At 51.9% G+C, this 922,746-nt stretch carries 768 protein-coding genes, 43 tRNA genes, 18 rRNA genes, 1 other RNA gene, 3 pseudogenes, 2 riboswitches and 1 other annotated feature (1 of these 836 only partly in view); of the genes and pseudogenes, 294 read left to right on the forward strand and 539 right to left on the reverse strand.

Features of this window, described 5'->3' with window-relative positions:
• Positions 1 to 175 carry the beginning of a VOC family protein gene (locus L4174_RS11765; RefSeq protein ID WP_248141064.1) on the reverse strand. The gene continues 206 nt to the left of window position 1, outside the view, so only the first 175 of its 381 coding nucleotides appear in the window; its start codon is at positions 173 to 175; the stop codon falls past the left edge of the window.
• Positions 176 to 701: 526 nt separating this feature from the next.
• Here L4174_RS11765 and L4174_RS11770 point away from each other — a divergent pair.
• The 3 genes from L4174_RS11770 (at position 702) to L4174_RS11780 (ending at position 5,560) form a co-directional block, all read left to right on the forward strand.
• Positions 702 to 2,636 carry a PrkA family serine protein kinase gene (locus L4174_RS11770; protein WP_248141066.1) on the forward strand — a complete coding sequence of 645 codons (1,935 nt, stop codon included), beginning with the start codon at positions 702 to 704 and terminating at the stop codon, positions 2,634 to 2,636.
• 30 nt (positions 2,637 to 2,666) lie between these two features.
• Positions 2,667 to 3,938 (forward strand): YeaH/YhbH family protein, encoded by a 1,272-nt coding sequence (locus L4174_RS11775; protein WP_248141068.1) that lies wholly within the window; start codon positions 2,667 to 2,669, stop codon positions 3,936 to 3,938.
• An 89-nt stretch (positions 3,939 to 4,027) separates the two neighbouring features.
• Positions 4,028 to 5,560 carry a SpoVR family protein gene (locus L4174_RS11780; protein WP_248141070.1) on the forward strand — a complete coding sequence of 511 codons (1,533 nt, stop codon included), beginning with the start codon at positions 4,028 to 4,030 and terminating at the stop codon, positions 5,558 to 5,560.
• A gap of 114 nt (positions 5,561 to 5,674) precedes the next feature.
• Here the strand turns inward: L4174_RS11780 and fadR are convergent, their stop codons facing one another.
• A complete protein-coding gene (gene fadR, locus L4174_RS11785) occupies positions 5,675 to 6,526 on the reverse strand; it encodes a fatty acid metabolism transcriptional regulator FadR (RefSeq protein ID WP_248141072.1) in 852 nt (283 codons plus the stop codon).
• A 439-nt stretch (positions 6,527 to 6,965) separates the two neighbouring features.
• On the opposite strand from fadR, the gene nhaB reads away from it, so the two are divergent.
• Positions 6,966 to 8,555 (forward strand): Na(+)/H(+) antiporter NhaB, encoded by a 1,590-nt coding sequence (gene nhaB, locus L4174_RS11790; RefSeq protein WP_248141074.1) that lies wholly within the window; start codon positions 6,966 to 6,968, stop codon positions 8,553 to 8,555.
• 130 nt (positions 8,556 to 8,685) lie between these two features.
• On the forward strand, positions 8,686 to 9,189 hold the full coding sequence (gene dsbB, locus L4174_RS11795; protein ID WP_248141700.1) for a disulfide bond formation protein DsbB: 504 nt from the start codon (positions 8,686 to 8,688) through the stop codon (positions 9,187 to 9,189).
• Positions 9,190 to 9,257: 68 nt separating this feature from the next.
• On the opposite strand, the gene L4174_RS11800 is transcribed toward dsbB, so the two are convergent.
• Positions 9,258 to 9,914, reverse strand: a complete 657-nt coding sequence (locus L4174_RS11800; protein ID WP_248141075.1) for a YecA family protein — start codon at positions 9,912 to 9,914, stop codon at positions 9,258 to 9,260.
• Between the two features lie 134 nt (positions 9,915 to 10,048).
• Between L4174_RS11800 and L4174_RS11805 the strand changes: the two genes are divergently transcribed.
• The 3 genes from L4174_RS11805 to L4174_RS11815 all read left to right on the forward strand — a co-directional run bounded on the left by L4174_RS11805 (position 10,049) and on the right by L4174_RS11815 (position 12,332).
• Complete coding sequence (locus tag L4174_RS11805; protein ID WP_248141076.1) at positions 10,049 to 10,750, forward strand: NAD(P)H-binding protein; 702 nt, start codon at positions 10,049 to 10,051, stop codon at positions 10,748 to 10,750.
• Between the two features lie 85 nt (positions 10,751 to 10,835).
• Positions 10,836 to 11,786, forward strand: a complete 951-nt coding sequence (dusC, locus tag L4174_RS11810; protein WP_248141077.1) for a tRNA dihydrouridine(16) synthase DusC — start codon at positions 10,836 to 10,838, stop codon at positions 11,784 to 11,786.
• Between the two features lie 75 nt (positions 11,787 to 11,861).
• Positions 11,862 to 12,332 carry an arsenate reductase ArsC gene (locus L4174_RS11815; RefSeq protein WP_248141078.1) on the forward strand — a complete coding sequence of 157 codons (471 nt, stop codon included), beginning with the start codon at positions 11,862 to 11,864 and terminating at the stop codon, positions 12,330 to 12,332.
• A 36-nt stretch (positions 12,333 to 12,368) separates the two neighbouring features.
• Here L4174_RS11815 and L4174_RS11820 read toward each other — a convergent pair whose 3' ends face one another.
• Both L4174_RS11820 and L4174_RS11825 read right to left on the reverse strand, forming a co-directional pair.
• Positions 12,369 to 12,803 (reverse strand): YcgN family cysteine cluster protein, encoded by a 435-nt coding sequence (locus L4174_RS11820; RefSeq protein ID WP_248141079.1) that lies wholly within the window; start codon positions 12,801 to 12,803, stop codon positions 12,369 to 12,371.
• Positions 12,804 to 13,013: 210 nt separating this feature from the next.
• Positions 13,014 to 13,151 carry a hypothetical protein gene (locus L4174_RS11825; RefSeq protein ID WP_248141728.1) on the reverse strand — a complete coding sequence of 46 codons (138 nt, stop codon included), beginning with the start codon at positions 13,149 to 13,151 and terminating at the stop codon, positions 13,014 to 13,016.
• On the opposite strand from L4174_RS11825, the gene L4174_RS11830 reads away from it, so the two are divergent.
• On the forward strand, positions 13,108 to 13,317 hold the full coding sequence (locus L4174_RS11830) for a YkgJ family cysteine cluster protein (RefSeq protein ID WP_248141701.1): 210 nt from the start codon (positions 13,108 to 13,110) through the stop codon (positions 13,315 to 13,317). The two genes, L4174_RS11825 and L4174_RS11830, sit on opposite strands and share 44 nt — an antisense overlap.
• Here the strand turns inward: L4174_RS11830 and L4174_RS11835 are convergent.
• Positions 13,294 to 13,539, reverse strand: a complete 246-nt coding sequence (locus L4174_RS11835) for a TIGR02647 family protein (protein WP_248141080.1) — start codon at positions 13,537 to 13,539, stop codon at positions 13,294 to 13,296. The two genes, L4174_RS11830 and L4174_RS11835, sit on opposite strands and share 24 nt — an antisense overlap.
• 174 nt (positions 13,540 to 13,713) lie before the next feature.
• On the reverse strand, positions 13,714 to 14,574 hold the full coding sequence (locus tag L4174_RS11840) for a Tim44 domain-containing protein (protein WP_248141082.1): 861 nt from the start codon (positions 14,572 to 14,574) through the stop codon (positions 13,714 to 13,716).
• 278 nt (positions 14,575 to 14,852) lie between these two features.
• On the opposite strand from L4174_RS11840, the gene L4174_RS11845 reads away from it, so the two are divergent.
• From L4174_RS11845 to L4174_RS11870, 6 genes are all read left to right on the forward strand, one after another.
• Positions 14,853 to 15,260 (forward strand): TM2 domain-containing protein, encoded by a 408-nt coding sequence (locus tag L4174_RS11845; RefSeq protein WP_248141083.1) that lies wholly within the window; start codon positions 14,853 to 14,855, stop codon positions 15,258 to 15,260.
• Between the two features lie 165 nt (positions 15,261 to 15,425).
• Positions 15,426 to 16,022 carry a TetR/AcrR family transcriptional regulator gene (locus tag L4174_RS11850; RefSeq protein WP_248141084.1) on the forward strand — a complete coding sequence of 199 codons (597 nt, stop codon included), beginning with the start codon at positions 15,426 to 15,428 and terminating at the stop codon, positions 16,020 to 16,022.
• A 17-nt stretch (positions 16,023 to 16,039) separates the two neighbouring features.
• Entirely contained in the window at positions 16,040 to 17,914 is a 1,875-nt protein-coding gene (locus L4174_RS11855) for an MFS transporter (RefSeq protein ID WP_248141085.1), read from the forward strand.
• A gap of 304 nt (positions 17,915 to 18,218) precedes the next feature.
• Positions 18,219 to 19,433, forward strand: coding sequence for a pyridoxal phosphate-dependent aminotransferase (locus tag L4174_RS11860; RefSeq protein ID WP_248141086.1), 1,215 nt, complete (start codon positions 18,219 to 18,221; stop codon positions 19,431 to 19,433).
• A gap of 102 nt (positions 19,434 to 19,535) precedes the next feature.
• On the forward strand, positions 19,536 to 20,120 hold the full coding sequence (gene yfbR, locus L4174_RS11865; protein WP_248141087.1) for a 5'-deoxynucleotidase: 585 nt from the start codon (positions 19,536 to 19,538) through the stop codon (positions 20,118 to 20,120).
• On the forward strand, positions 20,120 to 21,487 hold the full coding sequence (locus L4174_RS11870) for an anti-phage deoxyguanosine triphosphatase (RefSeq protein ID WP_248141088.1): 1,368 nt from the start codon (positions 20,120 to 20,122) through the stop codon (positions 21,485 to 21,487). The genes yfbR and L4174_RS11870 overlap by 1 nt, the downstream gene beginning before the upstream one ends.
• Here the strand turns inward: L4174_RS11870 and L4174_RS11875 are convergent.
• On the reverse strand, positions 21,484 to 22,098 hold the full coding sequence (locus L4174_RS11875; RefSeq protein WP_248141089.1) for a tRNA-uridine aminocarboxypropyltransferase: 615 nt from the start codon (positions 22,096 to 22,098) through the stop codon (positions 21,484 to 21,486). The genes L4174_RS11870 and L4174_RS11875 overlap by 4 nt on opposite strands.
• Before the next feature lie 13 nt (positions 22,099 to 22,111).
• Between L4174_RS11875 and rrtA the strand changes: the two genes are divergently transcribed.
• Positions 22,112 to 22,684 carry a rhombosortase gene (gene rrtA, locus L4174_RS11880; protein WP_248141090.1) on the forward strand — a complete coding sequence of 191 codons (573 nt, stop codon included), beginning with the start codon at positions 22,112 to 22,114 and terminating at the stop codon, positions 22,682 to 22,684.
• 59 nt (positions 22,685 to 22,743) lie between these two features.
• Here the strand turns inward: rrtA and L4174_RS11885 are convergent, their stop codons facing one another.
• The 8 genes from L4174_RS11885 to L4174_RS11920 all read right to left on the reverse strand — a co-directional run bounded on the left by L4174_RS11885 (position 22,744) and on the right by L4174_RS11920 (position 32,210).
• On the reverse strand, positions 22,744 to 23,028 hold the full coding sequence (locus L4174_RS11885; RefSeq protein ID WP_371929344.1) for a ComEA family DNA-binding protein: 285 nt from the start codon (positions 23,026 to 23,028) through the stop codon (positions 22,744 to 22,746).
• A 132-nt stretch (positions 23,029 to 23,160) separates the two neighbouring features.
• Positions 23,161 to 25,053, reverse strand: coding sequence for a peptidylprolyl isomerase (gene ppiD, locus L4174_RS11890; protein ID WP_248141092.1), 1,893 nt, complete (start codon positions 25,051 to 25,053; stop codon positions 23,161 to 23,163).
• 196 nt (positions 25,054 to 25,249) lie between these two features.
• Positions 25,250 to 25,522 carry a nucleoid-associated protein HU-beta gene (hupB, locus tag L4174_RS11895; protein WP_248141093.1) on the reverse strand — a complete coding sequence of 91 codons (273 nt, stop codon included), beginning with the start codon at positions 25,520 to 25,522 and terminating at the stop codon, positions 25,250 to 25,252.
• A 236-nt stretch (positions 25,523 to 25,758) separates the two neighbouring features.
• Positions 25,759 to 28,131 (reverse strand): endopeptidase La, encoded by a 2,373-nt coding sequence (lon, locus tag L4174_RS11900; RefSeq protein WP_248141095.1) that lies wholly within the window; start codon positions 28,129 to 28,131, stop codon positions 25,759 to 25,761.
• 138 nt (positions 28,132 to 28,269) lie between these two features.
• Positions 28,270 to 29,550 carry an ATP-dependent protease ATP-binding subunit ClpX gene (gene clpX / locus L4174_RS11905; protein WP_248141096.1) on the reverse strand — a complete coding sequence of 427 codons (1,281 nt, stop codon included), beginning with the start codon at positions 29,548 to 29,550 and terminating at the stop codon, positions 28,270 to 28,272.
• Positions 29,551 to 29,664: 114 nt separating this feature from the next.
• Positions 29,665 to 30,288: an ATP-dependent Clp endopeptidase proteolytic subunit ClpP gene (gene clpP / locus L4174_RS11910; protein WP_248141098.1), complete on the reverse strand. Its 624-nt coding sequence runs from the start codon at positions 30,286 to 30,288 to the stop codon at positions 29,665 to 29,667.
• Positions 30,289 to 30,395: 107 nt separating this feature from the next.
• Positions 30,396 to 31,703 (reverse strand): trigger factor, encoded by a 1,308-nt coding sequence (tig, locus tag L4174_RS11915; protein WP_248141099.1) that lies wholly within the window; start codon positions 31,701 to 31,703, stop codon positions 30,396 to 30,398.
• A 430-nt stretch (positions 31,704 to 32,133) separates the two neighbouring features.
• Positions 32,134 to 32,210: transfer RNA gene (locus tag L4174_RS11920), tRNA-Arg, on the reverse strand.
• Positions 32,211 to 32,548: 338 nt separating this feature from the next.
• Between L4174_RS11920 and folD the strand changes: the two genes are divergently transcribed.
• Positions 32,549 to 33,406: a bifunctional methylenetetrahydrofolate dehydrogenase/methenyltetrahydrofolate cyclohydrolase FolD gene (folD, locus tag L4174_RS11925; protein WP_248141100.1), complete on the forward strand. Its 858-nt coding sequence runs from the start codon at positions 32,549 to 32,551 to the stop codon at positions 33,404 to 33,406.
• Positions 33,407 to 33,481: 75 nt separating this feature from the next.
• Here folD and galU (L4174_RS11930) read toward each other — a convergent pair whose 3' ends face one another.
• The 3 genes from galU (L4174_RS11930) to L4174_RS11940 all read right to left on the reverse strand — a co-directional run bounded on the left by galU (L4174_RS11930) (position 33,482) and on the right by L4174_RS11940 (position 36,319).
• On the reverse strand, positions 33,482 to 34,384 hold the full coding sequence (gene galU / locus L4174_RS11930) for a UTP--glucose-1-phosphate uridylyltransferase GalU (protein WP_248141101.1): 903 nt from the start codon (positions 34,382 to 34,384) through the stop codon (positions 33,482 to 33,484).
• 169 nt (positions 34,385 to 34,553) lie between these two features.
• Positions 34,554 to 35,051, reverse strand: a complete 498-nt coding sequence (rfaH, locus tag L4174_RS11935) for a transcription/translation regulatory transformer protein RfaH (RefSeq protein WP_248141102.1) — start codon at positions 35,049 to 35,051, stop codon at positions 34,554 to 34,556.
• 176 nt (positions 35,052 to 35,227) lie between these two features.
• The gene (locus L4174_RS11940) at positions 35,228 to 36,319 is read right to left on the reverse strand and encodes a response regulator (RefSeq protein ID WP_248141103.1); all 1,092 of its coding nucleotides are present in this window, start codon (positions 36,317 to 36,319) and stop codon (positions 35,228 to 35,230) included.
• Between the two features lie 316 nt (positions 36,320 to 36,635).
• On the opposite strand from L4174_RS11940, the gene L4174_RS11945 reads away from it, so the two are divergent.
• Both L4174_RS11945 and L4174_RS11950 read left to right on the forward strand, forming a co-directional pair.
• Positions 36,636 to 37,514, forward strand: coding sequence for a LysR family transcriptional regulator (locus L4174_RS11945; protein ID WP_248141104.1), 879 nt, complete (start codon positions 36,636 to 36,638; stop codon positions 37,512 to 37,514).
• A gap of 163 nt (positions 37,515 to 37,677) precedes the next feature.
• Complete coding sequence (locus L4174_RS11950; protein ID WP_248141105.1) at positions 37,678 to 38,277, forward strand: Yip1 family protein; 600 nt, start codon at positions 37,678 to 37,680, stop codon at positions 38,275 to 38,277.
• A gap of 115 nt (positions 38,278 to 38,392) precedes the next feature.
• Here the strand turns inward: L4174_RS11950 and purF are convergent, their stop codons facing one another.
• The 10 genes from purF to fabB all read right to left on the reverse strand — a co-directional run bounded on the left by purF (position 38,393) and on the right by fabB (position 53,704).
• Positions 38,393 to 39,910 carry an amidophosphoribosyltransferase gene (purF, locus tag L4174_RS11955; RefSeq protein WP_248141106.1) on the reverse strand — a complete coding sequence of 506 codons (1,518 nt, stop codon included), beginning with the start codon at positions 39,908 to 39,910 and terminating at the stop codon, positions 38,393 to 38,395.
• A gap of 94 nt (positions 39,911 to 40,004) precedes the next feature.
• Complete coding sequence (gene cvpA, locus L4174_RS11960) at positions 40,005 to 40,496, reverse strand: colicin V production protein (RefSeq protein WP_248141107.1); 492 nt, start codon at positions 40,494 to 40,496, stop codon at positions 40,005 to 40,007.
• A gap of 64 nt (positions 40,497 to 40,560) precedes the next feature.
• The gene (locus L4174_RS11965; protein WP_248141108.1) at positions 40,561 to 41,118 is read right to left on the reverse strand and encodes an SPOR domain-containing protein; all 558 of its coding nucleotides are present in this window, start codon (positions 41,116 to 41,118) and stop codon (positions 40,561 to 40,563) included.
• Between the two features lie 2 nt (positions 41,119 to 41,120).
• On the reverse strand, positions 41,121 to 42,407 hold the full coding sequence (gene folC / locus L4174_RS11970; RefSeq protein WP_248141109.1) for a bifunctional tetrahydrofolate synthase/dihydrofolate synthase: 1,287 nt from the start codon (positions 42,405 to 42,407) through the stop codon (positions 41,121 to 41,123).
• Between the two features lie 220 nt (positions 42,408 to 42,627).
• Positions 42,628 to 43,557, reverse strand: coding sequence for an acetyl-CoA carboxylase, carboxyltransferase subunit beta (gene accD, locus L4174_RS11975; protein ID WP_248141111.1), 930 nt, complete (start codon positions 43,555 to 43,557; stop codon positions 42,628 to 42,630).
• 310 nt (positions 43,558 to 43,867) lie between these two features.
• Entirely contained in the window at positions 43,868 to 44,647 is a 780-nt protein-coding gene (truA, locus tag L4174_RS11980; protein WP_248141113.1) for a tRNA pseudouridine(38-40) synthase TruA, read from the reverse strand.
• A 138-nt stretch (positions 44,648 to 44,785) separates the two neighbouring features.
• Positions 44,786 to 49,669, reverse strand: coding sequence for a FimV/HubP family polar landmark protein (locus tag L4174_RS11985; protein ID WP_248141115.1), 4,884 nt, complete (start codon positions 49,667 to 49,669; stop codon positions 44,786 to 44,788).
• A 346-nt stretch (positions 49,670 to 50,015) separates the two neighbouring features.
• Entirely contained in the window at positions 50,016 to 51,029 is a 1,014-nt protein-coding gene (locus L4174_RS11990; protein WP_248141117.1) for an aspartate-semialdehyde dehydrogenase, read from the reverse strand.
• Entirely contained in the window at positions 51,026 to 52,192 is a 1,167-nt protein-coding gene (locus L4174_RS11995; protein WP_248141118.1) for a 4-phosphoerythronate dehydrogenase, read from the reverse strand. Before L4174_RS11995 ends, L4174_RS11990 begins: the two co-directional genes overlap by 4 nt.
• Positions 52,193 to 52,489: 297 nt before the next feature.
• Entirely contained in the window at positions 52,490 to 53,704 is a 1,215-nt protein-coding gene (gene fabB / locus L4174_RS12000) for a beta-ketoacyl-ACP synthase I (protein ID WP_248141119.1), read from the reverse strand.
• Positions 53,705 to 53,908: 204 nt separating this feature from the next.
• Between fabB and mnmC the strand changes: the two genes are divergently transcribed.
• Entirely contained in the window at positions 53,909 to 55,933 is a 2,025-nt protein-coding gene (mnmC, locus tag L4174_RS12005; RefSeq protein ID WP_248141703.1) for a bifunctional tRNA (5-methylaminomethyl-2-thiouridine)(34)-methyltransferase MnmD/FAD-dependent 5-carboxymethylaminomethyl-2-thiouridine(34) oxidoreductase MnmC, read from the forward strand.
• 109 nt (positions 55,934 to 56,042) lie between these two features.
• On the opposite strand, the gene L4174_RS12010 is transcribed toward mnmC, so the two are convergent.
• The 5 genes from L4174_RS12010 to L4174_RS12030 form a co-directional block, all read right to left on the reverse strand.
• Positions 56,043 to 56,354 (reverse strand): hypothetical protein, encoded by a 312-nt coding sequence (locus L4174_RS12010; RefSeq protein ID WP_248141120.1) that lies wholly within the window; start codon positions 56,352 to 56,354, stop codon positions 56,043 to 56,045.
• 129 nt (positions 56,355 to 56,483) lie between these two features.
• Positions 56,484 to 57,650: a nucleotide sugar dehydrogenase gene (locus L4174_RS12015; RefSeq protein WP_248141121.1), complete on the reverse strand. Its 1,167-nt coding sequence runs from the start codon at positions 57,648 to 57,650 to the stop codon at positions 56,484 to 56,486.
• Positions 57,651 to 57,818: 168 nt separating this feature from the next.
• Positions 57,819 to 59,189, reverse strand: a complete 1,371-nt coding sequence (locus tag L4174_RS12020) for an MBL fold metallo-hydrolase RNA specificity domain-containing protein (RefSeq protein WP_248141122.1) — start codon at positions 59,187 to 59,189, stop codon at positions 57,819 to 57,821.
• A 505-nt stretch (positions 59,190 to 59,694) separates the two neighbouring features.
• Positions 59,695 to 61,065 carry a phosphomannomutase CpsG gene (locus L4174_RS12025; protein WP_248141123.1) on the reverse strand — a complete coding sequence of 457 codons (1,371 nt, stop codon included), beginning with the start codon at positions 61,063 to 61,065 and terminating at the stop codon, positions 59,695 to 59,697.
• A 34-nt stretch (positions 61,066 to 61,099) separates the two neighbouring features.
• Entirely contained in the window at positions 61,100 to 62,566 is a 1,467-nt protein-coding gene (locus tag L4174_RS12030) for a mannose-1-phosphate guanylyltransferase/mannose-6-phosphate isomerase (protein ID WP_248141124.1), read from the reverse strand.
• 270 nt (positions 62,567 to 62,836) lie between these two features.
• Here L4174_RS12030 and wecA (L4174_RS12035) point away from each other — a divergent pair, with 270 nt between their 5' ends.
• On the forward strand, positions 62,837 to 63,874 hold the full coding sequence (gene wecA, locus L4174_RS12035; protein ID WP_248141125.1) for a UDP-N-acetylglucosamine--undecaprenyl-phosphate N-acetylglucosaminephosphotransferase: 1,038 nt from the start codon (positions 62,837 to 62,839) through the stop codon (positions 63,872 to 63,874).
• A 188-nt stretch (positions 63,875 to 64,062) separates the two neighbouring features.
• Positions 64,063 to 64,242, forward strand: a complete 180-nt coding sequence (locus tag L4174_RS12040) for a hypothetical protein (RefSeq protein WP_248141126.1) — start codon at positions 64,063 to 64,065, stop codon at positions 64,240 to 64,242.
• An 86-nt stretch (positions 64,243 to 64,328) separates the two neighbouring features.
• Here the strand turns inward: L4174_RS12040 and wecA (L4174_RS12045) are convergent, their stop codons facing one another.
• The 18 genes and pseudogenes from wecA (L4174_RS12045) to L4174_RS12130 form a co-directional block, all read right to left on the reverse strand.
• Positions 64,329 to 65,423, reverse strand: a complete 1,095-nt coding sequence (wecA, locus tag L4174_RS12045; protein ID WP_248141127.1) for a UDP-N-acetylglucosamine--undecaprenyl-phosphate N-acetylglucosaminephosphotransferase — start codon at positions 65,421 to 65,423, stop codon at positions 64,329 to 64,331.
• A 56-nt stretch (positions 65,424 to 65,479) separates the two neighbouring features.
• The gene (gene galU, locus L4174_RS12050; RefSeq protein ID WP_248141128.1) at positions 65,480 to 66,391 is read right to left on the reverse strand and encodes a UTP--glucose-1-phosphate uridylyltransferase GalU; all 912 of its coding nucleotides are present in this window, start codon (positions 66,389 to 66,391) and stop codon (positions 65,480 to 65,482) included.
• 8 nt (positions 66,392 to 66,399) lie between these two features.
• Positions 66,400 to 67,567, reverse strand: a pseudogene (locus tag L4174_RS12055) (nucleotide sugar dehydrogenase).
• Between the two features lie 13 nt (positions 67,568 to 67,580).
• Positions 67,581 to 68,693 carry a glycosyltransferase family 4 protein gene (locus L4174_RS12060; RefSeq protein ID WP_248141129.1) on the reverse strand — a complete coding sequence of 371 codons (1,113 nt, stop codon included), beginning with the start codon at positions 68,691 to 68,693 and terminating at the stop codon, positions 67,581 to 67,583.
• Positions 68,694 to 68,700: 7 nt separating this feature from the next.
• Positions 68,701 to 69,708 carry an NAD-dependent epimerase gene (locus L4174_RS12065; protein WP_248141130.1) on the reverse strand — a complete coding sequence of 336 codons (1,008 nt, stop codon included), beginning with the start codon at positions 69,706 to 69,708 and terminating at the stop codon, positions 68,701 to 68,703.
• Positions 69,709 to 69,718: 10 nt separating this feature from the next.
• Entirely contained in the window at positions 69,719 to 70,867 is a 1,149-nt protein-coding gene (locus L4174_RS12070; RefSeq protein WP_248141131.1) for a glycosyltransferase family 4 protein, read from the reverse strand.
• A complete protein-coding gene (locus L4174_RS12075; RefSeq protein ID WP_248141132.1) occupies positions 70,867 to 71,433 on the reverse strand; it encodes an acyltransferase in 567 nt (188 codons plus the stop codon). Before L4174_RS12075 ends, L4174_RS12070 begins: the two co-directional genes overlap by 1 nt.
• An 8-nt stretch (positions 71,434 to 71,441) precedes the next feature.
• Positions 71,442 to 72,617: an oligosaccharide repeat unit polymerase gene (gene wzy / locus L4174_RS12080; RefSeq protein WP_248141133.1), complete on the reverse strand. Its 1,176-nt coding sequence runs from the start codon at positions 72,615 to 72,617 to the stop codon at positions 71,442 to 71,444.
• Between the two features lie 2 nt (positions 72,618 to 72,619).
• Positions 72,620 to 73,651, reverse strand: coding sequence for a glycosyltransferase family 2 protein (locus L4174_RS12085; RefSeq protein WP_248141134.1), 1,032 nt, complete (start codon positions 73,649 to 73,651; stop codon positions 72,620 to 72,622).
• A 6-nt stretch (positions 73,652 to 73,657) separates the two neighbouring features.
• Entirely contained in the window at positions 73,658 to 74,662 is a 1,005-nt protein-coding gene (locus L4174_RS12090; RefSeq protein ID WP_248141135.1) for an ATP-grasp domain-containing protein, read from the reverse strand.
• Positions 74,659 to 75,339, reverse strand: a complete 681-nt coding sequence (locus tag L4174_RS12095) for a CatB-related O-acetyltransferase (RefSeq protein WP_248141136.1) — start codon at positions 75,337 to 75,339, stop codon at positions 74,659 to 74,661. Before L4174_RS12095 ends, L4174_RS12090 begins: the two co-directional genes overlap by 4 nt.
• Positions 75,327 to 76,430, reverse strand: a complete 1,104-nt coding sequence (locus L4174_RS12100; protein ID WP_248141137.1) for a DegT/DnrJ/EryC1/StrS aminotransferase family protein — start codon at positions 76,428 to 76,430, stop codon at positions 75,327 to 75,329. Before L4174_RS12100 ends, L4174_RS12095 begins: the two co-directional genes overlap by 13 nt.
• Positions 76,427 to 77,878, reverse strand: a complete 1,452-nt coding sequence (locus L4174_RS12105) for a lipopolysaccharide biosynthesis protein (RefSeq protein WP_248141138.1) — start codon at positions 77,876 to 77,878, stop codon at positions 76,427 to 76,429. Before L4174_RS12105 ends, L4174_RS12100 begins: the two co-directional genes overlap by 4 nt.
• A 5-nt stretch (positions 77,879 to 77,883) precedes the next feature.
• Positions 77,884 to 78,759 (reverse strand): glucose-1-phosphate thymidylyltransferase RfbA, encoded by an 876-nt coding sequence (gene rfbA, locus L4174_RS12110; RefSeq protein WP_248141139.1) that lies wholly within the window; start codon positions 78,757 to 78,759, stop codon positions 77,884 to 77,886.
• Complete coding sequence (rfbB, locus tag L4174_RS12115) at positions 78,759 to 79,826, reverse strand: dTDP-glucose 4,6-dehydratase (protein WP_248141140.1); 1,068 nt, start codon at positions 79,824 to 79,826, stop codon at positions 78,759 to 78,761. Before rfbB ends, rfbA begins: the two co-directional genes overlap by 1 nt.
• A 47-nt stretch (positions 79,827 to 79,873) precedes the next feature.
• Entirely contained in the window at positions 79,874 to 82,033 is a 2,160-nt protein-coding gene (locus tag L4174_RS12120; RefSeq protein ID WP_248141141.1) for a polysaccharide biosynthesis tyrosine autokinase, read from the reverse strand.
• A gap of 98 nt (positions 82,034 to 82,131) precedes the next feature.
• A complete protein-coding gene (locus L4174_RS12125) occupies positions 82,132 to 82,572 on the reverse strand; it encodes a low molecular weight phosphotyrosine protein phosphatase (RefSeq protein ID WP_248141142.1) in 441 nt (146 codons plus the stop codon).
• Between the two features lie 3 nt (positions 82,573 to 82,575).
• The gene (locus L4174_RS12130; RefSeq protein WP_248141143.1) at positions 82,576 to 83,715 is read right to left on the reverse strand and encodes a polysaccharide export protein; all 1,140 of its coding nucleotides are present in this window, start codon (positions 83,713 to 83,715) and stop codon (positions 82,576 to 82,578) included.
• Between the two features lie 820 nt (positions 83,716 to 84,535).
• Between L4174_RS12130 and L4174_RS12135 the strand changes: the two genes are divergently transcribed.
• The 6 genes from L4174_RS12135 to L4174_RS12160 all read left to right on the forward strand — a co-directional run bounded on the left by L4174_RS12135 (position 84,536) and on the right by L4174_RS12160 (position 90,637).
• Positions 84,536 to 84,823, forward strand: a complete 288-nt coding sequence (locus tag L4174_RS12135; protein ID WP_248141144.1) for a hypothetical protein — start codon at positions 84,536 to 84,538, stop codon at positions 84,821 to 84,823.
• Between the two features lie 95 nt (positions 84,824 to 84,918).
• Positions 84,919 to 85,635 carry a YjbF family lipoprotein gene (locus L4174_RS12140; RefSeq protein WP_248141145.1) on the forward strand — a complete coding sequence of 239 codons (717 nt, stop codon included), beginning with the start codon at positions 84,919 to 84,921 and terminating at the stop codon, positions 85,633 to 85,635.
• 12 nt (positions 85,636 to 85,647) lie between these two features.
• Positions 85,648 to 86,511 (forward strand): capsule biosynthesis GfcC family protein, encoded by an 864-nt coding sequence (locus L4174_RS12145; protein WP_248141146.1) that lies wholly within the window; start codon positions 85,648 to 85,650, stop codon positions 86,509 to 86,511.
• Positions 86,511 to 88,736: a YjbH domain-containing protein gene (locus tag L4174_RS12150; RefSeq protein ID WP_248141147.1), complete on the forward strand. Its 2,226-nt coding sequence runs from the start codon at positions 86,511 to 86,513 to the stop codon at positions 88,734 to 88,736. The genes L4174_RS12145 and L4174_RS12150 overlap by 1 nt, the downstream gene beginning before the upstream one ends.
• Before the next feature lie 248 nt (positions 88,737 to 88,984).
• On the forward strand, positions 88,985 to 89,209 hold the full coding sequence (locus L4174_RS12155) for a hypothetical protein (protein ID WP_248141148.1): 225 nt from the start codon (positions 88,985 to 88,987) through the stop codon (positions 89,207 to 89,209).
• Positions 89,210 to 89,494: 285 nt separating this feature from the next.
• Positions 89,495 to 90,637 (forward strand): LPS O-antigen chain length determinant protein WzzB, encoded by a 1,143-nt coding sequence (locus L4174_RS12160; protein ID WP_248141149.1) that lies wholly within the window; start codon positions 89,495 to 89,497, stop codon positions 90,635 to 90,637.
• An 80-nt stretch (positions 90,638 to 90,717) separates the two neighbouring features.
• Here L4174_RS12160 and L4174_RS12165 read toward each other — a convergent pair whose 3' ends face one another.
• The 4 genes from L4174_RS12165 to rluF all read right to left on the reverse strand — a co-directional run bounded on the left by L4174_RS12165 (position 90,718) and on the right by rluF (position 94,094).
• Positions 90,718 to 90,984 carry a YfcL family protein gene (locus L4174_RS12165; RefSeq protein ID WP_248141150.1) on the reverse strand — a complete coding sequence of 89 codons (267 nt, stop codon included), beginning with the start codon at positions 90,982 to 90,984 and terminating at the stop codon, positions 90,718 to 90,720.
• 57 nt (positions 90,985 to 91,041) lie between these two features.
• Positions 91,042 to 91,584: an elongation factor P hydroxylase gene (locus tag L4174_RS12170; RefSeq protein ID WP_248141151.1), complete on the reverse strand. Its 543-nt coding sequence runs from the start codon at positions 91,582 to 91,584 to the stop codon at positions 91,042 to 91,044.
• 188 nt (positions 91,585 to 91,772) lie between these two features.
• Positions 91,773 to 92,870 (reverse strand): chorismate synthase, encoded by a 1,098-nt coding sequence (aroC, locus tag L4174_RS12175; RefSeq protein ID WP_248141152.1) that lies wholly within the window; start codon positions 92,868 to 92,870, stop codon positions 91,773 to 91,775.
• 138 nt (positions 92,871 to 93,008) lie between these two features.
• The gene (gene rluF / locus L4174_RS12180; protein ID WP_248141153.1) at positions 93,009 to 94,094 is read right to left on the reverse strand and encodes a 23S rRNA pseudouridine(2604) synthase RluF; all 1,086 of its coding nucleotides are present in this window, start codon (positions 94,092 to 94,094) and stop codon (positions 93,009 to 93,011) included.
• 336 nt (positions 94,095 to 94,430) lie between these two features.
• Here rluF and L4174_RS12185 point away from each other — a divergent pair, with 336 nt between their 5' ends.
• Both L4174_RS12185 and L4174_RS12190 read left to right on the forward strand, forming a co-directional pair.
• Entirely contained in the window at positions 94,431 to 95,006 is a 576-nt protein-coding gene (locus L4174_RS12185; protein ID WP_248141154.1) for an outer membrane beta-barrel protein, read from the forward strand.
• 293 nt (positions 95,007 to 95,299) lie between these two features.
• Positions 95,300 to 95,887, forward strand: coding sequence for an outer membrane beta-barrel protein (locus L4174_RS12190; protein ID WP_248141155.1), 588 nt, complete (start codon positions 95,300 to 95,302; stop codon positions 95,885 to 95,887).
• Positions 95,888 to 95,934: 47 nt separating this feature from the next.
• Here L4174_RS12190 and L4174_RS12195 read toward each other — a convergent pair whose 3' ends face one another.
• Together L4174_RS12195 and L4174_RS12200 are read right to left on the reverse strand one after the other, a co-directional pair.
• Positions 95,935 to 99,075 (reverse strand): multidrug efflux RND transporter permease subunit, encoded by a 3,141-nt coding sequence (locus L4174_RS12195; RefSeq protein WP_248141156.1) that lies wholly within the window; start codon positions 99,073 to 99,075, stop codon positions 95,935 to 95,937.
• A complete protein-coding gene (locus tag L4174_RS12200; RefSeq protein ID WP_248141157.1) occupies positions 99,075 to 100,181 on the reverse strand; it encodes an efflux RND transporter periplasmic adaptor subunit in 1,107 nt (368 codons plus the stop codon). Before L4174_RS12200 ends, L4174_RS12195 begins: the two co-directional genes overlap by 1 nt.
• Positions 100,182 to 100,396: 215 nt before the next feature.
• Between L4174_RS12200 and L4174_RS12205 the strand changes: the two genes are divergently transcribed.
• The 6 genes from L4174_RS12205 (at position 100,397) to L4174_RS12230 (ending at position 103,024) form a co-directional block, all read left to right on the forward strand.
• Positions 100,397 to 100,481, forward strand: a tRNA-Tyr gene (locus L4174_RS12205).
• 70 nt (positions 100,482 to 100,551) lie between these two features.
• Positions 100,552 to 100,636, forward strand: a tRNA-Tyr gene (locus tag L4174_RS12210).
• 70 nt (positions 100,637 to 100,706) lie between these two features.
• Positions 100,707 to 100,791: transfer RNA gene (locus L4174_RS12215), tRNA-Tyr, on the forward strand.
• Between the two features lie 70 nt (positions 100,792 to 100,861).
• Positions 100,862 to 100,946, forward strand: a tRNA-Tyr gene (locus tag L4174_RS12220).
• Positions 100,947 to 101,013: 67 nt separating this feature from the next.
• Positions 101,014 to 101,098: transfer RNA gene (locus L4174_RS12225), tRNA-Tyr, on the forward strand.
• Positions 101,099 to 101,302: 204 nt separating this feature from the next.
• A complete protein-coding gene (locus tag L4174_RS12230; protein ID WP_248141158.1) occupies positions 101,303 to 103,024 on the forward strand; it encodes a response regulator in 1,722 nt (573 codons plus the stop codon).
• 2 nt (positions 103,025 to 103,026) lie between these two features.
• On the opposite strand, the gene L4174_RS12235 is transcribed toward L4174_RS12230, so the two are convergent.
• Positions 103,027 to 103,986: a glutathione S-transferase family protein gene (locus L4174_RS12235; protein WP_248141704.1), complete on the reverse strand. Its 960-nt coding sequence runs from the start codon at positions 103,984 to 103,986 to the stop codon at positions 103,027 to 103,029.
• A gap of 177 nt (positions 103,987 to 104,163) precedes the next feature.
• Here L4174_RS12235 and xthA point away from each other — a divergent pair, with 177 nt between their 5' ends.
• On the forward strand, positions 104,164 to 104,970 hold the full coding sequence (xthA, locus tag L4174_RS12240; RefSeq protein ID WP_248141159.1) for an exodeoxyribonuclease III: 807 nt from the start codon (positions 104,164 to 104,166) through the stop codon (positions 104,968 to 104,970).
• Between the two features lie 82 nt (positions 104,971 to 105,052).
• On the opposite strand, the gene L4174_RS12245 is transcribed toward xthA, so the two are convergent.
• The 4 genes from L4174_RS12245 to L4174_RS12260 form a co-directional block, all read right to left on the reverse strand.
• Positions 105,053 to 105,730 (reverse strand): ABC transporter permease, encoded by a 678-nt coding sequence (locus L4174_RS12245; RefSeq protein WP_248141160.1) that lies wholly within the window; start codon positions 105,728 to 105,730, stop codon positions 105,053 to 105,055.
• Between the two features lie 3 nt (positions 105,731 to 105,733).
• Positions 105,734 to 106,474: an ABC transporter permease gene (locus tag L4174_RS12250; RefSeq protein ID WP_248141161.1), complete on the reverse strand. Its 741-nt coding sequence runs from the start codon at positions 106,472 to 106,474 to the stop codon at positions 105,734 to 105,736.
• Positions 106,475 to 106,601: 127 nt separating this feature from the next.
• Positions 106,602 to 107,378 (reverse strand): ABC transporter substrate-binding protein, encoded by a 777-nt coding sequence (locus tag L4174_RS12255; RefSeq protein WP_248141162.1) that lies wholly within the window; start codon positions 107,376 to 107,378, stop codon positions 106,602 to 106,604.
• 112 nt (positions 107,379 to 107,490) lie between these two features.
• Positions 107,491 to 108,261: an ABC transporter ATP-binding protein gene (locus L4174_RS12260; protein ID WP_248141163.1), complete on the reverse strand. Its 771-nt coding sequence runs from the start codon at positions 108,259 to 108,261 to the stop codon at positions 107,491 to 107,493.
• Between the two features lie 1,107 nt (positions 108,262 to 109,368).
• Here L4174_RS12260 and L4174_RS12265 point away from each other — a divergent pair.
• From L4174_RS12265 to pflA, 3 genes are all read left to right on the forward strand, one after another.
• Complete coding sequence (locus L4174_RS12265; RefSeq protein ID WP_248141164.1) at positions 109,369 to 110,859, forward strand: DUF3360 family protein; 1,491 nt, start codon at positions 109,369 to 109,371, stop codon at positions 110,857 to 110,859.
• A gap of 149 nt (positions 110,860 to 111,008) precedes the next feature.
• Entirely contained in the window at positions 111,009 to 113,285 is a 2,277-nt protein-coding gene (gene pflB / locus L4174_RS12270; RefSeq protein WP_248141165.1) for a formate C-acetyltransferase, read from the forward strand.
• Between the two features lie 168 nt (positions 113,286 to 113,453).
• Positions 113,454 to 114,194 carry a pyruvate formate lyase 1-activating protein gene (gene pflA / locus L4174_RS12275; protein WP_248141166.1) on the forward strand — a complete coding sequence of 247 codons (741 nt, stop codon included), beginning with the start codon at positions 113,454 to 113,456 and terminating at the stop codon, positions 114,192 to 114,194.
• 116 nt (positions 114,195 to 114,310) lie between these two features.
• Here the strand turns inward: pflA and L4174_RS12280 are convergent, their stop codons facing one another.
• Positions 114,311 to 114,961 (reverse strand): energy-coupling factor ABC transporter permease, encoded by a 651-nt coding sequence (locus tag L4174_RS12280; RefSeq protein ID WP_248141167.1) that lies wholly within the window; start codon positions 114,959 to 114,961, stop codon positions 114,311 to 114,313.
• 177 nt (positions 114,962 to 115,138) lie between these two features.
• Here L4174_RS12280 and L4174_RS12285 point away from each other — a divergent pair, with 177 nt between their 5' ends.
• From L4174_RS12285 to L4174_RS12300, 4 genes are all read left to right on the forward strand, one after another.
• Positions 115,139 to 115,639, forward strand: a complete 501-nt coding sequence (locus tag L4174_RS12285) for a YfbU family protein (RefSeq protein WP_248141168.1) — start codon at positions 115,139 to 115,141, stop codon at positions 115,637 to 115,639.
• 416 nt (positions 115,640 to 116,055) lie between these two features.
• Positions 116,056 to 117,291 (forward strand): ABC transporter substrate-binding protein, encoded by a 1,236-nt coding sequence (locus tag L4174_RS12290; RefSeq protein ID WP_248141169.1) that lies wholly within the window; start codon positions 116,056 to 116,058, stop codon positions 117,289 to 117,291.
• The gene (locus L4174_RS12295; protein WP_248141170.1) at positions 117,291 to 119,654 is read left to right on the forward strand and encodes an ATP-binding protein; all 2,364 of its coding nucleotides are present in this window, start codon (positions 117,291 to 117,293) and stop codon (positions 119,652 to 119,654) included. The genes L4174_RS12290 and L4174_RS12295 overlap by 1 nt, the downstream gene beginning before the upstream one ends.
• Positions 119,644 to 120,912: a sigma-54 dependent transcriptional regulator gene (locus L4174_RS12300; protein ID WP_248141171.1), complete on the forward strand. Its 1,269-nt coding sequence runs from the start codon at positions 119,644 to 119,646 to the stop codon at positions 120,910 to 120,912. The genes L4174_RS12295 and L4174_RS12300 overlap by 11 nt, the downstream gene beginning before the upstream one ends.
• A 68-nt stretch (positions 120,913 to 120,980) precedes the next feature.
• Here L4174_RS12300 and L4174_RS12305 read toward each other — a convergent pair whose 3' ends face one another.
• The gene (locus tag L4174_RS12305; RefSeq protein WP_248141172.1) at positions 120,981 to 122,024 is read right to left on the reverse strand and encodes a porin; all 1,044 of its coding nucleotides are present in this window, start codon (positions 122,022 to 122,024) and stop codon (positions 120,981 to 120,983) included.
• A 387-nt stretch (positions 122,025 to 122,411) separates the two neighbouring features.
• On the opposite strand from L4174_RS12305, the gene rlmA reads away from it, so the two are divergent.
• From rlmA to L4174_RS12330, 5 genes are all read left to right on the forward strand, one after another.
• Complete coding sequence (rlmA, locus tag L4174_RS12310) at positions 122,412 to 123,248, forward strand: 23S rRNA (guanine(745)-N(1))-methyltransferase (RefSeq protein WP_248141173.1); 837 nt, start codon at positions 122,412 to 122,414, stop codon at positions 123,246 to 123,248.
• Positions 123,249 to 123,384: 136 nt separating this feature from the next.
• Positions 123,385 to 124,335, forward strand: coding sequence for a ChaN family lipoprotein (locus tag L4174_RS12315; protein WP_248141174.1), 951 nt, complete (start codon positions 123,385 to 123,387; stop codon positions 124,333 to 124,335).
• Between the two features lie 409 nt (positions 124,336 to 124,744).
• The gene (locus L4174_RS12320) at positions 124,745 to 125,713 is read left to right on the forward strand and encodes an ABC transporter substrate-binding protein (RefSeq protein WP_248141175.1); all 969 of its coding nucleotides are present in this window, start codon (positions 124,745 to 124,747) and stop codon (positions 125,711 to 125,713) included.
• A 60-nt stretch (positions 125,714 to 125,773) separates the two neighbouring features.
• Complete coding sequence (locus tag L4174_RS12325; RefSeq protein WP_248141176.1) at positions 125,774 to 126,703, forward strand: ABC transporter permease; 930 nt, start codon at positions 125,774 to 125,776, stop codon at positions 126,701 to 126,703.
• 24 nt (positions 126,704 to 126,727) lie between these two features.
• Entirely contained in the window at positions 126,728 to 127,522 is a 795-nt protein-coding gene (locus L4174_RS12330; protein ID WP_248141177.1) for an ABC transporter ATP-binding protein, read from the forward strand.
• A 65-nt stretch (positions 127,523 to 127,587) separates the two neighbouring features.
• Here the strand turns inward: L4174_RS12330 and L4174_RS12335 are convergent, their stop codons facing one another.
• The 10 genes from L4174_RS12335 to glyA all read right to left on the reverse strand — a co-directional run bounded on the left by L4174_RS12335 (position 127,588) and on the right by glyA (position 137,215).
• Complete coding sequence (locus L4174_RS12335; RefSeq protein ID WP_248141178.1) at positions 127,588 to 129,594, reverse strand: hypothetical protein; 2,007 nt, start codon at positions 129,592 to 129,594, stop codon at positions 127,588 to 127,590.
• Between the two features lie 125 nt (positions 129,595 to 129,719).
• On the reverse strand, positions 129,720 to 130,205 hold the full coding sequence (pgpA, locus tag L4174_RS12340) for a phosphatidylglycerophosphatase A (RefSeq protein ID WP_248141179.1): 486 nt from the start codon (positions 130,203 to 130,205) through the stop codon (positions 129,720 to 129,722).
• Positions 130,206 to 130,208: 3 nt separating this feature from the next.
• Positions 130,209 to 131,186, reverse strand: a complete 978-nt coding sequence (gene thiL, locus L4174_RS12345; RefSeq protein WP_248141180.1) for a thiamine-phosphate kinase — start codon at positions 131,184 to 131,186, stop codon at positions 130,209 to 130,211.
• A gap of 82 nt (positions 131,187 to 131,268) precedes the next feature.
• On the reverse strand, positions 131,269 to 131,739 hold the full coding sequence (gene nusB, locus L4174_RS12350; RefSeq protein WP_248141181.1) for a transcription antitermination factor NusB: 471 nt from the start codon (positions 131,737 to 131,739) through the stop codon (positions 131,269 to 131,271).
• Complete coding sequence (gene ribE, locus L4174_RS12355; RefSeq protein WP_036749961.1) at positions 131,739 to 132,209, reverse strand: 6,7-dimethyl-8-ribityllumazine synthase; 471 nt, start codon at positions 132,207 to 132,209, stop codon at positions 131,739 to 131,741. Before ribE ends, nusB begins: the two co-directional genes overlap by 1 nt.
• A 197-nt stretch (positions 132,210 to 132,406) precedes the next feature.
• Positions 132,407 to 133,510, reverse strand: coding sequence for a bifunctional 3,4-dihydroxy-2-butanone-4-phosphate synthase/GTP cyclohydrolase II (gene ribBA / locus L4174_RS12360; protein ID WP_248141182.1), 1,104 nt, complete (start codon positions 133,508 to 133,510; stop codon positions 132,407 to 132,409).
• A 40-nt stretch (positions 133,511 to 133,550) separates the two neighbouring features.
• Entirely contained in the window at positions 133,551 to 134,213 is a 663-nt protein-coding gene (locus tag L4174_RS12365) for a riboflavin synthase (RefSeq protein WP_248141183.1), read from the reverse strand.
• 17 nt (positions 134,214 to 134,230) lie between these two features.
• Positions 134,231 to 135,358 carry a bifunctional diaminohydroxyphosphoribosylaminopyrimidine deaminase/5-amino-6-(5-phosphoribosylamino)uracil reductase RibD gene (ribD, locus tag L4174_RS12370; protein WP_248141184.1) on the reverse strand — a complete coding sequence of 376 codons (1,128 nt, stop codon included), beginning with the start codon at positions 135,356 to 135,358 and terminating at the stop codon, positions 134,231 to 134,233.
• A gap of 6 nt (positions 135,359 to 135,364) precedes the next feature.
• Entirely contained in the window at positions 135,365 to 135,814 is a 450-nt protein-coding gene (gene nrdR / locus L4174_RS12375; protein WP_036751583.1) for a transcriptional regulator NrdR, read from the reverse strand.
• A 150-nt stretch (positions 135,815 to 135,964) separates the two neighbouring features.
• Positions 135,965 to 137,215, reverse strand: a complete 1,251-nt coding sequence (gene glyA / locus L4174_RS12380; RefSeq protein ID WP_248141185.1) for a serine hydroxymethyltransferase — start codon at positions 137,213 to 137,215, stop codon at positions 135,965 to 135,967.
• Positions 137,216 to 137,715: 500 nt separating this feature from the next.
• On the opposite strand from glyA, the gene L4174_RS12385 reads away from it, so the two are divergent.
• Complete coding sequence (locus tag L4174_RS12385) at positions 137,716 to 138,342, forward strand: YitT family protein (protein WP_248141186.1); 627 nt, start codon at positions 137,716 to 137,718, stop codon at positions 138,340 to 138,342.
• On the opposite strand, the gene L4174_RS12390 is transcribed toward L4174_RS12385, so the two are convergent.
• The 3 genes from L4174_RS12390 to purL all read right to left on the reverse strand — a co-directional run bounded on the left by L4174_RS12390 (position 138,343) and on the right by purL (position 143,860).
• On the reverse strand, positions 138,343 to 139,134 hold the full coding sequence (locus tag L4174_RS12390; RefSeq protein WP_248141187.1) for a hypothetical protein: 792 nt from the start codon (positions 139,132 to 139,134) through the stop codon (positions 138,343 to 138,345).
• A gap of 236 nt (positions 139,135 to 139,370) precedes the next feature.
• The gene (gene glnB, locus L4174_RS12395) at positions 139,371 to 139,709 is read right to left on the reverse strand and encodes a nitrogen regulatory protein P-II (RefSeq protein WP_248141188.1); all 339 of its coding nucleotides are present in this window, start codon (positions 139,707 to 139,709) and stop codon (positions 139,371 to 139,373) included.
• Positions 139,710 to 139,954: 245 nt separating this feature from the next.
• The gene (gene purL / locus L4174_RS12400) at positions 139,955 to 143,860 is read right to left on the reverse strand and encodes a phosphoribosylformylglycinamidine synthase (protein WP_248141189.1); all 3,906 of its coding nucleotides are present in this window, start codon (positions 143,858 to 143,860) and stop codon (positions 139,955 to 139,957) included.
• A 398-nt stretch (positions 143,861 to 144,258) separates the two neighbouring features.
• Between purL and mltF the strand changes: the two genes are divergently transcribed.
• On the forward strand, positions 144,259 to 145,749 hold the full coding sequence (gene mltF, locus L4174_RS12405; RefSeq protein WP_248141190.1) for a membrane-bound lytic murein transglycosylase MltF: 1,491 nt from the start codon (positions 144,259 to 144,261) through the stop codon (positions 145,747 to 145,749).
• A 37-nt stretch (positions 145,750 to 145,786) separates the two neighbouring features.
• Here the strand turns inward: mltF and tadA are convergent, their stop codons facing one another.
• Positions 145,787 to 146,314 carry a tRNA adenosine(34) deaminase TadA gene (gene tadA, locus L4174_RS12410; RefSeq protein WP_256549298.1) on the reverse strand — a complete coding sequence of 176 codons (528 nt, stop codon included), beginning with the start codon at positions 146,312 to 146,314 and terminating at the stop codon, positions 145,787 to 145,789.
• Between the two features lie 157 nt (positions 146,315 to 146,471).
• On the opposite strand from tadA, the gene L4174_RS12415 reads away from it, so the two are divergent.
• Positions 146,472 to 147,590 carry an S-(hydroxymethyl)glutathione dehydrogenase/class III alcohol dehydrogenase gene (locus L4174_RS12415; RefSeq protein WP_305885149.1) on the forward strand — a complete coding sequence of 373 codons (1,119 nt, stop codon included), beginning with the start codon at positions 146,472 to 146,474 and terminating at the stop codon, positions 147,588 to 147,590.
• Between the two features lie 14 nt (positions 147,591 to 147,604).
• Complete coding sequence (gene fghA / locus L4174_RS12420) at positions 147,605 to 148,453, forward strand: S-formylglutathione hydrolase (protein ID WP_248141191.1); 849 nt, start codon at positions 147,605 to 147,607, stop codon at positions 148,451 to 148,453.
• A 62-nt stretch (positions 148,454 to 148,515) separates the two neighbouring features.
• On the opposite strand, the gene L4174_RS12425 is transcribed toward fghA, so the two are convergent.
• Together L4174_RS12425 and L4174_RS12430 are read right to left on the reverse strand one after the other, a co-directional pair.
• The gene (locus L4174_RS12425; RefSeq protein WP_248141192.1) at positions 148,516 to 150,072 is read right to left on the reverse strand and encodes an AbgT family transporter; all 1,557 of its coding nucleotides are present in this window, start codon (positions 150,070 to 150,072) and stop codon (positions 148,516 to 148,518) included.
• 302 nt (positions 150,073 to 150,374) lie between these two features.
• Entirely contained in the window at positions 150,375 to 151,898 is a 1,524-nt protein-coding gene (locus tag L4174_RS12430) for a DHA2 family efflux MFS transporter permease subunit (RefSeq protein WP_248141193.1), read from the reverse strand.
• Between the two features lie 270 nt (positions 151,899 to 152,168).
• Between L4174_RS12430 and L4174_RS12435 the strand changes: the two genes are divergently transcribed.
• Entirely contained in the window at positions 152,169 to 152,741 is a 573-nt protein-coding gene (locus L4174_RS12435; RefSeq protein ID WP_248141194.1) for a TetR/AcrR family transcriptional regulator, read from the forward strand.
• Positions 152,742 to 152,905: 164 nt separating this feature from the next.
• Here the strand turns inward: L4174_RS12435 and guaA are convergent, their stop codons facing one another.
• The gene (gene guaA, locus L4174_RS12440; RefSeq protein WP_248141195.1) at positions 152,906 to 154,483 is read right to left on the reverse strand and encodes a glutamine-hydrolyzing GMP synthase; all 1,578 of its coding nucleotides are present in this window, start codon (positions 154,481 to 154,483) and stop codon (positions 152,906 to 152,908) included.
• 126 nt (positions 154,484 to 154,609) lie between these two features.
• A complete protein-coding gene (gene guaB / locus L4174_RS12445; RefSeq protein WP_248141196.1) occupies positions 154,610 to 156,073 on the reverse strand; it encodes an IMP dehydrogenase in 1,464 nt (487 codons plus the stop codon).
• Between the two features lie 291 nt (positions 156,074 to 156,364).
• On the opposite strand from guaB, the gene xseA reads away from it, so the two are divergent.
• The gene (gene xseA / locus L4174_RS12450; RefSeq protein WP_248141197.1) at positions 156,365 to 157,714 is read left to right on the forward strand and encodes an exodeoxyribonuclease VII large subunit; all 1,350 of its coding nucleotides are present in this window, start codon (positions 156,365 to 156,367) and stop codon (positions 157,712 to 157,714) included.
• Here the strand turns inward: xseA and L4174_RS12455 are convergent.
• From L4174_RS12455 to trmJ, 22 genes are all read right to left on the reverse strand, one after another.
• Positions 157,711 to 159,318 (reverse strand): ABC transporter ATP-binding protein, encoded by a 1,608-nt coding sequence (locus tag L4174_RS12455; RefSeq protein ID WP_248141707.1) that lies wholly within the window; start codon positions 159,316 to 159,318, stop codon positions 157,711 to 157,713. The genes xseA and L4174_RS12455 overlap by 4 nt on opposite strands.
• Positions 159,319 to 159,482: 164 nt before the next feature.
• The gene (locus L4174_RS12460) at positions 159,483 to 159,734 is read right to left on the reverse strand and encodes a zinc ribbon domain-containing protein (RefSeq protein WP_248141198.1); all 252 of its coding nucleotides are present in this window, start codon (positions 159,732 to 159,734) and stop codon (positions 159,483 to 159,485) included.
• Between the two features lie 411 nt (positions 159,735 to 160,145).
• Positions 160,146 to 161,651 (reverse strand): ribosome biogenesis GTPase Der, encoded by a 1,506-nt coding sequence (gene der / locus L4174_RS12465; protein WP_248141199.1) that lies wholly within the window; start codon positions 161,649 to 161,651, stop codon positions 160,146 to 160,148.
• A 151-nt stretch (positions 161,652 to 161,802) separates the two neighbouring features.
• Complete coding sequence (bamB, locus tag L4174_RS12470) at positions 161,803 to 162,960, reverse strand: outer membrane protein assembly factor BamB (protein WP_248141200.1); 1,158 nt, start codon at positions 162,958 to 162,960, stop codon at positions 161,803 to 161,805.
• Positions 162,961 to 162,972: 12 nt separating this feature from the next.
• The gene (locus L4174_RS12475) at positions 162,973 to 163,584 is read right to left on the reverse strand and encodes a tetratricopeptide repeat protein (RefSeq protein ID WP_248141201.1); all 612 of its coding nucleotides are present in this window, start codon (positions 163,582 to 163,584) and stop codon (positions 162,973 to 162,975) included.
• A 13-nt stretch (positions 163,585 to 163,597) separates the two neighbouring features.
• A complete protein-coding gene (gene hisS, locus L4174_RS12480; RefSeq protein WP_248141202.1) occupies positions 163,598 to 164,866 on the reverse strand; it encodes a histidine--tRNA ligase in 1,269 nt (422 codons plus the stop codon).
• A gap of 120 nt (positions 164,867 to 164,986) precedes the next feature.
• Positions 164,987 to 166,102, reverse strand: a complete 1,116-nt coding sequence (gene ispG / locus L4174_RS12485) for a flavodoxin-dependent (E)-4-hydroxy-3-methylbut-2-enyl-diphosphate synthase (protein WP_248141203.1) — start codon at positions 166,100 to 166,102, stop codon at positions 164,987 to 164,989.
• A 14-nt stretch (positions 166,103 to 166,116) separates the two neighbouring features.
• On the reverse strand, positions 166,117 to 167,118 hold the full coding sequence (rodZ, locus tag L4174_RS12490; protein WP_248141204.1) for a cytoskeleton protein RodZ: 1,002 nt from the start codon (positions 167,116 to 167,118) through the stop codon (positions 166,117 to 166,119).
• Positions 167,108 to 167,911 carry a type IV pilus biogenesis/stability protein PilW gene (gene pilW, locus L4174_RS12495; protein WP_371929345.1) on the reverse strand — a complete coding sequence of 268 codons (804 nt, stop codon included), beginning with the start codon at positions 167,909 to 167,911 and terminating at the stop codon, positions 167,108 to 167,110. The genes rodZ and pilW overlap by 11 nt, the downstream gene beginning before the upstream one ends.
• 51 nt (positions 167,912 to 167,962) lie before the next feature.
• A complete protein-coding gene (locus tag L4174_RS12500; protein ID WP_248141205.1) occupies positions 167,963 to 169,084 on the reverse strand; it encodes a bifunctional tRNA (adenosine(37)-C2)-methyltransferase TrmG/ribosomal RNA large subunit methyltransferase RlmN in 1,122 nt (373 codons plus the stop codon).
• Between the two features lie 240 nt (positions 169,085 to 169,324).
• A complete protein-coding gene (ndk, locus tag L4174_RS12505) occupies positions 169,325 to 169,753 on the reverse strand; it encodes a nucleoside-diphosphate kinase (RefSeq protein WP_248141206.1) in 429 nt (142 codons plus the stop codon).
• Positions 169,754 to 169,812: 59 nt separating this feature from the next.
• Entirely contained in the window at positions 169,813 to 171,090 is a 1,278-nt protein-coding gene (gene pepB / locus L4174_RS12510; RefSeq protein WP_248141207.1) for an aminopeptidase PepB, read from the reverse strand.
• Positions 171,091 to 171,162: 72 nt separating this feature from the next.
• Positions 171,163 to 172,452 carry an aminopeptidase PepB gene (pepB, locus tag L4174_RS12515; RefSeq protein WP_248141208.1) on the reverse strand — a complete coding sequence of 430 codons (1,290 nt, stop codon included), beginning with the start codon at positions 172,450 to 172,452 and terminating at the stop codon, positions 171,163 to 171,165.
• A gap of 401 nt (positions 172,453 to 172,853) precedes the next feature.
• Positions 172,854 to 173,054: a Fe-S cluster assembly protein IscX gene (gene iscX / locus L4174_RS12520; RefSeq protein WP_248141209.1), complete on the reverse strand. Its 201-nt coding sequence runs from the start codon at positions 173,052 to 173,054 to the stop codon at positions 172,854 to 172,856.
• A gap of 86 nt (positions 173,055 to 173,140) precedes the next feature.
• Positions 173,141 to 173,479, reverse strand: a complete 339-nt coding sequence (gene fdx / locus L4174_RS12525) for an ISC system 2Fe-2S type ferredoxin (RefSeq protein ID WP_036751536.1) — start codon at positions 173,477 to 173,479, stop codon at positions 173,141 to 173,143.
• Positions 173,480 to 173,481: 2 nt separating this feature from the next.
• Positions 173,482 to 175,335 carry a Fe-S protein assembly chaperone HscA gene (hscA, locus tag L4174_RS12530; RefSeq protein ID WP_248141210.1) on the reverse strand — a complete coding sequence of 618 codons (1,854 nt, stop codon included), beginning with the start codon at positions 175,333 to 175,335 and terminating at the stop codon, positions 173,482 to 173,484.
• Positions 175,336 to 175,377: 42 nt separating this feature from the next.
• Positions 175,378 to 175,893, reverse strand: a complete 516-nt coding sequence (gene hscB, locus L4174_RS12535; protein ID WP_248141211.1) for a co-chaperone HscB — start codon at positions 175,891 to 175,893, stop codon at positions 175,378 to 175,380.
• An 81-nt stretch (positions 175,894 to 175,974) separates the two neighbouring features.
• Positions 175,975 to 176,298, reverse strand: a complete 324-nt coding sequence (iscA, locus tag L4174_RS12540; protein ID WP_248141212.1) for an iron-sulfur cluster assembly protein IscA — start codon at positions 176,296 to 176,298, stop codon at positions 175,975 to 175,977.
• A gap of 20 nt (positions 176,299 to 176,318) precedes the next feature.
• The gene (iscU, locus tag L4174_RS12545) at positions 176,319 to 176,705 is read right to left on the reverse strand and encodes a Fe-S cluster assembly scaffold IscU (protein WP_036751529.1); all 387 of its coding nucleotides are present in this window, start codon (positions 176,703 to 176,705) and stop codon (positions 176,319 to 176,321) included.
• Between the two features lie 32 nt (positions 176,706 to 176,737).
• A complete protein-coding gene (locus tag L4174_RS12550) occupies positions 176,738 to 177,952 on the reverse strand; it encodes an IscS subfamily cysteine desulfurase (RefSeq protein WP_248141213.1) in 1,215 nt (404 codons plus the stop codon).
• 31 nt (positions 177,953 to 177,983) lie between these two features.
• The gene (gene iscR / locus L4174_RS12555; protein WP_248141214.1) at positions 177,984 to 178,490 is read right to left on the reverse strand and encodes a Fe-S cluster assembly transcriptional regulator IscR; all 507 of its coding nucleotides are present in this window, start codon (positions 178,488 to 178,490) and stop codon (positions 177,984 to 177,986) included.
• 110 nt (positions 178,491 to 178,600) lie between these two features.
• Positions 178,601 to 179,332: a tRNA (cytosine(32)/uridine(32)-2'-O)-methyltransferase TrmJ gene (gene trmJ, locus L4174_RS12560; protein WP_248141215.1), complete on the reverse strand. Its 732-nt coding sequence runs from the start codon at positions 179,330 to 179,332 to the stop codon at positions 178,601 to 178,603.
• 190 nt (positions 179,333 to 179,522) lie between these two features.
• Here trmJ and suhB point away from each other — a divergent pair, with 190 nt between their 5' ends.
• Positions 179,523 to 180,323 carry an inositol-1-monophosphatase gene (gene suhB, locus L4174_RS12565; protein ID WP_248141216.1) on the forward strand — a complete coding sequence of 267 codons (801 nt, stop codon included), beginning with the start codon at positions 179,523 to 179,525 and terminating at the stop codon, positions 180,321 to 180,323.
• 105 nt (positions 180,324 to 180,428) lie between these two features.
• Here the strand turns inward: suhB and secF are convergent, their stop codons facing one another.
• The 7 genes from secF to L4174_RS12600 all read right to left on the reverse strand — a co-directional run bounded on the left by secF (position 180,429) and on the right by L4174_RS12600 (position 188,539).
• Positions 180,429 to 181,376 (reverse strand): protein translocase subunit SecF, encoded by a 948-nt coding sequence (secF, locus tag L4174_RS12570; RefSeq protein WP_248141217.1) that lies wholly within the window; start codon positions 181,374 to 181,376, stop codon positions 180,429 to 180,431.
• Between the two features lie 12 nt (positions 181,377 to 181,388).
• A complete protein-coding gene (secD, locus tag L4174_RS12575) occupies positions 181,389 to 183,233 on the reverse strand; it encodes a protein translocase subunit SecD (protein WP_248141218.1) in 1,845 nt (614 codons plus the stop codon).
• A 25-nt stretch (positions 183,234 to 183,258) separates the two neighbouring features.
• Positions 183,259 to 183,594, reverse strand: a complete 336-nt coding sequence (gene yajC, locus L4174_RS12580) for a preprotein translocase subunit YajC (RefSeq protein WP_036751515.1) — start codon at positions 183,592 to 183,594, stop codon at positions 183,259 to 183,261.
• A gap of 21 nt (positions 183,595 to 183,615) precedes the next feature.
• Entirely contained in the window at positions 183,616 to 184,743 is a 1,128-nt protein-coding gene (gene tgt / locus L4174_RS12585) for a tRNA guanosine(34) transglycosylase Tgt (RefSeq protein WP_248141219.1), read from the reverse strand.
• A 203-nt stretch (positions 184,744 to 184,946) separates the two neighbouring features.
• A complete protein-coding gene (gene queA, locus L4174_RS12590; RefSeq protein ID WP_248141220.1) occupies positions 184,947 to 185,999 on the reverse strand; it encodes a tRNA preQ1(34) S-adenosylmethionine ribosyltransferase-isomerase QueA in 1,053 nt (350 codons plus the stop codon).
• A gap of 94 nt (positions 186,000 to 186,093) precedes the next feature.
• Positions 186,094 to 187,200, reverse strand: coding sequence for a serine protease (locus L4174_RS12595; protein ID WP_248141709.1), 1,107 nt, complete (start codon positions 187,198 to 187,200; stop codon positions 186,094 to 186,096).
• A 214-nt stretch (positions 187,201 to 187,414) separates the two neighbouring features.
• Complete coding sequence (locus L4174_RS12600) at positions 187,415 to 188,539, reverse strand: serine protease (protein WP_248141221.1); 1,125 nt, start codon at positions 188,537 to 188,539, stop codon at positions 187,415 to 187,417.
• A 454-nt stretch (positions 188,540 to 188,993) separates the two neighbouring features.
• Here L4174_RS12600 and L4174_RS12605 point away from each other — a divergent pair, with 454 nt between their 5' ends.
• Positions 188,994 to 189,614, forward strand: a complete 621-nt coding sequence (locus L4174_RS12605) for an ACP phosphodiesterase (RefSeq protein ID WP_248141222.1) — start codon at positions 188,994 to 188,996, stop codon at positions 189,612 to 189,614.
• A gap of 232 nt (positions 189,615 to 189,846) precedes the next feature.
• Here L4174_RS12605 and aceA read toward each other — a convergent pair whose 3' ends face one another.
• The 3 genes from aceA to L4174_RS12620 all read right to left on the reverse strand — a co-directional run bounded on the left by aceA (position 189,847) and on the right by L4174_RS12620 (position 194,442).
• Positions 189,847 to 191,154, reverse strand: coding sequence for an isocitrate lyase (gene aceA, locus L4174_RS12610; RefSeq protein WP_248141223.1), 1,308 nt, complete (start codon positions 191,152 to 191,154; stop codon positions 189,847 to 189,849).
• Between the two features lie 173 nt (positions 191,155 to 191,327).
• Entirely contained in the window at positions 191,328 to 192,926 is a 1,599-nt protein-coding gene (gene aceB / locus L4174_RS12615; RefSeq protein WP_371929408.1) for a malate synthase A, read from the reverse strand.
• A gap of 619 nt (positions 192,927 to 193,545) precedes the next feature.
• Positions 193,546 to 194,442 carry a hydrogen peroxide-inducible genes activator gene (locus L4174_RS12620; RefSeq protein ID WP_248141225.1) on the reverse strand — a complete coding sequence of 299 codons (897 nt, stop codon included), beginning with the start codon at positions 194,440 to 194,442 and terminating at the stop codon, positions 193,546 to 193,548.
• A gap of 129 nt (positions 194,443 to 194,571) precedes the next feature.
• Between L4174_RS12620 and L4174_RS12625 the strand changes: the two genes are divergently transcribed.
• Positions 194,572 to 195,174 (forward strand): peroxiredoxin C, encoded by a 603-nt coding sequence (locus L4174_RS12625; protein ID WP_248141226.1) that lies wholly within the window; start codon positions 194,572 to 194,574, stop codon positions 195,172 to 195,174.
• A 145-nt stretch (positions 195,175 to 195,319) separates the two neighbouring features.
• The gene (locus L4174_RS12630; protein WP_248141227.1) at positions 195,320 to 196,069 is read left to right on the forward strand and encodes a copper homeostasis protein CutC; all 750 of its coding nucleotides are present in this window, start codon (positions 195,320 to 195,322) and stop codon (positions 196,067 to 196,069) included.
• Between the two features lie 49 nt (positions 196,070 to 196,118).
• Here the strand turns inward: L4174_RS12630 and L4174_RS12635 are convergent, their stop codons facing one another.
• On the reverse strand, positions 196,119 to 197,642 hold the full coding sequence (locus L4174_RS12635; protein WP_248141228.1) for an alpha/beta hydrolase: 1,524 nt from the start codon (positions 197,640 to 197,642) through the stop codon (positions 196,119 to 196,121).
• A gap of 191 nt (positions 197,643 to 197,833) precedes the next feature.
• Here L4174_RS12635 and ppk2 point away from each other — a divergent pair, with 191 nt between their 5' ends.
• The gene (ppk2, locus tag L4174_RS12640; protein ID WP_248141229.1) at positions 197,834 to 198,643 is read left to right on the forward strand and encodes a polyphosphate kinase 2; all 810 of its coding nucleotides are present in this window, start codon (positions 197,834 to 197,836) and stop codon (positions 198,641 to 198,643) included.
• Positions 198,644 to 198,693: 50 nt separating this feature from the next.
• On the opposite strand, the gene phoU is transcribed toward ppk2, so the two are convergent.
• Genes phoU through L4174_RS12660 form a run of 4 tightly spaced genes read right to left on the reverse strand, consistent with a single transcriptional unit; the run spans position 198,694 to position 204,098 of the window.
• Complete coding sequence (gene phoU / locus L4174_RS12645; protein WP_248141230.1) at positions 198,694 to 199,410, reverse strand: phosphate signaling complex protein PhoU; 717 nt, start codon at positions 199,408 to 199,410, stop codon at positions 198,694 to 198,696.
• Between the two features lie 11 nt (positions 199,411 to 199,421).
• The gene (pstB, locus tag L4174_RS12650; RefSeq protein ID WP_248141231.1) at positions 199,422 to 200,240 is read right to left on the reverse strand and encodes a phosphate ABC transporter ATP-binding protein PstB; all 819 of its coding nucleotides are present in this window, start codon (positions 200,238 to 200,240) and stop codon (positions 199,422 to 199,424) included.
• Between the two features lie 14 nt (positions 200,241 to 200,254).
• Positions 200,255 to 201,865 carry a phosphate ABC transporter permease PstA gene (gene pstA, locus L4174_RS12655; RefSeq protein WP_248141232.1) on the reverse strand — a complete coding sequence of 537 codons (1,611 nt, stop codon included), beginning with the start codon at positions 201,863 to 201,865 and terminating at the stop codon, positions 200,255 to 200,257.
• A 31-nt stretch (positions 201,866 to 201,896) separates the two neighbouring features.
• Positions 201,897 to 204,098 (reverse strand): ABC transporter permease subunit, encoded by a 2,202-nt coding sequence (locus tag L4174_RS12660; RefSeq protein ID WP_248141233.1) that lies wholly within the window; start codon positions 204,096 to 204,098, stop codon positions 201,897 to 201,899.
• A 259-nt stretch (positions 204,099 to 204,357) separates the two neighbouring features.
• Here L4174_RS12660 and L4174_RS12665 point away from each other — a divergent pair, with 259 nt between their 5' ends.
• The 3 genes from L4174_RS12665 to ppx are packed head-to-tail and all read left to right on the forward strand — an operon-like array spanning position 204,358 to position 208,525.
• Positions 204,358 to 204,879, forward strand: a complete 522-nt coding sequence (locus tag L4174_RS12665; RefSeq protein WP_248141234.1) for a glycine cleavage system protein R — start codon at positions 204,358 to 204,360, stop codon at positions 204,877 to 204,879.
• Positions 204,880 to 204,899: 20 nt separating this feature from the next.
• Positions 204,900 to 207,020: a polyphosphate kinase 1 gene (gene ppk1, locus L4174_RS12670; protein WP_248141235.1), complete on the forward strand. Its 2,121-nt coding sequence runs from the start codon at positions 204,900 to 204,902 to the stop codon at positions 207,018 to 207,020.
• Positions 207,017 to 208,525, forward strand: a complete 1,509-nt coding sequence (gene ppx / locus L4174_RS12675; RefSeq protein ID WP_248141236.1) for an exopolyphosphatase — start codon at positions 207,017 to 207,019, stop codon at positions 208,523 to 208,525. The genes ppk1 and ppx overlap by 4 nt, the downstream gene beginning before the upstream one ends.
• Positions 208,526 to 208,573: 48 nt before the next feature.
• On the opposite strand, the gene L4174_RS12680 is transcribed toward ppx, so the two are convergent.
• The 5 genes from L4174_RS12680 to L4174_RS12700 form a co-directional block, all read right to left on the reverse strand.
• Positions 208,574 to 209,578: a PstS family phosphate ABC transporter substrate-binding protein gene (locus L4174_RS12680; RefSeq protein ID WP_256549300.1), complete on the reverse strand. Its 1,005-nt coding sequence runs from the start codon at positions 209,576 to 209,578 to the stop codon at positions 208,574 to 208,576.
• An 87-nt stretch (positions 209,579 to 209,665) separates the two neighbouring features.
• The gene (gene phoR, locus L4174_RS12685) at positions 209,666 to 210,970 is read right to left on the reverse strand and encodes a phosphate regulon sensor histidine kinase PhoR (RefSeq protein ID WP_248141237.1); all 1,305 of its coding nucleotides are present in this window, start codon (positions 210,968 to 210,970) and stop codon (positions 209,666 to 209,668) included.
• A 75-nt stretch (positions 210,971 to 211,045) separates the two neighbouring features.
• Entirely contained in the window at positions 211,046 to 211,735 is a 690-nt protein-coding gene (gene phoB / locus L4174_RS12690; RefSeq protein ID WP_036751482.1) for a phosphate regulon transcriptional regulator PhoB, read from the reverse strand.
• 184 nt (positions 211,736 to 211,919) lie between these two features.
• Positions 211,920 to 215,684 carry an AAA family ATPase gene (locus L4174_RS12695; RefSeq protein WP_248141238.1) on the reverse strand — a complete coding sequence of 1,255 codons (3,765 nt, stop codon included), beginning with the start codon at positions 215,682 to 215,684 and terminating at the stop codon, positions 211,920 to 211,922.
• 15 nt (positions 215,685 to 215,699) lie between these two features.
• Positions 215,700 to 216,935, reverse strand: a complete 1,236-nt coding sequence (locus L4174_RS12700) for an exonuclease SbcCD subunit D C-terminal domain-containing protein (protein ID WP_248141239.1) — start codon at positions 216,933 to 216,935, stop codon at positions 215,700 to 215,702.
• 224 nt (positions 216,936 to 217,159) lie between these two features.
• On the opposite strand from L4174_RS12700, the gene rdgC reads away from it, so the two are divergent.
• The gene (rdgC, locus tag L4174_RS12705; RefSeq protein WP_248141711.1) at positions 217,160 to 218,071 is read left to right on the forward strand and encodes a recombination-associated protein RdgC; all 912 of its coding nucleotides are present in this window, start codon (positions 217,160 to 217,162) and stop codon (positions 218,069 to 218,071) included.
• Positions 218,072 to 218,166: 95 nt separating this feature from the next.
• Here the strand turns inward: rdgC and L4174_RS12710 are convergent, their stop codons facing one another.
• The gene (locus L4174_RS12710) at positions 218,167 to 218,658 is read right to left on the reverse strand and encodes an NfeD family protein (protein WP_248141240.1); all 492 of its coding nucleotides are present in this window, start codon (positions 218,656 to 218,658) and stop codon (positions 218,167 to 218,169) included.
• Positions 218,659 to 218,660: 2 nt separating this feature from the next.
• Positions 218,661 to 219,644, reverse strand: a complete 984-nt coding sequence (locus L4174_RS12715; protein ID WP_371929409.1) for an SPFH domain-containing protein — start codon at positions 219,642 to 219,644, stop codon at positions 218,661 to 218,663.
• A gap of 331 nt (positions 219,645 to 219,975) precedes the next feature.
• Between L4174_RS12715 and yegQ the strand changes: the two genes are divergently transcribed.
• Together yegQ and L4174_RS12725 are read left to right on the forward strand one after the other, a co-directional pair.
• Positions 219,976 to 221,349: a tRNA 5-hydroxyuridine modification protein YegQ gene (yegQ, locus tag L4174_RS12720; protein WP_248141242.1), complete on the forward strand. Its 1,374-nt coding sequence runs from the start codon at positions 219,976 to 219,978 to the stop codon at positions 221,347 to 221,349.
• 567 nt (positions 221,350 to 221,916) lie between these two features.
• Entirely contained in the window at positions 221,917 to 222,171 is a 255-nt protein-coding gene (locus L4174_RS12725; RefSeq protein ID WP_248141243.1) for a YfhL family 4Fe-4S dicluster ferredoxin, read from the forward strand.
• Between the two features lie 9 nt (positions 222,172 to 222,180).
• Here L4174_RS12725 and mepA read toward each other — a convergent pair whose 3' ends face one another.
• The 7 genes from mepA to L4174_RS12760 all read right to left on the reverse strand — a co-directional run bounded on the left by mepA (position 222,181) and on the right by L4174_RS12760 (position 226,879).
• Positions 222,181 to 223,059, reverse strand: coding sequence for a penicillin-insensitive murein endopeptidase (mepA, locus tag L4174_RS12730; protein WP_248141244.1), 879 nt, complete (start codon positions 223,057 to 223,059; stop codon positions 222,181 to 222,183).
• Positions 223,060 to 223,216: 157 nt separating this feature from the next.
• On the reverse strand, positions 223,217 to 224,197 hold the full coding sequence (locus tag L4174_RS12735; RefSeq protein ID WP_248141245.1) for a sugar-binding transcriptional regulator: 981 nt from the start codon (positions 224,195 to 224,197) through the stop codon (positions 223,217 to 223,219).
• 255 nt (positions 224,198 to 224,452) lie between these two features.
• Positions 224,453 to 224,743 carry a DUF2218 domain-containing protein gene (locus L4174_RS12740; RefSeq protein WP_248141246.1) on the reverse strand — a complete coding sequence of 97 codons (291 nt, stop codon included), beginning with the start codon at positions 224,741 to 224,743 and terminating at the stop codon, positions 224,453 to 224,455.
• Between the two features lie 74 nt (positions 224,744 to 224,817).
• Complete coding sequence (locus L4174_RS12745; RefSeq protein WP_248141247.1) at positions 224,818 to 225,216, reverse strand: prepilin-type N-terminal cleavage/methylation domain-containing protein; 399 nt, start codon at positions 225,214 to 225,216, stop codon at positions 224,818 to 224,820.
• A complete protein-coding gene (locus L4174_RS12750; RefSeq protein WP_248141248.1) occupies positions 225,206 to 225,739 on the reverse strand; it encodes a hypothetical protein in 534 nt (177 codons plus the stop codon). The genes L4174_RS12745 and L4174_RS12750 overlap by 11 nt, the downstream gene beginning before the upstream one ends.
• Complete coding sequence (locus L4174_RS12755) at positions 225,736 to 226,320, reverse strand: PilW family protein (protein ID WP_248141249.1); 585 nt, start codon at positions 226,318 to 226,320, stop codon at positions 225,736 to 225,738. Before L4174_RS12755 ends, L4174_RS12750 begins: the two co-directional genes overlap by 4 nt.
• A complete protein-coding gene (locus L4174_RS12760; protein WP_248141250.1) occupies positions 226,307 to 226,879 on the reverse strand; it encodes a Tfp pilus assembly protein FimT/FimU in 573 nt (190 codons plus the stop codon). The genes L4174_RS12755 and L4174_RS12760 overlap by 14 nt, the downstream gene beginning before the upstream one ends.
• A 108-nt stretch (positions 226,880 to 226,987) precedes the next feature.
• Between L4174_RS12760 and L4174_RS12765 the strand changes: the two genes are divergently transcribed.
• Positions 226,988 to 227,368 (forward strand): type IV pilin protein, encoded by a 381-nt coding sequence (locus L4174_RS12765; protein ID WP_248141251.1) that lies wholly within the window; start codon positions 226,988 to 226,990, stop codon positions 227,366 to 227,368.
• 72 nt (positions 227,369 to 227,440) lie between these two features.
• Here the strand turns inward: L4174_RS12765 and dnaJ are convergent, their stop codons facing one another.
• The 3 genes from dnaJ to grpE all read right to left on the reverse strand — a co-directional run bounded on the left by dnaJ (position 227,441) and on the right by grpE (position 231,413).
• Positions 227,441 to 228,583 carry a molecular chaperone DnaJ gene (gene dnaJ / locus L4174_RS12770; protein ID WP_248141252.1) on the reverse strand — a complete coding sequence of 381 codons (1,143 nt, stop codon included), beginning with the start codon at positions 228,581 to 228,583 and terminating at the stop codon, positions 227,441 to 227,443.
• Positions 228,584 to 228,671: 88 nt separating this feature from the next.
• On the reverse strand, positions 228,672 to 230,585 hold the full coding sequence (gene dnaK / locus L4174_RS12775; RefSeq protein WP_248141253.1) for a molecular chaperone DnaK: 1,914 nt from the start codon (positions 230,583 to 230,585) through the stop codon (positions 228,672 to 228,674).
• Between the two features lie 213 nt (positions 230,586 to 230,798).
• Positions 230,799 to 231,413, reverse strand: a complete 615-nt coding sequence (gene grpE, locus L4174_RS12780) for a nucleotide exchange factor GrpE (RefSeq protein WP_248141254.1) — start codon at positions 231,411 to 231,413, stop codon at positions 230,799 to 230,801.
• A 203-nt stretch (positions 231,414 to 231,616) separates the two neighbouring features.
• Between grpE and nadK the strand changes: the two genes are divergently transcribed.
• The 3 genes from nadK (at position 231,617) to bamE (ending at position 234,866) form a co-directional block, all read left to right on the forward strand.
• Positions 231,617 to 232,495 (forward strand): NAD(+) kinase, encoded by an 879-nt coding sequence (gene nadK / locus L4174_RS12785; protein WP_248141255.1) that lies wholly within the window; start codon positions 231,617 to 231,619, stop codon positions 232,493 to 232,495.
• Positions 232,496 to 232,669: 174 nt separating this feature from the next.
• A complete protein-coding gene (gene recN, locus L4174_RS12790) occupies positions 232,670 to 234,337 on the forward strand; it encodes a DNA repair protein RecN (RefSeq protein ID WP_248141256.1) in 1,668 nt (555 codons plus the stop codon).
• Positions 234,338 to 234,509: 172 nt separating this feature from the next.
• A complete protein-coding gene (gene bamE / locus L4174_RS12795) occupies positions 234,510 to 234,866 on the forward strand; it encodes an outer membrane protein assembly factor BamE (protein WP_248141257.1) in 357 nt (118 codons plus the stop codon).
• A gap of 102 nt (positions 234,867 to 234,968) precedes the next feature.
• Here bamE and L4174_RS12800 read toward each other — a convergent pair whose 3' ends face one another.
• Together L4174_RS12800 and L4174_RS12805 are read right to left on the reverse strand one after the other, a co-directional pair.
• Positions 234,969 to 235,352, reverse strand: coding sequence for an RnfH family protein (locus L4174_RS12800; protein ID WP_248141258.1), 384 nt, complete (start codon positions 235,350 to 235,352; stop codon positions 234,969 to 234,971).
• Positions 235,342 to 235,776 carry an SRPBCC family protein gene (locus L4174_RS12805; protein ID WP_248141259.1) on the reverse strand — a complete coding sequence of 145 codons (435 nt, stop codon included), beginning with the start codon at positions 235,774 to 235,776 and terminating at the stop codon, positions 235,342 to 235,344. The genes L4174_RS12800 and L4174_RS12805 overlap by 11 nt, the downstream gene beginning before the upstream one ends.
• A gap of 142 nt (positions 235,777 to 235,918) precedes the next feature.
• On the opposite strand from L4174_RS12805, the gene smpB reads away from it, so the two are divergent.
• The 3 genes from smpB to L4174_RS12820 all read left to right on the forward strand — a co-directional run bounded on the left by smpB (position 235,919) and on the right by L4174_RS12820 (position 238,218).
• Complete coding sequence (gene smpB, locus L4174_RS12810; protein ID WP_036751449.1) at positions 235,919 to 236,401, forward strand: SsrA-binding protein SmpB; 483 nt, start codon at positions 235,919 to 235,921, stop codon at positions 236,399 to 236,401.
• Positions 236,402 to 236,445: 44 nt separating this feature from the next.
• Positions 236,446 to 236,813, forward strand: a transfer-messenger RNA (tmRNA) gene (ssrA, locus tag L4174_RS12815).
• A gap of 166 nt (positions 236,814 to 236,979) precedes the next feature.
• Positions 236,980 to 238,218, forward strand: coding sequence for an integrase domain-containing protein (locus L4174_RS12820; RefSeq protein ID WP_248141260.1), 1,239 nt, complete (start codon positions 236,980 to 236,982; stop codon positions 238,216 to 238,218).
• Between the two features lie 43 nt (positions 238,219 to 238,261).
• Here the strand turns inward: L4174_RS12820 and L4174_RS12825 are convergent, their stop codons facing one another.
• The 14 genes from L4174_RS12825 to L4174_RS12890 all read right to left on the reverse strand — a co-directional run bounded on the left by L4174_RS12825 (position 238,262) and on the right by L4174_RS12890 (position 260,005).
• A complete protein-coding gene (locus tag L4174_RS12825; RefSeq protein ID WP_248141261.1) occupies positions 238,262 to 238,459 on the reverse strand; it encodes an AlpA family transcriptional regulator in 198 nt (65 codons plus the stop codon).
• 95 nt (positions 238,460 to 238,554) lie between these two features.
• Positions 238,555 to 239,853, reverse strand: a complete 1,299-nt coding sequence (locus L4174_RS12830; RefSeq protein WP_248141262.1) for an McrC family protein — start codon at positions 239,851 to 239,853, stop codon at positions 238,555 to 238,557.
• A complete protein-coding gene (locus L4174_RS12835) occupies positions 239,853 to 242,549 on the reverse strand; it encodes an AAA family ATPase (RefSeq protein ID WP_248141263.1) in 2,697 nt (898 codons plus the stop codon). Before L4174_RS12835 ends, L4174_RS12830 begins: the two co-directional genes overlap by 1 nt.
• A 314-nt stretch (positions 242,550 to 242,863) precedes the next feature.
• Positions 242,864 to 244,399, reverse strand: a complete 1,536-nt coding sequence (locus tag L4174_RS12840) for a serine/threonine-protein kinase (RefSeq protein ID WP_248141264.1) — start codon at positions 244,397 to 244,399, stop codon at positions 242,864 to 242,866.
• Positions 244,399 to 244,974 carry a hypothetical protein gene (locus tag L4174_RS12845; RefSeq protein ID WP_248141265.1) on the reverse strand — a complete coding sequence of 192 codons (576 nt, stop codon included), beginning with the start codon at positions 244,972 to 244,974 and terminating at the stop codon, positions 244,399 to 244,401. The genes L4174_RS12840 and L4174_RS12845 overlap by 1 nt, the downstream gene beginning before the upstream one ends.
• Positions 244,967 to 246,652: an ATP-binding protein gene (locus tag L4174_RS12850; protein WP_248141266.1), complete on the reverse strand. Its 1,686-nt coding sequence runs from the start codon at positions 246,650 to 246,652 to the stop codon at positions 244,967 to 244,969. Before L4174_RS12850 ends, L4174_RS12845 begins: the two co-directional genes overlap by 8 nt.
• A 2-nt stretch (positions 246,653 to 246,654) precedes the next feature.
• Positions 246,655 to 247,788: a hypothetical protein gene (locus tag L4174_RS12855; RefSeq protein ID WP_248141267.1), complete on the reverse strand. Its 1,134-nt coding sequence runs from the start codon at positions 247,786 to 247,788 to the stop codon at positions 246,655 to 246,657.
• On the reverse strand, positions 247,785 to 248,612 hold the full coding sequence (locus L4174_RS12860; RefSeq protein ID WP_248141268.1) for a hypothetical protein: 828 nt from the start codon (positions 248,610 to 248,612) through the stop codon (positions 247,785 to 247,787). Before L4174_RS12860 ends, L4174_RS12855 begins: the two co-directional genes overlap by 4 nt.
• Positions 248,612 to 252,931: a hypothetical protein gene (locus L4174_RS12865; protein ID WP_248141269.1), complete on the reverse strand. Its 4,320-nt coding sequence runs from the start codon at positions 252,929 to 252,931 to the stop codon at positions 248,612 to 248,614. Before L4174_RS12865 ends, L4174_RS12860 begins: the two co-directional genes overlap by 1 nt.
• Positions 252,931 to 254,268 carry a hypothetical protein gene (locus L4174_RS12870; protein WP_248141270.1) on the reverse strand — a complete coding sequence of 446 codons (1,338 nt, stop codon included), beginning with the start codon at positions 254,266 to 254,268 and terminating at the stop codon, positions 252,931 to 252,933. The genes L4174_RS12865 and L4174_RS12870 overlap by 1 nt, the downstream gene beginning before the upstream one ends.
• Complete coding sequence (locus L4174_RS12875; RefSeq protein WP_248141271.1) at positions 254,268 to 255,755, reverse strand: restriction endonuclease subunit S; 1,488 nt, start codon at positions 255,753 to 255,755, stop codon at positions 254,268 to 254,270. Before L4174_RS12875 ends, L4174_RS12870 begins: the two co-directional genes overlap by 1 nt.
• Positions 255,755 to 257,878: a class I SAM-dependent DNA methyltransferase gene (locus L4174_RS12880; protein WP_248141272.1), complete on the reverse strand. Its 2,124-nt coding sequence runs from the start codon at positions 257,876 to 257,878 to the stop codon at positions 255,755 to 255,757. The genes L4174_RS12875 and L4174_RS12880 overlap by 1 nt, the downstream gene beginning before the upstream one ends.
• 92 nt (positions 257,879 to 257,970) lie before the next feature.
• On the reverse strand, positions 257,971 to 258,384 hold the full coding sequence (locus L4174_RS12885; RefSeq protein WP_248141273.1) for a hypothetical protein: 414 nt from the start codon (positions 258,382 to 258,384) through the stop codon (positions 257,971 to 257,973).
• The gene (locus tag L4174_RS12890) at positions 258,374 to 260,005 is read right to left on the reverse strand and encodes a hypothetical protein (RefSeq protein ID WP_248141274.1); all 1,632 of its coding nucleotides are present in this window, start codon (positions 260,003 to 260,005) and stop codon (positions 258,374 to 258,376) included. Before L4174_RS12890 ends, L4174_RS12885 begins: the two co-directional genes overlap by 11 nt.
• 92 nt (positions 260,006 to 260,097) lie before the next feature.
• Between L4174_RS12890 and L4174_RS12895 the strand changes: the two genes are divergently transcribed.
• Positions 260,098 to 261,753 (forward strand): TIGR04141 family sporadically distributed protein, encoded by a 1,656-nt coding sequence (locus tag L4174_RS12895; protein ID WP_248141275.1) that lies wholly within the window; start codon positions 260,098 to 260,100, stop codon positions 261,751 to 261,753.
• Between the two features lie 161 nt (positions 261,754 to 261,914).
• On the opposite strand, the gene L4174_RS12900 is transcribed toward L4174_RS12895, so the two are convergent.
• Together L4174_RS12900 and L4174_RS12905 are read right to left on the reverse strand one after the other, a co-directional pair.
• Positions 261,915 to 264,173: an ankyrin repeat domain-containing protein gene (locus L4174_RS12900; protein WP_248141276.1), complete on the reverse strand. Its 2,259-nt coding sequence runs from the start codon at positions 264,171 to 264,173 to the stop codon at positions 261,915 to 261,917.
• A 229-nt stretch (positions 264,174 to 264,402) separates the two neighbouring features.
• Positions 264,403 to 264,546, reverse strand: a complete 144-nt coding sequence (locus L4174_RS12905) for a hypothetical protein (RefSeq protein ID WP_248141277.1) — start codon at positions 264,544 to 264,546, stop codon at positions 264,403 to 264,405.
• Between the two features lie 170 nt (positions 264,547 to 264,716).
• Here L4174_RS12905 and L4174_RS12910 point away from each other — a divergent pair, with 170 nt between their 5' ends.
• On the forward strand, positions 264,717 to 265,145 hold the full coding sequence (locus L4174_RS12910) for a DUF2787 family protein (protein ID WP_248141278.1): 429 nt from the start codon (positions 264,717 to 264,719) through the stop codon (positions 265,143 to 265,145).
• A gap of 46 nt (positions 265,146 to 265,191) precedes the next feature.
• Complete coding sequence (locus tag L4174_RS12915; RefSeq protein WP_248141279.1) at positions 265,192 to 265,635, forward strand: DUF2787 domain-containing protein; 444 nt, start codon at positions 265,192 to 265,194, stop codon at positions 265,633 to 265,635.
• 22 nt (positions 265,636 to 265,657) lie between these two features.
• Here the strand turns inward: L4174_RS12915 and L4174_RS12920 are convergent, their stop codons facing one another.
• Positions 265,658 to 265,858 carry an AlpA family transcriptional regulator gene (locus L4174_RS12920; RefSeq protein WP_248141280.1) on the reverse strand — a complete coding sequence of 67 codons (201 nt, stop codon included), beginning with the start codon at positions 265,856 to 265,858 and terminating at the stop codon, positions 265,658 to 265,660.
• Between the two features lie 151 nt (positions 265,859 to 266,009).
• Here L4174_RS12920 and radC point away from each other — a divergent pair, with 151 nt between their 5' ends.
• Both radC and L4174_RS12930 read left to right on the forward strand, forming a co-directional pair.
• Complete coding sequence (gene radC / locus L4174_RS12925) at positions 266,010 to 266,474, forward strand: DNA repair protein RadC (RefSeq protein WP_248141281.1); 465 nt, start codon at positions 266,010 to 266,012, stop codon at positions 266,472 to 266,474.
• Between the two features lie 10 nt (positions 266,475 to 266,484).
• Positions 266,485 to 266,976 carry a lecithin retinol acyltransferase family protein gene (locus L4174_RS12930; protein ID WP_248141282.1) on the forward strand — a complete coding sequence of 164 codons (492 nt, stop codon included), beginning with the start codon at positions 266,485 to 266,487 and terminating at the stop codon, positions 266,974 to 266,976.
• A gap of 47 nt (positions 266,977 to 267,023) precedes the next feature.
• Here the strand turns inward: L4174_RS12930 and L4174_RS12935 are convergent, their stop codons facing one another.
• Positions 267,024 to 267,680 carry an inovirus Gp2 family protein gene (locus L4174_RS12935; protein ID WP_248141283.1) on the reverse strand — a complete coding sequence of 219 codons (657 nt, stop codon included), beginning with the start codon at positions 267,678 to 267,680 and terminating at the stop codon, positions 267,024 to 267,026.
• Positions 267,681 to 268,086: 406 nt separating this feature from the next.
• Between L4174_RS12935 and L4174_RS12940 the strand changes: the two genes are divergently transcribed.
• Entirely contained in the window at positions 268,087 to 268,980 is an 894-nt protein-coding gene (locus L4174_RS12940) for a hypothetical protein (protein ID WP_248141284.1), read from the forward strand.
• Positions 268,981 to 269,106: 126 nt separating this feature from the next.
• Positions 269,107 to 269,577, forward strand: coding sequence for a hypothetical protein (locus L4174_RS12945; protein ID WP_248141285.1), 471 nt, complete (start codon positions 269,107 to 269,109; stop codon positions 269,575 to 269,577).
• A 549-nt stretch (positions 269,578 to 270,126) separates the two neighbouring features.
• Here the strand turns inward: L4174_RS12945 and L4174_RS12950 are convergent.
• Entirely contained in the window at positions 270,127 to 272,505 is a 2,379-nt protein-coding gene (locus L4174_RS12950; protein ID WP_248141286.1) for a DUF3772 domain-containing protein, read from the reverse strand.
• A 273-nt stretch (positions 272,506 to 272,778) separates the two neighbouring features.
• Positions 272,779 to 273,999 carry an ammonium transporter gene (locus L4174_RS12955; protein ID WP_248141287.1) on the reverse strand — a complete coding sequence of 407 codons (1,221 nt, stop codon included), beginning with the start codon at positions 273,997 to 273,999 and terminating at the stop codon, positions 272,779 to 272,781.
• Between the two features lie 840 nt (positions 274,000 to 274,839).
• Here L4174_RS12955 and L4174_RS12960 point away from each other — a divergent pair.
• Positions 274,840 to 275,481 carry a helix-turn-helix domain-containing protein gene (locus tag L4174_RS12960; RefSeq protein ID WP_248141288.1) on the forward strand — a complete coding sequence of 214 codons (642 nt, stop codon included), beginning with the start codon at positions 274,840 to 274,842 and terminating at the stop codon, positions 275,479 to 275,481.
• Positions 275,482 to 275,602: 121 nt separating this feature from the next.
• Positions 275,603 to 276,157, forward strand: coding sequence for an inosine/xanthosine triphosphatase (yjjX, locus tag L4174_RS12965; RefSeq protein ID WP_248141289.1), 555 nt, complete (start codon positions 275,603 to 275,605; stop codon positions 276,155 to 276,157).
• A 68-nt stretch (positions 276,158 to 276,225) separates the two neighbouring features.
• Here the strand turns inward: yjjX and trpR are convergent, their stop codons facing one another.
• Positions 276,226 to 276,543 (reverse strand): trp operon repressor, encoded by a 318-nt coding sequence (gene trpR, locus L4174_RS12970; protein ID WP_248141290.1) that lies wholly within the window; start codon positions 276,541 to 276,543, stop codon positions 276,226 to 276,228.
• A gap of 103 nt (positions 276,544 to 276,646) precedes the next feature.
• On the reverse strand, positions 276,647 to 278,584 hold the full coding sequence (gene sltY / locus L4174_RS12975; protein ID WP_248141291.1) for a murein transglycosylase: 1,938 nt from the start codon (positions 278,582 to 278,584) through the stop codon (positions 276,647 to 276,649).
• 284 nt (positions 278,585 to 278,868) lie between these two features.
• Here sltY and ettA point away from each other — a divergent pair, with 284 nt between their 5' ends.
• Together ettA and L4174_RS12985 are read left to right on the forward strand one after the other, a co-directional pair.
• A complete protein-coding gene (gene ettA / locus L4174_RS12980) occupies positions 278,869 to 280,536 on the forward strand; it encodes an energy-dependent translational throttle protein EttA (protein WP_248141292.1) in 1,668 nt (555 codons plus the stop codon).
• Positions 280,537 to 280,708: 172 nt separating this feature from the next.
• Positions 280,709 to 281,080: a PilZ domain-containing protein gene (locus L4174_RS12985; protein WP_248141712.1), complete on the forward strand. Its 372-nt coding sequence runs from the start codon at positions 280,709 to 280,711 to the stop codon at positions 281,078 to 281,080.
• A gap of 3 nt (positions 281,081 to 281,083) precedes the next feature.
• Here the strand turns inward: L4174_RS12985 and radA are convergent, their stop codons facing one another.
• Positions 281,084 to 282,472: a DNA repair protein RadA gene (gene radA, locus L4174_RS12990; RefSeq protein WP_248141293.1), complete on the reverse strand. Its 1,389-nt coding sequence runs from the start codon at positions 282,470 to 282,472 to the stop codon at positions 281,084 to 281,086.
• A 61-nt stretch (positions 282,473 to 282,533) separates the two neighbouring features.
• Here radA and L4174_RS12995 point away from each other — a divergent pair, with 61 nt between their 5' ends.
• Positions 282,534 to 285,041: a PilZ domain-containing protein gene (locus L4174_RS12995; protein ID WP_248141294.1), complete on the forward strand. Its 2,508-nt coding sequence runs from the start codon at positions 282,534 to 282,536 to the stop codon at positions 285,039 to 285,041.
• 129 nt (positions 285,042 to 285,170) lie between these two features.
• Here the strand turns inward: L4174_RS12995 and serB are convergent, their stop codons facing one another.
• Entirely contained in the window at positions 285,171 to 286,124 is a 954-nt protein-coding gene (gene serB, locus L4174_RS13000; RefSeq protein WP_248141295.1) for a phosphoserine phosphatase, read from the reverse strand.
• 113 nt (positions 286,125 to 286,237) lie between these two features.
• On the opposite strand from serB, the gene L4174_RS13005 reads away from it, so the two are divergent.
• Complete coding sequence (locus tag L4174_RS13005) at positions 286,238 to 286,855, forward strand: YtjB family periplasmic protein (protein ID WP_248141296.1); 618 nt, start codon at positions 286,238 to 286,240, stop codon at positions 286,853 to 286,855.
• 196 nt (positions 286,856 to 287,051) lie between these two features.
• Here L4174_RS13005 and deoD read toward each other — a convergent pair whose 3' ends face one another.
• From deoD to L4174_RS13045, 8 genes are all read right to left on the reverse strand, one after another.
• Positions 287,052 to 287,774 (reverse strand): purine-nucleoside phosphorylase, encoded by a 723-nt coding sequence (gene deoD / locus L4174_RS13010; RefSeq protein ID WP_248141297.1) that lies wholly within the window; start codon positions 287,772 to 287,774, stop codon positions 287,052 to 287,054.
• A gap of 94 nt (positions 287,775 to 287,868) precedes the next feature.
• Complete coding sequence (locus L4174_RS13015; RefSeq protein ID WP_248141713.1) at positions 287,869 to 289,089, reverse strand: phosphopentomutase; 1,221 nt, start codon at positions 289,087 to 289,089, stop codon at positions 287,869 to 287,871.
• Between the two features lie 12 nt (positions 289,090 to 289,101).
• Positions 289,102 to 290,433: a thymidine phosphorylase gene (gene deoA, locus L4174_RS13020; protein WP_248141298.1), complete on the reverse strand. Its 1,332-nt coding sequence runs from the start codon at positions 290,431 to 290,433 to the stop codon at positions 289,102 to 289,104.
• A 175-nt stretch (positions 290,434 to 290,608) separates the two neighbouring features.
• A complete protein-coding gene (gene deoC, locus L4174_RS13025) occupies positions 290,609 to 291,382 on the reverse strand; it encodes a deoxyribose-phosphate aldolase (protein ID WP_248141299.1) in 774 nt (257 codons plus the stop codon).
• A gap of 402 nt (positions 291,383 to 291,784) precedes the next feature.
• Entirely contained in the window at positions 291,785 to 291,955 is a 171-nt protein-coding gene (locus tag L4174_RS13030) for a XapX domain-containing protein (protein ID WP_036751405.1), read from the reverse strand.
• A 317-nt stretch (positions 291,956 to 292,272) separates the two neighbouring features.
• Positions 292,273 to 293,556: a NupC/NupG family nucleoside CNT transporter gene (locus L4174_RS13035; RefSeq protein WP_248141300.1), complete on the reverse strand. Its 1,284-nt coding sequence runs from the start codon at positions 293,554 to 293,556 to the stop codon at positions 292,273 to 292,275.
• A 211-nt stretch (positions 293,557 to 293,767) separates the two neighbouring features.
• Positions 293,768 to 294,562, reverse strand: coding sequence for a TatD family hydrolase (locus L4174_RS13040; protein WP_248141714.1), 795 nt, complete (start codon positions 294,560 to 294,562; stop codon positions 293,768 to 293,770).
• The gene (locus tag L4174_RS13045) at positions 294,555 to 294,755 is read right to left on the reverse strand and encodes a hypothetical protein (RefSeq protein ID WP_248141301.1); all 201 of its coding nucleotides are present in this window, start codon (positions 294,753 to 294,755) and stop codon (positions 294,555 to 294,557) included. Before L4174_RS13045 ends, L4174_RS13040 begins: the two co-directional genes overlap by 8 nt.
• 228 nt (positions 294,756 to 294,983) lie before the next feature.
• Between L4174_RS13045 and L4174_RS13050 the strand changes: the two genes are divergently transcribed.
• On the forward strand, positions 294,984 to 297,662 hold the full coding sequence (locus tag L4174_RS13050) for an ImpA family metalloprotease (protein ID WP_248141302.1): 2,679 nt from the start codon (positions 294,984 to 294,986) through the stop codon (positions 297,660 to 297,662).
• A gap of 98 nt (positions 297,663 to 297,760) precedes the next feature.
• Here the strand turns inward: L4174_RS13050 and prfC are convergent, their stop codons facing one another.
• Both prfC and L4174_RS13060 read right to left on the reverse strand, forming a co-directional pair.
• A complete protein-coding gene (gene prfC / locus L4174_RS13055) occupies positions 297,761 to 299,341 on the reverse strand; it encodes a peptide chain release factor 3 (RefSeq protein ID WP_248141303.1) in 1,581 nt (526 codons plus the stop codon).
• A 399-nt stretch (positions 299,342 to 299,740) separates the two neighbouring features.
• Positions 299,741 to 300,187: an SCP2 domain-containing protein gene (locus L4174_RS13060; protein WP_248141304.1), complete on the reverse strand. Its 447-nt coding sequence runs from the start codon at positions 300,185 to 300,187 to the stop codon at positions 299,741 to 299,743.
• Between the two features lie 247 nt (positions 300,188 to 300,434).
• On the opposite strand from L4174_RS13060, the gene L4174_RS13065 reads away from it, so the two are divergent.
• The gene (locus tag L4174_RS13065; protein WP_248141305.1) at positions 300,435 to 301,442 is read left to right on the forward strand and encodes a peptidase U32 family protein; all 1,008 of its coding nucleotides are present in this window, start codon (positions 300,435 to 300,437) and stop codon (positions 301,440 to 301,442) included.
• Between the two features lie 13 nt (positions 301,443 to 301,455).
• Positions 301,456 to 302,337: a U32 family peptidase gene (locus L4174_RS13070; protein ID WP_248141306.1), complete on the forward strand. Its 882-nt coding sequence runs from the start codon at positions 301,456 to 301,458 to the stop codon at positions 302,335 to 302,337.
• Between the two features lie 146 nt (positions 302,338 to 302,483).
• Here the strand turns inward: L4174_RS13070 and metE are convergent, their stop codons facing one another.
• Entirely contained in the window at positions 302,484 to 304,760 is a 2,277-nt protein-coding gene (gene metE / locus L4174_RS13075; protein ID WP_248141307.1) for a 5-methyltetrahydropteroyltriglutamate--homocysteine S-methyltransferase, read from the reverse strand.
• A 109-nt stretch (positions 304,761 to 304,869) separates the two neighbouring features.
• Here metE and L4174_RS13080 point away from each other — a divergent pair, with 109 nt between their 5' ends.
• Entirely contained in the window at positions 304,870 to 305,778 is a 909-nt protein-coding gene (locus tag L4174_RS13080; protein WP_248141308.1) for a LysR family transcriptional regulator, read from the forward strand.
• Here the strand turns inward: L4174_RS13080 and rimI are convergent, their stop codons facing one another.
• The 3 genes from rimI to L4174_RS13095 are packed head-to-tail and all read right to left on the reverse strand — an operon-like array spanning position 305,779 to position 307,145.
• The gene (rimI, locus tag L4174_RS13085) at positions 305,779 to 306,216 is read right to left on the reverse strand and encodes a ribosomal protein S18-alanine N-acetyltransferase (RefSeq protein ID WP_248141309.1); all 438 of its coding nucleotides are present in this window, start codon (positions 306,214 to 306,216) and stop codon (positions 305,779 to 305,781) included. It lies immediately after the preceding gene.
• A gap of 10 nt (positions 306,217 to 306,226) precedes the next feature.
• Complete coding sequence (locus L4174_RS13090; RefSeq protein WP_248141310.1) at positions 306,227 to 306,628, reverse strand: DNA polymerase III subunit psi; 402 nt, start codon at positions 306,626 to 306,628, stop codon at positions 306,227 to 306,229.
• Positions 306,629 to 306,638: 10 nt separating this feature from the next.
• Positions 306,639 to 307,145 (reverse strand): GNAT family N-acetyltransferase, encoded by a 507-nt coding sequence (locus L4174_RS13095; protein WP_248141311.1) that lies wholly within the window; start codon positions 307,143 to 307,145, stop codon positions 306,639 to 306,641.
• 522 nt (positions 307,146 to 307,667) lie between these two features.
• Here L4174_RS13095 and L4174_RS13100 point away from each other — a divergent pair.
• Positions 307,668 to 309,707, forward strand: a complete 2,040-nt coding sequence (locus L4174_RS13100) for a bifunctional diguanylate cyclase/phosphodiesterase (RefSeq protein ID WP_248141715.1) — start codon at positions 307,668 to 307,670, stop codon at positions 309,705 to 309,707.
• A gap of 16 nt (positions 309,708 to 309,723) precedes the next feature.
• Here L4174_RS13100 and L4174_RS13105 read toward each other — a convergent pair whose 3' ends face one another.
• Both L4174_RS13105 and L4174_RS13110 read right to left on the reverse strand, forming a co-directional pair.
• On the reverse strand, positions 309,724 to 310,686 hold the full coding sequence (locus L4174_RS13105) for a LysR family transcriptional regulator (RefSeq protein WP_248141312.1): 963 nt from the start codon (positions 310,684 to 310,686) through the stop codon (positions 309,724 to 309,726).
• Between the two features lie 124 nt (positions 310,687 to 310,810).
• Positions 310,811 to 312,418 carry an acyl CoA:acetate/3-ketoacid CoA transferase gene (locus L4174_RS13110; RefSeq protein WP_248141313.1) on the reverse strand — a complete coding sequence of 536 codons (1,608 nt, stop codon included), beginning with the start codon at positions 312,416 to 312,418 and terminating at the stop codon, positions 310,811 to 310,813.
• A gap of 314 nt (positions 312,419 to 312,732) precedes the next feature.
• Between L4174_RS13110 and L4174_RS13115 the strand changes: the two genes are divergently transcribed.
• Entirely contained in the window at positions 312,733 to 314,088 is a 1,356-nt protein-coding gene (locus L4174_RS13115; protein ID WP_248141314.1) for a GntP family permease, read from the forward strand.
• A 77-nt stretch (positions 314,089 to 314,165) separates the two neighbouring features.
• Here the strand turns inward: L4174_RS13115 and L4174_RS13120 are convergent, their stop codons facing one another.
• The 16 genes from L4174_RS13120 to rlmE all read right to left on the reverse strand — a co-directional run bounded on the left by L4174_RS13120 (position 314,166) and on the right by rlmE (position 330,746).
• Complete coding sequence (locus L4174_RS13120; protein ID WP_248141315.1) at positions 314,166 to 314,528, reverse strand: hypothetical protein; 363 nt, start codon at positions 314,526 to 314,528, stop codon at positions 314,166 to 314,168.
• Positions 314,529 to 314,602: 74 nt separating this feature from the next.
• The gene (nlpI, locus tag L4174_RS13125) at positions 314,603 to 315,517 is read right to left on the reverse strand and encodes a lipoprotein NlpI (protein ID WP_371929346.1); all 915 of its coding nucleotides are present in this window, start codon (positions 315,515 to 315,517) and stop codon (positions 314,603 to 314,605) included.
• Between the two features lie 166 nt (positions 315,518 to 315,683).
• The gene (gene pnp / locus L4174_RS13130) at positions 315,684 to 317,795 is read right to left on the reverse strand and encodes a polyribonucleotide nucleotidyltransferase (RefSeq protein ID WP_248141316.1); all 2,112 of its coding nucleotides are present in this window, start codon (positions 317,793 to 317,795) and stop codon (positions 315,684 to 315,686) included.
• A 333-nt stretch (positions 317,796 to 318,128) separates the two neighbouring features.
• A complete protein-coding gene (gene rpsO, locus L4174_RS13135; protein ID WP_036751368.1) occupies positions 318,129 to 318,398 on the reverse strand; it encodes a 30S ribosomal protein S15 in 270 nt (89 codons plus the stop codon).
• Positions 318,399 to 318,542: 144 nt separating this feature from the next.
• Entirely contained in the window at positions 318,543 to 319,490 is a 948-nt protein-coding gene (gene truB, locus L4174_RS13140) for a tRNA pseudouridine(55) synthase TruB (RefSeq protein ID WP_248141317.1), read from the reverse strand.
• Positions 319,490 to 319,891, reverse strand: coding sequence for a 30S ribosome-binding factor RbfA (gene rbfA, locus L4174_RS13145; RefSeq protein ID WP_036751364.1), 402 nt, complete (start codon positions 319,889 to 319,891; stop codon positions 319,490 to 319,492). Before rbfA ends, truB begins: the two co-directional genes overlap by 1 nt.
• Positions 319,892 to 319,981: 90 nt before the next feature.
• Positions 319,982 to 322,738, reverse strand: a complete 2,757-nt coding sequence (gene infB / locus L4174_RS13150; protein WP_248141318.1) for a translation initiation factor IF-2 — start codon at positions 322,736 to 322,738, stop codon at positions 319,982 to 319,984.
• Between the two features lie 24 nt (positions 322,739 to 322,762).
• Positions 322,763 to 324,250, reverse strand: a complete 1,488-nt coding sequence (gene nusA / locus L4174_RS13155; protein ID WP_248141319.1) for a transcription termination factor NusA — start codon at positions 324,248 to 324,250, stop codon at positions 322,763 to 322,765.
• 22 nt (positions 324,251 to 324,272) lie between these two features.
• Positions 324,273 to 324,728, reverse strand: a complete 456-nt coding sequence (gene rimP, locus L4174_RS13160; RefSeq protein WP_248141320.1) for a ribosome maturation factor RimP — start codon at positions 324,726 to 324,728, stop codon at positions 324,273 to 324,275.
• Positions 324,729 to 324,991: 263 nt separating this feature from the next.
• Positions 324,992 to 325,068: transfer RNA gene (locus L4174_RS13165), tRNA-Met, on the reverse strand.
• Positions 325,069 to 325,128: 60 nt separating this feature from the next.
• A tRNA-Leu gene (locus tag L4174_RS13170) sits at positions 325,129 to 325,213 on the reverse strand.
• Between the two features lie 11 nt (positions 325,214 to 325,224).
• Positions 325,225 to 325,560 (reverse strand): preprotein translocase subunit SecG, encoded by a 336-nt coding sequence (secG, locus tag L4174_RS13175; RefSeq protein ID WP_248141321.1) that lies wholly within the window; start codon positions 325,558 to 325,560, stop codon positions 325,225 to 325,227.
• Between the two features lie 224 nt (positions 325,561 to 325,784).
• Entirely contained in the window at positions 325,785 to 327,122 is a 1,338-nt protein-coding gene (gene glmM, locus L4174_RS13180; RefSeq protein WP_248141322.1) for a phosphoglucosamine mutase, read from the reverse strand.
• Between the two features lie 20 nt (positions 327,123 to 327,142).
• Positions 327,143 to 327,976 (reverse strand): dihydropteroate synthase, encoded by an 834-nt coding sequence (gene folP, locus L4174_RS13185; RefSeq protein WP_248141323.1) that lies wholly within the window; start codon positions 327,974 to 327,976, stop codon positions 327,143 to 327,145.
• Between the two features lie 125 nt (positions 327,977 to 328,101).
• On the reverse strand, positions 328,102 to 330,066 hold the full coding sequence (ftsH, locus tag L4174_RS13190) for an ATP-dependent zinc metalloprotease FtsH (protein ID WP_248141324.1): 1,965 nt from the start codon (positions 330,064 to 330,066) through the stop codon (positions 328,102 to 328,104).
• Positions 330,067 to 330,116: 50 nt separating this feature from the next.
• Complete coding sequence (gene rlmE / locus L4174_RS13195; protein ID WP_248141325.1) at positions 330,117 to 330,746, reverse strand: 23S rRNA (uridine(2552)-2'-O)-methyltransferase RlmE; 630 nt, start codon at positions 330,744 to 330,746, stop codon at positions 330,117 to 330,119.
• Between the two features lie 179 nt (positions 330,747 to 330,925).
• On the opposite strand from rlmE, the gene yhbY reads away from it, so the two are divergent.
• The gene (yhbY, locus tag L4174_RS13200) at positions 330,926 to 331,222 is read left to right on the forward strand and encodes a ribosome assembly RNA-binding protein YhbY (protein ID WP_248141326.1); all 297 of its coding nucleotides are present in this window, start codon (positions 330,926 to 330,928) and stop codon (positions 331,220 to 331,222) included.
• An 85-nt stretch (positions 331,223 to 331,307) separates the two neighbouring features.
• On the opposite strand, the gene greA is transcribed toward yhbY, so the two are convergent.
• Positions 331,308 to 331,781, reverse strand: a complete 474-nt coding sequence (gene greA, locus L4174_RS13205; protein WP_248141327.1) for a transcription elongation factor GreA — start codon at positions 331,779 to 331,781, stop codon at positions 331,308 to 331,310.
• Between the two features lie 353 nt (positions 331,782 to 332,134).
• Between greA and dacB the strand changes: the two genes are divergently transcribed.
• Entirely contained in the window at positions 332,135 to 333,547 is a 1,413-nt protein-coding gene (dacB, locus tag L4174_RS13210; RefSeq protein WP_248141328.1) for a serine-type D-Ala-D-Ala carboxypeptidase, read from the forward strand.
• Between the two features lie 106 nt (positions 333,548 to 333,653).
• Here dacB and L4174_RS13215 read toward each other — a convergent pair whose 3' ends face one another.
• From L4174_RS13215 to murJ, 14 genes are all read right to left on the reverse strand, one after another.
• Entirely contained in the window at positions 333,654 to 334,199 is a 546-nt protein-coding gene (locus L4174_RS13215; RefSeq protein WP_248141329.1) for a carboxymuconolactone decarboxylase family protein, read from the reverse strand.
• Positions 334,200 to 334,240: 41 nt separating this feature from the next.
• Complete coding sequence (locus L4174_RS13220; protein ID WP_248141330.1) at positions 334,241 to 336,031, reverse strand: thiamine pyrophosphate-binding protein; 1,791 nt, start codon at positions 336,029 to 336,031, stop codon at positions 334,241 to 334,243.
• A gap of 10 nt (positions 336,032 to 336,041) precedes the next feature.
• On the reverse strand, positions 336,042 to 337,493 hold the full coding sequence (locus L4174_RS13225; RefSeq protein ID WP_248141331.1) for a Dyp-type peroxidase: 1,452 nt from the start codon (positions 337,491 to 337,493) through the stop codon (positions 336,042 to 336,044).
• A gap of 100 nt (positions 337,494 to 337,593) precedes the next feature.
• Positions 337,594 to 338,178, reverse strand: coding sequence for a carboxymuconolactone decarboxylase family protein (locus tag L4174_RS13230; RefSeq protein ID WP_248141332.1), 585 nt, complete (start codon positions 338,176 to 338,178; stop codon positions 337,594 to 337,596).
• 9 nt (positions 338,179 to 338,187) lie between these two features.
• Positions 338,188 to 340,002, reverse strand: coding sequence for an FAD-dependent oxidoreductase (locus L4174_RS13235; protein ID WP_248141333.1), 1,815 nt, complete (start codon positions 340,000 to 340,002; stop codon positions 338,188 to 338,190).
• A 363-nt stretch (positions 340,003 to 340,365) separates the two neighbouring features.
• Entirely contained in the window at positions 340,366 to 343,596 is a 3,231-nt protein-coding gene (gene carB, locus L4174_RS13240; RefSeq protein ID WP_248141334.1) for a carbamoyl-phosphate synthase large subunit, read from the reverse strand.
• Between the two features lie 17 nt (positions 343,597 to 343,613).
• The gene (carA, locus tag L4174_RS13245; RefSeq protein WP_248141335.1) at positions 343,614 to 344,753 is read right to left on the reverse strand and encodes a glutamine-hydrolyzing carbamoyl-phosphate synthase small subunit; all 1,140 of its coding nucleotides are present in this window, start codon (positions 344,751 to 344,753) and stop codon (positions 343,614 to 343,616) included.
• 532 nt (positions 344,754 to 345,285) lie between these two features.
• Positions 345,286 to 346,095 (reverse strand): 4-hydroxy-tetrahydrodipicolinate reductase, encoded by an 810-nt coding sequence (gene dapB, locus L4174_RS13250; RefSeq protein ID WP_248141336.1) that lies wholly within the window; start codon positions 346,093 to 346,095, stop codon positions 345,286 to 345,288.
• Between the two features lie 323 nt (positions 346,096 to 346,418).
• Positions 346,419 to 347,369, reverse strand: a complete 951-nt coding sequence (gene ispH / locus L4174_RS13255) for a 4-hydroxy-3-methylbut-2-enyl diphosphate reductase (RefSeq protein WP_248141337.1) — start codon at positions 347,367 to 347,369, stop codon at positions 346,419 to 346,421.
• Between the two features lie 59 nt (positions 347,370 to 347,428).
• Positions 347,429 to 347,863: an FKBP-type peptidyl-prolyl cis-trans isomerase gene (fkpB, locus tag L4174_RS13260; protein ID WP_248141338.1), complete on the reverse strand. Its 435-nt coding sequence runs from the start codon at positions 347,861 to 347,863 to the stop codon at positions 347,429 to 347,431.
• Between the two features lie 132 nt (positions 347,864 to 347,995).
• Positions 347,996 to 348,514 carry a signal peptidase II gene (lspA, locus tag L4174_RS13265; RefSeq protein ID WP_371929347.1) on the reverse strand — a complete coding sequence of 173 codons (519 nt, stop codon included), beginning with the start codon at positions 348,512 to 348,514 and terminating at the stop codon, positions 347,996 to 347,998.
• Positions 348,514 to 351,345 (reverse strand): isoleucine--tRNA ligase, encoded by a 2,832-nt coding sequence (ileS, locus tag L4174_RS13270; protein WP_248141339.1) that lies wholly within the window; start codon positions 351,343 to 351,345, stop codon positions 348,514 to 348,516. Before ileS ends, lspA begins: the two co-directional genes overlap by 1 nt.
• A complete protein-coding gene (gene ribF / locus L4174_RS13275) occupies positions 351,342 to 352,316 on the reverse strand; it encodes a bifunctional riboflavin kinase/FAD synthetase (RefSeq protein ID WP_248141340.1) in 975 nt (324 codons plus the stop codon). Before ribF ends, ileS begins: the two co-directional genes overlap by 4 nt.
• Before the next feature lie 127 nt (positions 352,317 to 352,443).
• Positions 352,444 to 354,003 (reverse strand): murein biosynthesis integral membrane protein MurJ, encoded by a 1,560-nt coding sequence (gene murJ / locus L4174_RS13280; RefSeq protein ID WP_248141341.1) that lies wholly within the window; start codon positions 354,001 to 354,003, stop codon positions 352,444 to 352,446.
• A 209-nt stretch (positions 354,004 to 354,212) separates the two neighbouring features.
• Here murJ and rpsT point away from each other — a divergent pair, with 209 nt between their 5' ends.
• Positions 354,213 to 354,473, forward strand: coding sequence for a 30S ribosomal protein S20 (rpsT, locus tag L4174_RS13285; RefSeq protein ID WP_248141342.1), 261 nt, complete (start codon positions 354,213 to 354,215; stop codon positions 354,471 to 354,473).
• A 107-nt stretch (positions 354,474 to 354,580) separates the two neighbouring features.
• Here rpsT and L4174_RS13290 read toward each other — a convergent pair whose 3' ends face one another.
• From L4174_RS13290 to nhaA, 4 genes are all read right to left on the reverse strand, one after another.
• The gene (locus L4174_RS13290; protein ID WP_036755263.1) at positions 354,581 to 354,874 is read right to left on the reverse strand and encodes a helix-turn-helix transcriptional regulator; all 294 of its coding nucleotides are present in this window, start codon (positions 354,872 to 354,874) and stop codon (positions 354,581 to 354,583) included.
• 53 nt (positions 354,875 to 354,927) lie between these two features.
• A complete protein-coding gene (nhaR, locus tag L4174_RS13295; protein WP_248141343.1) occupies positions 354,928 to 355,815 on the reverse strand; it encodes a transcriptional activator NhaR in 888 nt (295 codons plus the stop codon).
• Positions 355,816 to 355,928: 113 nt separating this feature from the next.
• Positions 355,929 to 356,189 carry a hypothetical protein gene (locus L4174_RS13300; RefSeq protein WP_248141344.1) on the reverse strand — a complete coding sequence of 87 codons (261 nt, stop codon included), beginning with the start codon at positions 356,187 to 356,189 and terminating at the stop codon, positions 355,929 to 355,931.
• A 19-nt stretch (positions 356,190 to 356,208) separates the two neighbouring features.
• Positions 356,209 to 357,390: a Na+/H+ antiporter NhaA gene (nhaA, locus tag L4174_RS13305; RefSeq protein ID WP_248141345.1), complete on the reverse strand. Its 1,182-nt coding sequence runs from the start codon at positions 357,388 to 357,390 to the stop codon at positions 356,209 to 356,211.
• A 497-nt stretch (positions 357,391 to 357,887) separates the two neighbouring features.
• On the opposite strand from nhaA, the gene L4174_RS13310 reads away from it, so the two are divergent.
• Positions 357,888 to 359,030 carry a Na/Pi symporter gene (locus tag L4174_RS13310; protein ID WP_248141346.1) on the forward strand — a complete coding sequence of 381 codons (1,143 nt, stop codon included), beginning with the start codon at positions 357,888 to 357,890 and terminating at the stop codon, positions 359,028 to 359,030.
• A 78-nt stretch (positions 359,031 to 359,108) separates the two neighbouring features.
• Here L4174_RS13310 and L4174_RS13315 read toward each other — a convergent pair whose 3' ends face one another.
• The 5 genes from L4174_RS13315 to rppH all read right to left on the reverse strand — a co-directional run bounded on the left by L4174_RS13315 (position 359,109) and on the right by rppH (position 364,554).
• On the reverse strand, positions 359,109 to 359,960 hold the full coding sequence (locus L4174_RS13315) for a thymidylate synthase (protein ID WP_248141347.1): 852 nt from the start codon (positions 359,958 to 359,960) through the stop codon (positions 359,109 to 359,111).
• Between the two features lie 96 nt (positions 359,961 to 360,056).
• Positions 360,057 to 360,863, reverse strand: coding sequence for a prolipoprotein diacylglyceryl transferase (lgt, locus tag L4174_RS13320; protein ID WP_248141348.1), 807 nt, complete (start codon positions 360,861 to 360,863; stop codon positions 360,057 to 360,059).
• A gap of 92 nt (positions 360,864 to 360,955) precedes the next feature.
• Positions 360,956 to 361,753 (reverse strand): sulfite exporter TauE/SafE family protein, encoded by a 798-nt coding sequence (locus L4174_RS13325; RefSeq protein ID WP_248141349.1) that lies wholly within the window; start codon positions 361,751 to 361,753, stop codon positions 360,956 to 360,958.
• Between the two features lie 3 nt (positions 361,754 to 361,756).
• Positions 361,757 to 364,012, reverse strand: coding sequence for a phosphoenolpyruvate--protein phosphotransferase (gene ptsP, locus L4174_RS13330; RefSeq protein WP_248141718.1), 2,256 nt, complete (start codon positions 364,010 to 364,012; stop codon positions 361,757 to 361,759).
• 20 nt (positions 364,013 to 364,032) lie between these two features.
• Positions 364,033 to 364,554: an RNA pyrophosphohydrolase gene (gene rppH, locus L4174_RS13335; protein ID WP_036755242.1), complete on the reverse strand. Its 522-nt coding sequence runs from the start codon at positions 364,552 to 364,554 to the stop codon at positions 364,033 to 364,035.
• Between the two features lie 636 nt (positions 364,555 to 365,190).
• On the opposite strand from rppH, the gene mutH reads away from it, so the two are divergent.
• A complete protein-coding gene (gene mutH / locus L4174_RS13340) occupies positions 365,191 to 365,865 on the forward strand; it encodes a DNA mismatch repair endonuclease MutH (RefSeq protein ID WP_371929348.1) in 675 nt (224 codons plus the stop codon).
• A 10-nt stretch (positions 365,866 to 365,875) separates the two neighbouring features.
• Here the strand turns inward: mutH and L4174_RS13345 are convergent, their stop codons facing one another.
• Complete coding sequence (locus tag L4174_RS13345) at positions 365,876 to 366,178, reverse strand: DUF6482 family protein (protein WP_248141351.1); 303 nt, start codon at positions 366,176 to 366,178, stop codon at positions 365,876 to 365,878.
• A gap of 216 nt (positions 366,179 to 366,394) precedes the next feature.
• On the opposite strand from L4174_RS13345, the gene L4174_RS13350 reads away from it, so the two are divergent.
• The gene (locus L4174_RS13350) at positions 366,395 to 367,429 is read left to right on the forward strand and encodes an NADP(H)-dependent aldo-keto reductase (RefSeq protein WP_248141352.1); all 1,035 of its coding nucleotides are present in this window, start codon (positions 366,395 to 366,397) and stop codon (positions 367,427 to 367,429) included.
• 87 nt (positions 367,430 to 367,516) lie between these two features.
• On the opposite strand, the gene L4174_RS13355 is transcribed toward L4174_RS13350, so the two are convergent.
• Positions 367,517 to 367,762: a hypothetical protein gene (locus tag L4174_RS13355; protein WP_248141353.1), complete on the reverse strand. Its 246-nt coding sequence runs from the start codon at positions 367,760 to 367,762 to the stop codon at positions 367,517 to 367,519.
• Between the two features lie 448 nt (positions 367,763 to 368,210).
• Positions 368,211 to 369,092: a LysR family transcriptional regulator gene (locus L4174_RS13360; protein WP_248141354.1), complete on the reverse strand. Its 882-nt coding sequence runs from the start codon at positions 369,090 to 369,092 to the stop codon at positions 368,211 to 368,213.
• Positions 369,093 to 369,196: 104 nt separating this feature from the next.
• On the opposite strand from L4174_RS13360, the gene L4174_RS13365 reads away from it, so the two are divergent.
• The gene (locus L4174_RS13365; RefSeq protein ID WP_248141355.1) at positions 369,197 to 369,628 is read left to right on the forward strand and encodes a PACE efflux transporter; all 432 of its coding nucleotides are present in this window, start codon (positions 369,197 to 369,199) and stop codon (positions 369,626 to 369,628) included.
• Here the strand turns inward: L4174_RS13365 and L4174_RS13370 are convergent, their stop codons facing one another.
• The 7 genes from L4174_RS13370 to xerD all read right to left on the reverse strand — a co-directional run bounded on the left by L4174_RS13370 (position 369,629) and on the right by xerD (position 378,266).
• Positions 369,629 to 370,957, reverse strand: coding sequence for a sigma-54 dependent transcriptional regulator (locus L4174_RS13370; protein ID WP_248141356.1), 1,329 nt, complete (start codon positions 370,955 to 370,957; stop codon positions 369,629 to 369,631). It lies immediately after the preceding gene.
• Positions 370,958 to 371,140: 183 nt separating this feature from the next.
• The gene (locus tag L4174_RS13375; protein WP_248141357.1) at positions 371,141 to 371,548 is read right to left on the reverse strand and encodes a hypothetical protein; all 408 of its coding nucleotides are present in this window, start codon (positions 371,546 to 371,548) and stop codon (positions 371,141 to 371,143) included.
• Positions 371,549 to 371,740: 192 nt separating this feature from the next.
• Entirely contained in the window at positions 371,741 to 373,249 is a 1,509-nt protein-coding gene (lysS, locus tag L4174_RS13380) for a lysine--tRNA ligase (protein ID WP_248141358.1), read from the reverse strand.
• Between the two features lie 31 nt (positions 373,250 to 373,280).
• A protein-coding gene (gene prfB, locus L4174_RS13385; protein ID WP_248141359.1) for a peptide chain release factor 2 occupies positions 373,281 to 374,379 on the reverse strand; the annotation gives its coding sequence in 2 pieces (ribosomal slippage) (positions 373,281 to 374,303 and positions 374,305 to 374,379; 1,098 coding nt in all).
• A 176-nt stretch (positions 374,380 to 374,555) separates the two neighbouring features.
• Complete coding sequence (recJ, locus tag L4174_RS13390) at positions 374,556 to 376,283, reverse strand: single-stranded-DNA-specific exonuclease RecJ (protein ID WP_248141360.1); 1,728 nt, start codon at positions 376,281 to 376,283, stop codon at positions 374,556 to 374,558.
• Positions 376,284 to 376,466: 183 nt separating this feature from the next.
• Positions 376,467 to 377,189 (reverse strand): bifunctional protein-disulfide isomerase/oxidoreductase DsbC, encoded by a 723-nt coding sequence (gene dsbC, locus L4174_RS13395; RefSeq protein ID WP_248141362.1) that lies wholly within the window; start codon positions 377,187 to 377,189, stop codon positions 376,467 to 376,469.
• A 222-nt stretch (positions 377,190 to 377,411) separates the two neighbouring features.
• The gene (gene xerD, locus L4174_RS13400; RefSeq protein ID WP_248141719.1) at positions 377,412 to 378,266 is read right to left on the reverse strand and encodes a site-specific tyrosine recombinase XerD; all 855 of its coding nucleotides are present in this window, start codon (positions 378,264 to 378,266) and stop codon (positions 377,412 to 377,414) included.
• Positions 378,267 to 378,476: 210 nt separating this feature from the next.
• On the opposite strand from xerD, the gene fldB reads away from it, so the two are divergent.
• Positions 378,477 to 378,995 carry a flavodoxin FldB gene (gene fldB / locus L4174_RS13405; RefSeq protein WP_248141363.1) on the forward strand — a complete coding sequence of 173 codons (519 nt, stop codon included), beginning with the start codon at positions 378,477 to 378,479 and terminating at the stop codon, positions 378,993 to 378,995.
• 70 nt (positions 378,996 to 379,065) lie between these two features.
• Here fldB and brnQ read toward each other — a convergent pair whose 3' ends face one another.
• Positions 379,066 to 380,376, reverse strand: a complete 1,311-nt coding sequence (gene brnQ / locus L4174_RS13410; protein ID WP_248141365.1) for a branched-chain amino acid transport system II carrier protein — start codon at positions 380,374 to 380,376, stop codon at positions 379,066 to 379,068.
• Positions 380,377 to 380,731: 355 nt separating this feature from the next.
• Between brnQ and L4174_RS13415 the strand changes: the two genes are divergently transcribed.
• Both L4174_RS13415 and srmB read left to right on the forward strand, forming a co-directional pair.
• Entirely contained in the window at positions 380,732 to 381,466 is a 735-nt protein-coding gene (locus L4174_RS13415) for a tRNA1(Val) (adenine(37)-N6)-methyltransferase (RefSeq protein WP_248141366.1), read from the forward strand.
• Between the two features lie 161 nt (positions 381,467 to 381,627).
• Positions 381,628 to 382,863 (forward strand): ATP-dependent RNA helicase SrmB, encoded by a 1,236-nt coding sequence (gene srmB, locus L4174_RS13420; protein ID WP_248141367.1) that lies wholly within the window; start codon positions 381,628 to 381,630, stop codon positions 382,861 to 382,863.
• A 94-nt stretch (positions 382,864 to 382,957) separates the two neighbouring features.
• Here srmB and yaaA read toward each other — a convergent pair whose 3' ends face one another.
• Positions 382,958 to 383,731, reverse strand: a complete 774-nt coding sequence (yaaA, locus tag L4174_RS13425; protein ID WP_248141368.1) for a peroxide stress protein YaaA — start codon at positions 383,729 to 383,731, stop codon at positions 382,958 to 382,960.
• Between the two features lie 104 nt (positions 383,732 to 383,835).
• Positions 383,836 to 385,266 carry a sodium:alanine symporter family protein gene (locus L4174_RS13430; RefSeq protein ID WP_248141369.1) on the reverse strand — a complete coding sequence of 477 codons (1,431 nt, stop codon included), beginning with the start codon at positions 385,264 to 385,266 and terminating at the stop codon, positions 383,836 to 383,838.
• Between the two features lie 424 nt (positions 385,267 to 385,690).
• Here L4174_RS13430 and L4174_RS13435 point away from each other — a divergent pair, with 424 nt between their 5' ends.
• Positions 385,691 to 385,870, forward strand: a complete 180-nt coding sequence (locus tag L4174_RS13435; RefSeq protein ID WP_248141370.1) for a DUF3545 family protein — start codon at positions 385,691 to 385,693, stop codon at positions 385,868 to 385,870.
• Positions 385,871 to 385,945: 75 nt separating this feature from the next.
• Here L4174_RS13435 and L4174_RS13440 read toward each other — a convergent pair whose 3' ends face one another.
• The 3 genes from L4174_RS13440 to L4174_RS13450 form a co-directional block, all read right to left on the reverse strand.
• The gene (locus L4174_RS13440) at positions 385,946 to 386,485 is read right to left on the reverse strand and encodes a hemerythrin domain-containing protein (RefSeq protein WP_248141375.1); all 540 of its coding nucleotides are present in this window, start codon (positions 386,483 to 386,485) and stop codon (positions 385,946 to 385,948) included.
• 80 nt (positions 386,486 to 386,565) lie between these two features.
• A complete protein-coding gene (gene ung / locus L4174_RS13445) occupies positions 386,566 to 387,267 on the reverse strand; it encodes a uracil-DNA glycosylase (RefSeq protein WP_248141376.1) in 702 nt (233 codons plus the stop codon).
• A 63-nt stretch (positions 387,268 to 387,330) separates the two neighbouring features.
• The gene (locus L4174_RS13450) at positions 387,331 to 387,474 is read right to left on the reverse strand and encodes a hypothetical protein (RefSeq protein ID WP_248141378.1); all 144 of its coding nucleotides are present in this window, start codon (positions 387,472 to 387,474) and stop codon (positions 387,331 to 387,333) included.
• Between the two features lie 327 nt (positions 387,475 to 387,801).
• On the opposite strand from L4174_RS13450, the gene grcA reads away from it, so the two are divergent.
• Positions 387,802 to 388,179: an autonomous glycyl radical cofactor GrcA gene (gene grcA, locus L4174_RS13455; RefSeq protein WP_248141380.1), complete on the forward strand. Its 378-nt coding sequence runs from the start codon at positions 387,802 to 387,804 to the stop codon at positions 388,177 to 388,179.
• An 86-nt stretch (positions 388,180 to 388,265) separates the two neighbouring features.
• On the opposite strand, the gene L4174_RS13460 is transcribed toward grcA, so the two are convergent.
• The gene (locus L4174_RS13460; protein ID WP_248141382.1) at positions 388,266 to 388,607 is read right to left on the reverse strand and encodes a zinc ribbon domain-containing protein YjdM; all 342 of its coding nucleotides are present in this window, start codon (positions 388,605 to 388,607) and stop codon (positions 388,266 to 388,268) included.
• 140 nt (positions 388,608 to 388,747) lie between these two features.
• Here L4174_RS13460 and L4174_RS13465 point away from each other — a divergent pair, with 140 nt between their 5' ends.
• Positions 388,748 to 390,466, forward strand: a complete 1,719-nt coding sequence (locus tag L4174_RS13465) for a SulP family inorganic anion transporter (protein WP_248141383.1) — start codon at positions 388,748 to 388,750, stop codon at positions 390,464 to 390,466.
• Between the two features lie 24 nt (positions 390,467 to 390,490).
• On the opposite strand, the gene L4174_RS13470 is transcribed toward L4174_RS13465, so the two are convergent.
• From L4174_RS13470 to L4174_RS13495, 6 genes are all read right to left on the reverse strand, one after another.
• On the reverse strand, positions 390,491 to 390,679 hold the full coding sequence (locus L4174_RS13470; protein WP_248141384.1) for a ribbon-helix-helix domain-containing protein: 189 nt from the start codon (positions 390,677 to 390,679) through the stop codon (positions 390,491 to 390,493).
• Positions 390,680 to 390,878: 199 nt separating this feature from the next.
• On the reverse strand, positions 390,879 to 391,373 hold the full coding sequence (locus tag L4174_RS13475) for a helix-turn-helix domain-containing protein (protein ID WP_248141386.1): 495 nt from the start codon (positions 391,371 to 391,373) through the stop codon (positions 390,879 to 390,881).
• 241 nt (positions 391,374 to 391,614) lie between these two features.
• Complete coding sequence (gene thrC / locus L4174_RS13480) at positions 391,615 to 392,904, reverse strand: threonine synthase (RefSeq protein WP_248141387.1); 1,290 nt, start codon at positions 392,902 to 392,904, stop codon at positions 391,615 to 391,617.
• Positions 392,905 to 392,906: 2 nt separating this feature from the next.
• Positions 392,907 to 393,863: a homoserine kinase gene (thrB, locus tag L4174_RS13485; RefSeq protein ID WP_248141389.1), complete on the reverse strand. Its 957-nt coding sequence runs from the start codon at positions 393,861 to 393,863 to the stop codon at positions 392,907 to 392,909.
• A gap of 2 nt (positions 393,864 to 393,865) precedes the next feature.
• Positions 393,866 to 396,325, reverse strand: coding sequence for a bifunctional aspartate kinase/homoserine dehydrogenase I (gene thrA / locus L4174_RS13490; protein ID WP_248141392.1), 2,460 nt, complete (start codon positions 396,323 to 396,325; stop codon positions 393,866 to 393,868).
• Between the two features lie 91 nt (positions 396,326 to 396,416).
• Positions 396,417 to 396,532, reverse strand: a sequence feature (Thr leader region).
• Between the two features lie 99 nt (positions 396,533 to 396,631).
• A complete protein-coding gene (locus tag L4174_RS13495) occupies positions 396,632 to 396,850 on the reverse strand; it encodes a hypothetical protein (protein ID WP_248141394.1) in 219 nt (72 codons plus the stop codon).
• Between the two features lie 195 nt (positions 396,851 to 397,045).
• Here L4174_RS13495 and aceK point away from each other — a divergent pair, with 195 nt between their 5' ends.
• Positions 397,046 to 398,764 (forward strand): bifunctional isocitrate dehydrogenase kinase/phosphatase, encoded by a 1,719-nt coding sequence (aceK, locus tag L4174_RS13500; protein WP_248141395.1) that lies wholly within the window; start codon positions 397,046 to 397,048, stop codon positions 398,762 to 398,764.
• A 140-nt stretch (positions 398,765 to 398,904) separates the two neighbouring features.
• Positions 398,905 to 399,357, forward strand: coding sequence for a hypothetical protein (locus L4174_RS13505; protein WP_248141397.1), 453 nt, complete (start codon positions 398,905 to 398,907; stop codon positions 399,355 to 399,357).
• Positions 399,358 to 399,365: 8 nt separating this feature from the next.
• On the opposite strand, the gene L4174_RS13510 is transcribed toward L4174_RS13505, so the two are convergent.
• Entirely contained in the window at positions 399,366 to 399,857 is a 492-nt protein-coding gene (locus L4174_RS13510) for a putative 4-hydroxy-4-methyl-2-oxoglutarate aldolase (RefSeq protein WP_248141402.1), read from the reverse strand.
• Between the two features lie 12 nt (positions 399,858 to 399,869).
• Positions 399,870 to 400,346, reverse strand: coding sequence for a DUF3293 domain-containing protein (locus L4174_RS13515; RefSeq protein ID WP_248141403.1), 477 nt, complete (start codon positions 400,344 to 400,346; stop codon positions 399,870 to 399,872).
• A gap of 410 nt (positions 400,347 to 400,756) precedes the next feature.
• On the opposite strand from L4174_RS13515, the gene arcA reads away from it, so the two are divergent.
• Complete coding sequence (gene arcA / locus L4174_RS13520; RefSeq protein ID WP_036755170.1) at positions 400,757 to 401,476, forward strand: two-component system response regulator ArcA; 720 nt, start codon at positions 400,757 to 400,759, stop codon at positions 401,474 to 401,476.
• A gap of 85 nt (positions 401,477 to 401,561) precedes the next feature.
• On the opposite strand, the gene arcB is transcribed toward arcA, so the two are convergent.
• Positions 401,562 to 403,919, reverse strand: a complete 2,358-nt coding sequence (gene arcB / locus L4174_RS13525; RefSeq protein ID WP_248141405.1) for an aerobic respiration two-component sensor histidine kinase ArcB — start codon at positions 403,917 to 403,919, stop codon at positions 401,562 to 401,564.
• Positions 403,920 to 403,959: 40 nt separating this feature from the next.
• Entirely contained in the window at positions 403,960 to 405,771 is a 1,812-nt protein-coding gene (locus L4174_RS13530; protein ID WP_248141408.1) for a diguanylate cyclase domain-containing protein, read from the reverse strand.
• A 677-nt stretch (positions 405,772 to 406,448) separates the two neighbouring features.
• Here L4174_RS13530 and gltB (L4174_RS13535) point away from each other — a divergent pair.
• The 8 genes from gltB (L4174_RS13535) (at position 406,449) to L4174_RS13570 (ending at position 422,155) form a co-directional block, all read left to right on the forward strand.
• Positions 406,449 to 411,002 (forward strand): glutamate synthase large subunit, encoded by a 4,554-nt coding sequence (gene gltB / locus L4174_RS13535; protein WP_248141409.1) that lies wholly within the window; start codon positions 406,449 to 406,451, stop codon positions 411,000 to 411,002.
• Positions 410,995 to 412,467 (forward strand): glutamate synthase subunit beta, encoded by a 1,473-nt coding sequence (locus L4174_RS13540; protein WP_248141410.1) that lies wholly within the window; start codon positions 410,995 to 410,997, stop codon positions 412,465 to 412,467. The genes gltB (L4174_RS13535) and L4174_RS13540 overlap by 8 nt, the downstream gene beginning before the upstream one ends.
• A 383-nt stretch (positions 412,468 to 412,850) precedes the next feature.
• The gene (gltB, locus tag L4174_RS13545) at positions 412,851 to 417,314 is read left to right on the forward strand and encodes a glutamate synthase large subunit (protein WP_248141411.1); all 4,464 of its coding nucleotides are present in this window, start codon (positions 412,851 to 412,853) and stop codon (positions 417,312 to 417,314) included.
• A gap of 13 nt (positions 417,315 to 417,327) precedes the next feature.
• Positions 417,328 to 418,737 (forward strand): FAD-dependent oxidoreductase, encoded by a 1,410-nt coding sequence (locus L4174_RS13550; protein WP_248141412.1) that lies wholly within the window; start codon positions 417,328 to 417,330, stop codon positions 418,735 to 418,737.
• 167 nt (positions 418,738 to 418,904) lie between these two features.
• The gene (mtnN, locus tag L4174_RS13555) at positions 418,905 to 419,609 is read left to right on the forward strand and encodes a 5'-methylthioadenosine/S-adenosylhomocysteine nucleosidase (RefSeq protein WP_248141413.1); all 705 of its coding nucleotides are present in this window, start codon (positions 418,905 to 418,907) and stop codon (positions 419,607 to 419,609) included.
• A complete protein-coding gene (locus L4174_RS13560; protein ID WP_248141414.1) occupies positions 419,606 to 420,562 on the forward strand; it encodes a cobalamin biosynthesis family protein in 957 nt (318 codons plus the stop codon). Before mtnN ends, L4174_RS13560 begins: the two co-directional genes overlap by 4 nt.
• Positions 420,559 to 421,404 carry a vitamin B12 ABC transporter substrate-binding protein BtuF gene (btuF, locus tag L4174_RS13565; protein WP_248141415.1) on the forward strand — a complete coding sequence of 282 codons (846 nt, stop codon included), beginning with the start codon at positions 420,559 to 420,561 and terminating at the stop codon, positions 421,402 to 421,404. Before L4174_RS13560 ends, btuF begins: the two co-directional genes overlap by 4 nt.
• Positions 421,405 to 421,540: 136 nt before the next feature.
• A complete protein-coding gene (locus L4174_RS13570; RefSeq protein ID WP_248141416.1) occupies positions 421,541 to 422,155 on the forward strand; it encodes a TRIC cation channel family protein in 615 nt (204 codons plus the stop codon).
• A 10-nt stretch (positions 422,156 to 422,165) separates the two neighbouring features.
• Here the strand turns inward: L4174_RS13570 and L4174_RS13575 are convergent, their stop codons facing one another.
• Positions 422,166 to 422,762: a DedA family protein gene (locus L4174_RS13575; RefSeq protein WP_248141417.1), complete on the reverse strand. Its 597-nt coding sequence runs from the start codon at positions 422,760 to 422,762 to the stop codon at positions 422,166 to 422,168.
• 172 nt (positions 422,763 to 422,934) lie between these two features.
• On the opposite strand from L4174_RS13575, the gene L4174_RS13580 reads away from it, so the two are divergent.
• From L4174_RS13580 to L4174_RS13590, 3 genes are read left to right on the forward strand one after another with little or no spacing between them, the layout of a single operon-like run.
• Complete coding sequence (locus L4174_RS13580) at positions 422,935 to 423,351, forward strand: VOC family protein (protein ID WP_248141418.1); 417 nt, start codon at positions 422,935 to 422,937, stop codon at positions 423,349 to 423,351.
• 25 nt (positions 423,352 to 423,376) lie between these two features.
• Complete coding sequence (locus tag L4174_RS13585) at positions 423,377 to 424,366, forward strand: questin oxidase family protein (RefSeq protein ID WP_248141419.1); 990 nt, start codon at positions 423,377 to 423,379, stop codon at positions 424,364 to 424,366.
• A 15-nt stretch (positions 424,367 to 424,381) separates the two neighbouring features.
• Positions 424,382 to 424,975, forward strand: a complete 594-nt coding sequence (locus L4174_RS13590) for a flavodoxin family protein (RefSeq protein WP_248141420.1) — start codon at positions 424,382 to 424,384, stop codon at positions 424,973 to 424,975.
• A gap of 52 nt (positions 424,976 to 425,027) precedes the next feature.
• Here L4174_RS13590 and tyrS read toward each other — a convergent pair whose 3' ends face one another.
• On the reverse strand, positions 425,028 to 426,215 hold the full coding sequence (tyrS, locus tag L4174_RS13595; RefSeq protein WP_248141421.1) for a tyrosine--tRNA ligase: 1,188 nt from the start codon (positions 426,213 to 426,215) through the stop codon (positions 425,028 to 425,030).
• Positions 426,216 to 426,353: 138 nt separating this feature from the next.
• Here tyrS and L4174_RS13600 point away from each other — a divergent pair, with 138 nt between their 5' ends.
• Positions 426,354 to 427,682, forward strand: a complete 1,329-nt coding sequence (locus L4174_RS13600) for a peptidoglycan DD-metalloendopeptidase family protein (RefSeq protein WP_248141422.1) — start codon at positions 426,354 to 426,356, stop codon at positions 427,680 to 427,682.
• Between the two features lie 85 nt (positions 427,683 to 427,767).
• Here the strand turns inward: L4174_RS13600 and erpA are convergent, their stop codons facing one another.
• Positions 427,768 to 428,109: an iron-sulfur cluster insertion protein ErpA gene (gene erpA, locus L4174_RS13605; RefSeq protein WP_248141423.1), complete on the reverse strand. Its 342-nt coding sequence runs from the start codon at positions 428,107 to 428,109 to the stop codon at positions 427,768 to 427,770.
• Positions 428,110 to 428,300: 191 nt separating this feature from the next.
• Here erpA and hemL point away from each other — a divergent pair, with 191 nt between their 5' ends.
• The 12 genes from hemL (at position 428,301) to L4174_RS13665 (ending at position 446,871) form a co-directional block, all read left to right on the forward strand.
• Entirely contained in the window at positions 428,301 to 429,596 is a 1,296-nt protein-coding gene (gene hemL, locus L4174_RS13610; protein WP_248141424.1) for a glutamate-1-semialdehyde 2,1-aminomutase, read from the forward strand.
• 205 nt (positions 429,597 to 429,801) lie between these two features.
• Positions 429,802 to 430,884 (forward strand): AI-2E family transporter, encoded by a 1,083-nt coding sequence (locus tag L4174_RS13615; protein ID WP_248141425.1) that lies wholly within the window; start codon positions 429,802 to 429,804, stop codon positions 430,882 to 430,884.
• A gap of 75 nt (positions 430,885 to 430,959) precedes the next feature.
• The gene (gene rsmC / locus L4174_RS13620; RefSeq protein ID WP_248141426.1) at positions 430,960 to 431,997 is read left to right on the forward strand and encodes a 16S rRNA (guanine(1207)-N(2))-methyltransferase RsmC; all 1,038 of its coding nucleotides are present in this window, start codon (positions 430,960 to 430,962) and stop codon (positions 431,995 to 431,997) included.
• 269 nt (positions 431,998 to 432,266) lie between these two features.
• Positions 432,267 to 435,698, forward strand: a complete 3,432-nt coding sequence (locus L4174_RS13625; protein ID WP_248141427.1) for a response regulator — start codon at positions 432,267 to 432,269, stop codon at positions 435,696 to 435,698.
• A gap of 749 nt (positions 435,699 to 436,447) precedes the next feature.
• Positions 436,448 to 438,121: an ABC transporter substrate-binding protein gene (locus L4174_RS13630; protein WP_248141428.1), complete on the forward strand. Its 1,674-nt coding sequence runs from the start codon at positions 436,448 to 436,450 to the stop codon at positions 438,119 to 438,121.
• Positions 438,122 to 438,263: 142 nt separating this feature from the next.
• Positions 438,264 to 439,253 (forward strand): ABC transporter permease, encoded by a 990-nt coding sequence (locus tag L4174_RS13635; RefSeq protein WP_248141429.1) that lies wholly within the window; start codon positions 438,264 to 438,266, stop codon positions 439,251 to 439,253.
• 2 nt (positions 439,254 to 439,255) lie between these two features.
• A complete protein-coding gene (locus L4174_RS13640; RefSeq protein WP_248141430.1) occupies positions 439,256 to 440,284 on the forward strand; it encodes an ABC transporter permease in 1,029 nt (342 codons plus the stop codon).
• Positions 440,284 to 441,249 (forward strand): ABC transporter ATP-binding protein, encoded by a 966-nt coding sequence (locus L4174_RS13645; protein ID WP_248141431.1) that lies wholly within the window; start codon positions 440,284 to 440,286, stop codon positions 441,247 to 441,249. Before L4174_RS13640 ends, L4174_RS13645 begins: the two co-directional genes overlap by 1 nt.
• Positions 441,250 to 441,272: 23 nt before the next feature.
• The gene (locus L4174_RS13650) at positions 441,273 to 442,268 is read left to right on the forward strand and encodes an ABC transporter ATP-binding protein (protein WP_248141432.1); all 996 of its coding nucleotides are present in this window, start codon (positions 441,273 to 441,275) and stop codon (positions 442,266 to 442,268) included.
• Positions 442,269 to 442,322: 54 nt separating this feature from the next.
• The gene (locus L4174_RS13655; protein WP_248141433.1) at positions 442,323 to 444,059 is read left to right on the forward strand and encodes a glycoside hydrolase family 9 protein; all 1,737 of its coding nucleotides are present in this window, start codon (positions 442,323 to 442,325) and stop codon (positions 444,057 to 444,059) included.
• Positions 444,052 to 444,939, forward strand: coding sequence for a BadF/BadG/BcrA/BcrD ATPase family protein (locus L4174_RS13660; RefSeq protein ID WP_248141434.1), 888 nt, complete (start codon positions 444,052 to 444,054; stop codon positions 444,937 to 444,939). The genes L4174_RS13655 and L4174_RS13660 overlap by 8 nt, the downstream gene beginning before the upstream one ends.
• Positions 444,940 to 444,948: 9 nt before the next feature.
• Complete coding sequence (locus L4174_RS13665) at positions 444,949 to 446,871, forward strand: beta-N-acetylhexosaminidase (protein WP_248141435.1); 1,923 nt, start codon at positions 444,949 to 444,951, stop codon at positions 446,869 to 446,871.
• Between the two features lie 151 nt (positions 446,872 to 447,022).
• On the opposite strand, the gene gntR is transcribed toward L4174_RS13665, so the two are convergent.
• The 6 genes from gntR to L4174_RS13695 form a co-directional block, all read right to left on the reverse strand.
• A complete protein-coding gene (gene gntR / locus L4174_RS13670; protein ID WP_248141436.1) occupies positions 447,023 to 448,024 on the reverse strand; it encodes a gluconate operon transcriptional repressor GntR in 1,002 nt (333 codons plus the stop codon).
• 122 nt (positions 448,025 to 448,146) lie between these two features.
• Positions 448,147 to 449,634: an NADP-dependent phosphogluconate dehydrogenase gene (gene gndA, locus L4174_RS13675; RefSeq protein ID WP_248141437.1), complete on the reverse strand. Its 1,488-nt coding sequence runs from the start codon at positions 449,632 to 449,634 to the stop codon at positions 448,147 to 448,149.
• 26 nt (positions 449,635 to 449,660) lie between these two features.
• Positions 449,661 to 450,167, reverse strand: a complete 507-nt coding sequence (locus L4174_RS13680; protein ID WP_248141438.1) for a gluconokinase — start codon at positions 450,165 to 450,167, stop codon at positions 449,661 to 449,663.
• Between the two features lie 60 nt (positions 450,168 to 450,227).
• Positions 450,228 to 451,550 (reverse strand): TRAP transporter large permease subunit, encoded by a 1,323-nt coding sequence (locus L4174_RS13685; RefSeq protein WP_248141439.1) that lies wholly within the window; start codon positions 451,548 to 451,550, stop codon positions 450,228 to 450,230.
• The gene (locus L4174_RS13690) at positions 451,543 to 452,094 is read right to left on the reverse strand and encodes a TRAP transporter small permease subunit (RefSeq protein ID WP_248141440.1); all 552 of its coding nucleotides are present in this window, start codon (positions 452,092 to 452,094) and stop codon (positions 451,543 to 451,545) included. Before L4174_RS13690 ends, L4174_RS13685 begins: the two co-directional genes overlap by 8 nt.
• Positions 452,095 to 452,190: 96 nt before the next feature.
• The gene (locus L4174_RS13695; protein WP_248141441.1) at positions 452,191 to 453,207 is read right to left on the reverse strand and encodes a TRAP transporter substrate-binding protein; all 1,017 of its coding nucleotides are present in this window, start codon (positions 453,205 to 453,207) and stop codon (positions 452,191 to 452,193) included.
• A gap of 320 nt (positions 453,208 to 453,527) precedes the next feature.
• Between L4174_RS13695 and L4174_RS13700 the strand changes: the two genes are divergently transcribed.
• The gene (locus tag L4174_RS13700) at positions 453,528 to 454,439 is read left to right on the forward strand and encodes a D-alanine--D-alanine ligase (protein ID WP_248141442.1); all 912 of its coding nucleotides are present in this window, start codon (positions 453,528 to 453,530) and stop codon (positions 454,437 to 454,439) included.
• A gap of 43 nt (positions 454,440 to 454,482) precedes the next feature.
• Here L4174_RS13700 and L4174_RS13705 read toward each other — a convergent pair whose 3' ends face one another.
• Positions 454,483 to 454,662: a hypothetical protein gene (locus L4174_RS13705; protein WP_248141443.1), complete on the reverse strand. Its 180-nt coding sequence runs from the start codon at positions 454,660 to 454,662 to the stop codon at positions 454,483 to 454,485.
• Positions 454,663 to 454,989: 327 nt separating this feature from the next.
• Between L4174_RS13705 and L4174_RS13710 the strand changes: the two genes are divergently transcribed.
• A complete protein-coding gene (locus L4174_RS13710; protein WP_248141444.1) occupies positions 454,990 to 457,206 on the forward strand; it encodes a methyl-accepting chemotaxis protein in 2,217 nt (738 codons plus the stop codon).
• A 73-nt stretch (positions 457,207 to 457,279) separates the two neighbouring features.
• On the opposite strand, the gene L4174_RS13715 is transcribed toward L4174_RS13710, so the two are convergent.
• The 3 genes from L4174_RS13715 to L4174_RS13725 form a co-directional block, all read right to left on the reverse strand.
• Entirely contained in the window at positions 457,280 to 457,687 is a 408-nt protein-coding gene (locus L4174_RS13715) for a GFA family protein (protein WP_248141720.1), read from the reverse strand.
• Between the two features lie 5 nt (positions 457,688 to 457,692).
• The gene (locus L4174_RS13720; protein ID WP_248141445.1) at positions 457,693 to 458,268 is read right to left on the reverse strand and encodes a GNAT family N-acetyltransferase; all 576 of its coding nucleotides are present in this window, start codon (positions 458,266 to 458,268) and stop codon (positions 457,693 to 457,695) included.
• A 375-nt stretch (positions 458,269 to 458,643) separates the two neighbouring features.
• Entirely contained in the window at positions 458,644 to 459,528 is an 885-nt protein-coding gene (locus tag L4174_RS13725) for a mechanosensitive ion channel family protein (RefSeq protein WP_248141721.1), read from the reverse strand.
• 264 nt (positions 459,529 to 459,792) lie between these two features.
• On the opposite strand from L4174_RS13725, the gene L4174_RS13730 reads away from it, so the two are divergent.
• Positions 459,793 to 461,016: a hypothetical protein gene (locus L4174_RS13730; protein ID WP_248141446.1), complete on the forward strand. Its 1,224-nt coding sequence runs from the start codon at positions 459,793 to 459,795 to the stop codon at positions 461,014 to 461,016.
• Positions 461,017 to 461,037: 21 nt separating this feature from the next.
• On the opposite strand, the gene L4174_RS13735 is transcribed toward L4174_RS13730, so the two are convergent.
• The 5 genes from L4174_RS13735 to L4174_RS13755 form a co-directional block, all read right to left on the reverse strand.
• Entirely contained in the window at positions 461,038 to 461,487 is a 450-nt protein-coding gene (locus L4174_RS13735) for a cytochrome C (RefSeq protein ID WP_248141447.1), read from the reverse strand.
• A 96-nt stretch (positions 461,488 to 461,583) separates the two neighbouring features.
• Positions 461,584 to 462,030 (reverse strand): Hsp20/alpha crystallin family protein, encoded by a 447-nt coding sequence (locus tag L4174_RS13740; protein ID WP_248141448.1) that lies wholly within the window; start codon positions 462,028 to 462,030, stop codon positions 461,584 to 461,586.
• A 180-nt stretch (positions 462,031 to 462,210) separates the two neighbouring features.
• Positions 462,211 to 462,846, reverse strand: a complete 636-nt coding sequence (locus L4174_RS13745) for a MarC family protein (protein WP_248141449.1) — start codon at positions 462,844 to 462,846, stop codon at positions 462,211 to 462,213.
• A 136-nt stretch (positions 462,847 to 462,982) separates the two neighbouring features.
• Entirely contained in the window at positions 462,983 to 464,191 is a 1,209-nt protein-coding gene (locus L4174_RS13750) for a NupC/NupG family nucleoside CNT transporter (protein ID WP_248141450.1), read from the reverse strand.
• Positions 464,192 to 464,556: 365 nt separating this feature from the next.
• Entirely contained in the window at positions 464,557 to 465,588 is a 1,032-nt protein-coding gene (locus L4174_RS13755; protein WP_248141451.1) for an MBL fold metallo-hydrolase, read from the reverse strand.
• 176 nt (positions 465,589 to 465,764) lie between these two features.
• Here L4174_RS13755 and L4174_RS13760 point away from each other — a divergent pair, with 176 nt between their 5' ends.
• Entirely contained in the window at positions 465,765 to 466,358 is a 594-nt protein-coding gene (locus L4174_RS13760) for a TetR/AcrR family transcriptional regulator (protein WP_248141452.1), read from the forward strand.
• Between the two features lie 95 nt (positions 466,359 to 466,453).
• On the opposite strand, the gene L4174_RS13765 is transcribed toward L4174_RS13760, so the two are convergent.
• The gene (locus tag L4174_RS13765; protein WP_248141453.1) at positions 466,454 to 466,795 is read right to left on the reverse strand and encodes a hypothetical protein; all 342 of its coding nucleotides are present in this window, start codon (positions 466,793 to 466,795) and stop codon (positions 466,454 to 466,456) included.
• Positions 466,796 to 467,205: 410 nt separating this feature from the next.
• Positions 467,206 to 467,292 (reverse strand) — tRNA-Leu (locus L4174_RS13770).
• A gap of 263 nt (positions 467,293 to 467,555) precedes the next feature.
• Here L4174_RS13770 and L4174_RS13775 point away from each other — a divergent pair.
• The gene (locus tag L4174_RS13775; RefSeq protein WP_248141454.1) at positions 467,556 to 468,050 is read left to right on the forward strand and encodes an RDD family protein; all 495 of its coding nucleotides are present in this window, start codon (positions 467,556 to 467,558) and stop codon (positions 468,048 to 468,050) included.
• 89 nt (positions 468,051 to 468,139) lie between these two features.
• Here the strand turns inward: L4174_RS13775 and lptG are convergent, their stop codons facing one another.
• Both lptG and lptF read right to left on the reverse strand, forming a co-directional pair.
• Positions 468,140 to 469,210 carry an LPS export ABC transporter permease LptG gene (gene lptG / locus L4174_RS13780; protein ID WP_248141455.1) on the reverse strand — a complete coding sequence of 357 codons (1,071 nt, stop codon included), beginning with the start codon at positions 469,208 to 469,210 and terminating at the stop codon, positions 468,140 to 468,142.
• Positions 469,210 to 470,310 (reverse strand): LPS export ABC transporter permease LptF, encoded by a 1,101-nt coding sequence (lptF, locus tag L4174_RS13785; RefSeq protein ID WP_248141456.1) that lies wholly within the window; start codon positions 470,308 to 470,310, stop codon positions 469,210 to 469,212. The genes lptG and lptF overlap by 1 nt, the downstream gene beginning before the upstream one ends.
• A gap of 193 nt (positions 470,311 to 470,503) precedes the next feature.
• On the opposite strand from lptF, the gene pepA reads away from it, so the two are divergent.
• From pepA to L4174_RS13800, 3 genes are read left to right on the forward strand one after another with little or no spacing between them, the layout of a single operon-like run.
• Positions 470,504 to 472,012 carry a leucyl aminopeptidase gene (pepA, locus tag L4174_RS13790; protein ID WP_248141457.1) on the forward strand — a complete coding sequence of 503 codons (1,509 nt, stop codon included), beginning with the start codon at positions 470,504 to 470,506 and terminating at the stop codon, positions 472,010 to 472,012.
• A gap of 49 nt (positions 472,013 to 472,061) precedes the next feature.
• On the forward strand, positions 472,062 to 472,502 hold the full coding sequence (locus L4174_RS13795) for a DNA polymerase III subunit chi (RefSeq protein WP_248141458.1): 441 nt from the start codon (positions 472,062 to 472,064) through the stop codon (positions 472,500 to 472,502).
• A gap of 26 nt (positions 472,503 to 472,528) precedes the next feature.
• On the forward strand, positions 472,529 to 475,390 hold the full coding sequence (locus tag L4174_RS13800) for a valine--tRNA ligase (protein WP_248141459.1): 2,862 nt from the start codon (positions 472,529 to 472,531) through the stop codon (positions 475,388 to 475,390).
• A gap of 106 nt (positions 475,391 to 475,496) precedes the next feature.
• Here L4174_RS13800 and L4174_RS13805 read toward each other — a convergent pair whose 3' ends face one another.
• The 4 genes from L4174_RS13805 to L4174_RS13820 all read right to left on the reverse strand — a co-directional run bounded on the left by L4174_RS13805 (position 475,497) and on the right by L4174_RS13820 (position 484,414).
• Positions 475,497 to 478,442 (reverse strand): leucine-rich repeat domain-containing protein, encoded by a 2,946-nt coding sequence (locus L4174_RS13805; RefSeq protein ID WP_248141460.1) that lies wholly within the window; start codon positions 478,440 to 478,442, stop codon positions 475,497 to 475,499.
• Positions 478,443 to 478,944: 502 nt separating this feature from the next.
• Positions 478,945 to 481,929, reverse strand: a complete 2,985-nt coding sequence (locus L4174_RS13810) for a leucine-rich repeat domain-containing protein (protein WP_248141461.1) — start codon at positions 481,927 to 481,929, stop codon at positions 478,945 to 478,947.
• A gap of 311 nt (positions 481,930 to 482,240) precedes the next feature.
• Positions 482,241 to 483,269 (reverse strand): M48 family metallopeptidase, encoded by a 1,029-nt coding sequence (locus L4174_RS13815; protein WP_248141462.1) that lies wholly within the window; start codon positions 483,267 to 483,269, stop codon positions 482,241 to 482,243.
• Positions 483,266 to 484,414, reverse strand: coding sequence for a YjgN family protein (locus L4174_RS13820; protein ID WP_248141463.1), 1,149 nt, complete (start codon positions 484,412 to 484,414; stop codon positions 483,266 to 483,268). Before L4174_RS13820 ends, L4174_RS13815 begins: the two co-directional genes overlap by 4 nt.
• A 273-nt stretch (positions 484,415 to 484,687) precedes the next feature.
• Between L4174_RS13820 and L4174_RS13825 the strand changes: the two genes are divergently transcribed.
• Both L4174_RS13825 and L4174_RS13830 read left to right on the forward strand, forming a co-directional pair.
• Positions 484,688 to 485,098 (forward strand): DUF2061 domain-containing protein, encoded by a 411-nt coding sequence (locus tag L4174_RS13825; protein WP_248141464.1) that lies wholly within the window; start codon positions 484,688 to 484,690, stop codon positions 485,096 to 485,098.
• A 59-nt stretch (positions 485,099 to 485,157) separates the two neighbouring features.
• A complete protein-coding gene (locus tag L4174_RS13830; RefSeq protein ID WP_248141465.1) occupies positions 485,158 to 486,063 on the forward strand; it encodes a bifunctional helix-turn-helix transcriptional regulator/GNAT family N-acetyltransferase in 906 nt (301 codons plus the stop codon).
• Positions 486,064 to 486,153: 90 nt separating this feature from the next.
• Here L4174_RS13830 and L4174_RS13835 read toward each other — a convergent pair whose 3' ends face one another.
• The 3 genes from L4174_RS13835 to prs form a co-directional block, all read right to left on the reverse strand.
• A complete protein-coding gene (locus tag L4174_RS13835; protein ID WP_248141466.1) occupies positions 486,154 to 487,209 on the reverse strand; it encodes a DUF898 family protein in 1,056 nt (351 codons plus the stop codon).
• Between the two features lie 227 nt (positions 487,210 to 487,436).
• A complete protein-coding gene (locus L4174_RS13840; RefSeq protein WP_248141467.1) occupies positions 487,437 to 489,032 on the reverse strand; it encodes a nicotinate phosphoribosyltransferase in 1,596 nt (531 codons plus the stop codon).
• Between the two features lie 10 nt (positions 489,033 to 489,042).
• Complete coding sequence (gene prs / locus L4174_RS13845) at positions 489,043 to 489,897, reverse strand: ribose-phosphate diphosphokinase (RefSeq protein ID WP_248141468.1); 855 nt, start codon at positions 489,895 to 489,897, stop codon at positions 489,043 to 489,045.
• A gap of 176 nt (positions 489,898 to 490,073) precedes the next feature.
• On the opposite strand from prs, the gene L4174_RS13850 reads away from it, so the two are divergent.
• Positions 490,074 to 490,772: an NUDIX domain-containing protein gene (locus tag L4174_RS13850; protein WP_248141469.1), complete on the forward strand. Its 699-nt coding sequence runs from the start codon at positions 490,074 to 490,076 to the stop codon at positions 490,770 to 490,772.
• 119 nt (positions 490,773 to 490,891) lie between these two features.
• Here L4174_RS13850 and rraB read toward each other — a convergent pair whose 3' ends face one another.
• Positions 490,892 to 491,272 carry a ribonuclease E inhibitor RraB gene (gene rraB, locus L4174_RS13855; RefSeq protein ID WP_248141470.1) on the reverse strand — a complete coding sequence of 127 codons (381 nt, stop codon included), beginning with the start codon at positions 491,270 to 491,272 and terminating at the stop codon, positions 490,892 to 490,894.
• A 303-nt stretch (positions 491,273 to 491,575) separates the two neighbouring features.
• On the opposite strand from rraB, the gene argF reads away from it, so the two are divergent.
• The 5 genes from argF to L4174_RS13880 all read left to right on the forward strand — a co-directional run bounded on the left by argF (position 491,576) and on the right by L4174_RS13880 (position 495,953).
• On the forward strand, positions 491,576 to 492,580 hold the full coding sequence (gene argF / locus L4174_RS13860) for an ornithine carbamoyltransferase (RefSeq protein ID WP_248141471.1): 1,005 nt from the start codon (positions 491,576 to 491,578) through the stop codon (positions 492,578 to 492,580).
• A 261-nt stretch (positions 492,581 to 492,841) separates the two neighbouring features.
• Complete coding sequence (gene pyrB / locus L4174_RS13865) at positions 492,842 to 493,771, forward strand: aspartate carbamoyltransferase (RefSeq protein WP_248141472.1); 930 nt, start codon at positions 492,842 to 492,844, stop codon at positions 493,769 to 493,771.
• 15 nt (positions 493,772 to 493,786) lie between these two features.
• Positions 493,787 to 494,251, forward strand: coding sequence for an aspartate carbamoyltransferase regulatory subunit (pyrI, locus tag L4174_RS13870; RefSeq protein WP_248141473.1), 465 nt, complete (start codon positions 493,787 to 493,789; stop codon positions 494,249 to 494,251).
• 248 nt (positions 494,252 to 494,499) lie between these two features.
• Positions 494,500 to 495,480, forward strand: coding sequence for a trypsin-like peptidase domain-containing protein (locus L4174_RS13875; RefSeq protein WP_248141474.1), 981 nt, complete (start codon positions 494,500 to 494,502; stop codon positions 495,478 to 495,480).
• Positions 495,481 to 495,563: 83 nt separating this feature from the next.
• Positions 495,564 to 495,953, forward strand: a complete 390-nt coding sequence (locus L4174_RS13880; protein WP_211647082.1) for a RidA family protein — start codon at positions 495,564 to 495,566, stop codon at positions 495,951 to 495,953.
• Between the two features lie 97 nt (positions 495,954 to 496,050).
• Here L4174_RS13880 and idi read toward each other — a convergent pair whose 3' ends face one another.
• The 8 genes from idi to nudF form a co-directional block, all read right to left on the reverse strand.
• Positions 496,051 to 496,587, reverse strand: a complete 537-nt coding sequence (gene idi / locus L4174_RS13885; protein ID WP_248141475.1) for an isopentenyl-diphosphate Delta-isomerase — start codon at positions 496,585 to 496,587, stop codon at positions 496,051 to 496,053.
• Positions 496,588 to 496,663: 76 nt separating this feature from the next.
• A complete protein-coding gene (locus L4174_RS13890; protein ID WP_248141476.1) occupies positions 496,664 to 497,389 on the reverse strand; it encodes a 1-acylglycerol-3-phosphate O-acyltransferase in 726 nt (241 codons plus the stop codon).
• Between the two features lie 168 nt (positions 497,390 to 497,557).
• Positions 497,558 to 499,825, reverse strand: a complete 2,268-nt coding sequence (parC, locus tag L4174_RS13895) for a DNA topoisomerase IV subunit A (RefSeq protein WP_248141477.1) — start codon at positions 499,823 to 499,825, stop codon at positions 497,558 to 497,560.
• A gap of 73 nt (positions 499,826 to 499,898) precedes the next feature.
• The gene (gene parE / locus L4174_RS13900; protein ID WP_248141478.1) at positions 499,899 to 501,788 is read right to left on the reverse strand and encodes a DNA topoisomerase IV subunit B; all 1,890 of its coding nucleotides are present in this window, start codon (positions 501,786 to 501,788) and stop codon (positions 499,899 to 499,901) included.
• A gap of 120 nt (positions 501,789 to 501,908) precedes the next feature.
• Positions 501,909 to 502,487 (reverse strand): esterase YqiA, encoded by a 579-nt coding sequence (gene yqiA / locus L4174_RS13905; protein ID WP_248141479.1) that lies wholly within the window; start codon positions 502,485 to 502,487, stop codon positions 501,909 to 501,911.
• Positions 502,487 to 503,311 (reverse strand): 3',5'-cyclic-AMP phosphodiesterase, encoded by an 825-nt coding sequence (gene cpdA, locus L4174_RS13910; protein WP_248141480.1) that lies wholly within the window; start codon positions 503,309 to 503,311, stop codon positions 502,487 to 502,489. Before cpdA ends, yqiA begins: the two co-directional genes overlap by 1 nt.
• Positions 503,312 to 503,339: 28 nt before the next feature.
• Positions 503,340 to 503,789: a DUF1249 family protein gene (locus tag L4174_RS13915; protein ID WP_330960447.1), complete on the reverse strand. Its 450-nt coding sequence runs from the start codon at positions 503,787 to 503,789 to the stop codon at positions 503,340 to 503,342.
• Positions 503,768 to 504,412 carry an ADP-ribose diphosphatase gene (gene nudF / locus L4174_RS13920; protein ID WP_248141481.1) on the reverse strand — a complete coding sequence of 215 codons (645 nt, stop codon included), beginning with the start codon at positions 504,410 to 504,412 and terminating at the stop codon, positions 503,768 to 503,770. The genes L4174_RS13915 and nudF overlap by 22 nt, the downstream gene beginning before the upstream one ends.
• A gap of 414 nt (positions 504,413 to 504,826) precedes the next feature.
• Between nudF and tolC the strand changes: the two genes are divergently transcribed.
• On the forward strand, positions 504,827 to 506,122 hold the full coding sequence (tolC, locus tag L4174_RS13925) for an outer membrane channel protein TolC (RefSeq protein WP_248141482.1): 1,296 nt from the start codon (positions 504,827 to 504,829) through the stop codon (positions 506,120 to 506,122).
• Positions 506,123 to 506,200: 78 nt separating this feature from the next.
• Here the strand turns inward: tolC and hldE are convergent, their stop codons facing one another.
• The 3 genes from hldE to L4174_RS13940 all read right to left on the reverse strand — a co-directional run bounded on the left by hldE (position 506,201) and on the right by L4174_RS13940 (position 512,336).
• Positions 506,201 to 507,631, reverse strand: coding sequence for a bifunctional D-glycero-beta-D-manno-heptose-7-phosphate kinase/D-glycero-beta-D-manno-heptose 1-phosphate adenylyltransferase HldE (hldE, locus tag L4174_RS13930; protein ID WP_248141483.1), 1,431 nt, complete (start codon positions 507,629 to 507,631; stop codon positions 506,201 to 506,203).
• A gap of 96 nt (positions 507,632 to 507,727) precedes the next feature.
• Positions 507,728 to 510,586 (reverse strand): bifunctional [glutamate--ammonia ligase]-adenylyl-L-tyrosine phosphorylase/[glutamate--ammonia-ligase] adenylyltransferase, encoded by a 2,859-nt coding sequence (glnE, locus tag L4174_RS13935; protein WP_248141484.1) that lies wholly within the window; start codon positions 510,584 to 510,586, stop codon positions 507,728 to 507,730.
• Positions 510,587 to 510,740: 154 nt separating this feature from the next.
• On the reverse strand, positions 510,741 to 512,336 hold the full coding sequence (locus L4174_RS13940; protein WP_248141485.1) for a methyl-accepting chemotaxis protein: 1,596 nt from the start codon (positions 512,334 to 512,336) through the stop codon (positions 510,741 to 510,743).
• Between the two features lie 211 nt (positions 512,337 to 512,547).
• On the opposite strand from L4174_RS13940, the gene L4174_RS13945 reads away from it, so the two are divergent.
• Positions 512,548 to 513,405: a potassium channel family protein gene (locus L4174_RS13945; RefSeq protein WP_248141723.1), complete on the forward strand. Its 858-nt coding sequence runs from the start codon at positions 512,548 to 512,550 to the stop codon at positions 513,403 to 513,405.
• A 23-nt stretch (positions 513,406 to 513,428) separates the two neighbouring features.
• Here L4174_RS13945 and L4174_RS13950 read toward each other — a convergent pair whose 3' ends face one another.
• The gene (locus L4174_RS13950) at positions 513,429 to 514,946 is read right to left on the reverse strand and encodes an inorganic triphosphatase (RefSeq protein WP_248141486.1); all 1,518 of its coding nucleotides are present in this window, start codon (positions 514,944 to 514,946) and stop codon (positions 513,429 to 513,431) included.
• A gap of 440 nt (positions 514,947 to 515,386) precedes the next feature.
• Here L4174_RS13950 and L4174_RS13955 point away from each other — a divergent pair, with 440 nt between their 5' ends.
• The 3 genes from L4174_RS13955 to L4174_RS13965 all read left to right on the forward strand — a co-directional run bounded on the left by L4174_RS13955 (position 515,387) and on the right by L4174_RS13965 (position 518,135).
• Complete coding sequence (locus tag L4174_RS13955) at positions 515,387 to 516,067, forward strand: TIGR00153 family protein (RefSeq protein ID WP_248141487.1); 681 nt, start codon at positions 515,387 to 515,389, stop codon at positions 516,065 to 516,067.
• 31 nt (positions 516,068 to 516,098) lie between these two features.
• Positions 516,099 to 517,367 (forward strand): inorganic phosphate transporter, encoded by a 1,269-nt coding sequence (locus tag L4174_RS13960; protein WP_248141488.1) that lies wholly within the window; start codon positions 516,099 to 516,101, stop codon positions 517,365 to 517,367.
• A gap of 147 nt (positions 517,368 to 517,514) precedes the next feature.
• Positions 517,515 to 518,135 carry a TIGR04211 family SH3 domain-containing protein gene (locus L4174_RS13965; protein WP_371929351.1) on the forward strand — a complete coding sequence of 207 codons (621 nt, stop codon included), beginning with the start codon at positions 517,515 to 517,517 and terminating at the stop codon, positions 518,133 to 518,135.
• A 90-nt stretch (positions 518,136 to 518,225) separates the two neighbouring features.
• On the opposite strand, the gene L4174_RS13970 is transcribed toward L4174_RS13965, so the two are convergent.
• Complete coding sequence (locus L4174_RS13970) at positions 518,226 to 520,472, reverse strand: AAA family ATPase (RefSeq protein ID WP_248141489.1); 2,247 nt, start codon at positions 520,470 to 520,472, stop codon at positions 518,226 to 518,228.
• A 103-nt stretch (positions 520,473 to 520,575) separates the two neighbouring features.
• Between L4174_RS13970 and L4174_RS13975 the strand changes: the two genes are divergently transcribed.
• Positions 520,576 to 521,796 carry a multifunctional CCA addition/repair protein gene (locus tag L4174_RS13975; protein WP_248141490.1) on the forward strand — a complete coding sequence of 407 codons (1,221 nt, stop codon included), beginning with the start codon at positions 520,576 to 520,578 and terminating at the stop codon, positions 521,794 to 521,796.
• Positions 521,797 to 521,918: 122 nt separating this feature from the next.
• On the opposite strand, the gene L4174_RS13980 is transcribed toward L4174_RS13975, so the two are convergent.
• From L4174_RS13980 to folB, 3 genes are all read right to left on the reverse strand, one after another.
• A complete protein-coding gene (locus L4174_RS13980) occupies positions 521,919 to 522,725 on the reverse strand; it encodes an undecaprenyl-diphosphate phosphatase (RefSeq protein WP_248141491.1) in 807 nt (268 codons plus the stop codon).
• A 109-nt stretch (positions 522,726 to 522,834) separates the two neighbouring features.
• Positions 522,835 to 523,317, reverse strand: a complete 483-nt coding sequence (gene folK, locus L4174_RS13985; RefSeq protein ID WP_248141492.1) for a 2-amino-4-hydroxy-6-hydroxymethyldihydropteridine diphosphokinase — start codon at positions 523,315 to 523,317, stop codon at positions 522,835 to 522,837.
• Complete coding sequence (gene folB, locus L4174_RS13990) at positions 523,310 to 523,666, reverse strand: dihydroneopterin aldolase (RefSeq protein ID WP_248141493.1); 357 nt, start codon at positions 523,664 to 523,666, stop codon at positions 523,310 to 523,312. The genes folK and folB overlap by 8 nt, the downstream gene beginning before the upstream one ends.
• A gap of 255 nt (positions 523,667 to 523,921) precedes the next feature.
• Here folB and plsY point away from each other — a divergent pair, with 255 nt between their 5' ends.
• Positions 523,922 to 524,530 carry a glycerol-3-phosphate 1-O-acyltransferase PlsY gene (gene plsY / locus L4174_RS13995; RefSeq protein ID WP_248141494.1) on the forward strand — a complete coding sequence of 203 codons (609 nt, stop codon included), beginning with the start codon at positions 523,922 to 523,924 and terminating at the stop codon, positions 524,528 to 524,530.
• Positions 524,531 to 524,585: 55 nt separating this feature from the next.
• Here the strand turns inward: plsY and tsaD are convergent, their stop codons facing one another.
• On the reverse strand, positions 524,586 to 525,602 hold the full coding sequence (gene tsaD, locus L4174_RS14000) for a tRNA (adenosine(37)-N6)-threonylcarbamoyltransferase complex transferase subunit TsaD (protein ID WP_248141495.1): 1,017 nt from the start codon (positions 525,600 to 525,602) through the stop codon (positions 524,586 to 524,588).
• Positions 525,603 to 525,819: 217 nt separating this feature from the next.
• On the opposite strand from tsaD, the gene rpsU reads away from it, so the two are divergent.
• The 5 genes from rpsU (at position 525,820) to L4174_RS14025 (ending at position 530,586) form a co-directional block, all read left to right on the forward strand.
• Positions 525,820 to 526,035 (forward strand): 30S ribosomal protein S21, encoded by a 216-nt coding sequence (rpsU, locus tag L4174_RS14005; protein WP_002537656.1) that lies wholly within the window; start codon positions 525,820 to 525,822, stop codon positions 526,033 to 526,035.
• A gap of 24 nt (positions 526,036 to 526,059) precedes the next feature.
• Positions 526,060 to 526,503, forward strand: a complete 444-nt coding sequence (locus L4174_RS14010; protein ID WP_248141496.1) for a GatB/YqeY domain-containing protein — start codon at positions 526,060 to 526,062, stop codon at positions 526,501 to 526,503.
• A 95-nt stretch (positions 526,504 to 526,598) separates the two neighbouring features.
• On the forward strand, positions 526,599 to 528,353 hold the full coding sequence (gene dnaG, locus L4174_RS14015; RefSeq protein ID WP_248141497.1) for a DNA primase: 1,755 nt from the start codon (positions 526,599 to 526,601) through the stop codon (positions 528,351 to 528,353).
• Between the two features lie 92 nt (positions 528,354 to 528,445).
• Positions 528,446 to 530,290 (forward strand): RNA polymerase sigma factor RpoD, encoded by a 1,845-nt coding sequence (gene rpoD, locus L4174_RS14020; protein ID WP_248141498.1) that lies wholly within the window; start codon positions 528,446 to 528,448, stop codon positions 530,288 to 530,290.
• A 220-nt stretch (positions 530,291 to 530,510) separates the two neighbouring features.
• Positions 530,511 to 530,586 (forward strand) — tRNA-Ile (locus L4174_RS14025).
• Between the two features lie 483 nt (positions 530,587 to 531,069).
• Here the strand turns inward: L4174_RS14025 and L4174_RS14030 are convergent.
• The 5 genes from L4174_RS14030 to L4174_RS14050 all read right to left on the reverse strand — a co-directional run bounded on the left by L4174_RS14030 (position 531,070) and on the right by L4174_RS14050 (position 535,285).
• Positions 531,070 to 531,762: a hypothetical protein gene (locus L4174_RS14030; protein ID WP_248141499.1), complete on the reverse strand. Its 693-nt coding sequence runs from the start codon at positions 531,760 to 531,762 to the stop codon at positions 531,070 to 531,072.
• A 562-nt stretch (positions 531,763 to 532,324) separates the two neighbouring features.
• On the reverse strand, positions 532,325 to 533,335 hold the full coding sequence (locus L4174_RS14035; RefSeq protein WP_248141500.1) for a porin: 1,011 nt from the start codon (positions 533,333 to 533,335) through the stop codon (positions 532,325 to 532,327).
• Between the two features lie 375 nt (positions 533,336 to 533,710).
• Positions 533,711 to 534,451, reverse strand: a complete 741-nt coding sequence (locus L4174_RS14040) for a YafY family protein (RefSeq protein ID WP_248141501.1) — start codon at positions 534,449 to 534,451, stop codon at positions 533,711 to 533,713.
• 30 nt (positions 534,452 to 534,481) lie between these two features.
• Positions 534,482 to 534,802 (reverse strand): hypothetical protein, encoded by a 321-nt coding sequence (locus L4174_RS14045; protein WP_248141502.1) that lies wholly within the window; start codon positions 534,800 to 534,802, stop codon positions 534,482 to 534,484.
• A gap of 228 nt (positions 534,803 to 535,030) precedes the next feature.
• Positions 535,031 to 535,285, reverse strand: coding sequence for a hypothetical protein (locus L4174_RS14050; protein WP_248141503.1), 255 nt, complete (start codon positions 535,283 to 535,285; stop codon positions 535,031 to 535,033).
• 254 nt (positions 535,286 to 535,539) lie between these two features.
• Between L4174_RS14050 and L4174_RS14055 the strand changes: the two genes are divergently transcribed.
• Both L4174_RS14055 and L4174_RS14060 read left to right on the forward strand, forming a co-directional pair.
• A complete protein-coding gene (locus tag L4174_RS14055; RefSeq protein WP_248141504.1) occupies positions 535,540 to 536,154 on the forward strand; it encodes a Crp/Fnr family transcriptional regulator in 615 nt (204 codons plus the stop codon).
• A gap of 106 nt (positions 536,155 to 536,260) precedes the next feature.
• Positions 536,261 to 537,049 carry an SDR family oxidoreductase gene (locus L4174_RS14060; RefSeq protein ID WP_248141505.1) on the forward strand — a complete coding sequence of 263 codons (789 nt, stop codon included), beginning with the start codon at positions 536,261 to 536,263 and terminating at the stop codon, positions 537,047 to 537,049.
• 95 nt (positions 537,050 to 537,144) lie between these two features.
• Here L4174_RS14060 and L4174_RS14065 read toward each other — a convergent pair whose 3' ends face one another.
• Together L4174_RS14065 and L4174_RS14070 are read right to left on the reverse strand one after the other, a co-directional pair.
• Entirely contained in the window at positions 537,145 to 537,816 is a 672-nt protein-coding gene (locus tag L4174_RS14065) for a pyridoxamine 5'-phosphate oxidase family protein (RefSeq protein ID WP_248141506.1), read from the reverse strand.
• 97 nt (positions 537,817 to 537,913) lie between these two features.
• A complete protein-coding gene (locus L4174_RS14070) occupies positions 537,914 to 539,365 on the reverse strand; it encodes an MFS transporter (protein WP_248141507.1) in 1,452 nt (483 codons plus the stop codon).
• A gap of 197 nt (positions 539,366 to 539,562) precedes the next feature.
• Here L4174_RS14070 and L4174_RS14075 point away from each other — a divergent pair, with 197 nt between their 5' ends.
• Positions 539,563 to 539,874 (forward strand): helix-turn-helix transcriptional regulator, encoded by a 312-nt coding sequence (locus tag L4174_RS14075; protein WP_248141508.1) that lies wholly within the window; start codon positions 539,563 to 539,565, stop codon positions 539,872 to 539,874.
• A gap of 76 nt (positions 539,875 to 539,950) precedes the next feature.
• Entirely contained in the window at positions 539,951 to 541,438 is a 1,488-nt protein-coding gene (locus L4174_RS14080) for a PLP-dependent aminotransferase family protein (protein WP_248141509.1), read from the forward strand.
• Here the strand turns inward: L4174_RS14080 and L4174_RS14085 are convergent.
• Genes L4174_RS14085 through L4174_RS14095 form a run of 3 tightly spaced genes read right to left on the reverse strand, consistent with a single transcriptional unit; the run spans position 541,414 to position 543,615 of the window.
• Entirely contained in the window at positions 541,414 to 542,379 is a 966-nt protein-coding gene (locus L4174_RS14085; protein WP_248141510.1) for a peroxiredoxin, read from the reverse strand. The two genes, L4174_RS14080 and L4174_RS14085, sit on opposite strands and share 25 nt — an antisense overlap.
• Positions 542,380 to 542,398: 19 nt before the next feature.
• Positions 542,399 to 542,917 (reverse strand): TlpA disulfide reductase family protein, encoded by a 519-nt coding sequence (locus L4174_RS14090; RefSeq protein ID WP_248141511.1) that lies wholly within the window; start codon positions 542,915 to 542,917, stop codon positions 542,399 to 542,401.
• 11 nt (positions 542,918 to 542,928) lie between these two features.
• Positions 542,929 to 543,615, reverse strand: coding sequence for a cytochrome c biogenesis protein CcdA (locus L4174_RS14095; protein ID WP_248141512.1), 687 nt, complete (start codon positions 543,613 to 543,615; stop codon positions 542,929 to 542,931).
• A 218-nt stretch (positions 543,616 to 543,833) separates the two neighbouring features.
• Between L4174_RS14095 and L4174_RS14100 the strand changes: the two genes are divergently transcribed.
• Positions 543,834 to 546,224, forward strand: a complete 2,391-nt coding sequence (locus tag L4174_RS14100; RefSeq protein ID WP_248141513.1) for a winged helix-turn-helix domain-containing protein — start codon at positions 543,834 to 543,836, stop codon at positions 546,222 to 546,224.
• A 22-nt stretch (positions 546,225 to 546,246) separates the two neighbouring features.
• On the opposite strand, the gene L4174_RS14105 is transcribed toward L4174_RS14100, so the two are convergent.
• The 8 genes from L4174_RS14105 to L4174_RS14140 form a co-directional block, all read right to left on the reverse strand.
• On the reverse strand, positions 546,247 to 547,251 hold the full coding sequence (locus L4174_RS14105; protein WP_248141514.1) for an energy transducer TonB: 1,005 nt from the start codon (positions 547,249 to 547,251) through the stop codon (positions 546,247 to 546,249).
• Entirely contained in the window at positions 547,248 to 547,679 is a 432-nt protein-coding gene (gene exbD, locus L4174_RS14110; RefSeq protein WP_248141515.1) for a TonB system transport protein ExbD, read from the reverse strand. The genes L4174_RS14105 and exbD overlap by 4 nt, the downstream gene beginning before the upstream one ends.
• Positions 547,680 to 547,682: 3 nt before the next feature.
• The gene (gene exbB / locus L4174_RS14115) at positions 547,683 to 548,636 is read right to left on the reverse strand and encodes a tonB-system energizer ExbB (RefSeq protein WP_248141516.1); all 954 of its coding nucleotides are present in this window, start codon (positions 548,634 to 548,636) and stop codon (positions 547,683 to 547,685) included.
• Between the two features lie 161 nt (positions 548,637 to 548,797).
• Positions 548,798 to 550,288 carry a porin family protein gene (locus tag L4174_RS14120; protein WP_248141517.1) on the reverse strand — a complete coding sequence of 497 codons (1,491 nt, stop codon included), beginning with the start codon at positions 550,286 to 550,288 and terminating at the stop codon, positions 548,798 to 548,800.
• 114 nt (positions 550,289 to 550,402) lie between these two features.
• On the reverse strand, positions 550,403 to 551,113 hold the full coding sequence (locus tag L4174_RS14125; RefSeq protein ID WP_248141518.1) for a Slam-dependent surface lipoprotein: 711 nt from the start codon (positions 551,111 to 551,113) through the stop codon (positions 550,403 to 550,405).
• A gap of 115 nt (positions 551,114 to 551,228) precedes the next feature.
• Positions 551,229 to 554,117, reverse strand: a complete 2,889-nt coding sequence (locus L4174_RS14130; protein WP_248141519.1) for a TonB-dependent receptor domain-containing protein — start codon at positions 554,115 to 554,117, stop codon at positions 551,229 to 551,231.
• An 86-nt stretch (positions 554,118 to 554,203) separates the two neighbouring features.
• Entirely contained in the window at positions 554,204 to 554,485 is a 282-nt protein-coding gene (locus L4174_RS14135) for a DUF4880 domain-containing protein (protein WP_248141520.1), read from the reverse strand.
• Positions 554,482 to 555,000, reverse strand: a complete 519-nt coding sequence (locus L4174_RS14140) for a sigma-70 family RNA polymerase sigma factor (RefSeq protein WP_248141521.1) — start codon at positions 554,998 to 555,000, stop codon at positions 554,482 to 554,484. Before L4174_RS14140 ends, L4174_RS14135 begins: the two co-directional genes overlap by 4 nt.
• A gap of 53 nt (positions 555,001 to 555,053) precedes the next feature.
• On the opposite strand from L4174_RS14140, the gene L4174_RS14145 reads away from it, so the two are divergent.
• From L4174_RS14145 to pykF, 3 genes are read left to right on the forward strand one after another with little or no spacing between them, the layout of a single operon-like run.
• Positions 555,054 to 555,320, forward strand: a complete 267-nt coding sequence (locus L4174_RS14145; protein ID WP_248141522.1) for a hypothetical protein — start codon at positions 555,054 to 555,056, stop codon at positions 555,318 to 555,320.
• A 43-nt stretch (positions 555,321 to 555,363) separates the two neighbouring features.
• The gene (locus tag L4174_RS14150; protein WP_254589085.1) at positions 555,364 to 555,645 is read left to right on the forward strand and encodes a hypothetical protein; all 282 of its coding nucleotides are present in this window, start codon (positions 555,364 to 555,366) and stop codon (positions 555,643 to 555,645) included.
• Between the two features lie 42 nt (positions 555,646 to 555,687).
• Positions 555,688 to 557,100: a pyruvate kinase PykF gene (gene pykF / locus L4174_RS14155; protein ID WP_248141523.1), complete on the forward strand. Its 1,413-nt coding sequence runs from the start codon at positions 555,688 to 555,690 to the stop codon at positions 557,098 to 557,100.
• Between the two features lie 109 nt (positions 557,101 to 557,209).
• Here pykF and L4174_RS24040 read toward each other — a convergent pair whose 3' ends face one another.
• From L4174_RS24040 to L4174_RS14185, 7 genes are all read right to left on the reverse strand, one after another.
• Positions 557,210 to 557,344, reverse strand: coding sequence for a hypothetical protein (locus L4174_RS24040; RefSeq protein WP_256549383.1), 135 nt, complete (start codon positions 557,342 to 557,344; stop codon positions 557,210 to 557,212).
• A gap of 204 nt (positions 557,345 to 557,548) precedes the next feature.
• Positions 557,549 to 558,043 carry an acetolactate synthase small subunit gene (gene ilvN, locus L4174_RS14160; RefSeq protein ID WP_036750099.1) on the reverse strand — a complete coding sequence of 165 codons (495 nt, stop codon included), beginning with the start codon at positions 558,041 to 558,043 and terminating at the stop codon, positions 557,549 to 557,551.
• Positions 558,043 to 559,761, reverse strand: a complete 1,719-nt coding sequence (locus L4174_RS14165; protein WP_248141524.1) for an acetolactate synthase 3 large subunit — start codon at positions 559,759 to 559,761, stop codon at positions 558,043 to 558,045. Before L4174_RS14165 ends, ilvN begins: the two co-directional genes overlap by 1 nt.
• Positions 559,762 to 560,464: 703 nt before the next feature.
• On the reverse strand, positions 560,465 to 562,282 hold the full coding sequence (locus tag L4174_RS14170; protein ID WP_248141525.1) for a long-chain fatty acid--CoA ligase: 1,818 nt from the start codon (positions 562,280 to 562,282) through the stop codon (positions 560,465 to 560,467).
• 309 nt (positions 562,283 to 562,591) lie between these two features.
• Positions 562,592 to 563,548, reverse strand: a complete 957-nt coding sequence (gene leuO, locus L4174_RS14175; RefSeq protein WP_371929352.1) for a transcriptional regulator LeuO — start codon at positions 563,546 to 563,548, stop codon at positions 562,592 to 562,594.
• 320 nt (positions 563,549 to 563,868) lie between these two features.
• Positions 563,869 to 564,981 carry an MJ1255/VC2487 family glycosyltransferase gene (locus L4174_RS14180; protein ID WP_248141527.1) on the reverse strand — a complete coding sequence of 371 codons (1,113 nt, stop codon included), beginning with the start codon at positions 564,979 to 564,981 and terminating at the stop codon, positions 563,869 to 563,871.
• Complete coding sequence (locus L4174_RS14185; protein ID WP_248141528.1) at positions 564,978 to 565,493, reverse strand: phosphatase PAP2 family protein; 516 nt, start codon at positions 565,491 to 565,493, stop codon at positions 564,978 to 564,980. The genes L4174_RS14180 and L4174_RS14185 overlap by 4 nt, the downstream gene beginning before the upstream one ends.
• A gap of 430 nt (positions 565,494 to 565,923) precedes the next feature.
• Between L4174_RS14185 and leuA the strand changes: the two genes are divergently transcribed.
• The 8 genes from leuA to thiQ all read left to right on the forward strand — a co-directional run bounded on the left by leuA (position 565,924) and on the right by thiQ (position 575,259).
• The gene (leuA, locus tag L4174_RS14190; protein WP_248141529.1) at positions 565,924 to 567,477 is read left to right on the forward strand and encodes a 2-isopropylmalate synthase; all 1,554 of its coding nucleotides are present in this window, start codon (positions 565,924 to 565,926) and stop codon (positions 567,475 to 567,477) included.
• 2 nt (positions 567,478 to 567,479) lie between these two features.
• Positions 567,480 to 568,571, forward strand: coding sequence for a 3-isopropylmalate dehydrogenase (gene leuB / locus L4174_RS14195; RefSeq protein WP_248141530.1), 1,092 nt, complete (start codon positions 567,480 to 567,482; stop codon positions 568,569 to 568,571).
• Between the two features lie 26 nt (positions 568,572 to 568,597).
• Positions 568,598 to 570,034, forward strand: a complete 1,437-nt coding sequence (gene leuC, locus L4174_RS14200; RefSeq protein ID WP_248141531.1) for a 3-isopropylmalate dehydratase large subunit — start codon at positions 568,598 to 568,600, stop codon at positions 570,032 to 570,034.
• A gap of 34 nt (positions 570,035 to 570,068) precedes the next feature.
• Positions 570,069 to 570,671, forward strand: a complete 603-nt coding sequence (gene leuD, locus L4174_RS14205) for a 3-isopropylmalate dehydratase small subunit (protein ID WP_248141532.1) — start codon at positions 570,069 to 570,071, stop codon at positions 570,669 to 570,671.
• Between the two features lie 141 nt (positions 570,672 to 570,812).
• Positions 570,813 to 571,613 carry a DUF547 domain-containing protein gene (locus L4174_RS14210; RefSeq protein WP_248141533.1) on the forward strand — a complete coding sequence of 267 codons (801 nt, stop codon included), beginning with the start codon at positions 570,813 to 570,815 and terminating at the stop codon, positions 571,611 to 571,613.
• Between the two features lie 72 nt (positions 571,614 to 571,685).
• Positions 571,686 to 571,804, forward strand: a riboswitch (TPP riboswitch).
• 109 nt (positions 571,805 to 571,913) lie between these two features.
• Positions 571,914 to 572,900 (forward strand): thiamine ABC transporter substrate binding subunit, encoded by a 987-nt coding sequence (gene thiB, locus L4174_RS14215; RefSeq protein WP_248141534.1) that lies wholly within the window; start codon positions 571,914 to 571,916, stop codon positions 572,898 to 572,900.
• 16 nt (positions 572,901 to 572,916) lie between these two features.
• A complete protein-coding gene (gene thiP, locus L4174_RS14220; RefSeq protein ID WP_248141535.1) occupies positions 572,917 to 574,530 on the forward strand; it encodes a thiamine/thiamine pyrophosphate ABC transporter permease ThiP in 1,614 nt (537 codons plus the stop codon).
• Between the two features lie 15 nt (positions 574,531 to 574,545).
• Positions 574,546 to 575,259, forward strand: coding sequence for a thiamine ABC transporter ATP-binding protein (gene thiQ / locus L4174_RS14225; RefSeq protein ID WP_248141725.1), 714 nt, complete (start codon positions 574,546 to 574,548; stop codon positions 575,257 to 575,259).
• A 28-nt stretch (positions 575,260 to 575,287) separates the two neighbouring features.
• Here the strand turns inward: thiQ and L4174_RS14230 are convergent, their stop codons facing one another.
• A complete protein-coding gene (locus L4174_RS14230; protein WP_248141536.1) occupies positions 575,288 to 576,664 on the reverse strand; it encodes a PhoH family protein in 1,377 nt (458 codons plus the stop codon).
• Between the two features lie 286 nt (positions 576,665 to 576,950).
• Here L4174_RS14230 and rapA point away from each other — a divergent pair, with 286 nt between their 5' ends.
• The 7 genes from rapA (at position 576,951) to L4174_RS14265 (ending at position 585,434) form a co-directional block, all read left to right on the forward strand.
• Positions 576,951 to 579,866, forward strand: coding sequence for an RNA polymerase-associated protein RapA (rapA, locus tag L4174_RS14235; RefSeq protein ID WP_248141537.1), 2,916 nt, complete (start codon positions 576,951 to 576,953; stop codon positions 579,864 to 579,866).
• A 102-nt stretch (positions 579,867 to 579,968) separates the two neighbouring features.
• Positions 579,969 to 580,661 carry a bifunctional tRNA pseudouridine(32) synthase/23S rRNA pseudouridine(746) synthase RluA gene (gene rluA / locus L4174_RS14240; RefSeq protein WP_248141538.1) on the forward strand — a complete coding sequence of 231 codons (693 nt, stop codon included), beginning with the start codon at positions 579,969 to 579,971 and terminating at the stop codon, positions 580,659 to 580,661.
• Between the two features lie 309 nt (positions 580,662 to 580,970).
• The gene (gene frdA, locus L4174_RS14245) at positions 580,971 to 582,773 is read left to right on the forward strand and encodes a fumarate reductase (quinol) flavoprotein subunit (RefSeq protein ID WP_248141539.1); all 1,803 of its coding nucleotides are present in this window, start codon (positions 580,971 to 580,973) and stop codon (positions 582,771 to 582,773) included.
• A complete protein-coding gene (locus L4174_RS14250) occupies positions 582,770 to 583,534 on the forward strand; it encodes a succinate dehydrogenase/fumarate reductase iron-sulfur subunit (protein WP_248141540.1) in 765 nt (254 codons plus the stop codon). The genes frdA and L4174_RS14250 overlap by 4 nt, the downstream gene beginning before the upstream one ends.
• Complete coding sequence (gene frdC, locus L4174_RS14255; protein WP_248141541.1) at positions 583,531 to 583,923, forward strand: fumarate reductase subunit FrdC; 393 nt, start codon at positions 583,531 to 583,533, stop codon at positions 583,921 to 583,923. Before L4174_RS14250 ends, frdC begins: the two co-directional genes overlap by 4 nt.
• A gap of 4 nt (positions 583,924 to 583,927) precedes the next feature.
• Positions 583,928 to 584,311, forward strand: coding sequence for a fumarate reductase subunit FrdD (frdD, locus tag L4174_RS14260; RefSeq protein ID WP_248141542.1), 384 nt, complete (start codon positions 583,928 to 583,930; stop codon positions 584,309 to 584,311).
• A 169-nt stretch (positions 584,312 to 584,480) separates the two neighbouring features.
• A complete protein-coding gene (locus L4174_RS14265; protein ID WP_248141543.1) occupies positions 584,481 to 585,434 on the forward strand; it encodes a D-2-hydroxyacid dehydrogenase in 954 nt (317 codons plus the stop codon).
• 11 nt (positions 585,435 to 585,445) lie between these two features.
• Here L4174_RS14265 and djlA read toward each other — a convergent pair whose 3' ends face one another.
• Positions 585,446 to 586,300 (reverse strand): co-chaperone DjlA, encoded by an 855-nt coding sequence (gene djlA, locus L4174_RS14270; protein WP_248141544.1) that lies wholly within the window; start codon positions 586,298 to 586,300, stop codon positions 585,446 to 585,448.
• A 367-nt stretch (positions 586,301 to 586,667) separates the two neighbouring features.
• On the opposite strand from djlA, the gene lptD reads away from it, so the two are divergent.
• The 6 genes from lptD (at position 586,668) to L4174_RS14300 (ending at position 593,431) form a co-directional block, all read left to right on the forward strand.
• Positions 586,668 to 589,007 (forward strand): LPS assembly protein LptD, encoded by a 2,340-nt coding sequence (lptD, locus tag L4174_RS14275; protein WP_248141545.1) that lies wholly within the window; start codon positions 586,668 to 586,670, stop codon positions 589,005 to 589,007.
• Between the two features lie 58 nt (positions 589,008 to 589,065).
• Positions 589,066 to 590,370 (forward strand): peptidylprolyl isomerase SurA, encoded by a 1,305-nt coding sequence (surA, locus tag L4174_RS14280; RefSeq protein WP_248141546.1) that lies wholly within the window; start codon positions 589,066 to 589,068, stop codon positions 590,368 to 590,370.
• Positions 590,357 to 591,349 carry a 4-hydroxythreonine-4-phosphate dehydrogenase PdxA gene (gene pdxA / locus L4174_RS14285; protein ID WP_248141547.1) on the forward strand — a complete coding sequence of 331 codons (993 nt, stop codon included), beginning with the start codon at positions 590,357 to 590,359 and terminating at the stop codon, positions 591,347 to 591,349. Before surA ends, pdxA begins: the two co-directional genes overlap by 14 nt.
• The gene (rsmA, locus tag L4174_RS14290) at positions 591,346 to 592,158 is read left to right on the forward strand and encodes a 16S rRNA (adenine(1518)-N(6)/adenine(1519)-N(6))-dimethyltransferase RsmA (RefSeq protein ID WP_248141548.1); all 813 of its coding nucleotides are present in this window, start codon (positions 591,346 to 591,348) and stop codon (positions 592,156 to 592,158) included. The genes pdxA and rsmA overlap by 4 nt, the downstream gene beginning before the upstream one ends.
• A gap of 62 nt (positions 592,159 to 592,220) precedes the next feature.
• Positions 592,221 to 592,604, forward strand: coding sequence for a Co2+/Mg2+ efflux protein ApaG (gene apaG, locus L4174_RS14295; RefSeq protein ID WP_248141549.1), 384 nt, complete (start codon positions 592,221 to 592,223; stop codon positions 592,602 to 592,604).
• Between the two features lie 11 nt (positions 592,605 to 592,615).
• Positions 592,616 to 593,431, forward strand: a complete 816-nt coding sequence (locus tag L4174_RS14300) for a symmetrical bis(5'-nucleosyl)-tetraphosphatase (RefSeq protein ID WP_248141550.1) — start codon at positions 592,616 to 592,618, stop codon at positions 593,429 to 593,431.
• Here L4174_RS14300 and L4174_RS14305 read toward each other — a convergent pair.
• Positions 593,428 to 594,330: a LysR family transcriptional regulator gene (locus L4174_RS14305; RefSeq protein ID WP_248141551.1), complete on the reverse strand. Its 903-nt coding sequence runs from the start codon at positions 594,328 to 594,330 to the stop codon at positions 593,428 to 593,430. The two genes, L4174_RS14300 and L4174_RS14305, sit on opposite strands and share 4 nt — an antisense overlap.
• A 185-nt stretch (positions 594,331 to 594,515) precedes the next feature.
• Here L4174_RS14305 and L4174_RS14310 point away from each other — a divergent pair, with 185 nt between their 5' ends.
• From L4174_RS14310 to thrH, 3 genes are read left to right on the forward strand one after another with little or no spacing between them, the layout of a single operon-like run.
• The gene (locus L4174_RS14310) at positions 594,516 to 595,172 is read left to right on the forward strand and encodes a 2OG-Fe dioxygenase family protein (RefSeq protein WP_254589086.1); all 657 of its coding nucleotides are present in this window, start codon (positions 594,516 to 594,518) and stop codon (positions 595,170 to 595,172) included.
• 24 nt (positions 595,173 to 595,196) lie between these two features.
• The gene (locus L4174_RS14315; protein ID WP_248141553.1) at positions 595,197 to 595,814 is read left to right on the forward strand and encodes a LysE family translocator; all 618 of its coding nucleotides are present in this window, start codon (positions 595,197 to 595,199) and stop codon (positions 595,812 to 595,814) included.
• A gap of 4 nt (positions 595,815 to 595,818) precedes the next feature.
• Positions 595,819 to 596,415, forward strand: coding sequence for a bifunctional phosphoserine phosphatase/homoserine phosphotransferase ThrH (gene thrH / locus L4174_RS14320; protein ID WP_248141554.1), 597 nt, complete (start codon positions 595,819 to 595,821; stop codon positions 596,413 to 596,415).
• Positions 596,416 to 596,478: 63 nt separating this feature from the next.
• Here the strand turns inward: thrH and folA are convergent, their stop codons facing one another.
• From folA to rplU, 6 genes are all read right to left on the reverse strand, one after another.
• The gene (gene folA / locus L4174_RS14325; RefSeq protein ID WP_371929410.1) at positions 596,479 to 596,964 is read right to left on the reverse strand and encodes a type 3 dihydrofolate reductase; all 486 of its coding nucleotides are present in this window, start codon (positions 596,962 to 596,964) and stop codon (positions 596,479 to 596,481) included.
• A gap of 26 nt (positions 596,965 to 596,990) precedes the next feature.
• Positions 596,991 to 597,464: a threonine/serine exporter family protein gene (locus L4174_RS14330; RefSeq protein ID WP_248141558.1), complete on the reverse strand. Its 474-nt coding sequence runs from the start codon at positions 597,462 to 597,464 to the stop codon at positions 596,991 to 596,993.
• Positions 597,461 to 598,240 (reverse strand): threonine/serine exporter family protein, encoded by a 780-nt coding sequence (locus L4174_RS14335; protein WP_248141559.1) that lies wholly within the window; start codon positions 598,238 to 598,240, stop codon positions 597,461 to 597,463. Before L4174_RS14335 ends, L4174_RS14330 begins: the two co-directional genes overlap by 4 nt.
• A gap of 117 nt (positions 598,241 to 598,357) precedes the next feature.
• Positions 598,358 to 599,539 (reverse strand): Obg family GTPase CgtA, encoded by a 1,182-nt coding sequence (gene cgtA / locus L4174_RS14340; RefSeq protein ID WP_248141562.1) that lies wholly within the window; start codon positions 599,537 to 599,539, stop codon positions 598,358 to 598,360.
• A 190-nt stretch (positions 599,540 to 599,729) separates the two neighbouring features.
• A complete protein-coding gene (gene rpmA, locus L4174_RS14345; protein WP_036750185.1) occupies positions 599,730 to 599,987 on the reverse strand; it encodes a 50S ribosomal protein L27 in 258 nt (85 codons plus the stop codon).
• A 19-nt stretch (positions 599,988 to 600,006) separates the two neighbouring features.
• Positions 600,007 to 600,318 (reverse strand): 50S ribosomal protein L21, encoded by a 312-nt coding sequence (gene rplU / locus L4174_RS14350; RefSeq protein ID WP_036750187.1) that lies wholly within the window; start codon positions 600,316 to 600,318, stop codon positions 600,007 to 600,009.
• Positions 600,319 to 600,595: 277 nt separating this feature from the next.
• On the opposite strand from rplU, the gene ispB reads away from it, so the two are divergent.
• The gene (gene ispB, locus L4174_RS14355; RefSeq protein ID WP_248141563.1) at positions 600,596 to 601,567 is read left to right on the forward strand and encodes an octaprenyl diphosphate synthase; all 972 of its coding nucleotides are present in this window, start codon (positions 600,596 to 600,598) and stop codon (positions 601,565 to 601,567) included.
• A gap of 142 nt (positions 601,568 to 601,709) precedes the next feature.
• A complete protein-coding gene (locus tag L4174_RS14360; RefSeq protein WP_036750193.1) occupies positions 601,710 to 601,901 on the forward strand; it encodes a hypothetical protein in 192 nt (63 codons plus the stop codon).
• A gap of 101 nt (positions 601,902 to 602,002) precedes the next feature.
• Here the strand turns inward: L4174_RS14360 and mdh are convergent, their stop codons facing one another.
• Positions 602,003 to 602,941 carry a malate dehydrogenase gene (mdh, locus tag L4174_RS14365; protein ID WP_248141565.1) on the reverse strand — a complete coding sequence of 313 codons (939 nt, stop codon included), beginning with the start codon at positions 602,939 to 602,941 and terminating at the stop codon, positions 602,003 to 602,005.
• Between the two features lie 368 nt (positions 602,942 to 603,309).
• Here mdh and argR point away from each other — a divergent pair, with 368 nt between their 5' ends.
• From argR to L4174_RS14385, 4 genes are all read left to right on the forward strand, one after another.
• Positions 603,310 to 603,780 carry a transcriptional regulator ArgR gene (argR, locus tag L4174_RS14370; RefSeq protein WP_036750199.1) on the forward strand — a complete coding sequence of 157 codons (471 nt, stop codon included), beginning with the start codon at positions 603,310 to 603,312 and terminating at the stop codon, positions 603,778 to 603,780.
• 293 nt (positions 603,781 to 604,073) lie between these two features.
• The gene (locus L4174_RS14375; protein ID WP_248141566.1) at positions 604,074 to 605,042 is read left to right on the forward strand and encodes a TAXI family TRAP transporter solute-binding subunit; all 969 of its coding nucleotides are present in this window, start codon (positions 604,074 to 604,076) and stop codon (positions 605,040 to 605,042) included.
• A 157-nt stretch (positions 605,043 to 605,199) separates the two neighbouring features.
• Positions 605,200 to 607,794, forward strand: a complete 2,595-nt coding sequence (locus L4174_RS14380; protein ID WP_248141567.1) for a TRAP transporter permease — start codon at positions 605,200 to 605,202, stop codon at positions 607,792 to 607,794.
• An 80-nt stretch (positions 607,795 to 607,874) separates the two neighbouring features.
• Positions 607,875 to 608,309 (forward strand): universal stress protein, encoded by a 435-nt coding sequence (locus L4174_RS14385; protein ID WP_248141568.1) that lies wholly within the window; start codon positions 607,875 to 607,877, stop codon positions 608,307 to 608,309.
• Here L4174_RS14385 and L4174_RS14390 read toward each other — a convergent pair whose 3' ends face one another.
• Both L4174_RS14390 and mpl read right to left on the reverse strand, forming a co-directional pair.
• A complete protein-coding gene (locus L4174_RS14390) occupies positions 608,310 to 608,927 on the reverse strand; it encodes a flavin prenyltransferase UbiX (protein WP_248141571.1) in 618 nt (205 codons plus the stop codon).
• A complete protein-coding gene (gene mpl / locus L4174_RS14395; RefSeq protein ID WP_248141573.1) occupies positions 608,917 to 610,281 on the reverse strand; it encodes a UDP-N-acetylmuramate:L-alanyl-gamma-D-glutamyl-meso-diaminopimelate ligase in 1,365 nt (454 codons plus the stop codon). Before mpl ends, L4174_RS14390 begins: the two co-directional genes overlap by 11 nt.
• 194 nt (positions 610,282 to 610,475) lie before the next feature.
• On the opposite strand from mpl, the gene fbp reads away from it, so the two are divergent.
• Together fbp and ppa are read left to right on the forward strand one after the other, a co-directional pair.
• Positions 610,476 to 611,492, forward strand: coding sequence for a class 1 fructose-bisphosphatase (gene fbp, locus L4174_RS14400; protein WP_248141576.1), 1,017 nt, complete (start codon positions 610,476 to 610,478; stop codon positions 611,490 to 611,492).
• A gap of 149 nt (positions 611,493 to 611,641) precedes the next feature.
• Complete coding sequence (ppa, locus tag L4174_RS14405; RefSeq protein WP_248141577.1) at positions 611,642 to 612,172, forward strand: inorganic diphosphatase; 531 nt, start codon at positions 611,642 to 611,644, stop codon at positions 612,170 to 612,172.
• Between the two features lie 34 nt (positions 612,173 to 612,206).
• Here the strand turns inward: ppa and L4174_RS14410 are convergent, their stop codons facing one another.
• Genes L4174_RS14410 through L4174_RS14420 form a run of 3 tightly spaced genes read right to left on the reverse strand, consistent with a single transcriptional unit; the run spans position 612,207 to position 618,104 of the window.
• Positions 612,207 to 612,593, reverse strand: coding sequence for a gamma-glutamylcyclotransferase (locus L4174_RS14410; RefSeq protein WP_248141578.1), 387 nt, complete (start codon positions 612,591 to 612,593; stop codon positions 612,207 to 612,209).
• Between the two features lie 19 nt (positions 612,594 to 612,612).
• Positions 612,613 to 616,386: a translocation/assembly module TamB domain-containing protein gene (locus L4174_RS14415; protein ID WP_248141579.1), complete on the reverse strand. Its 3,774-nt coding sequence runs from the start codon at positions 616,384 to 616,386 to the stop codon at positions 612,613 to 612,615.
• A complete protein-coding gene (locus tag L4174_RS14420) occupies positions 616,383 to 618,104 on the reverse strand; it encodes an autotransporter assembly complex family protein (RefSeq protein ID WP_248141580.1) in 1,722 nt (573 codons plus the stop codon). The genes L4174_RS14415 and L4174_RS14420 overlap by 4 nt, the downstream gene beginning before the upstream one ends.
• A 210-nt stretch (positions 618,105 to 618,314) precedes the next feature.
• On the opposite strand from L4174_RS14420, the gene msrA reads away from it, so the two are divergent.
• Entirely contained in the window at positions 618,315 to 618,947 is a 633-nt protein-coding gene (gene msrA, locus L4174_RS14425; protein WP_248141726.1) for a peptide-methionine (S)-S-oxide reductase MsrA, read from the forward strand.
• Between the two features lie 32 nt (positions 618,948 to 618,979).
• Here the strand turns inward: msrA and L4174_RS14430 are convergent, their stop codons facing one another.
• Positions 618,980 to 619,192: a DUF1107 domain-containing protein gene (locus L4174_RS14430; protein ID WP_371929411.1), complete on the reverse strand. Its 213-nt coding sequence runs from the start codon at positions 619,190 to 619,192 to the stop codon at positions 618,980 to 618,982.
• A gap of 302 nt (positions 619,193 to 619,494) precedes the next feature.
• Here L4174_RS14430 and L4174_RS14435 point away from each other — a divergent pair, with 302 nt between their 5' ends.
• From L4174_RS14435 to L4174_RS14465, 7 genes are all read left to right on the forward strand, one after another.
• Positions 619,495 to 620,052: a YtfJ family protein gene (locus tag L4174_RS14435; RefSeq protein WP_248141581.1), complete on the forward strand. Its 558-nt coding sequence runs from the start codon at positions 619,495 to 619,497 to the stop codon at positions 620,050 to 620,052.
• A gap of 69 nt (positions 620,053 to 620,121) precedes the next feature.
• A complete protein-coding gene (locus L4174_RS14440) occupies positions 620,122 to 620,418 on the forward strand; it encodes a hypothetical protein (RefSeq protein WP_248141582.1) in 297 nt (98 codons plus the stop codon).
• 40 nt (positions 620,419 to 620,458) lie between these two features.
• Positions 620,459 to 621,091, forward strand: a complete 633-nt coding sequence (locus L4174_RS14445; RefSeq protein ID WP_248141583.1) for a DUF2796 domain-containing protein — start codon at positions 620,459 to 620,461, stop codon at positions 621,089 to 621,091.
• A 49-nt stretch (positions 621,092 to 621,140) separates the two neighbouring features.
• Positions 621,141 to 621,833, forward strand: coding sequence for an ABC transporter ATP-binding protein (locus L4174_RS14450; protein ID WP_248141584.1), 693 nt, complete (start codon positions 621,141 to 621,143; stop codon positions 621,831 to 621,833).
• Positions 621,830 to 623,089, forward strand: a complete 1,260-nt coding sequence (locus L4174_RS14455) for an FtsX-like permease family protein (RefSeq protein ID WP_248141585.1) — start codon at positions 621,830 to 621,832, stop codon at positions 623,087 to 623,089. Before L4174_RS14450 ends, L4174_RS14455 begins: the two co-directional genes overlap by 4 nt.
• A 12-nt stretch (positions 623,090 to 623,101) precedes the next feature.
• Positions 623,102 to 623,590: a DUF3299 domain-containing protein gene (locus tag L4174_RS14460; RefSeq protein WP_248141587.1), complete on the forward strand. Its 489-nt coding sequence runs from the start codon at positions 623,102 to 623,104 to the stop codon at positions 623,588 to 623,590.
• A 259-nt stretch (positions 623,591 to 623,849) separates the two neighbouring features.
• A complete protein-coding gene (locus L4174_RS14465) occupies positions 623,850 to 624,740 on the forward strand; it encodes a TIGR03899 family protein (RefSeq protein WP_248141591.1) in 891 nt (296 codons plus the stop codon).
• Between the two features lie 672 nt (positions 624,741 to 625,412).
• Here the strand turns inward: L4174_RS14465 and L4174_RS14470 are convergent.
• The 21 genes from L4174_RS14470 to cysG form a co-directional block, all read right to left on the reverse strand.
• Positions 625,413 to 625,489 (reverse strand) — tRNA-Asp (locus L4174_RS14470).
• A 41-nt stretch (positions 625,490 to 625,530) separates the two neighbouring features.
• Positions 625,531 to 625,646 (reverse strand): 5S ribosomal RNA (gene rrf / locus L4174_RS14475).
• 97 nt (positions 625,647 to 625,743) lie between these two features.
• Positions 625,744 to 628,628 (reverse strand): 23S ribosomal RNA (locus L4174_RS14480).
• A gap of 295 nt (positions 628,629 to 628,923) precedes the next feature.
• Positions 628,924 to 628,999 (reverse strand) — tRNA-Val (locus L4174_RS14485).
• 28 nt (positions 629,000 to 629,027) lie between these two features.
• Positions 629,028 to 629,103, reverse strand: a tRNA-Lys gene (locus L4174_RS14490).
• 1 nt (position 629,104) lies between these two features.
• A tRNA-Glu gene (locus tag L4174_RS14495) sits at positions 629,105 to 629,180 on the reverse strand.
• Positions 629,181 to 629,278: 98 nt separating this feature from the next.
• Positions 629,279 to 630,830: ribosomal RNA gene (locus L4174_RS14500) — 16S ribosomal RNA — on the reverse strand.
• A 386-nt stretch (positions 630,831 to 631,216) separates the two neighbouring features.
• A 5S ribosomal RNA gene (gene rrf / locus L4174_RS14505) occupies positions 631,217 to 631,332 on the reverse strand.
• A gap of 98 nt (positions 631,333 to 631,430) precedes the next feature.
• Positions 631,431 to 634,315: ribosomal RNA gene (locus L4174_RS14510) — 23S ribosomal RNA — on the reverse strand.
• Positions 634,316 to 634,552: 237 nt separating this feature from the next.
• Positions 634,553 to 634,628: transfer RNA gene (locus L4174_RS14515), tRNA-Ala, on the reverse strand.
• Between the two features lie 45 nt (positions 634,629 to 634,673).
• Positions 634,674 to 634,750, reverse strand: a tRNA-Ile gene (locus L4174_RS14520).
• Positions 634,751 to 634,819: 69 nt separating this feature from the next.
• Positions 634,820 to 636,371, reverse strand: a 16S ribosomal RNA gene (locus L4174_RS14525).
• 385 nt (positions 636,372 to 636,756) lie between these two features.
• Positions 636,757 to 636,872: ribosomal RNA gene (gene rrf / locus L4174_RS14530) — 5S ribosomal RNA — on the reverse strand.
• Between the two features lie 98 nt (positions 636,873 to 636,970).
• Positions 636,971 to 639,855, reverse strand: a 23S ribosomal RNA gene (locus L4174_RS14535).
• A gap of 324 nt (positions 639,856 to 640,179) precedes the next feature.
• Positions 640,180 to 641,731 (reverse strand): 16S ribosomal RNA (locus L4174_RS14540).
• Together the 16S, 23S and 5S rRNA genes with 6 tRNA genes alongside form the textbook arrangement of a ribosomal RNA operon.
• 707 nt (positions 641,732 to 642,438) lie before the next feature.
• Complete coding sequence (cysQ, locus tag L4174_RS14545; RefSeq protein WP_248144880.1) at positions 642,439 to 643,182, reverse strand: 3'(2'),5'-bisphosphate nucleotidase CysQ; 744 nt, start codon at positions 643,180 to 643,182, stop codon at positions 642,439 to 642,441.
• Between the two features lie 15 nt (positions 643,183 to 643,197).
• The gene (gene cysC, locus L4174_RS14550) at positions 643,198 to 643,815 is read right to left on the reverse strand and encodes an adenylyl-sulfate kinase (protein ID WP_248144879.1); all 618 of its coding nucleotides are present in this window, start codon (positions 643,813 to 643,815) and stop codon (positions 643,198 to 643,200) included.
• Positions 643,816 to 643,839: 24 nt separating this feature from the next.
• A complete protein-coding gene (locus L4174_RS14555) occupies positions 643,840 to 645,567 on the reverse strand; it encodes an SLC13 family permease (RefSeq protein WP_248144878.1) in 1,728 nt (575 codons plus the stop codon).
• Between the two features lie 6 nt (positions 645,568 to 645,573).
• On the reverse strand, positions 645,574 to 646,998 hold the full coding sequence (gene cysN / locus L4174_RS14560) for a sulfate adenylyltransferase subunit CysN (RefSeq protein WP_248144877.1): 1,425 nt from the start codon (positions 646,996 to 646,998) through the stop codon (positions 645,574 to 645,576).
• A gap of 11 nt (positions 646,999 to 647,009) precedes the next feature.
• Positions 647,010 to 647,918 (reverse strand): sulfate adenylyltransferase subunit CysD, encoded by a 909-nt coding sequence (gene cysD / locus L4174_RS14565; protein ID WP_248144876.1) that lies wholly within the window; start codon positions 647,916 to 647,918, stop codon positions 647,010 to 647,012.
• A 13-nt stretch (positions 647,919 to 647,931) separates the two neighbouring features.
• Positions 647,932 to 649,344 carry a siroheme synthase CysG gene (cysG, locus tag L4174_RS14570; protein WP_248144875.1) on the reverse strand — a complete coding sequence of 471 codons (1,413 nt, stop codon included), beginning with the start codon at positions 649,342 to 649,344 and terminating at the stop codon, positions 647,932 to 647,934.
• Between the two features lie 406 nt (positions 649,345 to 649,750).
• On the opposite strand from cysG, the gene L4174_RS14575 reads away from it, so the two are divergent.
• From L4174_RS14575 to L4174_RS14585, 3 genes are all read left to right on the forward strand, one after another.
• Positions 649,751 to 651,706, forward strand: a complete 1,956-nt coding sequence (locus tag L4174_RS14575) for a bifunctional 2',3'-cyclic-nucleotide 2'-phosphodiesterase/3'-nucleotidase (protein ID WP_248144874.1) — start codon at positions 649,751 to 649,753, stop codon at positions 651,704 to 651,706.
• A 90-nt stretch (positions 651,707 to 651,796) separates the two neighbouring features.
• Positions 651,797 to 652,372 (forward strand): Crp/Fnr family transcriptional regulator, encoded by a 576-nt coding sequence (locus tag L4174_RS14580; protein ID WP_248144873.1) that lies wholly within the window; start codon positions 651,797 to 651,799, stop codon positions 652,370 to 652,372.
• A gap of 73 nt (positions 652,373 to 652,445) precedes the next feature.
• Entirely contained in the window at positions 652,446 to 652,910 is a 465-nt protein-coding gene (locus tag L4174_RS14585) for a GNAT family N-acetyltransferase (RefSeq protein ID WP_248144872.1), read from the forward strand.
• 39 nt (positions 652,911 to 652,949) lie between these two features.
• On the opposite strand, the gene L4174_RS14590 is transcribed toward L4174_RS14585, so the two are convergent.
• Complete coding sequence (locus L4174_RS14590) at positions 652,950 to 653,627, reverse strand: LysM-like peptidoglycan-binding domain-containing protein (protein ID WP_248144871.1); 678 nt, start codon at positions 653,625 to 653,627, stop codon at positions 652,950 to 652,952.
• Between the two features lie 137 nt (positions 653,628 to 653,764).
• Between L4174_RS14590 and L4174_RS14595 the strand changes: the two genes are divergently transcribed.
• Together L4174_RS14595 and L4174_RS14600 are read left to right on the forward strand one after the other, a co-directional pair.
• On the forward strand, positions 653,765 to 654,385 hold the full coding sequence (locus L4174_RS14595) for an FKBP-type peptidyl-prolyl cis-trans isomerase (RefSeq protein WP_248144870.1): 621 nt from the start codon (positions 653,765 to 653,767) through the stop codon (positions 654,383 to 654,385).
• 176 nt (positions 654,386 to 654,561) lie between these two features.
• Positions 654,562 to 655,050, forward strand: coding sequence for a DUF2780 domain-containing protein (locus L4174_RS14600; protein WP_371929353.1), 489 nt, complete (start codon positions 654,562 to 654,564; stop codon positions 655,048 to 655,050).
• 159 nt (positions 655,051 to 655,209) lie between these two features.
• On the opposite strand, the gene L4174_RS14605 is transcribed toward L4174_RS14600, so the two are convergent.
• The 7 genes from L4174_RS14605 to dusA all read right to left on the reverse strand — a co-directional run bounded on the left by L4174_RS14605 (position 655,210) and on the right by dusA (position 662,247).
• Positions 655,210 to 655,971: a phosphoadenylyl-sulfate reductase gene (locus L4174_RS14605; protein ID WP_248144869.1), complete on the reverse strand. Its 762-nt coding sequence runs from the start codon at positions 655,969 to 655,971 to the stop codon at positions 655,210 to 655,212.
• Complete coding sequence (cysI, locus tag L4174_RS14610) at positions 655,964 to 657,655, reverse strand: assimilatory sulfite reductase (NADPH) hemoprotein subunit (RefSeq protein WP_248144868.1); 1,692 nt, start codon at positions 657,653 to 657,655, stop codon at positions 655,964 to 655,966. Before cysI ends, L4174_RS14605 begins: the two co-directional genes overlap by 8 nt.
• On the reverse strand, positions 657,655 to 659,475 hold the full coding sequence (locus L4174_RS14615; protein WP_248144867.1) for an assimilatory sulfite reductase (NADPH) flavoprotein subunit: 1,821 nt from the start codon (positions 659,473 to 659,475) through the stop codon (positions 657,655 to 657,657). The genes cysI and L4174_RS14615 overlap by 1 nt, the downstream gene beginning before the upstream one ends.
• Before the next feature lie 155 nt (positions 659,476 to 659,630).
• Positions 659,631 to 659,864 (reverse strand): hypothetical protein, encoded by a 234-nt coding sequence (locus tag L4174_RS14620; RefSeq protein ID WP_036755575.1) that lies wholly within the window; start codon positions 659,862 to 659,864, stop codon positions 659,631 to 659,633.
• 109 nt (positions 659,865 to 659,973) lie between these two features.
• Complete coding sequence (locus L4174_RS14625; protein ID WP_248144866.1) at positions 659,974 to 660,630, reverse strand: TIGR04219 family outer membrane beta-barrel protein; 657 nt, start codon at positions 660,628 to 660,630, stop codon at positions 659,974 to 659,976.
• A gap of 131 nt (positions 660,631 to 660,761) precedes the next feature.
• Entirely contained in the window at positions 660,762 to 661,010 is a 249-nt protein-coding gene (gene pspG, locus L4174_RS14630; protein ID WP_248144865.1) for an envelope stress response protein PspG, read from the reverse strand.
• Positions 661,011 to 661,245: 235 nt separating this feature from the next.
• The gene (dusA, locus tag L4174_RS14635) at positions 661,246 to 662,247 is read right to left on the reverse strand and encodes a tRNA dihydrouridine(20/20a) synthase DusA (RefSeq protein ID WP_248144881.1); all 1,002 of its coding nucleotides are present in this window, start codon (positions 662,245 to 662,247) and stop codon (positions 661,246 to 661,248) included.
• A 109-nt stretch (positions 662,248 to 662,356) separates the two neighbouring features.
• Between dusA and L4174_RS14640 the strand changes: the two genes are divergently transcribed.
• Together L4174_RS14640 and L4174_RS14645 are read left to right on the forward strand one after the other, a co-directional pair.
• Entirely contained in the window at positions 662,357 to 663,421 is a 1,065-nt protein-coding gene (locus L4174_RS14640; protein WP_248144864.1) for a site-specific integrase, read from the forward strand.
• A 145-nt stretch (positions 663,422 to 663,566) separates the two neighbouring features.
• On the forward strand, positions 663,567 to 664,286 hold the full coding sequence (locus tag L4174_RS14645) for a hypothetical protein (RefSeq protein ID WP_248144863.1): 720 nt from the start codon (positions 663,567 to 663,569) through the stop codon (positions 664,284 to 664,286).
• A gap of 149 nt (positions 664,287 to 664,435) precedes the next feature.
• Here L4174_RS14645 and L4174_RS14650 read toward each other — a convergent pair whose 3' ends face one another.
• The 20 genes from L4174_RS14650 to L4174_RS14740 all read right to left on the reverse strand — a co-directional run bounded on the left by L4174_RS14650 (position 664,436) and on the right by L4174_RS14740 (position 673,640).
• Positions 664,436 to 664,576, reverse strand: a complete 141-nt coding sequence (locus tag L4174_RS14650) for a hypothetical protein (protein ID WP_248144862.1) — start codon at positions 664,574 to 664,576, stop codon at positions 664,436 to 664,438.
• Positions 664,573 to 664,989: a hypothetical protein gene (locus L4174_RS14655; RefSeq protein ID WP_248144861.1), complete on the reverse strand. Its 417-nt coding sequence runs from the start codon at positions 664,987 to 664,989 to the stop codon at positions 664,573 to 664,575. The genes L4174_RS14650 and L4174_RS14655 overlap by 4 nt, the downstream gene beginning before the upstream one ends.
• Entirely contained in the window at positions 664,989 to 665,420 is a 432-nt protein-coding gene (locus L4174_RS14660; protein WP_254589087.1) for a structural protein, read from the reverse strand. Before L4174_RS14660 ends, L4174_RS14655 begins: the two co-directional genes overlap by 1 nt.
• A complete protein-coding gene (locus tag L4174_RS14665) occupies positions 665,371 to 665,718 on the reverse strand; it encodes a hypothetical protein (RefSeq protein ID WP_254589088.1) in 348 nt (115 codons plus the stop codon). The genes L4174_RS14660 and L4174_RS14665 overlap by 50 nt, the downstream gene beginning before the upstream one ends.
• Positions 665,715 to 666,212, reverse strand: a complete 498-nt coding sequence (locus L4174_RS14670) for a hypothetical protein (protein WP_254589089.1) — start codon at positions 666,210 to 666,212, stop codon at positions 665,715 to 665,717. The genes L4174_RS14665 and L4174_RS14670 overlap by 4 nt, the downstream gene beginning before the upstream one ends.
• Positions 666,205 to 667,026 (reverse strand): hypothetical protein, encoded by an 822-nt coding sequence (locus tag L4174_RS14675; protein WP_254589090.1) that lies wholly within the window; start codon positions 667,024 to 667,026, stop codon positions 666,205 to 666,207. Before L4174_RS14675 ends, L4174_RS14670 begins: the two co-directional genes overlap by 8 nt.
• Before the next feature lie 3 nt (positions 667,027 to 667,029).
• Positions 667,030 to 667,488: a hypothetical protein gene (locus L4174_RS14680; protein WP_254589091.1), complete on the reverse strand. Its 459-nt coding sequence runs from the start codon at positions 667,486 to 667,488 to the stop codon at positions 667,030 to 667,032.
• A gap of 1 nt (position 667,489) precedes the next feature.
• The gene (locus L4174_RS14685; RefSeq protein WP_254589092.1) at positions 667,490 to 667,762 is read right to left on the reverse strand and encodes a hypothetical protein; all 273 of its coding nucleotides are present in this window, start codon (positions 667,760 to 667,762) and stop codon (positions 667,490 to 667,492) included.
• A complete protein-coding gene (locus L4174_RS14690; RefSeq protein ID WP_254589093.1) occupies positions 667,759 to 667,941 on the reverse strand; it encodes a hypothetical protein in 183 nt (60 codons plus the stop codon). The genes L4174_RS14685 and L4174_RS14690 overlap by 4 nt, the downstream gene beginning before the upstream one ends.
• A 2-nt stretch (positions 667,942 to 667,943) precedes the next feature.
• Positions 667,944 to 668,210: a hypothetical protein gene (locus L4174_RS14695; protein WP_254589094.1), complete on the reverse strand. Its 267-nt coding sequence runs from the start codon at positions 668,208 to 668,210 to the stop codon at positions 667,944 to 667,946.
• 9 nt (positions 668,211 to 668,219) lie between these two features.
• Entirely contained in the window at positions 668,220 to 669,119 is a 900-nt protein-coding gene (locus tag L4174_RS14700) for a major capsid protein P2 (protein WP_254589095.1), read from the reverse strand.
• Between the two features lie 2 nt (positions 669,120 to 669,121).
• Positions 669,122 to 669,247 carry a hypothetical protein gene (locus tag L4174_RS24045; protein WP_256549311.1) on the reverse strand — a complete coding sequence of 42 codons (126 nt, stop codon included), beginning with the start codon at positions 669,245 to 669,247 and terminating at the stop codon, positions 669,122 to 669,124.
• A 130-nt stretch (positions 669,248 to 669,377) separates the two neighbouring features.
• Entirely contained in the window at positions 669,378 to 670,160 is a 783-nt protein-coding gene (locus L4174_RS14705) for a hypothetical protein (RefSeq protein ID WP_254589096.1), read from the reverse strand.
• Positions 670,123 to 670,635: a hypothetical protein gene (locus L4174_RS14710; RefSeq protein WP_254589097.1), complete on the reverse strand. Its 513-nt coding sequence runs from the start codon at positions 670,633 to 670,635 to the stop codon at positions 670,123 to 670,125. Before L4174_RS14710 ends, L4174_RS14705 begins: the two co-directional genes overlap by 38 nt.
• A complete protein-coding gene (locus tag L4174_RS14715; protein ID WP_254589098.1) occupies positions 670,601 to 671,107 on the reverse strand; it encodes a hypothetical protein in 507 nt (168 codons plus the stop codon). The genes L4174_RS14710 and L4174_RS14715 overlap by 35 nt, the downstream gene beginning before the upstream one ends.
• Positions 671,100 to 671,237, reverse strand: coding sequence for a hypothetical protein (locus L4174_RS14720; RefSeq protein WP_254589099.1), 138 nt, complete (start codon positions 671,235 to 671,237; stop codon positions 671,100 to 671,102). The genes L4174_RS14715 and L4174_RS14720 overlap by 8 nt, the downstream gene beginning before the upstream one ends.
• The gene (locus L4174_RS14725) at positions 671,212 to 671,406 is read right to left on the reverse strand and encodes a hypothetical protein (protein ID WP_254589100.1); all 195 of its coding nucleotides are present in this window, start codon (positions 671,404 to 671,406) and stop codon (positions 671,212 to 671,214) included. Before L4174_RS14725 ends, L4174_RS14720 begins: the two co-directional genes overlap by 26 nt.
• Positions 671,406 to 673,187 carry a replication endonuclease gene (locus L4174_RS14730; RefSeq protein WP_254589101.1) on the reverse strand — a complete coding sequence of 594 codons (1,782 nt, stop codon included), beginning with the start codon at positions 673,185 to 673,187 and terminating at the stop codon, positions 671,406 to 671,408. Before L4174_RS14730 ends, L4174_RS14725 begins: the two co-directional genes overlap by 1 nt.
• Positions 673,187 to 673,375 carry a hypothetical protein gene (locus tag L4174_RS14735; RefSeq protein ID WP_254589102.1) on the reverse strand — a complete coding sequence of 63 codons (189 nt, stop codon included), beginning with the start codon at positions 673,373 to 673,375 and terminating at the stop codon, positions 673,187 to 673,189. Before L4174_RS14735 ends, L4174_RS14730 begins: the two co-directional genes overlap by 1 nt.
• Positions 673,376 to 673,385: 10 nt before the next feature.
• Positions 673,386 to 673,640 carry a pyocin activator PrtN family protein gene (locus L4174_RS14740; RefSeq protein WP_248144227.1) on the reverse strand — a complete coding sequence of 85 codons (255 nt, stop codon included), beginning with the start codon at positions 673,638 to 673,640 and terminating at the stop codon, positions 673,386 to 673,388.
• A gap of 135 nt (positions 673,641 to 673,775) precedes the next feature.
• Here L4174_RS14740 and L4174_RS14745 point away from each other — a divergent pair, with 135 nt between their 5' ends.
• On the forward strand, positions 673,776 to 674,384 hold the full coding sequence (locus L4174_RS14745) for a S24 family peptidase (RefSeq protein WP_248144229.1): 609 nt from the start codon (positions 673,776 to 673,778) through the stop codon (positions 674,382 to 674,384).
• A 62-nt stretch (positions 674,385 to 674,446) separates the two neighbouring features.
• Here the strand turns inward: L4174_RS14745 and L4174_RS14750 are convergent, their stop codons facing one another.
• The gene (locus tag L4174_RS14750; protein ID WP_248144231.1) at positions 674,447 to 675,094 is read right to left on the reverse strand and encodes a hypothetical protein; all 648 of its coding nucleotides are present in this window, start codon (positions 675,092 to 675,094) and stop codon (positions 674,447 to 674,449) included.
• The gene (locus L4174_RS14755) at positions 675,095 to 675,271 is read right to left on the reverse strand and encodes a hypothetical protein (protein ID WP_248144233.1); all 177 of its coding nucleotides are present in this window, start codon (positions 675,269 to 675,271) and stop codon (positions 675,095 to 675,097) included.
• Between the two features lie 605 nt (positions 675,272 to 675,876).
• On the opposite strand from L4174_RS14755, the gene L4174_RS14760 reads away from it, so the two are divergent.
• Together L4174_RS14760 and L4174_RS14765 are read left to right on the forward strand one after the other, a co-directional pair.
• Complete coding sequence (locus L4174_RS14760) at positions 675,877 to 676,362, forward strand: hypothetical protein (protein WP_248144235.1); 486 nt, start codon at positions 675,877 to 675,879, stop codon at positions 676,360 to 676,362.
• Positions 676,363 to 677,016: 654 nt separating this feature from the next.
• On the forward strand, positions 677,017 to 677,982 hold the full coding sequence (locus L4174_RS14765; protein ID WP_248144236.1) for a GlxA family transcriptional regulator: 966 nt from the start codon (positions 677,017 to 677,019) through the stop codon (positions 677,980 to 677,982).
• A 51-nt stretch (positions 677,983 to 678,033) separates the two neighbouring features.
• Here the strand turns inward: L4174_RS14765 and L4174_RS14770 are convergent, their stop codons facing one another.
• The 20 genes from L4174_RS14770 to L4174_RS14865 all read right to left on the reverse strand — a co-directional run bounded on the left by L4174_RS14770 (position 678,034) and on the right by L4174_RS14865 (position 703,646).
• Positions 678,034 to 679,011 (reverse strand): hypothetical protein, encoded by a 978-nt coding sequence (locus L4174_RS14770; RefSeq protein WP_248144237.1) that lies wholly within the window; start codon positions 679,009 to 679,011, stop codon positions 678,034 to 678,036.
• Positions 679,008 to 679,625, reverse strand: a complete 618-nt coding sequence (locus tag L4174_RS14775) for a protein kinase (RefSeq protein ID WP_248144238.1) — start codon at positions 679,623 to 679,625, stop codon at positions 679,008 to 679,010. The genes L4174_RS14770 and L4174_RS14775 overlap by 4 nt, the downstream gene beginning before the upstream one ends.
• Positions 679,625 to 683,080 carry a type VI secretion system membrane subunit TssM gene (gene tssM / locus L4174_RS14780; protein WP_248144239.1) on the reverse strand — a complete coding sequence of 1,152 codons (3,456 nt, stop codon included), beginning with the start codon at positions 683,078 to 683,080 and terminating at the stop codon, positions 679,625 to 679,627. Before tssM ends, L4174_RS14775 begins: the two co-directional genes overlap by 1 nt.
• Position 683,081: 1 nt before the next feature.
• Entirely contained in the window at positions 683,082 to 684,224 is a 1,143-nt protein-coding gene (icmH, locus tag L4174_RS14785; RefSeq protein WP_248144240.1) for a type IVB secretion system protein IcmH/DotU, read from the reverse strand.
• Positions 684,225 to 684,230: 6 nt separating this feature from the next.
• A complete protein-coding gene (gene tssK, locus L4174_RS14790; RefSeq protein WP_248144241.1) occupies positions 684,231 to 685,547 on the reverse strand; it encodes a type VI secretion system baseplate subunit TssK in 1,317 nt (438 codons plus the stop codon).
• Positions 685,547 to 686,032: a type VI secretion system lipoprotein TssJ gene (gene tssJ / locus L4174_RS14795; protein ID WP_371929354.1), complete on the reverse strand. Its 486-nt coding sequence runs from the start codon at positions 686,030 to 686,032 to the stop codon at positions 685,547 to 685,549. The genes tssK and tssJ overlap by 1 nt, the downstream gene beginning before the upstream one ends.
• Positions 686,029 to 686,961, reverse strand: a complete 933-nt coding sequence (locus tag L4174_RS14800) for a type VI secretion system-associated FHA domain protein (protein WP_248144242.1) — start codon at positions 686,959 to 686,961, stop codon at positions 686,029 to 686,031. The genes tssJ and L4174_RS14800 overlap by 4 nt, the downstream gene beginning before the upstream one ends.
• 34 nt (positions 686,962 to 686,995) lie before the next feature.
• Positions 686,996 to 687,697, reverse strand: coding sequence for a transporter substrate-binding domain-containing protein (locus L4174_RS14805; protein ID WP_248144366.1), 702 nt, complete (start codon positions 687,695 to 687,697; stop codon positions 686,996 to 686,998).
• A gap of 23 nt (positions 687,698 to 687,720) precedes the next feature.
• Entirely contained in the window at positions 687,721 to 688,860 is a 1,140-nt protein-coding gene (locus L4174_RS14810; RefSeq protein ID WP_248144243.1) for an ABC transporter substrate binding protein, read from the reverse strand.
• A complete protein-coding gene (locus tag L4174_RS14815; RefSeq protein ID WP_248144244.1) occupies positions 688,857 to 691,115 on the reverse strand; it encodes an MFS transporter in 2,259 nt (752 codons plus the stop codon). The genes L4174_RS14810 and L4174_RS14815 overlap by 4 nt, the downstream gene beginning before the upstream one ends.
• Positions 691,116 to 691,118: 3 nt before the next feature.
• The gene (locus L4174_RS14820) at positions 691,119 to 692,279 is read right to left on the reverse strand and encodes an ATP-grasp domain-containing protein (protein ID WP_248144245.1); all 1,161 of its coding nucleotides are present in this window, start codon (positions 692,277 to 692,279) and stop codon (positions 691,119 to 691,121) included.
• A 160-nt stretch (positions 692,280 to 692,439) separates the two neighbouring features.
• Positions 692,440 to 695,049, reverse strand: a complete 2,610-nt coding sequence (tssH, locus tag L4174_RS14825; RefSeq protein WP_248144246.1) for a type VI secretion system ATPase TssH — start codon at positions 695,047 to 695,049, stop codon at positions 692,440 to 692,442.
• 8 nt (positions 695,050 to 695,057) lie between these two features.
• Positions 695,058 to 696,041: a type VI secretion system baseplate subunit TssG gene (locus L4174_RS14830; protein ID WP_248144247.1), complete on the reverse strand. Its 984-nt coding sequence runs from the start codon at positions 696,039 to 696,041 to the stop codon at positions 695,058 to 695,060.
• The gene (gene tssF, locus L4174_RS14835; protein WP_248144248.1) at positions 696,023 to 697,816 is read right to left on the reverse strand and encodes a type VI secretion system baseplate subunit TssF; all 1,794 of its coding nucleotides are present in this window, start codon (positions 697,814 to 697,816) and stop codon (positions 696,023 to 696,025) included. Before tssF ends, L4174_RS14830 begins: the two co-directional genes overlap by 19 nt.
• Positions 697,809 to 698,225, reverse strand: a complete 417-nt coding sequence (gene tssE, locus L4174_RS14840; RefSeq protein ID WP_248144249.1) for a type VI secretion system baseplate subunit TssE — start codon at positions 698,223 to 698,225, stop codon at positions 697,809 to 697,811. Before tssE ends, tssF begins: the two co-directional genes overlap by 8 nt.
• Positions 698,222 to 699,583 (reverse strand): type VI secretion system contractile sheath domain-containing protein, encoded by a 1,362-nt coding sequence (locus L4174_RS14845; protein ID WP_248144250.1) that lies wholly within the window; start codon positions 699,581 to 699,583, stop codon positions 698,222 to 698,224. The genes tssE and L4174_RS14845 overlap by 4 nt, the downstream gene beginning before the upstream one ends.
• A 48-nt stretch (positions 699,584 to 699,631) precedes the next feature.
• Positions 699,632 to 701,113 (reverse strand): type VI secretion system contractile sheath large subunit, encoded by a 1,482-nt coding sequence (gene tssC, locus L4174_RS14850; RefSeq protein WP_248144251.1) that lies wholly within the window; start codon positions 701,111 to 701,113, stop codon positions 699,632 to 699,634.
• Positions 701,113 to 701,622, reverse strand: a complete 510-nt coding sequence (tssB, locus tag L4174_RS14855; protein WP_036755496.1) for a type VI secretion system contractile sheath small subunit — start codon at positions 701,620 to 701,622, stop codon at positions 701,113 to 701,115. The genes tssC and tssB overlap by 1 nt, the downstream gene beginning before the upstream one ends.
• 70 nt (positions 701,623 to 701,692) lie before the next feature.
• Complete coding sequence (locus tag L4174_RS14860) at positions 701,693 to 702,211, reverse strand: type VI secretion system tube protein Hcp (protein ID WP_248144252.1); 519 nt, start codon at positions 702,209 to 702,211, stop codon at positions 701,693 to 701,695.
• 31 nt (positions 702,212 to 702,242) lie between these two features.
• Positions 702,243 to 703,646, reverse strand: a complete 1,404-nt coding sequence (locus L4174_RS14865; RefSeq protein WP_248144253.1) for an ImpA family type VI secretion system protein — start codon at positions 703,644 to 703,646, stop codon at positions 702,243 to 702,245.
• A gap of 971 nt (positions 703,647 to 704,617) precedes the next feature.
• Between L4174_RS14865 and L4174_RS14870 the strand changes: the two genes are divergently transcribed.
• Genes L4174_RS14870 through L4174_RS14880 form a run of 3 tightly spaced genes read left to right on the forward strand, consistent with a single transcriptional unit; the run spans position 704,618 to position 707,477 of the window.
• The gene (locus L4174_RS14870) at positions 704,618 to 706,609 is read left to right on the forward strand and encodes a type VI secretion system Vgr family protein (protein WP_248144254.1); all 1,992 of its coding nucleotides are present in this window, start codon (positions 704,618 to 704,620) and stop codon (positions 706,607 to 706,609) included.
• Positions 706,609 to 707,172, forward strand: coding sequence for a Twin-arginine translocation pathway signal (locus tag L4174_RS14875; protein WP_248144255.1), 564 nt, complete (start codon positions 706,609 to 706,611; stop codon positions 707,170 to 707,172). The genes L4174_RS14870 and L4174_RS14875 overlap by 1 nt, the downstream gene beginning before the upstream one ends.
• Positions 707,173 to 707,180: 8 nt before the next feature.
• Positions 707,181 to 707,477: a PAAR domain-containing protein gene (locus L4174_RS14880; protein WP_248144256.1), complete on the forward strand. Its 297-nt coding sequence runs from the start codon at positions 707,181 to 707,183 to the stop codon at positions 707,475 to 707,477.
• A 63-nt stretch (positions 707,478 to 707,540) separates the two neighbouring features.
• On the opposite strand, the gene L4174_RS14885 is transcribed toward L4174_RS14880, so the two are convergent.
• Both L4174_RS14885 and L4174_RS14890 read right to left on the reverse strand, forming a co-directional pair.
• Entirely contained in the window at positions 707,541 to 708,401 is an 861-nt protein-coding gene (locus tag L4174_RS14885; RefSeq protein ID WP_248144257.1) for an MBL fold metallo-hydrolase, read from the reverse strand.
• A gap of 19 nt (positions 708,402 to 708,420) precedes the next feature.
• On the reverse strand, positions 708,421 to 709,617 hold the full coding sequence (locus L4174_RS14890) for a hypothetical protein (protein WP_248144258.1): 1,197 nt from the start codon (positions 709,615 to 709,617) through the stop codon (positions 708,421 to 708,423).
• A gap of 260 nt (positions 709,618 to 709,877) precedes the next feature.
• Between L4174_RS14890 and L4174_RS14895 the strand changes: the two genes are divergently transcribed.
• The 4 genes from L4174_RS14895 to L4174_RS14910 all read left to right on the forward strand — a co-directional run bounded on the left by L4174_RS14895 (position 709,878) and on the right by L4174_RS14910 (position 712,360).
• A tRNA-Leu gene (locus L4174_RS14895) sits at positions 709,878 to 709,974 on the forward strand.
• 45 nt (positions 709,975 to 710,019) lie between these two features.
• Complete coding sequence (locus L4174_RS14900) at positions 710,020 to 710,937, forward strand: hypothetical protein (RefSeq protein ID WP_248144259.1); 918 nt, start codon at positions 710,020 to 710,022, stop codon at positions 710,935 to 710,937.
• 403 nt (positions 710,938 to 711,340) lie between these two features.
• Positions 711,341 to 711,437, forward strand: a tRNA-OTHER gene (locus L4174_RS14905).
• A gap of 197 nt (positions 711,438 to 711,634) precedes the next feature.
• Complete coding sequence (locus L4174_RS14910; RefSeq protein WP_248144260.1) at positions 711,635 to 712,360, forward strand: hypothetical protein; 726 nt, start codon at positions 711,635 to 711,637, stop codon at positions 712,358 to 712,360.
• Positions 712,361 to 712,446: 86 nt separating this feature from the next.
• Here L4174_RS14910 and yqfB read toward each other — a convergent pair whose 3' ends face one another.
• The 4 genes from yqfB to L4174_RS14930 form a co-directional block, all read right to left on the reverse strand.
• Positions 712,447 to 712,764 carry a N(4)-acetylcytidine aminohydrolase gene (gene yqfB / locus L4174_RS14915; protein ID WP_248144261.1) on the reverse strand — a complete coding sequence of 106 codons (318 nt, stop codon included), beginning with the start codon at positions 712,762 to 712,764 and terminating at the stop codon, positions 712,447 to 712,449.
• The gene (locus L4174_RS14920; protein WP_248144262.1) at positions 712,761 to 713,171 is read right to left on the reverse strand and encodes a hypothetical protein; all 411 of its coding nucleotides are present in this window, start codon (positions 713,169 to 713,171) and stop codon (positions 712,761 to 712,763) included. The genes yqfB and L4174_RS14920 overlap by 4 nt, the downstream gene beginning before the upstream one ends.
• 73 nt (positions 713,172 to 713,244) lie before the next feature.
• The gene (locus tag L4174_RS14925) at positions 713,245 to 713,628 is read right to left on the reverse strand and encodes a hypothetical protein (RefSeq protein ID WP_248144263.1); all 384 of its coding nucleotides are present in this window, start codon (positions 713,626 to 713,628) and stop codon (positions 713,245 to 713,247) included.
• A gap of 37 nt (positions 713,629 to 713,665) precedes the next feature.
• A complete protein-coding gene (locus tag L4174_RS14930) occupies positions 713,666 to 713,989 on the reverse strand; it encodes a hypothetical protein (RefSeq protein WP_248144264.1) in 324 nt (107 codons plus the stop codon).
• 376 nt (positions 713,990 to 714,365) lie between these two features.
• Between L4174_RS14930 and L4174_RS14935 the strand changes: the two genes are divergently transcribed.
• The 7 genes from L4174_RS14935 to L4174_RS14965 all read left to right on the forward strand — a co-directional run bounded on the left by L4174_RS14935 (position 714,366) and on the right by L4174_RS14965 (position 728,426).
• Positions 714,366 to 718,001: a DUF4132 domain-containing protein gene (locus L4174_RS14935; RefSeq protein ID WP_248144265.1), complete on the forward strand. Its 3,636-nt coding sequence runs from the start codon at positions 714,366 to 714,368 to the stop codon at positions 717,999 to 718,001.
• Between the two features lie 77 nt (positions 718,002 to 718,078).
• Positions 718,079 to 721,732, forward strand: a complete 3,654-nt coding sequence (locus L4174_RS14940; RefSeq protein WP_248144266.1) for a DUF4132 domain-containing protein — start codon at positions 718,079 to 718,081, stop codon at positions 721,730 to 721,732.
• 108 nt (positions 721,733 to 721,840) lie between these two features.
• Positions 721,841 to 722,938, forward strand: coding sequence for an AAA family ATPase (locus L4174_RS14945; protein ID WP_248144267.1), 1,098 nt, complete (start codon positions 721,841 to 721,843; stop codon positions 722,936 to 722,938).
• On the forward strand, positions 722,931 to 725,345 hold the full coding sequence (locus L4174_RS14950; RefSeq protein WP_248144268.1) for a DUF5682 family protein: 2,415 nt from the start codon (positions 722,931 to 722,933) through the stop codon (positions 725,343 to 725,345). The genes L4174_RS14945 and L4174_RS14950 overlap by 8 nt, the downstream gene beginning before the upstream one ends.
• A complete protein-coding gene (locus tag L4174_RS14955; protein ID WP_248144269.1) occupies positions 725,342 to 726,460 on the forward strand; it encodes a VWA domain-containing protein in 1,119 nt (372 codons plus the stop codon). Before L4174_RS14950 ends, L4174_RS14955 begins: the two co-directional genes overlap by 4 nt.
• Complete coding sequence (locus L4174_RS14960; RefSeq protein WP_248144270.1) at positions 726,436 to 728,121, forward strand: hypothetical protein; 1,686 nt, start codon at positions 726,436 to 726,438, stop codon at positions 728,119 to 728,121. Before L4174_RS14955 ends, L4174_RS14960 begins: the two co-directional genes overlap by 25 nt.
• A complete protein-coding gene (locus L4174_RS14965; protein WP_248144271.1) occupies positions 728,118 to 728,426 on the forward strand; it encodes a hypothetical protein in 309 nt (102 codons plus the stop codon). Before L4174_RS14960 ends, L4174_RS14965 begins: the two co-directional genes overlap by 4 nt.
• A gap of 76 nt (positions 728,427 to 728,502) precedes the next feature.
• Here L4174_RS14965 and L4174_RS14970 read toward each other — a convergent pair whose 3' ends face one another.
• Positions 728,503 to 730,074: a S8 family peptidase gene (locus L4174_RS14970; protein WP_248144272.1), complete on the reverse strand. Its 1,572-nt coding sequence runs from the start codon at positions 730,072 to 730,074 to the stop codon at positions 728,503 to 728,505.
• Positions 730,075 to 730,592: 518 nt separating this feature from the next.
• Here L4174_RS14970 and L4174_RS14975 point away from each other — a divergent pair.
• Positions 730,593 to 731,483 carry a neutral zinc metallopeptidase gene (locus tag L4174_RS14975; RefSeq protein WP_248144273.1) on the forward strand — a complete coding sequence of 297 codons (891 nt, stop codon included), beginning with the start codon at positions 730,593 to 730,595 and terminating at the stop codon, positions 731,481 to 731,483.
• 97 nt (positions 731,484 to 731,580) lie between these two features.
• On the opposite strand, the gene L4174_RS14980 is transcribed toward L4174_RS14975, so the two are convergent.
• On the reverse strand, positions 731,581 to 731,739 hold the full coding sequence (locus L4174_RS14980; protein ID WP_248144274.1) for a hypothetical protein: 159 nt from the start codon (positions 731,737 to 731,739) through the stop codon (positions 731,581 to 731,583).
• Positions 731,740 to 731,879: 140 nt separating this feature from the next.
• Between L4174_RS14980 and zur the strand changes: the two genes are divergently transcribed.
• From zur to L4174_RS14995, 3 genes are all read left to right on the forward strand, one after another.
• The gene (zur, locus tag L4174_RS14985) at positions 731,880 to 732,326 is read left to right on the forward strand and encodes a zinc uptake transcriptional repressor Zur (protein WP_248144275.1); all 447 of its coding nucleotides are present in this window, start codon (positions 731,880 to 731,882) and stop codon (positions 732,324 to 732,326) included.
• A gap of 36 nt (positions 732,327 to 732,362) precedes the next feature.
• The gene (locus tag L4174_RS14990) at positions 732,363 to 732,827 is read left to right on the forward strand and encodes a chemotaxis protein CheX (RefSeq protein WP_036755449.1); all 465 of its coding nucleotides are present in this window, start codon (positions 732,363 to 732,365) and stop codon (positions 732,825 to 732,827) included.
• A 248-nt stretch (positions 732,828 to 733,075) separates the two neighbouring features.
• Entirely contained in the window at positions 733,076 to 733,285 is a 210-nt protein-coding gene (locus tag L4174_RS14995) for a cold-shock protein (protein ID WP_036755448.1), read from the forward strand.
• Between the two features lie 76 nt (positions 733,286 to 733,361).
• Here the strand turns inward: L4174_RS14995 and pgi are convergent, their stop codons facing one another.
• From pgi to L4174_RS24130, 4 genes and pseudogenes are all read right to left on the reverse strand, one after another.
• On the reverse strand, positions 733,362 to 735,014 hold the full coding sequence (pgi, locus tag L4174_RS15000) for a glucose-6-phosphate isomerase (protein ID WP_248144276.1): 1,653 nt from the start codon (positions 735,012 to 735,014) through the stop codon (positions 733,362 to 733,364).
• Between the two features lie 397 nt (positions 735,015 to 735,411).
• Entirely contained in the window at positions 735,412 to 735,864 is a 453-nt protein-coding gene (locus tag L4174_RS15005) for an EVE domain-containing protein (RefSeq protein WP_248144277.1), read from the reverse strand.
• Positions 735,865 to 735,866: 2 nt separating this feature from the next.
• Complete coding sequence (locus L4174_RS15010) at positions 735,867 to 736,244, reverse strand: hypothetical protein (RefSeq protein ID WP_248144278.1); 378 nt, start codon at positions 736,242 to 736,244, stop codon at positions 735,867 to 735,869.
• Positions 736,245 to 736,308: 64 nt separating this feature from the next.
• Positions 736,309 to 737,010 (reverse strand): annotated as a pseudogene (locus L4174_RS24130) (helix-turn-helix transcriptional regulator).
• Positions 737,011 to 737,227: 217 nt separating this feature from the next.
• Here L4174_RS24130 and L4174_RS15025 point away from each other — a divergent pair.
• Positions 737,228 to 737,647 (forward strand): secondary thiamine-phosphate synthase enzyme YjbQ, encoded by a 420-nt coding sequence (locus tag L4174_RS15025; protein WP_248144281.1) that lies wholly within the window; start codon positions 737,228 to 737,230, stop codon positions 737,645 to 737,647.
• Here the strand turns inward: L4174_RS15025 and L4174_RS15030 are convergent.
• Positions 737,628 to 738,740, reverse strand: a complete 1,113-nt coding sequence (locus tag L4174_RS15030; RefSeq protein ID WP_248144282.1) for a GNAT family N-acetyltransferase/peptidase C39 family protein — start codon at positions 738,738 to 738,740, stop codon at positions 737,628 to 737,630. The genes L4174_RS15025 and L4174_RS15030 overlap by 20 nt on opposite strands.
• Positions 738,741 to 738,815: 75 nt before the next feature.
• Between L4174_RS15030 and L4174_RS15035 the strand changes: the two genes are divergently transcribed.
• On the forward strand, positions 738,816 to 740,282 hold the full coding sequence (locus tag L4174_RS15035) for a RimK family protein (protein ID WP_248144283.1): 1,467 nt from the start codon (positions 738,816 to 738,818) through the stop codon (positions 740,280 to 740,282).
• A 141-nt stretch (positions 740,283 to 740,423) separates the two neighbouring features.
• Here the strand turns inward: L4174_RS15035 and alr (L4174_RS15040) are convergent, their stop codons facing one another.
• Together alr (L4174_RS15040) and L4174_RS15045 are read right to left on the reverse strand one after the other, a co-directional pair.
• On the reverse strand, positions 740,424 to 741,503 hold the full coding sequence (alr, locus tag L4174_RS15040; protein WP_248144284.1) for an alanine racemase: 1,080 nt from the start codon (positions 741,501 to 741,503) through the stop codon (positions 740,424 to 740,426).
• Positions 741,504 to 741,526: 23 nt separating this feature from the next.
• Positions 741,527 to 742,927 carry a replicative DNA helicase gene (locus L4174_RS15045; RefSeq protein WP_248144285.1) on the reverse strand — a complete coding sequence of 467 codons (1,401 nt, stop codon included), beginning with the start codon at positions 742,925 to 742,927 and terminating at the stop codon, positions 741,527 to 741,529.
• 315 nt (positions 742,928 to 743,242) lie between these two features.
• Here L4174_RS15045 and L4174_RS15050 point away from each other — a divergent pair, with 315 nt between their 5' ends.
• Positions 743,243 to 743,980, forward strand: a complete 738-nt coding sequence (locus L4174_RS15050) for a YdiY family protein (RefSeq protein WP_248144286.1) — start codon at positions 743,243 to 743,245, stop codon at positions 743,978 to 743,980.
• A gap of 90 nt (positions 743,981 to 744,070) precedes the next feature.
• On the opposite strand, the gene rplI is transcribed toward L4174_RS15050, so the two are convergent.
• From rplI to L4174_RS15140, 18 genes are all read right to left on the reverse strand, one after another.
• Complete coding sequence (gene rplI / locus L4174_RS15055; protein WP_036755427.1) at positions 744,071 to 744,523, reverse strand: 50S ribosomal protein L9; 453 nt, start codon at positions 744,521 to 744,523, stop codon at positions 744,071 to 744,073.
• A 35-nt stretch (positions 744,524 to 744,558) separates the two neighbouring features.
• Positions 744,559 to 744,786 carry a 30S ribosomal protein S18 gene (gene rpsR / locus L4174_RS15060; RefSeq protein WP_002539422.1) on the reverse strand — a complete coding sequence of 76 codons (228 nt, stop codon included), beginning with the start codon at positions 744,784 to 744,786 and terminating at the stop codon, positions 744,559 to 744,561.
• A 16-nt stretch (positions 744,787 to 744,802) separates the two neighbouring features.
• The gene (gene priB / locus L4174_RS15065; protein ID WP_248144287.1) at positions 744,803 to 745,105 is read right to left on the reverse strand and encodes a primosomal replication protein N; all 303 of its coding nucleotides are present in this window, start codon (positions 745,103 to 745,105) and stop codon (positions 744,803 to 744,805) included.
• 7 nt (positions 745,106 to 745,112) lie between these two features.
• Entirely contained in the window at positions 745,113 to 745,499 is a 387-nt protein-coding gene (rpsF, locus tag L4174_RS15070) for a 30S ribosomal protein S6 (RefSeq protein WP_248144288.1), read from the reverse strand.
• A gap of 241 nt (positions 745,500 to 745,740) precedes the next feature.
• Positions 745,741 to 746,478 carry a 23S rRNA (guanosine(2251)-2'-O)-methyltransferase RlmB gene (rlmB, locus tag L4174_RS15075; protein WP_248144289.1) on the reverse strand — a complete coding sequence of 246 codons (738 nt, stop codon included), beginning with the start codon at positions 746,476 to 746,478 and terminating at the stop codon, positions 745,741 to 745,743.
• Entirely contained in the window at positions 746,478 to 749,021 is a 2,544-nt protein-coding gene (rnr, locus tag L4174_RS15080; RefSeq protein WP_248144290.1) for a ribonuclease R, read from the reverse strand. Before rnr ends, rlmB begins: the two co-directional genes overlap by 1 nt.
• 258 nt (positions 749,022 to 749,279) lie before the next feature.
• Positions 749,280 to 749,906 carry a tetratricopeptide repeat protein gene (locus L4174_RS15085; protein WP_248144291.1) on the reverse strand — a complete coding sequence of 209 codons (627 nt, stop codon included), beginning with the start codon at positions 749,904 to 749,906 and terminating at the stop codon, positions 749,280 to 749,282.
• A gap of 190 nt (positions 749,907 to 750,096) precedes the next feature.
• Complete coding sequence (locus L4174_RS15090; protein ID WP_248144292.1) at positions 750,097 to 751,395, reverse strand: adenylosuccinate synthase; 1,299 nt, start codon at positions 751,393 to 751,395, stop codon at positions 750,097 to 750,099.
• A 122-nt stretch (positions 751,396 to 751,517) separates the two neighbouring features.
• A complete protein-coding gene (locus L4174_RS15095; protein WP_248144293.1) occupies positions 751,518 to 751,712 on the reverse strand; it encodes a DUF2065 domain-containing protein in 195 nt (64 codons plus the stop codon).
• Between the two features lie 96 nt (positions 751,713 to 751,808).
• Positions 751,809 to 752,807 (reverse strand): protease modulator HflC, encoded by a 999-nt coding sequence (gene hflC / locus L4174_RS15100; RefSeq protein WP_248144367.1) that lies wholly within the window; start codon positions 752,805 to 752,807, stop codon positions 751,809 to 751,811.
• Positions 752,808 to 752,809: 2 nt separating this feature from the next.
• The gene (gene hflK / locus L4174_RS15105) at positions 752,810 to 753,964 is read right to left on the reverse strand and encodes an FtsH protease activity modulator HflK (protein ID WP_248144294.1); all 1,155 of its coding nucleotides are present in this window, start codon (positions 753,962 to 753,964) and stop codon (positions 752,810 to 752,812) included.
• 55 nt (positions 753,965 to 754,019) lie between these two features.
• Positions 754,020 to 755,309 (reverse strand): ribosome rescue GTPase HflX, encoded by a 1,290-nt coding sequence (gene hflX, locus L4174_RS15110; RefSeq protein WP_248144295.1) that lies wholly within the window; start codon positions 755,307 to 755,309, stop codon positions 754,020 to 754,022.
• A gap of 25 nt (positions 755,310 to 755,334) precedes the next feature.
• A complete protein-coding gene (gene hfq / locus L4174_RS15115) occupies positions 755,335 to 755,601 on the reverse strand; it encodes an RNA chaperone Hfq (RefSeq protein WP_036755395.1) in 267 nt (88 codons plus the stop codon).
• An 86-nt stretch (positions 755,602 to 755,687) separates the two neighbouring features.
• Entirely contained in the window at positions 755,688 to 756,623 is a 936-nt protein-coding gene (miaA, locus tag L4174_RS15120) for a tRNA (adenosine(37)-N6)-dimethylallyltransferase MiaA (RefSeq protein ID WP_248144296.1), read from the reverse strand.
• Entirely contained in the window at positions 756,616 to 758,736 is a 2,121-nt protein-coding gene (gene mutL / locus L4174_RS15125) for a DNA mismatch repair endonuclease MutL (protein ID WP_248144297.1), read from the reverse strand. The genes miaA and mutL overlap by 8 nt, the downstream gene beginning before the upstream one ends.
• 14 nt (positions 758,737 to 758,750) lie before the next feature.
• Positions 758,751 to 760,448, reverse strand: a complete 1,698-nt coding sequence (locus L4174_RS15130; RefSeq protein ID WP_248144298.1) for an N-acetylmuramoyl-L-alanine amidase — start codon at positions 760,446 to 760,448, stop codon at positions 758,751 to 758,753.
• Between the two features lie 4 nt (positions 760,449 to 760,452).
• Positions 760,453 to 760,917, reverse strand: a complete 465-nt coding sequence (tsaE, locus tag L4174_RS15135; protein ID WP_248144299.1) for a tRNA (adenosine(37)-N6)-threonylcarbamoyltransferase complex ATPase subunit type 1 TsaE — start codon at positions 760,915 to 760,917, stop codon at positions 760,453 to 760,455.
• 14 nt (positions 760,918 to 760,931) lie between these two features.
• On the reverse strand, positions 760,932 to 762,437 hold the full coding sequence (locus L4174_RS15140) for an NAD(P)H-hydrate dehydratase (RefSeq protein WP_248144300.1): 1,506 nt from the start codon (positions 762,435 to 762,437) through the stop codon (positions 760,932 to 760,934).
• Between the two features lie 186 nt (positions 762,438 to 762,623).
• Between L4174_RS15140 and queG the strand changes: the two genes are divergently transcribed.
• Entirely contained in the window at positions 762,624 to 763,757 is a 1,134-nt protein-coding gene (gene queG, locus L4174_RS15145; RefSeq protein WP_248144368.1) for a tRNA epoxyqueuosine(34) reductase QueG, read from the forward strand.
• 787 nt (positions 763,758 to 764,544) lie between these two features.
• On the opposite strand, the gene L4174_RS15150 is transcribed toward queG, so the two are convergent.
• The 12 genes from L4174_RS15150 to orn all read right to left on the reverse strand — a co-directional run bounded on the left by L4174_RS15150 (position 764,545) and on the right by orn (position 766,577).
• Positions 764,545 to 764,620 (reverse strand) — tRNA-Gly (locus L4174_RS15150).
• Between the two features lie 52 nt (positions 764,621 to 764,672).
• Positions 764,673 to 764,748, reverse strand: a tRNA-Gly gene (locus tag L4174_RS15155).
• A gap of 53 nt (positions 764,749 to 764,801) precedes the next feature.
• Positions 764,802 to 764,877 (reverse strand) — tRNA-Gly (locus tag L4174_RS15160).
• 53 nt (positions 764,878 to 764,930) lie between these two features.
• A tRNA-Gly gene (locus tag L4174_RS15165) sits at positions 764,931 to 765,006 on the reverse strand.
• Positions 765,007 to 765,028: 22 nt separating this feature from the next.
• A tRNA-Met gene (locus tag L4174_RS15170) sits at positions 765,029 to 765,105 on the reverse strand.
• Positions 765,106 to 765,162: 57 nt separating this feature from the next.
• Positions 765,163 to 765,238, reverse strand: a tRNA-Gly gene (locus L4174_RS15175).
• Between the two features lie 40 nt (positions 765,239 to 765,278).
• Positions 765,279 to 765,355, reverse strand: a tRNA-Met gene (locus L4174_RS15180).
• Positions 765,356 to 765,410: 55 nt separating this feature from the next.
• Positions 765,411 to 765,486, reverse strand: a tRNA-Gly gene (locus L4174_RS15185).
• A 40-nt stretch (positions 765,487 to 765,526) separates the two neighbouring features.
• A tRNA-Met gene (locus tag L4174_RS15190) sits at positions 765,527 to 765,603 on the reverse strand.
• A 55-nt stretch (positions 765,604 to 765,658) separates the two neighbouring features.
• Positions 765,659 to 765,784: transfer RNA gene (locus tag L4174_RS15195), tRNA-Gly, on the reverse strand.
• A gap of 40 nt (positions 765,785 to 765,824) precedes the next feature.
• A tRNA-Met gene (locus tag L4174_RS15200) sits at positions 765,825 to 765,901 on the reverse strand.
• Between the two features lie 130 nt (positions 765,902 to 766,031).
• Positions 766,032 to 766,577: an oligoribonuclease gene (orn, locus tag L4174_RS15205; protein WP_248144301.1), complete on the reverse strand. Its 546-nt coding sequence runs from the start codon at positions 766,575 to 766,577 to the stop codon at positions 766,032 to 766,034.
• Positions 766,578 to 766,657: 80 nt separating this feature from the next.
• Here orn and rsgA point away from each other — a divergent pair, with 80 nt between their 5' ends.
• The 6 genes and pseudogenes from rsgA to L4174_RS15235 all read left to right on the forward strand — a co-directional run.
• On the forward strand, positions 766,658 to 767,710 hold the full coding sequence (gene rsgA, locus L4174_RS15210; RefSeq protein ID WP_248144302.1) for a small ribosomal subunit biogenesis GTPase RsgA: 1,053 nt from the start codon (positions 766,658 to 766,660) through the stop codon (positions 767,708 to 767,710).
• A gap of 143 nt (positions 767,711 to 767,853) precedes the next feature.
• The gene (gene asd, locus L4174_RS15215; protein WP_248144303.1) at positions 767,854 to 768,756 is read left to right on the forward strand and encodes an archaetidylserine decarboxylase; all 903 of its coding nucleotides are present in this window, start codon (positions 767,854 to 767,856) and stop codon (positions 768,754 to 768,756) included.
• Positions 768,757 to 768,890: 134 nt separating this feature from the next.
• The gene (locus tag L4174_RS15220; protein ID WP_248144304.1) at positions 768,891 to 770,306 is read left to right on the forward strand and encodes a DASS family sodium-coupled anion symporter; all 1,416 of its coding nucleotides are present in this window, start codon (positions 768,891 to 768,893) and stop codon (positions 770,304 to 770,306) included.
• A 176-nt stretch (positions 770,307 to 770,482) separates the two neighbouring features.
• Entirely contained in the window at positions 770,483 to 772,366 is a 1,884-nt protein-coding gene (locus L4174_RS15225; RefSeq protein ID WP_248144305.1) for a methyl-accepting chemotaxis protein, read from the forward strand.
• A 159-nt stretch (positions 772,367 to 772,525) separates the two neighbouring features.
• Positions 772,526 to 773,413, forward strand: a complete 888-nt coding sequence (locus L4174_RS15230) for a DMT family transporter (RefSeq protein ID WP_248144306.1) — start codon at positions 772,526 to 772,528, stop codon at positions 773,411 to 773,413.
• 570 nt (positions 773,414 to 773,983) lie between these two features.
• Positions 773,984 to 774,133 (forward strand): annotated as a pseudogene (locus L4174_RS15235) (transposase); the annotation flags it as partial.
• Here L4174_RS15235 and L4174_RS15240 read toward each other — a convergent pair.
• The 7 genes from L4174_RS15240 to efp all read right to left on the reverse strand — a co-directional run bounded on the left by L4174_RS15240 (position 774,133) and on the right by efp (position 782,610).
• A complete protein-coding gene (locus L4174_RS15240; protein ID WP_248144307.1) occupies positions 774,133 to 776,115 on the reverse strand; it encodes a prolyl oligopeptidase family serine peptidase in 1,983 nt (660 codons plus the stop codon). The pseudogene L4174_RS15235 and the gene L4174_RS15240 overlap by 1 nt on opposite strands.
• A gap of 152 nt (positions 776,116 to 776,267) precedes the next feature.
• Positions 776,268 to 778,379 carry a peptidase domain-containing ABC transporter gene (locus tag L4174_RS15245; protein WP_248144308.1) on the reverse strand — a complete coding sequence of 704 codons (2,112 nt, stop codon included), beginning with the start codon at positions 778,377 to 778,379 and terminating at the stop codon, positions 776,268 to 776,270.
• Positions 778,372 to 779,643: an HlyD family secretion protein gene (locus L4174_RS15250; RefSeq protein WP_248144309.1), complete on the reverse strand. Its 1,272-nt coding sequence runs from the start codon at positions 779,641 to 779,643 to the stop codon at positions 778,372 to 778,374. The genes L4174_RS15245 and L4174_RS15250 overlap by 8 nt, the downstream gene beginning before the upstream one ends.
• Before the next feature lie 179 nt (positions 779,644 to 779,822).
• Entirely contained in the window at positions 779,823 to 780,092 is a 270-nt protein-coding gene (locus tag L4174_RS15255; protein ID WP_248144310.1) for a hypothetical protein, read from the reverse strand.
• 80 nt (positions 780,093 to 780,172) lie between these two features.
• On the reverse strand, positions 780,173 to 780,400 hold the full coding sequence (locus tag L4174_RS15260; RefSeq protein ID WP_254589103.1) for a hypothetical protein: 228 nt from the start codon (positions 780,398 to 780,400) through the stop codon (positions 780,173 to 780,175).
• 568 nt (positions 780,401 to 780,968) lie between these two features.
• On the reverse strand, positions 780,969 to 781,940 hold the full coding sequence (epmA, locus tag L4174_RS15265; RefSeq protein WP_248144312.1) for an elongation factor P--(R)-beta-lysine ligase: 972 nt from the start codon (positions 781,938 to 781,940) through the stop codon (positions 780,969 to 780,971).
• 103 nt (positions 781,941 to 782,043) lie between these two features.
• Complete coding sequence (gene efp, locus L4174_RS15270; protein WP_036750855.1) at positions 782,044 to 782,610, reverse strand: elongation factor P; 567 nt, start codon at positions 782,608 to 782,610, stop codon at positions 782,044 to 782,046.
• A gap of 32 nt (positions 782,611 to 782,642) precedes the next feature.
• On the opposite strand from efp, the gene epmB reads away from it, so the two are divergent.
• From epmB to rimK, 4 genes are all read left to right on the forward strand, one after another.
• Positions 782,643 to 783,665 (forward strand): EF-P beta-lysylation protein EpmB, encoded by a 1,023-nt coding sequence (gene epmB, locus L4174_RS15275; RefSeq protein ID WP_248144313.1) that lies wholly within the window; start codon positions 782,643 to 782,645, stop codon positions 783,663 to 783,665.
• Positions 783,666 to 784,112: 447 nt separating this feature from the next.
• A complete protein-coding gene (locus L4174_RS15280) occupies positions 784,113 to 785,741 on the forward strand; it encodes a methyl-accepting chemotaxis protein (RefSeq protein WP_248144314.1) in 1,629 nt (542 codons plus the stop codon).
• A 26-nt stretch (positions 785,742 to 785,767) separates the two neighbouring features.
• On the forward strand, positions 785,768 to 787,000 hold the full coding sequence (alr, locus tag L4174_RS15285) for an alanine racemase (protein WP_248144315.1): 1,233 nt from the start codon (positions 785,768 to 785,770) through the stop codon (positions 786,998 to 787,000).
• A gap of 242 nt (positions 787,001 to 787,242) precedes the next feature.
• A complete protein-coding gene (gene rimK / locus L4174_RS15290; RefSeq protein WP_248144316.1) occupies positions 787,243 to 788,142 on the forward strand; it encodes a 30S ribosomal protein S6--L-glutamate ligase in 900 nt (299 codons plus the stop codon).
• Between the two features lie 865 nt (positions 788,143 to 789,007).
• On the opposite strand, the gene L4174_RS15295 is transcribed toward rimK, so the two are convergent.
• From L4174_RS15295 to L4174_RS15325, 7 genes are all read right to left on the reverse strand, one after another.
• On the reverse strand, positions 789,008 to 790,465 hold the full coding sequence (locus tag L4174_RS15295; protein ID WP_248144317.1) for an ATP-binding cassette domain-containing protein: 1,458 nt from the start codon (positions 790,463 to 790,465) through the stop codon (positions 789,008 to 789,010).
• A 158-nt stretch (positions 790,466 to 790,623) separates the two neighbouring features.
• A complete protein-coding gene (locus L4174_RS15300; RefSeq protein ID WP_248144318.1) occupies positions 790,624 to 791,517 on the reverse strand; it encodes a LysR family transcriptional regulator in 894 nt (297 codons plus the stop codon).
• Positions 791,518 to 791,615: 98 nt separating this feature from the next.
• A complete protein-coding gene (gene wrbA / locus L4174_RS15305) occupies positions 791,616 to 792,218 on the reverse strand; it encodes an NAD(P)H:quinone oxidoreductase (protein WP_248144319.1) in 603 nt (200 codons plus the stop codon).
• Between the two features lie 42 nt (positions 792,219 to 792,260).
• A complete protein-coding gene (locus L4174_RS15310) occupies positions 792,261 to 792,905 on the reverse strand; it encodes a DsbA family protein (RefSeq protein ID WP_248144320.1) in 645 nt (214 codons plus the stop codon).
• Between the two features lie 204 nt (positions 792,906 to 793,109).
• Entirely contained in the window at positions 793,110 to 793,697 is a 588-nt protein-coding gene (locus L4174_RS15315; protein WP_248144321.1) for a hypothetical protein, read from the reverse strand.
• A gap of 303 nt (positions 793,698 to 794,000) precedes the next feature.
• On the reverse strand, positions 794,001 to 795,641 hold the full coding sequence (groL, locus tag L4174_RS15320; protein WP_248144322.1) for a chaperonin GroEL: 1,641 nt from the start codon (positions 795,639 to 795,641) through the stop codon (positions 794,001 to 794,003).
• Between the two features lie 41 nt (positions 795,642 to 795,682).
• The gene (locus L4174_RS15325; RefSeq protein ID WP_248144323.1) at positions 795,683 to 795,973 is read right to left on the reverse strand and encodes a co-chaperone GroES; all 291 of its coding nucleotides are present in this window, start codon (positions 795,971 to 795,973) and stop codon (positions 795,683 to 795,685) included.
• A 216-nt stretch (positions 795,974 to 796,189) separates the two neighbouring features.
• On the opposite strand from L4174_RS15325, the gene L4174_RS15330 reads away from it, so the two are divergent.
• Positions 796,190 to 797,563, forward strand: a complete 1,374-nt coding sequence (locus L4174_RS15330) for an MATE family efflux transporter (RefSeq protein ID WP_248144324.1) — start codon at positions 796,190 to 796,192, stop codon at positions 797,561 to 797,563.
• Positions 797,564 to 797,610: 47 nt separating this feature from the next.
• Here L4174_RS15330 and L4174_RS15335 read toward each other — a convergent pair whose 3' ends face one another.
• Positions 797,611 to 798,153 (reverse strand): FxsA family protein, encoded by a 543-nt coding sequence (locus L4174_RS15335; RefSeq protein ID WP_248144325.1) that lies wholly within the window; start codon positions 798,151 to 798,153, stop codon positions 797,611 to 797,613.
• Positions 798,154 to 798,432: 279 nt separating this feature from the next.
• On the opposite strand from L4174_RS15335, the gene L4174_RS15340 reads away from it, so the two are divergent.
• The 3 genes from L4174_RS15340 (at position 798,433) to L4174_RS15350 (ending at position 802,498) form a co-directional block, all read left to right on the forward strand.
• Positions 798,433 to 799,734, forward strand: coding sequence for an anaerobic C4-dicarboxylate transporter (locus L4174_RS15340; protein WP_248144326.1), 1,302 nt, complete (start codon positions 798,433 to 798,435; stop codon positions 799,732 to 799,734).
• A gap of 130 nt (positions 799,735 to 799,864) precedes the next feature.
• The gene (locus tag L4174_RS15345) at positions 799,865 to 801,721 is read left to right on the forward strand and encodes a protein-disulfide reductase DsbD (protein WP_248144327.1); all 1,857 of its coding nucleotides are present in this window, start codon (positions 799,865 to 799,867) and stop codon (positions 801,719 to 801,721) included.
• Positions 801,722 to 801,859: 138 nt separating this feature from the next.
• Entirely contained in the window at positions 801,860 to 802,498 is a 639-nt protein-coding gene (locus tag L4174_RS15350) for a response regulator transcription factor (RefSeq protein ID WP_248144328.1), read from the forward strand.
• Between the two features lie 22 nt (positions 802,499 to 802,520).
• Here the strand turns inward: L4174_RS15350 and L4174_RS15355 are convergent, their stop codons facing one another.
• Positions 802,521 to 804,260 carry a potassium/proton antiporter gene (locus tag L4174_RS15355; RefSeq protein WP_248144329.1) on the reverse strand — a complete coding sequence of 580 codons (1,740 nt, stop codon included), beginning with the start codon at positions 804,258 to 804,260 and terminating at the stop codon, positions 802,521 to 802,523.
• Between the two features lie 415 nt (positions 804,261 to 804,675).
• On the opposite strand from L4174_RS15355, the gene L4174_RS15360 reads away from it, so the two are divergent.
• Positions 804,676 to 804,942, forward strand: coding sequence for a DUF4212 domain-containing protein (locus L4174_RS15360; RefSeq protein ID WP_248144330.1), 267 nt, complete (start codon positions 804,676 to 804,678; stop codon positions 804,940 to 804,942).
• A gap of 14 nt (positions 804,943 to 804,956) precedes the next feature.
• The gene (locus L4174_RS15365; RefSeq protein ID WP_248144331.1) at positions 804,957 to 806,660 is read left to right on the forward strand and encodes a sodium:solute symporter family protein; all 1,704 of its coding nucleotides are present in this window, start codon (positions 804,957 to 804,959) and stop codon (positions 806,658 to 806,660) included.
• A gap of 183 nt (positions 806,661 to 806,843) precedes the next feature.
• Here L4174_RS15365 and L4174_RS15370 read toward each other — a convergent pair whose 3' ends face one another.
• Both L4174_RS15370 and L4174_RS15375 read right to left on the reverse strand, forming a co-directional pair.
• Entirely contained in the window at positions 806,844 to 810,305 is a 3,462-nt protein-coding gene (locus tag L4174_RS15370) for a hybrid sensor histidine kinase/response regulator (protein ID WP_248144369.1), read from the reverse strand.
• A 117-nt stretch (positions 810,306 to 810,422) separates the two neighbouring features.
• Positions 810,423 to 811,595, reverse strand: coding sequence for a 3-phenylpropionate MFS transporter (locus L4174_RS15375; protein WP_248144332.1), 1,173 nt, complete (start codon positions 811,593 to 811,595; stop codon positions 810,423 to 810,425).
• Positions 811,596 to 811,897: 302 nt separating this feature from the next.
• Here L4174_RS15375 and L4174_RS15380 point away from each other — a divergent pair, with 302 nt between their 5' ends.
• From L4174_RS15380 to L4174_RS15445, 14 genes are all read left to right on the forward strand, one after another.
• Positions 811,898 to 813,718: a DUF294 nucleotidyltransferase-like domain-containing protein gene (locus L4174_RS15380; RefSeq protein ID WP_248144333.1), complete on the forward strand. Its 1,821-nt coding sequence runs from the start codon at positions 811,898 to 811,900 to the stop codon at positions 813,716 to 813,718.
• Between the two features lie 24 nt (positions 813,719 to 813,742).
• Positions 813,743 to 814,456, forward strand: a complete 714-nt coding sequence (locus L4174_RS15385; protein ID WP_248144334.1) for a 3'-5' exonuclease — start codon at positions 813,743 to 813,745, stop codon at positions 814,454 to 814,456.
• Positions 814,457 to 814,544: 88 nt separating this feature from the next.
• Positions 814,545 to 816,494 (forward strand): acetate--CoA ligase, encoded by a 1,950-nt coding sequence (gene acs / locus L4174_RS15390; protein ID WP_248144335.1) that lies wholly within the window; start codon positions 814,545 to 814,547, stop codon positions 816,492 to 816,494.
• Positions 816,495 to 816,998: 504 nt separating this feature from the next.
• Positions 816,999 to 817,451, forward strand: a complete 453-nt coding sequence (gene aroQ / locus L4174_RS15395) for a type II 3-dehydroquinate dehydratase (RefSeq protein WP_248144336.1) — start codon at positions 816,999 to 817,001, stop codon at positions 817,449 to 817,451.
• Between the two features lie 23 nt (positions 817,452 to 817,474).
• A complete protein-coding gene (gene accB / locus L4174_RS15400; RefSeq protein WP_248144337.1) occupies positions 817,475 to 817,939 on the forward strand; it encodes an acetyl-CoA carboxylase biotin carboxyl carrier protein in 465 nt (154 codons plus the stop codon).
• An 11-nt stretch (positions 817,940 to 817,950) separates the two neighbouring features.
• On the forward strand, positions 817,951 to 819,294 hold the full coding sequence (gene accC, locus L4174_RS15405; RefSeq protein ID WP_248144338.1) for an acetyl-CoA carboxylase biotin carboxylase subunit: 1,344 nt from the start codon (positions 817,951 to 817,953) through the stop codon (positions 819,292 to 819,294).
• A gap of 210 nt (positions 819,295 to 819,504) precedes the next feature.
• On the forward strand, positions 819,505 to 819,786 hold the full coding sequence (locus L4174_RS15410) for a YhdT family protein (RefSeq protein ID WP_248144339.1): 282 nt from the start codon (positions 819,505 to 819,507) through the stop codon (positions 819,784 to 819,786).
• Positions 819,779 to 821,239 (forward strand): sodium/pantothenate symporter, encoded by a 1,461-nt coding sequence (gene panF, locus L4174_RS15415; protein ID WP_248144340.1) that lies wholly within the window; start codon positions 819,779 to 819,781, stop codon positions 821,237 to 821,239. Before L4174_RS15410 ends, panF begins: the two co-directional genes overlap by 8 nt.
• 158 nt (positions 821,240 to 821,397) lie before the next feature.
• A complete protein-coding gene (prmA, locus tag L4174_RS15420; protein ID WP_248144341.1) occupies positions 821,398 to 822,282 on the forward strand; it encodes a 50S ribosomal protein L11 methyltransferase in 885 nt (294 codons plus the stop codon).
• Between the two features lie 155 nt (positions 822,283 to 822,437).
• Positions 822,438 to 823,403 (forward strand): tRNA dihydrouridine synthase DusB, encoded by a 966-nt coding sequence (dusB, locus tag L4174_RS15425; RefSeq protein WP_248144342.1) that lies wholly within the window; start codon positions 822,438 to 822,440, stop codon positions 823,401 to 823,403.
• Positions 823,404 to 823,425: 22 nt separating this feature from the next.
• Positions 823,426 to 823,722, forward strand: coding sequence for a DNA-binding transcriptional regulator Fis (gene fis, locus L4174_RS15430; protein WP_027254108.1), 297 nt, complete (start codon positions 823,426 to 823,428; stop codon positions 823,720 to 823,722).
• Positions 823,723 to 824,276: 554 nt separating this feature from the next.
• Positions 824,277 to 826,232: a PTS mannitol transporter subunit IICBA gene (locus L4174_RS15435; RefSeq protein ID WP_248144343.1), complete on the forward strand. Its 1,956-nt coding sequence runs from the start codon at positions 824,277 to 824,279 to the stop codon at positions 826,230 to 826,232.
• 57 nt (positions 826,233 to 826,289) lie between these two features.
• Entirely contained in the window at positions 826,290 to 827,438 is a 1,149-nt protein-coding gene (locus tag L4174_RS15440) for a mannitol-1-phosphate 5-dehydrogenase (RefSeq protein ID WP_248144344.1), read from the forward strand.
• A 53-nt stretch (positions 827,439 to 827,491) separates the two neighbouring features.
• Positions 827,492 to 828,022 carry an MltR family transcriptional regulator gene (locus L4174_RS15445; RefSeq protein WP_248144345.1) on the forward strand — a complete coding sequence of 177 codons (531 nt, stop codon included), beginning with the start codon at positions 827,492 to 827,494 and terminating at the stop codon, positions 828,020 to 828,022.
• A 56-nt stretch (positions 828,023 to 828,078) separates the two neighbouring features.
• Here the strand turns inward: L4174_RS15445 and L4174_RS15450 are convergent, their stop codons facing one another.
• The 3 genes from L4174_RS15450 to zntR all read right to left on the reverse strand — a co-directional run bounded on the left by L4174_RS15450 (position 828,079) and on the right by zntR (position 830,055).
• Entirely contained in the window at positions 828,079 to 828,780 is a 702-nt protein-coding gene (locus L4174_RS15450; protein ID WP_248144346.1) for a hypothetical protein, read from the reverse strand.
• Positions 828,781 to 829,264: 484 nt separating this feature from the next.
• Positions 829,265 to 829,546 carry a pyrimidine/purine nucleoside phosphorylase gene (locus L4174_RS15455; RefSeq protein WP_248144347.1) on the reverse strand — a complete coding sequence of 94 codons (282 nt, stop codon included), beginning with the start codon at positions 829,544 to 829,546 and terminating at the stop codon, positions 829,265 to 829,267.
• Positions 829,547 to 829,638: 92 nt separating this feature from the next.
• The gene (zntR, locus tag L4174_RS15460; protein ID WP_248144348.1) at positions 829,639 to 830,055 is read right to left on the reverse strand and encodes a Zn(2+)-responsive transcriptional regulator; all 417 of its coding nucleotides are present in this window, start codon (positions 830,053 to 830,055) and stop codon (positions 829,639 to 829,641) included.
• 217 nt (positions 830,056 to 830,272) lie between these two features.
• Here zntR and purH point away from each other — a divergent pair, with 217 nt between their 5' ends.
• Both purH and purD read left to right on the forward strand, forming a co-directional pair.
• Positions 830,273 to 831,883: a bifunctional phosphoribosylaminoimidazolecarboxamide formyltransferase/IMP cyclohydrolase gene (purH, locus tag L4174_RS15465; RefSeq protein WP_248144349.1), complete on the forward strand. Its 1,611-nt coding sequence runs from the start codon at positions 830,273 to 830,275 to the stop codon at positions 831,881 to 831,883.
• A 96-nt stretch (positions 831,884 to 831,979) separates the two neighbouring features.
• Positions 831,980 to 833,278, forward strand: coding sequence for a phosphoribosylamine--glycine ligase (purD, locus tag L4174_RS15470; RefSeq protein WP_248144350.1), 1,299 nt, complete (start codon positions 831,980 to 831,982; stop codon positions 833,276 to 833,278).
• 66 nt (positions 833,279 to 833,344) lie between these two features.
• On the opposite strand, the gene L4174_RS15475 is transcribed toward purD, so the two are convergent.
• Together L4174_RS15475 and hupA are read right to left on the reverse strand one after the other, a co-directional pair.
• Complete coding sequence (locus tag L4174_RS15475; RefSeq protein WP_248144351.1) at positions 833,345 to 834,016, reverse strand: DUF1481 domain-containing protein; 672 nt, start codon at positions 834,014 to 834,016, stop codon at positions 833,345 to 833,347.
• 43 nt (positions 834,017 to 834,059) lie between these two features.
• A complete protein-coding gene (gene hupA / locus L4174_RS15480; protein WP_248144352.1) occupies positions 834,060 to 834,332 on the reverse strand; it encodes a nucleoid-associated protein HU-alpha in 273 nt (90 codons plus the stop codon).
• Positions 834,333 to 834,559: 227 nt separating this feature from the next.
• On the opposite strand from hupA, the gene L4174_RS15485 reads away from it, so the two are divergent.
• Positions 834,560 to 835,624: a CNNM domain-containing protein gene (locus tag L4174_RS15485; protein ID WP_248144370.1), complete on the forward strand. Its 1,065-nt coding sequence runs from the start codon at positions 834,560 to 834,562 to the stop codon at positions 835,622 to 835,624.
• 57 nt (positions 835,625 to 835,681) lie between these two features.
• Here the strand turns inward: L4174_RS15485 and L4174_RS15490 are convergent, their stop codons facing one another.
• On the reverse strand, positions 835,682 to 836,269 hold the full coding sequence (locus L4174_RS15490) for a YjaG family protein (protein ID WP_248144353.1): 588 nt from the start codon (positions 836,267 to 836,269) through the stop codon (positions 835,682 to 835,684).
• A 68-nt stretch (positions 836,270 to 836,337) separates the two neighbouring features.
• Between L4174_RS15490 and L4174_RS15495 the strand changes: the two genes are divergently transcribed.
• Positions 836,338 to 837,249 (forward strand): D-2-hydroxyacid dehydrogenase, encoded by a 912-nt coding sequence (locus L4174_RS15495; RefSeq protein ID WP_248144354.1) that lies wholly within the window; start codon positions 836,338 to 836,340, stop codon positions 837,247 to 837,249.
• A gap of 8 nt (positions 837,250 to 837,257) precedes the next feature.
• Entirely contained in the window at positions 837,258 to 837,857 is a 600-nt protein-coding gene (locus tag L4174_RS15500; RefSeq protein ID WP_248144355.1) for a uracil-DNA glycosylase family protein, read from the forward strand.
• A gap of 57 nt (positions 837,858 to 837,914) precedes the next feature.
• Here L4174_RS15500 and hemE read toward each other — a convergent pair whose 3' ends face one another.
• Positions 837,915 to 838,979 (reverse strand): uroporphyrinogen decarboxylase, encoded by a 1,065-nt coding sequence (gene hemE / locus L4174_RS15505; RefSeq protein ID WP_248144356.1) that lies wholly within the window; start codon positions 838,977 to 838,979, stop codon positions 837,915 to 837,917.
• A gap of 243 nt (positions 838,980 to 839,222) precedes the next feature.
• Between hemE and L4174_RS15510 the strand changes: the two genes are divergently transcribed.
• Positions 839,223 to 839,402: a hypothetical protein gene (locus tag L4174_RS15510; protein ID WP_248144371.1), complete on the forward strand. Its 180-nt coding sequence runs from the start codon at positions 839,223 to 839,225 to the stop codon at positions 839,400 to 839,402.
• A gap of 49 nt (positions 839,403 to 839,451) precedes the next feature.
• On the opposite strand, the gene nudC is transcribed toward L4174_RS15510, so the two are convergent.
• Positions 839,452 to 840,240, reverse strand: coding sequence for an NAD(+) diphosphatase (gene nudC, locus L4174_RS15515; RefSeq protein WP_248144357.1), 789 nt, complete (start codon positions 840,238 to 840,240; stop codon positions 839,452 to 839,454).
• A gap of 161 nt (positions 840,241 to 840,401) precedes the next feature.
• Here nudC and rsd point away from each other — a divergent pair, with 161 nt between their 5' ends.
• Complete coding sequence (gene rsd / locus L4174_RS15520) at positions 840,402 to 840,887, forward strand: sigma D regulator (RefSeq protein ID WP_248144358.1); 486 nt, start codon at positions 840,402 to 840,404, stop codon at positions 840,885 to 840,887.
• Positions 840,888 to 841,099: 212 nt separating this feature from the next.
• On the opposite strand, the gene rpoC is transcribed toward rsd, so the two are convergent.
• The 13 genes from rpoC to L4174_RS15585 form a co-directional block, all read right to left on the reverse strand.
• Complete coding sequence (rpoC, locus tag L4174_RS15525) at positions 841,100 to 845,317, reverse strand: DNA-directed RNA polymerase subunit beta' (RefSeq protein ID WP_248144359.1); 4,218 nt, start codon at positions 845,315 to 845,317, stop codon at positions 841,100 to 841,102.
• 94 nt (positions 845,318 to 845,411) lie between these two features.
• A complete protein-coding gene (gene rpoB, locus L4174_RS15530) occupies positions 845,412 to 849,437 on the reverse strand; it encodes a DNA-directed RNA polymerase subunit beta (RefSeq protein ID WP_248144360.1) in 4,026 nt (1,341 codons plus the stop codon).
• 222 nt (positions 849,438 to 849,659) lie between these two features.
• Positions 849,660 to 850,025, reverse strand: coding sequence for a 50S ribosomal protein L7/L12 (gene rplL / locus L4174_RS15535; RefSeq protein ID WP_036751330.1), 366 nt, complete (start codon positions 850,023 to 850,025; stop codon positions 849,660 to 849,662).
• Positions 850,026 to 850,086: 61 nt separating this feature from the next.
• Positions 850,087 to 850,575: a 50S ribosomal protein L10 gene (gene rplJ / locus L4174_RS15540; protein ID WP_248144361.1), complete on the reverse strand. Its 489-nt coding sequence runs from the start codon at positions 850,573 to 850,575 to the stop codon at positions 850,087 to 850,089.
• 240 nt (positions 850,576 to 850,815) lie between these two features.
• The gene (gene rplA / locus L4174_RS15545) at positions 850,816 to 851,517 is read right to left on the reverse strand and encodes a 50S ribosomal protein L1 (protein ID WP_248144362.1); all 702 of its coding nucleotides are present in this window, start codon (positions 851,515 to 851,517) and stop codon (positions 850,816 to 850,818) included.
• Positions 851,518 to 851,521: 4 nt separating this feature from the next.
• Positions 851,522 to 851,950, reverse strand: coding sequence for a 50S ribosomal protein L11 (rplK, locus tag L4174_RS15550; protein ID WP_248144363.1), 429 nt, complete (start codon positions 851,948 to 851,950; stop codon positions 851,522 to 851,524).
• A gap of 125 nt (positions 851,951 to 852,075) precedes the next feature.
• On the reverse strand, positions 852,076 to 852,621 hold the full coding sequence (gene nusG, locus L4174_RS15555) for a transcription termination/antitermination protein NusG (protein ID WP_036751338.1): 546 nt from the start codon (positions 852,619 to 852,621) through the stop codon (positions 852,076 to 852,078).
• 12 nt (positions 852,622 to 852,633) lie between these two features.
• Positions 852,634 to 853,014: a preprotein translocase subunit SecE gene (gene secE, locus L4174_RS15560; RefSeq protein WP_248144364.1), complete on the reverse strand. Its 381-nt coding sequence runs from the start codon at positions 853,012 to 853,014 to the stop codon at positions 852,634 to 852,636.
• A 208-nt stretch (positions 853,015 to 853,222) separates the two neighbouring features.
• Complete coding sequence (gene tuf, locus L4174_RS15565; RefSeq protein WP_254589104.1) at positions 853,223 to 854,407, reverse strand: elongation factor Tu; 1,185 nt, start codon at positions 854,405 to 854,407, stop codon at positions 853,223 to 853,225.
• A 106-nt stretch (positions 854,408 to 854,513) separates the two neighbouring features.
• A tRNA-Thr gene (locus L4174_RS15570) sits at positions 854,514 to 854,589 on the reverse strand.
• Between the two features lie 12 nt (positions 854,590 to 854,601).
• Positions 854,602 to 854,676: transfer RNA gene (locus tag L4174_RS15575), tRNA-Gly, on the reverse strand.
• Between the two features lie 38 nt (positions 854,677 to 854,714).
• Positions 854,715 to 854,799: transfer RNA gene (locus L4174_RS15580), tRNA-Tyr, on the reverse strand.
• A gap of 6 nt (positions 854,800 to 854,805) precedes the next feature.
• Positions 854,806 to 854,881, reverse strand: a tRNA-Thr gene (locus L4174_RS15585).
• Between the two features lie 208 nt (positions 854,882 to 855,089).
• On the opposite strand from L4174_RS15585, the gene coaA reads away from it, so the two are divergent.
• Positions 855,090 to 856,028 (forward strand): type I pantothenate kinase, encoded by a 939-nt coding sequence (gene coaA / locus L4174_RS15590; protein WP_248144888.1) that lies wholly within the window; start codon positions 855,090 to 855,092, stop codon positions 856,026 to 856,028.
• 47 nt (positions 856,029 to 856,075) lie between these two features.
• Here the strand turns inward: coaA and birA are convergent, their stop codons facing one another.
• Together birA and murB are read right to left on the reverse strand one after the other, a co-directional pair.
• Entirely contained in the window at positions 856,076 to 857,041 is a 966-nt protein-coding gene (birA, locus tag L4174_RS15595) for a bifunctional biotin--[acetyl-CoA-carboxylase] ligase/biotin operon repressor BirA (protein ID WP_248144887.1), read from the reverse strand.
• Positions 857,038 to 858,078, reverse strand: coding sequence for a UDP-N-acetylmuramate dehydrogenase (gene murB, locus L4174_RS15600; protein ID WP_248144886.1), 1,041 nt, complete (start codon positions 858,076 to 858,078; stop codon positions 857,038 to 857,040). The genes birA and murB overlap by 4 nt, the downstream gene beginning before the upstream one ends.
• A 73-nt stretch (positions 858,079 to 858,151) precedes the next feature.
• On the opposite strand from murB, the gene L4174_RS15605 reads away from it, so the two are divergent.
• The 3 genes from L4174_RS15605 (at position 858,152) to L4174_RS15615 (ending at position 860,729) form a co-directional block, all read left to right on the forward strand.
• Positions 858,152 to 858,595 carry a GNAT family N-acetyltransferase gene (locus L4174_RS15605; RefSeq protein ID WP_248144885.1) on the forward strand — a complete coding sequence of 148 codons (444 nt, stop codon included), beginning with the start codon at positions 858,152 to 858,154 and terminating at the stop codon, positions 858,593 to 858,595.
• A 120-nt stretch (positions 858,596 to 858,715) separates the two neighbouring features.
• Positions 858,716 to 860,065, forward strand: coding sequence for a CDP-diacylglycerol--serine O-phosphatidyltransferase (pssA, locus tag L4174_RS15610; RefSeq protein ID WP_248144884.1), 1,350 nt, complete (start codon positions 858,716 to 858,718; stop codon positions 860,063 to 860,065).
• Positions 860,066 to 860,075: 10 nt separating this feature from the next.
• A complete protein-coding gene (locus L4174_RS15615; protein ID WP_248144883.1) occupies positions 860,076 to 860,729 on the forward strand; it encodes a nicotinamidase in 654 nt (217 codons plus the stop codon).
• Positions 860,730 to 861,164: 435 nt separating this feature from the next.
• On the opposite strand, the gene rrf (L4174_RS15620) is transcribed toward L4174_RS15615, so the two are convergent.
• From rrf (L4174_RS15620) to L4174_RS15710, 19 genes are all read right to left on the reverse strand, one after another.
• Positions 861,165 to 861,280, reverse strand: a 5S ribosomal RNA gene (gene rrf / locus L4174_RS15620).
• A 98-nt stretch (positions 861,281 to 861,378) separates the two neighbouring features.
• Positions 861,379 to 864,263 (reverse strand): 23S ribosomal RNA (locus tag L4174_RS15625).
• A gap of 266 nt (positions 864,264 to 864,529) precedes the next feature.
• Positions 864,530 to 864,605 (reverse strand) — tRNA-Ala (locus tag L4174_RS15630).
• A 31-nt stretch (positions 864,606 to 864,636) separates the two neighbouring features.
• Positions 864,637 to 864,712: transfer RNA gene (locus tag L4174_RS15635), tRNA-Val, on the reverse strand.
• Between the two features lie 29 nt (positions 864,713 to 864,741).
• Positions 864,742 to 864,817, reverse strand: a tRNA-Lys gene (locus tag L4174_RS15640).
• Position 864,818: 1 nt separating this feature from the next.
• Positions 864,819 to 864,894, reverse strand: a tRNA-Glu gene (locus tag L4174_RS15645).
• 97 nt (positions 864,895 to 864,991) lie between these two features.
• Positions 864,992 to 866,543, reverse strand: a 16S ribosomal RNA gene (locus tag L4174_RS15650).
• 383 nt (positions 866,544 to 866,926) lie between these two features.
• Positions 866,927 to 867,042, reverse strand: a 5S ribosomal RNA gene (rrf, locus tag L4174_RS15655).
• A gap of 98 nt (positions 867,043 to 867,140) precedes the next feature.
• Positions 867,141 to 870,025, reverse strand: a 23S ribosomal RNA gene (locus L4174_RS15660).
• Between the two features lie 237 nt (positions 870,026 to 870,262).
• A tRNA-Ala gene (locus L4174_RS15665) sits at positions 870,263 to 870,338 on the reverse strand.
• Positions 870,339 to 870,383: 45 nt separating this feature from the next.
• A tRNA-Ile gene (locus L4174_RS15670) sits at positions 870,384 to 870,460 on the reverse strand.
• A gap of 69 nt (positions 870,461 to 870,529) precedes the next feature.
• Positions 870,530 to 872,081 (reverse strand): 16S ribosomal RNA (locus L4174_RS15675).
• 383 nt (positions 872,082 to 872,464) lie between these two features.
• Positions 872,465 to 872,580 (reverse strand): 5S ribosomal RNA (gene rrf, locus L4174_RS15680).
• Positions 872,581 to 872,678: 98 nt separating this feature from the next.
• Positions 872,679 to 875,563, reverse strand: a 23S ribosomal RNA gene (locus L4174_RS15685).
• Between the two features lie 266 nt (positions 875,564 to 875,829).
• A tRNA-Ala gene (locus L4174_RS15690) sits at positions 875,830 to 875,905 on the reverse strand.
• Positions 875,906 to 875,936: 31 nt separating this feature from the next.
• Positions 875,937 to 876,012, reverse strand: a tRNA-Val gene (locus L4174_RS15695).
• Between the two features lie 29 nt (positions 876,013 to 876,041).
• Positions 876,042 to 876,117: transfer RNA gene (locus L4174_RS15700), tRNA-Lys, on the reverse strand.
• 1 nt (position 876,118) lies between these two features.
• Positions 876,119 to 876,194 (reverse strand) — tRNA-Glu (locus tag L4174_RS15705).
• Between the two features lie 98 nt (positions 876,195 to 876,292).
• A 16S ribosomal RNA gene (locus L4174_RS15710) occupies positions 876,293 to 877,844 on the reverse strand.
• Positions 877,845 to 878,393: 549 nt separating this feature from the next.
• Here L4174_RS15710 and L4174_RS15715 point away from each other — a divergent pair.
• Positions 878,394 to 878,846 carry an RNA-binding protein gene (locus L4174_RS15715; RefSeq protein WP_248144697.1) on the forward strand — a complete coding sequence of 151 codons (453 nt, stop codon included), beginning with the start codon at positions 878,394 to 878,396 and terminating at the stop codon, positions 878,844 to 878,846.
• Here the strand turns inward: L4174_RS15715 and murI are convergent.
• The 3 genes from murI to L4174_RS15730 form a co-directional block, all read right to left on the reverse strand.
• Complete coding sequence (murI, locus tag L4174_RS15720; RefSeq protein WP_248144696.1) at positions 878,818 to 879,615, reverse strand: glutamate racemase; 798 nt, start codon at positions 879,613 to 879,615, stop codon at positions 878,818 to 878,820. The two genes, L4174_RS15715 and murI, sit on opposite strands and share 29 nt — an antisense overlap.
• Before the next feature lie 76 nt (positions 879,616 to 879,691).
• On the reverse strand, positions 879,692 to 880,369 hold the full coding sequence (locus L4174_RS15725) for an adenine nucleotide alpha hydrolase (RefSeq protein WP_248144695.1): 678 nt from the start codon (positions 880,367 to 880,369) through the stop codon (positions 879,692 to 879,694).
• Positions 880,370 to 880,408: 39 nt separating this feature from the next.
• Complete coding sequence (locus L4174_RS15730) at positions 880,409 to 882,349, reverse strand: TonB-dependent receptor (RefSeq protein ID WP_248144694.1); 1,941 nt, start codon at positions 882,347 to 882,349, stop codon at positions 880,409 to 880,411.
• 41 nt (positions 882,350 to 882,390) lie between these two features.
• A riboswitch (cobalamin riboswitch) is annotated at positions 882,391 to 882,618 on the reverse strand.
• Between the two features lie 147 nt (positions 882,619 to 882,765).
• Between L4174_RS15730 and trmA the strand changes: the two genes are divergently transcribed.
• Positions 882,766 to 883,872, forward strand: a complete 1,107-nt coding sequence (gene trmA / locus L4174_RS15735) for a tRNA (uridine(54)-C5)-methyltransferase TrmA (protein ID WP_248144693.1) — start codon at positions 882,766 to 882,768, stop codon at positions 883,870 to 883,872.
• Positions 883,873 to 883,947: 75 nt separating this feature from the next.
• Here trmA and L4174_RS15740 read toward each other — a convergent pair whose 3' ends face one another.
• Both L4174_RS15740 and fabR read right to left on the reverse strand, forming a co-directional pair.
• Positions 883,948 to 884,325 (reverse strand): YijD family membrane protein, encoded by a 378-nt coding sequence (locus L4174_RS15740; protein ID WP_248144692.1) that lies wholly within the window; start codon positions 884,323 to 884,325, stop codon positions 883,948 to 883,950.
• Between the two features lie 17 nt (positions 884,326 to 884,342).
• The gene (gene fabR / locus L4174_RS15745) at positions 884,343 to 884,978 is read right to left on the reverse strand and encodes an HTH-type transcriptional repressor FabR (RefSeq protein WP_248144702.1); all 636 of its coding nucleotides are present in this window, start codon (positions 884,976 to 884,978) and stop codon (positions 884,343 to 884,345) included.
• Between the two features lie 296 nt (positions 884,979 to 885,274).
• Between fabR and sthA the strand changes: the two genes are divergently transcribed.
• Positions 885,275 to 886,690, forward strand: coding sequence for a Si-specific NAD(P)(+) transhydrogenase (gene sthA, locus L4174_RS15750; protein ID WP_248144691.1), 1,416 nt, complete (start codon positions 885,275 to 885,277; stop codon positions 886,688 to 886,690).
• Positions 886,691 to 886,784: 94 nt separating this feature from the next.
• Here sthA and L4174_RS15755 read toward each other — a convergent pair whose 3' ends face one another.
• Positions 886,785 to 887,636, reverse strand: coding sequence for a bifunctional allantoicase/(S)-ureidoglycine aminohydrolase (locus tag L4174_RS15755; RefSeq protein WP_248144690.1), 852 nt, complete (start codon positions 887,634 to 887,636; stop codon positions 886,785 to 886,787).
• Positions 887,637 to 887,803: 167 nt separating this feature from the next.
• Between L4174_RS15755 and L4174_RS15760 the strand changes: the two genes are divergently transcribed.
• The gene (locus tag L4174_RS15760; RefSeq protein WP_248144689.1) at positions 887,804 to 888,679 is read left to right on the forward strand and encodes a LysR substrate-binding domain-containing protein; all 876 of its coding nucleotides are present in this window, start codon (positions 887,804 to 887,806) and stop codon (positions 888,677 to 888,679) included.
• A gap of 42 nt (positions 888,680 to 888,721) precedes the next feature.
• On the opposite strand, the gene cysQ (L4174_RS15765) is transcribed toward L4174_RS15760, so the two are convergent.
• The 14 genes from cysQ (L4174_RS15765) to gspC form a co-directional block, all read right to left on the reverse strand.
• Positions 888,722 to 889,555, reverse strand: coding sequence for a 3'(2'),5'-bisphosphate nucleotidase CysQ (cysQ, locus tag L4174_RS15765; RefSeq protein ID WP_248144688.1), 834 nt, complete (start codon positions 889,553 to 889,555; stop codon positions 888,722 to 888,724).
• 14 nt (positions 889,556 to 889,569) lie between these two features.
• Positions 889,570 to 890,118, reverse strand: coding sequence for an ADP compounds hydrolase NudE (nudE, locus tag L4174_RS15770; protein ID WP_248144687.1), 549 nt, complete (start codon positions 890,116 to 890,118; stop codon positions 889,570 to 889,572).
• Between the two features lie 127 nt (positions 890,119 to 890,245).
• Positions 890,246 to 891,004 (reverse strand): type II secretion system protein N, encoded by a 759-nt coding sequence (locus L4174_RS15775; protein ID WP_248144686.1) that lies wholly within the window; start codon positions 891,002 to 891,004, stop codon positions 890,246 to 890,248.
• A 2-nt stretch (positions 891,005 to 891,006) separates the two neighbouring features.
• Positions 891,007 to 891,489, reverse strand: coding sequence for a type II secretion system protein M (locus tag L4174_RS15780; RefSeq protein ID WP_248144685.1), 483 nt, complete (start codon positions 891,487 to 891,489; stop codon positions 891,007 to 891,009).
• Positions 891,486 to 892,775 carry a type II secretion system protein GspL gene (gene gspL / locus L4174_RS15785; protein ID WP_248144684.1) on the reverse strand — a complete coding sequence of 430 codons (1,290 nt, stop codon included), beginning with the start codon at positions 892,773 to 892,775 and terminating at the stop codon, positions 891,486 to 891,488. Before gspL ends, L4174_RS15780 begins: the two co-directional genes overlap by 4 nt.
• Positions 892,744 to 893,763 carry a type II secretion system minor pseudopilin GspK gene (gene gspK / locus L4174_RS15790; protein WP_248144683.1) on the reverse strand — a complete coding sequence of 340 codons (1,020 nt, stop codon included), beginning with the start codon at positions 893,761 to 893,763 and terminating at the stop codon, positions 892,744 to 892,746. Before gspK ends, gspL begins: the two co-directional genes overlap by 32 nt.
• Positions 893,760 to 894,428, reverse strand: coding sequence for a type II secretion system minor pseudopilin GspJ (gene gspJ / locus L4174_RS15795; protein ID WP_248144682.1), 669 nt, complete (start codon positions 894,426 to 894,428; stop codon positions 893,760 to 893,762). The genes gspK and gspJ overlap by 4 nt, the downstream gene beginning before the upstream one ends.
• A complete protein-coding gene (gene gspI / locus L4174_RS15800; protein ID WP_248144681.1) occupies positions 894,418 to 894,795 on the reverse strand; it encodes a type II secretion system minor pseudopilin GspI in 378 nt (125 codons plus the stop codon). The genes gspJ and gspI overlap by 11 nt, the downstream gene beginning before the upstream one ends.
• Complete coding sequence (gene gspH / locus L4174_RS15805; protein WP_248144680.1) at positions 894,792 to 895,367, reverse strand: type II secretion system minor pseudopilin GspH; 576 nt, start codon at positions 895,365 to 895,367, stop codon at positions 894,792 to 894,794. The genes gspI and gspH overlap by 4 nt, the downstream gene beginning before the upstream one ends.
• An 8-nt stretch (positions 895,368 to 895,375) precedes the next feature.
• Positions 895,376 to 895,813, reverse strand: coding sequence for a type II secretion system major pseudopilin GspG (gene gspG, locus L4174_RS15810; RefSeq protein WP_248144679.1), 438 nt, complete (start codon positions 895,811 to 895,813; stop codon positions 895,376 to 895,378).
• A gap of 24 nt (positions 895,814 to 895,837) precedes the next feature.
• Complete coding sequence (gene gspF / locus L4174_RS15815) at positions 895,838 to 897,058, reverse strand: type II secretion system inner membrane protein GspF (protein ID WP_248144678.1); 1,221 nt, start codon at positions 897,056 to 897,058, stop codon at positions 895,838 to 895,840.
• The gene (gene gspE / locus L4174_RS15820; RefSeq protein ID WP_248144677.1) at positions 897,058 to 898,554 is read right to left on the reverse strand and encodes a type II secretion system ATPase GspE; all 1,497 of its coding nucleotides are present in this window, start codon (positions 898,552 to 898,554) and stop codon (positions 897,058 to 897,060) included. Before gspE ends, gspF begins: the two co-directional genes overlap by 1 nt.
• Entirely contained in the window at positions 898,554 to 900,566 is a 2,013-nt protein-coding gene (gspD, locus tag L4174_RS15825) for a type II secretion system secretin GspD (protein WP_305885150.1), read from the reverse strand. The genes gspE and gspD overlap by 1 nt, the downstream gene beginning before the upstream one ends.
• Positions 900,567 to 900,604: 38 nt before the next feature.
• On the reverse strand, positions 900,605 to 901,519 hold the full coding sequence (gene gspC / locus L4174_RS15830) for a type II secretion system protein GspC (RefSeq protein ID WP_248144676.1): 915 nt from the start codon (positions 901,517 to 901,519) through the stop codon (positions 900,605 to 900,607).
• Positions 901,520 to 901,818: 299 nt separating this feature from the next.
• Between gspC and hslR the strand changes: the two genes are divergently transcribed.
• From hslR to L4174_RS15850, 4 genes are all read left to right on the forward strand, one after another.
• Positions 901,819 to 902,226, forward strand: coding sequence for a ribosome-associated heat shock protein Hsp15 (gene hslR / locus L4174_RS15835; protein ID WP_248144675.1), 408 nt, complete (start codon positions 901,819 to 901,821; stop codon positions 902,224 to 902,226).
• Positions 902,227 to 902,252: 26 nt separating this feature from the next.
• On the forward strand, positions 902,253 to 903,131 hold the full coding sequence (gene hslO / locus L4174_RS15840) for an Hsp33 family molecular chaperone HslO (protein ID WP_248144674.1): 879 nt from the start codon (positions 902,253 to 902,255) through the stop codon (positions 903,129 to 903,131).
• 310 nt (positions 903,132 to 903,441) lie between these two features.
• Complete coding sequence (pckA, locus tag L4174_RS15845; RefSeq protein ID WP_248144673.1) at positions 903,442 to 905,076, forward strand: phosphoenolpyruvate carboxykinase (ATP); 1,635 nt, start codon at positions 903,442 to 903,444, stop codon at positions 905,074 to 905,076.
• A 166-nt stretch (positions 905,077 to 905,242) separates the two neighbouring features.
• On the forward strand, positions 905,243 to 907,348 hold the full coding sequence (locus tag L4174_RS15850) for an AsmA family protein (RefSeq protein ID WP_248144672.1): 2,106 nt from the start codon (positions 905,243 to 905,245) through the stop codon (positions 907,346 to 907,348).
• Here L4174_RS15850 and L4174_RS15855 read toward each other — a convergent pair.
• The 3 genes from L4174_RS15855 to L4174_RS15865 all read right to left on the reverse strand — a co-directional run bounded on the left by L4174_RS15855 (position 907,300) and on the right by L4174_RS15865 (position 909,726).
• Complete coding sequence (locus L4174_RS15855) at positions 907,300 to 908,223, reverse strand: bifunctional GNAT family N-acetyltransferase/hotdog fold thioesterase (RefSeq protein ID WP_248144671.1); 924 nt, start codon at positions 908,221 to 908,223, stop codon at positions 907,300 to 907,302. The genes L4174_RS15850 and L4174_RS15855 overlap by 49 nt on opposite strands.
• Positions 908,224 to 908,321: 98 nt before the next feature.
• A complete protein-coding gene (gene dtd / locus L4174_RS15860) occupies positions 908,322 to 908,759 on the reverse strand; it encodes a D-aminoacyl-tRNA deacylase (RefSeq protein WP_248144670.1) in 438 nt (145 codons plus the stop codon).
• Positions 908,760 to 908,778: 19 nt separating this feature from the next.
• On the reverse strand, positions 908,779 to 909,726 hold the full coding sequence (locus L4174_RS15865; protein WP_248144700.1) for a virulence factor BrkB family protein: 948 nt from the start codon (positions 909,724 to 909,726) through the stop codon (positions 908,779 to 908,781).
• 200 nt (positions 909,727 to 909,926) lie between these two features.
• Between L4174_RS15865 and L4174_RS15870 the strand changes: the two genes are divergently transcribed.
• Positions 909,927 to 910,571 (forward strand): DUF2959 domain-containing protein, encoded by a 645-nt coding sequence (locus L4174_RS15870; protein ID WP_248144669.1) that lies wholly within the window; start codon positions 909,927 to 909,929, stop codon positions 910,569 to 910,571.
• Positions 910,572 to 910,667: 96 nt separating this feature from the next.
• On the opposite strand, the gene typA is transcribed toward L4174_RS15870, so the two are convergent.
• Positions 910,668 to 912,497: a translational GTPase TypA gene (typA, locus tag L4174_RS15875; RefSeq protein WP_248144668.1), complete on the reverse strand. Its 1,830-nt coding sequence runs from the start codon at positions 912,495 to 912,497 to the stop codon at positions 910,668 to 910,670.
• Positions 912,498 to 913,057: 560 nt separating this feature from the next.
• On the opposite strand from typA, the gene glnA reads away from it, so the two are divergent.
• The 4 genes from glnA to add all read left to right on the forward strand — a co-directional run bounded on the left by glnA (position 913,058) and on the right by add (position 918,605).
• Complete coding sequence (glnA, locus tag L4174_RS15880; protein WP_248144667.1) at positions 913,058 to 914,467, forward strand: glutamate--ammonia ligase; 1,410 nt, start codon at positions 913,058 to 913,060, stop codon at positions 914,465 to 914,467.
• A gap of 417 nt (positions 914,468 to 914,884) precedes the next feature.
• Positions 914,885 to 915,949, forward strand: coding sequence for a nitrogen regulation protein NR(II) (glnL, locus tag L4174_RS15885; RefSeq protein WP_248144666.1), 1,065 nt, complete (start codon positions 914,885 to 914,887; stop codon positions 915,947 to 915,949).
• A gap of 74 nt (positions 915,950 to 916,023) precedes the next feature.
• On the forward strand, positions 916,024 to 917,439 hold the full coding sequence (gene glnG / locus L4174_RS15890; protein ID WP_248144665.1) for a nitrogen regulation protein NR(I): 1,416 nt from the start codon (positions 916,024 to 916,026) through the stop codon (positions 917,437 to 917,439).
• A 164-nt stretch (positions 917,440 to 917,603) separates the two neighbouring features.
• A complete protein-coding gene (gene add, locus L4174_RS15895; RefSeq protein ID WP_248144664.1) occupies positions 917,604 to 918,605 on the forward strand; it encodes an adenosine deaminase in 1,002 nt (333 codons plus the stop codon).
• Between the two features lie 112 nt (positions 918,606 to 918,717).
• Here the strand turns inward: add and hemN are convergent, their stop codons facing one another.
• The 5 genes from hemN to L4174_RS15920 all read right to left on the reverse strand — a co-directional run bounded on the left by hemN (position 918,718) and on the right by L4174_RS15920 (position 922,745).
• Entirely contained in the window at positions 918,718 to 920,091 is a 1,374-nt protein-coding gene (gene hemN, locus L4174_RS15900; RefSeq protein WP_248144663.1) for an oxygen-independent coproporphyrinogen III oxidase, read from the reverse strand.
• Between the two features lie 170 nt (positions 920,092 to 920,261).
• Entirely contained in the window at positions 920,262 to 920,744 is a 483-nt protein-coding gene (locus tag L4174_RS15905) for a DUF2489 domain-containing protein (RefSeq protein ID WP_248144662.1), read from the reverse strand.
• A 3-nt stretch (positions 920,745 to 920,747) separates the two neighbouring features.
• Positions 920,748 to 921,281 (reverse strand): Der GTPase-activating protein YihI, encoded by a 534-nt coding sequence (gene yihI, locus L4174_RS15910; protein WP_248144661.1) that lies wholly within the window; start codon positions 921,279 to 921,281, stop codon positions 920,748 to 920,750.
• Positions 921,278 to 921,919, reverse strand: coding sequence for a class I SAM-dependent methyltransferase (locus L4174_RS15915; RefSeq protein ID WP_248144660.1), 642 nt, complete (start codon positions 921,917 to 921,919; stop codon positions 921,278 to 921,280). The genes yihI and L4174_RS15915 overlap by 4 nt, the downstream gene beginning before the upstream one ends.
• 208 nt (positions 921,920 to 922,127) lie before the next feature.
• A complete protein-coding gene (locus tag L4174_RS15920; protein ID WP_248144659.1) occupies positions 922,128 to 922,745 on the reverse strand; it encodes a cytochrome c in 618 nt (205 codons plus the stop codon).
• Position 922,746 lies beyond the last annotated feature (1 nt).

Here is a 922,746-nt window from a genome sequence, read left to right on the forward strand (position 1 = left end):
TTACCAGGCTAATCGTCGTCTCTGCGCCTTTAGGTGCCAGCTGAATCCAGCGCTTATGGCTGTCTCCCTGATGATCCCTGATCAATTCAAATCCCAGTGCATCACGATAAAACTGAAGCGCCTGGCTCTGATCCGAGACCGGAATTGACACCGTATCAACCCGTGAAATTGGCATGAACAACCCTCCCCTCAAGCTACACATTTCTAGCTTATGTCAGAGTTGTTGATTCAGCTCAAAAAATAAGCAATCGGTTCTCTCTTGTCATACACCCCACCCTGCAGGCACACATCCAAACAAACTTTAGAACTAAAAAACCATCTTCCACTGAGATCCCTTGAGTGCTCACCACTTTACGCCACAGCGACATAGCGAAACCAGATATAGTGCCGCCGAAGAACCGTTCCTCGCTGTAACACTCTTTTTGATAACTAAATCACCTCTGAACCGATTTCACACTTACTGAGCTGATGCATTTTTGAACAAGATAGCTTGCAGTTCCCGAGGGATAGGAGGATAGTAACTTTAATAGCTGGTTGTTTTTTCGCCTGTCTGTGAATTCCGAATCCGCGAAATTTATAGCAAAACCAATCACTCACTGAAGCAAATTAATTAGTTAGGTCTAGTCTTAGTTAAGAGGGATGTGAAAGATAGTTGATTTCGTCCTTTCTAAATGATTGAAGAACGATTCAGGGGGCATACCATGAGTATTTTTGACCACTATCGTCATCGCTATGAAGAAGCCAAGGATGAAGAGCTTTCATTGCAAGAATTCCTTGAGATTTGTCGTAACGATCGCAGTGCTTACGTGAACGCCGCAGAGCGTCTTCTGATGGCTATTGGTGAACCGGAAATGGTCGATACGGCCAAAGATCCACGGCTGAGCCGTATCTTTTCTAACCGGGTCATCTCGCGCTATAAAACATTCGAAGACTTCTACGGTATGGAAGACTCAATAGAACAAATCGTCTCTTACCTGAAACATGCTGCTCAGGGGCTGGAAGAGCGCAAACAGATTCTGTATCTGCTGGGCCCGGTCGGTGGTGGTAAATCTTCACTGGCTGAAAAATTGAAAAGTCTGATGCAGAAAGTACCTATTTATGTACTGACTGCCAACGGCGAACACAGCCCGGTCAATGATCATCCGTTCTGCCTGTTTGATCCGCAGGAAGACGGAGACATCCTGAACAAAGAATACGGTATCCCGCAACGGTACCTGAACACAATCATGTCACCCTGGGCAGCCAAACGGCTGAAAGAGTTCGGTGGTGATATCACTAAATTCAAGGTTGTCAAAGTTCGTCCGTCGATTCTGCATCAGGTGGGTATTGCCAAAACAGAACCAGGGGATGAAAACAACCAGGACATTTCATCTCTGGTCGGTAAAGTGGATATCCGTCAGCTGGAGCATTTCGCCCAGGATGACCCGGATGCCTACAGCTACTCAGGTGCGCTGTGTAAAGCGAATCAGGGCATGATGGAATTCGTTGAGATGTTCAAAGCACCGCTGAAAGTGCTGCACCCGCTGCTGACTGCAACTCAGGAAGGGAACTATAACGGTACCGAAGGCCTGTCTGCCCTGCCTTTTGACGGTATTATTCTGGCTCACTCCAACGAATCAGAATGGCAGACCTTCCGAAATAACAAAAACAACGAGGCGTTTCTGGACCGTGTGTTCATCGTGAAAGTGCCTTATTGTCTGCGTGTGTCGGAAGAAATTAAGATCTACGAAAAACTGCTCACAAACAGTGAACTGGCTAACTCACCCTGTTCACCAAGCACCCTGGATATTCTGGCCCGCTTCTCTGTGCTGTCGCGCCTGAAAGAGCCGGAAAACTCCAGTACGTACTCGAAAATGCGAGTGTATGACGGTGAGACCCTGAAAGACACCGACCCGAAAGCCAAATCTTACCAGGAGTATCGTGATTACGCTGGTGTGGATGAAGGCATGTCAGGTCTGTCGACCCGTTTTGCTTTCAAAATCCTGTCACGGGTATTCAACTTTGATCACTCCGAAGTGGCTGCGAACCCGGTTCACCTCTTCTATGTGCTTGAACAGCAGATTGAACGAGAGCAGTTCCCGCAAGAACTATCGGAAAAATACCTGGAACACCTGAAAGGCTATCTGATCCCTAAATACGTCGAGTTTATCGGCAAAGAGATTCAGACCGCTTATCTGGAGTCTTATTCTGAGTACGGCCAGAACATCTTTGACCGTTATGTCAGTTATGCCGACTTCTGGATTCAGGATCAGGAATACCGAGATCCGGAAACCGGTCAGCTGTTTGACCGTGCTGCACTGAATAACGAACTTGAGAAAATCGAGAAGCCTGCCGGTATCAGTAACCCGAAAGACTTCCGGAACGAGATCGTCAACTTTGTGTTGCGTGCCCGGGCGAGCAATGCTGGTAAAAACCCGAACTGGACCAGTTACGAGAAACTGCGCACCGTCATCGAGAAGAAAATGTTCTCGAATACGGAAGAACTGCTGCCTGTTATCTCGTTCAATGCCAAAACATCCACAGAAGAGCAGAAGAAACACGACGACTTCGTCGCTCGCATGATGGAAAAAGGCTATACCCGCAAACAAGTACGCTTGCTGTCCGAATGGTACCTGCGCGTACGTAAGTCATCGTAAAAGATGGATGATGATTAAGGGGGAGAGCTTATGGCGCATTTTATCGACCGCAGGCTCAACGGGAAAAACAAGAGCACAGTAAACCGGCAGCGTTTTTTACGTCGCCACAAACAGCAGATCAAAGACTCAATTGCTGACGCGGTAAATAAACGCTCCATCACTGACGTGGAAAGCGGAGAAAGTATCAGTATCCCTTCCCGCGACATCCGTGAACCCGCGTTCCATCAGGGACGCGGCGGGCAACGGGAAATTGTTCACCCTGGTAATGATCAGTTCAGCCCTGGTGACCGCATTGAGCGGCCCCAGGGAGGAGCGGGTTCAGGGGGTGCCGGTGATGGTCAGGCCAGCCCCGACGGTGAAGGCCAGGACGATTTTGTGTTTCAGATTTCGAAAGATGAATATCTGGATCTGTTGTTTGAAGATCTGGAACTGCCAAATCTGAAAAAGAATCAGTTCAACAAAATTGTTGAATGGAAAACCTTCCGCTCCGGCTTTAAATCGACCGGGGTGCCGGCAAATATTGCCATCGTGAAGTCTCTGCAAAACTCGCTGGCGCGACGCACCGCAATGACAGCGGCGAAACGTCGTCAGCTTCGTGAGCTGGAGCAGGAACTGGAACGACTGCAAAGTACAGAACCGGCACAACCTTTTGATGAACAACGGGTGAAGGAGGAGATTCAGACGCTGCGGGAACGCATCAGCCGTGTGCCTTTTATTGATACCTTTGACCTGAGATATAAAAACTATGAACGTCGTCCGATGCCCAGCAGTCAGGCAGTCATGTTCTGTCTGATGGATGTCTCGGGTTCAATGGATCAGGCCACAAAAGACATGGCAAAGCGGTTTTATATCCTGCTTTACCTGTTCCTGACCCGAACCTACAAAAATGTGGAAGTCGTTTTTATCCGGCACCATACGCAGGCAAAAGAAGTCGATGAACACGAGTTCTTTTATTCACAGGAAACCGGGGGCACCATTGTATCCAGTGCGCTGCGGCTGATGGATGAAATTGTGAAGAAACGTTACTCGCCTTCAGAGTGGAACATCTATGCCGCACAGGCATCTGACGGTGATAACTGGGCGGATGACTCTCCGGGATGTCGTGAGTTGCTCGACAAGCATATTCTGCCTGTCACACGCTATTACTCCTACATTGAGATCACCCGTCGCGCGCATCAGACTTTATGGCGTGAATATGAATCTCTGCTGGGCAACCACGAAAACTTTGCCATGCAGAACATTCGCAGCGTGGAAGATATCTTCCCGGTATTCAGAGAACTGTTTAAGAAACAAGTCCATTAAACTGACCGGGCGACATCAAACCTCGCCCGACAGTATGCAGCACGGAAAGGACTGCGCTCATTGGCCAAAGTGCATCAGGGGAGTGGGTTATGGTAACAGACACCAAGCGAAAGACACTCAGTGATGGTCCGGACTGGACATTTGATCTGCTTGAAGAGTACCACACAGAAATCAAGCGGGTGGCCAGCCATTATCGGTTAGATACCTACCCAAACCAGATTGAGATCATTACAGCCGAACAGATGATGGATGCATATTCCAGTATTGGGATGCCCATTAATTACCATCACTGGTCATTCGGTAAACGTTTCATTGAAACTGAACGCGGCTACAAACATGGTCAGATGGGTCTGGCGTACGAGATTGTGATCAACTCTGATCCCTGTATCGCCTATCTGATGGAAGAAAATACCATTACCATGCAGGCGTTGGTGATGGCCCATGCCAGCTATGGCCATAATTCCTTTTTTAAGGGCAACTACCTGTTCAAAACCTGGACTGACGCCAGTTCAATCATTGATTACCTGCTCTTTGCCCGTAAATACATTACGGATTGTGAAGAGAAGTATGGCGATGTAGAAGTAGAAAAACTGCTCGACTCTTGCCATGCGCTCATGAATTACGGTGTCGATCGGTATAAGCGTCCTCAGAAAATTTCACTGGTTGAAGAAAAGGCCCGGCAAAAAGCCCGGGAAGATTACCTGCAAACCCAGGTCAATGCTTTGTGGCGAACCATTCCAACGCATGAAGAAAAAGACACTGGATTTGAAGAGGCTCGTTTCCCGGCCGAACCACAGGAAAACATCCTGTATTTCATCGAGAAACATGCGCCGCTTCTGGAGCCGTGGCAACGTGAAATTGTTCGGATTGTGCGTAAAATCAGTCAGTATTTCTATCCGCAGAAACAAACCCAGGTGATGAATGAAGGCTGGGCGACTTTCTGGCATTACACAATTCTGAATCATCTTTACGATGAAGGCCTGGTCACAGACCGCTTTATCATTGAATTTTTGCACAGCCATACCAACGTGGTCGCGCAGCCAACTTATAACAGCCCCTACTACAGTGGCATCAATCCTTATGCGTTAGGATTTGCCATGTTCCAGGATATTCGTCGGATCTGTGAAAATCCAACGGAAGAAGACAAATACTGGTTCCCCGATTTTGCGGGTAAAAACTGGCTGGATACCGTGCATTTCGCGATGGAAAACTTCAAGGATGAAAGCTTCATCAGCCAGTTCCTGTCCCCAAAACTCATCCGGGACTTCAAGTTCTTTGCTGTAGAAGATGATGACAGAAATAACTATGTGGAAGTGAATGCAATCCATAACGAAGAAGGCTACCGGGCCATTCGTGAGAAATTGTCTTCACAGTACAATCTGAGTAACAACGAACCCAACATCCAGGTGTGGAATGTGGCACTGCGCGGAGACCGTTCACTGACGCTGCGTTATGTACCCCATAACCGTATTCCACTGGCTGACAGCTACAGTGAAGTACTGAAACACATGCACCGTTTGTGGGGTTTTGATGTCATCCTGGAAGAAGAACTGAGTGACGGTAGAAGTCATATTCTGGCAACCTGCCCAAGCCGGGGCAGCAGTTATTCGACTGAACTTTAACGGCGGATCATCTGGGTAAAAAAAGAGAGGCAAATTGCCTCTCTTTTCATATCTCTATTTTTCACATTTAACTAAGCTCTGTCAGTTTTCTGTGAAATCTTCACTGCACAGTCATTACTGCTCTTCTTCGTGCAGAAAACGAGCAATTTCGACGCGGTTGCTGTACCAAATGGCACCACTGTCGCGACCATATTTACGGATACGATCAGCCACCAGCTCAGGCTGATGGTTATCACAGATAGACTTCAGATCACGATAGTAACTCAGCGCCAGCTCGCAGGCTTCACGGCTCATAAAATAGTAACCACCCACGCGGGTATAAATTTTACGTAAGCCGTTAATGGTCAGCACATACAGAATGTTTCCTGAATGGGTCGCCATTCCCTGGAACATGCGGTAGTCAAAATAGTTGAACGCACGTGCACGACAAATCTGCTCGCACAGTTCCGGCTGTTCTTTACCGTACTTATCAACGATTTTTCTGACTTCGCTCAACAACTCAGGTTTTGCATCACAGTCTTCCACAAAAGCCTCGAAGCTGTCTGCTGCCATGAGTTTTTCACAGGAATGAATCACATAATCCAGAAGCTGACTGACTTTTTCGCTGTTCGATTTCACAGCATAACGCATATAAACGGTGCTGATATCGGTGCGAGCGGCCAAAAGATCTTCAAGAACACGCTGAACGTCCTGTCCATCAAGTGTAATCAGAGTGTCCAGAATACTCAGTCCGGACGTATCCATATAATTGTTCACACGGGTTGGTTTGCCATGCTGTATCGTTAACCACCCGTCTCGAGCCAAGCGCTGCAGCACTTCGCGTAAAGTTGTTCGCGTAACACCAATCAGTTCTGATAATTCACGCTCAGCAGGCAAAATTGACCCCTGCGGAAAATGATTGTTCCAGATGCTCTCAATGATGTATTTCTCAGCAAATGTTGCTGGGCTATCCGCCTTTATAACCATCAGTTAGTTTTCCAAACTTGCTTCTTGCTATCTTTTATGAACTCATCATACCACTAGTTTTGGCCGAGTAGAAACGTTGCCACCGGGAGTTTTGAAGTAGGTTAACAAAGGCGCAAAATCCTGCTTTCAGACACTCGCCCCAACTTATTGTTCTGACGAATATATTTCTAAATATTTCTGCTACAATCTGCCTTTGGTAGTTTATTGCCTATGAAACTGCCATAAATTTATGTTACGAAACATTAACGCTTTAACAATCGATTCATACAATCAGTTAAAATTACGGCCAATAACACAAGGGCAGCCTACCAAATAAGCATGCCCGACATGGAAGCGGCCTGCTATCAAACTCTGCCATGGTCAGCCAAGCAACACATGTTGCTCTGGCGGAACACTGTTTTTGTTTGGTTGCATCAATAAATAACACGAGATTAACAACATGGCTATCACGCTAGGGAACGCGCTTATTAAAAACTTTCTGGGTAAAGCGCCCAACTGGTATAAACTCACTATCATTGCCTTCCTGGTGATCAATCCTATCGTCTTTTTCCTGATTGACCCATTTGTCGCTGGCTGGTTACTGGTGGTTGAGTTCATCTTCACACTGGCAATGGCACTGAAATGCTATCCCTTGCAGCCCGGTGGTCTACTGGCCATTGAGGCAGTCGCAATTGGGATGACGACGCCAGAACTGGTCAAACACGAGTTGGTTGCCAACATTGAAGTATTACTGCTCCTGATTTTCATGGTGGCCGGTATTTACTTCATGAAGCAACTGCTGCTGTTCATCTTCACAAAGATATTGATCGGCATCCGCTCCAAAATTCTGCTCTCACTGGCTTTCTGCATCATGGCCGCCTTTCTGTCAGCCTTCCTGGATGCGCTGACGGTAATTGCAGTTGTTATTAGTGTCACCACTGGTTTCTACAGCATCTATCACAAAGTTGCTTCCGGTCAGGAGCCACACGCAGCGCATGACCACACTTCCGATCACAATATCCACGAATTAAGCCGTGATGATCTGGAAAACTACCGTGCGTTCCTGCGCAGCCTGCTGATGCATGCCGGTGTCGGTACTGCACTGGGTGGTGTGATGACTATGGTCGGTGAGCCGCAAAACCTGATTATTGCCAATCAGGCTGGCTGGCAATTCGGTGACTTCTTCCTGCGAATGGCACCTGTGACGATCCCTGTGTTCATCTGCGGTATGCTGACCTGTGTGCTGGTCGAGAAATTTGGCCTGTGTGGTTACGGCGCCAAACTGCCGGAAAACGTTCGTAAAATTCTGATCGATTTCGATAATGAAGAGCGAAAAAACCGAACCAATCTGGATGTAGCAAAACTCTGGGTACAGGTCATCATTGCTGTCTGGCTGATTGTAGCTCTTGCAATGCACCTGGCGGCTGTGGGACTGATTGGTCTGACCGTCATTATTCTGGCAACTGCATTCACCGGTATCATTGAAGAACATTCACTGGGGAAAGCATTTGAAGAAGCGCTTCCGTTCACAGCATTGCTGGCAGTGTTCTTCTCTGTTGTAGCCGTGATCATCGAACAGAAATTGTTCAGCCCGATCATTACCGCCGTACTGGAAATGGACGGAAACGCGCAGATGGGCATGTTCTACATTGCCAATGGCTTGCTGTCGATGGTATCGGATAACGTCTTCGTCGGAACGGTTTACATCAACGAAGTGAAGTCCGCCTTAATGTCCGGCATGATCGACCGCGATCGTTTCGATATGCTGGCGGTCGCGATTAATACCGGGACAAACCTGCCATCGGTTGCCACACCAAACGGTCAGGCGGCCTTCCTGTTCGCACTGACTTCGGCGCTGGCACCGCTCATCCGCCTGTCTTATGGCCGGATGGTTTATATGGCTTTGCCGTATACACTGGTCCTGTCGCTGATTGGTCTGGCGGGTATTGAACTGACACTGGTTCCGGCCACTGAATGGATGTATCAGCAAGGCTGGCTTACCGCAGCCAGTGGTGTGATTCAACAATTGGCACCTGTTGCTGGACACTAAAGGGAATTTCTGTTTCTCTACGTTGTCATAGCTGAAGCAACACGCTGAGATGTAAGGGGTTGTAGTGCTTTCGCAAATGCGAAGTATTGACAGCCCCTTTGTTTGATTTGACCGAGAGAATTTCATGCAGATGTTAAAAACCTTCAGCCAACACCGCCTGTCGTGGCTATTGTTGCTGCTTTTTGTCGTCTTCTTTGAAGGCTGCGCACTGTTCTTCCAGCACGTTATGAATCTGGCACCCTGCGTCATGTGTATCTACGAACGCATTGCCATGTTTGGCATCGGTATCGCGGCGCTCATCGGACTGATCGCGCCAGAAAAACCGGTATTTCGCTGGGCTGGACTTGCCATGTGGGGCTTCAGTGCCTGGCGCGGGTTATCGCTGGCACAGGAACATGTTGGCTATCAGTTCAATCCCTCACCTTTCGCCACCTGTGATCTCTTTGTCAAGCTTCCTGACTGGGCTCCCCTCAACCAGTGGGCTCCATGGCTGTTTGAGGCCTATGGCGATTGCAGCAAAGTAGTCTGGCAATTCTTGGGACAGTCGATGCCGCAGTGGCTGGTCATCATTTTTGCTGCCAATCTGGTTGCCTGGGCCGTGATTGTGATTTCACAATTCGTGAAAAGTAAATAAGCCCGTCAGACCTGTCTCCTCACTGACTTCAGAAAAACAAAGGAGGCATTCAGCCTCCTTGTTCAAGTTCACGAGTTTTTCCCGCAACATTGCTTAAATTTTTTCCCGCTGCCACAAGGACAGGGATCATTTCGACCGACCCCTTTGTATGGATTCACAGACTGAGCTGCGCTACCGCCCTGCTGTAATTCATCCGCAGCCATCACCACTTCAGTGATCATCAGCGGCAAGCTTGCATACAGCGTCTGGGGCTCCGGCATACTGTCCACTCCTGCATCTGCCATTTGTGCCAGCGTATCGGCCTCATCCATCATCAGCATGCAGGTCGTCAGTAAAGCTGACAGCATTCTTGCCGTACCGTCAGAGAGAGGTTTATCTGCCCAATTGTCTTCAACATATGGCCAGACAGACAAAAATCCTTCCGCAAAATGCCCCATGGCTTCCGACACACCGTCAGCTTCCTGCCACTGAAGAGCTTCAGGCAACACATACTCACCGGCTTTGATCATCAGATATTGATTTTCAAAATGCGCCAGAATTGCGGCTCTGTCCGGCTGACTGATCTCAGCAGATTCCTCTTCCGGTAAACCGCCGTGAATCAGAACCGGCAGCCAGGAATCCGGCTCCATTGCCGCAGGATTTGCATTCGCAGCTAACAGTGCGCCTTCAATAAAGGCTGGCGGCATACCGTCCCAGTCTCTGGAAAGGGTGATCAATGTGGTCATGGTCTTTTCCTGTCTGTATTTATCGCGGCGAGTATAACGCATCCCAAAAATGCCGCAAATATGTCGATTTATTGTTGAATTTTCAGCCAAAGCAACGTCAAAATGGACTCAATAACCAACCATGAGATAACCACATGCAACGACAGATCAGCGCAATCATCGCCGGGACAACCGGACTGGTCGGCAACGAACTGCTGCATATCCTGCTCGGCAGCGATACCTTCGAAAGCGTCTACGCCTTAACACGGTCCGCTTTGCCTTATCGCAGCAAGCATCTGGTACAGATTGTTCATCCGGAGCTCAGAATTACTGAGTGGGAAGAAACCGATCCTGTTCCGGAACTGGGTTTTATCTGCCTGGGCACAACAAAGAAAAATGCCGGAGGAAAAGCCGGGCTGAAAGCGGTCGATGTGGAACTGGTCAAGTCAGTCGCACGCAGCATGCATCAATTGGGCGTGAAGCACTTGGTTGTCATCTCCAGTCTTGGTGCCAGCCTGTACTCCCCTTCATTTTATCTACGCTGTAAAGCTGAGATGGAACAAGCACTCAGTGATATGGGTTTCGCACACTGTATCTTTGTCCGACCCGGACCACTTACTGGCGAACGAGAACACCCCCGTCAGGATGAAATTCTGACCCAGAAAATACTGGAACTGTTTCAGCCCGTGCTCATCGGCCCGCTTTCACATCTCCGCCCCATCCCCGCGGAAGACGTGGCACGTGCTATGTTCAATGCCGGCCTGCAGTCACTGGATACAACGACTGCTGCTACACAAATCATCAAAAGCAACGAGCTCAGACATCCGCCGTTTCACGGAGAACAGCCCCAAGCCTGAGACATCCAGGACATCGCAGGTGACAATCGCCCTGTTCCGCACTACAATCTCGCCTCCCTGAATTGACCTGCTGTGCCCTGAAGCGATGAGACTGATACTTGGCCCGATGGAAGGTGTCCTTGACCACCTGATGCGGGAAATGCTGACCGATATCAATGACTACGATCTGTGTGTCACCGAATTTATTCGGGTGATCGACCAGCGTTTACCCAAAAGCGTGTTCTATCGCCTCTGCCCGGAATTACTGCAGGGGGGGAGAACCAAATCGGGCACCCCCGTACGAGTTCAGTTACTCGGGCAGGATCCAGACTGGATGGCTGAAAACGCCCACCTTGCCGCCTCACTGGGCTCACCGGGCATTGATATTAATTTTGGCTGCCCGGCCAAATCCGTGAATAAAAGTCGCGGCGGCGCGGTTCTGCTGCAAGAGCCTGACCTCATGTACCGCATTGTAAAAGCTGTCCGGGATGCGGTGGATCCCCGGCTGCCTGTCACCGCGAAGGTGCGTCTCGGCTGGGATGATCCTGCTCATTGCTTTGACATTGTTGATGCCGTTGCGCAAGCCAAAGCGGATGAAGTGACGATCCACGCCCGCACGAAGGCTGACGGATACAAAGCTGAAGCGATTAAGTGGGACTATATCCGCCAGGTGAAAGCAAAGGCTGCCATCTCAGTGGTTGCCAATGGCGAAGTCTGGAACCACGAAGACAGCAACGCTTGCATGGCCACAACACAAGCCGATGCCCTGATGGTCTGCCGCGGAGCACTGAACCTGCCGAACCTTGGCAATGTGGTGAAATACAACCAGTCACACATGCCATGGCACGAAGTGGTATCTCTGCTGTTGAAGTATTCAGAATACGAAATCAAAGGCGACAAAGGCTTGTATTACCCGAACCGGGTCAAACAATGGTTCGCCTATCTGCGTCACGAATATCCGCAGGCCAAAGAATTGTTTGCCGACGTACGCCGCCATAACAAAGCAGCACCAATCGTTGAGGTCTTGCGCTCAGCACAGCTTGCGCTGTCGGCGTAATCAAACTGACACAAAAAGTTCACCGGGAAGACTTAGGCTGTTTAAACCAACCTTGTGAAAGAAACCGGTGAAACCATGAAAGTGCTGTTTCTCTGTCGCCATAATGCATGCCGAAGCATCCTTGCCGAAGCGGTCGCCAAACGCTTTTTGCCCTCAGGTTTTGAAGTAGCCAGCGCCGGCAGTGATCCCAGCGGGGAGTTATCCCCCCAAATCAAAACTTATCTGTCTGAGATGGGGCTGAACCCAGTCGACTTCCGAAGTAAATCCTGGGAAGAATTCAGCCGTTTCCATCCGGATCTGGTGATCTCTGTCTGTGACAGCCTGCATGATGAACCTTGCCCAAACTGGCTGGCAGATGGCATTCGGATCAACTGGGACTTACCGAATCCGCTGACTTCCAGTGAAGATCCTGTGGAACAGGAAAAAGCTTGTGAAGAAACCACCAGGCTTCTGAAGCATCATATTGATACCTTGCTGATGCTGCCTCTGGAAGCCATGAGTACAGAAGAAATCAAGCGCAGACTGAGCCAGCAGGCGCTCTGTTAGCCACTGGCTCAACAGATATAAAGAAGAAAGGCGTGATTAACGGTTGGGATGATTCAGGATGTGGTCTTCCCAGTCGATCACATCGATTTCGTACACCACTTTATCCCGCACCGACTGATCGGCTGCGTGCATGGCCTCTTTGGAGCCCGTAATCAGCGGGTGCCATTCCGGCAAAGATTTCCCTTCAGCCAGCAGGCGATAAGCACAAGTGTCCGGCAACCAGCTGAATTCATCAATACGCTCACGCGTCAGTTTGAGGCACTCTTCACCAGATTCAAACCGGTTGGCATAATCTTTACAGGAACAGGTTTGATCATCCAGCAAGCTACAGGCGACATTGGTATAGTAAATCTCATCGGTATCATCATCGATGAGCTTATGCAGACAGCATTTCCCGCAGCCATCACAGAGAGATTCCCACTCCGCGTCTGTCATTGCTGTCAGATCTTTCTCTTGCCAAAATGCTGCCATCGTTCTGTCCTGCTGCTGTTGAACATTCACCTTCTTCGCTGAGTAAGAAGAAAGAAAGGCGGTGTTATAGCCGTCTGCCAGACAAAGTGCAACCCTTGAGTCAGAATTTCAGCCCGGCAACAGGAGTGCAACCGGCAGGCAAAGGTTGATCCCTGCTGTGTTGAATGGTAGTTTGCGCCACCAGCAAAAGGCCGGTTTCACGGCCTACACTCAGCGCATGCTGACACAGAAAGTATAGAAGGTTGTGATGGACTGTCGTTTAGGTTGCGGTGCCTGCTGCATCGCCCCGAGCATTTCATCCCCGATACCGGGGATGCCAAATGGTAAGCCCGCTGGTGTCCGCTGCATTCAGCTCAATGAAAAAAACCTGTGCAAGCTTTTCGGTCAACCGGAGCGCCCGGCTGTCTGCCATCAGTTCAAGCCCTGCCCGGATGTATGCGGAAACACCAATACACAGGCGTTTTCGAACCTGACAGAGCTCGAGCGGCTCTCAGACGTTCACAGTACCTGCTAAAATCCGCAGCGCCGTTTTAGCATGCTCCAGTGCCTGATGGCCGGAGTGCGTCAGGTAACCGCCATCAGGCTGTGTCACCAATCCTTTGTCATACAGCCGCTGTGCTGCCGACACCATGTCAGCACCGGCCTCATGGTGAACTTTGACCCCCTCCATATCACTGTGCATCGGAAATTTCACCAACAGGTTCAATTCATTCACTAAATCTGGTGTTAAAGGCATATCGACCTCACTTCTTGATGACTTCCCCCAAGCATAGCGATAGAAACCGGATCACGCTGGGGTTTAGATCAAACCCGTGGCAATTCTCTGATTTTCAGCAATAAGAAAACCGCCTATCCCTAAAAAAGATAAGCGGTTCATGGTAAGTCACTTGTTAACGCTGACAGTGATTGTTTAAGCCTGAATGCCCACAATCAACCAAGGTGCGTTCGGAGCTGTCAGGTCTCGTTCCAGATGCCAGATATCCGTAATTTCTTCTTCTACACCTTCATGACGGTCCTGATAGCGTCCTGAGAACTTGATACTCAGGTGTGCAGAGGAAGCATCATAATCGGCACGGACCAGCTCAGCATCGACAAACATGACTTCAGTGTGCTGTTCACCTTCGAGTCTGGAACGCTCTGTCTTGAGATCGTCAAACAGCGCCGGGCTGACATACTCTCGAATTGTCTCCAGCTCATTATGGTTCCATGCTCCCTGCAGAATGCGGTAATGATCCCGAGCACCGTGCAGAAACCCATTCATGTCAAAGCCCGGAGGCAAGTTGAATGGCACATCACTGTCGGTTGACTGATACTGTGACTGCGCTGCGTTACCGCCAAAGCCGCCCGTTTGCTGGCGGAACTGCCCCTGATCCTGTGGTGAATCACCCGCATAGGCCTGCTGATGTCCCATTGCTGTTGGCTTGGCTTTACGCATCCCTTTCAGGAACTTAAAGATCAGAAATGCAATCAGGCCAAAAATCAGAATATCCATGAACTGGATACCTTCAAATGCACCACCGAAGAATGCAGCTAACAAGCCGCCCGCCAGCAAACCTCCCAACAGACCGCCCATCAGGCCTTTTTTACCTGAAGAAGCCGTCGGGTTCTGCTTGCTGATTGTATCCGTTTGCTGCGGTTGCTGCTTCTGAGCCGGCGCTGTTTGATAACTTTTGCCCAGCGACTTACTGCCGCCGAATTTTTTCGCTTCTGCGTGAGGTGCAGTAAATGATACCGCAACGATTAACGCAAACATGGTAATAAAGCTTTTCATCAATCCTTTACCTTTGCCTTGTGAATGCATGGTTTTACCAGACCTTATGCATCCTAGCCGGGGGGAATGTAAAGTCAATCTGCTTCAGTTGGCCAAATTGTTACCAAATTTGGCAGAAGTAGCCAATTTGCCCCTGTGAATTGTCAACTTATAGTCAATTCCAGAGCTGCATTGCGATCTTCTACGGCTAAGTTAATGAAATAACTTGTTCCGCAGTTCGTTTCACACCTAGTATTAGCAGGGAACTTTTTTGCCCACAGCACAGAAGAGATGAGGCCATGCAAGAAACCACACACCAGAATACGCACAGTAAACTGATAGGCTATCTGCTCTGGATTTTCGGATTTACCGGTGCTCACCGCTTTTACTATGGAAAACCAGTCACGGGAACCATCTGGTTTTTAACCCTGGGTCTGCTGGGGATTGGCTGGCTGATAGACCTGTTCCTGATTCCGGGAATGGACAAAGAAGCCGATCTGAGGTTTCAGGGTGGCGAGCTCGACTATAACATCGCTTGGTTACTGCTCACATTTTTGGGGATTTTTGGTGTACACCGAATGTACATGGGAAAATGGCTTACCGGCATCATTTATCTGCTGACGTGTGGCTTCTTCCTGATCGGTTTACTGATTGATTTCTGGACATTGAATGATCAGGTATCCGTCGAAAACTCCCGGAGAGGCTGACAGCACCGGTTCGCACCTGCCTTGACCGGTACTGAATCTTCCCCCTAGAATATTGAACATTGTTCTAATTCTATACTTATTTTGGAGCCGGTAAGCTCTTTTGAAAGAAGGCGGCATTATGCCCGGCCTGTTGTACGTGCTTTCAAGCACCATGTAGGGAATATCATGGCAAGACGAAACGACCACACGCGGGAAGAACTCATCAGCATGACGCTGGAGCAAGTGAAACAATTTCTCAGTGAACACCCGCATCACGAACTGAGCTTACGTAAAGTTGCAGCCATGATTGGCTATGTGCCCAGTACTCTGGTGAATGTATTCGGTAACTATAATCTACTGCTGCTTCATGCCATTGCACAGACGCTGGACGAGCTCTTTGCTGAAGCAGAAAAAGAAATGCAGCATGCCAGCTCAACCAAAGATGCCCTGCGAAAACTGGCGTACTGTTATCTGAATTTCGCAGCAGCCCATCCTTACCGCTGGCAGCTGATTTTTCAGCACACCATGAATGGCGAAGAACTGCCTGAATGGCAGCATGAACGTATTAATAATATGACCAGCATGCTGGAAGACCTGATCCGCCAGCTGATCCCGACTCAGTCAGAAAAAGCGGTGCTCGAAGCCAGCCGTGTTATATGGGCGGGAGTCCATGGCATTACGCTGTTGACGGTTGACGACAAACTCTTCACCTCGACGCCTGTCGATGGGAAAGCACTGATTGATAATCTGTTAGACACCTACCTCAGCGTCTGGCAAGTATAAGGAGGAAATCTGGAACAATGGCCAGTCAGTCACAAGCAGCACTGCTTAGAAAGCGCCGCTTTTTACCTTATTTTCTAACTCAGGCGCTGGGCGCGTTCAACGATAATATTTATAAAAATGTTCTGCTGATTCTGATCGCTTTTGCTGCCCCCGGAACACTGCCATTTGAAACCGATCTGATTATCAATCTCGCGGCTGGCATCTTTATTCTGCCTTTCTTTCTGTTCTCAGCAACAGCCGGGGTCCTGTCGGATACCTACGATAAAGCCTTCATCATGCGGAAGGTGAAACTGGCGGAGATCATTATCATGGCCATGGCAGCTGTTGCTTTCATGACCGAAAATTACATGGCTCTGTTACTTTTACTCTTTCTGATGGGGGCCCAATCAGCATTCTTTGGCCCGGCGAAGTATGCCCTGCTGCCTCAGCACCTGAAAAAAGAAGAGCTGGTCTCAGGTAATGCGCTGGTTGAAACCGGCACCTTTCTGGCCATTCTGATGGGCACGCTGCTGGCAGGCATTATCGCCAGTCAGGAGCAAGCCAGACTGATTGCTGCCGTTGCTGTCGTGTGTTTTGCCATCCTGGGTTATCTCAGTTCCCGTTACATACCGGATGCCAAACCCAGCGGTACACCCCCACCATTCCGGTGGCAACCGATCAGGCAAACCCGCCGTACGCTGTCAATTGCCGCTAAAGACAAGGTGGTCCTTCAGTGTGTGCTGGGCATCAGCTGGTTCTGGTTCCTGGGCGCTTCTTACCTGACCCAGTTCCCCAATTTTGCCAGGTTGCATCTCGGAGGCAATGCGGCCTCAGTCTCCGTCCTGCTGACACTGTTTTCAATTGGGATTGCGATTGGCTCGCTGCTCTGTGATCGTCTGTCCGGACACCGCATTGAACCGGGTATCGTGCCTCTGGGCTCGCTGGGCATCACCTTCTTTGGTGCTGACCTGATGTTTGCGACACCGGATATTGCCCCGATGACAGATTCTCTGTGGGCATTTCTGACCCAGCCTGAGTTGCTGCGCGTCTTCTTTTCTCTGACCATGCTGGGAGTCTCCGGCGGTATTTATATCGTCCCGCTGTATGCCATGATGCAGAACCGGGCCAAGCCAAACGAACGGGCACAGGTGATCGCTGCCAATAACATCTGGAATGCGATTTTCATGGTCGCCAGTGCAATTGTTGCCATCATCTTCCTGTCGGTCCTGTCGCTGACCATCCCGCAGTTTTTCCTGTTTTTGGCTGGCATGAATCTTCTGATTCTGGGGTATATCTATCTGCAGGCACCTGATTTTTTCTGGCGGTTTATCGTCTGGATTGTCAGCCATACCATTTACCGGGTCAGTCACCAGCAACTGGAGAATATTCCCAAACAAGGCGGTGCACTGATCGTGTGCAACCACGTCAGTTATATGGACGCACTTCTGCTGGCCGGTGCCTGTCCCCGTCCAATCCGTTTCATTATGGATGAGGACATCTTCAAAATGCCGCTGATCAAAACTTTCTGCAGTGCCTGTAAAGTGATTCCGATTGCCGCTAAAGACCGCCGCTCAATTCAGCGGGCATTTGAGGAAGTTGAGAACTGTCTGTCTCAGGGTGAGCTGGTCTGCATCTTCCCGGAAGGGAAACTGACCCATGACGGTGAAATCGGCCCATTCATGCGTGGCATTGATCTCATCCTCAAACGCTCTCCGGCGCCTGTACTGCCGATGGCACTAAAAGGGCTTTGGGGGAGCTATTTCAGCCGGGAAGGCGGACGGGCTTTACTGAAGTGGCCAAAGCGTTTCTGGTCCCGAGTCACAATTGTGGCAGGTGAACCTCTAGATGCGCATGAGGCAAACAGTACAACATTACGGGAAACCGTCATCGCCTTACGCGGCGAAGCACGCTGAACCTCTGTAAATACGGAAAGCGCGGAATATCGCGCTTTCCGCTCTCGCCTCCTGAGTCAAACCACAGCCAGTTCATTCAACCAAACCAAATCTCATTAACAGAAATAAAAACCAGAAAAATGCTAATTGTAGAATAATTAACTCTGCCATTTCTCTTATGGGCCAACTTTCACCCTGTCAGCGTTTTATTCTGTTAATTAATTAAATACCCCATCTTCACATAATTTTTTCCTGCAAAGCCTTTATCTGAAGGTGGTATTTAGTGTAATTTGTCGGAATTGCTCACTTTTTGCAGGATGACCACATGCACAACATCGGGATGTCTACCAAGCTCAACAATGTTTGTTATGACATTAGGGGTCCCGTTCTGAAACATGCCAAGCGCATGGAAGAAGAAGGCCACAAAATACTTAAGCTCAACATTGGCAACCCCGCACCATTCGGTTTCGATGCACCGGATGAGATCCTGGTGGACGTGATCCGTAACCTGCCAACCTCTCAGGGCTACTGCGATTCAAAAGGCATTTATTCTGCCCGTAAGGCCGTTGTGCAGCACTATCAGCGACGCGGATTACTCGATATTGACGTAGAAGATGTCTATATCGGTAACGGTGTTTCTGAACTCATTGTTATGGCGATGCAGGCCCTGCTCGACAACACCGATGAAATCCTGGTCCCGGCACCAGACTATCCGCTCTGGACCGCAGCAATCTCACTGTCTGGCGGTAACCCGGTGCATTATATTTGTGATGAAGAGTCTGACTGGTATCCGGATCTGGATGACATCCGCAGCAAAATCACACCGAAGACACGTGGTATTGTGCTGATTAACCCGAACAACCCGACCGGGGCTGTTTATAGCCGGGATTTTCTGCTGGAAGTAATTGAAATTGCCCGTCAGCACAAACTGATTATCTTTGCTGACGAAATCTACGACAAAATTCTGTATGACGGTGCACAGCACACCTCGATTGCACCTCTGGCAGAAGATGTATTCTGCGTCACATTTAATGGCTTGTCCAAATCCTACCGGGTCTGTGGTTTCCGGGCGGGCTGGATGCTGCTGTCCGGTCCCCGTCAGGTTGCCAAACGCTATATCGAAGGTCTGGATATGCTGGCATCCATGCGCCTGTGTGCCAATGTCCCGATGCAGCATGCCGTCCAGACGGCGCTGGGAGGCTACCAGAGTATCAATGAGCTGATCCTGCCGGGCGGCCGCTTGCTGGAGCAGCGGAACAAAGCCTATGACATGATTACGCAGATCCCAGGGGTTTCCTGCGTGAAGCCGAAAGGCGCGCTCTATCTGTTCCCGAAACTGGATCAGAAGAAATTCAACATCGTTGACGATCAGAAAATGGCACTGGATTTTCTTCAACAGGAAAAAGTCCTGATCGTGCATGGCACCGGGTTTAACTGGAAGAAACCGGATCACTTTCGTATTGTCACCCTGCCACGGGTGGATGATCTGGAAATGGCCATCGGCCGTCTCGAGCGCTTCCTGCATGGTTACCGCCAGTAATCTCACACTGACAAAACAAAGCCCTGGTCTCCGGGGCTTTGTCATTTCTAGGCAGGCCAAAATCTGATAGGTTTAATAGAAAGCTTATGAATTGGAAGCACTATGAAAACCAGCCATTTTTTTGCTCATCTGGCCCGAATGAAGCTCATCCAGCGCTGGCCACTGATGCGATCTGTCACCAGCGAGAACGTCTCCGAACACAGCCTCCAGGTTGCTTTTGTCGCTCATGCTCTCGCCCTGATTCAAAACCGGCACTTTGGCGGTGCCCTGAATCCGGAACGAATTGCTTTACTCGCCATGTTCCACGACGCCAGTGAAGTGTTAACCGGCGATATGCCGACCCCGGTCAAATACTTCAATCCGGCGATTGCCGAAGAATATAAAAAGATTGAACTTGCGGCCGAGCAACGGCTGCTCTCGATGCTGCCCGACGAATTTCAGACTGACTATGCCCCGTTGCTGGTCAGTGAGCAGATTAACCAGCAGGATTACCACATCGTTAAACAGGCAGACACTCTGTGCGCCTACCTGAAGTGTCTGGAAGAGCTCAGTGCCGGCAACCATGAATTCACGCAGGCAAAAAATCGCCTGGAAGAAACGCTGGAAGAACGCAAAACCCCGGAAATGGATTATTTTCTGACAACTTTTGCCACCAGCTTTAACCTGACACTGGACGAAATAAACTGATGAGCGAAAAGAGAGAACCTACCGCCAATTTATGGCAGGCAAGAAAAAGTCAGGAACAAAAAGAAAGACGTCAGGACCACCGGACCGCCTACCAGCGAGATCGAGCCAGAATTCTGCATTCCGCCGCTTTTCGCCGGCTACAGGCCAAAACCCAGGTTCATGGTGCAGGACATCATGATTTTTACCGCACCCGGCTGACCCATTCGCTGGAAGCTTCCCAGATCGGAACGGGAATCGTAGCTCAGCTCAAGATCAAACAACCTGATTTTCGGCCACTGCTGCCTTCAAACAGCCTGATGGAAAGCCTGTGTCTGGCACATGATATCGGCCATCCCCCTTTCGGCCATGGCGGAGAAGTGGCTCTGAACTATATGATGCGGGACCACGGCGGCTTTGAAGGCAATGCGCAAACCTTTCGGATCGTCACACTGCTGGAACCCTACACAGAAAAGTTCGGCATGAACCTGTCGCGCCGAACCCTGCTTGGGCTGTTAAAATATCCCGCATTCATCAGTGAGACCCGGGCAACCGAACTGCCCTCTGCCATCCGTCAGTTCCGTCATCTGAGAGCGAAAGACTGGCAACCGGCGAAAGGGATCTACCGGGATGATCACGACACGTTCAGCTGGATCCTTTCTGCCCTCTCCGATACAGACAGGACGTTACTCAGTACGACAATGCGAGGCGAACGGCAGGCACCTTCCCAGCACCTGAAGACCCGTTTTAAATCTCTGGACTGTTCCATCATGGAGCTGGCCGATGACATTGCCTATGGCGTGCATGATTTAGAAGATGCCATCGTCATGGGAATTGTGACTCAGAAACAATGGGAGGACGCGGCAGCAAGCCAGTTGGCCCTATGTGAAGACGACTGGCTGACAGAGCGGATTGACTGGCTCAGTCAGCAGTTGTTTGCCGATCATCATCAGCGCAAAGACGCCATCGGCGCACTGGTGAACGCCCTGATCACAGCGATTGAAATCGGACCGACCACATCTGAGAATGAAACCGGTTTTGACGAGCCGCTGCTGAAATGGAATGCCTATCTTTCCGTACCAATGGAAAAAGTTCTGACGGTGCTGAAAGAATTTGTCAGTGAGTATGTAGTTCGCAAGCCAGAGATTCAGCTACTTGAATACAAAGGTCAGCAAATTATCATGGAAACCTTCGAGGCTCTGGCGTCCGATCCGGAACGACTACTGCCCGCCGGGACCCGAGAGCGGTGGCGGGATGCCATCCATCACGGCCAGAATGAGCACCGGATTATCGCTGACTATATTGCCGGAATGACCGACGGCTTTGCTCAGCGCCTTTATGGCAACCTGTTCCATCCGGCCAGCGACTGGAAGCTTGGTCCCACCGTTTAACTTTTCCCGTAATGCCGTTCGTAGACACCGGGCGGCATCTGGCTGATTTGAAAATCAATCATCCGGTCAAACGTGTTGAGCAGCGGCTGAAATTTGTTACTTTCACCTTCAATCTGGCTCAGCGCTTCATAAGCTGCCTCTACCGTCGACAAGCCAGATGCTTTAGGTGATTTTCGGATCCGGTAATTGCCTGCCAAAGCGGCTTCAAGGCGAACACAGGGTAATGCTTGCAGATTTGCGGAGAGCTGCCAGATTTTGTAGGCCTTCTTCCAGGTTCCATCCAGCAGGATTAAAGTCGTCCGTTGCTGAGGGCTGCACTCAGCAGCCCATTGCGAAATGGAAGCTGCGCCCTCCCCCGGATACAGCACAGCCGCACGTCGCGCCGGATCCGACAACAATGTGTTGATTTCATCATGCTTGCTGAAATCCTCGCCCACCCAGAGCCGGGCATTGGGCAATGACAAAGTCAGGATTCGCGCCGTCCCAAGAGGCTGTTTTACTTCAGACGGATGTTGCAATATCCACAGTTCAGTTCTAGCATCAACATTTTCTATCCACTGGCAAATACAGGCTTTTGCAGCTTTGCCACAGCGCTCACAGTAGCGGCTCATTGAGGTGCCCTTGTTGTCACGATCTTTGTTTCTGTCATTGTTAGCTATCAGTCTGCTCACTATCTTTGCCCAGCTTGCACCGGTTCATCCGTTCCTTGAATGGGATCGGCAGGCAATTGCATCCGGACAATGGTGGCGGATCCTAACAGGAAATATTACACATACCAATTGGCCTCACCTCGCGATGAATCTGGCCGGCCTGGCCATTTTGACCCAGCTGTTCCGGTTTCACCTGACCACAGCCAGACTAGTCACAATTTTGTTTGCACTCGGTATCATTGTCGGACTGTCTTTGTTTTTCACTGAACTGGAGCGTTATGCCGGGCTCTCTGGGATACTCCATGGTCTGTTTATCTGGGGCGCCTGGCAGGATATTCGTCAGCACCGCTCGGGCGGAAAACTCTTACTGGCCGCAGGCTTTGTCAAGGTCGGCTGGGATATTGTCACAGGAGGCTCTGCTGAAACAGCTTCTCTCATTCAGGCTAGCATCGCAGTTGAAGCCCATCTGGCTGGTGCATTGGGCGGGCTGGCGCTGGCCTATACGTTCGATAAAATTCAATCCCACCGCTCTGTAAGCCAGCACTGAAACGTTGCAAGGGGAGCAAATGCCCCCCTTACAAGATAGCAGCGTATATATTCAGCTCATCAGAGCTGAATTCTGTCGCGATTTTTCTCTACAGTCGATGCCCCAATCCCTTTCACTTTGCTCAGGTCATCTGCTGTCGAAAACTCACCATGCTGATCACGATACTCAATAATACTCCGAGCCTTATCAGGTCCGACACCCAGTAATAATTTATCCAGTTCCTCTGCATTGGCAGTATTGATATTCACAACGATTTCAATCCCTTCATGCGTATCCGTGGCATCAGCCGTGCCAGATATCACCAGGCTTGAAGCCAACATCAGTAGCGCAATTGAATTCTTCATTGGTTCTCCTTATCGATTGTTCGGCAAGAAGAATAATGAAATTTACAAGCAGGAAAACGGCACCATTAATTTCTGGTCCAAAAAAACGACGGGCCGCACATGGCGGCCCGTTAATACAATAATCAATTACATTTACTGTGCAGTTGCATCCAGAACCGGATACGTCACTTTCGCGTCTGCACGCAGCACATCCAGTAACGCCATCACATCCTGCTGAGCATTCATCTGTGCCAGTTGTTCTGCCATCGGACCATTTGATTTCGCAGGCTCAACCTCTAGCTCTGTCACTTTATCCAGCGCAATAATCACAACATTGCCCTGCTGATCATGCGTCACGCCGTAGACAGTTTTTCCGTCTTCTGGTTTCGCCAAGGCAAAAGCCTTTTGCGTCAGGACAGGATCACTGCCGCGACGATTCAGCGTCTGAGGCTCAGAGAAACTCAGGTCTTGCTGCTCCAGAATATTAATGTCTCCCTGACGTAATGCCGCCAGAATCTCATCTGCCTGCTTCTCAGCCGCTGCTTCGCCACGTTGTTGCGCCAGTTGTTCATGCACCTGTCCGGACACTTCCTCAAACGCCAGCAGTTGCTCAGGACGCGCCTCATCGACACGAACAACGATCACATGCTCTGGCCCCAGTTCAATAACTTCAGAGTTCAGACCATCTTCACGGACTTCCGGTGTATTCAGAGCCTGCACGACTGCTGGAGTCGCCAGTACACCCTGAGCATTATTCAGCGCAAAGAAATCAGTTTTCTGTACCTTGGCATTCACGGCTTTCGCGGCGTCATCCAGAGAATCCGGCATTTCAAATGCAGTTTCAGCCAGTTTCGTCTGCTGCTGGTAGAATGCTTCGGCTGCTTTCTGATCACGCAGATCGGCCAGCAGATCTTCACGAACATCAGCAAAAGGCTTCGCCGTTGGCGCTTTCACACCCTCAAGCTGAATAATGTGATAGCCAAAAGAAGACTTCACGACATCAGAGACATCACCGTTGTTCTTCAGGCCAAATGCCGCCTCTTCAAACGCCGGATCCATCACACCACGCTCAAACCAATCCAGTTCACCGCCTTGTTTGGCACTGAAGGTATCATCAGATTTCGCTTGCGCCACTGCAGCAAAATCAGCACCACCTTTCAGCTCGGCCAGAATCGCATCAGCTTTGCTCTTTGCTTCAGCATCATCACCCTGAATCAGAATATGACGCACATGACGTTGCTCAGGCTTAGAGAATTTAACCAGATTGTCCTGATAATAAGTCTTCAGCTCATCTTCGCTTACCGCCATAGTATTTTTCAGCGAATTGCCGGATAACTCGATATAAGACACCTTCACCTGCTCCGGACGAGTAAACTCCAGTGCATGCTGTTGATAATAGGCTTGGCTGTCTTCTTCGCTGATCTCAACGTTCTTTTTAAACGTTTCCAGATTCAGTGTCAGGCTGCGCACTTCACGTTGCTGCTGCTCCAGTTGCTGTAACTGCGCCAGTTCATTCTTCAGTGCAAAATCACTTCCCTGAATGGCTGTCAGCAGTTGCTGACGCAACATATTGGTGCGCATGTACTCTGCAAATTGGTCAGGCGTAAAGCGAGAACGACGCAACACAGAGGTGTAAACATCGTTATCAAACTGGCCGTCACGCTGGAATTCAGGCATTGCACGAATCGCCTTTTTCACCTGATCGTCGCTGATACGCAGTCCCAGCGTATTAGCTCGCTGTTCAATCAGTGCATCGTTCACCAGACGATCCAACACACTGCGACGAAACTGCTGCACATAGCCAGGATCACCCATCAGGGTTGAGAAATAATCACCCAGCTGCGACTGCATACGGTTACGTTCGTTTTGATATGCCTCTTCAAACTGACGCTGACTGATTTCCTCGCCATCAATCTTTGCCGCTACAGGCTGATTAGAATTTGCCAGATAACTGCCTACACCGGCAAAGACAAAAGAAAATATGATTAGGGAAAGAATAATCTTTACCCAAATACTGCTTACGCCTTCGCGCATTCGCTCCATCATAACGTGCCGTATCTCCTAGTTGTTCGAGCTGGCAATAATGGTTGGCCGTGATTCATTCTGAACCACAATCCATTCACCCTGATACAAATTAAAAAAAGCGCATCACTACGATGCGCTCTCGTGTTACGCAATCATGCCATGATATGACACTATGCGTAAGGTTTTGTTCATTACAACTGCTGGCAATAATGCCAAATTAGTTGACAGAATCTTTCAGCGCTTTACCTGGTTTGAAACCTGGTACACGGGCTGCTGCGATTTGGATTTCTTCACCTGTCTGTGGGTTGCGGCCAGTACGGGCAGCACGCTCACGAACAGAGAAAGTACCAAAACCAACCAGAGCAACTTGCTCGCCTTCCTTCAGAGACTCAGATACAGCCTCAATGAAAGCGTCCAGCGCACGGCCAGCAGATGCTTTAGAAATGTCAGCACCTTCGGCGATTTTATCAACCAACTGAGTTTTGTTCACGATTTCTTCCCCTCTATGAACATTGTCTTCCTGACAACAGCATAATCTAAACTTTACACTGTGACGGCAAAGGACAATCAAAAAGTTGTATCAGGTCTAATTTATCAGGTCATGATGACGCTGAACAGGGCTGTAAGCCTTGTTATTATTGAGCTTGCAGCAAATCAGACTCCACTTATAGCCAGACAGAAAAAGGCTGACAAGCGATTTCAATCACAGTCAGCCCCTTACATGTGCTAATTTTGCTGCATATCACTGTTTTGAGCGTTTACAAGCTCAATCCCAGTGGGGTTATTTTCCAGAGCAATCCGCAGAACATCGTCAATCCAGCGGACCGGACGCACTTCCAGATCAGCAATCACGTTGTCAGGAATCTCTTCCAGATCACGCTCGTTCTCTTTCGGAATCAGCACCGTTTTAATGCCGCCACGATGAGCTGCCAGCAGCTTCTCTTTCAGGCCACCAATTGGCAGTACTTCACCGCGCAGGGTAATTTCCCCCGTCATCGCAACATCACTGCGAACCGGATTCCCCGTCAGACTCGAAACCAATGCTGTGCACATTGCAATACCAGCACTCGGGCCATCTTTTGGTGTTGCACCTTCAGGCACGTGGACATGAATGTCGCGTTTCTCATAGAAATCACTGTTGATTCCCAGCTTTTCAGCACGAGTACGAACCACTGTCATTGCAGCCTGAATGGACTCCTGCATGACATCGCCCAATGAACCCGTATAGGAAAGCTTCCCTTTACCCGGCATTGACTCAGTTTCAATCGTCAGCAGATCGCCGCCAACTTCGGTCCATGCCAGACCGGTCACCTGGCCAACACGGTTGCTTTCTTCCGCTTTACCGAAATCAAAACGCTGGACACCCAGATACTGCTTCAGATTACTCTGATTAATCGTGACTTTCTTCACTGCCGGATTCAACAGGATTTCTTTCACCGCCTTACGGCACAGCTTAGAAATTTCGCGTTCCAGACTCCGCACACCCGCTTCACGGGTATAGTAACGAATAATGCCAATGATGGCCGAGTCGTCGATTTCGACCTCACCTGACTTCAGACCATTCCGCTTAATTTGTTTTTCAAGCAGATGGCGCTTGGCAATATTCAGTTTCTCGTCTTCGGTATACCCAGAAAGACGGATCACTTCCATCCGATCCAGCAGCGGACCCGGGATGTTCATTGAGTTCGATGTCGCAACAAACATGACATCTGACAGGTCGTAATCAACTTCCAGATAATGGTCATTAAAGGCATTATTCTGCTCAGGGTCCAGAACTTCCAGCAGTGCTGATGCCGGATCACCACGCATGTCTGATGACATTTTATCGATTTCATCCAGCAGGAATAATGGGTTTTTCACGCCCACTTTTGCCATTTTCTGAATGAGCTTACCTGGCATTGAACCAATATAAGTACGACGATGACCGCGGATTTCCGCTTCATCACGAACTCCGCCCAGAGCCATACGCACATACTTACGACCTGTAGCAGCCGCAATAGATTGTCCCAGAGAGGTTTTACCCACACCCGGAGGACCAACCAGGCACAGAATCGGGCCTTTCAGTTTATTGATCCGGCTTTGAACCGCTAAGTACTCCAAAATACGGTCTTTGACGCGCTCCAGGCCATAGTGGTCCGCATTCAGGACTTCCTCTGCCTTCGTCAGATCTTTTTTCACTTTGGTGCGTTTGTGCCATGGCACACTGAGCATCCAATCGATATAGCCACGCACCACGGTCGCTTCCGCTGACATCGGAGACATCATCTTCAGCTTTTGCAGTTCCTGCTCCGTTTTTTCACGCGCCTCAGCCGGCATCTTCGACTCGTCAATTTTCTTTTTCAACGACTCGAACTCATCCGGAGCATCATCCAGCTCACCCAGCTCTTTCTGGATCGCTTTCATCTGCTCGTTGAGATAATACTCGCGCTGGCTTTTCTCCATCTGCTTTTTGACGCGGCCGCGGATACGTTTTTCTACCTGCAGCAGATCAATTTCAGATTCCATCATGGCCATCAGGAACTCGAGACGTTCCGTAATATCCACAATTTCCAGCACTTTTTGCTTATCTGCCAATTTCAGTGGCATATGCGCGGCAATGGTATCTGCCAAACGTGCAGCGTCATCAATACCGTTGAGAGAAGTCAGTACCTCTGGCGGGATCTTCTTATTGAGCTTAATAAAGCCTTCAAACTGACTGATCGCGGTTCGAACCAGGACTTCCTGCTCGCGCTCATCCATTTCAGGGGTGACCAGAAACTCTGCTTCCGCGCTGAAAAATTCATCATCAGTCAATTTATGAATGCTGGCACGCTGCTGACCTTCCACCAGCACCTTCACAGTGCCGTCAGGCAATTTCAGAAGCTGAAGAATCGTAGCAACAGTACCGACATCATAGAGATCGTCAACGGTAGGCTCATCAGTTGCTGCTTCTTTCTGAGCAACCAACAAAATTTGTTTGTCGTTATCCATTGCGGTTTCAAGGCAACGAATCGATTTATCCCGGCCTACAAACAATGGAATAACCATATGAGGGTAGACCACCACGTCACGCAGTGGCAGAACGGGAATAGCAAGGCGTTCCGAACGCTCCAGGTTCATATTGTTCTCTCTTCCGTTCAGTCTCTTTTAGTGAGTATATGGGGGCAGACAGACAAGATTCAACGGTCGATTTGCCAGAAAATTAAAAAGGAGGCCAATGCCTCCTTTATTGACTCAAATTGTACGTTTCGAAACCACTCACTCGCCGCCTGCGGCTTGATTTTCAGTGTTCTCGTAAATCAGTAAAGGCTCTGACTCACCTTTAATTACTGATTCGTCGATAACAACCTTACTCACGCCTTCTGCAGATGGCAGTTCATACATGGTATCCAGCAAAACAGCTTCCACAATTGAGCGCAGACCACGCGCACCCGTTTTACGTTCCATCGCCTTACGGGCAATCGCCTGCAACGCGTCTTCACGGAATTCGAGCTCAACATTTTCCAGTTCCAGCAAAGCTGCATACTGCTTGGTCAGTGCATTCTTCGGTTCACGCAGAATCTGAACCAACGCGGCTTCATCCAGTTCACTCAGAATCGCGGTCACAGGCAAACGACCGATAAACTCTGGAATCAAACCGTATTTCACCAGATCTTCAGGTTCGACTTTCTCAAATAATGCGCTGAGCGAGTTGCGTTTATCTTTTGAACGGACTTCTGCACCGAAACCAATGCCGGAGCTGGTCGCAACACGCTGCTCAACCACTTTATCCAGACCTGCAAACGCACCACCACAGATAAAGAGAATTTTCGAAGTATCAACCTGCAGGAATTCCTGCTGCGGATGTTTACGGCCGCCTTGTGGTGGCACTGAAGCAACCGTTCCTTCAATCAGCTTCAGCAGAGCCTGCTGAACACCTTCACCCGAGACATCTCGCGTGATCGAAGGGTTATCTGACTTGCGTGAAATCTTATCGATTTCATCAATGTAGACGATACCGCGCTCTGCTTTAGCAACGTCATAATCACATTTTTGCAGCAACTTCTGAATAATATTCTCTACGTCTTCACCCACATAACCAGCTTCGGTCAGGGTCGTTGCATCTGCCATTGTGAACGGCACATCCAACATACGTGCAAGCGTTTCCGCCAGAAGCGTTTTACCACTACCCGTCGGGCCAATCAGCAGGATGTTACTTTTACCCAGCTCAACACCATCACTGGTGGTGTCACCGTTTCGCAAACGCTTGTAGTGGTTGTAGACAGCTACAGCCAGTACTTTTTTTGCGTGATCCTGGCCGATGACATAATCATCTAAATGCGTGCGGATCTCTCGTGGCGTTGGCAGTTCATTGCCATCGCGCTTTGGCATTACTTCTTTGATTTCTTCGCGAATGATGTCGTTACACAGATCGACGCACTCATCGCAAATATACACAGAAGGGCCAGCAATCAGCTTGCGAACTTCATGCTGACTTTTCCCGCAGAAAGAGCAGTACAGCAGTTTTCCACTACCACTCTCTTTTCGCTTATCTGTCATTCGCTAACCTCATATTGGGTTTCACCCATCTTTGCCTTGTTTTGAGTGTATAACAACTCTCGTCATTTTGCTGTCACCTTGCCCATTCAGAACACTGTGCACCATAATGACAGGTTAGTCACGCTTATTCAAAACGGCATCGACCAATCCATACTCCGCTGCCTGATCAGCAGACATGAAGTTGTCCCGGTCTGTATCTCTTTCGATAATTTCCAGTGGCTGTCCGGTATGGTCAGCCAGCAGATGATTCAGTCGTTTTTTGATGGTCAGAATTTCCTGAGCATGGATTTGAATATCCGATGCCTGGCCCTGAAAACCACCCAGTGGCTGGTGAATCATTACACGGGAATTCGGCAGACAGAAACGTTTTCCTTTTGCACCGCCGGCCAGCAGGAATGCGCCCATAGAACAGGCCTGCCCCATACAAAAAGTACTGACATCCGGCTTGATGTGCTGCATGGTGTCATAGATTGACATCCCTGCGGTAACGGAGCCGCCAGGAGAATTGATATACAGGAAAATATCTTTGTCAGGGTTTTCCGACTCAAGGAACAACAGCTGCGCCACAACCAGATTCGCCATCTGATCTTCGACCTGTCCGGTCAGAAAAATCACACGCTCTTTCAATAGCCGGGAATAGATGTCGTAGGAACGTTCACCACGCGAGGTCTGCTCGACCACCATAGGAACCAGCGCATTCATAATTGGCGACATGGCATTATTATCTTGGTAGCTCATAACCTGATTTCCCTAAAAAAATAAATGGCCCGAATGATTGACTCATACGGACCATTGTTAGCAGAAGATTTGAAAAGAAGTCAAATCTTTACAGTCATTTCAGTCAATTAAGCAGCTGGTTGCTGCTGGTTCATCAGCTCGTTGAAGCCAACTTCTTTTTCTGAAACCTGTGCTTTAGCCAGCAGAGCATCAATCGCTTGTTCTTCCAGAGCAACATTGCGCATGTTGTTCATCAGCTGCTCATTCTTCTCGTAGTATGCAACAACTTCTGATGGATCTTCATAAGCAGATGCCATTTCAGTGATCAGCGCCTTAACACGCTCGTCGTCAGCTTTCAGTTCTTCGGCCTTGATCACTTCACCCAGCAGCAGGCCAACAACGACACGGCGCTTCGCTTGTTCTTCAAACAGCTCGCGTGGCAGTTCTGGCGCATTCGCAGCATCACCGCCGAAGCGCTGAACTGCTTGCTGACGCAGTACGTTCACTTCCTGATCAATCAAAGCAGCAGGAACGTCAATGTTGTTTTGCTCAATCAGACCATTCAGAACCTGATCTTTGATGCGAGCTTTAATCGCTTGCTTCAGTTCACGTTCCATGTTTTTACGAACTTCAGCTTTCAGACCGTCAACAGAACCGTCTTCAATACCAAACTTCTTCACAAACTCTTCAGTCAGCTCCGGCAGTTCCTGAGCTTCAACTTTGTGCAGTTTGATTGCGAAGACTGCAGCTTTACCTTTCAGGTTTTCTGCATGGTATTCTTCTGGGAAAGTCACATCAATGTTGAATTCTTCACCAGCTTTCTTACCAACGATGCCTTCTTCAAAACCAGGGATCATTCGGCCCTGACCCATCACCAGTGGGAAAGACTCAGCTTTGCCGCCTTCAAACTCTTCGCCGTCGATAGAGCCAGTGAAATCCAGCGTTACACGGCTGCTCGCTTCAGCTGCTGTGTCTACTTCTTTCCAGTTCGCCTGCTGCTTACGCAGAGTTTCCAGCATTTGAGCTACGTCTTCTTCTTTCACTTCAGCCGCTGGTTTTTCAACTGCAATCTTGTCCAGACCAGCCAGTTCGATTTCAGGGAAAACTTCAAAAGTTGCCTTGAATACCAGATCTTTACCTTCGGCCATGTCTACTGGCGTGAAAGTTGGTGCGCCAGCTGGATTGATTTTCTCTTTCACAATCGCTTCGATGTAGTGACGCTGCATCACTTCACCCAGTACATCCTGACGAACAGATGCGCCGAACATACGAGCAACCATCTTCAGTGGTGCTTTACCCGGGCGGAAACCGTCGAAACGACGAGTTTTAGCAATTTGCTTCAGCTGCGCAGTCACTGCATCTTCAATATTTGCAGCAGGTACAGTGATTGTAAGTTGGCGCTCTAGGCCTTCAGTGGTTTCAACGGTAACTTGCATTTTCATAAACCTCAAAACTGACTCAGGTTGCCTGAGTTATTTTGCCCGTCAGAGCTCTGCTGACGCTGGCATCCTTTCGTGTTACGGCTTCAACACCATAACGCCTGAATTCTGTTCATTCCATTTCAGTCTTAGCTGGTCATCGCATCTAAGACTGAAATTAAAGCGCGGTATTATAACGGCCCCACCCCCATTCGTCGAGGCGTCCGGGCCACACCAAGCGCAAGCCTTTCGACAAGATAGGGACTGATTTCGCATTTTCAAGAGAAAACGTGAAAAAATTACTGTCAAAGCGCGTTTTTTTATTCAAACATCGATTCAGTGCAGGAAAATTGAGCAAGTTCAGCAATCGATCATTTCAAAAACAAATCGGATGAATTCTGGAAGATGAATGACAATCGGAGTTCTGATGAAGAAAAGGAAGTGGAAGTGGCGCGCCCTGCAGGATTCGAACCTGCGACCACATGCTTAGAAGGCACGTGCTCTATCCAACTGAGCTAAGGGCGCTTAATCGCTGCTGAGCAGCAGCGTTAACGGAGGGGAATTATACGTTGCCTGAGATCAAGGTCAACGGGTAAAGGTGATTTTCCTTAACTAAATGAATCAAGCGGTTAAAGTTAAGGCAACGGCTTTCAGAAATGGCTGCTTTTTTATACGCAAAATTTTTCCTGAACATATCACTTCAAATTCACTGTATGAATCACCGGCTGTTACTGAATTGATCTTTAACAAAGATATCTCGCATTATCTCTGCCGCCACAAAAAGCAAACGTTTGCGCTATGGATTTTCCCCTTGGTCTCTGCGACAATACTCGCCGCTCATTAGTTCTGCACGAAGGAATACCATGGCCGCTCAAATCATTGATGGAAAACTTATCTCACAAACAGTCAGACAGGAAGTTGCTGCTCGTGTCAAAGCTCGCATTGAAGCAGGTTTACGCGCACCCGGATTGGCTGTCATTTTGGTTGGTCAGGATCCTGCCTCGCAAATTTATGTCGGCAGCAAACGCAAGGCCTGTGAAGAAGTCGGATTCGTCTCCCGCTCTTTTGATCTGCCAAGCAACACCACAGAAGATGCATTGCTGGCACTGATTGAAGAATTGAACGCCGACAGTTCAATTGATGGCATTCTGGTGCAGTTGCCACTCCCGGCCGGAATTGACTCCACTAAGGTTCTGGAGCACATCAATCCGGAGAAGGATGTCGATGGCTTTCACCCTTACAATGTAGGCCGTTTGTGCCAGCGCATTCCGAAGCTGCGTTCGTGCACCCCAAAAGGGATTATTACCCTGCTGGAGCGTTACAATATCCAGGCTCGCGGAAAGCATGCAGTAATCGTCGGCGCTTCCAATATTGTTGGCCGTCCGATGACACTGGAGCTTCTTCTGGCGGGTGCCACCACAACAACCTGCCACCGTTTTACTCAGGATCTGGAAAACCATGTCCGTCAGGCAGATATTCTTGTTGTTGCTGTCGGTAAGCCAAACTTTATTCCGGGGGACTGGATTAAAGAAGGCGCAACGGTCATTGATGTGGGCATTAACCGTCTGGATAACGGCACTCTGGCCGGTGATGTTGAATATGACGCTGCCCGCCAGCGTGCTAAACACATCACCCCGGTTCCAGGCGGTGTCGGACCGATGACTGTCGCGACGCTGATTGAAAATACCCTGCTTGCCTGCGAACAGTTCCACGAAGGTTGAAGAGATTTTCTTGTTAATCAAATCAAAAAAGCGAGGCCAGGCCTCGCTTTTACTTTTTCGGAGTCATCTCGTGAACTACTTTGCCAGAGTTTTCAGATACGCTGCAAAGTCCTCACCTAAGTCCGGGTGACGCAGTCCATATTCAACAAACGCCTGCATATAACCCAGCTTGCTGCCGCAATCATGACTTTTCCCAGTCATATGAAATGCATGGACAGGCTGCTTCTCCATCAGCATGGCAATTGCATCCGTCAGTTGGATCTCATCACCAGCACCAACCGGTGTTTTCGATAACAGTTCCCAAATCTCTGCCGGCAAAATATAACGGCCGACAATCGCAAAATTAGACGGGGCCTCATCACGGGCTGGCTTTTCAACCACCTTCGACATAGGAGCCGAATCTCCCGGTGCAATCTGCTCGCCATTGACATCGGCCACACCATAGCTAGACACGTCTGACATTGGCACAGGTTCAACCATAACCTGGCTGGTTCCTGTTTCATTAAACAGTCTCACCATCGCAGCCATATTTTCACTGTGAAGATCGCTAGCCGCATCATCCAGAATCACATCAGGCAGAACAACAGCAAAAGGCTCATTCCCCACCAAAGGGCGAGCACAGAGTACGGCGTGACCCAGTCCTTTCGCCTGTCCCTGGCGGACATGCATAATCGTCACATCACTCGGACAGATTTTCTGTACTTCATCCAGTAACTGACGCTTTACGCGTTTTTCCAATGTTGCTTCCAGCTCGAATGAAGTATCGAAGTGGTTTTCAATGGAATTTTTTGAAGAATGTGTGACCAGCACAATTTCTTTGATCCCTGCAGCGACACACTCGTTCACGACATACTGAATCAAAGGCTTATCAACAATTGGCAGCATTTCTTTCGGAATTGCCTTCGTAGCAGGCAACATCCTGGTTCCTAAACCGGCTACAGGAATGACCGCTTTACGAACTGGGGAAGATTTTTGCATTGCATTATCCATGTAAGTTGTCATTGTCAGCCGCAATATAACAAAGTTAACGGTGCACAGCGAGGCATCAAGCCAGTAAAAACGTGACCTGTGCCCCTATCAACGTGCATTCGTGATGATGGCTGACAGTCTCTCCGCCGGATACTGAAGTGTTCCGGCAGTACCCAGATCAATGCCGGACAATATCTGCATTGTCCACACTGACTTTAACCTGTTTACCCAGTAGATGAATCAACATGAAAGAACGTTTTTCACCATCGGGTTCCTGATAAATCGCTTCAAGCCCTTGGAACTGGCCATGATTTAATATCAGGCTTTCACCTGGCATCGGCAGATTAGACAATTTCTGCCTCTGCTCCTCAGAATCCTCATTTGACCTTAAATGTTCAATCAACTCAGACTGTACCTTTTGCGGATGCGCACCCTGACGAATAAAATCAGCGACCCCACGCGTGGAACGAACAGTGGTATAACTGATGGCTTCAGGATCAAACTTCACAAACATATAGTTTGGGAACAACGGTTCAGCTGCTGTCACCCGTTTACCACGAACGACTTTTTCAACAGTCACTTGAGGGTAGTAACACTCAACTCCCTGACGATCCAGATTGACCACCGCACGCTCTTGCTCGCTGCGCTTGCAATAAAGTAGAAACCAATCTTTCATATCGCCTCTGTCCGGATAAAATTTCACTCAAAATGATTATATGGTGAGAGCCTTAAACCTCAACCGATTCCCTCCCTTGATTCGGGGAGCAAACCTTTTATGCCTGTTTTTGCAGCAGAAAGTAGGAATATAAAGCAGTGATTGACAAAGAACATCGTCTCGCACAGAGAAAGATCTTATTGAAATGTAGTCTTTGCTTTGACCGCAGGGTGTATTTCAGCTTCTTTCATCGCTTCCAGGCGCTGAATGGTTACGCTGAAATTCGCTGCTCCAATTTTACTCAGTGAGAGGCGTGCTCCCGAAGGAGGAAGGATCTGGGCATACACCCTGTTTTTTCGGGCGCCCTCACCCAGAAATGACCCGGCAGAAACACTGAATTCCCCTTCGCTGGTTTTTAACACAGCTTCAGAGCCAGCTGAAATTAAAGACAGACTGCGATCACAGGCATCAAAAATACCAAACAGCCCTTTAATTGCAACGGCATAACCAGACTGTTTCATCCCATTTTCAATAGCATTCAACATGCTGTTCAGATCATTTTCTGTGGCCATATGCTTGCGCAGATAATCATTAAATAAAGCACGAATCAACAGAACGGTTGCAGCGCCATGCCGGCCGCCGGACTCAGCATCAAGCAGATAAAAAGCCAGTCGTCCGTCCATCAACCAGGTGTAATCAAGCAACACGGGCTGAACATCGGCCGATTGCAGAACGCAATAACTCAGCTGCCAGTCTCCCTGACGGGACTGAGTATCCGGCATCAGCCCGACCAGCAATTCTCTCGCGGCTTCCGGGTTAGATTCAAGCTCTTCGAGATGCCATTGCAGTTCTTCATCCACAGCAACATCGTGCTGTAACAGCTGACTGGAAAATTCAGAGTATTCTGCACTGTTCTCCTGCGCTTTGAGTACTGACATCATTGCCGATTTAAGCACCATGATATTATCCAGCGGCTTAACCAGAAAATCTTTCACACCATGCCGGAGCGCAGCCGCAACATCAGCCATTTCACCGGTTCCGGAAATCACAATGACCGGCACCATCGGATAGTGAAGGGAAACCTCCTCGACAAACTCCATCCCAGTCAGCACAGGCATTGCCAAATCGCACAGAAGGACATCCGGTATACTGTCGCGCAGTGCCCGTAACCCCTGCAGTCCATCCTCTGCTTCCCTGACTTCACAGCCCTGGGCGTGCAGAAATCCCGTGATCATCCGGCGAAAGACCGGATCATCTTCGACAATGAGAACTTCTTTACCCTCTAACAATGATTGTGCCCTCCATGTTGCAAGGGGCCAAGTGCCGCAGAATGAGATTCTGTAGAACAGGCACGTCCTTCCTGTGAATTGGTTTGAATCTGAAACATCACCGTAGGTGCTTTCATTTAGAATAGGCGCTAAACCGCACGACGTCAGGGCTTGGGGCTATCCTTAAACTTTTGTTTTAGTGTTCTGTTAGCCAGCTCAAAATCTGACGATGTCACGGATATCCTCTGGTTTTTTCGTTCCACAAAATCTTAACCTCTTCACACTGAGTGTTTTGTTATACAATTCCCACTTTCTCATATCCAGTCACGCATCGCCTATGAAGTTAGATGATTTAAATTTATTTCGCATTGTGGTTGAAGAAGGCAGTTATACCGCTGCTTCCCGCAAATATCAGGTACCCGTTGCGACCCTGACCCGGCGTATTCAGGCGCTTGAAGACAGCCTGAATCTCCGGCTGCTCAACCGTCATGCCCGTAAGCTCTCGCTGACCGAGGCAGGCCAGCAGTATTACCAGCTCTGCACACCATTACTGCAACAGTTGCTGGATACCGCCGAGCACATCCGCGATGAGTCCAGAGGGGCGAGCGGACGATTGAAAATTGCCGCGCCAACCAACCTGAGCAAAGTCATGCTGCAACCCATGCTGAATGCCTTCATGCTGGAACATCCGGCGATCAGCATTGAGCTGTTTCTGAGTAATGAGCCAGAGCAACTCGACCCGACAGACTGGGACGTAATTTTTCGTGTCGGACCACAACGTGACTCCGCACTGATCGCACGTAAAATCAACGCCGTTGAAGATATTCTGGTCGCCAGCCCGGACTATCTGCGCCGTCATCCGGCACCGACCCATGCGCAGGATTTATCCAACCATGCCCTGCTGAAAGGTTCCCCGCTGCTGCGCTGGCGCCTGACCAACAAAGCCGGTGAAACCATCACAATCAACGACAAAGGCAGATTTGAATCCAACCAGCTCAATGTAGTTCGTAAAGCTTGTGTAGCGGGTCTGGGAATCACCCTGATGCCGGATGCCATGCTGGAGAAATATATTCTGAGCGGTGACCTGATTCGGGTGCTGGGTGACTGGTCAGCCAACCCGAGAAATGTTTACCTGCTCTATAACCATAAAGATCACCAGCCTGAAAAGCTGCGACTCTTTATCGAATTTGCCAGTCACTTCTTCAGCACAAGCTGATCATCCTCCGGTGACTTAACCATCAGGCTTGCTAAGTGTCGGAAGCCCGTCTAAATGTTATAGAGACAAGGAACACACAGGTGTCCGGATATGCACTGACAGTGTTCTGAACAACAACCTGTAATGCGTTGTGCGGAAGCACCCTAGATAACGAGGATAGGTTATGATTCTGGGACATTTATTCGGGCTGTACACTCACCCCAAAAAAGAGTGGCATAACATTGATGAGCAACACGAAGGAGTGCAAAGTAGCCTGAGCCACATTCTGCTGGTCGCTTTGTTACCCCCCATCTTTGCGTACATTTCAAGTGTTTTTATTGGCTGGCGCGTGGGTGCCGTTGATCCGATTCACCTGACGCCAACAAGCGCACTGGGAATGTCTGTTGCCATGTATGTTGCGCTGATTGGTGGTGTTTTTGCACTGGCTTACCTCACCTACTGGATGAGTCACACCTTTGGGTCAACCCCAACTTATACTCAGGCTTTAGAACTTGCCGCTTACACTGCAACGCCTCTGTTTATGGTCAGCATCGCAGCGCTCTACCCGCAACTTTGGTTCCTGATGATTGCCGGTCTCGTAGGGATAACCTATTCCGTTTATCTGCTGTATACCGGTGTACCGATTCTGATGCATATTCCTGAAGAGCGGGGCTTTATCTATGCCAGTTCTATCGTAACCTGCGGACTCGTATTACTGGTTTCTATCATTGCAGGCTCGGTCATTCTGTGGAATGTCGGTTTAGGCCCTCAATTTATGCACTGATATTCATTCAGATAATTAGTTTCTACCTGTAGCTGAATAAACAAAAAGGCAAGCTCCGGTGAGCTTGCCTTTTTCTGTTTTAAGTTCGGTTGCTCCGAATGGCAGTCAAACCGTCTTACACACCTTCGTTGTGCAGCTCCAGATTTGCCAGCTCCTGCTGAATCTCACGCTGGGTTTTGGCATCTTCGCTGCGCAAGGATTCCAGGTACTCCAGGTACTGCTGATTCACATCCCCGGTCACATAGTGGCCGTTAAACACAGAGGTCTCAAACAGCTGGATATCCGGATTTCCTTCCCCAACAGCATCCACCAGATCCTGCAGATCCTGGAAAATCAATCCGTCTGCACCAATCATCTTGCAGATTTCATCCACTTCACGGCCGTGTGCAATCAATTCGTTGGCACTTGGCATATCAATTCCGTAAACGTTCGGGAAGCGAATTTCCGGGGCTGCAGAAGCCAGGTACACCTTCTTCGCACCCGCTTCACGGGCCATTTCGATGATTTGTTCTGAAGTCGTCCCACGAACAATCGAGTCATCAATCAGCAGAACACTTTTATCCTTAAACTCTGAGCTGATCGCATTCAGCTTACGGCGTACAGATTTACGACGTAATTGCTGACCCGGCATAATAAAGGTACGGCCAACATAACGGTTCTTCACAAAACCCTGACGGTAAGGTTTATCCAGGGTACGGGCGATTTCCAGTGCACTGTCGCAGGAAGTTTCCGGAATTGGAATCACGACATCAATGTCCAGGTCATCCCATTCACGCTTAATCTTCTCACCCAGTTTTTTACCCATGTTCAAACGGGCGCTGTAAACAGAGATTTTATCGATGAAAGAGTCAGGACGAGCAAAGTAAACAAACTCAAACACACAAGGATTCAGAGCCGGGTTTTCTGCGCACTGCTCAGTGTACAGCTGTCCATCGAAAGTGATATAGACCGCTTCACCCGGCGCAACATCCCGCATGAACTGAAAACCGACTGCATCCAGTGCCACAGATTCAGAGGCAACCATGTATTCCATCTTGCCGTCGATTTCACGTTTACCAAGACACAACGGACGAATACCATGCGGATCGCGGAAGGCAATCAGACCATGCCCGATAACCATCGCAACCACGGCATAAGCACCACGAACCGTTTTATGCACAGCCCGGATCGCTGCAAAAATATCCTCTGACGTCAGCGGATAGTTCGTCGCACCTTCCAGCTGGTTCGCCAGAACATTCAGCAGGACCTCGGAATCGGAAGACGTGTTGACATGGCGCCGAGCCTTTTCAAACAATGAATCCCGGATATCAGCGGCATTGGTCAGGTTACCGTTATGCGCCAGTGAAATACCGTATGGCGAGTTCACATAGAAAGGCTGGGCCTCTGAAGCACTGGAACTGCCCGCCGTAGGATAACGGACATGGCCGATCCCGACAGTGCCCTGAAGACGTTGCATGTGTTTTGCTTCGAAGACATCCCGCACCAAGCCATTGGCCTTACGCAGACGAAAACGATTGCTTTCCAGGGTAACAATACCGGCAGCATCCTGGCCGCGGTGCTGCAGCACGGTCAATGCATCATAAATAGACTGGTTAACCGGGGTATTTCCCACGATTCCGACAATACCACACATGTCCTAAATCCTCGTTATGGATCATCAATAATTGTATTGAGTAACAGTGTCTTATCCATCACTGTTACGCAATGCAACTGATATAAATCCGGCGCTATAACGCGCCGGGTAAGAAACTCGAACTCTCTTTCAGGTAAGAGAAAAACCACTCAATAACGACCCCAAATTGCGGAATCAACTGAGAGGCCTGCCACCATTCTGCTTCTGCAAAGCCGGTAAAGGCATCCAGGAAAAACAGGACAGCAGCGATGATCAGCACACCACGCAAACCACCGAAGACTATCCCCAGAACTCTGTCGGTGCCTGACAAACCCGTTTTCTGGACCAGTTGCCCAATGACATAGTTCACGACGGCACCCACAATCAGTGTGGCAATGAACAATACCGCAATCGCGCTGCCATTTCGGATCAGTTCATCCTGGATATTTGTGAAATATACCGCCAGCTCTTTGTAAAAATTGCTGGCAATGAAAAATGCCGCAAACCAAATTACCAGTGACAGCGCTTCCTTCACAAAACCACGGATTAAACTAACCAGTGCGGAAAAGCCGATCACCCCTAAAATGACATAATCAATCCAGATCATCTTCTACTTATTTCTTGTTGTTGGCGCGTATTCTAACAGAAAAAATCAGAACGCAAACGTTTACCTAAGGGTTGAGTGGGTTAAATCTGAGCAATTGCCCGTTTAGTCCGGTAAGTTTACGCAATTCGTCTACTTTCCCTGACAAAGCAGTTTTGTCGATTTCAGGACCCACCACGACCCGGGCCAGATCACCCGGTTTCAGGTCTTTGGGCCACACATGCGCCTGATAGCCTTTGCTTCTCAGTTTCTCGACCAGCTGATGGGCATTATCAAAGTTTCTGAAAACCCCGAGCTGAATCACCCAGCCGCTGTCCTTCAGCCCTGCCTGTGGTTCGCCGACAGGCTGTGGTTTGACTTTGACGGGCTCAGCAACCGTTGAGTGGACGTCACTGCCGGCAATCTGTTCGGTTACCGGCATCGGTGGCAACTCGGCTTCAGCGGCAACCGGCTCCGGGATCACCGTGAAGTTTTCTTCATCCCCGGTCTGCGGCTGAAGCGGAATGCTGGCAAACTGCTCCTGAAAGTGTTGCTTCTTACCATCAAAAAAATCAGGCAGGAAAATTACGCCGATAGCCACCAGCACAATTGTTCCGACCAGGCGGCTTTGAAATTTACTCGCCACACTTACTCCTGCATTGTTTTCATGTAGCTGGACACTTCGCCAACTGTATAAAAAGAACCGAATATAATCACGACATCCTCCGGCTGAGCTGCAGCCAGTGCAGCCTGACAAGCTTCAACCGGTGTATCGTACACCTCGCCACGGTAATCCAGATGAGCAGCAATATCCTGACCGGATGCTGCACGAGGGCCGGTCAGAGATGCCGGATACCAAATATCCGTGACCTTACGCATCTCATGAAGCGTTGCCGGAATATCTTTATCACGCAACATTGCAACCACACCGTGAATCTTGCCAACCTCACGGATGTTCTTCAGGGCTTTCATCTGGCGTGCCAGATAATTTGCCGAATGCGGGTTGTGCGCAACATCCAGCAGGATCAGCGGATGATCGGCAACGGTTTCCATCCGGCCGGCAAGGCGTACCTTCACCAGACCCGCAACAATATGCTGGTCACTGATATCCAGTTCTGCCACACCCAGGGCCATCAATGCGGTTGCGGCATTGGGTAACGGCAGAGCCGGCAGGGGCAGTTGCTCCATATCAAAAGCACCGCACTTCCAGTTCCAGGTTTCACCGGTTTGTTCATAGGTAAACTGATAGCCAACCTGATACAACTCTGCACCGATACTGTCGGCGTGCGCTGCGACAGAAGCCGGTGGATTTGGCTGACCGCAAATGGCCGGTTTCCCTGCCCGGAAAATCCCTGCTTTTTCATAGCCGATCACTTCGATGTCATCGCCCAGCCAGTCGACATGATCGATGGCCAGACTGGTGATCACAGACACATCATGATCAACAATATTCGTCGCGTCTAATCTGCCGCCCAATCCGACTTCCAGAACAACCACTTCCACCTGATGGGTCTTGAATAAATGAAGGGCTGCCAGTGTTCCGAACTCAAACATGCTCAGGCTGGTCGTTTCACGATAGCTTTCAATCGCCGCAAAAGCCTGGCTGTGTTCACTGTCTTCCAGTTCCTGACCATTGATGCGAACACGTTCGTTATATCGCACCAGATGCGGAGAACTGTAAACACCAACAGTGTAACCCGCCTGCAGCAAAATGCTTTCCAGAATGGCACAGGTTGACCCTTTACCATTGGTGCCGGCAACGGTAATGACTGTCGGTGCCGGTTTACGCAGCCCGGCACGCTCCCCCACGGTCTGTACACGCTCCAGCCCCAAATCAATGGCGCTGGTATGAAGATTCTCCAGATAGGTTAACCAATCATTCAACGGTGAGGTTGCCGAAGGTGCAGACAGCGGCGTTACAGAGGTATCAGACATGAAACTGTACTAACTAATGTAATTGAGAAGATGTCGCATAATGTAGCACGAAGTACACGGAAATTAATGTCTGCATCCTCATCAATACGAGGAATTGTGGAACAATGACAAAATTGCGCAGCCCGCAGCCAGTTTTGACCTCTGGCTAACATGGCGAGTTGGTGTGTGACATCAGGATCAAAAACGCCTGGTCTGAACCAGGCGTTTTCATCTGAATCGATCAGGCTTTGTCTTCGGCAGACTCAGCATCTGCGTCCGTTTCAGCCTCAGCCGGTTGTTCGACCGGGACCACCAGCGGTGAAGGAATGTTGGTCATCTTCGCCAGCAGCCCGCCGATACGCTGACGCATTTCACGGCGGTCAACAATCATATCAATCGCACCGTGCTCCAGCAGGAATTCACTGCGCTGGAAACCTTCCGGCAGTTTTTCACGGACCGTTTGCTCGATAACGCGCTGACCTGCAAAACCAATCAGTGCTTTCGGCTCACCGATATTGATGTCGCCCAGCATTGCCAGACTGGCTGAAACACCACCCATGGTCGGGTCAGTCAGTACAGAAATGAACGGCAGCCCTTTGGCAGACAAACGCTCCAGTGCAGCACTGGTCTTTGCCATCTGCATCAGAGACATCAATGCTTCCTGCATCCGTGCACCACCACTGGCTGAGAAACACACCAGACCACAGTTACTGGCGATGGCTTCATCAACCGCGCGAACAAATTTAGCACCCACGACAGAACCCATTGAGCCGCCCATAAAGCTGAACTCAAATGCGCAGGCAACCACAGGCTGCTGTAACAGCGTACCTTTCATCGCAACCAGTGCATCTTTTTCACCACTGGTTTTCTGCGCCGCTGCGATACGGTCTTTATACTTCTTCGAATCACGGAATTTCAGGTGATCTTTCGGTTCAAGCTCTGCAGCAATCTCCACCTGCCCTTCTTCATCCAGGAATGTTTCCAGACGGCGACGTGCTTTCATTCGCATGTGATGATCACACTTCGGGCAAACTTCCAGATTGCGCTCAAGGTCTGCGTAGTACAGCACCTGCTCACAGGAGGTACACTTCGTCCAGACCCCTTCAGGAATGGACGCTTTACGAGACGTTACGATGTTGCTTTTTGTGAGGATCTTTTCAAGCCAGCTCATGAATGACCTTTCTTTTACAACTCCCCCGCCCTGCAGGCAAAGGATAATCAATTCGATAATTACAAGTCAGGAATTAAAACACAAACTCGCCGAGGTGTAGATAAAAAACTGGTAGTACCTTGAGGAAATAAACAGTTAACGAGATCTTTGCTCAAGAAAAAAGACCGACCAGTTTGATGACTCATTCACTCGCTTTGTCTGAGTTTTGTTCAATTTTAGTGTTTTCTGGTTGCAGTGCGAACTCAGCAGCATAATTTTTTCGTTAAAAACAATGAATCAGCCGCTTAGGGAACCATGCCCGGCACTCAGATCAGAGAAAAAGCGGCCCCACCGGCACGTCAGGCAGCTCAAATGTATCCGGATAATCCACTTGAACCAGATACAACCCCTCGGCTTTTGCCGTGGCGCCAGCCAGCGTACGATCTTTCTGCGCCAGCAGCCATTGAATCCACTCCGGCTTCTCTTCACCACGGCCGACCTTAATCAGACTGCCGGTAATATTGCGCACCATGTGGTGAACAAAAGCGTTTGCTTTGATATCAATGATTACATAGTGCCCCTGACGCGTGACATTCAGATGCATCAGGTTACGCCAGGGACTGTGCGACTGACAAAATACCGCCCGGAAAGACGTGAAGTCATTCTCACCAAGCAGGTACTGTCCCGCCTCATGCATTTTTTCTGCATCTAGCTCACCGTGATAATGACTGATCCCTGAACCCAGAATTGCCGGACGCAGGGCATGGTTATAAATCACGTAACGATAGCGCCGGGCCGTAGCACTGAAGCGCGCATGAAAATCATCCGGCACTGCTTTCGCCCAGCGCACCGCAATATCTTTCGGCAGATGAGCATTAGCTCCCATGGTCCAGGCCACCAGCTTACGTGGCGTATCACAGTCAAAATGCACCACTTGCCCGGTACCGTGCACGCCAGCATCGGTTCGGCCGGCACACTGAACCTCAATATCCTGATTGGCTATTTTGCTCAGTGCCGCTTCCAGACGCCCCTGAACACTGTCAACATCACGCTGACGCTGCCAGCCATAATAGCGGCTTCCGTCGTACTCTATACCTAAGGCAATTCGCATCTCTGAACTCTTACTTCTGTGGTGTACATGCCAGCCGGATGGCCGACTGAATCAAAACAGGGATTATAAAAAAAGCCCCAAAAGAAAAGAAGTCCGCTCTTGCGGACTTCTTATTCACTTCACTGTCACCCGATGAAATCATCGATCAATCTTTAACAGCAGGTTTGCCGCCTCCCGGCTGACATCACCATCCCCGTTTTCAGCAACATCTTCCAGCAGGAAATATGCACCGTCGATATCATTCATCTCCAGATAAGCTTTGGCCAGGTCAAGTTTGCTGGCGTATTCACCGGCACCATCGACATCAATCTCACCGATACCAGCCAGCACATCCGGAAACTCATCCAGCCCAACATCCAGCTTCAGCGGCGCGGTATCCAAATCCGGATCCGCCTCCCCTTCCAGCTCCTTCATCAGCTCATCAATACTGATATAAGGTTCTTTTTCGTGCTGCGACTGAACCAGCTGGCTGTCTGCCTGCTTGTCTTCTTCCACCTCGGCGGTTTCTTCCGACAATGAAGGCTGTTCCCCCCAATCCTCACTCTCCAGTTCAGGCTCAGGAATATCCGTGCCCCAGATTTCACTTTCTTCCGGAGACAATTCCTGCTCTTCGAGTTCTGATGCCGGGACACTCTCGTGCAACAGCCACTGTTCGTGCTCAAACTCTTCCGTTTGCGCCTGCACCGATGGCTCAGGCTCCCCTGAATTCAGCGAACTTTCAGCAATGGGCTCAACTTCATTCAGACCCGATTCATCAACCAATTCAACAGCTTCAGTCAGATCCTGAGTCAATGGTAATTCAGGTTCCTGATCCGCCATTGGCGGAATGCTTTCCTCCGCTGCAAATGAAGGCCATTCGTCACCATCGTCTGTCTCAGCCATCATGCTCGGGACATCGGACTCAGGTTCAGCCAATAGCGCAGCCATATCCAGACCCGCAGAATCGATGACCTCATCGCTCAGCAAGTCAAACTGAGGAACAGACGGCTGTGGCTGAAGCTCGGGTGCTGGCTCCGGCTTTGGTTCTGGTGCCGGCCGGACAGCATCTGCCTCATCGGCTGCACCATAATTCATTTCCTGCTCGTATTGCTCCAGCTCCATTTGCTCTTCAAACGATGCATGCAGCGCATCATCTTCATCAAACTCAGGCAATGTCGCAGGATCAATGACCGCATACTCATACTGAGATTTTGCGTGGATTGGCACCGCCTGTTCAGAAACAGGTTCCGCCTGTTGTTCAACCGCTACCTCTGGAATATTCTCCTGAACCACCTCAGGCAAGACGTCGTCGCTGTCCTCAGAGGACACTTCAGAGAATTGCGCTTCATCAAGATCAGGGGCTTGAACCTCAGCCTGAGACACATCATGCGCCAGCTCATCTTTACGCTCAGCAGCCTGTGCAGCCAGCTGGAGTTGCTCAGAGACCCGGTTCAGTGCAGCCTGAGCTTCTTCATCAGACCACGCCTGTTCCTCTTCCTCCCAAGGCTCAGCTTCAGGATCCAACAGTGCATCTTCTTCATCGAACTCAGGGAACTCATCCAGACTGATCGTCGGCGTCTGACGGCCCTCGACCTCCTCATCCCAGGCCGGGTCCAGCGTCGCTTCAGGCTGTACCGTCTCGAGTTCATCTTCAGGCTGAGTTATCTCTTCATCCTGAAGCTCTCTGGCATATCGATGCTGCTCAATCTGTTGCGATGCTTCGTCACTGTCGCGATGCAAATGAGCTGAAGTGTCATTATCACCAGACTCTTCTTCCGGTATTTCCGGGGCTTCATCAGGCAAGATGTCAGCAGATTCGGCAACGTCAGCCTCATTCTGAATCGGCTCCTGAATAGCTTCATGAATCATATCCAGCGTCGTTGTCTCATCAACAACATCACTCACAGCATCATGATCAGCAGGCTCATCGTTCAGGGTTGACTGAATTTCAACATCCGGAGACTCATCCTCAGGCGATTCTGCTGCGATCATCAACTCAGAGACAGTCTCTGTATCCAGTTCGTCAGAAACTGTCTCAGGCTCGTCGGCTGACTCGTGCTGTGCTTCAGCTGACAGCTCAGGCATCGCATCTGAAGCCAGTTCAGAAACTTGATCAGCAACGGGTTCAGGTAGCTGTTCTGCATCCGGTTCAGCACTGACAGTTTCCTCAGCATCCGCGGCCATGTCCGTTTCTGCTGCCAAAACCTCACTCAAACCATCTTCATCATCAGCAACGGCTTCTTCCTGCAGGGATGCTTCCTCAGAGACAAGCGCTGGCTCAGATAAATCAGTTAACTCTGAAAAATCGTCAGATAAGATTTCTGTCTGGCTGTCTTCGGCTTCATCGTTTTCAGCGGCAACCAGAGCAGGCTCAGCACTGAACTCCGGAGCAATATCCTCCACAGGCCGTTCATCAGACCATTCACCAGAAACTGGCTCATCAGCTGCCGCTGCAGACATCACCTCAGGTTCCGCGATCACCTCTGCCGGTGCTTCAGAACCACTCACGTTCATCTCTGGCTCTGGCTCTGGCTCTGGCTCTGGCTCTGGCTCTGGCTCTGGCTCTGGCTCTGGCTCTGGCTCTGGCTCTGGCTCTGGCTCTGGCTCTGGCTCTGGCTCTGGCTCTGGCTCTGGCTCTGGCTCTGGCTCTGGCTCTGGCTCTGGCTCTGGCTCTGGCTCTGGCTCTGCAGTTTGAGCTTCAGCTTCAGCCAGATCCAACTCATTCAGGTGTTCATCGACGGTTTTTTTTTCAGTCAGGTCCAGGGTGTCAAATGACGTCGCTTCGTCAAAATCCGCTATCTCACTCGCCCATGGCTCTTTAACTTCTGAAGACTCTTTATCCAGGGACAGCAGCTCATCAAAAACATCCGGACTGTCTTCATCATTGTCCAGTTCCGGATCAACCGGCTGCTCCGGCTCGCCTTCATCCAGCAACTCATCCAGTAATACGGTACTGTTTTCTTCCAACTCAATGGCATTCAGCTCAGGTTCTTCTTCAATCAGCTCATCAAGTAAAACTGTGCTGTTTTCCTCCAGCTCAATCTTGGCTTCTGCTTCTGCGTCCGCATCATCTTCCTCGATCAGTTCATCAAGCAATTCGGTGCTGTTCGCATCAAGATTAAAGTCATCTGAAAGGTCATCCAGCGTCCAGTCTGTGTCTCCTTCAGCCGACTCAGAAACAGGGGCAGGTGATGCGGCGATTTCTGCCAGCAGAGGTTCTTCCTGAACGCTGCTCTCGCGTTCAAAATCTTCCATCAGCTCATTCAGGATGTCCTGATCCAGCATGCCAAGCTCAATGTTGTCGGTCTGTTGACTATTGACACCGTCAAGCAGCTCATCAAGAGAAGCCGTTGACTGGTACTGAGGTGCCGGGGGCTCAGGCTGGATTTTCTCATCTTCCATCAGGCCAACAGCGAGGTCAAAGTCGGTTTCCTCTTCCTCCTGGGTGCTCATTGGCTTATCCCAAAGAACACTCAGGCCGTCATCAGCTTCCCGCGCAGAAGGCTGGTCGATTTGATCGAGCGCCCGCTCCATGTCCTGCAGGCCAATGGCCTGATCATTGTTCTTGACCGAGATATCACTTTTCGGCAATTCAGTGTCAAAAGCGTCATCCAGACCATCGGTCAGATCCAGCTCGTCAAGATCTGCGTCGTTTTCATCGAACAGGTCATCGGAAAATACAGGCTCATCCGTGTGATCTTTGTCGTCAAACAGCGCATCCAGACTGCTGTCTTCAACATCCAGTCCCAGTTGAGGCTCATCGTCATCATCGTAAGAAACCGCGGATGGCAACGTCTCTTTCACTGGCGCTTCCGGTGCAGCAGCCGTTTCTTCTTCCTTCCGGCGACGGCCAAGGAAGAATGCAAGCAGGCCGGCAATCAGAGTTCCGGGAATCAGCGCAGCGCCAGCCAGTGCCAGTGGACTCGAAGCCAGCTTATCGAGCCAGTTTTCAGTCGGCACTGCAACCGCTGGTACCGGTTCCGTCTGGGCTGTTTTCTGCTGAGAGATGAAAGACTGAATTTCACTGCGCAGCTCATCATCCCCCGCCAGTTGCTCTTTCAGCGCACCAATTTCATGCTGCATCTCTGCAAGACGCAGCTTTAACAGATGGTTACTTTCACGCAGTTGGGCCAGCTCTTCATCAGAGACATTGAGTTGATCCTGCAGTGCAGCTGCCGCAACGGTGCTCCCCGCACCAGCTGAGGCAACAGACGCAGAAGATTCACCCACTGTTTTCGATGAACTGACAGGCGTACTCACTGGCGCAGTCTGTGCCGTTGATTTTGCAGCCAGCGTTTTTCCTGCGGCACTTTGCCCGGCCGAACTTTTCAGTTCAGCGGCAGCTGTTTTCGGTACAGGCGCAGGTTTTGCTGCCGGTGTAGATTTTGCAGCAGGCGCCGCAGTTGATGACGCTTGTTTTGCGGATGGACCCGCCCCTGAAGCAGTAGTTGCCGTCCGCGAAGAACGGGTGGCACGCGACAGCTCACGGCGTTTCAGATCATCCTCGACACGCTGACGGAGTTGATCGGTATTCTCTGCCCGGATTTGCGCCATGGTTGGCATGGTCAGACGACTGCCCGGGATCAGGCCGTGAATATTGTTGTCGGTAAAAGCGTTCGGGTTCGCCCGGAAAATTGCGCCCAGAACCTGATAAATCGAAACACTGTCGTTCGGTTTATACCGGGATGCAATTGACCACAGCGTTTCATTTTCCCCGGTTGGTCCGTAAATACCGACCGAACGGGTAGCCGCTGGTGCAGATGTCCGGACCGGCGTGCTTACCGGAGTCGCCGGCGCAGCGACACGCTGGCTGCTGGCCGGGGCAGCGTTCACCTGACGTGGCTGAGATGCCGGAAGCGTCTGGGACTGGCTCTGAGTCTTAGCCTTTGATTGAGTCTGTGTCTGAGCCGGTTCGGCTACTTCATCCACAGGCCCCATAATCCGGATCGTATTGGCTTGTACTGCTACCGGTATTTGCAATGCCGCTGAGGCGATAACAACCGGTAGGATCACACGTTTGATTTTATTAGATGAGTCAGACACTGCCTGCTGTCCTCTCTGGCAGAGATAAAAAACGATGGTCTGTTGACCGGGCTGCAAAAACTGAGCTAAAGGCAGGACCAGTCTGTCTGGAATGCTTCGGCCTGTTGCCAGAAAACTTGAACATAGGATGTATAACCACAGGCTTGATGAATAAATACTGTGATTGTTGCGTGCAACGACATGATGTCAATCATCACGCCCTGCTTTTACTGTGAAGATCAAGAAATTGGCGACAGGTATCAAGTGAACGCTTTCCCTTCCGCTTTTTCTTGGACTTCGGGGCGCTGCAGCAGCCAATTTCTGCCACAGCGCCCCGTGACCGGAAAACCCGGTCAGGACCTGTGAGTTACAGGTATTCCTGAATCAGTTTTTCAGCAATCTGGACACTGTTCGTAGCGGCACCTTTCCGGACGTTGTCTGCAACCACCCACATGTTCAGACCACAAGGATGACTGATGTCTTCACGGATTCGGCCGACCATCACATGGTCTTTGCCATTGGCATCCTCAACCTGAGTCGGGAACTCAGTGCCGTGGAATACTTCGACGCCTTCCGCGTTTTCCAACAGGCTAATCGCTTCTTCAATGATCACTGGCTGGCATGTTTCAACATGGACTGCTTCAGCATGTCCGTAGAACACAGGGACGCGCACACAGGTCGGATTCACGCGAATATTGGCATCACCGAGAATCTTCTGGGTTTCCCACACCATTTTCATTTCTTCTTTGGTGTAGCCGTTATCCATAAACACATCGATCTGCGGCAAACAGTTGAAAGCAATCTGCTTCGGATAAGCTTTGTTTTCAACCGGCAACCCATTCAGCAGCTTGGCCGTCTGCCCCGCCAGTTCATCAATACCGCTCTTACCGGAACCGGATACCGACTGATAAGTCGCGACATTAATCCGGTCAATACCGTATGCATCCTGAATCGGTTTCAGCGCCACCAGCATCTGGATGGTGGAACAGTTCGGATTAGCCACAATATTACGGTTACGGAAGTCAGCCAGTGCTTCCGGGTTCACTTCAGGCACCACCAGCGGGATTTCCGGGTCATACCGGAAGCATGACGTGTTGTCGATCACCACAACGCCTGCATCCGCTGCAATCGGTGCCCAATATTCAGATGCTTCTGAACCGGCCGAAAACAGCGCTAACTGAACCTGCGTCCAGTCGAAATCATCGACATTGGTGACCCGGACACTCTTGCCCTTAAATTGCAGTCTCTTGCCTGCACTCCGCTCTGAAGCCAGCAGATACAGATTACGGACAGGAAAGTTGCGTGCCTCAAGCACCTCGACCATGGCTTCTCCAACCGCGCCGGTCGCGCCGAGAATGGCAATATCAAATTCCTGACTCATGGTGTTTCCTCAACTGTAAAACCTAATTTAGCCAGCGACTCTAACTCAAAACGCCCCTGACCTGCTACCGTCACAGCACTGTATTCGCGGCGATCCCAGTAATTTTTACGCATCCGGTCGAATTCAGCCGCCATGCCCGCATCATCCACAGCATTCATCTTGCGGCGGAACACCCCGTCATCCTTTCTGACATCATAGATCAGCTGGATCAGACTGAATAAAGTGCTTTCATCCCATACCTGACTCAGGCGGACAAAAGAAACCGGCGCAACCGGCAGCAACTCCGCAGCTTCGACCCGATCATCCAGCCCCAGAAATTCGCAGAAGCTGTTGAAGATCATAGTCGTTCCGCGCGCTTTGCCTTCCAGGCCGTACCCGGCGACGTGCGGCGTTGCAAAGGCCAGTAATGGCAATAATTCGCGATCCACCAAAGGTTCCTGCTCAAAAACGTCCAGCACGGCAGTCAGTGCTTTCCCTTCCCCCGACTGCGCTCGCTGCAGCGCCAGCTTCAGGGCCTGATTATCAACCACAGGTCCCCGGGCTGCGTTAATCAGAATCGCGTCCGGTTTCATACGCTCCAGAAAAGATGCATTGACGAGGTGTCGGGTCGGGTAATCACCATCGCTCGTCAGTGGCGTGTGGAATGTCAGGACATCACATTCCTGAAGCAATGTGTCCAGCGTATCAAACTGACGGGGATCGCCTTCGGCTTCTTTCAACGGGTCATTCAGGAAATACCGGATACCCAACGCATCCAGACACCCGGCCAGATAGGTCCCGACATTACCCGCGCCGACGATACCCACCGTTTTATTGAATACAGAAAAGCCTTGCTGCTGCCCCAGGACCATCAGGCTGCTCAGTACATATTCGGCCACTCCCACTTTGTTACAACCGGGTGCAGCCGTATAAGCAATCCCTCTGGCTTCAACCGCCGCCTGATCAATATGGTCCTGACCGGCAGTCGCTGTACCAATAAAACGCAGCTTGTCTGCTTTTGCCAGTAAGTCGGCATTTACTTTGGTGACTGAACGGATCATCAGTCCGTCAATATCAACCAGATCATCCGCGGTCAGTGTACGGCCGGGCTTTGCGATCACTTCCCCCAGGCGGCCAAACAGCTCAACCGCATAGGGCATATTTTCATCTACAAGGATTTTCATTCGGGCTCCACATGTGCCAGGAATAGCATTGCGAACTAGCTTGGGAAAATTTCGGCTGATGTCAAGAAAGCACTGAAGTGATCTCCGGCAACCGGTATAAAAAAACCCGGTCAGATTGACCGGGTTAAAATCCAGGATGGTAAAAACACTTGCACGTGCCGACTTCCGCTCTGTAAACCAAAATCCGCACGGCAATATGTCGCGTCTGAATACTGGCATGAATCAGACCGTGCCTGTTTCATGCCGGCCTGGAAATCTGACCACTCAGGCTCCGCTCAGCGCAGCCTGATGAGGCTCTTAGCCTTCGTATTTTTTAATCACCAGCGTGGCATTGGTGCCGCCGAAGCCGAAAGAGTTCGACATCACGGTCTTCAGTTCTGCTTCACGGGTCTCGCGAACAATGTCCAGACCTTCCGCAGCCGGATCCAGATTCTCAATATTGATGCTTGGTGCGATAAAGCCGTTGTCCAGCATCAGCGTTGAGTAAATGGCTTCGTGTACACCCGCAGCACCCAGGGCGTGGCCTGTCATCGCTTTGGTTGCAGATATCGCCGGGCTGTTCTGACCGAACAGCTCCTGAATCGCACCCAGCTCTTTCACGTCACCCACAGGCGTAGAAGTCCCGTGCGTGTTGATGTAGTCGATGGGTGCATCCAGATCCTGCATTGCCATCTTCATACAGCGAACCGCACCTTCACCAGACGGAGCAACCATGTCATAACCATCTGAAGTCGCACCATAACCCACGATTTCACCGTAGATTTTGGCACCACGAGCCAGCGCGTGCTCCAGCTCTTCAACGACAACCATACCGCCGCCGCCAGAGATCACGAAACCGTCACGGTCTGCATCATAAGTCCGTGAAGCTTTAGTCGGATCATCATTGTATTTGGTCGACAGAGCGCCCATCGCGTCAAACATCATAGTCAGGGACCAGTCCAGTTCTTCACCGCCACCGGCGAAAACAACATCTTGTTTGCCAAGCTGAATCAGCTCCAGTGCATGGCCGATACAGTGTGCAGAAGTCGCACAGGCAGAACTCATGGTGTAGTTCACGCCACGAATTTTGAATGGAGTAGCCAGACAGGCTGACACTGTAGAAGACATAGTACGCGGGACCATATAAGGACCAACACGCTTTACACCTTTCTCACGCAGTGTATCCACGGCTGCAACCTGGTTATAAGAGGATGCACCGCCAGAACCGGCAACCAGACCGGTTCGTTCATTCGAAACCTGATCTTCAGTCAGCCCTGCATCTTCAATTGCCTGCTCCATAGACAAATACGCGAAGGCTGCGGCATCGCCCATGAAACGCATTTTTTTACGATCGATATGATCAGCCGGGTTCATTTTCAGATCACCCCAGACATTGCTGCGCAGTTTCGCGTCTGCAAACTGCTGAGAGAAGTTAATGCCTGATTTGCCTGCTTTCAGAGATTCCAGTACCTCTTTCACATTGTTACCGATACTGGAGACGATACCCATGCCTGTAATTACGGCTCGTTTCATGATGAATTCCTACTGTCATTTAACGCGGATGATAATAACGGGTTTGACAAGCTAAAGTGGTCAGCTTTCCCCGTGATCGGTTACAATCCGCTGCTTATCGTGGTCAATTGATGATCTTTTACCAAAGTTACACGCGGTTAACCAAGGTCAAAGACAAAAAATCATCAGAATATCTAAATTGGAGAGGTTTTCCTTTTGTCCCATTTGTCGCCAAAACAGATAGAAAATGCCGTGCTTGACTGGAATGATGCAGGTACACCGGTTTCGAACGATTTCGATGACGTGTACTTTTCCAATGCGAACGGGCTGGAAGAAACACGCTATGTGTTTTTGCAGCAAAACGGACTCCCGGCACGCTGGGAAACCTTTGACCGTCGCCGGTTTGTCGTTGCCGAAACCGGTTTTGGCACCGGCCTGAATTTTCTGGCCGTATGGCAATGGTTCAAAAACTTTCGTCAGAGCAACCCGGATGCTTGTGTCAAAGAACTGCATTTCATCAGTTTCGAAAAATTTCCGGTCACCCGGGACGATCTGATCAAGGCCCATGCATCCTGGCCGGAACTGGCTGAACTTGCCGGTCAGCTACATGCCCACTACCCGCCAGCGGTTGCCGACTGCCACCGTCTTGTACTGGAAGACGGCATGATTACCCTGGATCTCTGGTTCGGCGACATCAAAACCTCTCTCCCTCAAGTATGGACCCATCAGGAAGGCTTGGTCGACGCCTGGTTCCTGGATGGTTTTGCACCCAGCAAAAACCCGGAGATGTGGAATCAGAACTTATTCGACGGCATGGCATCTCTGGCACGCCAGGGATGCACCACGGCGACCTTTACTGCTGCCGGTTTTGTTCGTCGCGGGTTAATTGAGGCCGGGTTCGACATGAAGAAAGTCAAAGGCTTTGGCCACAAACGTGACATGCTGGCCGGCACCTACGCAGAACGTCGTCAGGGCGCCAACTTTGCCCCCTGGTACGCCCGTCATCAGGCGGCTGACTTATCGGATATCGCCATCATTGGTGGCGGGATTGGATCAGCCACCACCGCACTGGCCCTGACCCGCAGAGGTGTCAGCGTCAGCCTGTACTGTGCAGATTCGATGCCTGCAGAAGGAGCATCCGGCAACCGGCAAGGAGCGGTTTATCCGCTGCTCAACGGCTCAAATGATGCGCTCAGCCGTTTCTTTGCCCCGGCCTATCTCTATGCCCGCCAGTTTGTGGAACAAGCTGCCCGGTTCAGCGAATTCAGCCACGACTGGTGCGGTGTGACCCAACTGGCCTGGAGTGAAAAATCCGCTGAAAAACTCGACAAAATGCTGAACGGCGGCTTCCCGCCGGAAGTCGTCCATGCGCTGGATATCGCGCAAACTGAAGCCGTAACAGGGATACACAGCGGCCACCGCAGTGTGCATTACCCGTTGGGCGGCTGGCTGTGTCCGCAGGAACTCACCCGAGCTCTGATTCAACAGGCACAGGCTTCCGGCCTGCTGATGCTCCATCCGGAAACAGACATCTGCAGCCTTGAGAGAAATGGTAACGAACAATGGCTCCTTTCAAGCAAAGATGGTCGCCAGTTCGTCCATAAGACCGTCATCGTCGCCAACGGCCATCGGTTTGAAGATTTTGAACAGACAAAACCGATCCCGGCCTACGCTGTCCGCGGTCAGGTCAGCCATGTTCCAAGTGAAGGTGAGCTGGCTGCTCTGAAAACGGTACTGTGTTACGACGGTTACCTAACACCGGCCAATCCCTCGACCCGCACCCACTGCATCGGAGCCAGTTACCGCAGAAACAGTACCGACCTGACATTTTCTGAAGAAGAACATACAGATAATCGAACCCGTCTGATGGACTGCCTGCCCGATGCAGCTTGGCCAGAAGCCATTGATTTTTCTGCACAGGATGCCCGGGTTGGCGTCCGATGCGCCAGCCGGGACCATTTACCTTTTGTCGGTGACATCTGCCGGTTTGATGATGTACTCAGCCAGTATGCAACCTTGCGGGAACAGCAAGAGAGTGCGGAAGAGGTCCCTGTTTATCCTGGGCTTTATGTGATGATCGGATTGGGCTCACGAGGACTCAGTTCTGCACCGCTGCTCGGGGAAGTCCTCGCATCACAGCTTTGCGGCGATCCGCTGCCATTGCCAATCAGCGTACTGGATGCACTGCATCCCGGCAGGATGTGGGTACGAAAGCTGTTGAAAGGAAAAGCGGTCGACAGCGCTTCCTAATGACAGAACACCGATGAAAGAACAGCATGAGACATCCCCTCTGCGGATTGATGTCTCATGAAGTCATCACACAGAAAATACTTCCCGGCGCACGAGTCCTGTGTCGCAGCTATTCCTGAGTCGTCACCGGTGGTGAAGTGCTATCACCGCCGCCACCAGTATCAGAAAGCGCCACGCCAATCACGACAGCTGCCACACCGACAGCAACCACCGTTGCCGTTAAACCTCCGGCAGATGCTGCCGAGGCTGTTGTAATACCCGCTGCGGAGCCTTTGGATGCCGCCGTTGATGAAGCGACCGTCGAGGAAGAAGACGTTACCGATGATGAGGATGTTGCCGATGCTTCTGCTGCGGTTTGCGCTGCAAGTGCCCCCGCATTCATCAACCCGGCAACTGTAAGCGCAATCACAAGAGTTCTCATTGCTGCCCCTGACCAACAAAAAAGTAGGTATTTTCAGTATAGTCAGGGATGGGAGAAATCTGTGATCTTCATAGAGGTTTTAGGGCAAGAAAAGCACGCATCCTGCCCTAAGTTGCGGCATCTAATTGATTAATCAGAGCCAAATAAATCACGTGTGTAGACTTTGTCCGCTACTTCATGTAGTTCATCGGACATTCGGTTCGAAACAATCACATCCGACATTGCCTTAAACTCCTCCAAATCATGAATCACTCTGGAGTTAAAAAACTCGTCTTCTTTCAGCACCGGCTCATAAACGACCACCTCAACCCCTTTGGCTTTGATGCGTTTCATGATCCCCTGAATCGATGAAGCACGGAAATTATCTGAACCACTCTTCATGATCAGACGGTAAACACCAACCACCTTCGGCTTCTTACTCAAAATAGCTTCAGCAATAAAATCTTTGCGCGTCGAGTTTGCATCGACGATAGCGCGGATAATATTATTCGGCACGTTCTGGTAGTTTGCCAGCAACTGCTTGGTGTCTTTTGGCAAGCAATATCCGCCATAACCAAAAGACGGGTTGTTATAGTGATTACCAATACGCGGGTCCAAACCGACCCCCTCAATGATCTGGCGGCTGTCCAGTCCGTGCGCAGCGGCATAACTGTCCAGTTCATTGAAGTAAGCTACCCGCATCGCCAGGTAAGTATTCGAGAAAAGCTTCACCGCTTCCGCTTCTGTCGAATCGGTAAACAGAACCGGAATCTCTTCCTTTTCAGCCCCTTCAATCAGCAGATTAGCAAAGGCTTTTGCACGCTCTGATTGCTCGCCAACAATGATTCGGGAAGGATACAAGTTATCGTAAAGTGCCCGCCCTTCTCGCAAAAACTCAGGCGAGAACAAAATGTTCTCGGTCCCCATTTCCTCCTGAATACGCTGGGTATAACCCACAGGAATCGTGGACTTAATTACCATGACCGCATCAGGATTGATTGCCATCACATCTCGGATGACAGACTCCACCGATGAAGTATTGAAGTAATTCGTCACCGGATCGTAATCCGTTGGGGTAGCAATAATGACAAAATCAGCATTGCTGTATGCAAGCGTTTTATCTGTTGTTGCCATCAGATTCAATTCACGATGTTCGAGGTACTCGCTGATTTCTTTATCAACGATTGGAGACTTTCTTTGATTAAGAAGTACAACTTTCTCCTCGACAATATCCAGCGCAACAACCTGATGATGCTGGGCCAGCAATACAGCATTTGACAAGCCCACATAGCCTGTTCCCGCTACTGTTATTTTCATTATCCTTCCTTAAACTTGGTCGATATAACACCAATGATAACTTTATCTCAATCTTTGGTAATAAAGTCCACTCCGGGCATGTTCAGCCATGAAATCATACGTTCAAGCTATCACGGTATTTTTTCAGAGACTAGAATATCGAAAGACTCCCCTGATGCAAGCAATGACTTAATCCGGGGGCAGGTTTGCGCAAACAATCACCTTCGCATCCGGTTTAATCTTCCTGAGACGCTTAGCCAGCGCTTCTTGCGCAGGCCTGTCACCATGCACCAAACGAATTTCATTGGGCCCCTGTTCAATCCCTCTGACGAAACGAACCAGATCATTCTGATCCGCATGCGCAGAATACCCGGTCATCGTATGCACTCTGGCTTTCACTTCAATTCTGTTGTTGTGAATCATCACGGCCTTTGCCCCATTCTGAAGTTCACGACCCAGTGTTCCCCGGGCCTGATAGCCAATCAGCAGCAAGTTTGTTCTGGGATCAGGCAATAATGCTTCCAGATAACTCATGATCCGTCCTCCCGTACACATGCCACTGGCGGCCACAATGACAGCTGGTTCACCACTTGCTTTCAGGCGATTGACCAACCCAATGTGGTCGCTGTGTTCATCTATCTGTGTGCATTGGTCAAAATCAAGCGGGTGACGGCCACTGTCTAATCTGGCTTTCGCCTCTTTCGCCCACAACCGCTTAAACCCCTGATAAGAATGAGTAATTCTCATAGCCAATGGTGAATCCAGAACAATGGGTAACGACAACCAAGGACTATTCAATCGGGCTTTCTGGCTTTCCCCCGTCACTATATTTTCCAAATCAAACAACAGCTCCTGCGTCCGCCCAAGACTGAAGGCCGGAATGAGAATCGCACCACCATCCTGCAATGATTGCTCGACAATTTTTTTCAACGCCTGTTCACGGTTCTCCACTCCGGGATGCCGTTTATCGCCATACGTACTCTCCAGCACTAAGACATCGGCATGCGACGGCGGTACAGGATCCACTAAGAGCGGTGTATTGCTGGGTCCCAGGTCACCGGAAAACACGACTTTCTGATGTTCAGGCAGAGTTAACTCAACATATGCAGAACCTAAAATGTGCCCTGCCTGCCGAAAGAACAGGCTCACATCCTGCCCGTCCGGCAGCATAATTTGAGCCCGACAGTCAAAAGGAACAGGTTTGAGTTGTGAACGAACCAGACGAATAAAGGCTTCGCATTTTTCATCACTCAACCCTAGTTGCAGTTTCAGGCCATCTTCAAGCATGAGGGGCAACAGCGATGCGGTAGCCTCAGTCGCATAAATCGGCCCACGAAAACCTGCTGCAAGTAACCAGGGAATTCTGCCCACATGATCAATATGGCAATGTGTAAGAATAAGTGCCTTGATTGGCTCCACAGGAAAAGTAATATCGTTGCCGACTCTGGCCTCCTCCCCCTGAAATACGCCGCAATCAATTAACAGACTGAATTTTCCTAACTGTAGTTCGTGACAGGAACCGGTCACTCCGTCCCTGGCGCCATGGTGTAAAATCTTCACCTGATTCCCCTGGTGTTTTATTCGTTGTTAAATTACTCACTCCAGCATGACAAAGTTACTAATAGGTGGAACGTTAATAGCAAAATTGCGCGACTGAATTCACGAAAAACTTCATCAGCAAACACGAATTAATGCCAAAATTCCGACAATTTAGTCATTAGTACCATCACTAACAACACTCCCATCAATAGTGAATAGGCGAATAAGTAACCATGAGTTCAGTGTAATTGTTAATTGCATACATGAAGGCTTTTTATTTCAACACTCAGAAAACAGCAAGCCACTGATTCAAATCACATAAAAATGAAACGCCGAGTGAAATATTATGGGAAAATCCAACCTAAAATAAAACACCTCAAGCAAACAGACTCGCATAAATATGAAAGTAAATGTCATGGAAAAGTCACGTTTATCAACCAAAGCTCACTCAATATCGTATTCCCTGATTTCACACCCGTTCATTCATCTAATTTTCTTCAGTTATCGCATTCAATATCATCATTTCCTACGACTGAAGTATTGATAATATTTCAGCCGTTTTCTCTTCCATCAACGTGATATCTCCTCTGGATTCGACATTCAGGCGAAGTAAAGGCTCCGTATTAGAGGCTCGCAAATTCAAACGCCATTTCGCAAAACTCAGGCTAATACCATCCGTGGTATCCACATCTAAAGCATCAGGTGCAAAAACAGCACATACTTTTTGAATCGCAGTTTCTGTATCGGCTACTGTCAGGTTAATCTCTCCCGATACCGGATAAGCCTGAATTCTGGCAGCCACAATTTCGGACAGAGGCTGTTCTTTCACTGAGAGCAACTGAGTCACCAGCAACCAGGGAATCATTCCGCTGTCACAATAAGCAAAATCACGAAAATAATGGTGCGCACTCATCTCACCGCCGTAGACAGCATCCTCCTGCCTCATACGTTCTTTGATGAAAACATGACCCGTTTTTGACTGAATCGCCTGCCCACCAAAATGATCGACAATCTCCATCGTGTTCCAGATTAGCCTGGGATCATGAATAATTTTGATTGCCTCCCCTTCAGACTGCTGCAAAAAAACCTCCGCCAGTAAACCCACGATGTAATAGCCTTCAATAAACTCTCCGTATTCATCGAACAGAAAACAACGGTCAAAATCACCATCCCAGGCAATACCCATATCTGCCTGATGTGTGATCACAGCTTCTGATGTTGCCATACGACATTCAGGCAACATCGGATTCGGGATCCCATTCGGGAAGTTGCCATCTGGGTGGTGGTAGATTTTCACAAACTGAATCGGGAGCTGTAACTGGCAAAAGCGGGCTTCCAGTGCATCGATTACATGACCTGCAGCACCATTTCCGGCATTAACCACCAGCTTCAATGGCCTGATTTTATTGGGAGAGATATAGGATATGAGATGTTCAATGTAAGCATCCAAAATGGATGTCTGACTCAGCATTCCCTGCCGGTCAGAAAGAGCAAACTGATTGCTCTCGGCCAGTTGTCGGATTTCCGCCAACCCACTGTCATAACTGATTGGCACTGCCTCCTTACGAACCAGCTTCATCCCGTTATAATTGCCAGGATTATGGCTAGCCGTGACTTCTATCCCGCCACCCACGTCCAACGTCTGGGCTGCAAAATACACTTCTTCCGTTCCTGTCAGACCCAGATCAAGTACATCGGCGCCAGCATCCATCAGCCCCTTTCCCAAGGCTCTTTTCAGTGCAGCCGTAGTCAGTCGGGCATCACCACCAACGGCAACACGTTTGGGCCGGAAATACTGCCCATAAGCCCTGCCGATCCGGTAGGCGATATCTTCATTCATCTCAAAACCCACTTCACCGCGGATATCGTAGGCTTTGAAACATGTAAGAGATTCCATTGCGTCTCCTTGGCAATCACTAATCAGGATGCAGTCATTTCCTGCCATATCGGTCTTCAAACCGGACAATATCATCCTCACCGAGATAACTGCCTGATTGTACTTCAATCATTTCAAGCGGGATTTTTCCAGGATTTTCCAGAGCATGAATTACGCCAATCGGAATATAAGTCGATTCGTTTTCAGTCAGGAGCCAGGTCTTATCACCCTGAGTGACTTTCGCTGTTCCGGAAACAACCACCCAGTGTTCAGAGCGGTGATGATGCATCTGCAGAGACAGCTTTTCACCCGGATTGACCGTAATATGTTTCACCTGGTGGCGAAGGCCATGGTCGACCTGTTCATATTTACCCCAGGGACGATACACTTCCCGGTGAAACTCAAGTTCCGGACGATGCGTCTCCCTGAGCTGCGCAATGATGGCTTTTACTTCCTGCACTTTGTCCTTTGCTGCAACTAAAACTGCATCCTTGGTTTCAATGACCACCACATGCTCCAGTCCGATGGTGGCGACCAACCGGCTGTCAGCCCGAATATAACTATGCCGAGTCTCTGTCGTCAGGACATTACCTTGAACGACATTGTATAACTCATCTTTCTTGCCTAACTCCCATAAGGCAGACCAGGCGCCTACATCACTCCATCCGGCGTCCATCGGCACCATAACCGCTGAGTCCGTTTTTTCCATCACCGCATAATCAATGGAATCAGACGGGCAGGCTGCAAATGCCTGACGATCGACACGGATAAAATCTTTATCCACCTCAGGGGATTGGACCGCATGCTGGCAAGCAGACAAAATATCCGGACGATATTTCCCCAGCTCCTGAAGATAGGCTGACGCTCTGAATAAGAACATGCCACTGTTCCAGTAATAGTAGGCGCTGACTAAATACTCTTTCGCCGCATTGAGATCCGGTTTTTCAACAAACTGAGCGACTTCGTAACCAGCTCCAGAGGGCTCACCGCGCTTAATGTAGCCATAGCCGGTTTCAGGAGATTGTGGCGGAATACCAAAAGCAACTAGTTTCCCGGATTCAGCAAGTGGTATGGCTTGCTCAACAGCCGCCACAAAAGCTTCATGGTTTTGAATACAATGATCAGCTGCAAGAACCAAAAGGAGGGGATCTGTTTCTTCGAGTGAAACCGCAGACGGGCACTCACTCGTCATCAACGCAGCCAAAGCTATCGCCGGTGCGGTATTTCTGCCTTCAGGCTCAAGTAGAAAGCGATGCTTACCGATACCACAATGCCGTAATTGTTCAGCAGCAATAAAGCGGTGACTTTCCTGGCAAATAACTAATGGTGGCTGATGGTCCAGCCCATCAAGGCGCTGAATGGTCTGTTGCAAAAGCGTGAAAAGTTGATCAGGAGCGGTAGAGGACAATTGCTTTTCTGATGACGCAATAAGTGACAAGAATTGTTTCGGGTATTGCTCCCGGGATAACGGCCACAACCGACTGCCCGTGCCCCCCGCCATAACGACTGGCAAAATCTGCATATCACCTCCCTTTCTGCAACTAGTTCAGCCTCAACCGGACTTTATGAATTGAGTTTTTTGTTCCGGGAACGTCTTACGAAAACAAGTATAGACAAGCCAGCGCCTGTAGGAATGATGAAAAGCATGACTTCAAATACTGCGAGAGAGCCTGAAATTTCTAAAAGAATTGAACAGAAGTAATAATTTACTAACCGGACATCTTTTCTCCTCTTCCTAGACTTGCGAAATCTTGGTAGTCTTTCGACGTTTTGACAGCTTTCGGAATTGAGCATGTTTGCAGATTTTTTCTTTGTATTTTTTTCCTCGTTCGCTGCACTTTTTTTACTCCGGAAGGTCGCAAAACGTGTGGGTTTGGTTGATCAGCCCAACGCAAGAAAGCTTCATGACGGAGCCGTGCCCCTTGTCGGCGGCTTGGCTATCTGTATCACGCTGGCTCAGTTCCTGTATTATTCTCCCAGCATCCTCGATGATGCCGGACTGTATACCCTCTGTATTGTCATCCTGACTGTCGTTGGCGCTTTAGATGACAAATTTGATGTCAGCTTCAAGATCCGGTTATTAATCCAAGCAACCCTTTCGGTCTGTATGATGTACTTCGCCGGACTGGAACTACACACCCTGGGAAATATGGTAGGATTCGGTAAAATTGATTTGGGCATGTTCGGGTATTTGGTCACCGTACTGGCGGTCATAGGTGCAATCAATGCCTTCAATATGGTGGACGGTATCGATGGACTGCTAGGCGGATTATCTATCGTGACTTTCGGCGGACTCGGCATCATGCTGTTCCACGACGGGCAGCTTTCACTGGCCTATCTCTGTGCCATTATTATCATCACCATCATCCCTTATATCCTGCTGAATCTGGGCGCATTTGGACGAAGACGCAAAGTCTTTATGGGAGATGCCGGTAGTATGCTCATTGGCTTTACCGTAATCTGGTTTTTGTTGCTTGCCAGTCAGAATGGCAGCCGCCCGCCTCTGCGGCCTGTGACCGCGCTCTGGCTGATTGCCGTCCCCCTGATGGACATGGCAGCCATCATGATCCGTCGTATTAAGCGCGGAGACTCTCCTTTCAAACCTGACCGGGAGCATCTGCATCATATCTTCCAGCGCCTGGGATTGAATTCCACTCAAACACTGATTGCTATCTGTACTATTGCAACTTTACTGAGCGGCGTGGGTATCTATGGTGAAATCGCTAATGTACCAGAGTATGTGATGTTCTGGCTTTTTGTTGTCGGCTTTGTCATCTACTTCATTCTGTTATCGAAAGCAGAAAAAAGAAACACAGCTGTGAATGCTTAATCTACCGTGCAACCACATTCACTAATTCCTGTGAGAGCTAGTTGAAGGGCGTTAAAAACACCGTCTTTCACACAAACTGATCTTAAACCGCATAATAATAACTAAGTCTCAGTTTAATTCAATCTATCTGCAATTACTGACGCCATAGTATGGATTAGCATACAAACAATCTTTCAATGGCAGGAATCATGACGACTAACGATCACATCCTTCGCTTTAAAGACTACTGGAAACAAATTTTCGCGTTTGTTCTGGAAATTGGATTTTTATTGCTATGGGAAGTGATTTACCAGCTTGCTCAGCTGGATAAATTTGATAAAGAAGCGAAACAGCTTCGCAGAGAAGACAGATCAGATAGCCTGCAGTAAGAAAGAAAAAACCCAGACCGAGGCCTGGGTTAATGCTATGAGCATTTATAAGATCACATCCGACTGCTCTCTCGAATGTTCTGACTTTATTGCTCAGAAGGAACTTGTTCCGCAACTTTCGGCTGTGCTCGTCCTGTCAGGCGATGAATCCAAGTCGTAATACGCCAGATATGACTTATGACTGCAAAGTACACACCAAACATTAACAAGAAACCAATCAGCATGACCGTTTCGTTAATTTGCGCCAAATCAGACCATATCCCGATCATCGCCATCGTCGCTGCCAAACTGCAAATCACAATCAAAGTCATCAAAGGTGATAACCCAATCCGCTGGCAGATATGATGCAAGTGTTCCCGGTCTGGTTTGAAGGGTGACTGGCCTTTACGAATCCGGCGGATCATAATCGTCGCCATATCCATCAACGGCAGCGCAATTAACCAAAGTGCAGTCACAGGTCGCATCGCACTTTGTTCACCAGCTTGTGTCGCTTCCAGTAATAACCAAATTACCGTGAATCCAATAAAGATACTGCCAGCATCCCCCATGAACACCTTAAAACGACGCCCTAGCGGAAAACCCAGATTCAACATGATATAGGGAACCATTGCCGTCACAATCAGGGCACAAATGGTAAACAGTTCAGTATTTCCGGACACATAAAACACATAGCCAAGTGCCGCAAAGCTGACTGATGCCAGACCACCAAGCAAGCCATCGATACCATCCACCATGTTAAATGCGTTGATCGCACCAACAACTGCCAAGATAGTTAATATCGAACTTAGTACGACTGGCAAATCGAGAGGGAAATTGCCAAGCATATAACCTAAATCATGCAGACTTTTCTCACCTATGAAAATCATCACCAGAGATACACCAGCCTGTACCAATAGTCGAAGTTTAAAGCTGATGTCGTATCGATCATCAATAACACCTATCACGACCAACACAGAAGCACACACCAGATACAACCAAGGGTTTTGTGGAAATAAATCAAACAAGCAAAAAGCGATTGCAAGCGTTATAAATATAGACACACCACCGACCAACGGAACAACACCTTGATGGTGTTTTCGTTCATTGGGTGCATCTACAAGTCCGATGCGTTTTGCAATTTTCCTGCAGATAAACAGGCTGCAAAAGGAGATTAAGAAGGCAAATAGGAATGCTGAGGTCATGTTGGGACTCTTTATAATCAAATAGCCCCAGCATAGTAATGGGGGCATATATCTATTTAGGAAACGGCACGCATTGATAGCACTAATTCATTTAAGTAAGTTTTAAATTTTTCACCAAGAGATTCATGGCGAAGCCCGTACTCAATATAAGCTTTCATATAACCCAACTTATCGCCACAGTCATGCGATTTTCCAGTTATATGAAAAGCTTCAACAACTTCCTCAGCCATAAGCATTTCAATTGCATCAGTCAGTTGAATTTCATCACCAGAACCTGGTGGAGTTTTCGCAAGTTTGTCCCAAATTTTGGCTGAAAGGACATATCGGCCAACAACAGCTAAATTTGATGGAGCCTGCTCTACGCTTGGTTTCTCAACCATTGCATACATTTTATGTACCTGCCCAGCAGACAGTGCAGCACCATTACAATCCACAACACCATATTTTGACACATCTCGCAATGGAACCGGCTCAACCATAATCTGACTAGCAGCTGTTTCCTCAAAGCGTTTTAACATTGCGGCTAAATTTGCCCGGCTTTGATATGCAGTGTACTCATCCAAAATAACATCCGGCAGTACAACAGCAAATGGCTCGTTACCCACTAATGACTGAGCACACAGTACAGCGTGTCCAAGGCCAAATGCGTTACCTTGGCGAACATGCATGATGGTAACATCTTCCGGGCAAATCGACTGAACCTCTTCCAGAAGCTGACGCTTTACACGTTTTTGCAATGCTGCTTCCAATTCAAATGAAGTATCAAAGTGGTTTTCAATCGCATTTTTTGACGAGTGCGTTACCAATACAATTTCTTTAATCCCTGAAGCGACACACTCATTCACAATGTACTGAATTAAAGGCTTGTCCACTAAAGGTAACATTTCCTTAGGGATTGCTTTACTCGCAGGTAACATGCGTGTGCCTAACCCAGCCACGGGAATGACTGCTTTCTTGATTTTTGTCATTTTAATTCTTATAAGTCAGAACCGAATAAATCTCGTGTATAAACTTTATCTTTTATATCCATAAGTTCATTAACCATACGATTCGAAACAACGACATCAGATTCAGACTTGAATGCGTCGAAATCAGTATATATGGCCGAATTAAAGAACTCTTTCTCGGTGAACATAGGTTCATAAATAATAACTTCTATACCCTTTGCTTTCAATCGCTTCACAGTACCTTGAATACTGGAAGTACTGAAATTATTTGAACCAGATTTCATAATCAAACGATAAACACCTACAACTTTAGGCTTCCTCTTCAAAATATTCTCAGCAATGAAATTTTTTCGCATTGTATTTGCATCAACAATCGCCTTAATTAAATCATTCGGAACTTCCTGGTAATTGGCAAGTAATTGTTTAGTATCTTAGGGTAAACAGTAACCACCATAGCCAAAGGAAGGATTGTTATACTGAGACCCAATTCTCGGGTCAAGTCCTACACCTTTAATAATTTGCCGACTATCAAGATTATGGATTCAGCATAAGAGTCTAATTCATTAAAATACGAAACTCGCATTGCAAGATAAGTGTTTGAGAATAACTTAACAGCTTCTGCTTCAGTTGAATCTATAAGAAAAACAGGAACATCTTTCTTCGCAGCACCCTGCAAAAGCAAATCTGCAAAGTCTTTTGCTTGCTCGCTTTTCTCTCCAACAATGATTCGAGAAGGGTGAAAATTATCATAAAGGGCTTTCCCCTCTCGTAAAAAATCAGGGGAAAACATCAGGTTTTCACATCCTAACTCTTCCTTGAGCCGTTTTGTGTAACCCACAGGAATCGTTGATTTGATGACCATCACAGCATTTGGGTTGATTGTCATCATGTCCTTTATCACGGATTCAACATAAGCAGTATTAAAATAATTCGTTTTAGCATCATAGTCAGTAGGAGACGCGATAATTACGAAGTCAGCATCTTGATAAGCAAAATTTTTATCTATTGAGGTAGTAAAATTAATATCACGTTTTTGTAAAAAAACTGAAATTTCCATATCAACAACTGGTGATATTCGATTATTAAGGAGGTTGACTTTTTCTTCAACTATATCAATAGCTACAACTTGATTATATTGTGCCAAAAGCATAGCATTTACAGGCCAACATAGCCTGTGCCTGCAATTGTAATTTTCAATTTTTACCTGTAGTTAAATTAAAAGCTGATTAACAATATGTAAATACTTACTAATAACAATTTTTTCATCAAACTCATTTTCAACTTTTTTTCTACTCTCAGCCCCCATCTGAAGACGTTCTTGATAAGACATTTTTATTATTTTTTCTAATGCTGTAGCTAAAGATTCTGAAGATTTAGGGACACAGAGGAAACCATTAACATTATCATTAACGGTTTCTCTACAGCCTACATTATCTGTTGTTACAATTGGCTTTCCCATTGCAGCAGACTCAAGCAATGACTTAGGAACACCCTCACGATAATATGAAGGTAAAACCATACAGTCAACATCAGCGATTTCTTTTTCAACAGAATCAGAAACCCCAAGATAATCTACAACCCCTTCAGCGGACCATTCATTCATTTGATTTTGTGAGACAGCAGAAGGATTATCAACATCAAGAAATCCAAGTAAGCGAAAGTCTAAATTACTATACTTTTCTTTAAGAATTCTGGCTGCTTCAACATATTGACTTATTCCTTTCTCATATAACATTCTTGCAATAAGCAGGAACTTAACTCTCCCATCATTTGGAGCTTCCTTTATTTGAAATCGGTTTAAATCAACACCAGACCCAGGCAGACGGTCAGTTATTACTTTCTCTGCAACCTTCATCTCAGAAAATATTCTCCTATCATCCTCATTTTGAAAAAAGATCAAGTCAGCATATTTCTGACTAAACTTATACAAAAGCTTAGCTATTTTCGAAGAGATTGTATTCTTAGTAAATATAGTACCAAGCCCAGCAATATTATTGACAACCTTAGCATTGTTCACCTTTGCAGCAAGCGTACTATATATATTATTTTTCGGTGTAAAGTTAAGAACCAAATCGACTTTTAATCTATTATAAATGACAATAAAATATATTAACGTCATAAAATCCAATATTGGATTGGTTCCACCTTGGTCTATTCTTATATGATGATATTTACACCCTAAACTTTCCAGTTTTTGGGTGTAACTGTCTCGTGGAGCTACAGCAATAACTTCATAACCATCTCGAATCAATGATAAAATAGTATTTTTTCTAAAGTTATATAAATACCAACTTGTGTTAGCGCTAATTACAACAACCTTCATTTAAATCCTATTTCTTGTAAAATAACTTATACCAATCAACAAAAGATTTGACACCTTCTTTCAGACCAACTTTCGGTTTGTAACCAATGTCATCAAATAACTGTGTAGTATCAGCATAAGTTTGATATACATCACCTGGTTGCATTTCACGAAAATTTCTAATCGATTTCATCCCTAATTCATCTTCAATTGCACTTATAAAATCCATTAAATTAACAGGACTACCATATCCTAAATTGTAAATACGATAGGGAGCAGAGCTAGTCGAAGGGGTTCCATCTTCAACTGTCCAATTTGAATTCTTCGTGGGTATCACGCCTGAAACCCGAATAACACCTTCAACTATATCATCTACATGTGTAAAATCTCGCCACATATCGCCATTATTATTAATATCAATAACTTCACCAGATAATATTTTCTTTGTGAAAATGAATGGTGCCATATCCGGACGCCCCCAAGGGCCATACACAGTAAAGAATCTCAAACCCGTAGTAGGAATTCCATATAAGTGTGAATAAGAGTGCGACATCAACTCATTAGATTTTTTTGTTGCAGCATAAAGTGAAACAGGATGGTCAACAGAATCCGCAGTTGAGAAGGGTACTTTCGAATTTAATCCATAAACTGAGCTAGAAGAAGCATAGATTAAATGCTCTATATTATTAAATCGACATGCTTCCAAAATGTTAAGGTGACCAATTAAATTAGACTGAGCATAGGATTCCGGATTTTGGATAGAATAACGTACACCAGCTTGAGCTGCTAAATGGATAACACGGTCAAAATTTTCATTTTTGAACAAACTATCAATAAAACCTTTATCCGATATATCAGCTTTATAGAAAGAAAAGTTTTTAAACCCTTTAATTAATTCTAGCCTTGCTTTTTTTAAATCAACATCATAGTAATCATTAATATTATCGATACCAACAACTTGATATCCTTGTCTAGCAAGCTCTAAAGACACTCTAGAACCGATAAAACCTGCAGCACCTGTTACTAAATATTTCATAATCCCCACATTAAACTTTTAAAATCGAATCCCAAAATTCATTTCTAACTTTATCTAGATTATTTTTTACATATCTTTCGGAGATACGTAGACTATATTCAGACATGGCTTCATATTCATTTTCTTCGGTCAAAATATATAAAATCAAGTCAGAAAGTCTTATGTAGTCCTTTTTAGGGTGTATAAATTTTTGATTCACCAACTCAGGTATACCTCCAGCATTACTTCCTATTATAGGTAATCCACAATTCATTGCTTCAATAATAGCTCTAGGTAGTCCTTCCTGCAATGAAGGCTGAATGTAAATATCCTGCCGGGCAAGCCATTCTTGTACATCTTTACCAGGGTTTCTGATACCGCAAAAATTCACATAATCAGAAAAACTTTCACATTGTTTCTTCCAAATAGAAATATCGCCAGGACCAAGAAGGTTAAGGTTAATTTTGCACCCCTTCTCCAATAAAATCCCAACTGCCTTTATCGCATCGCCGATACCTTTATGTGGAGAATCTAAAGATCCTATTAACCCAATATTAATTACCTTATTTCTATCTAACACGCGTTTCACTCGATAGTTACTTTCGGTATCAATAACCACATCAGAAACACCAACTTTTATTCCATTAGATGGATATCTTCTTTGCAAAAAGCTTGAAGTTACATAGCTAACCGAATTTGCGTGTGTTGTCGCCATTCTATTTCTTACGTAATAAAATGGAGCATATAACTTGGACCTAATACCGCCATAATTCCATAAGGCATCCCATGGGCACGCTACAAACTCAATGGTATATTTTATTTTTAATTTCCTAGCAGCTTTAATAGCTAATAAACCTATTTCACTTGGCAGCCTAGCAATTAAAAAATCATGTCCTTTTATCTTTTCACACATGAGTTCCAAATTATTACAGTTCAATAATTCCTTTGGAGTAGACAGATTCTTAAATGGAATAAAATCAATGTAATCAATATCATTAATAGCTTCCATTGATTTCAATGTACTACTATCATTTTCAACATCATACCGAGAAATAACAGAAACAGAATCAAAATAACTCAAATACAAATCAAATGATTCTTTTTTTATTTTCCCTTTAGAGTAAGCAAACCCATTTCTATCTAGCAAGAATCGGTGATCATGTGCAAATATAGCTTTCATTATATATCTCTAATAATTTTACCAGGTACACCCGCAATCAAAACGTTCGGAGGATATTTCTTATTAACGATTGTGGCAGCAGCAACCACGCTTCTTTCGGAAACTTTTGAGCCAGCGAGAATACGACATCCACATCCTATCCAAACATCACTTTCTATTGTTATAGGTTTCAATGTCAGCCTGTTATATTTAATTGGCTGATTTAAATCATCCCAAGAATGTTCAAATGATATAAAAGATGAATTATGTGCAATAGAAACATTATCACCAATATTAATACCACTCAATGCATCAATATATGTGAAATCATGAATGCTCACGTTACTGCCAACATTTAAACTCTCTGCATTTTTAATAACAACAAACCGGCCAATATAAACGTTATCTCCAATTGATTTGCAAATAGACTTTAATATTGCATATCTGAGCCCTATACCAATAGTTGTAGGTACAGTCGAGAAAAAATCAAATAGAAAACACCTAAAAGTTAAAGGAAAAAAAGATAAAAACCTTGATAAGGCATTAATGAGAGATTTAAATAATTTAAACTTACCAGCCCCTCGCACAGAAGACCTCATATATTAAGAGAGCGTAACTTATATTTTTTAGAAAAAAACATAAAGAACACAATGGTTATAAGGAAAGATATATAAGCGGCAAACCATCCATTTATAAAATATGTAATGAAGTAATACCATATCAGATAGTCTACACCGCTACCTTTAAATCGACTTGAAATGAAAACACTTAAAAAAAGGCAAAAAAAAGCGTAAAAAATTGTTAATATTAAATTAGATGGACTCAATGCTAAATATGGTAGCATTGTAGATGTAAATGCAGTATTCCTTCCTGTTTCCCCCAGCCAAAGTAATGATAGTATATTTGCTATCGGAAGCCCTTCCGCATCAAAAGTTCTATATATTGAGCTTTGTATCACCCCTTGCATGTATGCAGGCTGAATTTCATAATAATTTAGATTATCAAAATTTGCCATCACATAGTAAAGAGATGACAATGATTGAAATCTGAAAATTATCTTATCTATAAAAACTCTTATAAAATCAATATAGTTATTCCAATCTAAAACTAATTCGTTGCCAGTTCGAATAGCCTCTCTGACAGCAAATAACCATGGAGATAAGGCCGCAAGAAGTACGGAGAAAATTATTATGACAAATATATACTTAAACTTTTTTCTGGAAATTAAATAGATTAAAAAAGTTAAACAAATAAAGGCTAAACCACCTAACCATCCCCTAGATAAGGTTGACACAACATAAATCAACAAGTTACTATAAAAAAACTTTTTTTTGTTCGAATATAGCAAAGTCACACTTAAATAGATTAAACACAAATAATCTGGATTTATGATAAGAAAAATGTATTTAACTGGATTGCTAGTCGTACCAATGACCCCTGCAACATTAACCCCATAATATTGGTTATATATATAATAGAACAACTGGAAAATAAGAACATATAGACCGGTATTTGCTCTGATATAATTAACCTTCAATACATTTTCTTTATAAAAAACTCTAAGTGCAAAATAAAAAACCAAATCAAATAAAACATATAGCCCAATCAATAAGCAGAAACAAAGAATATATATAGACCCATTCTCTATTCTATAGCCACTAAAATCCCCACCAAGACTTCCAAAACTTAGACCATCATATAAAGCATAGCTACTACAAAAAAACAGAAGAAATAAGTAAACCCCTCTGAATTTGTAAAAGACATCACTCATACCTATCTCAATCTTTTCAAGTTAATCTTCTTTATCATACCTAAGAGGTCAGGGAAATCACGAAGCATAAAATATGCCACCTGTTTTTTTGAAATACCTCTGTATATCAAATAACTTTCTTCTATATATTGCTTAAATAATTCTTTCTGTCCAGATGATAAAGCTAAACACGCCGAGTGATAAAATAATCGACTTAATGAGAAATTTAATGCGTTTATATCAACATCAATGAATTTTGCTAGTAGTTTCAAACAATGCAAATCCTGTGTCAAATTTTTTTGAATCCTTTCAATTGAATAATTTAACGATTCATTACTCCAGGATGTCACCGAAAAAAATCGATAAACTGTGGAAATTATGGGTAAATATACTGCACCTTCTGATTTAGAGCAGATTGTTTGTAGATAAAAATCACCTACCGAAGCTTCATGGAAAAACCCTGGTATATCATCAAAGATAATACGCCTTATCATTAATGATGGGGTAGGCATAAAGCCTCCACCACCACAGAAAACTTTTTCTTTAGAAAAAAATTTCATTTCATTAGAATGATTACATAATATTTTTGTTTTATTATTAGGATATAAACCTATTGCTGCAGTAAAACAAATATTTATATTTCCGTTATCTTCCAATACTTTAAATTGTTTATGTAATTTATACCTATCTATCCAAAAATCATCACCTTCACATAATGCAATATAATTTCCGCTTGAATAAGACACAGCTAACGGTGTTATTTTTTTTCCTAAAGAATACTGATTTTCTTTTTGAAAGACTAACTTAATAATTGATGGAAATCGGGCTTTGTATTTTTCTAAAATATCTCGAGTTTTATCAGTAGATACATCATCATGTACGACAATTTCAAATCGATGCTCTGATATTTGAGATAACATTCCTATTAATGCATCTTCTATATATTTTTCATGATTGAACGTTATACAGACACAACTAATATAAACTTTATCTTTAAATTTCCAATTAGATGATATTTCATGTTCACTAGCTGGAGCTTTCAGTTTTTTAAACATAATGTTTTATAATCTTTTTATAGATAGCTCTTTACATACATAAACATTTTCTTCAAAAGATAAATATTTTGAATCTAAATCACTCTCGTTAAGCCAAGATCTAAGCAACTCAGGATAATTAAACCCTACCGCATGACTAATTGGATAATGACCTGATATCCTGCAATTCATTTCTGTAACATACACAACATCGTTAACAACAAAAGCATCAACTGATAATATCCCTTTATGTTTGATTTTTTCTGACAAAACTTTTGATACGCTCAAAAACTCAGTATTAGCAACAGTCAAACCAAGATCCGTTTCTCCAGCTCTCATTCTAACTTTCTGTTTTGCTAAACAAGTAACAAATTTATTCGAAAGGTCATTTATCACATCCAAACCAAATTCATTTCCTTTCAAATACTGTTGGATTATGATTGGCTTATCTCTTGTCAATGTTGATTCAAACTTTAAATAGGAGTTAAATATATCCTTATATGACTTATTATATAGCACTCTTAATTCTTCTTCGTTGTCAGCTATATAAATCCCCATTGAGGCCATTCCCCAGCGAGGCTTTAGAATCACAGGATATTCTATTTCTCCAATTTCAATAGCATTTATGACACTATCTAATGAAATGTATGTTTTTGGTGTGTTAACTTTAACTTCCATTAAAAACTGATATGTCAACCATTTGTCATTACATATTTCAATGGATTTTTCAGGTGCTAAAATTAACTGAATACCGTTTTCAGAGAATCTTTCCTCGTTTTTTGCTAAAATATACAAATCGATGTCAAAAAGGGAAATAATGATTGAAATATCTTTTTCTTTGCAGAAATTGATAATAACATCTATATAATTATCTTCGTAAATCAAAGGAGTAATCAGATAGCCATCTGCTAACTTCATTGTATATGTGAGTTCACTATTTGCTGTATATACTTTTCTTTCTTCAACAAAGGTCTCTTTAAAGTAATCAACAATATACCCCCTACGACCTACTGATGTTAACAATATATTCACTTGTTTTTCTCCACTTGAAGTTTTTCAATTACTGATTCGATATCAGATTCTGAAATAAACTTAAAATTTTCTTTTATGATTTGATAAGGAAAATCCCACCACTTTAAATCTAACAACTTGTCAATAACATCTTTTGTGAATCTATATTTGATGATTTTCGCAGGACATCCAGCAACTATAGCATATGGTGGGACATCTTTAGTTACGACTGAGTTTGCTCCTATTACAGCTCCATCACCGATAGAAACACCTCTACAGACTGTAGAGTTAGCACCAATCCAAACGTCATTCCCAACTACAAGTTTTTTGGAGAATCTATCATATGATATAGTTTCGTCGTTCAAGTCATAGGAGGTATTGTATAAAAAATCATGCGTAGTAATTTTTGTATAATCATGTTCACCCGCGCCAATTGTGACTCCCCACGATATTGAGCAAAATTTACCTATTTCTGAATGCATTAATACAGTGAATTGTCCCGTATAAGAATAACAACCAATTCTAGAGTTTAAAATGAAATTGTTTCTATCAACTCGAACGTAGTCTGTAAGTGATGACTCGTAAATTCTGCTAAAATCTCCAATAATACAATTTAAACCTAATTGACTATTTTTGAGAATTGAGCCTGGGTAATTTTGGCAATTTTCCCCTTGTGTTGAGTTTATTACTTTCGGCATTCTTGAATAATCCTAACAATCTCTTTAACTTGATTATGTGTAATCTCATGATGTATTGGCAAACATATAACAGATTTAGATATTTTTTCAGAATGGACAAACTTACCTTTGTTATAATCTTTGTAAGCTGAAAAATCAGTAATTAAAGGGAAAAAATATCTTCGAGCTAGAACATTATTTTCTTTTAACTCTTCAAATAATCTATCTCGACTGACACCAAATGTTGACTCATCTATCAATATAGGGAAATATGAATAATTAAAATCTATATGAGATTCCACTTCAAAAGCAGTAATTCCAGAAATATTTTTCAACCTTTCATAATAGTGTTCTGCAACTTTTTCCCTTTTTTTTATCGCATCACTAATGTATTTTAAACTTGCTAGACCAAAGGCAGCTTGGACTTCATTTAGTTTGCTATTCATCCCACATGTTGAAATTTCAGCCTCTGACTCAAACCCAAAGTTTTTAAGGTGATCCAGTTTTTCTTTCATTTCTAAGCTATCACAAACAATAGCACCACCTTCAATCGTAGAGTAAGTTTTAGTAGCATGAAAACTAAGTATTGATAAGTCACCCATATTTAAAATTGATTGGCCATTTTTCCTGACGCCAAACGCATGCGCTGCATCATAAATTACTTTTAAGTTATGCTTATCTGCTATAGCTTGAATAGCGTCATGATCACACGGATTACCATAAACATGAACTGGTAAAATAGCACAGGTGTTAGCTGTAATAGCTTCTTCTATTTTATTTGTATCAATATTGAAAGTATTAGGATCAATGTCAATGAAGACAGGCTTCAAATTATTCCATTTTATGGCATGACTTGTTGCAACAAAACTATATGGTGTGGTTATAACTTCACCCTTTAGCTCCAAAGCTTGTAACGCAGTTATTAAAGCCAATGTTCCATTCGAAAACAAACTAATGTATGGAACATCAAGGTATTTACATAGTTCATATTCCAACTGCTGATGATAATACCCACTATTGGTTAACCATTTCCTCGACCAGATATCCTCCAGGTATGGTGTTAACTCTTCTAATGGAGGTAAAAGCGGGGAAGTCACTGTTATTTTTTTCATCGTGTTTGATATTCTTTTTTAGTTAATATTGCTGAGTAAATGTACCTATAAAGGTCTGGCTGGAAAAATCTAATGCTTGATATATAGATTAAAGTTGAAAATATAACTGTTGTTATAACAACACCCCATCCGTCTTCAAATATAAGACCTCCGAACAACTTAGCTATTATGCAACTTACTAAGCTTATCAACCATATAGGAACCAATATCTTCAGCTGATTTCTTATTCCTAAGCCACTAACTCTTCCATTATAATAAGTATTAATAAAAAGACCCAAATGAGACTGAAGCGCAATCCCGATACAAACAGCAGTTATGCCATACTGAATACTAATAATTAGAGTGACGGTTATAATTATTTTTTTAATAACCTCCAACTTTAAATAAATATCAGATCGGCCTTTTACTTGAAGATAATTTAAGTTGATAGCATGAATTGGATATAGAACAAAGCCAAAACATAAAATAGATACAAATGTTGCTGCTGGTATCCACTCCTGTCCTAATAATAGGGGCAACATTGGAGTAGACACAGAAGATAAACCAAACAATAAAGGAAAAATCACAGTTGCGGCTAAGCGAATAGTTAATAAATAAGCTGATTCAAGGCGTTGTTTATCATTTTGAATTCCGCTAAGCATGGGATATGTTACACGTTGAATTACCATAGTTATAGTTGACGCTGGCGTTTTAACCAATTGATTTGCCTGAGTAAACTGACCAACGCTGTAAGCTGAAAATTGTCTACCAATGACAATTTGATAAATGTTTTGATAAAAGCTATCAATTAATCCTGCAGCCAGTAACTTTGAACCAAAACCGAACAAATCTTTAAATGATGACTTAGAAAATTTACATCCAGGCCACCAAGGGTTAAACACATTAAGAAACAATACATTAGCAAATGCATATATTAAGTTCTGTGCAACTAAAGCCCAGACCCCCATATCCATGTATGCCATTGATAAAGATGTTAAACTACTAAGACTAACCGCAAGTAAAGATGCTTTCGCCTGTGTTTTAAAATCCATTTTGATCGAAAGCTTTGCACGTTGAACTATAGCAAATGAATTTATAACAACGACACTACCTAACATTATAGATAGCATTTCTAACTCAGGTTGACGATAAAAATTAGCTATAACAGGTGATACAGTAATCAAGACTGCATAAGATACAATTGAAATAGCAATATTAAAATAAAAGGCAGTTGCAAAATCTTTTTCACTTACATCTTGCTTGCGAATTAAAGCAGAACTCATTCCGCTATCAACGAACACTTGGCTGATCGATATGAAAACTGCCAACATCCCAACTAAACCAAACGCTTCAGGCCCAAGAGTACTAGCTAGTATTAACATTACAATTAGTTGTACTATTTGTGTTGCTAACCTTTCAATTGCACTCCATTTTAAGCTTGTGACAGTTTTTCTCTTAATTTTCGACATCTATTTTATACTTTTAATAGCTTTGATAAATATTGTCCATAGCCATTTTTTTGCATAATTTCAGCGATTTTTTCAACTTGTTTTCTACTTAACCAACCTTGATAAAATGCAATTTCTTCAAGACAAGCAATTTTAAACCCCTGGCGTTTTTCTATAGTTTCAACAAACTGAGCTGCTTCCAACAAACTTTCATGGGTCCCTGTATCAAGCCAAGCATATCCACGCCCAAGCATTTCAACATTTAATTTACCTTGCTTTAAGTACATCTCATTTAATGTTGTAATTTCAAGCTCACCTCGTTCGGATGGTTTTACCTTTTTCGCCAATTGAATTACATCATTATCATAAAAATAAAGCCCAGTAACTGCATAGTGACTTTTAGGTTTATTCGGTTTTTCTTCAATTGAAATTGCTTTCTTTTCTTCATTGAACTCAACAACTCCAAATCTTTCAGGGTCTTTTACTTGATACCCAAATACTGTAGCTCCACTACCTTTCTCAGCATTATGGACTGCATTCTTTAATTTCGGCGTAAAACTCTGTCCCCAAAAAATATTATCTCCGAGAACCAGGCAAACAGAGTCATCACCTATAAAATTTTCCCCGATAATAAATGCTTGAGCCAAGCCATCTGGAGATGGCTGGCTAGCATATTCCAAATGAATACCAAACTGATTGCCATCTCCTAAAAGCCGTTTAAAACTATCTTGATCTTCAGGTGTTGTAATAATCAATACATCTCGAATCCCAGCTAACATTAGTACTGACAGTGGGTAATAAATCATCGGCTTATCATAAACAGGTAGCAGTTGCTTCGATACGCCACGAGTGATTGGATACAGACGGGTACCTGAGCCGCCAGCCAGAACAATTCCTTTCATTATACGGTCACTCCCAGACGTTCCATGCAGTACGAACCATCCAATATACGATGCCACCAAATTTTATTATTCAAATACCACTCAACGGTTTTCCGTAAACCCGTCTCGAAAGTTTCTTTTGGCCTCCAGCCCAACTCACGTTCTATTTTGCTCGCATCAATAGCATAACGCACATCATGTCCAGGACGGTCAGCCACATAGGTGATTAGCGATTCATAAGACACAACACCGGCTGGTTTTTCAGGGACAAGTTCTTCTAATAAAGTACACAGTGTTTTCACTACTTCAATATTTGCTTTCTCATTGTGGCCGCCAATATTGTAGGTTTCTCCGACTTTCCCTTGAGTCACCACTGTGTACAATGCACGCGCATGATCTTCGACAAATAGCCAGTCGCGAACCTGCATTCCATCACCATAAATTGGTAAAGTCTTACCATCTAAAGCATTCAAAATCATTAGTGGAATTAGCTTTTCAGGGAAGTGATACGGTCCGTAATTATTTGAGCAATTGGTGATAATGCTCGGCAAACCATAAGTGCGCAACCAGGCACGAACCAAGTGATCACTAGAAGCTTTAGATGCGGAATAAGGGCTGCTTGGCTTATAAGATGTCGTTTCAGTGAATAGAGCCGTTGTATCTTCTAAATCACCGTAAACCTCATCTGTCGAGATATGATGGAAACGGAATGCCGTTTTACGACTATTATCTTCCAATTTATTCCAATAAGTACGAGCAACTTCAAGTAAGTTATAGGTGCCAATAATATTTGTTTCAATGAATGCTGCAGGACCGTCTATCGAGCGATCCACGTGACTTTCTGCCGCAAGGTGCATCACGGCATCCGGTTGATGTTCTTCAAACACACTTTCTAGAGCAGTTTTATCACAAATATCGACTTGCTCAAAACAATAACGCTCGCTATCTGAAACGTCCTTTAAAGATTCCAGATTACCAGCATAAGTCAATTTATCCAGATTGATAACACTGTCTGTAGTATTTTGAATAATATGACGAACAACGGCTGACCCAATAAAACCGGAACCACCTGTTACAAGTATTTTCACACTTTTACCTTAATTGCTTTCTGATAAGAAGAACTCAATAAAATTTATTACTTGGATTCATAGGTGTAATTATAATAACCACCACTATAATGCGAACTAGCTGTTCTCAGAACAGCATTCAGAATGAAACCTTTTACTTCAATCCCATTTTGCTCAAAGCGTTGTTTAGTCACTTCAATTTCTTTCACAGCGTTCTGACCAAACCTGCCAACTAATAAAGTTGTCCCTGCATGTGCACCAACAATGGCCGGATCTGTAACAGCCAAGATTGGCGGTGTATCCACCACTACCATGTCATACTTTTCAGATGCCCACTCAAGTAACTTTTTAAATCGAGGGTGCATAAGAAGTTCAGATGGATTCGGTGGTACTTCTCCGCGGCCAATAAAGGATAAATCCTCTACACCAGGCTGTTTAATAATATCTTCAAGACTTGCAGTACCTGCCAAATAATTCGAAAGACCAGGCGTATGGGACACAGACATATTTTTTTCCAACCGGCCTTTGCGCATATCCGCATCAATTAACAGTACGTGCTGGCCAGCCTTGGCAATCACAGCCGCCATATTCGAAGATACAAAAGATTTACCAATACCTGGACTAGGGCCAGAAATCATCAGCACATTATTTTTTGCTTCCATCATTGCGAAATGCAGGCTGGTGCGTAAACTACGCAATGCTTCAATGGACAGATCAGCAGGATTTGCGACTGCCAGTAAGCTTTCTTCAACACTCAAATTGTGCCTAGTTTTCTGCTTCTTCTCCATATCCGCTTGCCAATCCGACATTGGGATACTGGCATAAACTGGCAAACCAATAGCTTCAATCTCATCTGGATTTTCAACACCTCGATGGAAAGCTGCACGGACTAAAACCATAGCTACAGCTAACATACCGCCAAAGAGTATTGTCAGTATTAAGATCAATGCTTTCTTTGGTTTAATCGGTTTTGTGTATGATTGCGCTCCATCTAAAATGCGCACATTACCGACCGTGCTAGCTTTCAGGATATTCAATTCCTGTACTTTATTCAGTAATTGCACGTATATTTGTTGATTTACTTCAACATCTCGTGTAAGGCGTAGCACTTCTCGTTGTGTTTTTGGCAACTTTTGAACTTGCTGATTGAATCGCTCTCGCTCTTTAAGCAACGTTTTACGCTTATCCATCAGAGCAATATAAGCCGGGTGCTCTTTAGTAAAACGCTGTGAAATCTCGCTTTCTTTAAAGGTCAACTCGTTCAGTTGTGACTCCAGTTTCACCATCACATCCAAAGTCGATTTGGCTTCTAACCCTAAATCAATGGATTCATTGGCCTGACGGAACTGATTTAACTCGTCTTCAGCTTTATTCAACTGCAATTTGACATCGGGCAAGTGACCGCGAAGAAACTCCAAACTTTTTTCAGCTTCTGCAGAGTTCCTAGCAACATTCTGCAAAAAGTAATTTTGACTGATATCATTCAAAATCGCAGTATTTTGCCCTTTATCCGGACCAGTAAATGACAAGTGGAGAATGCCGGTTTGTTTACCGCGTTCAGTTACATTGAAATTTTTCTGGATCCATTGAATACTATCGAGACGGGAACGCTTTTGTATCAGAAACTCAGTGCCAGACTTTTCGGCATTCAATTCTGCCACATAAATTTTATAGTCCTTAGAAAGAGACAACTCACCGACTTTGCCTGAAAGTATCTTTTCCCCGTTATGGTCGAAAAGTATATATGTGTTATTTTCAGCATCATCGACTACTAATGAAAAGTTAGGTTTTGCTAAATCTTGTGGAATTTCAAACCTGCTAATTATAATATTGTTTTGATTATTCGACAGCCGATTAAGACCATTACCAATAATCGGAACTGTCACAGGTCCTGCAAGTGTTGTAAGATTTAATTTATCAACAGTTTTCCCCAGTATCATTCTCGATCGTAAAATTTCAATTTCGGTATTCGATGAAGACTCACTGGAAAATATTTCTCCCATATCACCTAAAGCAGATAAACCGTTATTTTTTTCTTCTACCTGTAGTAATGCATCCGCTTTATAAATAGGTGTTGCTAGCATCGCATAGGCCACACCAACAACAGCAAAGGTAAAGGTGATGGCGATAATGGTCCAGCGACTATCTAATAAAATACCAAACAGCTTTCCTAGATCAATCTCATCGGAGTCGGATTGTTTCACCGACACTTGTTGCGAAACAGTCATCGTATACTTCTACTCTAGCTACTATTCTTGTCTGATTCTGTCACTTAATTGAGTCCTACTCAGTGACAGGCTACAGGTCGAGTGCTCATTATCTGTATTTACAATTTCTTCACCCAGGCAAGAGCGGCCTTATAAATCAGCTGATATGCATGTTCATAAGCTTCCCGACTCATGCGAAATGGATCCGGAATATCCTGCTGGCCGATCCATTGTCCGAACAACATTGTTTTCCCCCGCGCCTCGGGCGCGATAGATACCAAAGCATCTACATGCCCTTTTTCCATCACTAGGATCAGATCGAACTCACGACATAAGTCTGCGGTCAATTGTTTTGCCTGATGACCATCAAGTGACACGCCGTTTTCGGCTGCAATTTCGATCGCCATTCGATCAGCAGGTTTTCCATTCAATCCACTCTTTTCAGTACTGAGTCCAGCTGAACAAATATTTTTGTTTGGGAACAACTGTTTTAGTAGCGCCTCTCCGGATGGAGAACGGCAAATATTACCAACACAGACAACAAGAATATTATTAAACATGCTTTACCAATTCCTTACTCGTAGTACACCTTCAGTCAACTGGTTAAATCCGGTGATGGTCGGCAGTAACTGACGAATAACACGGTTCCAGCGCGAAATCGGTGCTGCGGTAACATACACCACATCATAGGGTTCCAGTTCAAACTCGGTTCCTAGTACTAATGCCGCAGCATCCTGAATATTCAACTGATAGATATCCGCCATGACATTGTTCGTTTGCACTGAGTCTAGTGTAGTTTTTCGCACGTTCCGGATCACGAATACACCAGTCGCATCTGCTTCAAGCTCGTTAATTCCACCGACACTGCTTAACGCTTCCGTCAGCGTCATACCTGAACGGTCGATCTTCAGCAACTGGGGAGTATTGACTTCCCCCAAGACGAAGACTTTTTGCGCATCATTCCGTGGGACATGGATAATATCTCCAGGACGCAATAAACGGTTTTGTGACAGATCACCTCGTTGCATCAGTGCATACAGTGAAATGGGTTGTTCACCACCCTGCCGGGTGAGTGTTACATTACGCCAGTCAGCATCTTTTGCCAGGCCACCTGCTCTATTAATCGCATCCAACAAAGTTAATGGCACATTTGTAATGGGTTGTTGCCCCGGAGTATTTACTTCACCAGTGACATAGGCTTTCTGAGAACGGAAGGCCGCGACATTGACATCTACCTGCGGGCTTTCAATAAAAGCCGCCAGACGGTGGGAAATTTCGTCCCGTACCTGAGTCACTGTTTTGCCACCGACTTGAACTGTACCAATATATGGGTAAAAAATAGCGCCGTCAGCATGTACCCAGTTACCCGATTCACTCGAGCTACGGTATGACCCGGCAGGAATAGTTAGTTCAGGATGATCCCATATCGTAATATTCAGGATATCACCAGGACCAATATAATATTCATAGCCACTAAGTTCCGCATCAAGCACGGGGTTCATTCTGGCAAAAATTTCTGGCCGTTTTGACTGACGGATAACAGAAGGTGTTAATGGGTATACATTAACATGTTCAGCCACTCGAAACGCTTCATTGTCTTGTTTATTGTCAGATAATGACAGATGGGAACCAGGAACTACTGTACAGCCTGTAAGTAACAAAGAAAACACAGCAGAAAAAAGGAGCTTCTTAGAGAAATCCATATCCAATCAACATTGATGAGTAAGAAAAATTGAATTTTGATCTAAAAACAAAGTCTTAATTGTATATTTAGATTGCCAAAAATGCAGAGAGTTGCGCACTATGAATACTGTTGTATCAGCAATATAATCGCATGTTCTTTAATATAGCTTACCAACTTAAAAACAATACGCTTAGAGCTTGTGATGGCAAATCAGGAATCATGAGCAACAAAGCCTTTAAAGTTAGGCATTGGAGCTGAAAATTCGTATTTCAGGCATGCTACCGCCCTTAGGTTACAGCTCCTAATTGCCTCCATCACATCCATGTTTTATGTGCAGGTTACAGTTTCAAAGTGACAAGCGAATACAAACTATCATATTTTTCGGAAAAATTGTGATAAGTGCAACGCTTGACGAAAATTTAACAAAATTTTTCGAAACAGATAACCTCAACAACAGCCAATACAGCTCACTGTCACTTTGGCTGCCGCATTCTACACAATCACACCTCACTGAGAAACCATTAAATGCAACTAGTATCTATGTTAGAGCAATTGCCCTTTGTTAGTTCATTGTAAAAACACATATCAATACCTATCAATGAGTTAGCTTTAACTAATGCAACTCACTCGATAAGGTGAATCCACGCAAATATGATAATCGCCACTTGCAAGGCCACCTCAGTGATTGTTTTGCAAAAATTTCAGTAAAACCATAAATCTTCACATTCAATACATTGCTATCCGTGATGTATCCCAATATTATTGAAGAGCGCCTTGCCTTAACAATGAGCCGCATTTATACGATTCAATCACTCGATACAATAATATAAGGGAATAGGATGAAAAAGGTATTCGTTTCTCTGGCAGCCCTCTTGATGGCTAGTTCAGCATTGGCCGCAACCGGAACTGGGAGCGTTGCCGCGTCAACCTCAACAACTTCAGCAACAACTGCTTCTACAGCAGCTACTGGTACTGCTGCGGGTACCGCAGGTGCATCAGCTGCTGCTGTAGGTGGTATTACAGCCACAACCGTAGCTGTTGGTGCTGCAGTTGCAGTTACCGCTGTTGCAGTAGTTGATGCAAATGGCAACGACACAGCAACATCAACTTCGGTCAATCAAGGCTAATCACGAAAGTATGATTGCTTTCTTAGCGTTTGAATAACCGCACTGAGTGCGGTTATTTTTATGTTTTCAGATTTCTTTTTAAAGATGGACATAGGATGTTGCCCTTTCGCCCATTTGTTACGAATCTATTTATTCTCACAATCCTCCTATCCTCCCTCGCCATCTCTGGCTGCAGCCAGAAATTTCAGAGCGTATCAGATACCTTCAGATTGGCTGTCAGAGGGGAAACAGACACACATAAACCTCAATCATGGATTGAGCAGTTACCATATGCAACTATATACGCCCGCATTGGCAACGGCCCTCAGGCCTTCATGGTCCTTGCATTAGCTGAAAGCTCCCCTACATTCCAAACAACACCATCGACTTCAATGCAACAGTTAAAATGGCTGGCTGCTGACAAAGGAATGTTAGTCACCGAACAAGGTCGCCTAGTCAAAACATTGAACTTACCTCTGGGCAATTTACTTCATATCGAAGCAGACAAACCTGACCCGGTTGCTCTGGGTTTACAAAAACCTTCCACACCAAAATACTGGCAACGCCGAATCGATTGGCAACCTGGGTATCATTTTGGTTATCAACTCATTTCAATTTTCAAAGATCAGGGCCCAAAGACAATTTCCATCAATGGAATAATCCATTCCACCCGCTTTTTTGTGGAAATGGTTGAAGTACCAAGCCTGAAACTCTCTTTTGAAAATGAGTTTTGGATTCATCCGGATAATGGCCAAGTTTTAATGAGCCGCCAGCTCATTGCGCCGGGGTTACCCGTTCTGGAAACACAACTCCTGAAACCCTTTGGAAACTGACGGGTGATAAGAATGCACACGCTTCAAACTTACCGACAAAAACACCATAAAATCATTGCATTACTCATAAGCACTCTTGCTTGGTGCATGCTGACCACGCCTGCTTTTTCCCAACCGGATACAAGAGTCATAGCATCGACTGAAGTCGAGGTCAGAATCAACCAATCGAACCAAGCCCTGCAATTACGTTACTCAACTACAGTTCGGTTGGAGCAAGTTCTTCAAGATACTTTGGCAAATTTGCATCAATTGCCAGTTAAACATTCCGGGCAATCTCTTTACTGGTTTGGCTCGATGCTCTGGCGGTCAGATAGCATCACAAGGCAGGTGATGAAAGAACAGCAATCAGCTGTCATTCTGCAACTTCAGCAACTGGCACTACAGGTGCGTAACAAGAAACCTGAAACTAGCCATTCATTACAAATACTGGCCAATACTTTGTCTGCACCTTTACCCGGACAACGAATCATTCAGTCATTAGACCGAGATTGGGTCAGAATTTCTCCTGACAAAAATCCTGGATTGAATGGTCAATTCAGACTGCAAGTTATCACCCGGCCAGAAACGGTCAAAGTCTTTGGTGCGATTTCACCGCCCAACGTAGAAGATAGTGATATCAAACTTTCCTGGCAGGAACGAAAAAACGCAACTGACTATTTACAACAAGTCACGCCACTCACCATCAGCAACCCTGACTACCTCTGGGTCATTCAGCCTGATGGCAAAGCCGAGCAACATAAAATTGCTTACTGGAACCGTAACCACAAAGATATTGCTCCCGGTGCAACCATCTACCTGCCATTTACCTCACTGCCTGATGGCTACGAATCACTCAATGACAACATCGTCGACTTGCTCAAACAAAGGCCTTATTGATGGTTACCTCTGCTTTTTCTCCTTACGCTCTGCGCCTTAGCCTGCTATTCGGGTTCTCACTGAGTTGTGCCATCCCGTCAGCCATTGCAGATGAGTTCAGTTATCCAGCGTTTCAAACCTCTCAAAATGATTTCGGTGGGGTTGGGTTGATACAAATGCCTTCTGGACGTGTCGCCCCCGAAGGGGAGTTTACATTTGGTGCAACCTACAACAACGATTACTTGCATTACAATGTGTCGCTCCAGCTCTTCACGTGGTTGGAAACAACCATTCGCTACACCTTGGTGCAGGATGTACTTTATAGTGAAGACCCAAGTTTCAGCGGCGATACGAAATACACAGATAAAGGGATCGATTTTAAACTTCGCTTGTTGGAAGAGAGCTACTGGCTACCGGAAACTGCTATTGGCATTCGGGATTTTGGTGGCACAGGCTTATTCGATGGCGAATACCTAGCTGCCAGTAAGCACTGGGGACCATTTGATTTTACACTGGGACTAGGCTGGGGCTACCTTGGCAACAGTGCAAACGTATCTGGAGACAAAAATCAGAGCAGTGACTGTGGCCGGAATACTCAATACAAAGGCAAAGGCGGTAGCGTGGATTTCGAACGCTGGTTTACAGGATGTTCGGCCGTATTTGGTGGTATCGAATACCAAGCCCCCTGGCGGCCACTTCGACTGAAACTCGAATATGACGGGAACGACTACACCAGTGATTTCCCCGTTACTCGTGCCGGAGCCAGCATGAATCAGGACAGCCCTTGGAATCTGGGCATTCTTTATCGTTTAGATCACTGGGGGGATGTCCGTCTGAGTTATGAGCGAGGTAACACCTGGGCGTTTGGGTTTAACCTGAACACAAATTTCAACACGCTGGCGACTTCCTGGCGAGATACTCCAAAGCTGACTTATGCGCCAGACCTTCAGAAACACGATTTAAACCTTGAGGATTGGCAAAACATCGCTGAGGCTTTGCACGCTAATGCTGGATTCAAAAATCCGAAAATTTATGCTGACGAAAAATCGGTTACTGTCCTGGCATCACAAGAAAAATACCGCAACCGGAAAGAAGGCTATGAACGTGCGGCCATCATTCTAAGTAATCATTTGCCGACATCTCCAACAACTGGCGCTCCGGCTTTTGATGAATATCGGCTCATCGAAACAGGTCATGATCTGCCAGCCACTGAAACCATCATTCGTACTAAAGCGTTTGATGATGTCGCGCGCTACAACTATGTCGATGCAGCCATTGATGATGCGATCACGACTCAGGCACCAGATGCACCTCAAGGGCAACTCATCGCTCAAGACCAAAATCCATGGGATGTCAGCATTTCACCGAATCTGCAACAATCTTTTGGTGGCTCTGAAGGGTTTTACCTGTATAACATTGGGCTCAATACCGGCGTAAGTTATCAGATGAATGATCAGTGGGAGCTGGGAGGCAGTCTATATCTGAACCTGCTGGATAACTACGATAAGTTTAAGTATGACGTTCCGCCTGATGGCACCGATCTAAAACGTGTACGCACCTTGGTTCGCCAGTACATTGATGGTAATGCGATACGAGTCAATAACCTGCAGCTCACATGGATGGATCAGCTGGCGGAAAATTGGTATGCCCAGGCCTATGGCGGCTATTTGGAAATGATGTTTGCCGGCGCAGGCAGTGAAATTTTATATCGACCAATGGAAACTGACTGGGCTATAGGTTTGGATTTGAACTATGTGATTCAGCGTGACCCGGATACCCAGCTCGGTTTATTCCATAACGAAATGCATGTTGACCCTGTCACCGGCAGCGGTTACAGAGTGCAAACAGGGGCTTTGACCGGCCACGCAACGCTTTACTATCAACCACCATGGTCTTTCCTGCCAAACACACTAATGAAAGTCAGTGCTGGCCGCTATCTGACCGAAGATGTCGGGATGACTTTTGATTTTTCCAAGCAGTTTGACAGCGGTGTGATTGCAGGTGCCTTTGTTACCCTAACCAACTTATCTGCAGATGAATACGGTGAAGGCAGCTACAATAAGGGGTTTTATATTTCCATCCCTTACGATTTGATGACAGTCAAGCCCAGCCGCAGCCGTGCCACGATTTCCTGGTTACCCCTGACCCGGGACGGCGGCCAGATGCTGAACCGAAAATACCAGCTGTACAACATCACAGATGCCAGAAAACCATGGTACAGCCGCAAAATGATTCAGCAGAATTAATGCCATTTCATCAATCCGTACCCATCGCTCAGAGCGGTGGGTTCGCTTTTGGTGAGCAAAAGCAGAACGTCCTCTTTTCTGATCATTCAATCAGCTCAGCAAACAGTCCTCCGTAACTTGTAAATTGATCTGCTCCACAAATAAAACAAGTAACCTTCAACTGCAATGGTGAAATATTAATCTTCTTACAGCATTGTCGCCTTCACTGTTTAAATGAATGAATCACTTGGCTTATGTGAGGACGAAATATGTTCAAAAAGTATGCTGTTTTTTCTGTTAAACATCCATTGCTGCATAAAATGAACCTGTTAGTAGCGATCACTTTTTTTGCCACTTGCTGCTATCAACTGGTCGTTCAGGAAAACCTGGTGTTTAGCTTGGGATTACTGGCTGTTTCAATCCTGCTGACACTGTTTGCTGGGTCTTCAAACTATCGCCGCAAGTACATCAGTTTTCCTTATTCACTGGATTAAAGCATTTTTCATCAGGTGTAAGTCTCGGGTATGCATCAACACCCACACTATATCCCGAATTTCGCAGCAAAATGGCAGCTAAATCAAACTTGCGCCACAAAATTCGGACACAGGCGCTTGTCTGCTTGCCTCCACTTCAATGCCCCCCCTATAATTCCGAAGCGAGTAAACATTTACCTGAGATTTATACTCTACTCGACACTTTAAGATAAAATTACAAACAAAATACCGTTCATTTTTTACTTTATCGCATCACAAATTGCAGTTATCAATGGAAGTATCATAGTGACAGATACACAGACCACAGCCGTACCGTCAGGCCCTCAACTTGTTCATTCCTCAAAAAAGTCTATGCAAAATCATGACAGCACGGATGAAATCGATCTCATCCAATTATTCAGAATACTTTGGCAAGAAAAACTGCTGATTGCCCTGTTTACATTGCTATTTGCTGTTGCAGGTGTTACTTATGCGCTCACAGCACAGGAGTGGTGGACCGCCAAAGCGAAAGCCATTCAACCCCAAATTACCGATTTCGCGAAACTTCAACAGGAAATCAGCTCATTCCAGCCAGCCTTTGACTCAGGCCTCCAACAGACTGAAGATGGCACTCTTCAGGTAAAAAACCAACTCAACGACGTCATTGATGCTGAGGTTCTGTTTAAAAACTTTATCAACAGTTTTAACTCCCTTGCGAATAAAAAAGCTTTCCTGATAGGAAATAAGGATTTTCAACAATTTCTATCTGAGAATAAAATTTCCAGTGCTGACGACACCGATCGTGCACTCGAGAGCTGGTTCGAAAAAATCAGTGCCAAGCAAGCGAGCAAACAGGAAGAAGATATTTTCGTGATTAGTCTTCAAGCGACTTCCAGCAACAATAGCTTTAAGATGCTGAATCAATATATCAATTTTGTGTCGGCGAAAGTCTATAAAGACACCATGAATAACGTTCAGGCACTGATCTCAGCAAAAGAAAATGAATTAAATCAACAACTTAAAGTGCTTCAAAGCCAAGCTACCAGCTTCCTGAAAGTCGAAAAAGAACGGACAGAATATGCACTCAACATTGCCAGTGCTGCTGATGTCCAGCGCCCTGTTCAAAATCTTGGTAATAACGAAATCTTTGCTATCAACCTAGGCGCTAAAGCACTGGCTGCAAAAATCAATGCCCTGGATACAGTCAAGAACCTCAGTGTAGTCGAACCTCGCATTCAGGAAGTTGAAGCTCGTCTGGCGTTGATACAGGGGACGGAATTAAATAAAAACATCCACTTTAAAACCTATCGTTTTCTGGAAAACGTTGAAAAACCAGTGACTAAAGATAAGCCCAAACGCGCTTTAATTGTCATCATTGCAACACTGCTGGGTGGCATGTTAGGCATCGCAATTGCCTTGATTCGTACTGCTTTCAGAAACCATGACTGACGCTTGAAAACGACCTGAAGCAAAAAGGCCAGTACATTGAACTGGCCTTTTGGGCTCTGGTTTGAGCAAAAAACCAACTACTAAGCTACACTTTCCTGAAGCTGTTGCCACAATGATTTCACAAGCTGTTGGTCCGCTGGATTCAGTTCAGATTGTGCATCTTTCAGGCTCTCACCGACAGCCTGATTCATCGCTTCTGTGGTCGCCATACCATCTCGTTCACAAACCGCAGCAGATAACGAGATATGGCCACGCAGGTATCCTCCGGCGAATAATTCGTCATCAGATGCTGTTTCTACCATCTGATCAATCAGGGTAAGCAACTTTTCTTCGTATTGCTGGATCATCTCGTCACTCTTATTTGTCTATCAAATTCTGACCAATTTTTCTGGCCACCACGTTTTTCAGACGGCCACTTCCGGTTCAGGAAAATCTTCCGCCCGTAATGGTACTACCCCGTAATGCTGGCGCAGCACATCGGAAAGTAGCCCGACCCGCTCAGGCATTCTGTCACTCAGATACCTCAATACCTGCGCACGAACTTTGCGGGTAAATCCTACCCGATCGGGCTCATGATCACCACTCAGGTTGTCACAACTCACCTGAAAACGAAAACCACAACTGGCCGCCAGAAGCCATTCAACGGCCTGAGGCTTAATTTCCACCTGTTCAAACGCCGCCTGCTGGTCCTTATTCCGACCATCAGGTAAATACCAATAGCCATAGTCTTCTATTAAACGGCGTTCTTGACCAGCAATGCACCAATGGGCGATTTCATGAAGTGCCGAGGCAAAATAACCACGCGCAAAGATAATCCGATGATGCGGATGCTGCTCATCTGCCGGTAAATAAACCGGCTCATCACCACCGAGAACAAGTTCAGTGTTGTAAGGGCGCAAAAAAGTATGATTAAAAAGGTGTATCAGGTCGTGATAATTGTGAGACATGGACAAATGCGTTACTTCAGTTAGCTTATGAAAGGTGATTCTCAGTCAGGTTTTAACACCCTCCCGCAGCAGTAATGCTGGGGATTATAAGCTATTTTACATGAAGGGTGCGACGTTAAAACGAAAGAGCATATCAAAAGAGGGCTCCCCAAAGCCCTCCTACCATTTCATGTGCCCTGCAACAAATACTACCTGATCTCTTTCAGCTGAGGCGTTGTTGTGATGACATCAGCATTTTGCGCCCGGTGACGCATTAAGTGATCCATCAGCACAATAGCAACCATGGCTTCGGCAATTGGTACCGCCCGAATCCCCACGCATGGGTCGTGACGGCCTCGCGTGATAACTTCAGCGCTTTCACCCTGCTTATTGATAGTTTCTCCCGGGACCGTGATACTCGAGGTTGGTTTCAAAGCCAGATGGGCGACGATGTCCTGACCGGAAGAAATGCCCCCCAGGATACCGCCGGCATGATTCGAATGAAAACCTTCTGGCGACATTGCATCACGGTGTTCACTGCCACGTTGCTGAACAACGTCAAAACCATCACCAATTTCAACACCTTTGACAGCATTAATTCCCATCAGCGCATGGGCAATATCAGCATCCAGGCGATCGAAAACCGGCTCGCCCAAACCAACTGGCACATTCTCTGCAACTACGGTCAGTTTGGCGCCAATCGAATCACCATCTTTCTTCAACTGACGAATCAGTTCATCCAGCGCTTCTACTTTCGAAGCATCCGGGCAGAAGAAAGCATTTTGTTCCACCTGTGTCCAGTCGATGCTCTCAATCTTCACGTCCCCCATCTGAGACAAATAAGCACGAACTTCAATGCCATGGACTTGTTTCAGGTACTTTTTGGCAATCGCGCCTGCGGCAACACGCATTGCAGTTTCACGGGCTGAAGAGCGGCCTCCGCCACGGTAATCACGGATCCCGTATTTTTGCTCGTAGGTGTAGTCTGCATGACCAGGACGGAAGAGATCTTTGATATTCGAGTAATCTTTGGAGCGCTGATCGGTATTTTCGATCATCAGACCAATAGAGGTCCCTGTGGTTTTGCCTTCAAATACCCCGGCAAGGATCTTTACTTCATCCGGTTCACGGCGTTGAGTCGTGTACCTAGAGGTGCCGGGACGACGGCGATCGAGATCATGCTGCATGTCGGCTTCGGTCAATGCCAGCCCCGGAGGACATCCGTCAACGATGCAGCCCAACGCCACCCCATGACTTTCACCAAAGGTCGTAACGCGAAAAACTTGTCCTATTGTGTTGCCTGCCATGACTTCCCCTGTATCTTTGCTTTTCCGGCATGAAAGCCGTTTTGAATCATGTAATCACTGAATAGTGCAAAGTTGTACAGGGGAATGCAAGCAGAATCGGATTGAGACCACTACAGACTTCTTCTGACCGAGTCTGACTTAGTCCTGTTCCTTTTTCGACTTCCACTTTTTAATACCGGGAGAGGCAGGTTTTTGGCTGGCATCGTCCTGACGGCTTCTGCGCGGTCCTCTTGCGGACTGACCACCTGGTTTTGCACCATGCGAGCGCTGCTGCGAATCCGAACGAGTCCCATGGCTTTTACCCGGTTTACTGCCGGAACGGCGACGATCGACTTCACCTTTACCGTGATAAGTTTTGTATTTCACAGCCGGTTCGTCTTTTCTCTGCTGACGCGCATCATACAATTTTGCATCGGTTGCTTTCGCAATCGACTCCCCCTGGCCGCTGATCCGGGAAGCTTCTTCTGTCTTGCTCGACTGTGCCAGCAGACGGTAAATTTCTGCCATCTCATCATCTGTAAGATAGCGCCACTTACCATTTGGCAAGCCATCAATAGTGATGTTCATGATCCGCACCCGACGCAGTTTATATACTTCATAGTCAAGCGCTTCACACATCCGTCGAATCTGGCGGTTCAGCCCCTGGGTCAACACAATCCGGAATGAATAAGTGGTTTCTTTGCTGACCTGACAAGGCAAAGTCACCGTATCAAGAATCTCGACACCGGAGGCCATTTTATCCAGAAAAGCCTGTGTCACAGGCTTATTCACCCGCACGACATATTCTTTCTCATGCGAGTTACCGGCGCGCAGGATTTTATTCACGATGTCACCATCGTTCGTCATGAAAATCAATCCATCCGAGGCTTTATCCAGACGTCCGATTGGGAAAATACGTTTACGATGACCAATAAAATCAACAATATTGCCTTCAACATGGCGTTCTGTCGTACAGGTAATCCCTGCTGGTTTATTCAGCGCGATATAAATCGGCGGCTCTTTGCGGCGCAGCGGCTTATCGTCCACCTGCACCTCATCATCAGGCCCCACTTTCATCCCCATCTCAGGCAACTGCCCGTTAATCAGTACCCGGCCTTGCTCTATCAGCTTATCGGCTTCCCGGCGTGAACAGTAACCCGTATCACTGATGAACTTATTCAGTCGAACCTGACCTGAATCTGAAGATGACGCGCCTGAACGCGGCTGTGGTTTATTTTCTGACATGATGCTCTTCTTCACTGTGCGTTTCACAACGCGGATGGGAGCAGGAATTGTACTGGAAAATCACTCAGAAGCCATGGTTTCAAGAGACTTTATCTTTAGCATCATTCACCCAGACCTGCTTCGTTCTCTATTCAATTGAATCGGAATGGACATACCTATTGCACTTTTTGAACTCACCAAAATTGCTCAATTAACAAACAGAATGGCTTCACACCCGCCCAATAATACGAAATAAAACACACAAGCTATTGATTTTATATCCAATCATTGTTATTAAATTTCCGTTTTGCACAGCGTTCAATTAATTTTACCTTTGAGATTCAATCCATGAAATCAATGACAACATTTTCAGCAATCTGCCTGCTGGCCTGTGCGCCAGCGCTGGCGGCGCCATCTTATATTTATGGTGGGATCGGCCTCTTAGGTCCGAAACTGAAGGAGAAACCCGAGCATCTCACCGAAAACCTGACGCCCAATCTGACTTTGGGATTCGGTCACGAATTCAACGATTACATTGCCTTAGAAACTTTTATCAATTACAGCGCGACTGATTACACCAATGAGTGGAACCAACTGGATAACACTAAGTATGAAATGTCATTAAGCCAACTGGGTTTCAGCATTGTGCCTTCTACCGGCGAAATTGGTCATTCAGGTATCAAGCTGTATACGCGCCTGAATGCTTCCATGGTAATCGCCGAGACGAAAATCACTCAGGGCTATACGATAAAAGACAGTGATTCAGGATTCATGTTCGACGCTGGTGTAGGGATTCAGTGGAATATGAACAAACGCTTCATGATTCGCGGTGAATACATCACAAATTTTGCAGCCAGTTCTCTGGAAAATTTCGATTTCGACAACAGCATGACTTATGAAGGGATACAGCTGGCGCTGGGTTACCGGTTCTGAGGACCGATGGGTTTGAATCTGAGGGGTAATAATGCCCCTCGGTTTGCCTTTTTCAGAACAGCACACTGACTTGCGTCTATTCCCTCAAAATTCCATCAAGAAACAGAAATCTGAGCTCATAGTGCTTCGCGGACTTCATCATTTGATACAAAAAACCGCCTCCTGATGTCACTTATCAAGCTTTCGTTCCATTGTGATGACAGGCCGCTCAATTCATATTGATTCATATCACAGGTTTTTGCTATGAATGTCGGGCACCCATCGATATAAAAATCTTTTCACGAGATACAGAAATGAAAAAAACACTCGTATTTGCTGCCGCCACAGTTATATGCAGCACAAACGCTCAGGCTTCTATACCGACAGACGGGAATAACTATTTCTATGTCGGCGCTGGTGCCGTATCTCTGAAAAAGAAACAACCTCTCACTGGTGCAGTTGAAGAAACAAACCCGAGCTATACGGTTGGCCTGGGGCGGGAAATCCATCCGCATATCGCGGTGGAAGCAGTCTATAGCAGCGGTTCAACCACCTATAATAATCTGTTCACCAGCCAGGAAGCCGATGTGTCTCTGTCCCAGATTGCTGTCAGCCTGGTCCCAGCCACGGATTATTTGGGAGATACCAGTTTGAAGCTGATCGGTCGCATGAGTGTCTCCTTTGTGAAAAGAACAACGGATTATCAGAACATTCCGGACATGACCTATGAAAGCAGCACGGGCGTGATGGTTGATGCTGGTATCGGTCTTCACTGGGATATCAATCGCCGCCTGATTATGAGAGCCGAATACATCACGAATGTCACCGATCACTCACTGGGCGATCTGAGCAAAAACTACGATTACAATGGCGCGCAGTTCACCTTAGGTTACCGCTTTTAATTGCATCTGACAGTGATGAAAAAAGGGGCCTGAAGCCCCTTTCCTATTCATGATTTCGTCTGATCCAGCGGCAGTTCGCCATGAGAGCGACGTCCGACATAATCTCGTTCCAGCGCCTTTTGTAACTGTGCCGCCACATGCCCCGGAGACTGGGTTCGGGCACACACCAATCGATACATGGCCGGGATCACAAACAGGGTCACCAGCGTCGCAAACGCCATGCCGAAGAACACGACAGTGCCGACGGAAATCCGGCTTTCATAGCCTGCGCCGGTCGAAAGCAGCAGCGGCAGTGCTCCGAAAAGAGTGGTGAACGCTGTCATCAGAATCGGGCGCAATCGACGTGCAGATGCATCCACAATTGCCTGCTCAAAGGCGATCCCTTTATCCCGCAACTGATTCGCAAACTCAACAATCAGAATACCATTCTTGGTCACCATGCCGATGAGCATGATCATTCCAATCTGACTGTAGATATTCAGGCTCTGCTCCATCAGCAACAACCCCATCAGGCCACCGAAAATCCCCATCGGTACAGTCAGCATGACCACCATCGGGTTGATGAAACTTTCAAACTGCGCTGCCAGCACCAGATAAGCAACCAGCAAAGCCAGGCCGAAAATCATCGCCATACTGCTCTGGTTTTCCCGGAAGTCTTTTGACTCGCCGCCATAATCGATCACGATGTCACTGGGCAGCATCTCCAGCGCCTGTGCATCCAGATAGTCCAGTGCTTCGCCGAGCGTATGTCCCGGCAACAGGTTCGCAGTGATGCTGATCGATTTTTGCTTCTGGTTATGGCTCAGTTTTCGGGCCGCAGCGACCTCTTCCACTTTTGCCACACTGTTGAGCGATATCAGTTCCCCGTTCTTCGCCCGGACATAAATCCGGCTCAGATCCATGGCGTTATTAAAGCTGTTTTCGTCCCCACGCAGATAAACATCATATTCTTCACCGCGCTCGACAAAAGTCGTCTCACTGCGGCCACCCAGCATAACTTCCAGCGTTTCCGCAATATCCGATTGTGGAATTCCCAGCTCAGCCGCGCGTGGCCGATCGACTGTCACCACCAATTCCGGAGTGGTTTCCGCATAGTCGATATCGACGCCGTCCATCATCCCGCTGCCCTGTGCGACATCTTTCAGTTTGTTTGCCCAGGCAAACAATTCATCGTAGTCGGCACCATTCAGAATGAACTGCACGGGTTCAGATGATCCCCCCCGAAAACCCGGCATAAACGGCCAGACCCGGATATCAGGGATTCCGTGCAGCGCCTTGCGCACCACACCCAGCGCCTGCGTTGCACTGACATCCCGGCTTTCCCAGTCCTCCAGCTGCATGATGACAAAACCGGTCTGATCCCCCGCACGACCACCGAATGCCGGGGTCTGGATACTGACCGAGCGGATCAGCCCCTGCCCGACCAAAGGCAGCAACCGCTGCTCCACCTGCTCAATATTCCCCACCATCCGGTTGTAGCTGGTTGCTTCAGCCCCCCGGACAAAAGCAAAGATCACACCTCGGTCTTCCGAGGGAGCCAGCTGGTTCGGGATCAGCTGAAACAACCAGACACTGGCTCCCATCAGCGCCACGATGAACAATGGTGCTCCCCAGCGCCAATGAACTGCAAAAGTCACGGCTTTGCGGTAAACCGCTTCCAGTGACGCAAACTGACGGTCCACAAAACGATTGAACGGCCCCGGCTTCACATTGGCCTTAAGTAATTTACTCCCGAGCACCGGACTCAAGGTCAGTGCAATCAGCGAAGAGAAAATTACCGACATCGCCAGCAAGACTGAAAATTCAGTAAATAACGGCCCGACCATACCGTCCATAAAACCAATGGGCAGGAATACCATCACCAGCACCAGGGTTGTCGCGATCACCGCAAAGCCGACTTCCCGGGTTCCTTTAAAAGCTGCCAGTAAAGGCGGTTCACCCCGTTCAATATGATGGTAAATGTTTTCCACCACGACAATGGCATCATCCACCACCAGCCCGATGGCCAGAATCAGTGCCATCAAAGTCAGTAAGTTGATTGAGAACCCAAGATAATACGCAGCCATGAAAGCCGAGATCAGGGATACCGGGACAGTCACCGCCGGTATCAGCGTCGCCCGAGCCTGACCAATAAAGATATACAGCACCAGAACCACCAGTGCCCCGGTGATCAGCAAAGTGTTGTAAACCTCGTTGATAGAACGTTCGATAAAGACAGTGGAATCGTAATCCACTTCCAGTTGCGTGCCGTCCGGCAGAAAACGCTGCAAACGCTCCACTTCTTTATGAACGGCTTCAGCAACTTGCAGCGGATTGGCATCAGACATCGGGACAATGCCCAGACTCAGGCTGGACACACCATTGTTTTTAAATGTCGCGTCCTCGTTTTGCGCGCCGATCGCCACATCCGCCACATCTTTCAGGTAAATGGGAGAGCCATCAGACGTCTGACGAACAACCAGATACGCAAAGTCTTCCGCCGTTCGGTACAACCGAGCGGTACGGACCGACATCGTCGTTGCATCATTTCGAACCTCACCACCCGGCAGCTCAACGTTTTCATCGTTCAGCGCATCAATGATCTCCTTGGTGGTCACGCCACGTCCGGCCATCTGCTCCGGCAACAAACGCACATACATAACTTTGTAAAGCGCACCGGTCAGCTGCACTGAACTCACCCCGTTAATCAGGCTGAAGCGATCGGTCAGTACCCGATCGGCATAATCAGTCAGCTGAGCGCGATCCATTTCACTGGACGTCAGATTGATGTAAATCGCGGCTTCACCTGAACCATTGTCTTTCGACACAATCGGCTCATCGGCCCCGTTCGGGAGACGACGGCGGGCACGGGAAACGGCATCCCGGACATCACTTACCCCTTCGGTCAGGTTCCAGCCCATTTCAAACTCAACGCTGATCCGTGAACTGCCGTTCCGGGTCGTCGAAGTAATACTTTCAATCCCGCTGATTCCGGAGAGCTCATCTTCGAGCACCGTAGTGACCCGGCTTTCCATGATGGTGGCCGAGGCCCCCTCGTAAGTCGTCCCGATACTGATCACCGGATTTTCAACATCCGGCATTTCACGTACCGGCAGTTTGCTGAAAGACACCAGACCAAACACCACCAACAGTACGCTGAGTACAATCGCCACAACGGGACGCTTCACCGAAACATCAGATAACCACATCAGGCATTGTCTCCGGTCCGGGTGACACTCACAGCCTGGCTGTCTGCGTTCCTGTCCGGACTGACATCCATCACGGCCAGACCATCCCGCATATTCACCAGTCCCTGCACCACAATGCGATCCCCGATCTGAATCCCGGACTCAATGACCACTTCATTTTTCACCCGGGCACCCAGCACCACTTCGGTACGATGGGCAATTCCTTGTGCGTCCACACGGTAAACAAAACGTTTGGTACCTGAATATTCCAGTGCCTGAACCGGAATGATCGCTGCATGTTGTGGCGTGAAATCCAGTGCTGCGGCCATCAGCATACCCGGTTTGAGCTTGCCACTGTCATTATCAAACAGTACACGCACCCGGATATTCAGTGATTCGGCCTGAACACGGGAATCAATCGCCTGAATGGTGCCGGTAAAGATGTCGCCCGGCCAGGCCTGACTTTTCGCCTGAACAGCCATTCCCGGGGCCAGTTTGGAAAGATATTGTTCCGGCACCTGCACATCGAGCCGCATTTGCGACAGGTCGTCCAGGGTAAAGAGTTCACTGCCGACCGTCACAGTATGACCGGGACTGAAATCAATCAGACCAACTGTCCCCGAAAACGGAGCCCGGATCTGATGATTATCCAGCTCGGCTTTAGCTGCATCCAGACGGGCTTTAGCGATACTGACACTGGCTTGCTGTGCGTTCAGCTCGGTTTGCGTCAGCGCCCCGCGCTTCACCAGCCGCCCGTATTCCGTGAATTTACGCTTTTCGTCATCATAGTAGGCTTTGGCTTCATCGTAGACAGCCTGCGGTTTGGCACTGTCCAGCTGAACCAGCAGTTGCCCCTGTTTCACCTTGCGATCAGTATCGACAACGATCCGATCAACTTTGGCCGCCACCTCTGTCGCAATCACGACTGAGCGCTGGGCAGCCAGTTTGCCGACCAGAGAAACAGAACTCACCACTTCATGAGAAGCCACTTCGCCGGTTGCCACAGGCACGGGCCGGCTGGATTTTGGCTGATTCGCCTGCGCTGCATGTGAAGGCTGCTGAAAGTACACATATCCGCCCCCCGCCAGCGATGCCGCAACCAATACGGCCAAAACAACTTTTTTCATGCTTACGCACCCTGTCTTTTGGTATGGGCTAATCATATCTGACGCATATCAGGAACGGGGTAAAGAAATGTAAACTCAGGCAAATTTCCATCACAAAAAAGGCCGATTCCCCAACAAATTGTGGCAAATGACGAAAAATCCAGCAGCCAACTGTGAATATACAGAAAAAGGGTTTACAGTGACCGTTTGTTTGCTATTATCCGCTCCGCACTTGAGGAGGGGTTCCCGAGTGGCCAAAGGGATCAGACTGTAAATCTGACGGCTCCGCCTTCGAAGGTTCGAATCCTTCCCCCTCCACCATCTTTTCTGAAAGTGGTACACTGTACGGCTTTCAAAGGCTGAAAAGCCTGACAATACGCAAAAATCCCGTGGAGGGATTCCCGAGTGGCCAAAGGGATCAGACTGTAAATCTGACGGCTCCGCCTTCGAAGGTTCGAATCCTTCTCCCTCCACCATCTTTTCCGAAAACTGTACATCGTACGGATTTCGAAGGCTGGATAGCCTGACAATATGTAAAAATCCCGTGGAGGGATTCCCGAGTGGCCAAAGGGATCAGACTGTAAATCTGACGGCTCCGCCTTCGAAGGTTCGAATCCTTCTCCCTCCACCATCTTTTCCGAAAACTGTACGCCGTACGGCTTTCGAGGGCTGAAAAGCCTGACAATATGCAAAAATCCCGTGGAGGGATTCCCGAGTGGCCAAAGGGATCAGACTGTAAATCTGACGGCTCCGCCTTCGAAGGTTCGAATCCTTCTCCCTCCACCATCTTTTCCGAGAGCAGCGCTTTGTTGCTTTATTTGGCTGAAAAGCCTGACAATACGCAAAATCCCGTGGAGGGATTCCCGAGTGGCCAAAGGGATCAGACTGTAAATCTGACGGCTCCGCCTTCGAAGGTTCGAATCCTTCTCCCTCCACCATCTTTTAAGCCAGTGCATTGCACCGGCTTTTTTCTTATGGCTTTCTGTCAGATTTCTTCCACTGACCCATCTCACTTCTGCGACTTTGAGGATTCTGTGCCCGGCACAGCACACATGCTCAAAAAACCGCCACAAAAAAGGACTAAACTCAAACCAACAATAACTGTGATCCTTATCACTCCAAAGCCGTATGAGGACCGTGGTATGCCTGACAAAGTCCATAAACTGAACCTGACACCGCCTCCATGGCCGACCATGCGCGTTCTGGTGATTGATGATCAGCACAGTGCACAAAGTCTGATGAAAGGCATGCTCCTGCAAATTGGCATTCGTCATATTGATACCGCCTCAAACTATCGTGAAGCGATTCATCATTGCCAGCACACGGCCTACCAGCTGATTCTCGTCGATTATCATCTGGATCACATGCTGACCGGCAGTGAACTCATCAGCCTGCTGCGTAAAAAACAATTACTGAGCCCGGAATGCGGACTGGTCATTTTTTCTGCCGATACCAGCACCCGGGTTGTTCTCACGGCACTGGCTGTTGAACCTGATGCCTTTCTGACACTGCCGATGCCTGTGATCAGCCTGCAAAACAAGCTTTGTCAGGCATGGCAAAACAGTCAGGCACGTCACCCAGTCTATCAGCGGTTAACAGCACAGGGACTGACAGAAGGGATCCGGTACTGCAAGCAGCAACTCCTCAAACATGGTCCGGATTACCAGCTTGAGCACCTGCTGCTGGATATGCTGATGGAGAACAAAGACTGGTCTCAGGCAAACCGCTATGCCAGCCTGTTCAGGAAATATCACCCTTCCGTGAAAGTCTCACTGACTGAAGCTCGCCTGTATGCTCAGGCGGGAGACAAGAACAAAGCGATTCAGCACCTACAACAGTTGCTCGAAAAATCCCCGCTGTGCCTGGAAGCACTGGATTTACTGGCAAACTATCAGGCTGAAAATAAGGAAGTGCTTGCGGCACTGGCTACCGCCCAGCGCGCGCTGAAACTATCTCCTTCCGCCAGCCACCGGGCGCTGAAGGTAGCACAGCTGGCTGCGAAAACTGGCCAGAGTGAACCCTTGATACAGGCAGGTATGACACTGGCAACGCATCTGCCCATCATCGATATCGGGTGGATCATCTGTCTGGCTGAATTCAGTGATACCTTTGAGCAACTGTACTTCACGACGCCGTCTGCGCAGACCAAACGACAGCTCAAAGTGCAGTTAAACAAAATCACGCAGCGGGCCCGTCATCGTCTGCTGCCTGCCCAGCGTCACTTTCTGTACTGCTTTCAACAGCTCATACAGGCACGCCTGTTGCTGGCACAAGGTTCCGCACTCAAAGCAAAGCGCCGGTTGCTGCTTGGCCTGTCAGGCTATTTCAGCTGCATTCATAAATTACCGTCCGTCATTCTGGCTGAAGCGCTGCCACTGCTTTTGCAATTGGGCGAGACCGCCCTGATTGCCGATGCCTGTCAGGCTCTGAAACACAGAGACCGTTTCGACGGACACAGCCGGCACCGCTTGCAGGCACTGCGAGAAAACAGTCTGGCATTTGACGCCCTCAGATGGCTCGAAACCACGCTGAAAACAGCACAGGCCGCAAGATTAACCCGACCTGCACAAGCGTTGTTTCATTTTGAAACCATTCTCCGCGACTACCCATTATGCAGTGAAGCCCACCTGGGCCGTATTGACTGCCTGCTCAGAATGCCGGGCACGGTTCCTCCCGGGCTGTACCGCCAGAGCCTGAACGCTGTCTGCATGATGCCACTTCCCGCCGAACAGGCAGCCTGGCGGCATGCCTTAAGTACCGAACTGAAAACAGGAAAGCATCTGAGCCATCTGCCTCAAACGGGTCCGCTTTACCGGGAACTGCCGCCTATCCAGATCTCCACCTGGTCTCCGCTGCTGCACTAATCTCAGAAATCCCGGCCGTGCGGCGAGTCCAGATCAAGTGCCGGGCCTGCTGGCACAACGCCGGTCGGGTTGATCATCTGGTGACTGAAATAGTAGTGGCGTTTTATCTGCTCAAAATCGGTTGTTTCTGCCACTCCCGGGATCTGATAGAGCTCTTTCAAATAACCCTGTAAATTCGGATAGTCCGCAATACGCTGCTGATTACACTTAAAATGACCAACATAAACAGCATCAAAACGGATCAGGGTTGTGAATAATCGCCAGTCCGCTTCCGTGATTTGCTCTCCTGCCAGATAGCGGTTTGATGCCAGATGCACATCGACTTTATCCAATGCGCTGAACAGCTCAGAAAATGCCGACGCGTACGCAGCCTGCGTGCTCGCAAACCCGCAGCGGTACACACCATTATTGATATTCGGATATATGAAATCATTCCAGCGGTCAATTTCATGCCGGAGCGCCAGCGGATAGTAATCATCGTGATTACCGGTGATCGCATTAAATGCCGTATTGAGCATCCGGATGATTTCAGACGATTCATTACTGACGATGGTCTGGGTTTGCTTGTCCCACAGCACAGGGACTGTCACTCTGCCGGTGTAATCCGGTTTGGCTTTTGAATAGAGCTGATGCATAAATTCAAATCCATAGAGAGGCTCTGGCTCAGAAAACTCCCAGCCGTGTTCCAGCATGTCCGGGTCGACAACCGTTACCCCAATATGCGCGGCCAGCCCTTTCAGCTGACGGAAGATCAAAGTCCGGTGTGCCCAGGGGCAAGCCAGTGAGACATACAGATGATATCGTCCGGATTCCGCCGGAAAGCCTTGCTGCCCCTCTGGACCCGGCGCTCCGTCGGCTGTCAGCCAGTGGCGAAATCCCGCATCTTCACGCACAAATTTGCCGTCGTGCTGCTCAGTCTCATACCAAACATCGTGCCAAACACCCTTGATGAGCTTTCCCATGTTTACCTCGTCGTGAGTCGATTTATTCACCATTATAAGGAAGCTATTTTCATCCGTCGGCGCAGAAAATCCGGCAAAGATCATCAGGATATTCGAACGGACTTTTACAACGCTTACGCTCATTCAGGCACTATGCTAGGATGACCACATTTCCCATGCTGACAGAACAGAATTCAAATGAAAGTCATCTCATTTAATATCAATGGATTAAGAGCAAGACTCCACCAATTGCAAGCCGTCATCGATAAACATCAGCCGGATGTCATTGGTCTGCAGGAAATCAAAGTTCATGACGAAGCTTTCCCGTTAGAAGACGTTGAAGCTATGGGCTACAAGGTGTATCACCATGGCCAGAAAGGACACTATGGTGTGGCGCTGCTGTGCAAACAAGAGCCGGTTCATGTCCGCAAAGGCTTCCCGACTGATGACGAAGAAGCACAGCGCCGGATGATTATGGCTACTTTTGAGCAGGCCAACGGTAAGCAGGTCACCATCCTGAACGGTTATTTCCCTCAGGGTGAAAACATCAATCACGAAATCAAATTTCCGGCCAAAGAAAAATTCTACGCGGATCTGATGACCTATCTTGAGGCGCACCACAGCAGCGATGAAGAGCTGATCGTCATGGGTGACATCAACATCAGCCCGATCGATCTGGATATCGGTATCGGCCCGCAAAATGCCAAACGCTGGCTGCAGACCGGAAAATGTTCATTCCAGCCTATTGAACGCGAGTGGCTGAAAAAGCTGCTGGACTGGGGGTTTGTCGATACTTTCCGTCAGCTGCATCCGGATGCGGATGACAAGTTCTCATGGTTTGATTACCGCTCCAAAGGGTTCGACGACAACCGTGGTCTGCGCATTGACGTGGTTCTGGCGACCCCTTCACTGGCAGCGCGCTGCCATGAAGCTGGGATTGACTATGAACTGCGCGGGATTGAAAAACCGTCCGACCACGCACCGATCTGGTCTGTGTTCGAATAATTCGGGTATTTCCAATCATCGCACCAATACAAAAAAAGCCAGGGGTAACCCCTGGCTTTTTCATTGGCCGGAGAAAGCTGAATCAGCTCAGCGCTTTCATATGGCGCAGATACCGGCCTTCCAGTTTGCGGAAAGTCCAGATCACGGTAAATGTCAGCACCATGTAACACAAACCGGCAAACAGGAAGGATTCAAACGGCGCGTAATAGCGCGAGTTCACAATCCGGGCAGCGCCGGTCAGGTCGATAATCGTAACAATACCTGCCACGGCGGAGCCATGGATCATGAAAATCACTTCGTTACTGTAAGCAGGCAGAGCACGACGCAGCGAGCTCGGCAGAATGATACGGCGGAATGCCTGCATGTGACTCATTCCGTAAGCTTTCGCGGCCTCGACTTCTCCTTTCGGCATGCTGTTAATCGAGCCCCGTACAATTTCTGCGGTATAAGCAGCGGTATTAAGTACAAAAGCCACCAGCGCACAGAACCAGGCATCTTCCCAGAGGGTGCCCTGAACATTCATAAACTGGCTGACACCGTAATAAATCAGGTACAGCTGCACCAGCAGAGGCGTTCCGCGGAAAAAGTAAATATATGCCCAGGCCGGACCGTAGATCACAGGATTCTTGCTGTTCCGTGCCACCCCCATCGGAATGGCAATCAGAAGACCAATCACCAGCGCCAGCGCAACCATCCAGAGGGTCGTATAAAAGCCTTGCAGGTACAGCTGCCAGCTGTCTGTCAGAATACTAAAGTCCATCTCTTACCTCGTATGGATACTGAACCGACGCTCTGCCCACTTCAGTGCAGAAGTAGAAAGCGAGGTAAACACCAGAAACAGCACAGCGATTGCCATGTAGAACGTAAATGGCATTTGGGTGGTACCGGCAGCCAATGCCCCCTTCCGTACCATGTCATCCAGACCGATAATCGAAACCAGTGCCGTAGTTTTCAGCAGAACCAGCCAGTTATTCCCGAAACCCGGCAGCGCATGTCGGATCATCTGTGGCAACAGGACACGGCGGAAAGACATCGCACTGCTCATGCCATAAGCTTTCGCAGCTTCCAGTTCCCCTTTGTCCACCGCCATGATGGCGCCCCGGAAGGTTTCCGCCATATAAGCACCGAAGATGAAACCTATGGTCAGAATACCGGCAACAAAGGGACTGACCTCAATATAATCGGGCAGGTAAGATGTCCATTCATGAGCCGGATCCGACGAAGCGAAGTAGTTGTTCAGCCACTCATTGATGCCGTAAAGACTGTTGTTCAGCAGAACCTGACCGCCAAAAAAGATAAGCATCATCAGCACCAGGTCCGGGATACCACGAATCACCGTGGTGTAAGCCGTAGCCGTCACTCGGGCGGTACGGTATCGGGAGAGTTTTGCCAGTGCACCCAACATGCCCAGCGTCATCGCCAGCAGCAGTGACAGCAAGGCAACCTGCAAGGTTATCCATGCGCCTTCAACCAGCGACCATTCGTATCCTTTTAAATCCAGCAAGGGGTCACTCCTTTAAACTGCAAAGGGTTTGCCATGTAAAAAGTGCCGAGCCACCTGTGACCCGGCACTCTCTGATTCATATCGCGTATTTCACCGGGAGACGCATTATTGTCTCGTTACCGGGGGGTTACTCACCGTAAACATCGTATGAGAAGTATTTATCCTGAATCTGTTTATAAACACCTTTCTCACGCAGTGACAGAATGGCTTTATCCAGCTTCTCAGTCAGGTCTTTGTCCTGCTTACGAGTCGCAATTCCGAAACCGTCACCGAACCATTTCGGATCAGTCAGCGAAGGACCAATGAATTCATAACCATCGCCGCCATCTTTATTCAGCAGACCTTCTTCCAGCGCAGAAGCATCTCCCAGAACCGCTGCGATACGGCCCGCTTTCAGATCCAGATACGCATCATCGAATGAGCCGTAACGAACAATCTCAACGGAATCACCATAGTTGTCTGTCAGGTACTTATCGTGCGTAGTTGCACGCTGAACACCAATTTTCACGCCCTTCAGGCCGTCTTTCGAGAAGTCCAGCTGCGTGCCTTTTTTGGCCACGTATTTATTCGGAATCAGAGCATACTTGTGGGTAAAGTCGACTTTCTTTTTACGCTCATCCGTGATCGACATTGCGGCAATGATAGCATCGTACTTACGGGCCAGCAGAGACGGGATGATACCGTCCCAGTCCTGAGCGACGATCTTACATTTGGCTTCCAGTTCTTGACACAATGCATTGGCCATATCGACGTCAAAACCTTTCAGCTCACCACTGGGTTCAGTCCAGCTGAACGGAGGATAGGCGCCTTCGATACCAAAACGAATTTCTTTCCACTCTTTCGCCTGAGCAGAGGTCACACCCAGAGCAGAAACGACTGCGGCAGCCAAAATCCATTTTTTCATTGTCTTACTCCTGTTGTATTTGCAACAACCCGCCATGTCGCCCGGGTTGAAAGATTCGCTGAATCAGCGAAGTTGTGAGTTATGTCGGTTTGAGTAAAACTCAATCCATATTTTAGTAAATCGACGAAATAAATTGCTTTAATCTTTCTGAGTCTGGGTTTTGGAACAGTTTTTCGGGTGCACCCTGTTCTTCCACCAGCCCCTGATGCAAAAACATCACCTGATTGGACACATCTCGTGCGAATGCCATTTCATGCGTCACCACCAGCATGGTCCTGCCTTCCTGAGCCAGATCCTGCATTACACCCAGCACCTCCCCGACCAGTTCAGGGTCAAGCGCCGAAGTTGGTTCGTCAAACAGCATCACTTCAGGATCAACCGCCAGTGCCCGGGCAATCGCAGCACGCTGCTGCTGACCACCAGACAGATGTCCGGGATAATAATGACGTCTCTCGTACAGGCCGACTTTCTTCAGAAGGGCTTCTGCTTTTTCAATCGCTTCGGCCTTCGGTACGCCCAGTACATGAACCGGCGCCTCAATTACATTCCCCAGAACCGTCATATGAGACCAAAGATTAAAGCCCTGAAAGACCATCGCCAGCCGGGAGCGGATACGCTGAACCTGACGCTCGTCCACAGGTAAGAATTCACCGCGACGGTTGTTTTTCATTTTAATGAGTTCACCGTTGACCCAGATTTCACCCTGAGTCGGGGTTTCCAACAGGTTAATACAGCGAAGAAACGTACTTTTACCTGAACCTGATGAACCAATAATGGAGATCACATCTCCCCGGTGCGCTGTCAGTGAAATCCCTTTCAGCACTTCGTTCTGGCCAAAAGATTTATGTAAATCCTTTACTTCAAGCGCTACTGCATCTGTCATGCGCTTTGTCTCCTGTTGCTTTGTCAAACCCACAGACTGCACTGAAAACTAATCATGCAAATCTGGCTGAATGTACTTAATACTGCCCGCACAAACCTTTATGCACAGCGACAGTAACCTTCAAACCGACACCATTAACACAGTGCCAACATATAAAGAACGGAGAGAACTGATTCTGAAAACGATTCAATGTTTCACACGATTTCTTTATACAGGTAACTTTATTTTCTTATCAATCAATTAGAGAACATTCCGTTCTTTCTGCTACAACTGCCTTTACTGCAGAGAGATAGTCTGTTTTCGCATCCCTTTGTCGAAGGTATCACCACGAACTCAGATTGACAACATTTTGTTAACGTTCGGATTTTAGCATTATCAGATGAATAAATCGCATATTTAATCATTAAACACTGCCAATTGATTATTCTGCGAACACAATAGAATCTCATTAATTATAGATAGAAACCCAGTTTCATAGATGTTCCTTTTCTGCCTCTCCGGCCAAAAACAAAGGTACATGTGTCAAACACCGGGAAAATAAAGCAACACCGGACGTTCCAGGAAGTCAGGATCAGGGAAGGTATTTGTCGGGTTGCCTTGAAATGTAATCGTTCCCATCTGATGACAGCACCAACGTCTATGCCGATTTCCCCGGATGAGCTGATTTCTCAGACCATCTCAAAGTGGGAAAACATGCAGATTGAGTAACTGATAATGTGCTTCCTAAAGAGCCAGAAAATTAGCCAGAACTTGACGGCGCTTACAGATTTGCCAACATCCGGCATCCTCAAAACTATTCCCGGCATAAAAAAGGGTGATTGTCTCGTCCCTTCCGATGCCCCTACCCCCCGCCAAAAGAACACAACTTACGTAAATTAATTACACAAACTAGTAAGATCGCCCGTATTTCTCGGGACAAAAGATGCATTTCCGTAGTTTTCCTTCATTTGAGAGAAGTGAATGATCAGGATCAAATTTGCTGGGTAAGAGCGGGAGTAAACTAACACCATAATCAATATTCGATGCCAGATGTGCATCCGTACCGGACTCAGGCCCGATCCCCGGTACATATAAAAAGAATTTCTGACTTGTAGAACGAGGCCCGCTATGTCATCAAACATTCAATACGGTGACGTCCATACCGAGGTGGAAACCGATAGTTATTCGGCTCACCATCAACCTGCCAGTGCATTTCCAAACCGCTCACGCTATCTGGATCATGAACTGCAGATCATGAAACCCCGTCGATGGGGACTCAACCTGCCCGGCCGGGATTTCCGGTTTGAGTGGGAAGATTTAGTCCCGGCCATTGCCGGAACCATCGGCATCATCGCCATGTATTCCGCCGTGATGTCTTCCTATGCGGCCGCATTCGGCCTGGGCCCTGACTTTGTGGTTGAAAACGTGCGGGTCGAGATGCTGGTGTCCGCATCCCTCTTTTGTATCCTTGTTTCCGGCTTTTTAAACCCGCGCGCCAACCTGGCCGGTAACCATGGCCCGATGATCCCAATGATTGGCATGATTGCCGCCGCAGGTGGTCACCCGCTGGCACTGGGGATTTTACTGGGCGGTTTCGGCCTGGCGCTCAGCCTGTGCAAAGGGGGCTCAAGACTGGTCAAACTCACCAGTGACGGCGTTGCCGGTGGCCTGCTGATCTTCCTGGGCTTTGTCGGCTCGACCGGCCAGATCAAAAGCCTGCTGAGCTGGGGCGGCGATATCAACATGGGTTATGTCGCCGTGCTGATTCTTTTTGTCAGTATTGTGCTGTACGCGTTTCTGGCCCGTATCGGCAAACGCTGGCTGGCAATTCCGGTCTGTGCCGTCACCGGAGGCATCATTGCCGCAGTGATGGGGGCGCCTTTCGAATTTCATACCACTCCGGGACTGCCAAACCTGAATCCGGCTTACTGGTGGGGTTCAACTGAAACCGGCTGGAAACTGGGCTTACCGACCATGGAGCATTTCATCGCTTCCTTACCGTTTGCCCTGCTGGCCGTCGCCATGTGGTCTCCGGATTTTCTGGGCCACCGCATTTTCCAGGAAATGAACTACCCTGAGAAAACCGACAAGGTCTTAATGGATGTCGACGACACCATGACCGGCTGTTCTGTCCGTCAAATCGTTGGGGCAGCCTTTGGTGGCGGGAATGTCACCTCATCCTGGGGCACCTATATGATCCCGGCCGCAATTGCAAAACGTCCGATTCCGGCGGGTGCGATTTTACTGGGCAGCATCTGTATTGTTGTCGCCATTATCGGCTACCCGATGGACATTGCGATCTGGCCACCGGTCATGACGATTGCACTGCTGGCCGGGGTATTCCTGCCACTGCTGGAAGCCGGTATGCAAATGGTGAAAGACGCCAAATCCAGCCAGTCCGCCGGGATCTGTATCTTTGCCTCGATGGCCGTCAACCCGGTCTTCGGCTGGGCGGTCACCATGCTGCTGGATAACAACGGCCTGATTGGCGACAAAGACCGTCCGAACCACCTGACACTGGCTGACCGCCTGATTATTCCGGGTCTGACACTGATTGTCTGTCTGGGTGCCATGCTGGCAGTCGGCATGATTCCGGGTATCCCTGCGCTGCTGGGATAATCCTGAAGAATATGAAATATTTAGCATAGCCGTGCGGCACATCAAAGCCCGGCTCAGTGAAAACTGAAATACTGATACACATGCAGCCGCTGCACAATCGGTGCAGCGCCTGTAACACTTTCTACTGACGAATAACAGGTAGGTATACTATGGCAGACCAATTTGCTAACGCTTGGGAAAGCTTTGCTGCGGGTGACTGGCAAAACGAAGTCAATGTCCGTGACTTTATCCAGAAAAACTACACCCCTTACGAGGGTGATGAAGCATTCCTGGTCAGCGAAGGCACGGCTGCAACCCAGCAGCTGTGGGCAAAAGTGATGGAAGGCATCAAGCAGGAGAACGCAACCCATGCACCTGTTGACTTTGATACCTCGGTCATTTCTACCATTACCGCTCACGACGCCGGCTACATCGATCAATCGCTGGAAACCATCGTCGGTCTGCAAACCGAAGCACCGCTGAAACGTGCCATCATCCCAAATGGTGGGATCCGGATGGTGGAAAGCTCCTGTAAAGCCTACGATCGCGAACTGGATCCGCAAGTGAAGAAAATCTTCACTGAATACCGCAAAACCCATAACCAGGGCGTGTTCGACATTTATACCCCGGACATCATGAAATGCCGTAAATCCGGCGTTCTGACCGGTCTGCCGGATGCATATGGTCGTGGCCGTATTATCGGTGACTACCGTCGTATCGCGCTGTACGGTATTGACTATCTGATGCAGGACAAATTTGCACAGTTCACTTCTCTGCAAGCGAAGTTTGAACAAGGCGAAGATCTGCAAATGACCATGCAGCTGCGTGAAGAAATTGCAGAGCAGCACCGCGCCCTGGGCCAGATGAAAGAAATGGCAGCTAAATACGGCTTCGATATTTCACGCCCGGCGGAAACGGCTCAGGAAGCCATTCAGTGGACCTACTTCGGTTATCTGGCTGCCGTGAAGTCTCAAAATGGTGCCGCGATGTCTCTGGGTCGTACCTCGACCTTCCTCGACATCTATATTGATCGCGACCTGAAAGCCGGCAAGATCACCGAAGAACAAGCTCAGGAAATGATTGACCACTTCGTCATGAAGCTGCGGATGGTCCGCTTCCTGCGTACGCCTGAGTATGATGAGCTGTTCTCTGGTGACCCAATCTGGGCAACCGAATCCATCGGTGGTATGGGTGTTGATGGCCGCACGCTGGTATCGAAAACCAGCTTCCGCTTCCTGAATACCCTGTACACCATGGGCCCAAGCCCAGAGCCGAATATCACGGTGCTGTGGTCAGAAAGCCTGCCTGAAGGCTTCAAGAAGTTCTGTGCCAAAGTGTCCATCGACACCTCATCAATTCAGTATGAGAACGATGACCTGATGCGTCCGGACTTCGAATCTGACGATTACGCCATTGCCTGCTGCGTCTCGCCAATGGTGGTCGGTAAGCACATGCAGTTCTTCGGTGCCCGTGCCAACCTGGCCAAAACGCTGCTGTACGCAATCAACGGCGGTGTGGATGAGAAACTGAAAATCCAGATCGGTCCGAAGTCAGCGCCAATGGCTGATGACGTACTGGACTTTGACAAAGTGATGGCAAGCCTGGATTCTTTCATGGACTGGCTGGCGACCCAGTACGTCACCGCACTGAACTCGATTCACTTCATGCACGATAAATACAGCTATGAAGCGGCTCTGATGGCGCTGCATGACCGTGACGTCCGCCGCACCATGGCTTGTGGTATCGCGGGGCTGTCTGTTGCGGCCGACTCCCTGTCTGCGATTAAGTACGCCAAAGTGAAACCGGTCCGTGACGAAAACGGCATTGCCACCGACTTTGATATTGAAGGCGATTATCCGAAATTCGGGAACAACGATGCCCGGGTCGATGACATTGCCTGCGATCTGGTTGAACGCTTCATGAACAAGATTCGTCAGCTGAAGACCTATCGTAACGCTGTTCCGACTCAGTCTATCCTGACCATCACTTCAAACGTGGTGTACGGGAAGAAAACCGGGAACACGCCGGACGGTCGCCGTGCAGGTCAGCCGTTTGCACCGGGTGCCAACCCAATGCACGGCCGTGATGAAAAAGGTGCGGTCGCTTCACTGACCTCTGTCGGTAAACTGCCGTTCGCACATGCCAAAGACGGTATCTCTTATACCTTCTCCATTGTGCCGAACGCACTGGGTAAATCCGATGATTCTCGCCGCGCGAATCTGGCAGGTCTGATGGATGGTTACTTCCATCATGAAGCCGGCCTTGAAGGCGGACAGCACCTGAACGTGAACGTGCTGAACCGTGAAACGCTGGAAGATGCGGTGAAACATCCGGAAAAATACCCGCAGCTGACTATCCGGGTTTCCGGCTATGCGGTACGATTCAACTCACTGACCACAGAGCAACAGCAGGACGTGATTGCACGAACCTTCACTGATTCTCTGTAAGACTTTACCGGGCGGGAAACTGTCCGGTCATCTTGCTCCCCGCGGCTTCCCGGCCGTGGGGAATATACCCAAGTGACCACCGGAACCTGTCTCTTCTGAGCTGCCATCCTGAGGTGACTTGGGTATATTATTGAATAGCGACACCAAGCATTATCGGGGAGCGCGCATATGTCCGTAAAAGGCCGCATTCATTCATTCGAGTCTTGTGGAACAGTTGATGGGCCAGGGATCCGGTTCATCGTTTTCATGCAGGGCTGCCTGCTGCGATGCCAGTACTGCCACAATCGCGATACCTGGGATCTGGAAGACGGCCGTGAAGTGACCGTCGATGAGCTCATGAAAGAAGCACTCTCCTATCGCCACTTTATGAACGCCTCCGGTGGTGGTGTCACAGCCTCCGGCGGAGAAGCAATTCTGCAACCGGAATTTATCCGCGATTTCTTCCGGGCTGCGAAAGCCGAGAACATCCATACCTGTTTAGATACCAACGGTTATGTCCGCAAGCATACACCCGTCATTGATGAGCTGCTGGAAGCTACGGATCTCGTCCTTTTGGATCTCAAACAGATTGACGATGAAATTCATCACGATCTGGTGGGCGTTCCCAATAAACGGATTCTGGATTTTGCCCGCTACCTGCACAAAATCGGCCAGAAAACCTGGATCCGTCATGTCGTGGTTCCGGGGTTCACCGATACCGAAACGTCCGCCCGACTGCTGGGCGAATTTATCAAAGACATGGACAACGTTGAAAAAGTCGAACTGCTGCCGTATCACCAGCTGGGCGCCCACAAATGGGAAGCGATGGGTTATGACTATCCGCTGGAAGGCGTCAAACCACCATCGAAAGAAGTGATGGAAAAAATCAAGGGCATCCTGTCGGAGTACCACCCGAACGTGATGTACTGAGCTCGCTGAATCAACGGTGAACCGAACGGCTTCCGTATGGTTCCCGGATAAATGTCCTGCCGGTGCAATCGACTCTCGTCACTCCCGCACCGGCGGGCATCCAACCCCGGTTCAGCTCATTTATCCTGCCGGAAAATATAATCCCGATCCGCAAAAGTCCGGACCCATTCCGGCTTATAAACCACCAGCAAGGTGGTCGCCATGCCGTTCAGTAACGCCTCAGGAAACAGCAGCAATGGGATCAGAACCAGATAATTATCAACGATATACTGCCAGCGAAACTCCCCTTCCAGCCAGATCCAGCTCCCCGTCAGCAGCATATGAACCACCTGTGACAGTGCCCCGTTAAAAAAAGCAGCCACAAAAATATAAACAAACAAATGACGCGGCAGATAACGGTAACTCAGCAAAAAGACACCATAACTGGCCAAAGCCGGCGCGACCACGCCCGTCAGATTCACCAGCCCAAGATCCTGCCACGCCACAAGTCCGAAAACAGCCAGCAAGATACCCGGTAAAACACTGATCCAAATCGCAATCCGCCAACCGTGTGACAATGTCAGAACAGTCAGTGCCAGAAAATGGACCTGAAGCCCGTCGACCAGTCCGGCACGCAGACTCCATAACAAAAACAGGGCAACAGCCGAGCCCAGCACCAGATGCTGATAGTCTTTCTCCTGTCTGAATTTCGGATAAAACTCTCTGGGATACGAGGCAAGCAAAATCAAAAGCCAGACCGCCCAGCCTATCCAGGAAAGTGTTGTCATCAGTTACATCCTTGTCATCGAAATCAGGGTATAGATTGCCCAAATGCCCGGCGGCACAATTATACATCCGCAGCACCGATCATTTGACGAAAAAAATCAGGAATACCCTGTCAGATCAATAGCTGTGCGGTACATCCTGCTAAGCTGTAAACAGTGAAAAAATTGCAGGACATTGCTATGGAAATGACAAACGCCCAACGCCTCATTCTGTCTAATCAGTACCGTCTGATGGCTCAGCTTGATTCAGACAACGCCGCCAAATATGCCCGTCTGCAAACCATTGTCGAACGGGGTTATGGTCTGCAACTGCGAGAGCTGGACAAAGACTTTGGTGCCATTCCCGAAGCTGAATGTAAAGAAATCATCGAAGTGATGGAAATGCACCATGCCATGCAGGAATCCTGTAAGCAGTTGTCCGCAGAAAACCAGCAGCAGATTGACTGCCGTCGGCTCACGTTTCTCGGTTTTGACGCCATCAGCGAACCTCAGCAAATGCACTATGTTCGCTTCCTGGCTGAAGTTGAAAAACTGTATCCGCATTTTCTGCCCTCTGAGCACCACTTCAACAGTCATGTGCCGATGCAGAGCAAATACCGCCGTATGCTGACCGTCTGGCAGAAATGCCCTCGCCAGTATCATTTGTCAGCGACTGAAATTCAGCAAATTCTCAACGCCTGAACCAGGCAACAAAAGTTACGGAGATTACAAAATTCATCTCCGGGGTGGCAGCACACGCTGCCCCCATCACTCTTTCTCTCATTCACATTGGTATTCATGACGAAAATACGTCAGAGTATTGACACATCTTTTTGCAAATTAAACATTGGCGAATTCTGATGTTCCGGTAGATTTGTGTGATCTAAAACATGCTTTAAGTGAGTTTGGGTCAAAACAGGCCCAAGTAAGCGATCCGGCACAGGAAAATCGATAAGCAATGAATACTTCAGAAAACCGTTTCTGAATTTCCTGTCCCGATAGCAGCAAACTTATATATAAACGCATCAACACGATTCTGCTGATACCTGTAACCAGGCTACACCGGAAAGATGGTTACACACTGAATATCTGTTGTTACATTCGAAAGGACTCGGGTCATGTTATTCAGGCGATTCATCGTACTCATTCTGATCTCCGGCACCGCCTTTGCCGGAAGCAGGGAACAACTGGTGATCCTGACCACTGACAATCCGGCTCTGCTCTCCCCCGGCGTTGAGCTTTTTCAGCAGCATTACCCAAATCTGGATGTTCAAATCCTGCAGCGTCGTGAAGCCGATGCTCTGGCCATGCTCTCGGCCCCAAACCATGACGTTGATGTCGTGTTCTCATCATCAACCCGGCTCTTCCGGCCCCTGACCAACCACAATGCTTTGATCCTGGTTGCCCGCCTTACCCCTCACAAAAGCCCGATGGATACAGAATATATTGCGGTTCTGGGGTATTCCGGTTATGGCCTGATCTGGAACCAGCGTTATTTGGATAAGCATCAGTTACCTGCACCACAACGACTGGAAGCCCTGACCGATCCGCTCTACTACAACCATTTGGTCATGAGCAGCCCCTCGCGCTCCGCCACGACGCACCAAATGGTCGAGAATCTGTTGCAACGACATGGCTGGGAGCACGACTGGGGACTGCTGTTGCAGATTGGCGGGAATCTGGACAGCGTTTCAGCCAGCAGCGAAAAAGTCAGTCATATCGTCACCAGTGGTCAGGCTGGCGTTGGTCTGGTCATCAACAGTGATGCCAAGGCACATCAGGCCATGTTTCCATTCGTTCATTTCCGCTACCAGCCGGACAGCCTGATCCTGCCCGGTTATCTTGCGGCGCTTTCAACTGACACGTCTTCCCCGTACGGGAAAAACTTTGTGCAATTCATGCTTTCAGAAGCGTTGCAGAAACAGAGCGAACAGGCACCACTATATAAGCTGCGACGACACGCGCGGCCGCAGCTTGAAGTCGCCACGTTCCCGCTCAATCAGGAATTACTGCATCAGCGCGCCATCCTCGTCCAGCAATTGTTCGACATCAGTATCAGCAAACAGCTCCCCTTATTAAATCAAGCCTGGCATATGATTCATGAGGTCCGCCGACTGCCCGGTCTTGAACCGCAGCAGGCAGCCCAACTCGCACGAGCGGTAACACTGGCATCGACCCCGGTGATACGACACGAACAGGCACATCAGCCCGCTTTCACTGCCCTGCAGGATCCCAGTCGTCACCCGGATTCGGCACAGAAACTTGAAAGCTTGCAGGATGCAATGAGCCGTCATTTACAGGAATCAATTCAGCTGACTCAGGCCATCCTCTTCTCTCAGAAGCAGGTGCCGTAATGCTGAAACGAAAAACGATTGGCAACCGGTTAATCAGTGCTATCAGCCTGATGGCTTTCCTGAGCATTGGCGTCAGCTTGATTGCTCTGATTACCTGGGAAAGCCTGGATGATCAGATTGATGCAATCGTCAGCAAAAACCTGCCCACGCTGCGTGCCAGCTACCATCTGGAACGTGATACCGCAGCACTGAAAGATACGCTGCATAAAATCAGCTTCAACAAAGATCATGCACGCCACGCCGAGCTGAAACAAAAAATTACTGAGGAAGCTGCGCAAATTACCGAGTCCATTGCCAATACAGCCAGCCTGGCCTCATATCCGGCATTGAAGATCGAACTTGAAACCCTGCTCAGTGATATCGAGGCCTACACCAAGCTACTGAATAAAAGGACCAGCTTGCTGCTGACACTGGCTCAGTCGGAAACCCGGCTGAACTGGCTGCACCAGAACATTGTTGAAGAGCTGGTCCCGATCCGGCAGGAACTGGAATGGCAGCTGACACGCCTGGATCCCAAGCAGCTGGATGACGGGAAAATCCGGGCAAACATTGATGAATTTTCCCTGTTACAGTCCATCACCATTCAGGAAAATGAACTGCATCAGCTGGTCAAAGATATCTTCCTGCAAAATCAAAACCGGGATATTTCCAATAGCTTTCAGTATCTCGGCCACAAGACAGAGCAACTGAAAAGCATGGGCGATGTACTCAGCCACTATCCGTCGACCCTGCTTTTTCTTCAGCACCTCAATGAATTGGTGAGCCTGGTTGAACCCGGCGGTCCGGTGGAAAGACAGCTGCAGACTCTGTCCAGTCTGCAAAAATCTGTCCACATCTATGATAAGCGAATTCAGAACCGCCTGGTTTATCAGGAAGAACTCATTCAGGCCATGGTTGATCAGGCAGACAGCTCGCTGCTGGCACTCAATGATCATACCCGGCAGTCGGTGATCATCAGCAGTTACATCTTATTGGGCGTGGTCCTGCTGGCGATTACATTATCTGTCCTGCTTTCTGTCTATCTGGTCAGCCGGGGGATCGTCACTCGGCTGAACCAGCTCAGCCACGACCTCTATGCCGTGGCACACGGCGATCTGAACGCGACCATTCAGGTTGACGGTGATGATGAAATCGGTCTGCTGGGGGACAGTCTGCGTCAGTTCCGCCAGCAGATGCTGGAAATGCAGCAAACCAATGCCCTCAACCTGATCAATAATACCCAGGCCAGTATCATTACCTGTGACCTGTCCGGTGTTGTGGAGTCAGTCAACCCCAGTGCACAGGCCCTGTTTCAGACCGGCTCCATTCCCAAAGGGCACACCTTATGGTCCCTCTTCAACCACAACACGGAAACACGCCTCAAGCGCCTGTTTCAGAAAGGAAGCCTTTTACAAACGAACAGGGCCTGCAGCCTGACCATCAGGCATACACAGCATCAGGAGCCGCGTTACTTGCGGCTGGACTTCCGTCATTTCAATCAGGGACATGAAGACAAAGTCATCATCACGATGACAGATATTACCGAACAGGAAAGTGCAGCACGCTGGCTGGAAGGAATGGTACATGAAAAAACAGAGTCTCTGACCAAACGAAACCGCCAGTTAAAAGCAGAAATTGAAGACCGGAAACGGATTGAAGCCGATCTGCGGTCAACTCAGGACGAACTGATTCAGGCTGCAAAAATGGCCGTGGTCGGTCAGACCATGACCTCACTGGCTCATGAACTGAACCAGCCGCTATCGGCCATGTCAACGCACCTGTTTGCCACGAAAATGGCCGTCAGTCAGGACAATTATACCCAGCTGCCCGCCAGTCTGGATAAGATGGAAAGCCTCACGGAACGGATGGGCCGGATCATTTCCAGCCTGAGAAATTTCGCCAGAAAACAGTCTGCCAACCGTGCTGTTCAGGCGATCGATATCCAGCAGTCGCTCTGCCATGCCCGGCAACTGATCGAGAGTCGCCTGAAAATACAGCAGACTACGCTGCAGTACCTCGTCGACACCCCCTACCAGGTCCTGGCGGATCCGGTTCAGTTTGAACAGGTTCTGGTGAACCTCTTCGTCAACAGCTGCGATGCCGTAGCGGGCTGTCATACCCGGGAAATCCATGTCGATGTGCTCGACAATCATTCAGACAACCAGTCACTCAGACTGGCTGTCTGCGATACCGGCCCCGGATTTGCGGCCAGTATCATAGAGAAACTCTTTGTTCCCTTCACCACCACCAAAGATGTGGGACTCGGGCTGGGATTAAACATTTGCCGTTCCATCATGAACAGAATCGAAGGCAATATTTACCTTGCTTCAACATTGCAAGGAGGCGCTATGGTCGTTTTGGAGTTAAAGAAGTATGACGATTAACGATAACATTGAAGTGCTGATCATTGATGACGATCAGGATGTTGTAGATGCCTATCAGCACCTGCTTGAGGTGGCTGGTTATCAGGCAAAAACGGCCACAGACCCACTGCAGGCTCTGGCCCTGCTGCACAAAGACTGGCCCGGGGTTGTGATCACGGATATGTATATGCCGGGCACCAGTGGTAAAGATGTCTTACATCAGGTCAAAGCGCTGGATGACAGTTTACCCGTCATTATGATTACCGGGCACGGCGATATTCCCATGGCCGTTGATGCCCTGAAAAATGGTGCCGTCGATTTTCTGCAAAAACCGCTGCAACCCGCCGAACTGATAACCCTGCTTGAGAAACACCTGCCGCAGCGAAAGCAACTCGTCTCTCACCGCAAGAGAGTGCAGCAAACAACCCATGATGTCCTGCTGGGGGACAGTCCGCGTATCGAGAGCATCCGCGAACAAATCACCCTGGCGGCCAATAACAATAAAGACGTTCTGATCGAAGGTGAAACAGGCACAGGCCGCCACACCGTTGCCAGTCTGCTGCACCAGCACAGTGACATCAGCCAGGGACCATTGATTAAGCTGTGTGGCTCCAGAGTGGAGCGGACCCCGGATCTGCAACGGGCCATGATTAACGCGCGTGGCGGCAGCATCTGTATTAACAACCTGCCTGCCATGCCGCCGGAATCACAACGCTGGCTGTGTCGATTCTTACTCGAACAGGAGCGGTTGGGAAAACGGGAAGTCAGAGTGCTGGCGATTCTCGAAGGTACCGCAGAAGGTGCCGTGGAAAATGAGTCTCTGGTGCCGGAGCTGTTTTACTTCCTCAGCCAGGTTCGTTTTATCATGCCACCACTGCGCCAGCGGGTCAGTGATATCACGCCTTTATTCAAATACTTCCTGAATGCCAGTTGCCAGAAGCTGAATAAACAAGTCCCGGTGATTGATAAAGCCTATATCAATACCCTCAACCGCCATCAGTGGCAGGGAAATGTGCTTGAACTCCGCAACGTCGCTGAGCTCTATGCCATTGGTATCGTGAAGCTGACGGGGCAGGAACGTACTAAGCCCTTAGCACAGATGAGCAGTCCGTTGGACGATTTGATCGACAGTTATGAGAAACGGGTCATTGAGGATGCGCTTTACCTGTTCAGCGGCCGTATTAATGAAGTCTCGAACTACCTGCAAATTCCGCGTAAAAAGCTCTATCTGAGAATGAAAAAGCACAGTCTCGATAAAGCAGACTACAAAGCAAGATAAGCGGGACAAGCCCGAAACAAAAAAAGCCGGAGCACTGCCCCGGCTTTTTCGTCACTGAATTCGGGAAATCAGAACTCGTAACGGATTCCCAGCTGATAGAAATCTTCCTCCGCATCACCGAAGTCAGCACCGCCATTGGTGCCATTATCTCCATCACGGAAGACATAGCTGGCAAACAGTGAAGAACGGCTGGTCAGGTGATACTGAGCTTCAAGGGTCGTGTCTTTCAGTTCCAGTTCATCCCCATCCGTGTTCTCCAGGCTGCGGTAACCACCACGCAGGGTCCAGTAATCGTTCAGATCATAGATGGCAACCACTTCCCAGACTTCATCTTTACTCTTATTGGCAGCTCCGGTATCCAGCTCATCTTCGGAGTATTCTGCACCCAGAGAGATAGCACCTATCTTATAGGTGGCACCAATCCCCCAGAAGTTATATTCGTTGCCGTCTTTATCTTCACTGTACTGATAAGCCAGTACTGGTGCCAGGCTGCCGCCTTCACCCAAGTCCAGGGTATATCGGGCCGCCGCATTCATACCGTAGTCCAGTACTTCACCAAAACGGTTGACGTCATTATTGCCAAAAATATAGGCAACCGAGAAATCCAGTCCGTTCACACTGTTCTGGTACTGCAGCGTGGCGTCCTGACGGAAGACCTGTACGGCTGTACCGTCAACCCGGTTGGCCTGACGCGCTGTTGCAATATCAGACAGAGCGAACACGTCCACGATATCGGTGAACATAATGAGACCAGACGCCACACGGCCACCCGTCACTTTACCCAATTCCTTACCGTCGATACCCGCCCAGACATAACGCGGAGACAGGCTGTCGCCGCCTGAGTTTTCAGCTTCAGCTGCACCCACCTGATACTCAGCCCAGCCGATCACAGAAAACTGATCATTAATTGGCTGTGAACCGCCCAGTCCGATACGGGCATCGAATTCACCATTCGTATCATTTTCGTTGGTGTCTTTGTCTGTGATGTTATATCCCAGACGGCCGTACACATTCACTTCGCTGCCATCTTCTCCTTTGTAGATATTGGCTGCGTAGCTCGCACCACTGACACATAAGCTGGAAATAATTGCCGCTGCTAATGTTTTTTTCATCTTCGTTTCCTTGAGTCAATATCCGGGGCTTCCACCAAATCATCAGGGTCACCCGAAGCGCAAAAAAAAGGCTGGAAACAGCAGAAGCGGCCTCAGGGAAAGGCAGTTAAAGCCTGAAGCCGGCTCCATTAAATCTTCACAACCTCAAAAGACAGCATAGAGCAGAGATTCACTATATGCACAAACAGAGTAACTTCTTTCCCTGAATATGCCCTTAATAAAACTGTGCCTGTTTCACATTGATCTGCTTAATATTTTTCTGTGAAAAAGATCACTTTTTTCTTTAGCCCGATCGATTATAAAACCAGACCGCAGCGGCCGGTTTTCGGGTTCTCTGCCCGGATAAAACAAGGTACAATCCTGCGTTTTGACACTCGGTGCTCTCTCATGCCTTATCAATGTCCATTATGCCATCAGCCTCTCGAACACCGGGAAAATTACTGGCGGTGTCAGCAAAACCATCAGTTTGATCAGGCCAAAGAAGGCTACGTCAATCTCATGCCGGTTCATCATAAAAGTTCGAAAAATCCCGGCGACAACAAAGAGATGATGCAGGCCAGAAGAGCATTTCTTGAAGCAGGCCATTATGCGCCGATGAAAGACAAAGTGGTTGCGCTGCTCCACCGGTATGCGCCGGCGAACAGTCACCGTCTGTTGGATATCGGTTGCGGGGAAGGCTACTACACGTCCGCGTTCACGGCTTTAAGCGACCAGCATCCGGCACTGACAGTACACGGGCTGGATATCTCAAAAGTTGCGGTCCGGTACGCAGCAAAACGCTACAAAGATTGTCATTTCTGTGTTGCTTCCAGTCATCGCCTGCCCTTCGCCGATAACAGCCTGGATGCCATGGTGCGCATCTACGCGCCCTGCAAAGCAGATGAAATTACGCGCACTCTGAAACCAGGAGGGGTTTTGCTGACCGTGACCCCGGCAGCACGGCATCTGCATCAGTTAAAAGCCCAGATCTATGAAGAGGTCAGGCCGCATGATATTCCGGCAGAATCTCTGCCCGGTATGTCACTGATCCACGAAGAGCAGTTACATTACGAAATGACACTCGACGGCAAAGAAGCCACCGCCCTGATGCAGATGACCCCGTTTGCCTGGAAGACCCCGGATTCGGTCTGGCAATTCCTGGCCCAGCAGCAGGCGTTTCATTGCGAGGCTGATTTCACACTTCGCGTTTATCAGTTGTCGGAAACTGAAATCTCGGCAACCTAATTGAAATTAATTCTCATTACTATTGAGTGTTCTGCCAGTCTTCTCTATCATAGCGTCCATGAAAGAACACACTGAACCGTCCATACTGTGACTGATACGAAGTCAGTACGACGATTCAGGAGAAAGGATGATATGCATGAAGACTGGCTATGCCTTTATACTGACAGCCCTGCTCAGTGGCTGTACAACACCGTCAGCACCGGTTGAACAAGCTCCGCCTGACACATTTTATGATTACACCATTCGCTCACCTCAAGGCGCCTCTCTGACAGAGCAACAGCTTGCTGAGGCGTTGTCTGACGCCGATATTGTGCTGGTAGGAGAATGGCACAGCCATCCGGGAACCCACCTGTTGCAAACCCGTCTGCTGGCAGCCATGTATGCCAATCGCCCTGACCTGGCTCTGTCGATGGAGCAGTTTACCCGGGATAAACAAAGCGTCGTAAACCAGTACCTCAATGGTGAAATTGGTGAACAAACGCTGATTCAGCAAGGCAATGCCTGGCCAAACTATGAATCAGACTACCGTCCGCTGATCGAGTTTGCCCGTGAACATCATCTGGATGTCATTGCCAGCAATGCGCCGAAATCGATTGTGCGTTGCGTCGGCCGCTACGGTCCCGATTACCTCAACCGTCTTCCTGCCTCAGAGCGCCAGTGGGTTGCTCAGTCACTTACACTGGAAAATGACCGTTACAAAGAAAAATTCACTGCATCTATGCACCATGGTGATCAAGCCCAAACCGAGCGACAATTTGCCGCCCAAACCGCCTGGGACGACACCATGGCCGAAAGCATGGTCGACTACCTGCAAACCCATCCCGGCCACCAGATTCTGCACGTCGCCGGTCGGTTCCACACGGCAGAAGGACTGGGAACAGCGTCCCGCATTGCAGCCCGTCATCCCGGGCTCAAAGTTGTCATGGTGACTCCGGTCACCCAGGACAGCCCCGTTGCCGAAGGTTCACCTGATTTTCAGGTCGAAGTCCATCCCATGCCGCAACGCTATGTGCAGGAAGCCAATATGAAAGCGGCCTTCTCCAACCTGAAACAGCGCAGCAGTCAATTGACCTGTCTTAGTGAATAATCCCGCGCTCCCCCGGCAGCCGATATCCGGCTGCCTGTTACACCTCCCCTTCTTGTGCATCAACCGTTTCATTCCTGAAGAAATTGTTCACAAAACATGCAACGCGCCAATTTCCGTCACTGCGAGTGAGCGGCAGTTCACTGTAATCACAAAAATACCAATAAAAAATAAGTCACCAAATACAAAGTGAAACGTCTAACTTTTGACCAATAAACAGCCATGAAAGCAATATATAAAACCAACCAATAACCAAAACTCAGTTTATCACCCCCAAACCTTGTTACATTGTTGTTAATTTTTGGATGTTCTTTCTTTTCCCATTGAGCTAAAACATTATGCCAATGACGGGTGTTTTTGATGGCCCAGCCAGTGGCCCGTCTCGTTATCACACCAGAACAAGGATTGGATTATGAAGGGAACCAAACTGCTTTCTGCGGCCTGTATTGCTGCGGCATTGGCGCTCACAGCAACGCCAACGCTGGCTGAGATGGCAAAAGTTGCCGTTTCACAGATCGTTGAACACCCGGCGCTGGACGCAACCCGTCAGGGCTTACTGGATGGCCTGAAAGAAAAAGGGTACGTAGAAGGCAAAAACCTGGAATTCACCTATCAGACGGCTCAGGGTAACCCGGCTATCGCAGTACAAATTGCCAAGCAGTTTGTCGGTGAACAGCCCGATGTTCTGGTTGGCATTGCCACACCGACCGCCCAGGCCCTGGCTGCAGCCACCCGTTCAATTCCCGTTGTTTTCACTGCAGTCACCGATCCTGTCGGTGCCAAACTGGTTCGTAATACCGAGAAGCCGGAACGCAACGTGACCGGCCTGTCAGATCTCTCTCCGGTTGCACAGCATGTCGACCTGATTAAAGAGATCCTTCCAGATGCCAAGCGAATTGGTGTGATTTATAACCCGGGCGAAGCCAACGCCGTCGCTCTGGTTGACCTGCTGCGTAAAGCTGCAAAAGAGAAAGGTATGGAAGTCGTTGAAGGCACAGCACTGAAGAGTGCAGACGTGCAGTCAGCCGCTCAAATCGTTGCTGCGAAATCCGATGCTCTGTACGCCCCGACAGATAACACCGTCGCCAGTGCCGTTGAAGGACTGGTCAATGCTGGTAACCAGGCGGGTATTCCTGTGATTGGAGCATCCACAACTTATATTGAAAGTGGTGCACTGGCCGCACTGGGCTTTGACTATTATCAGGTTGGTGTTCAGACCGCCGACTATGTCGATGCCCTGCTCAAAGGCAAGAAAGTCTCTGAACTGCCAGTCAAAGTCGCGGTCGGTTCCGACCTGGCCCTGAATGAAAAAGTGGCAGCGAAACTGCACATCACTTTGCCGAAATCACTGGTTAGCCGCGCAACCTCAATCACCAAATAACTACACATCTCTCAGGCACCGGCCGACCCGCCGGTGCCAGCAAGGAATAAGGAGCAGTTGATGTCTTTCTTTGCTTTGATCGGTACGCTGGAAATCGGCTTGGTTTATGGCCTGGTTGCTCTTGGCGTTTATCTCACTTTCCGTGTTCTGGATTTTCCGGATCTGTCTGTTGATGGCAGCTTCCCGATGGGGGCTGCTGTCGCTGCGACCGCAATTATCGCCGGAGTCAACCCTTGGCTTGCGACAATGCTGGCGGTGCTGGCCGGAGGAATGTGTGGTCTGGTGACCGCTTTTCTTGCCGTACGTTGTGGGATCCTGCACCTGCTGGCCAGTATCCTGACGATGATCGCCGCTTTCTCGATCAACATCCGTATTATGGGGCGTCCGAACCTGGCGCTGCTGGGCGATGACACCATTCTGACCCCATTCGAAAACTTCGCTTTTGACACCGGAATGGATGCTGGCCTGATCCGCCTGGCGGTCATTCTGGCACTGGTGATCTTCAGCGGCTGGTTTGTGGTTCGCCTGCTGGCCAGTGATTTTGGCCTGGGACTGCGCGCTACCGGCGTGAACAGCCGGATGGTCAGTGCCCAGGGTGGTAATACAGCCCTTTACACCTACTTTGGTCTGGCGCTGTCAAACGCATTTGTCGGTTTCTCCGGTGCGCTGTTTGCACAAACCAACAACTTCGCCGACGTGACCTCCGGGGTCGGCACCATTGTGGTCGGTCTGGCTGCGGTGATCCTGGGTCAAACCCTGATCCCGGGCCGTAAAATCTGGGTAGCGGTTGTTGCCGTAATTCTGGGCTCCGTGCTTTATCGTCTGGCGGTCGCGTTTGCGCTGAGTACCGGCATGTTCGGTCTGAAAGCCTCCGACCTGAACCTGATCACCGCAGTTCTGGTTGCGCTGGCGCTGATTGCACCGAAGATGAAGCGCAATTTTCAGCGGAAGAAAAAACAGGCCGTTGCCACAAAAAAGAAGCTCGCGTAAGCCGGACCAGAAGGTAAGAACACTATGATTGAACTCAACAACATCCGCGTTACCTTCAATGAAGGCACCATTCTTGAAAATCAGGCATTGCGCGGGGTCAACCTGACGGTCCCGGAACGCCAGTTTGTGACTGTCATCGGCTCAAATGGCGCCGGTAAATCCACCCTGCTGGGTGCCATCAGCGGGGAAACCCCGATGTCCGACGGGAAAGTGGTTATCAATGGCGTTGATGTCACCAGCAAAGCGGTGCATGAACGGGCACAGTATGCAGCCCGGGTCTTTCAGGACCCGCTGGCAGGAACCTGCGCCTCACTGACCATTGAGGAAAATATGGCGCTGGCCATGCAGCGCGGCAGCCGCCGTACCTGGAAGCTGGCCTTGTCGTCACAGCGCAGAAAACTGTTTCAGGAACGGATCAGTATTCTGGGCCTGGGACTGGAAGACCGGCTGGGAGACAGCATAGGCCTGTTATCCGGCGGACAGCGTCAGGCTGTCAGTCTGGTCATGGCGACGCTGGCTGACAGTAAGCTGTTGCTGCTTGATGAACATACAGCAGCACTGGATCCAAGAATGGCCGCTTTCGTTCTGGAACTCACCAAGCGCGTGGTCGAGGAATTTGACCTGACTGTGATGATGGTGACTCACTCCATGAAAGATGCCCTCGCCTATGGCGACCGGACCGTCATGCTTCACCAGGGGAATATTGTACTGGATGTGGCAGGTCAGGAGCGGGCCAATATGGACGTGAAACATCTGCTGGAGATGTTCAGCAAAGTGCGGGGCGAAGAGCTGGCTGACGACAGCCTGCTGCTCAGCTGATTCATCAGCTTCGACTCATGAGGCGGAATTTTCCGCCTCATCCTTTTCTGCACTTCCTTGCCACTTCACTGTTCCTGCGCAGATTTACGCAGGACAGCCCCCTGATACCCCCCCAATTCAATATAATTGATCGGTTCTCCTGTACTGCCGTCATAAAATACCTGCTCATAAGTACCGGGCAGGGAAATGCGCATCGGCCTGGTTTCCAGAAAGCTTTTTTGCCCGGCCTTTTGGATTGCCCGGTAAACCACCAGACCATGTTCATACCGCCGGGCAATCACCCCTTCTGCTGGCTGTTTGCTGAACCAGCCGCTGCGATAGAGCCAGAACCAGTTCGCAGGCAGCATCTGATGCGCCCCCAACACCGGCTTTCGGCTGTCTCCGCTTAACGGGTCCGCCTGCCACCAGACGACTTTATACCCTTTCGGCGGAGCAACGGGTTTCCCCAGATCGCCCCTCAGCATCCCGGATGGCTGATAGACCCAGTTCTTGGGCAAGCCGGGGCGATACCAGTCCCGCACCGTCGTATTGGTGCTGTCATAAGTCTGGCTGTTGCCCCAATTGTGGTAATACGTCAGTCCCGGCTGATTGAACAGGTAATAGAGTGCCAGTCCGGTTTCCGTATCACGCGTCCAGGCATTACTGTCACTGGGGTGTAAATCGCTGTAACCGTCTCGCATCGAAACCATCAGCACACTCTGTACCCCGTCTGCACTCAAAGAAAATTGCTGCCAGCTTTGCTGCAGCTTCGCCAATCCCATCGCCGGGGAGATCAAACGGGGCCGCACCCAGATGTCCACCAATCCTTTCAAGGCAGCTTCCGGTGCATTTTGCTGCCACAGCGAGAGCCCTGAGAATTCGGCAGCAAGCACTGGCGGCGAAAACTGATGTTTCATCTTGTTCAGTAATGCCACCAGCATTTCAAAATAGCGGTCTTCGGCCTCTGCTGTCCCTGCCACCAAAGGCAGCTCCAGTAACTGCCCCCCACTGTCGACCGAGATATTGCTTCCAGCCAGTAATGGCTTCAGTCGTGGCAGGTAGCCACCAGCGACGCCCTCACGGCGCCAATGGTATCGATACCATCTCATCAGCAAAACCTGGATTGCCGGATCGCTCAGATTCGCCCGGTATACACAAGAAGATGCCGGGCGGCGGCCACTGACAAGCACCCGGGCCTGATAGGGAAAGCGGGCACTCGCGGAAGGATTGATCCGGCTCTGGAATTCATCGTCGCTGAGCAATCCGTTCTGATCTTTGTCATTCACCGGGTCCCAGCCGGGAACAAATAAACCATTGGTATCCTGAACCAGCCAGGGCTGTAACCGAACCGAAGCGACACGGGTTTCCTGCGGCCAGCGCAATGCGATCGTCCAGGCAGCCTCTGATGTGGTTCCCGTCAGCACCGCTGGCTGCCATCCGTCTGGCATGGTCAAATAGCCCGTAAACAGGGTTTCGCCCTGTTGCTGCCATCGCACATCAAGCAGCTGCCAGCCAATGGGGCTTTGCCACAGTACTTGCATTGGCGGCCTGCCGGCTTCCAGCTCAAGTACCGTGAACGGATCATCTGCCATCAGGATCAGGGACTGTGATTCCACCAGAGATACCGGCAGGTTTGCCGTGCTGAACTGGCCGTTCAGCTCAGTCCAGAACTGCCGGGGCTGCGGCTCAGGCAGTTCCGGAAAGGGAGATGACGCAGAATCCTGCCAGGACAGGCGGGTATCTTCGGCATAATGCAGAAACAGGCGTTCTGGCTCCACACCCGCCAATCCTGCCTGACGGTAAAGCCATTGACGCTGTTCATCCGGATGACAGGACAGATTCTGGAGCTGAAACGGAAGGAGTACGTGGCTTTGCTGATTGAGCGCCGGAGACTGCCAGCTTCCGAGCACCAGATCAGCATGGTGCAGTTCCCACTGTTTTACGGCTTCTGCCGAGTGAAAGCGTGACGTCGTCAGCGGTTCTTCCCATCCACCGGGAAAGAGCCACGCAGCTCCCGTTGACGGGTAAACCTGTGCCTTCACAGCACAGGTCAGCAAAATCATCAGTAAACAAATCAGTCTTCCGCAACGCATTCTGCTCCCTCAAGGCAGCGGGAATCAGCTTTAGCTTAGCGTGAAAGACGATACGATGAAGGGTTAAAAATTGGACAAAAAAGCCGTGCACAATGCACGGCTTCACAGAAGGCTTCACTTCGGGACTACCAGCCCATCCAGTGGCCCAGCCCCCACAGCGTAATCATGGCCATGAAACCGGCCAGGATGTCATCGACCATGATCCCCACGCCACCATGGACATTTTTATCCAGCCAGCTGATCGGCCAGGGTTTCACCATGTCGAAGAAACGGAACAGAATAAAACCGCTGATCACCCAGGGCAGGCTCATCGGCGGAGCAATGGCCATCGTGATCCAAAAGCCGACAAATTCATCCCAGACAATACTGCCATGGTCATGAACCCCCATGTCCTGCGCAGTTCTGTGACAGATGTAAATGCCCGCCAGCGCTGCGATCAGGGTGATCCCAAGATAAGCCGCGTAAGGCAACTGGATCAGCAGATAGTAAATTGGTACCGACGCCAGCGTTCCGACTGTACCGGGAATGACAGGTGACAGGCCACTGCCAAATCCGGTTGCCAGCAAATGCCAGGGGTTACTCAGTTTGATATACAGTTTGGGATCTCGCACAACTTACCCCGAGAAATGATCGTATCCATGCAGCTGCCAATCAAGCGGCAGCCCGTTCCTTTCAAGTGTCACACTGTCTCCGGCCCGGATGTTTCCGATACAAGTCGCCTTCACGCCTGCATGAGACAAAGCCACATCCAGTGCACCACGGTGATGGGCCGGAACCGTAAAACAGAGTTCGTATTCTTCGCCGCTGGTGAGTGCCAGTTTCCCGGCAGCATCCTGATCGCCGCCACAGAATGACATCAGTTCAGCAGACAGCGGCAGACGGTCAACATCAATCACCGCGCCGACATCCGACCGGTTGAGGATGTGGCCCAGATCGGCAATCAGGCCATCAGAAATATCCAGCGCAGCCGAGGCTATTCCACGCAGCGCTTGTCCGGCTAACACCCGGGGCTGCGGCTGATAATGCCGGTTCAGCAAATGCTCCGCCAGCTCAGGCTTAGTGCCCGTGACCTGCTTTAGTAAGACGGCCAATCCTGCCGCACTGTCGCCGAGATTACCGGTGACATAAATCAGATCACCGGCACTGGCACCGTGCCGGGTCAGCGCTTGCCCCTGAGGTACAAAGCCATGCACCGTCAGCGTCAGGCTCAGCGGTCCCTTGGTCGTATCACCGCCAATGAGCTGAACCTGATAGTAATCAGCCATCTCAAAAAAGCCGTCACAGAAGCGGGCCAGCCAGGATTCGTCCGCTTCAGGCAGAGTGATTGCCAGGGATACCCAGGCCGGTGTCGCCCCCATGGCCGCCAGATCACTCAGATTGGCTGCCAGTGCTTTCTTTGCCACCAGTGCCGGGTCCATACCCGCCAGAAAATGATTCCCGCATACCAGAGAATCGGTACTGACGGCCAGCTGGCAGCCAGCCGGGACTTCAAGCAAAGCACAGTCGTCGCCAATCGCCAGCGCAACATCACTCCGCTGAACCGGCTGACGGGCAAAATACCGGGCGATTAAATCGAATTCGTTACTAGCCATAGAAGGTCAGAAGTTCTTGATGGTCGTTTTACCCAGAAAAAAGGCCAGCAGAGCTGGCCTCAGTTTCGTTTTCAAAAAACGATTATGCTTTTTTACGCAGAACAGGTGCAAGTTTATCCAGCACGCCATTCACAAACTTGTGACTGTCTTCAGCACCGAAAACTTTCGCCAGTTCGATTGCTTCGTTAATCACAACTTTGAACGGTACGTCTTCACGTTTCATGATTTCGTACACGGCCAGACGCAGCAGCGCCAGTTCCATCTGATCCAGATCCTGCAGCGGACGCGACAGATAAGGACGCATCTTGCTGTCCAGTTCCTGATGGTTCAGCACCACACCGGTAAACAGATCGCGGAAGTACTCCACATCGGTCTGTGGTGCAGCCAGAACAGGCGCTTCAGCCTGATGTGCTTCTTCTTCAAACTGTTCGCCAGACAGAAAATGCATTTCGATATCGGCAGCATTTCCTTTGGTGATTTGCCAGGAATAAATGGCCTGGACGGCAAAGTGTCGTGCGTTACGACGTGCGGCTGGTTTCACACTAACCCCCATTAGGATTCAATTTGGGACAGGACGTTTACCATCTCAAGCGCGCTGAGTGCAGCCTCTGCCCCTTTATTACCAGCCTTGGTACCGGCACGCTCGATGGCTTGTTCAATTGTGTCTACAGTCAGGACACCAAATGAAACCGGAGTGTTGTACTCCAGAGCCACCTGAGCCAGACCTTTATTACATTCACCGGCAACATACTCGAAATGCGGAGTACCGCCACGGATCACAGAGCCCAGTGCCACGATGGCATCATAACGGTCGCTTTTCGCAACTTGCTGGGCGACCAGAGGCAGCTCATAAGCACCAGGACAACGTACAACGGTAATGTTGTCGTCGCTTACCTGTCCCTGACGTTTCAGTGCGTCCAGCGCACCTTCCAGCAAGCTTTCATTGATGAAACTGTTGAAGCGACTGATAACGATAGCAATTTTTGCGTTGGGTGCCGCGATGGCGCCTTCGATTACCTTCATGGGCCTTCCTGTGACTATGTCTTTTCTTTCCGGATTGAGAAACCGCGGGAGTCTATCACAATTTATACGTGATACCAATTGACTTCACTGTCAAGTCATAAACCGCGGTAAAGTGCGATCCCGATTCCGGCGCAGAGATGAATGAAAACAGTATGTTAAACGTATTTCAGGTTCAGGAGCACACCGCTCCTTTCCCCTTAGTTACAAATATATTCCACCACTTCCAGCCCAAAGCCGGACAGTGAATGGTAGCGCTGATTACTGGACGACAGCAGGCGCATCTTGCCAACCCCCAGATCAGCCAGAATCTGCGAACCCACACCGACCTGGCGTGACGGGTTCTTCGGATTCAGCTTCACTCCCGGCTGGCCGTCAGCCTGCGAAGCCATATGCTTCACTTTGGTGATCATACCATCCTGAGTTTCATGACGATTCAGAATCACCATCACCCCGCCCTGGTCAGCAATCCGCTGCATCGCTGAAGGCAAAGTCCACTGGGACGCGCCTGAATGCAGAATGTCTTTAAAAGTATCCTGTAGATGCACCCGTACCAGCGTCGGGTTATCTTGCGAGACATTGCCTTTCCGCAATGCATAGTGGATCTGGTTGTCGATCGTATCGCGGTAAGTGATCAGGTCGAACTCACCGAATTCTGTCGGCAACACGCACTCGGCCACACGTTCTATTGTTGTCTCGTTGTTATTGCGATACTCGATTAAATCCGCAATGGTGCCCAGCTTCAGGCCGTGCTGAGCCGCAAACACTTCAAGATCCGGACGACGGGCCATGGTGCCATCCGGATTCAGAATTTCGACAATCACACTGGATGCTTCTAATCCGGCCAGACGGGCCACATCGCAGCCCGCTTCTGTATGACCAGCACGAGCCAGTACACCGCCTTCCTGTGCCATCAGCGGGAAAATATGTCCCGGCATCACAATGTCTGCCGGTGAGGCATCTTTGGCAACCGCTGCCTGCACGGTCCGGGCACGATCAGCGGCAGAAATACCGGTTGTCACCCCACGGGCTGCTTCAATGGAAATCGTGAAATTGGTACTGAATTGCTCGGTGTTGTCCTGCACCATCAGCGGCAGTTTCAGCTGCTGGCAGCGCGCCTGGGTCAGCGTCAGACAGATCAAACCCCGGCCATGGGTCGCCATAAAGTTAATCGCATCAGGTGTGATTTTTTCTGATGCGATAATCAGATCACCCTCATTTTCACGGTCTTCGTCATCCATCAGAATGACCATTTTGCCCTGACGGATATCTTCGATAATTTCCTGTGCGCTGCTTAACGCCATGTTGCAATCCCTCACCTTAGTTATTCTTTATGATAGCGGTTTAGCCGAGAAAGCCGCTCCGGGCCAGAAGTTCCATGCTGAGCTCTGACGAACCGCCAGCCTGTGCTGCTTTCTCTCCCAGCATCAGACGCTCCAGATAACGTGAAATGACATCCACCTCCAGATTCACCCGGCGGCCGGGTTTAAACCCGTCCATCGTGGTTTCGCCAGCTGTATGCGGCACGATCGTCAGCTTGAATTCCGCACCCCGCACTGCGTTTACGGTCAGGCTGATCCCATCAATGCTGACAGAGCCCTTCTCAGCAATGTATTTTGCCAGATGATCCGGCGCTTTCACCCAGAATTCAATGGCCCGGCCGGTTTGCGTGCGGGAAATAATTTCCCCCACATCATCTACATGGCCCGACACCATATGGCCGCCAAATCGGGTCGTCGGCAACATTGCCTTTTCCAGATTCACCGCCTGTCCCGGTTTGTAATCTTTAAAAGCAGTCCGGTTCAGTGTCTCCAGTGAGACATCTGCAACATACCCTTGACCGGTGAGGGCCACCACGGTCAGACAGACGCCGTTGGTGGCAATACTGTCACCCAGCTTGACATCAGACAGATCCAGCCGGCCACTGTTCACCGTGACGGAAATATCCTGCCCTTTCACTGTCAGCGCCTGAATCGTGCCAACAGCTTCAATAATACCTGTAAACATCCTAATACTTCCTTACTCTACGGCGCAGGTGTTTTGATACTGCCGCGAATGCGAATATCCTGCCCGACCATCCGAACGTCCTTCAGAACCAGTGACGGCACTTCTGACATCGCAGACAGGCCGTGCAAATCCATCAGGCCGCGGCTGTCGCTGCCCATCAGTTTCGGGGCCTGATACAGGATCAACTCATCCACCAGCCCGGCACGAACTAAAGCACCGGCCAGACCGGCGCCTGCTTCTACCCAGAGATGATTGATATCCTGACGGGCCAATGCCTGCATCAGCGCCGTCAGATCCAGCTGACCATTCTCCTGCACCGGGACAACCAGCTGTGAGACATTTTCCGGCCATGAAAGCGTATCTGCCTGCCCGCGGGCCAGCAGCACTTTCCCCGGCAGAGAAAACAAACGTTGTGTGGGCTGAAGACGATTCTGACTGTCGATAATCACCCGGACCGGCTGTCGCAATTCAGGCTGAGGATATTCAGATTGCGTCCGTTCCCCCAGCTCCTGCCAGCGAACATTCAAAGACGGGTTATCCGCCAGAACTGTGGCACTGGTCGACAGAATCGCACCTGACTGCGCACGAAATCGCTGAACATCCGCTCTGGCTTCAGGACCGGTGATCCACTGGCTGGCGCCATTGGCCAATGCTGTTCTGCCGTCAAGACTGGCAGCCAGCTTGAGCTGAACATAGGGCAACCCCGTTTTCATGCGTTTGATAAAGCCCGGATTGAGTGCCAGTGCATCAGCTTCCAGCAATCCTGTTTCGACTTCAATTCCGGCGTCTCTGAGCATGGCGACACCCCGGCCTGCAACCTGCGGATTCGGATCAACCATAGCGCAGACCACCCGGGAAACCCCAGCCGCAATCAGCGCTTCTGCACAGGGCGGTGTTCTGCCGTAGTGGGAGCAAGGCTCCAGCGTGACATATGCCGTTGCGCCCCGGGCGTTTTCCCCGGCAGCACGCAGTGCAAAGACTTCCGCATGCGGCTCCCCGGCACGATAGTGAAAACCTTCACCAATCACAGTGTCATCTTTCACGATGACGCAGCCGACATTCGGATTAGGGGCAGTGGTGAAACGGCCACGCCGGGCCAGACTGATGGCGCGACGCATCATGGCGTGATCGGTCGGTGTAAACATCTTGAATTATTTTTCCAGTTTGGCGATCGCTTCACCAAATTCCCGGATGTCTTCGAACGAACGGTACACAGAGGCAAAACGAATATAGGCGACTTTATCCAGTTCGATCAGCGCATCCATCACCAGGTTGCCGATCATATCGGATTTTACTTCGCGCTCTCCGGTCGCACGCAAGCGGGATTTTATCGTATTGATCGCTCGTTCAATGTCATCTGCACTGACCGGACGTTTTTCCAGTGCACGTTCAATGCCACCACGCAGCTTGTCTTCGTTAAACGGCTCCCGGCTGCCATTGGTTTTAATGACATGCGGCATCACCAGTTCAGCGGTTTCAAAAGTTGTATAACGCTCGCTGCACGCCAGGCACTGACGACGGCGCCGGACCTGATGACCGTCAGCGACCAGACGGGAATCGATTACTTTGGTGTCATTGGCACCACAAAACGGACAATGCATCTTGCCTCCTCAATTTCGTCGACTCAGTGTAACCCAAATCAACTGACTTGAGAGGCGCAAAGCTAAATTTTTTATCAACAAAAACGGCATCCGATGGATGCCGTTTCACTATTCTGACCTAAATGTTGGTCTGTATTCAGCCTGACCTGCTTACGCGTAAACTGGCAGACGCTTACAGATATCCAGCACTTTCGCTTTAGTTGCATCGATCACGTCCTGGCTCTCGATGTTGTCCAGCACGTCACAGATCCAGTTCGCCAGTGCTTTCGCGTCTTCCGTCGTGAAACCGCGACGGGTGATCGCTGGTGTACCGATGCGGATACCTGAAGTCACGAAAGGACTGCGAGGATCGTTAGGTACACTGTTCTTGTTCACAGTGATGTTCGCTGCACCCAGCGCGGCATCAGCTTCTTTACCTGTAATGTTCTTATCAATCAGGTCAACCAGGAACAGATGGTTCTCGGTACCGCCGGAAACGATCTTGTAGCCACGCTCCAGGAACTGACCCACCATGGCTTTGGCGTTATCGACAACACGCTGCTGGTAAGCTTGGAACTCAGGCTCCATTGCTTCTTTGAACGCAACGGCTTTGGCTGCGATGACATGCATTAGCGGGCCGCCCTGACCGCCAGGGAAAACGGCTGAATTCAGTTTCTTGTACAGCTCTTCACCTGCATTTGACAGGATCAGACCGCCGCGAGGACCAGCCAGTGTTTTGTGCGTTGTTGTGGTCACTACATGTGCGTGCGGTACAGGGTTCGGGTAAACACCCGCAGCAACCAGACCTGCAACGTGCGCCATATCAACAAAGAAGTAAGCACCAACTTTGTCTGCGATTTCACGCATGCGCTTCCAGTCAACAATCTGAGAGTAAGCAGAGAAACCACCGATGATCATTTTCGGCTTGTGTTCCAGCGCCAGCGCTTCCACTTCTGCGTAGTCAATCTGACCTTGCTCATCGATACCATAAGGAATGATGTTGTACAGCTTACCGGAGAAGTTCACAGGAGAACCGTGAGTCAGGTGACCACCGTGTGCCAGGCTCATGCCCAGAACGGTATCGCCGGCATTCAGCAGGGCCATGTAAACCGCACTGTTTGCCTGAGAACCTGAGTGTGGCTGAACATTCGCGTATTCAGCACCAAACAGCTGGCATGCACGATCAATTGCCAGTTGCTCAGCTTTATCTACATACTCACAACCGCCGTAGTAACGCTTACCCGGGTAACCTTCTGCGTATTTGTTGGTCAGTTGTGAACCCTGGGCTTCCATTACACGCGGGCTGGTGTAGTTCTCAGAAGCAATCAGCTCAATGTGCTCTTCCTGACGGGCTGTTTCTTCCTGAATGGCCGCAAACAGTTCCGCGTCATAATCAGCAATATTCATGTCACGCTTTAGCATCAGTCTCTCCTGACTCAGATAGTTCTCAAATTCGCTCACCTAAGTATCTGACAAGGTCAGACTCTTAGGTCAACGGGAAATAATCTGCATTTTTCCCGATTGGTGCTGAAAACACAAGCCCAGACACCACGGCAACGCAAACGTTTTCGTCACGCCAGCAGATAAGTCGGCATTTTAGCGAAAATACTCCTTTTCAGATAGCCCCGAAATCGTTTTTTTATCCCCTTTTTTGTTCGTTTTTCTCATCTGGAAGATGAATTTCTTTCAAGTTTGCACAAACATCCATCAAAAAAATTACATCGTAAAATGTGAACGCAACCATAATGCGAAAATAATGATTTACAAAACCGTAAATTTTAAATTACAAACTGTATTTCTTTACCTTCAGCTCCGGGATTCATTTTTTCCAGCCACGCTATAACATATCGCGCGCATTTCCCCTCCTGTGCCGTCGCATTGACGTCACGCAGTATCAGAGGGGTATTTTTTGGAGGTATCGATTGAAACACCGCGGCCACTCTCGCAAAGAAAACCTGATTGCCATTCTGACTGGCACATTCATTGTCGCGCAAGGCGTTTTTTTCTTACAACAGGCAAACTTACTGACAGGCGGAACAACCGGCTTAGCGCTGCTGATGACCCACTTTACAGATTTCAGTTTCGGTCAGCTGTACTTTGTCGCGAATATTCCGTTTTACATCATGGCCTGGTTCCGCATGAACCGCAGCTTTGCACTGACCAGTGTGTGCTGTGGAGCGCTGGTTTCAGTCATTACAGACAACCTGCACCATGTGGTGGCTATCAGCCAGTTTGATCCGGTTTACTGTGCCGTGATTGGCGGCTTGCTGATGGGATTGGGAATGTTGATTCTGTTCAGGCATAACACCAGCCTGGGCGGGTTTAACGTATTGGTGCTTTATCTGCAGGAAAAATTCGGCATTTCAGCAGGCAAGCTTCAGATGGGCATCGATATCTGCATTCTGATTTGCTCTTATTTCCTGATGACACCGACTATTCTGCTGTTGTCACTGCTGGGCGCTGTGATGCTGAACCTGGTTCTGGCCATGAACCACAAACCAGGCCGGTATCACGATGGCAAAGCCACCGCGGCCGTGACGAACGACTGATTACACAACGACTGGCTCATGCAGCAAACCGGCATGAGCCAGCTTGTCCAGCAAGACATCTTTTGCCTGACGGCGTAAGTCGCGATCCAGCGCATTGATATTTACCGCGAGCTGCAAAGGCTTCCCTTCCGCACACTCAACCTGAAGTTTCAGCTGATTTTTCACCATGGATACCGCAGAAATCTGAGAAAAAGGAATGCGATAGCAACCAAGCCAGGGATTGGGGGTGATAAACAACGCTTCAGGCGTAACCATCAGTGCCGTTTTCTTTTTCCCGGCCAGATTCCGGGCAAAAATAACCAGACCTGCCAGCACAGCCAGGCCGCCTAAAGGCATCCCCACAATCATCATCAGAATCCCGACCCCAGCCAGTCCGAAGGCCAGCGGATCTTCATCGCAAAAACCAAATTGCGGGTTTTCCGGCTTCAGTTCAGATTTCACATCCTGTACCTGCCGCAGCCGCCAGCGCTGCGCATCAGCCCAATAGCAAATATGGAAAATCAGCCCCAGCGGAAAAAGTACCACTGTTGCGAACAGGACCAGACACTTCCCCAGGAAAGCGGACTTTGTCAGCAGCTTCAGACTCAGAATCTGAGCAAAAACCGCCGCTGCTGCCAGCCATGGCCAGTATGACCATATTTCTGAAGAAATCGGGAGGACAGAAAAGGGAAAAAACTTCGGATTTGAGTGAATCAGTTTCGACATCAAAGGTGCAACGACGATCACCACTGCCGCAGCTGTCAGTACGGAGATGGCAAGGCCGCCATAAGTCGACAGGGACACGCGTTTCATGATGACTCTCCTTGCAGACATTGAAATAAACTTTCGGCCGTTGCGTCATTCCGATATCCGCGAAGACAGCCTAAGGCAACAATGCGACAGAGAAAATTGGATATTAAATGATCAAATCAACAATCAGAGACCGCTTCACAATCAGAGTACATCAAAAAAAGCACAGCCCCGGACAAGGCCGGGGCTGCAGCAGTCGGAGACATTGTACGTCTCCGGAAATTCTTGCATAAATACAATCAGATGGCGTCTTCGTCTTCTTCACCGGTACGAATCCGGACTACGCGTTCAATATCAAACATGAAGATTTTACCGTCGCCGATCTTACCGGTTTGCGCCGTTTCAATAATCGTCTCGACACACTGCTCTGCCACATCATCACTGACCACGATTTCCAGTTTTACCTTCGGCAGAAAGTCGACCATATATTCCGCGCCACGGTATAACTCCGTGTGGCCTTTCTGGCGACCAAACCCTTTGACTTCGGACACAGTCATTCCCGTGATCCCCACCTCTGCCAGGGCCTCACGCACATCATCCAGTTTGAATGGCTTTATAATGGCTTCGATTTTTTTCATCTCACAATATCCTTTGCTGAGGGTCTGTTGACCCTGAGGTCTGCTGCCCCCGGGGCGGGGTCTCGGCGTGCAATCACCGATACCGGAAAGCCCCCATTATCACCGATTTTTCATTGAAAACTCAACGGCTCGCTGACAGACGGCTCATGATTTCCAAGCCGCCGGTAATTCCCGTCCCCATAAAAAAACCGCTGCACCTGGCAGCGGTTTGAGAATCAGCTGTCCGGCACGCAGCCAGCAGTGTTTTAGCCCAGATTGACACGGGCATTACGGAACATCCGCATCCACGGACTGTTCTCATTCCAGTCGTCCGGATGCCAGGAGTTCGCCACAGTACGGAAGACCCGCTCCGGGTGCGGCATCATGATGGTCACACGGCCGTCCTGAGTCGTCAGACCGGTGATCCCGTTCGGTGAACCGTTCGGGTTGGCCGGATAGTTCTGAGTCACCTTACCGTAGTTATCGAGATAACGCAGGGCAATGGTGCCAGACTGCTCAATCGCAGACAGATGTTCCGCATTGCGTACTTCAACCCGGCCCTCACCGTGAGATACGGCGATTGGCATCCGGGAACCCGCCATCCCGTTGAAGAACAACGAGTCACTCTGCTGAACTTCCACCAGACTGAAACGTGCTTCGAAGCGCTCAGATTCGTTGCGGACAAAGCGCGGCCACAAATCTGCACCCGGAATCAGGTCACGCAGGTTGGACATCATCTGGCAACCATTACACACACCCAGTGCGAACGTATTGTCACGATGGAAGAAACGCTCAAACTGATCACGCGCCATGCTGTTGAACAGGATGGACTTCGCCCAGCCCTCACCGGCACCCAGGACGTCACCGTATGAGAAGCCGCCACAAGCCACCAGACCGTTAAAGCCGTCCAGCTCAACACGACCGGACAGAATATCACTCATATGCACGTCACGGGCATCGAAACCGGCACGGTCAAAAGCTGCCGCCATTTCAACATGGGAGTTCACACCCTGCTCACGCAGAATTGCCATCTTCGGACGCGCACCCGTCGCAATAAACGGCGCGGCGACATCTTCATTGATATCAAAGCTCAGTTTGGTGTTCAGGCCCGGGTCCTGACTGTCTTTCTTGGCTTCGAATTCCTGCAGGGCACCGGCTGGATTGTCACGCATAGCCTGCATCTGATAAGTCGTTTCAGCCCAGATTGTACGCAGTTCAGTCCGGTTCTGTTCCAGTACCCGATCGTTGCCGTTCCAGATACGCACGACATCTTCATCGACGACCGTACCCATCACATGGCTGCAGGCTTCCAGACCGAATTTCGCCAGCACGTGCTCCACATGGGCCAGATCTTCCGTACGTACCTGCAGCACCGCGCCCAGCTCTTCGTTGAACAGGGCCGCCAGCACATCATCACAGGCATCAGCATCTGTGGTGTTCAGGTCGACTTCAACCCCGGTGTGACCGGCAAAGGCCATTTCAGCCAGCGTCACGTACAGACCACCGTCACCGCGGTCATGGTAAGCCAGCAGCTTCCCGTCGCGCAGCAGACTCTGAACGGCATGGAAGAAGCCTTTCAGCAGCTCAGGGCTGTCCACATCGGCTGGCTGGTCACCCAGTTGCTTGTAAACCTGTGCCAGCGCGGTCGCGCCCAAACGGTTCTTACCGCAACCCAGGTCAATCAGGATCAGGCTGGATTCGCCCTGGTCTGTCCGCAGCTGTGGTGTCACTGTTTTACGGACATCTTCCACACGGCCGAAAGCGGTGATAATCAGGGACAGCGGAGAGGTGACTTCTTTTTCTTCACCGTTCTCTTCCCACTTGGTCTTCATCGACATGGAGTCTTTACCGACCGGAATCGTCAGACCCAGCGCAGGACACAGCTCTTCGCCGACGGCTTTCACCGCTTCATACAGACCAGCATCTTCACCCGGGTGACCGGCCGGAGACATCCAGTTTGCAGACAGTTTAATCCGCTTCAGATCGCCGATGTCGGCACTGGCAATGTTAGTAATCGCTTCACCGACGGCCAGACGGGCCGAGGCCGCAAAGTCCAGCAGGGCAACCGGCGTGCGCTCACCCATTGACATGGCTTCACCATGGTAAGTGTCGTAGCTTGCTGCCGTCACCGCACAGTTCGCAACCGGTACCTGCCAAGGACCCACCATCTGGTCACGGGCAACCAGACCGGTCACCGTGCGGTCACCAATGGTGATCAGGAAAGTTTTCTCGGCAACGGCCGGCAGGCGCAGCACGCGGTGTGTCGCTTCTTCCAGCACAATACCGCTGCGGTCAATGGCCGTTCCCTGTGCTTTTTGTGAGGTCACATCACGATGCATTTTCGGCGGTTTACCCAGCAGAATATCCATCGGCATATCAATCGGCGTATTGTCGAAGTGGCTGTCATCCAGTGTCAGATGACGCTCTTCTGTCGCTTCACCGACAACCGCATACGGTGCACGCTCGCGCTGACAGATAGCATCGAATACGGCCATCTGTTCCGGTGCAACTGCCAGTACATAACGTTCCTGGGATTCGTTACACCAGATTTCCAGCGGACTCATGCCCGGTTCATCGTTGGGTACATTACGCAGCTGGAACTTACCGCCACGCTCACCGTCGTTCACCAGCTCAGGCAGAGCATTCGAGATACCCCCAGCGCCGACATCGTGGATAAAGGCAATCGGGTTGTCATCACCCAGCTGCCAGCAACGGTCGATCACTTCCTGACAGCGACGTTCCATTTCCGGGTTTTCACGCTGAACCGAGGCAAAATCCAGATCTTCGGCTGACTGGCCGGAAGCCATGGAAGAGGCCGCGCCGCCGCCCAGACCGATATTCATCGCCGGGCCGCCCAATACGATCAGCTTGGCACCGACTGGAATTTCTTTCTTTTGAACGTGCTCATCACGAATATTCCCCATACCACCGGCAATCATGATTGGCTTATGGTAACCCCGGATTTCTTCGCCGTTATGAGAAGAAACCATTTCTTCATAGGTACGGAAATAACCCAGCAGGTTCGGACGTCCAAACTCGTTGTTGAACGCCGCGCCGCCCAGCGGGCCTTCCAGCATGATATCCAGCGCCGTCACAATTCTGCCCGGCTTGCCAAAGTCGGTTTCCCAAGGCTGCTCAAAACCCGGAACGCGCAGGTTTGACACGGTAAAGCCAACCAGACCAGCTTTCGGCTTACCGCCGATCCCGGTTGCGCCTTCGTCACGGATTTCACCACCGGAACCGGTCGAAGCGCCCGGCCATGGGGAAATGGCTGTCGGGTGGTTGTGGGTTTCCACTTTCATCAGGATATGAGCCGCTTCCTGATGGTAGTTATACTGACGGTTTTCCGCATCCGGGAAGAAACGACCCACTTCAGAGCCCACCATGACTGCAGCATTATCTTTGTATGCTGACAGAACGTAATCGCTGTGTTGCTCGTAGGTATTTTTGATCATCTTGAACAGCGACTTTTCCTGATCGACACCGTCAATCGTCCAGTCTGCATTAAAGATCTTATGGCGGCAGTGCTCGGAGTTCGCCTGTGCGAACATCATCAGTTCGATGTCGTTCGGATTCCGGCCCAGTCTGGTGAAGTTTTCAACCAGATAATCAATCTCGTCTTCAGCCAGTGCCAGCCCGAGAGACAGGTTCGCTTCTTCCAGCGCCTGACGGCCACCGGACAGAATATCCACACTCTGCATCGGCGCAGGTTCAGCGTGTCGGAACAGGGCTTCTGCCTGACTGAAATCATCAAACACGACTTCCATCATGCGGTCATGCAGCAGACCTTGCAGCGTTGTTTGCTGGGCCTCGCTCAGCGCAGCGGAGGTCGCGACATAATAAGCCGTACCGCGCTCAAGACGTTTGATTTGTTGCAGACCACAGTTACGGGCAATATCCGTTGCTTTGGAAGACCAAGGGGAAATGGTGCCTGGACGTGGGGTAACCAGCAGCAGCGTGCCGCTTGGTTCGTGCTCGGCAATCGTAGGGCCATAGGTGAGCAGGCTGGTCAGGGTCTCCAGTGCCTGGCTGTCAAGCGGCGCAGCCAGCTCAGCAAAGTGCATGTACTCGGCATAAATACCTGTGACAGGCAGACCCGAGGCTTGGCAACGCGCCAGCAGTTTAGTGACACGAAACTCAGACAGTGCGGGTGAACCACGCAAAATTTCCATGTGCGTACGACTCTCGATTAGCAATTGAATGAAGGTGATATTGGCCTGATCCCCACCCCGGGAGCCACGTCAATGCCACCTTGTTCAGCGCTGATTTCCCCCTTCGGTTCAGAGGAACGGCGGTAGTATACGGGAAAAGCGGGTGTGACGTAACACCTGACGCAACCGTTTGCGCGATTTTTTTTCAATCCGTCGCCGATCGACAGCGATCTTTGACCACCTGCCCAAAAATGCGCAAATTTTCACCTATTATCCGGTCGCCGGATAAGATCAAATGGGGCTCAGCTTTGCCCAGAATGCGACCTTTGGTATAAAGGACCACTAAATAGACAGATGAGCATGAATTATTGAGACGGTTAGCTTTTTCCGCCAGACTGCGGAACCTGGTCGCTATCTTATTGACAAGCTTGATATTATCGGGATGTCAGTGGGAAAATGACACCCGCACAGAGTTGGAACGGATCCGCGACAGTGGCGTCCTCCGCGTCGGGACACTCAACAATCAGATTTCCTACTACATTGGTCCGGACGGCCCGACCGGACTGGACTATGACCTTGCCCAGCGTTTCGCCGACAAGTTAGGCGTCAAACTGGAAATGCAGCCGGTCTTCTCTCTCTCAGGTCTGTTCCCGGCCCTGACCCGCGGCGATGTCGATCTGCTCGCCGCCGGGCTGACCATGACACCGGAACGGGTCCGGTCTTTTCGTGCGGCACCCGCCTACTACTATGCCAGTCAGATTCTGGTCTATAAGAAAGGGGAGTGGCGCCCGCGTGATGTCGACGATCTGGCCCAGAATAAAGGCCAGCTGGTTGTCGTGCGGGATTCCAGCCATGAAAAGAACCTGCTGGAGCTCAAAAAAGATCACCCGGCCCTGACCTGGCATGCCGTTGATGAAGTCGACAGCGAAGAGCTGCTCAGACAAGTCGCTGTCGGCGAACTGGATTATACCGTCGCTGATTCTGTGGATGTTGCCCTGAGCCAGCGGATTCATCCGGATATCGCCGTTGCGCTGGAACTGACCGATGACCAGCCGATCGGCTGGTTCCTGAACCCGAGCAATGACGACAGCCTGTATGCGCTGCTGATTGAATTTTTCGGCGAGCTCAAACAGAGCGGCGAACTGGCGAAACTGGAAGAGAAATATTTCGGCCATGTCGATCAGTTCGACTATGTCGATACCCGGGCATTTCTGCGCGCTCTGGAAAGTAAACTGCCGCGCTGGGAAAGTATCTTCAAAAAGTACGCCGACGAGTTTGACTGGCGCCTGCTGGCGGCGCTTTCTTATCAGGAATCGCACTGGAACCCGAGGGCAGTTTCTCCGACAGGTGTCCGCGGCATGATGATGCTGACACTGCCAACCGCGAAATTAGTCGGTGTCCAGAACCGTCTGGATCCGGAACAAAGTATTCGCGGGGGAACGGAATATCTGAGAAAAATGATCGCCCGCATCCCGGACAGCATTGAACCGCACGAAAAAGTCTGGTTCGCGCTGGCGTCATATAATGTCGGATATGGCCATATGATGGATGCCCGTCGTCTGACCAAGAAGCAAGGGGGTAATCCGGACGCCTGGAGTGATGTCAAACAGCGGCTGCCGTTACTGCGCCAGCGGAAGTTCTACCGCCAGACCCGCTATGGTTACGCTCGCGGTGATGAAGCCCTGCTCTACGTGGAAAATATCCGCCGGTACTATCAAAGCATCATCGGCTATGAACAGGCACACAGCCAGCCCCTGAACAGTGAAGGGATCCGGCTGGTTGACGACTGGCAGACCATTGCCCCGGTTGAAACGAATGACAACGGGACGACCCTGCTTGAGCAGGCGGCAGACAATGCTATCGAAGCCGTGATCGAAAACACCCAGCCTCAAAAAAACGTGAGTCGCTGATCAACCCCGACCGGGTGGCTGCCAGGCCACCCGGCATTTAATCTTCCTGATGATTGTCCTGCTGTTCTGCAAGCCGGTTGGCTTGTTTCAGTGCTTTTTTCTCGGCACGGCGCCGTTTAAAAAAGGCCTGCAGCTGCTGACGGCATGCATCTTCCATCATCCCGCCCTGAAACGCCACATGATGATTCACCCCGGTATAACTGAGCATGTTCATCACACTGCCCGCTGCACCGGTTTTGGGATCCGGTGCGCCGTATACCACCCGGCCAATCCGGCTGTGCACCATGGCCGCTGCACACATCGGGCAAGGTTCCAGGGTAACATAGAGCACGACATCCAGCAGACGATAGTTAGCCAGCACTTGACCGGCCTGACGTAACGCCATGATCTCGGCATGCGCCGTGGCATCATGCTGACCAATCGAGCGGTTCCAGCCTTCACCAATCACTTCACCATTGAGGACAGCCACAGCCCCGACCGGCACTTCACCTTCGGCTTCTGCCCTGCCCGCCAGCTCAATGGCCCGCTGCATGAAAAATTCGTCCTGACTGCTTGTGTCGCTCACTTTGGTTCTCTGCTGTGACTTCCGGGGCGTCGGATTATAAGCGATGCGCCTCACGCCCACCAGCATCGTCCAGCAATCCGGCAGGCTCCACATTAGGCACAACGCGTAATTCTCACCTACTTTATATGAATCATGACAATGACAAAGTGAGCATGCCATGGAAACGATCAAATCCCGGGCTGCAGTCGCCTGGGGGCCCAACCAGCCTCTGACCATCGAAGAAGTCGATGTTGAGCTTCCCAAAGCCGGGGAAGTGCTGGTTCGTATTGTGGCATCCGGAGTTTGCCATACCGATGCCTTTACGCTGTCTGGTGAAGATCCGGAAGGAATATTCCCGGCCATCCTCGGTCACGAAGGCGGCGGTATTGTCGAAAAAGTCGGCCCGGGGGTCACCACGGTTCAGGTTGGGGACCATGTGATTCCCCTCTACACACCGGAATGCGGCGAATGTAAGTTCTGTTTATCCGGCAAAACCAACCTCTGCCAGAAAATACGCGACACCCAGGGCAAAGGCCTGATGCCGGACGGCACGACCCGCTTTTCTCTGAACGGTGAACCGATATTCCATTACATGGGATGCTCTACTTTCTCGGAATACACCGTGCTGCCCGAAATCTCCCTGGCCAAAGTCAATCCGGCGGCGCCACTGGAAGAGATCTGCCTGCTGGGCTGCGGAGTCACCACAGGCATGGGCGCCGTACTCAACACCGCCAAAGTGCATCCGGGCGATACCGTGGCAGTCTTCGGCCTGGGCGGTATCGGCCTGTCGGTCATACTCGGGGCAACCATGGCCGGCGCTTCGCGCATCATCGGGATTGATGTGAACGAACATAAATTTGCCCTGGCAAAAAAATTTGGCGCGACAGACTGCATCAACCCCAACGAAAACGACAAGCCCATTCAGGACGTGATCGTTGAACTGACGGACGGTGGCGTCGACTTCTCTTTTGAATGCATCGGCAACGTGAAGGTCATGCGTGCAGCACTGGAGTGCTGCCATAAGGGCTGGGGCGAGTCGGTGATCATCGGGGTCGCCGGTGCCGGACAGGAAATTTCGACCCGTCCTTTCCAATTAGTCACCGGCCGGGTCTGGCGCGGGACAGCCTTTGGCGGCGTGAAAGGCCGGACACAACTACCCGATATCGTCGAGCGATATCTGAACCATGAATTCCAGCTGCATGATTTCATCACGCACACCATGCCGCTGGAGGACATCAACCAGGCATTCGAATTGATGCATCAGGGAAAGAGTATCCGTTCCGTCATTCACTACTGAGTTGTGAGGATGGCATGAAGAGCGAACTTGTCAGCAACAACAAAAGCTTTGGCGGCTGGCACCAGCAATGGCGGCATGTGTCAGATGACCTGAAGTGCACGATGCGCTTTGCCATTTATCTTCCGCCGCAGACAGAAATCGGAGAAAAAGTGCCCGTGCTCTACTGGCTGTCGGGCCTGACCTGCACCGATGAAAATTTCATGCAGAAAGCGGGGGCGCACCGGGTCGCTTCCGAACTGGGCATCGCCATTGTTGCACCGGATACCAGTCCGCGAGGCGAGCAGGTTCCGGATGATCCTGAACGGGCATACGACCTCGGCCTCGGGGCCGGTTTCTATGTAAATGCCACCGAGCCCCCCTGGCAGCAGCACTATCAGATGTATGACTATGTGGCCGATGAACTGCCCGCGCTGATCGAAGCACAGTTTCCGGTCACGCAGCAGCGGGCGATTGCCGGGCACTCCATGGGCGGCCATGGCGCACTGGTGATCGCATTGCGCAATCCATTACGATACACCTCTGTATCTGCCTTCAGCCCCATCAGCCATCCGATAGAAACCCCCTGGGGTCGGAAAGCCTTTGCGAATTATCTGGGTCCGGATGATGGCGTCGTCTGGCAACAGTATGATGCCTGTGAGCTGCTCGCCCTGAGTACACCCCATCTGCCGGTACTGGTGGATCAGGGAACCGCGGATGAATTTCTCAGCCACCAGCTCAAACCCGGCGCCCTGCTGAAGGCCGCCGAACAGGCAGACTATCCAATTAACCTGCGCATGCAACCCGACTATGATCACAGCTATTACTTCATAGCCAGTTTCATCGAAGACCACCTGCGATTTCATGCCCAGTATTTCAGACCCTGAATCGAAAAACGCCCGGCATCAAGCCGGGCGTAACCGTTCAGAGTCTGATGATTTCTTCGCTGTTAGAAACCCAGTGGCAGACTAAAGGCAAAGAAGATCACCAGCAACGCCGACCACAACACCAGGAATGCAGCGGAGTAAGGCACCATCATGCTGATCACATCCCCAAACTTCAGTTCAGGTTTGTACTTCCGCATAAAGGCCAGAATCACCCCGGCATAGGTCATCATTGGTGTGATGATGTTGGTGGCAGAGTCCGCGACACGGAAGGCCGCCGTCACCATGTCTGGCGTCATGTTTGGATTCACCTGATACAGCATCGGCACGAAGATCGGTCCCAGCAGCATCCACTTGGAGGTCATCCCGCCCACAAAGAGGTTGATGAATGCAGTCGTCAGAATAAAGCCAATGATCAGCGCAATCGGGAACGACTGTAACCCCAGAGAACTCAGGAAAGTCGCCCCCAGGTAAGTGACGTAAGTACCCAGACCGGAATAGCTCAGCATCGCGAGGAAGTTGTAACAGAAGAAGGTCAGCACCAGGATGTATCCCATGGTGTTCATCTGTTTCACCATCGCTGTCACAACATCCTGCAAAGACTTGAACTTCCGCGTGGTAATGCCGTAGCACAGACCCACAACGACAAACACAAAAGAAATCAGCAGAATGACATTGTCAAGGTATGGTGTGACTTCGCGGCCGGCTGCATTGGTATAAGGCGCCAGCGGACCGGTTGCCAGCAGGTAAATCCCGAGCAGCGCCGCAAGCAGACCAAGACCCGCCATCCGCAGACCTTTCTGCTCACGATCTGTCAGCTGAAAATCATCCAGCTTCAGATCATCCGGTAGCTGATAGTCCATTGAAGACAAACGCGGGGCAATAAAGCGGTTGGTGATCCAGCCACCAATCACGGTCAGCACAACGGTCGAAACAAAAATGAAGTAATAGTGCATGGTAGCCGGGTTCAGTGGCTCACCGCTGGCCGTTGTGAACGGAACGCCCTGTGCTTCTGCAAAAATACGGGCGTTCACGCCCAGAATCACATCAGAAGGCGTTGCCGGGATCAGGTTGGCACTGAAACCAGCCGAAACACCGGCAAAGGCCGCCGCCATACCAATCAATGGGTTTTTACCCAATCCGGCATACAGCAGACCCGCCAGCGGGATCAGCACCAGATAACCGGCATCACTGGCAATCGAGGACATAATCCCCAGGAAAACCACCATATACGGCAACCAGCGATCACTGATGCGCAGGCCAACTTTCTTGATCAGTGCCGACAACAGACCCGAATGCTCTGCAATCCCTACAGCCAGCATCACAATCAGAATGACACCCAGAACACCACGGCCAAAAGCCAGCCAGTTTTGCAGCAATGCATTGTCAAACAACCAGCGAACATGCTCAGTATCCGTCATGCTCTTGATGGTATGAGTCACACTACCGCCATCGGCGCCCATCACTTCAAACTGCATGCCACCAATCAAGCTTGTCAGAACCAGAATGAAGGCGAAAAGAAACATGAAGATCACGACAGGATCCGGAATTTTTTGTCCCGCACGTTCTATGAACTTAATCACGCCCCGCGAGTTCTTCGCCGGGCTCAGGAGCTCACTCATAGTTGTACTTCCTTATTAAATCGAATGAGTAGAAAGCTGGAGAGTACTCGATTGTCATAATTCAGTAAAACTAATCCAGATGCATTTTTTAGTTATAAAGCCCACATTAACAAATTATTACAGAATAATTATCCACGCATTGATTTATTAAAAGATTGTTAAACCAACATCTGAGCCGTCTCTTTTCGGGCGTTGCCGTCAACCCAAAAGGCACCATCAAAGCACCTTGATTCAATAAATATGAACCGAAATGAATATAAAATACCTGCTCGATTCTGTCTCCGACAACAATCACCATTACTTTATTGCCGATTTGCAGAAATAACCTCGGGTGCCAAGGTCGTCCGATCGCCTGCAAAGCATAGCAGCAGGCCTGAAACCAGCAGACAGAGTATCCCCGCACAGAACATGACGAAACCAAAGCTGTCTGCCATCGCAGATTGATAGAGAGAACCATAATGTTCGGCCAGCCGGTCTGTGTGCACCGGAAAAATGTTATCTGTCACTGCCCGCTCTGCCATTTCGGCAGCGTCAGCTAATCCAGCCACTTTTCCGGCAACCGTCAACGTATGAACAGCATGAATGCTCATGATGCTGCCCAAGAGGGCAATCCCCATTGTCATGCCGGTTTGCCGCAATGCATTCATAGTAGCTGAAGCAATGCCAGCACTTTCCGGCGGGGCTCCGCCCATCACCATCATGCCAGTCGCAGGGACCGACAACCCAGTGCCCAGCCCCAGTAAGGCGAAAGTCACTGCGATAACACCAAATGAGGTGAACGGCGTGAAGCTCACCATGACACACAAGGCGACCCCGACACATGTGTAACCTGCGACCATCAGCAACTGAAGGGAAAAACGGGCTGCGAGGCGCCCAAACATCAAAGAGGCCACAGCCATAACCGAAAATTCCGACATCATCTGCCACCCGGTCTGCGCAGGTGAGTATCCTTGCGCCTGCTGGAGAAACAGAGACAGGAAAAAAAGGCTGCTGTAACTGGAGAATCCGAGTACAAACGACGCTGTATTGGCAAGTGCCAGAGATCGATTCCGGAACAACCGGACTGGCAATAACGAACGCCGGACGCGACGCTCTACCCAGATAAAAGCACAGAAACCTGCCAACGCAATACTCAGCGACACCAGTACATCATCAGATAAAGCTCCTTGCTCACCGATTTTGATCAAACCATAACTGAGCATGCCCAGCCACAACATACTGAGCACCTGCCCTGCCGGATCAAATGCGGCCAGTTCCGGATGCTTACGCTCAGGAATCCCCCATGCTCCGAGCATGAAGGCAACAATGCCAAAGGGGACATTCACAAGAAAAACACTTTCCCAGCCAAAATGTTCGACCAATAACCCGCCGGCCAAAGGGCCAGAAATGAGTGCCAGCGCACTAAATGCCGACCAGCCTCCGATCGCACGCGCTCGCTGATGCGGTTCAGTAAATGCATGCGTCAGGATCGGCATCGCCCCCGGGATCAGCAATGCGCCGGCAACGCCCTGAATCGCCCGCCCCCACAAAAGCGTTTCCAACCGGCCGGCTGCGGCACAGGCCAGAGAGCCAATCACAAACAAAAGTACACTGCCCAACCACACCCGTTTATGGCCATACCTGTCACCCAGGGGCCCTGCCGACAACATCACCGCTGACAGCGCAATCGCATAGATGTTTACCACCCACTGTAATCCCGCCAAGTCTGCATGTAGCGCTGACTGAAGGGTTGGCAGCGCGACATTGACGATACTGATATCCAGAGTCGCAAGAAATGTCCCCAGATAGGCTGCTGCAACTAAAGCATGAACACGATATTTCTGCATTGCGAACCACCGGTCAAAAATCGATATTGAGATTAATTCTCATCTTATGATCCGACCGACCGTCGGTCAATGGATTTATTCAGACCACAGTTCGCCTGGCAAATCGACTGACACACCACTGATCGTGTTGCGGCGATATAGTCGATCGCATACCATCGACCGACAGACGGCCGATGCCAACGCGCTAAATCGCCTGATGCATCCTCCGGATTTTCTCTGCCTGATGATTATTGATAACTGCCGCAAGTGAGCACAATGAAACAGCAAAAAATGCCTCGCACCAAACCCGCTGAAGTACGACTGAACGAACTGATGGCTGCCGCAGAAAAGCTGTTTTTGGAGAAGGGTGTTGAAGCAACAACGATCAACGAAATCGTCAAACTTGCCCAGGTCGCAAAGGGGACCTTTTACCACTACTTCACCTCCAAGAATGAACTGCTTGGCGCCATGGGGGAGCTCTATACCGTCCGATTTTTAAATCGTCTGGCAGAAGCGGTTGAAGCCTGTGCACCGGATGACTGGCAGAAGCGTTTATGTACCTGGATTTACACCAGTGTGCTGGTGTACGTCGAGACCTACCGTACTCACGACATCGTTTATACCCATCACCATGATCGGACCAATCCGGAGAGAAATGTTCTTCTGACGCAACTGGAAGGAATTCTACAGGGAGGCATGCAAGCCGGTCTCTGGACGTTGGAGCAACCACGCATCACGGCCTTAATGATCTATCATGGCGTGCATGGTGCCACCGATGAAGCCATTGCGCTCAACCCGGAAAATTATGAATCGTATGCGCGTGACGTGACCTCTGTGTGTCTTCGACTGGTGCAAACGCGCTGACCGCAACAACAAAAATCACATCTGTGTCTTCCGATGATGATATTCAAGTTTCATCACAATACTGAGACTTCGATATCGCCGGATAAAAACAAAAAAAAGTCCGCTATTCAGCGGACTTCGATATGCTTCATGCCTGTAAGTGTCAGACACTGTTCAGTGGCACATTATTCCCACTCAATGGTTGCCGGTGGCTTACCGGAAACGTCATACACAACACGGGAAATGCCATCGACTTCGTTGATGATCCGGTTCGATACCCGACCCAGGAAGTCATATGGCAGGTGTGCCCAATGTGCAGTCATGAAGTCGATCGTTTCGACAGCACGCAGAGAGACAACCCAGTCGTACTTACGACCGTCGCCCATCACACCCACAGAACGCACTGGCAGGAAGACGGTGAAGGCCTGAGAAACCTTGTTGTACAGGTCAGCTTTGTGCAGCTCTTCAATGAAGATTGCATCCGCACGACGCAGCAGGTCACAGTAATCTTTCTTCACTTCGCCCAGAACACGCACGCCCAGACCCGGACCCGGGAACGGGTGACGGTACAGCATGTTGTAAGGCAGGCCCAGTTCCAGACCAATCTTACGAACTTCGTCTTTGAACAGCTCTTTCAGCGGCTCAACCAGACCCATCGCCATATCTTCAGGCAGACCGCCCACATTGTGGTGCGACTTGATTACGTGCGCTTTACCGGTCTTTGATGCAGCCGATTCAATCACATCCGGATAAATCGTGCCCTGTGCCAGCCATTTTGCGTTTTTCAGTTTCTTCGATTCTTCATCGAAAACATCGACAAAGACGTGACCAATGATCTTACGCTTGGCTTCCGGATCCGCTTCACCAGCCAGTGCAGACAGGAAACGCTCTTCCGCATTCACATGGACAATGTTCAGACCAAAATGGTCACCGAACATTTCCATGACCTGCTCGCCTTCATTCAGACGCAGCAGACCATTGTCGACAAACACACAGGTCAGCTTGTCGCCGATCGCGCGGTGAATCAGCATCGCCACAACAGAAGAGTCAACACCACCGGACAGGCCCAGAATCACTTCGTCATCACCGACCTGCTCTTTAATACGGGCAATCGCATCGTCAATGATGGAAGAAGGCGTCCACAGTTTTTCACAGCCACAAATGTTCAGCACAAAGTTTTCCAGCAGACGCTGGCCCTGGCGCGTGTGGGTCACTTCCGGATGGAACTGCACACCGTAGAAACGTTTTGCTTCGTTTGCCATAGCAGCGTATGGGCAAGTTGAAGTGGCTGCGACTTTCACGAAGTCAGCCGGAATCTCAACCACTTTGTCACCGTGGCTCATCCAGACGTCCAGCAGCGCATTGCCGTCTTCTGCAACCGCATCTTCGATATTCTTCAGCAGTGCCGTTGGTTCAATGACTTCAACCTGCGCATAACCGAACTCACGCAGATCGGAACCGGCAACTTTACCGCCCAGTTGTTCCGCCATCGTTTGCATGCCGTAGCATACACCCAGAACCGGAACACCGGCTTCAAAAACATATTGTGGTGCACGCGGAGAGTTTTCTGCCGCCACACTCTCCGGACCGCCAGACAGGATAATACCGTTCGGATTGAAATCGCGGATATCCGCCTCATCTACATCCCAGCTCCACAGCTCACAGTACACACCGATTTCACGGATACGACGGGCAATCAGTTGGGTGTATTGGGAACCGAAGTCCAGAATGAGGATACGTTGATCATGAATATTTGTGGTCATTCAGGCAGTCTCAAATATCTATTGCAATCAAAAGGAGCGATCAGCCAGCGGCGTACCGCTCCGGAAAAATTCGTCGGTGTTGACGAAGACCGGCGACTGCAGTCACCAGTCTCAACGTTGTCTATATCAGCCCAGACGGTAGTTCGGAGCTTCTTTGGTAATGGTCACATCGTGAACGTGTGATTCCTGCATACCAGCGCCGGAAATACGTACGAATTCAGCCTTGGTGCGCAAGTCTTCAATGGTCGCAGAACCGGTCAGGCCCATGCTTGAACGCAGGCCGCCCATTTGCTGGTGCACGATTTCTTTCAGGTGGCCTTTATAAGCCACGCGGCCTTCAATCCCTTCAGGAACCAGCTTGTCTGCTGCATTGTCTGTCTGGAAGTAACGGTCAGAAGAACCTTTAGACATAGCACCCAGAGAGCCCATGCCACGGTAAGATTTATATGCACGACCCTGATACAGTTCCACTTCACCCGGTGCTTCTTCAGTACCGGCAAACATAGAACCCACCATCACGCAGGATGCACCGGCTGCAATCGCTTTACACATATCGCCCGAGAAACGGATACCACCGTCGGCAATCACAGGAATGTCATACTCATTAGCAACTGCGGCAGCATCAGCAATGGCTGTAATTTGCGGAACACCAACACCGGTAACAATACGTGTGGTACAGATTGAACCCGGGCCAATCCCGACTTTCACTGCACTGACACCCGCTTCAATCAGGGCACGGGCACCTTCAGCTGTCGCCACGTTACCGCCAACAATTGGCAGCTCAGGGAAAGCAGCACGGGTTTCACGGATACGCTGCAGTACACCTTCAGAATGACCGTGAGATGAGTCAATCAGCAGCACATCCACACCGGCTTCAACCAGCGCTTTCACACGCTCTTCGTTGCCTGCACCGGCACCCACCGCGGCACCAACTCGCAGACGGCCCTGCTCATCTTTACAGGCGTTTGGCTTACGCTCTGCTTTCTGGAAGTCTTTAGCCGTAATCATACCTTTCAGCTGGAACTTGCTGTTCACAACCAGTACTTTTTCGACGCGATGCGCTTGCATCACTGCTTCAACTTCTTCGCGGGAAGCCCCTTCCTTCACAGAAGCCAGACGCTCTTTCGGCGTCATCACGCTTTCGACTGTCTGAGTCAGATCGGTAACGAAGCGAACGTCACGGCCGGTGATAATCCCCACCAGCGCATGATTGTCATCAACCACAGGGTAACCGGCAAAGCCGTTTTCTTCGGTCAGACGCTTCACATCAGCAATGGTCTGGTAAGGTTTCACCGTTACCGGCTCCTGAACCACACCCGCTTCAAATTTCTTCACCATACGCACTTCACGTGCCTGTTGTTCGATTGACATATTCTTGTGAATAAAGCCAATCCCCCCTTCCTGGGCCAACGCAATCGCCAGACGGCCTTCAGTGACTGTATCCATAGAGGCAGACACCATCGGGATATTCAGCGAAATAGTTTTGGTCAGACGGGTGCGCAGATCCGCAGTGTTAGGAAGTACAGTCGAGTGTGCCGGAACCAGCAGGACATCATCAAAGGTCAAAGCTTCTTGTTTGATACGTAACATCGCAATATCTCACACCATGTAAGGTTTTAAAGAAGGGATAAAATATTGCGGACGAATTATACGTACCAAGCAAACGTTTGGCTAGAAAAAAATAAAAAAAATTAATTGACACTTTTAACTTGATACGTAATATATTCCGGTTTAAGTGACCAAGCTGCGGGCCGAAATTCCAGCCCCCATTGCGCCTGTCGGTTTTTCAGCCATCCTCCTGCGACATTCATTTGATACTACTATCAAATTCGGGCACCATCTGCTGCAACATCCATTTCCTGAATCACAGGTTACCTTGTCGTGAGTCTTTACAATACCGTTTCATCCCAGAATCAGCGTATCTTTACGGTTTCCAGCCTGAACGCCCAGGTCCGGCTGTTACTGGAAAATGAAATGGGTGTGGTCTGGCTGATCGGAGAATTATCCAACTTCTCTGCACCAGTTTCCGGACACTGGTATTTCACACTCAAAGACGCACGGGCCCAGGTGAAATGCGCCATGTTCCGGGGCAATAACCAGCGCGTAACTTTCCGCCCGGCCAACGGAAATCAGGTGCTGGTCAAGGCAAGGCTGTCATTGTACGAACCGCGTGGTGATTACCAGCTGATTATCGAAAGCATGCAGCCTGAAGGGGATGGCCGCCTGCAGCAGCAGTTCGAAAAACTGAAAATGCAGCTCGCTGGCGAAGGCCTGTTTGCTCAGACCTTAAAGAAAGCACTGCCGGAACAACCGAAACGCGTCGGCATCATCACCTCTAAAACCGGTGCTGCGTTGCATGACATTCTGAATGTCCTCAAACGCCGCGATCCCGGCTTGCCGGTCGTCATCTACCCGACGATGGTGCAGGGCGAAGGTGCCGCAATTTCCATTGCTCAGGCGATTGGCCGGGCGAATTCACGCCAGGAATGTGATGTCCTGATTGTTGGCCGGGGCGGCGGTTCACTGGAAGATCTCTGGGCCTTTAACGAAGAGATTGTTGCCCGAACCATCGCGGCCAGCCAGATCCCGATTATCAGTGCCGTAGGTCATGAGGTCGATGTCACCATCGCCGATTTTGTCGCGGACATGCGTGCTCCGACACCATCCGCTGCAGCCGAGCTGGTCAGCCGTGATCTCAGCGTACAAATGCAGAAAATCACGCAGCGGCAGCAGCATCTACGCCATGCAATGCGCCACTATCTGTCACAACGCCAAAGTCAGCTGGTACGCTGGCAGCACAGGCTCGACCGCCAGCATCCGCAAGTTCAGTTGAATCAGCAGAGCCAGCGTCTGGATGAACTGCGCAGCCGTCTTGAAAGAGCGATGCGCAAACAGATCTCTGACAGCCAGCAACACGTCCATCGCAATGAGTACAAACTGGCGCTTCACTCACCAGCTCAGCGACTGGAAAAACTGAGCTCTCAGCTTGCCACCCAGCAGCGCCGTTTGCAGGACGCGATGGATCGCCGGCTGGTCAATGCACGGCACCAGCTGGCAATGGCAACAGAAAAACTCGATGCCGTCAGTCCACTGGCAACCTTAGCACGCGGATACTCCATCACCCGGCATGAAAACGGCCAGGTCATCCGCAGCGCCGCTCAGGTCAAAACCGGAGACACCCTGCAAACGACACTGGCCGACGGAGAAATCCGCTCAACCGTGACGGATTAAGCCGCGTCTTCAACGAGCATACACGCGCTGATCAAACGCTGTGTATACGCCTGCTGCGGATGATCAAAGATCTGCTCAGGCGTCCCCTGCTCCACCACTTCTCCGCGCTGCATGACCATCACATGATCCGAGATGGCGCGAACCACGGCCAGATCATGGCTGATGAACAGATAACCGATGTTATGACGCCGCTGAATGTCTTTCAGCAAATCCAGCACTGTCAGCTGTACCGAACGGTCCAGCGCTGAGGTTGGCTCATCCAGCAAAATAAATTTCGGCTCGAAAATCAGCGCACGGGCAATCGCAATCCGCTGACGCTGGCCGCCGGAAAACTCATGTGGATAACGGTTGATACAGTGCGGATCGAGACGTACTTCCTGCAGGACCTGACGGGCTTTCTGCATCCGCTCCGACTTGGACATATTCGTGAAGACAGTCAGCGGCTCAGTGATAATCTCACCAATCGTCATGCGGGGCGACAACGAACCATAAGGGTCCTGGAAGACCATCTGCATGTGGCGTTTCAGCTCAAATCGCTCTGATGCGCTCATCTGACGCATGTTCTTGCCTTCAAAAGAGATATTGCCGGTTGAAGGCAGCAACTGCATCAGCGCGCGGCCTAAGGTGGATTTACCGGAACCGGATTCACCGACAATCCCCACCGTTTCGCCCTGCCGCAATGTCAGGCTGATCCCCTTCACCGCTTCGAGGTACTCGGTCGGCTGTCCCATCCAGTTCGATTTCAGCACATAACTGACTTTGACATCATCCGCCTGAAGAATCACGGGTTCGCTGGCTTTCTCTGCATGCTCTCTCGGCTTAGGTTCAGCGTCCAGCAGCATCCGGGTGTAAGGATGCTCCGGATGATGGAAGACTTTCTCAACCGTCCCGGTTTCCACAACTTCACCCTGGCACATGACCACCACATCATCGGCAAAGTGTCGGACGACACCCAGATCATGGGTAATAAACAGGATTGCCATACCCATTTCAGCCTGAATTTCCTTCAGCAGCGACAGCACCTCAGCCTGTACGGTGACATCCAGCGCAGTGGTCGGCTCATCGGCAATCAGCAGATCCGGCTTATTCGCCAACGCCATCGCAATCATGATCCGCTGCAACTGACCACCTGAGAATTCATGCGGATAATGACGAATCCGCTTGTGTGGCTCCGGCAGATGAACCCGCTTGAACAGGGCCAGCGTTTCTTCCATGGCCTCTTTCGACGAAACATCCCGGTGGCAACGAATTGCTTCAGCCACCTGCTCACCGACCGGCATATATGGATTGAGCGATGTCATTGGCTCCTGAAAAATCATGGCAATCTTACCGCCCCGAAAACCCCGAAGTACTTTTTCAGGTAAAGCCAGCAGCTCAGTGCCCTGAAACCAGATCTTGCTGGTCGGATCGACCCTGCCATTTTTCGGCAACAGCCCCATTACCGCACTGGAAGTCACCGATTTCCCCGATCCGGATTCACCAACCAGCGCCAGAGTCTGGCCTTTTTCAAGACTGAAACTGACCTGCTTCACCGCATCCACAATGCCGCTCTCCATCGTGAATGCCACGGACAGCGCTTCGACTGACAGCAATGACTTCTGCATCTTCATACCTGCATCCTTACTTCTCTCTTCCATAAATAATAATGAGAATTATTGTCAAATAAGAATATATCGAAAGAAGATTGTTGACTACCGCTGAGTATGGTCAAGATACAAAAATTTTACGAAAACCAAGTTCAGATCGGTTTTCGGCTGACTATAACGATTCAGGGCAACTTTTCTGCCGGGTGATTCTCTGAAAAACTAAAAGTAATCCGGGCACGGGATTTCGATTTCAGCGCATTGCACTGAGGACAAAAATAGCTGGCGGCTCCGCAGGCATTCAGTTGTTCCAATGACTGCTCACAGTCCGGACAACGGGCATGTTTGACCACTTCGCGCTTGCAATGCGGGCAATAATAATTTCCTTGCTGCCAGTCCAGATTCAGCTGACAAACGGGGCACAACGATGATGACATGGCGGGAACCTTACACAGGAATGACGTTCAGTCCACATTAGCAGGGATCGACATCTAAGACATGATCAACGACAAAGTCCGGACTGATCAGCGATCACCCCCTAAAAGAACATTTATCAATACACTTCCCGAAAGCATAAGTTACATGTTCTGCATTTGGATTTTAGACAGAATAAAACTCTATTCTTATCGGATTTCCCATGAAGATCCAGAATGATTGAAAACTAAAATGTGATCAGTAATCTGAATGATGTTCCCGTGTTTACAGGTGTTTAGCCCCACAGCCTGGTGATCAAAAATACGATTGCTCAACAGAATAATCTCCGGCCACGATCCGAAAATTCCGTTCATAAGATCATCTCTTGGCTGTCAGGATCAAAAAACCCGGCTCAAAGGCCGGGTTTTTCTGGTTTACTGATTGTTTTCCCTGTTCTTCAGGGCTGTCGTCAGTCGTTTACGCTGACGCTCCTGAGAAACCGTCAGTTTCTGACGCTTCACGTTACCATATGGGTTATCACTGTTCTGGAACTGAATGCGGATTGGTGTCCCCATCATTTCCAGTGTCTTACGGTAATAGTTCATCAGGTAACGTTTGTAAGAGCCCGGAAGATCATTAACCTGGTTACCATGAATGACAACGATTGGCGGGTTATAACCACCGGCGTGCGCATATTTCAGCTTCACACGACGGCCACGAATCATTGGCGGTTGGTGATCATCCTGCGCCATTTGCATAATCCGGGTCAGCAGCGAAGTACTGATACGCTTGGTCGCAGACTGGTAAGCTTCCTGAACGGATTCATACAGATGACCAACGCCAGTTCCGTGCAGCGCCGAAATAAAGTGGATCCGGGCAAAGTCAACAAAGCCCAGACGACGGTCCAGCTCAGACTTCACTCGCTCTTTCACTTCATTATCCAGACCATCCCATTTGTTCACTGCAATCACCAGCGAACGACCGGCATTCAGGGCAAAGCCCAACAGGCTCAGATCCTGATCAGAAATATTTTCACGGGCATCAATGACCAGCAGGACAACGTTGGCATCTTCAACGGCTTTCAACGTCTGAATCACCGAGAATTTTTCAACAGCCTCGTTCATATTCTTCCGGCGACGCACACCCGCAGTATCAATCAGCACATAGTCCTGGCCGTCACGCTCCATTGGGATATAGATGGAGTCACGTGTGGTTCCCGGCATGTCATACACGACCACCCGTTCTTCACCCAGGATCCGGTTCGTCAGGGTCGACTTACCCACATTCGGACGACCGATAATTGCCAGCTTGATTGGCTGTTCCTGCAGACGTTTGTAAGCTGCCTCAGCATCTTCTTCCGTCAGGTTCGCTTTTTCGATCGCCTCAACAGAGTCCAGTGACTCAATATCAACGAACTCTTCATCTTCGGCATGCTCTGCTTTCCATGCTTCCACGAACGGAGCCAGTGCACGTTCCATCAGCGCAGTCACACCACGGTTCTGCGCCGCGGCAATCTGGTGCATTTCATCAACACCCAGTTGCCAGAAGTCTGCACAGGCACTGTCGGCATCAATGCCGTCAATCTTGTTCACCACCAGAAACGTTGGTTTCTGCCGGCTGCGCAGGTGCTTGGCAATGGCTTCATCAGCCGCCGTCAGACCAGCACGGCCATCCACCAGAAACAGCACAACGTCTGCTTCTTCAATCGCCAGCAGCGACTGCTCGGCCATTTTGGTTTCAACGCCTTCTTCTGAACCGTCGATACCGCCGGTGTCGATGACAATAAATTCGTTCTCTTCGAGCTCAGCTCGACCGTACTTACGATCCCTGGTTAGGCCAGGAAAGTCAGCGACCAGCGCATCCCGGGTGCGAGTAAGACGGTTAAACAACGTCGATTTACCCACATTCGGGCGCCCGACAAGGGCAACTACAGGAATCATAATGAGTTTACCTCTATATTTTTCATCATCTTAATGCAGCCATGTTTGTCTCAAACGACAATCACGACGTCACGGGTAGAATAACAACGGCCCCTGATGCAAAAACAAACAGGAGCCGAAGCGTTAATCTTATCACAGAATGCAGCTGTGACTAAGGCAAATGCATTTTGCTCAGTTTGCCTTCTCTGGTTACCACCAGATAGCCATCGGCCAGTGCCAGCGGCGGAACGCTAATCCCGCTGCCATCCGTTTGTTGCTGAGCAACAAATTCACCACTGCGGGGATCCAGCCAGTGCAGGTATCCGAGGCTGTCGCCAACCACCAGTTTCCCGTTAATCACCGACGGTGCACTGAGAATGCGGTGAGCCAGATCTGTATTCTGCCACAGCTCAGTCCCGCTGCGGATATCAACGGCAACCAGATGGTCATCCGCAGTCACCAGAAACAGCACGCCTGAATCAATCACAAAATCAGTCGCTGAGGAATAATTACGTTTCCACACCTGCTGACCGCTGCGAAGATCAATGGCTACCAGATTTCCGTTATATCCTGCGGTATAGAGACGATTGCCCTCAACAACAGGCGCTGCATCCACATCAACCAGGCGATCAATTTCCGTCGCACCCTGAGGCTGACCAACCGGCTGTTGCCAGATCAGCTGACCATTACGGATGAAAGCACCCGCAAGACGACCATTGGCCTGTCCCCAGAAAACACCGCCGGAAATCGAGACCGGGGCACTGTCACCGCGCAGAGTTAATGTAGGAACATCACTGCTGATTTGCCATTTGGTCACACCCGTCTGGGCATCCATTGCCTGAAGAATGCCACGGCTGGTATTGACCATCACCATGCCTTCATCAGCCAAAGGTTTCGCCAGCACTTCGCCGTCGACATCAACCCGCCAGACTTCTTCACCGGTTTCCGCATCCAGAGCAATCACTTCTGCATTTTCGCTGCCGATGAAAACTTTATTGTAAGCCACCGACAGACCACCAGAGAGCTTCGCATTCTCTTCAGCGTGAACCTGATGTTCCCAGATCTGTTTCCCCGTACTCGGATCCAGTGCTTCAACCACCCCATCCCGGCTGGCAACATACAGTTTGCCGTAGCCGGTTACAGGTGCCAGACGAGAATAGAAATGCTGTACACCTTCGCCGATATTACGAGCCCAATCCTGAACGGGTTTGAACTGGTTTTCAACAGCAGGTAACGGAGCCATTTGCACCGCTTCTTCTTCGCTGGCACAGCCGCTCAAAACACTCAGAGTGACCGCCAGGGCTACGGCTTGCTTCAATAGCTTGCGCATGGTCTGCCGCCTTTACTGGGCCAAATCGTCAAGTTTGATTTGCAAAGCCGGAGAAGCACCCAGTTCATTCGCGCTGAGGTAAGCTTCACGGGCTGCAGACTTGTCACCTTTTTGCAGCAAAATATCACCGCGCAGTTCAGCAACTTTACCTTTCCAGCTTTCTGCTTTCACTTTATCCAGTTCAGCCAGCGCCTCATCATAAGACTTCTGAGCTGCCAGAATACGAGCCAGACGTGTATGTGCAACAGGTAACAAAGCGATATCATCCGTATGGCTGATCGCCCAGTTCAGCTGTTCAGCGGCCGCATCCAGATCACCTTGGTCAATCTGTACTTTCGCCAACTGCAAAGCTGCCAGGACAGCGTACTGAGTGCTCTCATAATCATGAATGAAAGTTTGCGCCTGACTCACCGCGCCGTCATTACCACTGTTCAGTGCCTGCACTGTCTGAGTATAGGCTTCAGAGGCCTGCTCTTTCGCAGCCTGCACTTCAGCCTGATAATAACGCCATCCGTAAAGGCCACCCAGACCTAATACGGCGCCAAGAACCACGGCTTTGCCGTTTTCCTTGATCCATGCCTTAATGATTTCAATCTGTTGCTCTTCAGTGGTATTGACGTCCACGTCCTGTCCTCTCTTAAATCAATTCTGCCAGCTTGGTCGCAACCTCTGCCTGAGGCAAAGTCAGCTGCTCGCCGCCACGAAGGTCTTTCACCACAACAGTACCTTCAGCAATTTCGTTCTCGCCCAGTACCAGTGCGACAGCCGCGCCGACATTATCTGCACGCTTGAACTGCTTCTTGAAGTTACCGCCGCCAAAGTGATTCATCACGCGAAGACCCGGTACGGCTTCACGCAGGGTTTCTGCCAGCTTCATACCCGCCATCAGCGTGCCTTCACCAGCCGTGACCACATACACATCTACATTACGGCGAACTTCTGTCAGTTCCAGTTCTTCGAGCATCAGCACCAGACGTTCCAGACCCATGGCGAAACCAACGCCCTGAGTTGCACGGCCACCCAGCTGCTCAACCATACCGTCATAGCGACCACCGCCACAGACGGTACCCTGGGCACCCAGGCTATTGGTGATCCACTCAAAAACGGTGCGGTTATAATAATCCAAACCACGCACAAGGCGTTCATTTACCTGGTATTCGATACCCGCAGCGTCTAATAGTTCACACAAACCTGCAAAATGCGCTTTAGATTCTTCATCCAGATACTCAGACAATTTCGGCGCATCCGCCAGAATCGCCTGAACGGCCTGGTTTTTTGAGTCCAATACACGCAGAGGGTTGGTATACATCCGGCGTTTGCAATCCTCATCCAGCACTTCGGTATGCTGTTCCAGGAAAGCAACCAGCGCTTCACGGTAAGCGGCACGGGCTTCAGAAGAACCAATAGAGTTCAGTTCCAGGCGTACATGTTTATCGATACCCAGCTCACGCCACAGACGTGCGGTCATCATAATCAGCTCAGCGTCGACATCCGGTCCCTGAATCCCGAAGACCTCGACCCCAAACTGATAAAACTGGCGATAACGGCCTTTTTGCGGGCGCTCATGGCGAAACATCGGTCCCATATACCACAGGCGTTGTTCCTGATTGTACAGCAGACCATTTTCAATCCCTGCACGGACACAGCCCGCAGTACCTTCCGGACGCAGTGTCAGGCTGTCGCCATTACGGTCTTCGAAGGTATACATTTCCTTCTCAACCACGTCGGTGACTTCACCGATCGCTCGTTTGAACAGATTTGTCATTTCAACAATCGGCATACGGATTTCGCTGTATCCGTAAGCGCTGACAACCTGTTTCGCGGTATTTTCCACTTTCTGCCAAAGCGGAGTCTGGGTCGGGAGGCAGTCGTTCATGCCTCGAATTGCTTGAATTTGTTTCGCCACGTTGATTCTCAATTAACCGATGGGAATTAAGCTCGAATATATATAAGACCGAATATATAAGTTATGCAGGACATTGTGAACCTGCCCCGAAGGATTCCGGGGCAAGAAAAACAGAAAAGATTACTTTTCGGTAACGTCAATCCGGTTACGCAGATCCATCATGGACGCTTTTGCCCGGATTTTGGTTTCCAGCTGGTCGATCACGTTGTCGTTATCAAAGCGCTCTTTCTGACGGACACCGTCTTCGTAGAAAGCACTTTTGCGGTTACCGCCGGCAATACCAAGATGGGAGACTTCCGCCTCGCCCGGACCATTCACCACACAGCCAATGACGGAAACATCCATCGGTACCGTGATATCTTCCAGGCGCTGCTCCAGTTCGTTTACCGTCCCGATCACATCAAATTCCTGACGCGAGCAGGTCGGACAGGCAATAAAGTTAATACCGCGGGAACGAATCCGAAGCGATTTCAGAATATCAAAGCCGACTTTGATTTCTTCGATCGGATCTGCCGCCAGAGAAATACGCAATGTGTCGCCGATACCTTCCGCCAGCAGCATGCCCAGACCAACGGCAGATTTCACTGCACCGGCCCGTGCACCACCCGCCTCCGTGATCCCCAGATGCAAAGGCTGCTTAATTTCTTTAGCCAGCCTGCGGTAAGACTCCACCGCCAGGAAAACATCAGAGGCTTTCACACTGACCTTAAACTGATCGAAATTCAGACGGTCCAGAATATCGACATGACGCATTGCGGACTCAACCAGTGCTTCCGGCGTCGGTTCACCGTACTTCTGCTGCAGGTCTTTTTCCAGTGAGCCACCGTTCACGCCGATACGAATCGGGATGTTTTTGTCCCGCGCACAGTCAACGACTGCACGGATACGGTCTTCTCGGCCGATGTTCCCCGGATTGATGCGCAGACAGTCAACGCCGTATTCCGCCACTTGCAGAGCGATTCGGTAGTCAAAATGAATATCCGCTACCAACGGTACATTCACCTGTTGCTTAATCAGCTTGAAGGCTTCAGCCGCATCCATCGTCGGTACAGAAACACGGACAATATCAGCGCCGACCTTTTCCAGTGCGCGAATTTGCGCAACTGTTGCTTCGACATCAGTGGTTCGGGTATTGGTCATGGACTGCACGGCAATCGGCGCACCATCACCAATTGGCACCTTGCCCACATAAATTCGGGTAGAAGGGCGGCGTTTAATCGGGGACTCGTTATGCATCTCTCATTCTCTGTTTACAACGGCAACTTCAACCGGGCCACTTTGCCGGCCGGAAAGCCGCTCAGATCAACTGGTTCACCTTTGAAGGTCATTGTAACAACACTCGGCGCGCCGAGCACTATCTTAAACGGCGCCTTACCATCCAGCGAAATCACATCGCCGGAGCTTTTGATTCCGGTTTCAAGCTGCTTACCGTTGGCATCACGAATATCAATCCAGCAGTCGCCGTTAAAAGTCAGTTTTAAATCCGGCACCTGCGCAACTTCCGCTGGAGCCGAATCAACTGACAATAACGGATTGACTTCATCCAGCAATCCGCTTTCAGCACCTTCAACAACGCGATTCACTGGGGCTTCGTTTCCGGCACCCTGCATCGCTTCATCAAAAGTGTTCAGTGGCAGCTCATCATCACCGGCTGCATTGCTGCTGTATTCTTCGCCAACTGAGTTAACCGCTTCAGACTGACTGGTTCCTTCCGCGATAGCGCTGACATCGTCACTGCTCAGTGAACCCGCCATTTCATCCGAAGTACCGGCCAGTGATTCATCCAGAGGCTGAGTGCCTGAAGTGTTTTGTTCAGAAATGACTGGCGGCTCTGTCTTCTGTTCCGTCTGCCACCACCAGGCAGCAGTCATTCCGACGATGATGGCACCAAAAATCCAGGTCAGCCCCATGACACGGCTGTCATGTTTTTCACGCTTTGTTTTGCGGGAAAAGCTATGCATGGTCTGAGCCTGAGGCTGCCCCTGACCGAAACTTTCCAGTTTAGTCAGGACATCATTGACATCCAGACCGACAAATTTTGCATAAGAGCGAACATAACCACGGGTGAAAGTGGCCATTTGTGCTTCATCAAATCGGTTTTGTTCAATGTCATCGATCACAGACACCCGCAGGCGCAGACGGCTGGCTACATCCTTCTGAGAATAACCAAGCTGCTCGCGAGCCTGGCGGAGCATGTCTCCGGGACGAATGACGTCTTCCGTTACTCGTTCTTCGTTCTGTTCAGTATTCATTGGCTAGATAATTCTGATATTGCTGAGAATCAGGAAATTGTTGTCGTAACAATTCGGCATATTTTTTCACCCGATCAAGGCGACCGCTCTGGCTTGACGACTGAATTTTAAGAATAAGACTATCAGCAGTTTCTCCATAACGCTGGCTGAAAGCTGCCAGTCTGTCATCCGCCTTTTGATGTTCCCCGTCCTTGAGCTCTAACTTTGCCAGTTGCAGCATGGAAAGCGGCCGGTAGGGGTCATGACCAAGTGTTTTGTTGAAATAGTCCGCAGCCTGTGTCGCATTCCCTTGTTTCAGATGGCATAACGCCGCATTTTCGAAACTGCTGGCGACCTGAAAATAATCCGGTTGTGAGACGGCACGGTCGAAAGCCGTGATGGCTTCATCATAACGGGCTTCACTACACAAGAATACACCATAGTTATTAAGCACATCGCCATTTTTTGGTGATTCTTGCAAAGCCCGGACATAGAGTGCTTCAGCTGAGTGATTTTCACCCACCTGCTGATAATAATGTGCCATTGCGAGCAGTGCTCTGGGATGATCAGGCGCAACATCGAGCGCTTTATGCAAATTTAAATGCGCTCTTTGCCACTGCCCGCGCTCCAGATAGCCCAGTCCGAGGGTAATTCTTGCATCTGCCGCCGCAACTGGATCAACCGCTCGGCGGGTCTCCGGTGAATCCACTGTCACACAGCCAATTAAAAAACAAGCGGCTATCATGCCGCTTGCGCTTGGGTACATCCAGCGTACCATGACAACTCCCTGCTCATTTCCTTTGAGCTTGACCAAAAGGTCTCTGAATCCGGTCAGTTGAGCTGACTGGGGTAAATGCTGTCTTTATCAGACTGCTTTCACCGGAATTGGTTCACCTTTCGCCTGCTTTGCCAGGGTGCGTTTTGTGCGGTCAATCACATCACCGACCAACTGGCCGCAAGCAGCATCAATATCATCACCCCGGGTTTTCCGGACTGTCACCGTGAAATCGTATTCCATCAGTGTTTTCATGAAGCGATCAATCCGAGAGTTACTCGGCTTACGGTAAGGTGACCCCGGATACGGGTTGAACGGGATTAAGTTAATCTTCGCCGGTGTGTTTTTCAGCGTCTGTGCCAGTTCTCGGGCCTGGTCCATACTGTCATTCACGTGATCCAGCAGAATGTATTCAACCGTCACTTTGCCCCGGTTGGCATTCGACGATGCAATATAACGACGCACGACTTCCAGGAACGTGTCGATGTTGTACTTGTCATTAATCGGCATGATTTCAGAACGCAGCTGGTCGTTCCCGGCATGCAGGGAAATGGCCAGTGCCACATCAACTTTGCCAATCATCTGTTCCAGACCAGAAACTACGCCAGAAGTAGACACCGTTACACGGCGTTTGGACAGGCCGAAACCCAGATCGTCCAGCATGATATTCAGTGACGGGATCAGGTTTTTCATGTTCAGCAACGGTTCGCCCATCCCCATCATCACAACGTTGGTGATCGGACGACGACCGGTTTCTTTCTCGACACCGATCTCTTTGGCTGCGCGCCAGACCTGACCAATGATTTCTGAAACCTTCAGGTTCCGGTTAAAGCCCTGCTGCGCTGTGGAACAGAATTTACAGTCCAGCGCACATCCCACCTGAGAAGACACGCACAAGGTCGCACGGTCATCTTCCGGGATATAGACGGTTTCCACGTCCTGGTCACCCACACGCATTGCCCACTTAATGGTGCCGTCCGATGAGTGCTGTGCTTCAGAGACGTAAGGCGCTCGGATCTCTGCGACCACTTTGAGTTTTTCGCGCAGCTTCTTGTTGATGTTGGTCATCTGATCGAAGTCGTCACAACCGAAATGATACATCCACTTCATGACCTGATCCGCACGGAAGGCTTTTTCGCCCAGCTCATCGGCAAAATACTGCCGCAGTCCTTCGCGATCGAAATCCAGCAGATTGATTTTGACATTCGTCATCGGTTGTCGCCTCACTAAAAAATGACAGATCCTGCGCCCTGCTCACCCGGACGCGGGGTCCAGACAGCGGGGTGATTCAAGGCGCGAAATTGTACAGACTTTATCGCTGCGTTTCCACTTTTGCGCACTTGGTTCCGATTCTCCTGTTTTGATCAGCTTAGCCGACTCAGACGCAGTTGCGACGCCATAAAAAAACGGGAAGCCAGGCTTCCCGTTTATTCTTCAGCATCGGAGCGTCAATTAACCACGCGGGCAGATTTCATCGTCAGAGAAGAAATAAGCGATTTCACGCGCAGCTGATTCCGGGCTGTCTGAACCATGAACGGCGTTCAGACGTGTGTTCTCTGCATAATCAGCGCGCAGGGTGCCACAGGCTGCCTCTTCCGGGTTGGTTTTACCCATCAGTTCACGGTAACGGGTGATCGCGTTGTCACCTTCCAGCACCTGCACCATGACAGGGCCAGAGGTCATGAACTCAATCAGTGGTTCATAAAACGGTTTGCCTTCGTGCTCAGCGTAAAAGCCCTGAGCCTGCTGTTCGGTCAGGCGCAGCATCTTTGCAGCAACAATCGTCAGACCCGCACTTTCCATTCGATGATAAATCGCACCGATCTGGTTACGACCGACTGCGTCAGGCTTCACAATTGAGAAGGTACGTTCAATTGTCATTATTATATTCCTTATCTTTGGTTCACTTCAGTCGGGCAGGCTTCCCTGCCCTCTGGCTCTTACTGTAACAGCAACGCCGCAATATTCGCTACCCCAAGACCTGTTGCACCGGCTGCCCAGCGAGCATCGGCACCGTCACGGAAGCAAGCGGCCAGATCAAAGTGCACCCAACGGCTATCATCACTGACAAAACGGGACAGGAATGCCGCCGCATTCGAAGCGCCGCCCATACCGCCACCTTTCACCGCACGGCTGTTAGCAGTATCCGCATAGTCAGACGGGCAGTTACTCTGGTGCCATTTCTCCAGCGGTAGCGGCCAGGCCGGTTCATTCACCAGCTCAGACAGCTGCTGTGCTTTACGCAACAGCTCAGGCTGCATTGAGAAAATCGCATTATAATCCGTGCCGACGGCCATCATTGCAGCGCCAGTCAGCGTCGCTGCGTCAATGATCAGCGGAGCTTTCATTTCGCTGGCCTTGATCAGACCATCCGCCAGCACCAAACGTCCTTCCGCATCGGTGTTGACCACTTCAACAGTCAGACCGTTTTTGTAAGTCAGAATATCACCCAGCTTATATGCATTGCCTGCGATCATGTTCTCGGCACAGCACAGGATCAGCTTGACCCGCTTCTTCAGTCCCTGCTCAATGGCATAAGCCAGCGCTGCCGTTACCGTTGCAGCACCACCCATGTCACATTTCATAGCAACCATGCCGGCACTTGGCTTGATGCTGTAACCACCGGAGTCGAAGGTGATTCCTTTTCCGACCAGACAAGCATGAATCGGCGCATCTGCATCACCGGTCGGGTTATAATCCAGAGTCAGCATGACCGGCGGACGGCTGCTGGCACGGCCAACACTATGAGTGCCGATCCAGCCTTCAGAGAGCAGCGCGTCCCCCACCACGACTTCATGCGTGATCTTGTCGCCGGCAACATTTTCCAGAAACGCCACGGCGTCCCGGGCCAGTTTTTCCGGGTATATATCTTCAGGGGTCGCATTCACTACCTGGCGAACCCATTCGACACTGCGGCGACGTGCATTCAGCAATTCCAGCTCGTCTTCATCCTCAGATGCCCACTGCACTTCGACCGATTTACGCGGTGCCACAAAACCACAGTAGAAAGCCCACTGGCGCTCATAACTCCAGCCTTCCCCGCTCAGACTCACCTGTGACGCGCCCTGAGCAGACAACTGACGGGCGGCCTGTTGAATACGACGCAGGACGAAATCGCCCTGGTAATGAATCACAGCACTTTCCTGCTGATAAGAAACCAGTGCCTTTTCTCCCCAGACGCCCTGAGAAGGTTCGGCAGACAGCAAAACCGTAAGCATATGCATGTTCCCTAAGTTGAAAACGCACAACTGGCGAACCGGTTGTGCGTTATAAATTTCCAAAGCGCGGAATTAAATATCCTGAGCCAGAAGGTTCGCCAGGGTCCGGACACCCACTCCGGTCGCTCCCACACCCCACTTATCACTGGCTGACTTGCGGTAAGTCGCGCTGCAGTCAATGTGGAGCCAGCCTTTTTTGTAGTCTTCCACGAAGTAAGACAGGAAGGCGGCTGCCGTGCTGGCACCCGGCATAAAGTCGCCGGTCGAGATGTTCGCCAGATCAGCAAAGCCAGATGGCATCATACGGCGATGGTGCTCTCCCAGCGGCAGTGGCCACATCCCTTCATGCTCTTCACTGGCAGCGATCAGCGCTTTCTGCGCCATGCTGTGATCGAAGCTGAACAGAGCGTGATAATCGTTACCCAGCGCATTTTTCGCCGCACCCGTCAGGGTTGCACAATCAACGATCAGGCTTGGCTTCTGTGCGCTGGCATAAATCAGACCATCGGCAAGTACCAGACGTCCTTCGGCATCGGTATTGAGAATTTCGACCGTTTTGCCGTTTTTATAAGTGATGATATCACCCAGCTTGAATGCACGGCCTGAAACCATGTTTTCCGCACAGCACAGGATCAGCTTAATGCGTTTTTGCACGCCACGGGCAATTGCCAGCGCCAGACCACCGGTAGCCATCGCAGAACCACCCATGTCAGCTTTCATCGCCGCCATGCCATCAGAAGGTTTAATGCTGTAACCGCCTGAGTCAAACGTAATCCCTTTCCCTACCAGACAGGCAAAAACAGGCGCTTCATCATCACCGGTTGGGTTGTAGTCCAGAATCAGCATGGCCGGAGAGCGCTCAGAACCACGGCCGACGGTATGGATACCAACCCAGCCTTCATCCAGCAGATCATTGCCTTTCATGACTTTGTAGGTCACGTGATCCGGTGCCAGCGATTTAATGAACTCACCCGCACGGTTTGCCAGATGCGACGGATTTACAACCTCAGCACTCTGGTTAATGATATCGCGAACCCAGTTAGTTGCGGTCAGGCGTGCCTGCAGTTCAGCTTCTTCCGCTTCTTCCAGCGCTGGCCAGGTAACGTTGTTGCCCGGCTTGGCATTCCGGTGGCCCTGAATAAAGGCCCAGACGGTTTCCAAATCCCAGTCATCGCCGCTCAGGCTGACTTGCTTGATGCCTTGTCCGTCCAGCGTGCGACCCGCGCGCTGAATTGTATTGAGAACATCATCATTGGTAATGTGAATTTGAACACCGTCAGCAGTGTATGACACCAGGGCATTCTCGCCCCACTGTTCTGCAGCAGCGTCTTCAGTCAGGAAGACTGACATAGTGGCAGACATGAAAAACTCCTTGAATATTTTCCCGCTGAGCGTTCACCACTCAGGGGCGCATGCTTATGACTTCAGAGCAACTGACTCTGAATGATCTGCGTTACGATTGAGCAGACTTTCTCCGCAGACCTCATCCGCCAGACCTGTTCCGTTTTGGTCACACGAATGATCCCGATCATGGGGGCAGTCTGACAAGATACAAGAGAAGCAATGCGAAAATACAACAAAGCGGACCTGAAAGGGTATCTGTTCAACCCTGGGTCCGCCATTATAGCTATGGTCATTGCAGACACTTTTCCGGCCTGCACTGACAAAAATAAGCGATTGCTTTACCTTGCCGTTAAAGTGACAAATAAACAAGACATTTGGGGCAAGATTAAGAGAATGATCGACTATTGTTGCAAATGCAATCAGTCCATCTCTTCCATCCAGCACATTTGTACCGCTTCCAGCACTTTTTCCCCGCAGTGCGCAGGATCGTCATCAAATTCATCTAACGCCAGAATCCAATCACGTAAATCAACAAAATGAATCTGTTGCGGATCAACATCCGGATGTGTATCGATCAGTGCGAGAGCGATTTCTCTTGAATCGATCCATTTCAGTCCCATGATTCACCTGCATTAACTGATGGATAAAAGAAAGGAAGTACATAGAGTGTAGCAAGCCCGCTGCCGGACGACAGCGGGCGAATGGATCAGTGGTTTTCGCTGGCCAGGTTGATGGTATAACGAGGAATTTCTACCACCAGGTCTTCATCAGCCACTTTCGCCTGACAACCCAGACGAGACTCAGGCTCAAGTCCCCAGGCTTTGTCCAGCATGTCATCTTCCTGCTCTTCACTCTCTTCCAGAGAATCAAAACCTTCCCGGATGATAACGTGACAGGTTGTACAAGCACAGGATTTCTCACAGGCATGCTCGATGCCAATGCCGTTTCGCAGCGCAACGTCCAGCACAGTTTCGCCGGTTTCAGCTTCCAGCACAGCACCTTCAGGGCAAAGTTCTACATGGGGTAGTACAACAATTTTAGGCATGCCTAAACCTCATCAATCGAATGACCGGCCAGTGCCTCGCGAATGGATTTATCCATCCGGCGCGCAGCAAATTCCTGGCTCGCTTTATCTGTTTTCTTAATACCGGCTTCAATCGCACGCGGGTCATCCCCCTGACGTAATTGAACCAGCTCCATCATGACAGCTTCCAGTGCATCACGCTCAGCTTTCGACAACAGTTGGTCACCGTCGGCAGCCAGCGCAGAGATCAATCCCTCAAGAACACGGTCCGCTTCAACCCGCTGCTCGGCCAGTGCCCGCGCATCTTTATCTTCCCGTGCGTGGGCCATGGAATCACGGATCATACTGGCGATTTCGTTATCCGTCAGGCCATATGAAGGTTTCACCTGAATCGACGACTGAACGCCAGAGCTTTTCTCCATCGCCGTGACTGACAGCAAGCCATCCGCATCCACCTGATAGGTAACACGAACATGAGCTGCACCGGCAGCCATCGCCGGGATACCACGCAGTGTAAAGCGGGCCAGAGAACGGCAATCTGCCACCATCTCACGTTCACCCTGAACGACATGAACAGACATCGCAGTCTGGCCGTCTTTGAACGTGGTGAATTCCTGAGCACGGGCAACCGGAATCGTGGTATTACGCGGAATAATTTTTTCAATCATACCGCCCATGGTTTCAATCCCCAGAGACAAAGGGATCACGTCCAGCAGCAGCATTTCAGAATCAGGTTTGTTCCCCGCCAGAATGTCGGCCTGAATGGCTGCACCAATCGCGACCACTTTATCCGGGTCAATTGAGGTCAGCGGCGTTTTGCCGAAGAAGTCTCCGACCAGATCACGGACCAGCGGTACACGGGTTGAACCGCCAACCATCACGGTTTCAATCACTTCATCCAGCTCAACACCAGCATCTTTCACGGCCCGGCGGCAAGACATCAGCGTCTTTTTCACCAGAGGCTGAATCAGTGCATCAAACTCGGCACGGGTGATTGTTCCCTGCCAGCCCAGCACCTCGATCTCAGTACTGTCATGATCGGTCAGCGCAATCTTGGCTACAGTTGACACATCGTGCAGTGCACGACGCTCAGAGGCGGTCAGTGCTGCACTATGGCCGCTCTGTGTCAGAATCCAGTCCGCCAGCAGGTGGTCAAAATCATCGCCGCCCAGTGCCGTATCACCGCCAGTCGCCAGAACCTCAAACACGCCTTTCGACAAGCGGAGAATTGAAATATCAAAGGTTCCGCCGCCCAGGTCGTAAACCGCAATCACCCCTTCCTGGCCCGAATCCAGACCATAGGCAATCGCCGCAGCCGTCGGCTCATTCAGCAGTCGTAAAACTTTCAGATCAGCCAGTGCTGCTGCATCTTTGGTCCCCGCTCGCTGCGCGTCATCAAAGTAAGCCGGAACCGTAATAACAACCCCTTCCAGATCGCCACCCAGCGTTGCTTTCGCACGTTCACTCAGGTGTTTCAGGATCTCAGCAGAGACCTGAACCGGGTTTACCTTCCCGCGACGGGTCACCAGTTGCGGCAAACCAGATTCTGAAGCCTCAAACTGATATGGCAAATTCGGATAACGTTGCCGGATATCTTCCAGTGAACGTCCCATCATCCGTTTCACGGAAATAATGGTGTTCGACGGGTCCTGTTGTGCCAGTTCTCTGGCAGTTTCACCGACGCGAATAACCTGCTCGTCATAGTGAACAACAGAGGGCAGAATCGACTTGCCTTGTTCATCCGGCAGCGTCTCAGCTACACCGCTGCGTACGGCGGCAACAAGGGAGTTGGTAGTACCCAGATCAATCCCCACCGCCAGTTTATGTTCATGCGGTGCAGCACTTTGACCGGGTTCAGCAATCTGTAACAGTGCCATTATCCATCCTGTGGGCTTTAAGTGGGTAATGTTTCATAGAAATCAGTCGAACAGCGTTTCTTCCAGACGCTCGACTTCATGGCGCAGCTTATCAATAAATTTCAGTTTTCTGACTGCATCAGCGGCAGGTTCCCATTCACCGGCTTCCAACAGCTGTTGCAATTCAGCAAGCTGAGCTTTTTGTAAACTCACAGCCTGCTGATCAAAATCAAACAGAGCGGCATGTGGATCATCTGATTCAGGAATCTCTTCCAGCGCCTCGCGCAGCTCCATCTGTTGCATCAGAAACTCTGGGTCCTGCAACGTTTGCTGCTCGGCGCGAATATCCACCCCATTTTCAGCCAACATATATTCAGCGCGACTGACCGGATTTTTCAGGGTCTGGAAAGCATCATTGATCTGTGCAGCTTTCTGAACCGACATCAGGCGGTCACGCTCAGAAGCGGTCGCAAAGTTATCCGGGTGGAAACGGCGCTGCAATTCACGGAAGCGAGTGGCAAGAAGGCTACCGTCCAATTCAAACTGGAAAGGTAGCCCGAAGAGTTCGAAATGATTCATATGGCGTCTGATATCGGTTTACAAGCAAAAGGCGCGGTGCAGATTGTCCGCGCCCAGGCAATGCCTTGATCTCAGCAAATGTTAGACGTTGAAGCTTTCACCACAACCACACTCACTGGAGACATTCGGGTTGTTGAATTTGAAGCCTTCATTCAAACCTTCTTTGGCGAAATCCAGCTCTGTGCCTTCGAGGTACACCAGACTTTTGGCATCGACGATAATTTTAACGCCGTTTTGCTCAAACACCTGATCACCTTCGTCAAGCTCATCAACAAACTCAAGGACATAGGCCATACCAGAGCATCCTGAGGTACGAACACCCAGACGCAGGCCAATGCCTTTGCCTCGATTTTCCAGAAAAGCCGACACACGGTCCGCTGCCGCTTCAGTGATGGTAATGGCCATAAACAACAACCCTTATTTCATTAATTGCTTGGATGTTTCTTTTTGTAATCGCTGACTGCTGCCTTGATAGCGTCCTCAGCCAGAATCGAGCAGTGTACCTTCACAGGCGGCAGTTCCAGCTCTTCTGCAATAGCAGAGTTTTTAATCGCTGCAGCTTCGTCCAGGGTCTTCCCTTTTACCCACTCGGTAATCAGTGAGCTGGACGCGATTGCAGAGCCGCAACCGTAAGTTTTAAAGCGTGCATCCTCAATGATACCTTCATCAGAGACCTTGATTTGCAGCTTCATCACGTCGCCACAGGCTGGTGCACCGACCATACCGCTACCGACGTTTTTGTCATTCTTGTCAAATGAGCCCACGTTACGCGGGTTCTCATAATGATCAATTACTTTGTCACTATATGCCATGGTAGTTTCCTCGAATTCGTGCAGACGGCAACTTAGTGGTGCGCCCACTCAACTGTGTTCAGATCGATTCCCTCTTTGTACATATCCCAAAGCGGTGACATCTCACGCAGTTTTTCGACTGCGGTACGGATTTGCGAAATTGCGTAGTCTACTTCTTCCGCCGTTGTGAATCGACCGAAAGAGAAACGGATTGAGCTGTGGGCCAGTTCATCATCCAGACCCAGTGCACGCAGCACATAAGAAGGCTCCAGACTTGCCGAAGTACAGGCAGAACCGGAAGAAACAGCCAGATCTTTCAGCGCCATCAGCAGTGACTCACCTTCAACAAAAGCAAAGCTGATGTTCAGGTTGTTTGGCAGACGCTGCTCAAGGTCACCGTTCACCGTCATGGCTTCGATATCTTTCACGCCTTCCAGCAGGCGGTTACGCAGTGCCAGCGCATGCTGACGGTCTTGTTCCATTTCTTCTTTCGCGATACGGAACGCTTCGCCCATACCCACGATTTGGTGCGTTGCCAGAGTACCAGAACGCATACCACGCTCATGACCACCACCGTGCATTTGAGCTTCCAGGCGGATACGCGGCTTACGGCGAACATACAGTGCGCCAATGCCTTTCGGGCCGTAAATCTTGTGTGCAGACAGTGAAATCAGGTCAACTTTCATTTCCTGAACGTCGATTGGCAGCTTACCCGCAGACTGGGCAGCATCCACGTGGAAAATCACGCCATTTTCACGACACATTTCACCAATCGCAGTGATATCCTGAATCACACCAATTTCGTTGTTCACATGCATGATCGAAACAAGAATCGTGTCTTCACGCATTGCATCACGCAGCTTAGCCAGGTCAATCAGGCCGTTCGATTCAGGTTCCAGATAGGTAACTTCGAAGCCTTCACGCTCCAGTTGGCGGCAGGGATCCAGTACCGCTTTGTGCTCGGTTTTGCAGGTAATGATGTGCTTCCCTTTCTTCGCATAGAAGTGGGCCACACCTTTAATCGCCAAGTTATCAGATTCCGTCGCGCCTGAAGTAAATACAATCTCACGTGGATCGGCATTCAGCAGGTCAGCCACTTGCTCACGGGCTGTATCGACTGCTTCTTCGGCCTGCCAGCCAAAACGGTGTGAACGGGAGGCCGGGTTACCGAAGTTTCCGTCCATGGTCAGGCATTGCATCATTTTTTCAGCAACACGTGGGTCTGCAGGGCAAGTAGCGGAATAATCAAAATATATTGGCAGTTTCATCTTCATCTCCAAAAACACGGGCCGCTGGGCGCTAGGAGCGAACATCGACACCTATAGTGGCGCTGTCGTGTGTATTCTTATGTCCAAAAGACGACTTCTGAAGGCGTTGTTCCTGACGGTCTGAAATCTCGAGTACGTCATTGTCCTGCATCAGTTCACCCAGGGTGATATTGTTCAGGAAGTCACTGATACGGGTGCTGAGATCATGCCAGAGCGTATGAGTCAGGCAACGGACGCCTCCCTGACAGTCTCCTTTACCATGGCATTTCATGGCATCGACAGACTCGTCAACGGCAGCAATCACAGTCCCGACTGCAATCTGGTTCGCATCATCACCCAAACGATAACCACCGCCGGGACCGCGGACACTCGCAACCAGACCGGCTTTACGCAAGCGAGCAAATAACTGCTCCAAATAAGACAGTGAAATCCCCTGACGTTCTGAAATATCAGCCAGAGGGACTGGACCTTCCTGAGAATGCAGAGCGACGTCTAACATGGCCGTCACTGCATACCGTCCTTTTGATGTCAATCTCATAACACACCGCTACCAACTCGAATCTATGGCAGCAGTGTCGCATACCTGACTAAAATGGTCAAGTATATACCTGAGTAAATTAGTCAGGTTTTATCCTGTTCATTCACAAACTATTTCTTCAATCCGGCAAGGGATTTTTGTACCGAAGACAAGATGCCGCGCAGGATATTCAGCTCCTGCTCTTCTGGTCTGGCGCGCACGAAAAGGCGACGAAGTTTGGCCATGACCATGCCGGATCGATTACTGATGAACTGCGTCTGTTCCATGACATCATTCAGATGATCAAAGAAGCGCTCAAGTTCCTCTGTTCTCGGGTATTCTGGCTGAGCTTCGGCCGGAAAAGCCTGAGCCTCTTTATCCAGATAAGCCATGCGTACTTCATAACTGATTGTCTGAACCGCCATCGCCAGATTCAGTGAACTGTATTCTGGGTTAGCAGGAATATACACATGACAATGACATTTTTGCAGCTCTTCATTGGTCAGACCAATACGTTCACGGCCAAACAGCAAAGCAACCGGCCGAGACGCGGCTTCCTGAACAGCCTTAACACCACACTCTCGCGGGTTCAGTTGGGGCCATTCTAAAGTACGGGAACGCGCACTGGAACCAACCACCAAACCACAGTCAGCAATTGCTTCATCCAGGCTGTTCACAATACGGGCGTTCTCAACGATATCCGCAGCACCGGCAGCCAGCGCAATGGCCTGGCCATCAATTTCGCAGGCCGGTTCCACGAGAACCAGTTCACTCAGGCCCATCACTTTCATGGCGCGAGCCGCCGAACCAATATTGCCTGAATGGGATGTGCCCACCAGCACCACGCGAATTTGATCTAACATGAGAGCGTGTTTTCCAACTCCGATTCCAAAACCGGGGGATTCTAGCACAGCCTGTCATAAAGTGGGGAAAACATTGTAAAAGAGGCTGAGCTTTCAATGCCCGGACAAAAAATAACCACTTCCTTTTTGTACAGGCTCTGATATACTCGCCGCCGCTTTTTAGTTCTTTAACATCCGTTGGGAAGATCCTATGCATCCGATGCTAAATATCGCGATCCGTGCTGTGCGTAAAGCCGGTGACCATGTCGCTAAGTCTTTAGAAAAACCACAAGGCATTGAAGTCAGTAAAAAAGGCAACGACGTTGTCACCAATATCGACAAAGAAGCAGAAGCTATCATTATCGATACGATTCTGAAGTCTTATCCTGATCACTGCATCGTCGGTGCAGAGTCCGGCACAAAGGAAGGCCGTGACAAAGAATGTCAATGGATCATCGACCCGGTGGATGGCACTCAAAACTTCGTTCGCGGCTTACCGCACTTTGCGATTTCTGTTGCGCTGCGTATGCGCGGCCGTACTGAAATTGCCGCTGTATACGATCCTTCCCGTAACGAACTGTTCACTGCAACCCGTGGTTCTGGCGCACAGCTGAACAACCAGCGTATCCGTGCTTCTCAGCCACGTAACCTGACTGGTACGATTCTGGCGACCAGTCTACCTTTCGCTGCAAAACAGCACGCGGAAAGCTTCGCAAAAATCCAGCAAGCTATGTTTGTTGATTGTGACGACATGCGTCAGTCTGGTTCAACTTCACTGGATCTGTGCTACCTGGCAGCCGGCCGTGTTGACGGCGTATTCAAGCTGGGTCAGAAGCCTTGGGAAATGGCGGCTGGTGAACTGATTGCCCGCGAAGCCGGCGCAATTTGCACCGACTTCACCGGTAACACCAATTACCTGACTTCGGGCAACATTGTTGCGGGTAACGTTCGTGTCGTGAAACCAATCCTGACCAAAATCCGTGAACACGGCAGTGAAGCGCTGAATAAATAAGTCTGACACTGACATACAAAAAGCCCCGGCAAGAATGCCGGGGCTTTTTTTATGCTTCAACTTCAGCCATCACGACAGCCCGAACATGCCAGGCCATCGGATTCATTAAGGCATCGCGTCGAATTCTTCGCCTTCTTTTTCCACTTTTGGTGGCATCAGGTGCTCACGGGTAATTCCCAGTTTCAGCGCCAGTGCAGAAGCCACGTAGATGGAAGAATAAGTACCGACCGTAATACCAATCAGCAATGCTGTTGCAAAGCCATGGATCATGGTGCCGCCTTTCAGGAACAAGGCAATCACCACGAACAATGTCGTGCCGGAAGTGATCAGGGTACGGCTTAAAGTCTGAGTGATCGAATTGTTCATCACTTCTGACGGACCGCCCTTGCGCATCTTCCGGAAGTTCTCACGAATCCGGTCAAAGACAACGATGGTATCGTTGAGTGAGTAACCGACAACCGTCAGCAAGGCCGCCACAATTGTCAGGTCCACTTCAATCTGCATCAGTGAGAAAATACCAATTGTGATGATCACATCGTGAGCCAGTGCCAGAACCGCACCAGCTGCAAGACGCCATTCAAAACGAATCGATACGTACAAAAGAATACAGATCAGCGACACCAGAATTGCCAGGCCACCCGCTTCGGCCAGCTCATCGCCCACATTCGGGCCAACAAATTCAATCCGGCGCATTTCAACATTCTGGTGCGTCCCGTTACGCAACGCATCCAGCACCTGGTTGCCCAGTGTTTCACCGGCCACACCATCACGCGGCTGAAGACGGACCATGACATCACGGGCCGTACCGAAGTTCTGCACAATCGCATCATCGAAGCCAGCGGATTCCAGCGACGTCCGGATCTTGCCCAGATCGGCCGGCTGTTCAAAGCCCACTTCAATCAGGGTTCCGCCGGTAAAGTCCAGCCCCCAGTTCATCCCTTTGGTGACCACCACGCCAATTGACGCAATGATCATGACCGCAGACAGAACGAAGGCCAGTTTCGACCAACGCATAAAGTCGATCACTTTATCCGCTTTCAAGATTTGAAACATGTCAGCGTCTCCTTAGATCGACAGCTTATCGATACGTTTACCGCCATACAGCAGGTTCACCAGCATCCGGGTGCCTACAATGGCTGTAAACATAGAGGTCAGAATACCGATCGACAGGGTCACGGCGAAGCCTTTAATGGCGCCAGTCCCCACAGCGAACAGAATAATCGCGGTGATCAGTGTGGTGATATTGGCATCTGCAATTGTGCTGAATGCATTCGCATAACCCTGCTGAATTGCCTGCTGCGGGCTGCGGCCTTCGCGAATTTCTTCCCGGATCCGCTCAAAAATCAGCACGTTCGCATCTACCGCCATACCGACCGTCAGGACAATACCGGCAATTCCCGGCAACGTCATGGTCGCCCCCGGAATCATCGACATCACGCCAATAATCAGCACCAGGTTCATGGCCAGTGCCAGGTTGGCGATCAGGCCGAACTTACGGTAATAAAGCAGAGTAAACAACATAACGGCAACCATACCCCAGATACAGGCCTGGATACCCATGTCGATATTTTGCTGACCCATAGACGGGCCGATCGTGCGCTCTTCCACAATGGAAATAGGTGCAATCAGGGCACCGGCACGCAGTAACAGCGCCAGGTTATGCGCTTCTGCCTGAGTATCAATTCCGGTAATCCGGAAATTCCGGCCCAGTGCAGTCTGAATCGTCGCCTGGTTAATGACTTCTTCATGTTTCTCCAGAATCACTTTCCCTTCCGGAGAACGCTTGCCGCTGTCTTTATATTCAATAAACAGCGTCGCCATCAGCTTGCCCACGTTATTGCGTGAGAAAGCCGTCATCTTGTTCCCACCTTCACTATCCAGCGAGATGTTGACCTGCGGACGACCATACTCATCATTGCTGGAGCTGGCATCCGTAATGTGTGAACCTTCCAGAATCACTCGTTTTTTCAGCACAACAGGATTACCGTCACGGGAACGCTTCACTTCACTGCCCGGCGGAACACGGCCGGAAGCAGCCGCGGCCAGATCGGCACTGCCGTCCACTTCGCGGAATTCCAGTGTTGCCGTGGCACCCAGAATTTCTTTCGCGCGCGCTGTATCCTGAACACCCGGCAGCTCAACCACAATGCGGTTTGCACCCTGACGCTGAACTAATGGTTCAGCCACACCCAGCTCATTCACACGGTTACGCAGAATGGTAATGTTCTGAGCCACGGCATAATTACGGATTTCCTGCATGCGGGCTTCACTGAAGCTGGCTTTCAATGCGAAGCCGCTGCCTTCAATGAACAGCATGTCCGGATGTAATTTCGAGAGTTCTCGTTTGGCCTGCTGAACTTGCTCGTCGTTACGCAGACGAATTTCGACACCATTGTCTTTGATGCTGATTGCGCGGTAACGAATGCGGGCTTCACGAAGCTCAGAACGGAAAGTGTCTTCCTGCTGACTCAGCAGTTTTTCCATGGCAGCATCCATATCCACTTCCATCAGGAAGTGCACACCGCCACGCAGGTCCAGGCCAAGTTTCATTGGCGTGGCACCCAGGCTTTCCAGCCACTGCGGTGTTGATGGTGCCAGGTTCAGCGCAACAACATAGTTGTCGCCGAGAAATTGATTCAGTAAATCGCGGGCACTGATTTGAGTCTCAGTGTCTTTGAAGCGGACCAGAATAGCCCCGTTTTCGAATGCGACAGATTTATAGGAGAGATTATCTTGATTAAGTTGCTCGGTCACCGTATCCAGCGTGGACATCTCTACCGAGGCGCCACGCGCCCCGGAGATTTGGATCGCTGGATCTTCACCGAACACATTGGGAAGCGCATAAAGCAAACCGATCAGCAGTGCGAACACCACCATCAGGTTCTTCCACAAGGGATACCGGTTTAACACTGAGAAGATCCTTCAAAGCCATAAATTACAAAGATTTCATGGTGCCTTTTGGTAGCACGGCAGAAACAAAATCCTTTTTGATCGTAACTTCAGTTGTGTCGTTCAGCGCGATCACAATGTAGTCATTTTCTTCTGAAACTTTCGTGATCTTGCCGACCAGACCGCCGTTTGTCAGAACTTCATCACCTTTACCCATCGAGGCCATCAGGTTCTTATGCTCTTTCACCCGTTTCGCCTGCGGACGGTAAATCATAAAGTAGAAAATAACCGCAAACAGGGCCAGCATGATGAACAGCTGCATGCCGCCACCTTGTGGTGCACCTTCGGCAGCTGCGTGTGCCTGAGAAATAAAAAGACTCATTTATTCACGTCCTCGTTATAGTTAAACGTCTTTCAATGGTGGAACTTCGCGGTTCCGGCGCGTGTAGAACTCTTCTACAAATGCGTCGAAACGATCTTCTTCAATCGCCTGACGAATGCTTTCCATCAAACGCTGATAGTAACGTAAGTTATGGATTGTATTAAGGCGTGCACCCAAAATTTCATTACATTTATCCAGGTGATACAGGTACGCCTTCGAGTAGTTGCGACAAGTGTAACAGTCACAGTGCGGATCCAGTGGGCTTGTATCCGTTTTATGTTTCGCATTACGGATCTTGATCACACCGCCCGTAACAAACAGATGGCCGTTTCGTGCGTTACGGGTTGGCATCACACAGTCAAACATGTCGATACCGCGGCGAACACCTTCAACCAGATCTTCCGGTTTACCCACACCCATCAGGTAACGAGGCTTATCTTCCGGCAGTTGCGGACAGGTGTGTTCCAGCACACGGTGCATGTCTTCTTTCGGTTCACCCACAGCCAGACCACCGACTGCATAGCCGTCAAAGCCGATTTCGGTCAGACCTTTCACTGAAACATCACGCAGGTCTTCGTAAACGCTTCCCTGCACAATGCCGAACAGGGCATTTTTGTTTTCCAGTTTATCGAAATGGTTGCGGCTGCGTTTCGCCCAGCGCAGAGACATTTCCATCGATTGCTTGGCTTCATCATGCGTTGCCGGGTAAGGCGTACATTCGTCAAAGATCATGACGATATCGGAGCCCAGGTCATACTGGATTTCCATGGATTTCTCTGCATCCATGAAAATCTTGTCGCCGTTCACCGGATTACGGAAATGTACACCTTCTTCGGTGATCTTACGGATATCACCCAGGCTGAAGACCTGAAAACCGCCTGAATCGGTCAGAATCGGGCCCTGCCACTGCATAAAGTCATGCAGGTCGCCGTGCAGTTTCATCACTTCCTGACCCGGGCGCAGCCACAGGTGGAACGTGTTACCCAGCAGAATTTGTGCGCCGGTCTCTTTCACTTCTTCCGGCGTCATGCCCTTCACGGTGCCGTAAGTACCCACAGGCATAAAGGCCGGCGTTTCAACCGTGCCACGTTCAAAGACCAGACGGCCGCGACGCGCACGCCCCTGGGTTTTATCTAATTCAAATTTCACAAAGCCTCCAAAAGCCAGAGAAACAGTCTGACATTCAGGTCAGTTGACCCAAGATAAATGCAAAAGGCCATCGCCTGATGCACTGTGATCTCAGCGAGATCGCAAACTGTCCGGCCCAAAGCCAGACAGTGAATTCATTAAAAAGTTCGGATTTTCCAGTTATCAGGCACCAAACTGTGTCCTACAGCCGGAAATTTGCCCGCTTATGCCTGACGACGATGGATAAACATCGAATCGCCATAGCTGAAGAAACGATATTTTTGCGCCACAGCCTGCTGATAAGCGTTCATGGTGTGCTCATAACCGGCAAAAGCGCTCACCAACATGATCAGCGTCGATTCCGGTAAGTGGAAGTTGGTAATCAGCACATCCACCAGCTGGAACTCATAACCAGGAAAAATAAAGATATCGGTGTCGCCAAAGAAAGGAACCAGCTCAGTCCCTTTTTTCAGCGCATCCTGCGCAGCACTTTCCAGTGAACGAACCGACGTCGTCCCGACAGCAATGACACGTCCGCCACGCGCTCGAGTGGCTTTAATCGCATCGACCACGTCCTGCGGTACTTCAACGTACTCAGCATGCATGTGGTGATCGTGAATATTATCGACGCGAACCGGCTGGAAAGTTCCGGCACCAACATGCAGGGTCACGAAAGCAAACTCAACGCCTTTCGCCTTGATATCTGCCAGCAGCTGATCATCAAAGTGCAGTCCGGCTGTTGGCGCTGCAACTGCACCCGGTTTTGCGTTATAAACCGTCTGATAACGTTCTTTATCCGCGTCCTCATCCGGACGGTCAATATAAGGCGGCAGCGGCATGTGTCCGACCGTCTCCAGAATCTCCAGAACTGTCAGCTCACTGCTGAAACGAATTTCAAACAAAGCATCGTGGCGCGCGACCATTTCGGCTTCGAACTCATCGTTCTCACCCAGCAGCAGGTGAGTGCCCGGCTTCGGAGCTTTAGATGCACGGACATGCGCCAGAATGCGCTTGTCATCTAACAATCGCTCGACCAGCACTTCCAGCTTACCGCCGCTGGCTTTCCGGCCAAACATACGGGCAGGGATAACCCGGGTATTGTTAAAGACCAGCAAGTCACCTGGCTGCACCAGATCCAACACATTTTTAAACGACTGATGCTGTACATCACCGCTGTTTCCGTCCAGATGCAGCAGACGGCTCGCAGAGCGTACAGGTTGCGGGTAACGCGCAATCAATTCGTCGGGAAGGTCAAAGTGAAAATCTGAAACTTGCATTTTTTAGGCCCTAAATTACAGCAGGCAGCTAGTATAGGCTGCCACACTGCAATATCAAGCCCGCTGAAATGGGATGAAATGATTTCCGTCCGGCTCAGACACGAAAACGCCGGATAGCCAGCCACAACAGAGCAAATAATGTGAGCCATGAAAGACTGCCCCCGCTGTCGCTGCTGCTATTTGTCCGGGTACCAAAATCTTCCAGCCCGGCTTTACTGTAATCCTGCAAAAAAGGATTTACCGCAAACACTGAAGCCGGAGCGGGGTTGAAACGACTGCCCAAGACAGAGCCGATCCAATCGAGATAGGTCGACACCTGGGTGTACACTCCCGGCAGATTCCCCGCGCATCCTTCCCCAAAACTGACCAGCCCCACCAAGCGAAGACCAAAATCCGAATCACTGCTCGCCTGGGGATCCTGCCAAACCAGAGGCCCGCCAGAGTCACCAAAGCAACTGTCCCGGTAAAGCTCCGGCGATGGCGGTCCGGCACAGACAAACAGACTGTAAACCTGCGGATAAACCGTGCTGCCCCATAACGCATCACAGCTCCTGTCCGGCACGCCGGACAGCAAAGTCTGATTCAGAGACATGACGCCTTTTTCGCTCTTGGGAAAATCACTGCCCCAGCCGCTGACCAGCAAATTGGCGGGACGTACTCCGTTGACAACCCAGGTACTGACAAACTCAGCATCGGCCCGACGCTGTGTTGCAACCGTTGCAATTCGGATGGGTATTGCTCTTGGGGGTAAACTGATCGCCAGACGCAGGATAGCAATGTCGTTATTGAAATTACTGCTGTTATAACTGGGATGCACAATAACGGCACTCACAGGGGCAACATTCTGATTGCCAGCATCTTCTAATGTCGTGATCCCGGCCCATACCCGAACATGCATGGGTGTCGCCACCCGCCCGGCATTCACCATACAATGTGCAGCGGTCAGCACTGTTTCCTGATCAATGACCACACCTCCGCACTGGTATGCTTCAGTGCCGTTCTCTGAAAAGTCGATTCTCACAAAAGCCTGCCAGGGCAATTCTCCCGGTTGCGTAAGAATACCGCCAATAATCCGGGCTGTTGCCTGAGGCGCCTGTTCATTCGGTGTACCCGATTCTTCATCCTGCGCATGCACTGATAACGAAGCAAACATGAAAAAACAACAGAGATAAAACAGGCAGATAGCGACAGGGGCCTTCATCACTACATCCCCTTCTGAAAGACAGTGGGTTAATTATAAAGCCCGCCGAAATTCAGCATTTGTTGCATAACTGATAATCAGGGTTAAAGTTGCGACCCCTTTACAGTACCGCAGGAGAAGAAACTGAGCAGAAGGGGAAAAGGTGTAGACTGAACAGCCTGAGAGCAATGACGGTATCATCGCTCTGCAGACCCAGAGAGAAAGAAACAGCAGGCTATCTGATTGATTTTTCCCGGCTTCGCCAGAAGAACAAGCCAAACAATACGATCAGGATCCCAGGAGCCATACTGCCGCCACTTCCGCCGCTGCCGGCATAACCGACCGTTTGATGAGTTGACGTCTCTCTATTCAGACGCGCTGAATTTTCCGCTGAAAAAGGATCACTCGTGAAAACCGGATCAGGGTCAAAATCAAAACCGGTGCCGGTAATCGTCCAAATCCAGGTTCTGAAATGGGAGACCTCCGTGTACACCGCAGGTACATCTGATGCGCACTGGGCGCCGAAACTGACCAGTCCGACCAAGCGTAAGCCAAAATCAGCATCAGCACTGGCCTGTGGATTCTGCCACACCAGCGGACCACCGGAATCGCCCTGGCAACTATCCCGATCAACATTGGGCAAAGGAGAAATCGCACACACAAAGCTATCCAGATTCGTTGAATTAATATTACTCCAGACACTGTTGCAATAATCGTCAGGCACTCCGGTAAGCAAAGTATGCTGCAAATCCTGAGAGACCGCCGCATCCGGATCTGCTGACGTTCGTCCCCAACCGGATACCAGCAAATTTTCAGGACTCTCCCCCCCATGGACGTAGCTATTCTCGAAGGCTAAATCAGCCTGATTCTGCTCACTGACCGTGGCAAGCTGAATGGGTTGGACTGAACTCGAAAAGCCGGTATTCAGACGGAGTAACGCAATGTCGTTGACGAAAGTAGAGGCGTCATAGCCTGGATGAATTGTCACACTGGCCACAGTATGGGCGTTTCCGATCGTCGCGCTGCTGGTTGAGGTAATCCCCCCCCAGACCAGAACCTCGTTCGACTGTGCCGCGACATTGTTATGTTTCATACAGTGTGCGGCTGTCAGCACAGTATCCATATCAATGATCACACCGCCACACTGATAAACTTCGTTACCGTCCCGGCCGTAATCAATATAAATCAGTGCCTGCCAAGGCAGCTCTCCTGCGTAGGTTGTAGTCCCGCCGATCACCCTTGCAACAGGCGCATTCTCTTCCTGAGCAGAATTTTGCTCAGCAAAAACAGAACAGCTGGCCGTGATCAATCCCCCCACAATCCCGGCGGCTGCCCATTGAAATATCGTTCTTTTCATCATTCTCACTACCCCGCCGAAAGAATATTTAGCAACGCCCTGTATCTGTTAACCATTCGTCTTTTTTACAGTCAGTTACTGATTCTTCCTGCCCCGTGATACACGTTCGCGACCCACGATTCGCCGACCACACGGCAGTACCAGGCGGTAACAGACCCAACAGGTTCACTCCGGCTTTCAATCATTATCCCCCGGACAAAAAAGAACCACGAAAGATCAACAACCCTCAATAACAGTGTATAAAAAACTTCCAGTCACGATGTGACATAAACCGCCAAAGCCGGCTTCCTTTTGCTGTTCGAGCCACCACGTTTGAAAGTTGGACGCAATACCGCATTTTTGTGCAATGCCCTGTACGGTCCACACCGAATTTCTGACAGACCTTCCGTGCTGCCCTATTCCGCAAATTGCTGTTACAGTTTCAATGAGAGTTACCTGCGACCACATGACGAACACCATGAATTTTCTTGCACATCTCCACCTGGCCGATCACTGTCAAAGCAACCTCACCGGAAACCTGCTCGCCGACTTTGTTCGGGGGGATCCGTATCGTTTCTATACACCGGACGTTGCTGCCGGGATCAAACTCCACCGCTTTGTCGACAGCTATATCGACAGTCAGCCCGAAGTCAGAGCGTGGCGGCAACAGTTTCCCCCGACGATCCGGCGGGTCAGCGGCATTGCTCTCGATATGATCTGGGACCATTACCTGGCCCGGCACTGGACGGTCTTCCATGACTTACCCCTAGCCCAGTTTGTCCGGCAGACCAGACGTGAGATTGAACAGTTTCAGGAACCGGAGCCGGAAAACTACCAGCAAATGACCCGTCGCATGTGGGCGCAGGAATGGTTATTGCAGTATCAACAGGAATCAGCCATTCATCAGGCTCTGGCAAGAATGGCCGTCAGACGTCCCAAATTACAGGCGCTGACAGAATGCCCGCCCTTTCTCTCCGACCATTATCAGGCGCTGGAGCAGAGCTTTTTCATTCTCTATCCGAGACTGATGCAGGCATCGAAAGCTTACTGGCTGGAAAGCCGTGATTCGCTGATCCGCCAGGTACGTATTGAGGAATAAAGGAAAGCAAGGTGAGTCTTACCGGCTTAAACGGCTTTGCCGCAGAAATAAAAAGGGGAGCCGGAGGCTCCCAAGGCGATAACAATTTCATTATTAAAGTGCTATCCCGGTGAGGCTGGTAGTACACCCGCCTCACGCAGCAGAAGATAACGCTAATCGCAATACCTTTGCAGGCAACCGCTGCGAAATGGACTAACTAGGATAGATTGCTCGGTCAATCCGATCAGTCTGCTCAGAACTGATCTTCCTCGGTCGAGCCAGTCAGTGCAGTCACCGAAGAGTTTCCGCCCTGAATCACATTGGTCATCTTGTCGAAATAGCCGGTTCCCACTTCCTGCTGGTGTGCCACAAAGGTATAACCCTTCTCTGCTGCAGCAAATTCCGGACGTTGTACTTTCTCGACATAATGACGCATCCCTTCGCCCTGCGCATAGGCATGGGCCAGTTCAAACATGTTGAACCACATGTTATGGATACCTGCCAGCGTGATGAACTGGTATTTATAGCCCATATCCGACAGTTCCTGCTGGAACTTGGCAATGGTCTCTGCATCCAGATTCTTCTCCCAGTTGAAAGAAGGCGAACAGTTGTAAGCCAGCAGCTGATCCGGATACTTCGCATGAATCGCCTCTGCAAACTGACGCGCTTCTTCCAGACACGGCGTTGCGGTTTCACACCAAATCAGGTCAGCATAGGGTGCGTAAGCCAGACCACGGGCAATCGCCTGATCAATCCCGGCACGTACACGGTAAAAACCTTCCTGAGTCCGTTCACCCGTGATGAAATCGGCATCGTAAGCATCACAATCAGAGGTCAGCAGGTCTGCTGCATTTGCATCAGTACGGGCAATCACCAGGGTTGTCGTTCCGGAAACGTCCGCAGCCAGTCGGGCCGCAATCAGTTTTTGTACCGCTTCCTGAGTCGGCACCAGAACTTTACCACCCATGTGTCCACATTTTTTCACCGAAGCCAGCTGGTCTTCAAAGTGAACACCGGCTGCACCCGCATCAATCATACTGCGCATCAGTTCATAAGCATTCAGGACACCACCAAAGCCTGCTTCCGCATCCGCAACAATCGGCAGGAAGTAGTCTATGCCGCCCTCTTCAGGACTCTTGCCGTTTGCCCACTGGATCTGGTCAGCACGGCGGAAAGAATTATTGATACGCTTCACGACGGCAGGTACAGAGTCTACCGGGTAAAGTGACTGATCCGGGTACATCGAAGAGGCGGTATTGTTGTCCGCCGCCACCTGCCAGCCTGACAGATAAATCGCTTCAATGCCGGCTTTGGCCTGCTGCACCGCCTGGCCTCCAGTCAGCGCACCCAGGCAGTTGACATAGCCTTTCTTCGCAGAGCCGTTCACCAGATCCCACAGCTTGTCAGCACCGCGTTGTGCCAGTGTGTTCGCCGGGACGACCGAACCACGCAGGTTCACCACATCCTCCGCTGTATAAGTACGCTTCACGTTTTTCCAACGCGGATTCTCAGCCCAGTCCTTTTCAATGGCTTCAATCTGTTGCTGGCGAGTCAGAGTCATAATAAATCCCTCGTATTATGTGACGATAGTTCGCAAAATCTGGAGGTTCTGCGGTTCAGTTTTCAATGGGTTTTCTTGGGCTTCCCCTGCCCGGCCAGGCCGGACAGAGGCAATTGCACACAGTGCTTTTTGTTTTATGTTCCTTGGCGTTGCGTTTTTCAGTCTCGCAACGGCTATTCCAGGTATTCGTAACCGGGCAGCGTCAGGAAGGTCACGAGTTCATCGCTGGTCGTTAACCGGGCCATCATCGCGGCCGCTTCCTGATAGCGTCCTTGCCGGAAACGCTCAGCGCCGATTTCCTGCGACAGTACCTGCATCTCTTCAGCCAGCATCTGCTCAAACAGTGCTTTAGTCACAACCAGACCATTGCTTAATGTCTTGCCGTGTTTGATCCACTGCCAGATTGATGCACGGGAGATTTCTGCAGTCGCCGCATCTTCCATCAGACCGTAAATCGGCACACAACCATTTCCGGAAATCCAGGCCTCAATATATTGAACAGCCACGCGAATATTGTGGCGCATGCCGTCTTCCGTCCGCTCGCCATCGCAAGGGGCCAGCAGCTCAGCCGCCGTGATTGGTGCATCGCTGTCCCGGGTCACATCCAGCTGGTTCTTCCGGTCACCCAGACAGGCATCGAAAACAGCACGGGCGGTATCAGCCAGCCCCGGATGCGCCACCCAGGTTCCGTCGTGACCGTTTTGGGCTTCAAGTGCTTTGTCCGTCTGAATTTTGTTCAGAACCCAGGCATTTTGCTCCGGATCTTTGGATGGAATGAAAGCCGCCATTCCCCCCATGGCAAACGCACCGCGGCGGTGACAGGTTTTCACCAGCAGACGCGAATAGGCATTAAGAAACGGCTTGTCCATGGTCACGACCTGGCGGTCCGGCAGAATACGGTCCGGATGATTTCTCAATGTCTTGATATAACTGAAGATGTAATCCCAGCGGCCGCAGTTCAGTCCCACAATGTGTTCTTTCAGACTGTGCAGAATTTCATGCATCTCGAACACTGCAGGTAAGGTTTCAATCAGCACCGTTGCTTTAATCGTGCCGCGGGACAGACCCAGCTCATCTTCCGCAAAACTGAAGACATCACTCCACCAGGCCGCTTCCTGATATGCCTGAAGCTTTGGCACGTAGAAATAAGGACCGCTGCCATTGGCCAGAAGCTGTTTGTGGTTATGGAAAAAGTACAGACCGAAATCCAGCAGTGCTCCGGGAATCGGCGTGCCATGCCACAACACGTGTTTTTCCGGCAGGTGCAAACCACGTACCCGGCAGATCAGCACCGCAGGGTCGTCTTTCAGGGCATACACCTTTCCTGTTTCAGGCTGGGTGTAACTGATGGTGCGATTCACTGCATCGTGCAGGTTGCGCTGCCCGTCGATAACCGCACTCCAGGCGGGCGCAAATGAATCTTCAAAATCAGCCATGAACACTTTGACATTCGCATTCAGGGCATTGATCACCATTTTTCGATCAACGGGACCGGTAATTTCAACCCGGCGATCCAGCAAATCGGCCGGGATATTCTGAATGGTCCAGTCACCTTCACGGATGTTTTGAGTTTCAGGCAGGAAATCCGGCAGCTGTCCGCCGTCAATCGCCTGCTGACGCGCTTCACGTGCCGCCAGCAGTTCCGGCACACGGGCAGCAAATCGGGTCACCAGTTTTTCAACAAAAGACACTGCCTCATCACTCAGAATATCGCGTTGTGCTTCTGACAGTGCCGTCAGGGTCAGTTGACCAAACTGATATTGATTTTCCATATCCATGTAAACTCCCCACTTACATCAAAACGACCAAATGTAACTAAATAACCACCTGAAATTCGAACAGCTGATGTTTATCTTAGACCACCTTTGGCGTAAACATGGTCTATACGTTGCCTGAATAAATCATCAATGGCAAACATCCAGAAAAACAAGAAAGATACAAAAACAAAACAAACTCAATAAAATCAATAAATTAAATGAAATAGAGTTATTACTCAAAACACTAAATTAAAACAGGTTTGAACGATATATTCGGTTTTTCCCCGCCTTACTGCGGAACAAGGAAAAATGTCACATATTACGTAATTAAATTACCAAACCACTCAATAGCAACAAGTTTGAAAAATACGTTTTAAACAAAAAGGTGAGCATGAAATGATTGCAAGCCACTCAATCTAAATACATTTATAGTCGAGAATTTGGAGAGTCATACACTCAGGAGAGGTTTAAAGCCGCGGAAAACAGAATTGTTTTTTTGAGCGAAACAAAAAAAACCTACAAAATGAATCACTTGCGAAAAATACGCAACAGAACAAAGATTCACAGGAACTCAGGATCGGCAGAATATTTCACCAAAAAATAAAAATATCTCTGCCGGGCATCCTGAATGTGATTAAAGCAGGTCTGCGACTATCTCTGCGAGGCTCTGAAAAGTGGAAATTCGGCTCGACGTGGGCCGCCAGACTAGACCAATTTCCCGAAATGCGGCTTGGCCGGGCGGATCCAGTATCACCAGATCCGGGTTATCAACCAAACCATGTTTGATGGCCATCTGGGGAATGAATGTCGAACCTAAGCCGTTCGACACCATCTGAACCAGTGTATGAAGACTGGTGGCCGTGAAGGGATTAATTTTTTCTTTACTGGTTAACTGACAAGCTGAGACAGCATGACCGGTCAGGCAGTGCTCTTTTTCAAGTAAAAAGACAGATTCGTCGGGTAAATCTGCATATCGTAACGGGGCCGTCACCTGAGAAGCCTGTGTTTTACTGAGCACCATTTTGAACGGATCCCGACCCACAACCTGGCTGTGCATACCACTGATTTCAACCGGCAACGCCAGAATCAGGACATCCATATCGCCATTGCGCAAAGCACTGAGCAAATTATCCGTGGTATCTTCTCGCAACAAAAGATGAAGCTGCGGATAACGCCGGTTGACCGCCTGAACCAGATCGCCCAGCAGGAAAGGAGCGATCGTCGGAATACATCCCAGCCGGACCTGCCCGGCCATGGTATCGTCGCCGCTTTTGGTGAGTTCCATCATGTCCTGGGTTCGTGCCAGCAGTTCACGGCTGCGGACCACCACTTCTTCCCCGGTCGCGGTAAAAACCAGCGCTTTGTTATCCCGTTCAATCAGCTGGCAGCCGATCAGATCCTCAAGATTCTGAATACCGGAACTTAAAGTCGACTGACTGACGAAGCATTGTTTGGCCGCTTCGCCAAAATGGCGGGTTTCGTAGAGGGTCACCAGATAATGAAGCTGTTTAAGCGAGGGAAATTTGCTCATCGTATTTTTCGATTGTAATAATCTATTTATTCCACTTTTTTCAATGTAGCACTTTCGCTATAGTGTGTCCTGTTTTATCAGGGACTGCCCTTTGGGGGTGGTAATCATTCCAATATTAGGAGCACCAACATGGTACTAGTAGGTCGTCAAGCACCAGATTTCACAGCTGCTGCAGTTCTGGGTAACGGTGAAATCGTTGAAAACTTCAACTTCAAGCAGTTCACTGAAGGTAAAAAAGCGGTTGTATTCTTCTACCCACTGGACTTCACTTTCGTATGTCCTTCTGAACTGATTGCTTTCGACAAGCGTTTCGCTGACTTCCAAGCGAAAGGCGTTGAAGTTATCGGTGTATCGATCGATTCTCAGTTCTCTCACAACGCATGGCGTAACACGGCTGTTGAGAACGGCGGTATCGGCCAGGTGAAATACCCTCTGATTGCTGACGTGAAGCACGAAATCTGTAAAGCATACGACGTTGAGCACCCAGAAGCTGGTGTTGCTTTCCGTGGTTCTTTCCTGATTGACGAAGAAGGTGTTGTTCGTCACCAAGTTGTGAACGACCTGCCACTGGGCCGTAACATCGACGAGATGCTGCGTATGGTTGACGCTCTGAACTTCCACCAGAAGAACGGTGAAGTTTGCCCGGCACAATGGGAAGAAGGTAAAGCGGGTATGGACGCTTCTCCTAAAGGCGTTGCTGCTTACCTGTCTGAGCACACTGCAGACCTGTAATGCTTGCCTTACACTAAATTGCTCAGCCCGGCCTTTGTGCCGGGCTTATTTTTTCTGTCTGCGCAACACTTGTTGATCCCGCTCTTCGACACCTGCATCATCTCCGATTACACTCGACCCGGATTTTATTGCGAAAGGCTGTCTCATGACCTCATTCCCGCTGACTCACCTTGAAGTCTGTATTGATAACATTGAATCACTTCATGCCGCACAGCAAGGTGGCGCAACCCGCATCGAACTCTGCTCATCTCTTTCACTCGGCGGACTCACCCCAAGTGCCGGCTTCATGCGTCAGACTGCACGCCTGTCGACTGTGCCTGTCTACGCCATGATCCGGCCGCGACAAGGCGACTTTTTGTTTTCCGGCGAAGACATGGATATCATGCTGGCCGATATTCATGCAGCCAGACAGGCAGGTTTACAAGGCGTGGTACTCGGCGTGTTAACACCGGATGGCCGGGTCGATACGAACCAGCTCGCTGCACTGATGCAAGCTGCAAACGGACTGGGCGTGACCTTCCACCGCGCCATTGATCAGTGTACCGACTACCGTGAAGCACTGGACAGCCTGATGAATGCCGGATGTGAGCGCGTACTGACATCCGGCCTGAAGGCATCGGCTCTGGAAGGTGCTGAAACACTGGCAGACATGGTCCGCTACTGCGGCAACCGACTCAGCATTATGGCCGGCGCCGGCGTCACAGCCGACAACGCCTCACAGATTCTGTCCCGAACCGGCGTCAAAGAGTTACACCTGTCCGGTAAGACAACACGGCCAAGTCAGATGACTCATCTTGCCTCAGAAGCCCATATGGGAAGTCAGGACGTGGATGACTTTTCTATACCGGTCACCGACTGCGAGAAAATAGCGGCGGTGCGCAAAGCACTCAGATAGACAGCCGAAGACAAACAAAAAAAGGCCTGCAATCTGGCAGGCCTGTGATTTAAAAACCTTTAATCTTATCAACCGGATGAGGAACCCTCGGCTGATTACCAAACCGCTCTGAAAACCAGATGTATCGCGAGCACTCTCGATCCGAAATTTTGTCTTCCGGATTGATCAGATAACTTGTGGTGGCCTGATCAATACACGTGTTATCACTGTAACTAAAGCCATGATTCACATAGTCATGCATCGTCAGGAAGCTCGCTGAATTTCCGAGTGCCTGCACCATTTCCTGCGCCCAGGTATATGGTGTAGCCGGGTCATACTGGCCCCCAATGACTAATATTTGCTGGCCATTTAACTTCAAACCCAGATCAGACATATCCGCAACCGGATCCCGCTGGGCTTGCCATCCCAGACAAAGTTCAGCTGTTTCTTCATGGGTTAATTTACCATACAACGCTGAAGCATCTTCATAACGGTATTGAGAGGATAAAATCTCACTATTTGACAATGGGATCCTTTCATCGGTACAAACAACAGCCTGGAACAAGGCACTGTCCCGGAGATCATCCGCCGCTAGCCGTGAGTATTGGTTATTACGACGCAGCCAGGCTAAATCCAAGATCAGCGATCGCCTTTTATCTTCATCCAATAAGCTTCTCAGCGAGAAATTGATTATCTGCCACTCATTCTCAGATTCTCTGGCCACCGTTGCGTTCATCGCCTGAGCCACTTTCTCTTTATCCAGATTTCCGTCAAGAGCTGCATAGCTACCATTGACGAACGCTGCTTCCATGACGGTACGATACCGGGCATCGCGGTCCGGAAAATTCTTATAATCTAACCGATACGCGGCAATTTTCTCGTAACCGGCTGCATTACCTAATCTGATTTCAATATTATTCGCCAGAGAAGGAGACATCGGCGAATCCAGCACAATGGCACGAACACGCTCCGGGAAAGTATTGGCATACAAGGCTCCCAAACGCGTTCCGTATGAATACCCAAGGAACGTTAGCTTTTCATCACCAAGTTTTTCACGAAGCCTGTCAATATCATGAACCACAGAATTACTGCCAAGAAACGGCGCAATTTGTCTGAAAGTATTCTCACAATTTCCGGTTTCATTGTATTCAGCAACCGCACATTGCGTTAACGAATCAGCGAACGCACTGAGACCAGCCCCTCTTGGATCGATCCCGACAATATCAAACCGGTCTAAAATTTCAGCAGGGAATAATCTCTCAGCCATGTAAGCGGCACTTTGAACGGCTTCGGCTCCTGGCCCGCCAAAGTTCATCAGCAAAGCGCCGATACGTTCAGCAGGATTGCGCGCAGGGTGGACACCATAAAATATGTCGACCATATCCCCGTCCGGCTGTGAGTAATCCTTAGGAACCTGCAGAAAATCACAGGTCATGTTGTCAGGGCAATTTTGCTCAATTAACTGTTGTCTGGCTGAAAAATGGTTATTTTTATCGCCGCCACAGCCAGCTAAAAACAAACATACAAGCGCTCCAATTGCTAACGTCTTCATTTTACTACCCTTGAATTTTTGAGCGTTTTCATCATTACTCACTTTGTCCCGAAAAATGCTGGAACTGATATAAAATCAAGCAATTGCCAGATAAAAACAGTTCACCGGAATATTACTTTCAGTATCTCTTATGCTTGATGCAACATTTTGAAACATATGCACTTGAAACAATAAAAGTCAGCCGGGATGATACCAGTAACTGTGCACACCGTTCTATAAAAACGGAGTAAGATATGAGTAGTTTTGATTTAAGTAAGAAATTGAAAAAGAAAGATTATGATGAGGCGCTCGAACTTCTCCAAATCGAGCTGGTGAAATGCCAGGAATGGGTCAAGCAGGAAGGCTTGCGCATTGTGGTGATATTTGAAGGCCGGGATGCTGCGGGCAAAGGCGGCACCATCAAGCGGATCACGGAAAAGCTCAACCCGCGTGTGTGCCGGGTCGTCGCTTTACCCAAGCCAACAGAAAAAGAACGTTCCCAGTGGTATTTTCAGCGGTATGTCGAGCAACTTCCTGCCGCGGGTGAGATCGTCCTGTTCGACCGAAGCTGGTACAACCGGGCTGGCGTCGAAAAGGTGATGGGCTTTTGTACCGGCGAGGAGTACGAAGAGTTTCTGCTGGCGTGCCCTGAATTCGAACGCATGTTGCAGCGCTCAGGGATCATTTTGATTAAATACTGGTTTTCCGTTTCCGATGAAGAACAGGAAAAACGCTTTCTGGAACGAATCAATACGCCCATCAAACGCTGGAAGTTCAGCCCGATGGATCTGGAATCCCGTTCCCGTTGGGCAGACTATTCAGCGGCCAAAGACAAGATGTTTGCCCATACCGATACCAAACAAAGTCCCTGGTGGGTGGTCGACAGCGATGATAAGAAAAAAGCCCGCATCAACTGCATATCCCACATGCTGAGCCAGATCCCTTACGAAGACATTGAGTACCCTGAAGTCGTGCTGCCGGAGATCAACCAGGAAGGTTATTCTCGTCCGCCGATGGATGAACAGACGTTCGTGCCTGATCGTTTTGATAAAAATGGCGACTAGTATCCAGGGGACTTATCAGACAAACAGGGAGCCTTCTGGCTCCCTGTTGTTCAGCGATGACTGTCGAGAAAATTTTCCATTTCCTGCGGGCTGGTATGACGAATATCCTTCCCTTTCACAAAATAAATAATGTACTCACAGATGTTCTGGCACCGGTCACCGACCCGCTCAATGGACCGGGCTGACCACATCACCTGCAGCACATTCGGAATCGAACGCGGATCTTCCATCATATAAGTCATCAGCTGACGAATGATCGCTTCATATTCCTTATCAATCCGGTCGTCTTCCTGATAAACACGGATCGCGGCTTTCACATCCATCCGGGCAAAAGCATCCAGTACCTCATGCAGCATACGGGCGGCATGCTGACCCAGTGCTTCCAGTGATACCAGCAGGTTGTACTGCTTGTTGGTAAAGTTTTCCAGAGCGACTTTAGCAATGCTTTCCGCAACATCCCCGATCCGCTCCAGATCCGTAATGGTTTTGATGATGGCAATCACCAGACGCAGATCACTGGCTGTCGGCTGTCGCTTGGCAATGATCCGGGTACAGGCCTCATCAATCGCGACCTCCATCGCATTGACCTTGTGATCGTCCTTAATCACCCGACGTGCCAGATCCACATCCTGCTTGTGCATAGCTTTCAGGGCATCCGTCAGTTGCTGCTCAACCAGTCCGCCCATCGCCAGCACATGAGAGCGGATACTTTCCAGTTCTGCGTTAAACTGGCCGGAGATATGACGGCTAAGACTCAAATTATCCAATCTGTAACTCCTCAGCCGTACCGGCCAGTAATGTAATCTTCTGTGCGTTTCTCTTTCGGGGTGGTGAAAATATCATTGGTAGACGCATATTCCACCAGCTCTCCCATGTGCATAAAGGCGGTATTGTCCGAGACCCGGGCAGCCTGCTGCATGTTATGCGTCACGATAATCACCGTGTACTTTTTCTTGAGATCGTTAATCAGCTCTTCAATGGTCAGGGTCGATATCGGGTCCAGCGCCGACGTTGGCTCATCCAGCAGAATCACTTCGGGCTCAATCGCAATTGCACGGGCGATCACCAGCCGCTGCTGCTGCCCCCCCGACAGACCAAAGGCATTTTCATGCAACCGATCTTTGACTTCGTCCCACAAAGCCGCGCCACGCAGTGAGTTTTCCACCGCATCATCCAGTACCCGGGTGTTTTTCACCCCCTGCAGACGCAGGCCGTACACCACATTTTCATAAATCGATTTAGGAAACGGATTCGGCCGTTGAAACACCATTCCTACCCGGCGGCGCAATGAGGCAACATCCACATCCTGATCATAGATGTTTCTGCCGTGCAGCAGGATCTGACCTTCCACCCGGCATCCTTCCACCAGTTCATTCATTCGGTTAATACAACGGAGAAGCGTCGATTTACCGCAGCCTGACGGACCGATAAAAGCCGTCACCTGCCCTTTGGCAATCTTCATGTCGATATGATACAGCGCCTGTTTCTGACCATAGAACAGATCCAGCCCGTCAATGGTCAGGGCAGTTTTCTCCTCGGGTAATGCGGTCAGATCGACTGGCTTGAGCAAGTCCATACTGGCGTTGAATGAAAACATCTACATCCTTCTCGTTATTGTTCCAGATCGCGGAATTTCTCCCGCAGGTGATTACGAATCCCGATCGCGGTCAGGTTCAGCCCCACAATCACAGTGACCAGCAGCAGCGAAGTGGCAAACACCAATGGCCGGGCTGCTTCAACATTCGGACTTTGAAAGCCCACATCATAAATATGGTAGCCAAGATGCATGAACTTCCGATCTAAATGTAAATACGGAAACTGAGCATCGACCGGCAGGGACGGCGCCATTTTCACGACTCCGACCAGCATCAGCGGTGCAACTTCACCGGCTGCCCTCGCCACCGCCAGGATCAGACCGGTCATAATGGCAGGACTGGCCATTGGAATCACAATGCGCCACAACGTTTCAGCCTGTGTAGCCCCTAAGGCCAGCGAGCCGTGGCGAATCGAAGGCGGGATCCTTGCCAGCCCCTCCTCTGTAGAAACAATCACCACGGGCAGGGTCAAAATCGCCAGTGTCAGTGCCGACCATAAAATGCCCGGCGTTCCGAAAGTCGGGGCAGGCAGCTGATCGGAAAAGAAAATCTCATCAATCGTGCCGCCAATCATATAAACAAAAAAGCCGAGACCAAAAACTCCGTACACAATCGACGGAACACCCGCCAGATTGATGACCGCCACCCGAATCAGACGGGTAAACCGGTTCTGCTCAGCGTATTCATGTAAGTATATCGCGGCCAGTACCCCTAATGGCGTCACGATAACACTCATCAGTAATACCATCAGCACGGTGCCGAAAATAGCAGGAAACACACCGCCTTCCGTATTGGCTTCACGAGGCGCATCGGTCACAAAGTGTCCGACCTGGCGCCCCCAGTGCGCGACCTTTTCGCTGAAACTCATATCGTTGGGATACCAGAGATACAAAATTTCAGCCAGCGGAATACGGACCGTCTGCCCTTGTGCATCTCTGACCAGCAGTGCCTGCCCATCCAGCTTTTGCTTCATCTGCTTCAGCTGTTGCTCAACCGCTTCCAGTTGCGACTGCAATGCCTGACGCGAGGTTTCCGGAGCCGTCTGACCACGCTGATTTTTCATCCCGGCCAGTTGCCGGTACAGCGGAATATACTGACTGTCGTTCAGCTCCCGGATGGCCTCGCGCATGACTTCCGCTTCTGTCAGCCATGTTCCCAGCGACGCCAGTGACGAAACCTCATGCCGGGAGCTGCCGTCTAAAACCGCCTGCGGGTAACCGTAAAACTTACCGTTTCTTACCCGGTCCATCACCGCCACCCCGTGGGCGACAGTTTGCGAGTGGATCTGGGTTGCCAGCACGGTTACGAAATCCAGCTCTGCCAGTTCCCGGTTTCCGGTTTTAATCAGATAGCGATCAATGGTCGGGCTGTCGTTTCCCTGCAGCGAATACCCGGCTTCCAGCAGCTGCTGACGCGGCACAGCTCTGGTTTCATAAATTTCACCCAGCACGACCTGCTCCCGGTCAGCCATGCTGACCGAAAACTGGTACACAGGTGACGGCCAGAAGTAGCTCAATCCCTTCCAGCCAATCATCAGTAATAGTCCCAGTACCGCCAGCAGACTTAAACTGACTGAGCCTGCAGTCAGCCAGATCCAGGGCGATCCGGAACGCATCCATTTCAACATTGATTCTGCAACTCAGCCTTTCCCCCGGCCGTCACAGCGACTTGTATTTCTCACGCAGTCGCTGCCGGACAATTTCCGCCAGGGTATTGAAGAAAAAAGTAAAGACAAACAACACAAAAGCCGCCAGAAAGAGCACACGGTAATGGGCACTGCCAACTTCTGATTCCGGCATTTCAATCGCAATCGTCGCTGACAGCGTCCGTAAGCCTTCCAGCACATTCCAGTCCATCAGCGGCGTATTGCCTGTCGCCATCAGGACAATCATCGTCTCACCGACCGCACGACCCAGCCCCATCATGACCGCCGAGAAGATCCCGGGACTTGCCGTCAGCAGGACCACGCGGGTCAGGGTCTGCCAGGGCGTTCCTCCCAGTGCCAGCGAGCCATGACTCAGATGTGAAGGCACAGAATAAATTGCATCTTCAGCTATCGTGAAGATCGTCGGGATCACCGCAAATCCCATGGCAATCCCGACCACCAGCGCATTCCGCTGGTCGTATCCGATTCCCCAGACATTGGTCAGATAACTGCGAATATCGCCGGCAAAAAAAGCCTGCTCAATCCAGGGGCTGAGCGAAAAACACAGATAAACCGCAAGCACTGACACCGGCATCAAAAGCAAAATATGCATCCCGGTCGGGATCCGCCGGTGCCAGCCGCCGGGCAGCATCGCCCATCCCAGCCCGACTCCCATCATCGCCAGCGGTAAGAACACCAGACTCAGAACAATACCGATCAGGTGATTTTCCACAATAGGCGCCAGCCAGATCCCTGCCAGAAATCCCAGAATCACCGTCGGTAACGCTTCCATAATCTCAACCGTCGGCTTCACCACCCGGCGCATTTTCGTGGACATGAAATACGCCGTATACACCGCACCAGCCAGTGCCAGCGGAATGGCGAAACACAGCGCATAAAACGCCGCTTTCAGTGTCCCAAATACAATCGGCATCAGGCTCAATTTAGGTTCTGCTTCATCAGACGCTGACGTCGACTGCCAGACATAGTCCGGCTCCGGATAACCTTCATACCAGACCTTCTGCCACAAACTGCTGACGCTGACTTCCGGATAAGGATTGTCAACGCGAAACAGCTGCCATTGCTCACCGGTAATCGCGAGCAGGCGATCCGCACGGGATGAAACCACCATCTGATCCGGCACCTGACTGAACAGAGACTGGCTCAGCACCGGCGCCAGGTTGTCCGAGGTGAAAAACACCTTCAGTAGCCCGTCATCCTGCAGGGCAAAAAAGCCTTTCCGATAATATTCGGGCACCAGACGGCTGAACGCGCCGCCTTCCGCGTCAAAGGTTCGCGCTGAAACCAACTGACGCAGCCCGTCTTTCACCACTTCAAACCACTGGGTCACCCGGCCGTCAGCGCCGGTAATCAACAGGGAATTCGCCCCGGACAGGGCCGTCATCGCAACGGGCGCGGCATCTTCCGGACCAACATCCTGTCGCAGACGGATCCAGGCCTGAAGTGACTGTAAATCAATGGCCAGCACCTGCCGTCCCGCCAGCACATAGAGTGTGCGGCCGTCAGGCGTGGCAATCATTTCAGTGACGGCATCCGGGATTTCCGGCATCGTCACCCTTTGTTCCTGCCAGGCATCGTTCCCGGGATTCAGTCCATGGCTGCGATGGTAGGTCAGCGCAACCAGACGCTGATCACGGGTCAGCCCGATCAGTGTTGCTGTTTCATCCCGGACAGACACAGCCAGCCGGTCTAAGGGCTGACGCTCAGGATCTAACTGGATATATGCCTGATCCAACGGATAAGAAACACTCAGACCGCCCTGACGGATCAAGGGCTTGATAACACTGACCCCGCCAGTCTTGTTCCCATACACATAGACGTTCTCATGGGGCAATGCCGCAGCAAAACTGACCGGGTGATCCATGACGGATATATGTTTACGGGTATCCGGATGCGCCGCATGGGCGAGCGATACCAGACTGACCTGTCCGTCCGATGAAAAATGAAAGGCGTAGGTATTCTGCTCGTTCAGACGCACAGCCTGCGTACCGGACAAGGGCACGGTGAATGACTGAAGAGATGTGATCCGGGCTGGCGAAAAAACTGGCACGATCACATAGAGCAGATAGAAAAAGATCAGAACCAGAGTCAGAAGGACAGAAATTCCACCGGCAATCACACTAAAACGCGCCACCCTGTCTTTCAGCTGACGGCGACGGCTATCGTTCGTCAAAAATGCACCGGCATCTGCCATTCTCACCCCATGAAAATTACAAACTGACAAAGTATATGTCTGCAAGATGACAATTATATTACACCTGCGGTAAGTTTTTCATTTGTCGGATGAAACTGTGCAGCAGTTAGAAGGTTGACATCAAATTGTCACAAAAAACGAATAATCTGAAGGCTTTATGACGGCAGCCTGATTCTGGGAACTCAATGCATATCCTGTCTGGACATAAACTGAGGGTGGTCAGATAATGAATTGAACCGCTACCAGAAGGAGACGCGACATGAAACATCTTGTTATCACTGTCATCGGCCAGGATCGCCCGGGGTTAGTCGGATCTTTATCTGACACCGTCTACAAACATCATGGAAACTGGCTGGGCAGCAGCATGAGCAAGCTGGCCGGACAGTTCGCTGGGATCCTCCAGGTGGATGTCCCCGAAGAATCGGTTAAATCGCTGCGTCAGGCCATGTCAAAACTGGATGGGCTGAACATTCATATTGCTGAAGACAGCCACACCCCACCGGCCCCCAAACAGCTACAGGCACTGACCGTCACCGGCAATGACCGTCCCGGCATTGTCAAAGAGGTCACAACCCGCCTGAGCGAGCTCGGTATCAACATCCATAAACTGAAAACGGATACCCACAGTGCGCCCAACTGGGGATATCCCATTTTCACCGCGTGGTTCGAACTCGAGATCCCTGCAACACTCACGGTTGCCACGGTCCAGCAACAACTGGAAAGTCTGGCCGATGATCTGACCATCGATTTTGAGGAACCCGAGGGTATAGAAGTCCATTAATTGCTCTTGTTAGGAAAACTATGAGTACTGAACCGCTGTATATTGACAAAGAACTTAGCTGGTTGTCATTCAACGAACGTGTCCTGCAGGAAGCGGCGGACAAGTCCGTTCCCCTGATTGAACGCGTCCGTTTTCTGGGCATTTTTTCCAGCAACACGGATGAGTTTTATAAAGTTCGCTTCGCAGATGTAAAACGGCGCATTCTCATCAGCCAGGAACGTGGCGGCGATGACAATGCCAAGCATCTGCTGAGTAAGATTCAAAGCCGGGTCCTCAAAATGAATCAGGATTTCGATACCCTGTATAACGAAATCCTGCTGGAAATGGCCCGGCGCAATATTTTTCTGGTCAATGAACAGCAAATTGATGAAAACCAGACCGAATGGCTGAAACGGTATTTTCGCAACACGATTCTGCCGCATGTCACCCCGATTCTGCTTACAGACGACATTGAGCTGCTGCAGTTTCTGAAAGATGAATATTCTTATCTGGCAATTGACATGAAACAGGGCGAATCCAGCCAGTATGCACTGGTGGAAATCCCGACAGATCAATTACCCCGATTCATCAAAGTTCCTGAAGCGAAAGGGAAGAACCGGAAAACGCTGATTCTTCTGGATAACATTATCCGGCTTTGTCTGGATGACATTTTCAGTGGTTTCTTCGAATACGACAGCCTGTCTGCTTACTCGATGAAAATGACCCGGGACGCTGAATACGATCTCAGTCAGGAAGTCGATCACAGTCTTCTGGAGCAGATGTCAGAAGGTCTGAATCAGCGTCTGACGGCCATGCCGGTTCGCTTTGTGTATCAGCGGGATATGCCGGGTGAAATGATTGAAAAGCTGTGCCATCTGCTCAAGGTTTCCAGCTATGACAGTATCATTCCGGGTGGCCGTTATCATAACTTCAAGGACTTCATCAGTTTCCCGAATATCGGCCGTAAGTATCTGGAGAACAAGCCACTCCCGCCACTTGAAAGTTACCCGTTTATCAGTGCTCGCAATGCGTTCGAGGCGATTAAGGCGCAGGATATTCTGCTGTATTACCCTTATCACACCTTTAACCACATGACGGAATTTGTCCGTCAGGCCGCATTTGACCCCAAGGTCCGCAGTATCCACATCAACATTTACCGGGTCGCGAAAAATTCTCGCATCATCGATTCCATGATTGACGCCGCCAACAACGGTAAACAAGTCACGGTCGTGGTCGAACTGCAGGCCCGTTTTGATGAAGAAGCGAATATTGAGTGGGCCAGACGCCTGACTGAATCAGATGTGCGTGTCGTATTCGGTGTTCCGGGGCTGAAAATACACTCGAAGTTATGTCTGGTGACGCGTCAGGAAGACGATGCGATCGTCCGGTATGCCCATGTCGGAACCGGCAACTTCCACGAGAAAACCGCCCGTATTTATACCGACTTTTCGCTCTTCACCGCTGATCCTGAACTGACCAATGAAGTCCGCCAGGTATTCAGTTTTATTCAGAACCCTTATCGTCCGGTGAAATTCAATCAGTTAATCGTGTCGCCCAGGAACTCCCGCAGCCGGATGTATGAACTGATCGACAATGAAATTGCCAATGCCAAGCAAAAACTGCCATCGGGCATTACACTGAAGATAAATAACCTGGTGGATAAAGGGCTGATTAACCGCTTGTATCAGGCCAGCAGCGCCGGTGTGAAGATCAATATGATCATCCGCGGTATGTGCTCTCTGGTACCGGATATCCCGGGCGTCAGCGATAACATTAAAATCATCAGTATCGTCGATCGCTTCCTGGAGCATCCGCGCGTCATGGTCTTTGAGAACAATGGCGATCCGGAGATTTATATTTCATCCGCCGACTGGATGACCCGGAACATCGACAACCGGATCGAAGTCGGCTGCCCGATCCGTCAGCCCGAACTGAAACAGAAGATCATTGATATTCTGAACATCCAGTTTTCCGATACGGTGAAAGCCCGGGTGCTGGATAAAACCATGGGCAACGAGTACGTGCCGCGCGGAAACAAACGCAAGATCCGCTCTCAGATTGAAATTTACGATTACCTGAAGCAATCAGAGAAAAAACTGCAAAAACAGGCCAGCCAGAAGGCTGAAGACGTCATTACTGAGAATAACGAAAACGCCGCATGATAGAGATCGATCGTCCCCGAGAAATCGCAGCCATCGATATGGGCTCCAACAGCTTCCATATGGTGGTGGCCCGGGTGGTCGGCCACAGCCTGCAGATCGTCAGCCGCCACAAACAGCGTGTGCATCTGGCTGACGGCCTGAATGACAACATGGAACTGGATCAGGCCGCCATTCAGCGCGGCCTGAGTTGTCTGGCGATGTTTGCCGAACGGATTCAGGGGTTTGACCCGGAAAATGTCCGTATTGCCGCCACCTATACCCTGCGCCAGGCCCGGAATGCCCAGGTCTTCCTGATGCGGGCAGAAAGTGTCCTGCCTTACCCGATTGAAATCATTCCGGGAACCGAAGAAGCCCGGCTGATTTTTCTGGGTGTCGCCCATACTCAGCATGAACCCGGCCAGAAGCTGGTCGTGGATATCGGAGGCGGCAGTACTGAACTGATTATCGGTGAGGGATTTGAACCCAAACTGCAATACAGCAAGCATATGGGCTGTGTCAGTTACAATCTGCACTACTTCCCCGAAGGAAAAATTTCCGCCAAAGCCATGGCGAATGCCCAGATGGCCGCGCTGCAGAAAATGGAAAGCATCGCCAGCCAGTACAAAAAACTGGGCTGGGAAGCCGCCATTGGCGCCTCCGGCACCATCAAAGCCATTCGTGAAGTGATCATCGCACAGGGTCATGCTGATGGCATCATTACCAAAGAACGACTGGAAGAGGTCGTCAAACGGGTCACAGCCTGCAAACACAGTGATGAACTGGCACTGCCGGGGCTTACGGATGACCGAAAACCCGTCTTTGCAGCCGGAGTCGCCATTCTGAGTGCCGTCTTCAGTGCACTGAAGATCGAGGGTATGGTTTTTTCTGATGGGGCATTGCGCGAAGGTCTGCTCTATGAGATGGAAGAGCGGTTTCGCCACAGTGATATCCGCAGCCGGACAGCCATCGCCATGGCCACTCAGTACAATGTGGATATTGATCAGGCCAACAGAGTCCGGGATACCGCTGAACAGATCTACCGTCAGGCAACCTCAAATGGCACCCACACCGAGCTGGCCGCTTTACTGAGCTGGGGAGCCCAGCTCCACGAAGTCGGACTCAGCATCAGTTATCCGGGCTTTCACCGCCATTCGGCCTATCTGCTGCGTCACAGCACCATGCCGGGCTTCAACCTGGAAGAGCAGACCGTTCTGGCAACTTTAGTCCGCTTTCAGCGTAAATCACTCAAACTCGACGAAATGCCCGAGCTGAGCATTTATAAACGCAAGCACCTCTACCCGATGATCCGGGCGTTACGGCTGGCCGTCGCCCTGCATGGTCAGCGGACTGACGAAGCGTTGCCTTCCATGGTTCTGACCGCGGATAAAGAAAAATGGCTGCTCAGCCTGCCCGATGGCTGGCAGACCAACAACCGCCTGCTGGCCGCCGATCTGACCAAAGAGCAGGACTACTGGCGAAAAGCCGGCTGGGAGCTTGTGATCAATCCGCTAGAGGAATTGGACTAACCCATCAAAAAAAGCGGCTGAAAAGCCGCTTTTTTTCTGTGTGCTGAATTAATCCAGCCCCAGTACTGCCAGTTCTCTGGCCACCACCGCCGGTGGTAACGACACATAACCGTCTTTATCAACCATCTGCTGCCCCTGCTGAGACAGCACAAAGCGCAAAAATTCTGCTTCAGGTTTTGGCAACGGCTTGCCCGGGACTTTATTAATATAGATATAAAGATAGCGGGCCAGCGGATAACTGCCGTTTGCCACGTTTTCCTTGGTGGCAGCGACAAAAGGCCCGTCCCCCTGCGCAATCGGAATCGCCCGGATCCCTGTCGTCCGGTAACCAATCCCCGAATAACCAATTGCATTTAACGACGTCGATACCGACTGCACTACGGAAGCAGAGCCAGGCTGTTCATTCACATCCTGCCGAAAATCCCCGTTACACAATGCTTTTTGCTTGAAGTAACCATAAGTACCGGAAACCGAATTTCGCCCGAACCGCTGAATATCCCGCTGAGTCCAGCGGCCTGTCAGTCCCAGCTGACCCCAGTGTGTGACAGGCTGGTTAGCACCGCAACGCAGCGTCCGGGAAAACACGGCATCCAGCTGCCGGAATCGGAGACCGGGCAATGGGTTGTCTTCGTGAACAAAAACCGCCAGTGCATCAATTGCAACCCGCACTGCTGTCGGCGGATAGCCGTAATTATGCTCAAACGCCGCAATTTCACGGGTCTTCATGGGACGACTCATCGGGCCCAGCTGAGCGGTGGCTTCTGTCAGTGCTGTCGGGGCCGTTGATGAACCCGCAGCCTGCACCTGCACATGTACCGTCGGATAGAGATGCATAAAGGCTTCAGACCAGTAGGTCATCAGATTGGCAAAAGTATCCGATCCGACTGAGTTCAGTGTTCCCGTCACACCTCGCACACTCTGATACGGCGACAATGCTGTGTCCGATTCAGTTAAAAGCCCGCTCTGGCTCTCTGCCATTGCTGGCCCGATGATCAGCACACTGCATAACAGCCCGCTCAGAATACCTCTCAATCCCCAACCTCTGTGTTTCATGTACTGCTCTGATGCCTCCACCCGTCATCGGGTTACCACGGTTTACCAAAATTCTGTGCCGGGACTTTCCATCCCGGCCTTGCGGTTTCAGGCCGCTTTCGATGTCAGCCGTTGCGGCAGGGTAAAGGAAAAGGTACTGCCCTGCCCGACCACACTTTCAATTTCCAGGAAAGAATCATGATGGCTGAGTGCGTGCTTCACGATCGCCAGCCCCAGACCACTGCCGCCGGTTTCCCGGGAGCGGGCTTTGTCGACCCGGTAAAAACGCTCGGTCAGCCGATGGATATGCTGAGGCTCAATCCCGCTGCCGGTATCGGTCACTTCCAGCCGCGGCCCTTTCGGCGACAGGAACCAGCGCACCTTCACCTGACACTTCGGTGGCGTATGTTTCACCGCATTGTAAACCAGATTCGAGATGGCACTGCGAAGCTGGTCCGCATCCCCCAATACCTGAAGACCTTCGTCGACTTCAAATTCAAAGATCTGATCTTTATCGCCGCTGAGTGAGATCGCTTCTTTCTCCAGCACATCCAGCATCGCCGGGACATCCACCTTATCTTCCAGATCCAGATGCGGCGCGGCTTCAATTTTGGACAAGGTCAACAATTGTTCGACCAGAGAATTCATCCGGGTCAGCTGCTCTGTCATCACGCCATGGGCTTTTTCCCACATCGGGCCAATCAGCATGTCCGGGTCACGCGACATTTCCAGATAGCCCTGCAAAACCGTCATTGGAGTCCGCAGTTCATGAGACACATTGGCAAAAAAGTTGCGGCGCATTCCCTCAAGCTGCTTGAGCTGAGAAATATCCCGCACCACCATCAGGTATTCTCCCTCGGTGTAGCGCATGATCCGCAGCTCCAGCGTCCGGTCATAGTTCAGCGGTGAGGTGATTTCCAGCGGATCTTCAAAATCCTGACGGGCCAGATAACGGACAAAATCCGGGCTACGCAGCAAATTACTGACCGGCTGACCGGCATCTTCCGGCCAGCGAAGGCCAAGTAGTTGCTGGGCCAGTTTCGTGCACCAGACAATATTGCCTTCACTACGGAACACCACCACGGCATCCGGCAGGGATTCCGCACCATTGCGGAAACGGCGGATCAGCGTCGCCAGCTCGCGACGGCGGCGGCGGTTGCGTTGCTGCAAACGGTAAATACCGTTAAATAAGGGCTCCCAGCTGCCAGAACCGGACGGCGGCGTCAGGCTGCGATCGGTCCACAGCCAACGGGACATTTTCAGTTGATGATGGCAATGCCAGCCCAGCAAAATCCAGCTGGCGGCTAGCAAAAACCAGGGCATGTAACCGAAGATCAGACCCAGGATGACCCAGGGCAAATAAAAAAAAGCCAGTTCTCTGACCAGCTTTTTCCAGGACAAGCGTTCTACCATTCATGTCTCCCGCCAGCAGTTGCAGTAATCGATTACCGGACAACCAACTCCTGGCTTTTCAATCTTGTGTGGCCGTTAAACCCTGGTGGAAAAACGGTAGCCGGCACCACGGACCGTCTGAACCATTTTATCGTGACCGCCGGATTCCAGCGCTTTACGTAAGCGGCGGATATGCACGTCAACCGTCCGGTCTTCCACATACACATTGGTGCCCCAGACGTTGTTCAGTAACTGCTCACGGCTGTAAACACGTTCCTGATGCGTCATGAAGAAATGCAGCATCTTGAATTCAGTCGGCCCCATTTCCAGCGGCGCTTCATTGGAAGTAACACGGTGTGAAACCGGATCCAGTTTCAGTCCCTGAACATCAATGACCTCATCCAGCGAGGTTGGGGAGACACGACGCATCACCGCTTTCAGGCGTGCCATCAGTTCTTTCGGAGAGAAAGGTTTGGTGATGTAATCATCCGCACCGACTTCCAGTCCACGGACTTTGTCTTCTTCTTCGCCACGTGCCGTCAGCATCACCACAGGAATATTGCGGGTGACTTCATCGCGTTTGAGGTGTTTGATCAAATTGATCCCTGAACCACCCGGCAGCATCCAGTCAAGCAGGATCAGCTCAGGAAAAGGTTCACAGATCTTTTCCAGCGCGGAGTCATAATCTTCAGCTTCAATGGCCTGGTAGCCTTTTTGTTCCAGCACAAAGCACAGCATTTCGCGGATTGGTGCTTCATCCTCTACCACAAGAATCCGTCTAACCATAGTTTCGATACCTAAGTCATTGCTCTCTGTCGGGCGCCATTATCCGGATTAAGTATGACACTTTTGTGACCAAAGGAGCAGTTATCCGCAAAAGCTTAATGCGGTTGCTATTCAATTGTCACCTTATCCGGCCTGAGCAATTGACCATCCTTGCCCGGCCAGCCAGCAGGCCAGGCTGATCGGATCAGCCCTGAACACTGATCCGGCTGCGTCCGCCGCCCATGGCTTCCACGGCCACCTGCACTCCAATCCGCTCCACCAGGGTGCCCACGTGAGAAATAACGCCAATCTGGCGGCCATCTGCCTGCAGCGCATCGAGACAGGCCAGCGCCATTTCCAGACTGTCCGGATCCAGCGTGCCGAAGCCTTCATCAATAAAGAGTGACCCCAGCTGGCGTGTATCCGCAGCCAGTGAGGCCAGCGCCAGCGCCAGAGCCAGCGAGACCAGGAAACTCTCACCGCCGGACAGCGACTCGACGCTGCGGACTTCATCACCCATGTCATGGTCGATCACCTGCAGCGCCAGCGGACTGCCCGGAACCGGTTGCAGCGCATAGCGCGGTGCCAGATCCCCAAGGTGCTCATTGGCCAGCAGGACCAGTTGCTGCAGCGTCAGTCCCTGTGCCAGCGTGCGGAATTTACTTCCGTTCGACGAACCGATCAGCTCGCTCATTTCCAGCCACAACTCGGTATGCTGCTGTTGCTGCTGTAACTGCCGGGTCAGGTCTCCGGCCTGTTGCTCTGCCTGTCCGGCCTGAGCCAGTCGCTGACGCAGACTGAAATACTGCTCTTCAAGCGTCCCCTTCTCAGCCTGCCACTGCGCTTTACATGCTTGCTGATGTTCCGATGCCAGTGAAATCTCCTGCGCCTGGAACCAGGCTCTGGCGGTTTCTGCATTCGGCACATGCTCTTTCAGCGCCTGCTCCCGCTCTGACAGCCGGGTCTGAGCCGCTGCCAGCGTCTGTTCCAGAATGCGCAGAGCCGATTTTTCCTGGGTGACCCAGTCTTCATCCCGGCTGAGCAACGCCACCAGCTCACTTTCCGCCATCCCCAACTTCTGATGCCAGCTTTGCCATAACTGAATTACTTTGCCATGTTCGGTCTCCGCATCACTCAGTTGCTGCCGGACACTCTTCAACGCCGACTGGGATGCGGCATACGCCTCCCCAGCTTGTCGCTGCTGCAGTTCACAGGAAGCCACTGCCTGACGGGCCTTTTCAATCAGAGCCTTATGTTGCGCTTCCAGTGGCGCCAGAGGCTGATCACCGACCAGCGCCTGGCGTTCCTGCCACAACTGCTGGATCTGACGGGACAGCTCTGCCTGTTTCTGCTCTGTCTCAGCCAGTTGTTTTTGCAGGTTCTGAATTTGTGTTTGCCCCTGCGTCAGCACAGGGACAAGTTCATGCAGTTGCCTGTCCGTGCTTTGCAGCGTCTGCTGCCATTGCCGGTAATCTTCAACCTGCTGATTCAAATTCTGTTTATATTGTTCTTCGCCGAGCTCTCGCAACTCTGTCAGCCATACGTCACTGCCAAACTGCTGGTTCAGCGCCTCGGCTCTCTGGCTGCGTACCGCGTGTTGTTCCTGCTGCTGTTCTTCGAGTGAAGCCAGCCTTGCCTGCCGGCCGGCTTCCTCCTGAGCGAGCAGATGTAAATCATGGGACAGACGGGATTCAGCCTGTGTCAGTTGCTGAAGGTGCTGCTCGATTGTACGTCCCTGTTTCAGGCGATTCTGGCCCGCTTCATACTGCTGCTGAAGATGATTCAGCGCCGGATGTAACTGCTCAGCCTCATGCTGCCATGCCTGCATCTGCTCCCGTAAAGCAGCAACCTTAATGTCAGCGGAAAGCGTAATCTCCAGTGACTGTGCCAGAGAACAAACCTGTGCTGAAATTGTGCCCGACACCGCCTGGATACTGGCCAGTTCATCACGCATCACGGCTAAACGCTGTGCATGCTGCGGCAACAGCTGCTCAAGGTGATGGCGTTCACCTTCCAGGGCCTGATACTGCTTTGTCAGCGTCTGGCGGCGTTGATGCTGCTGCTCCAGCAGACTTTCAACGACCGGATGCTGCTCTGCATAAGGGTGATCCGCCCCGCCGCAGAGCGGGCAAGGCTCGCCCGGTCTGAGCAAAGTACGGTAATCCGTCAGCTGCAGTACGGCCTGATTTTGCTGGAACTGATGCTCTGATTCTTCAAGACGCGCGGCGAGCTGAGTCATTTCCGGAGCGAGCTCCTGCAAGCGTTTCCCGGCACTCTGATGTGCCTGATTCAGCTCCTGCTGTTCCTGTGACAGCCGTCCGGCTCGCTCCAGCAGGGCACTCCATTCCTGTGCCTGCGCCATCAACTGCCGCAGCCCGTCCAGTCGCTGCTGACTCAGACGATGTTCCCGCTGACTTGCTTCCTGCGCCGTTTCCAGTGCAGTCAAATCCAGCTCGTTCAATTGCTGAATGAACTGCTGCTTTTGTGTAAGCAACTGCTCAATGTTTTGCTTGAATTTACTTTCCTGAAGCCTGAATGCCTGCTGGTCCTGCAGCGCTTGCTGACTCTCTTTTCTGAACCGGCTTAGTGCGCGATGAGCGCTCAGGTACTGTTTCAGGTTGTCCTGAACAGGCTGAAACTGCTCGGAAACGGCTGCCAGTTTCTGGTTCTGTTCGAGCCTGACGGACAACTGCTGACTACGACTCTGAAGCGCTTGCTGTTCAGCCAGCTTGTTCTGATACTCACGATCTTCCTGCGTTCGTTGCTGCTGCAACAACTGAATTTCCTGAGCCAGCGACTGGTGCTGAAGTTCCAGGCCTTCCTTTTTTTGGTCAAGGATTTGTGCCTGCTTCAGACTGGGCTCCAGTTGCTGCCACGCTTGCTGCACCTGAGCCAGAGACTGTTGCGACTGCTGCACTGCCGCATCGGCCTGTTGCCGCTGCTGCTGATGCATTTCCAGATCCTGTTGCGCGGTTGTGAGCGACTGCTTCAGACGCTCAGTGAGCTGCCCGGACTGATTCAGCAAAGTAAAATCTGCGCGCGCAGGCTGAGCCTTTTCAAGCTGCTCAAGGTACAGATTCCTTGGCGCGGCCTGTTCGCACTGCGTTTTTGCCTCAGTCAGCGTCTGCACACTCTGTGTTATCCGTTCCTGCAACGCAGCTTCGGTCTGTAGGGCCTGCTGATGTTGTCCGAATTCAGCCAGTCGGCTGTCACAGGCCGCCAGCTGAGATTTCAGGCCTGAAATCTCTTCATTCAGCGCCTGTTTTTCTTCCTCAGTCAGCAGCGCGATATCGCCCAGTTTCTCCTGTAACTGAGCCAGTTTCAGCTTTTCATCCCGGGCTTTTTCAAACGCAGCAACCGACAGACGGGCATAGATTTCACCGCCGGTCATTTTCTCCAGCAGCGCTGCCCGCTCGTCGGCACCGGCTTTGAGGAAAGCAGCAAACTCCCCCTGCGGCAGCATGACTGCACGGCGGAACTGATCAAAGGTCAGGCCAATCAGCCGTTCAATTTCAGTCTGTACTTCCTGCTTTTTCCCGGCAAAGCGCTGACCGCTGTCCAGATTCTCCAGCCACTGCTCCGCCGCCTGCACCCGGCCTTCGGCATTGCCTCGGGCCCGGCGAACCTGCCAGCGGGCGCGCCAGCGGGTGCCGTCATTTGCCTGAAAATCAACCTCAGCAAACGCCTCTGCTTTCCCGCGCGACAAAATGCTGCGCACATCATTGGCTTTGATCCGATTGCTGTCTTCACCGCGACCAATTTCAGCATCATTCTTTTTGTTCGACTGTAACCGCGGCATCCGGTCATACAGTGCCAGACAGATGGCATCCAGCAGGGTTGACTTCCCCGCTCCGGTTTTTCCGGTAATGGCAAACAGACCTGCTTCACCCAGCCGCCCGTTGGCAAAATCAATCTCAAACTGTGTTTGCAGGCTGGCAAGATTCTCGCCTCTCAACGCCAGAATTTTCATGGTCTCTGTCTGCCTTTATTCCTGTTCATCTTCAATTTGCGTAAGCAACTGCTCGAAAGCATCCCGCATCGCCTCTGAGGGCTGGCCGTCATATTTCTTCTGCCAGCTCAGGTCAAATACCTGCTGAGGACTGACATCGGATAAACGCTGATGGGCCAGCGGCGACGTCTCTTCCTGCTGCCGGTAATGCGGTGTGATTTTAGCCAGCCGGACCGCCTTGCCTTCTAATACCTGCAACACTTTTTCACGCAGCATCGCCTGCGGCTTATCCAGCAACACCGGGACTTCAAGAAACGGCTGGGCTTCCCGAGGGCTGTCATCACGGTCCAGTTCTTTCAGAGCTGCCAGCACCGATTTGAGCGGCTGAGGCTCAGCAGGAACTTTCAGCATCTCAACCACTCTGGGCACCGGGATCGGCTGAATTTCCGCGAGCTTTTCCCCGTCCAGCTCAACTAAAACCACCTGGTGCTTGTAATGACGCTCCGACATTGAGAGCGGTAAAGGTGAACCGCTGTAACGAATGTGTTCTGTCTGCGCAACCCGCTGAGCCAGATGCAAATGACCTAACGCGGCATAACAGAGCGACTCAGGAAAAATCGAGGCAGGCAATGCATGCTGATTCCCGCCCAGCACCCGACGTTCCGACATTTCAGAAAGCTGTCCCGATGCCATGTAAACATGTCCCATGCCGATCAGCGCCTGCCCCGGCTCACGCCGTTGCTTGGCAGCATCCGTCACCTGCTGATACAGAATTTCGACCCCTTTGATCAAGCGGTCATCGTTCTCGCTCAGATCGTCTGTCCGCAGATCACTGCTGCGCAGGAAAGGCACCGCGAGCACCCAGGCTGCCGTGTGCCCGTTTTTATCGGTGAGCGGCACCAACAGACGATCCATCTCAAGCTGGCCCTGTTCATCGCGGCTGATCCCTCCGACCAGGTGAAGATCAAACGCCTTCAGCAGCTCATGCGGCGCGTCCAGCTTACTTGGGGAGTCGTGATTCCCGCCCGTGATCACCACATTGAGATCCGGCAACGTTTTTGCCAGCCGGGCCAGAAAGCGGTACAGCATCCGCCAGGCACTCGCAGGCGGATTAGCCGTATCGAAAATATCGCCCGCCACCAGCAGGGCATCCACCTGCTCAGCTTCCAGCGTTTCAGCCAGCCAGTTCAGAAACTGCTGGTGCTCGTATTCACGCGGATAGCCATGCAGCTGATGGCCGAGGTGCCAGTCTGAGGTATGTAATATTTTCATGCTGTTAGAATCATCGCGGACAGGGATAGTCAGAATTTGGAACCGATTGTACCTCAGGCAGGTAAGCGGAAGGTGAAGAGACCGGAAAAAATTGCGACACAGTCTGACTGATTTCCTCCGCCGAAATTCATCGGCCAAACAAAGTGCACCAGCCTAGCATCGGACAGCGACTTGGGTATAAGATTGTCGGCCCAATGCACAACCTAGGATCTGTCCCAACTATGCTGTGGTTTAAAAACCTGCTGACCTATCGCTTCAGCCGCGACATCAACATCAACCCGGATGAGCTGGAAAAGCAGCTGGAAGAGTTCCGGTTCACTCCCTGCGGCAGCCAGGACATCCAGAAATTTGGCTGGGTCTCTGCGCTGGGTAAACACGGTGACATGTATACGCACGTGGCCGGTGACAACATTCTGCTCTGTGTCCGGAAAGAAGAAAAAATGCTGCCAGCTTCCGTGATTAAAGAATCTCTGAATGCCAAAGTGGAAGCACAGGAAAAAGAACAGGGCCGTAAACTGAAGAAAAACGAAAAAGACACCCTGAAAGATGAAATCGTCATGGATCTGCTGCCGCGTGCCTTCAGCCGTCGCAGCCACACCTATGCGCTGATTATGCCGTCGCTCGGTTTGCTGCTGGTCGATGCCGGCAGCTTCAAGAAAGCCGAAGACTTACTGGGCCTGCTGCGTAAATCCATCGGCAGCCTGCCGGTTGTACCGGTCACCCTGGCCAAACCTGCCGCTCAGACCTTGACCGAGTGGGTCCGTTCCGGTGACTCACCGAACGGTTTCACCATCGGCGAAGAAGCAGAACTGAAAGCGATTCTGGAAGATGGCGGCGTGATTCGCTGTAAACAGCAGGATCTGAGCTGTGATGAAATTCTGGCTCACATCGAAGCAGACAAAATGGTGACCAAGCTAGCCATGAACTGGCAGGAGCGGATCGACTTCGTGCTGGCCGATGACCTGTCTTTGAAACGTCTGAAGTTTTCTGATGAGCTGCGAGAGCAAAACGACGATATTGACCGCGAAGATATGGCACAGCGTCTGGATGCTGACCTGTCTCTGATGTGCGGTGAACTCTCTGCCATCCTGCCCAACCTGTTTGAAGAAATGGGTGGTCTGGAAGATCGCGTCTGATCAGACGTTGTCTTGCCCGGGCACTTAAATCCCCCCAATAAAAAGCCCCCGCGTCCTCAACAGACACGGGGGCTTATTGATTGAGCAACAATCGCCTAACTGGCGTCTTCGCGAACCAGAGGCTTGACAGTGAAACGGCCGACATCAACTGCGACCACCTCAACTTCTTGCCCTTTTTCCAGCACATTGCCGTGGTAATCATGGCTTAACACCAGAGTCCAGCTGATCCCTGAATATTTCACTGTTCCGTTTTGCTCATGACTGAGCGGCGCATCCAGACGGAATTTCAGGCCGATAAAGTCACTGCTGGTATTGTTGACGGGTCTTTGCGACTGCTGTGAATTTTTCATCGGTTTCCACAGCAAGAGCGTCAGCAATCCGGCACCAATGCCACTGACCCCGACCAATGCCGGGAAGGTCTCCGGCACCACACCCACCAGCGACAGCGTCCCCGTCAATACAGCGGAAACCCCGAGCGCCAGCAGCACAATGGTCGACAACCCCAGCATCCAGACTTCAATGGCCAGCAACAGCAGACCAACCACGATAGTTAACTGGGCCGGGCTTAATCCAAACAGCTCAGTCATGATTACTGCTCCTCAGGCAAGCCCTTCTGCGGTGCTTTTCCGCCCTGCTGGCGGTTCAGCTGATGAATAATGGTCATCGCCTCGGCCACGACATTACTGGCTGAAGCACTGCTGTCCGGCAGAAGAACCACTGAAGATTCTTTTGCAATGGCTTCTCTGGCCTGGATGGCTTTACCCGCCAGATCCAGCTGGATGGCTTTCTGGCCTTCATCGGTTACCGCAACATGACCAATGATTGTCAGCGCATCCGCTTCTGCTTTCGAGACCGCCAGAATAGCCTGCGCCTCACCTTCTGCCTTCAGAACCTGCTCTGCTTTTTCTGCTTCCGCAGCCAGAACGCGAGCCTGCTTCATCCCTTCCGCGATATTGATTTCGCTCTGGCGTTTACCTTCAGATTCCAGAATCACCGCACGCTTTTCCCGCTCGGCTTTCATCTGACGCTCCATCGCGTCCAGCACTGAACGCGGCGGTTCAATATCTTTGATTTCATAGCGCAGCACCTGCACGCCCCAAGGCATCGCAGCATCGTTGATGGCCGAGACAATCGCGGTATTCAGATTTTCACGCTCTTCAAATGTCTTATCGAGATCCATCTTACCGACTTCACTCCGCATCGTGGTTTGTGCCAACTGGGTGACTGAGAAAATATAGTCATCCACACCGTAACTGGCTTTGTAAGGGTCAACGACCTTGATATACAACACGCCGTCAACCACCAGCGAGATGTTATCTTTCGTAATCGCCGACTGGCTCGGTACATCGTACGCCTGCTCTTTCAGCGTCTGGCTGTATGCCACGCGATCAATTAAAGGCACCAGAAAGTTCAGACCGGCTTCCATGGTCTTGTGATATTTGCCGAATCGCTCCACCACAACAGCAGTATTTTGCGGTACAAACTTAATCGCACTGCGAAGAATGACGATAATCAGAATCGCCAGAACAACCCAGATGCTGAGTACAGATGAAATGATATCCTCGATATACATCATTAATTTCCAACCATATGCAATGAGTGAGACATTATGAGATTAAATGGGAAAAACGAACAGCCTTAAATTTACCTAAGGTGCTTAAAATAACCCGGTATATCTCTATAAACGACCAAATATGTATGGGGCTTAGCTCATACACCAACAAAGACTCAAATATGCATGCCGCAATGAATACCCATAAAAAGTTTCAGGCTATTTGCCAGCGCGCAGCCTTCACAGTAAAATCCGCCCTCTGTTTTTCGTCTCCCGTATGTTTATCTCCGGATAAACAGGAGTTCGACCTGATCTGACATCAGACTTTGACCCAGAAGGGGAATCCCGAGTTATGTTTAAACCTGAATTGTTATCGCCTGCCGGCAGCCTGAAAAACATGCGTTATGCCTTTGCCTATGGCGCAGATGCGGTTTACGCAGGCCAGCCACGTTACAGCCTGCGTGTCCGCAACAACGAGTTCAACCATGAGAACCTGAAAATTGGCATCGACGAAGCCCATGCTCAGGGGAAGAAATTCTATGTCGTCTGTAACATTCAGCCTCATAACTCAAAACTAAAAACCTTCATCCGCGACCTGACCCCGATCATCGAGATGGGTCCGGATGCCCTGATCATGTCCGATCCCGGCCTGATCATGATGGTGCGTGAAAGCTTCCCGGACATGCCAATTCATCTCTCCGTTCAGGCCAATGCCGTCAACTGGGCAACGGTGAAGTTCTGGGCATCGCAGGGCGTAGAACGTGTCATCCTGTCGCGCGAACTGTCTCTGGAAGAGATCGAAGAAATCCGCGAGAAATGTCCGGAAACCGAGCTTGAAATTTTTGTTCACGGCGCACTGTGCATGGCTTACTCCGGCCGCTGCCTGCTGTCGGGTTATATGAACAAGCGTGACCCGAACCAGGGTACCTGTACCAACGCCTGCCGCTGGGAATACAAAGCAGAAGCGGCGAAAGAAGATGATGCCGGTCAGATCGTCGAAGTTCAGGATGCCAGTGCCGCCGTTCAGATCCAGGACGTCGCACCGACTCTGGGTGAAGGCCAGACAACCGATCAAGTGGTTCTGCTGAGTGAAAGCCATCGTCCGGAAGAGAAAATGGCCGCATTCGAAGACGAACACGGCACTTATATCATGAACTCCAAAGACCTGCGGGCAGTTCAGCACGTTGAGCGTCTGAGCCGGATGGGCGTTCATTCACTCAAGATTGAAGGCCGCACCAAATCGTTCTACTACTGTGCCCGGACCGCTCAGGTTTACCGTAAAGCCATTGATGATGCCGCCGAAGGCAAGCCATTTGATGAAACCCTGATGAGCACCCTGGAAAGCCTGGCGCATCGCGGTTATACCGAAGGGTTCCTGCGCCGTCATACCCATGATGCTTATCAGAACTATGACTACGGTTACTCCATCTCCGACAGTCAGCAGTTTGTCGGAGAATTCACAGGCCAGCGTCGCGGCGAACTGGCTGAGGTTGAGGTCCGGAATAAATTTATGGTGGGAGACAGTCTGGAACTGATGACGCCAAACGGCAACATCACTTTCACACTGGAAAGCATGGAGAACCGTAAATCAGAATCAATAGACGATGCCAAAGGCAGCGGCCACTTCGTCTTCATTCCGGTTCCGGAAGATCTGGATCTGTCGTATGCCCTGCTGATGCGTAACCTGACAGGCAACGCAACAACACGGAATCCAACTGCAGCCTGATGACCTGCCCACCGTATTGCTGTCATCCGGCAATACGGTGTTCAATTAACTTTTTACAGTTACATTCGGAATATCAGAGCATTTGATAGGAATGGTATACCTCACTCCCTGCTGCATCATTTCCTGCTGACAGATCGGCTCTGTCGTTATTTCCGTCCAGCCCCAGCCAAGAATAATAGAGACGACAATCAACGCTATGGGGTCTAATCTCACCTTCATTTAATGCTCCCCCGCATATATCAGGAACCACGAAAGTAACCTGAATACAATTCAGGTACTTCACTTCAACCTCAATGCCAGCCGGGCTTAATGCTGCTGATCGCCCGAAACCAGCATTGTCACGAACACATATGAAGTGCGGCTAAGTGAGAAATAACGTTAAATCGACCCCATTCCGTAAACATCTGACGTAAATATGACCATATACCCCGTTTTATTTGGCCTTCGCGACTTCTGTGCTAAACTTGCGCCGTTTTATCTCCTTTCAATTTTTGGGGACATATCACACCCCGCGAAGGATCGTCTCTTCTGTAAGCGAATGCTTTAAATTTCTGCGGATGTAATCTTATGGCCTTACTCATTACCGACAAATGTATCAACTGCGACATGTGCGATCCTGAATGTCCGAATGACGCCATCAGCATGGGGGAAGCGATCTATGAGATCGACCCGAATCGCTGTACCGAGTGCAGAGGCCATTATGAGAAGCCGACTTGTCTGTCGGTTTGTCCGATCAACAACTGCATCATCCCCGATCCCGCACATATCGAGACCGAGGAAGCTCTGCTGGAAAAATTCGTGCAGCTGCAGGGGCTGGCCTGAACCGGCACTCTATTGCGCGATCTTCTTCGCTTTCTTCAGATCAACCGCATACCGATCTTTTTCCTGCACCGGCTCAGTTCCATTCAGCATCGCCATACAGCTTGCCGGCGGTAAGGGTTTGAGCACCGGACGTTTCTTAGCGGGTTTCGCTTTGGCGGTTTGACGCTCAGAGACAGGTTTCGGCTTCCAGGAAGCCAGTTCTGCCCCGCAGCCATCTCCCGGCGGTGGTGGCAGCTGTTCCTTACACTGGCTGTCCCCCTGTGGGCAATGCATCCGGACATGGAAATGATAATAATGCCCCCACCAGGGCCTGACCTTACGCAGCCAGCGGCGATCGGTCCATGTCGCAGCACACAGCTGCTCTTTGATCACCGGATGGACAAAAATCCTCGCCACATGGTCATCGGAAGCTGCCAGCTGGATCAAATTCGCCTGATTGTCCGTCCAGTTGTCCCTGATGATCTGGTATGCCTTCAAATCAACCATCGGCAGCGGTTGAAGTGTTTTCAACACCTCTTCTGAGGCTGGGTGTTCCAGGGTGGTGAGCCAGATATCAGCATCCAGCCCGGTCTGGTGACTGGCATGCCCGGAGCGAAAACGTCCGCCCCGCGGCATTGCAATATCACTGACCAGCAGTTGACCCAGCCGGAGTTTGCTTGCTTTGGCAGACAGTTGTTCAAGAAACGCGATCATACTCTGGTGACCGTAATACCGGCCCCGCTCTGACCGTACCCGCTGATACCCCTCTCCTTCTGCCGGGAGCGGGGTTGCACCGGCAAGACAGCCATTACTGTAGCTGCCAATTGCCTGAGGCTGACCTGGAGTCGGGGTTTCAAAATGTTCCCAGGGCGTCGACCAGGCGGGCAAGCTGACCAAACCGCTGGCCATACAGCCCAAGAGCAGAACGGATACAGATAATCTTTTGAGGAGAAACCGCCTCGCAGCAACAAACTGAAAGACGGCAGAATGGAAGTGGACATGAAGCACCGGTGCTCACCCTGTGATTAATTTGAGAACTTAATCACATAAGTTTATACCATCCGAATTATTTTATTTGCTGATCAAGATTGAGAATGGTCAGCGCATTACTGACACTGGTCGCCAGCACATCAACGACGCCGGATCGCAGTGCGCCAAGTAATGCCAGTGCCTTACTGTTCTCAGCGGCTGTGACCACCACCGTCGGAATATGGCGCAGTTCCTCCATGCTCAGACCGATCACCCGATCGCTCATCATGGTGTCGGAGCGTTTCCCCTGACTGTCAAAAAAGTCATAGCCGGCAATATCACCGACGACACCTTTCCGGATACGGGCCTCAACAATTTCCTGGGGGGTAAACCAGCCCATTTTCACCATGTGGCTGTTTTCATTCATGTCGCCCACCCCAACCAGGGCCAGATCCGCCCGCCGGGCACGGTCCAGTGTTTCCTTCACTGTACTGTTCATCATGAAAGCATCTTTCACGCGGATATCGGCGACATACGCCGGGGCATACAGGGTTTCACTGATGCCGTCGTACTTCTTGGCCAGCTGACGGCAGATATGGTCGGCATTGATGGCATTACCCGAACGATGGGTTCCGCCAATGCCGCAAACAAAGCGGCAGTTGCGATGCGGGACCACCCCGACATGGCTGGCGATCGCGGCAATATTACGTCCCTGTCCGACAGCCACCACCATATCATCGGTCAGGGTCGAGGCAAGATAACTGGACACCAGACTGGCAACCTGTTGACGCTGAGCTTCCTCATCCGGTTGATCAAGCGCGATCAGGGCCCGTTTCAGCTGAAAACGGTCAATCAGCTGCTGCTCCAGCTTTTCACTGAAGACCGGGTGATACTTAACGGTAATTTCCACCACACCCTCATCACGTGCCCTGCGAAGCAGCCGACCCACTTTGGCCCGCGACATCCCGAATCGCTGTGAAATTTCTTCCTGAGTGGCACCATCCTGATAATACGCAATGGCAATTTCGGTCAGCTGATCACTGTCGACCTGTGCCGCATCCGTGGTGTTAAGATTCATCGTCAAGTCCTTAGCTCATCCAGACCCGGCTATCTTACCCTGTCCCGTCACCGCGTGCGAGGCATGAGCCTGTACAGCTTTACTGACATCTTACAGCTGAGTGCTGTACAGCTTTCCAAGCAAAAAGAACACCACAAACCATTTATTAGTAAGCTATTGATTTATATAAGACGATCAGCTTGTACAGCTTTTTGACTATTGTAACCCCAAAGCTAAAAAAGCTGATCACCTGTATGGGGAGGAACGACACAGCGATTACCCGGTGATCCCCCATGCCAGTTCCACCGCTTCACGACGGGCAAAGCGGTCAAAATGAGTTTTCACAATCTCTTTTACCACTTCCAGCGCCTCGTCGGAGTCCGCCTGACATTCAACCGTCAGCATGGATTCCGTCGCGCGAAACTCACAGGTTCCCATCGCAAAAAATACCCTGCCCTGCCGATCGTCCCATTCGGCATCCACTTTATGATTAAAATGCTTACACAAATGACGGAGATATTTACTGCCGTCCGGGGTCTGGATGTGTGTCATAACATGATGACTCATCACGGTTCTCCTGTTCCGCTTACAATAAAGCGTCAATATAGCACAGTAATGAGAACCATTATCAAGTCATTGAATTAATTTAATGGGTTGATATATGTTTCTATTTCAATAAGATGCGACTTCATCCATCGATCCTGCCATCGGACTGACACCACCACACGTGTTACCCTGCTCACCGACACATTCTGATAGGCACTGACTTCGAGGCCTACCGGCGTATTGTAAAGCATCAGCGTTTCCTTCCTTACCTCGGGCGGGTATTCTGGCTGGCCCCGCAGCGCTTCCAGTGCAGATTCAGCCTGATTCACCGCAGAAAGCGTCAGGAGTGCGTTGTCAGTCTGGATATTCAGATATGCCTGCAGCTTCATCATTCCGGCCAGTCCGACACTGACCAGCAAAAGTGCAACCAGCGCTTCGAAAACACTGAAGCCTTGTTGTCGTCCGTGAACAGGCAAATTGCATTTAAAAATCATGCCAAGTTCCCGACACCCAACGCAGCAGCAATTGCTCCTCCGTCTCCACCACGTCGCCATCCGACCACAGACGGCAGTTAGATTGATGTTCTGACCTGCAGATCACCACTTCAGCCTGATGAACCAGATGAACCTGTGCTTTTCCGGCCACCAGCGATGCAGCTCTGAACTGAAAACCGCCACCGCTCACTTCAGTCATTTGCACAGTCAGTTGCCGCCCCTCCGTATGCTGGTCGCAGGCGGAAAAGCTGACATCAAGCAGTAGCAAAGTCATTAACCGGACCGGCCGGGCTTGAGAGATAGTTTTAAGCTCAGTCTGGAGCCGTTCAAAAGCACAAGTGAGCCCGCCTTCCGCCAGCCAGTGCGCCTGCCGAGAAAACAGCGTATTTTGTGCCCGTTTCACCTGATAGAGGGTCGTACCGGAACTTCCCAGTACAAAAACTATGGCAACTGAAAGCATCATGCTGGTGATCAGCAGCGTGGCCACTCCTTTTTCTGAGACACGAGAACCAGGCACCGTCATGACGGATTCCTCAAATTCAGCGTCATGTCTTCGTGATGACTCACCGAACCATCCAGCGCTTGTACCGAGAGTGAAAATTGCAGCTGCTGGCCCTGTTGGCGGCCATGAGACCACGAAACGCTCTGAACCTGCCAGTCAGTCACTCTCATCCACCGGGAATCCAGCAAGGCCTGCCCGCCATGGCATGCCTGCTCGGGCGAAGTAAACACTGCACCAGAAGAGCGGACCCTGAGTTCACCATCCTCGTGATAATAAGCTTTCACCACGGCGCCATCACTGAGCTCATAGCGCATCACAAAGCACTGCATCTCTGTCACATGGACAGTGTCTTCAGAACCATTCAGCCGCAAGGGCCCACCACTCTGCATCTGGTAGCCCGCACGGCGTAAATCTGCCGACAGCATCCGCCAGGCATCCTGCACGTCCTGCGCCAGCATCAATTGTGTCGCGCGGCTGACCGCCGCCCGCTGGCCCGCCATCAGTAAATGCACCAGCATGGTGAGTACCATCATACTCAGCGCACTGGCCACCGCCATTTCAAGGAGGCTGAATCCGGCCATCGAATGCTTAGCAGGCAGCATAGCCAAACTCACCTTGCGGACTGCAGACATAAATACGCCCAGTGACATTACTGAATGTAATCCGCGCCAGAACATCCTGATGCCGGGATACATACAGACTTCCGGCGGCATGAGGACGACCGGTCAGCGGGTCAAGAGAGACATGCTCATTGGAGAAACTTCGGCTGAGCTGAAAAGGAGCATAATCCTGGCCGGAAAGCGCTTTGGTCACCTGAACCTCTCCCGCGAGCGCCGCCCAAATTTGCCAGTCGTTCCGGCTGACGATATCCGATTCGGAGAAACGTGGCACATGCTGAAACAGAATCTGAACCACTTCACCCCGTGTCACGGCCTCCGATTTTGCCTGCACCAGCAGCCATTCCAGTTCACTGACCAGCCGGGCCAGCCGCTGTCTGGCCATCAATTCAGAAAAAGACGGGACCGCAGCAGATACGACGATCCCGATAAAAAGCAAGACCACTACCATTTCCAGCAGTGTCATACCGCGATCACTCGCAACGCAGTGAAACCGCTCTGGCCGGATATCCCTGACTTTCCGGCACGTCTCCCAACTTACCATTTCCCTCAACTCCAGCTTCTTTTTTCTCTGGTCGTCATGATGACAAAGCGTCAGGATAAAACAGCGCTCAACAGCTCACACAGTGAAGTCAATCGAAAGGAAATCAGGATGATGAAAAACGTAAAACAACAGGGAGTGACCCTGATCGAACTACTGATTGTCGTCGTGCTTATCGGGATCCTTGCGGTGTTTGCTCACCCGACCTATGTGTCACAACAGCATCAGGCTTATCTCCGTCAGGCACAGGCTGATCTCATCATGCTGCAACTGGCGGTTGAACAGACCAGAATCGAAAGCAATCACTACCCGGAAGCCCTGGATGAACGCCTTTGCCCGGCCTGTCAGTTTGATAATCCGTACTATGGTTACCGAATTGTCCGCACAGCGGGTCAGTACACTTTGTTAGCAGAACACAGAAGAGAGATTTCCAGTTGTCAGAGTCTGGGTATAGAGCCGAATGGCACCACGTTTCCGCCAGAGTGCTGGTAAAGCGCTGCAGGACAGAAGCCATAAAAAAGGCCGACATCACGTCGGCCTTTGGTAGCACATCAAACCGGAAATTTAACCGGTCAGATCATCAAAGAACTTTTTCACACCATCGAAGAAACCTTCGGAACGTGGCTTATGCTTCTTTGCATCAGAGCCAGTCAGGGTTTTTTCAAATTCCTGCAGCAGTTCTTTCTGGCGGGAGCTCAGATTCACAGGAGTCTCAACCACCAGTTTACAGATCAAATCACCCACAGCTCCGCCACGGACAGACTTCACGCCTTTTCCGCGCATCCGGAACATACGGCCGGTCTGAGTTTCAGACGGTACTTTCAGGCTGACACGACCGTCCAGGGTCGGTACTTCCACTTCGCCCCCCAGTGCAGCCATCGTAAAGCTGACCGGAACTTCGCAGTACAGGTTGTTACCGTCACGTTCAAAAATCGCATGTTTCTGTACATGGACCTGAACATACAGATCACCGGCCGGAGCGCCGAATTCTCCGGCTTCACCCTCACCCGTCAGACGGATACGGTCACCCGTGTCCACACCGGCAGGAATTTTCACAGACAGCGTCTTGGTTTCCTGAACTCGGCCCTGACCATGACACTTACCACATGGATCGGTGATGATCTGACCACGGCCATGACAGTGCGGACAGGTCTGCTGAACGGCAAAGAAACCCTGACGCATCTGGACCTGACCGGAACCATGACAGGTACCGCATGTCGTCGGTGAAGAGCCTTTCTTGGCACCAGAACCCTCACAAGTATCACAGTTGACGAGCGTCGGAACACGAATTTCCTTGGTGCAGCCGCGAACAGCTTCTTCCAGGGTCAACTCCATGTTATAGCGCAAATCCGCCCCGCGCTGTGCACGCGGCTGGCCGCCACGACGACCGCCGCCACCGAAGATATCACCGAAAACATCACCGAAAATGTCGCTGAAATCTGCACCGCCGCCAAAGCCGCCGCCACCGCCCATACCACCTTGTTCAAAGGCAGCGTGGCCGTACTGATCGTAGGCCGCTTTCTTCTGCGGATCGGTCAGAATTTCATAAGCGGTCTTCACTTCTTTGAATTTGTCCGCCGCGCTCTCGTCACCCGGGTTACGGTCCGGGTGGAATTTCATTGCCAGACGTTTGTAGGCCTTTTTGATGTCACGCTCACTGGCGTCACGGCCTACGCCTAACACTTCGTAAAAATCACGTTTTGACATATTAAACTGTCACCTGCCTTGATACAGCTGCGGGCGTAAGAGTTCCCTCTAAACGCCCGCGCCCAAATAAGATTATGAAATCACACTCTTATTTTTTATCGTCTTTAACTTCTTCGAACTCAGCATCGACAACATCGTCATCTTTCGACTGAGACTGCTCACCAGCGTCAGCCTGTTGAGCCTGTGCCTGCTGCTGGGCGACTTCCATCAGCTTTTGAGAAGCTGCAATCAGTGCCTGTACTTTGGCATCAATTGCTTCTTTGTCTTCGCCTTTACGGGCTGCTTCCAGCTCAGAAACAGCGGCTTCGATCTTCTCTTTCTCGTCCGCAGGCAGTGCATCGCCAGCTTCTTCGATTTGCTTGCGAGTGCCGTGCACCAGCTGGTCAGCCTGGTTACGGGCAGAAACTAAATCTTCGAACTTCTTGTCCGCTTCTTTGTTCGCTTCTGCTTCCTGAACCATTTTCTCGATTTCGTCGTCGCTCAGACCACCAGATGCCTGGATTGTGATCTTCTGCTCTTTACCTGTGCTCTTGTCTTTCGCTGAGACGTGCAGGATACCGTCCGCATCCAGGTCGAAAATCACTTCGATCTGAGGCATACCACGAGGCGCTGCCTGAATACCTTCCAGGTTGAACTGACCCAGAGACTTGTTGAAGTTCGCTTGTTTACGCTCACCCTGCAGTACGTGAATGGTTACTGCACTCTGGTTGTCTTCAGCCGTCGAGAACACTTGCTCCGCTTTCGTTGGGATAGTGGTGTTCTTCTCGATCAGCTTGGTCATCACACCGCCCATGGTTTCGATACCCAGAGACAGTGGCGTCACGTCCAGCAGCAGTACGTCTTTCACTTCACCAGCCAGTACGCCGCCCTGAACCGCAGCACCGACAGCAACAGCTTCGTCCGGGTTCACGTCTTTACGCGCTTCTTTACCGAAGAATTCAGCAACTTTTGCCTGAACCATTGGCATACGGGTCTGACCGCCCACCAGGATCACGTCGGTAATTTCGCTGACAGACAGGTCTGCATCAGCCAGAGCAACTTTCATTGGCTCCAGTGAACGCTGAACCAGATCTTCAACCAGTGACTCCAGTTTCGCACGGGTCACTTTGATGTTCATGTGTTTCGGACCGGTCGCATCTGCAGTGATGTACGGCAGGTTTACGTCAGTCTGTTGTGCAGAAGACAGCTCAATTTTCGCTTTCTCTGCGGCTTCTTTCAGACGCTGCATCGCCAGCGGATCTTTACGCAGGTCGATGCCTTGCTCTTTCTTGAATTCGTCAACCAGGTAGTTGATCAGACGGTTATCGAAATCTTCACCACCCAGGTGGGTATCACCGTTGGTTGCCAGAACTTCAAAGGTTTTCTCGCCTTCAACTTCGTCGATCTCAATGATAGAGATATCGAAAGTACCGCCACCCAGGTCGTATACCGCAATCGTGCGGTCACCGCCTTGCTTGTCCAGGCCGTAAGCCAGTGCAGCAGCAGTCGGTTCGTTGATAATACGTTTAACTTCCAGACCCGCGATACGGCCGGCATCTTTGGTTGCCTGACGCTGTGCATCGTTGAAGTACGCAGGAACAGTAATAACTGCACCCGTTACTGTCTCGCCCAGGTAATCTTCAGCTGTTTTCTTCATTTTTTTCAGAACTTCAGCGGAAACCTGAGGTGCTGCCATTTTCTGGCCTTTTGCTTCAACCCAAGCGTCGCCGTTGTCTGCTTTCACAATTTTGAAAGGCATGATTTCGATGTCGCGCTGTACTTCTTCATCTTCGAAGCGGCGACCGATCAGACGCTTGATTGCAAACAGGGTGTTTTCAGGGTTTGTCACCGCCTGACGTTTCGCAGGCTGACCGACCAGTGTCTCGCCATCTTGTGTATAGGCGATGATCGAAGGCGTTGTACGATCACCTTCTGCGTTTTCAATCACGCGTGGTTTATCACCATCCAGTACAGCTACACATGAGTTGGTTGTACCCAAGTCAATACCAATGATTTTACCCATCAGGCTCTCTCCGAAATTCGTTGGTTTACTGGCTTCGTCCTGTTCGCAACAGTGACGAGCTTGGGGCGTATGGCCCGCGATTCTGTTATTACGGTATCGTATGACTACTAAATAAGGCCGTCCGATACCTTTTCAAGGGGCAGATCGAAAAAAAATTAAAAAAATAAAACCCACCGAAGTGGGCTTTCATTCATTCCGCCCCGAATGGATCAATCAGGCTTGCGTATCCACATTGCTGCCCGGAGCAGCTTTGGAAACCATCACCATCGCCGGACGAACCACACGGCCGTTCAGCTCATAACCTTTCTGCAGGACCATCATCACCGTATTCGGCGCATGTTCCGCGCTTTCCTGCATTGACATAGCCTGATGGAATTCAGGATTAAAAGCTTCACCCAGCGGGTTAATTGCTTTCAGGCCGAATTTCTCAACCGTGTCTGTCATCGTTTTCAGAGTCAGCTCGACACCTTCAACCATTGGCTTGATGGTTTCATCTTCTTTGTCTGCCACTTCCAGTGCGCGTTCCATATTGTCGATCACTGGCAGCAGTTCACCGGCAAATTTCTCCAGCGCAAATTTACGCGCTTTGTCAATTTCCTGCTCGCTGCGGCGACGCATGTTTTCAACATCTGCACGGGCACGCAGCACGGCGTCCTGCTGGTCTTTCACTTTGGCTTCACTGGCTGCCAGAGCCGCTTCCAGTTCTTCGATACGGGACAGTGCCATCGCTTCCGGAGACAGTTCATCTGCAACCTGCTCAGCTTCTGCTGAAGCCACTTGCTCCTGCTGCAGTTCTTCTTCCTGTAACACTTCGTCTTTCTTGCTCATGCTTTCGCTACTCCGCTAAGCTCAAAAAGGTGAATGCATGGCCGATGCGCCGAACAAACGCGACCAATCGACCACTCTTAAAACGTGATGGGCATATTATGGGGATGAAGTTCAACGATTCAACCCGAGATCGACGACAAAGGGCGACAATTCATCATTGCTGAGGCTATACTGGCCCCATTCTTACCCGTTGGATCAAGGACATGACGCGCCCGTTTGAAATCATTGCCCTGATTGGCAAACCGAGAAACCCTGATGCGCTTCACACACACACCAGCCTGTACCACTGGCTGACCGCCAAAGGCTACCAGGTACTGGTTGATCACCGGCTTGCCCATGATCTGGATGTCCCGGCCGACGCCCTGTGCGATTTGCTCACCATCGGCGACCGCGCCAACCTGGCCATTGTCGTCGGGGGTGACGGTAACATGTTAGGCGCCGCACGGGTACTCTCACGTTTTGATATCTCTGTAATTGGCGTCAACCGCGGCAATCTGGGCTTTCTGACTGATCTGGATCCGGACAATTTCGAACAGGAACTGGAAAAAGTCCTCGACGGTGAGTTCGTCATCGAACACCGCTTTCTGCTGGAAGCTGAAATCCACCGCCACGGCCAGATTAAAAGCCGGAATGCAGCGCTGAATGAAGCCGTCCTGCACCCGGACAAAATCGCCCATATGATTGAGTTTGAGGTCTATATTGACGAGCATTTTGCCTTCTCGCAGCGTTCGGACGGTCTGATCATTGCCACACCAACCGGCTCGACCGCCTACTCGCTGTCCGGCGGCGGCCCGATTCTGTCACCGAGCCTGAACGCGATTACCCTGGTCCCCATGTTCCCGCATACTCTGTCGAGCCGCCCGCTGGTGGTCGACGGCAACCGCCGGATCAAACTCATTGTGCCGGATGACGGCCGGACCCTGGAAGTCAGTTGCGACGGTCAGGTCTCACTGCCCGTCAATCCCGGCGATGAAATTCATATCTATCAGAGCCCGGACCAGCTCCAGCTGATCCACCCGAAAAGCTACAGCTACTACAACATCCTGCGCGGCAAGCTGGGCTGGTCCAGCAAACTGTTTTGAGCCCATCACCGCTCCCTGCCAAAGCCAGCCTGATGCTGGCTTTTTTATTGCCTGACAGAAACTTACCCTGTATCACAAAATCAGACGGAAATTTTTGATCCAGCACTTTACTGTATGTAAATACAGTATATACTGTGCAAATAAACAGGTGTTGATTTAAACAGGTGAACACACATGCTGGCTCATATGACGATCTCTAATTTTGCTATTGTCAAAGATCTCGAATTCGAGATGAAACCTGGGATGACAACCATTACAGGTGAAACCGGTGCAGGGAAGTCCATTGCCATTGACGCACTGGGCTTATGTCTTGGCGACCGCGCCGAAGCCAGCATGGTCCGCCCCGGTGAAGCAAAAGCCGAAATTCATGCCACATTTTCCCTGCGCAATAATCAGGCAGCCCGCCGCTGGCTGGAAGATAATGAGCTGATGGAAGGCGAAGAATGCATTCTGCGTCGTGTGATCACCAAAGAAGGCCGTTCCCGCGGTTTTATTAATGGCAGCCCGGTTCCGGCTTCCCAGCAAAAAGCGCTGGGCCAGCTTCTGATCAACATTCATGGTCAGCATGCGCACCAGATGCTGATGCGTCCTGAACACCAGCAGGAGATGCTGGATAACTATGCCGGTCACCATCCCCTGATGGAAAAAGTCCGCAGTGACTATCAGGCCTGGCGCCAGGCAAAGAATGAGCTCAACCGACTGAGCCAGAGCCGTGCCGACAACGAAGCACAGAAACAACTGATCCAATATCAGGTCAAAGAACTGAACGACCTGGCTCTGGGCGAAGAAGAATTCGCGCAGATCGAAGAAGAACATAAACGCTTGTCGAACTCAGGCGATCTGGCACTGACCAGCCAGCATGCCCTGACCCTGCTGTATGAAGGGGAAGAAGTGAACGCCCTGCAGCTTCTGCAACAAGCCAGCCAGCAGGTGATTGATCTGGGTGAAATGGACAGCCAGCTGAGCACCATTGCCCCGATGCTGGAAGAAGCCATCATTCAGGTGCAAGAAGCCAGCCAGGAACTGCGCGGATATCTGGATCATCTGGATATGGACCCGCAACGTCTGGTCTATCTGGAAGAGCGGCTGGCAAAAATTATGTCGTTGGCGCGCAAACATTATGTGATGCCCGCGGAGCTGTGGCAGAAACATCAGGATTTGCTGGCCGAACTGGACAACCTGGACGGCAGTGATGAAAAACTGGATGCGCTGGCCGATGCCGTTGAAGCCAAACGACTGGCGTTTCTGGACAGTGCCGAAAAGCTGAGCAAGAGCCGCCAGCGTTACGCCAAGGAACTGAACAAAAAGATTTCACACAGCATGCACGAGCTGAGCATGGAAAAAGCCGTGTTCCAGATCGACATTCACAGCGATCCGGAGCGCATGCTGACGCCATTGGGCTTTGACACCATCACCTTTATGGTTTCAACCAACCCGGGTCAGCCGTTGCAGCCGCTGGGTAAAGTGGCCTCTGGTGGTGAACTGTCGCGGATTTCATTGGCAATTCAGGTCATTACAGCCCAGAAAGTGGAAACACCGAGCCTGATTTTCGATGAAGTTGATGTGGGGATCAGCGGCCCGACAGCAGCGATTGTTGGCCGTATGCTGCGAACCCTGGGCGATTCGACACAAGTAATCTGTGTGACCCACCTGCCTCAGGTCGCTGGTTGCGGCCACCAACAGATGTTTGTCGCCAAGAAGACCAGTAAAGGCCAGACCGAAACCAACATGAAACCGCTGGATGAAAATTCCCGGATCAGCGAACTGGCAAGACTGCTGGGCGGCAGCGAAATCACTGAGCGTACGCTTGCGAACGCGAAGGAATTACTGGTCGCGGCCTGACCTGGCTCGCGAAAAACGAATTCATTGCTTTTTCAGATGCAACTTTCAGACATTTTGTGCGTCTCATCCCTCACCTACTCCCATGGATTAGGTGAGTTTTTTTATGGTGCTTTCACTTTGTCTGTAACTTGCTTATCATCACAAGCAGAACTGAATTTTTTGCCGGGATGCTATGAACTGGAAAACTTTTGCCGCGCTGGCGTTGAGTGTCAGCCTGCTGGGCGGCTGCTCTTTGGTTGAACGCTTGGTCTACCGAATCGACATCAATCAGGGTAACTACCTGGATGAAAAGGGTATCGACAACCTGAGATACGGCATGAACCAGGAACAGGTCCGCTATGTACTGGGCTCCCCGATGCTGGTTGAGCCGGAATACCCGAACACCTGGTACTACGTGTTCTACCACAAACCGGGCCATCACGATCCGGAACAGAAAAACCTGATCCTCAAGTTCGATGCGAACCGACAATTGATCAGCATGAGTGGTGACTACCAGACCGGGACAAACTTTAACAAACCGTTGAATTAGGTTTACGCTTTGCTTTCTCAAGTCAATCTCATAAGACACAAACTAAAAAGCTCGCCAAGGCGAGCTTTTTAGTTTCAACATTTTCATCGCGCGTTAAATTGCTCAGGATGCTGTGTCGTCATTTTCTGCATCATCAGCATCGCTGTTCGTTGAAGCATCTTTCTGAGCTTTCTTGGCAGCCAGTGCTTCCAGCTTGGCCTGCTCGGCTCGCTTACGACGGATATCTTTCGGATCAGCCAGGAGCGGACGATAAATTTCGATGCGATCGCCGTCGTGTACTGTGGCATCCAGTTTCACCGGACGACTGAACACCCCGACTTTGTTTTTCTTCAGAACGATCTCCGGGTACATCTCCAGCACACCCGAGCGCTCGATGATTTCCTGCACCGGCGTGTCTGCAGTAATCGCCAACTTGATCACCCGCTGGGTGTTCGGCAGCGCATACACGACTTCGACATGGATCAGATTGTTCTGTTCAGAGGTCATAAACTTCCCGTGCACGTTGGGTAAAAGCATTAACCATGTTATTGGTCAGTTCATGGAAAACTTTGCCAAAGACCGCTTCCACCAAAGCGTTGGTGAACTCAAAATCCAGCTTCAGCTCCACCTTACAGGCATCGGTATCCAGCTCGGTGAAGTGCCAGCCACCCACTAACCTGCGGAACGGACCTTCCACCAGCTGCATGCTGATTAGATGAATACCTTCCAGTGTGTTGCGAGTCACGAAGGTTTTTTTAATCCCGGCCTTGGAAACGTCCACCGACGCCATCATATGTTCAGTAGAGCTTTCCAGAATTTTGGTGCCACAGCATCCTGGCAAAAATGCAGGATAAGACTCAACATCGTTCACCAGGTCAAACATTTGCTTGGCACTGAACGGGACCAGTGCAGAGCGACTGATTTGAGGCATAGTTTCTCCTTAACCCTATATCGCCGCTAATGATACCATTAGTCCGCGATCTGCCAAAGATTCCGTCGCCGCGTGAGCACCCTGGCACAGTCATTGGGAAAATCGTTCCCCCTAACACCTTGAATACGTATAATAACGAGCTATGGCAAAGAAAAAACCAAACAAGCCGGGCAGCAATACCATTGCGCTGAATAAGTCTGCCCGCCATGAATTCTCGATTCATGAAGAATATGAAGCCGGCATTTCGCTCCAGGGTTGGGAAGTGAAGTCCCTGCGCGCAGGTAAAGCAAATATTTCAGAAAGTTACGTGTTTTTACGGAATGGCGAGGCGTTTGTCTCCGGCATGACTATCACGCCGCTCAATGCCGCCTCAACACACGTGGTTGCCGACCCGGGCCGCGTGCGTAAGTTGCTGTTAAACCGCCGTGAACTCGACAAAATTACCGGTGCCGTGAACCGCGAAGGTGAAACCATCGTCGCACTTTCCCTGTACTGGAAGGGTTCATGGGTTAAACTGAAATTAGGGACCGCGAAAGGTAAGAAACTTCACGACAAACGTGCTGACGCCAAAGACCGCGACTGGCAGCGCGATAAGGCACGAATTATGAAGCATAGTTCGCGGTAGTCATTGACCCGGCAGAATTTTCTGCTAGTATGGAACACCTCTTTGGGGCTGATTCAGGATTCGACAGGATCATGAAGGCCTGTGGAGCATGCAGAGGTGCGGTTGGCCTCTTTAAAAAGCCGCAAAAAAATAGTCGCAAACGACGAAAACTACGCACTAGCAGCTTAATAACCTGCTTAGAGCCTATCCTCCCTAGCCTTAGCTCGTAGGACGGGGACCAAGGGTAGTCAAACCCAAACGAGATCGCGTGGATGCTTTGACCTGGGAGCTGAAGCGTTAAATCTAATTCAGGTATGTCTTAACGTGGCGTGTTTGTCCGCAGCGTTCTGACGAGAATAAAGACAAACTAAGCATGTAGCGCCATTGGTTAGAGTGATTTTGGACGCGGGTTCAACTCCCGCCAGCTCCACCAAATCGCGATTTAAAGACGTCCACGGACGTCTTTTTTCTTGCCTATGAAATATAAAAATCAATAACTTACAATCCATTTAGGTCCATGAACGTCCAACTGTTGCTTTGATTTTTGGGTACACTGAGGTGTACACTGGCAAAAAGGAAGCAAGCGAGGTGTACCCATTATGGCAAAGGTCACTACCAAACTGACGGATAAGGAAATTAAGGCCGCCAAACCCAGAGACAAAGAGTATCTGCTCTTTGATGGGGATGGACTGCGGCTCAGGATAAAGCCTTCAGGCTCAAAGCTCTGGCTTTTCAACTACAAACGCCCCTATTTCAGCAAACGCACCAACTTAAGCCTTGGCGCTTACCCCTCTGTTTCCCTCTCTCACGCACGCAAAGCGGTTATTGAAGCCCAAGGACTACTCGCACAAGACATTGACCCAAAGGTACACCGCGACGATCTGCAAACCAAAGAAGTGGCCCTGACCGAACACACGGTTGAAAATATTAGCCGTCAATGGTTTGAGCTTAAACAGCACCAGGTCACCGAAGGCTATGCCGAAGACATTTGGCGTTCATTGGAGAAACACGTTTTTCCAAGACTTGGCAGTGTACCCATAACCAAACTCACTGCCCCGCTTGTTATTGAGATATTAAGGCCGGTAGAAGCCTCAGGTAGCCTTGAAACCTTAAAGCGCATTGTGCAGCGCCTGAACGAGATGATGAACTATGCCGTTAACTGTGGCTTGGTCCATGCGAACCCGCTAACAGGCATAAGTGCTGCGTTCAAAAAGCCCAGCAAACAGAACATGGCTGCGCTTGAACCTGCCGAATTGCCAGAGCTCATGGCCGCTATTGCCAACGCCAGCATCAAACGCACAACACGCTGTTTGATCGAATGGCAGCTACACACCATGACACGACCTGCTGAAGCTTCCGGTGCACGTTGGGATGAAATCGACTTCGAAAATGAAGTTTGGACGATACCCGCAGAACGAATGAAGAAACGCCGTGAACACCGTATTCCACTGGCGGAGCAAGCGCTTACTCTCCTTGAAGTGATTAAGCCTTTGAGTGGTCATCGGGAATATATCTTCCCGTCAGATCGTGACCCAAACAAACCCTGCAACAGCCAAACGGCAAATATGGCGTTGAAACGTATGGGTTTTGCGGGAAGACTCGTCAGCCACGGCTTACGCTCGCTGGCTAGCACCACGCTAAATGAGCAAGGTTATGATACTGACCTCGTTGAAGCGGCACTTGCCCACGTAGACGATAACCAGGTTCGAGCAGCCTACAACCGCACTGATTATCTGGAACGTCGACGCCCTATGATGTGCTGGTGGAGCGAGCATATTGAGAAAGCCTCAACAGGCTCGCTCTCTGTGTCTGCGATTCCAAAGCTCAAAGTCATCTAGACGCAAAAAAAGAGAGGGAGCCGCGGCTCCCTCTCTTTTTTGTTTAATGGCGCCTATCAGCAATACGTTGCTCAAGCCAATCGTGGATTTCACTTTCGACCCACGCAACGGACCGACAACCAAGGGACACTTGCCCTGGAAAACGTTTGTCGTTGATATAGTTGTAAATGCTTGAGCGAGAAAGCCCCGTTACTGCCATCACCTCTTTCAACCTAATCAACTTAACAGGTTGTTTTTGCATAAATCACCTCGACATTAGTTGCTTCGGGGAGGTGATATATATCTATTATGGTTTTAATTAGCCGCTTAAAGACTCGACAAGAATACGTTTCATATTCAAAGGATCAACTCACACTCGTCAGTAAATAGGTCATAGGGCAATGCTCTAATCGTTAATTCCTCGTCACAATAAAAAGCGGGAAGAGCATCTTTAAAGTCCTCATGCGCCGGATAGATAAGATAAACCGTTCCGGTTCCTTGGAGGTACTTATGTCCATAAGCAAACATCTGATACATGTCAGATTGACAAATTTTGTATTTTTTCCGCGCGCTCGCATGCTTCTCGTTTATGCGCTTCCATTTGGTATCAGCAATATACAAAGGCTTTTTGGAACACCTTTCGCTTACCACAATATCAGGTTTGAGTCTAAACCAGTCTTGCTCCCTTCCATACATTGGTGTGTGAGTGACTAGTGAGGAACTACTAGCTTGGCACTTCAATGCCAAATCATTGGGAAGAGATTTTCCTAACATAGTTGCCACATAACACTCAAAAAGAGTCTCCATTGGGAAAAGCATCGATATGCCGTTACTTTTCCCTGACAAAGAAATTGGGGATTGGTAGCAAAGAATTAGCTCACACCAGGGCTTAAGGGGCCGATAGTGAATAAGAGAGCGGTCATTTGACCACTTCCTAAAATCAAAACTATGATGTTGTGAAAGGGGGATCTCATTGAGAGCAAATTGCAACTCACTTCCTAAACGCAGGTTGTCACTATTTTTCGACCACTTCATTACCTGAGTTAATGCAGAACGTATCAACCTATTTTCTGCACGATCAGATAAGAACTCATCGTAGGCAACGTAGAAATGGTTCAAACTACCCGGCCGTTGATTAATTTGCTTTGAAGTTTGTAATTGCCCCTTTAAGTATGGTTTACGATCATGGACTCTAGTGTATTGATTGCGAATCCCCTTCTTAATCAGGTTGGCGACCTCCTGCAAGAAGTAGCCAATAAGAATTTCAAATAATGGACGGTCTAGTGTCTGAAGATTGGAATTTTCAAAGCTATGCAATTTAAGCTTTTGAACTGTCGAAAGCATTTTCAATAGCACACTTTTCAACCCATCAACATCTCCCTCTTCCATGATTTTGGGTAAAATTTCAACTCGGGTTCCACATGGCGTCTCTAGAAGGCCAACATAGTTGATGACTTGAAGTGCAATTGAACTACCGTACTTTTTGACCTTAATAAGATCGACTGACTCTTGGTTGTTACCCCGACCATTGACCAATAACCATTCAAAGGCTTTTCTCGGAATAGAGTGGCAATCAATGCTAGATTCATTGCCCCCATTTACCAATAAACCATACTCTCTAATGGTAACTACTGAGATAGGTTCTCGATGTCGCATTAAGAGTAAATTCCAATATAAGCATCAGGGCTCATCAACGCTTGATTGTTCCGAACATAAGCCCGGACACCGCTAGGCTCCCACTCATCCCCCATCAACTGAGTAATTTCATCGATATCAAATTGCTCGACAATAAACCTCAAGTCATCATCCGTTTTGAGATGGTCACCCAAAGTCATCGCTACACGATGCCAGTCTTCAAAGAAATACTCTTCTAAAAGAGGAAGAATCTCCAAATTAAAAATCTCCGCAAGTTTTTCAATTGAGGGAGACTCCTTTAATGGCAAAAAGAAACTATGCCCAATGGTGTGCTCTCGGTCATAAAGTAATTCAATGCGCTTGTTAATAATCCTAACCATTCGCTCAATATTTACACCTTCGATTAATGGGATCTCCGAAAGCAGCTCATAGTTGGTCATCATCTCTTCGAACTTAAAGCGACGGCGTAACGCTATGTCGAGCTGTGCTAGCGATTTATCAGCCGTATTCATTGTGCCGATGATGTGAAGGTTAGCGGGAACAGAAAAAGGCTCTTTTGAATATGGAAGCTTGACTGAAAGCGCCTCTTCTCCCCCTTCTCTCTTACTTGGTTCAATCAAAGTAATCAACTCACCGAAGATGTTAGAAATATTTCCTCGGTTAATTTCATCAATGATCAGTACGCGTTTATCAGTCGACGCTTGATTCGTAAACGATATACCTTTCTTGAGGATATCTTCGACCAATGGTGCGAGAACATTCGGGTAGCCATTTACAAGATACCGCTCTAACGAGGTGTCAACCTTATCAAACACCCTTTTTTGCTTTATATCCTCTACAGAAATATCTTCACTTCGGACGAGTTGACACAGTTCATCAACGATCACTTTTGGCATTGGAAGTTCAGAACCATTGGGTTTACGAAAAACTATCAGCTCATCGCTGATAGACTCGATGTAATACTTTCCAACCGTTCTTCCCGGCGCTATGCAAGCCGAATCATCACGGCCTTGCATGATTAATCGAAGCTTATCCGTATCAATCGTTGAGTCATACAATCGATACAGTGTCATCTGAGACAAGTTCTTTTTAAACAGTTCATCAACCGGCAATGAAGGTTCATATACTCTGTGCCAAATGACTTTTCTAACTTGTGAGTAACCCGCATCAACAACCAATGAACCATCAAAATAGTATTCACTCGTGATTTCTGCAATTGCACGAAACTTACGATTACCGTCAGAGATAACTATCAAATCGCCAATACTCATCTCATTTTTAAACTTGTTGACCGACGTTACCTGATAGCTATTGCTCTCGTTTTCAATCTCGATTTGATTATTGCGATAAGTTTGCGCTACTTGCTTTCGATTATGCGCATCGGAAAAGTCGATATCGAAGCCATAACCCAATAGAACATAGCCATTGTCGATGCATTGTTGATAGATGAAAGCATCATCACCTGCTATATCACCTAACGACATTTTCCATATTTTACGCCCACTGATATCGACATAATCTTGAACAGCCTTGTTCGTAACTTTAGCTCTGGAGGACTCACATAGTCGCTTGAAAATGCCATCTTCAATATCGTAATTTACCTGATTATTCTCAGTCGACGCCTTTAGGCCTTCCACAAAATCTTCATAGCTAAAGCTTTGGTGAAACGTGACAAAGCCAATGCGATTTGTATTAAGCAACTCATCGAACCGCTTCTTAATTGCAATTCGGTCATCTTTGTTTTTGCCGTAGAAGTCTGGATCGACTATATCTAACGCTCGATTAATGGTGCTATAGGTTTTACCTGTCCCTGGCGGACCATAGAGGATTGTATTTAGCGCGTGATTTTTCTTACTATCTTTCACTTTATAATCCAGCCCTGGGTCATGTATTTCATTGGGATATGTATCATCACGTTGACGCCATTTTGAACTCAATGGTTCCACGTAGTAATCAAGCTCTTGAGTGCCAAACTCAGCTTCAAGAGACTGCCGTAGCTCCAGTAGGCGCGAATCAATATCTTTTGTATCAGTTCGATTGTATTGAGCACGTGTCATATCAGTTAGTGTCGTCAAGATCGTTCTTCTATCGGTATTTCCGAAAATCCGTTCTTGCGTTTCGGGGAATAAAAGATACAAAAGCATATGTCGAAACTGCCTTGAGCCATTCTCTGGAATAGCCTCCAGCCATGAGGGGAGTTCCATTGGGTCACTAAGAAGAGAGGCTCTTTCTAGTTTTGACAACTTTAGTAGTGACTCAACTAGTCGAATCACATATACAAGCTCACGCCAACGGCCAGTGTTATAGGCAGTCCCAGCACTTCCAATACCCGTCAATGCCAGGTCAGAAAGATACTTTTCTCTTGAAGCAGTATCAATTTCAAATCCACTCCAAGAAAACACTCTTTCAATGTTCATACGCTTGGAGGTCGGCCCCATATTGCTTGGGCATAAAAACATTAGCCAAAGCATTTCAGATGCTAGGACTTTCGCTTCCGCTGAAGTGTTTGTAAGCTGAACCTCAAGCTTTTCATAAAAGTCACCCTTTCCCTCATCTAAATTGTTTACGAAATGATGAATTAACTCTTCACAGGTCGAAGCTGTCCAAACAGCATGATTAGTAAACAAAGAGCCTTCCTGAATAAGGCAAGCCTCTTTGAACTCTGAAACATTTAAGATTAATTGGAACGAATTTCTATCACCGCAATATCTAGCCAACTGTCACCTACAACTCAACGTTTTCATTTTGAATATTTTAAGAAGTGCTTTCTTTATGGAAAGAATGGACATTATGTCCCAATCGAGAGTTTTTTTTGAGTGATACGACATAATTCGTATAAGTGTTTCTCTAAAAAAGAGAGCTTGTCATTATCCAATGACTAATTGGTGACTGTGGGCTGCATAAACGATAACCAGGCTCGCTGCGCCCATATCCCTCCGGATTACACAATACGCAGCAAGCTAGCTGTAGATCATATAGTAGGGGCTGCCTATGGCAGCCCCTTTGCAACCGTAAACGAGCAATTAATGACTCACCAAACACCAAGACGCTCATACTGCTGTCGTTTCTGATGTAGTTTTTCATCCGACTTCACTAACCTCAGTAAGGCCCTCAAGTACCCAGCAGACGTATTGTAGTCTCTTAGCTGTTCACATACTTGCAGTAAACGAGTGAGTATTTTCTTTTGCATTGGATAAACCTTATTCAGTTTCTCCAATTCAACTTTGGCTTCTTCATATTTTGCATTTAACCCAAGTAAGGACGCGTAGCACAAAGACACATCAAAATTATTTGGATCATTCACTCTCGCCACATCGAGAAGCTCCTTAGCTAAATCGATGTTTCGCCATTTCAACATAGCTTTGATGCCAACGACACGCGCAGATGCTATATCACTGTCGCCAGCATTCGCATCCATAAACAAGGCGTGATTGTCATTAATCACTTGCTCCAGCTCATTCCAACGCTCATCTCGATAAAGAGCGTGGCATTGAAGAAATAATGCATAGTGATTTTTGCTACGTTGATACTCTAACTGAGCTGTCTTTGCAGCAGCTTTATAGTCTGTATCTTCAAGTGCCTGAGTGACCTCGCTTGACCAGTCTTTCCTTGGCGTACTTATCGATTTAATCGTATTTTTAGGTGCAGTAAAGACAAGCTGTCTTTGCTTTGAAGCTTGAAAAGCTGCTTTCAATGCTTGGATAGAACCATAACGATCTTGTGGATGCTTGTTCAAACATTTCAAGATCACAGCTTCTAGTTCAGGACATACGCCAGAGTTAATCTCACTCGGTTTTGCAAAAGGTGCGTGGCTTCTTACTTCTATCTGTGTGTCATGAGGCAAGCGGCCAGTCATCAGCTGATACAACAGTACCCCTAAACTATAAATATCCCCATAGAGCAGCTCTTCTGTCGTTCCTTTACGAGAACCACAATCACAAAACTCTGGTGCCGAATAAAGTACCGTTCCGCCATTTTCACGTGTTCGAACATAGAACTCTAAAGGTAATGCTGAGCTGCCAAAGTCTGTTAGCTTAACAAGATCATTCTGCCCAATAAGTATATTGTGCGGCTTAATGTCACCATGTGAGATTGGAGGAACTAAGTTGGAAAGGTACCCAATAGCGTCAAGTACCTGTTCAAAAACATTAAAGTAGTATTTCGGTGAGTTAACCGCTACACACTCATATTCGTTGCCAGGGAAAGCTTTTTCTGGACGATTTAAGTGAAACTCTCGATTTTCTAGCTTTTGAGCTAACGTTTCACTAGGAAAGTACTCCATCTCAATAACATACAAGTGTTTCTCTGAGGGAATCCGCCCCATTTCGTACACTTGAATCACATTTGGGTGAGGCTCTAAACCTATTAACTCTTTACCTTCAGCTAATACACGGTCAGGTTGCGAATTTTGCTTTGGAATCTTTATCGCTACCGTTTGACCATCAGATAATCGCTCAGCTCGATAGACCCACCCGTGGGTCCCGTCCCCTAGGCACTCTAGTAAATAGTATTTATCACCAAGCTGTTTGTTCGCTTTGGGCAAAAATAGTCCAGCTACTTGATTCATTATGCCTCCCAAAAACTAACAGATTGTAGAAACAGCTTTTGGCTTACGGTGTCTTCGAAAAAAAAGCGATTAATCAAGAGTTGAGCACCGTCAATACCAGGAATAAATACACCTTTACTGTTAGTCGCCCCATAGTTAGCCAATTGGTTTAACTCTCGTATATCTGGCGCAGAAACCACGTCTTTACTCCAAAAAGAGAGAACAAGCAGTGAAGGCTTTTTGTTCCAGCGATGATAAGCCTCTAACAGGTTCATAAGTTTGGATGTCAACTTTGCCTTGTCAGATTTCGACCCATCATAACGCTCAAACTCAACAACGACTTCTGGGGTTCTGGTCGTGTAAGAGAACCATACAGAGTCTGAGCGAATATCATTCCCCGCACCTGACGGTGCGGGTGCCTCAACAACGGCCATAAAACCAAGCTGATGCCCTAGCGTATTCCAAACGCTGCACCCTAAGCTGTGAATCAATACATCTTCATCTTTCACCCCCCAGCCAGTAAGCATTGGAAAGGTTTTATCGATAAAAGCGTTTTGGCTCAGTTCCTGCTTGATCCGTGTTACCGTATCAGCCATCAAAACGCTCCCAAACGCTGAGTACATCCGGGGATTCACCGCCGTGTATGAGTGCTTTGGTCCCTACTTTAACTAACAGAGGAGCTGGAATCGAACGACCGCAAACCAGCGCCTCACCCGTTGAAAGACTCGACAACTCATCTAAATCAGCCTTACTCACCATGTCAGACGCCTTAGCAATAAAACGTTGGTCATCAGGGTTCTTTAATCGCATGGTAATTAGCGTATTACACTGAGATGTCACATCGGCATCGAGTTTCGATGGGCGCTGACTAACGATCCCAAAACCCACGCCAAATTTACGACCTTCACCGGCAATCTTTTTGATTATGCGGTGACTAACAGCGTTCCCACCAGCAGGAGCAAAGTTATGTCCTTCTTCGTAAACCAAAAAGCATGGACGGGTCTTATCTGTTTTACTTGATGCCGCACTAAGGATTTCACTCGACAGCAGGCCACAAACCACCTGTTTAGCCGTATCACTTAGCCCCTGCAAATCCACCACGACCAATCGACCTTTACGGTTAGAGGCGCGACCAACCATTTGATAAATATCAGTTGGCTCCTTCATCGCAGCTGAATAAAAACTCTTGGCTTCATTTAGCACACGACTGAGCTTCATCGAAGCGACGGCGGCACTTCGTCCATTGAGTGCTTTGGCTTCTGCTTCAGACAAATCATCCCAATCACGGAGTTCCTCAATGCCGTCACCTAAAAAATAACGCAAGCGGTTAATATCACGCGGAGTACTTTTATCAACGTTACGCCAATAACGAATCGCCACATCTAGCACACGTTGTTGTGGCTCTGTAAGCCCTGGTAGAATTTCGGAAATATCATCCATTTCAAAATTGTCAAACTGCAATGCCAACGGATGATTCTTACCAGCGTACTTGTGATTAAATGCATCATCTTGTGGCGTATATACCTGAATACCTGCACCAGCAACTTGTAGCTTTTCGAACATCGATTTAATTTCAGGAAGAGCTGTTTGATCGCGATTGTCTTCAACTGACTCAAAGCCATCACTAAACTGCAGCTCCCCTTTTGATAAGGCTCGACCATATTCACCATGGGGATCAAACACCACAACGGTACCGTTATTAAAGGCGACCAAGCGCTCGATAATTCGTCCAACTGTGTACGACTTACCAGAGCCAGTCATCGCTAGAATGGCCATGTGTTCTGTCACCAACTTGTTGACATCAAGGTAAACAGGTACCGTATTCTCGCCTCTTTCGTAGCCAACCAAGTTACCCAAATGAAGGCTACTGTCTTCCTTAAATTCGTAGAACTTACTTAAGAATTTAAAATCTACGGTTTCAACTTTTGCTCCGGGGTCCAGAGGACGACGAGGAATTTTAATTTGGTTAGTTGCCGGATCTCGGTAGCCAACTAGTTCAATCGTCGCATGCATGTTCTCACCGGTCATATTGGCACCAGGAAGTAGCTCTAATTCGGTAACACTATCTCCAAAGCCAGAGTTAAACAGCATATTAGAACGGTGAATTTTGTTTACTCTCCCCAATACAGCGACATCCGATTCATCTCTTCGCTCTTGGTGCATAATTCGAACAAATTCACCTCTTCGAACAGAAAAAGAGTTTTCTACCACCATAGTGAGTTTGTTTGCATCGCCGGTATTACCAACCAATTTACCCAGTACACTGTGTTTCATTTTTATTCCTCGTCTAAGCCAGATAACCAGGTATCTTCTACGTCGTTATTCTTAATTGAATCGCTTAACCCCTGGCGATAATACATTGCAAACTGGTCTAACATTTTCAATTGCTGCATTGCTAAAAGTTGGGGCAAAGGCTTTAACTTGCTTTGACCTTGAATATCTAAAGACATCAATTTCCACGCGACCGCATCAAGTTTTTTGGTATCCCAATCTTGTGCCTCACCAGCCAATTGGACCATTTGGATTTGACCGCTATGTCCACCGCGGTAATGAAAGCCAATCACACCAGCATCAACCGCTTCTGCAGGCTCCATTCTTGACCGATTTTCGGTCATTCTAAATGCCATAGTTCGGGTAAACGCACCCAAAATGCCGTGAATAAAGCGCTTGTCGCCAATACCGGCCAGTCGGGATTCTAAATCAGTGAGTTTATCGAGGTTTCGCTCGTCAAGTTCATCAGTCGTAAGCAGGTGCTTGCGGCCTTCTTCCGTTCGCAAGTCTTGCTTTGCAATACTGACGATGGCGCTAAATCTTTCTGCGACAATACTCGCCAAGACAGGTCCGTGAGGGCTCCAAGGAAACAGTTGCTCTCTATAGTTCGACCAAAACTGCGAAATAACACTCTTAGTGCGCTGAAACTCTTCTACATGCTTTGCATTGCGGTCCAATGGAATCATTGCCCTATCAAGGAACAATGGCGTATCCATTAAAATCAGTTGGCTTGGGTTTCCTTGTTGCAACAGTCTCTCAACAAGCTGATAGGCCTGACGAATTTCCACCAAATCTAGGCGCTTTCGCTGCGCTTCAAAGTCAATATCATCTAACTCTGACACTGAATCATTGCTGCCAGTACCGACTTGATTTTGCTCGATACACATATCGACCCGTACAGCACCTGAAGCATATATATAGCCCCCTAATGCATTTTTAATACAAGAATGCGTGGCGATACCTGATACCGTTAAATCAATGACCTTGGGCCGCTCTACGCGTTTGACGAGCCCCGCACTTTTAAACAACGGCGCAACCGCAAGAACATCTCTAATTTGCTGCAACAATCGCCCGGCACTTCCCGGTAAGCGTATTTGTGATTCAACCGCCAGAGACTGTGCTAGGTTTTGTTTTCTCATCGTGTTGCATCCTTAAGCTGATCTGCATAAAGCCAGTAAGCACTGTCTTTGAGTGTTTGCATGCCCTCAATGGTTAACCCATCCTCATTTACATACCCAACCGATGATAATCGAGAGAATCCAGTTTCAACTTCGTCAGGACTAAACTGAAAAACGGGAAATGCTTGTTTAGACAGATAGGCATTCAGCTCACTCGCCGAGGTTACCTGCCACGCGTAAATACAGGCCATGATTGAGTAATCGATCGCTACTAACTGAGTTGGTTCATTGTCGGCTTCAGTTTCAATAACATCTGGTGTTCCCGCTAATCGGTCAAAAAACGCAAACCATTCCCGCACTAGCTCAGCTTCATCGATTAATGAGATTGACCATAATGGCAAACAAGTAACCGCAAACACTCCCGAGGCAGCATGATGTTTTAGGTAACGAGTATTCGCCGCAGAAGCTCCCCAAAGATGCCCCTGTGAACGCTCACTAACACCTTGTCTACCTGCGATCTGCTGGGTTACCTCTGACTCTAATAGCCGCACCAGCGGTGCATCAACAGAAGACACCGCCTCGCTGAAGCCAATCTGCCAATCGATATCCTCATCAACCAGTCCCGAGCTGTAAGGTGGCAGAAGCATTAATGTACGACCGGATTGTAGTGCCCAATCACGCCACTTTTTCTTGTCCTGAACTTCAAGCTGCTGGTAATCCTTGCCCAACATCAGTACGCAGCCCTGATGTGGCAATGTTTCAGCAGTTGGCTCTGCATCAATAAGAGAGCGTAGAAACCGGCCTCTGCGATGACTGGTCAGTGAAAGTGCTAAATAGAACACCATTACGCCCCTCCAAAGGTAATCTGGAGTTTAATGATGCCTTTTTCCACTAACTCAGCTTGCTCCCGAGAGGAGAGATTAGGATCTGATTTGCTGAGCAGCAGCGAGGAGATTTCCACCCAGCGCTCAACAGAAATAGAGGTTCCCTGCAGGGCATCTTCCGCAAACTTGTACCAATCGCGATGACGACACTCGAGCTCAATAGCCAAATCAGACAGCGATAAATTGGCAAACTCTTCATCTTTAATCGTCGAAAGCGCAGGCTTGCCTACCGCCATTAGAAGTGGCGCCACTTCGGGTCTTAGAGTCTGGTTGGCCTTTTCAATGATTTCATTTCGATAGCTTTTTACCGCAGACTCGACACTGTTCACCTTGCCCATTAGCACACCGAGCTGTGCGGTTATAGGTCTCATTAACTTCACTGGTACATCTTTAATTACCGAGAACTGCCCCGTTCTAGCGTCGGATGAGAACTTCTCTCTGAAGAGATCAACTTGCTCGTCCAGATCCAGTAATGCATCTTCGATATCACGCAATGACTCTTGATACTCAAGGATTTTTTTCGGGTGTTCAGCTTCAGGGTAGCCGACTGGCAACATGTCACCAAGCTGATGCTTGAGGGCCGAAAGCTTGTTGTCCAGTCTGCTAAAATCAGCCTTTGTATCAGCAAACATTTTAAGCAAGCTACGATAAGCCTGAACGATATAACCGTTGATATCCTCAAAGCTTCGATGACTACCACTTCGGATATCAACACCCACTTCTCTGGCAAGATCATCCAGTCGACTGGAAACCTTGTCCAATTGCAACGTACGTAAATAGAAGTTAAGCGTTTCTGTTGAACCTTGATATTCGATTCTTTGTGTTTCGGTAACCTGAGACTGCTTGATCGCCCCTTGTAGAATGTTACTAATCGTCCCCAAAGAGAGCGTAAACAATTTCACTGGAAACGGCGCTTTAGCTGCCGGTTCATCGCTAATAATCGAAACGACGTTCGCACATGCCTCATCAATTCGTTTCGCAGCAGTTTGTACAAACTGAGCAAACTGATATGCCTGTTCAATACGCGAATACAAGGAGCGAGAGTCATCTTCTAAGCGAATACGCTGTTCCAATCGCAAATCCGCGCTTGCTTCACGGGTATCTCGTACGGCACGAATATGTTTAAGCACTTGATAGCGCAGACGAAGCAATTCAGGGAACTCATCAACAACCGCAGATAGCTCTGATTTAAGGTTTGTTTCCTTATTGGTGATTTGAGCCACGAGCTTAGTCGCCGCTTCCAAATGGTTATATGCCTTCGTGGTTTCTGTCCCATGCTTGCCTTGCATTCCGGCAAACAAACCCGGGATCTTATCCTCTCCAAACACTTCTCTTAATGCTTCCACTCGCCCTTGATAGCTATCGGCACCTTTGCCATCAAACCAAGCTTTAGCAAAACCTAGCTCGCCATCTTCAATATCCGCGCGAGTAACCGGTAGCCACTTTTCTTTCTTGGCTTGGCGATCTTCTATTTTTGCCAGGTTTAGTTGGCTGCAAAGCCACATCCAATCACTGAACACCGCTTTAGCTGACAAGCCCTGACTGGCAGGAGACCACAAATACCCCCAATACCATTTCTCTTGCGCAGCATCCAGCGTCCAGGTTTTCGCTTTTTTCGGGTTGGCAATTTCCGCCAAAAAAGCAGGCACACGGGCTTGAGCTTGAGCCGGATGTTCGATATCACTAAACAGTCCTGCGTGCTCATTTGGCAGATAACCACTTTGTAAAACTTTGCCGCTCAGAGACAAACGGCTGAAGACAGCGCGTATATCGGCCGCATCAATACCGTGCTCAGGCAAAATATCATTCAAGCTATTTACCTTGTTGTCCTGAACCAGCAGCAAATGCCAAGCCTTTAAAAGCTTGTTGCGATCATCGTCATTAATGCGACCAGAGGGTTTTAGCGGCCAGGCTATTAAGCCACGCTCATTGAGCCACTGTCGCCACTCATGAATTCGACTGTAGGTATAATCACGAATGTTGTTTAAACGGTTCTTAAACTTAGAGGTAAACACCTGCTCATTGAGCTCAAAGCCCTCTTGTAAACGCAGATCAACACCAATTCGCTCAATCACATCAATTTCACTGGTGTTGAGGTAATAAAGTAAGATGTTCTCTTTCAAATCGTCGTGAACACTGCCTTTGGCGTAATCGTCCATTACCCCAATAGAGCCAGTAAACGCAACAACAGGCACACGACCAATCGCTGCATACTGGCTCGTTATTTCGTTGTTTAAGCGATTAAGTTCATCTTTACTGTCTACCCATGCAAAGGCCGCTTTCGCTTGAGGGTGCAGCTTGAGCCCTTCACAGTACTGTAGGCCCGAACTGGCGCCTCGCCCACCACCTGCTTTTGTAAACTGAATCGCTAAATCTTGCTTGTTAACAAAGGCTTCTTGGTTATAACTCCAATCTCTATCCAACAGGCGAAATAGCCCGAGCAAGCGGGTACGACGTCTTAGTAGCGGTGAACGTTCCCATTCTGCTTTGAGCGTTGACATCGCTTTTTCGTGACCATCGGCATAGCCCACTTCACGGAAAATCATTGAATTCTGTTGTTGAGAGCTATAGCGCATGTCTAAACGCAGCAACATCGCCACGCTTGGCCCGATGTGGGTTTTATCTTCATTATCAAGCTGTTGCACATCGCCAAAAAAGCGCTTCCACAAAGCATCTGCTGCAAATTCGGCAGCAGGATGACTATAGAGAAGAGTGATCAAGTGACGGAATTCTTGAATATCTAAGGGCAGCAGGAAGGTGTTTTCACTACCCGTTTCATTAATAGCGAATGTGCGTAAATTTTGACGCAGAGCTTGAAGGTTGAGGCCTTGATCAACGCTTGGATAGAACCACTCGTCGCGCTCTCGGCGGAATTTTCCGTCTTGCAATGCTTGTCGGCAATCCAACATCGACCACTCAACTTTGCGGTACAAGCTGACTATTGGCTCGTCATACTCGTTTTTAAGTGGCAGCAAAGCCAAAAGGTGTTGATGCTCTGCATCTAACGCCTTAGGGAGTTGTGAAAACAGCAAGTTTCGAGCTTGTTTAAGAAGTGCCTTATCCTCAGTCTGGATACCGTCAATCGCATTGTGGTCCAACACATGATCGGAGATCCGCCCTGAGTTTTGCAGCACTTGATCAAACAGCTCACCCACGTTGCTAAACGTTTGACCACTGCCTGCGTGCTTATCTAGCTCAACATCGATGTTTGCCATCACCACGTTGAACCAGCCAAAGTTAGCACCACTCATGGCATAAGCCGCTTCAACTAGGCCTGTAGGGTATTGATGACGTAACTTGTTGCTCTCTTGCAGCTTGGCGACATAGTCGGATACATCCGCAAACGCATTATTTTCCAGCTCGACCAGCTCAAAACGGCGTGCAGTTGATTGAATTTCACGCAGCTGCTGCCCAAGTAACGGGGAACAAAGTGCCACGTAACGCAGCCATGGCAACTTACGGCGAGGGTCTTCTTCTTTAATTGCCTTACCAATTAAACGGATGGCTTCGCCATCCAACTGACACGCATCATCCCTATCGAGGCCATAGGTGGCGGCTTCTGCGACCGTTTCTAGCTCATCAAGGACAATTAAGATGTACTGAATACCAAACTGTTGTAGGTACTGATACGCTGAATCAACCAATTGCGTAACTGTGATAGTCTCGCCGTTTTCATCTTGTGCTTGGTCGTAATACAGCACTTCATCAGAAAATGCGCGATCTAGCATTAGCCGGTTTGCGAGCTCCGACGCTTCAAAGCCAAACGGCTCAAGACGCTGCAAGGCTTGTTTGGCGATACTCGATTGAATAGAGCCATCAAACAGCTTGGTCGCCAACGGGATCAACGCTTGATATAAGCCGTAGGCAAACCAGTTATCGGTGTTTTGGAACTTAGACACAATTTGCGAGTAACGGATATACAAACCCAGATACTCATCTCGCTTGCTCTCCTCATCAAAGAGCTCCGCATTTTCTAAATCACCACTGCTGTTACGCACATACCAGCCTTTTGAGCAATCGTTGATCTGCGCAATCAGCTCATAACCCAAACGCGACTTACCTCGCCCCCACTCACCTTCAACCGCGAATACATGGGCAAATTTATCGTCTTCATGATCAATGGTTTTAATAAAGGTGCGATAACGATTAAAAAACTTACTTTGTCCGACCAAAGGATCTTTTGACGGATAATCAGATACACCTGTCGCCGCCCAATTATGCTGTTCAGTCAGCTCATCCCATACTGCCTGGGACGAAGTGTTAGCACTGTTCGTTATCATTAGAATACATCCTTCAAAAACTGGGCTGAGGTAACATTTGTACTGATTAGATGAGTCTGACTGAGGAGTGACTCTTGCTCTTGTCGCCAACGCAACGCTTGCGTGCGAATGGCCTCTCGCAGGCGTTTACCATAAAGCGCAAAGGCTCGCTGCCCTTTCATGCGGTAACAGGCGTCGGCAAACTGCGGGTTGATTTGGTAGTAATCCAGCTCACCGCTGATACCATCTCGGTGTTGCCATACCTGGCGTTTTATCAATAGCTCAATCACATCACCAAGTTGCTGATCGAGCTCTTGAGTGCTGACGGCAGCAGGGAATAACGCCATAGAGAGCTCGGCAAGTATCCGAGTTACGAACTGCGCTAAACTGCCACACAGCACCTCATCACCCTCTTTGTTTAACACCAACACCTGCACCAGGCTGGGTTTATAGCCACTTTGCCCTGCAGGGAGTTCAAGCAGTAAACCGCCTAGCCCTTCACTGGACCATATATCCTGTTCATAGGTAACTGCCGCGAGCAACAGCGCCCATGGGGAGCCAAGCACCCAATCTAGCGCTAAATCACTGCGCTTTTTCACTGCATCGAGAGGCAAGCTATCAAAACCTTGTTGATCAAAAGACTGTTGGTCATAGCTGACTGATTGGTGGCTCTCAGATGCATTAGAAGATGAGGGGGAAACCAACAGATACCGGTTGTATTTCACACTGGCTTTAGGTGCTGGTAACAAACGCCCCTTTACCCAATCAATATCGGGGCGTTGGCCTTGCAGCGCAGTTGGCGCGATCTCCGGAAGGGCTTGCCCGCGCCATAAGCACAATTGATAAGCGGTGGTTAATACCCGCGTTAAAATAGGTAGAGCACTGATACTGTCTGCTTGGGTACCCAACAGCTCACGTTCAATGGTGCTATAAGGTGTTGCACTCAAAGAAGCTTTCGCAAGAGAAGCCTCTACCCACTCGCTGGCAGCGCCAAGCTGGTGAATTCGCTCAACCAATTGCAATGGGTCACTCAGTTCAGACGCTTCTTGGCAGCGCGCCGCCATCAGGCTCAACCAAGGCTGGCGGAATCGGCTGTCACAAGCGAGCACAGCTGCCACTAGCTGTGAACTTGAACCAAGCTCGGTCACACCATCAAGTAGGCGCTGACTGACTACCCAATGTTTGCCATCATCACAGGGGTAAGCCAAGCCAGTGAGCAGCTCGCGAACGGCTTTATCTTGAATAATAGCGCAGCCACTTTCCAACAAACGCTCTAACGGCCTGACCACGCTAGCCAACAAAAAGTTTTCGCTTTGCAGTAATTCGTCACTCAAGACGTGTGATGATGGCTGTTCCATTAGGCCTCCGCCATCGTATCGTCAGCGTCAAGTGCCTGTTTGGCTTGTTCTAACAGGTCATAGAGCTGATCAATATCGTCAAACAGTGGATCACCTTCACCATCAATACCCTCAGCTGTCATACGTTCAATTAACGCGCGATCCAGTGAGTCATCGCCAGCTTCTAAAGCTTGCTGAGCGGAAACCAACTGCGATTCGGTAAGTTGTCCTTCAATGAGGTCTTCTACAAGAAGCTTTGCAGTATTAACGAGTATTGAACTTAGCGAAGTTGCTCGTGATGAAAGACGCAGCAAATCACCTAAATGCTCGTTTTCCGCAATAGCTGTAGGGATTTGAAGATTTAGTAGGTTCTCTGCAGTTACCTTAGGAACAACACTACCAGTAGTAATCCCTTTCCAATAAGGGAAATGCTCATCTAGGTATCGGCAAACTGAATCGATATCATAAGCTGCTTTCAATTTCACAACCCAAACATGGTTGTTAGCCCAGAATTTTCCTCTAGCAATATTCGCACAACCAATTGAGCCGTCTTGCGCAACAATCAAGTATTCGCCGTCAAAATTATATTCATTATGTTTATCTATGGGGCCCGACGCTCCGTAATAGGAGTACTTTCCATCGACTCTATCTTCAGACTTTATCGGATCCCCACACTTACAAATATCAATAAAGTCCCCAAACTTCATAGAATCTAAAAATGTTGCTTGGCCTTCAGAAGCTCTTGCGAACTCAGGCCCTAAAGAAATGGGAGATAATAAGGCTGAAGATACACGCCTAGGCTGTGTTCGCATTGAGGGAGCTAACGAATATTCAAATTGAGAGCTAATTGTGGCGTCCGAACTATTGACCAACTCCTTAGCCCACGCCCGCAAACGCTCTGCTTGGCGGACTTTTTCACCGATGTATTTTTGGGCGGAAGAATGACAAATTCGAACAGGTGTACACCTCACATGATCATTGACCATGTTTATCTGGCCAGTACTACCTGCGACACCCTGCTCCAATGCCCTCTCTGCATAGAAGCTACGAAGATAGGCCACTAAATAACCTTCATCAATCAAGTTGTTGGGTGACATCTTTGCAATATGTTGATTTGTTATCGGCAAGTCATCTCCGTAGTAAACGGAGACTCTCCCGATACTGCCAGCTCCGGTTAGATTAATCAGTAAATCACCTTTACCAACTTGCACTTTGGACAGATCGCTTATCTCAGAGATATCTGCCCAATCGGCTGGGCTAGTTTCGGCAATAAGATCTTGAACATTTTTTGTTTTTAAGCACGGGTAATCCCCATCATATTTAGGGTGAGGCCCAGGACTTATCACATTCGAGATAAGTGATTGCAGTGTACGCCACTCCCCCTCTTTAATTTTGTTAATTGCCTTAGTTACAGCAGGTCTATATGACTGAGCAGAAAGCAGTAAACCAATTTCGTTAGGGCTAACTCTATTTACGTGATAAGAACCTCTTAGTTTGTCTACACTCATCACTCACCCCGCTTATAAGCAGCGACGATTGGGTCTAAGTCATTACTTACACCTGCGGCATAGTCTTCAATATTGTTCTTCACCAAGTAACCTAAGGTTTCTGCAACTGCCATAAACACATCGGTTTGCGGCTCTGGCAAAAACTGCTCTGGGTGCTTTTCGCTCGCGGGGCGCTTTTGTAGATAAAGGATTGAGGTTTTAGCACCTGTACCTGAAAGTTTGAAGGTATCGGATGGTAGTGACACCACGGCTTTCACAATGGCTTTACCACCGTTAAACTCACCGGTTTTTTCATCTTTTTTGCCCATGATGTATTCACGTACATAGCGGTCACCGGAGTTACACAAGATACCGTCTGGCAATACAATCATTAAGCGGCCACCAGGTTTAAGTAGCTGCAAACAGCGATCGATAAACAGCACGGCAGGGTCAATTGAACCCCCTTTAACCGGCTTCCACTCGCCATTTTTGCTTGGTTTGCTGCCCAATGCGAGGCCAGATACCGTCGGGAACAGCTCGTACTTAGGTTTCTTGCCCGTAGACACATTACGTAAATCGGTACGGAAGCCCGCCCAAACTGGCGAACCATCTTCGTTTAACTCAAGAGGGCCTGTGTCTTGCCACTTCATCTTGGTGTAGTCGTAGTAGGCGTTGTATGAATCTACAACCTCTTCAGCTGGGCGGAACCCACCCAGCACTTGCTCCATATCCGCTTCGTACGCTTTTTTCGACTCTTTACCACGTTTATCAGATTTAAACTTAGGGGTACCAAATGGTGGGTTGGTACAGATCAAATCAAAGCTGTTTGGCTTTAGCGACGGCGTGGTTAATGAGTTACCGGTGTAGAAGATTTTTGCTTTCGGTGCACCTTGCAGTGCCATATTGACACGTGCAAGCATCACCATACGCGGCGCAGCATCGGCACCCACAAAGCCATTTTCGAGCAAGTGGTTAAATTGCTGTTCGCGCTCTTGGTCTGATAGACCCGCTACTGTGTGGAGGAAGTTTTTTACGCGGCTTAACGCCACAGAACCAAAGCCGTATGAACCACAGGTAGGATCACAGAAGCGGAACTGACCAGAGGTGATTTGCGCGACGGCATTAGTATCGTTTTCGATGTCATGGAACACCATATCCAGCATCGCGTCTTTTACTGGCTTTGGTGTTAGGTAAATGCCCAAACCACCTTTAGATTCAAAGTTCGCACGCAGGAAAACATCGAATACACGGCCCAGGAAGTCAGCCGATACATCAGCCAGTGTACCTTGGCGGGTTTCACCGGTTTTCTCATCCGTGAACGGGCCTAAGTCTTGAATCGCTTTTAACAGGGTTTCGTAGTTACGCGGCTTTTCTAAACGTAGGTGAGTTTTCGCATCAAAAATTGGATTCGCTTCACCTGCATCGTTGACGACAACATAGTCTGGGTGCAGTTTGAAATGGTCAAATGCCGCCTGAATAAGCTCAACCGCCGCATCGCCATGTTCTTTTACGTATTGATAGGTGAAGATTTCAGGCAGCTGATAAACTTGACCATTATGCTCAAAGCCAAGGTCGCTATCTTTTTTGTGATGAACGCGGAATGACTCTAGGAAAAGAATCTTCGCCACTTCTTCGATAATGTCGTTTTTGTCAGACACCTTATCTTTTACGGTTTGATAAACCTGCTCATGAAAGGCATCAAGATCGTGCATTAGGTTACGGTACACCATTGCAGACCATGCCAAGTTCTGCTCTCCACTTAAGCGTTCGTAATCACGAATAAGCTCAATACTTGGAATTTCAGGTACCGCTTGGCTAAAGCCTTTAAATTCATAGCTACGCTGGTTGTTCGCATCGGCCAAACAGATAAACGCTGGCCACTGGCTCTCGTCACCCAGCATGTCGTTTTCACCCAACAGCTCAAATACCAACGCATCTAGTGTTTCTGGCTCTGAGTAATGCCAGTTGCCCTCTGCAAGGATCAGCAACAATATTTTCGGCGTTTGGTTACCTTCAACAACACCCCATACAAGCTCTGCTTGGTAAGAGTCTTGTGTTGCCTCTAAAGGTAACGATTCACTGAATTGACGAAACTGTTTGCGAACTGACGTATAAATTGGAGCGAGTTCTGTAGCATTACTCATAATTCTTTTCCTAGTACATGCCTCTTTTCATTGAGGCTTTTCTGTTGAGCTAAGCTCAAAGGTCAAATTGGTTTACAGCAAGATAGGGTTCACTAAGCGATCTTAATAAGTGGCCCCATCATGGTTAATTTGGGATGTTCTTGCACCGCGCTTTTCAGCATGCCCTCTGTGGCGACAATGTGGCTCGGTAACTTGCTCAGGGCTAACTTGACTGGCAGTGGGCGGTTAAACTCAATGACTAAATCCAGCAAAATATCGCCTAAATTCTGGCTGCTATTATCTGCCTTATCCTTTTCTGTGGCTTGGATAAGGAAAGCACCCGTATTGGGCTCTTTTTGTACTGTTTTTTGGCAGCTAAGCCATAATGACAACTGGCTTTTTTGCCAGCCTAGCTCTTGCCAAATATGGCTTTGTTTTGACCAGATATCGTCTAGCGGTTGTGGTTGGCCCACCAGCCCCTCAAGGGTGTGCTGAAGCGCATGACGTAATTCTGAATCAGTTAACATGGCTCACCTCGTCTAAAGTTGGATGAACACTGTTATATACCTGTGCCATCTGCCCTTTTATCTGTTCCATCTCTGTCAATGCTTGGTTTTGCTTTTTCAAAATAGTGTCCAACTCACTATGCCAGCGGGTCGCTAATTCATTGGTCAGTGGTGGAAATGTCACCTTGGCGAGATCAGAGAGATTGATAAATGCTTGCACGCTGCCACTGACTAATTGAGCCAACTGCCACTTAATTAACGGCGTTTCCAACAGCAAGGCATATGCGCCTGCATGCTGCTGAAAAGACAACGTCGCCAAATGCTCACTTGCCAATGTTTCTTTGGAAGGCTTTTCGTTTAACCACAATACCTTACTCTCGATTGCAAATGTTGAGAGCAGCACATCATTTTGTTGTACCAAGCGTTTTTTCACACGAACGAGCTTGCTCGCTTCCTCGTCATTGGCGTCGACCTGGGTGAGGTTATCAGACAAACGAAAGTTCGATTTTATGTCTTTAATTCGTAGTAATTGATACTGCTCTGGTGGCGTTTGCTCAGCCTTCGGCTCAATCATCGCGAGTTGCGAAAGATACTGACCACCATTGGCAAGCAGTTGATGGCTTACTTTACTGTGCTCTGAATAACCAAAATCTAAGCGCTCGCTAAGATCCTCAGCTTTAAACCACGCTGTTTTTATTTCACTCTCATTCCACGAGATGGACGCGTTGTCTAAGAATTCCGTTAGCCACTTAGAGACTTGCTCGCGCAAGTCTCTAAGTGACATTTGGGTAAAATAGAGCCTTTCCAAACAAGAAAAATAGTACTCTGCAAGGCTGCAAAACTCGCTAGGTGTTGGCGCAAGAGGCATGTTTTTCAACTGTGACAGCCCCACGCGAACCATTTCGTCTTTTCGAATTCTGTTCTCTAGGTAGTCAACATACAGCGGTTGTTGTAAGCAGTAAGTCAGCCAGAGCGCATCGTAACGGTTTAAGCCTCTAACAATAGCCATATTCGCATCAATCGGATGCTGTCGATCAAATTCAGAAACATAAGCCGCCGATGCACTGCCCACGCGGCGAACCACCACATCAGAGGGTTTTACACAGGACTCGAATGAAAGGAGCGGCGTGAGATATTGGCCACGTTCAGGATTCAACCTCATGTCGGCGACATGCCTCATTCTGTAGTAGCGCTCTCCAGACAAAGTGTCTTCTATGTCTTTTGCTAACGCCTTTGTCTCTTTATCGACCACCTTTGGTAAGTAGTTGAGTGTTATTGGATCTCGTTTACTGGTATCTAACAGAGAGACATTAGCCATATACCACTCTGACTCTGGGCTTTCGCTAAAGCGCCACCCATCAACAAACTTCACTTTATAGTCCGTCAAATGTGGCCATTTCTTTTGCTTTGCAAGCACGGGAAGAATTGCCGCTGTCGACAGATGATAATCAGCCCGCCAATCCACCGCATCTACAAACTCTTCACTCGATATCTTTTTGATAGTTACAGCCTGCATTTCATCCCCGCTGCCCATTTCCATGCTTCGTAATCTAGTCCACAACACATCAGAAATCAACAATTGATTCTTGCGAGTGTAAAGCGATGAATGGAAAATAAAATAAAAACAACGTTGACAATCCAAAGTCACCTGCTCATTATAAATACAAGTGACTCACTATTGCGAGTCAAAAGCGAAAGTTTGAAATTGGAATATTAACTTAAGGAGTGACATCTATGCCGACAACACCGCTATCGATTTATCTACTGAAAAAAGGAATCAATGCCGACACTTCAGTCCTCAAACTCAACAATGCGAACAGCCATAAGGTTGAGCTCGAGGGCACAACAAGTGTTATGCACGTTCAAACACCGACCTCCAACCCACCCGCTTTTGCAAAATTGTTCACTGAAAGTAATCAATTAACTGACGTTGACTTCGGAACAAACCAATCGACTGGCGCTGTGTTGGAGTTACAGCATGCTGGGCAGACCTTTTTTGTCGCCTTCGGTAAAGGCCACACTATGCTTGAAAAGGACTATATGGTTCATGACTTTGGATTGAGAACAGCCTTAAACCTGGTGGACACCAAAGACATCCGCGGTGTTGATACCGCTTCAAACAAAACCAAGCCTCTTAACGCTCGCGTTCAGAGTGGGTTAAGTGCGGAAGTCTCTGATTTTCCAATCGACATCGATGAAGACCTATTGTCTGCCATTGAGGGACTGAGCAACGATGCTGGCTTCGGCTCAAGAGTAAGTGGGCGTCGCAGAGCCTTAAAAGTGAACTTCAAGGGTAAGCTTGTTGAACTCCCGAAACTGCTAAATAAAGCCTACAAGAAGTACACCACAGCTCTGCCTAACGAGTTCAAGTGGGTGGAAAACATTCGAGAAGTCACTGACTCGACAATTATCTCAAGTTTGAACTGTGAGCTTGTGACGCTCCTCCAGAACTACAAGATGAATGGACCATCGCAAAACGATAACGTCTATATGATCGCGCCAGATGTGTATGACTCTGACACCGTAGTTGGCTTTAGCTATGGCGCCAATAGCAAGCAACGCTCAGATATTTTGAGCCTCCAGCGGTACCTGGACAAAGTCGTGGGTGAAAAGGGGACGCTGGAACTAGACCACCTTGTGACTGGTTACAAGGTGTTTGCCAAAGATGAAGATCATATTACGCGACATACTTGGACTGGTTACGAATGCTTGTACTGTGAACTTGAGAAAGACGGTAAACACTATGAGTTACGCGCTGGGTTTTGGTACGAAATAAATGTGGATTTCGTTAAAGAAATCAATGCAGTAATGGAAAACATTGCCACTTACGATGTTCCACTTCCAGATTACGACCATGACTCTGAAGGTGCTTATAATAAGTATGTTGCGGCTAACGACGCTAACATTGAGTGCTTGGATACCAAGAATATCTATCTTGGTGGCGGACAAAGCCGATTCGAGTTCTGTGACTTGGTCAATAAAAACAACGGCTTTGATAACAAGACTGACCTAATCCATGTGAAACACTACACTTCTTCCGCCACTTTGAGCCACCTTTTTAGCCAAGGTGTAGTGTCAGCTGAAATTTTTCGCAGAAGTGAAGAAGCCCGTCAAAAGCTATATTCAGACCACCCTGGTGTCATGCCTTTGACAGATCCAGCTGTCGCACCAAACGCTGGTGATTATCGAATCGTATATGCCATCTACGACATTGACGCCTTACCGACTAAGCTTCCTTTCTTTTCGAAGGTCAACTTGAAGAATGCTTATTACAGGCTGGATCTGCTGGGCTATAAAGTTGCACTTGCACACATTGATGTGCATCCAAACAAGAGAGCTCAAACCAAAGCGAAGCAAGCGAAAAATGCCAAATTACCAACAGCGGCTTAAACGAGAGAAACAGCGGCTATGCTGATTAAATGCGAACTGGCTTTAGCTGCTCGTTCAATGAAGGATCTATTCGACAAACGAAGAGCCAGTTATTCACACGGTCATCTGCAACTTACAGACAAGTCAGATGACCGTTGCTAGGGCACCGATAGCGCCGTTATTTACCCGTTTTCAGTTAGAACCGTATTCACTTTGTACGAGCCCCAATTGAGAATCAACTGTCTGATATTTATACGTTGCCCCCTTTGAGTATCAACACAGGTATCACTTAAATTAGGCTTGTGATGCTGGGATTTCAGCATTGCACCTACCAAATCAGCTTCATCAAGCTCGACGGCGAGCATAAACGGTGTATATCCAAGCAAGGCTGTATCATGCTTGGCGTTCATATCTGCACCATGCTCTATCAACAACTTGGCTATTGCCCTGAAGCTGTCAGCTGTCGAATGCCGGACAATGTTTTCTCTTACATAGTCTTTCGTAGCATTCAAACCCAATCGGAAAACAGGGTCATTCTGTTGTTCCATCATTACCTTTTTGAGTTGCTCTAGTTCGAAAGGCATTAAACCCGCAGAATGTGCACGCACAGATTGCAGATTCATATCGGAGAATTTCAAACTGTCCCAATGCATCTCGTGAAGTTTTGGCCGTGTGTGATGAGCAATCATTCCAATAGCCGTGAAAAGAGGCGTCTCACCGATTGTGTCATGCTTTCTATCGACCGTTGCCCCCATTTCTAACACCTTTTTCACGATATCTAATCGCCCAGTCTGAACCGCGCAGCCCAATGGTGATAGCTTTCGCTTACTGGAGAGCGAATCCAGTATGCTTTTTCTGTGTGTCTTTTCACTTATCAGTTTAAACAATCCATCATCCATCGAATTGAGCGGTGCCAAGTTAATTTGTATCGCTTGAACTGCCATCAATATTGCAGATTCATTGCTGCTAGAAAGTTTGTTGACGTCCGCACCAGCCTCTAACAAACGTGCTACCGCGTCTAAATCATCCAGCATTGAGAAGTAAATCAACTGCGGCATTTTTTTGACCAAGCCGCCTTGTATACCAACTGAAAAGGATTTGTTTGGCTTTGTGAGATCAAGCACATGAGCAGTTTCATCCACCATCCAAATTCCGTTGTTTTCATGAGGTTCGGCTGGATATACCGAATTGGGGAAGAAAGACTCTCTAGGAAACATAGCATTGAAAAATTGGCTAAAAGCGGCGATTTCCCACGACTCGATCTCTTGTACTTTCGCTTTAAACGCATCATTGCTGTGTTCGGGAGGTAAGAGATCCAACTTGAACAGGACGGCCATTCGTCTGAGTCTATTGATGAACTTTTTGTCTGGTTTAGCACTACGACATGAAGCGGTTATCGCTTCAGTAATGATCTTTCCCGCATTCTCCCCTTGCCGGTATAAAACAAGTTCAAAGGCTAACTTGTAACACGATATCGCCAATGGCAACTCTCCCGCGTGCAGGTGGTACCGGGCTTTCATCCAGTGATAGTAATACGTTGTCTCATTATCTTTATCGAGTCGTTGTTGTTCTGCTTCCAACTGCGTAAGTAGCTCTAGGCAATGCTCTTTGTCATCTGCTTGCTTTGGTTTCCTGAGCCTTAGCAAATCAAAAAGCCCCAAAGCGAAATTCGTAGTAGAACAATAACGCTCCGTTCCTTCAGTGAGCAGTGCGCCAAGGCTTCTAACCATTTCATTCCAGCAGCCTTCAGCAGAGAGCTTCGACAATAAGTTCAGACAAGCACCGTCATTTTGAGAGAAGTAATAATCCCAAATCCTTGCGGTTATTAGCCTTGCCTTATATGTCCCCCAGCTATTACCGTCTCTCCATTGCTCTCCTATCGACGCAATGCTATCGAGTTCCGGTATATCTCGACCCGATGACCATACTCTTAATCTCTCTTTCTGAACTGGCGTCGCGTCCTGATAAAATTTCCGCCACTCTACGCCATCACATATCGATGCTATAGCTAAGTCCATCAAAGGTTGTCGCTTTTCAGCAACACAATTCGGCGTTAACTTCATTCCATCCAGCATGTCTCGACACAGCTCAGCAATCGCGAATGTCATGAAGTACTTACCTATTACTTCTCTCGCCTTCGATGCCTGAACGCCATCAAGGGGCATCCCATTAATTAGATCTATATACATGGACTCAACTCTTTCATACTCGCTCAGCATGTGGTCAGCAAAATAGACATTCACGTACTTACTGAGAGGAACATGGATAAGCTCTTGTTTGAGTGAGGAGAGCTGGTACGGGTTGATTTCCACTTGCTTACAAGCGTCATCTATCTTTTTCCCAGCTAACTTCTTAGTCCCCAAGCACTTTGCAATCTCTCTCAACAAATGTTGAAGCGTGAAATAAGGTGTAGTATTTGTATCGTTTGTATCGTTGCTCATAGAACTCTTTGAATTTCCTTTTTAAAATTTATAAAGGCGCGTTTGTCGCTTGGTGAGCCTGGCACAGTGAACCTTTTCCCTCCTGGGGAATAGAGAGATCCATGCTTCTTGCGACGCTGATATCGCCAATCCGCTTTCACCAATTTAGCGATTAGCTTTTGAATGTCCTTATTGCTACTGTATTTAGGCATAAAAATGAGGTGAGATATGCTCTCCCACCTCTCCCTTTTTACTTGCCGTTCTTTGCTGCAGCAGCTTGAGCTCGGGCTGCAAAGCTGCCTTTAGCTACTTGCCCGCCATTTGCCTTTGCGGCAGCTGATTGAATTCGTGCTGCTGCACTTGGCGTCATAGAGGTTGATTTAGTGTTCGACATGTTTTGACTCCTTCTGTTAAGTAACAACAGAAAAGCTACCAAAGCACGCAAAGAACCGCTCCCTCGCAAGTGGAGAGTTTTTTTCATGATTGAAAATGCCTGAATAAAACCAACTTCAGATATATGTCATGGCAGTGAACACATCTGTTTCACTGCTTAAGGAGTTGTTTATGTTGGCTTCTGATTATGACGGTCTTGAGCTACCTCAATCACTGTGTGCTTTGCTTGAGGAGACCCTCTCTCGGTACGAGATCCCAGACGATACCCGCCAGGCTGCACTGAATTGCCGCGATACCAAGTTCTACAAAACAAGGAAGGGATTGCACCCGGTCGAATTCAAGTTCAAGCGGGAAGAAGCAAAGGCGCCCTGGGTGCTGGCCTTTGTTGCGAGTTTCTCCTATCGTGACGAAAGCGATGAGTCGCTCGATGTAGAGCTTTACTTTCATCTTGCCAATCGTTGGTGCTTTCAACCTGACGCTGGCGTCGCCGACCTCAATCACCCCACGGTTTTAGATTTGTTTTACACCTGGTGCGCTGCATTTGAACGGCACGTCCACCAGCAAGCGTTTGACGATATTCAACTGACGCTGTTGCGTTAACCCCTTCTTAAATCCAATCACATCTTACTCTGTAGGAGGCATCACCATGTCTGACGTTACCTTTGAACCGTCGAGCTTACCGGTATCCAACAAGCTTCACGCACTGCTGGCGTTGACGCTGCTGGAGAAGCAAAAGCAAGACGCTGGCCTTTGCAATGGCCGGTACTTGGTCTTCAACTTTCGTGAAAGCAGTTATAGCGCTGAAACTGGTGGCTTTCATCCCGTTGAAATCGGCATTTGCAAAGCTGATAGCGGGACCTGGAATATCGAATACATCACCGACTTTGCTTACGTGGGAAACTATTACCCGGAGCTTGAACGGTGCATCGATTTCGACTTTCGCGTGCAGTCGTTCTTTGCTCAGTACTGTGGCTGGCAATCCATCAAAGGCAATGCTTCTGCTGTTGAGCTCTATCAGCTTTGGGAGGGGAATTTCCTGAGCTATGCGGAGATGGAGGTATATGACGAGATGAGCATTGCTGTTCAATAGCTGGTGTATCAACGAAAAAAACCTAAGAGGATTGCGGAGTTTGGCTGTCACGCTCCGCAATTTTCTTCAAAATCCATTCTGTTACCTCACTTTCTACCCAGGCGACAGCCCTACCGCCTAGGGACACGCTTTGAGGGAACTTCCCTTCCTTCATAAAGTTGTAAATGGTTGAACGTCCCAGCCCTGTTACGTGTTTCACTTCGCTCAATTTAATCAGTCTCATGGTGTTTTCCTTGTATTGGTTCATGAGATTGATTCGCGTGTAATTATTTACTTGTTTTGCGCCCTTTCTGGCGCCTGTTTACCGCATTCAAAGCCTCCACAGATATATGTCATCTCCCGGATAGACCGGTTTATTGTTAAGGAGGTGTTCTGTGTCTATTCGTTATCCTAAGCGCTGCTTTACGTCTGAAGACCAAGTGTTGGAGGCGGCAGCCGACATCATCGCGACACGGTTTGTTCGTGGTGATGCGTTTTGTAACCCGGACCACACCATGCAGTTTCTCAGTTGCAAGTTAGGTGGCTTTGATCGGGAAGTTTTCGCCGTGATGCTGCTCGATAGCCAGCACCGTTTGATTAAGTTCGACAGTCTGTTCTTCGGCACCATCGACAGTGCGACTGTCAATGCACGCGAAGTGGTGAAGTCCGCATTAACCAGCAATGCAGCAGCGGTCATCTTGGCCCACAATCATCCTTCTGGTGATGCTGAACCGTCGAACGCAGACATCAGGCTAACCAGGACCATTTGTGATGCGCTTGCTTTGATTGAAGTAAGGGTTTTGGATCATATCGTGGTGGGTAAGTCCTGCGTGTCATTTGCACAACGCGGGCTGATTTAGGAGGTGGGCTATGGCATGGCATATTTTGGTTAAATTATTGCTGGCAAAGCCAGTCTTCAACCTTGCGGAAAGCCTCGTGGATAATGTCTTTATGGACAAGACAGCACCAAAGCGAGGTTCAGTCGTTTACTGTGACCTCGCGTTTGGCTACGCCGATCACTCTGGTATCTACATTGGCAACGGTCAGATTGTTCAGCTTAATGGCAGAGGAATGATTGAAGTTGTCTCAGCGTCTCAGTTCATCCGCGATACCACGGCCATCAGTATCTATATCTCGTGTGACGAATACGGCGATGCTATTAGTGATGAAGTAGCAGCAAAAAATGCGGAGGCTTACCTCGGAATGGAAACCGATTACCACCCAGTTTGGCGGAACTGTCATCAGTTTGCTGCGTATTGTGTATCCGGTGATGAAGAAAACAACACCATATTACTCACTCAACTTAAATCCGAGTCCAAGTTCTATCAATGCACGCGAAAATGGCGAGTGTGGGATAGATAATCACTAAGGCAAATAATAAAGGGCTGGCGGACCCAGCCCTCTTATTTTTATCGAATATGACTTGTACCAAAGCGTCTGTTACCACGACCTTTTGCCTTTGTATCTATCTTGGCTAAATAGCTTAGTCGATAGAACAAATCATTTTTCACTCTAAAGAAATCATTCGACCTTACATTGAGGCGATACACAGGGTTTAATGGAAAATGAACCAAATTCCTAGCCATGTAAAAATCAACATTTAATGCACTTTGCCAAGCTTCCATAATCATGGTCGCCAAACAGTGGCGTTCACCATTATAGTCACCAGGCAGGTAGTATGTATCGGAACTCAAAAATATGGCAACATGATAGTGCTCTTTTCCATCCTCCCCATACTCCTTAGCCCAAACATAACCCAGCTCTGTTTCATGAGTTCTACCTCCTCTCTTGTTCTTCTTCTTCCTTTTTAAATCAGCAATGATTTTCTCATCCAACGACCGTATAAATCGACTAATAAATGCCCCATTAGAGGTGACAGGGTAATCGTCCGCATAAATACAATCTGGCGTATGAAGATCAAAACGCAAAGCTAGTGCTCTTGGGTGTTTAACAAGATGCCCCTCTATTACCTTCTCGATCCTATCCAAGCATCGAATGATTAATGGCGACTTAGGATATACATCATAACCTTTGTAAGTATTGTCGTAAGTTGGTTTTTCTTTCATGTGGTATTCCTTCTTGTGTTTGTTCAAAGGAATAGTCACTTGAGTTATTTTTTACTGATTACATTATCTTCTTTCCAAATCCTTCACTTCATTGAATGAATGTTACTTGTCTTATCGATATTTAGTAATGAGTAGTGCTTTTATACCTTCCATATAAACAAGCCGACATCACTCCCACACCACGAGCCAAGACTACGCGCCAAACAGGTCGGACTCAGACAATAGAAGTCACTCTAGAGTTATTAACTACGACTTATCACTCCAAGCCTCTAATGACATAGGTCCATCATTTTGAATCACATCTAAAAAATCATCATAAAAATCACTTTAATCCCACTTCAAAGTTATCATTAAATCACTTAAATATTACTATGTAATAGATATCTAATGGAGGCAATACATCGACATGGATCACATTATCAATGAGTTGAATTTTGAGGCAGAATCAGAAGTAGATCTCTTCCTATCAGAGATGAAACACAAGCTTTTTAGTGGCAGGGGATTTAGACAAACTAGGAGAATGGATAGAAAAAGAAAAGTTGAATTCATTAAGGATAAGTTAAAATCAAAAAAACTAAGTGAATTTGAGTTGCGTAGATTTATAAAAGAAACAAAAAAGATCATAGAGAAGAGCAAACTAGACAAAGATCAACTTGAGTTCTTTAATGATGCAGATAGTAGATTTATAAATTGGGCATGGTCGACGTTAAAGCTCGAAATTGAAAATAGCGATGACGATATAATCGATTATGATGATGAAGTATACTCTCTAGTAAATAAAAAACATTTAAATAGGAATTGCATTTCAGTTAATGAGAGAAAAAGATCACTCATAGACTCAATTCAAGATAGCAATACCGAATTAGAAGACAAGCTTGAGACAGTTGAGAAATTAAAAGACGAATGGATTGAAATTAAAAAAGAAAAATTAAATCTAAAATGGCTTAGCATTAAAAACCAAGAACAGTGCGAATGGGCATGGGAATACCTGATTGAGTATAAATATGAAACACCACACCTATACATTGAGCCAACTGGCTCAGTAGAAATGTACTGGGCAATTATTGCCAGCATTGATACCTGGGATAGTTTTGAAGGAGCCAAACTATTCTGCAAGAGCATTTCGGGAGCGTGGGCACAGAAAAAATATAGAGACAATCAATCAGACAGGAAGCAGTGTAACTATTACTTATCTGAAACAACCATATCTCAGCTAAGGGAAATATCGAAAAACAACAAGATTAGCATTACAAATGTACTGGAAAAGATTATCGCGAAAGCATACAAAGAAGGTTTCTGACACCGTATACTTAGAGAACTTCAGAGCGGTTATAACCTTTGTTTCTTGATTTTGATGCATCCAAATAACTTTTAAATATCTATGTTTTTAGCTGTTACTTTTTCGAGCAAGAAGTGGACTATAAATATGGCTAGTTATTATTTCTGCAATGGCACAACATCAAAGAACAAGCCATGCCAGAATCACGTCAGCAAAGAGGGAGAGAAATGCAGGTTTCATAATGGTGGAGGTGGTGGCGGTGATGCACTGAAAGCTACTTATAGAGCAGGTAAAGCTGCGCTAGACGCGATATGTTACCTCCATTCATGTAGCGATGCATTCTCGTTTATCATCGATTTAGCAAGCAAGTCACTTGAGTTGATGGGATATTCACTGAAATTCACATCAAACCACTCTTCACCAAGTTATCGTACAAACCGCCAGAGTTTTGCTGAAGATTTCAAGTATTGGTACAACGAAAATGAAGACCATGTAACTTCTGTACTTGAGTCTCTTGATGTTGAAGACTTCCAACAGTTTTCAGCACTATGCAACCTACTAGTTGCCCTCAAGCAGGAGGAGCAGCAAGACGAATATCCACCTTACACTCGAGGATGAGTTAGATGTTGAAGTTGAATTGAAAGCAAAGAGAGGTCTTCGGGGGAGATTGCCAAAAAGTCTTTGTATATGAATGCTCTCTTCAGGCCTCCTCCGAGCACGTCAATGGTCCCAAGCAATAAAGTTCCTACTGGCATTTGATGAATGTGACCTAGCTCATTTACTTGTAGTGCTCTCGAAGGTCAGGCATTGGTAGTTATGGTGTTTGGCAATGATTTCTCGTGGACTATGGAGCACACAGCTTCAATATGTTAGCTTGTCTAGCGATTCTGGACCTCTGTGGACAGCGCTAAACCGGACTGAACAAAAATCAGAAAGAAACGGTAACGCACTGTTGCAGCGACGATTTTTAGGTACACCATAAGGTACACCAAGGGTGTTGATTTAGGATAAGGTCTTTTCTAAACAGTTGGTTATCTGTCGGGTTCAACTTACGCCAGCCCACCAAATCGTATATACGACGACATCTTCGGATGTCAAAAGCCCGCCGAGGTCCTGACCTGGCGGGCTTTTTGTTTTCAGTACGGGATTTAATCCTCCTGCAATCCCTTATCCCTCGACGCCCCTTTCTCCCCCCCACGCTTTGACCATCGCTTCCAGTCCTTTAATACTCACATCCCGTTGCGGGAATGGGATGCTGACGCCTTGGTCAGTGAGGGTTTGGTAGATGTCGAACAGGAGGTCGGACTTAATGACTTTGAATTCTTTGATGTCGCGGACGAAGCAGCGCAGTTCGAACAGCAGGGCGCTGTCGGCCATGTCGGTGAAGACGACGCTGGGTGCGGGGTAACTGAGGATCATGGTGTGCTTTGTCGCGGCGTCCATCAATACTTGTTTGACAATGCTGAGATCGCTGCCGTAGGCGACACCGATAGAGACAACCAAGCGGCCGTGGTTCGAACGCAGAGTCATGTTCTTAACGATGCCGGCGATGAGATCAGAGTTGGGCACCACAACATCCTGCAAATCGAAGGTTTCAATTCGGGTGGAGCGTACAGCAATTTTACGCACGAACCCGGAATGGCCGGAGACTTCAATCCAGTCCCCTTCTTTGATGGGCCGTTCGATCAGCAGAATGATCCCAGAGACAAAATTCGAAACAATGGTCTGTAAGCCAAAACCAATCCCGACTGACAGTGCCCCGGCCACCACGGCAAGGTTGGACAGATTCAGTCCAGCCGCAGAGACCGCAATGATGATTGCCAGCGTATAACCGACATAACCCAACCCGGTGACAATCGCAGTGCGGGCGCCGGGGTCGGTTTTGGTTTTCGGGAGTACGGAATTGCGCAGGACGTACTGAATCCAGCGGGTCAGCAGTACCCCGGCGAGCAGGACCAGGACAAAGGTAATGATGACATCCAGCGACAGACGCACATCACCCAGTTCAATGCCGTCAGACAGTAAACGCCAGACTTCAGCGATATCGGTCAGGCGAGCGCCCCAGATCAGCGCCAGTCCCGGCGCAAATAACAAACAGATGATCACGATCAGCACAATGGGCAACAGGCTCTCACTGACCCCGGCATCCGGTGCGTCTGCCGGGCTGTCTGAGTTGCCGAAAATCCGGAAGATAAAATTCAGCAGACCGTAGTAAATCACCATGGCAAACGCGAGCAAGGCAATCGACATTACCATAGGGATGATGGCCTGACGTGCCAGGCTGTCATACCCCAGACAAACAAACACCACACTGAGCACACTGGAAGCTTTCATCAGCCAGACCAGCGCATTGAGTACCCCGCGGCTGACGTGGCTGGTCTGCTCGCTGTCCGCTTCCGTTTCATCGGCCCGGTTCGCAGCTTTTCGCAGCAACTGCGCCAATCGCCACATTAACCAGCTGCCGAACAGGATCACCGGTAAGGTAAAAAAAGCCGAGCTGGCAGCCGAAAAAGAATAATCCCCTTTCCAGGCGGTCAGCAGAATAATCAGCCCGATAAACACCCCAAGCCACTGACAGATATGAATGCCCTCCGTGGCAGACGCATCGTCCAGATGAATGATCCGCTGCTCCGGCGTCTGAGGACGGAAGATCAGAAAGCCCAGCCAGTGGCTGATCACGATATAAAGCGCCGCCCCCGCCAGCGACTGAATCGTCAGTTGTGCTGAGGGCAACGGCAGCTTTAGCTGCCCAATCGCAGTCAGCAACAACAAGGCCGAAAGCAACGGAAAGACGAGTCTCAGTAAGGTTGAGAACAGGTTACAAATCAGAATATGGCTCTTCCGGCGCAGCGTACGGCTGTACAGGTCCAGCTGGTTAATCCCCCAGGGCTGAGCCAGAATCATGGTGAGCACCGCCACAGCGGTCAGACCGACAAATGGCAGGATTGATCCTGTCATTGCCCTGGCTTTGTCTGCATCTTGCCGGGCGGCCTGAAACTCAGCTTTGACCTGACGCGCATACTGGACCAGTTCACTCAGCGCATCGCCCCAGTGTCCGGGCCACAATGGCGTCGGACTTTTATCCAGCAGTTTGTCGGTCAGCTGCCTGCGGATCACTTTATCCACTTCGCCCACCATCAGGTTGGCCCGTTCGTAGGCAGCAACCGCCAGAAAAAGGGGAGCGCTGGCGGTGGCCAGTTCATTTTCAAGCTCACTCCGGCGACTGGCGATCACCTCCGGCTCACTCTCACCTTCTTTGGGCGCCGGGCCGAGCGATTTAATCTGTGCCTCCAGCCAACGTACATCCACAGATTTGTCCTGCGAGATCTGGTATGCCTCGGCCCGCTGCTCAGCCAGCGTCGCCCGAATTTGCTCCAGTTTGGCGGTATCCGCTGACGGGGTTTTGAGCATATCCCGGGCCTGAGAGGCCGTCTGATCCCAGCTGACATAAGGCTCTTTCTGATGCAGAGCTTTCAGCTCCGTTTCTCCGGCACCAGCCAGTCCGGCATCCAGCAGCACTGGCACAAGACAAAGTAAAAACCACACTCGCCAGGCTTTCTGCCCCAATTTTCGACCAGCCTTTCGCCAAATTTTTCGCCAAAAATGTTGCCCGGCGTTTCGAGATTCCATCACCGCTTGCATGCACGACATCCAGCCACAGGAACACATCATGAGCTTAAGCGATAGCTGTTGCTCCGGTCGTCATAAGGCTAAGAAATCAGACAGAAATGAGCCGTTTGGATAACAACTCACTCGATAACAGTACAAACGAAAAATGCCGCACAAGGCGGCATTTTCAATGGCTGAAGTTCAATCAACTTATTCCATGTTGATCGCACTGATCTTATGGATGGCCAGATCGGCGCCATTAAATTCGTCTTCTTCGCTCAGGCGCAAGCCGGACAGTTTATCGACCAGACCGTAAACAATGAAAGCCCCGGCAAGTGCGATGACAATGCCGATTCCGGTACCCATCAGCTGAACCACCAGACTGACACCGCCGATGCCGCCCAGCGATTGCAGACCAAAGATCCCTGCGGCAATACCGCCCCAGGCACCACACACGCCGTGCAGGGGCCAGACGCCCAGTACGTCATCAATTTTGGTGTGATTCTGCATATAGGTAAACAGCCAGACAAAAACCGCTGCGGCTACAATCCCGGTCACGAAAGCACCCAGCGGGTGCATCAGATCGGAACCGGCACACACGGCAACCAGTCCGGCCAGCGGGCCGTTGTGAATAAAGCCGGGGTCGTTTTTCCCCAGAATAACCGCAGTAAGAATACCGCCAACCATTGCCATCAGTGAGTTCACCGCAACCAGCCCGCTGACGCCATTGATCGACTGTGCCGACATCACATTAAAACCGAACCAGCCGACACATAAGATCCAGGCGCCCAGCGCCAGAAACGGAATATTCGACGGGGCGAAGTTGGTGTGTTTTCCGGCCCGGATCCGGCCTTTTCGCATGCCCAGGAGCATCACAGCGACCAGTGCAATCCAGCCGCCGACCGCATGCACCACCACAGAACCGGCAAAATCGTGGAACACAGCACCGAATTGATTTTCAAACCAGGCTTGCAGGCCAAAATTGCCGTTCCAGATCATGCCTTCAAACAGCGGGTAGACAAAGCCGACAACAAAAAAGGTGGACACCAGCACCGGATTAAACCGGGCGCGTTCCGCAATCCCGCCCGAGACAATCGCCGGTATGGCGGCAGCAAAAGTCAGTAAAAAGAAAAACTTCACTAAGGCAAACCCGTTCCCCTCAGACAGGGTCTGCGCATCTTCAAAAAAGTGCGCGCCATAAGCCAGCCAGTACCCCACGAAGAAATAAGCCACCGTTGAGACCCCAAAGTCAGCCAGAATTTTCACCAGCGCATTGACCTGATTTTTCTGCCGGACGGTCCCGACTTCCAGAAACGCAAACCCGGCGTGCATCAGAAACACCATGATCGCGCCGAGCAGTAAAAATAGTGTATCCGCGCTTTGTGTCAGGGCCTGCACGGCCCCGGAAACCTGCGACATCGATTCAGTCATTGAACTCTTCCCTAAGTTCGCACAAGAACTGTGCAAAAAACAACCAACAGCCCCAAAAGAGGGCGAAACTTTACAAGACTCAGGGTTAAGCAATAAGTGTTCCAAAAACACCAGACATGGACACGACTGAACAGCAATAAATCAAGCTATTGATATTTCATCAAATAAAAAACAAATCTCGTATTATCAACATCGGGCAAAGGCTTTACGCCTGCACCACGAGCGTGCTGGATGACCTAAAGTTGTGCAAAGAAGTTTTTGGGAATCGAAAAAATGCCATTCCACATTCAGCCATCTTCAGCCATCTTCAGCCATCATTATTCGCACTTTTCGCATTGCCTGTATGCATGACCTGCTGGCAAACGCCCAATTGAGTCAAAGCACACCCAGAAACATACCCGAAGGGAATAATATCAGCATTCGCTATAGATAAACTTCACATCGCAAGCCGGGATATGAAATCGTTTACAAAAAGAAAAGCGTTTAAACGCTTGGAATCAAGTTCACATCTTTTGGCACAAATATCAGAAAACCTTGGGTTGCATATCATAAAATATGCACAAAACCTCACTTTTCATGCAATAAGCTTATTTCTTGAGGGAAATTGATATGATATTTTTATGCGCAGCTGGCAGGTCAATTTTCCTTACTGGCTTATTTTACTGAGAAAATATTGTACCATTTTTTACCCAACCAAGTGCAAAAGCATATTCCTTTAACGAAATCCATCGCACTTTTCAGCTTGAGTAAAGCCTTTAGACAAGGATATCAGTAAAATAATTTATGACTTTTGCGAATGCCTTTCGCATTCATTCTCACTGCGAGCGGGAAGCCATTCATATGGAATATTTAGAGCGAATTAAGCGCCTGGCAAAGATCCAAGGGATCAGCCAAAAACAACTCGGTGAAACACTGAGTCTTCAACAAGGGACGATGAGCCGGAAACTGTCCGGAAAGTACGGCATTGAAGTACGCGAGCTGGAAAAAATTGCAGAAACACTCAATACTTCAATCAGTTATCTGCTGACGGGTCAAATCGACTCCGGGACGCAGGCAACAACCGCCATCAGCCACGAAACGGGACATCATTCGACGTCAACCTACATTCCGATCATTCACCGCAAAGACTATCTGTCTTATCGTGAAGGCGGGAATGTCGAGGTACTGAGCAAACGTGCGATCCCGCAACACCTGGATCGCGAAGACTGCCTGGGCCTGCTGGTTGATAACGAAAACATTGCACAGTGCGCACCACTGGGCAGCTATGCGCTGGCCACGCGTAAGGCACCCTACCGTCCGAAGCAACCAGTGTTTGCCTCGGTCCGCGGCAGCGAGCCCGATTTTTATCATATGACGCAGCTGGCTGACGGTGTCGTCTTCTCCACCTCACAACCGGACTTTCCAAACCTGTTCGTCAACCACGACGAATTCAAAATTCACGGTTATATCATTCAGTCCGACTGGTCATTCGACCGCCTCTGATCGCAGATTTAGTGCTCCTGTCGCTCCCCCCTGACTCACAAATTCATCCGGTTTCGTCAGTCAGGGGTGACAGCGCCCCTTCAAATCGTACAATAGCGGCATGAAACTGAAGGAGCATGCCATGTCTATTGCTACACCATCCCCCGCCACAGACATCCACGTCATCGTTGCATCCACCAATCCGGCCAAAATCCGGGCCGTTGAGGCAGCCTTTTGCGACGTCTTTCCCGGGCAGACGCTGAGCATCCGGGGACTGGCGGTTGACAGCGGTGTCCGCGCCCAGCCGATGTGCGCCGATGAAACCCTCACGGGTGCACGCAACCGGGTCGAACATGCCAAATCACAGCAACCGGATGCTCACTTCTATGTCAGTCTGGAAGCCGGCCTTGATGAAGGCGCCACCTTTGCATGGATGGTCATCGACAATGGACAGGTGCGGGGTGAATCACGTTCAGCGTCCCTGCCGCTGCCGCCTCAGGCACTGGCTCGTTTACATGACGGTGAAGAACTGGGCGACGTGATGGATGACATGTTCCAGCAGCAGAACGTCAAACAGCAGGGCGGTGCGATTGCCATGCTGACCGGCCACAAGCTCAGCCGCAGCAGCGTTTATCAGCAGGCACTGATTCTGGCGCTGATTCCGTTCATGAACCCGGCCCTTTACCCCGCAGAATAAGCAAAAAAAGCACCGGCCCTGTCGGAGCCGGTGCATGTTCTCGAGTGCTGTCAGTCAGACACGAATACTTACAGAGCGTCCTGCTGTTTTTTCAGGATATCCGACAACCACTGACGGATGTCTGCATCATGGTGCTTCAGCTCATTGGACCCCCGGGTGATGGTCGCCACGCCGACGCCCAGCAGTTCGCTGATCTTCCGCTGACTGCGGTCGCCGTTCAGCAGCTCATGAAAAATATTCACCCGGGCAATCAGCGATTCCCGCTCATCCGGGGTCAGTAACAGGCGCAGCAGCAGTTCATCTTTGCCCTCGGCTGATGCCTGACGGAACAGGGAGACAATTTGCTGCCAGTCAGTAAATTCCGGCGTATCGGCTTGAGATGACATGGTTTTCCTCAGTCTTCGCCTGTGCAAAACAAGTTCCTCTGCACAGGCTGGTTAACGCTGACCGGATTCTACCCTGAACCGGAGCCGATATCGACTCTCGGCCTCAATACTGCGTGTTCAGTTCCTTGCTCGTCAGCAACTCCGTCGGATTCCCGGTCAGTTTGTCGTAATACACCTCAAACATCAGCACATTCTGAACATAGCCACGCGTTTCACCAAAAGGAATAGTTTCCATAAAAGTAAAAGCGTCCAGCTGACCATCGCTGAGCTCACGCCAGCGTGTCACCCGCCCGGGCCCGGCGTTATAGGCCGCAAAGGCAAAAATACGGTTATTGTCGTAACGTGCCAGCATCATCTTGAGATAACCACTGCCCAGACGGATGTTGACCTCGGGATCTAACAAACTGTTGCTGCCTTTGTATCTGTAACCCAGCTTCCGGGCCGTATGCTTGGCGGTCGCCGGCATCAGCTGCATCAGTCCCCGCGCCCCCACCGGAGACATCGCCTGCGGGTTGAGGGCACTTTCCTGCCGGGCCAGCGCCATCATAGTAGTCATCGACAGTTCACGTTTTTTCCCGAAAGACTGGAACTGATCTTTGAATGCCAGCGGAAAACGCAGTGACAGATGCTCCCACATCTGACCGTAAATCGTGGCCTGTACCGTCAGATGATGCCATTGATTTTGATCGGCATACCCTGCTAGCGGCCAGATGGCTTTCGGATCGAGATCTTTCAGCAGATACCACCATTCCAGATTGGCATCATAGACCTTATCCTGCGCCAGCATTTCCTCAATCCGTTTCAGGGCCGGCAAATAAGGCGTCACATCCCGCTCCGCTTCGGTCAGCGTATCGACGGGAAAATCAATTTTCTCGCCCAGCACCGTCGCGGCAGCCGCGCTGTAGAAATTCCGCTCTCCGAGCAGTGCCTGATACTTCGGCTTTGCGGCAGCCGGATCGCTTTTCGCCAGCAGATGCGCCTGCCAGAACTGCCAGCGCAGCGTGCGCTGTTCTTCATCAGACAGCTCCGAAATCCAGTCCTGCGCTTCATTCCAGTGCGCTTGCCGGAGGGCAACACGGATCCGGCGTTCGATCAGGCCGTCATCGCTGCTGTCCCGCAGCACCTGATCCCGCCAGCGGATTTGCTCCTGATTCTCGCTATCCATCAGCCGGGATGCGGTGAAATCTGCCAGGGCCTGTTTCTGCTCAGCACTGAGCTTTTGCCCCTCAGCCACCTGTCCGAACTGTTTCAGTGCAGCCCCGACGTCCGAAAACACCAAGCGCTGATACGCCAGCGTACTGAGCTGACGGTTAAAATCATTCACCTTGCTGCGCTTGGCAAAATCTGCCACCCCTTCCGGATTTTTGTACAGCGACAGCATGGTCTTGCCTTTTTTATCTGCTTTACCAGTCAGTTGCTTATCCAGAAACTTCAGCAGGCCATAGTTCCCGGCATCAAACACCAGCAGCATCCGGTCCAGAATCAGCTGACTGGTCCGTTTTCCCGCTTTCTGCCAGGCTGCCAGCAGCGGGTCGCAATCATCATCCAGCGACTGCCCGGTCAGCCATAACGACTTGGCACCAGCCCAGGCATCTTCTGTATGGCCGGTTTTGCTGAGTGCGTAGTAATACTTGCACTGATAACTCTCCCGGTATGGCGGTTCTTTCTGAAAATCGACCATGTCCTGCCAGCGCTTGGCATCGACCAGTTCATCCAGATAGGCATAGCCCAGCTTGATCGTGAAGGGAAAATCCTGATATTTATCGATAAAAGCCCGGACTTCCGCAGGTTTCCGGCGGGCCAGCCCGTCCTGAAACTGGCGGTAATCCAGATAAGGTGTCAGTGGGTAATCATTGAGTTTCGATCGGTACGACTTGTAAGTAGCCTGATCATCACTTTCCAGTGCCGCTTTGGCAGCCTCGTACCACGTTCTTTGCTGCTCCAGCGAAGCGGCCTGCGCGACGCCTCCACCCAGCAGCACCCATAGTCCAAGACCCAGAATCCAGCGACCCCGACGGTGCACAACTGCTTCAGACTGCATACGTCTCCTTTCCAGCTAATTTATTGTCTGCGCTCAATATGTTAGCTTTCCCTGCCACACCCAACGTCAGCCCGGCGTCAGGCTCAGGTCAGAAAGCCAGAGAAGCCTTCAATTTTCTGATCTGCGCTCCAATTTGTATGCGTTCAATCTGCCCCGGAAGGCGTTCACCTGATAGAACGGTCATCTATTCATCTTAATCATCATTGTGAGACATTGCTGTTAAACTTAGGCCCAGAATGGTTAAAATACCCCTTTCTCCTTAGATCTAGAGATGACTTACGGAAATGGCTGAATACGTCTATACCATGTCGCGCGTGAGCAAAGTTGTGCCACCTAAACGACAGATCCTGAAAGATATTTCACTGAGCTTCTTCCCGGGCGCGAAAATCGGCGTACTGGGCCTGAACGGTTCTGGTAAATCCACCCTGCTGCGGATCATGGCTGGCATCGATACCGATATCGAAGGTGAAGCCCGTCCGCAACCCGGCCTGAATGTCGGTTACCTGCCACAGGAACCCGTCCTGGATGAAGAGAAAACGGTTCGTGAAGTGGTCGAAGAGGCCGTCTCTGACGTCGCAAATGCATTGGCACGTCTGGATGCTGTTTACGCGGCATACGCGGATGCCGATGCCGATTTCGATGCCCTGGCGAAAGAACAAGGCGAACTGGAAGCACTGATCCAGGCGAAAGACGGCCATAATCTGGACAACACCCTGGAGCGTGCTGCTGATGCCCTGCGTCTGCCGGAGTGGGATGCCCAGATCAAGCACCTGTCCGGTGGTGAGCGCCGCCGTGTCGCGATCTGCCGCCTGTTGCTGGAAAAACCAGACATGCTGCTGCTCGACGAACCGACCAACCACCTGGATGCAGAATCTGTGGGCTGGCTGGAGCGCTTCCTGGTCGATTACACCGGTACAGTGGTAGCCATCACGCACGACCGTTACTTCCTGGACAATGCTGCAGGCTGGATTCTGGAACTCGACCGGGGTGAAGGTATTCCATGGCAGGGCAACTATACGTCCTGGCTGGAGCAGAAAGATGCCCGTCTGAAGCAGGAAGCCTCTCAGGAGAAAGCGCGTCAGAAAACCATCGAGAAAGAGCTGGAGTGGGTTCGTCAGAATCCAAAAGGCCGTCAGGCGAAATCCAAAGCCCGTATGGCCCGCTTTGAAGAGCTGAACACCACAGATCACCAGAAGCGGAACGAAACCAACGAGCTGTTTATCCCGCCGGGTGAGCGTCTGGGTGACAAAGTCATTGAAGTCAGCAACCTGACCAAATCGTTCGGTGATCGCGTCCTGATCGATGATCTGTCCTTCAGCATGCCGAAAGGTGCAATCGTGGGCATCATCGGTGCCAACGGTGCGGGTAAATCAACCCTGTTCAAAATGCTGAGCGGCACCGAGCAGCCGGATTCAGGCAGCATCGAACTGGGCGACACCGTGACCCTGGCATCTGTTGAACAGTTCCGTGACAGCATGAACGATACCAACACCGTGTATCAGGAAATCTCTGAAGGCAACGATGTCATTCGCATCAACAACTTCGAGATCCAGTCCCGCGCTTACGTGTCCCGTTTCAACTTCAAAGGCAGCGACCAGCAAAAACGCATCGGCGAGCTGTCCGGTGGTGAGCGGAACCGTGTCCACCTGGCAAAACTGCTGAAAGCCGGCGGCAACGTGCTGCTGCTCGACGAACCAACCAACGACCTGGACGTTGAAACCCTGCGAGCACTGGAAGAAGCCCTGCTGGAATTTCCGGGCTGTGCCATGGTGATCTCGCACGACCGTTGGTTCCTGGACCGGATTGCGACCCATATTCTGGATTACCGTGATGAAGGTCAGGTGAACTTCTTCGAAGGCAACTACACCGAATACACCGACTGGCTGAAAAAGACCCTGGGTGCGCAGGCTGCAGAGCCACACCGCATCAAGTACAAGCGCATTGCGAAGTAATCACTTCCCTGCAAAAAATAAAGGCTGCCTCCGGGCAGCCTTTATTTTTTTGGGGCGGTATATCCAGCAGTGATGATTGAAGGTTCTCTCAACAAACCGTTGTGTCAATTGGGCAAGCCGGAAAGATGGCCCTACACTCGAAGATATCAATCCCTGAAGGTGTACACAGATGATGAAAGAAAGACGCCAGTTTATCCGCATTGTGTATCAGGCTCCGGCGACGCTGCGGCAGGGGGACTTCCAATGGAATACCACCCTGAAAGATATCTCGCTGCATGGCATCCTGCTTTCCCGTCCCGACGGTTGGCAACCCGGGGGCGATCCGGCCTTTCAGGTTGATGTCGTCCTGCCGCAGACCGATGTCCACCTCACGATGCTCGCAGAGCTGGTCGATCAGAACAACCACAGTCTGCGGATGAAAATCGTCAATATCGATATCGACAGCATTTCCCATCTGCGTCGCCTGATCGAGCTCAATCTCGGCGATGATGCACTGCTCCACCGCGAGCTGGAGCATCTCGCTGATCTGGCTGAAGATGAGTAGCCGCTAACCGGCGACCCGTTCAAAAGCCCCAAGGGCTTCCTGCAAATCTTCAACCGGGATAATTTCAATCCCCGGTAAAGATCGGCTTGCATTGGCTTTGGGGATAATCGCCCGGGTAAAACCCTGCTTCGCCGCTTCCCGGATCCGCTCAACGCCATTGGCAGAAGGACGGATATCCCCGTTCAGGCCAATTTCACCGAACACCAGAACATCCTGCGGAATCGGTGCATTCTTGAAGCTGGAAAAAATCGCCAGCAGCACCGAGAGATCTGCAGACGTTTCTTCAATCCGGATCCCGCCGACACAGTTCACGAAGATATCCATATCCGACAGCATCACCCCGCCGTGACGGGCCAGCACCGCAATCGACATCGCCAGCCGGTTGGAATCGTAGCCCACGCTCAGGCGTCGCGGTACTTCGGTCAGTGACTGGTTACACAGCGCCTGAATTTCCACCAGCAACGGCCGGGTACCTTCCCACAGCGTGGTACAGACTGAACCAGCGTGGTTTTTGTTGGAGCGGCTGAGGAAGATGGCCGACGGGTTCTTCACCTGCTTCATGCCGGTTTCCGTCATGGCGAAGAAACAGGACTCTGAGTCTGCTCCGAATCGGTTTTTCGACGTTCGCAGCACCCGGAATTTTTCATCAGAGGTCGACGACAGGGCGAACAGGCCGTCCACAATATGGATCAGCTGCATCGGACCGGCGACATTCGAATCTTTGTTGATATGGCCGACAATCATGAAGGTCACGCCTTCCGTCTTGGCAAACCGGGTCAGTGCCGCTGCCGACTCTTTGACCTGACTCGGACTGCCCGCAGCCGAATCATTGTGTGCCACAGTCATGGTCTGAATCGAGTCGATAATGACAAACTCGGCTTTCTGCTCCTGGATATGGTGCAGGATCTGTTCAACCGAGGTTTCAGCAACCACCTGAATCTTATCGATATTGGGCGTCCCCAGGCGCTTGGCCCGCTGGGAGATCTGATGAATAGACTCTTCACCGGAGACATACAGCGCCTCACGCGAGCCCGCCACAGACCCGATACTTTGCAGCAGCAAAGTGGACTTACCCGCGCCCGGATCACCACACAACAGCAGGACTGAGCCAGGCACAATACCGCCGCCCAGTACCCGGTCCAGTTCAGAGATCCCGGAACTGAAACGCGGCAGATCTTTGCTCTCAACCTCAGACAGTTTCTGGACCTTGGTCGTAGCTCCGGCATAACTGCTGGCGGTACCGCCACCGACGCTGCCCAGCGCAGACTTGGTCTTGGGGATCGTAAATTCTGTAATGGTGTTCCAGGCCGCACAGGCATTGCACTGCCCCTGCCAGCGAGGAAAATCAGCGCCGCATTCACTGCAGACGTATGCTCTTTTGGTTTTCGCCATTGTAACCCTTCAGTGACCCAAGCCTGTGGCCTGCCAAACCGTGCGGCAGCAGGTGAATAAAATGACGAATAAACAGCCAGGATATGCGCCAGGCCAGACTTTCCGTCCACAAGCTTATGACAATTTTCATTTTTACTGCACAATTGGAAATCATACCCGATTGAGACCAAATGCTAAAACCACTATGTTGCTGGACGAATACAAAGGACTGATTGAACAATTGCTGCCTGCTTATGACAGCGAGGATTTCAACGACTTATTTCTGCACCTGACCGCAGACTTAAGTGGCCCGGCCCGCCTGCAGGTCAAAATGGAGCTGAACCGAGTGATGGCCCCCTGCCGTCAGGCGATTGATCTGCGTGGCAAAGTCAACGGCGAATGCCGTCCGTACGAGCTGCATGGCATGACCCACTGGCTGGATGATGTGGCGATGAACGTGTACCGCCGACGCATCAAAGCTTATGGCGATCAGTACCGGGTCGGCCTGTATGAGTCGCTGATGAACACCCGCAATAACTTCCGGGTCATGCAGCAACAGCAGCAACAAAAGCCACAGGAGCCGCAACCCGCGGAGAAAGAAGCGCCGGTTGCAGAAGAAGTCTCGCCATTTTCGGCAGAGCTGCTGCGTTTTGGCTACCATCTCAGCCGCAGTGAGCAACGGGTCCAGCTCACCACCCCGGTCGTATTGATGCTGCCCTATTCGCAGGAGGTCAACGGGACCACGGCCGATATCTCGCCATCGGGTGCACGTTTTCGGGTATCGTCTGCTTTCCGTTACTTTGAAGGGCAAATGATCACGGCTTATTTCCCCGAACTGGCCAAACAGTTAAAGGACGAACGCCTGATTCAGGGGATCACATACCGGGTACTGGGCGTCACACCGCATGCAGACAATGACAGTTTCACCTGGCTGCGTCTGGTGCTGGTCGAACCGAGTGAAGCCATCAAGGCTGCCATCGAAGCCCGCCTGCAGATGGCCTCGAACCGCTCACGCCGCAATTATGAAGATAAAATCATTCAGACCCGGACCCGGGGCTACGAGCACTGTTTTCTGAAACATACCAGCAGCATCCCGATGTTTTTTGCCGGCAGTGAACTGAAATACTGCCTGCTGACCGAACATAACCGCCATGTCTGGGAACACTGGCATGACGAACGCAATCAGTCGGTGATCAACCATCTGTTGTCTGAAGAGCGGATCAGCACGCTGGGCAGAGAAGGACTCAGCCAGTGCAGCACCCTGATCTACAGCTTTACCCATCAGCATGAAGAGAAAACTTATTTTTATTCGGCTGCACTGCCGGAGATGGGCGTCGAGGAACGGCAACTGTTCTGGCATATCGGTGCGGCCCGGGAAAGCTGGCGTGTGGTCCGCCTGACGCTGTATCCGATCAGCCAGGAAGACCGGAATCAGTTACAGGAAATTGCCCCGGAACTGCTGGAAACCCTGTCGACTCTGACCCATATCGGTGTCTTGCAGGATCTGACGAATCTGGCCGGACGGCATGATTACCGCCTGACCGAAAAACCGGCTTTGCCGAGCAAACACCTGCAGACATTTCGCCACCCGCGCAATCCGGTGTCCGGGACCCGGGCAATCTACTTCGACCCGAAACCACAGCGCAGCGAATCCCGCTTCCTGTTCAAAACGCCGGTTACGCTTCAGCTACCGGCTGAATCGGGTCAGGAAAATGTTGTCGTTAATGGCCATACCGTCGATATTTCCACGCGGGGACTGAATCTGCGTCTTGCAGAGCCCCTGGAAGCCAAACGCGGCGATCAGGTCAAAGTGACTTTTGATGAGCTGCTGCAAATGGCCAAAGAGGCACCGCTGCGGCGTATCCCTTATCAGGTGGTTCGCCTCAGCCCGGATCGGCGCAATGTTCAGTTCGAGTCCGGTAACGGTGAAGATGTCACCCGCAGTGAACACTTCCTGCGCCGCCTGATCAAACACAATGAAGCGCGTCTGCCGGTCAGCGAGGAAATCATGCCGGCCGGTCCACTGTTGCTGGCAATGCACCAGATGCTGCTGACCCGCCTGAACTGCCTGCCATTTTTCTGCGAGAAAATCGACAATCAGGTCAAGGTAAGGGCAATGGGCTCCAACAAACCGCTGCCAACACTGGGTAAACTGTTACTCCAGCATGGTGAAGGAAAACGGGTCTCGCTGGCCCCTATCTTTCAGAACCGGGTCAAGCAACTGCTGAGCGAACCGATGCGTCCTGTGGCCGTCAGCCAGCCTTATGTCCGTGAACTGTATCTGGCGATTTTGCCCCAGTCGGGTGCCCAGCCCAAAATGATCAGCAAACTCTTCGATGATTTCCCGACCGGTGAAAGTCGCCGCCGATTTGCACAACAGGCCCGCGAACAGGGACATTTCCTTGCCATCCGGATCGCTGCCGTGCCGGTGATGGACCCGACCACGGCGCTGATCAGCCGGGAGCTGGCCGAACTGTCCCGGGTCGCGATGCACCGGGCCCGCTCACTGGAGATAGAGTTTACGTCACTGACAGGATTCGGCGAATTTTACGACATTACCGATGAGGTCTTACTGCGGCTGGGACTGTAACGATTTCCTTTCAGGGATTCGTTCGATGATCCCCTGAGAGCAACGTGTAGCATGACAATTGTCATTCCCGCACAAGCGGGAATGACGGGGTGATTGAGATGGCAACCTCAGCGACTGATTCCGGTTGACTTACCAGCCAATCTTCTGAGGCCACAGCGAAGCAGACAGCAGACAAAGCACGCCGCCTAAATCGGCATAACGGACCGCAGCCGGTGCCGTGGCCTGAACTTTCGGCTTGGCATGATAGGCAATGCCCAATCCGGCCGCAGCCATCATCTTCAGATCGTTGGCACCATCACCGACAGCGACAGTATTGTGTGCTGCAATGCCGTATTCTTCGGCCAGCTCACGCAAAATATCAGCTTTTGTCTGTGCATCCACCACTTTCCCCAGCACCTTACCGGTCAGCTGACCGTCGATAATTTCCAGCTGATTGGACTGGGTATAACTCAGGGCCAGCGTTTCTTGCAGATAGCCCGAGAAATAAGTAAAACCGCCTGAGGCAATGGCCGTCTTCCAGCCATAGTGATGCAGCGCATCCACCAGTTCCCGCATTTCCGGCATCAGCGGGAGTTTCTGGCGGACCTGCTCCAGAATCTCCGCACTGGCGCCTTCCAGCGTCGCAACCCGCTGGCGCAGGCTCTGTTCAAAATCAAGCTCTCCCTGCATGGCTCGTTCGGTCACTTCAGCAACCTGCTCACCAACCCCGGCCAGTTTGGCAATCTCATCGATACACTCAATCTCAATCGCCGTTGAGTCCATATCAAACACCGCCAGCCCCGGCTGAGACAAATCCGGCAGGGACTGGTACGGAGCATAATCGATTTCATGCGCTTCCAGAGACTCGGTCAGGCGCTCAGTCAGCGGGTTTGCCAGCAAAAGTACCTCGTAGGGGCCGACTTTCCAGGCCGCAATCACCGACAACGGTTCACCGCTCTGGGAAGCAATGCGATCGAGACGTTCCGGGGTCAGGGGCTGGCGACTGTAGATCACAGCCGAGACGTTTTTCACATCCAGGTTGCTGCTGGCAACACTCTCAGGAAAGCGGGTATGCAGCGAAGTATGTTTCTTAATGGTCAGCACGGTATATCACATCCATGTAAAAGCGTTTTCATCTCCCTTCAAAGTACCCTATTGCAATTTGTCAGGGCAAGTCCCAATATTGTTCAGTTAGTTTCATGAAAGAAGTCCCCACTATGTTTAAGTTCAAAACTGTACGCATGCAACGTATCTGGCAGTTTCTGGTATTGGCCCTCAGTTTCGTCGGCCTGATCACCATGCTGGAGTATGGTGCCCGGCTGAATCAGAACAACTTCGACATGCTGAGTGAACAAACCCAGTCTCTGTCCCGCATTATTGCCCGACAGGCGGCCAGCACGGCTTCCGATGATATTCTCGACAAAGATCAGGACCGGCTGCAGGCGCTGGTGAACCGAATTTCCGATGAACCTCTGATTCTGGATGCCAGTGTTTACGATCTGGAAGGCTCGCCGCTGGCACAGACTGAAGACGCGATGCCACTGGAACAAATCTCCGGTCTGACAACCCCTCTCTCAACTGCAAGCATTGGCCGCCAGCAAATTGTCCAGCCGGTACTGACAGATGATGGTCAGATTGTCGGCTATCTGCGTCTGACGCTGGAGCACGGCAAGCTGGTTCAGCATGCGGCGGATCAGATCGAAAGCATGACCAATACCGTCCGCGGACTGGTGATTGCCGCGCTCTTCATCGGCTTTGTACTGGCCTATACCTTCGGCCGCCGCAAAGACGTCTGGCACTTCCCGTTCCTGCTGACCGCCAATGCGAAGGACTGAAGGGCCGATCTCCGGCTGCGATAGCAATCGGCTTCCTGCACCGTCAGGCACTCAAAGAATCAAGCCATAAAAAAAGACGACCGGTGGGTCGTCTTTGACTTGGTTGGGGCCAAAGCCCCGTGCGCGTCCGCCCTGACCGGGCAGAAATCGTTTATGCGTCCTTGATTTAAGCGTCCTTGCCTTAAACGTCTTTGGCTTAAGCCTCTTTGTCACCCAGCAGCACAGATTCCAGGGCAATTTCCATCATTTCGAGGAAAGTGGTCTGGCGCTCTTCTGAAGTCGTCGCCTCACCCCGCAGGATATGGTCAGACACAGTACAGATGGTCAGGGCTTTGGCACCGAACTCAGCAGCGACACCGTAAATCCCGGCCGCTTCCATTTCCACACCCAAGATGCCGTACTTATCCATGGTCTTGAAGAAGTCAAAATCCGGGTTATAGAAAAGATCTGCAGAGAACAGGTTACCGACTTTCACTTCGATACCCTTGGCTTTCGCGGCTTCCACCGCATTCTGAACCATGCCGTAATCTGCAATCGCCGCAAAATCATGGCCGCCGAAACGAATCCGGTTGACTTTTGAGTCGGTCGAAGCACCCATGCCGATCACTACATCACGCAGATGTACGTCATCACGCACGGCACCACAGCTGCCAACACGGATGATTTTCTTGACGCCATAGTCTTTAACCAGCTCCGTGGCGTAAATAGAACAGGACGGAATGCCCATACCATGGCCCATTACGGAGATTCTGCGGCCTTTGTAAGTCCCGGTGAAACCGTACATGTTGCGGACATTACAGACTTCTTTGACATCTTCCAGGAAAGTTTCGGCAATGAACTTGGCACGCAGCGGGTCACCCGGCATCAGGACGACATCTGCAAAATCACCCATTTCGGCATTAATATGTGGAGTAGCCATCTGTTCGCTCCTTCTTCTATTTGGATTGCCTCACCCCATCCGGGGCGAGGCCAGTTGCGCATTCAGCGTCAAACATTACCGCGCTATCATACGGTTACAGGAAAGACTGACCGAAATCCATGGCCGAGATACCGAAGTAGCTCGCCAGACTCTGACCGATATCGGCAAACGTCTCGCGACGCCCCAGAGAACCGGCCGGGATTTTCGGACCACTCACCAGCACAGGAATGTGCTCACGGGTATGATCAGTGCCCGGCCAGGTTGGATCGCAGCCGTGGTCAGCGGTAATTACCAGTACATCATCTTCTTTAAGCTGGGACAGCAGCTCAGGCAGACGACGGTCGAAGTATTCCAGCGCGGCAGCATAACCGGCGACATCGCGACGGTGGCCGTAGGCCGAATCGAAATCAACGAAGTTGGTAAATACAATGGTGTTATCACCGGCTTTCTCCACTTGTGCCAGCGTAGCATCAAACAGCGCTTCCAGGCCGGTCGCTTTGACTTTCTGGGTGATCCCGCAGTGCGCATAGATATCAGCAATCTTACCGACAGACACCACCTCACCCTGCTTCTCTTCCACCAGCTTCTGCAACACGGTTGCTGAAGGCGGTTCAACCGACAGGTCACGGCGGTTTCCGGTCCGCTCAAACTGACCTTTCTCCGGACCGATGAACGGACGGGCGATCACGCGGCCGATGTTGTAATCTTCCAGCTCTTCACGCACGATTTCGCAAAGTTTCAGCAGATTATCCAGGCCATACGTCTCTTCATGACAGGCAATCTGGAACACGGAATCCGCAGAGGTATAGAAAATCGGCTTGCCGGTTTTCATATGCTCTTCACCCAGATCATCCAGCACTTGTGTACCGGATGCATGGCAATTACCCAGGTAGCCCGGCAGCTGAGCGCGCTCAACGATGCGGTCCAGCAGTTCCTGCGGGAAACTGTTGCTGGTGTCGCGGAAGTAGCCCCACTCAAACAGTACAGGAACACCGGCGATTTCCCAGTGGCCGGACGGTGTATCTTTACCGGACGAGATCTCGGCCGCATGGCCGTAAGCGCCCGTGATTTCTGCCAGCGGATCCAGACCCGCCGGGAACTCACCGCACGACTCTTCCGCCGCCTTACCCAGACCCAGGCGGGTCAGGTTTGGCAGATTCAGCGGACCGCTGCGGTCGGCGTTATCTGCACGGCCTTCCGCACAGGCTTTCGCGATATGGCCCATGGTGTTTGAGCCTACATCGCCGAACTTGACCGCATCTTCCGTTGCGCCCAGGCCAAAGGAATCGAGTACCAGGATAATTGCTCTTTTCATCATTGCTCCAATTTAGACATCTTCAGCACGAATACGACGGTAAACGTCAGGTGTCGCAGCTGGTGCCTGCTCAGTGATTGTAATTGCCTGACGCACGGCATGGGCAGCTTCCTGCCATTGTGCTTCATTACGGGCATGAATGACGGCAAGTGGTGTCTGGCTGTCCACTGTCTGACCCAGGCGGATCATGTCAGTCAGACCCACAGCATAATCAATGCTGTCTGTCGCCACTTTACGGCCACCGCCCATGCTGACGACCGCCATGCCCAGAGCACGGGTGTCCATCGCACCGGCAAAGCCGCTGTTTTGCGCAAACACAGGTTTGATGATCTCTGCGTTTGCCAGGTAATTGTTATAGTTTTCAACAAAATCGGCCGGGCCACCCAGGCCGTGAACCATCTTGCCGAAGCGCTCTGCTGCCGCACCGTTATCCAGTACCGCCTGCAGTTTAGTGCGGGCTTCACGGTCATCTTTGGCCAGCCCTGCATTCAGCAACATGTCGGCACACAACGCCATGGTGACTTCGAACAGACGCGGGTTGCGGTATTCACCGGTCAGGAACTGAACGGCCTCACGCACTTCCACTGCGTTCCCGGCACTGGACGCCAGCACCTGGTTCATGTCCGTCAGCAGCGCTGTGGTCTTGGTACCTGCACCGTTTGCCACGGCAACGATTGATTTCGCCAGTTCTTCTGAAGCTTCGTAGGTCGGCATAAAGGCACCGGAACCCACTTTCACGTCCATCACCAGAGATTCCAGGCCAGCGGCCAGTTTCTTGGACAGAATGGATGCCGTGATCAGCGAAATATTATCAACAGTCGCCGTGATATCCCGGGTCGCATACACGCGTTTGTCGGCCGGTGCCAGATCGCCGGTCTGACCGATAATCGCCACACCGGCATCTTTGGTCACCTGACCGAAAACGTCGTTCGACGGCATGATGTTATAGCCCGGAATAGACTCCAGTTTATCCAGCGTGCCGCCGGTATGACCCAGACCGCGGCCGGAGATCATTGGTACGAAGCCGCCGCATGCAGCAACCATCGGACCAAGCATCAGAGAAGTCACGTCACCCACACCACCGGTGGAGTGTTTGTCGACAATCGGGCCACCGAAATTCATGTGGTCCCAGTTCAGCACCATGCCGGAATCTCGCATCGCACAGGTCAGTGCAACACGCTCGTCCATGGTCATATCGTTGAAGTACACCGCCATTGCAAAAGCTGCAATCTGTCCTTCAGACACTGTGTCTTTGGCGATGCCCTGAATAAAAAAGTTGATTTCGTCTCGGGTCAACGCAATATTATCGCGTTTTTTGCGGATGATTTCCTGAGGTAAGTACATAAGATGCCTCGACGTGGCTGAGGAAAGGCAGAAAGTACTGCGAAAGGAAATAGGATTCCGTCAGCAGTCCAGCCGTCACGGCTCTGCCTGTCCTTATATTTGGCTGTTCCTGTGGCAGCCGGTGCTCAGACCCGCCGCCACAGACCAGTATTCCGTATGGATGAAGTCGTCAGACTCAGTAACCGCCTTCCGCGGCTTTTTCACCTTCACCCAATGTGTGCAGCAGATTTGCCAGCAAGCTGGACGCACCAAAACGGTAGTGCGCGCTGTCGGCCCAGTCTGCACCCAGAATACGATCGGCCATGGCCAGGAACTGCGCTGCATCTTCAGCAGTTCTTACGCCACCCGCAGGCTTAAAGCCTACTTTGTCCTGCACGCCCATGTCTTTGATCACGGTCAGCATAATCTCAGCGGCTTCCGGAGTTGCATTCACAGGCACCTTACCGGTAGAAGTCTTGATGAAGTCAGCACCCGCCTTGATAGAAATTTCTGAAGCCAGACGGATCAGCGCCGGATCTTTGAGTTCACCGGTTTCAATGATCACTTTCAGCAGGATGTCGCCACACGCCGCTTTACACTGTTTCACCAGCTCAAAGCCGACTTCTTCGTTCCCTGCAATCAGAGCACGGTACGGGAAAACCACGTCCACTTCATCAGCGCCGTAAGCCACTGCAGCCTTGGTTTCTGCTACCGCAATCTCAATGTCATCGTTGCCGTGCGGGAAGTTGGTCACTGTGGCAATGCGGACTTCCGGCGTGCCCTGCTCGCGCAGTTGCTTTTTGGCAACCGGGATAAAACGAGGATAGATACAAATTGCCGCAGTATTGCCTACCGGGGTTTTTGCGTTCTTACACAGCTCGATCACTTTGGCATCCGTATCGTCATCGTTCAGTGTGGTCAGATCCATCAGTTTTAACGCACGCAGTGCCGCTGTTTTTAAATCGCTCATGACTTTCTCCAGTCGAAATTGCTCTACCAAGTGTTCTGCTCCGCTGTCCCAGACCCGGCTCCTTTGCCAGCCATTGTAGCCACAGAGAAACAGAAGCGGACTTGATTCCGTGAAGACTCAGGCTAACCTGATTGACATCCTTTTCACCGCGTAAGTGGGTTTCCGAACGCTTTCCGAACGGGTAATCCCCTTACCAGCCATTCAGTTCACAGCCTGATTCACAAAAAAAACATCAGACTGCTTTCATGCAGAATCCATCATTCTGCAACCTTTCGCTGTCATATTACCAAGCCATATTCAGGCGAACCATCATTCAGACGTTTCCCTGCGTGGATAATGTGTTGACCAATTCACCCGGTGGCTGACGGCTTTTCCGCAGGCTGAAATCCTGCGTCTTCACACTCAGGAAAAGAACCGTTCGATGATCCACTGATACAGCTGACCGCCCACATAGACGCCAACAATGCCCATGACGCCTGATAATACTGGCGGTGCCGGAATCGGCAGTTTCAGTGCTGAAAATAACAAACCAACGATGACACCAGCGAGTAAAGCGAATACAACTTCATTCATGGCCTGCTCCAGTCCGGTGGCAGCCGCTGACACCGCGACAGCCGGAAAACACTCACAGAGTGTAGACCGCAGGCAACGAAGTGTCCTTTTTCCCGGTTGACCTCAGGAGACATGCTTCGCAAGGGTATAGCATGCGCGTCAGGGCAAGAGGAAAAAAGGCCGCAGAACCGCTTTTTGCTATTTTTTACCAGAAAAGATTCAGATAGTTACTGAATTTGTTGGAAAGGCGAAAAACTGTCCATCTGTCTGACAGACAAATAAAAACGCCACAGCAAACATACTGTGGCGTTTTTGTGCCTAATTAGATTCTGTTCGTCTTACAGTGACAGGAACAGACCTGCAATCGTTGCAGACATCAGGTTAGACAGGGTACCCGCGGCAACGGCTTTCATACCGAAGCGAGCGATGTCGTGACGACGGCTTGGAGCCAGACCGCCCAGACCACCCAGCAGGATTGCAATTGAGGACAGGTTTGCGAAACCACACAGTGCGAAGGAGATGATTGCACGTGTCTTCTCAGACATTGCAGCACCTGTTTCAGCAATCACCATGCCGCCATCAGCTACATCTTTCAGGTAAGGTGTGAAGTTCAGGTAAGCAACAAACTCGTTCACAACCAGTTTCTGACCGATGAAAGAACCGGCAACTTCAGCTTCGTTCCATGGCACACCAATCAGGAAGGCCAGTGGCTTGAAGACATAACCCAGGATCAGTTCCAGAGTCAGCTCAGGCATACCGAACCAGCCACCGATACCACCCAGCATACCGTTGATCAGCGCGATCAGACCGATGAAGGCCAGCAGCATCGCACCTACGTTCAGTGCCAGTTGCATACCGGAAGACGCACCCGCTGCAGCCGCATCAATTACGTTTGCAGGTTTGTCATCGTGGCTGTCATCGTCGCCGCCCATTTGCTCAACAGGCTTCTCAGTTTCAGGCTTGATGATTTTCGCAAACAGCAGACCACCAGGAGCCGCCATGAAGGATGCCGCGATCAGATATTCCAGAGGAACACCCATCGATGCGTAACCTGCCAGTACACCACCCGCAACAGATGCCAGACCACCACACATGACCGCAAACAGCTCAGACTGAGTCATTTTAGGTACAAACGGACGCACAACCAGTGGTGCTTCAGTCTGACCTACGAAAATGTTTGCTGTTGCAGACATAGATTCGGCACGAGAGGTACCCAGAGCTTTTTGCAGTGCGCCACCCAGAATGTTGATGACAAACTGCATCACACCCAGATAGTACAGCACGCTGATCAGCGCAGAGAAGAAAACGATAACAGGCAGTACTTTCAGTGCGAAGACGAAACCGCCGCCACCGAAGACTTCAAACATCTTGCCTGATACCAGGCCGCCGAACAGGAAAGAAATACCCTGATCACCGTAACCAATCACATTGGCAACAGCTTGCGATACACCATACAGCGCATCACGGCCTACCGGTACATACAGAACGAATGCACCAAAGAAAAATTGGATGGCAAACGCGCCCCCAACAGTACGTACGTTAATAGCTTTGCGGTTATCAGACAGCAGCACGGCTACCAGCAGCAGCACAACCATCCCAACCAGGCTCATAAACAGGCTCATGGTTTATGGCATCCCTATAGTTAAAATTTGGCGTCTCGACAATTCGGCTCACAAGGAGTCGGGCGCATTATACGCATGGCAACTATCAGCATGTAATGCACACGTCACACTTTGGTTGGCAACCGAGTGAAAGTTGAACATCAAGTGTGATAGCAGTCACACTCAAGTTCCACTTGATGCACAATAAAAAGCCAAATAAACGTCAGAATCTTCAAATTTGAGAAGGCAATGCAAACAAGACTTCTGCATTTTTGTTAGTGGCCTGTGTTAACTGGGCTACTGACTCTGATCTCAGTTCCGTCAGAGCGTTCAAAACCTGCACGACTCTGTCCGGACGGTTCGGCTCTCCCTGGAAACCAGCCGGTGGCATATCCGGCGCGTCAGTTTCCAGCAACAATGCATCAAGAGGCAACTGAGCTATTGTAGTGCGAGTTTTGTTTGCTCTGCGATAGGTGATCGTACCACCGACACCAATTTTGATACCTAGATCAAGAAGTTGAGTCGCTTGCTGCAAACTGCCACTGAAAGCGTGATAAACCCCTCCCCGAACCGGCGGACAGGATTTCAGACACTTCAGCAATTCAGGGAAAGCCTTCCGGCAATGAAGAATCACGGGCAGGTTAAACTGATTGGACAGGGAAAGCTGTGCTGAAAGCCAGTCGGTTTGCTGGCGACGGTCCGCATCCGGAATGGCGAAATCGAGCCCGCATTCGCCCACCGCAACACAACACGGGTCATTCCGGGCCTGTTCAAGCGCCTGTTCCAGCCGTGCCAGCGTCTGTGGTCCGTGCTCCTCTGCAAAGAACGGATGCATCCCCAGGGCATAGGACAGCGCCGGTGCCGTCGGCCCGCCGGTATGACACAGATTTCTGACCTGCTGCCAGTTCCGCTCCCCGACCGACGGAATCACGATATGGCTGACACCGGCCTGCCGGGCCAAATCGAGATAGTAGTCGGAATTGTCCGCAAAGGGCGGGAAATCAAAATGGCAGTGGCTGTCAATCAGTTGCACGCGGCTCACCGTTGTCTCGGGCCTGGCTCTGGCAGGTTTTCAACCGGGCTGCCCGCTGCGCAGGATGACGGGCATCATCTTCATCATAGCGGACCGGCGCACAACAGCGACGGTTTTCCGGAATCAATCCCATGCGCTCACACCAGGCGTCGTACCGTGCAAGCCAGCTTCGAATGACGTTCAGCATTTGTATGGACTCAAAAAAGAAGAGAGCCTGATTATTTCAGGCTTGCCGAATGAAAGAAACGGCTCCCGCATATTTTCGGGACTCAAAGCACCGGCGCGGAAACACAGTATTACATCCATCACAGTGCGATAAATTTTTCGCGATTCACCCCAAGTTTTCTGGCATTTCACATATAAAACTGCCGTTTATGATACTAAGCATCATAAAACTCATAAAAACGACTTCAGAATGAAAAAGCTCAGTTCCATACTTTTATGTCTTTCGCTGGCAGCATGCGGCGGTGGCGGAGATACAAAAAATGACGGCCAGAATGCAAGCGGGGCAAACTTGCCCCTGGATCCGATCAATGCCGCGGTGAAACTGGGCGATCCCAGACTCCTGCCCAGCGACAGTGCTGCACTGGAACAACGCATCGCAACCATCATCAGTAAGGAACATTCCAGTCTGGCTTCGCTACAGAGCCAGATTTTTGGCCAGAATACGATCCAGTACGATCCCGGCAGAAACTCCCGCTATTTCAGCCTGAAGCATCTGACCAGTGCGAAAGAACTGATCACGGGAAATCAGGGCTATCCCCTGGTTACCCTGAGAGATGCCAAAGAGCGACGCAGCGTGGCCTTTGGCACCAATATCCTGCGTGAGCTGGATGCCGGTTCCCACGGCGATTTTGCATCGAACATGCAAAAAATCATCGACTGGCTGCTGGTCCCCGCACTGAGCACGGGCCGCTCCGACCTCAAAGTGTCGTTTACGCTGCTCAGCAGCAGTCACTTTAATCAGTCCAAAAACTGGCTGCAAAGCCGCTACCCAAACCTGACGTTTACCCTGTGTGAAGATGAAGCTCAGCTGTCTGACTGCCTGTCACAAGCCGATCTGATCATCACCGGGACCAGCGGTTCGTTCAGCGAGCACAGTGTAACCACTGCACTGGATGCAGCAGCAGCCCGCAAGCGCGCCATGCTCTATGTGCACACCAACAGCTGGAACTCAACGCCACTGACCAATCCGGTTCTGAGCTACTTTGGCGTACAGACGCAAGCCGTCGGCGGTGCCGGCAATTATTTTATCCAGGATAAAGCCAGCTGGTCGTCAGCCGCAGAGATGCGGGACCAGACCGGCTCTCTATCCGGCATTGAAACACTGATTACCCGTCTCCGGGACAACAGCTTCAGCTTCCATATTGCAGATTGCGAAGATGACAATAACAGCTGCGACAATCTTCCGGCCTTCGGTACCGAGTTTCTGACACCGGCAGAATCACTGCGTGCCATTGTTCGCAATGTTGATGAATCCGCGACCGACATCTTCACATTGCCGGATGATTACACGCTGGAAAAACACCTGATCCTGCTTGCAGATCAATACCGGAAAAACGTCCGTTTCCCGATGTCAAAAAACAGCACCCCGACACTGACGTTTTTGAGAAGCTACTTTGCCGACCATCTGGTGTATAACACGCGTCAGATCAATCCGGTCCAGCCGGATCTGGGGAATTTCAGCCGCACCGATTTCAGCCATGTCTCCCCGGCAGAGCAAACCGTCACGCTGACCAGCCGGACTCCGTGGCGTGCCGCCGGGGTTTATGCCCTGCCGGGCCAGACCCTGACCGTCACCCGGACCGACCCTCACAGCGACGTGGCCGCCCGGATTTTTATCAATACCCAGCGTGCGACCGCCACCAAGCCGATGGCACCGAATGACGGCTACAACCGGCCGAAATTCCTGCAGTCACATCCGGTCACCATCCAGGCCGGCGAGACCATCCACCTGACATCACCTTATGGCGGTCCGGTTCAGGTTGGTTTTACAGACAAAGGGACCGAGATGACCTTTGCATTTCGTCAGATTGGCCAGCATCCGTACTGGAAACCGGGTGAGAATGATGCTGCCTTCATCACGGCGGTGAACAACAACGCCTACGACTGGGCCGAAGTCGCGACCGAGCATTTTGAGATCCACTCACGAAACAGCCGGATGCAAACCACGCTGTCTGAAAACAGCCGCTGGGATACACCGGGAGAAATGGCCACATTCATCCAGACTTATCACCACAGCGCTCTCCGGGCACTCGCGGGCTATCATGGCGAGAACATTACGCCGATCAGTGAAGTGGATTCTTTTGCTGCTGCCCATACCCTGAATATTCCTGAATGGGATCAGGTTCAGCATATGAATGCCGACCAGCCCACCTGCGGCTACGGCTGCTCGGGTAACCCCTATGATGCCGGCTGGGCATTCAGCGTGCTGGGCCATGGTGACCTGCATGAGGTCGGACACAACGTTGAAAGCGGACGCTTCAAATTCAACGGCTTTGAAGGCCATGCCACCACCAACTTCTATTCCTATTATGCGAAATCTCTGGCAACCGTTAATGAGCCGGGCTATGAGCACCAGTGCCAGTCTCTGCCTTTCGACACCATTCTGGCCGATATCCAGCAAAGTCAGCTGGAAGCCGATCCGGCTGCCTATATGGCGGGACGGGGATACAGCAGCTGGAGTCAGGGCGCGGCACTGGTGGTCGAAATGATGATGCATGCACAGGACAAAGGCGCCCTGAGCAATGGCTGGCACCTGATCCCTCGCCTGCACCTGCTGGACAAAGCGTTTTCGGATGCCGACAACGATGATGCCAGCTGGGATGCAGCAAAAGCATCACTGGGGTTCTCAACGTACAGCCGTGCTGAAGCGGGGACGCTGAGCAATAACGACTGGCTGCTGATTGCTGCCAGTTATGCGACGGGTCTCGACTACCGGCCGTATCTGGATTTGCTGGGCCTGAGCTACAGCAGCAAAGCCGGCAGTCAGGTGGCCGCATTTGGCAATACGGCCGTCGACAAGGCGTTCTTCAAGCCAGCTTCGAACAGCGCCTATTGTGACAGTCTGAACCAGCCCAAGACCTTCTTCTGAGGCCGGATTCACCCATAAAAAAAGCCCCTGAGATCAGGGGCTTTTTTTGTTTCAGTGCAGCGTGCTGTTTCACGACTGTACTTTATCTGTTCTGCGAATCAGTGCTCACGGGTCGCACGGAAGTCAACTTCCGGGAAGCGCTCTTTCGCCAGGTTGAGGTTCACCATGGTTGGGGCGATGTAAGTGAGATTGTCTCCACCGTCCAGTGCCAGGTTCACTTCATTCTTGCGACGGAATTCATCGAATTTCTTCGCATCATCGCATTCCACCCAGCGGGCCGTCGCAACGTTCACACCTTCGTAAATCGCTTCGACGTTGTACTCAGATTTCAGACGGGCCACAACCACGTCGAACTGCAGCACACCGACTGCACCCACAATCAGATCATTGTTCTGCAGCGGACGGAACACCTGGACGGCGCCTTCTTCCGACAACTGAACCAGGCCTTTCAGCAGTTGCTTCTGCTTCAGCGGATCTTTCAGGCGGATACGACGGAACAATTCCGGCGCAAAGTTCGGGATCCCGGAGAACTTCAGGCTTTCACCCTGCGTAAAGGTATCACCAATCTGGATCGTCCCGTGGTTGTGCAGACCGATGATGTCACCGGCATAGGCATTTTCCGCGCGGGCACGGTCACCGGCCATAAAGGTCACAGCATCCGAAATGCTGACATTTTTGCCGGTCCGGACATGGTTCATCTTCATGCCCTGCGTGTAAGTTCCCGAAACGACACGCATGAAGGCAATCCGGTCACGGTGTTTCGGATCCATGTTCGCCTGAATCTTAAACACGAAACCAGAGAATTTCTCTTCTTCCGCTTCGACCTGACGCTCATTCGCCTGACGCGGCAGCGGCGCAGGCGCCCATTCGGTCAGGCCGTCCAGCATGTGGTCGACCCCGAAGTTACCCAACGCGGTCCCGAAGAAGACCGGTGTCAGTTCACCTTTCAGGAACAGTTCACGATCAAACTCGTGTGATGCGCCCAGCACCAGTTCCAGTTCATCACGCAGCTGCCCGGCCAGATCTTCACCCACAGCCGCATCCAGCTCCGGGTTATCCAGACCTTTGACAATCCGTACTTCCTGAATGGTGTGACCCTGACCGGTTGCGTACAGAATCGTTTCGTCACGGTGGATGTGGTAAACACCCTTGAACTCTTTACCACAGCCAATCGGCCAGCTCACCGGCGCACAGGCAATGTTCAGCTCACTTTCCACTTCATCCATCAGTTCCATCGGATCACGGATGTCGCGGTCAAGTTTGTTCATGAAAGTAACAATCGGTGTATCACGCAGACGGGTCACTTCCATCAGCTTACGGGTCCGGTCCTCAACACCTTTCGCCGCATCGATGACCATCAGACAGGAGTCCACCGCCGTCAGCGTACGATAGGTATCTTCCGAGAAATCTTCGTGTCCCGGGGTATCGAGCAGGTTTACCAGACAGTCATTGTACGGGAACTGCATCACGGAGGTCGTTACCGAGATACCACGCTCTTTTTCCATCTCCATCCAGTCGGACTTGGCATGCTGATTTGAGCCGCGGCCTTTGACCGTACCGGCACGCTGCAAAGCGTTTCCGAACAGCAGAACTTTTTCTGTAATCGTGGTTTTACCCGCATCCGGGTGAGAAATGATGGCAAACGTGCGGCGTTTACCCACTTCAGTTAAAAAAGACATATTCAGTGCAGATCCAGTTATCGAATAAAGTCAGCCCAGGCAGGCCAGCATTCTGGCCCAGGCGCCCGGTATTCCAGTTGAGTTTGACCCGGTTCAGTCCGGGTGTTGGCTGATTAACCTGTGGTTACATCCTGGCCTCTGTTCGCTCTTCTGTGCCGTTTCGGCGATGGGAATGACTCTGTACCAGGCCATCACAAGATGCCCGGGGGATTAAGATGGCGGAATTATACGCAAAGTCAGCGCAAAGAAACAGTCACTCGCAGCCAAAGCTGCGAGCATTCTTTTGAACTGCCGCGGTGGGTACGCTCTGCGGCAGTTCACAACCGGCAGCCAGACCCGGTTCAGACAATCGGCAGGACCTGTATGCCGCGATTCAGAGCAGCAGAAACCTGAACGGTTTCACTCAGCAGCAAATACTGCAGCGGCCTTGTTCAGTACCTTCACCAGAGGCTGAGGCAGACTGTCCATATCCAGACTGTCGAGCAGATTTTTCACCGCCAGTCCCAGTTCGGTATCCCCTTCCATCTTCAGCCGGCGCTGAAAGAACAGGGTATCCGGATCCACCTTGCGGGCCGCGATACGCAACAGATCCCGGCTGGCTGCCCGCATCACCGCGTCGGGTTCCATCACGGCGGGCTGCACAGCCAAACGTTGATTGACCAGAGACACAGTAAATTGCCAGTCGATATCGGCCACAACGATGGTCACCGTTCGTCCGACCAGAAAGTCCAGCTCGCCTTCTTCAATTGCCTCGTGGAACACTTTGGCGAGCCCCAGCTCAATCACCGTCTGATGCACAAAAAAAGGCGTCAGCCGGCAATGCAGACGAAGCAGTCTCGGGGCCATCTCTTGAAGCCGTGAAAATTTTGGGGAATACACCGTGCTGTCCTCTTCTTTTGGTTGTATTGCCGTCATCCTAGGCCAACAGCAGTCACCGCTTCCTGCGATAAATCAATATTTTCACCCGCCCCGCCCGTCCTCGATCAAAAGCCAGTTCTGAAAAACACCGCAAAACCTGAGTCATATCAACACGGCCGTCCGTCAGCTCAATAAGATGTCGGACAGCATTTTATGAACCATCAGGAGCATTCACATGGAGCTGCTCTGCCCGGCAGGAAATCTGCCCGCACTCAAAACCGCCATCGACAATGGTGCCGATGCTGTCTACATCGGTTTTAAAGACGACACCAATGCCCGGCATTTTGCCGGTCTGAACTTTGAGGGTAAGCGTCTGGAACAAGCGGCAGACTACGTCCGCAAACACGGGCGAAAGCTGCACATTGCCCTCAACACCTTCGCTCACCCGGACGGTTTTGGCCGCTGGCAGCAGGCGGTCGACAAAGCCGCCGCCCTGGGCGTTGATGCTCTGATCGTCGCCGACATTGCCGTACTCGATTACGCGGCTCGTCGCTACCCGGATCTCGAACTGCACTTATCGGTTCAGGGATCGGCCACCAACACGGAAGCCATTCGCTTTTACCGCGATAATTTCAACGTGAAGCGGGTCGTTCTGCCCCGGGTTCTGTCAATTCATCAGGTCAGGCAACTGGCGCGCAATACCGATGCCGAACTGGAAGTCTTCGCTTTCGGCAGTCTCTGCATCATGGCGGAGGGGCGCTGCTATCTATCGTCCTATCTTACGGGCGAATCGCCCAATACCGTCGGTGCCTGCTCGCCAGCCAAGTTTGTCCGCTGGCAGGAAACGCCGCAGGGGCTGGAGTCACGGCTCAACGGCATATTGATCGACCGCTATCAGGACCACGAAAAAGCCGGTTATCCCACCTTGTGTAAGGGACGATTTGAAACCTGCGTCGATGGGCAGTCTCAGCGTTCCCATGTGTTGGAGTCCCCCACCAGCCTCAATACTCTGAGCCTGTTGCCGGAGCTGTTTGCCGCCGGGATTGCTTCGGTCAAAATTGAAGGCCGTCAGCGCAGTCAGGCCTATGTCGCTGAAGTCACCCGCACCTGGCGTCAGGCCATCGACAGTTACCGGGCCAGCCCGGAAGCCTATCAGGTCCGGCCTGCATGGGAAAAGGCCCTGAGCGACCTGTCCGAAGGGTCACAAACCACACTGGGCGCGTATCAGCGACAGTGGCAATAACAGGAGAACTGCAATGAAATATTCACTGGGGCCACTGTTATATTTCTGGCCGAAAACCGATGTTGCACAGTTCTATGAAGCCGCCTGTACCAGCGCGGCTGACATTGTCTATCTGGGCGAAACCGTCTGTGCCAAACGGCGGGAAATGAAAGTCCGGGACTGGCTGGAATTGGCCAGAATGCTGGCGGCTGCGGGCAAGGAAGTCGTCCTGTCCACCCAGGCACTGCTTGAAGCGCCAAGTGAAGTCAGTGTGCTGAAAAAATACATCGATAATGGTGAATTCAGCATTGAAGCCAACGATGTCTCGGCCATTCATCTTGCCCGGCAACACAAAGTGCCTTTTGTCGTCGGACCGGCGGTCAATTGCTACAACGCGCAGACGATTGCGCTGTTTCTGAAGCAGGGCATGTTCCGATGGTGTATGCCTGTGGAATTGTCACGGGAATGGCTGACCCATGTGCAGCAAGACTGCGACGCACAAGGCATCTGGGGACAGTTTGAGACCGAAGTCTTCAGCTATGGCTACCTGCCGCTCGCCTACTCTGCCCGTTGCTTTACGGCCCGGGCCGAAGGCCGGGGTAAAGATGAATGCGAAACCTGCTGTATTCATTATCCGGAGGGACTGGCCGCGAACAGTCAGGAAGGACAGCGTCTGTTTACCCTCAACGGCATTCAGACCCAGTCCGGTTACTGCTACAACCTGATCAATGATTTGCCCGGGATGCAGGGCCTGGTTGATGTGGTCCGGATCAGTCCGCTCGCCACCGACACCCTGGATACACTGGCTGAATTCAAAGCGTCTGAGCTGACCTCAGGGCGACACCCGATGGCAGACCGGATTCAGTGTAACGGTTACTGGCACCGGCTGTCCGGGCTGGATACCCGGACGGTCTGAAACCGGATTACTCAGCTCTGCTTCGCACAATACCCTATGTTGGCAGCAGGGGATTGTGCAGCAGAAGCATCCGGGATCGCCCATAAAAAAAGCTGCCCCGGTTCAGGGGCAGCTTCAATCAGGATGGAATCGATCTTTGGCAGAACTTACGCGTTCGCACGCAGGGTTTTCGCCGCGGCAACCATGTTCTTCAGGGCCGGTAGTACTTCAGCCCACTGGCGGGTTTTCAGACCACAGTCCGGGTTCACCCACAAACGCTCGGCCGGAATACGCTCTGCAGCCAGCTGCATCAGTTTCACCATCTGCGCTTCCGTCGGAATGTTCGGCGAGTGAATATCATACACACCCGGACCGATTTCGTTCGGATACTTGAAGTTATCGAACGCATCCAGCAGTTCCATATCAGAACGCGAAGTCTCAATGGTGATCACATCTGCATCCATATCTGCAATGGAGGCAATGATGTCATTGAACTCGGAGTAACACATATGGGTATGGATCTGAGTTTCATCCGCCACACCGTTGGCCGTGATCCGGAAGGACTCAACCGCCCAATTCAGGTACTCCTGCCACTCGGACTGACGCAGCGGCAGACCTTCACGCAGTGCTGCTTCATCGATCTGAATGACTTTCACGCCCGCTTTTTCCAGATCCAAGACTTCTTCACGGATCGCCAGTGCCAGCTGGTAACAGGATACAGCGCGAGGCTGATCGTCGCGGACAAACGACCAGTTCAGAATCGTCACAGGGCCGGTCAGCATGCCTTTCATTGGTTTGTCGGTCAGTGACTGCGCATATTGGGTCCAGGCCACAGTCATTGCGTTCGGACGGCTGATGTCACCGAACAGGATTGGCGGCTTAACGCAACGGGAACCGTAAGACTGCACCCAGCCGAACTGGCTGAAGGCATAACCGTCCAGTTGTTCACCGAAGTATTCCACCATGTCGTTTCGCTCGGCTTCACCGTGCACCAGGACATCAAGTTCCAGCGCTTCCTGCTCACGTACCGCGTGGGTAATTTCTGCCTGCATCTGGCTGATGTAAGTGTCCTGATCCAGCTCGCCCTTCTTGAACTTCAGACGCGCCTGGCGAATTTCCGCAGTTTGCGGGAATGAACCAATGGTCGTGGTCGGGAACGCAGGCAGATTCAGGTGTGCAGTCTGCTTGGCAATCCGTTCAGCATACGGATGCTGACGCTCACCCAGCGCCGGAGTAATGGCGGCCACAGCTGCCTGAACGTCCGGATTGTTGACACGTGTTGACTGACGACGGCTGTCAATCGCCGCCTGATTGTCTGCCAGAGCCTGCGCCACTGAATCACGGCCTTCATTCAGTGCACGGGACAGCACAGAAAGCTCGTCCAGTTTCTGCAGGGCAAACGCCAGCCAGGATTTGATTTCCGCATCCAGCTTCTGCTCGCTGTTCAGATCCACCGGCACGTGCAGCAGTGAACACGAAGGGGCTACCCACAGGCGCTCACCCAGATCACGGGCAATCGGCTCCAGCCAGTTCAGCACGGTATTCAGGTCCGTTTTCCAGATATTCCGGCCGTTGATCACCCCAAGCGACAAGGCTTTGTCCGCAGGCAGCGCCGCAATCACCGCATCGACTTCATTGCGGCCACGCACGGCATCTACATGAAGACCCTGGACCTGCAGATTCACTGCCAGCGACAGGTTTTCTTTCAGTTCGCCGAAGTAAGTTGCCAGCAGCAGCTTCACCTGGCCCTGATTCAGGGTCTGATAAGCTTTATTCAGCGCCTGTTGCCATTCAGCAGACAGTTCGGTGACCAGAATCGGCTCATCGATTTGTACCCACTCGACACCTTTCTCAGCCAGCAGCGTCAGCAGTTGCGCATAAACCGGCAGCAGTTGATCCAACAGATCCAGCTTATTCGAGGCGTCTTTTTCCTTGCCCAGCCACAGGTAGGTCACCGGACCAACCAGGACAGGTTTGACTGCAACGCCCTGCGCTTGTGCTTCTTCCAGTTGTGCCAGCAGACGCTGAGGGTTGAGTTCAAAACGGGTGTCTGCGGTAAATTCAGGCACAATGTAGTGATAGTTGGTATCGAACCACTTGGTCATCTCACCGGCATGCACACAGCTGCAGCCACTGTCATTCGCGGAACGCCCACGGGCAACCCGGAAGTAATTGTCCAGCTCATCGCCCGCCAGACCTTCAACACGGGCCGGAATGTTCCCCAGTGTGAAGCTGGTATCCAGCACCTGATCATAAAAAGAGAAATCGCCAACCGGTGTCAGGTCCAGTGCCGACTGGTGCTGCCAGTGCTTCTGACGCAGTCCCGCCGCCAGTTCTGTCAGCTCACCTTGTGTGCTTTCGCCTTTCCAGTACTTTTCCAGTGCAAATTTCAGTTCACGGTTTGCGCCGATACGTGGGAAACCCAGGTTATGAATTTTAGCCATCTATACGTCCTCCAAAGTTGTTGAAGACATCTTATGGCTATCTAATGATGAATTAAAATGGCATTATTTCATCAACCTATGAAAGTTACTCATGAGTTAAGGACAAATCATGATTGAACGCAGCCATCTGGCAATTCTGCGGGAAGTCCGCCGACTGGGCTCACTGACCGCTGCCGCTGATGCCCTCTATCTCAGCCAGTCGGCGCTCAGCCACAGTATGAAGAAACTGGAGCAGCAGCTCGGGACTCCGGTCTGGACCAAATCGGGCCGCAACCTGCACTTTACTCAGGCCGGAAACTACCTCTTGCGGCTGGCCGAAAGAGTCTTACCGCAATTTGAACATGCCGAAGAACAGATGCAGCAGTTTTCCAGTGGCCAGCGGGGCACACTGCGGATCGGAATGGAGTGCCACCCCTGTTATCAGTGGCTGCTGAAAGTCGTCAACCCATACCTCAAAGCCTGGCCGGATGTCGATGTGGACGTGAAGCAAAAATTTCAGTTTGGCGGGCTGGGTGCTCTGTTCGGCTATGAGATTGATGTGCTGGTCACCCCGGACCCGCTGCTGCGTCCGGGCATCCGGTATATCCCGGTCTTTGATTATGAGCAGGTACTGGTCGTGAATGAGCTGAGTCCGCTGGCATCAGCTGAATACATCACACCGGAGATGTTACTGGATAAAACCCTGATCACTTATCCCGTCGAGCAAAGTCGACTGGATATCTACACCAGTTTTCTCACACCAGCCAAGTGCAGTCCGAGAAAACACAAACTGATTGAAACCACAGATATTATGTTACAGATGGTGGCTGCGGACCGGGGAGTGGCTGCACTCCCGAAATGGCTGGCCAAGGAATATGCAGAAAAATTGCCCATCGTTGCTGTTCGACTGGGAGAAACCGGCATTCACAAAAATATTCATCTCGGTGTCAGAGAAACCGATCTGAATGTCGATTATCTCAACGCCTTTATTACGCTGGCAGACTCGTTGTCCGAACATCGTGAATCCGGCGCACAATAATCAGAGTTCAGCCTTCATGATCAGCGCATCTTCACGACCGCTGTCACTGATAGTGCTGTCAGCCCGGTAGTAATTCTCCCGTCGGCTGATCAGTTTAAAACCGCTGGCCAGGTATAACTGGCTGGCGCGGACATTGCCGGCACGAACTTCCAGCCAGATCTCTTCGGCACAATCTGCCCGTGCAGCAGTCACAAACGCCGCCAGTAACTGGCGGCCCAGCCCCTGCCCCTGCATCCGGGGATCAACCGCAATATTGAGCAGACTCGCCTCACCGGCCACCGACTGGCCGAAACAATAACCAGCCACCTGACCGTCGCTCAGCATGGTCAGATTCAGGGCCAGCCGTCCCGGCGTTTCCCGAATTTGACTCTCCGTCCAGGGGAAGCGATGCGCACGCTGCTCAATGGCCCACACATCGTCCAGATGAGCTGCAGACATAGGAACGAATTCAATCATTGAATGCACAAATCTGTTGCCACAGGGCTTTTTTGTCCGCCGGGTGATCATGCATCTGGCTCAAAGCTGCCGAATGCAGGATATGGCAGTCACTCGGCGCGACGCTCTCACATCCTGCAAACCAGCACCAGGTCAGGTGATGCTCACCTAAGTCCGGAAGCGCATGCGGAGGCAAGGCCAGTGCTTGATCCGGGGTCAGTTTCATACTGCGAAGAATATTACCGAACAGCCAGGCATCATGTTCATCCAGAGCCTCTGAAGTCACAAACAGCAACTGACAGCTTTCCGGTAAATCAATCACAGGCTGAGACAAATCAGGAAAACAGTCCGGTTTCCGGATCTGCCAGCTGGTCAGTCCCATTTCCTGCAGAATCTGAATATCTCTTTGCTGCATGGTACTTTTCTTATGAAAACGCTGAAAAAGGTTCGCTGTAAGCCACCAGTCCCTGATGCCCGCTCAGCGAATCGGACAACAGTTCACGGACCATGAAAGACTCTTCCGGCACCGGCCAGCTGCAATGCAGCCCGTGTGTTGCCGCAGTCACGAAGCCAGCCTTGCGGTAATACTGACTGTCTCCCAGCACAACCACCACCGGATAGCCCAGCTCAGCCAGGATCTCTGTTGCTTCCTGCATCAGGGTCTGACCAATCCCCTGACCACGATACTCTTTCCTGACACACAAGGGTGCCAGTCCCTGCCAGCCATTATCCAGGCCATCGACAGTCACCGGACTGAAGAATATATGCCCGATCACTTCACCTTCGTCCGAGCTGGCCACCAGCGACAATGTTCTTTGTCCCTGTTCGCGCAACGCCATCACCAGGTCTGCTTCAGCCGGTGTTTCAAATACCTCTTTCAGTAAGGCATCAATGGTCAGAATGTCCGATGGCACTTCAGTTCGTATCAGCATAATCATCCTCAGAAAAACAGTCACCAGACTGTTTGCAGTCCATATTGTGCGGGCTGGTCTGAACGATAACAACCCCTTTCTTTACTGCGGCCATGAATCCCTCCGCGGTTCATCACTGGCATGAATAACTTTCGGCCCAGCTCCGGAATCAGCAGGACTGATCGCTCAATATTTGAACAAGCAAAATTTTGTTTTCCCTTTCACGGTCCCCAAAATCAGGAGAATTCATATGAAAATGACAAGAAAAGTTGACTTGATATATTTCAGGCCTGAGAGGTACAGCCAGAACAGTTCAACATATTTCTTATTCAAAACACAGTGTTAGCGATGAACACCGAAAAGGGCTTTGTCATAATTTTGTAACCAATGTCAATAAATCCATATTTTTTGTCCCATAACTCAAAGTTTTCTCACGAATGCATGAAATTTTGACAATTCGCTATTTTCTGACGTTATATTACGGGTACGACTTAGCCAGATAAGGGCATCCAGGGGATGTCAGCCGAAACAGATCATATCGCCATGCCGACTGAATTCATCAACAATTGGTTTTTTCAACTGACAGGCAATAGCCCGTTCCTGTTCGCCATTCTGGATAAGCAACACTGCTACACCGCCGTGAACCATCATTACAGCCAGTTAAGTGGCCTCAACCATGAAGAACTGGTGGGCTGCACCGACGCTGACATTCTGGGTCATGCTTTTTATGAAACGCTGAAACCCTATTATGAACGTGCTTTCAAAGGTGAGAGTGTCGAGGGTGATGTGATTTTGGATGAGCACCGCCACCACACCAGCCTGCACTTCAGCCTGTCGCCGCTGAGAACTGACACCGCAGAGATCACCCATGTCGTCTTACATGCCATAGACACCTCTGAACGTCTCCAGTTAGCCAATGCCGTCGCTGAACGGGAAGAGCAGTTCAACCAACTGTGCCGGCTCATGGCCGACGGCTGCCTGCTCATTGAAAAAAATCAGATCCTGTCTGCCAATGCTATTGCGGCACAATTACTGGGTTTTTCGTCCGCAGAAGCCATGATTGGCGAAGATCTCGGACAATTGCTGATCGACAGCCGTAACAACCGTCCTTTTGGCGAACAGCTGGCTGAATTAAGTAATGGCAAAACGTACCACTGTCTGACCAGCCCGCAATGCCAGACAGAAAATGCACTGACCCTCACACTGGGTGATGTTCAGCTGGTGGGCTCCCCTGCCAGCCTGGTCGTTCTGAAGCAACCGCATAAACAGCAGGTCCATCCGGATCAGGTCGAACAACTGATTCATACCGATCCGCTGACCGGACTCTACAACCGGCATGGATTCAGCCGGCGTCTGGAGCAGATGATCAACCGCCAGATCCCTCTGGTGATGCTGTATCTGGATATTGATAACTTTAAGAACATCAACGATTCCCTGGGCCACCATATCGGCGATCGCGTGCTTCAGGAAATCTCTCACCGCCTGCGCCAGCTGTTGCCAGAGAACGCCGTCATCGGCCACCTGGGAGGCGATGAATTCGGCATTCTGCTTCCGGAGCCGGTTCAGGCAGATATGGGCGAACAAGTTTCGAAGAAAATTATTGCGCTGGTCAATCAGCCCTTTGACCTGATGCACTTCAGCAAACATCTGGCCTGCTCCATCGGTATGGTGAATTATCCGGGGAATGGCAGCGATGCCCGTTTGCTGCTTCAGCATGCCGATACGGCCATGTATGAAGCCAAAAACCGCGGGCGGAATCGTCTGGTCACCTTTGATGAAACCATGAACAAAGAAGCCAGAATGCGCTTATGGCTGGAAATCGAGCTCCAGAAAGCCCTGCAGAACAAAGGGCTGGAAGTCTGGTATCAGCCGAAGGTCAGTGCTCGGGATTTCTCCATTCATGGCGCAGAAGCACTGGTCCGCTGGAAACATCCGATCGAAGGCTATATCAGCCCGGCCCAGTTTATTCCGGTTGCTGAACGCTCGGGGCTGATCGAGCAACTGGGCAAAGTGGTCATGCGCGAAGTCTTCACTACGGTTAAGCGATGGAAGAAACAAGGCCTGTTGCCTGGCCGGGTGGCCATCAACCTTTCACCGCAGCAGTTCGGGAATCCGAACCTGATCCAGTATGTTTCCGATTTGCAGCGCGCCACTGAAGTGAATCCGGACGATATCACCTTTGAACTGACTGAAAGTGCCATGATGGGTGAAAATGAGCACACCATCCAGATGCTGAACGCAATCAAAAAACTTGGGTTTGCATTATCAATTGATGATTTCGGTACGGGCTATTCCTCGCTGTCTTATCTGGCCCGCTTTCCGCTGGACGAGCTGAAAATCGACCGTGCTTTTATCAAAGATCTGGAAACCGTCCCGAAACAGCTGACCCTGATCGAAAACATCATCAACCTGGGTAAGTCTCTCAACATGTGTGTTGTGGCAGAAGGCGTTGAAACACGTCAGCAGGCCGCACTGCTGTCTAACCTGAACTGCGATTACATTCAGGGCTTCCATTTTTTCCGCCCGCTGCCAAAAAATGATTTAGAAACCATTCTGGTTAAAAATTTTCGCAGCCGGTACTGACAAAGCCCCGGCTCCCTTAACGTCCGTGATGGATTTCCTGTTGTGAGAGGATCTCCTCAGTCCGGCGCAGCATGTATTCTTTGAATGCCTGACACCGGGCAGGCATCGGATGCCGGGGCCGAAAATACAGATTGATATCAAACTGGCTGGCGACAAAATCGGTCAGCAGCACCTGCAGTTCACCCGCATCCAGCCCCGCTTTGATCACTGAATGGGGCAGATAGGCAATTCCGGCACCGCGAATAGCCATATCACGCAATATTTCACTGTTATCGCATTCCAGCGCATCACTGATTGTCACCGCCCGGTTGATCCCATTCAGACGGAAATACCACCGGTTTCCGCCCACCAGCGAACTTGCATACAGGCACCGGTGCTCCCGCAACGCCTCGGGCTCCTCCGGCACTCCGCAGCGAGCCAGATACTGAGGGGATGCACAGGCATACAATGGCTCACTCAGCAACAACCGGCGAATGAGCAGGGAGTCTTTCTCTTCAGTTTCCCGGTTCGTTGCCTTGGCCCGGATAATAAAATCAACATGAAGCGGATCAGTCTCACCGGCTTCAATGAATAACCGGAAATTCACCTGCGGATGCATTTCCATATATTCGGCTATGATTTCACGCAGATAGTAAGCCGCATACAGCGGCGTTGATGAAATCGTGATCACCCCACGCTGCTCGTCCGCCATACTGCCCACTTCAGAGCAAATGGTATCGATTTCAGGCAAGAGCGAAGAAAAGCGCCGGTACAGCATTTCCCCGGCATCCGTGGGAACCAGTTGCCGTGTGCTCCGTTTGATCAGTTCCACAGCCATCAGGCCTTCCAGTTCTTTGATCCACCGGCTGGCAGCGGCCGCCGATATTCCCCAGGCTTCAGCAGCCTCCCGAAACGAGCCATGCTGAATCACAGAACAGAAAAACACGATCTTATCTAACTGTTGCTGGCGAGGATTGATCCCGACCAGTTGCTGAGTCATAGCACATTCCTTATGGGTTGATAGATTTGTCTGGATATCCAGCTCAGACATTTAGCTATACCTAATGAAGGCTATCAATAATGCCTTTTGTCTTCTATATGCATCAACCCGATTATTGCAACTTTCAGCTCGCTTCACAGTCTTGATTCACGGGACCACGATTCTGCTCCCCTGGCAGCCTGAATGTCGGTGAAAAAATATCCGCTGGCATCAGACACAAATCTGGGTCAATGATTGGCATAAACGACATCTTCGACAAAATATCCCTTTCCAAATCCATCCCGGGAGCAATTTCTTCCAGTACCAGCCCCTGAGGTTCCAGCCGGAATACAGCACGCTCCGTAATATACCGGACCGGTTGCTGTGTCTGCACTGCCCTGCGTGCCGAGAAAGTGATCTGTTCAACTTGCTCGACAAATTTGATCTGGCTGCCTTCCCGGATGATGTGCAACTGACCGTCACGGACTTCAACCTCCAGCCCGCCCGCCGTAAAAGTTCCGCAGAAATACACAGACTTCGCATGCTGGCTGATATTAATAAATCCACCGCAACCCGGCAGCCGGTCACCGAAACGGGACACATTAATGTCGCCCATCGCTGAACATTGTGCCAATCCCAGAAATGCCTGATCGATACCGCCGCCATCATAAAAATCAAACATCTGGTCCTGAGTGATGATCGCCTGAGGATGAAGGCTGGCCCCGAAATCCAGACCACTGGCCGGCAGCCCCCCAATCGCGCCCGGTTCTACCGTCAGCGTCAGACGATCCAGCAATCCCTGCTCCCCGGCGACTACTGCTATATACTCCGGCACGCCAATCCCGAGATTCAGCACAGAGTCCGGTACCAGTAACATCGCCGCCCGACGGGCAATCAATGTTTTGGCATCCGGATCAGACGCTACAGCCATCGGTGCTGTCTCATGCTGTTCCCGAACGGTTGCCCGCCCCACGAATGCCGGGTTAAATTGGGTGGCAAATGTCTGCATATGCTCTGATTCATCATTGCAAAGCACCACCGCATCAACAAAGATGCCCGGAATTTTGATGGCGTGCGGATCCAGAGTCCCGGCCGACACAATGCGTTTAACCTGAACAATCACCTGTCCACCCTGATTTCTGGCCGCCTGAGCGGTCGCCAGGTTCTCCGCAATCAGACACTCGTCTTCCATGGTGATATTGCCGTCGGTATCCGCTGTCGTCCCGCGCAAAATAGCAACATCAACCGTTAAACGCTGATAGAACAGATATTCTGCCCCGCCCAGTTCTACCAGCGACACCAGATCTTCCCGGGTAATCGCATTGATTTTTCCGCCTTCCAGACGCGGATCGATGTAGGTCCCCAGACCGGTTGTGGTCAGCGTGCCGGGTTTACCCGCAGCTGTATCCCGCAGCAAATGAGAAATAACACCCTGAGGCAAATTATAAGCTTCAATTTCATTTTGCAGGGCCAGTCTTTGCAGACCGGGCACTAATCCCCAGTGTCCTCCGATAACCCGTTTCACCAGTCCGGGAATCGCCAGGTGATCTGCGGCCCGGCCTGCACCATCTCCCTGACCCGCAGCAAAGAGCAGCGTCAGGTCGCTGGGTGACTGATCGCGTTCAAAACGCCGTCCTAATGCTTTGATGATAGATTCCGGCACCACAGAGCCGATGAACCCTCCCAGCATCACTGACTGCCCGTCCTTGATCCAGGCTGCTGCCTGTTCCGCCGTTAGTTGGGTGACTGCCATCTGCAACTTCCTTTCTACATGCAAGTATTAAAAAGTGTATGAATCCCGCCTCGAAGCTTGAATAGCCAGAGATGAAATTGTGTTTTTCAAAAGTGCTCCGCACATGCAATAATAGCATGCTAACATATTGATATTATTAAAAATTAGTTTTATCAGTTAACGCTATGGGCGCTATTGTCACCCCCAATAGCATGATAGCGCTCTCACTTTCATTGAAGTCAGGCTGTCCATCCCAAAACCCGGTATTTCTTTTCATGACCGGGCCATCTAGGATGTTAACGGTCTGTTACATATCAACAATACGGAGAGAAAATATGGATGTTGCCGTGATATTACTCACCCTGATCGGGCTGATGTATTTTGCCTATCGAGGTGTCTCTGTCCTGGTGCTCGCCCCCGTCCTGGCGATGGCAGCCGCGCTGCTGACCAGTGACTTCCCATTTTTGTATGCCCTGTCGAATGTGTTCATGCCGGCTGCGGCAAACTACATCAAGCTCTACTTCCCGATCTTCATTGCCGGTGCCATCTTCGGTAAGCTGATGGGCGCATCGGGCGCCGCACGCACGCTGTCCCGCTCCATCATTCAGTATCTGGGCACCAGACATGCGATCCTGTCCGTTGTCCTTGCGACCGCACTGCTGACCTATGGCGGCGTGTCACTCTTTGTCGTGGTGTTTGCCATGTATCCGATTGGTGCCGCCACCTTCCGGGCAGCAGGGATTCCCAAACGTCTTCTGCCTGCCGCCATTACCTTAGGTGCCTTCACTTTTACCATGACGGCCTTACCGGGTTCGCCCCAGTACCTCAACACCATGCCGACAATTCCTTTCGGCACGACAATTTATGCGGCACCGTTACTGGGATTACTGGCCGGTACCATGATGCTGGTTCTGGGTGTGCTCTGGATTAAATACCGGGCACAAAAAGCAATTCTTGCAGGGGAAGGTTATGGTGAACATGAAGACAACGGAAAAGATGCCGAAGACAATACCCCCACTCCCAGTTTTCTGATGGCACTGATCCCGATTTTGCTGGTGTTTGCGATCAACTTCGTGCTCACAAACATTTACTTCAAATCTCCGACGATCATTGCTGAGTATGAAGCACTGGATACCCGTGTGAACGGTACCTGGTCGGTCATTCTGGCGCTGGTGATTGCCATCGTTTTCATGCTGGTTGCTTACCGTCGCTATCTGTTCGAAGCCAATAAACATATCTTTGATGGTTCAGTCGGCTCACTGCTTCCTATCTTCAATACAGCATCCGAAGTTGGTTATGGTGCCGTGATCACCGCCCTGACGGCCTTCGTCGCCATTAAAGCGGGAATTGCCGCAATTGATATTCCGGATCTGTTCAAGGTCGCGATTACCTCTACCAGTCTGGCCGGAATCATCGGCTCATCATCTGGCGGAACCGGTATGGTTCTGGCAATGCTGGGGAACGATTTCCTGAATACCGGCATTAACCCTGAAGTGCTGCATCGGGTGGTTCTGTTAGCAGCAGGCGGTCTGGACACGCTGCCACACTGTGGCGCTGTCATCACGCTGCTGGCAGTATGCCGCCTGACACACAGACAAAGTTACGGTGATATTGCTATGGTCACCATGGCGATTCCGCTCATGGCTGCATTCACTGTCATTGTTGTACATCTCAGCACCGGTCTGGTCTGATTCCGTCGCAGCAATGGACTGAAATCAACCCGACGAAAAAAAACGCCCTGGGATTTCCCGGGGCGTTTTTTCATTTGTTATTCGCTGGTACAGGGTTGGATGTAGATAGCATCCGACGGAAACCGGCCATCCTGACTGGGATGTTGCCGGTGCAGGCGGCATAAGTCCTGATAAATACTGATGGCCGTCACCGTAAATTGTTCCGACTGCCAGGTATCACCTTCTTCTTTGATTTGTATTTCCAGTTTCTGTCCCTGAGCCACATGCTCTGGCAAACGGATATCATACGTATGACTGAATGCCAGTAACCAGTAATCATCTATGGTGACCAGCCGCCCTTCACCCGGTGTCGTGACAGCACGAACATAATCCAGTTGCTGCCCGGCTACCGTTGGCCAGGCACATAGACTGGCCAAAACTAAAACGGTCATTCTCTTCACGACAGCCCCCGTATTGCACCCTGATCTTACTATAGCGGCTGCAAAGGGGATGCCATTCTTAACTCAGCGACAGATCAGAGTTCTTCTTCCTCTGAAGAAACACGCTCCGTCTGTCCCTGCAACGCTGCCAGCAAGCGGTTTAATTCCAGAGAAGAAAAACGGTGCTCAACAAACTCGTAGACATTTCCCGACAGAGCCAGTTTGTACAACTGAACGGCTTCCGCATATTGTTTATTGTGCTGATATCGCTTCGCCATATAGAAATAGCTTTCAGTTAAACGCTCAGCCATTTGCTCATTGGTTTCACTGTTTTTCACAATGTCGTCGAGTAGCTGCTGCTCTGTCTCGCCATCCATCAGTACACTGGCAATGTTCCAGCCCCAGTCTTCACGCTCTGCGCGATCAAACCGGCTCTTCAGGTTCTGTTTCGCTTTCTCGGGCTCAGTTTCCAGCTCAACCATATAAAGCCAGATAGAACGATAGGGATCGTTGGGATCCTGTTGGTAGTGTGCAATCAAATCCTGCCTTGCTAACTGAAACCGGCCACCATAATACAGTGCGATACCACGGTTTCGCTGCGCGAACGGATGACTGACGTCCAGCTCCAGCGCTGAATCAAAGGCTTCATAAGCCGCGTCAAAATGTGCACTCTGGGTAAAATACACACCGAGAATATTAAAAATGTCTGGCTGTGCGGGATACAACGACAGAGACTGGTTGAAGTCGAGTCTGGCCAGATCGCGTAAGCCGATGCCGTCATGCAACAGGCCGCGCTCATAAAAAATCTGTGAACGGGTCTCGTCATCCAGATCACTGCGTCCCAACAGTTGATCGATTCGAGCCAGCTGAATCTGTTGCTGTATGGTTGGCTGCAGCGGTACCGCAATCAACGGCTGCTCCCAGCTGGAGTAAGTATTCGTGGAACACCCGCCCAGCATGATAGCCATCGCGATGGCTGCGTACTTAAACCTCTTTGCAAACAATGCCATTCTCCCTAACCTACCCGTGTAAACCTTGTGTCCTCTCATCGCAATCTGATGAGGCAAAGCTAACCGTTCAGGTAACTGTTCAGTGTCTGTACATTCATTGGTATAAAAAAGGGGCTGTCACAGCCCCTTTTTACTTCTCGGTCAAGATACGTGAAAACCTGAGGGTTTACGCGTCTTCACCCGCGGCTGGAGCCTGCTCGGCCTGAGCTTCTTTCATGCTCAGACGGATACGGCCCTGGCGATCGATTTCCAGTACTTTCACCTGGACTTCCTGACCCATTTGCAGATAGTCAGAAACCTTCTCAACACGCTCCTGAGCGATTTGAGAAATGTGAACCAAGCCTTCTTTGCTGCCGATGACAGAAACAAATGCACCAAAATCAACGATTCGCACTACTTTACCAGTATAGATGCGACCAACTTCAACGTCAGCGGTGATTTCTTCAATGCGGCGGATTGCTTCTTTCGCAGCAGTCCCCTCTGTTGCAGCAATCTTCACTGTACCGTCATCTTCAATCTCGATGGTTGTACCGGTTTCTTCAGTCAGCTGACGGATCACCGCACCACCTTTACCGATAACATCTTTGATCTTCTCTGGGTTGATCTTCATCGTATGAATGCGCGGTGCAAACTGAGAAATATCATCACGTGCAGTGCTGATCGCCTGATCCATCACGCCCAGGATGTGCATACGTGCACCTTTGGCCTGATTCAGAGCAATCTGCATGATCTCTTTGGTGATACCTTCGATTTTGATATCCATCTGCAATGCAGTAATACCATCGTTTGTACCCGCAACTTTGAAGTCCATGTCACCCAGGTGGTCTTCATCACCCAGAATGTCAGACAGAACCACGAAGTCTTCGCCTTCTTTCACCAGACCCATTGCGATACCCGCAACAGACGCCTTGATTGGTACACCGGCATCCATCAGTGCCAGAGACGTACCACAGACAGAAGCCATGGAAGAAGAACCGTTCGATTCCGTGATTTCAGAAACCACACGAACCGTGTACGGGAACTCATCAACGGTTGGCATAACTGCCTGAATACCGCGCTTCGCCAGACGACCGTGGCCGATTTCACGACGCTTCGGCGAACCGACAAAGCCAGTTTCACCCACACAGTATGGAGGGAAGTTGTAGTGCAGCAGGAAGTGCTCTTTACGCTCACCGGTCAGCTCATCCAGGATCTGCGCATCACGCTGAGTACCCAGCGTTGCTGTAACCAGTGCCTGAGTTTCACCACGGGTAAACAGAGATGAACCGTGAGTACGTGGCAGCACGCCAGTACGTACGTCCAGTGCACGAACCATGTCTTTCTCACGACCGTCGATACGTGGGTTGCCCGCAATGATACGGCCACGAACCACGTTCTTCTCCAGAGAGCCCAGCATGTCGCGGATTTCACGCTCTTCCAGCGTTTCATCTTCAGCCAGCAGAGCCGCAACAACGTCAGACTTGATTGCACCGACTTTCTCGTAACGCGCCATCTTTTCAGTGATCTGGTACGCTTCTGTCAGCAGTGCTTCAGCTTTTTCTGCAACACGAGCTTTCAGTGCTGTATTTTCTTCAGGAGCAACCCAATTCCATGCTGGCGTTGCAACTTCAGCGGCAAATTCGTTGATCGCATTGATCACCGTTTGTTGCTGGTCGTGACCGAAGACAACAGCTTGCAGCATCTGCTCTTCAGTCAGACGGTCAGCTTCAGATTCAACCATCAGAACTGCGCTTTCAGTACCGGCAACAACCAGATCCAGACGGCTTTCAGCCAGTTCTTTGTTGCTTGGGTTCAGAACCAGCTGGTCATTGATATAACCCACACGCGCTGCACCAATCGGGCCATTGAACGGAATACCAGAAATCGCCAGAGCAGCAGAAGTACCGATCATGGTCACGATGTCAGGATTCACATCCGGGTTCACAGAAACTACAGTCGCAATCACCTGAACTTCATTTTTGAATGCATCAGGGAACAGCGGGCGAATTGGACGGTCAACCAGACGGGCAGTCAGCGTTTCATTTTCAGAAGGACGGCCTTCACGCTTGAAGAAACCACCCGGAATTTTACCGGCAGCGTAGGTACGCTCCTGATAGTTTACAGTCAGAGGGAAAAAGTCCTGACCTTCGACAGCTTCTTTCTTACCAACAACTGAAACGAAGACAGAAGTATCATCCATGCTGGCCATCACAGCAGCAGTCGCCTGACGCGCCATGACTCCGGTTTCCAGTGTGACGGTGTGGTTACCGTACTGGAAGGTTTTTACGATAGGATTCACGTGAATTTCCTTAAAATATTGATCTGCTTTTTCTATTTGCGCCAGTAAGTATATCTGACACAGCAAAAAGCGTCATGTGAAGAGGGGTACTTTCAGGCCAGAATATCTTCCGGTTCTCAGAAAGATAAACTTCCTGCGCTGACCATTCACGCATCGCGACTAATGACAAAAGCCGGCATCGCCAGCTTCTCTCAATAGCCGCGACCTCTAGGTCGACGAAAACGACTCGTGAATTACAAAAAGCACCATCAGTTTACAAAGAACACCCCGGCCAATCTGACCAGAGCATACTAAAAAGAAAGGAGCCAGTTGGCTCCTTTCTCTCAAGCAATCTTAGCGACGCAGACCCAGACGCTCGATCAGGGTGTGGTAACGACCCAGATCTTTGCCTTTCAGGTAGTCCAGCAGCTTACGACGGCGAGAAACCATACGCAGCAGACCACGACGGCTGTGGTGGTCACCTTTGTGCTCACTGAAGTGGCCTTGCAGGTGGTTGATTTGTGCAGTCAGTAGTGCAACCTGAACTTCAGGAGAACCAGTGTCGTTTGCGCCTTGCGCGTATTCAGCAACGATAGCTGCTTTAGTTTCTGCATTCAGAGACATAACTCATTCCTAATACAAAAAGGTTAAATTTGCGTCAGCCAATCTCTGATTCAGCCGACGCCCGAGCCGCGAATTATACGCACCCGCCAGACAGGCCGCAAGCGGAATCTTCCCGCGGGTCTGCCTGGCCATGCTGAACGCGTATCAGTCTTTCGGTTTGTTCGCCAGAACCCGCTTCGGTGCAACCATATTATCTGCATCGATTTCACCGATACCGATAAAATCACGTTGCTCACCTGCTGTCAGCCGGACCAGCGTACCGGTTTCCGGTACACGCCCCGCCTGCACCGGCTGACCATTCAGCACATAACTGGCGACGCCCGGCAGCAAGTTTACTTCAGGCAAATCCTGAACCGCACTATCCGTCGGCAGCAACAGTGGATCCAGCAACTCTTTCGGCTGAATCTCCTGCGACTGGGCTTCATCAAGCAGCGCTTCAAGCTGCTCAAGTGTTACCATTTTATCCAGCGGATATTTAGATACCCCGATACGACGCAGGTAAGTGACATGCGCGCCACAGCCAAGCATTTCACCCAGATCATCAACAATCGTCCGGATGTAAGTCCCTTTGGAGCAATGAACTTCCATCTCAACTTCATTGTCACTGAAGCGCAGCAGGCTGATTTCATACACGGTAATGTCACGGGCTTCACGCGGTACTTCTTTCCCTTCACGGGCATATTCGTACAGCGGGCGTCCCTGATATTTCAGGGCTGAAAACATGGACGGGATCTGCTTGGTCGTGCCACGAAACTTCGCAATGCAACGCTCAAGCTGGCCGCGGTCCACTTTCACCTCACGGGTTTCGACAACCTCACCATCCGAATCGGAGGTGTTGGTCCGCTCACCGAGTTTGGCAATCACACGGTAACGCTTGTCAGAATCCAGCAGGAACTGGGAAAACTTGGTCGCTTCCCCCAGACAAATCGGCAACATGCCCGTCGCCAGCGGATCCAGCGCACCGGTATGGCCTGCTTTTTCCGCAAAGAAAATGCGTTTTACTTTTTGCAGCGCGTCATTGGAAGTAATACCGCCGGGTTTATCCAGCAGCAGTACCCCATCAACCGGACGCCCTTTACGACGACGAGCCATCAGTTGCCCTCACCTTCGTCCTCAGGTTCATCACCACGGCGTGCTTCATCATCTCGTACAACCTGGCTGACCAGGTTAGAAATGCGCATGCCTTCCGTCAGAGACTGATCGAAAATAAAGTTCAGCTCTGGCGTAACACGCAAACGGATTTGCTTGCCCAGTAACGAACGGATGTAAGGTGCCATTTCGCGCAAGGCTTCCAGGCTACCTTCCGGAGTCTGCTCACCCACGGTCAGGAAAGTGACATAGACTTTGGCGTAACCCATATCCCGGGAAACTTCCACGCTGGAAATGGTCGCCATGCCCAGACGCGGATCTTTAATTTCGCGTTGCAGAATCACAGCCAGCTCTTTTTGCAGCTGCTGAGCAACACGTTGTGTACGGCTGAATTCTTTCGCCATTTGATTCTCTCTCTAAACGTCGGCTGCTATCTCGACACAAAGGGGAGCCGAAGCTCCCCTGTATTCGTGTCAGGTTCACGAGCAACCTGATTAATCCAGTGTACGCTGGATTTCGATGATTTCGTAAACTTCGATCTGGTCACCAACGCGAACATCATTATAGTTCTTCACGCCGATACCACATTCGTAGCCATTCTTCACTTCTTGTACGTCATCTTTAAAGCGACGCAGCGATTCCAGTTCACCTTCGTAGATAACCACGTTGTCACGCAGGACGCGGATTGGGTTGCTACGCTTTATCACACCTTCTGTGACCATACAGCCGGCAATCGCACCCAGCTTCGGTGACTTGAACACGTCACGTACTTCAGCCAGACCAATGATTTCCTGCTTGAACTCAGGAGACAGCATACCGCCCATTGCGGCTTTCACTTCATCAATCAGCTGATAGATGATGGAGTAGTAACGCAGATCCAGGTTCTCGTTTTCAATCGTCTTACGTGCAGATGCATCCGCACGGACGTTGAAGCCCAGAATAATTGCGTTCGATGCTGCAGCCAGCACTGCATCTGTCTCGGTGATACCACCAACGCCGGAACCTACGATGTTCACTTTCACTTCGTCAGTTGACAGCTTACGCAGAGAGTCGGCAATCGCTTCCACAGAACCCTGTACGTCTGCTTTCAGAACGACGTTCAGTTCAGCCACTTCACCGGCAGTCATGTTCGAGAACATGTTTTCCAGTTTCGCTTTCTGCTGGCGGGCCAGTTTCACTTCACGGAATTTACCCTGACGGTACAGTGCAACTTCACGGGCTTTACGCTCGTCACGAACGACAGTCGCTTCGTCACCAGAAGAAGGCACACCAGACAGACCCAGGATTTCTACCGGGATAGACGGGCCAGCTTCTTCGATTTCACGACCCAGTTCGTCACGCATTGCACGAACACGACCGTATTCCAGACCACACAGAACGATGTCGCCCTTACGCAGCGTACCTTCCTGAACCAGAACCGTTGCAACCGGGCCACGGCCTTTATCCAGACGTGATTCAACAACCACACCTTTCGCCATACCTTCAGAAACAGCTTCCAGTTCCAGAACTTCAGCTTGCAGCAGAATGGCTTCCAGCAGACCGTCGATGTTGGTTCCCTGCTTCGCAGAAATATGAACGAACATGTTCTCGCCACCCCATTCTTCAGGGATAACGTCATACTGAGCCAGCTCGTTCTTCACGTTGTCTGGGTTCGCGTCTTCTTTATCGATCTTGTTCACAGCAACGATCAGCGGTACACCTGCAGCTTTCGCGTGCTGGATCGCTTCAATCGTCTGTGGCATCACGCCATCATCCGCTGCAACAACCAGAATCACGATATCCGTTGCCTGAGCACCACGTGCACGCATCGCAGTAAACGCGGCGTGTCCCGGAGTATCCAGGAAGGTGATCATACCGTTGTCTGTTTCAACGTGGTAAGCACCAATGTGCTGGGTAATACCACCGGCTTCGCCCGCTGCAACGTGTGCTTTACGGATGTAGTCCAGCGTCGATGTTTTACCGTGGTCAACGTGGCCCATGATGGTTACAACCGGCGCACGTGGTACGGCAGTCAGGTTTTCATCACGATCAGACAGTACCGCTTCTTCCAGCTCGTTTTCTTTGCGCAGAATAACTTTGTGGCCCATCTCTTCCGCAACCAGCTGAGCAGTTTCCTGATCAATCACCTGGTTAATGGTTGCCATCGCACCCAGTTTCATCATCACTTTGATGACTTCAGCGGCCTTCACTGACATTTTGTTTGCCAGTTCAGAAACGATGATGGTCTCGCCAATCACAACATCTTGCTTCGCTACAGTTGCGGTTTTATCGAAACCATGACGCATGGATGTTGGCTTGCTCAGCTGCTGCTTGCCGCGGCCACGCTGATTACGGCCGCCACGTGCCGCCATTGGACGTTCGCGCGTCTCGCGCTCTTCGCTCTTAGGACCAGCAGCCTTTTTCTTCTTGTTACGGCGGCGAGTTGCTTCCTCGCGACGGTCTTGTTCATCTTCCGCCGCACGGGCATAGGTGGAAGTGGTCGTGTGGTAGTCTTCTCGTTCCATATCACCTGCATCCTGGCCTTTTTCAGACCAGTTTTTCTCATTCATTTCTGCCATTTTGCGTGCCTCTTCTAGCTGACGCTCACTTGCTTCTTCGGCTTTACGCTTGGCTTCCTCTTCCCGGCGACGTTGCAGTGCCTCAGCTTCTTTCTTAGCTTCCAGCTCAGCGGCGGCGCGTTTTGCTTTGTCTTCAGCTTGACGCTTTTCATCAGCTTCGCGTTGGCTTGCATCCACTGCTGCACCCTGCTCAGACTGTTCTTCCAACTGCTTTGCTTTCTCTTCCGCTAAGCGCTTCTCTTCTGCCAAGCGCTTCTCTTCAGCTTCACGCTTGGCTTCCGCCTCGCGCTTCACCTGCTCTTCTGCATCACGTTTCGCTGCTTCTTCCGCAGCACGTTTTGCAGCCTCTTCAGCCTGACGTGCTTCTTCCGCACGTTGCTCTTCTTCAAGGGCAGAGCGTTTTACATAGGTGCGCTTTTTGCGCACCTCAACTTGGATATTTTTACTCTTGCCGCCAGAACCCGACACACTCAGGGTGCTGCGGGTCTTACGTTGCAGAGTCAGGCGGGTCGGCGCCTCGTCAGTGTTACCACCGTGTTCTTTCTTCAGGTGGGTCAACAGAGACTCTTTTTCCTGTTGGTTGACACTGTCTTCAGCTTTCTTGCTGATACCAGCATCGGCAAACTGTTGAAGCAACCGATCAATCGGGGTACCGATTTCTTCGGCAAGTGCCTTAACTGTAACCTCTGACATGCTGCTCCTCCCTTGCTAATTGAATTATGCTTCGTCGCTGAACCAGCAGATATTACGGGCAGCCATGATCAGTTCACCCGCTCTGGTCTCGTCCAGGCCTTCGATATCCAGTAGATCATCCGTCCCCTGGTCGGCCAGATCTTCCAGCGTACTAATACCCTTCGCAGCCAGTTTGAACGCCAGCTCGCGCTCCATACCGTCCAGGTTCAGCAGATCTTCAGCAGGCTCAACACCGTCAAAAGACTCTTCCTGCGCAAGGGCAATCGTGGTCAGGGCTTCTTTGGCACGATTACGCAGCTCATTCACTGTGTCTTCATCCAGATCTTCGATAGACATCAGTTCCTGAACCGGCACATAGGCCACTTCTTCAAGGCTGGTAAAGCCTTCTTCTACCAGAACAACAGCGAAATCTTCATCGATGTCCAGGTATTTCACAAACAATTCGATGGATGCCTGCGCTTCAGCCTGATGCTTGTTCTGCAGGTCTTCAACCGTCATCACGTTCAGTTCCCAGCCAGTTAGTACAGACGCCAGACGCACGTTCTGACCGCTGCGGCCAATTGCCTGAGCCAGGTTGTCTTTCTCAACTGCGATGTCCATGGTGTGGTTGTCTTCATCCACAATGATGGAGCTGACTTCAGCAGGGGCCATCGCATTGATGACGTACTGTGCAGGGTTTTCGTCCCACAGCACGATATCGATACGCTCGCCGCCCAGTTCACCGGAGACCGCCTGAACACGCGCACCACGCATCCCAACACAAGCACCGACAGGGTCAATACGCTTGTCGTTTGTCTTCACGGCAATCTTGGCACGAGAACCCGGATCGCGGGCAGCACCCATCAGTTCGATCATCTCTTCACCGATTTCCGGTACTTCGATGCGGAACAGTTCTGACAGCATTTCAGGCTTAGAACGGGTCATGAACAGCTGGAAGCCACGCGCTTCAGGGCGCACAGCATACAACAGACCACGGACGCGGTCACCTGGACGGAAGTTTTCACGCGGCAGCTGGTCTTCACGCAGGATGACTGCTTCAGCATTGTTACCCAGATCAACGATCACGGCATCACGGTTCACTTTCTTCACGACACCCGTGATCAGCTCGCCTTCATTGTCGATAAACTGTTCAACAATTTGCGCACGCTCAGCTTCACGAACTTTCTGGACGATGACCTGCTTCGCCGTTTGAGTCGTGATACGGTCGAATGTCACAGACTCGATCTGCTCTTCAACAAAGTCACCCAGCTCGATGCTCTCGTCATCATACTGAGCAGCTTCCAGAGTGATTTCCAGCGTCGGTGCAGTCACTTCTTCAACGGCTTTCCAGCGACGGAAAGTTTCGAAGTCGCCCGTTTTGCGATCGATTGCAACGCGTACGTCAATTTCCGCTTCGTATTTTTTCTTTGTCGCTGTTGCCAGTGCGATCTCCAGTGCTTCGAAGATACGCTCGCGCGGAACAGCTTTCTCGTTGGATACCGCTTCAACGACAGCCAAGATTTCTTTGTTCATTTCTAATGCCCCAATTTAGCGGTCAGAATTTTGGAACCAGGTTGGCTTTCGCAATATTGCTCAGCGCAAAGGTTTCTTCATCGCCATTCACGTTCAACGTGACCAGCTCACCGTCAACGGCAACAATGTCACCTTTCCACTTACGGCGATTATTCATCGCCATTTTCAGGACCAGGCTGACCTCGTGGCCAATAAACTGTTGATAATGTTCCGCTTTAAACAGCGGACGCTCCAAACCAGGGGACGAAACCTCCAGGTTATAGGCAACAGTGATCGGATCTTCAACGTCCATCACTGCACTGATCTGACGGCTCACATCGGCACAATCATCGACTGTGATGCCGTTTTCGTGGTCAATGAACACACGTAGTGTCGAATGTTCACCCGCACGGATAAACTCCAGACCCACCAATTCATAGCCCAAAGCTGTCACTGGCGACTCAAGCAGTTCGGTTAATTGCATTTCTAAAGCGGTCAAGACAACCCCCTGGAAACAAAAAAAGGGCATTGAAGCCCAGTAGATACCTGAATGGTCATGTTTCAGATAATAAAAAACCCCGAATTACGGGGTTTATTATCTCTGGACCCTGATAGCTTAAACCTCTGAAGATTCAAGCAGAAAAACGAAAGCGATTCAGTTCCAGGAATCGTCGCTTTTCAAAACTCGGAGGCGGAACCGAGTTCAATCAACCCGGTAAATCCACTGATAACTAAGAGTATACACTCAATTATCGTCCAAGTTGGTTGCGGGGGCCGGATTTGAACCGACGACCTTCGGGTTATGAGCCCGACGAGCTACCAAGCTGCTCCACCCCGCGTCCGTAATTCTGAGGGCGATTATATCCCTCACTTGTTACTCTTTCAAGTAACTGAATCAATGGTGCCGAGAAGGGGACTTGAACCCCTACACCTTGCGGCACTAGCACCTCATGCTAGCGTGTCTACCAATTTCACCATCTCGGCAAATCTGTTTATTACTGAGGAATATCGCTGTTTACAGGCGCTTTCTCAGTTTTTTCAACAGGTTGTTCTTGCTGTGCTGGGGCACTTAAGTTTTCCCAGCCACTGGTTGTATCCGCTTTTTTCGAGCTCATGTTGCCCAGAATCAAGCTGATAACAAAAAATACGGTTGCAAAAATTGCAGTCATTCGGGTCAGAAAGTTTCCAGAGCCGCTGGCACCAAACAGTGTTCCTGATGCACCAGCCCCAAATGAGGCTCCCATATCTGCGCCTTTACCTTGTTGAACCAGAACCAGGCCAATTACACCAAGCGCAGCCAACAGATAAATCACAAGTAGAATTTCGTACATGGGTTCCACCTATGTTCCATATTGTTGTGCCGGCTATGCGATAGCAGTGCCAGCGCACCCCTTCGTCAGGAGCGAGGGAATACTAGCGAATGCCGACATGTGTGACAAGTGATTTTTCCAAGAATGTAGCAATTGATGAATTGCTTGGGCAAGAAATAATCAGTTTTGCAGTTCAGGACTCCGGCTCAGCCTCTGCTGGCCGGAATCCCTTTCAGAGCAGCATCTTAGCAGTTGTCTTTCACTGCCTGTGCAATCGCCAATGCAGATTCGCGCACCAGCGCATCGTCTTCACCTTCAACCATCACTCGGATCAACGGCTCAGTACCTGATTTACGCAGCAGAACCCGGCCACGTTCACCCAGCTTGGCTTCAGCAGCTTTTTGAGCGGCAAGTACCACATCAGATTCCAGCGGGTTGGTCTCTCCTGAGAACCGGACATTCTCCAGTACCTGAGGGAACATTGTCAGACCTTCACACAGTTGCTTCAGCGACTGCTGGCTGCTGACCATCGCTTCCATGACCTGCAATCCGGCCACAATACCATCACCCGTCGTCACCTTATCCAGTACAATGACATGGCCAGAGTTCTCTGCACCGATATTCCAGTTGTTCTTGATCAGCTCTTCCATCACATAACGGTCGCCGACTTTCGCACGAACAAACGGAATATCCAGCGATTTTAACGCCAGCTCCATGCCCAGGTTGGTCATCAGGGTACCAACCACGCCGCCTTTCAATTCACCACGACGCTGCGCGTGACGGGCAATAATGTAGGCAATCTGATCACCGTCAACTTTGTTGCCTTCACCATCGACCATGATGACACGGTCACCGTCGCCATCCAGCGCAATCCCGAAATGAGCTTTTTCCTCAACTACTTTCGCCTGCAACGCACGGACATCCGTCGCACCAACCTCAGCGTTAATGTTGATCCCGTCAGGTGCACAACCAATCGTTACAACTTCTGCGCCCAGTTCACGGAAGACATTCGGGGCAATGTGATACGTTGCTCCATGTGCACAGTCCACAATAATTTTGTAGCCCGCAAGGCTCAGGTGTGACGGGAACGTTCCTTTACAGAACTCGATGTAACGACCGGCAGCGTCGTTGATTCGCGTTGCTTTTCCCAAACTGGCTGATTCAACGCACACCAGTTCTTTATCCAGTTCCGCTTCAATTGCAGCTTCAACTTCATCTGGCAGTTTCGTGCCTTCAGAAGAGAAAAACTTAATCCCGTTATCATAATAAGGGTTGTGTGATGCAGAAATGACAATACCAGCTTCTGCACGAAAAGTGCGCGTCAGATAAGCTACCGCCGGGGTTGGCATCGGACCGGTAAAAGCAGCCTGTAATCCGGCAGCCGCCAAACCCGCTTCCAACGCTGATTCCAGCATATAACCTGAAATCCGGGTGTCTTTACCGATAATCACTTTTTTGGTGCCTTGCTGAGACAGCACCCGTCCGGCAGCCCAGCCCAGTTTCAGTACAAACTCAGGGGTGATCGGTGACTGGCCAACACGGCCACGGACACCGTCGGTGCCGAAATATTTACGTTCAGCCATGAAAAATAGCTCCTAGCTCTTTATTTTGCCTGTTCCAGCGTCATGCGACAGATCGCCAGTACATCCTGCGTTTCACGCGTATCATGAACCCGAATAATCTGAGCTCCCTTCATTGCGGCAATGGATGCACAAGCCAAGCTCCCGGACAACGCTTCTGCAGGCGATTTATTTAATTGTTTACAGATCATGGACTTTCTGGACATCCCAACCAGCAGTGGTAATCCAAACCGGTGAAATTTTTCCAAATGTGCCAGCAACTGATAGTTATGTTCCAGGCTTTTACCAAAGCCAAATCCCGGATCCAAGATCAGCTGTTCGCGATGGATACCAGCCGCTTCGCAGGCCTGAATTCGCTCTGCAAGAAAATCTTCCACATCTGCGAACAGATCATCATAGTGTGGTTGCTGCTGCATTGTACGCGGTTGCCCCTGCATATGCATTAAGCAAATTGGTACCCCTGCTTTCGCTGCAGCTGCCATGGCACCAGGCTCACGCAGTGCACGGATATCATTGATCAGATCAGCGCCCGCTTTTACCGACTCCGTCATCACTTCAGCTTTACTGGTATCGACTGAGATCCAGCAATCAAAACGCTGACGGATGGCTTCTACTACAGGCACCACACGTTCGAGCTCTTCCTGCACAGAAACTTCAGCAGCTCCCGGACGCGTCGATTCACCCCCAATATCAATAAAACTGGTTCCGACTGCCAGCATCTCTTCCACATGACGCAGTGCACTGTCTAATTGATTAAACTGGCCACCATCAGAAAAAGAATCCGGCGTGAAGTTCAGTATACCCATGGTATGCGGGTAAGAAAGATCCAGTATTTTCTCTTTGCTTTTCAGTAACAAGGTTCATCACTCCTGACAGAATAAGCCCGGCGGCAACAGCACGGGCTCACAGATTTCCATAGACATTGTGGCGCAGAAACAAAAAACCCCGAGTTACCCCGGGGTTTTGGACTCACCGTCAGACATTATGCCTGCGGTTTATCATTTTCTTCACTGTGATGCGGCTGTACCTGCTCAGGTTTCTCAGCTGGTTTGTCAGCATCTTTAAAGTCAACACTTGCTGGTTTCTCGCTTTCCAGCGTATCAGCTTTCAGTGTGTCGTCTTTATCACCCCAGCCTTTGGGCGCACGAATCTCAGACTTACGTCCCATCAGATCATCCAGCTGGCCTGCATCAATGGTTTCATATTTCATCAATGCATCTTTCATTGAATGAAGAATATCCATGTTGCCGACCAGAATCTCTCTGGCACGCTCATAGTTACGATCGATAATGGCACGCACTTCTTCATCAATGGCACGTGCCGTATCATCAGACATGTGCTTGGTCTTGGTCACAGAACGACCCAGGAAAACTTCGCCTTCATCTTCTGCATACAGCAGCGGACCCAGTTTTTCTGAGAAGCCCCACTGCGTCACCATCTTACGTGCAATGTCTGTTGCTCGCTCGATATCGTTTGACGCACCCGTTGACACTTTCTCTACCCCGTAGATCAGTTCTTCGGCAAGACGGCCACCGTACAGGCTGGAAATCATAGACTCCAGATATTCTTTCGAGTGGCTGACACGATCCTGCTCAGGCAGGTACATGGTCACACCCAACGCACGGCCGCGCGGAATGATCGATACCTTATAAACCGGGTCATGATCCGGAACCAGACGACCAATAATGGCATGACCTGCTTCATGGTAAGCCGTTGATTCTTTCTGTTCTTCAGACATCACCATCGATTTACGCTCTGCGCCCATCATGATTTTGTCTTTCGCCAGTTCGAATTCCACCATTGATACTGTACGTTTGTTACCACGTGCAGCAAACAATGCAGCTTCGTTCACCAGGTTTGCCAGATCAGCACCAGAGAAGCCAGGTGTACCACGGGCAATCAGAGACGGTTCAACATCACCATCCAGTGGCACTTTACGCATATGCACTTTCAGGATTTGCTCACGGCCACGGACATCCGGGAGACCCACAACGACCTGACGGTCAAAACGGCCAGGACGCAACAGTGCCGGGTCCAGAACATCAGGACGGTTCGTTGCAGCGATCACGATGATACCTTCGTGGCCTTCGAAACCATCCATTTCAACCAGCATCTGGTTCAGGGTCTGTTCACGTTCATCGTGACCACCACCCACACCGGCACCACGCTGACGACCTACGGCATCAATCTCATCGATGAAGATAATACAAGGCGCCGCTTTCTTCGCCTGATCAAACATGTCACGGACACGGGATGCACCCACACCGACAAACATTTCAACGAAGTCAGAACCGGAGATGGTAAAGAAAGGCACTTTCGCTTCACCTGCGATGGCTTTCGCCAACAGGGTTTTACCTGTACCCGGAGGACCAACCATCAGAACACCTGTCGGAATTTTACCGCCCAGTTTCTGGAAACGACTTGGATCACGCAGGTAATCGACCAGCTCTTTCACGTCTTCTTTGGCTTCATCACAGCCAGCAACGTCGTTGAAGGTCGTTTTAATTTGATCTTCACTCATCATGCGCGCTTTGGATTTACCGAACGACATGGCGCCTTTGCCACCGCCGCCCTGCATCTGGCGCATAAAGAATATCCATACCCCGATCAGCAACAGCATCGGGAACCATGAAATAAAGATAGAAGCCAGCAGACTTGGTTCTTCCGGTGGTGTCCCAACCACTTTCACATTTGCATTGATCAAGTCGTCCAGCAATTTCTGGTCGTTCAGGACAGGCAAGTAAGTCACATAACGGGTGTTATCACGCTTGAACACCGTGATCTCACGATCATTGAATCGTACTTCCCTAATCTGATCCTGACCGATTTCCCGGACAAAAGTCGTATAGTCGACTTGACGGCCAGCACTATCTCCCGGACCGAAGCTCTGAAAAACAGACATCAGCACCACGGCGATGACTAACCACAAAATCAAGTTTTTTGCCATGTCACTCAAGGTGTTAACCTCGCGATAACTTTAAAGATGAATGTAGAGTACTACAGTTTATAACCTGTAGCCACAATATAGACTTCCCGGGAACGATCCCTGGATGAGTCTGGTTTACGGATTTTGACCACCTTGAACATACTGCGCACTTCGGCCAGATACTGATCAAAGCCCTCACCCTGAAAGACTTTTACTGCAAAGCTTCCATTCGGTGCAAGTACCTGCCTGCACATATCTAATGCTAGTTCAACAAGATACATTGCTCTAGGTTGATCCGAGGCTAGGTTTCCGCTCATGTTGGGGGCCATATCAGACAGGACAACATCAACCATATCCGGCTGAATCCGCTCAAGTAATGCATCCAGCACTGCTTCTTCACGGAAGTCACCCTGCAGGAAACTGACCCCGGGTAAGGAGTCCATCGGCAGGATATCACAGGCAATTACCTGCCCGGTATCTCCGACGACGTCAGCTGCGTACTGTGACCAACCACCAGGGGCAGCACCCAGGTCAACCACAGTCATTCCCGGTTTTAACAACTTATCTTTGTTCTGGATTTCCTCCAGTTTAAAAATAGCTCGGGAGCGAAAGCCCTTCTTTTGAGCTTCCAGGACATACTTATCATCAAAATGTTCTTTCAGCCAGCGTCCGGAGCTGGCTGAATGTTTCTTTTTACTCATGCATTACCCAATGCGATTACACTCAGCGACCGATAGTTCCCGTTCTGGTTCCGCTGTACTACTTTTACTGTGGCCCAGAGTTGGCAGGAACACCAGCGTAACGAAACAACGTTAGTCATATTGACTAGATGGCGTTAGAATACCCTGTTTTCAACCCTTGTTATAGATATTGAGTCACCATGAATCTAAGCACCAAACAGAAGCAATACCTCAAAGGCCTTGCTCACAGCCTGAAGCCAGTTGTCCTGATGGGGGCAAACGGCCTGACTGAAGCCGTGCTGTCAGAAATCGAACTGGCCCTGGGCCATCACGAGCTGATCAAAGTCAAAGTTGCTGCTGAAGAACGTGAAACCAAGCAACTGATCATCGAAGCGATTGTTCGTGAAACTCAGGCGGAAAAAGTACAGGTCATCGGTAATATTCTGGTGCTGTACCGTCAGTCTGAAGATCGTAAAATCGAACTTCCGCGCAAATAAAAAAGGCCGCCAATGCGGCCTTTTTTATCACTCAAGGCCCGGTAACTGTTACATTTCTTAACAATAAACCTGCCGGCCCTGCTCCTTAAATGTACTCGACCTTCTCGATCTCGAACTCTTTATTGCCGCCTGGGGTCACAATACTGACTTCGTCGCCTTCCTGTTTGCCGATTAAGCCACGGGCAATTGGTGAATTCACAGAAATCAGACCACGTTTAATATTGGCTTCGTCATCACCAACGATACAGTAAGTCACTTCCTCATCTGTATTGACGTCAAACAGAGTTACGGTCGCGCCAAAAATGACTTTACCGTGGTTTGTCATCTTGGTGACATCAATCACCTGAGCCACAGACAGTTTATATTCGATATCACGAATCTGGGCTTCGCAGATCCCCTGCTCTTCTCGAGCAGCATGGTATTCAGCATTTTCTTTCAGATCGCCCAGCTCACGAGCTTCAGCGATGGCCTCAGAAATCAGTGGACGACGTTTCATCAAGGCGTCCAGCTCTTGACGCAGCTGCTGTTCGCCGCGGACTGTCATTGGGATCTTTTCCATAAAATTATCTACCTCGAAACGCCAGAAAAGCGGGATTGCTTTTCGGACAAAAAAAAGCCAGCCCAGCACAAGTCTGGGCTAACACATGAATAGAAGAAACTGCTTTTCTGCCTCACAAGATACCTAATACTCTGCCCCGGATGCAACCTCTGTATCGCGGTTCTGGCGAAGACTTCGTAAAAGTCACTTTTTCTGTGTCGCGCTCGGCACAACAAGCCTGAATCTGCCAATCTTTCTTTGATTGCTTTCTCGACAACTGGTCAGTTCTTGCAAGATATTAACGAACTTTTATTGCGGCCTGCCCCTCTTACTTCCTATGATTCCCAGTTCAATTTCTCAATAGCTCAACCAAGATGAAAAAAATAACAGGCTTTTTATTAGCTTCACTCGCATTCAGTCATCCGGTCTGGGCCGATTTTACTCCCCGCACCGCCATTGAAGCTTTACCCCAGGGTCACGATCTGGCTTTAATCATTACAGATCCGGCAAGCGGGAAAACTGTCTTCAGCCAGCGTGCCGAACAGCTGCAGGCCCCAGCCAGCACCCAAAAATTGCTGACGGCTCTCGCTGCCAAATTATATCTGGGCAACGATTTTCGGTTTACTACCCGGGTTGAACAACAGGGTCAGGATTTGATCTTCAGATTCAGCGGTGATCCGACCCTGTCCCGCAACGATCTGGCTGCGATACTGAAACAGCTGAAAACTAAAGGGATTCGTCGTATCACCGGAAATATTTATCTCAACGGCAGCCAGTTCACTGGCTATGAGCAGGCGCCAGGATGGCCCTGGGACAGCCTGGGAGTCTGCTACAGCGCGCCTTCCAGCAGCATCACGCTGGAACACAACTGCGTTCAGGCAGCCCTTTACAGCGATCAATCACTGGGCCAAATCACCCGGCTGCACATACCATCCCACCAGCCGATTACCGCGACCAGTCTGGCGAAAGTCGTCAGCAAATCCCAGCAACAAGTGGAATTCTGTACTCTGGAACTTCAGACCCGCCCTGGCAACCACTACCAGCTCAGCGGCTGTCTGCCACAGCGGGATAAACCATTGCCGCTGAATTTCGCGGTGGTCGATACAGAAGCCTATGTTCGAAGCGTCCTGCAACTGGAACTGGAACGAGCCGGAATCAGCCTCAAAGGCGACATCATCCGCAACGACACTTCGCACGGCGAAGTCCTTGTCACCCACCACTCAGAAAAACTGCCAGCCCTGCTCCAGGTGATGCTGGAAGATTCAGATAACCTGATCGCCGACAACCTGGCCAAAACCCTGGGACAGCGCTACTACGAACAACCCGGCAGTTTCCGCAATGGTACTGAGGCCATTAAGGCGATTATCGGGGAACATACCGGGATTGATCTGAGTCTGGCGGTTCTGGCTGATGGTTCAGGTTTATCACGGGACAACCGGATTATGGCCAGCGACATGATGAAAGTGATCACTTACATCTATCAGCATGATGACAACCTCGGACTGATGAAAGATCTACCGGTTGCCGGATTAACCGGCACGCTGCGTTATCGCCAGAGTGTCCGGCAGGAACCGATAAAACAGCACCTGGCCGCAAAATCCGGTTCGTTGTATGGCACCTTTAACCTGGTTGGTGTCATGACGAGCAAATCCGGCAAACCCTTCCTGGTGGTCCAGTTTGTTACCAACTATCTGCCGCCTGAAAAACCGGACAATGCCCCGGCCGTTGATTCGGAGATTACCCAATTCGAGCGCAAGCTCTATACCGAACTGTACAATGCCTTTTAGAACATAAAAAAGTCTGTAAGTAAGCAGCCACTCAGGAAAACCGAGTGGCTGCCTGGCATTTGGGCGCTGGACAACCCTTTTCATCAGGTTGCTTCATCGCCTGTCCTCAGAAAGGCGGTTCACCGGATTCCGGTAACGGCACATCAAATGAGAACACCACGGCAGAAATCATACGGTACATGCCACAGGCAATCACTAAATCCAGCAACCCTTTCACACCGATTTCTTCAATCAGTGCCTGCTGTGTTTTCTCTGCAATACTTCGTTGATACACCACATCCTGAGCAACCTGCCAGACATAAAGATAAACAGGTTTCATCTCAGCTGTCGCCACATCGCCTTCCAGGATCTGCTGAATCACATGGCCGGGTAATCCGGCACGCTCTGCGGGCGCAATATGCTTTTCCCACACGAACGGTGCTCCCAGACAACGTGCCGTGGCAAGTATGCCCAACTCCCGGATATCACCGGACAGTTCACTTTGATAGCGAACATAGGTTCCAAGCACTCCCAGATGCTGCGCCAGAGCCGGATGATTCATTAAAGTTCGGTACATTCCGGATAATCCGTCCCGGGGGCCAATCAGAGTATCGTAGATAGCCTTTCCCTGTGCATCCAGATCAGCTCTTTCTATCAGCGGTAGCTTCGCCATGTTGTTCTCCGTTTCCTGCGAAACAAATGTCGGGGCAAATATCAGGCTTCCGCCCAATCAGGATGGTCCAGTTCCTGCCGCCACGGGTTGACGGGCGTCGGAATGTTCGGGTCGCACCGCGCATCAATCACGAAAGGCCCTTGGGCTGCAAAAGCCTGCTCAAAGGCATTTGCCAGTTCCCCCGGGTGTTCAACCACAATGCCTTCGCCCCCTAATGAGCGGGAAAATGCCGCCCAGTCGTGCGTACTCAGGGATGTCAGTTCCTTTGCATTAGCCGTTTCAGCCCGGAGAAAAACGTTCCCCAAAGCACTGTTATTGATCACCAGAACTATCAATGGCAGCTGATGACGGGCTGCCGTCTGAATTTCTATCCCATTCATCAGCATGCAGCCATCCCCCGTGATCACAACACACGGATGGTCCGGATTGGCAACCTTGGCTCCAACACCTGCCGGAATCGCCCACCCCATGGGGGCAAGCGCCGTCGCGGTCAGATACTGTCTTGGACCATGTGACTGCCAGTAATGTCCGGCAAATGCCCGGTGGGCACCGGAGTCACCAATGATCACAGTATCTTCCGGCGCGACTTTCTGGAGCTCAGCGATCACCCGGGCCGGGTTCATGGGGCTCGCGTCACTGGTTAAATATTCCGGTTCATAAAAGCGGGGCTGAGAGACAATGGATGTCAGCCACTGATGACGTTGCTGATTCATTTCCCGCAGTGGCAGCAGCCGTGTTTCCTGTTCTTTCGCCAGCAGCCATTTTAAAACAGCGGTCACATCCCCCTGAACCGGCACATCGACCGGAAAGTTCTTTCCAAACATGCTGATATCGAGATCAACCTGATAGATCCCGGCCTCTGGCTGCAACCCTTGATCCCAGCGCATGGTATCCCGCTGATTCATGCTCGAACCCAGCACGAGCAGCAATTGGTTCCCCTCCGCCGGTTGGGCGGAGGCTTCCGAGGCATGCTGATGCAGCAATGCCAGTGTCGAATGCCGCGTTCCTGAATAACCAAACACCCCCAGGGATAACGGATGATTTTCCGGAAACACCCCTTTGGCTTTCAGCGTGGTGGCAACCGGGATCTGATACCTTTCTGCAAACTGGATGAGCGCCTGAGTCGCTTCCGACCGGACGGCGCCGCTGCCCACTAAAATCGTGATATTCGCCATGCCTGCCTGACTCGCCTGAATCAATCCCTGACAGAGCATTTCGGCCCCGGCCAAGTCCAGAGCCCGGGGTGTACGGGTCGCTTCTTGCAAAGCTGCGACCGGATGGGCCTGAGTGTCGATATCCTGGGTCTGAATTTGTTTCGGAAAACTCAGACTCACGGGTTTGAACTCCTGCCCCAGCATGGTTCTGAGCGCTCGGTCCAGCAAATGCGGTACCATCGGTGCTTCCGGGACTTTCATCGCCATTTCCGTGACCGAACTCAGCATCCGGACATCATTTAATCCGGCTTCACTGGCATCCTGAAAACCGCCCCGGCCACTCCATTCGGTCGGCACTTCACCGGCCAGCACCAGCACAGGCGACTCATCGGTGCAGGCCGCTGCCAGAGGGCCAATCATATTGGCCGTCCCCGGACCGCCAATCCCCATACACACGCCAAACTGGCCACTGGCTCTGGCATAACCATCAGCCATATAAGCAGCACCGGCTTCACTCGCTGCCACGATGGCCTTCACATCCTCTTTGCCCGTCCCAAACTGATTCAGGAACGGGTCAATCACTCCACCAGGTACCATAAAGACATGGTCGACCCCATTCGCCCGGATCGTATTGAGGACATACTTTGCGACGGGGATTTTCTGCTGTTCGTTTTGCATCTGGCCTCCGTCACACCGGTAAGTTTTTCAGAAAATGAAGACTGGGCATAAAGAAGTATTCGCCCCCCTTCATCCGGACAAACCCGGAAAAACTGAAGGAAACCTGTTCTGCTGTCGGGCTTCCCCAACCTTTTGACCAGGATTGCGGTTTCGGGGACTCATTCTCTTTCAGTTGTCCGACTAAAGGGTCCAATCCCACGTCGCCATGCAGAAAATCTTCGTTATTGCACCAGGTGTGCTGCATGAAAATAAACTGATCGACAATACTGGCCTGAAAACTCAGGAACAGCAGACCGGCCTCGGTCCACTCCTGCGACGGTTGCAACTCAGCCTCACCGAAACTGATGCCCCTGCGAACAATGCGGCGGCTCCGCTCAATGGTGGGTGGCGAATTGAACTGGCGCACCGTATCGCCTCTGGGGTTGGTTTTTCTGACATGAGCATGCAGCGGGCACTTCAGCCCACCAGCATCATCATTAAAGTTGAAATTATTAAACAGATTGGTCCAGCCGTCTCCGGACTGCTCGCTGATCGGCGTCCCATCCTGAAATCGCCCGACACACAGGGCACCGGCATATTTCGCCGAAATGGTCCGGCCGGTATTCTCAGACAACGTATTGGCAAGCATATCCGCCCGCTGCCAGAACCCTTTGATATTTTGCTGCAACTTCCGGTACACAACGTAGGTACCAAAACTGGCGTGATCCCCGCCCGGGTCCGGCACCATCACCAGGTTCAGCGGCGCACTGGGATCATTGTTGCGGTACCCGCCATTGCGGAATTCTTCCGTGAGCTCGGAAAAAAGAAACTTAGGATTACTCACGCCATCGGTAAAACCAAAATGCTCAATCACTTGCTGCTTGTCATTTCGCATGACATGCCCGTGCTGCACCACAACGATATGCCCGATGCCATTGAGGGAGTCTTTCATTTCCCGCACTAAATCGTTCAGGGTCTTTTCAACATCATCCGACTGTCCGCTGAGCGCAAAAATCAGCATTCCGTCCATGTCCTGAGAAAATGCCGGTTCCCACTGAGACAGATCATCATTGAGCGGATTGGCCGTCGGCTTGTGATTACCGCGCGGCGAGGTGTCATAAGACTGGTCTAAGTCTTTCATTCCGGCGAGAAACGCTGAATCATCCGGCCATTGCTCGCGGGGAATGCCAAGCTTGCGATACCCGGTCGCGCTCAGCATCAGGTTCACGAACAGATGATCCTGCTTGCCAAATTGTTTGAATGCCTGATGCTGCCGCCCCTGTTCAAGCATTGACGTCACTTTTTCCGACATCTGCCGTACCCAGCGCCGGTTTGCAACTTCATCCTGCCCCAGGCAGAAAAAAACATGGCGCGCATAATCCCGGCCATGCCCTTTCAGAATATTGCCCTGTAAATTAGCGAAAACGGTCTGAAAATTCGGATCGTCTAAGTCAATATTGGTCTGATTTAAATTCACTGACATTGCTCATCTCCCCGTATGTCTGATACCACTCAGCTTTCGCCAAATCAGAGACAGCAAAAAAGAAGCCGATGCGGTCCACATCGGCTGGGTATCAACACAATCACTCCGGATGCGCGCTGAACGTATCCGGTTCAGGTAAGGTCGGATTGCCCGGCGCGGCCTGAATGTTTCCGATATTCAGCAAACTGGCAACCATGGCGTAATAACCGGCAGTTAAGGTGATTTCAGTGATTTCCTGAGCGCTGAATCTGGCCTGAATGCCCCCGAACAGCGCATCACTGACCCGTTTACGCACCAGCAAATGCCGAACATAGGTCACCAAATCCCGCTCGTTTTGACTGACTTCAGGTTCATTGTCCGGTAAGCGCCGGTTGCGAATCATCTCAATCACCTGCGGCGATACGCCTGCTTTCCGGGCAAATTTTTCATGAAATCCCCATTCAAACTGACAGGCGTTTTCACTCAGTGCCGTCAGAATGACCAACTCTTTCACCCCGGGGTTCAGACAGGAATCAAAGCGCAAAAATGCCCCGAGATCGGCCACCAGTTCTGCCGCCTTCGGTGAATTTAAAAGCAAAGCAAACACGCCGGAGACATGCCCTCTACTGGCCGCAATATGCTCATAGGCTGCCAGCGTTTCGGCGGATAAGCCTGCCGAATCATCGAGATAAGGAAGTCGTGTCATACCACCACCTTAAACATGCTTCAGTGTCGGCAGCTCATTTTCATTGACCAGCAATGCTGCATTGACTGCTGATTCAATAGCCCCCTCAATCCAGGCATGCTTGAGTGAGGCATGCTCTCCGGCAAAATGAAGCCGCGCTTTACCGGTTTCCGTGCTCGGCCATTCCGACCGGATAATGGCTTTATGAAGCAAATTCAGCTGACCCGGATAGAAAATTGCCGCTTCACCAAAAGCGTAGGGATCATTCATCCAGCTCACGGTCGCAGCGCCGACGATATTGTCCTGGTCATCTCTGTATTTATTCGGATCAAACACGCAGAGATCCCGGATTTTCTGCTGGGCCGCTTCCCTGATGGCGTAATCTGCGCCCGGTTCATGATCCGCATGGACGATCGCGACATTATTGAGGGCGTAACAGTAGCGTTCGTAATCAGACATGGAATCCCACTTCCGCGCATCGTCCGCCCAGGAATAACTCGCCAGCATCACACCGCCTTTGCTGGAGCCCATCCGCTCACTCGGGTAATACATGAAACGGTTGGGCAAATCGGTCACGGAGCCGCCGCCATAAATATCATTTCTGGTTTCCCAGAATCGCTCCCTGAACTCAAGCAGCACTTTCGTGGCGGCATCGTAATGGAGTTCACGCACCGCTTTTCGTTTCTCCTGACTGATTTCCGGCCAGACCTGAACCATGCGGAAACTGGAAAACGGAATGGTGACGATGGCTTCATCCCAACTGCGCTCAGACAGCAGCCTGGCAATGGCGGTATCCTGCTCGAGACGGGATTCAATATCGTGCGACACTTCGGTTCTAATTCTGACTTTTCCGGTTGTCTCACACAGATACAGTTCATTGACGGTCTGATTGAGGTAAGTGACATCGTCCAGGTTTTCTTTCTCATAAAATGCCTGGGTAAATTTATCGGTACCGCCTTTAATCAACCAGAAAGCCGTGTCGGGACGGATAATGGCCAGTTCAATAAAACTCTGGATGAAGGAATAGGACATTCGGGATTCAAGATTCTCTATGACGCCAATCATCTCCAGCGCATTTTCCGACAAGTGTTCCTCCCCGCTGAGTTCGACAATTGCCTCTTTCAGGAACCGCCGCATGGAATACTCGCCGTATTGCTCAATAATTTTGGGCCATGCTGTTTTCGGGTCGGCCTGAACTTGATTCACCAGATCGCCAATGGCTTTTTCCAGTAATTCAGATGCCGTTGAGTATTTTTCCCGCGCCTTCAGATCGTAATTCAACAATTCATTGATATCGGAACCTTCATGTTCATAATTTTTCTGCAAAACATGACGACGATTCACATGAACGAGGTTATTTCCGGTTGCTGCAAGATCAGACAAATCAACATTGCCCTGTGCATCCCGGTTCGGATGCTGAATTTTTTCGGACAACGCATCTTTTCTCGAAACACTTTTATTCAGGAAAAGTTGTTTCTCAACGCCCGTGTAATCAATCAGATACTGCACCAGCTTGTGCTTGTCCGGAATACGCATGGCTCCGGCCTCAGCAGACAGATGATCATCTTCAAAATAACGTTTCTGAGGTGAGTTCCGAAAGGTTCGGATCCGGCCGCCAACCCGGGTATTGGCCTCGACAATCGTGACTTTGTGGCCTGCTTTGCGTAACAGCGCAGCGGAGACCATTCCCGCAATCCCACAACCGATAATCAGGATATCTTTCGGCTCGGTCTGACTTTCCGGTAATCCATTTTTCAGACAGGCCATATAAGATTGAGCAACTTCATCCTGCTCATAAGGTAACAGACCGTGAAATTCATCCTCTAAGAAGCTGACCTCTGACATAACCATCCCTTATTTTTGTATGTGTTGCCTGCCTCTCCCCTCAATGATGAAACAAGGCGGCACAGTGCAAGACGGACTGACTTCTGAAAAGCCAGCCGGAGAAAACTGCTTACTGTGTTCAAAACTAGGTCAGATTGATTCAGATACAAAAAAAGGCGGCATGGAGCAAAGAAAGTCTAACCTCCCTCTCATTTACATTGTGGAACGATGCAAATATTCGGTTTTGACTATTAATACGATCATGACTGAACAAGATTGATCAGTGCCTGATTCCGGGGGTGATCCTGGCGTCAAAAAAAATAGCCCCGACTTATGCCGGGGCCATTCTCAGTCTGTCATCCAATGCAACACTGCATCTTCTGATTAGTCTTGATTTAAACGCGCATGCAGTTCCTGAACTGAAGTCACCGTGTGACGGTCATCAGCAGTCAGTGCCATACAGGTTGCAAAAGCAGCATTCAGCGTTGTGGTGTAGTTTACCTTCTCAGCAAGCGCACCACGGCGCAGGACTTTTGAGTCTTCAATCGCCTGACGGCCTTCCGCGGTGTTGATGATGTAGCTGTACTCATTGTTCTTGATTCGGTCAAGAATGTGAGGACGGCCTTCATGCACCTTGTTCACCAGACGCGGGTTAATGCCCGCTTCGCCCAGAATCACCGCAGTACCATGCGTCGCATCCAGCTCGTAACCCAGTTTCACCAGCTTGGCAGCCAGGTCAACCACACGACGCTTGTCGTTGTTACGGACAGACAGCAGCGCACGGCCCGCATTCTCACGGCTGTGTTCCTTCCCACAACCCAGCTCAGCTTTTGCAAAGGCTTCGGCGAAGGTATCGCCTACCCCCATGACTTCACCGGTAGAGCGCATTTCAGGACCAAGCAGCGGGTCAACACCCGGGAACTTGTTGAATGGCAGCACCACTTCTTTCACTGAGTAATACGGCGGAATGATTTCCTTGGTAAAGCCCTGTTGTTCCAGTGACTGTCCGGCCATCACACGTGCCGCAATTTTCGCCAGCGGTGCACCGGTCGCTTTAGAAACGAAAGGTACAGTACGCGCAGCACGCGGGTTCACCTCAATCAGGTAAACTTCGTTGTCTTTCACGGCAAACTGCGTATTCATCAGACCGCGGACACCCAGTTCGAATGCCAGCTTCTCTACCTGACGGCGCATTTCGTCCTGAATTTCCTGGCTCAGGGTATAAGCCGGTAGCGAACACGCCGAGTCACCAGAGTGAACACCCGCTTGTTCGATATGCTCCATGATACCGCCAATGACAACACGCTCACCGTCGCAGATCGCATCGACATCAACTTCGGTTGCGTCATCCAGGAAACGGTCCAGCAGTACCGGTGATTCGTTCGATACGCTCACGGCTTCGTTGAAGTAACGACGCAGGTCCGCTTCGTCGTAGACGATTTCCATCGCACGACCACCCAGTACATACGAAGGACGAACCACCAGCGGGAAACCAATTTCTTTTGATTTCTCAACCGCCTGCTCCATGGTTGTCACGGTCGCATTTTCAGGCTGTTTCAGGCCAAGACGCTCAACAGCAGCCTGAAAACGCTCACGGTCTTCTGCACGGTCAATTGCATCCGGGCTGGTACCGATAATCGGCACACCGGCTGCTTCCAGTGCACGGGCCAGTTTCAGCGGCGTCTGGCCACCGTACTGAACAATCACACCTTTTGGTTTCTCAACACGAACAATCGACAGTACGTCTTCCAGGGTGACCGGTTCAAAGTACAGACGGTCTGACGTGTCATAATCGGTTGATACAGTCTCCGGGTTACAGTTAACCATAATGGTTTCGTAACCGTCTTCGCGCAGTGCCAGAGAGGCGTGCACACAACAGTAATCGAATTCAATTCCCTGACCGATACGGTTCGGACCACCGCCCAGGACCATGATCTTGTCACGATCAGTCGGGTTCGCTTCACACTCTTCATCGTAAGATGAGTACATGTAAGCAGTATCAGAAGAGAACTCAGCCGCACAGGTATCCACACGCTTATAAACCGGGTGGATGTTGTGGCGGTCACGCTCTTTACGAATTTCCAGTTCCGCCACACCCAGCAGTTTTGCCAGACGGGCATCGGAGAAACCTTTACGCTTCAGCTGACGCAGGAAGTCACCCGTCAAACCGGCAAAACCACCTTCTTTCACCTTGGCTTCCAGCTTCACCAGCTCTTCAATCTGAACCAGGAACCAGCGGTCGATGTTCGTCAGGTTGAAAACACCATCAACAGACAGACCGGCACGGAAAGCATCCGCGATGTACCAGATACGCTCAGCACCAGCTTCTTTCAGCTCGTGGCGGATCTTGGTCAGCGCTTCGGGATCGTCCAGATCGACCATCTCATCGAAACCATTGGCACCGACTTCCAGGCCGCGCAGTGCTTTTTGCAGCGATTCCTGCTGGTTACGGCCAATAGCCATCACTTCACCCACAGACTTCATCTGTGTAGTCAGGCGATCGTTGGCGCCGGCAAATTTTTCAAAGTTGAAGCGAGGAATCTTCGTTACAACGTAGTCGATAGTCGGCTCGAATGAAGCCGGTGTCGCACCACCGGTGATGTCGTTCATCAGCTCATCCAGCGTGAAGCCGATGGCCAGTTTGGCTGCCACTTTCGCAATCGGGAAGCCGGTTGCTTTAGATGCCAGTGCAGACGAGCGGGAAACACGCGGGTTCATCTCGATGATCACCATCCGGCCATCTTTCGGGTTAATCCCGAACTGAACGTTGGAACCACCGGTTTCTACACCGATTTCGCGCAGAACAGCCAGAGATGCATTTCGCATCAGCTGGTATTCTTTGTCCGTCAGAGTCTGCGCCGGCGCAACCGTGATGGAGTCACCGGTGTGAATGCCCATCGGGTCAAAGTTTTCGATGGCACACACGATGATGCAGTTGTCGTTCTTATCACGAACCACTTCCATCTCGTATTCTTTCCAGCCAATCAGCGACTCATCAATCAGCAGCTCATTGGTTGGTGACAGATCCAGACCGCGACGGCAGATCTCTTCAAATTCTTCTTTGTTATAAGCGATACCACCGCCGGTACCACCCATGGTGAAGGATGGACGGATAATACAAGGGAAGCCGACCATATCGAGGACTTTGTAGGCTTCTTCCATGTTTTTCGCTGTATCTGCGCGCGGACACGCCAGACCAATCGATTTCATCGCTTTATCAAAGCGTGAACGGTCTTCTGCTTTGTCGATAGCATCAGCAGTCGCACCAATCATCTCGACGCCGAACTCTTCCAGCACGCCATGCTTTTCCAGCGCCAGTGCACAGTTCAGTGCAGTCTGGCCGCCCATGGTTGGCAGTATCGCGTCCGGACGTTCTTTTTCGATGATTTTACGAACAACTTCCCAGTGAATCGGCTCAATATAAGTTGCGTCCGCCATTTCCGGATCGGTCATGATGGTGGCCGGATTCGAGTTCACCAGAATGACGCGGTAGCCTTCTTCACGCAGCGCTTTACAGGCCTGAGCACCTGAGTAGTCAAACTCACAGGCCTGACCAATCACGATTGGACCGGCACCCAGAATCAGAACACTTTGTATGTCAGTACGTTTTGGCATCGTTTTACTACTCCGGCTTAGGCGCTGTGCTGTTTAATCAGTTCGATAAAGTGGTCAAAAAGTGGTGCCGCATCATGCGGACCCGGGCTGGCTTCAGGGTGTCCCTGGAAGCTGAAAGCCGGTTTGTCGGTACGGTGAATCCCTTGCAGAGAGCCATCGAACAGCGATTTGTGCGTGGCACGCAGATTTTCAGGCAGGGTGTCTTCATCTGCCGCAAAACCGTGGTTCTGACTGGTGATCATCACCACATCACGCTCGAGATCTTTGACCGGGTGGTTGGCACCATGGTGACCGAATTTCATTTTCACGGTCTTCGCACCGCTGGCTAGTGCTAGAATCTGGTGACCAAGACAGATACCGAAAATTGGCAGACCTTTGTCCAGGAAGGTTTGGGTCGCTTCAATGGCGTAAGTACATGGCTCAGGGTCACCCGGGCCGTTTGACAGAAAAACACCGTCCGGATTCATCGCCAGGACTTCTTCGGCTGAAGTTTCAGCCGGTACCACCGTCAGACGGCAGCCACGGTCGACCAGCATGCGCAGGATATTACGCTTGGCACCAAAATCGTATGCCACAACGTGGTATGGCAGTTCGCTCGCATCTTTCGCTTCCGGCAGACCATTCTCCAGCGTCCAAGAGCCTTGCGTCCAGCTGTAGCTTTCTTTAGTCGTCACCACTTTCGCCAGATCCATGCCTTTCAGACCCGGGAACGCTTTTGCTTTTTCCAGCGCCAGAGCCGGGTCCAGATTATCACCAGCCATAATGCAGCCGTTCTGTGCACCTTTTTCGCGCAGCAGTCGGGTCAGTTTACGGGTATCAATATCAGCAATGCCGACAATGTTCTGGGATTTCAGATAATCAGACAGGGTCTGCTGGGAACGGAAATTTGAAGCAATCAGAGGGAGGTCGCGAATCACCAGGCCTTGCGCATGGATTGAAGTTGATTCTTCGTCTTCGGAATTAGTACCGGTGTTGCCAATGTGGGGATAGGTAAGAGTAACGATCTGTTGCGAATAAGAGGGGTCAGTGAGAATTTCCTGATACCCCGTCATCGAGGTATTGAAAACAACTTCACCAACGGCCGAACCATCTGCACCGATGGATACGCCGTGGAATACAGTCCCGTCTTCAAGGACTAACAGCGCCGATTTGCTCAAGACAACCTCCAATCTTCATAAAAACGCAAATAAAACAGATAAAATTGCATTTACCTATTCCATAGAAAGTCATAAACCGAGTCAAGCCGATTTTTGACAAATTGCGCGCATTCTAGAGATCCACGTCCAAGGTGTCAACAAATGGATAAAATTAAATTTAAAATATCGACTGAACAGACCGCTTATTCAGCCAAACCCACGAAAGCATACCTTTTCCTGCCAATTTTCACCGGAAAGTTGAGATGCATGTTCAGGCAACCGTTTGCAGCAGATCGGGTAAACAGACAGAACAAAAAAGTCATATCAAATCCCTCAAAATGACGAGGATAACTCAAACTTTCCGCACCAATAGACCAAAACACCCTAGCAAACCATTAAAACAACACCTAAACTCAGCAACACTCAAAGAATGCCCGCACAAGAATTCATGCCCACTCAAATTGAAAATTTATGCAGAATGAACAAATTCAACGACAACTCATCCTGACATCCGGCGAAAAAAAAGCGGCCATCCTAATAGCCGCTTTTTCTGTTACAGGTCATTCAACCCGAGCACATCCTGCATGGTGTAAAACCCTGCCGGCTGACTGTTCAGCCAGGCCGCAGCCCGGACAGCCCCGTTGGCAAACGTCATCCGATCCGTGGCTTTGTGCGTGATCTCTACCCGCTCGCCAATATCAGCAAACATCGCCGTGTGCTCACCCACAATATCTCCGGCACGAATCGTCGCGAAGCCAATCTCATGACGACTGCGTTCGCCAGTGATTCCCTCTCGCGCATATACCGCGACATCACTCAGTTTATTTCCCATCGCACCAGCAATGGCTTCACCCATGCCCAGGGCCGTGCCGGAAGGCGCGTCCACTTTGTGTCTGTGGTGTGCTTCAATAATTTCAATATCGCAGTAGTCGCCCATAATCTTGGCGGCTTTTTCCAGTAGTTTGAATGTCAGGTTTACACCCACACTGTAGTTAGGTGCCATGACAACAGAGATCTGACTGGCGGCAGCATCAATCTGCGCTTTTTCTGCTTCACTGAATCCCGTCGTACCAATCACAATTTTCTTGTGATGCCGCTGGCACAACGCCAGATTCGCCAGCGTCGCCACTGGTGCCGTAAAATCGATCAGCACATCAAAGTCGTTGATTGCTTTTTCCAGATCATCAACGACAACCACGTCCAGCTTGCCAATACCGGCCAACTCTCCGGCATCAACACCGATCAGGCTGCTTTGCGGACGTTCTGTTGCAGCTCCCACACGGGCATGCTCAGACTGAGCCGTCGCCTTCAGTAACTGGCGTCCCATTCGCCCTGCCGCACCGGCAACTGCGATTCTGACCATAGCTGTTTCTCCTTAAAAATGTCAGCTTATGAGAGCCTGTTTGTTTTTCAGCACACGACCATTCTAAAGTCATATATGTCCTGAAAAATAAACAACTCACAAAATACTTATCTACCTTTCGCTGTGCGTGACTCTTCGCCTCCATCAAAAGAATGGCATCAAACAACCCGTTCGATGGTGAAGAAACACAACTGATTCTGCGGCACTGAGTAAAGAAAGACGAAAGATTGCTTATGCGCAGCCCACTAATCTAGCCTGTCTACCGGCGAAAAAAAACCCCGGCATGACCGGGGTTCCAGAAATAATGATTCTTCACAGCTGACTTAGCCGACGTTCTTCACCTGAAGCTCACGAGGCACTTCAAAGAACATATTCTCTTCACGGCCGCTCAGTTCTTCAACCTCACCGCCAGCCAGCGTCTGAATACGCGCGATAATCTGATTCACCAGCGCTTCCGGTGCAGAAGCCCCTGCAGTCACACCCACACTTTGGGTGCCCGTGAACCAGTTTGCATCAACATCTTCTTCACAGTCAGTCAGATAACTTGGTGTCCCTAGTTTTTCAGCCAGCTCACGGAGACGGTTGGAATTTGAGGAATTCTTCGACCCCACCACAATCATCACGTCAACACTGGCGGCCATCTCACGCACAGCATCCTGACGATTCTGGGTGGCATAGCAAATATCGTCTTTGCGCGGTCCCTGAATATCCGGGAAAACTTCCCGCAAACGGTCAATGACGTCCGCCGTTTCATCTACCGACAGGGTCGTCTGGCTGACATAGTGCAAATTGCCCGGCTCTTTCACTACGCCGGTCAGCTTGTCGACATCAGCCGGCGTCTCAACCAGATACATCCCGCCCGTTTCACTGGCGTACTGACCCATGGTGCCTTCCACTTCCGGATGACCGGCATGGCCAATCAGCACGACTTCCATATCCCGGCGGCTGGCACGCGCGACTTCCATATGGACTTTGGTGACCAGCGGACAAGTGGCATCAAATACGGTAAGTTTACGGGCTTTCGCTTCATTGCGAACAGCCTGAGAAACACCATGCGCCGAGAAAATAACGATGTTGTCATCCGGTACTTCGCTCAGCTCTTCCACGAAGATCGCACCGCGTTGTTTCAGTCCTTCCACGACAAATCGGTTGTGAACCACCTCGTGCCGAACGTAAATTGGCGGCTGATACAGTTCCAGCGCCCGCTCAACAATACTGATGGCGCGGTCAACACCAGCACAAAAGCCACGAGGGTTAGCAAGTAAGATTTTCATATCTGGGACTCTTTTTCTGCAATCCTTCCAACCCGGTTCCGGACCGGGTCGGTCATGGTTTAGCCTTCGATGCCGACAACTTCAACATCAAAGGTAACCCGCTGACCAGCCAGCGGATGATTAAAATCAACGGTCACGGAATCACCGACAACGGCCGTAATCACACCGGGAATATCCTGCCCGTCCGGGCCGCTAAAGGCAATAATTGTTCCGACCTCAGCCGGTGCTTCAGCACCAAAACGTGCCAAATCAACATGATGAATGTTATCCGGATTCGGCAGACCGAATGCGTCTTCAGGCTCAAGGACAAACTGGCTTTTCTCGCCTTCAGCAAGACCCAGCAGGCAACGCTCAAAGTTGTCGGTCAGACTGCCATCACCCATGCGAAATTTGGCGGGTTTTCCCATCGCTTGCGTCGATTCAGCAACCGAACCGTCTTCCAGCTTGATGGAAAAATGCATTAAAACTTCACTGTTTTCTGTAATTACCAACATGTGTACATCCTGATTTCGAGTTGCGGCAAAGTGCAGAACATCGCCTCTGCACTTCTTCCTGATGCAACGCTTTTACAATAAAGCGCCGCCCGTCGCAACGGGCAGCGCCTGCTTCGTGAGCTCGCACCGAATTTACCGGCTGCTTTCTTTGGTCTTACTTTTCCCGGCCAGAAAACCTTCCAGGATGATCAAAGCGGCACCAATGCAGATCGCTGAATCAGCGATATTAAACGCAGGCCAGTGTTTCTGCCCGATATAGAAATCCAGAAAGTCCACCACAAAGCCGTGGTACAGACGATCAAACAGATTTCCAAGTGCGCCGCCAATGATCAGTGCGTAAGCACTATTGGCCACCCCATGGCTGGCTGGCGTGCGACGCATCCAGAGCAGCAGCAACCCGGTTACACCCAGAGCAATCGCAGTAAACAGCCAGCGCTGCCAACCACTTGCATCACTCAGGAAACTGAAGGCTGCGCCATAGTTGTGAACATACAGCAGGTTAAAAAATGGCAAGACCTCAATGCGATTCGGCCAGCCATATCCCATGGTATCCATCACCAGCAGCTTGCTGCCAATATCGATCGCAAAGACCAGAACCGCCAGCCACAGCCAGCGGATTCCGGATTGCTTCAGAGTCGGTAAACTACTCATCAGGCAAACTTACGCTCTTCGCCCTGACCATCAATGTTGGTCACACAACGGCCACAGATTTTCTCGTGTCCGGCGATAGTGCCAACATCGGCCACATGGTGCCAGCAGCGATCACATTTCTCTGCTTCTGCCGGAGTCACCAGGACAGACAGACCCGCAACATCCGTTGCTTTCGCTTCTGCAGGCTTATTGTCAGTCAGTGCGACTTTCGCTTTAGACGTCAGCAGCACGAAACGCAGTTCATCTTCCAGACGGTTCAGTTTGGCCGCCAGTTCAGAATCAGCATACAGAGTCACTTCTGCCTGCAGGGCACCGCCGATGCGTTTCTCATTCCGAGCTTCTTCCAGCAGTTTATTCACGGCACCGCGCACGGCCTGAACTTCAGTCCAGAACTCATTGCTGAAAGCTTCATCGTCAGCCTGACCAAACAGACCTTCGAACCACTCACCAGTGAAGACAAAGGTGTCGCGCTCACCCGGCATTTCATTCCAGATTTCATCTGCCGTGAAAGACATGATTGGTGCCATCCAGCGAACCAGTGCTTCCACAATGTAGTACAGAGCCGTCTGACAACTCCGCTGGGCATGGCCACCACGTTTCGCTGTGTACTGACGGTCTTTGATGACATCCAGATAGAAAGAGCCCATCTCAATGGAGCAGAAGTGCATCAGACGCTGTGTCACCGCATGCAGGTTGTATTCATCATAAGCTGTGATGATTTCTTCCTGAGCAGCTTTCGCCTGAGCCACCGCCCAGCGATCCAGTGCCACCATCTCTTCTGCCGGTACGCAATCCGTCGCCGGGTTGAAACCACTCAGGTTCGCCAGCAGGAATCGCGCGGTGTTCCGGATACGACGGTAAGCATCGGCGCTGCGCTTCAGGATCTCGTCAGATACAGCCACTTCGCCAGTGTAATCAGTCGAGGCCACCCACAGACGCAGAATATCGGCACCCAGCTTGTTGGTCACATCTTTCGGTGCAACCACGTTGCCGATCGATTTAGACATCTTACGGCCCTGGCCATCCACCACGAAGCCGTGCGTCAGTACCTGACGGTAAGGCGCTTTGTTTTTCATCGCAACAGACGAGATCAAAGAAGACTGGAACCAGCCACGGTGCTGGTCTGAACCTTCCAGATACAGGTCAGCTGCGTTGCCGTGAAACTCTTCACGGGTATCGACCACTGCATAGTGGGTCACACCTGAGTCAAACCAGACATCCAGTGTATCCAGTACTTTCTCGTACTGTTCAGCGTCGGCTTCACCCATGAGCTCAGCAGGATTCACATCCCACCACGCCTGAATTCCTTTTTCTTCCACCAGCTGAGCGACTTTTTCGATCAGTTCAGCGGTATTCGGATGCAGATCCTGTGTTTCTTTATGAACAAAGAGCGCAATCGGCACACCCCAGGTCCGCTGACGGGAGATACACCACTCCGGACGGCCTTCAACCATGCTTTCAATCCGGCTTTGGCCCCACTCCGGCATCCACTGGACGCCTTTGATTTCTTCCAGCGCTTTCGCACGCAGACCATTTTGATCCATCGAAACGAACCACTGCGGGGTTGCACGAAAGATAATTGGCGTTTTATGACGCCAGCAGTGCGGGTAGCTGTGCTCGTAAGCATGATGATGCAGCAGCGCACCATGTTCTTTCAGCGTTTCAACCACTGCATCATTTGCCTTAAATACGTGCTGTCCGGCAAACAGTTCTGTGTCTGGCAGATAAACACCGTTGCTGCCAACCGGGTTGGCGACTTCCAGACCATATTTCTGACCAACCGCGAAGTCTTCCTGACCGTGGCCAGGAGCCGTGTGTACACAGCCTGTACCGGATTCAGTGGTCACGTGATCGCCCAGAATCACTGGCACATCAAAGCTGTAGAACGGATGGTTGAAACGCAGCAGATCCAGTGATGCACCTTTGGCAAAACCAAGGTTGTGATAATGCTCGATACCGGCACGATCCATCACATCTTTGGCCAGCTCAGCGGCCATGATCAGACGCTCAGGCTTATCACCTTCGACCTGAATCAGCACATATTCCAGATCATCACGCACAGCCACAGCACGGTTGGCAGGCAGTGTCCAAGGCGTCGTGGTCCAGATCACGATAGAAACGTCGCCCCGGCCCTGATGGCCCTCAGTCATCTGAAACTTGCTCAGAACCTCAGATTCATCAGCGGCTTTAAATTTCACATCGATCGAAGGTGAAACTTTGTTTTTGTACTCAACTTCGGCTTCCGCAAGTGCAGAACCGCAGTCGGTACACCAGTGAACAGGCTTGAAGCCTTTCAGCAGGTGGCCGTTGTCAGCAATTTTGCCCAGCGCACGGATAATGTTGGCTTCAGTGCCGAAATCCATCGTGCGGTATGGCTTGTCCCACTCACCCAGAACACCCAGGCGAATAAAACTTTCTTTCTGACCTTCAACCTGACCGGCTGCATAAGTACGGCACTTTTCACGAAACTCGGCTGCGGTCACTTTTTGTCCCGGCTTACCGACTTTCTTCTCAACCATCAGTTCAATCGGCAGACCATGACAGTCCCAGCCCGGTACATACGGCGCATCAAAACCCGACAGGGTTTTCGACTTAATAATAATGTCTTTGAGAATCTTATTCAGTGCGTGACCAATATGAATATCACCATTGGCATAAGGAGGGCCGTCATGCAGCACGAAAGACTTTTTACCTTTCTTGGCTTTACGGATTTCACCGTAAAGATCCTCATCATACCAACGCTTCAGCATGGCAGGCTCGCGCTGGGCCAGGTTGCCTCGCATCGGAAACCCTGTTTCAGGCAGGTTCAGGGTATCTTTATAGTCGCTCATTGATTCTCAATTCCGTTACTTGGGCGAAGTTGGACATGTTGACGATGCTCAGACAGCCACACCCGCGCTGTCTGGGCATCACGCTCGATTTGCGCTTTCAGCGCATCAAAGGAGGCGAATTTAATTTCATCTCTTAATTTGTGGTGCAGAACCACTTCAATCTGACAACCATAGATATCAGACTGATAATCAAATACATGGACTTCCAGTTGCTGGCGCTCACCGTTCACCGTCGGGCGTCTGCCGACATTGGCAACTCCGGGCAGCGGCTGTTCAGCCACACCCAGTACCTCGACAGCATACACACCGGAAACCGGTGACACACGGCGCTTGAGCGGCACATTTGCCGTCGGAAAACCAATCGTACGGCCCAGTTTCCGGCCATGAGAGACACGGCCACTGATACTGTACGGCCGACCCAGCATGATTTCCGCTGCGGCCAGATCGTCCCGGGCCAGCGCTTCACGAATCGCAGTACTGCTGACCCGCTGCGTTTCAACACAAAAACTCTGCGTGCTGACCACTTCAAAGCCGAACTCACGTCCGGCAGCTTCCAGCATGGCAAAATCACCGCTGCGGCCTTTACCGAAGCAGAAATCATCGCCAACCACCAGAAACTTAACACCCAATTGTTCCACCAACAAGCGGCGAACGAAATCATGCGGCGACATGTTCGCAAATCGGGTATTGAAGTTGACGCACAGCAGGCGATCGATACCCGCTTTTCTCAGTTGCTGATACTTATCGCGAAAACGGGTTAACCGGGCCGGAGCTTTGTCTTTGGCAAACAGCTCCATCGGCTGCGGCTCAAAGGTCATGACCGTCGCAGGAACCCCTAACCGCCGGGCCTGCTCACGCACCTGAGACAATACCGCCAGATGGCCCAGATGGACCCCATCAAAATTACCTATCGTCAGAACACAGCCATGATGGCCGGGCCGGATATTGTGGATTCCTCGGATCAATTCCATCTGCAGCTTATCATTACCAAAGTCAAAAACTGACGGATTATATACCAGAGCGCAAGGGTGTTTAAACCATCCGCCCCGGAAGATATCTTTTTTGCCCCATTCAGGGCAAGTTGCGCTCACCCGGATGTCAGCCTTCTGTGCGAAGATGGTGCAGACGCACCCCGCTCACACCCAGCGTCAACAGATAGCTGACAGCCCCAACGCCAATCAGACCGGTTAGCCAGTAAACACGCTGCAAGAAATTCATCGACAGCCATTCAGCCATGTCTGGTGAAAGCCACAGCAAAGCTGCAACCATCGCACCACCAGCAATCACTAAGCGGATCACAAAGCCTATGGTAGTACGTGACACCTGATAAACCCCGGCACGGTGCAGGCCACGATACAAGAGTGCAGCATTTACCAGTGCAGACAATGCGGTCGCCAGTGCCAAGCCCACATAACCGAACAGATAGGCAAATATGGCGTTAAACACCATATTGCTCACCATAGCGACAATACCGTAACGCACCGGTGTTTTGGTATCCTGTCGGGCATAGTAACCGGGGGCCAGCACTTTAATCAGCATAAAGTTCAGCAAACCGGATGCATAGGCCAGTAATGAGAGTCCGGCCTGCTCAACATCGTTCGGCGTAAATTCACCCCGCATGAAGAGCACCATCAGCATAGGTTTTGCCAGCACCATCAAGCCCAGCATAGCAGGCAAACCCAGCAGCAGTACCATACGCACGCCCCAGTCCATAGTCTGCGCAAAATGCTCCCGGTTCTGATCCACATGTTTGCGTGACAGCGCCGGCAAAATTACCGTAGCGATTGCAATCCCAAACAGCCCTAACGGAAATTCCAGCAACCGGTCCGAGTAATACAGCCAGCTGATCGATCCCGTCATCAGGAAGCTGGCAATAAAGGTATCAAACAACAGGTTAATCTGACTCACCGAAACGCCAAACAACGCCGGAATCATCAGTGTCCGGATTTTCACCACCCCGGGATCCCGCCATCCCCAGCGAGGCCGCACCAGTACACCGGCCCGGTACAGGAACGGCAGCTGAAACAGAAACTGCACCAGCCCCCCCAGAAACACCCCCAGCGCCAGTCCGATTTCAGGCTGTGTCAGGTTCGGGGATACCCACCAGGCACACAGAATGATCGAAATATTGAGGAACACCGGTGTAAACGAAGACACCGCGAATTTCCCCAGGGTATTGAGGATCGCCCCGGACAACGCCACAAAGGTTATGAACCATAAATAAGGAAACGTGATTTTGAGCAGCAGGCTGGCCAGCTCAAACTTGGGGGCTGCCGGACCGTCATTCAGCCAGTCCACAAACCAGCCTGCACCAAACAGAGCGGTAATGACACCTGACCCCAGCACCCCTAATAAGGTCACCACCGTCACGATGCCCCCCAGCGTACCAGCGGCCCTGGCAATCAGGGCTCGGGTTTTGTCCATATCGCCCCCCGCATGGCTTTCCGTCAGGACCGGTACAAAGGCCTGAGAAAATGCCCCCTCAGCAAAAAGCCGGCGGAGAAAGTTAGGAATCTTGTTGGCAAAGAAAAAAACATCGGCGGCCGCTCCGGCCCCCATCAGGTTAGCAACGACCACATCCCGGACTAAGCCCATGACGCGGGAAACGAAAGTCATACTGCTGACAATCAGCCCTGAGCGCAAAAGACGCTTACTCACAAAAAAACCTCACAAAAGATGGTCCAGAAAGGTGACTTGCAGGACCAAAAGCTGATAGAATCTGCCGCCATATTAACCGTGTTAATGCACAAGTGCCAAATTGATTGGCACGGCTGTTATTTGCACAAATCATTTGACAATCTTTGGTTTTAGAGGCATATTCCTCGGCCTTAAATTGTCACCGTACCAAGAATTTGGGAGTTACACCCTTGGCAAATATCAAATCTGCTAAGAAACGTGCAATCACTTCTGAAAAACGTCGTCAGCACAACGCTAGCCGTCGTTCTATGATGCGCACTTTCTTCAAAAAAGTTGTTGCTGCTGTTGAAGCAGGCGACAAAGAAGCTGCTGTTAAAGCCTTCACTGACATGCAACCTGTTATGGACCGTATGGCTACTAAAGGCCTGATCCACAAAAACAAGGCTGCTCGTCATAAAGCTCGTCTGGCTGCAAAAATCAAAGCTCTGTAATTCAGTGCATTGATTAGACAGCAATAAAAAAACCGGCTCAGGCCGGTTTTTTTATTGCTGCAATTCAGGTCATCCCGTCAGTTCCGATGCTGTGCAACAGGCACGGATTACGGACAGTACATCTCTTGCAGTAATTCGATCATCGATTTCACTTCCTGACTCTTCAGGCGATAGTAAACCGTCTGTGATTCTTTACGTGTTGCAACCAGGCCATCACGTCTGAGCCAGGCTAAATGCTGCGACAAGGCCGACTGGCTCAGGTCCAAACGGTCACTCATCGTTCCAACCGACAATTCCCCCTCCAGCAAATAGCATAAAATCAATAACCTCCGCTCATTGGCCATGGCCTTAAGCAAAGACACAGCCTGAGGAGCACTGTGATGTAACGTTATGGCTTCCATCTTTCCACCGACTTCAGTGATTTGTTCGATACCTCTATCACTGAAAAAGGCGGTCATTTGAACAGTTTTCTGAAATCAGCCTCGCAAATTTTCTTCACTGCCGGGTGCATGATCATGCGTTCCGCGAAAATCACATAATACTCTTCCCGGATGGCCCGTACCCTTTTCACCTCACGGACAGCGTGCGACTGTTCAATTTCAGACGCATAAATAGAAGGGGCAACGAACATAGATTTTCGATACGCACCAAAGGCTTTCATCAGAGCAGCATCATCAAACTCCCCCAGGATATTCGGGGTGATACCCTGCTGATCAAACCAATGATGCAGCTTACGGCCCATGGCAGTACGACGGCCGGGAACAAGCAATTTGTAATCTTCCAGACAAGCAGGAAAACTCAGGGGTTTGTCTGTATTCGAGCAAAAAAAGCTCATCCCGGACTCCCCCAGCTTTTTACTGAACAGGCCCGGACTTTGCGTGGAGTCAACCGGACAATCGGATAAGATCATATCCAGCTTGTGCTGAGATAGCTGTTCGAGCAGCATTTCATGTGTCGATTCGTAGCAGCGCAGATGAATCCGCTCATCTTCAGGAATTCCCGCCATCAGGATTTTACTGACCAGACGTTTAGAGAGCGCGTCAGCGACCCCAACCTCAAGCAGCTGATTCTCACGTTGCGTATAATTGATGATATCCAGCATTTCGTAGCTGAGATCGAACATCTTGTCCGCATATTTAAAAACCAGTTGCCCCAGCTCCGTCGGTTCGATATGACGGCCAACCCGTTTGGTCAGCTTCCCCTTCAACCGCTCTTCCAGCGCCCGGATCTGCCCCGTCACTGTTTGCGGTGCCAGAAATAAAGCATCAGCCGCTTTGGTTACTGATCCTTGTTTGCAAACCATCCAAAAATAATACAAGTGATTGTAATTCAGGTGCGACACAGCTACCGGCCTCAACGCTCGCGAATAAAAAACCCCAGGCTCTCGCCTGGGGTTTATCCTAAGTGTTTTTCTATCCAAACACACGAATATCCGGAATTTGAAGTGGAAAGTGCTTATTCAGTCTTCACTTCCGGCTCTTTTTCTGCCGTCAGTGGATGGCGGTAACGCTCACCGGCTCGTTGCTCCAGAGCCCTGGAGACAAAATTACCGGAAGCTTCCTCCTGCTGAGTCCGGGCACTTGCCTGTCCATGCTTGTACCCCGCCTGATAAGCTTTGCAGATCTCACTGTCACTCTGCTGCTGGCAATGGCTGTAGTCCTCCGCCATTACGCCGCTCGCCATCAGGCCAATTGTCAGAACGATCAATGGTCTCATACACACCTCCCTGTCCCGTTTATGATGATGTTTGGCTGTCCTTCACGACTTTTGCTGCTGGTAACGAGCGGGAAAGTAAGACATAACCCACAACCGCCGCAGTCGTAGAACCAATCAGAATGCCCAGCTTCGAATAAGTGATCATCTCTGCATCAAGGCCAGCGAATGCGAGCATTGAGATGAAGATTGACATCGTAAATCCGATACCGCACAGCACAGAGACTGCAAAGATCTGACCAAATCCAGTGCCTTCCGGCAAACGGGCGATCCCTGTTTTTACCGCCAGCCAGCTCGCGATAAAGATTCCCAGCGGTTTACCGACAAACAGACCCAGTGCAATTCCCAGTGGCAGCATTGCCGTCAGGCCATCAACAGAAACACCGGCCAGCGAAATACCTGCGTTAGCGAAAGCAAAAATTGGCAAAATCAAATACGCTACATAAGGGTGCAATGCATGCTCCATAGTCTTCAGCGGCGAAATGTCCTGCCCCTGCTTGTTCTGACCCTGAAGCGGGATTGCAAAGCCCAGCACAACACCCGCCAATGTCGCATGCACACCTGACTTCAGTACGCTTACCCAAAGCACAGCACCAACCAGAATGTACCAGAATAAGTTGGCCACATTACGGGCGTGCATGATAAAGAGCACAGCAGTTGCGGCAAAGGCAATTCCCAGGGCCATCGCAGACAAGTCACTGCTATAGAAAAGGGCAATAATGACAATCACCCCCAGGTCATCAATAATCGCCAGAGCAAGCAAGAAGACTTTCAGGCTGACCGGCACCCGGTTACCCAGCAATGCCATGATACCCAATGCGAATGCAATATCTGTCGCAGCAGGGATCGCCCAGCCGCCAATCGCAACAGGATCAGCAAAATTGAATAGCACATAAATTAATGCCGGTGCGACCATGCCACCTAAAGCAGCCACTGCTGGGAAAATCGCTTTCTCTTTGGTATTCAGCGCACCTTCGATCAGCTCACGCTTGACCTCAAGGCCGATCACCAGAAAGAAAATCGCCATCAGACCGTCATTAATCCAGTGCTCAACTGACAGGCCAGCAATATAGCTATGAAGAGCCCCTTCATAAACGGACTGTAACGGAGAGTTTGCAATCGTCATGGCAAGGGCAGCAGCAATTATCAACAAAATGCCGCCAGCAGACTCTAATTTAAAGAATTTCAGAATTACATCGGTCATTGACCGCAGCTCCTTACTACTCACTGTAAAATCACACTTTTATGTCAATGCGTGGTAAAAACAGTGTAGACGTCGACAGACACCTCTGTGAAATCGTTTGTTTAGAGCGAACAGCTCGGAAAAACCGATCTATCAGAAACAAAACACCGTAATACCCGCAGTATTTACTTACCTGCTCCCGCTCATCAGCGAATTATTTCAGGAAAACTACGGCTACAGAAATAGCGTTGTCGCATCTGTTCACAATTTTTCTCTCTGATGCTGAAGCAAGGAATACTTCTTATATCTGACTGGCGATCCCCATCTTTATCAATGCTTTATCGCATTTTTACAAGAATATGATCCTCCTCCCAGCTTGCCCTCAGCAACTCAAAGAACGGATAATCTTGTGAATGACTTTTTTGTGTCATATTTCTGAAATATTCGTTCTCTACCATCGCGGCAACTTTCAAGAAACTGAAACCAAAATGACATCACAATGTCACGGAGAACAGATTATGACTACCCAAGCCACCACAGCTGAGCCAATGCAAAGCTCCATGCGATGGGTTCGCTGGGCCAACCTGGTTTTCATGCTGTACCTGCTGCTTGTTGCCGTATCCATGGTCAGTAGCGGCTTCAAATGGTCCGTCGGTGAACAAGCCAAAACCCTGTTTGAATTTGCCTCACACCCAATTGCAGGCCTGATGATCGGTCTGGTAGCCACCTCTCTAATCCAGTCTTCCAGTACCGTCACTTCCATCATTGTGGGCCTGGTTGCCGGTGGTTTACCGGTGGAAACCGCAATCCCGATGATCATGGGTGCCAATATTGGTACGACCATGACCAACACACTGGTCAGCCTGGGTCATGCCCGCTGCAAAGAAGAGTTTCAGCGTGCTTTTTCTGCCGCGACTGTCCACGATTTCTTTAACCTGCTCGCCGTCTTGATCTTCCTGCCTCTGGAAATGATGTTTGGTCTGCTGGAAAAAGTCTCAGCCTGGCTGGTATCGCCGCTGATGTCGACTGGCGACATGAGCATGAAAGGCCTGAACTTTATCAAGCCACTGACCAAACCCGTAGTCCATGCAGTGCAAGCACCGCTGGAATCTTTGGGAACCATGGGCGGTATCGTGATGATCGCTCTGGGTATTGCCCTGATCTTTCTGGCAATCACCGTTATGGGTAAACTGATGCGCAGCCTGATGGTCGGCCGTGCCCGTGAAATCCTGAAAAGTGCGATCGGCCGTGGCCCGGTGCACGGTATCGTGTCAGGCACAGTCGTCACCGTCCTGGTACAGTCGTCTTCAACCACCACCAGCCTGATGGTGCCGCTGGTTGGCACCGGGGTGCTGAAGGTCCGTGATGTATATCCTTTTACACTGGGCGCAAACATCGGCACCTGCATCACGGCCCTGCTGGCTGCTACGGCGATTTCCGGTGACCACGCTGTATTTGCCCTGCAAATTGCACTGGTGCACCTGAGCTTCAACGTGATGGCAACCCTGCTGATTTTCGGCCTGCCGTTCCTGCGCGAACTGCCACTCAAATGTGCTTTCTTCCTGGGCGAGATGGCCGTAAAGAGCAAAGCAGCAGTTGCAGCCTATCTGGGACTGGTCTTTATCCTGATTCCAGGCGGTATTCTGGCTTTCACCGCCTGAACCATTGCACACAGACCATCGCAACAAAAAAGCCCCGTCTCGAAAGAGCGGGGCTTTTTTATCACTTGAACTGTTCAATCACACCGAGAAAGGATACTGGATCGGATCGTGGTACTGATAGCCTTCCACTTGAAAATCATCCAGCGTAACCCAGGTTTCCAGATCTTCCAGCGTCTGAATCTCCGGGTTGATGATCAGGCGTGGTGACGGGAAAGGCTCACGCTTCAGCTGTACATCACGCATCAGTGCCAGCTGATCTTCATAAATATGTGCATTCACAATCTTGTGATACGCCTTACCCGCCTTATGGCCAGTAATCTGCGCCATCAGTGCCAGCAATGTAAAGACCTGAATCTGATTAAAGTTCAGTCCTAAAGGCACGTCACAGGATCGCTGGTAGCTAGTCAGATAAAGCGTATCGCCCAGCAGCGAAAATGTGTGTGTGTGCATACACGGACGCAGACAGCCCATCTCAAACTCACCCGGGTTGTAAAAGGTCAGGATTTCACCGCGATCATCGATACCGCGACTCAGGTTCTCTGCAATTTTTCGCAATTGGTCTAATGTACTGCCATCAGGTTTACGCCAGCTGCGCCCCTGCACACCATAGACACGTCCCATATCATCCGTACCTTTTCGGTGCTGATTATTCAGCCAGGCCTGATTATCATTGGCATTGGCATCCCAGGTTTTGGTACCCAGTGCGCGGAAATCCGCCGCATTGTCATAGCCGCGAATATAACCGAGCAATTCAGCAATTGCCGCTTTCCAGAAGCTTTTCCGGGTCGTGATCAGGGGAAACTGATTATTGGCTACATCATAGGTCAGATCGGCATTGATCAGTGTCAGACAACGTTTACCGGTACGTTCATTTTCAACCCACTCGCCCTCGTCAATAATCCGCTGGCATAAATCTAAATACTGTTTCATTGACTCTCTTGACCTGAATTGGCAGGAAATACTCTGGCGGCAAGCATAACACAAAAAAGGCAGCCTTTTGGCTGCCTGTTCATGTCTTCAATGCGGTTAAGCGGTGCGATGGTGGCCAGCCCTTTTGTAGGCCCAGACCATCAACAGAATACCGCCAAACACCATCGGCAGAGACAGTATTTGTCCCATGCTGATCCAGCCCCCAAACAGGCCGAGTTGTGCATCCGGCTCGCGGCAGTATTCCACCAGGAAACGGAAGCTCCCGTATCCCAGCAGGAACAGACCAGATACCGCTCCGGCCGGACGCGGTTTCCGAATGAAGATATTAAGGATAATCAGCAGGACCACCCCTTCCAGGAAAAACTCGTATAACTGAGACGGATGACGCGGCAGCGGTCCGCCAGTCGGGAACACCATGGCCCAGGGGACATCCGTAACACGGCCCCAGAGTTCTCCGTTGATAAAATTCCCCAGCCGGCCTGCGCCCAATCCGAACGGTACCAACGGTGCAACAAAATCAGCCACATCAAAGAAACGGCGGCCATTTCTGTGGGCATACCAGAGCATGGCTGTCATCACACCCAGCAATCCGCCGTGGAAGGACATCCCGCCGGTCCATACTTTGAAAAGATACAGCGGGTCAGCCAGAAACATCTCGAAGTTATAAAACAGTACGTAGCCAACCCGGCCACCAATCACAACCCCTAAGAAACCGAAAAACAGCAGGTCACTCACCTGATCACGTGTCCAGCCGCTGCCGGATTTATCTGCCCGGCGGTTCGCCAGCCAGAGCGCAAACATGAAACCCAGCAGGTACATCAGACCGTACCAGCGTACAGCCAGCGGGCCGATTTCAATCAGAACCGGATCAAAATTAGGAAACGTCAGATAGCCTTGACTCATTCAAAACATACTCTTGGTTAATCAATGAAAGCAGCACTCGTGAACGGTCATGCTCGCGGGTGCTCTCACGCCAATCCACAGACAGGCTTACTCTAAAACAACATCTTGCCGCCAATAAATAACAAGAAGATGGCAAATATTTTCTTCAGGGTCTGCGTCGGTAAACTGCTGACCATTCGGGCGCCGAACCGGGTTGTCAGCACCGAGGTACACACCACCCCCAGCAGCGCAGGCAAATACACATACCCCACACTATAAGGCGGCAAAGAGGAATCTCCGCTGCCGGCGACAATAAAGCCAGCCATACCGGCTACCGCTATAATGGAGCCGCAAAACGCCGCCGTCCCGATAGCACGCCGCATTTCCACACCATACCAGCTCAGATATGGCACGGTCAGCGAGCCACCGCCAATCCCGGCCAGACTGGCAACCAATCCAATGATGCTGCCACTGCCGACAATTTTTGTCCCACCAGGTAAAGGATGACGTCCTGAAACTTTCAGCGATAACAGCATTTGCAACGCTAACAGCAGCACAATACCAGCAAATATCTTTGGCAGCCAAACTGTTGGTACCCATTCCGCGACTGCGCTGCCAGCCAGTCCGCCCAAAATCATCCCCGGTGCCAGTAATTTGACCAGTGAAATATCCACATTTCCCAACCGGAGGTGGCTTCGGGCTGAAGAACCTGAAGTCAGTACGATACAGGCCAGTGAGGTCGCCAGTGCAATATGCATGACTAACTCTGTGTCAATCCCGATATGAGGCAGTAACCAGACCAATGCAGGTACAATCAGCAAACCTCCGCCTATCCCCAGCAACCCGGCCAGAAGACCAACCACAGCTCCCAACCCCAAACACATCAGGATCAGCCACAACATCTCTGGCATCAATTATTTCCCTGCACGGATAAAACCACCCATACCACGCTGTTCAACGAAGGATGTCGCCATCTTACGCACATCCTGACCAAAGGTCGCCGTCAGTGCCTGAGCTGCCAGTTGCTCCATATCACTGAGTGCCGTATGACGCAGAACATATTTAATTTTGGCAACGTTCCGGGTATTCATACTCAGAGAGCGGTACCCCATACCAACCAGCAACAACGCACCAAGCGGGTCCCCCGCCAGCTCACCACAGACACTCACAGGCATGGCCAGCGACTCGCTGACGCTCTGAATATGTTTCAGTGCCTGCATGACAGCAGGGTGGAAAGCATCATAGACATTCGCGACCCGTGAATTGTTCCGGTCAACGGCCAATAAATACTGAGTTAAGTCATTACTGCCCACCGAAATAAAATCCACCCGGTCTTTCAAAGCCGGCAGCTGATAGAGAATGGAAGGGACTTCAATCATGATCCCCAGCTTCGGTCTGCGCAAACTTTTTCCCTGACTTTCAGCAAACGCGGACACTTCTTCAAACGCTCTCTCAATCAAGGCTTTGGATTCATCCAGCTCCGGGATCCCGGAGATCATGGGCAACAGGATATCCATGTTGTCGAGACCAATACTCGCCTTGAGCATCGCTCTGACCTGCATCAGAAAAATTTCCGGGTGATCCAGCGTGAAGCGGATGCCACGCCATCCCAGAAAAGGATTGTCTTCTTCAATGGTGAGATAAGGGAGCGGCTTGTCACCACCAATATCCAGTGTACGCATCACCACGGATTTATTCGGGTAAGACGTCAGGATGGCACGGTACTGAGCCGCCTGTTCTTCTTCGGAAGGAAAACTGCGCTGCAGCAGAAACGGCACTTCAGTCCGGTAGAGACCGACCCCATCCACGCCCTTATTCACCGCAATATTGGTATCAGCACTCAGCCCGGCGTTGAGATACAGAAAAATTCTTTCCTGATCTGCCGTGACTGCCGCTTTATCGAGATCCTGCTCGACCAGTGCGGTCAGCTCGTTTTCTTCTCGCAGTAGTCGTTTGTACTCGGCCAGAACCTGCCTGTTCGGCTCGATCAGCAGGTCGCCCCGGTAGCCATCCACAACCACCAGCGTGTTATGAACTTTTTCAGGAATAAAATCGACCCCCATGATCGCCGGAATCCCCAGGGCACGGGATAATATTGCGGCATGGGAGTTTGCAGCACCTTCCTGCGCCACCACGGCAGCCAGCTTGTCTCTTGGAATGCTGGCCAGCATGGCGGCTGTCAGCTCTCGGGTAAGCAGAACAATCGGCGCATCCCACTGATGCTCGATCCCTTCCTCATTATGCAGAAAGAACAGTAAACGCTGCCCCAGCTCCCGGATATCATGCGCACGTTCCCGCAGATAATCATCTTTCATATTGGCAAAACGTGCGGAATACGTTTCCACGGTCTGCCGGACAGCCCACTCTGCCTGATCACCGCCTGCAACTTTGGAGAAAAGATCTTTCCGCAGCATCGGATCGTTCAGCAAGTGGCTGAACAGATCAAAAATCGCCAGAGTTTCTTTGTGAAGTTCACTATCGAAGCGTTTGCGCAGGCGACGAAATTCATTGCTGGCCATCTCAATGGCAATGCTCAATCGTTCCTGCTCGGCTTCCCGGTCCAGACAGGATGCCGGGCTCACCACTTCCAATCTTGGCTGGTTGTCGTCCCACCAGGCTTTTGCAACCGCAACGCCTGTGGATGCAGCGGATCCGGTCAGATGCAGGCCATCCCGTTGATCCGGCCACATCCCCTGTGCTTTTGCATGCGCCAGAATGACCGCCAGCTGTGCCGCCAGCGTCACCATAAAGGACTCTTCGCTTTCCGTGAATTCACGCTTTTCGCGCTGCTGAATCACCAGTACGCCAAGAACTTTACGCTGATGAATAATCGGTGTGCCAAAAAAGGAGCGGAAGGATTCTTCGTTGGTACCGGGGATATGCTTAAAATTGGGATGACTGCTGGCATCAGCCACGTTGACGGGTTCCGCCTGGCGGCCGACCAGACCGACCAGACCTTCATTAAAACTGAGCCCAACCTGATATGAGGGTTTGGTTAACCCTTGGGTCGCCATCAGCATATATTGCTGCCGATGCTCATCCACAATGTAGACAGAGCAACACTCCGTCTTCATTGCATCACAAATACTGACCACCAAGACATCCAACGCTTCGAGCAAGGTCGGCGCGCTGGCAACTTTCTCTACGATTTCTCTGAGCTGGGTCAGCATAAGCATTATGATCCCTTGGGTTAACCTCGCCTGTTTTTACGTTTCGATTTCCGTTCCTTACGTTCCTTAAACGGCATCGCCATCGCCGCGAATTCTTTCAGCGCCCGGCGATATACATCCCGTTTGAAGGACACAACCTGACGTACCGGATACCAGTAACTGACCCAACGCCAGCCATCAAATTCCGGGGTGGTGCCACGCTGCATGTTCACCTTAGACTCATCGCACTCCAGACTCAGCAAAAACCACTTTTGCTTTTGCCCGATACAAACCGGTTTGGAGTCCCACCGGACCAGACGCTTCGGTAACTTGTATCTCAGCCAATGGCGGCTGGATGCCAAAATCCTGACGTCCTTTTTGGTCAGACCCACTTCCTCATACAGTTCACGGTACATGGCCTGTTCAGGAGTTTCCCCCTCATCGATACCGCCTTGCGGAAACTGCCAAGAGTGTTGTCCATATCGTCGAGCCCAAAATACCTGGCCATGGCTGTTACAGATAACTATCCCCACATTAGGGCGGTATCCATCGCCATCAATCACTGGACGACCTCAAGTAAAAATATCAATTAACAGTGATTTTTTCACAGAAATAGGCTCAGGGTAAACATTCATTGTCATCAATCACTGTTTTTTCCTACCTGGCACTCACTTTATGGATAACTTCTCACTGAACAGGAGGTTATAAACAGAGAAATGAGACCTCTCCCACATTTATTCACGCTTTCTGTGGATAGTTTTGTGTAGAAACTCTGTTATTGCTGATTTAATCAACAAAACCAAAACAAGCGGTTTCTTATTTCGGATATGAACAGAATAAATAATCACTTAAAAACCATTAACTTAAAATCAATTATTACGTATATCTATGAGAATAGATTCAATCTTATTCAGCGGATCTTCAGCGGTGGTCAAAGATCAACCAACTTTACATTTATCCACAACTCAGGGAGGTGCCTGGTGAAATAAACACCAGACCGTCGTTCAAATTCCACGCAATACCCTGTAAATCCATCCAGCTCAGAGAATGTGCACTTTGTTCGAAAAATTACCTGTGGATATCTTTGGAGAAGATCTCCACCGTCGGGCTGATCTTTATCGCAAGCTCTCCCGGATCCTGATGATTGTGTTACCATACGCTGTTCTCTGATTGCCTGTACGACATACCTGCTAATGACGATGCCCCAAAATTCTCCCCCAACCTCTGAATCCGAGCTGCTGGCGCGGGCACAGGCACTTGCTGGTTACACGCTGGGAGAACTGGCCGAGCAGGCAGGACAAGTCACCCCACCGGATCTGCGTCGTGATAAAGGCTGGGTCGGCCAGCTTCTGGAATGGCATTTGGGTGCCACAGCCGGCAGTCAGCCTGTCCCCGACTTTACCGAGCTTGGTATTGAACTGAAAACGATCCCGATCAGTCACCAGGGGAAACCTCTGGAAACCACCTTTGTCTGCGTCGCCCCCCTGACGGGCCTGCATGGCGTCAGTTGGGAAAACAGCCATATCAGACACAAACTGGCGCGGGTACTGTGGATTCCAGTCGAAGGTGAACGCGAAATTCCGCTGGCTGAACGCCATGTCGGCTCTCCTTTGCTCTGGAGCCCTTCAGCAGATGAAGAAGCTCGCCTGCGGCGCGACTGGGAAGAACTGATGGATCTGATCGTTCTGGGCAAAGTGGAACAAATCACCGCCCGGCATGGTGAAGTCCTGCAACTCCGGCCGAAAGCGGCCAACAGCAAAGCCCTGACAGAAGCCTATGGGGCCAACGGCCAGCCCATCAAAACCCTGCCACGCGGCTTTTATCTCAAAACACAATTTACTGCCGAACTGCTGGCCCGCCATTTCATGCTCTGACAGCCCGGAATTACAGTGGAATTGTCATCTCGTCCTGACAGCATTGTGGTTTGCCGTCCGGGGAAAATTCGTCATGCGGGTCGATCATTCGCAGCGTGATCGATTTCACGCCCAGCGGCCTCAAGAACTCCCTCACCTGCTCCATATTCTGAAAGTGCAGTGTATTATCGTCGTCATCTTTCAACGGCTCAAGGTGGTGCCTGTACTCGACTTCCATCAAATAAGCCGCCTGACCGGCATAACTGGTCAGCACACATCTCGGCACATCCTCACCGGGCGACTTCACCCAGTGCTTGAATTGGGACAATTTCATGGCCACTCCTCAGTCAGGGAACTGATTTAACTATGTGCGAACATTGTCCGTTCAGCAAGGCGGCCACTTTGTTCCCGGCGCTCTAAGGTCAGGCTTGCATTATTGTCGCAACAAAACGACCGGCACATTTTGTGCTAACCCCCTATTTTCCTGCCGCTTTTCAGCCGCTACATCCTAGGTTATAGTCAAAGTGAATTTGCGGTCCAAGGAGGGCAAATGAAATACCATAAGATCCCCCATTCATCTCTCGAAGTCAGTCAGATTGGTCTGGGTACCATGACATTTGGTGAACAGAATACCGAAGCCGAAGCCCACAGCCAGCTCGACTTCGCTCTGGAGCGCGGTGTCAACCTGATCGATACTGCTGAAATGTATCCGGTACCGCCCAAAGCAGAAACACAGGGACTGACAGAATCCTATATTGGCAGCTGGCTGAAAAAATCCGGCAAGCGAGACAAAGTCATTCTTGCAACCAAGGTTGCGGGGCCGCGTAATGTGCCGCATATCCGAAATCAGATGGCGCTGGACTGGCGGAACATTCATGAAGCCGTTGAAAACAGCCTGGAACGACTGCAAACTGATTATATCGATCTCTATCAGTTACACTGGCCGCAGCGCGAAACAAACTGTTTTGGCAAGCTGAATTATCCTTACCCGGATGAAAATACTGGCGTCACTTTAACGGATTCACTGGAAGCACTGGCCGAACTGGTGCGTGCCGGTAAAATCCGTTACATCGGACTGTCAAATGAAACCCCGTGGGGCGTGATGTCCTTTTTACGTCTGGCAGAAAAACATGACCTGCCGCGGGTAGTCACCATACAAAACCCATATAACTTGCTCAATCGCAGCTTTGAGGTCGGTCTTTCGGAAATCAGCCATTATGAGGGCGTGAAATTACTGGCTTATTCTCCGATGGCATTCGGAATTCTCAGTGGTAAATACCTCAATGGTCAAAAACCTGCAGGCGCCCGCTGTACGCTGTTCGAGCGCTTCGTCCGCTACTTTACCCCCCAAGGTGTTGCAGCAACGGAAGCTTATGTGAAAGTAGCGAAAAAGCATGGACTGGATCCGGCACAAATGGCGTTGGCTTTTGTGAATCAGCAACCGTTCAATGCGTCAACCCTGATTGGCGCGACGAATCTGACTCAGCTGGAGGCGAATATCGACAGTCTGTCGGTAGAACTCAATGCTGAAATTCTGGCAGATCTTGAGCAAGTTGGGCTCACTTATTCAAATCCTTGTCCGTAATTCCACTGAAGCTGAAAACAAAAGCCCCCGCTAAAACGGGGGCCGTTGGGTTCTTTCTGGCCTTACTCCGCAGAGTAAGGCCAGCGATTACGTCAGACTTCGCGACCGAAATGCTCGCCTGAGGTGACGGCTCTTACGCATGGCTCGTTGACCGGCCAGCGCTGAATCGACGCGCATATCTTTGTCAATTCCCATATCTTTCAGAATATGTGAAGACAGTTGAGGTAAATGAAACTGCATCCGTCGGTATTCGCGACGCCATGCTTCTTCTTCACGATGAAGATCAAGACGAATAAGTAAAACAGCAAAACGTAAATAGACTGATTGGCGCATGAGAGTGCTCTCCGTTGAATAAAACATGGAGGGACGCAAATACGACCGTTTTCAGGCTGACAACTGACTAGCCGCGACAGACGTATCCGCGGCCCATTTACACAGTGAATTACTGTAGAAAGTATTTAAGATCAGTGACCAGAGGTCAGTGAGCTTAATGCTGATGGGAATTTCGATCCGAATCACCAGCAGGACGCAGACATTTTGTGTTGAATGTGCTCATTGTATGTTCCTCCTGGTTATAAGGTAGAATGATGTGATATGAAGCATATTCTTGCCCGATAATGCATCAAAAACAAGAAGTTATTTTGTTTTCTCTGATAAAAAGCCAAATAGTCGGATAATTATGCAATCTATCGCTGAGAATCAGAGGGAAACAACAGCGATAGATAAATTTTCAGGGTTTTCCTCTTACCGCAAATGATCTGCAACAACACCGAACCTGTTGTCAGGAAAGCACCATCGATTTCAGCATCGTACACAGCAATTTCCCGGCCGGACCAAGTGCATACCGGCTGCTCCAGGCGAGATCCACGGGCTGCTTCCATGCCTGCGCTTCAAATGCCGGTTCCAGCCGGACCAGCTGTCCGGTCAGCACTTTATCCCTGACAGTTTCTGCCGGCAGTACCGTCCAGCCAATCCCGCGCTGAATCAGCTCAATCGCCGACAGAATATGCTCGGTTCGCCAAATCGTATCAGAGACTCGCCACCCTTCGCTGTCCTGCCCGTAACGGCCCGTCAGCAACACCTGACGGTGCTGCCGGAGATCAGCCCAGTCGACGGTCTTGAGCGCAGCAAGCGGATGGTCGCTGGCTGCCACACACCAGACCTCCACCTGCCCGAGGCCATGCACCGTGATCTCCGGATTCAGAAAAGCCAGCTGTACCATGAGCGCCAGCTGAACCCTGCCGTCATGCAGTAACTTCATGACATCGCCTGTCCCAACCGTCAGGATTTCAACTTCCACCAGCGGATACCTGATCTCAAACGCCTTCAGCACATCCGCCAGAGCCGGCAGCAATGCCATCGACTCCACACCCAGCGTTAATTTCGGTTCCACTCCCTGCTGGAAGCTATCGGCGGCCACTTGCAGCTCACCGCACTGCGCCAGTACCCGACGGGCTTTCATCAACAACGCTTGCCCCTCAGAGGTCAGAACCGGCTTTTTGCCACTTCGGTCAAACAGTGCCAAGTGAAAGTCTGTCTCCAGATTTGAAATGGCCGTACTGATAACGGACTGCGCCTTGCCCATCTGCCGTGCTGCTGCCGAAAATGATCCGGTTTCTGCTGCGGCGACAAAAGCTCTGAGCTGTTCGAGTGAAAAATGCATCTCCGCCCCATCTATCTTTAAAAACGATAGTTACTAACTTTTATCTATCAATATTCTGATTAGTATACGCATCAGAACGGTGATTCAAAATTGAGGTAACACACATGCGTACACATTGGGACAGAGTCCGCCACGCGATCGGATTTGAAGGCATCGCCCTGGTGCTGATCACTTTGGTACTCAGCTACGGATTCGGCTTTGAGATGGCCCATATCGGGATTCTGGGCGTTGTTTTTTCGGTCATTGCAACGGTCTGGAACTATGCCTATAACCTGTTGTTTGATCATGCCATGCTCAGATACAGCGGCCAGTTGCAGAAAAATACGAAACACCGCTTCGTGCATGCATTAGGATTTGAGCTCAGCCTGCTGTGGATCACCCTGCCCATCATGGCCTGGTGGCTGGACATCAGCCCCTGGGCGGCCCTGGTCATGGATCTGGGTTTGGTCGTGTTCTATCTGATTTATGCCTACCTCTACAACCTGGCATACGACAGAGTGTTCCCGTTACCAGAAACAGTCGGCACCTCTGCCTAGTCAGGAATTCTGACCCAGATCCCGCGGCGGCGGGATCAGGTCATGTTTATTCAGCAACCGGTACATCGTCGCCCGGGAAACCCCGAGTTCGCGGGCTGCCGCCGTGATCTGACCCCGGTTGTTTTCCAGAACGCTCAGCAGTGCGCTGCGCTCCGACTCTTCACGGATTTTCTTGAGGCTTTGTTTATCATCTGACTGCCGGGGCAGTTCAAGGTGATCCGCTTCAATATTCTTTTGCTCGGTCAGCAATACGGCCCTTTTGATACGGCCGATCAGTTCCTGAACATTGCCCGGCCAGTTGTAGGTCATAATCGCCTGTCGGGCATCATCAGAAAAAGCTTTCACCCCGCAGTTATACTGCCGGGCATATTTCAGCAACAGCGCATTGGCCAGGGACAGTAAGTCATCACCGCGTTCCCGCAGTGGCGGGACAGCCAGACTGAGTACATTCAAACGATAAAACAGCTCCTTATTGAGCTGTCCTTCACTGACCAGTGTATCGAGCGGGTAATGCGTGGCGACAATGAGTCTGGGTTCAGCGGACACCACAGTGCCATTTTCTTTCGTGAAACGCCCTTCCTGAAGCCATTGCAATAATTCCTGCTGCCGGGCAGGTGCCAGCGAGGTCACCTCATTCAGAAACAGAACACCATCCTGTGCGGTAACGAAACAACATTCGGCAGGCAAACCATTGAGTGTCCAGTTCGCATTCACACCGGAACAGTTCACGGTCACAAACCGGCCCTTGGCCCGGGTCGAAGCCTGGAAGATGGCCTCCGCTACCATTTCCTTACCCGTTCCAATTTCACCCTGAATCAGCACCGGCATATCGGCAGCTGCCAGACGTTTGACGTGCTGCAGCAACTTTTTCATCACCGGCGTATCACCCTGCACGCCCTGCTGACTGAACTGGCCGAGTTTGGGCCAGACTTTTCGCTCAAGCGTTAACATGCCGCGCTGATGGCCAAGAGTTTTTAACAGTTGCGCTTCAGGAATGGGGGAAGTGAAGTAATCGAGACAGAAACTGACGATAAACTGGCAGACCGATTCAATATTCAGTTGTTCATCACGAACCAGCGCCAGCCAGCGTACCTGTTTATGGCGGTTCACCAGACCGGCGATGGCATTCAGGCTGAAATCATCGTGACTGAGGTCGACCACCCCGAGACACGGGCCGGTTTCGAGCAACAGCGTTTCGGCTGCCCTTAAGTCATGGCAATGGTGGCAAATCCACCCGACCTGCTCCAGAGCATGTAGCCAGGGAATTGTCTGCCCGCCAAGCAGGACTAACTCCCCGTGCCAGATTTCTTTGCTTGCACCCTGTCCCATTCGATCACCTATTCTGCCGAACACCGTACGAACACTGCGATGCTTTTTTCATCAAAAATGCAATTCGGTATTTCACAAGTATATGTGACGAAAACCTCACATAACAAAAATATCACCTTTTGCCTGAGCATCCGGTGATATTTTTTGGCTTTTCTTCAATCAGGTATGGGCAAGTGCCGTAAATCAGGATTTATTTGCGGCGCAGGTTTCCCGGGACACAGGGTCACTGACAAAACCACCAGCTCCCGTATACCAGAAGCGAACGCCCAGTCCCTGTTCAATGGCTTCTGCAAATTGCTCACACGCAGTATCCATCAATTCCGGCTTCACCTTGGACTGATCCATTCGCCATTGCCAGCGGGTACTGCGCAGCTGATGAATAACTGTTAACAACGAACGCTCGCTGTCAAAATGGAAAGTGCGGACTTCACCTCGGCTCCCTTCCGGCGGCCAATCATTGAGTGTTGCAAATCTCTCTTTCAGTTCTTCAGGCAAATTGCCTGAAAAATCTGTCGGAGGAGGCGTCAGTTCCGTCGAAACACAGCCACTGAGCATCAATCCAGCCAACACAGCGCATGCTACTTTTTTCATTCTTTTTCCTAAGGATTGTCCATCACCACAAAGGCTGAATTATGACATTAATTCCATAATTGATGCTATGTCTTCAGATAAAAAATGTTATATAAAACAGAAGTATGCTTGCCGGACTCAGATCATGTTCTGGCTGAGACAAAAAAAGCCACTTCCGGGGAAGTGGCTTTTCAGATTCAGAGCGATTCGCTATTACTGATTGTTCTGCGGGCGCATGGCCGGGAACAGAATCACATCACGAATCGTGTGGCTGTTGGTAAACAGCATCACCAGACGGTCAATCCCGATGCCCTGGCCAGCTGTTGGTGGCAGGCCATGCTCCAGCGCCGTAATGTAGTCAGCGTCATAGAACATCGCTTCATCATCACCGGCGTCTTTCGCATCCACCTGCGCTTTGAAGCGCTGGTCCTGATCTTCTGCATCGTTCAGCTCCGAGAAGCCGTTTGCCACTTCGCGGCCACCGATGAAGAACTCAAAACGGTCAGTGATGAACGGGTTTTCATCATTACGACGCGCCAGCGGAGAAATGTCTGCAGGATATTCTGTGATGAATGTTGGCTGCAGCAGTTTCGGCTCAGCAGTTTCACCGAAGATTTCTTCCAGCAGCTGACCACAAGTCCAGAACGACTCCACCTCAATGTGCAGCGATTTCGCAATGCTCACCATCAGGTCACGATCCTGAACCTGCTCATAAGTCAGACCCTGAATGGTTTCGTTGTTCGGGTTGTAGTGCTTGATCGCTTCCAGCATGCTCATGCGAGGATATGGACCTTTGAACTCAATGGTCTCATCACCGTATGGCAGACCTGTCGTACCGCACAGATCCAGCGCAATGGAGCTCAGCATCTCTTCGGTCAGGTCCATCAGATCACGATAGTCCGCATACGCCATATAGAATTCCATCATGGTGAATTCCGGGTTGTGGCGTGGAGACAGACCTTCGTTACGGAAGTTACGGTTGATTTCGAACACACGCTCAAAGCCACCCACAACCAGACGCTTGAGGTACAGCTCAGGCGCAACACGCAGGTACATGTCGATGTCCAGCGCATTGTGATGCGTGATGAAAGGACGTGCAGTCGCACCGCCCGGGATCACGTGCATCATCGGCGTTTCCACTTCCATGAAGCCTTTGGTGGTCATGAACTGACGAATCGCGTTCACCACTTTCGAGCGCATCAGCATGGTGTTACGGGATTCTTCATTCACGATCAGATCCACATAACGCTGACGGTAGCGCATTTCCTGGTCGGTCAGACCGTGGAATTTTTCCGGCAGCGGACGCAGTGCTTTCGTCAGCAGCTGGTACTCATCCATATTGACGTACAGGTCGCCTTTACCGGATTTATGCAGCACACCTTTGATACCGATGATGTCACCGATATCCAGACCTGAATATTTTTCCTTCAGCTCTTTTTGTACATCTTTCGAAGCGTAAGCCTGAATACGGCCGGATACATCCTGAATGGCCAGGAATGGACCACGTTTGGCCATGATACGGCCAGCAATCGCAACCACTTGACCTGCTTCTTCCAGCTCTTCCTTGGTCTTTTCACCAAAAGCAGTCTGAAGATCGGCAGCCAGGCTGTCGCGGCGAAAATCGTTCGGGTGGCCGTTTGCTTTGCAATCCTGACGAATCTGTTCCAGTTTCGCGCGGCGCTCAGCAATCAGTTTGTTCTCGTCTTGTACTAGTTCAGTCATGGTTAACCTTAACAACAGTTCAGGGCCGGTATTACAGACCGGATTTCAGGCTTGCTTCAATGAAGCGGTCCAGGTCGCCGTCCAGCACCGCCTGGGTGTTGCGGTTTTCGACACCGGTACGCAGATCTTTGATTCGGGAATCATCCAGCACATAAGAGCGGATCTGGCTTCCCCAGCCGATATCAGACTTCGCATCTTCATTCGCCTGTTTCTCGGCGTTCTGCTTTTGCATTTCCAGTTCAAACAGCTTCGCTTTCAGCTGTTTCATGGCCTGATCTTTGTTCTTGTGCTGAGAACGGTCATTCTGGCACTGAACCACAGTATTGGTTGGTACGTGCGTAATCCGTACCGCAGATTCCGTGGTGTTAACATGCTGACCACCCGCACCGGACGCACGGTAAACGTCGATACGCAGATCGGATGGATTGATATCGATATCAATATTGTCATCCACTTCCGGGTACACGAAAGCAGACGCAAAAGACGTATGACGACGGCCGCCTGAGTCAAACGGTGACTTACGGACCAGACGATGAACACCGGTTTCGGTGCGCAGCCAGCCGTATGCATATTCGCCGGTGATTTTCACCGTTGCCGATTTCAGACCCGCAACATCACCTTCAGAGACTTCAATCACTTCTGTCTTGAAACCCTTGGCTTCTGCCCAGCGCAGGTACATGCGCAGCATCATTGACGTCCAATCCTGTGCTTCGGTACCGCCTGAACCTGCCTGCAGGTCCACGTAACAGTCGGACGAATCGTGATCGCCAGCGAACATGCGGCGGAATTCCAGCTGCTCCAGCTTGGTGACCAGCTCATCTAGCTCAGGACCAATTTCGTCAAAAGTTTCCTGATCGTTCTCCTCAATCGCCAGCTCCAGCAGACCTTCAACGTCTTCCACGCCCTGGTCCAGCTGGTCGATGGTTTCTACCACCGCTTCCAGCGCTGCACGCTCTTTACCCAATGCCTGAGCACGCTCTGGCTCATTCCATACATCAGGTTGTTCTAATTCTGCATTGACTTCTTCCAGACGCTCTTTCTTAGCATCGTAGTCAAAGGTACCCCCTAAGGATGTCAGTCCGTGCAGACACATCCTCAAGACGGTTTTTAATTGGATTAACTTCGAACATTGCCACTCTTCTTAGCCTTTTCGCCGAAACGGACACAACCGGGGGATTTTAGCGAATTGCGGCAAGAATAAACAGAGGATCACAAAACTTATCCTTTATTTCCACCTCAGGATTGACAGCCGGAAATTCAGGACGGCAAAAAGAAAACGGAGCCCAAGGCTCCGTTTCGAAAAAATTCATACGGCTTCAAGGTGTTCCACCATCAGCTGAACACTGCGGTTACCCCTGAATTCGTTCACATCCAGACGATAAACCAAATCCACCTGCTGTACCGACGCATCCGGCCAGCGCCTCACATCAATGTTAAAGGCAATCGCATCAATCATGCTGCCGCCGTCAATTGGTTCCAGAATCATTTTCAGGTGTTTACTGCCGACCAGCCGCTGCTGCAGCAGGCGAAACCGGCCATCAAAACTGGGCTCCGGAAATTGCTGTCCCCAGGGGCCGGCACCACGCAGCAGTTCCGCGGTTTCCAGATTCATATCCCGGCCCGCGAGTTCACCATCGGTCAGTAACACCCCTTTGAGCGCCGATTCATCAAGCTCTTCACGTACCGCCTGATCAAAAGCAGCACTGAAGGCCTCATACTGAGAAGTTTTCAGTGTCAGGCCCGCTGCCATTGCATGACCGCCAAATTTCAGGATCATCCCCGGCTGGCGCGTATCAATCCGATCCAGTACATCCCGCATGTGCAACCCCGGAATGGAACGGCAGGACCCCTTCATTTCGCCTTCACCCGCCGACGCAAAAGCAATCACCGGGCGGTGATACAGTTCTTTAATCCGTGAAGCCAGAATTCCGATGACGCCCTGATGCCAGTCCGCCTGATACAAAGCCAGACCGTAAGGCATGTCTTTCTGGTTGAACTTCAAGCGCTCACAAATCGCCAGCGCTTCTTCTTTCATGCCCTGCTCGATTTCTTTGCGGGTCTGATTCAGGCCATCCAGCTCAACGGCCATCCGCCGCGCTGTTTGCATTTCCTCACAAAGCAGCAGCTCAACCCCGAAAGACATGTCATCCAACCGGCCGGCTGCGTTAATACGCGGGCCGAGTGCGAATCCCAGATCGCTGGCAACCAGCCGTGAAACATCACGGTTCGCCACTTCAATCAGAGCCCGAATCCCCGGTCGGCATTGTCCGGCCCGGATACGTTGCAGTCCCTGGTGCACCAAAATTCGGTTGTTCCCGTCCAGTGCCACCACATCCGCCACGGTTCCCAGCGCAACCAGATCCAATAATCCGGCCAGATTGGGCTCGGGAATGCCCTGCTCTGTAAACCAGTTCAGCCTGCGCAGCTCTGCACGCAGCGCGAGCATCAGATAAAATGCCACACCGACGCCGCACAACGCCTTCGACGGAAAATTACACTGGTGCAGGTTCGGATTCACAATCGCATCTGCTGCGGGCAAAATCTCCCCCGGCAAATGGTGATCGGTCACCAGCACCTGAATGCCTTTCTCTTTCGCAGCGGCAACACCGGATACGGAAGAGACACCATTATCCACCGTCATAATCATTTCAGCGCCCCGGGCTTGCGCCTGCTCCACAACTTCCGGGCTCAGGCCATAGCCGTCATCAAAGCGGTTGGGGACCAGATAATCCACGTTGCGGCATCCCAGCTGGCGCAGCGCCAGCACCGACAAGGCCGAACTCGTTGCCCCGTCGGCATCGAAATCTCCCACAATGATGATCCGCTGGTGCGTCTGCAAGGCATGGACAAGCAGGCTGACTGCCGCATCAATCCCGTTCAGCTGGTCGTAACTGTGCAGCCCTCTGGCGCCGCGTTCTAAATCTGTGTCTGTGCGCAGGCCGCGACTGGCATAAATACGCTTTAACAACGGGTGAACCGAAGACGAAAAACCTGAGGTGTCTGCTTCCGGGCGACGTTTGATTTCGATTTTCATGCAATTTCTTGTTGGTGTTGTGCAGGCTGAAATGATGGAGAGCTGTTATACCAAAAAACCGCCATGGCGGGTACCCGGGCACGATCCGCCGGGCAGTTGATTCACAGTTTTATATCCGTCAGGGCAGGTAGAATAAACAACAGCCCGCATATGATTGCGGGCTGTGGGCTGGACATGACGCCGTTAACTGCGGCTGTTGAGAAATTGCAGCAGGCGGCTCGGCGGCTGATAACCCGGCAGCATGGTGCCATCTTGCAGCACCAGTGCAGGCGTGCCTGATACACCCATTGCAACACCCAGCTGATAATGCTTCATCACCAGATCATCGTTGTGCGGGCTGTGTTCGATATCCAGTTTGCCTTTTTTGGCTTCGTCCATCGCTTTGACACGATCTTTGGCAGCCCAGATGGCGCTCATCTCGCCAAAGTTCTGCGAACGCTCACCGCCACGCGGGAATGCCAGATAACGGATGGTAATCCCGGCATCATTATAGGCCTGCATTTCACTGTGTAACTTCCGGCAGTAACCGCAGCTGGTGTCGGTAAACACGGTGACGACGTATTTTTCATCTTTGGCCGGATAGACAATCATCTCGCCTTCCATGCCTTTCAGTTTGTCTTTATTGATAGATGCCAGTTTCTGTTCCGTCAGGTTGACCGGCTCACCATTGACCGACTGATAAAGGTGGCCTGCCAGAAAGTACTGGCCATCATCAGACATATAGATAATGCCGCGCTCAGTAACCACCTCACTCATTCCCTGAATGGGTGACGGCTTAACCGATGCAGCGGTCAGACCCAGTGGGGACAGCGTAGCTTCAATGGCACGGGCGTTCGGTTCTGCACTGGCAGAAAAAGCCGTGAACGCAGCCAGCGCAACAAGCAGGGGACGGCAGGAAAATGGCATGAAAACATCCTTAACAAAACGTGTGTGATAAAGGTACGGACCGTTAGAGTCCGCCCATCTTTCAAAGTTCAGCGCCAAAAGGCAAGTCATTTCATATCCAGCTGAGTTTCACTGGACATGATTGGGATCTCAGCCCCACTTCACAGTATGGTCTGCTTCTCTGTAACAAGGTGCATCATTTTCTGGATCATCGTTACCCGAATACGCCGGAGTTATCAGAAATTAAGCCCGGGGATGATGCTCCTGATGCAGTTGTTTCAGGCGTTCCGTTGCTACGTGAGTATAGATCTGAGTCGTGGATAAATCACTGTGTCCCAGCAGCATCTGGACCACACGCAAGTCCGCTCCATAATTCAGCAAATGGGTTGCAAAGGCATGGCGCATCACATGCGGCGACAAAGTATCGGCATCAATGCCGGCGATCACCGCATAATGTTTAATCCGGTGCCAGAACGTCTGGCGGGTCATCTGCCGGGCACGTTTGCTCGGAAACAGGACATCGGAGCTGACCTCGCCCAACAGTTGCGGACGCCCGTGGCTCAGGAAGGTCTCAATCCATTCCAGCGCCTCTTCTCCCATCGGAACCAGCCGCTCTTTGTCCCCTTTACCGGTCACCCGCACGACGCCCTGACGCAGGCTGACATTATCCATTCTCAGACTGACCAGTTCGGTCACACGCAAACCCGTCGCGTACAGCAATTCCAGCATGGCTTTATCGCGCAGTTCCAGCGGATCGTTAACATCCGGCGCGTTCAGCAAATCACTGACCTGCGCTTCAGTGATATCTTTCGGCAGACGCTTCGGGAGACGCGGGCTGTGCAGCAGCGCACTCGGATCATCATCGCGCAGCTTCTCGCGGTGCAAATACTGGAACAATCTGCGGAGTGCAGAGGTCATCCTGGCCCGTGAGCTTTGCTTGAAATCTTCATCAAACAACCACTGCTGATAATTCTGTAAATCGCTCGACTGAAGCGTGAGCAGATCGCGGCTACGATCAGCCAGCCACTGCTGTAACTTCATCAAATCGTTCCGGTAGGAAGACAAGGTATTTTCCGACAGCCCCCGCTCCATCCACATCGCATCTAAAAAGCGTTCGATCAGGGTGATGTCATTGTTATTGTCCACGTCACACCGCTCCTAAAACATCTGGATATAAATACAGTATTTTGAAGCATAGTACTGAATTTCACAGGCAATGTAACTAGCTGGTGGGTAAGGAAGGGTGCACCGAAGCGCCTGAGAGGGTAAAATCAGCGCAAATTTGTTGCCACCCCAGGAATTATCAGTATGAAAATCGGCCTGTTTTACGGCTCGACCACCTGCTATACCGAAATGACCGCGGAAAAAATCCGCGATTGCATCGGCGAAGATCTGGTGGATCTGCACAATATCAAAGATGCCAACCTCAGCGACATGAACCAGTATGACCTGCTGATCCTGGGGATCTCAACCTGGGATTTCGGCGAACTGCAGGAAGACTGGGAAGCGGTCTGGGAACAGCTCGACGGCCTGACGCTGACCGGGAAAACCATTGCGCTGTTCGGACTGGGCGATCAGGAAGGCTATACCGAATGGTATCTGGACGCCATGGGCATGCTGCACGATAAACTGCTGCCAACCGGCGCTCAGTTTGTCGGCTACTGGCCAAATCAGGGCTACAACTTTGAAGCGTCAAAAGCACTGACTGAAGACAAGTCTCTGTTTGTCGGCCTGGCGCTGGATGAAGACAGCCAGTATGAATTCAGTGATGAGCGTATCGAGCAATGGTGCGAGCAGGTACTGACAGAATACGGTGATTCCCTTTAAGGCCTCATAAATCAGGCATCACCAACAAAAACGCCCCGCATCTGCGGGGCGTTTTTTCAGGAAACCGAAGTTAAGCCTGTTGTACTTCCGGTTCGCGGATATCCGCACGGATAAAGCGGGTCACTACCAGAGCCAGCAGCGTCGGCATCGTCCACGCCATGCCGTACTCAAACAACGGCAGGAAGTTCAGGAAAGATACGTTCAGACCAACAACTTTCGCCGCATCGATCAGGCTGAAGACCAGAGAGACCAACAGCACCACACGGTACGCCAGACGCGGATTCGGCAGGAAACGACGTACAAAAGTCAGCAGTACCAGTGCCACAGCGACCGGATACAGGGCAAACAGGACAGGAACAGACAGACTAATCAGCTGATTCAGACCCACATTTGCCACCACACCGCAGATCACAGCAAGAATCACAGCCCAAGCCTCATAAGACAGGCGGGTCAGTGAACTGAAGTAATCCGAACAGGCGCTGATCAGGCCAATCGCTGTGGTCAGACAGGCCAGCATCACAATGGCAGACAGAATGTACTGTCCAACCGGACCGAACAGTGCCAGAACATAGCCAGCCAGGATCGCACCGCCATTGCTGGCACCTTCAGCAACTGTTGCGCTGGTCGCACCCAGGTAGAACAGAGAAACATAAACGAATGCCAGACCTGCTGCTGCAATCACACCCGCCATCATCAGGTATTTGCAGGTCGCTTTCTCATCTTTGATCCCTTTGCTGCGGATCACGTCCACAATCAGCATACCGAACATCAGCGCCGCGAAGGTATCCATGGTGTTATAACCTTCCAGGAAACCTTTCGTGAACGCCATGTTGGCGTAATCACCCTGCGCCGACAGAATCTCACTTTGCGGGTTCATGAAAACAGCCACAGCCAGAATTGCCAGCACCGCAAACAGTGCAGGTGTCAGCAGTTTACCAATCGAATCAATCAGTTTGCCGCGAGACCAGGCAAAGAACAGAGCCAGCGCAAAAAAGACAACAGAAAAAATGGTCAGGCTGGTTTGTCCGGCATCTTCAAGAAACGGTTTGACTGCCATTTCATACGCCACCAGACCGGTACGCGGTGCAGCAAATGCAGGGCCGATAATGATAAAAATCAGGACTGCCATCAGAGTCGCCATAAATGGCGGCAAATCGCGGGTCAGGCCTTTCCAGCCACCACCGGCAACCGCAACGGCGATAATGCCGATCAGCGGCAGACCCACAGCGGTCGACAGAAAGCCGAACATGGCCGGCAGCAGGTTATCCCCCGCACTCAGACCGGCTTGTGGCGGGAAAATAATATTCCCGGCTCCCAGGAAAAACGCGAAGGTCATGAAACCAATCGCTAATATATCTGAAACTTTGAGTGTGTCTTTCAAACTGCACCTTCCACTCGTCTGTTGTTTAGTTGTATTTGCATATAAAAGTTATAGCGCTGGCATATATCACTATACGCAGCAAAAGAGGCAGCATAATGAAGCAAAAGAACGCCAGTGGCAACCTCGCAGCCAAAAACACCACTTTCTTTGGCCTATCGATGAAATTAACGGAATATTACACCAAATAACGGCAAGAATTCAGAAATCATCACCATAGCGATACGTGGTCACAAAACATCCAAAACAGAGGATTTAACCAGGATAAGGCCTGAGTTTACAGTGTCAGCATAGATTTACCGGGCCTTCGGGTATAATAGCGATCCGATTTTCTTAACCGACGTCCGCGAATCATTCGATGAAAAAAGGTTTTACGTTTAAACAATTCCACGTGGATGACCACGGTTGCGGGATGCCCGTCAGTACCGACGGCGTGTTACTGGGTGCCTGGGCACAGCTCCCGCAATCCGCGATAACGCCCGGCCGCAACGCCCTGCTCGACATCGGTTGCGGCAGCGGTCTGCTGGCGCTGATGGCGGCACAACGCACTCAGGCCAGTGCCCCGAAGATCCTTGCCGTTGATATTGATCCGGCAGCTGTGGCGGCAGCCCGTCAGAACTTTGCCGCTTCACCGTGGCACAACCGCCTTCAGGCCGAACAACAGGACATCCGGGAGTGGGCAGCCGCACAAGCCGCAGGTTCTTTCAGCGCGATCTGGTGTAATCCGCCTTATTTCAACAGTGGTGAACAGGCCAGCTGCCAGCGCCGGGCAACCGCACGTCATACTGATACCCTGTCTCATCAGGCGCTGCTGACCGGTCTCAGACATCTGCTGGCCGCAGACGGATGCGCCAGTCTGATCCTGCCACTGACCGAAGGGGAAGCTTTATTGACGATGCTGGCTGATCATCAGCTGCACTGTCGCCGGTTGTGTCAGGTCCGGAGCACAAACGCCAAACCAGTTTCCCGTCTTTTAATCGAACTCATGCACCAGCCCGGTGACCACGAGCAGACAACGCTGACCATCCATCAGAACGGCCAGTACTCACCGGAATTCACCGAGCTGACCCGGGCCTTCTACCTCAAACTCTGAGTAAAATGGTATCCGGCAACGGCTGGCTAAGTTTTTGTGCTTTAATCGGTGATACTTGCATCAATTCACACTATAATGCCGCCCCTTAACTGAATCACAGCAGTGCTCTGCCCGCCTCCAAGACATGAACGCGGGCCGCAAGCGACCGAGGAGTAAGACAGGTGAGAGATTTTTCCGAATTAGAGTTAGATGGCCAGCTGCTACAGGCGATTGAAGACATGGGCTTTTCCCGTCCGACCGTTGTACAGGCTGAAGCTATCCCTCATGCCCTGGATGGCCGTGACGTACTGGCTTCCGCCCCGACGGGTACCGGAAAAACTGCAGCCTTTGTGCTGCCAATGATTCAGCACCTGCAGGACTTCCCGCGCCGCAAGCCGGGTCCGGCCCGGGTTCTGATCCTGACGCCAACCCGTGAACTGGCGATTCAGGTCGCCGAGCAGGCGAAAGCACTGGCCGCACATACCGATTTAAAGATCTTCACCATTACCGGCGGGATCTCTTACGACGAACACGCAGAGTATCTGGGCAAAACGCAGGACATCGTGGTCGCCACACCGGGCCGTCTGATGGAATACATCGAAGGGGAAAAATTCGATTGCCGCGCCATTGAATGTCTGATCCTGGATGAAGCTGACCGCATGCTGGACATGGGCTTCGGATCTGTGGTGAAACGCGTGCATGATGAATGCCGCTGGCGCCGTCAGAGCCTGTTGTTCTCGGCAACGCTGGAAGGCAAAGGGGTCCGTGAGTTTTCCCACACCATTTTGAATGAGCCGGTTGAAGTCAACGCCGAGCCGCCTCGTCGCGAGCGCAAGAAGATTCAGCAAGTCTATCACCGCTGTGACGACATGACGCACAAGCTGGCACTGCTGGAAAATATCCTGAAAGAGCAGGCCGAGCGCAGCATTATTTTTGTCAAAACCCGTGAGCGTCTGGCGGAACTGCGCGATCAGCTGGCGGCGATGCAAGTACCTTGCTGCTGGATTCAGGGCGAAATGGCACAGGCGAGCCGCAACAACACCATCCGTCGTTTCAGCGAAGGGGAAGTGAATGTCCTGATCGCAACAGATGTTGCCGCGCGCGGGATCGACCTGCCGGATGTCAGCCACGTTATCAACTTCGATATGCCACGCACCGCGGATGTGTACCTGCACCGTATTGGCCGGACAGCACGTGCCGGTAAGAAAGGGACTGCCATCTCCCTGGTTGAAGCGCATGATCAGGCGATGATCGAACGGGTTGGCCGTTACATGAAAGAAGAAGTGCCGGAGCGGTTCATTGAAGGCATGCGCCCGAAAAACAAAAAACCGACCACGGTGAAGAAAAAGAAAAAAACCAAAGACAACAAAAAAACAGGCACCAAGAAAAAAGCGACGAAAAAGAAATCTGCGAAGTAAGCTGTCCTGTCTGCAAAACCTGAACAACAAAAAGGGCCGGATGAATCATCCGGCCCTTTTTTCAATCATGTAAGCTGACTTCAGCTTTCTGCGATTACTGTTCTTCGCGCTTGAACACCAGCTCTTTATCCGTCGATTCTTCCGGCGAGAAATAATAGCCTGCCACATCAAATTGTTTCAGCTGTTCAACCGATGTCAGACGGTTATCGATGATATAACGCGCCATCATACCTCGCGCTTTTTTTGCAAAGAAACTGATGACTTTGTACTGGCCGTTCTTACAGTCTTTAAAGACCGGCGTCACCACCTTCCCTTTGAGCGATTTCGGCTTCACCGCTTTAAAATATTCGTTTGAAGCCAGATTGATCAGGATATCGTCACCCTGCTCCGCCAGTGCGGTATTCAGTTTATCCGTGATGATGTTATCCCAGAACTGATACAGATTGGCACCGCGGCCGTTTGCCAGCCGGGTTCCCATCTCCAGCCGGTAAGGCTGCATCAGATCCAGCGGACGCAACAGGCCATATAAACCAGACAGCATCCGTAAATGTTGCTGTGCAAAAGTAAAATCTTCCTCGCGCATGCTTTCGGCTTCCAGCCCGGTGTACACGTCACCTTTAAATGCCAGAATCGCCTGTCGGGCGTTAGCCGGCGCAAAATCAGGCTGCCACTCAGCAAAACGTGCGGCATTCAGACCCGCGATTTTGTCACTCACCTTCATCAGGCTGGCAATATCCATCGGAGTCAGCGTCCGGCAGACCTCGATCAGCTCCGCGGAGTGATCCAAGAGTTCAGGCTGAGTATAAGTTTCTGTCGCCAAAGGCGATTCATAATCCAGCGTTTTGGCAGGCGAGACCACAATCAGCATTTTTCGATTTCCTGTGCGTTAAACTGCCTCAAAGAGTACCATTTCGGCATAAAAAAACCACGTACAACCCACGTGGTTTTTGCTTTCTCTGTCATCGGTCGGACCTATCGTTCCGGAGAACGGGTCCAGATTTCTTCGTCCAACTGAGCATGCAGCTCAGGATACTGGCGGCTGTCAAAGGTCGGTACCTTACCCAGCGAGAGCTGAGCGTTATAGTCTCTGGCCAGCTTCACCACAGTGCCGGACATCAGCACAATCGCAATCAGGTTAATAATGGCCATCATGCCCATTGAAATATCGGCCATGGTCCAGACCGTCGGCAATTCAGCCAGCGCCCCGAACATCACCATCCCCAGCACAACCAGACGGAAGATAGCCAGACCCGCCTTGTGGTTATGCTCCAGGAAGATCAGATTGGTTTCCGCATAGGAGTAATTGGCCACCAGCGATGTAAAGGCAAACAAAAAGATCGCAATGGCGATAAAGATTTCACCCCAGCCGCCAACCTGAGAAGACAGCGCCCGCTGCGTCAGTTCAATGCCAGTCACTTCACTGTGGGGAACGTATTCGCCCGAAATCAGAATAATCGCAACCGTGGCACTGCAGATGACGATGGTATCGGTGAACACCCCCAGCATCTGGACATACCCCTGAGACGCCGGATGCGGCGGATAAGGCGTGGCAGATGCCGCCGCGTTGGGGGCAGATCCCATCCCGGCTTCATTCGAAAACAGACCGCGCTTGAGGCCGTTGATCATCCCCTGCGCGATGGTATACCCCAGCGCGCCTGAAGCGGCTTCTTCCAGACCGAATGCACTGCGGAAAATCAACGCCAGCACGGATGGCACCTGTTCGATATTCATCGCCACGACGACCAGCGCCAGTGCCAGATAACAAATCGCCATGACCGGAACCAGAATTTCTGCCGTCCGGGCGATGGTCCGCATTCCGCCGAAAATAATAAAGCCGGTCAGCGCGACCAGAACCATCCCCACCACAAGCGGTTGCCAGCCAAAGGCCACGTTCATCGCTTTGGCAATTGAGTTGGCCTGCACAGCATTGAAAACCAGACCAAACGCAATAATCAGGAAGATAGAGAAGACCACGCCCATCCAGCGCATGCCCAGCCCTTTTTCCATGTAATAGGCTGGCCCGCCGCGGTAGTTACCGTCATCATCGCGGGTTTTATACAGCTGAGCCAGTGCACTTTCTGCAAAAGCGGTTGCCATCCCCAGCATCGCAATCAGCCACATCCAGAAAATCGCACCCGGCCCGCCGAGCGTCAGTGCCACGGCCACACCGGCCATGTTGCCGGTTCCGACCCGGGCTGCCAGACTGGTACACAACGCCTGAAATGAAGAAATACCCGCCGCATCAGATTTACGGCTGTTCTTCATGACCTGAAACATGTGCAGAAAATGGCGGAACTGAATAAAGCCCAACCGGTAGGTAAAAAAGATCCCAACCCCGATCAATAAATAAATCAGGACCGATCCCCACAGAAGATCATTCAGGAAATTTAGCTGACTTGTCACTTCAACCCCTTAGCGTACTCATCGCCCTGCTTAACCACCCACCCGACAATGCGAGTCGGTATGAATTCATTCAGCTTTCATCACAGTATAGGCCGCTCTCAGGTCACGAAATCGCGTGTTCCTGAAAAGCGCCAGCTCAGGGCTTTCCGGTCTTCCCTGCCCGGCACTGATGAAAACCTGAGCGATGATGATGAGTTAGTTCTCAAAAATCAATGGCGTCCGTGAAAAAGTGAGTGTTTGAGGGGTCTGGAGCCCACTGGACCAACCATTGCCCGATTTCAGGGCAATGAACGAGTTTCACAAATAGGTAACAAATGCGAAATGGTTCAATTTTATTCTAAGTCATATTGTGATATTTAACTGATGACCAAGGGGCAATATGCTCCCTGATCTGAGCGATACTCAGGATTGAGCGAGGTGCACTATGGATAGCTTCGGATTCGACAATATACTTGAAAGCGATTTACCCCGCCGTAATTCACGCAGTAAGCCGGTAAAACGGAAATGGCGGGAAATTGAAGCACTGAAAGATAAACAGCGCCTGAAAAAGGAACTTCAGGAAATCGACATCTTACATGAGTTCACCGACGAGGTGGACATCTGAGATCCGGGTTGTACAATACGCCAGATAACGAACAGCACCGGCACCCCGCCGGTGCTTCTACAATGAAATAGCAATTTATTCTTCCGGCTCCAGGCGTCGTGCCAGTTCCCGGTATTGGGCCGACACCTCTTGGCCAAAGAGCGGATCACTCAGGCAATCCTGATATTCACTCTCAACAGCGGCCCAGTCGGCTGATGTAAAGCGTTTACGAATGGCCGGAAACACCTGTTTCTCCTCCATCTCCAGATGCTGTTTCTGCCGTTCAACAAACACATTCAGCTTGTCAGCAAACACGTCCAGCGGGATCACGGCATCCATCAGAATCATGTCGACCGTCTCCGCAAACTCTGCGGTCAGAGCCGCCAGCTCGAGGTGTTCCGCTTCCAGATCCAGAATGCGCTGCTCATTACCGTAATGATTGATGTAGTAGTGATAAATTACATCCTCTTTGGGATGATGGTAGTGCTCAGCCTGATTCTGCAGATAAGTCACAATATCGCGAATAAGTTGATAATTCACTTCATGACCTTCCCTGATCGCAGTCAGTTTAGTGCGTAACAACCTGAGCAGACGGCTAATATAACCATGTTCGGTGTGAATACTGTCCAATAGCATTTCGACCTCCCGGGCACTAACTTTCCAGCTTTAAGTGTAAACCGGGCTGCCGAAATGGGTTTGATCCAGATTAGGTTGGCTTAAATTTGTGCAGGTATTTGCCAGTCAATCTCACTTTTATGAATTTTTCTCAGCCATTGATTTGCCTGAGAAAAGTGTCGGCAGCCGAAAAAGCCGCGATAAGCAGACAAAGGTGACGGATGTGCAGCTTCAAGCACACAGTGTTTTTCACGGTCGATATGTTTGCCTTTCTTTTGAGCATGAGCGCCCCAAAGCAGAAAAACCAGACCTTCCCGATGCTCATTCAGACTGGCGATGACCTGATCGGTAAAGGTTTCCCAGCCAAATTTACTGTGAGAGTGGGCTTTTCCCTGTTCAACAGTCAGCACCGTATTGAGCAACAGAACACCCTGTTCCGCCCAGTATTGCAAACAGCCATGCTCTGGGATGGTAAAATTTTCGATATCCGTCGCCAGTTCTTTGTACATATTGGCCAGCGAAGGCGGTACCTTCACGCCCGGCTGCACTGAAAAACTCAGGCCGTGTGCCTGACCGGGACCATGGTATGGATCCTGTCCCAGGATCACCACCTTCACCTGCTCAAATGGCGTGGCCTCAAAAGCACTGAAAACAGAGGCTTCGGGCGGATAAATTGCTTTTCCTGCTGCCCTTTCCTCAGCGACCCGGGCTTCTGCCTGCTGAAGATAGGTTTGCTGGCGTTCCTGTTGTAAGAATTGTGCCCAGTCAAAAGGGGCAGAAAAAGATGTTTCCGGGGCAGACATGTCGGCTCCTGCTGCACGTACTCAGTTCATGAGCCGACATTTTACCTGAATCTTGCGGTGTGGCTATTCGGTTGCGGATTTCGGGCGGCTCATCGGTCCAACGGGCGTGCGCCAGTGGCCCCGGCCCTGGATCGGGCGGTTTGCCTGTGGCAGACGGGCACAATGATGAATACAGGTTGTGGTGGCTGGCAAAGCAGATGCTCTCATGATGATTTCCTCACAAATCAGGTCTGAACATTACAATGAAAGAACAATGCCAACTTTTCCTGCCTGACAAACAGCCTGTCTTTACAGCGATTTCGCGGCATCTTACTGCTTATTAAGCGACCACTCAGTTGTATGATTTATATTCTCCGCCCCAATCATGCGCATTTTTGCGCGTCATTTGTGCAGTGGATACCGTCTTGGGGGCGCAACCCGGTTGATACAGATCAAATGCCCGGTGGCACAACGCGGTAGGATGCCATTGAGGCAGACCGCAGTGTCTGACCTGAAATCCTTTCATTGTCGATATAACACTCTCAAGGAGCTGCCATGATCAAAGGCATTCAAATCACCCAAGCGGCCAACCCACAATTGCTGAATTCGATCTGGCTGCTGGATACGGACAATGGCACAGCCCGTTGTCTGTGTGCCGCAGAAAACTTCAGCACCGAGCAGGAAGTTCCGGCTGCCGAACTGGGCGAATTTGAATACCGTGAATTGCCTGTTGAACAGGCGCCACGGATTGAAGGCGGTCAGCACCTGAACGTCAATGTACTCAAGCGTGAAACGCTGGAAGATGCCGTCGCACACCCTGAAAAATATCCGCAGCTGACCATTCGTGTCTCGGGCTATGCGGTACGTTTCAACTCGCTGACGCCAGAGCAGCAACGTGATGTGATTGCCCGTACCTTTACAGACACGCTGTAAGGCTTCGCCGAGCCACTGTAACAACAAAAACGCCGCAGCTTTCTGAGCGGCGGCGTTTTCTTTTCGGTGTGAATCTCAGCGCTGAATCAGGCTTTTTTCACAAACTCTGATTTCAGCATCATGGCACCGATACCATCGATCTTACAGTCGATGTTGTGGTCACCGTCAACCAGACGGTTGATCTTCACTTTGGTTCCCACCTTCGCAACTGAAGAAGAACCTTTGACTTTCAGGTCTTTAATCAGGGTGACAAAGTCACCTTCCTGCAGGACATTGCCGTTCGAGTCTTTCACAACCAGCGCATCCGGATCTACAGCGACTTCACCCTGGATCCACTCATGGCCACATTCCGGACAGATCAACATGTCCTGATCTTCATAGACATAAGACGAATTGCACTCTGGGCAAGGAGGTAAGGTATCACTCATGCTCAACGGTCTCTCTTTTATAAAAGTATCAACTTAAGGATATTCGCCCAGCGAGGTCTTGCCAATGCTGGATGATATTGCCACCACATTATAATGTAATTATCATTAAATTATCACTTCATTTGCTATCCGGGTCGGACATGATTGCGGTAAAAGAGGCTTTTCAGGCTGGTTTATTCCAGCGCCAACACTGGGTCAGAAACATCATTTCAGGCGTGATTGTCGGGATTGTTGCCCTGCCGCTGGCCATGGCTTTTGCCATTGCATCAGGCGCTAAACCTGAGCAAGGGCTTTATACCGCGATCGTCGCCGGCTTTCTCGTCTCTGCCCTGGGGGGCAGCCGGGTACAGATTGCCGGACCAACCGGCGCATTCATTGTCGTGCTGTCCGGGATCACCGCGCAATACGGTATCTCGGGGTTACAGGTCGCAACCCTGATGGCTGGCGTCATGCTGCTCTTTCTTGGCCTGACCAAACTGGGCAGCATCATCCGCTTTATTCCTGCGCCTGTGATCACCGGCTTTACAGCCGGCATTGGAGTGGTGATCTGGGTCGGCCAGTGGCAGTATTTTTTCGGGCTGCCCGCAATCAGCGGCCAGCATTTCCACAACAAGCTGTATCAGTTACTGCAGGTTCTGCCTGATTTTCATGTCGTGACTACCTTACTGGCAGTCACGGCACTGTTGCTGACGCTGTTTTCTCCGAAATTGCCGGGCATGAGACGGATTCCGGGGCCACTGGTCGCCTTGCTGGTAGTCACGCTGCTTCAGTCTGTATTTCAGTTCAGCGGCGTGGCCACCATCGGCAGTCAGTTTGGCGGAATCCCTCAGGGGCTGCCTGAATTCTCTTTGCCGTCCACCAGCTGGGATCAGGTCATCGAGCTGATCGGCCCGGCTTTTACCATTGCCATGCTCGGCGCGATTGAGTCTCTGCTTTCCGCTGTCGTCGCCGATGGGATGACCAATACGCGCCATAACTCCAATCAGGAGCTGGTTGGCCAGGGCATTGCGAATATCGCCGCTCCCTTACTGGGTGGTTTTGCCGCAACAGGCGCGATTGCCCGGACTGCCACCAACATCCGCAATGGCGGTACCAGCCCGCTGGCTGGCATCATTCATTCACTGACGCTGGTGCTGATCCTGCTGGCGCTGGCACCGCTGGCCAGTTACATACCGCTGGCAGCACTGGCGGCCATTCTGTTTGTCGTGGCGTGGAATATGAGTGAAGCCCATCATTTTGTTCAGATGATTCGCCGGGCGCCGACGGCTGATGTGGTCATTCTGCTGATCACCTTCCTGCTCACCGTTTTTGCTGATCTGGTGGTCGCCGTCAACATCGGCGTGTTACTGGCGACCTTCCATTTTCTGCGACGCATGGCCAGCAGTGTCGAAGTCAAAGAAGCGACTTATCAGGAAGTACATCATGAAATCAGGCAGCAAGGGATGCTGGAACTCCCGCCCGGAGTGCTGGTGTTTACCGTCGATGGACCGTTTTTCTTTGGTGCCGTGGATCAGTTCGACCGGATCCTGGCGAACACGCATACCGATCCCGGCACGGTCATTATCCGCCTGAAATGGGTCCCTTTTATCGATATGACAGGCCTGAAAACCCTGGCTTCCGTAATCAGCAACCTGCAAAAACGCGGCATTACCGTGCTGATTTCCAACGCAAATCCGCGGGTTTCAGCCAAACTGCGTAAAGCTGGGGTGATTGAACTGATTGGTGAGCAATTTCACTGCGCGACACTCCAAGATGCCTTGAGTGCAGCCATCGCTCATGACAGCAGCACTCAACCGGATTTACCTGCGCAGCAGATGGCCACAAAACACCGTCCTGAAGACAAAGCGACAGACGTCTGAAGGATGCGTCAATCCGGTAACGGATTACTTCACCTGAGGGTTTTTGGTGGTATCGTCAGTCAGATAAGTGACATCATGTTTTTCCAGATACTCACGGATCAGCTGACGAACCACCTGAGAAGGGGTGAGATCCTGAGAGGCGCATAACTTCTCAAATGCCTGCTTTTTTCTGGGATCCATCAATACCGTAAAACGGGCCGTTTTGCTTTCCACTCTCTGATACTCTTTGTCTGACTATGATAATCAAATTATAATCAAATCTCCTGACCGAAGAAATGCCGGAATCTGAAAGCCGGTTCACCCGGTCTCAAAAAACAAAGCCGCAGCTTTTTAAGCTTCGGCGTTTGCTAACCGATATTGCTTTTCTGTATCAACGTCAACACGGGATCATGACATACCTGAATTAGCTCGCTCAGGGATAATCATCCAACTCATGAAAAGGGAGAGCACATGGGTAAAACAAATTGAACACCGGTTGTTCAATTTGCTCTGCAAACCCCAGAAAAATCGGACCGTATTTTTCCAGCCCGGACTTGCTGGCCTCAATCTGCTCATATTCCGCCAGGGTCAGCAATGCCTGTCCGTCCCAGCCCGCCATGTAATTATTCACATCATTAATCACATTTTGTTTACTGAGTTCATGCTTTTCCCGATATGCACGAATCAGTGGACCGGACTGACCCTCTCGCTTATCCGCATATCTTCCGGACTCAGTTACCAACTTGGCCGACGGCGTTTCCAGGACGATCGCAATACGAGCCAGTACACCTCCCCAACGCTCCGCGGGGCTGTTTCCGGCCTCTATCTCTTGATATTCATTCTCTGGCAAACCTAAGGACTGACTCATCTCTGTGAGAGATATCCCTTTCCTCACCCGTTCCTTCTTTAAGACTTCACCTAGTTTCATTCCATTTCCTCAATCAGCCAACTTAAAAAAGCGAACCAGATTCTTTGCCCTGGCTGTGCTCGCCATATCAAACTTAGTTCATACTGAAAAATGAAACAAAAAATCAGACGCAGTTACATGAATATCAAGACAAAAACAGAACACCTGAATCACATTGCTGCATTTGAAAAAGGAACTCTTTCGACGGATACAAAAAAGCCCCGAAACGGGGCTTTTCAAGCAGAACAGTGAACACACCTAGTTATGCGGGCTGCACTGCGCGCAGTACCACTTTCAGTTGCTCAAAATCGTTATCGCGCTCTTCAGACAGCAGTTCCATTGCACCGTGCTTCGCCAGCGGTGCCGGCAGATCGATTTCTTTCTCAAGAATCTCTTCTACCACTTCCTTGAACTTAGCCGGATGCGCAGTACACAGGAACAGACCGGTTTCACCGGCTTGCAGCTGCTCATTCAGCACGCGGTAAGCAATCGCACCATGCGGCTCACACAGGTAACCTTCGGCATCCATCTGACGCAGGGTTTCTGCACTCTGCTCATCAGTCACAGCGCCATAACCCAGCTCGCTTAGACCCCAGCCCTGCTTCTGACACAGCTCTTCAATGCGTGGCCAGTTGTTTGGCTGGCTTACATCCATGGCATTCGAAATGGTCGGAATGGTCGCTTTCGGCTCCCACTGACCACTTTGCAGATAACGGGGCACCGTATCGTTGACATTGGTTGCTGCGATGAAACGTTTCACCGGCAAACCCAGTGCTTTCGCCAGCAGACCCGCTGTCAGATTTCCGAAGTTACCACTTGGCACCGAGACCACCAGATTGCCACGAGCTTCTTTCGGAAGCTGTGCCACCGCTTCGAAGTAATAACAGATTTGCGCCATCAGACGGCTGATGTTGATCGAGTTGGCTGAGTTCAGCCCCACTTCCTGACGCAGCTCAGCATCATCAAACGCCTGCTTCACCAGCGACTGACAGTCATCGAAAGTGCCATTCACCGCGACCGTGTGAATATTTCCGCCCAGGGTACAGAAGAGTTTTTCCTGCAGCGGGCTGATCTTACCTTTCGGATAAAGAATCACGACTTTGATGTTGTCCATGCCATAGAACGCATGGGCCACTGCGGCACCGGTATCACCTGAAGTCGCAGTCAGAATCGTGATATTTCCCTGAGCATCAGACACAGCAGCCAGTGACTGCGCCATGAAACGGCCACCAAAATCTTTAAAAGCCAGCGTCGGGCCGTGGAAGAGTTCCAGCGCATAAATGCCATCCTTCACCTGAGCCACAGGTGCCGGGAACTGAAAGGCATTGCTCACCATCTGCTGCACGGTTTCTGCCGATAGTTCTTCACCGATGAATGCGGACAGAATCCGGCTGCTGCGGGTCACAAAATCCTGAGCCAGCAAGGCGTCAATATCGCCTAAATCCGGCAGTTCAGAAGGAAAAAACAGGCCCTGATTCCGGCCTAGCCCCTGACGAACGGCCTGGGCAAATGACACTTCTTCCTGATGATCTTTTAAGTTATACAGCTTCATGGTTAATACTCACTTCCTATTTCTGTTGAACCCTGGCTGTCGAGACGACAGACATGGACGAATCCTTCATCATTCTGGACATAATGCTGCTGCAGCCAGCGGGCGATCCGCTCAGCAACTTCCAGATCATCACAGATACTGAACATTGTCGGGCCAGAACCCGAGATGCCGCTCGCCAGAGCACCCGCTTCCAGCGCATATTGACGAGCTTCTTTAAAACCGGGCAGCAGGCTTTCACGATAAGGTTCCGCGACGACATCTTTGATCATTTTCGCGGCAAGGGCCGGCTGCTGGCTGTGACAGGCATGCAGGAACCCGCCCAGATAACGGCCGTGGGCAATCACATCCTGACGGCGATACTGCGCAGGCAGAATCGCCCGGGCTTCCGCGGTAGACACTTTAATGCCCGGATACGCCATGACCCAGTACCAGTTCTCAAAACATGGGACGGACTGGCTGATAATGCCAAGCTCCTCGACCATCAATTGCAGCCCCCCGAGATAGCAGGGCGCGACATTGTCGTAGTGCACACCACCAGAAATCTGCCCTTCCATCTCGCCCATCAGCGCCAGCAGTTCGGTCTCATTCAGCGGGTTGTCATGAAAACGGTTCAGCGCATCCAGCGCAGCAACGATCGAGCAGGCACTGGAACCCAGACCGGAGCCAATCGGCATATTTTTCTCCAGCGTCATCGACACAGGCTGTAGAGCAATACCTTTTTTATCCAGCTCCCGGGAAAAGACCTGCCAGCAGTGAAAGACAATATTCTGCTCAGGCTCGGCTGGCAGTTTTGCAACAAAATCACCCTCGCAGCGCAGCGTAAACGGCTCGCGGCCAGCCGACACCGTGACTTTGTCTCCCAGCAGGGTACCGTCAATGGGCGACACAGCCGCCCCCAATACATCAAAACCCACACTGACATTGCCAATTGATGCCGGTGCATAAACAGTAACACTCATCCTTACACTCCCAGTTTCCAGCCGACGGTACGCATCAAATCAGCGAATACACCGGCAGCTGTAACTTCAGTACCGGCACCGTATCCGCGCAGTACCAGAGGAATGGGTTGATAGTAACGGCTATAGAAAGCCAATGCATTCTCGCCGTCCTTAATTTTGAACATTGGGTTGTCCTGATCAACGGCAGCCACTTTCACCGTGCACTTTCCGTTGTCGATTTCACCAATGTAACGCAGGACCTTGCCTTCATCCGCCGCTTTCTCCGCCAGATCCCTGAAATACGCATCCGCTTCCGGCAGACGCTGCATAAAGGTTTCGACGTCACCACTCTGATCAAAGCCCGGCGGCAATGCAGGCTCTACCACAACATCGTCCAGTTCCAGAGCATAACCGGCTTCACGGGCCAGGATCAGCAACTTACGGGCAACATCCATGCCGGACAGGTCATCACGCGGATCCGGCTCCGTAAAGCCATTGTTGCGGGCAACCGTGGTTGCTTCACTCAGGCTCATGCCTTCATCCAGCTTCCCAAAAATAAATGACAGGGAACCCGACAGAATGCCGGCAAACCGTTCCAGCTCATCACCCGCGGCCATCAGGTTCTGCAGGTTCTCGATGACCGGCAGACCTGCACCCACTGTCGTGTCGTACATAAATTTACGGCGGGTTACCCGTGCTGCCTGACGCAGCTGATGGTAATACGCCATGCTGGCGGTGTTCGCTTTCTTGTTCGGTGTAATCACATGGAAACCTGCTGCAAGGAAATCCACATACTGATCTGCAATCGACTGTTCCGACGTACAGTCAATGACCACCGGGTTGATGATATGGTGGCGCTGCACCAGTTGGATCAGACTGGCCAGGTTAAAGGCTTCTGTCGCCTGCCCCATGGTGTCACGCCAGTTTTCCAGCGGCAGGCCATTATTATCCAGCAGCAGGCCATGGCTGTTTGCCAGACCACAGACCCGGATCACAATGCCGTTTTCAGCCAGTTTTTCCTGCTGACGCTGGATCTGATCGACCAGTTCGCCGCCCACGCCGCCAACGCCGACCACAAACACATCCAGAAAGTGTTTACTGTTGAACAGGTTCTCGTGACAGGCTTTCACCGCTTCAGAAACTTTATTGGCCGGGATCACGGCTGAAATAGCACGCTCAGAAGAACCCTGGGCAATAGCGACGATGTTGACGTTCACCTCCGCCAGAGAAGTGAAGAACCGCGATGCCACGCCCCGCGAGGTACGCATGCCGTCACCAACCAACGTCACAATTGCAGAATCATCAATAAACTCAACCGGTTCCAGCAGGCCTTCTTTCAGCTCAAGCTCGAAATTATTCCGCAGTGCTTGCTCGGCAACGTGCTTGTCCTCACTTTCAATACAGAAACTGATACTGTATTCAGAAGAGGACTGGGTGATCAGCACAATCGACACACCGGCCGCGGACATCGCCCCGAAGACCCGGGCAGCCATACCGACCATGCCTTTCATCCCCGGACCGGACACGTTGACCATGGTCAGATTTTTCAGGGTGGTGATGCCTTTGATCGCCAGATTATCTTCACCAGTGTCCTGACCAATCAGGGTTCCTGCGCCCTGTGGATTGAAACTGTTTTTAATCAGGCACGGAATGTGGAACTGAGCAATCGGAGCAATGGTTTTCGGGTGGAGTACGGAAGCACCAAAGTAAGAGAGCTCCATCGCTTCCTGATAGCTGAGAGATTTCAGCAAACGGGCATCCGGCACTAGGCGCGGGTCGCAGTTGTAAACGCCATCCACATCGGTCCAGATTTCACAGCATTCGGCACGTAAACAGGCTGCCAGAACCGCCGCGGAGTAATCCGAACCGTTTCGGCCCAGAATCACCAGTTCCCCTTTCGCATTCCCTGCAGTGAAGCCCGGCATGATGTGCACCACACCCGCTGCCAGCGGCTGACGACGGAAGTTCTCAGTGGAAGCTTCAATGTCCACATGACCTTCCAGATAATCGCCATGTGCCAGCAAGGAAGCCACAGGATCAATCAGATCGGCAGTATAACCTTTCGCTTCCAGCGCAGATTTCATTGCCACAATCGACAGGCGCTCACCCTTACTGATGACACGGGCGTACACATTGTCCGGACACTGGCCCAGTAACTTCATCCCGTGAACCAGTTGTTTCAGCTGCCCCATGGTACTGGCCAGCTTGGCATCCACAGCCGTACGGTCAAATGCTGGCAGCTGTGCCTGAATACCGTCAAACAAACCGGTAAAAGTTTGCTCCAGATCGGTGAGCTGTAATTCGGCATCGCCGGTCGTTACCGTTGTTTCAATGACAGAAACCAGTTTATTCGTGACTTTTCCCGGTGCTGACAGTACGACTGAAACCTCACCCTGATGCGTATTACTGGCGATGATATCCGCCGCTCTGAGAAACCGGTCGGCATCCGCTAACGATGAGCCGCCAAATTTAAGCACTCGCATTCCCTACTCCACTTCCGTTAATTTGAACTGTCTGGCAAGTTTATCCGGTCTTGTTATTTTTTACTGGAAAAACATACCGTTAAATTCATGGTAAAAAAAAGCCCGCACTCTGGAGTGCGGGCTTTTTTTGAAAATCTTACGCGTATCAGCCCGCCCCAACACTGGTTGTGCCGGTAATAATAATGGTGGTGGTGCCGATAAGATTCATTGCCATGATTTTTAGTAAAATTGCTAATGTTGTGTGCGTGTTGATTACGTTTACCCGATCGGTAGCATTGAGTCAACACTCATCAGTGAAATATTTTTTCATTCGTTGAAATATAGCTTTTCCGTCTGAAAATCGGTGACATCCCAAATCAGACAATTTTCCCGGGGAAAAGCGGGCTTGTTTTGATCTGCTTCCACCGTCCTGAAACAAAAACCATGCACCGGGTGTCGAAAGCGCTCATCTGATACTGCTGAGGCATGATGAATATAAATTTTTCCTAAATCGCATATCTGCAATTGCAGTTCACCCAAGGCCATAGCATAGTAAACCTGATGTGCTGTTTTATTTCCCTGTTTGCACGAAAGTCAGACAGCCATTTCCAGCCCAATCAAGTTCTGGCCAGATTTCTTGCTGTAAATTTTTTCAGCCTGAGCCAGAGAAGCCCCGGGGTATGCAGGACCAATCCCCGGGAAACGACAACAATGACAAACAGTATTTCGGAGGGATCCGGCATGACAGCAGCAATGGAACAGCTGGTTGCGCATACCATACTCCAGGGTTTTGATGCGATGTACGGTCGTTTTCTGGATGTAACGGCCGGCGCTCAGGAAAGATTTGAGGATCAGGCCTGGATGTCCATTCATCAGGCCCTGAAGCAGCGGATCAATTTTTATGACCATCATGTGGAACTGGTCAGCCGTCAAATTCAGATCATGCTCGGCAAGCAATACGCCAACCGTGAGTTTTTAACTGCGGTTAAATCTTCCTATGAAGATCTGCTGCTGGACTATCCCAGATATGACATTGCAGAAAGCTTCTTCAATTCGGTCTATTGCCGAATCTTCGATCACCGGGATATCAACCGTGACAAGCTTTTTGTCCACAGCTCGCAGACGGGCCGCATACCCCCTTATCCGACCACACTCACCCGGATTTATCAGTCCCCGAACGGGCCGCATTCCCTTTTTGAGCGGATGATGGACGAAACCCCGTTCACGCTGGAATGGGAAGACAAAGCCCGTGATATTGAACTCATCGTCCAGCGACTGGAACTGGAATTTGGACAACAAACGATACAACAGGCCCGGCTTGAACTGATCCGGGAACCTTTCTACAGGAATAAAGCCGCCTATCTGATTGGCCGTTTGCTTCTGGCGGATGATACTCAGATCCCGCTGGTACTTCCCGTGCTCACGACAACACAGCGCCAGATTTATATTGATGCCTGCCTGTGCCACGTCGACGATGTCAGCATCGTGTTCGGTTTCGCACGTTCCTATTTTATGGTCTATGCCCCGGCACCGGCTGCGCTGGTCCGTTTTCTCAGTGAACTGCTGCCCAAGAAAACCCATGCTGAGCTTTACACCGCCATTGGATGCCAGAAACATGGCAAAACAGAGCTTTACCGGGAGTTTCTCCATCATCTGGAACACTCCGACGACAAGTTTGTCCTGGCGCCCGGAATCAAGGGAATGGTGATGAGCGTATTTACCCTCCCGTCTTACGGCTTTGTATTTAAAGTCATCAAAGACAAATTCGCACCGCAGAAAGAGATGAGCCGGGACACGGTAAAGGAAAAATACAAACTGGTAAAAGAACACGACCGGGTTGGCCGGATGGCCGACACGCAGGAATACCGCAATTTCAGCTTTGATCGTCACCGCTTCAGCGACGAATTGCTGGAAGAACTTCAAGGCGTAGCTCCTTCAAGTCTGATTGTCACCGATACCGAAGTGATGATTAAACACCTCTATATTGAGCGACGCATGATCCCATTTAACCTCTATATTGAGCAGGCCAATGATGAAGATCTCCGTCATGCGGTTGACGAGTACGGCAAAGCGATCAAACAACTGGCCGCCGCGAATATCTTCCCGGGTGATATGCTGTTCAAAAACTTCGGCGTTACCCGCCATAAGCGGGTTGTCTTCTACGACTATGACGAAATCAGTTACATGACCGAGGTGAACTTCCGCCGGATTCCGCCGCCGCGTTTTCCTGAAGATGAGTTATCGGCAGAGCCTTGGTACAGCGTCGGAACCAACGATGTGTTTCCGGAAGAGTTTCGTACCTTCTTGCTGATCAACCCGAAAGTTCGCGCCCTGTTTGATGAACTGCACAGTGATCTCTTTGATCCAGCCTACTGGCAACAGCTGCAGCAGAACATTTCACAGGGTCAGTTCGAAGACGTATTCCCGTATCAGGAACAGCACAGACTGATCAGAATTTGATCTTTCCCGCAATCTTCGCTGTAACTCGGAAGGCAGAGCTCGATCGCATGAATCCTTTCATACTTCTGGCCTAGTATTAAGGGATTAAACGGGGCTGACACCAGGCCCCGAAGCGATACGAATTACAGGGATGATGGGGTATGAAATTCGGGAGTATCATCTGTCTGCTCTTTCTGCTGGCTCAGCCGGCAATAGCTGCGGAGGCAGAACAAACAATGATGCCATCGCCGCCCTCGGGCTGGTTTCTGGATTCACAGTCTCGCAGCGCCGAACAGTTTGACCTCTGGCAAATCGACAGTGGCTACACTTATGCCCTTTCCCCTTCCACCCAGCTCTATGTCAGTACCCGGCTGAAAAGCGGTAATCAGTATCAGTCTGCTTCACGCGGTCTGCTTTCCGGTGTGCAGTACAACTTCAGTCCGAAAATCAGCCTGCGCAGTGCCTTCACCTCAGAACGGATCGAAGAAGATACCCGGCTGGGTGTTGAACTCAGCAGTCAGTACGAACTCAACAACAGACTCAACCTGCACGCCACCATGGACTATGAATCCCTCGAACAGGTCTATCAGCTGGGTATCGGCTTCAGGTTCTGAAATCCCGCTCAGAATACCGACAAATCAAGCAACTCTTTACTCAGCAAAATGCCGTTCGGATCGGCATACAGAATATCGCCGGGATAGACCAGTGTGTGTGCCACAGTCAGCGTGACATTTCGGTCACCAGTCTGACGCTTTTCCGTCTTGAACGGACAGGCTGCAATGGCTTTCACACCGAGCTCCATTTCACTGAGCGCCACCACATCACGGACAGCCCCGTTGACCACAATGCCTTCCCAGTTGTTTTGAACGGCAAGTGCCGCCAGCTGATCTCCGAGCAAAGCCCGGGTCAGTGAGCCATGTCCGTCAACCACCAGAACCTTCCCTGTACCGTCTTCATTGAGAATTTCCCTAACCAGGCTGTTATCCTCAAAACACCGAAGCGTCACCACTTCCCCGTAAAAAACGGGCTTACCGCCAAAGTCGCGATGCTGCAACGGTAACCAGCGTACGTCCTGTTCATAGTGGTCACACAAATCCGGCAATAAATCTTTCATCTTGCAACTCCTTTATTCTGATCCTTGAATGTGAAGAAATGTTTGCCAAGCCCCCAGTACAGACCGGGAAAATCCTTGCTTCCCAAGCCTCACCGGAACCAGCGTCAATTGCTGCTGAGCAACCCAGTACAGAGCATTTTGTTGCCAGCGGGCAGCAACGGCGCATGCACGCTCAATGTCCATGGCAACGGCCAGACTGGGTTCATGCCAGCTTCCGTCCGGTGCACTGCAATCCAGCCGCTGGAATGCATAGCCCAGTGCAGATAACTCTGCTTCAAGGCTGGCCTGTCGCTGATGATTTTCCTTACAACTGAGCACAATACTTTCCGGGTTAAATGCTGTTAAAATAGCGAAGGTTGTGAACGGGGGCGACTGAACCGCACGGAAAATTATCTGCTGATAGTTTTGCCATAACTGGTGTTGAGCCTGCGAATCCGACGCTCCTGATGACATTGCATGACTGTGGTTTTGTCTGCTGCTTTCCGCCATGAGTCCGAATCCTGTTCTGTTGAAGAAACTTTTAACAGCCGCATTTCATTGCTGAAACAACAAATTGTTTGAGCTATAACAATAAGATAGTGTTTCTGACAGGCTAGTATGCCATGACAAATTCGAAAAAACCGGGCACATTACAATAAAATCATATTGTTAGTGCGCTGTTAAATGCATACAATCGTCAGCATCCAAGGGAAATTGTAGCCAGTTCCGTAAAAGTCGGGTTTTTCAGTGGTGATTTTTGAGCGTCTGCTGAAAAATGAGGATGGCGTACCAGCAGGTAGTTGAAAAGACGAGTGCAAACTGCAACAGTTCTGTTACTTTGCCTGTGATCGAATTATTTTTATAGAATTAACATATTCTGTGTTAGACCAGATTCCGTTTTGAGTAATTAGGTACTGCCAATGCAAACCCCTCACATTCTAATTGTAGAAGACGAGCAAGTAACACGTAACACCCTGAAAAGCATCTTCGAAGCCGAAGGGTATACAGTATTTGAAGCCAGCGACGGTGCAGAAATGCACAAGATGCTGTCTGAACATCCTGTTCACCTGGTCATCATGGACATTAACCTGCCGGGTAAAAATGGCCTGCTCCTTGCTCGTGAGCTGCGTGAGCAAGGCGACATGGCGTTGATGTTCCTGACAGGACGCGACAACGAAGTCGATAAAATCCTCGGTCTGGAAATCGGTGCGGATGACTATATCACCAAGCCTTTCAACCCAAGGGAACTGACCATTCGTGCACGCAACCTGCTGACTCGTGCCATGAGCCAGGGTCTGGCAGCCGAAGATCGCCGTCTGGTTGAGCGTTATGAGTTCAACGGCTGGTCTCTGGAACTGAACAGCCGCTCTCTGGTCAGCCCAAGCGGTGAGCAGTTCAAACTGCCTCGTTCTGAGTTCCGTGCACTGCTGCATTTCTGCGAGAATCCGGGCAAGATCCAGACCCGTGCAGAACTGCTGAAGAAAATGACCGGCCGCGATCTGAAACCACACGACCGTACTGTTGATGTGACCATCCGCCGTATTCGCAAACACTTCGAATCTGTTGCAGATACCCCGGAAATTATTGCCACCATCCACGGTGAAGGTTACCGCTTCTGCGGTGATATCGAAGAAGGCTGAGCAGCCTTCTGATTCGACTTCACGAAAGATGAAGCAAAAAAGCGTCGCAATGCGACGCTTTTTTTATGACACTCAAACAAGCAGCTTACTTTTCAAGACTCTCCAGCCAGCCTTTCAGCAGTGTCAGATCGTTCTGGTAGCTGTTTTTAATTTCATCCACCCAGTCTTCGATATTTTCCCACCAGGCAGGCAATTCCGGCGACTGTGCCTTCTGCGCCACCTGCTGGATTCGCTTGAGCCCAATCGATCCCGCCGCTCCTTTGATCTTATGAGCTTCAAACTTAATACCGTCTTGATCTTTGGCCGTCATGTTTGAGTCCAGAATCGCCAGATATTCCGGCATCATTTTCTCAAACATTTCAATCGAGTCGAACACCGGCTTCGTCCCGACGATATCGACATAAGAACTGAGCATTTCAAAATCAAGCAGCTTGTTCAGGGTATCTTCGCTCATTAATGTTTCCTGTGCAGGTACTGGGGCAGCTTCATTCGCCGGGGCATATTCCAACTCCATCAGATGCTCAATGACCATATTGATGGCTTTGACACTGAGAGGTTTGCTGATGGCATCATCCATCCCCTGCTCCAGATATTCATCTTTATCTTTAATCACATTGGCCGTCAGCGCGACCAGTGGCGGCAGCTGACGGTAACGAGCACGCAGTATTTTGGCGATCTCAAAGCCTGTCATATCCGGCAACTGGATATCCAGTAACACCAGATCGTACTGTCCTGGTTCAAACGCCTCCAGCGCTTCATCTCCCCGCATCGCAACGGTGACCTGATGCCCCAGACCTTCCAGAAGCGCCCTGGCAACCGTGATATTCAGCTCGATATCTTCCACCATAAAGATGCGCAGTGAACGCTGCGCCAACACAGGCGTTTCATCATCTTCCGTGATCTGTTCAAGCAGCGGCACGCAAATAGTCACGGTAAAGGTACTGCCTTCACCCACCTCAGAGCTGACCTGAATATCACCGCCCATCATATTCACCAGTTGCCGCGAAACCGCCAGACCAATCCCCGTTCCGACCGCGTGCAGATTGTCCTGTCCCTGTTTCACCTGGTAATACATCGCAAAGACTTTATCCAGCTCGGACTCCGGAATCCCAATCCCGCTGTCTTCAATTTCGAAGGTGATTTCGGCCTGCTGATCATCCAGCAGCTCACTGCTGATCGACAGAATTACGCCACCTTCTTTGGTGAATTTGGTGGCGTTGCTGATCAGGTTCCACAGAACCTGGCGCAGCCGGGTCCCGTCCACCTGTACATAAGACGGCAGTTCAGTCAGCTGTTCCAGATCGAAACGCAATCCCTTCTGTTCGGCCATCAGTCCGGAAATATTCCCCATTTCTTCAATAAAGGCATGGAAATCCAGCGGTGCCGGCAACAACTCCAGCCGACGGCGATCCGATTTATCCATATCAATGATGTCATTGAAAATATTACCGAGCGTGATGGCGCTGACATAAATCGTCCGCATATAGCCGCGCTGCTGATCACTCAGCGGACTTTCCAGCAGCATCCGGCTCAGACCGACAATCCCGTTCAGCGGGGTACGCAATTCATGGCTGATGGTTGAGATAAAGGCTGTTTTCTCGCGGCTGGCTTTCTCCTGCGCTTCCTGATACTGCTTGCGTTCGGTGATATCCCGGCCAAACCCCATCAGGCCCAGACGCCGACCGTCACGACTGTAGAAAGGCACTTTGCGCAGTTCAAAAATAGCTTTGCGGCCATCCGGATATTCCAGCCATTGCTCATAAGTCAGAGAGACATTCTGAGTGAACACCTGCTGATCGGTTTCAACAATCTTACTGGCCACTTCTTCGCTGTAGACATCCCAGGGAGTCAGACCAACCAGCTCCTGCTCGGTTTTTCCGGTCAGTTCCGCCATGGCCCGGTTGCATCCAGAGAACTCATTTCTTTCATTGCGGTAGTAAATCAAATCCGGCGATGCATCCAGAAAAGACTTCAGCAAGGCACTCTGCTCTGCCAGCTCCAGCTGGGCACTCTCACGCTGCGCGACTTCACTTTCCAGATCTGCCATGGCAATCCGGCGCTCATCTTCTGCTTTGATCCGGACTTCAATTTCCTGATTCAATTGTGTGATATTGTCTTTCAGCTGTTTATTCAGCGTCAGGTCACGCGAGCGCATCTCTTCCAGTTTGCTCACCAGTTTGGACAGCCGCTGACGGGAGTCCTCAAGCTGATCCACCACAACCGACAGGAAATACACCGCCCAGGGAGTGATCAACAAACCAAAAAACACAGAACGGACAATATCAATGTTCAGCACTTCTCCCTGCAATGCCAGCGTCACTCCGACTTGCACCACCACAGCCAGAGCTACCAGCGCTAATGCCAGCAGCAGGCTGAAGCGCACAATGCCCAGTTTCACCAGCAGATCGACATAGAACTGCGCCAACATCTTGATTTGTTTCATGGATTATCCTGTCACAATAAAATGCTGCCCTCAGGCAGCATCAGAATTCATCGAGTTCAGCCATCAGGCGGGTGGTGTTCCGTCCGTCGGCTTTTGCTTTATATAGCGCTTTGTCAGCCATCGCAATCAATTCACCGTAATCCTGATTCGGCATTGGCGTCATGGTCGCAACTCCCAGACTTACCGTCAGAATATCGCTGATATCGGAAAAACCATGGGGAATGGCTTTCTCCGCCACTTTGTCATGAATTTTTTCCGCAACGACCTCACCGCCGCACAGCGGCGTATTCGGCAACAGGAAAGCAAACTCTTCTCCGCCATAGCGGGCCACTTCGTCAGTCTCACGCCGGATCACACTGTCAAACACCTGTGCGACTTCCAGCAGCGCCCAGTCGCCCTGCTGGTGTCCGTAGTTGTCGTTATATGCTTTGAAGCTGTCGATATCACACAGGATCAGGGTGAGGGGCTGCTGTTCCCGCATATGACTGTGCCAAAGTTTACGTAATTGCTCATCAAAGCTGCGACGGTTTGCCACTTTGGTCAGGCTGTCCACAAAACTCAGCTCCTGCAACTCCATAATGGCATCGGCAAGCTGTTGTTCCGCTTGCTTCCGCTCGGTCACATCCCGGGCAATCAGCAGAATCCCGGCAGATCCATCCGTCGGATCGCGGTAAGGAGATTTGACGATCTCGTACCAGACCGGCTGCCCGGTCTCAAGAATCACATAGGCATCCGTTTTGACGGTGACCCCTTCTTTCAGCACTTTGATATCGGTCTGATAAAACTCCTGCAGCATTTCAGGATCAATCACATTGCGGGCCGTTTTGCCAATCAGTTCCCGGGCACTGAACCCCAGTACCCGGGCAAAAGGTTCGTTACATCCCACATAGACCCCGTGCTCATTGTATAGGCCGATGGGATCCTGACTGGCATTGAGAATAGAATTGAGCAGTGTATTTCGCTGGGCCAGGATCTGTTCCGTTACCTCTCGCTTTTCAATCTCTTGCTTGAGGCTTTCCTGCATTTCATGCCAGTCCGTCACATCATGACTGATACTGAGCATCCCGATGACCTGGCCTTCCTCATCGGTCATCGTTGTCTTGTTGGTTTCCAGCAAGCGGCTGGAACCATCTGGTGCCGTAGTCCAGGTATGAATGACAGGCACCTCGCCGATCCCGGTCGGATCGCCCTGAATCAGTCCTTCTTCACGGCGTCCCCGCCAGAAACGATCAAAGGCCGTATTGGTTCCGAGGATATTCCCGGCTTTATCCTGAAAATAAACCAGTTCAGACAGGGAGTTCAGCACGCGCTGGAAAACACGCTGCTCGAGCTGAACATAAGGATTACTCTGCGCGGCAGGCTCAACAAGAAACAGCAGCCAGGCTGACTGCCAGCGAAAACTCATCAGCTGGCCTGAAATCAGCACCCGGACTGTTTTATTTCCTCCCAGCCGCAGCGTTTCCTCAACATTGTCAAAATCAGTTCCGGACTGCAGCGGACGCAGCACATCCGCCATCATTTGGGACCCAATCCCTTCCGGATAATAATACCGCCGCCCGACTTTACTGACCCCAAGTAATTCCTGGCAGGCAGCGTTGGCATAGAAAAGTTCTCCGTCCTTACTGCGGACAATCGCTGCTGCTATCGGCAAACGGGAAATCGTCGCATGAAGCCGACGAAAAGCCAGACGACCTAAGTGGTGAATCAGCCAGGCGCCGAGTGAGGTCAGGATCGCCATCATCAGAACAGCCATGCCAATTGCCGACAGACTCATACTTTCTTCGGTAGCGCCCCATGCCGGGACGGCGGTACAGGCAGCACCCGCAAGCGTCATACCGTGTCTATTCTGCATGTCTGTTCCTCTCTGCATCCTTTCCAGACCAGTCCCGCTGGCATATCACTGCACCTCTGAATACGTGACGACAATTTAACACAGTTGCAAGAAGCTGCTGTATATGGTGGTTTTTTTATATGCCAAATAGTGATGTTTGACACTTCGCAGCGTCAAGGTTCTGTCACTGATTACATTGACTCTGTCAGAGCATTCTTCTGGTGATACCCCGAGCAACTGATTCAAGATGCCAAAAAATCAATCTGAAATAAAATAACTACAATTACCACCTGAATCTCTTCGTCATATACTCCTCTAACAAAATACAAACACAATAACAATTCACACAAACAACAATGTAACGAATTTTTAATCATTAATGTGACTACAGGGCCTGCTTTGCCCGAAGTTACGTACAACTAAAGTCGGATTTAGTGATAGTAATTCACCAAACAGTTCTGTAATATATTTTCATTGTGTGCATTATATAACCAGATTGCCATCCGCCAGGATGGCTTTCATGTCTTGGCTCTGCGGCAATGAACTGACGTACCCAAGACCGCCTGTCATCGCAAGATAGACAGCTTCCTGCGGCCAGCCAGCGCATGATGCCCGGCTGACCAGTCTACGCAGGCATAACAATAAAGAAGGAATCGCAGGCGGAGGAACCGTCTGCCCTACACTGGAAGGATGTAGTTATGACAGATCATGCGTTGAATGGTCAGGGGCTTTACGTCCCTGAAATGGAGCACGATGCCTGTGGTATCGGCTTTGTCGCCCATCTCAAGAACCGCAAGTCCCACCAGGTGATCACCCAGGCTCTGGATATGCTGGCACGGATGGAACACCGTGGCGGTCAGGGCTGTGACCCGTGCAGTGGTGACGGTGCCGGGATCCTGCTGCAAAAGCCTCATGAATTCCTGATGCAGGAATGCCAGAAAATCGGCCTGACGCTGCCGGCGTTTGAACATTACGGCGTAGGGGTCATTCTGTTCCCGAAAGATGAAGACAAACGGGAACAGTGCCGTGAAATTCTGGCCCGTAATGCCCAGCGCCTGGGTCTGACGGTGCTGGGTTACCGCGTTCTGCCAACTGACAACAGCATGATTGGCGCCGACCCCCTGAGCACTGAACCTCAGTTCGAACATGCATTCGTGACTGGCGGCAGCGAGATGCCTCAGGACACACTCGAGCGCAAACTCTACGTCCTGCGTAACTACACAATTCGCGTCTGTCTGGAAAGCGTCGCTAACATCGGGGACGACTTCTACATCAACGCATTCTCCAGTAAGACTCTGATCTATAAAGGCCAACTCACTACCGAGCAGGTACCGCAATATTTCCTGGATCTGCAAAACCCGGCTATGGTCAGTGCGCTGGCACTGGTTCATTCGCGTTTTTCCACCAACACCTTCCCGAGATGGCGCCTGGCCCAGCCTTTCCGCTTTATCGCCCACAACGGTGAAATCAACACTGTGCGCGGGAACCTGAACTGGATGAAAGCACGGGAAGCCCTGCTGCAATCAGATCTGTTCAGCGAAGAAGAGCTGAAAATGCTGCTGCCGATTTGTCAGGAAGGTGCATCCGACTCAGCAAACTTCGATATGGCACTGGAACTGCTGGTTCTGTCTGGCCGCACCCTGCCGCATGCCCTGATGATGCTGATCCCGGAAGCCTGGCAGGAAAACCCGGGCATGGATCCGAAACGCCGTGCTTTCTACCAGTATCACGCCAATCTGATGGAACCCTGGGACGGACCGGCTTCCGTCTGTTTCACCGATGGTGTTACCGTAGGCGCAACGCTGGACCGAAATGGTCTGCGTCCGTCGCGCTATACCGTAACTAAAGACGATTTTCTGGTGATGGCATCGGAGTCCGGCGTTGTTGAAATCGCACCGGAGAACATTCACTTCCGTGGTCGTCTGCAGCCAGGCCGTATATTTGTAGCCGACCTGGAACAAGGCCGCATTGTCTCTGACGATGAAGTCAAAGACAGCATCGCTGCAGCACAACCCTATGAAGAGTGGGTCAAAGACAACCTGCTGCACCTGAATGACTTACCTGCTTCAGATTACAGCCATACTCAGCCGGAAGCTGAGAAGCTGCTGCATCAGCAGCAGGCCTTCGGCATCAGCAATGAAGAAGTCAACGACATCATTCTGCCGATGGCCAGCGACAGCAAAGAGCCATTGGGCTCCATGGGCGCTGACTGGCCGCTGGCGATCCTGTCGCATCAGTCTCAGCATCTGTCGCACTATTTCAAGCAGCTGTTTGCACAGGTAACCAACCCGCCGATCGATCCGATCCGTGAACGCATGGTGATGTCGCTCAAAACCTATCTGGGCGAAGATCAGAACCTGCTGAAAGAAGGCCCGTCGCACTGCCAGAAACTGGAGCTGGATTCACCAGTTCTCAGTGATGCCGAGCTGGAAAAACTGCGTGTCATCGACAAACCGCACCTGCAGGCCAAAACACTGGATATTGTGTTCCAGGCCAGTGACGAAGCCGGCAAGCTGGAACAGGCACTGAATCATCTGTGCCAGCACGCGGAAGATGCGGTGAAAGATGGTTACTCAATCCTGATCCTGAGCGACCGTCCGGTCAATTCGCAGCACGCGCATATTCCGGCCATGCTGGCTGTTGGCGCAGTACACCATCACCTGATCCGCAAAGGGCTGCGCGCCAAATGTGATCTGGTTGTTGAGACCGGGGATGCCCGTGAAACCCATCACTTTGCCACCCTGATTGGCTATGGTGCCAATGCGATCAACCCGTATATTGTCACCCAGACCATCGTGTCTCTGCAGCAACGCAATAAACTGGATAAAGCCACCGACGCAGATACCTATTTCAATCACTTCCGCAAAGCCGTCAACGGCGGCCTGCTGAAGATCTTCTCAAAAATGGGGATCTCAACCCTGCAGTCTTACCATGGCGCTCAGATCTTCGAAGCGCTGGGGATCAGCAAAGCCGTGGTCGACAAATACTTCACCGGCACCGTATCCCGGATTCAGGGACTGACGCTGGACGACATTGCGAAGGAAGTGCTGATCCGCCACCGTATCGGTTATCCGCTGCGTGATATTCCGCTGCAAATGCTGGATGTCGGCGGGGTTTATCAGTGGAAACAGCGGGGTGAAAAGCACCTGTTTAATCCAACCACGATTTCACTGTTGCAACAGTCAACCCGTGGCAAAGACTACAGTCAGTTCAAAGAATACTGTCACGCCGTTGACAGCCAGGGCGACCATGCCGCCACCCTGCGCAGCCAGCTGCAATTTAACGCTGACCCCAGCCGTAGCATCCCGCTGGATGAAGTCGAGCCGATTGAAAAGATCCTCAAGCGATTCGCCACCGGTGCAATGAGTTTTGGCTCGATTTCCTACGAAGCCCACTCGACGCTGGCCGTCGCCATGAACCGGATTGGCGCAAAATCGAACTCAGGTGAAGGCGGTGAAGATCCGGCACGTTTTGAGAAAAAAGAAAACGGCGACTGGGAACGCTCTGCAATCAAGCAAGTGGCGTCTGGCCGTTTCGGGGTGACGTCTTACTACCTGACCAATGCCGACGAGCTGCAAATCAAGATGGCTCAGGGTGCCAAGCCAGGTGAAGGTGGTCAGTTGCCGGGTGATAAAGTCGATGACTGGATCGGCGCAACCCGTCACTCAACACCGGGCGTCGGCCTGATTTCACCGCCGCCGCACCACGATATTTACTCCATAGAGGATCTGGCGCAGCTGATTTTCGACCTGAAAAACGCCAACCGTAAGAGCCGCGTCAACGTCAAACTGGTCTCTGAAGCCGGGGTCGGCACCATTGCATCCGGTGTGGCAAAGGCCAAAGCAGACGTGGTGCTGATCGCCGGATTTGACGGTGGTACCGGTGCATCTCCGATTTCGTCCATCCGTCACACGGGTCTGCCGTGGGAACTGGGTCTGGCGGAAACCCACCAGACATTGCTGAAAAACGGCCTGCGCAACCGCATTGTGGTCCAGAGTGACGGCCAGATGAAAACGCCGCGTGACCTTGCTGTCGCTACCCTACTGGGTGCCGAAGAATGGGGGGTCGCAACCGCCGCACTGGTGGTGGAAGGTTGTATCATGATGCGTAAGTGTCATAAGAACACCTGCCCGGTCGGGATTGCGACCCAGAACAAAACCCTGCGTGAACGCTTTGACGGCCGTGTGGAAGATGTCGTTACTTTCTTCCGTTACATGGCCGAAGGTCTGCGTGAAATTATGGCTGAGCTGGGTTTCCGCACCATCGATGAGATGGTCGGCCAGTCACAGCATCTGAAAATCCGGGACAACATCAGTCACTGGAAATACAAAAATCTGGACCTCAGTCCGGTACTGCACCGCGAACCCGCACGAGCTGAAGACGGAATCTTTAACCAGTGCAGCCAAAACCACTATCTGGAAGCGGTACTGGACCGTCAGCTGATTGCTGCCGCTCAGCCTGCACTGACGCGTGGTGAAGCGGTAAATGCAACATTCCCGATTACCAATATCGATCGCAGCGTGGGCACCATGCTGTCAAATGAAATCTCCAAAGTTTACAAAGATGCCGGTCTGCCACAGCCCATGCATGTGAAGTTCAAAGGCTCCGCAGGCCAGAGTCTGGGCGCATTCCTGGCGAAAGGCGTGACCTTTGAAGTGGAAGGCGATGCCAACGACTACTGGGGCAAAGGCTTGTCCGGTGGTCAGCTGGTCCTCTACCCGGATGCTCAGTCGGATCTGATTGCAGAAGACAACATTATTGTCGGCAACGTTTGCTTCTATGGCGCAACTTCGGGTGAATCTTTCATCCGCGGCAAAGCCGGTGAGCGGTTCTGTGTCCGTAACTCCGGTGCCCGTGTAGTGGTTGAAGGCGTGGGCGACCATGGCTGTGAATACATGACCGGCGGCGTGGCCATCATTCTGGGTCAGACCGGCCGTAACTTTGCAGCCGGGATGAGCGGCGGTGTCGCGTACGTCTGGGATCAGTTCAACGACTTTGAAAGTAAGCTCAATCCGGAACTGGTAGATCTGGATCCGCTGGACAGCGAAGACATTGAACTGCTCAGGGATATGCTCACCCGTCATCAGCAACTGACGGGCAGTACCGTCGCGGAAACTTTCCTCGGCAACTTTGAGGATAACCTCGGGCACATCGTGAAAGTCATGCCGCGCGATTACAAAGCCGTGCTGCAAAAACGCAAAGCCGCGGCCGAAGCACAGGACAAGGAAGCACTGGAGGTGAGCCATGGGTAAGGCAACCGGATTTCTCGAGCACGGCCGTGAACTGCCGTCAAAGATCGCCCCTGAAGTCCGCATTCAGGACAACAACGAATTCGTTCTGAACGACGATTTTGGCAGCAAAATTGGCACACAGGCGTCTCGCTGCATGGATTGCGGCGTGCCTTTCTGTCACAACGGTTGTCCAATCGGCAATATCATTCCTGAGTTTAACGATGCGGTCTACCGGGACAGCTGGGAAGAAGCCTGGCATATCCTGAGTTCGACCAACAACTTCCCGGAATTTACCGGGCGGGTTTGTCCGGCGCCTTGTGAAAGCGCCTGTGTTCTGGGGATCAATCAGGATCCGATTACCATCTGTAACATCGAGAAGACCATCGTTGAAACCGCTTACCGTGAAGGCTACGCAAAGCCAAAAACCCCGCGCAGCCGGACCGGCAAAAGCGTGGCGATTATCGGCTCCGGCCCGTCCGGGCTGGCAGCAGCTGAACAGCTCAACAGCGCCGGCCACACCGTTACGGTTTACGAGCGGGACGAAAAAATAGGCGGGCTGCTGCGCTTTGGCATCCCGGATTTCAAGCTCAGCATGGGCGTGATTGATCGGAAGCTGGATCTGATGGCACAAGCAGGCATCAAATTCGTCGTTAATGCGCACATCGGCGTGGATATTGACGCCCGTGAACTGCGCAAACAACACGATGTCGTGCTGCTGACCGGTGGCTCCACTGTGCCGCGCAACCTGCCGATCCCGGGCCGTGAGTTACAAGGCGTGCACTTTGCGATGGAATTTCTGGGTCAGAACAACCGCCGCGCCAACAACATGGATCTGAAAACAGCAGAGATTCATGCTGCCGGTAAACATGTTGTGGTCATCGGTGGCGGTGATACCGGTTCTGACTGTGTCGGCACCTCAAACCGTCATGGCGCAGCCAGTATTACGCAGGTTGAAATCATGCCGATGCCGCCGGAGAAGCGCCCGGTGAATCAGCCCTGGCCTGCCTATCCGATGATTCTGCGCACGTCAACTTCCCATGAAGAAGGCTGCGATCGTTTCTGGAATATCCTGACGAAAGAATTCATCGGCAATGATGATGGCCAGGTTACCGCACTGCGCATCGCCGACATCACCTGGAATGATGCCAAACCGGGTGAGCGTCCGGGCTTCACGGAAGTACCGGGGTCGGAGCGCGTCATTCCTTGTGATCTGGCATTTCTGGCGATGGGCTTTCTGCATCCAGAACCTCAGGGCGTACTCGCTCAGCTGAATATCGCGCTGGATGAATGCGGCAATGTCGCGACTGAAGGTTTTGCGACCAATCAACCAGGCATATTTGCTGCTGGTGATATGCGGACCGGGCAGTCACTTGTCGTGCGTTGTATCAACGAAGGCCGGGAATGTGCCCGAGAAATTGATGCTTATCTGATGGGTGATTCTAAGCTGGAAGCGAAAGACCATTCACTTATGCTGTCTGAATCCTGATTCATCTGGATTTTATACTAAAATTTAAAGCCAGCTCCCATGAGCTGGCTTTTTTATTTGAATTTAATCAGAGCTTTATTCTTTTTAACAATATTTTTACCTGAGAACAAAATCCTCTTGGTTTTGACGCAAAAAAGTCATCAATTACGCCCTGAAAAATGTAAACAAAATATTTCAAAAAAATATTATTTATTTAAAAATCATATAGATAAATACGTGACTTTGAATATTTCAGAATTTATGACCAGAATTAAAGAAAATTTGACCTTTTTGTAAATTGCCGTTAGTTTGAAAGTCCGCTGGAAGCAAGAGTGACAATCAGGGAGATTGTCATAATTATGCAGTAACCCTGCTCAATGGAGCAGGCGCAAGGGAGAGTTGCAATGACACTGTATGACCCAAAGCTGGAAAAAGATAATTGTGGCTTCGGCCTGATCGCCCATACAGAAGGCGAAGCCAGCCACAAGTTGGTCCGTACCGCAATATCGGCCTTGGATCGTATGACACACCGGGGCGGCATCGCTGCGGATGGCAAGACCGGTGATGGCTGCGGCCTGTTAATGAAAAAGCCGGACAGTTTTTATCAGCTGGTTGCCAAAGAACAAGGCTGGCCGCTGGCCCGTGAGTATGCCGTCGGTATGCTGTTTCTCAGCCAGGATCCGGTTCTGGCCGAACTAGCCCGCACCATTATTCAAGAAGAACTCAGTAAAGAAACCCTGTCGATTGCAGGCTGGCGTGATGTGCCGGTCAATCCGCAGGTTCTGGGTCCAATCGCCAAAGACTCCCTGCCGGCTATCGCTCAGGTCTTTATCAACGCACCTGCAGGCTGGAAACCCCGGGATGTGGATCGTCGTCTATATATTGCCCGTCGCCGCATTGAGCAACGCATTCAGAACGATCCTGACTTTTATATCTGTAGCCTGTCGACCCAGGTAATCGTCTACAAAGGGCTGTGTATGCCCGCCGATCTGCCGAAATTTTACAAAGATTTAGGCGATTTACGTCTGGAATCCTCGATCTGTCTGTTCCACCAGCGATTCTCGACCAACACTCAGCCACGCTGGCCGCTGGCTCAGCCATTCCGCTATCTGGCCCACAACGGTGAAATCAACACCATTGCCGGAAACCGCCAGTGGGCACGCGCCCGTGCTTACAAATTCGCTTCGCCGCTGCTGCCGGATCTGGCGACTGCGGCACCTTTTGTGAACGAAACCGGTTCGGATTCCTCCAGCCTGGATAATATGCTGGAACTCTTCCTGTCCGGCGGGATGGATCTCTTCCGCGCGATGCGAATGCTGGTGCCGCCTGCGTGGCAGAATCATCCGGATATGGATCCGAAACTGCGCGCCTTTTACGACTTCAATTCCATGCACATGGAACCCTGGGATGGCCCGGCCGGTATCGTCATGTCAGACGGCCGCTATGCCGCCTGTAACCTGGACCGCAACGGCCTGCGTCCGGCACGATATGTGATCACCAAAGACAAGCTGATCACCCTGGCCTCTGAAGTGGGTATCTGGGATTACGCGCCGGATGAAGTGGCCGAGAAAGGTCGGGTCGGTCCGGGAGAGCTGCTGGTCATCGATACAAAATTCGGAAAAATCTGGCATTCTGCCGACATTGATAACGAGCTGATGGAACGCCATCCGTACAAGGAGTGGCTGGATACGCATGTCCGCCGTTTGGTGCCGTTTGAAGACATGGGCGACGATCAGGTCGGCAGCCGGGAAATGTCTGCCGATGAACTGAACAGCTACCAAAAACTGTTTGCCGTCAGCCGCGAAGAGCTGGATCAGGTGCTCCGCGTGATGGGTGAAATGGGCCAGGAAGCTACGGGTTCGATGGGCGATGATGCCCCGATGGCTGTTCTGTCATCCAAAGAACGCCTGATCTCCGATTATTTCCGTCAGATGTTTGCCCAGGTTACCAACCCGCCAATTGACCCGTTGCGTGAAAAGCACGTGATGTCACTGGCTACCTGTATCGGCCGTGAAATGAATGTGTTCTGTGAAACTGACGGCCACGCACACCGCGTCGCCTTCAAATCGCCGATCCTGCTCTATTCCGATATGGTCCAGCTGTTGGGACTGGACGATCAGCACTACCGCAATAGCATCATCGACATCAACTTCGATCCGAAAGAAAAAGATCTGAAGCAGGCCATTGTCGATCTGTGTGATCAGGCCGAGCGTCTGGTTCGCGGCGGCACCGTGTTGGTGGTGCTGTCTGACCGCGGCATCAGCGAAGAGAAGCTGCCAATTCCGGCTGCCATGGCAGTGGGTGCCGTCCAGACACGTCTGGTCAATGCCAGTCTGCGCTGCGATGCCAACATCATTATTGAGACCGCGGCCGCCCGTGACCCGCACCAGTTCGCTGTGTTGATGGGCTTTGGTGCAACCGCCGTGTATCCGTATCTGGCGTATGAGTCGCTGGCGCAACAAATTGACAGCGGCGCCATCAACAAGCCTTACCGCGAGGTCATGCTGAATTTCCGCAACAGTATCGATAAGGGTCTGTACAAGATCATGTCGAAGATGGGGATCTCAACCGTCGCTTCCTATCGCTGCTCGCAGCTGTTTGAAGCCGTCGGCCTGCATGCGGATGTGGTCGAACTCTGCTTTATGGGCGTTTCGAGCCGGATTCAGGGTGCAAACTTTGAGGACTTCCAGCAGGATCTCTACAACCTGTCTCGCAAGGCATTTGTAAAACGCAAGCAAATCGACCATGGCGGTCTGCTGAAATTCGTCCATGGCGGTGAGTTCCACGCTTATAACCCGGATGTGGTCACCACACTGCAAAAAGCCGTGAAGAGCGGCGAGTACGAAGATTACCTGGCATTTGCCAGGGTGGTGAACGAACGTCCGGCAGCAACTTTGCGTGACCTGCTGAAACTGAAAGCCTCGGACAATCCGATCGACGTTGCAAACGTCGAAGCAGCCACGGAACTCTACAAGCGCTTCGACTCTGCGGCGATGTCCATCGGTGCGCTGAGTCCGGAAGCACACGAAGCGCTGGCAATTGCCATGAACCGTCTGGGCGGTTTCTCCAACTCTGGTGAAGGGGGGGAAGATCCTCGCCGTTTCGGCAATGAGCGGAATTCACGCATCAAACAAGTGGCTTCCGGCCGCTTTGGCGTCACCCCGCACTATCTGGTCAACGCCGACGTCATTCAGATTAAAGTCGCGCAAGGGGCAAAACCGGGCGAAGGCGGTCAGCTGCCGGGCCACAAAGTGACCACGGAGATTGCCAAACTGCGTTATGCCGTACCGGGCGTCACGCTGATTTCACCGCCACCGCACCACGATATTTATTCGATTGAGGATCTGGCCCAGCTGATCTTCGACCTCAAACAGGTCAATCCGAAAGCCATGGTTTCCGTCAAACTAGTCTCTGAGCCAGGAGTCGGCACCATTGCCACCGGTGTAGCGAAAGCGTATGCCGATCTGATCACTGTCTCGGGTTATGACGGCGGTACAGGGGCCAGCCCGCTGACGTCCGTGAAATATGCGGGCAGTCCATGGGAACTGGGACTGGCCGAAACACAACAGGCGCTGGTCGCCAACGGTCTGCGTCACAAAATCCGCCTGCAAGTGGATGGTGGTCTGAAAACCGGTCTGGATGTGGTCAAAGCCGCCATTCTGGGCGCCGAAAGTTTCGGTTTCGGGACAGCGCCTATGGTGGCACTGGGCTGTAAATACCTACGCATCTGCCACCTGAACAACTGCGCCACCGGTGTGGCCACTCAGGATGACACCCTGCGCCGTGACTTCTTTAAAGGTCTGCCGGAGCAGGTCATGAACTACTTCATCGGTCTGGGTGAGGAAGTTCGCGGACTGCTGGCAAAACTTGGGGTTGAAAAGCTGACCGATCTGATTGGCCGGACCGATCTTCTGGAAGTCGTGGCTGGTTTCACGGCCAAGCAAAGCAAGCTGGATCTGAGTGGCCTGCTGCATGCGCCAACACCAGTCGAAGGGAAGACCCTGTATTGCAGTGAACCCAATACACCGTTCGATACCGGCGTGCTGAACCAGAAACTGGTGGACGAAGCCCTGTCTGCGGTTGAAACGCAAAGCGGTGCCGATATTTATCTGGATATCCGCAACACCGACCGTTCGTTCGGTGCCCGCCTGTCCGGTGAAATCGCCCAGCGCTATGGCAACCAGGGCATGGCCGCGAATCCGGTCAATGTGTACCTGTCCGGAACCGCAGGACAGTCTTTCGGCGTCTGGAATGCCGGTGGCCTGAACCTGTATCTGACCGGGGATGCCAATGACTATGTCGGGAAAGGCATGACTGGCGGTGTGATCTCGATTCGTCCGCCTGTGGGCTCAGCCTTTAAGTCGCACGAATCAACAATTATCGGCAACACCTGCCTCTACGGTGCAACCGGCGGGAAGCTGTTTGCAGCCGGTAAAGCCGGTGAACGTTTTGCGGTCCGGAACTCCGGCACCATCGCGGTCGTTGAAGGCGCTGGTGACAACGCCTGTGAATATATGACCGGCGGTATCGTCGCTATTCTGGGCCACACCGGCGTGAACTTTGGCGCCGGGATGACAGGCGGCTTTGCCTACATTCTGGATGAAGTCGGCGATTTCGCCGGCCGGGTCAACCCTGAACTGATCGAGGCCCTGCCGCTGCAGGATCTGGCGATCCATCAGGAGCACCTGCGCGGTCTGATTGACCGTCATCTGGAAGAAACCGGCTCAAGCCGTGCACAGGAAATTCTGGCCAACTTTGATCAATGGATCCCGAAATTCTTCCTGGCTAAACCGAAGTCGGCAGATGTGAATACACTGCTGGGTCACCAAAGCCGCTCAGCTGCTGAGCTACGCGTTCAGGCACAATAAGGGAGGGAATCCAATGAGCCAGAACATTTACCAATTTATCGATGTTGAGCGTGTTGATCCGCCAAAGAAGCCGATCGAAATCCGTAAAATCGAATTTGTCGAAATTTATGAACCCTTTACCCAGCAACAGGCCAGCGCACAAGCGGACCGCTGCCTGGACTGCGGGAACCCTTATTGTGAGTGGAAATGTCCGGTTCACAACTACATTCCGCAGTGGCTGAAGCTGGCGAACGAAGGCCGGATTCTGGAAGCCGTTGAACTGTCGCATCAGACCAATACTTTGCCGGAAGTCTGTGGCCGGGTGTGTCCTCAGGATCGTCTGTGCGAAGGCTCCTGTACCCTGAATGACGACTTTGGTGCGGTGACCATCGGCAATGTCGAAAAATACATTACCGACAAAGCATTTGAGATGGGCTGGAAACCGGATATGTCCGGCGTGGAATGGACCGACAAGAAAATCGCCATCATCGGGGCTGGGCCTGCGGGTCTGTCTTGTGCTGACATTCTGGTGCGCAATGGGGTGAAACCTGTCGTGTTTGACCGCTATCCGGAAATCGGCGGCCTGCTGACCTTCGGTATCCCGTCGTTCAAACTGGAAAAAGAGGTGATGATCAATCGCCGCCGGATTTTCACCGAAATGGGAGTCGAGTTCCGTCTTAACACCGAAGTCGGTACAGACGTTCAGCTTCAGGATCTGATCAACGAATACGATGCCGTTTTCCTGGGCGTCGGTACTTACAAATATATGCGTGCCGGACTGGCAAACGAAGATGCTGCCGGGGTTTACGACGCCTTGCCTTTCCTGATCTCCAACACCTACCGGGTGATGGATCTGGAAGAAAATGCGCCGGAGTTTATCGACATAGCCGGCAAGCGCGTTGTGGTCCTGGGCGGCGGTGACACCGCCATGGACTGTGTCCGGACCTCCATTCGCCAGGGTGCGAGTGATGTGATCTGTGCCTACCGTCGTGACGAAGCCAATATGCCCGGTTCACGCCGAGAAGTGAAAAATGCCCGCGAGGAAGGCGTGAACTTTATGTTCAACCTTCAGCCATTGGGTATTGAAGTGAACAGCAGCGGCCAGGTCAGTGGAGTGAGCGTGGTGAAAACAGCACTGGGTGAGCCGGATGAAGCCGGACGTCGTCGTCCGGAGCCGGTGGCAGGCAGTGAACATGTTCTGGAAGCCGATGCGGTCATCATGGCCTTTGGTTTCCAGCCGCATGCCATGCCATGGCTGGAGAGCTTCGACGTGGCACTGGATCAGTGGGGCCGGATCCAAACCAGCGGCAACCATGCGTTCCAGACCACCAACGAGAAAATTTTCGCCGGAGGCGATGCGGTTCGTGGCTCCGATCTGGTGGTCACCGCCATCGACGAAGGCCGACGTGCTGCGGACGGCATTCTCGATTTCCTCGGTCTGTAAGGCTTTCTTCCATGCATACAAGCGAGCGGCCTCCCCGCTCGCTTTTTTATGCCCTTCCTTCACCACCGACACCAACCGGCCGCCTTTTCTCTGATGGCTGGCATTGTTACAATCTCCACCATTCGCCGCACTGCAAGCGGTCCACTCTGAAGAAAGAGATAACATCAATGAAAATCGGCATTATTGGCGCGATGGAACAGGAAGTCGCTTTCCTGAAAGACCAGTTAGACAACTGCGAAGTTCTGAAAAAAGGCGGTTGTACGTTTTACACCGGCAGCCTGAACGGTGCAGACGTTGTCCTGCTGCAATCCGGGATTGGTAAGGTTGCCGCTGCAGTCGGCACCGCAGTACTGCTGGAAATCTTTGAGCCGGATGTCGTGCTCAATACCGGTTCAGCCGGTGGTTTCGATGCCAGCCTGAATGTGGGTGATGTGGTGATCTCCACTGAAGTCCGTTATCACGATGCCGATGTCACGGCATTTGGCTATGAAATCGGCCAGATGGCCCAGCAACCTGCGGCATTCCTGTCCGATGAAAAACTGATGCAGACAGCTGAGCAGGCGCTTGCCCAGCTCGATACAGAAACCCATGCGGTTCGCGGACTGATCTGCACCGGTGATGCTTTCGTGTGCAGCGCTGAGCAACAGCAACGTATCCGCACCCACTTCCCTCAGGTGGTTGCCGTAGAAATGGAAGCCGCGGCTATCGCACAAGCCTGTCACCAGTTCAACGTGCCTTTTGTTGTGGTGCGTGCGATTTCCGATGTCGCGGATAAAGAGTCTCCGATGAGCTTCGAAGAATTCCTGCCACTGGCGGCGAAAAGCTCTTCTGCCATGGTAGTGAAAATGACGGAGCTGCTGAACCGCTCATGAATGAAATGCTCGCGCTCCTCAATCAGCATCCGACCCTGCTGGCGATGTGGGGGGCGCTGGCATTACATTGGCTGCTGCCTGTTCCGGCCAGCATCCATCCCCTTCATACCTGGCAGCAAATTGCAGTTCAGCTCGCACTCCGGGTGAATAAAGACACCGACACGCCCCGCCAGCGCACCTTATCCGGGCTTCTGGCCTGGTCACTGATGTGGATGACGGTGCTGATCCTGCTGATCGCTTTTTATCAACTGGTCTGGTTTGACAGCCTCTTTCATCTGGTGCTGCTTTGGGTGGCACTGGGCTGGAAGGAAAGCCATCGTTTCAGTCAGACATTCATTCAGGCCTACAGCCGGGAAGATAAATCCGTCTGCCGGGAGCAACTGGCACTGGCCCTGAACCGGAAAACCGATAATCTCTCTCTGCTTGGTCTCGGCAAAGCCTGTGCTGAAACCCAATTACTCAGCTATGGCCGTCAGGTGGCTGCCGTGCTGTTCTGGTTCGCGATGGCAGGCGGATTCGGTGCTATTCTCTACCGGCTGGCTGTCAGTCTGGCCCGTAGCTGGTCACCGAGCCGCAGCCAGTATCAGTACTTTGGTTTACCCGCGGTACGGATTCTAGCAGCGCTGGATATCGTCCCGCTGCGTTTGCTGGCCGTAGTTGTCAGCCTGGGCAAGAACAGTCAGGCCGCTTTCCGGGGACTACGTGAACAAGGCGAGAACTGGCAGTTGCCGGGACCGGGCTGGTTACTGACAGCCACCGGCCACAAACTTCAGCTGGCGCTGGGTGGCCCGGCTATCTACGATACCACGAAGCTGGAACGACCGCGTTTGGGTGGCCGTATTGCCCCGGCCGCGCTGCATCTGTCTCAGATTGACCGTCTGCTCCAGCAGCGGCTGTGGTGCTGGGTGGCCGCGCAGAGCCTGATGATGTTTCTGATGGGGAGCCTGCTGTGAAACATCTTGTCCTGATATTGATCGGTCTGATACCGCTCGTGGTTCAGGCTGCCGAGACAAAACCTCAGCGTATTATCAGCCTTGCCCCGCATACCACGGAGCTGGCTTATGCTGCCGGTCTGGGCGATAAACTGATCGCCGCCAGCGATTACAGTGATTACCCGCCTCAGGCACTGGCGCTGGAACGGGTTGCCAATTACCGGGGCATCAAACTGGAACGCATTCTGGCGCTCAAGCCGGATCTGGTACTGGCGTGGAAAGGCGGGAATCCGCCAAGAGAAATGGAAAAACTGGAACAGCTTGGTATCCGGATCTTCTACTCGCATCCAGCCAGTCTCGCCGCGATTGCGGACACACTGGAAACACTGGGACAGTTTGCCGATGACCCGTCTGTAGCACAGCGTGCCGCCGGCGATTTCCGGCAAACACTGACGCAACTGGAACAGGCGTATCGCCATCAACCGCCGGTGCGTTATTTTTACCAGCTGGCGAGCTCACCGCTGATGTCGATGTCCGGCAACAGCTGGCCCAGCCAGGTTTTCAGCGTCTGTGGCGGAGAGAACATTTTTGCCGACAGCCCGGTCGCTTACCCGCAGGTCTCAAAAGAGCAGGTGATCGTCCGCCAGCCGGAAGCCATGTTTGCCGCCTTCGGCAGTGCCGGTCCGGATCCGCAGGTCTTTAGTCTGTGGCAGTCCTGGCGGGAGCAAATCCCAGCAATGCGACGTCAGCAGCTTTATCAGGTGGAAGTCGACTGGCTCAACAGGCCGACGCCGCGCGCCTTGCTGGCTGCAAAAACCATCTGTAAGCAACTGGATGAAGTGCGTCACCGGGCAACCAAATAGGGTGTGAAAGAGCTCACAAAGCCAGCGTAATCGGTTGTACGTATTACATTAGGCCGTACAATCTCTGCCGCTTTGACTGTGGTGTGGTCAGCCAGAACACCACAGCCTGTTCATACTGGCTATTCGCAGAGGCGTTATGCTGATTTACTCTCTTGATATGTTTGGCACTGCCATTTTTGCCATCTCCGGTGTCCTGCTTGCCGGGCGACTGAGAATGGACCCCTTCGGTGTCGTGGTGCTGGCCAGTGTGACTGCCATCGGCGGCGGGACGATCCGTGACATGGCCCTGGGTGCTACCCCGGTATTCTGGATCACAGACACCAACTATCTGTGGGTGATATTCGGTACCTGCCTGCTGTCAATGCTGGCGATTCAAAACCCGCGGAAAATGCCATGGTACTTTCTGCCTGTCGCTGATGCCATCGGCCTGGCCGTTTTTGTCGCGATCGGCGTCGAAAAAGCCCTTCGTTTCGGCGCTTCTCCCATGGTCGCCGTGATTATGGGCGTGATCACGGGTTGCGGCGGCGGGGTGATCCGTGACGTTCTGGCCCGCGAAGTGCCCATGGTGCTGAGAACCGAAGTGTATGCCACGGCCTGTATTCTCGGCGGGGTTGTCCACACCCTGGGTCTGTATCTCGGGCTGGAAACCGCAGTTGCCAGTATCGGCGGGATTGTCACGACACTCTCAATCCGTCTGGCCGCTATTCGCTGGCACCTGTCACTGCCAACCTTTTCGCTCCGGCACAACTGACCTGCAGTAATCAGTTTGCGGGACTGCGCTTGCGAAATAACCAAATCAGCAATGCCAGTCCCGCAATCACCGCAGCCGCCCAGAAGGCATGCTGATGATGATGGTAAAACAGGCCAATTTGCCCGATCTCTTCATGAAAAAAGGCCGGGCCTAAACCAAACACGGTCAGCCAGATCCCAACCGCCAAGGTATTTCCCATCAAAAAGTGATGTCTGGGCATCTGTGCCATCCCGCAGCCCAGGCACATCAATTGTTTCAGCCCCTCAAGAAAACGGCTGAGCACCAGCCCCATCACCCCGTATTTATCAATAAAGCCATGCACTTTCTCCACCGAGGCTGGCTTGAGCCAACCCCGCTGTTCAACAACATGCGAAAATCTTGAGCCGACCAGATATCCCGCAGTATTCCCTAACCAGCTGGCCGCCCCCGCAACCGCAAGCACCGCCGGTAAAGAAAATGTCCCGCTGACTGAGAGATAGCTTGCGACGATCAGTAAAGACTGACCGGGAGCGGGTATCCCCAGGCCTTCGATTGCGATGGCCAATGCCAGCACGGTATAGCCGTACTCTTGCATGAGTGGTGCCAGCTCCTGTACCAGATTCTGCATGCTGTTCTCCGGGAGTTCCTCTGATGAATGCTTTCCATGCTATACCCATTTCCTGACCTGAGAAAGAGACCGGTTAATTAAATAAACAAAAAACTTTACTTAAACAGGTTTCATACTATTATGTAAATAAAATGGTTTACATAATAGAAAATAAACCAAGCCAGGAGGCACCATGAAACCCTACGTTGAACATGCCAATCTCACCGTCCGTCATCTGGAAAACACGATCCAATTTCTGCAAACCGCAATCCCGGAATTTTCCGTCCGCCATCTGGGTCAGCAACCCACACATCGCTGGTGCCATATCGGCACGGATGAAACCTATCTGGCTTTGCAGGAGGTGGTAGATCGGGATCAAATCGACCGTCATCCCTACCTTGATCTGGGGATCAACCATATCGGTCTGGTCGTGGATGACATCTTGCAGGTGCGTACCCGGTTGCTGGAAGCCGGTTACCGGGAAAATGAGATGGAAACCAGCCACCCCTGGCGTGAGCGGGTTTACTTCTATGATAAGGATGGGATCGAGTGGGAATTCATTCAGTATCTGACGGCCGATCCAGCTTTGCGTCACGACTACAGCTTATAAAATCCGCAGAATAGGAGATCCCGACATGTATCATCCCATCCACCCCGAATGCCTGACCCTGATTCAGCAGGGACTGCAATTTGATCCGCTGTATGGCCCAGAACTGTCCAACCATTTGCCAATGGCGCTGATCGCGCTGACTCGCTGTGGGGCCAGTCCGCTTCAGCTGCAGCGCTTTTATCAGCACCACACCCCGAACCTGCAACCCGTCCGGCAACAGGGGCACATACAGGAAACAACCCCTGAATTGGGTGATCGCGATAGTTTTCCGGTGTTTCACCAGCAATTTCGCCAGCAGATCGCAGCTCAGGGGGTAACTCCCACACTGCAGGAATGGCTGCCTGTCTTGCTGCCGGGTCTTGCCGCCAGCGCCTTTCATGCACTCATTCGCCTCAGCTATGCCCTGGAAGCGGATGATGCCGATGAAATTGCCATGGCACTGGCCTACTGGGCCAGCGAATATCAGCCGTTGGGAGCACTGACACTGACAGACCGCTATCAGGCTGAAGAACAGCTGGCGCAGGCTTATCAGCGTTTCCACCACGTTCACATTCAGCCATGGATCATTACTGAACGTATCCGCGAAGTGGTCGCTCATCCGGACTATCGCCCTCTGGCAGCCGTGCCGGACACACTGAATGAAGCAGACATGGCCCGGCTGACCATCGGCTATTATCTGGCCAGCAATGACTTCACCCTGCTCCATGGCGTCACAAGTTTTGATGCCCTGCGACAATTGCTGCCTTATGTTCCGGATCGCCAGCTGGCACTGGCTTACTACTGGCAGGCTTATGTGGCTGCTTTTTGCTCGGCACAGACGCTTCATCCGATATCTTCATCGCCCATGACTGACATCGAAGCAGACTGGCCGTCGTGGTTCAGTGCTGTCACCGAAATGTCAGATGATCACAAGATCAAACTGGCATACAGCTGCAGCCGTCTGTATCAGGTGTTTCCGTTTGAGGAATATCTGACAGCGATCCGGATGCTGCTGGCCCACCCTGAATCATCATGAATAAAGGAATAACAAATGAAAACAATTGCTCTGGTTTACTACTCCGGCTCAGGTGCGACCCACCAGATGGCTCAGGCGATTGCCGAAGGTGCCAAAACGCAGCCAGGTATTCAGGTCATGAGCTACCGGATTTCTGACGAGGACATTCATCACGGTCGTTTCAATGATCCTGAACTCTTCGCCAGCCTCGAACAGGCCGATGCCATTCTCTTTGGCAGTCCGACCTATATGGGTGGCCCTGCCGCTCAGTTCAAGGCGTTTGCCGATGCCAGCAGCGACAGCTGGAGTGAGCAGGGATGGCGCAACAAACTGGCCGCAGGATTTACCGTCGGCGGCAGCCAGGGCGGCGAGCAGGACTGCACCCTGAATTACCTCGTCACTCTGGCCATGCAGCACGGGATGCTGTGGGTGGGAATGGATATGCCCAATGGTTATGATGACAAGCGAATCAACCCGATGGGGCGTCAGTTAGGCGCCAGTGGTCACACCCCGGCCGGAGAACTCAGTACAGCCGATCGGATGACTGCAAGCCATCTCGGCCAGCGGGTTGCCGGGTTGCTGTATGCTCAGTCCGGTGCAACACACACCGCCGTTCCGGCGCTGGCCTGAGTATATAAAAAAGGCGCCGCAATGGCGCCTTTCCTCATGTTGGTTCAACCGATTACTTTAGGGTAATCCGGGCGAATTTCCGCTTACCGACCTGATACACTGCTGTACCGGCAGCTGGTTCCAGCTTGGTGTCTTCCACTTTTTCGCCGTCGATCTTCACTGCGCCCTGACGAATCATCCGCAGCGCATCCGAAGTCGAGTTCACCAGATCCGCATCTTTCAGCAGATTGGCAATCGCGGCACCGGCTTCGAATTCAAATTCAGGCATCTCATCCGGCATTGCGCCTTTCTGGAAGCGGTTAATGAAATCCTGTTCTGCCGCATCTGCATCCGCCTCAGAGTGGAAACGGGCAATAATTTCTTTCGCCAGCAGGATCTTCACATCACGCGGGTTACGGCCGTTAGCAATGGCTTGCTTCAACTGCTCGATTTCTTCCAGCGGACGGAATGACAGCAATTCATAGTAGTTCCACATCAGATCATCAGAAATCGACATGATCTTACCAAACATTTCTGTCGGCGCTTCGGCGATACCGATGTAGTTGTTGGCTGACTTTGACATCTTCTTCACGCCGTCCAGACCCACCAGCAGCGGCATCGTCAGAACGACCTGAGGTTTCTGACCTTCAGCTTTTTGCAGCTCACGGCCCATCAGCAGGTTGAACTTCTGATCCGTGCCGCCCAGCTCAACGTCTGTTTTCATCGCCACAGAATCGTAGCCTTGCAGCAGCGGGTACATGAATTCGTGAATCGCAATCGGGCGGCCTTCGTTATACCGCTTTTTGAAGTCGTCACGTTCCAGCATACGTGCCACCGTCTGACTCGCAGCCAGGCGGATCATGCCTTCAGCACCCAGATTGGCCAGCCAGGTGGAGTTGAACTCGATTTTGGTTTTCGCAGGATCCAGGATCTTGAACACCTGCTCTTTATAGGTTTCAGCATTGCGCAGAACGTCTTCACGCGTCAGCGGCGGACGCGTGGTATTTTTCCCGGTCGGATCACCGACCATTCCGGTGAAATCACCAATCAGGAAAGTAACCTCATGACCCAGCTCCTGGAAGGCACGCAGCTTATTCAGGATCACGGTATGGCCCAGGTGAATATCCGGCGCTGTCGGATCCGCACCCAGTTTGATGCGCAGAGGACGATTTTCCTTCAGTTTGGCAATCAACTCTTCTTCCGGGATCAGTTCGTCGACCCCGCGCTTAATTTCCGCTAACGCTTGTTCAATGCTGGCCATTCTTGTTCACTCCCACAAAATTGGCATAAAAATGATAAAGGGCAATCTTACTTGAATAGCGATGTTTTTTGAAACCAGTTAGACTTAGGCTTGTCTTATTTTTCACTGATACGCAAAAAACATCATAACTATCATCAAATGCTAATATCAAAATTTTCCCGGCTGCCACGGATGCACCAGATTCTTATCTCCGCCATTAGCGCGGTGACTGTGCTGCTGATGCTGCTGCCGGAACCCGAGGACATGGACCAGCCCGAGCGAAAGTTTGAAATCGGCAAACTTTATCCTCTCGAACTCGATCTCAACGGCCCGCAGCTCAAAGCCAGTGGTGTGACGCCTCCTCTGCTGCCACCGCCGCTCACCTGGACAGAACATGAAATTAAGCCCGGCGAAAGCCTGGCACTGGTCTTCGATAAAGTCGGCCTGAGTCCTGCAACCCTGTACCGCCTGATCAATGCCGATGAAGGCACAAAATCACTGATTACCCTGCGTCCGGGCGACAAACTGCGTTTCGGACTTGATGAAAATAAGGATCTGATTCAGCTGATCCAACCAATCAATGCCACCGAAACCCTCTACATCACGCGCAAAGGCGATACCTTCTATTCGAAAAAAGAAGAGAAGAAAGTCGATACCCAACTGAATTTCGCCCAGGCCGTCATCACCTCCAGCTTCTGGAATGCGGCCACCGATGCGGGCCTGACAGCCAACCAAATCATGGAAATTGCCGGCATTTTTGGCTGGGACATCGACTTCGCACTGGATATCCGTGAAGGCGATACGTTTTCAGTGCTGTTTGAAGAGCGCTATGTCGAAGGCGAGCCAATTGGCCGGGGAAACATTCTGGCGGCTTCCTTTACCAACCTGGGACAGACGTTCACTGCGGTAAGAAACAGCCATGACGGGAAATATTACGACCCGAACGGTCAGGCCATGCAAAAGGCCTTCCTGCGCTCTCCGGTGAACTTCCGTTACGTGAGTTCCAACTTCAACCCGCGTCGCCTGCATCCGGTCACCGGTAAAGTCAAAGCACACCGGGGAACGGATTACGTCGCACCGGTGGGAACACCGATCTGGGCCGCCGGTGACGGTGTCGTCATGCAATCCAGCTATAACCAGTTTAACGGTAATTACGTCTTTATCCGGCACAGCTCGACGTATGTCACCAAATATCTGCACCTGAGCAAACGTCTGGTGAAAACCGGGCAGCGAGTCAAACAGGGACAGACTATCGGTAAACTGGGTCGTTCCGGACGGGTGACCGGTGCCCACCTGCACTACGAGTTTCTGGTCAACGGGGTTCACAAAAATCCGCGGACGGTTTCCCTGCCGCAGTCTGAATCGCTGAAAGGAAAGGCCAAAGCCGCTTTCATCCAGCAGGCGAATGAGCGCATCGAACAGCTCACCCAGTTCCGTCATCTGCTGGCAGCCAATACCAATGCCAGTCTGATCCCGTCGCGGGGCTAAGACTCTGCTATTCGTATAAAACTATTCGTATAAAAAAGCCGTCACATCTGTGACGGCTTTTTACGATTCAGCGAAAAAGAATTTATTACACGCTGAAAGAAGCACCACAGCCACAGGTCGTCGTGGCATTCGGGTTATTCACAAAGAAACGTGAGCCTTCCAGACCTTCCGTGTAATCCACTGTCCCGCCAATCAGATACTGCAGACTCATCGGGTCGACCACCAGGGTCACACCACTGTTTTCAATGGTGGTATCACCTTCGTTCACCTTCTCGTCAAAAGTGAAACCGTACTGGAAGCCGCTACAGCCACCGCCGGTGATATACACTCGCAGCTTCAGATTCGGGTTTTCTTCTTCCGCGATCAGCGCTTTCACCTTACTCGCTGCAACGTCAGAAAAGTTCAGCGGGATACTGGCATCGCTCATTAGCAACCTCTCAATTCATCATCACTTGGTCATCTGACCTTTATCACGATTATCTAATACCTGACTGCTGCGTTCAAGTATTGACCATCAAGTCTCGAATTTGCTGATCTGCGACAGGAATGGCCTCTCGCCATTGAATTCGCATTTACGTACAATAGCGCCCTTATCACCAAGGATTACAGGAAATAACCATGAGCAAATCGGCTGAATTATTTGCCAAAGCACAACACACCATTCCTGGCGGTGTCAACTCTCCGGTCCGCGCATTTGCCGGCGTCGGCGGCGATCCGCTGTTTATTGAACGTGCCGACGGTGCCTATATTTTTGATGCCGATGGCAAAGCATACATCGACTATGTTGGCTCCTGGGGCCCGATGATCCTTGGCCATAACCATGTAGCGATTCGTGATGCCGTCATCGAAGCCGCCCGTCAGGGTTTGAGCTTCGGTGCACCAACCGAAATGGAAATCACCATGGCAGAACTGGTCTCCAGACTGGTCCCTTCCATGGAGATGGTCCGTATGGTGAGTTCAGGCACAGAAGCCACCATGAGTGCCATTCGTCTGGCCCGTGGCTTTACCGGCCGCGACAAAATTATCAAGTTTGAAGGCTGCTACCACGGCCACGCCGACTGTCTGCTGGTCAAAGCCGGTTCCGGTGCCCTGACCCTGGGTCAGCCAAGTTCTCCGGGCGTTCCGGCGGACTTCGCCAAGCACACCCTGACCTGCGTCTTTAACGATCTGGACTCCGTACGTGCTGCTTTTGCAGAACATCCGGAGCAAATCGCCTGTATCATCGTCGAGCCTGTGGCAGGCAACATGAACTGCATCCCGCCGGTCCCGGGCTTCCTGCAAGGCCTGCGTGAGGTCTGCGACGAATTCGGCGCACTGCTGATCCTGGACGAGGTCATGACCGGCTTCCGCGTCGCACAAGGCGGTGCTCAGGCATACTACGATGTCAAACCGGATCTGACGACGCTGGGTAAAATCATTGGCGGCGGTATGCCTGTCGGCGCATTCGGCGGCCGTCGTGACGTCATGCAATATATCGCACCGACCGGCCCTGTTTACCAAGCTGGAACCCTGTCCGGTAACCCGGTTGCCATGGCTGCTGGCTACGCCTGTCTGTCTGTTCTGACGCAGGAAGGCAACGAAAAACGTCTGGCCCAGACGACCCAGCATCTGGCTGAAGGCTTCCAGGCCCTGGCTGACAAATACGGCATTCCGCTGGTGACCAATCAGGTTGGTGCCATGTTCGGCTTCTTCTTCACCGATCAGGAAAACGTTCACAACTATCAGGACGTCGCGCGCTGTGACGTAGAACGCTTCAAGCGTTTCTTCAATCTGATGCTGCAGAAAGGCGTCTACCTGGCTCCGTCTGCGTTTGAAGCCTGCTTCACGTCGCTGGCCCACGGCGAAAAAGAGATTCACGCTACGCTGGAAGCGGCGGAATACGCCTTTGCAACCCTGGCTGAAGAAGCCAAGTAAAGTTTCATCAGAACACATCCGCAAAGGGCAGGTTTCTCCTGCCCTTTTTTATTGCTGCCGGATACCGCCACCCCTTCAGCCCCGCCTAAACAGATTCACTGAACTGATGTCTCTGAAATTTCAAAGAAAGATCAGCTCAGAACATTGCCACCTCCGCAAGCTGATGCAATGATGAAAGAAGTCAAAACAGCTTGAGGACAATCCCGTGCCAAAACCGTTTCAACCCCAGTCACGCCACTGGATGCTCGTTGCCGCATTAGTTCTGGCAGCCTATGCCAGTTACCGGCTGATCGAACCGTATCTGGGACCCATCGTGATGGCCTTTATCATTTCCCTGCTGTTTTATCCGCTTCATGCCCGTATTGAAGGGAAACTGGGACGTCCGAACCGCTCAGCCATTCTGTCCTGCATCATCCTGACTTTCATCATCGTGATCCCGGTCCTGATCGTTTTCGCCTCGATTGTGCAACAGGGTTCGACCTTTTCGAAAGACAGCTATGCCTGGCTGACAAGTGGTGGCCCCAAAGACCTTCTGGCTCATCCTTATGCCCAGACCGCGCTGGATACCCTCAATAAATGGTCGCCGTTTGAAAGTCTGGACGTGCAGTCGATTGTTCAGAAACTGGCTACAGCGGCTTCCAAACTAGGCACCCAGTTGCTTAACATCAGCGCCAAACTGCTGGGTGATGCCACTAACTTTATCCTCAGTTTTATGCTGATGCTGTTCGTGCTGTTTTTCCTGTTGCGTGACCATAAAAAGATCGTATCCACCCTGCGCCATGTGCTGCCGCTGTCCCGCAGCCAGGAAGATGCCCTGCTGACAGAAGTCGAGCAAGTTGCCAAATCTGCGGTCATGGGCTCGTTTCTGACGGCTCTGGCACAGGGTGTCGCCGGTGGCTTTGCCATGTGGCTGGCAGGATTTCCCGGCTTATTCTGGGGATCCATGATGGCCTTTGCCTCTTTCATTCCGGTATTCGGCACAGCCTTAATCTGGCTGCCCGCAGCCCTGTATCTGCTGCTGATCAATCAGTGGGAATGGGCCGTATTCCTGGTGGCCTGGGGCATCATTGTGGTTGGATCGATCGACAACTTCGTGCGCCCGTTGCTCATGCAGGGCAATTCGGGGATGAATACCCTGCTGATTTTCTTCTCGATCCTCGGCGGTTTACATCTGTTTGGCCTGATTGGTCTGATTTATGGTCCGATTATTTTCTCAGTGACGCTGGTTCTGTTTAAACTCTATGAAGTAGAGTTCAAAGATTTCCTGGAACAACAGGACAATCAATAATCTGGCTGCCTTTCCATCCGGGCGCTTTTGTGGAACAATTCGCGCCCGGATTCAGAATCACCCACAGAGGCTCTCATGTCTGCCAATGCCGCAACGTTCAGCCCTGCCAGTCAGGTAGTGGCCCGTCAAACCGACTTTTTTACCGATCGTCATGTCCTGGTCGCAGGTGAACTGGACGATCTCTATCCGGTCGAACTGGCAAAAGTTGCTGCCAGTGTGCGTGTGTTTACCACCCATTACGGCCAGCACACGGTCCTGAGCCGCAGCAGAATCAGCAGTCATTTTGGTGCTGAACTGTGCGCTGAAGATGCCAAAGGCGTTGACATGATCCTGCTGTACTGGCCGAAGGCCAAGGCAGAAGCCGAATACCTGCTGGCGATGCTGCTGGCCCGGTGCGGCAAGGACACCGAAATCTGCATTGTGGGCGAAAACCGCAGTGGAGTGCGCAGTGCCGAAAAAATGTTTGCCGCGTATGGTCCGATCAACAAATATGATTCAGCCCGCCGCTGCAGTTTCTTCTGGGGACGTTGCCAGAACGAGGCACCAGCCTTCCAGCTTGATGACTGGTTCCGCAGCTACCCGCTGACGATCGGCGAGCAGACCCTGACCATCCGCTCCTTACCGGGGGTGTTCAGTCATGGCGAGTTCGATCAGGGATCCCTGCTGCTGATCGAGAACCTGCCTGCTCTGTCCGGCCGGGTTCTGGACTTTGGCTGTGGCGCCGGTGTGATCGGTGCGGTACTGAAAGCCCGCTACCCGGAAATCATGCTGGATCTGGCTGACGTCAGCGCACTGGCCATTGCCTCTGCCCGGGAGACATTCCGCGAAAACCATCTGGAAGGTCACTTTGTTGCCACAGATGTTTATTCCTCACTGCCGGAATCCTATGATTTTCTGATCAGCAACCCGCCTTTCCATGCGGGTCTGAAAACATTCTATGCAGCCACCGAGCAGTTTATCGAACAGGCACCGGCCCATCTGAACGAAGGCGGTGAACTCGTTATCGTCGCAAACAACTTCCTGCAGTATCCGCCGCTGCTCGAACGTTGCCTGGGCGGCTATAACATTCGTGCGAAAAACAATAAGTTCTCAATTTATCACGCGAAAAAATAATCCGTTGCCCTGCCATTCCTGAGACTGGCGGGGCATCATTTCCGCACTTTTTCCCGCTAAATCCGTCAAAAAAGCCAAAATTGTGTCTTGGCACACGCTTCGCAGCAGACTTCCTTGATTGTACGAAAAAACTCAGTATAACCGGGTATTCTGGTGCAACCGCCTTATTCAACCGTCAAAAATACGGCTTTCATTTTGACATCCCGAACCGGGCAAACCGGTTGCATCGCAGACAAATTGGTCAACCGCAGGTCAAAGGTCAGTCAGCAATGCAGAATACCACCCGTTTCAAACGCCTCCAGCATACCCTGATGCTGGCGTTTCTTCTGCTCAGCCTGATCCCGCTCACGCTGTCTTCCCTGTTCTTTCTTCACTCCCACACCCGGGATCTGGCAGAACAGAGCACCAGCCACCTGGCGTCCTTGCGAGATAATAAAAGCCAACAACTGGATGCCTTCTTCGCAGCAAAAGAATCTGAAATTCAAAGTTTTATCAGCTCTGAGCTGGCCAATGCCAGCGGGGGCCGTTTTTATGGAATCGTCGGGGCTTTTCGCCAGCTGGGGGATATTCAGCGCCTCAGCAAAGGCGCCAGCCGGGGGGAATATTTTAATCAAACCCTGACCACCCGGCCGCTGTCCGGCCATGTCGATAATACCTCACCAGATTTTATCGTTCAGGAACGCTACCGCCTGATTTATAAACGTTATCACTGGGCATACGAAGCGTATCTCAAACGCTCGGATTTCAGCGATATCCTGCTGGTCGATCTGGACGGTAACGTGGTTTATACCTCGCGCAGTCCGGCGCTGTTTGCCGCCAGCCTCAGTACCGAAACCGCACAGTATCCGGCGCTCAGCCAGACGTTCCGCGATATCCGGACCCTGACGCATCAGTACCGGGAACGCCGGCCGGAGAATTCCCGCCAGCCGCTCAGCGAGCAAAAGTCTGAACAACTGCCTATCGCCTACACCGACTTTGCCGCCGATGAAGACACGGGAGAAGCGACCGCCTGGTTCGCCGCCCCGATCATTCAGCATGGCTACCTGCACAGCTATGCTTTTTTCAAGCTGAGCAACCGGGCGATCGCCGCCGTGATGGCGAACAGCAGCGAAGGCAACCAGTTCGTCCAGACGCTGCTGGTTGGCCCGGATCACAATCTGCGCCTGCCAAATGACGGTCAGCTGCCAGCCCGGCTTGCCAGTCCGGGCATTGATCAGGCCCTGTCCGGTAAAACCGGTGTCGGCAGCCTGCTGAATTATAAACAGATCCCAGTTCTGAGTGCCTATGCCCCGATTGATGTGCTGGGCAATCCATGGGCGCTGGTGGTGGAATTACCCGAGCAGGAAGCCTTTGCACGTATTCACGAGCTTGAGGAATTTTTCCTTCTGGCGATTCTGGCCGCGGTCATGCTGGTGACCCTGACCGCTCACTGGCTGTCCAACTACATTACGGCGCCCTTACTGCGGTTGACCTGGGCCGCGGAACAGGTTTCGGCTGGCGATCTGGATCAGAAAATCACCTCGACCGACCGACGAGATGAAATTGGCCGCCTGGCAATCAGCTTCGCCCGCATGCAGCGATCCATCCGGGAAAAAATCACCCTGATCCGGGAGCAAAATACCGAACTGGAACAGAATCTGGCCGTCATCCGGCAACAAAATGAAGAGTTACAGACAGCCGACAAGCTGAAAGATGAATTTCTGGCCACCACCTCACATGAACTCCGAACGCCATTGCACGGGATGGTGGGGATTGCGGAAGCCTTACTGGCCGGGGCGAACGGCCCGATGCAACCCAGCCAGCAACACCAGCTGGACATGATCATCAATAGCGGCCAGCGGCTGACCAAACTGGTCGATGACCTGCTCGACTACCATAAAATGCGCTATGGCGACCTCGACATCCGCCCCCATGCTGTCGATCTGGCTGCAGCCAACCGTCTGGTACTGGAGCTGTCCGCACACCTGCTGGACAACAAACCGGTCCGGATGATTAACCAGATCCAGCCGGATCTGCCACTGGTTCTGGCCGATGAACAGCGGCTGGAACAGGTGCTTTATAATCTGGTGGGGAATGCCATCAAATATACTTCCGAAGGCAAAATCATTCTCTCCGCCACCGTCCTGGAAAATCAGGTCCGGGTTCAGGTGGTTGATACCGGCCAGGGGATCCCTCCGGAGCAGCTGGAACACATTTTTGAGCCCCTGGTACAGGCCAATACCGGGTCTGCCAACTACCGGCAGGGAGCCGGGCTGGGGCTGTCCATCAGTCGCCAGCTGATTGAGTTGATGGGCGGCAGCCTTTATGTCAGCAGCCAGCCCATGATTGGAACAACCTTCAGCTTTACTCTGCCGTTAGCGACGGAAGCCGATATTGCCCGCAGCCAGCCTGCAACCCAGACGCATTTTCAGGCTCCCCGTCAGGAACAAAGCATACTGGAGACAGAAAAACTGCCGGAAAATCCGGATGGCGAACTCTTGCTGGTTGTGGATGACGAGCCGGTGAACCTTCAGGTGGTAACCAGCTTCCTGCGGATTGCCGGTTACCGGGTGATCACCGCAGAAAACGGTGCCCAGGCGCTGAACATCATGGAAAATCAGCAACCTTCGCTGATCCTGCTGGATGTCATGATGCCCGGCATGAACGGATACGAAGTCTGTCAGGAACTGCGGACCCGCTACAGTCTGACGGAACTGCCGATCATTATGCTGTCGGCACTGGGACAGGCCCAGGACAGGGTCAAAGGATTTGAGAGCGGTGCCAACGATTATCTCAGTAAACCCTTTCATAAAGATGAACTCTCAGCCCGAATTCGCGCTCACTTGCAGGCAGCACAGACAGAACGCCAGCGACATGAAAATCAGGCCCTGCAGCAGGAAATCCGCCACCGTGAACAGGTTCAGGCAGCGCTGCTGGACACCCAGACCCGGCTGCTGGGATTGCTGGAATCCACCAGCGAGGCGATCCTCTGCGCCCGGGAAGACGGCCGTATCCGCTATGCCAATAATGCCGCCGGGCAGCTGTTCCAGCGTGCACCGGCACAGCTGGAACGGTTATCCGTGCAGGATCTCCTGCTGACCCAGTTGCCCGACGATATTGAAAATAACCGTCACTACCGCGGCGAACTCGTCTACCGGATCCAGGACCAGAACCAGACGCTGGCCACCGATTTAATCCAGCTGCCAGCGGAATCCGGTCTCAGTCAGATGTTCATCTTTGACCAGCAGGGCCCCAGCACCAAGGAACGGATTACGCTGCTGGAAAATGCAGTGGATGTCCTGTCCGGCTTTGCCTCAGACGGTGACAAGCATAGTCTGCAGCGGCTTCGCGAACTGGGCGACGAGTTCAGCCAGCTGGCCGATCGCCTGGACCTGTCGCAGCCGGACAAAGCTGATCAGCTGCGCCATCTGCTGGTTGAGGTGATGAAAAACAGTCTGCTGTTCTGGGAAAGTAGCACAGGTAAAACCAAATTTGACCTGGCAGAAGAAAGCGGTCTGTGGCGGGTCTATCTCGACCGCAGCACGCTGCAGACACGCACGCTGGATAAGTACCTGCATCTCGAGACCCTGCCGAAAACACCGCGCTGGCGAACGGTCCTGAACACGCTGGATTTTGTTCTGGAGCGATGTCCGCAGGCCAGTGCTGAAAGAGATAACATCGTAGAGATGCGAAACCGTCTGCAGCTGATGATCAGCCAGTAACTGAATCACAGTTCCCGGTGTCAGCGCATTCGATGTCCTTCTGCTCAGCAGGGCCTTTCCGACGATTGATTTGAACCTGGCTCTGTCTTTCCTGCGCTGTCATTCCAGCGCAGGCATCCATTCATTTCTGTGCCCCAAATGCTGCCCCCCCCTCTGGAAAACATTTCAAACTGTACCGCAACTTAATTCTCCCGCTGAAAAATAGCCCCGTTTTTGCCACAGCAACATGGATAAATAACCACCACTCACTGATGAAGAAATCGACTTTTTCAGGGATGTCATGGCCACCTTAATGACAAAATTCATGATATGAGACGTCACTCACAACAAAACCTTCACAAAAAATTTCCGTTTGAAAATAAGCGCTTTTCTCCGGCTAAAAGAGCCTCCCCAAAAAATAGAAACCTTCAAAAACCCTGATAATTAAACACAAAACAGGATAGTAAATACTTACAAATTTCTTATTCTGACCGCGTCATTCTAATGAAAAACAGAAAGACCACAGGTAAAATCAGCGCCGATTTTTACGGTTTTAACGGCACACGACAGTGTTTTGACGTTTTTAACGTGCAATGCAATTGACGAAAATCCGCTGAGGACGTTTCCTTAAGGGCACTGAATGTCCACAGGCCATCTGAACTGGTCGCGTTACTCAACCAGCACAGAGTGGATAAACAGCCTCCGCCACAGAAGGAAGGAGGAACCTAAGTGATGCAAAAACCCTACAAAGCAAAGAGTAAGGAACAGCTATGCTTGCCAACATAAAGAAAACAAAGATAACACTTGCCATCCTGGCTGCCGCTGCAGCTGCTATGACTTCTCCTGCGATGAGTGCAGATCGCAGTGAGCTGACCATCGTCCCGGATTTCTATCCGACGCTGGTTCGTAACTTCAACCCATATCTGCAAACCAACCTGCGCACCACCACAGACTTCGTTTTCGAGCAACTGGTGGTTTTCAACCAAATGCACGGCAACGAGCCGGTGATGCGTCTGGCAAAAGATTTCTATATGTCTGACGACCTGTTGCAGGTCACTTACGTCATCCGTGACGGCGTGAAATGGTCAGACGGTACCCCGTTTACTGCCAAAGACGTTGCCTTCACTTATGACCTGCTGAAGAAGCATCCGGCACTGGATCAGCGCGGTATCATCAAGTGGGTGAAAGACGTCAGGATTAACGGCAATAAAATCACCTTCGATCTGACTGAAGCCAACTCTAACGTACCTTACGAAATGTCTTTCGTACCTGTGGTCCCGGAGCATATCTGGAGCAAGGTGAAAGAGCCGGAGACTTTTGCCAACGAAAACCCGGTCGGTACCGGTCCGTTTACAGAAATCGACACCTTCACGCCACAACTGTACATTCAATGCCGCAACCCGCATTACTGGGATAACGCAAGCCTGAATATCGACTGTATCCGGATGCCGCAGATTGCCAACAACGACCAGTTGCTGAGCAAGGTCATTGCGTCTGAGCTGGACTGGACCTCTTCGTTTATCCCGGATATTGACAGCACCTATGCTGCAGCCAACCCGAACCACAAATACTGGTATCCGGCTGCCGGGACTCAGGCCTACATGCTGAACTTCAAATCGCCAAAAGCGGGTAACAACGAAGCGATCAACAATGTAGATTTCCGCCGCGCCTTCTCCATGGCAATTGACCGTCAGACCATTATTGATATCGCGTTCTACGGCAACGGCACACCAAACCATTATGCTTCTGGCCTGGGTGACGGGTTCAAAGCCTGGTCTGACAAAGCGGTGTATAACCAGTACAAACAATACAACACCTACAGTCTTGAAGGTTCAAAAGCACTACTGAAAAAAGCCGGTTTCAAAGACATTGACGGTGACGGTTTTGTCGAAACGCCGACCGGGAAGAAAATTGAGCTGGATATTCAGTCGCCCAATGGCTGGACCGACTTCAACAACACCGTTCAGCTGACTGTCGAGCAGTTACAGGAAGTCGGGATCAAAGCCAATGCGCGTACCCCTGACTTCGCGGTGTATAACGAAGCCATGCTGAAAGGCAGCTACGATGTGGCTTACACCAACTACTTCAACGGTGCCGATCCGCACCTGTACTGGAACAGTGGTTTCAACTCCCGCCTGCAGAGTGAAGGCAACCCGCGCTTTGCGATGCACTTCTACAAGAATGCAGAACTGGACCAGCTGCTGGACGGTTTCTACAAAACTGCGGATAAGAAAAAGCAAATGGCAATGGCACACAAGATCCAGAAAATCATTGCTGAAAATCAGGTGACTATTCCTGTGATGTCCAGTGCTGACATGTTCCAGTACAACACCTCAAATTTCACGGGCTGGTGGAACGAGCAGAATCCGAAAGGCCGTCCAATGGTCTGGGCCGGTATTCCGGAGCGTCTGTTACAAGTGCTGGACCTGAAACCAAAATCATAATTATTGCTTCTTTTGCGGTGCGCCTTCTGCGCACCGCCTCTTCCCCCACACTGTTTGAGAGTATGGCGCGAGACGTCAGGGGGTTTTTCGTCCAGAGTTCAGCCCAGGGTCGTTTCGTCACTGGTTGGGAAAGGTGTGAGTTATGGGATTTTTTCTACGTCGTTTATCGTTCTACCTGGTTGCCCTGCTGTTTGCAGCCTCGTTGAACTTCGCAATTCCCCGGGCAATGCCCGGCGATCCGGTGACCATGATGTTCGCCAACGCTTCTGTTCAGGTGACCGCCGAACGGATTGAAGCCATGAAAAAACTGCTGGGCTTTGACGAAGCTCAGACGTGGTACCAGCAATATTTCACCTACATCAAAAGCATTCTGAACTGGGATCTGGGGATCTCAATCAAATTCTATCCGCAGACGGTCAACGACATTTTAGGCGGTGCACTTGGCTGGTCACTGTTCCTGGCCGGTTCCGCCGTGATTCTCGCGTTCTGTATCGGCTCCGTGCTCGGTATCTTCGCCGCATGGAAACGCGGCAGTAAATATGATGCCTTTATTTCACCGGGGATGCTGGTCATTCAGGCGGTCCCGCCTGTGGTCATTGCCATGCTGGTGCTGTTTACCTTCGGCCTGGGCCTGAAATGGTTCCCGACCAGCTATGCCTACACGCCGGGTACCCTGCCAGACTGGACCCGTTGGGCTTTCTATCAGGATGTGCTCTATCACGCCGTTCTTCCCCTGATCTGTGCCACAGCCATTCAGATCGGCGGATTCCTGATCAACATGCGAAACAACATGATCAACCTGCTCAACGAAGACTACATCACCATGGCCAAAGGCAAAGGCCTGAATGAAAACCGCGTGGTCTTCAACTATGCCGCACGAAACGCCATGCTGCCCAGCGTCACGGCCCTGTCGATGGCACTGGGAATGGCCATCGGCGGCCAGCTGATTGTCGAAATCATTTTTAACTATCCGGGGCTGGGGACTGTGATGCTCAATGCCATTCACGCCCGTGACTATCAGGTGCTGCAAGGTCAGCTGCTGATCATGACCCTGTTTATGCTGTTCTTTAACTTCATGGCTGATCTGCTGATTGTGGCGCTGGATCCCCGCCTGCGTAAGGGAGGCAAATAATCATGAAAGCCTTTATCAAACTTCTCGCAAACAATAATAAAGCGCTGGCAGGCCTGATCATCATCTGCTGCTTTATTCTGGCCGCAGTGTTTGCACCGCTGATCACCAAACATGAACCGGATCGCCGGACCGGCAACCCGCATGAATACCCGTCTTTTGTCGTGAAAGCAGCGCAGGACACCCCGGATGGCTGGGTGGCTCAGAATCTGGCGGACAACAAACGGACGCTGCGGATGTCGAAGAAGGCAGACCACGTGCTGGGCACATCCCGCATGGGCCGGGATATCTGGTCTCAGCTGGTCTACGGTGCCCGCACGTCTCTGGCAGTCGGGTTTGGTGCCGGTCTGATGGTCTGCTTCCTGGCGACAGTGATCGGCGTCTCTGCCGGTTACTTCGGCGGCCGAGTGGACGATGTGCTGACAGCCGCCATGAATATCATGCTGGTGATGCCTCAGCTCCCGTTGCTGTTCGTCATCGCGGCCTTCATCGGTCAGGCCGGGCCGCTCACGATCACCATTGTGATTGCCATGACTTCCTGGGCCTGGGGTGCGCGGGTGGTGCGGGCTCAAACCCTGTCACTGCGTGAAAAAGAGTTCGTCAAAGCCGCTGAAGTCCTGGGGGAATCGTCCTGGCGCATCATCTTTGTCGAAATTCTGCCAAACCTGATTTCCATCATCGGCGCCAGCTTCATCGGCTCTGTGATGCTGGCCATCATGACGGAAGCCACCCTGTCCTTCCTGGGACTGGGCGACCCGAACTCCATCAGCTGGGGGATCATGCTTTACAACGTCCAAACCTCATCATCCATGCTGGTCGGTGCCTGGTGGGAACTGCTGGCGCCTTGTGTGGCGCTGACTCTGATTGCCATCGGCCTGGCCCTGCTGAACTTTGCCGTCGATGAAATTGCCAACCCGCAGCTGCGTTCTCATAAAGGCCTGCGCCGCTGGCAGAACATGGCGAAGAAAAATCAGGCAGCACAAGCTGCCACCAAAGCAACCGCTCAGCCTGCACTTCAGGGAGGAGAGAAGTAATGACGACTCCGCAAATTTCCATCCGTAACCTGTGCGTCGATTACATCACCGACGCCGGGGATGTCCGTGCCGTGAACAATGTCAGTTTTGACATTGGCAAAGGTGAAGTCTTCGGCCTCGCCGGTGAATCCGGCTGCGGTAAATCCACTGTTGCCTTTTCCCTGATGCGGCTGCACAAGCCGCCCGCGTTCATTACCGGCGGTGAAGTGCTGTTTGAAGGTCACGGAGACATCCTGAAGTTCAACGATCAGAAGCTGAGCAGCTTCCGCTGGAGTGAAATCTCCATGGTCTTCCAGAGTGCCATGAATGCACTCAACCCGGTTCTGACCATGGAAGAACAGTTCTGCGATGTGATTATGCACCACACCAACCTGACCCGGGAGCAGGCGGTGCGACGCGCGCAGGGACTGCTGGAGATCGTCGATATCCATCCGGATCGCCTGCAGGACTACCCGCACCAGTTCTCCGGCGGCATGCGTCAGCGCCTGGTGATCGCGATTGCGCTGGCACTGAATCCGAAGCTGATCATCATGGATGAGCCCACCACCGCGCTGGATGTCGTGGTGCAGCGTGAAATCCTGCAAAAGATTTACGCACTGAAAGAAGAATTCGGCTTCGCCATTCTGTTCATCACCCATGACCTGTCACTGATGGTCGAGTTCTCGGACCGCATTGGCATCATGTACTCCGGCGAACTGGTGGAAGTGGCACCGTCCAAGCAAATTCTGGAAACACCGTATCACCCTTATACGGAAGGACTGGGCAGCTCTTTCCCGCCACTGACCGGGCCTAAAACCCGCCTGCAGGGAATTCCGGGCAACCCGCTCAATCTGCTGGATGTCCCGCAGGGCTGCCGTTTTCAGGCTCGGTGCAGCAAAGCCCATGATGCCTGTTTTTCGCAAAGCACTCAGCTTCGCCAACTGGAACCCGGCCGTTTAAGCAACTGCCACCTGTATCAAAAATAAAATTAAGAAGGATCGGAGGCAAGATGAGCAATCCAGTCGGAACCCCAATTATCGAAGGGAAAAATCTGGTCAAAGACTTTGCAGTGAACAGCAATTCACTGGCCAAATCGAAGATGCGGGCACTGAATCAGGTGTCGTTCAAAATGTACAAAAGCCGCGGTCTGGCGGTCGTTGGTGAGTCGGGTTCCGGCAAGTCCACCACCGCCAAGATGATTGCCAAGATGTACGAGCCGACGGCGGGCAGTATCGAATACTACGGCCGGGACATTCAGAACATCATCCGAAAATCTGAACTGATGCAGTACCGCCAGGGCGTGCAGATGGTCTGGCAGGACCCGTTCGGTTCCCTGAACCCGACCCACACGATTTTTCACCATATTGCCCGCCCGCTGCTGATCCACAACAAAGTCAGCAAGGGCAATAAAAAAGAACTGGAAGAAAAGGTCTACGCGCTGCTGGAACAAGTCGGCCTGATCCCGCCGAAAGAGACCGCCGCCAAGTACCCGCATCAGCTGTCCGGTGGTCAGCGTCAGCGGGTCAATCTGGCCCGGAACATTGCTGTGGGAGCCGAAGTAGTTCTGGCTGATGAGCCCACCTCGATGCTGGATGTTTCCATCCGTGCCGGGGTACTCAACCTGATGGAAGAAATGAAGTTTGAGCGTGAAATGGCGCTGCTCTATATCACGCACGACATCGCCACGGCCCGGTATATCGCTGAGGATCTGGCGGTCATGTATGTCGGCCATATGGTGGAATGGGGAGATACGGAAGAAATTATCCACAACCCGCAGCACCCCTATACCCAGCTGCTGATTTCCGCGGTGCCGGATCCGAGTAAGTCGATCCATGAACCGCTGGCCGGCAACAAAGGCGATATTCCGCTCTGGACACCAGAAAGCCTTGGCTGCCCGTTTGCCGGACGTTGCAGTCATGCCACGGAACAGTGCCGTCAGCGACTGCCGGAAGTCACCCAGCTGGCAGAGAACCATTTTGTGCGCTGCTATCTGTACCAAAACTAAGTGCCGTCGATGAGGACAGCAATCCCGGAAAAACAACAGAAAAGAAGGAAAGCTATGCAGCTGTTAATCAATCACCTCGGTTATGAACGTACTGGCAATAAAATTGCCATCGTCCAGCATCAGTCTCCGTTGTCACAGACCGAGGCAACCCTGATCCGCAGCGAGGATCAGCAACCGGTGATGCAGCTGACGCTTTCCCGCAGCCAGCAGACCGATGCGTGGCATACCGGTGCCGCTGCACGGATCGATTTCAGTGACTGGCAGGAAGCGGGCCGGTACCGCCTCCGCCTCGGTGACACGGAATCAGCCGATTTTGAGATTGGTGAAGGCCTGCTGATGCAGCGTACCTTCAGTGATGTGCTGCACTATTTCAAATCCCAGCGCTGCGGCGGCAAGTTCGATCAGTTTGATCGTGCCGTCCCGCTGTTTGGCAGTCAGGAGACCGCCGATGTGCACGGAGGCTGGTATGACGCCTCCGGTGACGTCAGTAAATATCTCAGTCACCTGTCCTATGCCAACTACCTGAATCCCCAGCAGACGCCGATGGTGGTGTGGAACATGCTCACTGCCTTTGAGTCGCTGCAGGATGACCCCGCCTTTGCGGATTTTTCCCGCGTCCGCCTGATTGAAGAGGCACTTTATGGCGCGGATTTTTTACTGCGGATGCATGCACCGCAGGGTTATTTTTATATGACAGTGTTCGATAAGTGGAGTAAGTCCACCGGGCAACGGGAGATTTGTAGCTATTCAACACAGGAGGGAATCAAAGCTGACAGTTTTCAGGCTGGCTTCCGTCAGGGCGGCGGTGTCGCCATTGCCGCCCTGGCTGCAGCCTCGCGGTTGGTGCACAGCGAGGCCACCGCCAGACTGGAACTGGGCCACATGGAAAATGCAGAAACGTATCTGATCGCCGCACAGACCGGATACTGGCATCTGAAAGAGTACAACAGCCGCTATCTGGATGACGGTCAGGAAAATATCATCGATGAATACTGCGCCCTGCTGGCCGCAGTCGAACTGCTCAAAGCCACGGAACAATCCCGCTATCTGACGGAAGCCCGGCACTGGGCAGAACGTCTGGCCGCACGTCAGCAGAGCGACCGGCAGCAGCAGTTTTTCTGGAGTGCCAACGCTGATGGCAGCCGCCCGTATTTCCATGCGGTTGAAGCGGGTCTGCCTGTAATCAGCCTGCTCCAGTACCTTCAGGTGGAGCCAGAGCAGCCTCGCCTGCAGGCCATCCGTCAGGTTGTGGACCATGCATTGCACTTCGAACTGAGTATTACTCAAGCGGCCGCCAATCCCTTTGGCTACCCGCGCCAGTACGTCAAAGCCGTGGACGGTGACAAACACAGCAGCTTTTTCATTCCGCACCGCAATGAAAGCGGGTACTGGTGGCAGGGCGAAAACGCCCGTCTGGGATCACTGGCTGCCATGGCATTCATGGCCGCCCCCGTGGTCACTGATGAAGACCTGCGTCAAGCCTTGAAAGCCTACGGCCACCAGTTACTGAACTGGATTCTGGGCCTGAACCCGTTTGACATGTGTATGCTCGACGGCGCAGGCAGAAATACCCCCGGCTACCTGCCGCATCTGGGCTTTTTCAACGCCCGCGGCGGCGTGTGTAACGGGATCACTTCCGGCTTCGACAATGAAGCGGATATCGCATTCGCGCCTGCCGCCCAGGCCGACGATATCTACCAGAACTGGCGTTGGGGAGAACAATGGATCCCGCATGCGGCCTGGTATCTGCTGGCCGTTACCCTGCAATTCAGGGAGCGTAACCATGACTGAGGCTTTCCGTTATCTGGTTGGCGTCGACGGCGGCGGCACTTCCTGCCGGGCCCGTCTGTGCGATGCCCGGGGTAAAGTGCTGGCCGAAGCCAGGACCGGCAGCGCCAACATCCTGCTGGGCGCTGACATCGCGATGGCATCCATTCGGGAAGCGATTGCCATTGCAACTGCGCAGGCCGGACTCAGCGAGCAGAATTACGGTGAGATGGCCGTTGGTCTGGCGCTGGCCGGGGCAGAGCAACGCAAGGCCTGGTATGACTTTATGGCCCAGCCCCACCCGTTTGCCCGCCTCACCCTGAATACTGACGGCTACGGCGCCTGTCTGGGAGCCTGGGGCGGACAAGATGGTGCGATTTTTATTGCCGGGACCGGCTCAGTCGGCCTGCTGCGACGGGGCAAAAATGTCACTGTGGTCGGTGGCCGTGAATTTCCGATCTCTGATCAGGGCAGCGGCGCCGTCATGGGACTCCGCCTGATCCAGCAGGTGCTGTTGAGCGTCGACGGCATCGTGCCTCAGACTGAACTGGCGCGTCTTGTTCTGGCGCACTTTGATCATGATGTGGATGCCATAGTCGAATGGTCGAAAACCGCCCACCCCTGCGACTATGGTCAGTTTTCACCGGAGATTTTCCGGCTGGCCGAAGACAACGATGCACTGGCAGTGACCATGCTGCAACAGACCGCCGCCGATATTGAAATGTGGCTCAATGCGCTGATTGCTCACGGTGCAGATCGGATCTGCCTGATGGGCGGAATTGCTGAACGCATGGGTCCCTGGCTGACTCCAGCCATTCAGCGCCGGCTGGCAACCCCGCAGGGGGATGCCATGGACGGCGCCATTCTGATCGCCCAGGGCGATCACAACCTGTATCCATTATAAGGGGCTATCATGAGCTATCGCCTTGATTTAACCGTGATCCATCAGACTGATACTGAATCCCGTTTTGCGCTGACCCTGCACAACCTCGGGGAATATGCTTTGAGTGCCTGGTCGCTGGACTTTATCCTCAGCCGCTGGATCGAACCTGCGTCTGTCAGTCATGGTCAGCTGAAGCAACTGGGCAGTTACTGTACGCTGTCCGCTTCAGGTGATGAAGCCCTGTTAGCCAACAGCCATTTTTATACTGAATTTACCATCAGGACACCGCCGCTGACGCTGCACAGCGATGGCGTGACAGAAGCCTGTCTTTATGCCAGCCAGCACGACCAGGCTTTCCCTGTCGATGTCACGCCGCTGGACCTTCGCCGGCCATCGCAGGAAAGACTGAGGATTGATTTGCCGGAGGCCAGAGCCATCAATCTGATCCCGGCCCCCGCCCGTTTGCACAGCCTGCCGGGTGAGTTCTTGTTCCTGCGGGATACAGCACTGGCAGAAGTACCGGCGGCAGCCCGGGGCAGTGTTAACTGGCTGCAACTGGAACTGGCGCAATGGCTGGACACGCCGCTGGCAGTCCAAACCGACGGCCAGATTCATTATCAGCACAAGCCGGACATGGCAGAAGGCGCCTACCATCTGCTGGTCGAGAGTGACCACATCTGGCTGGAAGCCAGCTCAGCCGCAGGATTCAGCCATGCAACCGCCAGTCTGTTACAGCTGCTGCCGACTCAGCCGCTGCATCAGATCGAAAGTCTGCTGAGCATTCCGATGGTGGAGATTCACGACCAGCCGCATTACGGTCACCGGGGCATGATGCTCGACTGTGCCCGTCATTTCCATTCTGTCGCCCGGATCAAACGGCTGCTTGATCAGCTGGCCCGCTATAAATTCAACACCTTCCACTGGCATCTGACCGATGACGAAGGATGGCGGATTGAAATTGATGCCTACCCGGCCCTGACAGAAATCGGAGCCTGGCGCGGCCCTCAAGAAGTGCTGGCACCGCAGTTCTCGACCGTGGATCGCCGCTACGGCGGTTTCTACACCAAGCAGGACATCCGTGAAATCGTGGCTTACGCGGCTGACCGGGGTATTCAGGTGATCCCCGAGATCGATATTCCCGGTCACTGCCGTGCGGCCATCAAGTCGCTGCCAGACTTGCTGATTGATCCCGCAGATCGGTCGAAATACCGCAGTATTCAGAATTACCCGGACAACGTGCTGTCTCCGGCCCTGCCCGGCACCTACACCTTCCTGACCACGGTGCTGGATGAAGTCTGCGAACTCTTCCCGGCACCTTACCTGCATGTGGGCGCGGACGAAGTTCCCAACGGGGTGTGGACCGACAGTCCGGCCTGCCGGGCACTCATGGATCAGCAGGGTTATGAAGATCCATTCGAATTACAGGGCCATATCCTGCGCTTTGTCGAAGAGTATCTGGCACAGAAAGGCAAGCGTATGCTGGGCTGGCAGGAAGTGGTCAAGGGAGACAAGGTCAGCAAACACACGATTGTCCTGCCCTGGATCAACGAGGACGCGGGTCTGACATGTGCGGGCAATGGCTATGAAGTGATCATGCAACCGGCCCAGTACACCTATCTGGATCTCGCTCAGGGTTATTCAGCCGAAGAAGCAGGGGCCAACTGGGCCGGTTTTCTGCCGCTGGAAACCGTCTACAGCTATCGTCCGCTGGCCGAACTGGCCCCGACAGATCCGAGACTGGATCAGATCCTCGGTATTCAGTGCGCTCTGTGGTGCGAGCATGTGTTCAGTCAGTCCCGTTTTGACTACCTGCTGTTTCCGCGCCTGCTGGCCATCAGTGAAGTCTGCTGGTGTCCGCCGGAACAGCGCGACTGGGAGGATTTCAAAGCCCGCCTGAACGGCCAGCTCCGCTATTTAGACCGGATGGGCGTGAACTACCGTCCGTGTGCATAAACATGCCGGGAACCCTGGGGCCAAACCGTGTACAGGCACGGGCAGTCGGTGGCCGGGTTCTCACATGTGTCGTGAAGTGTCATTTGCATCCTTGAAGGTTGTGTTGGCAACATATTCGGGGGCATCAGCCCCCGCTTTTTTTGCCCGGCCGTCAGATGCTCTCACCAAGCTCAATTTTCACATCCAGCGTAATCACCTTCTCTGTCGCCGGCTCCCCGCGCAAACGCTGCAAGATCTGCGCTGCGGCAACTTCACCAATCTGTTCACGGGGAGTCACCACCGTCGCCAGCCGGGGTACCATCACCTGACTGATATCGTGACCATGAAAACCGGCCACCGCGATTTGTTCCGGCACCGGGATCCCCAGTCGCTGACACTCATAAATCGCACCAATCGCCAAATCGTCATTGGTACAGAAAATGCCATCTGTATCCGGATACGCTTTGAGCGTCTGACGCAATAATGCCGCGCCCAGTGTGAACGAAGACGCAGCTTCTGTCTGAAGACTTCTTGGCGTCAGGTCGTGCGCGCGCATCGCCTGTTCATACCCGAGGTAACGCAGATGAGTCCGGGCGTCCATCCGGGCCGCAAAATACACCACGTTGCTGCGGCCACGGGTGATCATCTGCTCCGTCATGGCTTCAGCAGCCGCCTGATTATCAAACCCCACGGCCTGTGCAATGGCCGGAGAGACTGAGTCCATGATTTCCACCACAGGGATCCCGGCCGTATCCAGCATTTTCCGTGCCCGCTCAGTATGAACGCTTTCGGACAAAATGATCGCGTCAACGTTATAAGAAAGCAGTGAAGCGATGTTCTTCTCTTCCACTTCAGCGCTGTAGCCGTAGTGAGCCAGCATGGTCTGATAACCTGCCGGACCGGTCACCTTTTCAATGCCCCGGATCACTTCGGCAAACACCTGGTTGGTCAGCGAAGGCACCAAGACCCCAATCGCGTAACTTTTGGCATTTGAAAGGATATCGGGCGCACGGTTGGGGATATAACCCAGCTGTTCCACCGCCGCAGCAATTTTGGTCTGCAGCGCAGCAGACACCTGATTCGGATCCCGCAGATAACGGCTGACCGTCATCTTGGTCACACCGACCAGATTCGCGACATCCTGCAGGGTCGGACGTTTATTCTTGGTTGTCATTCGGGTTGTATCTTTCATCAAACAGAGTGGACTGAAACAGCCCCAAGATTATCACAAGGATGCGGCTGGAATTGGAATCTGGCGCAAAAACAAAACAGGCCCTTCGGAAAGGGCCTGTCGGGTCAGACTTGAACCTGATGACGGGGAGACTGGCTCCAGGTCAGATGAAATTTACTTGCCTCTGGCTGATCCGTTCGGGCATAGCTATGTGCCCCGAAATAGTCGCGCTGAGCCTGTAACAGGCTGGCAGACGACTCGCCGGTGCGAAGCCCGTCAAAGTAGTGCAAAGCTGAACTCAGCCCCGGCATGGCAATGCCGGTCAGGCTGGCATTCGCAACGGCTTTGCGCCAGTTAAGCTGCCGTTCAGTCAATGTCCGACGGAAATGATCGGCTAGCAGGAGATTGTCCAAATCCGGCTGCTGTTCAAATGCACGGCTGATATCCTGCAGGAAAATCGCCCGGATAATACAGCCCGCCCGCCAGATTCGAGCAATTTCGGCATAATCCAGCGCCCAGCTCTGCTCCGAAGCCGTGGCCTTCATCAGGGCAAAGCCCTGCGCATAAGTACACAGCTTGGCGCAATACAGCGCATCATGCAGTTGCGCGATGATGTCATCCTGAGACATCTGCAAACTGTCATCGGTCACCAGCATCAGTGTCTTTTCTGCCTGCAGGCGCTGAGGTTTCATGCCGCTCATCGCCCTTGCAAACACGGCCTGTGCAATGGTCGGTGCCGGACTGCCCACTTCCAGACTGTTCACTGCCGTCCACAGTCCGGTGCCTTTCTGACCCGCTTTATCCAGAATCATCTCCACCAGCGGCCGACCAGTCTGTGGATCTGCCTGCTGCAAAATATCCGCACTGATTTCCATCAGGTAGCTGTTGAGAACTCCCTGATTCCACAGGGCAAAGATCTGGCCGATTTCCGGCGCTGTCATCTTCAGTTGCTGTCTGAGGAACTGATAAACCTCGCAGATCAACTGCATGTCGGCATATTCAATGCCGTTATGCACCATTTTCACATAATGACCGGCACCGTCCGGTCCGAGATACGCCGCGCAGGCTTCTCCCTGACTCAGCGGCGGCAGCGGCATACCGGCAACGTCGACCTGCGCCGCAATCGCCTTCCACATCGGGCCGACCTGACGCCAGGCATCGGCACTGCCACTGGCCATCAGGGACGGACCGTGCCGGGCTCCCAATTCGCCGCCGGACACTGCCGTACTGAAAAACTGTAATTTGCCCTGGTATGCTTTATCGCGGGCGATGGTGTCCGTCCACAAACTGTTTCCGGTATCAATCACCGTATCCTGCAGCGCCAGACCGGCGTCCAGCAAAGCTGAAATCACCGTATCGACAGCTGGCCCGGCCGGTACAGACAGCGCAATCACGCGCGGCGTCTGAAGATTTGCCAGCACCTGCGCCAGTGAATCACAGGCAACAAAAGCGGCTTTGCCAAGCGCTGCAGCTTCTGCCCCGGCCTGCGTCGTCAGATCCGCCTGTAAGTCATAACCGGCGACTGAAAACCCATGTTCGAGCAGATTCAGTGCCAGATTGCGCCCCATCACGCCTAAGCCAATCATCGCAATATTGCACGGAGTCGATGTCATCCTCGTTCCCTTACAGCAAATGGTAATTAAGTGAGTGAGCCGGTTTGCGGCAGCCGGTTGAGAATGTCATCCAGCACCGCGTCCTGCGGCTGACGTATATCGATGAAGATCGCCTCGTCCTGTGCAGGTTCAACCAGAGTTTCAAACTGACTTTCGAGCATCGCACGCCCGTTGAAGTAATGATCAGCACGCTGCTGATGACGCTGCCAGATTGTGTCGAAATCACCCTGCAGATAAACCAGGAGCAGCGGTTCAACACCAGCACGCAACTGTGCCCGGTATTCAGGTTTCAGCGCAGAACAGGCCAGCACCGCATGGGGTTCATCCCGCAGCAGCTGATTCAGACGCGCCAGCCACTCAGCCCGGTCTTCATCCGTCAGCGGAATCCCTTCACTCATCTTTTGCACGTTCTCCGGCGGATGAAAGTCATCGCCGTCAAAGAAATTCATCCCCAGTGCCCGGGCCAGATGACTGCCGATTGAGCTTTTGCCGCAACCGGAAACCCCCATCACAATAATTTTTCTTGGTTTCATCGACTTTATCCCTGCCCTGCGATGTCGCAGGGCAACAGTTCTGTTGTTCTTGTTATTTGCTTACCGCCACCACAGCGCCAACTGCGGAAAGACAATCACCAGGGTCAGCGCGACCAGCTGCAAACCGATAAACGGCAGCAGTGAACGGAAGATTTCGCCCAGACTGATCTCTTTCGGTGCCACGGATTTCAGGTAGAAGGCAGCCGGACCAAAAGGCGGAGACAGGAAAGAAACCTGCATGTTGAGGCAGAAGACAACGCCGAACCAAATCGGATCCATGCCCAGACCGGTGATAATCGGGACGAAGATTGGCATGGTCAGCAGTGCAACGCCGACCCAGTCCAGGAACATCCCCAGCACCAGCAGGATCACCATCATGATCAGCAAGGTCATCGTCGGGCTGCCGCCACTGAAGGCCAGAATGGTTTCTTCAACGAAATCAATGCCGCCCATCAGGTTGTACACACCCACCAGCGCGCTGGCACCGATACCGATCCACATAATCATGCCGCAGGTACGCATGGTCGCAATGGCGCTGTCTTTCAGCATGCTCCAGCTCATTTCCCCGCGGATCAGTGCGCTGAGCATAATCCCCACCACACCCAGCGCCGAAGCTTCAGTCACCGAAGCCACACCGGTATAGATACTGCCCAGTACAACTCCCACAGACAGCAACGGGAAAAACAGAGCCTTGAAGTAACTGGTTTCACGGGCTGCATCTTCAGCCAGCTCTTCTTCCGTTGGCAACGGCGCTAATGCCGGATTCATCTTGCAGCGGACCAGCACATACCCGATATACATCAGGGCCAGCATCAGGGCCGGCAGGAAGGCAGCCTTGAACAGATCTCCGATCGATACGCTGGCAGTCAGGCCGTAAATAATCAGCACAATACTCGGAGGCAACATGGTGCCCAGGGCACCACCGGCACAGGTCGTGCCAATTGCCAGACGACGGTCATAGCCCAGACGCAGCATCTGCGGCAACGCCAGAATGCCCAGCAGCACGGTTTCACCGCCGATCACGCCGGACATCGACGCCAGTACTACAGCCACCAGCAAGGTCTGCACCGCGACGCCGCCGCGGACCCGGCGGCCTACCGATTTCATGGCATCAAAGAGATCGCGGGCAATCCCGGAACGATCCAGCAGTGCTGCCATCAGAACAAACATAGGCACGGCCAGGAAAATATAGCCGTCGACAAAGGAATACATCCGGCTGGTGACCAGCGGCATTGCGTCGGGTCCGAACCACCCTAAAGTAAAGATCAGTGCAACCAGACCCGTCACAAAAGCCAGTTGCATCCCGGTCAGCAGCAGGGCAATCATCAGCCCCAGCATCAGCAGGCTGCCGTAGCCGATCCCCATTGACGATAACTCAAACATCTTTTTTCCTCAGGCCACGGATTTCGGCAATCAGGTGCAGCAGAAACTGTACGGACAATACGCACAGGCAGACAAAAATGATCCCTTTCAGTAATGCAGGGAATGGCGGGTTCCAGGCGGAGCCTGACGTTTCCAGCCGCAACTCCCCCCAGGGCGTCAGCCAGGCCTCATGTGCCATGGTGTAAGATGCCCAGGCCATGAGCACTGAAAACAGCAGTCCCATGATGTGATGAAACACATTCAGGTACTGACGGGTACGCGGCGAGACCATATCGTAGAGCAGGACGACACGCACATGCTTGTCGGTCGCCAGCGCATAGAGACCGCCAACAATGAACAGGGAACCACCGATGAAGGACGCCGTTTCATGCACCCAGATTGTGGGGGCGTCAAAGACGTAGCGCATCAGCACTTCGTAAAAAGAGATGATCACCGTAAAGATGAACAGCAGGCTCAGCAGATTGCCGATTTTCACGATCGCCGCATCAAGGCAGTTTCTCGGCTTCTCAGCGTCCTGACCGGCGGGCGTTGGGTTGGTATTCATGGCAGACAGCTCACAACACTTGCGATATCAGAAACAGAGGGCTGTCAGCAGCCCTCATCAGGGGATGTCAGAGGTTTCTGACGGAGATACGGAAAATTACAACAAGGCGTTATCTTCGAGGAATTTCGTTACAGATTCATACACCTTTTCTGCATTTGGTGATTTTTTCGCGAAGACTTTCCACTGCTCACGTGCAATTTCACGGAACTTCTTCCGTTCTTCGTCAGACCAGTTGTGAATCGTGATCTTCGGATTGGCCTGCGCTTCCTTCACCGCTTGCTGATCGGCAATTTTCAGCTGGGTCGTCATGTCATACGCAAAATCACGCACCGAAGTGGTCAGAATTTCCTGCAGATCTGCAGGCAGTTTGTCCCACTTTTTCTGACTCATGGAAATATCGATCAGCGGCAGAGAGTGAAAACCGGGCTGGACCGGATGCGTCGCCACATCATTCATTCCCGCTTTCTGGTTGGTCGAAAAGACTGTGTAGTCTGCCGCATCGATGACGCCTTTGCTCAGGCCGGTAAACACTTCAGAGCCCGGCAGATTGACCGGTGCTGCGCCCGCAGCCGCAAAAACCTGCTGGACCAGACCTTCTGGGGCACGCAGCTTCAGACCTTTCAGATCCGCGACGCCATCCACAGGAACTTTCGAGACAAACGACTCCACACCTGTCGTCGAACCGCCAATAAACTTCACGCCATACGGGGCATAAAGTTCCGTCATCAGCTCATAACCGCCGCCATAGTTGATGTATTGCAACAGCTGCGTGGTATCAGACCAGGCACCGACCATGTTCCCGATCAGGCCAAAAGCTGGATCCTTGCCGGAAAAGTAGCTTGTTGCCGTGATCTGGCCATCCAGGATACCCATTTTGATCGCACCCAGCGTTTCCGTGTGTTTTACCACACTGCCGACCGGCAGCAGGTCGATATCAATCCGGCCGCCGGACATGGTCTCAACTCGCTCAGCCCAGGCTTGCTGAACCTGATAGTTCTTGTCGCCGGACGGATCCGAAGACTGGAATTTGAAGGTGTATTCAGCGGCCATGGCCGAAGCCGTAAAGCTGCTGGCCAGAGAAGCGGCAATCAGGGTGCAGGTCAACTTTTTCATTGGGTACTGTCCTTTTGTTTTTAGGTCACGTCGTCAATTGTCCGGATGTTTTGTTGTTATGTTACCGGTAACTTTGTAACGCATGCTAACAGAGTTAAAGCGTCATAGTCTTTGAAGAGCATCACAACAATGCCACGAAAAACACATGCACCGGAACTATAAAACCTTTTTCATATATGCCTGCAAAGCAATGAATTTGATGAAAAAGAATTCATTGAACAAATGTCATGTTTCACTATTACCATATAAATCAATAACTTTGTGCGATGCCTCGCATTGCATTAGTATATGTGCACGTGAACCTATGGAGGGAGTTGTTTATGCGTGTAGGTGTACTCATGGGAGGGGAATCCAGTGAACGCAGTGTGTCACTACGGTCGGGACAAGCCGTAAGCGATGCCATTGCTGAACTGGGTCATGACGTGGTTACTATCGATCCGAACGAACTATATAAAACGCTGGACGCGTTATCATCTGTTGACAAAGTTTTCATCGCGCTTCATGGCAGTCTGGGCGAAAGCGGCCATGTTCAGGGGTTGCTGGACTGGCTGAAAATTCCATATACCGGCAGCGGGCTGGCCTCGTCCGCCCTGTGCCTGAACAAACTACGCACCCGGCAGATCCTGGCTCAGCAGGGGTTCCACTATACCAAGTGGTATGGCGTGCATCGCCATCAGCCGATGGAAGAAATCATCGCTGCCGCCGAATCTCTGGGTTATCCGCTGGTCGTCAAACCCAGCTCACAGGGATGTAGTATCGGCGTCAATAAAATTGAATCCCCGGACGAACTGCCAACCGCCATCCGGCAAGCCTTCGACTATGACGATGATATTCTGCTGGAAAGCTTCATCAGCGGGCGGGAATACACCTGTGGCATCCTGGGCGAGCAAGCCTTGCCAGTCGTACAAATCTGCTCCGATACCTTTTTTGACTGGAGTGCAAAATTTGGCGCACAGACAGCCAGCTACCACTGCCCCAGCGATCTTCCCCCGGAATCCGAACTAGCCATTCAGCAACTGGCAATTCGCGCTTTTCATGCGCTGGGGTGTCGTGGCTGGGGAAGACTGGATGTGATCCTGGGAGATGACGGCAATATCTATCCGATTGAAATGAACACTTCACCGGGTATGACCCCACGCAGTGTTTTCCCGATGGCAACCCGGGAAACCGGACTGGACTTTACACAGACGATCGAGCAGATCCTGGCACTCGCCAGTTTTGATCCGGTCTGAATGAATACGCCCGGCAGCAGGTCATGTGCCGGGCTGCTCAGGCTTAGATCGTTACTTCCGCAAACCGCTGGCCTTCAACCGTAAATTCTACCACCAGCCCGGCCTCATCATCCCGCTGACGAGTTACATTGACCGCTTTTCCCATTCGGGTGGCGATCAACTGCTTCAGCTCATTGACCAGATTTTGTTTGTCTTCTGCACTCAGCCGCGTCTCTTTTGCCATGGGCGATTACCTCCTCACACCGTAAAAACAGGCATCCCTTTGTTTATGCGACACTTTCCTGCAGAACAGAAAACCCGGCGGATCAACTTTATCCCGGGATTGATCAATATTTCCTTCTAAAACAATCAATAAGTTCAAAAAAGGAATCTTCAGCACCTGCTTTAAAAAACATTATTGTTAAATCAATCAATATCAGTCACTTATAGGTCCGTTGACAGGTATCACAAAAACCAATGAATGTGCATTGCAGCTGTGCTGAATGATTCGTCGCAACTCGAAAGCTGAACTAAGTTCGACTGTATCTGTGGGTAGGATCCTGGGGGAGTTATGAAACTGCAACATAAGATCATGAGCTGTCTGTTGTTGGCTGGCCTGCTGCCCGCGGCAGCGATCTCTTTGCTCACAATGTATCAGGCCAGTCAGTCACTGGAACAGCAAGCCTATAACCAGCTGGAGTCCCTGCGTGAAGTAAAACAGGATGCGATTGAAAGATATTTCAATACGCTGACCCAGCAAATTACACTCGAAGCGGTGAACCCGATGACTGTCAGTGCACTCCGCGCGTTTCGTCAGGGCGTCGCCGATCTGCCTGTCACGGCAGACAACCTCAGATCGCAGGTCACCCAGTTTTATGCTCAGCAATTCATGCCGCGTCTGAAAGCCAATGCGCCGGAACAGAACATCACGGCAACATCGCTGGTCAGCCAGCTGTCACCCGTGGCGCTGACACTGCAGTCAGCCTATATTACGAGCAGCCCGTACGGCCTGGGAGAAAAACAGAATCTGCTCAGTGCCGGTAATACCCCTTATGATCAGGCGCATGCCAGCTATCATCCCTTTTTCCGCACTCTGATCGATAAATCGGGCTTTTACGATCTGTTCCTGATCGATGCCAAATCCGGTCAGGTGCTCTACAGCGTTTACAAAGAAGTGGATTTTGCCACCTCGCTGCGTGACGGGCCTTTCCGCGACAGTTTGCTCAAGGAAGCCTATCAGGCCGGACTCCGCCTGCCACAGGGACAGAGTGCGCTGATCGATTTCAATCTCTACCTGCCGTCTTATCAGTCTCCGGCCGGTTTCATCGCGGCACCGGTTTATGATCAAAATACCCTGTCCGGGGTTCTGGTATTCCAGTTTCCGATCGATCGCCTGACAGCCATCATGGGGGTCAGAGCCGGACTGGGACAAAGCGGCGAAACCTATCTGGTCGGCCCGGATAAGCTGATGCGTTCCAACTCATTTATTGACCCGGTTCACCACTCGGTCGCCGCATCATTCCGCCATCCGGACCAAGGGAAAATCGATACCCCGGCCGTTCAGCGGGCGCTGGCAGGTGAAACAGGCATTGCAGAAATCACTGATTATAAAGGGAACACCGTACTTTCTGCCTTTGCCCCCATTGCACTCGGAACAACCAGCTGGGTGATCGTCGCAGAGATCGATCACGCGGAAGCCCTGTCGGCCATTTCTCGCCTCAAAATCAGCGGACTGACGATCATTCTGGTGGTCATTGCACTGATCATCCCGGCGGCCTTATTGGTCAGCCGGAATATTACCCGGCCTATCGGCGGTGAACCCGAGCACATGGAACAAATCGCCAGCGCGATCGCCGAGGGGGATTTGCGTGCCAGCCTGAAAGACAGCGGTCAGGCCACTGGTGTGTATGCATCGATGAAGGCCATGACCGCAAACCTCAGCAATATCATCAATCAGCTCAAGACCGCCGCCAGCCAGCAGCGCAACGAAGCTGAAGCCCTGGCTGCCAGTGCTGTAGAAACCGCTCAGGCCGTCTCTCAGCAAGAGCAGGAAACAGCACATCTGGCCGTCGCCATTGATGAAATGAGCGCGACCGCCAAAGACATTTCAGGTAATATTGCTTCTGTTGCCAGCGCCGGGAACGAAGCACAGGACCGGGTCAACGATTGCTCCCACCTGCTACAGCAAAGTTCAGACAGCCTCAGTCAAATGTCAGTCGATATGCAGGAAGCCAACCACAAACTCAGCCTGCTGAGAAAAAGCTCCGATGACATCACCAAAGTGCTGGAAACCATCCGCGGCATTGCAGAGCAGACCAATCTGCTTGCCCTCAACGCAGCCATTGAAGCCGCCCGGGCCGGCGATCACGGCCGTGGTTTTGCTGTGGTGGCAGAAGAAGTACGTGATCTGGCCCAGCACACTCAGGAAGCCACCAATGACACCGCAGCCATGCTGGAAACCCTGCTCAGCCATGGCCGTGATGTCAGCGATGTAATGACCCAGAGTATCAACCATACCGGCCGGGTCTCCGAACAGTCGATTGCGGCAACCCAGGGCCTGCAACAGGTAGTGGCATCGGTCGAACATATTGCTGCCATGACCAGCCAGATTGCCGCCGCCTCTGAGCAGCAATCTGCGGTCGCCGAGGAAATCAACAATAACATCAATACGATCAATATGATGTCCCGGGATACCAGCAGCGCAGTGGAACAGATTTCTGCCAGCAGCGAAGAGCTGTCCACCCTGTCTGCTCAGCTGGAACAAATCACCAGCCACTTTAAGGCCTAAGCTGCCGGACGGCGGCGTACCGGAAACAAAAAAGCCATCCGGGTCAGGATGGCTTTTGGATCAACGCATCAGATTAAGGCTGTCTTTCCACCTGTTTCACCCCTTCCGGGATCTGATACCAGCTCTGTTTTTCACTGGTCCAGACATGGATGGTCGGCTCAATGATCCGGGTATCTTCCAGATTACTCGGCTTCAGCTTAATGGCTTGCGGATGATTCGGGTCATAGTGATAAATCCGGTTCCCGCAGGTCGGACAGAGTTTGGCTGCACTGATGTTGCCGCTGTCAGCCGGACGCGACCAGTCTTTCATTTCCCCTTCAAAGATCAGATCGTTTGCATCGACCATTGCCGTGATGCTGAACGCGCTGGTCGACAGTTTCTGGCATTCCTTACAGTGGCAGGCCACCACCATTTTCGGCGGAGCCAGCAGCTGATAAGTCACGCCGCCACACTGGCAGGCACCGCGGATTGGATATGTAATTTGACTCATGTTCTCTCCTGAACAAGTTTTGATTGGAATTCAGTATTCACAGGCTGCCGATGCAGTGCATAAATTGCATGACTCAGAATGCGGCCATTGAGATTTTCGTTTCGGGAAATCACGCCTTCTAGTGTCATTCCCAGCCGTTCCGCAACCGACCGGCTGGCCTGATTCTCAACCGCCGCAGCAATCACGACCTTTTCCATCTCCAGCTGCTCAAAAGCGATACGAATCAAATGACTGCACACCCGGGTGATAATTCCTTTTCCCTGATAATCGGCAGCCAGCCAATAGCCGATATCAACGGTTTTCAGGCTGTGGTTAATGCTGTTAAAGCTACAGTTCCCAACGTGGATCCCCTGATAGAAAATGGCACAGACCATCGATTTACCTTCGGCATAATCCTGAAGTGAACGACGGATAAAGTTCAGAAAATCCGATTCTGTGTTGCAATGCGGCGGCCATGCCAGCCATTGAGACAGATAATCGAAATGCGCGTTCACGAGTTCCACATAGCGGGGGGCAAAAGAAGGCTGAACCAACGCCAGCTGAATGTCCTGATCTACGGTCTGGCTAAACATATCGCTATCCTTCCTTGAAAAGCCTATTCATCTGATAGCACAATGCCGAGAACTTTATCAAAATGCAAATACTCTTCACGGTTGCTGCATTTTGAAACGCGAACCGGAAACGGATCGCAAAAACTGGCCTGCTGAAAACTGCACGCTCCGTCATTTTGCTTTGAAATCAGTCCGTTTCCTCAGTCATAGAAATTGGCACCGGAATTGCCTTAATCTGAGTGGTGCTTCACTCACCAAACCGTGTTGTTCTCGCGTGTTGTCTTCGCAAGAGAAACTTCAGGGGGAAAGCTGTCTTTGATTGTAAGGAAACACAGACAGCGGAACATGTTGTGTTTGTGCAAAAGCAAAGCAGCGTCCGAAGACGCTGCTTTTTTGCTAGACGATAAGCTGTTCTTCCTCCGCCTGGGGCAGCGGCTGCAAGGTGCGGGGCAAATATTGATCACAGTAAAGTGTCATGAAATCTTCCCGGATTTTTGCCTCCAGCTCAGCGGCCAGAACCGTAGGACAGAAGAGTTTGAAATGGACCTGCTGCTCCCCGGTCGGCGTTGTCGTGATATACACGTGCGGATCGGCGCCGGGCAGATCAACGCCGGCATGCCGCTCAACCATATGATTATACCGTTGGGCAACATCAATAAAGTCGGCAATATGCAGGTTTATTTTCCCCAGCATGACCGGCACCATGGGATACAGATTAACGGTTTCTTTCACGGTGATGGTGAAGCCGTGGTACACATAACGCTTCATGAAGTTCAGGTTTTTCACTGCCACGGTAAAAAACATACTGTTCGGCAATGTGGTCGTTTTACCCGTGTAGTGATACTGGCCTTGCTGTAAGGCTATTTCCTGAATCACAGTCGCCATCAGGTTATGCTCAATCACCTCGCCGCATACCGGGCCGACCTCAATCCAGTCTCCGATTCTGAATGACCGCGAACTTGCACGCTGGAGTGAGCCGGTCATACAGAGAATAATTTCTTTGGAAGCAACCACCAGCGCGACCGCTATCGCTGTCAGTGACAGCGCAAATTTACTGATTTCCGACTCCCACAACAAAAACAGCGTCAGCATGATCAGCGTAAATGCGCCGTTCTTGGTCCTTGAAATCCATTTTCGCTGTTCTTCGCTGAGAAAGCTGGCTTCCCCCCGAATCCGCGTAATCGCCACCCGACGGATCAGAATAGCAATCACAACAATACAGGCACTCAGCAAAAGTTTGTGCGTCAGTAAATAGGTCACGACCAGTTCAGTTTTTTCCAGAAAGGGATCCCACATTCTTTGTTCTCATCCTGTTCAGCACAGCCCGCACGCTGTCAGAGACAGTTACTACTTTGACCATAGAATTATCAACAGGCAGTCTCCCCCAATCACCGCGCAAATGTAAAGCAGATCCATCCCGGGATGAGGTATCGCCGCCTAAATCTCCGTATCGGCTCAAATTCCGGACCATGGAACACTATACTCAAACACAACATCCGGCTCACAGCCGCACTGAATTTCAACCCTTCAACCAAGGCATAGTGCGTGGCTTTCTTTCTGAACAGTACCATCCTGATCAGCATGGCCGGCGTCCTGTTCTGGCTGTTCCGGCCGGGTTTGCGCGGCAGCGATACCTGGCGGGCCACCCTCACGCCTCTGGCCTCGATTATCGGCAGCGGCTTTTTGGTTGTCGCCCCGTTACTGAGCTATGCCGTCGGTGACTGGAGCATTGTAGCCATGCTGGGAATTGTGCTGCTGGCCTACGGCATTGGCTGGGTGATTCGCTTCAACATCAGGTCTCTCAGCACGGCTGAACCGAAAACATCATTTCAGATTCAGTGGCTGGAACACGCCAGCAAACTGGCGCTGTCACTGGCTTATTTGATCTCAATTGCCTTTTATATTCGCCTGTTAGCTTCATTTGTCATGCACGCCTTCGGATTGGAGACCCAGGGTTATCTGGCCGACGGGCTGGCTACCCTCTGCCTGCTGGGCATCGGTCTGACCGGACTGATCCACGGACTGAGGGGAATGGAGTTTGCCGAAGAAATCGCGGTCAGTGTGAAGCTGAGTATCATTGCAGGCCTGCTGATCGGGCTGGCGGGATATCAATGGCAACAGCCCGCAGCCATTTTCACCCTGCCGTCCGGCGCCATTGAAGCGCCGATACATACGCTACGGATACTGGCAGGCATGCTGCTGGTTGTGCAAGGCTTTGAAACGTCACGCTATCTGGGCAGTGCCTACTCCCCCGAACACCGGATTCAGACCATGAAACATGCCCAATGGTTGTCCGGCGCGATCTATGTGGTGTTTGTCTGGCTCTCCCATCCGTTACTACCTGACGGCGGCAGGCCGCCATCAGAAACCGCGATTATCACCATGAGCCAGCATGTCAGCCTGATCCTGCCGGTTCTGCTGACAATCGCAGCCGTGATGAGCCAGTTCAGCGCAGCCGTTGCCGATACTGCCGGATTCGGCGGACTGTTTCGGGAAGCACTTCGCCGCCCCCGCGGTGAACAGGCAGGTTATGTCGTTGCCATTTCGATTTCGATTGCTCTGATCTGGAGTATCAACCTGTTTGCCATTATTGCGCTGGCTTCAAGAGCGTTTGCTCTGTACTACCTGAGCCAATGCCTGACCGCCTGGCAACTGGCAGGCCAGATCCGGCACACCACCCGGCGCAGGCTGTTGCGCACAGCCTTTACCGGATTGGCGTTCATCCTGGCTTTGGTGGTGATATTTGCCGTTCCGGCAGAAAGCGTCTGACCGGAAACTGAACCCTCAGACTTAGTGCGGGCTGATATAATCGGTCCGAGGATAAGGTTCCAGCTGATAGTGGGACTCCAGGAAATACACCAGATTGACCAGCTCAGTAACCGTCATGACATCGTTAAAACTGGGCATGACCGATTTGCCGTCGACCTGAATCTCCCGGTAATCATAGCCTTCTGCCAGTTTGTGAGACGGGTTGATGACCGATGTGACCAGTTCCGGATACGTTTTGATCATGCTGACTTCCCCGCCCAGTACAACCGGCGTTTCCAGGGAACGGGTCAACTTCGCCGCTTCATCTTCAAAACCGGCCATGTTATGACAAGTCAGGCATTGATACTTCAGAAATACAGCCTTGCCCTGTGCTGCATCCCCGGCAGGCAAACTAAAACTCTGATTGGCATTATCGCATCCTGCCAGACCGGATAACGCACTGATAAGTACAGCAAACGTGTATGGTTTCATTGTTCCACACCTCCGAATTCAGGGCGGATGCCCCAAGACTGAAACGGGTGCAGGTTTCCACCCGCACCCAATGAACAGACTAGAACAATCAGCGTATTAGCGAACTTCAATTTTGCGAACTTCTGGCACATTCGCGACCGTTTTCGGCAGAATCAGGTGCAGTACCCCATCCTGATACGTCGCTTCGATATCGTGTTCCGATACATTTGTACCGAACTGGAAGGTACGCGCATAGCTGCCATAACGACGCTCTTTCAGCACCGCTTCGCCTTCCTGTTTCTGCTCTGTCTCTTCCTGATGTTCCGCTGCAATGGTGAGTTTTCCCTGATGGAATGAGACCTGAATCTCTTCTTTACTGAATCCGGGTAATTCAGCAGTCAGCTCAAAGTTGTCTTTGGTTTCATGAATATCGACGGCAGGCAACCGGCTGGCCTGTTTCGCAAAATCATCTCCCAGAACAGGGCGGAAGAATCCCTGAAACAGGCTGTCAAAATCATTATCCAATAAAGAAGGAAAACCACCTTTTTTCATTTCAGTGCTCATGCTCTCTCTCCTTAACGCATACTGACAACAACCCTTGGTTGATCCGTTTTGAGTATAGTAAGCCACTGAAAATCAGCGTCGCCAGAGTTTGACTCAAATCAAGCTCTGGTTAAAAAAAGTGATCAACGGCCAATCGGCTGGGACGCCGGCCTGATCCTCCGGAATGAGTTTGCTCCTGACTCACCCGTTTATCGGTGGTGTGAACAAGTGCAGGGCATCGTGTACGCCCTGAATAAGCATCTGCATGGCAATCACGGTCAGTAACAATCCCATAATCCGGGTGATCACATTCACGCCGTCTTTCCCCAGGAAATTGACCAGCTTTTGGGCATATAAAAAACAGATCAGCGTGACCAGACAAAGCACTGCAAAGGCAGAAATCGTGATCAGGATATGCAGCAGACTTTTCGCTGCCGAGTAGTTCATGGCCGTGGCAATAGTCCCCGGTCCGGCCAGAATTGGGATGGCCAGCGGGGAGATCGAAATATCCTCCACCTCCTTGCTCGGGCTTTGCGTGTGCATGGATGAACTGCTGCCCTGCAGCATGTGGTAGCCCACCACAAACACCAGCAGTCCCCCGGCCAGTCGCAGTGCCGGCAGCGTAATGCCAAAGAGCTGGAAGATCCCTTTCCCAAGCAAACTGAAGGCCGCCACAATGAAAAATGCCGCCGTCAGGGCTTTGATTGCGGTTTGCCGTTTTTCCTGCGCAGACTGATGTGCCGTCAGCCCGGTAAAAACCGCCGTGTTCGCAATCGGGTTCATGATGGCAAAAAAGCCCATAAAGACCGTCACCCCCAGAGTCACCAAATCAATCATGTTGCTGTCCTGAAAAAACATGGATGTGATTCAGTCTAGTCGGAGGAAAGATGATTTGGGGATAAACCGGAGTCAATAGAAGAAGATAGCGCAGAGACAGGCGGAGCCTCAGAACGAGGTCCGCCAGAATTGAAAATCAGAGGGAAATAAACAGACCCGCAAGCGCAGCACTCATCAGGTTGGCAAAGGTGGCAGCCACCACAGCCCGTACACCCAGTGTCGCGACATCCTTACGGCGTTCCGGCACCATGGCACCAATGGACCCCAGCTGAATCGCAATCGAGCCGATGTTGGCAAAACCACACAGCGCAAAAGTTACAATGATCTGACTGTGCGCCGACAGTGACTCTTTGATGCTGGCATAATCCAGAAACGCAACAAATTCATTCATGGCGATTTTCTGTCCCAGCAGACTGCCGACAGCCATCACTTCATCACCCGGTACACCGGCCACAAAAGCCAGCGGCGCAAACAGGTAGCCAAAAATACTTTGCAGGGTCAGCCCGTCGATATGAAACAGACCGCCCAGCCATTCCAGGCCAGTGTTGAGCATGGCAATCACGCTCACGAAGGCGATCAGCATGGTGCCGACGGCGACCGCAACTTTCATCCCGTTCATCGCACCGGAAGCGAGTGCATCAATCGCGTTACTTTGCCCGCTGTCGGACAGATCAATATTGCTCTGATCAACCGGCTGCTGGGTTTCCGGCACCATGATTTTCGCCATCAGCAGGCCACCCGGTGCCGCCATAAAGCTTGCTGCGATCAGGTATTTCAGGTCGACGCCCATCGCGGCATAACCACCCAGCACGCTGCCTGCAACTGAGGCCATGCCACCCACCATGACCGCAAAGAGTTCAGAGCGGGTCATAGATGCCAGAAACGGACGCACCACCAGCGGCGATTCGCCCTGAGACAAAAAGATATTACTGGTCGCGACCAGGGATTCCGCGCGGGTCGTCCCCAGCAGGCGTTCCAGCCCGCCACCAATCACTTTAATCACCAGACTCATAATGCCCAGGTAATACAACAGGGAGATCAGTGCGCTGATAAAAATGATTAAAGGTAAAACTTTGACAGCAAACACGAACCCGTTCTCGGCCAGCGGACCAAAAACAAAGCTGATCCCCTGATCAGCAAAACCGATCACCGATGCAACGCCGTTGCTCATTTTGCCCAGCAGATATTGTCCCCAGGGAACATAAAGCACCAGAGCGGCCAGCCCCAGCTGCAGGCCAAATGCGCCCAGAACGGTGCGCCAGCGAATAGCCTGACGATTGGTGGAGAGTGCATAAGCGCACAAAATGATAGCGACGATACCTGCCGCACTATAGAGGAACTGCATAAACCTACCTTGCAATGTCGAAGTCCGATGGCCGGTGACTTGGCGCACGCAAAGCTGCCGAAGGCGAGAATATCCGTCATGCGTTGCTGCCCTCAGTCACCAGGAAGCACATCAAAGCCCGGTCCGACATCCTTTGGCAGACAGATAGCTGTTGATAGCTGGCAACTGCATTGCCGAATCTGTATCAGATTCAACACGCAAGCCGGGGGCGCATCATAATGTGATGTAGCTCGTATTTCCAGCACTGATTCTCTGAATGGATGAAGAAAACGTTTGCTTCTCTGAAGTACAAATTTTCCAGTCCCTGAAATACAGAACCCCGGCCAGTGCCGGGGTCCGTAAAAAGTCGAAAATCAGCCTGCCGGTTACCTTTCCCGCCACCAGGCCGACGTCTCCGGGATCTGCTTCGCCGTCACCGGCTGGCCGAATACGGGTGTAGACAGCGCAATCCCCCGAATCCGGGCAGCTTCAGATACCCGCTCCAGCGGCTCATACCAGGCATGAAACGCCAGATCGAAGGTTCCGTTATGAACCGGCATCATGACTTTACCCTGCACATCCAGATGAGCCTGAGCCGACTCTTCCGGCGTCATATGCACGCTGGCCCAGTCTTTATCGTACGCACCGGTTTCTATCATGGTGAGATCAAACGGGCCGTATTTTTTTCCAATCGCCTGAAAACCATCGAAATAACCCGAGTCACCACTGAAATAAAGGCGGGTATCCGGCGTGTGGATCACCCAGGATCCCCAGAGCGTCTGATTGCCATCGGTGAGACTACGTCCGGAAAAATGCTGGGTCGGCGTGAACGCTATCAGCGTATCGCCACTCTGATGCTCCTGCCACCAGTCAAAGGTGCGGATCTTTTCTTCTGCCACCCCCCATTGCAACAGGGAACCATCAACACCCAGTGGTACCAGAAACTCCGTCGTTTTCGCGGCCAGCTGCTTCACCGCTGCTTTATCCAGATGGTCATAATGATTGTGTGAGATCAGTACCCGCTCGATAGGCGGCAATGCGTCTATGCTGATCGGGGCCGGATGAAATCGCTTGGGTCCCAGAAAACTGAACGGAGAAGCGCGCTCAGAAAAAACCGGATCCAGCAGCCAGTATTTTCCCTGCACTTTCAGCAGCACTGAAGAGTGCCCCAGTTTGACCACATGGACTTCATCATCACTCAGCGCATCAAGCTGTTCACGGCTCAGCGGCATGACTGGCAGTACACCGGACGGCGCAATATCGACGCGTTTTTCCGTCAGATAGCGCCCCAGAATCCCGAGCGTCTTTTTCAGACTAGGCTGCTGCTTTTGCCGGGCGTTATGAAAAACACCGTCGTAAAAATGCTCGGATGTTTCTGCCACTTCTGTCATCTCAGCGGATAAATTGTGATTCATCATCAGCACACCTGCTCCTAAAACTGCCACACCAGCGAGCGTCCATATCAGACCACGCATCTGCATACACCAAAGTAAACTATACGGTGTAGTTTATATCGAAACCTCTAAAAGTAAACTAGTCGGTGCAAGTTTTTTTGATCTTGGTTACAATGCCGGAAAGATGTGCGAGGGCTGACATGAAGTTATCAGAAAAGAAAAAGCTGGCGATTCTGAATGCCGCGGAAAAGCTGTTTCACCAGTATGGGGTGGAACAGACCAGCATGGATCAGGTTGCCGCTGAAGCTGGTGTTTCAAAACGCACCGTCTACAACCACTTCGAGACCAAGCAGGTACTGTTTCAGGCCATCATGACCCGGATGTTCGCTCAGTTAGATCAGGGGACAGAACAGCCTTTTGATACCGAGCGCGAGATTTCGGAACAGCTGACGAATATCGCCCGGCAGGAGGTGACGTTGCTGACTTCCCCGCAATTGCTGCGCATCGGCAAAATCGCCTTTATGCAAATGCTGCAACAGCCGGAACTCATGCGATCGCTCGACAATACAGACATCGGCTGTATGAAAACACTGGTGCGTTTTTTACAGGATGCCCACGCCTCTGGCGTACTGACGGTAGACGACTGCGATTTTGCCGCCCGCCAGTTCATCTATCAGCTCAAATCCTTCACGTTTTACCCCAAACTCTATGGATTCAGTGAGCTTGAGAGCGCCAGTGAAGAGAAGGTCATTGAAGAAACCGTGAAAATGTTTGTAGCCAGGTACAGAAAATAAAGCACTCGCTTGTCATGAAATGAGCGAGTGCTTTAATCCCTATGTTCCAACAGCAGGTTATTCACCAAGTGAATACTTGCTTTTCAATTTCTGATTCAGAAATTTACCCAAGCAATTCTTTTCGCATCAGCTTGTGCTGGTGCATCTTCAACAACAACTCTGAGTTTTTTGCCTGCCATATAAGCCGAGATCGCCATCGATAACGTACTATCGTAAGCATCATCATTATTTTCCAGATAAGCAAAAGTGAAATCACTGCAAGCGGTTTCTTTACCCGCCCCCATCAGAATAAGCATTTTATTGGCGTGAAAAGACCCATCACCGCGATCAGCCTGCACATAAACAGTTTTCAGATCGACCTTGCCACAGTCTATTGTCTCAGCTGCCTGCGCCGAAACGCCGATAACCATCAGTGCAGCGGTTAAAATATGTTTCATGATTTGCCAACCCACTTTATTAAGAAACCCGATGCGTATATTAAGGGGTATATTAGGCTGATTCAATTCGTATTATCTCACGCCACTGAACATCTCATCATGCGCTGACTAAGCTGCAAGAATGCACGTCTCATCTGACTTCATAACTGAGCGAAACGGGATAATTGAAATAGATGAAACATCTGGCTTTGAAGAAAGCAGCTTCCATAAACAAGCAGCTATGACTTTCGATAAAAACGCACACTCTGCCCTGAAAGCAGGGTCAATCAATTGAATAAATGAAGAGTTGAAAAGAAAATCGCCAGGTTTCCCGCTTTCAAAAGTTGATGACAAGAGAAAGCAGGCATCCATTTTGTAGCAAGCAGAAACAACAAAGCCCCGACTTTCGTCGAGGCTTTGTTGTTTGAAATTGGTGCCCGGGGCCGGACTTGAACCGGCACAGTGTTGCCACCGGCGGATTTTGAATCCGCTGCGTCTACCAATTTCGCCACCCGGGCAATGGCGGTCATTATACGTATACCGTGTTGATGCGCAAGCAACTTTATCAGGGGAACCCTATCGTTTGCTGGTTTTTTCAGCACAGCGTCAGTACTTCAACCAATCTGCCCGTTTCCAGTCACGCTTTACCGGTCTGCCGCTGCTGCGACTGTGAGCCAGGCCCGGTGTTGAATCTGGTATCTTCAGGTAACTTGGGTATACACTGAGCGCCGGATTTTTGGATTGGCAGCATTGCCGGTCCCTTTTGATTTTTGGTGGAACCATGACAACGAAAGTAAGCAAGAATATGACTCAGACAAAACAGTATCCGGGGCTGTTTCGTCGTATTGGCGCCTGGATCTACGACGCTCTGGTCGTCGCTGCCGTACTGATGATCGCTGGCGGTCTGGCAATGGCCGTCGTAGCAATCCTGCTCAACACCGGTTTGCTGACTCTGGATCCCTATCTCGATGCCAGTGATTACCTCACCAAGCACCCGATTGCAGCGCCATTGTATTCCATTTACCTGGGTTTATCGGTTGTCGCCTTCTTTGGCTATTTCTGGTGCAAGGCCGGACAAACTCTGGGAATGCGTGCCTGGAAGCTCAGAATTCAGAACGCTGATGGTTCGAATATCCGTTTTACGCAGGCTCTGATCCGGATGGCAACCTCAGCATTTGGTCTCGGTAACCTGCTGGTGCCTTTCAGTCACACAAAACAGTCGCTGCAGGATCTGATGGCAGAGTGCGAGATGATTCTGCTGCCGAAACCGAACTGATTTTGCCGTCCGGCAATAAAAAATAACAATGAAAAAAGGCGCCATCTCAAGGCGCCTTTTTCATTTCATCATCAAACGGACTCTCAGTACTACAGCTTCCGCTTCAGCAGATACAGCGTGATGAAGAGGAACACCAGACTCGGTCCCAAAGCACCGATCACCGGGTGTAAGCGATACACCATACTGAGTGGCCCGAAGACCTCATTCGAAATGTAGAAAGCAAAGCCGAAGATCACCCCGGACAACACCCGTGCCCCCATGGTGACGGAGCGCAACGGACCAAATACGAAGGACAAAGCCAGCAGCATCATCACGGCAATGGAAAACGGCTGCAGGGCTTTGCGCCAGAAAGCCAGTTCATACCGGGATGCATCCTGCTTGGTATCTTTCAGATACTGTACATACTCATACACACCGGAAAGTGCCAGTTCTTCGGGCTTCACCGTCACCACAGCCAGCTTGTCCGGCGTCAGACTGGTCTGCCATAGCTGGGTGTCATACTTGGTATTTTCCTGCTTCGCTTCCCCGATATGTGTGACCGTCACATCTTTCAGTTCCCAGCCTTTCCCTTCAACAAAAGAGGCCGAACGGGCAAACAGGTTCTCTTTCAGCACATCTTTTTCATCAAATTCCCAGATGTTGACAGCGTTCAGATTGCTTTTTTCATGGATCCGGCCAATGTAGATAAAGTCATTATCATCCTTGGCCCAAACCCCGCGCTGTACTGAGAACACATTCCCGCCGGAGGTCCAGACAGCCCGTAGCTCACGCGCAGCTTTCTGAGCTTCCGGTGCACCCCACTGCCCCAGGATCATCACCAGCAGCATCAGCGGTACAGCCGTTTTCAGAACCGACATACCGATATCCAGCTTGGAAAAACCCGCTGCCTGCATGACCACCAGCTCCGAACTGGATGCCAGTGTTCCCAGACCAATCAGCGCGCCGAGCAGTACTGCCATCGGAAAAAACATCTCAATATCCCGCGGGATACTCAGCAGCACGAAGATCAGGGCTTTCCACAGATCGTAATTACCGTCGCCGACTTTACGCAGCTGCTCAACGTATTTGATGATGGCTGACAACCCCACCAGCGTCGACAAGGTCAGCGCGGAAGTGGCAATAATGGTCCGGCCAATGTACCAGTCGAGTATCTTAAACATCAGCCGCGTCTCCGGAATTTTTCTCTGAATTGTCGCATTGCTAAGGAATCCCAGCTGTTCAGTGCGACGGCGACCAGCAGCATCGCAATATTGATACTCCACAAACCAATCCCAACCGGCAGCCCGCCATCTTCAACAGCCGATTTGGCCGCACTGATCGCCAGGAAATAACACAGGTAAATCAGCACTGCCGGCACCAGCTTGGCAAAACGTCCCTGACGCGGGTTCACGGCTGACAGCGGCACGACGACCATCGTCAGCAGCGGAATACAGAGCACCAGCGACATCCGCCACTGGAATTCTGCCTGTGCCGCCAGCTCCGGACGCTGCATCAGCTCCAGCGTTGGCAAGGCATCCCAGTCGCGATTCTTTTCTTTGACAGCCCGCTGACCAATCACGGCCTGATAGTTATCAAATGAAGTAATGCTGTAATCCAGACGAGTCGGCAGCCCTTCATAACGGACGCCGTCCTGCAAATCCAGCACCTGACGACCGTCTTTCAGTTCACTCACCGTGCCGCTGTTGGCAAACATCACACTCGGACGGAGTGTATCGCTGGCAGTCGGCTGCGCCACAAATACCCGGTGAAGCTTACCGCCCTTTTCGGTGATGTCATCGACGAAGACAACACCCCGGCCATCAGGTGCTCCCTGGAACTGTCCTTTTACCAGCAAATCCAGACCGGAATCCGCTTCAACCTGCTCCATCACCTGGGTTTCTTTTTCGGCACTCCAGGGCGCCAGCCACAGGGCATTAAACGCGGCGATCGACCCCGTGATGATTGCCAGCCACAAGGCGGCCCGGATCAGAAAAGTATTTCCGATCCCTGTGGCATTCATCACAGTTATTTCACTTTCCGCATATAATCGCCCAAATGTGAGCAAGATCCCGATATACAGGCTCAATGGCAGCATCAACATCGCCATTGAGGGCATGTATAAGCCCATCAGGGTCAGCACCAGGTCGCCGGGAATGGATCCTTCTGTCGCATCAGCCAGGATGCGAATAAACTTCTGACTAATAAAGATAAGAAACAGTACAAAAAGGACCGAAACCTGGCTCTTTATTGTCTCACGTGTCAAATAACGAACAATAATCACGCGTTATATACCCATAGAAAACTTGTTTTTTTGCTGGAATCACTATAATTTTCCGGTAAATCAGTTATTTTTTTATCTTTCGGCTAACTGTCTGCCTGCACTTTGATCTGAACCTGAATTCATGAGCCAACAACTAAGTGCGGCATTATCTAACATTTAGCCTTAATTGTCTTTATAGGATGTAGGAGTACGCATGGAGTTCAGTGTTAAAAGTGGTAGCCCCGAGAAACAGCGCAGCGCCTGTATCGTCGTTGGCGTTTTCGAACCACGCCGCCTCTCTCCGATTGCTGAACAACTGGATAAGATCAGTGAGGGCTACATCAGTTCTCTGCTGCGACGCGGCGATCTGGAAGGCAAGCCAGGCCAGATGTTGTTGCTGCACCACGTCCCGAATGTGTTGTCCGAACGTGTCCTGCTGGTCGGCTGCGGTAAAGAACGTGAGCTGGATGAACGCCAGTATAAGCAAATCATCAAGAAAACCATCAGTACCCTGAATGAAACCGGGTCGATGGAAGCGGTCTGCTTCCTGACGGAACTGCACGTCAAAGGCCGCGATACCTACTGGAAAGTCCGCCAGGCCGTTGAGACCACCAAAGACAGCCTGTACACCTTCAATCAGTTCAAGAGCACCAAGCCTGAAACCCGCCGTCCGCTGCGTAAACTGGTCTTTAATGTCCCGACACGCCGTGAACTGTCGCTGGGTGAACGTGCCATCAACCATGGTCTGGCCGTTGCTTCCGGTGTTCGCGCGGCGAAAGATCTGGGCAACATGCCGCCAAACGTGGCCAACCCGGCTTACCTGGCCTCTCAGGCCCGCCGTCTGGCCGATGATTTCGAAACGGTCAGCACCAAGATCATCGGTGAGCAGGAAATGAAAGAGCTGGGCATGACGTCCTATCTGGCCGTGGGTCAGGGCTCGAAGAATGAAGCCATGATGTCCGTGATCGAATATAAGGGTCACCCGGATCCGAGCGCCAAGCCAATTGTGCTGGTCGGTAAAGGACTGACTTTCGATTCAGGCGGTATCTCAATCAAACCGTCCGCCAACATGGACGAAATGAAATACGACATGTGTGGTGCAGCCTCCGTCTTCGGTGCGATGCGTTCCCTGGCTAAACTGAACCTGCCAATTAACGTGATCGGTGTCCTGGCCGGCTGTGAAAACATGCCAGGCGGTGGTGCCTACCGTCCGGGTGATATCCTGACCACCATGTCCGGCCAGACGGTTGAAGTGCTGAACACCGATGCCGAAGGTCGTCTGGTGCTGTGTGATGCGCTGACTTATGTCGAGCGTTTCGAGCCGGAGTGTGTAGTCGATGTCGCGACTCTGACCGGTGCCTGTGTCGTTGCACTGGGCAATCACATCAGTGGTCTGCTTGCCAACCACAACCCGCTGGCACATGAGTTGATAAACGCTTCTGAGCAAGCTGGTGACCGTGCGTGGCGTCTGCCTATGACCGACGAGTACCAGGAGCAGCTGGCCAGCCCGTTTGCAGATATTGCCAACCTGGGCAGCCCGGGTGCAGGCACCATTACCGCAGGTTGCTTCCTGTCCCGTTTCACCAAGAAATACAACTGGGCCCACCTGGATATCGCAGGGACAGCCTGGACAGGCGGAAAAGACAAAGGGGCGACCGGTCGTCCGGTACCACTGCTGGTCCAGTTCCTGCTCAACCGAGCCGGACTGGAAAACCTCGATTAATCATCATCGACAGAGGGGCCAGCAGGCCCCTTTTTTCGGATAGACGTTTATGAGCCATGCTACCTTTTATATCATTGATGACGCCGCCCCCGAGGCAAGGCTGAAACTGGCCTGTCAGCAGGCAGCATGGCGCTATCAGCAGGGACAGTCCATTTACTTGCTGGCTGAAAGCCGCCAGCAGGCGGAATGGCTGGATGAATACCTCTGGCAGCAAGACCCGGACAACTTTGTGCCCCATAACCTGATTGGGGAAGGCCCGCGTCAGGGGTCACCGGTCGAGATCGGCTGGCCCGGCATGCGACACAGTGGCCGGCGTGCAGTCCTGATCAATCTTGGTCAGGATGCACCAAATTTTGCCGTGACCTTTGCACAAGTGGTAGACTTCGTCCCTTGCGATGAAAAACTCAAGCAGCAGGCCCGCGAACGCTATAAAGTGTACCGCATGGCTGGCATTCAAATGCAGACATCTGCTGCGCCTGAGTCGCCCTAATTCCACACAGATCCATCAAGAGCGCTATGGAAAAGACATATAACCCACAATCGATTGAACAGGCGCTGTATCAGCGCTGGGAAGAGGCCGGTTACTTCAAGCCTCACGGTGACACGACTAAAGATGCCTACAGCATCATGATCCCACCGCCTAACGTCACGGGCAGCCTGCACATGGGCCACGCGTTCCAGGATTCCATCATGGATACCCTGATCCGCTGTGAGCGTATGAAAGGCAAAAACACCCTGTGGCAGGTCGGTACTGACCATGCTGGTATCGCCACTCAAATGGTTGTGGAGCGCAAGATCGCAGCAGAAGAAGGCAAAACCAAACACGATTACGGTCGTGAAGCCTTCATCGACAAGATCTGGGAATGGAAAGGCGAATCCGGCGGCACCATCACCAAGCAGCTGCGTCGTCTGGGCGCCTCTGTCGACTGGGATCGTGAGCGTTTCACCATGGACGAAGGTTTGTCCAATGCCGTGCGTGAAGTCTTCGTCCGTCTGTATGAAGACGATCTGATCTACCGCGGCAAACGTCTGGTGAACTGGGATCCGAAACTGCACACCGCAATTTCTGATCTGGAAGTTGAGAACAAAGACAAGAAGGGCCACATGTGGCACTTCCGTTATCCGCTGGCTGACGGTGCGACTACCGCAGACGGCAAAGACTACATCGTGGTTGCGACCACCCGTCCGGAAACCATGCTGGGCGATACCGGTGTGGCTGTGAACCCTGAAGATCCACGCTATAAAGATCTGATTGGCCAGCACATCCTGCTGCCAATCGTGAACCGCCGCATTCCAATCGTGGGCGACGAGCACGCGGACATGGAAAAAGGCACCGGCTGTGTGAAGATCACCCCGGCGCACGACTTCAACGACTATGAAGTGGGCAAACGTCACAGCCTGCCGATGATCAACATCCTGACCTTCGATGCCAACATCCGCAACGAAGCCGAGGTGTTCAACAGCAATGGCGAACCAACCGACGTTTACAGCACCGATATTCCTGCCGCTTACCAGGGCATGGAGCGTTTTGCCGCACGTAAAGCCATTGTGGCTGAGTTCGACAAACTGGGCCTGCTGGACGAAATTAAAGATCACGACCTGACTGTGCCTTACGGCGACCGTGGCGGTGTGGTCATCGAGCCGATGCTGACCGACCAGTGGTACGTACGCACTGCACCGCTGGCTGAGCCTGCCGTGAAAGCGGTTGAAGACGGCGACATCAAGTTCGTGCCAAAGCAATACGAGAACATGTACTTCTCCTGGATGCGTGATGTACAGGACTGGTGTATTTCCCGTCAGCTGTGGTGGGGTCACCGCATTCCGGCCTGGTACGACAACGACGGCAAAGTCTATGTTGGCCGTACAGAAGAAGAAGTCCGTGAAAAATATGCTCTGGCGCCAGTCATCGTTCTGAAACAGGACAACGACGTGCTGGATACCTGGTTCTCGTCTGCCCTGTGGACATTCGGAACTCAGGGCTGGCCTGAGCAAACCGATGATCTGAAAGTCTTCCACCCGTCAGATGTGCTGGTGACTGGCTTCGATATTATCTTCTTCTGGGTTGCCCGCATGATCATGATGACCATGCACTTCTGTAAAGATGAAAACGGCAAAGCACAGGTACCATTCAAAACCGTATACGTGACCGGTCTGATCCGTGACGAAAACGGCGACAAGATGTCTAAATCGAAAGGGAACGTGCTGGATCCAATCGACATGATCGACGGCATCGATCTGGAGTCTCTGGTTCAGAAACGGACCGGGAACATGATGCAGCCGCAACTGGCCGCGAAGATCGAGAAAAACACCCGCAAGACCTTCGAAAACGGTATTGAACCCTATGGTACCGACGCCCTGCGCTTCACGCTGGCAGCCATGGCTTCAACCGGCCGTGACATTAACTGGGACATGAAGCGTCTGGAAGGTTACCGTAACTTCTGTAACAAGCTGTGGAACGCCAGCCGCTACGTGCTGATGAACACCGAAGATCAGGATTGCGGTTTTGCTGAAGGTGCCGAGCTGGAATACTCCCTGGCGGACAAGTGGATCGAATCTCAGTTCGAGCTGGCCGCGAAAGAATTCAATGCGCACATTGAAAACTTCCGTCTGGATATGGCTGCCAATACCATCTATGAGTTCATCTGGAACCAGTTCTGTGACTGGTATCTGGAGCTGACCAAGCCGGTTCTGTGGAAAGGTACCGAAGCGCAGCAACGTGCAACCCGCCGTACCCTGATCACGGTACTGGAGAAGACTCTGCGTCTGGCCCATCCGGTGATCCCGTACATCACGGAAACCATCTGGCAGAGCGTGAAGCCACTGGTTGACGGTGTGGAAGGCGATACCATCATGACACAGGCGCTGCCGCAGTATGATGAAGCAAACTTCAATGCGGACGCTCTGGCAGACATCGAGTGGGTGAAAACTTTCATCACCAGCATTCGTAACCTGCGCGCCGAATACGACATCGCACCAAGCAAAGGTCTGGATGTCATGCTGAAAGCCGCAGATGACAAAGACGCGGCCCGACTGCAGGAAAATCAGGCCGTGCTGGTCGCACTGGCGAAACTGGACAGCCTGCGTGTGCTGGCGGCCGGTGAAGAAACACCAGCCTGTGCCACCGCACTGGTGAGCAAGTCGACGCTGATGATCCCAATGGCTGGCCTGATCGACAAAGACGCCGAGCTGGCGCGTCTGGATAAAGAAATGGCGAAGACTCAGGGCGAGATCAAACGCATCGAAGGCAAACTGGGTAACGAAGGTTTTGTGGCGAAAGCCCCGGAAGCCGTCGTAGCCAAAGAGCGTGAGAAGCTGGATGGTTACAAAGAAACCCTGATCAAGCTGGAAGAGCAGAAAGCGACCATCGCGGCGCTGTAAGCAATTTCAGCTGAAATCAATACAAGAAGAAGAGGCCGGATGGCCTCTTTTTTTATCTGCATTTTCTGGCGTTCATACCAAGCCTATATTGATATCCAACGCATCATTAGTTCGCCGTACAGGTTTCGCCTGGCTTCACATCCACAAAAATCTCCACACTCAGTTGCTGTAAAGCCCTCATTTGCGAGCAAGGCACCTGAACCGCGCCCTTTAAAACAACCTGTGACAAAAAGCGGTTAGTTTTCTTCAAGTCAATCAACGGACGGATATCTGTGCCCTTAAAGCCCTGTAAAGAAATAATACTTACAGACTTGAATGACCTGAAAGCCGACAAATCGGTCACTTCCGTGTACGAAGCATCCACCGAAAATAATTCCTTCAAGGATGCGAGAGCCGATAAGTCTGAGACTTTCGTCCCTGAAAGATTCACCCGCTGCAGACGCGTTAATGTCGACAGTACGGAGATATCTGTCAGCGGATTACCCGAAATATCCAACTCACGCAACCTGGGTTGATACGCCAGCTCAATCGATTCAAGCTGGGTGAGTCCTGAGTCAGTCACTCCCAGTGAAATTAGGTCAGTCTTTTCCTGCAAAAAGCTAAAATCAGTGATTTGTGTTTTCCCAAGAGCAATCTTATTTAACGCTTTCATTTGCAGGAAAATACGACCGTCCGTGAGGCCAGTGTCATTCAAATGAATACTGCTCAGCTTAGTGAGCTGAGGCAGTGCACTAAAATCGGTCAGCCATGGACTCTGTATTAAAGACAGTTCAGTCAGGTTTGTCAGATCTTTCAGCACCGCCAAATCGGTGAGTACCGTTTGCTGAAGCGCAAGACTTTTCAGTGTGTCCAATGGCACCAAGGGTGACACATCGGTAATCTGGTTTTGCGCCAGCACCCCGATGTGTCCCAGGTTGACAAATTGTGCCAAGCCATCGAACTGACTGATCCCCGCGTAATCCGGGCCACATTCAAGCCGGTATAAATCCCCGGTATTCTGAACTTTCGGAGAACGTTCCTCAACACAGCGACGCAGTTGTGAGTCGGTAATTTTATCGAACTCAACAGCAGGATAAGGCTGAGCCTGTAGCGTGATTTTCGCTGAACTGTGCAGGTCGTTTCGACTTACCGTGACCGCCAATGTGATACTTTGAGGTAAATTGTCCGCAATGTCCGGCAGACGAAATGATACTTGAGGACTCAACCGATTATATAGCCTCACATATGGGCCATCGACCTGAGACCAGAAGTAGCTCACACCCGCCGTATCTTTTACATTGACGGTCGCCGAGGCCATTTGCCGCTCAAGGTCATCCTTTCCCGTCACCGAAACAATTTCAGGTGGAATTCTTCCGCTGAGTCCTTCATCCAACTTTGTGTCTTCTAGGGTAACGCCAAGTACATTCAACGGTGAGCGGATAAAATCGAGCAGCCCTTGGTGCAGTGCTTTCAGCAAATTGACATCGTCTAACCGTCCATTATCCGATAAGTCTCTGGACGCCTGTTCCAGCCAGTCGGTTAAGCTCTGCGAATGGGTGTTCATCGCCACCATCATGGCTGCAACCGCCAAAGCATGCTCAGTTCTATCGCCTTTCTGTAAAATGCCAGACGGATCCAGTAAGTTGATTGGCGTATAGAGGACAAGACTGCTACGCAGACCAAACACAGACGCAATATCCTGATTCGCCTGCAGGACGTTCTCTTTTGTCAGCATGGCACCGAGCATTTTTGCCCGGCGTAAGGCTAATTCAGTCAACGGAGTGATATTCAATTTCGTATTTTTAGCCGCCGTATAAGTTGCGGCCTGCAAAGGCTGTACTAAGGTGACCGTCTGACCTGTCGCCTCACTCACATAAGTGCCGCTCGTCACTTCAGCAATCACAACGCCTTCATAAAAGTCATGATTCTTGATGCGATAGCTACCGTCAGATGCTGTGATCGCTTCTCCGATCACCGTCCCATCAAGCTGTAGAACTGTCACGGTTGCACCCACTAACGGGCCTTTAAAAGCCACCCCTGAAATTACCGGGGCTGGAATCACATCAAAAATATAATACTGTTCAGATGCCAAACCTTCCGAATCTGTGACCGTCAATTTGAACATCATGACAGTACTTGTCTCTGGGGCTGGTGTCTTGAACGAAATCGCAGCGGTTTCTGCCCCTTGAATTTGTACTTCAGGCCCTTTTACCTGCTGCCACTGATAGCTCAATGCACCTTTATTATCCGTAATCTCAGGCGCGATTTGATGTTCCTGACCTTCTCTCAGGCTTGTTCGTGCCAGCCGTTCGATGACAGGTGGTGTATTCCGGTAAAACACCTTATCTTTCGATGTTTTTCCACGCTCCAGTCCAACCCGGTTCAGTGGAGAGTCGAGGAAATCATTGATGCCCTGATTCAGACGATTCAGCAATTGGGGGTCATCCAGTTTGCCATTGTCTGAAAAGTCCTGACGAAAATTGTTGACCAGTCTTCCTAAGCCGATACCTTCGGCCTGTGCAATTTTCGTCATTCCGGCAATGACCAGACCATAGTCAACATTGGCACCGGATTTTCCCTGATGTGCTGCATCAAGCAAATCAACCGGCGCCTCACCCACGATATCAAGATCCAATGCCATTGATTCCGCGATATGGCGGTTTGCCCGTGCAACATTCTCAGCCGACATCCCCAGACTGACCTCACGCGCAGCCAACTCAGTCAGCAACGTCACGTTCATGACTGCTTCACTTTCAGACAGCGCTTTCACTGCGCTTAATGTTTCAGTGAGCGGCGTTAACTCGCCGGTTGCTTCGTCAATGTAATTCCCCCCTACGGCGGCAATCCGGATCACACCCTGATAAGACATATCCAGTGAGAGCTTATAAAAACCATTCTCATCAGTAACGGTTTCCCCAAGGTAATTTCCAATTGCATCAAAAGCTTGAACCGTCGCATACGCGACTGGCCCTTTAAAAATCTGTCCCTGAATCTGAGTCGATGCGGTTACAGCAGGTTGCTTCTTCGATTGCCCGTCACCGCCATTACAGGCAGTCAGAGCAATCACAGACATAAATATCAATGCTTGTCTGATTTTTGAAAATGAGATCATCATGATTTTCCATTAACTGAAATGATTGGATACAACGTCTGCGCCTGAAAGCAAAACAAAGCACATAAAAAACATCGTGCACATCATAATGAATCTGAGTGATTATGAAAATGATTACATATAAGTAAATTTACGATACGAAAGAATCATTGGAAATTTGAACTTGTTGCTTGATGATCAACTCTTTTCACTACACTTTATTGCAATGTTTCGAAGATGAATCCGCTTTGTAAGCAATAAAATCATTTCATAAAGGAGGCTGCGGGCCTTTCAAAATCGCAACAGCCCCGGAAGCTGTGGTTCCCAAAAGCGCGAGAAGCTGACAGATTACAAAGAAACCCGGATCAAACATGAAGATCCAAAATCGACCATCGCGGCGCTGTAAGTGGTTTCAATTGAAATCAAGACATGAAAAAGAGGCCGGATGGCCTCTTTTTTTCAGTCATGTTTGGTCAGCACACGGTTAATTCACAGTACAGGTCTCCCCCGGCTTCACTTCAACAAAAATATTGACACGCAGTTGCTGTAAGGCCGTCATTTGAGAACAAGGCACCTGCACCGCTCCAGTGAGATCAACCCTTCTCGAATACCTAGGGGGTTGCGCTTTCATCATGTCAATCACCGGGCTGATATCGGTGCCTTTAAACCCTTGTAAAGAAATTTCACTGACCCCTTTCAATGCCCTGAACACCGACAGATCAGTCACCTCGGTATGAGAAACATCAACTTTTCTTATGCGCTTGAAGGATGCCAGAGGCGACAAGTCTGAAACTTTCGTTCCTGACAAATTCAACCGATTCAATTTCGTTAACGCAGCCAGTTGTGTGATATCAGTCAACGGGTTGCCCGAAAGATCAAGCCCATACAAATCGGATTGATGTTCCAGCTCAAGCAGGTCGAGATGCGTAAGTCCCAAGTCAGAGACCCCGAGTGAACTCATTCGGCTATTATCCTTTAAGAAACTAAAATCATGAACCTGCGTTTTCCCGATGTTGATCGCCTTCAGTGTCGGTAACTGCTGAAAGATCTGACCATCACTTAGACCCGTCCCATAAAAATTCCCTTCCTGCAATCCAGTCAATTGAGGTAGTGCGCTAAAGTCAGTCAATAGCAAACTATCCTTGAGGCTTAAGTCCTCCAGCTTCTTGAGCACTGTGAATGCCGTCAGATCCGTCATCACCGTTTGCTCAACTGCAAGGCCGCTCAGGTTTGGCAGGTCTGCCAAAGGTGTGAGATCCCTAATCTGGTTTTTCGCCAGCACCTCAAAGTTTGTCAGATAGACAAATTGCTCCATGCCGTCCAACTGACTGATCCCCGCGTAATCAGGGCCACATTGAAGGCTCCTTAAGCCCCCGATATCATGAATTTTCGGAGAGTGAGATTCAATGCATTGACGCAGTTGCGGATCGATAATTTTATCCAGAACAATGTCTGGGTAAGGCTGTACTTGAATCGAGAATGTGGCGGAAGCGGTCAGTTCATCCCAGTCTCTGACCGTGAGTTTAAAGGTCAGAGTTTCTGCTTGCTCTCCATTCAGTTCGGGCAATCTTATTTTTAGAGGACTTTCAAATTGCTTCTCTCTGAAATCGGCTGCCGGCCCACTTTGCTGCTCTAAAGAATAAAAACGGATGCCACCAATCCCCGTATCTTGAGCCTGTACAAACACATTGATTTGCGCCCTTTCATGACCATCACTCGGAGAAATTGACACTATTGTAGGTGGTGTACTTCGATAGAAACTCAGATATACGATGCTGTCATGCTCTGTAATTTTGGCTTTATTCTGAGGTGATTTAATAAAGCTGTAGACCCCTCTATACAAAGCATTCAGTGTCTCAATATCATCAATTTTTCCGTTATCAGATAAATCTTCAGACACACGATCCAGCCATTCAGCTAAGCTTTGTGAACTTTTATGCATTGCAACCATAACAGCAGCCAGAGATAGCGCATAATCAGACTCAGTGCTGAAACTGTTAATCTTGCTCGACGGATCCATGAGATTCAGGGGTTCATTGTTGACAAGACCAAATACGCCAAATGCCCGGGACACATCAAGTGCAGCTTGTTCAACCTTGCTAACGTCCAGGGTTTCCCCTAAATGTTTTGCCCGGCGAAAAGCGAGCTCAGTAAAAGGGGTGATATTCAACGACGTATTTGTGGCTTTCATGTTTGTGACCGCACGCAGGGTCTGTTCTAACGATACAGTCTGTCCCGTCGCTTCGCTGACATAAGTGCCACCAGTAACTTCTGCAATGACTAAACCTTGATAAGCATGGGTGTTCTTGATTTGATACCGGCCATCCGATGCTGTCGTGGTTTCCCCAATCAATGTACCGTCTACCTGAGTAATTTTAACGGTTGCCCCCTGAATAGGTCCTTTGAAAGCAACCCCGGAGATCACAGGAGTCGGCATAACACGGACAACATACTTTTGACTGACACTCAAACCACCAGAGTCTGTGACCGTGAGCTGAAACTCAAACGTCTCTTTTTCCTCAGTTACAGGCGCACGGAACGTAATTGCCGCTGTATTTGTCCCCTCAAACTGAATTTCTGGCCCAAAAGTCTGCTGCCATCGGTAAGTCAATCCCCCCCTGTCATCACTCACCTTTGGTGCAAATCTGAATTCAAAACCTTCAAATACATTTTGCCAGTCCAATTGTTCTAAGACTGGTGGGTTATTCCGGTAATACCGCTTCCGATCCACAATCACTTTGTTCTGCACTGAATCCAGAAAGGCGTTAATTCCTGTATTTAATCGTGTTAATTGCTGCTCATCCTCTACTTGACCATTGCCATTCAGCCTGAAGGCATTTACCAATTTGCCAAAGTCGATCCCTTGCGTCTCTGCCATTTGGGTCATTCCGGCAATCACTAACGCGTAATCCACATTAGCACCAGATTTTCCTCGATGTGCTGTATCCAGCAGATCAACCGGTGTCTCACGGACAATATCAAGATCCAGGCCCATTAAGATTGCGATATGGCGGTTTGCCCATGCAATCTTTCTTGGTGAACGATCAATCCTAGTGGCACGCACAGCCAGCTCTGTCAGCGGCGTCACATTCATGACCGTTTCATTTTCTGATAGCACGCTAAGTGCACTCAAACTTTCTGTCAGTGGGGTCAACACGCCAGTTGCTTCGTCAACATAATTGCCCCCTTTGGCGTCAATCCGGACCACTCCCCGATAAGACGGATTCAGAGACAGCTGATAGAAACCTTTATCGTCAGTAACGGTTTCTCCTAGGTAATTTCCAATTTCATCGAAGGCTCTCACCCTTGCATGCGAAACAGGTCCTTTAAAAATCTGACCGCGTATCTGAGTTGATTCAGTTGCAGCAGGCTGCTTCTTCGATTGACCCTCGCCACTATTACAGGCAGTCAAAGCAATCAGCGACATGAGTATCAAAACTTGTCTGATTTTTGAAAATGAGATCATCATGATTTTCCATTGGCTGAGATGATTGAATCCAAAGTCTGCGCCTGAAAAACAGAAACAAAGCACATATAAAAAACACTGTGCATAATATACAGAACATGAATGGTTATACAAGCAGTCACATATCAATATTTTTACGATACGAAAGAATCATTGGAAATTTGAACTTGTTGCTTGATGAACAACCACTTTCAGTGCCATTTATTGCATTTAATTCTAAATTAACCCACTTTGTAAGGGATAAAATCATTTCAGAAAGGAGGCTGCGGGCCTTTTTAAGACCCAACAGCCCTGAATCATCGCGAGAGGAGATTTTATTCAGATAGCATTGAATGATCCTGCGCTTTCACCGCCTCGATCCGTTGGTACAGATCCGGGTGACTTTGCAGCCATTCAGGTATTTCACTGCCGTTGTCATATTCCATAAAACGGCTGAACATCGCAGCCATCGGCTCGGTCGTGCCATATTGCTTGATCATCTGCTCAGCCGCAAAACTATCGGCTTCACGCTCTGCGTCACGGGAATAGCCGGAAGAGGCAATAAAGACACCGGCACCAGTCAGGTTATCTGCCAGCCCGGAGCTTTCGCCGGTCAGCAGAGCTACCGAGACGGATAACAGTGTCGACTGAACCACAGCTTCCATCACATGCTGGTGATACACATGACCCACCTCATGCAGCAGAACACTGTCCAGCTCAGCCGGAGTCGTCGCCAGTTCCACCAGAGAATCCGTCACCACGATGGTGCCGTCACTCAGTGCAAAGGCATTCGGCCCTTTTTGCCATGAACGGAAAATAATCTTCGTCTCAAACGGTAGCGGTGGCAGATTATCCTGAAGCAATGCAAATCTGTCCCGGATTTGCCATTGTTCCTGTTCGTCCAGCTGTGATGGCTTAAACAGATACTCATCCAGCGTCTCCAGCACGGCTTTGCCGATATACTCAGGAACCGCCTTGGGCAGCATCCGGGCCATCGTATGGCTGGCAGCCGGAATACCATAACGGTATGTGCCTGCCCCCAATGCAATCAGAAAGACAATACTGACCACAATTGCCAGCCAGTGGCGTTCCAGCTTATGGAGCCACTGACTTTGCTTGCCCGTGTGCGCCTGAATCCAATCCGCCAGGATCTTGTTTTCAGCCGCTTTAAATAACCAGCCATCAGGAAATGTAATCTGAGCCGGCAGTCTGCCCAACGGTGCTGACAAGACCAGCGCATCTGCCGACCACTCACCGGTATGTTCACCACATCGCAGTGTCAGTCTGCCATCCGGCATCAGTTCCAGCTCAGCCGCCAGCCGCTCAGCACTGAGCGGCGGATGGCAGGTGCCCGCGATAATCATCCCAGACCCAGTTCAATATCAAAGGCAGCCGCGACTTCATCAGCAATCGCTGCGCCATCGTCGGTCAGCTCACCCTTCGCCTTCAACTGCGACAAGTCGCCAATCACCAATGTATGATCAGCAAAGTAGTGTGAGGTTCGGACCATGACCCAAGGACGCGCCAGACCCAGCGAAAAGACCTGAGCCAGGAAATTAGTCACCGTCAACGAGAGGAATCCACCAGTCGTCAGAGTAGAAGAGAACCCATATTCTGGCTCACCTTCAACCTTCATTTGAGCAAAGGTATAATTCCGGGCCCGAACCTGAATAAATGCAGAAACCAGTACCATCAGCAGAACCATGCCAGCCATACCGCCCATACCACCCACAGCGCCCAAGATTTGACCGAATCCACTGTCCATCTGACCAGAACTGACAGAGACCATCGCGCTCATACCTGCAACAATTGCAATCACACCAAACACCGCGATGAAAATTCCGATTCCCAGCAAAGCAGCAAACAAGACCGTTTTCACAAAGAATCCAGTACTGATTTCCGCGCTGAACTGACGATCACCATACTGATAGCCGTTCGCAAAATAACGGGTAATCGAAGCTGTTACATTCGCAAAAATAAAGATATAAGCAGCAAAAGACAGAATGATAAACAGAACCGAGGCAACAATTGACGTATCCCTCACAGCCCCGGCAGCAATTAACAGAATGACCAGCGGAATCGACGAGAACAAGCCGCAGCCCAGCATCGCCCAATAGGCGCCTTTCAGAGATCCGTTGAAATTAAAGCGCACGTTGCGGTAACTGGTCATCCGGGCATCAAAACGGGCATTGTTACGGGCCAGTAAGGGAGAAAATCCCACAAACACCAGCATCAGAAGCGAAGCGATAACTGGCATAAAATTACTGGCTACCGCCCAAACCAGAACGCAGACTGAAGCAATCAACCGGCCAATCAGAATCTGCTTCGGAGTGGCATGATAATCAAAGCGATCCCCATCCAGCTCCAGGTTCCCGTGAAAATATTTTTTTGTCCTTACTTTCGCCCAGGCTGAATAGATTCCCAGGGTCACGATACTGAGCAAAATATTGACAATCCAGATGCCGAAGAACTCGCCACCCTTGCCATGAAATACAACCTTATTATTCATTATGATGTGTCCTAATTATCTGCAAGCATTAAGAAAAATCAGTTTTTCAAATGCACTGAGAATGTGCAAAATTCACCGGGCCAATATACCGCAGCACAATGCAATCAGCAGCATAAAGTTTTGCCGGTCTCCGGTTAATAAGGCGACATCCTGCTCTTATTCATGTCGGTGAATAATCTAAAATAGGTATCAACGATTGATGATATTGAATTAAACGTTTTTACTGATTGAACAGGAAATCCCATACTGTGATCATCAACCGAGGATCACAGTATGAAAAAAACGATCAGCTTCGCCGTCATCCATTTCACCGTCGCGTTTACCGTCGCCTATCTGCTGACCGGCGACATGATTCTGGGTAGCCTGATTGCCCTGATCGAACCTATGGTCAATACCGTGGCTTTTTACTTTCATGAGAAAGTCTGGCAATGGCCTGCGCTGAAAAACTCACGTTTCGGTAAGCCTGCCAATAAAACCATCAGCTTTGCAGCAGTCCATTTCAGTGTGGCCTTCACGGTTGCTTACCTGATCAGCGGGAACTGGATGGTCGGTGGCATCATGGCACTGATTGAACCAGCCATTAATACACTGGCTTATCTTGCACATGAAACAGTCTGGCAGCGCAGAGAAAAACATCAGGAGAATCTCCGCTTTCAATGCGGACATCATTCGATCCTTCATTGACATAGTTGTGATTCGCAATTAAATTTAGTTGCAAACCACAACAAAATGGATCGTTCTAGATGGATGCACAAACTTTACGCCAGCTCTCCCGGCAACTGGTCCGTCAGCTCGGCATGCTCGACAGCCAGTGTGGCAATATGGAGCTGACACCGGTTCAGGCGCATGTCCTGATTGAACTGGAAACCCAGCCCTGCACGGTCAATGACATGGCGACCCGGCTGAACGTCGACAAATCAAATGCCAGCCGAACCCTGGCCGTTCTCAGTAATGCCGGACTAGTCATCTCCCGCCCGCATCCGGATGACAAACGCAGTCAGATTGCCACCCTGACCCCCGAAGGAGCGGCCCGGCTGGCGGAACTGCATCAACGACTGAATGCTCAGGTGGATGGCTTTCTGGCTCAAATGGATGTGGATGAAATCGAGCAACTGAGTCAAAGTCTGCAACGGTACCGGAAAGCCATGGTGATGGCCGGCAGACAACATGGCTATACCATCCGGCCACTAACCCCGCTGGATAATGCCGCGATTGCAGCTGTGGTGCGACGTGTCTCTGCGGAATATGGCCTGACGGCAGACAAAGGTTATGGTGTGGCGGATCCGACCCTCGACAGCATGAGTGAAGTTTATCAGCCTGCACGGCATGCCTACTGGGTGATTGAACACCAGCACCGGGTGCTGGGCGGCGGCGGTATCGCTGCACTGACCGGCACAGAAGACATCTGCGAGTTACAGAAAATGTACTTCCTGCCGGAGCTCCGCGGACGTGGTCTGGCACGTAAACTCGCAGTAAAAGCATTACGATTTGCCCGTGAACAGGGCTACCGGGCCTGCTATCTGGAAACGACCGCCAATCTTGTGGAAGCCATCGCACTTTACGAGTCCTTGGGATTTCACCATATTCAGGAGCCCATGGGCAGTACCGGCCATGATGCCTGTGAAATCCAAATGGTGAAGTGGTTTTGACCCGGCAGGTTGAGTATTCACTTTTTCTTTCATTCAATGCTGCCACTGTCGGCAGCATTGATGGTGAGCCTGGTTCCAGTGATCTTTTTCTCAGCCAACCGTTTCAATCTGGGCTGCGGATACACGCTCCCTTTCAATTTGTCGCAGTTCTCCGACGATCATAATGTGTTCAAAGTAAAATTTATGTCTGCTCGCGAACAACCAAGGCATGGCAAGCCCAAAAGTAAAGATGAAAGAATATAAACAACTAAAGCAATGCAGAAATATATGCCACCCGCTGGCGGTAGACACAAATTTAAAATCATCGATTCCATCCACTCGAATCTTGTCAAAATAACGACGCCGATAATCTGCTGCATATGAGATACAAAATGACAGAATCAAAACAAACGCAAAGACAAATGACAACATCTTCCAGAAATCATCGCCAGACATCCAATAAATAAACCCACTCAGGGCAATCGCCACAAAAAAATACTTCACGGATATAAATGCACTGAGCACTGATTGAAAGATATCTTTTTCAGAGATTGTAGTCTTCAGGCAATAATTACCGTACTCGTAGTGATTGATAATATAACGTGCTTTTTCCACCACAAAAACGACAATCAACAGTATCATAGACAGGAAAGCACAACCATAAAGACCATAGCTGAAAATTTCATTTGTTCTTTGAATTTGAAAACCTGAGTACACGAACCCACACACCAAAAACAAAAAGAAAACTATCTTCGGATGGAAAAAGAGAAAGTATGCACCCGACTTAGGTCCAGAGAAGTTAAACCTCTGAGAATTTAGACTCTTACCACCGACACTAATCTGTACACACTTATAATAAAAAAGCGGGATGCATAAGATAAATGTGACTGCTGAAATAATAAACAACTCAATCGATTGAACAGCAACAACGAACCAAACAAAAAGAACACCCCCAAGACCCAGCACATATTGTAATAGATCATATGGTGTAACATGATAATCAAACTTGAATGAACCGATTTTTGTCTGAGAATAGGTATATTGCATGATTTTTGGCATTGCCCATACCCAGTAAGCGCCGGAAGATATGAAAGTCAAAAGTATATCTTTAAATAAAATTTTAAGAAATTTCCTTAGCTCAATGTCACATGTTATTTTATGATTCATGAACTACAGCCCTTATCGATGATTTTGTAATAATAAAAAGTCAACAAGGTAATCGGGTCTGAAAGTTCAGTGCAACTCGTTTAATTCACTTCAACTGACTTTAACTCTTTTATCAAACCTTGCTTCAATTTCCTGCTCAAACATAGGATCGCACTGACGTAGAGTCTTCATCGAAAAAAAGCTGGTCATGCCAGCTTTTTTCAATCACAAATTAAATCAAACGTCCGTTAAATCTGCGTACTGATCAGCGCCCTGATATCGTGGAGTGTCGTCTCTTTGAGCAATTTACCGTCTTCAAAGACAACCTGTAATAATCCTTGCTGCTCCTCTGCCTCCGAGACGTTGTCAAAGCACACCAGTTCACCATCAACACGGTCCACTTTGAGCAAGCCTTTTGCCGAGCGCTTTTTGCTGTCGGTTTTTGGTTCTTTGAAAATCGCAACCCGCTGGTTACCTTTGACCACGCTGGTTGCTTTCACAGCTGAGCCATGGGTATCCCGTGTGACATACTGATAGCTGAATGAGCCAATGCCCAGCACCACCTTAGAGGCAAAACCTTTCTCCATGAGCCGTTGTAAAATCAGACGCTGACGGGTCAGCGTAATCGCATCCCCATAAATAGCACCGATATGTTCATCCAGCAGCTTGTAACCTTTGTCGGTGACAGTCCCACCAAACGTGTCCCACAGGCACTCAATTAATCCCTTGATTTCACATGGCTGAAGCGGCAGAGTTTCGCCATCAACAACCCCATAATATTCACCCTGCCAGCGATACGCTTCGAAACCTTCGCGCATTGCCGCTTGCTCAGCTTCCTGTTGTGAATGAACCAGCTCACTATATTCGGATACCGGCGATAAACGATATCCGGTCAGAATTTTCACCGGATCGCCTGAGTCCGGGCGGATCACCACAGTCCCCTCGCGGGCCATGATCTCTTGTTTCAGTTGTGGCAGATATTCCGTGACCAGCTTCCAGAAATCCCAGGTATCTGAAACCACGCTGAGAATGCCCGTCGGTGACTGTTCACGCATCAGGTAACGGAAAAACTCAATTTCGCCTTCGAGGATCCAGGAACAGGTAACCGAGTGCTCCGTGGCATCGACCGAGCAGCCCACCAGCTCTTCGTCCACATTCGCGCCATAGTATTTTTCTGCAAAGAGCACCGCAGGAATGGTGTCGGTTCCCACCAGGCCCGATGCCAGATGCCCAAAGCCGCTCATCGCCGCCGCGTGTTTCCCGAACATACCGCGAAAGCTAAAATCATGGCCCTGAAATGGCACGATCTCCGCCGGCAGCCCGGTTTTTTCCGCAAATTCCCGAAAGACTTTCAGGTAAGCCACAGAAGTGGTGGCACTGGTCTGAATCGGCCAGTTTTCACAGCTGAGAACGGTCTCAATCATATTGGTGAGCCACTCAAAACCGGGCTTGGTGTTCACAATGGTGATTGGCGGCACCTGATAGGGCACCAGGGTGCCTTCCGGTAAGGCTTTCACTCTTAACGGCAGGTAGCCCAGGTCGTGCAACGCTTCCAGATAACTGACATCCACAGGATAGCCCAGCATGGCACTCATAATCCGTCTGTGGTTTGCCACAGCGCTCTCTTTGTCCGCCTCAAAGAAGGCCTGCCACTCTTCCTGCAGATAACTTTTGATAAAGTATTGCAGGCCGACAAAGGCCACTTTGTCGTTATTTTCCACGTTGCTTAACTTGCCGCTGCGGGACGTATAGTTCGCATAGACTTCTGTGACATCCGGGTGGTAAGCACGGCTGTGAAATTCTTTATAAACATCTTTCTGCATGCTGGCTGCGGTAATCGTCATGGGGTACTCCTTACAGTTCGATCATTTCCAGTTGCACATCGCTGTGCTGAATGAAATCCGCTTTATCACGGCAAGAATTCGTGGTGTAAATGGTGTCGATCAGGCCAGCAAAAACGGCCAGCCCCTGAGAAAAGATGCCGTGGGTCACATAGAGAGCAATGGACTTAGCCCCCTGCGCTTTCAGTACTTTCGCCAGTTCAATAAAGGTTCTGCCCCCATCACAGATGTCATCGGCGATCAGCACATCTTTTCCGCTGACCTCACCCAGCACCTGAGTTTGAAGGATTTCACCGGTTTTCAGATCACGGACTTTTTGCGCTTGAATCACTTCAGGCTCACCGCCAAAGTGCTCCGAGATTTTGACCGTTTTTTTGCTTGCGCCTGCATCCGGCGAAATCAATGTGAGTGCGCCGCTGCTCAGCTGTTGTCGCAGTTGCGGAAACTGTTCAATCAGGTTGACTTGGGCGATATTTTCGACTCTGTCCAGTAACGCCGGCGCCACCTCGCTGTGGGCATCCCACACGGTGACTTTATTCAGATTGAGCTGGTTAATCAGGGATGCCATGACTTTCGCGCCCAGCGCTTCACCGGCCACACAGACCCTGTCCTGACGCGCATACGGGAAATACGGGATAAGCAATTCAATTGATATCCGTTCCATACACAGTCTTTTTAATGCATCAACGGCCATCAACAGACGCATTACCTGTGAGGAGTTCGTGACTCTGGCAATCACCTGTACTTTTTCGCTTTGAGCGAAATCCGATGGATTGAAACGGATGTGCTCTTCTCCTCCGGAAAAAGTAAAGGCTTCATATGCCACATCTTTTGTGTTTCCAGCGTATTCATAACTGATGACTTTCATATCCCCTCACAAATAATGTCCTTAAGACACAAACAAGGTAGCAAACAAAATCCCACCAATCAACAAATTTGTGTCCTTAAGACACAATATCTGATTTCCTTATGTATGACTCCTCTTCATTTGCCTGATTAACAAGATTTCGTTATTGTGTCGAAAAGACACAAAATAAGATTGTCATGGCGCTTGATTACGATTTAAACCAATACAAAAACCCACTGTTCACGGTGGACAGCGTGCTGTTTACAATTTTGCAGGGCAGCCTGAAAGTTCTGCTGGTGAAACGGGCGAACGCCCCTTTTCAGGGACGGTGGGGATTACCGGGCGGATTTGTGGATGTCGACTCAGACGACAATACCGATATGAGTGCGCTGAGGAAAATCAAAGAGAAAACCAGCGTTGCGCCACAATATCTGGAGCAGCTGCAGGCATTTTCCGGGATCAACCGCGATCCGAGAGGATTCAGCGTGACGCTGGTGTATTACGCTTTAATTTCCCCGCAACACGCTGCGACACAAATCGACGCCGTCGATGACGTCAAGTGGGTGGATCTGGGTGAACTGCCCGATCTCGCCGTCGCATTTGATCACAAGCACATCATCGAAAAAGCCAAAGAACGCTTACAGCAAAAGGCCCTGTATTCGATGATCCCGGTCTACTGCCTGCCCGAACAGTTCACCATCGGACAGCTCAAATCGGCCATTGAAGCGATTATTGCCAAGCCAATCCAGCGTAAGAGTCTGGTGAGAAGAATTGAGGCCTCAGGGATGTTCGAAGCACTGGATGAGAAAGTGAAATCCGGCGGCCGACTGGCACAGCTCTACAAATTAAAACCGGATGTCGATATCGTGCATTTTGAGCGAAATCTCAGCCTGTAGCCTGAGGTGATATCCGTTGGAAGCGGGAAAAAGACTTTCTCCCTGATCTTCATGATGATCGGTCGCACTAAAAAAATCCCCCGACGAATCGGGGGATTTTTTAGCCACAGATGGGATCATCACTCTTCGTCGTCTTCACCCGACTCGAAATAAGTGCCCCAGCCGTCGTAATCAATGTTGTATTTCTGTGCCAGTTCCATCAGCTTCAGGACCTGCTCATCGATCAGCTCAGCATCCAGTGCAGATTCCATCACGGCATCAAAACAGACAACTTTACCGCCGCCGTCTTCCGGATCCAGCTCAAGCTCTTCAGCATCCATCACTTCGAAGCCCATTTTAAATGCTTCTGCAGCAGCACCTTCCAGTTGCGCAAAGGTATCAGCGGAGAAGTGGTGCTCAATCGAATACAGCGCGTCCGGATCACTGCCATCTTCCAGCAGGGACTCGATAATCTCGCGAGTCTCTTCCTTCTGCTCTTCAATCAGTTCTGCGTAAGACATAGGGTCTCTCCAAGTAGGGTCTGACGACCTGAGTATGTACAAAATCGGCCGCCAATATGGCACGGATCACCATGAATTTCCATCTTCTCCCCGCCCTTTTCTTTCCCGGGTTTCATGACCGTTACCAGACCGGGCAATCCAGCACGGACCGACCGCGCTTTTTTCCGGCTTTTCAGCTGACTTTTACGATTGACACGAGCATATATAATTTCATATTTTATGGGTAATTATTCACAAATGACGTATTTACATACATAACGCAGCGATCAGTGTTCGCTGAAGTCATGAACACGAGGACGAGATATGGCATTTAATCTGCGCAACCGGAATTTTCTCAAGCTGCTGGATTTCACCCCACGCGAAATCGGGCACCTGCTGACACTTTCCGCAGAACTGAAAAAAGCCAAATATACCGGCCACGAGCAGCCGCGCCTGAACGGCAAGAATATTGCCCTGATATTTGAAAAATCCTCGACCCGTACCCGCTGTGCCTTTGAAGTGGCGGCTTTTGATCAGGGCGCCCGTGTCTCCTATCTCGGACCGTCAGGCAGTCAGATTGGTCATAAAGAATCAATGAAAGACACCGCCCGGGTGCTGGGCCGGATGTATGACGGCATCCAGTACCGCGGTTTCGGACAAGATATCGTCGAAGAGTTGGGGCAATACGCTGGTGTCCCGGTCTGGAACGGTCTGACCGATGAATTCCACCCGACGCAGATCCTGGCTGACTTTCTGACGATGCAGGAACACATCCCGGAAAAACCGCTGCAGGAAATCAAATTTGCCTATCTGGGCGATGCGCGGAACAACATGGGCAACTCCCTGATGGTGGGTGCGGCAAAAATGGGGATGGATATCCGTCTGGTTGCGCCGGAAGCCTACTGGCCGGAAGAGACACTGATTAAGCAATGCCTTGAAATTGCAAAGGAAACCGGCGCACGTATCACTCTGACCGAATCGGTTGATGAAGGCGTTCAGGGATGTGACTATCTCTACACGGATGTGTGGGTTTCGATGGGTGAAGCGCCGTCTGCCTGGGATGAGCGGGTGAAGGATCTGCTGCCTTATCAGGTGAATTCATCCACACTCAAAGCAACCGGCAATCCCAGCGTCAAATTCATGCACTGCCTGCCCGCGTTTCATAATGATGAAACCACCGTCGGAAAGGAAGTGGCAGAAAAATACGGCCTGTCCGGGCTGGAAGTAACAGAATCCGTCTTTGAGTCGGCACATTCGATTGTCTTTGATCAGGCGGAGAACCGGATGCACACCATTAAAGCCGTGATGGTGGCAACGCTGGGCAGCTAGCGAACATCCAACCGGGCAAACGCTTGCGCCCCAGAAAAATGACGGTATAATCCTCCGCAATTTGTCTGGAGAGAGCAAAAAATGGCCCTGATCGCAATGCAAAATCTGCAGCGACGCCGCCGGTTCACGGCGAGCCGTGCCGTTTTTGTTTCTCCGAAACCGAATCCACAAGCCTCCTGATCTCAGGGGGCTTTTTTTTACCTGTAACTCCGGACCAGACAGAGCTGAAGCAACTTGTTCCAGACCAAAGAGGGAAGCGCCATGGCGAATTCGCTATACCATAAGCACATTATTTCAATCCCCGAGCTTAGCCGCAGTGAACTCGAACTGATCGTTGAAACAGCCGCACAGCTGAAAAAGGAACCCAACCCAGAGCTGCTGAAACATAAAGTCATCGCCAGCTGTTTCTTCGAGCCATCGACCCGCACCCGCCTGTCGTTCGAAACGGCAATTCAGCGCCTGGGCGGCAGTGTGATTGGCTTTGACAGCGGCGGCAATACGTCACTGGCCAAGAAAGGCGAAACCCTGATTGATTCCGTGCAGGTCATCACCTCTTATGTCGATGCCTTCGTGATGCGTCACCCGCAGGAAGGCGCGGCCCGTCTGGCATCCGAGTTTTCCGGAAAAGTTCCGGTCATCAACGCGGGCGACGGAGCGAACCAGCACCCGACCCAAACCCTGCTGGATCTGTTCAGTATTGCTGAAACTCAGAGCCGGCTGGACAATCTCAATGTCGCCTTTGTCGGTGATCTGAAATACGGCCGTACCGTCCACTCTCTGACGCAGGCACTGTCGAAGTTCAACAACATCCGCTTCTTCTTTATCGCACCGGAAGCGCTGGCGATGCCGGATTACATTTGCGAAGAGCTGGACGAAGCCGGCATTCAGTACAGCCTGCATACGCAGATGGAAGAAGTGATCCCTGAACTGGACATCCTCTATATGACCCGGGTGCAGAAAGAACGCTTCGATGAATCGGAATATGCCCACATGAAGGCGGCTTATATTCTGAACGCAGACATGCTGGCCAATGCACGGGAAAACCTCAAAGTGCTGCATCCGCTGCCACGGGTTGATGAGATCACCACAGATGTGGATACCACCCCGCACGCCTATTATTTCCAGCAGGCAGAAAACGGGGTCTATGCCCGTCAGGCATTGCTGGCGCTGGTGCTGAACCCAAATCTTTAAGCAGGAGATACTATCATGACAAAAGATACCCAACTTCAGGTTGAAGCGATCAAAAACGGCACTGTCATTGACCATATCCCTGCCAATATCGGCATCAAGGTCCTGCGTTTGTTCCAGCTGCACGAAGCCAAAGAAAAAGTGACCATTGGTCTGAATCTGCCCTCTTCCGTTCAGGGCACCAAGGATCTGATCAAAATTGAAAATGTCTTCCTGAATGAAGAGCTGGCCAATCAATTGGCGCTGTATGCCCCAAAAGCCACGGTCAATCAGATTGAAAACTATCAGGTGGTGAAGAAGCTGACGCTGTCACTGCCTGCCCAGATCAACGCGATCTTCAAGTGCCCGAACTCAAATTGCATCACCCACAATGAGCCGGTTGACAGCAGTTTCAGAGTTCTGACCAAACATGAAGAAGTCCGTCTGAAGTGCAAATACTGTGAAAAAGTCTTTGCACGCGATATTGTCACCGATTACCACTGATTGTCCGCCCATCTCCGATGACAAAACTGAGAAAGCCGGCTCACCTCTGAGCCGGCTTTACTGTTTTTACAGCCTTTTGACTCCTCAGCCCCGCCATTCTCAGTTCAACAACATTGTCTCGTCAGGCTGCTCCCTAGACTCAGGAAAAACGCCACGCATCGTTGACTTCCATCAGGTCAGTCCGCTGCGTTTCTTCTGGGGTTTCACGTTTTCGTCCTGTATCACAGGCACTAAAGCAGGGACATTCAATGAATTGGAATGCGCAGTATTGTCATCTTTTGCTGAAAAAATGGGCAGGCAAACTGTTTGCCGGGGTTCTGGCGCTGGGGCTTGTCAGCTGTATCATGACCAATGGTGAGGTTTCTCAGGCACCGACACATACTGCCAATCAGCAGGTGGTGATCGGCGTACCCATCCTGCTTGGCGGATTCGGTTCGTCAGTCCCGATTACACCGCATCTTCAGGTCACGGCCAAACATGTCGCCCGCTATTCCTGGAACCGGGATGTGATTTATCATCCACTCTGCGATCTGGCGCTGATCCGGACCGATTCCGCCAGCGTGCCAACCTGGGGACTGATTTACCCGGATCAGGATGTCACTCATCTGGGACATTCCCTGCTGGGGAACAGCATTCAGGGCCAGGGTAAATACCTGCAGGACGTCATAGATACCAACACCCAATGCCTGTACTCACTGAGTGATGCTCCGGTGATGTCCGGTATGAGCGGCGGCCCGGTGCTGAATGACGCCGGCGAAGTCGTCGGGATCACCGTCGCCATCGTGAACAATCCGGAAGATCTGAAAAACCTGCGTCCGGCGCTCCGCTACAGCCAGTTTATCCCGGCCACCCTGATCTTCGACTGGCTGGCCGAGTTAGGGATCACGCCCACATCTGCCAGTCATGACCTCGCCAGTATCGAAGTCTCTCCTTATGTCCGACGCATCAACCGTAACACCGATGTACCGGACGCACTGGGTCTACCTCACAATCCTGAAACCGCAGCATTACGGCCCGCGCCTGCCCCGGTGTCCGAGTCCCGTCCGACCCCGTCACCGCTCAGCAGCTTCCAGACTCAGGTGACAGGGACCTTCCCCGTAACCACAAATGACAGTAAAGATGTCGCCCTGAAAGCAGACGCACCAGCGGATTATCAGACAAGCGATGCTGACAAGTCTGATCCCGAAGTGATTCAAAACTCCCGGCTGGTCCCTGTTTTTCAGGAGTAAACCTTTTGACCTGCCAGAGAAGGCGTTGCACACTAGGATCTGGTGACCCTAGCACCTTCACAATGAATCAATAAGGAACAACGATGACTCAAGTACTGCACACAGACAAAGCGCCTGCAGCGATCGGCCCATATGTTCAGGGCGTGGATCTGGGCAACATGGTTCTGACTTCCGGCCAAATTCCAGTGAATCCGGCGACCGGTGAAGTCCCGGAAGATATCGCGGCACAGGCACGTCAGTCTCTGGAAAACGTCAAAGCCGTTGTCGAATCTTCTGGTCTGAAAGTGTCAGATATCGTGAAAATGACCGTGTTTGTGAAAGATCTGAACGACTTCGGCACCGTCAATGAAGTGTATGGTCAATTCTTCGATGAAAACCATGCCCCTTACCCGGCGCGTTCTTGCGTTGAGGTTGCCCGTCTGCCAAAAGACGTGAAAATCGAAATCGAAGCCATTGCTGTACGCAAAGCCTGATTCCGGTCAATCCCCGGGCTCTGATGCAAAAATGCGGATTTAACAATGCAATGAAAGAAAAAGACGGGTCCGGCCCGTCTTTTTTTGTGCGCAAATTTTATGGACGGAGTGATTCCAGCGTATGCTTGTAGACTTCACTGAACCAGGCCGTAAAAGTTTCAGGGGATTGCGCCAGGCAAGCGGAGAGTTCCGCCTCTGGCCACCAGCGGTAAGCCATCACTTCATCCACATTGGGCGCTAGAGCCAGAACCGGCGTTTCTGCAACCAGAACATAATCCAGTTCATGCTCAACTAAATCGTTATCCAGCGCTGCGCGGTAAATAAATCGGGCCACTTCCTCAAAGCTCGTCACGTCCTTGATCCCCAACTCTTCGTCCAGACGCCGTGATGCGGCCTGTTGCAGGCTTTCTCCCTCACGCGGATGAGAGCAACAGGTATTGGTCCACAAGCCGCCACTGTGGTACTTCCCCATCGCCCGCTGCTGCAGCAGAAACTCTCTGCCTGTTGCGGTTTCCCGGTACAAAAGCACCGAGAAAGCAAGATGCAACAAACCGTCCCGGTGAGCCTGCATTTTTTCAGCCAGCCCCAGATGCTCACCGGCCTGATTCACCAATATCACAAATTCCCGGCTCATGACTCACCTTTTCTGACGACAGAAACAAAGACAGGCCCAATGGCCTGTCTTCCTGACAATACAATCCGTGAAACGATTATTTGGCGGATCGGGCCGCAGCTTCAGCATTCAGCTCATCCAGCTTCGCGACCATCAGATCACGGCAACGCTCTGACAGCTCACGAATGTCTTCTTTGGTCATCCCTTCGGTCGAAACCGGTGGCATCACTTCAACAATCACCACACCATTGTTCCAGCGATTAAACTTTACATGGTCTGTGGTGCTGCACACAATCGGGACGACGGGTACGCCGGCACCAATCGCAGCATGAAACGCACCGGTTTTAAATGGCAGCAGACCACGGCCACGGGAGCGGGTTCCTTCCGGAAACATCCACACCGATACCTTTCGTTCTTTAATCTTTTCAACAACCTGTCCGATCGTCCCCATGGCTTTACTGCGGTTCGCGCGGTCAATCAGAATGTTGCCGGTCAGCCAGTACAGCTGGCCAAACAAAGGCATCCACAGCAGGCTCTTCTTACCGACCGTTACGGTACGCGGCAAAACTGCACCGGCAATGGTGAACAGATCGTAGTTATTCTGGTGGTTGCCGATGTGCACGCTCGGGCCGACTTCTTTGGCTGCATCTGCCACACGTAATTCCAGCCGAATGCCGAGGATACGGGACATTTTCGCGAATAAACGGGCAAACGTGTGAACATGTTTCGGGTTACGCGGGCTCAGCAGGCAATAACCACAACCGAACACAAACATGACGATGGCAAACAGCGCAAGTGCCAACAGTCGAAATACAGCAATCATCAAATTCTCCTCAGCGTACAAGCGTGCGCTAGTATACCCAGTCAAAGGGAAATTACATCCATAAAACGGCTTTTTTGTCGGATCCTGACACCAGTTCAAATGCCCCGGAGAAACAAAACAGGCCTCAGAAATGAGGCCTGCTTCATCACTTACAGCTCAGGGTGATCATCAGAGTTGATCATCGTCCTGATCCGGAGAGGTCATTTCATAGCTGGTGACCCGCTGCAGGCCACGCGGCAGCATCGCCCCGCGACGTCCGCGCTCACCGATGAAGTTCTCCAGATCCGCAGCTTTCAGTCCCAGCTTACGCTTACCGGCATACAGCGTCAGCTCACCGCCTGCTGGCAGTACCAGCAGATGCGACAAGAACTCTTCCCGAGATTTGGCACGGGCAGCCGGAATATTGATGATCTTATTCCCTTTCCCTTTACCCAACTGTGGCAGATCCTGGATCGGGAAGACCAGCATCCGGCCTTCATTGGTGATCGCCAGCACCTGATCTGATTTCAGATCCGAGATCGGCTGTGGCGGCATCACTTCACATTCAGCCGGAACACTCAGCAGCGCCTTACCATTCCGGTTCTTAGAAATCATGTCGCTGCCTTTACAGACAAAACCATAACCGGCATCAGACGCCATCAGCCAGTATTGCTCATCTTCCGGCATCAGAACCTGCCGTACACTGCTGCCTGGGGTAATGTTGAGACGACCGGTAACCGGCTCACCCTGACTGCGCGCAGACGGCAGCGAATGAGATTCCAGCGCATAACTTCGGCCGTCGCTGCCAATAAAGACGGCTGGCTGATTGCTCTTTCCGCGAGCGTGGCTGAGATAGCTGTCACCCGACTTATAATTCAGCGTGCTCGGATCCACCTCATGGCCTTTGGCATGACGGACCCAGCCCTTATCGGACAACACCACGGTAATCGCTTCACTCGGAAGCAGATCGCGCTCAGTCATCGCCTTGGCTTCAGCACGCTCGACCAGCGGCGAACGACGGTCATCACCGTATTTCTCAGCGTCGGCCAGCAGTTCTTTTTTCAGCAGGGTGTTCATGCGACGTTCAGAGCCCAGCAGCTGTTCCAGCTTCTCACGCTCTTTATTCAGTTCGTCCTGCTCACCTCGGATCTTAATCTCTTCCAGTTTGGCTAACTGGCGTAATTTAATCTCAAGAATCGCTTCCGCCTGAGTCGCACTCAGCCCGAAACGGCTCATCAGTTCTGCTTTCGGATCATCTTCAGTACGGATGATCTCAATCACTTCATCGATGTTGAGATAAGCAGCCAGCAAACCTTCCAGAATGTGCAGGCGGGCCAGCACTTTGTCCAGACGGTGCTGCAGGCGGCGACGCACCGTCTCACGACGGAAGGTCAGCCATTCAGACAGAATCGTCACCAGACCTTTCACCTGCGGGCGTCCGTCCAGACCCAGCATATTCAGGTTGACCCGGAAACTTTTCTCCAGATCAGTCGACGCAAACAAATGCTCCATCAGCTGTTCGCAGTCAACGCGGTTCGAGCGCGGCACGATCACAATCCGGGTCGGGTTCTCATGGTCCGACTCATCACGCAAGTCTTCCACCAGCGGCAATTTCTTCGCCCGCATCATCCCGGCAATCTGCTCCAGCAGTTTCGAACCGGAAACCTGATGCGGCAGCGCGGTGATAATGATTTCACCGTTGTCCTTGCTCCACACCGCACGCATTTTCACGCTGCCCTTCCCGGTGCGGTAAATCTTTTTCAGATCCTCTTTCGAAGACGTAATTTCCGCTTCCGTCGGATAATCCGGACCTTTGACGAACGTCATCAGCTCGTCCAGATCAGCATTCGGATTTTCGATCAGATGCACCACGGCATTGGCGACTTCACGGGCATTATGCGGCGGAATATCGGTTGCCATACCCACGGCAATCCCCGTGACACCATTAAGCAGGATGTGCGGCAGACGGGCAGGCAGCATCAGAGGTTCTTTCATGGTGCCGTCAAAGTTCGGACCCCACTCGACCGTGCCCTGACCCAGCTCACTGAGCAGCACTTCAGAAAAACGTGACAGGCGCGATTCGGTATAACGCATGGCCGCGAACGATTTCGGGTCATCCGGTGCACCCCAGTTCCCCTGGCCGTCGACCAGCGGATAACGGTACGAGAACGGCTGCGCCATCAAAACCATGGCTTCATAACAGGCCGAGTCACCGTGCGGGTGATACTTACCCAGCACGTCACCCACGGTCCGGGCCGATTTCTTGTATTTGGCTGTGGCACTCAGGCCCAGCTCAGACATTGCGTAAATGATCCGGCGCTGTACCGGTTTCAGGCCATCGCCGATAAACGGCAGGGCCCGGTCCATGATTACGTACATGGAGTAATTCAGATAGGCATCTTCAGTAAACTTTCGCAGCGGAAGCTGCTCGATACCTTCCATTGAGACATCAGTCATGGTGCTAAATCCGTGTTGTCCTCATTCCTGCCGGTCTGCCCGGCAGGAGGAAATCAGTCATGGGGTCGTCGGCTTACACGTCGACTTCGGCCAGATCACCTTTGGTCTGCAACCAACTGCGGCGGTCTTCAGAACGCTTTTTACACAGCAGCATATCCATCATCTGGTTGGTCTGCTCGTCGTCATCAATCGTCAGTTGCACCAGACGACGGGTATTCGGGTCCATCGTGGTTTCACGCAGCTGCATCGGGTTCATCTCACCCAGACCTTTAAAGCGCTGGACGTTGACCTTTCCGCGCTTGCCGCTTAAGCGATCAAGAATGCCTTCTTTTTCAGCTTCATCCAGCGCGTAGTAAACCTCTTTGCCCAGATCGAGCCGGTACAGCGGCGGCATCGCAATATAAACGTGACCGGCGCGCACCAAGGCTTCAAAGTGCTTCATAAACAGCGCACACAGCAGGGTTGCGATGTGCAGACCATCCGAGTCAGCATCCGCCAGTACGCAGATTTTACCGTAGCGCAGGCCACTCAGATCATCGCTGTCCGGGTCGATACCCAGCGCGACGGAAATATCGTGCACTTCCTGCGAGGCCAGTACCTGATCAGCAGAAACCTCCCAGGTATTCAGGATTTTACCGCGCAACGGCATGATGGCCTGATATTCACGGTCACGGGCCTGTTTGGCGGAACCGCCGGCCGAGTCCCCCTCCACCAGGAAAAGTTCGGTTCTGCTGAGATCCTGCTGCGAACAGTCAGCCAGTTTACCCGGCAGCGCCGGACCACTGGTGACTTTCTTCCGGACCACCTTTTTACTCGCACGCATCCGGCGATGGGCGTTGGCGATACAGATTTCAGCCAGTTGTTCCGCAATTTGCGGGCGCTCATTCAGCCACAGACTGAAGGCATCTTTCACCACTCCGGAAACAAATGCAGCACACTGGCGAGACGAGAGGCGCTCTTTGGTCTGACCGGCAAACTGCGGATCCTGCATCTTCACTGAGAGCACATAAGCACAGCGGTCCCAGATATCTTCTGCCGTCAGCTTCACGCCGCGCGGCAGCAGATTCCGGAATTCACAGAATTCACGCATCGCATCCAGCAGGCCCTGACGCAGCCCGTTCACATGGGTGCCGCCCTGAGCCGTCGGGATCAGATTGACGTAGCTTTCGGTAAGCAGCTCGCCGCCTTCCGGCAGCCAGACCACCGCCCAGTCTGCCGCTTCATTCTGACCGGAGAACACACCGGTAAACGGCGCTTCCGGCACTAACGGGTATTCTTTGACGGCTTCAAACAGATAATCGTTCAGGCCGTCTTCATAGCACCAGCGCAGTGTTTCGTTGGCAATCTTGTCGGTAAAGACGATTTCAAGACCGGGACACAGCACGGCCTTGGCTTTCAGCACGCTCTTCAGGCGGCTGACCGAGAATTTCGGGCTGTCGAAGTATTTGGCATCCGGCCAGAAATGAACCCGGGTACCTTTGGCCCGACGGCCACAGGTATCAATCACTTCCAGTTCACTGACTTTGTCACCGTTCTCAAACGCGATCTGATAGACCTGACCGTCGCGCTTGACCGTGACTTCCACCCGTGTGGACAGGGCATTCACCACGGAGATACCTACCCCGTGCAAGCCCCCGGAGAACTGGTAGTTTTTATTGGAGAATTTTCCCCCGGCATGGAGTTTACACAGGATCAGTTCGACCCCGGATACCCCTTCTTCCGGGTGAATATCCACCGGCATCCCCCGGCCGTCATCGATTACTTCGAGCGACTGATCCTCATGCAGGATCACTTCGACTTTCCTGGCATGGCCAGCCAGTGCCTCGTCGACACTGTTGTCGATTACTTCCTGGCCCAGATGGTTCGGCCGTGCCGTGTCGGTGTACATGCCGGGGCGGCGGCGAACCGGCTCCAGGCCGTTCAGAACCTCAATGGCTCCGGCGTTATAGCTTTGGTCTGTCATAGATTCGGAAAGTTACGAGAAAATGTTGCCACAATAGTCAGTAACCTCAGCCTTGATGTCAAGCTGAGGCTGGCTGAGACCTGATAAATCATGCGTGCCCCAGAGCACGCTGCGAAACAGTTATAAACCTAAAAAGCGGACGATATCGGCGGGATAGCGATTAAATCCGATGAAACTGTGATCCCCTTCCGGTTCTACCGTCTGACGACAGGCTGCGTATTTTTCCACCGCCTGGCGGTAATCAAGCACTTCATCCCCTTCCTGCTGCAGCAACCACAACAGTTCGGGATGACTCAGTTGCCCGATCTCCAGCGCTTTCAGCTCATCCATATGATGCGGCGCCAGGGAATACACTTCGTCAGTATAGGGGTTCATCTGCTCACCCAGGTAATCCATCAACAGTTCAAAAGGCTTCACGGCGGGATTCACCAGCACCGCAGGTAATCCGTGTCGCTGGCTCAGCCAGGTCGCCAGATAGCCGCCCAGAGAACTGCCGACCAACCCAATCCGGTATGTCGGCTTCAGATGAGTCACTAATGTATCAATAAACTGCGCTGCCTGGCTTGGATAGCAGGGCAGTTGTGGGATCTCGACCCGGATGTCCGGGCGCTCAGTCCGGCAGTAATCCGCCATCTGCTGAGCTTTCATTGATTGGGGAGAGCTGTTGAAACCGTGAAGATAAAGCAGCAGTGCGTCCATCAGTAACCCGCCGCATCAAACTGGGGTGAGAAAGAACGCTTGCGTACCCGCTCGATCCGGGTGTCAATTTCACCAGTTGGCATCAATGCCAGCCAGCGCCAGCCCGGATTCGACTGGTCCAGTGCAAAATCATGGGAATCAGGCATAAACTGAATACAGGTCGACGGCGTTGCCAGCACGCGGACGCCCTGATGCAGCACATCCAGCTCCTGATGAATATGGCCGCACAACACGGCTTTCACTTGCGGAAAACGCGAAATCACCTGCCAGAACGCCGCATTGTTTTTCAGCTGATGCTGATCCAGCCAGCGGCTGCCCGCCGGCAGCGGATGGTGATGCAACAGAACCAGTGCGTGACGGTCCGGCTCGGCGGTCAGCGCCTGCGCCAGCATCGCCAGCTGCGCCTCGCTCAGTTCACCGTGCGGCACACCAACAACCTGGCTGTCGAGCAAAATGACCTGCCAGTGCTCACCCGCCAGCACCTGATCACAGGCTTTGATCTGCGGGGAAGGCAGCACACTCTTCATACTTGGCTGATAATCATGATTCCCGGGTAACCAGAAGCATGGCTGTTCCCAGCGGCCGATCCCGTCGGCAAAGCGCTGATATGATTCCGGGGTGTGATCCTGAGAGATATCGCCGGTGGCGATAATGGCATCAAACGGACGTGACTGTGCCGCCACTTCATCAAGCACGGCATGAAAACTGTCTTTCGTTGCGACACCCAGCAGACTCCCGGTCTCATCCGCAAATAGATGGGTATCGGTCAGTTGCAGCAACAGTACACTATCTGAATTTTTCTGCGGCAGAGAATAGGTCTGCAAAACGTCAAAACCTTGTTGAATAAAGTCGTTAATAAACCGATTGCTTACTCAGGCCATTCCTGAGGCAGTAAGCCAGCCAATCTCCCAAGAAGCGATTGACCTGATGTTTCTCATCTTTCTGGTGCATCCGCAAATTGGGGTAATCATACCTTGGCTTCAAACGCGAAATCTGCTGAATGGAACACACTTCTGCCACCCTGGCGTCATGGTATAAACGGACGGTAAAGGTCGGGATCAGGTAATCCGGCAAACCACTGTCGGTTTCCATTTTCAGCTGGATCAATGTCGTGTAGCGAGTTGACTCCAGAATACGCAGCTTATAATCATGGCTGCCAACCTGATAGGCGCACTCCTCCCCCACTGCCTCACTTTTTGGCAGCAATGGAAGCAGCTTCGCATAATTGGTTTCATATAACCGCATGATGCCTGCAAGATCGACGGTGTACCTTTTGTGACTCACTTCCCTTCCTTCGCCCATTCGGCCTGTAACTGCTGATAGTGTAGCTGCAACCATTGTAGCGCAATGATGCTGGCTGCATTTTCTATTTTACCAGACGTCACCCAGTCATAAGCCTGCTGGCGGCTGACCACATGAACGCGGATATCCTCACCTTCATCTTCCAGCCCGTGAATCCCCTGTGCAAGACGACTGTCGACACAACCGGCATACACACTCAGGGTTTCCGAACAGCCCCCAGAGCTGGACAAATAGCGGGTGATATAGGTCATCTGGCCGACATCCAGCCCGGCTTCCTCAACGGCTTCGCGGCTGACTACGGCTTCTGCGCTCTCACCCGGCTCGATCATGCCCGCAACAATTTCCATCTGCCAGGGCTGACAGTCCCCGGCCAGTGCCCCAATCCGGAACTGTTCAATTAGAACCACCTGATCCCGGACCGGATCATAGGGTAACAAAGCTGCGGCATGGCCCCGGTCCAGCATTTCCCGGGCCAGAGGCTGGCTCCAGCCCCCGGCAAAGAGGCGATGGCGAAAATGAAAAGCCTTTAACCGGAAAAAGCCCTGATAACGCACTTCTTCCTCCGTGATTTCCACATCGGTCAGGCCCAGCGTTCCGGGACCATCGGTCAATTGCTCCGGCATTTGTATTCTCCTTCAGCGCAACGTCTTCACCGCTTAGTCGCCAGAAAGGCTCACATTCGGCCAAAACGCCATTTTTTCATTCATCCCAGTGATGAGGCAATGGGTAAACTCAACTTTTTTGATAAATGTTGCAGATTTTTTTAACCTGACGCGAAATTGAGCCATGATTCAGTATGAGACGATGGTAAGCTGTATGAACAACCGTGTCACACTTGTGAAAACTTGCTGAACCATCATAAATTTTTTCGCTATCATTGCGACATCACGTCAAAAAGATTGCAATTACAATCAAGTAAAAGCGTGTTCTATGGTTAGAATTGCGCAAAAAAATCACAATTGATCAGTTTCAAGCAAGGTATCATCAGGTAAACTGAACGTTGCACATTATTTGTCAGGACTTCAGGAAAAGCATTCATGAAAAAATTGCTTCCGCTATATCTCGGCCTAGCACTGGGTGGACTCAGCCCTTTTGCGATGGCTGACGATCTTGCCGATATCTACGAACAGGCCAAACAGAACGACCCTCAGCTGCTCCGGGCCGCGGCTGATAAAGATACCGCTTTCGAAGCGATTAATTCATCCCGCAGTGCACTGTTGCCAGAAATCAATCTGACTGCCGGTTTACAGGCAACCCGTCTGGATTCCAAAGATGAAGGATTCAAAGGCGGCCTGAGTCTAACTCAGTCCCTGTATAACCGTGCAAGCTGGGTCAACCTGGACATCAGCGAAAAGCAGGCCCGTCAGACGGATGCCAGCTATGCTGCAACCAAGCAAAGCCTGATTCTGCGTGTATCCACCGCTTATTTCTCTGTACTGAGAGCCATGGACGATCTGGAATTCGTCCGTGCCGAAAAGGCCGCAGTCGGCCGCCAGCTGGAGCAGACTAAGCAGCGTTTTGAAGTCGGACTTTCCGCGATTACAGACGTGCATGATGCACAGGCTCAGTATGACAGCGTCCTGGCTGATGAAATCCTGAAAGAAAACGCGCTGACCAACAGTTATGAAGACCTGCGTGAAATTACCGGTCAGGCGCATAAAGATCTGCTGGTGCTGGATACCCAGCGTTTCTCGGCCAGCCGCCCGAATAACGCAGTTACAACTCTGCTGACCAATGCAGAAAGTCAGAACCTGAACCTGCTCAATGCCCGTATCGCGCAAGATGTTGCCCGCGATCAGATTGCACTGGCAGAATCAGGACATCTGCCAACCCTGAGCTTTGATGCGGGTTACAGCTACGACGAGATGCAGCAGGGCGGCAACATTGATCAGGGCATCCTGAGTGCCGGTATTAACCTGAAACTGCCGGTTTACACCGGCGGCCGGGTTACATCTGAAGTGAAACAGGCTCAGTACTCCTATGTTTCAATCAGCGAAACGCTGGAAGAAACCTATCGTGGTGTGGTGAAAAATGTCCGCGCTTCCTATAACAACATCAATGCTTCTATTGGTGCCCTGAAGGCCTACGAACAGTCTGTCGTTTCAGCCCGTTCAGCCCTGGAAGCGACTGAAGCCGGTTTTGACGTGGGTACACGGACGATCGTTGACGTACTGGATGCAACCCGCCGTCTGTACGATGCCAACCGGCAGTTGTCCAATGCCCGTTATGATTACATCCTGAGCCAGCTGCAACTGAAGCAGGCTGTCGGTTCTCTGAATGAACAGGACATTCTGGATGTCAATCAGGGTCTGATCCCGGCCAAGAAGAAATAATTCGGAACTCCGATATCCGATACAAAAAAGCGCCTTGAGGGCGCTTTTTTTATTGTGTGCACAATGCGTTGGCGGCAGTTAACCTTTACCGCCGCGGATCGCTTCAATGATTTCCGTGGTTGAGCAACCGTCCTCGAAATTGAGTACACGGACTTCGCCACCATTCGCAATCACTTCGCGGCCACCGGCAATCTGCTCAGGTTTGTAATCACCACCTTTCACCAGCAGGTCCGGCAAGATTTCGCTGATCAGACGCTGTGGCGTTTCCTCGGTAAAAGGTACCACCCAGTCCACCGCAGCCAGACCCGCCAGCACGGCCATCCGGCGATCTTCCGGATTCACCGGACGTCCCGGACCTTTCAGCGCACGGACAGAACTGTCAGCATTCACCGCGACAATCAGACGATCTCCCAGCTTGGCCGCTTCGTTCAGATAAGCAACATGACCGGCATGCAGGATATCGAAGCAGCCATTCGTCATGACCACTTTCTCACCCCGTGCCTTCGCTGCATTCATCGCCAGCTTCAGCTGACTCTCGGTCATCACACCAAAGCCACTGTCCTGACTGCCGTGAATTGCATTGGTCAGTTCAATTGTCGACAGTGTGGAGGTTCCCAGTTTACCCACCACAACACCTGCCGCGGCATTGGCCAGCTTACAGGCATCCGACAGGGATTTGCCCGCCGCCAGCGAGGCAGCCAGGACCGAAATCACGGTATCACCGGCACCGGTCACATCATAAACTTCTTTTGCCTGCGTCGGCATGTGCAGCGGTTCCTGACCTTTTTGCAGTAAGGTCATTCCATGCTCGCTGCGTGTCACCAGCAGTGCTTCAAGTTCGTACTGGTCGATCAGGGCAAAACCTTTTTCCACCAGCGCTTCATCTGTGCTTGCCTTTCCGGCAACGGCTTCAAACTCAGACAGGTTTGGCGTCAGCATGGTCGCACCACGGTAACGCTCAAAGTCTGTGCCTTTCGGATCGATCAGCACAGGAACGCCGCTGCGGCGACCCAGCTCAATCATGGCACGGACATGCTCCAGCGCACCCTTGGCATAATCAGACAGAATCATCGCTTTAACATTCGGCAGCGACTGCTCCAGACGCGGCAGGATCAGATCCGCATCCACATCATGGAAACCTTCTTCAAAATCGAGACGGATCAACTGCTGACCACGGCTCATCACCCGCAATTTGGTGATCGTCGGGTAATCCGGCAGGGAGACAAAGTCACAACGGACTTTCAGCGAGGACAGCTTTTCATTCAATGCACGCGCAGCATCATCAATGCCGGTCAGACCGACCAGACGCGCCTTGCCGCCCAGTGCTGCAATATTCATAGCCACGTTGGCCGCGCCGCCCGGACGTTCTTCAATCTGGTCCACTTTCACAACCGGAACCGGTGCTTCAGGTGAAATCCGTCCTGTCGGGCCAGTCCAGTAGCGATCGAGCATCACATCACCCACAACCAGCACACTGGCTTGGTCATAATCAGGCAGTGTCAGTTTCATTCTTCTCTCCGGAACGGTAAAAACTGCGAAATACTATCATAAAAGCCTGTGCGGCATACACCGGGGGAATACCGCCGGGATCAGGTTAACACTCGGTTACACCTGCGATGAAACCTCAAAAATTTGCTGCCACAGATGGGTGACCACATCGCGTTCCGCCGCGAATTCTCCCTCGTCCACATAAGCATCCTGCCCCAAGAGGTTCAGACGATGAATTTCATCCCGCAGCGTACAGTACGCCTGAATCAGCGCCTGCGCCTGTTCGGGTGCCATCACGCCTTTGGCTGCCATCGTTTCAAACAGACGGATATTGTCAGACCAGCGGGTCAGCGCAGGCTGCTGGGCACAGTGACACAGCACCAGATACTGTGTGATGAACTCAATATCGGTGATCCCGCCCGGGTCTTGTTTCAAGCCAAACTGGCCCGCCTTTTTCCGGCCGAGATGCTGCCGCATTTTCTCACGCATCTCCACCACAGCCTGACGCAGCGTCTCAGCATCCCTGGGCTGAGAGAGGATCCCGGCTCGCACCTGATCAAACCCCGGTCTGAGCACATCGTCACCGTATACCATCCGGGCACGCACCAGTGCCTGATGTTCCCAGGTCCAGGCTTCGTTAGCCTGATATTCTGCAAATGCATCCAGCGGACTGACCAGCAGCCCGGAAGCGCCGGATGGACGCAGCCGGATATCAACTTCATACAGAACACCAGATGCTGTCCGGGTTGAAAACAGATGGACGATTCGCTGGGTCAGACGCAGATAGAACTGGCGGCCATCAATGGCCTTCTCACCTGTGGTATATACATCCGCCGGACAGTCGTGCAGGAACACCAGATCCAGATCAGAGCCGTACCCCAGCTCAATCCCGCCGAGTTTGCCATAGCCAATCACGCCAAATCCCGTGCCGCGACGCTCTGCCAGGTGCGACGGCTCACCATATTTGGCCACCATCTGCAGCCAGGCCTGTTTCACCACAGCGCCGATGATCGCCTCAGCCAGATAAGTCAGGTGATCACTCACTTTCATCAGCGGCAGCACCCCCGCGATATCCGCTGCAGCAATGCGCAAGAGCTGCGCCTGCTTGAACTGGCGGATCGCTTCCATCTGCTGCTCCATATCTTCTTCCGGGATCCGTGCCAGATATTCCTGCAGCTCAGCCTGATACTGATCCAGCGGCACCGGATGATAAAGGTGCTGCGGATCCAGCAGTTCATCGAGCAGAATCGGATACTGAGCCAGCTGCTCAGCCACCATTGAGCTGGCCGCACAAAGACGGACCAGATGATCCAGTGCGCCCGGATGTTCACTCAGCAGTTCCAGATACGTGGTCCGGGTCGCGATCCGGACTATCAACTGGCTAATCCGCGACAGCACCAGCGCGGCATCGTCCCGGGTTACGATACGGGCGAAGACTTCCGGCATCAGGCGTGCCAGTACCTCACGGCCACGCGGTCCGATCGTCCGCTTCGACAGTTCCTCTTTCAACCGGGTCAGCACTGCCACCTGATCTTCAATGTCTGGTGCTGCGACATCACTGAGTACCGCAACGAGCATTTCCTCATCTTCAATCAGAGTCCAGAGCTCGTGATAAGGCTGCGCCGCCGCATCATGACTGTCTTCCTCATCCGCGCCGACAATATCCTCAAACACCCGGTGAATGGCTGCCATGTGCCGGTGTATCTCTGCCGAGAGTGCCACCCAGTCGGCATAACCCATCGCCGTTGCCAGCCGGATCTGATCCAATTCCGTGTCCGGCAACGTTTGAGTCTGTTTGTCGTGAATGGCTTGCAGCAGATTTTCCAGACGGCGAAGGAAAGCATACCCCTGTGTCAGTTGCTCTACCTGTGTTTCCGGCAGCAACGCCAGCGCATTCACCGCCGCCAGGGTTTCTCTCAGCCCGCGCTGCCGCAATGAAGGCTCCCGCCCTCCCCGGATCAGCTGAAATGACTGCGCAATAAACTCCACTTCCCGGATCCCGCCGGGCCCCAGCTTGATATTGTTGGTCAGGCCGCGGCGGCGGACTTCCGAACTGATCATGGACTTCATCCGCCGCAGCGACTGAATCGCACTGAAATCGATATAGCGACGAAACACAAATGGTCGCAGCATCTGGCGGAGCGTCTGATAATGTTCTGCGCTTTCGTCACCCATCACCTTCGCTTTGATCATGGCGTAACGTTCCCAGTCACGTCCCTGTTCCTGATAGTAATCTTCAAGAGCAGCGTAACTCATGACCAGAGGGCCGCTGTCGCCGAACGGGCGCAGACGCATGTCAACCCGGTAACAGAATCCGTCGACCGTCTGCTGATCCAGCGCCTTGATCAACCGCTGACCGAGACGGGTAAAGAACTGGGCATTCGCCAGGCTGCGTCGTCCGCCCTGCGTTTCACCGTTTTCCGGGTAGGTAAAAATCAGATCAATGTCAGATGAAAAATTCAGCTCGCCGCCACCCAGTTTGCCCATCCCCAGGATCAGCATCGGCTGAGGGACACCGTCCGCGCTGCATGGCGTTCCGAATTCCTGACAGCACTGGGCATAGAGCCAGTGATAAGCTTCCATAATCAGCGCTTCTGCCAGTCGGGAAAGATGCGACAAGCTCTGATCCAGCGTTGCCCGCTGAGTAAAATCCCGCCAGGCAATCCAGACCATTTCGCGACGCCGGAAACCACGTAGCACCCGTAATAAAGCGGCCTCATCGGTTACAGCAGACAACAGTTCCCGCAGCGCTTCACGATAGCAGTCGGCACGCTCCGCCTGCTCCAGCTGTTGCGCCAGCCAGGGCAACAACGTGGGATCCTGAATCAACGTAGCCTGTATGAAATCGCTCAGCCCCAATACCTGATTCAGTTCGTCCTGCCATGTTGATGGCCATTGTGCCAGTTGATCAGGGTGCGCTTGCTGTAGCTTTTCCATCGCCCTTTCAGTGGCGTGTTGAAGGCGTGCGTGTGTCATATTCATTCCTTGGCAAGTGGTAAGGGCTGTCCACCCAACGTCGCAGTATTTGACATCTTCCGACTAAGATAACGGATCAGGGCATTGAGGCCCATCAAAAGAACGCCCACCAAATTGGCGGGCGCTGTCAGTCAGGTCAGAGGGGTTAGGTCAATCAGATCCGAAAGGCCTGAATTTTTTGTTCCAGATCAGCCGAGTGCCCCTTCATCGTATCCGCAGTCTCCGTCAGTTCGGTCACCACCACGACAGAAGCTTCAACCAGCTCCCTGACATTATTCAGGTTCTGATTCATTTCCTCGGCGACCGCACTCTGCTGTTCAGACGCAGATGCAATCTGGAAATTCATGTCATTGATCCGCTGAACCTGTTCGACAATCTTATCGAGTTCACCGCCGGCACTGGTCACCAGATCGACCCCTTCGGCCGCCTCAACCACACTTTGCTCCATCAGGCCGACCGCTTGTTTGGCGCTGTCCTGCAGCTGACCAATCATCTCCTGAATTTCCACCGTTGCTGTCTGGGTCCGCTGCGCCAGATTCCGGACTTCATCGGCCACGACTGCAAAGCCGCGTCCGGCATCACCGGCACGGGCAGCTTCAATCGCCGCATTCAGTGCCAGCAGGTTCGTCTGTTCGGAGATACCCTGAATAGTGACAATCACAGTGCCAATTTGCTCCACCCGGGTTTCAACCTGGCTGACGGCCTCGGCGGATGCCCGGATATCGGTCGACAGCTGATCAATCGTGGTAATGGTTTTCGCCACAAACTGCTGTCCCTGATTGGCCTGAGCCGCAGTACCTTCCGTTGCGCCTGAAGCTTCGCGGGCATTTTCTGCCACGGTCTGAACCGTAGAGGTCATCTCGCTCATAGCCGAGGCCAGTTGGTCTATTTCGTGGAATTCTTCCTGCGCTGATTCTTTGGTTTCCTGCATGCTGACAGACATCATATCGGCCAGTTCAGTCAGCTCTGTGGAAGCGGCGCGCTGATTCCGGATTACCTCACTGAGCTGAATCCGTGTCCGTTCCAGTTCACGGGCCAGATCGCCGTATTCATCCTGACAATCCATCACCACCGGCTGAGAAAAGTCCCGGTTTGCCATACGCTTGATTGCTTCGGCCAGATAACCGGTCTGGCGCAACATGAGGCTGGCAGCCCCCAGCAACAGCACCATGAAAGCCACAATCATTGCGGCGGTCTGCCAGGCAATCTGCACCATGTAAGCACTGTAATAACTGTCGGCTTCTGCACCGGACTGTGACGCAACGATCAGCCAGCGGGTCCCGGCCACCGGCACGGCATATTCAAAACGCTTGCCGTCCCCGAGTGTCAGCGCCTGTGCGGAAGTCAGCCGCGCCAGTTGCGCCCCCAGCGCCTGACCACTGTCTGTCTGCGCCGTTAAACCGTTGAGCTGCTTTGTGGCCGGATGTCCGTTCACCTGACCATTAGCGGTATTCACCAGATAGGTATAAGCACCGTCCTGCCCCTTTTGCGCTTCAATGACCGACACGGCCTGCTGCAGTCCCGCATCCCCCTGAGCGAATAAAACCGACAGCATCGCAGCCTGATTCAGCGCCTGCTCTCTGGCCTGCTCTTTCTGAATGTCGACAACCGACTGATAAAACGTCCGGGCATCCCACAACTGTTTCCCTATCAGTAAAACCGTACTGAACACCATGAGTAAAACCAGTTTGGGGACGAGTCTGATGTTGCTGATTCCCTTTTCCCAGGGCTTGAAAACCATTTCAACCATATTGGATGGATCTCCTTTGTCTTAGCCAGCGGTTCGATCCTCGAACGCTTGATGCCTGCCTGGCTGCAAGGAGCCAGTGTTAATTTTAGTGAAGACAGGCCTGAATCTACTCAAAACAAACTTGCAATTCACTCGGCAACACCAGTAAATTCAACTTGCTAGCGGTACCGAATATCATAATATGCCTGCTATAAATAACTAAAATTGAATGATGAAAAAGATCGATGGCGTCAAACATGAACTGAATCCGATGAGCCTGGTTGCGCTCATCTTGTCTTTCGTGTCTCTTGCACTGGTCTCCAGTCTGTTTTTTATTCCGCGCAATGACAGGATATATACCCTGTTTGTCACCATAGATACCCTGATTTGTCTGTTTTTCTGGCTCCAGCTCACCGCCGATCTGGTGAGAAGCCAAAGTAAAGGCGACTATCTGAAAAAACACTGGCCCGATTTCCTTGCCAGTATTCCCATCATTGAACCGTTACGCTTTATGCGGGTCATCCAGATTTTCAGGGTCCTCCGGCTGCTTCGATCCGGTCAGCAGATCCTGCAGCACATCATGGCTTATCGCCGGGAAGCCACCCTCGCAACTATTTTTCTGTTGCTCACTGTACTGGTTACCGTTGGTTCCTCTTTGATCCTCATCATTGAAAGCAAAGATCCGAACGCCAATATACTCAGTGCAGATGATGCCCTGTGGTGGGTGTTTGTGACGATTTCAACCGTGGGATACGGCGACCACTATCCGGTCACCACGCTGGGAAAACTGCTGGCCACCGTCATTATTACCTGTGGTGTCGGTTTATTTGGTATGGTCGCCGGTCTGATCAGCTCTTTCGTTTCAGAACCGGGAAAGCACGCACCGCCCAGACATCCGCATGATCAGGTTCACTGGGATAAAGTGTTACATAACCAGAAAGTCTTACTGGATCGCATCAGTTCGCTAGAAAGCAGGCTTGCCGAAGCCACAAGGCAGGCAGAACGCAGGCAACAAAAAACGCCTTCCCCTCTCACCGACACGAATCTGTCGGATGAAAAGACAAGGCGTTCGTCACCGGACCCGGACTGAGCCGGGTCGGACAGGAAAAAAGATTAAGGCCAGTAAGGTTGCTGTGCCAGCCCGATTTGCCGGCTCTGATCCATGGCATGCAGCAGGGAGTCTTCCTTGCGGTGCAGCCATTTATCAATTTGCTTGCGGTCCTCTTCTTCCTCAAATTCAGGCTGCAGCACCCGAATCGGTTCAAGCTGACGCAAATCTTCCATCCCCTGAAGCACATCCAGCCACGGGCTTCGGAACACATCGCGACGTTCCGCATCATATAAAGATGCAAAACACAGTCCACCAACCAGATTCCGAAGCAGACGGGGCTGTTGATCGAGATAGTCCGCCCGGCTGAGCGCCCGCTGGGCACCAAAGGCGTCGCCCAGCTCTTCCCAGGCTTTTGCCAAAGCTGAATCAGCAAACGCTTTTGCAGATGCAGCCAGCCGCTCTCTGGCCTTTTCATCCAGAAACGGCTGCCAGCCCCGGCTCAGCAGCCAGCTGCTGAGATTCAGAAGCAAATTACAGTACCGTGATGAGTGCAGCAGACGCAGGACATCATCGGGTTCAGGCAATTCTTCCTGCCGCTCTTTCAGCTGTTTCACCAAAGCTTTACGGGCATTGAGCTTTTTCAGGGCATGGCCTTTCTCGGCCAGCCAGCGATCCAGCGCTCCGGCTTCTTCCAGCCAGTCCAGCTCGCCTTCCAGCCAGCTCAGCTCCTGACGCAACTGCGCACTGGCACGACGGGGGATCATACTGCCGAACACCACCAAAGTCTGACGGATCAGCGAAATCGCCTGACTGATCTGAGTCAGTGCCGCCAGTTCCTGGCGCTCAACATAAATCTGTTCGTGGTAATGCCACTGTTCTAAGGCATGCTCCAGCGAAATCATCAGTGCCTGCTCAGCACTGGCATCCGCGTGAAGCGGGACGTAGGACAAAGGTTTCACCGCATCGCCGGCATAATCTGCCGCCAGACGGTAACCCCGGGCAGCTTTGCTCAGGTTACCCAGCCGGATTCCGCCGACATCACACAGCTCACGGGCCAGCGTGAACAATGCATCGGTCTGGCCGGATTTCAGCTCCAGCTCGACTTCACAAATCGGTTCACTGCGATCACCGGCGCGGACTTCGCCCTGATCAAAAGCCAACTCGATCTGGCTGCCGTCCGGCATCGCGACCAGCCACTGCTGCCGCTCAAAGTCGGTCGAGAATAAAGGCGCGATCTGTTCAGAAATGGCGGCAATCTCGAAATGTGCCGGCCAGGCATCGGCAGGGTGTAAAGATAAGTCCGGCTGCGGGCCGTTCAGTTCAGCATTATACTCAGGCCGCTGGTGCAGTCCGGCAACAACACGTCCTGCTGTCTTGAGGGTCTGAATGTAGACATCATCAATCCGGCGAACCCGCAGGCCGATGTCATGCTGACGAAGAATTTGCTCAGGGGTATCGAAATAAATGTTACCCAGTCGCTTACTGCTTTGCTGCAAGATTTTGGCTTGGGCAATTTTTCGCAGTAGATGACTCGAAAATTCCGCTGAGACGAAAAACTTCAGTTCTATCTCGGTTTCCATAATTGTCCCTATAAACGGTAGCCAGCCAAGGATATTTGCTAATCTTGCCGGGAGCAAGCAGGAAATCTCCCCAAATAGCAGCACAAAATGTGTTTCCCTGTACTACGTTATACGTTACCATGCGCGCCACAGGGCCTGTTGACCTTTGGATTATTTGTTCTGTTCAGTGCTGAAATAAGCGCTAATCAAGGCACGAATCATGGAGTTTAGTGCGCTAAATAAATGATGAGTAACGCAGTGAAGCGCTTGTTCAGCTCAGAAAGAGCTGAGACAACTATTCCGCTTCATTCCGTGAATCAGGTTTATCCGGCAGCACCTCCTTTCAGCCTTAACCGACGCGACATCTGATCGCTTACGGAACGGGAGTCCAAACCTCAGCAGGCTCAGATTCATCGCTCAAGATTTCGCCTTTATCACAGGTATCTTTAGGTTGATCGGCTATGCCAGTAAATACAATCATGGGGCTCTTTGCTAAATCCCCAATCAAACCGTTGCAACGCCATATCACGCGTGTCAACGAATGTTGTGAATTGCTTGTTCCGTTTTTTGAAGCGTGCCACGCCAAGGAATGGGAAAAAGCCGGACAGTACCGTGAGCAAATCTCGCAGCTTGAAAAAGATGCGGACGTGCTGAAACGTGAAATCCGTCTCAAGCTCCCGCGCGGCCTCTTCATGCCAGTCGACCGGACTGACATGCTGGACCTGCTGACTCAGCAGGATAAACTCGCTAACCTCGCCAAGGATATCGCAGGGCGCGTCTACGGACGTCAGCTAGACATCCCTGAGAACCTTTACGCAAACTTTCTCGCCTATGTTCAACGCTGCCTTGATGCCGCCAATCAGGCCAGTCGCGTCATCCATGAACTGGATGAACTACTGGAAACCGGTTTCAAAGGCCGTGAAGTCACGCTGGTTGCTGAAATGATTAACCAGCTTGATGTCATCGAAGACGATACCGACAGTATGCAGGTCACCCTGCGTCAGCAATTACGCAAGGTTGAAGACCAGTACAATCCTGTCGATGTCATGTTCATGTACAAGATCCTCGAATGGGTCGGCGGCATTGCCGATCAGGCTCAACGCGTCGGATCTCGTCTCGAAATTATGCTATCCCGCTCATAACGAGCAACGGTAATAAAAACAAGGTTTTACAATGGAAATCCTGGCTAATTATGGCACCGTGATTATCATGGTGGCGGCCCTTTTTGGCTTTCTTATGGCGATTGGTATTGGTGCCAATGACGTCGCAAACGCAATGGGAACCTCGGTTGGTTCCAAAGCGCTGACGGTCAAACAGGCGATTTTTATCGCGATGATCTTTGAGTTTGCCGGTGCCTACCTGGCAGGCGGCGAAGTCACAGACACAATCCGGAAAGGGGTGATTGAAACCTCTCACTATGCGGCCCAGCCTGAAATCCTGGTTTACGGGATGATGTCAGCGCTGCTGGCAGCCGGTTCATGGCTGCTGTTGGCGTCCTACATGGGCTGGCCGGTCTCGACCACTCACTCCATCATCGGTGCCATCATCGGTTTTGCGTGTGTATCAGTCGGCACTGAAGCCGTTGACTGGGCTTCAGTCCAGGGCATCGTCGGCAGCTGGATCGTAACCCCACTGATCTCGGGTATTTTCGCATACGTGATTTTCATCAGTGCCCAGCGTCTGATCTTTGATACCGATAATCCGCTGATCAACGCCAAGCGTTTTGTGCCTGTCTATATGTTCATTACCGCGATGGTGATCGCGCTAGTGACCATCAAGAAAGGTCTGAAGCACGTGGGTCTGCATCTGAGCACCACAGAAGCCTGGCTGGCGTCTGTTGCAGTCTCTCTGGTCGTTATGGCCTTTGGTTACCTGTACATCCGCCGTAACTATCAGGATGCAGAACAATCTTCCGGCACCAATGGCTATGCGGGTGTAGAGCGTGTATTCAGCCTGCTGATGGTCGTGACGGCCTGTGCCATGGCCTTTGCGCACGGTTCAAACGACGTAGCAAACGCAATTGGCCCGCTGTCTGCGGTTGTTTCAACCGTTGAGCACATGGGTCAGCTGTCTGAGAAAAGTGCCATTGCATGGTGGATCCTGCCGCTGGGTGGTTTTGGTATCGTTGTCGGTCTGGCAACCCTGGGCCACAAAGTTATGGCTACCGTAGGTACCGGGATTACCGAACTGACGCCAAGCCGTGGTTTCGCTGCACAGCTGGCAACCGCTTCAACGGTTGTCCTGGCATCGGGCACCGGCCTGCCGATTTCAACCACCCAAACACTGGTGGGTGCAGTCCTGGGTGTTGGCTTTGCCCGTGGTATTGCTGCACTGAATCTGGGCGTGGTCCGTAATATCGTGGCCTCCTGGATCATCACCCTGCCTGCGGGTGCGCTGCTGTCAGTCATTTTCTTCTACGTAATGCAAGCGGCTTTTGGCTGATTTCAGTCAACCTTCGGTAAACTTTGCCAAAAAGTAGCACAAGGTCAAAAGAGGGAGGCAATGCCTCCCTCTTCGCTTGCGCCATTGGCGCAAAATTCTTAGTATCTGTGCTCCATCGATTAACCAAGCTCCTTCAAGGATCTCAGTGTGAAGCAACTTATCCGCTTAGTTTTTGCCGCTGTCACTGTGCTGATGACAGCGCAGGTACACGCTCAGCAGGTGCGTTATATCTCCGATGACTTGTTTACTTACATGCATCGCGGACCAAGCACGCAATATAAAATTTTAGGCAGCGTGAACTCCGGTACGAAAGTGACCGTGCTGGAAACAAACCGGGAAACTGGGTTTGTCAAAGTGACTGATGATCGCGGCCGTACCGGTTGGGTCAGCAGTGATTACATTTCCAATCAGGTTGGCTTGAAAGAGCGCTTACCGAAGCTCGAAAAAGAGCTGAGCGAAGTGAAAAAAGCGCTGGCGAACGCCAGAAAATCCAGCGATGAACGCAATGCAACTCTTCAGTCTTCACTGGAAAGCCGCAGTACGCAAATCTCCGAGCTGGAAGAACGCAATACCAAGCTGAATGAACAACTGTCTACCTCTCAGTCAGAAATCCGCGAACTGCGCGCCAAACTGGATACTCAGGCAGATGACCTGCTGATGAAGTGGTTTACCTACGGCGGTATGGTTGCCGGTGGTGGTCTGCTGTTCGGCCTGATCCTGCCGCACCTGATCCCGCGTCGTAAAAAGCGCAATAACGGCTGGGCGTAATCCCCGACTGTTCCTCCGAATCAAAAAAGGCAGCCCCGGCTGCCTTTTTTCTGTCTGCGATAATGTGCCTGAGATGCGTTGTTTTCTGTTTTAACCTGCCGGCCACTGCGACAGTGCTGCCATCTCAAATCGTGTATTCTCAAAGTTCAGTACCACCTTCCGGGACTCAATCCGCTCCAGCGTCACACCAGGGGCAATTTCATCCCCTTCATAGGCTTCACGGCCATTCACTTTGATCCAGCGGCTATTGGCACTTGAAGAGTAGATATGCGTCTGCAGGTCAATGGCCGGCAAACGTTTCTGGACCTGTCGCGGCAGATCGGCGACGGTCATGACGTCTTCATCCGGCGCTGCAGAGACTTCCGGCTGAGCTGCGCGATTGGCAACGGCCCGTTCATCAATCAGCGATGGTTGCTTGTCTTCCTGATCCGTGGCCTCAATCGCCTGATGCAGCCGACTGGCCAGCTCAGGAGACAGCCCGGAAAGATCCAGTTTATCCAGATCCCAGCTGTTTTGCTGACGGTCTGCAATATCACCTTCCGGCGAAACCTCGTGGACGACCGGCTCCGACGGCACCGGAGACGGACCAGTCGCCACTGTATATCCGGCTGACGTCAGATCCGGCAAAGATTCCGTGACCAGCCGGGGCATCGGCAGAAAAGTCATCGCATAGGTGCTGTCATCCGGTCCGGCATCAGTCCGGTATTGCTGATAGAGCGTCGGTCCAGGCAAGGCCAGTGCGGTATCCAGCACCATCAGGGTCATCGGCCCGGCAATCCCGTCCGGATACAGTCCCTGTGCGCGCTGGAAGCGACGAAGCTTATCCAGCACCCCCTGATCGAACTGACGGCTGGCCGTTCCCGGCTCGCCCAGCAGGCGATTGAGCTGCTGATCCAGCCAGGCAACGCGTGTGCCCTGCTGCCCGTAACGAATACTGCTGCTTTCTCCCATCGGAGCCCGCCACATCAGCGTGTAATCCTGCTGCCAATGCGTCTGTAACCATTCCCGGCTGACCCGAATCCGCTCACCGCCCAGCATCAGCTCAGCTTCTCCCGGCCACAGCGCGTACAGCACAGCATAAAATGTCTCACCGTTCTCCCCGGTCAGAGGCAGAACGGCAGGACGGTTAATCAGGCCCAGTTGCGCCAGATCGCCTTTGTTTTGCTGACAGGTCAGCCCGATCCGCTGACTGCTGAGACAGTTGGCCTGATTCGGTGTCACCTCATACCCCCAGAGCCGGTAAAGCGTCTGCATTGCCTCTCTTTCGTCCGGCTGAAGTGTCACTAACTGCTGCCAGCGTTGTTCCAGAGCTGTCTGCGCAGCGGCCGCTTTTGCTTCGGCGGAGACGGGTTCAGACGAGCGCTTCACAGCAACCACTGCTGGCTCCTGCGGGGTGATTCCCAATTGCTCCCGAGCCAGCCACCCGCCGCCGAAGTAACCGGCAGCGACCAGCGAAGGCGCGAGGATCCCGGCAATGACCCAGCCCGGTTTCACCTTACCTGTTCTGCTGCCGGCGACGGGCTGCGGCACGGCCCAGCCCAGCGCCAGTTCACTGGCCTGTTTGATGTGTTCCGGCGTAATCTGATACCGGCTGTCCCGGCAGGCCATCTGCATGGCCTTATCGCACACCAGATTGATCTGGCGGGGGATCCCATGACAGACCTTCGCAACGGCTTTCAGCGCCGGAGGGGTAAATACCGGATGGGTACAGCCAACCTGATCCAGCCGGAACCGGACATACGCAGCAACCTCAGTTTCGGTCAGCGGCAACAGGTGATAGCGGGAGGTAATCCGCTGGGCAAGCTGCCGCAGCCCCGGCTGCTGCAGTAATTGTTGCAGTTCCGGCTGCCCCACCAGCACCACCTTGAGTAACTTACGCTGATCTGTTTCGAGATTGGTCAGCAACCGCAACTGCTCCAGCACATCCGGCAGCAGGTGTTGCGCCTCATCAATCAGCAGCAGTGTATGCTTTCCGGCCGAGTCGTTGGCTTTAAGATGATCATAAAGGCGGTCGGTTAATATCTTGTAGCTGTCTTCCGGCGATGCGGGCAGTCCCAGCTCATCACAGATACTTTCGAGCAATTCATGGGCCGACAAGGCCGGATTGAGTACCACGGCAACCTGGGTATCATCGCCCAGCTTTGAGAGCAGCGCGCGCAGGACCGTGGTTTTACCCGTGCCGACTTCGCCGGTCAGCAGGCCAAACCCGCCGCCGTCGGCCAGTCCGGCCAGCAGATGATTGAGCGCTTCACGATGGCGGTCACTGAGATAGAGAAACCGTGCACTGGGCACGATAGAAAACGGGGCTTCTGTCAGGCCAAAAAATGCCGTGTACATGTCTTCGTCCGGGATGAAGTAAAATAACTGAGATACATTAGCGTTCGTGACACCGATTGTATACCCTTCGGGGGCAAGACTGACAAAAGACTAGGAGAGAAAAGTGGAGATTTATCTGGTTGGTGGTGCTGTACGGGACAAGCTGTTAGGCCTGCCCGTCAAAGACAAAGACTGGGTTGTTGTCGGCACCACCCCGCAGCAAATGCTGGATCAGGGTTTCAGCCAGGTAGGTAGTGACTTTCCCGTCTTTCTGCACCCGAAAACCAAAGAAGAATATGCGCTGGCCCGTACCGAGCGAAAAGCAGGCAGAGGCTACACCGGCTTTACATGCTATGCCGCGCCGGATGTCACGCTGGAACAGGATCTGATGCGTCGGGATCTGACGATCAATGCCATCGCCGAAGCGGAAGACGGATCGCTGATCGATCCTTATCAGGGTCAGCATGATCTGGAAAAACGCCAGCTCCGCCATGTTTCTCCGGCATTTGTGGAAGACCCGCTGCGGGTACTGAGAGTCGCCCGCTTTGCTGCCCGATTTGCGCCGCAGGGCTTTACCGTGGCTCCGGAAACCCTGTCCCTGATGCAGGAAATGGTGGTTGAAGGAGAACTGGAAGCCCTGACCCCGGAACGGGTCTGGCAGGAATGGGAACGTGCGCTGTCGACGGAACGTCCGGACATCTTTCTGACCGTGCTTCGCCAGTGTGGTGCGCTGGGTGTGGTGATGCCGGAAATTGATGCCCTCTTCGGCGTGCCGCAGCCAGCCAAATGGCATCCGGAAATAGATACCGGCATTCATACCCTGATGGTGTCTTATCAGGCAGCTTTGCTGAGTAAGGACCCGGTGATCCGGTTCTGCGCTCAGGTCCATGACCTCGGCAAAGCCCTCTCTCCGGTGGCTGAGCTGCCGAGCCATAAACTGCACTGTCAGCTCGGACTGGATGTGATCCGCAGTCTGTGCCAGCGACTGAGAATCCCGAATCATTACCGCGATGCGGCGTTAATGGTGTGTGCCCAGCACACCAAAGTCCACAATGCGAATGCGCTGCGCCCTGCCACCTTCATTAAGATTTTTGACCAGATTGACGCGTGGCGAAAACCAGAGCGGGTGGAACAGCTAGCGCTGTGCTGCCGGGCTGATGTGCGTGGCCGGACAGGCTTTGAGGATGATCCTTATCCGCAGGCCGATGTATTACTGACAGTATTTGCAGCCGCACAGGCAGTCGAAGTCAAACCAATCGTTGCTGCGGGTTACAAGGGTGCCGAGATTAAAGAACAGCTGGCCGCACGTCGCTGCGAAGCCGCAGCTCTGGTGCTGGGACGATAGACAACCCAGGCAGACGGTTCTGTGAGGTTGCAAGGCTTCGAAATGTGCCTCTTCGCATTCAGCCGCACACAAAAAAGCCGGACAAAAAAGTCCGGCTTCATTTCATTCAAACCACATCTCGATTACTGCTGGCTCATCAGGAAGGCAATCAATCCGGCCCCCAGCAGCAGACGGTAAATGACGAATGGGAACATGCCCAAACGCGTGACCAGCTTCAGAAAGACGTGAATACAGGCATAGGCGCTGACAAACGAGACGGCCAAACCAATCCCCAGCCCGCCGAAATCAACCGGCACCGGACTCTCCGCCAGTTTCGTGCCCAGATAAGTGCCCGCCAGGACAATAATCGGAATAGACATTAAAAATGAAAATCGTGCCGCCGCTTCACGGGTGAATCCCAGATACAGGGCTGCAGTCATGGTGGCACCAGAACGGGATGTACCCGGGATCATCGCGGCAGCCTGCGCCAGACCAATATAAAGTGAGCGCTTCGGATCGGCCGCATATTCATCGATATTCTGTGGTGCCCGGCGATCCACCCACCACAGCAGCAGACCAAACACGATGGTCGTCACCGCAATCACCCACGCAGAGCGCAGGTAGTGTTCGATGATATCCGCCATAAAAAAACCAAAAACACAGGCAGGAATGGTTGCCAGCACAATCATCCAGGCCAGTGTGGCTTCCCGGCAGCACTTCCGGGTGAAAATGGAGTTCACCCAGGCCGACAGCAATGAAACCACTTCTTTGCGGAAGTAGAGCACCACAGCAGCCAGTGTGCCAACATGTACCGCAACATCGAATGCCAGTCCCTGATCGGCCCAGCCAAAGACCTGAGATGGCAAAATCAGGTGCGCCGAACTGGAGATGGGCAAAAACTCCGTCAGTCCCTGGATCAATGCCAACATGAATGCTTCAAAATGACTCATTGCTTTCCTTTACTTTTTGCGGTCTGCCGACCTTGTTATTTAAATTCACCAACAGAACAGATTGACCGCAGGATTTTGCGTCGGTTCCTGCGGATACGGCAAATTCAGGTCAAATTTCCATGACGACCGGTCTGAGCACCTGCGGCTGATCAAAAGCCTGCCACAACTCTGCCACGGTTCTGCCATCTCCCGGTACAACCTGCTGCGGGCAAAGCTCCATCAGCGGCTGTAACACGAAAGCAAACTTATAAATATCATCACGAGGTAAGACGGGCGACTGCGCACGGATCAGATCACCGTAAAGCAGCAGATCCAAATCCAGCGTCCGGCTCTGGTTTTTCTTCGCGTCCGGCTGACGGCCGTACTGCAGCTCCAGCGTTTTCAATTGTGTTTGCAGGGCAGACGGCGAGAGCTCGGTGTTAAATGCCACCACACAATTGAAAAAATTCGGTCCTTCAAAACCAACCGGCTCCGCTTCATAAATGCGCGACACACGAAATCCGGTTCCCAGTTGTCTGAGCTCAGACACTGCTGCACGCACAGAGCGCTCCCGGTCGATATTACTGCCGATACTGATGTAAACCTCAGTCACGGCATCCCCGTTGAATTACCACACCGACGCCACGGGCATTCGGTACCGCACCCGGTTTGGTCACTCTGACCTGAATCCATGGCACCTGGAATTGTGTCATGATCAGGCTGGCAACTTCTTCTGCGACTCGCTCGACCAGCAGAAAACGTCCCTGCTCTACAAACTCGGTGACGGCCTGGCTGACAGCAGCATAATCCAGAGCCAGGGCAACATCATCAGCCCGGGCGGCTGGCTGATTGTCATGGGCCATTTCCAGATCCAACACCAGTTTCTGCTTAATTTCCTGTTCCCAATCGTACACGCCAATTGAGGCGATCACGTCAAGATGTTCGATAAATACTGAATCCATGTTCCATCGCTAAATTATTTAGGGATAATTTACCCCAGAGGTCGGATACCCAATGTGAGCAAAAGTGCGTATTATCGGGACTGAACTGTCACTTTTGATGACTGAATGCGGGTTTCCCGTCGCAATCATGCAGCGGGCCCCTGCAAGTGGAGGCACTATACCACAGCTGTCAGGAAGAATGTCATCAGACGTGGTATGAGGTGAACCCCCAATTTATCCGAACGACGATGCCGTCACGAATCAACAGGAGCCGCTATGACGCCACTGGTGTTGCTGATCATCATTGCCGCTTATCTGCTGGGCTCGATCTCCAGTGCGGTGCTGATCTGCCGCCTGTTCCGCCTGCCGGATCCGCGCGACAGCGGTTCAGGCAACCCGGGAGCCACCAACGTGCTTCGTCTTGGCGGCCGGGGCGCCGCTGCGCTGGTGTTGGTATGCGATATCCTCAAAGGGATGCTGCCGGTGTGGCTCAGCTACTTTTTAGGAATCAATCCGTTTTTGCTGGGCGTCATCGGTATCGCGGCCTGTCTGGGGCATATCTACCCTATTTTCTTCCATTTCCGGGGCGGTAAAGGCGTGGCCACTGCACTGGGGGCACTGGCACCGATTGGCTGGGATCTCAGCGGCATGCTGATTGCGACCTGGGTGATTGTGGCAGTCATCGGCGGCTATTCATCACTGGCATCTATGATTACAGCACTGCTGGCCCCCATGTTTACCTGGTGGGTCAAACCTCAGTACACCATGCCGGTAGCCATGCTGTCCTGCCTGATTATTCTCCGTCACCACGAGAATGTCCGCCGTCTGCTCGACGGCAAAGAATATAAGATCTGGCATAAATTTAACCGCCAGCCGAAATCCTGAATTCTTCTGGCGGTTCATGCGGTATTCACGGCCACGGTTGGTACCGTGAAAGGGATCAGCGCAATGGCTTGAGGGTATCAATCGGCCAGCGCGGATGGGCTTTCACGCCGAGGTCCATGATTTCCTGATTTTTCAGACGCTGCATGCCCGCATATGCAATCATGGCGCCATTATCCGTACAGAACTCAGTCCGCGGATAAAACACTTCCCCGTCCAGACTTTCCATCAGTTTCGCCAGTTCGGAACGCAGGTGCCTGTTGGCACTGACGCCCCCGGCAATCACCAGACGCTTAAAGCCGGTTTCTTTGAGGGCACGCTTACATTTGATCGCCAGCGTATCCACCACCGCTTCCTGGAAAGCACAGGCAATATCCGCCCGGGTCTGCGCATCATCGTCATTGGCGCGAATGGTATTCGCCGCAAAGGTCTTCAGACCGGAAAAACTGAAATCCATCCCCGGACGATCCGTCATCGGACGCGGAAACGTAAAACGACCCGACGTGCCCTGATCGGCCAGTTTCGACAGCAGCGGTCCGCCCGGATAATCCAGTCCCATCAGTTTGGCCGTTTTATCGAAAGCTTCACCGGCCGCATCATCAATCGACTCGCCCAGAATGCGGTATTCGCCGATGCACTTCACTTCCACCATCATGGTGTGGCCGCCGGACACCAGCAACGCGACAAACGGAAATTCCGGCGGATTCTCTTCCAGCATCGGCGCCAGCAGGTGGCCTTCCATATGATGGACCGCCACAGCCGGCAGGTTCCAGGCATAGGCCAGACTGCGGCCAATCGTTGCACCAACCAGCAATGCGCCCACCAGACCCGGTCCGGCAGTATAAGCCACACCGTCGAGGTCGGCCGGTGTCAGACCGGCATCCGCCAGTGCCTGTTTTACCAGCGGAATAGTCTTTTTGACATGGTCCCTTGAGGCCAGCTCAGGCACGACACCACCATAGTCGGCGTGCAGCTTGACTTGGCTGTACAACTCATGAGCCAGCAGGCCTTTCTCATCATCGTAAATCGCCACGCCTGTCTCATCACAGGACGTTTCGATGCCCAGGATACGCATATCAACCTCTATACTTATATATACTTACTAACGAAAGCCGTTAGCCGGTGCGGAACGTCGGAGGGGCATGTTACCGCTGTTGACAGAATTTCACCAGTTCTGGCTTGCAGAATACTTTACAAATGGCCCCGGATCAGATTAGAATTTCGCACCATTTTTAATCAGCTGATAATTTAGATCATCAGCGTTAACCGAATCACTCTGAGGTGAGTATTACATGCCAGTAGTCAAAGTACGTGAAAACGAACCGTTCGACGTAGCTCTACGTCGTTTCAAGCGCTCTTGCGAAAAAGCAGGTATCCTTTCTGAAGTTCGTCGTCGTGAGCACTTCGAAAAGCCAACAACTGTACGTAAGCGCGCTAAAGCAGCGGCAGTTAAGCGTCACCTGAAAAAATTGGCTCGCGAAAACGCACGTCGCGTTCGTCTGTACTAATTTACAGAGAACAAGGACAGCGTAATGGCCCTGATCGAAAGTATTAAGAACGAACAGAAAGCCGCCATGAAGGCAAAGGATAAAGCCCGTCTGGGTGCTATCCGTCTGGTTCTGGCTGCTATCAAACAACGTGAAGTCGACGAGAAGATCACACTGACCGACGACGACATCGTGGCAGTACTGACGAAAATGGTAAAACAGCGTCGTGACTCTGTAGCTCAGTATGAGGCTGCAGGCCGTCAGGATCTGGCCGATGTCGAGCTTGCTGAAATTACCGTGCTTGAGGAATTTATGCCTCAGCCACTGAGCGACGACGAAGTTGCCGCTCTGCTGGATGAAGCAATTGCCAGCACTGGTGCCAGCACGATGCAAGACATGGGTAAACTGATGGCTGTGCTCAAACCACAGCTTCAGGGTCGTGCCGATATGGGGAAAGTTAGCCAACTGGTGAAAGCCAAACTCGGTTAATACTGCCCCAGCTCTACAGCAAGCCGTGCTATCCTCCAAGGAACGCGCGGCTTGTTTGTATCTCTCCCGGACAAATTTCAGGTAACACTCATTGTATGGCAGGCAAAATCCCCCGTTCGTTTATTGACGATCTCATCGCACGACATGACATTGTGGATGTCATTGATGCGCGGGTGAAACTCAAGAAACAGGGGAAGAACTACGGCGCCTGTTGTCCGTTCCATAATGAGAAAACCCCTTCTTTTTCTGTCAGCCCGGACAAACAGTTCTATTATTGCTTCGGCTGTGGTGCCAAAGGCAACGTCCTCGATTTCGTGATGGAGTTTGACCGCCTCGATTTTGTTGAAGCGGTGGAAGATCTGGCGTCTCAGCTTGGCCTTGAAGTGCCCCGTGAACAGGGCAGCGGCCAGAGCCCGGCGAAACGACAGGAAAAACAAAGTCTTTATGACCTGATGGGTCAGGTCGCCCAATATTATCAGTCCCAGCTTCGACAGCATGAAGCACAGATTGCAATTGACTACCTGAAGGGACGTGGCCTGTCGGGCGAAATCGTCAAGCAGTTTGGCATTGGCTATATCCCGGATCAGTGGGATCTGGTGCGCCAGCGCTTCGGCCGGACCGAGCAGGCTCAGAAAGATCTGGTCAGTGCCGGCATGCTGATTGAAAACGATCAGGGCCGACGCTATGACCGCTTCCGTGGCCGGATTATGTTTCCGATCCACGACCGCCGCGGCCGGGTCATTGGTTTTGGCGGCCGGGTTCTGGGTGACGGGACACCCAAATATCTGAACTCGCCGGAAACACCGATTTTCCACAAAGGGCGTGAGCTCTATGGTCTGTATCAGGTGATGCAGACCTACCGGGAACCTGAGCGAATTTTAGTCGTCGAAGGTTACATGGATGTGGTCGCACTGGCGCAGTACGGCGTCGACTATGCGGTTGCCTCTCTTGGCACCTCAACCACCGGCGATCATATGCAGAATTTGTTCCGGCAAACCGGTACCGTGGTCTGTTGTTATGACGGTGACCGTGCCGGACGGGATGCCGCCTGGCGGGCGATGGAGCAGGCACTGCCCTATCTCTCCGACGGCCGCCAACTGAAATTTATGTTCCTGCCCGATGGCGAAGACCCGGACAGTTATGTTCGCCTGTACGGGAAAGAAGCATTTGAGCAGCAAATCAGTGAAGCGATGACGCTGTCTGATTTCCTGTTCTCAACACTGTTGCAGCAGGTCGATACCAGCAGCCGGGAAGGCAAAGCCAAGCTCAGTACGCTGGCTGTGCCCCTGATTGACAAGGTCCCGGGCGGTACCCTGCGGCTATACTTAAGGAAAGTTCTGGGTCAAAGACTCGGTCTTCCGGATGAGGAGCAGCTCAGGCAACTCATCAGCGAACACGGCGACAACAAACCGGTTCGCATCGCGCAACCTGCAATCAAGCGTACCCCGATGCGGGTGGCGATTGCCCTGTTGCTGCAAAACCCGGGCTTTGCTTCTGAGCTGGAGCTGAACACCGGGGACTTTGTCGGCATTGAACTGGCCGGCCTAAAATTATTGCTGACAATAGTTGATAAATGTCGACTTCGTCCCAATATCACAACTGGACAGTTACTTGAAGATTGGCGAGAAACGGAACAAGAACAGCTGATGGCGCGGCTCGCCACCTGGGATATTCCTCTCGGCAACGACGAAAGCAGTTTACATACTGTATTTTTTGACGCGATGGATAAAGTTATCGATCAGTGCGTCACCCAACAAATTGAGAAGTTGCAGGCTAAATCGAACACCGTCGGCTTATCAGTCGAAGAGAAGCGGGAGCTCCAGCTATTGCTGTTGAATCGCCCCGACTAAAAAGTAGTCAACAATTCTGACATTTGTTATAATTACTGGTTTGCATTTCTGCATTCTTTTTTCTCACTCAGACCCTAAGTTGGATATCGTCTATGGAGCAAAATCCGCAGTCACAGCTAAAGTTGCTTGTTGCCAAGGGCAAAGAGCAAGGCTATCTGACCTATGCCGAAGTTAATGACCACCTGCCAGAAGACATTGTTGACTCTGATCAGGTTGAAGACATTATTCAGATGATCAACGACATGGGTATTAAGGTGGTGGAAACCGCCCCTGATGCCGATGAACTCATGATGACTGAAGATAATGCCGACGAAGACGCCATTGAAGCGGCGGCTCAGGCACTATCGAGCGTAGAAAGTGAAATTGGCCGTACCACCGACCCGGTTCGCATGTATATGCGCGAAATGGGTACGGTTGAGCTGCTGACCCGCGAAGGCGAAATCGACATCGCCAAGCGTATCGAAGATGGTATCAATCAGGTTCAGTGTTCTGTTGCTGAGTACCCGTCTGCCATCTCGCACCTGCTGGAGCAGTTTGACAAGGTCGAAGCAGAAGAACTGCGTCTGACTGATATCATTTCAGGCTTCGTGGATCCTAACGAAGAAGAGACGACTGCACCGACAGCAACGCACATCGGTTCTGAGCTCAGCGAATCAGATCTGGAAGACGAAGACAAAGATCTGGAAGACGATGACGACGATAGCTCCGCCGATGAAGATGACGGCAGCATCGATCCGGAAGTTGCACGCGAGAAGTTCAAAGAGCTGCGTGTGTCTTATGAAAAAATGGCCATTGCGATCAACAAAAATGGCCGTCATCATGCAGATACCGAAGTCGCCATTGAAGAACTGTCCGAAGTCTTCAAACAGTTCCGTCTGATCCCGAAACAGTTTGACCGCCTAGTCAGCTCACTGCGTGATTCCATGGATAAAGTGCGCACCAATGAGCGCCTGATCATGCGTATGTGTGTCGACAACAGCAAGATGCCGAAGAAAACCTTCGTTCAGCTGTTCAGCGGTAATGAATCTTCTTCTGCGTGGATTGATGAAGCACTGAACTCCGGCAAGCCTTATGCTGAGCGTCTGAAGAACTACGAAGAAGATCTTCGTCGTGCGACCACCAAACTGCGCATGCTGGAAGACGAAACCGGCCTGTCCATTGAGCGAATCAAAGACATCAGCCGTCGTATGTCGATTGGTGAAGCCAAGGCCCGTCGCGCCAAGAAAGAAATGGTTGAGGCGAACTTGCGTCTGGTCATTTCGATTGCCAAGAAATACACCAACCGCGGCCTGCAGTTCCTGGATCTGATTCAGGAAGGGAACATCGGTCTGATGAAAGCGGTCGACAAGTTCGAATACCGCCGTGGTTACAAGTTCTCGACGTATGCGACCTGGTGGATCCGTCAGGCCATCACCCGTTCGATTGCTGACCAGGCGCGGACCATCCGTATCCCGGTTCACATGATCGAAACCATCAACAAACTGAACCGTATCTCTCGTCAGATGCTGCAGGAGATGGGCCGTGAACCACTGCCGGAAGAACTGGCTGAACGCATGCAGATGCCGGAAGACAAGATCCGCAAAGTGCTGAAGATTGCCAAAGAGCCAATCTCGATGGAAACGCCAATCGGTGATGATGAAGATTCACATCTGGGCGACTTCATTGAAGATACCACGCTGCAGCTGCCGATGGATTCAGCCACCGCAACTAACCTGCGTGCGGCAACCAACGAAGTGCTGGCTGGCCTGACGCCTCGTGAAGCCAAGGTACTGCGGATGCGTTTTGGTATCGACATGAACACGGACCACACACTGGAAGAAGTCGGCAAGCAGTTCGACGTTACCCGTGAGCGTATCCGTCAGATTGAAGCCAAAGCTCTGCGTAAACTGCGCCACCCAAGCCGTTCCGACGTGCTGCGTAGCTTCCTCGACGAGTAAGCAGATTAGTTTCTACGCCAGACGTTGAAACCGAAAAATAAAACGACAAAGCGGGCCATTTCAGCCCGCTTTTTCTTTGCTTGCAACACAGCGTGACCTGCCTCACATCCCTTGCCGCACAAGGGCTGAGCGATGATTTAACTGCCTAAGAAACAAACAAAACCTCCCTCAGGTCCGGTGGACTTTACTCTACCCTTCCCATATAATCACCTGCACATTTGGCCCCTTAGCTCAGTGGTTAGAGCAGGCGACTCATAATCGCTTGGTCCCCAGTTCAAGTCTGGGAGGGGCCACCAGAATTCCGGAAGGCTTATGGAGAAATTCATGAGCCTTTTTTCGTTTTGGTAGGTCTATATCCTGCCCGTCATACCTTCCGCTCACTCAACTTTTCAGTCGTTTTTATGGAAACCTATCCGTAAGATTCCATCACTTACCATGTCTGAACTGACATCCATATATTGAAATGCCATGCTTATCTGTCTGTAGATCGTAAGTCATAGATTGGTATTCATACTGGCAGAGGAAGTTCGTGCTTGAGGACGATTACCGAAGATTCTGATGTGCTTTTTTCGTCGACGACGACAAACAGCCTAAAATCGCAGCCAAAAACCGGACCCGGACAGGAACGAGACAATGACGCCGGATTGATAGAAATGTTATGGGGTGAGAGTCAAGCTGGGAGATGGTGGCTGGGCCAGTCTGATGTGGCCGACCCAGCGCTCTAGGATTTTAGGTGGAGAAGAATTGATTCTATGTTAAATAGATAGAAAACAGTATAACTACATATTTACTGTGTAATCTGAACGAAAATGCTTTAGTACTTTAAATTTGATAGAGCTATTATCATAGCCAAGCACTTCAATTTGAGCACCTTTGTAATTAATAATGTTTGATTTACTCATGTCATACTCGACATTATTCGTAAATGCATTTCGAGCAGAACCATTTGAAAATTCTCGATACGATATATTGATCTTTTTACCAACAGAACCATTATAAATCAGAGTTTGCTGGAAGGATTGGTTATCAGTGATCGTTCTTTCTTCAACTTTTAGTTGACCATCGTAACATGAAGCTGCTTGATACGAGACGGAAGTAACACAGACTTCATTTTGCTTCTTTGTATGTAACGCAATTGGCGGGTCAATTAAGCCAGCTGTGTATCTGACACTTTGTCCATTGACATTGGTTGCTGAAAAATATGGGATCCCTTCAAAATCACCAATACGAGCATAAGAGCCTGGTAGAATATCATATGCTATACCATCAATAAGATGCGTGATTGTAAGGTATTCCATTGTTGTAGACTTTCCCTGATCTAACATGTAATCACCGACATATGCCTCAACAACATCCCCTACAGGAGGTTCAGAAAAGAGCTCTGTTTTAGCACCTGTATTGTAATTAATAGTGGAGCACCCTGACATAAAAGTAGTAATAGTAAATAAAGTTGCAGCATTTAATTTTTTCATTTTTATCCTTCTGTACGTCCTGTTTCGTTGGATACTACTATGTATCATTATGCCATTTTGTATATCCAACAATGAAGAAAAAACAGTAGCTTGAAGAATATGAACTGTTCAGTTTGCACTAACTCCTTCAATAAACTCAGCAACATTAGCATTCCTCAACCGACTCGAAGCTAAATAAACATATCTTATGTCGGTCTGGAGGATATGATGCACCAATAAATACAATAGGTCGTAGACGTGCAGTAGAAGATAACAAACACGGAAAAATTAGACCGTAGAATCACACCGCGTTCCAAAAACCCACCCAGCGATTGCACATTTCGCTCACCACCAAAGTAATCCTCTTTCACCTCGCTACTTCAAGTTGTCCTGAAAAATGAAACTCTCTGCTAAACAATCTTGAAGGGGTTATTTCTGTTAAACACTTTCAAAGCGTAGCTCCGCCAAAGAAACTCATCCCGATATCCTGTGGGAAAACGAAGAATCGATCATGCAATGAAACAAAAATAAAAAGCGCCGCAGGTTTCCCCGCAGCGCTGACTTGGATAGTTTGGTCAATCGGTTACAGGTAGTAACGCATCCCCAGAATCCACATGTCATCTTCTGGAACGTTGATATCGTTTCCTAAGTCAAACTGGTAGCCCGCGAACCCGACGAAGGTCGGCGTAAAGTTATATTCCGCCTGGAGCGCCATCTGACTGAAGATGGTGTCGTTGTTTTTGTCGTCGTCGACCGACTCGTAGTTCACACTCAGGTTGAGGCTGTTGGGTAAGGCATAGGCCAGCAGACCTTCAATCGCAATCGACTCTTCCAGCCCCTGGTTCATGTACTCGTTCATGGCATACACGACAGCAACGTACAGGCCATCCCCATAAGTCCCGTAATTGGCACTGAACATGTGCGAAACCGCCGTGTCATCAATGGCTGCCGTCTTCACATCGCCGGTGTTGTAGGCATAGTTCAGACCAAAGCCCATGATGGAATAGTTCAGCGCAATCTGGAAGCGCGCATCATATTCTGCGTCAGCACCAGCCAGTTCTTCACCGGTGGTTTTCCCTTGCCAGCCCAGGCCAAACGAGAACACACCCGCCTGATTGAAATTGTAACTATTCCGGTAGGAGATCATTCTCTCAGCCCGGGCAGTACCCAGCGGGCCCTGATCGTCATACAGGAAGTCGTTCGCAAACGCGATAGGCAAATCCGCAATGCCGGCGCCATCGTAATATGGAGACCACTGCGTGCCCACTACGCCGCGTCCATAAGCTTTGTGCGATACACCAATGTAACCCAGACGCGTGGAGAAGGTTTCCTCGCCGCCTTCCAGATAATTCAGTGCCCACTCGCCTTTTGCATCAGCGGTGAAGCCGTTTCCGATATCTTGTGTCGCAAGAAAGTTAATACGCGGTGAAACTTGCTGAACTTCAGTTTCACCCTCATCAGAACCGCCAAGCCCAACAGAAACATGTCCACCGATTGCAAAAGTGGTATTTGCTTCGTTATACAATTCCACTGCCAAAGCCTGCGATCCATAGAATGCAGCTGCCACTGCAATTGCCAAGTGCTTTTTATTCATATCATCTTCCATCTTTTGTTGTGTTTTTCTGCGCCGGTACTCAGCGTTATGACAATAATGTGAGCATTTGAAGCGAGCATTGATAGCGTAGTTAAGGAATTACATAAACGCATAAAATAACAACAACAAATTTATTCAAAACCTGTGTTATATCCCATTTGCGACCCACTCAACGTCAAATCATACTCTGGAGGAATTAATAAACAGCTTCCAGAACTTGGCATGGCGCCGTGAAATTCGGGCGAACCATGGATCTATTTGGGCTGGAAAGCAGATGCAGACGAGCCCGGACGGACATCTCTTTGCTTTTTCGTTGAACGCCTGATGTTTTACGGCTGGTGTTGTTCACACGTCAGTTCAGTCACGCGTTTGATATTATCCTTCAGCCGGACCATCACAGTCTGCGCCGTGAATCCCTTTAGCTGCCAGTGCCGCATATTTCGCTTTCACAAGCGCAACATAATGACTGAGATTTTTCTGCGCATGGCACGCAAAGTGCTGTTCGGTAAGCTCAACATCAAGGATTCGGTCTAACCGGAACTCGCGGTAGTCGTGGCGCAACTGGCAAAAGGCAATCAACGTCCATTTGCCGCCCCAGTAGACCAGCCCCAGCGGTTCGACCGGACGCCGTGTCTGCCGCGATTCAACGTCCTGATAATGCAGAACAACAATATTTTTTGACTCAATCGCGGAGCGCAACCGGGCGCTGAAGACTTTCTGTTGCGGGCCGTGGTTAAAGCTTGAAACCAGGTATGGTGAATGGTCGTGCTGCTGTTTCAGATGCTTCGGCAGCACGGCTTCTATTTTGGCAATCGCAGACTTTGCATTCTCGCCGAGGTGTGTATCGGTCCAGGCATCTACCATTTTGCTTCCCAGCAAAAGTGCCGTGAGTTCATCATACGTGAACATCATCGGCGGAAGCGGATAATCGGCAATGTGATAGCCGATCCCCGCTTCACCCTCAATGGGAACGCCTGAACTCTGAAGATGCTGGATATCGCGGTAAATCGTCCGTTCTGACACACTGAACCGTTCCGCCAGCGTTTTTGCCGTGATGGCCAGACGCCGCCCTTTAAGCAAATTTACCAGCTGGAACAGACGTTCTGATTTATGCACGATACCAACCCTTCATTCCATTGTATGACCTCAGCCCGTACAGGCTGATTGTGACACCACTGTATGATGCGTGATGGCCACACTTGCTTTGTCAATCAACTGGTTGAGCTGCTGACAGACCGGCACACCCGAGAATGCCTCTGTGACCGCTTTGGCATGGGCCATCGATTCCCAGTAAATGATATCGGTATATTCCTGACTCTCACTGCCTTTTGTCAACGAACGGTACAACAACCCCGGTTGTTGCAGCACCCAGGCCTGAAATGCTTCATTCGCCGTCATGAAATCGGACTCTGAAACGCCGGAAGCCAGTTTGAATTGAACGATTTCGACTACATTTTGTTGCGTCATGTGATTTCTCCTTGGTTTGATTTCAAACGCAGTAAATCACACCGCTTTGTCAAGGAGTGTCAGTAGCTTGGATCAGACAGGAAAATAGATCGCATATCCGGCATCCGGCTTGTGGCCAGATCGCCGACTTTTCAGCAGCACAAACGATTTGATTACAGTAGCGCCTGAATCTTGAAAACGCGCCAGGCATTTTGGTCAATTCAGGCGAAGCAGACAGGATGCAGCGGTTTAGCGTCGTTTCCCCAGCAGCAACAGGAATGATTTCACACCGAACAGAAAAAAGGGCACAGCGATCAGCAAAGCCCCCAGCGCCATCCCCTGATAGGCGAAACTTTCTGGCTCAGCATAATAGAAAGACTTGGTAAACATCTGATACGCAAGCAAGCAGAAATAAAAACAACCAATCGTAGAAATGGTCGTTCCCAGTAAGCTTTTGATCTTAGACCACAGAAACTCATTATTCGAGGCGTTATTTTCAAGCATCGGACATTCTCTTCACTAAGCCTCAACAGATATAAGGCACCAGATCATTTCATGCGGAAAGCTCACGGATAACATTAAATATGCTGTGCCCTGATGTGCACTTGCTCGCATCGCCCCACAGCAGCTGATGTTAAGATTTTCCGCACGTCTCCTTCCCCTGCTACCAACACGCGTCATGAATCCGTCACGCTAAGATTCATGGCTATTGGAGGCGTTTTAAAGACCAGTCCGAAAACAACGCAGGAGCATCGCCCATGGACATCACCTCGCCGCATACAGCACTGCATCACACGCTTCACCAGCTGACGCCGGTTGACGATGAAGACTGGGCGCAACTTCTAATGCTGGCGCGCGAGGTCAGATACCGGGCCGGCGAAGCCATTTTTCATCCGGGAGACCGGACGCCGGAACTGCGCTTTATCAGTCAGGGACTGGCGTGCCACTATTACATCAAACCGGATGGTACCCGGCGGAATAAGTCCTTTCTGCAAACAGCAGATGTCGCTTCAAGCCTGTCTTCCATGCATACCGGCGAACCGGCCCGTTTTGGCTGTGAAGCATTGCAGGACACCCTGTGTCTGTCACTACCGTTTACGGCTTTCCGGCAGCTTTGCACAACACATCCGGTATGGCAGTCGCTCAGTCAGGCACTGCTCACCCGGCTGGCTTTGAAAAAAGAAACCCGAGAAGCAGATCTGCTACTGCTGTCACCCACAGAGCTGTACCAGCAGTTCTGCGCTCAGTATCCGGCCCTCCATCAAACACTCCGCAATTACCATATCGCCTCGTATCTGGGGATATCCGAAGTTTCGCTGTCGCGGATCCGTGCCCGGCTCGGTGTCCAGAATGCTTATCAGCGGCACATGTAAAACCAAAATCAGGCCGTTTTAACCTTTGTTAAAGTGTTTCCCGCCCGGCGGCCTTAATGTGCTCCTGTACCTATATCAAGGCCGTGAAACGGCAACAGGAGGACACATGAAACCACAAAAACTGATCGGCAAAACCATTGTGATTTCCGGCGGCAGCTCAGGTATCGGGCTTGAACTGGTCAAACGGCTGCAGCCGGAAAATACGGTGATCGTGCTGGGACGGGATAAAGAAAAACTGGCACGGCTGGAAGCGCGGGGCGTGGTGACATTCAGCCTGGATATTGCCGAGAAAAATGAGCGCCATGCTTTGTTTCGCTGGCTGGATGATCATTACCCGAATTTTGATGTCCTGATCAACAACGCAGGCTGGAGCCGCCCGCACAATCTGGCAGCGCGGCAACCCGACAGCGCTGACCGTGAACCCGACCATGAACATGAACATGACGACCACTGTGAAGATTACGAGCTGGAACTGCGCCATAATCTGGAAGCCCATATCGGCATGACCCTCAATGCCCTGCCCCGGCTGCTGCAACAACCCGGCGCCATGATTATCAATGTCACCACCGGGCTGGTGTACAACCCGAAAGCGGCTAATCCGTACTACTGTGCTGCCAAAGCCGGACTGCACAGTTTTACCCAGAGCCTGCGCGAACAGGTGAAAAATTACGACCTGCGGGTGGTGGAAGTCCTGCCGCCGCTGGTCGACACGCCTTTTCACCAGAACGGATTACCGGCAACGGTCCGGGCGATGACACCACAGCGCGTGGCCCATGAAACCATCACCGGATTACAACGGAACCACGATGAGATCCGGGTCGGCCTGTCGAAACTGGCTTATGTCCTTGGCCGGGTCACCCCCTCGGTCGGCTTTCATCTCGTCAACCGGCAGTAATACCTGACATCGCAGATACAGCCCTCTGAACTCAGTACAAACAACTGAACACAAGTGAGGGCTGTTCCGGAGAAAGCTTTCAGTGGCGCGCTGAATCATTCCTGATGCGCGCGCTCGTGCCACCGATCGCCATAAGGTGCACGGTAATCCGGCGTCGGGATCGACTCATGCAAATCAGCAGCAGCTTTCAGCGGCCCAATCACTGTCCGGTACGGCATCATTCCGGCCCAGACCGGCACATCCAGATCCGCCAGATCATCTTTCACATCTCCGTTGCTGATCTTCACCGACGCCTCGCTGAGCGGGATCCGTAACACCGACGTTGCAGCCAGCTCTCTGGCATTGCTCAGCCGGATTTCCTGCGTCCGCCCCGGGGCAATCTGCTCAATAAAATGATTCAGCAGGCGATCCTTCTCCAATGCATCTTCAACCGTTTCAAACTGACCAAAAACCACTGCAGAGCGGTAATGCGCACTGTGGTGAAAGGCGGAACGGGCCAGCACCCAGCCGTCAAACAGGGTGAAAGTCAGACAGCTCTGCTCCGCCTTTTTGAGCGCACGGATCAGGCGGCTGTTGTTGGCACCGTGAATATAAACATGCTGATCCACCCGCCAGGCCAGCATCGGAATCACCACCGGGCCCTGTGCCTCATTCACCGCAATATGTGCGATCAGGCTTTGATCGATGATCTGATACAGTTTTTCCTGTTCAACGGCAGCTTTGTGCGACGCTTTTTTGATCGTGGTTCTTGGTGTGGTCGATAACATAACATCCCTGCATTCAGTACATTTCAGATAATACGGGCAATGTACTGCGCAACTGGCCTGATTTTCAGAGCCAGTTTCAAACAAAGGGTGGGGCCAGTTATGCGCTGACCTGAACGACTTTCACCCGGCCCCGTATCAAAAACACACTCACAACCGACACCAAAAACGCCACAATCAGCAACACAACATTGGTGTGCACGAAGGCTTCCTGAGAGCTTGAAATCGCTGGGTTCAGCAGCTGAGATTGCCCGGCCTGCTCCAGCGAACCAGAACCCGACTGCGTCAGGCTCGCACTCAGCAGGGAGCCATACAGCGCCACAGCCACAGCTTCGCTGCCCAAACGGAAAGTGTTCAGCAATCCGGCAGCCATACCGGTTTCATGCGGACCGACACAACCCAAAGCTTCCCCATCCACCAAACCGGCAGACATCCCCATGCCCATCCCGATCATCAGCAGCGACACAGCAATCATCCCGAAAGAATTGAGCGGATCAACCGACACCAGCAACAACGCAGTACCCGTCAGCAGACTGCCCAGACTCAGGCACATCAGCCGGTCAGGGCTGATGCTTCTGGCGGCCAGTCTTCCGGCAATCAGCGGAAAGATAAGCACCGGCGAGGTCAGAAACAGCATTGTGAAACCCGCCTTTGAGGGCGGCATCTGCATGGCACCGGTCAGATAAGTCGGGAAGTAAGTCAGTAAAGTCACAAAGGTAAAACTCGCAGCCACAGGTACCAGTATCAGCCCTGAAAATCGGCGGTTTCTGAGCAGCGCCAGATTCAACACCGGTTGCGCTGACCGGCTGACCCTAAACACAAAAGCAGCCAGCAACAACACCGCCATCACAGCACTCATCAGGGTTTCGAGACTGAGCCAGCCCCAGTCGGCACCCTGCGATATTGTCAGCATCATCAGCAACATCGTGCCGATAAAGAGTGCGGCCCCCGTCACATCTAACCTGCCGGTTCGCTGATTGGCTGGCAGATCCGCAGGTATATAGACACTGAGTATGAGCACGATGCATAAGACCCCGGCATGCAGTCCGAAAATCGCCGGCCAACCCGACCATTCCAGCAATGCACCGGAGATCGTCGGCCCCAGCGTAATCCCCAGTCCAGCCGTCATACCAAAGAGTGCAAAAGCCCGGGTACGCTGGTGCCCCTCAAACACGCTGATCAGAATCGCACTGCCGCACGCGAAGATCGCAGCCCCGCCGATACCGGCCATTGCCCGGAACAGATCCAGCCACAGCACGTCCGGCGAGAACAGTGAACCGGCAGAAGCCAGCGCATAAAGGCACGCTCCGGTTATGAATGCGCGTTTCCGGCCGAGGCTGTCTGAAAGGGTGCCCCAAATCAGCGTAAAGCAGGCAAAAGTCAGGTTAAACGCATTGACCACCCACTGAAGACGGGTGGAGTCGGCCTGCAAATCTGCGCTGATAAAAGGCAGTGCAACGGCCGTCCCTGAAATAGAACCGGGTACGACAAACACAGCAAGCAGCACCGCTGCCAGAATGAAGCTGGGGTGTGGCGACTTTGTCTCAATCATCTTGCGTCCTTCGAATTGACTTCGCGGTTGATATGCAGGGCAACGGTCTTCCATGACATTGTTTCCTGTTGCCACTACAATGGTTTGAGTTAAACCTTACGTACAATTATTTTCATACGTTCGAATTTTTTCGAACCTTAAAGAGAACCTTTGGCTATGTCAATGGTTTTATATTTTCATCTATTCGGAAAATGACCATGCCGGAACAGGAAAAAAGCGACAGCTGCGGGCAGGCAGCCATGTTAGACATCCTCAAAGCCCTGGCCCATCCCATCAGGCTGAAGATCATGCTTGATTTGCTTCACGACGAAGAAAATGCAGAGCGTCACTGCACTTCATTCGGGCTGACCGTCTCCAAAGCCACCCGCTCTCATCACTTCAAGATCCTGAAAGATGCCGGGCTGATCTCCCACGTTGACCGCGGAAACTGCTCTCTGGCCAAACTGCGACGGGAAGCTTTGGAACAGGAATATCCGGGGTTACTTCAATTTCTGAAACACAACGGATAACGCAGGAAAAATGATCGGCAGCCGTTAAACTGGTCTGTTCATTTTCATCTGAATCATCCGCTTGTAAGGTCCGGTTATGCCTCGCCCGAATCCAACCCCGATTGAAACCGGTGATCTCTCGATCGCCAGCGGAACCGGGACGCGTCAGGAACGCCTGTTTCATGCGATCCGAACGAAGATTGTCCGTCATCTGTGGCCCACGGGCGGAAAACTGCCGTCCACCCGCAAGCTGGCGCAGGAACTGGCACTGAGCCGAAACACGGTGACGGCCGCCTACGAGCAGCTGGTCGCCGAAGGTTACATTGAGAGCCGTCTGGGATCCGGCTTTTATGTCACCGTCGAACTGCCGGATCATTACCTGCCCGCTTTATTATCGTCACCGGCCAGAGCACCGGTTCAGCCGACTCTGGACATCAATGCCCCGTTTGCACCGGGCGTGCCGGATCTGGCCGCCTTTCCTGCCGCCAAATGGCAAAAGCTGCTGCAGCGCCATGCCGGACGCCAAGCCCTGATGGGAAATCAGGACTTGCAGGGCTTACCCGAACTGCGCCAGGCAATATCCGACTATCTGGCTACCAGCCGTTCGGTCCACTGTGATCCCGGCCGAATCCTCATTACGTCCGGCGCCCAGCAGGCCCTCTCACTGGCCTTGATGGCCACGCTCAGCCGCGGCGCTCAAATCCTGATGGAGCAGCCGGGATATACACAAATGCGCAAGATCATCGACTGGCAGGGCTACGATGACTTGCCGCTGCCGGTTCTGCCTTCACTGGGGCTGGATGTCGACGCGGTGCTGAGCAGTTCGGCCCATGCGCTCTATCTCACCCCCAGTAATCAGTACCCGATGGGAACAACGCTCAATACCGAGCAACGACTCAGACTGATTGAATGGGCGGTGCAGGGAAAGCGCTGGATCATCGAAGACGACTATGACAGTGAGTTCCAGTTTGCCCACCGTCCCTACACCAGCATGCAGGGATTAGCAGGACAGATGGGGAACGATCAGCAGATCCTCTATGCCGGTTCATTCAGTAAAGTCATGTTTAACGGCCTGCGGCTGGGCTATCTGGTGGTGCCGGCCGAACTGATGCCGCGCTGCCTGATGCTCAAAGATGCCCTGACCGGCGATACACCCGCCCTGACACAGGCTGCCCTGGCAGATTTTATTCAGGAAGGGGATCTGCTGCGTCATATCCGCAAAATGCGTCGGTTGTACAAAGAAAAACATCAGCGGATGCTGGCCATGATTGCCCGGTATTTTGGCGACACACTGGAAGTTATCAGCCAGCCCGCCGGGTTACATCTCACCGTCAAATGGCAGCATGGGATGGACGAAATGACCTTTGTGAAGACAGCAGAAGCCGCAGGAATTGTCCTGCGGCCGCTGAGTTATTATGAACATGCACAGCCATCCGCCAGATGCTGGCAAGGGGCCGTCCTTGGCTTTGGCAATGTCTCGCTGAATGCTATCGAACCGCTGATTGCCCGTCTGGCAGACCTGTTCCATCACAACACACCGACCAGGCAACCCGACCAGACTCAGTGCAGACGATCTCCGCGATAGACGATGCGTCCGTCACGGCCGACATCCACCTGATACGGTGTGGCATGAATACCGTACTGGGTGAAAACACTGTTGTCGGTATCAAAGATCAGTGGTGCCGTCAGACCAAATTTTTCAGCAAAGGCTGACGCAATCGACGCATCAATATAATAACCGCTGATCACGCCCACCCAGCGCCGTGCGCTGTCTTTTGCCACCCGTTGCTGCCACTGCGCAATCTTCTGCTCACAATCCGGGAAATGCGGCATCGGACACAAGGCATCCAGAAACACTAAAGAAACCGGCTGCTGCGCCTGACCCTGCTGCAACAGTGCTGCCAAAGAGACCGGTTGATCCGACATCGTCTGGCGCTGAAATAATGGCGCGGTATCCCCCACATGAGGAACAACATAAGGCTTTGCTTTGACCGGCGTACTTGCGGCTGCCGTCGGTGGCTGCAGTGCATCCCAGGTTTGGGCTTTTGCTTCGGCCGTTTTTCTGCCCGGCTCAAGGTAGTCCAGCAAGGCTTCATTGCTGCCACTGAACACGACCTTACCTTTCTCAATCAGGACATGGGCCGGGGTCTGCCACAAACCGAAGCCTGTCAGTAAATGCCGTCCGCGATCCAGCACAATGGGAGCCACTTGCGGATAGTATCCCTGAAATTCCAGCAGCTGGGCCCGGGTAACATTGATCTCCGGCTGAACCCAGATCCGATCCGTACGTTTCTGAAAAGATTCCGGCAGGCTCGCCACAAACGCTTCCGGGCCTGAACCGGCATAGCTGGCCCAGATTTCGATGAACACCAGATGCGTGATCCGGTTCTCGTTCAGCTGCACCGGTGTCCCGGCCAGTGTCTGTTGTTTTTCCAGCAGCGATACGGCAGGTTCAGACTGAACCAACGCCGAAAAACACAGGCTGGCCAGTACGGGTAGAGTGTATAAAATCGTCAATCGTTTCATGGTGTTGTCCTCCGAACATTCAGTGCTGTGCGACGTCTTGCTGACCCCAGCTTTCAATCAGCTGATCCAGTTGATCGGTTGCCAGAAACGTGCGGTAGGCCACCTTGCCGTTTTTATCGATCAATACATGATAAGGGGTGCCAACCACCTGATATTTCTGAGTAATTTCCCCCTTCCGATCAAAAATAGTCGGGACGCTGTAGCCTTCCTGCCGGAAAAACTGCTGAATATTTGCAACGGAATCATTCAGGCCAATATTCACGGACACCACAGCGATATCATCGCCATACTGTTGTTCAATGGCATTCAGATGCGGCATTTCAGATTTGCAGTAGTTGCACCAGGTTGCCCAGAATTTGAGATACACCGGCTTCTTCCCCAGATAATCCGCGATGTTAAAGGTTTGACCCGACAGCGTTTTCGCCTGAAACACCGGCGCTGCTTCATCCAGTTCAATGGCCTGTACAGCCGGTATTGATATCGCAAGCGCGAAAGCCGCAGCCTGCATTCCTCGGTTGATCAAAACAGACATTTTCATCACATCTCCATTTAAATTGCCTGAAACAAAAAGAAAGATCCCGCTCCGGCCATCACCACAGCCATCAGCCATTTCACCCGGTTCATCCACTGGCCCGATCGGGGCATAGATGCCAGCAGGCCACTGAACGTACCGGCCAGCACCAGTAAGGCACTCATTCCCAGGGCAAACACAAACATCAGCAACGCCGCCCAGTACGCATTACCGGAAGCCGCCACATACATCAGCAGCATGCCCAGTACCGGAGATGTGCAGGGAGCCATCACCAGCCCGGAACAGGCTCCGGCCACAAACGTCCCCAGTACAGGCCGCTGGCGGGATTCAGAAGAAGGCAGGTTCAGCGCCAGCCCGGGCAGGTTGATCCAGCCAAGCATCCAGGCCGCCATCGAGAAGCAGAATATTGCCACCACAATCAGGGTCAGCGGATGCGTCGCAACCGCACCGAATAACTGACCGGTTGTCGCGGCCAGGATGCCCAGCAAGGCATAGACCACAGCAAGACCCAGCACATAGCTCACTGACAGCCCCAGTGCCTGCCAGCGGCTGGTTGCCTGACTCCCGACCACAGACACAGTGATCGGCAGCATGGGATAAACACAAGGGGTCAGACTGGTCAGCAGTCCGGCGAAGAACACCGCACCGACAACCCACAACCCAAATTGCTGTTGAAACAGTGCAGCTTGAATCGCAATTTCCATTGAGGCTCACATCCTTTGTTGGTTGGGATGCGACACTTATAAATGACTGCGTGCGGTGCGTCCTCAAATGGACCTAAAATAGCGGTAAAATCCAGATAAAATCACATTAAGTCCTTATAAATCAAAAAGATGAAAACATTTCACTTCCAGTCTAATGCATTGATTTCATGCCACTTCTCCGTACAATAAGGCCCCAGAATGAACACAAGTCCGGGTACATGATGACCAGCTATCAGTTTGCTTCTTTTTCTTTCGACACCGTGACCGGACGGCTGACCAGTCACGCATCGTCAACTGAAACCGAGATCCACCTGCGACACAAAGTGTCTCAGATACTGACTTTTCTGCTGGCTCATCCGGATCAGCTGATCAGTAAAGACACGCTGCTGGATGCTCTGTGGGACCACAGTGAATACAGAGAAAATTCGCTGACACAGAGCATCCGGGAGCTGAGAAAGGCACTGGGCGACAGCGCGCAGAATCCGAAATTTATCCGCACCTATCCCCAGCGGGGTTATCAGTGGATCTGTCCGCTGAACCCGCCTGAAACTGAGACTCACACTGAAGCTGAACCAAAGCCTGAGACCGAGCAGACTTCTCCCATGAAACACGGGGAGCGAGAGCGCAGAACGTCCCAATCCTGGTTTGTGCACTGGCCTGCCATTGTCATCAGCCTGCTGCTTGTCACAGTGCTGACAACCGGCGGTTTTACCTGGCATCTGATGTCGGTACCAACATCAGAACTGCACGCCGCACGCTCCTCTCATCCCCAAAACGGACTGGTGATCCTGCCGCTGATCAATGATACGGGCGATGCACAATACGACTGGATTCAGCTCGGTCTGGCCGACATGCTGGCGGCACAGCTGAGCAAAAATCAGCAGCTCACGGTGATCCCGCCCGCCATTGCCAATGCCTGGTTACTGGATGCCGGACTAAGCTGGCCAACCCTGCCCGCGCAAATCCGTACCCTGCTCAGCCAGCGCGGCTTTCAGGCTGCATTGTTTGGCGCCGTCCGGCAGCACAACCACCAGCAAATACTGGAATTTCAGCTGATTTATGCTGACGGGCGGACCCAGCAGGGCAGCATGGCCTACCCGCAGCTGACCCCAGCCATCGCATCCGTCAGCCATCAACTGCAACGCCTGTTCCGTCCGGAGCATACCTCGCTTCAGCCAGAGCCATCCCCCGGCATTGCAGCACAGTCACTGGCGCAGGGACGATCCCTGCTGCAGACACAAGGGGCTCAGGCGGCCCGGAAATTCTTTGATGCCGCCCGGATCCTGGAACCCGACAACCTGTGGGCCCGGATTCAGCTGGCTGGCACCGATGTCCGCCTGGGCAAATGGCAGGAAGCACAACAGCAGCTGAACGCACTGCCTAAAGCGCGACTGCAGGAGGAACCGGCACTGTACGCAGCCCAGCGCTACTGGCTGAGTGAGATCAGCTACCGCCGGGGTGAGCCGGATGCCGCCATCCTGATTGAACAGGCTGTCGCCGCTGCGGAACAGGCAAACGACCCGGCCACCCTCGTGCGTGTATATCAGTTACAAACGCAACTGGCGTGGAATCTCATGGACTGGGAAACCCATCACCAGCTCACGCAGAACCTCACCACGTTACTGGGGAAAGGACAGGCCTTGCGTCAGGATGCTGATCAGCTGTTTTACCTCGGCCGTCCGGCCAATGTCGGGCTGGAAAAAATCCCCGGCAATGATCTGGCCGCCAATCAGGTCCGGCTGTTTAAGGCGCTGAATTTTTACCGGCAACTGGGGGATCGACCGCGTCAGGCCGCAACCTTGCTGGCCATTGCACAGAATGATCAGACGGACCTGTCGATCCGCCAATCATCTCTCAGTGAAGCTATCTCGATGTACCGTGAGCTCGGCCAGCCTTATGAATTAGCGCAGGCCCTGATTTATCAGGGGTTTTATCTGATGCAGTCCCATCAGGGCCAGTCAGCGGAAGTTTATTTCTCTGAAGCCAGGGCACTGGCTGAACAACTGGGGGCGCAGCGCTTGTTACTCGACAGTGAGTTCTACCTGGCCTTTGCAGCCATGGATCAGGGTCTGGATCTGCAGTGGCTGGGCAAACATCCGCAACAGCCTCATCAGCTGGCACGTGCCGGGAAAGCCTTTTCGCAGCTGCTGAAAAAAGATATCTCCCCTCTGTTAGAAACCAATATTGCATTATTTCAGAGCTGGATCGCCGCAGATCAAAACAAGATGCAACTGGCAATGCAGCACCTCGACCACGCAACCAGTCTGGCAAACACTCTGGATCTTCCTCTGACTCAGGGGTACATCCGCTACAGCAAGATGCGGATTCATTTGTCCCGGCACAATTACACGGCAGTGACTGAACTGGCAACAATCCCCATCGTGACCCGGCTGGAAGCGGTCTATACGGCAAGAGCTTACTACGAACTCGGTCAGCCCGGCGAAGCCGCCCGTATCCTGGCGCTTTTCAGAGAAACGCTGCCCGAGCAATGGCAGCCTGAAGATGAACAACGTCTGAAGGACTACCAACGGGCATCGCAGGGCGAAGTCATCACCCTGTCGCCGGAACCCAAAGCCCATCTGGTGTATTGCGAGAGTGACTGGCTCTGAGGCTCCGGACGAAACAGAAGGCTCAGCCGGAACGGCTGAAGCTGATCGGAACGGTGAAGGTCAGGCGTGCGCCCTCAAGACTGGCCGGAGGCTTGGGTAAGGGTTCCGCCCGTTTGACCAGCGCCTGCGCTTCCTCATCCAGCGAACGGTTTCCGCTCGACTTCACCAGTTTCACGACCAGCACGAGGCCATTTCTGTCCATGGTAAAAGCGATCACCGGAGTGCCCTGACGCCCGAACCGTCTGGCCTGACGCGGATATTTCTTATGCTGCTCCAGATGCGCATGCAGCCTGCGTTGCCAGGTCTGTTTCTGCTGCTCGCCAAACCTGCTGAACTGGCCCCGCGCCGGTGCCGATACCACCTCGGCTTTCTCCTGCACTTTCACTCCCGGAGGTGCACTGGCCGCCCGGGCTTCGACAGCCTGTCGTGCCGTGTCGACCGGTTCTCTGGCTTCCGGCTCTTGGACCGCCGGTAATTCCGACAGAGGCTCGGCCTGGGTTTGTTCAGCCTTTGTTTGTTCAACCCTTGTTTGTTCAGCCAACGGCGGTTTCAGAACCGCCGATTCAGCAGACGCCGTCTCAGGGGGCGCATCGGCTATCGGTTCCGGAATCGTTTCGGGTATAGCTTCAGTCAGGACTGTTGGCGACGGATTTTCCTGACGACGAAATGGCGACGGCTTCTCCGCAACAGGAAGCGCCACCCGTTCTTGCATGGCAGTTTTTGTTGCCCGATCGTCTGTTTTCGATGCTGCGGTTTCAACACGCTTTGCCGGAGTGCGCTGTACCTGCGGTTCCGACGGCGGAAGCTCACTCTGATCCTCAACAGGCGAAGCCAGCGGCATCATCAGTGTAATCGCCATCGGCGCGGCAGCCGGTGCTGCAGACACAGACTTGCTGGCAAACTGCCACCAGTACGCCGCAACTGCGCTGCCATGGAGCAGCACGCTGACGGCGATTCCGGTCAGCAACCAGCGGCAGCTGTCATCCCACCCGCGGGGCTCACTGCCAACCCCGGTCAGCGTACTCATGAGGCCGGTCCCCTGACCTGCTCCAGACCAATCAGTGCGATCTGCAGATAACCCGCCTGCCCCAGCTGATTCATGACCGCCATCAGCTGCGCGTAAGTCAGAGACTGATCGGCACGCAAGTAAATCCGCTGTTGCTGATCCGGCAGAGCCGCTGCCAGTGCACCGGCCAGAGCCTCCAGCGCCACGGTTTTGTCTTCTCCCAGGGTCAGAGTCATATCTTTCTGAATGGTCAGATAAAATGGTTTGTCCGGCATCGGCTGCGGCTCAGCGGCAGCACTGGGCAAATCCACCGGCACACTCACCGTCGATAAGGGGGCCGCCACCATGAAGATAATCAGCAGCACCAGCATGACATCAATGAAAGGCGTGACATTGATGTCATGATTTTCGACCAGTTCGTCACTGTCATTCGGGGTCTGAAAAGCCATCTCTTACCCCGCTTTCTGCAAGGCCTGAACAGAGGCGGGGGCCATTGCCCCGGTCTGCTGCCGGTCCAGATCCCGGCTGACCAGCACCAGCAGTGCCACGGACATATCGGCCAGCAATGCTTTATAGCCCTGAATAGCCCGGGTGAAGTGGTTATAAATGACGACGGCAGGAATGGCCGCGACCAGACCGATGGCAGTCGCAAGTAAGGCTTCGGCAATGCCGGGGGCCACCACGGCCAGATTGGTGGTCTGGGTTTCCGCAATGCCGATAAAAGCATTCATAATGCCCCACACGGTGCCGAACAGGCCGACAAAAGGCGCCACTGAACCGACCGTCGCCAGTACGCCGGTGCCCCGGCTCATGCGGCGTCCGGCCGACACCTGCACCCGCTCCAGCCTTGCCTGCACCCTTTCTTTGATCCCGCCGTCACTCGCAGTGCCACGGGCTGACAGGATCAGCTCGTGCCGGGTCTCCTGAATCAGCGCCATCCCCGCCCCTTGACCCGATTGTGTGTTTTCAGCGCCATCCGTCAGCGTGTCCGCCGTCGTCAGTGCCCGCAACATTCGCCGGGCACGGCGGCAGGCAACAGAGATCTGCAGCTGTTTGGCCACGCCAATGGACCAAGTCATCAGGGAGGCCGCCAGCAGCAGTATCATCACGGATTTCACCACCCAGTCGGCTGCCTGATACATCCCCAGCGGAGATAAGTCCGTGCCCGCATGGGTTTGCGCCCGATGCGCCGATACGGGTTGTACAGCTTCGATCAACACCAGGTCCGAATGTGGATCCAACGTCTGAACTTCAGCTGACTCGGACACAGCATCTGCGCCGGTTTCGGGAGGCGGCGCAGTTTCTGCCTGTACAAAGCTCTGGCAAAACAACAGCATCCCCGCCAGAAACATGGCTGCTCGCCTGATGAACACCTGTCTGGCTCGCCATCTAATCGTCTGATTCATATTCCTTTCCATTCTGATATTTCCCTGTTCATCAGACGTGATAAACCACGCCCGGTAAAACGCGCCTATTGTGTGCGCCGAGTACGCCTATGAGAGATACCGAACGAGCACGACAAATCCGTAATCGGATACCGGATTTTTTTCAGACTTTTTTGATCGGGTCAGAAACGCTTTTCGATTTTCAGACTCACTTCGCTTTGATCATGGCTGTACAGCCAATCCACATTACTGCTGACCCGGTTGTGCGCCAGCGTCAGCACCGGGGTCAGATCCCAAAGACTCAGCCCGGTGAAACGGGTTTCCAGCGTATAACTTTGTTCGTCGTCTTCTCGTGTGGCTTCCAGCAAAGCACTGTAGGCCTGATATTCACGCTGCCGGAACGAGGTGAAGAGTGCGGTCTCAACGCCGATTTCCCACGTACGCTGAACGCCAAGCCGCACGCCTTTCATGTGGTAGGCATACACAGCTTCATCCGTGTGTTTATCTGTCCAGTCCAGCCCGCCAAACAGCAGCCACTGACCCGGCAACTGATGCCAGAACGTGGCATAGCCGGCGTACTGCCAGCCGGACTGAAAATCCAGCCCGTCCGGCAAAAACTGCAAATCTTTCGCTTCAGCTTCCAGCTTGAACGCCGTGCCCGCCGAAAACAGATACAACCCGCTCAGCTTGCCGCCCCAGGCCTGATATAGCGCATCGTTCCCTTGCATCCGGTATTCGAACAAAGGCGCGGAAAGTAACTGATAATTAGCGGTGTGATAGCTGTAACCCAGAGAGGTCAGCAGGGTATGCTCATTGTACTGCCGGTGATGAGCGTAGTTCTCACCATAAGCCAGACCGAGGAAACTGATGCCATGATGACCGCTCAGCGAGATTCGTTTATTCAGGCTCGCTTCAAATGTGGTGCCGTAAGCCGATTCGGCTTTCGGGGTTTTCCGCTCGACCAGACACTCGCCACTCAGCATCCTAAGTAAGCAGGTATAACTTTCTGAAGAGAGATTGAGGTTATTGTTGTAACCGGGACCGAAGGAAACTGCGCCCTGCCAGCTGTCCCGGTATGCCAGCGCTTGCGCAAAGGCATCCACCGTCTTCAGCACGCCCTGTGCTCTGGGATCATCCAACGGCAGGGATGCGCGGATTTTTTCAAACAGTCTCTGTGCGTCCCTGTTTTTCTGGTTTTCGAACAGCACCCGTGCCAGTTCGAGCTGACCCGGCAGAAAATCCGGCTGTAAACGCAACAATGCCCGGTACGAAACTTCTGCCTGGTCAAATTCACCCTCGGTTCGTGCCAGCGCGCCCTGCGCATAATGCACCAGCATCATGTCATGACCGGGCAGTGCCAGATACCGGGGCAGAAATCCGCGGACCGCAGCCCAGCGCCGGGCTTTCACCGACAGATAAATCACCTGCCCCAGGGCATTGAGATTGTCCTCGACCTGATAAACCTGACCGTCGATGATCAGTGCTTCGGTATCATCCCGGGCCTGCTCGTCTTCCAGCAGACGTTGTTCTTTTTCCCGGGCCTGCAAGGCCGTGTTCTGCTCCAGACGGAGGTTCGTGTCCTGATCTGCCTGGGCAAGTGGTGCAAAGAATAAAAGAGAAAGGAAGGCCAGACCGGCGAATGACGACAGTCGGCGCAAATACATCATCAACATGCGTTAACCTGATGGCAGATACCCTGATGGCGTGACGACAATAAACAGGGGCCGCGAACACACAGCCCCTGCCACATTCAGCAGGGCCAGCACACAGGCCCCGGTATCCATCGGTTACTGTTTCGTCCCGCCGAATGCGGTATCAAAGATTTTTGCACTGCCTGAAAATTGCGCAATCCCGGCCAGTGCCGCCGCATTATTGCCAAAGAAATGGCCTTTCGCTGTGCCGTTCGCTGGCCCGACTGTGGCCGTCCCGTGAAAGGCTGCCGTCGCGCTGTTGATGGTGGCATTCACACCCAGCGAATACTGGCTGTTGGCAATCGAGCCATTCAAAGTGTTGTTGCTGAAGTTGGCGGTAAATGTGCCGTTCAGATCATTGCTGCCGGAGAATTTGTTCACCCCTTTCACCGCATAGGTGGCGGTGCCGCTGGTCGGCAGCGTGGTACCTGCGGTATCTCCCACATAATAGACCGTCCGATCGGCATCACTGCTGATATCGCTCGCCCACTCCCCGAACCAGACATCACCGGCACCGACTCTAGCAAAATTGAAATTCCCCATTCCCGAATGACCGCCACCCAGCACATAAACCCCGTTTTTCACGCGGCCGTAATTTTTCAGGGCCTGAAAATCAACTTTTTGCGCCGTTGAACCCATGGATGCTGCACCAATGCCTGCACGCCCTGCGACGTGAGGCCCGGCATTCAGATTCGATTCTCCTACCAGAATCTGGGTGTTGTCACTTTGGGTGCCGACAATATTGGCTTGGGCAGCACCGCTGATGCAGGCGGAAAGAACGGCAATCATCACAACAGCTTTTTTCATTTTACATATCCTTATTGAAGTTTGAGTTGGCTCATGAAGGCCCATGGCGCTGCCTTCATTGGGTATACCGAACCACGGCTTCAAACCCGTAAAACAAATTCAAATTTTCTGATCGTCAGAAATTGACCTGCAACTTCACTTTCACCGTCCGCCCCGGGGCCGGGACGCTGGAGCGTACCAATGGGTCGATGTAATAGAGATCGGTCAGGTTGGTGCCGATCACTTCCAGCGCCAGCGCATCATTGAAACGGTACTGGGCATAAGCATCGAAAGTTAAGGCGTCATCCCGCGCCAATGCTTCTTCATGTTTACTGCCCGGTATGAAGACGGTGCGCAAGCCGGTTTCCATCCGGCGATCGAAGAAACGTCCGCCGATATTGAGATTCACCGAATATTCCGGAATCGCCTGATCGGCCAGATATCCCCCCTCAAACCCGGCATGGACACAGTCCGGCGTCGAACCGTTGAAATCAGACAAAATCGCCAGGCTTTCATCACAGACTTCATTTTTCAGCAGGTAAGAGAGGCTGAGATCGGAGAAGAAATCACCGTTGTCGTACCGGCTCTGGAATTCCAGTCCTTCCAGCGTTTGCTGATCGATGTTGTAAAAACGCATCATATTTCCCGACCGCTCAATCACATCTTTGGTTCTGTGATGGAAGTAAGTCAGTTTGAGATCGGCCTCATCAAAGTTCTGAACGAAAGCAACCTCATGGTTATAAGCATGTTCCGGGTCTAAGCCGGTATATGGATTATTGTTGGCGGAAAAGCCCAGCGTGCTTTCAAACATACTCGGGAAACGGACTGCCTCGGTATAGCGGTAATACATCCGGCTGGTATCCGTAAACATCACGGTAGCCGACAGTGCCGGGACCCAGGCATTTCCCTTTTTCTTTCCACCCTTGATTTGTTTGTCGTAAGCCCCGACCGGCGCTCCACTTTCAATACAGGAACCTTCGATATAATTCGGCTGCGACTGCTGGGCAATCAGGCAAGGGTTGTTCTCCCGGCTGTAACGGCCTTCACCGTCATGCAGCCATTCATTCCCTTCATGGTCGACTTCATAAGTCGTTGTCGTACGGGCTTTCTGATACAAAGCCGCTTCTTCTTGCGGGGTCAACGGCGGTTTCCCCAGCATCTGATTGATGAAATTCTTCAAAACAATGTCATCAGCAACAGCTGCAACATTCTGTTCAATCTCTTCCGGGGTATATTTTTCAAGGGTTTTATAAGACAGTAACATCCCCTTATCTGCAGCATGCTCTTTGGTGAACCGACTGTCTCCGGCCGCAATCCGATCCGACAAAAAGTCATCAATGGCCCAGTAATTCTTGTAACTCGCACCTGCAGTGAAACGTAGAAAATCCACTGGCTGCCACTGGAAATTGAACTGCCCTTCATACTCCTGACGACGCCCTTCCCGCGGCCAGTGACGCCAGCCATCGACCTCCCCACGGTATTCATCATCAGAGCGCAATTTATGGTACTGATATCGGCCGGACAGCGTCAGACCCAGTGTATCGGTCAGCCACATCTGATTACTGAGGTCAAAACCGATCCGACTGTCTTTGGCATTGGTCGCCGCCGTATTGCGCAGCAACGGGCTGGCTCCGGGTGTCGGATCTGCGATGTCGACCCGATTGGCAAAATTAGGAAAACCACCCGCGGTGTTGGTATCGCTGACGGTATACGTGGTCCAGAGATTGGACGTCAGATGGATATAGGGATTCTCAGGCTGCCAGGCATAGCGAATATTGTAAGCCTGGGTTTCAACATGGCTGAGCGGCCATTGCGCCATTTCTCCGTTTGCGCCGATATTACCGGAGCGGCTGGCCATGATTTCGCCATAAGTGGCATCGGTATACCGGGCACCTATTTCCAGCGTTTGCTGATCCACCAGACTGAATTTGGCTTTCAGCAGATAAGATTCCAGCTCACTCGAGGTATTGGGCACTTCATAACCGGGCCGCTGCCGCTTGGCAAGCGAGCGCGGGTCAATCCGGGTCATGAACTGTTCATCCTGAGCGAGATGATCGTAAAAATCTGCATTTCGGGTACCGCTGAAATAATTCCCTTTGTTGCGGTAAGCATAAGCCGCCAGCAGCTCATAATTTTCCTTTTTCGCTGCCAGTGCCAGCCGGTAGGCATAGTCTTCACCGGCAAACGGATTGTGTTCCTTGTCTTTGCTCATCACTTTCCAGAGCGAGGGATCACCATAGGCATACTCCGGACTATCCTGCGGAAACCCCGGCACGGTGCGGTAATCCTGACCGGTCAGCAACACCGGCTCTCTGGGCGAAATTGCATTGTTACTGCCTTCGATCACGATTTCACCGCCGAAGGTTTCACCAACTTTCAGAATATCCTCGGCGGAAATCGTATTGACCACCACAGCACCGCCGACCGAAGCATGCACATTGGGTGTCAGCGACGGACCTTTGATCACCTGGATCCCGCCCACCAGATTGGGATCGATATAGTTGCGGTTCGAAACCCCGCGATACCCACGCCAGACCGTCAGATCCTGTTCCGTTCCGTCAATCGACAACGGCACCCTGCCCGGTCCCTGTACCCCGCGAATACTGGGATCGACCCCGCCGCCGTTGCGGGCATCGCCGCTGTAGACGTTCAGCATGCCCTTGAACATATCTGCGGCATCCTTGCCTTTGTATCGCTCGATCTCATCTTTGCCGGTGTATACGGTCGACAGATCGTCGTCATAAACCGCAAACTCACCGGCTTCATCACGGGTCAGCCCGCCGGACTCGCCGTAAGAGACATTGATGGTGTCCAGAGTCATCTCATTGTCATCGGCGGTGTGCTGAAAGGAACCACCCTCCTGCAGCATCAACTCATCGCGTGCAGCATCGGGGTCCCCGACGGAAGTTTCAGAGGGTTGTTCCGCAGACTCAGCCCAGACCTTGCCGGGCAACACTGCCACAGCCAGCCCGAGATGAACCTTCAGCAGCAACGCGGTGAGATTGGGCTTAACCTTTTGATGCACTGTGAATTCCTTCTCATGATTATGGTGAATGCCTCCGTACACCGTATGAGAAGGAAAAAGCCGTAACCGGCTCCCGATGTTCCTGGTTATTCTGTTACGGAGCTCACACAATCAGGCCATGTCCCCGGACTAACGGCCTGCCTGCGCCGGGTCATCAGAATGCGGCGGCTGGCCGGATGCTGAGGCACGGCCAAAAACTGTGCCTGAACCTGAGTGAGCTGTCGCCAGGCCGACTCGTTGTCCGGGTGATCCTGCCGCCAGACGTCAAAAGCCTGTTTGTCCTGATCACTGACATCGTCGGCCCAGAGCCTGGCCATCCAGCGGGATGCCTGCCGGATGACGTCCACTGAAATGCGATGCGGCGTCAAAAGCTCGCCTCCATACTGGCCAGCAGGCAAGCCTGCAGTGCTTTGGCGATATACTTCTCAACGGATGAGACCGAAACGTCCAGCGCCGCCGCGATTTGCTTGTAGCTCATGTGTTCGAGCTGACGCATCAGCAAAGCTTGCCGGACTTTATCCGGCAGGTGACGCAGTAAACGATCCACCGCGGTCAGCGCTTCAACCATCTGCAGACGTTCTTCCGGCGACACGCAAACATCCTGCGGCTGCTGTTGCAGGTATTCCAGATAGGCCGACTCCACGCGACGGCGACGATACAAATCAATCACCAGGCCTTTGGCAATATGGGTCAGGTATCGCCGGGATTCACCGGGAGCCGGTAAACGGCCACTGCTGAGCAGCCGAAGATAGGTATCATGAACCAGATCTGCCGAAGTATAGGGACAACCGAGACGACGCTGAATAAACACCGATAACCAGCTTTGATGTTGCTGATAGAGTTGACCCACCTGCTTCATATTCGTCTGGTCTGCCGCTGTCATCGTCTGGCGCTCCTGCTACTTATTAACCACAAATTGAATAAAACCAAATCTTAATGATAATGATTATCAATATAGAAAAAGATTATTCAACCGTTAGAATAAAGAAGCCTGACGTTTACAACAGAAATTTGCGCGGGGACAAGGCAAAGGCAGGTTCAATGAGGCAGAATTCTGCGCCTGTCATCAAACGGCAACTTGTTTTCAACAAAATTAGTTATTTGATAAAAAACTTTTCAGGACAGGCAACATCAGGACGTCGTCCCGGAAATGTCCCAAATGCCTTGCGCTTTGAGGCTTTGACGCATGAATCAAATGCATAGCGTGCTGGTCGGAGCAAAAGGTTGACCCAACTCACACACTGGAATGGGAAAGAAACTCTGCTATACTTACGACCTTGTTTCATCAGCCACTTTGTGGCACTGGCAGCGGATCTCCATCCTGATGATGTTGACGGTTCAGCCAGCCTGTGAATTCATTTCGCCTGCTTTATCAAAGCAAAGCAACTGCTTTCATAAAGCAAGTAATGTTGCCCAACAATTTGAATGGCTGACGGATACCTTGCGGAACTTTATTGATAAAAACACGATCATGATCTCATTTTGTAGCCATGATTCAACATTATTGATTCAGTTCTTTGAGGTATAAAGCGCCTAAAGTTTCCTTCAAGTTCTCCGGAGAATATTCTCAATGAAAAAAACCAAGATCGTCTGCACGATTGGTCCTAAGACTGAATCTGTTGAAATGCTGACCAAGCTGGTCAACGCTGGCATGAACGTGATGCGTCTGAACTTCTCGCACGGCGACTTTGCCGAGCACGGTCAGCGTATCCAGAACGTTCGTGAAGTGATGGCGCAAACCGGTAAACCCGTTGCGATTCTGCTGGACACCAAAGGTCCGGAAATCCGTACCATCAAACTGGAAGGCGGCGCAGACGTGACCCTGACTGCAGGTCAGGAATTCACTTTCACCACTGACACTGCTGTTGTCGGCAACAAAGACCGTGTAGCTGTGACTTATCCTGGCTTTGCCAAGGATTTGGTTGCGGGAAACACCATTCTGGTTGACGACGGCCTGATCGAAATGGAAGTGCTGGCAACCACAGACACCGAAGTGAAATGCCGCGTGCTGAACAACGGCGACCTAGGTGAGAACAAAGGAGTGAACCTGCCAGGCGTTTCGGTCAACCTGCCTGCACTGGCTGAGAAAGACAAAGCGGACCTGAAATTCGGTTGTGAGCAAGGCGTTGATTTCGTTGCGGCATCTTTCATCCGTAAGGCTGAAGACGTTCAGGAAATCCGCGAGCTGTTGAACGCTAACGGCGGCGAGAAAATTCAGATCATCTCTAAGATTGAAAACCAGGAAGGTGTCGACAACTTCGACGCGATTCTGGAAGCATCTGACGGCATCATGGTTGCCCGTGGTGACCTGGGTGTAGAAATCCCGGTTGAAGAAGTGATCTTCGCGCAGAAGATGATGATCGAGAAATGTAACCGTGCCCGTAAAGTTGTTATCACAGCAACTCAGATGCTGGATTCGATGATCAAGAACCCACGTCCGACCCGTGCTGAAGCGGGTGACGTTGCGAACGCCATCATGGACGGTACTGATGCCGTCATGCTGTCTGGTGAGTCTGCGAAGGGTAAATACCCAATCGAAGCAGTCACCATCATGGCGCAAATCTGTGACCGCACTGACGCTGCAATGCGTGCTTCACTGAGCGCACGTCTGGACAGCCCTCGCCTGCGCATCACCGAAGCGGTGTGTAAAGGTGCAGTGGATACTTCTGAGAAGCTGAACGCGCCGCTGATCGTGGTTGCGACTGAAGCCGGTAAATCAGCCCGCTCTGTACGTAAATACTTCCCGACAGCAAACATTCTGGCTGTGACCACCAACCCGAAAACTGCGGCTCAGCTGTGCCTGACCAAAGGTGTGACCCCTGTCGTTGTTGATGCGATTGAAAGCACCGATGCCTTCTACGCACGTGGTAAAGCACTGGCGCTGGAAACCGGCCTGGGCGCGAAAGGCGACATCGTTGTGATGGTCTCCGGTGCGCTGGTTCCTTCAGGTACAACGAACACGGCTTCTGTTCACGTTCTGTAATCAGACAGCAACAGACGCATTAAAAACGGGAGCTTCGGCTCCCGTTTCTTTTTTCTGATTTCCACACGGCCATTTTCACACAGTACGCATTGCCGTTCCGGACTGAGTTTCACCAGCCGAAGATTTCCTTGTGATGCGTATTGAGTAACAGAACGGCCAACAGGAAATATAAAGCACTGACATGAAAACCGAGCCAGCACAGCAGTACTGTGGTTGTGCGAACCAAAACAGTCTTCAACATCATCTGATTCCCCCGGATCTGCTGCTTATCGACTTTCGTCTAAGGTACAGAGGTATCATTTGTGCCGGATTCTTACTCGGGCTGCTCTATCGACACCTTACTCATTAGACTTTAGTCGAATATCCGGTAAACGACGACCAGATGTCAAAAAGCCCGCCGGACACATGCCAGGCAGGCTTTGACAGAATGAATCAATTAACTGAAAGATCAGGCTTTCAGGGCACGTTCTCCGCGGGCAATACCGACAACTCCGCTTCGTGCCACTTCAATGATCTCCGTGGCTTCGCTCACGGCATCCAGAAAGGCATCCAGCTTCTCACTGGTCCCTGCCAGCTGAACGGTATAGATCTGACTGGTGACATCGACAATCTGTCCGCGGAAAATGTCAGACGTGCGCTTCACTTCCGCACGGGCATAACCACTGGCCTTCACTTTCACCAGCATCAGCTCACGCTCGACGTGTTCTGAATCCGTTACATTACTGACCTTCAGAATATCGATCAGCTTATGTAATTGTTTCTCGATTTGTTCCAGCGCGGCATCTTCAACGCTGGTGGTGATATTCAGACGCGACAACGTCGGGTCATCCGTTGGGGCGACGGTCAGCGACTCAATGTTATACCCACGCTGGGAGAACAGTCCCACCACGCGTGAAAGTGCACCCGGTTCATTTTCTAATAATACTGATACAATCCTGCGCATTAGGTTCTCTCCGTTTTACTCAGCCACATTTCACTCATGGATCCGCCTCGGATCAGCATCGGGTAAACGTGTTCTGTCTCATCCACGCTGATATCAACAAAGACTAACCTATCTTTCATTGCCAAAGCGCGTTCCAGCTCACTTTCCAGCTTCGCCGGATCAGAAATGCGGATGCCGACATGGCCGTAAGCTTCTGCAATTGCAGCAAAATCAGGCACAGAATCCATGTAGGAGTGTGAATGGCGCCCCTGATAAATCATGTCCTGCCATTGCTTCACCATCCCCAGGAAACGGTTGTTCAGATTGATGATTTTCACCGGAATATCATACTGCAGCGCCGTCGACAGTTCCTGAATATTCATCTGGATACTGCCGTCACCGGTCACACACAGGACTTCGGCATCCGGCAGCGCGAACTTGGCGCCCATCGCGGCTGGCAGACCAAAACCCATCGTCCCCAGGCCACCGGAGTTCAGCCAGCGACGTGGTTTATCAAACGGATAGTAGAGTGCGGCAAACATCTGGTGCTGACCCACATCCGATGCCACATACGCGTCACCTTTGGTCAGTTTGTGCAGCATTTCAATGACCTGCTGAGGTTTGATGCGCTCTCCGTCAGTCTGATAACTCAGACACTTGCGGGCACGCCAGGATTCAATCTCACTCCACCACTCATCCAGTGCAGCTTTGTCATTGGTTCCCTGCTGCTCTTCCAGCAGTTTCAGCATACTGTTCAGCACTGCATCGGCCGAGCCGACAATCGGGATATCGGCTTTCACCGTTTTGGAAATCGACGACGGGTCGATATCAATATGCATGATCGTGGCGTTCGGACAGTATTTTTCCAGATTATTGGTGGTCCGGTCGTCGAAGCGCACGCCAATCCCGAAAATCAGATCGGAATTGTGCATGGTCATGTTCGCTTCATAGGTGCCGTGCATCCCCAGCATCCCCAGACTGTGGTGGTGCGTCCCCGGGAAAGCGCCCAGCCCCATCAGGGTACTGACCACTGGAATATTCAGACTTTCAGCCAGCTTCAGCAATTGTTGCTCGCAACCGGACATAATGGCGCCGCCGCCCACGTACAGTACCGGCTTCTTCGCAGCCAGCAGGGCTTTCAGACCACGCTTGATCTGACCTTTGTGCCCCTGCAGAGTCGGGTTGTAGGAGCGCATGCTGATCGCTTCCGGGTATTTGTACGGGTATGTTTTAGCGGGATTGAGCATATCTTTCGGGATATCAACTACCACCGGGCCGGGACGGCCGCTGGATGCGATGTAGAAAGCTTTCTTGATGATGGCCGGGATATCTTCAGTGCGCTTCACCAGAAAACTGTGCTTCACGACCGGACGGGAAATCCCGACCATATCGCATTCCTGAAACGCATCGTTTCCGATCAGATCACTCATCACCTGACCCGACAGGACAACCATCGGGATAGAATCCATGTATGCGGTCGCGATGCCGGTGATCGCGTTGGTGGCACCCGGGCCTGAGGTCACCAGGACCACGCCCACTTCGCCCGTCGCACGGGCATAGCCGTCTGCCATATGCACGGCTGCCTGCTCATGGCGCACCAGCACGTGCTCGATGTCGCTCTTCTCGTGCAGCGCATCGTAAATATCCAGAACAGAACCGCCAGGGTAACCGAAGATATGCTTTACGCCTTGATCGATCATTGAACGAACGATCATATCGGCGCCGGACAACATTTCCATATTCTTGCCTCCAGGTCGTGTATACCTGCGCCTGCACCGTAGTTCTGACCTGAAGTTGCCGGTTGTTCATGACGAGCTGGGGCCGTCTTTCCTTGCCGGAGCAGCAGGGAAGACAGTCATACCGGGTTACGCCAGATTACCGAGCGGGTCTGCCGTCAGAAGTTGCCGCCGATTGAGGTTGCGGCTGAAATGACAGACTCTTCAAAGTCAGTGATACAGACGGGTATAACATAGTTAGGGCTTATCTTTAGCCTAAAGAAATCCAATGTGTTTTTCGTGCTATGCGCCTGCCAGGGGATGTTCCCCCCGGCAGAACCCGTGGACCAACATAACGTTTTTTCACCGCTGGCGTCTATTCCCTACAGCCATTTCGTGGTTATTTTCTGTACTAAATAAGAATCACCTTATTAATAGCCATCGCGTGTTATATAAACAGAATAATGAACTAATTTTGACCAAACAGAACAGTTGATATCACCTGAACAAAGTCAGGAAAAACAGGAAATCTGACAGAAAATCATGAAAAAGAGAGGCGTGTGTAACTGAAGGCGCTGGCAGCAGCCTGACGAACAGGCTGCTGATTCATCCCCAAACGATGCGAGCAAGTGATTTGAACTCGCGATGCGGACAAACGATGAGAATTAGCGAAGTGAACAAGCTGACTGAGCAGACTCTGGGGCGACAGCGGTGAAGCTACCGACCCTCAGTGCTGCGGCGGCTCTTTCCGGTGACTCTCTTTGTACATGGCTTCAATTTGCTTGTGGTAGCGCTCAAGAATGACCTTACGGCGCAGCTTCTGTGTCGGAGTCAGCTCACCATCATCCATAGAAAAAGCTTTCGGTAACAGGGTAAATTTCTTCACCTGCTCAAATTTGGCCAGATCTTTCTGCAGCTCGGCAATCCGTTTTTCAACCATCGCCAGAATCTGGCTGTTTTTCAGCAATTCCAACCGGTTGTGATACTTAATATTCAACTCCCGGGCATGGCTTTCCAGGGTCTCAAAACAAGGGACCACCAGCGCAGACACAAACTTCCGGGCATCCGCAATCACAGCAATCTGTTCGATCAGGGTATCCTTACCAATCGCTCCCTCAATCACCTGCGGGGCAATATATTTCCCGCCTGAGGTTTTCATCAGTTCTTTGATCCGATCGGTAATGAACAGATTGCCCTGCGTATCAAAGGCCCCGGCATCACCGGTTTTCAGGAAGCCGTCCTCGGTAAAGTTCGCGGCTGTTTCTTCCGGCAGTTTATAATACCCCCGCATGACCATCGGCCCCCGGACCAGAATTTCGTTATTCTCGCCAATCCTGACTTCTGCACCGGGCATCACGGTTCCGACAGAGTCTGCATTAAACGCCCCGTCATCCCAGCAGGAAATAGTGGCCGTCGTTTCCGTCATGCCGTAGCCCAGCTTGACGTTAATTCCGATCGCATGGAAGAAACGACCAATACCTGCATCCAGTTTGGCACCGCCGCACGGCATAAACTTGATCCGGCCGCCCAGCACATCCCGCAGTTTCGACAGCACCAGCTTGTCTGCCGCTCTGTGCGCCAACTTCAGCAACGCAGAGGGAGGTCGCTGCTGTTGACGGCACGCTGCCATCCGGCTGCCTATCGCAACCGCAGCATGAAACAGTGCACTACGGTGAACCGGCGCTTTGGCAACTTTAGCCTGCACGGCTCCGTAAATTTTCTCATAGACACGCGGCACTGCGGACATCACGTGTGGCCGCACTTCGACCAGCGCTTCACGCACGGCATTGGTGTCCGTCAGGTAGCAGTTTATGCCGCCCCGGTGTAACACATAAAAGGTCCAGGCCCGCTCGAACACATGGGACAGCGGCAGGAAGCACAGAGATACATCTCCCTGACTGAGGGCCAGTCGCTGATCATGACCTTCAAGCTGAGCTGCGAAGTTGGCATAATCCAGCATCACCCCTTTCGGCGTGCCTGTGGTCCCCGAGGTATAAATCAGGGTCAGCAAATCGTCCATCCGGCAGTCATCCAGTCGTGCCGCCAATTCATCCGGATCAGCCTGCGTCGACTCAGAGACAAACTGAGCATAATCACATACCTGCGGTACTTCCGTTTCACAGTCCCCTTCCATCAGCACAATGCGCTCGAGTTGCGGACATTCGGCGGCAACAGCCAGCGCCGCATCAAGCTGTGCCTTTTCCCCCACAAACAGCACCCGGATATCGGCATTGTTGATGATGTAAGCCGCCTGCTGAGGCGTACTGGTCGGGTATATCGGCACCGTCACACCGCGCAGATAAAGGGTTGCCAGATCAGCGATAGTCCAGCGCACCATATTCGGAGAGAAAATACCGATTTTATCCTGAACACCGACTCCCTGAACCAGCAACGCCAGCGCCAGCTGATGCACCTGTTCCCCCAGCGCGTGCCAGCTGATATCCCGCCACTGACCATCCTGCGGATAACGAAGTGCTGTGTTCGGTCCCAGACGATTGATTTGCTGCCGGATGCGGTGAACGATGTGGTACTCGAGTTGTGACATATACTGCTCTGCCGTGTTGTTAGCTTACAGCTGTTCGCTGAAGGAGCGGAAAGTCTACTGATCGGACGTCAAAAGGCAACAGCCCCGTAAAGAGTTTAGAGCAGAATGCCGCATGGCTCTCACTCTGCCGTCCGGCCGCTGCTTTCAGGGGACAAAGGGGTCATGAAATCATGAAAAAACAGCCGCTTCCTGACAAAGGGAGCGGCCGTTGATTTCAGTAACTGCGATGAAAAGATGCAAGCAGGCAAAAGCGTCGCTTGGCCTGGCTGTGCCAAAGTATAGCGGTGCCGTGCTCTGACGTGCCGTGTCTCAGCAGGTTTCAGCTTCACAGATTGCCAGCAGCTGCTCACGCAACCACTGATGGCCTTTATCTTTTTGCGATGAATCGTGCCAGCTCAGATAACCGCTGATACTTTTCCCTTCAAACGGCAATGTCAGTAACTGCAGCGACAGTGTCTCTGCCATAGAAGCCGCCAGCCACCTTGGCACCACAGCGATCAGTTCAGACTGACCGACCACATAGAGAATATTGCTCAGGCTTCCGCCCTGATAAGCGACCTGGCAGCCAGGAGACAGCTGGTACACCGTCTCGGCAAATCCTCTCGCACCGGGAACCGATTTCAGTACGGCATGTTTTTCCCCGGCAAATTCTTCGGCGTTGAGGGTGCCCTGCAGACGCGGATGATTTCCGGCGGCAACGACCACCAGTTCGTCTCTGAACAACTCGGTGGAGGTGACCCCCTGCTCGTCAAAACGCAGGTAATCAATCACAAAGTCCAGCTCCTGATAACGCAGTTTCTGAACCAGATCAATCTCAACCCCGGCTTCCAGAGCAACCTGTACTTTGGGAGCGGCATCTGCCAGCTGACGCAGGATGTGAGGCGCAAAGCGCATATCCAGCGGACTGCAGACCGCAACTCTGAACAGCCGGTTCGAGGTTTCCGGCAGGAAAGCTGCAGACGGCAGTTCATTCTTAATCAATTGCAAAGCCTGGCGGACCGGACCGAATAATTGCTTGGCCCGAACCGTCGGCTGAATTCCCCTTCCATGGCGGACAAACAGCTCATCATCGAAGGTCGATTTCAGTCGGGCAACGGCATTACTGACTGCGGGCTGGGACATACCCAGATTATGTGCTGCCCGGGTGATATTCTGCTCCTGCATCACCGCATCGAATACTGTCAGCAGATTCAGATCAATGTTCCGCAGACCCGAACCCATGGTCATATTGTCTGCTGCTTGGAAAGACATACCTCTACGCGCCATTTCTGACCTCTTCTTCGAATCATCCAGAGAACCATGCTCACAACATCCGGCAGCACAGCGCCCTCACATACCCATCGAAAGCTGGGGTAAATCAGTATTATTCAAAAGATTGATGATACCAATACCGCCGAAGGCTCCAGCCTGATTCTAAGGGTATGAAAGCACCCGATATTGAACGATTGTCCAAAGAAAAACAAGCAGATATCCCGACTCTAAAAATATCTAAAAGGATATAAAACAATATGAGTAAAGATAAAATTCAATGAGTTACGCGATTTTTGAACACCGGGAGCTGTACGCGCCCGGTGAAAATGGCGGGATCAATAAATACCAGTGATTATTGATTTCAGTCCGGTGGAATCGGCTGCCGGCCCCAGATCTCTGACGGTTTCAAGTACAGGCTCCGGAAAACTGATCGGCTCCCATAACGACTGGCACAAATCCTGTGCCGTTTGCGTTTCCCCCTCCTGCACCCATTGCGCGACGGCCAGTGCAACATCCGGCCAGACAACCTGCCCCGGCGAATGGCTTGCAAGCCAGTTCCGCAACGCTCCGGCATCCAAAGCATGCATACTGGCTGCCAGTCCCATCAGCTCGAGAGTCGCCACATTACTCATTTGTTCGTATTGTCCCTGAAGCGGTTTCAGCAACAGTTTTTTGCCCAGGGCAATGGATTCAGACGGTAATTCAAACCCACCGTTGGCGATCACGCCGTCGCACACCGCCAGTCGCTGATGGAACCCGGTCCGGCTGAGCGCGCAGACATGGACATTGCCATGGCGCACATCCTGTTTGACTGAAGGGTGATAACAATAAAACGTGACGTCAGAGAAACGATGCAGCAGTGCCAGCACCTGTTGCAGGTCTTCAAACGGCAGGTAAACCAGTACCGAACCGTCAGTCGCGGGCGGCGGCGTATGTGACCGCGGGACGATCGGGGGCAGGATCGATGCACCGAAGTGATACCAGTGCAGGCCGATTTGCTGGTCGGTGGGTGCAAAATAACGGATTAGCTGCCGGTCCAGCCAGCCTTCCCCTTCTTTGGGCACATCAAATAAAAATGCGCTCTGATGGCTGAGTCCGAGTGTACGAACACCCTGCCGGCGTGCTGCCCAGGCTGAGACCGGTTCAAAATCATTCAGCACCAGATCATAACCGCTGAGATCCAGTGCTTTCACTTCCCGCCAGAAGTTCACCAGGGAATTTTGACAAAACGTTTTCCACTGATTGACCTTACCCTGTTCCGTGACAAAGGTCAGTCCTTTTGCGGTACGGTAATCACCGAAACAATCCATGTCGAAGTACTGATCCGCCGCCCGGCCTGAGAAATGGAAATCAACCGCCACTCCCAGCTCTGAAAATGCCCGCGCCATTTCCCTCGCGCGGGATATATGGCCATTTCCCGTCCCCTGGACGCCGTAAAGTATCTTCATATCGCCCCCTTGACGACATCAAAACACATCATGCCAAGCAGCGCGCCTGCCACAATGTCGGTAATAAAGTGCACACCCAGCAGCACACGGGAGAACCCAATGAGCATCGCCCAGGGCCAGACGATCCAGGCTGCTGCCGGGTAAAACGTTGAGATGAGGGAAGCCATCAGAAAAGCCGCCGCCGTATGTCCGGAAGGCAGACTGTATTTGTCCGAAGGCTGGATGAAACTGGGAAGCCGGGCCGGCCGGTTTCGTTTAAAGGTATTTTTCAGAACCAGATAGACAGGTAATTCCAGCAGAAAAGCCAGCAGGCCAATCGCCAGTACCTGACCGCCCTGCTGACCGTCCAGTCCCCAGGCCAGCAGGCCAAACATGACATAAAGCGGGCCATCACCGGAGCGTGAAATCAGACGGCTCAGCGTCGCCACCGGCTGATTGAAGCGGTGACACAAACATAAACTGGAAAAGGCGTAATCAAAGCGCTGGATGGGTGCCAATACGGTCACAGTCATAGCACTATTCTCCTCATAATCCATAAAGCCAGACTAGGAAGCAGAGATGACAACCGGGTGACGATTTCGAGGAAGGATAATGACAATGCACACCAATGTGGGGCTGTGCGCGTTTCTGTTCAGCAGCCTGCCCGCAGCCAAAAATGCCCGGTCTGCGAATAAAGATGCAATTAAGGCTTGACGCTTGTCTGCACAATCTGATATTCCTTTGGTCAACAACACAGCGGAAAAATAAAATGCAAACACAATTCATCCTTCTACTCAGCCTACTCCTTATCGTGAACAATCGCGTGGGTAGCTGATGGGTGAAATTCACCGCTAAAGTTTCAGAAGAACCCGCGCACTAAGCGCGGGTTTTTCGTATCAGGCCCGGCGCAAAGGACGCGAACAAGCCATGATTAAACAGGCAGGCCAATAAAAGGAAGCAATCATGAACAACGATCAGGTCATCATTTTCGACACCACCTTGCGCGACGGCGAACAGGCGTTGTCCGCCAGCTTAACCGTCAAAGAAAAATTGCAGATCGCTTATGCGCTGGAGCGCCTGGGCGTTGATGTGATTGAAGCCGGTTTCCCGGTTTCCTCGCCGGGCGATTTTGAATCGGTCCAGACCATTGCAAAGCACATCAAAAACAGCCGGGTCTGCGCCTTGTCCCGAGCCGTCGCCAATGACATTGATGTCGCCGCCGAGTCATTAAAAGTTGCCGAAGCCTTCCGTATCCACACCTTCATTTCCACCTCCACCATCCATGTTCAGGACAAACTGCGCCGCAGCTACGATGATGTCATCGAGATGGGCGTTGCCGCCGTCAAACGCGCCCGCAAGTACACGGATGATGTGGAATTTTCCTGTGAAGATGCTGGCCGGACACCGATTGATAACCTGTGCCGCATGGTCGAAGCTGCCATCAAAGCCGGTGCCACCACAGTCAACATCCCGGACACCGTGGGTTACACCCTGCCCAGCGAATTCGGCGGCATCATTACCCAATTGTTCAACCGGGTGCCAAACATTGATAAAGCAGTGATTTCCGTCCACTGCCACGACGATCTGGGGATGTCCGTTGCCAACTCCATGTCAGCCGTACAGGCCGGTGCCCGTCAGGTCGAAGGTACCATCAACGGCATTGGCGAACGCGCCGGGAACTGCGCACTGGAAGAAATCGCCATGATCATCAAAACCCGGGCAGAGTTGCTGGGTGTCACCACTAATATCAAGCATGAGGAAATTTCCCGCACCAGCCGCCTGGTCAGCCAGTTGTGCAACATGCCGATTCAGTCCAACAAAGCCATTGTCGGTGCCAATGCCTTCAGCCACTCCTCCGGTATTCATCAGGACGGCGTTCTGAAGAACAAGAACACATACGAAATCATGACCCCTGAATCCATCGGTCTGAAGAATCAGGCGCTGAACCTGACCAGCCGTTCCGGCCGCGCCGCAGTGAAGAGCCATATGGATGCCATGGGCTACACCGAGCAGGACTACAGCCTGGATACCCTGTATGCCGACTTCCTGAAACTGGCCGACCGCAAGGGTCAGGTCTTCGACTACGACTTAGAAGCCCTGATGTACTTCGCTAACCTGCGTGCAGAAGACGATTTCTACAAACTGAACTACCTGAGCGTCCAGTCTGGCAGCGTGATGGCAACCACCAGCATCAAACTGCAATGCGGTGAAGAAGAGAAATGCGAAGCCGCCGTCGGAAACGGTCCGGTCGACGCCCTGTATCAATGCATTTACCGCCTGACCGGCTACGAGATTGTGCTGGAGAAATTCGAACTGACAGCCAAAGGTGAAGGGGAAGACGGTCTGGGTCAGGCCGATATCATCGCCAACTACAAGGGCCGTAAATACCACGGCACCGGTCTGGCGACCGACATTGTTGAAGCCTCAGGTCAGGCGTTGCTGCATGTGATTAACAGCATTCACCGCGCCGAACAAATCGAAGAAATTAAACAAAAAGCGAAAATGGAGACTGTATAACCATGGCAGGTCAAAGCTATCAAATTGCTGTGTTACCCGGCGACGGGATTGGCCCGGAAGTGATGCGTCAGGCGCATAAAGTGCTGGATGCCGTCGAAGAAAAGTTCGGCTTCACCCTGGCCCGTGAGGAGTTTGATGTCGGTGGTATTGCCATCGACAATCACGGCTCACCACTGCCAGAGCAGACCCTGAAAGGCTGCGAAGCTGCCGACGCCGTTCTGTTCGGCTCGGTCGGCGGTCCGAAATGGGAACACCTGCCTGCCAATGATCAGCCAGAGCGCGGTGCACTGCTGCCGCTGCGCAAGCACTTCCAGCTGTTCTGTAACCTGCGTCCGGCGCAGATCCACAGTGGTCTGGAAGGATTTTCTCCGCTGCGTGCTGACATTTCAGCCCGTGGTTTCGACATCGTGGTGGTCCGCGAACTGACCGGCGGGATCTACTTCGGCCAGCCGAAGGGCCGCGAAGGGGAAGGCGCGATGGAAAAGGCCTACGATACCGAGGTCTATCACCGTTACGAGATTGAACGGATTGCCCGGATTGCCTTTGAATCTGCACGCCTGCGCCGTAAAAAAGTCTGCTCAATCGACAAAGCCAACGTGCTGCAAAGCTCAATCCTGTGGCGCGAAGTGGTGGAACAGATCGCCAAAGATTATCCGGATGTCGAACTGAGCCACATGTACATCGACAACGCTACCATGCAGCTGATCAAAGATCCGTCCCAGTTCGACGTCATGCTGTGTTCCAACATCTTCGGCGACATCATCTCAGACGAGTGCGCCATGATCACCGGTTCTATGGGCATGCTGCCGTCAGCGAGCCTGAACCAGGACAAGTTTGGCATGTATGAACCAGCAGGCGGTTCCGCACCGGATATCGCAGGCAAAAACATCGCCAATCCGGTGGCACAAATCCTGTCGGCAGCCCTGATGCTGCGCTACAGCCTGGGTGAAGAAGAAGCGGCACGCGCCATTGAGCAAGCCGTCTCTCAGGCACTGGAAGCCGGTGAACTGACTGCAGATCTAGCCGGAGACCGTCCGGCACTGTCGACCGACGCCATGGGCGACAAGATCGCAGCCAACATTCGTCAGGCGTAAGCTGAACCACGAGGAGCAAACGAGCAATGTCAAACACAACAACAGGCAAAACGCTGTACGAAAAAGTTTATGATGCCCACATCGTGGTCGAGGCTGAAGGCGAAAACCCGATCCTGTATATCGACCGTCATCTGGTTCATGAAGTGACTTCTCCGCAGGCCTTTGACGGCCTGCGCGAAAAAGGCCGTCAGGTCCGCCAGACCGGCAAAACTTTTGCCACCATGGACCACAACGTCTCGACCCAGACCAAAGATATCAAGGCTTCGGGCGAGATGGCCCGCATCCAGATGGAAACGCTGGCGAAAAACTGCAAAGAATTCGGCGTCACCCTGTATGACCTGAACCACAAATATCAGGGCATCGTGCACGTCATGGGGCCGGAACTGGGGATCACCCTGCCGGGCATGACCATCGTCTGCGGCGACTCCCACACGGCTACCCATGGTGCATTCGGTTCACTGGCCTTCGGTATCGGCACGTCTGAGGTTGAACATGTGCTGGCGACCCAGACCCTGAAACAGGCCCGCGCCAAGACCATGAAAATTGAGGTCAAAGGCAAAGTCGCACCGGGGATCACTGCCAAAGACATCATTCTGGCCATCATCGGAGAAACCACTGCCGCCGGTGGAACAGGCCACGTGGTGGAATTCTGCGGCGAAGCCATTACCGACCTGACCATGGAAGGCCGGATGACGGTCTGTAACATGGCGATCGAACTGGGCGCCAAAGCCGGTCTGATTGCGCCGGACCAGACCACCTTCGACTACATTCAGGGCCGCCACTTTGCACCAGCGGATGCCAACTTTGAAGCTGCCGTCGCATACTGGAAAACCCTGAAATCTGATCCGGATGCGCAGTTCGACAAAGTCGTCACCCTGAATGCCGCAGACATCAAACCTCAGGTCACCTGGGGCACCAACCCGGGTCAGGTGATTGCGGTGGACGAGCCAATCCCGGCTCCGGAAAACTTCAGCGATCCGGTCGAGCGTGCTTCTGCCGAGAAAGCTCTGGCCTACATGGGTCTGCAGGCCGGCAAAAAACTGTCTGACTTCCCGGTCGATAAAGTCTTCATCGGCTCCTGCACCAACTCCCGCATTGAAGATATGCGTGCCGCGGCAGCCGTTGCCAAAGGCCGCAAGGTTGCACCAAACGTTCAGGCGCTGGTGGTTCCCGGCTCTGAGCAGGTGAAAGCGCAGGCGGAACAGGAAGGTCTGGACAAGATTTTCATTGAAGCCGGTTTTGAATGGCGCCTGCCGGGCTGCTCCATGTGTCTGGCGATGAACAACGACCGTCTGGGTCCCGGGGAGCGCTGCGCTTCCACCAGTAACCGGAACTTCGAAGGCCGTCAGGGCCGTGATGGCCGCACCCATCTGGTGAGCCCGGCCATGGCAGCTGCTGCAGCCTGCGCCGGTCACTTCGTGGATATCCGCGAGCTGGACCAAGAAACCCTTGCGACCGCCTAACAGAGCCACCGCCTAACAGAGAAGGAAAATACCCATGGCAGGAATTCAACAACATACCGGACTGGTGGTGCCGCTGGATGCCGCGAACGTCGACACTGACGCCATCATTCCGAAACAGTTTTTACAGAAAGTAAACCGCATTGGCTTTGGCAAGCATCTATTCCACGACTGGCGTTTTCTGGACGATGCGGGTAAGCAACCCAATCCGGAATTTGTCCTGAACTACCCGCGCTATCAGGGTGCCAGCATCTTGCTGGCCCGGGAAAACTTCGGCTGTGGTTCTTCCCGCGAACATGCCCCGTGGGCGCTGGCGGATTACGGCATCAAAGTAATGATTGCACCCAGCTTTGCCGATATCTTCTACGGTAACTCAATCAATAACCAGATGGTGCCGGTACGCCTGACAGAAACGGAAGTGGACGAAATCTTCCAGTATGTCGAAGCCAATGAAGGCGCCGAAGTGACGGTTGATCTGGAAACCATGACGGTCAGTGCCAACGGCAAATCGTATTCATTTGAAATCGACGAGTTCCGCCGCCACTGCCTGCTGAACGGTCTGGATAACATTGGCCTGACGCTGCAACACGAAGATAAAATCGCGGAATATGAAAGCAAGATCCCGGCTTTCTTAGCCTGATCTATACTCAAGAGTCAGCCTCAGACACCCTGCTCCGGCAGGGTGTTTTGTTCAGGTCTGCAGGCAAGACATCACACGAACCAGAAAGAAACGCGTTTCCTTTCGGTCTCTTAGATATCAGCCATCTACAGAGGTGTTCACATGTTTTCGTTCCGCCGGGCTCTGCCTTTATTCACTGTCCTGATTTTACTCAGCTTCTCATCAGCCCCCATGGCCGCGCCGAAAGCCGACCTCTGGCCGTTCTGGCAAACCAGCAACCCCCAAAGCACCACCACAGTAGATCACAGCGCCTGGCAAAGTCTGCTGAACACCTACCTGCTCGTCGCCCCACAACAGACCCGTTTTCGCTACGCTGCGGTCAGTCCGCAAGATAAAAGCAGCCTGAATCAGTATATTGCCGGGCTGACCTCACGCGATCCCCGTCGTTTGAACCGCAATGAGCAGTTCGCTTACTGGGTGAATATCTACAATGCGCTGACCGTCAAAGTGATCCTCGACCACTATCCGGTCAGCTCAATTACCAAGCTGGGGGGGCTGTTCAGTTTCGGGCCCTGGGATGAACAGCTGATCACCATTGACGGCAAAAAACTGTCCCTGAACGATATCGAGCACCGTATTCTCCGCCCGATCTGGCAGGACAAACGCATTCACTATGTGGTGAACTGCGCCAGTCTGGGCTGCCCGGATCTGCTGCCGGAAGTCATGCATGCCGACCAGATCAATGCTCAGCTCGACGGCGCCGCACGCCGGTTCATCAACAGCCCCAAAGGGGTCGATGACAAAGGCGGTCAAGTCCGGCTGTCTTCGATTTATGACTGGTATCAGTTTGATTTCGGCTCACTGACAGATCTGCAGAAACACCTCAACCGCTACCGCAAACAGCCGGTCACGCTCACCAGCCCAAGGTATGATTATGACTGGCGCCTGAATGAGATTCGCTAGTTCCCGGCTCCCAGACTGGCATCCGCTGATAATTCCGGCTGGCAACCCGTGCCCGCCCCGTTTACAATGAGAGCCGTTCTCATGGGGAGTCTCCGGACTGAGATCGTGTCTGTTTATGTATATGCAGCACACGGGACCCATTGAACCTGAACCAGGTCATGCTGGCGTAGGAATTGAGAAACTGAAAGCACATCATTACTTTCCCTTTTCGTGACTTTCCCGGGACGTGCTCCCGCTCACTCAACGCCGCGCCTTGAAGAAATCGGAATTCCCTGCCAAGCAGGTACTCAGGAGCGCTTTGTGAAACACATACTGACAGCTTTACCCTTACTGGTTGCCGCCTCGTCTGCAGCCGCTGCTCAACCGACTCTGACGGTATACACCTACAGTTCGTTTACCGCAGACTGGGGCCCGGGCCCTGCAATTGAAAAAACCTTCGAAAAAGAATGTGGCTGTGATTTACAGTTCGTCGCGCTGGACGATGGGGTGTCCATCCTCAACCGTGTCCGTCTGGAAGGCAAAAACACGAAGGCCGATGTCCTGCTGGGTCTGGACAACAACCTGATGACGGAAGCGAAGAAAACCGGGCTGCTGGCAAAAAGCGGTGTCGACACATCCGCTGTCACCATTCCGGGGGGCTGGCAGGATCAAACCTTCGTGCCTTTCGATTACGGTTATTTCGCCTTTATTTACAACAGCCAGAAGCTCAAGAACCCGCCAGCCAGCCTGAAAGCGCTGGTCGAACGTGACGACCTGAACCTGATCTATCAGGATCCGCGTACTTCGACCCCGGGGCAGGGTCTGATGCTGTGGGTGAAATCCGTCTACGGTGATCAGTCCTCTGATGCCTGGCAGCAACTGGCCAAGAAGACCGTGACCGTCACCAAAGGCTGGTCAGAAGCCTACAATATGTTCCTCAAGGGCGAGACCGATCTGGTGCTGTCTTACACCACTTCCCCGGCCTATCACATCATTGCCGAGAAGGAAGACAAATATAAAGCGGCCAACTTCAGTGAAGGCCACTACATGCAGGTGGAAGTTGCCGCTAAACTGAAGCACAGCCCAAATCAGGCGCTGGCGGATAAGTTCATGAACTTTATCCTGACGCCGGGCTTCCAGTCCCAGATCCCGACCGGCAACTGGATGTATCCGGTCACCGATCAGCCGCTGCCTGAAGCGTTCAAGGCACTGCCGCGTCCGGCCAAATCGCTGGAATTCAGTGCTGACGAAGTTGCGAAAGAGCGCAAAACCTGGGTCCGCGAATGGCAAACAGCCCTGACGCAATAATCCTGTAGGACTGACGTTGTTACTTTCCCGTTCCAGCCTGCCCGGCCTGCTGAGTGCCGGGCTCATTCTGATCCTGGTCGGCGGAGCGCTCAGCGCTCTGCTGACGCAGGCGACCGACATCCGGCCGCTGGCGCTCTGGCAGGATCCTTACCTGCGCCATGTTACTGCATTCAGTTTTCAGCAGGCCATTCTATCGACGCTGCTGAGCGTGCTCCCGGCCATCCCAGTCGCTTATGCCCTGTCACGCCGCCGTTTTCCCGGCCGGGCGCTGCTGCTGCGCCTGTTCGCCATGACCGTCGTTCTGCCGGTTCTGGTCGCCGTGTTCGGCCTGCTGGCCATTTATGGCAACAGCGGCCTGCTGGCCCAGTGGCTGGCGACGCTGGAGATGAAACTGCCTTTCAGTCTTTATGGCCTGAACGGCATTCTGCTGGCCCATGTTTTTCTTAACCTGCCGCTGGCCAGCCGGTTGCTGCTGCAAAGTCTGGAAGGCATTCCCGCCGAACAGCATCAGCTCGCCGCACACTTAGGGATGCGAGGCTGGCCGCTGTTCCGGCTGGTCGCCTGGCCGCGGCTGCGTCAGCAACTGCCGCAGGTGGCAGGTCTGGTCTTCATGCTCTGTTTCACCAGTTTTGCCGTCATCATGTCTCTGGGCGGCGGCCCGAAAGCAACCACCATCGAGCTGGCCATTTATCAGGCGCTGCGATATGACTTTGATTTAGCGGCCGGTGCCATGCTGGCGCTGTGGCAGATGCTGCTGTGCTGCTCGCTGGTCCTCGTGAGTCAGCGCTTTGCCCGGCCACTGTCGACCCTTACCGGCCGGGTGCAGCAGGGCCACCCGAACTATCTCGACAGCCGGGCGGCCCGATGCTGGGATGGATTCTGGATCGGTGCCGTGCTGCTGCTGGTGATACCGCCGATGCTGGCCGTGCTGAGTGCAGGCATCAACAGCAAACTGCCCGGCTTACTCAGTACGCCTGCACTCTGGCAGGCCGTCAGCCACTCGCTGCAAATCGCCGCACTGGCCTGCCTGCTGGCCCTGATCGGCGGGATTGCCATTCTCTGTGCCAGCCGGTTCTGGCGTTTGCAGCATTACAAAGCCTCAGCCGATGGCCTGGAGCTGATCGGCACCATCATTCTGGTCACGCCGAGCCTGGTGATCAGCACCGGGCTGTTTCTGTTACTGCGCGAGTTCACCGATGTCTTTTCCTCGGCTTTCTGGGTGGTGGTCGCCGTCAATGCCCTGATGGCGCTGCCTTATGTCATCAAGACCCTGAGTCAGCCCATGCTGCATCTGGCCCAGCAGTACAACCCGCTGTGTCAGAGTCTGGGCATGCGCGGCCTGTCCCGGTTGTATCTGGTGGAATGGCGGGCGCTGCGCAAACCAGTCGCTCAGGCGATGGCAATCAGCTTTGTCCTGTCACTGGGCGATCTCGGGGCCATTGCCCTGTTCGGCAGTCAGGATTTTCAGACGCTGCCGCTCTACCTGTTCCAGCTGATGGACAGCTATCAGATGGATGCTGCCGCCGTAGCCGCATTATTCCTGCTGCTGCTCAGCCTGGGAATTTTTACTGCGGTGGAGCGCCTGCTCTTATCCCGCGATGCTTCCTCCGTTCACGCTTCACATGGATAACCTATGACTGCCCCGATGCTGACCCTGTCCCAACTCTGTCACTGCTACCGCCATGGTCATCAGGAATCCATGACGCTGAGCTTCGATCTCAACGTCGATAAAGGCGACATCCTGGCCGTAATCGGCCCCAGCGGGGCTGGCAAAAGTACCCTGCTGGCGATGATTGCCGGATTCCTCAAACCCGACAGTGGCGAGCTTTATATCGACGGTGAAAAAATTGACCGGCAATCACCGGCAGAGCGACCGCTGTCGATCCTGTTTCAGGATCACAACCTGTTTCCGCACCTGAGTGTGTTCGACAACATTGCGCTGGGGATCCATCCCGGCCTCAAGCTCAGCGCCGCAGAGAAAGTGCAGGTTCAAATGGCTGCCCAGCGGGTGGGGATCGGCCCGTATCTGGATCGCCTGCCGGAGCAGCTTTCCGGCGGCCAGAAACAACGGGTCGCACTGGCTCGCTGCCTGGTGCGCCACCGCCCGCTGCTGCTACTGGACGAGCCTTTTTCCGCCCTGGATCCGGCGCTGCGGCAGGAAATGCTGGATCTGGTTGCTGGTCTGGCGAAAGAAGCCGGGATCACGGTGCTGATGATCACCCACAGCCCGGATGACGCCATGAAGATCGCCGACCATTGCGCCTTTGTCGATCAGGGTCGCATTCAGGTGTGTGGCCCCACCCAGCAGGTGCTGAGTGAGGCATCAGATGATGGGTTAAGAAAATATCTGGGGCGCTGAGTACTCCGGCAGATCACACGCCCTGTGATTACAGGTTTTCTTCCGCAAATTCCGCCAGACGGCTGCGGACCACGCCATTCAGATAAATGTTGGCACTGCCTTCAAAATCCTTAAATCGTTCAACGATATAGGTCAGGCCTGATGTCACAGGCGACAGGTACGTAGAATCGATCTGTGCCAGGTTACCGGAACAGACCAGCTTGGTGCCCTCACCACACCGGGTGATGATGGTCTTGATTTGCGACGCGGTCAGGTTCTGACACTCATCCAGCAACACAAAGGCGTTCTGAATCGAGCGGCCGCGCATAAAGTTAATCGATTTGAACTGGATGTTGGCTTTTTCGAAAATGTATTTCATCGAGCCGTCGGTGCAGACATCATGCTTGTGCAGTGCTTCCATGGTATCTGTCACTGCGGCCAGCCAGGGCATCATCTTCTCTTCTTCCGTCCCCGGCAGGAAACCGATGGATTCGGCGATATCCGGGGTATTCCGGGTCACAATAATCTTGTCATACATCCCTTTTTCAATCACCTGCTCCAGCGCAGCCGCCATCGCCAGGATCGTCTTACCACAGCCGGCCGGGCCGGTCAGGATCACCAGATCAATATCCGGATCGAGCAGCGCATCGAGCGCCATGCCCTGATAAATATTCTTCGGATGAATCCCCCAGGCCTGACGGTGCATCAACCGCTCATGCCCCAGATCTTTCAGAGTGACGTTTTCCCCGTCAAGTTCCTGGATCCGGGCGGCAAAATCCGTGTCCTGATCAATCAGGTACTGATTGACAAAAGGTGAATCAAACAATTCCTGCGGCAGCTTGTGCAGGGTTGAGCGGCCGCGTTTTTCAGAGTGACATTCTCCCACCCGCTCCCAGAAACTGCCCGGATAGCGGTGGAACCCTTTGGTCAGCAGACTGACGTCGTCAATCAGCTGGTCGGAACGGTAATCATCGACATTAAACACCCCGGCCCCTTTGGCACGCAGACGCATATTAATGTCTTTGGTGATCAGCACCACTTCCCGGGGAGCATAGTGATGCTGCAAGTAGAGCACCCCATTCAGAATCCGGTTGTCACCGGCTTTATCCGCAAACGCATGCACCGTTTCGTGAATCTCATAGTCAGCAAAAATTGCGATCCGACCCTGATGTTCACCGTCTCGCGTGAGCGGAATACCGGCAGAGATCTGTTCCGGCGTTGCATCATGAAAAATATCTTCCAGCGCGCGAATCGCGACCCGGGCATCCCGGGCAACATCCCGTTTGCTGTCTTTGATCCGGTCGAGTTCTTCCAGGACCGTCATGGGAATCACAACGTCGTGCTCTTTGAAGGAGTAGATGGCGAGGGGTTCATGTAACAGGATGTTGGTATCAAGTACAAAGACTTTCCTATCAGCATCGTCCATAGACGTCTCCTTGATCATCTGGGATAGCCATTGGTCTCGGCTATCATTATTAAGCGTAAACCCGCATCCCATTAATGACCGCAAAAAATGAAAATATTGTGACAATTTTCTCACTCGATAAGAGTCTCACTTAGCTCGTGACCTCGCTCCCATCATGCAGTACCATTAGCCCCCTTTTTTCTGGTGCGATTTCTGGCTTACACTTAATTTCAGTGTAGCCAAAATATAAACCGCCACCGGAAAGCAACTCCCCAGTATTTCAAATAATTAGAAGGTTTTTTCCACTATGCCATTTGCTTTGGGTCAACGCTGGATCAGTGACACGGAAAGTGATTTAGGGTTAGGAACTGTGGTCGCGCTGGATGCACGTACCGTCACCCTGATGTTTGCCGCCAGTGAAGAGAATCGCGTTTACGCCCGTCATGATGCCCCTGTCACCCGTGTGATGTTTAACACCGGCGATCTGGCTGAAAGCCAGGAGGGCTGGTCACTCAAGGTAGCGCAGGTGGAAGAACAACAGGGCATGCTGACCTATATCGGCACCCGCACGGACACCGGAGAAGAAAATGTCACACTGCGTGAAATTTTCCTTAGCAATCAGATCCGTTTTAACAAGCCTCAGGACAAGCTGTTCGCCGGTCAGATTGACCGCATGGACCGTTTCGCCCTGCGCTACCGTGCGCTGAAAAACCAGCACGAACAACACAAAAGTCCGTTGCGTGGCCTGTGCGGCATGCGTGCCGGATTGATCCCGCATCAGCTGTTCATTGCCCATGAAGTCGGCCGCCGTTTTGCACCGCGCGTCCTGCTGGCGGATGAAGTCGGTCTGGGTAAAACCATCGAGGCCGGGATGATCATCCACCAGCAGGTGCTGGCCGGCCGTGCCGAACGGATTTTGATCCTGGTGCCGGAAACCCTGCAGCACCAGTGGCTGGTGGAGATGATGCGCCGCTTCAACCTGCATTTCTCTATCTTTGACGAAGAGCGCTGCGTCGAATCCTTTGCAGATGCACACAACCCATTTGATACTGCCCAATATGTGCTGTGCTCACTGGATTTCCTGCGCAAGAGCAAACGTCGCTTTGAACAGGCTCTGGAAGCCGACTGGGATCTGCTGGTGGTCGATGAAGCGCACCATCTGGTGTGGAGCGAAGACAAACCGAGCCGTGAATATCAGGTCGTTGAAGCGCTGGCTGAGAAAACGCCGGGCTGCCTGCTGCTGACGGCAACCCCGGACCAGCTGGGCCATCAGAGTCACTTTGCCCGCCTGCGCCTGCTCGACCCGGATCGCTTCTACGATTACGACGCGTTTCTGGAAGAAGAGCGCCAGTATGCCCCGGTCGCTGATGCAGTTTCCGAGCTGCTGGCCGGAAAGGCACTGGATGACCACACCCGCCAGACGCTGATCAGCCTGCTGCCGGAGCAGGACATCGCTCCGCTGCTGGAAACACTGACTTCAGACAGCGATGAAACCGCTCAGGCCGCCGCCCGTCAGGAACTGATCGACAGCCTGATGGACCGCCACGGCACCGGCCGTGTGCTGTTCCGGAATACCCGTGCCGCCGTGCAGGGCTTCCCGCAGCGTCACCTGAATCTGTATCCGCTGGCAATGCCGTCTCAGTACAGCACGGCGATGCGCGTCGCGGGCATGATGATGGGCAAGATCAGCGAAGAGGAAAAAGTCCTCAAGTTGCTGTATCCGGAAGATATTTATCAGGAATTTGAAGGCGATGCAGCCACCTGGTGGAACTTCGATCCCCGCGTGACCTGGCTGCTGGATTTCCTCAAAGCCAACCGCAACGAAAAAGTGCTGGTGATCTGCTCCCGTGCGCAGACCGCGCTGAATCTGGAACAGGCACTGCGGGAAAAAGAAGGCATTCGTGCCACCGTGTTCCATGAAGGCATGTCGATTCTGGAGCGTGACAAGGCAGCGGCTTACTTCGCTCAGGCCGAAGACGGCGCTCAGGTGCTGCTGTGTTCTGAAATCGGCTCTGAAGGCCGGAACTTCCAGTTTGCCAACCAGTTGGTGATGTTCGATCTGCCGAACAACCCGGATCTGCTGGAGCAGCGGATCGGCCGTCTGGACCGGATAGGTCAGCTGCGCGATATCGAGATTCATGTGCCGCATCTGCAAGGCACTTCGCAGGCGCTGCTGGCGCACTGGTATAACGAAGGCCTGAACGCCTTTGAGGAAACCTGTCCGACCGGTCGTGCCGTGTACGAAGCCGTGCAGCCACAACTGATCAGCCTGCTGGCCAGCGATAACCACAGTCCGGAAGCACTGGAAGCGCTGATCACCGACAGTGCCCGCCTGCACAGCGAACTGAAGAGCAAGATGGAACAGGGCCGCGACCGCCTGCTGGAAATCCATTCCAACGGGGGCGAAGCTGCCCGTGAACTGGTCAGCAAGATTGCCGCCAAAGACGGCGACACCAATCTGGTGACGTTCGCACTGGGTCTGTTTGACACCATCGGTCTGAATCAGGATGACCGCGGTGAAAATGCCCTGGTGATCACGCCGTCCGAGCACATGCTGGTCTCCAGCTTCCCGGGACTGCCGCAGGACGGCTGCACCATCACGTTCGACCGTGATACCGCACTGTCGCGCGAAGACATGCACTTTATCAGCTGGGAACACCCGATGATTCAGGGCGGGATCGACCTGCTGCTGTCAGAAGGCGTGGGGACCACTGCGGTTTCCCTGCTGAAAAACAAAGCGCTGCCGGCCGGGACATTGCTGCTGGAACTGGTGTATGTGGTGGATGCGCAGGCTCCGAAACAATCCGGAATCGGCCGCTTCCTGCCGCACACGCCAATCCGCATTCTTCTGGATGCCAAGGGCAACAACCTGTCCGACAAGGTGGAATTTGAAGGCTTTAACCGTCAGCTGAGCCCGGTCAACCGTCACCTCGGCAGCAAGCTGGTCAACTCGGTCCAGAAGGAAATCCACGCCCTGATTGCGGCGGGTGACCAACTGGTCGACCCTGAGCTGGACAAAGTCCGCCAGGCGGCCCGCCAGGAGATGGAAGCGACGCTCGGCGCTGAGCTGGCCCGATTGCAGGCGCTGAAGGCGGTGAACCCGAATATCCGTGATGACGAACTGGACCTGCTGCAAAGCCAGATTCAGGATCTGACCGCTTACATCAGCAAAGCCCAGATTCAGCTGGATTCGCTGCGCCTGATCGCCGTCAGTCATAACTAATCTGACTGGCCGAACCCGGCCAGCCTTCAGGGCGGTAGGCAGTGTCTGCCGCCCTGTGATACCATCCCGCCGCAACGACGATAACCCTGAGATGACCCGAGCATGAAATCCTTACCGCCGATGGCCTATAACCCGCCGACTGATCCCTGGCTGGATGTTCTCTACATCGATCGCGACATTATTGCCGTGAATAAGCCGTCCGGCCTGCTGTCCAATCCGGGCCGCGATCCGGCTCATGCCGACAGTGTGTTCAGCCGGGTACTGGCAGACCACCCGAAGTCGCAGATTGTCCACCGTCTGGACATGGCAACCTCGGGCCTGATCGTGCTGGCTTTGAACAAGGATGCCGAACGTCATCTCAAGGCCCAGTTCCGCGAGCGTCAGACCGAAAAAGTCTATTACGCCCGTGTGTGGGGGACGCCGGAGCCACAGAGCGGCACGGTGGATTTACCGCTGATCTGCGACTGGCCGAATCGTCCGAAACAGAAAGTGTGCTTTGATGACGGTAAACCGTCCGTCACCCATTACGAAGTGCTGGAAAGTGACGGCCAGACCAGTCTGGTCAGACTCCGTCCAATCACCGGTCGCTCCCACCAGCTGCGTGTCCATATGCAGGCGCTGGGTCACCCGATCCTGGGTGATGAGTTTTACGCCCATGAAGCCGCCGAAGCGCTGGCACCCCGCCTGCAACTTCATGCGGCAGAGCTGAGCTTTTTCCATCCGTATACCGGTGAGCCTCAGCATCAGTTTGCGCCGTGCGATTTCTTCCCGGACGCGCCTGAACGCACTATCTGAGCCGGTCACAACTCAAACTATTCGGCTTGAACAAAGCCGAATAGCTCGCCCGCAAAGCAACAGCACTGTCTCCCCCGCATCAATACAACAACTGCCGAACAGACGGGCCAGATTGATTGAATACCTCTGACGCTTTACCGTTAGCCCCGTCACATTCAATGCATCACCTCGCAATATCGAAGCAAAACCCTAATCAAATCAATTCCTCCCTCTGATTGCTCTTCTACACTGTCGGTACAGTTCAGACGCCCTCGGCGTCGGCGTACTCAATCACCAGCGGATACCCGCATTATTTACTGGAGGATAACTGTGCAGACCATCACCACAGATATCGCAGTCATCGGCGCCGGTGGCGCCGGCCTTCGCACCGCAATTGCAGCCGCAGAGAGCAATCCGGAGTTGGAAATCGCCCTGATCTCCAAAGTCTATCCGATGCGTTCGCATACCGTGGCAGCAGAAGGCGGCTCAGCCGCAGTGATCAAGGAAGAAGACAGCCTGGACAACCACTTCAACGATACCGTGAGTGGCGGCGACTGGCTGTGCGAACAGGACGTTGTTGAATATTTTGTCAAAAACGCAACGCGCGAAATGATTCAGATGGAGCTGTGGGGCTGCCCGTGGAGCCGCAAGGAAAACGGCGAAGTGAACGTGCGCCGCTTTGGCGGCATGAAAGTCGAGCGCACCTGGTTCGCAGCCGACAAGACCGGCTTCCACATGCTGCACACCCTGTTCCAGACCTCCATGAAATACACCAACATCAAGCGCTTTGATGAGTTCTTCGTGCTCGATCTGCTGGTCGACGACGGGCAAATCCAGGGACTGGTCGCAATTCACATGGCTGAAGGTGAACTGGTCACCATCAGGGCGAAATCTGTGGTTCTGGCAACAGGCGGTGCCGGCCGGGTATATCACTGCAACACCAACGGCGGCATCGTCACCGGGGACGGCATGGCCATGGCCTACCGTCATGGCATTCCGCTGCGGGATATGGAGTTCGTCCAGTACCACCCGACCGGCCTGCCGGGCACCGGGATTCTGATGACCGAAGGCTGCCGCGGCGAGGGCGGCATTATCGTCAATAAACACGGTTACCGTTACCTGCAGGATTACGGCATGGGGCCGGAAACCCCGGTCGGTCAGCCGAAAAACAAATACATGGAACTGGGACCGCGGGACAAAGTGTCGCAGGCCTTCTGGCATGAACAGCAGAAAGGCAACACCATCGACCATCCGCTGGGCGATGTGGTGCATCTGGACCTTCGCCATCTGGGAGAAGACTACCTGAACGAGCGCCTGCCCTTTATCTGCGAGCTGGCGAAAGCCTACGTCAATGTCGATCCGGCCAAAGAGCCGATCCCGATCCGCCCGACCGTCCACTACACCATGGGCGGTATCGAGACCGATGCCACCTGCGAAACCCGCATCAGCGGCCTGTTTGCCGTCGGTGAATGTGCCTCTGTCGGCCTGCATGGCGCCAACCGTTTGGGTTCCAACTCTCTGGCAGAGTTCGTGGTCTTTGGCCGCGTCGCCGGTGAGCACGCCGCCAGACACGCCGCCGGATTCCGGGGCTGGAATGACACCGCAATTGAAACCCAGGCCGAAGCAGCCGCCGCACGGATTGAAGCCCTGATGCATCAGGAAGGCGACGAAAACTGGGCCAAAATCCGCACCGAAATGGGGCTCGCCATGGAAGCCGGTTGCGGTATCTACCGTCAGGCCGATCTGATGCAGCAAACCATGGATAAACTGGCCGAGCTGAAAGCACGCTACAAGCGCATCAGCATTCACGACAAAGGCAAGGTGTTTAACACGGATCTGCTTTATGCCATTGAAATCGGCTACGGGCTGGATGTGGCGGAAGCTATGGTCCACTCAGCCATGCTGCGCCGGGAATCCCGCGGTGCCCACCAGCGCCTCGACGCCGGTTGCACCGAACGGGATGATGCCAACTTCCTGAAGCACACGCTGGCCTTCTACAACGAAGGGGGTGCCCCCGTCATTGATTACAGCGATGTCACCATCACCAAGTCCCAGCCCAAAGCCCGGCTGTACGGCGAAGCCGCTGAAAAAGCTGCCGCAAACGCGTCAAAAGCAGAGGAGCACCCCGAATGACAGCCAACCGTATCCAAAACGTCGCCATTCTGCGTTACGACCCGGAGCAGGACACTGAGCCGCACATGCAGTCTTTCAGCGTCCCCTTTGACGAGACCATGTCCGTACTGGATGCACTCAATCATGTGAAGGACCATCTCGACAAGCACCTGACCTACCGCTGCTCCTGTCGGATGGCAATCTGTGGCTCATGTGGTGTGATGGTCAATGGGGTCCCGAAACTGGCCTGTAAAAGCTTCCTGCGTGATTACCCGGATGGGGTGACCATTGAACCACTGGCCAACTTCCCGATCGAGAAAGATCTGGTCGTTGACATGACACCTTTCATTGAACGTCTGGAGGCTATCAAACCTTACCTTATCGGCAACGACCGGACACCAGAGGACGGGACGAACCTGCAGACCCCGGCACAAATGGATATCTATAAGCAGTTCGCTGGGTGCATCAACTGCGGCCTGTGTTATGCAGCCTGCCCGCAGTTTGGCCTCAATCCGCAATTTCTCGGCCCGGCCGCGCTGACCCTGGCCCATCGTTACAACCTCGACAACCGCGATCGGGGCAAAGCCGAACGGATGCCACTGATCAACGGGGACAACGGGGCCTGGGGCTGTACCTTCGTCGGCTATTGCTCCGAAGTCTGCCCGAAAAACGTCGACCCGGCCGCAGCGGTCAACCAGAGCAAACTCGCATCCTCAAAAGACTTTGTGATTGCCATGCTCAAACCGGATGGTTCACCGAAGAAAGCGGAGGTATCCAGATGAGTCACCGCAACCCGTATGTACGTCCGATGACAAGGAACTGGTGGCAAAGCCATCCGTTCTACCGTTTTTACATGCTGCGAGAAGCCACGGTCCTGCCGCTGGTTTTGTTTACCCTGTTTCTGACCTATGGACTGGGCGCACTGGTGACCGGGCCTGAAGCCTGGCAGGGCTGGCTGGATTTCATGGCCCATCCTGTAATCGTGGCGGTGAACCTCGTGGCGCTGGCTGGCAGCCTGCTGCACGCAGCAACCTTTTTCAAGCTGATGCCGCAGGTCATGCCTATCCGCCTGAAAGGCAAGGTGATCAAAAAAGAGCTCGTCATCGCAGCTCAGTGGGCCGCGGTCGCTGTGATTTCCCTGATTGTCCTGATTGTCCTGATTGTGGTCTAAGGAGATGCCTGTGAATTCATCTGATAAGGTCAATCCTCAACCGAAACGTTCTGACGAACCGATCTGGTGGGGACTGTTTGGCGCGGGCGGTACCTGGTTTGCTATGGTCACGCCGGTCACCATTCTGGTCCTGGGGATTCTGATGCCCCTGGGTATCCTTGATGCTGAGCATTTTGAATATCAGCGGGTCGAAGCCTTCGCATCCAGCCTGATCGGGGCGGCGTTTCTGATCCTGACGCTGGCCCTGCCGATGTGGCACGCGATGCACCGGGTGCACCACGGATTACACGACCTGAAAATTCATGCCGGACGAACCGGAAAAATCGCCTGCTATGGTTTTGCCGCTTTCATCACTGCTCTGGCCATCGTGCTGATTGTCCTGCTGTAGCCTGAAAACCGGCCTCCATCCCCGGTCTGCCCGGGGATGTTTTCTCTCCGTCTGAAGCTGCCTCAGACTTGCAGCGATCCGCCCGCTGGTGTTTACTGTCTGGCGCTGATTCTCACGCTGAACACCATTGCGCCCATAGCCAAAGCCATCACCACAAGGAGCCCGTGCGATGCAACAGATTGTTTTTCTTGACCGAGATACCATTCCCAGCCAGATCACGTTGCCCCGCCCCGCCTTTGACCATCAGTGGCAGGAATACCCGGCAACCCGCCCGGCGCAAGTTGTCGAACGCCTGCAACATGCCACCATTGCCGTCACCAACAAAGTCGTCTTAAATGCCGAGACACTCAGCCAGTTGCCGCAGCTCAGAATGGTTGCCATCGCTGCGACCGGGACCAACAATGTCGATCTGGATTACTGCCGCGAACACGGCATTGTGGTCAGTAACATTCGCGGCTATGCCACCGGCTCTGTCCCGGAACATGTCATCGCGATGCTGTTTGCGCTCCGGCGAAATCTGTTCGCCTATCATCAGGATATTCAGGCGGGCGTCTGGCAGGAAAAAAAACAGTTCTGCTTTTTCACCCATCCGATCGGGGATGTCGCAGGCAGCACGCTGGGGATCATTGGCAGCGGCAGTCTGGGACAGGCCGTCGCCAAACTGGCATCAGCGATTGGTATGAAGGTGATCTTTGCCGAACGGAAGGGTGCCAGCGAATGTCGTGAGGGATATCTGCCTTTTACGCAGGTGCTGAAAGAGGCTGACGTGATCACCCTGCACTGTCCGCTCAGCGAAGCAACAACCAACCTGATTGCCGCACCGGAACTGGCACTGATGAAACCCGGCAGTCTGCTGATCAATACCGGTCGCGGCGGGCTGGTCAACGAAACCGATTTAGTCGCCGCGCTGCAATCCGGCCATCTGGGCGGGGCCGGCTGTGATGTGTTTACGGCCGAGCCAGCCGATTTGTCCAATCCGCTGCTGGCTCATGCAGACTTACCGAACCTGCTGCTGACGCCCCATGTGGCCTGGGGCGCGGATTCTGCCATTCAGACGCTGGCCAACCAGCTGACCGAAAATCTGGAAGCTTTTGTTGCAGGACATCCGCAAAACCGCGTCTGAGACGCGGAGGATCACTTAAAGCCTTTTTCTTTTTTGATCAGCTCATAGGCCGCTGTCAGTTCCTGCGCTTTCTGCTTCGCCAGCTCCATCATCTCCGGCGGCAGACCTTTGGCCGCCAGTTTGTCCGGATGGTGCTCGTTCATCAGCTTCCGGTAGGCACGCTTGAGATCTTTGGCTCCGGCGTCTTTCTCTACCCCCAGCAGTTCATAGGCATCCGCCAGCTGATCCCGGGTTGGCGCCTGACGAAAACCGCCCTGTTGCTGCTGAGACTGCTGACGATAGAAACCACCGCCCTGCTGAAAGCGAAACGCGGCTTCCTGCATGTGCAAACGGCGCTCTAATTGCTGCTCAGAAAAGCCCAGCCCGCGACCAATGACAAACAACAGCTGACGCTCTTTCGGATGCAGGCTGCCGTCGGCAAACGCGGCCTGAATCTGCAACTCCAGAAAGAACTGCAACAGATCCAGCCGTCCCTGGGTACTCTGACGTACCCGGGCCAGCACTTCCTGCAACGGAAAATCTTCAGCCTTACCTTCGCGGAATGCCTCCTGCGCCAGACGGCGGGCATTTCCGTGCAGTTGCATGCGATCCATAATGGCACTGGCGACCCGGATTTCCTCCTGTGTCACCCGCCCTTTCGCCTTGGCCACATGGCCCATCACCGCAAAACCGGCATGGAAGAACTCCGCCTGACGTGCCTGCTGATCGGCCTGACCGCCGGAAAAACGGCCGAATCCACCGCCTGGATAAACACCGGCGCGAGCCTGATCGAACTTATGACCTAAAAAGATGCCTAATAACAAACCGATAGGTCCACCAAGGAGAAAACCAAAAAATGCACCTAAAATCTTGCCCAACACCTGCATGTTATACTCTCTGGTAATTTGCTAAATTGTGCCCGCGTATGCCGTCTAATCTTATGAAAAGAGTGGCTTGTCAGCTTGACCTGCATGCCATAACGCAAGACTCTGACCGCCAAAAGACTCGCGGCATCATAGCAGAAAAAACAATAATGATTTTATCCGGTCCATTGATTACCGCTGTCCTTTCAGATGCTGTAAAGACGAATTTGCATTATCATAACCACCTTCTACTGGAGGGGACAGTTGGTCCGGTCTGGATACCCGGGGATGTTGACCTTTGTTGCTTGTTTTCGAGAAAATCCAAACAAAAAAGTTCAGCACTCCAGGTGTCACTTTGCGCTATATCATGAACACAGGAAATTAAATCTCAATGTCATTCACTTCCCGCAGCTTATTGGCGACCATGATCAGCATTGCTTTATATGGCCCGTCAGCTTTCGCCAATGATGCCCTCATTGAAAGTGATGTCAGCCCCTCTGCCGAAGAAGAACTGGCACTGGTCAAAGGCATGTGCCTGACCCCGGATCCGAGTGCGGGTGATCCCAACAATGCACCCATCCGGATCTCTGCAGAGCAGGCCGTGGCCGAAAGCGGCGAAAGCGTGACTTACTCCGGTGATGTGGTGATTCGCCAGTCCAACCGTACCGTGGCTGCCGATGTCGCCACCATGAACCAGCGTAAAAATACAGTCAGCGCGGAAGGCAACGTCTATTTTCACGACGGCACGCTCGAAGTCTACGCCGACAGTATGCATAACAATCTGGAAACAGACGACGCCGAGATCAATAACGCCGTCTACAGCCTGACCTGCGAGGCTGGCCGGGGGGAAGCCACTAAGATTGAAAAAGAAGGCATGACCTACTACCGCCTGCGCAACGGGACATACACAACCTGTCCGCCGGGCGATAAAAGCTGGCAGTTTACCGCCACCAGTATTGAACGCGAGACAGACTCGCCGTTTGCCGATCTGTATAACGCCCGCTTTGAAGTGCTGGATGTTCCAATTTTTTACATGCCTTATCTGCGTGTGCCGGTCGGCAATGAGCGCCTGACCGGTTTCCTGTATCCGACAGTCAGTTACGGTTCCCGGGACGGCTTTGAACTGGAAACGCCGTTCTACTGGAATATCGCGCCAAACTACGATCTGACCCTGACACCCAAGTATATGAGTAACCGCGGCGTCCAGCTGAACAGTGACTTCCGCTATCTCACAGAGCTCGGTCAGGGAAGTCTCAAGGGAGAATACCTGCCGGACGACAGTGCAGCTGAAGACAATGACGCGCGCTGGGCCTTCAACTGGTCCCACAGCGGTCAATATGGGGACCACTGGCGTTTTAATGCGGATTACAGCAAGGTCAGTGATGTGACCTACTTCTCTGATGTCGACTCAGGTATCGGTAATCGGGAAGACAACAACCTGTTGCAAACCGGCGAGGTGTCCTATCAGGACTACAACTGGAACTCGACCCTGCGGGTTCGGAACTTCCAGCCGCTGACACCGGGGGTGTCATCCAACTACCGCCTGATGCCGCAGCTGACCTTTAATTACTACGAACCGGATCTGGGCTACGGCCTGGACTTCGGCTTGCTGAGCCATATCAGCCGCTTTGAAAATGACGATGCCAAAAAGCCCTCGGCAGACCGGGTTCACCTCGAACCGTCGCTGACGCTGCCGTTTGCCACGCCTTGGTGGTCGATGACGACCGAAGCCAAGTTGATGTACACCTATTACAATCAGGACTTCGATCCGACGGTTGACGGCCTTGAAGATCTGGATGAGACCGCGACCCGGACCGTGCCCAGTCTGCGCATGCTGACCGGACTCTACTTTGAGCGGGATGCCGACCTGTTTGGCAGTGCCTATACCCAGAGCCTTGAACCTCAGCTGCAGTACCTGTACGTGAAGGATGTGGATCAGAGCCAAATCTATGGCGCTTACGATACCACCATTTTGCAGACGGATTATTACGGCCTGTTCCGTGACCGCCGTTACTCCAGCGTGGACCGAATTGCTGCGGCCAATCAGTTCACTGTCGGGGCAACCACCCGTTTCTTCGACGATGATTACAAGGAACGCTTCAACCTGTCTTTCGGCCAGATTTTCTACCTCAATGATTCCGGCCGGAATCTGCAGGAAGAAGGTGAGTCTCAGCCGAACTACTCGGCTTCAGCTTTCGAGTCGGACTTCAACTATAACGACTGGCTGTTCTTCCACGGCAGTCTGCAATATGACGCCAGCGAACAGGACATGCAGTTTGCCAATGCCGCGATTGAATACCGGGAAGGCAGTCTGTTCAGCCAGCTGAATTATCGCTATGTCTCGAAGCAATACATTCAGCAGAGCCTGCCGGATAACAATCAGATCGATAACTACACCGAGGAAGGGATCTCGCAGGTTGGTTTCTCAACCGGTTTTCCAATCCATGCTGGTCTGAGCATCCGGGGTGACTACTATCACGACGTGACCGAGAATCAGATGGTAGAAGGTCAGATCTCGCTGAACTATCGTTCCGACTGCTGGATGATTACCCTGGGTTACAACGAATACATGGTGGCACGCAGCAACGTGAATACCCAGCCTGTGGATTACGAGCAGAACTTCAGTATTTCGTTCTCTCTGCTGGGTCTGGCCGGTGTTTCACCGGTTGGTGCAGCGTCAGCCAGCGGCAATGCCATTGCCTATGGCCGTCCTTTCTACCTGAATAATTAACTGGCCGGGCCTCGGCCCGTCCATACCAACTGCGCATTGAAGCGCCCTGGATACGGATATGAAAATGTGGAAGTCTCTAATTCTCGGCCTGTCTCTTCTGGGCCTGACGACCGGCTCGATGGCCGCTCTGAAGCCGCTCGATAAGGTAGTCACCATTGTCAACGACAGCGTGATCCTGCAAAGCGATGTTGATGCCATGCTGAAAACCGTCCATCTGAACGCCGCCCGTCAGGGACAGCCGCTGCCGGATGACAGCATTCTGGTCAATCAGGTGCTGGAAAAGCTCATCATGGAAACCCTGCAATTGCAGCAGGCCGATCAGTTCGGGATCCGTATTGATGACAACCGGCTCGACAGCGCCATTGCCCAGCTCGCAGCAGAGCGCAAAATGTCGGTTGCCCAGCTCCAGCAGGAACTGGCCGGTGCCGGGATCAGCTACGCCATCTTCCGCGAACAGATCCGCCGTGATCTGACAGCAAGTGAAGCCCGTACCATTATGGTCCGCCGCCGGATCAATATTCTGCCGCAGGAAGTTGAAAACCTGGCCACTCAGCTCAACCAGCAACAGCAGGAAGGTGTTCAGTACAATGTCAGCCACATCCTGATCCGTCTGGAGGAAGGTGCCAGCCAGACCGACCGCCAGGCCGCTGAACGTAAAGCGAAAGATCTGGTTGCCCAGTTGAACAAAGGCGCCGACTTCGCCAGCCTGGCCTACAGCGCCTCGAATGGCCCGAAAGCCCTTCAGGGCGGTGCCTGGGGCTGGATGAGCCCGGAAGAAATGCCGACTATCTTCGCCGATCAGATCCATGCACAGGGGAAAGGTGCTATCATAGGGCCATTCCGCAGTGGTGTGGGTTACCACATTCTCAAAGTCAATGATGTGAAAGGTCTGGAGACTGTTTCGGTCACCGAAGTGAATGCCCGCCACATCCTGCTGAAAACCTCCGTTATTCTGAGTGATGACGGAGCGAAAAAAGAGCTGGAGCAGGTTCGCAAGGACATTTTGTCCGGTCAGCGCAGCTTTGCTGATGCGGCTCAGGCATTAAGTGCTGATCCGGGCTCTGCCGTCAACGGCGGTGAACTGGGCTGGCAAACGCCTGACATTTATGTCCCTGAATTCAAGGCACAGGTCGAAAGGCTGCCGAAAGGCACCATCAGTGAACCGTTCAAAACGGTACACGGCTGGCACATTGTAGAAGTGCTGGATCGCCGCCAGGTCGACCGGACTGATGCTGCGGTGAAGAACCGTGCCTACCGGATCCTCTTCAGCCGGAAATTTAATGAGGAAGCACAGGCGTGGCTGCAGGAACTGCGGGCCGGCGCCTATATTGAACAACCAGGATATGATGATGAACAAGGTTAAACGTATTGCCATCACGCCGGGAGAACCGGCGGGAATTGGCCCGGATCTCGTGATCGCGCTGGCACAACAGTCCTGGCCGCACGAGCTGGTGATTTGTGCCAACACCGGGCTGATGGCAGAACGTGCAGCCCTGTTGGGTTTACCACTGGAAATCATCCCTTATGATGCAAACCGCCCGGCACAACCGCACCGTCCGGGCACGCTGGTGGTTGCTGACCATCCGCTGAAAGCCACTGTGACGCCGGGTGAACTGGACGAACAGAACGGTCACTATGTACTGGATACCCTGAGGCGCGCCGCCGAGGGCAACATGGACGGCGAATTCGCCGCCCTGGTTACCGGTCCGGTTCACAAGGGCATTATTAACCGTGCAGGCGTGTCATTCAGCGGCCACACGGAATTTTTCGCCCAGCAGGCTCAGTCCAACCAGGTGGTCATGATGCTGGCAACCGAAGGCTTACGGGTCGCGCTGGTCACAACGCATATTCCGCTGGCTTACGTGGCGAAAGCCATCACTGTGGATCGCATCCATCAGGTGATCCGCGTACTGCACGCTGACCTGATCAGTAAGTTCGGTATCCGGAAACCTAAAATTTATGTCTGTGGCCTCAACCCGCATGCCGGGGAAGGCGGACACCTTGGCCGGGAGGAGATAGAAGTGATCACTCCGGCACTGGATATCCTCAGAGAAGAGGACGGGATGGATCTGGTTGGCCCGCTGCCAGCCGATACCATCTTCCAGGATAAATATCTGGCAGAAGCTGATGCGGTACTGGCGATGTATCACGATCAGGGTCTGCCAGTTCTGAAATTCAAAGGTTTTGGTAATGCCGTCAACATCACGTTGGGGCTGCCTTTTATCAGAACATCAGTTGATCATGGTACCGCACTGGAACTTGCGGGTACCGGACAGGCGGATATCGGGAGCCTCAGGACAGCGCTTTCCCACGCCATCGAAATGGTAGACAAACAACAATGAGCAGTGATCAGGTCCATTTAGGCCACCGCGCCCGTAAGCGCTTTGGCCAGAACTTCTTGCACGACGACTACATCATCGACAATATCGTCGCCGCCATTAACCCGAGACCCGGCCAGAACCTGGTGGAAATCGGTCCGGGACTTGGCGCCCTGACAGAGCCTGTCGGCAAGCAGGTCGACAAATTCACCGTCATTGAGCTGGACCGCGATCTGGCCGAGCGTCTGCGTCACCATCCGGATCTGTCCAGCAAGCTGACGATCCACGAAGGCGATGCCATGCGTTTCGACTTCACACAGCTGATCAAAGAAAACAACAAACTGCGGATTTTTGGCAACCTGCCATACAACATTTCGACTCCGCTGATGTTCCACCTGTTCAGCTTCCACCAGCATATCGAAGATATGCACTTCATGCTGCAGAAAGAAGTGGTTAATCGTCTGGCGGCAGGTCCTGGCAGCAAAGCCTATGGCCGTCTGACTGTCATGGCACAGTACTACTGCAAAGTCATGCCGGTACTGGAAGTACCGCCAAGTGCCTTCAAACCGGCACCGAAGGTCGATTCAGCGGTGGTACGCCTGTCGCCGTATGAGACGTTGCCGCACCCGTGTACGAACCTGAAATGGCTGGATCGTGTGACTCGCGAAGGTTTTAACCAGCGCCGCAAAACCGTGCGAAACTGTTATAAAGCACTGATGGACAGTGAGACACTGGAGAGTCTGGGGATCACCCCATCATCCCGACCTGAAAACCTGAGCCTTGAGCAATTCGTGGCGATGGCGAACTGGCTGGATGCTAACCACAGCCATTAAGCAGGAAGCCGGACCAAAGGTCCGGCAGCTGGTCAGAGTCGTAATCGAAAGGAAGCAGCAAGGTGAACAACAAAGCTAACCCAACCATCAAATGCCGGGTCATCACCCACTACATTGATGACCAGTCCGAACCGGAACAGGATCGCTACGTTTTTTCCTATACCATTACCATTTGCAATCTCGGTCAGGGTTCAGCACAGCTCCTACGCCGCAGCTGGCTGATCACAGATGCCAATGGTAAAAAGCTGGTCGTCGAAGGTGAAGGCGTTGTGGGTGAGCAGCCGACGATCGCAGCCAATGATGAATATACCTATACCAGCGGAACCATCATCGAAACCCCGCTGGGCGTGATGGAAGGTCATTACATCATGATTGATGAAGCCGGCAATGAATTCACGGCAGAAATTCTGCCATTCCGCCTCGCCATTCCGAATATTCTTCACTGAGCAGGACTGCCATGGCAACCTATCTGGTCGGCGACATTCAGGGCTGTTACCGTGAACTCTGTACTTTGCTGGAGCAAGTTGGCTTCAGTGAAAAATCAGATGAACTCTGGCTGGCGGGTGATCTTGTCGCCCGGGGACCGGACTCCCTTTCCACCCTGCGCCTTATAAAATCGCTGGGCAGCAATGCCACCACGGTTCTGGGAAACCACGATCTGCACTTACTTGCTATCGCCCGCGGGATTGGCAGCGCCAAACCCAAAGACCGTGTCGATCCGATTCTGACCGCCAATGACAGCGATGCACTGCTGGACTGGCTCAGCCACCAGCCTTTGTTTGCTGAACATCCTGTCCATCCGATCGTCATGGCGCATGCCGGCATCCCACCTCAATGGCAGCTCGAAGATGCCCGCCGCTGTGCCCGTGAAGTTGAAAGCATGCTTCAGGGTGAAAATCAGTTGTGGCTGCTGACCCATATGTACGGCAATGAGCCCGATTTGTGGGATCCGGAGTTATCCGGACTGAAACGGATGCGCTACAGCATCAACGCCCTGACCCGGATGCGTTTTCTGCACCCGGACGGACGCCTGGAAATGCACTGCAAACTGCCGCCGGGTGAACCGGGGACAGAACAGTTCATTTCGTGGTTTGACTTTCCCCGCGCACAACCGCTGGGCAAAACCGTTATTTTTGGACACTGGGCTTCACTGATGGGCCACCGGGATGATCATGTGATCGGACTGGATACCGGTTGCGTCTGGGGCAATCAGCTCACCATGCTGCGCTGGGAAGATCAGCAGCTATTTCAGCAAGCTCGGCTGGATCCTTAGTCCGCCCCACTAACGGAAGCAATCACGGCTTCCCGGGTCGCGGCAAATTCTTCTCTTAACCAATTCAGAAAAATCCCCACCCTTTCATCCGCTTCAATCGCATGCGGTGACAGCAGGTAATAAAAAGAGTCATCCGGTGTGAAACCGCAGGGGGCAGCCAGCTGCCCGTTCCGGATGTCACTCCCGACCATATAAATTGAACTCAGCCCATAACCTGAACCGGCGTGTACCGCTTCCAGCATAATGTAGAAGTGTTCAAACCACATATCATCACTGCTGTTGACAGGCTGCTGGGTTCGTTGCTGCCACTCATTCCAGGCATCTGGCCGGGTTTTGGTGTGCAGCGTTGTGACTGAACCGGACAGTACTTTCCCACTGGCAAACTTTTCAGCCAGAATGACCGGTCCCATCATCTCCGGGCCGATCGGCTCAGCATGATAATCCGGCTTCCAGTTGAAGTCGTTGCGACGAATGGCAATGTCTGCCTGACTTTTCACAAAATCAATCGGTCCGCCGGACGCACTCAGGTGCAATTCAATCTCAGGATGTGCCGCTTTAAAATCCGCCAGCCGGGGGATCAGCCACTTCATCATAATGGTCGGCTCACAGGAAACGACGAGAGGCGCCTGACTTCCTTCCGTGTTCAGCTCTTTCAGCGCATTCTTCAGAATCGCCAGCATCTCATGGCAGGCTGTTCTTAATTTCACGCCGTCTTTCGTGAGGAAAATGCCACGATTCCGCCGCTCAAATAAGGTCACACCCAGCACACTTTCCAGTTGCTTGATCTGACGACTGACCGCTGATTGCGTCACACACAGTTCGTCTGCCGCTTTCACCAGACTCTGATGTCGCGCGGCAGCCTCAAAAAAACGCAAAGCATTTAAGGAAGGAAGATTCATATCCGTGACTTTTTCTCAAGTATTTTGATTACAACAAATCAATATTCATTTTACGAGAAATCATCAACAATATGAACCAGATGACTTAACAAATATAACGACGTAAGTTGGTGATTGAAGTGTCAATTAAAGAAATCTGCAGTAGTTTAACGGAAAAAAGCTATTGTTTCATTGATGGTGAAACCATGTCGTCCATCATTCAAAAACGAGATCCTTACGGGTTAGATGACTGGACACAATTTAAAAACAGTTGGAATCATTTACAACTTGATACATATATGGCTGATGGCGGCACCTACAGAAAGCGTAAATATGCGACGCTGAGCTCCCCGGCCTCCAGTGGTGAATGGATTCTGGAACCACACCAGCCTCATTATCAGGGACTTAATTATAACAACCTCAATGGCGGGGTTGAGCGTCATTATGTACCGATTGATGACGACATTATCTACAGCAATACTTTCAATCAAATTTTGAAATTAGGTTGTGAGATTTTCAGCCAGATGTCTCCCGAATCCGACTGGCACATTGAAACGCATCAATTTCGTATTGAATCCAATGGTGAAATAAGCGGAAAGCCGACCCCCGAAGGTATTCACCGGGACGGCGTTGATTACATTTTAATGATGATGGTCAACCATCAAAATCTATCCGGCGGTGTCACCACAATTTATGATTTGGATAAAAACCCGCTGACAAGCTTCTCCTTAAATAAGTCGATGGATACGGCTGTACTGAATGACCACAACCTGTTCCATGGCGTGAGTGAAATATTACAAGACAATCCGGACCAAGAGACCATCAGGGACGTGCTTGTCGCTACATATCGTAAGAAAACATAATAGAACAACTGAGGGAATATACTCATGACAGAACTTATTGCTGTTGCCATTATTACGATTCTGGCCGTCATCAGCCCGGGAGCTGATTTCGCCATGGTTACACGAAACAGTTATCTTTATGGCAGAAAAGCAGGCATGCTGGCCGCCATTGGTATCGCACTCGGAGTGCTGATTCACGTCAGCTATACCATTCTGGGTGTCGGCCTAGTGATTTCGAAGTCGCCCATCCTGTTTTCAGTGATTAAAATCGTGGGTGCAGTTTACCTGATTTACCTGGGCTTCAATACGTTCAGTACCAAGGTGAAGCTTGCAATCGACCTGACTGAAACCGCCGCTATGTCGAACTTTCAGTCACTGCGTCAGGGCTTTTTCACCAATGCACTCAACCCGAAAACAACCCTGTTTGTCCTGAGTACATACACCCAGGTTGTGAACCCGGAAACCCCGCTGACATTGCAGATTGCTTACGGTCTCTTTATGTCATTCGCCCACTGGTTCTGGTTCAGCCTCGTCGCCCTGTTTTTTTCTCAGGAAAAATTACGTGCCGCAATGCTGAATAAACAAATCGTTTTAAACAGGGCAATTGGCGGCATCTTAATGTTCCTTGGTATTTCACTGGCCCTCTCACCCATGGTAGGTTAATCCAATGAATATTGCTTGTATCGACATGGAAGGTGTTCTTATTCCTGAGCTTTGGCCTTTATTAGCGGAAAAATATGATATTCCGGAACTGACCAAAACAACCCGGGAAGAACCTGATTATGAAAAACTGGTTTCGGAAAGAATTAACATTCTGAACCGGGAAAAGATCACACTGCTGGATGTTATTAAAACTGTAGATGATATTGAACCTCTGGAAGGGGCAAAATCATTTATTGATAAGCTGTCAAAGAAATATAAAGTTGTTTTGGTATCCGATGCTTTTTATCAAATGCTTTACCCATTATGGTTAAAGATCGGTCAACCCAAACTTTACTGCCATTACTTTCAGCTAAATAAAAGTGGGTTTATTGAAAAAGCAGACTATACGCGTAAGAAAGGAAAAATTGAGATCATCGAAAAGTACAACCGAAACAATAATAATATTATTTCGATTGGTGATGCTTTCAACGATCTGGAAATGCTGTCTGCTTCCAGCACCGGTTATTTATTTAAACCGTCCGAAATCGTTCGGAAAATGGCACCACCAGTGAATATTGTTGATTCCTATGATCAGATTCTGACCATGGAGCAACTGAATTAAAACACCCTGAAGTATGCTTCAAACAGCTCCCGTCCAATAGAGCGGGAGCTGAATTGATCAGACTCACGAATCAGATGACGAGTTTCGCTCCAGCACCACAAATGTCATGTCATGGGCATTCTTTTCATCCGCACGGTAAGCTTCACTGTAGCTTTGCTGCCAGTCGCTCCCCCAGTCAGGAAAGCAAGTATCGCCTTCCACACTGAGATCAATAAAAGTCAGATACAGGCGGTCAGCCATCGGCAGACATTCAGCATACACACTGCCACCACCAATGATCATCAGTTCATCCGTGTCTCCGGCGGCCGTTTTTGCAGCATCAAGGCTACTGACGACCGTAACCCCTGCCGCGGCAAATTCAGGGCTGCGACTGATCACAATATTGTGCCGTCCCGGCAATGGCCGGCCGATGGATTCAAAAGTTTTGCGTCCCATAACAACCGGTTTCCCCATGGTCACTTTCTTAAACCAGGCGAAGTCTGCGGGCAGGTGCCAGGGCATCGCATTGTCTTTACCAATCACTCTGTTCTTTGCCATCGCGGCAACCATACTGATGATCACGCATCTCACTCCTTTTAAATCACTGGTCGGCGACGATAAAACATTAAGCCGGGCATTGCCAGCCCGATTGCCAGCGCTGCAATTGTAAAAACAGCGGTGATCCCGTTTACAACCATCGACTGCCACAAAGCCTGACTATAGCCCTGCTGATTAATTTCCACCAAGGCAATCATTGTCTTAAATGCATACACACCCGGAACCATAGGGATCACAGCTGCAACCGTAAAGACATGCGGTGGAGCCACTAAACGCCTTGACCAGAAAATGCCGGTCATGCCCACCAGCATTGCAGCAAAAAAACTGGCCCATTCAATCGGCATTGCCTGATGCATCAGGACAAATCGACAGCCATGGCCGATCGCCCCCGCCAGCGCGCAATATTTCAATGCCCGGACCGGTACATTGAAAACCATCGCAAAGCCGACCGCAGGGATCGCCGCCAATGCCATATCGGCAGATAATGCGTACACCCATTGCCATATCGTCATGCCAACCACCCCCAGACATGAAACAGATTCATCGCAGCAACAATCCCCAGACTGGTTGCTAACGTCAGCAAACTGGCCATCACCCAACGGGAAATTCCCAGATTCACAAATCCAGAGACCATATCCGCCACCGCATTTATCAGCGGAAACCCGGGCACCAGTAACAACACGGAAGAAGCCATCGCCAGAAAAGGCTGATTTCCCCAGCCAAATAATGGCGCTACGGCAGAGACAGACGTGGCGGTAAATGCCGCTGCGGCAAAGGTAACCAGCGGATTGAAATGATGCTGCGCCATGTACAACCGCAGTGCCATCGCAGCTGCCGCGGCCAGGGTGGTAATTACCGCAATCATCCCGTCACCGCCCGCCAGGATACTGAACGCCCCGCAGGACAATCCGATCATCACAATCACCAGCACCGGCGGGTATCGCTGAGGCTGAATGCGATCCAGCCGCTTCGCCAGCGTCGCAGGATCCAGCAGACCTTTTTCAGCCATGATACACACATGATGGATCCGGGTGATCACCGCCATGTTGATCCCATGATCCCGGCATCGGCGTGTGGTCGTAATACAATGACCCTGACGCCGGACAGTCACCACGATGGCATTAGCCGTCAGGGCAATATCGACTTCCTCAGCCCCCATGGCCAGACCGAGCCGCTGGCTGACATTCACAACCACAGCGGATTCAGCACCATGCTGGAGCAGCTTTTGTCCGGCCTGAGCCACGATTCGGGCAATGTCCCGCAACACACTCACTGATACTTCCTCCATGCCTTCCCTCCCGAGAGTCACCTCTCTTGCCGATTATCTCCGTTGAGCAGAATATCAGTTTGATGAAGCACAAAAAAACCGCTCCTGAGAGCGGTTTTTTGCAACAAAGACTGTTCGTTAAGGCTTGTAAATGATTTCGACGTCATAGTCGTCTTCATTCCAGTCATCCCAGTCGTCATCATCGTCGTCATCTTTCTCAGCAGCGCCTTTCTTCAGCTGCTGTTCGTGGTAATCATCCCACTTAAAGTCGACTTTGGTTTCTTCCGCTTCATCTTCTTCCACAATCACTTGCGGAATTGATTCGATCAGCGTCATCAGCTCATAAGTCAGCGGTTTGGTACCGGTACGGTTCAGTGCCGAGATGCAGAAGTACTTGTCTTCCCATGCCAGCGCTTCCAGAACTTCCTGGATCTTTTCCTGAGCTTCATCTTCCGGCAGCAGATCCACCTTGTTGAACAGGATCCAGCGTGGCTTGTTTGCCAGTTTATCGCTGTACTGCTCCAGCTCATTGATGATGGTGAAGGCATTCTCCACCGGATCAGAGCCATCAGCCGGCAGCAGATCGATCATGTGCAGCAGGACCCGGCAACGTTCCAGGTGTTTCAGGAAACGGATCCCCAGACCAGCACCGTCAGCTGCACCTTCAATCAGTCCCGGAATATCCGCAACGACGAAACTGCGCTCGTTATCCACACGGACGACACCCAGGCTTGGTACCAGTGTGGTAAACGGATAATCCGCCACTTTTGGCTTCGCCGCAGATACCGCACGGATAAAGGTCGACTTACCCGCATTCGGCAGACCCAGCATACCGACGTCAGCAAGCAGCAGCAGCTCCAGACGCAGATGACGTATCTCACCCTTGGTACCCATGGTTTTCTGGCGTGGTGCACGGTTCACGGACGATTTGAAGCGTGTATTGCCCAGACCGTGGAATCCGCCCTTCGCCACCATAATTTTCATGCCATGCTTCGTCAGGTCAGCAATGACTTCACCGGTTTCTTCATCGACCGCGCGTGTCCCGACAGGCACAGACAGAACGCAGTCATTTCCGCGTTTACCGGTACAGTTGCCGCCGCGGCCATTTTCGCCACGTTCCGCAGCATGAAAACGTTCGAAACGGTAATCGATCAGGGTATTGAGGTTTTCGTCAGCCAGCAGGTAAACATCACCACCGTCGCCGCCATCACCACCGTCAGGACCGCCTTTCGGAACATACTTTTCACGGCGGAAGCTGACAGTACCATTACCGCCGTCACCGGCATCGACCCGGATTACCGCTTCATCTACAAATTTCATCTTATTCTCCGCACTCTGGCGTTCACTCAATCAGGCAGCTGTACGCCACTCTGCTTATTGTAATACCAATCGGAATAATTCTCAGGCAAGGCTTTGCCTATGGGCAGAGGCAGCAGAACGGCAGCGCTCTGCGCCATAACAAAAAGCCCCGCCAGTTGGCAGGGCTTTCTCGTTCTTGGCGAACCCGAGATTACTCAGCTTCGATAGAAACGAATTTACGGTTCTTAGGACCTTTCACTTCGAATTTCACTTTGCCGTCAGACAGAGCGAACAGAGTGTGGTCTTTACCGCAACCTACGTTGTTACCAGCGTGGAACTTGGTACCACGTTGACGAACGATGATGTTGCCTGCCAGTACAGATTCACCACCGAAGCGCTTAACACCCAGGCGTTTACTTTCTGAGTCACGGCCGTTACGAGTAGAACCGCCAGCTTTTTTGTGTGCCATCTCTAAACTCTCCTAATTCTTAAGCGCTGATGCCAGTGATCTTGACTTCAGTGAACCACTGACGGTGGCCCATTTGCTTACGAGAATGCTTACGACGACGGAACTTAACGATTTTCACTTTATCGCCGCGACCGTGTGTAATTACTTCTGCAGTCACTTTGCCACCAGCTACGAATGGCGCACCAACTTTAACGTCTTCACCGTTAGCAACCAGAAGAACGCTGTCAAATTCAACGTTCGCACCAGTTTCAACGTCCAGTTTTTCCAAGCGTAAGGTCTGGCCTTCGCTTACTCGGTGTTGCTTACCACCACTTTGGAAAACAGCGTACATGTCTTACTCCGCTCTTCCGCATAGGCCATTCGCCACGCAAAAATTGGGCAATGGGTATGCGCTTAATCTTGTCATCAATAGGGCGCGAATATTACTGGAAAACGCGGGTCTTGGCAAGCCGTTGGCTAAAGAAAATTGGCGAAAAGCTGCTCAGCAGGAAAAGTCATTCAATTTGCTCGACCAGAGGTTAGGAAGCTGACAAGTTTTTAGTGTAGTATGCGTGCATATTTCTTATTTTGATTGCGCCGATACGGCTTACAATTTTGCTGGATGTATCATGGATTTCAAAGCTATCCAAGCACTCACCGCCGATGACATGGCGGCGGTTGACGCAAAGATTCAAGCACAACTGACCTCAGAAGTCGCCCTGATCAACCAACTGGGATATTACATTGTCAGCAGTGGCGGAAAACGACTTCGTCCGATGCTGGCCGTGCTGGCAGCCCGGGCCTTAGGTTACGACGGTGATCAGCACACCACTGCCGCTGCCTTTATCGAATTTACCCATACAGCCACCCTGCTCCATGATGATGTGGTGGACGAGTCTGACATGCGCCGTGGAAAGGCAACCGCCAACGCTGCTTTTGGAAATGCAGCCAGTGTTCTGGTGGGCGATTATATCTACACCCGCTCGTTTCAGATGATGACCAGCCTGCGATCATTGCGGATCCTGGATATCATGAGTGAAGCGGTGAATGTCATCGCGGAAGGTGAAGTTCAGCAGTTGATGAACTGCAACGATCCCGATACGACCGAAGCCAGCTACATGCAGGTGATTTATTCCAAAACAGCCCGTCTGTTCGAAGCTGCAACACAAGTCGCTGCCATTCTGGCTGAAGCACCGGAAACCGTGGAAGCCGCCATGCAAGATTATGGCCGCTACCTGGGCACGGCTTTCCAGCTCATTGATGACGTTCTGGATTACAGTGCCGACGGCGAAGAGATGGGTAAAAACGTCGGTGATGATCTGGCGGAAGGCAAACCAACGCTGCCGCTGCTGCATGCCATGCATCATGGAAATGCCGAGCAATCAGCCATGATCCGCGAAGCCATTGAGCAAGGCAACGGACTGGATAAACTGCAACCGATTCTGGCCTGTATGGAAGAACACGGCTCTCTGACCTACACACAAAAGCGTGCTGAGGAAGAGGCAGAAAAAGCCATTGCTGCGCTGTCTGTGCTGCCTGACAGTGACTATAAAACAGCGCTGGTCGCATTAGCTCGCCTGTCGGTTAACCGCACTAAATAACCCTTTCAACACCCCTTTTAAACGGCCTGACATCTGCTCAGGCCGTATGCTGCCGCAAACCAGCCCGTTCTCATCTCCGGATCTTCCATACGCTATAGTTAAACAGACCCTGGTTAGATTTCTTCCAGAGCGGGAGGTCAGTATGCAAGCCAAAGATCTGAAACGGGGAATGTGGGTAGAGTATCCGCAAGGGATCGCAGAAGTGATCGAGATCGATCCGGATCATGACACTGCGCTGATCGAAAACCTCAAGGATCATAAAAGGATCCATATCCAATGCAGCGAGCTGATTGACGAGCCGCAGCTGCACGGCAACTGCCGGGATTATTACTGAGCCGGTCAGCAAACACAAAAGTGTAATCCACAAAAACAACAAAGCGGCCCGTTGGCCGCTTTGTTTCGTGTTCTCCGGCCACACACCGGAAAGTTGGCAGCTTACTTGGCTGCGAACTCTTCACCCAGCTTAATATCGCCTTTCAGGGTATCCAGCATGCTGTCCAGTGCGTTTTGTTCAAATGCACTCAGCTTGCCGTAATCCAGGATCTCTTCAATCCCGTTTTTACCCAGACGAACTGGCTGTGCAAAGAAACGGGCATGTTTGCCATTTCCTTCAACATAAGCGCACTCAACCACGTTCTGCTCACCTTGCAGGGCACGAACCAGAGAAAGACCGAAACGGCAAGCCGCCTGACCCATAGACAGCGTTGCAGAGCCGCCACCAGCTTTTGCTTCAACAACTTCAGTGCCGGCGTTCTGGATGCGAGGCGTCAGCGCTTTCACTTCTTCTTCAGTGAACTCAACACCTTCAACCTGAGACAGCAGCGGCAGAATTGTAACACCTGAGTGACCGCCGATGACCGGTACTTTCACTTCACGAGGGTTCAGACCTTTCAGTTCACCAACGAACGTTTCAGAACGGATCACATCCAGTGTGGTCACACCAAACAGTTTACGCTCGTCGTAAACACCGGCTTTCTTCAGCACGTCTGCAGCAATTGCAACCGTCGTGTTCACCGGGTTGGTGATGATACCCACGCAAGCCTGAGGACAAACAACGGCAATTTTCTCAGCCAGAGATTTCACGATGCCCGCGTTCACATTGAACAGATCCGCACGATCCATACCTGGTTTACGCGCAACACCCGCAGAAATCAGAACCACATCTGCACCTTCAAGCGCAGGTGTTGGATCTTCACCCGCATAACCTTTGATAGAAACAGGCGTTGGGATGTGGCTCAGGTCAGCCGCGACACCTGGAGTTACAGGGGCAATATCATAAAGTGCCAGGTCAGAGCCGGCAGGCAGTTCATTTTTCAGCAGCAGAGCCAGAGCCTGGCCAATACCACCAGCCGCGCCAATAACAGCAACTTTCATTTTCGTTCTCCTTTACGATAGATGTGAGGGTTCATGAGGCAGACCCTTCGCACTGACATCAGGTATAGGCCCAATGTTTCAAACCCTTACTTATATATCTCAGTTTCTCGGGCACCAAGACGGTATAGCAAGCCTTCGCGAAATACAATCATACCCCCTCAGCTTTGCGATGTTACGCAGGCTGTCATCACATTTTCTACTCAACAAAAAAGGTAAACATCAGTCTCGCTTGCAGTTATTTTCAATAATTATGCAGTCAGCTAAACTCAGAACAATAACTTAGTCCCAAGTTTGCATGAACACTGTTTGCTACAGCCTAGGTGGTTGTGACAAAATATGACCCCTCTCCCTGTACATGAAATTTACTTATGCGTAGCTCCGATAAACAAGAACGCTTGATCAAAGCATTCAAAGCCATACTCAAGGAAGAAAAATTCAGCTCTCAAGGTGAGATCGTCGATGCCTTGAAAGCACAGGGTTTCGATAATATTAACCAATCGAAAGTGTCACGGATGCTGACGAAATTCGGTGCGGTACGTACCCGAAATGCCAAAATGGAAATGGTGTACTGCCTGCCGGTCGAACTGGGTGTGCCAACCATCAGCAGCCCGCTGAAAGAGCTGGTGATGGAAGTTGGCTATAACCATGCCATGGTCGTGATCCACACGGGTCCCGGGGCTGCTCAGGTCATTGCCCGCCTCCTGGACTCACTGGGCCGCGCTGAAGGTATCCTGGGCGTTGTCGCGGGTGACGATACAATTTTCATCACCCCGACACTGACGACGACCGCCGAGCAGCTGTTCGACTCAGTCTGTTCGCTGTTTGATTACAGCAAGTAAGTCAATCGTCGCACAACGCTCTCTCTGAGGAATAGAGAGAGCGTGCATCTCCTCCCCTGCTGAAAAATCCCCTCTGCCTGAGCCAAAAGACCGTAAATGAATGGATAGTTATGCTATTTATTCGGGTGTGATGTCTCAATCTCATTACTTTTTCACAAAAATGTGTTTACATAATTTTAAATACACTTAAATCGTTTGCTATTATCTCCTTGATTTGTTTAAAGCATTGCGAACTGAAAACCGGAAGCACCGTTCGCTGCTGATAAGAATTTACACAACAGGAAGGGATCACAATGGCCTTAACAAAACTGCTCAAAGTCGGCGCATTGTCTGCGACGGTTCTGGCTTCAGGGCTGGCACAAGCTGCAGATTTCATCACGATCGGAACCGGCTCAGTGACCGGTGTTTACTACCCGACGGGTGGCGCGATCTGTAAGCTGGTGAATAACGAACGACAAACTAATGGCATTCGCTGTTCTGTCGAATCAACCGGCGGTTCCATTTACAACGTGAACACCATGCGTGCCGGAGAACTGGACTTCGGTGTGGTTCAGTCTGACTGGCAATACCACGGCTACAACGGAACCAGTGAATTCAAGGAAATGGGCCCGTATAAAGACATGCGTGCCGTATTCTCCCTGCATACCGAACCCTTCAACGTCATTGCCCGTGCCGACTCCGGCATTAACAACATTGAAGACCTGAAGGGTAAACGCGTGAACATCGGTAACCCGGGTTCAGGTGACCGTGCCACGATGGAAGTCGTGATGAAAGCGCTGGGCTGGACCAAAGATGACTTCAAACTGGCCGCTGAACTGAAGGGTTCTGAGCGTTCTCAGGCTCTGTGTGACAACAAGATCGATGCCTTTGTCTACGTTGTTGGCCATCCGAACGGTTCCATCAAAGAAGCAACAACCTCCTGTGATGCCAAACTGGTTTCTGTGACTGGTCCGGCGATCGACAAACTGGTTGCAGACAACCCGTACTACGCAAAATCGACGGTACCGGGTGGTATGTATCGTGGTTCTGACAAGGATGTGCACAGCTTTGGTGTCGCAGCGACGCTGGTCACTTCAACCAAAGTGTCTGACGATGTCGTTTACGCGCTGACCAAAGCCGTCTTCGAAAACTTCCATGTCTTTACCCGTCTGCATCCAAGCTTCGCCAACCTGAAAAAAGAGGACATGGTGAAAGCCGGTATTTCTATCCCGCTTCATCCGGGCGCAGAGAAATACTACAAAGAAGTCGGCCTGATTAAATAAGCCGGCCATATCTCGACTGACTAAGGTGCACCGTCTCTGCGGTGCACTTTTGTCTGTAAGCACAATGAAATACGCCAACAGGCGAATGAGTCTGTCTAAGATAAAGACTGAACCTCAAACTTGAAACTCCGGATCGCTCCTGAAATAAGGAAGTAGTATGACAAAAACCGACTCGAACGATGTCCAGGACATGGTGGCACAGGCGGATACCGGCGCACGCAGTCCCGAAGGACTGCAGGGACGAATTTTGTGGGTGGTGGCCCTTTGCTGGTCATTGTTCCAGCTTTGGTATGCATCCCCGCTCCCTTTTATCACCGATATCGGTAAATTTAACAGCACCGAAGCGCGTGCTATCCATCTGGCCTTTGCGATTTTTCTCGCCTTTACTGCTTTTCCGGCCCTCAAAAGCTCGCCCAGAGACAGAATTCCGCTGCAGGACTGGATATTAGCCCTGCTGGCCAGCTTTGCAGCCGGTTATATCCTTCTGTTCTACGAAGCTCTGTCCGGCCGTGCCGGAGCACCGACCACCTTTGATGTGGCCACAGCCGTCATGGGGATGGTGCTGTTGCTGGAAGCGACACGCCGGGCCCTGGGGCCGCCGTTGATGATCGTGGCCTCCGTATTCCTGCTGTACACCTTTGCCGGTCCGTACATGCCGGATGTCATTGCCCACAAAGGTGCCAGTCTCAACAAAGCCATGTCACATCTGTGGCTAACGACAGAAGGGGTCTTCGGGGTCGCGCTGGGTGTATCCACGGCTTTTGTTTTCTTATTCGTGCTGTTTGGCGCCATGCTGGAACGTGCCGGTGCCGGCGCCTACTTCATCAAAGTCGCTTTTTCATTGCTGGGCCACATGCGCGGCGGTCCGGCCAAAGCGGCCGTCGTTGCATCCGGTTTGTCCGGACTGGTTTCCGGTTCGTCAATTGCGAACGTAGTGACCACAGGCACATTCACCATTCCCCTGATGAAACGCGTCGGCTTTCCCGGCTACAAAGCCGGTGCTGTTGAAGTTGCCGCATCAACAAACGGCCAGCTGACACCACCAATTATGGGGGCCGCCGCTTTCCTGATGGTGGAATATGTCGGTGTGTCTTATGTGGAAGTCATTAAAGCCGCCATTCTGCCTGCGCTGATCTCCTACATCGCGCTGCTTTACATCGTCCATCTGGAAGCCTGTAAAGCCGGAATGACCGGACTGCCGCGCCGTTACCGTCCCACACTGGCACAAAAGCTCCTCTCATTTACCGGGATCATCGTCGGTCTGATTGTGATCAGTGCCCTCGTTTATTACGGGATTGGCTGGACCAAAGATGTCTTCGGTGCAGCAGCCACGCCTATCATTGCCGTTGCGATCCTGATCGCCTATGTGGCTCTGATCCGGGTTGCCGCCGACTACAAGGATCATTTACTGGAAGATCCCGATCAAGAGCTGACCGAAGTCCCGGATCCGGGTCCGACCGTAAAATCCGGCCTGTACTTCCTGCTTCCGATTGTCGTGCTGGTCTGGTGTCTGACCGTGGAACGCTTCTCTCCGGGCCTGTCTGCTTTCTGGGCAACCGTCTTCATGATTTTCATTCTGCTGACTCAGCGTCCGTTGATGGCGTTGTTCACCAAAGAGCAGTCGTTGGCAAATGCTGCCCGAGAGGGCTGGCATGACCTGCTGGAAAGCCTGGTTTCCGGCGGCCGGAATATGATTGGGATCGGTGTTGCGACAGCAGCAGCCGGGATCATCGTTGGGGTGGTCACCCTGACCGGTATCGGGCTGGTCATGACGGACTTCGTCGAGTTCATTTCCGGCGGCAACATTATGCTGATGCTGCTGTTTACGGCGGTGATCAGCCTGGTCCTCGGCATGGGACTGCCCACTACAGCAAACTACATCGTGGTCTCGACCCTGATGGCGCCGGTCATCGTCACCCTGGGTGCGGAAAACGGCCTGATCATCCCGTTACTGGCCGTGCATTTATTTGTGTTCTATTTCGGGATCCTGGCAGATGACACGCCGCCAGTCGGTCTGGCCGCCTTTGCCGCCGCTGCGATTGCCAAAAGCGATCCCATCCGGACTGGTATTCAGGGCTTCACCTATGACATCCGCACCGCGATCCTGCCATTCATGTTTATCTTTAATACCCAGCTGTTACTGATGGACATTGATACCTGGTGGCACCTGATGCTGACTGTGATATCGGCCATTCTCGCCATGCTGACGTTCTCGGCTGCCACACAGGGATGGTGGTTTACCAAAGTCAAATGGTGGGAAACCGTTGCCCTGTTAGTAATCACTTTCTCTCTGTTCCGTCCGGGTTTCTGGTGGGACATGGTCTATCCGCCCAAACATGAAATGCCGGGCACCCTGATTGTGGATGCGGCCGATAAACTGGCTGCCAGTGAACCACTTGAAGTACAGGTGACCGGGATGGATCTGCTGGGCGATCAAGTCACTAAGCATGTTCTGCTGCCATTTGATAAAGACGCCACAGATCCGAACCAGAAAATTGCCTCTACAGGTCTGATGCTCAAACAGGAAGGCGAGAAGATGATCGTCGAACTGGTTGAATTTGGCAGCCCTGCTGAGCAGGCAGGCATTGATTTTGGCTGGGAAATCGTGACCGTCAGTCTGCCGGCAGCACGGCCAATGAAAGAGTGGGTGTTTGTACCGACAATCGTACTGCTGGTGTTACTGGGCTGGAATCAGCGACGCAAAGCAAAGCTTGAAACAACTCACAAAGGTGAGCCAACCAAAAGTGCCTGACCGGGCTACACTCTAGTCAGACGAAACACCTTTACCCACAGGCAACCCTGCCTGTGGGTGTCTGACACAAAGAGGATGCCATGTATAAACACATTCTGGTGCCAGTCGATCTCAATGAAGAAGGGTTCTGCCACAAAGCCGTCGAACTGGCTGTCTGGCACGCCCGTCAATCCGGCGCAGTCGTCCACTTACTCAACGTCCTGCCCGGCATCCATATGGCGATCGTGTCCAGTTATTTTCCCAAAGATGCAGCCCGTAAAATCATGCAAGAGACCCAGCAGTCCCTGAAACAGTTCGCCGCTGAACATATTCCGGACGATGTTCAGCACACTGAAACCGTCTCAGAAGGCAAACCCTGGACAACCATTGTTGACCATGCGCATCAGCTCAAAACGGATCTGATTATTATGCCCAGCCATCAGCGTTCGGGGGTCGATAAGCTGATGCTGGGTTCTGTCGCCGCCAAGGTTGTGGAAAATGCCCCGGGGCATATTCTGGTGCTGAAACCGGACTGATCAGGCGCGGTGATCATACCCCCAGCGCGGCACCAGTCCCTGCTCAACGCCAAGATGATCCAGAATCCGCGCCACCATAAAGTCGATCAGATCGTCAATTGTCTTCGGCTGATGATAAAAGCCCGGCGCGGCTGGCATAATGGTTGCGCCGAGATTAGAAAGCTTGAGCATGTTTTCCAGATGCAGGGATGAAAACGGGGTTTCCCTGACCACCATCAACAGCTGACCCCGCTCTTTCAGCACCACATCCGCGGCACGCTCCAGCAGATTGTCCGACATGCCATGAGCCACAGAAGCCAGCGTACCGGCTGAACAGGGACAGATCACCATTTTCTTCGGTGCCGCCGAACCTGAAGCGACCGGAGAAAACCAGTCCTCTTTACCGCACACCACCAGCTTATCGCCCTGATAATTCAGGTGCTCTGCCAGAGCCGTTTGCGCCGCTTCCGGCCCCGATGGTAACTTCAGTCCATGCTCGGTTGCCAGAACCACCCGGGCTGCCGAAGAAATCAGCAGATAAACCTGATAGTCCGCCGCCAGCAGACATTCCAGCAAACGCAGGCCATAGGGGGCACCGGATGCCCCGGTCCATGCAAGCGTGACCCGCTTATCCTGCATTGAAACCTCCCAGGGCGCGCAGCAGCTTGTCATGAATTCCGCCAAAACCACCGTTACTCATCACCAGAATGTTATCGCCCGGGCGAGCCGACGCGACAATCTGTTGCACCAGGGCATCAATATCGCCTTCACAGACAGCCGGTTGCGAGCACAGATCCGCAATCTCCTGCACTGACCACGGGATCGTGTCGGGCTGGAAGAGGAAAACTTCATCTGCTGCTGCCAGCGCAGGCGCCAGATCCGCTTTATGGACCCCCAGCTTCATGGTGTTCGAACGCGGCTCCAGCACCGCCAGAATGCGCGACTCGCCAACTTTGGCACGGAGCCCGCCAAGCGTCAGTTCGACTGCGGTTGGATGATGGGCAAAATCGTCATAGACCTTCACCCCGTGCTGTTCGCCTTTCAGCTCCAGTCGGCGCTTGGTATTAACGAAACGCGCCAGTGCATCGCAGGCCAGCTCCGGTGTCACGCCGACATGACGGGCCGCCGCGATCGCCATCAGGGCATTGCTGACATTATGATCGCCGACCAGATCCCAGCGGACTGTACCTGCGTGCTCGCCCTGGAACAGGACCTCAAACTCACTGCCGTCTGCACTCGATTTACGCGCCTGCCAATCGCCGTCTTCACCGCTGTATTCCAGCTCGCTCCAGCACCCCATGGCCAGGGTTTCATCAATCGCAGCTACGCCTTTCGGCGCCAGAATTTTTCCTTCACCCGGCACGGTCCGGACTAAATGATGGAACTGGCGCTGAATGGCGGCCAGATCCGAAAATATATCTGCGTGATCGAACTCCAGATTGTTCATAATCAGCGTTCGTGGTCGATAATGAACAAACTTAGAACGCTTATCGAAAAAAGCACTATCGTATTCGTCCGCTTCGACGACGAAAAAACAACTTTCGCCTAAGCGCGCGGAAACACCGAAGTTTCCGAGCACACCGCCCACCAGAAAACCGGGTTGATAACCACAATCCTCAAGGATCCAGGCCAGCATACTGGCGGTCGTCGTCTTCCCGTGAGTCCCGGAAACTGCCAGCACCCAGCGGTCATGTAACAAAAATTCCTGCAGCCACTGCGGGCCCGAGGTATAACGCAGGTTTTTATTCAGAACAGACTCCACACAAGGATTTCCGCGGCTCATGGCATTGCCAATCACCACCAAATCTGGTGCAGGTTCTAATTGGGCAGGATCATAACCCTGAATAATTTCAATACCTTGAGACTCAAGCATCGTGCTCATCGGCGGATAAACATTGGCATCGCTACCGGTCACTTTATGGCCAAGCTGCTTCGCCAGCATGGCGGCACCGCCCATAAAAGTACCGCAGATTCCGAGAATATGGATATGCATAACTGTCGGCTCACAAACAAAAAATTGGTCACGACCACGCTTCAGTGTTACTTCGTTACCATAAAAAAGATCTTTATATACAATTGCATCAAACAATAACTGGCCAGTGGCCTGGGGTACAGTTCAATTGTCCGAAAAGAGGCATTGTACCCGACATTTCTTACCCCCATGACAACACGATGCAAGGATTGTATATGTCCGATATTAGAACCCTTGGCGAGTTCATTGTCGAGAATCAGCACGACTTCCCCCATGCCAGCGGTGAACTCTCTTCTCTGTTGGGTTCCATTAAACTGGCGGCCAAAATCGTCAACCGTGAAATCAATAAAGCAGGTCTGGTTGATATTACCGGCGATGTCGGCAGCGAAAACGTTCAGGGTGAAGCCCAGAAAAAACTGGATGTGTATGCCAACGAGAAATTCAAGGCTGCACTGGAAGCCCGCGGCCAGGTGTGCGGCGTGGCGAGTGAAGAAGAAGACGAACTGGTTGTCTTCAATAAAGAACTGAACCGCGAAGCGAAGTACGTGGTGTTAATGGACCCACTGGATGGTTCTTCGAACATTGACGTAAACGTTTCCGTCGGCACAATCTTCTCTATTTACCGTCGGGTTTCCTCCGTTGGCGGCCCTGCAGAAATTGAAGATTTCCTTCAGCCTGGCCACAAGCAGGTCGCTGCAGGTTACATTATTTACGGTTCATCCACCATGCTGGTGTACACCACCGGCAACGGCGTGCACGGTTTCACCTACGACCCGTCTCTGGGCGTGTTCTGCCTGTCACACGAGAACATGACCATTCCGGAAGATGGCCGGATTTACTCAATCAACGAAGGAAACTACATCCGTTTCCCGCAGGGCGTGAAAAAGTACATCAAGTACTGCCAGGAGAATGTGCCGGAAGATGATCGTCCGTACACCTCCCGCTATATCGGTTCTCTGGTCGCGGATTTCCACCGCAACCTGCTCAAAGGGGGGATTTATCTCTACCCGAGCACGGCCACGCACCCGAACGGCAAGCTCCGCCTGCTGTACGAGTGCAACCCGATGGCCTTCCTGATTGAACAGGCCGGCGGTGTCGCCTCGGATGGTCAAAACCGGATTATGGAGATCAAACCGACTGAACTGCACCAACGCGTGCCTTTCTTTGTCGGTTCAACCAAGATGGTCCAGAAAGTGGAAAGCTTCCTGAAAGAATTCCCTGACGCCGAATAATTCAGCCCGTGCCCGGCTCCCTCAGCCGGGCATTCTTCCCTGCTGACCGCCCCGCAAGTTCCCGAAACGTCTTAGAAGCTGTTTTTTTCACAGCGAGTCGTTATAATTCCCGGCGATAAAATCATCTGAAAACTATCAAGGAATTCATCATGAGCCTGAACAACGTCCCTGCAGGTAAAGAACTGCCAGAAGACATCTACGTTGTCATCGAAATCCCGGCAAACGCTGATCCAATCAAATACGAAGTCGACAAAGACTCTGGCGCGGTATTCGTAGACCGTTTCATGTCTGCACCAATGTTCTACCCATGTAACTACGGTTACGTGAACAACACACTGTCTCTGGACGGTGACCCGGTTGACGTACTGGTTCCGACCCCATACCCGCTGCTGCCAGGCTCTGTGATCCGCTGCCGTCCGGTTGGTGTTCTGAAGATGACTGACGAGTCTGGTGAAGATGCGAAAGTTGTTGCCGTTCCTCACAGCAAGCTGACCAAAGAATACGATCACATCAAAGATGTGAACGATCTTCCAGAACTGCTGAAAGCACAAATCACACACTTCTTCGAGCGTTACAAAGAGCTGGAATCTGGTAAGTGGGTGAAAGTTGAAGGCTGGGCTGACGTTGAAGCAGCAAAAGCTGAAATCATGGCATCTTACGAGCGCGCTCAGGAAAAATAATTCCCGCGGTCGAAAGTCCATAAAAAAACGCTCCTCAGGGAGCGTTTTTTGTTTCCGGAGTCTGTCGTTCAGCCCAGGCGACCCAGTCACCTTCCGGGATGAGTGGTGAACGGCCAAGCGGCTGCAAATACAGGTAAATCCAGGCCTCACCATAGGGCGTTAGGACACGTTCACGACAGTATTCTTCTCCCAGCCCTTCCAGAATATCCAGTTCACGAAAGGTTCCGGCATCCACGTCATAGACTTCACCGTGTACTGCAACATCAGCAGTGTCCTGCCTTAATGCCGCCGGATAAGGCCCAAGATCATACATCGCAAATCCGGGCAGCTGACAGGCGCCGCGAAATACTGCCGTCGCCATCAGGCCGTGATTCGACTGATACCGACGAAGACTGCCATAGACAAACACCCGAGTGTACACGTCCAAACATCCTTTCTGGTTAATTAAACTCAAACTGATACAGCAAATCGACTGCACTCTCAAGCCCGGACACCGCTTCGACATACAAGTCCTGCAACAGTTTATACCGGATTGTAAACTCACCGATCGGGTTAAATATCCCCACGCCGTATTTTACTTGCAGTCCCGGATAAATATAACCACTGATGGTGACCTGAGAATCATCTCCGGCACCGGCGGTATCCAGCGTTAAATCCTGTACACCGAAAGCCTCGCCGACATTGCCGACCAGCTGGCTGCTGCGCGACAGCCCCATACTGATCAGGGCGGTGGTCATCGCACCGCCGCCTTCGGGTGATTCACTGTCGAGGTTCCGCCCGCGCAAGATGTAAGACAGCGCATTCTGCTGAGGCATCGCCGGATCAGAGAAAATATCGACCCGAGGCTCATCCGCCGGGCCGGTCACCCGGATCCCTGCTGTGACTTCATCTTCAATATTGTTCGGGTTACGGATTGCTTCAACCGACAGGTAAGGCTGATCCGCCGGGCCATTGAAAGTGATCAGGCCTTTGCGGATCACCAGCTCCTGCCCAAAGGCGCGGTAAGTCCCGTCATCCACCTTAATTTCACCATAAACCAAAGGCGTTTTGTCCTGCTGGTTCACTTTGAGATTGCCCGACAGGCCCGCATCAAGACCGAAGGCTGACAGCCTGACATCCGGGCCAATCCGGACCATCACGTTGGTTTTGATCTCAAATGGCACCTTAGTGTCAGTTTCTATCGGCTTGAGATCATCCGTCAGCAAAATTTCATCATCCGAAACCTGCACTGCCGATTCCGGCAGACGATCAACCGTGATCCGCCCCCACGGAATGATCACGTTCCCGCTGATCTCTGCCATTTTCGGTGCAGCGCTGATCTTGAGATCGGGCGAGACCTTCATGGAAATCATCGGAGGGACATTCACTTCCAGTTCGCGACCGTTCACTTTAAGATTCGTGCTCCAGCTCGCCATATCCGCCCAGTTTGCATCCCCCTGCAACAGCAACTGGCCATCCGGTGTATCCAGTTCACCGCGCAGCAACGCACTGTATCCGTTAAAGTTCGCGACAATCTCTCCGCGGTCGAGATCCAACGGGACTTTACGGCCAATCGCTTTCAGCTGGGAGATCTTAAAAATTCCCTGAACCTGCGGATGCAAAATCGGACCGCTCAGCGTCAGGTTTGTATCGACCTGGCCACCGAAGGTGTGATAATCAGCCACCAGTGGCTGCAGGAAGTCCAGCCGGAAAGCATCCAGCTTCACCGCAGCATCCAGTTGCTGCTCACCACTCAATTGAGTAATGCGTGCATTCCCGGACAGATCACCGTTATCTTTCACTGCCACCAGCCAGTCTGCGGTCAGCACATCATTGCGCATGTCGGCGTTCAGAGTGATCTGATCCCACCCGATGGTCATCCCCGGTTCATCTGCCGCGGCCTGTTGCCGCACGCCGCCTGCTGGCAATCTGATCTGCGCCTGCAGCACTGGTGGCTGCTGAGGAGACCAGCTTGCGTTTGCCGTTGCATTCAGTTCTCCGTCCAGCTTCAGCTCCGGCGGCAGGAATGGTTTCAGGATCGCAAAGCCAAACTGATTGATCGAAAGTGCAGCCTGTCCCCGGGCCCCGGCTTGCAGCGGCTGGCTCAGGCAGACGGATGCTTTATCCTGTCCCCAGCAATGGGCAGCAACCGTCACATTTTGCTGACTCAAATTATAAGCCAGCGCCGTGGGTTGATTCAGGCGCCACGGCCCCACTGGTGTCTCCAGGCTGCCGCGCTGCAGTAATCCCTGCCAGCCCTGTTGCCGATCCAGACTGCCGCGTACAGCCAGTGACGTACTGACCGGCTCACCATCCAGCGTCAACGTCAGCGTGTGCTGCGCTTCGGTTCCCTGAAACAGAATATCCAGCTTTTTCAGCTTGGCCGCATCCTGATAGCTGCCTTCCTGTGCCGTCAGATGTATATCTGCGGCCAGTGTGGGTAAAGGCGTGACCCGTCCTTTCAATTTCAGGCTCTTCAGCTGTGCCAGATCCTGCCAACCCAGCGCCTGCCCCGTCAGATCTAGGTCAACCGCCGGTTCTGACATTTTACCGCTCAGTATCAGATTGCCGTTTACCCGTCCCCGCAGGCCGGGCACGGACTGCGCCAGATCCGGCGCCTTGACCGTCGCCGACAGATTCCAGTTTTCCTTCAGACTTCCCTGCGCGCTCAGACCGTTGGGACCGTGCTTTAACGTCAGCCCCTGTGTCACCAGTTCAAACGCTCCCTTCCCGCTTTCGTCACCGGCATCCAGCTGACCGGCAAGATTGAACGGCTGGCCAATCACTTCCCCGTCGATATTCAGCTCAGGCAATTTCACATACCATCCGCCCTGTGCCGTTAAACCACCCGATGTGCGCAGCCTGCCGCTCAGTTTTCCCTCTGCTTGCGGCCACTCCAGCCCCGGCTGGATATCGGTCAGGTTCAGTTGCCCCTGCCAGTTCACAAGCTTTGCCCAGCTCGCCTGTGCATTGCCTGAAACCTGCCCGCCCAGAGTCTTCACCGTCAGGTTTTCCAAATCGACATCGTCCAGGGTCCCTTTCCCTTGCAGATTCACATCGATTGCCGGCATCGGCTCGCCGTCTGCCTTGGTTTTCACCGTAAAGGCGTAACCATTCAGATCACCTTTGGCATTAATCGCCGTATCCTGAGCCACAAACTCCGGTTTATCATCGAGCGGCCACTGTAAGTTATTGCTCACTACATTGATGTCAAACGGCAGGTCTGCATCCAGCGGAGAAAGGGTTCCCTTTAGTTTGGCATCAAGCCGCCCCGTCAGCGCCAGGTCCAGTGCCAGCTTCGCCAGCGAACCGGAAGCTGCCAGCTTCACGTGATGTCCCTGCACCGGCTCCATGGCGATTTCTGACATTGCCTTCAGGGTAAGCGGGTACTCACCTTTAAGTTCAGCTTCCCCGTTCACATCCAGGGTCGCCTGAGGAACATCCACATAGAGCCGCGTCAGTGTGACCTGGCTTTTGTCCGCCTCAGCCACCAGCTCCAGCGTATTGACCTTCTGGGGAGTCTTGCCTTCCAGCAGGAAGTCTTTCACTGTAAAACGCTCAATGGTGACTTTCAGCGGCAATACCACATCCGGCAGTACAATCGACTCCCGTTTCGTCTGGGTGTATGCCTCCGCAACATCTTCGGCCTGTGCCTGAGTCTGCTCCTGAATTTCCTTTTCTGCCGGAGGTGCCAGATTCAGGGCAATCCCTTCCCAGTCCGTTGGCTTCAGGGTCAGATGGCTGCCGGTCATGGTTGCAGCCGAGCTGAAATGCTGCCAGCGGGCCCGATTCCCGAGAATATTCAGCTGAATATCATCCAGCGTGAGCCGCTCCAGCCGGACTGGCACCGGGAGTGCAATCTCCGTCAGCGGTTCACTGGGTTCGGGGGCTTCATCTGTCATCGGTGGTAAGGCTGACATCACAAAGTCCAGCCCGCTCAGCGTCAGTTCACGGATACAGAGTTCAGGGATCGGCAAACAATCATCGTTGATGTTCAGTGTCAGCCGTTCACTACTCAGCGTCATCAGCTCATCCTGATAGCGCACCCCATTGAGGGTAAAGCCTTTGAGCAGCGCTCCGGAACTGTCTCTGACGGATAAGGCCGGCACAAACTTTTGCGCCCCCCACAGTGCGAGCCTCACCCCGGCATGGCTATAGAGCAGCGCCCACAGCAATAAGGTCAGCAGCATCACCAAGGTCAGCAGCCCCAGGGACAGTCTTTTTAACCAGCTCATAATTCAGGCCCCAGAACGAAGTGAAGTTGGAAACGCTCGTCTGGCTTGTCGAGCCCCCAGGCAAAATCCAGTCGGATCGGCCCGACCGGCGAAGCCCAGCGGATCCCAAAACCAGCACCGGCCTGCCAGTCCGGATTTTCTATCCAGGAGGCGCCGTAATCATAGAACAGTGCCCCCCACCAGTTCCCGGTCAGGCGGTACTGGTATTCCAGCGTCGAAGCAAGCATGTTTTCACCACCGGTTTGCTTGCCTTCACTGTCATGTGGCGAAATAGACTCGTAGTGATAGCCTCGTAAACTGTTATCGCCACCGATGAAAAAGCGCATAGACGGCGGAATATCTTCCAGCGCATCAGACCAGATTGTCCCGGCATCCAGCCGGGCCAGAAAACGGTGATCGGCCGCATAAGAACGGATCCAGGCACTCCGGCCTCTCAGCTTCACCAAACGGTGATCTGAACCAAACGCCGGATCGGAATATTCGAGCTGAAGCAGTTGCTTGTCGCCCCAGGTTGGCCAGCTGCCGCCCCGCAAGCGGGTACGGGACACGCTCAAGCCCGGGATCACCATAAATGACGTGCCTTGCTCAAACTCACCCTGACGATAATCCTCATACAGCAGACGCACGGAGGCTACGCCATTCCAGGCATGATCAAACCGCCAGTGCCGCTCAACACCCAAGTGATATTCCGTGCTGATCGTGTCGTGGTTATCGACATATCGAATCGCCCCGATTAACTGGTAGTAATCTTCAAGGACGTTATCGAGCGGAATTTTATACGTTGCCTGGACCTTGGGCTGGATCTTGGAAATTTCGGTACGGACATCCAGGCTGTGGCCTGCACTGTTGATCCAGGGTTTTCGCCAGTTGAACTTCAGGCGCGCGCCAACATCGGTTGAATAACCGATACCTGTCTCGATTTTATTTTTGACCTCGGGCCTGAGATCAACCCGGATCGGGACAGTCCCCTCGCCGAGTTCGTTCACATCACCGCCCACGAAAATAGAGGAAAACCAGCCCACGGTAGACAAACGCTGGTTATATTCGCCCACTTTAGACACCAGATAGTAGTCCCCCTCTTCAAACGGAGAAAGCGAACGGACCTTGTGTTCATCGATCTGGCTGCCGATAATATCAATTTCCCCGAACTTGTAACGCCGGCCGGAATCAAATTCGATATGAATAAAGGCCTGATTACGGCCCGGAGCGACTTCCAGCCGGCTGCTCTTCAGCTTGGCGTCAAAATACCCTTTGCGCAGCGCCAGGCTCTCCAGGCTGGATTTGAAAGCATCATACTTGCCGTGGTTCAGGGTTCGTCCCTTTTCTAACCGGCTGTCCCGCTTCAGGACAAAAAAATCCAGATCGTCTGCCGCTTCGCCCGTGATCCGGATGTCACTGACAGCAATTTGTGTTTTCGGGCCTGGCTCTACCTGCACCGTCAGCGTGCTGTCCTGCCCGTTCTCTTCCAGACTGTACGTCAACACCGGCTGATAACGCCCCAGAGCTTTCAGTGCCGTCCGGATCTCAGTTTCCAGCTGGCTTCTGAAACGCAAAGACGGACTGTAATCTTCCTTCGGAATAGCAGCGACATAGATATCGACATTTTTCTTCAGACTGCCGCTCAGCCCGGTAATATTGAGCCCCATATCTGCCCTGACAGGCAAAGTCACCACGAATACAGCAACTGTTAACAAACAGCGCCGAAACAAAGTCATCATTCTTATTTGTCTTCACTTATTAGAATGTTATTAGATTGCGCGCATATTTTATTCTGACAAGAGCCGAGGCAAAGTGCCAACCCTAAAGACAAAAAGAAAACAATCGGGTCCGCACCGGTCTGTTGATCAAGCGGAAAAAACGGCGCTATTGATTGTCAGCCGCGAATCCTCTACTTTTTGCCTTATTAACCGTGTAATTAGGAACCCCACATCATGGATAAACAGCAGATGATCTCACCGGAATCGGCCCTGCCAGGCCGTTCTACGCCACTGATTCCGTCTGAGCCGCATGCGCTCTTCGGCACTCAGCTTGATGCACCTGTGCCGACAGGCATGGAAGAAATTGTACTCGGCATGGGATGCTTCTGGGGGGCTGAACGCATGTTCTGGCGCCAGCCGGGTGTTCTCAACACAGCTGTCGGTTACAGCGGTGGTTTCACGCCGAATCCGACCTATCAGGAAGTGTGTACCGGCCAGACCGGCCATACTGAAGTGGTACGTGTCGTTTACGACCCGTCACAAACGTCGCTGGAACGCCTGCTTGCCCAGTTTTGGGAAAATCATGACCCAACTCAGGGCATGCGTCAGGGCAATGACATCGGCACACAGTACCGTTCGGTCATCTACACCACCAGCGACAGCCAGCAGGCCAAAGCCGAAAACAGCAAAGCCAGGTATCAAAATGCGTTGCAGAACAATAACCGGGATGCACTGATCACCACAGAGATCCAACCGGCACCCGAGTTTTTCTTTGCTGAGGATTACCATCAGCAATATCTGGAAAAAAATCCTCAGGGATACTGTGGCCTGGGTGGAACAGGGATCTGCCTGCCTCCGCAATAACCATCATCCGCTGCGCCAGACCGGCTCTGGCGCTAGCCGGTATAACTGGCGGCTGCCAGAACCTGGATCTCCCGGTTCACTTCAGACAAGACGTTCAATGCCTTTTTATCCCGGTTTAAAGGCGGCAGTAAGCGTCCGCAGTCAAATTCGAATGCGCCGACACCGACAATAAACAGACGGCCGCGAAAGTAATTTTTCACGTATCGTGCAATTTGGTTTGGACGATATTGTTTAAATATTTTCAGCATCATATCCCTCAACTCCCTGAACCTTTGATCCTGAGTAGACAAAAAAGTTGCATTAGCGATGTCAAATATATGCAAAAGGCTTGCCACGATTTTCTGCTTTTACTTCAGACCAAATGCTCAACAACGCCCAACTGTAGGATAAAAATGTTCAGCCTGCGCAATCCATTTTCAAGAAATCACATTTTTATCAGCAGACCGGAAAAACAGTGACCCGCTTCAAGGTTAACAATCTGGTTCTACCAGTTAACAAAAACTCAACTAAGATAAGGCAGCACAATCATAAAGAAGGAACAACCTACATGAAAATGAAGTCATTGATCGCAATTTGCGCATTTCTGCCTGCACTCGCATTTCAGGCTCAGGCCCACAATCTGACCGTCGGTCAGCCGCTGCCCAGCACCAGTGTCTCGGAACAGGGAGAGCTGATTTTAAACGGTGACGATATTGCCTATCAGCCATGGCAGTCCAGCCAGCTGACCGGCAAAGTCAGGGCGATCCAGGCCATTGCCGGGCGCAGTTCCGCCAAAGCTCTGAATGCTCCGATGATCGAAGCGATCAAAGCTGCCAATTTGCCTCATGATCAATACCAGACCACAACGATCATCAATCAGGATGATGCCATCTGGGGCACGGGCGGTTTCGTGAAATCCTCTGCTGAAGACAGCAAGAAAGAATTTTCCTGGTCATCTATTGTTCTGGATGCCAACGGTAAGGTCCGCTCACGCTGGGCACTGGAAGAAGAAAGTTCAGCCATTATCGTGCTGGATCAGGCTGGTAAAGTTGTATACGTCAAAGACGGACAGCTGAGTGACAGCGACATTCAGCAGGCAATGTCAAAAATTCAGTCCCTGCTGTAATCAGTCTTTCGGGAAAGGATGTAATGATATATTATTACATCCTTTCTCAGGAGTGACAGGGACAGACAGTTGCGTTATCCATTCGAGAGTGTATGGCACAAAGGGTTACTGGCCCTGCTCTTCAGCCTGTTCATTCTGACAACTCCTGTTCAGATCCTCCACGATCTCAGTGTCCTGAGTGATACACAGCATTCAGAGTTCGACTGCCCATACTGCCATGCAGCGCCTGCCGGTTTGCTCAGTTATGTGCATGCCATCCCGACACAGACATTCACCGCAGCGCCAGACATCCCCCCCGCTTTCAGCCGGGTCGATTGGCTGAGCCCTCCGCCGTCCGCCCGTGACCCGCCCATCCGCTTCCGATAAATCTTGAACATACATCATCTTTTTTTATTGGGAGTTTTACATGAATACTCAACATTTTCGTGCGGCCTCATGGCTGCTGGTTTCGGCTGCCGCTTTTTCCGGCGCCTCTCAGGCTCACACTCAGCATGAAGCCCATGTTCATGGCCAGGTTGAACTGAACATTGCACAGGACGGCAATGACCTGCTCATTGAATTCACAGCACCTGCAGCCGATATCGTGGGATTTGAACATCCGCCGCAGACTGAACAGGACCAGTCGATACTGAAACAGGCTCTGCAAAAACTGAATCAACCAACCCTGCTGTTCAACCTCAATACAACAGCAGGCTGTCATCTGCATGAAAGCCATGTCTCTGACACCTTATCGGGTCATTCCGAGACAGCACACGAGCACCACCACGAACATGAGCATGAGCACCACCACGAACATGAGCATGAGCATGAGCATGAGCATGAAAAACACGATCATCATGATCACGAAAATCACAATGAACATGCCGGGTTCAGCGCCCAATATACTTTCCGTTGCGACACCATCAGTAAACTGAAATCGCTTCATCTTGCCTGGTTCACAGCCTTCCCGGCGACAGAGAACATTCAGGTTCAGGCCATTACCGAAAGAGGACAGCAGGCAGCCACGCTTCAGGCAACGCAGCCTGTCTTCCGTTTCTGAGTCTCAGCCACCTGAAGGGAGGGGGCCATCCCCCTCCCCGGAGAACATCATGACTGTCATGCAACTGAACCAAGTTCGCTTTCGTTGGCCCGGGCAGCAAAGCGACATCCTGAACATTGACTCGCTGTCCCTGGCACCGGGGGAGAAAACCTTTCTGAAAGGTCCCAGCGGCAGCGGAAAGTCCACTTTACTTAGTCTTCTGGCTGGCATACATCAGCCCCAGACCGGTCATATCCGGCTACTGAACCACCCGTTCAGCGCGCTATCGGCTTCCAAAAGAGATCAACGCCGGGCCGATCATATCGGGTACATTTTTCAGCAATTTAACCTGCTCCCTTATCTCTCGGTTGTGGATAACGTCCTGCTGCCCTGCCATTTTTCCTCACTCAGAAAGAAAAATGCCGGACAGCCCGAGCGAGAAGCAAAGCGGCTGCTCAGAGCACTCCAGTTACCGGACGAATGCCTGTCACGACAGGTCAGTCAGCTCAGTATCGGCCAGCAGCAGCGCGTGGCCGCCGCCAGGGCCCTGATTGGCCGTCCGGCACTGCTGATTGCTGATGAGCCGACCTCAGCGCTGGATCACGAGAACCGAAATCACTTTATCAAACTGATCATGGATGAATGCGAACACGCCGGCACTAGCCTGTTTTTTGTCAGCCATGATCCCACGCTGACTGATGGCTTTAATCAGATTCTCAGCCTGACGGAACTGAATCAATGCAAGTCAGGAGAATGCATATGAAAGCCCTGATTCTTCTCGCCTGGCAAAGCTTGCGTAACCGAAAAACGACAGCCATGCTGACCGTGCTGACGGTTGCGATTTCCACAACCTTACTACTTGGGGTGGAAAAAGTACGTACACAAGCAAAAGCCAGCTTTGCACACACCATTTCAGGTACAGACCTCATTGTCGGTGCTCGTTCCGGGCAAGTGAACCTGCTGCTTTACTCGGTATTCCGTATTGGAAACGCCACCAACAATATCGACTGGCAAAGTTTTCAGACCCTGCGCCAGCAAAAAGCCGTCAAATGGGCAATTCCGATTTCTCTCGGAGATTCCCACCGCGGCTTTCGGGTGATCGGAACCAATCAGGATTACTTCCGACACTATCAATACGGAAACCGGCAACATCTGCAATTTCAGCAGGGCGCTGCTTTTCACGGACTCTTTGAGACAGTCATCGGCGCAGAGGTTGCCCGAAAACTCGGCTACAAAATTGGGGATGCCATTATTATTGCCCATGGTATCAGCGACCAGGCGTTTACCCGTCATGACAAGCTGCCTTTCACAATCACCGGAATTCTGGCGCCAACAGGTACACCCGTGGATCGCAGCGTGCATGTCTCACTGGCAGCCATTGAAGCGATTCATGTGGGCTGGGAATCCGGTGCCCGTCTGGGTCATACGCCTGACTCTGAAACGCTGAGCCATCATCAGTTTCAGCCACAGCAGATTACGGCAGTGCTCCTGGGACTGAACTCGAAGATTCAGACCTTTGCCTTACAGCGCTTTATCAATACCTTCGCCGGGGAACCCTTAAGTGCCATTATGCCCGGTGTCGCGCTGCATGAACTCTGGGGAATGATGTCTGTTGCTGAGCAGGCTCTCTTGGTGATCTCCGTCTTTGTGGTCATTGCAGGGCTGCTGGGGATGCTGTCCAGCCTGCTGACAAGCCTGAACGAAAGACGCCGGGAAATGGCAATTCTGAGGGCGACGGGAGCCCGACCGGGCTGGATTGCCGGACTCCTGTTTCTCGAAGCAACCACCCTGACACTGATCGGCATTCTGGCCGGAACCATTGCACTCTATGGCGGGCTCTGGCTGAGTCACGAATGGCTGCTTGATACGTTTGGCTTATTCCTGCCTTTGACGGCACCGACGCCGTATGAATGGGGATTAGCGGGCATGATATTAGTCGCTGGCATGCTGACAAGCTTACTCCCGGCCTTACGTGCTTATCATCTCTCACTGGCCGACGGCATGACCATCCGAATTTAAAAGGAAATCACCATGAAATACTGGATCGTTTTACTGTGTTGCTGGTTTTCATTCACAGCAACCGCAAAAGATACACTGACACTGGACTGGATAGATCTGATCCCGGTAAAAGAAAGGAAGTTGTTTGACCAAAAAGGTATGCCGAACATCTCACATGAGAACACTCAGAGCGCGCTGCAACAGCACATTGGCTCAGTACGATCTGAGCTGGATGGCAGTCTGGTCAAGATCCCTGGTTTCGTCATTCCGCTGGAAGGGGATGAAAATACGGTTACGGAATTCCTGTTGGTGCCTTACTTCGGCGCCTGTATTCATGTACCACCGCCGCCGCCAAACCAGATTATCTATGTGAAATTTCCCAAAGGCGCACCAGTACAGCAACTCTGGGATGTGGTGTACGTGACAGGAAAACTGAAAGTGCAGACCGTAGAGCATGAGATCGCTGAAACAGGTTACCTGCTCAACGGGACAATCATAGAAGCATACGACGATGAAGGATAAGTAGCATCCTTACTGAACTGGCTTACCTTACACATGGGATGCAAGGTAGGCCAGGATCATGACATATCCGAGTAGTAACAAAATATCTGTTATACGCTTACTGTTCTTTTTCGTCATCAACCCCTCCTTGATAGCACAGCTTCATCACACCGGGCGATTAACAAATTTAACCACTGATTAACACAAAAGTCACGCCTCTTGCTAAAGATTACGATCGAATGTAAAAACTATATGGATTGCAGCAGGGAGTGAACGTCGGATGAGCACTGATAATCAGGCCAGTGTCCAGCCAGTACAAGTCGTACCGGCATCAGAAAAGAAAAGTAATCAAAAAAGCTCTGTACGAAGCAGCCGTTTTCGAATTCAGTCAATCGCACGGCATCATGTCGTGGGAGCTCAGATCGACGAAGATCATGAGAAGACGCTTCAGGAACGGACCGAAAATCGCCATCAAAAGCTGCAACAGCGCCAGCAGCAGAATCTGGAACGCATCTTTAAACTCAGCTATGACAGTTGCCTGGACGAAACCGCGGGCGAACCGGATCCGGACTGGATCCATCTTTTTATGACCATAGCACAAGATATTTTCAGCCCGCCAATGCAGAAACTTTGGAGCCGGATTCTCCGTCAGGAAGTCCTCGCACCAGGTTCGATCTCCCTGAAAACCATGCTGACCCTCAAGCAAATGACCCAGCGAGACGCTCAATTGTTTCGCCGCGCTTGTATGCTCACGTGTCATTTTGGCCAGGATCACAGCAAGAAACTGCTCACCGGCATCAAATACAAAACGGGATTATTTCGCCAGCTGAAAAGCCCGTCGATCGATAAGCTTAACCTGGGCTATTATCAGCTGCCCTACTCCCATTTACTGGAATTAATCGGGTTAGGTCTGGTCTTGAATACCGAACTTGAGTCCGGGAAACTCCAAAATGATGTCGCCTTGCACTTTCACTACCAAGGCAGTGATTATCAGCTGCAGCCAGCTACAACGACCCTCAGCCTGCTCTATTATCGCCTGACCCCCGTTGGTCAGGAGATAGCACAATTATTGGGGAATCACCGCCATGATGAATACAAAAGCAATCTGACGGAATTGCTGAACAAGCACTTTATCGTCACCAGTGATGCTTCCTCTAGTCATGTGATCTGAATTTTCACACGCAGACCTGCTCACGGCTCTCGACTGAGCAGGTCGCAATCACATCACATTCCAGAGGAATGTACAGCTGATCATCTCCCCCCACTTTCATCCCTTCGCAAACGGTATTGATAGAAAGCACTTGGATGCGCTTATTCTTGGTCTACTACTTGGCTTCACACTGATTTACAGCCAGTTAGATGGCATATCGAACGTATCCAACGAAACAAACGAGCAAGAACACTCATCAAGCCGCTTGTAAGTTATCCTGACACAATTCATTCTTTATAAAGCAGAACCAACTCGTCATAACAGTGACGTTATGAACTTTGAGCAAACACAAAAGATTGCCACGTGAAGATCGCTTCTTTATCAAGGTTTCAGATGTACTTGGCCGGAGTTCTTTCGTCGAAGGATGAACATCAAGTTCTGATCGCCAAAAGCTCAGCTTTGGGTCGGAGGTGAGCCTCCTGAGACTCTGGACTCTGAAATGAATGGGGGAACGCCTAGGATCTCACACAACCGGGAGGCGTCCGGCCGAAGGACGGATATCAAATCCCAAACGTAAAAAAGCCCCACTCTTTCGACGGGGACGCCTAGTCTGAGGCTTTTCGTCAGTGAGAAATTATCAGAACCCTGAATAGCAAAAAACCCAGCCATTGCTGACTGGGTTTCTCTAAGAAGTGGCGGAGCGGACGGGACTCGAACCCGCGACCCCCGGCGTGACAGGCCGGTATTCTAACCAACTGAACTACCGCTCCACACGGCTGAAACCAGACAGTATCTGACTTCAAAATAGGGCGCCTGGCGATGTCCTACTCTCACATGGGGAGACCCCACACTACCATCGGCGCTGCTGCGTTTCACGTCTGAGTTCGGCATGGGATCAGGTGGTTCCACAGCGCTATGGTCGCCAGGCAAAATTTGTTCAACAATCTCGGAAATATCTGACTAAGTTCTCAGCACATCATTCAAGTGCTCATGGAGTCCGTACTTAAAACCCCTTGGGTGTTGTATGGTTAAGCCTCACGGGCAATTAGTACAGGTTAGCTGAGCGCCTCACAACGCTTACACACCCTGCCTATCAACGTTCTAGTCTCGAACAGCCCTTCAGGAGACTCAAAGTCTCAGGGATGACTCATCTCAGGGCCAGCTTCCCGCTTAGATGCTTTCAGCGGTTATCTGTTCCGAACTTAGCTACCGGGCAATGCGTCTGGCGACACAACCCGAACACCAGCGGTTCGTTCACTCCGGTCCTCTCGTACTAGGAGCAACTCCCTTCAATCATCCAGCGCCCACGGCAGATAGGGACCGAACTGTCTCACGACGTTCTAAACCCAGCTCGCGTACCACTTTAAATGGCGAACAGCCATACCCTTGGGACCGACTTCAGCCCCAGGATGTGATGAGCCGACATCGAGGTGCCAAACACCGCCGTCGATATGAACTCTTGGGCGGTATCAGCCTGTTATCCCCGGAGTACCTTTTATCCGTTGAGCGATGGCCCTTCCATTCAGAACCACCGGATCACTATGACCTGCTTTCGCACCTGCTCGAACCGTCATTCTCGCAGTTAAGCGGGCTTATGCCATTGCACTAACCTCACGATGTCCGACCGTGATTAGCCCACCTTCGTGCTCCTCCGTTACGCTTTGGGAGGAGACCGCCCCAGTCAAACTACCCACCAGGCACTGTCCGCACCCCGGATAACGGGGCGACGTTAGAACATCAACACTACAAGGGTGGTATTTCAAGGACGGCTCCACAGATACTGGCGTACCTGCTTCGAAGCCTCCCACCTATCCTACACATGTAGGGTCAATGTTCAGTGCCAAGCTGTAGTAAAGGTTCACGGGGTCTTTCCGTCTAGCCGCGGGTACGCAGCATCTTCACTGCGATTTCAATTTCACTGAGTCTCGGGTGGAGACAGCGTGGCCATCATTACGCCATTCGTGCAGGTCGGAACTTACCCGACAAGGAATTTCGCTACCTTAGGACCGTTATAGTTACGGCCGCCGTTTACCGGGGCTTCGATCAAGAGCTTCTCCGAAGATAACCCCATCAATTAACCTTCCGGCACCGGGCAGGCGTCACACCGTATACGTCATCTTTCGATTTTGCACAGTGCTGTGTTTTTAATAAACAGTTGCAGCCACCTGGTATCTGCGACTGCCAGCAGCTCCAAGAGCAAGTCTCTTCACCGCCGGCAGCGTACCTTCTCCCGAAGTTACGGTACCATTTTGCCTAGTTCCTTCACCCGAGTTCTCTCAAGCGCCTTGGTATTCTCTACCCGACCACCTGTGTCGGTTTGGGGTACGATTCCTTACTATCTGAAGCTTAGAGGCTTTTCCCGGAAGCATGGCATCAATGACTTCATCACCGTAGTGACTCGACATCGGGTCTCAGCCTTGAGATGGTCCGGATTTGCCTAAACCATCAGCCTACACCCTTGAACCAGGACAACCGTCGCCTGGCCCACCTAGCCTTCTCCGTCCCCCCATCGCAATAGTAAGAAGTACGGGAATATTAACCCGTTTCCCATCGACTACGCCTTTCGGCCTCGCCTTAGGGGTCGACTTACCCTGCCCCGATTAACGTTGGACAGGAACCCTTGGTCTTCCGGCGGGGAGGTTTTTCACCCCCCTTGTCGTTACTCATGTCAGCATTCGCACTTCTGATACGTCCAGCATGCCTTACAGCACACCTTCAGCCGCTTACAGAACGCTCCCCTACCCAATACGATAAATCGCATTGCCGCAGCTTCGGTGTATCACTTAGCCCCGTTAAATCTTCCGCGCAGGCCGACTCGACCAGTGAGCTATTACGCTTTCTTTAAATGATGGCTGCTTCTAAGCCAACATCCTGGCTGTCTGAGCCTTCCCACATCGTTTCCCACTTAGTGATACTTTGGGACCTTAGCTGGCGGTCTGGGTTGTTTCCCTCTCCACGACGGACGTTAGCACCCGCCGTGTGTCTCCCGGATAGTACTTACTGGTATTCGGAGTTTGCAAAGGGTTGGTAAGTCGGGATGACCCCCTAGCCTTAACAGTGCTCTACCCCCAGTAGTATTCGTCCGAGGCGCTACCTAAATAGCTTTCGGGGAGAACCAGCTATCTCCAGGTTTGATTGGCCTTTCACCCCTAGCCACAAGTCATCCGCTAATTTTTCAACATTAGTCGGTTCGGTCCTCCAGTAAGTGTTACCTCACCTTCAACCTGCCCATGGCTAGATCACCTGGTTTCGGGTCTAATCCCAGCAACTGCACGCCCAGTTAAGACTCGGTTTCCCTACGGCTCCCCTATACGGTTAACCTTGCTACTGAAATTAAGTCGCTGACCCATTATACAAAAGGTACGCAGTCACCCCGAAGGGCTCCTACTGCTTGTACGTACACGGTTTCAGGTTCTTTTTCACTCCCCTCACAGGGGTTCTTTTCGCCTTTCCCTCACGGTACTGGTTCACTATCGGTCAGTCAGGAGTATTTAGCCTTGGAGGATGGTCCCCCCATCTTCAGACAAGATAACACGTGTCCCGTCCTACTCGTTTTCACGTTTAAGGCATCGTCGGTTACGGGGCTGTCACCCTGTATCGCGGCACTTTCCAGAGCCTTCACCTGACACAAAAAACGCTTAAGGGCTAATCCGGTTTCGCTCGCCGCTACTGCCGGAATCTCGGTTGATTTCTCTTCCTCGGGGTACTTAGATGTTTCAGTTCCCCCGGTTCGCCTCACCAGGCTATGTATTCACCTGATGATAACCGCTTATGCGGCTGGGTTTCCCCATTCGGAAATCGGTGACTCAAGTGGCTCTTACTGCCTCATCACCGCTTATCGCAAGTTAGTACGTCCTTCATCGCCTCTGACTGCCCAGGCATCCACCGTGTACGCTTAGTCACTTAACCATACAACCCCAAGAGGTTTCGTATGTTCAAACAACCAAGGTTTGATTTGTTTCGCCGGACTCTTCTTACACAAGACACTTGAATGTGTTTTGCTTGAGAACTCTGTTTCTTTCGAAACAGTTTGATTCAATCTCAAAGATTGAATTTACTAGTCAGCTTTCCAGATTGTTAAAGAGCATTGTGTTGTTTATCTTGCGACGAACTTCACTTTCTAAAGACTTTCAACGACGCGAAATCGATCCAACAACATAATGCTATTGAATCTGCCAATCCGTGCAGAAAAGTACTTAGAGAGTGGTGGGCGATACCGGGCTCGAACCAGTGACCCCCTCCTTGTAAGGGAGGTGCTCTCCCAACTGAGCTAATCGCCCACGGAGTTTTACATTCCCGTGGCAGGAATGGTGGGTCGTGCAGGATTCGAACCTGCGACCAATTGATTAAAAGTCAACTGCTCTACCAACTGAGCTAACGACCCGTGGCGTCCCATAGGGGAGTCGAACCCCTGTTACCGCCGTGAAAGGGCGGTGTCCTAGGCCTCTAGACGAATGGGACTTCTAATTCGTACTGATGCTGTTGGGCAGCACCAGTGGCTCTCTACATTTCGACCAGGCAATCTGTGTGGACACTGCGATAACAACGCAGTCTTTAGGTAAGGAGGTGATCCAGCCCCAGGTTCCCCTAGGGCTACCTTGTTACGACTTCACCCCAGTCATGAACCACACCGTGGTAAACGCCCTCCCGAAGGTTAAGCTATCTACTTCTGGTGCAGCCCACTCCCATGGTGTGACGGGCGGTGTGTACAAGGCCCGGGAACGTATTCACCGTGGCATTCTGATCCACGATTACTAGCGATTCCGACTTCATGGAGTCGAGTTGCAGACTCCAATCCGGACTACGACGTACTTTGTGGGATTCGCTCACTATCGCTAGTTGGCAGCCCTCTGTATACGCCATTGTAGCACGTGTGTAGCCCTACTCGTAAGGGCCATGATGACTTGACGTCGTCCCCACCTTCCTCCGGTTTATCACCGGCAGTCTCCCTGGAGTTCCCACCCGAAGTGCTGGCAAACAAGGATAAGGGTTGCGCTCGTTGCGGGACTTAACCCAACATTTCACAACACGAGCTGACGACAGCCATGCAGCACCTGTCTCAGAGTTCCCGAAGGCACCAAAGCATCTCTGCTAAGTTCTCTGGATGTCAAGAGTAGGTAAGGTTCTTCGCGTTGCATCGAATTAAACCACATGCTCCACCGCTTGTGCGGGCCCCCGTCAATTCATTTGAGTTTTAATCTTGCGACCGTACTCCCCAGGCGGTCTACTTAACGCGTTAGCTCCGAAAGCCAGTGTTCAAGACACCAACCTCCAAGTAGACATCGTTTACGGCGTGGACTACCAGGGTATCTAATCCTGTTTGCTCCCCACGCTTTCGCATCTGAGCGTCAGTCTTTGTCCAGGGGGCCGCCTTCGCCACCGGTATTCCTTCAGATCTCTACGCATTTCACCGCTACACCTGAAATTCTACCCCCCTCTACAAGACTCTAGCATGCCAGTTCCAAATGCGATTCCGAGGTTGAGCCCCGGGCTTTCACATCTGGCTTAACACGCCGCCTGCATGCGCTTTACGCCCAGTAATTCCGATTAACGCTCGCACCCTCCGTATTACCGCGGCTGCTGGCACGGAGTTAGCCGGTGCTTCTTCTGCAGCTAACGTCAAGGATGAGCACTGTTAATACTCACCCCTTCCTCACTGCTGAAAGTGCTTTACAACCCGAAGGCCTTCTTCACACACGCGGCATGGCTGCATCAGGGTTTCCCCCATTGTGCAATATTCCCCACTGCTGCCTCCCGTAGGAGTCTGGACCGTGTCTCAGTTCCAGTGTGGCTGATCATCCTCTCAGACCAGCTAGGGATCGTCGCCTAGGTGAGCCGTTACCCCACCTACTAGCTAATCCCACCTGGGCCAATCTTAGCGCGCGAGGCCCGAAGGTCCCCCGCTTTGCTCCGTAGAGATTATGCGGTATTAGCCATCGTTTCCAATGGTTATCCCCCACACTAAGGCATGTTCCCAGGCATTACTCACCCGTCCGCCGCTCGCCGCCCATGACGTCCCCCGAAGGTTCAGTCATGTCGCTGCCGCTCGACTTGCATGTGTTAGGCCTGCCGCCAGCGTTCAATCTGAGCCATGATCAAACTCTTCAATTAGAATTTTGTTGCCTTTCCGAAGAAAGGCGGCTCAGTGATTACTGATAAATTGACTGTGCCGGTAACCCTTTCGAAAAAGTGCTACCAATTGGTCACTCAGTTCACTGATAAAATCTTTTGACTGCATCATTGTCGAGTGCCCACACAGATTGCATGGTCAAATTGTTAAAGAACGTTGACTTTCAATGCTTTAGCGCGTTTCGCTTCAGCAAGTCAGGACGCGTATATTACGCTTCCCTCCCTTGAAGTCAAGACAAAATTTTCATCTTTTTTCGTCCCGGTCCGCGACCGGTCAAAAAGCAAAAACTCTGTGTTGACTCCGCTCACGAAGCATTCACTCCGAAGCGAAGAAAAAGCCCGTCCGCGACGGGCTTTTCGAAGAGAGCGCCTGGCGATGTCCTACTCTCACATGGGGAGACCCCACACTACCATCGGCGCTGCTGCGTTTCACGTCTGAGTTCGGCATGGGATCAGGTGGTTCCACAGCGCTATGGTCGCCAGGCAAAATTTGTTCAACAATCTCGGAAAAATCTGACTAAAGTTCTCAGCACATCATTCAAGTGCTCATGGAGTCCGTACTTAAAACCCCTTGGGTGTTGTATGGTTAAGCCTCACGGGCAATTAGTACAGGTTAGCTGAGCGCCTCACAACGCTTACACACCCTGCCTATCAACGTTCTAGTCTCGAACAGCCCTTCAGGAGACTCAAAGTCTCAGGGATGACTCATCTCAGGGCCAGCTTCCCGCTTAGATGCTTTCAGCGGTTATCTGTTCCGAACTTAGCTACCGGGCAATGCGTCTGGCGACACAACCCGAACACCAGCGGTTCGTTCACTCCGGTCCTCTCGTACTAGGAGCAACTCCCTTCAATCATCCAGCGCCCACGGCAGATAGGGACCGAACTGTCTCACGACGTTCTAAACCCAGCTCGCGTACCACTTTAAATGGCGAACAGCCATACCCTTGGGACCGACTTCAGCCCCAGGATGTGATGAGCCGACATCGAGGTGCCAAACACCGCCGTCGATATGAACTCTTGGGCGGTATCAGCCTGTTATCCCCGGAGTACCTTTTATCCGTTGAGCGATGGCCCTTCCATTCAGAACCACCGGATCACTATGACCTGCTTTCGCACCTGCTCGAACCGTCATTCTCGCAGTTAAGCGGGCTTATGCCATTGCACTAACCTCACGATGTCCGACCGTGATTAGCCCACCTTCGTGCTCCTCCGTTACGCTTTGGGAGGAGACCGCCCCAGTCAAACTACCCACCAGGCACTGTCCGCACCCCGGATAACGGGGCGACGTTAGAACATCAACACTACAAGGGTGGTATTTCAAGGACGGCTCCACAGATACTGGCGTACCTGCTTCGAAGCCTCCCACCTATCCTACACATGTAGGGTCAATGTTCAGTGCCAAGCTGTAGTAAAGGTTCACGGGGTCTTTCCGTCTAGCCGCGGGTACGCAGCATCTTCACTGCGATTTCAATTTCACTGAGTCTCGGGTGGAGACAGCGTGGCCATCATTACGCCATTCGTGCAGGTCGGAACTTACCCGACAAGGAATTTCGCTACCTTAGGACCGTTATAGTTACGGCCGCCGTTTACCGGGGCTTCGATCAAGAGCTTCTCCGAAGATAACCCCATCAATTAACCTTCCGGCACCGGGCAGGCGTCACACCGTATACGTCATCTTTCGATTTTGCACAGTGCTGTGTTTTTAATAAACAGTTGCAGCCACCTGGTATCTGCGACTGCCAGCAGCTCCAAGAGCAAGTCTCTTCACCGCCGGCAGCGTACCTTCTCCCGAAGTTACGGTACCATTTTGCCTAGTTCCTTCACCCGAGTTCTCTCAAGCGCCTTGGTATTCTCTACCCGACCACCTGTGTCGGTTTGGGGTACGATTCCTTACTATCTGAAGCTTAGAGGCTTTTCCCGGAAGCATGGCATCAATGACTTCATCACCGTAGTGACTCGACATCGGGTCTCAGCCTTGAGATGGTCCGGATTTGCCTAAACCATCAGCCTACACCCTTGAACCAGGACAACCGTCGCCTGGCCCACCTAGCCTTCTCCGTCCCCCCATCGCAATAGTAAGAAGTACGGGAATATTAACCCGTTTCCCATCGACTACGCCTTTCGGCCTCGCCTTAGGGGTCGACTTACCCTGCCCCGATTAACGTTGGACAGGAACCCTTGGTCTTCCGGCGGGGAGGTTTTTCACCCCCCTTGTCGTTACTCATGTCAGCATTCGCACTTCTGATACGTCCAGCATGCCTTACAGCACACCTTCAGCCGCTTACAGAACGCTCCCCTACCCAATACGATAAATCGCATTGCCGCAGCTTCGGTGTATCACTTAGCCCCGTTAAATCTTCCGCGCAGGCCGACTCGACCAGTGAGCTATTACGCTTTCTTTAAATGATGGCTGCTTCTAAGCCAACATCCTGGCTGTCTGAGCCTTCCCACATCGTTTCCCACTTAGTGATACTTTGGGACCTTAGCTGGCGGTCTGGGTTGTTTCCCTCTCCACGACGGACGTTAGCACCCGCCGTGTGTCTCCCGGATAGTACTTACTGGTATTCGGAGTTTGCAAAGGGTTGGTAAGTCGGGATGACCCCCTAGCCTTAACAGTGCTCTACCCCCAGTAGTATTCGTCCGAGGCGCTACCTAAATAGCTTTCGGGGAGAACCAGCTATCTCCAGGTTTGATTGGCCTTTCACCCCTAGCCACAAGTCATCCGCTAATTTTTCAACATTAGTCGGTTCGGTCCTCCAGTAAGTGTTACCTCACCTTCAACCTGCCCATGGCTAGATCACCTGGTTTCGGGTCTAATCCCAGCAACTGCACGCCCAGTTAAGACTCGGTTTCCCTACGGCTCCCCTATACGGTTAACCTTGCTACTGAAATTAAGTCGCTGACCCATTATACAAAAGGTACGCAGTCACCCCGAAGGGCTCCTACTGCTTGTACGTACACGGTTTCAGGTTCTTTTTCACTCCCCTCACAGGGGTTCTTTTCGCCTTTCCCTCACGGTACTGGTTCACTATCGGTCAGTCAGGAGTATTTAGCCTTGGAGGATGGTCCCCCCATCTTCAGACAAGATAACACGTGTCCCGTCCTACTCGTTTTCACGTTTAAGGTATCGTCGGTTACGGGGCTGTCACCCTGTATCGCGGCACTTTCCAGAGCCTTCACCTGACACAAAAAACGCTTAAGGGCTAATCCGGTTTCGCTCGCCGCTACTGCCGGAATCTCGGTTGATTTCTCTTCCTCGGGGTACTTAGATGTTTCAGTTCCCCCGGTTCGCCTCATCAGGCTATGTATTCACCTGATGATAACCGCTTATGCGGCTGGGTTTCCCCATTCGGAAATCGGTGACTCAAGTGGCTCTTACTGCCTCATCACCGCTTATCGCAAGTTAGTACGTCCTTCATCGCCTCTGACTGCCCAGGCATCCACCGTGTACGCTTAGTCACTTAACCATACAACCCCAAGAGGTTTCGTATGTTCAAACAACCAAGGTTTGATTTGTTTCGCCGGACTCTTCTTACACAAGACACTTGAATGTGTTTTGCTTGAGAACTCTGTTTCTTTCGAAACAGTTTGATTCAATCTCAAAGATTGAATTTACTAGTCAGCTTTCCAGATTGTTAAAGAGCAGTGTGAATTATCGACAGATAACCACTTTCTAAAGATTCTCGGGGAAAACCCTTAAAGAGTGGTGGAGCTAAGCAGGATCGAACTGCTGACCTCCTGCGTGCAAGGCAGGCGCTCTCCCAGCTGAGCTATAGCCCCATCGAGTTTTGCAAGAGTGTTCAACCACTGTGTTTGGGAAAACAGTGGTGGGTCTGAGTGGACTTGAACCACCGACCTCACCCTTATCAGGGGTGCGCTCTAACCACCTGAGCTACAGACCCTTCTCTTGCGCTCTTTACATTTTAACCAGGCAATCTGTGTGGACACTGCGAAACAACGCAGTCTTTAGGTAAGGAGGTGATCCAGCCCCAGGTTCCCCTAGGGCTACCTTGTTACGACTTCACCCCAGTCATGAACCACACCGTGGTAAACGCCCTCCCGAAGGTTAAGCTATCTACTTCTGGTGCAGCCCACTCCCATGGTGTGACGGGCGGTGTGTACAAGGCCCGGGAACGTATTCACCGTGGCATTCTGATCCACGATTACTAGCGATTCCGACTTCATGGAGTCGAGTTGCAGACTCCAATCCGGACTACGACGTACTTTGTGGGATTCGCTCACTATCGCTAGTTGGCAGCCCTCTGTATACGCCATTGTAGCACGTGTGTAGCCCTACTCGTAAGGGCCATGATGACTTGACGTCGTCCCCACCTTCCTCCGGTTTATCACCGGCAGTCTCCCTGGAGTTCCCACCCGAAGTGCTGGCAAACAAGGATAAGGGTTGCGCTCGTTGCGGGACTTAACCCAACATTTCACAACACGAGCTGACGACAGCCATGCAGCACCTGTCTCAGAGTTCCCGAAGGCACCAAAGCATCTCTGCTAAGTTCTCTGGATGTCAAGAGTAGGTAAGGTTCTTCGCGTTGCATCGAATTAAACCACATGCTCCACCGCTTGTGCGGGCCCCCGTCAATTCATTTGAGTTTTAATCTTGCGACCGTACTCCCCAGGCGGTCTACTTAACGCGTTAGCTCCGAAAGCCAGTGTTCAAGACACCAACCTCCAAGTAGACATCGTTTACGGCGTGGACTACCAGGGTATCTAATCCTGTTTGCTCCCCACGCTTTCGCATCTGAGCGTCAGTCTTTGTCCAGGGGGCCGCCTTCGCCACCGGTATTCCTTCAGATCTCTACGCATTTCACCGCTACACCTGAAATTCTACCCCCCTCTACAAGACTCTAGCATGCCAGTTCCAAATGCGATTCCGAGGTTGAGCCCCGGGCTTTCACATCTGGCTTAACACGCCGCCTGCATGCGCTTTACGCCCAGTAATTCCGATTAACGCTCGCACCCTCCGTATTACCGCGGCTGCTGGCACGGAGTTAGCCGGTGCTTCTTCTGCAGCTAACGTCAAGGATGAGCACTATTAATACTCACCCCTTCCTCACTGCTGAAAGTGCTTTACAACCCGAAGGCCTTCTTCACACACGCGGCATGGCTGCATCAGGGTTTCCCCCATTGTGCAATATTCCCCACTGCTGCCTCCCGTAGGAGTCTGGACCGTGTCTCAGTTCCAGTGTGGCTGATCATCCTCTCAGACCAGCTAGGGATCGTCGCCTAGGTGAGCCGTTACCCCACCTACTAGCTAATCCCACCTGGGCCAATCTTAGCGCGCGAGGCCCGAAGGTCCCCCGCTTTGCTCCGTAGAGATTATGCGGTATTAGCCATCGTTTCCAATGGTTATCCCCCACACTAAGGCATGTTCCCAGGCATTACTCACCCGTCCGCCGCTCGCCGCCCATAACGTCCCCCGAAGGTTCAGTCATGTCGCTGCCGCTCGACTTGCATGTGTTAGGCCTGCCGCCAGCGTTCAATCTGAGCCATGATCAAACTCTTCAATTAGAATTTTGTTGCCTTTCCGAAGAAAAGCGGCTCAGTGATTACTGATAAATTGACTGTGCCGAAGCTCTAATAAAAGAACTTTCGATTTGGTCACTCAGTTCACTGATAAAATCTTTTTGACTGTATCATTGTCGAGTGCCCACACAGATTGCATGGTCAAATTGTTAAAGAACGTTGACTTTCAATGCTTTAGCGCGTTTCGCTTCAGCAAGTCAGGACGCGTATATTACGCTTCCCTCCGTTGAAGTCAAGACAAAATTTTCATCTTTTTTCGTCCCGGTCCGCGACCGGTCAAAAAGCAAAAACTCTGTGTTGACTCCGCTCACGAAGCATTCACTCCGGAGCGAAGAAAAAGCCCGTCCGCGACGGGCTTTTCGAAGAGAGCACCTGGCGATGTCCTACTCTCACATGGGGAGACCCCACACTACCATCGGCGCTGCTGCGTTTCACGTCTGAGTTCGGCATGGGATCAGGTGGTTCCACAGCGCTATGGTCGCCAGGCAAAATTTGTTCAACAATCTCGGAAAAATCTGACTAAAGTTCTCAGCACATCATTCAAGTGCTCATGGAGTCCGTACTTAAAACCCCTTGGGTGTTGTATGGTTAAGCCTCACGGGCAATTAGTACAGGTTAGCTGAGCGCCTCACAACGCTTACACACCCTGCCTATCAACGTTCTAGTCTCGAACAGCCCTTCAGGAGACTCAAAGTCTCAGGGATGACTCATCTCAGGGCCAGCTTCCCGCTTAGATGCTTTCAGCGGTTATCTGTTCCGAACTTAGCTACCGGGCAATGCGTCTGGCGACACAACCCGAACACCAGCGGTTCGTTCACTCCGGTCCTCTCGTACTAGGAGCAACTCCCTTCAATCATCCAGCGCCCACGGCAGATAGGGACCGAACTGTCTCACGACGTTCTAAACCCAGCTCGCGTACCACTTTAAATGGCGAACAGCCATACCCTTGGGACCGACTTCAGCCCCAGGATGTGATGAGCCGACATCGAGGTGCCAAACACCGCCGTCGATATGAACTCTTGGGCGGTATCAGCCTGTTATCCCCGGAGTACCTTTTATCCGTTGAGCGATGGCCCTTCCATTCAGAACCACCGGATCACTATGACCTGCTTTCGCACCTGCTCGAACCGTCATTCTCGCAGTTAAGCGGGCTTATGCCATTGCACTAACCTCACGATGTCCGACCGTGATTAGCCCACCTTCGTGCTCCTCCGTTACGCTTTGGGAGGAGACCGCCCCAGTCAAACTACCCACCAGGCACTGTCCGCACCCCGGATAACGGGGCGACGTTAGAACATCAACACTACAAGGGTGGTATTTCAAGGACGGCTCCACAGATACTGGCGTACCTGCTTCGAAGCCTCCCACCTATCCTACACATGTAGGGTCAATGTTCAGTGCCAAGCTGTAGTAAAGGTTCACGGGGTCTTTCCGTCTAGCCGCGGGTACGCAGCATCTTCACTGCGATTTCAATTTCACTGAGTCTCGGGTGGAGACAGCGTGGCCATCATTACGCCATTCGTGCAGGTCGGAACTTACCCGACAAGGAATTTCGCTACCTTAGGACCGTTATAGTTACGGCCGCCGTTTACCGGGGCTTCGATCAAGAGCTTCTCCGAAGATAACCCCATCAATTAACCTTCCGGCACCGGGCAGGCGTCACACCGTATACGTCATCTTTCGATTTTGCACAGTGCTGTGTTTTTAATAAACAGTTGCAGCCACCTGGTATCTGCGACTGCCAGCAGCTCCAAGAGCAAGTCTCTTCACCGCCGGCAGCGTACCTTCTCCCGAAGTTACGGTACCATTTTGCCTAGTTCCTTCACCCGAGTTCTCTCAAGCGCCTTGGTATTCTCTACCCGACCACCTGTGTCGGTTTGGGGTACGATTCCTTACTATCTGAAGCTTAGAGGCTTTTCCCGGAAGCATGGCATCAATGACTTCATCACCGTAGTGACTCGACATCGGGTCTCAGCCTTGAGATGGTCCGGATTTGCCTAAACCATCAGCCTACACCCTTGAACCAGGACAACCGTCGCCTGGCCCACCTAGCCTTCTCCGTCCCCCCATCGCAATAGTAAGAAGTACGGGAATATTAACCCGTTTCCCATCGACTACGCCTTTCGGCCTCGCCTTAGGGGTCGACTTACCCTGCCCCGATTAACGTTGGACAGGAACCCTTGGTCTTCCGGCGGGGAGGTTTTTCACCCCCCTTGTCGTTACTCATGTCAGCATTCGCACTTCTGATACGTCCAGCATGCCTTACAGCACACCTTCAGCCGCTTACAGAACGCTCCCCTACCCAATACGATAAATCGCATTGCCGCAGCTTCGGTGTATCACTTAGCCCCGTTAAATCTTCCGCGCAGGCCGACTCGACCAGTGAGCTATTACGCTTTCTTTAAATGATGGCTGCTTCTAAGCCAACATCCTGGCTGTCTGAGCCTTCCCACATCGTTTCCCACTTAGTGATACTTTGGGACCTTAGCTGGCGGTCTGGGTTGTTTCCCTCTCCACGACGGACGTTAGCACCCGCCGTGTGTCTCCCGGATAGTACTTACTGGTATTCGGAGTTTGCAAAGGGTTGGTAAGTCGGGATGACCCCCTAGCCTTAACAGTGCTCTACCCCCAGTAGTATTCGTCCGAGGCGCTACCTAAATAGCTTTCGGGGAGAACCAGCTATCTCCAGGTTTGATTGGCCTTTCACCCCTAGCCACAAGTCATCCGCTAATTTTTCAACATTAGTCGGTTCGGTCCTCCAGTAAGTGTTACCTCACCTTCAACCTGCCCATGGCTAGATCACCTGGTTTCGGGTCTAATCCCAGCAACTGCACGCCCAGTTAAGACTCGGTTTCCCTACGGCTCCCCTATACGGTTAACCTTGCTACTGAAATTAAGTCGCTGACCCATTATACAAAAGGTACGCAGTCACCCCGAAGGGCTCCTACTGCTTGTACGTACACGGTTTCAGGTTCTTTTTCACTCCCCTCACAGGGGTTCTTTTCGCCTTTCCCTCACGGTACTGGTTCACTATCGGTCAGTCAGGAGTATTTAGCCTTGGAGGATGGTCCCCCCATCTTCAGACAAGATAACACGTGTCCCGTCCTACTCGTTTTCACGTTTAAGGTATCGTCGGTTACGGGGCTGTCACCCTGTATCGCGGCACTTTCCAGAGCCTTCACCTGACACAAAAAACGCTTAAGGGCTAATCCGGTTTCGCTCGCCGCTACTGCCGGAATCTCGGTTGATTTCTCTTCCTCGGGGTACTTAGATGTTTCAGTTCCCCCGGTTCGCCTCACCAGGCTATGTATTCACCTGATGATAACCGCTTATGCAGCTGGGTTTCCCCATTCGGAAATCGGTGACTCAAGTGGCTCTTACTGCCTCATCACCGCTTATCGCAAGTTAGTACGTCCTTCATCGCCTCTGACTGCCCAGGCATCCACCGTGTACGCTTAGTCACTTAACCATACAACCCCAAGAGGTTTCGTATGTTCAAACAACCAAGGTTTGATTTGTTTCGCCGGACTCACTTTGCTTTCACTTTTGAAAAGTGAAGACAAAAAATACAAGACACTTGAATGTGTTTTGCTTGAGAACTCTGTTTCTTTCGAAACAGTTGATTCAATCTCAAAGATTGAATTTACTAGTCAGCTTTCCAGATTGTTAAAGAGCATTAAAGCAAACAGCTTTAATCAATAGCGGATGCCATTCATTAAGGCTTTCTGCTTTTCTTTGAACGATTTCACCAAGCAATCTGTGTGGACACTGCGTCAACAACGCAGTCTTTAGGTAAGGAGGTGATCCAGCCCCAGGTTCCCCTAGGGCTACCTTGTTACGACTTCACCCCAGTCATGAACCACACCGTGGTAAACGCCCTCCCGAAGGTTAAGCTATCTACTTCTGGTGCAGCCCACTCCCATGGTGTGACGGGCGGTGTGTACAAGGCCCGGGAACGTATTCACCGTGGCATTCTGATCCACGATTACTAGCGATTCCGACTTCATGGAGTCGAGTTGCAGACTCCAATCCGGACTACGACGTACTTTGTGGGATTCGCTCACTATCGCTAGTTGGCAGCCCTCTGTATACGCCATTGTAGCACGTGTGTAGCCCTACTCGTAAGGGCCATGATGACTTGACGTCGTCCCCACCTTCCTCCGGTTTATCACCGGCAGTCTCCCTGGAGTTCCCACCCGAAGTGCTGGCAAACAAGGATAAGGGTTGCGCTCGTTGCGGGACTTAACCCAACATTTCACAACACGAGCTGACGACAGCCATGCAGCACCTGTCTCAGAGTTCCCGAAGGCACCAAAGCATCTCTGCTAAGTTCTCTGGATGTCAAGAGTAGGTAAGGTTCTTCGCGTTGCATCGAATTAAACCACATGCTCCACCGCTTGTGCGGGCCCCCGTCAATTCATTTGAGTTTTAATCTTGCGACCGTACTCCCCAGGCGGTCTACTTAACGCGTTAGCTCCGAAAGCCAGTGTTCAAGACACCAACCTCCAAGTAGACATCGTTTACGGCGTGGACTACCAGGGTATCTAATCCTGTTTGCTCCCCACGCTTTCGCATCTGAGCGTCAGTCTTTGTCCAGGGGGCCGCCTTCGCCACCGGTATTCCTTCAGATCTCTACGCATTTCACCGCTACACCTGAAATTCTACCCCCCTCTACAAGACTCTAGCATGCCAGTTCCAAATGCGATTCCGAGGTTGAGCCCCGGGCTTTCACATCTGGCTTAACACGCCGCCTGCATGCGCTTTACGCCCAGTAATTCCGATTAACGCTCGCACCCTCCGTATTACCGCGGCTGCTGGCACGGAGTTAGCCGGTGCTTCTTCTGCAGCTAACGTCAAGGATGAGCACTGTTAATACTCACCCCTTCCTCACTGCTGAAAGTGCTTTACAACCCGAAGGCCTTCTTCACACACGCGGCATGGCTGCATCAGGGTTTCCCCCATTGTGCAATATTCCCCACTGCTGCCTCCCGTAGGAGTCTGGACCGTGTCTCAGTTCCAGTGTGGCTGATCATCCTCTCAGACCAGCTAGGGATCGTCGCCTAGGTGAGCCGTTACCCCACCTACTAGCTAATCCCACCTGGGCCAATCTTAGCGCGCGAGGCCCGAAGGTCCCCCGCTTTGCTCCGTAGAGATTATGCGGTATTAGCCATCGTTTCCAATGGTTATCCCCCACACTAAGGCATGTTCCCAGGCATTACTCACCCGTCCGCCGCTCGCCGCCCAGGACGTCCCCCGAAGGTTCAGTCATGTCGCTGCCGCTCGACTTGCATGTGTTAGGCCTGCCGCCAGCGTTCAATCTGAGCCATGATCAAACTCTTCAATTAGAATTTTGTTGCCTTTCCGAAGAAAAGCGGCTCAGTGATTACTGATAAATTGACTGTGCCGAAGCTCTAATGAAAGAACTTTCGATTTGGTCACTCAGTTCACTGATAAAATCTTTTTGACTGTATCATTGTCGAGTGCCCACACAGATTGCATGGTCAAATTGTTAAAGAACGTTGACTCAACGTTTATCTCGTTGGTCAGAGGCTGCGTATAATACCGAGCCTTTTTTCTTAGTCAAGAATTATTTTTAAAATAATTTTCAAAAACCTTCTTAACCAAGCCCTCACCAAGGAAAACATCAAAGTTTAAAGCTTTGAATCAACTCTCAAGTGAAGATGCGCATTTTGCAAAAAGAAAAAACACTGTCAACCAGATTTTTCTCTATTTTTGCGCTCCTTTCAGTTCACCACAAGTTATACACAAGTTACGAAGAACTTATTCAAACACTGTCGTGCCCTGTCAGTGAGGCGGCATTATAGGGCGTAATTCAGATGCAGCAAGTGTTTTTTTATTATTTCATTACGAAAGGCGATCTTTTAACCCGAACCAGCCAAAAAACACAGAAAAGCAGCAATAACGGTATACAGAAAGAAGACGACGCGTTTTGTACGAGTCCAGAGATGCTGATATTCCCGCTATATAGAGACTGATAAAGGAGAGGTTCAATACAAAAAAGTCCGCCGTGATACCCGGCGGACAGAGTCGATTACTTGTAAGAAACAAGAAAGAAAGGATTCAACAACTCCTCACGATGATATTGCAGGGGTGCGTCGTTCAATAAAGTGACCTTCGCGCCTGCACTTTCTGCGATACACTGCCCTGCAGCGGTATCCCACATCATGGTTGGTCCCAAACGCGGATAGAATTGTGCCCGTCCTTCAGCAACCAGGCAGAACTTCAGAGATGATCCCACTTCCGTCATCTTATGCTGGCCCAGCTTTTCCAAAAAGTCAGCCATATCCGGGCTGGGATGAGAGCGGCTTCCGACCACTGTCGGGACGGTTGCTTCTCTGGTTCGGATCGGTTCACGTCCGCCTTTTGTTTGCATCCAGGCTTGATGACTGTCGCCCAGCCAGGATTTATCCAGCGCCGGCGCATGGACAACCGCCAGTACCGGCCTTCCCTGCTTTATTAATGCAATATTCACGGTGAACTCTCCGTTTCTGCGGAGGAACTCTTTCGTTCCGTCCAGCGGATCCACCAGCCAGAAGGATTCCCAGTGTTGACGCTGTTCCCATTCGGTATGGGCCGACTCTTCAGAAAGAATGGGGATCTCAGGGGTCAGTTCTGACAAGTGACGAACAATCACTGCGTTCGCGGCCAGATCCGCTTCCGTCACAGGGCTGCTGTCTGCCTTTTCTTCAACCTGAACATTGCTGTGATAGAAATCCATAATGACTTGCCCGGCTTCCAGGGCAATCTGGTAAACAGACTCCAGTAGTGCGCTCACGCTTGACTCCTTGTCTTATATAATACGGCGTTGCTTTAACGCTTCCATGCACAGAGTGACCAGCGTATCCACTGATGTATCTCCCGCGTGAAGATGAATCTCTGGCGTTTCAGGCGGCTGATACTCCGAGTCGATGCCGGTAAAATCTTTAATCTCACCAGCCCGGGCTTTTTTATACAGACCTTTCGGATCCCGCTTTTCACACTCGGCTAATGGTGTATCAACAAAAACTTCGATGAACTCGCCTTCAGGCAAAAGATCCCTTACCAGTTGACGTTCAGCACGGTGAGGAGAAATAAATGCGGTCAAGACGATCAGTCCGGCATCCGCCATCAGTTTTGCCACTTCACCGATGCGGCGGATATTCTCTTTCCGATCCTCTGATGAGAAGCCGAGATCCTTACACAGCCCATGACGAACGTTATCACCATCCAGCAGGTACGTATGAAATCCCTGACCCGCAAGACGATTTTCCAATGCGCCAGCAACTGTCGACTTGCCTGCACCACTCAATCCGGTAAACCAGAGCACACAAGGTTTCTGATTTTTCAACTGAGCACGCTGTGCTTTATCTGTCTGGTGATTGTGCCAGACCACGTTTTCATTTTCATGGGATTGAACGACAGCGGTCATTGTACACTCCGTTGCTAAAACACATTAAAAAGGGAAAAACTGCGGGATCAGGGTCAGTACGACCGCTGAATACATAATAGAAAAAGGCAGTCCGATTCTCAGATAGTCACGCAGTTTGTAATTACCTACGGTGTAAACGAGCAGATTCGTCTGGTAACCATAAGGTGATATAAAGCTGGCGCTGGCCCCAAACAGAACGGCCATAATAAACGGCATCGGATCAACACCGTAACTCAGTGCCAGGCTATAAGCCAACGGGAATGATAAAGCCGCGGCTGCATTGTTGGTTACCAGCTCGGTCATCAGTAAGGTCAGCAGATACACGGCCACTAACCCGCCGTAAACACCCCAGCCGTTAAAAGATGTCATCATCAGGTTACCCATCCGCTCAGACAGGCCGCTGGTCAGCATTAACTGTGCTAACGATAATGCTGAACCAACAATGACAACAATATCGATTGGGAAGCGACGGCGAATTTCTGCAAAACTGATAATGCCGGTTGCCAGCAGAATCAGCAGATAACCAGCCAGTCCTTTGATCAACGGCAGAACATCCAGTAAAGCGGCTGCGATGACGGCAACGAAACCACCCAAAACTGCCATGCTTTTTGAACTGTCCAAACGGGCGCTGGAGTCCAGGCCATTAATCAGAACAAACTCGCGGTTCAGCGTTTGTTTTTTCTCCTGAAAGGTCTTCCCGGGAACAATCACCAGCGTATCTCCCGGATGCAGCTCAATATTGCCTAACCCACCCGCCAGACGTTCATGTCCGCGACGAATCGCAACCACAACAGCATCAAAGCGCTCACGGAACCGGACATCTTTGAGAGATTTACCCCGGATCCCCGCGGAATGACTGACAATCACTTCCATCATCGACTGACCATTCAGATGATGCTGGCCGAATAACTTTAACCCTTCAATTTCCTGCAGGGTTGTGACACTTTCGACGTCGCCGCAAAACAGCAGATTATCACCGGCGTGCAATACCGTATCCGGACAGACGGGCGCAATGGTTTGGCCATCCCGGATAATTTCAGCCAGAAACAGACGTCGCAGGGCACGCAAACCATTTTCTGCCACCGTTTTCCCGGCCAGCGGTGAAGTCTCAGTGATCCTGGCTTCCAGAAAATAAGGCAGTTCATCCTGATTGCTGTCGTCATAATTCGGCAGCAGGTGGCTCAAAGGCACCAGAACCGCCAGACCAGTCAGTAAAACCGCCAGCCCGATCATCGAAGGGGCAAAAAATCCCAGACTGGGTAAACCCGCATCTTCAACGAAGCTGTTAACGATTAAATTTGTCGAGGTACCAATCAAAGTCAGGGTACCGCCTAAAATGGCGGTATATGACAGCGGGATCAACAGGCGTGACGGCGCATGACGCTGATTGCGTTTTACCGCACCAATCAGTGACACCACCACAGCCGTATTATTGGTAAAAGAAGACAGAAACGCCGTCGACAGACCAAGTTTGGCAACGACCGACGTTTGACCTCCCTGAGAGATCTGGCGCCCGACCCAACTGATCAGGCGCGTTTTTTCCAGTGCAATAGAAACAAGGATCAACAAAACCAGAGTCAGCAACGACGCATTCGTGAAGTTACCAGCCAGGGTCGACAGCTCGATCATCCCGGTTTGAAAGCCGACAAAAGCCGCGCCTGCGAACAGAAATGCAGGTTTAATCCTGGTGGTGATCAGACAGGTAATGATCACCACCAGCATGGCAAGTACCAGGGCTTGTTCCCATGCCATAGGCAGTTACCCCAGCAACTTACTGAGATCTTTGGCACCCCAGTGCGGGAAGTGCTTACGGATCAGGGCATTCAGTTCGACTTCAAACGCACTGTAGCCGTGCTGAGCCGGTGCCGATTCTGCCAGTGCTTCTCTCACCATACCGGCACCCACAGTCACATTGGTCAGACGGTCGATCAGAATGAAGCCACCGGTGTCAGCGCAATCCTGATATGAATCAATCGCAATCGACTCATTCAGCGAAACTTCACACAAGCCGATCCCGTTCAGGGGCAGCACATCTGTAATGAAGGTTTCCAGATTGTTGATATCTACCTGATGACGAATCGCACTCACCAAACCCACCGTTTTCTTACCTGCGACTTTGATGTCGTACTGACGGCCGGATTCCAGTGGCGCCTCAGCCATCCAGACAATATCAGCCAGAAGCTGGTTACTCAGCGGCACTGTATCTTCCGCGTGAACAATAGTGTCACCACGGCTGATATCAATTTCGTCGTTCAGCGTCAGCGTGATTGCCTGACCTGAATGCGCTTCAATCAGATCACCATCGAAAGTGACAATGCGGGCAACGGTTGATGTCTTACCGGACGGCAGCACTTTCACGGCATCTCCGACTTTGACTGTGCCTGAAGCCAGTGTGCCGGCGAAGCCGCGGAAATCCAGATTCGGACGGTTCACATACTGAACCGGAAAGCGCAGTTCGCCATCATCTTTCTTATTAACTTCCACGTCTTCCAGTAATGACAGCAGCGACTCCCCCTGATACCAGGGCGTCTGTTCACTGAGCGTCACAACGTTATCTCCGTCCAGTGCAGACAGGGGCACCAGCTGGATGTTGATATCCGCATTCAGTTTTTCTGCGAATGCCAGATAGTCATCGCGGATCTGCTCAAAACGCGCTTGCTCGAAGCCCACCAGATCCATTTTATTCACGGCAACCACGAACTGACGGATCCCCAGCAGGCTGGCGATATAAGAATGACGACGGGTCTGATCCAGCACGCCTTTCCGGGCGTCGATCAGAATCACCGCCACATCACAGGTTGAGGCACCGGTCGCCATATTGCGGGTGTACTGCTCATGTCCCGGCGTGTCGGCAATAATGAATTTGCGTTTCTGTGTCGAAAAATAACGGTAAGCAACATCAATAGTGATGCCCTGCTCACGCTCCGCCTGCAGGCCGTCCACCAGCAAAGCCAGATCCGGTTTGCTGCCCGTGGTGCCTACTTTCTGGCTGTCCGCATGAATTGCCGCCAGTTGATCTTCATAAATCTGCTGAGAATCATGCAGCAGACGGCCAATCAGCGTACTTTTGCCATCATCGACTGAACCGCAGGTCAGGAAACGAAGCAGAGACTTGTTCTGGTGCTGATCGAGATAGGCTTCAATGCCCAGCTCAGCCACTTGTTGTTGAATTGCACTGTTCATGTCCCGACTCCTTAGAAATAACCCTGACGTTTCTTCAATTCCATGGAACCAGACTGATCGTGGTCGATCGCCCGTCCCTGACGCTCACTGGAGGTCGCGACCAGCATTTCTTCAATGATTTCCGGCAGAGTACCAGCCTCAGATTCAATCGCGCCGGTCAGCGGGTAGCAGCCCAGCGTACGGAAGCGCACACTCTTCTGCTGGACCTCTTCGCCCGGACGCAGTTTCATACGGTCATCATCGACCATGATCAGCATACCGTCGCGCTCAACGACAGGACGTACCTGAGACAGATACAGCGGCACAATCTCAATGCCTTCCAGATAGATGTATTGCCAGATATCCAGCTCGGTCCAGTTGGACAGCGGGAACACACGGATACTTTCGCCTTTATTGATCTGCCCGTTATAGGTCCGCCACAATTCAGGACGCTGGTTCTTCGGATCCCAGGTATGGTTTTTGTCACGGAAAGAATACACACGCTCTTTCGCACGGGATTTCTCTTCGTCACGACGGGCACCGCCGAAGGCAGCATCAAAGCCGTATTTGTTCAGTGCCTGCTTCAGGCCCTGAGTTTTCATGATGTCCGTATGCTTGGAAGAACCGTGCTCAAACGGGCTGATTCCCATCGCAATCCCTTCCGGATTTTTGTGAACCAGCAGGTCAAATCCGTATTTTTTTGCTGTAGCATCGCGAAACTCGATCATCTCGCGGAATTTCCAGTCAGTATCGACGTGCAGCAACGGGAACGGAATTTTTCCCGGATAAAAAGCTTTACGGGCCAGGTGCAGCATCACCGAAGAATCTTTACCGATGGAGTACATCATCACTGGGTTATCGAACTCAGCGGCGACTTCACGGATGATATGAATACTCTCCGCTTCGAGCTGCTTAAGGTGGGTAAGGCGTTTCGGATCCATCTTTCTCTCCATGTTAAGCCAGGCTCACGACAGCGGGGTGTGGTTGCCCTTGTTGTTCCTGCTTTCCGAACCAATGTAATTTCTGCGCGAGGTTCACCACTTCACCCACCACAATGAGTGACGGTGATTCCGCGTGCTCTGCCAGCTGAGCCAGTTCACTCAGCTGACCTTTGTAAATTTTTTGCGATGCCTGTGTGCCTCTCTCAATGATAGCGATCGGCGTTTCTGCTGCCCGGCCATGTTCAATCAGCTGTTGCTGGATATGACTCGATTTCATCAGGCCCATATAGATCACCAGCGTCTGCTTGCCGCGCGCCAGTGTTGACCAGTCGAGGGTATCGCTGTCCGGCTTGGTGTGACCGGTAATAAACAGGGCACTCTGAGCGTAATCGCGATGTGTCAGCGGAATACCGGCATAGGCGGTCGCGCCGGCAGCAGCGGTAATTCCGGGTACGACCTGGAACGGAATCCCGGCATCGAAAAGCACTTCCAGTTCTTCACCACCGCGGCCAAACATGAAAGGATCACCGCCTTTGAGGCGCACGACTCGTTTCCCCTGACTGGCATATTCCACCAGCAGACGATTGGTTTCTTCCTGAGGCACACTATGGAAACCAGCACGTTTGCCCACGCATACCAGCTCAGCATCGCGACGGACCAGATCCATGATTTCATCAGAGACTAAATAGTCATAGAGCACCACATCGGCCTGCTGCATCAGCTGCAGGGCACGCAGTGTCAGTAAACCTGCATCTCCCGGACCCGCACCAATCAGGGCCACCTGGCCCTGCGTGGCAACGTGCTGGGACTGACGGATCAGTTCTTGCTCGGCTTCCTGCTCTCTGCCTGCCGCAACCAGTTCCGCAAAGCGACCATCAAAGGCCTGCTCCCAGAACAATCGGCGTGCCGTCAGGCTTTGAACGGTATTTTTCAGGCGATCCCGGAAATTTCCCGCCAGTGACGCCATTTTGCCGAGGTGCTGAGGCAGCAGTGCCTCCAGCTTCTCCCGGACCAGACGGGCCAGCACCGGCGCTTTACCAGAAGAGGAAATCGCAACAATAATCGGGGAACGATCGACAATCGACGGGACGATAAAACTGCAGCGCTGGGTGTCATCCACCACATTCACCAGTACCTGGCGTTGATTGGCAGACTGGTACACCAGTGCATTGATGGCTTTGCGATCCGTTGCTGCGATCGCCAGGAAGATGCCGTCGAGATGTTCAGGCGTAAATTGATCAGCCAGAAGCGTCACCTGACCGTTTTTGACCGCCTGTTGAAAATCTGCATTCAGCTCAGGAGCAATCACACGGACGTCGGCACCGGCTTTCAGCAGCATCCGGGTTTTACGCCAGGCCACTTCTCCACCACCTACTACCAGGCATGGACGACGCTTTAAATCGGCAAAAATTGGTAAATAGTCCATAGTCGCTGCTCATACTCGCTGTAATTAACAGCACTATAGACGGGGCAAGATATTACCTGAAATTCTAAAATTTCATTTTTTATTCCCAAAAGTTTAGCTTGCTCTACTTTCAGGAATTTCAGGAAGCATGGGCATGGTTTCGGCCTGAGAGATGGGGTAACACCCTATAAAACAACTCTTTTTTCGGCTCAACGCTTACGGTGATTGCTTATCTTATGCCTTTCTGTTCTAACGCTGAGGTACTCCTGAGGCGAGCTCCGTGCCGATCAGAGCCGCCCACATCTTCAACAGGTTACATCTGCAGCAAACGAAACTCGTGTCACATATCTGACAAGCACTTGCAATTCAGGAACTGTATTTTTGCTACCTTTAGCGCGTTCCTATTGTTCATAACACGGTGAAAATCATGCCCTTAAGAGCCAAACCACTTTCCATCGCCGTACTGGGTGCCCTGCTGACTACGGCAGGTCCTGCACTGGCAGACACCATTCAGCTGCGTATCCTCGAAACAACTGACATTCACGCCAATGTCATGGACTACGACTACTACAAAGATAAGGCCACAGAGAAAACCGGTCTGGTACGCACTGCAACGCTTGTCGAGCAAGCCAGAAAGGAAGTGACCAACAGTGTGCTGGTCGATAACGGCGACCTGATTCAGGGCAGCCCGATGGGCGATTACATGGCCGATAAAGGGCTTAAAGGCGGTGATGTTCACCCCGTATATAAAGCCATGAATCAGCTGAATTACGAAGTGGGGAACATCGGAAACCACGAGTTCAACTATGGCCTGGACTTTCTGAAGACGGCCCTGTCCGGGGCAAATTTCCCGTATATCAATGCCAACGTTTATGACCTCAAGACAGGCAAAAACCTCTTCAAGCCATACCTGATTAAAACCTACCGCCTGAAAGATACAGACGGGAATGAGCATGACATCAAAATTGGCTACATCGGTTTTGTCCCGCCTCAAATTCTGATCTGGGATAAAAAGAACCTGGAAGGCAAAGTCGAAGCGAAAGATATTAAGCAGACCGCTGAATTTTTTGTGCCGAAGATGAAAGCCGAAGGCGCGGATGTGATCGTGGCAATCCCCCACTCAGGCGTCTCTGCCGACCCATACCATGCCATGGCAGAAAACTCGGTGTACTACCTCACCGAAGTCAAAGGCATTGATGCCATTGCCTTTGGTCATTCTCATGCCGTGTTCCCGAGCAAAACTTTCGCCAGCCTGCCGCAGACTGATCTTGCCTCCGGTACCATCAACGGCGTGCCGTCGGTCATGCCGGGCCGCTGGGGCGATCACCTGGGCGTGATCGATCTGGTGCTGACGCAACAAAACGGAAAATGGGCAGTGACACAAGGCCAGACCGAAGCCCGCCCGATCTTTGAAAACGGCAAATCTCTGGTGGCAGCCGACCGCAAATTGCTGGCAGCCGTCGCCGATGACCATAAAAATACCCGTAGCTTCGTCAATCAGCCGATCGGTAAAGCCAGCGATGTGATGTACAGCTATCTGGCACTGGTTCAGGATGATCCGACCGTGCAAATCGTCAACATGGCACAGAAGGATTATGTGGAACGCTTTATTCAGGGCGATCCGAATCTGGACGGAATTCCGGTTCTATCGGCAGCGGCGCCGTTCAAAGCCGGTGGCCGGGCCAATGATCCGGGCAACTACACCGAAGTAGAAGCCGGTCAGCTGACTTTCCGTAATGCAGCCGATCTTTATCTTTATCCGAATACCCTGGTCGCCCTGAAAGTGACCGGAAAAGAAGTCAAGGAATGGCTGGAATGTGCTGCCGGCCAGTTCAATCAGATTGACCTGACCTCCAGTGCCCCGCAGTCGCTGATCAACTGGGAAGACTTCCGCACCTATAACTTTGATGTGATTGACGGCGTTCAGTATCAGATTGATGTATCACAACCCGCACGGTATGACGGTAACTGTCAGCTGATCAATCCAAAATCAGAGCGCATCAGTCAGCTGACGTATCAGGGGAAAGCCATCGACCCGGCGCAGCCATTTATGATTGCCACCAACAATTACCGGGCTTACGGCGCGAAATTTGCCGGGACCGGTGAGCAGTATGTCGCCTTCTCGGCCCCGGATGAAAACCGCACCGTTCTGGCAAACTACATCAGCCGGGTCAGTAAAGACAAAGGACAGGTCGTACCAAGTGCCGATAACAACTGGCGTTTTGCCCCGCTGAAGAGCGCAACCAAGCTGGATATCCGCTTTGAAACCTCGCCAAGCACCAAAGCCAGCGACTTTATCAAAGTGAAAGGCCAGTATCCGATGAAGCAGGTTTCAACCAACGCTGAAGGCTTTGCGGTTTACAGGATTGATCTGCAAGGCTGAGTCTGACCGCTCACCTCATTGAATACCGCGACACCTGTCGCGGTATTTTTTGATAAGCTTTCATTAAACCATCACCAACGACGCACCATCATGACCTCACCACTTGCGCAATTTCTTGAACTGCACGGGGCCGATCCGGCCACCATTGAACAGGCTTTAAATCTGGCTGAAACGCTGGAGTTACCGACCCGGCATATTCTGATCAATCAGGGTGAACTGGCAACTCAGGCCTTTTTCCTGCTCGACGGCCTTTGTCATGCCTGTTATCTCACGGCGGAAGGAGATGCGATCACCCGTGACTTTTACTGGGAACAGGAACTGCTCATCGGCTTTGAAAGCCTGCTGACGGAAGAAGGCTCACCTTATCTGCTGGAAACGCTGTCGGCCTGCCAGATCCTGACGCTGCCCACAGAACTGATCCTCAGCTGGCGTGCACACTGCCCTGAGCTTTATATCGCGCTGACTGAAAGACAACTGCTGTTCCGGGAGCAAAAAGAACAATTCATGCGGCTTTACAGTCCGGCCCGACGATATGCGTTATTCACCGAAAGCCTGGGAGAACTGGCCAGTGCAATTTCCGAACCGCAACTGGCTTCCTTTCTGGATCTCTCCCTAAATCAGCTCAGCAGTCTGAAACGGCACCTGCATAAACCATCATCTCAGTAATCCGGGGATTGCATCGCCAGCCGTCACCCCATATTCTGATTGATGATAAATGTATTGATAAAAAGGACAGAGGATGCAATGGCAATGCCTTGGGTTTGACCAGCTCACGACGGATCAACTTTATGACATCTTGAAACTCCGGGTCGATGTGTTCGTGGTGGAGCAGAACTGTCCTTACCCGGAAATTGACGGCCACGACCGAGTTCAGGGCACCTACCATGTCGTCGCTTATGAAAATGGCATGCTGATGGCTTACCTGAGACTATTACCGGCCGGATTGACTTATGACTGTGTCAGCATTGGCCGGGTGATCACGTCAGAAGCTGCAAGAGGCCGGGGGTTGGGCAGCGAACTGCTCCGTCAGGGACTGGCTTACGCCGAGCAACTGTGGCCGGGAGAGAACATTGAGATTGGTGCACAGTCACACCTGCAAAGCTATTACCATCGCTTTGGCTTCACCGTCTTTTCCGAAGAATACCTGGAAGATGGGATCCCTCACATTGATATGCGGCTGACCAAAAATCAGCCCGCCGTCTGAGATCAGCCCCGGCTATTCAAGAAATAACCGGGGCTGTGATTATTGGCCGCGGGCAAAACTGCCGTCTGAGCGACGGAAGAACATCACCGGATCGCCGCTGCGGCTTTCAATCTGCAACACATCCAGATCGCCATTGGACCGTTGTTTGTAACGCATCAGCTGACCCGATTTGATCTGGCTCAGCGGCTTATCTTTCCCTTCAATGGCCGCAATCGCGTACAGATCCGTCAGCGGCAGGGAGCGGGCACGGAAAATCGTCGCCAGAGTTTCGCCCTGCTTCACTTCATAGCTCTGCCAGCCTGCCGATACCGACGAAGTCACCTGAGTCTGAGGCTGCTCAATGGATGAACGGCCGGGCTCCGGACGGACCGGTGATGGCGGTTCCGGGCGCTGGCCGACCGGTAAACGGGGCGCTTCTCCAAGGTTCAGATCCACTTCCTGACGAACCGGCTGGTTGCCGGGAATATTGAGTTCAGGTTCTGAAGCAGGCAGCAGCAACAGGATGAAGACAACCGGTACCAGCACCATGAGTGCTCTGCGGTGAAACACAGGCAACAGCTGCCAGTAAGGTGCAATATGCTGTCTGGCCATCTGCCATTTCGCCTGACACGCCGCACGCCAGTTCAGATCGCCGAGCCGGTTTTTCCATTCTGCCCACGGCACCTTGGGCTGTGCCAGTGCTGTTTTTTTCCTGTTACGGCGTTTCGCTTGTCCCATAACAACTACTCTCCATCACTCTGCGCCAAAACTTCGGGATCACGCTTTGTTGCGACCCCTGTTCACAAAAGTTTACCCCTGAGGGCTGAAACTGTTATCCTGCCCGCTTAATTCACTCGACATAAAGAGACGACACTATGTCTGACGTTAAACTAGATACAGTTGAAACTAAAGCGAGCTACGGTATTGGTCTGCAAATGGGCCAGCAGCTTGCTCAAAGCGGCCTGGAAGGCCTGAACGTTGCTGCTATCGCCAAAGGCATCGCAACCTCGCTGACTGGTGACATGCCAGAAATTCCTGTCGACGAGATCAACAACGCGCTGCGTGACCTGCACACCCGTGCGGAAGAAGCTCGTCAGGAGCAGGCAAAAGCCGCTGCAGCTGAAGGCGAAGCCTTCCTCAAAGATAACGCACTGCGCCCTGAAGTAACAGTCACTGACTCTGGTCTGCAGTACGAAGTTCTGGTTGAAGGCAACGGCGAAATCCCAACGTCTGACAAACAAGTCCGTGTTCACTACCACGGCGAACTGACTGACGGCACTGTGTTCGACAGCTCCGTAACCCGCGGTCAGCCTGCAGAGTTCCCGGTTACCGGCGTTATCGCTGGTTGGGTTGAAGCCCTGCAAATGATGCCTGTCGGCTCGAAGTGGAAACTGTACATCCCGCAAAACCTGGCCTACGGCGAGCGTGGTGCCGGTGCAGCGATTCCTCCTTTCGCAGCGCTGGTCTTCGAAGTTGAGCTGCTGGACATCCTGTAAGTCCTGTCGCCTTCTCAGAAAAAACGGTGCTTCGGCGCCGTTTTTTTGTCTCATATCAATCACATGCCCTGACAATAAACTGACAAAGTGCCCTCTTTTTTCTTTTCCCGTCTACGCTTAGAGTAGCTGTGGCTTCCCCCGCGGGAAAACCTGATAACGATTCTAAGGAGAACACTATGATCCGAGCTTTAGTCCAACGCATGTGGCTGGTTGCGTTACCTTTAATGGCCACTCTGGCCATCACCCCTGCTGCCCACGCCTTCAGTCTTTCCGACATTTTCGGCGGCGGTGACGACAAAATGGAAGCACTGGCCGACAACCCCCTTGCCAGCATGCTCACCGACCAGCTGGGCGTCAGCACTGAACAGGCTGCGGGCGGTGCCGGTGCACTGCTGTCCATGGCTGCCAGCCAGTTGAGCGGCGATCAGGCTTCTGAGCTGACCAAACTGATCCCCGGTTCCGAAAACCTGATGGATGCGATTCCGGCAGGTCTGGGCGGCATGCTGAACAACATGGATGCGCTGGGCCCGGTATTCACCGCTTTAGGCTTGGACGCAAGCATGATCAGCCAGTTTGTTCCGATTATCACTCAATTCCTGGGCACCCAGGGCGCCAGTGCGGGCCTGATTGATACCCTGACCAAAATCTGGACACCTGCTGGCTAACTGACCCAAGTCAGACAACGGGCGAGCGTAACGAGTTCACTCATTTCAGCTGTCAGACGCAGGTCAATTTTCTGATTCTCAAATAAAAAAAACCTGACCGGTTTCCCGGTCAGGTTTTTTCATATCTGCAATGTAAAGTATGACGGTTCAGGCTCGGACTTAAATACCGGAACCATCGCTCTCCACGTCATTTTCGTGCAGGCCGCATTCCCGTTTCAGACCGAAGAAGCGCGTGTCTTCTTCTTTCATTCCCGGTTCCCACTTCGCCGTGGTATGCACATCGCCCATTGAGCGGTATCCCTGCTCTCGCAGCGGGTGATAAGGCAAATCATGCTTCATCAGATACGCATCAATATCCTGCTCGGTCCAGTCGATCAGCGGCAGAAACTTGAACTTCCCATTCTGAATCGCCAGTACCGGCAGTGTTGCACGGGAGGACGACTGCTCACGGCGCAGACCGGAGAACCAGGTATTCACCTGCAGCTCATCCAGCGCACGGCGCATCGGCTCCACCTTGTTGATCTTATTGTATTGCTTGATGCCTTCCACACCCTGCGTCCACAACTGACCATAACGGGCTTCCTGCCAGGCCGGATTCAGTTCAGCACGATAAACCTTCAGGTTCAGCGACAAGCGCTCAGTCAAAAAATCAATGAACTGATACGTTTCCGGGAACAGATAGCCGGTATCCGTCAGGATCACCGGAATATTCGGTGATTCCTGCGTGACCAGATGCAGCATCACAGCAGACTGAATGCCGAAACTGGACGCCAGCGCATAATTGCCGTCAAGAAATTCCAGCGCCCAGCGAACCCGCTCCCGGGCGGTCATCTGCTCCAGCTCGGCGTTAATTTCCGCCAGCTGAAGGATCTGCTCAACTTTCGTTGCATTCAGCAGATCCGCCAACGCATATTTAGGCATAAAAATCCCTCACAGAGACCTCAACCGGAGCGATGATGCCAGCGCGAATGGTGAAATCACCAAACCCTTCACCGGCTTCCCGCTCAGTCGCCCAGCGGCCGACCAGTTGGTCTAACTCAGTCATGATTTCATCAACCGTGATGTTTTCACGGTACATCTTCGGAATACGCGTCCCGTTTACATTCCCGCCCAGATGCAGGTTGTAACGGCCCGGCGCTTTACCCACCAGACCAATTTCTGCCAGCATGGCGCGGCCACAGCCGTTCGGACAGCCGGTGACCCGCAAAATGATGTGCTCATCCTTGCTCAGACCATGTTTTGCCAGCAGAGCTTCGAAATCAGTGACGAAATCAGGCAGGAAGCGCTCGGCTTCGGCCATCGCCAGCGGACAGGTCGGCAGCGACACACAAGCCATCGAATTCTGACGCTGAACGCTGACACCGTCGTCGATCAGGCCGTGAGCACGGGCGATCTGCTCGATCGTCGCTTTGTCTTCCGGCGCCACACCGGCAATAATCAGGTTCTGGTTAGACGTCATGCGGAAATCCCCTTTATGGATCTTCGCAATCTCAGCCACACCGGTTTTCAGCGGCTTGTCCGGATAATCCAGCAGACGACCGTTTTCAATAAACAGCGTCAGGTGGTACTTCCCATCAATGCCATTGACCCAGCCAAAACGATCGCCACGGCCGGTAAATTCATACGGGCGGCTTTCTTCGAATGCCACACCCGCACGTTTCTCAACCTCAGCTTTGAACACGTCAACACCCACACGATCCAGCGTGTACTTGGTTTTCGCATTCTTCCGGTTTGAACGGTTCCCCCAGTCACGCTGCGTGGTCACAACGGCTGCGGCAACATCCAGAGTTTTCTCCAGCGGCACAAAACCGAAGTCGTCAGCACGGCGCGGATACGTCGCAGTGTCGCCGTGCGTCATCGCCAGACCGCCGCCAACCAGCACGTTAAAGCCGACCAGCTGACCGTTTTCCGCAATCGCGACGAAGTTCAGGTCGTTCGCGTGAACATCCACATCATTCTGCGGCGGGATCACGACCGTGGTCTTGAATTTACGCGGCAGATAGTTCGAGCCCAGAATCGGCTCTTCATCTTTATGGCCTTCCAGCTTCTCACCATTCAGCCAGATTTCCGCGTAGGCGCGGGTTTTCGGCAGCAGATGCTCACTGATTTTCTTAGCCCACTCGTACGCCTGCTGGTGCAGCTCAGACTCAACCGGGTTCGAGGTACACAGAACGTTCCGGTTTACGTCCCCGGCGGTCGCAATCGAGTCGATGCCGTAGTCGTTCAGCGTCTGATGCATCAGTTTGATGTTCGGTTTCAACACACCATGAAACTGGAACGTCTGGCGGGTGGTCAGACGGATACTGCCGTACATGGTTTTGTCCTGCGAGAACTGATCAATCGCCAGCCATTGTTTTGGCGTAATGATCCCGCCCGGCATCCGGGCACGCAGCATCACGTTATGCAGCGGTTCCAGTTTCTGCTTCTGACGCTCAGGGCGAATATCGCGGTCGTCCTGCTGATACATACCGTGGAAACGGATCAACTGGAAGTTGTCTGCGGTAAAGCCACCGGTAATGCGGTCCTGAAGATCCTCTGCAATAGTCCCGCGCAGGAAGTCACTTTCGCGTTTCAGACGTTCGTTATCGGACAGTTTCTCAGTCATTAGTACACATCCTTCTGGTAGCGTTTGGCTTTACGCAAATCATTCAAATATTGCTCTGCATCTTCACGGCTCTTGCCGCCCTGCTGCTCGGCCACAGTGATCAGTGCTTCATGCACGTCTTTGGCCATCCGGTTCGCGTCACCACAGACATAAAGATGGGCGCCATCCTGCAGCCATTGCCATACTTCCGCCGCGTTCTCCAGAATGCGGTGCTGGACATAAACTTTTTCTTGCTGGTCACGGCTGAAAGCCACGTCCAGTCGGGACAGAACACCGTCTTTCAGGTATTTCTGCCATTCCACCTGATACAGGAAATCATCCGTAAAGGTGCGATCGCCGAAGAACAGCCAGTTTTTCCCTTCTGCGTCACGGTTATCCCGTTCCTGGATAAACGCACGGAAAGGTGCAATACCCGTTCCCGGACCAATCATGATCACCGGCGTATTATCATCAGCCGGCAGTTTGAAGTTGTTGTTGCCTTCCACGAAGACCCGGACATTCGCGCCTTCTTCCAGGCGGTGGGCCAGATAACCGGAGGCCCCGCCGAAGCGGCTTTCTTCGCCCTGCTGGTATTCCACCAGACCGACTGTCAGATGCACTTCCTCACCCACTTCCTCCTGGCTGGAAGCAATGGAGTACAGCCGCGGCGTCAGACGGCGCAGCAAACCTTGCAGCTGTTCGGCCGTCAGCTCAGTTTTCTTCTCAGCAAAGACATCAATCACCTGAGTGTTCGCCGCGTATTCGCGCAGCTTGTCTTTGTGTTCCACCAGTTTCAGCAGTTTTTTGCTGCCGGACAGTTCAGCGAATTTGGTCACCAGTTGCGGGTTGGCAGCCGTGATTTCATATTTGCTGACCAGTGCGTCTTTCAGGCTCAGGGTTGCACCGTCCACCTCAACACTTGCATCAGCGCTCAGGCCAACCTTGGCGGCCAGAGCTTCAGCCAGTGCCGGATCATTGTCATACCAGACACCCAGTGCATCACCCGGCTGATAGGTCAGGCCGGACTCAGCCAGGTCAATCTCGACATGGCGAACATCCTTGCCTGAATCACGGCCCGTGATCTTCTGGCTCAGCAGCAGCTCAGCCGGATACGGATTTTGCTTGTTGTACTGAGAAACGGCCGCCTGCGCACTCTGCCCGACCGGCAGTTGCACCACTTCCGCATCACCGCCGCCCAGCAGTTCGTCTTTGATGGATTCCAGCGCCTTGGCACGCCATTCGGCAGCAGGTGCATCGTAATCCACATCACAGTCGATCCGATCCACAAAAGGTTTGGCACCCAGCTTGCTCAGATAGCTGTCGAAGTCTTTTGCCGTCTGGCAGAAAAATTCATAACTGGAGTCGCCCAGACCCAGCACGGCGTAGTTCAGGTTCGGCAGCTTCGGTGCACGCTTGGACTGCAGAAATTCATGCAGTTCCATGGCGTCATCCGGAGCTTCCCCTTCACCGTGGGTGGAAGCGACAATCACCACATGCGTTTCTTTGGTGAGGTTTTTGCCTTTATAGTCACCGGATGCAAATACATCCGCCTGAATACCGGCTGCAACCGCTTCCTCCTTCAGCGCCTGAGCCACGCCTTTGGCGTTCCCGGTCTGAGAGGCATAAATAATGGTCAGTTTGCCAGCCGGTTTGGCAGCCACCGCGGCCACAGGCTGACCGGCAGGCTGCTGACCTGCCGACTGGGTTTGACTGAGTCCCCAAAAATAACCGCTGATCCAGGCCAGCTGCTGGGATGACAGTTCTGCGACTGCCTGTTGCAACTGACCAATCTGCTGATCATTGAGAGGGCTGGCTAAAGCCGAGAGTTCCTTAAGTAACATGACACGACGATCCCTTTACATTGCGTAATGGGTAGATTAGCTATTCGACGAAATAACAAGAAAGAATAGATAAGAATGTTTTATAACTTTTTGGAAGAGAGAATCAGCAGAGAAGAAGAAAACGTGCCCAATCCGGAGACTGGGCAACACAGAGATCAGAAATGATCAGCGATCCGGACCTGATGGAAACCGACTTCAAACGCCCGCTCAGTGGCGGTATCAATGTCCCGGTAGCACTTTTCACTGCCAGCACCGTCGGTCAGGGTGACAAAGCCACCTCGGCGATGACGAAATTCCACCACCCAGCCGTTTGCCTGGAGAGATGGCTCAATAACCGCTTCTACAATTTCACTGTTGGCGTATAAACGCTGTAACTCGGTAATTGTCATCGGCCTGATTCCTGCGTGATTGCCCTTTTAAACATGGCTCATAACTGGAAAAACAGGCAACAAAAAAGCCATGCAAGAAGCATGGCTTTTTTCAGCATTGATAGGTCGATCAGAAATCGACTTCGACACCGGCAAAGAAACCGTCCAGTTTCACTTTGCCACCCAGCGGGTTGTTGATCGCGTCAAAATCGTAATCCATCACACGGTAACCACCGCGCAGGTTCAGATCGGCTGCTACCAGCGGAATCGTGAACTTCAGACCGGCTTTTGCATCCAGCGTGCTGGTGCCGTCGAATTCACCCACGTTACCTTCAGCAAAGGCAGTCAGCGGTGTCATCGGGAAACCAATCTCGACATTCCCGTAAACAGCAGGCTGCCACTCATCGTCGAACGTCTGAATATGGCCCTGAGCATTGTATTCACCATTGGTGAATTTGATCAGAGATACACCCACATCGACAGAAACCAGATCGTTATCCAGGATCTCGTAATAAGCAGTCAGGTCTGTTTGTTTAAATGCCACTGCATCCGCTTCGATATTGGCATAAGCAATTCGCGCATTTGGAATCAGTGGAACAAAATGTTCAAACGAGGCGTAGAACGAAGGAACTGTGTTATCGCCACCGTCTACAGCGTCGTTAATTTCAGCACTGCTAAACCACGCATCCGCGCCCACAGTACCGCCTAACAGCATATCAGCCTGGGCTGGTACAGCTGTCGCCAGCGCCACTGCTACGGCCGCTGCTGAAAGCATCGTTTTTTTCATTTTTGAGTCTCCGCTCGTTATCTTTTGCTTTGCTTTTGCTGCGCCAGACTATACCAGATGCTGTTTAAGAAAACCGCATTTCGTCAATGAGAATCAGGGATTTGGGTCAAGCTCACTTTTTGAACACGCTGTTATTTGCGTCTATGCATATCGCGATAACGACCGCTGCGATACGGGTTATCCCGACGTGCATTTCGATAGATCCAAACGCCAATCGCAATCAGGATAATCCATGGCAACAGCTTGATGACCACCCCCAGCAAACCTGCCAGCGCCATCACCACAAATCCGGCCGCGATGGCAACCATCATGCCCAGCAGACTGACACCCGTCATCACCAACACACCGGCAAATACCAGCAGAAATAAAATTTCAACCATTCCAATCTCTCCATTTACACCAGAAATTCTCAGACAGAACACAGTTCACCATGTTTCTGAGGATGATAATACAGATAACTTAGCAGGTTTCGGGCCAACCTCCCGAATTGAATCAAATCTTTATCTATCAAGCAGATACAAAAACGCCGCAACCCGAGGCTGCGGCGTCTTCAGCACAGATTAGCGAATTTCACCAGACCCTTCGGTTAAATTCACCAAATCGCTTTCATCCGGATCACACATCCAGATGTGCAGGAATCTTGTCCAGCGCCTGCTGTACCACCTCAATGCCTGCGCCCGGTTTGTGGGCATTCTCACTGATATGGCGACGCCACTGGCGTGCACCCGGCATATTCTGGAACAATCCCAGCATGTGGCGTGTGATATGGCCCAGATAGGACCCGTTCGCCAGCTGGCGCTCAATATAAGGATACATGGCCTCGACCACTTCGCGGCGCTTCTTGATTGGGCGATCACAACCAAAAAGCTGCTGATCCAGTTCGGCCAGCATATATGGATTCTGATACGCCTCGCGACCCACCATGACACCATCCAGATGTGCCAGATGCGCTTCAATCTCGGCCAGTGTTTTGACACCGCCATTGATTGCCATCGTCAGATGCGGAAAGTCCTGCTTCAGCTGATACACACGCGGGTAATCCAGTGGCGGAATTTCGCGGTTTTCTTTCGGGCTCAGGCCACTCAGCCAGGCTTTACGGGCATGAATGGTGAAATTGTCGCAACCGCCTTTCTCAGACACAGTGCCGACAAAATCAACCAGGAACTGATACGAATCCTGCTCATCAATCCCGATCCGGGTTTTCACCGTCACCGGAATATCGACCACTTCACGCATGGCAGAAACACACTGTGCCACCAGATCCGCCTCGCCCATCAGACAAGCACCAAAGCGGCCGTTCTGAACACGGTCCGACGGGCAACCCACATTCAGGTTCACCTCATCATAACCGCGATCCTGCGCCAGCCTGGCACAATGCGCCAGATCCGCCGGATTCGAACCACCCAGCTGCAATGCCAGCGGATGTTCTTCCTCGTTATACGCCAGAAAGTCGCCCTTGCCGTGAATAATGGCCCCGGTGGTCACCATCTCGGTGTACAGCAGCGCATGCTCAGACAGCAGCCGGTGGAAGTAACGGCAATGGCGGTCAGTCCAGTCCAACATGGGTGCGACGGAGAAACGGCAAGTCGGGTATTGAGTAGGGTTTTCAGGTTTCATCATGGCTTACTTACGATCTGGATACTGTATATATATACATGAGTTTGCTAACCTCTCGCCCCAAATCTTCAATTCGTACGTATATGGTACGTATAAAAAGAGTAGGACAATGGCATCATTCAGCATTAGAAAACGTACGCTGAAAAGCGGTGAAAGCCGCTACACAGTTGAACTCATCGTCAAAAAGAATTCGCAGATTATACACAGAGAGTCCAAAACATTCAGGAAAAAAGAGCTCGCCCGAACCTACGCCCGCAAGCGTCTGAACGAGCTGGAAAACCCCATGCACTCTGGCTTGAAAACCGTCTTGCTATCTGCATTGCTGGATATGTACATCGGTGACAGGGACTTATGGGACAGAACAGGCCGGACGAAACAATACGTACTTCGGATGCTCCGGGACTGTGACATCTCCTTAGTGGAGAGTAGCAAGCTCAAAACCAGTGATCTGATTCAGCACTGCCGCCACCGGAAAGCCGCCGGAGCAAAGCCAGCGACAATTTATCACGATATTGCTTACCTGCGCTCAGTGATGAAAAAAGCAGGCCCGGTGTTCAACGTAGATGCGAACCATGCCATCTTTGAAGAAGCCGTGCCTGTACTCCATGATATGGGCTTAGTGGGCAAAAGTCAGAAACGTACCCGACGGCCAACCGGGGAAGAACTGGAGCTGTTGAAAGAGGGGCTGCTGGCCCGCCAGTCCTACCGTAGCAACGGCAAGATCCGGATTCCGTTCGTCGATATTCTGGATTTCAGCATTCTGACCTGTATGCGTATCGGGGAAGTTTGCCGCCTGCGCTGGGAAGACCTCAACGAAGCACACAAAACAATTCTTGTCCGAGATCGCAAAGACCCGCGCAAGAAAGAAGGTAATCACATGATCGTACCGCTGCTGGGCGAATCCTTTGATATCGCCATGCGGCAAGATAGAAGCAATGAGCTGATTTTCCCCTACAACCCGCGAAGCGTCACGGCAGGCTTCCAGCGAGTCAGGAACAGCTTAGGGATTGAGGACTTGCGTTATCACGACTTACGCCGGGAAGGTGCAAGCCGCTTGTTTGAGCGAGGATACAGCATCGAGGATGTGGCACAGGTGACGGGGCATCGCAACCTGAACATTCTTTGGCAGGTGTATACACAGTTACATCCGCATAAGTTGCATGAACAGTATTAATGAACGGCTCCCCAATTTGGGAGCCCATCTACAAATCGTACTGGCTCAACACTCTTACTAGATACTGAATTTATCTTTGATAGTTTCGTGTTAACCTATTCAGAATCATTAAAAATTTAACATCGTTTTATCGATTGGGACTTGCATGGAAAGTAATGAATTAATTTGGACACCAAAATTAATAATTGATTTGATTGATAAGGTTATCTGGCCAGCAACTATTATTTTTTTAGGTGTTAGATTTCGCGCTAGTATTTCCAATACTTTGAAAAGTTTTTTTTCTAAAAATACATTAACAGAATTTTCCGCCTCACTAAGTGGAGTAGCGGCTAAATTCGCTGCTGACAAACAATCAGTTGAGTCAAGTGAGAAAGTAAGCTTACTACCTTCGGAATTACCGGAGGGTATGACACTTGAGTCTGTAAAAGCAAAGCAAAGTAATGATACCACTGAATATAGTGAATTTCTATTAGGCTCAATGCGAGAGCATCTATCCGCATTGAATCTATCGGATAATGATGCAATCGAACTATTGCTCAAAGAAGCATCAATCCTAAGGAGTACCATTCATTTCGGTGAGATAAGTAGAGTTTTATTTCGATCTCAGTTTGACATACTCGAATCAATTGCCAACCAGAATGGACATATAAGCAAAATTAATTTTCAACGTTATTTTGAAAAACAGAAAAATTCGTTACCAGAGGCATTTTCTGGCTGGGATTGGATAAAATACGCAGCTTTCCCTGTTAGTTCGGGACTAATTACTGATGATGGTGATAATTACAGAATAACCATCTATGGTTCTTCGTACATAAAGTTTCTATCTAAATACCCCCAACTTATAGAAAACCTCCCAAAACTCTAACTACTTCCTCAAAAGTAACCCGCCAGAAATGGCGGGTTGATAATTATTTTCGCTTCCGCTTCACGGTCGCATTCTTCGCTTTCACCACCCGGCCACCTTTCGCGAAGCGGTAGCCTTTCTTCAGTGTGCCGTTACGTTTCAGTCCTGTCTTAGCCATTCTTTTTCCCCGGTTGTATGTTCATGGTTTCCAGTATCGTCAGGCGCTTGTCCTGCTTGTACAGGACGATAAGCAGCGCGATCATGGTGGGCGGTAAGCCCATCGCCGTCAGTTGTTGCAGTATTTCTATCATGTGGGTTTGCCTCTGAGTTTTTGTGAGAAGAATTCGAGCAGGTAGCGCACCATAGAGCGCATTCCCAGCACATCCACGACGATGGCCCCAACCACGTACCAGTAAGGCTCCGGAATGTTCCGCAGCGCCTGAAAGCCCGCATCCACGTACACCGCATAGTCAGGCCAGAAGCACAGCACCAAGGGCGTGAACACAACCAGCAAGATGAATTCATCTTTCCAGCCCCGGTCCTTGAGACTCAGCTCATCCAGATTCGCCGCCTGCTCGTCGCCGTACTCCAACCGCTTGAGCCGGGCGGCGTGCTTGGCCTGCTCCAGCTCGTCTTTACGCTTCAGCGCTTCCGCCTTGTTCTGGCTGTGCTGCTGCCAAGCTGCCACCCCACCCGTGATAAGGCTCAAGATTGCACTCAGCATTACGCCGCCTGAATACCAGCATTCAGCACCCGGTCACTGTAGGGCTGCACGCCGTTTTCATAGCGGATAATCAGAGGAACTAAGGCCATCGTTTCCGCCTCTGACAGCGACATGTCCGGAGACACACCCAGCGCCCCGGCGACGTGGTTCACATAGGCGGTGGTGTCATTCTCCACAGGCGGCGCCCAGCGGTTGATAATGCCCCGCACCGTCGTCAGGCCGTGGCGGTTGCGGTAGGTCTTCAGCGTCCGGGCCAGTGCCCGGATGCCGTTCTCCGGTCTGTCGAAAATCACAAAGCGGCCATCGCTGCCGACTCGGCCCTGCCATGCGGTGCCGTTGTCCTCGATGTTGCCCGGATTGTTGTTGCGAATGCCCCGCGGCTTATAAAACGTCATGGTTCCCATCCCCAATAGAATCAAACTCAGTATCAATAGGATCTTGCTGCTGCTCATTGCGTACCGCTTCCTCTGCTGCTTCCTGTTCGGCTATGGCCGTGACATAGCGTGTGTGCTCGTCAATCAGCCACGCATAGGCCGCATCAAACACGGCGCTGTTAATGGTCTGGTTCGGGCGGTTATCGGTGTATTCGATATGACCCAGCCCGGTCAGGGTGTTGTAATCAATCGCCCACTCGCCCTGGCGCATGGCAAAGCCGCCCATCTGGCCGAGGAAGGCAGGCACGCCATCAATGACGATGAGCTGATCCTGTGTAATTGCTGTAATTCTCATAACTTCATAATCCAGATGACGGCCACCGACTGCTGACGCACGTCGACGTTGCCGTGGTTGTGAGACTGCCCGCCGCCCGGTGTGCTCACTTGGGTACTGGCATTGTGCAGCCGTAAACCCAGTGTCCGGGGCGATGAACGCCCGGTCTCCGCGTACGCACTCCAGCCGTTATTCGGGATCGACCGATTGGCAACCCCCGCATTGGTGATGCCGGAGATTTGAAAGTTACTGGTGCGTTGATAGATCATGGACGAGCTGGGAAGCTGGGTGGATGACAGGGTGTGATTCCCTGTCGCCCGGCTGTCCGCCCCGAAAGTCTCGTTCGGACTGTAGGACCGGCCCGCACCGACCACCGCCCGATCGCACATATCCGGTGTCCCGTTTTCACCATCACAGAGCACCCAGCCCAGCGGGATAGATTCAAGCGTGCCGTTATGGATCTTGATATCACCGCTTTTCCAGCTTCCGGCGCTGCCGCCGTGTAACCTAGCCATGGCGCACCTCCGCCAGTGTCCGGACTGTGGCCCCTTCCACCGCATAGGCGAACACCGCCGCCCCGGTTTCCAGCGTCATGGACTCCCCCGCGGCGATATAAATCCCGCTCAGGTTGTCCACCCCTTCCCCGCCCACATAAAGCCCCCGGTCGGTTTGAACCAGTACAGACTGGCGCGTGTTGTCCGCCTCAATCAGCACAGTGCTGACCGTCGGGTCTAACGTGGTTGCGGCACTGACCAGCCTGTCACTGCTCGCCACCGCAACCAGCCCGCTGACCTGCTGCACCTGCGGCAGATTGCCAATCTCCACCTGACCGCTAACGGTTTGCACCGCGGGCAAATTGGTGATCGCCACCTCCCCTTGCACCGCCTGCACATCCGGCAAATTGCCTACGATGACCTTTCCGCTCACAGGCTGCACCGCGGGCCAGTTCCCAACGGACACCGGGGCCGAAAACGACACAGGCACCGTCTGCTGAATGGCATCAATGGTCACGGGTTCGCGGATGCTGTGCACCTCGACCGCGCCGCTAATTGCCACCGCGTCAGACTGGGTGTTCACCGGGATATCGGTCAGCTGATACTTGAGGGTGACCGCCGCCTGATGGTGGTTGTACAGTTCGATGGTCTCGAAGCCACCCAGCGGCACCACATCGTTTTTCTTCAGCTCGGTCCCGACTTCCCGGTTTTGGGTTTTCGCCAGCAAGGTGACGGTGTGGGAGCAGTCACGAATGAGCAGGTACTGGCTGACAGCCGAGATAATTTTCTCTCCGGCCTGTAGCTGTACTTCGATGATTTTCTGTGTCTGATACATCCGTTACCTCTTGAGCAAAACAACCAGCAATACCAAGCCAATGACCGCCGCAAAGGCCATCATGACGCGGGTGTTCAGTTGCCCGATATCACTAGCGCCCCCGGTGTTCGCGCTGGCGTTGATACTGTTCGCCAGCTGCATGGACTGTGTCGCCAGATTGCTCTGGTTTGATGCCATGCCGCCGAGGGAATTCAGCGCCCCGTTGAAGGTTTCCAGCCCGAAAGTGAAGGCATCATTCAACGCGGAACTGTTCGCCGCCAATGCATTCGAGCCAAGGGTCATGGCATCACTGGCCATTTCCCCCGCCGCTTCCATGGCCCCGTGATCCGTCATGGTCAAGGTGCCACTGATACCGCTGAGCATCATCCCGCTGTTGTCACCGCTCACGCCCATGCTGTTGGAGGTATTGGTGCTCTGGTTAATGTTCTGGTTGGTACTCTTTTTTGAACTGAGGAGACCCATATCAGCGCCCCTTCATGTAGAAAAACAGCAGCACCATGGCGGCAATCGCGACCACAATCAGGGTGTAGTTCGTGGACTTGGCCCCGAAGGTCACGCCCCCCGCTTCAAAGTTCATTTCAACCGGGCCGTTGGTCGTGGTCATCGGCCCGCTGTCACTTACCGACTCCAGCGCACCAAACGCCCCGGACATATCCATGCCGGGAAAGCCCATACTGGCCCCGGCGGCCGTCCCGGCCAGACTGGCTAAACCGCCTCCTGAAGATGCATCACTCACAACACCCCCTTCTTACGAAAATAAATAAACGCCAGTACCAGTACGATGACCCCCACGGCCACAACACCTGCACTCAAGTACTTGGTTCCGTCGGCGGCGGTATACCCGAGGGAGCCACCCACAAGGGCACCGCTGCCCCACAACACCCCACCGCCGATTAATAAAGGGACTAATGGCATGTCTACCTCCGCATAATCAGAACGATGACCAACAGCAGGACAACCGCCCCACCGATGATCCAGCCATAAGACATTGACTGGGGTTGGGGCTGGGTGATTTTGGCCGTATTGCCCGTCTCGTTTGCAACCGGGTCTTGGGTGCTGTTCGGGGTCGGTTTGCTGGCAAGGTATTCATTCCACCAATTGCCCGCGAAATCCGTCGTGTCGTCCCATGCTCCGCCCAGCATTTCACTGCCCTTATCGACAGCATTATTCAGCCAATCCAGCATTCAGCCCCCTTAGCCCGCGACCTGTGCCGCCGTGCGCTCAACGTCCAGATATTCCGTAATCACGGTCACGCTGCCCGCAGGCTTGCTGGTCTTGAAGGTGAACAGCAGCTCTTTGGCCCGCGCCGTCGGGAACATTTCATTGCGGATAAAACCACGCATCAGAAAGTCCAGATGGAACATACCCTGCTGCCACATCAGATCATTACGGTTCGCCATGTAGCACTCACGCCATGCCGTGGTCTCATAGGCCACGTTGTCATCACGCTTGATTTCCAGCTCTTCGATGGCGTCGGTCATGAAATGCATGCGGCGAATGCTGCGCTTCATGTCGTTCGGCAGGGTGTTAAAGGTGTTGGTGCCCTGCGCTGGCATATCAATCTGCAAGCGCTCGATACGCGGCAGGTACATACGCACCGCCTGCGGGGTGTTCACCTCAGCGATCACTTCGAGGGTCGGCATTTCCGGGTCACCTTCTTTCTTCGCGCCAATATCCACCTGAATCTGAAGGGACTCACCCAGCATGGTGACCAGTGAGGTCAGTTGCTGGCCGTCTTTCAGCTTCAGGGACAGGTCGGCAAAGGACACGATGAAAACCTGCTCACCCTGCGGTGCAAGGGCTGCGGGAACGTCCATCTGCTTGTACTGCTCCAGCGTCTGGAAGAAGGTCGCCGGAATACCGCTGATAAAAGCGTTACTGTTCAGGCGAAACGTGATTTCCAGCCGTTCAAGGGGCAGGTTGGTGTTAAACATGAACGCATCAAACGTCTGGCCTGTCGGCACTGTCAGCGTTGAGCGGCCGTTATAGGTCACACCGCTGAAGCTCGACAGCTTCAGTTTCTTGACCCCTTGGTATTTGTAATTGGCAATGGCTTGCGCCTGCGCTTCTGGCGTTACTGCGACAACACTCATGATTAGAACCACCCGTTACCGTAAATTGTTTCTTTGATTTTTTTCAGACTGGAGACGTTGTTGATCACTGCGATAATCACCAGCGTGACCAGTACCGTCATCAGCAACACTTTGTGCTCTTTTTTCATAGCGTTCCTTTGTGTGGTTGGAAAATAGCGCCGTATTGGCAGGGCTATGAAAACGACTTTCGGCAGGGTTGAAAATGAGAAGAAACCTATAGGTTGAACGGGTAACCTATAGGTTTAGATGTGAGGTAGGTCACGCAGCTTTTTGGCTGTTTTTCCGGTAGGTCAGGGAAACTTTCCGGCCTGTCTGGCAGTTCAGTGCCCCTTTGCGGTAGTTGCCCACCCCGTCCTCAACGTGGATGAAATCCGCGATCGGTTTATTGATTTCCAGCTTGTTCATTTTGGCCGAGCGCAAGGCCGCAATGTCTGCCACAGGCACGGATTTCGCATCCGACAAATACTTCGCATCATTCATCGAATTGACCGCGCACAGATACCATGTCGGGGACTGGGTGGTGATGGTTTTCGGCACCTCCTGCCCCCGCTGGAATACTGTGGTGACGATGCCACCATACTGACGGGCACCGCGCAACAGCTCTCCGGTTTTCCCCTTCAGGGTGCCCGCCGTGGGCGAGCAGGACGCCAGTTCTTCAATGCAGATTTCAAGGGGGGCTTTGCGGCCATCCAGTACAGACCACACCGCCGCCGAGAAGAATTCCAGTTCATCAAACACCAAATCCGCCGGGATGTAGGCAATCTTAAAAGCACTGTGGCCCTGACGGGCTTTGACCAGTGCCTTGAGGAAATCCGCTTTCGAGTGGTAGCCCCGCACCTGCTGGCCCTGAAAGGGTTTCCCGGCGTAGTTCTCATAAGGGTCAAAGAACACCGCCTGCGCCTTGGCGGTGATGAATTTCCCGTGCTTGACCAGTGAGGTTTTCCCGCTGCCCGTACCGCCGATAATGACCCGGTGCAACGGGTCAAGATGGGTGTTGGAATTCTTAGGCCGCGGCAAGTTCAGGATCGGCTTTTTCGCCATCGTCCACCTCCTGCTGTTCCTGCGCTTCGGCCAGTTGGGCGCGCTTCTCCGCCCGAAGCCCTTTCACCTGACGGGCCGTGACGCCGCCCAGACCGACCACGGCCACCAAGAAGAGGATTTCTTCTTTGTACTGGCCGAGCCAGTTCAGCCACGTTGCCCCGTGTTTCTGCATCAAAGGCCCGGCAGCTTTGAGCACTTTACCCTTGGCTTTCTCGTCGTATTCAAAGTCCATGCCGATGGCAAAGCTGATCGCCTGCTCAGACAGGACAAAACCCAAGTCCAGCAAATCAACCGCCGCTTCTGCCGCGTCGTCATCATTGGCGGCGTCCTGCGCCACGTCATCCGGCTCCGGGGTTTCCTGTGATTCGAGCTGCTGAATCGCCGCGCCCCAGTCCGACCAATCATCCACTGTGGGCTGCTCTTCCGGGAGACCGAACATCTCAGTTTGTTGCAAGTTTTCCGCTGTCGCTGTCATCTTTTTTTCCTTTACTCAGACCAATCAAAATCATTACCAGTACAAATAACCCGATGAACCACGGATACAGGGTTTTCCAGTGGATTTTCGGGGTGTTTTTCTCCGGCTCTGTCTCCGGCTCCGTTAACGCTGGAAACCCGTCATCACTGGTTTGGGAAACGCTCACGGGGTGCGTTTCGATAACGGTTTGAACCGACTCTTTTGTGGTTTCCCTGACGGTTTCAATGGGCGCTACCCCCAGTTCCTGAACCGTTTCCACTTTGTGCTTTTCAATGTATTCATGCATGGCACTGCTGTTTGTACTGTTCCCGCACCGGGGGCAGCGATAATAGAGCTTGCCGATGTTGCGGGGGTTCTTCGGCGGCTCGCCGGATTCCATCAGGCGGTGCTCCCCGGTCATGTGTACCGTGCAGACCTCGCCACAGTCCGGCACGGTGCAGCGGATATAACCGCGGGTCGGGTTCTTACTCATCTTCGCCCCCGGCCAGTTGTGCCAGGCGGGCTTGCACTTCGGCCCGATAGCCGGCACGGGCTTTCGCGCTGATCCCGTCGAGCATTTCCAGCTTTTCGAAGAAATCACCCGGCAGGCCGATGGCCTCCAAGCTCAGGGAGCCGCCGCAACATCACGGCAGAAACCTTTTTCACCAGCACTTTCATATCCAGTGCCTTGAGCTTTTCAATCTCCGCTTTCACCTCCACTGACAGGGCTTCAGCGGTCTCAATGGCTTTTTCTGCGTGGCGTAGCTGCTCGGCGGTCATGGTTTGAATCATCACAGTTCTCCTCTGGTCATCACGATTCGGTTGTTCGCCAGCTTGAGCTGGCAGTCTTTATCAATTGGCACTTTGGCCCCGGCCAACAGGGGATTTATCAGGCACTGCACCCCGGCAAGGCTCCATCCGGTCACCCGTTGAAGGTGCTCTCCGAGCTGGGAGTTACAGTTATTTTCAGTGCTCCAAGGGGAGCCGCTCCGCGACTCTAAAAGCGCCCCCAACTCAGACTTTTTCACTAATCGGTAAGTCTCACTGCAGGTCGCAATGAAGGTGCTCACCCCTTCTGAGAACCAGTGAAAGCCGATGGCTTTCTTCACGGTTTCGCCGTACTGGTTTTGTTTTTCTTCATAGGCCAGCCGGGCATCGGTGGCGAGCTGGCAAAACAGCGACCACTTGGAGGAATCCGCCGCCTGTCGCAGGGCTTCGAGTTTGGGATCAATGCGGGTTTGCTCTTCCGTGGCCCGGCGCAGATGACGCCACAGGGACACGGGTTCGCCGCCGAACTGCTGGAACTGGCGGATACGGTGCACGGACGCCCACGCCCGAACCCGAAACGCGCTTTCTTCGGCTTCGGTTTCCGGCATGTGCTGGCCGTTGATGTTTTTGGAGACGTACTTCGCGATATACGCCGTTGCCCCGCCCTTGGCCGGGTCAGCTTCCTTAACGTCAAAGCGCGGGGAAATGTCCTGCCCCAGCTCGTCCCGGTCTTCAGCGGTTGCGACGCCGGAAATGATGTGAATCAGGGTGTCTTTGTCTTTCGGGTGGCAGAACAGGAAGTAATGACCGTGACTGGTGCCGTCCTTGTGGGGCTCAGCCACGCGAAAGCCGAAGTAATGAATGTCTTCTTTGGCAATCAGGGCACGGGCCTGCGCCCACTGCTGCATCAGATTACCGTGGCCTTCTTTGACGCTCGCGCCGTTCCACTTCTTCGAGTTGCGGTGATATTTGCTTGGCAGCGTCCATGTCAGGAACAACGCCGTATAACCTAAATCCAGCGCCAGCTCTTCAAAGCCACGGGAGCGCACCATCATTTCAATCCGGCGGTTTTCCGGGTTGGCCGTGGTGCGTTTGATCACCTCTTCAAGGTCGAAGTGCTCCCCGGTAGCTTCGTTGTAAACGACGGTACTCTGGATGAACCGCTCCGCTTCACGCTGCTTGTTCTTCCAGTTCTGGAACGACGGATAGGAAATGTATTTGGACTGGTGCCCCTTGTCGCCAACGCGCTCAAGGGCAATCTGTGCGTACTCGATGTACTGGGAACGCAGGTGCATCAGGCGGCGCTCAATCCATTCTTCAGACTGCATTTTCAGCACTGAAGCCGTGAGTTCTTGCTCGGCCCGTTCTTCTTCCATCTTGTCGCCCGGCATGACTGGCGGGTTGACGGAAATGGCAAGAAGGTTCTCAGCCAAGACCGCATAGATGTGCTTCATCGCAGAAAGAAAGCTGTCAAAAACCTGCGGGTCAATGTCCTGCATTGCCTGCATATTCTCATCAGCGACCAGACGGGCCAGCTGACGCACTGCCTCATCTTTCATCAGGATGTGGTGGGTCAGGCGCTCAGACTTGACCCGGTTGCGGAAGTCCACAAAGGAAAACTTGTCTTCAATGAAGGGCGCGACTTTCAGACCGAACTTGACCGCCTCATCAGCGAAGCGGTCGAGATTGTCGCGGGTAGCCCCGCCGCGCTGCTGGCGGCTGGCTATTTTAGTGCGGATATCCTGACGGACGACTTGCGGGAGACGCTTTAAGAAATGACGAGTAAAAACAGTACCGTGTTGCATTACTCTTGAACCTCATAACAGCCGGACGGCGTACATTTGTAATTCAGCGGGCGGGGTGTGTAGGTGCGCTTTCGTATCCCGTGCTTTTCCCGCAATTTGCCCAGCAGGAACCGGGCACGCTGGCGTTTCTTCGGGTCAGGATTGACCATGCCAGCCATGTCAGGACAAGGGGCGTGAATCGGATCCATGGTTGCCCCCTTAGCCGTGAACCGAACGCCACTCTGCTTGTGCTTCGGCGTACTTCTTGTCGATGTGGACCGCTAAATCTTCAATTTTGACCATGGTTGGGCAGCGTTCAGAGTCACGCAGCTTGAAAGTTGGGATTGGGAAATCACAAGCCTTGGCCCGTTGCTCGGCTGTCTTCGGCGTGACACCAAAGAACTCCTGTGACACCTGCTTCAGTTCTACGATTGGACTTTGGAACCGAGCTAGCAGTGCAAAATGTGTATTCATATAGCCTCCATGTAGTACACTTGGAGCAATTCAGGCCTTTTCAAACGCCTGCAAATTACCCGCAATATTATATGGCGGCATTATTGCCGATCAATTTTCACTTAGCAATACATTTGCAGACATGGAGCAGCACACATGCAGAGCATCGACGAGCAGATTGCAGAGTTAAAGAAGCTTACGAATACTGCTAAAAACGTAGATCTGGCAAAGGTTCTGGGGGTTTCTCCAAAGACCATTCAGTCATGGAAGACACGTGAAAAAATCCCTGAAGATATTTTCCTAAAAGCGAGACAAGTATCACAAAATGGAGTTATTGCTCCCCCCAAGGGATATGTCAGCCTCGATTTTTATGAAGTTGAAGTGAGTGCGGGCCATGGGGCTTTAGTGGTCAGTGAAGAGAAGTCGAGCGACATCGTATTCAGCGAAACATTCATCCAAAACGAAATCGGTGTGAAAGCGGCCAACATTTTCTTGATGCCTGTAAAGGGTGACAGCATGTACCCAACGCTCAAAAATGGCTGTCTTGTGATGGTGAACCGCGTGGATCACTTCACTGGAGATGGGATTTATGTCTTCCGTTTTGAAGGTCAACTGATGGTGAAGCGGCTACAGTTTTCTAAGCACGGCCTATCTGTCACTAGTGACAACGACAGCTATCAGCCTTGGGAGCTATCCAAAGAGGAAATCATGAGCAGTGATTTTGAAGTGGTTGGTGAGGTTGTTTGGTCTGGGCAGCGGATGTAACAGAATTTAATTAAGTAGAAATAGAGCTCACTTTTTAGTGGGGCTATTTCTATTTACGAAAATTATAGTTTTTTATACCAGTTATTATACTGTATTGGCTCAAAATAGCCGAGAATACAATTTGGGTTTATAATACATAGTTGAATATGGTTTTTATCCCGAAACCCCGCACCATCATATAAAGGGTCTCCTTCAGGAAACATCCCTCTCACTGAATCAATAAACTTGTGATGATTTTGTACTTTTCTTTTATTATTACCAGCAATATCTGGTAATTTAAGCTCTTCTCTAATCAACTCATTATTAAACTGCTGCAGACGTAACATAACTTGACAGTCGAGCTCTCTAACAAAGCTGATATCATTAGCAAAAACTCTATTCTGAGGTATATCAATCCCCAACTCGTCATATTCGGCTTTTAATATATCATGGGCTGTTGATACGCTTTTTAATCCCTCTGAATCGAGAAGATCAATGCAGTTACCAAGTTTTATAAATGCACCAATTACTGCTGGATTATTGATTTTTGAGCTGCTTTTAGCCCAAGCCATAGCTCTCTCGTAGCTTCCCTCCCAAAAATATATACCATGTCCCAGCCAATCATAATCATTTTCACTTTTATTAATAGAAGAGCCGCCTTTAACTACTTGGTCAAAGACGGCTCGATCACAACCATGAAACCCAACAACAATGCCTGGAGATATATACATTTAAGAAGTAACCCTCTTAACCACCTCACCTTTAGTATTTATAATACCAGCTTGCCTAAGAGATTTCTTAATGTACTCATGAGATACATCATTAAGCATAACATCCTGATCTTTCTTCACTTTCTTCTTTTTAAGTGTTGCTAACCTTGCATCCAATGCTGTCTGTAAGCTAAACATCAAACACCTCCAATACCCTGATACTTGTCTATCAATAATACAACAGTTATGAAAGCAGACAAAGCTTCAAAAGTCTTAACAACGTGTTTTGTGCTTCTGAGCAACGCTGTAACAAAACATCGTGAAGCATCAGGGCTCTACCAAGTTCAGCCGGATGGAACTGCTCTTTTTATCGGTCCTTGAATCGAAGTCACGAAAGGTAGTATCGTACGATTTCGGTACGTATATCACGCACGAGCCCAGACAGGGTGCTAATTGTGCGCATTATCGAGCATGGGTGCGACGGAGAAACGGCAGGAAGGGTAATCACCGGCGACACCGTAATTTTGCTGTGTTTTTTCAGTTTCTTGCGTCATTCTGAATTTCCTGTAACTTCATTGAAATTGCCCGAATTCCGTTCACAGGCCCCCTTTCAGCATAGGACAGTGCCCCCCGATTCTGATCAAGGCAGTCCATCCCGCCCCCGGCAGGCTGCGGTCCAAAGCAACTATATTCTCAAAGCAAAGACGCAATATACATAGAGACACCGTAATTTCAGGGAAGAGTAACGACAATGACCAAGAATCATGTAAATATGCCCACTGAATCAAGGCCGTGAGAGACATATGAAAAAGAAATACTGTTTTAGAAGTGCGTTGAAAAAACTGGCCACTGCTTCTTTGTTACTGCTACCTCTTGTTGCGAACGCAGGCTATTCGATTGAAGAAGCGTATCAGGACGTAAATCTGCAAACAGCTCGCTGCCTGAAAATGAAAAATCGTCCGGTCAATGCTATTCAGGATGCTTGGTTTGATTCATTGCGTGCAGTTCAGAAACGTGCCGTTCTTTTTGAACTGTCAACAAGAGCGATGGACCGCTGTACTTTAGAGACAAGAGAAAAATACTCTTGGGCTTTGGTGAAACAGGCCGGTGAAACAGGTGACTTGAAAAGCCTGAAAGACTGGATTGCACTGAATAGCCCTATCGGAGGCAAAGCGAAAACCATCTTACAATCACTGCCGGAAGAAGAAATAAACCGATTATCTTTATCAGATGACTTCTACTATCCGTTTGATTCAATGTCTCTGAGAGACAAACTCATTTCAGAGTAAGTCTTTCAGTCTGTCATTTCCAAAGCCCGGGAGAATACCCAGGGCTTTTCAGACTTGATTTCCAGTCCTGAATTTCTTGTCTTTTCATTGATATTCCTTGAACGCCTTTGACCGCCTCCCCTCCTTCAGCGCAGAACAACGACCGTCGAACCACACGCCACTGGCAACATCCACCGACGGGTTGGTCGTTCAGAAACGGGCGTTGTGAACAGTCAGGTCATCAAGCTCGCGATCAAAGATAAAGCAAAACCAAGCTTTGGTGCCTCCCGCTTTCTTGATATTATAATCAGTAGCTTAGACAACAGAACACCAGTGAGATGCTTCAATATGCACGCATGCTTTTGCTGTTCTGACAATCAAATTTGGTCGTTATGTTGAAGCTGTGGGGGAATTTGATAAAAAACGGGATATTTCAGGTTCAACTTTCAGATTTTCGTGTAGAACAATTCATTGTCGTGATGAGTCATCTTCCGGACATATTTATGCAAAATGTGACCTGAGAGCGGGAAATTCGTGTGTTGTCATGCTCCGCCATTCACCCTTTGCTTCAACAATGATGGGAAGAAATGCACGCTGAAGGGCTTTTTCCTTGCTGCACCGCCGGGATTTCACGGCAGGAGGGCATAGGGTTTCTCTCATTTGACAAGGTATCCTGTGGAAAGAAAAACAATAACACTCACCGCCCTGGCTTTCGCTGATGCACCCACAACATCGATTTCCGGGCCCATTGAAGTTTTGTCTGTTGCTGCGCAGCTTGCCGGCGCACCTGAGCCGGTCATACACATTGTCACTCAGGACAACCAGCCTATCCGGGGACTTGGCGGCGTCATTGTCTCTCCGACCATCGACATCGAAAAAGTCAGACAGACCGATATCCTGCTGGTCGGCTCCCTCGGTTTTCCGGACACCAACTTAGAGACGCTGGAAGATGCCACCCTGGACTGGCTGAAACAATTTGAGTCGCACGACATTCCGATCGTGTCGATCTGTTCCGGGGCATTTGTGCTGGCCAAAGCAAAAATGCTGGAAAACCGGACCGCCACCACGCACTGGCACTTTGCCAATCTGTTTCGCGATATGTTTCCGAACACCCGATTGCAAGTGGATCGACGCGTGACCTGTGATCATAAGCGCTACTGTACGTCGGGGATCAGTGGCTATAGTGATGTGATGATGCTGATCGTCGAGCAGGTTTTTGGCCTGACGATCCGTGAAAGCTGCCATCAGTTTGTCTTTGGTGATACCGATCAGGTTCAGCAGAAAGCGCTGGCGAACTTCATCCCCTATCGCCAGCACAACGATACGCTGATTCATCAATTGCAGGACTGGATGCACAGCAGCCCGACACTTGAATTTTCGGTCAATGTGCTGAGTCAGCGGGTTCACCTGAGTGAACGGCAGATGAAACGTCGCTTTAAACTGGCCACGGGGCAGACGCCGATTCAGTATATTCAGCAGATCCGTTTATCCATCGCAAAAGACAAGCTGGAGAAGACCAAGCAAACCATTGAGGACATCAGTCGTGAAGTCGGATACGAAGACGTCCGCTACTTCAGGGAGTTGTTTAAAAAGTCCAACGACATGACCCCGCTGGAGTACCGGAAGCGTTATCAGCGCTAAAACTAACAACAAACAGAAAGGCCGTGATTCCTCACGGCCTTTGTTCTTTCATCAGAAGGTGTTCAGGATGTCTTTTTCAGACTGATCCGTGATCTGATCCAGACCTTCCATATAAGCGCCGATCGTAAACGCGGTCGCTTCCATGGCTTTACACATGGCCGTTATCTTTTCAACGTAGTGCTTCACTTCATACAGACTCATCGCCGCATCTTCCCGGCTTTTCACCAGAGCGCCCAAAGCGGCTGCATTGGACGGATCCTGCAGATACTTCTGACTGCTCAGGTTCATCTGCTCTTTCCGTGCGTTCAGAATCTCCACCGACTGTTTCAGCTTATACAGGTTACGCTGAATCTGCGGCCCCAGGTCAGCAATGTCTTTTGCCTGCCATTTGGCCTTTTTACGGTTGTACTCCTGCTTGCCCAGTTTGGCTTCCAGCACCTGATTGTTGCCCGAGGTATACTCACCCTTTTTCCGCGCACGGCGTTTCGCGGTGAATTTACCGACCGCGTACTCTCCGGCTTTGATGCCCAGTTTGGCGATCTCACCCAGCGGTACCACGCTCAGCGGTACTTTCGCCAGTTTCATCGGATTCTTCTTCAGCGAGCGGGCCATATCCTGGGCTTTACGCTGCATTTTGTAGAGGCGCTCTCCCTGATGCTTGGCATAGATTTGCTGTGCGCCGGTCAGCCAGGCCTGACCTGTCTTGCCCTGCAGCTGTGAACGCCGGTCCGCAGCCAGCACACTCGGCGTGGTAAACGCAGAGACGCTGTTGGCTGTTTTCTGGCTGACGTACATGTGGAACTTCTGCTTGACCTCTTCCACCGCTCTGGTTTTTTCTAATTTGCTGAAACCCAGCTCAATTTTTTCTACCGGAATATCAATGGCCTGACCGAGCGGCGAGTTGTCAAACACCCCGGTCGTGAAATCAAACGCGCTGTCTCCGATGGCGACGCCGTTATACTCACCGGTCGTCGCCTGGTCGTAGATGGTTTTGCCTAAGGAAGTCGCATTTTGTAAATCATCTATCATATTGTTGTTCTCTCAGAATATTGAAAATCGGCTACAACACCGGCCCGGACGCCCCGAATCGTCCGGAGTAAAAGGCGGTCATGCACCAAAGGCATGACCTGATCGATGATTTTCATCAGCGCGTACCAGTCATCTCCCGTGTGCACCAGCCCTTCCCCATTCATCTGCTGCGGCGAGGCGAACATGGGTGTCGCCTGCCACTCAGAGAGCGCTTCCCGGGAAGTACCGATGCGATGACTTGCACCGAAATCGATCAATCGAATCGTTTGTGTTGCGGGAACATAAAGTATGTTCGAGGGCTTGATGTCCCCGTGTACCCAGCCCCGACCGTGACAGTGCTGAATCACTGACACGATCGCGGGCAAAACTTTCATAAACAGCCCCAGATCCGCTTCGCCGAACGTACTCAGCGGCACCGCATCGGGATCAAAGGCCAGCGTTAACATCTGCGCGTCCGGATCGATTGAAATCACACGCTGTATACCGGGTCCGCGGCACTCATTCAGTGCCGTCCATTCCTGCCACATGGCTTCCGGTAACGCATAGCGCTTCACGTAAGTTTCTGTTTCACCAGAAGACCCGGCATATCTCAACGTTCTTTCAACCGCATTCATCACAACTGCTTCGGCAGGTTAAAGTGCGTGAACAGAGATTTATCCAGCGTCTGGCCGGAATCACGCAAGGTGTAATCCAGCACGATATTGTTCTCACTGATCCTGTAATTCAGCTTGCGCACCAGACGGCTCGCCGTCGCGCTGCTGTCCCCGTCAAACAGTGCCCGGAACAGCGCCCACTGCCCGGTGTACGATTGTGTCGCCACCCGGTTATCGCCTTTATAGAAATTCGCGCTCAGATACCCGTCGACCCCGGTGGTCGGCCAGTCCACCTCACGCCAGACCCGTGGGCCGTGTTTGTAAGTGAACACGCTTTCGGCTTCGCGCAGCTGAAACTCGGTGACATCCGTGCTCATCGAGCTGGCTTTCAGACTCAGTTTCAGCGCCAGTTCCTGACCGGTCGGGCCAAAGAACGTTTTGCTCAGTTTCTGTGCCCGTTGCAGCTGCTGACGGCTGTTCTGGCTGATCGGCAGCATCTCGCCATCCACTTCGTGCAGCTTCAGAGCGCCGTTATCCCAGTAGACAAACGGCTTGAGGAACTGATCCACGAACTGCTCCACCCGACCCTGCGGTTTGAAGAACAGCGCAAAATCGTTCAGATTCACTTCGCCACGCCCCTGCAGTGCGAACGGGAAGCGGCCTTCAATGGCAGCCACATAGAACTGATACACCTGTTCGTCCCACTGCTTGTTCAGGTAACCCGCGCTGCCGGTCACCACCTGATGCCACGCCTGAGCGCTGATGTTTTTGGTCCACTCGGCAACTGGTCCCGGTGCTTTGCTGCCCAGTCGCTGGAAGGCCACAATCGCATCCTGACTGCCTTCCGCATGCGCCAGTGCATAACCGTGGAATGCCTTGCCCGGATTGGCACTGGACAGCGCCGAGTCATAGTAGGTGTTGAGCCCGTCAAACTGTTCAATCAGACCATCGAGCGGCACGGCATCCCCGGCTTTACCGCTGCCGTTGACATAATTGGCAAACGACAGGAAAGCCTCATTCACCACAAACGATGGCTGCAGACGCAGCAGCTTCTCACCGACGGCACGGTTGAGTTTGTCCGCCTTACGCAGACCTTTGGCCGCCTTCTTCAGCCCCAGCTGACTGGCCACCCGCGCATTGCCTTTGGTATCAGGCTGCTCTTCAACGGCCAGCGTGGTATTCACCACCACAGCATCCAGCACATCCAGAACCGGGCTGGTCGCCGGTTCACGCGCACTGCGAAGCGCGTAGGCGAATTCCACCGGGCTGTTGAACTGGCGGATATGGATGTTGTTGATCAGATCTTTCCAGTAATAGATGTAATCTGCGAAATAGAGTCGCTGAATCTGTTTGCTCAGATCGGTCAGCTCTGTGATTGACGCACCGGACATATCCCCCTGAATCGCTTTGAACTCGCTCAGTTGCCGACGCAGCAGCTCAGACTTGGCGCTCAGATCGATCTGGCTGTATCCCTGTTTGGTAAAGATTTCCGGGATCAGATAACCGTGAAAACCGTCAGAGAAAGCGAACATGCTGTCGAATTTCTCTCCCAGCTGGCGGCGGATATCCACCTGAGCACGGTATTCCGGCAGGCTTTTAATCCGGGCATAGATCAGGCGCTCAGGCGACAGCCCTTCCAGATTATTGGTCGCGACGGCAATCAGCTCATCGTTCGGTGCCAGACGCTGGTCGTAATCACTGTTGAACAGATCTTCAATCAGCAGAGACAGCGTATTGATATCGTCTGAAGACACATTGCCCTGATCTTTCAGGTTATCCAGCAGATAGGTCTGCATGCCCTCAATATCGAGCTGCTGACGGTCAAACAGCATCTGGTAGTAACGCAGGATCTCAAAAATTTTGCTCGGGTTGCCGAGGTTGACGTAGACATACAGCTCGCTGCTGATCAGCTCTTCCAGCTTCGGCAGCAGGATCAGGTTCAGCTGCTCCTGATAGGTCCGGTAAATACGGGCCGCAGTATCGCCCTGTTTGATACTGACCCGCTGATACCAGGCTTTCGGCTGGATGCCTTCTACGGCCACCGTCCGCAGTTCATTCAGCACAGCGATCATATCCGCCATGGCGTAGTTCTTTTCCAGACGCTGCAGGTCACTGCCGTATAAACGCAGCTGAGTCATCGCGTCGGCGCGCCACCGCTCATCCTGATTCCAGTTGTCTTTCAGGACCAGACTCGCCGCAGACAACACGCCGACGACAGCCACAACGGCCAGTGAACGGAACGCCAGATAACCGGTATGACGCCATTCATTCACCCCGGTAATAGTTCTCTCCGGCAAAATCACATTCCGGAACAGGCGCGAGGTAAAGAAACTGCGACGGCCCGGCAGCTGCTCCCGGGTGCTCTGCGAGTTGAACTCGGCACGTTCGGCCACTACCTGAGTCAGCAGGTCGTGTTCCGACCCTTTCTGTCCGGATGAAAGCAGGTAAGCACCGCGAATCCAGACCGCTTCACGCACCCGGTTCTCACGGCCGATGTCGGTCAGCAGTTCATTGACCCGCTCAAAGAAAATCCGCAGCTGATAAGGCAGCGCAATCACGGAACCGGACTTCTCGCTGCTGATATTCCGCAGCAGTTCAAACTGCTGTTCCGCCAGCGTTTTCAGCAGCGCTTTGCCTTGCAGTTCAAAATCATGCTTGTTGTAACGACGATCGGCATCGCAGGCGAATGTCACGCCAAACGGGTTCTCAACATCACAGCCGGAAAATCCTTCGAAGAATTCGATAAAGTCGGCAATCGCGTCCGCTTTGGAAAAGACACTGTAGACCGGCAAATGAATGTTGAGCGCGCCGCCCATCGACAGCGCCGCTTCCTGATAAATACTGGCCAGCTTCTGACGGGCTTTGCGGTCCCCTTTAAGCAGACGGTCGCAGCCAATCACGGTTACGATCCCGTTCAGTCCCTGACGGGGCCGGTACTTCAGCAATTGCTGAGCCAGCACCTGCCACAAAGCTTCATCAACCCCTTCGCTGTCGAAAATGCGGTGACCGGCTTCGATCACCACCGCATGGTCGTTACTCCAGAACCGCAGATACTGCTCGGTATCGCTGTCTTCCAGATGACGCTCCGTCACCGGCTCAAAACCGTTTTGCAGCAGCATGGCGCTTTTGGCGTCTTTCTCACCGCCCAGCAACAGATACCACGGCAGGCTGTACACACTTTCCAGCTTATTCCGGCCGTGGCCGCGAATTTTCTTCGTCGCCAGGCTGAAGAGTTGCTGGATCACGCTGGTGTCCTGTTTCAGCAGCACCTGCTGGTCGTGCAGCGCCTGATCCTGCGGTACATTGCGGGCCTGTTTCCACCACCAGAAGCTCACCAGCCCGATCCCCAGGAAGGTCACCGCCAGGGCGACCCACTTCAGCCACTGCGGTGCCGTCTCCGGCAGCCACAGCCAGAGCGCAGTGCACACGGCAACCATCACGACAGCCAGTATCAATGCGAGTATTTTCTTGATCATCTTATTTCTGCGCTCTTCTTATCGTCGCGTTGAGATCCAGGCGAACATTGAGCTCATTCTTCAGCTTACGGATCGCCGCCAGATTGTCGCCGGCGCGAATGAACAGCTCGATGCCGTGAGATGTTTCGCGGGTAAACGAATCGTATCCGCCCTGTTTCAGCTCGGATGCAAGACGCACCGCATCATCCGCACGGGAAAACACCGCCAGCACAATTTCCCACTGCTGGGCCGTCTCTTTCTCCGGTTTGGCGGCACTGGCCGTCAGATCCGGCGGGGCACGGCCAATGTCTTCATCCGTACTGAGATAAACCAGTTCCTGTTCCGACCGCTTGAGATTCACGCCGGACATATCAATGGTGCTGAACTGCTCCAGAATTGGCTGGCTGCGGTTGTAGTACCAGTATTCGGACGCACCATAGCCCGCCGCAGCAATCAGCGTCGCCAGTCCCAGGGTTTTCCCCATGCTCAGCATGCGCCATGGCTGTTTGCCTTCGAGCAGCTCCGGCGTCCGGGGCACCGGCAGCGCACTTTCACTGCGGTAATGACGGATCAGGGCATACACGTCAGATTTGATTTCGTGCAGCGGACTTTCGTCATCATGACGGTAACGGCCTTTGAAACCGAGCATCAGCAACACGTACTGCAACTCGATAAAATCAACCAGTTTGCCCGGTTGCTGACTGGCTTTTTCCAGCAGCGCGAAAAAGGCTTCCCCGCCATTGCGCTGGGAAAACACTTTGCTGAGCAGCGAATGATTCTCCCAGCGTGCCCGCTCTCCCCACGAGGTGTAGAGAATGGCCTCATCAAAGGCGGCGCAGAGCACAAAGCAGCTTTTATCAATGATGCTCGGGTGATATTCCAGATACAGCCCGCGCTGACGGAACAGCGCAATGGCATCCAGCAGTTTCTGACGGAACCGGTCGATATCGCGCGGCGAACCCTGACGCGGTACCGTCACCAGAATTCCCAGCAGCTCCGTCGCAGCATTGAGTAACGGGCTGCCGTACACCGCAAAGCTTTCAATCAGACGTTCCGTGCCAGAGATGTCTGCCTGACTGGTTTTGGCCACGCGCTGCGTTCGTGCCGGATTGTCCGCGACGCGGCGGATCTGAACCGTGGGTTCTTCGTTAAAAAGTCCTGCCACAACGACCTACCTGATCACATGAAATTCAACGTGGATGTCTTCAATGCGCTCGTCGATATGGAGCGCAATCGCTTCATCTTTTTTGACCAGCGACTGCCACAGTTCCGACTTGGTATCGACTTCAAAATAAGCCGCATCATGACGGGACTTCAGCTCAGACGGCGCGTACGGCAAATGACGCAGTGCCACCCCGGATAAGGCGTTACGCACCAGACCGGCAATGTCACTGTTTCCGGCCAGTTTGGTGGCTCGGGGAAACTCTTCGCCCAGCCGCGCGGCACCGATCGACGACGTCGCCACCAGAATAAAGCGTCCCTGATGGTACAGACTGCGGTCCTGAACCAGGGTTCGCAGCAGACGTCGGGTTACGAACAGCTGACGATCCCACTTCAGCGTGGTCACGTTATCAATCTGTACTTCGCGCAGCAGCACCAGTAATTCCGAAAAAACCGCAGAGAAAATCCCGTAGAGATCATGCTGATTCCAGAGCGGAAACGACTTCGGCATCTTGCCTTCCAGCCCCTGCATCTGCCCGGCCATCGACGCGCATTCCAGATACAGATGACGGGTCAGCAGCGTGCCGTCGCTGTTCCACTGCTCCAGCTTCGGCATCCAGGTGCCCAGCACCTGCAGCCACAGGTAATCACGCATCAGCGCCTGATAACTCTTACTGCTGGTTTCTGCCTGCAAGCGGGCCGAAATCGCCCGCGCCCGGTACTGCACCTGTGCAAACACGTCGGCGACGCAGTCTTTCAGATAGCTGGACACCCCAAAGTGCAGACTCTGCGGAATGAAGGCCTGATTCAGCACCACGGCCCCTTCCGATTTGTGTTCACTGATTTCCGCGACCGCAATCAGGGTGTAATCCTGCAGCTCATCGCCTTCCAGCTTGAGTTCGATATTCAGGGTCGCCAGTTCAAGCGGCACCGGATCGCTGTGCTCACGGCTGGTATCAAACACCGGATGTTCGCTGGCACTGTGGCGCAGGCGGCGGTCCTCACCGACATCGACCGCACCGGGACGCGTCACCGGCAGGGCCAGATAAACTTTTTTGTGGCTGGTATTTTTGGCGACATCGAGGACCAGCGACTGCTGAATATCAAACGGAGTCCCGTCCGGGAAAATGCCGCGCGCACGGCGCACCGAAACCTTCCCGATGCTCAGCAGCGACCGGTCCAGCGCCAGTTGTGTCAGACCAAAAGACTGCGGGCTGATCTGCCCGGCAAACTCACGGGCAAAATGCTCGATATAGCGCTCTTGCTGCTGAAAATGTTGCGGAGAAAGGAACATCCCCTCACTCCAGACGACTTTATTGTTATCCATTAGTCTTCCTCTTCACCCGATACAGACAGGTTGATGCCGTCAATGTCGATGTTGATGGCCGCCGAGCTGACCACCAGCGGCTTGTAAATCACCTTGTTTTTCGCTTCACGGTAATCCGCAAATCCGGCAATCACGCCGATGTATTTGGTTTCTGCGGCCAGCGGCAGCACTTCCTGACGACTTTCACCCTGCAAGACGCTGGACAGCTGACGCGTCAGCAACAGCTCCGCTTTCAGGACGCCCTGTTCATCGTTGTAAATCTGAAGGAAATCCGCCTGATTGAAGGCCTGGCTGTCGGTCAGCTGATACAGGCGCAACTCGACCGGTGACGGCTTGCCTTCCACATTCGGGTTAATGTTTGACGCCGCCCGGATATTCACCACCAGCTGCGGCGCCGTCAGGTCCTCACTCCAGAGGCTGCATCCCGACACCATCAGGGACAGCAACATCAGGGGCAGCATCCGCAGGCTCAGCTTGCGCATCATGATTTCTCTCCTTCCAGGTTGCGTTGCAGACGCAGTGCGTCCTGAAAATAGGCGTGGAACTTCACCTGCCAGTCCCGGTTCTCGACCTGACGCGAAAAATAACGCTTGTACATCTCCCAGTACTTGGGTTTGCGCGGCCAGAAGCCGGAACCGGAGAGATCGTCGAACATCGACTCCATTGCCTGCGGCGAGATATCCGCCAGCAAACGGGTCAGCGCCATTTCCAGCGCCTTATCGGTCTGTTGCTGCAAGCGTTGCTCATGCTGCCGGTATTCCGTCAGCGCATACTGAACCGGCTGCGGAGCAAACGGAGAAGCCTGCAATGCAGTCTGAGGCCATGCCGTCTGATAAATATCCTCGGCCAGCGAGTCGTCTTCTTCGGTCTGAAATTCCAGATCGAGACTGAGCCGCTGACGTTCCCGGGTGACATCCTCGCTCAGGAACGGATCGTCATCGACGACGTCAAAATCCGAGCGGGTCAGTTCAGGCGCTTCCGGCTCAACCGCCTGAACCGGCGCAGCGGCAACCGGCTCTGTCCGGAACGGATCATCCCCAAAAGGAGACTGGGCTGCGGCCTCCTGTAACGGCTGTGCTTTGGCTTTTTCCGGAATAAAACACGACACCAGCAGGCGATAGCGGCCGATGTCCAGCACATCACCATCACTGAGGGTGGACTGATTGCCTTTCCCCAGCGGCTCGTCTGAACCATTGATAAACACCCCGTTCGTGCTGTTGTCGGCAATCTGATAACCACGCGACGTCTTGCGGATGATCGCGTGCGTCCCCGACACTTCCCGGGTGGCATCGCTGAGCTGCATCGTCGCGCCGAATGAACGGCCGATATCACCCCCTTCCTCAGGAAAAGCCTGATTCCACTGCGCAATACTTTCGCCGTCCGGAGAACTGATAATTCTGATTGATAGCGGCATATGATTTACCTTTGCTTTAATTCCGCGACGCCGCTTAACGACACTGGCTGGCAGCGAGGTTAAACTCCGTCAGAAAACGGGGATACTGTTGAATAAATGCTTTGGAGAAGTAGACGCCCAGCGGCTGCGACTTCACCCGGGTCCGGGTGATTGCCCGGTAACTGATGCCCATTTTCTGAATGGTCTGTTCAATCACGGCATCGTTGCCGAGGATGGCGCCAACATCGCCGTTGAGCATCAGTGCCAGCAGGGCTTCCGGTGTGCGCGGCTTTTTAGTGACCTGATAGCCATTCTTCTGCAGCCAGTACCATTTGTTGGAACCGAACAACGCCGCCACTTCCACCTGCGACTTAAACATCGAACTGTTGAATTCGACGGAATCAGACAAAGAAAACCAGCTCCACTTCTGCTCAGCCAGCGGTTCAGAAGACACCGCGTACTCATCGCGCTTGCTGTTATGGGACGCCAGGAAAAATCCGTGCTGAGAGCCGACTTCCGTTTGCAGCTGTGCCCGGTCCCAGGAAGTCATCGTCAGTTGATAGGGCTGCGCCATCACACGCATCACACACTTCACTTTCTCGATCCCTGGCCCTTTCATCACGCCGTTTTCCTGATACTGGTAAGGGAACCACGACTGCGTCGCCAGCAACAGCCGCTCCGGGCGGTTGTATGCCAGCGAGCCGGGACTGAATACACACAGACTGATCACTAACAGGTTGAACACACACAGCCCCATCAGGGTGCTCCAAAATCGGTCATTCATGGCTGCGGATTCTCCATACTCATGCCAGCTGCCCGCACGCTGCTGCCGTCGCGGGCGTAGATATCACTCGCCATTTCAATCAGGACAAAGGGCACCGGTGTCTGGACCCGTTCCGCCTGTCTGAAACTGATCGAAATGTCCGGCGGTGACAGAACACCGACCGGCAACGCAGCAGGCTGTGTGTGATCCCGAAGAATGCGGATCCCGTACAGCGCGGCCTGATGCGCATTGTTTTCAAACCCGACGCCCACGGACATCAGGGCGCTCTGCGCCGAACCGTTCACCGCATCCGGCACCGCCGTCAGCAGGGGTAAGCCCCCGGAATGAGCGTTGATCTCACCGATCCGCTCCAGCAGGCTCGAACTGCCGGTCAGCCACAGCAGCGATTGCGCCAGGTGTTCGTCCTGTTTTCTCATGTCGGCTACCTGTTTTTTCAGGACTTTTTCCAGCCCCTGTTCAGGGTGACTTTCATCCACCTCAATCGGGAACACCCGGACGCCCCGGCGTTCGGCTTCCGTTTTCAGCGGCAGATACTGAGTCAGATAGGCGCTGGTGTTCGCGCTGGCGTACAGCACGCCAATCTGGGTCAGCTGAGGACGAAAACGGCGCAAAAAGCTGAACGTGATATCCGCGGGCAAATTGAGCGACGTAAACGCAAAGTTGTTCCCGCTGCTGGCATACCCGTCGGACAGACCGAGCAATACCGGATCTTTCGCGTTCACCGAAACCACCGGCAATTTGCCTCCGGCATAGACTCGGTACAGGGACGCAGTGGCCTGGGAGCCAACACTGTAAATCAGGCTGGCTTCCTGCTCCGCGCGCTTCGTCCAGTGTTCCAGTTCTGATGGCTCCTGCGGCAACACAAACACCCGGAACGAGGCGCTGGGCAGGTCACGGCGAAACGTCGTCAGTAAGGAAGACAGTGCGGTGTCATAAGCGCTGGCCTTGCGCGACATCAGCACCCATACCTGCGGATGCGCACCGCGCGGTGTGAACGTGACCGAATCGGCTCCGGCTTCAATCTCCCAGCGCTGCTGATGTTGCTCACTCAGCTGCTCACCCAGCCACTGCGGCCACTGGGCCCACCCCAACGCGGAAAACAACATCCCGGCGATCAAAATCAGCGGTCTGATCATGCGGTCGCCTCCTGCGTCGGTGTGCGGTCAGCACCCCACATCAGTAACCCGGCCAGCGCAAAGAATGCCGCCAGACTCCAGAAGGCTGCCAGTTGGCCGAACTGCGCCAGCAGCGCACCGACAACAACGGCCCCCGCCACATGCCCGATCCGCTCGAGAAAGCGGTAGGTCGATGCCACGGCGTTGGCGTTGTTTTCTCCGGCCACCGACACCACATGCGTGACCACCGGTGCGTTGATCAGGCCATGCGAGACGCCCATGATCAGCATTGCAGCCGTGGCGGTTGCCACCAGCGCGGTGGTATTTTCAAGCGAGAATGCTGACGCCAGCACCACCAAAGACACGGCAGCAACGCCATTGCCCAGACACAAGGCCCATTTCGCCGAACCCATCCGGTCAATCAGCGGGGAAACTTTCCCGCTGACAAACAAAACAGCAAAGGCGTAAGCCATCAGCACCTGGCCGATACTCTCTTTCGCCACGCCCTGCTTTGAAAGCAGAATCGGCACCGCAAACGACACCACGCCGGTCAGCATCATCTTGGTCGGAATCCCGACCAGCAGCATGGTCCGGACAAAAGACGGCACGCGGATCAGCGCCACCGAGTCCTGCACCATGACCCGCAGGTTCTCGGCCAGTGAGCCGTGAGACGGCGTGGCGCTGTGCCCTGGATACTGGCGCCCTGTATTCTGAGACCCTGTCTTCTGAGAACCTGTCTTGTGAGAAATAGACGGCAGGCTCAGGGCGAACAGGAACATCAACACCCCGACCGCCGCTGAGAGCATAAAGATCCCCTGAACACCCAGTGATTCTGCCAGCAGGGCCCCGATTGCCGCTCCGGAAATAAAGCCGGCGTTAAAACAAAAAACGATGATGCCGGCGGCCCGGGTTTTGTTGGATTGATCACTGAACCGCAGCAGATACCCCTGCGCGGCAATAAAAATCATCGCCTGGCCCATGCCGGAAATCAGCCGGGCAGCAAGCACAGACCACAGCTGCGCGTCAAAGGCCAGCATCAGACAGCCGACAGCGGAACAGGCAATCCCTGCGTTAAGCACGCGGCGGATATCAAACAGGTCCACCATACGTGCTGCCGGCAATAACATGGCTGCAAATCCGACAAAATACAGCGTGAAGAAATACGACGACCAGCTCGCTGTGCCGCCGTTCTGCACTGCAATCTCAGACAGGTACTGCGGTAATACCGGCGCCATCAGCGCTTCCATCAGCACCGTCACCAGCAGCAAGGGTTTAATTTTTGCCAGCACCTGCTCGCTGCGCGACTGTGTTCCGGCATGACTGAGCAACCGGACAAACGCAAAACAAATCAGGGCACACCCGGCGAACAGGATGGCGAAATTTTTCAGGATGTGCGCCAGTTGAGCCAGTATTGCCTTCGGGTAAAATGCAATGGTCACCAGATTACCCCGGTGATCTGCCACCGAAAACTGCGCCATCCCCTCCGCCGACAGCATGTCTGACGGGCTCTGGCTGCGGGCAATCATGGCCTCATTGTGCGTGACCGTGATGCGGGAGACTTCCGGATTGGACTGACGAAAGCTGTCCAGCATGGTATCCATCCCGCTGACCTGATGCGGGCTGATCCCCAGCCGGAGGACAGGCGCCAGTCGCTGCGTCACGATGTTGGCCATCGAGTCTGCTTTATGCTGCAGCCCCGACTGATAGAGCACGCCCACCATAAGAATCACACTGAGCGACATCACCGCAAACACCAGACCAAAGGCCGTCAGATAGCGGTTCGGACGGGTGCTGCGCAGCACCCGCCAGACAAACAGCCCGGCCAGCAATGCCACCAGCAGCAACATGGGCTGAAAGTGTGCATCGATGACTTTTTCGGTCTCGTCATTGCTGAGCAGAATTTCCAGCACGCCCGCCTGCGCAAATTTATTGTTGAGCGGAATGCTCACCAGACTGCCTTCCATCTGCTCGGTGGTGTAGCGATACAACGCCTGCTGACCCGAAACGACCCGTAAATCCACGACCGAGGCATCCGACTGCGCAATCGGTGCCAGCACTTTTTCCAGCCCGGCAATCTCGTGCAGCGGCACGCCCGAGCTCAGGATTTGCTCGATACCGATTCTTGCCGCTTCCGTCTGGGCCAGAATCGCATCGCGGCTTTGCTGCTGATAACTTTTCTGCGCCTGTGCGTAACCAACCACCCAAATCAGTGACAGAGACAAAACCACCAGCAGTGCACCGAGCAGCAGTCGGCTGTATTGCTTCATCGTGTTCAATCATCACTCCTGAACATCGGCCAGCGCATCAAACTGCGCCGTCAGACAATGGGCCAGCGCCAGCGGACGTCTGGCTTTCAGGAAAGACAGGCGGTTGAACACCAGCGACTGAACCAGATCCGTATAGCTCATCCCCTCACGCGCCAGATCATGGCAGACCAGACTGACCTGATTCCCTGCCGGGCGCTTCAGATCAGGTTTCGGATTGGTTTCCAGCACATACAGATTGCCCTGCTTGTCCATGCGCAAATCCACCCGGACCAGCGTCTGCAAGCCAAGCTGGCGGTAAATCTTCTGACCAATTGCCGCCAACTGACCGCGCAGCGGCTCTTCGTCGACCGCCACCAGACGGTCCTGCGTGATCGGTTTGACGTCCATCGACGTGAAAATCGGCTCGTCCGCGTCGAGCAAACGCTCGGTAATCGAAAACGCCAGCGGCGTCGTCGACTGCATCAGCCTGCCGTCTTTAAAGACGAACTCTCCGGCGACCGCGACCACAAACTCGCGTCCGCCGAGAAACGGTTCAATCATCACCGTGTTGTTGGTTGCCAGACGGACTTTTTCCACCACCGAAGCCAGCTCACGACGGTCAAACACCGGGTAGACATGAACCGAAGCGCGCCCCGAGACCGGCTTGACGATAAATCCCTCGTGAAAACCCGCCGCAATCTCATCAATGGCGGACTGCTTGCCCGGGTCATCGAAGCTTTCATCAATGCCGACAGTGACAAACGGCGCCGTCGGTAGCCCGGCCGCTTTGATCTCATGCTTGAACAGATGTTTGTTATCGAGAATCCCGGCGGTCATCGGGGAATGCCCGACGTACGGCACGCCCAGCATCTCCAGCATGGAAGGCAGATGACACATCGAGTCAAACCCTTGCAGGCCGCCACTGTTGGTGATCACCAGATCAATGCTTTTTTCACGCAATTGCTGAGCCAGATGAATGTCTTCCGCTAGCACTTCAACATGACAAAAGCCGGATTCCGATAGCGCCTGAGCAATATCATGGGCGACCGGTGCATAGGTTTTGGTTGAACGCGGGCTCAGGTTTTCAAAAATAAAACTACCGGTTTGCGTTTTGTCGCCCCCATGAATCACGGCCACTTTCAGATGCCGGCGTATCCACGCCAGTTGTGTCTGCGAAAAAACTGAATGTGTCATGTCATCTACTCGTCGTATCCGTTGCTCAATTAATCAGACGTCTGGCATCTGGTGCGGCAACAATTGGTGTTTTGGTTCTTGTTATCTGGTGCTTGCTTTCTGGTGATTGTTATCTGGTGATTGCAGCTGAGCGCGGGTTACCCGGGTAACCCGCTGGTGATCAGTCAATCTGAATCCGGAACCAGCCGTCTTCGACATCGACCCGCACCGCTTTGACCGGCTTGCTTTCGCTCATGCGCACGATGCACTGATTCGCCAGTTCCGGCATCAGTTGCCGGTTGATCAGTTGCTCAACCGCACGGGCACCGGTTTCCGGAGACTGATTCAGCGCGACCAGCAGCTGCACCACGTCCGGATGATATTCAAAGCTGGCACCGTAATGTGCCGCGACGCGTTTGCGGATGCGGTTCAGGGACAGAGTTGAAATCTGCGCCATTTCCTCATCATTGAGCGGGAAATAAGGCACGATGGTCGCCCGGCCCAGAAACGCCGGTTTGAAGAACTTCTGCAGCTCCGGGAAAATCGTCTGCGTCAGTTCCGGGACCGATGGACGGCCATCCTGGCATGCATGGACGACTGCACCATCGGCAGCATTCGACGTCATGATGATGATGGTGTTACGAAAATCGATTTCGCGGCCTTCACTGTCGGAGATCGTCCCTTTATCGAAGATCTGATAAAAGATGTCGTGCACCCCAGGGTGCGCTTTTTCCATCTCATCCAGCAGCAGTACGGAGTACGGATTTTTACGCACCGCTTCTGTGAGCACACCGCCTTTGCCGTATCCGACATAACCGGCCGGTGAACCCAGCAGCATCGACACTTTATGTTCCTCTTTGAACTCGGTCATATTGATGGTGGTGATGTTGCGCTCACCGCCGTACAACAGATCCGTCAGCGCCAGCGCGGTTTCGGTTTTACCCACCCCGCTCGGGCCGCACATCAGAAAGACGCCGACCGGTTTACGCGGATCAGTCAGCCCGGCCCGGGCCATGCGAATCGCCTGAGCAATTTCCGCAATCGGCGTCACCTGACCAATCACCCGCTGACCAATCTGAGATTCGAGATGCATCAGGCGCTCAACTTCCGCGCTCAGCATGTTGCCGACCGGAATCCCAGTCCACAGCGCCACCACTTCCGCGATGGTCTGCTGCGTGACCTGCGGCAGCACCAGGGGCTGCTCGCCCTGAATGGCATGCAGCTGCGCCATTTTTTCGGCCAGTTGCGCCCGCTCACTACCGGCTTCCAGGTCTTCGCCAGCCAGGAACTGCGTATCCAGAGCGGACTGAAGCGCGAGAATTTCTTCCACCAGCTGAGATTCCTGCGCCCAGCGGCGGGCAATCTCATCGTGCTGCTCAGCCAGCGTTTCACGGCGCAGCTTCGCTTCCTGCAGACGCGGATCCTCCAGCGACCACAGCGCCGCTTCATGGGTCAGGGTTTCAATTTCGTTATCCGCATAGCGAATCTGCTCCGTAATGGATTCCATCTGACGCGGCGTCGCGCTCTGGCTCAGGCCAATCCGCGAGCACGCGGTGTCGAGCAGGCTGATGGCTTTGTCCGGCAGTTTGCGCTCCGGCAGATAACGTACCGACAGGGACACCGCCGCATCGTTCGCTTCCTGCATCACCTTGACGTTATGGTGCTGCTCCAAGCTCTTTTTCACTCCGCGCAGCATGTGCACGGCATCGGCTTCGCTGGGCTCGCCGACTGCCACCACCTGAAAACGGCGGGTCAGTGCCGCATCGGATTCAAAATACTGTTTGTACTCAGCCCAGGTGGTCGCCGCGAGCGAACGGAACTCTCCGCGCGCCAGCGCAGGCTTGAGAATATTAGCCGCATCGTTCTGGCCTGCAGTCCCACCGGCACCAATCAGAGTGTGCGCTTCATCAATGAACATGATGATCGGGGTGCTGGATTGTTTGATCTCATTGATGACATCTTTCAGGCGGTTTTCGAACTCACCTTTGATGCTGGCACCGGCCTGCAGCAGCGACAGATCCAGACTGCGCAGTTCCACATTCGCCAGCGCCGGCGGCACGTTGCCGTCAACGATTTGCTGTGCCAGACCTTCAACAATCGCCGTTTTGCCCACGCCCGGATCGCCGACCAGAATCGGACTGTTCTGACGGCGGCGGCACAAGATATCGATCGCTTTGCGGATCTCATCACCCCGACCCGAGATCGGATCCAGACGGCCACTTCGCGCCGCTTCGGTCAGGTTTTGTGAGTATTTGTCGAGTGCCGGTGTCGCGGTGTCCCCATGCTCAGCGGCCGTCTGGGAAACCGCACCGGTGTTCATCTCACTGGGCGCGCTCACCGCCAGCGACTGGCTGCGCAGCCATTCCGAAGACAGCACGGTGACCCACTGACTGAGCAGGCCGTTGTAAGCGCCTTGCTCACGGCGCTGCTTGAGCACCATCAGCAAATGAAATTCATTGACACTCAGTTGCTGTTGATTGAGTGAGGCAATCATCCAGGCATCTTTCAGCAGCTCCACCAGCTCAGGCGACAGGGACGGTGACGCATCATTGCCCCGCGTCAGACCGGACAGATAGGTGTTCAGACCTTCCAGCAACGCTTCTTTGGCCACCGAGGCCTGATTCAATGCGGTTTCCCAGCCTTTGGACTGTTGCAGCAAATGCAAAAACCAGTGTTGTGGCTCGATGGAAAAATGGCCGCGACTGACGCACTCGCCTGCTGCCGCTTCAAGCGCGTTTTTCAGCAACGGGGTCAGCCTTTTGACCAGACTCTGTAATTCGATATTGATCATAGGTTTTCCTAACTTAACGTCAGTGGCATCTCGACAAACTGCCGGTGCTCCGTCTGATGATTCATCCAGGCCGACTGGCCGATACGTAATGCGCTGTCACTGCGCCCGGACAGTCTCACGCGCGGCAGATACTCGCTGTTCACTTTCATATACAGGGCGTACTTGGTATTGACCCCCATGTAACTGCGCACCAGATGGTCCAGCGCACGGATCATGGCTTTGTCATGGCGAATCGCCAGATAGTGGTCATAATCTCTCGGGCAGATTTTAATCTTCAGTTTCTGTCCGGCCATCGGCGTGGTTTTCCCGACCAGCGCACCCATGCCCAGTTGCCGGTTCTGTCCGGTCCGCCCGATCTGCGTCAGGGAACAGGGGGTCAGCGGCAGGTATTCCAGCGCGCTGCGCTCAATCGCAAATTCCGCCGAGAAGTAATCTTCCAGCATGGCTTTCAGTGCCAGCGGGCAGGTCAGCTTCATCCCCAGCAGCCCGGTATACTGAATCAGATGGCTGGCCGGGATCGGACTTTCATGGCCGCTTTGTCCGGCCAGATTCGCCAGCATCCCGGTCACCGACAGCCGATGACGGTTCCAGCTGAACGACGCTTCTTCAATCTGGGCCGTCAGATCATGCTTGTGCTGGACCTGGCAGTAGAGGCGAAAATAGCGGTTGTTGAAGGCGTCGAAAAAATCGAGCGGTGCCTGCTCCCCCAGATCAAAATTCGCGCTGAGCGCCTCTTTAAACATGGTGCGGGGCATGGTGCTCTGGCTGCCGGACAAGGCCGGCAGTGACGCCTTCAGGGTGTAATCCGAGACCGCATTCACGGCCACCCCGGTCACTTCACTGGGGTAGTAAGCTGGTAACAGTTCCGCACTGAAACGGACCTCCGGACGACGGCCGGACAGCGCCGCCTGATGCTTGAACACCTGCCAGGCCTTCTCCAGTGCAACGCTGAACTGACCGCTCAGCAGGCGGTTTACAGCAGACTCTTGCATCCGGTTCTCCTCGGAAACGCCATAAACACCCCGTCCTGGCCTTCCAGACAAATATCGACCTGCGTGAAGCTGTTGAACCCGGCAAAGTAAGCAAAAAAGTGGTCCAGCAGACGGCTGAACAAGGCGAACCCACCGTTCACATTGCCCGGTGCCAGGGTCACGGTAATCTTGGTGCCGTACGCAAAACAGGTTTTCCCTGAAACCCGGATCGGGGCCACAACCTGTTCCTGCTCTATTTTCTGCACCGACTCGATGTACAGATAATTTTGTGCACTCTGATTGTGGTTATAGAGATCGAACACGTTTTTCAGCGTCGCAGCCGGATTCTCCGTCCCCAGAATGGCGTGGTAGTTAAAATGCAGGTGGCACAGCAGCGCCCACACATTCTGATTCGCATCCCGGCTTCTGACCGGCAGTGCAGGACGACGCAGCAACTGCATGCGCGCCGGAATCGTCAGCGACTCACGGCAGGTGACGCGGCTGTTGACCGGCAGCGAACCGGCCCGGACGCCGTCGGTTGCCGTGGCACTGACCTGCCACACGCGTGGCGATCCCGTCGCATGATAGTGTTCCGGATCTGCCACTTTCAGGCTGCTGTCGAGCACGCCCCGTTCATGAAAGTTCTGCACCAGCTGCCAGCGCAGCCCCGTTTCCGCACGGTCAAATTTTTCGCTGTAAATCTGCGGCACACTGACCGGATCACCCGCGGTGACATCGAGCACTTCGTCCACGGAAAACACTTCCAGGACTTTGCCCTGACTGGCATCCAGATGGACAGGGTACTGTTTATGGAAAAAATCGATCTGCAAGGGTTCCGACGCTTGCTGGTGCAGGTTAACCAGCGGCGTCGAGAACAGAGAAAAATGCTGGGCATTCAAGGTCCGGGCCAGCTCGACACTCAGCTCTTCGACAAAAATCTGCACCCGGAACTCACTGCCCGTGATCTGCTGCAATGCGTCCCGCACATCAATGCTGAACCCGTGAAAACGCTCGGGAAACATAAAAAATTCGGTCAGGAGCTTAAAGCCGCCAAAGCTGGCAGCCTGATACGGCAGAACGGTATCTTCGGCATCAAAACCCACCGGACGCAATGCCGTCGGCCCCAGATCAACCCGGGTGTCCGTTCGGGTCACCGCACTGCAGATCCGCACTTGCGACGTGCCCTGAGACAGCAGGTCATACAGACGCAGGGTGAAATGGCTGTCCCCTTTGAGGTGCAACCTCAATTCATCAATGTCCAGCGCCGACAGATCACAGCCCTCATCCGTCGCAGCGATGGTCAGCTCAATCATCGCTTTGGCATGCTCTGCCCCTGCCGGTTTAGCCATTTCAAACGGCGCAAAGGTCACCTCTGCATTGCGGATGGTGACCGGCAACAGCGCGACGGTTTGGGTGGAACGAAAGATGGCACTTTCGCCCTGTTCATCCGCCAGCTCAAACTCGGTGCCTGCCGGAATCCGGTGCACAGCATTGGCTTCCGGTGAAATCTCGAAATCCAGCACGGTGTAGGACGGCACCGGGCGCAGATAATGGGGAAACAACAAACGAACCAGACTTTCCGTCAGCTCCGGAAAGGAATCATCCAGACGCTGCTGAAGACGACCGTTCAGCAGCGCGACGCTCTCCACCAAACGGGCGATTTGCGGATCATCGATGCTGTCTTTGCGAATGCCGAGCGCACGCGCCGCGCCCGGATGACGCGCCGAAAACTCAGTGGCTTCATCCCGGATGAAACGCAGTTCCTGTTCAAAATACGAGAGCAGAGAATCAGACAAGATTCGATTTCCTTACATCTAGTTTGTTGCTGCTGAGATCCAAAAAGGAGTCCAGCACAATCGCTTCTTCACCCAGCTCAGAATGCACCACCGCAGAGAGACGAAAACACAGCTGGTTCTGGGCCGATTTATTCTCCTGAACCTCAATTTCAACCTGACTCAGACGGGGTTCATACAGGCGGATCAGACTGGCAATCTCTGCCGCGATCACATCACTGTTCGACTTACTCTGCGAGCGGGCCAGATTACGCATCCCCAGATTGGTGATGGTGCCCTCCCCGCTGCTGTAAGCGGCCGGCCAGATAGGGGCGCGGCTGGAGATGAGCGTGCAGACGTTGTCGACAATGGCATCACGTACACTGTCGATGTCGTCGTTCCAGCGCTGCGTCAGCTTGGCAATCAGGCTCATGGGCGCGCTCCGATATCCTGGCCAGAGACTGAGGTGGTCAGCACCACCTGGGCATCCATCATTTCGTACTGATACTGCGGCTGGAGCATGATTTCACACAGATAACGGGTCCGGTCCTGAGGCGATTCCTCTATTCGGACCTGACAGGACTTGAGCGGATAACGCGCCATGATCGAGTCTTCGCCGTAATCCACTTCACTGATGTAATTCTGCAGCCAGCGCTCCAGGCTGCGCTTACAGTCTTCCGCGCTGTCATAACGGCCGATCTGATCCCGGATCTGCGCTTTGATGTAGTGACCGAACCGGCACGCCATCAAATTCGTCTGCAGCATGCCCAGCTGACGCGTCGCTTCATTCGGCGCACGCCAGACCGACTGATTACTGAAAAAGCCTTTGTGTCCGCTCAGGTATAAACTGGTCAGCGGGATAAATCCCTGTTGCGCCCAGAAGCCGTCATCTTCGCTGTACAGATCGACTTTGGCCTGAACCGACTCCGACGACGCCACAATCGCGCCGAATGAGGCGAACTCATCGTATGAACGCAAGAAACCAAACCAGCTGATGCGGTCAAATTCCCGGATGACATTGCTGGTCAGCAGATAGGCACTGTTGCCCCACAGCGCCTGATCGCGGCCCTGCATTTCACTGAACAGAAAGCCCGCGGGGTACTGTTGATAAGGCGGACGCTGCAGGTATTCCGGCATCACCAGATGCAGAAAGCGCGCAGATGGTTTGTCACGCAGCAGTTGCCAGGAGGCAAAATCACGGCTGTTGACGATCCGCTCCGCTCTCGCGCTGTCATGCAGCTGACGGCTCTGATCATCACCAAAAAAGTGTTCATCCACGCCCATCACCACAGGACACAATGCCAGCTCGCCGAGTTCGGAGAGCAACTGCAGGGTATAGAGATCGTCGTAACCCAGCTCGTCCCCGTAATCGGAAGTGACTTTGTGATCCACCATCACCATGCCAAACGGCGTCCCGCCTGCGGTATCAAACTCTTTGGCATAGAGTTTTTTGTACAGCGCACTCTGTTTGAGATCGAACGAGTAATTGAGGTCGCTCGAAACCATGTGCCAGCTCAGATCGAGCAGTTTGATTTTGACCCGACGCTGAGAGACCGGCAGCGCCGTCAGTGAAGCCAATCCGAGCCAGGACGCTTCCAGCTGCTTAAAATGTTCATGCTGAATGACGGCCGACAGCTGTTCACTCACGGCTTGATCCAGCTCGGCAATCAGCCGGATCAGTTGTGCTTTGAATTGAGCCGTCGACTGGTTCCTGGCGCATACCAACAGCTCCTGCCAGGCCAGGTTCGCAAGCATCGGGGGCATCGCTGTGTGCTGAGGGTGTGTTTTCATCGACTACTCAATTCAAAACATTCGGAGGCGGTCTGCCTCCGAATCGGATTAACCCGGAATATTGGCGACCATACGAAGCGAAGTCGTCAGTTCTTCCATCTGTAACCACGGGCGAAGATAGGCAACCGCAGAATAGGCACCCGGACGACCGGCCTGCTCTTCAACGGTGACTTTCGCTTCCACCAGCGGGTGACGCGCTTTGGCTTCGTTGCCGATAGCGTTCGGGTTCACGTACTGGTGAATCCAGGTGTTGAGATCTTTCTCAACATCATTCGGATCCAGGTTCGAACCAATCCGGTCACGACCCATCACCTTCAGGTACTGAGCGATACGGCTGCTGGCCATGGTGTACGGCAGACGTGCCGAAATCGCGGCGTTGGCAGTCGCATCCGCGTCGGTATAGGTTTTCGGCTTGTGCGTGGTCTGTGCACCCATAAACACCGCGTAGTTGGTGTTTTTGTAGTGAACCAGCGGCAGGAAGCCCAGATCGCTGAGCTCTTTTTCACGCTCGTCGGTCAGGTTCACCTGCGTCGGACACTGCTGGAGCAGATCTCCGGCATCCGAGTGGTAAGTGAAGTTCGGCAGGTTTTCGACTTTACCGCCATTTTCCGTTCCGCGAATGGCCGTACACCAGCCGTACTGGGTGTATGCCTGCGTCAGCAGCAGACCAAATTCGTATGCCGCGTTACTCCAGACGAAATCTTTGTCTGAAGAAACGATTTGCTGGCCGTTGTCGCGGGTCTTCAGCTCTTCAAAATCGAATGATTTCACCGGGATGGTCGCGGAGCCATACGGCAGGCGCGCCATAGTTTTCGGCAGCGTCAGCGCAACATAGCGAGAGTCATCGCTGGCGCGGAATGCGTTCCAGCTGGCGTAAGCCGGTGAGTCAAACCCAGCGGCGACCGGTTTCCCGTCTGCAAACGTGGCAAACGAGTTGAAATCAAACATGCTGGCGTTGGCGGCGGCGATGAAGGGTGCATGAGATGCGGAAGCCACTTCGCCCATATAACGCAGCAATGCGACGTCTTCGTCGCCGTAACCGAATTCGTAATCACCCAGCAGGACGCCGTAAGGCTGACCGCCCGCGGTGCCGAACTCTTCCTGATAAACCATGGTGAAGAAGCGGCTGCGATCGATCGCCGGCGCGTCTTCAAACTGCTCAAGCAGCTCATCTTTGGTGTAGTCGGCCAGCTTGATTTTCAGGTCCGGACCCAGTTCGCTGTTTTTAACCAGCTTTTGCAAGCCCAGCCAGGTGCCTTCCAGTTTCTGGAAGTCATTGTTCTTCATGACCGAAGACAGCTGCTCAGAAATTTTCGCATCCAGTGCGCTGATGGCTTTCTCAATCGTCAGCGTCAGGTTTTTGTCCCAGGTGACCGTGCCTTCCAGTGCCTGCGACGTCAGAATGCTCAGCAATTCTTTGGTGGTATCCACCGGTGTTTGTGCGGTCGCGGTGATGGCACGATCAAGAAAACTCAGCGACGCTTCAGCTTCAGCAGCGCCCTGCGTTGCGGTTTGTTGTTCGACAGACATTATTCCGCTCCCTCTTTATCCAGACCCAGTTCCTGCGCAAGCCCTTGAATGGCATCCGCACTTTGCAGCACTTCCTTCAGCAAACGCTCCAGATCGCGCGAGCGATCCGCTTTGCTCAGCAGTACTTTCAGTTGATTTCGGGTTTCAACCAGTTGTTTCAGCGGATCAATCTGTTCAACCAGATTCTCCGGGTGGAAATCTTTCATCGAGCGGAAGCTCAAATTCACTTCAAACTGGCTGTCATCGTTGGCCAGTTTATTGTCGACTTTGTACGAAAGACGCGGATGGATGGTGCCCATCACCGTATCGAAGTTATCTTTATCGATACCGGTAAACTCACGCTCTTCAAGATCCACTTTTTCAGATTCTGGTTTGTGGCCGGAGAAGTCACCGATCACGCCGACCACGAACGGCAGCTCTTTGGTCTCAACAGAGCCATTCGTTTCAACATCATAGGTAATGCTGACGCGGTTTTTGCTGACGCGTTTATGTTGTGAGTTCAATGCCATAACGGTGTCCCTAGTTCAGAATTTGCATCGAGAGAAGAAGCTCCATCTCAGATGGAGCTTCCGGCGAATATTATTTAGAGCCTGACAGCAACTTGCCCTGTGGCAGGTTGTAAGTCACGATGCCGCCATCTTTGACTTCACCGCCTTCCAGCTCGTAGTTGTGCTTCTGAGAAATCTCAACGTAAGACAGAGAAATGCTCTCGTATGGCTGAGAACCATCGCTGCCGCTGACGTTGTAAGACACCAGACGTGCATTCGTCAGTTTCACCTGGAAGTACAGTTTTGCACCTGAGCCGTCTGATTCTGGCTTGGTGAATGCGATCTCAACGGTTTTCCCTTCTTTACCCGGGTTAAACAGGAAAGACAGCAGGTCTTCTGAAGCACCGTCAACCTGTTTGGACAGGTTCACTTCGCTCATGGCCACCATGCCTGAGTCCGCGTTGTTACCGTTGCCGATGTCCATCGCGACGTTACGAACGCCGCCCCAGGAATAGGAAGAGATAGCGAACCAGCCGTTACCTTCCAGACCTTCAACCGTTGCGCCGCCTTTGACATCAACGCCATCAATACGCATGTAAATACTTGCCATATTCGTTCTTCCTTCTTTTCAGGATATGCACTTACCAACGCAGGGCAGTTGAGCCCGGTTGTTCGTGACTTTCACTTTTTTGTTGAGGTTGGGTATCAGCAGCGGAAGTCTGTGATACATGCTTTTCAATACTCATTGACTCAGTCACGGGAGGAGTCTTTTCGGGTACCGAAATGTTTTCAATGCCTGCCTTCGGCAGTTCAACATCGGGCAGCCGTACCTGATCAAGATGATTCAGTCCGGCGGCATGAAAAATTTTGCTTAAGGTGTCTCCGCTCTGCTCGGCCATCATTTCCTGCAGCAATTCCGGCAACGGCAGATAGCCCCAGCGGATGGCTTTTTCCAGCAAAAATGACACCGGGCTGTGCGGCTCGCTCTGGCGGAAATAGTCTGAAATTTCACGCAGCTGGTGAAACGCCAAATCGCGGTTCATATTGTTTGCCGATGCGACCTGCGCAAGATTACCGGCACTCAGATTCAGCGGCGCGCCAGACACGGCAGAAGACTGTGCGGCCTGAGATGGCGTGGAATCATGCACAGCGTTTGTCACGGCCATGTTTTCCGCCTGGGAAGTTGTTACCGCGCTTGACGCTGCAGTCAACGCCGCAACCGGCTCGGCTTTATGGAACGGTTTCATCCCGGTCAGCTGATGCAGGGCCTGCTCGAACCGGGTAAACAGGGCTTTGACGAAGCCAAAATTGGCCGCGGCTACACCGGCGCTTTGCGTGTGCTTTTGTACGGCAGCGCTTAAGCGCTCTACCTGCTCACAACAACGAACGGTGTTCTCCATGCGTTGCTGAATGTCCGCCCGTTGCTGCGCCACCACACCGGCAACCTGTGCTTTGAGCTGGCTCAGTTCGCCTTTGCGTTCCGCACTCTGGTAATCGTAAAACGAAATGCTGCCGGCCAGCGTCAGTTGCAACAGTGGCGCATACAGAATCGAGCTTTCTTCACTGTCGCCAATCAGCTGAAAAAAGGCTTTCACTTTGGCTTCAGCCTGCTCACGCTGCTGTTGGTCCGCCGCTTGGGATTTCAGTTTTTCCTGAGGCAGGACGGGGTTCAGGTGATCCCAGTGCTGCTCAGCCAGATCCGCCAGCCATGCCAGCGCGTTCGCCGCACTGTCCAGCGAAGCATCCAGCAATACCTGAGCAGCAATGAACCAGGCGATCAGCTCAATATCACGAGTCGTGGTCTGAAATTGATTCAGCAGGCTCGCAGACAGGGTCTCCCAGCTGGCCAGACACGCCTTTTGCAGCGCTTCCACTTCATCTTCGCTTGGATTCTGGCTCAGCTGACGCAATGCAGTCTGTGCCACATTGAATTCATTTCTCAGCGGACGAAAAGCGCTTTTATCCAGCTTCAGGTAGCTTCCGCAAATGGATTCTGATGAGATCGGGGCCGAAAGCTGTTCAATCTGTTGTTTTGAAAACGGCATGCTTTACCTGCGTACTCTTGTTGTAAATTGGCGTTGTGAAATTGCAAGACAAGTCCCAGTCAGCATTTGAGCAAAAGGACCCCTCAAGCAGTGATGACTGAAATCACAGCTTGCCGATCGGCACGCGCCGTACTTTTGGTTTATCGAATAAATGAATATACAAATAATATAAAAATCAGCACATCGAAAGACGAATCGATATCACTCCCGCAACACCCCATATCTCGTCATCAATCAGGACAAGCCAATACTAAAATCAATATAAGCAAATTCTAATTTATCGAGATTTTCGTCCGCCGGTGATGGATATATTAATCAAGCTCGAAATCATACTTTTCGGTCAAAACAAATCAGACCAGACAAATCATTTTTTTATTTCATCAGTTTTTAATTTTTTAATTCAGGTAAATTTTGGTTCGCCATTTAAAGTCAATTATATCCAGAGATGGCACATTAAAAAGACACATTCACGCCACATTTAGGTGGCATTTAGGCCATACAAAACAATTAAAACGGACAGAAAACATGAGAAATAAACACACAAACAACTGATTTAAAATACAAAAAACACACAATCACTCATGTCCATTTTATACATCCTTCCCGCAGCATAAGCGAAGGAACGAATATCTAATGGATGAAATTTCATATAAAGATTGTTTAAAGGTAATCCATATAGCGTATTTATTGTTAATGAAGTTAATTTAGTGCATTTACTCGATTTGTTCATAAATCGATTACATTTGAACCTCACCCCATAAAATAGCAACAGGTAAAAAACAAAAGACGCTTTATGACTTGAATTCCAAAGACACAAACAATAAATTAAATCCCTATTGTTCTTTACTATTTTACCTTCACTCTCTTCCAGCACTTATTCACCCAGGTGTTTATCAACGCACTTTATTTGATGTTGATTCGATTTTTATTTAAGCAAAAAACCACTTTTCGCTTACAGGAAATGAGGAAATATGACCAGCAGTGAATTGCTCTCAAAAAGTCGTCCGCTGACCGTAAAACTCGCGGACAATAAAAATTATGTTGTCACCCATTTCACGGGTGAAGAAGCAATTTCTGAAGGTTGCCGATTTTCCTTGTCTATTGCTTCAAGCGCAGAGATCAAAGAGAGTAACCTCGGTAAAAACGTCTCCGTCTCTCTGGAGCAGTCTTTAGAAACCCGCTGCTTCTCCGGGCTGTGCACTTCGGTCGAATTCACCGGGTTCAGTCAGGAAAAACAGCTTTACTTCTATCAGATCGAAGCGGCTGATCCGATGTCCTTGCTGGCTTACCGCCGGAACCGTCAGATTTTTCAGAACATGACCACCCGGCAAATTCTGGATACCCTGCTCGGCGACGCTGACTTTAAAAACTATTTTTCCTATGCCGTCTCAGGCAGCGGAAAACAGCATGAATACTGCGTCCAGCTAGACGAAACCGATCAGCAATTTATCCGCCGCCTGCTCGCCAGCGAAGGGTGGCATTTTCATATCCGTCATGAGTCCGGCAAACCTTCCGTCGTGATTGCAGATTCGAACCAGCGTTTTGAGTCCATGCCAGAACCGACGCTGTATTATCAGGACGGCAGTCAGGCATCGCACCGCGCACTCAGTCACTGGAGCCACGCCACACACATGGGCAGCACCAAAGTTTCTCTGGCTGATCACACCCAGGCACTGGCCGAGGTCTTTGAAAGCGGGGAACGGAAAAGTGCGTTTGACAGCGCACCGGCTGGTCTTGAGCAAGCCTGGTTCGGTTTGGGTCAGGACAATAAGAACGAAGCCCGCGATGCGGCCAAACGCCAGATGGAGGCTCTGGACGCAGCAAAGTCAGTCTCCAAAGCCAGTTCCAGTATTGCGGCCGTCGCCTGCGGATATAAGTTCCGCCTGAATAAACACCCGCTCAGTGCGATGAATCAGGAATACATCGTCACGCGCCTCACCCATCATATCTCAACGGAAGAATCGGGGTCTGTGCCGGTCTATCGCAATCAGTTCAGCTGTATTCCGGCGTCTTCGGTGTACCGCCCGCTGGTTCAGGAAAAACCGAAAGTCCACAGCGTGCACACGGCGTCGGTGACCGGGCCCAGCGGCGAGGAAATTTACCGCGACAAAGCCGGACGCATCAAAGTCCAGTTCCACTGGGACAGAAACGGGAAAAGTGATGAGAACAGTTCATGCTGGTTGCCGGTGTCGCAAGGTCTGGCCAGCAAAGGCTTTGGCGCCCAGTTTACACCCCGCGTCGGAGATGAAGTCCTGGTGCAGTACATTGACGGCGATCCGGACCGTCCGGTCGTCACCGGCTCTCTCTACAACACGAAAAACGCCGCGCCGTACAGCGCAGCCACCCAAAGTGGCATGAAAACCCGCTCGACCCCCAAAGGGAACAGTAAACAGGGCAATGAACTGCGCTTTGACGATCAGAAAGACAAAGAGCACATCTTCCTGCATGCGGAAAAAGACCTGCAGGTTGAGGCCAACAACGATCATCTGACGACCATCAAAGGCACGAAAAACACACAGGTTGAGAAGACGGTTACGCTGAGTGCCAAAGATGCGATTCTGGTTGAAGGCGACAAAACCATCACCACCAAAAGCAAGGAAGACTGGACGGGCGACAGCGGAAAAGATCTCAACCTGAAGGCGGGCGCCAGTATGGACCTGTCCGCCAAATCATCAGTCACCATTGACGGCAGCACCATCTCGCTCAGCGGAAAAAGCAAGATTGAACTGAAAGTCGGCGCCAGCAAAATTGAAATCAGCGCCAGCGGCATCAAGATCGATGCGCCGCAGGTCGCGATCACCGGCAAAGCAAAAGCCGAAATGAAAGCGGCCATGGTCACGGTCGAAGGACAGGGAAAAGCCGATGTCAAAGCCGCAATTGTGACCGTAAACGGCAGCGCCATGACCCAGGTGAAAGCCGGCGCCATGGTGCAGATTCAGGGCGCGATAGCCAAGGTAAACTAATGACTTTACGCAAAATTCCATACCAAAATGCCAGCGACATCATCGGGTTGTACTCACCCAGTGATCCGTTCAGCCAACTGGCGGCAGAAGGCCATGCTCCCGGGGACCTGATTGAAGCGGCCATGACGCAGGAAATGTTTGCTGATGCTGTCACATTTCTCGCTCACGCCCTGCCTGTGCGCGAGTGCATCTGGTGGGCCGCCTGCTGCGCCGCGACGCGCAGTGACTGGAATGAACACGAAGCCAATGCAGTGCGCGCCGCAAAAGCCTGGGTTCATACCCCGGACGAAACCAGCCGTCGTTACGCGGAACAGATGGCCGAACTGGCCGGACTCGAATCAGGCGCCGGATGGGCGGCTCAGTCGGCTTTCTGGAGCGGTGGCAGCATGACCAGCCCCAAAGATCCGGTCGTACCGCCGCCACCCTACCTGTACGCACAGGCCGTGGCAGGCTGCATCAACTTAAGCGCCGTCCTGCCGGATGGTGAAGATGCCAAACAACGATACCGTGATTTTATCGACATGGGTCTGAATATTGCCGCTGGCGGCAACGGCGAGAATTAGGAGTTCCGATGTTACCTGCAGCCCGTGCTACCGATATGCACATGTGTCCCATGCAAACCCCGGCGCCGGTCCCTATTCCGCACGTCGGCGGTCCGCTGCTGCCGTTGCCGACTACGGTCCTGATTGGCAACCTGCCCGCCGCCACTCTGGGGCAAATGTGCGTTTGTGTCGGCCCGCCGGACAGTGTGATCAAAGGCAGTGCCACCGTGCTGATCAACAATAAGCCGGCCGCCCGGATGGGCGACCAGACCTCACACGGCGGGGCCATCGTGATGGGGATGCCGACCGTGCTGATTGGTGGCTAATTGGTAGCGGATTGGAAGCTGATTGGTAGCTGATCGTCGGCTGATCCATTCAGACAGACGGACTCAAATGCGGAGACAACTGCCGGTCGGGATATGCTCGATGCGATCGCCGAGCACCTGTTTCATGATCCGAAATGCTTTCATGCCGGTGCAATGGCCGGTGTAGAGGCGATCAATGGGGTAAGCGCTGAGTTGCTCCCCGATTTTCCGGATATCGGCCTCACTGCCACCCAAAGTATTGAAAAGCGGCAATCCCATCAGATGAAACCCGCCGACAACGGCTTTGATCCGGACACCCGGAAACATCTCCACCGCCGTCTCAATCATATTTAACACGCCGGAATGAGCACAGCCGGTGAAAATCACTAGCCCGTCCGGCTCCTGTATGATCATAAAGAGTTCATGCTCAAAAGGATCGGGCCTCAGACTATGTTTTTCCCCTGCGAACAAGTACCGGTTGCCGGCAGGCCGCGGATACTTTTCACTGATGTTCACGACACAGAACACATTGGGACAGATCTCCGTGGTCTGACGAATCAGCCAGAGCCTGTCTTTAAAATCTTCCAGCGGCGTGACATCCAGGCCGACCTCAAACTGAAGTGCAGTGTATTTGAATATCGGGTATTTAAAAAAGTAAGACTCGGTCGGACACGCACGTAAGCAAACCCTGGCGTGCTGATTCTCGCGCAGAAAAACAGGTAAGCCGTTGCCATGATCATGGTGCCGGTGAGACAGAACAGCGACATCGACACGTGCAATATCTAAATCCAGCTGCCGGGCATTCTGCAAGAAAGTCTGTCCGCCGCCGACATCAAAAAGGATGGCACACGCCCCGGTGCTGACGTGATAAGACAGACCTTTCTCCGCCTTCAAATCTGTTCTGTTGGCAATCTTTTGATTATCAGCCAGGACATGAATGATCATGTACGCCTCCTTTCTCCGCTTACATCAACAAGCCGACGGCAAGTGTGAGCAGGCTGATCCCGATAGCCACAAAGTAAATCAGCTGATAGTGCCGGTTTTTAATCATGACAATCGCCGGGAACAGCATCCCCACGGCGATGACTGCCGGACCGCTGATCATTTTAATCAGGTCAATGATATTCGGATTCAGGATCCCGATGCCGACGAGCGCAACCGTCACCAGAACCATCAGGCCTTTTTCGTCGACTTTTTTGCTAAGAGGGGAATCCTTTAATCCGTCCTTAACACCAATGACCGTGCCCATGAGCGCACCAAAAGACGCGGCAGCCACGATAAAGAAACCAACAACGTTGAACCAGCCGCCTCCCATCAGCTGTGCGACCAGTGAAATTGAGTTGGCATTTTTATCCGCGCTGTCGAGCAATGCACTGTTCAGAGACATCGAAACAGAGAACGAAAAGAACATCACCGTCACTGCAATTGCGGAACAACTGGCAAGCAGAGTCCGGGACGCAGATTGCTCACACACAGTTTTATTGTTATTGCTGTCTCGCATACTGGATTCGATGTACCCGGAGACGCAAGGAGAGAAATTCATGGCAAAGATGATGATCGGAATTAACGTGATGATCTCTTTCAGATGAAGTTCGGAAGGAGCAGACACAAGCTGCCAGTCCCATTTGGGAATTAACAAGCAGGACAGAAACAGAAGTACCAGAGATAAAGGCACAGCAATGTATTTCGTCAGCGACACGATCCGCCCGTGTCCTTGCGCCGAAAACAGATAAATAACAAGACCGATGCCAATCGCAGCAGCAATGCGTGCAATGTCGGTGTATTCCGGCGGTACACTCTGGGAGATGGCAGCCACCAGTGCGATGAAGTTAATCATGCAGATAGAAAAACTGGAAATAAACAACAAAGCGGCGTAAAGAAGCGAGGCCTTTTGCCCGGCCATGGATTTAATGGTCGCCACGGAGCCCCCGCCAGTTCCGCCGGAAATAATTAATCCGGAAAGTGTTTTATGATTCAGATAAGACAGCGGAATGCATAAAACAACCATGACCAAAAAGGCTGAAATACCGATGGTACCTGGTCCCAGCGCTTGCGGCACAAACAGCACCCCAATACCCATTGCAGTTGCGAAATGTGTTGCGACCCAACGGGAATTGACCCTATTGCGGGTGGCGGGGTGACTCACTGCAGACAAACTCACGTTTCATGCCTCCTGAATCGTCTTCTCATTCAACCGATGCCCTAGTGTTTGATACAAAAAAAACATCAAACCGCCATCAATCATGGAAGACAAACATTTCACTCAATAACCAATATGAAACAAAAAGCATTAAATTAGACGACAATATCAGTCAATTCAACCAAATGAATGATTGAGTTTAATATTTGTGACAACTACATATATTCCACATAAAGAGTGTGGAATATATACATCTAGATTGATATAAATCCCTCCATTGCGGAGGGGTGCCTGAGTGGTCTAAAGGGAATATCTTCTTTCAGGGAGTATTGAGTGCATTCTCGCGCTCCGTAGGTTCAAATCCTGCTCCCTCCGCCACTTCGACCCTCACCAGTCTGTGTCGCAACATTGATGTGAGGTCTTATGTCTAAAGTATCCAGCCAGTTCAAAGCATGTCATTTCCGGGATGAGTTTCCTGACATCAAGCGGGAGATACACCCCGGGTACCAGTTCTCTTGCCTGAAAGGCATCAATGATGGCGTGAATCCCTTTCTTGTGTATCGGACCCTGAACGGCCAGGTCGACAAAATCTTCCACGAGGCGTCTTTCGACGACACTTGCGTCGATGCCTTTGTTCAGCTCATTGCCAATGAGTCTGTCATTACGGATAAACTGCTGGTTGCCGGAGCGCACACTGTGGTTAACCTGAAAGACCGGCTTGAGATCGGAAAAGAGCCCATCGTCTCGCTTGATTTCAGCCTGAAGGCCATCGATAAAATCAACCAGCAGATCGGTATTGAGGCCGATTTCATGATCCCGCTGAACGATTTTTTCATGGAACATGACCCGTCAACGACCTCAGATCAGGCGGATAATAGATATCGTCAGGATGCCGTGTCCGAATATATTCTGCCGACACAAGCTGAGGAAATGTTCAAAGCCCACGCACGTCAGAGTGGCCGGAGCATTCAACCGTTTTATTGCAGTGAAAAAGGTATGGCTGACCGGTTTAACCGGCACATCAAAAATAAAAAGAAAGACTCTGAGCTTTTCGTTAGTTCGGATTCCGGGGCGAACTGGTACATGAGAATTGAAGATCAGTTCATTCCTGTCATTGAAAATAACAAACCCAACTGCGTTGCAGGCAACGCAGCCACGGAACGAGCCACCCGCTATCACATCACGCCAAACAAACAGTTCGATCACTACACGTCCCGGATCGGAATCTATCCACGCTGCTCCATGAACAACGTACTGAACGGATACCGGGTTGCCTGCAAAACGTATGATCACTTTGATATGCCTGGGTATTTCGTGTTCTTTGGAGGCTCATGCGCTTAACGAAGACAAAAGCATCTGCATAATAAAGTAATGTCACGAGCATAAAGGTCACAACAGTGGCCTTTTCTTATTTTTCTCTCCCGGCAACTTCCACTCAGATACCTTTTTCCCGCCAGTGTCTCGATCGATCCTGAAAGCTGAAAAACTCTTGCAAAAAGCTTTCTGCCCGACCAAGAGATCGGTGAAATGCAACCGATGGCTTCCGCCGCATCCATCCAAGAAAAATAAATAGCAATAAAACCCACTAATTGATCAATATTAAGTCAAATAAGCAATTACAACCGATTATGATAGGTAATTTCACCTTTCATCATTCAATCAGTAATATTTGTGACCAGTGAGTTTATTCAGGATATTTCCGCTGGATGGTATGAAATTGAATTGATATAAATACACCCATCGCGGAGGGGTGCCTGAGTGGTCTAAAGGGAGTATCTTCTTCAACAGGATATTGAGTGTTACCATGCGCTCCGTAGGTTCAAATCCTGCTCCCTCCGCCACATTTCTCTGCTTTGGAGCAACCGGGTTAGCGAATACCGTTTCCGTTCCGGGTACCAGTTGTCGAGTGTTATCCTTCTTGAATCACATCCCTCAAATCAAGCACTTTTGTTCCCTGTATTCTTCGTGTTTTCAGCCCATGCTTTTGATTAATATGCTTTCCTCAAATTTTAATGACGTGTAGAAACCTAAGAAAAACATGCGACATTTACTGATTTTGGTCCTGTTTCTGGGACTTTCAGGGTGCTCGACCCTTGGACAGCCGACATTCAACGTAGTGGTTGATTCTTTGACATCCGGTACAGCGCAGCATCAAAAAACCTATGTACTGCTGCCCGGAAATGCGGGTGTTTCGGTGAATGACCTTCAGTTCAGAGAATACTCGACTTATCTGGTGCGGGTGCTGCAAGCCAAAGGCTATGTTGCCGCAACCACCCCTGAATCCGCGGAACAGGCGATCTTTTTGTCTTACGGCATTGGTGAACCCCAAACCCAGCACTATTCGTATCAGCTGCCGACATGGGGACAAACCGGCGTCGCCTTTGCTAACAGCTACAAGACCACCAGCACATTCGGCAGTATGACATCGCAGACCGGGACGACAATGAACACCCCGTCCTACGGAATCACGGGATATCAGACTTACACAGCTTCCGAAACCACTTTCCTGAAATATGTCCAGATCGAAGGCGTTGCTTTCGACAAAAACAGCCGCTCAGAAACACCGGTTCCGTTGTGGAAAACCACAGCGACCAGTTCAGATGCCAGTGACGATCTCCGTCGGGTATTCCCGGTTTTGGTGGCTGCATCGGCACCTTACCTAGCCGCCAACACAGGTCAGAAAGTCCATGTCGCTCTGACGGAATCCGATGCGGCCGTCAGTTCAGTGAAAGGCCTGCCAGTGAAAGGTCTGCCGCTGGAATAACCCCCTCGGAATTGCCCGTCTGTCAGACGGGCTTTTCTGAAGCACGGCTTCTGATATCCTGCCCCACCTGCCTACTCAGGAAAGAATCACGGCACCAGCCGGTAAGTAATGACATACAGCTGATCATCATCCGGATAAATCTCCCGAATCACGGTTTTCAGCTCAGCCAGCGTCATATTTTCCTGCCGGGCATGAAATTCAGACAAGTCCTGAAATAAAATGGGTTCGACGGAAAGAATCTCAAGCCGACAAAAGTCCCGGCCCTCTTCCAGCGTTGAGACCTGCACAACACTTCCAGGCACATAATGGCTTTCAGAAACATCCCGGATGGTGATGGTTTTCCGGCCCGACAGAATATCGGCTTCAAAACGGGCGAAAAATGTCATGGTCGTGGGTGCAATCATCGGTGTCTCCCGAATTCAGATTGAGCGGTATGTTTCAGTGGTGTCAGGCACATGGCAATCCCGGCTGCATAAATCAGAGGCAGCACAGATACCGCTATCCCCACCAGAATTGCCGACGCATCAGTCATCGCGCCTGTCACAATATCATAGGACGTGAAGGTCCGGACCAGCCCAATCAGAGCCGCAAAAAAGCCACTGACCCAGGCCATTTTCTCCGCACAGGCCAGTTTTTCCTGAAATGATTTCCCCTGTGAAGCCGCATAACCGGCAACAGAAACAGCAACGACATAACAAAGCGCCTGCGGGTCCAGTAACATCACAAGATCATCGAAAGGGATGAGCAGACTTATCAGGAAAACAGGGACCATGGCATTCAGGCAATACGACGCAGACCATTTCATATTCATCAACTCGCAGTGCAAAACTTCAGCGGTTCAACCACCGCGAACCTGCGGTGCCTGTCAGTAAAGCGCTGTTGCATCATGATTGATATTCCCCTGCCAGTAACTGCGCTGGAGACAATGGGTCTCCCTGCCAGACATAACGGTGACGGCTTTTGATCAAACCCGAGAGTTCAAGCAGAATCCGTTCTTCCACCAAGGATAAGCCGTCTTCACATAAATACTGCTGATGCAGCACAATGATAGGTTCCAGAAAAGAGAAAGAGCGCGGGTACACCTGCCGGTAAGCACGCTTCAGCGTATCAGCCGCCAGGTAAAAGTGACCGACAGCCAAACGCCGGCTGGAAAAAGGGGCCTGCGAAATTTCCGTGGCACTTTTTCCGGTTCTGGCATCCGTGACCGTCACCTGATCCCGAGCGACCTGAATGTAAATCACCCGTCGATATTGCCGCAGTCTGTTCATACCTCGATCCTTTCTTCACTCACCCGATCTCATCAGATCAAGCCTGATCCTTTTTCTCTTCCAGCAGGAATTTCCCGGACTGCACCAGGATCTTTCCGACACTGATCCAGATTTTCAGAATATAAAAACCGAAGAACAAAGCGATGATATTCATAAACGACTGCGAGACTTTGATTTCATGGCTGCCAAAAGCCAGAAAGAACCCCTGTTCCTGCGTATCAATCAGGTACTGATGCACCGGGCTGCCCGGAAACTCCTGAATATAGTCGTTCAGGTTCAGCGCCAGCAGCATCAGAACATAAGCGCCCATCACCAGCAGGCCACCGCCGATGATCAGCTGAAACAGCCGGGACAGACTCACCTTATTGCCTCGTGGCTGTGCGCGTTGGGGCCCCTGCGTTTGTGCGTGTTGCGAATTCGACTCGATGTGATGTATGCCGGCCTGCCGCATCGTAAACCATCCTCTGAGATCCCGACGTCCTTCGGAATCGGAATAAATGAAAACAGTTACGAGCGGCAACCAATATTGAAAAGATAAATAAAGACAATCGGTTATCTGAGTTTTTTGCGAGCTCTATTCAAAAAAAGGCACTTCATCACGGCACCGTGCACAAGGTTTTATAGATTCTGACGTTTTACTAATACAGAAGACAATGATGAATAGCTGTATCCAATACAGCAGAACCCACCCGTTTGCCTGAAAAACACGGCAAATGAAGCATTCTAAGGGACAAACAATGAATATCAGTCAGGTGATTGACGCACTGCGAGAGAGCGGCTACTACCAGCGCTTAGTTCCCGAGCAAAGTGCGATCAACATTCGCAACTTTGTCTACGGCGACATGGACTACACCGATTTTCAACCGAATCCGACCCTGCCCGGATTTTTCATGTCCAAGTTCTTCAAGGAAAATCTGAAAGACCTGGAAGATACCCCGGAACAGATCGCCCGGTATTTACACGCGCTGGCCCTGTCGATGGAAGACAAGTCATGGGTCACCAGCGTCAACATCCGGAAACTAAGACAGTGGATGCCGACCTTCCATGACTACATCATGTCTCCGTCTCAACTGATGCAGCGCCTTTTCGCCGATGAGTATGATGCAGAAGATGGGATCGAACGACTCAGGAAGGAATTCTCAGAAACCGAAGTCCGCGAATTTCTTCAAAGTGACCACCTCAAAACAGACGGGCATTACAACGATGAACATCATCTGTACTGCCGCTATGTGTGGTTTCCTGAGCTCGAACAGGCGGTGGCAGAAAAAGATCCGGCCCGTTTCGAAGCACTGCTGCTCACTTACCTGCAGGCGCTGGCACACGATTATGCCAATGCCAGCTACATTCCCAACTTACGCAGAAGAAAACGTAAAGGGGACAACAACCAATACCGGACTTCGCTGCCGCCCGAAGCCATTCAGGCACTGACCGCGCTTCTGCAGGGACAGGGAGACTGGGATCAGGATCCGGAGCTGATCCGCAGCCACCTGAATCGCGAACCCATCTATAAACATGACCGGACCGCTTATACCCTGCTGGAAGCCGATCAGGATTTTTGTGCCCTGTTCCGCTGGATTTGCAATAGTGAAGACGAAATTATCCTGCAGTCCGGTGCGGCCAACAATCTGAAGCAGCTGGTCTTTTTGCTGGACCCGAACGTGTGGATTGAGCAGCATTTCCTGCAGGACTGCTACCACTATTGCAGCTGGTCTGATGAAGATGAGGTGATGGAGGAGCTGACCGCTGCAATCGAAGCCGCCCCTGACAAAAAAGATCAGCTCATTGCCTTTACCCTGCGCTACACCTTTGAACATTACGACTGCTCGTTCGGACGTACACCGGCAGGCACGCCGGAAAACAACCCGCATAATCAGCTGATCCGCACGTTGATTGCGCAGTATGGTGCCCGCTACCTCTGGGAGACGTTCGAGCCCAGAAGCATTATTGAGCAGCGGCTGGGGTATTACACCCTCGCCTCCCTGGCAGAAGACGGCAGCCTGGCTGAACTGAAAAACGCCTATGATCGCCAGTGGCTGGAAGGGCTCAGTGCCCGGTTCACCCAAAACGACAAAGATGCTCAATTACTGTTTGATTATCTTCTCTCCGGAGAACACGAAAGCCAGATCAGCAAATTAGCGATCAATCCAGAGTGTCGTTTCGGGACGGTGTGTTATCTGGAAGACCCACTGCTGCAACGCCTCACCCGCGTAATGCTGAACGGCAAAAACACCAAACACTTCCCGCGCTATCTGATGGGTGCTCACCGGCTCTTCACATCAGCACCGTTACGTCTGATTTCAGACGTGGTGCTTGAAAAACCGGCCTATCACGACATCGCTTTCAAAGCCTACGCCGAGTACGCCGAATCTTTTGCGGAGCGGAATGAGCTGGGGGATGACAGTTATCGCTGGCAGGGGATCGAGTTTACCGACCACATTGCCGCAGCAGAACTGGAATATCTGATGCAGCATGGTATGGCCTGCGTGCACCAGCTCTCCAAACAGTCCGCCAAATATAAAGGGATTCTGCTGCCCATGCTGAAAGGGCGGATCTCCGTCGCCGAAGAAGCCCTGTTGCTGGTTGATTTCCTGAAAGAAAAACAGAAAGGGGTCATTACAGCCACCAAAGCATGTCTGAACGCCCTGCCGGAGGCACTCCGCCAGACCGTCCGCGAGAAAATTCTGACCGAACTTGCGACCTTCAATGCGCAGCAGGAAGTCCATGCGGTTGAAGTGCTGTGTGACCAAGGCATTGATTCAGACATGGCCCGTCAGCTGTTGGAACGGGTTCAGTCGACTGCATCCCGCACCCTGCTGGTTGAACAAGGCAATCTCGATTTCACGCAATTATATACCGGTGCTGGGGGTCAGTTTGATCTGGATGCCTATCTGGCGGAAAGCTATACCGCACCGAAAAAAGCGCCGCTCGATCTCAGTCTGCTGCCCCTGCCGGAACGGACCGACGGCAAACCAGCAGACGACGCCGTCATGCAGCTGTGCCTGATCTATCAGAACCACGAAGGCTACAGCGTCAGTCAGGAAGCCCACGCGATTGCAGGCGCCTTTACGCCGGCATCTCTGTCGCAGTTTGCACACAGCCTGCTGAGCGGATTTGGCCCGAAAATCACCGCCAAGAATAAATGGTTGATGACGATCCCTGCTATTCACGGTGATGCCAGCGTGATGAAAGCACTGGCGGCCCTGACGGAAAAATTCGCCAACGGTTCCAAGCACCAGCTGGCCGGTCACCTGATGAAAATAATGGGGCTCAGCGGCCTGACGCAGGCCTACATGGAAATCGACCGCATCTGCCGCAATACCAAAAAGCAAAGTGTCAAAGATGCCGCCAACGAAGCCTTTGTCATCGGCGCGAAGCAAGCGGGGATCACCAAAGACGAACTCGGCGATCAGCTGGTAGACGATCTGGGCTTTGACGGAGACCAGATTCCACTCGAATACAGTGGTCAGACGCTGTCACTGATCCTCAATGAGGAACTGAAATTTGTCATCCGCAAACCAGACGGCAAACTCACCAAAACCCTGCCGAAACCCAAGCAAGACGATGATGCCGAGCAGGCGGAGCAGGCCAAACAGCATTTCAACGCGCTGAAAAAGCTGCTGAAAGACATGGTCGGCCTGCAGGTCAGACGCATGGAAGATGCTTTTGTGGCGTGGCGGATGTGGTCCCTCGACCGCTGGCAGGCTCTGTTTCTGGGGAATCCGGTGATGCACAAAATTGCCAGCCAGCTGGTCTGGGGGGTGTACGAAAATAACCAGCTGGTCTGTACCTTCCTGCCGAATCCGGAACCGGTCGACATGGAAGATGAACCGGTCGACCTCCCGGCCAACGGCAACATCGGGCTGGTCCATCCAACCGAACTGTCTTCCGGACAACTGGAAGCCTGGCAGAGTTACTTTGACGACTGGAATCTGGAACCTTTGTTCGGCCAGCTGTCGCGGGATGTCGTCGAACTGCAACCGGCCACGGGCAATCAGTACCATGTGCCGTGTTTCAGCCGCAAGTCGCCATCCACCGTCATTAACCGGCTGCGTAAAAACGGCTGGGCGGTCGGTTCCGTGCGCGACGGTGGTTCATTCGACGAACTCTACAAAGAGCTGGACGGGCTCAACGTCGGCATTGAAATCACCCTTGATGAAAGTGTCTGGCATGGCGGATACGGCTACGAAAGTGATGAATCGACAGTCACCGCGAAAACCGTCGAGTTCTACCGCACCGGTCGTCTGCACCGGGGCAGCTATATCTACGATGACTTGCAGGAAGAAGAATACGCCGATCTTCGCCTGACAGCTGACGACCTGCCGGAACGGGTTGCCCGCGAGCTGCTGCTGGAAGCCAAGAAAGCCTTCCTGTAACACTGCGTCTCTTCCAGCCAGCCCTCACCTGACGGGCTGGCTGGTTTCTCCGTTTTACTCACGCTCAGGACAAAAGAATGAATATCAGCACGGTACTCGATCAGCTACGGGACAATCCGCTGTACGATGAGCCGGAAGCCGGGCAGGTCATCAGCCAGATCCGGGATTTTGTATACAGCGATACCAGTTTGAACCAATTCCAGGTCACGCCCTGCTTATCGCCCATTGATTTAGAAGTCTTTCTCAACCAGACCCTGGAGACGCTGGACGATACTCCGGACCACATTGCCCGATTTCTGCACGCCTTGATCCTGTCGACCGAAAATCAGCAATGGCTCAAAAGTGTCAGAATCAAAAAACTCCGCGCCGTCATGCCGACTTTTCAGGACTGCATCAAAGCCGATTTTACGCTCATGGCGGAGATATTCTCCGACTATTTCGGCAGTGATGCCGGGATCAGCCATCTCCGCGCCATCTTCAGAGAAGATGACCTGCGTCAGTTCTTCGCCGATGAGCGCCATAAAACCAACGGACACTATCACGGCCCCCACCACCTGTACTGCCGGGGAGTCCTGTTCCCTGAAATCAGACAGGCGCTGGCGCGGCGTGACGCCGCGCACTTTGAAGAAGCGCTGATCACTTATCTGCAGGATTTAACCAGTGATTATGCCAACTGTGATTCGTTTCCCGATGCCGATGCGCTGGACAAGAACGACATCAGCCAGTACCGGGCTGCACTGCCGGTCGAGGCAATCACAGGACTCACCGAGCTGCTGCGCGGACAGGGCGACTGGGAGCAGACCCCAGCGCTGATCCGGGCGCATCTGCACCGGAAGCCTCTTTTCTATCATCAGCAGGCCGCATTTACGCTGCTGGAAGCCGACGAGGATTTCACCGATTTATTCCACTTTCTCAGTGACAGCAAGGATCCCATCGTCCACCAGTCTGTTGCGGCCAACCATCTGAAGGAACTCGTCTTTCGGCTGGAACCTTCGCTCTGGTTTAAGAAACAGCTCAAATTAAATGGCTTCCCCGATTGCCGCTGGTCCAGCAAACGGGAGGTTCTTGAAGAACTCAATCAGGCCGTTGCTGCAAATCCGGATATTCAGGCGCCACTCATTGCATTCATTGTCCGATACAGCATCGAACACTATGCCTGTTCTTTCTCTCGCATACCGGCCGATGCCCGAAAACCCAACCCGCACGATCAGATTCTGCAAGCTCTGATTGAAACCTACGGCGCCCAAACCATCTGGGAGAGTTTCGAACCGCGCGATAATACCGTCGCACTTCGGGGTTATTACACGCTCAACCGGCTCGCCGCTGACGATCAGCTGGCGGCTCAGAAAGCCGAACGCGATCGGCAGTGGATTCAATCGTTCAGCCCGGCGCTGACAGACAATGCTCAGGATGCCGAGCTGCTCGCTGAATACCTGCTGACCGGGAAACACGAAGCAGCAATCGGCACGCTTACACTTCAGCTTGCGGAAGACAGCAAGTTCCCGCCAGTCTGCTATCTGGAAGATCTGCAGTTACAACGCCTGACCCGGGTCATACTGAACGGAAAAAATGACCCGCTTTTCGCCGACTTCTTCAAGGCTGCGGAACGAAAATTTACAGCGACCCCGCATCGGCTGATCTCTGCGATTGTGCTGGAGCGACCTGAATACCAGGCCATCGCTTTCCCGGTTTACGCCGACTTTGCCGAAACATTTGCTGAAATCAACGATCGCCGTTCAGACGAGTATGAATGGCGCAACGTCAGATTCCGGCGTCATATTGCTGCCAATGAACTGCAGTATCTGCATCAGCATGGCGTGGCTGTGGTTCAACAGCTGTCAACCCTGCCCGCCCGGTTCAGAGCCATTGTGCTGCCGTTTTTCAAAGGCCAGATCACGACCATTGAAGAAGCGCAGCTGCTGGTTTCCCTGCTGAAAGACAAACACAAAGGCGCCATTGCCGCGGTGAAGGACTGCATTCTGGCGTTACCGCATCCGATCCGGGCTGCCGTCATGAATCAGATAATCGAAGACCTGACGACCTTCAGTGCCCCGCAGGAAGCGCATGCGATTGAACTCATCTGTGCGTCTGGCGTGAATACGCCAACCGCCTGTCAGTTACTGGATAAGGTCAGTACCGCCGCTTCCCGCGCCCTCTTGATCGAACACGGCAAGATTGATCTCTGCAGCCTTTATACCAATTCTGCGGACACCAATGCAGCAGGCGGATTTGATCTGGATGCCTATCTGGCCGACAACTATCACCAACCGAAAAAATCACCGGTTGATTGCAGCCTGCTGACGCTGCCGGAACGTAGGGATGGTAAGCCGTCAGCCGATGCCGCCATGCAACTGTGCCTGATTTATCAGCATCACGACGGCGACCACAGCAGCCAGGAAGCGAACGCGATTGCCGGCACTTTCACTCCGGATTCGCTGGCACAATTTGCGCACAGTATCCTCAGTGCCTACGTCGACAAAATCACGAACAAAAACAAATGGCTGCTGTCGATTCCGGCCATCCATGGTGATGCCAGTGTGATAACCGCACTGGCAACACGACTTGAAAAATTTGCCGGAAGTTCGAAACACCAGCTGGCCGGGTACGCGATGAAACGCATGGGACTCAGTGGCCAGAAGGTCGCCTTCATGGCCATTGACCGCATCAGCCGCAACAGCAAAAAGCAAAGCGTGAAAGATGCGGCCCGGGCAGCTTTTACCATCGGTGCCAGACAGGCCGGGATCAGCCCGGATGAACTCGGCGATCAGCTGGTGGACGATTTGGGTTTCGACGGCGACCACATTCCGCTCGACTACTGCGGTCAGACGCTGTCGCTGGTTCTCAATGACGATCTGAAATTTGTCATCCGCAAACCAGACGGCAAACTCAGCAAAACCCTGCCGAAGCCGAAACAGGGCGATGACGCCGCGCAGGCAGTGCAAGCCAAACAACACTTCAACACCCTGAAAAAGCTGCTGAAAGACATGGTTGGACTGCAGGTGAAGCGCATGGAAGATGCCTTTGTCGCCTGGCGGACCTGGTCCTTTGAGCGCTGGCACGCACTCTTTCTGGGCAATCCGGTGATGCACAAGATTGCCGGTCAGCTGATCTGGGGCGTCTATGATGATGATCAGCTCATCCGCACTTTCCTGCCGAATCCGGAACCTGTCGATACGGCAGATGAACCGGTGACGATTCAGCCCGATGCAAGAATCGGCCTGGTCCATCAGACAGAGCTGTCTGACCCGCAACTGGCCGCCTGGCAAAGCTATATGGACGACTGGAACCTGACGCCGCTGTTTGGCCAGCTGACACGGGAAATTGTCCGGCTCGAACCCGCCACCAGCAATCAGTACAAAGTGCCGGGCTTCGGCCGCAAATCGCCCTCGACCGTGATCAACCGGCTGCGTAAAAACGGCTGGTCGGTTGGTTCCGTACGGGATGCCGGTTCTTTTGACGAAATCTACAAAGAGCTGGACGGCCTCAGTGTCGGGATTGAAATCACCTTCGATGAGGACATCTGGCACAGCAGTGACGGCTACGAAAGCGATGAACCCAGGGTCACCGCCAAAACCATTGAGTTTTACCGTACCGGTCAGTTGCCGCGGGGCAGTTACGTCTACGATGACCTGCAGGACAAAGCATACGCCAACCTGCGTCTGGCCGTCGACGATCTGCCGGTCCGGATTGCCCGCGAGTTGCTGCTGGAAGCTCAAAACGCTTTCCAGTAATCCAAACCGAACCGTCAGCCCTGAGCTGCTGACGGTGTTTGAATGTGAACCACGGCGCTCTGGTGAACAACACCTGCACCACAAGCCATTTTCGACGAGATAAAAACGATGCAAAACGCACAACGTTACCCTGCAGAAACCCTGTATGCCGCTGAGCTGGCTGCCCTGCGCAACGCTGATCAGGGCCAGAAACCGGCAGGCTGGCAGCTCAGCCCGCGTATGGTCCGTACCTTCATTCTGGGCAGCAACAACGAGCCGGTTCAGGGTACGACCATCAGCCGCAAGATTTACGGCAATGACGCCGTCGTCGAACGTGCCATTGTGACTTTAATGAGCCAGCAGGGGCTGATGCTGGTCGGCGAACCGGGTACCGCGAAATCCTTGCTGTCAGAGCTGCTTGCCGCCGCGATTTCAGGCCAGAGTACCCTGACCGTTCAGGGCAGTGCCGGACTGTTTGAGGAAAATATCCGCTACAGCTGGAACTATGCCGCGCTGCTCAAGGACGGTCCGAGTCTGGCGGCCATGGTGCCCGGCCCGCTCTTTCACGCCATGCAGCAGGGGCAACTGATGCGGTTTGAGGAAATCACCCGCTGCCCGACCGAAGTTCAGGACAACCTGATCCCGGTGATGTCTGACCGCATCCTGCAAATTCCGGAACTCAAAGACAGCGACGCAGCCTACATGCTGTCCCAGCCCGGCTTTAACATCATTGCGACGGCCAACCTGCATGACCGCGGTGTGAATCAGATGTCTTCGGCACTGAAACGCCGCTTCAACTTTGAAACCCTGCAACCCATCAGCACCAAAAAACAAAAGACAGAGCTGGTGATGACTCAGGTCAACCGTCGTCTTCAGCAGGACGCCCTGGATGTTCAGATTGATCTGGATACCACCGAGCTGCTGATCACCGTCTTTGATGAGCTGCGCAACGGCAATGTCTCCGGGCTGGCAGTGACCTCACCGACCACCCTGCTGTCGCTGGCCGAAGCGATGAACGTTGCCTATAACGCGGCCATCAGCAGTCACTATTTCGGCGATCAGCAGGTCTCCGCCGAGCATCTGCCCCCTTTTATGCTCGGCACCATCATCAAGGACAATGAAAAAGACCGCGCCTGTTTCGAGGACTATATCCGGGTGATCAGGCGCAAACGGGCAGACGAACCCCACTGGCAGGCGTTTCTGGCCGGATGTCAGAACCATGGCTGAATCGTCCGGATTACAGGCCTGCCTGGCGGCCCTGCATGCGAACCCGCAGCTGATCTGGGCGCCGGTCCGTCACCACAGCCCGATGTGCAGCTGGCAGCTTGGTCGTCTGTTCAGACAACATCAGCCTGAGGTGGTACTGATTGAAGGGCCGCAGGATGCCAGTTTCCTGATCCCCTTTCTGCAGGATGAACAGACGCAGCTGCCGCTGGCGATTTACAGCTATCTGCGGGATAACACCTTATCCGACCTTTCGCCGGTACCTGACAAAGAGACGGATGAACCTTCACCGCCAAGACTCAAGTCCAGCCGGGTCTTTATACCGTTTGCGGAGATGTCGCCGGAATGGCAGGCCATCCGGCTGGCCAAACAGGCGCAGGTTCCCTGCCAGTTTATTGATTTGCCCTATGCCGCTCGGGCAACTGATGGGGCAGCCGATGCTGAACGGGATCAGTTGCTGTACGACAACAGAAAACTGGAAGAGGGCGAATATCTCACGGCCCTGCTGGCCGACAGTGATTGCGACGATTTCGACCCGTGGTGGGATCGCCATTTCGAATCTGCGGGTCATACTTCCCCGGATGAATTTTTCACGCAGATGCACCAGTTTTGTCTGCTGATGCGAGACCTCTCTGTCGACAGCGACCCGGAAACCCTGCAGCGCGAACAGTTCATGGCGCAGCAGATCCGGCCTTTTCTGGCTGAAGGCAAGCGGGTGCTGGTGGTCTGCGGCGGCTATCACTGTCTGGGCATTGCGCATTTTCTGGCATCCGACGGAGCGGATTCGGTCTCAGTGCCACCACGCCAGCCATTGCCCGGACACTGGGAGTCTGGCTCCCACCTGATCCCTTATGCTTTAAACCGTTTCAGTAAAAAACAGGGGTATCCGGCGGGCCTGACCGATTGCGGGTATTACCACCAGCTCTGGCAACGACTGTCCCGGCAGCCAGCTCAATTGCCCGGTGATTTCACACGTCGCTACCATACCGATCTGACGGCCGGATTCATGGCCTTTCTGCAGCAGAAAAACTACCCCGTGGCGCTGCCGCAACTGACCGACGCGCTGGTCATGACCGAACAACTGGCAAATTTACGCGGCATTCCTGCCGGACGCTCCGAATTGCGCGAATCGCTCACGACTACCTTGCTGAAGTCCCACCAGCCTTCGGACACCTTTTTCCGCCGGTGGCTGGATGATTATTTTGATGCGCCAGCGATTGGCCGGGTGCCTGCCGGGCTGCCGGTCGCACCTTTAATTCAGGATTTCCGCATGCTCACTGCACAACTCGGTTTGCCCAGAGATTTTCTGGCCGGGGCGGTGAAAAAAGAGTTGTCGATCTACCGTAAACCGAAACACAGAGCGGTGTCCCAGTTTCTGCACCGGCTGAATTTTCTCAATATCCCTTATGCCTGTCTGATTGCCGGGCCGGATGCCAATGATCCGGGATCGCTGCATCTGGTCCGGGAGCGCTGGCAGTGCCAATGGCAGACAGAAACAGACGCGGCGCTGATCGAATCCAGCCATCTGGGTGCCAGCATTGTGGATGCCGCCCGTCACAAGCTGCAAGTTGCATTCGAGCAGGAAGATCCCGGTTCGGTTGAAATGGTGTCTCTGCTGCTTCAGGCGATGCAAATGGGCGTCCAGCAATGGCTGCGTCCGATTTTTCACCGGGTTCAGCAACTGCTGGAACAGGAAACCGATCTTGCGGCCCTGCATCAGTCGCTTCAAATGCTGCTGACCTGCAGTCACGGCGGCGGGATATTCAGTGCCGTCTCCACCGACGATCTGGCAGGTTTAATCCAGCACACCTTTATCCGGATCTGTACCCGTCTGCCACGCCTCGATAACAGCTACCCGACGGAAGCCTGTGCCGGATGGATTGCCGCTCTGTCTTTCATGACACGCCTGTATCCTGAACTTTGTCCGGCAACCTATTTCATCGATGCCGTCGAAGCCAGTTATCACCGCTCTCCCTCTGCCCTGCTGACCGGCGCCTGTGCCGGGGTTCTGATCCGGCATGACCGGCTCAGCGATCCGCTGGAAACCTGTCTGGAACAGGCTTTTGCCCGGCAACACAGTGATCCGGAAGCCGTCGGCGATTTCCTTTTCGGCCTGCTGACCACCAACAAAAGTCAGCTCCTGCAACCCGAACCTCTGCTGCCGGTGCTGAACCACCAGCTCTCACAGCTCGATGAAGCGACCTTTCTCACCTGTCTTCCGGCCCTGCGGCGCGCCTTTTCTCAGCTGACACCCAGAGAAGTTGCGGATTTCAGTCAGCTGAGCCTGACGGATACCGGCTCGGGTTTGCCGGTACAGACCCCGGCGGTTTCACAAGACACACTGCTTGCCGCGCAACAGCTGCGTGAGCTGCTGCGCTCCAGCCAGACTCATTGGGGGATCAACGCATGAGTACTCACAACGCGCTGTCCCGGCGCTGGCGGCTGATCCTGGGGAATGTCCATCCGCATGAGTTAACCGGCGAAGACAGAGCTCGGGATGAATGTCTGGAGACCCTGTATGCCCATGAATACCATGGCCGGGGTGGCAGCCAGCAAGGGAACGACCTGCAGGGCGGTACCGCCTCCGGCATGCCGAGACCGGTCACCTGGCTCAATCAGGTCCGGAAAGCCTTTCCGGTGCCTGCAGCCGAAATCCTGCAAAAAGAAGGAATTGAACGCTACGGCATTCAGGAGTTGCTGCTGGATAAAAACATTCTGGCCACCATGAAACCGGATATCGGGCTGTTGCAGACCATTCTGGCCTTTCGTTCCCAGATCCCGGCGTCGCTGGAAAAAGAAATTGAAGCCATCGTGACTCAGGTCTGCGCGGAACTGGAAGAAGTTCTGTCACAGCCGGTTCAGGCGCCGTTTGCCAGCCAGCGCACGCCGTTTCGCAGCAGCCGGAAAATGCCGGTCGCGCTGACGGACTGGCGCAGCAGTCTGATGCGCAACCTGAAACACTATCAGCCGGACGAGCAGGTGCTCCTGCCGGAGCGGATGTTTTTCTTCCAAAGCCAGGTCAGTCAGGTGTGCTGGGACATCCATCTCGTGGTGGATCAGAGCGGCTCCATGGTCAACAGCCTGATCCACGCCACGGTGATTGCCGCCATTTTCTGCCGGTTATCGGTGCTGAATGTCCGGCTGGTGCTTTTTGATACCCGGGTGGTCGACATGTCGGAATTTATTGATGATCCGATCAGAAATCTGCTGTCTGTTCAGCTGGGCGGCGGCACGGATATCGGCAAGGCGATGCAATATACCCGGAAGCAAATCACCCAGCCGCACCGCACCATCGTCGTGCTGATCAGTGATTTCTACGAAGGCGGCTCCCCGGTCAATCTGTATCAGCAGGTCGCCAAAATGCAGGAAGCCGGAGTCACCCTGCTTGGCCTCACCGCTATGGATTCAAACGGCGCTGCCAGTTACGACCATTCCGTGATTGATCGCTTACTGAAGATGGACATGCCGATCGCGTCGATGACACCGGAAAACCTGAGCCAATGGGTCGCCGATGTCATCCGGTAGCCAGTGCACAACACACAGAAGAGAAAGACACCATGCGTTTATCTGACTGGACCCGCCAGCTCACTGATGAATACCTGATCAACTGGACCAGCAAAGGGCTGTTCCGCCGGGCCGTGAAAATCGCGGAAAAACATCCGGATATCGTCCCGGCCGACCCGACATTGCCCCTGACTTTGCCGATCGACAGTTTTGACGTCACTTTATCGGATACCGATCTGGCGCATTTCAGCTGCCAGTGCGGCACGTTGGGCAGTTGTGTCCACCAGCTTGCTTTTCTGCTGAAACTGCGCGAACTGAACGAGAATGAAACCGCACCGCCCGCTGAACCATTTCGGCCCGAACGCTGGTGCATTGCTTCCCGTGAAGCCCTCGATCAGGCTTATGGCCGCGGCAATGCCACGCAGGCGATCAAGCTTTACCAGAAAGGAGTACTGGTCACGATTGAGCCGCAGGCGGATCACTGTGCCGTGAATCTAAGCCTGCACAGCCAGAAATCCTTTCAACTGCTCTTGCCCGCCACCGGTGAATGGTCATCCGTACTGTGCAGCTGTAAAGAGACATCCTGTGTGCACCGTTCACTGGCGATTCTGGTTCTTTCCGTAAAGCACAAGACCTTTTCGGCGGAATCAGATGCCGCATTCGATACCCTGAATCCCGAACAGGCTGAACTGGTCAGCACTGCGCTCGATTGGCTTCAGGCCCTGATTCAAACCGGGACCATGGAATTTCTGGGTTCACAGATCGAACAGGGCAACGGATACTGCACCGAGCTCAATCAGGCCGACCTGCCCAGACCGGCGGCCCTGCTCCGCGGTGTGACCGCAACGCTCAGCCTGATGCAGCAAAAACATCAGCAAGCCTCACACACCCGGCTGCTTGAACAAATCGCGGAAACCCTGTTGCATTTAAATGCCCTCAGTCAGTCCACATTGCCGCAACCACTGAGTGCGCTGGCCGGTCAGCATCGCCGGCTCTACCGGCCGCAGGCACAGATGACGCTCGTGGGTCTGAATGCGGTGTACTGGGATGACCGGCATGGCGGACGGGGTTTCCGGTACTATTGCTATGATCCGCAGACGGCAGATTTCTACACCGTGTCTTCCAGTCGTAAACATGGTTTTGACTCTTCGTGGTCGCCGCATCAGGGATTCCACGACTGTCAGCTGAGCCGGTACCCGCTCAGCGCCCTGAGCTTCCGGGAATTTGAATTTGCCGGCGCGGCCAGCGAGGACGGTAGCATCAATGCCTCACAAACCCGACACCTGAACCTGTTGCGGCCGGTTTCGCAGCAGATGCTGCGTGAGCTTCCTAGCATTTCAATTCAGGCCCAGTGGCGAAGACTGGCAGCACGGCTTGCGGCTCCCACGGCCCCGGATCACCGGGATTATCTGGGCTGGGTTGCAGCAACAAGCAGAAATCCCTTTGTCTCTTTCCCTTCGCTGGGGATATGGCGGGCAGAATGCCAGAGCCAGTGCGGGCAGGCCGTTACCGTCGAAATACCGGCCCGTGAGCTGACCCCGGGTATCCAGAAATGCTGGGATTCAACAGCTGAAATGGTCCTGTTCGGCCGCTGGCAGACTGAGCTGGGCATCCCGGCATTCCAGCTCATCTCTCTGATTGATGACGACTTGATACAGGCGAACCGGAAAGAACACGCATGACTGAACTGACCCTCACCACTTTCATTCAGGACTGGCAATTCTGGGCGGAACGATATCTGGCCCAGGGGCTGAATGCCCCGGCCCCATATAATATTCAGCTGGCACGGCAATGGCAGACACAGGCGGAACTACTCGGCTTTTCAGATCTCGCTACACTCGCGGCGCAACTGACCGATGCCGAGCTGAGTCCGGCACAACAGGCACAGGCGTTCCGGCAACTGGTTATGCAGATGCATCTGCTGAAACGCCAGGCACTCGGGCAGCAGCTAGCTTTGCTGACAACGGACATGTCTGCGGAGCCATGACACATCCGGCATAAAAAACGCCCCGGTGATAAACATCCGGGGCGAAACAGTGAAACACATTATGAACCGATAGGACTTAGAAACTGGCCTGTAATGTCAGACCGCTATAGGCGCTGTAACCATGCAACATGACGTAGTAGCGGCCGGACTTGGATGGTGTAATGGTACAGGTTTCACCATTACCCGCACGGTAAGGACGGCAGTCCCAGCTGCTTCTTGTCGCTTTCTGACCGAAGCGGACGTACAAGTCTGCGTCACCGGAGCCGCCTGAGGTTTTCACCGTCAGCGTACGGCCGGCCGTCACATCAATGTAGAAGTGCTGCTCGCTGCCGGAGGTTCCGTTCAGACCCGTTACTGCTTTGCCGTTTTCCAGCTTGCCGTCCGTCGGGGTGCCTGGATCGCCCCCGTCGCTGTCGGTGCCGCTGTACGCCAGTTTGTTGACCGTATTACGGGTATCGCTCACTTTGCCGCTCGTACCGCGCAGGACCAGCAGCTGACTGAGCTGAGCCGGGCTCAGACCCGGATTTTCATCCAGATACAAGGCGCCGATCCCTGCAACGTGCGGCGTTGCCATTGAAGTACCGCTGATGGTTTTATAGCTGCCGTCATACCAGGCTGAAGTAATGGATGAACCCGGTGCAAAGAGATCCACACAGCTGCCCCAGTTCGAGAAGCTGGAACGCTGATCTGAGCTGGTGGTGGAACCGACAGTGACACCTGCGGCAACACGGGCCGGAGACACATTACAGGCATCCTGATTCTCATTGCCCGCAGCCAGCATAAAGCTGACGCCTGAGCTGATCGCGCTGTTGATGGCGCTGTCCAGTGCGGTTGAAATCCCGCCGCCTAAACTCATGTTTGCCACAGACGGACCGTTCGCATTCTGTTTCACCCAGTCCACACCGGCAATGACGCCAGAGGTGGTACCCGAACCACTACAGCTCAGCACCCGGACGCCGACAATACTGACGTTTTTAGCAATACCATAGGTGGTTCCCCCAATCGTCCCGGCAACATGGGTACCATGACCGTTACAGTCGGTCGCATTGGAGTCATTGTCCACAAAGTCGTAACCCGAACGGGCACGGCCGCCAAACTCACTGTGAGTGGTCGTCACCCCGGTATCAATGACATAAGCGGTCACGCCGGTACCGTTGTACTGGGCGACATAGCTGCCATTCAGAGGCAGGTTGCGCTGATCGACACGATCCAGTCCCCAAGTCGCATTACTTTGCTGAGCATCAATGGCTTCCGCGTACACAGGATCCAGTGAGATCACCTGATCCTGTTCAATATAATCAACCTGTCCGTCCTGACGCAGCGCCGCCAGCTGGTCCGGCGTCAGCGCTGCCACAAACCCGCTCAGGGCCGCATCGAACACCCGCTCCGCTTTCACCGCATGACTTGCAGCCATGCTTTCCACTGCGCGCGTGACGAATTCGGCCCGGGCAGCCTGATCATTGCCGATAAAAGCCGGCTCTTTCAGCACCACGATATACTGATTCGCAACCGCTTTGTCTGGCGCAGCCTGAATCAGCGCCGCCTGATAGTCACCACTGACAGCCGTCTGAGCGTCCGCTGCCCAGACCGAGACACTGGCCAGGGCCAGCGCAGACGTGATACAGCAACCTAGCATTGTCTTATACATTATGATTCCCTTTCTCTGTTTATCCGTTTTGAGGAAATGCCTTACCACCGCAGGCACAAATAAAAGCTATACGCAATCAATTACTCATGCATAAGTGCGAAATACTGAATTTTCAGACTGAAACAGAGAGAAGAGTTATTACATTCAAGTTGCGAGACACAACAAAAATCACTTAACGTCTTGTTTTAATTGGCAGCTGTTGTAAATAGCCAGAGTGAAATTGACAGGAATTCAGATGTAAAAAAATAGTGACAGAGAAATAAACCAACATATTTATCCCGAACATCAGCGTATTACGGCAAAAACCACACATATTTTTAACAAAGTACAGTCTTTGCAAATTTACATCAGAAAAAAATCAATTCAGACCCGGTTTTGTAAAGCACAATATTTCATCTAACAGCAGAACACTTTGTCCTGCCCGTGAAGTCATTTCATGTCTCAGTGTGTAACAGGCAAAATTCCCTGCTGTCGTTCAGACTAAGAGAGTTCCCCGTCACCGATCTGAGGAGAGCTTCATGCGTTGGCGTAATACCCGGCAAAGCAGCAATGTTGATGACCGGCGTGGCCAGGGGCCCGCACAATCCGGCCTCCCCGCGGCAGCTTTACTGCGATTTCTTCCGTTTCTGCTGAAAACTAAAGTCGGTAAGCTGATCCTGGTGGTCGGCGGGCTCTATCTGGCCTACCAATACTTCACCGGCGGCCCGGGGATGGTCGGGGTTCAGCAGGGCTCCGGACCGCTGCAGCAACAAACCTCTTCAGGCAGCAAGCTGCCCGCCCGTGATGAAGATGCCCAGTTCGTCGCCGCCATTCTGGGCACCACGGAAACCGTATGGCGTCAGCTCCTCAACGATCAGTATCCGGAACCTCAGCTGGTCCTGTACGAGAACATGACCCAGACGGGCTGCGGAATGGGCCAGGCTCAGTCCGGCCCTTTTTACTGCCCGGCCGACAGCAAGGTCTATCTGGATCTCAGCTTCATGGACGAGCTGAAAAAGCTCGGAGCGCCCGGCGATTTTGCCTTTGCCTATGTCATCGCGCATGAAGTCGGACACCACGTCCAGAATGTCCTGGGTACCCATAAACAGGTGGCACAACAGCAGCAACAGGCCAGTGAAACCGAGGCCAACCGCCTCAGTGTGATGCTCGAACTTCAGGCCGACTGTTATGCCGGGGTCTGGGGCTATTATGTCCATCACGACATGCAGTTACTGGAGCCGGGTGATATTGAGGAAGGATTGCAGGCTGCCAGTACTGTCGGGGATGACAGATTGCAGGAAATGGCCGGACGGGCCGTCCAGCCGGATGCATTCACCCACGGCACGTCAGCGCAACGGGTCAGTTGGTTCAAAAAAGGCTTCGCATCCGGCAATCCCAAGGACTGTGATACTTTCCAGAGCCTGGAATAAAGCCGAATTCAGGACAGGAAAACCGGTTCCGGTCCAAACCGAAACACCCGTAACTGTCAACACCGACCAGATAAGCAACTTCACACATAAAGTAAACTCAGGCATACACCCGGGGATGACCTTTTTCCGTTTCCGGATACGACTCGGGAAATGCCATGATGCCGGATGAGAAGCATTTACCTCCACCGCCATGCAAAATGTCTGCAAATCGCAGCACCAGTGGGCCTGAAACCGGACCAATTGGGGTCTTTCTCATCCCTTCAACAGCTCAGAAACTGATGCGAATGTGATCAGTTACACGAAAATTTTGTCCATATGAGATCGATTGGGTCTCACCGAGATAGGTTTTCAAAATGCTATGATAGACTATGACGCAAGTCGCTTTTTTGAGGAAGTATGGCAAATCATATGCAACTGCTGAACCAGGCTCAACTGCTCTGTGAACAACGGGGAGTCCGGTTGACGCCACAACGTCATAAAGTACTGGAACTGATTCTGTCTCATCGCAGTTCGATCAGTGCTTACGAGCTGCTGGATTTGCTGCGGGAGTCCGAACCTCAGGCTAAGCCTCCGACAGTTTATCGTGCCCTCGACTTCCTGCTCGCTCAGGGATTTGTTCATAAGGTCGAGTCCACAAACAGCTATATTGCCTGTCATCTGCCGGATCATGCTGACCATTGTTCCCAACTGCTGATTTGCGATGAATGCAGTCATGTGGAGGAATGTCACGATGATGAACTGGCAAAAATGCTAAAACTAAAAGCGCAGCAGCAAGGCTTTCAGATTTCTCATCATGTTGTAGAAAGCCACGGCGTGTGCCAAGCATGCCAACGTAAGAAGTAGTCCGTTTCCGTACAACAACAAGGCAATCCAGATCCTATGCGAGCAGAATTTGTAAACCCATTTCTGGCCTCTCTGCTGAATGTGCTCAAGACCATGGCGTCAATGGAGCTGGCCCCGCAAAAACCTCTGCTGAAAAAAGATGAAATCGCCCGGGGTGATGTCTCTGGCCTGATTGGCATGGTGGGACCGCAAACCCGGGGCTCCATGTCTATCACTTTTGATGAAGGCCTGGCACTTGAGATTATGCAGCGTATGCTGGGCGAGCGTCCGAATGGTATTAATGATGAAGTCACTGACATGGTCGGTGAAATCACCAACATGGTCACCGGCGGCGCCAAGCGTATTCTGTCAGAAAAAGGCTATGATTTTGAAATGGCCACACCCGCTGTCGTCTCCGGCCGGGGTCACACGATCACGCACAAGAGTGAAGGGGCAATTATCATCATGCCGTTTGAATCCGAATACGGCAAAGCCTTCATCGAGATCAGTTTCGACCGCTAATTTCCATCCGATTTCATCTTTTCTCGGGCCAGTTCAAACTGGCCTGACCTATTGATGCGAGCTGCATTGTTTTCCCTCACCTTTTTGCATATTTGACGCATAAAAGATTGCTCCTTGATTCGGTTACGATCTAGACTGGAAATGCTGTTGAAGTATCAATGCATATAAAAAGATGCTTATCAATAGTGTTCGTGTTGCCTGCCTTCGGGTAACGCAAGGAAATGAGATTACAAAGGAAAGATCGTCAAATGAGTAAACTGACAGGAACCGTAAAATGGTTCAACGATGAAAAGGGTTTTGGCTTTATCTCTGGCGCCGACGGCAAGGACGTTTTCGTTCATTTCAGCGCAATTCAGGCTCAGGGGCGTCGTACCCTGAAAGAAGGCCAAAACGTTGAGTTTATCGTTACTGACGGCCAGAAAGGCCCGCAAGCCAGCGAAGTGGTCGCCCTGTCTTAACCGAAAGGCATGCGCAACTCATAAAAAACGCCGCAACACTGCGGCGTTTTTTTATCTGTGAACAATCCGTCTGTTTTTACTGACGCCATTGTTTAAAGGCATTAATCAGACCATTCGTTGAACTGTCATGGCTGCTCACCGGCGTATTATCCGCCAGCTCTGGCAGAATCTGATTCGCCAGCTGTTTACCCAGCTCAACACCCCACTGATCAAAGCTGTAGATATTCCAGATCACACCCTGAGTGAAGATCTTGTGCTCATACATGGCAATCAGTGCACCCAGCGACTGCGGGGTGATCTGTTTCACCAGGATGGAGTTGGTCGGGCGATTCCCCTCAAAGACTTTGAATGGTACCAGCTCAGCTACGTCCGCCAGCGACTTCCCTGCAGCAATAAACTCTGCTTCAACCTGCGCACGCGTTTTCCCGAATGCCAGCGCTTCAGTCTGCGCAAAGAAGTTTGCCATCAGTTTCGGATGGTGATCGCTCAGCGGGTTATGGCTGACCGCCGGTGCAATGAAGTCACACGGGATCAATTTGGTCCCCTGGTGGATCAGCTGATAGAACGCGTGCTGACCATTGGTGCCCGGCTCACCCCAAATGATTGGGCCCGTCTGGTAATCGACCGGATTGCCGCCACGGTCAACATACTTGCCGTTCGACTCCATGTTGCCCTGCTGGAAGTAAGCCGCAAAGCGGTGCATGTACTGGTCGTACGGCAGAATTGCTTCCGATTCCGCACCAAAGAAATTGTTGTACCACAGACCAATCAGCGCCAGGATCACCGGCAGGTTTTCGGTCAGCGGTGCTTCGGCAAAGTGCTTGTCCATCGCATGGGCACCCGCCAGCAAAGCTTCGAAATTGTCGTAACCAACGGACAGGCAGATCGACAGACCGATCGCAGACCACAGTGAGTAACGGCCGCCAACCCAGTCCCAGAATTCGAACATGTTAGCTGTATCAATCCCGAATGCAGACACCGCATCAGCATTGGTCGACAGTGCTGCAAAGTGTTTTGCAACGTGAGATTCATCTTTGGCTTCAGCCAGGAACCAGTCACGGGCAGAATGCGCGTTGGTCATGGTTTCCTGTGTCGTGAAGGTTTTTGATGCAATCAGGAACAGAGTCGTTTCCGGATTCAGCCCTTTCAGGATTTCCGCGATATGCGTGCCGTCAACATTCGAGACAAAGTGCAGATTCAGGCGGGTTTTGTAAGGGGCCAGCGCTTCAGACACCATGTAAGGTCCCAGATCAGAACCGCCAATGCCGATATTCACAACATCAGTGATTTCCTTACCGGTATACCCTTTCCACTCACCGCCGATGATGCGGTCAGAGAACTGCTTCATTTTCGCCAGCACAGCATTGACGTTTGGCATCACATCTTCGCCGTCCACCAGCACGGGTGTGTTGCTGCGGTTACGTAGCGCAACATGCAACACAGCACGGTCTTCGGTACGGTTAATTTTCTCACCGCTGAACATGGCGCCAATCGCTGTTTTCAGTTCAGTCTGTTCAGCCAGATCAAACAGCTTCGCCAGCGTGTCTTCAGTGATAAGGTTCTTTGAATAATCCAGCAGGATATCGTTGCCGAACGCAGCGGAAAACTTTTCAAACCGTGACGGATCCTCCGCAAACAGCTCACTGAGCTGCAGATCCTGCGCCTGTTCAAAATGGGCAGTCAGTGCCTGCCAGGCCGGGGTTTGCGTGGGGTTAATGTTTTTCAACATAATGACGTTCCTGATGTGTTATTTTTCACGACAGCGCGACCAATGCCACGGCCATGATTTCCCAATTCAACGGTGTAAGCACAGCCGTAAGCATGGCGATATTTTGGTAAATTTACAACTTAATGTTAATTATGCCGCCAGCAGCGTCCCCCCTGCTTTGCTCCAGGTCACGCTTTCGGCGTATCAATCATAGCGGCTGTGAACGGGAAGAATACAGAAAATCATGCTGCAGCTGACAGGTAATACCGTGATAACAACAACATGCAGCATAAAACCTGATGTCTCCGACCATATCCTCTGCACGAATGCAGCTATCTCCCTGATGAAATTGAACAACACCTGATCCGATACCGATCAAGATATCAGCCGCCCGCCGGACCACTGCCACTCAGATCACTTAAGGGAACAGGGACAACTGGGCCGCTTCGGGAGGCGAACACTGCATTGCCCCGGCAATCAGGTGAAAATCGTGTGCGGAGATCTCAAATAAACCGTATCGGAATCTGGCTCCCCAGTGACGACTTCCCTGATGAAAAGCAAGACGCGCCAGCAGAGAGTGAATCTGTACCGGTGTCGTCTCCAGCCAGCTGACATCACGCCGGAATGGCTTGAAACCATGCCCCATATCAACCTGATATGGGGCTTTGTCCTGCACACAACAGATCCCGGTAAACGCTTGCAGCTTACTTCTTTGCCCGTACGTTTGCGACGGTGAGTAATACACTACCCTATCCCCCGCTGACAGCCGTTTCAGCGGCGTACCTTTGCCGTGGCAAACCTGCATGATGCCCCACACTTTCCCGCGGTCGACGTGATCGGCTGACGCGGTCGCCACCCAGAACCGGGTCATGGTCAGCTCGCTACCAGATATCGGATCCGATTGCGGTCCGGGTCCAGCACCACAAAGGAATACCCGAACTCAGCCTCAGACGGCACCTGAGCAATAGCGAATTCCTGATTCAGACAGTGTTGATAAGCCTGATCAACGGCCGCCCGGTGAGACTGAAGCAGGCACAGTTCACCGCTCTGTCTGACCGTGGCCTGCGATTCAGATAACGGCGGCAAAACATCCGGTTCTGACCACAACCCCAGCATCGCGGATGAATTGAGTTGAAACATTGCAAATGAAGGGGATGATTCAATGGCGGCAGATCCCAGCAATTGCTGGTAGAAGACTTCACTTTGACTGATCTGGCTGACATACCAGATGTTCATTGAAGGGACTGACATGATGGTGACGCTCCTTACTGTGATTTGATACAGCAAGGCTAATCGCACCGCGTGACAATTCTTGTCAGTAGGAAGATGCCCTTTCTTTAATTTTTTCTGCTTCCCGCCATCGCCTCAGCAACTGGTAACGGGGTTCGGGATATTTGCGCCCCGATTCAGTGAAAGACTGAATACGCTCAACCCGGAAATGCCTGAATGCCTGCCGTGCTTCGCACCAGGCTACAAGCAGATAGCATTGCTGAAAAAAACCGATCACCACGGGCCAGACATCACGCTGAGTGACCTGACCGTTTAAGTCGGTATAACCCATGGAAACCACAGACTCCTGTCGGATGGCTTTTCTGATGTCGGCCAGTTCAACCTGTAACTCAGGCGCCGCTGGCCCCGGTGCGACCCGCATCGTTTCCGTCGCCAGCTAGAGTTTCAGTTCGGTCGGCAGCACTGCCGAGATTTTGGCAATTGCGTTTTGGGCCGCCACCGAAAATTCACCATTGGCCTGACTGGAAATCCATTCCGCGCCCATCAGCAACGCTTCCAGTTCATCGACGGAAAACATCAGGGGCGGCAGCGTAAAGCCGGGTTTCAGGATATACCCCAGGCCCGCTTCACCTTCAATCTCGGCCCCTTGCGCCTGCAAGGTGGCTATATCCCGGTACACCGTCCGCACACTGACACCCAGCTCACGAGCCAGCGTCGCAGCTGACACCGGATATTTATGACAGCGCAAATGCTGAAGAAGATCAAACAGACGTTGACTACGGGACATATTCTTGAAGAAACAGTGAAAAATATGCGGTGATTCTAGCCCAATCCCGTCAGATGACGAAAGAGCGTCGCGACAAAGAACCGGACCCGACGGCACAGAAATCACAAGCGGGGCTCCCCGTTCGGCGTCCGTTTTGGGTATCCTGTCTTCATCCATCAGGCTAGACGGGTGGCATCAAGTGCCACCAGCCAATCATCTTTTACAGCGAGCAGAATCAATGTGGTTTCAAAAATCGATTCAGTTAAAACCCCGTTCCCGCGGATTTCACCTCATCACCGATGAAATTGAACGGCAACTGCCAGAACTCAGCAATTTTCAGATCGGGCTGGCGCACCTGTTTATCCAGCACACCTCCGCCAGCCTGACCGTCAATGAGAATGCCGACCCGACGGTGCGCAGCGATATGGAAGCTCACTTCAACCAGTCGGTGCCGGAGCGGGCTCCTTATTACCGCCACACTGACGAAGGTGACGATGACATGCCGGCCCACATCAAAGCCTCAACCTTAGGCAGCAGTATAACCCTGCCGATTGCCAGCGGTCGTCTGGCGCTGGGGACCTGGCAGGGCATTTACCTGGGAGAACACCGCAACCACGGCGGCAGCCGCAAAGTGATTATCACGCTGCAGGGCGAGTAACGGCCTGATTCGGGTGGATCACCACGCAGGCCGTATGCTTCTGGCGGCCAAAGCCGAGGATCTGGTTCAGACCGGCTTTGTTCAGCGGAATATGGGCCCGATGACCAATATCGGTCTTGTCTTCCGCATAGGGGTCATGAAAGAAGAAGAACTGATCACTGACCCCGCTCAGCACTATCCAGTGCGGCTCTTTGCTGCCGTTGAAGCGATAGGTGCTGATCAACATCAGCAGACAGCACCCCTGCTTGAGCCAGTCCTCAATTTGTTCTACCGCTGGCATGGCGTCAACCACAGGGACACCGGCTTCATCCAGTTGCTGGCAGAAGTCCTGGTGCACTAGTTCAATGATGTCTTTCTTTTTCGGATCCCGAACACTGTCGATAAAAGGCGTGGAGAGGGACTGAGTCCAGAGTTCAACCCGGCATCCGCGGCGGTGTGCCGCCAGTGCCAGACCATGCCCGCTGCATCCCCCGTGGCCCGATGCCATAAAGATGGTGGTGGCCTCACGCCACAGCTGCATCTCTGCCTGCCGACTGGGCTGATAATCAGGATCGAGATAAGACAGACTCATCATCAGACAGGATGGTCCGCAGGTAAACGGGGTCGTCTGGACATATAACGGTAACGGCAACAGCTGCTTTGCCTCAATGGGACTCAGACGCTTTTGCATCCGGATTCCATCCGCCAGATCATCGTAATAATGGATTAAAACTTTTAATGGTTTATATCCACATTTTTCATAGAGATTTCGCGCGGCGACATTGTCATTCCGCACTTCCAGCCTTAATGTATTGAAACCGTTTTCCAGTGCCGCCGCTTCACACGCAGACAGTAACTGCTGGGCAATGTGCCTGCCTCGGTAAACGGGATCGACGGCAAGGGAATACAATCGTGCCAGCTGGGTACCCCGGTGAAACAACACCAGCCCGTAGCCGGCAATTTGGCCTTCATCTTCCGCGACAAACAGCACACTCTGAGGTGATTTAATAAACCGCCGCATCTGACGGGGAGAAATTCGATCTCCGTCGAAAAGCTGAGCCTCGAGAGTATTTAAACTAACTAGATCATAAAGCTGTGCAATACGGACTATCATGGACTGATTCACGCTTGAGTGGACTAGTTCGATTTAATCCCAAAATTAGCCGCAAGGCTATAGGTGAATGAAAAGATGACTAAAGTCCTCATTATTACCGACAACGACAGTGACTGGCGGCAGTATTTCCCCTCCGACAGGGTCGTCACTGTCGATACCTATTTGCAGCAGGGTGCGTTTTGTGAAAACAAGGCGACGCAGGTAATCAACCTCTGCCGCGACTACGGCTATATGAGCAGCGGCTACTATTGCTCGCTGATGGCGGAAGCCCGCGGACACCGGGTGATCCCGAGGGTCATGACCATCAATGATCTGTCCCAGCCCTTCCTGTTATCCGTGCCGTCTGATCAGCTGGAAAAAGCATTTGCCCACCAGCTGCTGTCACCCGGTGAACAGCTGGAAGAGAAAATTTACTTTGGTCAGTCGAAGGTGCCGGGCTTTGAAAAAATTGCACGCCGCCTGTTCGAGCATTTTATGGTGCCTGTCATCAAGGTGACGATTCGCCGTTCGGATGCGCACTGGCAGGTAGATCAGATCCTGCCGTTTCCCTTTCAGGATCTGACCGATCCGGAACAGGATTTATTTGCCGAGGCACTGGAGCGCTTCTCGAACAAAGTCTGGCGATCGCCAAAGCCAAACAAAAACGCCCGCTATGATCTGGCGTTGCTGATTGATCCGAGCGAGAAAATGCCGCCATCCGACAGCACGGCGCTGAGCAACTTCAAAAAGGCGGCCAAACGACTGGGGATGCGCCTGCAAACCATCACCCCGGATGATCTGTCACGGTTAGGGGAATTTGACGGCCTGTTTATCCGCGCCACGACCAATATCGGCAATTTTACCTACCGTTTCGCCAAAACGGCCGAGAAACTGGGACTGGTGGTGATGGATGATCCGGAATCCATCATGAAGTGCACCAACAAGGTCTTCCTGACCGAGCTGCTGCGCTTACACAAAGTGCCGACACCGAAAAGCGCGGTCCTGAAAAGTTTCGACCCCGGCTGGCTGGAGCAGGCTGAGAACGACATCGGCTATCCGATGGTCCTGAAAGTGCCGGACGGTGCTTTCTCGGTGGGCGTGGTCAAAGTGAAGAACCGCGACGAATTACTGACACAGATGGACACCCTGTTTGCCCGCAGTACCCTGATTCTGGCTCAGGAGTTTCTGCCGACAGACTTCGACTGGCGGATTGGTGTTCTGAACCGGCAGCCACTGTTTGCCTGCAAATATTATATGAGCCGTGGTCACTGGCAGATTTATCAGCACCACAACAGCGGCCGGGTCAGTTCCGGGGGCTTTGAGACCCTGGATCTGAAACAGGTGCCAAAGAACGTGATTGATGTGGCGCTCAAGGCAGCCAACCAGATCGGTTCTGGTCTGTATGGTGTCGATCTGAAAGAAGTGAACGGTCAGGTGGTGGTGATTGAAATCAACGATAACCCGAGTATTGACCATAAAGTTGAAGATGCATTTCTCGGCGATTTGCTCTACGACCGGGTGATGACTGAATTCCTGCGCCGGATCCAGCTGCGCGGCTTCTGACCCGGATTCATGGGCTCCCGTCTTTGACGGTATCTATGTCCGCCGAAAACAAACAAGCCGTGGCGGAAACCACGGCTTGTTTACTATCAGGCTTCGAGATTTCAGGAAACAATACCGCTTCCGTCATCATACCGGTGATCATTAACGGTAAGCCATGGCGACCCGGGAAGTCAGTTTGGTGACCAGCTCATACGCAATGGTCCCCACATAATCTGCCACCACTTCGGCAGGCAGCCCCTGCCCCCATAAAACAGCCTCATCCCCGACTTTGTCTGTCGCATCCGGACCAAGATCAACCGTCAGCATGTCCATCGACACCCGTCCGGCAATCGGCACCTGACGACCATTGATCAGCACCGGCGTGCCGTTCGGCGCCGTACGCGGATAGCCATCACCATAGCCAATGGCAACCACACCAATTTTCGTATCCCGTTCACTGACCCAGGTACCGCCATACCCGACGGCTTCACCCTTTTTCACCGTCCGCACGGCAATCACACTGGAGGTCAGTGTCATCACAGGGCGCATGCCAAGGGCTGCTGCAGAATGGCTCTTCTCGGCAAAAGGCGAAATGCCGTACATGATGATCCCCGGACGAATCCAGTCCAGGTGGCTCTCAGGCCAGGCCAGAATCCCGGCAGAGTTTGCCAGCGAACGTTCGCCGCGACATCCTTCCGTCAGCGACATAAATGTTTGAATCTGTGCTTTCGTTTCCGGACTGTCCAGTTCGTCAGCACAAGCGAAATGGCTCATATAACGCAGCGGTTGCGCCACGTTCGGGCTGGCGTGCAGACGGTCGACAAATGCTTCAAACTCTTCCGGCCGGACACCTAGCCGGTGCATGCCGCTGTCAATCTTCAGCCACACTTTCACCGGTGTATCCAGTGTCGCCTGCTCCAGGGCTTCCAGTTGTTCAAGCGTATGGACCACCGTCTGAATGTTGTTGGTCACCAGCACCGGTAAATCGGTTGGCGAATAGAACCCTTCCATCAACAGAATCGGCTTCACCACGCCACAGGCACGCAGTGACAGCGCTTCTTCAATCCGGGCAACCCCGTAACCGTCCGCATCCGGCAGCCCGGTCGCCACCTGCTCCAGCCCGTGCCCGTATCCATTGGCCTTGACCATCGCAAGTAACTTACAACCCGGTGTCTGCTGTCTGAGCAGACTGACGTTCTGGCGCAGGGCCTGGAGATCAATATAGGCGGTCGCGGCTTTCATTCATTTTCCTACTGCTGGGGATTTCAATACTCATCATCAAAAGCCGGGCCGGCATAGTTATCGAAACGGGAGAACTGGCCCTGGAAGGTGAGACGTACGGAACCAATCGGACCGTTCCGTTGTTTACCGATGATGATTTCTGCAATGCCTTTGAGGGCACTGTCTTCGTGATATACCTCATCACGGTAAATAAACATGATCAAGTCCGCATCCTGCTCGATGGCACCGGATTCACGCAAGTCCGAGTTCACCGGGCGCTTATCGGCACGCTGCTCCAGCGATCGGTTCAGCTGTGACAGTGCCACCACCGGCACATTCAGCTCTTTCGCCAGTGCTTTCAGGGAGCGGGAGATTTCTGCAATCTCCAGGGTCCGGTTATCCTGCAGACCCGGCACTCGCATCAGCTGAAGGTAGTCGACCATGATGAGGCTCAGACCGCCGTGTTCACGGGCAATCCGGCGGGCACGGGATCGGACTTCCGTCGGTGTCAGACCCGAGCTGTCGTCGATGTACATGTTTTTCTTTTCCATCAGAATGCCCATGGTTGACGAAATCCGTGCCCAGTCTTCGTCATCCAGCTGGCCGGTCCGGATTTTGGTCTGATCGACCCGGGACAGCGAGGCCAGCATACGCATCATGATTTGTTCCGCGGGCATCTCCAGCGAGAAGATCAGCACCGGTTTTTCCTGCTCCATCGCCGCATTTTCGCAAAGGTTCATGGCAAAGGTGGTTTTACCCATCGACGGACGGGCTGCGACGATAATCAGATCCGAGCCCTGCAGGCCGGCGGTTTTTTTGTTCAGATCAGTAAAACCGGTCGAAACCCCGGTCACACCATCCTGCGGCGACTGATACAGCAGCTCAATCCGTTCCAGCGTCTTTTCCAGAATGGTATCGACGTTCTGCGGACCTTCGTTCTCATTGGTGCGCTGCTCGGCAATGGCGAAAACCTTACTCTCAGCCATGTCCAGCAGATCTTCACTGCTGCGACCCTGCGGATCGTAACCGGCATCGGCAATTTCGTTCGCAACCCCGATCATGTCACGGATCAGCGCCCGTTCACGGACGATATCGGTATACGCGGCAATGTTCGCCGCCGACGGGGTGTTTTTGGCCAGCTCGGCCAGATAAGCGAAACCGCCCACATCATCCAGCTGGTCTAACTGCTCCAGCCGTTCTGACAGGGTGATTAAATCGAGTGGCTGACCGGATTCCAGTAGCCCGGCGGCCGCCTCAAAAATCATCCGGTGCGGACGACTGTAGAAATCGCGCGACACGACCTTCTCTGCGACGCTGTCCCAGCGCTCATTATCCAGCAACAGGCCGCCCAGTACCGACTGCTCTGCTTCCAGAGAATGAGGCGGCATCTTGATGGCGTCCATCTGACTGTCTTTTGCTCGATTGGATTTACTGTTTTCTGCCATAACCACTTGCACGATTAACCTGAATCCGGCCCGTTAGTATACCTGAACATCCCCGCCCGCAGGCAGCCATTGAGACAAAAAAGCCCCGCAAATAATCACCCTGCCCAATCTTACGGCACTTCCACAAAATATATGCCGAATTGGCTGACATTCTGACGAACAGCTGACATTTTTCGGCTACACTGCGCCGCTCATACGCAAGTCCTCCCAGAAAAACTTGCGTCTGTATTCATCTGCACTTTTTTGTGCCCCTTGTCGTTTCTTGTGTCGGTCGTTGGAGGGCACTTGGCAAATCAATGCATACTGCTTTGTGCAATGACAGCAGGACTGATTCTGGCCACGCCTGCCCGTGCTGAGGATGTCCCCGAACTCCCGCCGATCACCTCGCCCTGGAACAGTGAACTGGAACTGGGGTACCAATCGCTCTCCGGCAACTCGAATACGAAATCCCTGAACTCCCGCCTGGGCCTGACCTATGTGAAAGATCAGTTCAGGCAGCAGGTCGAAGCGAAGTATCTGCTGGCCGAGGAAGATAACAAAGAAAAGAAGCGCAAAGGCCAGATGGAGCTGCAGAGCGACTACATCATCAATGAGCGGGCCTATGTGCTGGGCAACACCAGTTACATTGATGACAAATACGGGCCTTACTTCAAGGATTTCACCCTGGCGACGGGTCTGGGTTACCGGGTATTCCGGCTGGAAAATCTGATGATGGAAGTTGAAGCCGGACCAGGCTACCGCCATCAGGAGCCCAATGTTGACGAGATCGACGATGATGACATCGTCGTGCCGGAAACCGTCGATGAACTGATCCTGCGGGGCAGCACCCGGGTCATCTGGAAACCGTCCAAAGACGTCGAGCTGAGCCTCAAACTGACCGGCATTGCCGGAAACAGCAACAGCACGCTGGAAACGCAGGTTTCAATGACCAGTGCGGTCTCCGAGCACATTGCCATCAAACTCAGTAATACCCAGAAGTTCAACAGTTGGGTACCGGAAGGGCTGCAAAAGCGAGACGGCACCATGACCGTCAATCTGCTGTTCCAGTACTAAATTACTTACCGCATTATTTCATCTGGCAGATTTCAGAGACAAAAAAACCAGCCCGGAGGCTGGTTTTTTTCGCAGACGCGTGGCAACTGATTACTCAGCAGCAACAACGTTCACGTTTACTGTTGCGAATACGTCAGAGTGCAGCTGCAGGCTGATCTCGAATTCGCCAGTAGTGCGCAGTGCACCTTCTGGCAGACGTACTTCGCTCTTCGCTACTTCAACGCCAGCAGCAGTTACTGCATCAGCGATGTCACGAGTACCGATAGAACCGAACAGTTTACCTTCGTCACCCGCTTTAGAAGCAATCACTACTGCTTCCAGAGCGTTAACTTTCTCAGCGCGCGCTTGAGCAGCAGTCAGTTGCTCAGCAACTTTCGCTTCCAGCTCAGCACGACGTGCTTCGAACATTTCAACGTTCGCTTTGGTAGCCATAACAGCTTTACCCTGAGGGATCAGGAAGTTACGAGCATAACCAGCTTTAACGCTTACCTGATCACCAAGGCTGCCCAGGTTACCGATTTTATCAAGTAGAATAACTTGCATTATCTTGTCCTCTTAAACTTAATGAAACCGGCCAATTACTGATGTTTGTCAGTGTATGGCAGCAGAGCCAGGTAACGTGAACGCTTGATAGCGCGTGCCAGCTGACGCTGATACTTCGCACGAGTACCAGTGATACGGCTTGGTACGATTTTACCAGCTTCAGTGATGTAGTTTTTCAGAGTTGCTACGTCTTTGTAGTCAATCTCTTGTACGCCTTCTGCAGTAAAACGGCAGAATTTACGACGACGGAAGAAACGTGCCATGGGCTTATCTCCTGAACTAAATTTTTTCAATGTGATCGGCGTGCAACACTAACTTACCAATGCCATTCCGGCCGGTTTGCCACGAGATAAATCCCCCGGCTGTAATGTTGCTTCCGACAGCTAAATCTTGAGTGAGTATTTGCTGACCTTTGCCGCTGACTACCACGTTGATGTAGCAATACACCTGACGGGGTAAGCCCGCTTCCACCTGACTGGAACGATGCTCAAGCACAAAGTGACAATGAGGCACGCCAGCCGGGGACTGACTTCGTTTGGGGTGTTTGGCAACTGTGCCAGACAACTCCAGACGATTGGTCATTCAATGATTACTCAGCTGCAGCTTCGTCTTCAGATTGTGCTTCTGCACGCTCGTCACGACGTGGGGCACGCTCTTCTTTAGCCTTCATCATTGGAGATGGCTCAGTGATAGCGCCTTTAGTGCGCATGATCATGTTACGGATCACAGCGTCGTTGAAGCGGAAGTTAGACTCCAGCTCGTCGATAACAGACTGCTCTGCTTCAACGTTCATCAGAACGTAGTGAGCTTTGTGCAGTTTGTTGATTGGGTAAGCCAGTTGACGACGGCCCCAATCTTCCAGACGGTGGATCTGACCGCCAGAATCTTTGATAGCACCAGTGTAACGCTCGACCATGCCAGCAACTTGCTCGCTTTGATCTGGGTGCACCATAAATACGATTTCGTAATGACGCATTTGTTGCTCCTTACGGATTATTCAGCTTCCCTGTTCGGCTCGGTCATCCTGGGGAAGCAAGGAACTAAGGGTATAAAACCGAGAATTTAGGCGCGAGATAGTACAGAATTACACCGGCGAGCGCAACTAAAACTGTGACGGCAGACCCTCAATCAGCGATATTTTTCCATCGCATAAAAAACGCCACCCGAATGGGTGGCGTTTCAGTCAAACTCCAGGCAAACGCTGCGCTGCGGATTTGTTATCCCTGACGCTGACGCACCGCCTCAAACAGGCAAATTCCGGTCGCTACCGAGACGTTCAGACTGGACACAGAACCGGCCATCGGGATTTTAATCAAATCGTCACAGGTCTCACGGGTCAGACGTCGCATGCCTTCCCCTTCAGCCCCCATCACAATGGCCAGCGGTCCGGTTAGTTTGCTCTGATACAGGTCATGTGTTGCTTCACCGGCAGTCCCGACAACCCAGACGCCTTTGTCCTGCAATGCGCGCAGGGTACGGGCCAGGTTCGTCACCCGGATGAGCGGCACGACTTCTGCGGCGCCGCAAGCCACTTTCGATGCTGTCGCATTCAGCTGCGCTGCGCGATCTTTCGGTACGATCACTGCCGCCACGCCCGCTGCATCAGCATTTCGCAGACAGGCACCCAGATTGTGCGGATCGGTCACGCCATCCAGCACCAGTAACAATGGGTTTTCCTGCCCGGCCAGAAGGTCGTCCAGATCATTTTCATTGTACTGTTTGCCCGGTTTGACCCGCGCCACAATGCCCTGATGACTGCCACCATCGGATTTGTCATCCAGTGCCTTACGACCCGCTTGCTGAATGGTCACACCCAACCGTTGCAGTTCATTCAACAGCGGCAGCAAACGCTCGTCCTGACGCCCTTTCAGCACAAAGACTTCAATGAAACGTGCCGGGTCGGAACCCAGCACTGCGCTTACGGCATGAATGCCGAAAATCATATCATTACGCATTATTTTTTCTTCTTCGCCGCCCGTTCTTTCTTACCGGCCCGCTGCTTGCGGGCCTTGACCGATTTCTTTTTCGCTTTATCTTTTTTCTTGGCTTTTTTGCCTGGCTGACCGTCGTCACCTTCCGGCCGCGGCACCATACCTGATTTCAGTTGCTGACGCACGGATGAACGCTCTTTTTTCGATTCCGCTTTGTGCTCTGGCTGGGCTTCCCCGTTCTCGACCCGGAACACTTTCAGACTCTGACGTTGCAAGCCTTCCGCCTTACGCATCCGCTGTTGCTTATCACGGGTCTGGGCTGTTTTCCCGGGTCTGCGTACCTTACGGCCGCCACCGACCAGTTCAAAATCAATCTGGCGATCATTGAGGTTGATTGCCGCGACTTTGACCTTCACAGCATCACCGAGTCGATAAATCTTGCCGGAAGCATCGCCAATCAGCCGCTGGCCGATCGGATCATACTGGTAGTAGTCGTTGTCCAGATTCGAGATATGTACCAGCCCGTCGATGTTCAGCTCATTGAGGCGGACAAAGAAACCAAAACCGGTGACATTAGCAATCACACCGTCAAACTCATCTCCGACGTGGTCCTGCATGTATTCACACTTGAGCCAGTCCGCCACATCACGGGTCGCATCATCAGCACGGCGCTCAGTCATCGAACACTGTTCGCCCAGCACATCCATATCGTCGAAGGAATAGTGGTAGCCACCCGTTGGTGTCCAGCGATCAGTGTTCGTGCCGTTTTCTTTCGCAATCAGATACTTGAGTGCGCGGTGCAATGCCAGATCCGGATAACGGCGGATCGGCGAAGTAAAATGCGCGTACGAATTCAGGGCCAGACCAAAATGACCAATGTTATCCGCCTGATAAACAGCCTGCTTCATGGAACGCAGCAGCATGGTCTGAATCAGTTCTTTATCCGGACGATTCTGGATCGCCGCAGCCAGATGCGCGTAGTCGCTCGGCGCAGGTTCCAGCCCGCCGGTCAGGTTCAGACCCAGCTCACCCAGGAAATCCCGGAAACCGGTCAGACGCTCTTCACCCGGGGTGTCATGCACCCGGTACAAGGCCGGCTCTTTGGCTTTTTCCACCAGCTTGGCTGATGCGACGTTCGCCATGATCATACATTCTTCGATGATCTTATGGGCGTCGTTGCGCTCTGCGGGCACAATGCGGTCGATCTTCCGGTCAGCATTGAAGATGAACTGGGTTTCCACCGTTTCAAACTCAATGGCACCCCGCTCTTCCCGGGCCTGCTTCAGCACCTTGTACATTTGGTACAGCTCTTCCAGGTGCGGAACCAGTGGCGCATAACGCTCTCGCAGGGGCTCATCCCCTTCCAGCATCTTGCTGACTTTGGTGTACGTCAGACGGGCATGAGAATTCATGACCGCTTCATAGTGTTTATAGCCCGACAGCTTACCCGCTGCAGAGATGGTCATTTCACAGACCATGCACAGACGATCGACCTGCGGGTTCAGCGAGCACAGTCCGTTCGACAGTACTTCAGGCAGCATCGGAATCACCTGAGACGGGAAATAAACCGAGTTACCGCGCTGGATCGCTTCTTTGTCTAACGCTGAATCTGGACGTACGTAATAACTGACGTCGGCAATGGCAACCCACAGGCGCCAGCCGCCAGACTTTTTCTTCTCACAGTAAACGGCGTCATCAAAGTCGCGGGCATCTTCACCGTCAATCGTGACCAATGGCAGTTCTCGCAGATCAACCCGGCCTTTTTTGGCTTCTTCCGGGACTTCTTCCGAAAGGTGAGCGACCTGTTTCTCGACCTCTGCTGGCCACACATGCGGAATGTCATAAGTGCGCAGTGCAATTTCGATTTCCATGCCCGGCGCCATATTTTCGCCCAGCACTTCGACCACTTTACCCACAGCGTTGTACTGACGCGTGGCACGCTGGGTGATCTCGACCACCACCACATTCCCCATCCGGGCACCCAGACGGGCATCCTGCGGAATCACGATATCCTGTGCGATACGTGAATCATCCGGCACGACAAACCCCATGCCGTCTTCAATAAAATAGCGGCCGACGATCTGACCGCTGTATTCCTGCAGCACGCGTACAATCCGCCCTTCACGGCGGCCGCGCTTATCGACTCCGGCAACCTGAACCAGCACATAGTCACCGTGGATCACGCCACGCATCTGGTGGGCTGGCAACAGCAGGTCATCCTGGCGGGCAGTACCGCTGCCTTCCGGACGCAGGAAACCAAAGCCGTCTTTGTGACCAATCACATGGCCTTTGATCAGATCCAGCCGCTCCGGCAGGGCATAACACTGACGGCGGGTATACACCAGCTGGCCATCGCGTTCCATCGCCCGTAAACGCCGACGCAGGCCTTCATACTGGTCTTCACCTGCCAGCTGCAGTGCTGTAAACAGCTGATCACGGTTGACCGGGGTGCTGAAGCCACGGATGACTTCTAAAATCAGTTCACGGCTGGGGATGGGATTTTCGTAATTTTGAGCTTCCCGCTCGCGGAAAGGATCGACAGGTAAATCAGTTGTACCTTTGGACATAAAATAATCCGTATTGGCAGCTAATGAACCTAAGTATATAACTGCCATCAAAAATTAGTGGGGAGCAGGTCAAGTTCCGCTCCAATCAATGAAAACTATCAGTGCGTGTAAATCTGTCGCTTGCACGCTTTTTCTGTATAGCTGCCTGACACTGGGCAACGTTGGCTACGCGACAAAACAGATGCCGCTCAGATCACATTCTAAGCGCTCACTGCCTGAAAAGATACCGCGGCCCAAAAATCGCCGCGATCATGGGGATTACCAGAAGTTCTCGCGACGTTTGGCGCGGGCAACCACATTGGACGGCATACGCTGTTCTAAGTCGTAGCGTAATTTGGTGATCTTACGATGTGTATGGCGATCTGCCGTTGCAGACTGATACAGCCAGCGATAGGCATCTTCATAATCCAGCGGGCTGCCGTAATCCTGGAGCAGTAACTCGGCCAGCTCGATACGTGCGGCCAGATTTCCCATGGCCGCGGCTTCACGCAAATACGGAACAGCACGCTCTCTGTCCTGCTGCACCAGAGTGCCTTTAGCATAGTAACGGCCAAGCTGTTCCAGTGCCGACGGTAACCCTTGCCGGGCCGCCGATTCCATATAATACAGCCCCTGCTCAACGTCGCGTTTGACGCACACGCCCCAGGCCAGCATATCACCGTAGAGAAACTGGTAAGCAGGTGACTCCACTCGCTCCGCACGGGCTTCAATATCCTGCACCAACTGGCAGTCATCGGCTTTCACGCGCTGCAACTGCTGGTTGTCGTCAAACAGATGGATCAGCTCCGCCTCTGAATACAGAGGAACAGCATCACCAACATCTGTAATGGCGCTCACTGGCAAAGACACCAGCAGGGCTGAAAATACGGTTGCACGCAGAACCATTCCGCTCTCTCTTTTGATCGACACTTCATACAACTAAGCTGGTTTCACCTGATTCGGGTTCAGACGGAAACACAGCGTATGAAGTCTATCGGCAGTCATGTCTCAGACTTTAGCCAAAATTACAGAAAGCGAAAAACAAAAAGCCAACCTGACGGCTGGCTTTTAATCATCGATTCAGTTTACCGGGCAATTAGCCTGCGTAAGGGTGAACCTTGATGATAGTTTCGTTACGATCCGGTCCAGTTGAGATCAAATCAATTGGCACACCAGTCAGCTCTTCCAGACGCGCAATGTAGTTCAGCGCAGTCTGTGGCAGCTCTTCCAGAGATTTCACACCGAAGGTGCTCTCTGTCCAGCCTGGCATTGTTTCGTAGATTGGCTCGACACTTTCAAACGCATCTGCAGCCATTGGAGAGACATTCAGGATCTGACCGTCTGGCATTTTGTAGCCAGTACAGATCTTAATTTCTTCCAGACCATCCAGAACGTCCAGCTTGGTCAGACAGAAACCAGACACTGAATTGATTTGTACAGCACGACGCATTGCAACTGCATCAAACCAGCCACAACGGCGTTTACGGCCAGTGGTTGCACCAAACTCGTTACCTTTCACGCCCAGGTGTTCGCCTACAGCGTCATCCAGTTCAGTCGGGAACGGACCTGCACCCACACGAGTACAGTACGCTTTCGCGATACCCAGGATATAACCCAGATGACGAGGACCGAAACCAGAACCAGCAGCAACACCACCAGCAGTGGTATTTGAAGATGTTACATACGGGTAAGTACCATGGTCGATGTCCAGCAGTGTGCCCTGCGCACCTTCGAACATGATTTTGTCGCCACGCTGACGCGCATCATCCAGCTCCTGGGTCACGTCAATGACCATAGAAGTCAGGACATCCGCCTGAGCCATCACACTTTCCAGCACAGCTTCATAGCTGACAGGTTCAGCGTTGTAGAAATGCTCCAGCTGGAAGTTATGGTAAGCCATCACTTCCTTAAGCTTCTCGGCAAATGCTTCTTTATCGAACAGATCGCCAACACGCAGACCACGACGAGCGACTTTATCTTCATAGGCAGGACCGATACCACGACCCGTCGTACCGATAGCTTTCTTGCCACGCGCCAGTTCACGCGCCTGGTCCAGAGCAATATGGTACTGAAGAATTAGCGGACAAGCTTCTGACAGGAATAAACGCTCACGAACTGGAATACCACGGGCTTCCAGGGGTTCCATTTCTTTCAGCAGCGCATCAGGAGAAAGGACGACACCGTTACCGATAATGCATTTCACGTTTTCACGCAGAATGCCTGAAGGGATTAAGTGCAGGACAGTTTTCTCACCGTCAATGACAAGGGTATGACCCGCGTTGTGACCACCCTGGTAGCGAACCACATACTGTGCATCTTCAGTCAGCAGATCAACGATCTTGCCCTTACCTTCGTCACCCCACTGGGTGCCGAGAACGACTACATTGTTTGCCATCTTTCTTCATCTATCAGTTGTTAAAAATGGATTCTAGCACCTTCCAAAATTGCTTGCAGTCATTTTTTGACCATGAGCCAGAAATTCCTAAGGCGGGCTTCACGATTAGCTCAGGCTGAGATTTACAGCCGGGTAAACATGATATATGCAATGACAGCACCGGCGACAACCAGACAACCGCCAATCCGGCGTAAAGTCGGATCATCCTGACGGCTGAGCTGACTGACCATCTCCCGCCAGCCTCTGGGTGCCAGCAACGGCCCCAGTCCCTCTAAAATCAAGACCAATCCGACGGCCAGCCAAAATACTTGGCTCATTCTGTATCTCCTTTTGCATCAGATACCTGCCTCCCGGGAGACAGGCAAAAAAAAGACAAGGCAATTGCCTTGTCTTTTTGTCAGCGCCGAACGGACTTAGTTCAGGCTGTTCGATTCCTTCATGTACTTGAAGAATTCACTGTTCGGATCCACGACCAGAATATCCTGCTTAGAGCTGAAGCTGTTTTCATAGGCTTTCAAAGAACGCAGGAAGTTATAGAACTCTGGATCTTTGTTGAAAGCCGTCGCATAAATGTCTGCAGCTTTCGCATCCGCATTACCGCGTTGGATACGGGCAACACGCTCTGCATCAGAGATGATCTTCGCCACTTCCAGCTCAGACTGAGCTCGAATCACTTCAGCTTTCTCACGGCCCTGAGAACGGTGCTTACGGGCTACCGATTCACGCTCGGCACGCATCCGGCGATAAATCGATTCACTGATCTCATCCGGCAGGTTGATCTTCTTCATTCGGAAATCGACCACTTCAATCCCCAGGTCACGGGCACTGATCTGTGTTTCCGCCAGAACGTCTGCCATGATCTTGTCACGCTGACCTTCCAGTTCTTTCTTCGGAGCGACTTCTTCGACGATTTCCGAAGCGATGGCAACACTTTTATCTTCGTCAGGCACTGCACCTTCATCAACATTGTTGCCGCGATCCGGACCAGATACGATCTGCTTGATCTCTTTCGAACCGATCTGGGCACGCAGGCTATCCACCACCTTACGCTTCAGCAGGCCTTCAGCCGTCGAAGTATTGCCGCCGCCGGTTGCCAGATAGTACTGACCGAAATCCTTGATACGCCACTTCACGTAGCTGTCGATGATCACGTCTTTTTTCTCAGATGTGACAAAACGGTCAGCCTGATCGTCCATCGTCTGGATACGGGAATCCAGCGTACGCACACGGTCAAATACCGGCACTTTAAAGTGCAGGCCCGGTTCATACACCAATGCCATATTGGTTGTGTCATCTTTAATGATTCGGCCAAAGCGAACCACGATTCCACGCTCGCCTTCTTTCACCACGAAGACGGACATCAACACCACAGCGATGAGAATGACCACGAGCGGGATAATTAACTTACGCATCATTAATATCTCCCCTGACGACCAGTGTCAGCACGCGGTGCCGAGGAAGAGGAAGACGTATCTTCAGACTTCTCCAGCTCAATGCCGTAGGTACTGGATGGGCTGGCCTGCTTCTTCGTCTGCTCTGTCTGATTCATCAGCTTATCCAGAGGCAGATACAGCAGATTGCTGCCCGACTTCGAATCCACCATGACTTTACTGGTGTTCCCATAAACACGTTCCATGGTTTCCAGATACAGGCGGTTTCGGGTCACTTCTTTCGCAGCATGATACTCAGGTAACAGTTTCTCAAACTGAGCAACTTCACCCAACGCACCATTGACCACTCGCTCCGTGTAACCTTCAGCTTCTTTCTTCAGTCGCTCAGCACGACCTGTTGCTTTCGGCAGAATGTCGTTGCTGTAAGCTTCCGCTTCACGAACAAAACGCTCTTCATCCTCACGCGCTGCAATTGCATCATCGAAAGCATCTTTCACTGCTTCCGGCGGACGCGCAGACTGGAAGTTCACATCCACAACCAGGATACCCATATCGTACGTTTCGATAATTTTATCGATGTCCGTCTGGGTATTCGCACGAATTGTCTGACGGCCACGCGTCAGGGCTTCGTCCATGGTGGAGTCACCAATGACCGCACGCAGCGCTGAATCCGTCGCCTGACGCAGGCTGTCGTCTGCATTGGTCACGCTGAACAGGTATTTCTGTGCATCAGACACTTTGTACTGAACTTCCATTTCAACTTTCAGTACGTTTTCATCTTTCGTCAGCATCAGTCCGGAGCTGCGCAGAGAACGAATTGCCTGCACATTGACCAGCTCAACATCATCAATGAAGGTTGGTTTCCAGTTCAGACCCGGATCAACCATTTCATAGAATTTACCGAACCGCAGTACCACACCACGCTCGGCTTCGCCGACGGTGTAGAAACCGGAAAAACCCCAAATCGCAGCAGCGATAACAGCAATCACCCCAAGACCGGCAGCACCACCGCCACTTGAAGGTCCACGCTTATTCCCAAAAATACCACCAAACTTACGACTCAGTTTTGCAAACACTTCATCGAGATCAGGCGGCCCTTGATCACGGCCACCACGATTCTTGTTCCCCCAAGGGTCCTGATCGCGGCCACCGTTGTTTCCAGGCTCATTCCACGCCATTATAGAACTCCATCAATATGATATGACGACAGTTTTTTATTACTCTAGCAGTCCATCAGGCAAGGATAAAGTCATCCAGCCCCTGCTCTTCTCTTTTTTGCAGCCGTGCCCAGTCCGTCATGGGCAGGCGGACATCCAGCAACAGGCTGCCATCTTGCTCATACTCTTCCCGGACAATAGCCCCCAGCTGATAGAACTTGCTGCGGATACGCCCAATGACTGCAGGCGGCAAGCGCAAGGTATGCGTCACCATAGTGCCCGCAAGGCGTTCTGTCAGTGCGGTGAAGAGAAAATCAATCCCCAGCCCGTCCCGGGCAGACACCCAGACCCGGCGCGGAATACCGTCTTCGTCGCGTTCAATCCGCGGTTCAGCGTCTTCCAGGTTATCGATCTTATTCATGACAACCAGTACTGGTACGTCATTGGCCTCAATTTCTTCCAGAACGGTGTTTACCGCATCAATATTTTCACGGTAACGCTCATCACTGGCATCCACCACATGCAACAACAGGGTCGCTTCCTGCGTTTCTTTGAGTGTGGCTTTAAATGCAGCGACCAGATCATGCGGCAGATGGCGGATAAAGCCCACCGTATCTGCCAGAATGCTGGTGCCAACATCTTCCACCTCAATTTTCCGCAGCGTAGGATCCAGCGTTGCAAACAGTTGATCCGCCGCGTATACCCCGGCATCCGTCACCCGGTTAAACAGTGTCGACTTACCGGCGTTGGTATAGCCCACCAGCGAGATCGTCGGAATATCCGCCCGGCTTCGGGCTCGACGCCCCTGATCACGCTGCTTGGAAACTTTATCCAGACGTCGCAGGATCGCTTTGATCCGCTCCCGCAGTAACCGGCGGTCGGTTTCCAGCTGAGTTTCACCCGGGCCACGCAGACCGATCCCCCCTTTCTGTCGTTCCAGGTGGGTCCAGCCTCGGATCAAACGGGTAGAAATATGACGTAGCTGCGCCAGCTCGACTTGCAGCTTACCTTCATGGGTACGCGCACGCTGAGCAAAGATGTCCAGGATCAATCCGGTTCTGTCCAGAACCCGGCATTTGCACAACCGTTCCAGGTTTCGCTCCTGGGCAGGCGAGAGTGAATGGTTAAAAATAACGATCTCGGCACCTTCGGCTCTGACCGCATCGGCAATTTCCTGTGCTTTACCTTCTCCCACGTAATACTTAGGGTGGGGAGCCTGTCTGCTGCCTGTGATCACACGCAGCGTATTGACTCCCGCTGAGGAGACCAGCATCTCGAACTCGCTGAGATCCTCCCACTCCCCTTCTTGCGTGAAGTTGATATGAACAAGAATTGCCTGTTCACCGGCTTCATAACGGTCAAACAAGCAATCAACTCCTTATCGAAGAATCTTATTCTTCTGTTTTTTCCTGGCCACGTTCGGACGCCTGACGCTCACCGGAATGGTGATGATTGACCGGACGGGCCGGTACAACAGTCGAGATAGCGTGCTTGTAAACCATCTGGTTTACGGTGTTTTTCAGCAGGATCACGAACTGGTCAAATGACTCAATCTGGCCCTGAAGCTTAATACCATTGACCAAGTAAATAGAAACCGGGATTCTTTCACGACGCAGCGCATTCAAAAACGGGTCTTGTAGAGATTGCCCCTTAGCCATTCTTTCTTTTCCTTATTTGTTTGTAGTTGTATGTTTCAATGAACAAAATTAACAATACGCAAAGCAGGGATGAGTATACACGCTAATCAAACCTCACGGCTAACGGAGTTTGTGACTGTTTGTAACGCCTTCTCTACATCACTGCTATCCAACCAAGTCAAATCTTTCCAGCTGCGAAGCCAGGTGATTTGCCGCTTGGCTAACTGACGGGTTGCACAGATACCACGATAAATCGCTTCATCCAGTGTGCAATTGCCATCAAAATAATCCCACATCTGACGGTAACCTACACAGCGAACGGACGGAAGATCCGGATGCAGATCCCCTCGTTCATACAACGCTCGAACTTCCTGTTCAAAGCCTGCTTTGATCATGTTGTCAAAACGCTGCTCGATCCTCTGATGCAGAATAGCCCTATCCTTGGGTGTTATCGCAAATTGGTGAACCTGATAAGGTAATGTTTCCCCCTGCGTTTGGGTCAACTCAGTTAAAGTTTTACCTGAAATTCGGAAAACTTCCAATGCCCGCGACAAGCGTTGGGGATCATTTGGATGGATCCGCGTCGCAGAGACAGGATCAATCCGTTGTAATTCCTCATGCAGAGACAGCCATCCCCGCTCTCTGGCCTGCTGCTCAATTTCAGCACGAATGGCCGGGTCCGCCGCAGGTAACGGCGAAAGCCCCTCCAGCAGTGCCTTGTAATAGAGCATCGTGCCCCCCACCAATAATGGTATGCGACCAGCTTTTACAATATCTGCCATTTCTTTGAGAGCATCTTCACGAAAATCCGCCGCAGAATAACTTTGTGACGGATCCCGGATATCCAGTAGACGGTGCGGCGCCTGTGCCAGCTCATCAGCATCCGGTTTGGCGGTACCGATATCCATACCCCGGTAAATCAGGGCTGAATCAACACTGATCAGCTCGACGGGCAGCTGCTGACGCAGGCGAATGGCCAGATCAGTTTTGCCTGAGGCCGTCGGCCCCATCAGAAAAATAGCCTGAGGAAGAGATTTAGTCATGATTAAATGCTTCTAAAGCCGGCCGCAGGTCAACCGGACGCAGCAACCGGGAATAATATGTTTCCAGGGCATCGCCCCAAAGCTGTTCGAGTTCACCCAGTAAGGTAATGGCCTGAGACAGGCTGAAGCTGTCACTGCCAGCTGCCAGTTTAACCGATAACCACTCCAGCAGCGCCTCCCAGTAGTCACTTTCACTCAACTGGTCACCCGCTTCGGACAATTGGCTCAGATGTTCCAGCAATGCAGGGATCACTCCTTGCAGATTCTGCTGACGCAACGGCTGACTCACCGCCAGAATCACCAGCTTGTCCTGACCTTTGCCTCTCAGCTGAATCCCCAGCTGATTCAGCAAGGTGCGGTGCTGCTCTGCGCTCCGGGACATTTCCGGGGTGGCCGGTATGGCCAGCGGGATCAGCAATGGCTGAGGTTTGAGACCGTCCTGACGCGCAAACCGCAACTGGCCTTTCATGCGCAACTGTTCAGCGTCTGCCAGCGACAACAATGCCACCCCAGCTCCCTGACTGACCAGCAGATACCGGCCTGCAATCACAGACAAGGCCTTGCCTAATCCCTGTTCCGGCTGAGAATTCAGCACCGGACCGCGCTGTACTGGTGCGGGAGTCTCCCGCCAGACATTCACGTTCTTCACCGGCTGAGCAGATTCAGAAGACGTTTGAGCCTGCTCGGGGGAACGTTTTTCCTGTACCGGAGTCTGCATCAGGGCCTGATAAGCCGCAACTTCCGCTTTCGAGGGGGCCTCGCTGCCAAACTGACGTGGTGCAGCACTGCGGCTGCTGGCAGAGCGCTGAGCCGAAGACTGAGCTGGAGCTGGAGACATCATCTCACGCGACGAACCTTGTTCCCGAGTATAAGCCTCACTGCCCGCTGTTTCCTGCCCAGCAGGCCGACTGGCTTCGGATGACTGACTGAACCAGGCTTCGGCCGGTGCCTGACGCGGGTAAGCCGGGGTCTTGGCAATCGCATCCAGCGCAGCGGACGCGGGCGGCTGCGAGGGGCTGTCCTGAGACAGGGTCCCGCCAGCGGGTGCTGGTTCTTCAACCTGATAAGACCGGGCGGACGCCCTTTCCGGGGCAGTGTAGATATCACTCTCCGCCGCTGTTTGTTGCAGTGCACTCTGCACGCCCTGATAAATAAAATCATGAACCAGGCGGGCATGGTGAAACCGCACTTCGTGTTTGGCCGGGTGGACATTCACATCCACCTGATGGGGATCGACCTCGATAAAGAGGACATAAGCCGCATATTGTTCCGGCGCCAGCGCACCTTCAAAAGCCTGACGAATCGCATGATTGATGAGCTTATCTTTCATCATCCGGCCGTTCACGTAGCAGTACTGAAGGTCGTTCTGAGCCCGGGCTCCCTGTGGCGTACAGATCCATCCCGACAACCGCAGATCACCGTGACCCAGTTCCAGCGAGACGGCATGCTGCAGGAAACCCTGGCCACAGACGGCCGCCAGGCGGCGCTCTTTCTGAGCCTGGGTTTCTGCCGCACGGTACTGCCGGATCAACTTGCCGTTATGGCGCAGCAAAATACTGACATCAAACCGACTCAGCGCAATACGCTTGAGTAACTCATCAATATGGGCAAATTCAGTTTTCTCGGTACGCAGGAACTTACGGCGGGCCGGGGTGTTGAAAAACAGATCCAGCACCTCCAGCGTCGTTCCCACCGGGTGGGCGGCTGGCTTGAGCTGCACCTGCATGTCCCGGCCTTCCGCATACGCAGACCAGGCTTCCGGCTGCGATTCAGTCCGTGACGTTAAAGTCAGTCGCGACACCGAGCTGATACTGGCCAGCGCCTCTCCCCGGAAACCAAGGCTGGCAATCGCTTCCAGATCATCCAGGGTCGCGATTTTAGAAGTGGCATGGCGGCTCAGCGCCAGTTCCAGTTCGTCTTTCGGGATCCCCTGACCGTTATCACGGATCCGGATCGTCCGGCTGCCGCCTTTGTCGATATCGATTTCAATTTTGGTCGCACCGGCATCCAGACTATTTTCCACCAGCTCTTTCACGACTGAGGCGGGACGTTCAACCACTTCACCGGCGGCGATCTGGTTCGCCAGTCTGGCGGGTAAAATCTGAATCGGCATAATCAGACCTGCAATTAACTGCTTGGAATCTTGAGTTTCTGGCCCACGGCTAATGTATCTGAACGGAGCTGGTTCACTTCACGGATACGATTGACGCTGACCCCATAGTGGGTGGCAATCTTGCCCAGGAATTCACCCCGGCGCACAGTGTGCTCCACCTCTTTTCGCTGCACCGGAATGACAAGCTTCTGGCCAATCGCCAGTTCATCAGAACGTAGCTTATTGACCTGGCGAATGCTGTCTACCGGCACATTATACTGGCCGGCAATCTTACCCAAAAATTCACCCCGCTGCACGGTATGCATCACATTGCTTTTCACAAGAGTTGCAGCCCCTGAGCCCGGATTCCCACCGGCAGTGTTGGCCGCCGGGATCCGTAATACCTGACCGACTTTCACCACGCTGGATGACATTTGGTTCATCTGGCGAATCGCTTCAACAGAAGTCCCGTAATGACCGGCGATCACACTGAGTGACTCCCCACTGGCGACCTTGTGCTTAATCCCGTGCTTACGGGCTGCAAACAGTGTCCCTTCCGGCGGTTTGTCATCGAAATAGGCCAGCACGCCTTTGTAAACGGCTTCAGATATCTTGATCTGATGACTGCTGCTGTTCAGCAACCGCTCTTCCTTCGGGTTGGTGATAAACCCGGTTTCCACCAAAAGCGAAGGAATATCCGGTGATTTCAGGACTGCAAGACTGGCATGCTCAGGTTTCGACTTATGTAACTGAGTCACTTTCGCCAGCTCCCTCAGGACCCGGCTGGCTACGTCATACCCTTCTTTCTGGGAGTGACTGAACTGCAAATCCAGCACGGCCATACTCAAATACTGGTCATCCTGCCCGCCCGACAGTACATCACCGCCACCCAGCAGCTCGGACTGCTTCTCGTGCTGTTCCAGCCAGCGGCCGATCTCGGTATTTGCCCGGCGGGTATTGAGCACCCAGACCGATGCACCGCGTGGCTGCGGCTGATGGAAACCATCTGCATGAATAGAAACCAGCAGGTGCGCTTTATTCTTCCGGGCAATTTCCGAACGTTTATTCAGATTGACAAAATAGTCACCGCGCCGGGTGAGCACAGCCTTCATCCCGGGTGTCGCATTGATGCGATCGGCCACTTTCCTGGCAATATTCAGGGTGACATTTTTTTCGTACTTACGACTCGGACCAATGGAACCCGGGTCTTCACCGCCGTGCCCGGCATCAATCGCTACGATGATATCGTCGGTGCCATATGGCAGATGAATACTGTTGACCGCCTGAGACCCAGCTTTATCCGGGGCTGGTTTCACCTTCTCCGGCTGGGCCGCGTGAGGCAGGTCCAAGACCAGACGGTGGCTATAGTGACCGTCTGGCGTTGGTGCCAGTTTAAAAATCTTTGGGGAGGTGGTGGTCCGGGTTTCAAAAACCAGCCGGAAGGTTCCTGTCTCCGGCGGACTGCTGCTGCGGATCTTTTTCAGCACTTCACTGTCTTTGACCTGGACAGGTAAAGCAGCCTTCAGTGACGTGGCTTTCAAATCGACGACCAGGCGATCCGGCTTCGTCAGTGTGAAATAGGTGAAAGTCGGCTCTTCCTCCATGTCCAACACGACCCGGGTTTCATCCGGGGCTGGCCATACACGAATCCCTTCAATTTCATTCGCCAGCACAGCAGTGCTGCTTAGCCCGGCGAACAGAACCAACAAAGAAAAACTTCTGCGCCAACCCATGGATTCAACTCTGCTCCAGTTTCTGAATTAACGCCAAGCCGTAACCATTGTTGGCCGTGACTTCGACCTGACGGTGCTGGTCGACATAACGAAGCTCTACATCCAGATCAGGAGACGGCAGCAAACCGGTACCTTTCTCCGGCCACTCCACCAGACAGATAGCGTCTGTGGTGAAGTAGTCACGGATCCCCATAAATTCCAGCTCTTCCGGATCGGCCAGACGATACAGATCGAAGTGATAGACCTGCCAGGGCGGCAGCTCATAAGGTTCAACCAGCGTATACGTCGGACTTTTCACATTGCCCTGATGACCCAGTGCACGAATAAACCCACGGCAAAATGTGGTTTTTCCGGCTCCCAGATCACCATGCAGGTAAATCGTGGTTTGTCGTTCACAGGCCTGCGCCAGCTGTTGTCCAAACGAAACGGTTGCCGCTTCGTCGGCCAACATTAATTTCAAAGTCTGCATTGTTGTCGTTATCTTTATCTTAGATTTATCAATTGTCGAATATACGCAAAGAGATCGCCGGCCAGCAAGCCTCGTTCTCCTGCTTCTGCAGCCAGATCAGCTGCTCGACTGTGAATCCACACGCCAGCCCGGGCTGCCTGCGACAGCGTCAGCCCCTGCGCCAGTAAGCCCCCAATCAGGCCCGCCAGCACATCGCCCATCCCGCCTGTCGCCATCCCCGGATTCCCGGCCAGGCAAATCATATGCCGATGACCGTCAAACACCACAGTACCGGCACCTTTCAGCACCACCACACCGCCATACCGGCGTTGCAGTAACTCGGCAGCGGCAAAGCGATCCGCTTCCACGTCAGCTACGGATATATTCAATAATCGGGCTGCCTCTCCTGGATGAGGCGTCAAAATTCGGTTCTTTTTATAGTCTGGTGAGCAGGCTAATAAGTTCAATCCATCTGCATCAAGCACCAGAGGCTGTTCATCGCCAATCAGGTTCAGCTGGCTATACAGTGCCTGTCCCCAGGCATTCTGCCCCAGCCCCGGTCCCATCACAATCACATCGGCCCATTGCATTCGCTCAAACAGTGCCCGGCCAGATTCATCCGAATCCGGCTGCCAGTTCTGAACCATTATCTCAGGGCGTGCAGCCAGAATTGCCAGCACATTGTCAGCATGTGTGACGGCTGCCGTCAGACCGGCACCACTGCGGGCACTGGCTTCAGAGGCCAGTCGAATGGCTCCGCCCATCCCCTGATTGCCCCCCAGACACAGAACCCGACCATTGCTGCCTTTGTGAGCCGTCCGTGCTCTGGGGGGCAGCAGACGCTGAATCTCAGATGGCTGCATAATGCTGACTTCTGACTGCTCGGCCTGTTCCAGGGCTGCTGCAGCTCCCAGACCGGCAAAGATTAATTTTCCCCGGTACTGTGCAGCCTGTCCGGTCAGCAACCCCCGTTTCACGCCAATAAAAGTCACCGTCTGATGCGCCATGACCGTCTCGCCCAGACTACGGCCGGTATCGGCACAGAGGCCAGACGGGATATCCACGGCTATCACAGGTTTTCCGGCTGCATTGATGCTCCTGATCAGCATCGCGATGTCGGGACGGACCGTGCCGGTCAGACCGGTGCCGAGCAGCGCATCAACAATCAGCCCGGTTTCTGCCGGGATCTGCGCCTGCGGAGATTCAATCGATCCGCCGCAGGCCAGCCAGGCATCTCTGGCTGTGGCGGCATCCCCCTGTAAGCGAGCAGCATCACCTGATTGCCAGAGCGTCACAGCCAATCCGTGCAATCTTGCAAGACGGGCCACAATATAACCATCGCCGCCGTTGTTCCCCCCGCCGCAGCACACCAGTATATGACGCACCGCCGAGTATTCTTTGCAGAGACTGTCATACACTGCCATACCGGCACTTTCCATCAGCTGATACATAGGCCAGCCCAGTTGCCGTGCAGCCTCCTGCTCTCCCTGGCGGACCTGCGCGGCCCGAAAGGCGACCTGAGGTAAGCGCTGATGTGTCATCTCGATGGTTTCCCGGTGTTCAACGGTTAAGAGAGGCACGTCTGTCAGACGTATACTCTAAAATAGTGCCGAAAAGCGCAAAAAGGCACAACGACCCGTGCGTTATTTTTCGCCATCCCGAATTATTTTTCCCGGTCCGAACTGTGCTACACTCCGGCCCCGATTTATCCATCAGACGCCATGACCATGACCATCGACTTCCACCAACTGGCCAGCGACATCAAACAATGGGGCAAAGCGCTCGGTTTTCAGCATGTCGGGATCTGCGATGTGGATTTGTCGAAGCATGAAGCACAGCTCCAGCGATGGCTGGATGCCGGGTACCATGGTGAAATGGACTGGATGGCCCGTCACGGTATGATGCGCGCCAGACCGGCCGAACTTCTGCCGGGCACAGTCCGGGTGATCAGTGTCCGTATGAATTACCTGCCGCCGGAAGCCGGATTTGCCCAAACCCTCAAACAACCCCACAAAGCCTATATCAGCCGATACGCACTGGGACGTGACTACCACAAACTGGTTCGCAACCGGCTGAAACAACTCGGGCAGAAAATTGAGCAGGCCGTGGGCAGCTTTGGCTACCGGCCTTTTGTCGATTCCGCCCCGATCCTGGAACGGCCATTGGCGGAAAAAGCGGGGTTGGGCTGGACAGGGAAACACTCGCTCATTCTCAGTGAAGATGCCGGGTCCTGGTTTTTTCTCGGCGAACTGCTGATTGACCTGCCGCTGCCGGTAGACGCCCCCGTCGACAATCAGTGCGGAAAATGCGTCGCCTGCATGACCAGCTGCCCGACTCAGGCCATTGTGGCCGAAGGCGTGATCGATGCACGTCGTTGTATCTCTTACCTGACCATCGAGCTGGATGGTCCTATCCCGGAAGAATTTCGCGAAGCCATGGGCAACCGGATTTACGGCTGTGATGACTGCCAGTTAGTCTGCCCCTATAACCGGGCAGCGGATGTTACGGACGAACAGGACTACTATTGCCGGCCGCAACTCTACCAGCAAGATTTACTGACCCTGTTTCAATGGGATGAAGCAACGTTTCTGAAACATACTGAAGGCTCGGCCATCCGGCGTATCGGCCACCTTAAGTGGCTCCGTAATCTCAGCGTCGCAATCGGCAACGCACCTTACGATCCGGCACTGCTTGATGCACTCATGGCGCGCAAAGGCTTAGACAACATGCTGGATGAACACCTGGACTGGAGCATCGACCGCCAACAGGAAAAACGAGCGGCGCTCAAGGTCGATGTCCTGCCGAACAAAACCAAACGCCTGATCCGCATTGTGGAAAAGGGCCTGCCTCGTGACGCCTGACCCCCAGCCTGCTCTCCACATGTCTCAGGGAGACTCACGGGCTACAAAACGCGATCCTGATCAGCATTTCTTGTATGTGGAAAACAATTTCATTTGCACCATTTTGGTTCTGAACACTGGTTATTAAGCACAACCCTCCAGCAATCCCTAAAATAATGTTATTCACCATGATCATAATATGATCAGGCTGTTCACAAACCTGGGGGGAACCAAATATAACCAAATAAAAACAACAACTTATCATGTTTATGGAAATTTAATATTTTTGGGATAATGGGGATATCTTCAGAAGTGCACAGAGTTATGCACAAGCAGACAGCACATGTAATCAACCGACTTACCCACAAGCCAGGAAGTGTGGATAAGTCTGTGCATCATACTATGCAACGAAACGATCGGGATGTGTTTGCAGCAGACTACAGGCAAGTATATCGCCCAGGTTCAGTGCATTAGATTCTGATTCGCGATCAAAGCAACAGGATAGCCCCAGGGCATTCTCATGCTTTGATTGTCATCATTGATTGGTCGCCAATACTTCTCAGTATGGGAGTACAGAGCATCTTCTTCTCAGACAAAAAAAACAACCTTACGGCTGTCTTTCACTGATTCAGGATGATGTTGATTTCTGCTCACGAATACTGTCATGAGCTGAGGTGGCCCGGACATTGTCCTGTTGAACCTCACGAGGCAAAGTTCAACCGGCCTCAAAGACAATTACTTCACAGTAATGTTTTGATTCTACAGATTTGAAATGCTCAAACTGAGAGCTTCCTAATCGGTAGGAAGTTGGAGCGACACACGAGGTTCGAACTCGTGACCTCAACCTTGGCAAGGTTGCGCTCTACCAACTGAGCTAGTGTCGCATCTCTGTCTTCACCGTCGGGCACGATGACAGCCGCTTTTTCAAGCTTAATTTGGAGCGACACACGAGGTTCGAACTCGTGACCTCAACCTTGGCAAGGTTGCGCTCTACCAACTGAGCTAGTGTCGCATCTTCGTTTCATCGTCAGGCACGATGACAGCCGCTTTTTCAAGCTTAGAATTTGGAGCGACACACGAGGTTCGAACTCGTGACCTCAACCTTGGCAAGGTTGCGCTCTACCAACTGAGCTAGTGTCGCATCTTCGTTTCATCGTCAGGCACGATGACAGCCGCTTTTTCAAGCTTAGAATTTGGAGCGACACACGAGGTTCGAACTCGTGACCTCAACCTTGGCAAGGTTGCGCTCTACCAACTGAGCTAGTGTCGCATATTTTCTTAAAAAAGAAAATTGGTTGCGGGGGCCGGATTTGAACCGACGACCTTCGGGTTATGAGCCCGACGAGCTACCAAGCTGCTCCACCCCGCGTCCGTATTGTTTCACCGTTTATATGGTGATATCCGCTTATCTAATAAGCATAGATTCTGGAGCGACACACGAGGTTCGAACTCGTGACCTCAACCTTGGCAAGGTTGCGCTCTACCAACTGAGCTAGTGTCGCATCTCGACAATCTGACCTGAGTCAGATCATCTGAATTCGTTGGTTGCGGGGGCCGGATTTGAACCGACGACCTTCGGGTTATGAGCCCGACGAGCTACCAAGCTGCTCCACCCCGCGTCCGTATTGTCTCACCGTTGGGCACGATGACAGCCGCTTTTTCAAGCTGAGAATCTGGAGCGACACACGAGGTTCGAACTCGTGACCTCAACCTTGGCAAGGTTGCGCTCTACCAACTGAGCTAGTGTCGCATCTCGACAATCTGACCTGAGTCAAATCATCTGAATTCGTTGGTTGCGGGGGCCGGATTTGAACCGACGACCTTCGGGTTATGAGCCCGACGAGCTACCAAGCTGCTCCACCCCGCGTCCGTATTGTCTCACCGTTGGGCACGATGACAGCCGCTTTTTCAAGCTGAGAATCTGGAGCGACACACGAGGTTCGAACTCGTGACCTCAACCTTGGCAAGGTTGCGCTCTACCAACTGAGGTTCGAACTCGTGACCTCAACCTTGGCAAGGTTGCGCTCTACCAACTGAGCTAGTGTCGCATCTCGACAATCTGACCTGTGTCAAATCATCTGAATTCGTTGGTTGCGGGGGCCGGATTTGAACCGACGACCTTCGGGTTATGAGCCCGACGAGCTACCAAGCTGCTCCACCCCGCGTCCGAAAACACTGAAAAGCAAACTAAAACATTATTGCCTTTCGAGGCTGCGCATTATACGAGGAAAAAAGGCGGATGCAATACTTCTGCAAAAAAAACTCCGCCTTCCCGCTCAAGCGCTCATTAAAGCATCAGATTTTAAAAATTTGCTCACGATAATAACGTAGTTCCGCAATGGATTCGCGAATATCATCCAGCGCCAGATGGCTGCCTTGTTTGTGAAAGCCGTCCAAAACTTCAGGTTTCCAGCGACGCGTCAGTTCTTTCAGCGTGCTGACATCCAGATAACGGTAATGGAAGTATGCTTCCAGTTCCGGCATATGGCGATACAGGAATCGGCGATCCTGTCCAATGCTGTTCCCGCAAATCGGAGACTTGCCCTGCGGAACCCACTGTTCAAGAAATGCAATGGTCTGACGAACCGCTTCCTGCTCATCAATCTGACTTTGCTGCACACGCGCCACCAGCCCGCTGCCGGTATGCGTATTGGTGCACCACTCATCCATTTTGGCCAGTTCAGCTTCCGGTTGATGAATGGCCAGCACCGGTCCCTCTGCCAGGATATTGAGCTGTGCATCGGTCACAATGGTCGCAATTTCAATGATTTTGTGAGTATCCGGGTCCAGACCTGTCATTTCCAGATCGATCCAAATCAGATTCTGATCGCTGATTGTCATTGGAAGTTGCCTATTTGATGACTAAAGCATGTATCATACTTAGCCTGAAGTGAAAGCCAACCAAACTGAACGATATTCTTGTGGCAAAAAAGAAAAAGCTGACTAAAGGTCAGAGCCGACGTGTCCGCTCTAACCAAAACAAGCGCCTGAAACACGGTGCAGAAGATGTCCAGTGGGATGAAGCCCTGCTGGAAAGCGCCCGTGAAGGCCTGGTGATCACCCGTTTCGGCCAGCATGCCGATGTTGAGGATCCGGAGACCGGTGACATCCACCGCTGCAACCTGCGTCGCAGCATTCAGAGTCTGGTCTCCGGCGACCGGGTCGTCTGGCGTCCGGGGGTCGAAGCCCTGCAGGGCATCGCCGGCGTGGTGGAAGCCGTCCATGAACGGACTTCCGTACTGACACGTCCCGACTACTATGACGGCGTGAAACCAGTGGCGGCGAACGTTGATCGCATTATCATCGTCTCTTCTGTCCTGCCGGAACTGTCGCTGAACATCATCGACCGGTACCTGGTTGCTTCAGAAACTGTCGGAATTGAGCCGCTGATTGTGCTGAACAAGGTCGATTTGCTGGATGACGACAAGCGCCAGCAGGTCGAGAAGACACTGTCGCTGTATCGTGATATTGGCTACGAAGTGCGCTATGTCAGTACCATGACGGGTGAAGGTCTGGAAACGCTGAAAGCCGATCTGAAAGATCACATCAGCATCTTTGCCGGACAGTCTGGCGTCGGAAAATCGAGTCTGGTCAATGCTCTGATGCCAGAAGTCGAAGCGGAAACCGGTGAAGTTTCAGAAAACTCTGGTCTGGGTCAGCACACCACCACGGCAGCCCGGTTATATCACTTTGCCGACGGCGGTGACTTGATTGACTCGCCCGGGGTTCGTGAATTTGGCCTCTGGCATCTGGAGCCGGAACAAGTCACTAAAGCTTTTGTCGAATTCAGTGATTATCTGGGGGGCTGTAAGTTCCGTGACTGTAAGCACAAAGACGATCCGGGCTGCCTGCTGCGCGAAGCGCTGGAAGATGGCAAAATCAGCCAGGAACGATTCGACAGCTACCATAAAATCATTGACAGTATGTCGGAAAACATTGCGAACCGTCAGTTTTCCCGCAACAAGCAAAATTAAGCCGTCATTTTGCGAACGGGCTTCCTCTTCCGGGAGCATTGCCTGACTTGGTCCGTGAATTCGGATAGAATTCGCTGCCCGGGTCAGCGTCGCATCAAGTGACAGACCAAGTGATTGATTTGTAATAGATTTGGGATCTTATTGTGAGCGATAACCTGAAAATTGGCCTGCAATACTGCGCGCCGAAACACGCCCTGACCCGTCTGGCAGGCAAGCTGGCTGATCTGAAAGGCGGCTTTGTCACAACAGCGGTCATCCGTTGGTTTATCAACCGCTACAAAGTCGATATGTCCGAAGCGCGTCACGAAGACCCGGCATATTATGCTAGCTTCAACGACTTTTTTGTTCGTGAGCTGAAAGAAGACGCACGCCCGTTAAATGAAGAAAACGACGTCTTCTGCCACCCGGCAGATGCCTGCGTCAGCCAGCTTGGTCCGATTGAAAAAGGCCAGTTAATTCAGGCGAAAGGACACACCTACGAGGCCGTGGAACTACTGGGCGGCGATCAGACCCTGGCCGATGAGTTTGCCGACGGTGAATTCGCAACGCTGTATCTGTCACCACGGGATTATCACCGTGTTCACATGCCCTGTGACGGTACCCTGCGCCAGATGATTTATGTACCGGGCGATCTGTTCTCGGTCAATCCGCTGACCGCAGAGAACGTCCCAAACCTGTTTGCCCGCAACGAACGTGTGGTCTGTATTTTTGACACCGAATTCGGTCCGATCGCTCAGGTGCTGGTTGGTGCCACCATCGTGGGCAGCATCGAAACCGTCTGGGCCGGTACGATTGCACCGCCACGTGGCCCGATCGTGCGCCGCTGGGATTATCCTGCTGAAGGCGAGCAGGCCATCACCCTGAAAAAAGGTGAGGAAATGGGCCGCTTCAAGCTGGGATCGACCGTGATTAACCTGTTCCCGAAAGACATGGTCAGCTTCGAGCCATCTTTGGCACCGAATGTTCCGACCCGCATGGGTGAAGCCTATGCCCGTCTGAAATCGGTTCCGGCCGCACAGTCCGAAGAGACTGCCAGCAACGCCTGATCGATCCGGCACGCAAAACAGAAAGGGACGGGCATACTCGTCCCTTTTTTGATCGCGGTTTTTGATCTCCTCCCCTATGCATCTGCATGAAACTGTTATGCTGTTTCTGTCTGCCCATTCAGAGAACACAGGGAATGCCGGAATTATCTTTATCACAACTGCTGAAGCTACTGTTTGCATTTGGCCTGCCATTTGCCCTGTTGCAAATTCCCACCGCATCGCTGCCGCTGGACGGGCTGACCCTGATCCAACACCGTTTGCTGGCGATTTTCGTCATGGCCGCACTGCTCTGGGTTTTGGAGCCCGTGCCGGTCTATGCCACCTCGCTGCTCATTATTGTGCTGGAGCTGGTGCTGCTCTCCGATCAGAGCCTGCTTACCTTCCGTCATTCAGCCGGTGATACACCGCTTGGCGAACTGCTTCCCTATACGGATATCTTTCACGCCTTTGCCTCGCCGATTATCATGCTGTTTCTGGGCGGTTTTGCGCTGGCCATTGCAGCTGCAAAATACCGTTTGGATACCAATCTGGCCCGGGTGCTGCTCCGCCCCTTTGGCAATGAACCCCGCTATATCATGCTGGGGCTGATGCTGATCACCGCAATTTTTTCGATGTTTATGTCCAATACCGCCACGACGGTCATGATGCTGGCCCTGCTGGCGCCGATTCTGGCTGCCGTGCCCAAGGAGGATACCGGTGTCAAAGCACTGGTACTGGCTGTTCCGGTCGCGGCCAACACCGGCGGCATCGCAACCCCGATTGGGACGCCGCCCAATGCCATTGCCCTGCAGTACCTGAGCGGAGAGCACAGTATCAGTTTCCTCAACTGGATGGCGATTGGCCTGCCCTTTGTCCTGATTCAGCTCGGTCTGGCCTGGTGGCTGCTGCAACGCCTGTTTCCGGCCCGGCTGGAAACCCTGGAACTGCGGCTGGAAGGTCAGTTTCAGCGCAGCTGGCAGGCCTGGGTGGTGTATCTGACGTTCGGTGCAACCATCCTGCTCTGGCTGACCACAGCGCTGCATGGCATGAATGCTTATGTAGTCGCCCTGATCCCGCTCACCATCTTCGCTCTGACCGGCATTATCGGCAAAGAAGAGCTGAAACTGTTTAACTGGGATGTGCTCTGGCTGGTCGCCGGGGGGATTGCAATCGGGATGGCGCTTGAGAAAACCGGGCTGGCCCGGCAGCTGGCGCACGCCATTGATTACGAAGCTTTGCCATCGCTGCTGATTCTGGTTTTCCTGTCATTCTTGTGCTGGCTGATGGCAAATTTCATGTCGAACACAGCAACAGCGAACCTGCTGATGCCGATTGGAGCCGCCATCGCCACCTCAGTTCCGGCGCTGGCGAATGCCGGCGGTCTGCCCGCCATGCTGGTGATCCTGGCCTTTTCGGCCTCGCTGGGCATGGTGCTGCCCGTCTCGACACCGCCCAATTCCCTGGCTTATTCCACCGGATTGTTTGACAGCCGGGACATGATGAAAATTGGCCTGCTGGCCGGACTCAGCGGACTGACGCTTCTCTATATGGCAGCGTTACTGATTTTATGAATGATAGCGAAGAGACAGGCGACACACTTCCTGAATCAGGATCACATCCTAACAATAGGCCTGCGAATTTCGCGTCAAGCTGAAATCAGTTTCGCTGATAATTACGGGTGACTCACTAATATTCGCTCGGCCCTCCGTCGGGATGAGAAGGGCAGGGACAGACCCGGAATTGCAGTATGAAATTCACGATAAAGCTAAAAATACAGGTAGCGATCGCTGCCATCATTGCCACGGTCAGTGCGATCCAAACTGGCATTTCAATTTCTCAGCTCCGTCAGGAAACCACCAGCGAAGTCAATGCTCAGATGAGCGCCATCGGTGCCGCGACCGGGGACTATATTGCCGACTGGCTGAATGCCCGCCGCGATATGCTGCTGGCCAATCTGCCGCTGATTGCGACAGACAGCAACGTTGACCGGGAGCTGCTGCTGACCAAGCATGCCGGGAACTTTCTGTCGGTCTATGCAGGCTTTGCCGATGGCAGTATTGCTTACGGTGATAAAGCGGAGGACTGGCCTGCCGATTATGACCCGCGCACCCGCCCCTGGTATCAGGACGCCATCAAATCCAGCAAACTGATCCTGACCGAACCCTATCAGGATTTTGATGGCAGCCTGGTCGTCAGCTTCGCCCGCTCCTTCAGCGGCGAGCGTCGGGGGGTTCTGGCAGCCGATCTGACCGTCACCCACATCATCGATAAAATCCTCGGCCTCAAACTGGACAATGCCGGCTTCGCCTTCCTGATCGACGGCAACAATACGCTGGTCGCCTATCAGGACGCCTCGCTCAGCCGCAAACCGCTGACTCAGCTGGATGATGAGCTGACATCCGGTTTCATCCGTAGCCTGACCGGCAGTCAGCAGGTCGCCGAGTTCCACTTTAATCAAGACGATCAGGATAAACTGATCCTGATCGCCCCGATTGCCGGGACCGACTGGTCCGTAGGGATAGTTCAGGATAAAGGGCTGGCCTATGCCGCCATCGGAAAAACCCTGTCTTTCACCCTCCTGGCTTCACTGCTGATGTACGCTGTGATTGCCATCCTGGCCAGTCTGATCATCAACAGCCTGCTCCGCCCGCTGAACGAACTGAACCGCTCGGTGCATGCCCTGACTCAGGGGAACGGCGATCTGACCCAGCGCATTGAGATTCAGCGCATGGATGAGGTCGGTGAACTGGCTGAGAACATGAACCTGTTCCTCAGTCAGCTGCAGCAGATGATCAAAGGGATTGTCGCGCGTTCCCACAACCTCAGTGAGCAGGCCGGACAGTCTTACCATCAGGCGCGCCAGGCTTCAGAGCGGGTCAACGGCCAGCAGGGGGAGATCAATCAGATCGCAACTGCCATTCATGAAATGTCAGCCACCGCGGCAGAAGTCGCCAGCCATGCCGAACTGACCGCCGCCGCCGCGCAATCTTCCACCAGCGCCTGCGATCAGGGACAGGCCGTTATCAGTCAGAACCGCGAAGCCATTGTCTCACTGGCCAATCAGGTTCAGGAAGCGGCCAGTGTGATTCAGGCACTGGAAGCAAATGCGCAGGATATTAACCATATTCTTGCTACCATTCAGGGGATTGCCGAGCAAACCAACCTGCTGGCACTCAATGCAGCCATCGAAGCAGCCCGTGCCGGGGAACAGGGTCGCGGTTTCGCCGTGGTCGCCGATGAAGTTCGGGTGCTGAGCCAGCGCACCCACGATTCCACCGAAGAAATCCGCGCCATGATTGAGACCCTGCAGAACAATACCCGTCAGGCCGTCGACAGCATGGGCGCCAGCACCGATCTGGCAGGACAGAGCGTGGACTATGCTCAGGCAGCCAGCGACAGTTTGACGCAGATCACCCGAGCGATCGGGGAAATTTCTGATATGGCGACCCAAATCGCCAGCGCCGCGGAGGAGCAGCGCGCGGTGAGTGAAGACATCAGCCGCAACACCCAGACCATCCGTGATGTGTCGGACCATCTGGCAACCCAGACGCAGGATGTCAGCCACAGTGCCCAGGGCATGAGTCAGGCGGCCGAAGCGATGCGGGCAGACGTCTCGCGCTTCAAAATTTAAGTTCACTCACCACAACTTTCCCGGCCAGCCTGACGCTGGCCGTTTTTTTATGCTTGCCCCCGCCTTCGTCCCATACCATTTCCCGGCGCTTTCCTGCATGATATGCGCCCTGTCCGAACGACACTCTGTCATCACGCTAATTTTTCGATAAGGATTTTCATGGGCTACGAATGGCTGGCGCTGGCGGCTGCCTCACTCTGGGCAGTCAGCAGTTTAATCTCCGTGACACCTTCCCGTCATCTGGGCGCCTTTGCCTACAGCCGCTGGCGCATGGCTTGCGTCACCCTGATGCTGTCGGTCATGGCGCTGCTCAACGGCGGCTGGTCGACGGTTTCCTGGGATATCTCACTGGTGATGGCCTTATCAGGTCTGATCGGTATCTTTATCGGAGATACTGCCCTGTTCGCCTGCTTTAACCGCATGGGCCCGCGCCGCGCCGGTCTGCTGTTTTCCTGCCACGCGGTCTTCTCGGCCCTACTGGGCATCTGGCTGTTCGATGAAACTTTGCTGGGCTGGAAACTGGCGGGCGCTGTGCTGGTCTTTGCCGGGGTGGTGACCGCGATTCTGTTTGGTCAGAAAAGCCAGAAGCACCAGATTGAAGCCATGACCGGCAGTCTGGGAATCGCGGTTATCCTCGGATTGACCGCCGCACTGTGTCAGTCGCTGGGCGCCATCATTGCCAAACCGGCGATGCAAACGGCTTTAGACCCGGTCGCCGCCTCAGCCATTCGGATGGCAACAGCCTTTGGCGCACACAGTGTGCTTCGGCTGAGCGGCGCGAAAATTGCCCGGCCCTTGCAGCCCATCACGCTGCCGATCCTCGGCATGGTCGCCCTGAACGGCTTTCTAGCCATGGCTGTCGGGATGACGCTGATTTTATTTGCCTTACAGCACGGCGATGTCGGCATGGTCGCGCTGCTGTCATCCACCACACCGATTCTGATCCTGCCGCTTTTATGGATGTACACCCGCCACCGGCCACCGGGCGCAGCCTGGCTGGGCGCACTGCTGGCCGTAGTCGGCACCGGGCTGATCCTCGGTCACTGAATGCCCGGCCGGGTGCCGGATGAAATGACGTAAACTAAGCTCCAAGTCATTAGAACTGTTATAGCTAATCTGAGGCTCCCCCCTATTTTAGGGGGCCTGACAAACGTCCATGTATTGGCTTAATCGGGAGGAGGTCACACCCACTAAGCAACGGACATGGTAGATGTAGCAATACACACCTACCTCCATATACTTGCAATTCCGAGCAAGATTATTGATTAAGAAGTTATTATCTGAGGTAAGATTCCTATACCAAGCTGCTCTTTTGTTGAAGGAGACAACTCGTTGATTCTGTAATAAATCCAGTCAACCAGTTTCTCACCATCCATCACGGAAACGTTCTCATGTTTAGCAAGCTCTAAAAAGTATCATCTGACACCACAGCTGTAGTAAAAAGCCATTTATCAACATGCTCATCTTCTTCGATAGCAGCAAGTTGGCAAATCCCCCAACCACTAGTTTCCCCTCGATAATGTTTAACTTGAATGAACAGAAGTGGCACCCGATTTTCGGACATGACTTTAAGTGATTGATCTGTTTTTCTAGTACCCAGAAATACTTGAACAGATTATGACTAGAAAACGTAGAAACCACTCTCCCGAATTTAAAGCTAAGGTGGCATTGGCTGCCGCTAAAGGTGATAAAACTGTCGCTGAGTTACCACAGAAGTACAACCTGCACCCTAACCAGGTATCAATATGGAAGAAAGAGCTGCTTGATCAATAGGACTGAGAGGAAACCCAGATAAAGAAACTGATAATATCAAGGTATTTTGAATTAGCTTCTTCATAAGTGCTTGAGTTATGACCAGAATTTTTGTCCGCCAAAACCAGAACCGGAGTTTTCCATTTTTTACTAGTGTCCTCGAGACGTGCAGCGAACTTAGCTGTCTGCCAGGGTGAAACGCGTTCATCTTTTAAACCGACAGTCAGGAGAACAGGCGGATATTTCACACCATCTTTAAGATGGCGATAGGCGTCAATTTTCTCCAGATCGGACTTTCCTTGAGCGGTAAAAGGTGAGCCAAACTCTTTAAAATTCATCGGGCCGATAGGTATTTTATCCAGCTGACTGGTGTTGAGCATGCCCACATCAATAGCCGCCGCAGAAAAAAGTTCTGGCCGCTTTGTCATCGCCATTCCAATGACTATACCTCCAGCACTTTCACCGCTTATAACAAGTTTTGATGGGTTAGTGTATTTTTTATCAACCAAATATTCAGCACAGCTAATAAAATCTGTAATTGAATTTTCTTTGTTCGATGCTCTTCCCTCTTCATGCCAAGACGGGCCGAGCTCCCCTCCCCCGCGGACATGAGCAATGGCTATTGCACCTCCATGTTCAAGCCAGATTAGCAGAGAAGGATAAAAGTGTGGAAATGAGCTTACACCATACGCTCCGTAAGCACTTAACCAAGTAAGGGTAGAACCATCCATATCGATTCCCTTACGATGGATAATCGTCAGTGGCACCTTTACATGGTCTTTTGAACTTACCCATTGTTCTTCGACTTCGAAATTTGATAAGTGAAATGGTACAGGTGTTATCAAACCCGTATCAGTAACGGTGTCGTCATGGGGATTATAGTTAAATATAGCAGGAGGCTGTAACCAGCCTTGTAGAGTAAATAGTATTTCTGACCGAACACTACTGGAAAAAACAGCAGTAACTTCTCCATCAAATGGTTTTGGTATATTAATAATCTGTCTGAAATCAGCAAAAGGAATACGTACAAATTCTCGCTTACCGGAATCATGATAAGCAATATATAGGGAGTCACGACTGGTAGTTAGACCTGTTAGTTCTCCATCAGACCATTCAATGATTTTTTTACGTTCTGATTCTGGTCGATCAAGATCCATGCGATAAATATCATAGCCTGAGGTTGAATTATACTTGGCCAAATAAATCCACTTTCCAGAAAAAATGAAGCTAGAAATTTTTTCTTTTTTATCTATAATTTTAGACCAGTTTAATACCTTATTTTTCACAAGATTCCGTTTGGCTAAATAGAGTGAACCGCTATAACCACTTATTGAGGATGAAACATTCACAATTAAATATTCTGAATCAACTGATGAATATAAGTTGACACTTTCACAATCATCTTCATTCAACCCATCAATATTCTTTGCATCATATACGACGGTATCATCTTCGTCTCCAATGTTATGGAGATATATTTTTCCGCAAACTTTTAGTCCTTTAGTTCCAGGATCATCGTGTTTACTATAGTAGAATGACTTGTTATCTGAATCCCATACTACATTTGGATATCTAACCTGAGGTATATTGTCCTTTAAAGTCAAGCCATTCGATACATTTATTATATTTATTTCAGTATTTTCATAACCATTAATCGATAACCCATAAGCAACATAGTTACCATCATGTGATGGGGAAAAAAATTTTATTCCATAACCAGGGGGTGGATCAACAATCACTTTTTCTTGCTCATTTTCTTGTTTTACAAATAGCCGTTGGTAAGGGAATTGGACAGTTGAACGTAAATAAAAACGATTTTTTCCTGCATTATATATATTTGATATTGTAGGGCCAACATTAACCAGAGTATTTAAACTTTTCTCTAGTGAATCTCTCCATGGTAAAGAGTTGAGAACATTTCTTGAATAATTTGACTGATTAGTAAGCCACTGAGTTGTACGTTCTGTATCGGTTTCCATCCAACGGTAGTGATCCACGTCATCCTCACGTATAAACAAAACATGAATGCAAAAAATGCAGACAACAAAAAATACCACCATTATAAATAACTTTGTCAACGAACATTTCAACATTAAGGGTATTTTGCTATTCATTCAGAAACCCATATAAAGATAATACTCAGTAATTGCTAATTAGATAAGGCCGTTAATGAAATAACTCTATCAACTGAAGCAATAGTCGTTTCCCTATGCGCTATAATGATTCTGGTAATATTTAGCTGCCTGATTGCCTTATTGATATAAGTTTCACTATCATGATCTAATGCACTCGTAGCTTCATCCATAAACAAAACTCCCGGTCTTCGGTAAAGTGCACGAGCGATAAAAATACGCTGCTTCTGACCACCAGATAAACCTTCACCCAATTCACCAATCAGAGTATCGTACCCCATCGGCATCTTCATGATGACGTCATGGATATAACTAGCTCTGGCGCATTCTTCCAACCACTCCTGCTCAACTGACTCATCAAAACCACAAATATTATCTCGAATCGATCCCGAGAATAACTTGTCGTCTTGCATTACGCAGCCAATTATTTTCCGATAGTTATTTAACCCCATCTGTTGAATATCATGATCATCTACCATTACTTTTCCTGATTGTGGTTCAATTAGCCCACAAAGAACTTTCATTAGGGTGGTTTTCCCGGATCCTGAAGGTCCTGTAATGGCGACACTTTCTCCCGCTGAAACATAGAGAGACAATTCTCGAAAAATATCAGAAGAATAACTATCGTATCGGTAGCTAAGTGCATATGTTTTTAATGATACCGGCTTCATTGTGCTAACGAATAATATATCATTTTTCTTCTTTTCTTGCGGATTAAGTGCTATATCTGCAATTCGTTCGTTATGAAGATTCATCATTCGCAATCGCAAAAGGAAATTCGTTAATGAAAACATTCTGTTTGAAAATTGTTCTCTAAAAACACCGAAAGCAACGAACATCCCGATCGTCATTTGATTGTCAATAACGAGCCGTGTTCCTAACCATAAAATAACTATTTGGTCGAAGGCACCAATAAATGCATTTACTCCACCAAAAAGTAAATCCATCTTATTTATTTTTATATCGGTATTAATAGTATCAATTTCCAAATTCAACCAATGAATAGCTCTTCGATCACTTATCCCCTGCATCTTAATGGTAGCAATACCATATAATGTTTCCATGAAATACGAACGGGTTCGCGCATCCCGAACTAACCACTCTTCCGACATCTCTCGGTACATACGGTAGGTCAATAGCCTTACGAGAACATATAGAGAGGTAAATCCCAAGACAACTGTTGTAAGCCAGCCTCCATAAAGAAGCATCATCACAAGAACGCCAATCACCATTGTTCCATCTATCAAAGCACCAATCACACTGTTCGTAAATGTTTCACGTAGTGTATTCAATGAACCGAATCGAGATTGGATATCGCCTAACCTCCTACGTTCAAAATAACTTAAAGGCAGGCGCATCAAATGATTGAATAGCCCTGCTTGCCACTGGACGTTGATCAATGTCGCCATAACCATCGAAGACCAGGAACGCACGGCACTTAACGCTGAGCGCAACAAAGTGAAAAGTAAAAGCCCGACGCATATAAGAGTCAATAAGCCAACATCATCAGCAGGAATAGCATGATCCATCACTAGTTGGGTAGCTATTGGTATCAGCAGATTTATAGACTCAACAATGAGTGAAAGGCAAAATATTTTGCCTAAAGTTTTCTTAAGACCATGCACCCTACCCATCAGAGCACTTAGGTTGAAATGATTCTGTACTTTTTCAGATTTAAAGGTACTACTTGGCCAAACTTCTAGCGCTACTCCTGTAAAATACTGTGACATTTCTTCTAGTTTAACAGTTCGTCGACCTCGAGCAGGATCATGAAGTATTGCACGATTTTGTTTGACACTCACGAGCACGACAAAATGATTAAAATCCCAGTGTAATATGCATGGGATCTTCAAAGCGCTAAGCTCATTCAGTTCAAGAGTCAGAGCGCGTGAAGCGAGCCCCAACTGGTCAGCAATATTATTAAGACCCGACAGCGTTGTTCCACGTGTGGACAGATTGAATTGCTGGCGTAATGAGAAGAGATCTATTTGTTTATCATAATGACCACATATCATCGCCAAACAGGCCAACCCACATTCAGTGGACTCTATTTGGTGTACAACAGGAACGCGGCTGCACAAGTGAAGATCCAACCTATTGATGAGTTTTTTAAAAGGAAGCCTACTCATTTATGGGCCCTCTAGCGCTATTTTTCATATCGTAGAATGGCGAAAACATCCATTGATATATTTTCCTTTTTTCTAAAAACAATGTGCTCTCTGCTTTCATTCCATTTTCCAAGCTCAATTGCTTACCACCGTAAGAAATAACGTGTTTTTCTGGTCTTATAGTCACTTTGTAGTAAGGAATAGCGGCGGATACATCTTTTGGAGAGCCTCGGTATGTCATCATTTCTTGGGGAGATGCGGGTGTTCTTGATATAAGAGTAACCGTTCCACTGAATTGACCGAACTTCTCAGCAGGAAAAGCTTCATAGCGAATATTGACTCTATCTCCAATATCAAGGTATGGAGCGGCTTCGTTTGGCACCCAAATGATAAGAGAGTAATGGTCAATCTTTTGGGGGATGAGTTGTAACAAACTATCACCTTTATTGACCATCTGTCCCACAGTAACACTAAGAGAGTCAACCCGACCATCTGCTAGTGCTCGAACAATAATTTCTTGGTCAACATCAATATTGATTAGCTCCTTTTGCAAATCATATCGCTGAAGTTCCAATTTATGTATTTGATTATCGAAATCAGCCGCCTGAATTTGAATTTGACTTTCTATGGTAGTAATTTGCAATGCATTTTGTTCACTTTGAGCAGATAAACCAAGCATATTATTCTGACGTTCATAATATAATGCCACTTGATTGGTCAATTGATCTTTTGTGATAAGTCCCATAGCCTGATAACGTCGATAATTATCCATATTGGCTTTCATGATTTGAATCCCATCTCTGGCTCGTTCAATGATATCGACTGAGTGTTTATAAGCAGCCATATATTGCACTTTCTGCCTAGCCAACATGTTCAGTGTGTTTTTTTTATTTCCTTTTAATAAATCTATCATTTCGTTAATGCGCGTTAGTTGACTATCAATCTCATATCGCTGTTTATTACCAACCACACCACTACGTGTGCTTTTACTCACATCGATAAGGTAGATAGCATCACCTTTATTAAGAAGCTGCCCCTCCTTCACAAACTGCTTTGTAATAATCCCTTGAACACTGGAATAAACAGTAGATGAACGAGGATAAGTGGATATTTCACCGGTTACATTCATCCGTCTGGTATAACTGCAAGTTATGATCACAAATAGAAAAAAAACAATAAATAAAATAGTCAAACCTGCACTTATCCAAAAAGGGATGCCAGGAAGTAATATTACCCGCCCACGCCACTTCATTTTCTGGTTATTAACCGCTTCTGGGCGATACACAGACTTATTCCCTTAGTAAACTCAAAAACCGAAAATTCATTGAGTGACATCTTTCAATATTGCTCATGTGAATGTCGCTTGATTATTTAAGCGACATTACACATCAATCGCATCGACATTAAACTTGTTTTCGGGGAATGCCTGACCAAGCTTTGGATACGAATGTTAACGACATATACTTAACCATCTTTACCATCTTTACCATCATGTCCTCCCACACCACCTTTACCGCCTTTTCCTCCTTTACCACCCGGACCACCATTTCCACCATCACCGCCATTGCCTCCAGGTCCTCCATTGCCTCCGTTCCCACCGTTGCCAGACCCACATGTTCCGCCGTCACCACCTCTACCACCATTTCCTCCTACTCCACCATCACCACCTCTACCACCATCACATTGCGAGCCTCCGGCAATAAGTTGAATTTCAGAATCTAATAATTCACGCATATTTTCTCCTAGGTTATGAAGTAAATCGTTTATAACGACCCACCTTATTAATAGTGGTAGGTCGTTATTTAACTCTCTAGTTAATGTTTAGAACCACCATTGCCATTGTTACCGCCACCACAACTACCGCCGTTACCACCATTACCACCATTACCGCCATTACCGCCGTTACCGCCGTTACCTCCATTGCACTGACCGCCGTTACCGCCGCTATTCCCATTACCATTACCACTACCATTACCGTTGCCATTACCGGAGCCAAACCCGCCAGCCACACTAACCATTTCGATTGAGTTTAATTCACGCATTTAATTATCCTTACTTTACTTGTGGTTACTAAGAAACGAGGTGAGTATACTCTTAATTGCATATATTCAAAGTATTTTATTTTTTTTTTGAACATGAGAACCCCCTGCGCACTAACCGCATACAACTCAAAACCGCCAATCTAAAACCAACTTTTCGTCAACCCATCAAAATGATCCGTAACCACATAGCAGCCAAACCAGGAGCGCATAGCATCGTAAAGTCACCATGGTTCTTCCCACCCAAAGCCATTAGTAATACTGGCTTGTGACTTTGAAGTTACCGGAGTTTGTTGGACTGACTAGAATTCCCTTGCGCACAGAATCGACATGCGATGCACCATATATGGACCATGGGAAAGATTTTTAGACGGATAAAGGAAGTTTATTGGGGCGAGAAAAGTGCTGATAAAACTGAAAGAAAACTGAAGTAAGCTTCTGATTAGCCTAGAAACAACAAAGCCCCGGCTTACGTCGAGGCTTTGTCATATGAATTATGGTACCGATGGCGGACTTGAACCGCCACTCCCGAAGGAAACGGATTTTGAATCCGGCCGGACCGCCGGAGGAATTAAGCGATAGTGACCGGGAAAGCGGTCACCTGCGCAATATGCGTCTGGCCCAGCGTCAGCATGATCAGACGGTCGATACCCAGCGCCACACCGGCACAGTCCGGAAAACCAGCCTTCAGGGCGGCAACTAAGTGATGGTCGATCGGCTGGGCAGTCAACCCCATGCTCAGGCGCTTGGCATTATCAGATTCAAAACGAGTCAACTGCTCATCACCATCGGACAGCTCGTGAAAGCCGTTCGCCAGTTCAATGCCCTGAAAATAAACCTCAAAGCGCTCAGCCACACGATGATCAGCCGGGCTGATCCGTGCCAGTGCGGCCTGCGAGGCCGGAAAATCATAGACAAAAGCCGGCACCTGCTGGCCGATCACCGGTTCGACGCCCATGCTGAACATCAGTTGCAGCAGAGTATCCCGATCGGTTTCATGAGCAGCAACATCGCCCAGATTCAGCGGCAGCGCCGCTTGTTTCAGCTCGTCCATCGATGCAGTCAGCGGACACACCTTCAGCACCCGTAAAAACGCCTGCTGATAACTCATCCGTTCTGCCGCGCCACATGACAGCACCTGTTGCAGCAAAGCATCCATTTCATCCATCAGCGCATGATGGTCAAAGCCGGGGCGGTACCACTCCAGCATGGTAAATTCCGGATTATGGTAACGACCGGACTCTTCATTGCGGAATGACTTACAGATCTGATAAATCGGCCCGCTGCCCGCCGACAGCAAACGTTTCATGTGAAACTCCGGACTGGTCATCAGATACAGAGTCTGGCCGTCGGCAAACCCCGGTCCGACAAACTCAGTCTGGAAGGTATGCAAGTGAATATCGGTGACGGTCGCCTGACTCATCGCCGGGGTATCCACTTCCAGTACGCCGCGTTCGGCAAAAAAATGTCGGATCGAAGCCAGGATCGCAGCCCGCTGGCGCAGGTTCGCCAGATCAGCCGTCGGTTGCCAGTGCATAGTCATAGAAGAATCTTTTTTCATCTGAGTCGAAAGTTGCGAAGACAAAACGGGGACATGAAAACAACAAAGGCCGCATGATGCGGCCCTTGTCTGATCGCGCGGTGAATTACTTCACGCGGCTGACGTACTCAGCAGAGCGGGTGTCAACTTTGATCACTTCACCGATTTGGATGAACAGCGGTACACGAACCACTGCACCGGTAGACAGAGTGGCAGGCTTACCGCCGGTACCCTGCGTATCACCTTTCAGGCCCGGATCCGTTTCAACCACTTCCAGCTCAACAAAGTTTGGTGGCGTCACAGCGATTGGGTTACCATTCCACAGGGTCAGCGTACAGGTGTTGTTTTCAACCAGCCACTTCGCGTTATCACCCACTGCTTTCAGATCAGCTGCGATTTGTTCGAAGGTTTCATTGTTCATGAAGTGGTAGAATTCACCGTCGTTGTACAGGTAATCCAGATCCGTATCCACGACGTCTGCCGCTTCGACTGTGTCACCCGACTTGAAGGTTTTTTCCAGAACCTTGCCAGACAGCAGCTTACGGATTTTGACTCGGTTGAATGCCTGGCCTTTGCCTGGCTTCACAAATTCGTTTTCGATAATGACACATGGTTCATTATCGAGCATAATTTTCATTCCGCCGCGGAATTCATTCGTGCTGAAAGACGCCATTTTTTTCCTCTTAACATCTTCGAGTTATTTTCATGCCGCACATCATAACCCGAAACGTCGCCCCTGTTGAGCAAAACTGGCTCGAACAGTTAGCCAATGCGATCTCGGATCCGCTTGAACTGCTTCATTTGCTGAAGATTGATCCCGCCCCCTGGCAGGAAGGTCTGGCAGCCAGAAAATTGTTTGCGCAGCGTGTCCCCAAAAGCTTTGTCGATAGAATGGAAATTGGCAACCCGCATGATCCCTTGCTGCGGCAGGTGTTGCCGCTGGCCGAAGAATTTGAGGTGCATGAAGGCTATTCACACGATCCGCTCGAAGAACAAGACAATGACCAGCCGGGACTGCTGCACAAATACCGGAACCGGGTCCTGCTGATCGTCAAAGGCGGCTGTGCCGTCAACTGCCGTTACTGTTTCCGCCGCCATTTCCCATATCAGGATAACCCGGGCGGCAAACGCCAGTGGCAGGCTTCGCTGGACTATATTGCCGCGCACCCGGAGCTGAATGAAGTGATCCTTTCCGGCGGTGATCCGCTGATGGCCAAAGACAGCGAACTGCGCTGGCTGATTGAAGCCATTGCAGCGATTCCGCACATCAAACGGCTGCGGATTCACTCCCGCCTGCCTGTCGTCATCCCGGCCCGGATCACACCGGAATTCTGCACAATGCTGAATCAGATCCGGTTGCAGACCGTGCTGGTCACGCATATCAACCATGCCAACGAAATCAGTGACGAACTGAGTCAGGCGATGGCATCGTTGCGGGAAGCGGGTGTCACCCTGCTCAATCAGGCCGTGTTACTGCGTGGCATCAATGATACGGTTGCAGCACAGGTTGCACTGAGTGAGTCGCTGTTTGATGCCGGGATATTGCCTTATTACCTGCACGTGCTGGACAAAGTGCAGGGCGCGGCTCATTTTCTGGTCGGCGATGACGAAGCCCGCCAGATCATGGCCGGGCTGATGGCAAAAGTCTCCGGCTATCTTGTTCCCAAACTGGCCCGGGAGATCGGCGGCCGCACCAGTAAAACACCGCTGGATCTTCATCTGGAATAATTCATCCCCCGAAACAGACCGGAGATATTTCAGGCCAAAGGTTTTCCTTTGGCCTTTTTATTTTTTCACACTAACTTTTGCCTGAAAAAACTGCTTTTATCTTTTTTCCCGGATTCGCCGCCTTTGACTGCCATGACGTCCTGCCGGGTCCTGAACTATTGACACAGGTTATTGAATTTCTCCGGTGCAAAGGCAGCAAAATTAAGCTTTTAGCCTTCCCCAATTCGTGACGATCACTCCATTTTTCGCAACAAAAACAACATCCTGTCATTTAGTTAAACATCAAAATAAACAACTATAAAAATATAATTTAACAAAACAAAAACAAATAAAATTTAAACATTTATTCGGATTGAAACTATTAATATTGTCATTAGACTGGCCGCCGAATACTCAGGTATCGCTCTTTTTTGTGATTCATATCACCTTTACCATTCGGAAATAGTCATGACTGCTAATTGGAATCTGAAAACCAAGCTTTCGATGCTGTTCACAGCCATCGCGCTTATCATCATCGCGGCCCTGTCTGCGATTTCCTATAACACGCTGGTCAATTCAGCGATGAACAGCATTGATACTGAACTGAACACGGCTGCGCATGCCGTGGAACAGCTCATCGGCGACTTACCGAACGATGAGAATGGCCGGGACGATGCGCTTTATGACGAGATTTCATCCCATCTGACGCACTTCACTCAGGGAGCAAAACTGGAGTGGGCTTATGCCACCGTGCGTCGTAATGGCCAGATTTACTACACCTACATCAATCGCAGTACAGACGAATGGAAGCGCGGTCACTATAAGAACTGGTATCTGGAGCGATACGATGAAGTTCCTGAGATGCTCTTCGAAGCATTCCGCACCGAAAAGAAACAATACCAAAGCTATCAGGGTGAGTTTGGCCGTTACCGTTCGGTCTTTGTGCCATTCCGTGGCAACAACGGCGAAGTGCATGTCATCGGTATTGATGTGAAGCTGACAGACATTGATGAAGTGAAGGCGGAAACCCTGAAGAAAACCTTCATTGTGGCAGCCATTTTCCTGGTGCTGGCAGTGATTGTCGGCCGCATGATTGCCAACCTGATCGTCACGCCGATTAACGGCCTGAACGAAGTGTTGCGCTCTCTGGCCAATGGCAACTGGGATCTGAATCAGCGGGTCAAAGTACGCAGCCAGGACGAAATCGGTGAAATGTCCGACTCCTTCAATATCTTCATGGCTGCCCTGCGTGACCGCATGCTGGAAGTTCAGCAATCATCCGACAGCGTTGCAGCAACCAGTGCCCAGCTGGATATGCTGATCCGCGCCGTTGCCGATCGCTCCATGACCCAGTCTGAACATGTCGGCAGCAGTGCCACCGCCATCGAAGAGCTGGCAGCCAGTGCCCAGAGCATCACCGAAATTGTCGATAATGCCAATCAGCAAATGGGCCAGTTTGAAATGCTGACCCAAAGCACAGTCGAAGCCATTGAACACGCGGTCCGCGGCATGCAGTCAGTGCAGCGGGAAACCAATACCGTTGCAGGCAAACTGCAACAACTCGACAGCCGTGCCGGTGAAATCAACTCCATTGTCGAAGTGATCAAAGACATTGCCGATCAGACCAACCTTTTGGCTCTGAATGCGGCCATCGAAGCTGCCCGTGCCGGTACCCAGGGCCGTGGCTTCGCCGTCGTTGCCGATGAAGTGCGCCAGCTGTCTGAACGGACAGCCAAAGCCACCGTGGAAATCAGTACGATGATCAGTTCCATCCAGACTGATACCAGTGATACCACGCAGACCATGCAGACCGCTGTCGAACGTGTCGACAACAGCGTTCAGCATGCTGATCAGGCCAACGCATCCCTCAGTTCCTTTAATCAGGAAATCTCAGCGGTCAGTTCCGGCATGGAAGAAATCGCCGGTTCGGTCAAGGAGCAGGCTCACGCCTCAGATCATCTGTCTCGCAACGTTGCTTCCCTGAGTGACAGCGCGGAGGAAAACCGCCTGTCGACGATGGAAGCTCAACAGGGTGTCGACGAACTGAAACGCCGTGCTGATGCACTGCGTCAAGTCGTCAATCAGTTCACCCTGTAATCCGAAACAAGAAAAAGAGACGCACAATGAAAAACTTTAAATACTCACTGATTGCCCTCGCAATGATGGGGACGACTTCTGCTTCTATGCAGGCAACCGCGGCACCAACCCTGCCAGCGATTGAACAAGCACACAGCATGGATGAAGTACAGTCGTCAAATGCCTGGGTCGAGGTAGACAAAGCTGCCTTTGAGTCCAACATTGCGCACCTGCAAAACTACGTTGGCCGGAATACGGACATCTGTGCCGTCATGAAAGCCGACGCTTACGGGAACGGTATTGCCAACCTGCTGCCTTCGGTCATCCAAAGCGGAATTCCTTGCGTGGGAATCACCAGCAACGCCGAAGCACAACTGGTTCGCGACATGGGCTTTCATGGTCGTCTGATGCGTCTGCGTGCAGCAACACCGTCTGAAATTGAGGCGGCCGTTGATCTGAATCTGGAAGAGCTGATCGGGACCAAGCAGCAGGCGAAAATCATTGCCCGCATCGCGAAACGTCACGGCACTGTCATTCCGGTACACCTGGCCCTGAACTCCGCCAATATGGGCCGTAACGGTCTGGAAATGCGGACTAAGAACGGTAAAAAAGAAGCCAGAAAGATTGTCGCGACCAAGCACCTGCAGATCGTGGGCATCATGACCCACTTCCCGACCGAAAATCTGGATGAAATTCGCGATGGTCTGCGCCAGTTCAAGCAGGACAGCCAGTGGATTTTCAACCACACTGCACTGGAGCGTGATGACGTTCTGCTGCACGTGGCTAACTCTTTCACCACGCTGATGGTGCCGGAAGCCCAGCTGGACATGGTTCGTACCGGTGGTGCGCTGTACGGTGACACAACGCCTGAGTTCCCTGAGTACAAACGTATTGTGTCGTTCAAAACTCAGGTGGCTTCCATCCACCGTCTGCCAGCCGGTTCAACGATCGGTTACAGCAAGACTGAAACCCTGAAACGTAACTCAGTACTGGCCAACCTGCCAATTGGTTACTCAGATGCTTTCCCGCGTTCACTGAGCCGGGTCGGTGAAGTGCTGATCAATGGTCAGCGTGCCAAAGTTCTGGGCAGCGCATCCATGAACACCACCATGGTTGATATCACCGACATCAGAGGCGTGAAGCCAGGCGATGAAGTCGTGCTGTTCGGCCGCCAGGGCAGAGACGAAATCACCATTGGGGAAACCGAAGATCGTTCAGGCCGAATTCTGTCTGAACTCTACACCCTGTGGGGCGTTTCAAACCCGAAAGTGCTGAAATAATTCAGCCCTCCCCTGAGGCCATCCTCCCCCTTTGGTCTCAGGGGACCTTTCCAGACAGCATCTGTACTGGCTTCCCCCGGATTGAGCAAATTTTCTTCTCGTCACCATCAAAAGAGATCATGGTCCTACCTCTCGATTCCTGGTCGCTTTCAAGGCATATTCTGCGTCCGTTTTACTGAGCTGAAATATCAGGATCGCCAACCAAACAGCTCAGATTCCTCCAGCTTGTTGATGAGAACACGATGAAAATTGGCATTTTGTCCCAGAACGCAAACCTGTATTCCACCCGACGCCTGCGTGAAGCCTGCGAGCAACGCGGCCATGAGGCGGTGGTGATTAACGCCCTGCGCTGCTACATGAACATCAATTCCGTCCAGCCATCCATTCACTTTGAAGGGCATGATCTGGTGGGCATTGATGCCATTATCCCGCGTATCGGCGCCGACATTACTTTTTACGGCTGTTCTGTCCTGCGTCAATTTGAAATGATGAACGTGTTTTCCATCAACCAGTCAATTGCGATTTCACGCTCCCGTGACAAGCTGCGCTCGCTGCAGCTGCTGAGCCGCAAAGGTATTGGCATGCCGATCACCGGCTTTGCCAGCAAACCGGACGACGTCAAAGACCTGATCAAAATGGTTGGCGGGACACCGGTGGTGATCAAGCTGCTGGAAGGCACACAAGGCATTGGTGTCGTGCTGGCAGAAACCCAGAAAGCGGCAGAGAGCGTGATCGAAGCCTTCATGGGCCTGAAAGCCAACATCATGATCCAGGAATACATTGCCGAAGCCGGCGGCGCCGACATTCGCTGCTTTGTGCTGGGTGATAAAGTCATCGCGTCGATGAAACGTCAGGCCGCAGACGGCGAATTCCGTTCAAACCTGCACCGCGGCGGCAGCGCGTCTCTGGTACGAATCACGCCGGAAGAACGCCGCACCGCAGTCGCGGCGGCAAAAGCCATGGGGCTGAATGTGGCAGGCGTGGATTTGCTTCGCTCCAACCGCGGGCCGCTGATCATGGAAGTGAACTCTTCTCCGGGCCTCGAAGGTATCGAGCATGCCACCGGCAAAGACATTGCCGGGATGATCGTGGAATACATTGAAAAGCACGCCAAGAAAAAACGTCGCCACCAGGATCAGTAATTTCAAAGCACAGGCTGCGACACCCTTTGCGCAGCCTGTACAGCTTACCATTTAAAAATCACCAAATTCCTGCGCGCTCAATCACACCAGACTGCACCTTAAAAAACCAGACGCTAAATCATTGTTTTTAAATAAATTTAAATCCTGTACAGCTTTTCAGGCAGTTTTCCCGACGAACTCAGACACACAACTTTTCTTGTCAAAACAGGCTGCTTCTCACAGCTCTCAGATAAAACGCCATTCCGTACAGCTTTCTTATTAGATTTCAGCTTATTGATGAACAAAAATGAAAGCTAAATTAGCAACAACGAAATCAACACCTAACACATTGATCGATAATAGTTTTATATCGTGTACAGCTTTCCCCGCTTTTTTCCGGATCAACTGACTTATCCTGTGTCAGGCGCATCATGGCATAATAACGTTGCTGAACAATTTCGAACAAATTTTTCGCAAAACACAACAGACAGCTTTTTTGTTTCAATTCAGCGAATTGCTGCTCACGATTCCACTCAAACAAATTTCAGCAAAACCTAAAGTACAATCTATTGATTTTAATAGTCTTTATGAAGTGTACAGCTTTTCGCGCTTTTTTCCGGGCAAGCATTGAAGCCTGATATTCAGCGCAGCTTTGCATCAAAGTTGCTCAAGAGATGCAGCTTTTGCCGTGGCCGCGGTTTTGCTGGCGACAGACTGCGTTGGCAAAAGACTGTGTCCGGATTGAATTGCCAGTCAGTCAGACGCTGAGCGGCACAAACATCATCTAGCTCACCCCGAAAAATAGAATGAGCGGGCTGGCCACAGAAAGACGCCCCAAAAAAGACCCGCGATTGCGGGCCTGGCAGCTTTTCGGGGCAATGACCTGCTAAATCATGGTAGATGATGTTTGCAGGTGCACCCGGTAACCGCCTGACGGTTCAGCTTCGAAATCGACGAAGTTCTGAATGGCATCCAGCGTATCCTCTTCATGATGCGTCACATACAACAACTGACTCAGTCCGGTCGAAGCGATACGGTTCAGTGCCCGAAACACCAGTTTACGGCTGAGGAAATCCAGACCCTGATACGGTTCATCCAGAATCAGCAGTGCTGGCTGCTTGATCAAAGCCCTGCCGATCAACAGCAGCCGTTGCTGACCATAATCCAGTTCCCGGAAGCTCACTTTTTCCAGCGCCGTCATTTCCAGCAAGCTCAGCCATTCCCGGGCCAGCTGGATTTCCTGTTGACTCGGCTGCTGATAAAGCCCGATGGAATCATAAAAACCCGACAACAGTACATCCAGGGCCGGACAGCTCACCCGGTATTGCAGATGCAGGGCTGACGAAACCACACCAATATGCTTTTTCACATCCCAGATGGTTTCACCGCTGCCGCGCTTCATCCCCAGGACCCGAATATCGTTGCTGTAGCATTGCGGATGATCACCGAGAATCAACCCCAGCAAGGTACTCTTGCCGCAGCCGTTCGGACCGCGGACCTGCCAGTGTTGGCCCTGCTCTATCTGCCAGTTCACCCCGGTAAATATGGTTGCGCCGACGTATTCGACTTTAACGTGATGCATCTCCACCAAAGGATTCGGATAATCATGCGAGGCCTGATGCGCCTGCACCAGCGCCAGCATGGCATCGCTCTTCTGTTCAGATAACGCCTTCATTTGCGCCATCACCGGATGGGTCAGCCATGCTTCATGAGTCAGCGTCTGCGACAACTGCTGCTCATCGAACAAGGCAACATGGGTAATAAAAGGCGGCAGCTCGTCTTCCCGGGACGTCACAATGAGTAACTGCATCTGCTCAGATAATTCTTCGAGCAACACGGATAAGGCCTTGCGGTGTGCGAGATCTAACCCGGCGTAAGGTTCATCCAGGATCAGTAATTCTGGCGCAGCTGCCAGCGCCCGGGCCAGCATGACCCGGCGGGTTTCTCCCGTCGACAACTGACGAAAGCCGCGGTGGCGAAGCTGACCTAAATCGGCCTTATCCAGCAAGGCATCAAGTTCCGCTTCAGGGCATCCCGCCTCCAGCACCAGCGCTTCAACGGTCGAACCGAAATCAATCCTATCGAGGTAATCGCTGTCATCTTTTTCCAGTTCAAGCTCCAGCAGCCGCTGCTGCTCATGCAGCGAAATACAGGCAACCCGCTGAGGTAACTCGTGAATCTTTCCGTGCGCCGGTTCCAGTTCACCGCTGAGAATGCGTACCAGCAACGAAGCGGCATGACTGTGTGTCGAAAAAATGCCCCAGTGCTGTGCCGGTTCAATCTGCCAGTTTTCAATGGACAGCGACGCTGATTCCGTATGGTGTTTTAAAGACGCAATGCGCATGTCAGACGTTCCTTGTGATGCAGACTTCCTGAGAGCCTTTCATAGTGCAGAACTTACTGCTCAATTTCCATGCATAGTTGACTTTAAAGACAATAAAAAGCCGAAGCTGCGACTTCGGCGATGCGCTGCAGAACATTGTGTGGGCCGACTGATCCGGCTCAAGAGGATGCCGCCAGCACCTTCAGGCTGTGGAATAATTCAAACAGGGTACTGACTTCACCGACATGAGCCTGCTCCGGGTTCATCCCCAGCTGCAGTTTCACCGTCCGGCTGCCGCCATGGGTCAGATCAACACGCACTAAGTCCCCTTGCTCAAGCAGTTCAGCCACGGCACCCTCCGGCAGCCAGCCAAAACCCAGCCCCCGTTTGACCGAGGTTACCGCGGCGGCAAGGCTGCTCACCGTCAGGCGCTGGTGTGACCCCAGCCAGCCGCTGTCAGTGTCCCGGGTGCCCGAATCGCGGATCACCACCTGGCGGAAATCTTTGAGGGCAGGCTGAAAAACCTGTCTCGCAGCGGCTAGCGGAAACGATGGGGCGCAGACACAACAGAGCGCCACCTCTGCCAGAGGCTCGAGAATGGTTTCTTTCGGCAGCTGGCTGGCAATCGCCACAGACACCGCTCCGGATTCCAGTAACTGGCCCGCGCCGGAAAGCGCTGTTTCATACACCCGGAGCGATACCGCCGGGTAAATTTCGTAAAAGCGTTCAAAAATCTCCTGCGTGAAAGCAGGCGGCAGCAGCACATCCACCGCAAGGCTCACCTCTGTCATCAGTTGTCCCTGATATTTCGAAGCCAGAGTTTCAATCTGAATTGCATTATGGTGCAGGCTTTGTGCACGCGGCAGCAGTTCACGCCCCAGCTCGGTCAGCGTGGAGATCCGGCCTTCAACCACAAAAAGCGGCTGCCCCAGTAAAGACTCCATCTTCTTGATACTGTGACAGACTGCAGACTGGCTTTTGTTCAGCTGCAAAGCCGCTTTGGCCGCACTGCCTTGCTCAGCAATGGCGATAAAAGCCCGCCACATTTCCAGCGTGACACGCGCAATCGGCATAAACTCATCCCTTTTCATATGAAGTCAGCACTATGACCGAAAAATACGGGTTCAGGCAACAACCTTCTTGATGGAAGGCCGTTCCTGAACCTTTGGCTTCACTGACTGAGTTTTTTCGCCAGGGTCGCCACATGTTTCCCCTGAAACTGTGCCATCGCCAGTTCTTTGACCGACGGCTGGCGGGAACCGTCTCCGCCGGCGATACAGGCCGCGCCCAACGGCGAGCCCCCTTTCACCTCCGATACATCGGCCAGTTCTGGCGATGTATAAGGCAAACCAACCACCACCATCCCATGGTGAAACAGCGTGGTATGGAACGACTGCACTGTCGTTTCATTGCCGCCGCCGGTTCCCGTCGACGTAAACACACTGCCAATTTTGCCAACCAGTTTCTGCTCAAACCACAACCCGCCGGTCTGATCCAGGAAGTTCCGCATCTGTGCGGCCATATTGCCGAAACGTGTTGGGGTTCCAAAGAGAATGGCATCGTATTCTGCCAGATCCTGCGGCTTGGCAAGCGGTGCCTGCTGATCGAACCGGATACCGGATTTCTTCGCAATGTCCTCCGGCACCAGCTCAGGCACCCGCTTGATATCAACGTCCACATCGCCGGCACTTCGTGCCCCTTCTGCCACCGCATGGGCCATGGTTTCAATGTGTCCGTAACTGGAGTAATAAAGCACTAAAACTTTTGTATTCATTGTATTTCCCCGCCTCAATCTGATGAAAATGGTGTCTTTCGGTTAAGCTGCCTGTTCATTGCTGATCAACTGCAACAGTGCCTGCTCCGTCAGGGTCTGCGAAACCACCTGCTCACCATTGATGATGAGACTGGGAATACTGCGCAGCTTAAACTCCCGGGCACGTTTCAGATCCACTTCGACCGCATCACGCACGTCGTCACTGTCCAGTAGCGCTTCGAATCGCACGGTATCCAGCCCGATATTTCCGGCTGCAGCAATGATCACGTCACGATCGCCGATGTTGTCATTCACTTTGAGGTGAAGATGCTGAATTTCATCAAAGTAATCCCAATGGGTATCCGAATTCCCCATCAGCTCAGCGGCTTTCGCCCCCAGCGCCGCCAGATATCCGCTCGGGTAAGAGAATGGCTTGGCTCGCATGCCTTCAATCTCAAACCGGCCCGGATCATCCGCATGCTGCTGACAAGCGACCCAGTGATTCAGAATTTCCTGTTTTGCCGCTTCCAGCGAACCAAAACGCTGGATCATTTCCGCATCATTGCGCTGCAACACAAAACAGCGCTGCTTGACTGCCACATCTGCCCGCTCAGCCAGCTTGCGCAGCCTTGGGCTCAGGACATAACACCAGCCGCAGACGGCATCATGAAAAAATTCCAGGGTGATTTTTGGCTTTGTATCCGACATTAATCGTTTCCTCAATTCAGATTCAGGACATCAAATTCAAAGCCTGGCCAGGCAGTACACGCTGTTCGTTCAGCTCAGGAATCATCTTAGGGGGAAAGCGGCAGGAAAAAAATTGCAAAGAATTGGGGGGTATTATCGATTTTTTGCAAGGGTTAAAAGCCTGCGATTTTCCGCAGGCAACATCAGGAAAGGATGAAATAGATTTTAATTTCGGGTGATCACATAAGCATTGTTGCCCATGCCGGTCCCCACCTTACAACTGACAGAAAAATGATGTCGGCCGCGGGTATAGTTACTTGGGATTGGCGAATTGGCACACACAGTAAAGCTGGATCTGTACTTATCCGCATACACCTGAGTACTGCCGTTGATAGAATTGCCGGAGCCAAAATTACAAGCCGTATTGTAAATATTCGCGATAATCACGAAACCGTCATAGACACGGCTGTGATACCCCGCGCAGGTTCTGAACGTCGAACCATCTTTCGGGGCCAGTGAAAGAATGTAAGCATTATCACTGTGCTGCCAGCTGCCACAGTTAAAATCCACCGTCGTTCGGGTGATCACATAGCCGTCCGGAATGAAATCTCCGCGGCAAATCGTCATGCTTCTGGCCTGAGCCTGAAACATCTCACTCAGACGCTCGTCAGAGAGCATTTCATTGCCCGGGATCTGATGTATCTGAGCATCCAGATGGTATTGGTCAATAAATGCTTGCTCCGATTCACTGGCATGCGCGGTTCCGGTCATCCAGAGACCACTTGCTGCAATCAGCAGGATGATTTTTCTCATCCTGATTTTACTTAACCGGGTTGCTCTCAATATCGCTTTGCTGAACATGGAAAACTCCTGAAGGTGGACGGATATCAACATCAGAGTTTCTGTGAAATAAAACAGCGAACGATACGGGCTGATCTGAAAAATTGAAGATCGATAAGAAGAAAAATCACTGAGGGACAGCGTGATTTCAGAAAATCGGTAGAAACACCACAATATAAAATCAGTCACTTAACATAGACGTGAAAGAAAAAAATCATCCATAAAAAAACCCGCCTTTCAGCGGGTTTTCTGATTCATCACAGATGACGGGGCTGATTACATCATGCCGCCCATGCCACCCATACCGCCCATCGCGGCGCTCATATCTGGCGCGTCGCCTTTTGGCAGTTCAGTCACCATCGCTTCGGTGGTGATCATCAGGCCAGCAACAGACGCTGCAAATTGCAGTGCAGAACGGGTTACTTTGGTTGGATCCAGGATACCCATGTCCAGCATGTCGCCGTATTCGCCGGTTGCAGCGTTATAACCGAAGTTACCTTCGCCATTCTTCACTTCGTTCGCAACGACAGACTCTTCGTCACCAGCGTTACGGGTGATTTGACGGATTGGCGCTTCCATGGCACGCAGCGCAACACGGATACCTACGTTTTGCTCTTCGTTGTCGCCAGTCAGCTCAGTCAGTTTAGAAGCCGCACGGATCAGGGCAACACCACCACCGGCAACCACGCCTTCTTCAACCGCAGCACGGGTTGCGTGCAGGGCATCTTCAACGCGGTCTTTCTTCTCTTTCATTTCAACTTCAGTGGCAGCGCCAACTTTGATCACAGCAACACCGCCTGCCAGTTTAGCAACACGCTCTTGCAGTTTCTCTTTGTCGTAGTCTGAAGTCGCTTCTTCGATTTGCTGACGAATTTGAACCACACGGCCCTGAATCGCAGTTTCTTCACCATGGCCATCGATGATAGTGGTGTTTTCTTTGGTGATGCTGACACGCTTGGCCTGACCCAGATCTTCCAGAGTCACTTTGTCCAGCTCCATGCCGATTTCTTCAGAAATCACAGTACCTGCAGTCAGCACAGCGATGTCTTGCAGCATCGCTTTACGACGGTCACCGAAACCTGGTGCCTTCACAGCAGCCACTTTCACGATACCACGCATGTTGTTCACAACCAGTGTCGCCAGCGCTTCACCTTCAACATCTTCTGCAATGATCAGCAGCGGACGAGAAGCTTTTGCAACCGCTTCCAGCGTTGGCAGCAGTTCACGGATGTTCGAGATTTTCTTATCAACCAGCAGGATGAACGGGCTTTCCAGATCCACGCTGCCTGCTTCCTGGTTGTTGATGAAGTACGGAGACAGGTAACCGCGGTCGAACTGCATGCCTTCAACAACGTCCAGCTCATCGTGCAGCGCCTGACCTTCTTCAACGGTGATCACGCCATCACGACCAACTTTTTCCATGGCTTCAGCAATGATGTTACCAACCGTCGCATCAGAGTTCGCAGAAATCGTACCCACCTGTGCGATCGCTTTGCTGTCTGCACAAGGCTGAGACAGTGCTTTCAGTTCTTCAACCGCAGCAACCACAGCTTTGTCGATACCACGCTTCAGATCCATCGGGTTCATGCCCGCAGCCACAGCTTTCAGACCTTCGTTCACAATCGACTGAGCCAGAACCGTTGCAGTCGTTGTACCGTCACCGGCAGCGTCGTTTGCCTGAGAAGCAACTTCTTTCACCATCTGTGCGCCCATGTTCTGGAACTTGTCTTCCAGCTCAATTTCACGCGCAACAGATACACCATCTTTAGTGATGGTTGGAGCACCGAACGACTTGTCCAGAACCACGTTACGGCCTTTCGGGCCCAGGGTAACTTTGACAGCGTCAGCCAGAATGTTCACACCTTCCAGCATTTTTACACGAGCGTCATTACCAAATTTTACGTCTTTAGCAGCCATGTTTAACTTCCTTTCTTATTTCTTGATTCGAGGTGAATGGATTATTCAACAATTGCCAAGATGTCAGTTTCAGACATGATCAGAACTTCTTTGCCTTCAATCTTCTCGGTCTTGGTCGCGTAACCTTCAGAGAAGATGACAGTATCACCAACTTTGACGTCCAACGGCTGCACAGAACCATTCTCAAGAATGCGGCCCTTGCCCACAGCCAGTACAGTACCGCGGGTAGATTTTTCTGCAGCAGAACCAGTCAGAACGATGCCACCAGCAGATTTAGATTCAACTTCCTGGCGCTCAACGATCACTCGGTCATGTAAAGGACGAATATTCATCGGTCGTCTCTCCTGATTTTGGTAATATCCATAGGTTTGTTTGAAAGCGAGCCGGTCAGTTTGTCCGGCTCACGAAATCTGTTCCTTAGACATGTTGGGTCGTTTTTCTGGAACCCAAGTCCTGTCGTTAAATTTTTTTGTTTTTTCTGCCAGATTTTTTGCCGGATCACACTCTTTGCTTTAGGGTGGGCTGGCAAAAGCGAACTTGAGAACCTTATGACCCGATCAGAACGACCAGATAAACATGGGCTGCTGTCGGCCCCGATCCCGGAAGTTTTACGACGCCTGACCATTCCCATGGTGTTTGGGATGATCGCGATTCTGATGTTCAATCTGGTCGATACCTTCTTTATTTCTTTGCTGGGCACCCAGGCGCTGGCCGCTGTCAGCTTCACGTTTCCTGTCACCTTTGCCCTGAATTCCATCACCATGGGCGTCGGGGTCGGCCTGTCCGCCTGCATCGGCCGGCTGCTGGGCAGCGGAGATGACCATGCCGCCGCACGGGTTTCCAGCCACGGGCTATTACTGGCGGTACTTCTGGTCGTCGCGGCCGCCGGACTGGGGCTGCTGACCATCAATCCGCTGTTCCGCCTGCTGGGCGCGGAAGAAAACCTGCTGCCGATCATCCATGAATACATGGCGGTCTGGTATCTGGCGATTCCGCTGCTGGTGATCCCCATGGCCGGGAACAGTGCCATCCGGGCCACCGGCGATGCCCGAACCCCGGCGAAAATCATGATGCTGGCCGGCGTGATCAACGGAGTGCTCGATCCGCTGCTGATATTTGGCTACGGCCCTTTCCCTGAACTGGGTGTCCGGGGTGCTGCCATTTCAAGCGGTGTCAGCTGGGCGGTGGCGCTGGTGTGGTCACTGCGGATCTTAATCGTACGGGAAAAGCTGCTGGCAATGCCGGATCTCCGGCTCATCTTTGCCGACTGGCGGCAGATCCTCCATATCGGGACACCAGCCGGGCTGTCGAATGCACTCACGCCCCTGTCGAATGCTTTAATCATGGTGCTGCTTGCGGCTCAGGGGACGGCCTCAGTGGCTGCCTATGGCGCTGCGATGCGGATTGAATCGCTGCTGATGCTGGTCATGATCGCACTCAGCTCTGCTCTGATGCCATTCATGGCGCAAAATTTAGGTGCTGAACAACCCCGCCGGGCCTTTGAGGCTCTGTTCAAGGCGATGAAATTTGCATTAGGCTTCCAGTTCCTGGTGTTCATCATGATGGTGCCGCTCAGCTGGCCGTTGTCCGCCCTGTTCAGTCAGGATGAAGCGGTCCGGACCCAGCTCTGGCATTACCTGATCCTGGTCCCGGCCAGTTATGGCTTACTGGCCATCTGCATGCAGCTGATTAATGCCCTCAATGCGCTGCATCTGTCGTTTCAGGCCCTGCTGTGGAACCTGATCCGGCTCTTTGGTCTGCTGCTGCCCGCCGCTTGGCTGGGCAGCTGGGTCAACGGCACGGAGGGCCTTTTTACTGGCATTGCAGTCGCCAATGTGCTGTGCGGACTGGCGGCTTTGGTGTATGCCCGCAGGCTGCGGCGCTGGCATGTGCCATCACCGGAAGTGATGGTCGGGAAATAACAAAACAGGCAGCCGTGGCTGCCTGTTTTTAAATCCGAAATGCTTTTTTAATGCAGACGATGCTGATCGTCATCGTCTGAGTTTTGACGCTTTCCTTTGTCGTCTTTACGCTCATATTCACCGTCAAAAACGTCCCCTTGCTGGTTGTCACTCTGATCATGACCAAAGGGATCACGGTGAGAAAACGGCCCTCGCGACCCAAACCCGCCACCGAAACCATTCTGATGCATGCTCTGAATCTTCACTTTGGTCATCAGATAACGGGCAATCGCGGCACGCGGCCCCGGCAGCAGCACAATCAGGCCCATGGCATCCGTCATGAAACCCGGCGTCAGCAACAGCACCCCGGCCACGGCCAGCATCACACCTTCCAGGATCTGCTGCGCCGGGAGTTCACCTTGATTAAGCCGATCCTGGACCGACAGCAAGGTAGCAATCCCCTGACTGCGCACCAGCGATGCCCCCACAATCGCCGTCAGCAGAACCAGAAACAGCGTGGTCCACAGCCCGAGTACCCCGCCAACCTGAATAAAAAGCGCAATTTCAATGACGGGGACAAGAATAAACAGCAGTAAAAGAACAGGAAACACAAACACCCCTTGATCAGGCTGGCAAACAAAACAAATGCGGACACCGGCAGCTCCATGCGCCGATACCCTTGATGTTGTCTATGATGGCGGGATTCCCCTGATTTTCAACCCTAGCACCGGATGCTTTTAACCGGATCACCATTCTGAATCAATTTCAGGGTCTGGCGAAGGTGATATGGTTGGCAAACACATTTGTTAGCAAAGATTGCGCAGAAACCGGTCCCGAAACAAGGAACCGTTGACCCTACCGGTTTCAATCACGTCACTCTCGGAGCGGTTATGATTGGAATTGAGCTTTTCATTGTTCTTGCTTTTATTTTTCTTGGGGCCCGGATCGGCGGAATCGGCATTGGTTTTGCGGGCGGTGCCGGCGTGCTGGTGCTCTCTCTCGGACTGGGCCTGCCAGCGGGTCATATTCCGGTCGATGTGATCCTGATTATTATGTCGGTCATCACCGCCATTGCTGCCATGCAGGTTGCCGGTGGGATGGACTGGCTGGTCGACCTGGCCGAATGTTTTCTGCGCAAGCACCCCAAACGCATCAACTTTTACGCGCCGATGGTTACCTACGTCATGACGTTGCTGGCCGGTACCGGACACACGGCTTTTTCGACCCTGCCGGTGATTGCAGAGGTCGCCAAGGAGCAGGGCATTCGCCCCTCACGCCCCCTGTCGATTGCGGTAATTTCCTCTCAGATAGCCATTACCGCTTCGCCAATATCCGCCGCGCTGGTGTTTTTCTCCGGGCTGCTGGAACCGCTGGGCATCAGCTACCTGACTTTGCTGGCCATTTGTATTCCGAGTACCTTCGGAGCCTGTATGCTTGGTGCCCTGGTCGCCAGCTTTCAGGGCTGCGAGCTGAAAGATGACGCGGTGTATCAGGAACGGCTCGCCAAAGGGCTGGTCCGGGTCAAAGGCAGTCAGGTCAGAAACATCCCGGTCACTGCCAAGCCTGCCACTTACATCTTTCTGGCAGCCATTGCAGCCGTGGTCATTTACGCCACCCTGATCTCCGATGCAGTCGGACTCATTCCTGATCCGGCAATGGGACGTAACCAGGCCATCATGGTTTTCATGCTGACTGCCGCCATGGCCATTGTCCTGTTCACCAAAATTGATGCCGGGCAAATTGCCAGTGCCGCAACCTTCAAATCCGGTATGAGTGCCTGCGTCTGCGTGCTGGGGGTTGCCTGGCTGGGCGATACTTTTGTGTCGAGCCATATTGAGGGCATCAAAACCGTGGCCGGTGAATTGCTGGCACAGTATCCCTGGATGCTGGCGGTGACCTTGTTCTTTGCTTCCATGCTGCTGTATTCGCAGGGCGCCACCACGACGGCCCTGATGCCCGCAGCCCTGGCCATCGGCGTTTCACCGCTGACTACGGTCGCCTCTTTTGCCGCGGTCAGTGCGCTGTTCGTCCTGCCCACCTACCCGACGCTGCTGGCCGCCGTGGAAATGGACGATACCGGCTCAACCCGTATCGGGAAGCTGGTCTTTAACCATCCTTTCTTCCTGCCAGGTGTGACAACAATCGCCGCTTCCGTGGCGCTGGGCTTCCTGCTGGGGCCTATACTTGCCTGAGAAGTGTCTGTGATATGAAACTCTGCGGTATTTATCCGGTCTGACAGACATAAACCGATAAGGTATAGTCGCCTGATGAGCAACCCGCTCTCAGGCGGCAATATTCAGACTGATCATGAGCCAGAATCCGATGACTATACTGCGACACCTGCGTATCACACGTTTGTTTGTCTTTTTCCTGCTGTTCCTCAGCCTGCCGTTACGAGCTGAGTTTTCGCTGCCGGGACTGACAGAGCCTTCCAGCCAGAACAGCTTCGTCCCGGTTGATCAGGCTTTTGCGTTTAACTTTTCCCAGAACGACGACCAGTTGGTGCTCGACTGGCAGGTCAGACCGGGTTATTACCTCTACCAGCATCAGCTTTCCGTCACCGCCAGCGGAGCAACCGTCGGCGATATCCGTCTGCCCGCAGGCACGCCCTACAAAGATGAATTCTTCGGTGATGTCACCATTTATCCCGAGCCGCTGACCCTCCAAGTACCGATTGTTCAGGCGGGTGACAATGCCACGCTGACCGTGCGTTATCAGGGCTGTGCCAAGGCCGGTTTCTGTTACCCGCCGGAAACCCGTGAGGTACCGCTCTTTGCGGTCGCCGCTGCTGCCGGTACCGCAACAGCCAGCGCAGCGCCAGTCAAACCCAATCTGATAGTAAGTACTGACACCAGCATTCAAAACCATTCAGGTGAGCGCCAGAAAAACACAGCCGAGACCAGCGCCCCGGTCAGCCAGCAGGATAAGCTGGCCAGCGATCTGGCCGAGCAGTGGTGGACGCCGCTGCTGTTTCTGGCTCTGGGTATCGGGCTGGCATTCACGCCCTGCGTGCTGCCGATGTATCCGATCCTGACCGGCATCGTACTGGGCCGCGGTCAGCTCAGTAACGGACGTACTTTTACCCTGGCCTTCACTTATGTTCAGGGTATGGCGCTGACTTACACCCTGCTGGGGTTAGTGGTTGCTTCGGCCGGACTTCAGTTTCAGGCAGCGTTACAGCATCCTTACGTCCTGATCGGCCTCAGCGCACTCTTCGTGCTGCTGGCGCTGTCGATGTTCGGGACTTACACCCTGCAACTGCCCTCCAGTGTCCAGACCTGGCTGAGCCAGCTCAGCAACCAGCAATCCGGCGGCCAGCTCGGCGGTGTATTTGCGATGGGCGCCATTTCCGGTCTGGTGTGCTCTCCCTGCACCACAGCGCCGCTGTCCGGTGCTCTGATTTACGTCGCCCAGAGCGGAGACTTACTGACCGGTGCCGTGGCTCTGTATGCGCTGGCGATCGGGATGGGGATTCCGCTGATCCTGGCTGCCATGTTCGGCAACCGTCTGCTGCCGAAAGCCGGTGCGTGGATGAACAGCGTAAAAATCTTCTTCGGATTTGTACTGCTGGCCGTACCGCTGTTCCTGCTGGAACGCATCCTTCCGGCGAACCTGATGCCTTATCTGTGGGCCATCTTTGGTGTGGCTGTGTTTGGCTGGCTGTATCATGTCAAACAGGGCATGACCCACTCCTGGCGCAGCAGCCTGCTCGGTATCCTCGCTATTGTGGGATTACTGGGGTCTCTTTTACCGGTTTATCAGGGGCTGACGGGGTCACAACAGCAACAAGCCGCTCAGTTGCCTGAGATCACCTTCAAGCGCGTGTCCAGTATGGACGAACTGAATACAGCCCTGGCCCAGGCCAAAGCCGAAGGAAAACCAGTCATGCTGGACTTCTATGCTGACTGGTGCGTGGCCTGTAAAGAATTCGACAAGTACACCTTCCACGATGCCAGCGTCGCGCCTGAACTCCAGCGCTTTATCCTGCTGCAGGCCGATGTGACCGACAGTAAGCCGGACGATATCAAGCTGCTGCAAAAAATGAATGTCCTGGGCCTGCCGACGCTGGACTTCTGGCATGCGGACGGCGAACAGGCCGCCAAGGCCCGCCTGACCGGTTTCATGGAAGCCGAGCCATTCCTTGATCACCTGAAATCGAATCAACTCATTGGTCAATAAGCAGAAAACCATTCCCCAATGACATAAAACACCCCCAAGTCGCGAACGGGAACGGATCCAGTTCGTAACTTGGGGGCGAACAAATTGATCTGTCTGACCGGCAGTGATAGCGTTAACAAAAACTAAACACTCAATGCCATGGACGCTCAGTACACAATCGTCATCGCCGATGACCACCCCCTGTTCCGCAATGCACTGTTTCAATCCGTGCACATGGCGGTCAGTAAGGCGAATCTGCTGGAAGCAGACTCCCTCGATACCCTGTTAACGCTGCTTGAAAAAGAACCCGATGTTGATCTGGTGCTGCTGGATCTGAAAATGCCCGGCGCCAACGGCATGTCCGGCCTGATTCAACTGCGGGCCCAGTACCCGGAACTGCCGGTGGTAGTCGTGTCTGCCAACGAAGAAGCCTCAGTGATCCGGCAGGTCCGTCATCACGGGGCATTCGGCTTCATTCCAAAATCCAGTGATATGCGCGCCCTGATCAGCGCACTGAATCAGGTGCTGGAGGGTGAGCCCTGCTTCCCGCCGGGGATCGGCGAGGATGAAGACAACCCCGAAATGGATGCGCTGGCAGCCAGAATTGCAACCCTGACGCCGCAACAGTACAAGGTACTGTGTATGCTGTCTGATGGCCTGCTCAACAAGCAAATCGCCTACGAACTCAATGTGTCGGAAGCCACCATCAAAGCCCACATGACCGCCATTTTCCGCAAACTCGGGGTCAAAAACCGCACTCAGGCCGTGATTCTGTTAAACGAACTCAGCGACGAGTGAGTGATGACTCACTCGTCGTGTTTCAGGAGGCAACGTCCTCTTCTTCCTCTGGCAGGCGTAAGCCCACTTTGGTGACCTGCCAGTCTTCCACATCGGCGACCACCCAGTACAGACCGTTCCACTCGAAGTTATCCCCCAGCACCTGATTCGTCCCCAAATGCTGAATCACCAGCGCTTTGAGGGTCAGTGCCGGATCAACGCCGTCGAGTTCCAGGCCGTAAGCCACGGCAACATCAACCAGCCGGGCCTCGGCATCCAGGAAAAAGTCACCAAAGAAGCGAACCAGCTCTGTTTTTTCCGGTGCTTCACTGAACAGCTGACTGAGCGCTTCCAGATCTTTTTCCTGAGCCAGCACGCAGAGGATATCGCCCTCTTCCAGCCGGGTACTGCCCGAGGGGTGCATCAGTCCTTCCTCGCGAAAAACGGCTGCAATCCGGGTGCCTTCCGGCAGGAAAAGGTTGCGCAGCGGCTCACCGATACACCATTTATCAGCCTTCATCTTATAGACGAACAGCTCCCATTCTGAGGCCGGAAAAATTTCCACCCCGGTCCGGGAGACCGGCTCCGGTCTTGGCGGCAATTCCACTTTCGCCAGTGCCATAGCTTTGGTCAGCGTGCCCCCCTGAAGGATCAGGGAGACCATGACCACGAAAAACGCCAGATTAAAATACAACTGGGCATTGGGCAGCCCCGCCATCATCGGGAACACCGCCAGAATAATCGGCACCGCGCCACGCAGCCCGACCCAGGAAATGAACCATTTCTCACGGGCGGTAAAACTGCGAAACGGCAGCAGACCGATCCAGACCGAAATCGGACGGGCATACAGAATCATTCCGAAGGCCAGTGCCAGCCCCGGCAGGGCAATCGCCAGCAGATTCGACGGCGTGACCAGCAGGCCCAGCACCAGGAACATCCCGATCTGACTGAGCCAGGTCATACCATCCAGCACGTTCAGAATCGAATGGCGGCCCCGGGTCGGGCGATTCCCCAGCAGCAGACCGGCCAGATAAATCGACAAGATCCCGCTGCCGCCGAGCGCGTTCGAAACCGCGAAAATGATCAGACCGCCACTGACGGCCAGAATCGAATACAAGCCCTCCGGCAACTGGCTGCGATTAATCACCCGCCACAACACCCAGCCTCCTGCCAGTCCGAGCAAGGTGCCAATGCCAAACTGCTTCACAAAGCTCAGGGCCAGAAAGCCGGCACTGAATTCGGTTCCCTGGCTGCTGAGTACCGCAATCAGCGTGACAGTCAGAAACACCGCCATCGGGTCGTTAGTCCCGGATTCAATTTCCAGGGTTGAACCGACCCGCTCGTTCAGGCTGCGGCCTTTCAGCAACGAGAACACTGCCGCAGCGTCTGTTGACCCGACAATTGCGCCCACCAGAATGCCCTGTAACGGCGCCAGATCGAACAGCCACATGGCCATCAGGCCCGTCAGCAAAGTCGTAATGGCAACCCCAACGGTTGCCAGCGTGACCGAGGGCCAGAAAGCAACCCGGAAACTGGCCACCCGGGTCCGCATCCCGCCATCCAGCAGAATAATCGCCAGTGCCAGGTTGCTGACCAGGTACGCCAGCGAATAATCATCAAATAAGATACCACCCGGGCCATCTTCACCAGCCAGCATGCCGACAGCAAGAAACACCAGCAGAATCGGAATCCCTAATCGGGAAGAGACCGGACTCAGGAGAACACTCAAAGCAATCAGGAGCGCACCAACCAGAAAAAAGCTGTTAATTGAAATCGCGTCCACTCATCCTCCATCAGTTATTGTTGTTATGAATTTTTTTCGTCACCCAGTGTACCAAACGGGCGCCTGTATATTTTGCCCTAAAATACAGCGACCTTTGGAAAACTATCTGTAAACAAATTCGCGCCTCGCCCCGCTCAATCCGCTGAAAAAATATTTTTTCACCACCGAATCGTCGGAAAACCAATGGCCTCTCGCTTGAAAACAACGAGCTGTCCGGCCTAATACTTTTGGCTAACTTAACACTGAATTAACATCCGGGTTTTATTGATATCTATCACTAACACTTTAAATCTAGATGACTTTCGGTGTTTTTTTGCCCGACTAAAGTTGCAATGTCCCCTGTTCAGAAGCTTGCTATTGTCATCAGGTAACATTTTTTTAACCGAAAATGACTGACCATAGGAAGGAGAAAACCATGGCGTTTGAATCCAAGGAACAAGCGCAAGCCTACTGGAAGGAGAACCTGACCATTATGGGTTCCCTGCTTGCCATCTGGTTCCTCGTGTCATACGGGGCAGGTGTGTTATTTGTGGATGCTCTCAATCAGTTCCAGCTGGGTGGCTTTAAGCTCGGTTTCTGGTTCTCACAGCAGGGCTCCATTTATGTCTTTGTGGCGCTGATTTTTATTTACGTCTACAAGATGAATGCGCTGGACCGCAAGTTCAACGTTCACGAGGATTAAGGGAGTCATCACTCATGGATATTCAAACCTGGACCTTCATACTGGTGGGGCTGTCATTCGCACTCTATATCGGCATTGCGATCTGGTCCCGTGCCGGATCAACCAGTGAATTCTACGTGGCCGGCGGCGGTGTGCACCCGGTCGCGAACGGCATGGCCACTGCGGCAGACTGGATGTCTGCAGCTTCCTTCATTTCCATGGCCGGGATCATCTCGTTTGCCGGTTATGACGGTGGTGTTTACCTGATGGGCTGGACCGGCGGTTACGTCCTGCTGGCACTCTGCCTCGCACCTTACCTGCGCAAGTTCGGTAAGTTTACCGTGCCGGATTTCATCGGCGATCGTTACTACTCCCGCACCGCCCGTATGGTTGCTGTGTTCTGTGCTATCTTTGTTTCCTTCACTTATGTTGCAGGACAGATGCGCGGCGTGGGCGTGGTGTTTGCCCGTTTCCTGGAAGTTGATATTAACATCGGCATCGTGATCGGGATGGCGATTGTCTTCTTCTACGCGGTCATGGGCGGCATGAAGGGTATCACCTATACGCAGGTAGCTCAGTACTGCGTGCTGATCTTCGCCTTCATGGTTCCGGCAATCTTCACCTCAATCATGGTGACGGGTTCTGCCATCCCTCAGATTGGTTTTGGCTCCACCATCAGCGGCACGGATGTGTATCTGATGGACAAACTGGAAGGCCTGAGCACCGAACTGGGCTTTACCTCCTACATTGACGGCTCGAAGAGCATGGTGGACGTGTTCTTTATCACTGCCGCCCTGATGGTCGGTACGGCCGGTCTGCCGCACGTGATTATCCGTTTCTTCACTGTGCCTCGCGTGAAAGACGCCCGTATCTCCGCTGGCTGGGCACTGCTGTTCATCGCTTTCCTGTACACCACAGCGCCTGCTGTGGCTGCATTTGCCCGGATCAACATGTTTGAAACCATCAATGGTCCAGACATGCAGGGTGTGGCGGCGGAGCAGGCCCCAGGCTGGGTGACCAACTGGGAGAAAACCGGCCTGGTGACCTGGGAGGATAAAAACGGCGACGGCAAAATGTTCTACTCCGGCGATGCGCGTAACGAAATGAGCATCAACCGTGACATCATCGTCCTGGCAAGTCCTGAGCTGGCCAAACTGCCGAACTGGGTTGTTGCCCTGCTGGCAGCCGGTGGTCTGGCAGCGGCGCTTTCAACGGCGGCAGGTCTGCTGCTGGTGATTTCAACGTCAGTGTCGCACGATCTGCTGAAGAAGGGCTTCAAACCGGATATGACCGACAAACAGGAGCTCATGGCTGCCAGGATTGGTGCCGCACTGGCTGTCGTAGGTGCCGGTTATCTGGGGATTAACCCGCCGGGATTCGTGGCTCAGGTCGTGGCCTTTGCCTTCGGTCTGGCAGCGTCATCCTTCTTCCCGGCCATCATCATGGGTATCTTCTATAAGAAGATGAATAAAGAAGGCGCAATTGCCGGGATGCTGAGCGGTATTCTGTTTACCGCGGCTTATATCATCTACTTCAAGTTCATCAACCCTGCGGCAAGTACTCCGGACAACTGGTGGTTCGGCATCAGCCCGGAAGGCATCGGTACACTGGGCATGTGTGTGAACTTTGCCGTGTCGATTGTGGTGAACAAATTCACCGCAGAAGTACCGGATGATGTACAGGAGCTGGTGGAGTCCATCCGTTATCCGAAAGGTGCCGGTGAAGCGCACAGCCACTGATTCAGAACGATCAGGGTCAACACAACACTCAGTCGCAGAAATGGGGGAAACCCCGCCTGTATTAACGGAGCATAGACTGAGTACGGACGGAGCCTCAACGGCTCCGTTTTTTTATGGCTTGACCCGTCCGGAGTCGCAAAACAGCGCAAACGGAAACACGGGTTCCCGCCAGCGCAGCAAACTTTAGCTGATCCTGGCCTGCGCGTACTGATTCAGCAACGAACGCAACTTGAGCGGTTTCACCGGCTTGCTGATAAAGGCGAACCCCTTACTGCGGATGGTCTGCTGTGTTTCCGGCATCCGGTCTGCGCTGATCACCACGCCATTGAAAACCCGGCCCAGTTTCGCTTCGCATTGTTCCAAGACTGCCAGCCCGGTTTCCTGCTGCGCCAGGTGATAATCACTGAGAATCACATCCGGCACCCAATCTTGCTCACACTGCGCCAGCGCGGCGGATACCGACTCAGCCAGACGAACCTCACAGCCCCAGCGGCTGAGCAGGTTCTCCATCCCGGTCAGAATATCCTTTTCATTATCCACACAGAGTACCCGGGTGCCGGACAGCGGCAGCGACTGGATCGGAGTCACCGCCTCTGCTGTTTTCGGGAGCTGAACGGCCAGCCCGCGGCGGACAAACAACGAGAATACCGTTCCCTCTCCCAGCCAGGAACGCAGCGACAACGGATGATCCAGTACCCGGCTGATCCCGCGGGCAATCGCCAGTCCGAGGCCGAGCCCGTGCTCTCCCCGCCCCCGGTCAATCCGGGTGAACTCATCAAAAATATTGGCCTGCTTCTCCGCCGGGATCCCCGGTCCGTTGTCCCACACTTCAATGCGAAGCTGGCTGCCGTGGCGACGAACGCCCAGCAACACCTTACCGCCCGGATTGTACCGGAAGGCATTGGTCAGGAAGTTCTGTAACGCCCGTCGCAACAGCTTGGGATCCGAATGCACCAGCGCCTTGCTGTCGACCACTGCGAAATCAATTCCCTGCTGTTTGGCCAGCGCACTGAACTCCGCTTTCAGGTTATCCAGCACATCGCTGAGCGGGAAGACATGCACATTCACCTGCAGCTTGCCTGCCTCCAGCCGCGAGACATCCAGCAAATCGCCTATCAAATCTTCCGCAGCGCCCAGCGCACTTTCAATGTGATGGGCCAGCCGGGTACTTTCTTCATCTTTCGCCACTTCACTCAGTGACGACGAGAACAGGCGTGCGGCATTGAGCGGCTGCATCAGATCATGACTGACCGCTGCCAGGAATTTACTTTTCGATTGCGCCTGCTGTTCTGCCTGCTGGGTTGCGGACACCAGACGACGGTTGAGCTGTTCGAGCTCCTGCGTGCGCTGCCGGACCCGGGCTTCCAGGTTCTCATTGGCTTCCTTGAGCGCTTCCTCGGCCTGACGGAAGGCGGTAATGTCAGTAAAACTCATGACAAAACCACCGCCGGGCATCGGATTGCCCTGCACTTCGATCACCCGGCCATCCGGCCGGATCCGGGATGACGTATGCGCTGTGCCGCGCTTGAGGTGCTGGACCCGTTTTTCTACATGCAGTTCCGGATCCCCCGGCCCGCACAGTCCCTGACGGGCATTATGGCGAATCACATCCGCAATCGGCCGTCCGACCTGAATCAGTCCCGGCGGAAAGGAAAACAGCTCGAGATAGCGCTGATTCCAGGCCACCAGCCGGAGCTGCTTGTCGACCACCGCAATTCCCTGACTGATGTGCTCAATCGCGCCCTGTAACAGGCCACGGCTGAAATCGAACAGCTCAGAGGCTTCATCCACAATGGTCGCCACTTCTTCCAGCTGCATGTTTCGCCCCTGCAGCGCCGAGGTCAGCACCAGCCGGGCAGAAGAGGCCCCGAAGACCCCGGCCAGTACCCGCTCGGTATGACGGATCAGCGTAGCCGGTGCCTGTTGCTGCGGCAGGAATTCATTCTGATGCTGACGGGCAAACTGGGTAAAGGCATGGCGTACCCGCTTGCGACCGACAAATCGGCCCGCCAGCATTTCCAGCTCAGAAACCGTCACCCGGGCCTGATACAGCCGGGCATCGTCCGCCTCCGGCATCGGCGCTCCGACAAAAGTCGCGGCCTGCAGCCGCTCGGTCAGCGATGAGCGGGTCACCATGGACACCACCACATAGAGAACCAGGTTGAACAGCAGACTGAGCAGCATCCCCCAGTCCACCACGGTCAGCTCACGCAATACCGGCCAGGACGGCGGGGTGAGCAGCCAGAGCAGGAGGTTGGTTTCCGCGGTACCGGCCAGCATCCCGGTCTGGCTCATCAGGGTGATCACCCAAATCGCACTGCCGCCCAGCATCCCGGCATACACCCCGTTGCGGTTCCCTTCGCGCCAGTAAATCCCGCCCAGCAGAGCCGGGGCAAACTGGGCGATCGCCGCAAACGACAGCAGACCGATTGCCGACAGCGATTCGATTTCATCCAGCACTTCATGGAAACCCCAGGCAGCCAGCAGCAACAACAGGATCAGCGCCCGGCGGATGTTGAGCAGTAAACCGGAAAAAGCCGCATGGTTACGGCCGGACACCCGCAGCCGTCGCAGCAGCAGCGGCAGCACCAGATCATTCGAAGCCATGATCGCCAGCGCGATGGTTGAGACGATCACCATGCCGCTGGCCGCCGAAGTCCCCCCCAGAAACGCCAGCAAAGCAATGGTGTCGGCTCCCTGCAGCAGCGGCAGGTTAATCACATAGGTGTCCGCCGACACGCCCGGCAGCAGCACCTTCCCGGCCAACGCCAGCGGGATGACAAAAAGGCCCATCAGCAGCAGATACACCGGAAAGACGCGGCGGGCCAGATGAAGGTCCGGCGCGTGGGTATTTTCAACCACAGTGGTGTGAAACTGCCGGGGCAGACAGATAATGGCGGTCATAGTCAGCAGCGTATGAATGATGAAGCTGCCCACATTTAAATCCATAGATGGCAGCAAGGCTTCATCCAGCCGGCCCAGCTCCAGCGCCGGCACCTCCCACCACAGCAGCATGACAAACAGCCCCACCACCAGAAAAGCCGCCAGCTTGATCAGCGACTCAAAAGCCACGGCCATCATCATGCCGCGATGATGTTCCGTGGTATCCAAATGACGGGTCCCGAACAGCACAGTAAAGGCCGTCAGCGCCAGTGTGACCAGCCAGGCGATATCGCCATCATTCAGGCCACCGCTGCGGGTCAGCTCCGGGGCAACCTGTGCCAGTCCCATGGTGATTCCCCGTAGTTGCAGGGCAATATAAGGCAGGATGCCGACCACCGCGATCAGGGTCACCAGCACCGCCAGTCCCTGTGACTTACCGTAGCGGGCAGCAATGAAGTCGGCAATTGAAGTGATGTGCTCGCGCTTGGCGATCAGAATCAGCCGGGCAAACACCCGCCAGCCGAAGGTAAATACCAGAATCGGGGCCAGATAAATCGGCAAAAATGACCACAGATCACGGCTGGCCTGCCCGACCGTGCCGTAGAACGTCCAGGAAGTGCAGTACACCGCAATCGACAGACTGTAGATCCAGGGCCGCCAGCGAGACATCCACCCGGTGTGTTTATCGCCGTACCAAGCAATCAGAAACAATAGTCCCAGATAAGCCAGCGATACCGGCACCACAATCCATCCCTGCTCCATCAGATCTCCCTGTCTGTCTTCCTTGATTCCGGTCCGAATCCGGGGCCGAACTAAACGCTCACTGAGGTAAACGGCTGGCTGGCGTGCCACATGACGCCAGCGATCAACCCTCAGAGTTTACACGGCTTCTCTGACCGGTGCTGCGTGCTCCGCTGGTGTTTCATCAATCTTCATCAGCAGCACAGGCAGCCCCATCAGCGCCATCAGCCAGAACACATCGGCGCCCCACCAGCCGTAACCCCAGCCACTGAGGGTGGTCAAAGCGGCCATCACGGCGCCAAGCGGCAAGGCATTGTACAGCGCCTGCAGCGCGACCATCTGATGGCTTTCCGCATGCTGAATATAGCGAATCGCTGCCAGATGTGCGGCGGCAAAAGTCACCCCGTGCAATGCCTGCGTCAGCACCAGCATCGGCAGCTCTGTCATGGTCGCCGTCAGTCCCCAGCGGAGCAGCACACCTGCGGCGGCCAGCCGGAACATGGCCGCCACGCTCCAGCCGGCAAAGAGCCGCTTGCTCAGCGCAAATACGGCAATTTCAGCCACCACGCTGAAACTCCACAGGTAACCGCTGATTGCCTCGCTGAAACCAATCGACTTCCAGTACATGGCACTAAAGCTGTAATACGCCGCATGGCTGCCCTGCAGCAACGCCACAATCAGCAGAAAACGGATCACCCGGCGGTCGCGCAGAAAGCCCGTCAGCGGCGGCCTCGCCATCCGCTGGGCCTCCGCTTCAGCGGGCAGTACCGTCGGCTGGCGCAGTGACAACAGCAGTGCAGCCCCCAACCCAAGCATCGCCACCCAGGGAATCACCTGAGACCCGAGTTCTGCGGCAGCCAGCCCGGCAATGGTCGAACCGACGATAAAGGCAATCGAGCCCCATAACCGGGTTCGACCATAGTCTAAATGTCCCTCTTTGGCGTAGTAATTGGCCAGACTGTCGGACAGCGGAATGACCGGGCCGACCAGCAGGTTAAACAACACAATCACGACGGTCAGAGCGAGCAGGTTACCGCTGACCATGACAAATGCGGCACAGCAGATCAGGCTGAGCAAAGCCAGCCAGCGCAAGGCGGGCAGCAAGTGCTCCACGCGGTGAATCCGCGGTGTCAGCACCATATTGGCAAAACAGCGCACCCCGAGTCCCAGTCCCAGCAGCAGGCCGATGTCTCCGGCCGGGATACCCAGGGCATCCAGCCAGACCGCCCAGAACGGTAAATACACGCCATAGTTAAAATAAAAGCCGAACATATACTGCGCCGTCCAGCCAAATGGGCTACTTCTCAACATTCCCGACATTCCTGCTGCATTCAAAAAAACAGCAGACAGTATGCCTGCTGGGCACAACGCAGGAAAGCCTGTTTCCGAGGAATGTCACAACCCGCCAACAGGCACCAGACGGTGCGCTAGACTAAAGTCGGCTGGAGCAATTGCCGCGGCTGGGCGACACTGCTTCACAGAGGCTGTCCATTACCGGCAACCAGTTATCGGCAAAGCAATTACCAGTCAACCGATGCCGACCGTGCCGTGCCGAAACCTGTTCCGAACCCCCTTGCCGAGAAACCAGGGCAGCCTAACGGAGCGAGAATGCCATGCCGCAACCTTTCAACACGACGCTGATCCCCTTTGATCGTCTGGATCTCAGCCAGCAATCCCGGCTGGTCAATGCCCTGGATGTCGCCTATTTTCGTGCGGGGGAAGTGATCATTCATGCCGGAGCTGACTGTCAGTCACTGCATATCATCATGAAAGGGAGCGTTGAGGAAACTTCTGCCGATCAGCAGGAACATTTCGCCCACTACACCACAGACGATCTGTTTGACGTCCGGGCGCAGCTCAGCGGCCACAGCCGTCACCAGTACCGGGCCGTTGAAGACACCCTGTGCTACCTACTCCCGCAACCGATTTTTGCCGAGTTTTATCAGCAGAACCCGGATTTCGCGGCCTATTTCGATACCAATCTGGCGACCCGTCAGCAGTTGCTGGAGCAGGCCCACCGCCAGCCGAATCTGGCCGAATTCATTCTGACCCGCATCCGCCCCGATAACATCCAGCCTTGCCTGATGCTGAGCGCAGACACCGATCTGCATACCGCGACAGCCCGGATGCGCCAGCAAAACAGTGATGCTGCCTTTGTGATCCTGCCGGACAGCGCGCCGCACAGGTTCGGCATCGTAACCCGGACCGATCTTTTGCATGCCGTGATGCTGGACGGCAAAGCTACCAGTACGCCGGTCAGCCAGATTGCGACCACACCGGTGATCAGCATTGAACAGGGGGATTATCTGTTCAATGCCATGATTGCCATGACCCGGCATCGGGTGAAACGAGTGCTGATCACTCAGGGGGAAGACATCGCAGGGATGCTGGATATGACCCAGGTTCTGAGTCTGTTTTCCACCCATTCCCATGTGCTGGCGCTTCGCATTGCCCGGGCCGCCAGCATTGAAGAACTGGCCCTGGCTTCGGAAAGTCAGCCCTCTCTGGTGCAAACCCTGTTTAACAACGGCATCCACACCCGCTTTGTCATGGCGCTGATTGCCAGCATCAATGAACAGATAATCGAGAAAGCTTTCCAGCTGGTGGTCCCGGCGGATCGTCAGGAACAATGCTGCCTGCTGGTCCTGGGATCGGAAGGTCGCGGGGAACAGATTCTGAAAACCGATCAGGACAATGCCCTGATCCTCACTGACGGCGTTGACTGGCCCGACGCCCACACCGTGATGACGACCCTGAGTGACACCCTGTGCCAGCTTGGCTATCCGGCCTGTCCGGGCAAGGTCATGGTCAGTAACCCGGAGTGGGTGCACAGCGTCTCCGGCTGGCAGCAAACCATCCGGCAATGCTGTGACCAGGGCGATGAAAACGCGATGATGACTCTGGCGATTCTGGCTGACGCCCAGGCCGTCGCCGGCAACCGGAAGTTACTGGAACCGGTGAAACAGGCGCTGCACCATCAGCTGGCCAGCCAGGAGTTACTGTTGTCGACCTTTGCCCGTCCAGCCATGAAATTCAGCGTTCCCCTGACTCTGTTCGGCCAGATCAAACGCAGCAAACACGGGCCGGATATCAAGCGCGGCGGCATCTTTCCGATTGTGCATGGTGTCCGGACTCTGGCACTGGAATATGACGTGGCTGAAACCAATACCTTCAGCCGCCTGACCGCCCTCGAGCAACGCAAGGTTCTGGAACCGACCACGGCCTCAAACCTGAGTGAGGCCCTGAAGCTGTTTATCCGGCTCAGACTCAGGCAGCAGCTCAGTCTCAACGATGAAACCCTGACTGCCGGTCAGCAGCACCAGTTGGATCTGGCCGCTCTGAGCCGGGCTGAACGGGATGTCTTACGCCACAGTCTGCACGTGGTGAAAAAATTCAAGGAATGGCTCAGCTATCATTACCAGCTCAGGGACTGATAGCCGGATTACGGTGAGAAACACATGAATATACTGCGTCGTTGGTGGTATCAGTACAAATTCCGCCAACATCCAATCAAAGCCCTGTTTGAACGTTACCGCGGTGAAGAGCTGGTGTCGCTCGACTGTGAAACCACCAGCCTGGACCCGGCCAGCGCTGAACTGGTCTCAATTGCGGCCACCCGCATCCGTGCGAACCGGATCCTGACCAGCGAGTCGCTGCACCTGACGCTCAGCCCGCCCGACAGTCTGAATGCCGACTCCGTCACGATCCACCGATTGCGTCATCAGGATCTGAAACACGGGCTGGACGCTCAGGAAGCGCTGACCCAGCTTCTGGAATTTATCGGAAACCGTCCCCTGGTTGGCTACCATATCCGGTATGACAAGACGATCCTTGACCGCTATTTCCGACGGCTGTTTGGTTTTACCCTGCCCAACCGGCTGGTAGAGGTCAGTCACCTGTACCATGAACAGCTGGAGCGCCAGTTACCCAATACCAGCTATGATTTAAGTCTGGAAGCCATCAGCCGTCATTTGGATCTGCCTCAGAGTGAGCGGCATGATGCCCTTCAGGACAGTATCACTGCCGCACTGATTTATGTCCGGCTGAAACACGGGGATCTGCCGAGCCTGACATCGCCGCCGTTTTTTTCGAACCCGTCCGCCCGGCACGATGCAACCCAGTGTAAAACCGGAGAAAAAGTCATGACAGCGCACACTCATCCTAAAGTCTAATTGAGGAAGTACGCAATCTGGCACAAGTTAAGAGAAAGCGATTGATCCGGTCCGCTCAGGACGATGACGGAAACACAAGGAGAATAGAATGAGTGAGGTTCACGTTTACCCTGTCAACCAGCAGATTGCTGAGCGGGCTCATATCACGGAAGAGCAATACCGCGAGATGTACCAGCAGTCTGTCACTAACCCGGAAGCCTTCTGGGGCGAGCAAGGCAAAATCGTTGACTGGATCACCCCTTACACCAAAGTGAAACAAACCTCTTTCGATACCGGCCATGTCAGCATCAACTGGTTTGAAGACGGCACTCTGAACGTCTCAGCCAACTGCCTTGACCGTCACCTGGCCACCCGTGGCGATCAGCCCGCCATCATCTGGGAAGGTGATGACCCAAGCGACGATGCTACCCTGACCTACAACGAACTGCATCAGCAGGTCTGCCTGTTCGCCAACGCACTGAAAGCACAGGGCGTACAAAAAGGCGATGTGGTGTGCCTGTACATGCCGATGGTCGCAGAAGCCGCGGTCGCAATGCTGGCCTGTACCCGGATCGGGGCAGTCCACACCATTGTCTTCGGGGGTTTCTCTCCGGAAGCGCTGGCCGGTCGGATCATTGACTCAAAAGCCAAAGTCGTGGTGACTGCGGATGAAGGTGTCCGCGGCGGCCGTATTGTGCCGCTGAAAAAGAACGTTGATGACGCCCTGAAAAATCCGGAAGTCGACAGTGTAGAGAAAGTTGTGGTCTTCCAGCGTACCGGCAATCCGGTCGCATGGGACAGCAACCGTGATGTCTGGTGGCATGAAGCCACTGCAAATATGCCTGCGCAATGTGAACCTGAGCCGATGAATGCGGAAGACCCGCTGTTTATCCTCTATACCTCAGGGTCAACCGGCAAACCGAAAGGTGTACTGCATACCACCGGCGGTTATCTGGTGTATGCCACCATGACCTTCAAATACGTCTTCGATTATCAGGAAGGCGAGGTGTACTGGTGTACCGCCGATGTGGGCTGGATCACCGGCCACAGCTATCTGGTTTATGGTCCGCTGGCAAACGGCGCCACGACCCTGCTGTTCGAAGGGGTACCGAATTATCCGTCCACAGCACGCATGAGCGAAGTCGTTGACAAGCATCAGGTCAATATCCTGTATACCGCACCAACGGCGATCCGTGCGCTGATGGCCAAAGGCAATGAAGCCATTGAAGGCACAAACCGCTCCTCACTCCGCATTATGGGTTCTGTGGGTGAGCCGATAAACCCGGAAGCCTGGGAATGGTATCACCGGACCATCGGCGACAGCCGCTGCCCGATTGTGGATACCTGGTGGCAAACTGAGACCGGCGGCATTCTGATCACACCACTGCCGGGGGCGACGGCACTGAAACCGGGCTCAGCAACCCGTCCGTTCTTTGGTGTGCAGCCTGCGCTGGTCGACAATATGGGCAATATTCTTGAAGGCACCACCGAAGGCAATCTGGTGATCCTGGACAGCTGGCCGGGACAGATGCGCACGCTGTGGGGCGATCATGATCGCTTTGAACAGACTTACTTCTCGACCTTTAAAGGCATGTACTTTACCGGAGACGGCGCACGCCGTGACGAGGACGGTTATTACTGGATCACCGGTCGTGTGGATGATGTGCTGAACATTTCCGGTCACCGGATGGGAACCGCGGAAATCGAATCAGCGCTGGTGGCCTTTGATAAAATCGCAGAAGCAGCCATCGTGGGGGTTCCTCACGACATCAAAGGACAGGCCATTTACGCTTATATCACGCTGAACGATGGTGTGGTACCGACCGCCGAGCTCCATAAAGAAGTGAAAGACTGGGTACGGAAGGAAATCGGCCCGATCGCAACGCCAGACTTCCTGCACTGGACCGATGCTCTGCCGAAAACCCGTTCCGGTAAGATCATGCGCCGAATTCTGCGCAAAATCGCCACCGGGGACACCGGTTCACTGGGTGATACCTCGACTCTGGCCGATCCAAGCGTGGTTGATAAACTGATTGCGGAGAAAGAAAAGGTCGTCTGACCCCAATCTCAACACCGAGCTCCGTTCAAGCCGCCGTCAGGCGGCTTTTTTATCCCCGAACACCGCAATTCAAGCCTGTTTCTCCGCGCATCCCGCATTCAGTCCGGGAACTCTCCGCAGCCCTCCGCTGTCAGACAGGATTGCAGAGTAACTTTTTGGAACCTGCAGCATTCTGCCGTGATTTTCAGCAAAACCGATTAAGATTCAACGCGATTGGCCGCTTATGTTCTAAGTGGGCGTCATCAGGTGGCTATCTTACTGAAGCGTCGGTGAAAATGAAGGCAACACGTCGCAAATCAAGCCGTCTGCGTACAGGTGTAAGGTCAAAAAAGCGGTGATTAGACCAGTATTTTGCTGCGAATTGCGCTGAATTCTCTATAATTGAGCGACAAACAGGTTAAAAGCCGTGATGGTTTGCATGAAAGGAAGCAAAGTCACAGTTTTTTTGTGCTTTGACACTTGATTCGGCAAGAACAGGTCAAGAACGAGTATAGATAACTGAATATGTCGACTAATTACCGTATTTTACTACTGAACGGACCCAATCTGAATTTGCTGGGACTGCGAGAGCCCGGCCACTACGGCCAGCAGACGCTGGATCAGATTGTCGCAAACCTGAGTGCCCAAGCCACGAATCTGGGCGTGACACTGGATCACCTGCAGTCCAATGCAGAACACGAACTGATTGAGGCCATCCACCAGGCCCATGGCAAGGTGGACTTTATCCTCATCAATCCGGCCGCCTATACCCATACCAGCGTCGCCATCCGCGATGCGCTGCTGGGGGTGGCGATCCCGTTTATTGAAATACATTTGTCTAATGTGCACGCCCGCGAGCCTTTCCGCCATCACTCTTATCTGTCAGACAAGGCAGTCGGTGTGATCTGCGGCCTGGGTCCGGATGGTTATGAATTCGCCCTGGAGGCAGCCGTGCGCCGCCTTCAGAACGCTCAATGAACAAACATAAAGAGAACAGATACATGGATATTCGCAAGATCAAGAAACTTATCGAACTGGTAGAAGAATCAGGCATCTCTGAGCTGGAAATCTCTGAAGGTGAAGAGTCCGTACGCATCAGCCGCACCTCTGCTGCTGCGCACGTTGCTCCTGCGCACGTTTACGCTGCAGCACCAGCGCCTGTTGCTGCGCCGGCACCTGCGGCACCAGTTGAAGCGGCTGCACCAGCAGTACCTGTCGCTGCTGAGCCTGCTGGCCACAAAGTTCTGTCACCAATGGTCGGTACTTTCTACCGTGCACCAAGCCCGGAAGCGAAGCCATTCATTGAAGTGGGTCAGAGCGTAAACGTTGGCGATACCCTGTGTATCGTTGAAGCGATGAAGATGATGAACCAAATCGAAGCTGATAAAGCCGGTACTGTAGTTGCGATTCTGGCTGAAAACGGTGATCCGATTGAGTTCGATCAACCACTGGTTATCATCGAGTAACTGGGGCGCTTATGTTAGATAAAGTAGTCATCGCAAACCGCGGCGAGATCGCCCTGCGTATCTTGCGTGCCTGTAAAGAGCTGGGGATCAAAACGGTGGCTGTGCATTCCACCGCTGACCGCGATCTGAAACACGTATTGCTGGCAGACGAGTCGATCTGTATCGGCCCTGCGCGTGGTACGGACAGCTACCTGAATATTCCACGCATTATCAGTGCGGCTGAAGTCACCGGTGCGGTTGCTATCCACCCGGGTTATGGCTTCCTGTCTGAGAATGCTGACTTTGCTGAGCAGGTTGAACGCTCAGGCTTCATCTTCGTCGGCCCGAAAGCGGAAACTATCCGCCTGATGGGTGACAAAGTTTCTGCAATCAACGCGATGAAGAAGGCCGGTGTACCTTGCGTACCGGGCTCTGACGGCCCGCTGGGCAACGATGAAGCGAAAAACAAATCAATCGCGAAGCGCATCGGTTTTCCGGTAATCATCAAAGCCTCCGGCGGCGGCGGCGGTCGTGGTATGCGCGTTGTCCGCAAAGAAGCGGATCTGGTTCAGTCCATCGCGATGACCCGTGCAGAAGCCAAAGCAGCATTCAACAACGATATGGTGTACATGGAGAAATTCCTGGAAAACCCACGCCATATCGAAGTTCAGGTTCTGGCTGATGGTCAGGGCGGCGCAATCCACCTGGGTGAGCGTGACTGTTCGATGCAGCGTCGTCACCAGAAAGTGGTTGAAGAAGCTCCGGCACCAGGCATCACCGAAGAAATGCGTAAGTACATCGGTGAGCGTTGTACCCGCGCATGCCTTGAAATCGGTTACCGCGGTGCAGGTACGTTTGAATTCCTGTACGAAAACGGCGAGTTCTATTTCATTGAAATGAACACCCGGATTCAGGTTGAGCACCCAGTGACTGAAATGGTCACCGGCGTTGACCTGATCAAAGAGCAGCTGCGTATTGCTGCCGGTCAGCCGCTGTCATTCAGCCAGAGCGACATTCACATGCGTGGTCACGCGATTGAGTGCCGTATCAATGCTGAAGATCCGGTGCGTTTCCTGCCGTCTCCGGGCAAGATCGAGCGTTTCCACCCGCCAGGTGGTATGGGTATTCGCTGGGAATCCCACATTTACGCTGGCTACACAGTACCGCCGCACTACGATTCTATGATCGGTAAACTGATTGCTTACGGTGAGAACCGTGACGTGGCTATTTCGCGTATGCGTAATGCCCTGAACGAAATGATCATCGACGGCATCAAAACCAACGTTCCGCTGCAGAAAGACATCATGGCAGACGAGAACTTCCAGCATGGTGGCGCCAACATCCACTATCTGGAGAAAAAACTGGGCCTGCAATAAGCCTCTCAGTTTTCCACCGATTCAGGCTGCCTCCGGGCAGCCTTTGTTTTTCCTCAACTTCCTGCACAACGCCTCTGGCACCGCCTGACATCATTTGACACAATAATGCCCTTTCTTGATCGTTAAACCCTTTTTTACAGACTTCTGAGCCGGTTTCGACGCCATTTCCCGACATTTAAGATCGAAACACGGACCGACAGGAACTTCAGTATGAAGACACTTTCTACCCGTTACCAACAGGCACACAGAGAAGCCAGATGGGCACTGGGGCTGGCTGTTGCCTACTTCCTGTGGTGGTATTGCTCCGCCTATTTCTTTGCGCCGGACTCAGCCCGGGACACCCTCCCTGAACTGTACTGGGGCTTTCCGCTCTGGTTCCTGCTGGCCTGCCTGGCTGGCCCGGTACTCTTTACCCTACTGTGCGCCCTGATGGTGAAATACATCTATCAGGATATGCCGCTTGATGTTGATGAGGAAAATGCCGATGAATAACCAACTGCTGATCCCGCTCATCCTCTATCTTGTAGCCGTGTTTGCGCTAGCATACTTCACCCGGCGCCAGAGACAGCAAGACGGCGGCTTTCTGAGTGAATACCTGCTGGGGAACCGCAGCATGGGCGGCTTTGTGCTCGCCATGACCCTTGCCGCAACCTATGCCAGTGCCAGCTCCTTCATCGGCGGCCCTGGTGCGGCCTACAAAATGGGACTGGGCTGGGTACTGCTGGCGATGATTCAGCTCCCGGCCGCCTGGCTGACACTGGGCGTACTGGGGAAGAAATTTGCCATCGAAGCCCGCAAGCACAACGCACTGACCCTGAATGACATGCTCTACGCCCGCTACCAGAATCGTGGGGTGGTGATTTTTGCTTCTCTGGCATTGCTGCTGGCATTTTTCGGCACCATGGTGGTTCAGTTTGTCGGCGGCGCCCGGCTGTTGCAAACCGTCACCGGTCTGTCTTATTCACAGGGACTGATGATCTTTGCCGCCACCGTCGGGCTGTACACCACCATTGGCGGATTCCGGGCCGTGGTGATGACCGACACCCTTCAGGGCATCATGATGATCATCGGGACACTGGCGCTGCTGGCTGGCATTATTCATACCGGTGGCAGCGTCGGTGAACTGGTAACAACGCTGCATCAGATTGATCCGGCACTGATTTCTCCCTACGGACCAGACAACTTTCTGTCGCAGCCCTTTATGCTCAGTTTCTGGGTGCTGGTCTGCTTCGGAGTCATCGGCCTGCCTCACGCCGCTGTACGCTGTATGTCTTACAAAGACAGCAAATCCCTGCATCAGGGTATGGTGATCAGTACCGTGATGGTGGCTTTTCTGATGCTGGGTATGCATCTGGCCGGTGCATTGGGCCGGGCGCTGGTGCCGGACATCGCCACTCCGGATCAGATCATGCCGACGCTGATGATGACGGTCCTGCCACCAGTGGTGGCGGGTATTTTCCTGGCCGGTCCGATGGCAGCCATCATGTCGACCATCGACTCCCAGCTGATCCAGGCATCCGCCACACTGCTCAAAGATCTTTATCTCAACTACATCAACCCGAAAGCAGCACAGCAGGCGGATATCACCGAAAAACTGCCGAAACTTTCCCTCTGGGTGACCGGCATTTTTTCCGTGCTGGTTTTTGTCGCAGCAACCAACCCGCCAGACATGATCATCTGGCTCAACCTGCTGGCGTTCGGGGGCATGCAAGCCGTCTTCCTGTGGCCGCTGGTTTTGGGGCTGTACTGGCAGAAAGCCTCAGCCGCAGGTGCCTTTGCTTCCATGGTGGCCGGGCTGGGCTGCTACACGGCCATGTCCGTTTTCAAACCGGATCTCGGCGGGATGCATGCCATCGTCCCGACGCTGCTGGTGGGTCTGTTCAGCTTTGTGGCTGGCAGTTATGCCTGGCCTGCGCGGCAGCCAGACTTACAGCCTCAGGTCTGATCCACTATACAGTCATCAAACAGCGCCATTTGGTGCTGTTTTTTCATCTCGAACCAGCATCCCCTGCCGTGCGTATCAGGAAGCTGATGCGGACTGACTACTTTTCGTGCTACACTCCGCGGCCTTGAACCACAGTCCCTTTGAAAGCGAATGTACCCATGCCTTGGATTCAACTGAAACTGAATGCCACCGCCGCCAATGCAGAAGCCATTGGTGATCTGCTGATGGAAGAAACCGGTGCCCTGTCGGTCACTTTTCTGGATGCCCATGACACCCCCGTCTTCGAGCCACTGCCGGGTGAAACCCGCCTTTGGGGCGATACGGATGTCGTCGGCCTGTATGACGCAGAAAGCGATATGGACATGGTGCTCAGCCTGCTGAAAAACAGCCCCCTGCTGGCCGACGATTTCGCTTGTAAAGTCGAGCAGCTGGAAGACAAAGACTGGGAACGCGAGTGGATGGATAACTTCCACCCGATGAAATTCGGAACCCGCCTGTGGATCTGTCCGAGCTGGCGTGAAGCCCCTGAACCGGATGCAGTCAATGTATTACTGGATCCGGGCCTGGCGTTCGGCACCGGGACCCACCCGACAACCTCACTGTGTCTGGAGTGGCTGGACAGCCAGGATCTGACCGGAAAAACCGTGATCGATTTCGGCTGTGGCTCCGGCATTCTGGCGATTGCTGCGCTGAAACTGGGCGCGGCCAAAGTGATTGGGATCGACATCGATCCGCAGGCCATCCTGGCTTCCCGTGACAATGCGGAACGCAATGGTGTCGCTGAGCGTCTGGAACTGTTCCTCCCGGCTGAACAGCCGGAAAATCTGCAGGCAGATGTCGTGGTCGCCAACATTCTGGCTGGTCCGCTGCGCGAACTGTCGCCGGTGATCAAGAGCCTGGTCCGGGACGGCGGCCTGCTGGCAATTTCCGGTGTGCTGGAAAGTCAGGCAGAAGACGTGGCCAGCCACTACAGCGATGAACTGACGCTGGATCCGATTGCCGCCCGTGAAGAATGGTGCCGGATTTCAGGCCAAAAAGGCTAATCTGGACAAAATTGTCCATTGGCCAATTTCTGAGCAATTCACTGAATTCCATGGTCTTTTAGCCCCCAATTCAGGAATGCTCAAATATTGGCCTTTTCAGCACCACAAAAAATGCGTAAAATGCGCGCCCTTACTGGCATAGTCAGGAACAGACGTTGAAGATCGGTCCTTATCAATTAGACAACCCGTTAATTGTCGCCCCCATGGCGGGCGTGACCGATCGTCCGTTTCGGGAACTGTGCCTGCGCCACGGCGCAGGTATGGCCGTCAGCGAAATGATGTCTGCAAACCCAGACGTTTGGAAAACTGCCAAGTCGCTCAACCGCATGGTGCATGAAGGTGAGTCTGGCCTCCGTTCGGTACAGATTGCCGGGGCAGATCCCCAGCAAATGGCCGATGCCGCCCGCTTCAGCGTGGCGCATGGTGCTCAGATCATCGATATCAACATGGGTTGCCCGGCGAAGAAAGTAAACAAACGCCTGGCAGGCTCTGCCCTGCTGCAGTACCCGGATCTTGTCGAGGATATCCTCAAGGCCGTGGTCAACGCCGTGGACGTCCCTGTGACGCTCAAAACACGGACCGGCTGGGATACAGAGAACCGAAACTGTGTCGCGATCGCACAGCTCGCTGAACACTGTGGCATTCAGGCCCTGGCGCTGCACGGCAGAACCAAAGCCTGTATGTACAAAGGGGAAGCGGAATACGATTACATCAAGGCAGTGAAACAGGCAGTGTCGATTCCTGTGATTGCGAACGGTGATATCGACTCGCCGGAAAAAGCACGCTTCGTCCTGGATTATACCGGGGCCGATGCCTTGATGATTGGTCGCCCTGCACAGGGCAGACCCTGGATTTTTCGCGAAATCCAACATTACTTAACAACCGGGGAACACTTGCCTGCGCCTTCTTTTGAAGAAGTCAGCAGCATTCTGATGGAGCATGTACAGGCACTCCACGCCTTTTACGGGGAGTACCAGGGGCTACGCATTGCACGCAAACACGTGTCTTGGTACCTCAAAGAACAGGCTTCTGCAGGTGATTTCCGCCGGACCTTCAACGCTATCGAGGATGCCCAACAGCAGCTCGATGCGCTGCAAGGCTACTTCGACAACGTTGCATAAATACCAGAAGAGCTTACAGAATATGTTCGAACAAAATCTGACTTCCGAAGCACTTACAGTGACTACAGTCACTTCTCAAGACCAAATCACTCAGAAGCCTCTGCGTGACTCCGTCAAAGCCTCGCTAAAGAACTATCTCGCCCAGCTGAATGGTCAGGACGTCGATGATCTGTACGAGCTTGTACTGGCAGAAGTTGAGCAACCCCTGCTGGACACCATCATGCAGTACACCCGCGGTAACCAAACCCGCGCTGCAACCATGATGGGCATCAACCGCGGTACCCTGCGTAAGAAACTGAAAAAGTATGGTATGAACTAAAAGCTGCAGGTTGAGCTTTTATTCCGGAAAGGGGTTCCTGTTCACGCAGGAACCCCTTTCTTATGAACTCCCTGTCACCAGCACCAACAATCGATTCTACTTCCTGCTCCAGCCAATCACCTGCCCTGTAATTTTGCTACAAATCGATTCTGCGTAAATAACCCCTATTTATTTCGCCCTTCAAACAAAAACCCAGCAGTGATCCACATCACTCTAGATTCGCTCACCCCATCCAGGAAATATCAATTGTGTGATTTTTATCACTAAAAGTTTAAATAGCAACAGTCAGCAATTGAGGTGCCGATCACCTAAAATTAATTTGACAATTTTAAAACTCAAGTAATGTAAGGGAATTACAGCGACGGAATGATGCTGGGATCACAATAATTTGGTGGGGATGGGCTAAGAAAAGAGACGGGAGTCACGAAACCCCCGTCATCAGTTTGGTTTTCAGGATCTGTGGTAGATTGATTGGGTACGAAGCAATCGACGGTTTTGGCGAACCGTTATCCACACAACAGAACTTAAAACTGAACATCAAACGGGGAAAGGTCATGATATCACCAGACACCAAGATCAAGATACAGAATTTTGGTCGCTTCCTCTCCAACATGGTGATGCCCAATATTGGTGCATTCATCGCTTGGGGGTTTATCACCGCACTGTTTATTCCGACCGGCTGGCTGCCAAATGAGACGATCGCCAAGCTGGTTGGCCCGATGATCACCTACCTGCTGCCGCTGCTGATTGGTTATACCGGCGGTAAACTGGTTGGTGGCGACCGGGGCGCTGTCGTCGGTGCCGTCACCACGATGGGTGTGATTGTCGGTACCGATATTCCTATGTTCATGGGGGCCATGATTGTCGGCCCGATGGGCGGCTGGGCCATTAAGCACTTTGATAAAGCCGTGGAAGGCAAAATCAAAAGCGGCTTCGAAATGCTGGTCAATAACTTCTCCGCCGGTATCATTGGTATGATCTGTGCCATTATTGCCTTCTTCCTGATCGGCCCTTTCGTGAAGATTCTCTCCGGTGGCCTGGCAGCAGGTGTGAACTTCCTGGTGGATGCCGGATTGTTACCCCTGACCTCAATTTTCGTTGAACCGGCGAAGATCCTCTTCCTGAATAATGCGATTAACCATGGCATTTTCTCGCCGCTGGGAATCCAGCAATCCAATGAAATAGGCCAGTCCATCTTCTTCCTGATTGAAGCCAACCCGGGTCCTGGGCTTGGTATTTTACTGGCGTACATCATGTTCGGTCGCGGCACGGCAAAACAAACCGCCGGGGGTGCTGCCATCATTCACTTCTTCGGTGGGATCCACGAGATTTACTTCCCGTATATTCTGATGAACCCGCGCCTGATCCTGGCCGCCATAGCTGGCGGGATGACAGGGGTTTTCACCCTGACCCTGTTCCACGCAGGTCTGGTTTCTCCCGCTTCACCTGGCTCAATCTTTGCTGTCATGCTGATGGCGCCGAAGTCTTCCATGGTCGGTGTCCTGTGCTCCATTGCAGCAGCGGCAAGCGTATCCTTCCTGGTTGCGTCACTCCTGCTGAAAACCCAGAAAGTGACCGACGAAGATGACGGTACCTCGCTGGAAGCAGCCAGTGAAAAAATGAAGGCCATGAAATCCGGTAAATCCTCTGAAGGCAAGGCCACGGTCAATGCAAAACAGTCTTCCGGGGCAGAACTGAGCCAAGTGCGCCGTATAATTGTGGCCTGTGATGCCGGCATGGGGTCGAGTGCCATGGGTGCCGGTCTGCTGCGCAAAAAAGTGAATGAAGCCAGACTGAATATTGAGGTCACCAACAGTGCCATCAATAACCTGCCGGATGATGTCGATGTAGTGATCACACACCGGGATCTGACGGAACGTGCCCGCAAGCACGCTCCGCATGCCTGTCATATTTCACTGACCAACTTCCTGGACGGTCAGGTTTATAACGATCTGATCACCCGGATTATCGCCGCCAGCAGTCCGGATGCCGCCAATGACCCGACACTGGTCAAGCTGACCCCGGTGGCAGCCAACGATGATTCACTGGCACCGCAACCACCCACAGTGTTCCAGATCCAGGCCGACAATATTCATCTGGGACTGAAAGCTACAAATAAGGAAGAAGCCATCCGCTTCGCCGGTGAACAACTGGTGAAACTGGGCTATGCCGAACCAGATTACGTGAATGCCATGTTCGACCGTGAAGCTCTGGTCCCCACTTATCTCGGCGAGTCCATTGCGGTGCCGCACGGCACGGTCGAGGCCAAGGACCGCGTGATCAAAACCGGCATCGTCATTTGCCAGTACCCGGACGGCGTCCTGTTTACCGAAGACGAAGATGACATCGCCCATCTGGTGATCGGCATCGCCGCCAAAAATGATGAACATATTCAAGTGATTACAACCATCACCAATGCACTGGATGATCCAGAGGCCATTGAGCGCCTCAAACGGACGCAGGACGTGCAAGAAGTGCTGAGCATTCTTGCCAGCGAAGAAGCAGCCTGAGGCAGTGTCTTTCGGGGCCGGGCTCGCCGGCCTCTCTCATTGAAGGTAGGAATCATCATGAAAGCAGTTCATTTTGGCGCTGGCAATATCGGCCGCGGATTCATCGGTAAAGTTCTGGCAGATGCACAAGTCAATGTTACTTTTGCCGACGTCAACGAGCCACTCATCGATCAGCTCAGCCATGCGCAGTCTTATACCGTCAAAGTGGTAGGCAACGACTGCCATCTCGATACGGTCAGTCATATCACAGCCGTGAATGCCGCAGGGCCGGATGTCATCGATCAAATTGTCCAGACAGATTTGATCACCACAGCCGTCGGCCCGGCGGTGCTGGATAAAATCGCCAGAACCATTGCCGAAGGGCTGACCAAGCGGTTTGCTTCGGGCAACCAGCAGCCCCTGAATATCATCGCCTGTGAAAACATGGTCCGGGGCACCACTCACCTGAAAGCCGAAGTCTACAAACATTTGTCGCCGGCGGATCAGACACTGGCAGATGACTACGTGGGTTTTGTTGATTCTGCTGTCGATCGCATCGTCCCGCCTGCGGATGCCGCCAACGACGATCCGCTGGAAGTCACCGTCGAAAGTTTCAGCGAGTGGATTGTCGACCAGCAACAGTTTAAAGGCGACATTCCTGCCATCGCTGGCATGGAAACCACCAACGATCTGATGGCTTTTGTTGAACGGAAGTTGTTTACACTCAACACTGGTCATATCATGACGGCGTATCTGGGCGCTTTACGCGGTTATGAAACCATCCGGGATGCCATTGAGGATAACGATATTCGTGCTCAGGTCAGAAATGCCATGCGCGAAAGCGGTGAAGTGCTGATCCGCCGCTACGGCTTCGACCGGGACCAGCACAATGCCTATATCGAAAAAATCCTGACCCGTTTTGCCAATCCCTTCCTGCGTGATGAGATTGACCGGGTCGGCCGACAGCCCATCCGTAAACTGGGCAGTAACGACCGGCTGATTAAACCATTACTGGGAACGATTGAATACGGAACACCCAACCAAACCCTGATCACCGGGATTGCGGCGGCACTGAAGTACGTCAATCCCAGCGATCCGCAGGCGGTCGAGTTACAAAACACATTGAGAGAAAAAGGGGTATGCCAGACACTGGCTCAATACACCGGACTGGATGCTGGCAGCGATGCGGCCCGCCGGATTGAACAGTGCTATCAGGCCTTATCCTGAAAATTGACGGGGAGTGCGCTCCCCGTTTTTTGCAGCAAAGAGAACTTTTATCCATGCCACCATGTGAACACGAAGCAGACATCATTGAGCGACTGAACGAAGCCAACACAGTCCGCGGCTTTTTCATTGCCACTGTTGAGATTCTGGAGGAAGCGGTGGACAGACTGATCCAGCGGATTTTCCGGAAAGATGACTTTGCGGTGAAGTCCGTGGTGGAGCCTTTGTTGCACGATTCTGGCCCGCTCGGAGAACTGACGGTGCGTCTGAAACTACTGTATGGACTGGGCGTCATTGCACAGCCTGTTTATCAGGATATTGAACGCTGTCTTCGGATCAGAGACATGCTCAACCGGGACGGCTCTGAATACAGCTTTACGGACCCTAAAATCATCAAAGAGATTAAAGCGCTGCATCAGGCGAATGTGATGGGCGTGGCTCAGCTCGACATGGCCCCCATCTCAGAAGACATTGATCTCAGCTTCTATCAGATGCAAATGGCCCGGCAGGAACAGGTGGTGAAATCTACTCTGGCACTGGCCATTTCAGGGATTGCGACTGAACTGAACAAAGACAGCCCGTTTTAATCCACGGTCTGTCTCTGCCCATGCAAGCGCTCTCCTCTTAGACCCAAGCAATTGGGTCAGGAATAAATTTCATCCGCCTGCTGATACCCATCAGCGAATTCAAGAATCGCTGCAAAGATAGTGTCAGCTTCTTCAGGATGACAGTTCACTTCATGGTAAAAGGCAAACGATGACACATCCGCCCTCACCTTAATCCACCTCTTTGTTGGATGGAGAGCAACTTTACCTTTTTCATAGAATAAAGCAGTAAGTTCCTCTTTTTTCTTTTCAAAACCGGTGAAGTTAAAAGCCATCAGTGCCATACCGCCAGCCCCAACAAAAGCAAACGGCCCCAAAATAAAGACAGAAAGAATACAGACGACAATGCCAACACGAGCAAGTTTTCGCACAGCACTGTATGCGGATTCAGGAATATCTTCGAGTTGGGTATAGCGAATCCCGAGCGCGGTTAATTGATAGTGATAAACCCAAGGCGAACAAGCAAAGTTCTTTAAAAAGATCCACCATCCCCAGCCTAAACCAAAACAGAGAAAAAGTTTTGGTAAAAACCAGTAACTGCCAGGTTCATAACTGGCAGCAAAGAATATCCCACCAAAGAGAACACTGATCAGAATATAAAAATCTTGTCGAAATTTATCGATTGTGACTATTGCTGTCCATTCAAACAATACAGGCGCGTCTTTCAACTGCGCTTTCATTGCTTTCACTTGTTCGTCACTGATTTCAGCAATGTTCCTGTGTTCTTGTGTTTCACTCATTGAGGGGCCCTTAAAACAGATGACTCATTTTTTCAAAATTCACGCATATATATTTACTTTAAAATACTTCAATGAATTTTTTTACTTATTTATTTTCAACAGCAAATTGATTATTCATATTCAGTTCGACATCAGCATTCAGACATTTATAACAAAATTATAAACTGTTGGGGGTTATTCCAGGTTAGATGTCCTTTGATTGATATGTTTAAATGGGAGGATAATCACTTTCGTTGATTGAACATGATTTTATTTTTGAAGACAGTTCCAAGAGGCACATTAAACGGATAATACAAAACAAGATCTAATCAATTTATCAAATGAGATCTCATTTAAAAACCCAGAGCCACACTGAGTGCAAAGCTTGATTAAGGAGCGAGCTTCAATACATCAAAATAGGGAGAAGAGAGTGGGATACGCACAAGGGATTCAATACTGACAGCACCGGATCGGTATGGATCCGACCCGGTCTGATTTAACTAGCTTACAAATAATCACACAAATAAGCGGTGGTTTCTTCAATGCGAACATCGAAAGCGGCATCACCTGGTACTTCAAAGTCGTCACCGGCGTTGTAGGTTTCCCACTCAACATGGCCCGGCAGCTTCACGGTAATCGTCCCTTTCACAACCGTCATGCGCTCAGGCGCCGCGGTTGAGAAAGTGTAATTGCCAGGCAGCATCACGCCAACACTGCTGCGCGCACCCTGCGCTTCAAAGCCAATTGACTTTACATTTCCATCAAAATATTCGTTCGTATTCAGCATGATATTCCTTATCCTGAAAAAGCTGGATGCCTCACGCTACCACAGTTCATGAGGGGCGCATACCTCTTTCTTTATGTCCGGAAAACGGCGGCTCAGTGGGGTTCATCCGCCAGGGCTTCGAGGATCGAACAATGGCTGGCATCATCGTCTGCTTCCCCGCAACAGGCATCATTAATCTTCTTCAGAGCGCGTCGAATTCGCTGCAGCTCTGCCAGTTTGGCATCAATGTCTTCGAGCTTAGCCTGGGTAATCGCTTTCACCTCAGCACAGCTGTGCTGATCGGCTTCCAGACGGATGGTCAGCAGTTCTCGAATTTCCTCAAGACTGAGCCCGACCGCCTTTGCACGCAAAATAAAACGGACGCGGGATAAGTCTTCCTCATGATACAGACGGTATCCGCCTTCACTGCGCTCCCGGGGCACCAGCAAGCCGTTTTTTTCATAAAACCGCAGGGTGTCACTGCTGACGTCGCACAATTTAGCCAGCTGTCCAATCAAATACCTAGCCATTGGGTTTCAAAGCTCCTCTCCTCCTGCCATTGCAGACACACCGTTCCAGACAAAAAACGCCCAAGGCAAACGTTTGCGCAACGCAGGGAATCATGTAAAATACGCGCCATCACTCAATCCCGTCCACTCTGCCGGATGAGGCTATTTGCCAAAGGCAACCGTACGTTTCTGGTCAGCTTTTGGCAAATAATTCACCGCAATCAAAGAGATGGTAGCAATGGAAAACGCTCGTCCTATTCGCCGTGCTCTGATCAGCGTATCAGACAAAACGGGAATTGTTGAATTCGCACAAGCTCTTGCCAACCGTGGCGTCGATATTCTGTCCACCGGTGGGACTGCCCGCCTCCTGGCTGACCAGGGCATTCAGGTTACTGAAGTTTCCGACTACACCAGCTTCCCTGAAATGATGGATGGCCGCGTGAAGACCCTGCACCCGAAAGTACACGGTGGCGTACTGGGGCGTCGTGGTCAGGATGATGCAATCATGGCTGAGCATGGCATTGCACCGATTGATATGGTGGTGGTGAACCTGTATCCGTTCGCGGCAACCGTCGCCAAACCAGGCTGTACGCTGGAAGATGCGATCGAGAACATCGATATCGGCGGCCCGACGATGGTACGCAGCGCAGCGAAAAACCACAAAGACGTCACCATTGTGGTTAATGCACACGACTACGACCGCGTGCTGGCGGAGATGGCCGACAACGACGGCTCTCTGACCCATGCCACCCGTTTTGATCTGGCCATTGCCGCATTCGAACACACCGCTGCTTACGATGGCATGATCGCCAACTACTTTGGCACCATGGTCCCTTCATATGGGGACCCTGCTGTTCATCAACAAGCGCAAGAAGGCGACGAGGCATCAAAATTCCCGCGCACCTTCAACCAGCAGTTCATCAAAAAACAAGACATGCGTTATGGCGAAAACAGCCATCAGGATGCCGCGTTCTATGTGGAAGCCCAGCCTGAGGAAGCCTCTGTGGCAACCGCACGCCAGCTGCAAGGCAAAGCGTTGTCTTACAACAATATCGCGGATACCGATGCCGCACTGGAATGCGTGAAAGAATTCGACCAGCCAGCCTGTGTCATCGTCAAACACGCTAACCCTTGTGGTGTTGCACTGGGTGCAACCCTGCTGGAAGCTTATGACCGCGCCTACAAGACCGACCCGACGTCAGCCTTCGGTGGTATTATTGCATTCAACGGCGAACTGGATGCCGAAACGGCAAAAGCCATTATCGACCGCCAGTTCGTGGAAGTGATTATTGCCCCGAGCGTCAGTGCTGAAGCGGCAGAAGTGGTCTCTGCCAAACAGAACGTCCGTCTGCTGGCATGTGGTCAGTGGCACAGCAAAACGACTGGGTTCGACGTCAAACGCGTAAACGGCGGTCTGCTGGTTCAGGACCGTGATCAGGGGATGGTGACTCAGAGCGATCTGAAAGTCGTTTCCAAACGCCAGCCGACCGAAGAAGAACTGCGTGATGCGCTGTTCTGCTGGAAAGTCGCCAAATACGTCAAATCCAATGCGATTGTGTACGCCAAAGGCAACATGACCATTGGTGTCGGTGCCGGCCAGATGAGCCGCGTTTATTCTGCGAAAATCGCGGGCATCAAAGCCGCAGATGAAAATCTGGAAGTGGCTGGCAGTGTGATGGCGTCGGATGCCTTCTTCCCGTTCCGCGATGGCATTGATGCCGCAGCTGAAGCTGGGATCACCTGCGTGATTCAGCCGGGCGGTTCGATGCGCGACGAAGAAGTCATTGCGGCTGCCGATGAACACGGCATGGCGATGGTCTTCACGGGCATGCGTCATTTCCGTCACTAACATTTCCCGAAGGCGTCCATTCGGCGCCTTCCTGCGTATTTCAGCCTCTGATCTAATCAGGGGCTTTCCTCCATCTCACGAGGTAAAGGACTGAGCATGAAAATTCTTGTGATTGGTAACGGCGGCCGCGAGCACGCGCTGGGTTGGAAAGCGGCACAGTCTGCACAGGTCGAGAAAGTCTTCGTTGCACCGGGCAACGCTGGTACCGCACTGGAGCCAAAACTGGAAAATGTTGCGATTGGTGTTGAGGATGTCCCGGCACTGGTGGCATTTGCCAAAGAAAATGAAATTGCCCTGACCATCGTCGGTCCGGAAGCGCCGCTGGTGATCGGTGTCGTCGATGCCTTCCGCGAGGCTGGTTTGCCGATTTTCGGTCCGACGCAAGCGGCAGCGCAGCTGGAAGGCTCCAAAGCTTTCACCAAAGACTTTCTGGCCCGTCATCAGATCCCGACCGCGGAATATCAGAACTTCACCGAAATTGAACCCGCGCTGGCCTACCTGCAAGAAAAAGGCGCCCCGATTGTCGTGAAAGCCGACGGTCTGGCTGCCGGGAAAGGCGTGATTGTCGCCATGACCCTGGAAGAAGCGGAAGCCGCAGTACGTGACATGCTGGCCGGCAATGCATTCGGCGAAGCTGGTCACCGTGTGGTCATCGAAGAATTTCTGGATGGCGAGGAAGCCAGCTTTATCGTCATGGTTGACGGCAAAAACATCCTGCCGATGGCCACCAGTCAGGACCACAAACGCGTCGGCAACGGCGACACCGGCCCGAACACCGGTGGTATGGGCGCTTATTCTCCGGCACCAGTTGTGACTCCTGACATCCACCAGCGCGTGATGGATAAAGTGATCAAACCAACCGTTGAAGGCATGGCCGCGGAAGGAAACCCATATACAGGTTTTCTGTATGCTGGTCTGATGATCATGGCCGACGGTACCCCGAAAGTCATTGAGTACAATTGCCGTTTCGGCGATCCGGAAACCCAACCAATCATGCTGCGCCTGCAATCCGATCTGGTTGAACTGTGCCTGGCTGCGGTGGACGGGAAACTGGATACCGTTGATTCCCAGTGGGACCCGCGTGCCGCCATTGGCGTCGTGCTGGCTGCCGGCGGTTACCCGGCTGCCTACAACAAAGGGGACGTGATTTCCGGCCTGCCTGAGCAAGATGGCGATGCCGAGAAAATCTTCCATGCCGGCACGGCCAGCAAAGACGGCCAGGTTGTGACAAACGGCGGTCGTGTGCTTTGTGCCACAGCGATGGGGACAACCGTCTCTGAAGCCCAGCAACGCGCTTATGCCCTGGCGAAACAAGTCAGCTGGGATGGTGTTTTCTACCGCGATGACATTGGTTACCGTGCAATTGCCCGTGAGCAACAATCATCCAATGGTTGATGACACAGCCGGATAAAGATAAGGCGCCTGACGGCGCCTTTGTTTCATTCGGGTGTGTTCTCACGCTCAGGAAGCATCCAGTAAAACCGGCTTTGTCAGACACTGCTGGGAAGAAACACGGCTCAGCAACACCGCATCTGCGGTCAGCTTGCCACGGCCATCAGACTTCGCCACCATCGCAACATAACCGGGTTTTACCGGGATATGCTGCCAGTCCACCTTGTGCTCAGAGTGATCGCTGCAACGGATAAAACGCTGTCCGTCCCATACCCCTTGCATTAGCTCCAGACCGTCACGGGACTGTGCCTTCACCACAGCAATCGCCTGTTCTGCCTGCTGGCTGAGCTGATGAAGCTGCGTATCCGACAGCGGAAAAACACTCTCTCCCACCTTGTAACGCTGGAAAACCGCCTCGCCGTGCTGATCATAACGCACATGCAGCTCAAACGGCTGCAGCGCATCATCTTTCAGCGCCGTTCCTGTACGCTTCAGCTCACGCAGTTGTCCTTCCCGCCAGCGGTATTCAGTCTGGTATTCACCATACTCACCCATCCATACACGTTCAGATAAAAATTCAGGTCTGGACTGACGGATCCCGGCCCAGTACAGAGACGATGCGTCACCGGCGACCTGGCCGCCACTCAGGCGTTCTAACGAAGAAAGTGCATGGGGTGTCATGAGCGTACTGCCACAGGCAGTGAGAAGGAGAGAAATAAAAATCAGGCAGGTTCGTTTCATAAAAGAAAAACTCCGCCGAGAAGGATCGTCGACGGAGTTGAGATTATTTTACAGAATCTTTCAGCGCTTTACCGGCTACGAAAGCTGGTACGTTTGCCGCTGCGATCTGGATCTCTTTACCCGTCTGTGGGTTACGGCCAGTGCGTGCAGCGCGGTGGTTTACTTTAAATGTACCAAAGCCAATAAGTTGAACCTGGTCACCGGATTTCAGTGCTTCGGTGATGCCGCTCAGGGTAGATTCCAGCGCGTCTTTCGCTTGCGCTTTAGTCAGATCCGCTTGTTCAGCAATCAGTTCAATCAGTTGGGTCTTGTTCATTCGGTTTCCCTTCTAAGGTTTTTTCTTCAGACGCATCCACTCTAATTCAAAAGAAGCCCATGTGGCAAAGGTTTGTCTGTCTTCCTGTGGTCGGCTGCGGGCTCTTTAACCATAAACTGAGCGCAAGTTCACAAATTGTTACTATCCTGAAGAATGTGCTGGTTGCTTTTGCTCCGTACAACACCAATAAATGGGGTGATTTTTCCGATGAGAGCTGTCTAAACCGCATGATACTTCTGACCCTTTACATCGCGATTGCGATTGGTATTTCATTTATCTGTTCCGTCCTTGAAGCCGTTTTGCTGAGCATTTCCCCCAGTTATGTCGGCACTTTGCGTCAGCAGTCCCACCCGATGGCTGACAAACTGACAGAGCTGAAAAACAACATCGACCGGCCGCTGGCATCCATTCTGACCCTGAACACCATCGCCCATACCATTGGTGCTGCTACGGCGGGTGCTCAGGCTGCGGTGGTTTTCGGCAGCCAATGGCTGGGCGTCTTCTCCGCTGCACTGACAGTCGGCATTCTGCTGCTGTCTGAAATCATTCCGAAAACCATTGGAGCCACCTACTGGCGCCAGCTGGCGCCGCTGACCGCCCGGGTGCTGAGTGTCATGGTCTGGCTGTTACGGCCAATTGTCTGGGTCTCCGAGCAGATCACCCGCCGCTTGTCGCAGGGCCACCAGCCGCCCAAACTGCGTGATGAACTGTCGGCCATGGCGATGCTGGCCAAAGAATCCGGTGAACTTGCCGAAGGCGAGTCAAAAATCATGCATAACCTGCTGCAGTTCTGTGATGTCAGCGTCACCAAAATCATGACGCCCCGTCCGGTACTGTTTCGGGTCGAGGACAATCTGACCATCAATGAGTTTCTGGCGACAGCCAAAGACAGCCCGTTCTCACGCCCGCTGATTTACCGGGGCAGCAAGGACAATATCCTGGGGTTTGTTCACCGGCTGGAACTGTTTGCCGAGAGCCAGAGCGGCCGGGGCAACATCCTCCTCAGCGAGATGATGCGTCCGCTGCCGGTCGTGATGAATATTGATACCGTCCCGGTTGCCTTTGAGAAGCTGATGAAGGCAAGGGCCCAGCTGGCATTGGTTGTGGATGAATATGGGACGGTGATGGGTCTGGTCACGCTGGAAGACGTCTTTGAGAGCCTGGTCGGCGAGGAAATTGTCGATGAAGCCGACATCAGCACCAGCATGCAGCAGCTCGCTTTCCAGCGCTGGGAACGCTGGAAGAAAAAACACAATGTCATCGAAAACCGCGACGAGGACGATACCCCGTAAAGAAAAACGGCAGGATGTTACTCCTGCCGTTCCTTCAAATGCTGCGCATGACTCACATCAGAGCGCAATGCCAATGTTGCTGACACAAGCCTCACGCAGTTCTCTGCGCAAATCTTTAATCAGTTCAATATCCCGGCTTTCCGCATCTTTGAGCGCACGGAAAATCGCCCACTGGACATCCCACTCTTCACAGACGGCCTGATTTTCCTTCTGATTCTCGTTGGTAATCGCTTCACCTGTCTGCGCTTCTTCCAGATTTACTACCGTCTCAACCGACAGTGAACTGATGCTCAGCGCAATCTCAGGGATCTGATCACGATCCAGCAGCGCATGCAGTACGTCAGACAGAGCGACGCAGGCATCAATGGCCGGACTGACGGCATACAAATCATAGTCGTCCGCCGCCGGGACCATTTCTTCCAGCTTCTCCAGCTGGCGCTCGAAATTGATCTTGGCATTTTTTACCGTCAGAATTTCCCAGACACTGTCGAGAATTAAACGGTAAGGCTGAGGGTCGGCAAACCCGGTCTCACGGCAGAAAAACGCATAGTTCGGATACATCCGCTCACACAGCGATGCCATAAATGTAAGATATTGCCAGGATTCAAATTTTTCTAAGCGAAGCTGAATTGGATTTTTAAGCATGGGATAATCTGTCTGAAAGCGTTGGTTGAATTTTACTTGATAAGCTGCCTGTGCAAAAGGAAAAAGCCATGCATCAACTCTGTATTATCTCCCGGCGGTACGAGCTGTACCGTCAACTCATCGAAAACGCCGCACTTCCGGAACTGGCACTGACAGACAATCCGGCGGAAGCGACCCTGGTTCTGGCCGATCCGCCGCTGCTGACAGGCAGACTGGAAGAATTTTCAAACCTGCACTGGGTGCAGTCAACGTATGCCGGGATTGACGCCCTCATCCGCCCCGGATTACGGAAAGATTACACCCTGACCAATATCCGTGGTCTCTTCGGCCAGCTGATCAGTGAGTATGTCCTGGGTCTCCTCTTCAGCCACCAGCGGCATTTTGCCAGGTATCATGAGCAACAACAGCAAGGGATATGGCGGCAGCATCACTACAACTCCCTGGCTGGTAAAACCATGGTGATCCTGGGTACCGGCACCATCGGCCAGCACCTGGCCCAATCAGCCCGGGCACTCGGTATGACGATTTATGGTGTGAACCGCTCCGGTGAGACCCCGAATAACAGCTTTGCCCGGGTCTTCCCGATCGAACAGCTGACCGGGGTATTACCGCAGGCTGATATCGTGGTTTCCATTCTGCCCGCCACAGAACTGAGCAATGATGTACTCAACGCAGAGAGTCTGAGCCACTGCCGGGATGTATTGCTGTTCAATGTCGGCCGCGGCAATGCCGTCTGCGAACCGGGCCTGATTCAGGCGCTGGAAAGTGGTGCCGTGGCACACGCTTTTCTGGATGTCTTTAAGCAGGAGCCACTGCCTGCAACGCATCCGTTCTGGCAGCATCCGCGTATCACGGTTACACCACATATTGCTGCCGAGAGCTTCCCGGAACAGGTGATGGAGATATTCAAAACCAACTACCTGCGCTATGTTGAAGGAAAGCCACTGCAATTTCAGATTGATTTTGAGCGGGGTTATTAAACCTGCCGATGAAAACAAATCCAACCCCGAACGTCTTGCCCGCGTTATTACATCAGATCCGTCAGTGTACGCTGTGTCAGGCCCACTTGCCGCTCGGACCGCGGCCGGTCATTCAGGCCAGCAGTGAAGCACGGCTGATGATTGTCGGTCAGGCGCCGGGCACTCGGGTGCATGACACCGGAATTCCCTGGAATGATCCAAGCGGTGACCGGCTACGCCGCTGGCTCGAACTCGACAGGGAGACCTTCTATGATCCCAGCCGCATCGCCATCATGCCCATGGGACTATGCTATCCGGGCAAAGGCAAAAGCGGCGATCTGCCGCCCAGACCTGAATGCGCCCCTCAGTGGCACGGCCAGGTCTGGCCCTTACTGCCCAATATCGGAATGACGCTGCTGGTCGGGCAGTACGCGCAGAACTATTATCTGCCCGACAAACCCAAAACCCTGACCGAGACGGTCCGGGCCTGGCGGCAATGGGCACCGACTTACCTGCCGCTGCCTCATCCTTCGCCCCGCAATACGCTGTGGCTGAAGAAAAATCCCTGGTTTGAAGCCGAAGTTGTGCCTTACATCCGGGACTATGTCCACCAGCATCTGGGCTTATAACGCATACAAAAAAGCGAGCCATCGGGCTCGCTTTTCACTGCTGATAACGCGGTCTGCTTACTTGTGGTAAGGCGCTGACAGCTCATGCACCGCCTCAACAAAGACCCCGGCATTTTCCGGCGGTACGTCGAGGTGAATCCCGTGGCCCAGATTGAAGACATGGCCGGTGCCTTCACCAAACCCAGACAGAATGCCTGCCACTTCTTCGCGAATCCGCTCAGGTGATGCGTACAGCATCGAAGGATCCATATTGCCCTGCAAGGCAACTTTATCGCCCACCCGGCGCTTGGCATCCGCAATATCAATCGTCCAGTCCAGACCGACAGCATCACAGCCCGTTGCTGCAATCGCTTCCAGCCACATGCCGCCGTTCTTCGTGAACAGAGTCACCGGTACACGGCGTCCTTCGTTTTCACGGATCAGACCATCCACAATCTTATGCATGTACTGCAGCGAGAAGAGTTTGTAGTCACGTGGCGTCAGTACACCACCCCAGGTATCAAACACCATCACCGACTGAGCACCCGCTTTGATCTGCGCATTCAGATACGAGATCACGCTGTCTGCCAGCTTGTCCAGCAAAGCATGCAATACTGCAGGCTCGGCATACATCATCTTTTTGATCTTGGTGAATGCCTTGGTGCTGCCACCTTCCACCATATACGTGGCCAGTGTCCACGGGCTGCCGGAGAAACCAATCAGCGGTACTTCACCTTGCAGGTCTTTGCGGATCTGACGGACAGCATTCATCACATATTGCAGTTCGCCTTCCGGATCCGGGATTCCGATTTTGTCGACATCCGCTTTACAGCTGATCGGACGCTCAAATTTCGGCCCTTCACCCGCTTCAAAGTAAAGTCCCAGGCCCATGGCATCCGGTATGGTCAGGATGTCAGAAAACAGAATGGCCGCATCCAGAGGAAAACGACGCAATGGCTGCAGCGTGACTTCACTGGCCAGTTCCGCATTTTTGCACAGCGACATAAAGTCACCGGCCTGGCTCCGGGTCGCCCGGTATTCAGGCAGATAACGGCCCGCCTGACGCATCATCCAAACAGGCGTACAGTCAACCGGTTGCTTGAGCAAAGCACGCAGATAACGATCGTTTTTCAATTCTGTCATTGTCAACATCCTGGCAAATAAGTGGCAGTATTGTAACACTCTGCCCCGGTAACAGCAGCCATGTATGACCGCCAAATCGTAATTAATGCTGACCGGAGCACATCCTGGATCACCTGACCCGATGTGGGAAATTTATTTCATTTCTGATCATCTAATGTTGCAGATTTTTTAATCAGTTCTTTATCAATTCTCTGTTAATGTCAAAAGACGCCAATATCGGCGATGCAAAGAATTGGAGGATCTATGAACCTGCAAGTTGTGATCGAATTTACTGAGTCTGGTGTGTATAAAGACCGATGCTGGGAGAGCGCTTTTAAAGCAAGCAAAGGCCAGCTGTACAGCGTGTCACCACAATATGCCGTCCAGCTGATCAAGCACTCAAAAGCCATTTTCCGGGCAATTCCGGAAACTCACCCGGAATAAATGAAGATGCTCCAATTCCCGGTCAATCCGGGACATCTCCGCTGACTGATTAATCAGCCTCCCGAACTGCGGCTTCCTGCCGGATGGCATCGCAAGTCGCCTGGATCAGACGAAAAGCAATTGTGCCCGGTGGCGCGACAGGCGGCAGCTGATCGTGCCTGAACCACCGGGCGTCCACCAGCTCTTCATAATCCGGGCGGATATCACCACTCTGATAATCCGCCATAAAGCCCATCATCAGATTAGACGGAAACGCCCAGGGCTGGCTGTCGAAATACCGGATATTGGTCAACTGAATGCCTGTTTCTTCCGCCACTTCGCGCGCAACACAGGTTTCCAGCGTTTCACCAGCCTCGACAAAACCCGCGATCACCGTATACATCCCACTCTTATGACGGGGATGCTGTGCCAACAAAATCTGATCGCCCTTTCGCACGGCCACAATAATACACGGAGACACTCTGGGGTAATGAAACTGCAGGCAAGACTGGCACTGCATCGCCAGGGTTTGCTTCGCAAGCTCTGTTTTACTACCGCATTCCGGGCAGTATCTCTGACTCTCGCACATGTGAGCCAATTGCATCGCTTTTCCGGCCAGCATAAAGAGATCCGGCTCTTCCCCCAACAATTCCCTCAGAGAATAAAAATATTTCTCTGGCAGCGTCCCGGGATCTTCCAGCCAGTTCACCGCGCATCCCTGATGCTCTCCGATCGTCCGCGATCGTGCTTGATCCAGGCCCAAAGGTGGGTTCGGCGTAAGTGGTAACTTACCATCCACCAGATATATCCGGCGATCTCGGGTTACACACCAATAGGCGGGATCTTGCTTTTTTGACATTGGCTATTCCTCTCTCCTTGCAGGGGTTTTGTTTTGCTGGCAATCTAAACGTAACAACGGAATTTGGCTCTGCCATACATGGTACTCTTAGAGCGTCTAAGAGTTTGACAGGAATTGTTTTCTGCTCATGCAACATGCTGGGCGATCATGAGGACATGGTCATGCTAAGTAAATTCGAACAAGTGCAAAAACAATGGGGTGGCAGTAATGATGTCATCGATCACTGGCTCATGTCGAGGCAGCAGTTGCTGATCGACTACTGCAAGCTGGCGGGTCTGCCTCCATTCGAACCCAAGGCCCGGCAACTGCCCACGTCTACCCAACTTCAGCTCTTCTGCCAACAACTGGTCGATTATATCTCTGAAGGCCACTTTAAGATCTACGATAAAGTGATGGCTAGATGGCAGGCCACCGGCTACTCTCCCACCACCGAAATCTCTCAGCTCTATCATCAAATCACCAACACAACCGACCCTTTACTGAACTTTGCCGACCGCTATTGCGAGATCACAGATGACAGTGAAGATTGGGATGATTTCGATCAGCAGCTGTCTACGGTTGGGGAAAAAATTGAGTTACGCTTTGAACTGGAAGATGACTTGATTGAACTGATCAGCGAAAGCCTGTCGGTTCCGCCCGGCGCATAATCACAGCGGTTTGACGCTGTGAGTCCCGACCACTGCTGCAGTCAGCCGCTCTGACTGCCAGCCTTGCTTTTGTCTGCCTGAAACTCCCTCACATCGCACAATTTTCTCAGACCATATCTTTCATGACCTCACGATGAAAAACAGCAGATAAACAAAAGGCACCCCGGAGGGTGCCTTTTTTAATCTCGGTTTGTCAGAAAGACGCGCCGGACTTAGTCTTCATCATTCAGGCCAGCATTCAGCAGTGCCGCCAGGTCCTGAGATGCCTGCTCGGCATCAACCTGAGGCTCAACCGGAGCCAGATCAGCATCACGACGACGCTGACGTTCAAGGTGATAAGAGAAACCAGTACCAGCTGGGATCAGACGACCCACGATAACGTTCTCTTTCAGACCACGCAGTTCATCACGCTTACCAGCAACAGCCGCTTCAGTCAGTACGCGAGTCGTTTCCTGGAACGACGCAGCAGAGATGAAGGACTCAGTTGCCAGAGACGCTTTGGTGATACCCAGCAGATCACGCTCGAACAGTGCAGGCTGTTTGCCATCGGCAATCAGCTGACGGTTCGCGATGTTCACGCGGGAAAATTCCACCTGCTCGCCTTCCAGGAACTCAGAGTCACCCGGAACTGTGATGGTAACCTTACGCAGCATCTGACGAACGATAGTCTCAATGTGCTTATCGTTAATCTTAACGCCTTGCAGACGGTAAACTTCCTGAACTTCGTTCACGATGTATTCCGCTACCGCGTTCACACCACGCAGACGTAGAATATCGTGCGGCGCTTCTGGACCATCGGCAATGACATCACCCTTCTCAACTTTTTCGCCTTCGAAGACGTTCAGCTGACGCCATTTAGGAATCATTTCCTCGTATGGCTGCCCCTCAGATGGGGTAATGATCAGACGACGCTTACCTTTGGTCTCTTTACCGAAGGAGACTGCACCTGTGATTTCCGCCAGGATTGCAGGTTCTTTCGGCTTACGCGCTTCGAACAGGTCAGCAACGCGTGGCAGACCACCGGTGATATCTTTCGTACCGCCAGATTCCTGAGGAATACGAGACAGGGTGTCACCGATACCTACAGCAGCACCATCTTCCAGCTGGACAATCGCTTTACCAGGCAGGAAGTACTGAGCCGGCATCTCGGTACCTGGGATCATGACATCGTTGCCTTTGTCATCAACCAGTTTCACCATCGGACGCATGTCTTTACCGGTACCGGTACGCTCTGCACCATCCAGGATCACGATAGAAGACAGACCAGTCAGTTCATCGGTCTGACGAGAGACAGTTACACCGTCAATCAGATCCACGAACTGCAGGTGACCTGCTACTTCAGTGATGATTGGCATGGTGTGCGGGTCCCAGTTCGCCACAACTTCACCAGCGTTAACCGCATCATTGTCGCCTTTGCTCAGCATCGAACCGTAAGGCAGCTTGTAGCTTTCCTTGGTACGACCGAACTCGTCCACAACTGTCATTTCAGCAGCACGTGAAGTGATCACCAGCTTGCCGTCGTTATTGGTTACGAACTTGGCGTTGTGCAGCTTCAGAGAACCTTTGTTCTTCACCTGAATGCTGTTTTCTGCCGCAGCACGCGATGCCGCACCACCGATGTGGAACGTACGCATCGTCAGCTGTGTACCCGGTTCACCGATTGACTGTGCAGCAACAACACCAACCGCTTCACCCTGGTTCACCAGATGACCACGAGCCAGGTCACGACCGTAACAGTTACGGCAAGCACCAAAGTCGTTTTCACAGGTCACAACAGAACGTACTTTCACCTGGTCGACAGAGTTTTCTTCCAGGATGTCACACCATTTCTCATCGAGCATGGTGTTACGCTGAACCAGAACTTCTTCCGTACCTGGTTTCAGGACGTCTTCAGCTACCACACGACCCAGTACACGATCACGCAGTGGTTCTTTCACGTCACCACCTTCGATCAGTGGCATCATGGTCATACCTGCGTGTGTACCACAGTCGTCTGCAGTGATCACAACGTCCTGTGCCACGTCTACCAGACGACGAGTCAGGTAACCGGAGTTCGCTGTTTTCAGAGCCGTATCCGCCAGACCTTTACGCGCACCGTGGGTTGAGATGAAGTACTGGAGTACGTTCAGACCTTCACGGAAGTTCGCGGTGATTGGCGTTTCGATGATCGAGCCATCTGGCTTCGCCATCAGACCACGCATACCTGCCAGCTGACGGATCTGAGCGGCAGAACCACGCGCACCTGAATCGGCCATCATGTATACGCTGTTGAACGATTTCTGTTGCTCTTCTTCACCGTCACGGTTAATCACGGTGTCGAATGACAGGTTATCCATCATCGCTTTTGCAACCTGCTCGTTCGCGGTTGCCCAGATATCGATCACTTTGTTGTATCGTTCGCCGGCTGTTACCAGACCTGACTGGAACTGTTCCTGAATCTCAGCAACTTCAGCTTCCGCTTCGGCGATCTTGGTGTACTTCGCTTCTGGTACAACCATATCGTCGATACCAACAGATACACCAGACAGGGCCGCGTATGCGAAACCTGTGTACATGATCTGGTCAGCAAAGATAACGGTCTGCTTCATACCCAGTTCACGGTAACAGGTGTTCAGCAGGTTCGAAATTTGCTTCTTACCCAGCGCTTCGCTGTTTACCAGGCTGTACGGCAGGCCTTTCGGCACGATTTGCCACAGCATGGCACGACCAACAGTGGTGTCCACCAGCTGGGTGTTTTTCACCAGCTCACCTTGCTCGTTTTTCACGTGCTCAGTGATACGGACTTTCACGCGGGCATGCAGCTCGGCGTTGCCGGTACGGTAAGCCTTCTCTGCTTCAGCAGAGCCAGCCAGGTACATGCCTTCGCCTTTCGCGTTGATCTTGTCACGGGTCATGTAGTACAGACCCAGTACAACGTCCTGAGACGGTACGATGATTGGATCACCGGATGCTGGCGACAGAATGTTGTTCGTCGACATCATCAGCGCACGCGCTTCCAGCTGGGCTTCCAGCGTCAGCGGTACGTGAACAGCCATCTGGTCACCATCGAAGTCGGCGTTATAGGCCGCACAGACCAGCGGGTGCAGCTGGATCGCTTTACCTTCGATCAGTACTGGTTCGAATGCCTGAATACCCAGACGGTGCAGTGTTGGTGCACGGTTCAGCATCACCGGGTGTTCGCGGATCACTTCGTCCAGGATATCCCAAACGACAGCTTCTTCGCGCTCAACCATCTTCTTGGCAGCTTTGATGGTGGTCGCCAGACCACGAGTTTCCAGCTTGCCGTAGATGAACGGTTTGAACAGCTCCAGCGCCATTTTCTTCGGCAGACCACACTGGTGCAGACGCAGGTATGGACCTACGGTAATTACCGAACGGCCTGAGTAGTCAACACGCTTACCCAGCAGGTTCTGACGGAAACGACCCTGCTTACCTTTGATCATGTCAGCCAGAGATTTCAGCGGACGCTTGTTCGAGCCAGTGATGGCACGACCACGACGACCGTTGTCCAGCAACGCATCCACAGACTCCTGCAGCATACGTTTTTCGTTACGTACGATGATGTCTGGGGCAGCCAGATCCAGCAGACGCTTCAGACGGTTGTTTCGGTTGATCACACGACGGTAAAGGTCGTTCAGATCAGAAGTCGCGAAACGACCACCGTCCAGCGGTACCAGCGGACGCAGATCCGGTGGCAGAACTGGCAGTACAGACAGGATCATCCACTCTGGGTTGTTACCGGATTGTACGAATGCCTCAACCAGCTTCAGACGCTTAGTCAGCTTTTTGCGCTTGGTTTCAGAGTTGGTTTCTTCCAGCTCTTCGCGCATCAGTTCGATTTCAGCATTCAGATCCATGTTGGCCAGCAGTGCTTTCACTGCTTCCGCGCCCATGCGCGCGTCGAACTCATCGCCCCACTCTTCCAACGCATCCAGGTACTGTTCTTCTGACAGCAGCTGACTACGCTCAAGATTGGTCATGCCTGGTTCGATAACCACATAAGATTCAAAGTAAAGCACACGCTCAATATCACGCAGCGGCATGTCCATCAACAGACCGATACGGGATGGCAGTGATTTCAGGAACCAGATGTGGGCAACAGGTGAAGCCAGCTCAATGTGACCCATACGCTCACGACGTACTTTGGTCTGAGTAACTTCTACACCACATTTTTCACAGATCACGCCACGGTGCTTCAGGCGCTTATATTTACCACAAAGACATTCATAGTCTTTGACCGGGCCAAAGATACGTGCACAGAACAGACCGTCACGCTCAGGCTTAAAGGTACGGTAGTTAATGGTTTCTGGCTTTTTCACTTCACCGAAAGACCATGAACGAATCATGTCAGGTGAAGCAAGACCGATTTTGATCGCATCAAATTCTTCGGTCTTGTGCTGTGCTTTCAGAAACTTAAGTAAGTCTTTCACATTCGGCTCCTGTGAGGAGTTGACCCATAAAGGCGCCGGGGCGGCGGCGCCTTCATATTGATACCGGATTCAAGAGTCCCTGACGAAGTCAGGATTACTCGTCTTCCAGCTCGATGTTGATACCCAACGAGCGGATCTCTTTCAACAGTACGTTGAAGGACTCCGGCATACCTGGTTCCATACGGTGATCGCCATCGACGATGTTCTTATACATCTTCGTACGGCCATTCACGTCATCCGATTTGACAGTCAGCATTTCCTGCAGCGTATAAGCGGCACCATAAGCTTCCAGTGCCCACACTTCCATCTCACCGAAGCGCTGACCACCGAACTGAGCTTTACCACCCAGTGGCTGCTGAGTAACCAGACTGTACGAACCAGTAGAACGCGCGTGCATCTTGTCGTCTACCAGGTGGTTCAGTTTCAGCATATACATGTAACCTACGGTTACAGGACGCTCAAACTGCTCACCGGTACGGCCGTCAAACAAAGTCAGCTGGCCTGATTCTGGGAGGTCACCCAGTTTCAGCAGCTCTTTGATTGAAGACTCTGGCGCACCGTCAAAGACAGGTGTCGCGATTGGCAGACCACCACGCAGGTTCTCAATCAGGGTACGAACTTCTTCATCAGTCATGGACGCAATGTCCACATTCTGACGGGTATCGCCCAGATCATAAACCTTCTGCAGGAACTCGCGGAACTTGTGCAGTTCCTGCTGTTCTTTCAGCATCTGGTTGATCTTGTCACCGATACCTTTCGCTGCCAGACCCAGGTGAGTTTCCAGAATCTGACCGATGTTCATACGCGAAGGTACACCCAGCGGGTTCAGTACGATATCGACAGTTTGGCCTTTCTCATCGTAAGGCATGTCTTCAACCGGACAGATCTTCGAGATAACACCCTTGTTACCGTGACGACCGGCCATCTTATCACCAGGCTGGATGCGACGCTTCACGGCCAGGTAGACCTTGACGATCTTCAGGACGCCAGGTGCCAGATCATCACCTTGAGTGATCTTACGGCGCTTGGTTTCGAACTTCTTATCGAATTCAGCTTTCAGCTCGTCGTACTGCTCTGCCAGCTGCTCCAGCTGGTTTTGCAGAGACTCATCATCCAATGTCTGAGAGAACAGCTTCTCACGGTCCATTGAAGACACGCGCGCGTCATCATAACCGGCAGACAGCAGCAGAGTACGGACACGAGCCAGCAAACCACCTTCCAGGATCTGGAATTCTTCGGTGATGTCTTTCTTCGCTTCTTTCAGCTGCATCTCTTCAATTTCGAGTGCACGCTTGTCCTTCTCTACGCCATCACGTGTGAAGACCTGAACGTCAATGATGGTACCAGACACAGAGTTCGGTACACGCAGTGACGAATCTTTCACGTCAGAGGCTTTTTCACCGAAGATTGCACGCAGCAGTTTCTCTTCCGGCGTCAGCTGAGTTTCACCTTTCGGTGTTACCTTACCAACCAGAATGTCGCCACCCTTCACTTCCGCACCGATATACACGATACCGGACTCGTCCAGTTTGGACAGGGCCGCTTCACCCACGTTCGGGATGTCTGCTGTGATTTCTTCAGCGCCCAGCTTGGTATCACGCGCCACACAGGACAGTTCCTGAATGTGGATAGTCGTCAGGCGATCTTCCTGAACAACGCGCTCAGACACCAGGATGGAGTCCTCAAAGTTGTAACCGTTCCAAGGCATGAACGCGATACGCATGTTCTGGCCCAGAGCCAGTTCACCCAGGTCCGTTGAAGGACCGTCTGCCAGCACGTCACCACGTGCAACAGGTTCACCCGGCATCACAGTCGGACGCTGGTTGATACAAGTGTTCTGGTTAGAACGGGTGTATTTCGTCAGGTTGTAGATATCAATACCGGCTTCGCCTGGTACCAGCTCGTCTTCGTTGACCTTAATCACGATACGAGATGCATCTACGGACTGAACCATACCGCCACGTTTAGCAACCGCAGTTACACCGGAGTCAACTGCTACTGCACGCTCGATACCTGTACCAACCAGCGGCTTGTCTGCACGCAGTGTTGGTACAGCCTGACGTTGCATGTTCGCACCCATCAGGGCACGGTTCGCATCGTCGTGCTCCAGGAATGGGATCAGGGACGCCGCCACAGATACCACCTGGTTGGTTGCAACGTCCATGTACTGGACGTGGTCACGTGGGTGAAGACCTGATTCACCTTTGTGACGGGCAGTGATCAGCTCATCTGCGAAGCTACCATTCTCTTCCAGAACAGCGTTCGCCTGAGCGATAACAAACTGACCTTCTTCAATCGCTGACAGGTAATCGATCTGGTCGGTTACCTTGCCGTCAACCACTTTACGGTATGGAGTTTCCAGGAAACCGTATGGGTTACAACGGGCAAACACAGACAGCGAGTTGATCAGACCGATGTTCGGACCTTCAGGGGTCTCGATCGGACACAGACGACCATAGTGCGTTGCGTGAACGTCTCGAACCTCAAAGCCCGCACGTTCACGAGTCAGACCGCCTGGACCCAGAGCAGAAATACGACGCTTGTGCGTAACTTCTGACAGCGGGTTGTTCTGATCCATAAACTGAGACAGCTGAGAAGAGCCGAAGAACTCTTTCACTGCCGCTGAAATTGGCTTGGCGTTGATCAGATCCTGAGGCATCACAGCATCCAGATCACCCAGACTCAGGCGTTCTTTCACTGCACGCTCAACACGGACCAGACCCACACGGAACTGGTTTTCAGCCATTTCGCCGACACTACGGATACGGCGGTTACCCAGGTGGTCGATATCATCAACTTCACCTTTACCGTTCCGAATGTCGATCAGCTTGCGCATCACTTCGATGATGTCATCGTGATCCAGCGTACCCGGACCTGTCGTCTCTTCACGAATCAGAGAGCTGTTGAACTTCATCCGGCCAACCGCAGACAGATCGTAACGATCTTCTGAGAAGAACAGACTTTCGAACAGCTGCTCAGCCGCTTCGCGCGTTGGTGGCTCACCAGGGCGCATCATGCGGTAGATTTCAACCAGAGCACTCAGACGGTCAGTCGTGCTGTCGATACGCAGGGTATCAGACATGTACGGACCGTAGTCCAGGTCGTTCGTAAACAGCACCTGAATGGCTTTATGGCCAGCTTGAGACAGCTTCGCCAGCGATTCCAGGCTCAGTTCCTGGTTCGCTTCCGCGATCAGTTCACCGGTCTCTTCGTTGACGTAGTCACGCGCGGCAACTTTACCGACGATGTACTCAACAGGGACTTCGATGTGGTCGATGTTGTCTTTCTGCAGCTGACGAATGTGACGCGCAGTAATACGGCGGCCCTTCTCTACATACACAGTGCCGTTCGCTTCGATATCGAAGCTTGCGGTTTCACCACGCAGACGATCGGGTACCAATTCCATAACCAGAGACTTGCCCTGCACTTCGAAATTGATCTTCTCAAAGAACAGGTCAAGGATTTGCTCAGTGGTATAACCCAGCGCACGCAGGATGATAGACGCAGGCAACTTACGACGACGGTCGATACGAACGTAGACGTTATCCTTCGGATCAAATTCGAAATCCAACCATGAACCACGGTATGGAATGATGCGTGCGTTATACAGCACTTTACCTGAGGAATGGGTTTTACCCTTATCGCTGTCGAAGAAGACACCCGGGCTACGGTGCAGCTGGGATACGATAACCCTCTCGGTACCGTTAATAACGAATGTACCGTTATCTGTCATGAGCGGAATTTCGCCCATGTAAACTTCTTGTTCTTTGATGTCTTTGACGGTGCCAGCCGGTGCATCCTTGTCATACATCACAAGGCGCAGTTTCACACGCAGTGGTGCAGAATACGTTACACCGCGGATCTGACATTCTTTAACATCGAACACCGGCTCACCGAGACGATAGCTAACGTATTGCAGCTCGGAATTGCCGTTATAGCTCTGAATTGGGAAAACAGAACGAAAGGCAGCTTCTAGACCGTAATGCCCTTCCGGATCCTGCTCGATGAACTTATCAAAAGACTCAAGCTGGATCGACAGCAAGTAAGGTACATCCAATACTTGTGGACGCTTACCAAAATCCTTACGGATACGCTTTTTCTCGGTATAAGAGTAAACCATAGGTTCCTCAGATCGCTGATAAGTGATCCTAACTACCTCTAGTAAGAGGCAGTGACTAATAACATTGTTTGTCGCAGGACAGCACTGGATTACAGGCTGTAAATACGCATGGGAAATGGTTGCAAAACAATGTGAAAAACACCACTACCCTACAGCGCAAAAGGGCCGGTGGCTTTTTAGCCACCAGCCCATAGCCATAAAGGCTAAGAAATTAAGTAATAATTACTTGATTTCAACAGAAGCACCAGCTTCTTCCAGCTGAGCTTTCAGAGCTTCAGCTTCAGCTTTCTCAACGCCTTCTTTCAGAGGTGCTGGAGCGCCGTCAACCAGAGCTTTCGCTTCTTTCAGGCCCAGACCAGTTGCGCCACGTACTGCTTTGATTACAGCAACTTTGTTAGCGCCAGCAGCAGTCAGAATTACGTTGAATTCAGTTTGCTCTTCAGCAGCAGCTTCAGCAGCGCCACCAGCAACAACTGCTGCAGCAGCAGTAACGCCGAACTTCTCTTCCATAGCTTCGATCAGTTCAACAACTTGCATTACAGACATTTCTGCAACTGCGTCTAGGATTTGCTCGTTAGTGATAGACATAACAATTCTCTTTTAAAGTCAACAATTAGTTTAAATAGCAACCAATGAAAAGCCAAACTTATTAAGCGGCTTCTTTTTGATCGCGAATAGCTGCAATAGTGCGAACCAGCTTGCCAGCAGAAGCTTCTTTCATGCACATCATCAGACGTGCGATCGCTTCGTCGTAAGTTGGCAGTTTCGCCAGAACGTCTGCATCAGTCAGTACGCCTTCGAATGCAGCAGCTTTGATCTCGAAGTCTTTGTTCTCTTTAGCGAAGTCTTTGAACAGACGCGCTGCAGCACCTGGGTGCTCGTTAGAGAAAGCCAGCAGAGTAGGACCTACGAAAGTGTCAGTCAGACACTCGTAGTTAGTACCTACTACTGCACGACGAGCCAGAGTGTTACGAACAACACGTACGTAAACGCCCGCTTCACGCGCTTGCTTACGCAGAGTCGTCATAGCACCCACGGACACGCCGCGAGAATCAGCAACAACTGCAGACAGGGCACCGCTGGCAGCTTCGTTGACTTCAGCAACAATTGCTTTTTTGTCTTGAAGGTTTAAAGCCATTGGACTTGCTCCTGGATTGTGTTTACCCACTCACTGCAAAATTGCAGGAGAGTTTGTACGGCGCAGATCCAAGAAAGACAATACATCAATCATGTTCCTGGCACCGTCTACGTAGGTTAAAGTATTAAGTTCTGAGAACACCTACGGTCTTGGACGAAGACCCCGGCAGAAAATCTGCCCGGATCTTAGCCATAAATTCGAAACGCAGGATTATACATAATCCCAGCGATTCTGCAAATATTAAGCGTTAGCGTCCAGAGAGTTCTGGTCTAGCGCAACACCCGCACCCATAGTGGTTGAGATGCTAACTTTCTTGATGAAAGTACCTTTTGCAGAAGCAGGCTTCGCTTTTTTCAGCGCAACCAGCAGAGATTCCAGGTTTTCTTTCAGTTTGTCAGCGTCAAAATCAACCTTACCAATTGTGGTGTGGATGATACCGTTCTTGTCGTTACGGTAACGAACCTGACCTGCCTTCGCGTTCTTAACCGCTTCAGCAACGTTCGGAGTTACAGTACCAACTTTCGGGTTTGGCATCAGGCCACGAGGACCCAGGATAGTACCCAGCTGACCAACAACGCGCATTGCGTCTGGAGAAGCGATAACGACGTCAAAGTTCATTTCGCCTTTCTTCACTTGTTCAGCCAGATCTTCCATACCAACCAGATCTGCACCAGCTTCTTTCGCTGCTTCAGCGTTCGCACCTTGAGTGAAAACCGCTACGCGGATGTCACGGCCAGTACCGTGTGGCAGTACAGTAGCGCCACGAACGTTTTGGTCAGATTTACGAGCATCGATGCCCAGGTTTACTGCAACGTCAACGCTTTCTACGAATTTAGCAGTAGCCAGTTCTTTCAGCAGAGCAACAGCTTCGTTGATGTCGTACTCGCGAGTAGCGTCAACTTTCTCACGGATTACGCGCATACGCTTAGTTAGTTTTGCCATTCTCTTAACCCTCTACTACCAGACCCATCGAACGGGCAGTACCCGCGATAGAGCGCTTCAATGCTTCGATGTCGGCACCAGTCATGTCTGCAGCTTTAGTTTCTGCAATTTCCTGGATCTGAGCTTCAGTCACTTTACCCACTTTTTCAGTGTTTGGACGGCCAGAACCAGACTTGATACCAGCAGCTTTCTTCAGCAGAACAGCAGCAGGTGGAGTCTTGGTGATGAAAGTGAAAGAACGGTCACTGTAAACAGTGATTACAACTGGAGTCGGCAGACCTTTTTCCAGAGAATCAGTTTTTGCGTTGAACGCTTTACAGAATTCCATGATGTTCACACCGTGCTGACCCAGAGCCGGACCAACTGGTGGAGAAGGGTTTGCCATACCAGCTGCAACTTGCAGCTTGATGTAAGCTTCTACTTTTTTAGCCATTACTAAATTACCTTAATTTGGGTTCGAACGTCTGCTTTCTGCAAACAGACTCCCCGTCTAACGAAAGGGCGCGAAATTATAGTCCAATTCCGCGCCCCTGACAATAATGCTTGATTATTTATTGGTCAGTTTTTTTCTACCTGACCAAACTCCAGCTCAACTGGTGTCGCACGGCCGAAGATAGAAACCGACACTTTGAGGCGGCTCTTGTCGTAATCGACTTCTTCAACCACACCGTTAAAGTCAGCAAACGGACCGTCAGTCACACGAACCACTTCACCAGGCTCAAATACTGTCTTGTGAACTGGCGATTCACTCGCCTGCTGCAGACGATTCAGAATCGCAGCAGCTTCTTTATCGGAAATTGGTGCAGGTCGATCAGATGTTCCGCCAATGAACCCCATCACACGAGGAATACTACGTACCAGATGCCAGGTTTCATCGTTCATCACCATTTGCACAAGGACGTACCCTGGGAAGAACTTGCGCTCGCTTTTACGGCGCTGGCCAGCACGCATTTCCACTACTTCTTCAGTCGGTACCAGGACCTCATCAAAGTAATCTTCCATGCCATGCATCTTGATATGTTCACGTAGTGACTGTGCAACACGACCTTCAAAACCAGAGAAGGCTTGCACAACATACCATCGTTTTTTAGGAGCTTCGCTCATGAACTCTTACCTCTATACACCGGTAACCAGGCGGACCAAACGGACCATGATGCCGTCGATGCCCCACAGGGCTAACGCCATAATGACAGTGACAGCTAAAACGATAAAGGTTGTCTGCGTAGCTTCCTGACGAGTTGGCCACACTACCTTGCGGACTTCCATACGCGATTCACGAGCAAAAGTGATCGCCGCTTTACCTTTCGCAGTAAGCGCCGCAATACCACCAGCTATGGCTACCAGAACCACAACTGCAGTTGCGCGCAACGCTACATTTACTACATCACTGTACAGGTAATTACCAACCACCGCTGCTGCCAGTAGGGCAAATACAACAACCCATTTCAGGCCATCCATATTACTAGAGCTGCTTTGGTTTTCGGCATTCGCTTTCATACAACCAACCTGTAACTTGTCTCAATATAGACGAAAATAACCTCGCAGGTGGCGAGGCTTTCTAAGGATTAAGTGAATCCCTTCGTAACGCCCGGATTCATTAACGCACTTTTTACTCGGCACACTGACCAAAAAATACGCTAGTCTGAAGCGGAACGTAGAAAAAGGGCATCAAATGATGCCCTTTTTCGTGCCTTGTCGTCAAATATTATTCAACGATCTTAGCAACAACACCAGCACCAACGGTACGGCCACCTTCACGGATTGCGAAGCGCAGACCTTCGTCCATTGCGATAGGTGCGATCAGAGTAACAACCATCTTGATGTTGTCACCTGGCATGACCATCTCAACGCCTTCTGGCAGTTCGATAGTACCGGTCACGTCAGTTGTACGGAAGTAGAACTGTGGACGGTAGCCTTTGAAGAACGGAGTATGACGGCCGCCTTCGTCTTTAGACAGAACGTATACTTCTGACTCGAAAGTTGTGTGTGGAGTGATTGAACCAGGCTTAGCCAGAACTTGACCACGCTCAACTTCGTCACGCTTAGTACCACGCAGCAGAACACCAACGTTCTCACCAGCACGGCCTTCGTCCAGAAGCTTACGGAACATCTCAACACCAGTACAAGTCGTAGTGGTGGTGTCTTTGATACCTACGATAGCAACTTCGTCACCTACGCGAACGATACCTTGCTCAACACGACCAGTTACAACAGTACCACGGCCCTGGATTGAGAATACGTCTTCGATTGGCAGGATGAACGGTTTGTCGATAGCACGCTCTGGCTCTGGGATGTAAGAATCCAGTGCTTCAGCCAGCTCAACGATTTTCTCTTCCCACTGAGCTTCGCCATTCAGCGCGCCCAGAGCAGAACCCATGATTACTGGGCAGTCGTCGCCTGGGAAGTCGTACTCAGACAGAAGTTCACGAACTTCCATCTCAACCAGCTCCAGCAGCTCTTCGTCATCCACCATGTCGCACTTGTTCATGAACACGATGATGTAAGGGATACCAACCTGACGACCCAGCAGGATGTGCTCACGAGTCTGTGGCATTGGGCCATCAGTCGCAGCAACAACCAGGATACCACCGTCCATCTGAGCAGCACCGGTGATCATGTTTTTCACGTAGTCGGCGTGTCCTGGGCAGTCAACGTGCGCGTAGTGGCGAGTCGGAGTATCGTACTCTACGTGAGAAGTAGAGATTGTGATACCACGCTCACGCTCTTCTGGCGCGTTATCGATAGATGCGAAGTCACGCGCTGAACCGCCGTATTTTTTAGACAGTACAGTACAGATTGCAGCAGTCAGAGTAGTTTTACCGTGGTCAACGTGGCCGATAGTACCAACGTTAACGTGCGGTTTCGTACGTTCAAATTTTTCTTTAGACATGGGTAGTCCCTCTAGGCACGGTATTTAGGTGGTATAACGACCACACAACCAATCATGGGTTTTGTAGAGTATATATCAAAAGAATTGAAGTGCTTTGGAGAGAGAGTGGTGCTGATAGGCGGATTTGAACCGCCGACCTCACCCTTACCAAGGGTGCGCTCTACCAACTGAGCTATATCAGCACACGAGAAATGTGGAGCGGGCAGCGGGAATCGAACCCGCATCATCAGCTTGGAAGGCTGAGGTAATAGCCATTATACGATGCCCGCAAACTCGTAACTCGTAGAGCTATTCAACCATTTGAATATGGTGGAGGGAGAAGGATTCGAACCTTCGAAGGCGGAGCCGTCAGATTTACAGTCTGATCCCTTTGGCCACTCGGGAATCCCTCCAAATTTTGGTGCCGACTACCGGAATCGAACTGGTGACCTACTGATTACAAGTCAGTTGCTCTACCTACTGAGCTAAGTCGGCGTAAGTGCTGCGCATTCTATGCGATGGATTTGGGGGTTGCAATAGGAAAACACAAAAAAAATTAGATTGATGCGCCTTATGCGCATTTATTAACCAAACATCGGTAAGTGTGTACAGATTTCATCATCGGAACAAAAGATGTCCTCTTTCCCTTCGTCAATTGATCCTGTATTGTCCCATTCCCTGTGAATGAGATTTTGGTTACAAAATGAACGAGATCCTAACACCTTACCTCTCCTTTGACCGGCAGGCATGGGCTGAATTACGCAAGTCGGTTACCATGACACTGAACGAATCGGATCTCGAAAATCTTCGCGGGATAAACGAGCACCTTTCCATGGATGAAGTTCGGGATATCTACCTGCCATTATCTCGTTTGCTGAATCTGTATGTCGGTGCGCGCAAAGGTCGTAATCGTGTGTTAGAAGAATTTCTTTCACAGCCCAAACCCACGACTGTCCCTTATATCATCGGCATTGCTGGCAGTGTCGCTGTCGGGAAAAGCACAACGGCCCGTTTGCTGAAAGCCCTGCTCACCCGGTGGCCTGAACATCCTAAAGTCGAGCTCATCACAACCGACGGTTTCCTTTATCCGAATCATGTTCTGCTGGAAAAAAACCTGATGAAGAAGAAAGGATTTCCGCAGTCCTATGATATTCGTCGCCTGGTAGAGTTTCTGACCGAAGTAAAATCCGGCAAACCCCGCGTAGAGGCGCCCGTTTATTCCCACCTGACTTATGACATTACCGATGAAATCAAAGTGGTGGAACAGCCGGACATCCTCATCATTGAAGGACTCAATGTATTACAAAGCGGTATGGACTACCCGCATGAACCGCATCGGGTCTTTATTTCTGATTTACTCGACTTCTCGATTTATGTCGATGCAGAGCCGGACCTGCTGCAAACCTGGTACATTGAGCGGTTCTTGAAATTCCGCAAGGGCGCCTTCCAGGATCCCTCTTCTTATTTCAATCACTACACAAAACTGAGCGAATCAGAAGCGATTAAAACTGCCACCAATATCTGGCAGGAAATCAACGGGAAAAACCTCAAGGAAAATATCCTGCCGACCCGTGAACGGGCCAGCCTGATCCTGCAAAAAGGATCAAATCATGCAGTACAGACCATCAAGCTCAGAAAATAGCGAATCCAGACAAGACCAGCACTTTGAGCACTGGTCTTGCATTTAATCTAATCGCCTTTACGCAGTGAGATCTCCCCACCCAGATAAGGGACCAGCCCCTGTTCAGTTTCTAGCAGTAAGGCACCCTGAGGGTTGATTCCGCGGGCAATTCCCCGAATCACCTTTTCACCCATCAGTAATTTGACTGGCCGGCCAAGAAAGTTGTCATACTGATCCCACTCATCAACAAAACCAGCCATCCCAACGTCTTCATAACGCTGCAATGTTTCGGTCATTTCGGCAATAATGGCTGCGGCCAGCTGATTGCGGTCAGGCATGGGTTGGCATGCTTCAGCCAGATTCGCCCATGGCTGACCGACAGTTTCCGGATCCGTATTGGTCATGGTCAGATTCAGCCCCATCCCTATCACCAGATGAGCCGCATCGCCTGCTTTCCCGCTCATTTCAACGAGAATCCCAGCCAGCTTTTTATCCTGATAATAAAGGTCATTGGGCCATTTGACTTTGATGTCTTTCGCGCCCAGTTTCTGAAGGGTTTTCGTTACCGCCAGCCCAACCACAAGGCTTAACCCCATTGCGGCTGCAACCCCGGCATCTAGCCGCCAGTACATAGAAAAGTAAAGGTTACTACCAAATGGAGATAACCACTGTCTTCCACGCCGGCCCCTGCCTGCCTGCTGATATTCAGCCAGACAAACGGCGCCCTTGGGCAACTGTCCGATCCGATCCAGCATGTACTGGTTCGTCGAATCAATCACGGGAACCAATGACAGCGACGGGCAGTCGACCTGAGCAAGAATGGCTGTTTCATCCAGCAGCTCAAATCCGGCCGCTAAACGATAACCCTTGCCCTGAACCCGGTGGACATCCAGTCCCCATTCCTGAATCACCTTAATATGTTTACTGATCGCCGCACGCGAGATCCCCATCACTTCCCCGAGCGCCTCTCCGGAGTGGAATTGCCCGTCCGCAAGTGTGCGGATCAGGGCTAGCTTAGTCGCATGCTCTTTCATGGCATCACCTCATCCAATGTGGTTTCCCCGTTGGCAGCCATAAAGCGCACCTCGTGTTCCAGCCGGACTCCAAATTTATGAGCCACGGTATCCACAATATGCCGGGCCAGCCGGAGTACATCCTCAGAGGTTGCATGACCGGTGTTCACAATCACTAGGGCTTGCTCTTGATGAACAGCGGCGCCGCCAATCTGATAGCCCTTTAAATCACACTGGTCAATCAGCCATCCTGCTGCCAGCTTGTAATGCCCTTGCTGAGCCGGGTAGCTCGGTAATCCGGGAAACGCCGCAGAGAGTTGCTGATACATTTCCTGCGTGACAACCGGGTTCTTAAAGAAACTGCCCGCATTCCCCAATTGCGCCGGATCAGGCAGCTTCGCACGACGTACCGCGCAGACCTGTTCCAGAATCTCTCCCGCCGTGACGGTTTCGGGATCAAGAGTGGCCAGCGGGCCATAAGAGATATTCGGCTGCCAGTCCTTGCTCAATCGTATTCCGACAGCGACAATGATGTGTGTTTCCTTCAGGGCGTGCTTAAAAACCGAATCCCGATAGCCGAAGCGACATTCCTCAGCGCTCAGCCGCCGCATCTCACCATCTCGCCTGTCCATGACATCCACATATTCGCAGATGTCCTGTAATTCCACGCCATAAGCGCCAATGTTCTGAATGGGTGCAGAACCGGCACAACCCGGAATCAAAGCCAGGTTTTCAAGGCCGGGCATCCCCTGTTCCACAGTCCAGCAGACCAGCTGATGCCAGTTTTCGCCGGCACCAACATGCAGATGGTAGGCATAGTCCGTTTCAGTGACCGCCACGCCCATGATACGGTTCAGAATCACAGTCCCTTGAAAATCACTGCAGAACAACAGATTACTGCCTTGCCCGATAATCAGTGATGGCGATGAATCCAGGCACTCATTGAAAAGGATGGCCTTCAGTTCATCGACTGTTGCCACAGCGGCTATTCGGGAGGCCGACACCTGGATACCAAACGTATGTAATTGAGCCAGTGACTGGGAATGCAAAACTTCCATACCAATTTCAAACCGTCGCTTTATACTGGAGGCCGCATTCTAACTGATCCCTGGCAGTGACGCAGTTAATTCCATGACAGATTTCACGAAAACAACACTTAGCTTCCATCCTTTGGAACCGATTCGATTCCCGCTGGTCAATCGACTCTACAAGGCCCATTACCCGGCAGGGAAAGCCAAAAGAGACGAAGTCATCTGGATCGGTGAAACAGCATCAGAAATTGTCACTGTTGTCCGCTTCCAGCTGTCTGAGGATCACCAGTTATTAACCGGCATGTTGGTTTCGCCTGCGTTCCGGCAACAGGGAATTGGTCTGGCTTTACTGGCAGCCTGTCAACCGCAGTTGGCATCTATGCGCTGTTTTTGTTTTGCATTCAGCCACCTTGAGTCGCTTTATGTAAGCGCAGGATTCAGAGTTGTCTCTGAGGATGATTTACCTGCGACACTGGCCAACCGGCTTCAACGCTACCGGAGTGCAGGAAAATCACTCACACCCATGCTATACAGCCCGAATTGACCAACCTGCCTCCCAAGCTCAGCAATTGCTCCATTGTGGCCACTTTACCATCACTAAAATCTGGTATAATTGGCCTCTTAATTTTTAGATTTATCAAATAAGTCGCGGAACGAGGCGATAATGGATTCAGCTACTGCAAATAGGCAGCTCATTGATCAGCTACCGTGTATTGCGCATCAACCAGAAAATTTAGAAACACTGCTGGATGCCAGTGCTTTTCGTGAGCGCTTGCATCAGGAAATCTCGAACGCAACTCAGCGTATTTACCTGGTTGCACTCTACCTCCAGGACGACGATGCGGGTCGTGGTATCCTCAAAGCATTGTATGAAGCCAAGCAAAAGCGTCCTGAACTGGATATAAAAGTACTTGTCGACTGGCATCGCGCACAGCGCGGATTAATTGGCGCAGAAAAATCTGAAGGGAACGCAGCTTTTTACCGGGAGTTCTCAGCATCATACGAACATAAAATTGAAGTATTGGGTGTGCCCGTCCGCAACCGTGAAGTCTTTGGCGTACTGCATCTGAAAGGCTTCATCATTGATGATTCGGTGATCTACAGCGGCGCCAGCCTGAATGACGTCTATCTCGCTCAGCATCAGCGCTACCGCTGTGACCGCTACCATGTGCTGAAAAATGCCAGACTGGCAGACAGCATGGCTCAGTTTGTTCAGCAAACATTAGTCGATAGCCCGGCAGTCAATTGCCTGAATCAGCAAGTTCGCCCGGAAACGAAAAGCTTACGGAATGCAATTCGGGACTTACGCCAGGAACTGCAACGGGCAAGCTACTCCTTTGAGCCTGAATCCGTCAGCGAGAATCAGGTCGGGCTGACGCCAATCGTCGGCCTGGGACGACGCAAAAACAATCTCAATAAATATATCTGTACACTGATCGCCAGCGCCAAAAATGAGCTGACTATCTGTACGCCATACTTCAATTTCCCCCGCAGTGTCAGCCGTGAAGTCAAACGAGCCTTAAGACGCGGAGTGAAAATCACCTTAATTGTGGGCGATAAAACGGCCAATGACTTTTATATCCCCCCCAGTGAACCGTTCCGGACAATTGCCGGATTGCCTTACCTGTATGAGGTCAATCTGCGCAATTTTGCCAAACATAATGAAGCTGCGATTGCTCGTCGGCAGTTAGCCATTCATATCTGGAAACACGACAACAACAGTTTCCACCTGAAAGGTATCTGGGTCGACCGTCAGTACATGCTGATCACCGGTAACAATCTCAACCCGAGAGCCTGGAAGCTGGACCTTGAAAATGCCATCTTAGTGCATGACAAGCATGAGTTACTGTCTGAGCAAAAACAGCAGGAACTCAACGCAATCTTGCGACATACTCAATTAATGGGCAGTTATAAATTTATCGACAAAGTCGAAAGCTATCCTCTGCCAGTCAGACGCTTAATCAAGCGTATACGACGCCTGAAAGCAGATCATATCCTGAACCAGATCCTGTAGGGGGTTGATCATGACGATTGCAGCAATTGATGTGGATGCTCAGCAAACATTTACCCCGCTTTGTCCGGACGAATTACCCGTTCCGGGTGGGGATCAAATTGCAGCAGCGCTCAACGAACAGGCTGAATTGGCGAGTTGGCGCATCCTCACCAAGGATGCCCACCCGTCGAATGCCGTCTGGGTTGTGGAACACCACGACAAGATGCTGCAATCACTTCCGCATCCGAATGCCGATCTGACCTGGGTGAAACACGCCGTTCCCGGCACACAAGGCTTCAAAGTCATCCCTGGGCTTCCGGAGGTCACAGACTATGATCATGTCATCTGGAAAGGGATCGAGCCTGATCTTCACCCCTACGGTGCTTGCTACCACGATCTGCAGGAACAACTCAGTACGGGTCTGATCGAATGGCTCAACAGCAAAGGCGTCACAACTGTTTTAATTGGCGGACTGGCAACAGACTATTGCGTGAAGACTACTGCGCTCCAGCTCCAGGCAACAGGGGCATTTAAAGTCATTGTCAATTTAGCAGCCTGCCGCGGCATTGCCGAGGATACGGTCACTTCCAGCTGCGCTGAAATGCGTCAGGCCGGAATATTCGTAGCCAAAAACCTATCAGAAGTGAAATCTCTCTGTTCCGATGAGACGTACATCCTGCCATAGCAAATCAGGTATCCGTTCAATCGGATACCTGGTTTTCAATCTCACCACAGCCCTTCTGTAGCACTCACATATTTTCCTACGAGCCGAATTTTGAACCGCCAGCCAAGCGGTGTTTACATTTCGTTTCTGTCACCGCTGACTTTTATTACGGCATGCCTACAGCACAATCAACAATAACGACACGGAGTTCTTATCAGTGATGCAGAACCAAGACGACAAAAGCAAAGCACTAGTCATCCCAGTCAGGTTTTCATAGATACATTCAGAGAGTGGTCTCTGAATCAGCCTCTGATCTTAAGAGAAGCGTAATTAAACTCACAGTGAGTAGCTTCGATTGAGAGCAAGTATCAAATGATGCTCAGTTGATCTGATGCTTATCGAAAAAGTTAAAACGCAAAAAGGCCACCCATTCGGGTGGCCTTTTTTAAATAGGGAGCCTGGCGATGTCCTACTCTCACATGGGGAGACCCCACACTACCATCGGCGCTGCTGCGTTTCACGTCTGAGTTCGGCATGGGATCAGGTGGTTCCACAGCGCTATGGTCGCCAGGCAAAATTTGTTCAACAATCTCGGAAATATCTGACTAAAGTTCTCAGCACATCATTCAAGTGCTCATGGAGTCCGTACTTAAAACCCCTTGGGTGTTGTATGGTTAAGCCTCACGGGCAATTAGTACAGGTTAGCTGAGCGCCTCACAACGCTTACACACCCTGCCTATCAACGTTCTAGTCTCGAACAGCCCTTCAGGAGACTTAAAGTCTCAGGGATGACTCATCTCAGGGCCAGCTTCCCGCTTAGATGCTTTCAGCGGTTATCTGTTCCGAACTTAGCTACCGGGCAATGCGTCTGGCGACACAACCCGAACACCAGCGGTTCGTTCACTCCGGTCCTCTCGTACTAGGAGCAACTCCCTTCAATCATCCAGCGCCCACGGCAGATAGGGACCGAACTGTCTCACGACGTTCTAAACCCAGCTCGCGTACCACTTTAAATGGCGAACAGCCATACCCTTGGGACCGACTTCAGCCCCAGGATGTGATGAGCCGACATCGAGGTGCCAAACACCGCCGTCGATATGAACTCTTGGGCGGTATCAGCCTGTTATCCCCGGAGTACCTTTTATCCGTTGAGCGATGGCCCTTCCATTCAGAACCACCGGATCACTATGACCTGCTTTCGCACCTGCTCGAACCGTCATTCTCGCAGTTAAGCGGGCTTATGCCATTGCACTAACCTCACGATGTCCGACCGTGATTAGCCCACCTTCGTGCTCCTCCGTTACGCTTTGGGAGGAGACCGCCCCAGTCAAACTACCCACCAGGCACTGTCCGCACCCCGGATAACGGGGCGACGTTAGAACATCAACACTACAAGGGTGGTATTTCAAGGACGGCTCCACAGATACTGGCGTACCTGCTTCGAAGCCTCCCACCTATCCTACACATGTAGGGTCAATGTTCAGTGCCAAGCTGTAGTAAAGGTTCACGGGGTCTTTCCGTCTAGCCGCGGGTACGCAGCATCTTCACTGCGATTTCAATTTCACTGAGTCTCGGGTGGAGACAGCGTGGCCATCATTACGCCATTCGTGCAGGTCGGAACTTACCCGACAAGGAATTTCGCTACCTTAGGACCGTTATAGTTACGGCCGCCGTTTACCGGGGCTTCGATCAAGAGCTTCTCCGAAGATAACCCCATCAATTAACCTTCCGGCACCGGGCAGGCGTCACACCGTATACGTCATCTTTCGATTTTGCACAGTGCTGTGTTTTTAATAAACAGTTGCAGCCACCTGGTATCTGCGACTGCCAGCAGCTCCAAGAGCAAGTCTCTTCACCGCCGGCAGCGTACCTTCTCCCGAAGTTACGGTACCATTTTGCCTAGTTCCTTCACCCGAGTTCTCTCAAGCGCCTTGGTATTCTCTACCCGACCACCTGTGTCGGTTTGGGGTACGATTCCTTACTATCTGAAGCTTAGAGGCTTTTCCCGGAAGCATGGCATCAATGACTTCATCACCGTAGTGACTCGACATCGGGTCTCAGCCTTGAGATGGTCCGGATTTGCCTAAACCATCAGCCTACACCCTTGAACCAGGACAACCGTCGCCTGGCCCACCTAGCCTTCTCCGTCCCCCCATCGCAATAGTAAGAAGTACGGGAATATTAACCCGTTTCCCATCGACTACGCCTTTCGGCCTCGCCTTAGGGGTCGACTTACCCTGCCCCGATTAACGTTGGACAGGAACCCTTGGTCTTCCGGCGGGGAGGTTTTTCACCCCCCTTGTCGTTACTCATGTCAGCATTCGCACTTCTGATACGTCCAGCATGCCTTACAGCACACCTTCAGCCGCTTACAGAACGCTCCCCTACCCAATACGATAAATCGCATTGCCGCAGCTTCGGTGTATCACTTAGCCCCGTTAAATCTTCCGCGCAGGCCGACTCGACCAGTGAGCTATTACGCTTTCTTTAAATGATGGCTGCTTCTAAGCCAACATCCTGGCTGTCTGAGCCTTCCCACATCGTTTCCCACTTAGTGATACTTTGGGACCTTAGCTGGCGGTCTGGGTTGTTTCCCTCTCCACGACGGACGTTAGCACCCGCCGTGTGTCTCCCGGATAGTACTTACTGGTATTCGGAGTTTGCAAAGGGTTGGTAAGTCGGGATGACCCCCTAGCCTTAACAGTGCTCTACCCCCAGTAGTATTCGTCCGAGGCGCTACCTAAATAGCTTTCGGGGAGAACCAGCTATCTCCAGGTTTGATTGGCCTTTCACCCCTAGCCACAAGTCATCCGCTAATTTTTCAACATTAGTCGGTTCGGTCCTCCAGTAAGTGTTACCTCACCTTCAACCTGCCCATGGCTAGATCACCTGGTTTCGGGTCTAATCCCAGCAACTGCACGCCCAGTTAAGACTCGGTTTCCCTACGGCTCCCCTATACGGTTAACCTTGCTACTGAAATTAAGTCGCTGACCCATTATACAAAAGGTACGCAGTCACCCCGAAGGGCTCCTACTGCTTGTACGTACACGGTTTCAGGTTCTTTTTCACTCCCCTCACAGGGGTTCTTTTCGCCTTTCCCTCACGGTACTGGTTCACTATCGGTCAGTCAGGAGTATTTAGCCTTGGAGGATGGTCCCCCCATCTTCAGACAAGATAACACGTGTCCCGTCCTACTCGTTTTCACGTTTAAGGCATCGTCGGTTACGGGGCTGTCACCCTGTATCGCGGCACTTTCCAGAGCCTTCACCTGACACAAAAAACGCTTAAGGGCTAATCCGGTTTCGCTCGCCGCTACTGCCGGAATCTCGGTTGATTTCTCTTCCTCGGGGTACTTAGATGTTTCAGTTCCCCCGGTTCGCCTCATCAGGCTATGTATTCACCTGATGATAACTGCTTATGCAGCTAGGTTTCCCCATTCGGAAATCGGTGACTCAAGTGGCTCTTACTGCCTCATCACCGCTTATCGCAAGTTAGTACGTCCTTCATCGCCTCTGACTGCCCAGGCATCCACCGTGTACGCTTAGTCACTTAACCATACAACCCCAAGAGGTTTCGTATGTTCAAACAACCAAGGTTTGATTTGTTTCGCCGGACTCACTTTGCTTTCACTTTTGAAAAGTGAAGACAAAAAATACAAGACACTTGAATGTGTTTTGCTTGAGAACTCTGTTTCTTTCGAAACAGTTGATTCAATCTCAAAGATTGAATTTACTAGTCAGCTTTCCAGATTGTTAAAGAGCATTGTGAATTATCGACAGATAACCACTTTCTAAAGATTCTCGGGGAAAACCCTTAAAGAGTGGTGGAGCTAAGCAGGATCGAACTGCTGACCTCCTGCGTGCAAGGCAGGCGCTCTCCCAGCTGAGCTATAGCCCCGTCGTTCTGGGTGTCTTTCCGAAGGAAAGAGTGGTGGGCGATACCGGGCTCGAACCAGTGACCCCCTCCTTGTAAGGGAGGTGCTCTCCCAACTGAGCTAATCGCCCACGGATGTTTTACATTCCCGTGGCAGGAATGGTGGGTCGTGCAGGATTCGAACCTGCGACCAATTGATTAAAAGTCAACTGCTCTACCAACTGAGCTAACGACCCGTGGCGTCCCATAGGGGAGTCGAACCCCTGTTACCGCCGTGAAAGGGCGGTGTCCTAGGCCTCTAGACGAATGGGACTTCTAATTCGTACTGATGCTGTTGGGCAGCACCAGTGGCTCTCTACATTTCGACCAGGCAATCTGTGTGGACACTGCGAAACAACGCAGTCTTTAGGTAAGGAGGTGATCCAGCCCCAGGTTCCCCTAGGGCTACCTTGTTACGACTTCACCCCAGTCATGAACCACACCGTGGTAAACGCCCTCCCGAAGGTTAAGCTATCTACTTCTGGTGCAGCCCACTCCCATGGTGTGACGGGCGGTGTGTACAAGGCCCGGGAACGTATTCACCGTGGCATTCTGATCCACGATTACTAGCGATTCCGACTTCATGGAGTCGAGTTGCAGACTCCAATCCGGACTACGACGTACTTTGTGGGATTCGCTCACTATCGCTAGTTGGCAGCCCTCTGTATACGCCATTGTAGCACGTGTGTAGCCCTACTCGTAAGGGCCATGATGACTTGACGTCGTCCCCACCTTCCTCCGGTTTATCACCGGCAGTCTCCCTGGAGTTCCCACCCGAAGTGCTGGCAAACAAGGATAAGGGTTGCGCTCGTTGCGGGACTTAACCCAACATTTCACAACACGAGCTGACGACAGCCATGCAGCACCTGTCTCAGAGTTCCCGAAGGCACCAAAGCATCTCTGCTAAGTTCTCTGGATGTCAAGAGTAGGTAAGGTTCTTCGCGTTGCATCGAATTAAACCACATGCTCCACCGCTTGTGCGGGCCCCCGTCAATTCATTTGAGTTTTAATCTTGCGACCGTACTCCCCAGGCGGTCTACTTAACGCGTTAGCTCCGAAAGCCAGTGTTCAAGACACCAACCTCCAAGTAGACATCGTTTACGGCGTGGACTACCAGGGTATCTAATCCTGTTTGCTCCCCACGCTTTCGCATCTGAGCGTCAGTCTTTGTCCAGGGGGCCGCCTTCGCCACCGGTATTCCTTCAGATCTCTACGCATTTCACCGCTACACCTGAAATTCTACCCCCCTCTACAAGACTCTAGCATGCCAGTTCCAAATGCGATTCCGAGGTTGAGCCCCGGGCTTTCACATCTGGCTTAACACGCCGCCTGCATGCGCTTTACGCCCAGTAATTCCGATTAACGCTCGCACCCTCCGTATTACCGCGGCTGCTGGCACGGAGTTAGCCGGTGCTTCTTCTGCAGCTAACGTCAAAGATGAGCACTGTTAATACTCACCCCTTCCTCACTGCTGAAAGTGCTTTACAACCCGAAGGCCTTCTTCACACACGCGGCATGGCTGCATCAGGGTTTCCCCCATTGTGCAATATTCCCCACTGCTGCCTCCCGTAGGAGTCTGGACCGTGTCTCAGTTCCAGTGTGGCTGATCATCCTCTCAGACCAGCTAGGGATCGTCGCCTAGGTGAGCCGTTACCCCACCTACTAGCTAATCCCACCTGGGCCAATCTTAGCGCGCGAGGCCCGAAGGTCCCCCGCTTTGCTCCGTAGAGATTATGCGGTATTAGCCATCGTTTCCAATGGTTATCCCCCACACTAAGGCATGTTCCCAGGCATTACTCACCCGTCCGCCGCTCGCCGCCCATAACGTCCCCCGAAGGTTCAGTCATGTCGCTGCCGCTCGACTTGCATGTGTTAGGCCTGCCGCCAGCGTTCAATCTGAGCCATGATCAAACTCTTCAATTAGAATTTTGTTGCCTTTCCGAAGAAAAGCGGCTCAGTGATTACTGATAAATTGACTGTGCCGAAGTTCATAAAAGAACTTTCGATTTGGTCACTCAGTTCACTGATAAAATCTTTTTGACTGTATCATTGTCGAGTGCCCACACAGATTGCATGGTCAAATTGTTAAAGAACGTTGACTTTCAATGCTTTAGCGCGTTTCGCTTCAGCAAGTCAGGACGCGTATATTACGCTTCCCTCCGTTGAAGTCAAGACAAAATTTTCATCTTTTTTCGTCCCGGTCCGCGACCGGTCAAAAAGCAAAAACTCTGTGTTGACTCCGCTCACGAAGCATTCACTCCGGAGCGAAGAAAAAGCCCGTCCGCGACGGGCTTTTCGAAGAGAGCACCTGGCGATGTCCTACTCTCACATGGGGAGACCCCACACTACCATCGGCGCTGCTGCGTTTCACGTCTGAGTTCGGCATGGGATCAGGTGGTTCCACAGCGCTATGGTCGCCAGGCAAAATTTGTTCAACAATCTCGGAAAAATCTGACTAAAGTTCTCAGCACATCATTCAAGTGCTCATGGAGTCCGTACTTAAAACCCCTTGGGTGTTGTATGGTTAAGCCTCACGGGCAATTAGTACAGGTTAGCTGAGCGCCTCACAACGCTTACACACCCTGCCTATCAACGTTCTAGTCTCGAACAGCCCTTCAGGAGACTCAAAGTCTCAGGGATGACTCATCTCAGGGCCAGCTTCCCGCTTAGATGCTTTCAGCGGTTATCTGTTCCGAACTTAGCTACCGGGCAATGCGTCTGGCGACACAACCCGAACACCAGCGGTTCGTTCACTCCGGTCCTCTCGTACTAGGAGCAACTCCCTTCAATCATCCAGCGCCCACGGCAGATAGGGACCGAACTGTCTCACGACGTTCTAAACCCAGCTCGCGTACCACTTTAAATGGCGAACAGCCATACCCTTGGGACCGACTTCAGCCCCAGGATGTGATGAGCCGACATCGAGGTGCCAAACACCGCCGTCGATATGAACTCTTGGGCGGTATCAGCCTGTTATCCCCGGAGTACCTTTTATCCGTTGAGCGATGGCCCTTCCATTCAGAACCACCGGATCACTATGACCTGCTTTCGCACCTGCTCGAACCGTCATTCTCGCAGTTAAGCGGGCTTATGCCATTGCACTAACCTCACGATGTCCGACCGTGATTAGCCCACCTTCGTGCTCCTCCGTTACGCTTTGGGAGGAGACCGCCCCAGTCAAACTACCCACCAGGCACTGTCCGCACCCCGGATAACGGGGCGACGTTAGAACATCAACACTACAAGGGTGGTATTTCAAGGACGGCTCCACAGATACTGGCGTACCTGCTTCGAAGCCTCCCACCTATCCTACACATGTAGGGTCAATGTTCAGTGCCAAGCTGTAGTAAAGGTTCACGGGGTCTTTCCGTCTAGCCGCGGGTACGCAGCATCTTCACTGCGATTTCAATTTCACTGAGTCTCGGGTGGAGACAGCGTGGCCATCATTACGCCATTCGTGCAGGTCGGAACTTACCCGACAAGGAATTTCGCTACCTTAGGACCGTTATAGTTACGGCCGCCGTTTACCGGGGCTTCGATCAAGAGCTTCTCCGAAGATAACCCCATCAATTAACCTTCCGGCACCGGGCAGGCGTCACACCGTATACGTCATCTTTCGATTTTGCACAGTGCTGTGTTTTTAATAAACAGTTGCAGCCACCTGGTATCTGCGACTGCCAGCAGCTCCAAGAGCAAGTCTCTTCACCGCCGGCAGCGTACCTTCTCCCGAAGTTACGGTACCATTTTGCCTAGTTCCTTCACCCGAGTTCTCTCAAGCGCCTTGGTATTCTCTACCCGACCACCTGTGTCGGTTTGGGGTACGATTCCTTACTATCTGAAGCTTAGAGGCTTTTCCCGGAAGCATGGCATCAATGACTTCATCACCGTAGTGACTCGACATCGGGTCTCAGCCTTGAGATGGTCCGGATTTGCCTAAACCATCAGCCTACACCCTTGAACCAGGACAACCGTCGCCTGGCCCACCTAGCCTTCTCCGTCCCCCCATCGCAATAGTAAGAAGTACGGGAATATTAACCCGTTTCCCATCGACTACGCCTTTCGGCCTCGCCTTAGGGGTCGACTTACCCTGCCCCGATTAACGTTGGACAGGAACCCTTGGTCTTCCGGCGGGGAGGTTTTTCACCCCCCTTGTCGTTACTCATGTCAGCATTCGCACTTCTGATACGTCCAGCATGCCTTACAGCACACCTTCAGCCGCTTACAGAACGCTCCCCTACCCAATACGATAAATCGCATTGCCGCAGCTTCGGTGTATCACTTAGCCCCGTTAAATCTTCCGCGCAGGCCGACTCGACCAGTGAGCTATTACGCTTTCTTTAAATGATGGCTGCTTCTAAGCCAACATCCTGGCTGTCTGAGCCTTCCCACATCGTTTCCCACTTAGTGATACTTTGGGACCTTAGCTGGCGGTCTGGGTTGTTTCCCTCTCCACGACGGACGTTAGCACCCGCCGTGTGTCTCCCGGATAGTACTTACTGGTATTCGGAGTTTGCAAAGGGTTGGTAAGTCGGGATGACCCCCTAGCCTTAACAGTGCTCTACCCCCAGTAGTATTCGTCCGAGGCGCTACCTAAATAGCTTTCGGGGAGAACCAGCTATCTCCAGGTTTGATTGGCCTTTCACCCCTAGCCACAAGTCATCCGCTAATTTTTCAACATTAGTCGGTTCGGTCCTCCAGTAAGTGTTACCTCACCTTCAACCTGCCCATGGCTAGATCACCTGGTTTCGGGTCTAATCCCAGCAACTGCACGCCCAGTTAAGACTCGGTTTCCCTACGGCTCCCCTATACGGTTAACCTTGCTACTGAAATTAAGTCGCTGACCCATTATACAAAAGGTACGCAGTCACCCCGAAGGGCTCCTACTGCTTGTACGTACACGGTTTCAGGTTCTTTTTCACTCCCCTCACAGGGGTTCTTTTCGCCTTTCCCTCACGGTACTGGTTCACTATCGGTCAGTCAGGAGTATTTAGCCTTGGAGGATGGTCCCCCCATCTTCAGACAAGATAACACGTGTCCCGTCCTACTCGTTTTCACGTTTAAGGTATCGTCGGTTACGGGGCTGTCACCCTGTATCGCGGCACTTTCCAGAGCCTTCACCTGACACAAAAAACGCTTAAGGGCTAATCCGGTTTCGCTCGCCGCTACTGCCGGAATCTCGGTTGATTTCTCTTCCTCGGGGTACTTAGATGTTTCAGTTCCCCCGGTTCGCCTCATCAGGCTATGTATTCACCTGATGATAACCGCTTATGCGGCTGGGTTTCCCCATTCGGAAATCGGTGACTCAAGTGGCTCTTACTGCCTCATCACCGCTTATCGCAAGTTAGTACGTCCTTCATCGCCTCTGACTGCCCAGGCATCCACCGTGTACGCTTAGTCACTTAACCATACAACCCCAAGAGGTTTCGTATGTTCAAACAACCAAGGTTTGATTTGTTTCGCCGGACTCTTCTTACACAAGACACTTGAATGTGTTTTGCTTGAGAACTCTGTTTCTTTCGAAACAGTTTGATTCAATCTCAAAGATTGAATTTACTAGTCAGCTTTCCAGATTGTTAAAGAGCAGTGTGAATTATCGACAGATAACCACTTTCTAAAGATTCTCGGGGAAAACCCTTAAAGAGTGGTGGAGCTAAGCAGGATCGAACTGCTGACCTCCTGCGTGCAAGGCAGGCGCTCTCCCAGCTGAGCTATAGCCCCATCGAGTTTTGCAAGAGTGTTCAACCACTGTGTTTGGGAAAACAGTGGTGGGTCTGAGTGGACTTGAACCACCGACCTCACCCTTATCAGGGGTGCGCTCTAACCACCTGAGCTACAGACCCTTCTCTTGCGCTCTTTACATTTTAACCAGGCAATCTGTGTGGACACTGCGAAACAACGCAGTCTTTAGGTAAGGAGGTGATCCAGCCCCAGGTTCCCCTAGGGCTACCTTGTTACGACTTCACCCCAGTCATGAACCACACCGTGGTAAACGCCCTCCCGAAGGTTAAGCTATCTACTTCTGGTGCAGCCCACTCCCATGGTGTGACGGGCGGTGTGTACAAGGCCCGGGAACGTATTCACCGTGGCATTCTGATCCACGATTACTAGCGATTCCGACTTCATGGAGTCGAGTTGCAGACTCCAATCCGGACTACGACGTACTTTGTGGGATTCGCTCACTATCGCTAGTTGGCAGCCCTCTGTATACGCCATTGTAGCACGTGTGTAGCCCTACTCGTAAGGGCCATGATGACTTGACGTCGTCCCCACCTTCCTCCGGTTTATCACCGGCAGTCTCCCTGGAGTTCCCACCCGAAGTGCTGGCAAACAAGGATAAGGGTTGCGCTCGTTGCGGGACTTAACCCAACATTTCACAACACGAGCTGACGACAGCCATGCAGCACCTGTCTCAGAGTTCCCGAAGGCACCAAAGCATCTCTGCTAAGTTCTCTGGATGTCAAGAGTAGGTAAGGTTCTTCGCGTTGCATCGAATTAAACCACATGCTCCACCGCTTGTGCGGGCCCCCGTCAATTCATTTGAGTTTTAATCTTGCGACCGTACTCCCCAGGCGGTCTACTTAACGCGTTAGCTCCGAAAGCCAGTGTTCAAGACACCAACCTCCAAGTAGACATCGTTTACGGCGTGGACTACCAGGGTATCTAATCCTGTTTGCTCCCCACGCTTTCGCATCTGAGCGTCAGTCTTTGTCCAGGGGGCCGCCTTCGCCACCGGTATTCCTTCAGATCTCTACGCATTTCACCGCTACACCTGAAATTCTACCCCCCTCTACAAGACTCTAGCATGCCAGTTCCAAATGCGATTCCGAGGTTGAGCCCCGGGCTTTCACATCTGGCTTAACACGCCGCCTGCATGCGCTTTACGCCCAGTAATTCCGATTAACGCTCGCACCCTCCGTATTACCGCGGCTGCTGGCACGGAGTTAGCCGGTGCTTCTTCTGCAGCTAACGTCAAGGATGAGCACTATTAATACTCACCCCTTCCTCACTGCTGAAAGTGCTTTACAACCCGAAGGCCTTCTTCACACACGCGGCATGGCTGCATCAGGGTTTCCCCCATTGTGCAATATTCCCCACTGCTGCCTCCCGTAGGAGTCTGGACCGTGTCTCAGTTCCAGTGTGGCTGATCATCCTCTCAGACCAGCTAGGGATCGTCGCCTAGGTGAGCCGTTACCCCACCTACTAGCTAATCCCACCTGGGCCAATCTTAGCGCGCGAGGCCCGAAGGTCCCCCGCTTTGCTCCGTAGAGATTATGCGGTATTAGCCATCGTTTCCAATGGTTATCCCCCACACTAAGGCATGTTCCCAGGCATTACTCACCCGTCCGCCGCTCGCCGCCCATAACGTCCCCCGAAGGTTCAGTCATGTCGCTGCCGCTCGACTTGCATGTGTTAGGCCTGCCGCCAGCGTTCAATCTGAGCCATGATCAAACTCTTCAATTAGAATTTTGTTGCCTTTCCGAAGAAAAGCGGCTCAGTGATTACTGATAAATTGACTGTGCCGAAGTTCATAAAAGAACTTTCGATTTGGTCACTCAGTTCACTGATAAAATCTTTTTGACTGTATCATTGTCGAGTGCCCACACAGATTGCATGGTCAAATTGTTAAAGAACGTTGACTTTCAATGCTTTAGCGCGTTTCGCTTCAGCAAGTCAGGACGCGTATATTACGCTTCCCTCCGTTGAAGTCAAGACAAAATTTTCATCTTTTTTCGTCCCGGTCCGCGACCGGTCAAAAAGCAAAAACTCTGTGTTGACTCCGCTCACGAAGCATTCACTCCGGAGCGAAGAAAAAGCCCGTCCGCGACGGGCTTTTCGAAGAGAGCACCTGGCGATGTCCTACTCTCACATGGGGAGACCCCACACTACCATCGGCGCTGCTGCGTTTCACGTCTGAGTTCGGCATGGGATCAGGTGGTTCCACAGCGCTATGGTCGCCAGGCAAAATTTGTTCAACAATCTCGGAAAAATCTGACTAAAGTTCTCAGCACATCATTCAAGTGCTCATGGAGTCCGTACTTAAAACCCCTTGGGTGTTGTATGGTTAAGCCTCACGGGCAATTAGTACAGGTTAGCTGAGCGCCTCACAACGCTTACACACCCTGCCTATCAACGTTCTAGTCTCGAACAGCCCTTCAGGAGACTCAAAGTCTCAGGGATGACTCATCTCAGGGCCAGCTTCCCGCTTAGATGCTTTCAGCGGTTATCTGTTCCGAACTTAGCTACCGGGCAATGCGTCTGGCGACACAACCCGAACACCAGCGGTTCGTTCACTCCGGTCCTCTCGTACTAGGAGCAACTCCCTTCAATCATCCAGCGCCCACGGCAGATAGGGACCGAACTGTCTCACGACGTTCTAAACCCAGCTCGCGTACCACTTTAAATGGCGAACAGCCATACCCTTGGGACCGACTTCAGCCCCAGGATGTGATGAGCCGACATCGAGGTGCCAAACACCGCCGTCGATATGAACTCTTGGGCGGTATCAGCCTGTTATCCCCGGAGTACCTTTTATCCGTTGAGCGATGGCCCTTCCATTCAGAACCACCGGATCACTATGACCTGCTTTCGCACCTGCTCGAACCGTCATTCTCGCAGTTAAGCGGGCTTATGCCATTGCACTAACCTCACGATGTCCGACCGTGATTAGCCCACCTTCGTGCTCCTCCGTTACGCTTTGGGAGGAGACCGCCCCAGTCAAACTACCCACCAGGCACTGTCCGCACCCCGGATAACGGGGCGACGTTAGAACATCAACACTACAAGGGTGGTATTTCAAGGACGGCTCCACAGATACTGGCGTACCTGCTTCGAAGCCTCCCACCTATCCTACACATGTAGGGTCAATGTTCAGTGCCAAGCTGTAGTAAAGGTTCACGGGGTCTTTCCGTCTAGCCGCGGGTACGCAGCATCTTCACTGCGATTTCAATTTCACTGAGTCTCGGGTGGAGACAGCGTGGCCATCATTACGCCATTCGTGCAGGTCGGAACTTACCCGACAAGGAATTTCGCTACCTTAGGACCGTTATAGTTACGGCCGCCGTTTACCGGGGCTTCGATCAAGAGCTTCTCCGAAGATAACCCCATCAATTAACCTTCCGGCACCGGGCAGGCGTCACACCGTATACGTCATCTTTCGATTTTGCACAGTGCTGTGTTTTTAATAAACAGTTGCAGCCACCTGGTATCTGCGACTGCCAGCAGCTCCAAGAGCAAGTCTCTTCACCGCCGGCAGCGTACCTTCTCCCGAAGTTACGGTACCATTTTGCCTAGTTCCTTCACCCGAGTTCTCTCAAGCGCCTTGGTATTCTCTACCCGACCACCTGTGTCGGTTTGGGGTACGATTCCTTACTATCTGAAGCTTAGAGGCTTTTCCCGGAAGCATGGCATCAATGACTTCATCACCGTAGTGACTCGACATCGGGTCTCAGCCTTGAGATGGTCCGGATTTGCCTAAACCATCAGCCTACACCCTTGAACCAGGACAACCGTCGCCTGGCCCACCTAGCCTTCTCCGTCCCCCCATCGCAATAGTAAGAAGTACGGGAATATTAACCCGTTTCCCATCGACTACGCCTTTCGGCCTCGCCTTAGGGGTCGACTTACCCTGCCCCGATTAACGTTGGACAGGAACCCTTGGTCTTCCGGCGGGGAGGTTTTTCACCCCCCTTGTCGTTACTCATGTCAGCATTCGCACTTCTGATACGTCCAGCATGCCTTACAGCACACCTTCAGCCGCTTACAGAACGCTCCCCTACCCAATACGATAAATCGCATTGCCGCAGCTTCGGTGTATCACTTAGCCCCGTTAAATCTTCCGCGCAGGCCGACTCGACCAGTGAGCTATTACGCTTTCTTTAAATGATGGCTGCTTCTAAGCCAACATCCTGGCTGTCTGAGCCTTCCCACATCGTTTCCCACTTAGTGATACTTTGGGACCTTAGCTGGCGGTCTGGGTTGTTTCCCTCTCCACGACGGACGTTAGCACCCGCCGTGTGTCTCCCGGATAGTACTTACTGGTATTCGGAGTTTGCAAAGGGTTGGTAAGTCGGGATGACCCCCTAGCCTTAACAGTGCTCTACCCCCAGTAGTATTCGTCCGAGGCGCTACCTAAATAGCTTTCGGGGAGAACCAGCTATCTCCAGGTTTGATTGGCCTTTCACCCCTAGCCACAAGTCATCCGCTAATTTTTCAACATTAGTCGGTTCGGTCCTCCAGTAAGTGTTACCTCACCTTCAACCTGCCCATGGCTAGATCACCTGGTTTCGGGTCTAATCCCAGCAACTGCACGCCCAGTTAAGACTCGGTTTCCCTACGGCTCCCCTATACGGTTAACCTTGCTACTGAAATTAAGTCGCTGACCCATTATACAAAAGGTACGCAGTCACCCCGAAGGGCTCCTACTGCTTGTACGTACACGGTTTCAGGTTCTTTTTCACTCCCCTCACAGGGGTTCTTTTCGCCTTTCCCTCACGGTACTGGTTCACTATCGGTCAGTCAGGAGTATTTAGCCTTGGAGGATGGTCCCCCCATCTTCAGACAAGATAACACGTGTCCCGTCCTACTCGTTTTCACGTTTAAGGTATCGTCGGTTACGGGGCTGTCACCCTGTATCGCGGCACTTTCCAGAGCCTTCACCTGACACAAAAAACGCTTAAGGGCTAATCCGGTTTCGCTCGCCGCTACTGCCGGAATCTCGGTTGATTTCTCTTCCTCGGGGTACTTAGATGTTTCAGTTCCCCCGGTTCGCCTCACCAGGCTATGTATTCACCTGATGATAACCGCTTATGCAGCTGGGTTTCCCCATTCGGAAATCGGTGACTCAAGTGGCTCTTACTGCCTCATCACCGCTTATCGCAAGTTAGTACGTCCTTCATCGCCTCTGACTGCCCAGGCATCCACCGTGTACGCTTAGTCACTTAACCATACAACCCCAAGAGGTTTCGTATGTTCAAACAACCAAGGTTTGATTTGTTTCGCCGGACTCACTTTGCTTTCACTTTTGAAAAGTGAAGACAAAAAATACAAGACACTTGAATGTGTTTTGCTTGAGAACTCTGTTTCTTTCGAAACAGTTGATTCAATCTCAAAGATTGAATTTACTAGTCAGCTTTCCAGATTGTTAAAGAGCATTGTGAATTATCGACAGATAACCACTTTCTAAAGATTCTCGGGGAAAACCCTTAAAGAGTGGTGGAGCTAGGCGGGATCGAACCGCCGACCTCTTGCATGCCATGCAAGCGCTCTCCCAGCTGAGCTATAGCCCCGTCGTTCTGGGTGTCTTTCCGAAGGAAAGAATGGTGGGCGATACCGGGCTCGAACCAGTGACCCCCTCCTTGTAAGGGAGGTGCTCTCCCAACTGAGCTAATCGCCCACGGATGTTTTACATTCCCGTGGCAGGAATGGTGGGTCGTGCAGGATTCGAACCTGCGACCAATTGATTAAAAGTCAACTGCTCTACCAACTGAGCTAACGACCCGTGGCGTCCCATAGGGGAGTCGAACCCCTGTTACCGCCGTGAAAGGGCGGTGTCCTAGGCCTCTAGACGAATGGGACTTCTAATTCGTACTGATGCTGTTGGGCAGCACCAGTGGCTCTCTACATTTCGACCAGGCAATCTGTGTGGACACTGCGATAACAACGCAGTCTTTAGGTAAGGAGGTGATCCAGCCCCAGGTTCCCCTAGGGCTACCTTGTTACGACTTCACCCCAGTCATGAACCACACCGTGGTAAACGCCCTCCCGAAGGTTAAGCTATCTACTTCTGGTGCAGCCCACTCCCATGGTGTGACGGGCGGTGTGTACAAGGCCCGGGAACGTATTCACCGTGGCATTCTGATCCACGATTACTAGCGATTCCGACTTCATGGAGTCGAGTTGCAGACTCCAATCCGGACTACGACGTACTTTGTGGGATTCGCTCACTATCGCTAGTTGGCAGCCCTCTGTATACGCCATTGTAGCACGTGTGTAGCCCTACTCGTAAGGGCCATGATGACTTGACGTCGTCCCCACCTTCCTCCGGTTTATCACCGGCAGTCTCCCTGGAGTTCCCACCCGAAGTGCTGGCAAACAAGGATAAGGGTTGCGCTCGTTGCGGGACTTAACCCAACATTTCACAACACGAGCTGACGACAGCCATGCAGCACCTGTCTCAGAGTTCCCGAAGGCACCAAAGCATCTCTGCTAAGTTCTCTGGATGTCAAGAGTAGGTAAGGTTCTTCGCGTTGCATCGAATTAAACCACATGCTCCACCGCTTGTGCGGGCCCCCGTCAATTCATTTGAGTTTTAATCTTGCGACCGTACTCCCCAGGCGGTCTACTTAACGCGTTAGCTCCGAAAGCCAGTGTTCAAGACACCAACCTCCAAGTAGACATCGTTTACGGCGTGGACTACCAGGGTATCTAATCCTGTTTGCTCCCCACGCTTTCGCATCTGAGCGTCAGTCTTTGTCCAGGGGGCCGCCTTCGCCACCGGTATTCCTTCAGATCTCTACGCATTTCACCGCTACACCTGAAATTCTACCCCCCTCTACAAGACTCTAGCATGCCAGTTCCAAATGCGATTCCGAGGTTGAGCCCCGGGCTTTCACATCTGGCTTAACACGCCGCCTGCATGCGCTTTACGCCCAGTAATTCCGATTAACGCTCGCACCCTCCGTATTACCGCGGCTGCTGGCACGGAGTTAGCCGGTGCTTCTTCTGCAGCTAACGTCAAAGATGAGCACTGTTAATACTCACCCCTTCCTCACTGCTGAAAGTGCTTTACAACCCGAAGGCCTTCTTCACACACGCGGCATGGCTGCATCAGGGTTTCCCCCATTGTGCAATATTCCCCACTGCTGCCTCCCGTAGGAGTCTGGACCGTGTCTCAGTTCCAGTGTGGCTGATCATCCTCTCAGACCAGCTAGGGATCGTCGCCTAGGTGAGCCGTTACCCCACCTACTAGCTAATCCCACCTGGGCCAATCTTAGCGCGCGAGGCCCGAAGGTCCCCCGCTTTGCTCCGTAGAGATTATGCGGTATTAGCCATCGTTTCCAATGGTTATCCCCCACACTAAGGCATGTTCCCAGGCATTACTCACCCGTCCGCCGCTCGCCGCCCATAACGTCCCCCGAAGGTTCAGTCATGTCGCTGCCGCTCGACTTGCATGTGTTAGGCCTGCCGCCAGCGTTCAATCTGAGCCATGATCAAACTCTTCAATTAGAATTTTGTTGCCTTTCCGAAGAAAAGCGGCTCAGTGATTACTGATAAATTGACTGTGCCGAAGCTCTTAAAAAGAACTTTCGATTTGGTCACTCAGTTCACTGATAAAATCTTTTTGACTGTATCATTGTCGAGTGCCCACACAGATTGCATGGTCAAATTGTTAAAGAGCTTTCGCTGTTAACCCAAAGGGTTAACCTCGAACAGGGCGGCCATTCTAACGAATCAATTTAAAGAGTCAAACAATTTTTTATTTTGCTTCTTTGTGCCGCCTTGTATCCAAACCAGAGTGCCGTTTTGTTCCGTACCCCGTGTTGGTGAGGCGGCATTATAGAGACTTGAAGACACGTGACAACCCTTTTCTTCAGAAAAATTGTTTAAGCGGTCATAAATTCAGCTAATGTGAAATTATGCGTCGTAAGTCAACATTATACGAACGCTATTTTCACTTTCTGGTAATCAGAAACTTATACACGTAATATTAATGTGATTAATTTGTTAAAAGAGTTCGCATTCTTACTATTCAATCAATGACAATGTAGCTTGCCTATGAAACTTTCTAACTCACACACAATGATCATCGCGCTGATAACACTGGTTGGCGCTGTCATTTTTAGCTTCATTTCTTTAACCGCAGCGATTGCTTTTGCGTTAGGTGCCATCTTGTCGGGTTTTGCCAACTTCTATCTGGGCAGCAACCAAAAAGACAGCACAACTACAGAAGACACTCAAAGCAGCAAAACACTTTACGTTGGTAACCTGCCTTACCGGGCGAATGAAGGGGATGTCAAAGAGCTATTTGCGGAGTACGGTGAGGTGTTCGCTGTCCGCCTGATGAAAGACAAACGGACAGGAAAAAGACGCGGATTCGGTTTTGTCGTCATGAATAGCAAAGATGCAGACTTCGCTATCAATAAACTGAATGAGAAAGAGTTCGGTCAACGTACCCTCAAAGTCCGTGAAGCCAATGAGCCTAAGAACGAGGATAGTTCAGATTTCTGACCTGGCTGAGCTGCATCGCCAGTAAACTTTCGTTCAGTGCCTTATGATCTGACTTGTCGCAGGTGTGATAAGTCAGATTTTCCACCTTCGCCTTTTCGCCGCGTGTAATCTCTTCAGCTAAAAGTGACTTCACCCGGCTTGCAATTGCATTCCCGGAGTCAATGACATGACGCGCCTGCGGGAATACTGCCTCAATCTCTTCTTTCATCAGCGGGAAATGAGTACACCCCAGCACCACGGTATCTATTGCCGTCGATTCCCACGGCTGAAGGATAGCGGCCAGTTCAGGCAGATCCACCCTTCCGCCACGTAACTTCATTTCAGCCATTTCCACCAGCCTGGTCGTGCCCAGTAAATGCACTTCGCAGTCTGCAGCAAATTCCTGAATCAATGACTGAGTGTACTGACGCTTCACGGTGGCCGGTGTCGCTAACACGCCCACAACTTTACTCTGACTCAGCTGCGCAGCAGGTTTAATGGCAGGAACAACCCCAACCACCGGCTGACTTAAAGCGGCTCTCAGGTGAGGCAACACAATCGTACTTGCCGTATTGCAGGCAATCACCACTAGATCAGCCTGATGTTTATCAACCAACGTATTGACGATGTGCAGTGTGCGTTCAATCAGAGTGGATTCATCCAGCTCACCATAAGGAAAAGCGGCGTCATCAAACGCATAGATATATTGATAGTGAGGCAGTTGCCGGTATATCTCCTGATATACCGACAGGCCACCCACACCGGAATCAAAAATAAGGATGGTTTTCACGTGTCATTCTGGCAGAGAAAAATTCAAGCCTTCATCATACTGCCTGAATCGTAAAAACCAACTCGGCAACGTCAGTTTACTGTGAGTCTGAGGCCGAGATCTGATAGCGGAGATAATGAAAGCGCTCCTCACGTTCTACAAACAACGGACTGATATTCAATTGCCCGTGAAAACAGGGGGCAGACACCACCAGAGTATGGAACTCACCGTCTTCTCCGCATGGGTCGACACCTTCAGAGAGCTGTTCAAGCAATGGATATCCGAACTGTTGTCCACAAAAATCACCACTGAGCTGATGCGTATCCACTGTTGTCAGTATGGTTTGAATTCCCCTGTCCAGAATTTCCAGCGCCAGTTGATGGCTGTCCTCACCGAGTAAAGGAAACACGCATTCCCAGCCAGCCGGCTCAATATAACTCCGCCGATAAGCTTCAATGCCATTACAGAACATATCGCCAAAGGCGACAGCGCCAATCTCCCATCCACAGTTTCGAATGGCCGCAACCACCAGCGACTGGTAAACATCATTGGCAGGAAAAACCTGCGGCAATGGAATTTCCAGCAAAGGCAGCCCAGTGAGACGCGCCTGCTCCCGAACGACAGCGATTGGGGTCGCCTGAAACGGTACTTCGTCACCGACATAAGTCGTGAACAAGCCTGCTACCTCATAATCGGGGTTTTCCAGTAAGCGAAGCAGCGTCAGGGTCGAGTCTTTACCGGAGGACCAACTGACAATCACTTTCTTGGGTTTCATCTTTATCTCACGAAAAAGCCGCCCGAAGGCGGCTGAGGGTTAGAATTGGTAATCTACAGACAACGTCGCTTTACGACCATCGCCAGAGTAAAAAGCTCCCCATGTGTTTACAGAACTTGGATAACTTTCATCTGCCAAGTTATCGACCCGTAAACTTGCCTGCCAGTTATTCAGTGCGTAGTTCACAGCAACATTCATCAACCAGTAACTATCAACTTTGTCCTGGCTGTTGGCGTTGTCACCATCCCGATATTGCGATCCCGTATACACTGACTCCGCAAATAGCTGCCAGTCCCGCACAATAGTTAGGGTGCCAAAAACACGCCCACTATACGGCGCTACACCAGAAATATTTTTGCCTTTATTCTCGCCCTTGGTAAATTCGCCATCAACATAATGGTACTCAGCGCCAACTGAAGCTGAATCAGTCAAATAATATGTGCCACTGAGGTCTACTCCATACCGACGTGTCGCATCCGCATTAACGTTTGCTCCAGGAAACAGACCACCATTTGGTGCAGACGCTGTACTGTCAAAAACGATTTCATCTTCAAGTACTAAGCGGTAAACACTGACGCTCGTAATAAAATAACTATCAGAATATGACCATCCAGCTTCAATTGAATCACCGGTTTGTGGTTTTAATCCAATCACACCTGCTGAGGTATATGCTTGTTCATCAACCTTCGCAAAGCGAAAGTTTTGATCGAAGCGTGCATATACACGCTGTTTATCATTGAGAAAGTAGTTTGCAGACAACTCTACAGCGTGAGCACTGTTATCAATAGATTGCCTATCAGGGTATGCCTGTTTGTCTTTTAGATCATCTTCTACTTCGGCATACCGCCCTCCCAACGTCACCATTAAATCTGTCATAACAGGGTAGTTAACCTGGCCATACACGCTGAGTGTCTGTTGATCATTATCACGATCGCTGGAACCAGTCAGATAATCAAACTTACTGTTGGAGTAATCAAGACCAATCAGGACGTTACTCTCTCCTTTGTTAGTGAGTAAACCAGCCTCTAGCTGTACAGAAGCATAGAGGTCATCCATTTTCTTTTTCGTACGCCCCCCCCAAGCGATACCTCTGCTTTTAGTATCGTCATAGCTCACCTCAGTGTTGATAGCCCAAGGACCGACCAAGTCTTGACGATAACCAGTACGGTACACCGTTGATATTTCATGAGCATAATCATTAGGAAATGCAGCGTTCGCTTGTCTAGGATTTTCCCTAAATTGTTCCTCAGTTAAAGATCCAGCATATTCGCGATTCGTGTCTAAATAATTCGTTTCAACAAAAAAACGCTTGTCATCTTGATTGAATTGAATCCGACCAAGGATAGAGCCATCCTTGCTTTCATTATGCTGACGATAGTTATCGCTGTTCGTCTGATTTCCAGCAAAGTAATAATGCCAGTCATCATTAATGCGGCCAGATACATCCCCCCGATACCCATAAGTATCAAAACTACCTGCAGTCGCACCGAGACTGCCACCAGTGGAATCAGGCGATTTAGTGATGATATTAATCACACCGCCTACAGCCTGATCACCGTACAGTACACCAGCACTGCCAGATAAAACTTCAACTCTCTCAACCTGACTCAATGCGATCGCATTCAAATTAGGTGAAGAGAGATCATTACGGTTCAGTTTACGGCCATCCACCAGGATCAACGTATTACTCGCAGCCTGCTCACCACTGAAACCACGGAGGGAAAGTACAGGGCCACTGTTTGTGTCAGAAACCTGAATACCAGCCCGACCTCGCAATAAGGCAGACAGGTTTTGTGCGCCTGATTCCTGGATATCATTCTGGGTAATCACGCTGACATTCGCCGGGATATTATCTATAGAGTTCACATTGGCACTGCGTCCAATGACCACCATAGTCTCTTCAGTCGTGTTCTGGGCGGAAACAAGAGAGGATTGCAGGCACAACGGTGCCAACGCCACTGCTAAAAGCGTTTTTTTCATTATTTTGGATACCTTAAATCGCGTTGAAATCTGGCAGTCTCCGTACTGCCTTCGGCGCTGGTCGGTCTTCGGACTTGAGAGCACGGTTGAACAACCGCCTAGGACAACGACTTCCCATTTCGTTCAGCATGCATTGCGCACACCAGAGGAAACAGTGTCTGGCTTCCAGCCCTGTGTCTTCGTTCTCTCTTACCGCTGCGCGTCAGTTACGGATTCTCACCGTATTCCCCCACCTGCTCTGCAGGCAAACCAGCGCAACAAAATGCTAGTTTTCACTGTTCCGATTGTCTAGTTTAGTTTGCTATTACTCATGACAAATCTACACCGCCAACATTTTTCTCCGCCCTTGCACTGGACATCAGTCAACAATGCAATAAAATCTCCGCTCTTATTTTGAGCAGTTTTGAGGCAACACCATGGCAGCAACCCCAATCAACCCCGATACCTACCAGGCACAGCTGGACGAGAAAGCCGAGCGCATGCAAGCGCTGTTTGCTGACGTAGACACCCCGGAGTTGGAAGTGTTTGCTTCGCCTGCACAGCATTACCGCATGCGCGCGGAATTTCGCGTCTGGCACGAAGGGGAAGACCTGTATTACATCATGTTCAATCAGGAAACCCGCGAGAAATACCGTGTCGATCAGTTCCCGGCGGCCAGCCGTCTGATCAACGACCTGATGCCGCTGCTGATGGACGCCATGAAACCAAACCGCGCCTTGCGTCATAAACTGTTTCAGGTCGACTTTCTGTCAACCTTAAGCGGCGAGGTGCTGGTCTCCCTGCTGTATCACCGTCAGTTGGACGATCAGTGGCTCAAAGAAGCCAAAATTCTGAAGCAGCGCCTGAATGATGAAGGCTTCAACCTCAATTTGATCGGTCGTGCACGCAAACAAAAAATCGTACTGGATCAGGACTACGTAGTTGAAAAACTGAAAGTCAATGATCGCACCCTCACCTATCAGCAGGTCGAGAACAGTTTCACTCAGCCAAATGGTGAAGTCGCACAGAAAATGCTTGAGTGGGCAGTCGACTGTACGCAGGACAGCGAAGGCGATCTGCTGGAGCTGTATTGCGGTAACGGTAATTTCTCGCTGGCTCTGGCGCAGAACTTTGAACGCGTTCTGGCAACCGAGCTGGCGAAACCGTCTGTGGACTCAGCTCAGTACAACATTGCGGCGAACCAGATTGATAACGTACAGATCATCCGGATGTCCGCTGAAGAGTTTACACAGGCCATGGAAGGTCAGCGCGAGTTTCGCCGCCTGAAAGACAACAACATTGATCTGAAAAGCTACCATTGCAACACCATTTTTGTCGATCCGCCACGGTCCGGCATGGATGACGATACTTGCCGTATGGTTCAGGGCTACGAGCGCATCGTCTACATCTCCTGTAACCCGGACACCCTGAAAGCCAATCTGGAGATTCTGAGTACGACTCACCGGATCACCCGCTTTGCACTGTTTGACCAGTTTCCGTATACCCACCACATGGAAGCCGGTGTGATGCTGGAGCGCAGATAACCGCACGTCCGGAAAGCAATCATTCCGATACAAAAAAGGCGCCCTCAGGCGCCTTTTTACGTGAAATCGACAAGCTTACGCGTCTTCCTGCGTTTTTGCTTTTGGCTTCATGATACCCATCCGGTAGGCCACCCACAGCAGCAACGCCAGACAGATCATCAGCGGCAGGAAGTTGGAGCCCATGTCCGGTGTCTGAGCACGCAGGAATGCGGAATACCCAAAGGCACCGACTAAAAACAGTGCAAAGGCAATCTGCGGCGTCCCTTCCGACATTGGACGTGTCAGGTAATCCTGATACAGGCAATACACTGTCATGATAAAAGCAATGACAGGAAAAATAGAGAAAGCGACCGCACTGGAGGTAAACACAGCCAGTGTGGCATTACCGCATAGTCCCGCCAGCAGCGACAGGATTAAGGTCTTGCGTTCTGCTTTAACTTGTTGCTTGTCCATATTTTCACCAACATTTTCTATTTAGGTTTATGCGCCAGCGTGTTCCGCTCACGCTCTTTACGATACCAGTAAGCACCCTTGGCAATCATCCGGAGTTGCATAATCAAACGCTCGGCATGCTCTGCCCGCGACTGAGCATCGAGATCCAGTGCATCGGCGCCGGAACTGAATACCAGTGTGACCAAAGCTTCAGCCTGAGTGAATGCATCTTCATGACGGCTTCCTCCTTTGGCCTCCAGATACTCCGTGAGTTCCGCCACAAAGTGCTGAATTTCTCGGGCAACGGCCGCACGAAACGCCGGAGACGTGCCGGAACGCTCCCGTAACAGCAGCCGGAACACGTTCGGGCTGCTTTCAATAAATTCCATAAAGGTTTCAACAGAAGTGCGGATGACGCTGCCTTCCTCGGCAATACGCTGCCGGGCCTGACGCATCAACTGGCGAAGCAGCAGGCCCCCCTCATCAACCAATGTTAGTCCAAGTTCATCCATATCTTTGAAGTGACGATAGAAAGACGTGGGCGCGATCCCCGCTTCGCGGGCGACTTCGCGCAGGCTGAGACTGGAAAAACTCCGCTCGGCACTGAGCTGGTTAAATGCTGCGTTAATCAGTGAACGCCGGGTTTTCTCTTTCTGTTGGGCCCTGATCCCCATGGTTGACTGCTTCTCGGTTGCCAGTTTGTGTTTCACTATACCCGCTTTCAGCAACTTGTTCAGCGTCATTCCTCTTTTTGACCGGGGGAATACTAACGAGCCACTCAGCTGGAATCAAAATCACAGTTCCGGTTTTCCCAGTCGGCTCACAATCTCCTGATATTCAGGTACATATTTGAGAAATCTATCACCGACAACGTGATCCTCCGCGCTCTATCGCGGCAAGGCGATTTTCCCTTGTGCAGGAAAACGTTACACTCCGCACCACAGAAACAATCGGATAATAAAGGCGGCCCATGAGCAAACAAAACCCTACGACTCCCTCACACTATGATGTGATCATTATCGGCAGCGGACCCGGGGGCGAAGGGGCCGCCATGGGCCTGACCAAAGCTGGCTTCAATGTGGCGATTGTCGAGCGGGAAAGCAGTGTCGGCGGCGGCTGTACTCACTGGGGAACCATCCCTTCCAAAGCTTTACGCCATGCGGTCAGCCGGATTATTGAATTCAACAAAAACCCGCTGTACAGCAGAAACTCCGCACCGCTGCACAGCACCTTCAGCCGGATCCTTGGTCATGCGCAAGATGTTGTCAGCAAACAAACCCGCATGCGTCAGGGTTTTTATGATCGCAATCAGTGCCCGATTATCTCCGGCGAAGCCAGCTTTGTAGACAACCACACACTTCGGGTCCGTCATCACGACGGCAGCCAGGAGACTTACACCGCTGACAAGTTCGTGATCGCAACCGGCTCACGGCCATATCATCCGAACAACGTTGATTTCAATCACTCACGTATCTACGACAGCGACTCCGTTTTGCGCCTGCAGCATGATCCGCGCCATATCATTATCTATGGCGCCGGTGTCATCGGCAGTGAGTATGCCTCAATCTTCCGGGGGCTGGGCGTCAAAGTAGACCTGATCAACACCCGTCAGCGCCTGCTGGAATTTCTGGACAACGAGATCTCCGATTCACTGTCTTATCACCTGTGGAACAACGGGGTCCTGATCCGCAACGGTGAGACCTACAGCAAAATTGAAGGAACCGATGACGGGGTGGTCCTGCATCTGGAGTCCGGCAAGAAAATGAAAGCCGACTGCCTGCTGTATGCAAACGGCCGGACCGGTAATACCGACCGCCTGAATCTGGATGCTGTCGGACTGACACCGGATTCCCGCGGCCAGCTGTCCGTCGACCAGAATTACTGCACCGAAATCGACAACATTTATGCTGTCGGCGATGTCATTGGTTACCCGAGTCTGGCCAGTGCCGCCTATGATCAGGGCCGGTTCGTCGCCCAAGCCATTGCCACCGGTCAGGCACAGGGACAACTGATTGACCATATCCCGACCGGCATTTACACCATTCCGGAAATCAGTTCCGTCGGTAAAACCGAGCAGCAGCTGACGGCAGAAAAAGTCCCGTATGAAGTAGGACGAGCACAGTTCAAACACCTGGCACGGGCCCAGATTGCAGGGATGGATGTCGGCAGCCTGAAGATCCTGTTCCACCGCGACACCAAAGAAATCTTAGGGATCCACTGCTTCGGCGAACGTGCGGCAGAAATCATCCACATCGGCCAGGCCATCATGGAGCAGAAGAACGGCGGCAACACGATCGACTACTTCGTCAATACCACCTTCAACTATCCGACCATGGCTGAAGCCTACCGAGTCGCAGCACTGAACGGGCTGAACCGCCTGTTTTGAAAGCACCGTTCCGTAGTTTGCTCTGCGGAACGATACACCCCATAAACATAACGGCGCACTGTGAAGTGCGCCGTTTTTGCATGCCCGGAGTCAGTTACAGCCGGTTACCGCGATACGCTGATGACGGATTCAGCAACATGTGACGGTTCACATCTTTGTACAGCAGATAGCGGAAACGACCCGGACCACCGGCATAACATGCCTGCGGGCAGAAAGCCCGTAACCACATATAGTCACCGGCTTCCACTTCGACCCAGTCCTGATTCAGGTGATAAACCGCCTTACCTTCGAGCACATACAGGCCATGCTCCATGACATGGGTTTCATCGAAAGGAATGATCCCGCCGGGCTGAAAAGTCACAATGTTGACATGCATGTCATGACGCATATCTGTCGGATCAGCAAACCGGGTGGTCGCCCAGACATCACCGGTATCCGGCATGGCAGTCGGTTCGATGTCGTTTTCATTGGTCACGAATGCATCCGGCACCGCAATGCCATCTACAAACTGGTAAGCCTTCCGGATCCAGTGGAACCGCACCGGTGCATCGCTGTGATTTTTCAGACGCCATTGTGCCGAAGGCGGCAGATAAGCATAACCTCCGGTGGTCATATGATGCTCTTCCCCTTCCAGGGTCAGGGTCATCTCCCCTTCGACGATAAACAGCACGCCTTCTGCACCGGCATCCAGTTCAGGTTTATCACTGCCGCCCTGCGGTGACACTTCCATGATGTAATGAGAGAAGGTTTCCGCAAAACCTGTCATCGGCCGGGCAATCACCCAGAGCCGAGTGTCTTCCCAGAACGGCAGAAAACTGGTCACGATATCGCTCATCACGCCCTTGGGAATGATGGCATACGCTTCGGTAAACACCGCGCGGTCCGACAGAATTTGAGTTTGGGGCGGCAGACCGCCCTGAGGGGCATAATAAGTATTACGAGCCATGACAGATATCCTTTCATGTATAGCAGTGTGACTGCGCCGATAGATCAAGCAGGATCTGGATGAGACTGCTGTTTCGATACTGGAGACTTATGATTGTAGAGCATGGCTGTTTGATTTATAAATTAAATAAATAAATGCCAGTTAGTGGATTTTCCACTGGAAAAATCATGAACCTCAACAAGACATTAGATCCGGTATTGCTCCGCAGCTTCGTCGCCGTCATCGACAGCGGCAGCTTTACCCGTGCTGCCGAGAGTACCCACCTCACACAATCGACGGTCAGTCAGCAAGTCCGTAAACTCGAATCACAGCTGGGGTGTGAACTGCTGCACCGAAAAGGCCGCTATGTTACAGCAACATTGGAAGGAGAGCGGGTGCTCAGCTATGCCCGCCGCATCCTGCAGCTGATGAATGAAGCCGTCGCGCAGACCAGCCTCAGTGCTGAACAGCAAAAAATCCGTCTGGGCGTTCCGGAAGATTTTGCTACCCATGCCATCATGCCGACCCTGCATGCCTTTTCCAGTGCGTATCCGGGCATCCGGCTGGAAGTGAAAAGCGGGATGTGCAGTGATATCTGGCGAGAGTTTCAGAACAGTGAGCTAGATCTGGCGCTGGTCAAACAACGCCCGGGCAGCCAGCCCGGCCTGAGTCACTGGCCCGAACCGCTATGCTGGATCGACGCGCTGCACAGCAACAACCTCGAACGGCACCCTGTCCCGCTGGTCTCATTCCCGATTGGCGGGCTGTACCGGAACGAGATGGCCCATACGTTTGACAGTCTGGGTCGCAGTTGGCGGCTGGCTTATGTCAGTACCAGCCTGTCCGGTGTTTGCTGCGCTGTCGAAGCCGGACTGGGGATTTCACTCTTACCCCGGCGTCTGGTGACCGCTCAGCACCGGATCTTGGACGAACAGGACGGACTGCCGCCGGTACCGGATATGGAGGTGACCCTGCATGCACAAAGCAAACTTTCTGCGCTCAGCCGGACCCTGGCCGAGCAACTAATCCATACCTGTGACCGGATTTTCGAACGCGAGCAATAACACAAAAAAGAAACGGCCCGCTCGGGCCGTTTCAGTGTTTAGTTAACTGGCTTCCATCATCCGGTTATCCGGCGTCAGAATCTCAGACCAGGGCAGACTCTCATCGCCCAGAGTAATAAAGTTCGGATTTTCCAGCGTATGCCGCTCGTTGTAAGACAACGGCGTCAGATGTGTGTTGAGGATTCGACCGCCTGCTTCTTCGACAATGCATTGCGTCGCAGCAGTGTCCCACTCCCCGGTCGGCCCCAGTCGCAGATAACAATCCACCGCACCTTCGGCCACCAGACAGGATTTCAGTGCCGCCGAGCCCAGCGGTACCAAATCATAGTTCAGCGCCGGATCCAATCGATTGGTGATCACACGTATATCCTGACGCCGGCTGATTGCCACAGCAATCGAGCGTGTCGGACCTTCATGTTTATGAGTGGAAATCCGGACCGTTTCACCTTCCGGCGTGATCTTCCAGGCTCCCTGATTCCGATACGCGTAATACACAACGCCGGAGACCGGTGCATAGACCACCCCCATCACCGGCTGATTGTCTTCCACCAGCGCGATAATAGTTGCGAAATCTCCGCTGCCGGCAATAAATTCCTGAGTACCGTCCAGCGGGTCCACCAGCCAGTAGCGCTGCCACTGACTCCGCTCTGCAAAAGGAATGGCAGCATCTTCTTCCGACAAGACGGGAATGTCCGGAGTCAGTTCACTCAAACGCTCCAGCACTAGTTTATGGGCCGCCAGATCTGCACTGGTGACCGGAGTATTATCATGCTTGACCTGCTTCTCAAACTGGCCACGCTGGTAAATATCCAGTATTACCTGTCCCGATGCCCGGGCAATTTCAATCACGGATGGAATAAGGCTCGATAGTTCCATCTCACACTCCTGCGCTAGGATAAGTACTTCAATGCCAAAAATAAGGCGGTGATGCTTCTGGCTTCCGCAAAGTCCAGATGACTGAGCAGTTCCTCAGCCTGCGCCAATGGCCAGCGCACCACCTCCAGCGGTTCGGGTTCATCACCTTCCAGCCGTTCAGGATACAAGTCCTGGGCCAGAAACAGCGTCATCCGGCTGGAAAAATAGGACGGTGCCAGCACGACTTCTTTCATGGGGACCAAAATATTGGCACCGAAGCCGATTTCTTCTTTCATTTCACGGTTCGCAGCCTGCTCGGCCGCTTCACCATGATCGATCAGTCCTTTTGGAAAGCCCAGCTCATAGCGGTCAGTACCAGCCGAATATTCACGAACCAGTAGCAGGTCGCCTTCTGCCGTAACCGGGACCACCATCACCGCATGGCGCCCGCTGGGCTTCATGCGTTCATAGGTCCGTGTCACCCCGTTACTGAAGCGAAGATCCAAAGATTCAATCTTGAACAGGCGTGACTGGGCCACAACCTCAGTCGCCAGAATGGTTGGTTTTTTGCTTTCTGCCGCCATGCTGTTTCCTTGTAACTTGGTCTACCGGGTATTAAATGGCAAGGCTGTCAGAAAATAAAGTAAAAAAGCCACATTCCCCAAACCCGCTAGACCACTTTCAGCTTTGATGAACGCTGTCACCCTAAAATTACAGGCGACCGGAATACCGAACCGGATAACGGCCGCTGGCATCCGGACTCCCCAACCACTTAAGCTGATCCCGTAAATTAGCGGGCAGCTCTGCCCCGGGCGTAAACCAGCCATTGAGACTGTAGGTTTGATTCTGGCTCAAGCTAGCCTGCCAATCGCTTTCGACCTGATTTGATTTCTGGTGAGAGGTGGCCGCCAACTGCCCGTCGTTACAGCTTAGTTCAGCATTCACCGGCCCCAAGTCGATTTCACCCATCGGCGTGCCGACCAAAGCACCATTCCAGGTCAGTACACCATCCAGTGCCTGACAATAAGGCGAGGCAAATCGGTAATCATTCAGCGTCAGTGTAAAACTGCCGCCCAAGGTTAACGGTATCGGTAAGCGCACAGACTGCACCACCTGTTGCGCTGACATCGTCAGCACAACACCTTTTGCGTACGGGCCATCAAAATTAATGCCAAGAGTACCATCGCCACGGTATCCCAGCTCACTGCCCCTGCCCATGCTCACCTTAAAAGCCGCATCGCCTGTCAGCAGCTTCCAGGGAAACATTGTCCATTCAGCCTCTCCCAACACCCACTGCTGCCAGCGAATTTGCGATGCACTGCCCTTCCAGGGCGTCCCGCTGATCCCGGAGACAACCAACCCCGGTGTATTCGGTACAAACTGCCATAACCAGCTTGCGGGCAAATGCACCAGCAAACTCACCAGCAGGGCAAACACGAAGCTCACCCCAACAAACACTCTGAAACCCACGCTTAGCCTCGTCCCAACTGTAAACGGTTTACTTCGACCACACCGGCCTGATCGGTTTTGGACACATCCAGAAATTTCGCTTCAATCCCATGCTCATCCCGGAGAAATGCCAGCCAGTTCACCAGGGTATTAAACGGCAAAGGCTGAACCCAGACCTGTACCGATTCATCGCGCGGTTGCGGCTGCATCCGGATCAGTTCAATCCGGAATCGCCGGGTCGTTTCATTGACCACCTGATTCAGTCCTGTCGGACTGATGCTCCCAGACGCGCCGGTTTTCGCTCTGCGCTTCATGATATCATCCGCTTTGCTGCTCACCCAGGTCAGTAACTGGCGCTGGTTTTTCAGCTCATTTTCGGCGTGTTCCGCGCGTAAAGCCATCGGCTGCCAGATCCCCCAGTAGAGGACGGCAATCACCAGCACAATTCCGCCACCGATCACCAAGCGCTGTTCACGGCTGGTTAAGGACTTAAACCACTGATTCACGAACGCCTCCTCAGTACCAGCGCACCACTTACCTGCTGGCCTTCCCGGTTCAGCTGGCCCTGGTCAACTTCAAATTCTTTCACCAGCATTACCCTGAGTTGCTCAAAGTGCTGGAACTCCGCTGCAATTGCCTGAAGACGCAGCTCCTTACGGTTCTGATCATATTTCAGGTTCTGGACGGTCAGCTGCGGCACACTACTCAGAGCCGGCCGCAATTTGACCAGCCACGGCAACAGTCCCTCACCGGATTCCGCGCCGCCCAGGCGTTTCATTTCATCATTGAACTGACGCTTCACATATCCTGTATTCGGTATTGACTTAAACTGAGGCAGCACCTCACGGAAAATCCGGTAACTCTCTTCTTTATAGACCTCTGCCTGCTGCTCGATGCTCTGCACCCGAACCACATATTCAGCCACCATGCCCCCTAACAGCAACGCAGCGGCAATGCCGACTTTACGCCAGGGCTTCAGTGCCTTATGCCAGGTAGGCTGCAACTTGTAAGGGCCCGATAACAGGCTGGATTTACTCTCGTGCGCCCCTTTTGCCAGCAGCGCCATCACAAGTTCTGGTGCTTCAGCCTGCCAAACCCCGGGCATACCCGACGGTGCCGGGGTGAAATGACGGATACGTGTCTGAACCACCTCGGCATCTCCGCCTGCCAGTTCTTCAGCCACTTCAGCTTCAACCTCCTCCTCAGAGATATCTTCTTCCATGGCCTGACTGATCAAAGGAACTTTCTGTGCCGTCAGCCAACTTGCCAGCCACTCACTGTCTGCACATATTCCCTGTGTCACTGACTGCCGCAGCAACCACTGACCATCGATTTCCGCGGCACTGTAGCTGTTCTCAAATGCCGGCAGGCAGAGACAGTCCGGAATAACTTTCCGGACAGACAACCCGGCATCCTCACACAGTGACAGCCAGTCCTGCATCCGCTGATGACCCACCACTGCCACATGCGCTTTATCCGCTTCACGCTTCAGCATGTGGATATGCAAATCATCGACATCCTGAGCCAGCTCTTCCTCCAGCAGGTAAGGCAACACCTGCGCAAGCTGGCGTCCGGACCCTGATGGAATTGACACCTGACTCAGCAGCACATCACTTCCCGGCACCAGTAAGTACACCGGCCGGTTCGCACCGTAATCCGCCAGTTCGCTGAGCTGACTGCTGTCAGCCAGTTCACCCGAGGCAATTACTTCCTGTTGCTGTGGCGACCAGACCAGCCAATGCACCGGCCCGGCAGGACGGCTACTTAGCCTTATCGTCAGAAACTCGCTCACTCATTCCTCCATATCGGCGACGCACAACCGTCACCTTGTTCTCCCCGTCTCGTTTGAGCAGGGCCAGTATTCTTAATCGAGCCCGGTCTACTTTCACTTCAGCATCCAGCTCAAAATAATCACTTTTGACGGCCAGATAAGGCTTCGCCTGATCTCTGACCGTCTTGGTCAGACGACTGATTGCTCCGTCTGCCAAAAAGGCCTCAACATCCTGCCAGCCATCATAAGGACGATTTTCAATCAGCTGTCGGGCATCATCCAGGCTCAGCTCAGGGCTGAATACCCCGACCAGCAAGGCAGCCTGAGTCGCTTTGATGGTATTCACGTTAATCAGCAGCTCGGTGGTGGGCAAAGCACACAAGAATGGACGTGCCTGCTGGAACATTTTGGCGCTCACACCACTCACCGCCCGCAATTCGGTCACATCCGCCATCAGATTTCTGGGGGGAAGATAAGGCGGTGAAAAACCCTCATAGCTGCTGTCACCCGCACCATAAGCGCTGTATACAGTTTCATCCGGATCGACATATTCCCAGACGGAGTCCGCCGCCACTTCGGCTTCATAACTTTCACTGCCGCTTTCTTCCAGCAAGGCCTGCAGAAAACGGACCCGGAAAGGCTTTTTGGTTCGATCCTGCTCCGGCGCCTGGCCGGACAGAGCATTCAGGTTAAAACAGGCCTGGCGATCATAGATATTGCCCTTCACTTCCCCGTTATCCAACGGGTAGCTCTGGCCTTCTGTCGCCCAGACCTGACTGAGATTCACCGTGTCGCTGTCAGACAGACTTTGCTCGATTGCAACTTTCGCCAGCTGCTCCATCCCCTGGCTGTACCAGTAGGCCTGCTGGTTAAACACCTGGTTTTCAACCCGGTAGAAATTCAGCTGCAAGCGATCGGTCATCTGTACAGCCAGCAGTGTCATCATGGCGAGCAGAAGAAGGACAACGATCAGGGCAACCCCGCGCTGTTTCGCTGGTGACCGCCTCATGAATCTGCATCCCCGTCTTTTTTGGTTGCCGAAGGCAGTTTCGCCTCCGGCAGCATATATACGCGTTCAACTTTGCCGAAATCATCCAGCGTCAGCGTAACGGCAATCCCTTTGGGCAATGCCCCGCTGTCAGTCCAGCTGTCCTGCCAGCCCTCCGCGCCGTAGTAACGAAACGACAGTGCGGTCACGCCGGTCAGGACCTTGCGTACCAGCGGCTCAGTGCCGACCACCGTATCCGGATAACGAAACCAGACCCGTTCGAGCGTCTCATCAATGATCCGATAACCGACCCGAAGAATTTCGCTGCGGGGAAACATCTGCTGCGGATTTTGCCAGCCATCTCGGGTAAAAAGGATACCATGACTTGAAGAATCAAGAAGATACTCGCCACTTTGCAGCAGCGGACCACTTTCATTGTTCCCCTGCTGTCTGACCTGGCGGGCAACCATCTGGCGGAAATCACCATCAAGCATCACCATCGCACGCTGTATTTCCTGCAAGCGTTCATTATGCTCGCGAGACTGCTCATCGCTACGCTGAACCCCATTCATTACCTGATAAGCAGACATGCTGAGCATGGCGAAGACGGCAATCGCAACGAGCACTTCCAGCAGCGTAAATCCGGCTGAACGCTGCAGCCCGGATGGGCGACGCTCAGTTTTCAATGTAGGTCCTTAGGGTGGTTACCCGGTCTTTCATCGCTTCATCAGTCGCCACAGACACATCCAGAGCTCTCAGGTAGCCATCTGCGGTCTTCGTGCTGTTCACTGACCAGTACCAAGTTTGCCCGGCAAGCTCTGATTTGCCTTTTTTCTCGGCCGTCAGCCGTTCACCGGCAATGCGGAGCCGGGCGAGTTCATTGTCCGCCACCATGGTGGCAAAAGTTTTTTGTTCCAGATAACCCACGGTGTTGATGTGCTGACCAACAGCCTTCATAACACTGAGGGCAGCGGTGGCAAAAATGGCCAGCGCTACCAGAACTTCCAGCAAGGTAAATCCGGTTTGCGTGAATTTCGTCAGGCCATCTTTCATGGTTTCTTCCCCTCGCGGGTTTCGCCCGGAGCCAGCAAGTGCAGCTGTCCCACTTCATCGGCTTCAACCCGCCAGACATCACTTTCTCCGCTGGCATCAAAGGTCACGGTAAACGGAGTATACTCACCACTGGCCATGACAATAATTTGCGGTGGCCGGGCCTGCTTCTCCTTTTCCTCCGCGAACAGGTCTTCATCAAACAATGTCCCCGGCTCAAACAGACGGTCATCGTCCTGCCAGGCATTACTGCCGATTTTGACCTCCATTCCCAATGTGTCCGGCAGCGTTACTTCCGTAAAGTAACGGGAGTCTTTCAACGGCTGCCAGCCATCCGGCGCCAGCTCAAAAAAGCGATAGCCCTGTCGGTCAACCCGGACACCATAATCACGCCCGTTGAGCATCGCATCCTCCCCCAACAGCTGCACCAGATACTGAAAGCGATGCGCCTCTTCTTTCAGCGCATCGTCTTTCGGGGCAGGCAGGGTGAAAATAACGGCTACGGCGCTGGTTGCCAGCAGCACCAGCACCAGTAGCAGTTCGATCAGGGTAAAACCAGCAGCCTTTCGATACATATCGGAAATTAACGGTAGTCCAGCATATTCCAGTTGCCGATATCGGTATTCACACCTTCACCGCCTTCCTGACCATCAGCACCCAGGCTGAACACATCGACCGGGCCATTTTCGCCAGGCATCACATACTGGTAATCATTACCCCAAGGGTCTTTCGGCAGACGCTTGATATAGCCACCGGTACGGTAGTTACGCGGCTCCGGCGTGGATGACGGAGCCGTAACCAGCGCAGCCAGTCCCTGATCCGTGCTCGGGTACACACTGTTGTCCAGTTTGTACATGTCCAGCGCCTGCTCCAGTGCACCGATATCGGTCACCACTTTCTGCTGATCCGCCTTCTCTTTGTTACCCAGCAAGTTCGGCACGACCAGACTGGCCAGAACACCGAGAATCACGATAACCACCATGACTTCCAGCAGGGTAAAACCACGTTGTTGACGTTGCATTGCAAAAACCTCCAAAAGGAAAAACTACATGCCCACCATATTGTTCAGGGCAATAATTGGCATCAGGGTAGCAATGACAATAAACATTACTATCCCGGCCATCACTACTATCAGCAGGGGTTCAAACACCCCCAGTGCCATATTGACCAGTGACTCAAAGTCCCGGTCCTGATTATCTGCTGCCCGGGTCAGCATCTGCTCCAGCTCACCACTGCGCTCGCCACTGGCAATCATGTGCAGCATCATGGGCGGAAACAGTTTTGTCTGCTCAAGCGAGACCCGCAGACTGGCCCCTTCACGCACTTTATCTGCTGCTTCGAGGATTTGCTGGTTTACCCAGGTATTGGTCATGACCTGAGCCGCCACCTTCATCCCATCCAGCAACGGAATGGCGCTCGAGGTACAAATTGACAGTGTCCGGGCAAAGCGCGAGGTATTCAGCCCCCGGGCAACCTTACCGATCACCGGCACCTTCATCATACGCTGGTCCCACTTTAAACGCAGATCAGGACGGCGCAGTGCCATCCGGACTCCCATAATCAGTGCCAGGATCGCCAGAACGACGAGCAATCCCCAGTGCTGGACAAAGTTACTGGCCGCCAGCAACACCTGAGTGATCTGCGGCAGTTCCTGGCCCATATGAACAAATTGATCGACAATTTTTGGAACAACCGTTGCCAGCAGGAAAGCAACCACGGAAACGGCCACCAGCGTCAGCATGGTGGGATAGATCATCGCCTGCTGCAGCTTACTGCGCATTTTCTGGCGATTTTCCGTGTAATCAGCCAGCCGGTTCAGCACGGTATCCAGGTGGCCGGATTTTTCACCGGCCGCCACCATGGCACGGAACAGCTGATCAAAAATATGAGGGAATTCCGCCATACTGTCGGACAGGGTGTAACCTTCTACAACCCGGGAACGTACGGCCAGTATCATGTTCTTGAGGCGGACTTTTTCACTCTGCTCGGCAACGGCTCGCAGACACTCTTCCAGCGGCATTCCGGCCTGAACCAGCGTAGCCAGCTGCCGGGTCAGCAAAGACAATTCATTGGTACTGATGCCGCGGCGCAGCACCAGACGACCGCCCGCTTTGCGTTTTTCTCTTTCATGGCTCTGGCTGACTTCAACCGGGATCAGCCCCTGCTCCCGCAGTTGCTGACGGATCTGGCGCGCCGTATCCGCCTCCATGACCCCTTTTTTCTGGCGCCCTTTGGCATCCAGCGCTTTATATTCAAACGCTGCCATTATCCCTCCCTGGTGACCCGCATCACTTCTTCCAGCGTCGTGATCCCCAAGCGAACTTTCGCAAGTCCGTCATCACGGATACTCGGCGTATGCTGGCGGACCACCTTCTCAATGGCCTGCTCACCGGCTTCGGCATGGATCAGTTCCTGTACCTGTTCATCGACCAGCAACAGTTCATGAATACCAGTCCGGCCCCGGTAGCCTTTGTTGTTACAATGCTCGCAGCCGACAGGATGATAGAGAGTCAGGGATTCATACTCAGGCAGACCAAAAAGTTTCTTCTGCTCATTATCTGCCAGATAAGGCTTCCGGCATTCCTTACAGAGGGTCCGCACCAGACGCTGTGCCAGTACCCCCAACAGAGAAGACGAAACCAGGAAAGGCTCAATGCCCATGTCACGCAAACGGGTAATCGCACCGACTGCCGTATTGGTGTGCAGCGTTGACATCACCATGTGACCGGTCAGGGACGCCTGAACTGCAATTGAGGCAGTTTCAAGGTCACGGATCTCACCAACCATCACCACATCCGGGTCCTGACGCAGAATTGCACGCAGGCCGCGGGCAAAGGTCATGTCCACTTTGGTATTGACCTGTGTCTGGCCAATCCCGTCAATATCAAATTCAATCGGGTCTTCAACTGTCAGAATATTCCGCTCTGAGCTGTTCAGCTCCTGCAGGCCCGCATACAACGTCGTTGACTTACCGGAACCCGTCGGACCGGTCACCAGAATAATACCGTGCGGACGCTGAATGATGTATTGGAAACTCTCATGAATCCGGGGAGTCATCCCCAGGCTGTGCAGATCCAGCCGGGTTGCGTTTTTATCCAGCAAACGCAGCACTACTCGCTCACCGTGAGAGGAAGGCATGGTCGACACCCGCACATCGACGGCACGGCCACCGATGCGAAGTGAAATCCGGCCGTCCTGCGGGACCCGCTTCTCAGCAATATCCAGTCGTGCCATAACCTTGATACGAGACACCAGCAACGGTGAAAGTTTACGACTCGGGTTTAACACTTCTCGAAGCACGCCATCGACCCGGAAACGAATCGACAAAGCCTTTTCAAACGTTTCAATATGAATATCGGACGCACCTTCCTTGATAGCCTCTGCCAGCATCGCGTTGATCAATTTGATGATCGGCGCATCGTCTTCAGATTCAAGCAAATCTTCCGTCTGAGGCAACTCTTCAGCCAGCGAGAAAAAGTCATCGCTATCGGAGCCGAGATCTTCCATCAATTGGCGGGCTTCCGACGAATCACGCTGATAAGCTTCTGTCAGGCGCAATTCGAAAGCTTCAGGTGTCAATTGCTCAACATGAAAACTGCTACCGCAAACCCGGCGGACTTCCGCCAGGACCACGGCTTTCAGCGGGCTGCCATGATAAAGCACCCGGCCCTGCTCGCCTGCCTCCAGTACCACCTGATGACGCTTGGCAAATGAGAACGGTAAACGGAACTGCACCAGTTCAGTCGGGTGCACGTCGTTCATTATTGCTCCTCCAGACGGGAGACAAAGGCCCGTACTTCAGGCGGCAGCGCAATATCATCACCATATTTCGGCAACACAGGCGACTTGCTGTTTGGCATCAGGCGCAGACCTTCATCCGCTTTGTACAGCTGCTCGGCACGGATGTAGTTGTACTTGCGCTGGGTGATCCCATCAGCCGTCACCCCATCACGAATAATGGTCGGTTTAATAAAGACCATCAGGTTTGTGCGGCCCTTACTGGTATTGTTGGACTTAAACAGATGGCCCAGAATCGGGATATCCCCCAGCAGCGGAATTTTCGATTCGTTCTCGTTCGACTGGTCCTGAATCAGGCCGCCCAGTGCAATCATCTGACCGTCCTGAATCAAGACGGACGTTGTCAGCTGACGCTTGGAGAAGCGAACGTCGACCGCACCGTTTGCACCCAGGACATTGGATACTTCCTGCTCAATTTTCAGCTGAACTGAGTCACCTTCGTTAATCTGCGGAGTTACTTTCAGCTTGATACCCACTTCTTTCCGCTCAACGGTCTGGAATGGGTTATCGTTATTGGAACTGGCAGTCGAACCCGTCACCACCGGCACTTCTTCACCGACGATGAACGAAGCTTCACCGTTATCCATCACGGTAATACTTGGCGAAGACAGAATATTCGATTCACGATCCGTGGCAACGGCGTTCACCAGCATAGTCCAGTCACCCATGATCAGCCCCAGCACCGCGCCGTTGGCACCAGACAACACCTGACCCAACGTCGTAAAGTCACCGCTTTCGGTCACTTCGACATCCACCAGATTGTTATTGTTGTCAAAACGCTGCTCAGTTGTAGTTGTGTCCTTGGCTTCTTCCAGACCAATCAGGTACTGACCAATCGGCACGTTGGAGTTGCCAAACTGCACAACACCATTTTCTTTTGAGCCGTACTGAATCCCGAGGTTAATCCCGGCACCTTCGGAAAGCTCAACGATCATGGCTTCAATCAGCACCTGTGCACGGCGGATATCCAGCTGAGCAATGATGTTTTCCATCGCGCGCATGATATCAGGCGGTGCCGTCAGGATCAGGGCGTTGGTATCGGCGTGGGCAGCGATCATCACTTCATTTTTCGTGTTGGTTGTCTTCGCATTTCCCTGCTTTTCAGCCTGCAGGTTATCCGAAACCCCTTTCAGCACGTCCACCAAATCTTCAGCATTGGCGTATTTCAGATAAATAACCCGGTTGTTCCCGGCGCTCGCCATCTCTTTATCCAGCTGACGGATCAGACGTTTCAGGCGTTCACGTACCTTCGGGTCACCAGACAGCAACACGGCGTTAGTTCGTTCATCCGCCACCAGCTTCGGTTGCAGGAATTCAGGTGTGGACTTGGCATCGGCTGATTTATTCAATGCATCGACAATCCGGACCATCTCCGCCGCGGAGGCATTATTCAGCTCCACCACGTCGATTTCTTTATCGCCGGCGCGGTCAACCCGCTCGATGATCTCGGCCAGACGATTCACAACGGCCGCACGACCGGTGATCATAATGATGTTTGCCGGATCGTAGTGCACGACGTTACCAGCACCGGCATTATCGTTGAGCTGACGCAGCAAAGGAGAGAGTTCCCGCACCGACACGTTACGTACCGCCACAACCCTGGTCACGACTTCGTCGCCCTGAGCCTGTGTTTTGCTGTCGACCACGGGGATTGAAGAAGTTTTTGCGTCTTTGTCACGAATCACCTTGAGTACACCGTTGTCCATCTCGACGACAGCAAACCCATATACTTCCAGCACATTCAGGAAAAACTGATAGTACTGCTCATCATTTAACAAATCGTAACTGCGTACATTCACCTGTCCCCTGACAGATGGGTCTACGATAATTGTCTTTTGCAGGTTCCGTCCGACAATATTAATAAACTCTTGAATATCAGTTCCTTTAAAACTGGCGCTGAATTCGCTCGCCATCAGAGGAGCCGATAGCAGGCTGGCCGCCAGCCATAGGGTGCCCTTACCCATCCATTTTTTCACAACTAACTCCTGCGTGTGTACGCAATGTGTTCAGGCTGCTATTGCAGCTCAATATATATGTCATGTAACTGGCCATCGCGCTCAACGGTCAGCGTGAGCTCCGTGGCCGAAGACAGTTCGGTCCACAGCCGTGCCATCACAGCCTCGTCTTTCAAATCGTTGCCATTCAGGCTGACCGCCAGATCATCCGGCTGTAAACCAACGGCATCAAACAGCACCCGGTTTTTCCCCGGATTGACCCGATAGCCGAGCAAATTTCCATCCTGCTTCACCTGTGAAAGCCGAATGTAAGAAAAAAGATTCTGCGGTTTCTCCAGAATTTCCTGCTTAATCTGCGCCAGCTCATCCGCCCCGCCCTGCGCAGGCTCAGGTGCAGCTCTTGTAGCCGGCGGTGGCGGGGTTGAACGTGACGCACTCTGGCCAAACTTTACGCCGTCCAGCATCAGGGTTTCATCCCGGCCGTTGTTGCGGATAATCACCCGGTCAACAAAGACGGCCTGCAAGGTGGCACGTGTCCCGTCAATCGCTTCATTCAGACCGTAAGTATTCTGTTTGCCCCGGTTCGTAATCACCGCCAGGCTGGTGCCGGGATCGTCGCTTGCGACCACCCCAACCAGTGTCAGATTCAGCTTGGTTTCCGGCGCGTCCTGTTTGACTGGTTTCTGCGGGGTTACTTTCGGGGTATCCGCCCGGTACCGGCCAAACAGCTCCATACTGGTGATATCTGAGATCTGGAATCCTTCCTGCTTGCTCCCGGTGGCCGTGACCAATGGCGCCTGCCAGGTTGGAGGGGTTTCTACCGGCTGCAAAAAGGACCACAGCAGGCGTCCCAACACCCAGGCCAGCACAATCACCAGCCACCAGGTCACGATCCGGGTCAGGGTCTGCATGGAAGGCATCCGTTTACCCGCAACTGCCTGACGCCACTGCATTGTTACCCTAGCTACATCCATTGACTGTTTCTGCCTCGTGACTCTGTGTAATCAATATTATGACAAGCAAGTCTTTGCTTAGGTTCCTGTTAAAAGCTGCAATTTTTTGCATACCCATGAAAGCTCATCTTGTTGCATGACAGGTTAATATAGCAAACCCAATCAATGAAAAAACATAACTCATTCAATAAGAATGCCGTTTCGTGTGAGCAAATTCCCATTCATTGTTGAATTTGCGATCTGGCATCACCATTTAGTAAAGCTGACGCAGCTTTTCCGATGTGATATTTTTAGCGCCCATTTGGGTAAGGAGCCAGAAAATGAGTCGGCAAATTTCCGAATCCGATGCACCTGATGTGCGGTTAGACAAGTGGCTGTGGGCTGCCCGTTTCTATAAAACTCGCTCGATCGCACGCAATATGATCGACGGCGGTAAAGTTCACTATAACGGTCAGCGCTCCAAGCCCAGCAAACTTGTCGAAGTCGGCGCCGAAATCAAACTGCGGCAGGGCAATGAGGAAAAAACAGTCACTATCCTCATCGTGTCCGGTACCCGTCGGGGTGCCCCCGAAGCCCAAACGCTGTATCAGGAAACCGAAGCCAGCCTTGCCCAGCGCGAGAAGCAGGCTCAGATGCGTAAACTCAACGCACACAACAACCCGCACCCGGAGAAGCGTCCGGATAAAAAGCAGCGGCGCGATATACTTAAGTTTAAAAGCAATCACTAACAGTGACTGCCGGAGAAAACCAAATCATGACCAGCGATAATCTCTACCGTTACCTGTTCGACGATGTCTCTGTACGCGGTGAACTCGTACAACTGAACGACACTTATCAGCATATTATTAATAGTAAAGACTACCCGGCGCCGCTGCAGACCTTACTGGGTGAACTGCTGGTTGCCACCAGCCTGCTGACGGCAACCCTGAAATTCGAAGGCTCCGTTACTGTGCAACTCCAGGGTGACGGTCCGGTGAAACTGGCGGTGATTAACGGTGATCACAACCAGCAGATGCGCGGTGTAGCCCGCTGGGATGGCAACATCCCTGCCAACGGCAATATTCACGACCTGATGGGCAAAGGCCACATGGTGATCACCATTACGCCGGATCAGGGTGAGCGTTACCAGGGCGTTGTTGGCCTGGAAGGCGACAACCTGGCAGCTTGTCTGGAAAGCTATTTTGCGAATTCAGAGCAGCTTGCGACCCGAATCTGGCTGCGTACCGGCGAGCTGGAAGGCCAGAAAAAAGCCGCGGGAATGTTGCTGCAAATCCTGCCGGACGGTAAAGGCGATGCCAGCGATTTCGAACATCTGGAGCAGCTGACCGAAACGGTGAAAAATGATGAACTGTTCGGACTGGCAGCTGAAGATGTACTGTTCCGCCTGTACCATCAGGAGAAAGTGAAGCTGTTTGAACCGCAACCGGTCGCTTTCCACTGCGGCTGCTCCCGTGAACGCAGCGCAGGCGCCATCAAACTTCTGGATCGTGCCGAGATTGAACGTATTTTGCAGGAAGAGGGCAAGTTGTCTTTGCACTGTGATTACTGCGGTACCAGCTATGACTTTGACAGCATTGACGTAGCCAGCCTGTTCGAAACCGGTTCTGAAGGCGACGATTCACAGCTTCATTAATTTTCAGAAATTATTAACACTGAAATTAAATTACAAAAGCCAGCACCGTGCTGGCTTTTTTTTTAACTCCGGCACACTTTCCTGCTGTTTTCTGAAAAGGAAATACAGCTTCACCCGCCTTAATTGGCAAGTAATATTAATCGCTTACCGCTGGTACAACCCTTACCTGAGAGGGTAAAATTAGTTTAGGTACAGATAAAAACACTAGCCAATTCCCATATTTTGTATGTGGTTACTATAAAAGTTACCTCCCTGACTTCAGGGTAAAAAAAGACAGCCAATAACCCCTCTTACCCCCAAGGAGCCACCGATGACAGTCGTGCACGCCGAGGAACAAAAGGTTAACCAAACACTGGATTTAAGCCAGTACGGTATCCAAAACGTGAAAGAAGTCCTTCGTAATCCGAGCTACGAAGTCCTTTTTGCTGAAGAAACCAAGCCTGAACTGGAAGGCTATGAAAAAGGCGTAGTGACTGAACTGGGCGCTGTTGCAGTCGATACCGGTATCTTCACCGGCCGCTCCCCGAAGGACAAATACATTGTCAAAGATGACACCACCCGCGACACCCTGTGGTGGTCAGATCAAGGCAATAACGATAACAAACCGATGACCCAGGAAGTCTGGCAGGATTTGAAAACACTGGTTGCCAACCAATTGTCAGGCAAACGTTTGTTTGTCGTCGATGGTTACTGTGGTGCCAACCCGGACACCCGCCTGTGCATTCGTGTGATCACCGAAGTTGCCTGGCAGGCCCACTTCGTGAAAAACATGTTTATCCGCCCGAGTGAAGCAGAGCTGGCGACCTTCAAGCCTGACTTCGTTGTAATGAACGGCGCGAAGTGCACCAATGACCAATGGCAACAGCACGGCATGAACTCGGAAAACTTCACCGTGTTCAACCTGACTGAGCGTGTACAGCTGATCGGCGGCACCTGGTACGGCGGCGAGATGAAGAAAGGTATGTTCTCCATGATGAACTACTTCCTGCCGCTTCAGGGCATCGCCTCCATGCACTGCTCTGCCAACCAGGGAGAGAACGGAGATGTTGCTGTCTTCTTCGGATTATCCGGAACCGGGAAAACCACCCTGTCGACTGATCCGAAACGTAAGCTGATCGGGGATGACGAGCACGGCTGGGACGACAACGGCGTGTTCAACTTCGAAGGGGGCTGCTACGCCAAAACCATCAAGCTGTCCAAAGAGGCAGAGCCGGATATCTTCAACGCCATACGTCGCGACGCCCTGCTGGAAAACGTGACGGTCCGTCCGGACGGCACGATTGACTTTGATGACGGCTCCAAAACTGAAAACACCCGCGTCTCTTACCCGCTGTACCACATCGAGAACATCGTGAAGCCCGTCTCCCGCGGCGGTCATGCCAACAAAGTGATCTTCCTCTCTGCTGATGCTTTCGGTGTTCTGCCACCGGTGTCCAAACTGACACCTGAGCAGACCAAATATCACTTCCTGTCCGGCTTCACAGCCAAACTGGCCGGTACAGAGCGTGGTATTACCGAACCAACACCAACCTTCTCTGCCTGCTTCGGGAATGCCTTCCTGAGCCTGCACCCGACGCAGTACGCGGAAGTGCTGGTCAAGCGCATGGAAGCAGCCGGTGCAGAAGCTTATCTGGTCAACACGGGCTGGAACGGCACCGGGAAACGTATTTCTATCCAGGATACCCGCGCCATCATTGACGCAATTCTGGACGGTTCCATTGAAGCTGCCGACACCAAGCAGGTACCAATTTTCAACCTGACCGTGCCGACAGCCCTGCCGGGCGTCAACCCGGACATTCTGGATCCGCGCGATACTTATGCCAACGCGGCCGAGTGGGAAGCAAAAGCCCACGATCTGGCACAGCGTTTCATCAACAACTTCGAGAAATACACCGACAACGAACAGGGTGCTGCCCTGGTTGCTGCCGGCCCTCAGCTCGACTGATAAATCATCAAACTGAACAAGCCCTGCACAGCAGGGCTTTTTTGTCTCTGAAGCAATCACACACTCAGCTGAACTTCTTCATGAAAAGCTAAATAACCAGCAAAAACCAGCCGCATTCCTTGCCAAGATGTCGCATTTCCGTCACTCTTTTGATACCGACCTTACCATGCAGTTTTCTCAGGAATTTCATCACCGCCCGATTGCCCGGCAGCGGCCTAAACGTGGTTGGGCGGCTGATATGGAGTTCGGCATGCGTTTTATCGCAAAAATTCTGGCTAGCCTGATCATTCTGCTGCTGATGACAGTGAGCATTGCAATCATACTGCTGCATACCCGTCACAGCGCTTTTCTGGTCAATACTCTGATCCATCATCTGAGCGACACGAATTTCCAGGTCACAGATGTGCAGTATTCCCTGCAAGACAACCCCCGTCACCTGCGACTGATCCAGCCCCGCTGGCAACAACAGGGCCATTCAGAACAAACGGCCGAACGAATTGACCTCTGGTTGTCCCCAAAATCACTGTTCAGCGAAGGCTGGCATTTTGACAGCCTGCTAATCCAGGGACTCACCGTGGATAACCTCCCGGATTTGCAGCTGGAAAGCGGCACCATCAACACGCAGCGTCTGGCCCTGACGAACCTGAACCTAAACCTGCCCGAACTCCGTCTGGAAAATGCCCGGCTGCAGTTAGATAACTGGCGTAACAGTCAGTCACCCTGGGGAGACTTCAGCGGCGATTTTCAACTGACCGCAGACCAGATGCTCTGGCAGCAGCAGACTCTGGACAAGTTGCTGCTCGATGGCGAGCACTCTCCAAAAGGCTGGACGTTCTACGGTCTGTCTTTCCACTGGCAGAACGCCGATTTCAACGGCCAGGCTGAATTCGACACCGACACACACCACCTGATTGTCCACCAGCTGACGGCCAGCGGACTGCAGGTGGACGAACATTTTCCGCTTGAGCCCCTGATGAGTCTGGCCACAGAAGCCCGCCAGAAGGCTCTCAGCGTTGAAATACGCCGGCTGGATATCCTCGACGGCAGTCTGGAGCACAATCATTACAGCATCAATCACGCCAGTCTGGCGCTGGAGAACTGGCAGTGGCCGGGAGAAGTCTGGCAACAAAAAGACGCCCGGCTGTCACTGGGGGCTGAAACCCTGCGCTGGCACGATCTGCTGCTGGAAAATCCGTTAACCGAGTTACACCTCACGCCGGGACAAATCAGCCTCAAGGGGTTCTCGGCACGTTTACTGGAAGGTTACCTGCGAACCGAGGCGACGCTGACACCGGATGCCCTGCTGCTGCACCAGCTGGAACTGAAAGGGATTCGCTGGATCATGCCAGAGGCTATTCAGGCCTGGCTCATGGGGCATGCGGAACCGCAGAATCCGCTGCAACAGCAGGTCGATTCCTGGTGGCATCAGCTGAATGAACTGACCGTCGATCAGTTGTCCGTCGGTTACAGCCAGATCACCGGAACATATGCACCGCTGCCCTTTCAGTTCAGCGATATCAACCTGGAGGGGACGGGTATGGTGCTCTTGCATGAAGGGCAGCCCGGTCTCTGGCAGGGCGAGTTTGCGGCAGGTGCCGGTTTTACCAATATCCGCCAAATCACAATCCGGGACCCCTTGCTGACCATGAGCAGTCAGGCTGGCCACTGGCAACTGACCCGACTGACACTGCCGATTGAAGCGGGTTTGCTGGAGGGTAAAGGTGAGATACAGCTCGGCGAAGCTGGCTGGCCGTGGCAGCTCAAGCTCTCCGGTGACAGTCTGCCGCCGCAGATGCTCAGCCAATGGCTGGGCCTGCCGCTCCCGCTGCACGGCGCCATGGATATTCAGACGCAAGCCAGCGGTCTGGGACAGTTCCAGCGCGGATTGGCCTACAGCCTCCATGGTCAGCTGGAAGCCAAATTCCGTCAGCTGTCGCTGACCCAGCAAGAAAGCACTTTGATGGCGCGCTGGCAAGCCGGTGATAAACCGGCAGGCTTCCAGCCCGGTACTGACACCAGCGAATCGCTGATGCCCGTAACCCTGAGTCCGCTGATGATACAAGCCGATCGCGGCCGGATCACTCTCCAGCCCCTGGCATTACAGGGACCGCAGCTGCATGCTGAATTGCAGGGCGCTTGGGATCTGGCAGCACCGGCAGACAGTACCGTTGAGTTACAGGCCAGCGATGGCTGCCAGCAGCTCACCAAACGCTGGCACAGTCATCAGCAGGAGACCCGCGTGTCGTCATCCTGTGAGCGGAAAAGCATATAGGTCCCGGTAAAAGTCGCGGCCAGAGTTTCATCACTGAACACCTGGACTTCGACCACCATACGGCCTTTGCGGCCGTTGGCGATGCGGTCCAGATCGCCGGTCAGGGTTTCGACTCCGGTCACCGCCCGCGGTCTGGATTTTACCGGGGCTGAATAGCGGATCCGGCTGTCGACCAACATGATGTCGGCCTTGAGCTGACGTTCTCTCAGCAGCATCCAGAGAAAACCCCAGCCTGCCAGTGTCGCCATGGTAAAGATACTGCCGGCGAACATGGTCGCCCTCGGGTTGAGATTGGCATTCAGCAGAGCACTGACCTCGAAACGATACCCGGTGTACTGGCTGATCTTCACGCCCATCTTGTCACTGATCGGGATCTGTGACTGCCAGACATCCTGCAGCTCCTGACACCAGTCCGGATGGCGTACCACCTCGGTCAGCGGGTCGAGATATTTCAGCATCTGCTGATGACGGACCGGCCCACGCTCTTCGCTCAGCTCTCCCTGATTGGCAAAGCCGTTCATCTGATAAAAGCGAATCGCTTCCTCACGGGCATTACAAACCAGGCGTTTGGCACCTTCCTGCCGGGCCAGTGACTCCAGTGCCATCAACAGTAGTCCCCCCATCCCTTTATTACGGTAATTGGGGTGGACGGCCATATAGCGGATCTGACCGTCGTTCTCCGGGGTCATATACAACCGGCCAATCGCCACCGGCTGGCCGTCATCATCTACAATCATGCGATGGAAGCTGAGGGCGTCATATGCATCGCGCTCTGAGCCGACAGGCATGTGCCAGGGCTGTCGCAGCATCTGCCAGCGAAAATCGAAATAGCGATCAAGTTCCGCGTCAGATTGCGGTGTGATCAGTCGAAACATTCCATCTTTCTCCAATCATTCAAATCCATTTGCGCGGTACACCCGATGTGTTCTGAGTGCATCGCGGCTGACTCACAAACCGAGCGCATTTGTGCAGGCTAGCACTGTAACCAGAAAGTGACAGGACCATCATTCAGAAGTGCGACCTTCATATCGGCCGCAAAACGCCCGGTTTCGGTGCGGATCTCTTTCTCCTGGCAGGCCTGAACAAAATATTCATATAAGCGCTCTGCATCTGCCGGATTCGCCCCGGCTGAGAAACTCGGACGCATCCCGCTGTTGGTATCCGCCGCAAGGGTAAACTGCGACACCACCAGCACGCTGCCGCCGGCCTGTTGCACATTCAGGTTCATTTTGCCGGCTTCATCTTCAAACACCCGATAGCCCAGTACCTTATCACGCAGACGACGGGCCTTGGCTTCATCATCCCCTTTTTCGACACCGAGTAATACCAGCAGCCCCTGACCAATAGCCCCGGTCACCATCCCATCGACCGTCACACTGGCTTCGCTGACCCGTTGTATAAGCGCAATCATTCTGTTTCCCCTACAGCTTTCAAAGTTCAGAGGAGGAATTGTCGGTTTTGTCCGGCCCTTTGTCTACTGACGTCAAATGAGGCGCACTTTTCTCCTCCCCACCCTGCGGCAATGGTGTTGCATGCCCCCGCTTCATCCAGTGCTGCTCTTCGCAGAGGCTGGCGGTAATTTCGGCGCCCAGCAACACAATGCACCAGCACAGGTACACCCAAACGAACAGAATCGGCACCACGGCCAGTGCACCGTAGATCACCTGATAGGACGGAAAATTGGTGATATAGAGGGCAAAGCCCTTTTTGCTCAGCTCGAACAAGGCACTTGCGATCAGAGCACCAATCAGGGCATTGCGCAATCGGACTTTGGTGTTAGGCACCAGCAGATAGAGCCCCAGAAACGCCAGCGTTGACATCAGCACCGGCAGTCCGCGCAGCAGCTGTCGCAACAGCCCGCTAGCGGTTTCACTCCCCATGATATTCAAAGAGCCCAGATATGAGCTGATTGCCAGACTGGAGCCAACCAGAATCGGGCCCAGCGTCAGGACCATCCAGTAAATCGAAAACGAAATCACCATGCGGCGGTGCTGGCGAACCCGAAAGATGAAGTTCAGCGACTTATCGATGGCAGAGATCAGCAAAATGGCGACTACAAAAAGGGCACCGATCCCCACCGCCGTCATCTTTCCAGCGTTGGCTACAAACTGGTTCAGATAGTTGCGCACCACATCCCCGGCTGTGGGGACGAAATTTTCAAACACAAAGCCCTGTAATTGCTCGCCCAGCGGAGCAAACACGGGAAAGCTCGACAGTGCCGACAGCACCACAGTGATCAGTGGCACCAATGACAACAAGGTCACATAGGCCATGGATCCGGCAATGACCGTCAGGCGGTCGTGGCCGATACGGCGGTGCAAATACTGCACAAAATGCCACAGGACTGTGAGCGTCTGGCGCAAACCCGGGCGTCGCATGATTTTTTTATCTGGCATATTGATTGAATCTTTGCTTTCATTCGTTCATTGAATCAAACAACCCTTTTCTAAATCAGCATCTTGCGTCGAAAAATAGCCGGAGGCACCAATGCCGCCGTCAGGTTGTTTGGGTATATCAACAACATAGTGCGTCCGGGAAAGAATCACAACTAACCCTGTCGCCAGTCAGGAGCCCCCCAATGCGATATGCTTTTGTTCTGCTGCTGAGTCTGACCCTGTTGTCCGGCTGTCAGAGCGCCTATTATTCAGCCATGGAATCCGTGGGTGTACATAAACGCGACATCATGGTCGACCGGGTGGAAGACGCCACCGAAGCACAACAGGATGCTCAGGAGCAGTTTACTTCAGCTCTGGAAGCTTTGCAGTCACTCACCAACTTCAATGGCGGAGAACTGGAAGCCACTTATGAACGTGTGAACGCTCAGTACGAAGCCAGCGCCGATGCAACTGACAAAGTCAGTGACCGGATTGCTGCAATCGAAGATGTCGCCGATGCCCTGTTTGAAGAGTGGCAGGAAGAGCTGAGCCTGTATTCCAGCGCGACCCTGCGCCGTGACAGCGAGAAAAAACTGAAAGCAACCCGGGCGTCCTACCAGAAAATGCTGGCAGCCATGCATCGGGCGGAAGCGAAAATGAAGCCGGTCCTCAATACACTGCGTGACAACAGCCTTTACCTGAAACATAACCTGAACGCAGCGGCCATCGGCTCCCTTCAGGGCGAATTCCGTTCACTGGAACGCGATATCCAGCGCGCCATCAACGATATGCGAACGGCAATCAGTGAGTCGGAACGCTTTGTCGCCCAGTTGAATCACAACAGTTAATCCCGGTCACAACTGATAAAAAAATCCCCCGCCGGACAGACCGGACGGGGGATTTTTTTCATGTGCGCCAAGTTCACTGGCGCACCACATCAAATCTTACTTCGCACCGCGGCTTGCACGCTTACGATCGGTTTCCGTCAGTAGTTTCTTACGGATACGGATGCTTTCAGGCGTCACTTCCACCAGCTCATCGTCATCGATGAATTCCAGTGCCTGTTCCAGGGTGTACTTAATTGGCGTAGTCAGCACCTGCGCATCATCGGTACCGGATGCACGGACGTTCGTCAGCTGCTTGCCTTTCAGGGCGTTCACCGTCAGGTCATTGTCACGGCTGTGAATACCGATCACCATCCCTTCGTAAACTTCCACACCGTGACCGATGAACAGACGACCACGCTCCTGCAGGTTGAACAGGGCGTTCGTCAGTGCTTTACCCGCGGCGTTTGCAATCAGCACGCCGTTGATACGCTGACCAATCTCGCCGCCTTTGTGCGGACCGTAATGATCGAACGTATGGTAAATCAGGCCAGAACCAGAAGTCAGCGTCATGAACTCAGTCTGGAAACCGATCAGACCACGTGACGGCATGACGAAGTCCATACGAACACGGCCTTTACCATCCGGTGCCATGTCTTTCAGCTCACCTTTACGCAGGCCGATTTTCTCCATGATACCGCCCTGATGCTCTTCCATCACATCAATGGTCACGGTCTCAAACGGTTCCATCAGCTGGCCGTTTTCTTCTTTGATGATAACTTCAGGACGAGATACCGCCAGCTCGAAGCCTTCACGACGCATGTTTTCGATCAGAATCGACAGGTGCAGTTCACCACGACCTGATACGCGGAATTTGTCCGGATCTTCAGTTTCTTCGACACGCAGAGCAACGTTATGGACCAGCTCTTTCTGCAGACGCTCCAGAATATTACGAGAGGTCACGAACTTACCTTCTTTACCGGCAAACGGAGAGGTGTTCACCTGGAAGGTCATGGTCACAGTTGGCTCATCGACACTCAGGGCCGGCAGCGCTTCAACAGCGTTGACGTCACAGATGGTGTCAGAGATTTTCAGCTCACCCAGACCGGTGATCGCGATGATGTCACCGGCAGTCGCACGCTCGATGTCGTGACGCTCCAGACCCAGGTAACCCATGACAGTACCGACTTTACCGTTACGGGTTTTGCCGTCTGCACCAATAATGGTCACTTGCTGGTTTGGTTTCACAGAACCACGGGTCACACGGGCTACACCGATGACGCCGACGTAAGAGCTGTAGTCCAGCTGAGAGATTTGCATCTGCAGTGGGCCGTCTACGTCAACTGATGGCGGAGCTACGTTGTCAACGATTGCCTGGAACAGCGGTTCCATGTTTTCGCCAGTCTCGCCTTCTTCACGAGAAGCCCAGCCGTTCAGCGCTGACGCATAAACCACCTGGAAGTCCAGCTGTTCGTCGGTCGCACCCAGATTGTCAAACAGATCAAAGACCTGATCCATCACCCAGTCAGGACGCGCACCCGGACGGTCAATTTTGTTGATAACCACGATTGGCTTCAGACCGTGTGCAAACGCTTTCTGCGTTACGAAACGGGTCTGTGGCATCGGGCCATCCACGGCATCAACGATCAGCAGTACGGAATCCACCATCGACATAATACGCTCTACTTCGCCACCGAAGTCGGCGTGTCCCGGGGTGTCCACGATATTGATGCGGTAATCATTCCAGTTGATGGCGGTGTTCTTCGCCAGAATGGTAATGCCACGCTCTTTTTCGATATCGTTGGAGTCCATCACGCGTTCTTCAACGCCGCCACGGGAGTCCAAAGTACCTGATTGCTGCAGCAGTTTATCTACCAGGGTAGTTTTACCGTGGTCTACGTGCGCAATGATTGCGATATTACGTAATTTATCGATCTGTGGATTAGACATGGATTTGGCATTCACTCAGATGTTGCGACCACCTGTTTCACGAGGCAGCCACTGATTAAAAAAACGGCTCATAATCTACCAGATTTTACGTCAAAACCCAGCAATTATGTGATTTATATCATCGCAGCCGAACCGGCCCGACATCACAATGAGGATTAAACGTAAAAATATCATTAAAAACAGCAAATTAAACTGATTGCATGATAATCTTCTTTTCTCTGGCTATTTATAGAGAATGCAATCAGTAGTGTTGGTGATTGACAATTAACCAATGTGAACTAAATATAGCCTGACTCTTGGATCGGCTTGCATGTCAGGCCAGCCAAGTCGGAAAGTGACCCAATGCACCACAATGGTGCACACTTTCACCATATCAGTGCATGGAAGCCCAAGTTTTTCTGTACTGAGCGCCATAACAGGGCGTATTGATGGCAATTTTGGGGCTTTAAAAAGTTGGCATGGATTTCGCAAAGTTCTTGGTATCGGAGCACATGACTGTTCCCTTCCAAATATTTTTTTTGCGGCCAGTTGCCCAAATCTAACACCGGAGGTTACTTAAGATGTCAGTAGAAAACGTACTCGCGTTGATCCAGGAAAACGAAGTTAAATTTGTTGACCTACGCTTTACCGATACCAAAGGTAAAGAGCAACACATCTCTATCCCCGCTCATCAGATCGACGCTGACTTCTTTGAAGACGGTAAAATGTTTGATGGTTCTTCGGTCGCTGGCTGGAAGGGCATCAACGAATCTGACATGGTGATGATGCCGGACGCATCAACCGCGGTACTGGACCCATTCACCGAAGATGCCACACTGAACATCCGCTGTGACATCCTGGAGCCTGCAACCATGCAAGGCTACGACCGTGACCCGCGTTCTATCGCGAAACGTGCTGAAGAATATATGCGCAGCACTGGCATCGCAGATACCGTCCTGGTGGGCCCGGAGCCGGAATTTTTCCTGTTTGACGATGTGAAATTCGCGACCGACATGTCCGGTTCTTTCTTCAAGATCGACGACATCGAAGCGGCATGGAACACAGGTTCGACCGTTGAAGGCGGTAACAAAGGTCACCGTCCTGGCGTGAAAGGCGGTTACTTCCCGGTTGCACCGGTTGACTCATCTCAGGACATCCGTTCTGCCATGTGTCTGATCATGGAAGAAATGGGCCTGGTTGTTGAAGCGCACCACCACGAAGTTGCGACTGCTGGTCAGAACGAAATCGCAACCCGTTTCAACACCCTGACTTCAAAAGCAGACGAAATTCAGATCTACAAATATGTCGTGCACAACGTCGCGCACGCGTTTGGCAAAACTGCGACCTTCATGCCGAAGCCACTGGTTGGTGACAACGGTTCAGGTATGCACGTTCACCAGTCTCTGGCGAAAGACGGCCAGAACCTGTTTGCAGGCGACAAGTACGGCGGTCTGTCTGAAACTGCACTGTACTACATCGGCGGTATCATCAAGCATGCGCGTGCCATCAACGCCTTTGCAAACCCGTCAACCAACTCTTACAAGCGTCTGGTTCCCGGATTCGAAGCACCGGTTATGTTGGCTTACTCAGCTCGTAACCGTTCTGCGTCCATCCGTATCCCAGTGGTTCCAAGCCCGAAAGCACGTCGTATCGAAGCGCGCTTCCCGGATCCGGCAGCAAACCCATACCTGGCGTTTGCATGTCTGCTGATGGCTGGTCTTGACGGCATCAAGAACAAGATCCACCCAGGCGAAGCGATGGATAAAGACCTGTACGACCTGCCTGCAGAAGAAGCGGCAGAGATTCCAAAAGTTGCAGAGTCACTGGAAATCGCACTGAAAGCGCTGGATGAGGACCGTGAGTTCCTGACTGCCGGTGGCGTATTCTCTGACGATTTCATCGATTCTTACATCGCGCTGAAATCCAAAGATGTTGAGCGCATTAACATGGCGACGCACCCGCTGGAATTCGACCTGTACTACTCTGTATAAATCAGAGCAGCAACTTCAAATGCTGACCAAGGCCTGCAATTGCAGGCCTTTTTTCTGTCTGTTCATCGGCCCCGGTGCGCCCTGATGGTGCATTTCTGCGACCTTCATCCGTTGTTGCCCGGAACTGGCGCAACCTGTCCGACCCCTCCCGCCAGACCATCTTCCTTGCATCCGGACTGCTGTCAAAAGACGGCAAGCTTATTGCATTATCTATTCGAGTCACCATCTCCCGTGCGCTGCGCTGTGCTGGCTAAACCAGTTCAGAGGCATCGGCCCGGAAAACAACCGGGCTCACCGACATTGTGCTGCACAAGCGCTGAGAGACGAGCTACACTGTAATGCACCAAAATAGTGCAATGCACCGATCCGGTTTGCGCCAGCATGGGCAACACGGGTCACCAATACAAGGATGAAACTGTGACTGCCGCTTTTACACCATTGATCCTGAACAATCTGGTCACTGCGGTGATTCTGCTCGATGAGCCTTTGAAGATCCGCTATGTCAATCCGGCTGCTGAACAGCTGATGTCCTGCAGCCAGCGACGCCTGCTGGGCAGCCGGTTTCCGGACCTGCTCCAGCACAGTTCGCTGGACTTAAGCCTGATCCAGGCCACGGTTCAGAGCGGCCAGGGGCTGACCGATGGTGAAGTCACTCTGGTGATCGACGGTCGTCACCACACACTGGAAATTAACGCCACCCCGGTCAGCTGGCAGAAAGAAGTGCTGATCCTGCTTGAACTCAAGCCGGTTGACCAGCAACGGCGGATCAGTCAGGAAATCAGTCAGCATGCTCAGCAGCAGGCGGCCAAGGAGCTGGTTCGCGGGCTGGCGCACGAGATCAAAAACCCGCTCGGCGGGTTGCGCGGCGCGGCACAGCTGCTGGAGAAGACCCTGCCCGATCCCAGTTACACCGAGTACACCCAGATGATTATTGAGCAGGCCGATCGGTTGCGGAACCTGGTCGACCGGTTGTTGGGTCCGCAAAAGCCGGGCGTACGCACGGTCGGCAATATCCATGTGGTACTGGAGAAAGTCCGCCAGCTGGTGTCGCTGGACCACCGAGCGCAACAGTTGCAGATCCAGCGCGACTATGACCCCAGCCTGCCGGATTTCAGTATGGATCCGGAGCAGCTGGAGCAGGCGATTCTCAACATCGTCAGCAACGCGGCGCAGGCGCTGAGCCAGCAACCGGGCGAAGGCATCATCATCCTGCAGACCCGGACGGCCCATCAGGCGATGATCCACGGCCAGCGCCACCGGATTGCGGCCAAAATTGACATCATTGATAACGGTCCCGGCATTCCGGCAGATATTCAGGACACCCTGTTTTATCCCATGGTCACCGGGCGCGAAGGCGGGAACGGGCTGGGGCTGTCCATCGCCCAGAATCTGATAGACCAGCATCACGGCAAGATTGAAGTCTCAAGCTGGCCCGGACAGACCAAATTTTCCATTTATTTACCGATACAAACGACAGAATAACAAAGCAGCCGGGCGCTGGCGCACCTCAGCCTTTAGACCCGGTACGCTAACAAAGGACACAACGGAGGCACGCAATGAGCAAAGGACTAATCTGGGTTGTCGATGACGATAGCTCGATACGCTGGGTACTGGAGCGGACCCTGAATGCAGCCGGACTGCGCTGTGAAACCTTCGCCGATGCCGACAGCGTCGTGGAGGCACTCGAGCGCAGCGTCCCGGATGTGCTGGTTTCCGATATCCGGATGCCGGGCACCGACGGTCTGACGCTACTACGCAACCTGCATACCGACTACCCGACCCTGCCGGTCATCATCATGACCGCACATTCTGATCTGGATGCTGCCGTCAACGCCTATCAGGAAGGGGCGTTTGAATACCTGCCCAAGCCTTTTGATATTGATGAAGCCGTCAGTCTGGTTGAACGCGCAGTCACGCACAGTCAGGAGCAGAAACGCCAGCAACAGCCGGAAGAAATCACCAAACGGGCACCGGAAATCATCGGTGAAGCCCCGGCGATGCAGGAAGTATTCCGTGCCATCGGCCGTCTGTCCCGCTCGTCGATTTCAGTTCTGATCAACGGGGAATCCGGGACGGGTAAAGAGCTGGTTGCTCAGGCGCTGCACCGCCACAGCCCCAGACGGGAAAACGAATTTATCGCGCTCAACATGGCTGCTATCCCCAAAGATCTGATCGAATCCGAACTGTTCGGCCATGAAAAAGGCGCGTTTACAGGTGCCAACAATATCCGTCAGGGCCGTTTTGAACAGGCCAACGGCGGCACCCTGTTTCTGGACGAAATCGGCGATATGCCGCTGGATATTCAGACCCGGCTGCTGCGGGTTCTGGCCGACGGTCAGTTTTACCGGGTTGGCGGTCATTCGCCCATCAACGTGGATGTCCGCATCATCGCCGCAACACACCAGAATCTGGAGCGTCTGGTCGCCAAGGGCGATTTCCGGGAAGATCTGTTCCACCGCCTGAACGTCATCCGGGTGCATCTGCCGGCGCTGAAAGACCGCCGTCAGGATATCCCGCAGCTCACCCGGCATTTCCTGCAACGGGCATCAGACGAACTGGGTGTGGAAATCAAAACCCTGCATCCGGATACCGAAACCCTGCTCACCAGCCTGCCCTGGCCGGGCAATGTCCGTCAGTTGGAAAATACCTGTCGCTGGCTGACGGTCATGGCCAGCGGGAATGAGATCCTGCCTTCTGATCTGCCGCCGGAACTGACGACAGTAGAAAGCCAGCCCACAGGCGACGGCAGCGAGCCGCACTGGCACCAGTCACTGCAAACCTGGGCCCGTCAGGCGCTGCAGCAGGGCAATCAGAATCTGCTGGGCGAAGCCATGCCGGAATTTGAGCGCATTCTGCTCGATACCGCGCTGGAGTTTACCCATGGTCACAAACAGGAAGCCGCCAAACTGCTCGGCTGGGGACGTAATACCCTGACCCGGAAACTGAAAGAGCTGAACATGGCCAACGACTGATCTTTTTCAGAGATTGCTCCTGAAATACTGGTGATTTTCTCAACACCTGAAGTAAACATTCGCCCGATCTGACGGATCGGGCCGGATCCTCCCCCAGCCCGGTAATGATTGTCTTCCGTTCTTTGCTTATACTGAGGCTACAGTTTTTCCGGGATACCATCATCATGATTCACAAACACCTGCCATTGACTGATTTGCACCGTCACCTTGACGGAAACATCCGTATTCAGACCATCCTTGAGCTGGGCCAGCAGTTTGGCATGACCCTGCCTGCCAATGACCTTGAATCACTGCGTCCGCACGTTCAGATCGTTGAAGCCGAGCCGAGTCTGGTTGCTTTCCTGTCCAAACTGGACTGGGGAGTGGCGGTACTGGGCGATCTGGAAGCCTGCCGCCGTGTTGCGTATGAGAACGTTGAAGACGCACTGAACGCACAGATCGATTACGCAGAGCTGCGTTTCTCGCCTTACTACATGGCAATGAAGCACAATCTGCCGGTAGCGGGTGTGGTCGAAGCTGTTGTTGACGGCGTCAAAGCCGGCTGCCGCGACTTTGGCATCAAAGCCAATCTGATCGGCATTATGAGCCGTACCTTTGGTATCCAAGCCTGTCAGCAGGAACTGGATGCGCTGCTGACCCAGAAAGACCATCTGGTGGCAGTCGATCTGGCCGGTGATGAGCTGGGCCAGCCAGGCAATCAGTTTGTCGGTCACTTCAAGCAAGTACGCGATGCAGGTCTTCAGGTGACGGTTCACGCTGGTGAAGCCGCAGGTCCTGAGAGCATGTGGCAAGCCATTCAGGAGCTGGGCGCCGTCCGGATTGGCCACGGTGTGAAAGCGGTCGAAGATGCCAAGCTGATGGACTATCTGGCCGAGCACAAGATCGGGATTGAGTCGTGCCTGACCTCAAACATCCAGACCAGCACCGTCGCCAGCCTGACCGCACACCCGATCAAGCAATTCCTGGATCACGGTATCCTGGCCTGTCTGAACACCGACGACCCGGCTGTGGAAGGCATCGAGCTGCCTTACGAGTACGAAGTCGCGGCACCACAGGCCGGTCTGACTCAGGATCAAATCCGTCAGGCGCAGATCAACGGTCTGGAGCTGGCGTTTCTGTCTGACAGCGAGAAAAATGCACTGCGTGAGATGGCTGCGAATCGTTAATCTCAAACCCGTCGCTTCATCATAAACCCATAGCTTCATCATGAAAAACGCCCCGGCTGGCATCCAGTCCGGGGCGTTCTTTTATACATAAATCACTCAGCGGAAACGGGACTTAAATCACCCGGGAAAACTGTTGCTGACGGGCACGCTGGCGCAGATACACATCAAAACACATGCAAATATTGCGGATCAGTAACCGGCCTTTCGGCGCGACCTGAATCCGGTCCGGCGTCACCGTGACCAGACCATCCTCAATGAAGGTCTGTAACAACGCCAAATCTTCCGCAAAGTAGTCTGCAAAGCAGATCCCGTAGCGCTGCTCGATGTCGGTTGTTGAGAGTTCGAACTGACAAATCAGAGTTTTAATCACTTCCCGGCGCAGCAGGTCATCCGCATTGAGGTTTACGCCTTTCCACAAGGCATGCTGCTGGGTCTCAATCTCGGCATAATACGCTTTCAGCTCTTTCTGATTCTGGGCATAACTGTCCCCCATCATGGAAATCGCCGACACGCCCAATCCGAGCAGATCGCAGTCGCCCTGCGTCGTGTACCCCTGAAAATTGCGGTGCAGCTTGCCTTCGCGCTGTGCAACGGCCAGTTCATCATCCGGCAAAGCGAAATGATCCATCCCGATAAACTGATAACCGGCCCCCGTCAGGGTGGTAATCGTGCTGTGCAGCATCGCCAGCTTTTCGGCAGGCGCCGGTAAATCCGCATCTTTAATCTTACGCTGCGCCGCGAACAGCGACGGCATGTGAGCATAGTTAAACACCGACAGCCGGCCCGGCTGCATCGCCAGCACCTGTTCCAGGGTTTTGACAAATCGTTCGTTATTTTGCTTGGGCAATCCGTAAATTAAATCCAGGTTAGTTGAGCGGAATCCCAGCGTACGGGCACGGATCACCAGCGCTTCAATGAAATCCTTGTCCTGCTCCCGGTTGACCAGTTGCTGAACTTCTTTATCAAAATCCTGCACCCCGATGCTGAGACGGTTGAACCCTTCTGCGCGCAGATGATCCAGCATGGTCAGTTCCATGCGGCGCGGGTCCACTTCAATACTGATTTCCGCATCAGGCAGAATGTTGAACGACTCGCGGAGCATCGTCATCAGGCGGGTGATCTGCGCAGCCGTCAGAAACGTCGGGGTTCCGCCGCCGAGATGAAGCTGACTCACCTCCCGGCCTTGTAACAGCGCCGCTCGCTGACGAATTTCCAGCGCCAGTGCCGCCAGATAAATATCCGCTTTATGGGCATGACGGGTAATGACTTTATTACAACCGCAGTAATAACAGAGGGTGTGGCAGAACGGAATATGGACGTAAAGCGATAAACGCCGATCGGGATAGCGCTGACAGGCCGCTTCAAAATCGGCAACGGTGAAGTCAGGCTGGAACTCGAGTGCGGTCGGATAAGAGGTATAGCGCGGACCGGAATAATTGTACTTTTCAATCAGGGCCTGATCCCAAATCATGGCTGGCTGTGTCATGCTGCTTTACCTCACTGACGCTCGAATTAGTCAATCGGCTAAGCTAACACGGGCTAACGCCCTCCTTTTTGATCGATCACAAAGACAGCACGCATTCATCAGGCCGATATACAAAAAAACCCGGGGACAAATAAATCCACCGGGTTCATGGTCATCATCGAGCTTTTCAATCAGGCTTTCTGCGCCAGAATCTGAGCTAACTCCTGCTGAATGGCGTCGAACAAACGGGATTCAGCTTTCATCCGCACCATATCGTCCCTCATCCGATCCTGTTTCGGCATGGCTTTGCGCTCATCGCCGCGCGGCATCTCTTCCACCACGGTATACAGCTCATAAAGTGCCGGATACTGGGCAGAAAAATTCACGCTGCGCTCAGCCTGCAATACCGTCATCAGCTTATACAGCCGGATGGCAATTTCCGACATGTCACATTGTTCCTGCTTTCCGGCTTCGGCAATGATATAGACACTTTCAAGAATATTGGTATTGCGCTGCACAATCGCCTCTGCCTGTTGCGCTTCAGCACGGGCAATAAAGGCTTGATGACGCTGCTTCTGCAGATACAGCTGGTACAACAGATAACCGGCATAAGACGCCAGTGCCAGTACAATCAGGCTTCCTGCCACCAGCAGCCAGAGTTTCAGATCCTGCAAGGCTTACTCCTTATCGAAATCGTCCCAACGGGCATTTTCAAAGTCATCCAGCAGATCTTCCTCGCTGCGGGTATCACCGATCGCGATTTCATCATCTGCAGCCACGTCTTCCTCGTACAGACCCAGCTGTTTCATCAGTTGCTCGATGCGGTCGAGTTTCTGATCAACCTGCTTCTGCAAACCGGCACCCAGCTTTTCACCGGCATCGAGGCGGTCCAGCAACGCCATCAGTTGCGGATCATTCTCCAGCATCGCCAGTTCCTGCTCAGCATTCATGCGGCGAACCTGTTTGGTTGGTTTCGGCTCGACAGTCAGCGGCACCAGTTTTTTGCTACCATGGCGAGGATCTCTGGCCTGACCCTGTCGGCTGCCATACTCAGCACCGCCTTCAGAATGACGGCTGCCGGCCTTCAACCCTTTGCGCTTGCGGGCTTTCTGACGGGCACGGCCATCCAGATCCATCTGGCTGACACTTTTTTCTACGTACTGCGCCGGGCCTTCTGAGCCAGGTTTACGGCTTCTTTTCTTACGGGTCATGACTGATTTTTCCTCAGCATAATTACATCGTTTCCAACAAATTCCACCGTCAGGCCATCACGCTCGGCCAGAAAACGAAAGGTCTCCCGGCTGAAAAAGCTGACGTGGGTGGGATCATTTTTATAATGCCAGCGGCTGAATGCCTCGACATCTGTGGCCAGTTTGGTCATCAGTCCCAGCCAGCCTCCCGGTTTCACCAGCGACAGCAACAACTGCCATTCGCGGGCCGGGGTATAAAAGTGTTCAATGGCCTCGGTACAGGTGACAAAGTCATACTGACGCTCAAGCACGCTGTTGTCCGGGGCATAATAAGGATCATAGACAGCAATCCGGTGCCCCTGCTCACGAAACATCGCGGCCAGGGCCGGACCGGGGCCGCAGCCAAAATCCAGCCCGTCGAGGCTGCCTTCCGGCAGACGCGCTTTCAGCGGCGTCGCCAGACGATCCAGAAAACCACGGTAGCCTTCATCCTCAACATGGTTTTCATGCTGATCGTAGACTGCCTTCTCCTGCGACGGGGACAAATGCGAGGCCGGATCGGCAAAAATCAGGTGACACGCCTGACACTGAAGATATCCGCGACGGCGATCTTCATGATATGGCAAGGCAGATGCACCGCATAAGGTACAGGCCGTCATCAGCTTCTCCTGGGTTCCGACGCTCAAAATCAAGCCGCGTATCATACCAGACCTGTTCCGATTGAGAAATGGACAGCCTGCTTCATCCACAGGCAGCAATCAGAGCACTATCCCGAGTACGACGGACAATCACAAAGCTCGACGAATAAAAAAGGCAGCCTGAGCTGCCTTTTGTCGCTTGTTACTGCTTGCGATACTGAAGTCGGGATCAGTGAAGACCGCCAATATAATGTGACAGGGCGTCGATTTCCTTGTCACTCAGTTTCGCGGCAACAGAGCGCATCATTGCGTTCATATCGTTACTACGCTGGCCATCGCGGAAAGCTGTCAGTTGTTTCTTGATGTAATCCGCGTTTTGCCCGGAGATGTCCGGGAAACCAGACAAGCTGGTACCATTACCGCGAGGACCGTGACACGCCGTACAGGCCGTAATACCACGTTCAGCATCACCCACACGGTACAGCTGCTGACCAATTGCGATCGAGCCTTCTGTGGTGGTGCCTTCTACCGCAGGTAAGGAACCAAAGTAAGCCGCCAGATCCGCCATGTCTTCTTCAGACAGTGGCATCGCCATGCCGCCCATCACAGGATCATTACGCCCCTGTTCACCACCCGTTGTCATCCCCAGCTTGAATTCCTTCAGCTGTTTCTCCAGATAACGTGGGTGCTGACCCGCAAGGTTGGGGTATTGTCCGGTGATACCTTTACCGTCAGCGCCATGACATGCTGCGCATGTCGCTGCTTTTGCTTTTCCAGCTTCAACATCTCCCTGGGCCCAGCTTGTGCAACTGGCAAGAAGTGTAAATATCAATGCTAATTTCTTCATG

This window comes from Photobacterium sp. CCB-ST2H9 (assembly GCF_023151555.2).
In the GTDB taxonomy this organism is placed as follows: Bacteria; Pseudomonadota; Gammaproteobacteria; order Enterobacterales; family Vibrionaceae; genus Photobacterium.

What these genes read in the sequence shown, in the direction of transcription:
- dtd (WP_248144670.1), bottom strand. Translation starts at nt 908,759, where the DNA reads ATGATTGCGCTTATACAACGGGTCAGCGAAGCCAGTGTGACGGTCGAT.
- purH (WP_248144349.1), top strand. Translation starts at nt 830,273, where the DNA reads ATGGAAAACGCTCGTCCTATTCGCCGTGCTCTGATCAGCGTATCAGAC.
- L4174_RS12665 (WP_248141234.1), top strand. Translation starts at nt 204,358, where the DNA reads ATGAAACATCTTGTTATCACTGTCATCGGCCAGGATCGCCCGGGGTTA.
- tssK (WP_248144241.1), bottom strand. Translation starts at nt 685,547, where the DNA reads ATGGATAACAATAAAGTCGTCTGGAGTGAGGGGATGTTCCTTTCTCCG.
- tuf (WP_254589104.1), bottom strand. Translation starts at nt 854,407, where the DNA reads ATGTCTAAAGAAAAATTTGAACGTACGAAACCGCACGTTAACGTTGGT.
- L4174_RS15085 (WP_248144291.1), bottom strand. Translation starts at nt 749,906, where the DNA reads ATGGTTCTGCGTGCAACCGTATTTTCAGCCCTGCTGGTGTCTTTGCCA.
- L4174_RS14250 (WP_248141540.1), top strand. Translation starts at nt 582,770, where the DNA reads ATGACAGCCAACCGTATCCAAAACGTCGCCATTCTGCGTTACGACCCG.
- nudC (WP_248144357.1), bottom strand. Translation starts at nt 840,240, where the DNA reads ATGTCAAAAAAGCAAGATCCCGCCTATTGGTGTGTAACCCGAGATCGC.
- phoB (WP_036751482.1), bottom strand. Translation starts at nt 211,735, where the DNA reads ATGGTTAGACGGATTCTTGTGGTAGAGGATGAAGCACCAATCCGCGAA.
- L4174_RS15090 (WP_248144292.1), bottom strand. Translation starts at nt 751,395, where the DNA reads ATGGCAAACAATGTAGTCGTTCTCGGCACCCAGTGGGGTGACGAAGGT.
- L4174_RS12860 (WP_248141268.1), bottom strand. Translation starts at nt 248,612, where the DNA reads ATGGTGTTCTATTTAGCACTTTCACTGACCAGTCATCGCAGAGGCCGG.
- metE (WP_248141307.1), bottom strand. Translation starts at nt 304,760, where the DNA reads ATGGCTAAAATTCATAACCTGGGTTTCCCACGTATCGGCGCAAACCGT.
- L4174_RS14965 (WP_248144271.1), top strand. Translation starts at nt 728,118, where the DNA reads ATGACTGAACTGACCCTCACCACTTTCATTCAGGACTGGCAATTCTGG.
- L4174_RS15220 (WP_248144304.1), top strand. Translation starts at nt 768,891, where the DNA reads ATGCCGGAATTATCTTTATCACAACTGCTGAAGCTACTGTTTGCATTT.
- zur (WP_248144275.1), top strand. Translation starts at nt 731,880, where the DNA reads ATGGCAAATCATATGCAACTGCTGAACCAGGCTCAACTGCTCTGTGAA.
- gspH (WP_248144680.1), bottom strand. Translation starts at nt 895,367, where the DNA reads ATGTATCGAAAGGCTGCTGGTTTTACCCTGATCGAACTGCTACTGGTG.
- L4174_RS12235 (WP_248141704.1), bottom strand. Translation starts at nt 103,986, where the DNA reads ATGGGAAAGCTCATCAAGGGTGTTTGGCACGATGTTTGGTATGAGACT.
- fldB (WP_248141363.1), top strand. Translation starts at nt 378,477, where the DNA reads ATGAAAATCGGCCTGTTTTACGGCTCGACCACCTGCTATACCGAAATG.
- L4174_RS13655 (WP_248141433.1), top strand. Translation starts at nt 442,323, where the DNA reads ATGCAGCTGTTAATCAATCACCTCGGTTATGAACGTACTGGCAATAAA.
- L4174_RS12320 (WP_248141175.1), top strand. Translation starts at nt 124,745, where the DNA reads ATGAAGGGAACCAAACTGCTTTCTGCGGCCTGTATTGCTGCGGCATTG.
- ispH (WP_248141337.1), bottom strand. Translation starts at nt 347,369, where the DNA reads ATGAAAATCTTACTTGCTAACCCTCGTGGCTTTTGTGCTGGTGTTGAC.
- der (WP_248141199.1), bottom strand. Translation starts at nt 161,651, where the DNA reads ATGATTCCTGTAGTTGCCCTTGTCGGGCGCCCGAATGTGGGTAAATCG.
- L4174_RS12100 (WP_248141137.1), bottom strand. Translation starts at nt 76,430, where the DNA reads ATGAAAAAAATAACAGTGACTTCCCCGCTTTTACCTCCATTAGAAGAG.
- L4174_RS15475 (WP_248144351.1), bottom strand. Translation starts at nt 834,016, where the DNA reads ATGAAACGAACCTGCCTGATTTTTATTTCTCTCCTTCTCACTGCCTGT.
- L4174_RS11835 (WP_248141080.1), bottom strand. Translation starts at nt 13,539, where the DNA reads ATGCCTTTAACACCAGATTTAGTGAATGAATTGAACCTGTTGGTGAAA.
- glnE (WP_248141484.1), bottom strand. Translation starts at nt 510,586, where the DNA reads ATGACACACGCACGCCTTCAACACGCCACTGAAAGGGCGATGGAAAAG.
- ppa (WP_248141577.1), top strand. Translation starts at nt 611,642, where the DNA reads ATGAGCCTGAACAACGTCCCTGCAGGTAAAGAACTGCCAGAAGACATC.
- L4174_RS12750 (WP_248141248.1), bottom strand. Translation starts at nt 225,739, where the DNA reads ATGACGGTGCCTGGTTCTCGTGTCTCAGAAAAAGGAGTGGCCACGCTG.
- L4174_RS14375 (WP_248141566.1), top strand. Translation starts at nt 604,074, where the DNA reads ATGGCCTTAACAAAACTGCTCAAAGTCGGCGCATTGTCTGCGACGGTT.
- folB (WP_248141493.1), bottom strand. Translation starts at nt 523,666, where the DNA reads ATGGATTCAGTATTTATCGAACATCTTGACGTGATCGCCTCAATTGGC.
- L4174_RS14050 (WP_248141503.1), bottom strand. Translation starts at nt 535,285, where the DNA reads ATGCTTGAAAATAACGCCTCGAATAATGAGTTTCTGTGGTCTAAGATC.
- L4174_RS15050 (WP_248144286.1), top strand. Translation starts at nt 743,243, where the DNA reads ATGACAGCAGGACTGATTCTGGCCACGCCTGCCCGTGCTGAGGATGTC.
- L4174_RS12725 (WP_248141243.1), top strand. Translation starts at nt 221,917, where the DNA reads ATGGCCTTACTCATTACCGACAAATGTATCAACTGCGACATGTGCGAT.
- fkpB (WP_248141338.1), bottom strand. Translation starts at nt 347,863, where the DNA reads ATGTTGGTAATTACAGAAAACAGTGAAGTTTTAATGCATTTTTCCATC.
- L4174_RS12875 (WP_248141271.1), bottom strand. Translation starts at nt 255,755, where the DNA reads ATGAGTGTAGACAAACTAAGAGGTTCTTATCACGTAAATAGAGTTAGC.
- rplI (WP_036755427.1), bottom strand. Translation starts at nt 744,523, where the DNA reads ATGCAAGTTATTCTACTTGATAAAATCGGTAACCTGGGCAGCCTTGGT.
- parC (WP_248141477.1), bottom strand. Translation starts at nt 499,825, where the DNA reads ATGACTGATGTCTCAATGGAAGGTATCGAGCAGCTTCCGCTGCGAAAG.
- yegQ (WP_248141242.1), top strand. Translation starts at nt 219,976, where the DNA reads ATGTTTAAACCTGAATTGTTATCGCCTGCCGGCAGCCTGAAAAACATG.
- L4174_RS15245 (WP_248144308.1), bottom strand. Translation starts at nt 778,379, where the DNA reads ATGAGTAGGCTTCCTTTTAAAAAACTCATCAATAGGTTGGATCTTCAC.
- L4174_RS13970 (WP_248141489.1), bottom strand. Translation starts at nt 520,472, where the DNA reads ATGTACACGGCATTTTTTGGCCTGACAGAAGCCCCGTTTTCTATCGTG.
- L4174_RS12740 (WP_248141246.1), bottom strand. Translation starts at nt 224,743, where the DNA reads ATGAGTCATCATGTTATGACACACATCCAGACCCCGGACGGCAGTAAA.
- pgi (WP_248144276.1), bottom strand. Translation starts at nt 735,014, where the DNA reads ATGTTGAAAAACATTAACCCCACGCAAACCCCGGCCTGGCAGGCACTG.
- alr (WP_248144284.1), bottom strand. Translation starts at nt 741,503, where the DNA reads ATGAAAGCCGCGACCGCCTATATTGATCTCCAGGCCCTGCGCCAGAAC.
- L4174_RS14755 (WP_248144233.1), bottom strand. Translation starts at nt 675,271, where the DNA reads ATGTTTAGCTTACAGACAGCATTGGATGCAAGGTTAGCAACACTTAAA.
- L4174_RS14265 (WP_248141543.1), top strand. Translation starts at nt 584,481, where the DNA reads ATGCAACAGATTGTTTTTCTTGACCGAGATACCATTCCCAGCCAGATC.
- L4174_RS14625 (WP_248144866.1), bottom strand. Translation starts at nt 660,630, where the DNA reads ATGAAAAAAACGATGCTTTCAGCAGCGGCCGTAGCAGTGGCGCTGGCG.
- L4174_RS12065 (WP_248141130.1), bottom strand. Translation starts at nt 69,708, where the DNA reads ATGAAATATTTAGTAACAGGTGCTGCAGGTTTTATCGGTTCTAGAGTG.
- L4174_RS12390 (WP_248141187.1), bottom strand. Translation starts at nt 139,134, where the DNA reads ATGAAACGCGTGTCCCTGTCGACTTATGGCGGCCTTGCCATCTCCGTA.
- L4174_RS15130 (WP_248144298.1), bottom strand. Translation starts at nt 760,448, where the DNA reads ATGGGTTGGCGCAGAAGTTTTTCTTTGTTGGTTCTGTTCGCCGGGCTA.
- L4174_RS13475 (WP_248141386.1), bottom strand. Translation starts at nt 391,373, where the DNA reads ATGAAACTAGGTGAAGTCTTAAAGAAGGAACGGGTGAGGAAAGGGATA.
- secG (WP_248141321.1), bottom strand. Translation starts at nt 325,560, where the DNA reads ATGTACGAAATTCTACTTGTGATTTATCTGTTGGCTGCGCTTGGTGTA.
- L4174_RS13070 (WP_248141306.1), top strand. Translation starts at nt 301,456, where the DNA reads ATGAAATATTCACTGGGGCCACTGTTATATTTCTGGCCGAAAACCGAT.
- L4174_RS12595 (WP_248141709.1), bottom strand. Translation starts at nt 187,200, where the DNA reads ATGAAGGCCCCTGTCGCTATCTGCCTGTTTTATCTCTGTTGTTTTTTC.
- aceK (WP_248141395.1), top strand. Translation starts at nt 397,046, where the DNA reads ATGACAGCAGCAATGGAACAGCTGGTTGCGCATACCATACTCCAGGGT.
- frdC (WP_248141541.1), top strand. Translation starts at nt 583,531, where the DNA reads ATGAGTCACCGCAACCCGTATGTACGTCCGATGACAAGGAACTGGTGG.
- hemN (WP_248144663.1), bottom strand. Translation starts at nt 920,091, where the DNA reads ATGACACAGCCAGCCATGATTTGGGATCAGGCCCTGATTGAAAAGTAC.
- radA (WP_248141293.1), bottom strand. Translation starts at nt 282,472, where the DNA reads ATGGCGAAAACCAAAAGAGCATACGTCTGCAGTGAATGCGGCGCTGAT.
- dacB (WP_248141328.1), top strand. Translation starts at nt 332,135, where the DNA reads ATGAAAAAAATAACAGGCTTTTTATTAGCTTCACTCGCATTCAGTCAT.
- L4174_RS14185 (WP_248141528.1), bottom strand. Translation starts at nt 565,493, where the DNA reads ATGACTGTGACCGTATTGGCACCCATCCAGCGCTTTGATTACGCCTTT.
- L4174_RS14105 (WP_248141514.1), bottom strand. Translation starts at nt 547,251, where the DNA reads ATGAGTACGCTGACCGGGGTTGGCAGTGAGCCCCGCGGGTGGGATGAC.
- L4174_RS12085 (WP_248141134.1), bottom strand. Translation starts at nt 73,651, where the DNA reads ATGTTTAAAAAACTGAAAGCTCCAGCTAGTGAACATGAAATATCATCT.
- queG (WP_248144368.1), top strand. Translation starts at nt 762,624, where the DNA reads ATGACCATCGACTTCCACCAACTGGCCAGCGACATCAAACAATGGGGC.
- L4174_RS12940 (WP_248141284.1), top strand. Translation starts at nt 268,087, where the DNA reads ATGGATCACATTATCAATGAGTTGAATTTTGAGGCAGAATCAGAAGTA.
- gspF (WP_248144678.1), bottom strand. Translation starts at nt 897,058, where the DNA reads ATGGCAGCGTTTGAATATAAAGCGCTGGATGCCAAAGGGCGCCAGAAA.
- L4174_RS13740 (WP_248141448.1), bottom strand. Translation starts at nt 462,030, where the DNA reads ATGAGCACTGAAATGAAAAAAGGTGGTTTTCCTTCTTTATTGGATAAT.
- fis (WP_027254108.1), top strand. Translation starts at nt 823,426, where the DNA reads ATGTTCGAACAAAATCTGACTTCCGAAGCACTTACAGTGACTACAGTC.
- L4174_RS12230 (WP_248141158.1), top strand. Translation starts at nt 101,303, where the DNA reads ATGCCTGACAAAGTCCATAAACTGAACCTGACACCGCCTCCATGGCCG.
- L4174_RS15870 (WP_248144669.1), top strand. Translation starts at nt 909,927, where the DNA reads ATGCGATATGCTTTTGTTCTGCTGCTGAGTCTGACCCTGTTGTCCGGC.
- L4174_RS12170 (WP_248141151.1), bottom strand. Translation starts at nt 91,584, where the DNA reads ATGTCTCACAATTATCACGACCTGATACACCTTTTTAATCATACTTTT.
- gspK (WP_248144683.1), bottom strand. Translation starts at nt 893,763, where the DNA reads ATGAGGCGGTCACCAGCGAAACAGCGCGGGGTTGCCCTGATCGTTGTC.
- purL (WP_248141189.1), bottom strand. Translation starts at nt 143,860, where the DNA reads ATGGAAATTTTGCGTGGTTCACCCGCACTGTCTGAGTTTCGTGTCACT.
- rplK (WP_248144363.1), bottom strand. Translation starts at nt 851,950, where the DNA reads ATGGCTAAAAAAGTAGAAGCTTACATCAAGCTGCAAGTTGCAGCTGGT.
- L4174_RS12660 (WP_248141233.1), bottom strand. Translation starts at nt 204,098, where the DNA reads ATGGCAGATGCCGGTGCATTTTTGACGAACGATAGCCGTCGCCGTCAG.
- L4174_RS13980 (WP_248141491.1), bottom strand. Translation starts at nt 522,725, where the DNA reads ATGAGTCATTTTGAAGCATTCATGTTGGCATTGATCCAGGGACTGACG.
- recJ (WP_248141360.1), bottom strand. Translation starts at nt 376,283, where the DNA reads ATGAAAATCGAAATCAAACGTCGCCCGGAAGCAGACACCTCAGGTTTT.
- L4174_RS13005 (WP_248141296.1), top strand. Translation starts at nt 286,238, where the DNA reads ATGTTTAAGTTCAAAACTGTACGCATGCAACGTATCTGGCAGTTTCTG.
- fadR (WP_248141072.1), bottom strand. Translation starts at nt 6,526, where the DNA reads ATGGTTATAAAGGCGGATAGCCCAGCAACATTTGCTGAGAAATACATC.
- dsbC (WP_248141362.1), bottom strand. Translation starts at nt 377,189, where the DNA reads ATGCCATTTTCCTGCCGTCCCCTGCTTGTTGCGCTGGCTGCGTTCACG.
- cvpA (WP_248141107.1), bottom strand. Translation starts at nt 40,496, where the DNA reads ATGATCTGGATTGATTATGTCATTTTAGGGGTGATCGGCTTTTCCGCA.
- L4174_RS15310 (WP_248144320.1), bottom strand. Translation starts at nt 792,905, where the DNA reads ATGTCGGATACAAAGCCAAAAATCACCCTGGAATTTTTTCATGATGCC.
- L4174_RS13355 (WP_248141353.1), bottom strand. Translation starts at nt 367,762, where the DNA reads ATGCGCCAATCAGTCTATTTACGTTTTGCTGTTTTACTTATTCGTCTT.
- L4174_RS14945 (WP_248144267.1), top strand. Translation starts at nt 721,841, where the DNA reads ATGCAAAACGCACAACGTTACCCTGCAGAAACCCTGTATGCCGCTGAG.
- L4174_RS15380 (WP_248144333.1), top strand. Translation starts at nt 811,898, where the DNA reads ATGCCGCAACCTTTCAACACGACGCTGATCCCCTTTGATCGTCTGGAT.
- L4174_RS12290 (WP_248141169.1), top strand. Translation starts at nt 116,056, where the DNA reads ATGTTATTCAGGCGATTCATCGTACTCATTCTGATCTCCGGCACCGCC.
- L4174_RS14605 (WP_248144869.1), bottom strand. Translation starts at nt 655,971, where the DNA reads ATGCCTAAATATGCGTTGGCGGATCTGCTGAATGCAACGAAAGTTGAG.
- L4174_RS13235 (WP_248141333.1), bottom strand. Translation starts at nt 340,002, where the DNA reads ATGTCAGAGGTCAGCTTCTTAGAGGATGAATTTCACGGTCTGTTACCT.
- L4174_RS13700 (WP_248141442.1), top strand. Translation starts at nt 453,528, where the DNA reads ATGCGTGTAGGTGTACTCATGGGAGGGGAATCCAGTGAACGCAGTGTG.
- rodZ (WP_248141204.1), bottom strand. Translation starts at nt 167,118, where the DNA reads ATGAATACTGAACAGAACGAAGAACGAGTAACGGAAGACGTCATTCGT.
- L4174_RS15340 (WP_248144326.1), top strand. Translation starts at nt 798,433, where the DNA reads ATGATTGGAATTGAGCTTTTCATTGTTCTTGCTTTTATTTTTCTTGGG.
- L4174_RS14180 (WP_248141527.1), bottom strand. Translation starts at nt 564,981, where the DNA reads ATGAAGATACTTTACGGCGTCCAGGGGACGGGAAATGGCCATATATCC.
- L4174_RS13015 (WP_248141713.1), bottom strand. Translation starts at nt 289,089, where the DNA reads ATGAAAAGAGCAATTATCCTGGTACTCGATTCCTTTGGCCTGGGCGCA.
- tssM (WP_248144239.1), bottom strand. Translation starts at nt 683,080, where the DNA reads ATGATCAAGAAAATACTCGCATTGATACTGGCTGTCGTGATGGTTGCC.
- L4174_RS13575 (WP_248141417.1), bottom strand. Translation starts at nt 422,762, where the DNA reads ATGCAGAATCTGGTACAGGAGCTGGCACCACTCATGCAAGAGTACGGC.
- gspG (WP_248144679.1), bottom strand. Translation starts at nt 895,813, where the DNA reads ATGCAACGTCAACAACGTGGTTTTACCCTGCTGGAAGTCATGGTGGTT.
- L4174_RS13650 (WP_248141432.1), top strand. Translation starts at nt 441,273, where the DNA reads ATGAGCAATCCAGTCGGAACCCCAATTATCGAAGGGAAAAATCTGGTC.
- L4174_RS13095 (WP_248141311.1), bottom strand. Translation starts at nt 307,145, where the DNA reads ATGCTGATACGAACTGAAGTGCCATCGGACATTCTGACCATTGATGCC.
- ppk2 (WP_248141229.1), top strand. Translation starts at nt 197,834, where the DNA reads ATGAGTAGTTTTGATTTAAGTAAGAAATTGAAAAAGAAAGATTATGAT.
- L4174_RS12095 (WP_248141136.1), bottom strand. Translation starts at nt 75,339, where the DNA reads ATGCCGAAAGTAATAAACTCAACACAAGGGGAAAATTGCCAAAATTAC.
- L4174_RS13955 (WP_248141487.1), top strand. Translation starts at nt 515,387, where the DNA reads ATGCCAGTAAATACAATCATGGGGCTCTTTGCTAAATCCCCAATCAAA.
- cysC (WP_248144879.1), bottom strand. Translation starts at nt 643,815, where the DNA reads ATGACCGCTGTCGTTCAATCCCATGAAAATGAAAACGTGGTCTGGCAC.
- L4174_RS12700 (WP_248141239.1), bottom strand. Translation starts at nt 216,935, where the DNA reads ATGAAAATATTACATACCTCAGACTGGCACCTCGGCCATCAGCTGCAT.
- sltY (WP_248141291.1), bottom strand. Translation starts at nt 278,584, where the DNA reads ATGCAGTCTGAAGCAGTTGTGCACCGTCGGGGTCGCTGGATTCTGGGT.
- nadK (WP_248141255.1), top strand. Translation starts at nt 231,617, where the DNA reads ATGACGCGCCCGTTTGAAATCATTGCCCTGATTGGCAAACCGAGAAAC.
- L4174_RS15435 (WP_248144343.1), top strand. Translation starts at nt 824,277, where the DNA reads ATGATATCACCAGACACCAAGATCAAGATACAGAATTTTGGTCGCTTC.
- L4174_RS12150 (WP_248141147.1), top strand. Translation starts at nt 86,511, where the DNA reads ATGGTTACCTCTGCTTTTTCTCCTTACGCTCTGCGCCTTAGCCTGCTA.
- L4174_RS13625 (WP_248141427.1), top strand. Translation starts at nt 432,267, where the DNA reads ATGCAGAATACCACCCGTTTCAAACGCCTCCAGCATACCCTGATGCTG.
- grpE (WP_248141254.1), bottom strand. Translation starts at nt 231,413, where the DNA reads ATGAGCAAGAAAGACGAAGTGTTACAGGAAGAAGAACTGCAGCAGGAG.
- hslR (WP_248144675.1), top strand. Translation starts at nt 901,819, where the DNA reads ATGAGTCGGCAAATTTCCGAATCCGATGCACCTGATGTGCGGTTAGAC.
- L4174_RS12625 (WP_248141226.1), top strand. Translation starts at nt 194,572, where the DNA reads ATGGTACTAGTAGGTCGTCAAGCACCAGATTTCACAGCTGCTGCAGTT.
- L4174_RS13495 (WP_248141394.1), bottom strand. Translation starts at nt 396,850, where the DNA reads ATGGCCTTGGGTGAACTGCAATTGCAGATATGCGATTTAGGAAAAATT.
- L4174_RS15760 (WP_248144689.1), top strand. Translation starts at nt 887,804, where the DNA reads ATGAACCTCAACAAGACATTAGATCCGGTATTGCTCCGCAGCTTCGTC.
- glmM (WP_248141322.1), bottom strand. Translation starts at nt 327,122, where the DNA reads ATGGCTGAACGTAAATATTTCGGCACCGACGGTGTCCGTGGCCGTGTT.
- L4174_RS13360 (WP_248141354.1), bottom strand. Translation starts at nt 369,092, where the DNA reads ATGCATTTTTCACTCGAACAGCTCAGAGCTTTTGTCGCCGCAGCAGAA.
- L4174_RS14035 (WP_248141500.1), bottom strand. Translation starts at nt 533,335, where the DNA reads ATGAATAAAAAGCACTTGGCAATTGCAGTGGCAGCTGCATTCTATGGA.
- gspI (WP_248144681.1), bottom strand. Translation starts at nt 894,795, where the DNA reads ATGAAAGATGGCCTGACGAAATTCACGCAAACCGGATTTACCTTGCTG.
- L4174_RS14455 (WP_248141585.1), top strand. Translation starts at nt 621,830, where the DNA reads ATGAAAGCCCTGATTCTTCTCGCCTGGCAAAGCTTGCGTAACCGAAAA.
- leuA (WP_248141529.1), top strand. Translation starts at nt 565,924, where the DNA reads ATGAACAACGATCAGGTCATCATTTTCGACACCACCTTGCGCGACGGC.
- efp (WP_036750855.1), bottom strand. Translation starts at nt 782,610, where the DNA reads ATGGCGTCTTTCAGCACGAATGAATTCCGCGGCGGAATGAAAATTATG.
- L4174_RS13630 (WP_248141428.1), top strand. Translation starts at nt 436,448, where the DNA reads ATGCTTGCCAACATAAAGAAAACAAAGATAACACTTGCCATCCTGGCT.
- hfq (WP_036755395.1), bottom strand. Translation starts at nt 755,601, where the DNA reads ATGGCTAAGGGGCAATCTCTACAAGACCCGTTTTTGAATGCGCTGCGT.
- L4174_RS12025 (WP_248141123.1), bottom strand. Translation starts at nt 61,065, where the DNA reads ATGGAATCTCTTACATGTTTCAAAGCCTACGATATCCGCGGTGAAGTG.
- aceA (WP_248141223.1), bottom strand. Translation starts at nt 191,154, where the DNA reads ATGACTCTGACTCGCCAGCAACAGATTGAAGCCATTGAAAAGGACTGG.
- L4174_RS14655 (WP_248144861.1), bottom strand. Translation starts at nt 664,989, where the DNA reads ATGCTGAGTGCAATCTTGAGCCTTATCACGGGTGGGGTGGCAGCTTGG.
- L4174_RS14770 (WP_248144237.1), bottom strand. Translation starts at nt 679,011, where the DNA reads ATGATAGATGATTTACAAAATGCGACTTCCTTAGGCAAAACCATCTAC.
- L4174_RS13375 (WP_248141357.1), bottom strand. Translation starts at nt 371,548, where the DNA reads ATGAAAAAAGTAGCATGCGCTGTGTTGGCTGGATTGATGCTCAGTGGC.
- thiL (WP_248141180.1), bottom strand. Translation starts at nt 131,186, where the DNA reads ATGGCTAGTAACGAATTCGATTTAATCGCCCGGTATTTTGCCCGTCAG.
- L4174_RS12415 (WP_305885149.1), top strand. Translation starts at nt 146,472, where the DNA reads ATGGAAACGATCAAATCCCGGGCTGCAGTCGCCTGGGGGCCCAACCAG.
- surA (WP_248141546.1), top strand. Translation starts at nt 589,066, where the DNA reads ATGAAAATGTGGAAGTCTCTAATTCTCGGCCTGTCTCTTCTGGGCCTG.
- L4174_RS12620 (WP_248141225.1), bottom strand. Translation starts at nt 194,442, where the DNA reads ATGAGCAAATTTCCCTCGCTTAAACAGCTTCATTATCTGGTGACCCTC.
- L4174_RS12455 (WP_248141707.1), bottom strand. Translation starts at nt 159,318, where the DNA reads ATGCAGAAGTCATTGCTGTCAGTCGAAGCGCTGTCCGTGGCATTCACG.
- wzy (WP_248141133.1), bottom strand. Translation starts at nt 72,617, where the DNA reads ATGAGTGATGTCTTTTACAAATTCAGAGGGGTTTACTTATTTCTTCTG.
- ribBA (WP_248141182.1), bottom strand. Translation starts at nt 133,510, where the DNA reads ATGGCGTTAAGCAGCGCACAGGAAATTATCGAAGATATCCGTCAGGGC.
- L4174_RS13315 (WP_248141347.1), bottom strand. Translation starts at nt 359,960, where the DNA reads ATGAAACAGTATTTAGATTTATGCCAGCGGATTATTGACGAGGGCGAG.
- L4174_RS14715 (WP_254589098.1), bottom strand. Translation starts at nt 671,107, where the DNA reads ATGAGTAAGAACCCGACCCGCGGTTATATCCGCTGCACCGTGCCGGAC.
- alr (WP_248144315.1), top strand. Translation starts at nt 785,768, where the DNA reads ATGAAAAACTTTAAATACTCACTGATTGCCCTCGCAATGATGGGGACG.
- lptG (WP_248141455.1), bottom strand. Translation starts at nt 469,210, where the DNA reads ATGTTTAAGATACTCGACTGGTACATTGGCCGGACCATTATTGCCACT.
- argR (WP_036750199.1), top strand. Translation starts at nt 603,310, where the DNA reads ATGCGTAGCTCCGATAAACAAGAACGCTTGATCAAAGCATTCAAAGCC.
- L4174_RS13815 (WP_248141462.1), bottom strand. Translation starts at nt 483,269, where the DNA reads ATGATTATCGCGGGCACCTGCCATCCGCCGCTCAGTGCTGAGCGGCTG.
- L4174_RS12285 (WP_248141168.1), top strand. Translation starts at nt 115,139, where the DNA reads ATGGAAATGACAAACGCCCAACGCCTCATTCTGTCTAATCAGTACCGT.
- L4174_RS14585 (WP_248144872.1), top strand. Translation starts at nt 652,446, where the DNA reads ATGCAATGGCAATGCCTTGGGTTTGACCAGCTCACGACGGATCAACTT.
- hemL (WP_248141424.1), top strand. Translation starts at nt 428,301, where the DNA reads ATGAGCAAATCGGCTGAATTATTTGCCAAAGCACAACACACCATTCCT.
- dusC (WP_248141077.1), top strand. Translation starts at nt 10,836, where the DNA reads ATGAGACTGATACTTGGCCCGATGGAAGGTGTCCTTGACCACCTGATG.
- L4174_RS13890 (WP_248141476.1), bottom strand. Translation starts at nt 497,389, where the DNA reads ATGATTGCTGTATTTCGACTGTTGGCACTTGCGCTGTTTGCCATCGTC.
- L4174_RS14450 (WP_248141584.1), top strand. Translation starts at nt 621,141, where the DNA reads ATGACTGTCATGCAACTGAACCAAGTTCGCTTTCGTTGGCCCGGGCAG.
- prmA (WP_248144341.1), top strand. Translation starts at nt 821,398, where the DNA reads ATGCCTTGGATTCAACTGAAACTGAATGCCACCGCCGCCAATGCAGAA.
- L4174_RS11850 (WP_248141084.1), top strand. Translation starts at nt 15,426, where the DNA reads ATGGCAAGACGAAACGACCACACGCGGGAAGAACTCATCAGCATGACG.
- L4174_RS12600 (WP_248141221.1), bottom strand. Translation starts at nt 188,539, where the DNA reads ATGATGAAAAGAACGATATTTCAATGGGCAGCCGCCGGGATTGTGGGG.
- thrA (WP_248141392.1), bottom strand. Translation starts at nt 396,325, where the DNA reads ATGCGAGTGCTTAAATTTGGCGGCTCATCGTTAGCGGATGCCGACCGG.
- L4174_RS15260 (WP_254589103.1), bottom strand. Translation starts at nt 780,400, where the DNA reads ATGCGTGAATTAAACTCAATCGAAATGGTTAGTGTGGCTGGCGGGTTT.
- L4174_RS13560 (WP_248141414.1), top strand. Translation starts at nt 419,606, where the DNA reads ATGAATGAAATGCTCGCGCTCCTCAATCAGCATCCGACCCTGCTGGCG.
- L4174_RS13685 (WP_248141439.1), bottom strand. Translation starts at nt 451,550, where the DNA reads ATGTTTGAGTTATCGTCAATGGGGATCGGCTACGGCAGCCTGCTGATG.
- deoD (WP_248141297.1), bottom strand. Translation starts at nt 287,774, where the DNA reads ATGGCTACTCCACATATTAATGCCGAAATGGGTGATTTTGCAGATGTC.
- L4174_RS12845 (WP_248141265.1), bottom strand. Translation starts at nt 244,974, where the DNA reads ATGGCTGATACGGTAACACGGATCAAGCAGGAACTGAGCCAAAACGCT.
- birA (WP_248144887.1), bottom strand. Translation starts at nt 857,041, where the DNA reads ATGAAAGAGCATGCGACTAAGCTAGCCCTGATCCGCACACTTGCGGAC.
- L4174_RS13100 (WP_248141715.1), top strand. Translation starts at nt 307,668, where the DNA reads ATGCCGACTGAATTCATCAACAATTGGTTTTTTCAACTGACAGGCAAT.
- L4174_RS14380 (WP_248141567.1), top strand. Translation starts at nt 605,200, where the DNA reads ATGACAAAAACCGACTCGAACGATGTCCAGGACATGGTGGCACAGGCG.
- L4174_RS11820 (WP_248141079.1), bottom strand. Translation starts at nt 12,803, where the DNA reads ATGGCAGCATTTTGGCAAGAGAAAGATCTGACAGCAATGACAGACGCG.
- epmB (WP_248144313.1), top strand. Translation starts at nt 782,643, where the DNA reads ATGCCGCACATCATAACCCGAAACGTCGCCCCTGTTGAGCAAAACTGG.
- L4174_RS13880 (WP_211647082.1), top strand. Translation starts at nt 495,564, where the DNA reads ATGACTCAAGTACTGCACACAGACAAAGCGCCTGCAGCGATCGGCCCA.
- rpsR (WP_002539422.1), bottom strand. Translation starts at nt 744,786, where the DNA reads ATGGCACGTTTCTTCCGTCGTCGTAAATTCTGCCGTTTTACTGCAGAA.
- L4174_RS12710 (WP_248141240.1), bottom strand. Translation starts at nt 218,658, where the DNA reads ATGACTGAGCTGTTTGGATTAAGCCCGGCCCAGTTAACTATCGTGGTT.
- L4174_RS14445 (WP_248141583.1), top strand. Translation starts at nt 620,459, where the DNA reads ATGAATACTCAACATTTTCGTGCGGCCTCATGGCTGCTGGTTTCGGCT.
- L4174_RS15740 (WP_248144692.1), bottom strand. Translation starts at nt 884,325, where the DNA reads ATGGACAAGCAACAAGTTAAAGCAGAACGCAAGACCTTAATCCTGTCG.
- L4174_RS15295 (WP_248144317.1), bottom strand. Translation starts at nt 790,465, where the DNA reads ATGCGCATTGCGTCTTTAAAACACCATACGGAATCAGCGTCGCTGTCC.
- ftsH (WP_248141324.1), bottom strand. Translation starts at nt 330,066, where the DNA reads ATGGCAAAAAACTTGATTTTGTGGTTAGTCATCGCCGTGGTGCTGATG.
- trmA (WP_248144693.1), top strand. Translation starts at nt 882,766, where the DNA reads ATGGCAGCAACCCCAATCAACCCCGATACCTACCAGGCACAGCTGGAC.
- dnaK (WP_248141253.1), bottom strand. Translation starts at nt 230,585, where the DNA reads ATGGGTAAAATCATTGGTATTGACTTGGGTACAACCAACTCATGTGTA.
- L4174_RS12430 (WP_248141193.1), bottom strand. Translation starts at nt 151,898, where the DNA reads ATGCAGAAATATCGTGTTCATGCTTTAGTTGCAGCAGCCTATCTGGGG.
- rpoB (WP_248144360.1), bottom strand. Translation starts at nt 849,437, where the DNA reads ATGGTTTACTCTTATACCGAGAAAAAGCGTATCCGTAAGGATTTTGGT.
- L4174_RS14690 (WP_254589093.1), bottom strand. Translation starts at nt 667,941, where the DNA reads ATGCCATTAGTCCCTTTATTAATCGGCGGTGGGGTGTTGTGGGGCAGC.
- fdx (WP_036751536.1), bottom strand. Translation starts at nt 173,479, where the DNA reads ATGCCTAAAATTGTTGTACTACCCCATGTAGAACTTTGCCCTGAAGGT.
- L4174_RS12010 (WP_248141120.1), bottom strand. Translation starts at nt 56,354, where the DNA reads ATGAGAACTCTTGTGATTGCGCTTACAGTTGCCGGGTTGATGAATGCG.
- pflB (WP_248141165.1), top strand. Translation starts at nt 111,009, where the DNA reads ATGGCAGACCAATTTGCTAACGCTTGGGAAAGCTTTGCTGCGGGTGAC.
- lspA (WP_371929347.1), bottom strand. Translation starts at nt 348,514, where the DNA reads ATGAGTAGTTTACCGACTCTGAAGCAATCCGGAATCCGCTGGCTGTGG.
- L4174_RS14075 (WP_248141508.1), top strand. Translation starts at nt 539,563, where the DNA reads ATGCCGGAACAGGAAAAAAGCGACAGCTGCGGGCAGGCAGCCATGTTA.
- L4174_RS13225 (WP_248141331.1), bottom strand. Translation starts at nt 337,493, where the DNA reads ATGTCAGTGAATTTAAATCAGACCAATATTGACTTAGACGATCCGAAT.
- tssB (WP_036755496.1), bottom strand. Translation starts at nt 701,622, where the DNA reads ATGGCATTGAACTCACAACATAAACGCGTCAGCAAAAACCGCGTCAGC.
- gntR (WP_248141436.1), bottom strand. Translation starts at nt 448,024, where the DNA reads ATGACAACCAAGAATAAACGTCCGACCCTGCAGGATGTCGCGAATCTG.
- L4174_RS12500 (WP_248141205.1), bottom strand. Translation starts at nt 169,084, where the DNA reads ATGACGAATGTCAAAATCAATCTGCTGGATTTCGATCGCGAAGGACTG.
- hemE (WP_248144356.1), bottom strand. Translation starts at nt 838,979, where the DNA reads ATGACAGAATTGAAAAACGATCGTTATCTGCGTGCTTTGCTCAAGCAA.
- L4174_RS12325 (WP_248141176.1), top strand. Translation starts at nt 125,774, where the DNA reads ATGTCTTTCTTTGCTTTGATCGGTACGCTGGAAATCGGCTTGGTTTAT.
- mutL (WP_248144297.1), bottom strand. Translation starts at nt 758,736, where the DNA reads ATGCCGATTCAGATTTTACCCGCCAGACTGGCGAACCAGATCGCCGCC.
- L4174_RS15005 (WP_248144277.1), bottom strand. Translation starts at nt 735,864, where the DNA reads ATGACCCGGTTCTGGGTGGCGACCGCGTCAGCCGATCACGTCGACCGC.
- L4174_RS14600 (WP_371929353.1), top strand. Translation starts at nt 654,562, where the DNA reads ATGATCCGAGCTTTAGTCCAACGCATGTGGCTGGTTGCGTTACCTTTA.
- L4174_RS14435 (WP_248141581.1), top strand. Translation starts at nt 619,495, where the DNA reads ATGAAAATGAAGTCATTGATCGCAATTTGCGCATTTCTGCCTGCACTC.
- pflA (WP_248141166.1), top strand. Translation starts at nt 113,454, where the DNA reads ATGTCCGTAAAAGGCCGCATTCATTCATTCGAGTCTTGTGGAACAGTT.
- acs (WP_248144335.1), top strand. Translation starts at nt 814,545, where the DNA reads ATGAGTGAGGTTCACGTTTACCCTGTCAACCAGCAGATTGCTGAGCGG.
- prfC (WP_248141303.1), bottom strand. Translation starts at nt 299,341, where the DNA reads ATGTCTTTTTTAACTGAAGTGGGTAAACGCCGCACGTTTGCCATCATT.
- lptD (WP_248141545.1), top strand. Translation starts at nt 586,668, where the DNA reads ATGTCATTCACTTCCCGCAGCTTATTGGCGACCATGATCAGCATTGCT.
- secE (WP_248144364.1), bottom strand. Translation starts at nt 853,014, where the DNA reads ATGAAAGCGAATGCCGAAAACCAAAGCAGCTCTAGTAATATGGATGGC.
- L4174_RS15030 (WP_248144282.1), bottom strand. Translation starts at nt 738,740, where the DNA reads ATGATAGTCCGTATTGCACAGCTTTATGATCTAGTTAGTTTAAATACT.
- L4174_RS14065 (WP_248141506.1), bottom strand. Translation starts at nt 537,816, where the DNA reads ATGTTATCGACCACACCAAGAACCACGATCAAAAAAGCGTCGCACAAA.
- L4174_RS13775 (WP_248141454.1), top strand. Translation starts at nt 467,556, where the DNA reads ATGACAACGAAAGTAAGCAAGAATATGACTCAGACAAAACAGTATCCG.
- L4174_RS14725 (WP_254589100.1), bottom strand. Translation starts at nt 671,406, where the DNA reads ATGATTCAAACCATGACCGCCGAGCAGCTACGCCACGCAGAAAAAGCC.
- yqfB (WP_248144261.1), bottom strand. Translation starts at nt 712,764, where the DNA reads ATGATTGCACCCACGACCATGACATTTTTCGCCCGTTTTGAAGCCGAT.
- plsY (WP_248141494.1), top strand. Translation starts at nt 523,922, where the DNA reads ATGACGCCACTGGTGTTGCTGATCATCATTGCCGCTTATCTGCTGGGC.
- tssE (WP_248144249.1), bottom strand. Translation starts at nt 698,225, where the DNA reads ATGAGCCTGATTGCCAAGCTGACGCAGCGCTGGAACGACGACATCGAC.
- L4174_RS14710 (WP_254589097.1), bottom strand. Translation starts at nt 670,635, where the DNA reads ATGACAGCGACAGCGGAAAACTTGCAACAAACTGAGATGTTCGGTCTC.
- yfbR (WP_248141087.1), top strand. Translation starts at nt 19,536, where the DNA reads ATGAAAACCAGCCATTTTTTTGCTCATCTGGCCCGAATGAAGCTCATC.
- L4174_RS11995 (WP_248141118.1), bottom strand. Translation starts at nt 52,192, where the DNA reads ATGAAAATCCTTGTAGATGAAAATATGCCCTATGCGGTTGAGCTGTTT.
- tsaE (WP_248144299.1), bottom strand. Translation starts at nt 760,917, where the DNA reads ATGCAGACTTTGAAATTAATGTTGGCCGACGAAGCGGCAACCGTTTCG.
- deoA (WP_248141298.1), bottom strand. Translation starts at nt 290,433, where the DNA reads ATGTACTTACCTCAGGAAATCATCCGCAAAAAACGCGATAATATTGCG.
- L4174_RS13515 (WP_248141403.1), bottom strand. Translation starts at nt 400,346, where the DNA reads ATGGCGGAAAGCAGCAGACAAAACCACAGTCATGCAATGTCATCAGGA.
- L4174_RS13440 (WP_248141375.1), bottom strand. Translation starts at nt 386,485, where the DNA reads ATGCTATTGGACAGTATTCACACCGAACATGGTTATATTAGCCGTCTG.
- L4174_RS13350 (WP_248141352.1), top strand. Translation starts at nt 366,395, where the DNA reads ATGAAATACCATAAGATCCCCCATTCATCTCTCGAAGTCAGTCAGATT.
- L4174_RS15450 (WP_248144346.1), bottom strand. Translation starts at nt 828,780, where the DNA reads ATGAGTGAAACACAAGAACACAGGAACATTGCTGAAATCAGTGACGAA.
- L4174_RS11860 (WP_248141086.1), top strand. Translation starts at nt 18,219, where the DNA reads ATGCACAACATCGGGATGTCTACCAAGCTCAACAATGTTTGTTATGAC.
- L4174_RS13090 (WP_248141310.1), bottom strand. Translation starts at nt 306,628, where the DNA reads ATGCAGCAAAGAGATATTCAGATTCTGCAGGAAATGGGACTGACCAGC.
- nrdR (WP_036751583.1), bottom strand. Translation starts at nt 135,814, where the DNA reads ATGCATTGTCCGTTTTGTGGTGCCAATGACACCAAAGTAATCGATTCC.
- frdD (WP_248141542.1), top strand. Translation starts at nt 583,928, where the DNA reads ATGCCTGTGAATTCATCTGATAAGGTCAATCCTCAACCGAAACGTTCT.
- L4174_RS12315 (WP_248141174.1), top strand. Translation starts at nt 123,385, where the DNA reads ATGAAGACTGGCTATGCCTTTATACTGACAGCCCTGCTCAGTGGCTGT.
- L4174_RS15365 (WP_248144331.1), top strand. Translation starts at nt 804,957, where the DNA reads ATGGATATTCAAACCTGGACCTTCATACTGGTGGGGCTGTCATTCGCA.
- galU (WP_248141101.1), bottom strand. Translation starts at nt 34,384, where the DNA reads ATGCAAAAATCTTCCCCAGTTCGTAAAGCGGTCATTCCTGTAGCCGGT.
- ispB (WP_248141563.1), top strand. Translation starts at nt 600,596, where the DNA reads ATGGATTTCAAAGCTATCCAAGCACTCACCGCCGATGACATGGCGGCG.
- phoR (WP_248141237.1), bottom strand. Translation starts at nt 210,970, where the DNA reads ATGGTAGAACGCTTGTCCTGGAAAAAGCTGGTCAGAGAACTGGCTTTT.
- L4174_RS13115 (WP_248141314.1), top strand. Translation starts at nt 312,733, where the DNA reads ATGGATGTTGCCGTGATATTACTCACCCTGATCGGGCTGATGTATTTT.
- nusA (WP_248141319.1), bottom strand. Translation starts at nt 324,250, where the DNA reads ATGAACAAAGAAATCTTGGCTGTCGTTGAAGCGGTATCCAACGAGAAA.
- L4174_RS14980 (WP_248144274.1), bottom strand. Translation starts at nt 731,739, where the DNA reads ATGAGAAAGACCCCAATTGGTCCGGTTTCAGGCCCACTGGTGCTGCGA.
- L4174_RS12765 (WP_248141251.1), top strand. Translation starts at nt 226,988, where the DNA reads ATGATGAAAAACGTAAAACAACAGGGAGTGACCCTGATCGAACTACTG.
- L4174_RS14925 (WP_248144263.1), bottom strand. Translation starts at nt 713,628, where the DNA reads ATGAACAGACTGCGGCAATATCGACGGGTGATTTACATTCAGGTCGCT.
- L4174_RS13435 (WP_248141370.1), top strand. Translation starts at nt 385,691, where the DNA reads ATGGATAGCTTCGGATTCGACAATATACTTGAAAGCGATTTACCCCGC.
- L4174_RS14080 (WP_248141509.1), top strand. Translation starts at nt 539,951, where the DNA reads ATGCCTCGCCCGAATCCAACCCCGATTGAAACCGGTGATCTCTCGATC.
- L4174_RS11825 (WP_248141728.1), bottom strand. Translation starts at nt 13,151, where the DNA reads ATGCAGCGGACACCAGCGGGCTTACCATTTGGCATCCCCGGTATCGGG.
- L4174_RS14695 (WP_254589094.1), bottom strand. Translation starts at nt 668,210, where the DNA reads ATGCTGGATTGGCTGAATAATGCTGTCGATAAGGGCAGTGAAATGCTG.
- pstB (WP_248141231.1), bottom strand. Translation starts at nt 200,240, where the DNA reads ATGTTTTCATTCAACGCCAGTATGGACTTGCTCAAGCCAGTCGATCTG.
- L4174_RS14335 (WP_248141559.1), bottom strand. Translation starts at nt 598,240, where the DNA reads ATGGAGGAAGTATCAGTGAGTGTGTTGCGGGACATTGCCCGAATCGTG.
- pstA (WP_248141232.1), bottom strand. Translation starts at nt 201,865, where the DNA reads ATGTTGAAATGGATGCGTTCCGGATCGCCCTGGATCTGGCTGACTGCA.
- L4174_RS12425 (WP_248141192.1), bottom strand. Translation starts at nt 150,072, where the DNA reads ATGAGTGAGCTCCTGAGCCCGGCGAAGAACTCGCGGGGCGTGATTAAG.
- L4174_RS14210 (WP_248141533.1), top strand. Translation starts at nt 570,813, where the DNA reads ATGTTTTCGTTCCGCCGGGCTCTGCCTTTATTCACTGTCCTGATTTTA.
- L4174_RS14100 (WP_248141513.1), top strand. Translation starts at nt 543,834, where the DNA reads ATGATGACCAGCTATCAGTTTGCTTCTTTTTCTTTCGACACCGTGACC.
- L4174_RS13365 (WP_248141355.1), top strand. Translation starts at nt 369,197, where the DNA reads ATGCGTACACATTGGGACAGAGTCCGCCACGCGATCGGATTTGAAGGC.
- L4174_RS12885 (WP_248141273.1), bottom strand. Translation starts at nt 258,384, where the DNA reads ATGTTAACTGATTCAGAATTACGTCATGCGCTTCAGCACACCCTTGAG.
- ileS (WP_248141339.1), bottom strand. Translation starts at nt 351,345, where the DNA reads ATGAGCGACTATAAAGATACCCTGAACCTGCCTGAAACAGGGTTTCCG.
- L4174_RS12330 (WP_248141177.1), top strand. Translation starts at nt 126,728, where the DNA reads ATGATTGAACTCAACAACATCCGCGTTACCTTCAATGAAGGCACCATT.
- L4174_RS14055 (WP_248141504.1), top strand. Translation starts at nt 535,540, where the DNA reads ATGGACATCACCTCGCCGCATACAGCACTGCATCACACGCTTCACCAG.
- L4174_RS13035 (WP_248141300.1), bottom strand. Translation starts at nt 293,556, where the DNA reads ATGAGCCTGTTTATGAGCCTGGTTGGGATGGTTGTGCTGCTGCTGGTA.
- L4174_RS12255 (WP_248141162.1), bottom strand. Translation starts at nt 107,378, where the DNA reads ATGAAAAAATGGATTTTGGCTGCCGCAGTCGTTTCTGCTCTGGGTGTG.
- L4174_RS12755 (WP_248141249.1), bottom strand. Translation starts at nt 226,320, where the DNA reads ATGCTGCCTGCTAAGCATTCGATGGCCGGATTCAGCCTCCTTGAAATG.
- L4174_RS15370 (WP_248144369.1), bottom strand. Translation starts at nt 810,305, where the DNA reads ATGGAGCAGGGATGGATTGTGGTGCCGGTATCGCTGGCTTATCTGGGA.
- rimK (WP_248144316.1), top strand. Translation starts at nt 787,243, where the DNA reads ATGAAAATTGGCATTTTGTCCCAGAACGCAAACCTGTATTCCACCCGA.
- L4174_RS14805 (WP_248144366.1), bottom strand. Translation starts at nt 687,697, where the DNA reads ATGGGGCTGTGTGTGTTCAACCTGTTAGTGATCAGTCTGTGTGTATTC.
- L4174_RS11780 (WP_248141070.1), top strand. Translation starts at nt 4,028, where the DNA reads ATGGTAACAGACACCAAGCGAAAGACACTCAGTGATGGTCCGGACTGG.
- L4174_RS14595 (WP_248144870.1), top strand. Translation starts at nt 653,765, where the DNA reads ATGTCTGACGTTAAACTAGATACAGTTGAAACTAAAGCGAGCTACGGT.
- recN (WP_248141256.1), top strand. Translation starts at nt 232,670, where the DNA reads ATGCTGGCTCATATGACGATCTCTAATTTTGCTATTGTCAAAGATCTC.
- L4174_RS14880 (WP_248144256.1), top strand. Translation starts at nt 707,181, where the DNA reads ATGTTACCTGCAGCCCGTGCTACCGATATGCACATGTGTCCCATGCAA.
- L4174_RS12935 (WP_248141283.1), bottom strand. Translation starts at nt 267,680, where the DNA reads ATGAAAGAAAAACCAACTTACGACAATACTTACAAAGGTTATGATGTA.
- L4174_RS12880 (WP_248141272.1), bottom strand. Translation starts at nt 257,878, where the DNA reads ATGAGTAATGCTACAGAACTCGCTCCAATTTATACGTCAGTTCGCAAA.
- L4174_RS15300 (WP_248144318.1), bottom strand. Translation starts at nt 791,517, where the DNA reads ATGCCGATTGCGCGTGTCACGCTGGAAATGTGGCGGGCTTTTATCGCC.
- rsmA (WP_248141548.1), top strand. Translation starts at nt 591,346, where the DNA reads ATGAGCAGTGATCAGGTCCATTTAGGCCACCGCGCCCGTAAGCGCTTT.
- L4174_RS12895 (WP_248141275.1), top strand. Translation starts at nt 260,098, where the DNA reads ATGCCGACAACACCGCTATCGATTTATCTACTGAAAAAAGGAATCAAT.
- ispG (WP_248141203.1), bottom strand. Translation starts at nt 166,102, where the DNA reads ATGCATAACGAGTCCCCGATTAAACGCCGCCCTTCTACCCGAATTTAT.
- L4174_RS15255 (WP_248144310.1), bottom strand. Translation starts at nt 780,092, where the DNA reads ATGCGTGAATTATTAGATTCTGAAATTCAACTTATTGCCGGAGGCTCG.
- pssA (WP_248144884.1), top strand. Translation starts at nt 858,716, where the DNA reads ATGGATTCAGCTACTGCAAATAGGCAGCTCATTGATCAGCTACCGTGT.
- L4174_RS13710 (WP_248141444.1), top strand. Translation starts at nt 454,990, where the DNA reads ATGAAACTGCAACATAAGATCATGAGCTGTCTGTTGTTGGCTGGCCTG.
- dnaJ (WP_248141252.1), bottom strand. Translation starts at nt 228,583, where the DNA reads ATGTCAAAACGTGATTTTTACGAAGTGTTAGGCGTAGGCCGTGACGCC.
- L4174_RS13030 (WP_036751405.1), bottom strand. Translation starts at nt 291,955, where the DNA reads ATGAATGAAGTTGTATTCGCTTTACTCGCTGGTGTCATCGTTGGTTTG.
- folC (WP_248141109.1), bottom strand. Translation starts at nt 42,407, where the DNA reads ATGTCTGATACCTCTGTAACGCCGCTGTCTGCACCTTCGGCAACCTCA.
- L4174_RS12125 (WP_248141142.1), bottom strand. Translation starts at nt 82,572, where the DNA reads ATGTTTAATAATATTCTTGTTGTCTGTGTTGGTAATATTTGCCGTTCT.
- rluA (WP_248141538.1), top strand. Translation starts at nt 579,969, where the DNA reads ATGAAATCCTTACCGCCGATGGCCTATAACCCGCCGACTGATCCCTGG.
- L4174_RS14740 (WP_248144227.1), bottom strand. Translation starts at nt 673,640, where the DNA reads ATGAATACACATTTTGCACTGCTAGCTCGGTTCCAAAGTCCAATCGTA.
- L4174_RS12040 (WP_248141126.1), top strand. Translation starts at nt 64,063, where the DNA reads ATGACGACTAACGATCACATCCTTCGCTTTAAAGACTACTGGAAACAA.
- dusA (WP_248144881.1), bottom strand. Translation starts at nt 662,247, where the DNA reads ATGAAACCTGAAAACCCTACTCAATACCCGACTTGCCGTTTCTCCGTC.
- L4174_RS14700 (WP_254589095.1), bottom strand. Translation starts at nt 669,119, where the DNA reads ATGAGTGTTGTCGCAGTAACGCCAGAAGCGCAGGCGCAAGCCATTGCC.
- infB (WP_248141318.1), bottom strand. Translation starts at nt 322,738, where the DNA reads ATGTCAGAGGTTACAGTTAAGGCACTTGCCGAAGAAATCGGTACCCCG.
- truA (WP_248141113.1), bottom strand. Translation starts at nt 44,647, where the DNA reads ATGCGAATTGCCTTAGGTATAGAGTACGACGGAAGCCGCTATTATGGC.
- gspC (WP_248144676.1), bottom strand. Translation starts at nt 901,519, where the DNA reads ATGGATGTAGCTAGGGTAACAATGCAGTGGCGTCAGGCAGTTGCGGGT.
- L4174_RS13645 (WP_248141431.1), top strand. Translation starts at nt 440,284, where the DNA reads ATGACGACTCCGCAAATTTCCATCCGTAACCTGTGCGTCGATTACATC.
- cgtA (WP_248141562.1), bottom strand. Translation starts at nt 599,539, where the DNA reads ATGAAATTTGTAGATGAAGCGGTAATCCGGGTCGATGCCGGTGACGGC.
- ptsP (WP_248141718.1), bottom strand. Translation starts at nt 364,012, where the DNA reads ATGCTGACCCAGCTCAGAGAAATCGTAGAGAAAGTTGCCAGCGCGCCG.
- panF (WP_248144340.1), top strand. Translation starts at nt 819,779, where the DNA reads ATGAATAACCAACTGCTGATCCCGCTCATCCTCTATCTTGTAGCCGTG.
- L4174_RS11875 (WP_248141089.1), bottom strand. Translation starts at nt 22,098, where the DNA reads ATGAGCCGCTACTGTGAGCGCTGTGGCAAAGCTGCAAAAGCCTGTATT.
- L4174_RS12915 (WP_248141279.1), top strand. Translation starts at nt 265,192, where the DNA reads ATGTCTGACGTTACCTTTGAACCGTCGAGCTTACCGGTATCCAACAAG.
- ettA (WP_248141292.1), top strand. Translation starts at nt 278,869, where the DNA reads ATGGCTGAATACGTCTATACCATGTCGCGCGTGAGCAAAGTTGTGCCA.
- wrbA (WP_248144319.1), bottom strand. Translation starts at nt 792,218, where the DNA reads ATGAATACAAAAGTTTTAGTGCTTTATTACTCCAGTTACGGACACATT.
- cysQ (WP_248144688.1), bottom strand. Translation starts at nt 889,555, where the DNA reads ATGGAACTATCGAGCCTTATTCCATCCGTGATTGAAATTGCCCGGGCA.
- bamE (WP_248141257.1), top strand. Translation starts at nt 234,510, where the DNA reads ATGAACTGGAAAACTTTTGCCGCGCTGGCGTTGAGTGTCAGCCTGCTG.
- L4174_RS14415 (WP_248141579.1), bottom strand. Translation starts at nt 616,386, where the DNA reads ATGAGCTGGTTAAAAAGACTGTCCCTGGGGCTGCTGACCTTGGTGATG.
- pykF (WP_248141523.1), top strand. Translation starts at nt 555,688, where the DNA reads ATGAAAAAAACCAAGATCGTCTGCACGATTGGTCCTAAGACTGAATCT.
- pdxA (WP_248141547.1), top strand. Translation starts at nt 590,357, where the DNA reads ATGAACAAGGTTAAACGTATTGCCATCACGCCGGGAGAACCGGCGGGA.
- L4174_RS12435 (WP_248141194.1), top strand. Translation starts at nt 152,169, where the DNA reads ATGCCTCGCACCAAACCCGCTGAAGTACGACTGAACGAACTGATGGCT.
- L4174_RS12805 (WP_248141259.1), bottom strand. Translation starts at nt 235,776, where the DNA reads ATGCCTCAAATCAGTCGCTCTGCACTGGTCCCGTTCAGTGCCAAGCAA.
- ppiD (WP_248141092.1), bottom strand. Translation starts at nt 25,053, where the DNA reads ATGATGGAGCGAATGCGCGAAGGCGTAAGCAGTATTTGGGTAAAGATT.
- L4174_RS14665 (WP_254589088.1), bottom strand. Translation starts at nt 665,718, where the DNA reads ATGAGAATTACAGCAATTACACAGGATCAGCTCATCGTCATTGATGGC.
- fghA (WP_248141191.1), top strand. Translation starts at nt 147,605, where the DNA reads ATGAAGAGCGAACTTGTCAGCAACAACAAAAGCTTTGGCGGCTGGCAC.
- trpR (WP_248141290.1), bottom strand. Translation starts at nt 276,543, where the DNA reads ATGTCATCTCAAGCCGATACGCCGGAATTTACTGACTGGCAGCAAATT.
- L4174_RS14745 (WP_248144229.1), top strand. Translation starts at nt 673,776, where the DNA reads ATGCAGAGCATCGACGAGCAGATTGCAGAGTTAAAGAAGCTTACGAAT.
- L4174_RS13635 (WP_248141429.1), top strand. Translation starts at nt 438,264, where the DNA reads ATGGGATTTTTTCTACGTCGTTTATCGTTCTACCTGGTTGCCCTGCTG.
- L4174_RS14330 (WP_248141558.1), bottom strand. Translation starts at nt 597,464, where the DNA reads ATGACGATATGGCAATGGGTGTACGCATTATCTGCCGATATGGCATTG.
- L4174_RS12185 (WP_248141154.1), top strand. Translation starts at nt 94,431, where the DNA reads ATGACAACATTTTCAGCAATCTGCCTGCTGGCCTGTGCGCCAGCGCTG.
- L4174_RS12910 (WP_248141278.1), top strand. Translation starts at nt 264,717, where the DNA reads ATGTTGGCTTCTGATTATGACGGTCTTGAGCTACCTCAATCACTGTGT.
- L4174_RS13065 (WP_248141305.1), top strand. Translation starts at nt 300,435, where the DNA reads ATGGAGCTGCTCTGCCCGGCAGGAAATCTGCCCGCACTCAAAACCGCC.
- L4174_RS15615 (WP_248144883.1), top strand. Translation starts at nt 860,076, where the DNA reads ATGACGATTGCAGCAATTGATGTGGATGCTCAGCAAACATTTACCCCG.
- L4174_RS14865 (WP_248144253.1), bottom strand. Translation starts at nt 703,646, where the DNA reads ATGCCGTTTTCAAAACAACAGATTGAACAGCTTTCGGCCCCGATCTCA.
- L4174_RS15855 (WP_248144671.1), bottom strand. Translation starts at nt 908,223, where the DNA reads ATGTTTCGACTGATCACACCGCAATCTGACGCGGAACTTGATCGCTAT.
- lysS (WP_248141358.1), bottom strand. Translation starts at nt 373,249, where the DNA reads ATGACTGAACTAGTACAAGACGAGAACAAACTGATTGCTGAGCGCCGC.
- L4174_RS15500 (WP_248144355.1), top strand. Translation starts at nt 837,258, where the DNA reads ATGAAAACAAATCCAACCCCGAACGTCTTGCCCGCGTTATTACATCAG.
- pyrB (WP_248141472.1), top strand. Translation starts at nt 492,842, where the DNA reads ATGGCGAATTCGCTATACCATAAGCACATTATTTCAATCCCCGAGCTT.
- L4174_RS13310 (WP_248141346.1), top strand. Translation starts at nt 357,888, where the DNA reads ATGACTACCCAAGCCACCACAGCTGAGCCAATGCAAAGCTCCATGCGA.
- L4174_RS11855 (WP_248141085.1), top strand. Translation starts at nt 16,040, where the DNA reads ATGGCCAGTCAGTCACAAGCAGCACTGCTTAGAAAGCGCCGCTTTTTA.
- deoC (WP_248141299.1), bottom strand. Translation starts at nt 291,382, where the DNA reads ATGAGCGATTTAAAAACAGCGGCACTGCGTGCGTTAAAACTGATGGAT.
- L4174_RS15140 (WP_248144300.1), bottom strand. Translation starts at nt 762,437, where the DNA reads ATGACACATCAGCGCTTACCTCAGGTCGCCTTTCGGGCCGCGCAGGTC.
- L4174_RS12105 (WP_248141138.1), bottom strand. Translation starts at nt 77,878, where the DNA reads ATGTCGAAAATTAAGAGAAAAACTGTCACAAGCTTAAAATGGAGTGCA.
- hupA (WP_248144352.1), bottom strand. Translation starts at nt 834,332, where the DNA reads ATGAACAAGACCCAACTGATTGAACTGATTGCTGAACAAGCGGATCTG.
- trmJ (WP_248141215.1), bottom strand. Translation starts at nt 179,332, where the DNA reads ATGTTAGATCAAATTCGCGTGGTGCTGGTGGGCACATCCCATTCAGGC.
- yjjX (WP_248141289.1), top strand. Translation starts at nt 275,603, where the DNA reads ATGTCTATTGCTACACCATCCCCCGCCACAGACATCCACGTCATCGTT.
- rpsO (WP_036751368.1), bottom strand. Translation starts at nt 318,398, where the DNA reads ATGTCTCTGAATGCAGAAACTAAAGCAGCTATCGTTGCTGAATACGCG.
- carB (WP_248141334.1), bottom strand. Translation starts at nt 343,596, where the DNA reads ATGCCAAAACGTACTGACATACAAAGTGTTCTGATTCTGGGTGCCGGT.
- L4174_RS14165 (WP_248141524.1), bottom strand. Translation starts at nt 559,761, where the DNA reads ATGGAAATGTTGTCCGGCGCCGATATGATCGTTCGTTCAATGATCGAT.
- hflK (WP_248144294.1), bottom strand. Translation starts at nt 753,964, where the DNA reads ATGGCGTGGAATGAGCCTGGAAACAACGGTGGCCGCGATCAGGACCCT.
- L4174_RS14800 (WP_248144242.1), bottom strand. Translation starts at nt 686,961, where the DNA reads ATGCCGCTATCAATCAGAATTATCAGTTCTCCGGACGGCGAAAGTATT.
- L4174_RS14045 (WP_248141502.1), bottom strand. Translation starts at nt 534,802, where the DNA reads ATGACGCAACAAAATGTAGTCGAAATCGTTCAATTCAAACTGGCTTCC.
- pspG (WP_248144865.1), bottom strand. Translation starts at nt 661,010, where the DNA reads ATGGTTGAAATTTTATTTCTGCTGGTATTTGCCGGTGTGTTGGTGATG.
- L4174_RS14620 (WP_036755575.1), bottom strand. Translation starts at nt 659,864, where the DNA reads ATGACAATTACCGAGTTACAGCGTTTATACGCCAACAGTGAAATTGTA.
- greA (WP_248141327.1), bottom strand. Translation starts at nt 331,781, where the DNA reads ATGGAAAAGATCCCAATGACAGTCCGCGGCGAACAGCAGCTGCGTCAA.
- add (WP_248144664.1), top strand. Translation starts at nt 917,604, where the DNA reads ATGATTCACAAACACCTGCCATTGACTGATTTGCACCGTCACCTTGAC.
- L4174_RS12760 (WP_248141250.1), bottom strand. Translation starts at nt 226,879, where the DNA reads ATGGTAAGTTGGGAGACGTGCCGGAAAGTCAGGGATATCCGGCCAGAG.
- L4174_RS14460 (WP_248141587.1), top strand. Translation starts at nt 623,102, where the DNA reads ATGAAATACTGGATCGTTTTACTGTGTTGCTGGTTTTCATTCACAGCA.
- parE (WP_248141478.1), bottom strand. Translation starts at nt 501,788, where the DNA reads ATGACAGACCAAAGCTATAACGCCGGAGCCATTGAGGTTCTGAACGGC.
- L4174_RS13570 (WP_248141416.1), top strand. Translation starts at nt 421,541, where the DNA reads ATGCTGATTTACTCTCTTGATATGTTTGGCACTGCCATTTTTGCCATC.
- rapA (WP_248141537.1), top strand. Translation starts at nt 576,951, where the DNA reads ATGCCATTTGCTTTGGGTCAACGCTGGATCAGTGACACGGAAAGTGAT.
- L4174_RS13465 (WP_248141383.1), top strand. Translation starts at nt 388,748, where the DNA reads ATGATTGCGGTAAAAGAGGCTTTTCAGGCTGGTTTATTCCAGCGCCAA.
- hldE (WP_248141483.1), bottom strand. Translation starts at nt 507,631, where the DNA reads ATGAAACTGACACTGCCTGATTATGACCAAGCCAGTGTGCTGGTTGTG.
- L4174_RS13760 (WP_248141452.1), top strand. Translation starts at nt 465,765, where the DNA reads ATGAAGTTATCAGAAAAGAAAAAGCTGGCGATTCTGAATGCCGCGGAA.
- nhaB (WP_248141074.1), top strand. Translation starts at nt 6,966, where the DNA reads ATGGCTATCACGCTAGGGAACGCGCTTATTAAAAACTTTCTGGGTAAA.
- guaB (WP_248141196.1), bottom strand. Translation starts at nt 156,073, where the DNA reads ATGTTACGTATCAAACAAGAAGCTTTGACCTTTGATGATGTCCTGCTG.
- L4174_RS14140 (WP_248141521.1), bottom strand. Translation starts at nt 555,000, where the DNA reads ATGACAGCGGCAGACCAGACGAATATGAAGCAGGTGGGTCAACTCTAT.
- pyrI (WP_248141473.1), top strand. Translation starts at nt 493,787, where the DNA reads ATGACAAAAGATACCCAACTTCAGGTTGAAGCGATCAAAAACGGCACT.
- L4174_RS15230 (WP_248144306.1), top strand. Translation starts at nt 772,526, where the DNA reads ATGGGCTACGAATGGCTGGCGCTGGCGGCTGCCTCACTCTGGGCAGTC.
- L4174_RS12715 (WP_371929409.1), bottom strand. Translation starts at nt 219,644, where the DNA reads ATGTATATCGAGGATATCATTTCATCTGTACTCAGCATCTGGGTTGTT.
- hscA (WP_248141210.1), bottom strand. Translation starts at nt 175,335, where the DNA reads ATGGCACTGTTACAGATTGCTGAACCCGGTCAAAGTGCTGCACCGCAT.
- dsbB (WP_248141700.1), top strand. Translation starts at nt 8,686, where the DNA reads ATGTTAAAAACCTTCAGCCAACACCGCCTGTCGTGGCTATTGTTGCTG.
- iscU (WP_036751529.1), bottom strand. Translation starts at nt 176,705, where the DNA reads ATGGCATATAGTGACAAAGTAATTGATCATTATGAGAACCCGCGTAAC.
- L4174_RS14125 (WP_248141518.1), bottom strand. Translation starts at nt 551,113, where the DNA reads ATGAAAAAAGCTGTTGTGATGATTGCCGTTCTTTCCGCCTGCATCAGC.
- L4174_RS13940 (WP_248141485.1), bottom strand. Translation starts at nt 512,336, where the DNA reads ATGGTTGAAATGGTTTTCAAGCCCTGGGAAAAGGGAATCAGCAACATC.
- L4174_RS12460 (WP_248141198.1), bottom strand. Translation starts at nt 159,734, where the DNA reads ATGTCATCATCGTTGTGCCCCGTTTGTCAGCTGAATCTGGACTGGCAG.
- epmA (WP_248144312.1), bottom strand. Translation starts at nt 781,940, where the DNA reads ATGACTATGCACTGGCAACCGACGGCTGATCTGGCGAACCTGCGCCAG.
- L4174_RS12260 (WP_248141163.1), bottom strand. Translation starts at nt 108,261, where the DNA reads ATGACAGATGCAGTAGCGCTTGAAGTAAAGGATTTACATAAATCTTTT.
- L4174_RS13105 (WP_248141312.1), bottom strand. Translation starts at nt 310,686, where the DNA reads ATGACTCAGCAACTGGTCGGGATCAATCCTCGCCAGCAACAGTTAGAT.
- clpP (WP_248141098.1), bottom strand. Translation starts at nt 30,288, where the DNA reads ATGAGCTACCAAGATAATAATGCCATGTCGCCAATTATGAATGCGCTG.
- L4174_RS13665 (WP_248141435.1), top strand. Translation starts at nt 444,949, where the DNA reads ATGAGCTATCGCCTTGATTTAACCGTGATCCATCAGACTGATACTGAA.
- L4174_RS15490 (WP_248144353.1), bottom strand. Translation starts at nt 836,269, where the DNA reads ATGCTTAAAAATCCAATTCAGCTTCGCTTAGAAAAATTTGAATCCTGG.
- L4174_RS12135 (WP_248141144.1), top strand. Translation starts at nt 84,536, where the DNA reads ATGAAAAAGGTATTCGTTTCTCTGGCAGCCCTCTTGATGGCTAGTTCA.
- accB (WP_248144337.1), top strand. Translation starts at nt 817,475, where the DNA reads ATGGATATTCGCAAGATCAAGAAACTTATCGAACTGGTAGAAGAATCA.
- L4174_RS15095 (WP_248144293.1), bottom strand. Translation starts at nt 751,712, where the DNA reads ATGAGCCAAGTATTTTGGCTGGCCGTCGGATTGGTCTTGATTTTAGAG.
- L4174_RS24045 (WP_256549311.1), bottom strand. Translation starts at nt 669,247, where the DNA reads ATGAAAAAAGAGCACAAAGTGTTGCTGATGACGGTACTGGTCACGCTG.
- L4174_RS11815 (WP_248141078.1), top strand. Translation starts at nt 11,862, where the DNA reads ATGAAAGTGCTGTTTCTCTGTCGCCATAATGCATGCCGAAGCATCCTT.
- ppk1 (WP_248141235.1), top strand. Translation starts at nt 204,900, where the DNA reads ATGAGTACTGAACCGCTGTATATTGACAAAGAACTTAGCTGGTTGTCA.
- argF (WP_248141471.1), top strand. Translation starts at nt 491,576, where the DNA reads ATGGCATTTAATCTGCGCAACCGGAATTTTCTCAAGCTGCTGGATTTC.
- L4174_RS11840 (WP_248141082.1), bottom strand. Translation starts at nt 14,574, where the DNA reads ATGAAAAGCTTTATTACCATGTTTGCGTTAATCGTTGCGGTATCATTT.
- L4174_RS13600 (WP_248141422.1), top strand. Translation starts at nt 426,354, where the DNA reads ATGCTAATATCAAAATTTTCCCGGCTGCCACGGATGCACCAGATTCTT.
- L4174_RS14575 (WP_248144874.1), top strand. Translation starts at nt 649,751, where the DNA reads ATGCCCTTAAGAGCCAAACCACTTTCCATCGCCGTACTGGGTGCCCTG.
- L4174_RS15510 (WP_248144371.1), top strand. Translation starts at nt 839,223, where the DNA reads ATGAACCTGCAAGTTGTGATCGAATTTACTGAGTCTGGTGTGTATAAA.
- L4174_RS13830 (WP_248141465.1), top strand. Translation starts at nt 485,158, where the DNA reads ATGGATGCACAAACTTTACGCCAGCTCTCCCGGCAACTGGTCCGTCAG.
- coaA (WP_248144888.1), top strand. Translation starts at nt 855,090, where the DNA reads ATGAACGAGATCCTAACACCTTACCTCTCCTTTGACCGGCAGGCATGG.
- rbfA (WP_036751364.1), bottom strand. Translation starts at nt 319,891, where the DNA reads ATGGCGAAAGAATTCAGCCGTACACAACGTGTTGCTCAGCAGCTGCAA.
- leuC (WP_248141531.1), top strand. Translation starts at nt 568,598, where the DNA reads ATGTCAAACACAACAACAGGCAAAACGCTGTACGAAAAAGTTTATGAT.
- ribF (WP_248141340.1), bottom strand. Translation starts at nt 352,316, where the DNA reads ATGGAATTGATCCGAGGAATCCACAATATCCGGCCCGGCCATCATGGC.
- folD (WP_248141100.1), top strand. Translation starts at nt 32,549, where the DNA reads ATGGCCGCTCAAATCATTGATGGAAAACTTATCTCACAAACAGTCAGA.
- L4174_RS12930 (WP_248141282.1), top strand. Translation starts at nt 266,485, where the DNA reads ATGGCATGGCATATTTTGGTTAAATTATTGCTGGCAAAGCCAGTCTTC.
- rfbA (WP_248141139.1), bottom strand. Translation starts at nt 78,759, where the DNA reads ATGAAAGGAATTGTTCTGGCTGGCGGCTCAGGTACCCGTCTGTATCCA.
- pepB (WP_248141207.1), bottom strand. Translation starts at nt 171,090, where the DNA reads ATGCTTACGGTTTTGCTGTCTGCCGAACCTTCTCAGGGCGTCTGGGGA.
- yqiA (WP_248141479.1), bottom strand. Translation starts at nt 502,487, where the DNA reads ATGGACGCACTGCTGCTTTATCTTCACGGTTTCAACAGCTCTCCCCAA.
- L4174_RS13705 (WP_248141443.1), bottom strand. Translation starts at nt 454,662, where the DNA reads ATGGCAAAAGAGACGCGGCTGAGTGCAGAAGACAAACAAAATCTGGTC.
- L4174_RS12120 (WP_248141141.1), bottom strand. Translation starts at nt 82,033, where the DNA reads ATGACTGTTTCGCAACAAGTGTCGGTGAAACAATCCGACTCCGATGAG.
- L4174_RS14390 (WP_248141571.1), bottom strand. Translation starts at nt 608,927, where the DNA reads ATGCAGGATAAGCGGGTCACGCTTGCATGGACCGGGGCATCCGGTGCC.
- L4174_RS13215 (WP_248141329.1), bottom strand. Translation starts at nt 334,199, where the DNA reads ATGGCGAAGCTACCGCTGATAGAAAGAGCTGATCTGGATGCACAGGGA.
- L4174_RS14885 (WP_248144257.1), bottom strand. Translation starts at nt 708,401, where the DNA reads ATGATCATTCATGTCCTGGCTGATAATCAAAAGATTGCCAACAGAACA.
- glnA (WP_248144667.1), top strand. Translation starts at nt 913,058, where the DNA reads ATGTCAGTAGAAAACGTACTCGCGTTGATCCAGGAAAACGAAGTTAAA.
- hscB (WP_248141211.1), bottom strand. Translation starts at nt 175,893, where the DNA reads ATGAATCATTTCGAACTCTTCGGGCTACCTTTCCAGTTTGAATTGGAC.
- L4174_RS13800 (WP_248141459.1), top strand. Translation starts at nt 472,529, where the DNA reads ATGGAAAAGACATATAACCCACAATCGATTGAACAGGCGCTGTATCAG.
- L4174_RS12190 (WP_248141155.1), top strand. Translation starts at nt 95,300, where the DNA reads ATGAAAAAAACACTCGTATTTGCTGCCGCCACAGTTATATGCAGCACA.
- L4174_RS15715 (WP_248144697.1), top strand. Translation starts at nt 878,394, where the DNA reads ATGAAACTTTCTAACTCACACACAATGATCATCGCGCTGATAACACTG.
- L4174_RS14085 (WP_248141510.1), bottom strand. Translation starts at nt 542,379, where the DNA reads ATGAAACGATTGACGATTTTATACACTCTACCCGTACTGGCCAGCCTG.
- L4174_RS12850 (WP_248141266.1), bottom strand. Translation starts at nt 246,652, where the DNA reads ATGAAACACAGTGTACTGGGTAAATTGGTTGGTAATACCGGCGATGCA.
- L4174_RS12070 (WP_248141131.1), bottom strand. Translation starts at nt 70,867, where the DNA reads ATGAAAGCTATATTTGCACATGATCACCGATTCTTGCTAGATAGAAAT.
- L4174_RS14810 (WP_248144243.1), bottom strand. Translation starts at nt 688,860, where the DNA reads ATGATCAGACCGCTGATTTTGATCGCCGGGATGTTGTTTTCCGCGTTG.
- mepA (WP_248141244.1), bottom strand. Translation starts at nt 223,059, where the DNA reads ATGGCCAGCGGTTTGGTCAGCTTGCCCGCCTGGTCGACGCCCTGGGAA.
- queA (WP_248141220.1), bottom strand. Translation starts at nt 185,999, where the DNA reads ATGCAAGTTTCAGATTTTCACTTTGACCTTCCCGACGAATTGATTGCG.
- L4174_RS13695 (WP_248141441.1), bottom strand. Translation starts at nt 453,207, where the DNA reads ATGAAAAAGTTGACCTGCACCCTGATTGCCGCTTCTCTGGCCAGCAGC.
- leuO (WP_371929352.1), bottom strand. Translation starts at nt 563,548, where the DNA reads ATGGCGCGTAGAGGTATGTCTTTCCAAGCAGCAGACAATATGACCATG.
- L4174_RS12140 (WP_248141145.1), top strand. Translation starts at nt 84,919, where the DNA reads ATGTTGCCCTTTCGCCCATTTGTTACGAATCTATTTATTCTCACAATC.
- clpX (WP_248141096.1), bottom strand. Translation starts at nt 29,550, where the DNA reads ATGACAGATAAGCGAAAAGAGAGTGGTAGTGGAAAACTGCTGTACTGC.
- L4174_RS12335 (WP_248141178.1), bottom strand. Translation starts at nt 129,594, where the DNA reads ATGCGTTGCGGAAGACTGATTTGTTTACTGATGATTTTGCTGACCTGT.
- L4174_RS14670 (WP_254589089.1), bottom strand. Translation starts at nt 666,212, where the DNA reads ATGGCTAGGTTACACGGCGGCAGCGCCGGAAGCTGGAAAAGCGGTGAT.
- L4174_RS14030 (WP_248141499.1), bottom strand. Translation starts at nt 531,762, where the DNA reads ATGAAAAAATTAAATGCTGCAACTTTATTTACTATTACTACTTTTATG.
- L4174_RS14875 (WP_248144255.1), top strand. Translation starts at nt 706,609, where the DNA reads ATGACTTTACGCAAAATTCCATACCAAAATGCCAGCGACATCATCGGG.
- L4174_RS14900 (WP_248144259.1), top strand. Translation starts at nt 710,020, where the DNA reads ATGTCTAAAGTATCCAGCCAGTTCAAAGCATGTCATTTCCGGGATGAG.
- L4174_RS12945 (WP_248141285.1), top strand. Translation starts at nt 269,107, where the DNA reads ATGGCTAGTTATTATTTCTGCAATGGCACAACATCAAAGAACAAGCCA.
- rplL (WP_036751330.1), bottom strand. Translation starts at nt 850,025, where the DNA reads ATGTCTATCACTAACGAGCAAATCCTAGACGCAGTTGCAGAAATGTCT.
- L4174_RS12605 (WP_248141222.1), top strand. Translation starts at nt 188,994, where the DNA reads ATGAATTTTCTTGCACATCTCCACCTGGCCGATCACTGTCAAAGCAAC.
- L4174_RS11845 (WP_248141083.1), top strand. Translation starts at nt 14,853, where the DNA reads ATGCAAGAAACCACACACCAGAATACGCACAGTAAACTGATAGGCTAT.
- L4174_RS13415 (WP_248141366.1), top strand. Translation starts at nt 380,732, where the DNA reads ATGAAAAAAGGTTTTACGTTTAAACAATTCCACGTGGATGACCACGGT.
- L4174_RS13590 (WP_248141420.1), top strand. Translation starts at nt 424,382, where the DNA reads ATGAAAACAATTGCTCTGGTTTACTACTCCGGCTCAGGTGCGACCCAC.
- idi (WP_248141475.1), bottom strand. Translation starts at nt 496,587, where the DNA reads ATGAGCCGGGAATTTGTGATATTGGTGAATCAGGCCGGTGAGCATCTG.
- grcA (WP_248141380.1), top strand. Translation starts at nt 387,802, where the DNA reads ATGATCAAAGGCATTCAAATCACCCAAGCGGCCAACCCACAATTGCTG.
- L4174_RS14645 (WP_248144863.1), top strand. Translation starts at nt 663,567, where the DNA reads ATGGAAAGTAATGAATTAATTTGGACACCAAAATTAATAATTGATTTG.
- wecA (WP_248141125.1), top strand. Translation starts at nt 62,837, where the DNA reads ATGTTTGCAGATTTTTTCTTTGTATTTTTTTCCTCGTTCGCTGCACTT.
- rimI (WP_248141309.1), bottom strand. Translation starts at nt 306,216, where the DNA reads ATGTCTGCAGCTCATCTGGACGATGTGTGGGCCATTGAGCAGCGTGCG.
- yihI (WP_248144661.1), bottom strand. Translation starts at nt 921,281, where the DNA reads ATGACCCGTAAGAAAAGAAGCCGTAAACCTGGCTCAGAAGGCCCGGCG.
- L4174_RS14970 (WP_248144272.1), bottom strand. Translation starts at nt 730,074, where the DNA reads ATGTATAAGACAATGCTAGGTTGCTGTATCACGTCTGCGCTGGCCCTG.
- L4174_RS15315 (WP_248144321.1), bottom strand. Translation starts at nt 793,697, where the DNA reads ATGAGAAAAATCATCCTGCTGATTGCAGCAAGTGGTCTCTGGATGACC.
- L4174_RS11945 (WP_248141104.1), top strand. Translation starts at nt 36,636, where the DNA reads ATGAAGTTAGATGATTTAAATTTATTTCGCATTGTGGTTGAAGAAGGC.
- L4174_RS12865 (WP_248141269.1), bottom strand. Translation starts at nt 252,931, where the DNA reads ATGATAACGAACAGTGCTAACACTTCGTCCCAGGCAGTATGGGATGAG.
- rpsF (WP_248144288.1), bottom strand. Translation starts at nt 745,499, where the DNA reads ATGCGTCATTACGAAATCGTATTTATGGTGCACCCAGATCAAAGCGAG.
- L4174_RS12840 (WP_248141264.1), bottom strand. Translation starts at nt 244,399, where the DNA reads ATGAATCAAGTAGCTGGACTATTTTTGCCCAAAGCGAACAAACAGCTT.
- L4174_RS14010 (WP_248141496.1), top strand. Translation starts at nt 526,060, where the DNA reads ATGGCCCTGATCGAAAGTATTAAGAACGAACAGAAAGCCGCCATGAAG.
- L4174_RS15605 (WP_248144885.1), top strand. Translation starts at nt 858,152, where the DNA reads ATGACAGATTTCACGAAAACAACACTTAGCTTCCATCCTTTGGAACCG.
- L4174_RS15225 (WP_248144305.1), top strand. Translation starts at nt 770,483, where the DNA reads ATGAAATTCACGATAAAGCTAAAAATACAGGTAGCGATCGCTGCCATC.
- leuD (WP_248141532.1), top strand. Translation starts at nt 570,069, where the DNA reads ATGGCAGGAATTCAACAACATACCGGACTGGTGGTGCCGCTGGATGCC.
- L4174_RS13290 (WP_036755263.1), bottom strand. Translation starts at nt 354,874, where the DNA reads ATGGAAGCCATAACGTTACATCACAGTGCTCCTCAGGCTGTGTCTTTG.
- rfaH (WP_248141102.1), bottom strand. Translation starts at nt 35,051, where the DNA reads ATGAAAGATTGGTTTCTACTTTATTGCAAGCGCAGCGAGCAAGAGCGT.
- rpsU (WP_002537656.1), top strand. Translation starts at nt 525,820, where the DNA reads ATGCCAGTAGTCAAAGTACGTGAAAACGAACCGTTCGACGTAGCTCTA.
- L4174_RS15485 (WP_248144370.1), top strand. Translation starts at nt 834,560, where the DNA reads ATGATACTTCTGACCCTTTACATCGCGATTGCGATTGGTATTTCATTT.
- rsd (WP_248144358.1), top strand. Translation starts at nt 840,402, where the DNA reads ATGCTAAGTAAATTCGAACAAGTGCAAAAACAATGGGGTGGCAGTAAT.
- L4174_RS12800 (WP_248141258.1), bottom strand. Translation starts at nt 235,352, where the DNA reads ATGACCTCTGAACAGAACAATCTGATCCATGTCGAAGTCGTGTATGCG.
- L4174_RS12735 (WP_248141245.1), bottom strand. Translation starts at nt 224,197, where the DNA reads ATGAATCTTAACACCACGGATGCGGCACAGGTCGACAGTGATCAGCTG.
- L4174_RS14300 (WP_248141550.1), top strand. Translation starts at nt 592,616, where the DNA reads ATGGCAACCTATCTGGTCGGCGACATTCAGGGCTGTTACCGTGAACTC.
- ppx (WP_248141236.1), top strand. Translation starts at nt 207,017, where the DNA reads ATGATAGAGATCGATCGTCCCCGAGAAATCGCAGCCATCGATATGGGC.
- L4174_RS12060 (WP_248141129.1), bottom strand. Translation starts at nt 68,693, where the DNA reads ATGAAGGTTGTTGTAATTAGCGCTAACACAAGTTGGTATTTATATAAC.
- L4174_RS13915 (WP_330960447.1), bottom strand. Translation starts at nt 503,789, where the DNA reads ATGGGCGAAGGAAGGGAAGTGAGTCACAAAAGGTACACCGTCGATCTT.
- L4174_RS11775 (WP_248141068.1), top strand. Translation starts at nt 2,667, where the DNA reads ATGGCGCATTTTATCGACCGCAGGCTCAACGGGAAAAACAAGAGCACA.
- L4174_RS13835 (WP_248141466.1), bottom strand. Translation starts at nt 487,209, where the DNA reads ATGAATCATAAAATAACATGTGACATTGAGCTAAGGAAATTTCTTAAA.
- L4174_RS13640 (WP_248141430.1), top strand. Translation starts at nt 439,256, where the DNA reads ATGAAAGCCTTTATCAAACTTCTCGCAAACAATAATAAAGCGCTGGCA.
- L4174_RS14705 (WP_254589096.1), bottom strand. Translation starts at nt 670,160, where the DNA reads ATGGCGAAAAAGCCGATCCTGAACTTGCCGCGGCCTAAGAATTCCAAC.
- L4174_RS15495 (WP_248144354.1), top strand. Translation starts at nt 836,338, where the DNA reads ATGCATCAACTCTGTATTATCTCCCGGCGGTACGAGCTGTACCGTCAA.
- L4174_RS12995 (WP_248141294.1), top strand. Translation starts at nt 282,534, where the DNA reads ATGACGAATAAACAGCCAGGATATGCGCCAGGCCAGACTTTCCGTCCA.
- iscA (WP_248141212.1), bottom strand. Translation starts at nt 176,298, where the DNA reads ATGGCCATTACCATCACTGAAGCGGCAGCGGACCGTGTGTCGGCTTTT.
- L4174_RS13580 (WP_248141418.1), top strand. Translation starts at nt 422,935, where the DNA reads ATGAAACCCTACGTTGAACATGCCAATCTCACCGTCCGTCATCTGGAA.
- L4174_RS13755 (WP_248141451.1), bottom strand. Translation starts at nt 465,588, where the DNA reads ATGATGAATCACAATTTATCCGCTGAGATGACAGAAGTGGCAGAAACA.
- L4174_RS14385 (WP_248141568.1), top strand. Translation starts at nt 607,875, where the DNA reads ATGTATAAACACATTCTGGTGCCAGTCGATCTCAATGAAGAAGGGTTC.
- galU (WP_248141128.1), bottom strand. Translation starts at nt 66,391, where the DNA reads ATGACAAAAATCAAGAAAGCAGTCATTCCCGTGGCTGGGTTAGGCACA.
- tig (WP_248141099.1), bottom strand. Translation starts at nt 31,703, where the DNA reads ATGCAAGTTACCGTTGAAACCACTGAAGGCCTAGAGCGCCAACTTACA.
- lon (WP_248141095.1), bottom strand. Translation starts at nt 28,131, where the DNA reads ATGAACCTGGAGCGTTCGGAACGCCTTGCTATTCCCGTTCTGCCACTG.
- wecA (WP_248141127.1), bottom strand. Translation starts at nt 65,423, where the DNA reads ATGACCTCAGCATTCCTATTTGCCTTCTTAATCTCCTTTTGCAGCCTG.
- miaA (WP_248144296.1), bottom strand. Translation starts at nt 756,623, where the DNA reads ATGACTAAATCTCTTCCTCAGGCTATTTTTCTGATGGGGCCGACGGCC.
- L4174_RS14730 (WP_254589101.1), bottom strand. Translation starts at nt 673,187, where the DNA reads ATGCAACACGGTACTGTTTTTACTCGTCATTTCTTAAAGCGTCTCCCG.
- L4174_RS13550 (WP_248141412.1), top strand. Translation starts at nt 417,328, where the DNA reads ATGAGCCAGAACATTTACCAATTTATCGATGTTGAGCGTGTTGATCCG.
- rraB (WP_248141470.1), bottom strand. Translation starts at nt 491,272, where the DNA reads ATGTCTTACGCAGAACTGATTGAAGAGCAGAAGGAAGAGACTCGCGAG.
- L4174_RS13460 (WP_248141382.1), bottom strand. Translation starts at nt 388,607, where the DNA reads ATGAGTGATACCTTACCTCCTTGCCCAGAGTGCAATTCGTCTTATGTC.
- L4174_RS13825 (WP_248141464.1), top strand. Translation starts at nt 484,688, where the DNA reads ATGAAAAAAACGATCAGCTTCGCCGTCATCCATTTCACCGTCGCGTTT.
- L4174_RS14975 (WP_248144273.1), top strand. Translation starts at nt 730,593, where the DNA reads ATGCGTTGGCGTAATACCCGGCAAAGCAGCAATGTTGATGACCGGCGT.
- pckA (WP_248144673.1), top strand. Translation starts at nt 903,442, where the DNA reads ATGACAGTCGTGCACGCCGAGGAACAAAAGGTTAACCAAACACTGGAT.
- L4174_RS13530 (WP_248141408.1), bottom strand. Translation starts at nt 405,771, where the DNA reads ATGCAGAATAGACACGGTATGACGCTTGCGGGTGCTGCCTGTACCGCC.
- L4174_RS12985 (WP_248141712.1), top strand. Translation starts at nt 280,709, where the DNA reads ATGAAAGAAAGACGCCAGTTTATCCGCATTGTGTATCAGGCTCCGGCG.
- iscR (WP_248141214.1), bottom strand. Translation starts at nt 178,490, where the DNA reads ATGAGATTGACATCAAAAGGACGGTATGCAGTGACGGCCATGTTAGAC.
- L4174_RS14820 (WP_248144245.1), bottom strand. Translation starts at nt 692,279, where the DNA reads ATGACACATTCAGTTTTTTCGCAGACACAACTGGCGTGGATACGCCGG.
- L4174_RS15025 (WP_248144281.1), top strand. Translation starts at nt 737,228, where the DNA reads ATGTGGTTTCAAAAATCGATTCAGTTAAAACCCCGTTCCCGCGGATTT.
- L4174_RS15035 (WP_248144283.1), top strand. Translation starts at nt 738,816, where the DNA reads ATGACTAAAGTCCTCATTATTACCGACAACGACAGTGACTGGCGGCAG.
- purD (WP_248144350.1), top strand. Translation starts at nt 831,980, where the DNA reads ATGAAAATTCTTGTGATTGGTAACGGCGGCCGCGAGCACGCGCTGGGT.
- lgt (WP_248141348.1), bottom strand. Translation starts at nt 360,863, where the DNA reads ATGAGTCAAGGCTATCTGACGTTTCCTAATTTTGATCCGGTTCTGATT.
- L4174_RS11770 (WP_248141066.1), top strand. Translation starts at nt 702, where the DNA reads ATGAGTATTTTTGACCACTATCGTCATCGCTATGAAGAAGCCAAGGAT.
- L4174_RS12825 (WP_248141261.1), bottom strand. Translation starts at nt 238,459, where the DNA reads ATGCAAAAACAACCTGTTAAGTTGATTAGGTTGAAAGAGGTGATGGCA.
- mpl (WP_248141573.1), bottom strand. Translation starts at nt 610,281, where the DNA reads ATGCATATCCATATTCTCGGAATCTGCGGTACTTTTATGGGCGGTGCC.
- mdh (WP_248141565.1), bottom strand. Translation starts at nt 602,941, where the DNA reads ATGAAAGTTGCTGTTATTGGCGCGGCTGGTGGTATTGGCCAGGCTCTG.
- L4174_RS15440 (WP_248144344.1), top strand. Translation starts at nt 826,290, where the DNA reads ATGAAAGCAGTTCATTTTGGCGCTGGCAATATCGGCCGCGGATTCATC.
- L4174_RS13745 (WP_248141449.1), bottom strand. Translation starts at nt 462,846, where the DNA reads ATGATTGATTTGGTGACTCTGGGGGTGACGGTCTTTATGGGCTTTTTT.
- L4174_RS13840 (WP_248141467.1), bottom strand. Translation starts at nt 489,032, where the DNA reads ATGACGATTACCGCAGCCAGCATGCAGAAAGATGTTTATAAAGAATTT.
- L4174_RS14230 (WP_248141536.1), bottom strand. Translation starts at nt 576,664, where the DNA reads ATGGACGATGCTGATAGGAAAGTCTTTGTACTTGATACCAACATCCTG.
- L4174_RS12155 (WP_248141148.1), top strand. Translation starts at nt 88,985, where the DNA reads ATGTTCAAAAAGTATGCTGTTTTTTCTGTTAAACATCCATTGCTGCAT.
- leuB (WP_248141530.1), top strand. Translation starts at nt 567,480, where the DNA reads ATGGCAGGTCAAAGCTATCAAATTGCTGTGTTACCCGGCGACGGGATT.
- nlpI (WP_371929346.1), bottom strand. Translation starts at nt 315,517, where the DNA reads ATGGCATTGTTTGCAAAGAGGTTTAAGTACGCAGCCATCGCGATGGCT.
- L4174_RS14360 (WP_036750193.1), top strand. Translation starts at nt 601,710, where the DNA reads ATGCAAGCCAAAGATCTGAAACGGGGAATGTGGGTAGAGTATCCGCAA.
- thrB (WP_248141389.1), bottom strand. Translation starts at nt 393,863, where the DNA reads ATGAGTGTTACTGTTTATGCACCGGCATCAATTGGCAATGTCAGTGTG.
- truB (WP_248141317.1), bottom strand. Translation starts at nt 319,490, where the DNA reads ATGGCTCGTCGTCGTAAAGGGCGTCCGGTTGATGGGGTACTGCTGCTG.
- L4174_RS14095 (WP_248141512.1), bottom strand. Translation starts at nt 543,615, where the DNA reads ATGGAAATTGCGATTCAAGCTGCACTGTTTCAACAGCAATTTGGGTTG.
- L4174_RS13750 (WP_248141450.1), bottom strand. Translation starts at nt 464,191, where the DNA reads ATGCAGTTCCTCTATAGTGCGGCAGGTATCGTCGCTATCATTTTGTGC.
- L4174_RS13300 (WP_248141344.1), bottom strand. Translation starts at nt 356,189, where the DNA reads ATGAGACCATTGATCGTTCTGACAATTGGCCTGATGGCGAGCGGCGTA.
- tsaD (WP_248141495.1), bottom strand. Translation starts at nt 525,602, where the DNA reads ATGCGTATCCTGGGCATCGAAACGTCCTGTGATGAGACAGGCGTGGCG.
- L4174_RS11950 (WP_248141105.1), top strand. Translation starts at nt 37,678, where the DNA reads ATGATTCTGGGACATTTATTCGGGCTGTACACTCACCCCAAAAAAGAG.
- L4174_RS14305 (WP_248141551.1), bottom strand. Translation starts at nt 594,330, where the DNA reads ATGAATCTTCCTTCCTTAAATGCTTTGCGTTTTTTTGAGGCTGCCGCG.
- murB (WP_248144886.1), bottom strand. Translation starts at nt 858,078, where the DNA reads ATGGAAGTTTTGCATTCCCAGTCACTGGCTCAATTACATACGTTTGGT.
- tssJ (WP_371929354.1), bottom strand. Translation starts at nt 686,032, where the DNA reads ATGATGCGCAAGCTGAGCCTGCGGATGCTGCCCCTGATGTTGCTGTCC.
- L4174_RS11885 (WP_371929344.1), bottom strand. Translation starts at nt 23,028, where the DNA reads ATGAAGAATTCAATTGCGCTACTGATGTTGGCTTCAAGCCTGGTGATA.
- L4174_RS12300 (WP_248141171.1), top strand. Translation starts at nt 119,644, where the DNA reads ATGACGATTAACGATAACATTGAAGTGCTGATCATTGATGACGATCAG.
- glnG (WP_248144665.1), top strand. Translation starts at nt 916,024, where the DNA reads ATGAGCAAAGGACTAATCTGGGTTGTCGATGACGATAGCTCGATACGC.
- L4174_RS13060 (WP_248141304.1), bottom strand. Translation starts at nt 300,187, where the DNA reads ATGGCCCCGAGACTGCTTCGTCTGCATTGCCGGCTGACGCCTTTTTTT.
- L4174_RS15360 (WP_248144330.1), top strand. Translation starts at nt 804,676, where the DNA reads ATGGCGTTTGAATCCAAGGAACAAGCGCAAGCCTACTGGAAGGAGAAC.
- prs (WP_248141468.1), bottom strand. Translation starts at nt 489,897, where the DNA reads ATGAAAGTCATCAGTTATGAATACGCTGGAAACACAAAAGATGTGGCA.
- L4174_RS14640 (WP_248144864.1), top strand. Translation starts at nt 662,357, where the DNA reads ATGGCATCATTCAGCATTAGAAAACGTACGCTGAAAAGCGGTGAAAGC.
- L4174_RS13050 (WP_248141302.1), top strand. Translation starts at nt 294,984, where the DNA reads ATGAAAAAGCTCAGTTCCATACTTTTATGTCTTTCGCTGGCAGCATGC.
- L4174_RS12955 (WP_248141287.1), bottom strand. Translation starts at nt 273,999, where the DNA reads ATGACTGAATCGATGTCGCAGGTTTCCGGGGCCGTGCAGGCCCTGACA.
- L4174_RS15280 (WP_248144314.1), top strand. Translation starts at nt 784,113, where the DNA reads ATGACTGCTAATTGGAATCTGAAAACCAAGCTTTCGATGCTGTTCACA.
- L4174_RS11805 (WP_248141076.1), top strand. Translation starts at nt 10,049, where the DNA reads ATGCAACGACAGATCAGCGCAATCATCGCCGGGACAACCGGACTGGTC.
- yaaA (WP_248141368.1), bottom strand. Translation starts at nt 383,731, where the DNA reads ATGCTGATTGTGGTCTCGCCTGCCAAAACGCTGGATTATGAATCGCCT.
- L4174_RS14830 (WP_248144247.1), bottom strand. Translation starts at nt 696,041, where the DNA reads ATGCAAGAGTCTGCTGTAAACCGCCTGCTGAGCGGTCAGTTCAGCGTT.
- L4174_RS11800 (WP_248141075.1), bottom strand. Translation starts at nt 9,914, where the DNA reads ATGACCACATTGATCACCCTTTCCAGAGACTGGGACGGTATGCCGCCA.
- mtnN (WP_248141413.1), top strand. Translation starts at nt 418,905, where the DNA reads ATGAAAATCGGCATTATTGGCGCGATGGAACAGGAAGTCGCTTTCCTG.
- L4174_RS14420 (WP_248141580.1), bottom strand. Translation starts at nt 618,104, where the DNA reads ATGATGACTTTGTTTCGGCGCTGTTTGTTAACAGTTGCTGTATTCGTG.
- L4174_RS13660 (WP_248141434.1), top strand. Translation starts at nt 444,052, where the DNA reads ATGACTGAGGCTTTCCGTTATCTGGTTGGCGTCGACGGCGGCGGCACT.
- L4174_RS14315 (WP_248141553.1), top strand. Translation starts at nt 595,197, where the DNA reads ATGACAGAACTTATTGCTGTTGCCATTATTACGATTCTGGCCGTCATC.
- pepB (WP_248141208.1), bottom strand. Translation starts at nt 172,452, where the DNA reads ATGTCTGCCACTATGTCAGTCTTCCTGACTGAAGACGCTGCTGCAGAA.
- gspE (WP_248144677.1), bottom strand. Translation starts at nt 898,554, where the DNA reads ATGAACGACGTGCACCCGACTGAACTGGTGCAGTTCCGTTTACCGTTC.
- priB (WP_248144287.1), bottom strand. Translation starts at nt 745,105, where the DNA reads ATGACCAATCGTCTGGAGTTGTCTGGCACAGTTGCCAAACACCCCAAA.
- yhbY (WP_248141326.1), top strand. Translation starts at nt 330,926, where the DNA reads ATGAATCTAAGCACCAAACAGAAGCAATACCTCAAAGGCCTTGCTCAC.
- L4174_RS13345 (WP_248141351.1), bottom strand. Translation starts at nt 366,178, where the DNA reads ATGAAATTGTCCCAATTCAAGCACTGGGTGAAGTCGCCCGGTGAGGAT.
- L4174_RS15410 (WP_248144339.1), top strand. Translation starts at nt 819,505, where the DNA reads ATGAAGACACTTTCTACCCGTTACCAACAGGCACACAGAGAAGCCAGA.
- dnaG (WP_248141497.1), top strand. Translation starts at nt 526,599, where the DNA reads ATGGCAGGCAAAATCCCCCGTTCGTTTATTGACGATCTCATCGCACGA.
- L4174_RS11870 (WP_248141088.1), top strand. Translation starts at nt 20,120, where the DNA reads ATGAGCGAAAAGAGAGAACCTACCGCCAATTTATGGCAGGCAAGAAAA.
- rnr (WP_248144290.1), bottom strand. Translation starts at nt 749,021, where the DNA reads ATGTCCAAAGGTACAACTGATTTACCTGTCGATCCTTTCCGCGAGCGG.
- thiQ (WP_248141725.1), top strand. Translation starts at nt 574,546, where the DNA reads ATGCTGACCCTGTCCCAACTCTGTCACTGCTACCGCCATGGTCATCAG.
- nusG (WP_036751338.1), bottom strand. Translation starts at nt 852,621, where the DNA reads ATGAGCGAAGCTCCTAAAAAACGATGGTATGTTGTGCAAGCCTTCTCT.
- L4174_RS12820 (WP_248141260.1), top strand. Translation starts at nt 236,980, where the DNA reads ATGGCAAAGGTCACTACCAAACTGACGGATAAGGAAATTAAGGCCGCC.
- L4174_RS15915 (WP_248144660.1), bottom strand. Translation starts at nt 921,919, where the DNA reads ATGACGGCCTGTACCTTATGCGGTGCATCTGCCTTGCCATATCATGAA.
- fabR (WP_248144702.1), bottom strand. Translation starts at nt 884,978, where the DNA reads ATGGGGATCAGGGCCCAACAGAAAGAGAAAACCCGGCGTTCACTGATT.
- L4174_RS15755 (WP_248144690.1), bottom strand. Translation starts at nt 887,636, where the DNA reads ATGGCTCGTAATACTTATTATGCCCCTCAGGGCGGTCTGCCGCCCCAA.
- accC (WP_248144338.1), top strand. Translation starts at nt 817,951, where the DNA reads ATGTTAGATAAAGTAGTCATCGCAAACCGCGGCGAGATCGCCCTGCGT.
- L4174_RS13950 (WP_248141486.1), bottom strand. Translation starts at nt 514,946, where the DNA reads ATGGAAACCGAGATAGAACTGAAGTTTTTCGTCTCAGCGGAATTTTCG.
- L4174_RS12305 (WP_248141172.1), bottom strand. Translation starts at nt 122,024, where the DNA reads ATGAAAAAAACATTAGCAGCGGCAATTATTTCCAGCTTATGTGTCAGT.
- L4174_RS14950 (WP_248144268.1), top strand. Translation starts at nt 722,931, where the DNA reads ATGGCTGAATCGTCCGGATTACAGGCCTGCCTGGCGGCCCTGCATGCG.
- bamB (WP_248141200.1), bottom strand. Translation starts at nt 162,960, where the DNA reads ATGCGCAAGCTATTGAAGCAAGCCGTAGCCCTGGCGGTCACTCTGAGT.
- ndk (WP_248141206.1), bottom strand. Translation starts at nt 169,753, where the DNA reads ATGACAATTGAACGTACCTTCTCAATTGTGAAGCCTGACGCAGTCGGT.
- L4174_RS14940 (WP_248144266.1), top strand. Translation starts at nt 718,079, where the DNA reads ATGAATATCAGCACGGTACTCGATCAGCTACGGGACAATCCGCTGTAC.
- L4174_RS14145 (WP_248141522.1), top strand. Translation starts at nt 555,054, where the DNA reads ATGATAATGATTATCAATATAGAAAAAGATTATTCAACCGTTAGAATA.
- L4174_RS15445 (WP_248144345.1), top strand. Translation starts at nt 827,492, where the DNA reads ATGCCACCATGTGAACACGAAGCAGACATCATTGAGCGACTGAACGAA.
- L4174_RS13945 (WP_248141723.1), top strand. Translation starts at nt 512,548, where the DNA reads ATGAAAAAGATCGATGGCGTCAAACATGAACTGAATCCGATGAGCCTG.
- L4174_RS14955 (WP_248144269.1), top strand. Translation starts at nt 725,342, where the DNA reads ATGAGTACTCACAACGCGCTGTCCCGGCGCTGGCGGCTGATCCTGGGG.
- L4174_RS12900 (WP_248141276.1), bottom strand. Translation starts at nt 264,173, where the DNA reads ATGAGCAACGATACAAACGATACAAATACTACACCTTATTTCACGCTT.
- orn (WP_248144301.1), bottom strand. Translation starts at nt 766,577, where the DNA reads ATGACAATCAGCGATCAGAATCTGATTTGGATCGATCTGGAAATGACA.
- L4174_RS15920 (WP_248144659.1), bottom strand. Translation starts at nt 922,745, where the DNA reads ATGAAGAAATTAGCATTGATATTTACACTTCTTGCCAGTTGCACAAGC.
- L4174_RS14150 (WP_254589085.1), top strand. Translation starts at nt 555,364, where the DNA reads ATGGGAAAGAAACTCTGCTATACTTACGACCTTGTTTCATCAGCCACT.
- arcA (WP_036755170.1), top strand. Translation starts at nt 400,757, where the DNA reads ATGCAAACCCCTCACATTCTAATTGTAGAAGACGAGCAAGTAACACGT.
- rlmA (WP_248141173.1), top strand. Translation starts at nt 122,412, where the DNA reads ATGCCTTATCAATGTCCATTATGCCATCAGCCTCTCGAACACCGGGAA.
- L4174_RS12195 (WP_248141156.1), bottom strand. Translation starts at nt 99,075, where the DNA reads ATGTGGTTATCTGATGTTTCGGTGAAGCGTCCCGTTGTGGCGATTGTA.
- L4174_RS15730 (WP_248144694.1), bottom strand. Translation starts at nt 882,349, where the DNA reads ATGAAAAAAACGCTTTTAGCAGTGGCGTTGGCACCGTTGTGCCTGCAA.
- L4174_RS13585 (WP_248141419.1), top strand. Translation starts at nt 423,377, where the DNA reads ATGTATCATCCCATCCACCCCGAATGCCTGACCCTGATTCAGCAGGGA.
- L4174_RS15455 (WP_248144347.1), bottom strand. Translation starts at nt 829,546, where the DNA reads ATGCTGAATACGAACGAATATTTTGATGGAAATGTAAAGTCAATTGGC.
- L4174_RS14845 (WP_248144250.1), bottom strand. Translation starts at nt 699,583, where the DNA reads ATGAAAACACACCCTCAGCACACAGCGATGCCCCCGATGCTTGCGAAC.
- rplA (WP_248144362.1), bottom strand. Translation starts at nt 851,517, where the DNA reads ATGGCAAAACTAACTAAGCGTATGCGCGTAATCCGTGAGAAAGTTGAC.
- rplJ (WP_248144361.1), bottom strand. Translation starts at nt 850,575, where the DNA reads ATGGCTTTAAACCTTCAAGACAAAAAAGCAATTGTTGCTGAAGTCAAC.
- nudE (WP_248144687.1), bottom strand. Translation starts at nt 890,118, where the DNA reads ATGGCGGCAGAAAGCAAAAAACCAACCATTCTGGCGACTGAGGTTGTG.
- L4174_RS12030 (WP_248141124.1), bottom strand. Translation starts at nt 62,566, where the DNA reads ATGCAGATTTTGCCAGTCGTTATGGCGGGGGGCACGGGCAGTCGGTTG.
- L4174_RS15345 (WP_248144327.1), top strand. Translation starts at nt 799,865, where the DNA reads ATGACTATACTGCGACACCTGCGTATCACACGTTTGTTTGTCTTTTTC.
- mutH (WP_371929348.1), top strand. Translation starts at nt 365,191, where the DNA reads ATGCCCCAAAATTCTCCCCCAACCTCTGAATCCGAGCTGCTGGCGCGG.
- zntR (WP_248144348.1), bottom strand. Translation starts at nt 830,055, where the DNA reads ATGGCTAGGTATTTGATTGGACAGCTGGCTAAATTGTGCGACGTCAGC.
- L4174_RS13820 (WP_248141463.1), bottom strand. Translation starts at nt 484,414, where the DNA reads ATGAATAATAAGGTTGTATTTCATGGCAAGGGTGGCGAGTTCTTCGGC.
- L4174_RS14750 (WP_248144231.1), bottom strand. Translation starts at nt 675,094, where the DNA reads ATGTATATATCTCCAGGCATTGTTGTTGGGTTTCATGGTTGTGATCGA.
- smpB (WP_036751449.1), top strand. Translation starts at nt 235,919, where the DNA reads ATGGCAAAGAAAAAACCAAACAAGCCGGGCAGCAATACCATTGCGCTG.
- cysD (WP_248144876.1), bottom strand. Translation starts at nt 647,918, where the DNA reads ATGGATCCGAAACGCCTTACCCACCTTAAGCAGCTCGAAGCGGAGAGT.
- L4174_RS13765 (WP_248141453.1), bottom strand. Translation starts at nt 466,795, where the DNA reads ATGAAACATATTTTAACCGCTGCACTGATGGTTATCGGCGTTTCGGCG.
- aceB (WP_371929408.1), bottom strand. Translation starts at nt 192,926, where the DNA reads ATGGAAAATCAATATCAGTTTGGTCAACTGACCCTGACGGCACTGTCA.
- L4174_RS14675 (WP_254589090.1), bottom strand. Translation starts at nt 667,026, where the DNA reads ATGTATCAGACACAGAAAATCATCGAAGTACAGCTACAGGCCGGAGAG.
- L4174_RS13735 (WP_248141447.1), bottom strand. Translation starts at nt 461,487, where the DNA reads ATGAAACCATACACGTTTGCTGTACTTATCAGTGCGTTATCCGGTCTG.
- L4174_RS14680 (WP_254589091.1), bottom strand. Translation starts at nt 667,488, where the DNA reads ATGGGTCTCCTCAGTTCAAAAAAGAGTACCAACCAGAACATTAACCAG.
- L4174_RS12295 (WP_248141170.1), top strand. Translation starts at nt 117,291, where the DNA reads ATGCTGAAACGAAAAACGATTGGCAACCGGTTAATCAGTGCTATCAGC.
- L4174_RS13540 (WP_248141410.1), top strand. Translation starts at nt 410,995, where the DNA reads ATGGGTAAGGCAACCGGATTTCTCGAGCACGGCCGTGAACTGCCGTCA.
- L4174_RS12745 (WP_248141247.1), bottom strand. Translation starts at nt 225,216, where the DNA reads ATGATTTTTAAATGCAATTTGCCTGTTCACGGACGACAACAAGGCTTC.
- L4174_RS13720 (WP_248141445.1), bottom strand. Translation starts at nt 458,268, where the DNA reads ATGTTTAGCCAGACCGTAGATCAGGACATTCAGCTGGCGTTGGTTCAG.
- L4174_RS12280 (WP_248141167.1), bottom strand. Translation starts at nt 114,961, where the DNA reads ATGACAACACTTTCCTGGATAGGCTGGGCGGTCTGGCTTTTGATTTTG.
- L4174_RS13850 (WP_248141469.1), top strand. Translation starts at nt 490,074, where the DNA reads ATGGCGCTTGATTACGATTTAAACCAATACAAAAACCCACTGTTCACG.
- L4174_RS14310 (WP_254589086.1), top strand. Translation starts at nt 594,516, where the DNA reads ATGTCGTCCATCATTCAAAAACGAGATCCTTACGGGTTAGATGACTGG.
- rpoD (WP_248141498.1), top strand. Translation starts at nt 528,446, where the DNA reads ATGGAGCAAAATCCGCAGTCACAGCTAAAGTTGCTTGTTGCCAAGGGC.
- ilvN (WP_036750099.1), bottom strand. Translation starts at nt 558,043, where the DNA reads ATGCGCAGGATTGTATCAGTATTATTAGAAAATGAACCGGGTGCACTT.
- thrC (WP_248141387.1), bottom strand. Translation starts at nt 392,904, where the DNA reads ATGAAGCTGTATAACTTAAAAGATCATCAGGAAGAAGTGTCATTTGCC.
- glnB (WP_248141188.1), bottom strand. Translation starts at nt 139,709, where the DNA reads ATGAAAAAAATCGAAGCCATTATAAAGCCATTCAAACTGGATGATGTG.
- tssC (WP_248144251.1), bottom strand. Translation starts at nt 701,113, where the DNA reads ATGTCTGTCGAACAACAAACCGCAACGCAGGGCGCTGCTGAAGCTGAA.
- L4174_RS12245 (WP_248141160.1), bottom strand. Translation starts at nt 105,730, where the DNA reads ATGGACTTTAGTATTCTGACAGACAGCTGGCAGCTGTACCTGCAAGGC.
- L4174_RS14960 (WP_248144270.1), top strand. Translation starts at nt 726,436, where the DNA reads ATGGGTCGCCGATGTCATCCGGTAGCCAGTGCACAACACACAGAAGAG.
- L4174_RS14580 (WP_248144873.1), top strand. Translation starts at nt 651,797, where the DNA reads ATGACCTCACCACTTGCGCAATTTCTTGAACTGCACGGGGCCGATCCG.
- L4174_RS15330 (WP_248144324.1), top strand. Translation starts at nt 796,190, where the DNA reads ATGACCCGATCAGAACGACCAGATAAACATGGGCTGCTGTCGGCCCCG.
- suhB (WP_248141216.1), top strand. Translation starts at nt 179,523, where the DNA reads ATGCATCCGATGCTAAATATCGCGATCCGTGCTGTGCGTAAAGCCGGT.
- ung (WP_248141376.1), bottom strand. Translation starts at nt 387,267, where the DNA reads ATGTCTGCCCCGGAAACATCTTTTTCTGCCCCTTTTGACTGGGCACAA.
- L4174_RS13220 (WP_248141330.1), bottom strand. Translation starts at nt 336,031, where the DNA reads ATGCAAAACGAACAGCAGAAAATCCCCGTCGCAAAGTATGTCCTCAAT.
- aroQ (WP_248144336.1), top strand. Translation starts at nt 816,999, where the DNA reads ATGTCGACTAATTACCGTATTTTACTACTGAACGGACCCAATCTGAAT.
- yajC (WP_036751515.1), bottom strand. Translation starts at nt 183,594, where the DNA reads ATGAGTCTTTTTATTTCTCAGGCACACGCAGCTGCCGAAGGTGCACCA.
- nhaA (WP_248141345.1), bottom strand. Translation starts at nt 357,390, where the DNA reads ATGACCGATGTAATTCTGAAATTCTTTAAATTAGAGTCTGCTGGCGGC.
- thrH (WP_248141554.1), top strand. Translation starts at nt 595,819, where the DNA reads ATGAATATTGCTTGTATCGACATGGAAGGTGTTCTTATTCCTGAGCTT.
- iscX (WP_248141209.1), bottom strand. Translation starts at nt 173,054, where the DNA reads ATGGGACTGAAATGGATCGATTCAAGAGAAATCGCTCTCGCACTGATC.
- L4174_RS24040 (WP_256549383.1), bottom strand. Translation starts at nt 557,344, where the DNA reads ATGATGTTGAAGACTGTTTTGGTTCGCACAACCACAGTACTGCTGTGC.
- L4174_RS12265 (WP_248141164.1), top strand. Translation starts at nt 109,369, where the DNA reads ATGTCATCAAACATTCAATACGGTGACGTCCATACCGAGGTGGAAACC.
- L4174_RS13680 (WP_248141438.1), bottom strand. Translation starts at nt 450,167, where the DNA reads ATGAAACCAAGAAAAATTATTGTGATGGGGGTTTCCGGTTGCGGCAAA.
- L4174_RS13810 (WP_248141461.1), bottom strand. Translation starts at nt 481,929, where the DNA reads ATGATGATCTCATTTTCAAAAATCAGACAAGTTTTGATACTCATGTCG.
- L4174_RS15865 (WP_248144700.1), bottom strand. Translation starts at nt 909,726, where the DNA reads ATGCGACGCCCGGGTTTGCGCCAGACGCTCACAGTCCTGTGGCATTTT.
- L4174_RS14870 (WP_248144254.1), top strand. Translation starts at nt 704,618, where the DNA reads ATGACCAGCAGTGAATTGCTCTCAAAAAGTCGTCCGCTGACCGTAAAA.
- L4174_RS12550 (WP_248141213.1), bottom strand. Translation starts at nt 177,952, where the DNA reads ATGAAACTGCCAATATATTTTGATTATTCCGCTACTTGCCCTGCAGAC.
- L4174_RS12200 (WP_248141157.1), bottom strand. Translation starts at nt 100,181, where the DNA reads ATGAAAAAAGTTGTTTTGGCCGTATTGGTTGCGGCATCGCTGGCGGGG.
- cysI (WP_248144868.1), bottom strand. Translation starts at nt 657,655, where the DNA reads ATGACTGAGAAACTGTCCGATAACGAACGTCTGAAACGCGAAAGTGAC.
- fbp (WP_248141576.1), top strand. Translation starts at nt 610,476, where the DNA reads ATGTCCGATATTAGAACCCTTGGCGAGTTCATTGTCGAGAATCAGCAC.
- L4174_RS15375 (WP_248144332.1), bottom strand. Translation starts at nt 811,595, where the DNA reads ATGTTGAGAAGTAGCCCATTTGGCTGGACGGCGCAGTATATGTTCGGC.
- L4174_RS13045 (WP_248141301.1), bottom strand. Translation starts at nt 294,755, where the DNA reads ATGCTGAACGTCATTCGAAGCTGGCTTGCACGGTACGACGCCTGGTGT.
- djlA (WP_248141544.1), bottom strand. Translation starts at nt 586,300, where the DNA reads ATGCAGGTGTTGGGCAAGATTTTAGGTGCATTTTTTGGTTTTCTCCTT.
- L4174_RS15385 (WP_248144334.1), top strand. Translation starts at nt 813,743, where the DNA reads ATGAATATACTGCGTCGTTGGTGGTATCAGTACAAATTCCGCCAACAT.
- L4174_RS14060 (WP_248141505.1), top strand. Translation starts at nt 536,261, where the DNA reads ATGAAACCACAAAAACTGATCGGCAAAACCATTGTGATTTCCGGCGGC.
- L4174_RS14120 (WP_248141517.1), bottom strand. Translation starts at nt 550,288, where the DNA reads ATGTTGATGATGTATTTGCGCCGACTGTCGTCATTCGCCGGTCTGGCC.
- L4174_RS14650 (WP_248144862.1), bottom strand. Translation starts at nt 664,576, where the DNA reads ATGATAGAAATACTGCAACAACTGACGGCGATGGGCTTACCGCCCACC.
- L4174_RS13875 (WP_248141474.1), top strand. Translation starts at nt 494,500, where the DNA reads ATGAATTGGAATGCGCAGTATTGTCATCTTTTGCTGAAAAAATGGGCA.
- L4174_RS14615 (WP_248144867.1), bottom strand. Translation starts at nt 659,475, where the DNA reads ATGTTACTTAAGGAACTCTCGGCTTTAGCCAGCCCTCTCAATGATCAG.
- pepA (WP_248141457.1), top strand. Translation starts at nt 470,504, where the DNA reads ATGGAGTTCAGTGTTAAAAGTGGTAGCCCCGAGAAACAGCGCAGCGCC.
- L4174_RS12145 (WP_248141146.1), top strand. Translation starts at nt 85,648, where the DNA reads ATGCACACGCTTCAAACTTACCGACAAAAACACCATAAAATCATTGCA.
- L4174_RS15725 (WP_248144695.1), bottom strand. Translation starts at nt 880,369, where the DNA reads ATGAAACCCAAGAAAGTGATTGTCAGTTGGTCCTCCGGTAAAGACTCG.
- L4174_RS14920 (WP_248144262.1), bottom strand. Translation starts at nt 713,171, where the DNA reads ATGAATATGAAATGGTCTGCGTCGTATTGCCTGAATGCCATGGTCCCT.
- gltB (WP_248141411.1), top strand. Translation starts at nt 412,851, where the DNA reads ATGACACTGTATGACCCAAAGCTGGAAAAAGATAATTGTGGCTTCGGC.
- L4174_RS14935 (WP_248144265.1), top strand. Translation starts at nt 714,366, where the DNA reads ATGAATATCAGTCAGGTGATTGACGCACTGCGAGAGAGCGGCTACTAC.
- L4174_RS12905 (WP_248141277.1), bottom strand. Translation starts at nt 264,546, where the DNA reads ATGTCGAACACTAAATCAACCTCTATGACGCCAAGTGCAGCAGCACGA.
- L4174_RS12015 (WP_248141121.1), bottom strand. Translation starts at nt 57,650, where the DNA reads ATGAAAATAACAGTAGCGGGAACAGGCTATGTGGGCTTGTCAAATGCT.
- L4174_RS12130 (WP_248141143.1), bottom strand. Translation starts at nt 83,715, where the DNA reads ATGGATTTCTCTAAGAAGCTCCTTTTTTCTGCTGTGTTTTCTTTGTTA.
- rsmC (WP_248141426.1), top strand. Translation starts at nt 430,960, where the DNA reads ATGTCTGCCAATGCCGCAACGTTCAGCCCTGCCAGTCAGGTAGTGGCC.
- L4174_RS13080 (WP_248141308.1), top strand. Translation starts at nt 304,870, where the DNA reads ATGATTGAACGCAGCCATCTGGCAATTCTGCGGGAAGTCCGCCGACTG.
- rlmB (WP_248144289.1), bottom strand. Translation starts at nt 746,478, where the DNA reads ATGCGTAATGATATGATTTTCGGCATTCATGCCGTAAGCGCAGTGCTG.
- L4174_RS15325 (WP_248144323.1), bottom strand. Translation starts at nt 795,973, where the DNA reads ATGAATATTCGTCCTTTACATGACCGAGTGATCGTTGAGCGCCAGGAA.
- L4174_RS15010 (WP_248144278.1), bottom strand. Translation starts at nt 736,244, where the DNA reads ATGTCAGTCCCTTCAATGAACATCTGGTATGTCAGCCAGATCAGTCAA.
- L4174_RS12365 (WP_248141183.1), bottom strand. Translation starts at nt 134,213, where the DNA reads ATGTTTACAGGTATTATTGAAGCTGTTGGCACGATTCAGGCGCTGACA.
- rluF (WP_248141153.1), bottom strand. Translation starts at nt 94,094, where the DNA reads ATGTCAGAAAATAAACCACAGCCGCGTTCAGGCGCGTCATCTTCAGAT.
- rlmE (WP_248141325.1), bottom strand. Translation starts at nt 330,746, where the DNA reads ATGAGTAAAAAGAAACATTCAGCCAGCTCCGGACGCTGGCTGAAAGAA.
- hslO (WP_248144674.1), top strand. Translation starts at nt 902,253, where the DNA reads ATGACCAGCGATAATCTCTACCGTTACCTGTTCGACGATGTCTCTGTA.
- gndA (WP_248141437.1), bottom strand. Translation starts at nt 449,634, where the DNA reads ATGACATCGACTCCGTGCAATATTGCGATGATTGGCTTAGGCGTGATG.
- L4174_RS13230 (WP_248141332.1), bottom strand. Translation starts at nt 338,178, where the DNA reads ATGACACGACTTCCTTATCTCGATGATTCGGCAGGCTTATCCGCCGAA.
- aroC (WP_248141152.1), bottom strand. Translation starts at nt 92,870, where the DNA reads ATGGCAGGCAACACAATAGGACAAGTTTTTCGCGTTACGACCTTTGGT.
- L4174_RS15350 (WP_248144328.1), top strand. Translation starts at nt 801,860, where the DNA reads ATGGACGCTCAGTACACAATCGTCATCGCCGATGACCACCCCCTGTTC.
- L4174_RS12680 (WP_256549300.1), bottom strand. Translation starts at nt 209,578, where the DNA reads ATGAAACACAGAGGTTGGGGATTGAGAGGTATTCTGAGCGGGCTGTTA.
- L4174_RS14090 (WP_248141511.1), bottom strand. Translation starts at nt 542,917, where the DNA reads ATGAAAATGTCTGTTTTGATCAACCGAGGAATGCAGGCTGCGGCTTTC.
- gltB (WP_248141409.1), top strand. Translation starts at nt 406,449, where the DNA reads ATGACAGATCATGCGTTGAATGGTCAGGGGCTTTACGTCCCTGAAATG.
- L4174_RS13960 (WP_248141488.1), top strand. Translation starts at nt 516,099, where the DNA reads ATGGAAATCCTGGCTAATTATGGCACCGTGATTATCATGGTGGCGGCC.
- L4174_RS14995 (WP_036755448.1), top strand. Translation starts at nt 733,076, where the DNA reads ATGAGTAAACTGACAGGAACCGTAAAATGGTTCAACGATGAAAAGGGT.
- L4174_RS11990 (WP_248141117.1), bottom strand. Translation starts at nt 51,029, where the DNA reads ATGAGTCAGGAATTTGATATTGCCATTCTCGGCGCGACCGGCGCGGTT.
- ribE (WP_036749961.1), bottom strand. Translation starts at nt 132,209, where the DNA reads ATGAAGGTAATCGAAGGCGCCATCGCGGCACCCAACGCAAAAATTGCT.
- exbB (WP_248141516.1), bottom strand. Translation starts at nt 548,636, where the DNA reads ATGAATCAGACGATTAGATGGCGAGCCAGACAGGTGTTCATCAGGCGA.
- erpA (WP_248141423.1), bottom strand. Translation starts at nt 428,109, where the DNA reads ATGAGCGATGCCAGTATCCCGCTGAACTTTTCTGACGTTGCAGCGAGT.
- L4174_RS14555 (WP_248144878.1), bottom strand. Translation starts at nt 645,567, where the DNA reads ATGGCATGGGAACAAGCCCTGGTACTTGCCATGCTGGTGGTGATCATT.
- xerD (WP_248141719.1), bottom strand. Translation starts at nt 378,266, where the DNA reads ATGTGGATGGAGCGGGGGCTGTCGGAAAATACCTTGTCTTCCTACCGG.
- L4174_RS15850 (WP_248144672.1), top strand. Translation starts at nt 905,243, where the DNA reads ATGCAGTTTTCTCAGGAATTTCATCACCGCCCGATTGCCCGGCAGCGG.
- rplU (WP_036750187.1), bottom strand. Translation starts at nt 600,318, where the DNA reads ATGTACGCTGTTTTCCAAAGTGGTGGTAAGCAACACCGAGTAAGCGAA.
- L4174_RS14760 (WP_248144235.1), top strand. Translation starts at nt 675,877, where the DNA reads ATGAAAAAGAAATACTGTTTTAGAAGTGCGTTGAAAAAACTGGCCACT.
- purF (WP_248141106.1), bottom strand. Translation starts at nt 39,910, where the DNA reads ATGTGTGGTATTGTCGGAATCGTGGGAAATACCCCGGTTAACCAGTCT.
- L4174_RS13370 (WP_248141356.1), bottom strand. Translation starts at nt 370,957, where the DNA reads ATGGGACAGGGTGCAAGCAAAGAAATCTGGCACGGGGAGTTAGTCCTG.
- folA (WP_371929410.1), bottom strand. Translation starts at nt 596,964, where the DNA reads ATGGTTGCCGCGATGGCAAAGAACAGAGTGATTGGTAAAGACAATGCG.
- L4174_RS13690 (WP_248141440.1), bottom strand. Translation starts at nt 452,094, where the DNA reads ATGAATACCAACCCAACGCCCGCCGGTCAGGACGCTGAGAAGCCGAGA.
- cysG (WP_248144875.1), bottom strand. Translation starts at nt 649,344, where the DNA reads ATGGACTATTTACCAATTTTTGCCGATTTAAAGCGTCGTCCATGCCTG.
- xthA (WP_248141159.1), top strand. Translation starts at nt 104,164, where the DNA reads ATGAAAGTCATCTCATTTAATATCAATGGATTAAGAGCAAGACTCCAC.
- nusB (WP_248141181.1), bottom strand. Translation starts at nt 131,739, where the DNA reads ATGGGGGTTAGTGTGAAACCAGCCGCACGTCGTAACGCACGACACTTT.
- L4174_RS12165 (WP_248141150.1), bottom strand. Translation starts at nt 90,984, where the DNA reads ATGATCCAGCAATACGAAGAAAAGTTGCTTACCCTGATTGATCAGATG.
- L4174_RS14590 (WP_248144871.1), bottom strand. Translation starts at nt 653,627, where the DNA reads ATGGGACAAGCGAAACGCCGTAACAGGAAAAAAACAGCACTGGCACAG.
- L4174_RS12630 (WP_248141227.1), top strand. Translation starts at nt 195,320, where the DNA reads ATGACCTCATTCCCGCTGACTCACCTTGAAGTCTGTATTGATAACATT.
- exbD (WP_248141515.1), bottom strand. Translation starts at nt 547,679, where the DNA reads ATGGCTTTTCAGACCCCGAATGACAGTGACGAACTGGTCGAAAATCAT.
- L4174_RS14070 (WP_248141507.1), bottom strand. Translation starts at nt 539,365, where the DNA reads ATGATTGAGACAAAGTCGCCACACCCCAGCTTCATTCTGGCAGCGGTG.
- L4174_RS12830 (WP_248141262.1), bottom strand. Translation starts at nt 239,853, where the DNA reads ATGCGACATCGAGAACCTATCTCAGTAGTTACCATTAGAGAGTATGGT.
- arcB (WP_248141405.1), bottom strand. Translation starts at nt 403,919, where the DNA reads ATGAAACAAATCAAGATGTTGGCGCAGTTCTATGTCGATCTGCTGGTG.
- L4174_RS12695 (WP_248141238.1), bottom strand. Translation starts at nt 215,684, where the DNA reads ATGAAAATTCTGGCGTTGAGAGGCGAGAATCTTGCCAGCCTGCAAACA.
- rpmA (WP_036750185.1), bottom strand. Translation starts at nt 599,987, where the DNA reads ATGGCACACAAAAAAGCTGGCGGTTCTACTCGTAACGGCCGTGACTCA.
- tssH (WP_248144246.1), bottom strand. Translation starts at nt 695,049, where the DNA reads ATGATCAATATCGAATTACAGAGTCTGGTCAAAAGGCTGACCCCGTTG.
- L4174_RS14465 (WP_248141591.1), top strand. Translation starts at nt 623,850, where the DNA reads ATGAGCACTGATAATCAGGCCAGTGTCCAGCCAGTACAAGTCGTACCG.
- L4174_RS12855 (WP_248141267.1), bottom strand. Translation starts at nt 247,788, where the DNA reads ATGAGAAAACAAAACCTAGCACAGTCTCTGGCGGTTGAATCACAAATA.
- L4174_RS13795 (WP_248141458.1), top strand. Translation starts at nt 472,062, where the DNA reads ATGAGCCATGCTACCTTTTATATCATTGATGACGCCGCCCCCGAGGCA.
- L4174_RS13505 (WP_248141397.1), top strand. Translation starts at nt 398,905, where the DNA reads ATGAAATTCGGGAGTATCATCTGTCTGCTCTTTCTGCTGGCTCAGCCG.
- dapB (WP_248141336.1), bottom strand. Translation starts at nt 346,095, where the DNA reads ATGGTCAGAATCGCAGTTGCCGGTGCGGCAGGGCGAATGGGACGCCAG.
- L4174_RS12920 (WP_248141280.1), bottom strand. Translation starts at nt 265,858, where the DNA reads ATGAGACTGATTAAATTGAGCGAAGTGAAACACGTAACAGGGCTGGGA.
- nudF (WP_248141481.1), bottom strand. Translation starts at nt 504,412, where the DNA reads ATGCCGGAGCAATTGACCGATGGTCCCGGAACGCTGGGCCTGACCGAT.
- L4174_RS12870 (WP_248141270.1), bottom strand. Translation starts at nt 254,268, where the DNA reads ATGGAACAGCCATCATCACACGTCTTGAGTGACGAATTACTGCAAAGC.
- L4174_RS13510 (WP_248141402.1), bottom strand. Translation starts at nt 399,857, where the DNA reads ATGAAAGATTTATTGCCGGATTTGTGTGACCACTATGAACAGGACGTA.
- fabB (WP_248141119.1), bottom strand. Translation starts at nt 53,704, where the DNA reads ATGAAACGAGCCGTAATTACAGGCATGGGTATCGTCTCCAGTATCGGT.
- tolC (WP_248141482.1), top strand. Translation starts at nt 504,827, where the DNA reads ATGAAAAAATTGCTTCCGCTATATCTCGGCCTAGCACTGGGTGGACTC.
- L4174_RS14910 (WP_248144260.1), top strand. Translation starts at nt 711,635, where the DNA reads ATGCGACATTTACTGATTTTGGTCCTGTTTCTGGGACTTTCAGGGTGC.
- L4174_RS13110 (WP_248141313.1), bottom strand. Translation starts at nt 312,418, where the DNA reads ATGGCAGTCACCCAACTAACGGCGGAACAGGCAGCAGCCTGGATCAAG.
- L4174_RS15045 (WP_248144285.1), bottom strand. Translation starts at nt 742,927, where the DNA reads ATGGCAGAAAACAGTAAATCCAATCGAGCAAAAGACAGTCAGATGGAC.
- L4174_RS13805 (WP_248141460.1), bottom strand. Translation starts at nt 478,442, where the DNA reads ATGTCTGTGATTGCTCTGACTGCCTGTAATGGCGGTGACGGGCAATCG.
- glyA (WP_248141185.1), bottom strand. Translation starts at nt 137,215, where the DNA reads ATGCTAAAGCGTGACATGAATATTGCTGATTATGACGCGGAACTGTTT.
- L4174_RS13325 (WP_248141349.1), bottom strand. Translation starts at nt 361,753, where the DNA reads ATGCCAGAGATGTTGTGGCTGATCCTGATGTGTTTGGGGTTGGGAGCT.
- typA (WP_248144668.1), bottom strand. Translation starts at nt 912,497, where the DNA reads ATGTCTAATCCACAGATCGATAAATTACGTAATATCGCAATCATTGCG.
- L4174_RS14990 (WP_036755449.1), top strand. Translation starts at nt 732,363, where the DNA reads ATGCGAGCAGAATTTGTAAACCCATTTCTGGCCTCTCTGCTGAATGTG.
- secF (WP_248141217.1), bottom strand. Translation starts at nt 181,376, where the DNA reads ATGTTTCAAATCTTGAAAGCGGATAAAGTGATCGACTTTATGCGTTGG.
- L4174_RS14735 (WP_254589102.1), bottom strand. Translation starts at nt 673,375, where the DNA reads ATGGATCCGATTCACGCCCCTTGTCCTGACATGGCTGGCATGGTCAAT.
- L4174_RS14170 (WP_248141525.1), bottom strand. Translation starts at nt 562,282, where the DNA reads ATGTCACAACTCGAGTACCACATCGTTCACCGCATCCGGCAGCAAATC.
- tyrS (WP_248141421.1), bottom strand. Translation starts at nt 426,215, where the DNA reads ATGGCCAGCATTGAACAAGCGTTAGCGGAAATTAAGCGCGGGGTCGAC.
- L4174_RS13450 (WP_248141378.1), bottom strand. Translation starts at nt 387,474, where the DNA reads ATGAGAGCATCTGCTTTGCCAGCCACCACAACCTGTATTCATCATTGT.
- L4174_RS12960 (WP_248141288.1), top strand. Translation starts at nt 274,840, where the DNA reads ATGGAATATTTAGAGCGAATTAAGCGCCTGGCAAAGATCCAAGGGATC.
- cysN (WP_248144877.1), bottom strand. Translation starts at nt 646,998, where the DNA reads ATGAACAGTGCAATTCAACAACAAGTGGCTGAGCTGGGCATTGAAGCC.
- guaA (WP_248141195.1), bottom strand. Translation starts at nt 154,483, where the DNA reads ATGACCACAAATATTCATGATCAACGTATCCTCATTCTGGACTTCGGT.
- groL (WP_248144322.1), bottom strand. Translation starts at nt 795,641, where the DNA reads ATGGCTGCTAAAGACGTAAAATTTGGTAATGACGCTCGTGTAAAAATG.
- L4174_RS14860 (WP_248144252.1), bottom strand. Translation starts at nt 702,211, where the DNA reads ATGGCAAGTATTTACATGCGTATTGATGGCGTTGATGTCAAAGGCGGC.
- accD (WP_248141111.1), bottom strand. Translation starts at nt 43,557, where the DNA reads ATGAGCTGGCTTGAAAAGATCCTCACAAAAAGCAACATCGTAACGTCT.
- sthA (WP_248144691.1), top strand. Translation starts at nt 885,275, where the DNA reads ATGAGCAAACAAAACCCTACGACTCCCTCACACTATGATGTGATCATT.
- L4174_RS14775 (WP_248144238.1), bottom strand. Translation starts at nt 679,625, where the DNA reads ATGAATGCGGTTGAAAGAACGTTGAGATATGCCGGGTCTTCTGGTGAA.
- hflC (WP_248144367.1), bottom strand. Translation starts at nt 752,807, where the DNA reads ATGCGTAAGTTAATTATCCCGCTCGTGGTCATTCTCATCGCTGTGGTG.
- ribD (WP_248141184.1), bottom strand. Translation starts at nt 135,358, where the DNA reads ATGTTTACACCGACCGATCACGCCATGATGCGTCGCGCCATCAGTCTG.